The 699128-nt window shown below is 71.3% G+C and carries 582 protein-coding genes, 1 tRNA gene, 9 pseudogenes and 1 CRISPR repeat array (1 of these 593 only partly in view); of the genes and pseudogenes, 333 read left to right on the top strand and 259 right to left on the bottom strand.

What is annotated here, in order from left to right:
• Positions 1-199 precede the first annotated feature (199 nt).
• The 6 genes from pgl to tkt all read right to left on the bottom strand — a co-directional run bounded on the left by pgl (position 200) and on the right by tkt (position 8394).
• Positions 200-973, bottom strand: coding sequence for a 6-phosphogluconolactonase (gene pgl / locus R9X44_RS12365; RefSeq protein ID WP_319814215.1), 774 nt, complete (start codon positions 971-973; stop codon positions 200-202).
• Positions 970-1956 carry a glucose-6-phosphate dehydrogenase assembly protein OpcA gene (locus tag R9X44_RS12360; protein ID WP_319814214.1) on the bottom strand — a complete coding sequence of 329 codons (987 nt, stop codon included), beginning with the start codon at positions 1954-1956 and terminating at the stop codon, positions 970-972. The genes pgl and R9X44_RS12360 overlap by 4 nt, the downstream gene beginning before the upstream one ends.
• A gap of 1 nt (position 1957) precedes the next feature.
• Positions 1958-3508, bottom strand: a complete 1551-nt coding sequence (gene zwf / locus R9X44_RS12355) for a glucose-6-phosphate dehydrogenase (protein WP_319814213.1) — start codon at positions 3506-3508, stop codon at positions 1958-1960.
• 110 nt (positions 3509-3618) lie between these two features.
• Entirely contained in the window at positions 3619-5274 is a 1656-nt protein-coding gene (locus tag R9X44_RS12350; protein WP_319814212.1) for a glucose-6-phosphate isomerase, read from the bottom strand.
• Complete coding sequence (tal, locus tag R9X44_RS12345; RefSeq protein ID WP_319814211.1) at positions 5271-6368, bottom strand: transaldolase; 1098 nt, start codon at positions 6366-6368, stop codon at positions 5271-5273. Before tal ends, R9X44_RS12350 begins: the two co-directional genes overlap by 4 nt.
• Before the next feature lie 10 nt (positions 6369-6378).
• A complete protein-coding gene (gene tkt, locus R9X44_RS12340; RefSeq protein WP_413774940.1) occupies positions 6379-8394 on the bottom strand; it encodes a transketolase in 2016 nt (671 codons plus the stop codon).
• 467 nt (positions 8395-8861) lie between these two features.
• On the opposite strand from tkt, the gene R9X44_RS12335 reads away from it, so the two are divergent.
• Both R9X44_RS12335 and R9X44_RS12330 read left to right on the top strand, forming a co-directional pair.
• The gene (locus tag R9X44_RS12335; protein ID WP_319814231.1) at positions 8862-9782 is read left to right on the top strand and encodes a heme o synthase; all 921 of its coding nucleotides are present in this window, start codon (positions 8862-8864) and stop codon (positions 9780-9782) included.
• Between the two features lie 65 nt (positions 9783-9847).
• Positions 9848-10993, top strand: a complete 1146-nt coding sequence (locus R9X44_RS12330; protein ID WP_319814209.1) for a PrsW family intramembrane metalloprotease — start codon at positions 9848-9850, stop codon at positions 10991-10993.
• A gap of 251 nt (positions 10994-11244) precedes the next feature.
• Here R9X44_RS12330 and R9X44_RS12325 read toward each other — a convergent pair whose 3' ends face one another.
• The 4 genes from R9X44_RS12325 to R9X44_RS12310 are packed head-to-tail and all read right to left on the bottom strand — an operon-like array spanning position 11245 to position 14832.
• Complete coding sequence (locus R9X44_RS12325; RefSeq protein WP_319814208.1) at positions 11245-12204, bottom strand: COX15/CtaA family protein; 960 nt, start codon at positions 12202-12204, stop codon at positions 11245-11247.
• 41 nt (positions 12205-12245) lie between these two features.
• Complete coding sequence (locus R9X44_RS12320; RefSeq protein ID WP_319814207.1) at positions 12246-13145, bottom strand: EamA family transporter; 900 nt, start codon at positions 13143-13145, stop codon at positions 12246-12248.
• Positions 13142-13921 (bottom strand): ABC transporter permease, encoded by a 780-nt coding sequence (locus R9X44_RS12315; RefSeq protein WP_319814206.1) that lies wholly within the window; start codon positions 13919-13921, stop codon positions 13142-13144. Before R9X44_RS12315 ends, R9X44_RS12320 begins: the two co-directional genes overlap by 4 nt.
• The gene (locus R9X44_RS12310; RefSeq protein WP_319814205.1) at positions 13918-14832 is read right to left on the bottom strand and encodes an ABC transporter ATP-binding protein; all 915 of its coding nucleotides are present in this window, start codon (positions 14830-14832) and stop codon (positions 13918-13920) included. The genes R9X44_RS12315 and R9X44_RS12310 overlap by 4 nt, the downstream gene beginning before the upstream one ends.
• A gap of 138 nt (positions 14833-14970) precedes the next feature.
• On the opposite strand from R9X44_RS12310, the gene R9X44_RS12305 reads away from it, so the two are divergent.
• The 18 genes from R9X44_RS12305 to R9X44_RS12220 all read left to right on the top strand — a co-directional run bounded on the left by R9X44_RS12305 (position 14971) and on the right by R9X44_RS12220 (position 33884).
• On the top strand, positions 14971-15876 hold the full coding sequence (locus R9X44_RS12305; RefSeq protein WP_319814204.1) for a F0F1 ATP synthase subunit gamma: 906 nt from the start codon (positions 14971-14973) through the stop codon (positions 15874-15876).
• Positions 15877-15961: 85 nt separating this feature from the next.
• A complete protein-coding gene (locus R9X44_RS12300; protein WP_319814203.1) occupies positions 15962-16258 on the top strand; it encodes a DUF3040 domain-containing protein in 297 nt (98 codons plus the stop codon).
• 215 nt (positions 16259-16473) lie between these two features.
• Positions 16474-17907 carry an amino acid permease gene (locus R9X44_RS12295; RefSeq protein WP_319814202.1) on the top strand — a complete coding sequence of 478 codons (1434 nt, stop codon included), beginning with the start codon at positions 16474-16476 and terminating at the stop codon, positions 17905-17907.
• 13 nt (positions 17908-17920) lie between these two features.
• Positions 17921-19165, top strand: coding sequence for an arginine deiminase (locus R9X44_RS12290; protein WP_319814201.1), 1245 nt, complete (start codon positions 17921-17923; stop codon positions 19163-19165).
• A gap of 37 nt (positions 19166-19202) precedes the next feature.
• Positions 19203-20207, top strand: a complete 1005-nt coding sequence (argF, locus tag R9X44_RS12285) for an ornithine carbamoyltransferase (RefSeq protein ID WP_319814200.1) — start codon at positions 19203-19205, stop codon at positions 20205-20207.
• 2 nt (positions 20208-20209) lie between these two features.
• Positions 20210-21145, top strand: coding sequence for a carbamate kinase (arcC, locus tag R9X44_RS12280; RefSeq protein ID WP_319814199.1), 936 nt, complete (start codon positions 20210-20212; stop codon positions 21143-21145).
• 78 nt (positions 21146-21223) lie between these two features.
• A complete protein-coding gene (locus R9X44_RS12275) occupies positions 21224-22654 on the top strand; it encodes an amino acid permease (protein WP_319814198.1) in 1431 nt (476 codons plus the stop codon).
• Positions 22654-23586 (top strand): universal stress protein, encoded by a 933-nt coding sequence (locus R9X44_RS12270; protein ID WP_319814197.1) that lies wholly within the window; start codon positions 22654-22656, stop codon positions 23584-23586. Before R9X44_RS12275 ends, R9X44_RS12270 begins: the two co-directional genes overlap by 1 nt.
• A gap of 2882 nt (positions 23587-26468) precedes the next feature.
• A complete protein-coding gene (locus R9X44_RS12265) occupies positions 26469-26735 on the top strand; it encodes a type II toxin-antitoxin system Phd/YefM family antitoxin (RefSeq protein ID WP_319814196.1) in 267 nt (88 codons plus the stop codon).
• Positions 26728-26991, top strand: a complete 264-nt coding sequence (locus R9X44_RS12260; protein WP_319814195.1) for a type II toxin-antitoxin system RelE/ParE family toxin — start codon at positions 26728-26730, stop codon at positions 26989-26991. Before R9X44_RS12265 ends, R9X44_RS12260 begins: the two co-directional genes overlap by 8 nt.
• Before the next feature lie 429 nt (positions 26992-27420).
• Positions 27421-28158 carry a helix-turn-helix transcriptional regulator gene (locus R9X44_RS12255; RefSeq protein ID WP_413774939.1) on the top strand — a complete coding sequence of 246 codons (738 nt, stop codon included), beginning with the start codon at positions 27421-27423 and terminating at the stop codon, positions 28156-28158.
• Positions 28155-29567 (top strand): Fe-S cluster assembly protein SufB, encoded by a 1413-nt coding sequence (sufB, locus tag R9X44_RS12250; RefSeq protein ID WP_319814194.1) that lies wholly within the window; start codon positions 28155-28157, stop codon positions 29565-29567. Before R9X44_RS12255 ends, sufB begins: the two co-directional genes overlap by 4 nt.
• Positions 29567-30691, top strand: a complete 1125-nt coding sequence (sufD, locus tag R9X44_RS12245) for a Fe-S cluster assembly protein SufD (RefSeq protein ID WP_319814193.1) — start codon at positions 29567-29569, stop codon at positions 30689-30691. Before sufB ends, sufD begins: the two co-directional genes overlap by 1 nt.
• Positions 30688-31023 (top strand): non-heme iron oxygenase ferredoxin subunit, encoded by a 336-nt coding sequence (locus R9X44_RS12240; protein ID WP_319814192.1) that lies wholly within the window; start codon positions 30688-30690, stop codon positions 31021-31023. Before sufD ends, R9X44_RS12240 begins: the two co-directional genes overlap by 4 nt.
• 1 nt (position 31024) lies before the next feature.
• Entirely contained in the window at positions 31025-31771 is a 747-nt protein-coding gene (sufC, locus tag R9X44_RS12235; protein ID WP_319814191.1) for a Fe-S cluster assembly ATPase SufC, read from the top strand.
• A gap of 3 nt (positions 31772-31774) precedes the next feature.
• Complete coding sequence (locus R9X44_RS12230) at positions 31775-33037, top strand: cysteine desulfurase (protein WP_319814190.1); 1263 nt, start codon at positions 31775-31777, stop codon at positions 33035-33037.
• Positions 33038-33039: 2 nt separating this feature from the next.
• Positions 33040-33495 carry a Fe-S cluster assembly sulfur transfer protein SufU gene (sufU, locus tag R9X44_RS12225; RefSeq protein WP_319814189.1) on the top strand — a complete coding sequence of 152 codons (456 nt, stop codon included), beginning with the start codon at positions 33040-33042 and terminating at the stop codon, positions 33493-33495.
• Positions 33492-33884 (top strand): metal-sulfur cluster assembly factor, encoded by a 393-nt coding sequence (locus R9X44_RS12220; protein WP_319814188.1) that lies wholly within the window; start codon positions 33492-33494, stop codon positions 33882-33884. Before sufU ends, R9X44_RS12220 begins: the two co-directional genes overlap by 4 nt.
• Positions 33885-34365: 481 nt before the next feature.
• Here R9X44_RS12220 and R9X44_RS12215 read toward each other — a convergent pair whose 3' ends face one another.
• Positions 34366-34929 (bottom strand): DUF6891 domain-containing protein, encoded by a 564-nt coding sequence (locus R9X44_RS12215; RefSeq protein ID WP_319814187.1) that lies wholly within the window; start codon positions 34927-34929, stop codon positions 34366-34368.
• 163 nt (positions 34930-35092) lie between these two features.
• On the opposite strand from R9X44_RS12215, the gene R9X44_RS12210 reads away from it, so the two are divergent.
• On the top strand, positions 35093-36901 hold the full coding sequence (locus R9X44_RS12210) for a hypothetical protein (protein ID WP_319814186.1): 1809 nt from the start codon (positions 35093-35095) through the stop codon (positions 36899-36901).
• A 130-nt stretch (positions 36902-37031) separates the two neighbouring features.
• Complete coding sequence (locus tag R9X44_RS12205; RefSeq protein ID WP_319814185.1) at positions 37032-39080, top strand: alkaline phosphatase family protein; 2049 nt, start codon at positions 37032-37034, stop codon at positions 39078-39080.
• A 48-nt stretch (positions 39081-39128) separates the two neighbouring features.
• Here R9X44_RS12205 and R9X44_RS12200 read toward each other — a convergent pair whose 3' ends face one another.
• Together R9X44_RS12200 and R9X44_RS12195 are read right to left on the bottom strand one after the other, a co-directional pair.
• A complete protein-coding gene (locus R9X44_RS12200; RefSeq protein ID WP_413774938.1) occupies positions 39129-39794 on the bottom strand; it encodes a potassium channel family protein in 666 nt (221 codons plus the stop codon).
• Positions 39791-41122, bottom strand: coding sequence for a TrkH family potassium uptake protein (locus tag R9X44_RS12195; protein ID WP_319814183.1), 1332 nt, complete (start codon positions 41120-41122; stop codon positions 39791-39793). The genes R9X44_RS12200 and R9X44_RS12195 overlap by 4 nt, the downstream gene beginning before the upstream one ends.
• A 166-nt stretch (positions 41123-41288) precedes the next feature.
• On the opposite strand from R9X44_RS12195, the gene R9X44_RS12190 reads away from it, so the two are divergent.
• Entirely contained in the window at positions 41289-42146 is an 858-nt protein-coding gene (locus R9X44_RS12190; RefSeq protein ID WP_319814182.1) for an NAD(P)-dependent oxidoreductase, read from the top strand.
• Here the strand turns inward: R9X44_RS12190 and R9X44_RS12185 are convergent.
• The 4 genes from R9X44_RS12185 to R9X44_RS12170 form a co-directional block, all read right to left on the bottom strand.
• Positions 42125-42763, bottom strand: coding sequence for a DoxX family protein (locus R9X44_RS12185; protein ID WP_319814181.1), 639 nt, complete (start codon positions 42761-42763; stop codon positions 42125-42127). The two genes, R9X44_RS12190 and R9X44_RS12185, sit on opposite strands and share 22 nt — an antisense overlap.
• Before the next feature lie 62 nt (positions 42764-42825).
• Positions 42826-43779, bottom strand: coding sequence for an AIM24 family protein (locus R9X44_RS12180; protein WP_319814180.1), 954 nt, complete (start codon positions 43777-43779; stop codon positions 42826-42828).
• A gap of 1 nt (position 43780) precedes the next feature.
• A complete protein-coding gene (locus tag R9X44_RS12175; protein WP_319814179.1) occupies positions 43781-44431 on the bottom strand; it encodes an AIM24 family protein in 651 nt (216 codons plus the stop codon).
• Positions 44431-45075 (bottom strand): AIM24 family protein, encoded by a 645-nt coding sequence (locus R9X44_RS12170; RefSeq protein ID WP_319814178.1) that lies wholly within the window; start codon positions 45073-45075, stop codon positions 44431-44433. The genes R9X44_RS12175 and R9X44_RS12170 overlap by 1 nt, the downstream gene beginning before the upstream one ends.
• A 189-nt stretch (positions 45076-45264) precedes the next feature.
• On the opposite strand from R9X44_RS12170, the gene R9X44_RS12165 reads away from it, so the two are divergent.
• Positions 45265-45657 (top strand): ABC transporter permease, encoded by a 393-nt coding sequence (locus R9X44_RS12165; protein ID WP_319814177.1) that lies wholly within the window; start codon positions 45265-45267, stop codon positions 45655-45657.
• Between the two features lie 147 nt (positions 45658-45804).
• On the top strand, positions 45805-46920 hold the full coding sequence (locus R9X44_RS12160) for an EAL domain-containing protein (protein WP_319814176.1): 1116 nt from the start codon (positions 45805-45807) through the stop codon (positions 46918-46920).
• A 4177-nt stretch (positions 46921-51097) separates the two neighbouring features.
• Here the strand turns inward: R9X44_RS12160 and R9X44_RS12155 are convergent.
• The gene (locus R9X44_RS12155; protein WP_319814175.1) at positions 51098-51880 is read right to left on the bottom strand and encodes a VOC family protein; all 783 of its coding nucleotides are present in this window, start codon (positions 51878-51880) and stop codon (positions 51098-51100) included.
• A 216-nt stretch (positions 51881-52096) separates the two neighbouring features.
• On the opposite strand from R9X44_RS12155, the gene R9X44_RS12150 reads away from it, so the two are divergent.
• From R9X44_RS12150 to R9X44_RS12130, 5 genes are all read left to right on the top strand, one after another.
• Positions 52097-53695 carry an ABC-F family ATP-binding cassette domain-containing protein gene (locus tag R9X44_RS12150; protein ID WP_319814174.1) on the top strand — a complete coding sequence of 533 codons (1599 nt, stop codon included), beginning with the start codon at positions 52097-52099 and terminating at the stop codon, positions 53693-53695.
• Between the two features lie 114 nt (positions 53696-53809).
• On the top strand, positions 53810-54022 hold the full coding sequence (locus tag R9X44_RS12145) for a helix-turn-helix domain-containing protein (RefSeq protein WP_319814173.1): 213 nt from the start codon (positions 53810-53812) through the stop codon (positions 54020-54022).
• A gap of 170 nt (positions 54023-54192) precedes the next feature.
• Entirely contained in the window at positions 54193-54966 is a 774-nt protein-coding gene (locus tag R9X44_RS12140) for an enoyl-CoA hydratase/isomerase family protein (RefSeq protein WP_319814172.1), read from the top strand.
• Positions 54967-55024: 58 nt separating this feature from the next.
• A complete protein-coding gene (locus R9X44_RS12135; protein WP_319814171.1) occupies positions 55025-56935 on the top strand; it encodes an ABC transporter ATP-binding protein in 1911 nt (636 codons plus the stop codon).
• A gap of 67 nt (positions 56936-57002) precedes the next feature.
• Positions 57003-57434 carry a hypothetical protein gene (locus R9X44_RS12130; RefSeq protein WP_319814170.1) on the top strand — a complete coding sequence of 144 codons (432 nt, stop codon included), beginning with the start codon at positions 57003-57005 and terminating at the stop codon, positions 57432-57434.
• A gap of 278 nt (positions 57435-57712) precedes the next feature.
• On the opposite strand, the gene R9X44_RS12125 is transcribed toward R9X44_RS12130, so the two are convergent.
• Positions 57713-58660: a sulfotransferase gene (locus R9X44_RS12125; protein ID WP_319814169.1), complete on the bottom strand. Its 948-nt coding sequence runs from the start codon at positions 58658-58660 to the stop codon at positions 57713-57715.
• Between the two features lie 132 nt (positions 58661-58792).
• On the opposite strand from R9X44_RS12125, the gene R9X44_RS12120 reads away from it, so the two are divergent.
• Together R9X44_RS12120 and R9X44_RS12115 are read left to right on the top strand one after the other, a co-directional pair.
• Positions 58793-59650: a hypothetical protein gene (locus R9X44_RS12120; RefSeq protein ID WP_319814168.1), complete on the top strand. Its 858-nt coding sequence runs from the start codon at positions 58793-58795 to the stop codon at positions 59648-59650.
• Positions 59651-59789: 139 nt separating this feature from the next.
• Complete coding sequence (locus R9X44_RS12115) at positions 59790-60215, top strand: CBS domain-containing protein (RefSeq protein WP_319814167.1); 426 nt, start codon at positions 59790-59792, stop codon at positions 60213-60215.
• Between the two features lie 61 nt (positions 60216-60276).
• Here R9X44_RS12115 and R9X44_RS12110 read toward each other — a convergent pair whose 3' ends face one another.
• Together R9X44_RS12110 and R9X44_RS12105 are read right to left on the bottom strand one after the other, a co-directional pair.
• On the bottom strand, positions 60277-61179 hold the full coding sequence (locus R9X44_RS12110; protein ID WP_319814166.1) for a metal-dependent hydrolase: 903 nt from the start codon (positions 61177-61179) through the stop codon (positions 60277-60279).
• Between the two features lie 126 nt (positions 61180-61305).
• Entirely contained in the window at positions 61306-62853 is a 1548-nt protein-coding gene (locus tag R9X44_RS12105; RefSeq protein ID WP_319814165.1) for an oligopeptide:H+ symporter, read from the bottom strand.
• Positions 62854-63066: 213 nt separating this feature from the next.
• On the opposite strand from R9X44_RS12105, the gene R9X44_RS12100 reads away from it, so the two are divergent.
• The 8 genes from R9X44_RS12100 (at position 63067) to R9X44_RS12065 (ending at position 74549) form a co-directional block, all read left to right on the top strand.
• On the top strand, positions 63067-64902 hold the full coding sequence (locus R9X44_RS12100) for a long-chain fatty acid--CoA ligase (RefSeq protein WP_319814164.1): 1836 nt from the start codon (positions 63067-63069) through the stop codon (positions 64900-64902).
• A 154-nt stretch (positions 64903-65056) separates the two neighbouring features.
• Positions 65057-65794, top strand: coding sequence for a hypothetical protein (locus R9X44_RS12095; protein ID WP_319814163.1), 738 nt, complete (start codon positions 65057-65059; stop codon positions 65792-65794).
• 493 nt (positions 65795-66287) lie between these two features.
• Entirely contained in the window at positions 66288-66590 is a 303-nt protein-coding gene (locus R9X44_RS12090; protein ID WP_319814162.1) for a GlsB/YeaQ/YmgE family stress response membrane protein, read from the top strand.
• Between the two features lie 214 nt (positions 66591-66804).
• Positions 66805-67479, top strand: a complete 675-nt coding sequence (locus R9X44_RS12085; protein WP_319814161.1) for a VC0807 family protein — start codon at positions 66805-66807, stop codon at positions 67477-67479.
• A 154-nt stretch (positions 67480-67633) separates the two neighbouring features.
• Entirely contained in the window at positions 67634-68863 is a 1230-nt protein-coding gene (locus R9X44_RS12080) for a L,D-transpeptidase (protein ID WP_319814160.1), read from the top strand.
• 37 nt (positions 68864-68900) lie between these two features.
• The gene (locus tag R9X44_RS12075) at positions 68901-70217 is read left to right on the top strand and encodes a L,D-transpeptidase (protein ID WP_319814159.1); all 1317 of its coding nucleotides are present in this window, start codon (positions 68901-68903) and stop codon (positions 70215-70217) included.
• A gap of 86 nt (positions 70218-70303) precedes the next feature.
• Entirely contained in the window at positions 70304-71254 is a 951-nt protein-coding gene (locus R9X44_RS12070; protein ID WP_319814158.1) for a GNAT family N-acetyltransferase, read from the top strand.
• 46 nt (positions 71255-71300) lie between these two features.
• Positions 71301-74549: a S41 family peptidase gene (locus R9X44_RS12065; protein ID WP_319814157.1), complete on the top strand. Its 3249-nt coding sequence runs from the start codon at positions 71301-71303 to the stop codon at positions 74547-74549.
• 5 nt (positions 74550-74554) lie between these two features.
• Here the strand turns inward: R9X44_RS12065 and R9X44_RS12060 are convergent, their stop codons facing one another.
• The gene (locus R9X44_RS12060) at positions 74555-75760 is read right to left on the bottom strand and encodes an ROK family transcriptional regulator (protein ID WP_319814156.1); all 1206 of its coding nucleotides are present in this window, start codon (positions 75758-75760) and stop codon (positions 74555-74557) included.
• Positions 75761-75924: 164 nt separating this feature from the next.
• Here R9X44_RS12060 and R9X44_RS12055 point away from each other — a divergent pair, with 164 nt between their 5' ends.
• The 9 genes from R9X44_RS12055 to R9X44_RS12015 all read left to right on the top strand — a co-directional run bounded on the left by R9X44_RS12055 (position 75925) and on the right by R9X44_RS12015 (position 87942).
• Positions 75925-77235 (top strand): sugar ABC transporter substrate-binding protein, encoded by a 1311-nt coding sequence (locus R9X44_RS12055; RefSeq protein ID WP_319814155.1) that lies wholly within the window; start codon positions 75925-75927, stop codon positions 77233-77235.
• Between the two features lie 68 nt (positions 77236-77303).
• Entirely contained in the window at positions 77304-78296 is a 993-nt protein-coding gene (locus R9X44_RS12050; protein WP_319814154.1) for a sugar ABC transporter permease, read from the top strand.
• Entirely contained in the window at positions 78289-79128 is an 840-nt protein-coding gene (locus R9X44_RS12045) for a carbohydrate ABC transporter permease (protein ID WP_319814153.1), read from the top strand. The genes R9X44_RS12050 and R9X44_RS12045 overlap by 8 nt, the downstream gene beginning before the upstream one ends.
• Positions 79129-79165: 37 nt before the next feature.
• A complete protein-coding gene (locus R9X44_RS12040; RefSeq protein WP_319814152.1) occupies positions 79166-80521 on the top strand; it encodes a GH1 family beta-glucosidase in 1356 nt (451 codons plus the stop codon).
• Between the two features lie 60 nt (positions 80522-80581).
• Entirely contained in the window at positions 80582-83116 is a 2535-nt protein-coding gene (locus R9X44_RS12035) for a discoidin domain-containing protein (RefSeq protein WP_319814151.1), read from the top strand.
• 377 nt (positions 83117-83493) lie between these two features.
• Positions 83494-84588 (top strand): sugar ABC transporter substrate-binding protein, encoded by a 1095-nt coding sequence (locus R9X44_RS12030; protein ID WP_319814150.1) that lies wholly within the window; start codon positions 83494-83496, stop codon positions 84586-84588.
• A 65-nt stretch (positions 84589-84653) separates the two neighbouring features.
• A complete protein-coding gene (locus R9X44_RS12025) occupies positions 84654-85454 on the top strand; it encodes an ATP-binding cassette domain-containing protein (protein WP_319814149.1) in 801 nt (266 codons plus the stop codon).
• Complete coding sequence (locus tag R9X44_RS12020) at positions 85451-86698, top strand: ABC transporter permease subunit (RefSeq protein WP_319814148.1); 1248 nt, start codon at positions 85451-85453, stop codon at positions 86696-86698. The genes R9X44_RS12025 and R9X44_RS12020 overlap by 4 nt, the downstream gene beginning before the upstream one ends.
• Before the next feature lie 35 nt (positions 86699-86733).
• Positions 86734-87942, top strand: a complete 1209-nt coding sequence (locus R9X44_RS12015) for an ROK family transcriptional regulator (protein ID WP_319814147.1) — start codon at positions 86734-86736, stop codon at positions 87940-87942.
• Positions 87943-88258: 316 nt separating this feature from the next.
• On the opposite strand, the gene R9X44_RS12010 is transcribed toward R9X44_RS12015, so the two are convergent.
• From R9X44_RS12010 to R9X44_RS11980, 7 genes are all read right to left on the bottom strand, one after another.
• Entirely contained in the window at positions 88259-88690 is a 432-nt protein-coding gene (locus R9X44_RS12010; protein WP_319814146.1) for a hypothetical protein, read from the bottom strand.
• 25 nt (positions 88691-88715) lie between these two features.
• The gene (locus tag R9X44_RS12005; protein WP_319814145.1) at positions 88716-88874 is read right to left on the bottom strand and encodes a hypothetical protein; all 159 of its coding nucleotides are present in this window, start codon (positions 88872-88874) and stop codon (positions 88716-88718) included.
• Positions 88874-90022 carry a cyclophane-forming radical SAM peptide maturase AmcB gene (amcB, locus tag R9X44_RS12000; RefSeq protein WP_319814144.1) on the bottom strand — a complete coding sequence of 383 codons (1149 nt, stop codon included), beginning with the start codon at positions 90020-90022 and terminating at the stop codon, positions 88874-88876. Before amcB ends, R9X44_RS12005 begins: the two co-directional genes overlap by 1 nt.
• A 200-nt stretch (positions 90023-90222) precedes the next feature.
• Complete coding sequence (locus tag R9X44_RS11995) at positions 90223-91086, bottom strand: helix-turn-helix transcriptional regulator (RefSeq protein WP_319814143.1); 864 nt, start codon at positions 91084-91086, stop codon at positions 90223-90225.
• On the bottom strand, positions 91079-91603 hold the full coding sequence (locus R9X44_RS11990) for a DUF6879 family protein (RefSeq protein WP_319814142.1): 525 nt from the start codon (positions 91601-91603) through the stop codon (positions 91079-91081). Before R9X44_RS11990 ends, R9X44_RS11995 begins: the two co-directional genes overlap by 8 nt.
• Positions 91572-91847 (bottom strand): hypothetical protein, encoded by a 276-nt coding sequence (locus tag R9X44_RS11985; protein ID WP_319814141.1) that lies wholly within the window; start codon positions 91845-91847, stop codon positions 91572-91574. Before R9X44_RS11985 ends, R9X44_RS11990 begins: the two co-directional genes overlap by 32 nt.
• Before the next feature lie 370 nt (positions 91848-92217).
• Positions 92218-93012 (bottom strand): class II aldolase/adducin family protein, encoded by a 795-nt coding sequence (locus tag R9X44_RS11980; protein ID WP_319814140.1) that lies wholly within the window; start codon positions 93010-93012, stop codon positions 92218-92220.
• 150 nt (positions 93013-93162) lie between these two features.
• Here R9X44_RS11980 and R9X44_RS11975 point away from each other — a divergent pair, with 150 nt between their 5' ends.
• Entirely contained in the window at positions 93163-94065 is a 903-nt protein-coding gene (locus tag R9X44_RS11975) for an LLM class flavin-dependent oxidoreductase (protein ID WP_319814139.1), read from the top strand.
• On the opposite strand, the gene R9X44_RS11970 is transcribed toward R9X44_RS11975, so the two are convergent.
• The 3 genes from R9X44_RS11970 to R9X44_RS11960 all read right to left on the bottom strand — a co-directional run bounded on the left by R9X44_RS11970 (position 94062) and on the right by R9X44_RS11960 (position 96981).
• Positions 94062-94436, bottom strand: coding sequence for a VOC family protein (locus R9X44_RS11970; RefSeq protein ID WP_319814138.1), 375 nt, complete (start codon positions 94434-94436; stop codon positions 94062-94064). The two genes, R9X44_RS11975 and R9X44_RS11970, sit on opposite strands and share 4 nt — an antisense overlap.
• A gap of 401 nt (positions 94437-94837) precedes the next feature.
• Entirely contained in the window at positions 94838-95563 is a 726-nt protein-coding gene (locus R9X44_RS11965; RefSeq protein ID WP_319814137.1) for a hypothetical protein, read from the bottom strand.
• 11 nt (positions 95564-95574) lie between these two features.
• Positions 95575-96981, bottom strand: coding sequence for an aldehyde dehydrogenase family protein (locus R9X44_RS11960; protein WP_319814229.1), 1407 nt, complete (start codon positions 96979-96981; stop codon positions 95575-95577).
• Between the two features lie 202 nt (positions 96982-97183).
• On the opposite strand from R9X44_RS11960, the gene R9X44_RS11955 reads away from it, so the two are divergent.
• Complete coding sequence (locus R9X44_RS11955) at positions 97184-98293, top strand: alcohol dehydrogenase catalytic domain-containing protein (RefSeq protein ID WP_319814136.1); 1110 nt, start codon at positions 97184-97186, stop codon at positions 98291-98293.
• A 77-nt stretch (positions 98294-98370) separates the two neighbouring features.
• On the opposite strand, the gene R9X44_RS11950 is transcribed toward R9X44_RS11955, so the two are convergent.
• The gene (locus R9X44_RS11950) at positions 98371-99399 is read right to left on the bottom strand and encodes a LacI family DNA-binding transcriptional regulator (RefSeq protein WP_319814135.1); all 1029 of its coding nucleotides are present in this window, start codon (positions 99397-99399) and stop codon (positions 98371-98373) included.
• 308 nt (positions 99400-99707) lie between these two features.
• Between R9X44_RS11950 and R9X44_RS11945 the strand changes: the two genes are divergently transcribed.
• The 12 genes from R9X44_RS11945 (at position 99708) to R9X44_RS11890 (ending at position 111766) form a co-directional block, all read left to right on the top strand.
• A complete protein-coding gene (locus R9X44_RS11945; RefSeq protein ID WP_319814134.1) occupies positions 99708-99896 on the top strand; it encodes a hypothetical protein in 189 nt (62 codons plus the stop codon).
• Positions 99897-100118: 222 nt separating this feature from the next.
• A complete protein-coding gene (locus R9X44_RS11940; RefSeq protein WP_319814133.1) occupies positions 100119-100520 on the top strand; it encodes an MscL family protein in 402 nt (133 codons plus the stop codon).
• 6 nt (positions 100521-100526) lie between these two features.
• Positions 100527-100832, top strand: a complete 306-nt coding sequence (locus R9X44_RS11935) for a DUF3099 domain-containing protein (RefSeq protein WP_413774933.1) — start codon at positions 100527-100529, stop codon at positions 100830-100832.
• Between the two features lie 111 nt (positions 100833-100943).
• Positions 100944-101372 (top strand): hypothetical protein, encoded by a 429-nt coding sequence (locus R9X44_RS11930; protein WP_319814131.1) that lies wholly within the window; start codon positions 100944-100946, stop codon positions 101370-101372.
• 279 nt (positions 101373-101651) lie between these two features.
• The gene (locus R9X44_RS11925; protein ID WP_319814130.1) at positions 101652-102881 is read left to right on the top strand and encodes an acyl-CoA dehydrogenase family protein; all 1230 of its coding nucleotides are present in this window, start codon (positions 101652-101654) and stop codon (positions 102879-102881) included.
• Entirely contained in the window at positions 102874-104160 is a 1287-nt protein-coding gene (locus R9X44_RS11920) for an NtaA/DmoA family FMN-dependent monooxygenase (protein WP_319814129.1), read from the top strand. Before R9X44_RS11925 ends, R9X44_RS11920 begins: the two co-directional genes overlap by 8 nt.
• Entirely contained in the window at positions 104157-105146 is a 990-nt protein-coding gene (locus R9X44_RS11915) for an LLM class flavin-dependent oxidoreductase (protein ID WP_319814128.1), read from the top strand. Before R9X44_RS11920 ends, R9X44_RS11915 begins: the two co-directional genes overlap by 4 nt.
• An 82-nt stretch (positions 105147-105228) precedes the next feature.
• Positions 105229-107001 carry an ABC transporter substrate-binding protein gene (locus R9X44_RS11910; RefSeq protein WP_319814127.1) on the top strand — a complete coding sequence of 591 codons (1773 nt, stop codon included), beginning with the start codon at positions 105229-105231 and terminating at the stop codon, positions 106999-107001.
• Between the two features lie 2 nt (positions 107002-107003).
• Positions 107004-108632, top strand: coding sequence for an ABC transporter ATP-binding protein (locus R9X44_RS11905; RefSeq protein WP_319814126.1), 1629 nt, complete (start codon positions 107004-107006; stop codon positions 108630-108632).
• The gene (locus R9X44_RS11900; protein WP_319814125.1) at positions 108625-109530 is read left to right on the top strand and encodes an ABC transporter permease; all 906 of its coding nucleotides are present in this window, start codon (positions 108625-108627) and stop codon (positions 109528-109530) included. Before R9X44_RS11905 ends, R9X44_RS11900 begins: the two co-directional genes overlap by 8 nt.
• Positions 109531-109532: 2 nt before the next feature.
• The gene (locus R9X44_RS11895; RefSeq protein ID WP_319814124.1) at positions 109533-110525 is read left to right on the top strand and encodes an ABC transporter permease; all 993 of its coding nucleotides are present in this window, start codon (positions 109533-109535) and stop codon (positions 110523-110525) included.
• Between the two features lie 32 nt (positions 110526-110557).
• Positions 110558-111766, top strand: a complete 1209-nt coding sequence (locus tag R9X44_RS11890; protein ID WP_319814123.1) for a GNAT family N-acetyltransferase — start codon at positions 110558-110560, stop codon at positions 111764-111766.
• A gap of 373 nt (positions 111767-112139) precedes the next feature.
• Here R9X44_RS11890 and R9X44_RS11885 read toward each other — a convergent pair whose 3' ends face one another.
• The gene (locus tag R9X44_RS11885; RefSeq protein WP_319814122.1) at positions 112140-113615 is read right to left on the bottom strand and encodes an FAD-dependent monooxygenase; all 1476 of its coding nucleotides are present in this window, start codon (positions 113613-113615) and stop codon (positions 112140-112142) included.
• Between the two features lie 95 nt (positions 113616-113710).
• Here R9X44_RS11885 and R9X44_RS11880 point away from each other — a divergent pair, with 95 nt between their 5' ends.
• A complete protein-coding gene (locus R9X44_RS11880; RefSeq protein WP_319814121.1) occupies positions 113711-114340 on the top strand; it encodes a TetR/AcrR family transcriptional regulator in 630 nt (209 codons plus the stop codon).
• A 5-nt stretch (positions 114341-114345) separates the two neighbouring features.
• Here the strand turns inward: R9X44_RS11880 and R9X44_RS11875 are convergent, their stop codons facing one another.
• A complete protein-coding gene (locus R9X44_RS11875; RefSeq protein WP_413774937.1) occupies positions 114346-115302 on the bottom strand; it encodes an ATP-binding cassette domain-containing protein in 957 nt (318 codons plus the stop codon).
• 362 nt (positions 115303-115664) lie between these two features.
• Between R9X44_RS11875 and R9X44_RS11870 the strand changes: the two genes are divergently transcribed.
• Positions 115665-116045, top strand: a complete 381-nt coding sequence (locus R9X44_RS11870; RefSeq protein ID WP_319814120.1) for a hypothetical protein — start codon at positions 115665-115667, stop codon at positions 116043-116045.
• 54 nt (positions 116046-116099) lie between these two features.
• On the opposite strand, the gene R9X44_RS11865 is transcribed toward R9X44_RS11870, so the two are convergent.
• The 6 genes from R9X44_RS11865 to aceA all read right to left on the bottom strand — a co-directional run bounded on the left by R9X44_RS11865 (position 116100) and on the right by aceA (position 120999).
• A complete protein-coding gene (locus tag R9X44_RS11865) occupies positions 116100-116405 on the bottom strand; it encodes a hypothetical protein (protein WP_319814119.1) in 306 nt (101 codons plus the stop codon).
• A gap of 97 nt (positions 116406-116502) precedes the next feature.
• A complete protein-coding gene (locus R9X44_RS11860) occupies positions 116503-117360 on the bottom strand; it encodes a DUF5753 domain-containing protein (RefSeq protein WP_319814118.1) in 858 nt (285 codons plus the stop codon).
• Positions 117361-117401: 41 nt separating this feature from the next.
• On the bottom strand, positions 117402-117650 hold the full coding sequence (locus R9X44_RS11855; RefSeq protein ID WP_319814117.1) for a hypothetical protein: 249 nt from the start codon (positions 117648-117650) through the stop codon (positions 117402-117404).
• Between the two features lie 243 nt (positions 117651-117893).
• A complete protein-coding gene (locus R9X44_RS11850) occupies positions 117894-118697 on the bottom strand; it encodes an ABC transporter permease (RefSeq protein ID WP_319814116.1) in 804 nt (267 codons plus the stop codon).
• Positions 118690-119478, bottom strand: coding sequence for an ABC transporter permease (locus R9X44_RS11845; protein WP_319814115.1), 789 nt, complete (start codon positions 119476-119478; stop codon positions 118690-118692). The genes R9X44_RS11850 and R9X44_RS11845 overlap by 8 nt, the downstream gene beginning before the upstream one ends.
• Positions 119479-119712: 234 nt before the next feature.
• Positions 119713-120999 carry an isocitrate lyase gene (gene aceA, locus R9X44_RS11840; RefSeq protein WP_319814114.1) on the bottom strand — a complete coding sequence of 429 codons (1287 nt, stop codon included), beginning with the start codon at positions 120997-120999 and terminating at the stop codon, positions 119713-119715.
• A 177-nt stretch (positions 121000-121176) separates the two neighbouring features.
• On the opposite strand from aceA, the gene R9X44_RS11835 reads away from it, so the two are divergent.
• The 3 genes from R9X44_RS11835 (at position 121177) to R9X44_RS11825 (ending at position 125120) form a co-directional block, all read left to right on the top strand.
• The gene (locus R9X44_RS11835; protein WP_413774932.1) at positions 121177-122589 is read left to right on the top strand and encodes a helix-turn-helix domain-containing protein; all 1413 of its coding nucleotides are present in this window, start codon (positions 121177-121179) and stop codon (positions 122587-122589) included.
• 171 nt (positions 122590-122760) lie between these two features.
• On the top strand, positions 122761-123723 hold the full coding sequence (locus R9X44_RS11830; protein ID WP_319814112.1) for a glucosyl-3-phosphoglycerate synthase: 963 nt from the start codon (positions 122761-122763) through the stop codon (positions 123721-123723).
• A 170-nt stretch (positions 123724-123893) separates the two neighbouring features.
• The gene (locus R9X44_RS11825; protein ID WP_319814111.1) at positions 123894-125120 is read left to right on the top strand and encodes an acyl-CoA dehydrogenase family protein; all 1227 of its coding nucleotides are present in this window, start codon (positions 123894-123896) and stop codon (positions 125118-125120) included.
• Positions 125121-125186: 66 nt separating this feature from the next.
• Here R9X44_RS11825 and R9X44_RS11820 read toward each other — a convergent pair whose 3' ends face one another.
• The 3 genes from R9X44_RS11820 to R9X44_RS11810 all read right to left on the bottom strand — a co-directional run bounded on the left by R9X44_RS11820 (position 125187) and on the right by R9X44_RS11810 (position 128987).
• Positions 125187-125756, bottom strand: coding sequence for a hypothetical protein (locus R9X44_RS11820; RefSeq protein ID WP_319814110.1), 570 nt, complete (start codon positions 125754-125756; stop codon positions 125187-125189).
• A 173-nt stretch (positions 125757-125929) separates the two neighbouring features.
• Positions 125930-126121, bottom strand: a complete 192-nt coding sequence (locus R9X44_RS11815) for a helix-turn-helix domain-containing protein (RefSeq protein ID WP_319814109.1) — start codon at positions 126119-126121, stop codon at positions 125930-125932.
• On the bottom strand, positions 126075-128987 hold the full coding sequence (locus R9X44_RS11810) for a VWD domain-containing protein (RefSeq protein WP_319814108.1): 2913 nt from the start codon (positions 128985-128987) through the stop codon (positions 126075-126077). The genes R9X44_RS11815 and R9X44_RS11810 overlap by 47 nt, the downstream gene beginning before the upstream one ends.
• Before the next feature lie 1131 nt (positions 128988-130118).
• On the opposite strand from R9X44_RS11810, the gene R9X44_RS11805 reads away from it, so the two are divergent.
• Complete coding sequence (locus R9X44_RS11805) at positions 130119-131018, top strand: hypothetical protein (protein ID WP_319814107.1); 900 nt, start codon at positions 130119-130121, stop codon at positions 131016-131018.
• A 48-nt stretch (positions 131019-131066) separates the two neighbouring features.
• Here R9X44_RS11805 and R9X44_RS11800 read toward each other — a convergent pair whose 3' ends face one another.
• From R9X44_RS11800 to R9X44_RS11780, 5 genes and pseudogenes are all read right to left on the bottom strand, one after another.
• Positions 131067-131249, bottom strand: coding sequence for a hypothetical protein (locus R9X44_RS11800; protein WP_319814106.1), 183 nt, complete (start codon positions 131247-131249; stop codon positions 131067-131069).
• Between the two features lie 138 nt (positions 131250-131387).
• Positions 131388-132007 (bottom strand): annotated as a pseudogene (locus R9X44_RS11795) (GP88 family protein).
• Positions 132008-132072: 65 nt separating this feature from the next.
• Complete coding sequence (locus tag R9X44_RS11790; RefSeq protein WP_319814104.1) at positions 132073-132846, bottom strand: DUF2637 domain-containing protein; 774 nt, start codon at positions 132844-132846, stop codon at positions 132073-132075.
• A gap of 141 nt (positions 132847-132987) precedes the next feature.
• A complete protein-coding gene (locus tag R9X44_RS11785) occupies positions 132988-134190 on the bottom strand; it encodes a DUF3560 domain-containing protein (protein ID WP_319814103.1) in 1203 nt (400 codons plus the stop codon).
• A gap of 98 nt (positions 134191-134288) precedes the next feature.
• On the bottom strand, positions 134289-134846 hold the full coding sequence (locus R9X44_RS11780) for a hypothetical protein (RefSeq protein WP_319814102.1): 558 nt from the start codon (positions 134844-134846) through the stop codon (positions 134289-134291).
• Positions 134847-135056: 210 nt separating this feature from the next.
• Between R9X44_RS11780 and R9X44_RS11775 the strand changes: the two genes are divergently transcribed.
• Both R9X44_RS11775 and R9X44_RS11770 read left to right on the top strand, forming a co-directional pair.
• A complete protein-coding gene (locus tag R9X44_RS11775; protein ID WP_319814101.1) occupies positions 135057-135314 on the top strand; it encodes a hypothetical protein in 258 nt (85 codons plus the stop codon).
• A 222-nt stretch (positions 135315-135536) separates the two neighbouring features.
• Entirely contained in the window at positions 135537-135740 is a 204-nt protein-coding gene (locus tag R9X44_RS11770) for a hypothetical protein (RefSeq protein ID WP_319814100.1), read from the top strand.
• A 12-nt stretch (positions 135741-135752) separates the two neighbouring features.
• Here R9X44_RS11770 and R9X44_RS11765 read toward each other — a convergent pair whose 3' ends face one another.
• On the bottom strand, positions 135753-136454 hold the full coding sequence (locus R9X44_RS11765) for a VOC family protein (RefSeq protein WP_319814099.1): 702 nt from the start codon (positions 136452-136454) through the stop codon (positions 135753-135755).
• A gap of 1205 nt (positions 136455-137659) precedes the next feature.
• Here R9X44_RS11765 and R9X44_RS11760 point away from each other — a divergent pair.
• From R9X44_RS11760 to R9X44_RS11745, 4 genes are all read left to right on the top strand, one after another.
• Complete coding sequence (locus tag R9X44_RS11760) at positions 137660-138463, top strand: SAM-dependent methyltransferase (protein ID WP_319814098.1); 804 nt, start codon at positions 137660-137662, stop codon at positions 138461-138463.
• Positions 138464-138606: 143 nt separating this feature from the next.
• Positions 138607-139479, top strand: coding sequence for a helix-turn-helix transcriptional regulator (locus R9X44_RS11755; protein ID WP_319814097.1), 873 nt, complete (start codon positions 138607-138609; stop codon positions 139477-139479).
• Positions 139480-139918: 439 nt separating this feature from the next.
• On the top strand, positions 139919-140560 hold the full coding sequence (locus R9X44_RS11750) for a hypothetical protein (protein ID WP_319814096.1): 642 nt from the start codon (positions 139919-139921) through the stop codon (positions 140558-140560).
• Positions 140561-140565: 5 nt separating this feature from the next.
• Positions 140566-140832 (top strand): 2Fe-2S iron-sulfur cluster binding domain-containing protein, encoded by a 267-nt coding sequence (locus tag R9X44_RS11745; protein ID WP_319814095.1) that lies wholly within the window; start codon positions 140566-140568, stop codon positions 140830-140832.
• Positions 140833-141488: 656 nt separating this feature from the next.
• Here R9X44_RS11745 and R9X44_RS11740 read toward each other — a convergent pair.
• A complete protein-coding gene (locus R9X44_RS11740; protein WP_319814094.1) occupies positions 141489-142331 on the bottom strand; it encodes a helix-turn-helix transcriptional regulator in 843 nt (280 codons plus the stop codon).
• A gap of 104 nt (positions 142332-142435) precedes the next feature.
• Here R9X44_RS11740 and R9X44_RS11735 point away from each other — a divergent pair, with 104 nt between their 5' ends.
• Positions 142436-143257, top strand: a complete 822-nt coding sequence (locus R9X44_RS11735) for an SDR family NAD(P)-dependent oxidoreductase (RefSeq protein ID WP_319814093.1) — start codon at positions 142436-142438, stop codon at positions 143255-143257.
• Here the strand turns inward: R9X44_RS11735 and R9X44_RS11730 are convergent.
• Entirely contained in the window at positions 143227-143994 is a 768-nt protein-coding gene (locus tag R9X44_RS11730; RefSeq protein ID WP_319814092.1) for a class I SAM-dependent methyltransferase, read from the bottom strand. The genes R9X44_RS11735 and R9X44_RS11730 overlap by 31 nt on opposite strands.
• 260 nt (positions 143995-144254) lie before the next feature.
• Between R9X44_RS11730 and R9X44_RS11725 the strand changes: the two genes are divergently transcribed.
• The 12 genes and pseudogenes from R9X44_RS11725 to R9X44_RS11670 all read left to right on the top strand — a co-directional run bounded on the left by R9X44_RS11725 (position 144255) and on the right by R9X44_RS11670 (position 155698).
• A complete protein-coding gene (locus R9X44_RS11725; protein WP_319814091.1) occupies positions 144255-146153 on the top strand; it encodes a lyase family protein in 1899 nt (632 codons plus the stop codon).
• Between the two features lie 240 nt (positions 146154-146393).
• Positions 146394-147365: an urea transporter gene (locus tag R9X44_RS11720; RefSeq protein ID WP_319814090.1), complete on the top strand. Its 972-nt coding sequence runs from the start codon at positions 146394-146396 to the stop codon at positions 147363-147365.
• Positions 147366-147404: 39 nt separating this feature from the next.
• Complete coding sequence (locus tag R9X44_RS11715; RefSeq protein ID WP_319814089.1) at positions 147405-147713, top strand: urease subunit gamma; 309 nt, start codon at positions 147405-147407, stop codon at positions 147711-147713.
• Positions 147710-148441: a hypothetical protein gene (locus R9X44_RS11710; RefSeq protein WP_319814088.1), complete on the top strand. Its 732-nt coding sequence runs from the start codon at positions 147710-147712 to the stop codon at positions 148439-148441. The genes R9X44_RS11715 and R9X44_RS11710 overlap by 4 nt, the downstream gene beginning before the upstream one ends.
• A pseudogene (ureB, locus tag R9X44_RS11705) lies at positions 148431-148733 on the top strand (urease subunit beta); the annotation flags it as partial. The gene R9X44_RS11710 and the pseudogene ureB, both read left to right, overlap by 11 nt.
• Before the next feature lie 150 nt (positions 148734-148883).
• On the top strand, positions 148884-150605 hold the full coding sequence (gene ureC / locus R9X44_RS11700) for an urease subunit alpha (RefSeq protein ID WP_319814086.1): 1722 nt from the start codon (positions 148884-148886) through the stop codon (positions 150603-150605).
• Positions 150602-151312, top strand: a complete 711-nt coding sequence (locus R9X44_RS11695; RefSeq protein WP_319814085.1) for an urease accessory protein UreF — start codon at positions 150602-150604, stop codon at positions 151310-151312. The genes ureC and R9X44_RS11695 overlap by 4 nt, the downstream gene beginning before the upstream one ends.
• A 14-nt stretch (positions 151313-151326) precedes the next feature.
• The gene (gene ureG / locus R9X44_RS11690) at positions 151327-151962 is read left to right on the top strand and encodes an urease accessory protein UreG (RefSeq protein WP_319814084.1); all 636 of its coding nucleotides are present in this window, start codon (positions 151327-151329) and stop codon (positions 151960-151962) included.
• Positions 151944-152912: an urease accessory protein UreD gene (locus tag R9X44_RS11685; protein ID WP_319814083.1), complete on the top strand. Its 969-nt coding sequence runs from the start codon at positions 151944-151946 to the stop codon at positions 152910-152912. Before ureG ends, R9X44_RS11685 begins: the two co-directional genes overlap by 19 nt.
• Positions 152913-152926: 14 nt before the next feature.
• Positions 152927-153415 carry a CrcB family protein gene (locus tag R9X44_RS11680; protein WP_319814082.1) on the top strand — a complete coding sequence of 163 codons (489 nt, stop codon included), beginning with the start codon at positions 152927-152929 and terminating at the stop codon, positions 153413-153415.
• Positions 153412-153762 carry a fluoride efflux transporter CrcB gene (gene crcB / locus R9X44_RS11675; RefSeq protein ID WP_319814081.1) on the top strand — a complete coding sequence of 117 codons (351 nt, stop codon included), beginning with the start codon at positions 153412-153414 and terminating at the stop codon, positions 153760-153762. The genes R9X44_RS11680 and crcB overlap by 4 nt, the downstream gene beginning before the upstream one ends.
• A gap of 16 nt (positions 153763-153778) precedes the next feature.
• Positions 153779-155698, top strand: a complete 1920-nt coding sequence (locus tag R9X44_RS11670; protein ID WP_319814080.1) for an FUSC family protein — start codon at positions 153779-153781, stop codon at positions 155696-155698.
• Between the two features lie 5 nt (positions 155699-155703).
• Here R9X44_RS11670 and R9X44_RS11665 read toward each other — a convergent pair whose 3' ends face one another.
• Entirely contained in the window at positions 155704-156384 is a 681-nt protein-coding gene (locus tag R9X44_RS11665; RefSeq protein WP_319814079.1) for a YoaK family protein, read from the bottom strand.
• Entirely contained in the window at positions 156381-157595 is a 1215-nt protein-coding gene (locus tag R9X44_RS11660; protein ID WP_319814078.1) for an ammonium transporter, read from the bottom strand. The genes R9X44_RS11665 and R9X44_RS11660 overlap by 4 nt, the downstream gene beginning before the upstream one ends.
• A 272-nt stretch (positions 157596-157867) precedes the next feature.
• Between R9X44_RS11660 and R9X44_RS11655 the strand changes: the two genes are divergently transcribed.
• Positions 157868-160282, top strand: coding sequence for a helix-turn-helix domain-containing protein (locus R9X44_RS11655; RefSeq protein ID WP_319814077.1), 2415 nt, complete (start codon positions 157868-157870; stop codon positions 160280-160282).
• Here the strand turns inward: R9X44_RS11655 and R9X44_RS11650 are convergent.
• Complete coding sequence (locus R9X44_RS11650) at positions 160185-163283, bottom strand: DEAD/DEAH box helicase (protein ID WP_319814076.1); 3099 nt, start codon at positions 163281-163283, stop codon at positions 160185-160187. The two genes, R9X44_RS11655 and R9X44_RS11650, sit on opposite strands and share 98 nt — an antisense overlap.
• Before the next feature lie 101 nt (positions 163284-163384).
• On the opposite strand from R9X44_RS11650, the gene R9X44_RS11645 reads away from it, so the two are divergent.
• The 4 genes from R9X44_RS11645 to R9X44_RS11630 are packed head-to-tail and all read left to right on the top strand — an operon-like array spanning position 163385 to position 171883.
• Complete coding sequence (locus R9X44_RS11645; RefSeq protein WP_319814075.1) at positions 163385-165034, top strand: PD-(D/E)XK nuclease family protein; 1650 nt, start codon at positions 163385-163387, stop codon at positions 165032-165034.
• Positions 165031-166173, top strand: coding sequence for a hypothetical protein (locus R9X44_RS11640; RefSeq protein WP_319814074.1), 1143 nt, complete (start codon positions 165031-165033; stop codon positions 166171-166173). Before R9X44_RS11645 ends, R9X44_RS11640 begins: the two co-directional genes overlap by 4 nt.
• On the top strand, positions 166170-169379 hold the full coding sequence (locus tag R9X44_RS11635; protein ID WP_319814073.1) for a hypothetical protein: 3210 nt from the start codon (positions 166170-166172) through the stop codon (positions 169377-169379). The genes R9X44_RS11640 and R9X44_RS11635 overlap by 4 nt, the downstream gene beginning before the upstream one ends.
• A complete protein-coding gene (locus R9X44_RS11630) occupies positions 169379-171883 on the top strand; it encodes an RNaseH domain-containing protein (RefSeq protein ID WP_319814072.1) in 2505 nt (834 codons plus the stop codon). The genes R9X44_RS11635 and R9X44_RS11630 overlap by 1 nt, the downstream gene beginning before the upstream one ends.
• A gap of 46 nt (positions 171884-171929) precedes the next feature.
• Here the strand turns inward: R9X44_RS11630 and R9X44_RS11625 are convergent, their stop codons facing one another.
• Entirely contained in the window at positions 171930-173105 is a 1176-nt protein-coding gene (locus R9X44_RS11625) for an SEFIR domain-containing protein (protein WP_319814071.1), read from the bottom strand.
• Positions 173106-173710: 605 nt separating this feature from the next.
• Between R9X44_RS11625 and R9X44_RS11620 the strand changes: the two genes are divergently transcribed.
• Together R9X44_RS11620 and R9X44_RS11615 are read left to right on the top strand one after the other, a co-directional pair.
• Positions 173711-175429 (top strand): ABC transporter ATP-binding protein, encoded by a 1719-nt coding sequence (locus tag R9X44_RS11620; protein WP_319814070.1) that lies wholly within the window; start codon positions 173711-173713, stop codon positions 175427-175429.
• A gap of 976 nt (positions 175430-176405) precedes the next feature.
• Entirely contained in the window at positions 176406-176921 is a 516-nt protein-coding gene (locus R9X44_RS11615; RefSeq protein WP_319814069.1) for a hypothetical protein, read from the top strand.
• Between the two features lie 836 nt (positions 176922-177757).
• Here the strand turns inward: R9X44_RS11615 and R9X44_RS11610 are convergent.
• Positions 177758-177931 (bottom strand): hypothetical protein, encoded by a 174-nt coding sequence (locus R9X44_RS11610; RefSeq protein ID WP_319814068.1) that lies wholly within the window; start codon positions 177929-177931, stop codon positions 177758-177760.
• Positions 177932-178267: 336 nt separating this feature from the next.
• Here R9X44_RS11610 and R9X44_RS11605 point away from each other — a divergent pair, with 336 nt between their 5' ends.
• Positions 178268-178960 carry a TetR/AcrR family transcriptional regulator gene (locus tag R9X44_RS11605; protein ID WP_319814067.1) on the top strand — a complete coding sequence of 231 codons (693 nt, stop codon included), beginning with the start codon at positions 178268-178270 and terminating at the stop codon, positions 178958-178960.
• 29 nt (positions 178961-178989) lie between these two features.
• The gene (locus tag R9X44_RS11600; RefSeq protein ID WP_319814066.1) at positions 178990-179211 is read left to right on the top strand and encodes a hypothetical protein; all 222 of its coding nucleotides are present in this window, start codon (positions 178990-178992) and stop codon (positions 179209-179211) included.
• A gap of 20 nt (positions 179212-179231) precedes the next feature.
• On the opposite strand, the gene R9X44_RS11595 is transcribed toward R9X44_RS11600, so the two are convergent.
• Positions 179232-180257 (bottom strand): NAD-dependent epimerase/dehydratase family protein, encoded by a 1026-nt coding sequence (locus R9X44_RS11595; RefSeq protein ID WP_319814065.1) that lies wholly within the window; start codon positions 180255-180257, stop codon positions 179232-179234.
• A 204-nt stretch (positions 180258-180461) separates the two neighbouring features.
• Between R9X44_RS11595 and R9X44_RS11590 the strand changes: the two genes are divergently transcribed.
• Positions 180462-180812 (top strand): YciI family protein, encoded by a 351-nt coding sequence (locus tag R9X44_RS11590; protein ID WP_319814064.1) that lies wholly within the window; start codon positions 180462-180464, stop codon positions 180810-180812.
• Positions 180813-180814: 2 nt separating this feature from the next.
• Positions 180815-182089 carry an RNA polymerase sigma factor gene (locus R9X44_RS11585; protein WP_319814063.1) on the top strand — a complete coding sequence of 425 codons (1275 nt, stop codon included), beginning with the start codon at positions 180815-180817 and terminating at the stop codon, positions 182087-182089.
• Between the two features lie 703 nt (positions 182090-182792).
• Here R9X44_RS11585 and R9X44_RS11580 read toward each other — a convergent pair.
• The 3 genes from R9X44_RS11580 to R9X44_RS11570 all read right to left on the bottom strand — a co-directional run bounded on the left by R9X44_RS11580 (position 182793) and on the right by R9X44_RS11570 (position 185929).
• Positions 182793-183593, bottom strand: coding sequence for an alpha/beta hydrolase (locus tag R9X44_RS11580; protein ID WP_319814062.1), 801 nt, complete (start codon positions 183591-183593; stop codon positions 182793-182795).
• Positions 183594-183706: 113 nt separating this feature from the next.
• Positions 183707-184999 carry an MFS transporter gene (locus R9X44_RS11575; RefSeq protein ID WP_319814061.1) on the bottom strand — a complete coding sequence of 431 codons (1293 nt, stop codon included), beginning with the start codon at positions 184997-184999 and terminating at the stop codon, positions 183707-183709.
• A 3-nt stretch (positions 185000-185002) separates the two neighbouring features.
• Positions 185003-185929: an alpha/beta hydrolase gene (locus R9X44_RS11570; RefSeq protein WP_319814060.1), complete on the bottom strand. Its 927-nt coding sequence runs from the start codon at positions 185927-185929 to the stop codon at positions 185003-185005.
• Positions 185930-186075: 146 nt separating this feature from the next.
• Here R9X44_RS11570 and R9X44_RS11565 point away from each other — a divergent pair, with 146 nt between their 5' ends.
• Positions 186076-188790, top strand: a complete 2715-nt coding sequence (locus R9X44_RS11565; protein ID WP_319814059.1) for an AAA family ATPase — start codon at positions 186076-186078, stop codon at positions 188788-188790.
• A gap of 42 nt (positions 188791-188832) precedes the next feature.
• On the opposite strand, the gene R9X44_RS11560 is transcribed toward R9X44_RS11565, so the two are convergent.
• The gene (locus tag R9X44_RS11560; RefSeq protein WP_319814058.1) at positions 188833-189609 is read right to left on the bottom strand and encodes an alpha/beta hydrolase; all 777 of its coding nucleotides are present in this window, start codon (positions 189607-189609) and stop codon (positions 188833-188835) included.
• Between the two features lie 65 nt (positions 189610-189674).
• Between R9X44_RS11560 and R9X44_RS11555 the strand changes: the two genes are divergently transcribed.
• Both R9X44_RS11555 and R9X44_RS11550 read left to right on the top strand, forming a co-directional pair.
• Complete coding sequence (locus R9X44_RS11555; RefSeq protein WP_319814057.1) at positions 189675-192299, top strand: AAA family ATPase; 2625 nt, start codon at positions 189675-189677, stop codon at positions 192297-192299.
• Positions 192300-192384: 85 nt separating this feature from the next.
• Positions 192385-193404, top strand: coding sequence for a zinc-binding alcohol dehydrogenase family protein (locus R9X44_RS11550; protein ID WP_319814056.1), 1020 nt, complete (start codon positions 192385-192387; stop codon positions 193402-193404).
• Positions 193405-193413: 9 nt separating this feature from the next.
• Here R9X44_RS11550 and R9X44_RS11545 read toward each other — a convergent pair whose 3' ends face one another.
• From R9X44_RS11545 to R9X44_RS11470, 16 genes are all read right to left on the bottom strand, one after another.
• Positions 193414-193620 (bottom strand): hypothetical protein, encoded by a 207-nt coding sequence (locus R9X44_RS11545; RefSeq protein ID WP_319814055.1) that lies wholly within the window; start codon positions 193618-193620, stop codon positions 193414-193416.
• Positions 193621-193719: 99 nt separating this feature from the next.
• Positions 193720-195258, bottom strand: a complete 1539-nt coding sequence (locus tag R9X44_RS11540; protein ID WP_319814054.1) for an alpha-amylase family glycosyl hydrolase — start codon at positions 195256-195258, stop codon at positions 193720-193722.
• Between the two features lie 59 nt (positions 195259-195317).
• Entirely contained in the window at positions 195318-196274 is a 957-nt protein-coding gene (locus R9X44_RS11535; RefSeq protein ID WP_319814053.1) for a carbohydrate ABC transporter permease, read from the bottom strand.
• A complete protein-coding gene (locus R9X44_RS11530) occupies positions 196271-197194 on the bottom strand; it encodes a sugar ABC transporter permease (RefSeq protein ID WP_319814052.1) in 924 nt (307 codons plus the stop codon). Before R9X44_RS11530 ends, R9X44_RS11535 begins: the two co-directional genes overlap by 4 nt.
• Before the next feature lie 73 nt (positions 197195-197267).
• A complete protein-coding gene (locus tag R9X44_RS11525) occupies positions 197268-198665 on the bottom strand; it encodes an extracellular solute-binding protein (RefSeq protein WP_319814051.1) in 1398 nt (465 codons plus the stop codon).
• Positions 198666-198856: 191 nt separating this feature from the next.
• Positions 198857-199894, bottom strand: coding sequence for a LacI family DNA-binding transcriptional regulator (locus R9X44_RS11520; RefSeq protein WP_319814050.1), 1038 nt, complete (start codon positions 199892-199894; stop codon positions 198857-198859).
• Between the two features lie 112 nt (positions 199895-200006).
• The gene (locus R9X44_RS11515; protein WP_319814049.1) at positions 200007-201338 is read right to left on the bottom strand and encodes a jacalin-like lectin; all 1332 of its coding nucleotides are present in this window, start codon (positions 201336-201338) and stop codon (positions 200007-200009) included.
• A 140-nt stretch (positions 201339-201478) separates the two neighbouring features.
• Complete coding sequence (locus R9X44_RS11510; RefSeq protein WP_319814048.1) at positions 201479-203341, bottom strand: hypothetical protein; 1863 nt, start codon at positions 203339-203341, stop codon at positions 201479-201481.
• 710 nt (positions 203342-204051) lie between these two features.
• Entirely contained in the window at positions 204052-205266 is a 1215-nt protein-coding gene (locus R9X44_RS11505) for a 4-hydroxybenzoate 3-monooxygenase (RefSeq protein ID WP_319814047.1), read from the bottom strand.
• On the bottom strand, positions 205263-206582 hold the full coding sequence (gene pcaC / locus R9X44_RS11500) for a 4-carboxymuconolactone decarboxylase (RefSeq protein ID WP_319814046.1): 1320 nt from the start codon (positions 206580-206582) through the stop codon (positions 205263-205265). Before pcaC ends, R9X44_RS11505 begins: the two co-directional genes overlap by 4 nt.
• Positions 206579-208285: a lyase family protein gene (locus R9X44_RS11495; RefSeq protein WP_319814045.1), complete on the bottom strand. Its 1707-nt coding sequence runs from the start codon at positions 208283-208285 to the stop codon at positions 206579-206581. Before R9X44_RS11495 ends, pcaC begins: the two co-directional genes overlap by 4 nt.
• Positions 208272-208874 carry a protocatechuate 3,4-dioxygenase subunit alpha gene (pcaG, locus tag R9X44_RS11490; protein ID WP_319814044.1) on the bottom strand — a complete coding sequence of 201 codons (603 nt, stop codon included), beginning with the start codon at positions 208872-208874 and terminating at the stop codon, positions 208272-208274. Before pcaG ends, R9X44_RS11495 begins: the two co-directional genes overlap by 14 nt.
• A complete protein-coding gene (pcaH, locus tag R9X44_RS11485) occupies positions 208874-209644 on the bottom strand; it encodes a protocatechuate 3,4-dioxygenase subunit beta (protein ID WP_413774931.1) in 771 nt (256 codons plus the stop codon). The genes pcaG and pcaH overlap by 1 nt, the downstream gene beginning before the upstream one ends.
• Before the next feature lie 24 nt (positions 209645-209668).
• A complete protein-coding gene (locus R9X44_RS11480) occupies positions 209669-210847 on the bottom strand; it encodes an acetyl-CoA C-acyltransferase (protein WP_319814043.1) in 1179 nt (392 codons plus the stop codon).
• A complete protein-coding gene (locus R9X44_RS11475; protein WP_319814042.1) occupies positions 210847-211491 on the bottom strand; it encodes a CoA transferase subunit B in 645 nt (214 codons plus the stop codon). Before R9X44_RS11475 ends, R9X44_RS11480 begins: the two co-directional genes overlap by 1 nt.
• Entirely contained in the window at positions 211491-212246 is a 756-nt protein-coding gene (locus tag R9X44_RS11470) for a CoA transferase subunit A (RefSeq protein WP_319814041.1), read from the bottom strand. The genes R9X44_RS11475 and R9X44_RS11470 overlap by 1 nt, the downstream gene beginning before the upstream one ends.
• A 273-nt stretch (positions 212247-212519) precedes the next feature.
• On the opposite strand from R9X44_RS11470, the gene R9X44_RS11465 reads away from it, so the two are divergent.
• From R9X44_RS11465 to R9X44_RS11455, 3 genes are all read left to right on the top strand, one after another.
• Positions 212520-214496: an IclR family transcriptional regulator C-terminal domain-containing protein gene (locus tag R9X44_RS11465; protein ID WP_319814040.1), complete on the top strand. Its 1977-nt coding sequence runs from the start codon at positions 212520-212522 to the stop codon at positions 214494-214496.
• Between the two features lie 448 nt (positions 214497-214944).
• A complete protein-coding gene (locus R9X44_RS11460; protein WP_319814039.1) occupies positions 214945-215733 on the top strand; it encodes an SAM-dependent methyltransferase in 789 nt (262 codons plus the stop codon).
• A 102-nt stretch (positions 215734-215835) separates the two neighbouring features.
• Positions 215836-216318: a GNAT family N-acetyltransferase gene (locus R9X44_RS11455; RefSeq protein ID WP_319814038.1), complete on the top strand. Its 483-nt coding sequence runs from the start codon at positions 215836-215838 to the stop codon at positions 216316-216318.
• 45 nt (positions 216319-216363) lie between these two features.
• Here the strand turns inward: R9X44_RS11455 and R9X44_RS11450 are convergent, their stop codons facing one another.
• On the bottom strand, positions 216364-217107 hold the full coding sequence (locus tag R9X44_RS11450) for an IclR family transcriptional regulator (protein WP_319814037.1): 744 nt from the start codon (positions 217105-217107) through the stop codon (positions 216364-216366).
• Between the two features lie 103 nt (positions 217108-217210).
• Between R9X44_RS11450 and R9X44_RS11445 the strand changes: the two genes are divergently transcribed.
• The 4 genes from R9X44_RS11445 to R9X44_RS11430 are packed head-to-tail and all read left to right on the top strand — an operon-like array spanning position 217211 to position 220908.
• Positions 217211-218317: a cupin domain-containing protein gene (locus R9X44_RS11445; RefSeq protein WP_319814036.1), complete on the top strand. Its 1107-nt coding sequence runs from the start codon at positions 217211-217213 to the stop codon at positions 218315-218317.
• Between the two features lie 3 nt (positions 218318-218320).
• Positions 218321-219151, top strand: coding sequence for a fumarylacetoacetate hydrolase family protein (locus R9X44_RS11440; RefSeq protein WP_319814035.1), 831 nt, complete (start codon positions 218321-218323; stop codon positions 219149-219151).
• A complete protein-coding gene (locus R9X44_RS11435) occupies positions 219148-219735 on the top strand; it encodes a maleylpyruvate isomerase family mycothiol-dependent enzyme (RefSeq protein WP_319814034.1) in 588 nt (195 codons plus the stop codon). Before R9X44_RS11440 ends, R9X44_RS11435 begins: the two co-directional genes overlap by 4 nt.
• A gap of 15 nt (positions 219736-219750) precedes the next feature.
• On the top strand, positions 219751-220908 hold the full coding sequence (locus R9X44_RS11430; protein WP_319814033.1) for an FAD-dependent oxidoreductase: 1158 nt from the start codon (positions 219751-219753) through the stop codon (positions 220906-220908).
• Positions 220909-220910: 2 nt separating this feature from the next.
• On the opposite strand, the gene R9X44_RS11425 is transcribed toward R9X44_RS11430, so the two are convergent.
• From R9X44_RS11425 to R9X44_RS11415, 3 genes are all read right to left on the bottom strand, one after another.
• Positions 220911-221927, bottom strand: a complete 1017-nt coding sequence (locus tag R9X44_RS11425) for a zinc-binding dehydrogenase (RefSeq protein WP_319814032.1) — start codon at positions 221925-221927, stop codon at positions 220911-220913.
• A 63-nt stretch (positions 221928-221990) separates the two neighbouring features.
• Positions 221991-223544 carry an SMI1/KNR4 family protein gene (locus R9X44_RS11420; RefSeq protein ID WP_319814031.1) on the bottom strand — a complete coding sequence of 518 codons (1554 nt, stop codon included), beginning with the start codon at positions 223542-223544 and terminating at the stop codon, positions 221991-221993.
• Between the two features lie 123 nt (positions 223545-223667).
• Complete coding sequence (locus R9X44_RS11415; protein WP_319814030.1) at positions 223668-225812, bottom strand: acyl-CoA dehydrogenase; 2145 nt, start codon at positions 225810-225812, stop codon at positions 223668-223670.
• Between the two features lie 122 nt (positions 225813-225934).
• Between R9X44_RS11415 and R9X44_RS11410 the strand changes: the two genes are divergently transcribed.
• On the top strand, positions 225935-227344 hold the full coding sequence (locus tag R9X44_RS11410; protein ID WP_319814029.1) for a FadR/GntR family transcriptional regulator: 1410 nt from the start codon (positions 225935-225937) through the stop codon (positions 227342-227344).
• On the opposite strand, the gene R9X44_RS11405 is transcribed toward R9X44_RS11410, so the two are convergent.
• The 5 genes from R9X44_RS11405 to R9X44_RS11385 form a co-directional block, all read right to left on the bottom strand.
• Positions 227338-227949, bottom strand: a complete 612-nt coding sequence (locus tag R9X44_RS11405) for a TetR/AcrR family transcriptional regulator (protein ID WP_319814226.1) — start codon at positions 227947-227949, stop codon at positions 227338-227340. The two genes, R9X44_RS11410 and R9X44_RS11405, sit on opposite strands and share 7 nt — an antisense overlap.
• A gap of 148 nt (positions 227950-228097) precedes the next feature.
• The gene (locus R9X44_RS11400; protein WP_319814028.1) at positions 228098-228976 is read right to left on the bottom strand and encodes a hypothetical protein; all 879 of its coding nucleotides are present in this window, start codon (positions 228974-228976) and stop codon (positions 228098-228100) included.
• Positions 228957-230504: an ATP-binding protein gene (locus R9X44_RS11395; RefSeq protein ID WP_319814027.1), complete on the bottom strand. Its 1548-nt coding sequence runs from the start codon at positions 230502-230504 to the stop codon at positions 228957-228959. Before R9X44_RS11395 ends, R9X44_RS11400 begins: the two co-directional genes overlap by 20 nt.
• Positions 230501-232168, bottom strand: a complete 1668-nt coding sequence (locus tag R9X44_RS11390) for an FAD-dependent oxidoreductase (RefSeq protein ID WP_319814026.1) — start codon at positions 232166-232168, stop codon at positions 230501-230503. Before R9X44_RS11390 ends, R9X44_RS11395 begins: the two co-directional genes overlap by 4 nt.
• Positions 232165-232458 (bottom strand): UBP-type zinc finger domain-containing protein, encoded by a 294-nt coding sequence (locus tag R9X44_RS11385; protein ID WP_319814025.1) that lies wholly within the window; start codon positions 232456-232458, stop codon positions 232165-232167. Before R9X44_RS11385 ends, R9X44_RS11390 begins: the two co-directional genes overlap by 4 nt.
• Before the next feature lie 53 nt (positions 232459-232511).
• Here R9X44_RS11385 and R9X44_RS11380 point away from each other — a divergent pair, with 53 nt between their 5' ends.
• Positions 232512-233285, top strand: coding sequence for an ABC transporter permease (locus R9X44_RS11380; protein WP_413774930.1), 774 nt, complete (start codon positions 232512-232514; stop codon positions 233283-233285).
• A gap of 139 nt (positions 233286-233424) precedes the next feature.
• Positions 233425-235770, top strand: coding sequence for a family 43 glycosylhydrolase (locus tag R9X44_RS11375; protein ID WP_319814023.1), 2346 nt, complete (start codon positions 233425-233427; stop codon positions 235768-235770).
• Between the two features lie 206 nt (positions 235771-235976).
• On the opposite strand, the gene R9X44_RS11370 is transcribed toward R9X44_RS11375, so the two are convergent.
• From R9X44_RS11370 to R9X44_RS11340, 7 genes are all read right to left on the bottom strand, one after another.
• Positions 235977-236207: a hypothetical protein gene (locus tag R9X44_RS11370; RefSeq protein ID WP_319814022.1), complete on the bottom strand. Its 231-nt coding sequence runs from the start codon at positions 236205-236207 to the stop codon at positions 235977-235979.
• Positions 236208-236428: 221 nt separating this feature from the next.
• Positions 236429-236674 carry a type B 50S ribosomal protein L31 gene (locus tag R9X44_RS11365; RefSeq protein WP_319814021.1) on the bottom strand — a complete coding sequence of 82 codons (246 nt, stop codon included), beginning with the start codon at positions 236672-236674 and terminating at the stop codon, positions 236429-236431.
• Between the two features lie 73 nt (positions 236675-236747).
• Positions 236748-237914, bottom strand: coding sequence for an ABC transporter permease (locus tag R9X44_RS11360; RefSeq protein ID WP_319814020.1), 1167 nt, complete (start codon positions 237912-237914; stop codon positions 236748-236750).
• Positions 237911-238819 (bottom strand): ATP-binding cassette domain-containing protein, encoded by a 909-nt coding sequence (locus R9X44_RS11355; RefSeq protein ID WP_319814019.1) that lies wholly within the window; start codon positions 238817-238819, stop codon positions 237911-237913. Before R9X44_RS11355 ends, R9X44_RS11360 begins: the two co-directional genes overlap by 4 nt.
• A 32-nt stretch (positions 238820-238851) precedes the next feature.
• Positions 238852-240096 (bottom strand): YibE/F family protein, encoded by a 1245-nt coding sequence (locus tag R9X44_RS11350; protein WP_319814018.1) that lies wholly within the window; start codon positions 240094-240096, stop codon positions 238852-238854.
• A gap of 88 nt (positions 240097-240184) precedes the next feature.
• Positions 240185-241243, bottom strand: a complete 1059-nt coding sequence (locus R9X44_RS11345; RefSeq protein WP_319814017.1) for an AI-2E family transporter — start codon at positions 241241-241243, stop codon at positions 240185-240187.
• A gap of 40 nt (positions 241244-241283) precedes the next feature.
• Positions 241284-241967: a class I SAM-dependent methyltransferase gene (locus R9X44_RS11340; RefSeq protein WP_319814016.1), complete on the bottom strand. Its 684-nt coding sequence runs from the start codon at positions 241965-241967 to the stop codon at positions 241284-241286.
• A gap of 550 nt (positions 241968-242517) precedes the next feature.
• Here R9X44_RS11340 and R9X44_RS11335 point away from each other — a divergent pair.
• Positions 242518-247368 (top strand): hypothetical protein, encoded by a 4851-nt coding sequence (locus R9X44_RS11335; protein ID WP_319814015.1) that lies wholly within the window; start codon positions 242518-242520, stop codon positions 247366-247368.
• 46 nt (positions 247369-247414) lie between these two features.
• On the opposite strand, the gene R9X44_RS11330 is transcribed toward R9X44_RS11335, so the two are convergent.
• Complete coding sequence (locus R9X44_RS11330) at positions 247415-248041, bottom strand: hypothetical protein (RefSeq protein ID WP_319814014.1); 627 nt, start codon at positions 248039-248041, stop codon at positions 247415-247417.
• A gap of 229 nt (positions 248042-248270) precedes the next feature.
• On the opposite strand from R9X44_RS11330, the gene R9X44_RS11325 reads away from it, so the two are divergent.
• The 6 genes from R9X44_RS11325 to R9X44_RS11300 are packed head-to-tail and all read left to right on the top strand — an operon-like array spanning position 248271 to position 254484.
• Positions 248271-249428, top strand: coding sequence for an ROK family protein (locus R9X44_RS11325; protein ID WP_319814013.1), 1158 nt, complete (start codon positions 248271-248273; stop codon positions 249426-249428).
• Positions 249425-250387, top strand: coding sequence for a hypothetical protein (locus tag R9X44_RS11320; RefSeq protein ID WP_319814012.1), 963 nt, complete (start codon positions 249425-249427; stop codon positions 250385-250387). Before R9X44_RS11325 ends, R9X44_RS11320 begins: the two co-directional genes overlap by 4 nt.
• On the top strand, positions 250384-251217 hold the full coding sequence (locus R9X44_RS11315; protein ID WP_319814011.1) for an ABC transporter permease: 834 nt from the start codon (positions 250384-250386) through the stop codon (positions 251215-251217). The genes R9X44_RS11320 and R9X44_RS11315 overlap by 4 nt, the downstream gene beginning before the upstream one ends.
• Entirely contained in the window at positions 251214-251987 is a 774-nt protein-coding gene (locus R9X44_RS11310; RefSeq protein ID WP_319814010.1) for an ABC transporter ATP-binding protein, read from the top strand. Before R9X44_RS11315 ends, R9X44_RS11310 begins: the two co-directional genes overlap by 4 nt.
• 5 nt (positions 251988-251992) lie before the next feature.
• Positions 251993-252979, top strand: a complete 987-nt coding sequence (locus R9X44_RS11305) for an aliphatic sulfonate ABC transporter substrate-binding protein (protein WP_319814009.1) — start codon at positions 251993-251995, stop codon at positions 252977-252979.
• Positions 252976-254484, top strand: coding sequence for a sulfatase-like hydrolase/transferase (locus R9X44_RS11300; protein ID WP_319814008.1), 1509 nt, complete (start codon positions 252976-252978; stop codon positions 254482-254484). Before R9X44_RS11305 ends, R9X44_RS11300 begins: the two co-directional genes overlap by 4 nt.
• A 38-nt stretch (positions 254485-254522) precedes the next feature.
• On the opposite strand, the gene R9X44_RS11295 is transcribed toward R9X44_RS11300, so the two are convergent.
• The 5 genes from R9X44_RS11295 to R9X44_RS11275 all read right to left on the bottom strand — a co-directional run bounded on the left by R9X44_RS11295 (position 254523) and on the right by R9X44_RS11275 (position 258928).
• Complete coding sequence (locus R9X44_RS11295) at positions 254523-255383, bottom strand: helix-turn-helix transcriptional regulator (protein ID WP_319814007.1); 861 nt, start codon at positions 255381-255383, stop codon at positions 254523-254525.
• A gap of 2 nt (positions 255384-255385) precedes the next feature.
• Entirely contained in the window at positions 255386-255889 is a 504-nt protein-coding gene (locus tag R9X44_RS11290) for a DUF6879 family protein (protein ID WP_319814006.1), read from the bottom strand.
• Positions 255840-256133 (bottom strand): hypothetical protein, encoded by a 294-nt coding sequence (locus tag R9X44_RS11285; RefSeq protein WP_319814005.1) that lies wholly within the window; start codon positions 256131-256133, stop codon positions 255840-255842. Before R9X44_RS11285 ends, R9X44_RS11290 begins: the two co-directional genes overlap by 50 nt.
• Positions 256134-256278: 145 nt before the next feature.
• A complete protein-coding gene (locus R9X44_RS11280; RefSeq protein ID WP_319814004.1) occupies positions 256279-256737 on the bottom strand; it encodes a TspO/MBR family protein in 459 nt (152 codons plus the stop codon).
• Between the two features lie 28 nt (positions 256738-256765).
• Positions 256766-258928, bottom strand: a complete 2163-nt coding sequence (locus R9X44_RS11275; protein ID WP_319814003.1) for an MMPL family transporter — start codon at positions 258926-258928, stop codon at positions 256766-256768.
• Positions 258929-258951: 23 nt separating this feature from the next.
• On the opposite strand from R9X44_RS11275, the gene R9X44_RS11270 reads away from it, so the two are divergent.
• The gene (locus R9X44_RS11270) at positions 258952-259440 is read left to right on the top strand and encodes a MarR family winged helix-turn-helix transcriptional regulator (RefSeq protein ID WP_319814002.1); all 489 of its coding nucleotides are present in this window, start codon (positions 258952-258954) and stop codon (positions 259438-259440) included.
• Positions 259441-259448: 8 nt separating this feature from the next.
• On the opposite strand, the gene R9X44_RS11265 is transcribed toward R9X44_RS11270, so the two are convergent.
• The 7 genes from R9X44_RS11265 to R9X44_RS11235 all read right to left on the bottom strand — a co-directional run bounded on the left by R9X44_RS11265 (position 259449) and on the right by R9X44_RS11235 (position 266104).
• Entirely contained in the window at positions 259449-260246 is a 798-nt protein-coding gene (locus R9X44_RS11265) for a DUF1295 domain-containing protein (protein WP_319814001.1), read from the bottom strand.
• 5 nt (positions 260247-260251) lie between these two features.
• A complete protein-coding gene (locus R9X44_RS11260) occupies positions 260252-261475 on the bottom strand; it encodes a cyclopropane-fatty-acyl-phospholipid synthase family protein (protein WP_319814000.1) in 1224 nt (407 codons plus the stop codon).
• Entirely contained in the window at positions 261472-262206 is a 735-nt protein-coding gene (locus R9X44_RS11255) for a DUF1365 domain-containing protein (protein WP_319813999.1), read from the bottom strand. The genes R9X44_RS11260 and R9X44_RS11255 overlap by 4 nt, the downstream gene beginning before the upstream one ends.
• On the bottom strand, positions 262203-263474 hold the full coding sequence (locus tag R9X44_RS11250) for an NAD(P)/FAD-dependent oxidoreductase (protein ID WP_319813998.1): 1272 nt from the start codon (positions 263472-263474) through the stop codon (positions 262203-262205). Before R9X44_RS11250 ends, R9X44_RS11255 begins: the two co-directional genes overlap by 4 nt.
• A gap of 13 nt (positions 263475-263487) precedes the next feature.
• Positions 263488-264501: a DUF523 and DUF1722 domain-containing protein gene (locus R9X44_RS11245; protein WP_319813997.1), complete on the bottom strand. Its 1014-nt coding sequence runs from the start codon at positions 264499-264501 to the stop codon at positions 263488-263490.
• Positions 264498-265094 (bottom strand): RNA polymerase sigma factor, encoded by a 597-nt coding sequence (locus tag R9X44_RS11240; protein ID WP_319813996.1) that lies wholly within the window; start codon positions 265092-265094, stop codon positions 264498-264500. Before R9X44_RS11240 ends, R9X44_RS11245 begins: the two co-directional genes overlap by 4 nt.
• Positions 265095-265192: 98 nt before the next feature.
• Complete coding sequence (locus tag R9X44_RS11235) at positions 265193-266104, bottom strand: MerR family transcriptional regulator (protein ID WP_319813995.1); 912 nt, start codon at positions 266102-266104, stop codon at positions 265193-265195.
• Between the two features lie 94 nt (positions 266105-266198).
• On the opposite strand from R9X44_RS11235, the gene R9X44_RS11230 reads away from it, so the two are divergent.
• On the top strand, positions 266199-267488 hold the full coding sequence (locus R9X44_RS11230) for a deoxyribodipyrimidine photo-lyase (protein WP_319813994.1): 1290 nt from the start codon (positions 266199-266201) through the stop codon (positions 267486-267488).
• Between the two features lie 35 nt (positions 267489-267523).
• On the opposite strand, the gene R9X44_RS11225 is transcribed toward R9X44_RS11230, so the two are convergent.
• The 3 genes from R9X44_RS11225 to R9X44_RS11215 all read right to left on the bottom strand — a co-directional run bounded on the left by R9X44_RS11225 (position 267524) and on the right by R9X44_RS11215 (position 270176).
• Positions 267524-268063 carry a hypothetical protein gene (locus R9X44_RS11225; RefSeq protein ID WP_319813993.1) on the bottom strand — a complete coding sequence of 180 codons (540 nt, stop codon included), beginning with the start codon at positions 268061-268063 and terminating at the stop codon, positions 267524-267526.
• A gap of 120 nt (positions 268064-268183) precedes the next feature.
• Positions 268184-269533, bottom strand: coding sequence for an arylsulfatase (locus tag R9X44_RS11220; protein ID WP_319813992.1), 1350 nt, complete (start codon positions 269531-269533; stop codon positions 268184-268186).
• Positions 269534-269750: 217 nt separating this feature from the next.
• On the bottom strand, positions 269751-270176 hold the full coding sequence (locus R9X44_RS11215; protein WP_319813991.1) for a lamin tail domain-containing protein: 426 nt from the start codon (positions 270174-270176) through the stop codon (positions 269751-269753).
• A gap of 291 nt (positions 270177-270467) precedes the next feature.
• Between R9X44_RS11215 and R9X44_RS11210 the strand changes: the two genes are divergently transcribed.
• Both R9X44_RS11210 and R9X44_RS11205 read left to right on the top strand, forming a co-directional pair.
• Positions 270468-271385 (top strand): hypothetical protein, encoded by a 918-nt coding sequence (locus tag R9X44_RS11210; protein WP_319813990.1) that lies wholly within the window; start codon positions 270468-270470, stop codon positions 271383-271385.
• 55 nt (positions 271386-271440) lie between these two features.
• Positions 271441-271935 carry a GNAT family N-acetyltransferase gene (locus tag R9X44_RS11205; protein WP_319813989.1) on the top strand — a complete coding sequence of 165 codons (495 nt, stop codon included), beginning with the start codon at positions 271441-271443 and terminating at the stop codon, positions 271933-271935.
• Between the two features lie 5 nt (positions 271936-271940).
• Here the strand turns inward: R9X44_RS11205 and R9X44_RS11200 are convergent, their stop codons facing one another.
• The 3 genes from R9X44_RS11200 to R9X44_RS11190 form a co-directional block, all read right to left on the bottom strand.
• Positions 271941-272783 (bottom strand): hypothetical protein, encoded by an 843-nt coding sequence (locus tag R9X44_RS11200; RefSeq protein ID WP_319813988.1) that lies wholly within the window; start codon positions 272781-272783, stop codon positions 271941-271943.
• Positions 272784-272876: 93 nt separating this feature from the next.
• Entirely contained in the window at positions 272877-273503 is a 627-nt protein-coding gene (locus R9X44_RS11195; protein WP_319813987.1) for a TetR/AcrR family transcriptional regulator, read from the bottom strand.
• A gap of 14 nt (positions 273504-273517) precedes the next feature.
• Complete coding sequence (locus R9X44_RS11190) at positions 273518-274729, bottom strand: acyl-CoA dehydrogenase family protein (protein ID WP_319813986.1); 1212 nt, start codon at positions 274727-274729, stop codon at positions 273518-273520.
• A gap of 45 nt (positions 274730-274774) precedes the next feature.
• Between R9X44_RS11190 and R9X44_RS11185 the strand changes: the two genes are divergently transcribed.
• From R9X44_RS11185 to R9X44_RS11170, 4 genes are all read left to right on the top strand, one after another.
• Complete coding sequence (locus tag R9X44_RS11185) at positions 274775-275509, top strand: SDR family oxidoreductase (protein ID WP_319813985.1); 735 nt, start codon at positions 274775-274777, stop codon at positions 275507-275509.
• 1 nt (position 275510) lies between these two features.
• The gene (locus tag R9X44_RS11180; protein WP_319813984.1) at positions 275511-276467 is read left to right on the top strand and encodes an NADPH:quinone oxidoreductase family protein; all 957 of its coding nucleotides are present in this window, start codon (positions 275511-275513) and stop codon (positions 276465-276467) included.
• A gap of 288 nt (positions 276468-276755) precedes the next feature.
• Positions 276756-277211, top strand: coding sequence for a cysteine dioxygenase family protein (locus R9X44_RS11175; RefSeq protein WP_319813983.1), 456 nt, complete (start codon positions 276756-276758; stop codon positions 277209-277211).
• Positions 277208-277594 (top strand): rhodanese-like domain-containing protein, encoded by a 387-nt coding sequence (locus tag R9X44_RS11170; protein WP_319813982.1) that lies wholly within the window; start codon positions 277208-277210, stop codon positions 277592-277594. The genes R9X44_RS11175 and R9X44_RS11170 overlap by 4 nt, the downstream gene beginning before the upstream one ends.
• 2 nt (positions 277595-277596) lie before the next feature.
• Here the strand turns inward: R9X44_RS11170 and R9X44_RS11165 are convergent, their stop codons facing one another.
• Positions 277597-277758 (bottom strand): hypothetical protein, encoded by a 162-nt coding sequence (locus tag R9X44_RS11165; protein ID WP_319813981.1) that lies wholly within the window; start codon positions 277756-277758, stop codon positions 277597-277599.
• A 261-nt stretch (positions 277759-278019) separates the two neighbouring features.
• Here R9X44_RS11165 and thrS point away from each other — a divergent pair, with 261 nt between their 5' ends.
• From thrS to R9X44_RS11150, 4 genes and pseudogenes are all read left to right on the top strand, one after another.
• The gene (gene thrS / locus R9X44_RS11160) at positions 278020-279993 is read left to right on the top strand and encodes a threonine--tRNA ligase (RefSeq protein WP_319813980.1); all 1974 of its coding nucleotides are present in this window, start codon (positions 278020-278022) and stop codon (positions 279991-279993) included.
• 992 nt (positions 279994-280985) lie between these two features.
• A pseudogene (locus R9X44_RS35745) lies at positions 280986-281144 on the top strand (TetR/AcrR family transcriptional regulator); the annotation flags it as partial.
• 18 nt (positions 281145-281162) lie between these two features.
• The gene (locus tag R9X44_RS11155) at positions 281163-281573 is read left to right on the top strand and encodes a hypothetical protein (protein ID WP_319813979.1); all 411 of its coding nucleotides are present in this window, start codon (positions 281163-281165) and stop codon (positions 281571-281573) included.
• A gap of 48 nt (positions 281574-281621) precedes the next feature.
• Entirely contained in the window at positions 281622-282137 is a 516-nt protein-coding gene (locus tag R9X44_RS11150) for a hypothetical protein (RefSeq protein WP_319813978.1), read from the top strand.
• Here R9X44_RS11150 and R9X44_RS11145 read toward each other — a convergent pair.
• Positions 282134-283021, bottom strand: a complete 888-nt coding sequence (locus tag R9X44_RS11145; protein WP_319813977.1) for an Asp23/Gls24 family envelope stress response protein — start codon at positions 283019-283021, stop codon at positions 282134-282136. The two genes, R9X44_RS11150 and R9X44_RS11145, sit on opposite strands and share 4 nt — an antisense overlap.
• Before the next feature lie 218 nt (positions 283022-283239).
• Between R9X44_RS11145 and R9X44_RS11140 the strand changes: the two genes are divergently transcribed.
• Positions 283240-283773, top strand: coding sequence for an HIT domain-containing protein (locus R9X44_RS11140; RefSeq protein ID WP_319813976.1), 534 nt, complete (start codon positions 283240-283242; stop codon positions 283771-283773).
• A gap of 202 nt (positions 283774-283975) precedes the next feature.
• Here the strand turns inward: R9X44_RS11140 and R9X44_RS11135 are convergent, their stop codons facing one another.
• A complete protein-coding gene (locus tag R9X44_RS11135; protein WP_319813975.1) occupies positions 283976-284356 on the bottom strand; it encodes a DUF393 domain-containing protein in 381 nt (126 codons plus the stop codon).
• A gap of 56 nt (positions 284357-284412) precedes the next feature.
• Positions 284413-286524, bottom strand: a complete 2112-nt coding sequence (locus tag R9X44_RS11130; RefSeq protein WP_319813974.1) for an elongation factor G-like protein EF-G2 — start codon at positions 286522-286524, stop codon at positions 284413-284415.
• A 171-nt stretch (positions 286525-286695) separates the two neighbouring features.
• Here R9X44_RS11130 and pgsA point away from each other — a divergent pair, with 171 nt between their 5' ends.
• The 19 genes from pgsA to R9X44_RS11035 all read left to right on the top strand — a co-directional run bounded on the left by pgsA (position 286696) and on the right by R9X44_RS11035 (position 305714).
• On the top strand, positions 286696-287316 hold the full coding sequence (gene pgsA / locus R9X44_RS11125) for a phosphatidylinositol phosphate synthase (protein WP_319814225.1): 621 nt from the start codon (positions 286696-286698) through the stop codon (positions 287314-287316).
• Positions 287313-288206 (top strand): phosphatidylinositol mannoside acyltransferase, encoded by an 894-nt coding sequence (locus R9X44_RS11120; RefSeq protein ID WP_319813973.1) that lies wholly within the window; start codon positions 287313-287315, stop codon positions 288204-288206. The genes pgsA and R9X44_RS11120 overlap by 4 nt, the downstream gene beginning before the upstream one ends.
• Positions 288203-289357 (top strand): glycosyltransferase family 4 protein, encoded by a 1155-nt coding sequence (locus R9X44_RS11115; RefSeq protein ID WP_319813972.1) that lies wholly within the window; start codon positions 288203-288205, stop codon positions 289355-289357. The genes R9X44_RS11120 and R9X44_RS11115 overlap by 4 nt, the downstream gene beginning before the upstream one ends.
• Positions 289357-289896 carry a hypothetical protein gene (locus R9X44_RS11110; RefSeq protein ID WP_319813971.1) on the top strand — a complete coding sequence of 180 codons (540 nt, stop codon included), beginning with the start codon at positions 289357-289359 and terminating at the stop codon, positions 289894-289896. Before R9X44_RS11115 ends, R9X44_RS11110 begins: the two co-directional genes overlap by 1 nt.
• Before the next feature lie 47 nt (positions 289897-289943).
• Positions 289944-290963, top strand: coding sequence for a DUF3048 domain-containing protein (locus tag R9X44_RS11105; RefSeq protein ID WP_319813970.1), 1020 nt, complete (start codon positions 289944-289946; stop codon positions 290961-290963).
• Positions 290964-291068: 105 nt separating this feature from the next.
• Entirely contained in the window at positions 291069-291974 is a 906-nt protein-coding gene (gene pdxS, locus R9X44_RS11100) for a pyridoxal 5'-phosphate synthase lyase subunit PdxS (protein WP_319813969.1), read from the top strand.
• A 103-nt stretch (positions 291975-292077) separates the two neighbouring features.
• Positions 292078-292701 (top strand): DUF6928 family protein, encoded by a 624-nt coding sequence (locus tag R9X44_RS11095; protein WP_319813968.1) that lies wholly within the window; start codon positions 292078-292080, stop codon positions 292699-292701.
• Between the two features lie 98 nt (positions 292702-292799).
• The gene (gene pdxT / locus R9X44_RS11090; RefSeq protein WP_319813967.1) at positions 292800-293435 is read left to right on the top strand and encodes a pyridoxal 5'-phosphate synthase glutaminase subunit PdxT; all 636 of its coding nucleotides are present in this window, start codon (positions 292800-292802) and stop codon (positions 293433-293435) included.
• A 5-nt stretch (positions 293436-293440) separates the two neighbouring features.
• Positions 293441-294199: a YebC/PmpR family DNA-binding transcriptional regulator gene (locus R9X44_RS11085; RefSeq protein ID WP_319813966.1), complete on the top strand. Its 759-nt coding sequence runs from the start codon at positions 293441-293443 to the stop codon at positions 294197-294199.
• A 368-nt stretch (positions 294200-294567) separates the two neighbouring features.
• Positions 294568-295113: a crossover junction endodeoxyribonuclease RuvC gene (gene ruvC, locus R9X44_RS11080; protein WP_319813965.1), complete on the top strand. Its 546-nt coding sequence runs from the start codon at positions 294568-294570 to the stop codon at positions 295111-295113.
• Positions 295110-295724, top strand: a complete 615-nt coding sequence (gene ruvA, locus R9X44_RS11075; protein ID WP_319813964.1) for a Holliday junction branch migration protein RuvA — start codon at positions 295110-295112, stop codon at positions 295722-295724. Before ruvC ends, ruvA begins: the two co-directional genes overlap by 4 nt.
• Positions 295721-296773: a Holliday junction branch migration DNA helicase RuvB gene (gene ruvB / locus R9X44_RS11070; RefSeq protein ID WP_319813963.1), complete on the top strand. Its 1053-nt coding sequence runs from the start codon at positions 295721-295723 to the stop codon at positions 296771-296773. The genes ruvA and ruvB overlap by 4 nt, the downstream gene beginning before the upstream one ends.
• Before the next feature lie 154 nt (positions 296774-296927).
• Complete coding sequence (gene yajC, locus R9X44_RS11065; protein ID WP_319813962.1) at positions 296928-297341, top strand: preprotein translocase subunit YajC; 414 nt, start codon at positions 296928-296930, stop codon at positions 297339-297341.
• A 71-nt stretch (positions 297342-297412) separates the two neighbouring features.
• On the top strand, positions 297413-299203 hold the full coding sequence (secD, locus tag R9X44_RS11060) for a protein translocase subunit SecD (RefSeq protein WP_319813961.1): 1791 nt from the start codon (positions 297413-297415) through the stop codon (positions 299201-299203).
• Positions 299200-300360 carry a protein translocase subunit SecF gene (gene secF / locus R9X44_RS11055; protein ID WP_319813960.1) on the top strand — a complete coding sequence of 387 codons (1161 nt, stop codon included), beginning with the start codon at positions 299200-299202 and terminating at the stop codon, positions 300358-300360. Before secD ends, secF begins: the two co-directional genes overlap by 4 nt.
• 78 nt (positions 300361-300438) lie before the next feature.
• Positions 300439-300966, top strand: coding sequence for an adenine phosphoribosyltransferase (locus R9X44_RS11050; protein WP_319813959.1), 528 nt, complete (start codon positions 300439-300441; stop codon positions 300964-300966).
• A 367-nt stretch (positions 300967-301333) separates the two neighbouring features.
• Entirely contained in the window at positions 301334-303511 is a 2178-nt protein-coding gene (locus R9X44_RS11045) for a bifunctional (p)ppGpp synthetase/guanosine-3',5'-bis(diphosphate) 3'-pyrophosphohydrolase (RefSeq protein ID WP_319814224.1), read from the top strand.
• Positions 303512-303641: 130 nt separating this feature from the next.
• Complete coding sequence (locus tag R9X44_RS11040; RefSeq protein WP_319813958.1) at positions 303642-304130, top strand: MarR family winged helix-turn-helix transcriptional regulator; 489 nt, start codon at positions 303642-303644, stop codon at positions 304128-304130.
• 96 nt (positions 304131-304226) lie between these two features.
• Positions 304227-305714, top strand: coding sequence for an MFS transporter (locus R9X44_RS11035; RefSeq protein ID WP_319813957.1), 1488 nt, complete (start codon positions 304227-304229; stop codon positions 305712-305714).
• A 275-nt stretch (positions 305715-305989) separates the two neighbouring features.
• On the opposite strand, the gene R9X44_RS11030 is transcribed toward R9X44_RS11035, so the two are convergent.
• From R9X44_RS11030 to R9X44_RS11015, 4 genes are all read right to left on the bottom strand, one after another.
• Positions 305990-306685, bottom strand: a complete 696-nt coding sequence (locus R9X44_RS11030; RefSeq protein ID WP_319813956.1) for a Uma2 family endonuclease — start codon at positions 306683-306685, stop codon at positions 305990-305992.
• Between the two features lie 154 nt (positions 306686-306839).
• A complete protein-coding gene (gene aspS, locus R9X44_RS11025) occupies positions 306840-308597 on the bottom strand; it encodes an aspartate--tRNA ligase (protein ID WP_319813955.1) in 1758 nt (585 codons plus the stop codon).
• The gene (hisS, locus tag R9X44_RS11020) at positions 308594-309853 is read right to left on the bottom strand and encodes a histidine--tRNA ligase (protein ID WP_319813954.1); all 1260 of its coding nucleotides are present in this window, start codon (positions 309851-309853) and stop codon (positions 308594-308596) included. Before hisS ends, aspS begins: the two co-directional genes overlap by 4 nt.
• Before the next feature lie 6 nt (positions 309854-309859).
• Positions 309860-310558 (bottom strand): MBL fold metallo-hydrolase, encoded by a 699-nt coding sequence (locus R9X44_RS11015; RefSeq protein WP_319813953.1) that lies wholly within the window; start codon positions 310556-310558, stop codon positions 309860-309862.
• Positions 310559-310820: 262 nt separating this feature from the next.
• Between R9X44_RS11015 and R9X44_RS11010 the strand changes: the two genes are divergently transcribed.
• Together R9X44_RS11010 and R9X44_RS11005 are read left to right on the top strand one after the other, a co-directional pair.
• The gene (locus R9X44_RS11010) at positions 310821-311600 is read left to right on the top strand and encodes a peptidylprolyl isomerase (RefSeq protein WP_319813952.1); all 780 of its coding nucleotides are present in this window, start codon (positions 310821-310823) and stop codon (positions 311598-311600) included.
• A gap of 74 nt (positions 311601-311674) precedes the next feature.
• Positions 311675-312913, top strand: coding sequence for a DUF349 domain-containing protein (locus R9X44_RS11005; RefSeq protein ID WP_319813951.1), 1239 nt, complete (start codon positions 311675-311677; stop codon positions 312911-312913).
• A gap of 59 nt (positions 312914-312972) precedes the next feature.
• Here the strand turns inward: R9X44_RS11005 and R9X44_RS11000 are convergent, their stop codons facing one another.
• A complete protein-coding gene (locus tag R9X44_RS11000; protein WP_319813950.1) occupies positions 312973-313569 on the bottom strand; it encodes a TIGR03086 family metal-binding protein in 597 nt (198 codons plus the stop codon).
• A gap of 80 nt (positions 313570-313649) precedes the next feature.
• Here R9X44_RS11000 and R9X44_RS10995 point away from each other — a divergent pair, with 80 nt between their 5' ends.
• The 7 genes from R9X44_RS10995 (at position 313650) to R9X44_RS10965 (ending at position 320968) form a co-directional block, all read left to right on the top strand.
• Positions 313650-314954, top strand: a complete 1305-nt coding sequence (locus R9X44_RS10995; RefSeq protein ID WP_319813949.1) for a replication-associated recombination protein A — start codon at positions 313650-313652, stop codon at positions 314952-314954.
• 155 nt (positions 314955-315109) lie between these two features.
• Positions 315110-315505, top strand: a complete 396-nt coding sequence (locus R9X44_RS10990) for a DUF948 domain-containing protein (protein ID WP_319813948.1) — start codon at positions 315110-315112, stop codon at positions 315503-315505.
• On the top strand, positions 315502-315903 hold the full coding sequence (locus R9X44_RS10985; RefSeq protein WP_319813947.1) for a hypothetical protein: 402 nt from the start codon (positions 315502-315504) through the stop codon (positions 315901-315903). The genes R9X44_RS10990 and R9X44_RS10985 overlap by 4 nt, the downstream gene beginning before the upstream one ends.
• Positions 315890-318559, top strand: a complete 2670-nt coding sequence (gene alaS / locus R9X44_RS10980) for an alanine--tRNA ligase (protein WP_319813946.1) — start codon at positions 315890-315892, stop codon at positions 318557-318559. The genes R9X44_RS10985 and alaS overlap by 14 nt, the downstream gene beginning before the upstream one ends.
• Complete coding sequence (gene ruvX, locus R9X44_RS10975; protein ID WP_319813945.1) at positions 318556-319014, top strand: Holliday junction resolvase RuvX; 459 nt, start codon at positions 318556-318558, stop codon at positions 319012-319014. Before alaS ends, ruvX begins: the two co-directional genes overlap by 4 nt.
• A complete protein-coding gene (gene mltG, locus R9X44_RS10970; protein WP_319813944.1) occupies positions 319011-320147 on the top strand; it encodes an endolytic transglycosylase MltG in 1137 nt (378 codons plus the stop codon). The genes ruvX and mltG overlap by 4 nt, the downstream gene beginning before the upstream one ends.
• Entirely contained in the window at positions 320144-320968 is an 825-nt protein-coding gene (locus tag R9X44_RS10965; RefSeq protein ID WP_319813943.1) for a shikimate dehydrogenase, read from the top strand. Before mltG ends, R9X44_RS10965 begins: the two co-directional genes overlap by 4 nt.
• Here the strand turns inward: R9X44_RS10965 and mgrA are convergent.
• The 4 genes from mgrA to R9X44_RS10945 form a co-directional block, all read right to left on the bottom strand.
• Positions 320965-321990, bottom strand: a complete 1026-nt coding sequence (gene mgrA, locus R9X44_RS10960; RefSeq protein WP_319813942.1) for an L-glyceraldehyde 3-phosphate reductase — start codon at positions 321988-321990, stop codon at positions 320965-320967. The two genes, R9X44_RS10965 and mgrA, sit on opposite strands and share 4 nt — an antisense overlap.
• Before the next feature lie 23 nt (positions 321991-322013).
• Positions 322014-323045 carry a hypothetical protein gene (locus R9X44_RS10955; RefSeq protein WP_319813941.1) on the bottom strand — a complete coding sequence of 344 codons (1032 nt, stop codon included), beginning with the start codon at positions 323043-323045 and terminating at the stop codon, positions 322014-322016.
• 43 nt (positions 323046-323088) lie between these two features.
• Positions 323089-324003 (bottom strand): WxL protein peptidoglycan domain-containing protein, encoded by a 915-nt coding sequence (locus R9X44_RS10950; protein ID WP_319813940.1) that lies wholly within the window; start codon positions 324001-324003, stop codon positions 323089-323091.
• An 85-nt stretch (positions 324004-324088) separates the two neighbouring features.
• Complete coding sequence (locus tag R9X44_RS10945; protein WP_319813939.1) at positions 324089-325078, bottom strand: WxL domain-containing protein; 990 nt, start codon at positions 325076-325078, stop codon at positions 324089-324091.
• Positions 325079-325175: 97 nt separating this feature from the next.
• On the opposite strand from R9X44_RS10945, the gene R9X44_RS10940 reads away from it, so the two are divergent.
• A complete protein-coding gene (locus R9X44_RS10940) occupies positions 325176-325478 on the top strand; it encodes a DUF2470 domain-containing protein (protein WP_319813938.1) in 303 nt (100 codons plus the stop codon).
• A 79-nt stretch (positions 325479-325557) separates the two neighbouring features.
• Here R9X44_RS10940 and R9X44_RS10935 read toward each other — a convergent pair whose 3' ends face one another.
• Positions 325558-326391: a hypothetical protein gene (locus R9X44_RS10935; RefSeq protein WP_319813937.1), complete on the bottom strand. Its 834-nt coding sequence runs from the start codon at positions 326389-326391 to the stop codon at positions 325558-325560.
• A 145-nt stretch (positions 326392-326536) separates the two neighbouring features.
• On the opposite strand from R9X44_RS10935, the gene R9X44_RS10930 reads away from it, so the two are divergent.
• From R9X44_RS10930 to R9X44_RS10895, 8 genes are all read left to right on the top strand, one after another.
• On the top strand, positions 326537-327199 hold the full coding sequence (locus R9X44_RS10930) for a biliverdin-producing heme oxygenase (protein ID WP_319813936.1): 663 nt from the start codon (positions 326537-326539) through the stop codon (positions 327197-327199).
• Complete coding sequence (locus R9X44_RS10925) at positions 327196-327801, top strand: hypothetical protein (RefSeq protein ID WP_319813935.1); 606 nt, start codon at positions 327196-327198, stop codon at positions 327799-327801. The genes R9X44_RS10930 and R9X44_RS10925 overlap by 4 nt, the downstream gene beginning before the upstream one ends.
• Positions 327798-328829 (top strand): heme/hemin ABC transporter substrate-binding protein, encoded by a 1032-nt coding sequence (locus R9X44_RS10920; protein ID WP_319813934.1) that lies wholly within the window; start codon positions 327798-327800, stop codon positions 328827-328829. The genes R9X44_RS10925 and R9X44_RS10920 overlap by 4 nt, the downstream gene beginning before the upstream one ends.
• Positions 328826-329944, top strand: a complete 1119-nt coding sequence (locus R9X44_RS10915; RefSeq protein ID WP_319813933.1) for an iron ABC transporter permease — start codon at positions 328826-328828, stop codon at positions 329942-329944. Before R9X44_RS10920 ends, R9X44_RS10915 begins: the two co-directional genes overlap by 4 nt.
• Positions 329941-330759, top strand: a complete 819-nt coding sequence (locus tag R9X44_RS10910; RefSeq protein WP_319813932.1) for a heme ABC transporter ATP-binding protein — start codon at positions 329941-329943, stop codon at positions 330757-330759. The genes R9X44_RS10915 and R9X44_RS10910 overlap by 4 nt, the downstream gene beginning before the upstream one ends.
• A gap of 89 nt (positions 330760-330848) precedes the next feature.
• Positions 330849-331946 carry a saccharopine dehydrogenase family protein gene (locus R9X44_RS10905; RefSeq protein ID WP_319813931.1) on the top strand — a complete coding sequence of 366 codons (1098 nt, stop codon included), beginning with the start codon at positions 330849-330851 and terminating at the stop codon, positions 331944-331946.
• Positions 331947-332167: 221 nt separating this feature from the next.
• Positions 332168-333265, top strand: a complete 1098-nt coding sequence (locus R9X44_RS10900) for a nitric oxide synthase oxygenase (RefSeq protein ID WP_319813930.1) — start codon at positions 332168-332170, stop codon at positions 333263-333265.
• Between the two features lie 116 nt (positions 333266-333381).
• The gene (locus tag R9X44_RS10895; RefSeq protein ID WP_319813929.1) at positions 333382-333537 is read left to right on the top strand and encodes a hypothetical protein; all 156 of its coding nucleotides are present in this window, start codon (positions 333382-333384) and stop codon (positions 333535-333537) included.
• Between the two features lie 67 nt (positions 333538-333604).
• On the opposite strand, the gene R9X44_RS10890 is transcribed toward R9X44_RS10895, so the two are convergent.
• The 6 genes from R9X44_RS10890 to R9X44_RS10865 all read right to left on the bottom strand — a co-directional run bounded on the left by R9X44_RS10890 (position 333605) and on the right by R9X44_RS10865 (position 340283).
• On the bottom strand, positions 333605-334681 hold the full coding sequence (locus R9X44_RS10890) for an LLM class flavin-dependent oxidoreductase (protein ID WP_319813928.1): 1077 nt from the start codon (positions 334679-334681) through the stop codon (positions 333605-333607).
• Positions 334682-334725: 44 nt separating this feature from the next.
• Positions 334726-335493 carry an ABC transporter ATP-binding protein gene (locus R9X44_RS10885; RefSeq protein WP_319813927.1) on the bottom strand — a complete coding sequence of 256 codons (768 nt, stop codon included), beginning with the start codon at positions 335491-335493 and terminating at the stop codon, positions 334726-334728.
• Positions 335477-336511, bottom strand: coding sequence for a glycine betaine ABC transporter substrate-binding protein (locus tag R9X44_RS10880; protein ID WP_319813926.1), 1035 nt, complete (start codon positions 336509-336511; stop codon positions 335477-335479). The genes R9X44_RS10885 and R9X44_RS10880 overlap by 17 nt, the downstream gene beginning before the upstream one ends.
• Positions 336512-336537: 26 nt before the next feature.
• Positions 336538-337320 carry an ABC transporter permease gene (locus tag R9X44_RS10875; protein WP_319813925.1) on the bottom strand — a complete coding sequence of 261 codons (783 nt, stop codon included), beginning with the start codon at positions 337318-337320 and terminating at the stop codon, positions 336538-336540.
• A gap of 140 nt (positions 337321-337460) precedes the next feature.
• On the bottom strand, positions 337461-338141 hold the full coding sequence (locus R9X44_RS10870; protein ID WP_319813924.1) for a YceI family protein: 681 nt from the start codon (positions 338139-338141) through the stop codon (positions 337461-337463).
• A 12-nt stretch (positions 338142-338153) separates the two neighbouring features.
• The gene (locus R9X44_RS10865; protein WP_319813923.1) at positions 338154-340283 is read right to left on the bottom strand and encodes a glycosyltransferase family 39 protein; all 2130 of its coding nucleotides are present in this window, start codon (positions 340281-340283) and stop codon (positions 338154-338156) included.
• Between the two features lie 150 nt (positions 340284-340433).
• Here R9X44_RS10865 and R9X44_RS10860 point away from each other — a divergent pair, with 150 nt between their 5' ends.
• A complete protein-coding gene (locus tag R9X44_RS10860; protein ID WP_319813922.1) occupies positions 340434-341459 on the top strand; it encodes a hypothetical protein in 1026 nt (341 codons plus the stop codon).
• A gap of 192 nt (positions 341460-341651) precedes the next feature.
• On the opposite strand, the gene R9X44_RS10855 is transcribed toward R9X44_RS10860, so the two are convergent.
• A complete protein-coding gene (locus R9X44_RS10855; protein WP_319813921.1) occupies positions 341652-342878 on the bottom strand; it encodes a beta-ketoacyl-[acyl-carrier-protein] synthase family protein in 1227 nt (408 codons plus the stop codon).
• A gap of 133 nt (positions 342879-343011) precedes the next feature.
• Between R9X44_RS10855 and R9X44_RS10850 the strand changes: the two genes are divergently transcribed.
• Together R9X44_RS10850 and R9X44_RS10845 are read left to right on the top strand one after the other, a co-directional pair.
• The gene (locus tag R9X44_RS10850) at positions 343012-343407 is read left to right on the top strand and encodes a DUF4326 domain-containing protein (RefSeq protein WP_319813920.1); all 396 of its coding nucleotides are present in this window, start codon (positions 343012-343014) and stop codon (positions 343405-343407) included.
• A gap of 295 nt (positions 343408-343702) precedes the next feature.
• Positions 343703-344440 carry an NUDIX domain-containing protein gene (locus tag R9X44_RS10845; RefSeq protein ID WP_319813919.1) on the top strand — a complete coding sequence of 246 codons (738 nt, stop codon included), beginning with the start codon at positions 343703-343705 and terminating at the stop codon, positions 344438-344440.
• Here R9X44_RS10845 and R9X44_RS10840 read toward each other — a convergent pair.
• Positions 344437-345483 carry a CaiB/BaiF CoA transferase family protein gene (locus tag R9X44_RS10840; RefSeq protein ID WP_319813918.1) on the bottom strand — a complete coding sequence of 349 codons (1047 nt, stop codon included), beginning with the start codon at positions 345481-345483 and terminating at the stop codon, positions 344437-344439. The genes R9X44_RS10845 and R9X44_RS10840 overlap by 4 nt on opposite strands.
• A gap of 109 nt (positions 345484-345592) precedes the next feature.
• Between R9X44_RS10840 and R9X44_RS10835 the strand changes: the two genes are divergently transcribed.
• Genes R9X44_RS10835 through R9X44_RS10825 form a run of 3 tightly spaced genes read left to right on the top strand, consistent with a single transcriptional unit; the run spans position 345593 to position 347392 of the window.
• Complete coding sequence (locus tag R9X44_RS10835) at positions 345593-346495, top strand: SPFH domain-containing protein (RefSeq protein WP_319813917.1); 903 nt, start codon at positions 345593-345595, stop codon at positions 346493-346495.
• 4 nt (positions 346496-346499) lie between these two features.
• Complete coding sequence (locus R9X44_RS10830; RefSeq protein WP_319813916.1) at positions 346500-346769, top strand: hypothetical protein; 270 nt, start codon at positions 346500-346502, stop codon at positions 346767-346769.
• Positions 346766-347392, top strand: a complete 627-nt coding sequence (locus tag R9X44_RS10825; protein ID WP_319813915.1) for a GOLPH3/VPS74 family protein — start codon at positions 346766-346768, stop codon at positions 347390-347392. Before R9X44_RS10830 ends, R9X44_RS10825 begins: the two co-directional genes overlap by 4 nt.
• Before the next feature lie 60 nt (positions 347393-347452).
• On the opposite strand, the gene R9X44_RS10820 is transcribed toward R9X44_RS10825, so the two are convergent.
• Complete coding sequence (locus tag R9X44_RS10820) at positions 347453-348850, bottom strand: trehalose-6-phosphate synthase (RefSeq protein ID WP_319813914.1); 1398 nt, start codon at positions 348848-348850, stop codon at positions 347453-347455.
• A 92-nt stretch (positions 348851-348942) separates the two neighbouring features.
• On the opposite strand from R9X44_RS10820, the gene R9X44_RS10815 reads away from it, so the two are divergent.
• The 10 genes from R9X44_RS10815 (at position 348943) to cas2e (ending at position 359841) form a co-directional block, all read left to right on the top strand.
• On the top strand, positions 348943-349875 hold the full coding sequence (locus R9X44_RS10815; RefSeq protein WP_319813913.1) for a Ppx/GppA phosphatase family protein: 933 nt from the start codon (positions 348943-348945) through the stop codon (positions 349873-349875).
• A 94-nt stretch (positions 349876-349969) separates the two neighbouring features.
• A tRNA-Pro gene (locus R9X44_RS10810) sits at positions 349970-350043 on the top strand.
• A 637-nt stretch (positions 350044-350680) separates the two neighbouring features.
• Positions 350681-353482: a CRISPR-associated helicase Cas3' gene (gene cas3 / locus R9X44_RS10805; RefSeq protein WP_319813912.1), complete on the top strand. Its 2802-nt coding sequence runs from the start codon at positions 350681-350683 to the stop codon at positions 353480-353482.
• A gap of 228 nt (positions 353483-353710) precedes the next feature.
• Positions 353711-355231: a type I-E CRISPR-associated protein Cse1/CasA gene (gene casA / locus R9X44_RS10800; protein ID WP_319813911.1), complete on the top strand. Its 1521-nt coding sequence runs from the start codon at positions 353711-353713 to the stop codon at positions 355229-355231.
• A gap of 28 nt (positions 355232-355259) precedes the next feature.
• Positions 355260-355859 (top strand): type I-E CRISPR-associated protein Cse2/CasB, encoded by a 600-nt coding sequence (casB, locus tag R9X44_RS10795; protein ID WP_319813910.1) that lies wholly within the window; start codon positions 355260-355262, stop codon positions 355857-355859.
• A gap of 25 nt (positions 355860-355884) precedes the next feature.
• Positions 355885-357066, top strand: a complete 1182-nt coding sequence (cas7e, locus tag R9X44_RS10790; protein ID WP_319813909.1) for a type I-E CRISPR-associated protein Cas7/Cse4/CasC — start codon at positions 355885-355887, stop codon at positions 357064-357066.
• Positions 357063-357848 (top strand): type I-E CRISPR-associated protein Cas5/CasD, encoded by a 786-nt coding sequence (gene cas5e / locus R9X44_RS10785; protein WP_319813908.1) that lies wholly within the window; start codon positions 357063-357065, stop codon positions 357846-357848. The genes cas7e and cas5e overlap by 4 nt, the downstream gene beginning before the upstream one ends.
• Positions 357845-358486: a type I-E CRISPR-associated protein Cas6/Cse3/CasE gene (gene cas6e / locus R9X44_RS10780; RefSeq protein ID WP_319813907.1), complete on the top strand. Its 642-nt coding sequence runs from the start codon at positions 357845-357847 to the stop codon at positions 358484-358486. Before cas5e ends, cas6e begins: the two co-directional genes overlap by 4 nt.
• Positions 358483-359451, top strand: a complete 969-nt coding sequence (cas1e, locus tag R9X44_RS10775) for a type I-E CRISPR-associated endonuclease Cas1e (protein ID WP_319813906.1) — start codon at positions 358483-358485, stop codon at positions 359449-359451. The genes cas6e and cas1e overlap by 4 nt, the downstream gene beginning before the upstream one ends.
• A complete protein-coding gene (cas2e, locus tag R9X44_RS10770) occupies positions 359452-359841 on the top strand; it encodes a type I-E CRISPR-associated endoribonuclease Cas2e (RefSeq protein ID WP_319813905.1) in 390 nt (129 codons plus the stop codon). It begins immediately after the preceding gene.
• Between the two features lie 1413 nt (positions 359842-361254).
• A CRISPR array of direct repeats spans positions 361255-362015; the repeat unit is 29 nt; unit sequence GTTCGCTCCGCGCAGGCGGAGGTGGTCCG.
• Between the two features lie 438 nt (positions 362016-362453).
• Here the strand turns inward: cas2e and R9X44_RS10765 are convergent.
• The 3 genes from R9X44_RS10765 to R9X44_RS10755 all read right to left on the bottom strand — a co-directional run bounded on the left by R9X44_RS10765 (position 362454) and on the right by R9X44_RS10755 (position 363807).
• Positions 362454-363122 carry a hypothetical protein gene (locus R9X44_RS10765; RefSeq protein ID WP_319813904.1) on the bottom strand — a complete coding sequence of 223 codons (669 nt, stop codon included), beginning with the start codon at positions 363120-363122 and terminating at the stop codon, positions 362454-362456.
• A 293-nt stretch (positions 363123-363415) separates the two neighbouring features.
• A complete protein-coding gene (locus R9X44_RS10760; RefSeq protein ID WP_319813903.1) occupies positions 363416-363610 on the bottom strand; it encodes a helix-turn-helix transcriptional regulator in 195 nt (64 codons plus the stop codon).
• Positions 363607-363807: a hypothetical protein gene (locus R9X44_RS10755; protein WP_319813902.1), complete on the bottom strand. Its 201-nt coding sequence runs from the start codon at positions 363805-363807 to the stop codon at positions 363607-363609. Before R9X44_RS10755 ends, R9X44_RS10760 begins: the two co-directional genes overlap by 4 nt.
• A 333-nt stretch (positions 363808-364140) precedes the next feature.
• On the opposite strand from R9X44_RS10755, the gene R9X44_RS10750 reads away from it, so the two are divergent.
• On the top strand, positions 364141-366711 hold the full coding sequence (locus R9X44_RS10750) for an ATP-binding protein (protein WP_319813901.1): 2571 nt from the start codon (positions 364141-364143) through the stop codon (positions 366709-366711).
• Between the two features lie 13 nt (positions 366712-366724).
• Positions 366725-367093: a 6-carboxytetrahydropterin synthase gene (locus R9X44_RS10745; protein WP_319813900.1), complete on the top strand. Its 369-nt coding sequence runs from the start codon at positions 366725-366727 to the stop codon at positions 367091-367093.
• A gap of 100 nt (positions 367094-367193) precedes the next feature.
• Here R9X44_RS10745 and R9X44_RS10740 read toward each other — a convergent pair whose 3' ends face one another.
• Positions 367194-369197 carry a carbamoyltransferase gene (locus R9X44_RS10740; RefSeq protein WP_319813899.1) on the bottom strand — a complete coding sequence of 668 codons (2004 nt, stop codon included), beginning with the start codon at positions 369195-369197 and terminating at the stop codon, positions 367194-367196.
• On the bottom strand, positions 369191-370207 hold the full coding sequence (locus tag R9X44_RS10735) for a class I SAM-dependent methyltransferase (protein ID WP_319813898.1): 1017 nt from the start codon (positions 370205-370207) through the stop codon (positions 369191-369193). Before R9X44_RS10735 ends, R9X44_RS10740 begins: the two co-directional genes overlap by 7 nt.
• A 223-nt stretch (positions 370208-370430) precedes the next feature.
• Between R9X44_RS10735 and R9X44_RS10730 the strand changes: the two genes are divergently transcribed.
• The 9 genes from R9X44_RS10730 (at position 370431) to R9X44_RS10690 (ending at position 394796) form a co-directional block, all read left to right on the top strand.
• Complete coding sequence (locus tag R9X44_RS10730; RefSeq protein WP_319813897.1) at positions 370431-371270, top strand: SDR family NAD(P)-dependent oxidoreductase; 840 nt, start codon at positions 370431-370433, stop codon at positions 371268-371270.
• A 114-nt stretch (positions 371271-371384) separates the two neighbouring features.
• Entirely contained in the window at positions 371385-372956 is a 1572-nt protein-coding gene (locus tag R9X44_RS10725; protein WP_319813896.1) for an aromatic amino acid ammonia-lyase, read from the top strand.
• A 101-nt stretch (positions 372957-373057) separates the two neighbouring features.
• Positions 373058-373606 (top strand): EF-hand domain-containing protein, encoded by a 549-nt coding sequence (locus R9X44_RS10720; RefSeq protein WP_319813895.1) that lies wholly within the window; start codon positions 373058-373060, stop codon positions 373604-373606.
• 89 nt (positions 373607-373695) lie between these two features.
• Positions 373696-374718: a class I SAM-dependent methyltransferase gene (locus tag R9X44_RS10715; protein WP_319813894.1), complete on the top strand. Its 1023-nt coding sequence runs from the start codon at positions 373696-373698 to the stop codon at positions 374716-374718.
• Positions 374711-375601 carry an NAD(P)-dependent oxidoreductase gene (locus R9X44_RS10710; protein ID WP_319813893.1) on the top strand — a complete coding sequence of 297 codons (891 nt, stop codon included), beginning with the start codon at positions 374711-374713 and terminating at the stop codon, positions 375599-375601. Before R9X44_RS10715 ends, R9X44_RS10710 begins: the two co-directional genes overlap by 8 nt.
• Before the next feature lie 7 nt (positions 375602-375608).
• Entirely contained in the window at positions 375609-380786 is a 5178-nt protein-coding gene (locus tag R9X44_RS10705) for a type I polyketide synthase (protein WP_319813892.1), read from the top strand.
• A gap of 21 nt (positions 380787-380807) precedes the next feature.
• On the top strand, positions 380808-387182 hold the full coding sequence (locus R9X44_RS10700; protein WP_319813891.1) for a polyketide synthase: 6375 nt from the start codon (positions 380808-380810) through the stop codon (positions 387180-387182).
• A 29-nt stretch (positions 387183-387211) separates the two neighbouring features.
• Positions 387212-393190: an SDR family NAD(P)-dependent oxidoreductase gene (locus R9X44_RS10695; RefSeq protein WP_319813890.1), complete on the top strand. Its 5979-nt coding sequence runs from the start codon at positions 387212-387214 to the stop codon at positions 393188-393190.
• 25 nt (positions 393191-393215) lie between these two features.
• Positions 393216-394796 (top strand): aspartate aminotransferase family protein, encoded by a 1581-nt coding sequence (locus tag R9X44_RS10690; RefSeq protein ID WP_319813889.1) that lies wholly within the window; start codon positions 393216-393218, stop codon positions 394794-394796.
• 84 nt (positions 394797-394880) lie between these two features.
• On the opposite strand, the pseudogene R9X44_RS10685 reads toward R9X44_RS10690, so the two are convergent.
• The 4 genes and pseudogenes from R9X44_RS10685 to R9X44_RS10670 form a co-directional block, all read right to left on the bottom strand.
• A pseudogene (locus R9X44_RS10685) lies at positions 394881-395501 on the bottom strand (SDR family NAD(P)-dependent oxidoreductase); the annotation flags it as partial.
• A gap of 164 nt (positions 395502-395665) precedes the next feature.
• Entirely contained in the window at positions 395666-396856 is a 1191-nt protein-coding gene (locus tag R9X44_RS10680) for an acetyl-CoA C-acetyltransferase (RefSeq protein ID WP_319813888.1), read from the bottom strand.
• 23 nt (positions 396857-396879) lie between these two features.
• On the bottom strand, positions 396880-397518 hold the full coding sequence (locus R9X44_RS10675; RefSeq protein ID WP_319813887.1) for a CoA transferase subunit B: 639 nt from the start codon (positions 397516-397518) through the stop codon (positions 396880-396882).
• Position 397519: 1 nt separating this feature from the next.
• A complete protein-coding gene (locus R9X44_RS10670) occupies positions 397520-398239 on the bottom strand; it encodes a CoA transferase subunit A (RefSeq protein WP_319813886.1) in 720 nt (239 codons plus the stop codon).
• 150 nt (positions 398240-398389) lie between these two features.
• On the opposite strand from R9X44_RS10670, the gene R9X44_RS10665 reads away from it, so the two are divergent.
• Positions 398390-399145: an IclR family transcriptional regulator gene (locus tag R9X44_RS10665; protein WP_319813885.1), complete on the top strand. Its 756-nt coding sequence runs from the start codon at positions 398390-398392 to the stop codon at positions 399143-399145.
• A 20-nt stretch (positions 399146-399165) separates the two neighbouring features.
• Here R9X44_RS10665 and R9X44_RS10660 read toward each other — a convergent pair whose 3' ends face one another.
• The gene (locus R9X44_RS10660) at positions 399166-400047 is read right to left on the bottom strand and encodes an SDR family oxidoreductase (RefSeq protein ID WP_319813884.1); all 882 of its coding nucleotides are present in this window, start codon (positions 400045-400047) and stop codon (positions 399166-399168) included.
• A 122-nt stretch (positions 400048-400169) separates the two neighbouring features.
• On the opposite strand from R9X44_RS10660, the gene R9X44_RS10655 reads away from it, so the two are divergent.
• Positions 400170-400742: a helix-turn-helix domain-containing protein gene (locus R9X44_RS10655; protein ID WP_319813883.1), complete on the top strand. Its 573-nt coding sequence runs from the start codon at positions 400170-400172 to the stop codon at positions 400740-400742.
• Between the two features lie 118 nt (positions 400743-400860).
• On the top strand, positions 400861-402924 hold the full coding sequence (locus tag R9X44_RS10650; RefSeq protein ID WP_319813882.1) for an NB-ARC domain-containing protein: 2064 nt from the start codon (positions 400861-400863) through the stop codon (positions 402922-402924).
• A 104-nt stretch (positions 402925-403028) separates the two neighbouring features.
• Here R9X44_RS10650 and R9X44_RS10645 read toward each other — a convergent pair whose 3' ends face one another.
• From R9X44_RS10645 to R9X44_RS10635, 3 genes are all read right to left on the bottom strand, one after another.
• Entirely contained in the window at positions 403029-404726 is a 1698-nt protein-coding gene (locus R9X44_RS10645; RefSeq protein ID WP_319813881.1) for a hypothetical protein, read from the bottom strand.
• A 258-nt stretch (positions 404727-404984) separates the two neighbouring features.
• Positions 404985-405908, bottom strand: coding sequence for a DMT family transporter (locus R9X44_RS10640; RefSeq protein ID WP_319813880.1), 924 nt, complete (start codon positions 405906-405908; stop codon positions 404985-404987).
• 137 nt (positions 405909-406045) lie between these two features.
• Positions 406046-407269 carry an oxygenase MpaB family protein gene (locus R9X44_RS10635; RefSeq protein ID WP_319813879.1) on the bottom strand — a complete coding sequence of 408 codons (1224 nt, stop codon included), beginning with the start codon at positions 407267-407269 and terminating at the stop codon, positions 406046-406048.
• A gap of 343 nt (positions 407270-407612) precedes the next feature.
• Here R9X44_RS10635 and R9X44_RS10630 point away from each other — a divergent pair, with 343 nt between their 5' ends.
• Positions 407613-410390 (top strand): AbfB domain-containing protein, encoded by a 2778-nt coding sequence (locus R9X44_RS10630; RefSeq protein ID WP_319813878.1) that lies wholly within the window; start codon positions 407613-407615, stop codon positions 410388-410390.
• Positions 410391-410457: 67 nt separating this feature from the next.
• Here the strand turns inward: R9X44_RS10630 and R9X44_RS10625 are convergent, their stop codons facing one another.
• Positions 410458-411975 carry an alpha/beta hydrolase gene (locus R9X44_RS10625; protein ID WP_319813877.1) on the bottom strand — a complete coding sequence of 506 codons (1518 nt, stop codon included), beginning with the start codon at positions 411973-411975 and terminating at the stop codon, positions 410458-410460.
• A 137-nt stretch (positions 411976-412112) separates the two neighbouring features.
• Between R9X44_RS10625 and R9X44_RS10620 the strand changes: the two genes are divergently transcribed.
• Both R9X44_RS10620 and R9X44_RS10615 read left to right on the top strand, forming a co-directional pair.
• Positions 412113-413243: a sensor histidine kinase gene (locus tag R9X44_RS10620; RefSeq protein ID WP_319813876.1), complete on the top strand. Its 1131-nt coding sequence runs from the start codon at positions 412113-412115 to the stop codon at positions 413241-413243.
• A 16-nt stretch (positions 413244-413259) separates the two neighbouring features.
• Entirely contained in the window at positions 413260-413904 is a 645-nt protein-coding gene (locus R9X44_RS10615; RefSeq protein WP_319813875.1) for a response regulator transcription factor, read from the top strand.
• Between the two features lie 23 nt (positions 413905-413927).
• On the opposite strand, the gene R9X44_RS10610 is transcribed toward R9X44_RS10615, so the two are convergent.
• Entirely contained in the window at positions 413928-414620 is a 693-nt protein-coding gene (locus tag R9X44_RS10610; protein WP_319813874.1) for a GntR family transcriptional regulator, read from the bottom strand.
• Positions 414621-414767: 147 nt separating this feature from the next.
• Here R9X44_RS10610 and R9X44_RS10605 point away from each other — a divergent pair, with 147 nt between their 5' ends.
• From R9X44_RS10605 to R9X44_RS10575, 7 genes are read left to right on the top strand one after another with little or no spacing between them, the layout of a single operon-like run.
• A complete protein-coding gene (locus R9X44_RS10605) occupies positions 414768-416315 on the top strand; it encodes an ABC transporter substrate-binding protein (RefSeq protein ID WP_319813873.1) in 1548 nt (515 codons plus the stop codon).
• The gene (locus tag R9X44_RS10600; protein WP_319813872.1) at positions 416312-417253 is read left to right on the top strand and encodes an ABC transporter permease; all 942 of its coding nucleotides are present in this window, start codon (positions 416312-416314) and stop codon (positions 417251-417253) included. The genes R9X44_RS10605 and R9X44_RS10600 overlap by 4 nt, the downstream gene beginning before the upstream one ends.
• Before the next feature lie 5 nt (positions 417254-417258).
• The gene (locus R9X44_RS10595) at positions 417259-419178 is read left to right on the top strand and encodes a dipeptide/oligopeptide/nickel ABC transporter permease/ATP-binding protein (protein WP_319813871.1); all 1920 of its coding nucleotides are present in this window, start codon (positions 417259-417261) and stop codon (positions 419176-419178) included.
• Entirely contained in the window at positions 419171-420034 is an 864-nt protein-coding gene (locus tag R9X44_RS10590; RefSeq protein WP_319813870.1) for an ABC transporter ATP-binding protein, read from the top strand. The genes R9X44_RS10595 and R9X44_RS10590 overlap by 8 nt, the downstream gene beginning before the upstream one ends.
• Positions 420035-420083: 49 nt before the next feature.
• Positions 420084-421205, top strand: coding sequence for an FAD-dependent monooxygenase (locus R9X44_RS10585; RefSeq protein ID WP_319813869.1), 1122 nt, complete (start codon positions 420084-420086; stop codon positions 421203-421205).
• Between the two features lie 11 nt (positions 421206-421216).
• Entirely contained in the window at positions 421217-422215 is a 999-nt protein-coding gene (locus R9X44_RS10580) for an amidohydrolase family protein (RefSeq protein ID WP_319813868.1), read from the top strand.
• 25 nt (positions 422216-422240) lie between these two features.
• On the top strand, positions 422241-423176 hold the full coding sequence (locus R9X44_RS10575) for a 3-keto-5-aminohexanoate cleavage protein (protein WP_319813867.1): 936 nt from the start codon (positions 422241-422243) through the stop codon (positions 423174-423176).
• Positions 423177-423182: 6 nt separating this feature from the next.
• On the opposite strand, the gene R9X44_RS10570 is transcribed toward R9X44_RS10575, so the two are convergent.
• Positions 423183-424091: a LysR family transcriptional regulator gene (locus tag R9X44_RS10570; RefSeq protein WP_319813866.1), complete on the bottom strand. Its 909-nt coding sequence runs from the start codon at positions 424089-424091 to the stop codon at positions 423183-423185.
• A 103-nt stretch (positions 424092-424194) separates the two neighbouring features.
• Here R9X44_RS10570 and R9X44_RS10565 point away from each other — a divergent pair, with 103 nt between their 5' ends.
• From R9X44_RS10565 to R9X44_RS10545, 5 genes are read left to right on the top strand one after another with little or no spacing between them, the layout of a single operon-like run.
• Positions 424195-425160 (top strand): fumarylacetoacetate hydrolase family protein, encoded by a 966-nt coding sequence (locus R9X44_RS10565; RefSeq protein WP_319813865.1) that lies wholly within the window; start codon positions 424195-424197, stop codon positions 425158-425160.
• On the top strand, positions 425157-426116 hold the full coding sequence (locus tag R9X44_RS10560) for a cyclase family protein (protein ID WP_319813864.1): 960 nt from the start codon (positions 425157-425159) through the stop codon (positions 426114-426116). Before R9X44_RS10565 ends, R9X44_RS10560 begins: the two co-directional genes overlap by 4 nt.
• Positions 426117-426124: 8 nt before the next feature.
• Positions 426125-427234, top strand: a complete 1110-nt coding sequence (locus R9X44_RS10555; protein ID WP_319813863.1) for an FAD-dependent oxidoreductase — start codon at positions 426125-426127, stop codon at positions 427232-427234.
• Entirely contained in the window at positions 427231-428229 is a 999-nt protein-coding gene (locus R9X44_RS10550; protein ID WP_319813862.1) for an amidohydrolase family protein, read from the top strand. The genes R9X44_RS10555 and R9X44_RS10550 overlap by 4 nt, the downstream gene beginning before the upstream one ends.
• Positions 428226-429161: a VOC family protein gene (locus R9X44_RS10545; protein WP_319813861.1), complete on the top strand. Its 936-nt coding sequence runs from the start codon at positions 428226-428228 to the stop codon at positions 429159-429161. The genes R9X44_RS10550 and R9X44_RS10545 overlap by 4 nt, the downstream gene beginning before the upstream one ends.
• A gap of 391 nt (positions 429162-429552) precedes the next feature.
• Here the strand turns inward: R9X44_RS10545 and R9X44_RS10540 are convergent, their stop codons facing one another.
• Positions 429553-430857, bottom strand: coding sequence for an FAD-binding oxidoreductase (locus tag R9X44_RS10540; RefSeq protein WP_319813860.1), 1305 nt, complete (start codon positions 430855-430857; stop codon positions 429553-429555).
• Between the two features lie 56 nt (positions 430858-430913).
• Between R9X44_RS10540 and R9X44_RS10535 the strand changes: the two genes are divergently transcribed.
• On the top strand, positions 430914-431831 hold the full coding sequence (locus tag R9X44_RS10535) for a LysR family transcriptional regulator (RefSeq protein ID WP_319813859.1): 918 nt from the start codon (positions 430914-430916) through the stop codon (positions 431829-431831).
• 272 nt (positions 431832-432103) lie between these two features.
• On the opposite strand, the gene R9X44_RS10530 is transcribed toward R9X44_RS10535, so the two are convergent.
• The gene (locus tag R9X44_RS10530; RefSeq protein ID WP_319813858.1) at positions 432104-432871 is read right to left on the bottom strand and encodes a glucose 1-dehydrogenase; all 768 of its coding nucleotides are present in this window, start codon (positions 432869-432871) and stop codon (positions 432104-432106) included.
• 62 nt (positions 432872-432933) lie between these two features.
• Between R9X44_RS10530 and R9X44_RS10525 the strand changes: the two genes are divergently transcribed.
• Together R9X44_RS10525 and R9X44_RS10520 are read left to right on the top strand one after the other, a co-directional pair.
• On the top strand, positions 432934-433530 hold the full coding sequence (locus R9X44_RS10525; RefSeq protein WP_319813857.1) for a TetR/AcrR family transcriptional regulator: 597 nt from the start codon (positions 432934-432936) through the stop codon (positions 433528-433530).
• Positions 433531-433624: 94 nt separating this feature from the next.
• Complete coding sequence (locus R9X44_RS10520) at positions 433625-434392, top strand: DeoR/GlpR family DNA-binding transcription regulator (RefSeq protein WP_319813856.1); 768 nt, start codon at positions 433625-433627, stop codon at positions 434390-434392.
• 30 nt (positions 434393-434422) lie between these two features.
• Here R9X44_RS10520 and galK read toward each other — a convergent pair whose 3' ends face one another.
• From galK to galT (R9X44_RS10505), 3 genes are read right to left on the bottom strand one after another with little or no spacing between them, the layout of a single operon-like run.
• Positions 434423-435526, bottom strand: coding sequence for a galactokinase (galK, locus tag R9X44_RS10515; protein WP_319813855.1), 1104 nt, complete (start codon positions 435524-435526; stop codon positions 434423-434425).
• The gene (gene galE / locus R9X44_RS10510) at positions 435496-436455 is read right to left on the bottom strand and encodes a UDP-glucose 4-epimerase GalE (RefSeq protein ID WP_319813854.1); all 960 of its coding nucleotides are present in this window, start codon (positions 436453-436455) and stop codon (positions 435496-435498) included. The genes galK and galE overlap by 31 nt, the downstream gene beginning before the upstream one ends.
• Before the next feature lie 20 nt (positions 436456-436475).
• Complete coding sequence (gene galT / locus R9X44_RS10505) at positions 436476-437495, bottom strand: galactose-1-phosphate uridylyltransferase (protein WP_319813853.1); 1020 nt, start codon at positions 437493-437495, stop codon at positions 436476-436478.
• Positions 437496-437773: 278 nt separating this feature from the next.
• On the opposite strand from galT (R9X44_RS10505), the gene R9X44_RS10500 reads away from it, so the two are divergent.
• The 7 genes and pseudogenes from R9X44_RS10500 (at position 437774) to R9X44_RS10475 (ending at position 446592) form a co-directional block, all read left to right on the top strand.
• Positions 437774-438829 carry a substrate-binding domain-containing protein gene (locus R9X44_RS10500; RefSeq protein WP_319813852.1) on the top strand — a complete coding sequence of 352 codons (1056 nt, stop codon included), beginning with the start codon at positions 437774-437776 and terminating at the stop codon, positions 438827-438829.
• A 38-nt stretch (positions 438830-438867) separates the two neighbouring features.
• On the top strand, positions 438868-440400 hold the full coding sequence (locus R9X44_RS10495; RefSeq protein WP_319813851.1) for a sugar ABC transporter ATP-binding protein: 1533 nt from the start codon (positions 438868-438870) through the stop codon (positions 440398-440400).
• Positions 440397-441431: an ABC transporter permease gene (locus R9X44_RS10490; protein ID WP_319813850.1), complete on the top strand. Its 1035-nt coding sequence runs from the start codon at positions 440397-440399 to the stop codon at positions 441429-441431. Before R9X44_RS10495 ends, R9X44_RS10490 begins: the two co-directional genes overlap by 4 nt.
• 51 nt (positions 441432-441482) lie before the next feature.
• Positions 441483-443777: a glycoside hydrolase family 97 catalytic domain-containing protein gene (locus R9X44_RS10485; protein WP_319813849.1), complete on the top strand. Its 2295-nt coding sequence runs from the start codon at positions 441483-441485 to the stop codon at positions 443775-443777.
• A 281-nt stretch (positions 443778-444058) separates the two neighbouring features.
• Positions 444059-444247 (top strand): annotated as a pseudogene (locus tag R9X44_RS35740) (helix-turn-helix domain-containing protein); the annotation flags it as partial.
• A 57-nt stretch (positions 444248-444304) separates the two neighbouring features.
• A complete protein-coding gene (locus tag R9X44_RS10480; protein ID WP_319813848.1) occupies positions 444305-445342 on the top strand; it encodes a hypothetical protein in 1038 nt (345 codons plus the stop codon).
• A gap of 161 nt (positions 445343-445503) precedes the next feature.
• Positions 445504-446592 carry a glycosyltransferase family 4 protein gene (locus R9X44_RS10475; protein ID WP_319813847.1) on the top strand — a complete coding sequence of 363 codons (1089 nt, stop codon included), beginning with the start codon at positions 445504-445506 and terminating at the stop codon, positions 446590-446592.
• Here the strand turns inward: R9X44_RS10475 and murA are convergent.
• From murA to R9X44_RS10445, 6 genes are all read right to left on the bottom strand, one after another.
• Positions 446565-447902 (bottom strand): UDP-N-acetylglucosamine 1-carboxyvinyltransferase, encoded by a 1338-nt coding sequence (gene murA, locus R9X44_RS10470; RefSeq protein WP_319813846.1) that lies wholly within the window; start codon positions 447900-447902, stop codon positions 446565-446567. The genes R9X44_RS10475 and murA overlap by 28 nt on opposite strands.
• A 92-nt stretch (positions 447903-447994) precedes the next feature.
• The gene (locus R9X44_RS10465) at positions 447995-448606 is read right to left on the bottom strand and encodes a class II aldolase/adducin family protein (protein ID WP_319813845.1); all 612 of its coding nucleotides are present in this window, start codon (positions 448604-448606) and stop codon (positions 447995-447997) included.
• Between the two features lie 189 nt (positions 448607-448795).
• Positions 448796-449527, bottom strand: coding sequence for an amino acid ABC transporter ATP-binding protein (locus tag R9X44_RS10460; protein ID WP_319813844.1), 732 nt, complete (start codon positions 449525-449527; stop codon positions 448796-448798).
• Entirely contained in the window at positions 449527-450384 is an 858-nt protein-coding gene (locus R9X44_RS10455; protein WP_319813843.1) for an amino acid ABC transporter permease, read from the bottom strand. The genes R9X44_RS10460 and R9X44_RS10455 overlap by 1 nt, the downstream gene beginning before the upstream one ends.
• On the bottom strand, positions 450381-451229 hold the full coding sequence (locus tag R9X44_RS10450; protein WP_319813842.1) for an ABC transporter substrate-binding protein: 849 nt from the start codon (positions 451227-451229) through the stop codon (positions 450381-450383). Before R9X44_RS10450 ends, R9X44_RS10455 begins: the two co-directional genes overlap by 4 nt.
• A gap of 99 nt (positions 451230-451328) precedes the next feature.
• On the bottom strand, positions 451329-454661 hold the full coding sequence (locus R9X44_RS10445) for a WD40 repeat domain-containing protein (RefSeq protein WP_319813841.1): 3333 nt from the start codon (positions 454659-454661) through the stop codon (positions 451329-451331).
• Positions 454662-454791: 130 nt separating this feature from the next.
• On the opposite strand from R9X44_RS10445, the pseudogene R9X44_RS35735 reads away from it, so the two are divergent.
• Positions 454792-455479 (top strand): annotated as a pseudogene (locus R9X44_RS35735) (DUF6313 family protein).
• 1210 nt (positions 455480-456689) lie between these two features.
• Here the strand turns inward: R9X44_RS35735 and R9X44_RS10430 are convergent.
• Together R9X44_RS10430 and R9X44_RS10425 are read right to left on the bottom strand one after the other, a co-directional pair.
• A complete protein-coding gene (locus R9X44_RS10430; RefSeq protein ID WP_319813838.1) occupies positions 456690-458183 on the bottom strand; it encodes a CoA-acylating methylmalonate-semialdehyde dehydrogenase in 1494 nt (497 codons plus the stop codon).
• 87 nt (positions 458184-458270) lie between these two features.
• Positions 458271-459488 carry an Nramp family divalent metal transporter gene (locus R9X44_RS10425; RefSeq protein WP_319813837.1) on the bottom strand — a complete coding sequence of 406 codons (1218 nt, stop codon included), beginning with the start codon at positions 459486-459488 and terminating at the stop codon, positions 458271-458273.
• 63 nt (positions 459489-459551) lie between these two features.
• Here R9X44_RS10425 and R9X44_RS10420 point away from each other — a divergent pair, with 63 nt between their 5' ends.
• Complete coding sequence (locus R9X44_RS10420; RefSeq protein ID WP_319813836.1) at positions 459552-460010, top strand: hypothetical protein; 459 nt, start codon at positions 459552-459554, stop codon at positions 460008-460010.
• A gap of 652 nt (positions 460011-460662) precedes the next feature.
• Here R9X44_RS10420 and R9X44_RS10415 read toward each other — a convergent pair.
• Entirely contained in the window at positions 460663-461946 is a 1284-nt protein-coding gene (locus R9X44_RS10415; RefSeq protein ID WP_319813835.1) for a TetR/AcrR family transcriptional regulator, read from the bottom strand.
• A gap of 186 nt (positions 461947-462132) precedes the next feature.
• Here R9X44_RS10415 and R9X44_RS10410 point away from each other — a divergent pair, with 186 nt between their 5' ends.
• The 14 genes from R9X44_RS10410 to R9X44_RS10345 all read left to right on the top strand — a co-directional run bounded on the left by R9X44_RS10410 (position 462133) and on the right by R9X44_RS10345 (position 475241).
• Positions 462133-463761 (top strand): PucR family transcriptional regulator, encoded by a 1629-nt coding sequence (locus R9X44_RS10410; RefSeq protein ID WP_319813834.1) that lies wholly within the window; start codon positions 462133-462135, stop codon positions 463759-463761.
• A 50-nt stretch (positions 463762-463811) separates the two neighbouring features.
• Entirely contained in the window at positions 463812-464723 is a 912-nt protein-coding gene (locus tag R9X44_RS10405; protein WP_319813833.1) for an alpha/beta hydrolase, read from the top strand.
• 71 nt (positions 464724-464794) lie between these two features.
• Positions 464795-465868 carry an amidohydrolase family protein gene (locus R9X44_RS10400; RefSeq protein ID WP_319813832.1) on the top strand — a complete coding sequence of 358 codons (1074 nt, stop codon included), beginning with the start codon at positions 464795-464797 and terminating at the stop codon, positions 465866-465868.
• Between the two features lie 29 nt (positions 465869-465897).
• Positions 465898-467046, top strand: coding sequence for an amidohydrolase family protein (locus R9X44_RS10395; RefSeq protein ID WP_319813831.1), 1149 nt, complete (start codon positions 465898-465900; stop codon positions 467044-467046).
• The gene (locus tag R9X44_RS10390) at positions 467046-467435 is read left to right on the top strand and encodes a Rieske (2Fe-2S) protein (protein ID WP_319813830.1); all 390 of its coding nucleotides are present in this window, start codon (positions 467046-467048) and stop codon (positions 467433-467435) included. Before R9X44_RS10395 ends, R9X44_RS10390 begins: the two co-directional genes overlap by 1 nt.
• Positions 467432-468733 carry an NADH-ubiquinone oxidoreductase-F iron-sulfur binding region domain-containing protein gene (locus R9X44_RS10385; protein WP_319813829.1) on the top strand — a complete coding sequence of 434 codons (1302 nt, stop codon included), beginning with the start codon at positions 467432-467434 and terminating at the stop codon, positions 468731-468733. Before R9X44_RS10390 ends, R9X44_RS10385 begins: the two co-directional genes overlap by 4 nt.
• Positions 468730-469011, top strand: a complete 282-nt coding sequence (locus R9X44_RS10380) for a ferredoxin (protein ID WP_319813828.1) — start codon at positions 468730-468732, stop codon at positions 469009-469011. Before R9X44_RS10385 ends, R9X44_RS10380 begins: the two co-directional genes overlap by 4 nt.
• 125 nt (positions 469012-469136) lie before the next feature.
• Entirely contained in the window at positions 469137-469502 is a 366-nt protein-coding gene (locus R9X44_RS10375; protein WP_319813827.1) for a hypothetical protein, read from the top strand.
• Positions 469499-470890: an aromatic ring-hydroxylating dioxygenase subunit alpha gene (locus R9X44_RS10370; protein WP_319813826.1), complete on the top strand. Its 1392-nt coding sequence runs from the start codon at positions 469499-469501 to the stop codon at positions 470888-470890. The genes R9X44_RS10375 and R9X44_RS10370 overlap by 4 nt, the downstream gene beginning before the upstream one ends.
• Before the next feature lie 41 nt (positions 470891-470931).
• Positions 470932-471273: a 2Fe-2S iron-sulfur cluster-binding protein gene (locus R9X44_RS10365; protein WP_319814223.1), complete on the top strand. Its 342-nt coding sequence runs from the start codon at positions 470932-470934 to the stop codon at positions 471271-471273.
• 67 nt (positions 471274-471340) lie between these two features.
• Positions 471341-472345 carry a thiamine pyrophosphate-dependent dehydrogenase E1 component subunit alpha gene (locus R9X44_RS10360; RefSeq protein WP_319813825.1) on the top strand — a complete coding sequence of 335 codons (1005 nt, stop codon included), beginning with the start codon at positions 471341-471343 and terminating at the stop codon, positions 472343-472345.
• Positions 472338-473333 carry a pyruvate dehydrogenase complex E1 component subunit beta gene (locus tag R9X44_RS10355; protein WP_319813824.1) on the top strand — a complete coding sequence of 332 codons (996 nt, stop codon included), beginning with the start codon at positions 472338-472340 and terminating at the stop codon, positions 473331-473333. The genes R9X44_RS10360 and R9X44_RS10355 overlap by 8 nt, the downstream gene beginning before the upstream one ends.
• Before the next feature lie 10 nt (positions 473334-473343).
• A complete protein-coding gene (locus R9X44_RS10350) occupies positions 473344-473574 on the top strand; it encodes a lipoyl domain-containing protein (protein WP_319813823.1) in 231 nt (76 codons plus the stop codon).
• Positions 473571-475241, top strand: a complete 1671-nt coding sequence (locus R9X44_RS10345; protein ID WP_319813822.1) for an FAD-binding protein — start codon at positions 473571-473573, stop codon at positions 475239-475241. The genes R9X44_RS10350 and R9X44_RS10345 overlap by 4 nt, the downstream gene beginning before the upstream one ends.
• A gap of 61 nt (positions 475242-475302) precedes the next feature.
• Here R9X44_RS10345 and R9X44_RS10340 read toward each other — a convergent pair whose 3' ends face one another.
• The 5 genes from R9X44_RS10340 to R9X44_RS10320 form a co-directional block, all read right to left on the bottom strand.
• On the bottom strand, positions 475303-476058 hold the full coding sequence (locus R9X44_RS10340; RefSeq protein WP_319813821.1) for a 2-oxo acid dehydrogenase subunit E2: 756 nt from the start codon (positions 476056-476058) through the stop codon (positions 475303-475305).
• Positions 476059-476190: 132 nt separating this feature from the next.
• Positions 476191-478356 (bottom strand): RNA polymerase recycling motor ATPase HelR, encoded by a 2166-nt coding sequence (helR, locus tag R9X44_RS10335; RefSeq protein ID WP_319813820.1) that lies wholly within the window; start codon positions 478354-478356, stop codon positions 476191-476193.
• Positions 478357-478574: 218 nt separating this feature from the next.
• Complete coding sequence (locus R9X44_RS10330; RefSeq protein ID WP_319813819.1) at positions 478575-479393, bottom strand: hypothetical protein; 819 nt, start codon at positions 479391-479393, stop codon at positions 478575-478577.
• 131 nt (positions 479394-479524) lie between these two features.
• Entirely contained in the window at positions 479525-479956 is a 432-nt protein-coding gene (locus R9X44_RS10325; RefSeq protein ID WP_319813818.1) for a nitroreductase family deazaflavin-dependent oxidoreductase, read from the bottom strand.
• A complete protein-coding gene (locus tag R9X44_RS10320) occupies positions 479953-480381 on the bottom strand; it encodes a DUF6069 family protein (protein WP_319813817.1) in 429 nt (142 codons plus the stop codon). The genes R9X44_RS10325 and R9X44_RS10320 overlap by 4 nt, the downstream gene beginning before the upstream one ends.
• A 113-nt stretch (positions 480382-480494) precedes the next feature.
• Here R9X44_RS10320 and R9X44_RS10315 point away from each other — a divergent pair, with 113 nt between their 5' ends.
• The 7 genes from R9X44_RS10315 (at position 480495) to R9X44_RS10285 (ending at position 484684) form a co-directional block, all read left to right on the top strand.
• Positions 480495-480944 carry a MarR family winged helix-turn-helix transcriptional regulator gene (locus R9X44_RS10315; RefSeq protein WP_319813816.1) on the top strand — a complete coding sequence of 150 codons (450 nt, stop codon included), beginning with the start codon at positions 480495-480497 and terminating at the stop codon, positions 480942-480944.
• 52 nt (positions 480945-480996) lie between these two features.
• Positions 480997-481179, top strand: a complete 183-nt coding sequence (locus tag R9X44_RS10310; protein WP_319813815.1) for a hypothetical protein — start codon at positions 480997-480999, stop codon at positions 481177-481179.
• Positions 481180-481220: 41 nt separating this feature from the next.
• Positions 481221-481379 carry a DUF3073 family protein gene (locus tag R9X44_RS10305; protein WP_319813814.1) on the top strand — a complete coding sequence of 53 codons (159 nt, stop codon included), beginning with the start codon at positions 481221-481223 and terminating at the stop codon, positions 481377-481379.
• Positions 481380-481754: a metalloregulator ArsR/SmtB family transcription factor gene (locus tag R9X44_RS10300; RefSeq protein ID WP_319813813.1), complete on the top strand. Its 375-nt coding sequence runs from the start codon at positions 481380-481382 to the stop codon at positions 481752-481754.
• Between the two features lie 156 nt (positions 481755-481910).
• A complete protein-coding gene (locus tag R9X44_RS10295; RefSeq protein ID WP_319813812.1) occupies positions 481911-482243 on the top strand; it encodes a metalloregulator ArsR/SmtB family transcription factor in 333 nt (110 codons plus the stop codon).
• Positions 482243-484153 (top strand): SulP family inorganic anion transporter, encoded by a 1911-nt coding sequence (locus R9X44_RS10290; protein ID WP_319813811.1) that lies wholly within the window; start codon positions 482243-482245, stop codon positions 484151-484153. The genes R9X44_RS10295 and R9X44_RS10290 overlap by 1 nt, the downstream gene beginning before the upstream one ends.
• A 30-nt stretch (positions 484154-484183) precedes the next feature.
• Positions 484184-484684, top strand: a complete 501-nt coding sequence (locus R9X44_RS10285) for a hypothetical protein (protein WP_319813810.1) — start codon at positions 484184-484186, stop codon at positions 484682-484684.
• On the opposite strand, the gene R9X44_RS10280 is transcribed toward R9X44_RS10285, so the two are convergent.
• Positions 484668-485342, bottom strand: a complete 675-nt coding sequence (locus R9X44_RS10280) for a TetR/AcrR family transcriptional regulator (RefSeq protein WP_319813809.1) — start codon at positions 485340-485342, stop codon at positions 484668-484670. The two genes, R9X44_RS10285 and R9X44_RS10280, sit on opposite strands and share 17 nt — an antisense overlap.
• Before the next feature lie 136 nt (positions 485343-485478).
• Between R9X44_RS10280 and R9X44_RS10275 the strand changes: the two genes are divergently transcribed.
• From R9X44_RS10275 to R9X44_RS10255, 5 genes are all read left to right on the top strand, one after another.
• Positions 485479-486429, top strand: coding sequence for a fumarylacetoacetate hydrolase family protein (locus R9X44_RS10275; protein ID WP_319813808.1), 951 nt, complete (start codon positions 485479-485481; stop codon positions 486427-486429).
• Complete coding sequence (locus tag R9X44_RS10270; protein ID WP_319813807.1) at positions 486426-487547, top strand: VOC family protein; 1122 nt, start codon at positions 486426-486428, stop codon at positions 487545-487547. The genes R9X44_RS10275 and R9X44_RS10270 overlap by 4 nt, the downstream gene beginning before the upstream one ends.
• A 20-nt stretch (positions 487548-487567) precedes the next feature.
• Positions 487568-489433: an acyl-CoA synthetase gene (locus R9X44_RS10265; RefSeq protein ID WP_319813806.1), complete on the top strand. Its 1866-nt coding sequence runs from the start codon at positions 487568-487570 to the stop codon at positions 489431-489433.
• Positions 489430-491001, top strand: a complete 1572-nt coding sequence (locus R9X44_RS10260) for a bifunctional 3-(3-hydroxy-phenyl)propionate/3-hydroxycinnamic acid hydroxylase (RefSeq protein WP_319813805.1) — start codon at positions 489430-489432, stop codon at positions 490999-491001. The genes R9X44_RS10265 and R9X44_RS10260 overlap by 4 nt, the downstream gene beginning before the upstream one ends.
• Before the next feature lie 308 nt (positions 491002-491309).
• Positions 491310-493127, top strand: coding sequence for a class I SAM-dependent methyltransferase (locus R9X44_RS10255; protein ID WP_319813804.1), 1818 nt, complete (start codon positions 491310-491312; stop codon positions 493125-493127).
• A 27-nt stretch (positions 493128-493154) separates the two neighbouring features.
• Here R9X44_RS10255 and R9X44_RS10250 read toward each other — a convergent pair whose 3' ends face one another.
• The gene (locus R9X44_RS10250) at positions 493155-493472 is read right to left on the bottom strand and encodes a hypothetical protein (RefSeq protein ID WP_319813803.1); all 318 of its coding nucleotides are present in this window, start codon (positions 493470-493472) and stop codon (positions 493155-493157) included.
• A gap of 110 nt (positions 493473-493582) precedes the next feature.
• On the opposite strand from R9X44_RS10250, the gene R9X44_RS10245 reads away from it, so the two are divergent.
• The gene (locus tag R9X44_RS10245; RefSeq protein WP_319813802.1) at positions 493583-495634 is read left to right on the top strand and encodes an AAA family ATPase; all 2052 of its coding nucleotides are present in this window, start codon (positions 493583-493585) and stop codon (positions 495632-495634) included.
• Positions 495635-495636: 2 nt separating this feature from the next.
• On the opposite strand, the gene R9X44_RS10240 is transcribed toward R9X44_RS10245, so the two are convergent.
• Positions 495637-497301, bottom strand: coding sequence for a hypothetical protein (locus tag R9X44_RS10240; RefSeq protein ID WP_319813801.1), 1665 nt, complete (start codon positions 497299-497301; stop codon positions 495637-495639).
• 170 nt (positions 497302-497471) lie between these two features.
• Here R9X44_RS10240 and R9X44_RS10235 point away from each other — a divergent pair, with 170 nt between their 5' ends.
• Positions 497472-498068: an NAD(P)H-dependent oxidoreductase gene (locus R9X44_RS10235; protein WP_319813800.1), complete on the top strand. Its 597-nt coding sequence runs from the start codon at positions 497472-497474 to the stop codon at positions 498066-498068.
• Between the two features lie 34 nt (positions 498069-498102).
• Here R9X44_RS10235 and R9X44_RS10230 read toward each other — a convergent pair whose 3' ends face one another.
• The 3 genes from R9X44_RS10230 to R9X44_RS10220 form a co-directional block, all read right to left on the bottom strand.
• Positions 498103-498939 (bottom strand): SAM-dependent methyltransferase, encoded by an 837-nt coding sequence (locus R9X44_RS10230; protein WP_319813799.1) that lies wholly within the window; start codon positions 498937-498939, stop codon positions 498103-498105.
• 136 nt (positions 498940-499075) lie between these two features.
• Positions 499076-499900 (bottom strand): hypothetical protein, encoded by an 825-nt coding sequence (locus R9X44_RS10225; RefSeq protein WP_319813798.1) that lies wholly within the window; start codon positions 499898-499900, stop codon positions 499076-499078.
• A gap of 64 nt (positions 499901-499964) precedes the next feature.
• Positions 499965-500411 (bottom strand): hypothetical protein, encoded by a 447-nt coding sequence (locus tag R9X44_RS10220; protein ID WP_319813797.1) that lies wholly within the window; start codon positions 500409-500411, stop codon positions 499965-499967.
• A 231-nt stretch (positions 500412-500642) separates the two neighbouring features.
• On the opposite strand from R9X44_RS10220, the gene R9X44_RS10215 reads away from it, so the two are divergent.
• Genes R9X44_RS10215 through R9X44_RS10205 form a run of 3 tightly spaced genes read left to right on the top strand, consistent with a single transcriptional unit; the run spans position 500643 to position 505741 of the window.
• Positions 500643-503132 carry a carboxylate--amine ligase/circularly permuted type 2 ATP-grasp protein gene (locus R9X44_RS10215; RefSeq protein ID WP_319813796.1) on the top strand — a complete coding sequence of 830 codons (2490 nt, stop codon included), beginning with the start codon at positions 500643-500645 and terminating at the stop codon, positions 503130-503132.
• Positions 503133-503180: 48 nt separating this feature from the next.
• A complete protein-coding gene (locus R9X44_RS10210) occupies positions 503181-504950 on the top strand; it encodes an N-acetylglutaminylglutamine amidotransferase (RefSeq protein WP_319813795.1) in 1770 nt (589 codons plus the stop codon).
• A gap of 50 nt (positions 504951-505000) precedes the next feature.
• On the top strand, positions 505001-505741 hold the full coding sequence (locus R9X44_RS10205; RefSeq protein WP_319813794.1) for a class II glutamine amidotransferase: 741 nt from the start codon (positions 505001-505003) through the stop codon (positions 505739-505741).
• A gap of 6 nt (positions 505742-505747) precedes the next feature.
• Here the strand turns inward: R9X44_RS10205 and R9X44_RS10200 are convergent, their stop codons facing one another.
• From R9X44_RS10200 to R9X44_RS35730, 7 genes and pseudogenes are all read right to left on the bottom strand, one after another.
• Positions 505748-506254 (bottom strand): DUF6328 family protein, encoded by a 507-nt coding sequence (locus tag R9X44_RS10200; protein ID WP_319813793.1) that lies wholly within the window; start codon positions 506252-506254, stop codon positions 505748-505750.
• 107 nt (positions 506255-506361) lie between these two features.
• Positions 506362-506739: a metalloregulator ArsR/SmtB family transcription factor gene (locus tag R9X44_RS10195; RefSeq protein WP_319813792.1), complete on the bottom strand. Its 378-nt coding sequence runs from the start codon at positions 506737-506739 to the stop codon at positions 506362-506364.
• 84 nt (positions 506740-506823) lie between these two features.
• The gene (locus R9X44_RS10190; RefSeq protein WP_319813791.1) at positions 506824-507030 is read right to left on the bottom strand and encodes a DUF4287 domain-containing protein; all 207 of its coding nucleotides are present in this window, start codon (positions 507028-507030) and stop codon (positions 506824-506826) included.
• 87 nt (positions 507031-507117) lie between these two features.
• Positions 507118-508233 (bottom strand): mechanosensitive ion channel family protein, encoded by a 1116-nt coding sequence (locus R9X44_RS10185; RefSeq protein ID WP_319813790.1) that lies wholly within the window; start codon positions 508231-508233, stop codon positions 507118-507120.
• Between the two features lie 119 nt (positions 508234-508352).
• Entirely contained in the window at positions 508353-509603 is a 1251-nt protein-coding gene (locus tag R9X44_RS10180; RefSeq protein ID WP_319814222.1) for a kynureninase, read from the bottom strand.
• A gap of 417 nt (positions 509604-510020) precedes the next feature.
• Complete coding sequence (locus R9X44_RS10175) at positions 510021-510494, bottom strand: TetR-like C-terminal domain-containing protein (RefSeq protein ID WP_413774936.1); 474 nt, start codon at positions 510492-510494, stop codon at positions 510021-510023.
• Positions 510495-510680 (bottom strand): annotated as a pseudogene (locus R9X44_RS35730) (helix-turn-helix domain-containing protein); the annotation flags it as partial.
• Positions 510681-512923: 2243 nt separating this feature from the next.
• Here R9X44_RS35730 and R9X44_RS10170 point away from each other — a divergent pair.
• Positions 512924-514423, top strand: a complete 1500-nt coding sequence (locus tag R9X44_RS10170; RefSeq protein ID WP_319813788.1) for an MFS transporter — start codon at positions 512924-512926, stop codon at positions 514421-514423.
• 625 nt (positions 514424-515048) lie between these two features.
• On the opposite strand, the gene R9X44_RS10165 is transcribed toward R9X44_RS10170, so the two are convergent.
• The 3 genes from R9X44_RS10165 to R9X44_RS10155 all read right to left on the bottom strand — a co-directional run bounded on the left by R9X44_RS10165 (position 515049) and on the right by R9X44_RS10155 (position 518249).
• On the bottom strand, positions 515049-515672 hold the full coding sequence (locus R9X44_RS10165; RefSeq protein WP_319813787.1) for an AAA family ATPase: 624 nt from the start codon (positions 515670-515672) through the stop codon (positions 515049-515051).
• An 88-nt stretch (positions 515673-515760) separates the two neighbouring features.
• Positions 515761-517089, bottom strand: coding sequence for an amidohydrolase family protein (locus R9X44_RS10160; RefSeq protein WP_319813786.1), 1329 nt, complete (start codon positions 517087-517089; stop codon positions 515761-515763).
• Positions 517086-518249: a nitrate ABC transporter substrate-binding protein gene (locus tag R9X44_RS10155; protein ID WP_319813785.1), complete on the bottom strand. Its 1164-nt coding sequence runs from the start codon at positions 518247-518249 to the stop codon at positions 517086-517088. Before R9X44_RS10155 ends, R9X44_RS10160 begins: the two co-directional genes overlap by 4 nt.
• Before the next feature lie 330 nt (positions 518250-518579).
• On the opposite strand from R9X44_RS10155, the gene R9X44_RS10150 reads away from it, so the two are divergent.
• Both R9X44_RS10150 and R9X44_RS10145 read left to right on the top strand, forming a co-directional pair.
• The gene (locus R9X44_RS10150; protein ID WP_319813784.1) at positions 518580-519608 is read left to right on the top strand and encodes an isopenicillin N synthase family dioxygenase; all 1029 of its coding nucleotides are present in this window, start codon (positions 518580-518582) and stop codon (positions 519606-519608) included.
• Between the two features lie 14 nt (positions 519609-519622).
• Positions 519623-520894, top strand: coding sequence for an FAD-binding oxidoreductase (locus tag R9X44_RS10145; RefSeq protein ID WP_319813783.1), 1272 nt, complete (start codon positions 519623-519625; stop codon positions 520892-520894).
• A 69-nt stretch (positions 520895-520963) separates the two neighbouring features.
• On the opposite strand, the gene R9X44_RS10140 is transcribed toward R9X44_RS10145, so the two are convergent.
• The 5 genes from R9X44_RS10140 to R9X44_RS10120 form a co-directional block, all read right to left on the bottom strand.
• Entirely contained in the window at positions 520964-521635 is a 672-nt protein-coding gene (locus R9X44_RS10140) for a GntR family transcriptional regulator (protein WP_319813782.1), read from the bottom strand.
• Position 521636: 1 nt separating this feature from the next.
• The gene (locus R9X44_RS10135) at positions 521637-522650 is read right to left on the bottom strand and encodes an isopenicillin N synthase family dioxygenase (RefSeq protein WP_319813781.1); all 1014 of its coding nucleotides are present in this window, start codon (positions 522648-522650) and stop codon (positions 521637-521639) included.
• A 44-nt stretch (positions 522651-522694) separates the two neighbouring features.
• The gene (locus R9X44_RS10130; protein ID WP_319813780.1) at positions 522695-523585 is read right to left on the bottom strand and encodes an ABC transporter permease; all 891 of its coding nucleotides are present in this window, start codon (positions 523583-523585) and stop codon (positions 522695-522697) included.
• A 2-nt stretch (positions 523586-523587) separates the two neighbouring features.
• Complete coding sequence (locus R9X44_RS10125) at positions 523588-524370, bottom strand: ABC transporter ATP-binding protein (RefSeq protein ID WP_319813779.1); 783 nt, start codon at positions 524368-524370, stop codon at positions 523588-523590.
• A gap of 230 nt (positions 524371-524600) precedes the next feature.
• The gene (locus R9X44_RS10120) at positions 524601-525818 is read right to left on the bottom strand and encodes a cytochrome P450 (RefSeq protein ID WP_319813778.1); all 1218 of its coding nucleotides are present in this window, start codon (positions 525816-525818) and stop codon (positions 524601-524603) included.
• A gap of 109 nt (positions 525819-525927) precedes the next feature.
• Here R9X44_RS10120 and R9X44_RS10115 point away from each other — a divergent pair, with 109 nt between their 5' ends.
• Positions 525928-526512: a TetR family transcriptional regulator gene (locus R9X44_RS10115; RefSeq protein ID WP_319813777.1), complete on the top strand. Its 585-nt coding sequence runs from the start codon at positions 525928-525930 to the stop codon at positions 526510-526512.
• A 7-nt stretch (positions 526513-526519) separates the two neighbouring features.
• Here R9X44_RS10115 and R9X44_RS10110 read toward each other — a convergent pair whose 3' ends face one another.
• Positions 526520-527662: an acyl-CoA dehydrogenase family protein gene (locus R9X44_RS10110; RefSeq protein ID WP_319813776.1), complete on the bottom strand. Its 1143-nt coding sequence runs from the start codon at positions 527660-527662 to the stop codon at positions 526520-526522.
• Between the two features lie 84 nt (positions 527663-527746).
• On the opposite strand from R9X44_RS10110, the gene R9X44_RS10105 reads away from it, so the two are divergent.
• On the top strand, positions 527747-528307 hold the full coding sequence (locus R9X44_RS10105) for a TetR/AcrR family transcriptional regulator (protein WP_319813775.1): 561 nt from the start codon (positions 527747-527749) through the stop codon (positions 528305-528307).
• Between the two features lie 43 nt (positions 528308-528350).
• Here R9X44_RS10105 and R9X44_RS10100 read toward each other — a convergent pair whose 3' ends face one another.
• Positions 528351-529580 carry an acyl-CoA dehydrogenase family protein gene (locus R9X44_RS10100; RefSeq protein ID WP_319813774.1) on the bottom strand — a complete coding sequence of 410 codons (1230 nt, stop codon included), beginning with the start codon at positions 529578-529580 and terminating at the stop codon, positions 528351-528353.
• A 41-nt stretch (positions 529581-529621) separates the two neighbouring features.
• On the bottom strand, positions 529622-530479 hold the full coding sequence (locus R9X44_RS10095) for a TetR family transcriptional regulator (protein ID WP_319813773.1): 858 nt from the start codon (positions 530477-530479) through the stop codon (positions 529622-529624).
• Positions 530480-530612: 133 nt separating this feature from the next.
• Between R9X44_RS10095 and R9X44_RS10090 the strand changes: the two genes are divergently transcribed.
• The 8 genes and pseudogenes from R9X44_RS10090 (at position 530613) to R9X44_RS10060 (ending at position 537902) form a co-directional block, all read left to right on the top strand.
• Positions 530613-531719 carry a phosphotransferase family protein gene (locus R9X44_RS10090; RefSeq protein WP_319813772.1) on the top strand — a complete coding sequence of 369 codons (1107 nt, stop codon included), beginning with the start codon at positions 530613-530615 and terminating at the stop codon, positions 531717-531719.
• Positions 531720-531803: 84 nt separating this feature from the next.
• Complete coding sequence (locus R9X44_RS10085; protein ID WP_319813771.1) at positions 531804-532217, top strand: hypothetical protein; 414 nt, start codon at positions 531804-531806, stop codon at positions 532215-532217.
• Positions 532218-532332: 115 nt separating this feature from the next.
• Positions 532333-532809, top strand: coding sequence for a hypothetical protein (locus R9X44_RS10080; protein ID WP_319813770.1), 477 nt, complete (start codon positions 532333-532335; stop codon positions 532807-532809).
• Between the two features lie 407 nt (positions 532810-533216).
• Entirely contained in the window at positions 533217-533849 is a 633-nt protein-coding gene (locus tag R9X44_RS10075) for a polymorphic toxin-type HINT domain-containing protein (RefSeq protein ID WP_319813769.1), read from the top strand.
• Positions 533850-533872: 23 nt separating this feature from the next.
• The gene (locus R9X44_RS10070; RefSeq protein ID WP_319813768.1) at positions 533873-534190 is read left to right on the top strand and encodes a hypothetical protein; all 318 of its coding nucleotides are present in this window, start codon (positions 533873-533875) and stop codon (positions 534188-534190) included.
• 995 nt (positions 534191-535185) lie between these two features.
• Positions 535186-535836, top strand: coding sequence for a hypothetical protein (locus R9X44_RS10065; RefSeq protein ID WP_319813767.1), 651 nt, complete (start codon positions 535186-535188; stop codon positions 535834-535836).
• A 1100-nt stretch (positions 535837-536936) separates the two neighbouring features.
• Positions 536937-537110: pseudogene (locus R9X44_RS35725) on the top strand (hypothetical protein); the annotation flags it as partial.
• A 246-nt stretch (positions 537111-537356) separates the two neighbouring features.
• Positions 537357-537902: a hypothetical protein gene (locus R9X44_RS10060; protein ID WP_319813766.1), complete on the top strand. Its 546-nt coding sequence runs from the start codon at positions 537357-537359 to the stop codon at positions 537900-537902.
• A gap of 178 nt (positions 537903-538080) precedes the next feature.
• Here the strand turns inward: R9X44_RS10060 and R9X44_RS10055 are convergent, their stop codons facing one another.
• Positions 538081-538299 (bottom strand): IS3 family transposase, encoded by a 219-nt coding sequence (locus R9X44_RS10055; protein ID WP_413774929.1) that lies wholly within the window; start codon positions 538297-538299, stop codon positions 538081-538083.
• Positions 538300-538851: 552 nt separating this feature from the next.
• Between R9X44_RS10055 and R9X44_RS10050 the strand changes: the two genes are divergently transcribed.
• Positions 538852-539190 (top strand): hypothetical protein, encoded by a 339-nt coding sequence (locus tag R9X44_RS10050; protein ID WP_319813765.1) that lies wholly within the window; start codon positions 538852-538854, stop codon positions 539188-539190.
• 33 nt (positions 539191-539223) lie between these two features.
• Here R9X44_RS10050 and R9X44_RS10045 read toward each other — a convergent pair whose 3' ends face one another.
• Genes R9X44_RS10045 through R9X44_RS10035 form a run of 3 tightly spaced genes read right to left on the bottom strand, consistent with a single transcriptional unit; the run spans position 539224 to position 542633 of the window.
• The gene (locus R9X44_RS10045) at positions 539224-540375 is read right to left on the bottom strand and encodes a hypothetical protein (protein WP_319813764.1); all 1152 of its coding nucleotides are present in this window, start codon (positions 540373-540375) and stop codon (positions 539224-539226) included.
• A gap of 9 nt (positions 540376-540384) precedes the next feature.
• Positions 540385-541557, bottom strand: coding sequence for an alpha/beta hydrolase (locus tag R9X44_RS10040; RefSeq protein WP_319813763.1), 1173 nt, complete (start codon positions 541555-541557; stop codon positions 540385-540387).
• Positions 541554-542633 (bottom strand): homogentisate 1,2-dioxygenase, encoded by a 1080-nt coding sequence (locus tag R9X44_RS10035; RefSeq protein ID WP_319813762.1) that lies wholly within the window; start codon positions 542631-542633, stop codon positions 541554-541556. Before R9X44_RS10035 ends, R9X44_RS10040 begins: the two co-directional genes overlap by 4 nt.
• Before the next feature lie 226 nt (positions 542634-542859).
• On the opposite strand from R9X44_RS10035, the gene R9X44_RS10030 reads away from it, so the two are divergent.
• From R9X44_RS10030 to R9X44_RS10020, 3 genes are all read left to right on the top strand, one after another.
• Positions 542860-544203 (top strand): alpha/beta fold hydrolase, encoded by a 1344-nt coding sequence (locus R9X44_RS10030; RefSeq protein WP_319813761.1) that lies wholly within the window; start codon positions 542860-542862, stop codon positions 544201-544203.
• Between the two features lie 272 nt (positions 544204-544475).
• Positions 544476-545393 (top strand): alpha/beta hydrolase, encoded by a 918-nt coding sequence (locus R9X44_RS10025; RefSeq protein ID WP_319813760.1) that lies wholly within the window; start codon positions 544476-544478, stop codon positions 545391-545393.
• Between the two features lie 34 nt (positions 545394-545427).
• Complete coding sequence (locus R9X44_RS10020; RefSeq protein ID WP_319813759.1) at positions 545428-546066, top strand: TetR/AcrR family transcriptional regulator; 639 nt, start codon at positions 545428-545430, stop codon at positions 546064-546066.
• A gap of 4 nt (positions 546067-546070) precedes the next feature.
• Here the strand turns inward: R9X44_RS10020 and R9X44_RS10015 are convergent, their stop codons facing one another.
• Positions 546071-546442: a TraR/DksA family transcriptional regulator gene (locus R9X44_RS10015; protein ID WP_319813758.1), complete on the bottom strand. Its 372-nt coding sequence runs from the start codon at positions 546440-546442 to the stop codon at positions 546071-546073.
• Positions 546443-546550: 108 nt separating this feature from the next.
• Here R9X44_RS10015 and R9X44_RS10010 point away from each other — a divergent pair, with 108 nt between their 5' ends.
• From R9X44_RS10010 to R9X44_RS10000, 3 genes are all read left to right on the top strand, one after another.
• Entirely contained in the window at positions 546551-547417 is an 867-nt protein-coding gene (locus R9X44_RS10010) for an aldo/keto reductase (RefSeq protein WP_319813757.1), read from the top strand.
• Between the two features lie 76 nt (positions 547418-547493).
• Positions 547494-549008, top strand: a complete 1515-nt coding sequence (locus R9X44_RS10005; RefSeq protein WP_319813756.1) for a MutS-related protein — start codon at positions 547494-547496, stop codon at positions 549006-549008.
• Positions 549005-550414, top strand: a complete 1410-nt coding sequence (locus R9X44_RS10000) for a MutS-related protein (protein WP_319813755.1) — start codon at positions 549005-549007, stop codon at positions 550412-550414. Before R9X44_RS10005 ends, R9X44_RS10000 begins: the two co-directional genes overlap by 4 nt.
• Positions 550415-550419: 5 nt before the next feature.
• On the opposite strand, the gene R9X44_RS09995 is transcribed toward R9X44_RS10000, so the two are convergent.
• The 5 genes from R9X44_RS09995 to R9X44_RS09975 all read right to left on the bottom strand — a co-directional run bounded on the left by R9X44_RS09995 (position 550420) and on the right by R9X44_RS09975 (position 557875).
• The gene (locus R9X44_RS09995) at positions 550420-551985 is read right to left on the bottom strand and encodes a hypothetical protein (protein WP_319813754.1); all 1566 of its coding nucleotides are present in this window, start codon (positions 551983-551985) and stop codon (positions 550420-550422) included.
• A gap of 409 nt (positions 551986-552394) precedes the next feature.
• The gene (locus tag R9X44_RS09990; protein WP_319813753.1) at positions 552395-553453 is read right to left on the bottom strand and encodes an ABC transporter ATP-binding protein; all 1059 of its coding nucleotides are present in this window, start codon (positions 553451-553453) and stop codon (positions 552395-552397) included.
• Complete coding sequence (locus R9X44_RS09985; protein WP_319813752.1) at positions 553450-555375, bottom strand: dipeptide/oligopeptide/nickel ABC transporter permease/ATP-binding protein; 1926 nt, start codon at positions 555373-555375, stop codon at positions 553450-553452. Before R9X44_RS09985 ends, R9X44_RS09990 begins: the two co-directional genes overlap by 4 nt.
• On the bottom strand, positions 555372-556313 hold the full coding sequence (locus R9X44_RS09980) for an ABC transporter permease (RefSeq protein WP_319813751.1): 942 nt from the start codon (positions 556311-556313) through the stop codon (positions 555372-555374). The genes R9X44_RS09985 and R9X44_RS09980 overlap by 4 nt, the downstream gene beginning before the upstream one ends.
• A 53-nt stretch (positions 556314-556366) precedes the next feature.
• Positions 556367-557875: an ABC transporter substrate-binding protein gene (locus R9X44_RS09975; RefSeq protein WP_319813750.1), complete on the bottom strand. Its 1509-nt coding sequence runs from the start codon at positions 557873-557875 to the stop codon at positions 556367-556369.
• 385 nt (positions 557876-558260) lie between these two features.
• Here R9X44_RS09975 and R9X44_RS09970 point away from each other — a divergent pair, with 385 nt between their 5' ends.
• Complete coding sequence (locus R9X44_RS09970) at positions 558261-558719, top strand: peroxiredoxin (protein WP_319813749.1); 459 nt, start codon at positions 558261-558263, stop codon at positions 558717-558719.
• Between the two features lie 46 nt (positions 558720-558765).
• On the opposite strand, the gene R9X44_RS09965 is transcribed toward R9X44_RS09970, so the two are convergent.
• Positions 558766-560340, bottom strand: a complete 1575-nt coding sequence (locus R9X44_RS09965; protein WP_319813748.1) for a hypothetical protein — start codon at positions 560338-560340, stop codon at positions 558766-558768.
• Between the two features lie 86 nt (positions 560341-560426).
• A complete protein-coding gene (locus R9X44_RS09960) occupies positions 560427-561131 on the bottom strand; it encodes a (2Fe-2S)-binding protein (protein ID WP_319813747.1) in 705 nt (234 codons plus the stop codon).
• A gap of 257 nt (positions 561132-561388) precedes the next feature.
• Here R9X44_RS09960 and R9X44_RS09955 point away from each other — a divergent pair, with 257 nt between their 5' ends.
• From R9X44_RS09955 to R9X44_RS09945, 3 genes and pseudogenes are all read left to right on the top strand, one after another.
• Positions 561389-562204 carry an ABC transporter ATP-binding protein gene (locus tag R9X44_RS09955; protein WP_319813746.1) on the top strand — a complete coding sequence of 272 codons (816 nt, stop codon included), beginning with the start codon at positions 561389-561391 and terminating at the stop codon, positions 562202-562204.
• Between the two features lie 265 nt (positions 562205-562469).
• Positions 562470-562907, top strand: a complete 438-nt coding sequence (locus R9X44_RS09950; RefSeq protein ID WP_319813745.1) for an SDR family oxidoreductase — start codon at positions 562470-562472, stop codon at positions 562905-562907.
• 57 nt (positions 562908-562964) lie between these two features.
• A pseudogene (locus R9X44_RS09945) lies at positions 562965-564017 on the top strand (winged helix DNA-binding domain-containing protein); the annotation flags it as partial.
• A 117-nt stretch (positions 564018-564134) separates the two neighbouring features.
• Here R9X44_RS09945 and R9X44_RS09940 read toward each other — a convergent pair.
• Genes R9X44_RS09940 through R9X44_RS09930 form a run of 3 tightly spaced genes read right to left on the bottom strand, consistent with a single transcriptional unit; the run spans position 564135 to position 568107 of the window.
• The gene (locus R9X44_RS09940; RefSeq protein ID WP_319814221.1) at positions 564135-564989 is read right to left on the bottom strand and encodes a 1-aminocyclopropane-1-carboxylate deaminase/D-cysteine desulfhydrase; all 855 of its coding nucleotides are present in this window, start codon (positions 564987-564989) and stop codon (positions 564135-564137) included.
• Positions 564989-566035, bottom strand: a complete 1047-nt coding sequence (locus R9X44_RS09935; RefSeq protein WP_319813744.1) for a low specificity L-threonine aldolase — start codon at positions 566033-566035, stop codon at positions 564989-564991. The genes R9X44_RS09940 and R9X44_RS09935 overlap by 1 nt, the downstream gene beginning before the upstream one ends.
• On the bottom strand, positions 566032-568107 hold the full coding sequence (locus tag R9X44_RS09930) for a DUF6421 family protein (RefSeq protein ID WP_319813743.1): 2076 nt from the start codon (positions 568105-568107) through the stop codon (positions 566032-566034). Before R9X44_RS09930 ends, R9X44_RS09935 begins: the two co-directional genes overlap by 4 nt.
• 105 nt (positions 568108-568212) lie before the next feature.
• On the opposite strand from R9X44_RS09930, the gene gltX reads away from it, so the two are divergent.
• The gene (gene gltX / locus R9X44_RS09925) at positions 568213-569616 is read left to right on the top strand and encodes a glutamate--tRNA ligase (RefSeq protein WP_319813742.1); all 1404 of its coding nucleotides are present in this window, start codon (positions 568213-568215) and stop codon (positions 569614-569616) included.
• Between the two features lie 60 nt (positions 569617-569676).
• A complete protein-coding gene (gene galT / locus R9X44_RS09920; protein ID WP_319813741.1) occupies positions 569677-570777 on the top strand; it encodes a galactose-1-phosphate uridylyltransferase in 1101 nt (366 codons plus the stop codon).
• Positions 570778-570780: 3 nt separating this feature from the next.
• Here galT (R9X44_RS09920) and R9X44_RS09915 read toward each other — a convergent pair whose 3' ends face one another.
• Positions 570781-571191 carry a MarR family winged helix-turn-helix transcriptional regulator gene (locus R9X44_RS09915; protein ID WP_319813740.1) on the bottom strand — a complete coding sequence of 137 codons (411 nt, stop codon included), beginning with the start codon at positions 571189-571191 and terminating at the stop codon, positions 570781-570783.
• A 68-nt stretch (positions 571192-571259) separates the two neighbouring features.
• Here R9X44_RS09915 and R9X44_RS09910 point away from each other — a divergent pair, with 68 nt between their 5' ends.
• The gene (locus R9X44_RS09910; RefSeq protein ID WP_319813739.1) at positions 571260-572255 is read left to right on the top strand and encodes an aldo/keto reductase; all 996 of its coding nucleotides are present in this window, start codon (positions 571260-571262) and stop codon (positions 572253-572255) included.
• A 10-nt stretch (positions 572256-572265) separates the two neighbouring features.
• Here R9X44_RS09910 and R9X44_RS09905 read toward each other — a convergent pair whose 3' ends face one another.
• Positions 572266-572712 (bottom strand): excalibur calcium-binding domain-containing protein, encoded by a 447-nt coding sequence (locus tag R9X44_RS09905; RefSeq protein ID WP_319813738.1) that lies wholly within the window; start codon positions 572710-572712, stop codon positions 572266-572268.
• 204 nt (positions 572713-572916) lie between these two features.
• On the opposite strand from R9X44_RS09905, the gene R9X44_RS09900 reads away from it, so the two are divergent.
• On the top strand, positions 572917-573663 hold the full coding sequence (locus tag R9X44_RS09900) for a maleylpyruvate isomerase family mycothiol-dependent enzyme (RefSeq protein WP_319813737.1): 747 nt from the start codon (positions 572917-572919) through the stop codon (positions 573661-573663).
• A gap of 53 nt (positions 573664-573716) precedes the next feature.
• Here the strand turns inward: R9X44_RS09900 and R9X44_RS09895 are convergent, their stop codons facing one another.
• Genes R9X44_RS09895 through R9X44_RS09880 form a run of 4 tightly spaced genes read right to left on the bottom strand, consistent with a single transcriptional unit; the run spans position 573717 to position 577970 of the window.
• Positions 573717-574367, bottom strand: coding sequence for an isochorismatase family protein (locus tag R9X44_RS09895; RefSeq protein ID WP_319813736.1), 651 nt, complete (start codon positions 574365-574367; stop codon positions 573717-573719).
• Positions 574368-574379: 12 nt separating this feature from the next.
• Positions 574380-576011, bottom strand: a complete 1632-nt coding sequence (locus R9X44_RS09890; protein ID WP_319813735.1) for a (2,3-dihydroxybenzoyl)adenylate synthase — start codon at positions 576009-576011, stop codon at positions 574380-574382.
• 25 nt (positions 576012-576036) lie between these two features.
• Entirely contained in the window at positions 576037-577209 is a 1173-nt protein-coding gene (locus R9X44_RS09885) for an isochorismate synthase (RefSeq protein ID WP_319813734.1), read from the bottom strand.
• Positions 577210-577226: 17 nt separating this feature from the next.
• Positions 577227-577970, bottom strand: a complete 744-nt coding sequence (locus R9X44_RS09880; RefSeq protein WP_319813733.1) for a 2,3-dihydro-2,3-dihydroxybenzoate dehydrogenase — start codon at positions 577968-577970, stop codon at positions 577227-577229.
• Between the two features lie 223 nt (positions 577971-578193).
• On the opposite strand from R9X44_RS09880, the gene R9X44_RS09875 reads away from it, so the two are divergent.
• From R9X44_RS09875 to R9X44_RS09825, 11 genes are read left to right on the top strand one after another with little or no spacing between them, the layout of a single operon-like run.
• Positions 578194-578424, top strand: a complete 231-nt coding sequence (locus R9X44_RS09875; protein WP_319813732.1) for a phosphopantetheine-binding protein — start codon at positions 578194-578196, stop codon at positions 578422-578424.
• 32 nt (positions 578425-578456) lie between these two features.
• A complete protein-coding gene (locus R9X44_RS09870) occupies positions 578457-579956 on the top strand; it encodes a tryptophan 7-halogenase (RefSeq protein WP_319813731.1) in 1500 nt (499 codons plus the stop codon).
• Positions 579957-579991: 35 nt separating this feature from the next.
• Positions 579992-580954, top strand: coding sequence for an ABC transporter substrate-binding protein (locus R9X44_RS09865; protein ID WP_319813730.1), 963 nt, complete (start codon positions 579992-579994; stop codon positions 580952-580954).
• Between the two features lie 37 nt (positions 580955-580991).
• Complete coding sequence (locus R9X44_RS09860; RefSeq protein ID WP_319813729.1) at positions 580992-595661, top strand: non-ribosomal peptide synthetase; 14670 nt, start codon at positions 580992-580994, stop codon at positions 595659-595661.
• The gene (locus R9X44_RS09855; RefSeq protein WP_319813728.1) at positions 595658-605548 is read left to right on the top strand and encodes a non-ribosomal peptide synthetase; all 9891 of its coding nucleotides are present in this window, start codon (positions 595658-595660) and stop codon (positions 605546-605548) included. The genes R9X44_RS09860 and R9X44_RS09855 overlap by 4 nt, the downstream gene beginning before the upstream one ends.
• Positions 605545-605748, top strand: a complete 204-nt coding sequence (locus R9X44_RS09850; protein ID WP_319813727.1) for an MbtH family protein — start codon at positions 605545-605547, stop codon at positions 605746-605748. Before R9X44_RS09855 ends, R9X44_RS09850 begins: the two co-directional genes overlap by 4 nt.
• Positions 605745-607424 (top strand): ABC transporter ATP-binding protein, encoded by a 1680-nt coding sequence (locus R9X44_RS09845; RefSeq protein ID WP_319813726.1) that lies wholly within the window; start codon positions 605745-605747, stop codon positions 607422-607424. Before R9X44_RS09850 ends, R9X44_RS09845 begins: the two co-directional genes overlap by 4 nt.
• Entirely contained in the window at positions 607412-609103 is a 1692-nt protein-coding gene (locus R9X44_RS09840; protein WP_319813725.1) for an ABC transporter ATP-binding protein, read from the top strand. The genes R9X44_RS09845 and R9X44_RS09840 overlap by 13 nt, the downstream gene beginning before the upstream one ends.
• 32 nt (positions 609104-609135) lie before the next feature.
• The gene (locus tag R9X44_RS09835; RefSeq protein WP_319813724.1) at positions 609136-609957 is read left to right on the top strand and encodes a siderophore-interacting protein; all 822 of its coding nucleotides are present in this window, start codon (positions 609136-609138) and stop codon (positions 609955-609957) included.
• Between the two features lie 6 nt (positions 609958-609963).
• Positions 609964-610959 carry a FecCD family ABC transporter permease gene (locus tag R9X44_RS09830; RefSeq protein ID WP_319813723.1) on the top strand — a complete coding sequence of 332 codons (996 nt, stop codon included), beginning with the start codon at positions 609964-609966 and terminating at the stop codon, positions 610957-610959.
• Positions 610956-611987 (top strand): FecCD family ABC transporter permease, encoded by a 1032-nt coding sequence (locus R9X44_RS09825; protein WP_319813722.1) that lies wholly within the window; start codon positions 610956-610958, stop codon positions 611985-611987. Before R9X44_RS09830 ends, R9X44_RS09825 begins: the two co-directional genes overlap by 4 nt.
• A 13-nt stretch (positions 611988-612000) precedes the next feature.
• Here R9X44_RS09825 and R9X44_RS09820 read toward each other — a convergent pair whose 3' ends face one another.
• From R9X44_RS09820 to R9X44_RS09810, 3 genes are read right to left on the bottom strand one after another with little or no spacing between them, the layout of a single operon-like run.
• Complete coding sequence (locus R9X44_RS09820) at positions 612001-612648, bottom strand: DUF4232 domain-containing protein (protein ID WP_319813721.1); 648 nt, start codon at positions 612646-612648, stop codon at positions 612001-612003.
• Between the two features lie 54 nt (positions 612649-612702).
• Positions 612703-613014, bottom strand: coding sequence for a DUF6191 domain-containing protein (locus R9X44_RS09815; protein ID WP_319813720.1), 312 nt, complete (start codon positions 613012-613014; stop codon positions 612703-612705).
• Positions 613015-613055: 41 nt separating this feature from the next.
• Positions 613056-613727, bottom strand: a complete 672-nt coding sequence (locus R9X44_RS09810; protein WP_319813719.1) for a helix-turn-helix domain-containing protein — start codon at positions 613725-613727, stop codon at positions 613056-613058.
• A gap of 138 nt (positions 613728-613865) precedes the next feature.
• Here R9X44_RS09810 and R9X44_RS09805 point away from each other — a divergent pair, with 138 nt between their 5' ends.
• The 3 genes from R9X44_RS09805 (at position 613866) to R9X44_RS09795 (ending at position 616707) form a co-directional block, all read left to right on the top strand.
• Entirely contained in the window at positions 613866-614975 is a 1110-nt protein-coding gene (locus R9X44_RS09805) for a hypothetical protein (protein WP_319813718.1), read from the top strand.
• A 35-nt stretch (positions 614976-615010) separates the two neighbouring features.
• Entirely contained in the window at positions 615011-616096 is a 1086-nt protein-coding gene (locus R9X44_RS09800; RefSeq protein WP_319813717.1) for an ABC transporter permease, read from the top strand.
• Between the two features lie 110 nt (positions 616097-616206).
• On the top strand, positions 616207-616707 hold the full coding sequence (locus R9X44_RS09795) for a hypothetical protein (RefSeq protein WP_319813716.1): 501 nt from the start codon (positions 616207-616209) through the stop codon (positions 616705-616707).
• Between the two features lie 25 nt (positions 616708-616732).
• Here the strand turns inward: R9X44_RS09795 and R9X44_RS09790 are convergent, their stop codons facing one another.
• Positions 616733-617428: a GntR family transcriptional regulator gene (locus R9X44_RS09790; RefSeq protein WP_319813715.1), complete on the bottom strand. Its 696-nt coding sequence runs from the start codon at positions 617426-617428 to the stop codon at positions 616733-616735.
• 122 nt (positions 617429-617550) lie between these two features.
• On the opposite strand from R9X44_RS09790, the gene R9X44_RS09785 reads away from it, so the two are divergent.
• The 10 genes from R9X44_RS09785 (at position 617551) to R9X44_RS09740 (ending at position 628427) form a co-directional block, all read left to right on the top strand.
• Positions 617551-619098 carry an ABC transporter ATP-binding protein gene (locus tag R9X44_RS09785; protein ID WP_319813714.1) on the top strand — a complete coding sequence of 516 codons (1548 nt, stop codon included), beginning with the start codon at positions 617551-617553 and terminating at the stop codon, positions 619096-619098.
• Positions 619095-620126 carry an ABC transporter permease subunit gene (locus R9X44_RS09780; protein ID WP_319813713.1) on the top strand — a complete coding sequence of 344 codons (1032 nt, stop codon included), beginning with the start codon at positions 619095-619097 and terminating at the stop codon, positions 620124-620126. Before R9X44_RS09785 ends, R9X44_RS09780 begins: the two co-directional genes overlap by 4 nt.
• A complete protein-coding gene (locus R9X44_RS09775; protein WP_319813712.1) occupies positions 620123-621043 on the top strand; it encodes an ABC transporter permease in 921 nt (306 codons plus the stop codon). The genes R9X44_RS09780 and R9X44_RS09775 overlap by 4 nt, the downstream gene beginning before the upstream one ends.
• Positions 621043-622014, top strand: a complete 972-nt coding sequence (locus tag R9X44_RS09770) for an ornithine cyclodeaminase family protein (RefSeq protein ID WP_319813711.1) — start codon at positions 621043-621045, stop codon at positions 622012-622014. The genes R9X44_RS09775 and R9X44_RS09770 overlap by 1 nt, the downstream gene beginning before the upstream one ends.
• 2 nt (positions 622015-622016) lie before the next feature.
• Complete coding sequence (locus tag R9X44_RS09765; RefSeq protein ID WP_319813710.1) at positions 622017-623186, top strand: amidohydrolase; 1170 nt, start codon at positions 622017-622019, stop codon at positions 623184-623186.
• An 82-nt stretch (positions 623187-623268) separates the two neighbouring features.
• Complete coding sequence (locus R9X44_RS09760; protein ID WP_319813709.1) at positions 623269-624258, top strand: BMP family protein; 990 nt, start codon at positions 623269-623271, stop codon at positions 624256-624258.
• A gap of 210 nt (positions 624259-624468) precedes the next feature.
• On the top strand, positions 624469-625860 hold the full coding sequence (locus R9X44_RS09755) for a hypothetical protein (protein WP_319813708.1): 1392 nt from the start codon (positions 624469-624471) through the stop codon (positions 625858-625860).
• Positions 625857-626990 carry an ARPP-2 domain-containing protein gene (locus tag R9X44_RS09750; protein ID WP_319813707.1) on the top strand — a complete coding sequence of 378 codons (1134 nt, stop codon included), beginning with the start codon at positions 625857-625859 and terminating at the stop codon, positions 626988-626990. Before R9X44_RS09755 ends, R9X44_RS09750 begins: the two co-directional genes overlap by 4 nt.
• A gap of 50 nt (positions 626991-627040) precedes the next feature.
• Positions 627041-627796 carry an SDR family oxidoreductase gene (locus R9X44_RS09745; protein WP_319813706.1) on the top strand — a complete coding sequence of 252 codons (756 nt, stop codon included), beginning with the start codon at positions 627041-627043 and terminating at the stop codon, positions 627794-627796.
• Positions 627797-627824: 28 nt separating this feature from the next.
• On the top strand, positions 627825-628427 hold the full coding sequence (locus R9X44_RS09740; protein ID WP_319813705.1) for a TetR/AcrR family transcriptional regulator: 603 nt from the start codon (positions 627825-627827) through the stop codon (positions 628425-628427).
• 4 nt (positions 628428-628431) lie between these two features.
• Here the strand turns inward: R9X44_RS09740 and R9X44_RS09735 are convergent, their stop codons facing one another.
• The 5 genes from R9X44_RS09735 to R9X44_RS09715 all read right to left on the bottom strand — a co-directional run bounded on the left by R9X44_RS09735 (position 628432) and on the right by R9X44_RS09715 (position 633070).
• On the bottom strand, positions 628432-629034 hold the full coding sequence (locus tag R9X44_RS09735; RefSeq protein ID WP_319813704.1) for an NUDIX domain-containing protein: 603 nt from the start codon (positions 629032-629034) through the stop codon (positions 628432-628434).
• Positions 629035-629103: 69 nt separating this feature from the next.
• Complete coding sequence (locus tag R9X44_RS09730; RefSeq protein WP_319813703.1) at positions 629104-629898, bottom strand: alpha/beta fold hydrolase; 795 nt, start codon at positions 629896-629898, stop codon at positions 629104-629106.
• Positions 629899-629909: 11 nt separating this feature from the next.
• A complete protein-coding gene (locus R9X44_RS09725) occupies positions 629910-631559 on the bottom strand; it encodes an FAD-dependent monooxygenase (protein ID WP_319813702.1) in 1650 nt (549 codons plus the stop codon).
• Positions 631560-631626: 67 nt separating this feature from the next.
• A complete protein-coding gene (locus R9X44_RS09720) occupies positions 631627-632493 on the bottom strand; it encodes a fumarylacetoacetate hydrolase family protein (protein ID WP_319813701.1) in 867 nt (288 codons plus the stop codon).
• A gap of 10 nt (positions 632494-632503) precedes the next feature.
• On the bottom strand, positions 632504-633070 hold the full coding sequence (locus R9X44_RS09715) for a VOC family protein (protein ID WP_319813700.1): 567 nt from the start codon (positions 633068-633070) through the stop codon (positions 632504-632506).
• Between the two features lie 141 nt (positions 633071-633211).
• Here R9X44_RS09715 and R9X44_RS09710 point away from each other — a divergent pair, with 141 nt between their 5' ends.
• Both R9X44_RS09710 and R9X44_RS09705 read left to right on the top strand, forming a co-directional pair.
• Complete coding sequence (locus tag R9X44_RS09710; protein ID WP_319813699.1) at positions 633212-633934, top strand: GntR family transcriptional regulator; 723 nt, start codon at positions 633212-633214, stop codon at positions 633932-633934.
• A gap of 99 nt (positions 633935-634033) precedes the next feature.
• Positions 634034-635968, top strand: coding sequence for an acetoacetate--CoA ligase (locus tag R9X44_RS09705; RefSeq protein ID WP_319813698.1), 1935 nt, complete (start codon positions 634034-634036; stop codon positions 635966-635968).
• A gap of 45 nt (positions 635969-636013) precedes the next feature.
• Here R9X44_RS09705 and R9X44_RS09700 read toward each other — a convergent pair whose 3' ends face one another.
• Both R9X44_RS09700 and R9X44_RS09695 read right to left on the bottom strand, forming a co-directional pair.
• Positions 636014-636433 (bottom strand): thioesterase family protein, encoded by a 420-nt coding sequence (locus R9X44_RS09700; RefSeq protein WP_319813697.1) that lies wholly within the window; start codon positions 636431-636433, stop codon positions 636014-636016.
• A 1-nt stretch (position 636434) separates the two neighbouring features.
• Entirely contained in the window at positions 636435-637124 is a 690-nt protein-coding gene (locus R9X44_RS09695; RefSeq protein WP_319813696.1) for a nitroreductase family protein, read from the bottom strand.
• Between the two features lie 37 nt (positions 637125-637161).
• On the opposite strand from R9X44_RS09695, the gene R9X44_RS09690 reads away from it, so the two are divergent.
• Together R9X44_RS09690 and R9X44_RS09685 are read left to right on the top strand one after the other, a co-directional pair.
• Positions 637162-637593 carry a hypothetical protein gene (locus R9X44_RS09690; RefSeq protein ID WP_319813695.1) on the top strand — a complete coding sequence of 144 codons (432 nt, stop codon included), beginning with the start codon at positions 637162-637164 and terminating at the stop codon, positions 637591-637593.
• 414 nt (positions 637594-638007) lie between these two features.
• Positions 638008-639387 carry a GNAT family N-acetyltransferase gene (locus R9X44_RS09685; RefSeq protein WP_319813694.1) on the top strand — a complete coding sequence of 460 codons (1380 nt, stop codon included), beginning with the start codon at positions 638008-638010 and terminating at the stop codon, positions 639385-639387.
• A gap of 1245 nt (positions 639388-640632) precedes the next feature.
• Here R9X44_RS09685 and R9X44_RS09680 read toward each other — a convergent pair.
• The 16 genes from R9X44_RS09680 to R9X44_RS09605 all read right to left on the bottom strand — a co-directional run bounded on the left by R9X44_RS09680 (position 640633) and on the right by R9X44_RS09605 (position 660429).
• Positions 640633-641262 (bottom strand): MBL fold metallo-hydrolase, encoded by a 630-nt coding sequence (locus tag R9X44_RS09680; RefSeq protein ID WP_319813693.1) that lies wholly within the window; start codon positions 641260-641262, stop codon positions 640633-640635.
• Positions 641259-642344, bottom strand: a complete 1086-nt coding sequence (locus tag R9X44_RS09675) for an S-(hydroxymethyl)mycothiol dehydrogenase (RefSeq protein ID WP_319813692.1) — start codon at positions 642342-642344, stop codon at positions 641259-641261. The genes R9X44_RS09680 and R9X44_RS09675 overlap by 4 nt, the downstream gene beginning before the upstream one ends.
• Before the next feature lie 112 nt (positions 642345-642456).
• On the bottom strand, positions 642457-643635 hold the full coding sequence (locus R9X44_RS09670; protein ID WP_319813691.1) for an FAD-binding oxidoreductase: 1179 nt from the start codon (positions 643633-643635) through the stop codon (positions 642457-642459).
• Positions 643632-644948, bottom strand: a complete 1317-nt coding sequence (locus R9X44_RS09665; protein WP_319813690.1) for an FMN-binding glutamate synthase family protein — start codon at positions 644946-644948, stop codon at positions 643632-643634. The genes R9X44_RS09670 and R9X44_RS09665 overlap by 4 nt, the downstream gene beginning before the upstream one ends.
• Positions 644949-644964: 16 nt before the next feature.
• The gene (locus tag R9X44_RS09660) at positions 644965-645633 is read right to left on the bottom strand and encodes a hypothetical protein (protein WP_319813689.1); all 669 of its coding nucleotides are present in this window, start codon (positions 645631-645633) and stop codon (positions 644965-644967) included.
• The gene (locus tag R9X44_RS09655; protein ID WP_319813688.1) at positions 645621-646301 is read right to left on the bottom strand and encodes a hypothetical protein; all 681 of its coding nucleotides are present in this window, start codon (positions 646299-646301) and stop codon (positions 645621-645623) included. The genes R9X44_RS09660 and R9X44_RS09655 overlap by 13 nt, the downstream gene beginning before the upstream one ends.
• A 23-nt stretch (positions 646302-646324) precedes the next feature.
• Entirely contained in the window at positions 646325-647668 is a 1344-nt protein-coding gene (glnT, locus tag R9X44_RS09650; RefSeq protein WP_319813687.1) for a type III glutamate--ammonia ligase, read from the bottom strand.
• 177 nt (positions 647669-647845) lie between these two features.
• Positions 647846-649201, bottom strand: a complete 1356-nt coding sequence (locus R9X44_RS09645) for an ammonium transporter (protein WP_413774928.1) — start codon at positions 649199-649201, stop codon at positions 647846-647848.
• Between the two features lie 149 nt (positions 649202-649350).
• Positions 649351-650109, bottom strand: a complete 759-nt coding sequence (locus R9X44_RS09640) for an enoyl-CoA hydratase-related protein (RefSeq protein WP_319813685.1) — start codon at positions 650107-650109, stop codon at positions 649351-649353.
• Between the two features lie 16 nt (positions 650110-650125).
• Positions 650126-652180: an acyl-CoA dehydrogenase family protein gene (locus tag R9X44_RS09635; RefSeq protein WP_319813684.1), complete on the bottom strand. Its 2055-nt coding sequence runs from the start codon at positions 652178-652180 to the stop codon at positions 650126-650128.
• Positions 652177-654120, bottom strand: a complete 1944-nt coding sequence (locus tag R9X44_RS09630; protein ID WP_319813683.1) for an acetoacetate--CoA ligase — start codon at positions 654118-654120, stop codon at positions 652177-652179. Before R9X44_RS09630 ends, R9X44_RS09635 begins: the two co-directional genes overlap by 4 nt.
• 19 nt (positions 654121-654139) lie before the next feature.
• Complete coding sequence (locus R9X44_RS09625; RefSeq protein ID WP_319813682.1) at positions 654140-654910, bottom strand: enoyl-CoA hydratase/isomerase family protein; 771 nt, start codon at positions 654908-654910, stop codon at positions 654140-654142.
• Complete coding sequence (locus R9X44_RS09620; protein ID WP_319813681.1) at positions 654907-656052, bottom strand: acyl-CoA dehydrogenase family protein; 1146 nt, start codon at positions 656050-656052, stop codon at positions 654907-654909. Before R9X44_RS09620 ends, R9X44_RS09625 begins: the two co-directional genes overlap by 4 nt.
• Entirely contained in the window at positions 656049-656939 is an 891-nt protein-coding gene (locus R9X44_RS09615) for a hydroxymethylglutaryl-CoA lyase (RefSeq protein ID WP_319813680.1), read from the bottom strand. The genes R9X44_RS09620 and R9X44_RS09615 overlap by 4 nt, the downstream gene beginning before the upstream one ends.
• Entirely contained in the window at positions 656936-658870 is a 1935-nt protein-coding gene (locus tag R9X44_RS09610) for an acetyl/propionyl/methylcrotonyl-CoA carboxylase subunit alpha (RefSeq protein ID WP_319813679.1), read from the bottom strand. The genes R9X44_RS09615 and R9X44_RS09610 overlap by 4 nt, the downstream gene beginning before the upstream one ends.
• A 5-nt stretch (positions 658871-658875) precedes the next feature.
• Entirely contained in the window at positions 658876-660429 is a 1554-nt protein-coding gene (locus R9X44_RS09605) for a carboxyl transferase domain-containing protein (protein WP_319814220.1), read from the bottom strand.
• Positions 660430-660563: 134 nt separating this feature from the next.
• On the opposite strand from R9X44_RS09605, the gene R9X44_RS09600 reads away from it, so the two are divergent.
• Genes R9X44_RS09600 through R9X44_RS09585 form a run of 4 tightly spaced genes read left to right on the top strand, consistent with a single transcriptional unit; the run spans position 660564 to position 663759 of the window.
• Positions 660564-661151 carry a TetR/AcrR family transcriptional regulator gene (locus R9X44_RS09600; protein WP_319813678.1) on the top strand — a complete coding sequence of 196 codons (588 nt, stop codon included), beginning with the start codon at positions 660564-660566 and terminating at the stop codon, positions 661149-661151.
• 31 nt (positions 661152-661182) lie between these two features.
• Positions 661183-662967 (top strand): glutaminase A, encoded by a 1785-nt coding sequence (glsA, locus tag R9X44_RS09595; RefSeq protein WP_319813677.1) that lies wholly within the window; start codon positions 661183-661185, stop codon positions 662965-662967.
• Between the two features lie 40 nt (positions 662968-663007).
• On the top strand, positions 663008-663379 hold the full coding sequence (locus R9X44_RS09590; RefSeq protein ID WP_319813676.1) for a signal peptidase I: 372 nt from the start codon (positions 663008-663010) through the stop codon (positions 663377-663379).
• Positions 663376-663759: a YchJ family protein gene (locus R9X44_RS09585; RefSeq protein ID WP_319813675.1), complete on the top strand. Its 384-nt coding sequence runs from the start codon at positions 663376-663378 to the stop codon at positions 663757-663759. The genes R9X44_RS09590 and R9X44_RS09585 overlap by 4 nt, the downstream gene beginning before the upstream one ends.
• Here the strand turns inward: R9X44_RS09585 and R9X44_RS09580 are convergent.
• From R9X44_RS09580 to R9X44_RS09570, 3 genes are all read right to left on the bottom strand, one after another.
• The gene (locus R9X44_RS09580) at positions 663741-664361 is read right to left on the bottom strand and encodes a hypothetical protein (protein WP_319813674.1); all 621 of its coding nucleotides are present in this window, start codon (positions 664359-664361) and stop codon (positions 663741-663743) included. The two genes, R9X44_RS09585 and R9X44_RS09580, sit on opposite strands and share 19 nt — an antisense overlap.
• Before the next feature lie 79 nt (positions 664362-664440).
• Positions 664441-665121: a hypothetical protein gene (locus R9X44_RS09575; protein WP_319813673.1), complete on the bottom strand. Its 681-nt coding sequence runs from the start codon at positions 665119-665121 to the stop codon at positions 664441-664443.
• 68 nt (positions 665122-665189) lie between these two features.
• Positions 665190-665840, bottom strand: coding sequence for a TetR/AcrR family transcriptional regulator (locus R9X44_RS09570; RefSeq protein WP_319813672.1), 651 nt, complete (start codon positions 665838-665840; stop codon positions 665190-665192).
• 56 nt (positions 665841-665896) lie between these two features.
• Here R9X44_RS09570 and R9X44_RS09565 point away from each other — a divergent pair, with 56 nt between their 5' ends.
• Complete coding sequence (locus R9X44_RS09565) at positions 665897-667003, top strand: ferritin-like domain-containing protein (protein ID WP_319813671.1); 1107 nt, start codon at positions 665897-665899, stop codon at positions 667001-667003.
• A gap of 68 nt (positions 667004-667071) precedes the next feature.
• Positions 667072-667878 (top strand): universal stress protein, encoded by an 807-nt coding sequence (locus tag R9X44_RS09560; protein WP_319813670.1) that lies wholly within the window; start codon positions 667072-667074, stop codon positions 667876-667878.
• Position 667879: 1 nt separating this feature from the next.
• Here R9X44_RS09560 and R9X44_RS09555 read toward each other — a convergent pair whose 3' ends face one another.
• Entirely contained in the window at positions 667880-668707 is an 828-nt protein-coding gene (locus R9X44_RS09555) for a helix-turn-helix transcriptional regulator (RefSeq protein ID WP_319813669.1), read from the bottom strand.
• Between the two features lie 302 nt (positions 668708-669009).
• Here R9X44_RS09555 and R9X44_RS09550 point away from each other — a divergent pair, with 302 nt between their 5' ends.
• The 5 genes from R9X44_RS09550 to R9X44_RS09530 all read left to right on the top strand — a co-directional run bounded on the left by R9X44_RS09550 (position 669010) and on the right by R9X44_RS09530 (position 675997).
• Complete coding sequence (locus R9X44_RS09550; protein WP_319813668.1) at positions 669010-669702, top strand: IclR family transcriptional regulator; 693 nt, start codon at positions 669010-669012, stop codon at positions 669700-669702.
• Positions 669703-669845: 143 nt separating this feature from the next.
• Positions 669846-671015: a 4-hydroxyphenylpyruvate dioxygenase gene (hppD, locus tag R9X44_RS09545; protein ID WP_319813667.1), complete on the top strand. Its 1170-nt coding sequence runs from the start codon at positions 669846-669848 to the stop codon at positions 671013-671015.
• A gap of 597 nt (positions 671016-671612) precedes the next feature.
• Entirely contained in the window at positions 671613-673958 is a 2346-nt protein-coding gene (locus R9X44_RS09540) for a hypothetical protein (RefSeq protein ID WP_413774935.1), read from the top strand.
• 91 nt (positions 673959-674049) lie between these two features.
• Positions 674050-674796 (top strand): hypothetical protein, encoded by a 747-nt coding sequence (locus R9X44_RS09535; protein WP_319813665.1) that lies wholly within the window; start codon positions 674050-674052, stop codon positions 674794-674796.
• 67 nt (positions 674797-674863) lie between these two features.
• On the top strand, positions 674864-675997 hold the full coding sequence (locus R9X44_RS09530) for a fumarylacetoacetate hydrolase family protein (protein WP_319813664.1): 1134 nt from the start codon (positions 674864-674866) through the stop codon (positions 675995-675997).
• On the opposite strand, the gene R9X44_RS09525 is transcribed toward R9X44_RS09530, so the two are convergent.
• Both R9X44_RS09525 and R9X44_RS09520 read right to left on the bottom strand, forming a co-directional pair.
• Positions 675927-676283 carry a YkvA family protein gene (locus tag R9X44_RS09525; protein WP_319813663.1) on the bottom strand — a complete coding sequence of 119 codons (357 nt, stop codon included), beginning with the start codon at positions 676281-676283 and terminating at the stop codon, positions 675927-675929. The genes R9X44_RS09530 and R9X44_RS09525 overlap by 71 nt on opposite strands.
• Positions 676284-676413: 130 nt before the next feature.
• The gene (locus tag R9X44_RS09520) at positions 676414-676914 is read right to left on the bottom strand and encodes a MarR family transcriptional regulator (protein ID WP_319813662.1); all 501 of its coding nucleotides are present in this window, start codon (positions 676912-676914) and stop codon (positions 676414-676416) included.
• Positions 676915-677015: 101 nt separating this feature from the next.
• Between R9X44_RS09520 and icmF the strand changes: the two genes are divergently transcribed.
• Positions 677016-680207 (top strand): fused isobutyryl-CoA mutase/GTPase IcmF, encoded by a 3192-nt coding sequence (gene icmF, locus R9X44_RS09515; RefSeq protein ID WP_319813661.1) that lies wholly within the window; start codon positions 677016-677018, stop codon positions 680205-680207.
• A 38-nt stretch (positions 680208-680245) separates the two neighbouring features.
• Here icmF and R9X44_RS09510 read toward each other — a convergent pair whose 3' ends face one another.
• Positions 680246-681787: an MFS transporter gene (locus R9X44_RS09510; protein ID WP_319813660.1), complete on the bottom strand. Its 1542-nt coding sequence runs from the start codon at positions 681785-681787 to the stop codon at positions 680246-680248.
• A 52-nt stretch (positions 681788-681839) separates the two neighbouring features.
• On the bottom strand, positions 681840-682394 hold the full coding sequence (locus R9X44_RS09505; protein WP_319813659.1) for a helix-turn-helix domain-containing protein: 555 nt from the start codon (positions 682392-682394) through the stop codon (positions 681840-681842).
• A gap of 209 nt (positions 682395-682603) precedes the next feature.
• Here R9X44_RS09505 and R9X44_RS09500 point away from each other — a divergent pair, with 209 nt between their 5' ends.
• The 4 genes from R9X44_RS09500 to R9X44_RS09485 are packed head-to-tail and all read left to right on the top strand — an operon-like array spanning position 682604 to position 685735.
• The gene (locus R9X44_RS09500) at positions 682604-683668 is read left to right on the top strand and encodes an exo-alpha-sialidase (protein WP_319813658.1); all 1065 of its coding nucleotides are present in this window, start codon (positions 682604-682606) and stop codon (positions 683666-683668) included.
• A 31-nt stretch (positions 683669-683699) separates the two neighbouring features.
• The gene (locus R9X44_RS09495; protein ID WP_319813657.1) at positions 683700-684308 is read left to right on the top strand and encodes a GNAT family N-acetyltransferase; all 609 of its coding nucleotides are present in this window, start codon (positions 683700-683702) and stop codon (positions 684306-684308) included.
• A gap of 43 nt (positions 684309-684351) precedes the next feature.
• Positions 684352-684741: a PPOX class F420-dependent oxidoreductase gene (locus R9X44_RS09490; RefSeq protein WP_319813656.1), complete on the top strand. Its 390-nt coding sequence runs from the start codon at positions 684352-684354 to the stop codon at positions 684739-684741.
• 46 nt (positions 684742-684787) lie between these two features.
• A complete protein-coding gene (locus R9X44_RS09485) occupies positions 684788-685735 on the top strand; it encodes an aldo/keto reductase (RefSeq protein ID WP_319813655.1) in 948 nt (315 codons plus the stop codon).
• A gap of 285 nt (positions 685736-686020) precedes the next feature.
• On the opposite strand, the gene R9X44_RS09480 is transcribed toward R9X44_RS09485, so the two are convergent.
• The 4 genes from R9X44_RS09480 to R9X44_RS09465 all read right to left on the bottom strand — a co-directional run bounded on the left by R9X44_RS09480 (position 686021) and on the right by R9X44_RS09465 (position 691966).
• Positions 686021-686947, bottom strand: coding sequence for a hypothetical protein (locus tag R9X44_RS09480; protein WP_319813654.1), 927 nt, complete (start codon positions 686945-686947; stop codon positions 686021-686023).
• 52 nt (positions 686948-686999) lie between these two features.
• Complete coding sequence (locus R9X44_RS09475; protein WP_319813653.1) at positions 687000-689903, bottom strand: BTAD domain-containing putative transcriptional regulator; 2904 nt, start codon at positions 689901-689903, stop codon at positions 687000-687002.
• Between the two features lie 25 nt (positions 689904-689928).
• Positions 689929-690774, bottom strand: a complete 846-nt coding sequence (locus R9X44_RS09470; RefSeq protein ID WP_319813652.1) for a hypothetical protein — start codon at positions 690772-690774, stop codon at positions 689929-689931.
• A 115-nt stretch (positions 690775-690889) separates the two neighbouring features.
• Positions 690890-691966: a hypothetical protein gene (locus R9X44_RS09465; RefSeq protein ID WP_319813651.1), complete on the bottom strand. Its 1077-nt coding sequence runs from the start codon at positions 691964-691966 to the stop codon at positions 690890-690892.
• A 103-nt stretch (positions 691967-692069) separates the two neighbouring features.
• Between R9X44_RS09465 and R9X44_RS09460 the strand changes: the two genes are divergently transcribed.
• Both R9X44_RS09460 and R9X44_RS09455 read left to right on the top strand, forming a co-directional pair.
• A complete protein-coding gene (locus R9X44_RS09460) occupies positions 692070-692948 on the top strand; it encodes an alpha/beta hydrolase (RefSeq protein WP_319813650.1) in 879 nt (292 codons plus the stop codon).
• 128 nt (positions 692949-693076) lie between these two features.
• Positions 693077-693514 (top strand): nuclear transport factor 2 family protein, encoded by a 438-nt coding sequence (locus R9X44_RS09455; protein WP_319813649.1) that lies wholly within the window; start codon positions 693077-693079, stop codon positions 693512-693514.
• Between the two features lie 38 nt (positions 693515-693552).
• Here the strand turns inward: R9X44_RS09455 and R9X44_RS09450 are convergent, their stop codons facing one another.
• Positions 693553-694515 carry an isopenicillin N synthase family dioxygenase gene (locus R9X44_RS09450; protein ID WP_319813648.1) on the bottom strand — a complete coding sequence of 321 codons (963 nt, stop codon included), beginning with the start codon at positions 694513-694515 and terminating at the stop codon, positions 693553-693555.
• A gap of 190 nt (positions 694516-694705) precedes the next feature.
• On the opposite strand from R9X44_RS09450, the gene R9X44_RS09445 reads away from it, so the two are divergent.
• Complete coding sequence (locus R9X44_RS09445; RefSeq protein ID WP_319813647.1) at positions 694706-695566, top strand: SDR family oxidoreductase; 861 nt, start codon at positions 694706-694708, stop codon at positions 695564-695566.
• A 142-nt stretch (positions 695567-695708) separates the two neighbouring features.
• Positions 695709-696983: a lysine N(6)-hydroxylase/L-ornithine N(5)-oxygenase family protein gene (locus tag R9X44_RS09440; protein ID WP_319813646.1), complete on the top strand. Its 1275-nt coding sequence runs from the start codon at positions 695709-695711 to the stop codon at positions 696981-696983.
• A gap of 44 nt (positions 696984-697027) precedes the next feature.
• Here R9X44_RS09440 and R9X44_RS09435 read toward each other — a convergent pair whose 3' ends face one another.
• From R9X44_RS09435 to R9X44_RS09425, 3 genes are all read right to left on the bottom strand, one after another.
• Entirely contained in the window at positions 697028-697564 is a 537-nt protein-coding gene (locus R9X44_RS09435; RefSeq protein ID WP_319813645.1) for a TetR family transcriptional regulator, read from the bottom strand.
• Entirely contained in the window at positions 697561-698967 is a 1407-nt protein-coding gene (locus R9X44_RS09430; protein WP_319813644.1) for an MFS transporter, read from the bottom strand. Before R9X44_RS09430 ends, R9X44_RS09435 begins: the two co-directional genes overlap by 4 nt.
• Positions 698968-699084: 117 nt before the next feature.
• Positions 699085-699128, bottom strand: the end of a protein-coding gene (locus R9X44_RS09425) for a polysaccharide deacetylase family protein (RefSeq protein WP_319813643.1). It continues 799 nt past the right edge of the window; the window shows 44 of its 843 coding nt (coding positions 800-843); its start codon lies beyond the right edge, outside the window — the gene reads right to left on this strand; its stop codon occupies positions 699085-699087.

Here is a 699128-nt window from a genome sequence, read left to right as displayed (position 1 = left end):
CGCCCCTTGCGGGGAGAGCGCGCCCCTTGCGGGGAGAGCGCGCCCCTTGCGGGGAGAGCGCACCCCTTGCGGGGAGAGCGCGAGAGCGTGCTCCCTGCGGGGGAGGTTTGGTCCCTAAGAGGGGGTGTTGGCTTTGGGGGCTTGGGTTCTGGAAGGGGAATCCCTCGCAGGCCCGGAGGGACTGCGAGGGATTTGGGTGTTAGGGCAGGTGGGAGGCGGCGTCGCGGTCCAGGAGGTAGAGGGTCGTTTCGCGGCCGCGTGCGGTGGCGACGGGGGCCGTTGAGGGTGAGGCGTCGGAGAGGCCGAGGGCGACGGCTTCGGCCTTGCCCTCGCCCGCCGCGATGACCCACACCTCGCGGGCCGCCTGGATGACCGGGACGGTCAGGGACACGCGGATGGGCGGCGGTTTGGGCGAGTCGTGGACGCCGACGACCGTCAGCTTGTCCTCCAGGACGCCGGGCAGGCCGGGGAACAGGGACGCGATGTGGGCGTCGGGGCCGACGCCCAGCAGCAGCACGTCGAACGAGGGCGCTTCCACCAGCTCGTCCGACCTCGCGGTCTCGGGCCTTGCCGCCTCGCGCAGTTCGGCGGCGTGCCGGGCGGCCGCCGCCTCGACGTCGTCGCCGTCGGGCCCGTCGGACGCGGGCATCGGGTGCACCCGCGACGGGTCGAGCGGCACGAGGTCGAGCAGCGCCTGCCGCGCCTGCGTCTCGTTGCGTTCCGGGTCCCCCTCGGGAAGGAACCTCTCGTCCCCCCACCACACGTCGAGCCGCGCCCAGTCGACGGCGTCGCGGGCCGACGCCGCCGCGACCTCCGCCAGCAGCGCGATCCCGATGGTCCCGCCGGTCAGGACGACCGACGCGGTCTCCCGCTCGGCCTGGACGTCCACGATCCTGGTGATCAGCCGTGCCGCGACGGCCCTGGCGAGCAGGCGCGCGTCCTCGTGCACGATGACCCTGGGTGCTGCGTTCATGACCCCGCCTTCTTGCGCTGCGTGCGCGAGCGCGTTCCGTTCGGGGGGTCTTCAGGGGAGGCTTCGGGAGGAACCGACGTGTACTGCCGGTCGAACCGGGAGACCGCGTCGTGGTAGATCTCGTCGGGGTCGAGCCGCCGCAGCTCCTCGGCGAGCAGCTCCGACATGGGCCTGCGGTGCAGCGCGACCTGCCGGTCGGGCTGGCCGGGCCGGGAGATCGTGGCGACCCTGCCGTCGGGGCGGGTGACCGAGATCGGGCCCTCCCCGGTCTGCAGGACGACGGCGGTGATGCCGGGCCCGGTGGACATCGTCCGGGACGCCGGGACGTTCAGCCGTCCGCCGAGCCACGCCGCGAGCAGTTCCGCGCTCGGGCTGTCGGGCTCGGCCTGCACCTCGGCCGACAGGATCGGCGGGGTCTCCTGGTCGAGCGCCGACGCCAGCAGCGTCCGCCACGGGGTGAGCCTCGTCCAGGAGAAGTCGGTGTCTCCCGGCGTGTAGGACTGGTCGAGCTGGATGAGGGTGCCGAGCCTGTCCATGCCGGCGTAGGCGTCGGTGACGCGGCGCTGCGCGAGCGCGCCAAGCGGGTCCTCCGACGGGTGCGCCGGGGCCTGGCCCGGCCACCAGGTGACGACGGGGGCGTCCGGCACGAGCAGTGGCACCACGACGGAGTCGGCGTGCTGGGCGAGCGGACCGTACATGCGCAGGAGCACGGTCTCGCCGGGCCCGGTCTCGCCGATCCTTATCTCGGCGTCGAGCCGGGACGAGCTGCCGCGCGCGTCACGGGAGATGACGGTGAGGACCCGGCAAGGGTGCTCGCGCGCCGCCTCGGTGGCCGCGCGCAGCGAGTCGTACTGCGCCGACTCGTCGGTGACGATCACCAGGGTCAGCACCATGCCGACGGCAGGGCCGCCCATCTGGTGCCTGGCCTGGGTCAGCGCCTCCTGGATGCGGCGGGTGGTGGTCGCGGTGAGGTCGATGTTCACGTCAGATCCTCCGCCACGCGCGGCCGTCGCGCTTCATCATCAGGTCCGACGACTTCGGCCCGTATCCGCCTGACTTGTACTGGTCGGGACGGCCGTGCTCGGCCCAGTACTCCTCGACCGGGTCGAGGATCTGCCAGGACAGCTCGACCTCCTCCTGCCGCGGGAACAGCGGCGGGTCGCCGATGAGGACGTCGAGGATCAGCCGCTCGTACGCCTCGGGGGAGGATTCGGTGAACGACTCCCCGTAAGCGAAGTCCATGTTCACGTCCCGGACCTCCATCGCGGTGCCGGGCACCTTGGAGCCGAACCGCATGGTGATGCCCTCGTCGGGCTGGATGCGGAAGACCAGCGAGTTCTGGCCCAGCTCCTCGGTCTCGGTGTGCGAGAACGGCAGGTGCGGGGCGCGCTGGAACATCATCGCGACCTCGGTGGCGCGGCGCGAAAGCCGCTTGCCGGTACGCAGGTACCACGGGACGCCCGCCCAGCGCCGCGAGTCGATCTCCAGCTTGATCGCGGCGTAGGTCTCGGTGGTGGAGTTCGACGGGATGCCGTCCTCCTCCAGGTAGCCCTTGACGTCGACGCCGCCCTGCCAGCCCGCCGCGTACTGCCCGCGCGCGGTCGCCTTGCCCAGGTCGCCCTCGGGCAGCCTGACCGACGACAGCACCTTGGCCTTCTCCGCGCGCACCGCCTCGGCGCTGAACGACGTCGGCTCCTCCATCGCGGTCAGCGCGAGCAGCTGGAGCAGGTGGTTCTGGATGACGTCGCGGGCCGCGCCGATCCCGTCGTAGTAGCCCGCGCGGCCGCCGATGCCGATGTCCTCGGCCATGGTGATCTGCACGTGGTCCACGTACGACCGGTTCCAGATCGGCTCGAACATGGTGTTGGCGAACCGCAGCGCGAGGATGTTCTGGACGGTCTCCTTGCCGAGGTAGTGGTCGATCCGGAAGATCGACTCCTCGGGGAAGACCCGGTGCACGATGTTGTTCAGCTCACGCGCGCTCTTCAGGTCGTGGCCGAAGGGCTTCTCGATGACGACCCTGCGGAAGCTGTTCTCGGAACGTTCCGCCAGGCCGCTGCGCTGCAGCTGCTCCACGACGACGTCGAAGAACTTCGGGGGGATCGACAGGTAGAACGCGTAGTTCCCGCCGGTGCCGCGCGTCTCGTCGAGCTCCTTGACGGCCAGGGCGAGCGTGTCGAACGCGCCGGGGTCGCTGAACTCGCCGGGGACGAAGTGCATCCCCTCCGACAGGTGCCGCCACACGTCCTCCCGGAAGGGGGTGCGCGCGTGCTGCTTGACCGCCTCGTAGGCGACCTGCCGGAAGTCCTGGTTCTCCCAGTCGCGCCGGGCGAAGCCGACGAGCGAGAAGCCGGGCGGCAGCAGTCCGCGGTTCGCCAGGTCGTAGATGGCGGGGAGCAGCTTCTTGCGCGACAGGTCCCCGGTGACGCCGAACAGCACGAGCACGCTCGGCCCGGCGACGCGGGGAAGTCTCTTGTCGCGGGGATCGCGGAGCGGATTCCCGTCGATCCCGATCAGTTCTGCGGGCGAAGGCATGCCCGTCCCTTTCCTGCGTTCGTGGTGTCCATTGCGGTCAAGGAGGGGATCGACCGGTCTTGCGACGGCGGGAGCTGTGCGCCCGGTGGGTAGGCAGTCCGCCGCCAGGTTCAGTTTTTCAGTGCGTCGAGCAGTTGCGCCAGTCCCTCGGCGCGATCACGCAGGTGCAGCCGCACCGCGGGTCGTCCGCGCGAGCGCAGCGCCCGCAGATCGCCCGCGGCCTGCGCGAGCTGGAGGGTCCGGAACGTGTAGGGGCGTCCGGGAATCGGCACGTCGAGGGGCGCGGTCCCGGTGAGCTGGAGGTAGACGCCGTTGCGCGGGCCGCCCTTGTGGTACTGGCCCGTGGAGTGCAGGAAACGCGGCCCCCACCCGAACGTGACGGGCGCGGGCGGCAGGCCGAGCCGTTCGGCGCGCAGCGTCAGCAGCGCGCGCAGCCCCGCGGCCTCGGCGTCGTCCCCCGCGGGGTCGAGATAGGCCATGACGGCGAGGTAGCCGCGGTCGGGGACCGCGCCGAGCAGGGCGTCGAGCGCCTCGGTGAGGCTCGCGGGCGGGACGGCGAACGCGCCGCCCGCGTGGACCTCCACCGCGCCCTCCACGAAATCGGGCGCGCCGTCGTCGAGCGCGGCCTCGCCCTCGGTCTCGTAGGCGGCCAGCACAGCGCCCGTCCTGTCCTTGGACTCCTGCACGTCGGGCTGGTCGAACGGGTTGACGCCGATGACCCGCCCGGCGACCGCCGTCGCGTACTCCCACAGCAGGAACTGCGCGCCGAGCGGCCCCTTCACGGTCAGGGCGGCCGACTCGTAGTCGCCGAGCACCACGCCGCGCACGTCCGGCGCGGGCGCGAAGCCGGGGGCCTCGACGCCCTCCACCACGACCGGCAGGATGCCCTTGCCCTCCTTGCCGGTGGACTCCGCGACGAGCTGCTCGGCCCACTCGGCGAACCCTGAGACGCCCGAGCCGCCGTCGGCGATGAGCAGTTTGTCGCGGCCCGCCGACGCCGCGGTGCCCAGCGCCGCGCCGAGCGCGAGCGCCGGGTTGTCGTACGGCTGACGCAGCGACGGCGCGAGCGCCGCCGCCTCGTCGAGCAGCGTCCCGACGTCGGCCCCCGCGAGGCCCGACGGGACGAGCCCGAACGCCGACAGCGCGCTGTAGCGGCCGCCGACGTCCGGGTCGGAGAGGATCACGTGGTATCCGGCCTGGCGCGCGCTGTTCTCCAGCGGCGAGCCGGGGTCGGTGATCACCACGAACCTGCGGCGCAGTGCGTCGCCGGTGATCCCCGCCTCGCGGAAGGCGTGCTCGAAGACCCGCCGGTGGCTGTCGGTCTCGATGGTGCCGCCGCTCTTGGACGCCACGACGACCACGGTCCGCGCCAGCCGGTCGGCGACCGTCCGGGCGACCTGGCGGGGGTCGGTGCCGTCGAGGACCGCGAGCTCGACGCCCGCCGTCCTGGACACCACCTCCGACGCGAGGGAGGAGCCGCCCATGCCCGCGAGCACAAAACGGTCGAGCCCTTCGGCCCGGTACTCCTCGGCGAGCCGCGCCAGCGGCTCCACCAGCGCGCGCGACGTCTGGGGCAGGTCAAGCCACCCGAGCCGCCGGCTCGCCTCCTCGACCGCGTCAGGACCCCACAGCTGGGCGCTCTTGGCCGCAAGTGCGGCGGGGACGCCGTCGGAGGCGAGCCGCTGCAGCACGGTCTCGGTCTCCTCGACGGCGTCACCGCGCACGGTGACCGAAACGCCAGCCGCCGCCGTGACGACAGTGGTCACGCCTTGTCCTCCAGCTCGGCCTTGATCGTGTCGAGCAGCTGGTTCCAGGACACCTCGAACTTGTCGACGCCCTCGTCCTCGAGCACCCGGACGACGTCGTCGTAGTCGACCCCGGCGGCCTTCAGCTCGGCGAACAGCGCGTGCGCCGCCTCGTAGGTGCCCGCGATGGTGTTCCCGGTGACGACGCCGTGGTCGGCGGCGGCCTCGAGGGTCGCCTCCGGCATCGTGTTGACGGTGCCCGGCGCGACAAGCTCGGTCACATACAGCGTGTCGGGCAGCGCGGGGTCCTTCACGCCGGTGGACGCCCACAGCGGACGCTGCGGCCGCGCCCCGGCGTCGGCCAGGGCCTTCCACCGGTCGGAGGCGAACTTGCGCTCGTACAGCTCGTAGGCAAGACGCGCGTTGGCGACGCCCGCCTTGCCCTTCAGCTCGGGCTTGCCGAGCTTCTCCAGCCGCTTGTCGATCTCGGTGTCCACGCGGGAGACGAAGAACGACGCGACCGACTCGATCTCGTTGATGTCGTGGCCGTTCGCGCGGGCCTGCTCGAGCCCGGCGAAGTAGGCGTCGATCACCTCGCCGTAGCGCTCGAGCGAGAAGATCAGCGTGACGTTGACGCTGATGCCCTCGGCGAGCGTCGCGGTGATCGCGGGCAGGCCCTCGCGGGTCGCCGGGATCTTGATGAACAGGTTCGGCCTGTCCACCTGCCACCACAGCGCCTTGGCCTCGGCGATGGTCGCCTCGGTGTTGCGGGCCAGGCGCGGGTCGACCTCGATGGAGACCCTGCCGTCGACGCCGTCGGTGCGGTCGTAGACCGGGCGCAGCACGTCGCAGGCCCAGCGGATGTCGACCGACGGGATCGTGCGGGCGGCCTCCTCCACGCCGACGCCGCGCGAGGCCAGCTCGCGCAGCTGCTGGTCGTAGGCGTCGCCCTTGCTCAGCGCGCTGGCGAAGATCGAGGGGTTGGAGGTGACGCCGACGATGTGCTTGTCCTTGACGAGCGCGGCCAGGTTGCCGGTGCGCAGGCGTTCGCGGCTCACGTCGTCGAGCCAGATCGAGACGCCCTCGTCGGAGAGCTTCTTCAGGTTGTCAGTCACGGTTCTCAACTCATCCCTTGGCCTTGGCGAGGCTTTCACGGGCCGCGGCCACGACGGCCTCGTGAGTGAAGCCGAATTTCTCGAAGAGGGTCTGGTAGTCGGCCGACGCGCCGAAGTGCTCGAGGCTCACCGAGACGCCGGCGTCGCCGACGAAGCGGTGCCAGCCGAGGTTCACGCCGGCCTCGACCGAGACGCGCGCGCGGATCGCCGGGGGAAGGACCTCGTGCCGGTAGGTCTCGTCCTCCTCCTCGAACCACTCGACGCACGGCATCGACACCACGCGGGCGGGCGTGCCCTCGGCCTGCAGGACGTCACGGGCCGCCAGCGCGATCTGCACCTCGGAGCCGGTGGCGATGAGGATCACCTCGGGCGTGCCGCCGTCGGCCTCGGCGAGGACGTAGCCGCCCTTGGCGGTGCCGTCGGCGGGGGCGAGGACCTCGCGGTCGAACACCGGGAGCTTCTGGCGCGACAGGGCAAGGCCCGACGGCTTGTCGCCGCGCTCGAGGATCGAACGCCACGCGACGGCTGTCTCGTTGGCGTCGGCCGGGCGGACCACGTTGAGGCCGGGGATCGCGCGCAGCGCCCACAGGTGCTCGACGGGCTGGTGGGTCGGGCCGTCCTCGCCAAGGCCGATGGAGTCGTGGGTCCACACGTAGGTGACCGGCAACTCCATGATCGCCGCGAGTCGGACGGACGGGCGCATGTAGTCGGAGAACACGAGGAAGGTGCCGCCGTAGGGGCGGGTGCCGCCGTGCAGGGCGATGCCGTTGAGGATCGCGCCCATGGCGTGCTCGCGGATGCCGAAGTGCAGGGTCCGGCCGTACGGGCCGCCCTTCCAGTCGTTGGTCTGGAACTCCAGCGGGATGAAGGACTGCTCGCCCTTCATCGTCGTGTTGTTGGACTCCGCAAGGTCGGCCGAGCCGCCCCACAGCTCGGGCAGCACCGGGCCGATCGCGGAGAGCACCTCGCCGGACGCGGCGCGGGTGGCCAGGTCCTTGCCCGCCGGGAAGACCGGAAGCTTGGACGTCCAGCCCTCGGGCAGGCGGCGCTCGGCGATGCGGTCGTACTCGGCCGCGCGCTCGGGGTTGGCCGCGCGCCACGCCTGGTACTTCTCGTCCCACGCCTTGCGCTCGGCGACGCCGCGGTCGACGACCTTGCGGGCGTGCTCGAGCACCTCCGGCGCGACGTCGAAGGTCTTGTCGGGGTCGAGGCCGAGGATCTTCTTGGTGGCCGCGACCTCGTCGGCGCCCAGCGCGGAGCCGTGGATCTTGCCGGTGTCCTTCTTGTTCGGCGCGGGCCAGCCGATGACGGTGCGCAGTGCGATGAACGTCGGACGGCCGGTCTCCCGCTTGGCCGCCTGCATCACCTCGTACAGCCGCTTGACGTCCTCGACGTACTCGCCGGTCTTCAGCCAGTCCACCCGGACGGTGTCCCAGCCGTAGGCGGCGTAGCGGGCCAGCACGTCCTCCGACATCGCGATCTGCGTGTCGTCCTCGATGGAGATGCGGTTGTCGTCCCAGACCACCACGAGGTTGCCCAGCCGCTGGTGGCCCGCGATCGCGCTGGCCTCGTGGCTGATGCCCTCCTGGATGTCGCCGTCGGAGGCGAACGCCCAGATGGTGTGGTCGAAGGGGGACTCGCCGGCGGGCGCGTCCGGGTCGAACAGGCCGCGCTCGCGGCGCGCCGCCATCGCCATGCCGACGGCGTTGGCCAGACCCTGGCCGAGCGGCCCGGTCGTGGTCTCCACGCCGACGGTGAAGCCGTGCTCGGGGTGGCCCGGAGTCTTGCTGCCCCAGGTGCGCAGCGCCTTCAGGTCGTCGAGCTCAAGCCCGTAGCCGGACAGGTAGAGCTGGATGTACAGCGTCAGGCTCGAGTGGCCGCAGGACAGCACGAACCTGTCGCGGCCCGGCCACGCCGGGTCCGCGGGGTCGTGCTTGAGCACCTTGTTGAACAGGAGGTAGGCGGCCGGAGCCAGGCTCATCGCGGTGCCCGGGTGCCCTGAGCCCACCTTCTCGACGGCGTCCATCGCCAGGGCCCGGACGGTGTCCACGGCCCGGTCGTCAAGCTCGGACCAGTCAAGAGTGAGATTGTCGGTAGTCACCGGAGAACGTCGGTCCTTCCACAAGTTTCTTGGGTAATCGGGTCGACCACGCCCGTGCCCGAGGCGCTGATCTCTGCGAGCCTACTCATTATGGCCGTCGCATGGATTGGTCTAAACCAATCGACCCCGTTGGTCACGAACACCGAGCACATGCCCGATCATTCCGTGTCCAACACGTCGCGTGGGTCACCGGTGCGGGGGAGGCGACAGGTGAAACACGCACCCGATGATGGACCCCGCCGGAGGCGGCACTACAGTTGACCCGCGGTCGCCAGGGGCGTCCGCAGTCCAGTCGAGTGGTCAGTTGAGCAGAAGGCTTTCCAGTTGTGACGGTGCTCAGTAACCGGGCGGGCCAGGGCGCGGACGCCCTCGTCGAGGCGGACGCCGCCCCTATCCCCGTGGGGGCGCAGGGCCAGGAGGCGCCGCTCACGCTCGGCGCGAAGGTGCGCGCCTACATCGCGCTCACCAAGCCGCGGGTCATCGAACTCCTGCTGATCACCACGGTACCCGCCATGTTCCTGGCCGCCAAGGGCGTCCCGGACCTCGGCCTCGTCCTGGTGACGCTGGTGTGGGGCACCATGTCGGCGGGCAGCGCCAACGCGATCAACTGCTTCATCGACCGCGACATCGACGCCAAGATGCGGCGCACCCGACGCCGTCCGCTGGCCCGTCACCAGGTGAGCCCGCGCTCGGCGCTGGTGTTCGGCGTCGCGCTCGGCGTGCTGTCGACCGTCGGGTTCGCCCTGACGGTCAACGTGCTGGCCGCCGCGCTGTCGGTCTTCGCGATCCTTTACTACGTCTTCGTCTACTCGCTGGTGCTCAAGCGCCGCACGAAGCAGAACATCGTGTGGGGCGGCATCGCCGGGTGCATGCCCGTCCTGATCGGCTGGGGCGCGGTCACCGGGTCCCTCGCGCTCACCCCGTTCCTGCTGTTCGGCGTCGTCTTCCTGTGGACGCCCCCGCACACCTGGACCCTGGCGATGCGCTACAAGGAGGACTACGCCGCCGCCGGCGTCCCCATGCTGCCGGTCGTCGCCACCGACAAGCGCGTGGTCGTCGAGTGCGTGATCTACACCTGGGCGACCGTCGCGTGCTCGCTGGCCCTGTGGCCCGCCGCGGGACTGACCGCCATCTACGGGGCGGTCGCGGTGGTGCTCGGCCTGATCTTCGTGGTCGAGGCGCACCGGCTGCTGATCCGCGTCAACAAGGGCCTCACCGGCGCGCTGCTGCGGCCCATGCGGTTCTTCCACCTGTCGAACACCTACCTCGCGCTGCTGTTCACCGCGGTCGCGATCGACTTCCTGTTCCAGTGACCGGGCGGCCGCCCGAGGGGGAAGCCCCCTTAACGGGCAGGCCACCGGTCGACTACTCTCGCGGCATGACGACCCTCGATCCCCAGGCGATCCTGGACGGCCGGACCCCCGGCCGTCCTTCGGTGAAGCTGATCGTGGGGATGGTCGTCACCTCCACCTGCGCGCTGGCCACGCTCGCCCTGTTCGCCTTCCTCGGCCAGGGCGGCAACTTCTTCGTCGGCCTCGCGCTCGCCCTGGTCCCGGTGCCGATCCTGCTGTCGGCGGTGCTGCTGCTCGACCGGCTTGAGCCCGAGCCCGTCCGCGACCTTGTGTTCGCGTTCCTTTGGGGCGCGGGCGTGGCTGTCGTCGGGGCGCTGATCCTGAATACCCTCGGCTACAGATATGTCACCGCGCCGTTCTTCGGCGACGACCAGGGGCTGTTCTGGACCGCGACGGTCGGCGCGCCCGTCGTCGAGGAGTCGCTGAAGGGCGCGGTGCTCTTCGTCCTGCTGTGGTTCCGGCGCAACGAGATCGACGGGATCACCGACGGGATCGTCTACGCCGCGATGGTCGCGCTCGGCTTCGCGATGATGGAGAACATCTCCTACTACATGCAGGCGATCGACGACGGCGGTCAGGGCAAGCTCGAGGCGGTGTTCATCCTGCGCGGGCTGATCTCACCGCTCGGCCACCCGCTGTTCACGGCGATGACGGGCCTCGGCGTCGCCTGGGCGGCCAACCACCGGCGCGGCCGCGTCCCGGCCGTCGTGGCGGGCCTGCTCGCCGCGATCGCCCTGCACGCCCTCTGGAACGGCGCGGCCTCCTACGGCCTCACCGGCTTGGCCGTCGTGTACGTCCTTGACTTCTGTCTGCTGCTGGTCCTGCTGGCCCTGGTGTTCATGGAGCGCCGCGCCCTCGTCCACAAGATGGGCAGATACCTCCCCGCCTACGTCTCCACGGGCCTGGTCTCCCCCCAGGACATCGTCATGCTCGGCCACATCCAACGCCGCCGCGCCGCCCGCCGCTGGGCCAAGGGCATAGGCGGCAAAGGCGCCTCCCGAGCCATGTCCGACTACCAACTGGGCGCAACCGAGCTGGTCCTCCTCCACAAACGCCTGGACGCCGGCGTAATCGCCCCCGACTACTTCCAAACCCGCCGCACCGAACTCCTAAACCTCATGTCGGTGGCCCGCCAAGCCCTGCTTATTGCCACGGCTCCGCCGCGGCGGTGATTGGGCGCCGGGAAGTCGACGTCTTCCCTCCGGACTTGCTCGCCTGGCGGCTCCCAAGTCCTCCAGTCCAGACGGCGACGCGCCCAATCACTCTGGGGTCTTCCGCCCAAAGGCCGTGGCCCCGGCTGAGGAGGAACCCTCGCGGCTGTGTAGGGCCGGAGGCCGTGACCGGCGCAGCCGGAAGCGTCAGGGCCTTCGGCCGGAGCCCGCCCCCCGGAGCCTTGTGAGCCGCTAGGCGAGCGGGGCGGAGGTCAGGCTTTTTGGGGGGCGTCGGGGCGGATGCGTTGGGTGTAGAGGACGTTGAGGACTGCGATCCAGAGGAGGGCGGAGCCTAGGAGGTGGATGCCGACTAGAACTGCGGGGACTTCTAGGTAGTACTGGAGGTAGCCGATGGCGCCTTGGGCGACCAGGGCGGCCAGGAGGATGTGGACGGCTTGGCGGGGGCGGGTGGGGGTTTGGGTGCGGTGCATGAGGAAGGCGAGGGCGAGGGCTAGGGCGACTGTTAGCCAGGCCGTCAGGCCGTGGATGCGGGCGACGGTTTCGATTTCGAAGGGGAAGCGTTGGGCTTGGGCGTCGCCCGCGTGGGGGCCGCTGCCCGTCACCACGGTTCCGGCGGCCAGGACGGCGATCGTCGCCCAGACCAGGGCCGTGGTGGTCCAGCGGATCGCCGGGGTGACGATGCGGTGGGCGGGGCCGTCGCCCTCGCCGACGCGGACCCACAGCAGGAACGCGACGAAGATCATGCCGCTGGACAGCAGGTAGTGGGCCGAGACCGTGGCCGGGTGCAGCTTGGTGAGCACGGTGACGCCGCCGAGGCCGGCCTGGAGCAGCACCCCGACCGGCTGGAGCGCGGCCAGCACGACGAGTTCTGGCCGCTGCGGCCGCAGCCGCCGGGCCGCGACGAACACCGCGATCGCGACGGCCAAGACCGCGAAGGTCAGCATCCGGTTGCCGAACTCGATCGCCATGTTCAGCGGCGAGTGGCCCGGGTGGGCGGTCGGGATGAGGCTGTCCCCGGTGCATTTGGGCCAGGTCGGGCAGCCGAGCCCGGACGCCGAGAGCCGCACCGCGCCCCCGGTGAAGATGATTCCCGCGTTGGCCACGACCCCGCCGAGCGCCAGCAGGCGCAGCGAGGCTGTGGTGGGGTTCCAGACGGCGTCACGCGCCCTGGCCAGCGGAGTCCTGCTCTTGTCAACGGTCGTCACTGCCACGGCCTCATCGTAGGACCGCCTTTCCGGTGGCCCGACCCGGGTCAGCTTCTCGCGCTCCGCGTCGCTCCGGCGCAGGCCAGCATGACGGCCCCGATCGCCAGCCACTGCACCGCCGACAGGTGCTCGCCGAGCAGCAGCACCCCGACGAGCGCGGCGACGGCGGGCTCGAGGCTCATCAAGATCCCGAACACGCCCTGCGGAATCCGTCGCAGCGCCTCAAGCTCAAGGGTGTACGGCACGACCGACGACAGCAGCCCGACCCCGATGCCCAGCGCGAGCAGCTCCGGCGTCAGCACCGACCATCCGGCGTCGTGCAGCGCCACGATCCCGGGCGGCAGGACGAGCGCCGTCGCGATCACACTGGCCAGCGCGAGGCCGGTGGCGCCGGGCAGACGCCGTCCGGCGGCCGCCGCCGCGTAGATGTACAGCGCCCATCCGAGCCCCGCCAGCAGCGCCCACAGGACCCCGGGGACGTTGACGTCACCGCCGTCACGGGCCAGCGCGACGACCCCGCCGAACGCCAGCGCCGCCCACACCAGGTCACGCGGCCTGCGCGACGCGATGACCGCCACGGACAGCGGCCCAAGGAACTCGATCGTGACGGCGATGCCGAGCGGGATGTGCTGGAGCGACTGGTAGATCGAGAAGTTCATCAGGGCGAGGGACCCGCCGAGCGCGGCCGCCGCGCCCAGATCCCGTCGCGACGCCCCCCGCACGACCCGCCAAAGCCGACGCCGCACGACAAATCCCACGATCACCGCAGATGCCGCGAGCCGCAGCACCACGATCGAGGACGGCGGCATCCTGTCGAACATGCCCTTGGCAAGGCCCGCGCCGATCTGGACCGACAGAATCCCGCACAGCACGAGCAGGGACGGCGGTACCGAGCCGAGCCCGAGGATGCCCCCGGACCGCGCCTCGCCCGCCTGCGGCGCGCTCACTCCCACCGGAAGAAACGGGCGGCGAGCGCGAGCCCCGCGACGGCCCAGACGGCGAGGATCAGCAGCGGCCCGCCCGGCAGCGCGGCCCCGTCGGCGAGCACGGCGCGCAGCGCGTTCGACAGCGCCGAGATCGGCAGCAGCTCGAGCACCGACGCCAGACCAGAGGGGAACTTGTCCAACGGGAACACCACGCCGCCGAGCACGAGCAGCAGCAGGTAGACGAGGTTGGCGGCGGCCAGCGTCGCCTCAGCGCGCAGGGTCCCGGCCATGAGCAGCCCGAACCCGCTGAACGCCGCGGTCCCGAGCAGCACCGCGAGCACGGCCGCCGCCGGGTTGCCCGAAGGGTTCCACCCGAGCGTGAACGCCACCGCGACGATCACCACAGCCTGGATCAGCTCGACGAGCACGACGGTGAGGGTCTTGGCGAGGATGAGGCCCGAGCGCGGCAGCGGCGTCGCGCCGAGCCGCTTGAGGACGCCGTAGCGCCGCTCGAAGCCCGTCCCGATGGCCTGGCCGGTGAACGCCGTCGACATGACGGCAAGGGCCAGCACGCCGGGCGTGAGGAAGTCCACCCGCGCGCCCTCGCCGAGGTCGAGCAGCGACGTGAGGCTGAACACGGTGAGCAGCAGCACAGGGATGATCAGCGTGAGCAGCAGCTGTTCGCCGTTGCGCAGCACGGCCTTCAGCTCGTAGGCGGTCTGTGCGGCGACCATGCGGGCGAGCGGCGCGGCGGCCGGGCGCGGGGCGAGGTCGAGTGCCAGGTCCGGGGCGGTCATCCGCGCAGCTCCCTGCCGGTCAGTTCGAGGAACACGTCTTCCAGGGTGCGGCGCTCGATCCGCAGGTCTTCGGCCAGGACGCCGTGGGCGGCGCACCATGCCGTCACCGTCGCGAGGAGTTCGGGGCCGACCTCGCCCTCGATCAGGTAGTGCCCGGCCGGGGACTCCTTGGCGGCGCTTCCGGCGGGCAGGGCGTTGAGCAGCTCGTCAAGGCCGAGTCCGGTGCGGGCGCGGAACCTCAGCTGGTGCTCGGCCCCGGTGAGCTGGGCGGGCGGCCCGTCGGCGACGACCCGGCCCCGGTCGATGATCACGATGCGGTCGGCGAGCTGTTCTGCCTCGTCCATGAAGTGCGTGGTGAGCAGCACCGAGACGCCCGCCGCGCGCAGGTCGCCGACGAGGTCCCAGGTGGCGCGGCGCGCCTGCGGGTCGAGGCCCGCGGTGGGCTCGTCAAGGAAGACGAGTTCGGGACGCCCGACGATCGCCGCGGCGAGCGACAGCCGCTGCTGCTGGCCGCCCGACAGCCGCCGGTAGGGCGTGGCGGCGTGCTCGGTGAGGCCGAGCCGCGCCAGCAGCGCGGCGGGGTCGAGCGGGTGGGCGTGGAAGGACGCCATGAGGCGCAGGAACTCCCCGGCCTTGGCGGTGCCGGGCACCCCGCCCGTCTGCGGCATCACCCCTACGCGCGCCCGCAGCGCGCGGTCCCCGGGCGCCAGCCCCAGGACGCGGACGGTCCCGCCGTCATGGCTCCGGTACCCCTCGCAGATCTCCAGGGTGCTGGTCTTGCCCGCGCCGTTCGGGCCGAGCAGGGCGGTGACCTCGCCCCTGCGCGCGGTGAAGGACAGGCCCGCCACCGCTTCGGTCCTCCCGTAGCGCTTGACCAGGCCGGTGATCTCCAGTGCGGGGGGTTCTGCCATGCGAGGCAGTCTAGATGCGGCCTTCCGGGGCTCAGGCACGGGCCACGGGTAAAGGGGAACGTCGGAGCGGTGCTGGACACGGCCAATTCCGCGCCGCCCGACGCCCCGGGCGGGCCGTCGTCTGGCACCGTCTGAGATATGGGGGCTGAACTTAGGAAGCTGCGCGGCAGGATCCGCTCGATCAGCGCGACCGCCAAGATCACCAGGGCGCAGGAGCTGATCGCGGCGTCGCGCATCTCGCGGGCGCAGGCGCGCCAGGCCGCGTCACGGCCCTACGCGCGGCAGATCACGCGGGCGGTCAGCGCGCTGCTGACGCACAACGTGCACGAGGACCACGCGCTGCTGAACCGCAAGCCCGACGCGTCACGCGTCGCGATCTTCATGATCACCGGCGACCGCGGCTTCTGCGGCGCGTACAACGCCAACGTCCTGCGGCACGCCAACGCGCTGGAGAAGATGCTCAAGGCCGAGGGCAGGGAGGTCGTCTTCTACCTGTTCGGCGGGAAGGGCGTAGACAACTTCCTGTACAACCACCGTCCCATCGAGCGGTACTGGACGGGCGAGAGCGCCGAGCCGTCTTACGCGACCGCAGCCGAGATCGGCAGGACGCTGGTCGAGCGGTTCGACACGCCGACGGCCGAGGGCGGCGTCGGCGAGGTCCACGTCATCTACACGCGGTTCGTGTCGATGATCAGCCAGGAGCTGACGGTCCGGCGCATCCTCCCCCTGGAGATCGAGGACGTCGAGGCCGAGCCCGGTGAGGCCCCCGCCGCGACCTATGACTTCGAGCCGACCATCGGCGACGTCCTCGACGCGCTCATCCAGCAGTACGTGCGCGGCCGTATCTGGAACATGCTCCTTGAGTCCGCCGCGTCCGAGCATGCCGCGCGCCGCCAGGCGATGATGGCGGCCACCGACAACGCCAACGACCTGATCTTCCGGCTGACCCGACGCGCCAACGAGGCACGCCAGGCCGAGGTGACGAACGAGCTGATCGACATCGTCAGCGGCGCGAACGCGCTGACCGCCCAGCGCGGCGAGTGAAGGAGATCGCTTTTTTGGAAAGTTTCCCCATGTTCGGGTAAACCGGTCGACGCCGGTCGTTCGGGACTATTCATGGGAAACGCATATGGATCAGGAGCGGGGGCCGGAGACGGCCCATGAGGACGTGCCGCTGAGCGCCGCGGAGCGCGCGGCGGTGGCGGAACTCGCCGGGCGCGTCGCGGCCGAGGACCCCGAGTTCGCCCGCCGCCTCGACCGCTTCGGCGGCTACGACGTCAGCCCCCTGGGCCTGCCCTCGCGCTGGACGGCGGTGCCCGCGGCCCTCGTCGCGGCCCTGATCGCCCTCGGCGCGCTGTTCGGCATGACGGTCGGCGCGGACGAGCCCCCGGCCCCCGGCTCGATGAACTCCCTCCGCCTGGAGTAGCCGCCCGACGGCCCCCGCCCGGCCCCGAGGGTCAAGCGGAAATCCCCCACCCCTAAAGGCTCCGGCAATACGGATATTGCTCCCAGATCTTCGCCCTTTTTGTCGGAATTCAGGAAGAGTTTCGGTTCCTGAGCCTTCGGGGAGGCAGATCCTGTCGGGAATCTTGTCCACCGGAAGCCTTTTTCTGGGGACTCGCTGTCAGTTCGGGGGGCGACATGGGGGAGCCGCGCGCTCACGCAGGCCCGCCTGCGTCCGGGGCGACCGCGCCGGGGCCCGAGGACACCGGCGGCGGTGACGTCTCCGCCGGGGGAAAACTCGGGCTGCCGGGTGCGATCGCGCTGGTCATCGGCAACATCGTCGGCACCGGCATCTTCCTGCTGCCGTCGTCGCTCGCCGCCATCGGGACGGTGAGCGTCCTCGTCCTGCTGCTGGTGACACTCGGCGCGATCGCCCTCGCCGTCGTGTTCGGCAGGCTCGGCAACCGCATCCCCGCGGGCGGCGGCCCCTACGCCTACGCCCGTGACGCGTTCGGCGAGTTCGCCGGCTTCTGGGTCGCGTGGTCGTTCTGGCTGACGGCGTGGATCGGCAACGCGGGCATCGCGTTCGCCTGGGTCGGCTATGTGAACTCCCTGTTCGGGTGGCGCGCCGACAACCCGCTCCAGAACATCCTCATCGGCCTGGTCGGCCTGTGGATTCCGGCGTTCGTCAACCTCAGCGGCGTGAAGAACATCGGCCTGTTCCAGATGGTCACCACCGTCCTGAAGTTCGCGCCGCTGCTGTTCGTCGGCATCGTCGGCCTGTTCTTCATCAAGGGCGCGAACTTCCCCGAGTGGAACGCCACGGGCGGCTCCCAGTGGAACGCGATCGCGCTCGCGGCGGGCCTCATCCTGTTCGCCTACTCCGGCATGGAGAGCGTGACGATCGTCGCCGAGCGCATCAAGGACCCGGCGCGCAACATCGGCAAGGCGAGCATCTACGGCGTCCTGGCCTGCGCGGCGATGTACCTGCTCGCCACCCTCGCCATCTTCGGCACCGTGCCGGCCGGGCAGCTGGAGAACTCCACCGCCCCCTTCGCCGACGCCATCAACAACATGTTCGGCGGCGGCATCTGGGGCAAGGTGATGGCCGCGTGCGCCGTCATCTCCGGCATCGGCGCGCTGAACGGCTGGACGATGCTCGTCGCCGAGATGCCGATGGCCGCCGCCCAGGACAGGATGTTCCCGACCCCGTTCGCCAGGCTGTCGCGGCGCGGCGCGCCGGTCTTCGGCATCCTGCTCGGCACGGTCCTCACCTCGCTGATGCTGGTGTACGCCTACCTGGGCTCGGAGAACGGCTTCGACACGATCCTGCTGCTCGCGTCGTTCACCACCGCGATCCCGTACTTCTTCTCGGCCGGGGCGCAGCTGTTCTGGCTCGTCACCGGCGGCCGCCAGGTCAACCGGGGACGGCTCGCGCGCGACCTCGCCATCGCCGGGCTCGCGCTGCTGTTCGGCGCGTGGATCGTCTACGGCGCGGGGGCCGACGCGGCCCTGTACGGAATGCTCATGATGCTGGTCGGCGTCCCCGTCTACATCTGGGTCAAGGCAAAACGCGGCGAGTACGGGCCTGGCGAGCGCCGCCGTGCCGTCACCCGCGACGAGACACTCTGAGGGAGGGAATCCCATGGTCTTCCACGTCGATTCCGAGGTCGGCCGGCTCAAGCAGGTGCTGCTGCACAAGCCGGAGCTCGCGCTGAAGCGGCTGACGCCGTCGAACAAGGACGAACTGCTCTTTGACGACGTGCTCTGGGTCGAGCGCGCCAAGGAGGAGCACGACGAGTTCCGCGAGCTGCTGGAGAGCCGCGGCATCCGCGTCCACATGCTCGCCGACCTGCTGCGCGAGACCATCGGCATCCCCGAGGCCAAGAAGCACATCCTCGACCACATCATCGACGACCGCTTCTTCGGCCCGCTGGCCACCGACGCGATCCGCAACACGCTCGACGCGATGGACGACACCGACCTCGGCTGGACCCTGACGGGCGGCATCACCAAACGCGAGATGCTCCAGCGGATGCCCGAGCCGAAGTCCATCGCCTTCCACTCGATGGAGATCGACGCATTCGTCCTGCCGCCGCTGCCGAACCACCTGTTCACGCGGGACACCTCGTGTTGGGTCTACGACGGCCTGTCCATCAACGCGATGCGCAAGAAGGCGCGGATGCGCGAGACGACCAACATGGAGGCGATCTACCGGTACCACCCGATGTTCGCGTCCGGCTACGACAGGCCCGAGCGGGGCGGCTTCCACGTCTGGAACCACGGCTCGGTGTCGGCCCCGGCGACGCTCGAGGGCGGCGATGTGCTCGTCATCGGGGAGGGCGCGGTGCTGATCGGCATGAGCGAGCGCTCCCAGCCGCAGTCGGTGGAGATGCTCGCGCACAACCTGTTCAAGGCCGGGTCGGCGCGCAAGATCGTCGCGCTGAACATGCCGAAGGCGCGCGCGTTCATGCACCTCGACACGGTGATGACGAACATCAGCCCCGGCGTCTTCACCAAGTACGCGGGCATGGGGATGCTCTCGTCGTACACGATCGAGCCCGGCGACACCGAGAAGGAGCTGAAGGTCACCGACCACGCGCCGGAGGACATGCACCGGGCGATCGGCCGGGCCATCGGCATCGACGAGATCAAGGTGCTCACCGCCACCCAGGACGTCATGGCGGCCGAGCGCGAGCAGTGGGACGACGGGTGCAACGTGCTCACCCTCGAGCCCGGCGTCGTCGTCGCCTACGAGCGCAACACCACGACCAACAACTTCCTGCGCCGCAACGGCGTCGAGGTGCTCACCATCAAGGGCAGCGAGCTGGGACGCGGGCGCGGCGGCCCGCGCTGCATGTCGTGCCCCATGGAGCGCGAAGCGAACTGACGGCGGGCCGACCACGGGACATTCGGGGGAATGCATCATGGGTTTCAATCTGCGCGGCCGCTCGTTCCTGCGGGAACTGGACTTCACGCCCAAGGAGTGGCGGTTCCTGCTCGATCTGTCGGCCGACCTGAAGGCCGCCAAGTACAGCGGCTCGGAACAGCGGCGGCTCCAGGGCAAGAACATCGCCCTCATCTTCGAGAAGACCTCGACGCGCACCCGCTGCGCGTTCGAGGTAGCCGCGCACGACGAGGGCGCGTCCACGACCTACCTCGAGCCGACGGGCTCGCAGATCGGCCACAAGGAGTCGATGAAGGACACCGCCCGGGTGCTGGGCAGGATGTTCGACGCGATCCAGTACCGAGGGAGCGGGCAGCACAACGTCGAGGAGCTCGCGGAGTACGCGGGGGTGCCCGTCTACAACGGGCTCACCGACCAGTGGCACCCCACCCAGATGCTCGCCGACCAGCTCACGATGCTCGAGCACTGCGACAAGCCGCTGCGCGACATCACCTTCGCCTACCTCGGCGACGCGCGCTTCAACATGGCCAACTCCTACATCGCGGCGGCGGCGATCACCGGGATGAACTGCCGGATCGTCGCGCCGAAGGAGCTGTGGCCCGACAAGGACTTCGTGGTGAAGCCGTCGAAGGAGGTCGCGGCGCGTACCGGGGCGGACATCCGGATCACCGAGAAGGTCGGCGAGGGCGTCAAGGGGGCCGACTTCGTGCTCACCGACGTGTGGGTCTCCATGGGCGAGCCGAAGGACGTGTGGAAGGACCGGGTCAAACTGCTGCGGCCCTACCAGGTCAACACCGACGTGCTGAAGATGACCGGGAACCCCGACGTCAAGTTCATGCACTGCCTCCCGGCGTTCCACAACCGGGAGACCGTCGTCGGCGAGGACATCTTCCAGAAGACCGGCATGGACGGCCTCGAGGTCACCGAGGAGGTCTTCGAGTCCGACCGCTCGATCGTCTTCGACGAGGCCGAGAACCGGATGCACACCATCAAGTCGGTCCTCGTCGCCACGTTGGGGCACTGACGATGCGCGTCGTCGTCGCCCTCGGGGGCAACGCCCTGCTGAAACGGGGCCAGAAACCCGACGCCGACGTCCAGCGGGACAACGTGATGACCGCGGTGCGGTCGCTCGCGCCGCTCGCCGCCGCGCACGAGCTCATCATCACCCACGGCAACGGCCCGCAGGTCGGGGTCCTCGCACTGGAGAGCGCCAACGACCCCAACCTGAGCAGGCCCTACCCGTTCGACACGCTCGGCGCGATGACCGAGGGCATGATCGGCTACTGGATGCTCCAGGCGCTGCAGAACGCGCTGCCGGGGCGGCAGATCGTCTCGATGGTCAACCAGACGCTGGTGTCCGTCACCGACCCCGCCTTCCAGAACCCGACGAAGTTCGTCGGCGAGGTGTACACGAAGGACGAGGCCGAGAAGCTCGCGCGGGCCAACGGGTGGGCCGTCAGACCCGACGGGGACCACTACCGGCGGGTGGTGCCGTCGCCGGTGCCGCAGCGCGTGGTGGAGACGCGGCTGATCCGGGGGCTCGTGCGTCAGGGCGTCATCGTGGTGTGCGCGGGGGGCGGCGGAGTGCCCGTCGTCCGCAACGAGAAGGGGCAGCTGGAGGGCGTCGAGGCCGTCATCGACAAGGACCTCACCGGCTCCCTGCTCGCCGAGGCGCTCGAAGCCGACGCGTTCCTCATCCTCACCGATGTGCCCGAGGTGCTGCGCCACTACGGGACGCCGCAGCAGGAGGCGATCCGGCACACCACCCCGCACGAGCTGCGCGCCGAGCAGTTCCCCGCGGGCTCGATGGGGCCGAAGGTCGAGGCGGCGTGCGGGTTCGTCGAGCGCACCGGCGACATGGCCGCCATCGGCAGCCTCGACCAGTGCACCGAGATCCTCCAGGGCGTGCGCGGCACGATCATCACGCCCAACGCCACATGGCCGCTGGCCAGCACCTTGTAGCGGCGAAGCGGCCGACGGGGACGCGTGGCGCGCGCCCCCGTCGGCGGCCCTTCCTGCCCACCTTCCTCGGGAGACCGCGTGGAGACGTCCTTCTGGCACAGCCTGTGGCGGACCAAACCCGTCGAGCAGATCGTCGGCGAGGGCGGCGACGGCGAGGGCGGCGGCCTCAAGCGCTCGATGACGCTGATCCAGCTCACGTTCTTCAGCGTCGGCGCGACCCTCGGGACCGGCATCTTCGTCGTCATGGGGGAGGCGACGCCGCTCGCCGGACCGGCCGTCGTGCTGGCGTTCCTTCTGTCGGCTATCACTGCGTTGTTCTCGGCGTTGTCTTACGCGGAGCTCGCGGGGACGATCCCTGTGTCGGGGTCCTCGTACTCGTACACGTACGCGACCATGGGCGAACTCGTCGCGTGGGTGTGCGGGTGGTGCCTTGTGCTGGAGTACGGCGTCTCGGTTTCTGCGGTCGCGGTCGGGTGGGCGCAGTACCTCAACGACTTCCTCGACAAGGCGTTCGGCTTCAAGATCCCCGTCGCGTGGTCACAAGCCCCCGACAAGGGCGGCATCATCAACATCACCGCGGTCCTCATCGTCGCGGCGATGACGCTGCTGCTCATCCGGGGGGCGTCGGAGAGCGCCAAGGTGAACACCGCGATGGTGTTCTTCAAGATCGGGCTGCTGGTCTTCTTCATCGTCGTCGGCTTCACCGGGTTCACGTCGGGCAACCTCACGCCGTTCATGCCGCTCGGCGTCGCGGGGGTGAGCGCGGCGGCGTCGCAGGTGTTCTTCTCCTACATCGGCTTCGACGCGGCCTCCACGGCGGGCGAGGAGGCCAAGAACCCCAAACGCGACCTGCCGCTCGCGATCATCCTGTCGCTGGCGATCGTCACGGTCATCTACGTGCTCGTCGCGCTCGTCGCCGTCGGCGCGATGCCGTGGCAGGAGCTCGACAGCGACACCGAGGCGTCGCTGTCGGCGATCCTCACCGAGGTCACCGGGGCGACCTGGCCGGCGCTGCTGCTGTCGGCGGGGGCCGTCATCGCCATCACCAGCGTCGTCCTCACCGTGCTGTACGGGCAGACCCGCATCCTGTTCGCGATGTCGCGCGACGGGCTCATGCCGCCGCTGTTCCGGCGCGTCGACCGGCGCACGTCGGTGCCCGTCGCCAACACCATCGCGGTCGGGCTGTTCGTCTCCGTCCTGGCCGCGCTCGTCCCCCTCGACCACCTCACCGACGCGACGAGCATCGGCACCCTGTTCGCGTTCGCGCTCGTCAACCTCGGCGTCATCGTCCTGCGCCGCACCAAGCCCGACCTCCCGCGCAGCTTCCGCACCCCGCTGTACCCGCTCACCCCGGCCCTCGGCGTGTTCTTCTGCATCTACGTCATGCAGGGACTGCGCTCGATCACATGGCTCGTCTTCGCCCTGTGGACGCTGGCCGGGCTCGCCTTCTACTTCGGCTACAGCCGCAGGCACTCGCGCCTGCGGCGGGACGCAAAGGAGACGCGCTGATGGCGACCGCCGCGGCCGACAAGGACAAGATCTCCGACAGGGTGCTCGTCGGGTACATCGACGACCGCAGGGGAGCCGACGCGATCGCGTTGGGCGCGTGCGCGGTGCGGGGGCTTGATGTCGAACTCGTCCTGGGGCACGTCCGGGTGACCGCGTGGCCGGCCGTGCCCGGGCCCGGGCACGTCGACGCCGAGTGGGAGCGGTTCCTTGAGGAGCAGGCCCAGGACGTCCTGGCCAAGGGGGCGCGGCTCGCGATCGAGCGGGGGGTCGAGCCGACGGACCTGCGCGTCATGGCACAGCGGGGGAGCGGACGGGGGCTTGCCGCCCTCGCCCGGAAGGTGAAGGCGCGCGCGGTCGTCATCGGGTCGGCCCCGGGCGGTCCGCGCACCGGCATCTCGCTCGGCAGCACCGCCGACCAGCTCCTGCACGGCTCGCCGGTGCCCGTCATGATCGCGCCGAAGGGCTTCGCCGACCGGGGCGTCACCGCCTTCGACCGCGTCACCTGCGCCTACCTGCGCGTCCCGGAGTCCACCCACGCCGTCGCGGCCGCCGCCGCCATCGCCGCCCGCCGCCGCATCCCCCTCCGCCTCCTCACCTTCGCCGTCGACTCCCCCGTCCGAGGCAAAGGCTCCGCCGTCCTGGCCGAACAACAACTCCGCCGCCTGGTAGACGCCCTGGAAACCGACCTGGCCCAAGCCGCCCGCGAAGCCGCAGCCGGCAGCACCCTCACCAAACGCGACGTAATCACCCAAGTAGCCGAAGGCCGAGACGCCGCCCAAGCCGTCCACTCCGCCGGCTGGACCGAAGGCGACCTCCTGGTCTGCGCCTCCAGCACCTCAGGCCCCCTCCGCCGAGTCTTCATGGGCGACATGTCCATGAAAATCCTCCGCGCCATCCCCTCCCCCGCCCTAATCCTCCCCCGCCCCACCTAACCCCACCCCCAACAACCCCCCCACCCAACCCAAACCCACCACCCACCAACAACCCCCAGCAAAGCCCCCCACCCACACCCTCACCCAGCCCCCCGCCAACCTCCCCGCCAAGCCACAACCCCCGCCACTAACCCCAGCCATCCCACAACCCCAGCCCTATCGCCCATCGCCCCGCAACAAAGACCCAAACCCACAGCCCGCCCAGCCAACAGAGCCCCCGACCCTTCGCTGAGTCTTCAAGGGCCACATCCCCAGAAGATTCCTCCTCCCCGCCCTGCTCCACCCCCCGAGCCGCCACCTACCCCCACAAACCACACCCACCCACCGCGAGGACCCACCCAGGCCCCCATCCCAAAACTCACAACAAAGCCCGCCGACACCCCCTCCCGAGACCCCCAGGCCCACCACACCCGCCCAGAACCAGCAGCCTCACCCAAACCCCCAGGACCACCCTTCCCCACCCAGCTCAACCAACGCCCCCACCCGACACCACCCCACCCGCCCAGACTCCCCAATTCACCCACCCAAGGACAAGAAGCCCAACTCCAAGCCCACCCGCCCGGCCCCACCTCCCCACCCAGGCCCCCGCCCCCTCCGGAGCCCTCCCACCCCAGCCGAGGAAGGCAGCCAGAACCCGAGCCACAACCCCACCCACCCAGCGCCCTCCCCGCCCCACCCAAGGAACCCACCCCAACCCCCAATCCAAAGCCCCCCGACCCTCCAGCAAAGCCCCCGCCCAGACCCTCACCCAGCCCCCGCCAACCTCCCTTCCAAGCCACAACCCCAGTCGCCCGTCCCCACTACCCCAGCCCTCCCACAAAACCAGCCCATCGCCCATCGCCCCGCACTAAAGAACCAAAGCCGCAATCCGCCAGGCAGCAGAGCCCCCGGCCCATCGCCGGGCCTTCAAGGGCTACATATCCAGGAAACCCCGCCGCTCTGCCCCAACCCCTCCGAGCCACCCAACTCTCCCCGCAAGCCAAACCCATCTACCGCGAGGGCCCACCCAGGCCCCCAGCCCAGAACTCCAACAAAGCCCGCCGACAACCCCGCCCGAGACCCCCAGATCCACCACACCCGCCCAGAACCAACAGACCCCACCCAGACCCCAGGACCACCCTCCCCACCAGCGCCCCCACCCGACGCCAGTCCGCGCGCCCAGATTCCTCAATTCGCCCACCCAAGGACAAAGAAGCCCAACTCCAGGCCCACCCGCCCGGCCCCCGCCTCCCCGCCCAGAACCCCCGCCCTCTCCGGAGCCCTCCCCACCCCAGTTGAGGAAGTCGCCCAGAACCGAACCAGAGCCCACTCACAAACCTCCCCGAGATCCCCGCCCGAGACCCGGGCCTACAACTCCCGCCCAGAGCCAGGCCAGCCCCTCACCCACGCCCCAAGCCAGCATCCAAGCCACAACCCCACCCACCCGGCGCCCTCCCCACCCCAACCAAGGACCCCACCCCAACCCCCAATCCAAAGCCCCCGACCCCCAACAAAGCCCCCTGCTCAGACCCTCACCCCAGCCCCCAGCCAACCTCCCCTCCAAGCCGAAACCCCAGTCACCCGTCCCGCCACCCACAAACCCAGCCCTATCGCCCATTGCCCCGCAACAAAGAACTAAAGCCACAGTCCGCCCAGGCAGCAGAGCCCCAGGCCCATCAGCGGGCCTTCAAGGGCTACATATCCAGGAGCCCCGCCGCTCTGCCCCAACCCTCCGAGCCGCCCAAATACCCCCGTAAACCAAACCCACCTAACGCGAGGGCCCAGCCAGCCCGGAACTCGCAACAAAGCCCGCTGTTACCCCCGCCCGAGACTCCCAGGTCAACCACACCCGCCCAGAACCAGCAGACCCCCAGGACCACCCGCCCCACCAGCCGAACCAGCGCCTCGCCCGACGCCACCCCGCGCCCAGATTCCTCAATTCGCCCACCGAAGGACAAAGAAGCCCAACTCCAGGCCCACCCGCCCGGCCCCCACCCAAGAACCCCGCCCCCTCCGGAGCCCTCCCCACCGCAGGAACCCACCCAGAACCCGAACCAGAGCCCAACCGACAATCCCCCCGAGGCCCGGGCCTTCAACTCCCGCCCAGAGCCAGGCCAGCCCCTCACCCATGCCCCGAGCCAGCATCCAAGCCACAACCCCACCCACTCAGGGCCCTCCCCGCCCCACCCAAGGAACACCCCAATCCAAAGCGCACCGACACCCCCCAGCAAAGCCCCTGCCCAGACCCTCACCCCAGCCCCCAGCCAACCTCCCCTCCAAGCCGAAACCCCGGTCACCCGTCCCACCACCCCAGCCCTCCCACAAAACCACAGCCCTGCTCTAATCCCCCGAGCCACCCAAATCGCCCCGCAAGTCCACCTCCACCTGCCGCGAGGGGGCCAATTAAGGGCACCAGCCCAGAACTCGGAACAGAGCCCGCAGATAACTGCGCGCGAGACCTCCGGGTCCACGACGCTCGCCCAGCGCCAGGCAGACCTCACCCAGACCCCGGGACCAGCCTTCCCGCCCAGCTCAACCAGCGGTCCCCGCCCGACGCCACCCCGCGCGCCCAGATTCCCCCAATTCGCCCGCTCGGGGGCTAAGAAGCCCGACTCCAGGCCCGGCCGGGCGGCCCCGCCTCCGCCTGCAAGGAAGCCCGCCCCTCCGGAACCCTCCCCACCCCAACCAATTAACCCACCCCAACCGACCCCCGCAAAGCCCGCGCCACCCTCCCCGCCAAGCCGCAGTGAGCCCGGCAGGGGGGCTCCCAGCCCTATCGCTGGGTCTTCGAGGGCGACATATCCAGGAGATTTCTCCGTGGGTCCCCTGCTCCGCCCTTCTCGTTTCTCGGACCGAGTGATCTGGGCTTTGTGTACATGGTGTACGCAGTGTACGTTGTGTACATGACGATTGGTCCGGTTGAGTCGATTCGGGATGTGCGGGCGCATCTTGCCGAGGTTGTGGAGCGTGCCGACCGGGATGACATTCCCACGGTGATCACGCGGCACGGCCGTGAGGTCGCCGCGGTGGTGTCCATTGAGGTGCTGCGCAAGTACCAGGAGTGGGAGGAGCGTGAGATCAACCGCGTCATCGACGAGCGGATGGGGCAGAGGTCGGCGGGTGTGCCGATCGAGGACGTGATGCGCGAGACGCTCGCCCGCGGTGAGTGAGTACCGCACGGTCTTCCACCCCGAGGCGCAGGCCGAACTGCGGAAGATCCCCAAAGACGTCGCGCTGCGCATCCTCGCGAAACTCACCGAACTGGAGACCGACCCGTTCGGCTTCGGGACCGTCGCGCTGGTCTCGCGCCCGGAGCGCCGCCGGCTGCGAGTCGGCGACCACCGCGTCATCTACACCGTCGACAACGGCGAACTCACCGTCTGGGTGGTCAGGGTCGCCCACCGCTCCACGGTCTACGACCGCTGACCCCGCCGCCCGCAAACCCCCCACCCGTCCCACCACCCATAACCCCAGCGCTCCGCCCCTGTGCGCCCAGATTTCCGGAATTTGCCCACGCAAGGACAATGAGGTCCAGCTGTGGGCCCGGGAGGGCGGGTCTGCCTTCCCTGCCTGGAGCTTGCCCCCGGAGCCCTGCCGCCCCGGTCGAGGCTCTCGGGGCCTGTGACTTTCGTTCGGGTTCTCGCTCGAGCTAGGGGTTTCCCGAGTGGGGGTGGGGCGTGGGGCTTGGGGGGGTGGGGTGGTTGGTGGGGGAGTAGGGTGGTTTGGGGGGTGGGGGGTGGATCTTAGTGGGTGGGTGGGGGTAAAGGTTAGGTAAGGCTTGCCTGTGTGAGGGGGATTACGGGGGTTGGTTTGGCTGGGCGGAAGGAATTACGGCACACTGGCGTTGTGAAAAACGTGCCCGAGAACGTGTCGCAGGTCGGAGCCGGTACGCCGGTCGGGCCTGGCGTGCCTCGGGGCGAGCGGGACACCCGGGCGCGGGTGGCGCGGCTCATTCTGGAGAACGGGCCGGTGGCGGCGTCGGCGCTGGGGGAGCGGCTGGGGCTCACGCCCGCGGCCGTCCGCAGGCATCTTGACGCGCTGCTGGCCGAAGGCATGATCGAGGTCGAGGTCAAACGCACGCGCCCCGCCGCCGCCCGCGGCAGGGGACGTCCGGCGAAGCTGTTCGCGATCACCGACAGGGGACGCAACACCTTCGTCCACGCCTACGACGACCTCGCGGCCAACGCGCTGCGGTTCCTCGCCGAGGTGGCGGGGCCGGAGGCGGTCTCGGAGTTCGCGCGGCGCCAGCTCGCCGGGTTGGAGAGCCGCTACGGGGCGCGCCTGAGGGCGCTGCCTCCGCAGGCGCGCGTGAAGGCGCTCGTGGAGGTGCTGTCGGCCGAGGGGTACGCCGCCTCGGCCAGCAAGGCGCCCCATGTGCTGGGCGGCATCCAGCTCTGCCAGCACCACTGCCCGGTCGCGCACGTGGCCGCGCGGTTCCCCCAGCTGTGCGAGGCCGAGACCGAGGCGTTCGCGCGCATGCTCGACACCCCGGTGCAGCGGCTGGCGACGATCGCCCATGGCGACGGCGTCTGCACCACCCACGTGTCACCGGTAAAAGCAGATAACGAGGAGTCCGGAGGGATCTCCCTATGACTACGGCAGCCAACCCCGAGCTTGAGGGTCTGGGCAACTACAAGTACGGCTGGGCCGACTCCGACGCGGCGGGAGCCGCGGCCAAGCGCGGCCTGTCGGAAGCGGTGGTCCGCGACATCTCAGGGAAGAAGAACGAGCCCGAATGGATGCTCGACCTTCGCCTGAAGGGGCTGCGGCTGTTCGACCGCAAGCCGATGCCCAACTGGGGCTCGGACCTGTCGGAGATCGACTTCGACAACATCAAGTACTTCGTGCGCTCCACCGAGAAGCAGGCCGAGTCCTGGGAGGACCTTCCCGAGGACATCAAGAACACCTACGACAAGCTGGGCATCCCCGAGGCGGAGAAGCAGCGGCTGATCGCGGGCGTCGCGGCGCAGTACGAGTCCGAGGTCGTCTACCACAAGATCCGTGAGGACCTTGAGGAGAAGGGCGTCGTCTTCCTCGACACCGACACCGGCCTGCGCGAGCACCCCGAGCTGTTCCAGGAGTACTTCGGCTCGGTGATCCCGGTCGGCGACAACAAGTTCGCCGCGCTGAACACCGCGGTGTGGTCCGGCGGCTCGTTCATCTACGTGCCCAAGGGCGTCCACGTGGAGATCCCGCTCCAGGCGTACTTCCGGATCAACACCGAGAACATGGGCCAGTTCGAGCGGACGCTGATCATCGTCGACGAGGACGCCTACGTCCACTACGTCGAGGGTTGTACCGCGCCGATCTACAAGTCCGACTCGCTGCACTCGGCCGTCGTGGAGATCATCGTGAAGAAGGGCGGCCGCTGCCGCTACACGACGATCCAGAACTGGTCGAACAACGTCTACAACCTCGTCACCAAGCGCGCCGTCGCCTACGAGGGCGCGACGATGGAGTGGGTGGACGGCAACATCGGCTCCAAGGTCACCATGAAGTACCCGGCGATCTACCTGATGGGCCCGCACGCCAAGGGCGAGACGCTGTCGATCGCGTTCGCCGGCTCCGGCCAGCACCAGGACGCGGGCGCCAAGATGGTGCACTGCGCGCCGCACACGTCGTCCTCGATCATCTCCAAGTCCGTCGCCCGCGGCGGCGGCCGCACCTCCTACCGCGGCCTGGTCCAGGTCCAGGAGGGCGCCGAGCACAGCAAGTCCACGGTGAAGTGCGACGCGCTGCTGGTCGACCAGATCTCCCGCTCCGACACCTACCCCTACGTCGACGTCCGCGAGGACGACGTCGAGATGGGCCACGAGGCGACGGTCTCGAAGGTCTCGGAGGACCAGCTCTTCTACCTGATGAGCCGCGGCCTCACCGAGGACGAGGCGATGGCGATGATCGTCCGCGGGTTCGTGGAGCCGATCGCGCGGGAGCTGCCCATGGAATACGCACTTGAGCTCAACCGGCTCATCGAACTCCAGATGGAAGGAGCCGTCGGCTGATGGGCGTGGAAGTCAAGCCTGTCTCGACCCTGTCGGAGCGGGCGTCCTACGACGTCGCGGACTTCGCCGTCCCCACGGGCCGCGAGGAGGAGTGGCGGTTCACCCCGCTGCGCCGCCTGCGCGGGCTGCACGACGGCTCGGCCAAGGCCGACGGCAAGATCGTGCTCGAGGTCGACGCGGCGCCCGAGGTGACGGTGGAGACCGTCGGACGTGACGACGCCCGCGTCGGCTCCGGCTACGTCCCGACCGACCGGATCGCCGCGCAGGCGTACAGCGCGTTCACCACGGCGACCGTGGTCACCGTCCCGCGTGAGGCGATCGCCTCGACGCCGACGGTGCTGCGGCTGCGCGGCGAGGACGCGGGCCACGCCGCCTACGGCCACACGACGGTGATCGTCGAGCCGTTCGCCAAGGCGACCATCGTGCTCGACCACTCCGGTTCGGCCACCTACGCCGACAATGTGGAGTTCCTGGTCGGCGAGCAGGCCAAGCTGACCGTCGTGTCGGTGCAGGACTGGGCGGATGACTCCGTGCACGTCTCGCACCAGCACGCCCGCCTGGCCAAGGACGCGACCTTCACCGGCTTCAACGTCACCCTGGGCGGCGACCTCGTGCGGATCCGTCCGTCGGTCTCCTACCACGGGCAGGGCGGCGACGCCGAGCTGTACGGCGTGTACTTCGTGGACGCCGGCCAGCACCTCGAGCACCGGCTGCTGGCCGACCACAGCGTGCCGAACTGCAAGTCGCGGGTCGACTACCGCGGCGCGCTGCAGGGCGAGGCGGCGCACGCCGTCTGGATCGGCGACGTGGTCATCCGCGCCGAGGCCGAGGGCACCGACACCTACGAGCTGAACCGCAACCTCGTCCTCACCGACGGCACGCGGGTCGACTCGGTGCCGAACCTGGAGATCCTCACCGGCGAGGTCGCCGGCGCGGGCCACGCCTCGGCGTCCGGCCGCCTTGACGAGGAGCACCTGTTCTACCTCCAGGCGCGCGGCATCCCCGCCTCGGACGCCAAGCGCATGGTCGTGCGCGGCTACCTCAACCAGATCGTGCAGCGCATCGAGGTGGACGAGCTGCGCGAGCGGGTCGAGGCCGCCATCGACGCGGAGCTGGCGCGGTGAGCGGATACGTCGACATCGGCCCGGTCGCCGAGATCGCCGACGACACACCGGTCGTCGTGGAGATCGACGACGTGCCCGTCGTGGTCGTCAAGACCGGCGGCGAGGTGTACGCGATGAACGACATCTGCTCGCACGCCGAGGTCTCGCTGTCCGAGGGCGAGGTCTACAACGGAACACTGGAGTGCTGGCTGCACGGGTCGTGCTTCGACCTGCGCACCGGCAAGCCCACCAACCCGCCCGCGACGAGGGCGGTGCCCACCTACCGAGTGAAGATCGAGGACGGCAAGGTGCTCGTCAACGTCGCCGAGCCGTCCGAATATGGGGAGTCCTGACATGGCCACGCTGGAGATCCGCGACCTGCATGTGACGGTCGCCGACAAGGAGATCCTGAAGGGCGTCAACCTGACGGTGAAGGCGGGGGAGACCCACGCCATCATGGGCCCGAACGGGTCGGGCAAGTCCACCCTGGCTTACGCCATCGCGGGGCACCCCAAGTACACCGTCACGTCCGGCAGCGTCACCCTGGACGGCGAGGACGTCCTGGAGATGAGCGTCGACGAGCGGGCCCGCGCCGGGCTGTTCCTTGCGATGCAGTACCCGGTCGAGGTGCCCGGCGTGTCCGTGGCGAACTTCCTGCGCACCGCCGTCACCGCCGTCAAGGGCGAGGCGCCGAAGCTGCGGGTGTTCTCCAAGGACCTCAAGGAGTCGATGGCCCAGCTCCAGATGGACCCGGCGTTCGCGCAGCGCAACGTCAACGAGGGTTTCTCCGGCGGCGAGAAGAAGCGCCACGAGATCCTCCAGCTCGAGCTGCTCAAGCCGAAGATCGCCGTCCTCGACGAGACCGACTCCGGCCTCGACGTCGACGCGCTCAAGGTCGTCTCCGAGGGCGTCAACCGGTTCAGCGCGTCCGGCGACACCGGCGTCCTGCTGATCACCCACTACACCCGCATCCTGCGCTACGTGAAGCCGGACTTCGTCCATGTCTTCGCGGGCGGCAAGGTCGTCGCCGAGGGCGGGCCTGAGCTCGCGGAGATCCTCGAGGCCGAAGGGTACGAGAAGTACGCGAAGGCGGGCGTCTGACCCATGTCGCTGCTGGCTGAGGAGATCCGGAAGGACTTCCCGATCCTGGGCCGTACGGTCCGGAACGGGAACCCGCTCATCTACCTGGACTCCGGCGCGACCTCGCAGAAGCCGCGCCGCGTCCTGGACGCCGAGCGCGAGTTCTACGAGAAGCACAACGCCGCGGTCCACCGGGGCGCGCACCTGCTCGCCGAGGAGGCCACCGACGCGTTCGAGGCGGCCCGCGCCACCATCGGCGCGTTCGTCGGCGCGCCCGCGGGCGAGATCGTGTTCACCAAGAACGCGACAGAGGCGATCAACCTCGTCGCGTACTCGCTGAGCAACGCCTCGACGTTCGGGCCGGAGGCCGCGCGCTTCGCGGTCGGTCCCGGCGACGAGATCGTGGTCACCGAAATGGAGCACCACGCCAACCTCGTCCCGTGGCAGGAGCTGTGCCGCCGTACCGGCGCGACCCTGCGCTGGTTCGGCCTCACCGACGACGGCAGGCTCGACACCTCAAACCTTGACGAACTGGTCAATCCGCGCACCAAGCTCGTCGCGCTGACCCAGCAGTCGAACGTGCTCGGCACGGTCAACCCCGTCCCGGTGATCGCCGCGCGGGCGCACGCCGTCGGCGCGCTCGTCCTGGTGGACGGGGCGCAGTCGGTGCCGCACCTGCCGGTGGACGTCACCGAGCTGGGCGCGGACTTCCTCGTCTTCTCCGGCCACAAGATGCTGGGCCCGCTGGGCATCGGCGTGCTGTGGGGGCGGCGTGAGCTGCTCGAGTCGATGCCGCCGTTCATCACCGGCGGGTCGATGATCGAGGTCGTCCAGCTCGAGCAGTCGACGTATGCCGCGCCGCCGCAGCGGTTCGAGGCGGGTGTGCCGGTGACGGCCCAGGCCGTCGGGCTCGCCGCGGCCTGCGACTACCTGACCGAACTCGGCATGGACCGCGTCGCCGAACACGAGCACGAGCTCGCCGCTTATGCGCTGGAGACCGTCGGCGCGATCCCCGGCGTGCGGATCATCGGCCCGACAGACACCGCTGCGCGCGGCGCGACTGTCTCGTTCGTGGTCGACGGCATCCACCCGCACGACGTCGGCCAGGTCCTCGACGACGAGGGCATCGCCGTCCGCGTCGGGCACCACTGCGCCTGGCCGCTGTGCCGCAGGTTCGGAATACCCGCGACCACGCGCGCGTCGTTCTACGTGTACAACACCCTGAGCGAGGTCGACGCCCTTGCCGAGGGCGTCCGACGGGCGCAGAAGTTCTTCGGGACGGTCTGACAGTGCAGCTTGAATCCATGTACCAGGAGATCATCCTGGACCACTACCGCAACCCGCAGCACCGTGGGCTGCGGGAGCCGTTCGGGGCCGAGGTCCACCACATCAACCCGACCTGCGGTGACGAGATCACCCTCAGGGTCGCGTTGGAGGGCTCCGGCGACGACGCGGTGGTCAAGGACGTCTCCTACGAGAACCAGGGGTGCTCGATCAGCCAGGCGAGCGCCTCGGTGATGAGCGACATGATCATCGGCCGCACCGTCAAGGACGCGATGCGGCTCGGCGACGAGTTCCTCGCGCTGATGCAGTCGCGCGGTGAGATCGAGCCCGACGAGGAGGTGCTGGAGGACGCCGTCGCGTTCGCCGGCGTCTCCAAGTACCCCGCCCGCGTCAAGTGCGCCCTGCTCGGCTGGATGGCCTGGAAGGACGCGACAGCCCAGACCCTGGAGAAGGCACCATGACCGAAGTGAACTCCGAGGCAGCGCAGGCGCTGTCCGCCGAGGAGGCGGTCCTTGACGCGCTGACCGGCGGGTCGGACGAGGAGGAGCAGATCCTCGAGGCCCTGCGCGACGTCGTCGACCCCGAGCTCGGCATCAACGTCGTCGACCTCGGGCTGGTCTACGGGCTGAACGTCGATGAGACAGAGGGCCAGCGGATCCTCACCGTCGACATGACGCTGACCAGCGCCGCGTGTCCGCTCACCGACGTGATCGAGGACCAGGCCCAGAGCGCCACGGCCGACCTCGTTGACGAACTCAAGATCAACTGGGTCTGGCTGCCGCCGTGGGGCCCTGACAAGATCACCGAGGACGGCCGCGAACAGCTCCGCGCCCTCGGCTTCAACGTCTGACCGTCGCCGCTCAGCGCGCGCACCGCGACCGGGCTCCGACGAGCTCGTGCCCGCTCTGCTCGCAGGCGGCCGGGGTCTCAGGGCCCGAGTGCGCCGCGACCTGGCTCTTGTGAGCCCGGGCCTGCTCACGGGCGGCCGGGGTCTCAGGGCCCGACTGCGCCGCGATCGGGCTCTTGCGAGCCCGGGGCCGGCCCGCTCACGGGCGGCCGGGGTCTCGGGGCCCGTGTGCACCGCGACCGGGCTCCGACGAACTCGGGCCCGCCCCTGAGGCCCCGCTCGCAGGCGGCCGGGGCCTCAGGGCCCGACTGCGCCGCGATCGGGCTCTTGCGAGGCCGGGGCCGGGCCGCTCGCAGGCCGATCGGCCGGGGTCGCAGGCCCGGGGTCGCGGCCAACATAGGTTTACAGCGTGAGGAGTCGTGCCCATACGGGCACGGCTCCTCACGTTTTTCTGGATGTGCGGCGGGGGACAGGGGGCGGGCGGTCAGGCGGGTAGGGGTGGGAGGCGCTTCTGCCAGGTCAGGGAGGTGAGGGCGATGCGCTTGCGGATCGTGCCGTCCCACTCGGGGGTGAGGCCCTCGGCGGTGAGGGCGGCGACGACCTCGTGGCCGATCGCGAGGTCTTCGTCCGCGGCGTGGAACGAGCCGTAGGACAGGTGGAGGCGCGCGTTCGCGGCGGCGGACTCGGTGTCCTGGTAGTGGAAGAACACGTAGCCGCGCGCGTCGGGGGCGGCCGCGTCGCCTATCTCGGCGGTGCCGCAGCCCTGGCAGCAGGTGAAGTGCGCCCGCGCGGTCACGCCCGCCTCGGTGAGCGCCGCGAAGGCGCGCAGGATGCGGTCGGGGTCGGTGACCTCCGGCCAGTCCCGCTGTTCGGCGAGGCGTTCCCGCCACACCGCCTCGACCACGTCCTCGGCGAACGCCAAGTCGTCCGGCCCATCCCCGATGTGGTCGAGCACCTGCTCGACGATCTGGGCGACGCCGTCGAAGCCCTGCTCGACGTGTGTCCGCGCGATCTCGCGTGCGGTCGTCTCCCGCTCTTTCGCATCCATGCGCCGATTCTGGCGAACCCGTCTGACATTCCGCGCGGTCCCGGGCCGCGTGCGGCCGGTGCCGCTTGCCGTCCGGGCGCCGATTGGGGACGGACCGGAAACTCAGATGCCGGAAGCCGGCCGGAAATATTCGGCTGGCGCGGCGTGGACCGTGGTTCCGACAATGATCGCGGTCGCCGTCATGGGCTCGGGTGGAGGTCTTGTGCGTCGTGTGCTGCTCGTCCTGCTGTGCCTGCTCGCCTCGGTTCCGGCCGCGAGTCCGGCGCGGGCCGCGGAGGGCGGGCTGACGGTCAGTCCGTCGGCGGGTCCGCCCGGCACCGAGGTCACGCTCACCGAGGGGCCGGGGTTCGAGTGCGTGCCGCCCGCGCCGCCCGAGGAGGGCGGCGGCACGAGTGACGGGTCGGGCGGCGGCGTCCTGCGGGTGAACGTCTTCCGCTCGTTCCTCGACCTCGAACCCGATCCGGAGACGATCGGCTCGGAGGTGACCTTCCCGTTCACCACGACGATTCCCGCGCACGCCGAGGGCAGGATCCAGTTCATCGCGGTGTGCAGCTACTTCTCCGGCGCGACGTCGAACACGGTGGCCTTCACCGTCACGGACCCGGAGACGCCTGGCCCGGAGACCCCGCCGCCCACGGGCCTGCCCGACGCCTCGGTGCGGGTCTCGCCGGACCGGGCGCGGGCGGGGGTGACCGTCGCGCTCGTGCCCGCGGACTTCCCCGACGGGTGCGCGTACTCCGCGCGGCTCGGCGACGACCTCGTCACGCTGTCCGGGCTCACGTTCCGGGTGCCGCCGGGGACCGCGCCGGGCCGGTACCAGGTCGTCCTGGGTTGCCGGTTGGACAGCGGGTATGTGCGGCGCGCGGCGACGCTCACGGTCGTCGCCGGGCCGTCCTCGCCGGGCGGGGACCGGGATGACGGGTCCGCGAACGCCGCGACGGACCCGTCGGAGGGCTCGTTCCTGCCCGACGGGACGCTCAAGAACGCGCTCGGCGACCTCGCGGAGGACTGGCGTCCGGTGGCGGCGGCCGTCGGGATCGCGGTGGCGTCGGCGCTGGCGTTCCTCGCCGTGCGCGCGCTCGCGCTGGGGGACCGGCTCGTGCGGCGCGAGCGGCGCGGGTATCCGCGTGTCGGGTTCCCGGCCGAACCGGTGAACAAGGCGCTGGAGCATCTCAACCAACGCCGCAAACGGGAGATACCGCCGCTGCCTTGGCTGCAGTTCCTCGGCGGTGTGGCGATCGCGGCGGCGGCGCAGACCCTCGCCGCCGACGACTCGAGGGGCGCTGACGGACGCCTCGACATGACCGCGGTGCCGTACGTCGCCGCGGGGTCGGTCATCGGGCTCGTCCTCGTCGTCGCGACGTGGGCCGCGGTGCTGCACTGGCGGGAGACCCGCGCGCTTGACGGCGGCTTCGGGCCGTACCGGACGCTGTGGATCGGGCTCGCGCTCGCCGTGGTGATGGCGTTCGCGTCGTGGGCGCTGCGGCTCGAACCCGGGTACGTGTACGGGATCATCGGGTACTTCGTCATCGCCGAGATCAGGGGTGAGGCGGCGCGCGAGGACAAGCTCGCCGCGATCGTCATGGCCGCCTGGGCGACGTTCGCCGCCGCCGTCGTCCTGTGGCTCGCGTGGGCGGGGGCGGAGGGCACGCAGGCCGTCGTGCTCAAGACCGCGCTGGTGCTGGTGCTGGAGACCGCGGTGTTCGCGCTGCTGCCGATCCCGCTGCTCGACGGTGCCGAGCTCATCCAGAACCGGCCGGCCGTCTGGATCGCCTCGTTCGTCCCGATGTGCACCGCCTGGTGCCTGCTCGTCTGGCGGCTCGCGGAGTCCGACTCGTGGACCGCGCTGCTCGGCACCGCCGCCCTGCTCGGCGCGATGGCCGTGCTGTCCTACCCGCTCTGGTCCCACGCCCGCCACCGCGCCTCCCGCGAGGCCCAGGCCGCCACCGACACGGGGGCACAGACGGGCTGACGCCGGTGAACCCCGGCCGAACGTGTATTGACAACTTGCGCCAGGGCTCGCCTTGGCGTGTGTCCTCGCTGAACACTGGGGTCGGTGCGGAACCATCCGCACCTGGGAATCTCCTAACCTCGGAGTGAACATGGCCCCGATACGCGCACTCGGCGCTGTATCTACAACTGTTCTCGCTTCCTCCCTGCTCGCGGGCCTGGCCGTCGGCGGTCCCGTCGGCGCGGCCCCGGCCCCCGCCGTCAAGACGCTCGTCATCGGCGTCGACGGGGCGTCGTACGACTTCCTCGCCGCCGCCGACATGCCCAACCTCGACGCGCTCATCGCCCGGAGCATGGTCGCCACGAGCAACCTCCAGGCGCAGCCCATGGCGGGCACGGTCTCCGGCCCGAGCTGGTCGACCATCGCCACCGGCGTCTGGCCCGACAAGCACCGGGTCACCGACAACAACTTCTCCTCGCCGAACTACGGCGAATACCCCGACTACCTCACCCGCGTCGAGGCGGCCAAGCCCGAGCGCTCGACCGCCGCCGTCGGGACGTGGGGCCCGATCGTCACGACGATCTTCGGCCCGGCCGTCGACTCACGCGTCGCGGGCGGCTCGGACGCGGGCACCACGCAGCGCGCTGTAGCGGCGATCGCGGGCGGCGCGGACGACGTGTTCGTCCACCTCGACGAGGTCGACGGCGCGGGCCACAGCGTCGGCACCAACGGCGCGGCCTACCGGACCGCGCTCGCCCGCGCCGACCGTCAGATCGGCGACATCCTCGCCGCGGTCGACGCGCGGCCGGACGGCGAGGAGTGGCTCATCGCCGTCACCGCCGACCACGGCCACACGCCGACCGGCGGCCACGGCGGCAACAGCCTCGCCGAGCGCAAGGTCTTCGTGATCGCCTCGGGCCCCGGCATCACCCCCGGCGTCCGGCACGACGTGAAGATCTCCGACATCGCCCCGACCGTCCTTTCGGCCATCGGGATCACCCCCGACCCCGCGTGGCGGCTCGACGGCGCGGCCGTCGGCTCCCTGCGCCCCGACGCGTTCGACTCCCTGCGCCCCCAGCTGCGCACCCGCCTTGACGAGACCGGCATCCCCGCCAACCTCCTCGGCTGGACGCACGCCACCCCCGAGGGCTGGTCCATCGACAACTCGCGGATGCCGTCCGGCGGCGTGAGCGAGTGGGCGGGCTGGTCGTTCGCGACCGACGAGTTCTGGACCCAGGCCGAGCGCAACCAGAACCGCGAGACCAACGTCCGCGCCCGTGACGTCTTCGCCGTCGCCGACTCCGACGAGTGGGACGACAGGGCGCACGGCGCGGGCCAGTTCGACTCGACCCTCGTCAGCCCCGCCTACCCGCTGACGGGCGCGGCCACCGGAACGCTCACCTACGCGACCCGCTACGCCATCGACGGACCGCAGTCCGCCGAGGTCTCGGTGAGTTTCGACGGCGGCCCGGCCCAGGTCCTGAAGACCTACACGACCGCCGCCAACACCGTCGAGCGCCTGGCGTTCGAGGTGCCGCAGGGCGCGGCGACCGCCCAGTTCCGCTTCCGCTACACCGGGACGAACAGCGCTTTCTGGACGGTCGACCAGGTCGCCGTCGAGCAGGCCGCCGCGCCCGCCGACACCACGCGCCCCGGCGTGACCCTCGCCGCCCCGACGGCGGCGGGCCCCTTCCCGTCCCTGACGGTGAAGGTCGACGCGACCGACGAGACGGGCCTGCGCCGGATCGTCGCCAACATCTACAAGGACGGCACCCTGGTCAAGAGCACCCAGACCGCAGCGAACGGCGCGAAGTCCGCGTCGCACACCGCGACGGTGCAGCTGCCCGACGGCTCCTACACGGTCAAGTACAACGCCCAGGACCTCGCGGGCAACATCTCCCAGACCGGCACCGCGCCCTTCACGATCGACGCCACCGCCCCGACCGTCACGGTGAAGGACGGCGCGGCTTACACGGTCGGGGACGGCACGGCCTACGACCTCGTCAGCTTCAAGCTGTACGACGCCGGCAAGATCGACAAGGTGGTCCTCAACGGCACGACCAAGGACCTCACCGACAACGCCTGGTCCGACGTGAACTTCGTCAAGCCCGGCGTCTTCGGCGCGGTCCAAGGCGTGAACACCCTCGTCGTCCATGACGTCGCCGGCAACACCCGCACGATCACCTTCACCCTGAACTGACCGAAGCACCCGGAGCCCGGCCCTGAAAAGGGGTCGGGCTTCCCGCGTCTACAGGTCGGTGAAGCGTTCCACCTTGGTCGTGGGCCCGGCGACGAGGATGAGGTCGTCGTACTGGAGCACGGTCTCCTCGGTCGCGTAGGTGTACTGCTCGCCCTTGGGCTTGACGCTGACGATCGTGACGCCGAGCTTGCGCCGGAGGTTGGTCTCGCCCAGCGGGACGCCGACGATCTCGCGCGGCGGCCTGGTCTTGGCCAGCACGTAGTCCTGGTCGATCTGCACGTAGTCGAGCATCCGCCCGCTGACGAGGTGGGCGACCCGCTCGCCCATGTCGTGTTCGGGAAGGACCACGTGGTTCGCCCCGATCCGCTCGAGGATGCGGCCGTGCTGGCGGCTGATGGCCTTCGCCCAGATGTTCTCCACGCCCAGCTCGACCAGCAGCGACGTCGTCAGGATGCTCGCCTCGATGTCGCTGCCGATCGCGACGACCGCGCGGTAGAAGTCGGCCACGCCGAGCTGCTTGAGCGCCTGGATGTCGGTGGAGTCGGCGGTGACGATCTGGGTCAGCTCGCCCGCGAGCGACTGCACGGTCTTGGCCCTGCTGTCGATCGCCAGGACCTCGGTGCCGAGCCTGGTCAGCTCGAGCGCGATGGAGCTGCCGAACCGGCCCATGCCGATGACGACGACGGGAAGGTTGTTCTCAGCCAATGTCCTCAGCCAACAATCGGTCGCTCCTCGGGTAGTTCGTACAGTCTTGTCCGTTCCCGCAGGGCGAGTGCGGTGAACAGGGTGACGGGCCCGACACGGCCGATGAACATCAGGAAGATGATCAGGAGCTGGCCGGCGGCGGGCAGGCTCGGGGTGATCCCGGTGGACAGGCCGACTGTCGCGAAGGCCGAGACGACCTCGAACAGCACCTGGTCAAGGGTGTGCGGCACGAGGGACAGCAGCGCGAACGTGCTCGTCGCGACGACGCCGACGCCGAGCAGCGCGATGGTGAGCGCCTGCCGCTGGGTGTCGTGCGGGATCTTGCGGTTGCCGACGTTGACGCTGTTCTCGCCGCGCAGCTCGGCGAGCAGCACGAAGGCCAGCAGCCCGAAGGTGGTGACCTTGATGCCGCCGCCGGTGCCCGCGCTGCCCGCGCCGATGAACATGAGGATGTCGGTGGTGAGCCAGCTCTCCGGCCGCATCGCGCTGATGTCGACGCTGTTGAAGCCGCCGGAGCGCGGCATGACCGCGGCGAAGAACCCGGCGAGGAGTCGTCCGCCGCCTTCCAGGCCGCCGAGCGTGCGCGGGTTGTTCCACTCGAAGACGGTGAACACGATCGTGCCCGCGGCAAGCAGCAGCGCCGTCATCCCGACGGTGATCTTGGTGAGCACCGACCAGCGCGCGGGCCGCCGCCAGGAACGGGCGAGCTCGAACACGACGGGGAAGCCGAGCCCGCCCACGATGACGCCGAAGCACAGCGGCAGGCAGATCCAGGGGTCCCCGGCGAAGCGGACCATGCTGTCGTGCCACAGGGCGATGCCGCCGTTGTTGAACGCCGACACCGCGTGGAACAGCCCGAGGTAGGCCCCGTACCCGACCGACTGCTCGTACCTGACGATGAACCGCGCCCCGAGGATGACGGCGAGGACCGCCTCGGTCGCGAGGCTGAAGATCACGACGTTGCGGATGACGCGTCTGAGGTCGCTTCCGGTGAGCGTCTTGTTCTCGGTGGCGGCCAGCAGCCTGGCGCGCAGCCCGAGCCGTCCCGACAGCAGCAGGGCGAACAGGGTCGCCAGCGTCATGATGCCGAGGCCGCCGGTCTGGAGCAGCAGCATGATCACGACCTCGCCGAAGATCGACCAGTGCGTGTCGGTCGCGACCACCGCCAGGCCCGTCAGGCAGATCGAGGACGTCGCGGTGAACAGCGCGGTGAGCACGCCCGCGCCCTCCCCGTCGGCCGTCGCGACCGGCAGTGACAGCAGCACCGTGCCGACCGAGACCGCCGCCCCGAACCCCCCGACGATCACCTGCGTCGGGTGGCGGAACCCTCTGCGCATCACCCTCCCTGCCGATGTCCCCGTTGTGCCCGGCGACCGACGGTACCAACATCGTCGGCGCGTCAGGCGGGCGGATGTCGGGTTCGCGCCGGAGCTTCGGCTGTTCCGGGGGATTTGGACCAGGGTGGGCGGGGAACGTCGGAAATTGACCTTGAGGAGGGGCACGATGGACGTCGCGGTGCTGGGAACGGGGATCATGGGCGAGCCGATCGCCAGAAACCTGCTCAAGGCGGGCCACCGGGTTCGGGTCTGGAACCGGACGAAGGAGAAAACCGAGGCGCTGGCCAAGGAGGGCGCGTACGCGGCTCCCACACCGCCCGAGGCGGTCGCGGGGGCCGAGGTCGTCTTCACCGTCCTGTATGACGGCGACGCGGCCCTGGACGTCATGCGGCAGGCCGCGCCGGGGTTGCGGCCGGGGGCCCTGTGGGTGCAGTCGTCGACCGCCTCCCTTGACGACGTCGACCTGCTGCACGGCTTCGCCAACGACAACGGGCTCGTCTACGTCGACGCGCCCGTCCTCGGGACGCGCGGTCCGGCCGAGGCGGGCCAGCTGACGATCCTGTGCGCCTCGCCCGACACGGTGTGGAACACCCTCGAGCCGGTGTTCGACGCGATCGGCTCGCGCACGGTCTGGATAGACGACCACGTCGGGGCCGCGACCCGGCTGAAGCTCGTGATCAACAGCTGGGTCCTGAACCTGAACAACGCGGTGGGGGAGACCCTCGCGCTCGCCAAGGGCCTCGGCGTCGACCCGCGTCAGTTCCTCGACGCGATCGCCGGCGGCGGCCTCGACGCGGGCTACCTCAGGCTGAAGGCCGACGCGCTGATGAACGACGAGCTGTCACCGCCGAGCTTCGCGGTGGAGACCGCCGCCAAGGACGCCCGCCTCATCCTCGCCGCCGCCGAGGAGGCGGGGGTCAAGCTCGACCTCGTCGCGGCGGGCGCGGAACGCTTCCGCCGCGCCGCCGACCAGGGCCACGGCCGCGACGACATGGCGGCGTCCTACTTCGCGTCGTTCTCCTGACCCTCGGGCTCCTTGGGCTGTGCCGAGCGCCCCCGGCCGCGTCGCGCCCTCGCCACGACGACGTCGCCGGGTTCGGCCTCGGCCGGAGCGGGCTGCGGAACCGGGAGGTCGGGCTTGGTGTCGCCGCCGACGGGCGGGAGCGGCGCGGGCGGGGCGAACGGCTCGGCGACGGCGTCGTCGGGCGGCAGGAACTCCGCGATCTCCTCCTTGCGCGAGCGCCGCACCCGCAGCGCGCGGTCCAGCGTGAGGTCCCCGGCACCGCCCGCCGCGAACAGCAGGCTCGCCAGCCCCAGCACGATGACGAGCTCGAACCCTTCGGGCGCGCTCAACCCCCGGTCCACGTGGACGAACGCGAACGCGCCAGCCATGTCGAGGAACAGCGCGAGCCCGACGACCGGCAGGCCGAGCCCGACGATCAGGGCAGCGCCGCCCAGCAGCTCGGCGAAGGTCGAGTAGACGGCCGCGGCCTTGGGCAGCGGCACGCCGAGGGCGTCGAACTCGGCGGCGGTCGCGGTGACCCCGTCCTCGATCTTCAGCCAGCCGTGCGCGACGAACACGACGCCGACGGCGGTCCTGGCGAGCAGCGCGGCGAGATCGTGGAGACGACTACTCGGCATGATGCCGGGTCCTTCCCGTTCTACGGTGTTGCCCCGATCTTCGGGGAGGACCCGGTTCAGGGTCAATCGTCGCGTCGCTCCGCCGCGAGCCGCTGGCCGATGACCTGGTGCAGCCGCTGGAGCCCGCCGACGCCCAGCAGCCCGATCTGGCCCTCGAGTTCGCGCAGCTGCGCGGGCGAGTCGGCGACCTTCTCCGACGACTGCATCAGCACGGTGCCCGCGCCGGTGAACTCGAACTGGTGCTCCTCGCCGGAGGACGCGCCGAGCCCGAACGCCGCCCGCGCGTGGCCGAGCACCCCGCGGACGGCCCCGTGGTCGTAGTGGTGGCACGGGGTCGGCACGTCGGCCCACCCCAGCACGGCCTGCGGGTCGAGCCTGATGGGCGGCTCCACGAAGTGGACGGGCCCGTTGGAGGACGCGATGAACTTGCCGGTGCCGATCAGGGTGAGGAACCCGGGGATGATCGACTGCTTCAGGCTGAGGGCGGGATCGAACGCGAGAAGGTTCGACGCCCTGACCGTCAGGTTGCCGTCCTCGAGGTCGTAGGAGTTCAGGTCGTAGCCGCGGTCGCCGAGCACGAGCTTGCCCTGGCCCTCGGCCACCACCCAGTCGTGCGCGTACAGCGGCGAGTGGAAGTGCCCGGCGACCAGGGCGTCGAGCGGTCCGGCCGACAGCGCGGAGAACCTGATCTGCCCGTAGTAGGCGATCATCTTGCCCTTCTGGATGAACCACTGGCCGTTCAGGTTCACCGAGAAGGCGTACGGGTTGACGTTGTCGTCGTTCGGCAGGGTCGCGGCGTTGAACGTCGCGATCGACGGCAGCGGACCCGCGGCGTGGCCCTGCGGCGGGACCGCGCCGGGCGGCGGGTAGCCCCCCTGCGGCGGGTACTGGCCGCCCTGGGGCGGGTATCCGGGCTGCTGGCCGTAAGGAGCTGGCCGCCCATAGGGCGCGGGCTGGCCGTAGCCGGGCTGCTGGCCGTACGGGTCGTACGGCGGCTGCTGAGGCGGGTAGCCCATGTCAGATCTTCCTCTCGCTGGCCTGGACGTACACCACGCCCTGGCCCGACAGCTCCAACTGGAAGCCCTCGCCCGACCCGCGGCCGATGAGGTCGCGCAGGCCGACGGCGGTCTTGAGCCGGTTCTGGATCTGGCCCCTGTGCCCCACGTACGCCTGCGGGTCGACGTAGACGGGACGGCCCTGCTGCACCGGGAGCTGGATCACGCCGCCGTGCGACAGCAGCGCGCACGAGCCCTGCCCGGTGAGGGTCGTGGTGAACAGGCCCTGCCCGGTCATCTGGCCCCGGATGACGCCCGACAGGCCGCCCTGCTCGCCGAGGAACATCGTGCCGCGCTGGAGCGAGGCGTCGTGGACGAGCAGCCGGTCGGCCTCGACGTACAGGGTGTCGCCCTGCAACTCCACGATCTCGACGTACAGGCCGTGGTGGCCGAACATGACGCTGCCCTGGCCCGTCACGTGCATCATGCCGGTGTTCTCACCGGCCAGGGTGCGGCCGAGCATCGCGCCGACGCCCGCCCCGGCCGTCACCGAGCCGGTGAACGTGACCGCGCCGACGTAGCCGAGCATCGCGCCGCGCTTGGAGTACACCTCGTGTCCGGGTCCGATCGGGACCTGGATCATCTTCTTGTTGACCGCGCTGTAGCCGGGCATCAGACCTCCCCCGCCAGGCCGCCGCCGCGCTCGGCGGGCTGGATGTAGACAAGGCCGTGGCCGGTGAAACGCAGCTGGAAGCTCTCGCCGGAGCCCTGGCCGAGCACCGTCCGCCAGTTGACGTCGGTGACGAAGTCCTGCTGGAGCTGGCCCCGGTGCGCCACGTACGCCTGCGGGTCGACGCTGAGGGGCTGCTGCTGCGTCACCTCGAGCGCGATCGCGGGCCCGTCGGAAAGGATCGCGACGGTGCCGTGCCCCTCGACCTTGGTCGTGGCAAGGCCCTGGCCGCTGGTCATCCCGCGCAGGCCGGTGAACTGCACGCCGGTCGACAGCTGCCCGTCGAGCGCGAGCAGGCTGTCGGACTCCACGAGCAGCGTGTCGCCCTGCAACGGCACGAGATTGATCTCGGTCGCCTCGTGCGCCAGGTAGACCGTGCCCTGGCCGGAGATCTCCATGAGGGTCATCGACTCGCCGGCGACCCTGCGGCGCACCGCGCCCATCAGGCCCTCGCCGCCGGTCATGCCCTGCCGTTTGAACGTCATCTGGCCCTCGTAGGCGACCATCGACCCGTTCAGGGCGCGGATCGTCTCGCCCATGAGGTCGACGGCGAGCATGTTCGAGCCGTTCATCCGATACTGCGCCACGCCATGACCCTAGCCAGCTGAAGCGGGTGGTCGCACCTCCCCGTCGAATACAGACCGGTGTTCGACGGGGTCCGGGGGCGCTCCGGGGGCGCTTCGGACGGCCCCGAACTTCGTCGCGCGCGCCCACGGACCCGCGACAGGCCAGGAAAGATCTACGCGCGCGGGCCCGTACTACGCAAGGATGGGGGCATGTGGCTTGCTCCGGAACGCCGTGGTCGGCAGGGATGGCTGGTACCGGTCTTCGCGATGCTCGCTGGCGTCGGCGTCGCGACCTTCCTCGTGTACCGCGAGGAGATGACCGCGGGGCTGATCGCGGGCGGGGTACTGCTCGCCTACGGCGTCCAGCTCGCCTACCGCAGGGATGAACGCGGCCTCGCGGTGAGCGAGTCCTTCGGCCGCGGCAGGCGCGGCGGCGCACACCTGCGCGCGGCGGCGATGACCGGCGACGTCCTCGTCGCGGGCCTCGTGGCGGCGGTCGTCGTCCAGGCCCTGCGCGGCGCGGACCTGGGGCCCCTCCCGTACCTGGCGGGCGTGGCCGCCCTCACCTACCTGATCTCCATAGTCATCGCCGCCGACTTCTGACCCCACCCGCCCAAGTCCCGCATCCTCCGGCGTTCACCGGGGGTGTGGGACTTGACGGGTTTGTAGGGGCGTCGGGTTGGGCGAAATCTGGGTGAACGTCTGGCTTGGGGCGTAGATCGGCGGCGGGGGCGGCGGGATGATGCCGGTGTGGCAGTACTGGACACGCCGCTTTCGGCCGGTGTCGCCGGAGGCGCGCTCTTCGAGCCCGTCCTCGACCTCGACGCGGGCGCGGTCGTGGCCGTCGCGGCGCATGCCGGGCCGCCGCCCGGCCTCAGCGCCGACCCGGCGGCCGAGGACGTCCGCCGCGCCGTGGAAGGCGCGCGGGCGCTCGGCGGCGTGCCGCTGCCGCTGCGCGTGGCGCTGCGCGCGGAGACCCTCGCGCTCGGCCGCGCCCCGCTTACCCGGCTCCACCACGGCCTGCACGAGGCCGGACGGCGGCCGCGCGACGTGATCGTGTGCATCACCGGCGGCTTCCCGCCCGCGGTGCGCTCGGCGGTCGCGGCCGGCGTCTCCGACCTGCGGCACGCGGGCTACCCCGTCGCGTTCGGCGGACTCGGGGCCGCGCACGCGCCGCTCGACCTGCTCATCGACGGCACCCCGTCGCTCGTCGAGCTCGACCGCGACCTCGCCCGCAGGGCCGTCGCCGACCCGCGCCGCGCGGCACTCGTCGCGGGCCTGGTGACCGTCGCGCACCGGGTCGGCACCCGGGTCCTCGCGCCGGGCGTGCAGACCGAGGAGCAGCTCGCCAAGCTGCGCGCGCTGGGCGTCCGGCTGATGCAGGGGCCGCTGCTCACCCCGCCCGACTGGCGGCCTGGCCAGCCCGTCAGGGTGCCGGTGCCGGTCACCGAGGAGCCCGACCACGGCGACCTCGGCCCGCGCGTCTCGGAGTTCACCCTCCCGGCCGTCACGATGCCCGACACCGCCAACGCGGGCGAGGTCCTCGAGGCGCTCGCCGGAGCCGACGGCGTCAGCAGCATCGTCCTCGTGGACGAAAGGCTCAAACCGCGCGCGACGGTCAACAGATCGCGCTTCCTGCTTACCCTCTCGGGCCCCTTCGGCCACGCCCTCCACGCCGCCAAGCCCGCCGCCCGCCTAGCCGACCAGCCCCGCCTGGTCCCCCGCACCGTCCCCGCCGTAGCCGCCCTCCGCGCCGCCGGCCGCGACGAAGAACGCGTCTACGACGACCTCGTCGTCATCGACGAAATCGGCCGCTGCCAAGGCGTAGTCCGAGTAGCCGACCTAATCCGAGCCCTCTCCCGCTAACCCCACCCCGCGACCCCCGCCACCGCACCAAGGCCCGCCCCCGCGACCCACCCGCCGCGCCAAGGCCCGCCCCCCTGATCCGCCAGGTCGCGCTAGCGCGCTAGAACCCTCGCGCTACCCCACTAAGCAAGAGCCCCAATCCCCACCCCACCGCCCCGAGCCCCGTGCCAGCCCGCTAAAGGCCGCCAACTTCACCAGCGCCCTTCGCCCTAGCGCGCGAAGAGAGGCCCCCAATCCCCACCCTCCCGCGCCGCGTCCGAGTCCCGCGCCAGCGATCAAGGGCCTCCGACCTCATCCGCACCATGCGTGCCAGCGCGCTAAGGCGCTCGCGCCAGCGCGCTAGGGGAGAGACCCCCATCCCCGTCTTGCACGCACCCACACCACCCCGCCGCGCCGGGCCTGAGTCCCGTCCCAGCGCGCCAAGGCCGCCGACTTCCTCCGCGCCTTCGCACCAGCGCGCTAAGGCGCTCGCACCAGCGCGCTACGGGAGGGTCCCAATCCCTGCCCTGCCGCCGGGGTCCGAGTCCCGCGCTAGCGCGTCAAGGGGCCGCCGACTTCGTCCGCGCCCTTCGCGCCAGCGCGCTAAGGCGCTCACGTTGGCACGCTAGGGGAGAGCCCTATCTCCGTCTTGCCGCGCCAGCGCGCCAAGGCCCGCCCCTTCATCCACCCCCGCCGCGCCAGCGCGCTAAGGCGCTCGCGCTAGCGCGCTAGGGGAGGTCCCTAACCCGCGCCCCGCCCACCGCGCCAAGGCCCGCCCCCTGATCCGCCCGGTCGCGCCAGCGCGCTAAAACCCTCGCGCTACCCCACTAGCAAGAGCCCCAATCCCCACCCCACCGCGCCGGCTCGAGACAAGGCCCTCCCCCTTATTCCGCCCCCGTCGTGCCAGCGCCCTAAGGGAACGCCCCAACTCCCCACCCCGCCGCCCCGGGCCCCGCCGCCCCGCGCTCAAGCCCCGCGCCAGCCCGCTAAAGGCCGCCCACTCACCAGCGCCCTTCGCCCTAGCGCGCGAAGAGAGGCCCCCAATCCCCACCCTCCCGCGCCGCGTCCGAGTCCCGCGCCAGCGATCAAGGGCCTCCGACCTCATCCGCACCCTGCGCGCCAGCGCGCCAAAGGCGCTCGCGCTAGCGCGCTAGGGGAGACCCCCATCCCCGTCGTGCCGCACCCACCCCGCCGCGCAGAGACCTGCACCAGCGCGCCAAGCCCCGCCCCCCTTCACCCGCCCCCGTCGCGCCCGCGCGCTCGACGCTCGCGTCAACGCTCTAGGAGAGGGTCCCCACCCCGCCGCGCCGGGCCTGAGTCCCGTCCCAGCGCGCCAAGGCCCGCGAACTTCATCCGCACCTTCGCCCTAGCGCGCTAAGGGAGAGTCGCAATCCCCGCCCTGCCGCGCCAGGTCCGAGTCTCGCGCCAGCAATCAAGGGCCGCCGACTTCGTCCGCGCCCCTGCGCGCTACCACGCTAAGGCGCCCGCGCCAGCGCGCTAGGGGAGAGTCCCATCTCCGTCTTGCCGCGCCTGCCCCGCCGCGCCGGGTCGAGCCCCGCGCCAGCGCGCCAAGGCCCGCCCCCTTCATCCACCCCCGCCGCGCCAGCGCGCTTAGGCGCTCGCGCTAGCGCGCTAGGGGAGGTCCCTAACCCGCGCCCCGCCCACCCCACCCCGTCGGGCCGCGCCCGTCCCGCTGCCGGGTCGAGACCTGCGCCCCCGCGCCAGGGGAGGATCCCAATCCGGGCCCTGCCGCGCCCACCCCACGCCGTCGCGCTCGCCCCGCCTGCCGGGCAGAGACCTGCGCCAGCGCGTCAAGAGTCGTCGACATCACCCGCGCCCCTCGCTAGGGGAGGGCACCAATCCCGCTCTGCCGTGCCCGTCCTCCCGCGCTGGGTCTGAGTCCCGTATCAGCGCTCCAGGAGCCGCCGCCTTCATCCGTCCCCCAGTCGCGCTAGCGCGTAAGGCACTCGCGTTAGCGCGACTGGGGAGGGTCCCAGTCCGGGGCCTGCTAAGTCGGGTCCGAGACCTGCGCTAGCGCGTCAAGGGGCAGCCGACCTCGCTCGCGCCCGTCGCGATAGCGCGCTCACGTTAGCGCTAGGAAGGGCCCGATCCCCGTCTTGCCGCACCACCCCGCCGCGCCAGGCAGAGACCTGCGCCCGCGCGTCAGGCGCCGTCGCCTTCACCCGCGCCCCCTCGCGAGGGGGCGCCAACCCCGCCCGGCCGTGCCCGTCCTCCCGCGCTGGGTCTGAGTCCCGTGCCAGCGCGTCAGGAGCCGCCAACCTCGTCCGCGCCTTCGCGCTAGCGCGCTTAGGCGCTCGTGTTAGTGAGGGAGGGGAGGGCTCCAATCCCCGCCCCGCCCCGCCGCGCCCATCCCACCCCGCCCCGCCGCGTCGGGTCCGAGACCTGCGCTAGCGCATCAGGGGTCGCCGAGCTAATCCGCGTCCTTCGTGCTAGCGCGCTTGCGTTAGTGCGCTAGGGGAGCGCCCCAATCCAGACCCGCCGTGCCCACCCCGTCGGGCTGGGTCCGCGACCTGTGCCAGCGCGGCAGGGCGGGCACTTCGTCGGCGCCTTTGCGCCTTCGCGCTAGTGCGCTTGGGGAGAGCCCGAAATCCTTGCCCTGCCACGCTGGGTCCGAGACCTGCGCTTGCGCGCTTAGGCGCTCGTGTTAGTGCGCCGGGGGGAGGGTCCCAATCCGCGCCGCGCGCCGTCGCGCCGGTCCCGCTGTGTCGGGTTGAGACCTGTGACAGCGCGGCAGGGGTCGCCGACTTCGTCCGCGTTCTTTGCGCTAGTGGGCTTAGGTGCTCGTGTTAGAGATAGGGAGGGTCCCAATCTCGACCCTGCCGCGTCCGCCCCGCTGCGCTGGGTCTGAGTTCCGTGCTAGCGCGGTAGGGGCTGCCGACTACGTCTGCGCCTTCGCGTTAGCGCGCTTGGGTGCTTGCGTTAGTGCGCTAGGGATAGTCCCAATCCGCGCTCACCCCACTCCGTTGCGCCCGTCCCGCCGTGCTGGGTCGAGACCTGTGCCAGTGCGGCAGGGGAGGGCCGATCCCGACCTGCCGGGCCCTATTCCGCCGCGTCGGGAGCGCGGCAGGGGGTGCCGACTTCGTTGTGGCCTTTGCGCTAGCGCGCTTGGGTGCTGCGGTAGTGCGGTGGGAGGGGGCCAATCTGAGTTCTGCCGCGTTGGGTTCGAGTTCCGTGCTAGCGCGTCAAGGGCCGCCGATTTCATCCGCGTCCTTTGCGCGAGGGGAAGGTGCCATTCCCGCTCTGCCGCGTTGGGTCCGAGTCTTGCGCTAGCGCGTCAAGGGGCAGTTGACCTCGTTCGCGCCCGTCGCGCTGGCGCGCTCAACGTTAGCGCTTGGGGGAGGGCTTCAATCCGCGCCCCGCCGGGCCCGCCCCCAAGCCGGTTGTGTTGGGGCCGAGTCCTGCGCTAGCGCGGCAGGGGCCGCCGAGCTAATCTGCGGCCTTCGGGCTAGGGGGCTTGGGTGCTTGCGTTAGTGGGGTGGGGGAGGGGTCCAATCCGGGCCTTGCTGTGCCTGCTCCATTCTGCCGCGCTCGTCTCGCTGTACCGGGTTGAGGCTTGGGCCAGTGCGGCAAGGGATGCCGACTTTGTCTGCGTCTTTGGGTTAGTGCGCTTGGGGGCTTGCGTTAGTGGGGTGGGGAGGTGCCTAACCCGCGCCACACCGATCCGACCCCGTCGGGGCGCGCCCGTTCCGGTGTGCCGGGTCGAGACCTGTGCTCGCGCGCTGGGGGAGGGTTCCAATTCGCGCCCCGCCGTGCCTACCCCGCGCCCGCCGCGTTGGGGTCGAGACCCGCGCCAGCGCGTTAGGGGTCGCCGACCTAGTCCGCGCGCTTGCGTTGGTGCGCTGGGGGAGGGCACCGATGTCGAACCCGCCGTGTCCGGGCCGTCGGGCTGGGTCTGAGTTCCGGGCTGGCGCGGTAGGGGGTGCCGACTTCGTCTGCGCCCTTCGTGCTGGTGGGCTTGGGTGGTTGGGTTGGGGTGGTGGGGGAGGGGGTCGGTTCGCGACCTGTCGTGGCTATCCCACCCTGTCGCGCTTGTCCTGTTGGGCTGGGGTGAGTTTCGTGTTGGGGTGGTGGGGGTTGTTGGCTTTGTTTGAGCCTTTGTGGTGGTGGGCTTGGGTGGGGGGATGGGGTTGGTGGGGTTCTTTTGTGGGGTGCTGGGGGAGGGGGTGGGGTGGGGTGGTTATTGGGGGTGGGGTGGGGTTGGGGAGATTGCGGCGAATTCGGCGCCTAGGGGGTCGGTGAGGACGGTGAATCTGCCGAAGGGGGAGTTGATGGGGGGTTGGAGGATTTTGCCGCCGTGGGTGGTGGCGGTTTGGGCGGTGGTGTCGGCGTTGGGGACGGCGAAGTAGACCTTCCAGGCGGCGTTGCCGTTCTGGGCGGCGTCCAGTTGGGGGCGGGGGACGCCGAAGATGCCGCAGACGGGGCGGCCGGCGACCGTCAGGGTGAGGTAGTCGACGCCGGGTTGGATGGGGGCGTTGGAGACGCCTAGGACTGTGCCGTAGAAGGCCGCGGAAGCCGCTGTGTCGGCGGTGACTAGTTCGTTCCAGGCCAGGGCGCCGGGCTCGTTGACGAGTTCCGCGCCGATGTGTTCGCGGCCCTGCCACAGGCCGAAGGTCGCGCCCTGGGGGTCGGTGAGGACGGCCATCCTGCCGAGGGGGCCGACCTCCTCGGGGGGTGTGACGAGCTCGGCCCCGGCGTCGGTCGCGCGCTTGGCGGCTCCGTCACAGTCGTCAGTGGCGAAGTAGATCCCCCAGAAGGCGGGGCCGGGCATGCCGCCGGTGATCCCCGCCACCTTCTTGCCGCCGACCGTGGCGACGACGTAGCCGCCGTATTCGGCTCCGGCGCGCTCGAACTCCCAGCCGAGCAGCGGTCCGTAGAAGGACTCGGCGGTCGCGGCGTCCGGTCCGACCAGGTTCATCCAGCAGGGCGTCCCCTGGGCCGCGTTCCCGGTGACCTCGGGCATGGTGGCCCCCCTTCTCCTCAAGGCTCTCGTGCCGCACCCGTCCCATGCGCGGCCCGGGTCCCATCATGGAGCCTCGCCGCGCGGATCGTCCCGAAACCTGTTCGCGGGCCGTCGGGGCCGACACGTAGACTGTGCGCTGCTCCCGTGCCTCCGCCGCGTCCAGCGGGACCGCAGGCGTCGAGCGGAGCCGTCGAACGTCCCCGGGGGAGTCCCACTTTGATCATCGCCAAAGACATCGAGCTGCGCGCCGGAGCCCGGCTGCTGATCGACAACGTCACATTCCGCATCAACCCGGGCGACCGGGTCGGCCTCGTCGGCCGCAATGGGGCGGGCAAGACCACGCTGACCAAGGTACTCGCGGGCGAGACGCTGCCCGCGACGGGCGCGGTGACCCGCTCGGGCACCCTCGGCTACCTGCCCCAGGACCCCCGCTCGGGCGACCTCGAGGTGCTGGCCCGCGACCGTATCCTGGCCGCCCGCGGCCTCGACGAGGTCTTCCGGCAGCTGCGCGCCGCCGAGAACGCGATGGCGACCCAGACGGGGGCAGCCCGCGACAAGGCCGTGCGCCGCTACGGCAGGGCCGAGGACCGCCTGCACGTGCTGGGCGGCTACGCGGCCGAGTCGGAGGCCGCGGCGATCGCGTCAAGCCTCGGGCTGCCCGACCGGGTGATGGGCCAGCCGCTGAGCACCCTGTCCGGCGGCCAGCGCCGCAGGGTGGAGCTGGCGCGCATCCTGTTCTCCAACGCCGACACCCTCCTGCTCGACGAGCCCACCAACCACCTCGACGCCGACTCGATCGTCTGGCTGCGCGACTTCCTGAAGAACCACCAGGGCGGCCTGGCGATCATCAGCCACGACGTCGGCCTGCTTGAGGCGGTGGTGAACCGGGTCTTCCACCTCGACGCCAACCGCTCGGTGATCGACGTCTACAACGTCGGCTGGAAGAAGTACCTCGACACCCGCGAGGCCGACGAGAAGCGCCGCAAGCGCGAGTACGCCAACGCCGCGCGTCAGGCCGGCGCGCTGCAGTCGCAGGCCGACAAGATGCGCGCGAAGGCCACCAAGGCCAAGGCGGCACAGCAGATGCTCAAGCGCGCCGACCGGCTGATGTCGGGCGTCGAGGGCGAGCGGAAGGCCGACCGGGTGGCCCGGCTGCGCTTCCCGGAACCGGCTCCCTGTGGCAAAACCCCCCTCACCGCGGAGGGTTTGTCTAAATCGTACGGATCTTTGGAGATCTTCACAGATGTCGGACTCGCCATCGACCGTGGCAGCCGGGTGGTCGTGCTTGGACTGAACGGAGCGGGGAAAACGACGCTCCTGCGACTGCTCGGAGGGGTCGAAAAGCCCGATACCGGAAGTGTTGTGGCGGGTCATGGACTTCGTCTGGGTTACTACGCCCAGGAGCATGAAACTCTCGATCACGACCGTTCCGTCCTGGAGAACATGAAGTCGGCCGCACCCGATCTGCCGGAGGTCGAGGCGCGCAAGATCCTGGGATCGTTCCTGTTCGTCGGGGACGACGTGGACAAGCCCGCGGGGGTCCTTTCCGGCGGCGAGAAGACAAGGCTCGCACTGGCCACACTGGTGGTATCCAGGGCGAATGTGCTCCTTCTGGACGAGCCCACCAACAACCTCGACCCCGCCAGCCGCGAGGAGATCCTGGGGGCCATCAACACCTTCACCGGAGCCATAGTCATGGTCACCCACGACGAAGGCGCGGTGACCGCTCTCCAACCGGAACGCGTGATTTTGCTCCCCGATGGTGTCGAAGACATCTGGAGTGACGAATTCGCCGATCTGGTGGCTCTGGCTTGACCTTCTGAGGAAGCAGGCAGATCTTTTCTGGCCTACCGGGTAGCCGAGACGGCAAAGATGTCTGATCATGGGGGCAGATACGCAGCGGTCACCACATCACTACGGGAGGTACTCGTGGCAGAAACCCTGAAGAAGGGCACCCGCGTGACCGGTGCCGAGCGCGACAAGCTCGCCGGCGAACTGAAGAAGCGGTACGACGAAGGAGAGAGCATCCGCGCCCTGGCAGCCGCGACCGGCCGTTCCTACGGTTTCATCCACCGGATCCTCACGGAGTCCGGAGTGAACCTCCGGGGCCGTGGCGGCGCGACCCGGGGCAAGAAGGGCTGATCGCAGGCCGTCGCCGCAACGGACGATCCGGCCGCCCGCCACGGTCGACAGCGAGCCGACCACTACACCCGAGTAACATTCGGTTCGGTCGCGGTGGCGGGCCCGGAGTCCGCGCCGCGCCTCGGGCATCGGTCTGGACGGCAGACCGGCCAAGTCGAGGAAGGCGTGAGATGACGGATCTGGAGCGGGCCGGGCTGCGGCTCGAGTACCACCACGACGGAGCTGTGGCGCAGATCGCCCTGAACCGCCCGGAACGGCGCAACGCGCAGTCTCCGGGGATGTGGGAGGGCCTCGCGTCGCTGGGCAGGGAGCTGCCCGACACCGTCCGCGTCGTCGTGCTGAGGGGCGAGGGCCCCTCGTTCTCCGCGGGCCTCGACATCCGCGCGTTCACCCCCGAAGGCATCCCCGGCGAGGGCCCCGCCCTGCCGCCCGGGATCTCCCGGCCCGCGATGGCCGACCTGATCGCCGTCTACCAGGAGGGCTTCCGCTGGCTGCGCGACCCGCGCTTCACCACGATCGCGGTGGTGCACGGCCACGCCATCGGCGCGGGCTTCCAGCTCGCCCTGTCCTGTGACCTGCGGATCGCCGCCGAGGACGTCAGGTTCTGCATGAAGGAGCCCGCGCTCGGCCTCGTGCCCGACCTCACCGGCACCAAGCCGCTCGTCGACATCGTCGGCCTGCCGCGCGCGCTCGACCTGTGCCTGACGGCCCGCGACGTCTACGCCGACGAGGCCCGCGAGCTCGGCCTCGTCGAGAAGATCGTCAAGAACGAGGACCTGGACGGGGCGGTAGACGAGCTCGTCACCGCGCTGCTCAAGGTCGACGCGGGCGCGGCGCGGGCCACCAAGGCCCTGCTCCAGCAGGCCCCCGGCAACTCGCTTGACGACCAGTGCCGCGCCGAGCGCGAGGCCCAGGTGCTGCGGCTGGTGCGCGAAGCGGAATAACGGGCATGATCGTCGGCTTCCACTGGAGAATGACGATCGACCCTGGGAGTTGACGCGCATGGGAATGCCGGGCAATGGTTTCGCGACGATGCGGTCCTACCGCACCGACTCGTCGGTGAAGCACGAAAGGCTCAAGCCCGGCACGGTCCGCCGCATCGTCTCCTACGCCCGCCCGTACAAGCGGGACATGGCATGGTTCCTCGGCCTGAACGCCCTGTCGGCCACGATCGTGGTGGCCGGACCGCTGATGATCCAGTCGATCATCGACAAGGGCGTCGTGCCGGGGAACCTGGCCGTCGTGCTGTGGCTGTCGGTGGGCCTTGCGGTGCTCGCCCTGCTTGACGCGGCGCTGTCGCTCGCGCAGCGCTGGTTCTCCGCCCGGGTGGGGGAGGGCCTGATCTACGACCTGCGCACCCAGGTCTTCGACCACGTCCAGCGGATGCCCGTCGCGTTCTTCGTGCGCGCGCAGACCGGCGCGCTGGTCTCCCGGCTCAACAACGACGTGATCGGCGCGCAACGCGCCCTGACGACCACGCTGTCATCGGTCGTCTCGAACGTGATCAGCCTCGTGCTGGTCCTCGTGGCGATGCTGTACCTGTCGTGGCCGATCACGCTGATCGCGCTGCTGCTGCTCCCGGTGTTCATCATCCCGGCCAAGCTCGTCGGGCGCAGGCTGCAGAAGATCAGCCGCGAGCAGATGGTGCTCGACGCCGAGATGGGCTCGCTCATGACCGAGCGGTTCAACGTGGCGGGCGCGATGCTCGCCAAGCTGTACGGGCGGCCCGCCGAGGAGTCCGGCGGCTTCTCCGGACGGGCCGGACGCGTCCGCGACGTCGGCGTGATCGCCGCGATGTACGGCAGAGTGATCTTCACCGCGCTGACCCTCGTCTCGGCCCTGGCGACCGCCGCGATCTACGGCGTCGGCGGCGCGCTGACTGTCTCGGGCTCGATGCAGATCGGCACGCTCGTCGCGCTCGCCGCCCTGCTCAACCGCATGTACGGGCCGCTGACCGCGCTGTCGAACGTCCAGGTCGACGTGATGACGGCGCTGGTCAGCTTCGACCGTGTCTTCGAGGTGCTCGACCTCGAGCCGATGGTCGAGGAGCGGCCCGACGCGCGTCCGCTGCCCGCGCCCAAGGCCGGGGAGCCGTCCGCGCCGAAGGTCGAGTTCGACCATGTGACGTTCCGGTACCCGTCGTCGGAGGAGGTGTCGCTGGCGTCGCTCGAGTCGATCGCGCGGGCCGACTCCGCGCCGTCGCGCGAGGTGCTGCACGACGTGTCCTTCACCGCCGAGCCCGGCCAGATGATCGCGCTCGTCGGGCACTCCGGCGCGGGCAAGAGCACGATGACCCAGCTCGTCTCCCGGCTCTACGACGTCACCGACGGCGCGGTGCGGATCGGCGGGGTCGACGTGCGCGACCTGACGCTGGCGTCCCTGGCGGCCACGGTCGGCGTGGTCACCCAGGAGGCCCACCTGTTCCACGCGACGATCGGCGACAACCTCCGCTACGCCCGTCCGGACGCCACCGACGCCGAGATCTGGACGGCGCTGTCCGACGCCCAGGTCCGCGACCTCGTCGAAGACATGCCGGACGGGCTCGACACCGTCGTCGGCGACCGGGGATACCGGCTTTCGGGCGGCGAGAAGCAGCGCATGGCGATCGCCCGGCTGCTGCTGAAGGCCCCCGCCGTCGTGGTCCTTGACGAGGCCACCGCGCACCTGGACTCCGAGTCGGAGGTCGCGGTCCAGAAGGCGCTGCGCACGGCGCTCGCCGGACGCACCTCGCTGGTGATCGCGCACCGGCTGTCCACGATCCGGGAGGCCGACCAGATCCTCGTGGTCGAGGACGGCGGCATCGCCGAGCGCGGCTGCCACGAGGAACTGCTCGCCAGGGGCGGCCTTTACGCCGAGCTGTACCGCACCCAGTTCGCCCGGCAGGAGGACCCGGAGACCACTCCGCTAGGATGATGACACTGTGCTTTCGGCTGATTACCGAAAGCACTCCTGGTGGGTCATCGGTCTCGGGGGAGCAACCATGATCAAGACGGTGGGGGCCTGGCTTGTCCTTGGTGTCGCGCTCGCGGGGTGTTCGGGCGGGATTCCCGGATCACGCTCCTCGCCGGTGACGTTCACCGGGCCCGTCGCGACGCCTTCCCCGACCGTCACGGTGACCGTCGCGGGCAAGACCGTCACCGTCACCCCGAAGCCCACCGGACGCGCGGTGGCCGGCGAGGCGTGCGAGATCGAGGGCCTTGTCGACAAGACCTCGGCGGGCCGTCAGGTGAGGTGCGTCAAGCGGTCGGGGGCCGAGACGACGGCCTGGGTGATCGACACCGGCGCGAACCCCGACGGCACGGTGCGCCCGGGTGAGCCCTGCCCGGCCGCGGGCGCGGTCGGGCGCGACGGCGGCGTCAACTACACGTGCGCCCCCGGCGGCGGCGGGCAGAACCGCTGGCGTCCCGCCTGACGCACGCGGCGGTCCCGTTTGCCGGCCCCTTTGCGGTTTCCGGGCTGTTCGCCGCCCCGCGCACCCGTGTTGGCCGCCACGCCACCGGGAACGCCGAACCTGGCCCCATCCAGCGCCTTCCCGGCGCCCCGCGAGACGTGGAGACACCCATGCACCGCTTCCTTGTGCGCCTCACCGCCCTCGTCGTCGGCATGGCCGCGACCGGCGTCGCCATCGGCTGGCTCGCCGACGACCTCCGCCCCGGCGCGCGGCCCTTCGAGTGACGGCCCCCGAGGGGTTCAGTCCTTGGCGTAGCCGAGGCGTTGGAGCTCCCGGGCGGCGATCTTGTGGATCTGGGCGATCTGGCGTGGGGTGAGGCGGTCGCGCCAGCCCGTGGCGGGGTCGGCGCCGGGGAGGGCGGGAAGGTTGGGGCGGTGGTCGGCGGTGTGGCGGGAGGCGGCGGCCGTCAGGGCCTCGGCGGAGATCGGCTCGCCAAGGTAGTCAGACAGGCGGGTCGCGGTGGCCGAGGGGGCGGCGACGATGTCCTCCATGCGGAGGGTGAGGAGCTGTTCCTCGGGGATCTGGGCGTGCAGCGCGGCGCTGAGGCGCACCGAGCCGCGCCAGCGCAGCGCGCACTTGATCGCGGTCGACGACTGCGCCCAGCGCCTGCGCCACTCGGGCTCGTCAACGCCGAGGAACGGGTGCGGGAACACGTGGTCGATGTTGAGGATGCCGGGCCGGAACCAGGCGAGGCAGCGCTCGTCGTCGAGCATGTCGGCGACGACGTCGCGGCCGTCCCTGATCACCTGGACGATCTGGGCGTCGGGGAACGCGTCGAGCAGCACGTCGGTGCTGTAGATGAGGTCGGGGGTCGCGTCGGCGAACCGGTGCACGCCTGACGGATCGGCGCACGGCGCGTCCCCGCGCGCTCCGGCCGAGCCGGACAGCACACGGCACTCAGGCGGGCACTCCGCGCACGTTCCCGGGCCGAGCCGCCACGCCTCGGCGAACGCGTCGCGCAGCACCCGGGCCGCGCCCCTGCCGCTGTCGGCGGCCATCGAGGGGCGGCGGGCGAACGCGTAGACCATCTTGGTCACCGAGGGCCTGCCCCGGGTCAGATGGAAGCCGTGGGAGCGCTTCACCGCCCGGGCGACCATGCCGGTGCCCGAGTGGGGCGCGCCGACGACGAACACCGGCCGCCGGACCTTGGTCCCGTTGACCACGAGGATGTGCGGGGTCTGTCTCATGACTCCCCCAAGTGTCCCACCGACGGGCCGTCCGCGACCCCTCCAGGTCGGGATAGGCGGCTGTGGGGTCTTCCGCAGGGTGTGTCCTTGCTGTCAAGCTGCCTGGGTGACCGTGTGTGGGAGGAGGGACCCATGAGCGGGAGCCGTCGGGACGGCGACGAGGCCGCCCTGGACTCCCTGGTGGTGCTGGTTGCGGAGAGCCTCGGCTACTCGTGCACCCGGGTCCCCGGCGACGTCATGCTGCTCGAGGGGACGGGACGGCTGCACGTCGGGATGCGCAATCTGCGGCAGCTCGCCCGGCTCGTCCCGCGCGACGACTGGCCCGCCGTCGTCGCCGACCACGTCACCACGATCGTCACCGCCGTCGAGGAGCCGCTCGACCTCAGCGACTTCACGCTCGCCAGGCACCTGCTGCGCACCCGCGTCTACCCGGCCGAGGCCGACAACGGCGTGCTCGCGGCGCGGCCGTTCGCGCCGGGCCTGATCGAGGTCGTCGTGGTCGACACCCCGACGACCGTGCGGACCGTCACCCGCGAGGAGATGGCCGCCTGGCCCGTGCCGCTCGCCGAGCTGTTCACGCTGGGCCGCGAGGGCGTCCACTCCGACGGCCCGCTCCAGTGCGAGGAGCAGGAGGCCGACGGGGTGCCCGTCAGCCTGCTGCACGGCTGGACGTTCTACGCCGCGACGCACCTGGCCTGGCTTGACGAGTACCTCGACCTCGGCCCGCGCGGCGCGCTCGTCGCGGTGCCGAACCGCAGCACGATCGTGGCGTTCCCGCTCGGCGACGCGGTCGGCCCCGGCGTCGCGGTCCGCGCGGCGGCCGCCCTCAAGGAGCAGGCGCGCGCGGGCTACGAGGAGGGCCCGGGCTCGCTCAGCCCCGCCCTGTTCTGGTGGCGCGACGGCGAACTCGCGCTCCTGCAGACCAGGGGTGAGGGCGCGGACCTCGTCCTGCCCAGGGAGTTCCTCGCCGTCATGGCCGGAGCGCCGTGACTCCCGGAGCGCCGTAGCACCCCGGACACCGTGACGGCCGGGGCATGATGCCCCCGCGGGTGAGTAAAGGCGGTCCCGGGGGCCCTATACTCCGCGCCCGGAAAATGCGACCGTGTGCGGGAGGGGAGGCTGCCGAGCGATGCGCATATCCGACATTCTCCGCAGAAAAGGCCACCAGGTGGCGACGGTGAGCCCGGACACCTCGGTGCGGGACATGCTCGCGGTCCTGGCCGAACACAAGATCGGCGCGGTCGTCGTCATGGCGGGGCCCGAGATCGCCGGGATCGCCTCCGAACGCGACGTCGTGCGCAGCCTGCACGAGCGCGGCGCGGACGCCCTGGACGGCGCGGTCGCCTCGATCATGACAAGGGTGGTGCACACCTGCGCGCCGACCGACCACATCGAGGGACTGCGCCCGGTGATGACCGAGCTGCGGATTCGGCACGTGCCTGTCCTCGAGGACGGACGGCTCACCGGGATCGTCAGCATCGGCGACGTCGTCAAGAGCGCGATCGACCAGCTGGAGACCGAGCGGGAAGCCCTGGTCGACTACCTCCAGAGCTGACCAGAGCAAACCGGAGCGAACCGGGCCCGGTCGGTCGAGGCCGACCGGGCGACGGTTCCGGCTAGTACGGGTCGTAGCCCGCGGCCTTGGCGGCCGGGGACTTCAGCAGGTACTCAAGCGCCTGCGGCGTGCTCCCGATCCGCGACGGGTGGTGGCCCGGCTTCAGGTAGATGAGCCCCTCGACCACGAGGAGCCGGAACAGCCCGGGCACGAGCTTGGCCTTGGCCGCGCGCCGGTACTCCCTGTACATCCAGCGCAGGGTGGGCTTGCGGCCGAGCGTCGGGTCGCGGTCGAGCAGGAACTTCGCGCCGCCGATGAGCGCCCAGTACAGGAACGTCAGGGAGACGAGCCAGCCCGCGACGCGCGTCAGGTAGCCGCCGCCGAGCGCCTTGTAGACGTCGAAGACGACGGACCTGTGCTCGACCTCCTCGGCCCCGTGCCAGCGCAGCAGGTCGAGCATGGTCGGGTCGACGCCCGCCTTGTCGAGCTCGTCATTGTCGAGAATCCACTGGCCGAGGACGGCGGTGTAGTGCTCGATCGCCGAGACCGCCGACAGCTCGAACCGCAGCATCCTGCGGCGGGCGCGCGGCGACAGCTTGGCGCGCTCGGCGGGCCGCGTCCGGTTGCCCTCCTCGCCCGCCTGGGTGATCTTGCGGTGGTCGATGCCGTGGGTGTCGAGCAGCTCGGTGAGGAAGCTGCCGTGCGCGCGGGCGTGCACCATCTCCTGGCCGATGAAGCCCTTGATCTCCTCGAGCAGCCGTTCGTCGGTGATGCTCGGCTTGGCGTCCTGGACGCACTGGATGAACCATCGCTCACCCTCGGGGAGCACGAGGTGGAACGAGTTGATCATGTGGGTGGCGACCGGATTGCCGGGAATCCAGTGCAGCGGCGTGTCGTCCCAGTCGAAGGTGACGCGCCTCGGCTTGATCGGCGGATGCCGCTCGTCGACCTCGAAGGCGGGCATGGCGGGGGTCCTCCAGCAAGGTCTCGCGGGTCACGGTCTCTCGGGTCACATCAGACACCGCACTATTCCGAACGCTACATGTCGCGGCCACTACTGATCATGACAATCGGGCCGCCGAATCCCTTTTTACTCTGACAATTTCCCCGGGTCACCGGGGTTCCGGCCGTCCGAATCAGCCGCGGCCTCCGGATGTAGCCCCGCGCCCGGGTGCTCGTTCATCACCCTGCGCAGCCTCGGCACGAAGCACAGCAGGACGCCCCCGACGGCGATCGCGAACAGGCCGGACCACAGGAAGTACGCCGGGCTCGTGCCGCCCTCCGACAGCCGCGCGACCTGCCCGCCGACGGAGTCGCCGACCGACACCGCGAGGAACCACACGCCCATCATCTGCGATCCGAACATCGCGGGGGCCAGCCGGGTCGTCACCGAAAGGCCGACCGGGCTCAGGCACAGCTCGCCGAACGTCTGCGTCAGGTAGACCAGCACGAGCCACAGCACCGACACCTTGACGCCCGTCGCCGCGATCGACGCGGCCCCGGCCATCGCGACGAAGCTGAGTCCGGCCAGCGCGAGCGCGACCGCGAACTTGAGCGGGGTGCTCACCCGGTCGCCGAGCCGCACCCACAGCGCGGCGAACAGCGGCGCGAAGACGATGATGCAGATCGGGTTGATGTTCTGGGTCCAGCTCGACGGCATCGCCCAGCCGAAGACGTTGAGGTCGGTGGACGTCGCGGCGAACGTCGTCAGGGTCGTCGCGGCCTGGTCGAAGATCATCCAGAAGACGGCCGCTGCGGCGAACAGCGCGAGGTAGACCTTCATGCGGCTGCGCTCGTCGGCGGTGAGGCCGTGGTCGCCGAGCAGGATGTAGCAGAAGTACCCGACCGGGACGGCGACCGCGACGACGGTCAGGAAGACGGTGACCGCGTCGAGGGTGAGCACCCCGACGAGCCCGGCCACGACGCCGACCAGCAGCAGCCCGCCGACCCCGAGCGCGACGGCCCGCACGGCGCGCGCCCGCTCGCGCGGGGTGAGCGGGTGGGTGGGCCGCGCGCCGATCCCGCGCAGCCCCTTCGCGCCCGCGACGTACTGCACGATGCCGAGGAACATGCCGACGGCCGCGCACGCGAACCCCAGGTGGTAGTTGACGTTCTGGCCCAGCCACCCGACGACGAACGGGGCGAGCGAGCCGAGGTTGATGCCCATGTAGAAGATCGAGAAGCCCGCGTCGCGGTGCGACTCGTCGCGGTTGTCGTAGAGGTGGCCGACCATCGTGGAGATGTTCGGCTTCAGCAGGCCGGTCCCTGCGACGATGAGGGCGAGCCCGAGGTACACCCACCCCGCCCACCCGGGGATCGCCATCGAGATGTGGCCGAGCATGATGATCACCGCGCCGACGAGCACCGCGCGCTGCGGCCCGAGCACCCGGTCGGCAAGCCAGCCGCCGGGCAGGGCCGCGAGGTAGACCATCGCGTTGTAGACGCCGACGACGGCGGCGGCCGTCCCGGTGCTGAGGCCGAGTCCGCCGTCGATGATCGCCGTCGAAAGGAACAGGGCGAGGATCGCGCGCATGCCGTAGAAGCTGAAACGCTCCCACACCTCGGTCATGAACAGCGTCGCGAGCGGTCGCGGATGGCCGAAGAACGTCTTCTCGCGCGGCGGGTCTGTCGACGTCACGCCCGGTGCGTACCCTCGCCGGTCTTCGCCGACGACCGGGGCGCGGTATGCGGTGGGCAATGGGCGCGGGCACTGTCTCCTGCGACGCCCGGTGGGCATCCAGCCACGATCTGGGGCAAATCAGGAAACGGGTCTTGTCTGAGGTGGGCTTCCGTGGTCCGATAGACGCTCCCCCCGACATAAGTGAAGATTTACAACGGAGGCGCGCCACCCATGAGCACCACCACGGCCATCCAGGAGGAGCGGGCCGCGTTCGACGCTCAGATCGCGGGACGGACCATCACCACGGTCCTGCGCGAGACCGCCGCCAAGCACGGCGACCTTCCCGCCTACACCGACCTCGGCGGCGCGACCCTGACCTGGGCCGACGTCCGGGACCGCGCGCTGAAGACCGCCGCGGGATACGTCGCGCTCGGACTCCAGCAGGGCGAGGTCGTCGCGCTCATGCTGTCCAACCGGTCCGAGCACATCCTCGCCGACCTCGGCGCGGTGCACGCCGGCGGCGTCCCCAGCACCGTCTACGCGACCCTCGCGCCCGACCAGGTGCAGTACGTCGCCGACAACTCCTCGGCCGCCTACGCCGTCCTCGAAGGCGCCGACCAGCTCGCGCGCTGGCAGCCGGTCATCGACCAGCTGCCCAAGCTGCGCAAGGTCATCGTCCTCAACGACGTGCCCGAGGGCGACCTGTACCTCTCGTGGGACGAGTTCGTCGCGCTCGGCGAGAGCGCCTACGCCGCCGACCCGCAGGCCGCCGAGGACCGCGCCGCCGCCGTCAAGGACACCGACACCCTGACGCTGCTGTACACCTCCGGCACCACCGGCAACCCCAAGGGCGTCCTCATCACGCACCGCATGGCGCTGTACGAGGCGCTGTGCTCGGAGGAGACCGCCGGCCTGCCCCCGCACAACGTCGCGGTCTCCTACCTGCCGTTCGCGCACATCGCCGACCGCGTCATCTCCTACTACCTCGCGCTGTACCGGGCCGGGCACGTCTACTTCTGCCCGGACCCGACCCAGCTGACGACGGTCCTGCGCGAGGTCCGCCCGAACGGCTTCTTCGGCGTCCCCCGGATCTGGGAGAAGATCATGGCGGGGATCCAGGCGTTCCTGTCCATGGAGACCGACGAGAACAAGAAGGCGGCCATCGCGGGCGCGATGGCGGTCGGCCGCGAGTACATGGCCGCGCGCGAGTACGGCGGCACCCTCACGCCCGAGCTCGAGGCGAAGTTCAAGGCCGCCGACGAGGCCGTGCTGTCCACGATCCGCTCGCTGCTCGGCCTCGACCGCGTCGCGCACGCGATGAGCGCCGCCGCGCCGCTGCCGATCGAGGTCGCCCGCTTCTTCTCCGGCCTTGGCCTTGCCATCCTCGACGTCTACGGCATGACCGAGACGACGGGCGCGGCGACCGCCAACACCAACGACACCTTCAAGCTCGGCACCGTCGGGCGCGCCTTCCCCGGCGTCGAGCTGCGCCTGGCGGAGGACGGCGAGGTCCAGTTCCGCGCGACGACCTGCACCCCCGGCTACCTGAACCGGCCGGAGGCCACCGCGGAGCTGTACGACGCCGACGGCTGGCTGTCCACCGGCGACATCGGCGTCATCGACGAGGACGGGTTCCTGTCGATCGTCGACCGCAAGAAGGAGCTGCTGATCACCGCGGGCGGCGAGAACATCGCGCCGTCACTTGTCGAGAACCACCTCAAGGAGCACCCGCTGATCGGGCAGGCGCTCGCGTTCGGCGACCGCAAGCCCTACGTCGTCGCGCTGCTCACCCTCGACGGCGAGGTCGCGCCCGTCTGGGCGCAGGCGCGCGGCATCGAGGACACCTCGCTGCCCGCGCTCGCCAAGAACCCGCTGGTGCTCGAGGAGGTCGGCAAGGCCGTCGAGGACGCCAACGCCCGCCTCGCCCGCGTCCAGCAGGTCAAGAAGTGGGCGCTGCTCGACAACGAGTGGACCGCGGAGACCGAGGAGCTGACGCCGACGCTGAAGCTCAAGCGCCGCGTCATCCACGACAAGTACACCAACGAGATCGACGGCCTCTACACCTGATCCTCGCCGCATCTTTACCCCGTCCGCCGGAGGTGGACGGGGCCCTGCGGCTAGCGTTCGGCGGCGGGACCGGCCCCCTTCCCCAAGGGGGTCATCGGGGGTCCCGCCGTTCGAACTACAGGAGCCGTCTTTGTCCTCCAGCATGTCTTGCAGTGTGTCTTCCCCCTCGGTCGTCTCCCGGGCCTGCGTCGCCGGGCTGCTCGCCCTCCCGCTCGGCCTCGTGGGCGTCGCGCCCGCCGAGGCCGCCCGCAGGGCCGCCACCGTGGAGGACGTCGCGGTGACGCCGGAGAACCCGGTGCTGCGCGACAACCGGACCACCAAGCTCACCGCGCGAATACGGGCCACCGGCGCGTCGTCGGTGACCGTCGACTTCGGCCCGCAGGACGGGGTCAAGGAGAAGGTCGACGCGGTCCGGCTCAGCACCTCCGGGGCCGTCCAGCAGTGGGAGGCGTCGGTGACGCTCGACCGTGCGCGCGCGACCGGCCTGTGGGACGTGCGCGTGAACGCCTGGGACGGCGTCTCCGGCACGACCGTCAGGACCGAGCAGGTCTACGTGCGGCGCGAGACCCGCATCCCACGCTTCGACGCCGGGCCCGAGCCCGCCAAGCGCGGCGGCCCCCTCAGGCTCGAAGGCCGCCTCACCCGCCTCGACCCCCTGGCCGCCCCCGACGGCATGGTGAAGTACGCCAACGCGAGCGTCCGCCTGTACTTCAGCGCCGACGTCCAGGAACCCCGCCGCTGGACCCACGTCGCCAACGCCACGACCGACTCCCTCGGCCGCTTCACCAAGACCGTCAAGGCCCACCGCACCGGCTACTGGCGCGCCGCCCACTCCGGCACCCCCCACTACGCCCCGACCCACTCCTGGCCCGACCACGTCCGCCTCCGCTAACCCCCCTCCCGAGCGCCCCGATCCTTCCCAGCTCGGGCGCACGGCATCCTGGCGTCGTCCCTCCGGCCTCGGGGCCACCAGCGCCCGGCCACGTACTTCCCAGGGGGATCGGGCGCTCGGGAAGCAGGCGTCGTCGCCCTGGCCCTCGGGGCCACCGGCGCGCCTGACCGCGCACTTCCCAGGTCGGGCGCTCGGCATCCTGGCGTCGTCGCCCCGGCCCTCGGGGCCACCGGCCGCCCGACCGCGTACTTCCCAGATCGGGTGCTCGGCATCCTGGCGTCGTCCCTCCGGCCTCGGGGCCACCAGCGCGCCCGACCATCCGGAGGGATCGGGTGCGTCGCCGGGCCTCCCGGAGGACTGCGAGCCGCTAGGCGAGCAGGCCGGAGGCCGTGTGGTTTGCCTGTTTTCGGTCAGTACTTCGCCGGGTTTGTGTTGTTGTGCGAGGTCAGGGGTAATCCGAACCGTGAGAGCGTCGCACGGGAAGGAAGCGCCCATGACCGTCACGGGCATCATCAGCGCCATAGTCTTCGGCGCCATCATCGGGGCCCTGGGACGGCTCATCGTCCCGGGCAAACAGAACATGCCGATCTGGCTCACGGTGATCGTCGGTATCGTCGCGGCCTTCGCCGGGACGGGCCTGGCCCGGTTGCTCAACCTCAGTACCCGGGGCTTCAACTTCTGGGAGTTGCTGTTCCAGATCGTGATAGCCGCGGCCGCCGTGCTCATCGTCTCGGCACTGTGGCCCAAGGGCGGCACCGGGAACACGGGGGCGGGCCGACCGGGCACGATGCGTTAGCGGCCGGGGCGTCAGGGCCCGGAAGACGCGGGCGCCCGCCGGCCTCGCCGGGCCGGACGCCGGAAGTCCCGACAGCGATCGGGGCCTCCGGGGTCCGGCCCGCAGGCATGTGAACCGAACAAATAGTGCATAGGGGAACTCTCAAACCCTGGGCCAGGGGGCTTCGCGTCGCGTAGCGTGAGCCGGGTTGTCCGGGGACTCGGGGGCGTACTCAATGGGCGAAGAGCACAGGCTCGGTTTCGTGCTTCCGCCGCTTCCGCAACTGCTGCGGCACGCCGCGCCGAGGTTCGTCGAGGGCGTCATCGCGCCGGTCGCGGTCTTCTATCTCGCGCTGCTCGTCCTCGGGCAGACCGGGGCCGTCATCACCGCCGTCGTCTGGGTGTTCGCGGCGATCGCGTGGCGCGCCGGACGGCGTCAGGCAGTCCCCGGAACCCTCTTCCTCGCCGCGATCGGGGTCTGCGCGCGGGCCGCGCTGGCGTTCGGCACCGGCGACCCGCGCCTGTTCTTCCTCCAGCCGACCCTAGGGACCCTCGCCGTAGGGGCCGTGTTCCTGTGCTCGGTGCCCCTCGGGCGGCCCATGGCGCAGAAGGTCGCCTCCGACCTCGTCCCGCTGCCCCCCGAGTTCCTGGCGCACGCCGGGGTCCGGCGCTTCTTCCTGCGGATCTCGCTGCTGTGGGCGCTCGTCTTCTTCACGAACGCGGTCTTCAGCCTCTGGCTGCTGTTCCACGAGTCCCTGCAGACGTTCCTGCTGCTGCGCACGTCGGTCGTCGCCCTGCTCTGGGTCGCCGCGGCGGCCGTCAGCATCGCGGGTTTCCAGCGCATTGTGACCTCGGTCACCGGCGCTTCCACGGCCGCCAAGGGCGTCGCCCTGCGAGCCGAGTGCTCGTAGCCCGCGCGCGCGAACCTTATGGCTGCACCACCCGTCTTAGCGGTTAATGTCTCTCGTACGTGCCTTTGATCGCACAGGGGTCATGGAGCGTTCGAGGCCGAGTAAACGGAGGTGGGGCGTGTGGGGCGTGCGGGGGTCGAGGCGGACCGTGAGGATGGCGGCGGGGCTCGCGCTGGCGGCGGTGGTCGCGGCGGGGTGCAGCGAGGTGCCGATCATCGGCGACGAGGCAAAGCCGCCCGTCGTCACCATCACCCCGGCCGACGGGACCGGCGAGGTCAAGCCGGAGGACGGCGTCACCGTCAAGGCCGCGGACGGCACCCTCACCGACGTGAAGGTCACGCTGAAGGGCAAGGAGGTCAAGGGCGCGCTGTCGTCGGACGGCACCACCTGGACCTCAGAGCGCGCCCTCGTGCCGAACTCGTCCTACACCGTCGAGGCCACGGCCACCGGTGAGAAGTCCAAGACCACGACCGCGACGAGTTCGTTCACCACGCTCAAGCCCGCCAAGACCTTCGGGCTCCAGGCCAACATCCCGCTGTCGGGCTGGACGGTGGGGGTCGGCATGCCGATCGTCATCACCTTCACCGACGACGTCAAGGACAAGAAGGCGGTCGAGTCCTCGCTGCGGATCAAGAGCGAGGAGCCGATCAAGGGCGCCTGGTACTGGTACACCGACCGGCAGATCATCTTCCGGGGCAAGGAGTACTGGAAGGCCCACCAGAAGGTGAAGGTCACCGGGAGCCTCGCCGGGGTGAAGTCCGCCAAGGACACCTACGGCACCAAGGACTTCGCGATCAACTTCAAGATCGGGTCGGCGATCCTCAGCTCGGTGAACACCGACACGCACCGGATGGTCGTGGAGATCGACGGCAAGAAGGTCCGCGACGTCGGGATCAGCGCGGGCAACGAGACCCAGTACAAGTACACGACGACCAGCGGCGTCCACGTCACGCAGGAGAAGGAGAACCCGGTGAAGATGGTCTCGCCGGGCCTCAAGCCGGGCGACGCCGACTACTACGAGGAGACCGTCAACTACGCGGTCCGGATCTCCAACAGCGGCGAGTACGTCCACTCCGCGCCGTGGTCGGTCGGCTCCCAGGGCAACGCCAACGTGAGTCACGGTTGTATCAATGCTGCGCCTGAGTTCGCGCAATGGTACTACAACCAGTCAAAGTGGGGCGATATTGTCACTGTGACGGGCACGAATCGCGAGCTCGAGTACGACAACGGCTACGGCTACTGGCAGAAGTCGTGGAAGGACTGGGTCCTGGGCAGCGCCTTCGACGCCCCCTTCACGACCGACGGCACGGCCCCCGGGGCCGACGCCGCCACCCCGGCCGCGGACGCGCCGTCCGCGGACCCCGCCGCAGCCCCGACCTCCTGACGCAACCACCACGACACCCCGCGGAGAGCACGACCCCATGACCCGCCGCCGTACGACCGTCGCCCTGACCGCAGCGGCCCTGCTGCTGACCGCCGCGTGTTCCGGAGACCCGGTCCGCGAGGAGGCCAAGCCCGAGCCGATCCTGCCCAAGGTGACGATCACGCCCACCGACGGCACCGGCCAGGTCAAGCCGGACAGCAAGATCACGGTGACGGTCGCGGACGGCACCCTCGAGGCCGTGACGGCCAAGGTCGGCAAGCGGACCGTCGAGGGCGAGCTGTCCGCCGACGGCACCACCTGGACCTCCACGGCCAACCTGAAGCCGAACGCGACGTACTCGGTCGAGGTCACCGCCGGCGGCGGCGACGCGCCGGTCCAGGCCACGAGCACGTTCAAGACGCTGAAGCCCAAGGGCACGTTCGCGATCAGCGACATCATCCCGATGCCGGGCGAGACCGTCGGTGTCGGGATGCCGATCACCGTCACGTTCGACCGGGAGATCAGCGACAAGAAGTCGGTGGAGAAGGCGCTCAAGGTCTACTCCGACAAGCCCGCCGTCGGGGCCTGGTACTGGATCACCGACCGGCAGGTGATCTTCCGGACGAAGAACAAGCAGTACTGGAAGCCGAACCAGAACATCAGGTTCGAGGCCGACCTGACCGGCGTGAAGGCCGCGAGCGGCGTCTACGGCATGGCCGACAAGACCCAGAAGTGGAAGATCGGCGCGTCGCAGATCAGCACCGTCGACACGGTGAAGAAGTACATCACGGTCGTCCGCAACGGCAAGCGCGTCAAGCACGAGCCGATCAGCGCGGGCAAGGGCGGCAGGGTCGTCAACGGGATCGACACCTACCTGACCACCAGCGGCACCCACCTGACGATGTCCGCCCACCGGGTGGAGATCATGACGTCGGAGTGGATGGGCGTCGACCCCGAGGACAAGAAGAACGGCGGCTACAAGGAGGTCATCCCCTTCGCCGTCCGGATCTCCAACTCCGGCGAGTACGTCCACTCGATGGCCGCCCGGGTGTGGGCGATGGGCCGCTACAACCTCAGCCACGGCTGTGTGAACGCGCCCCCGGCCTTCGCCGAGTGGTTCTTCAACAACTTCCAGCGCGGCGACGTCGTCGACATCACCGGCACCAAGCGCCGGGTGGAGTGGAACAACGGCTGGTCGTACTACGAGATGCCGTGGAAGCAGTGGGTCAAGGGCGGCGCGCTCGACAAGGAGATCACCACGGGCCCGCTGAACGCCTCGACGCCGACGGGGACCCCCACCGACGCCCCGACCGACGCCCCCACGGACGCGACCCCGACCACCCCGGCCGCCAGCACGCCCGCGACGGCGGGCTGAGCGTCCTGGACGGCGCGGGCCGGCGAAACCGAACCACATCGTGGTTGCGGGCGCATCCATCGCCGGTTTCCGGTAGAACACCGTGGATGGACATCCGCGAGATGGACGAGCCGGAGGACGCCGACCTCGACGCGTGGCACACCCTCGTGTCCGCCGCGCACCTGCACGACCATCCGGGCGACCCCGCCCCCGATCCGGCCCAGACGATAGGGCGGATCTTCGGCGGGGGAGCCCGTCGCCTTTGGGCGGTCCCGCACGGCGACGCGTTCGGCGCGGTCGCGTCGGTGTGGCTGCCGGGCGATCCGGCGCTGCGGGCCGCGGAGATCGACGTCCATGTGCTCCCCGAGCTGCGCCGCAGGGGCGTCGGGGCGTATCTGCTCGGCCTCGCGGCCGAGGCGGCGCGGGCCGACGGCCGCTCGGCGGTGCTCGCCCAGGCGCTCGCCGGGACCCCGGCCGTCCCGTTCCTTGAGCGGTTCGGGTTCCGCTGCCTGCTGACCACCCGCAGCCTCGTCCTGCGCCCCGCCGAGGTCGACGCCTCCGCGCACGCCGCGCTCAACCCGCCCGGCTACCGGCTGATCCGCTGGACGGGCACGGTCCCCGACCACCTGGCCGTCGAGTTCGCCCAGGCCAAGAGCGCGATGGCCGACCACGCCGAGGGCGAGTCGGCCTGGACCGCCGACGTGGTCCGCGACACCGCCGACAACGTCGCCAAACGCGGCGACGACCTCTACACGGTCGCCGCCCTGCACGGCCCCAAGATCGTCGGGTTCACCGAGGTCGTGGTGCCCGGCGACGTCCCCGCCAGGGCCTTCCAGTACGACACCGCCGTGGTCCCCGGCCACCGGGGCCGCAGGATCGGCCTGTGGGTCAAGGCGGTGATGCTCGACTGGCTGGGCGAGGAGCGGCCCGAGGTCGTGGAGATCGAGACCGACAACTCCGACGACAACGCGCACATGCTCGCGGTCAACGAGGCCCTCGGATACCGGCCCGCGCGGGAGTTCAGGGAGTATCTGGCGCAGGCCGCCGACCTCCCCTGACGACCTTCTGTGACACCCGGTCGTCACCGCGATCTACGATGGACGGGTGACTTCGGGTGAGTATCTGAGGTATCCGCATCTGCGCGGCGACCTGCTGACGTTCGTCGCCGAGGACGACGTGTGGCTCGCGGGGCTCGACGGGGGCCGCGCGTGGCGGCTGAGCGCCGACCGCGCCCCGGTGAGCCATCCGCGCCTGTCGGCCGACGGGAGCAAGATCGCCTGGACGAGCTGGCGGGACGGTGATCCCGAGGTCCATCTCGCGCCGACCGAGGGCGGCGTGGGGGAGCGGATCACCTACTGGGGCTCGCCCACGACCCGCGTGCGGGGCTGGACCCCCGGCGGCCGCGTCCTTGCCACGAGCTCCGTCGGCCAGCCGTTCTCGCACTTCACCTGGGCCTACGCGGTCCCGGTCGACGGCAGCACGGCCGCCCGCCTGCCGTATGGGCCGGTGGAGGATCTCGCACTCGCGGGCGCGCACCGCTCGGACCGTGCCGCGCTGATCACCGGAGGGGCCAGTGAGCCCGCGCGCTGGAAGCGCTACCGGGGCGGCGGCATGGGACGGCTGTGGACCGGCGACGCCCTCGAGCCCGCCGAGTACCGCACCGAGGCCGACGGCCCGCTCAGCATCGAGGAGCGGCACTTCACCCGGATTCTCGCCGAGCTCGGCGGGCACGTCGACTCGGTCATGATCGTCGGGGAGCGGGTGGCGTTCCTTTCCGACCACGAGGGCGTCGGCGCGCTGTACTCGTGCGCCTTCGACGGCGACGACCTGCGCCGCCACGGCCCGTCCGAGGACCTCGACCACCACGGCTTCTACGCCCGCCACGCCTCCACCGACGGGGCCCGCGTGGTGTACTCAAGCGCGGGCCGCCTGTGGCTCGTGGAGGACCTCGAAGGGGCCGAGGCGCGGCCGATCGAGGTCGTCCTCGGCGGCTCGGGGACCGCGCGGCGGCCCTACCAGATCACCGGGGAAGACCGCCTGGGCGGCTTCTCCTGCGACGCGACGGGCCGGGCCAGCGCCGTCGAGGTCGCCGGGACCATCCACTGGGTCACCCACCGCGACGGCCCGGCCCGCACCCTCGCGGCCGATCCCGGGGCCCGCGCGCGGCTCCCCACGGTCCTGGGCGACGACGCGGGCGTGGCGTGGATCATCGACGCGGGCACCGACCTGCCCGGCGACGCCCTCGAGGTCGCCCCGCTCGGCGGCCTGGAGCCCGGCTCGACCCCGCGCAGGCTCGCCGCGGGGCGGCTCGGCTGGGCCACCGATCTGGTGTCGGCCCCGGACGGCAAGACCGTCGCGGTCACCACCCGGGACGGCCGTCTCGTCCTCGTGGAGATCGACTCCGGCGAGGCGACGGAACTCGCCGTCTCGGCCGCAGGAGCCGTCGAGGACGTGGTGTTCTCGCCGGACTCGGCGTGGCTCGCCTGGTCGGAGCCGACCGCCGACCCGCTGCGCCGCATCCGCCTGGCCAGGCTGGGCGACCAGACGATCGTCGACGTCACCGACGGCAGGTTCGAGGACACCTCACCCTGTTTCACCCTTGACGGAAAGTTCCTCGCGTTCCTGTCGTGGCGCGGCTTCGACCCCGTCTACGACCAGCATGTGTTCGACCTGTCGTTCCCGTTCGGCTGCCGTCCCTACCTGCTGCCGCTGGCGGCGGGCACCCCGTCGCCGTTCGCCCCCTCGGTCGACGGCCGCTCGCCGAACGGCGCGGACGACGACAAGGACGAGGGCAAGGAGGAGAACCACGCGACGGTCGATCTCGACGGCCTCGCCTCCCGGGTCGTCCCGTTCCCGGTGGAGGCGTCCCGGTATGACGGGATGAGCGCCGTCAAGGGCGGGGTGGTGTGGCTGAAGCTCCCCCTGTCCGGCTCGCTGGGCGAGAGCGGCCCGCAGCCCGACGCCGCCCCGCTGCGGCCCACCCTCGAGCGGTTCGACCTCGGCACCCGCAAGTGCGAGGAGATCGTCGACCCGATCGACGGCTACGCCGTCAGCGGCGACGGCGAACGCCTCGTCGTGCGGGACCGGGGGAGGCTGCGCGTGGTCTCGTCGTCCTCGGGCTCCGACGACGACGCGGTGAAGGTCGACCTCGCCAAGGCCCGCACGGTGTTCGACCCCGTCGCGCGCTGGCGGCTGGCGTTCGCCGAGGCGGGCCGCCTGGTGCGGCACGAGTTCTGGAGCGAGAACGCGCTCGACGCGCTCGGCTGGGGCGAGGTCCAGGAGCGCTACCGGCCGCTGCTGGAACGCATCGCCACCCCCGACGACTTCGCCGACCTCATGTGGGAGGTCTTCGGCGAGCTCGGCACCTCGCACGCCTACGTCGCGCGGGCCCGCTACCGCAGCGAGGGCGAGTGGCTCGGCATGCTCGGGGCCGACCTGCGCCGCGACGGCGACGTCTGGCGGTTCACCCGCATCCTGCCGGGCGAGTCGTCCGACCCGCGCGCCCGCGCCCCGCTCGCCGCGCCGGGCATCGTGGTCCGCCCCGACGACGTGCTGCTGGAGATCGACGGCCGTCCCGTCGACCCGGTGACGGGCCCGGGACCGCTCCTTGCCGGCATGTCGGACACCCCGGTGGAGCTGACGATCGGCCCGCGCGACGGCGGCGCGCCCCGGCGCGTCGCGGTGGTGCCGCTGGGCGACGACGAGCGGCTGCGCTACCAGGACTGGGTGACCGACCGCCGCAGGTATGTCCGCGAGGCGTCCGACGGCCGCCTCGGCTACCTCCACATTCCCGACATGGTGGGTTTCGGCTGGGCACAATTGCACCGCGACCTCAGGGTCGAGATGGCCCGCGAGGGCATCGTGGTCGACCTGCGCGGCAACCGGGGCGGCCACACCTCGCAGCTCGTCGTGGAGAAGCTGGCAAGGCGCGTCATCGGCTGGGACGTGCCGCGCGGCAAGCTCCCGTCGCCCTACCCGGAGAACGCGCCGCGCGGCCCGATCGTCGCGGTCGTGGACGAGCGCGCCGGCTCCGACGGCGACATCATCTCCGCCGCGATCAAGACCCTCGGCCTCGGCGAGGTCGTCGGCACCCGCACCTGGGGCGGCGTCGTCGGCATCGACGGCTGGCACCGCCTCGCCGACGGCACCTCAGTCACCGTCCCCAAGTACGCCACATGGTTCGACGACAAGGGCTGGGGCCTGGAAAACCACGGCGTCGAACCCGATCTGGAGGTCGTCATGACCCCCGAGGACTGGGTCAACGCCCGCGACCCCCAACTCGACACCGCCGTAGCCCGAGCCCTCGCCGCCCTCGAGAACACCCCGGCCGCCATCCCCCCCACCCGCCCCTGACGGCGCTAGCCGTCGAGGAAGCGGTCGAGGGGGAGGGTGGCTGCGCCGAGGGCCACGGCGTCGGGGCCTAGGCGGCAGAGCTCGATGGAGGTGCTGGCATACAGGTGGCGGAGGCTGTGGCGGGAGGCGGCGGCGCGGAGCTCGGCGAGGTAGCGGTCGCCGAGCAGGAGGCCCGCCCAGCCGCCGAGGATGATCCGCTCGGGGGCCAGGAGGTTGATGAGGCCGCCGATGCTCGCGCCGAGGAACGCGACAGTCTCGTCCACGAGGCGGGCCGCGGTGGTGCCGGGGGTGGCGGCGTCCAGGACGAGCCGGGCGAGGGCCGTCTCCTGGTCTCCGGGTAGCGGGTCACCGCCCGCCTCAACGTAACGTTCCAACATGGCTTCAGCACCGACATATGCCTCAAGGCAGCCGACGTTGCCGCAGCGGCAGCGCCGCCCGTCCACGATGAGCGGGGTGTGGCCCCACTCGCCCGCGCTGGCGTCCGCGCCGTTGTCGGGGCTGCCGTCGCGGATGACGGCCGAGCCGACGCCCGAGCCGATCAGTCCGATGATCGCGTTGCGCGCGCCGCGCCCCGAGCCGAACCACAGCTCCGCGCGGCCCATCGTGTTGGCCCCGTTGTCGATCAGCAGCGGGAGGGGGGTTCCGGTCGGTCCATCGGGCAGGCCCTCGCGCAGCAGCCGTTCCAGCGGGACCGACGACCACCCGAACGTCTGCGCGTCGACGATGACCTCTGGCCGCTGTCGGACAACCCCCGGCACGCCGATGCCGACGCCGAGCACCGACGCCGGGTCGGCCCCGCCGTCGGCCAGGACGGCGTCGATCCCCTCGAGTATCCGGGTGACGACCTCGCCGGGGTCGTGCCCGCGATCGAGCGGGTAGTCGGCCTTGGCCCGCTCCGCCATCGCCAGGTCGAACAGCTCGATCTGGACCCGTGTCTCACCGACGTCCACGCCGATGACGTGCCCGTATGCGGGGTTGACGCGCAGCAGGACGCGCGGGCGGCCGCCGTCGGAGTCGACCGACCCGACCTCGACGGCGATGCCCTCGTTCATCAGGTCGCGCACCACGTTGCTGACCGACGCGGGACTGAGCCCGGTCTCCGCGCTCAGTTCCTGCCGGCTGCGCGGGTCGCCGAAGTACAGCGCCCGCAACAGGACCGATCGGTTGTCGCGGCGCAGGTCGCGCACCGTACCCCGTTTGCGCTCGGCCATCGTCCGCCTTTCGGAGTTTGCGCCCATCTTCCTCCACGACGTGAAGGAAGTCACCAGGAGGTGTTGACGGTGCAATGTATCGCGAGTTAAATCAAGCCGTGAAATAAGACGTGGCTCACATCCCGGCCACGGCTTCCCCATCTCCACCCCCCGAAGGAACCCCCATGCGCTTCGGAAAGATCGCGTCCGCCCTCGCGCTGACGCTGGTCGCCGCGACCGCCGCCGCGTGCGGCGGGGGCGACGGCGACGACGCCACTGCCCCTAAGAAGCTCGTCTACTGGGCCTCGAACCAGGGCACCAGCCTTGACCACGACAAGGAGGTGCTGCAGCCGCAGATCGAGGCGTTCGAGAAGCAGACCGGCATCGACGTCGAGCTCGAGGTCATCGGGTGGCCCGACCTGCTCAACCGGATCCTCGCCGCGACCACCTCCGGTGAGGGCCCGGACGTCCTCAACATCGGCAACACCTGGTCGGCCTCGCTCCAGGCGACCGGCGCGCTGCTGCCGTTCGACGACGCCACCCTCGACAAGATCGGCGGCAAGGACCGCTTCCTCGGCCCGTCGCTGGCCGCCACCGGCGCGGAGGGCCAGCCGCCCGCCGCCGTCCCGGTCTACGGCCAGGCGTACGGCCTGTACTACAACAAGAAGCTGTTCAAGGAGGCCGGGATCGAGAAGCCCCCGGCCACCTGGGAGGAGCTCATCGAGACCGGCAAGAAGCTGACCAAGGACGGGCAGTGGGGGCTGACCCTCCAGGCCGGCCAGGTCACCGAGAACGCCCACTACGCGGCGATCCTCGGCGCGCAGCACGGCGCGGAGTTCTTCGCCGCCGACGGCAAGCCGCAGCTCGCGTCCGACCCCGCGGTCAACGCGCTGCAGCAGTACGTCGACCTGATGCAGAAGCACAAGATCGTCAACCCGAGCAACGCGGAGTACACCGACACCGCCAAGTCCCTCAAGGACGTCGCGGACGGCAAGGCCGCGATGTTCATGAACCAGGCGGCCTCCGGCTCCTTCGAGCTCGCCGGGATGAACATGGACGACCTCGGCGTCGCCCCCATCCCGCTGCCCGCCAACCCGCCCGCCGGGCACCGCAAGGTGACCAGCTTCGTCGCCGGCATCAACCTCGCGGTCTTCGAGAACAGCAAGAACCTCGACGGCGCGCTCGACTTCGTCAAGTTCCTGACCAGCACCCCGGTCCAGGTCGAGCTGAACAAGACCTACGGCTCGCTCCCGGTCGTCAAGGACGCCTACACCGACCCCGCCTTCCAGGGCGAGGACGTCAAGGTCTTCCAGGACACCCTCGGCAACACCGCCGAGCCGATGCCGCAGGTGCCGCAGGAATCGCAGTTCGAGACCCTCATCGGCACCGCGATGAAGGAGATGTTCGCCGACGTCGCCGCGGGCAAGTCCGTCGACGCCGCCTCCATCAAGTCCCAGCTCGTCCAGGCCGACGAGCAGTTGGCCGCCGGTAGCTGACGCCACGGACGCGCGGTCCCGGCCCTGTCCGCACAAACGGGCCGGGACCGCGCTCCGAAAGGACCCCCATGACGACTCTGACCAAGCGGGCCCCCGCGTCCGCGCCGACGCCGGGCTCCGGCGGCTCGCCCCGCTCGCGCCTGTGGCGGCGGCTGCGCGGACTCTCGCTTCCCTACCTGCTGCTGCTCCCCGCGATCGTGCTGGAGCTGCTGATCCACCTCGTGCCGATGCTCGTCGGCATCGGGATGAGCTTTCTGAAGCTGACCCAGTTCTACATCCGGAACTGGTCGGAGGCCCCGGCCGCGGGACTCGACAACTTCAAGTTCGTGCTCGACTTCGACACCGCCGCCGGCAAGGCGCTGATGTCGTCCTTCTGGGTGACCGTGCAGTACACGGTCGCGTCGGTCCTGCTGGCCTGGCTGCTGGGCACCGCGGGCGCGGTCCTGATGCAGAAGGAGTTCCAGGGCAGGGGCTGGCTGCGCACCCTGTTCCTCGTGCCCTACGCGCTGCCGATGTACGCCGCGGTCATCACCTGGGCGTTCATGTTCCAGCGCGACACCGGCATGGTGAACAGCATCCTCGGCGACACGTTCGGCCTCGTCGGCACCGGCGGCGACGCGCCGTTCTGGCTGATCGGCGACAACAGCTTCTGGTCACTCGTCGTGGTCTCGGTGTGGCGGAACTGGCCGTTCGCGTTCCTCATCATCATGGCCGGGCTGCAGAACATCCCGCGCGACCTGTACGAGGCAGCCGCGATCGACGGCGCGAGCTGGTGGCGGCAGTTCCGCGCGGTCACCCAGCCGATGCTGCGCCCGGTCAACCAGGTGCTGTTCCTCGTGCTGTTCCTGTGGACGTTCAACGACTTCAACACCCCCTACGTGCTGTTCGGGGAGTCCGCGCCCAAGGAGGCGTCGTTGATCTCGATCCACATCTACCAGAGCTCGTTCAAGACCTGGAACTTCGGCCTCGGCTCGGCGATGTCGGTGCTGCTGCTGCTGTTCCTGCTGCTGGTCACCGCGGTCTACCTGGCCGTGACGTCACGGAGGAAGACAGTTGTCTGAGCCCCGCTGGGTCTCCTGGGCCCGCCGCCTCGTCCTCGGCTTCCTCGCGCTGTTCACGCTGCTGCCGCTGTACGCGATGCTCGCCTCGTCGCTGAAGCCGCTGCGCGACGTCCAGGGCGACTGGCACTGGATTCCGACGAACCTCACGTTCGAGCCGTTCGTGGAGATCTGGTCGACCATCCCGCTCGCCAAGTACTTCGTGAACAGCCTCATCGTGTCGGGCACCGCGACCATCCTCTCGGTGGTCATCGCGATCTTCGCGGCCTACGCCATCAGCAGGTTCGAGTTCCGCGGCAAGAACCTCTTCTCCATCACCGTCCTTTCGACCCAGATGTTCCCCGGCATCCTGTTCCTGCTGCCGCTGTTCCTGATCTTCGTCAACATCGGCAACACCACGGGCCTCGTGCTCTACGGCTCGCGCCTCGGCCTGATCATCACCTACCTGACGTTCTCGCTGCCCTTCGCGATCTGGATGCTCGCCGGGTACTTCGCGTCGATCCCCAAGGAGCTCGACGAGGCGGCCAAGGTCGACGGCTGCGGCCCGATGGGCGCGCTCCTCCGGATCGTCGTCCCCGCCTCGATGCCCGGCATCGTCGCCGTCGCCATCTACGCGTTCATGACGGCCTGGGGCGAGGTGCTGTTCGCCTCGGTCATGACCAAGTCCGACACCCGGACCCTCGCCGTCGGCCTCCAGGAGTACTCCACTCAGGTCGACGTGTACTGGAACCAGGTGATGGCCGCGTCACTCGTCGTGTCATTGCCCGTCGTCGCGGGATTCCTGCTGCTCCAGCGCTATCTGGTGGCCGGTCTGACCGCCGGCGCCGTCAAGTAACAGCCCCATAACGCCACTTCCTTAGGAGAGGTCTGCCTTGAACACCCCCCTTCCCGAAGGCTTCCTGTGGGGCGCGGCCACCGCCGCGTACCAGATCGAAGGCGCGGTGGACGTCGACGGACGCCTTCCGTCCATCTGGGACGACTTCTGCCGGGTGCCCGGCGCGATCGACGGCGGCGACACCGGCGACGTCGTCTGCGACCACTACCGGCGCTGGCCGGAGGACATCGCGCTGATGCGCGAACTCAACCTCGAGGCGTATCGCTTCTCCGTCGCGTGGCCCCGCGTCATCCCGACGGGCCGCGGCGCGGTGAACGCCAAGGGACTCGACTTCTACGACCGTCTTGTGGACGCGCTGCTTGAGGCCGGGATACGGCCGTTCGCGACGCTCTACCACTGGGACCTGCCTTCCGTGCTGCAGGACAAGGGCGGTTGGCCCGAGCGCGACACCGCGTATGCGTTCGCCGAATACGCCGAGGTCGTCGCGCGCCGCCTCGGCGACCGCGTGCAGGACTGGACGACGCTGAACGAGCCGCTGTGCTCGGCGTGGATCGGCCACCTCGAGGGCAGGTTCGCGCCCGGCGAGCGCGACATCACCCGCGCCGTCCACGCCTCGCACCACCTCCTGCTCGCGCACGGCCTCGGGATGCAGGCCGTGCGCGCCAACGCCGAGAAGCCCGCGCGGCTCGGCATCGTGCTCAACCCGAGCGGGATCGCGCCCGCGACCGACCGGCCCGAGGACGTCGCCGCCGCCAAGCGGATGGACGGCCACGTGAACCGCTGGTGGATGGACCCGACGAACGGACGCGGCTACCCGGCCGACATGGTCGAGGTGTACGGGGTCGAGCCGCCCGTCCACGGGGGCGACCTCGAACTCATCGGCGCGCCCGTCGACTACCACGGCGTGAACTTCTACTTCCGCCAGTTCATCGTGGACGACCCCGAGGGCCCCGCCCCGTACGCCCGTCAGGTCCCGGTCGAGGGCGCGAAGACCACGTCGATGGGCTGGGAGGTCTACGCGCAGGGCCTCACCGACGTCATCCTCCGCTTCAGCCAGGAGTACGGCGCGCGCAGCATCTACGTCACCGAGAGCGGCTCGGCCTGGAACGACACTGTCGCGCCCGACGGCTCGGTCCACGACCCCGAGCGGACCGCCTACCTGGAGGACCACCTGGAGGCCGTCGCGCGCGCGATCGCCGAGGGCGCGCCGGTGGACGGCTACTTCGCCTGGTCCCTCCTGGACAACTTCGAGTGGGCCAACGGCCTCGACAAGCGTTTCGGCCTCGTCCGGGTCGACTTCGAGACCCAGCAGCGGACCGTCAAGACAAGCGGCCGCCGCTACGCGGAGCTCATCGCCCAGCACCGCGCCACGCGAGGAGGGAGCAGCGCCTGACCAACCCGTTTCGCTTCGCTTCACCACCACCCCCCATTTGAATGTTGGGAGCGAAAGACGATGAAATTCCGATCCCTTGGGGTCGCCCTCGCGATGACGGCGGGTCTGCTCGCCGTCCCCGCGGCGGTCTCCCCGGCCGCGGCGGCGGAGGTCCTGCTCTCGCAGGGCAAGACCGCCACGGCCTCGTCCATCGAGAACGGCGCGATGCAGGCCGCGTACGCCGTTGACGGCGACCTCGGCACCCGCTGGTCGTCGGCGGCCTCGGACCCGCAGTGGCTCCAGGTCGACCTCGGCGCCAAAGCCGACATCTCCAAGGTGGCGCTCCGCTGGGAGGCCGCCTACGGCAAGGACTACAAGATCCAGGTGTCGGACGACGCCAACGCCTGGACCGACCTGAGGACCGTCACGAACGGGGACGGCGGCCTCGACGAGTTGACCGTGGACGGCGAGGGCCGCTACGTGCGCGTCCACGGCACCGCCCGGGGCACCGGGTGGGGCTACTCCCTCTGGGAGTTCCAGGTGTTCGGCGAGGAGCCGGGCGGCCCGCAGCAGCCGTGCGGCACCGCCAACGCCGCGCAGGGCAAGCCCGCCACCGCCTCGTCGGTGGAGAACGCGGGATACCCTGCGGGCAACGCCTTCGACGGCGACACCGGCACCCGCTGGTCGTCGGCCGCCTCCGACCCGCAGTGGGTCAGGGTGGACCTGGGCGAGTCCAAGAACATCTGCCGTGTGTCCCTGAACTGGGAGGGCGCGTATGGCAAGGACTTCAAGATCCAGGCGAGCGCCGACGGCAACACGTGGACCGACCTGAAGACCGTCACCGGGGGGACCGGCGGTCAGGCGAGCTACGACGTGTCGGGCCAGGGCCGCTATCTGCGGGTGCACGGGACCGCGCGCGGCACGGGTTACGGATACTCCCTCTGGGAGGTCACGGTGAACACGACGGGCGGCGGTGTCGTCGGCGGGGGAGACCTCGGCCCGAACGTCATCGTGGTCGACCCGTCGACGCCGAACCTGCAGCAGAAGTTCGACCAGGTCTTCGACCAGCAGGAAGACGCCCAGTTCGGCCAGGGCCGCTACCAGTTCCTGCTGAAGCCCGGGACGTACAACAACATCAACGCGCAGATCGGCTTCTACACCTCGATCTCCGGTCTCGGCCTCAACCCGGGCGACACCACGATCAACGGTGACATCACCGTCGACGCCGGCTGGTTCAACGGCAACGCCACCCAGAACTTCTGGCGGTCCGCGGAGAACATCCGGGTCAACCCGGTGAACGGCACCAACCGCTGGGCGGTGTCGCAGGCGGCTCCGTTCCGTCGGATGCACATCCAGGGCGGGCTCAACCTCGCCCCGTCCGGTTATGGCTGGGCCTCGGGCGGCTACATCGCCGACAGCAAGGTCGACGGCGTCGTCGGGCCGTACTCGCAGCAGCAGTGGTACACCCGCGACAGCCAGATCGGCGGCTGGCTGAACGGTGTGTGGAACATGGTGTTCTCCGGCGTGGAAGGCGCGCCGGGCAACAGCTTCCCCGAACCGCCCTACACCACCCTCAACACCACCCCGATCTCCCGGGAGAAGCCGTTCCTGTACCTCGACGGGAACGAGTACCGCGTGTTCGTGCCGAGCAAGCGGGACAACGCGCGCGGCGTCTCCTGGCCCAACACCCCTGGCAGCTCGCTGCCGCTGACCGACTTCTACGTGGTGAAGCCTGGCGCGACCGCGCAGACCATCAACGCCGCCCTCGCCCAGGGCCTGAACCTGCTGTTCACCCCGGGCATCTACCACGTGAACGAGACGATCAACGTCACCCGTCCGAACACCGTCGTGCTCGGCCTCGGCCTGGCGACGGTCATCCCCGACAACGGCGTGACGGCGCTGAAGGTGGCCGACGTCGACGGCGTCCGCCTCGCCGGATTCCTCATCGACGCGGGCACCACCAACTCCAACACCCTGCTCGAGGTGGGTCCGACCAACGCCTCCGCGGACCACGCGGCGAACCCGACGACCGTCCAGGACGTGTTCGTCAGGATCGGCGGCGAGCACGCCGGCAAGGCCACCACGAGCGTCGTGGTGAACAGCGACGACGTGATCGTCGACCACACCTGGGTGTGGCGCGCCGACCACGGTGAGGGCGTCGGCTGGGAGACCAACCGGGCCGACTACGGCGTCGTGGTGAACGGCGACGACGTCCTGGCGACTGGCCTGTTCGTGGAGCACTTCAACAAGTACGACACGATCTGGAACGGCGAGCGCGGAAGGACGATCTTCTACCAGAACGAGAAGGCGTACGACGCGCCCAACCAGGCGGCCATCCAGAACGGCGACATCAAGGGTTACGCGGCCTACAAGGTCGCCGACCACGTCGACCAGCATGAGGCATGGGGTCTCGGCTCCTACTGCAACTACACCTCCGATCCGAACATCCGGCAGGGCCACGGGTTCCAGACTCCCGTGAAGCCGGGCATCAAGTTCCACCACGTGATCGTGGTGTCGCTCGGCGGGATGGGTCAGTACGACCACGTCATCAACGACGTGGGCGCGCCGACCTCGGGAACCTCGACGATCCCGTCGCAGATCGTCTCCTACCCGTGACGGACTGATCAGGTGAAAACCGGGGCTTCCTGACCCGGACAACAGAACCACGGACCACCGTCCCCTCCCCGGGACGGTGGTCCGTGTTGGCTACAGCGGCCACGGACGAGGCCACCGCCCAAACCCGGGGCGGTGACCCCGTCCGTGCTGCGTTCGGCCAGGTAACGCCGGTGTTTCCTGATTGTTATCGCGAACAACAAAATCATGGGGCGGGGTGGTTGTCGCACGCGTCACAGTCGATTAAGTTGCAGCAAACAACATTCAAACCAGGTCGAAAGTCCGCGACCCGGACCTGCCCCTGGTTCAGCGCTGAACCCACCCCATATCCCCCTGGCTCGGCCCTCTACCGAGCCTTCCCCCGAAAGGACCCACGCATCATGCGCAAGGGGATCCTCACCCTCACCGCCACCATGGCCCTGCTCGGCAGCACCGTCGCGGCCTGTGGCGACGACTCCTCCACCGCCCCGGCCGACGGCGACAAGGCGGTCGGCAAGGTCGGCGTCATCCTGCCCGACAGCAAGTCCTCCGCCCGGTGGGAGACCGCCGACCGCAAGTACCTCAAGGAGGCGTTCGACGCCGCCGGTGTCGAGTCCGACATCCAGAACGCCCAGGGCGACAAGTCGAACTTCCAGACCATCGCCGACCAGATGATCACCAACGGCGCGAAGGTCCTGCTGATCGTCAACCTCGACAGCGGCACCGGCAAGGCCGTCATCGACAAGGCCAAGTCCCAGGGCGTCGCGGTCATCGACTACGACCGGCTCACCCTCGGCGGCGGCGCGGAGTACTACGTCTCCTTCGACAACACCGCGGTCGGCAAGCTCCAGGGTGAGGGCCTCGTCAAGTGCCTCACCGACCAGAAGGCCGAGAAGCCGATCGTCGCGCGCCTCAACGGCTCGCCGACCGACAACAACGCCACCCTGTTCGCCGCCGGTTACAACGGCGTCCTCCAGCCGAAGTTCGACTCCGGCGAGTACGTGGCGGGCCCGGACCAGTCCGTCCCGGACTGGGACAACACCAAGGCCGGCACCATCTTCGAGCAGATGCTGACCAGCGAGCCGAAGATCGGCGGCGTCCTGGCCGCCAACGACGGCCTCGGCAACGCCGCCATCGCCATCCTGAAGAAGCAGAAGCTGAACGGCCAGGTCCCGGTGACCGGCCAGGACGCCACCGTCCAGGGCCTGCAGAACATCCTCGCGGGCGACCAGTGCATGACCGTCTACAAGGCGATCAAGAAGGAGGCCGACGCGGCCGCCAAGCTCGCGATCGCGCTGGCCAAGGGCGAGAAGGGCGAGACCAACGGCACCACCAAGGACTCCGAGTCCGGCGCGGACGTGCCCTCGGTCCTCCTCGAGCCGCAGGCCATCTTCAAGGACAGCGTCAAGGACGTCGTCGCGGACGGCTTCGTGACCAAGGAAGAGCTCTGCACCGGTGACTTCGCGAAGGCGTGCACCGACGCGGGCGTCCAGTAACCGCCGATCCGGCACCGCCCCGGCCGCCCGTCACGGGCGGCCGGGGCCCATGTGAGGAGACCCCCATGACCGCGTCTGAGAACCAGGTCCCCGGCCCGGTGATCGAACTGCGTGGGATCGACAAGAGCTTCGGTCCCGTCCAGGTGCTGCACGGCGTCGACTTCGAGGTCCACGCCGGTGAGGTCACCGCGCTCGTCGGCGACAACGGCGCAGGCAAGTCAACCCTCGTCAAGTGCATCGGCGGCATCCACCCGATAGACTCCGGCGACTACCTCTTCGAGGGCAAGCCCGTCCACGTCGGCGGGCCTCGTGACGCGGCCGCGCTCGGCGTCGAGATCGTCTACCAGGACCTCGCACTGGCCGACAACCTCGACATCGTGCAGAACATGTTCCTGGGCCGCGAGAAGAAGAGCGGCCTCATCCTCGACGAGTACGCGATGGAGGAGCTCGCCGCGCAGACCCTCGCGGGCCTGTCCGTCCGTACCGTCAAGTCGGTCCGCCAGCAGGTGTCGAGCCTCTCCGGCGGCCAGCGCCAGACCGTCGCGATCGCCAAGGCGGTGCTGTGGAACAGCAAGGTCGTCATCCTTGACGAGCCGACCGCCGCGCTCGGCGTCGCACAGACCCAGCAGGTGCTCGAGCTCGTCCGCCGCCTCGCCGACAAGGGCCTCGCGGTCGTGCTCATCTCGCACAACATGAACGACGTGTTCGCGGTGTCCGACCGGATCGCCGCCCTCTACCTGGGCAAGATGGCCGCCCAGGTCAAGACCCGCGACGTCACGCACGCGCAGGTCGTCGAACTCATCACCGCGGGCCGCAGCGGCGACCTCGGGATCGCACAAGCCAACGGGAACGGAGCCAAGGCATGAGCGCCGTCGTGACCAAGCGGCCGGCCGAGGAGAGCACCGGGTCCCCGGTGAAGGAGATGGTCGGCGGCTACCTCGGCCGGGTCAAGGGCGGGGACATGGGCGCGCTGCCCGCGCTCATCGCCCTCGTGGCCCTGTGCGTGTTCTTCTGGGTCGCCCAGCCGATCTTCATGAGCACGAGCAACCTCGCCAACCTGTTCACCCAGGGCGCGGCGGGCATCGTCATCGCCATGGGCCTGGTCTTCGTCCTGCTGCTCGGCGAGATCGACCTGTCGGCGGGCTTCACCAGCGGCGTGTGCGCGGCGGTCCTCGCCGTCACCCTCACCCAACAAGGGTGGCCCTGGTACGCGGCCGTCGGCGCGGCGCTGATCGTCGGCGCGCTCATCGGCACGCTGCTCGGCACGATCGTGGTGAAGATCGGGATTCCGTCGTTCGTCGTGACGCTCGCGGCGTTCCTCGCCCTCCAGGGCGTGGCGCTGAAGATCATGGACAACGGCACCAACATCTCGATCTCCGACAAGACGATCGTGGCGATCTCCAACGACAACGTGCCGATCACCCTCGGCTGGGTCATCTTCGCCGTCGGCATCCTCGGCTTCGCCGCCGTCCAGCTCAGGCAGTTCACGACCCGGCGCAAGCGCGGGCTCGTCGGACAGAGCCTCGGGGCCGTGGTCGTCAAGGTCAGCGCGCTCGCCGTGGTCTGCGGCCTCGGCGTCTACTTCCTCAGCCTTGAGCGCAGCCGCAACCCCGCGTTCGCGTCCCTCAAGGGCATGCCGATCGTCGTGCCGCTGATCCTCGTGCTGCTCGTCGTGTTCACCTTCGTGCTGAACCGGACGTCCTTCGGCCGCCACATCTACGCGGTCGGCGGCAACCAGGAGGCGGCCCGCCGCGCGGGCATCAACGTCGACCGGATCAAGATCATCGCATTCGTGCTGTGCTCGGCGATGGCCGCGATCGGCGGCATCATCGCCGCGTCGCGCGCCAACTCCGTCGACCCGAACACCGGCGGCAGCGACGTGCTGCTCAAGGCCGTCGGCGCTGCCGTCATCGGCGGCACGAGCCTGTTCGGCGGACGCGGCCGCATGCTCGACGCGATCCTCGGCGGCATGGTCATCGCGGTCATCGACAACGGCATGGGCCTCATGGGGTACAGCGCGGGCACGAAGTTCATCGTGACAGGATTGGTCCTGCTGCTGGCGGCGGGCGTCGACGCCCTGTCCAGACGGCGATCACTGACCACACGGTGACCAGCGTCCGACCCTCCCCCTAAGGACCCCACCCGATGCGAGCCGCGCCCTCACCCGAGGAGATCCGCCGGCACAATCTGGGAACTCTGCTCAGGCACGTCCATCTGTCCGGCCCGGCGTCGCGCGCGGCGCTGGCCGAACGGATGGGGCTCAACCGCAGCACCATCATGGCGCTGACCTCGGACCTCACCGCCGCTGGCCTGGTGACCGAGGAACTGCCCAAGACGACGCGCAAAGCCGGGCGGCCGTCCCTGGTCGTCCGGCCCGAGTCCGACCGCGTGTACGTGCTGGCGTTGGACGTCGGCGCGGACCGGCTCGTCGTCGCACGGGTCGGGCTCGGCGGGACGGTTCTGGACCGTGCCGACGTGGTCGTCGCGCGGGATTCCCATGATGTCGACGACGTCGTCTCCGCGCTCGCGGCGGCCGGGCGGCGGCTTGTGCGCAATGCCGCCTCCGACGCGCTCTGCGTGGGGGTCGGCGTCGCGTTCTCCGGGATCGTCCGGCAGGAGGACGGGGTCGTCAGGCACGGGCCGAACATCGGCTGGGTCGACGTGCCGCTGGGGGCCGAGCTGACCCGTCGGATGGCGCTCGGGCTGCGGGTCTCGGTCGGCAACGACGCGAACCTCGCGGCGCTTGCCGAACGCGCGCGCGGCGCGGGCGCGGGCCTTGACGACATCATCTACCTGCACGGCGACGTCGGCATCGGCGGCGGCGTCATCGTCGGCGGCCGCCTGCTCGGCGGCGAGGGCGGCTACGGCGGCGAGATCGGCCACATGGTCGTCAACCCCGGCGGCCGCCCCTGCGGCTGCGGCTCCCGAGGCTGCCTGGAATCCGAAGCCGGCGAACTGGCCCTCATCGCCCTGTCCGGCCGCTCCACCGAGGGCACCTCCGGCCGCCGCGCCGTCGAACTCATCGTGGACGCCGCCGACCGCGGCGACGCCAAAGCCCGCGACGCCCTCCACCAAGTAGGCGACTGGCTAGGCTACGGCGTCGCGAACCTCATCAACATCTTCAATCCCAGCATGGTCATCTTCGGCGGCGTAATGCGCGAAATCTACATGGGCTCCGCCGCCCAAGTCCGCAGCCGCCTGGCCATCGACGGCCTAACCGCCGCCCGAGAATCCGTCCGCCTACGCACCTCAACCCTGGGCGAACAAGCCACCCTCATGGGCGCCGCCGAACTAGCCTTCACCGACGTCCTCACCGACCCCCTAGAAACCCTAACCAAGGCCCGCTCCCTCTAACCCCACCCCCCAGCGGGAAAGGACAAGCGCCCGATCGAGCGCTACTCCGCGCCTCCGGCGCTCCCCAGGACTCAGCCAACCGGGGCGGGGCTTTCCCCTTCCCCGCAGTCCCGAAGGGACTGCGGGGAACTCAGGACACGCGACTACGCGAGGGGCCGTGCCGACGCTGCTCTTCGGTCAGCAGCGGCCCGCCCGTCAACTCGGCCTCGGAGACCTGAACCGTCGAGCCCAGCCAGCGGGCCCCGCTCACCACCAGGAGCGTGAACTTCCTTTGGCCCCCGGGCCCCTTGAAACCGCCCGCACTCCTGGGGCCTCCTCATCGAGACCAGCGTGCCAGTTCTTCTTGGCTGGCGCGGTCGTCGTCCGGGACGAGGATGTCGAGTCGGGAGACGTCGGCCCCGAGGCCCTCGACCACGGGCAGGGTGGCCGCCATGATCCGCGTGAAGTGGCCTTGGCCGCGACGGCCGGGCCTGATGAAGATTTCGAGCTGATCCCACTCGTCGCGCAGGGTGAGCGTGACGCGGGCGATGTAGACCTGCTCCGACGTGTCGCACCACCAGTACTGATGCCGAGCATTGAGTACCGCGTCGTTGTTGAGGTTCTTGAGGAACTGTATAAAGTCGGCGCTATCGACGAGTTTGTCCGGGGTGAGGCCGCCATCCCCTTCGCCGTTCAGCGCTTCGAACTCCGCGATCGCCTCTTCGAAGGAATTGCGGTAGTAGCGATCAGGGCTGATCAGCGCAAGCATCGACGGCCTCTCGTCGGCGGGGAGCCTACTTGTCCTTGGACCAGTTGTACCACTTGCGATCGAACGTGAGGTTCGTTGTGCAGGTGCTGCCCCCGGTGAGCTGAAGGAGCAGCGACTCGGCCTCCGGCGTCGCGTCGCCGCTCTCCAAGTCGGCGAGCGGCGCGGCGAGATTGTTCGCGGTCATCAGTTCTCCTCTCTGGTTTGCTGGAAGTGGGCGTCGACGGCCGCCAGCGGGGCTTGGCGGGCGTTTTGGCAGTGATTTGTCTCGGTTGCGGTGAAGGTGCCGTGTTCGAAGTACCTGTTCGCGGCCGAGGCTCCCTTGCAGAAGTCCCAAAGAGCGCACTCGGTTTCGCAGGCCGCGAGCCCTCGCATGAACTCTTTGAGGTAGCTCAGGTGCGGGGCGCGGGCGAGCATCGAGGGCAGGGACTCGGTCAGGACGTTTCCGGCGACGAAGTCCCGGTGCTCCGGGGCGGTCATGCCGAGGAATTCAGGGGACAGTAGAACTGTGGTGCCGTCCCATCCGACCGCGGGGCCTGGTTCGTGCAGGCCCGCGAGCCACTGCGCCTTGCGCCCCGTACGGGACAGCAGCAGATAGCTGGAGAGCTGGGACAGTTCCCGGTACTGCGTGGTTCCACCGGTCGCCTGGTGGTGGTCGATGACCGCCCTCCAGAAATCGGTGGCCTCCTGAAGGCGCAGGAGAGGGCGTTCCACGTTGACGCCTTCACGTTCTTCCAGGTTGAAGGCGATCGTGACCGCCCCGAGGGTGTCGAGGAACTGCAACGTCGGGATCGGGTCGGCGATCGTCTCGGGCGACACGACGCTGATGACCGCGAAGGAGATGTCCTCGTCCTGAAGAGTCCGAATACCCTTCATGATCCGGTCGAAGGCGGGGCGGCCCGTCCAGTTGACCCGGTTGAGGTTCGCCGCCCGTGGCCCATCGATACTGACGCCGACGTGGAACCAGTAGTCGCGGAAGATCCGGCACCACTCGGGGGTGATCAGGGTGGCGTTGGTCTGTACCGAGTGAATGACGCGCTCGGCTTCGCGCAACTCCTCGAAAGGCTGAAGCAGGGCCTCGAACTTCTCTGTTCCCAGCATCAGCGGCTCACCGCCATGCCAGATCACCAGCACCGTGCCGGCATCACCCTGCTCAGCGATGCTGTCGGCGACCGCCTGGGCGACCTCGACACTCATCTCGTTACGCCGCGCTCGATGGGGCAGGTAGCAGTAGGCGCAGTTCAGGTTGCACGCCTCGGTCGGCTGAACCATCACCGCGAAGAACTTGTCTCGGACATAACGCCGGTAGAGGGCTTCGGTGTCCAGGATGGTCAAGTCGGGTGGCTTCACGAGCCGACCAGCCTTTCGCTTTCTGTTCCGATGGCCTCAGCGCCGCAGTCCCGGCCCACTCCTCTTGACCCCACGCACGGGAGGGAACCTGGAAGGGATCGATGATGTCGCCGGTACGCGCCGCCCTTCGGCGCGGATACGTCGATGCTCATGGGGCGACGCTAAGAGCCCACTCCGCGCAGCAGCTAGGAATTTTCCCGAGTTTGCGCGTATTGACTTCGCGCCGCCGTGATCAGGGCACGCGCGTCGTCGCCGTAGACCGCCATGTCGCGTAGCCGGCCGAACAGCTTGACGAAGAACGCCACTTCCTCCGTACGCCTCGTCCGAAATCCGCCGGACCACATCTCACTACGCACGAGCTGCTCGTCGAAAAGGTAGAAGCCCTCTCCCGCTCGAACGATCCTTCGTCGCCAAGGGGGGATGACACCGAGGGCGACGTTCGGGAGGCGCGTCGCTCGGATTAGGAACTCCATCTGTCCGATCATCACCGCATCGTCCCCGAACGCGTGCTCAAGCACCCCGTGCTCGATCACGAACGAGTAGTTGTTCAGCCCGGTTCCAGCCGTGACGAGATGCTGGCGTGCGAGCCGGGCATCGGCTGCGGCCTCTATATCGGCAACGGGCGTCCCGCGAAGCAGGGCACTGGTCGTCAGCGCCGCCACAAAGTAGGCGCGGGTCTGGAGGATGCCGGGCACAAGATTCGCTTCATAGGCCCGCAGTAGCCTCGTACCCTCGTAGAGCGGTGTGCTGCGTGACTGGATGTGAACCTGTCCTGCCCGGATCTCATCCCGGTACTCAACCCACATCTGTTCGATCTCGCGATGCCGGGCGATCAGCTCCGGAATCCGTTCTGGCACGCCACATGCCGTGCACCATGCTCGGATATCGTCCTCGGTCGGGTTCTGTCGACCGTGCTCAATCCGGGAGATCTTTGAATTGCGCATTCCAGACCGGGCCGCGAGGTCATTCCCGGTAAGCGAGGCATCCAGCCGTATTTCCTTGAGCCTGATTCCGAACGCCTTCTTGGCGGCGGTGGCACTGTCAGACACGTCCGGCTCGGGAATCTGCGCGGTACTCGTCGTAGGGAAGCGCCAACTCCCACGCGCTGGTAAATGCCGCAGTACAGCGATCAACTACAGCAGGGTCTTGGGTGAGCTGGATCTCTGCCCTCTGGTCTTCCCCGTCAAAGACGTTGAAGATCACGGCCTCGCCGTCCAGGACAAAGAAATCATTGCCGGGAAGAAAGACCGTAGATGCGAGACGCCGGGGAAGCCATCGCATGACTTCGCCTGCCTTGATCATGGGCTCGCTGGCCGCAAGGATGAACTTGTGATAACTCGAAAGAGGTTCGGAGACGACTTTCACCCGATGGGTCACCACGCCCGCTGCAATCCGCTCGGCAGCCCGATCCGCCATACCCTTTGCGGTAGCCGCGATCGACCGCCCCTCGCGCCATGCCGCAAATATCTCGGCGTCTATGCTGTAGTTGTCTCTCAGCTCCATCTTGCGGATGGATCGCGCGGTGCGCAACAACTCACTGCGCCGCTCCACCGAGATCAATTCCATAGCGCTCCTTGACATAAATCCGCACGACGAGGTCCATGAGTGGATCGGGGAATTCGCAGAAAGTCTCGTCTTCTGCCAGGGAGCGAAGTTGGGCAGCCACCCCTGGGCCGCGCCGCTTGCCCTGCCCGATCCAGGTCCCCCGATCTGTCCGGTAGAACGCCGGACAGTCGTCGTATTCTAGGCTGTCGGGATCCTTGCACACAAAGATGGCAATTAGATCGTCGCCGTCGTCAGGGGATTGCATCTGACTGCTTCCTCCGAGATCACAGGCTACCGAAACTCGTCGAACAAGCTTCTCCCTCGAACGCGCCCTGGGTCAAGCCCACCCAGAAGAACTGCGGAACTCGGGACGTAAGAGGCCCCGGCCCCACGCGCTTGGGTTCAAGAGGTCGTCGCGACCCAGTTGGGGGGCGTGATGGACTGGAAGGTCGGGGAGGACTCAGGGCCGACCACGCAAACGCTCGGCTGGGAAATCCCAACCGAGCGTCTCGCTAAGCTTCCGGCGACAGCCGACCAATCACCTCTGATGAAACGACCCCTTGATACTGCCCGCACGCGGGTAGGTTTTCGCCTTTTTCCAGCAGTCTGGGATGGCTTGCGAGGGAATTGGAGGGTTAGTTGAAGAGGTCGGGGTTTTCGCGGATTGTGTGGTCGGCTATGGGTTGGTAGTTGATCCAGGCGACCAGGTCGTTGCCCAACTGGGTTTGGGTGAGGACTGCGTTTTCGTGGGCGATGGGGACCGGGGTGCCGGCGGCTTCGGCCAGGAGTTGGACCTGGCATGAGCGCTCCATGGTGATGAACCACCAGGCGGCGGCGTCGACGGAGTCGCCCGCGGTGAGGAGGCCGTGGTTGCGGAGGATGACGGCCTTGGTGTCGCCGAGGGCGGCGGCGATGCGCTTGCCTTCTTCCAGGTCGGTGACGACGCCGGTGTAGTCGTCGAACAGGCCGTGGTCCTGGTAGAAGGCGCAGGCGTCCTGGGTGATGGGCTCCAGCTTGCGGCCGAGGGCGGACAGTGCGCGGCCGTAGGTGGAGTGGCTGTGCGCGGCGGCGACGACGTCGGGGCGGGCCTGGTGGACCTGCGAGTGGATCGCGAAGGCCGCCTCGTTCACCGGGTAACGCCCCTGGACGACCTGACCCTGGTGGTTGACCAGGATGAGGTCGCTGACCCTGATGTGCTTGAACGACATCCCGAACGGGTTCACCCAGAAGTGGTCGGTGTGCTCGGGGTCGCGGGCGGTGATGTGGCCGGCGACGCCCTCCTCGAACCCGAACCGTCCGAACGTGCGCAGCGCGACGGCGAGCCGTTCCTTGCGGTGCCGCCGTTCGTCCTCGACGTTGTCGAACGTCGGCGGGAACCGGTAGATCAGGTCCGTGGCCAGCTTGTTCAGGAAGTCTTCCTCCTGCGACATCCTCGGACTCCTTCGTCTGCGGGGTGGCGGACACCATCGGGTGGGGCCCTCCAATTGTCCGCCGCCCCGCGCGCTCCGGCAAGGGAGGTTCCCCCCGATGTCCACCAAATCCGAAACTTTTTCTAGATTCGCTTCTGCGATGATGGGCTGATGAACGTCGGGGTTGTGCTCTGGCCGGTGCACGAGTGGCCGGAGATGGGGCGGGTGTGGCAGCGGGCCGAGGAGCTCGGGTTCCACACCGGATGGCTTTACGATCATCTGGCCTGGCGGGGGCACAGCCCCTGGGACGAGGCCCTCACGTCGCTCGCGGCGGCCGCGGCGACGACGTCGCGGATCAGGCTCGGCACGCTGGTCACGTCGCCGAACTTCCGGCATCCGCTGCCCACCGCGCACGCGATCAAGACGCTCGACCGGATCAGCGGCGGCCGGATCACCGTCGGCGTCGGCGCGGGCGGCACCGGCCACACCTCCGACGGCGACGTCCTTGACGCCGAGTGGAGCCCGAAGCGCCGCGCCGACAGGTACGCCGAGTGGGTCGGCCAGCTCGACGCGCTGCTCACCGAATCACCCGTCACCGTGCGGGGCGAGTACTGGGCGGCCCGCGACGTCACCGTCGCGCCGGGGCTCGTCCAGCTGCCGCGGCCGCCGTTCTACGTGGCGGGGGAGGGGCCTCGCGGGATGCGTCTTGCGGTCCGGCACGGGCAGGGCTGGATCGCCAACCCCGCGAGCCCGGACGAGCCCGCGCTCCCGCTCGTGCGCTCCCGGATGGCCTGGCTCGCCGAGACCTGCGAGGCCGAGGGCCGCGACTTCAAGACCCTGCGCAAGCTCCTGCTCACCGGCTTCACCGCCGACCCCTGGACGAGTTCGCTCGCCGACTTCACCGAGCTGTACGAGGCATACGCCGACGCCGGCATCACCGACGTCGCCCTGCACTGGCCGCGTCCCGGCACCCCCTGGGCCGCCGACGACGACGTGTTCGCCGAGATCGCCCAGTTCTGCCGCGAACGCTCGGCCACGCCGGAGGACACAGCGCCGGAGGACACAGCCCCCTAGGCGCGCGGCGCGTAAGGGTCATATGTGCTGATCGTCCAGTGGTGTCCGGCCGGGTCGAGGACCGTGTAGTCGCGTCCCCCGTACCCGGTCGGGCGCGGCTCGTGCAGCACCCGCGCGCCCGCCGCCCGCGCGACCGCGTAGTGCGCGTCGAGGTCGGTGACGCGCACGATCAGCCACATCGGCGCGGGATCGTCCGACGCGATCGGCATGACGATCCCGCCGTCATGCAACGCGAGCTCGGCGTGCTGGACGCGCCCCGCCGAGTCCTCCACGAGCAGATGCGGCGCGAACCCCAACGCCTCGCACAGGAACGCGATCGCGCCGGACACGTCACGGTAGGGCACAACGGGATAGATGGCAGGCTTGCTCAACGGAACCGCACCTCCACGCCGTGTTCATCGGCCCGGACCGCGGTCCCGGGCCCGCCCGACGGGCCGAGCTCGAGGCGCCCGCGGTCCGGGCTGCGTTCATCGGCCCAGAACACGGGCGATCTGCGACCCGCGTTCCGGGCTGTGCTGCCCAGTACACGGCCGCTCGCGGTCCCGGTCCCGCCCTGCGGGCCGAGCTCGCGGCGCCCGTGGTCCGGGCTGTGTTCATGGGCCCAGTACAAGGGCGCTCGCGGTCCCGGTCCCGCCCGACGGGCCGAGCTCGGGGCGCCCGCGTTCCGGGCTGTGTTCCTCGACCGGGGACGCGGACGCTTCGGCAGCGGGTTCGTGCGTTCCAGGTTGGGTTTCTCGCAGGTTAAGCCAAACGCGTGCTCCGCGGCGGGAAGTCAGGCGAAGATCTGGCCGCAGACGAGCAGGCGGCTGAGTTCGAGCCACGGGATCTCGCCGAGTTCGCGCACCGGCGACGCCGACGGCCCGCCGTCGCGCGGCACCCGCGACCCGTCCGCGACGTCCCAGCCGCCGAACGTCCCGGCGACCGCGCACTCCAGATACGCGGCGGGGTCGAAGTTGCGCCACCGGGCGGGCGTGGCGCGCGGGCCGGAGCCGGGCGGGCGCGGCGCGGGCGCGACCCCGTCGACGTACTGGGCGGGCGAGGTGACGAAGTCCTCAAGGTCGGCGATCTGCGACAGCAGCACCTTCTCCCAGTCAGCCTGGATGAAGGGGTCGCCGTCGAACGTCAGGTCCTTGGCCGACCAGGCCGGGTCGAACGGCGGCGGCGGCGAACCGGCCGCCGCCGTGAACAGCGCGCCGACCTGGTCGGCCTCGAGCCCGTGCTCGTGCCGCAGCGCCGAGCCGACCTTCCACAGCGAGCGCAGCAGCGCCGACAGCGACCAGGACGCCGCGCGGGCGTCCCGGCCGATGCGCAGCAGGTGCAGGTACATGTCGCGGTTGGTGGCCAGCTGCGGTTCCTCCGGGCCGTCGACCCAGTACATCTGCTTGTGCGGGACTCCGCTCTCGAACGTCAGCACCTGGGCGAGCGCGGACACCCTGCTCTGGTGTCTGGCGACCCGCACCTGATTTCCGTTGTCGTCCTGCCTCAGCACGTCCCACATAACGACAGAATTTACAGCTTGGCGCGGTGTCGGACTTGCACCTCGGTGAACCCTTCGAGCCCCCAGGGCCCGTTCTCGGTGCCGACGCCGCTCCAGCCGAACCCGCCGAACGGCTGGCCCGGGTGCAGCGCGAGGTGCGTGTTGACCCACGCGGTGCCGCACTCCAGCGACGACGCCACCTCGTACGCGCGGTCCTCGTCCGCGCTCCAGACCGAGCCGCCGAGCCCGAAGTGCGTCCCGTTCGCCCGCTCGACGGCCTCCTCGACCGACGCGTAGCGCACGATCGGCAGCGCGGGGCCGAACTGCTCCTCGTCCACGATCGCGAACCCGTCGGACGCGCCCGCGATGATGGTCGGCTCGTGGAAGTACCCGGGCCCGTCGACCGCCTTGCCGCCGGTCACCGCGGTCGCGCCGCGCGCCAGGGCGTCGGCGACGAGCTCGGCGACGCGGTCGCGCTGCGGCGCGTTGTTCAGCGGCCCGAGCCGCACCCCCTCGACGGTCCCGTCGCCGACCTTGGCCTCGCGCGCGCACGCCGCGATCGCCTCGACGAGCTCGTCGTGCAGGTTGTCGGGCACGTAGACGCGCTTGACGGCCGAGCAGATCTGCCCGTTGTTGAGGAACGCCTGGTCGAACAGCTTCGGCCCGACCACGGCCGGGTCGGCGTCGGGAAGGACGATCGCCGGGTCGTTGCCGCCCAGCTCGAGCGTCACGCGCTTGAGGTCGTCGGCGGCGGAGGCGGCGACCCGCTTGCCCGTCGCGACGCTGCCGGTGAAGCTCACCTTGCGCGGCACGGGGTGCGCGGTCATGCGCGCGCCGAGCGGGTCGCGTCCGCTGACCACGTTGAGCACGCCCGACGGCAGCACGTCCGCCAGCAGTTCGCCGACGGCGAGGGTGGTGAGCGGCGTGTAAGGCGACGGCTTCAGCACCATCGTGTTCCCGGCGAGCAGCGCGGGCGCGATCTTCCAGCACGCGAGCATCAGCGGGAAGTTCCACGGGGTGATCGCCGCGACCACGCCCATCGGCCGCCGGACGACCTCGACGCGCGCGGCGGCGTCGTCGCGGATGACGTCGTGCGGGATCGCCATGTCGGCGTGGTGCTTCAGCCAGTAGCCCGCGCCGAACACCTCGGCGGCGGCCTCGCCGAGCGGCTTGCCCTGCTCGGCCGTCAGGACGGGGGCGAGTTCCTGCGCCTTGGCCATCAGCAGGTCGCCCGCCGCGTGCAGGGCGGCGCGGCGCGCGGCGAGGTCGTCCTTCCAGCCCCGATAGGCGGTCCGCGCCGACTCGAACGCGGCGTCGAGCTGCTCGGCCGAGCAGTCAGGCGCCTGCGCGTACACCTGCCCGGTCGCCGGATTCACCACGTCGAAGGCACCCTCGCCCTTGACGCTCTCCCCACCGATCGTCATGCCGTACTGCGTCATGTCCACCCACCGAATCCGATTCTGGTTTCCCGCCCATTCTGCCCCGGACCCCCTGTGCCGCGTCACCCCGGGCCGGGGGTTTTCTGGGGGGTGCCGCCCGGTGTCGCGTACGCTCCGATCCCGGAACGCGGGAGTCCCGGTGCCGGGCGCGCCGGAACGCCCGCGTCTGAGGTGGAATGTCGTGACGAGGGAGCGGGGTCGGATGACGGTCATCACCGGGGCGGTGCTCGAGGAGATCGGGGCGGCGCGGCCGTACGGGCGGTCACGGCCGATCAGGGTGGGCGAGCTGCGGCTCGACCCGCCGGGACCCGGCGAGGTGCTCGTGCGGATCGAGGCGGCAGGGGTGTGCCACTCGGACCTTTCGGTCGTCAACGGGCATCGGGTGCGGCCGGTGCCGATGCTGCTCGGGCACGAGTCGGCGGGGCGGGTCGAGGGCGTCGGCGCGGGCGTGACGGATCTGACGGCCGGGCAGCGCGTGGTGATGGCGTTCCTGCCGCGCTGCGGCGAGTGCCGCGCCTGCGCGACCGACGGCCGGATGCCCTGCACGCCCGGCTCGGCCGCCAACGGGGCGGGGACGCTGCTCGGCGGCGCGCGGCGGCTGTCGCGCGACGGGCACGAGGTCCACCACCACCTGGGCGTCTCGGGGTTCGCGACGCACGCCGTGGTGGACCGCAGGTCGCTCGTGCCGGTCGACGACGACGTGCCCGCCGACGTCGCCGCCGTCCTCGGCTGCGCGGTGCTCACCGGGGGAGGCGCGCTGCTGAACGCGGCGCGGCCGGGCCCCGAGGACACCGTGGCGGTCGTCGGGCTCGGCGGGGTCGGGATGGCCGCGCTGCTGACCGCGCGGGCCCTGGGCGTCGCCAGGGTCGTCGGGATCGACGCGGTGCCCGCCAAGCTTGAGCGGGCCACGGAACTAGGCGCGGACGCCGTCTACACCCCGGCAGACGCCCTGGCCTCCGGAATCCGCCCCGACATCGTGGTGGAGGCGGCAGGGCACCCCGCCGCGTTCGAGACCGCGGTGAAGATCACCGCCCCCGGCGGCACGACGGTGACGGTCGGCCTGCCCGCCCCCGGCGCGACCTCCGCCATCGAACCCCTCACCCTGACGGCCGAGGCCCGCACGATCATCGGCTCCTACCTCGGCTCCGCCGTCCCCTCCCGCGACATCCCCATCTATGCCCAGATGTGGCGCGAAGGCCGCCTCCCGGTCGAAGAACTCATCTCCTCACGTATCCCCCTCAGCGAGATCAACGAGGCGATGGACACCCTCGCCGACGGCCTCGCCATCCGCCAGATCATCACCTTCGACTGAGCCCTCACCCGCAAAGGTCAGGGGGACGAGGTGAGCCCGCACCCTCAGGGGTCAGGGGTGGAGGTGAACCCTCACCCTCAGAGGTCATGGGGGAGGGAGGTGGAGTCGCGGATGATGAGTTCGTGGCCCATGAGGATCGAGGGGGCTTCGGGTTGCGGGGGGTCGAGGAGGAGGCGGCCGACGGCCCTGCCCTTCTCGGTCTTGGGCTGGCGGATCGTGGTGAGGCCCGCGTCGGCCGCGCCGGGGATGTCGTCGAAGCCCGTCACCGAGAGGTCGGCGGGGACGGTGAGGCCGGCCTCGTCGGCGGCGCGGAGCGCGCCGAGCGCCATCAGGTCGGTGGTGGCGAGGATGGCGGTCGGGCGCGGGTCGAGGGCGAGGAGCTCCTGGGCCGCCGCGTGGCCGCCGTCGCGGGAGTGCAGGGTCCTGACGACGGGGACGTCGGCCCAGTCGACGCCGAACTCGGCGGCCGCCTCACGGAACCCGGCGAGCCGCGCCGCGACCGCGCCCGACGTCCCCGCCGCGTCGAGGTCGGGGTCGGCGAAGCCGTGGTGGATCACGCCGAGCCGCCGGTGCCCGAGGCTGAGCAGGTAGGACGCCAGCCGACGGGCGGCGGCCCTGTCGTCTATCCCGACGAAGGGCACACCCTCGATGCGCGGCTCCCCGGCGATCACATAGGGCAGCCGACGCTGCCGCAGCGCCTCAAGCGCCGGGTGGCCCTCGTACAGGCAGAACGCGACGAACCCGTCGACGATCGCCTCGCGCACCGACGCGTCGGCGGACGCGTCGTCGGGCCAGGTCATCAGCAGCAGGCTCGTGGACGACGGTTCCGCGACCTCCGCCAGGCCGCGCAGGAACGCCGTCGCGTACGGGTCGGTGAAGGCGTAGGAGATCTCCTCGGTCAGGACGACGCCGAGCACCCCCGCCCTGCCGCGCCGCAGCGTGCGCGCGGCGGGGTCGGGCCCGGCGTAGCCCATCCGTTCGGCGGTGTCCAGGATTCTGCGCCGCAGCTCGGGGTTGAGCTGGTCCGGCCGGGAGAACGCGTTGGACACGGTCGTCCGTGACACGCCGACCTCGTCGGCGATCGTCTTCAGTGTGACGCGTGCCATGCGCGAGATCCTATTTTCGCGTTGATTCAAGGCACAACCGGGACTACTCTGAACTTGTCTGAATCGATCCAGAAGCGAGACCCCGGAGCACAACCCGGACAGGTTACGCGAAGGGTCGGATTCAGGCCCGTGAGCCCGCCGCCTCGTTGCGGCGTCCGGAGCGAGACCCCATGGGGATGGGGGCCCGCTCCCGTGAGGCCGGCGGACGACCCCCAGGGGTGGGGAGGTCGTCCGCCGGCCGCTTTTTATTGGGGTTGCCCGCCGCCGTCCCGTTCCGGCAGGGTTGCCCCGAAGGGGGAGAGCACCACATGTCGCAGACCGAAGACGAGAAGACCGAGACCGCAAGGACGGGCACCGCCGAGCCGACGGCCCCCGCCGCGCCCCGCCCGGTCCCGGCCGACGCCCCGCCGCCCGAGCCGCGCCCGTCCCGCTGGCTCCGCCTCACCCCCCGCCCGGCCCCCGCGACCCCCCACGACACCTCGGGCGCCGACGGCTGAGCCCCCTTCCTTTCCAATCGGGTCACGACCTCCAGCGCACCCCTTTGGCCCCTTTAGTCTTCTCCTTTAACAAACAGACGTGTTCGGGCCCCCGCACGCCACAGCAACCCCCTCGCGGCCACCAGCACCACGGCCGAGAGCCTGCAAGCGAAGTGACGTGGTGCGGGCAGCCGAGGCTTGTTAGCGCCCGAACCCGGAGCGACGAAGGAGCGACCAACAAGCATGTCCGGGTTGAAGAGCTTTCTGCTGCGCGGCAATCTCGTGCAGCTCGCGGTCGCCGTGGTCGTCGGCGCGCAGTTCGGGGCGCTGGTCACCCAGTTCGTGAAGTCGTTCATCGACCCGCTGCTGGCGCTGGTCGGCGGCAACCCGAACCTCGACTACCTGGTGTTCACGATCGGTGACACGAAGTTCCCCTATGGCACGTTCATCTCGGTGACGATCACGTTCATCATCTCCGCGACGGTCGTGTACTTCGTGCTCGTCGCGCCGATGGCGAAGCTGCTCGCGTACCTGGACCGGGGCAAGGAGGCGACGGAGCGCGACTGCCCGGCGTGCCTGAGCGCGGTCCCGGTCAAGGCGGTCCGCTGCAAGTACTGCACGTCGGAGCTGCAGCCCGTCGCCTGATCCGCTATGCCCCGGTTTGGGGTTCACGTGGGGTGCGGCAAGGGCTGCGCGGCGTACCGTGAAGGCATGGAGGCACGTAAGAGGCGGTATCTCATCCTGATGGGCGCGTGTGTGGCCCTGTTCGTGCTCGCGTGGATCGTCGCGCTCTTCTCCGGGCCGCTCGCCGTGGTCCTGGCGTTGATCGCCTGTGTCTTCCCGCCCGTGGCGGTGCTCGTGGCGAACAACGCGGAGGAAGACGACGACCGGACGGATTGGGACGACGACCTCGACCAGTGGGCCGAACAGGAGTCCGAGCGGCTGATCAACCGCTGACGCCGGGACCGTCCGGATTCTCCGGAAAGTCTGGATAGCTGGGTGATCGACCTGTTAACAATGTCCTCCGGGGCGCGATCAACGCGCCCCGGAACGGACGGTGGTCGAACGGTGCGGCACGCGCTCGGATTCCTGCTGGGGATCGTCCTTGTCCCGGTCCTCGCCTACGGCATGGCCTGGGGGTATGAGCGCGCGAGCGCGTCGGTGAACCACCTCGACCTGACGATCGCCGACACCACCCAGTTCTACGGGGCCTTCGCGACGATGGGGGCGGTCGGCCTGATCGTCGGGATCGTGATGATGGCGCGGTGGGCGTCGCCGTTCGTTTCGCTGTTCCCGGCCGTCGCCTACCTGTACTGGAGCGGCTGGTATCTGGTCGAGCCCGTCAAGGCCGCGGCGCTGGTGACGCGCATCCCGCCGGGCGGCTCCCTCGACACCGCACTTCAGGGCCTGCTCGCCTCGGGTTTTTTCGCCCTCGCCGGATTCGCCCTGATCGTCCCGATGTGGACCCCGGGCCGCTGGCGCAGATACCAGGACTGACCTGTCCGGAGTGTACCCGCACGTGCCTGACGTGCCTGGTGCCGTGTTAGTCCGATGTTGCGGCGTTGTCTGCTGTTCAAGCCCATCTGTCTCGAATGGCGAGACACGGTTGCATTTACTACTTAACATGTAGGAAATTAGGACTTAGCCGCCGGTGGGCGCACGCCGGCGTCCTTCGCCGTCCCGAGGCAGGTTCCGGGAGGGCTCCCCCCGCGATCACGCGGTCAACGCCCCCGGCCTCCGGGGGCGAACAGGGTTGGCAAGGAAAGGTCTTTTCGCATGTCTGGTGCCGCTTCTTCCCTCAGGTCCGCGACCGCGGACCTCGCGGAGCTCCGACGGGTCTTCCGCCCGGTCTTCGACAAGGTGGCCGACGGCAACCTGGAGCGCGAGAAAGGGCGCGTCTTCCCCTTCGAGCAGGTCCGCTGGCTCGTCGACGCCGGGTTCAGCACGGTGCGCGTCCCGCGTGAGTTCGGCGGCCACGGCGCGTCGCTGCGCCAGACGTTCCTGCTGCTGCGCGACCTCGGCGCGGCCGACCCGAACGTCGCGCACGTGTGGCGCAACCACCTCGCGTTCGTCGAGGACAGGCTGAACGCGCCGCGCTCGGCGGCGACCGACCGGTGGCTTGAGCGCTTCAAGGACGGCGAGTTCGTCGGCGGCGGCTGGACCGAGGCCAACAACGGCACCTACGCCGACATCAAGACCAAGCTCACCCCGCACGAGGACCACTGGCTGGTGAGCGGTGCGAAGTACTACGCGACCGGCAGCCTGTACGCCGACTGGCTCGACGTCCTGGCCGTCAACCCCGAAGGGGCCCCGACGACCGCGCTGGTCCGCCGCGACCAGCCGGGCGTCGTCCTCACCGACGACTGGCGCGGCTTCGGCCAGAAGACCACCGCGAGCGGCAGCGCCACCTACGACGCCGCACGCGTCGAGCCCGAGAACGTGTTCCCCGCCACCGAACGCTTCGCCTACCAGGGCCTCTTCTACCAGACGTCCCTCCTGGCGATCCTCGCCGGAATCACCCAGGCGACCCTCCGCGACGGCGTCGCCGCGCTCAAGGCGCGCAAACGCAACTACGGCCACGCGCTCGCCGAGACCGCAGCCCAGGACCCGCAGCTCCTCCAGGTGATCGGGAAGCTGTCCGCGCTGGCGTTCGGCGCGGAGGCCGCGCTCGCCGCGTCCGCCGCCACCCTCGACGACATCGCCGACGCCCACCGCGCGGGCGACCCCGACGCCGTCGGACGCGCCCTGCTCGCGGGCAACGTCGCCACGAACCAGGCGCAACTGGTCATCATCTCCGCGGCCCTCGAGGCCACGACCCTCGTGTTCGACGCGCTCGGCTCCTCCGGCGTCTCGGAGGACCTGCTCCTCGACCGGCACTGGCGCAACGCCCGCACGCTCGCCTCGCACAACCCGCGCGTCTACAAGGAGCGGCTGCTGGGCGACTTCCACGTCAACGACGCGAACCCCGCGCTCGTTTACAAGTTCGGCGCGGGCCAGAGTGAGTAGCGCGCGCACGGCCGAGGCGGGCCACGTGATCCTCGGCGTCAACGTCCTCGTGCTCGGCTACCTGCCCGCCGCCTGGCAGTCCGACCGTCTTGACGACTTCGCCTTCCTCGACCCCGAGTACTGGAAGGGCATCGGCCGCACCGCCGAGCGCGGCGCGCTCGACGCCCTCTTCCTCGCCGACGCCCCCGCCCTCGGCGACCCGTCCTACGACGCCAACGCAGGACGGCTCGAGCCGACCGTCAACTGGGCGCACGTGGTCGCCGCGACCGAGCGGATCGGGCTGATCGCGACCGCATCGACCACCCTGAACGACCCGTTCGACCTGGCCCAGCGGCTGCTGTCGCTCGACCACGTGTCGGGCGGCCGCGCGGGCTGGAACATCGTGACGACAAGGGCAGCGCCCGCCGCGTGGAACTTCGGCCTGCCCGACATCCCCGACCGGGAGCGCAGGTACGAGCGGGCCGCCGAGTTCGTCGAGCTCGTCATCGCCCTGTGGGAGTCGGCTGAGACCGGCGTAGACGTGCGGCATAACGGCGAGTTCTTCGAGCTCGCCGGACGCCTGCGGGTGCCGCCGTCGCGGCAGGGCCGTCCGGTGCTGGTGCAGGCGGGCGGCTCCGATCAGGGCAGGGCGCTCGCCGGGCGCAGGGCCGACGCGGTGTTCGCCGCCGAGCTCACCAAGGAGGGCGCGATCGCGCACTACGGCGAGGTCAAGCGGCACGCCGTCGCGGCGGGCCGCGCGCCGGAGTCGGTGAAGATTCTGCCCGGCCTGCTGCTCAGCCTGGGCAGCACCGAGGCCGAGGCGCGGCGGCGCAGCGACGAGCTGCACGACCTCGGCCCGGCGTCGTACTCGACGCAGTGGCTGTCCCAGGCGATCGGCTACGACGTCTCCAAGCTGGATCTTGACGCGAAGTTCCCCGAGGAGGTCCTCGACCTGATCGTTGACCCGGCCCATCCGGGCGGCAGCATCGGGTTCCGGCAGTCGATCCACGAGCGCATCCGTAGGACCGGTCCAACGGTCCGCGAGTACCTGCGCGAGACCCGCTACACCGGGTCGGGCCACAGCGGTTTCGTCGGCACGCCCGAGCAGCTCGCCGACCACATCGAGGACTGGTACCGCTCCGGCGCGGTCGACGGCTTCAACCTCCAGCCCGACGTCCTCGCCGACGGCCTCGAGGTGATCGTGGACGAGGTCGTCCCACTGCTCCGCAAACGCGGACTTTTCCGGCACGAGTACACCGCAGACACCCTGCGCGGCCACCTCGAAGGGGACACCCGATGAGCAAGCTCCTGGCCGTCGGCCTCACCGGAAGCCACCTGACCGCCTTCACCGCCGACAAGGACGCGACGGCGAACCTTGACGGCTCCGGCGCGGCGTTCGCCGTCGCGGGCATCGAGCGGATCGACGGCTCGCCCCCCGAGGACCTGGCGCTCGAACCCACGATCGCCGCCGCCCTCCTGGCCGCCCGCGCCCCGCGTCTCGCGCTGCTCGCCGCGACCGCGCCGCACCACGACCACCCGTACAACGTGGCACGCCGGGTCGCCTCCCTCGACCATCTGTCGCAGGGCAGGTCGGGGGTGCTCCTCGGCCTCCGCGACGCCTACGCGCCGGGCCGTGACGGCTGGGGCAGCGCCGGGCTCACCCCCGGCGTCCCGCTCGGCACGGCGACGACCCGCGACGCCGCCCAGGCCGTCGCGCGGCTGTGGCAGACGTGGCCGCGCGAGTCGATCGTCGCCGACCGGGCCACCGGGATCTACGCGCGCGGCGAGCGGATCGTGTTCGCCGACCACAGGGGCGTCTTCGACGTCACGGGCCCGCTGACCGTCCCGTCGACGGTCCAGGGCGCACCGGTGCTCGCCTGGTACGCCGACTCCACCGAGGCGGTCACGGCGGCCGAGGGGGCCGACCTTGTCGTCCTGGGAGACGCGGACGCGATCGCCGAGGCCGTCACCGCGCTCGACGGGCACACCGCGCGCCGGCCCCTGCTGTTCGTCAGGATCGACCACGACGGCGACGTCACGGCGACCCTCACCCGCGCCGAGGCCGCAGCCGCCCACCCCCGCGTGGACGGCATCCTCCTGCGCCCCGCCACGCCCTTCCAAGCCGCCCTCCAGACCCTCACCGAGGTAGTCCCCGCGCTCCTTGCGCGCGGCACCGTCCGCACCTCCGCCGAAGACACCCTCCGGGCAAGGCTCGCGCTGCCCGCGCCCGAGCCGCTGCTCGCCGACGCCCGTCCCGTCTTCGCCGCCCCCGAACCCCTTCGTTAACCCCCGCATCCCCACCGGCCACGGCCGGAGAAGCCCAAAAGAGGACCCCCTGATGAAACACGCAACACGACGACCGCGAAGGGTGAGAGGTCTGTTCCTCTCCGCAGGCGCGGCGGCCCTCGCCGCCCTGCTGGCGGCATGCTCCGGCAATGCGCCGGTGTCCGACGGCAAGGCCGACGACGCGCCCAAGCCGGGCGGCACGCTGCGGATCGCGTCGCTGCAGTCCGACATCGACGCGCTCGACCCGCTCACCGGCTACAGCATCGACTCGTGGGAGGTCATGCGGGCGGTCACCCGCCAGCTCGTCACCTACCCGGGCAGCAAGACCGACATCCGCGACGACACCGAGCTCGTCGGCGACCTCGCCGAGTCCTGGGACGTCAGCGCCGACGGCAAGACCTACACGTTCCACCTGCGCGACGGCATCAAGTTCTCCGGCTCGGCCACCCGCGAGATCGTCGCCAAGGACTTCGTCTACGGCATCAAGCGGTTCTGCGACCCGAACAAGCCGGTCGCCGCGATCAACTACTTCCACCTCGCGTTCTCCGGCTTCACCGAGTACTGCGACGGGTTCGCCAAGGTCCCGACCGGCGACCTCGCCAAGTCCAAGGAGTACATCGACTCCCACGAGATCGCCGGCGTCTCCGCGCCCGACGACAAGACCCTCGTCCTGAAGTCCGACAGCAAGAACTACGACTTCCTGGCGATCCTGTCGATGAACTTCGTCTCGCCGCTGCCCGAGGAGGTCGCGTCCAAGTACGTCGGCGACTCCCTCGAGTTCCGCAAGAACTACCCGTCAAGCGGCCCGTACGAGATCGCGTCCTACGAGCCGGGCCGTGAGCTCGTCCTGACCAAGGTCAAGGGCTACGACCACGCGGGCGACCCGGCCCGCAAGGCGTACGTCGACCGGATCGAGATCGACTTCACGACCAACACCGAGGACGCCGTCGTCCAGAAGATCCAATCCGGCGACGCCGACCTTTCGCTCTACCTGGACACCCCGCCGCTGGCCACGATCCAGCGCTACCAGACGCAGGACCCCGACAACCTGCACTCGTCCGACAGCGGCGCGGCCAACTTCATCACCATCAACGCGCAGAAGCACGTCACGTCCGACGGGGCCAAGGCGCTGCGCGACCTGAAGGTGCGCCAGGCCCTCGCGTACGCGGTGAACAAGGCGAACCTCGTGCAGGCGCAGGGCGGCAAGATCGCGGCCAAGCCGAACGGCCAGATCATCACCTCCACGATCCTCGGCCACGAGGCTTATGACCCGTACCCGACCAAGGACAGCGCGGGCGACCCGGCCAAGGCCAAGCAGCTGCTCACCGAGGCCGGATACCCCGACGGCATCAAGCTCGACGCCGTCTACCGGGTGACCGCGCAGTTCGAGACGATCGCCGTCACGCTCAAGGAGGACCTGGCCAAGGCAGGGATCGAGCTGAACCTCATCCCCGTGCCCGCCGCCCAGTTCCACCCCTACCTCCAGGACCCCAAGAGCCGCTGGGACATCACCGTCAGCGGCATGTTCGCGCCCGACTGGCAGGGCCCGAGCACCCGCATGCTGCTCGGCGGCTGGCTGAACTCCGACGCCGCGCCCTGCGGCAAGGGCAACGTCTACGCGATCTGCTACGACAACAAGGAGCTCAACAAGCTCGCCGCCGAGGCGTTCCCCTCCGACGACCCCGGCCCGATCTGGGCCAAGGCCGACAAGATCGTCTCGGCCGACCTGCCGTGGATTCCGCTGTTCGAGAAGCGCAAGGTCGCCATCACCTCCGAGCGGGTCCGCAACTGGACCTGGGCGTCCCTCGCGGTCAACGCCGACATCACCAACCTCGCCGTGAGCGCGGCGGAGTAACGATGCCGCAAAGCGAGACGACCACCGTGCCCCTGTTCTCCGTGCGGAACCTCAGCGTCGCCTTCCGGGACCGCGACCGCGAGTTCACCGCCGTGCGCGACGTGTCCTTCGCGGTCGAGCCCGGCAAGACGCTCGCCGTCGTCGGCGAATCGGGCTCCGGCAAGAGCGTCTCGCTGCTGGCCGCGACCGGGCTGCTGCCCGAGCGCGCCGCGGTGCGGGGCAGCGCCCTGCACCGCGGCACCGACCTCGTCGGCCTCGACGCGCGCCGCCTGCGCGCGGTCCGGGGCAGGCACATCGGGTTCGTGTTCCAGGACCCGCTCAGCAACCTGCACCCGCTGAAGACGATCGGCGCGCAGATCGGCGAGGCGATCACCGCGCACGAGCGCGTCGGCAGGGCCGCGCTGCGCAGCCGGGTGCTCGACCTGCTCGGCGAGGTCGGCATCCGGGACGCCGCCCGCCGCGTGGACGACCATCCCGGCCACTTCTCCGGCGGGATGCGGCAGCGCGCGATGATCGCCATGGCCATCGCGCACAACCCCGGCCTGATCATCGCCGACGAGCCCACCACGGCCCTCGACGTGACGGTGCAGGCGTCGATCCTGCGGCTGCTGCGGCGGCTCCAGGAGACGCACGGCACCGCGCTCATCTTCGTCAGCCACGACCTCGCCGTGGTGTCCGACATCGCCGACGACGTCGTCGTCATGCGGGAGGGCGCGGTCGTGGAGGCCGCGCCCGCCGCCGAGCTGTACGCCGCGCCCGCCCACCCGTACACGCGGGAGCTGCTGGGCGCGGCACGGCACGGGCTCGCCCTCGCCGCGGACGCCGGGCCTGCTCACGCCCCCGAGCCTCTGTTGACGGGCTCGGGGCTGCGGATGCGGTACCGGCGACGTGGCCGCAAGGACACCGTCACCGCGCTCGACGGGGTCACGTTCACCGTCGGGGAGCGCGAGATCGTCGGGCTCGTGGGGGAGTCGGGCTCGGGCAAGTCGACCATCGGGCGGATCGTCGCGGGGCTCGTCCGGCCCACCGAGGGGCATGTGGCGCTGCGTGAGCAGGTCTACAACGAGCCGGGACGCGGCGGGCCGAGGATCGACCCGGAGACGCGCAAGGCGGTCCAGATCGTCTTCCAGGACCCGTACGGCAGCCTCAACCCCAGGCGGCGGATCGGCGCGACGCTGGCCGAGCCGTTCCTGGTGAACACGCGCCTTTCGGCCGAGGAGATCAGGGCCGAGGTCGCCGAGCTGGTGCGGCGGGTGGAGCTGCCCGCTTCCGTGCTCGACAGGCTTCCGTCGCAGCTGTCGGGCGGGCAGCGGCAGCGCGTCGCGATCGCCCGGGCGCTCGCGCTGCGGCCGTCCCTCGTGGTCGCCGACGAGCCGGTGTCCGCGCTCGACATCACCACCCAGGCCCAGATCGTGGCGCTGCTGCGCAGGCTGCGCGACGAGCTCGGCACCTCGTTCCTGTTCATCTCGCACGACCTCGGGGTGGTGTCCGACCTGTGCGAACGCGTCGTGGTGCTCAGCGAGGGGCGCGTCGTGGAGGAAGGGCCCGTCCAGCGGGTGTTCCGTCACCCGCGCGACCCGTACACCCGTGAACTCCTCGACTCCATCCCGGGAAGGGTGAACCATGTCTAGCCCGCTCACCCGGCCCGGGCGGTTCCCGGTGCTGCGGGACATCCTGCGCGAACCGTCGGCGCGGATCGGGCTCGTCCTGGTCGGCGCGGTCGTGCTCGCCGCGCTGCTCGCGCCGGTCGCCGCCGCGCTCACCGGGCACGGGCCGAACCAGCAGTTCCGCGCCGAGGCGCTGACCGAGACCGGGCTCCCGACCGGGCCGAACGGCGACTTCTGGTTCGGCGCGGACGGCAACGGGCGCGACGTGCTCGTCCGGACCCTGTACGGGGCGCGGATCTCGCTGCTCGTCGGCATCCCGGCGACCACACTCGCGCTGCTGATCGGGACGGCCGTCGGACTCGTCGCGGGGTTCTTTCCCGGGCGTACCGACCGGCTGCTGTCGCTCGGCACGGACGTCGCGCTGTCGTTCCCGTTCGTGGTGACCGCGCTCAGCCTCGTCGCGCTGAACAAGGGCGGCGACGGACGGCCGCTGCTGAACCCGGTCGTGCTCGTGATCATCGTCATCTCGCTGTTCGCGTGGACGGCGTTCGCGCGGCTCGTACGCAACCTGGTTGTGGTGCTGCGTGAGCGGCCGTTCGTGGAGGCGGCGCTTTCGCTCGGCGCGAGCAGGCGGCGTGTGGTCGTCAGGGAGATCCTGCCGAACGTGCTGCCCGTGGTCGTCGTCTACTGGGCGGTGCAACTGCCGGTGAACATCATGCTCGAGGCGACGCTTTCGTTCCTCGGCGTCGGCGTGCAGGCGCCCACCGCGAGCTGGGGCAGCATGATCGCCGAGGCGCAGCGCAGCTCCCTGTACCAGGTGCAGCCCTGGTTCCTGCTCGGTCCCGGCATCGCCATGTTCGTCACGGTGCTCGGCTTCAACACGATCAGCTCGGGCGTCCGCAACGTCCTCGACCCCGGATAGCCATGATCACCTACCTTCTGCGCCAGGCGTCACGGGCGCTCACGACACTGCTGATCGTGCTGGTCATCGCGTTCGGGCTGACCCGCGTCGCCTACCGCGACCCGGCCGCCGTCCTCGCCCCGCGCAACGCCGACCAGCGCACCCTCGACGGCATCACCCGCGCGCTGCGGCTCGACGAGCCCTGGTACCTCCAGCTGTGGCACTACCTGTACCGGGGACCCGACATCCAGGGCGCGGAGATGGGCCTGTTCCACTGGCCGCCCGCGCTCGGGTACTCCTTCCGGCAGCAACGGCCGGTCACCGAGCTGATCCTCGAGAAGATCCCCGCGACGCTGTCGCTGGCGCTCGGCGCCGTCGTCATCTGGATGGCGCTTTCGCTGCTGTTCGGGGTGATCGCCGCGCGCAGACGCGACACGTGGGTGGACCACGGCTTGTCCGTCTTCTCTTACACGGGCCTGTCGGTGCCCACCTTCCTGACCGGGATTCTGCTCGCGTACTTCCTGTACTTCAAACTGTCCACCTACGGGATCAGATGGTTCCCCGGAGGCGGGTACGTGCCGCTGGCCGAGGACCCCTTCCAGTGGGCGCGACATCTGCTGCTGCCCTGGCTGACCATCGCGATCGCCGAGATCGGCGTGTTCCAGCGCGTCGTGCGGGCGAACATGCTCGACGTGCTCGGCGCGGACTACATCAGGACCGCGCGGGCCAAGGGAGTCTCGGAGCGGAGGGTCCACTTCGACCACGCGTTGGGGGCGGCGTTGAACCCCGTTATCACGCTTGGCGGGCTTGAACTCGCGGCGCTGATGGGCGGGGCGATCGTCACCGAGCAGATCTTCGGGCTTGACGGGGTCGGCCGCCTCGCCGTCGAGGCGGCGGTCGGCGGGGACTTCCCGGTGGTGATCGGGACGACGATCCTTGCGTCTGCTGTCTTTGTGGTCTCCACGTTCGTCGTAGACGTCATCACCCGGCTGCGGGACCCATCAGGGGCCACCTGAGACCCGGCACTTCACACCCTTAAGGAGACGACATGGGCTTCGACGTCCGCCCGATCCGCGACGAGGGCGACGCGCGCGCCGCCGCGGCGGTCTTCCGCACCGCGATGGTCGGGCTGCCCCCGCTGCCCGGCTCGGTCGACCTGTCCGGGCTGTTCGAGCCGGGCCGCGCGTTCGGCGCGTTCGCCGGGGGAGAGGTGGTCGGCGCGACGGATTCCTACACGAGCTGGCTTACCGTGCCCGGAGGGGCCCGGGTGCCGCACGCCGCCGTCACGCACGTGGGGGTGCTGCCCACGCACACGCGGCGCGGGGTCGTGCGCGAGCTGATGCGGGCGCAGCATGAGGACGTCGCGGCGCGCGGCGAGATCGTCGCGAGCCTGCGGGCGTCCGAGGCGGGCATCTACGAGCGGTTCGGGTACGGGGTCGCGGGGGCGGCGGCGCATCGGGAGCTGGAGCGGCGGCGGGCTGTGCTGCGCGCCACCGTGCCCTCCGGGGGGTCGGTGCGGCTCGTGGAGGCGGGGGCGTCCACGAAGCTGCTCGCGGGGATCTATGCGGACGTCGCGGGCTGGACGGGGGCGATCGCGCGTCCGTCGTACTGGTGGCGGCTGCAGGAGTTGAGGCACGGTGGCGGGTCCTATGACTCTTATGCGGCGGTACATGGTGAGCCGGGGGCTGAGGACGGGTTCGTCCGGTACCACCCGGTCGACACCGCCGCGTGGTTCACGAGCCGCGACCGCACGATCATCGTGGACGACCTCGTCGCCGGGACTTCGGAGGCTTATGCGGGGCTTGTCCGGTTCCTGCTGGGCGTCGACCTCGTCGACCGGATCGTGTTCCCGCACCTTCCCGTGGACGACCCCCTCGGCCTGCTCCTGACCGACGAACGCGCGCTGCGGACCGTCGGCGTCGGCGACGAGATCTGGCTCCGCCTTGTGGACGTGGAGGCCGCCCTGAACGCCCGCACCTACCGGGGCACGGAGGAGGTGGCCGTGGCCGTCACCGACGAGTTGCTGCCGGGCAACACGGGCACGTACCTGGTCAGCGCGCGAGGTGCGGAACGGACAAACGCACCAGCCTCCCTTTCCCTCGACGTGGCGGCCCTCAGCGCGCTGTACCTGGGCGGCACCCACTGGTGGCAACACGCCCGCGCGGGCCGCGTCACCGAACACACCCCCGGCGCCCTGGCCGCCGCCGACGCCCTGTTCGCCACCCCCGCCCAGCCCTTCGCCGGAACCTCCTTCTGACCCACCCCCAACACGCGTCGAACCTAGCGCGCTGACTCAAACCTGATGCGCCAGATCGCACCTAGCGCGCACCGGACCGGGCCTAACGCGCGCTGGGCGGGGGTGGCGCGCGCTGGGTCGGGCCTGATGCGTCGGGTCGGGTCTAGCGCGCACCGGACCGGGTCTAACGTGCGCTGGGTCGAACCTGATGTGTCGGATCGGGCGTAGCGCGCGCTGGGAAGGGTGTGGCGCGCGCCGGGGTCGGGTCTAGCGCGCGCTGGGGCGGGTGTAGCGCGCGGTGGGCGGGGCCTGATGCGTGTCGGATCGGGCCAGGCGCGCGCTGGGGCGGGTCTAGCGTGCGCTGGGCCGGGTGTAGCGCGCGCTGGGGTGGGGGTCAGGGGGCGGTGAGGAGGGTCAGGTAGGCGGCGGTTTCGGCCGGGTCGGGGGTGTCGGTCGCGAGGCCGATGTAGCCGTCGGGGCGGAGCACGAAGAGGGCGTCCGCGCCCGGTGCGACGCCGTAGGCGGTGGGGGCGGTGCCGTCGGGGTCGGGGGCGACGGTCAGTTCCGGTGCGACCTTCTCGGCGACCATCCTGGCGTTCGGGCCGAACGCGAGCAGCACCGGGGAGCCGGTGTGGATGAGCGGGAACAGCCTGCCGCCGGGCGCGACGGCGTCGGGGGCGCGATCGCCCGCGTGGGCGGCGGCGGGCGCCTCGCGGCGCTCGACCGTGAGGGGGCCGTCGGGGTAGCCCAGGACGAGCTGCTGGAGCTCGGGGTCGTCGCGGCGGTGCGCGTCGGCCCCGCCCTCGCGGGCCTTGGCGTGCAGTGCGGTGCTCAGGCCCAGGACGCGCGCGGCGACCGGCTGCCGCTCGGCCTCGTAGGAGTCGAGCAGGCCCGGATCGGCCCCGCGCAGCACCGCCGCGAGCTTCCACCCGAGGTTGTAGGCGTCCTGGACGCCGGTGTTCAGCCCCTGCCCGCCCGCAGGGGAGTGCACGTGCGCGGCGTCCCCGGCGAGGAACACCCGCCCGACGGCGAACCGCTCGGCCATCCGGATGTTCGGCCGGAACACCGACGACCACACGAGCCCGGTCAGCCTGATCCGGCCGGGCCCGGCGGCGGCGTCCACGGCGTCCTGGAACACCCCGAGGGACATCTCGGGCACCGGCGCGCCCGGCGCGAGGGGGACCATCATCTGGAACGTGTCGGTCCCCGCGAGCGGGCACAGGCCGATCGGGAACGCGTCACCGCCCCTGGGCCACACGTGCCAGTGGTCGCGGTCGAGCCCTTCGGCGCGCACGTCGGCGATCAGCGACCGCTCCTCCTCGTGGGTCTCGCCTACGAAGGAGACGCCTAGCGCGCGGCGGACGGCGCTGCTTCCCCCGTCCGTCCCGACGAGGTAACGGGCCCGGATCGTCTGCTCGGTTCCGTCGACATTGACGACGGCGGTCACCCCCTCGGCGTCCTGCGCGAGGCCGACGAACTCGGCGGGCGAGGTGACCGCCCCGCCGAGTTCCTTGAGCCGCTCCCGCAGGATCAGCCCGGTCCGCCACTGCGGCAGCATCAGCCCGTTCGGGTAGGGCACGTCGGGGGTCGCCTCGCGCGGCTCGCTCATGTGCCCGGTGAAGACGACCTCGCCGTCCACCTCGGCCCGCAGCGGCGGGTACGCCCCTCCGAACGCGAGCGCCCGGTCCAGCACGCCCATGTCCTCGAAGACCTCAAGGGTCCGGGGCTGAAGCCCCTTGCCGCGCCCGCCCGCGAACGGCACCGCGTCACGCTCGACGAGCACCGCCCCCACCCCGCGCCGCGCCAGCTCACAGGCAAGGACGAGCCCGGCGGGCCCCGCCCCGACGATCAGCACCTCGGTCTCACGCATCCCGCGCCCCCATCTCATTGAATATAAATTCACTGAATCTATATTCACCATAGCCGGGTGCTAGCGTTCCGGCAAGGAGTCCGAGGAGGTGGCCGATGCCCGCGAACACCGCGTCCGGGGGAGTGCGCAAGCTGCGCGCCGCCCAGACCGAGCGCGCGCTCAAGGAGGCGGCCGTCCGCGTCTTCGCCCGCGTCGGCTACCTCAACACCAAGATCACCGACATCACCGCGGAGGCCGGAAGGTCGGCGGGCTCCTTCTACAGCCACTTCGCCGACAAGGAACGCCTCCTCGAAGCCCTCCTCCACGACCTCATGGACGAGGGCGACCGCGAGGTCATCGCCGACCCCGCGCACAGCCCCGACTTCACCGACCGCGCCGCCGTCCGCTGGCATGTCGCCCAGTCCTGGCACTTCACCACAGACCACGCCGCCGTCATGACCGCACTACGCCAGGCCGCCCTCGTGGACGACCGCTTCGCCCGCCGCCTCTGGGACCTGATGTCCCCCCTGGCCGCCGACCTCGCCAGCCACTTCGCCTACGTCTCCGCCGCCGGCCACACCCTCCCCGGCCCCCCACAGGACCTGGCCCGCGCGATGATGGCCCTCGTCTCGGAGTACCACGCGACCTGGCTCACCGAACCCGAGCACACCCGCCTGTCGGCCGACGCGGCAATCGACCTCGTCACCGACCTCATCTTCACCGGCATCACCGGCCCCCGCCCCTAGCGCGCTCAGGCCGGCGCGGCGGCACCCCGCCCATACAGCCGCGTCACCACGTCCTCGATATCCGGCTCCCGCAGCGCGATGTCCACAACATCATGCGCCGCCGCCACCTCAGCGACGACGGCCGCCGCACTCACCTCAGGCGGAATCGCCAGATACATCCGCGGCCCCTCCCGCCGAATAACCCGCACCCCCTCCGGCGCAACACCCCCCTCCGACGCGAAATCCACAACAAGCGTCCGATCAGCAGGCGCAGTAGCCCGCAATTCATCAAGCGTCCCGTCAAACGCCAACCGCCCATGATCGATCACCATCACCCGCCGACAAAGCCGCTCAATATCCCCAAGATCATGCGTAGTCAACAGCACAGTAGTCCCCTCCTCCGCATTGATCCTCCCCAAAAACCCACGAACCGCAGCCTTGCTCACCACATCAAGCCCAATCGTAGGCTCATCAAGCACCAGCAGTTCCGGCGAATGCAACAACGCAGCAGCCAGATCCCCCCGCATCCGCTGCCCAAGACTCAGCTGCCGAACCGGCGTCCCAAGAAATCCCCCAAGCTCCAACAACTCAGTCAGTTCCCCAAGCCTCCGCCGAAACCGCCCCCGATCCACCTTATAAAGATGCCGAATCAACTCAAAACTATCCCGCAACGGCAAATCCCACCAAAGTGTAGTCCGCTGCCCGAACACCACCCCAATCCTCCGCGCCAACTCCGTCCTCCGCCGCGCCGGATCAACCCCCACCACCCGAACCCGCCCCTCCGACGCCGAAAGAATCCCCGTCAACATCTTGATAGTCGTACTCTTCCCCGCCCCGTTAGGCCCCAAATACCCCACAAACTCCCCAGCCCCCACCTCAAACGACATCCCCGAAACCGCCGTAACCACCCTCCGATCCCGCCGCAAAACCCCCCGCCTCTCATAACTCTCAAACCTCTTACTAACCCCCTCAAGCAAAATCACCAAACCCCCTCCCCTCGAACCCGACCCCGACCACCCCCCCTATTATCCCCCACCCCCACCACACAGCGAGCCAACGAGCGCGCCACCAAGGGCGACGCAGCGGCAAACACCCCCGGCCACCCCCGTCAGCCCAAGCCCCACGAACAGCACAAAGGCCACCCGCCCTTCTGGGGCGAGGGCGAGGCCGGTCCGGTCGGGTGCTGGGATGCGCGGACGCCGTTAGGCTCGTCGAAGACTGCGCGGGGTAGGGGAAACGACATCACCGGCTTGGACTCGTATTTTGAGCAAGAAGAATACGGAGTAGCGCGCAGCGCCAACCCCCATCAATGATGCCGGGTCGGCCATGGAGTGATGGAGTAGCTGTGATCTATGAAATCGTCACCCTTGTCTTCGATGTTCCGAATGTGATCGTCTCTGCGATAGTTATGGTGAGCGCAGTTCGTGGCATATTCGGCAAGGGCGGGTCCATCATGAAATCGGTGGACCGCGAAATCAGGATGCGGCCCCGTGTGTGGACCGCCGCCCTCGCGGTTTCGATCGCAGTGGCGGCCCTCAAAGAATTCTTGGAAGGATTCCCGCCATCCGGTGATGATCTACTGCTCTACCCTGTCCGATCGGTACTAACGGGCATTTCGGTCGCTGCGATGGCAAGGGCTAAGGCCGGGCTAAAGAATTCCCTGGCAGTCGGCATGGGCCTGGGCTGGATCGGTATATGCCTGTTCCTCGGCTACCGCATGGACTGACAAATGGTGAGAGCTCGCCTGAGGCTCCCTATGCCGCAGGGCAGGCCGGCGCGGTCAGGGGGTGGGGTTGGTGTTGGGGAGGGTGGTGAGGAGGTGGGTGGCGGCTTGGGCGGGGTGGTCGGCGGGGGCGAGGGGGGTGCCGCCGGGGTGGGTGAACCAGAGGCGGCCTGAGTCCTCGGGGCGGCTGTGGCACCAGACTTCGAGGGGGGTGCCGTCGGTGTGGACTGCGGTGAGGTGCCAGTGCGCGGTCTGCACGGTGAAGCCGCGGCGGCGCAGGAGGGTGGCGAGCCCTTCCAGGGCGGCGCGGCGGCTGCCCGGGTCGCCGGCGAGCGGTCTGCGGGCGGCTTGCGCGTCGGGCACGGGGGGCTCCTCTCCGGCGCATGTCTGCATTACCCAGAACGTTAGGTTTTGGGCGTTTCGTTACGGAGGGGGTGTGGCGAAGTGTGGCCCCTCAAGTTCAGTCGAAGCTGTCCCGTGCCCTGGCGATCAGGGTCCGCGCCTCCTCGTCTCGCACCGCGATAGCGGACAAATCCGTGAAAGCAGCCTCATAGCGGGCAACCTCGGTCGGGGTGGTCACCGCGACCTCCGCCGACAACAACTCGACGTCCACCCGATCCCGGTCATAGAGGATGAACGTCTCAAGCACCCACTGACGGGCCCGGTCCGCCCCCATCGGGATCACCAGCACCGAGACCTTAGGCGTGCCGACCGCGTCGAGCAGCCTCCCCAGCTGCTCCCGCATCCCCCCGGCCCCGCCGTGCCCGTAGTACAGCACGGCCTCCTCCAGGACGAACGTGAACCGCCGCCCCGGCGCGCGCATCACCCGCTGCCTGGCGAGCCGCGCGTCGACGGCCTGGGCGACGTCGTTCGGGGTGCCGAACCGCTCGGTGATCGAGGTGAGCAGCGCGGTCGCGTACCCGCGCGTCTGGAGCATCCCCGGCACCACCTGGGAGGCGTAGACGCGCAGGTGTTCGGTCTTCTCGTACAGCGGCACCTTGGCGATCTGCAGACGGCGCAGCCCAGCGCGCTGGGTGCGCTTCCACTCGACGTACACGCCCTCGGCGGTGCGCAGTTCGGCGAGCAGGTCCTCGACGCGTTCCTCGGCGGCGCAGGCGCGGCACCACACGCGGATCACCTCGGGGGTCGCGGCCCGCACGCCGTGCTCGATCTTGGAGACGCGGGTGCGGTCCCAGCCCGCGGCGGCGGCGAGCGCGACGGCGGTCAGCCCGGCGTCGAGCCGGATCTCGCGCAGTCGGTCGGCCAGCGCCTGACGTGCGGCCTGGGCGGGTGGGTAGGGGGATGGGCGCTGCGGCATGGCGCCCTCACCGGCTTGCGCGACGGACACAGGACCGCGCGTCAGCGGACGAGGTCGCCGTTTTCAGCTGCACTGAGGGCCTCCAGGATCAGCTTCCGCATGCGGGCCGGGATGCGGACCATGGTCTCGCGCTCGCCCATCGGGCTGTGTCGCGCGGTCTGGGCGCGGGTCTCGGCGTCGGTTTCCTCGTCCCCCTGGAACAGGAGGTCGCCGCTCGTAGGGTCAACGAACAGAGCGGGGCAGTTCCCGCCGTTCGTCAGGGGGTCGATACACAGGAAGACTATGGGCACGAAAGGGACATTCTCGGATCGACGGCGTGCCTGTCCGAGGCACATGGTGCCCTCATCTTGCCCCGCGCACCACACCCGCCGCCGGGGTTGGCCGGATCAGGCCAAGATCGGCATCTAAGCCCAGATGTTGCTCCGCGAAGGATTTTGCAGGTCATAGTGCTCTTTAGTGGCTAAATACCGCTAATTAGGGTGATTTGACACAGGTCTATGATCTCTGCTCTGTGGTCGCCGCGCCGCCGTCCGTCAGCTCCCCGTTGAGGTGTATCTGCGCAGGCCGGCGCGCCAGGCGAGGACCGCCGCGAGGCACAGGACGGCGGTCACCACGGGCCCCAGGAACCTGACGAAGGACGGCAGCCCGAGCGGGTCGGGGTGGCCGAGGATGTACAGCGACGGCTGCCAGTTCACGAACGCCAAAGGGATCGTGAACGTAAGCGCGCGCATGAAGTCCCTGCCGTACAGCGACATCGGATGCTGCGCCATGAAGACCCCTCCCCACGTCACCGCCTTGGTCGCCTCGTGCCCGTTGACCAGCACGAACTGCACCGACGCCGCGAGCACCCACAGCGCCCCGAACAGCACGGCCCCATTGACGACCATCACCGCGGTCAGCAGCACGTCGAGCGGCGTGAGGTCGAGCCGCAGGATGCTCCACACCAGCACGGTCGTGGCCGGCAGCAGCCTGCCGAGCTTGCGCGGCGAGAAGTCCTCGGTCGCCAGCTGGACGAGCGGGCCCACCGGCCGGATCAGCATCGTGTCCAGCGACCCCGCCCGGATGTGACGCCCGAGCCGGTCCGCCGACCCGACGGCCACGTCGCTGAACGTGAACGACAACTGGCACGCCCCGTACAGGAACCCGGCCTGCGCCGCGGAAAGCCCGCCGAGCACGGGCATGTGCGTGAACAGGATGACGATCGCGACGAGGTCGAGCGACGTGCTGACCGCCGCGCCGCCGATCATCGTCACCATCGTCACCGGGTACTGCGCGGCGGCCCGCGTCCACGTCCACGCGAGCAGCGCCCACGTCCAGGCGAGCCGGGCGCTAGCCACCCTGGATCACCAGCTTCCGATGGGCGGCCCCCGTCAGCGCGCGGCCGAGCCCCAGCAGCACCACCGCCCAGGCCGCCTGGAACGCGTACGCCTGCACGAGCGCCCATCCGGTGACCTTGCCGAGGAACACGTCGGCGGGCACCTGGATGAGCGCGGCCCACGGCAGCGCCCTGGCGACGTCGCCGAGCAGGCCGGGGAAGACGACGAGCGGAAGGATCATCCCGGAGAAGAACAGCGAGCAGACCATCGCCAGCCCCTCGACGCCCCGGGCGTCATGGATCCAGAAGACGGTGAGGGCCACCAGGTAGCGCAGCGCGAAGCTCACCAGGACCGCGAGGACGAGCGTGCCGAGGAACGCCGCCCAGCGCGCGGGCCCGTCGGGCAGGACGATCCCGAACGCGAGCCAGCCCGCCGCCATCGGCAGCGCGCCGCGCGCGACGAGGGTGAACGCGGCGCGGCCGAGGTCGTCGGCGAGCCACCACAGCTGCAGGTCGGCGGGCCGGTGCAGGTCGATCGCCACGTCCCCGGTCCTGACGCGCTCGGCAAGATCGAGCCCGCCGAAGATCTGGACGGGCCCGATCAGCGCCTGCGTGAGGAAGCTGAACGTGATCGCGTCGGCGACGGTGTAGCCGCCGAGCCCCGGCCGGTACTCCCACAGCGCGATCAGCACGTATGCCCGGATGAAGCCGAAAAGCGTGTTCGAGACGGCCTCGCCAAGAGCCGCAAGACGGTACGAGGCGTTCCTGCGGAAGGAGAACCAGCAGACGAGCGCGTAGGTCATGGGTCCCCACCGGAGCCGGGCACAGACCTTCCAACATAGCCCAGCGGCGCCCGACGGGCCCCGTCACACAACGGGTCCCCTACAACGGACGAGGGGCCCTCCCGGATGCACGGTCCGGAAGGGCCCCTCTCAGGGGACGCGCGCGGTGGAGGGGGAGTCGCCGCGCGTGTCGGTGTCCATCCCAGGGTGGGTGGGCCCTGCGGGATGGTCTTCAGTTGGTCTCAGCCGGTCGGCCTAGTGGAACTGCTCGTCCTCGGTGGAGCCCTTGTAGGCGGTGGTCGAGCTGTTCGGGTTGATCGCGGTGGACACCAGGTCGAAGTAGCCGGTGCCGACCTCGCGCTGGTGCTTGGTGGCGGTGTAGCCGCGCGCCTCGCTGGCGAACTCGCGCTCCTGCAGGTCGACGTAGGCGGTCATGCCCTCGCGGGCGTAGCCGTGCGCCAGGTCGAACATGGAGTAGTTGAGCGCGTGGAAGCCGGCCAGCGTGATGAACTGGAACTTGAAGCCCATGTGGCCGAGCTCGCGCTGGAACTTGGCGATGGTCGCGTCGTCCAGGTGCTTCTTCCAGTTGAAGGAAGGCGAGCAGTTGTAGGCCAGCATCTGGTCCGGGTACTCGGCCTTGACGGCCTCGGCGAACTTGCGGGCAAGCTCGAGGTCCGGGGTGCCGGTCTCCATCCAGATGAGGTCGGAGTACGGCGCGTAGGCCAGCGCGCGGGCGATGCAGGGCTCGACGCCGTTGCGGACCCGGTAGAAGCCCTCGGCGGTGCGCTCGCCCGTGATGAAGGGGCGGTCGCGCTCGTCCACGTCGGTGGTGATGAGGGTCGCGGCCTCAGCGTCGGTCCGCGCGATCACCAGGGTCGGGACGCCAGAGACGTCGGCCGCCAGGCGCGCCGAGTTCAGGGTCTTGATGTGCTGGCCGGTCGGGATGAGGACCTTGCCGCCCAGGTGGCCGCACTTCTTCTCGGAGGCCAGCTGGTCCTCCCAGTGGACGCCCGCCGCGCCGGAGGCGATCATGCCCTTCATCAGCTCGTAGGCGTTGAGCACGCCGCCGAAGCCGGCCTCGGCGTCCGCGACGATCGGGGCGAGCCAGTGCGGCGCGTCCTCGGCGCCCTCGGACCAGGTGATCTGGTCGGCGCGCAGCAGCGCGTTGTTGATCCGGCGGACGACCGCGGGGACCGAGTTGGCCGGGTAGATCGACTGGTCGGGGTAGGTCTGGCCCGCGAGGTTCGCGTCGCCGGCGACCTGCCAGCCCGACAGGTAGATGGCCTTGAGGCCCGCCTTGATCTGCTGGACGGCCTGGTTGCCGGTCAGCGCGCCGAGGGCGTGGACGTAGTCCTCCTCGTGCAGCAGCTTCCACAGGCGCTCCGCGCCCAGCTTGGCCAGGGTGTGCTCCTCCTGGACGGAGCCGCGCAGCTTGACGACATCCTCGGCCGTGTAGGTCCGCTCGATGCCCTTCCAGCGCTCGTCGGTGTTCCAGGCGTTCTGCAGCTCTTCCGCTGCGCCCTTGAGGCGACCCTCAGTCATTGTCTTGCTCCCTCGTTTGTCGTCCCCTGGGTGCTATGTCTTCGAGTGTGCATCTCTTGACATCAAGCTTCTACCAGCAAGTAACAGAAAGTTCTGCCGTTTTTGCGCTAGTATCAAGCCGTGGCGACCTTGCGAAGTGAAGAACCGCTGAACTTGTCGAGTGGTGTAGACCTTTCCGTGTTCGGTCAGCGTCTCCGACACCTCCGCCGTCAGCGTGGTCTTACCCTGTCTGAGCTGGGAGAACGAGTCGGCAGGGCACCGTCCCAGCTGTCCCTGCTGGAGAACGGCAAGCGCGAACCCAAGCTCTCACTGCTCCAGAGCCTCGCCCACGCCCTCGGCGTCCCGGTCGAGGAACTTCTTCAAAGAGAGGCCCCTTCGCGCCGCGCGCAGCTCGAGATCGCGCTCGAGGAGGCCCAGCGGGACCCGATCTACACCTCCCTGGGGCTCCCGTACCTGAAGGCGTCCAAGAGGCTGCCCAACGACGTCCTGGAGCACCTCCTCGGCCTCTACGACGAGCTCAAGCGCTCCCGCACCAAGCCGACGGCCTCCCCGGAGGAGGCGCGGATCGCCAACGCCGAGCTGCGCCGCAAGATGCACGACAGGGGCAACTACTTCGGCGACATCGAGCAGGTCGCGCGGCGGACCCTCGAATCCGTCGGGTACAAGTCGGGCGCGCTGTCGCAGGGCATGCTGATGTCGCTCGTCCAGCACTTCGGGTACTCGCTGCGTTACGTGCAGGACCTTCCCCGGTCCGTCAGGTCGATCACCGACCAGCGCAACCGGCGGATCTACCTGGAGCGCGAACAGCTCGGCATGCACACGCCGCGCACGATCCTGCTGCAGACCCTCGGCCACGTCGCCCTCGGCCACTCCGTGCCGCGCGACTTCGCTGACTTCCTGCGCCAGCGCGTCGAAGCCAACTACTTCGCTGCCGCGACCCTGATCCCCGAGACGACCGTCGTCCCGTACCTCCAGGACGCCAAGGCCAACCGTGAGCTGTCGGTGGAGGACCTCGCGGACATCTTCTCCGTCTCCTACGAGATGGCCGCCCACCGGTTCACCAACATCGCCACCCAGCACCTCGACCTGCGCTGCCACTTCACCAAGAACGACGAGAGCGGCACGATCTACAAGGCGTACGCCACCGACGGCCTGATCTTCCCCGCCGACGAGGACGGCGCGATCGAGGGCCAGCGGATGTGCCGGCAGTGGGGCGGCCGCAGGGTCTTCAACAGCGACGACCGCTTCTCGGTCTTCTACCAGTACACCGACACCCCGACCGGGACGTACTGGTGCCTTTCGCACATCGACCCGTCGCATGAGCGTGACTTCGCGATCACGCTGGGTGTCCGGTTCGAGGACTCGCGCTGGTTCCGCGGCCGTGAGACGTCCAACCGCGTCAAGTCCTCATGCCCTGACGGCGACTGCTGCCGGCTCCCACCCCCCGACCTTGCCCAGCGTTGGGAAGGGCAGGTGTGGCCGTCGGCGCGGGCCCACTCGCACGTCCTGTCGGTGCTGCCGCCCGGCGCGTTCCCGGGCGTGGACGAGGCCGACGTCTACATGTTCCTGGACAAGCACAGCACCGACTGACGCCCGGAACCTCCCGGCGCGTGCGGATCGTTCCACTTCACACCGATCGACCCCGCCTGTGAACTCCATGTTTCGCCCGGTTAAGTTCAGGGGTCGGTCTCCCTGCCTCCGTATATGCGGGTGGATGATCGGGGATGCCCGCGGTGTTCCTTTTCAGGAGAGGAGGGTGCTGTGCTCGCTGAAGCATCGGACTGGCTCCACCGCCGGTCCGGCTCCGCCGCGGACTGGCCGGTCGAAACCCTGCTTGGCTTGAAGGGCTCGACCACGGTGAGCGTCGTACTGCCCGCGCGCGACGAGCAGGACACCGTGGGGACGATCGTCTCGGCCATCCGCCGAGACCTCGTCGAACGAGCCCCGTTGGTGGACGAGATCGTCGTCATCGACTCGCGTTCCGCCGACGACACCGCGGCGGTCGCCGCCGCGGCCGGGGCGAAGGTCTTCGCCCAGGATTCCATCCTGCCCAAACTGCCGTCCCTGTCCGGCAAAGGCGAGGCGCTGTGGAAGTCGCTGGCCGTCACCACGGGGGACCTCGTGGTCTTCGTGGACGCCGACCTGCTGAACTTCTCGTCGACCTTCGTGACGGGTCTCCTCGGACCGCTGCTGTCCGATCCCTCGGTCTCCTACGTGAAAGCGTGCTACGACCGTCCTTACAACGGCGCCGAAGAGTCCTTCGCGGGCGGCGGACGCGTCACCGAACTCGTCGCCAGGCCGCTGCTGAACCTGCACTGGCCGAAGCTCGCCGGGATCGTCCAGCCCCTCGGCGGGGAGTACGCGGGCCGCCGCGCCCTGCTGGAACGGCTGCCGTTCGTCACCGGCTACGGCGTGGAACTCGGGCTCCTGCTCGACGCCTACGAACTCGTCGGCCTCGACGGGCTCGCCCAGGTCGACCTCGGCGTCCGGGAGCACTCCCACCAGCCGACCGACGTCCTGGCCGCCATGTCCGCCCAGATCCTCCAGGCCGCCTGGTCGCGCCTCGACAGGCACGGCCTCATGATGCCGCTGTCCGCCCCGGCCCCGACCCTCACCCAGTTCCGCAGGGACGCCCAGGGCTACCTCCCGTCCGACCGTGACGCCACGGTGGGCGAACGCCCACCGATGATCGAGATCGAGGACTACGTGCTCACCGCCCGCTAGTCCGTGCGCATAGGCCCCGCGGGCCGGGCGAGCCCGGTGCGCGGGGCCTTTTCTGTGAGTATGGTCACGGCGAGGTTGCGGCCGCGGTCTTGGCCTACTCGTGGGTAACCCATGGGTGCTACCGTGGGTAACACATTTCATTGGACGGCTAATCCAAGGGGACCTACACCATGTCCGACGCAGCGAAGAGCTTCTCCCTTGAGCTCACCGAGGACGTCCGGGACGCCCAGACCTGGTGCCACGAGTTCGCCCGCGACGTCATCCGCCCGGCGGCCGAGGAGTGGGACGAGCGGGAGGAGACTCCCTGGCCGATCATCCAGGAGGCCGCCAAGATCGGCCTGTACTCCCTTGACTTCTTCGCGACCCAGTCCTTCGAGGAGTCGGGGCTCGGCATCCCCGTCACCTTCGAGGAGCTGTACTGGGGCGACGCCGGCATCGCGCTCGCGATCACCGGCACGGGCCTGGCGGCGGCGTCGCTGGCCGCGACCGGCACGCCCGAGCAGATCGCCGAGTGGGCGCCGCAGATGTTCGGCACCCCCGACGACGTCAAGCTCGGCGCGTTCTGCGCCTCCGAGCCCGGCGCGGGCTCCGACGTCGGCTCGATCCGCTGCAGGGCCGTCTACGACGAGGCGTCCGACGAGTGGGTGCTGAACGGCACCAAGACCTGGGCGACCAACGGGGGCATCGCCGAGGTCCACATCGTCGTCGCGTCAGTCCACCCCGAGCTCGGCTCGCGCGGCCAGGCGTCGTTCATCATCCCGCCGAACACCCCGGGCTTCTCGCAGGGCCAGAAGTTCAAGAAGCACGGCATCCGCGCCTCGCACACCGCCGAGGTCGTCCTGGACGACGTGCGCATCCCGGGCCGTCTGCTCATCGGCGGCAAGGAGAAGTTCGACGCCCGCGTCGCCAGGGTCCGCGAGGGCGTGAAGGCCGGCGGCCAGGCCGCCATGAAGACCTTCGAGACCACCCGCCCGACCGTCGGCGCGATGGCACTCGGCGTCGCCCGCGCCGCCTACGACTACGCCCTCGACTACGCCCGCGAGCGCGAGCAGTTCGGCCGCAAGATCGGCGACTTCCAGGCCATCGCCTTCAAGCTCGCCGACATGAAGCTCCGCGTCGACGCCTCACGCCTCCTCATCTGGCGCGCCTCATGGATGGCCCGCCAGGGCCTCCCCTTCCACAACGCCGAAGGCTCCATGGCCAAACTCCACGCCTCAGAAACCGCGGTCCGCGTCACCGAAGAAGCCATCCAGATCCTCGGCGGCAACGGCTACACCCGCGACTACCCCGTAGAACGCATGCACCGCGACTCCAAGATCTTCACCATCTTCGAAGGCACCTCCGAAATCCAGCGCCTCGTCATCGGCCGAGCCATCACGGGCCTCCCCGTCCGCTAGCCCGACCACCACAAACGCGCCCCCGACCACCACCCTGGCCGGGGGCGCGACGCGTTTCTCACAAGATCAAAAAGCCGTACAAGCGATCTTGTTCCGTCCCTGTTCCGGACGAGAACGAGCATCGCTTCGGATCGGGCTCGGAGCAGGGACTCGCCGAACCCGGCTGTGGTCACGCACAGTGGTAATCGGCCGGGAGCTTGCGACCCGGGACGCATCGTGACAACCGGTTCCGCCGATGAGTCGGTGGACCCGGTGCTCCGACCACGCGACGATCTCCTTGGCCTGCCGCTTCGGCACCTTCACGATCGAGGACTTCGTGGGGCTCCGCTTGATCTTCTCGTCCGCGACGGCGAGGGCGAGCACCCCCTGCAGGATGTGGAAGGCGCCGGAGACGGTCGAGTTGTCGAACCTTCCGCTGAGGTCGGCGATCCATTCCTGAACGTCCGATGCCTTGATGGCGCTCACCGGCTGTCTGCCGAACCGAGCCTCGACGTGCAACCGGTAGAGCGACTCGTACCGCAGTTCTGACGACGGATCCATCACCTGCGACCGAAGCCACTTCGACCCGAGTTCCCCGAACAGCACCAGGCCGACATCCGGGTCGATGTACTCCCCGCGAGCCTGGTCGGTCTCCATGGCCTTCCAGTGCCGGTCCGCGGCGACCTTGGTGTGTGACCTCCCGCCCATGCGGCCCGGCCCAGCAGGCAAGCCACCGCTTCCCCGACCCCCACCGGTTCAGCCGAACCTTGACGGCCTTCCCACTCGCGTTCTTCTCCTGCCGGGTCCACAGATCCTTCGTCCGCCCCACGTCAGCCCTGCGCCTCCACCCAGGCCCTGACGTCCTCCGGCCGATACCGCAGATGCCTCCCGATCTTCCTTCCCTTCGGCCCCTCTCCCAGGTGCGTCCACCTGTACGGCGTCGCCACCGGAATCCCATGCAGGAACTCCGACACCTCATCCACACTCCAGAGCCTCTCGGCCCCCGGAACGCCACGCGTCATGCTGATGACCGCCTCCTAGCGGGGTACCGCGGACCGTCTCATCAGGTGCCACGACGGAGACCTTCGTGTTGTAGGCGCTGACGAAGGTTCCTCCGGAAAGGCCGAAGGAGACGGTCTGGCCGGTGGTTCCGTTGAAAGCCCAGCCCCCGCTCTGACCTGCGGTAGTGATGGACACCGTGGTAGCGGGTCCTCCGATCGAGGTGCCTTGGATGACGGCACCCACATCGAGCTTCGCGGTGAGAGAACCCGTGTAATGCAGGTAGGGGTCGAAGATGACGCTGTAGGTCCCGGTCGCTGGGAGCAGGAGTGAGGAGATCGCGCAGGACGTGCCGCAGTATCTACCGGAGACGAGAGGAGTGCCGTCAGGGGCTGCGACGGAGACGCTCGCAGCCGGCCCTACACCGAACGTGCCATCGGTGAAGCCGATACTCACCGACTGGCCTGCTGTACCGGCGAATGTCCATTCGGCGGTTTGCCCTGGCACGGAGATCGTCAGCGGTACCTTAGGTCCTCCGAGAGTCAGTGCGGCCGTGACCGGACCTGCAGTCGTTACCTGTGCGGTGAGGCCGCCCGCTGTATCGGTCTCCGGATCGAACTCGACGGTGTACATCCCCGTTTGGGGGAGTGTCGTCGGATCGAAGAAGCATGACTGTCCACAGTAGACCCGTCGGCCTATACGTGTCCCGTCAGGCGCGATCAGCGAGACCGAGGCATGAACGAGACTTTCGAACGTGCCCCCGGTGAAGACGAGCGAGACCTTCTGGCCGGCCGCGCCGCTGAAAAGCCACCGGCCGTTCTGCCCTGCGGCGGCGGTGGTGAGCTCCGCCGTGGAACCGTCAATGGAGAGCTGTTGAACGGCGTCGGTCGGGACTTCGGTGGCCATGAGGGCAACCGACCCAACGACAGCTCTGTCAGGATCGAACACGACACGGTACGTTCCCGTGGTGGGTAGTTCCGTGGCATCGATTTTACACGAGGCACTGCATGCGCGATTGGATGCGAGCGCGTTTCCTGAGGGGTCGAGCAGCGATGCAGTCGCCCAGGGCGAGCTGGAGAAAGTTCCGCCCGAGAAGTTGAGGAACACACGCTGCCCGGCCGTGCCGGTGAAGGTCCAGGTGTGCTGTTGCCCGGGTGCCGTTGTCTCGATGGAAACAGCAGGTCCGTCGAGCGTTACCGCAGCGGTGGTAGTAGGAATTTCGTTGAGGACTAGGTGGTATGTTCCGGAGAGGCCATGGAATGAATCGATGATCAGGCGGTACCCGCCAGCCGCGAGGTTCGGCAGAATAGTGTTTCCACAATATCCTGAATCGACAGCAGTTCCGGCATCGTTCAGCAGACGCCAGTTGAGGGCGAACCCGAGGCTGGAGCACTCGGTGAGTCCCAGGTAGACAGCGGTTGTCTCTTCGAGTTCGAAGACATATTCATCTACTGCGGCGCCATTGTCCAAATTGCCCGCTCCGTCACCCGGCGCAGCATCGTCAGAGGAGAAGGGCAAGAGCGCCTGATGGACCTGGGGCGAGACGATCGGTGTCTCAAGGAGGAGATTATCGATGCCAAAACCCTCACCGGACAGCCCTGTTACACCGGAAGACGAGATGAGAACCTCTAGTTGCTTGCCCACATGGGTGAACGGGACCATCACCTGGTACTTCGCGAAGGAAACACCGCTTTGCAGCATGCCTCCGCCAACCGGCGTCAACTCTGAGACGTCGATCGCGGTGGGGTTCCCGCGATCGACGGTAACCTTGATCGTCTCCTCGTTGGAGTCAGCGGCCCAATCACCGAAGGTGAGCAAGTCAAACTCGACTGTGCCGCCTTCGTGAGCGGGAAGCTGTGGCGTGTACAGGCGGTAGGTCTCAGAGCCGGTGAAAGTCCCCGCGTAGCTCGTTGTCAGACTGTCCTGGGACACGCAGGAGGGGGCCACATTGGCCGACAGAGTCGATTCGAAGTCCAATGAGAGGTTACCCGCCTGGTCCACGCTCATCGCCACCGGATCAAAGGTCGGGCCCTTTTGCGCTGCGGCCTGCTCGGCGAAGGAGATATCCGCTGTGAGAGCAACGTCCAGCACACATGCGTTGAACTGAGGGCCGGCGAAGACCGCTTGAGCCTCACAGGCGGTACTCGCGGCGGCGAAGTCCTCAGGCGACAAATCATGGACGGTGATGATTTCCTCGGGGAACGCGAGGTCGGTGAAGTCCGCCGTTCCCTGTCCGGTCGGATAGGTGAACAGGGAGGTGGCATCGGTGATACGCCATGAGTCGGCGAAGTCGCCGTGGATCGTCGCAGGATCAGCGTCGGAAGGGAGTTGGGTGCCGTCGCTGAGCTTAAGGTCGTTCTTGGGGTTGCCGTCGTAGTCGCCGAGCAGGCCGACTAGGTCGCTCGGACGATAGTTCGGAAAAGCCAATCCTGCGTGACAGCACTGCCCGTCCCAGCGGAAAATGCCTCCTTCCAAACCGTTCCAGATCACGTAGTAGCTATCGCCGCTGCGCAGCACACCGGTGAGTCCGCCGAACTGCACCGATTCTCCGTGACTCAACACGATTGGCTGACCGTCAATGATAAGATTGTTCCCGAGTTCAACGGTGTGACCTTCGACGTACATCGCAACCCGGTCAATAATCGAGACGTTGTCACGCCGTTCGGTGAACCTGGCCTGAATCTCCAGTTCATCCTCTTCGGAGCGCGCGAGAACAAACTCGCCAACCGACTGCATGTCATAATGTAGCCGGTCGAGTGTCACCAAATGCGGCTCAACGTAGATTTGAGCCCATCGACCACTAAAAGCAGCCTTGAAATAATCGACAAAATCGTAGAAGTCATAGATGAGCCCAATAGTATTCGCTGCGCCGACCATTACAGCTTCCATGAGTTCGATCCATATTGCGGTGGCCGCAGACGCGATGATACCTGGCAGGTCCGGGAACGACGGTACCGGCATGGGAACTGGAGCAGTGACCCAGTCTAGGGGTTGAGGCGCTGGCTGGGGCGCGAGATAGGGCTCGGGCAGCGGGTCCGGGACTGGGTCTGGGAGGTTCGGCTGTGGAGCTCTGCATGTGATGCTTTTGCCTACCGAAATATCATTGATTTCGAGTAGCCCCGGCTGCGGGGAATGTGCAGTATACGAACGTATGTTGAAACCTACTTGGTTTTTAGCACAACCATGATCGACCCAAAAAATGTCAACGTACCCGCGAAGGGCGTTTCCCAGGCCGACATTGACCCAGCCAAGGTTCTCCAGTGCTGTCTTTTGATTTCTCAGCTGAGTGTTGAGAGTGGCTAGATCTCTATCTAGATTGCTAGAGCTTCGCCTCGATGATTTGAACGTAGGTCTGTTCTGATTTGCCAACGCTGCTATTGTAAATCAGAATATCTGGACGGGACGTCGGGTTCCTCAGGCTCAATTCCCATTGAATGTTTGGGTGAATGCCGCCGCCTGTCCCAGTGCTTTCGTTGAGCCACGCAATCGCCCTAGCCTGACCGATTGCCTCGATGCCCGCCGCTGTTGCTTTCCCATTCCGGCACTGATCCTTAGTGTAGTATCCCTGAGGACCGGGGGTTCTGTCTTCCAGGCAGCCGGGTCCGGGCCTTATTCATCTTCTGGATGTCAAGTAATTTCCATTAATGCAATTGTGTTCCGCAAATGAATATTTAGCGGATAGGCTATTTGTCTGGCATGGGCTGTATGCTGGATTGGCAACCGCGCGTCCGATCAATGCCGGGAAGGATATCGGTGCCAACAAGCCGGCCACCGGTGAGAGGATAAGGACGACGGAGAACCGGGCCAAGTTTCGATCGCTGGTCTGCAAGACAGCTCCCATGGTCACCGACATGCGACGATGCTCATGAGATAATCAGGTAAAGATCATCATTTATATGGTGATGTGCATCATGCGTACGCAAATGCGAGTAGTCCCGACGTTGCGCCTTGCTCGCGGACACCTCTCATCGCTGTATTTTGAGCTCCGGATCCCGCTCATGATGATGAGGTTGATGACAAATGTTCGGCTCTCACCTGGATATCGACTTGAACGGGCTGACCAGGAGGTGGACGGATCAGGTGTCGGCGGTCCTGGTGGTTCCAACTGACCTGCGGACCACGGACGTCATCGGTTTCGAGCCGTCCTCCGAGGAACCCCTGCTTCTTCCGCTCCCGCGCACTGGCCAGGCCGTCATGTCCTTGACCGATGACGGCCGGCACCTCATAGTTCGCGATAACCCGCCGCCCTGGCAGAAGCCCGGCCCTCTACGTCTGCTCCGCTTGTCCGACGGCTCCGAGCACCAGCTACCCAGGGAGTCGGGAGAAGTGGACAATCAGGCGGCCCTTTCCTCCGACGGCACCCGAATCGCGATCCTGGGCTCGGACCCGGAGTGTGACTATTTCGACCTCATGGATTTCCCCGACGGAACCCGTCGCAGATTGTGGTTGGACCCGGATGAAGGGTCTGACACCTCGATCCGTCCCGCATGGTCCCCTGACGGATCCCTTATCGCCTTCACGTGCCTGTACGAAGACGATGAAACCCAGGACCACGAAGCGAAAACCCTCGTCTTCGACAACTCAGGATCCCTCGTCTCCTGTTATCCCCTGACGATCATGCCCCGAGGCGGAAACGTCTGGGCCGACGACCACACCCTCGTTTTCGAGCACGCCTACGAAGGCACCCAACACACCGCCGACCCCCACACCGGCCAACAACATCAACTCCGCCAGAGCATGGCCTTCTACGGCGCCGCCCCCTTCCATCGCGTCATCTACAGCGAACGCTCATCCCCCCACAGCGAAACCCTCCACACCTGCGCCCCCGACGGAACGGACTCCCGTCCCCTCCTCACCCTCCACCAGCCGCACGAGGTGCTGACCCTGCATCTGGCACGACAGCTCACACACCATCTCTAGCTGGGCTCAGGGGGATGGACTAGCTTGGACCATTCCCCACAGCCGCGTTCAGCGTCGGACCGGCGAAACAGGTTCCTGGAGGTCTTCCTCCAAGAGAGCAGAGTCGAGCCCGGCCATCCGGTAGAGCGGGCCCACGCGCTCCCTCATGTTGATCGGCGGAATGCGGTCTAGGACGTGGTCGCCAACATCGGTGTCCTCCTTTCTCGCGGTATAGAACGGAATCTCCAGCACTGTCCGGAGGGTGAAGCGGCCGCAAGTGGGCACAGACGGTGACCTCGGAGGCGATCTGCGCGGAACTGAAGATCCCCTAACTGAGTCACTGGTCCGCGTTGCCTGCTGGGGTTGGTGAGTCGGCGTAGAAGACACGGCTCAGGTTCTTGTTGTGGGTTCGCTCGCTGAGGAGGTGATTCGGTGGGTGCTGACGGAGCTCACGAACTCCGTTGGCCAGGTAGAGGGGCGGAGCGTTCGCTGGCTGGTGTGGTGGTGCTGCCAGGTGCCGAGGCTGTGGTTGCCGAGGCGTTTTTTGAGGTGGGGGATGTTGTTGGCGGTCATGCCGACGGGGGTGGGGCCGTGGACGGCGAGGAGGTCGGAGGTGGTTTGGGGGTGGTGGCCTGCGTCGAGGATGTCTTGCAGGCGCGGGTGTAGTCGTCGGAGAAGAAGTCGCCGGCGTCGTGGATGCGGACGTTCTTGCCTCGCATGGCGGGGCGGGACAGCTCGGCGTTCATCGCCTGCTCCCACCCGGGCGGGTCTTCGAGGACGAACAGCAGGTTGGCCAGGTGGGCGGCGCGGACGGTGGGGAAGCGGTAGGTTCCGGCGCGGGCGTAGCAGATGTGGGCGCAGACTCCGGCGGCCGGGCAGGTGCGGATGGTGGTGCCGTCGGGGAGGCGGGCGGCGAGGGCGGGGATGGTCCAGGACCAGATGCCGTCGCGGGCGAGGTTGCGGTTGGAGTTGGACAGCAGCTTGCGGGGGCGCGGGCTCGCGGGGCGCATTCGTGCCTTCTGCGGGGATCGGGCCGTCCGACCCCGCGGGGTGGGGTGGACGGCCCGGGAGGTGGTCAGGCTGCGGGCGTGAGGTCTTCGGGAGGGAATGGGCGGGCGGCGAGCGCGCGGTGGATGGCGGAGGCTTTGGCATGGCCGATGTGAAGTTCACGTTTGAGTCGCCGGATCGACGGACACGTCCCGTCGGCGAGGTCCGTGGCGAAGTGCAGGGCGGCGGCGACGATGTCGGGCGCGAGGTCAGGGACGGGGCCGGGGTCAGGCTCCTCAAGCCCGTCGTGCTCGGGCGGGCTGTCGGGATGGTGCGGGGCCGGATCGTCGGGGGTGTCGCTGACGGGTGCTCGATGGTGGCGGCGGTCGCGTAGGAGGCGCATGAGGAGTTCGAAGCTGCCGACGGCGACGAGGGCGGGCCACCCGGCGACGATGGCTCCGACCGGGCCGTGGGCGAGACCGTTGGCGACGTTCGCGCAGACAGTCGCGATGACCGCGACGATGAGGAGGGCCCAGGCGTGCCAGGGCGGGCGGCGGCCTTTGCGGATGCGGTAGAGGATGACGAGGGACGCGGTGGCGACGAGTCCGTCGACGGTGAGGGGGAGGGCGGCGGCGTCAATGCCGGTCTCGCCGTAGCGGACGGCGATGCGGTGGGCGTGCTTGTAGCTGATCATCGCGGCGATGCTGGTGGACATGCCGAAGGAGCAGCAGGCCGCCCACAGGATCAGGTGGTCCCCGGTGATCCTCCGCCACACCACCGGATCGGACTCGTGGCCCGGCTGGTCGGGAGCGTGCTCCCGGTTCGCGGTGGTCGCCTGGTCGGTCGGGAGAGCGTCATGCATACGGGTGCTTCCGGGCAGATCGGTGAGGGGAGCATGCTCTTGGGGCGGGTTCATGCCGCGCGCTTTCGCAGCTCGGACAGCGGCAGGGGGCGGGAGGTGCCGCCGCTCGGTCCGCTGCCATTCGTCGTGGCCCGACGGAGGTCACGCGCTGTTCTCAGGCCCGCTCCCGTCCTGGGGAGCATGCTCCTGGAAGACTTCGGGGTGCTGGGAGCGTGCTTCCTTGGCGGTGAGCTTGCCGGAGACCTCGGTGTAGGGGATGGTCTGGGTCCAGCCGGGGTCGCCGAGGGCGTTGCGGGCGTTGGCCTTCGTCACGATCTTCAGGCCGTGGATGTTGACGCCGGAGATGACGGTGAGGGTCTTGGGGTTGCGGCGGATGATCTCGTAGTGGCGCTTGCCGATCTTGGCGAAGTCGCCGACGGCGAAGTCCTCGAGCGTGAAGACGCGGACGCCCTCCTCGGCGCGGCGGGCGTCCAGGACCTTCTGCCAGTAGGCCATCTCTTCTTCGCGCATTGCGATGAGTGCCTGGTTGACGGCGAGGAGGCGCTCGCTGCGGACGATGGACATGAGGGCGGTGTTCCGGGGGAGATCCAGGGACACGACCTTCGATCCCGAGGGGAGCTCGGCGAACCGCTCCCGGAAGGTCTTGCGCTGGGTTCCGTATCCGAACGCGCCCAGCCAGATCGTCCAGTAATCCTGCCGGGGGAGCATCTCCCGCTTCAGCTTGCGGACTTCGGCTTCGAGCTTGTCGATCCTGCGGGCGGTCGTTCCGATCGCCTCCCGCCCGGCCTGGTATTTCGCGGCGGTCTTCGCCCGCTCGGCCCAATGCCGCCCGCGCCGCAGGTGTTCGAAGCCGCGGTCCTCCCGCGTGTTGCGCCGCTCCTCCTGTCGCGTGGTCTTCTTGAAACTGTGGTGGCCGATCAGGTGGGGCTGGCCAAGAGGGATATGGGAGCGCTCCTCGCGAACCTGCTCCACGATCCGCTCGCCAGTGGCCGAAGCGCTGTCGGCCCACTCGCTGTACCGGCTGGTGCGGGCGTCGGCGCGGTTGTAGCGCTCGCGCTCCAAGCCCGCGTAGGGGGTGGTCGGCAGGGTGGTGTGGTCGATCTCGACGGTGACCTCATATCCGGCCTCGCGTAGCGCGTCAGCGCAGGAGTCGATCTTGTAGGTCTTGGCGAGGTGGCGTCGGGTGGAGGCCATGTACCAGTAGGCGTCGCCGTGAACGGGGTGCTCGGGCAGATACGACGAGGGCCGGAACCCCGCCTCGTGGATGAGCTTCCCGGTGCCGTCGCCGCGACTGGTGCCGTAGATGAGGGTGCCGGTCTCGAAGGTGTGGGAGATGACGATCAATTCGGGTGGTCTTCCTGAAAGTAGGAAGCGCCCCGCCGGGAGGGCGGGGCGCTAAAGGGCGGAGCGAACTCGGGCCGAAGCCGAAGGTCGGCCTGGTTTTACGCGGCGGTTCCGATCGTGGTCGTGGCGGCTTCGCGCCAGGGCTGGCGCAGCTGGCGGAGCAGGAAGGCTTCCTGGTCGTCCAGGCGGTTGCCGTACATCCGCTCGTAGTCGGCGACGGTGACCTCGCCGGATACGTCGTGGGCGTGGTCGGGGAAGGCGCGGTGGAACAGGCGCAGGTACAGGCCGGCGGCGGCGCCGTGCAGTGGAGCGAGCTGGCTGGTCTCCGACAGGGACAGGACCATCTCGGCGTCGGTCGGCAGGCGTGTGTCCTGGCCGCGGGCGACACGGTCGAGGAGTTCGCGGCAGTGCGACTCGTAGACGAAGGGGGCACGGTCTGCCATGGGCCCGGTCGGACGCAGGAGCCCGAAGGAGTTCCAGATCGGCCCGGACCGGGTGACCTTGCCGCTCGCGTCCCGGACAGGGGGCTGCTCCCCGTGCCGCTTCTGCGCGGCGGTGATCTCGTCCTCGGCGATCTCCATCAGGGAGAACACGCTCTCGACGCTTGAGGAGAGCGTCCCGAACAGCTCATCGAGGACTGCTGCACGATTCGACATGGGACCTCCAGAAAGGAAGGAGCGCCCCGCCAAAGGGCGAAGCGCCGGAAGCTGATGGGGATGGGCTGGCTGGGTCCCGCGCGCGCCTCGCATGTCGTGCTGGTCTCTGCCGCCTCTGTGACCTGCGGTTTTCACATCCGTGCCAGGGCGGGGTCCTTAAAGGTTGAGAGCCGCGGACAGCCGCGGCCCGACGGCACGAACGATCCCACGGTGTGTAACGAGTCCTCCCCCGCAACCCCCCGCTCCGCGACGGACGGGGGTGCGGCGCAGCAGGCCGCCGCGCAGGGCCCTGCGGCGGTGATGTGCTCGGGGTCGGTGACGGCCGAATCGCTGCTGCTGTTCAACGGCGTCGCCGGCACGCTGCTCGCCGCCTACCTGGCGACGCAGTCGGTCGCGGTCACGGTCGCCGCGGGCGTCATCGGCGCCGTGGCCGCCGCGTCGATCGCTGTGATCTCCCGTCGGCGCTAGCCGTTCCGGGCCTGCCCGCCTTCCGCGCGGGCAGGCCCGGAAAGAATCTTGAGATCGTCCTTCACACATGCGCGGTCGGCGGGTCCTAGAGGGATGAGGCCCGGGGGGACGGGCGAGGAAGGACGGGGCTATGAGTCGGGAAGGTCGTCGATGGTTCGGACTGATCACAACGCTGGCGGTGGAGCCGCCGCTGCTGCCGCGGTCGTGCCGCAGCAGCCCCCTGTGTGGTTCGAGAAGTTCTACCGGGACAGGATCAGCAGGCTGACGGTCATCGCTCGTGCGGCGGGAGCCCGCACGAACGAGGCGGCCGGAGACCTTCCCGCCACCTGGACGTCCCCCGCGGGCGCCCACGTTGCGGACTGGTCCACCACCTGGGATGAGACCGGCGGCCACGGCGTCTTCAGGCTCTGGCCCGAAGCACGGTGACTGCGGCGCGGGTCAGTTCTCGGCGGCGGTCGGTGTCAGGGCGAAGGTGACGCCTTCGGGAGTGCTCACTTCCGGCTTTCCGGGCGGGTTCGTCGCGGGGGCCAGGCGGCGGGCCCGGTCCGCCACCGCCGCGGGGTCGTCCACTGAGATCGTGCACTGCCACTGCGCCGGGCCGGGGTGTGCGCCCGCGACGAAGTCGCACCGGGCGGGAGCCTCGCCGAGCAGGGCCCGGTAGAACTTCTCGGCCTCCGCCGGCCTTTCGCACGCCAGGACCATGCGCGCGGGCAGGCCCGCTGTGCGGTCCGGGTAGTGCCAGCCGCGGTCGGCGGGCGGCTCCCACAGGGAGAACGCGGCCCCCGCGACGTCCAGGAGCGTCGCGATCCGGCCCTGGTCGCCCGCGTCGAACGGCGGCAGCAGGACCCGGCCCCCGGCGGCGGCCGCGGCTCGCGCCCGCCGGTCGACGTCGGTGACCCGCAGGTAGAACGCGGCGTGAGCCGGGGTGCCGGGCGGATACACGGGTAGGGAGAGGTCGCTGAGGGTGCCGACCGGCCGCCCCTTCGCGGACACGGTGGTGGCGCGCCTCCAGTCGCTCTCGTCGACCGCGGCGCTCCAGCCGAACACCTCGGTCAGGAAGGCGCCGGTGCCCGCCACGTCGCGGGTCTTGACGTCCATCCAGCAGAAGGTGCCCTCCCGCCCCAGCCCCATGTCCACCATGGCTTCCTCCTTGTTCCGAGGGCGAGCGCCGCCACCCCTGTTGATCATGCCTGCGCCTGCGCAGGATGTCATGGCGATTTCAGCAGCTCCCAGGTGGTACCGGTGACGGCGACGGCCCCCCGGGGCCGTCGAGGATCGCAACCATTCGAGGGGGCGCTGGTCCCTCACCAGGCGGCCGTGCCGACGGCCCTTCGGGCACCGTCGAGGATCGCAACCCTCGCCCGCTCACCCGGTTGAGCGCCGGCCCCGTGTGGCTGTGGCGACGGCCTTCCGGGACCGTCGAGGATCGGAACCTCCAGCCGAGCGAAGACGGGGGCCTCGAGGAGACCGTGGCGACGGCCCTCCGGGACCGTCGAGGACTAGGTCGAGATAAGGGACCCTGGGGCTTCGAATACGACCTTGCCTTGGGTGGCAACTCGCTCGCCTGCCTCACGGCGTAACCCGTCGGTGCTCACGCAGTGTGAAGGTCCTCTGGTCGGTCCAGGATGCCGGTTCTGTGATCTTGTTCCGGCTCTGTTCCGGAAGAGGGTCGAAAAGCTTGCGAAAGGGTGGGAGGTGTTGAGAGGCGGTGGTGCTGGTCAGGGGGTGTTTGGTGGTTGGGGTGCTGGTGGGGGAAGTGCTCGTTGGAAAACTTCACCATCTTCGAAGGCACCTCCGAAATCCAGCGCCTCGTCATCGGCCGAGCCATCACGGGCCTCCCCATTCGGTAGCCTGACCAGCACAAACGCGCCCCCGGCTCCCACCCTGGCCGGGGGCACACCCTTTTCCACGGACAACCCGGGGCTGTAGGTGACGGTGGAGGTCAGTGGGGGCGGAGGCCGGGGGTACGCCCTTTTCCGCCGGCCTCCGACAAGCTCATCCGGTCTCCGTTCCGGACAGGTGCTGGCCGAGCTTGTGTGTCCCCAGGGGCTCGTGACGTCCGTTGAGATCGATCCCTTCTCCTGCCAGGGAGGCGGGCTATCGTACCGGCGCATGCGGTCCAGGGCTTTTGTTGGGTGGCAGGCGACTAACCCTTCGCGGTGGGGCTGGATGGCGCAATGGCCGGGGATTCGCTAGAAATCTTGACGGGTCCTGTGTGTTCATGCTGCGTCTTGGGCACCTTGTGAGAAGTCCACCCTGCGGTGTTGCGTGACATTATGTTTCGGTCGTCCTAAACAGTCTTTCTGGCTGTTCTTTGGTGGGAGGTTCGGGTGTCGGATGGGTTTGTGCAGCGTCCACTGCCTGCGTCGCGTCATATCGACACGTCGGTATCGCATTCGGCGCGGATCTGGGATTACTGGTTGGGAGGGACGGAGAACTATCCGGTCGACCGGGTGCTGGGAGACCAGATCGCGGCGACCCTGCCGGACATCGTGGAGCAGGCACGCGCCGATCGGGCCTTCCTAGGGCGGGTGGTGCGGTTCGCGGTGGAACGGGGGATCGAACAGTTCCTGGACGTCGGGGCGGGGCTGCCGACCGCGTCCAATACCCATGAGGTGGCGCAACGGCTGGCACCGAAGGCGCGAGTGGTCTATGTGGACAACGATCCGTTGGTGCTCGCGCACGCGAGGGCGCTGCTGACGAGTTCGCCTGAGGGCAAGACCGCTTATCTGGACGCCGATATGCATGACCCGTCCGCCATCTTGGAACGTGCAGGGGAAACGCTCGATTTCGCCAGTCCGGTCGCGGTCACCATGCTCGGGGTGCTGTGGCACGTGCTGGAAGACGACGAGGCGCTGGACATCGTCAGGATGTTGATGAGCCAGCTTGCTCCGGGAAGCCTGCTGGCGATCGCCCACCCGACGATCGAGGTGACCGGGTCGAAGATGGATGACGCGATCCAGCAGTGGAATCTGTTCGGCAAGCCCGAGGGGCGATGGCGAAGCCCGGAGCAGTTGGCCGCCCTGTTCGCCGATCTGGAACTTGTCCAACCGGGCATCATTTCATGCCCGCTGTGGCGCCCGGACGTCGGAGCCGATATCGAGCCCATCGACCAGTACTGCGGGGTGGGTCTCATACCGGAGGTATAAGGATCCTCCTCCAGAGTAAGTGATGTGACCCTTTGTCGATAGTTCGACAGGAGGATTCCGGTCGGTTCGCTAGGGTCAAACGCAACGCGACGAGATTGGTGGCTGTGGAAATCCGGGCGAGCCAGCGAGCCGAAGACGATTCCATGACGAGCGATCTCTGGCCAGTGGACAAGCGCCTCGAACTGGGTCGACGTATGGAGTCCCATCGGAGGGCCAGGGGCTTGAGCGTGACGTCCGTGGCAGAGTCGCTGGATGTCCTGCCCATGGTGATCCGCTCGTTGGAGGGCGGCTACCTGATGAAGGTGCGAAACCGGCTGGTACTGAGGCTGTGCGCGCACTACGGGATCACCGACGACGATCAACGCGCGGAACTGTTGCGCTTGGCCCGCGGCGGCAGTTCCCCCGGATGGTGGTCGGCCTTCGCCGACGTCATTCCCACGTGGTTCGGCCCCTATCTGGCCCTCGAGCAGTCCACCGACCTGGTCAGATCACACGATGTCCAGTTTGTACCGGGCCTGCTGCAAACGGCCGACTACGCGCGGGCGGTCATTCGCGGCGATGGGCTTGGTGCCCAGGAGGAAACGGACTACCGGGTGGCGTTGCGCATGCGCAGGCAGCGTCGTTTCCTTCAGGACAATGGTCCGCAGCTGTGGGCCCTGCTGGATGAGTCAGTGTTCCTTCGGCCTGTTGCCGACAGGGCGACTATGTTCCGGCAGTTCGAGCACCTTGCTGCACTGTGCGACGTTCCTAATATTTCAATCCAGATTGTCCCGTTTGGTGCTGTTGGTTACGCTACGGGGGCATCATCGGTCATCCTGTTGCGCACCCCGAGGGCTCCCGGCGCACGCGTTTCGCACAGGGAAATCGTGTATCTCGAACAGCTCACTGATGCCTCATATGTGGATGATGAAGATGGTCTGCTCTACCATCGCCATGTTCTGAGCTCTCTGTCCATTCTCGCCTCAACACCGTCCGAAACCCAAGAAATAATCCACGCAAAAATGCGAGACGTGTGAACTTCGGAGAAAGCTGACCGAGGCGGCGAAAGCGTCACATGGGGCGCAAGGGCTCTGTCATGATATGCCTGTCATGCCCCGACGTTGCGAAGCGGTTAAAGCTTGATGGCTTGTATGTCCGCTTTGGTCTGTATGGGGCTTCATCGGGTCTCGTATCTCGCGAGAGCGCTCAATGTCACGGTTTGCTGGTCGGGGCTGTGCGATTGCGGGACCTTCGCAGAAAGGCAGGCAGACAACCATGGCTCGTGGCTTCTCCAGCCATCCGCCTCGTGACGACCTTGCGCGGTGGATGGATCGGGTGTTCCGCGGCTGCGGGGGTGAACGGCTCGCCGAACTGGTCAACGCATGTGGTGGCCAGTACAGCAAGACCTCCTTCTCACGAGCTCACCGCGGTACGACGCCTGGTCTGGTTTCGCGGGAGCTGTTCAACTCCTGGGCGATGGGATGCGCCTTCGTCGGCCAGGAGAACGGGCGGCTGGAGGCCGGCCCCGAGGCCCGATGGCGCTTCATCCAGGACCAGCATGACGTGCTGGTCCTGACCGAGCAGCGCACTGAGGACCTCGGGTTGTTCGTTCGCCGCGGCTACCGCTCCCGCAGGTCGGTCTCCTGCCCGGAGTTCGCACCCGTGGCCTGCCCGGACGACCTGTTCGCCTTGCCGACCGTGCTCAGGCGTTCGGAGCAGGCCGCGCTTCTGGGCGAGTGGACGTTCGCCCGCGTCGTCATTCCGCGTCTGCACGGCAAGGACAGCGAGGCGTGCCTGTACGCCGCCCTCATGCTGCTCGCTCTCGGATCCCCCGAGCAGCGGGTGCTCGCCCTGCTGGACAAGGCGAGTATGTGGGCGGCCGATACCTCGGAGAACCGTACGAAGGTCGCGGAGATCGACGAGCTCTGGAACGAGAGCAGCGATGACTGGGTGAACCGCTGCCTCGCGCTGCGCATCATCGAGAACCGTGCCGACCTGGCCACCAGGTACCAGTACCACGATGCTGAGGCGATGTTCAGGGACATCCTGGCGCGCTTGGACGGTGGCGACTGGATGTTCCTCAGCGCACCGGTACAGCCGCAGGCCCCCGCCGTCTGACCGCGGTGACGGGTGCGCCTGCCCTGACACCACAGCAGGCGCGCCCGTCCTTTCCAACACCTCGTCAACCAATACCCGACCGCTCTCCGAGCGCGACGTCACTCGCTGACGGGGCCGTAGCGGGAACGCCTGCGCTGGCGCGGGCACCGCGGTCGTGTGGGCAGGGCATGTGCGGCACCTGCGAGACGACTGTGCTCGACGGGACGCCCGACCACCGTGACTCGCTGCTCGACGACGCAGACCGCGCGGCGGGCGACCGCATCCTCGTCTGAGTCTCTCGCGCCGCCAGGGACCGCCTCGTCCTGGACCTGTGCTCCTCACCCCCGCGTAAGGAGCCTTCGATGAGCGCCACCGCGATCTCACCCATCCCCGAACTGGACGCAGACCCCTTCTCCGCCGCGAACCCGGAGAACCCCCTTCCGTTGGACGCTCGGCCGCCTGCGGCTTGAGCGCTTCGTCGCCGCCACGGCCGACGGCTCCCGCGACCTGCCCTCCTGGTTGAGCTCCGCAGATCGGCGCATCGGTCGGCGACCGCGTCGAGCAGGACCGCCGGACCGCAGCAGTAGACCTTCGCGGCACGGGGCAGTCCGGCGAGCACGTCGTCGACGTAGGCGGATCCGCCGTACATGGGTGACGGCCATCACTCTCTCGTTCGATGAGCGGAGGACTGCGGCCGAATCGGAGAGCTCGGCGCGCAACGCCCGGTCATCTCCTTGATGAGCCGGGCGGTGGTCGCCTGCGGAAGGGCGGCGCGGCGGCTGATCTCGCTGATGGTGAGGAACACGGGCGTCCGGGCCGAACGCGTCGCGGATCCGCACTACCCGCGTCAGCAGCGACTCTCTGCTCGGAGACCTGGCCATACGACCGCGCTCCAGCCCTCCTCGGCGCAGAGAGATTACTCAGTGAATGCGGGATGCCGGGGCGGGCGTCAGGTCGGGGTGGCGGGGGTGAGGGGCTGGGTTCCTGTGATGGACAGGAGGGTGAGGCGTTCGGCGTCGGGGGTTCCGGGTTGGGCGGTGTAGATCATGATGCGGAGGTCGTTGCCGATGGCGGCGAGGATGTCGCAGTCGAGGGTCAGGGCGCCCAGTTGGGGGTGGTCGATGGTCTTGCGTGCGGACTGGTGCTGGCCGACGGCGCCGGACCGCCAGAGGTCGTCGAACAGGGGGCTTTCCGTGCGGAGCTCGGCGATGAGCCGGTGGAGGCGTCGGTCGGCTGGATAGAGGCTCGCCGTGCGGCGCAGGTCCGCGACCTGGGCGGCCTGGAAATCGGCGAGGGATTCCGGGGTGTGGCGAATGCGGTTGTCCGGGTCGCAGAAATTGCGCCATACCGCGTTGCGGCTTTTTCCGTGCCGTTCTCCGAGGAGCGCGGTGTAAAGGGGATTGGCGAGCAATTGGTTCCATGCCGCGTCGAAGACGGCGACGGGGGTTCCGGTGAGCCTGTCCAGCATGCGCTGGACGCCGGGGGTGACGTGTTCCGAGACGGTGTCCGGGCCGGGCGGGGCGAGTCCGGCGAGCCGGAACAGGTGGGCGCGCTCGTCCTCGGCCAGGCGCAACGCCCTGGCCAGGGCCTCGACCACCTGCGCGGACGGGTTGTCAGCGCGGCCCTGCTCGAGGCGCATGATGTAGTCGGCGGAGATCCCGGCCAGCATCGCCAGCTCCTCGCGGCGCAACCCGGCGGCCCGCCTGCGCCCCCCGGCGGGCAGGCCCACGGCCTCGGGAGAGAGCTTGTCGCGCCATCGCCTGAGGAATTCGCCGAGTTCGGTTCTCGCCATATACCGGCATTGTAGCCGCGTTGGCGGACGGCTTGCCAAGTACTGTCGGTCCTATGAATACCGGGTGGCTGGTTGTTCACCCGCCCTGTTCATAAATTGAAGGCATGGCAGAAATACGCAAGCTCGCACTCGTCACCGGCGCGACCTCCGGGATCGGCAGGGCGTTCGCCGAGGCACTGGCCGCGGACGGCAACGACCTGGTGATCGTCGGCCGTAGGCGGGACCGTCTTGAGGAGTTCACGGCCGCCCACCCCGAGGTAGAGGTCAAGGCGGTGGCCGCGGACCTCTCGACCGACGAGGGGATCGACGCCGTCGCGCGGATCGCCGAGGCCGAGCCGCTGACGATGCTGGTCAACAACGCGGGGGTGTCCCACTACATGCCGCTCGCCGATCTTCCGGCGGACAAGGCGCGGGAGCTCGTCAACGTCAAGGTCCTCGCCCCTACCATGCTGGCGCGCGCGGCGGTCGGCGGGATGGTCGGACGCGGTCGGGGCGCCATCGTCAGCGTGTCGGGCATGATCGCGTTCAGTGGTCCCGCGCTGCACGCGCAGATGCCCCGCCGCGCGGTGTACGCGGGCACGCTTGCCCACCTTGTGGCCATGTCCCAGACCCTCAGCGCCGAACTCGAAGGCACCGGCGTCAAGGTCCAGGTCGTGTGCCCCGGCGTGGTCGCCACCGAGTTCCACGAGCGCCAGGGCCTCGACCTCAGCGGGGTGCCCCGGATGAGCGCCGCCGACGTCGTCACCGCGAGCCTGCGGGGGCTGGAACTCGGCGAAGTGGTGTGCGCGCCCGGCGTTGAGGACGCGAGCCTGCTCGACGCGGTCTTCCGGGCCGACCTCGCGGCGTTCGGCGCGCAGAGCACCGAACTCGCCACCCGCTACCGGGACGGCGGCGGTCAGGTGGGTGTCTTGCGGGGGCCCTCGTAGCGGGCGGTGGTGAAGAGGGTGGAGCCGGTCAGGGGGCCGGGGGTGGCGTTGGGGTTGTCGTAGAGGGAGAGGGGGTGGAAGCCGTGGCGGGTGAGGTACATTTCCAGTTCTTTGGGGAAAAGGACGCGGAAGACGGCGTGGTCGGTTTCGTCGGGGAGGTCGGGGAAGCGCCAGGTGCGGCGTCGGGTGAGCAGTTGGGTGCGGTGGTTCATGGTGAACTCGGCGGTTCCCCGGCTGACGTGCCCGTCCACGCTCACCTGGAATTCGGCGGGGAGGTTCGCGCCCGCCTGATCGGTGAGGTTCAGGGTTTCCAGGATCAGGATTCCGCCGATCTCGGTGTGCGCCGCGTAGGTCGCGAAGGTGCGGTCTATGTCGGCGTTCGTGTGCACGTTCGCGATGGTGAACCCGAGGCTGATGACGGCGTCGAAACGGCGGCCGAGGCGCACGGAGCGCTGGTCTCCGACGTGGAAGCGGGCCGCGGGGCCGACGGACTGCCGGGCGAGCGCGACCATCGACGGCTGGAAGTCCACGCCGACGGCGTCGATCCCCGCCGCGGCGAACATGCCGACCTCACAGCCGGTGCCGGACCCGAGGTCGAGCAGCGTCGCGGGCCGGGCGGGGAGGTGCGCGGCGAACATCGCGTCGCAGAACTCGACGGCCCGCAGATGGTCGTCGTGGTACACCTGCTCGTAAAGATCGGGACGCCGATAAAGCAGATTGACGATTCCTGAGTACATTCCGGCGGAACCCCCTTTCGGCACTTCCGACGGTAGGCCAGCCCGCCGGAGAACGGCATGGCCCACGGGTTCCGGAAACACGGCCCCGGAGACGTCGTACTCCGTCGGACGGGAGAGTTGACACACCCCCGCCCTCCACCCAAATGTCACCACAAATCGGACAAAAGGCGATCAGTGCAAATCAAGATGCCGCGAGTCCGCGGGGTGGAATATTGACACTCCCGTGTCCTACTCTTTACGGAGAGTGATAGGGGGATGGAATGCGTCAGGACAAGGACATGCTCGGCACCGTCGATCTCCCGGACGAGAGCTATTACGGGGTGCACACCGTCCGGGCCGTCGCCAATTTCGCGGTGTCGGACGTGTACATAGCCGACATGCCGTACTACGTGCCGTCGATCGCGCTCGTCAAGAAGGCGGCCGCGCTGGCCAACGCCGACATCGGGGTGCTGTCTCCGCACGTCGCCCGCGCGATCCGCGAAGCCGCCGACGAGGTCGTCGCGGGCAGCTTCGACCGGAGCCAGTTCCCGGTCGACGTGCTCGCGGGCGGCGGCGGGGTGTCGGCGAACATGGTCGTCAACGAGGTCATCGCGAGCCGCGCCAACGAGCTCATCTCCGGGCGGAAGGACTACCTGCACGTCCACCCCAACAACCATGTGAACGCGGGCCAGTCCACCAGCGACGCCCTGGCCACCGCGACGAGCCTGGCGCTGCACGCGTCGCTGGTCGACCTGATCGGCGAGGTCCGCGCGCTGGAAGCCGTCCTCGAAGCCAAGATCGCCAGGTACCGGTCGACGGTCAAGCTGTCGCGCACCTGCCTCCAGGACGCGGTCCCCGTGACGTTCGCCCAGCAGTTCGGCGCGTACCTGGCCTCGGTCCGGCGCGGCAGGCTGCGTCTTGAGGCCGCCGCCGACGCGTGCCTCGACGTGCCGATGGGCGCGACGGTCGTCGGCACCGGTCTCGGCCTCGGCCGCGGGTATCTCGACCGGATCTACCCCCGGCTGCGCGAGGTCACCGGCCTGCCGCTGCGCCGCCACCCCGACTTCTTCGACTGCTTCCAGAACGGCGACACCTACCTCACCGTCTCGGCGGCGCTCAAGGCGCTCGCCACGGGCCTTGCGAAGATGGGCCGCGACCTCAGGCTGCTGGCCAGCGGGCCGCTGACCGGACTGCGCGAGATCACCCTGCCCGCGGTGCAGGCCGGGTCGTCGTTCATGCCGGGCAAGGTCAACCCGGTGATGCCCGAGCTGATCGTGCAGATCTCCTACCAGGTCGGCGGCAACGACGCGGCGATCTCGATGGCCGTGGAGGGCGCGGAGCTCGACTTCAACGCGTGGACCGGCCTGATCGCCAAGAACCTGTTCGACTCCTGCCGCCTGCTCACCCGGGCGATCCCGCTGTTCACCGACCGCTGCCTGAGCGGCATGGAGGTGGACGAGGAACTGTGCAGGTCCACCGCGGAAGGCACGCTCGCCCTGTCGGCAGTGGTCGGCGGCGTCTACGGGTACGAGGCGGGGTCGCGGGCCGCGGCGCACGCGGCGCGCACCGGCGGCACGATCCGGCAGGCCGTCGTCGATCTGGGCATCGCCTCACCCGCCGACGCCGCGGCGCTGCTCTCGCTCGACGTCCTCACCGACGGCGAACGCAGCGCCGCGGTCCTCGACTCCCTGCTGGCCAAGGCCCGCGGCACGGTCGCCGACCTGGTGCGGGCGATCCCCGAGCCGGTCAGGCACGGCGTCCTCGACGCCGCCACGATCATCGTGCACGCCGACGACGTCGTCACCGCCGCCGAGCGGCTCGCCCTGGAGACCGTCGCGGCGGCGCTCGCCGTCCCCGTCCCCGAGGCGGTCCCCGACCGGCTGACGGTGCCCGACGGGACCCGGCACGCCGACCGCCGCCTCGTCTACGCCTGCGCGGCGTGGATGGTCTGGGCCGACCAGGTCGAGGACGCGTCCGAGACCGCCGCACTCGAGGACATCAGGACCGCCTGCGACCTGACCCCGGACGAGGCAGCCGCCCTCGCCGCCCAGATGTCCGCCCTGCACCGCGAGCGCCGCCGCTACGTCCCGCGCTCGGAGGACCTCCCCTGGTGGGAGGAGTTCGGCCGCCTCCTCACCACCATCACCAAGGCCACCGCCACCCCCACCCCAACCACCTGACGACCTGGCGGGGCCGCCGATCGCCCGCTGGTTCCGGTGGCGCGGGGGAGCGCGGCGCGGGCGGGCCGGACGATGAGGGCGGCGGGCGGGCGTCGGTTAGCCTTGGGGCAAAAGCGCGCCCTCGGCCCCCACCCTGGCCGGGGGCGCGGGTGTTTCTGGGGCGGGCGGTGCGGGGGGAATTGGGGGAGTCGTGACGGTGCTTGGGGTTGTGATCGGGTTGTTACGGCTAGTGATGCTGATGTGGCTAGTTCGTCGGCGTCTTCGGGGGCTGGGGCCGGGGAGCCGGGTCCCGGCGCCTCCGACCTGCTGCGCACGGTGCCGCGCGGGATCGCGCAGGTCGATCTGCAGACCAACCTGTGGACGGGCCTGGTCTTCATCGTCGCGCTGTTCGTCGGCGGGTGGCAGTTCGGGGTGTTCGGCCTGCTCGGGACGGTTGTCGCGACGCTGACCGCGCTCGCGCTCGGGGTGTCGTGGCGGGACAACGTGTCGCTGGGGCTTGAGGGCTTCTGCGGGACGCTGATCGGCGTCAGCCTCGTGCTCTACCTGAACGTCCGCTGGATGACCGTGGTCCTGGTGATCTTCGGCGCGATCGCGGGCAGCGTGCTCACCGCCGCGCTGAACGTGCTGCTGAAGCCCTACCGGCTGCCGACGCTCACCGCGCCCTTCTGTGTGATCACGACGGTGATGGTCGTCGGGGGCCCGTCGTTCGCCAGGGTCTGGGACCGGCACGCGGGCACCGCGCCCCCCTCGGCCGCCGACCCGGGGACGGCGCTCGGCTGGGGCGAGCTGTGGCAGGGCACGTTCAGCGGCGTAGGCCAGGTCTTCTTCCAGAACCAGTGGTACGTGGGCGTGATCTTCCTGATCGGCCTGTGCGTCGCCGGATGGCGGACGGGGCTCGTCGCGCTCGTGTCGAGCCTCGTCGGCCTGCTCACCGGCTGGGTGCTCGGCGCGCAGGCCGCCGACCTCGGCGCGGGGCTCTACGGCTACAACTCGGTGCTGACCGGCATCGCCCTGTGCGGCACGTTCGTGTCGGTGACGCGGCTGAGCGCGCTGTACGCGCTCGTCGGCGTCGTCGCGGCGGCCGGGCTGACCGCGGGCATCGGCAACCTGTTCGCGGTGGTCGGCGGCCACACCCTCACCTGGCCGTTCGTGCTCGTGACCTGGGTCTTCCTCGCAGCCGTCCCGATGTACGCCAGGATCGCGCGCGCCTGACGCGCCGGCGTCGGCGACCACCCGCAGAAAGGAATCCGGATGAACCTCACGCCGAGGGAGATGGAGAAGCTCCACATCTTCACCGCCGCCCAGATGGCGCGCGGCCGAAGGGAGCGCGGTCTGAAGCTGAACTACGCCGAGACCGTCGCGCTGATCAGCTCGGAGATCGTCGAGGCGGCCCGTGACGGCAAGACCGTCGCGGAGTGCATGGAGCTGGGCAAACGCGTCGTCGGACCCGACGACGTCATGCCGGGCGTGCGCGGGATGCTGAAGCTGATGCAGGTCGAGGCGGTCTTCGACGACGGCACCAAGCTCGTCTCCTGCCACGACCCGGTGGGCGGGAAATGACGCGCTCGCCGCGCCGCGTCATCCTCGTCGCGGGCGCGGAGAGCCGCGGCCTGACCGGCCCCGACGTGCGCGCGGTGGGCGGCGACCTCGCGGCGGCGCTGCGCGACGGCCGTCCCACCGTCGTCGTGCCGATGACGCTCGGCCGCGACCCTGACCTGCCGGAGGCCGCGGCGCAGACGCTGCGCTGGGCGGCACGGAACCGGGCGGCCGGGGAACTGCTCCTCGCGCCCCGGCTCGGCACGCTCGACCACCTCGTCGGCTGGCTGCGCGGCGCGGTGCGCGCGATCCCGTCCGGGTATGCCGCGCTGCTCGTCGCGCCCTCCGTGGGCCAGGAACCCGACGCCGACCTCTTCAAGGCGGCCCACCTCGTCCGCGCGGGCGCACCGGACCGTCTCGTGGAGGCGGCGCTGCTCGGCGGCGTCCCCGACGTCGATGACGGGATCGCCCGCTGCCGCGCGCTGGGCGCGGCGGGAACCGTCATGGTCCCCGCCTCGCTCGTGCCGCCGCCGACAAGGCCCGACGCGACGACGTCGGGACCCCTGCTCGGCCCCGCCGCGCTCGCCGCCCTGGTCCGCGCCCGCGCCGCCGAGGCCGCGTGCCGCTGGGAGACCCGCCGCGACGACGGCCTCAGCCCGACGGCAGTCCACGACCACCACCACGACCACCGCCCGGACCGCACGGTGCCCGCGGCGGCGTACCCGAAGGAGGCGCGAGCCCATGTCGGATGACGGCTACCTGTACGGCGAGGGCGACATCGAACTGAACGCCGGACAGCCGCGTGTGACGCTCACCGTCCACAACACCGGCGACCGGGCGGTCCAGGTCGGCTCGCACTTCCACTTCTTCGAGAGCAACCGCGCGCTCAGCTTCGACCGGGACAAGGCGTTCGGCAAGCGCCTCGACATCCCGGCGGGCACCGCGGTCAGGTTCGAGCCGGGCGACACCAAACAGGTGACCCTTGTCGAGTACGGCGGCGGGCTGCGGCTCGTCGGCTTCGGCGGGCTGCTCAACGGGAGCGTCAGGTCGGCGGCGGCCCATCGCGAGGCGTTGCGGCGCATGCGCGAGCGCGGCTACCTCGACCAGCCGGACGGGTCAGCCAGTACGCCCGGCGCGTCCGGCGCGGACAAGCCGTCGAAGAAGTCCAAGTCGGGGAAGAAGGGCTGAGCCGCGATGGCCAAGATGAGCCGCCAGCAATACGCGTCGATGTACGGCCCGACGGTGGGCGACCGCGTCCGCCTGGGTGACACCAACCTCATAGTCGAGGTGACGAAGGACTACACCGAGGGCCACTACGGCGACGAGGCCCAGTACGGCGGCGGCAAGACCGCGCGGGACGGCATGTCGGCCGATCCGGCGTCCGGCGGGGCCGTCGCGCTCGACACGGTGATCACCAACGCGGTGATCATCGATCCGGTGCTCGGCGTCATCAAGGGCGACATCGGCATCAAGGACGGCAAGATCGCGGGCGTCGGCAAGTCCGGCAACCCGCACACCCAGAACGGGGTCGACCGCCGCCTGATCATCAGCGCCAACACCGAGGTGATCTCGGGCGAGAACCTGATCGCCACACCCGGCGCGATCGACACGCACGTCCATCTGATCGCGCCGCAGCAGGCGCAGACCGCGCTGAGCAACGGCATCACCACGCTGGTCGGCGGCGGCACCGGCCCGGCCGACGGCAGCCGTGGTTGCACGACGACGCCGGGCGGGTGGAACATCGCCCGCATCCTCGAGGCTTACGAGGACATCCCGATCAACATCGGCGTCCTCGGCAAGGGCAACAGCAGCCTGCCCGCGGTCCTTGAGGAGCAGATCAGGGCGGGGGCCTGCGGCCTGAAGGTGCACGAGGACTGGGGCAGCACCCCGTCGGTCATCGACTGCTCCCTGTCGGTCGCCGACGAGCTCGACATCCAGATCACCATCCACACCGACACGCTCAACGAGGCGGGCTTCGTCGAGGACACGATCAACGCGATCAACGGCAGGGCAATCCACACCTATCACTCCGAGGGCGCGGGCGGCGGCCACGCCCCCGACATCCTGCGCGTGACGGGCGAGCCGAACGTGCTGCCCGCCTCCACCAACCCGACGCTGCCCTACACGGCCAACTCCATCGACGAACTGCTCGACATGACGATGGTCTGCCACCACCTCAGCTATGACGTGCCCGAGGACGTGGCCTTCGCCGAAAGCCGGGTCCGCGCCGAGACGATCTCGGCGGAAACCGTGCTGCACGACCTGGGCGTCATCAGCATCATCGGCTCGGACTCGCAGGCGATGGGCAGGGTGGGCGAGTCGTTCACCCGCGCGTTCCAGATCGCCCACCACAACAAGGACAAGCGCGGGCCGCTGCCGGAGGACTCCGCGCGCAACGACAACTTCCGGGTGCTGCGGTACATCGCGAAGCTGACGATCAATCCGGCACGTGCTTCTGGCATGGCCGACACGATCGGGTCGCTCGAGGACGGCAAGCTCGCCGACATCGTCCTGTGGCCGGTCCACTCGTTCGGTGCGAAACCGTCGATGGTGGTCAAGGGAGGGCTGATCAGCTGGGCGCCGATGGGCGATCCGAACGCGTCGCTGCCGACGCCGCAGCCCGTCTACTACCGGCCGATGTACGGGGCGTTCGGCGGCGCGCTGGCCAGCACCTGCGTCACTTTCATGTCGGGTGCGGGCATCGACGCGGGCGTACCGGAACGGCTCGGGCTGAAGCGGCTGATCCGGCCGGTGCGGCAGTGCCGCACCGTCGACAAACGGCACATGTTGCACAATTCAACGCTCGCCGACATCCGCGTCGACCCCGAGACCTACAAGGTGACGGTCGACGGCGAGCTGGCCCATATCGAACCGGCGAAGAAACTGCCGCTCAACCGGCTGTACTTCCTGGCATGAGCGACGGCCAAGGCGGCGCGGACCTCGGTCCGCTGCTCGCCCAGTTCCAGCTCACCGACTCGGGCTTCCCGAGCGGGATGTACACGCTGTCGCACGGGCTCGAGGGGTACGCCCAGCTCGGGCTCGTCGGCCCCGACGGGCTGCGCGCGCTCCTCACCGACCTGCTGTACCACTCGGTCGGCCCGGCCGACGCCGCGGCGCTCGTCCTCGCCCACCGCGCGGTCCGCGCCGACGACTGGGACCGGCTCGTGGAGGTCGACCGCCGGTTGCACGCGATCAAACTCAGCCGCGAGCAGCGCACCGCGTCGGTGCGCACCGGAAGGCAGGTCCTCGACACCGCAGCGTCGGCGTTCGCGGTGCCCGAGGGCGACAGGCTCGCCGGGCTCGTCGCCGACCGGACCACGCCGGGCAATCACGCAGTCGTGGTCGGGACGCTGTACGCGGGGCTGGACGTGCCCGTCGAGCGTGCTGTGGCCGGGGACCTTTACGCGTTCGCCGCGAGCTGGGCCGCGGCCGCCGTCCGGCTGGCGCGCACCGACTTCCGCAGGGCGCAGGCGCTGCTGCGCGAGGTGCGGCCCGACATCGCGGCGGTCGCCGCGACGGCGCTGGCCGCCGCCGACCCGAGGGACCTGCACGGCGCGGCGTTCGTCGCCGACACCGTCTCGGCGGCGCACGAGCGCGCGCAGGCCCGGCTGTTCGTCACCTGATCGGAAGGAAGCGCATGGAACTGGAGAAGGTCTTCAAGGTCGGGATCGGCGGACCCGTCGGCTCGGGCAAGACCGCGCTCATCGAGGCGCTCGTGCCGCTGCTCAAGGAGCGGGGGCGGCACGTCGGCGTCATCACCAACGACATCTACACCCAGGAGGACGCCGAGCACGTCAGGCGGACGCTGGCCGGGGTGCTCGACGCCGACCGGATCGTCGGCGTGGAGACCGGCGCGTGCCCGCACACCGCGGTCCGCGACGACCCGACGATGAACCTCGCGGCCGCCGCCGACCTGCTCGACCGGTGCCCCGACATCGACATGCTGCTGTTCGAGAGCGGCGGCGACAACCTGACGCTCACCTTCAGCCCGGTCCTCGCCGACATGTACATCTTCGTCCTCGACACCGCCGAGGGCGAGAAGATGCCGCGCAAGCGCGGTCCCGGCACCACCGACTCCGACCTGCTGGTCATCAACAAGATCGACATCGCCCAGTACGTGCGGACCGACCTGTCGGTGATGGAACGCGACGCGCGCGCCGTGCGGGGCGACGGACCCGTCGTCCTGACGGACTGCCTCACCGGCACCGGCGTCGGCGAGGTCGCCGACCTGATCGAGAGCCGGGCGGGGGCGGCGTGCTCCGCGCCGGCGTAGCCGAGTCCGGCGGCGGCGCGGCGGCCGACCGTCTCGCGCCCGAGCGCTTCGAGCCGCCGTGGGTGCCCGAGGCGGTGCGGCGGCACGCGGGCGGCCCCGACATGCTGCCGGTCGGCAGCCCCGGCAAGGTCGGGCTGCTCGAGCTCGCGTTCGAGCGGATCGGGGAGCGCACCGAGCTCACCGGGCACTACCAGAAGGCTCCGCTGCACATCACGCGCCCGCTCTACCACGACCCGGCGCGGCCCGACCTGCCGTACGTGATGCTCATGATGTCGGGCGGCGGCGTGCTGCAGGGCGATCGGTACCGGATCGACGCGTCCTGCGGCGCGGGCGCGTCAGTGCACCTCACCACGCAGGGCGCGACCCGGCTGTACCGGATGGAGCAGGACTACGCCACCCAGCGCGTCGACCTGACGGTCGGGCCCGGCGGCTACCTTGAGTACCTGCCCGATCCGACGATCCCGTTCGGCGGGTCTCGCTACTACCAGCGGATCGCGGTCACCGCCGACCGCGACGCGACGGTCGTCCTGGGGGAGACCCTGCTCGCCGGACGGCTCGCGCGCGGCGAGCGGCACGCCTACACCGCCTACTGCGGCGACGTCGAGGTGCGCGATCCCGACGGACGGCTGCTGTTCGCCGATCCCGTCCGTCTCGTCCCCGCCGAACTGCCGGTGACGGGCCCCGCCGTCATGGCCGGGTTCGGGGTGGTGTCGTCGCTCTACGTCGTCTCCGGGCTGCGGCCCGCCCAGGAGATCGCCGACGCCCTGCACACGGCCCTCGCGGCGACGGGCCTGCGCGCGGGAGCCGGGGTGCTGCCGGGCGACGTGGGGGCCTGGGCTCGTGTCCTCGGCGACAGGTCACCCGAGGTCCTCGCCGCGTCCACCGCGATGTGGGACGCCGTGCGCCGCCTGCTGCTCGGCGTGCCCGCGCCCGACCCGCGCAAGCAGTGACGGAGGGCGGAGGCTTGGAGGGGGAACATGTCCGGCGCGGCGAGGCGGCCGAGGCGTCGGCGCTCGACAGGTCGGGGGCGGGCCCGGCGCGTCATCCCGGCAACGCCGTCTCCGCGCTGCTCGACGTCGCGGTCGGCGGCGCGCTCGGGGCGCTGGCCCGCTGGCTCATCACCGCGGCGATGCCCGGCGCGCAAGGCGGCTTCCCGTGGGGGACCCTGCTGGTGAACCTGCTCGGCTGCCTGGTCATGGGCTTCCTCGCGGCCTACCTGATCAAGGGGCGTTCGCCGCGTTTCGCCCGTCCGCTCCTGGTGACCGGGTATCTGGGCGGATTCACCACGTTCTCCCACCTCATCGACGGGACATACTCGCTCGGCCACGACGGGGCCTGGGGCGACGGGCTCGGGTACGCGGCGGTCAGCGTCGTCGGCGGGTGGATCGCCATCCTCGTCGGCCTGTGGGCGGGCGGCAGGACCCCGCACCGGAACCCGGGCGGCGCGCCGTGACCGCGCTGCTCGTCCTGGTCGGCGGGGCCTTCGGCGCGGTCCTGCGGTACCTGCTGGACGGGGCCGTCAAGAAGCGCATGGGCAACGCGTTCCCGTGGGGGACGCTGACGGTCAACGTGCTCGGCGCGGCGATCCTCGGCGGGCTGCACGGCGCTGGCGTCGGCACCTCGGCCGAGGCGCTGTTCGGCACGGGCTTCTGCGGGGCGCTCACCACGTTCAGCACCTTCGAGCTCGACACCGTCCACCTGTACCAGGACGGCAGGTATGTGCGGGCGGGCGTGAACGTGCTGGTCTCCCTCGCCCTCGGGCTCGTCGCGTTCGCCCTGGTGCGGGCGCTTTTCGTCTGACGGCGCGGGAGGGCCGATGGCGACGGGCGGCGTGCGCACCGACACCAGGGGCTGGATCGGCAGGGCCTTCAGCTGGTCGGACGCGCCGCCCTCGCGCGCGGAGGCGGTGTGCGCGGCGCTCGCCTTCGGGACGGTGATCGCGCTCTCCCGGGCGCTCGGCGACGCGGCGGCCGGGCTGTTCATGGCGTCCGGGATCGTGCTCGCGGCGGTCCGGGCCGACACCGGCGTACACCGCACCCGTGTGCTGGCGACCGTCGTTCCGCAGTTGAGCGGGGCCGTCGGGCTCGTCATCGGGCAGTTGTCGCACGGGCGCGGCTGGGGGACCGTCGCGGTGACGACGCTCGTCGCGCTGGGCTGCGGGCTGGCCAGCCCGATCGGCAAGATCGTCTCGACGTCGGCGCTCAGCCTGCTGTTCCTCGACGCGACCGGCACCGGCATCCCCGCGGGGGAGCAGTGGTGGGTGCCGCCGCTGCTCCAGGTCTCGGGCGGCATGCTCTACCTGCTGTTCGTCGTGGTGAGCTGGCGGCTGCCGGGCGGCGCGGCGGACCCCGGCACGCGGGTCGTCGCCGAGGTCTACACGAGGATCGCCGACCTCATCGCCTCACCCGTGCATCCGGGCGACGCGGCCGCGGCGCTCAGCGACGCCGTCGACCGGGCGGAGGACACGCTGGTCCGCCACCAGATCCCGGCTGCCGGGCGGCGCGACCCGGAGACGCGATGGCTGATCGCGCTGCTGAACTGCGCGGGGCCGCTGATGGAGGCGGCGAGCGTGCTCGTCGGATCGGCTCAGCCCGCGCCGCGCGGGGTGGCCGAGGCCGTCCGGGAGATCGGGGAGGCGGTGCGGGCCGGACGGCGGGACGCCGACCTTCCGGACTTCGGTGATGATCCGGTCTTCGCGGACGCCGTGGCCGGGGCGTCGCGGGCTCTGCGGGGGGACTACGCGGACGAGCCGCGCGACGCGGCGCTGCCCGACCCGCTGCCGCGCCGGGCGGGCGAGGCGGTCCGGACCGTGCTGACGTCGGCGACGTCATGGCGTTACGGCTTCCGGCTCGCACTGTGCATGGGCGTCGCCGCGGCGGTCGTGCAGTTCCAGATCCTGCCGCGCTTCCTCGGGATCGCCTCGTTCCACTCCTTCTGGGTGCCGCTGACCGTCGCGATCGTCATGAAACCCGACCTCGGCTCGGTCTTCGTGCGGGCGCTGCTGCGCGCCGCCGGGACCGTCGCCGCGGCCGTGCCGACGCTGCTGCTGCTCGTCGTCGTCCCGCGCGGATGGGCCGCGGTGCCGCTCGCGGCGTTCCTCGGCGCGCTGATCCCGCTGTTCAAAGGCAGGTCCTACGCGATGCGCGCGGTGACCGTCACGCCGATGATGCTGTTCCTGCTGGACACCGTGTCGTCCGCGCCGCCCGGGGAACTCGTCGCGGCGCGGCTCGCCGACACCGTCCTGGGATGCGCGATCGTCCTGGTCTTCGGGTACGCGCTGTGGCCGCGCAGCTGGCGGGTCAGGCCGCGCGAGCGGGTGTCCGGGGCGCTCGACCTCATCGCCGACTACCTCGAGGAGGTCTTCACCGCGCCGCGCGCCGTCAGGGGCGGGGACCGCCGCCGTCTCCACCGCGTCCTCGACGGACTGCGCGCGCGGATCGACCAGATGCTCGCCGAACCGCCGCCCGCGAGCCGGGCTGGCGCGGCCTGGCGTCCCGTGGTCCTCGGGCTTGAGGGGCTCGCCACTTCGGTCACCGCGGCATCGGTCAGGGCGGAGCGGGACCGGGCGACGCCGTCGCGGGGTGAGGTCGCGCGGGTCGCGGCGGAGATCAGGGAGACCGCCGACGCCGTCCGGACGGGCCGGGAACTGCCCGATCGGGCGGACGCGCTTCCCGTGGGGGTGCTGTGCGACGTCGTCGGACGGGTCCGCGCGGTGCGTGCCGCGGTTCCGCGCTGAGCCGCTCAGCGCCAGCGCAGGGAATCCCGCCGGACCGACGCGGCGAGGGCGGCCACGACGCACGCGGCGATCAGCGCGGTGGCCGTCCAGAGCGGGGCCGTCGGGTCGACCGCGCGGCGCAGCAGGCCGGACGAGCACGCCCCGGCGAGCAGCGCGCAGATCGACAGGAGCCTGCGGCCCTGCCGCGCGGGCGCGACGGACTCGGCGAACAGCGACGTGAGCGTCGTGGTGACGACCGTCGTGTTGACGTCGCTGACCCGCAGGCCGCGCACCGTCGCGTACTGCCAGCCGAGGGAGAAGGCGAGGCCGCCGACGACGGCGTCACGCGGCCACGGCCCGGCGAACCCGTGCCGCGTCGTGACCGCCGCGACGACCCCGACCAGGACGCCCTGGACCGCGATGCCCGCCGCGAACCGCAACCCCCGGTGGACCGGCCGGAGCGCCGACCGCGCGAGCAGCCCCGCGCATCCCGCCCCCGCGGCGAAGCACGCGAGGGACACGGCGGGGGAGAGCGAAGCGCCGTATCCGGCGAGGCCAAGGCCGAGGATCACGACATTTCCCGTCATCGCCGCGACGAACACGCTGCCGAGGTCGAGGAAGCTCGTCGCGTCGAGCATGCCGGTCGTGAACGCGAGCGCGAGGAACAGCGCGGGCAGCGGCCCGTCATGCCGCGCGCCCGCGGTCACCCGATGCGCAGTTCGGTGTCGAGGCCCGCGGTCTCCTCCTCGGGGCCTGGGCGCAGCGCGAACAGCTTGTCCACCGCGAAGCCGATCAGGTACGTGAGGACGAACGTGTAGCAGCCGACCGCGATGATCGCGACGAACTGCTTGCCGAGCAGGGCGATCGAACCGCCGTAGAACAGGCCCTCGGTGGGGCTGCCGTACTTGCCGGTGGCGAACAGGCCGAGCAGCAGGACGCCGACGATGCCGCCCGCGCCGTGGATGCCGACCACGTCGAGGGTGTCGTCGTAGCCGACCGTCGTCTTGACCTCGACCGCGTAGGTGCAGACGACGGCGACCACGATCCCGATGACCGTCGCGCCGAACAGGTTGACGTAACCGCAGGCAGGGGTGATCGCGACGAGGCCCGCCAGCGCCCCCGTCGTCCCGCCGAGCCGCGAGAACCTGCCGAACCTCCACCGCTCGAGCAGCATCCAGACGAGCATCGCGACGCACCCGCACATCATCGTGTTGGCGACCGCGTTGGCGGCCAGCGCGCCGTCGGTGAGCGCCGACCCGCCGTTGAACCCGAACCAGCCGAACCACAGCAGCCCCATGCCCGCCATGACCAGCACGACGTTCTTCGGCACCGGCGGCCCCTCCCTGCGGAACCGCAGGCTAGGCCCCAGCACCAGCGCGAGCGCCAGCCCCGCGATCCCGGAGTTCAGCTCGACGACGAGCCCGCCCGCGAAGTCGAGCACCCCCCACCGGTTGATCCAGCCGCCCTTGGAGAACACCCAGTGCGCCACGGGCAGGTACACCAGCGTCACCCACACCACACCGAAGATCATCCAGGGCCCGAGCCGCACCCGGTTGGCCACCGACCCGCTGATCAGCGCGAGCGTGATGATGGCGAACACCAGCTGGAACAGCGAGTAGACGTACAGCGGGATGACCCCCTGCAGCACCGACGGCGTCGTCCGGAAGAACTGCCAGTCCCCCCACCCGAGCAACCCGAGCCCGCCCACATCCTTCCCGAACGCCAGCCCATATCCGTACAGGAACCAGACGACGGTCACCACCGCGATCGACACAAAACTCATGTAGAGCACGCTGATCAGGTTCTTCGCCCGCACCATCCCGCCATAGAACAGCGCAAGCCCCGGCGTCATGAGCAACACCATCGCGAAGCTCACCAACACCCACGCCGAGTCCCCAGTATTCAACCCAGACGACATCCGCCGCCCCCCTCCCAATCCCCAAGGTCATGACCTCCCCCACCCCCCCAAAAACACCCCCCTCCCCACCCCTCACCAAAACTTTCCCCGTCCTACGACGCCGACATTCGCTCCCCCTCCCGCCACGCCAACCACCCCCACCCCAAGGGATACGGCGATCGTTGACAGATCATGATAAATCGGTAAAAGGTCGTGAAGCTGGTCAAGGTGGAATTTTTTGGGCCGCTTCTTGGAGGTGAGAAACGCCCGATTCTGGCTTTCCTCGGTAATTCATGTCATTACTGGGGAAAAGGGTTCCGGAGTGGTGGTGTGGTGGGGAGACTGTGGGCCGTCGGGACGCGGTGGGCGCCCGGCTGTCGACGAGTCAAGGGGAAGGGCGCGAGCGGATGGGGAGCCTCGTAAGGGATTTTGGGAACGAGCTCAGGGAGCGGCGGAACGCCGCCGGAATGACACAGCTGCAGCTCGCCAGCAAGGCGCGCTGCAGCCCGAGCATCATCAGCAAGATCGAGAACGCCGGACTGCAGACGATCAGCGAGACCATCGCGAGGAAGCTCGACCGGGGGCTCGGCGGACACGGGGAACTGCTCGACTTCCTGCCCGACCCTGACCAGAACGCGGCGGCGATCATCGACCTCGCCCCTTCCCTTGAGCCGCCCGAGCCGGGGAACGTGCTCATCGGCCGCGACCGCGAACTCCAGCAGGTCGGGGAGTTCCTCGACTCTCCCGACGGGCCGTGGGTCTGCCTGCTCACGGGGCCCGCGGGAGCGGGGAAGACCAACCTCGCCCTTCACGCGGTGCGAGCTCACCGCGGTCTGCGGCTGTTCCTGGACCTGGGCGGGAGCACCCCAGGAGCCGAGGAACCGTCGCTCGACGCGTGTCTGGACCTCCTCCTGCGGGGTCTGGGAGTCGACGGGCGGATTCCCGACGACCGCGAGGCGAAGGTCGCCCTCCTGCGGTCGGCGTTCCGCGAACGGCCGGCCCTGCTGGTCCTCGATAACGTGCGCAGCCTGTCGCAGGTGGCGCCGCTGCTGCCGTGCGATCCCGCCTCCCCGGTGATCATCACCAGCCGGCACAGGCTTAATGGCCTGGACCGCGCGGTGCGCGTCGCGGTGGAGGGGTTGTCGGCGGACGACGCCGCGCGGCTGTTCAGGGAGTCGGCGGGGGAGCGGGCGGAGAACGAGTCCGCCGCGCTGGTCGGCGAGATCGTTGAGCGCTGCCAGCGGCTTCCGCTCCTGCTCAACATCGCGGCTGCCCGTTTCCGGGCGAGCGAGGGCTGGAGCCTCACCGACTTCCACGAGCGGCTGATCGACGCCGAGGCGTGGCTCGGCGCACTGCACGACGGCGACCGCAGCGCCTCCGCGGCTTTCGCCATGTCCGTCGAGTCACTTTCCCCGCAGGCCCGCAGGTTGTTCGGGCTGCTCGCCCTCAATCCCGCGAGGACGCTGGAGACCCTCGACGTCGCCGCGCTCGCCGGTACGGGCAAGGGGGTGGCCTGGCACCTGCTCGACCAGCTCGCGGACGCCCATCTGATCAGCTACGAGGGCCCCGGCCGGGTCCTCGTCCACGACCTGCTGCGTGAGTACGCCCTGCGCGAGGCGCTGCCCGCGATCGACGCCGCCGAGCGCGACGCCGCGCTGCGCCGCCTCCTCGACCACAAGATCGCGATGACCGACGCCTGTGACGCGTTGCTCGACCCGCGTCGGCACCGCGCGGTCTTCACGGGCGAGGCGAGCGGAACCGACGTCATCGCCGACAGGCCCACCGCGCTGGCCTGGATCACCGAACAGTGGCCCTGCCTGGTCAGGCTCTGCCGTACCGCGGCCGAGCGGGGAATGCACGACCACTGCTGGCGGCTCGCGTTCGGCCTGCGCGGATACTTCTTCCTGGCCAAGCTCTGGGACCCCTGGATCGCCACGCACCACCTGGCCGCCGAAGCGGCCAGGGAACTCGGCGACGCGAGACGGCTTGGCGTGGTGTTCAACAACCTGGGCCTCGCGCACTCCGATCGCGGCGACCAGGTTGACGCGCTCGGCTTCTTCCACCGGGCGAGCGTGATCTTCCAGGAGCTCGGCGACGAGTTCGGCGTCACCACGAGCCGGTCGAACATCGCGTGGGCCCTGCTTTACCGGGGAGATCACGAGCACTCGCGCGCCATGTTCGAGACCGTGCTCGGGGAGTACCGCGCCCAGGGCAACGCGGGGAACGCGGCGATCACCTTGCGGGCGCTCTCCCTTGTGGAGAGCGAACTGGAGATGAGCGAGGCCGCGATCACGCACGCGGACGAGGCCGTCGAGGAGTTCCTGGCGCTCGACCTGCCGTTGGACCTCGTCATGGCGTTGAACTGCCGCGCTTGGGCGCACTTCGTCGCGGGCGACGACGACGTCGCCGAGGACGAGTACGGCCGGGCCATCACAGCGGGCCTGGACTGCGGCAGCCCGTACGAGACGGCCCGCGCGATCACCGGGCTCGGGAACGTCTTCGCCCGGCGCGGCCGGCGCGATGAGGCGGACCGGTACTGGTCCTGGGCCGACGACTTCCACCAGCACCTGGACCCGATCATGGTCGCCGAGTCACGGACGCGAACGGCACTCACCGGCCCATCGAGTCCGCGCCCTCGGCCTGAGCTTCTTCCAGCGCGCGCGCCGCACCTTCCCGCACCGTCCGGACCAGGTCGTGGTCGTGGCTGAGGCATTCCAACAGTCGCGTGTCCGACGTGCTGAGGACGTCGTCGGGAGTGCGGATCCCGTTCAGGTGCAGGCGCTGGTAGCCGGATCGGTCGATCGCCGCACCGACCTGGCGGGCGACATCCACCTGATCTTCGGGGACGCCGAACTCGAGGCGCACCGGCAGGGTCCGCGCCAACGTGCCGAGCTCGGTGACGGGCATGACCTCACGGGCGATGTCGAGCACCACCTCGACCCGGTCGGCGGCCTCGCCGACGATCCGGGAGACGGGGACCACGGGTCTCCTGGCATGTTGGTGTCCGGGTGTTCGATATGGCCTGCGCCTGCTCCCAAGGAGGCTCGGCACGGCGTTCTCGATGCTCATCGACGTCATGCCGTTCGCCCACCTGATGCAGACCTGCGTCATCAGCAAGCGCAGTACGCCTACCTTCCGGTCACCTTGTCTGAGCGCATCCACCATCGTCGGCTCGACGCCCTGCTCTTGCAGCCAGGTGGCGATTCTGTCCTGTTCTCCGAAATCCGGGGGCAAGGACAGGTCGCCCTTTTGGGAGGCCAGGTGCAGCGAACAGATGAGCGTCGCCGCGTTGAGCGAGCCCGCGGGGACCTCGCGCAGTGCCCTGGCCGTCGCGACCACCACGTCGACGCCGAGCCCGCTGCGGCAGGCGATCTCACCGAGCGGCGTCAGCTGGAGGCGCGGCCCGTTGTCGCGCACAAGTCCCGAGGCGCGCAGATCCGCGATGGCCGCCCTGACCTCGGCCGACGTCACCCGAGCGTCCGACGTGAAGTCGAAGCGTGCCCGGTGGGCGGCGAACGACGCGGCGAAGAACTCCTCGACGCCTGCCCGTCTGTCGTACCAGCGGACCGCGTCGGACAGGGCGGCGAGGACCACCGGGCTCAGGCCGGTGGGGCGGGCGAACAGCTGGGAAGCCAGTTCGGCGGGGTGTCCTCTGACATGGGAGCGCCAGACGGTGTGCTCGCGGGCCTCGTCCTCGAGAACGAGGAAGGACCTTCCGAGCGGCGCGCGGCCCGTCCGTCCGGCCCTGCCGACCATGTTCTTGTACACCTCGACGGGAACCGTGCGGTCGCCCGGGTCGACGATGACGCTCGCGGCCGGCAGGTTCACTCCCTGGGCGAGGGTCTGGGTGCACACGATCACCCGGACCTCTCCGGTCCGTCCGAAGGCGTTCTCGACGGCCTCCCTCTCCGTCCTGTCGAGTTCCGCGGTGTGGAAGGCGACTCCCTTTTCGAGGCAGGTGCGCAGCAGCTCCCGGAGCCTGGTGTCGTCGCCGTCCGGCAACGCGGCGAGGGCCGCGGTCGCCTGCGGGAGCTTGAGCCTGCGGGCGAGCCCGTCCGCGAGGGCGCGCGCCTCGTGGAGGCGGTCCTTGAAGATCATGACCTGGTCGCCGTCCGCAAGCAGCTTCTTGACCAGCTGGTACACGACGCGATCGTTCCCGGTGAGGGGAGGTCCGGTCTCCTCGTCGTCGATCGGGTCGACGGGGTCGATCAGCGCGACGGTCGTCTCCGTGCCGTCGGCGTCGACGTGGCGGTAGCGTCCGCCGGCGGCGATGACGCCCTCGAGAAGGGGAGGTTCCCGGCGCGGCTCGGGGATCTCGGCGAGGTCGGCGCCGAGCCATCCGGCGAGCGGACCCGGATTCGTGAGGGTCGCGGAGAGGCCGACCACCTGCGGCATGGTGGCGCTTGCCCGGTTCAGGCCGACCGTGGTGAGCAGCAGTTCCAGCGCGCCACCGCGACCGGGCTGCCCGAGGTGCTGGATCTCGTCGACCACGAGCACGCCGATCCTGCTGAGGAGTTCGGGCTCGGCGTTGACGATTCCCAGGAACTTCTCGTAGGTGCATACCGCGAGATCGAAGTCCGCAGCCAGCAGCCGCCCGGTCTGGTCCCGTATCTCGCCGGTGGCGACGACGACCCGGAAGCCGAACGACCTGTAGCGCTCCCTGAAAGCCGCGGCGTGGTCGCTCGCCAGCGCGCGGGTCGGCACCAGAAATACGGACGGCTTGCCTTCCGCGTGGCTCCGCAACGCGGCGATCTCCCCGAGCAGCGTCTTCCCCGACGAGGTCGGGGCAGGCACAAGAACGTTCTTACCGCGAAGCAGCCCCGTCTTGTTGAGCACGTCGATCTGCATGCGGTTCAGTACTCCGACCTGTTCCTCCCACAGATCGGTTATGCCGGCGAGAATTCCGTGCGGCCTCAGCGTGCGGAAGGGCTTGGACACCGCCTCCGGAGGCTTGTGGTCGGGAAACCGCGCAAGGCGCGGCCCACGCCGAAAAGGACCGAGCAGCACCCGCCCGCCGGAATGGGAGGTGCCGGGGTCTTGTTGAAGGAGCTCGCCGTAATGGGAGCTGACGCGCGAACTCAGATAATCGTAGAGCTGGTAAGACGAGATGTGTCCGTCCGCTTCTACGATGGACGGTTCGTCAAGAAACGCTCGGAGCAGGTAGTACGTCAGGAGGCCGTGACCATGAGGGGCCGACTCGCGTGCTTTCTGATGCGGTCCGCAGGCTGTGAGAACAACCCGTGTGCTGTTCTCCAGGGCTTGGAGCACGGTCTGCGTCGCCACGGCTCCATCCCGTGCGGTGGGTGCGGCGGCGGACGGCAGAACGCTCTTGGTCGCCGCCTTCCCCGAGAAACAGCAATCAAGGATGACGACGGTCAGCTTCGCGTTGATCTGGTTGACCAGGTCGACGAGGTCATCCGCCGAGAGCGCCGTGGTGGAGAGCCGGTCAGGCACGGCGTCCTGCGGCAGAAGATAGCCGTCCGGCGTGCCGTGCCCGGAGAAGGCTATGACGGCTGTGTCGGCACGTCCCACGCTCCGACCGAGTTTCCGCAGTTCCTCGACGATCCGTTCGCGGGTCGCGTCTCGGTCGAGTAGCAGCGCGGGCTCGACCTCTGTTCGGTAACTGTCGAGAAAGAGGGAGCGAAGGGCTTCTGCGTCTCGTCGCGCGTAGTCGAGGCGTGCGAATCCTGATCCGCCGTACTCATTCACGCCGATGAAAACCCCGTGGAGCACACTCGTGCCCAACATGTGTACCCCCAGTTTCTTTGCCGTGCGCATTGTATTGCGCGGGATTGAGAGAGCGGACTGAAATGGAGTATCTGAACGGCTGGACGGTTCCCGAGGGCGTTTCGGGTGACCCGAACCTGCTGCGTTTCCGTCCGTCGCATGTGCGCGCCGACGCGCGTGCGTGCCCGCAGCGCCTCGCGCTGAAGGTGCGGCCGGGTCTGAGCGCGACCGACCCGGTTCCGCGCGGCCGGGCGCGGCCGAGCACGTACGCCCTCGCGCCGGTGGAGCGGCTGCTCGACAGCCGGGCCTTCGACGGACTTGACGACGAGGCGGCGTTGACGGCCTGGAAGGCGTCGTCGTCCCGGAAACTGCACAACGCGCACGCGCGGTGGGCCGCGCACGCGTTCAGGCACTACCTCCGGGCGGAACAGGAGATCGACGCCGGGCTGCGCGCCGAAGGCGCCGTCGTGGAGCCGGTCTCCCACGGGTGGGCGAGGAAGCGCACGCTCACCGTTGACGGGACGCCGATCCGTCATGAGGAGACCGTCACCGGCCGGAGGTTCGACGGAGCGGGCATCCGTGAACTGCGCCTGCTGCGCCACGGATCCGTCGACGGCCGAGCACCGGACACGGCGGAGATCGGTCTGGCGGCGGGGGTCGTGGCGAGCGCGCGGCGAGTGCTCGGCCGGGCGTGGGGTCCCGGTGGCTACACGCTCGGCGCCCCGCACCCCGTCGAACGGATTCGGGTGGTCGAGATCGGCCTGGCCGACGGGTCCCACCAGATCCTGTTCGACGGGACCGGAACCGAGGCGCACGTCGCGTACACGCATGACACCGAGGAAAGGCTCTGGCACGCCGCGCGCGGGACCGGGCACGCGCCGGGCGACGACTGCGTGGGCTGTCCGCTCCTTGGCCGGTGCCCGGCGGTTCCGTCGGTTCCCGGGCTGCTCGGGGTGGCGGAGCCGGGCCCCTACCGGAAGGTGTGGTCGGTCAAGACGGGCAGGTCCTACGTCCGGTGCCCGGCTCCGACGCACCTGGACGAGCTCCGGTTGCCCAGGCACTGGGAGTCGGAGGAGACCTCCGCGACGAAGCGGGGCAGGGTCGTCCATTCCTGGCTTGAGGCGCAGCACCGGCGTACACCGGTCACCGCCTGCGCGCCACCCGACGCCGAGGGAGAACGCGGCATCCTGGAGGCCGCGCGCGGTCTTCCCGAACCCGTCGCGCGCCTCGCGGTCCAGATGACCGGAGATCACGCCCTGACCTGCCCCATCACGACGCACTCGGCGGCACTCGACGTGCGTCCCGAGGAGACGGTCGTCGCCTTCGACCCTACGGCGGACGTCGTCGTGATCGCCAAGGCGGACCTGCTCTACCGGACCGAACGGGGCTGGACCCTCCGGGAGACGAAGACCACGCGACGAGCGGACGAGGGCGGCGTGCTGGAACGCTACCCGCAGATGGCCCTCGGCGTCCTGCTCTCGGCCCACGGCGCGCTGCCGGGAGGCACGGGCGGCTGCCGGGTGGAGCTTGAGCGCCTTACCGCCTCAGGCCCCGTGCTGAAGGAGTTCGGCGTCACGGATCCCGTGATCGTCGCGCGCGCCCGCCGTGTGATCACGTCCTTGGTGGAGGAGTGGCTGAAGGACACGACCCACAAGGAGAAGCCCGGCGAAGACTGCGGAAGCTGCTCGTTCGCCCGCTGGTGCCCCGGCGGCGAGAAGAAGGCGAGCCGATGAGCGCGGACGGCCTTGTGCACCCCGACGAGCTGGCCCAACGCCAGGACCGGGTGGTCACCGCGGCCCTGCGCGCCGCGTTCGCCTGGTCGCTTCGCGGCCGGCGCCCTGACGCGATGTTCGAGATCGCCAGGATGACGGGGGTCGTCATGGAGGCGTGCGGTCCGGCGGAGGGGCCCACGACGCCGATGGACCTGGTCGCGCACCTCCATGAGCCGCTCGGCGACCTGCTCGCCTTCGCCGGGGACGCCGACGAGATGATCAGTTCGGTCAGGTTGCTGGAGGGCGACGCCCTCAGCTCGGCGGCCCACAGCGTCGCCTGCGAGTATGTCCTGCCGCTCGACGGTGAGGCCGAAGGCCGGCCGTGGATGCCGCGCTGGGCGCGGATGCGCGCCGACCGCATCCGCGAGCAGGCGTTCCGTGGCCTCAGGGCGTCCCGTGACCAGGAAGAGTACGTAGCCGGGCGGCGCTTCCTCATCGAGAACGCGGCGGGCTCCCAGGAACAGATCGGTGAGGCGTTGAGCGGGCTCCGGGGGTCGCCCCCGGTGCCCGACTTCATGGAACTGCCCGCCGACCGGGTGCGCGTCGGACGGGACGGGACCGGCGTGTGGTGGCCGTGCCCCGAGTGCCGCTGGCCCATGCGCGTCTGCGGGAACCGGGTCCACTGCCCCTATCGGCCGCACGCGGCGCGGTTCCATCTGATCGACGGCGACCCGCCCGAGCTCCGCCGGGTGGACGAGAGCGGTCGGGGCCCGGTGCCTGAGCCGCGGGACGCCGAGGGCGTCGTCTGCGCGGAGCCGGGGATCTGGCGGTTCGTCATCGTGCCCGGATGCACCGAGCTGCGCATCGCGAGGGACCTCGAAGCGCTCGGCGCGTGTGTTGAGCTCTGGCCGGAGTTCGACGCCTACGACCTGCGCGTCACCGCGGGCCCGAAGGTCTACATCGCGGACGTCAAGGAGTACAACTCCGTGCACCGCCTGCTGCGACGGCTGCGCGAGAAGCCGCCGCGGGCCCCCGTCCTGCTGCCGCGCACCCACGAACACCAGAGCGTGGTCCTCAGAAGTGCCCTTTCCCCGAAGCAGGTCATGACCGAGACACGACTGCGCGCGACGGTGCGCAGCGCGACGAAGGGAAACCGGTGACGAGCAGGGAGCACACCAGCGCGGTGCTGGCCGCCGCGGCGGGGCTCGCCGCGAGCTACTTCCCCGCCGACGACGGGGGCGGCTTCTGCCGCACGACGACGTATGAGGAGGTCAGGTACGTCATCGACGGGCATGTCGACTGCTGGTCGGGCTGGGAGACGCTGTCCGGCACCGAACGGAAGAGGTTCGCGCGCCTCCTCAAACACCGGGCGAACAGCATGGTCGAGGAGTTGATGGGCGAGCTCTTCGACTCCCTTCTCCGCAAGGGAGACATTCCGGGCTGCGCGCCCGTGGACGGAGTCGAGGGGACCGTCGTCGTCGATCCCGGGATGTCCCTGCCGGACTTCGTGGACGGCATGCTCGCGAGGCTGGACGGCCTCCGCGCGCGTCGGCTCCGGTCCCTTCCGGTGGCCGCCGCCGGACCGCACCGCGCGACGACCTCGGTTCGGGGGCTCGGCCGGCGCAGTGAACGCGTCCCCACGACGCACTACTTCATCAAGCCGCACCACGCGCCGCCCGCCGTCCCGCCGCCTCCACTCCGGGACGCCCCGGACCTGCCCGAGCTCATGGTCCCGTTCGCCGAGCTGGCCGAGATCGCGGAGGAGATCGACAAGCACGAGGTGGACCGGGGGAGACAGGCGTTCCGCGCGGACCGGGTGCGCAAGTTCGAGAACGAGATCCGCAGTGCCGTCTCGGACGTCTCGGCGGGCCTGTGCCTCACCGCCGGCCGGATCAACGAACTCCTCGCCTACACGGGCTTCGGCAAGTCAGTGGTCCTGGTGGAGGTCTTCGCCTGCTGGGCGGTGCGCAACGAGGTGACCGCGGCCTTCGTGCTGCCGACCAACGCCGACGTCGTCAAGGCGGCGTCCAGGATCGAGTCGGCGGTCGCGCACTTCCGGGAGGGCGCGAAGATCGTCCCGCTGGTCTCGCCGCAGTCGATGATCCGGGTGGCCGAGACCGCGGGGACGAACGCGCGGCGCGGCGGTTCCCCCGACCTCGCATGGATCTGGGGGAAGTTCGGATACGGCTGTGCCCTGCCGTCCGCCGAGTCGGGCGGCGACGGCGTCGACGGCTGGCGGCCCGGTCGCGAGCCGTGCGCGAAGCTGCGCAGTCCCCGTCCGAACCGAAGGCGTGACGAGACCGTCGCGTGTCCCTGGCGGATCACCTGCGGCAAGTTCGACCGTGTCCGCGAAGCCCTCTCCGCCGACGTCATCGTCACGTCGCACGCCAACCTGATCACCGGAAGGCTGCAGACCCCGGTGGACGACGGCGACGGGCCAAGCGACCGGGTGACGGTCGAGGAACTGGTCCTCCGCCGCTGCCAGGTCGTCGTCATCGACGAGGTCGACCAGTTCCAACGAGGGTGCATCGAGCAGGCGGGCCGCGGCCTCGTCCTGGACGAAGGGGGCAGGACAGACACGCTCCTGCGCCGCTTCGACGCGGACTTCGGCGAGGCTTTCGGCGAGCTCCAGGCGGAGGTCGACGCCTACGTCAGGGACGCCCTGTTCGGACTCCGCTACCTGTCCGAGCTCTACGTCAGCCACGTCACCTACGACAGGATCGGAGCGGCGTCGTCGTCGCACAAGCGGCGTAAACCCGGCCCGGGACGCAACTGGATCGTGCCGCGCCGCTGGGACAACTGGCTGGCCGGGGCGCTCTTCGGGGTGGAGCCGGAGGACGTCGACGACCGCCGGCGGGCGCTCTTCCGCTCGCTGTTCCACAACGAGCGCGAGCCCCTGCCCGACGAGCCCGAGGGCTTCGCCGAGGCACGGCGGCTGCTCGACCTCGCGGTGACCGGCGGCCTCGGCGGAGCCGCCGTGCTCGCGGCCCGCGTCGCGCTCGACGGGCTCTTCACCCACCTGCCCGTGGCGGAACGAGGCGGCGCGGTGAACCGTGTGCTGCGGCGCGCTCTGCTGGAGAAGATCCGCGGCTACCTGCACGCGCTCCTGGCCAACACCGGGCAGCTCGACGCCGCGGGCGTCGGCTCCGCACAGGAGATCGCCGACGCGCTCGGCGGCTACGGGCGCTGGCAGGCGACGCCGAGGGGACCGCTCGGCCGCCTCGTCTTCGCGTTCACCGAGTCCTACGACGACAGCGGCAACCAGCCCGTGCGGCTGTCGACCGCGGCGTTCGGCGGCGACCCCCACTCCTACGTCGTGGGGCTCGGCGACATCACGGCACTCGCGCATTCCGGCACACGGCGCATCGTCCTCGGCATGTCCGCGACGTCCTACTTCCCGGGCGCGCCGCACCATCACCTGCACACCGAGCCGCGTTGGTGGGTCCCCGACGTGAACTCCGGCGCGGTGCGGATCAGGGCGGTCCCGGTACCCGATCGGCACGGCGTAGCGGTGCGCGTGTCGGGCACGTCGGGATCGGCCAGGACCGACGCCACGCGGCGGATCGCGGCCGGCCTGTGGACGGACCATCTGCGTGACGAACTCGACAGGCTCGCCGTGCAGGACGAGGAGCGGCAGCGAGTCCTGATCGCGACGACGTCGTACAGCTCAGGCCCGGACATCGCGCGCGGCCTCATCGAGGCGGGCGCGACCCCTTCCCACATCTGCGTGGCGTGCAGGCCGACCGACACCGTGTCAGGCGACGACGTGCGCGGCTGGCAGACCCTCCCCGCCGACCGGCTCGACGAGTTCCCCGGGAGCACCGCCAAAATCCTCATCGCGCCCCTGGCCAGGGTCCAACGCGGGGTGAACATGATCGGGCAGGACGACAGGTCGGCGCTCGGCTCGGTGTGGCTGCTCGTCCGCCCGATTCCCCTCATCGACGAGCCCGCGGAACTGCTCGCGCACGTCCACGCCAAGGCCCACGCCACGGTGAAACGTCTTTCCGGGGCACCGCGCGACATCCTGGACGAGCGCCGGAGCACCGCGCTCGAGTACTTCGACGAGATCGTCAGCAAACCCCCGTACTTCCAGTCCCAGCCCCGTGATGTGCGGCTCTCCGTCGTCGCGGAGATCCTCGTCGGCGGCGTCCAGCTCGTCGGCCGGGCACGCCGCGGCGGCACGTCGGCGGTTTTGCACCTCGTGGACGGAGCCTTCCACGACACCTCCGGCGGCAACGACCTGGCGACCCTGATCCGGGAACTGGAGGCCGGCTGGGGCGCCGACGTCCTGGCCGACCTGCGCGCCTACTACGGCACGACCCTCGACGCGATCCTCGACTACGCCCACGGACGGAACGAGAACTGATGCTCCTCACGCTCGCCTACCGGATCCCCCGCGACCGGCTGGAAGCCGTGCTCGGCTCGATCACCGCCTACCCGCTCACCGAGAACTTCTCCGAGGCGTGGGACGACCTTCCCCGGCCAAGGGGAAGGCGACACCGATACGCGGCCCTCGCCACCGGCCTGACGGCGGTGACGGGCGACCCCGTCATGCTGTTCGGGGCAGTGGACCTCAGCAGGGAGGAGACAGCCGAGGGAACGACCGGGCTGCTGCTCACCAGCACCAGCGCACTCGACCACCGTCTGCGGATCGGCACCCGGACCTGGGAGAACCATGTGCGTGACGGCCGGGGCGAGGCCCGCCTGGCGGAGCACCTGCCCGCGGCCGTCCCACACCGCTCCTTCGAGAGGTTCGTGGGCTACCGGCCAGGGCTCGCCCCGACGGCGCCGAACTGGGTGTTCCGCACCGCCGCCTGGCAGGTCATGAGGAAGCTCGCCCGGAAACCGCTGCGCCTGGACGGGCGGGAACTCAACCTCCGCATGGACACCGACGGGAACCTCCTGGTCTGGGACCGCGGGGACCTGCTCGCGCTGTCCGGCACACGGTCCCACAGCATGGCGAAGATCTCGGTACGGCTGGTCACCCGCAAAGGCATGGAGGATCTCGTCCTCGCCTTCGACGCCCATCTGTCCAGGATCTCCACCGGATGGTGGGGGGCCAGGTACACATGGATCGATGGAGGCGCGGGCGACAAGCGGCCCGTTCTCCGCCTGCGCGTCATGCGCAGACGCGCCGAGGCGGACCCGGACGTCTGGGAGAGCTGCCTCGACCCGGCCATCGCGAAGATCTTCCAGGCGTGTGCGCTGAAGCCGCTGCGCCTCCCGTCGGATGAGGGCCTCGCGGACGCGATCGAGACCGTCAGGCCGCAGACGTTCTCCAGCCGCAAGCACCTGGTCGGCAGCGGCCTCGGCCCGCGCTTCATGCGCTTCCTGCACGACCACATCACCGGGGAGCTTCCCGACCTCGTCCCGCTCGACTACCGGCCGGACAAGGAGATCAAGCTGCCCAGGGCAGTGACCGGCTATCCGGTGGGCGGCTTGGGCGCCGAAGGCGTCCGGGCTTCGGGGCACGAGCGCGTGACGCTCGCCTGTCTTTACCGCACGCCTGACGCCAGGACGCGGATGCTCGCCGAACTGGCCGAACTCGCCGGGCAGACCGTTCTCCCCGAACCCGGCGAGGACGGATTCGCCATCAACGACCGGCTCGACGTCGTTCTGCGTCACTGCCCGGAACTCGTCGCACACGAGACGGTCAACCGCGCCGCGGCGCTCACCGAACTCGACCTCGCCACCGACGGCCGACGACTTGTCGCAGCCTGGATCGAGACCGAGTTCCACGCGAAGGCCGAACCTCCCGAACGCGACGCCAAACCGCACCTGCGCCGCCTCTTCGCGCACCGTGGCGTTCCGACGCAGTTCCTCGCGACCGATCCTCCAGGACTCCCGGCCAAGGAGGTCCGGAACAAGAAGGAACTGAAGCACGCGGCGGAGAACGCTCTGCGCAATCTTCTGCGCGCGGCCGGCGTGCTCGACCGCAGGCTCCTGAACGCGCTCACCACCAAGCACAGGTCGCACCCCCTGGACCGCTCCGCGCTGCTCGTGGGGATTCATGCCCGGAGACAGCGCAGCGACGGCGACGACTCGCCCCTTGTGCTCGTCATGTCTGCCCTGTACGTCGATCCTGACGACCTGTCGGCTTGGCGTGTTCTGCACTACGACGCCGTCACGGACAGGTGGTTGCCCGGCGGGTCGGGTACCGCGGCCTTCCACGCGGCGCCCATCGGTGACGACACCTTCGGCCGTACGCAGGAGAAGGCCGTGCGCACCAGGGAGGAGGTCGACCGGAGGCTGTCGCTGCTCGCCTCGTCCTGGGACGTGCCGATCGTCGTCTTCACCGACGCCCCCGCCGTCCGGACCGTGTGGCCCGGCCTGCAGAACGGCGCGGTCCCGGGGGCGGCGCTGCCGGGGGACCGTCTGGTCGAGGCGGGCCACGACGTCGCGGTGGTCCGGGTGCTGACGGACATGGCGGAGATCGGCCGGCCGATCGACCGGGTGGAGGCGGCCAACCAGCCGGACGACGAACTCCAGCCCGCCGCCCCCGGAGCCAGGGTCTACCGGCTCGACGGAACCGAGCAGCCTTCGTGGTTGTTCGCGGGCACGTCACGTACCTACTCGGCCAAGGGAGGCAGGACCGGCGTCAAACACACCAGGTGGACGCTGCCCGACGACGAATGGCGGGACTACCACCTGGGCAAGGACTGGCACTCCTTCACCGCGAAGGAGATCGTCCCCGTCCGGTGCGGTTCCTGGTCCGCCACCACGCTGGCGGCGCTGACCGCCCGCCTGTGCGACCAGTCGATCTCCTGGGACGGCAGGACGCTGGTCCCGGCACCGCTCCACCTTGCCATCTCCCTCGACCGCGACCACCCGGACCACAGGTCGTTCGGTGAGCGGGCCGACGAGGTCTGAATGAGAGGACGGCGGGAGGTGGCGCCTCCCGCCGTCCACGGTCGGCTCAGGGCTCCTGGAGGAACGGCTTGGCGGCGTCCATGGCCTTGAGCAGGTCGGCCAGGGCCTCGGGGGTGAAGTCGTCGATGATGTAGTGGTCGACGATCTCGGAGAACACCCAGAACGGCAGGTTCTCGACGGATTCGCCGGGCAGGACCACCGGCAACACCTTCATCGTCCACCTGCTCCGCCCACCGTGGCGCAGGTTTCGGATGATGTCGAACTCGTTGCGCAGACCCTTGTGGCGGTCGTCGGAGATCGTGCCCGCCCCGACGGCGTGGGCCATGGGCGAGGCCAGAATGACGACGAAGTCGGCGGAGGCGATCTGGTGGGTCGCCCAGTCGTCCCAGTTGCGGCGGCACCGGTCCGTCAACTGGTCGATGTGGACGTCGTGGTCCAGGTCCTGCAGGAGGTGCGCGAAATGCAGCGCACTGAGCTTGTGGGCGTCGTCGTCGTGCGCGTAGCAGATGAATACGCGGTGCGAACCCGGGTCATCCGAGGGCATCGCCTTCTTGTTTCCAGGCGGAGGCGGCGGCACAACAGGTCCCCGGGAACGCGCGTTCGGCAGTTCAAGCGTGAATTCGCCGGAGCTGTCCAGCGGATCAAAATCGAGCGCGAACTCCAACGACATCCGATAGCGCGCGGAGAACTCGACGTTCACTTCCGTGCATCCGGTGGGCACGAGGACCACGGCCCAGGCCGCGCGTGATCCGGGGCCCAGCACGCCCCCTCGCGGCGGGCGGTGCCCCCAGCGGACGCTGGAGCGGCCGATGCCGAAGACGTTGGTCACATCGTCGCTGGCCGGAAGGCCGACGCTGTTCGGCGTCGCGAGGGGAACCTGGGCCAGCTGCAGGTACTGGTCGACGAGGTAGGCCCGCTCCTCGCGCGGGGCCGAGGAGGCCCCGGGGACCGCGTCGAGGACCGACACCGTCCCCTCGGCGGCCTGGAAGGCGAAGCCCACCTCGAACCACTGCCCGTCGTGGAGGTCGCCGTCGAGCTCGAGCTCATAATTGATCTTGATCAGGTAGGCGTCGCCGTCGATCGCGGTGTGCGAGCCGGGCGGCAGCGGGTGGATCTGCCAGGGGCTGAGCTCGATGACTCCGGCCCGGATTCCCTGCGGTGAGAGATCCACTTTCCGTTCGCCCCGATGGGCGACGGTGATCTCCTTGATGATCGTCTCCATGCGCGCTCCGTGTCCTTCCTGTTCGGGGTCGTCGCTGACACCCGGAAGGTTTCCAGAGCGGAGAATCCCCGGTGGGGAACTTTCCGGATTCTCCACTGTCATTCCAGAGTGGAGTCGGACAAACAACATGAGAAACTATTCAAGGAGCTCAGAATTATGGCCGGAGCAGGGATTTTGCGACGCGGAGCGGGGCTGTTTTCTGGCGCGGGGAAAACCGCGGTGCCGCAGGCATGAGCGTGAGCAGACCGCGATGGTTATTAAGGGTTGGATTGGCGGGCGGTCACTTCGGTTACCTGGGGGAGGTGCGGTTGGGGGTGCGGGGTGGTCCTTGAGGGCATCGCGGCGGTCGTTGACGGACAGGGCCCGGGGCGGTGTTCGTCTCGGCCTCGATGGCGTCGCGGAGGGCGGGGAGTCTGGCCGCATCGTCCGTTGCTCGGCGGTGCGGGGGTCGCAAGAAATGGGGTGGAAAGTGAAAATTTGCTACGGTTTGGTGGAAGGAGCAGACTTGGGGCGCTGGGAGCGTCTGGTCGGGTGAGTTGGGGAGAGTCGTGTCGGGGTATGCGGGTGCGCTTGACGGGTTTCGGGCGGAGCGGCCCTTTTGGACGATGGCGCGGTTGCTCGCGCCGGGGAGGGCGCGGCTTGCCGGGGCGGTCGTGGCGTTCGTCGTCAAGCACAGTCCGCTGTGGTTGCTGCCGTTGTGCGCGGCCAACGTGGTGGACGTGGTCGTCGCGCGGGGGCCGCTCGCGGAGCTGTGGGCCAACTGCGGGGTGCTGCTCGTGCTGCTGCTGCTCAACGTGCCAGGGCACCAGGTCTATGTGCGGCTTATGTACCGGGTTGTTCTTGATCTCGGTGTCGCGTTGCGCTCGGCGCTGGCGCGGAGGTTCCAGGTGCTGTCGATGGGGTACCACGCGCGGACCGGCTCGGGTGTGCTGCACGCCAAGCTCGTCAGGGACGTGGAGAACATCGAGGAGACGGTCTGGCAGGCGACCGACATCGGGCTTTCGGCGTTGACGACCCTTGTCGGCGGATTCGTCGTCATCGCGGTGAAGACTCCGGAGCTGCTTCCGGTGTTCGCGGTGACGGTTCCCGCCGTCGGGCTCGTCGTCGCGCGGCTGAACGGGCCGATGCGCAGGACCAACGAGGAGGTCAGGCGCGAGTACGAGCGGCTGTCCGCGGGCGTCCTCGAGATGCTGACGCTGCTGCCGGTGGCCCGCGCGCACGGCCTCGAACGGCACGCGGTGTCCCGCTTCGACACCGGCCTCGGCAGGCTGCGCCGCAGCGCGTTCGGGCTCGGCGTGCTGAACGGCTGGTTCGGCGCGCTGATCTGGTGCATCATGCACGTGCTCGGCCTGCTGTGCCTCGCCGGGTCCGCCCTGCTCGCCTACCACGGCGTGTTCGGGCTGACGGCCGGCGACGTCGTCATGCTGAACGCGTACTTCGCTACGCTCACCGCGGCGACGACCACCCTCCTTGCCGTCACGCCGGTGCTTACGCGTGGCCGTGAGGCCGTCCGGTCGCTCGCGGAGGTGCTGGACGAGCCCGACCTCGAGGAGAACACGGGGAAGCGGGCCGTCACGTCGGTGGTCGGGCGGCTGCGTCTGGAGGACGTGACCTACCGCTATGACGACGTGGCCACGCCCGCCGTCGCGGGACTCACCCTCGACATCCCGGCCGGGCAGACCGTCGCGCTGGTCGGGGCATCGGGTGCGGGCAAGTCGACGGTGGCCAACCTGCTGATCGGCTTCCTGCGGCCGTCCGAGGGACGGGTTCTGCTCGACGGCGTCGACATGGCCGACCTCGACCTGCGCACGTATCGGCGGTTCCTCTCGGTGGTGCCGCAGGAGACTGTCCTGTTCGACGGGTCGGTGCGCGACAACGTCGCCTACGGCATGCCCGACGTCACCGACGCCGCGCTCACCGCGGCCCTCGCCGACGCGAACGCCCTCGACTTCGTCAGGGCGCTGCCCGACGGCCTCGACACCGTCGTCGGGGAGCACGGCGCGCACCTTTCCGGCGGCCAGAAGCAGCGCCTCGCCATCGCCCGCGCCCTCATCCGCGACCCGCGGGTCCTCATCCTGGACGAGGCAACCTCGGCCCTCGACGCCCACTCCGAGTCCCTGGTCCAGGAGGCGCTGGCCAGGCTCGTCAAGGGCCGCACCACGATCGTCGTGGCACACCGCCTGTCCACCATCCGAGCCGCCGACCGCATCGTCGTCCTGGCCGACGGCGCGGTGGCCGAATCCGGCACCCACACCGCCCTGCTCACCGCCGACGGCCCCTACGCGCGCCTGCACGCCCGAAGCCAAGAGACATCGAGCGCCTGACCGGTTGCTGGCCCCGGCGCGCTGCGGTGGTCGCGCGAACGCGGCCGCGGAACTCCCCGACAAGAATGGAAAGGCCGGATCCTCGGACGGCTGCGCTGCTCAACGGTGAAGACACGCGGGAGTTCGGGGTCCACTTCGGAGCGTTCGCGGTCTTGGTGGTCCGTGAGGCACTGGATGCGGTGGCGGGTGCCCGCACCACGCACTGCTTCTGCGGCACCCTCCCGCACCGCTCATCCCCAGATAGTTCATTTCGACGACGTCATGCGCTTCGCAAGGCGGGGTGCGAGCACGAGCATGCAGCCGTTGTCGGAGGCGCACGAATCCCAGATGACCGAGCGGACAATCCCGTTCCTTGGTCTGCAAAGGGCGTTGCCGCAGTACCCGTTCAGTGACCAGCCGCGTGGGCCTGCCGCGTGCCGGACCACGACGACCGTCGCAGGTAGAGACTGGTCGGTGTCGGGTCCCGGCTCCCCATGCCCCGGCAACCGAATCGACCTCGTCGCCGTGACCGCTGCCTTCGCCCACACCGCAGACTGCCCTGGGCCGAAACCCGCAGATCCCTGACCACGAACGGCGTCTGAAGGCCCGCTGACGGTTCCGCCCGGTGAGCGGGCCACTAGTGTGCGGCACCTCGACCAACGTTCATCGTTAACCGCTTGGCACGCTTCAACGACTGTCTGATGGAGTCGCTCCAACGATGGTGGTCATTGGTATGGAAAAGCTAAGACACAGGTAATGCCGACGGTGCACCCACGCTTCATTCTGGTGGAACTGATGCCCAGTCGCTCCAGTTCGTCGTTTTTATCACCGATGTCACCGGAGCTGATGCTCGCGGCGATCCGTGTGACCTGTTGATTGCATGTACGGATGCGGCGGTGGCTAGTACGGCGAAGGCATCGTGTCGGGTGGTTCGTATGCGCGACTGATGCCATGCTCCGTAGTAGCCTTAGTGCCAATCGAACGGGAAGGGGTCCTCATGGAACTCGCAGATATCGAGGTTAGGACATCGCGTCAACTGGAAGCGCTGCGTGGGCAGTTTGCAGAGATCGAAGAGAAGATCGCTGCGGCCGAGAAGTTGTTGGAGAGCGTTGCGCTGATCAAGGAGGAGATCGAGAGATCCTCTACAGAAACGGTGGACGTGTCGAGAACTATGCGAAAAGGGAACAGTGATCAGAGCAATGTGGACGTGCCTCGGCAGGTCCATCGAGCTGAGCCAAGGCAGCCCTTGTCGGCCGCGATGGAGCAGGCTGTCCGAGTGCTCCATGACGCGCAGCGTCCCATGCGGGCGCGAGACGTGGTGGAGGCATTGGGGGACGTTGGTGTCCGGGGGAAGGTCGAGTCTATGCGCATACGCCTGAAGCGTCTCGTTGAGTACGGATGGCTGGAAGAGTCCGAGACTGGCCGGTACGCCGTGGTTGGAGAGGTGGGTGCCTTGCTCGACGAGATGAGGCCGAAGGCTCCCCGGGTGAGACGCGGGCGCGCTACGACATAGGAAGACATAGGAATAGGAGGTGTCGCCAGCGGGCTGGCCGACGACACCGCACTGCATGAGTTCGCCTCAGAACTGACGGCTCAGCGTTTCTCATGATAGCGCATCCCATGCGATTTCTAGGAGATGCTGGCCGTCCTATTTCGCCGTCCCGTTAATCCGGCCTCCGGTGAGCGGGGGATCTGTGGTGATATTTCCTTTTCTGGGATCAATGATCCGTGGAAATCATCCCAGCGGTTTCGTGCGAATTTCGAGGGTTTCCGATTTCTCGGTACAGATATTTCTCCTAGCTTCCTATTTCAAGGGACGTGTCATGATTATTCGCGCTCTCTGGCTTTCTGTGGCCGTGCTTACTTCTCTTCTCGCCGCTACCGTCGCTGGCATTGCCGCATGTCTCGATCGGAGGTCCTGGCCAGCTGTCATTGGGTCTGCGGGTGCAGGGTTCGTGGGAAGTATGACGGTCTGTATCCTGGTTCTGACCGCAATGGGCATGTTTCAGAGTTTGAACTAAAATTTATAAATTCACCCTGGGCGTGCTGGCTTTGTTGCCGTGCCTTGAAGCCGCTGCCCGGCAGTAGGCGAGTTCGGCGAATTCAAAGAGGCTCGGATGGAAAGGGGGTGTAGGTGAACTCGAGCTTCGGGACTGACGCCCCGGGGGTATGTACAAGAGAGGTGCGCGCGGAATCTCGGCCTGTGATACGACTGGACCCAGCTCCCGGCGAACTTAATGGTGGGCCCGGCGTAGCTAGTGCAACTTTCCTCTGTCGGGCTGCGCGATCATCGTCTGATCCGCGTCCTCCGGAGACCGAACGGCTAACTGTCAAATCTGCCGATCAGGGTCAGGGGGAGTCGGTGGAGGTGAGGACGGCGTAAGCCTCGGCGAGGTCGCGGAGTTGGGAGCCGGGGGCGTCGGGCTGCTTGCGGGCGATGTGGTCGGCCTTGGTCTTGATTGCCTTGAGGATCGCGACACGTGCCTCGTCGCGAAGCCGCTGCTCACTGCTGGCGAGGGTCATGGGCGCACCCTACGTGCCGACGGCGTCGACGGGCCGTCACCTTCCGGTTCCGCTCTGGCCGGGATGGGCGCGCGGCGGTCGCGCGGCGGTCGTGCGGCGGCCGCGCGTGGTGATACGGTGATACGAGTTGCGGTTCGGTGTATCATGGATCGTGGTGGCAGCGGGCCGTGCCAGGCGCGCTGCTTCGGGGCGCGCCATGTTGGGTGCGCGTTGTGTTGGGCGCCCTGTTGGGCGCACTGTGTCGGGGGCTGCAAGGCCGATATCGTGGGGGGTTGGTATGCGGGGAACCGGTGGCGCGGGGGAGTGCACGGCGGGGGTCCGTCTCGGGAGGGAAGCATGGAGCCAGGGGTGTCCTTTTTCGCCGCGGACACGACGGGGGAGCCCGCGTCGTTGCTCGAGCGGGCCTATGCCGACGCGATCGAGCGGGTCGATGACGTCGACGAGTCGCGGGGGCGGGTGCTCGACGCCGCCTACGACCAGTTCTGCCGGATGGGCATCCAGCGCTCCACGATGGAGGACGTCGCGCGGCGCGCAGGCGTCTCGCGGATCACCGTCTACCGGCGGTTCGCGACCAAGGACGCGCTGGTCGAGCAGGTCGTGCGGCGTGAGTTCCGGCGCTACTTCGACAGGTTCCTCATCGACATCGAACGGGCCGAGACCGCCGCCGACCGGGTGGTGCTCGGGTTCGTCAGCTCGCTGCGGGCGATCCGCGACAACCCGCTGATCGGCGGGATCATCGCGACCGAGCCCGACGTGGCGCTGCCGTCGATGATCAGCGACGGGGGCCGTACCGTCGCCACGGTGCGGCAGTTCGTCGCGGGCCAGATCCGGCGCGAGCAGCGCGCGGGCACTGTCGCGGCGGATCTCGACACCGATCTCGTCGCCGAGATGATGGTGCGGATCTCCGCGTCCTTCCTCGCGATCCCGAGCCCCCTTGTCGACCTTGACGACGACGCGCAGCTCGCCGCACTCGCCCGTCGCTTCCTCGTCCCGATGCTCAAGCCGCCTTCCCCGGCCGAACCCGGGTGAATTGGCAGAACGGGGGTAGGGATGGGGGTGTGAGCGATGCGGAGTTCGGGAAAGAGCGCGATCTGCTCGCCCGGTGGTACCGGGCGACGGGCGATGTCTCGCGCGTGGTCAGGGCACGAATGCGCCAACTCGAGGAGGCCGCGGAGGTCGAGGACAGGGTGCTGGGGCACCCGGACCTCGCCGCCCTCGACCTCTTCCTCGACAACTTCTACGGCGACGGCACCGGCCTCCCCGGCGCCTCCCCAGGCTGAGCGCCAGGGGGTGGGGTGGGTCAGGAGCGCCATGCCTCGTAGTGGTCGAGGATGGTCTGGTCGATGCGGCGGTAGGTGAGGGCGAAGTCTCGGGTGCTGCGGGTGTTGTCGACGGTGAAGCGGATGCCGAGGTGGTTGCGGATGTAGTCCTGGGTGAGGCCGAAGCGGGGGCCGAGGACGCGGACCGCCGCGTTGGGCACGGTGTGGCGGGGGATGAGGAATTTGCGGGGGTAGTGGGAACGGATGATCTTGGCGATCTGGGCGAAGGAATACATGTCCGGGTGGGCGAGGATGTAGCGGCCCTTGGCGGAGGGGGTCTCGGCGGCGCGGATGTGGGCTTCGGCGACGTCGCGGACGTCCACGACGGTGAAGCTGAAGTCCGGCGCGCCGTAGAAGAACAGGCCGCGCATCAGCTCGTCCATCAGGAAGAGGCTGCCGGATTCCGAGGAGGGGGTGAATGAGGGGCCGAGGACGAGTCCGGGATTGAGCACGACGAGCGACCAGCGGTCCTGCGCGTCGGCGATCTGCCATGCCTCGCGTTCCGCCATGGTCTTGGCGTGGTGGTAGGGGTTGGTGTCGATCGTGCTCGTGGTGTTCCAGTACTCCTCGGTGAGGGTGCGGTCCCGCATGGCGTGGACGTCGATGTAGTCGCCGAAGATCGCGCCGACCGTCGAGGTGAGCACGACACGCTCTACCGACGGGGTCGCGTCCACGGTCCCGAGCACGTTCCGTGTGCCTTCGAGGGCGGGCTGAAGCATCTCGGCGCGTCCGTCGCGGATCTTCTCCGGCATCCGGAACGGCGAGGCGACGTGGAACACGGTCCGGCACCCGTCCATCGCCTCGGCGAACGAGCCGGGCCGCAGCAGGTCGGCCGCGTACAGGTCGAGCCGCTCGGCGCCGGGCAGCCCGCGCAGCGGCCCGGTCTTGCGCATGTCGGCGAGGTCGCGGACCGTCGCCCGCACCCGGTATCCCCTGGCCAGCAGCGCCGCCAGAAGGTGGCTCCCGACGAACCCGCTGCCGCCCGTCACCAAGACCGTCTCGCCCACACGTCCTCCTCACCGCACCGCGCGTCGTGTGATTGTCGCCCTCCCGGGCGTCGCGCGGCAGCCCCGGGCGGCGGGAAATCCGAAAATCTTTCGGAGAAGTTCCGGGCAGACTTCTCTCATGCGGGCGTCGATACGGGCGGGTCCCGTTCGTCGTTGTGGTGTGCGGCGGCCGCCGCACACCGAAGACAGGACAAGGGGAATGCCATGAAATACCTGCTGCTGATCCACGCCGGGGCCGTCGCCGAGGACGGCGGGGCGCAGGGATGCACGCCGGAGGACTGGATGGCCTACGACAAGGACGTCCGCGACGCGGGGATCTTCGTCTCCGGCGAGTCCCTGGCCGACCTCGTGACGGCCGCGGCCGTCCGCGTCGCCGCCGACGGGTCGCGCACCGTCACCGACGGGCCGTTCCCGGAGACCCGCGAGGTCGTCGGCGGCTTCTACGTGATCGACGTGCCCGACCTCGACCAGGCGCTCGAGTGGGCGGCCCGCTGCCCGGGCGCGCACGGCGGCGGCACCGTCGTGGTCCGCCCGGTCGCGGACTTCGGGGCCTGACCGTGCCGGACGGGGGCGCGGGCGAGGACGCCGCGGCGTCGGTGGAGCTGGTGTTCCGCGAGGAACGCGGACGGCTCCTCGCCGCCCTCGTCCGCAGGTTCGGCGATCTCGACCTCGCCGCGGACGCCACGTCGGACGCGATCGAGGCGGCGCTGGCGCGCTGGCCGGTGGACGGGGTCCCGGCGCGTCCAGGGGCGTGGCTGCTCACGACGGCCCGCCGTAAGGCGGTGGACAGGCTGCGCAGGGACAAAGCGCTTGCCGCGCGCCTGGCGATCCTCCAGGCCGAGGCCGACCGGACGGGCGAGGCGGCCCCGTCCGACGGCGACGGCGGCCTCCCGGACGAGCGGCTCGCCCTGTTCTTCACCTGCGCGCATCCCGCGCTCGCCGCCGAGGACAGGGCGGCGCTCACCCTGCGCTGCCTCGCCGGGCTGACCACGCCCGAGGTCGCGCGGGCGTTCCTCGTGCCCGACGCGACGATGGCGCAGCGGATCGTCCGCGCCAAGAACAAGATCCGCACCGCGCGCATCCCGTTCCGAGTGCCGGCGAAGGACGAGCTGCCCGGCAGGCTGCCCGGCGTGCTCCAGGTGCTGTACTCGCTGTTCACCGAGGGGTACGCGGCGAGCGGCGGCCCGGAACTTCAGCGTTCCCGCCTCGCCGAGGAGGCGATCAGGCTCGCCCGGGTGCTGCACCGGCTGCTGCCCGCCGAGCGTGAGGCGGCGGGGCTGCTCGCGCTGATGCTGCTCGCGCACGCCCGCAGGGACGCGCGCGTCGACGCCGGGGGCCGCCTCGTGCTGCTCGCCGACCAGGACAGGGCGCGGTGGGACCGTCCGATGATCGAGGAGGGAAGGGGGCTCACCGTGCGGGCGCTGACCGGCGGCCCGCCCGGCCGGTACGGCGTCCAGGCCGCGATCAACGCCCTGCACGACGAGGCCGCGACCGCCGACGACACCGACTGGCCCCAGATCGTCGCGCTCTACGACGTCCTCCTGGCGCTGTCCCCGTCCCCGGTCGTGGCGCTGAACCGCGCCGTGGCCGTCGCCATGTGCGAGGGCCCAGAAGCCGGCCTCGCCCTCCTCGACGCCCTCGCCGACGACCCGAAGCTCCGCCGCCACCACCCCTACCACGCCGCCCGCGCCGACCTCCTGACCCGCCTGAACCGCCCCGCCGAAGCCGCCGCCGCCTACCGCACAGCCCTCTCCCTCCCCTGCACCCTCCCCGAACGCACCCACCTCCACCACCGCCTCACCACCCTCCCAAACCCGACACCCCCACCCTGACCACCCCTCCCCCCACCCCCCGACGCCCCAAAGCCGCCACCCCGCCCCGACACCCCCGCAAACGCCGCCGCACTGACCCTCACCCCGAGGACCACGGATTCGGGAACCCACCGGGCGGCCCCATTCCGACGCTCCCGCTCCGACGCCCCCGCCCCGACACCCCCGCAAACGCCGCCGCACTGAGCCGCACCCCGAGGGCCCCGGATTCGGGATCCCACCGGGCGGCCCCGCCCCGAAGGCCCGCTCCGACGCTTCCGCGTCGGTGGTCCCCGGCGCGGGGCCCCGACACGGCCCCCGAGCCGACGCCCCCGCCCCGACGCCCCCGCGCTGAGCCGCACCCCGAAGGCCCCGGATTCGGGGACCCACCGGGCGGCCCTGCTCCGACGCCCCCGCTCCGATGCCCCCGCACTGAGCCGCATCCCGAAGGCCCCGGATTCGGGATCCCACCGGGCGGCCCCGCCCCGAAGGCCCGCTCCGACGCTTCCGCGTCGGTGGTCCCCGGCGCGGGCCCCGACACGGCCCCCGACCCGATGTCGCGCTGAGCCCCGCTCCGAAGGCTCCCGCCGTCGAGGGAGCACGACGGCCACGCTTGCCGCACCGGCTCCCGCGGGATTGGGGCCTCGGGCTTGATTCGGGCCGGGGGTCGCGCCGCCGCGCGGGCCCCGGTGCGTGTCGCGCGTCGTTGCGCGGCGGGGCCGGGGGGTCAGGGGGTGTGGGTGAGGGCCCAGGTGAGGGCCTCGTCGGCGATGGACTGCCAGCCGGGGGCGGCGGGCAGGAGGTGGGGGTAGCCGTCGTAGACCTTGACCTCGGTGGTGGTGGCGGCCGACTTGTAGTGCTTGGCGTTGGACGCCTGGACCTTCGGCGGCATGATGTTGTCCTCCGAGCCGGAGATGAACAGCAGCGGGGCGCGCTTGTCGTTGCTGTAGTCGACCCAGGTGGACTGGTGGCCCGGCTGGAAGTTCGCCAGGACGCTGTCGAAAAGGACGCGGCCGGAGACGGGGATGGCGTACCTGTCGTAGAGGCGGCGCGCCTCGTCCTCGGGGAAGGTGTTGGTGAAGGCGTAGTTCCACTGCTCGAAGCTGATCGGCACGGCCTTGTGGTGGTTCGCCGGGTTCTTCAGCACGGGGAAGGTCGACTTGATCTGGCTGAGCGGCACCACCTTGACGCCCTCGGTCGGCGCGGAGTTGAACGTGACGCCCACCGCGCCGAGCCCCCGGTCGAGCAGGAGCTGGGTGAAGACGCCCCCGGCGGAGTGGCCCATGATGATCGGCGGCGCGTCGAGCCCCTCGATGATCCCGGCGATCTTGTCGACGACGGCGTCGACGCTGAGGTTCTCGATCGGCGTCGTGTCGGCGCGCAGCGCCTCGACCTCTACCTCGAAGCCCGGGTAGGCGGGGGCGATCACCTTGAAGCCCTTGGCCTCGTAGTGGGCGATCCAGTCCTCCCAGGAGCGGGGGGTCACCCAGAAGCCGTGGATCAGGACGATGGTGTCGGGCTTGCTCATGGCGGTGGTTCCTTTCGGTTCGGACGAGGCGGTGAGCTGCGGCGTCTTGCCTTTCCTGCCCGCTCGGCGGCGTTGCCACGAAGCTAATCCGGCGACGCCGTGGCGGTCATCGGTCAGATGACTGCAACCGCGCGGGTTTCCGCCGGGCGCGCGGCGAGGTCGGCGTCGCGGGTCTCCGGCAGCCGTGCGACGGCGGCGCAGGCGAGCACCATGCACCCGAGGAGCAGCACGGAGATCGGCCACGAAGCCCCACCGGCCCAGGCCACGAGCGCGGTCGCGACGAACGGGGCGGGCCCGCTCCCGAGCGCGGCCGCCCACTCCCTGGCGACGGCGATGCCGGTGTACCGGTACCTGGTCGGGAACATCTCGGTGAGCAGCGTCCCCTGCACGGCCCACATCCCGCCGATCCCGACCCCGTACGAGACCGCCACGGCGGCCACCACGAGCACGGGTTCGCCGGTGTCCAAGAGCCAGAACAGCGGGAAGGCCGACACCCCGAGGAACACGGCACTGCCCAGAAAGACCGGTTTGCGCCCGATCCTGTCGCTGAGCAGCCCGAACAGCGGGGTGAGCAGCACCGACAGCGCCCCGGCCGCGAGGTTGGCGGTGAGCGCGGTCGTCGCCGACAGGCCGACCGACTTGGTCACATACGAGAGCACGAACACGTTGATGACGTACGAGGCGGCCCCGAACGGCGCGGCGAAGGCGGCCGCGGTGAGCAGCGCGCGCGGATGCCGCCGGACGACCTCGGCGACCGGAAGCCTGCTGACGCCCTTGGCCCGCTCGGCCTCGAACAGCGCCGACTCGGGAACTCCCGCCCGCAGGTACAGCCCCAGCGCGACGCCGACGAGGCTGAGCAGGAACGGCACACGCCACGCCCACGTCGCCGTCGCTGGCAGCGCGGACACGACGGTGAAGGCGAGCGTCCCGCTGAGGATGCCGAGCCCGACGCCGGCCCCGGGCAGCGACGCCCACAGCCCGCGCCGGCGCGGCGCGCTCGACTCCGCGACGAGCACGAGCGCGCCGACGTACTCGGCCCCCGCGCCGAACCCCTGGACCAGCCGCAGCGCGACGAGGAGGATCGGCGCGAGCACGCCGACCTGGTCGTAGGTCGGCAGCAGCCCGATCCCGGCGGTCGACACGCCCATCAGCAGGACCGTCGCGGCGAGCACGGGACGCCGTCCGATCCTGTCGCCGAAGTGGCCGAACAGCATGCCGCCGAGCGGCCGCACGAGGAAGCCGACGGCGAACGCCGCGAAGGCCCCGAGCGACCCGGCGAGCGGGCTTGACGACGGGAAGAACTCGTCGTTGAACACGAGCGCCGCGGCGAGGCCGAACAGCACGAAGTCGTAGTACTCGATGACGCTGCCGATGACGGCGGCCCTGGTGACGCGTCCGGTGGACACGCGCTACCCCCTTTCAGCGGTGCCGAGTTCCCTCGCGAGGAAACGCCCGGCCTGGTCGATGGCCTGCCGCGCGGCACGGGTGGCGCGCATGCAGTGCAGGGTGGCGAAGTCGTGGATGACGCCCTGGTAGCGCACCGCGGCGACGGGCACGCGGGCGGCGCGCAGCCGTGCGGCGTAGGACTCGCCCTCGTCGCGCAGCACGTCGGCCTCGGCGGTGACGACCAGCGCGGGCGGCAGCCCGTATAGGTCACGGTCCTTGGCGCGCAGGGGACACGCGGTGGCGGCGTCCCGCTGCGTGAGGTCGGGAAGGTAGTGGTCCCACAGCCGCCGCATCCCGTCGCGGCGCAGGTAGTAGCCCTCGGCGAAGCGCAGGTAGGACGGGGTGTCGAAGGAGGCGTCGGTCGCGGGGTAGAGCAGCACCTGGGCGCGCAGCCTGTCCCGCGCGAGCAGGGTGAGCGCGGCGGCGAGGGTGCCCCCGGTGGAGTCCCCGGCGACGGCGACGCGCGCCGGGTCGAGGCCGAGCGCGCGGCCGTGCCCGGCGAGGAAGTCGAGTGCGGCGCGCGCCTGGTCGAGCGCGACGGGGTAGCGGGCCTCGGGCGCGCGGCTGTAGTGCACGAACGCGACGGCCGCGCCGGACGCGCGCGCGAGTTCCCCGGCGAGCGAGCCGTGGGTGTCCTCGTCCCCGAACACCCAACCGCCGTGCAGATAGACGACGACGGGCAGCGCCCCGGCGGCGTCCGAGGGCCGGTAGACGGTCAGGCCGGCCTCCGGCAGCCGCCCCCGGACGACGCCCGGCACCGGGAGCGGCGGCCGCTGCGCGTCGGCGAGCGCCGCGCGCGCCTCGTCGGGCGGGAGGTCGTGCAGGTAGGGCGGGTTCGCCGTGGCGTTGGCGAACGCCTGGGCCGCTGGTTCGAGGACGGGGTCCGTCATGGGCGCTCCGGTGCCGTGGGCTGTGCCGTTGGGACGGCTCGTTCACGCTAGGTCCGGGGCCGAAGAACCGGCATGCGTTATCTGACGTACTTATGCCGGTTTCTGTAACAATGCGCGGTACATGATCGTTACGGGGGAGGGTGTCCGTGCTGCTCGGCCGTGACCGTGAGCTGGCCGAGGTCGGCGCGCTCATCGCGGGGGTCACCGGCCGGGGCGGCGCGCTCGTGGTGCGGGGGCCGTCGGGGATAGGCAAGTCGGCGCTCTTGGCGGCCGCAAGCGCGCTTGCCGAAGCCCATGACGTCGCAGTGACGGGCGTCTCAGGGGTGCAGAGCGAGACACATCTCCCCTTCGCCGGACTGCACCAGCTGCTGCAACCGCACCTCGACGCGCTCGACCGGCTCCCGGTACGGCAGCGTCAGGCGCTGCTCGGCGCGTTCGGGCTCGGCGAGGCCGTCGCGCCCGAGCCGTTCCTTATCGCGCTCGCGGTGCTCAACCTGCTCGGCGAGGCCGCAGACGGCGGCCCGATGCTCGTCGCGGTGGACGACGTCCAGTGGCTCGACGCCCCGACGATCGAGACGCTCGGGTTCGTCGCGCGGCGGCTGCGCTCCGAGCCGATCGTGCTGCTCCTGGCGGTACGCGACGGCCACCCGACCGGCATCGACGTGAGCGCCCTGCCAGAACTCCACCTCGCCGGACTCGACCCCGACGCGTCCGAGGCGCTGCTCGACGCGCGCGCCCCCGACCTCAGCGTCGGCCTGCGCTGGCGGGTCCTGGCGGAGGCGGCGGGCAATCCGCTCGCGCTCGTCGAGCTGCCCGTCGCGTTGACGTCGGGGTCGGTGACCGGCGAGTTCCTGCCGCTCACCGCGCGGTTGGAGAAGGCGTTCGCCGTCCGGCTCGCCGAGATGCCCGAGCCCACCCGCGCGTTGCTTCTGGCGGCCGCCGCCAACGACGGCCACGCGCTCGCCGAGGCGTTCGCCGCCGCCCACGCGGCGCACCCCTCCCCGGACGCGCTGCGCCCGGCCGTCGAGGCGGGCCTCGTCGCCGTCGACGGCCCCGCGCTCAGGTTCCGGCACCCGCTGGTCCGCTCGGCCGTCTACCACCGCGCCCCGCACGCCGACCGCAGGGCGGTGCACGCCGCGCTCGCCGACGTGCACGCCGCGAGCCCCGACCGCCGCGCCTGGCACCTCGCCGCCGCGCTCGACCGGCCGGACGAGGCTGTCGCGCGCGAGCTCGAGGAGGTCGCCGCGCGGGCGCGGCGGCGCGGCGCGATCACCGTCGCGGTCGCCGCGCTGCGCAGGGCCGCCGAGGTCGGGGCCGATCCCGGGCTGCGCGCGGAACGGCTGCTGCGCGCCGCCGAACTCGCCTTCGAGCTGGGCAGGGTCGACCAGGTCGCCGAGCTGCTCGTGCTCGTCGAGCCCGCCGTGCACGGCCAGCCGCAGCGGGCCAGGCTCGCCTGGCTCCAGGAGGTCCTCGAGGAGGGCAGGACGGTCGGGCCGGTCCGGATCAGACAGCTGATCACGACGATCGAGGCCGCCGCGCGGGCGGGCGACCGGGCGCTCGCGCTCAACCTCGTGCGCGCGGCCGCGATCCGCAGCTGGTGGGCCGACCCGGGCTGGGAGCTGCGCAGACGCATCGTCCAGCTCGCCGAGGGCCTCGCCGAAGGCGACGACGACCCCGTCCTGATCCTCGCGATGGCGACCGCCGCGCCGATCGAGTACGGCCCGATCGCCCTGGAACGCCTCACCAGGTTGCAGGGCGTCCCCATGGACGGGGCCATCGCGCGGCTCGCCGCGGTCGCCGCCACCACGGTCGGCGCACACGACATCGGCGCCGGCTTCATCGACGCCGCCATCGCCGACCTGCGCGCCGAGGGAAGGCTCGGCGTGCTCACCCAGGCGCTGGTCACCCAGGCGTGCGTCCATCTGTTCTGCGGCGACAGGCAGAGCGCGCTGCTGTCGGCCGAGGAGGGCCAGCGCCTCGCCGCCGAGACGGCACAGCCGCGCTGGCACGCCTCCGCGCTCGCGGTCAGGGCGATGCTCGCGGGCATGCGCGGAGAGGAGGAGCAGGGGGTGGCGCTCGCGGTCGAGGGCGAACTCGTGCTCGGGACCGTCGCGGTCGGCTCGGTCGCGGCGATGCTCCAGCACGCGCGCGGGATCGTCGCGCTGTGCGCGGGCCAGCACGACGAGGCGTTCGCGCGGCTGTGGCGGGTCTTCGACCCCGCCGACGTCGCCTACCACCCGGTGTGGCGGCACTGGCTCGTCAGCGAGTTCGTGGAGGCCGCCGTGCTCGCGGGCGAGCGGGAGACCGCCGTGCGCGTCATGGCGGAGATCGAGGAGGCGGGCCGCAAGACGCCCGCGCCGCTGCTGCACGTCGGCCTCAGGCACGCCCGCGCGCTGCTCGCCCCCGACGACGAGGCCGAAGCCCTCTACCGCACGGCCCTCGACGCCGATCTGACGCCCTGGCCCACCTCGCGGGCCCGTCTTCTGCTGTCGTACGGCACATGGCTGCGCCGCCGTCGCCGCATCCTCGACGCCCGCGGCCCGCTGCGCGCCGCCCGCGACGCGCTCGACGCCCTCGGCCACCTCGCGCTCAGCGAGAAGGCGCGCACGGAGCTGCGCGCCTCGGGCGAGGCGAGCGACCTGCGCGTCCCGTCGACCGCCGACGCGCTCACCCCGCAGGAGCTGCACATCGCGCGCCTCGCCGCCGCGGGGCTCACCAACCGGGAGATCGGGCAGCAGCTCTACCTGTCGCACCGGACCGTCAGCACCCACCTGTACCGGCTGTTCCCCAAGCTCGGCATCACCGCACGGGCGCAGCTGCGCGACGCGCTCGGCGACGATCAAGGTACGTCACCCTACTGATACCGCGCGGGCAGGTCCGCGCCGTACTTTCCCGGTATGGGATCACCCGGCGAGGAAGTCGAGCACGATGGCGTTCCACTGCTCCTGGTGGGTCGCCGACGCGCCGTGCGGCGCGCCGGGGATCGTCGTGAGGACGCTGCCCGCGACCGCCCCCGCCACCCTGCCGCCGCCTTCGTCGGGCGGCACGAACGCGTCGTCCTCGCCGACCACGATCAGGACGGGCAGGGCGAGCCGCGCGAGATCGTCGGACGGGTCGGCCTCGCTCCACGCGGTGAGCGCGTCGGCTATCGCCTTGGGGGAGGAGTCCTCGGCGGAGCGCAGCAGGTACCTGCGGGTGGGCTCGTCAAGCGCGTCCTGGCCGTCGACGGCGAAGTACCTGCGGGTGAGGTCGTCAAGCATGGGGACGCGGTGCCGCTCGGCGGCGGCCCGCAGCTCGGCGGCCAGCGGATCGGCGAACACGACGGGCCCGGCGAGCACGAGCCGGGACGCCCTTCCGGAGCCGACGGCGTAGCGGATCGCCTCGGCGCAGCCCGTCGAGAACGCGACGAGGGCGGGCGCGGTGAGGCCGAGATGGTCGACGAGGTCCGCGAGGTCGGCGGCGGCCGTCGCCGGGTCGTGGCCCAGCCAGGGCCGGTCGGAGCAGCCGAAGCCGCGCCTGTCATACGTCACCACCCGGTGCCCCGCCGCGACGAACGCGGCGACCTGCGGCTCCCAGAGGCGCTGGGTCAACGGCCACCCCGCGACGAGCACGACCGGCGGACCCTCGCCCACGTCCTCGTAGCAGAGGCTGACACGGCTTCCCGTCGTGAATCGCGGCACCCGGCAAGCATGGCGGCCCGCGCGGGCCTGGCAATCGGTCAGATGACTGCATCAGGGGAGTGACGATGGACATCATCGGGCGCGAGCGCGAACTCGAGGCGCTGCGGCAGGCGATCGACCGGGCGCCCGGGGCCCTGCCGAACGTCGTGCTGCACGGCGACCCCGGCGTAGGCAAGTCGGTGCTCTTGACCGCCGGTATCGGCTACGCGCGCGAACGCGGGCTGCGGGTCGTGGGCGGCAGCGGGTTCGAGAGCGAGGCGCAGCTCGCGTTCGCCGGGCTGCACCAGCTGTTCGCACCCGTCATGGCGTACCTGGACAAGGTCGAGCCCTTCCACCGGGACACGCTGCGCAGGGTCCTCGGCATGTCCGAGGGTCCGACGCCCGACCGGCTCGCGGTGTCGGTCGCGTCCCTGGCGGTCATGGCGCGGGTCGCCGAGGACGGCCCGGTCCTCATCGCCGTCGAGGACGCGCACTGGGTGGACGTGCCGACCCGCGAGGTCATGATGTTCATCCTGCTCAGGCTGCACCCCTACGACCTGCGGGCGATCTTCGCGCGCAGGCCGCTCACCGCGACCGAGCGGGTCACCCCCGGCATCAACATGATCGAGGTCCATCCGCTTGACGAGGAGGCGTCCGGGCGGCTGCTCGATCTCCTGCACCCCGATCTGCCGCCGTCCGTGCGCGCGCGGGTGCTCGAAGAGGCGGCGGGCAACCCCCTGGCGATCACCGAGCTGCCGCAGAGCTCGGCCGGGGTGGAGATGCTGCCCGCGGGGACGCCGCTGCGCACCCGTCTGGAGACCGGGTTCGCCGGCCGGCTCCTTCAGCTCGACCCGCACGTCCGCGAGACGCTGCTGGTCGCCGCGCTCGACGGCGACCGCCTGGAACACCGGGCCGAGCTGACCCCGTACGAGCTCATCGAGGTCGAGCGCGCGGGACTCGTCACCCGCGACTCGACCCCCTCGGGACTGCGGTTCAGGCATCCGCTGGTCAGGTCGGCGATCATGAAGACCGCGTCGCCGGAGGAGACCCGCGGCGCGCACGCCACCCTCGCCGAGCAGCACCGCGCCGACCCTGAGCTGCGCATGTGGCACCTCGCGGCGGCGACGGTCGAGCCCGACGAGGCGGTCGCCGCCGAGATCGAGAAGGCCGCGATCTCGGTGAGCCTGCGCGGCGGCAGCGGCCTCGCCGTCAAGGCCATCCAGCGCGCGGCCGAGCTCACCCCCGACCCCTCCGCCCGCGCGCTGAGGCTCGGCAACGCCGCCGAGCTCGCGGGGGAGTCCGGCCAGCTCGACCTCGCCCAGCGGCTCCTCGACGAGGCGCGCCGCCACCTGCGCGACCCGTCGCGCGCGCTCGCCCTGCGCGCCCAGATCCTCATGCTCCGCGACGGCGACCTCGACGCGGCACGCCGCCTCCTGCGCGGCTCACCGGGCGCGGGCCCCCTCGTCCGCGTCATGGCCGCGTCCTACGCGCAGGACCCCGCCGAATGGGCCGAGGTCGGCGGCGACCTCGCGGGCTGCGACGACGAGCACGCCAAGCTCCTGCACGACGTCTTCCTCGGCAAAGGGTCGGCCGCGCGGGTGCGTTCGGCGTTCGGTGACCTGCCGGAGGATGCCCCGCCGGGCCGTGTCGCGGCGCTCTGTCGCGCGGCGACCTGGCTCGACCTGCTGTCCGAGTATCGGCCGCGCATCCGGGCGCTGACCGAGGGGGAGGCCGGGCAGGGCGCGGTCACCCACGCCGCGAGCGGCTTCTGGCTCGCCGCCCACGACCACTTCATCGCGGGCCGGTGGGACGACGCGGAGACCGCCGCCAACGCCGGGCTCGACCTGTGCGTCAGGCACGACCTCGAACTGCTCGCGCACGACCTGCGCTGCGGGCTCGGCTGGGTCGCCGCCGCGCGCGGCGACACCGAGAGCGTCAGGGAGTACAGCAGGACGGTCGAGCAGTGGGCCGCGCCGCGCGGCAGCCGGCTGCACCTGTCGCTGTCCGCGCGCAACCTCGCGCTCGCCGCGATGGCGCACGGCGACTACGAGGGCGCGTTCGCCTACTGGAGCGAGGTAGGCCCGCCCGGCGCGTTCCCGCCGCACGCCGCGTTCGCGCCCTTCGCGGTGTTCGACCTCGTGGAGTCGGCGGCGCGCTCGGGCCGGGCCGCCGAGGCGCGGGCGCACGCCGAGGCCGCGACGGTCCTCGCCGACCGCGCGCCGAGGGTGCGGCTGCACGTCCTCGCCGCGAGCGCGCTGGTCGCCCCCGACGAAGAGGCCGTCGCATTGTTCAAGAACGCGCTCGCGCTCCCGCGCATCGAGCGCTGGCCGTTCGACCACGCGCGGGTGCGGCTCGCGCTCGGCGAGCTGCACCGCCGCCGCCTCCAGCCCGGCGAGGCACGGCCCGAGCTGCGCCGCGCCGCCGACCTCTTCGCCGCGCTTGGCGCGACGGTCTGGCAGCGCCGCGCGGAACAGGAGCTGCGGGCCACCGGCGTCGCGGTGTCCCGGCGGCAGGGCGCGGCGCACGGGCTGACGCCGCAGCAGCTCGAGGTCGCCGAACTCGCCGCGTCGGGCCTGAGCAACAAGGAGATCGGCGAGCGCATGTTCCTGTCCGCGCGGACCATCAGCGCCCATCTCTACCGGATCTTCCCCAAACTCGGCATCACCTCGCGCGCCGCGCTCCGCGACGCCCTCGACGCGCTCGACGACTGAGCCGTCCGCGTCGCCCGGCTACCGTCGGGGGTTCTTGGCGAAGCCACGGGCGCGGCGTGAGGAACGCGCGGGGTAGGACGCCGGTATGGGGAACAGCATGCGGGCGGTCGCCTACACGCGCAGCCTTCCGGTCGAGGACCCTGACTGCCTCGTCGACGTCGCACTGCCCGTGCCGAAGCCGGGGCCGCGCGACCTGCTCGTGCGGATCGAGGCAGTCGCGGTGAACCCCGTCGACGCCAAGACCCGCCTGCGCGACGACCCGGGCGGCGTACCCCGCGTCCTCGGCTACGACGCGGCAGGGACCGTCGTGGAGGTCGGCGACGCCGTCGAGCTGTTCGCGCCGGGCGACGAGGTCTACTACGCGGGCGCGCGGAACCGGCAGGGCGCGGACGCGGAGTTCCACGCGGTGGACGAGCGCCTGGTGGGCCGCAAACCCGAGACGCTCTCGTTCACCGAGGCCGCCGCGCTGCCCCTGACGTCGCTCACCGCGTGGGAAGGGCTGTTCGAACGGCTCGGGATCGCCGAGGGCAGCGGGCCGGGCGCGCTGCTGGTCACCGCGGCGGCGGGCGGCGTCGGCGCGATGGTCGCGCAGCTCGCGCGGCGGCGCACCGGCCTCACCGTGATCGGCACCGCGTCGCGCCCGGAGACCGTCGCGTTCGCCCGCGAGATGGGCTGCCACCACGTCGTGAACCACCACGAACCGCTCGTCCCGCAGCTGCACGACCTCGCCCCCGACGGCCTCGCCTACGTGTTCAGCACCGTGGGGACCGCGCGGAATCTGCCCGCGTATGCCGAGACGCTCCGCCCGTTCGGCGCGATCGTCGCCATCGACGACGACGCCACGCTGCCGCTCGGCGTCCTCAAGCCCAAGAGCGTCGCCTTCCACTGGGAGCTGATGTTCACCCGATCCCAGTTCCAGACCGCCGACCGCGCCCTACAGGGCCACTACCTGACCCGGGTCTCCCACCTGGTGGACGAGGGCGTCCTGGTGACGACCGCGCGCCGCGACCTCGGCCCGCTCACCGCCGCCTCCCTGCGCGAGGCGCACCGGATTCAGGAGTCCGGCGCGTCCATCGGCAAGACGACCCTCACCGGGTTCCCTTAGGCGGCCGTACTAGCCCCCGAAAGGCGGCCCGGAGGGTGGGTTGTACCGGCGCGCCCAAGCGCGGAGCGCGTACGCGCTGGCCAGCAGGACCGCCGAGACGACGAACCACGGCCAGTCGCCGGGCCCGTCGTACTGGTAGATCCCGACGATGAGCACGATCATGGACGCCCAGAACAGGACGGCTCCGACGATGGTCGACCAGTGCACTGCGCCCACCCCCTCACCCCCAGCTTAGGCATCCCTCCCATCCGGGGGCGAGGGCGGGTGCCCGCGACGGCCCAGGCTCGCGGTGCGCCGGGGCCGTCGCGGGAGGTGTCAGCGGAGCCAGACCGCCGTGTCCTGCGGCAGGACGCCGTCGGGGACCGGCGCGCTGGACAGCAGGACCTCGCCGGTGAAGGGGATCGCCTCCGAGCCCAGGTTGACCAGGCAGGTGACGCCGGACTCGCGGGTGAACGCCAGGACGTCCTCGCCGAGGTCGAGCCAGGTGAGGGTCCCGTCGCCCAGCAGCTCGCGGCGCAGCCGCAGGGCCGTGCGGTACAGGGCGAGCACCGAGTCGGGGTCCGCGCGCTGCGCCTCGACCGTGAGGTTCTTCCACTCCGGCGGCTGCGGCAGCCACGGCGTCCCGCCGAACCCGAACGGCGGCGCGTCGCCCGACCACGGCAGCGGGACGCGGCAGCCGTCACGGCCCCGGTCGGTGTGCCCGGAACGGGTCCAGATCGGGTCGTCGAGCACCTCGTCCGGCAGGTCCTCGACCTCGGGAAGGCCGAGCTCCTCACCCTGGTACACGTACACGCTGCCGGGCAGCGCCAGCGCCAGCAGCGCCGCCGCGCGCGCCCTGCGCAGGCCGAGCGCGGGGTCGGTCGGCCGCCCGTGGCCACGGTCGGCGTGGTCGAACGACGTGTCCTCCCGCCCGTACCTGGTGACGGGCCTCGTCACGTCGTGGTTCGACAGCACCCACGTCGCGGGGGCGTCGCCGAGCGTGGCGAAGGTGTCGTCGATGACCGCGCGCAGTGAGGGAGCGTTCCAGGGCGCGCCGAGGAACGGGAAGTTGAACACCGTGTGCAGCTCGTCGGGCCGCAGGTAGCGGGCCAGACGCTCGGCGTCCGGCAGCCACACCTCGCCGATCAGCATCCGGCCCTCGTAGGTGTCGGTGAGGGCACGCCACGCGCGGTAGATGTCGTGGCAGCCGTCCCGGTCGGTGTACGGGTCGAGGCCGTCCGGCGCGGCGTCCGGGTCCTTGACGAGCACGGCCGCGGAGTCGATCCGGATGCCGTCGACGCCACGGTCGAACCAGAACCGCAGCACGTCGAGGAAGTCGGCGTGCACGTCGGGGTGGGTCCAGTTGAAGTCGGGCTGCTCGGGCGCGAACAGGTGCAGGTACCACTCCCCGTCCGGGACCTGGGTCCAGGCAGGGCCGCCGAAGATCGACTGCCAGTCGTTCGGCGGCCCTTCGCCCACCCCTGGACGGAACCAGAACCGCGCCCGCTCGGGCGAGCCGGGACCGGCCGCCAGAGCCGCCTTGAACCAGGCGCTCTGGTCGGACGTGTGGTTCGGCACGACGTCCACGATCACCCGGATGCCGCGCTCGTGCGCCTCGGCGATCAGCGCCTCGGCCTCGGCGAGCGTGCCGAACGACGGGTGGATGTCGCGGTAGTCGGCCACGTCGTAGCCGCCGTCGGCCAGCGGCGACGGATACCACGGGTTCAGCCAGATCGCGTCGATCCCGAGGTCGGCCAGATGGCCGAGGCGGGCGCGCAGCCCAGCCAGGTCGCCGACGCCGTCGCCGTTGCCGTCGGCGAAACTGCGCGGGTAGACCTGGTAGATCGCGGCTCCCCGCCACCACGTTTCCGGCATGCTGCCGCCTTCCAATCTGCGAATGCGCATCAGAGGTATGAAGAGGTAGAGGGTCGGGCTCAGCCCTTGAGGCTGCCCGCGGTGAGGCCCGCCATGATGTGCCGCTGGAACGCGAGGAACACCACGATGGTCGGGATGCTCGCGATGACGAGCGCCGCGGTCATCGTCGTCTGCGGCATGTTGAACCGCAGCGAGGCGATGCCGACGCTGATCGTCATCCGTTCCGGGTCGGGCAGCACGAGCAGCGGCCAGACGAAGTCGCGCCACACGTTGGTGACGGTGAGGATGGACACCACGCCGAGGATCGGCCGGGAGATCGGCAGCACCACCGAGCGCAGGATCCGGAACGCCGAGGCCCCGTCGATCTGGGCGGCCTCGATCAGCTCGCGCGGGATGCCGTCGAAGAACCGCTTCAGCAGGAACACCGTGAACCCGTTGGCGACCGTCGGAAGCCAGATGGCCCACGGGGTGTTCAGCAGGTCGAGCTGGAGGAGCGGCAGGTCCTTCACCGTCAGGTAGGCCGGGAGCAGGATCACCGTCGGCGGGATCATCAGCGTCGACAGCATCGCCAGCAGCACGACGTTGCCGAACACCGGGCGCAGCTTCGACAGCGCGTAGGCCGCGGCGACGTCGAACGCCAGCGTGAACGCCAGCGCGCCGAACGCGTACTGGAAGGTGTTCAGCAGGAACTTGCCGAGCCCCATCAGCTCCCACGCCTGCGTGTAGCTCTCCAGCGTCACGCTCGACGGGAAGTAGGTCGGCGGCAGCCGCAGGAACTCCTCCTGCGTCTTCATCGCGCCGGTGACCATCCAGTACAGCGGGAACAGGAACACCAACGTGAACACCACGACCACCAGGACCAGGACGGCCCAGTAGATCCGGCGTCCCCACAGGGTGTTCAGGTGGTGCGGCGAGACGACGGTGCGGTGGTCGGAGCTGAACACCTTGCGCGGACGGCGCGGCCCGCCCGTCTTGGCGGCCGGCGCGGCGGGGGGACGGGTCGCGGTGACGCTCATGACCGCTCCTGGGTGTCGTCGCGCGAGAAGCGCAGGTAGGCGGCGGAGAACACCATGAGGACCAGCATCAGCATGACGCCCATGGCGCTGCCCGCGCCGAAGTCGTCATAGACGAACGCGTACTGGTACATCAGGTAGACGACGCTCATGGTGGCGTCCTCGGGACCGCCTCCGGTGAGCAGGTAGGGCTCGATGAACACCTGCATCGTCGCGATGATCTGGAGCAGGAGCATGACGAGCAGGATCAGCCTGGTCTGCGGGATCGTCACATGCCAGATGCGGCGGAAGAAGCCCGCGCCGTCGAGCTCGGCCGCCTCATACAGCTCGCCCGGGACGCTCTGCAGCGCGGCGAGGTAGATCAGCGTGCCGGTCCCGAGGTTCATCCACGTCGAGACGATGACCAGCGAGATCAGCGCCGTCGAGGACGAGTCGAGCCAGCTCAGCCCCGGCAGCCCGACCAGGCCGAGCACCTGGTTGAACAGGCCGGGCCCCGGGTCGTAGAACCACTTGAACAGCAGCACCGCGACCGCCGGGGGCAGCATCACCGGCAGGTACACCACGAACCTGAGGTAGCCGCGCGCGTGCCGCAGCTCGTTCAGCACGAGCGCGACGACGAACGGGACGACGTACCCGCACAGCAGCGCGAGCAGCGTGTAGACCACCGTGTTGACCCACGCGGTCTGGAAGACCGGGTCGGCGAGGACCGTCCGGTAGTTCTCCAGGCCCACCCACTCGGGCGGGTCGACGAAGTTGTTGTGCTGGAGGCTGAGCACGAACCCCCGGACCATCGGGTACCAGGAGAAGAACGCGAAGCAGATCAGCGCCCCGCTGAGGAACCCGTAGGCTGTGAGGTTCCGGCGGACCGCCAGGCCCCACCGGCTGTGCGAACGGCCCCCTGGGGGCCGTGTGGCGACGGCCATCGTCATCCTTACGTGCGGCCGGAGGCGCCGCCACGACGGCGCCTCCGGCGGTTTCAGGTCAAGCCGGATCGGGTCACTTGGTGCGCGCGAGCAGCGCGTTGACCTTCTTCTCCGCCTCGGTCAGCAGCTCGTCGATGTTGGCGTCCTTGCGGGTGAGGACGGCGGACATCACCGAGTCGAGGATCGCGTAGACGGCCTGCGCGTTCGGGGGCTCGGTCTTCGGCGGGATCACCGCGGAGCCGGTCTCGTAGGCGGCGAAGTTGCCGGGGGGAACCGTGGAGTACTGCTGGCGCAGCTCCTTCTCCTTCTTGCCCGACTCGTTGTCGCCCCACAGGATGTTCTCCGGGATGCCGACGGGCCGGTTGCTCGCCTTGTTGCGCGCGTGGTTGAACTGGCCCTCGCCGACGGTCAGCTCATGGAACGACAGCCACAGGACCGCGGCCTTGATCTGGTCCGGCGTGGCCTTCGGGTTGATCATGTAGCCGTCGCCGCCCAGCAGGGACGACTTGGCCTCCGGCAGCGACGTGGTGCCGAGCTCGTCGGACTTCGCGCCGAAGTTGTTGAACGCCTCGGTGACGACGTCCGGCGCGCCGACCATCATGCCGAGCTTGCCGGACCCGAGAAGGCGCATCAGGTCCTCCCAGCGGTGGCCCTGCTTGGTGCCCATCGAGTTGTCGGTCCAGCGCATGTCCTTCAGCAGCTGCAGGACGTTGCGCGCCTCGGGGGTGTTGAACGCGGCGGTCTTGCCGTCCTCGGAGACGACCGAGCCGCCCTGGCCGTAAAGCAGCGAGGTGAAGTGCCAGCCGCCGGTGTTGGCGGCGCTGTACTCGCCGTAGCCGACGACGCCGTCGCCGAGCGCGGCGATCTTCTTGGCGGCCTCACGGACCTCGGCCCAGGTCGTGGGCGGGGTGTCCGGGTTCAGGCCGGCCTGGCTGAACAGCTTGCGGTTGTAGACGAGGCCCATCGTGTAAGCCTTGCGGGGGAGGCCGTACAGCCTGCCGCCCTCGTCCTGCAGGGTCTGCAGGAACAGCGGGTTGACGTCCTTGACGTTCTGCACGCCGGCCACGTAGTCGGTGATGTCCGCGGCCTGCTTGTTCTTGATGATGCTCTGCGCGTCGGTGTAGTAGACGTAGTACACGTCCTCCATCTGGCCGCCCGCGAGCTTGGCCTGGAACGTCTCGGGGACGATGCAGGGGAACGCGTCCTTGCTGTCGATCGTGATGTTCGGGTACTTCGCCTGGAAGGCCAGCACGTCGGCGTCCCAGTCGGCCCGGAACTCCTTGGCGGTCTTCGGCGGCTGGCAGCCCACCGAGATCGTCACCTTGGTGTTCGGGTCGAGCGGCTTGGCGGCCTCCGCCGCCGCACCGGTCGCTGCGGGCTCGTCCTTCTTGCTGGACTTGACGCCGCACGCGCTTCCGGAAAGAGCGAGGGCCGCGACGGTGAGCAGCGCCGCCGCCTGACGTGATCTCATTCGGGTTCCTCCCTGGGGGGTGATTGCGAGGAACATACAGAGACGGGCATCACATGGCAAGATCCGTGCAGATCTACGCAAATTTGCGACAGTGGACCGCACGAGGTGGATTTTCGCAGGTCACAAGCGTGAAGGCCGCCGACCGGGGTGCGGTCGGCGGCCTTCAGACGCCTGAAATCAGCTCGTCACAATCACGTAACGGGCGAGCGCGCGGGCGCCGTCGAACCGCGCACGACGAGCTCCGGCTCGTACAGCAGCTCCTCGGCCTGGACCGCCCCGCGCTCCATCTGGGACACCAGCATCGTCACCGCGGCCCTGCCCATCGCCTCTATCGGCTGGCGCACCGTGGTGAGCGGCGGGTGCGTGCAGTTGATGAAAGCCGAGTCGTCGAAGCCGACCACCGAGAGGTCTTCTGGAGCCGACAGACCTGCCCTGCGCACCGCGCGGATCGCGCCGAGCGCGAGCACGTCGGACGCGCAGATCACGCCGGTGTAGCCGTCCTCGATGATCCGCGCGGTCACCGAGTGGCCGCCCTCGATCGAGAACATCGCGTGCCTGACCGCCTTCTCGTCCGGGGTGAGGCCGGCCGCCGTCGCGACCGCGCGGAACGCCGCCAGCTTGCGCTGTGACGGGATGTGGTCGACCGGCCCGAGCAGCAGCGCGATCCGCTCGTGCCCGAGCGACGTCAGATGCGTGAACGCCTGCTCGACCGCGACGGCGTCGTCGGTGGACACGCGCGGGAACGCAAGGTCCGGCACCGCGCCGTTGACGAGCACGACCGGAAGTCCCAGCTCCATCAGCCGGAAATAGTGCTCGTGCGGGGAGTCGAGCTCGGCGTAGTGCCCGCCCGCGAACACCATGCCCGACACGTGCTGGTCGACGAGCATGTCCACATAGTCCGACTCCGACAGGCCGCCCGCCGTCCTCGTGCACAGCACGGGGGTGAACCCGCGCTGCGCCAGCGCCCCGCCGATCACCTCGGCGAGCGCGGGGAAGATCGGGTTGCCGAGCTCGGGCAGCACGAGCCCGACGAGTCTCGCCCGCTCCCCGCGCAGCTGCGTGGGCCGCTCGTATCCGAGCACGTCCAACGCGGTCAGTACCGCGGCGCGCGTGGCCTCCGACACCCCGGGCCGTCCGTTGAGCACCCGGCTCACCGTCGCCTCGCTGACCCCGACCTTCTTCGCGACCTCAGCAAGACGCCGCGTCTTGGCCGACTCTCCCGATCCCATCCCGCAAACATAGCCCGAGATCACGCAATTTACCGACAAGATGGCGGCCTTTCCGCCGAAAGACTTGCGGCAATGCCCGAAACCGAACCCCGATCGGTGGGGGTGCCCGGGTCTAGTTGGGGGTGTAAATAACGCCGAGTTGGTCAATTTCGGCCCCGGAGCGGCCGTGGAACGCGGTGATGCGGTGGCCGTCGGGGGCGGTGTGGGTGACGCAGTTCTGGGTGGGCGTGCCGCCGGAGAGCGTGCGGCCCTGGCTCGTGGTGAGGGTGAGGGCGAAGACGCGGGGCTTGAGGAAGTGCAGGCCCTGGCACACCTTCGCGGAGACGACGTGCTCGCCGTTGGCGAGGGTGAGGGTTCTCGCGGTGCCGCCTTGGCCGCCGTGGGCGCGGGTCCGTCCGTCGGTGAAGGTGACGCCCACCTGGTCGACGCGGGAGCCGGCGCGCAGCGTGAACGTCGCGGGGGCGCCGGGGAGGTGGGACACGTCGGTGAAGGGGACGCCGTGGGGGCCGCCGTGCGGGTCGCTGAGCCGGAACGCCTGCGCGGGCGTCCAGGAGAAGGTGGCGGCTATCGGGTGGTGGTCGGAGAGCATCAGGCCGCTCGTGTCCTCGCGGAAGAGCGCGCTGTCGTTGCGGTAGTCGGTGGCGGTCAGCGCGACAGTCGCGTCGCCCCGGTAGAGGATCTTGTCGACGATCTCGCAGGCGTCGGTCGGGGCGGCGTCGTCGCAGGGCAGGGAGGGTGAGCCCTGCGCGGGCGGGACGCCGCCGCGTTCCAACTCGACCCACGCGTCGGTGAGGCCGTGCGCGGCCGCGAACTCGGCGATGCGCTCGTTCGCGCTCGTGTAGCGGGTGTTGGTGTCGCCCATGACGATGACGGCCTTGTCCGCCGAGTACGTCTGGATGTATGAGCCGAGTTGGGCGAGGTTCTTAGCGCGCGCGCTTATGTCGGCGGCCCCTCCGCCCGCGTCAGCGTGCAGGTTGTACACGTCGACATAGACGCCTTCCGCAAGGCGGACGCGCAGGAACGTGAAGCCCTTGGGCGTCAGGCAGTCGGCCGAGTTGATCGCGCAGTCGTTCCACTTGACCCTTGCCAGCTCGCGGAACGGATACGCCGAGACGGTGTTGAGGCCGCTGCCGATGCCCGCGCCGCCGGACGTCGCGGTCCGGTGCGGGTGCCCGTCGGCGGCGTACAGGGCCGCGTGGTAGTTGAAGTCCTCCTGCAAGTTGGCGATCTCGTAAGGCCCGATCCGCTGGCCGATCGCGGTGTGCGCGGCCTTGCGCGGGGTGACCGCGCTGGAGATGATCTCCGGCAGGCCCGCGACGTTGTAGGTGAGGACGTCGAAGGAGCCGCCCTGTGCGGCGGCGGGGGAGTGGACCGCGAGCGCGGTCAGACATGACAGAAGCAGCAGCGGGACCGCGAGCAGCCCTCGGCGCACCAGGTGACCCATGCCACTCATGTCAGAGGACATGAAACTCTTTCGCAAGAGCCCCCGGCCGTCCGGCACCGGCCGCCGTCCCCCGGACACGCCACGGCCGCGGGGTCCGCGGTGCGTACGCGGACCCCGCGGCCGTGGCGGGACCTGACCTCTTACAGGGTCTTCTTCTCCCGGATCGGCTTCCTGTGCTGCTTGGGCTTCTTGTGGTGCTTCGGCCTGTTCTCGTAGTGCTTGGGCGGGCCGTAGTGCTTGTGCCCGTGATGACGCGGCCAGTGGCCGTGCTTCACGAAGCACGGCTTGCCGCCGTGCCAGTGCTTGCCGTGCCAAGGACCGCCATGCCCGCACGGACCACCGTGATGCCACGGCTTGTCATGGCAGCCGACCTGCTGACGCGGCTTCCCGCACGGCCTGTCCTCGCACGACGGACTCCTCGCGATCAGCACCGTCGACGTCGACGGAGACGACTCGACCGTCGTCTGGTCGTCGGCGCGCACCCCCGACGCCGTCGCGGTGTTGACGACCTGGCCCGCGGCCACGTCGGACGCGGTGATCTCATACGAGCCCGAGCACGACGTGAACCCGCCGACGGCGAGGTCGGTCGAGACGCAGGTGACGCCGGTGACGAGCGGGTCGGTGACCGCGACGTCGGTCAGCGCGGTGTCGCCGGTGTTGGTGACGGTGAAGGCGTAGTCGATCGCGTCGCCCTCGCCCAGCGGGCGGGTCGGCGGGATGGCGCGCTTCACCAGGCTGATCGCCGCCTGGGCCTGCGCCTGCGCCTGCGTCGTGCGGTCCTCCTCCCGGACGGCCGGCGTCGGAATCGGGGTGGCGGGCGCGGGCACCGTCGGCGCGGGCGGCGCGGGCGGAGGCTCGGGGTTGAGCACCGGGACCTCGGTGGACGTCTGCCCGGTCGCGACGATCACGTTGCGGATCGCCGGGACCTCGGTGAGCAGGCAGCCGCACCCGGCGAACCCGACGTTGTACAGGTTCGGCACCGCGTTCGGCAGCGGCGTGGTGAGCGCCGTCTGGAACCCTGCCCCGTCCCGCCGGTCGATGTCCACCGAAAGCACCGGCGACGGATTCGACGTCACCGTCACCCGCACCGTCTGATCCCCCGCGTCCGCCGGCAGATAAACCAACGGCGAAGCCACCTCCCCAACCCCCTGCCCCTCCGGCGACACCGGCCCCGGCCCCGCCCCCTGCACCCCCGCCTGCGTCCCGACCTGCCCGGACGCGTGCGCCCCTGCCTGCCCGGCGGCCTGCGTCCCGGTCTGCGCGGACGTGTGGGCCCCGCCCTGCCCGGAAGCCTGCGCCCCGGCCTGCGCGGCGGCGTGGGTCCCCGCCTGCCCCGACACCTGCTTGCCGACCTGCCCGGACGCCTGCGTCTTTGCGGACGCCTGCGTCCCGGCCTGCCCGGAAGCCTGCGCCCCGGCCTGCGCGGCAGCCTGCGTCCCCGTCTGGGCGGACGCCTGCGTTCCCGTCTTCGCGGAGGTCTGTGTGCCGGTCTGACCGGACGTCTGGGTCTTGGAGGTCTGCGTCGCGGTCTGGCTCGATGTCTGCGCCGAGATCGAGCCGTTCGTGGCGGCGGCGTCGAGCCAGCAGTAGCCGCTCGAGCCGTCGCCGGGGTCGGCGACCGAGGCGGGGCGCGGCATCAGCACGACGGTCCCCGCGGGGGACTGCCGCGTGCAGTCGTATCCTTGCTTCTGCCAGTCGCCCAGCGCGCTCAGCGTGTTCCGCGGAGCCTGCTGGACGGGCGCGGCGGACGCGTCAGTCGCGTTGCGTCCGTTGTCCGGCGCGAGGAACAGCGCGACCCCCTCGCCCTTCTTCACGTCGGCTTCGGCGCCGGTCTGCTCGAAGGTGACCCGCACGCCGTCGTCGGCGCGGACCGTCTCCCCGACCAGCACGGCCGCCTCGTCGGAAGCGGCGGCGCCGCTCTCGCCGACCGCGGGTGTTGCGCGTGCCGCCGCCGCTCCAGGAACAGCGACTGCGGAACCGGCCAGCGCGGCTGCTATCGCCACTCGGGCCACTCGACGTCTGTGCACTCTCGGACCTCCCCGTCATGGTCGTGACGGGTGTACCGGTACCCCCCAACCGATCAAGCTCACAACCTCAAACGTCAAGTCTCCCCCACCCCCACCCCCACCCCACCAGAACCCCCCCCAAACCCCCCACCCACCCCACAAGCCCGCCACCACCCACGCGTGCGGGTGTGTGGTGGGGTGCGTGGGCGGGCGGCTGCGCTCGGAACGCTTGCGCGCGGGCTTGGGTGCAGGCGGGTGTGCGGCCGTGCAGGTGAACGGGTGAGGTGCTCCGGTGGTGTGCGCGCAGGGTGCGGGTGCGCGAGCACCAGGTCCCCGCCTCTCCCTCAGACACCCGGAACCTCCCCACCCCCCGCGCGCGTGCGGGTGGGGGTGTTCCAGTGCGGTGCGCTCGGCTTCACGGGGCACGCGGGCACATGGGCGTGCGGGTGCGCGGCACCAGGCCCCACCTCCTCTCCGGCCCGGTACCTTCTCATCCTCACCCCGGCGCGTGTGTGAGAGTGCGCCCGACTTCAGCGGGTGCGTCCTGATCAACGGGCCCACGCCCGCGCCCGAGCGAGTGCGGTGTGCGAGCGCGCGAGGGTGCGCGCGTGGGCTTGGGTGTGGGCGGGTGGGCGGCCGTGTGGGTGGGTGTTCCCGTGGGGTGTGGGCGGGGTGGGGTGCTTTTGTTGGGGTGGGTGGGGTGGGGGTTAGGTGAGGAGGGTGAGGGTTGGTAGGGGGAGGCCCGTGTAGTTTTCGGCTAGGGAGGTGGCGGCGGACTTGGATTCGGTGAGGTGGCGGAGTTGGGAGATTTGGAGGCGGTGGTCGAAGGCGTCGTCGGTGGGGGAGGTGTGCAGCATTGAGGTCATTGCGTATGAGAAGTGTTCGGCGCGCCAGATGCGGCGCAGGGCGCGGGTGGAGTAGGTGTCGAGGTCGGAGGTGTCGCCTGACGTGTATCTGCGGACCAGGGCGGCTGCGAGAAGGGTGACGTCGGCGGCGGCGAGGTTCAGGCCCTTCGCGCCGGTCGGCGGGACGATGTGGGCGGCGTCGCCCGCGAGGAACAGCTGCCCGTGCCGCATCGGCTCGGTGACGAAGCTGCGCATGGGCGTGATGCCCTTCTCGGTGATCGGGCCGGTCTCCAGCTTCCAGTCGCCGTCGATCGCGAAGCGGCGGGCGAGGGAGTTCCAGATCCGGTCGTCGGACCACTCGGCGAGGTCGGTGTCCGGCGGGACCTGCAGGTACAACCGGCTGACCTTCGGCGAGCGCATGCTGTGCAGCGCGAACCCCTCGGGGCTGTGCGCGTAGATGAGCTCGTCGCAGGACGGCGCGACGTCGGCGAGCACACCGAGCCAGGAGAACGGGTACACGCGCTCGAACGTCCGCTTTCCCGCCTCAGGCATCACGCGGCGGCCGACGCCGTGGAACCCGTCGCAGGCCACGACGTACTCGGCGGTGAGGGTGTGCTCGACGCCGCAGTGCTTGTAGGTGATCTGCGGGGATTCACCCTCGATGCCGGAGATGTCGAGCGCTTCGGCCTCGAATGCGAGCGGTGCGTCGGCCGCGAGCCGCAGCGCGATGAGGTCCTTGACGACCTCGGTCTGCGCGTAGACCATCACCGAGCGGCCGGTCAGCGCGGGGAAGTCGATCCGGTGGGACTCGCCCTCGAACCGCAGCTCGATGCCGTCGTGGCGCAGGCCCCTGGCGTCCATTCCGGCCGCGGCTCCGGTGGCGCGCAGCACGTCGACGGTGCCCTGCTCGAGGATCCCGGCGCGCTGCCGCCGCTCCACATAGGCGCGGTCGCGGTTCTCCAGGACGACGGTGTCGACGCCCTTGCGGTGCAGCAGATGCCCGAGCAGCAGCCCGGCAGGACCGGCTCCGATGATCGCGACCTGGGTCCTGGCGGGCACGGGGGCTGACTGGTTCATGAGGTTTCCTCGGCGGAGAGCGCGTCCAGCACCCGCTGGGCGACGGCGAAAGCGGAATTCGCGGCGGGAACGCCGCAGTAAACGGCGGACTGAAGCAGGACTTCCTTGATCTCGTCCGCACTCAGCCCATTGGTGACGGCGGCCCGCACATGCATCGCGAGCTCCTCCTCATGCCCCCGCGCGATCAACGCGGTCAGCGTGATGGCGCTGCGCGTCCGCCGATCAAGGCCAGGCCGAGTCCAGATCTCCCCCCACGCATACCGCGTGATGAACCCCTGAAACTCCCGCGTGAACTCCGTCATCCGCGCATTGGCCCGATCCACGTGCGCATCCCCCAACACCTCCCGCCGCACCCCCATACCCACCGAATACAGCTCATTCCCGACACCCCCCGGCGACGGACTCGCGGCCTTCCGCGAAGACACGCCCGACCGCACCTGCGGGGACGACGCTGCGACGGTCCCTTGCGGCGACGCGGAGGCGTCCGCCTGCGGCGACGGGTCTGCGAGGGGTGCGGAGCTTGCGGGGGCGATGGGCGTGAGTTGGGCGGGGGCCGGGTGGGCGGAGCTCGCGGGAGTGAGGTGGGTGAGGAGGGCGGAGGCCAGGGGGGCGGGGCGGTCGACGGGGGCGAGGTGAGCGGCGGCGGGGAGTTCGAGAAGGGTGGCGCTGGGGATGGCGTCGGCGAGTTCGCGGGCGTGCGGCGACGGGGTCGCCGGGTCGGCCTTCCCGCCGACGATCAGGACCGGGAGGGTGAGGCGGGGCAGCTCCGCGCGGACGTCGTAGGCGGCGAGCGCCTCGCAGCATGCCGCGTAGCCCTCGTCGTCGGCGGCGGCGAGGTCGGCGAGCAGCCGCGCGCCGAGCGGACCCGGCTCGCCCGCGAACCATCGGGACGCGGTCGCCTCGACCATGACGGCTGTGCCGTTCGCCCTGACGTTCGCGGCACGCTCCCGCCACGCGGCGGGCTCGCCGAACCGCGCCGAGGAGCAGACCATCGCCAGCGACACGACACGTTCAGGACGCGTCAGCGCCAGGGACGCGCCGATCGCGCCGCCGATGGACACCCCCGCGTAGTGGAAGGAGTCGAACCCGGCACGGTCGGCGGCCTCCAGGACGAGCGCGGCGAGCGCGTCGATCGTCGTCGCGCCAGGGACGGTCGGGGACTCGCCGTGCCCAGGCAGGTCGAAGCGCAGCACGCGGTGGGCGCGCGTGAGCTCGTCGACCACGCCGTCCCATACGTGCAGTGAGCAGCCCAGGGAGGGCCCGAGGACCAGCGGAACGCCGTTCTCGGGGCCGTCGAGCCGGTAGTTGAGCGTCATGAGTCAGCCTCACGGGTCAGGGCGGCGTCCACGAGGGCGGCGGCCGCGCCGAGGTAGGTGGTGGGGTCGGGGTCGAACGCGGCGACGCCTTCCGGCAGCAGCGCGGCGACGGCGTCGGCCAGCGGCGTCCCGGTCGCGGCGGCGCGCGCCGACGCCTCCTCGAGCAGCGCGCGGGCCCGCTCGCGGCCCAGGGAGCCCGCGAGCTCGGCGGCGGCGCGCTCGGACACGATCAGCCCGTGGGTGAGGTCGAGGTCCGCGCGCATCTTCTCCGGACGCACGACGAGTCCTTCGGCGAGTTCCCGCGCGGCCTCGGCCGCGCCCCCGGCGAGCCGCAGCGCCTCGCGCAGCGGCTGCCACTCGGCGTGCCAGGCCCCCGCGGGCCGCTCGTCCTCGGCGGCCAGCGCCCCGAGCAGCTCAGCCGCGAGCCCGGGCAGCCGCCGCGCCGCCGCGCTGATCAGCGTCGCCCGCACCGGATTGCTCTTGTGCGGCATCGCCGACGACCCGCCCCCGCCGCCCTCAGCGACCTCGGCCACCTCGGTGCGCGCCAACACCAGCACATCAGCCGCCACCTTGCCGAGCGCCCCGCCGACGAACGCGAGCGCCGCCCCCAGATCAGCGACCGGCGTCCGCAGCACATGCCAGGGCAACAACGGCACCTTAAGCCCCACCTCCACCGCATAAACCCCGACCAACCCCCCCACGGGCTCCCCGGGCTCCGTACCCGCGAACGCGCCAGCCGCGCCCGTCACACCCTCGCGCTTCGCATCCGTGACGGCCCCGGGCGCGTCCGTCACACGCCCGCGCTCCGCATCCGTGACGGCTCCGGGCGCGTCCGTCGCACCCCCGCGCTTCGTATCCCCGGCGGCCTCGGGCGCGCCTGTCACATTCCCGTGCTCCGCGTTCGTGACGGCCTCGGGAGCGCCCGTCGCGCCGCCGTGCTCCGCATTGATGACGGCCTCGGACGTGCCTGTCGCGCCTCCGTGCTCTGTATTCGGGGCGTCAAGCGTGCTCACCGGGCCGTCGGAGCCCGAGTGCGGGACTGTGGGGGTGGCGGGTGCGCTTGTTGTGTCGTTGGGGTTCCGGGTGGGGAGGGGGAAGGCGCTGAGGGTGCCTGCCGCGCCGCCGAGTTGTGCGGGGAGGGTGCGCTCGACGGCGCGTAGGCGGGTGTGGGCGTCGAGGACCAGGTGTCGCCAGCCCGCGGCTTTCAGGCCGAATGTCGTCGGTACGGCGTGTTGGGTGAGTGTGCGTCCCGGCATGGGGGTGTTCCGGTGCCTTGCGGCGAGCGCGCGCAGGGTTTCGGCAGTTGCCGTGAGGTCGGTGAGGATGGGTGCGAGGGCTCGCCGCGCCACGAGCATCAGCGCGGTGTCCAGGATGTCCTGGCTTGTCGCGCCCCGGTGGACGTAGGGGGCGGCCTCCGGGCCCACCGCGGCCTTCAGGTCCTTGACGAACGGGATCACCGGGTTGCCGCCCGCGCGGGCGCGCAGGGCGAGGTCCCGGACGTCGAACGCCGCAGGGTCGACCGCGTCCACCGCCTCGGCCGCCGCACGCGGTGCGAGCCCCAGCCGGGCGAGCGCCCGGGTGAGCGCGGCCTCGGCGTCGAGCAGCGCGCGCAGCACCGCGGCGTCGCCGGTGACCGCTTCGACGGCGGTACCCGCGACGACCGGCGACAGCAGGCCGGAGTCCGCCGGATCAGGCGAAGTCAAGGAACACCGTCTCCTCTCCCGCCCCGCCCTGCAGCCGGATGTCGAACCGGTACACCCCGGGCCGCTCCTCCACCGCGACGAGCGTGCGCCGCCGCTCCTCGGGCAGTTCCCCGAAGACGGGATCGGCGGCGAGCGCCGCGGCGTGTTCCGGCAGGTAGATCCGGGTGAACATGTGGTGCAGCAGGCCGCGCGCGAACACGCACACCGACAGATAGGGCGCGCGGCCCTCCCGGTGCGGCCCCGGTGGAAGGGTCCTGACGAACCAGCGGCCCGACGCGTCGGTGGCGATCCGGGCGAACCCGGTGAAGTCGACCCCGTTGCGGCCGACGACCGCCCCGGTCACCGGGTCGCGCCGCAGCGAGCCTGGCGCGCCCTCCAGCGAGCCGCTTTCGTCGGCCTGCCAGATCTCCACGAGCGCGTCCGGCACCGACGTGCCCGCGCCGTCGTAGACGTGCCCGTGCACGGTGATCGTGCCGGGATGCCCGGCCGGGGCGAGTTCCTCGCCTCCTGGGAAGGGCAGCGCGTATCCGTAGAACGGCCCGACGGTCTGCGACGGGGTCGGCTCCAGCGGGGCGGGCGAGGTGCCCATCAGCGTCCCTCCTCGATCCAGGTGGCGGTCGGCCCGTCGAGCACGATGTCCCAGCGGTAGCCGAGCGACCACTCGGGCACAGAAAGGTCATGGTCGTAGGCGGCGACGAGACGGCCGCGCGCCGCCTCGTCAGTCACCGACTGCAGGATCGGGTCGTATGGGAACAGCGGGTCGCCCGGGAAGTACATCTGGGTGATGAGCCGCTGGGTGAAGGCATGCCCGAACAGCGAGAAGTGAATGTGCGCGGGCCGCCACGCGTTGGTGTGGTTCCGCCATGGGTAGGGGCCAGGCTTGATGGTGGTGAAGGAGTAGCGGCCCTCGTCGTCGGTGAGGCAGCGGCCAGCGCCGGTGAAGTGCGGATCGAGCGGGGCCGGGTGGTCGTCGCGCTGATGGGCGTAGCGGCCCGCGGCGTTGGCCTGCCAGATCTCCACGAGCTGGCCCCGGACCGGACGGCCGTCGCGGTCGAGGACCCGGCCGGTGACCGTCATCCGCTCGCCCTGTGGCTCGCCGGTGTGCTGCCGGGTGAGGTCGCTGTCCAGCTCGGTGATGTCGCTGACGCCGAACACCGGCCCCGCGAGCTCGACGGCCTCGGGGTCCTTGACCACGACGAGCGGCTTGACGGGATGCCGCAGCGCGCTGCTGCGGTACGGCGCGTAGCCGCGGTCGGGGTGGGCGAGCCCGGGACGGGAGCCGCCGAGCGCCGCGATCTCGGCGCTGATCTCCGCCTGGGTGGGCGGTTGCGGGGGAGTCACGTCCGGCCTCCTTTCCATGGTTCGGGGGGTGGTTGGGGATGGTCAGCGGTCGAGCACCAGCGCCAGGCCCTGGCCGACGCCGATGCACAGGGAGGCGACGCCTACGCCGCTCCCGAGGGCGGCGAGCTGGTGCGCCACAGCCCCGGTGATCCGCGCGCCGGACGCGCCGAGCGGGTGCCCGAGCGCGATCGCGCCGCCGCGCGGGTTGACGATCGACGGGTCGAGCTCCGGCAGCGCGGCGAGGCAGCCGAGCGCCTGGGCGGCGAACGCCTCGTTCAGCTCGGCCACGCTCAGCGCGTCGAAGCCGACCCCGGCGCGGCGCAGCGCCCTGGTGACGGCCTCGACCGGTCCGAGCCCGAAGTACTGCGGCTCGAGTGCGGTGACGGCGCTGGCCCGCACCCTGGCGAGCGGTTCGCGGCCGAGTTCGGCGAGGCCCGCCTCGTCGGCGAGCAGCAGCGCCGCCGCACCGTCGTTCAGCGGGGAGGCGTTGCCCGCGGTGACGGTGCCGCCGGCGCGGAAGACCGGCTTCAGCTTCGCCATCGACTCAAGGGTGCCGCCGGTCCTGATGGTCTCGTCCCGCGCCAGCTCGACGCCCTTGACGGGGACGACCTCGGCGTCGTACAGCCCCGCGTTCCAGGCGGCGTCGGCCTTGGCGTGGCTGGCCAGCGCGAACGCGTCCTGCGCCGCGCGGCCGATCGTGTACTTGTCGGCGACAAGCTCCGCGCCCTCGCCGAGCGCGACCGTCCACTCCGCTGGCATCGCAGGGTTGACCAGCCGCCAGCCCAGGGTGGTGGACACCAGCTCCTGGTTGCCCGCCGGGAACGCCCGCTCCGGCTTCGGCAGCACCCAGGGCGCACGGCTCATCGACTCGACCCCGCCCGCGACCGCGATCGAGGCGTCGCCGACTGCGATCGCCCGGTATGCCTGGATGACGGCCTCCATGCCCGAGCCGCACAGCCGGTTCACCGTCGCGCCGGGCACGCTGACGGGCAGGCCCGCGAGCAGCACCGCCATCCGCGCGACGTCGCGGTTGTCCTCGCCGGCGCCGTTGGCGTTGCCGTAGATGACGTCGTCGATCCGGGCCGGGTCGAGGTTCGGGCTGCGCTCGATGAGCGCGCGCAGCACCCCGGCGGCGAGATCGTCCGGACGCACCCCCGACAGCGCCCCCGCGTACTTGCCGATCGGCGTACGGACCGCGTCGACCACATAGACGTCGCCCATCACCGCACCCCCTCCGGAACCTTGACCTTCGCGCCCGTCCGCTCGAGCACTTCGGCGACGGAGACGCCCGGGGCCGTCTCGACAAGGACAAAGCCGTCGGGCGTGACGTCGAGGACCGCGAGGTCGGTGATCACCCGGTGCACGCACGCCTTCCCGGTGAGCGGCAGATCGCACTCCTCGACGAGCTTCGCCGAGCCGTTCTTGGCGTTGTGGGTGGTCATCACGATGACGCGGCCCGCGCCGTGCACGAGGTCCATCGCGCCGCCCATGCCCTTGACCATCGCGCCGGGGATCATCCAGTTCGCCAGGTCGCCGCGCGCGGAGACCTGCATCGCGCCGAGGATCGCGGTGTCGATGTGGCCGCCGCGGATCATGCCGAACGACAGCGACGAGTCGAAGAAGCTCGCGCCCGGCAGCACCGTGACGGTCTCCTTGCCCGCGTTGATGAGATCGGGATCGACCTCCGCCTCACGCGGGTAGGGACCCACGCCGAGCAGGCCGTTCTCCGAGTGCAGCACGACGTCCACGCCCTTGGGCACGAACCCTGGGACCAGCGTGGGCAGGCCGATGCCGAGGTTGACGTAGGAGCCGTCGGTCAGCTCCGCGGCCGCGCGGGCCGCCATCTCGTTCTTGGACCAGGCCATCAGACCCGCACCGTCCTCTTCTCGATGCCCTTGTTCGCGGCCTGCTCGGGGGTGAGCGCCACGACCCGCTGGACGAACACGCCGGGCAGATGGACGTCCTGTGGGTCGAGCTCGCCGGGCTCGACCAGCTCCTCCACCTCGGCGACGGTGATGCGCCCGGCCATCGCGGCGAGCGGGTTGAAGTTGCGGCTCGCCTTGGCGAACACCAGGTTGCCGAGCCGATCGCCCTTCACCGCGTGCACCAGCGCGAAGTCCGTGACGATGCCTTCCTCGAGCACATAGGACTTGCCGCCGAACTCACGCGTCTCCTTGGCCGGGGACTGCACCGCGACCGAGCCGTCGGCCGCGTACCGCCATGGCAGACCGCCCTCGGCGACGGCGGTGCCGACCCCCGCCGGGGTGTAGAACGCCGGGATTCCGCACCCGCCCGCGCGCAGCCGCTCGGCGAGCGTGCCCTGGGGGATCAGCTCGACCTCCACCTGGCCGCCCAGATATCTGCGCGCGAAGGACTTGTTCTCGCCGATGTAGGAGCCGGTCACGCGCACGATCTGATCGGCCTCGAGCAGGATGCTCAGGCCGCTTCCGTCGACCCCGCAGTTGTTCGAGACGACCCGCAGCCCGCCTGGACCCGCCCGGTGCAGCGCCTCGATCAGCACATTCGGCACGCCGCTCAGCCCGAAGCCGCCGACGGCAAGGGAGGAGCCCTCCCCGATGTCGCGCACGGCCTCTTCCGCGTTCGCCACCACCTTGTCCATCTGCCCGCACCTCAATCTCCGAGGTCCACGCGGCGGGCCTCGGACGCGCCCCGACCGCATCTTCGGCCGAATTTCGCGCCAGGGGTTGTTCGCCTGGTGAACTTTCGTTCATAATGTTGCCAGGCTCAGTGTCCGCCGAGCGATCGGCGGATGTCAAGCCGAGATGACCCGGCCTGTGGAAAACCAGGTCGGTACTGTGATCGCCGACCTCGGGATCGACCCCGGCTCCGCCGGATCGGGTTCTGGGGTCGGTGTCGAAGGGAGGAAAGGGCGATGGGGCAGGAGACGTCGATCGCGACGGGGCCGCTCGAGCGCGGGCTTGAGGTGATCAACCTCCTCGGCCGCGCGCGCGATCCGCAGCGTCCGGCCGACCTGGTGAAGGCCACCGGGCTGGTCCGTTCGACGGTCGACCGGGTGGTGAGCACGCTCGTCCAGATCGGCTACGCGCGCTGGCAGGGGCGCGAGGTCGTCGCGGCCCCGCGCCTGATGGAGCTCGGCAACGCCTACCTCGAGGGGTCGGGGTTCGCCGAGTCGCTGGGTCCGATGGCGACGGCGCTCGCGGAGGAGCTCGACGAGTCCGTCTCGGTCGCGGTGCCCGACGGGGACGGGGCGCGTTTCGTCGTCCAGTCTCCGCGCAGGCGGGCCATGTCGGTGGCCTTCCGCGTCGGCGACCTGCTGCCCGCTGAGCTGTGCGCGCCAGGCCCGATCTTCGCGGCCGACTGGAACGAGGCGCGCTGGGCCAGGTTCGAGCGGCGGATCGAGACGGGCGGCGAAACCGACGATCCGGGCTTCTCGGTTCCGCTCGCCGTGCCGGAAGGCGGGGTCGCGGGGTTCCGTGAACGGGTGGCCGAGGCCGCGCGCGTCGGATGGGCCGCCGACGACCAGCTGATCGAGCCCGGCCTGATCGCGGTGGCGCTGCCGGTGCGGGGGCCGTCGGGGGCCGTGGAGTGCGCGCTCAGCGTCGTCAGCCACACCAGCAGGCACGACGTGGCGTCGCTGCGCGAGCGGGTCACGCGCGCCGCCGCCGAGCGGGTGAGCGCGATGGAGGAGGCGCTGCGGCGGCCGCGTCCGGGGGGAGTCCGGGAGCAGGGCACCGACCGCAGCCGCGACCTCAAGCGCGAGCTCGGGCCCGAGTTCCTCCAGTCGCTCGACCGCGGTCTCGCCGTCCTCGCCTCGCTCGGCGCGCACCCGGGGGGCCTCACGATCTCCGAGTCGGCCGAGGCGACCGGTCTGCCGCGTGCTACCGCGCGCCGCTCCTTGATGGCGTTGGAGGCGCTCGGCTATGCGCGCCTTGACGGTCGCCGGTATGTGCTGCTGCCCAAGGTGCTCGACCTCGGTTACGCCGAGCTGAGCACCCTCACCTTCGCGGACGTGGCCATGCCGCACCTGCGCGCGTTGGTGGACCGCGTCCAGGACTCGGCGTCCCTCGCCGTCCTCGACGGGCCGGACATCCGATATGTCGCCCGTGTTCCGGCGAGCCGGATCATGCGGGTCGCCATCGACGTCGGCACCCGCTTCCCGGCCTGGGCCACGTCGATGGGACGCGTGCTGCTCGCCGCCCTTCCCGAGTCCGAGCGCGCCGCGCTCCTGCCGACCACCACACCTGAACCGTTCACCCGGCACACCCATGTCCACCCCACTGAACTGCACAACCTGATCACCGCCGCGGCCGCCGACGGCCACGCCCTCGTCGACCAGGAACTCGACGAGGGCCTGCGCTCCGTCGCCGTCCCCGTCCGCGACTCCCGGGGCACCGTCATCGCCGCCCTCAACGTCGCCACGCACGCCGGCCCCGCCCCCGCCCCCGAAACCGCAGCCCGCCTCCTCCCCGCCCTCCGCCAAACCGCCCAAGCCTTGGAAGCCGACCTCGCCTCCTACCCCACCCTCCCCACCCTCTTAACCCCTCACCCCACCCACCCCACCCCAATCCCCACCCGCACCCGGTGGGCCCACCCCACCCACGCCTACAGCCCCCACGCCCACCCGGCCCCGCCCGGCTCGCGCTTAGCTCACGCACAGCTCACGCCTGGCCCACGCCTGGCCCACGCTCGGCCCATGCCCGGCCCACGCCCGGCCCGTGCCTGGCCCATGCTGGGTCAGTGCTCGGCTTGCACCTGTCCCGAGCCTGGCCCGTGCCCGGCCTGCGTTCGGTTCGCACCCGGCTCGTGCCCGGTCTGTGCTCGGTTCGCACCCGGCCTTCACCCGGCCTGCACCTGGCTCGTGCCCGGACTGCGCCTGGCCCGTGCCTGACTCGTGGTCGGCCTGTGCTGGGCCCGCGCCTGTGCTCGGCTCGGGCGTGGCTGCGGGTGCACTTGTGTCACGTCTGCGGCTGTGTCGCATGTGGCCCGCGCTCTTGCCTGTGCTCGCGCGCGCCGGTGAGTGTGGCTGCGCGGGTGCTCCGGGAACAACCGTGCGCGTGGTCGCACCTGTGCTGCGGCTGGGGGTAACCGCGTGCACGCGGTTGGTGGCTTGTGTTCGGTTTGGGGCTGGGTCGTGGTCGGGGCGTTGTTGGGTGGGGATTTTGTCCTTAATGCCTTTTTTGTCTAGGGGGTGGGGGTGGGTGGGGTGGTATGGGTGGGGCCGGAAAGGGTGGGGGGAGAATTTCGGGGTGAGAGGGATTGTGGGACTTTCCTTCGGAAGACGATCATGGGGGTGGACATGTCAGTGAAGAAGTAGAGCAACGAGTTAGGGAGTTCTCGTGACGAGTGAAGCGCCCGAGGTCAACCCGGACGTGCCGCAGACCGCGCGGATCTGGAACTACTGGCTGGGCGGCAAGGACAACTTCGCCGTCGACAGGCAGGTCGGCGACGAGATCCTGAAAGTGCTTCCTGACATGGCGCTCTTCGCGCGAGCCACCCGGGCGTTCCTGCGGCGGTCGGTGCACCACCTCGCCGCCGACCTCGGTGTTCGCCAGTTCCTCGACGTCGGCACCGGCCTGCCGACCGCCGACAACACCCACCAGGTCGCCCAGCGCGCGGACCCGTCGGCGCGGGTCGTCTACGTGGACAACGACCCGCACGTGCTCGCGCACGCCCGCGCCCTGCTCACCGGCACCGAGGAGGGCGAGACCGCCTACCTGGCGGCCGACCTGCGCGACCCCGACAACATCATCGCCGCGGCCGCCGACACCCTCGACTTCGCGCAGCCGATCGCGCTGCTGCTGATGGGCGTCGTCGGCCACATCACCGACGACGGTGAGGCCCGCGCGCTCGTCCGCCGTCTCGTCTCGGCACTGCCGAGCGGCAGCTACCTCGCTCTCTACGACGCGACCAACGTCATCGACCCGGCCTCGGCCGAGGCGATCGAGATCTGGAACCGCGACGCCAACCCGCCCTACGTCCTGCGCAGCCCCGCCAAGCTCGAGTCCTTCTTCGACGGCCTCGAACTGCTGCCCCCCGGCCTCGTCTCCTGCCCCCGCTGGCACCCCGAGCCCGGCGCCGACACCACCGAGATCGACGAGTTCTGCGGCGTCGGCCGCAAGCCCTGACGGACGTGCCGCGCCCGGCGAGCCCCCCTCGCCGGGCCCCGCGGCGTCCCCGTCCCGGGGGTGGTCGTCCCGGCCGTTCGGGCGGGATGAGACTGTGGGGGCATGGGCGTCGAGATCGTGAAGGTGGGCCCGGAGGCCGTTGACGACCTCCGGGAGCTGTGGCTGGAACTGCACCACCACCATCAGCGGGTCCAGCCCGGCTGGCGGTACAAGGACGACGAGGCGTCCTGGCTGGCGCGCCGCGCGGAGTACGGCGGCTGGCTCGACGGCGACGGCTTCGCCCTCCTCGCCCGCGAAGGCGACAAGACAGTCGGCTACGCCCTCGTGGAGGTCCGCACCGACCCCGACGACACATGGGTCAGCGCCGACCGCATCGCCCACATCCACTCCCTCCTCGTCCGCCCTGAGGGCCGCGGCCACGGCGTAGGCACAAGCCTCCTCGACGCCGTCGACACCGAACTCGCCGCCCTCGGCGTCAAGGACGTCTGGATCGACGCCCTCGCCGCCAACACCGACGCCATCACCCTCTACGAACGCCGAGGCTTCCGCCCCGCAGTCCTCTACCTGGCCCGCCTCACCACCTGACCGCACCCGCCCGGCGCGTCACGCCGGACGCGGTTCGGCGGCGCGTCATTCGGGTGCGGGAGGTTCTGTGGAGAGGGCTGTTTCTAGGTGGGTTGTGGCGGTGGTTAGGGCTGTGGTGAGGGTGGGGAGGGTGGTGGGGGTGAAGCGGGCGGTGGGGATGGAGAGGGAGATGCCGGCTATGGGGGGGCCGGTGGGGGAGTGGACGGCCATGCCGAGGGCGGTGAGGCCGGGTTCGGTGCGTTGGTCGTTGATGGCGAAGCCGCGGCGGCGGATGGTGGCGAGTTCGCGGGAGAGGGACTCGTAAGAGTCGGGGTAGAGGGCGGCGACTTCGTCTGGGGGGAGGGCGGCGAGGATGGCTTTGCCTGCGGAGGCGAGGTGGAGGGGGAGGGTGCGCCCTACGCGGTCGCCTACGCGGAGGAGTTGGTCGCATTCGACGGTGGCGATGATCCGCACCTCGTCGCCGGCGGGGACCATGAGGTTGGCGGTCTCGTGGGTGCGGTCGACCAGGTCGCGTAGGCGGGGGAGAGCGAGGCGGCGGAGGAGGGCAACGGGGGCCTCGGTCAAAGGGGTGGGGCGGAGGAGTTTGCCGGGGGCGTAGCGGCGGTCGGGGAGCTGTTCGGCGAAGTCGCGGTAGACGAGCATCGCGAGCAGGCGGTGGGCCGTGGAGACGGAGACCTCAAGGCGTTCGGCGGCGTCGGTGACGCGCAGGGGCCCCTCGTGCTGGAGCAGGGCCGCGAGCTGGAGCGCGTGGTCCACTGAGCTGATCGCGTACGGCGGTTTGTTCCTCACAGCAGAAAAGTCTATCCCTCACCACGGAAAACGGGGCAAGCTCGGGGAGCCAGCGAACGAACATGTCCGCCGAGCGATCGGCGGGCCGAGCGAAGGACGTCCGATGACCGTGACGATCCCCGTCTCCGACGCGCCCGACCAGCCGGAACGGACCCCGGAGCTCGAAGCCCTCTACCAGGGGTTCGAATCCGAGCTGCTTGTCCCGCTGTGGACCGAGATCGGCGACCTGATGCCCGCCGAGCCGCGCTCCCGGGCGCTCGCCCACGTGTGGAAGTGGAAGAACCTGTACGCGCTCGCCGAGCGCGCTGGAGACCTCGTCCCGGTGGGCAGGGGCGGCGAGCGCCGCGCGATCGCGCTGGCCAACCCGGGCCTGGGCGGCCGCCCCTTCGCCACTCCGACGCTCTGGGCCGCGATCCAGTACCTGAACCCGGGCGAGGACGCCCCGGTCCACCGCCACACCCAGCATGCGTTCCGTTTTGTGGTGGAAGGCGAGGGCGTCTGGACCGTCGTGAACGGCGACCCGGTGGCGATGCGGCGCGGCGACTTCCTGCCGCAGGCCGGGTGGAACTGGCACGGCCACCACAACATCACCGACCGCCCGATGGCGTGGATCGACGGCCTGGACATCCCCTTCCAGTACGCCACGGACGCGACGTTCTTCCAGTTCGGCCCTGACCAGGTCGAAACCCGCGAAGCCCCCGAACGCTCACGTTCCGAGCGTTTGTGGGCGCACCCTGGCCTGCGCCCGCTCACCCGGGTGGCCCCGACCGGCGTCGGCACCCCGCTCCTCGCCTACCGCTGGGAGCACACCGACCGCGCGCTAAGCGAGCAGCTCTCCTTGGAGACCGAAGGCCACCCCGTCACCCTCGAGCCGGGCCACGCCGCGATCCGCTACACCGACCCGCGTGACGGCGGCGACGTCATGCCGACGATCCGCGCCGAGTTCCACCGCCTCGCCCCAGGCACCCAGACGGCCAGGGCCCAGGAGGTCGGCTCCTCGGTCTACCAGGTGTTCGACGGGTCCGCCGAGATCACCGTCGGCGACCGCAGATGGCACGTCGAGCGCGGCGACATGTTCACCGTCCCGTCCTGGCAGCCGTTCTCGGCCGCGTCCGAGCACGGCCTCGACCTCTTCCGGTTCAGCGACGCGCCGGTCTTCGAACGGCTCGGCCTGCACCGCGACACCCGACCCACCCACCAGGAGGACTGACCCATGCGTCTCGCCACCGTCCGCACCGGCGACGCCACCAAGGCCGTCCGCGTCACCGACCCCGGCCTTGTCGACCTCGGCTTCCCCGACGTCAAGGCCCTGCTGGCCGCCGAAGACTGGCAGGCCAAGGCGGCCGCAGAAGGCCCCCTCGTGCAGGCCGACGGGTACGCCCCGGTCATCCCCGACCCCGGCAAGGTCATGTGCGTCGGCCTGAACTACCGCACCCACATCCTGGAGATGGGCCGCGACCTGCCGGAGCACCCGACCCTGTTCGCGAAGTTCACTGACGCCCTCATCGGCCCGGAGGACGTGATCCAGCTCGCGCCCGAGTCCGACGCGCACGACTGGGAGGCCGAGCTCGTCGTGGTCGTCGGCAGGACCGTGCGCCGCGCCGACGACGCCCAGGCCGCGGCCGCGATCGCCGGGTTCACCGTCATGAACGACGTGACGATGCGCGACTGGCAGTTCCGCACCCGCGAGTGGCTCCAGGGCAAGACCTTCGAGGGCACGACCCCGCTCGGCCCGGTCCTGGTCACCCCCGACGAGCTGCCCGGCGGGGTACGTCCCGCGCTGGAGATCTCCTGCTCGGTCGATGGCGAGGAGATGCAGCGCGCCAACACCGGCGACCTGGTCTTCGACCCGGTGGCCCTGGTCCGCTACCTGTCGACGATCATGACCCTGCGCCCCGGCGACGTGATCGCCTCGGGCACCCCCGGCGGCGTCGGCCACGCCCGTAAGCCGGCGCGCTATCTGCAGGCCGGTTCCAAGGTCGTCACCGAGATCGAGCACATCGGCCGCCTGGAGAACATCGCGGCCTACCCGGAGGCGTCGTGACGGCCCGCGCGTGGATGGACGAAGGCACCGCCCTGTTCCTCAGCACCCTGGACGACCTCTCAGACGACGACCTCGACGCGCCCAGCGCGCTCCCAGGCTGGACCCGTAAGCATCTCGTCGCGCACGTCCACTACAACGCCGAAGCCCTCCGTCGGCTGGTGAGCTGGGCGGCTACGGGCGTGGAGAACCGCATGTACGCGGGTCCCGAGCAGCGCAACGCCGAGATCGAGGCGGGCGCGCTGCTGCCCGCCGCACGGCTGCGCGAGATGGCGCACGCCTCGGCCGCCGCCCTTGCCGCCGACATGGACGCCCTGCCGGAGGCGGCATGGGGCAACCCCGTCGTGACGGCCCTGGGCCGCACGGTCCCGGCTGCGGAGACGCCGTGGATGCGGACCCGCGAGGTGTCGATCCACGCGGTCGACCTCGCGGCGGGCGCGTCCTTCGCCGACCTCCCGCAGGAGGTCAACGCGGCCATCGCCGCCGACGCCCTGGCCACCCACGCCGCGCGCGGCCACGCCGCCGACCTCGCCGCCTGGCTGACCGGCCGCGCCGATCGGGCCCCGGCCGTCGGCTCCTGGATCTGAGAAAGAGAGACGATCATGACCGATGTTGATGTTGTGGTGGTCGGCGGCGGCATCGGCGGCCTCGCGTCCGCCTACGCGCTCGCCAAGTCGGGCAGGCGCGTCAGGGTGCTCGAGCGCGCGGAGGAGTTCGCCGAGGTCGGCGCGGGCCTCCAGATGGCCCCGAATGCGACGCGCGTCCTGAAGGAGTGGGGCCTGTTGGACGAGGTCCTGAACAAGGGCGTCGCCCCGCGCCGCCTGCTGTTCAAGGACGCGGTAGACGGCTCGGTCCTCACCCGCCTCGATCTTGACGACGCCTTCGTCGCGCGTTACGGCGCGCCGTACGTCGTCATCCACCGCAGCGACCTGCTCGACATCCTCGCCGACGCCTGCCGCGCCGCGGGGGTCGAGCTGCTTTCCGGCAGCAAGGTCGACGACGTCGAGAACATCCCCGACGGCGTCGTGGTCCGCACGGGGTCCACCGAGCACTCCGCCGGCCTCGCCATCGCCGCCGACGGCCTGCACTCCACGCTCCGCGCCCGCCTGTCGGACGACGAGCCCGTCTGTTCCGGATATGTCGCCTACCGTGGTGCGTTCCCGACCTCCGAGCTCGGCCGCGAACTCGACGCGGACGCCCTCAACGAGGTCGTCGTCTATCTGGGCCCCGGATGCCACCTCGTGCAATACGCGCTGCGCGGCGGCGAGATGTTCAACACCGTCGCGGTCTTCGAGTCGCCCGCGTGGAAGCGCGGCGAGGCCGAGTGGGGCGGCCCCGACGAGCTCGACGCGGTCTTCGACGGCATGTGCGAGGAGGTCCGCACGGGCCTGAGATCGCTGTGGCGGGTCCGCCGCTGGCCGATGTACGACCGCCTCCCGATCCCCACGTGGATCGACGGCAGGGTCGTGCTCACCGGCGACGCCGCGCACCCGATGCTCCAGTACCTCGCGCAGGGCGCGTGCCAGGCCGTCGAGGACGCCTACTCGCTCGCCGGGCACCTCGCCAAGCAGGACACCGACGAGGCGCTGCTGGCCTACCAGGCGGAGCGGACGGCGCGTACCGCCCGCGTCCAGACGACGGCCCGTCTGTGGGGCGACATCTGGCACGTTGACGGCGTCGCCCGAGTCCTGCGTAACGAGCTGTTCCTCAAGCGCGACCTTGACGACCCCGTCTATGTCGACTGGCTCTACAAGGTCTGACGCTACGGAAGCAGGACGAGCCGGATGGGGTCGCCCTCCTTGTGCTCCAGCGCGCGCACGGCCTGGGCCGCGTCACGCAGCGGGTAGGCGCCGCTGACTGAGCGGGCGAAGTCGAGCCGTCCGCCCTCCACGAGGGCGACGAGCTTGGTGACGTCGTCGGCCTCGGAGCCGTAGTGGCCGCGCACCTGCTGGCGCAGGTAGCTGAAGCGTGTCCCGTCGGTGAGGGTGAGCGGCTGGTCGGTCAGCCCGACGAGCACGAGCCGCCCCTCCTCGGCGAGCACCTTCGCGGCCTGTTCCCGCACGGGCGCGACCCCGGCGAAGTCGAATCCGACGTCGAGGCCGCGCCCGCCGGTCGCCTCGCGGACCTTGGCGGAGAACTTCCAGTCGGCGGGGTCGAGGGCGAGGTCGGCCCCGAACTCGATGGCGCGTTCGCGCGCGGCGGGCAGCGGGTCGGCCGCGACGATCGGGTGGGCCCCCATCATCCGCAGCAGCTGCACGGCGTGCGCGCCGAGCCCGCCGACGCCCCACACCCCGGCCGCCTCGCCGGGACGGGTCAGCCCCGTCCGCGTGATCGCCGCCCAGGGCGTGGAGACGGCGTCGGGGATGAAGCACGCCTGCTCGAAGGGCAGGGAGTCGGGGATGGGCACGAGCGTCTCGACCTTGGCGAGGGCGTATTCGGCCCATCCGCCGTCGTAGTCGACGCCCCGGGTGAGCACGACCCCGTCGGGGGTGCGCTCCCCGGCCTGCAGCAGGACCCGGTCGCCGGGCGAGGCCGCCGTGACGCCGGGGCCGAGCGCGTGCACGGCCCCGGCGACCTCGTGTCCGAGGGTGACGGCCTCGCCCTTCAGGTACAGCGGCCGGAGCATCCCCTCGATGAGGTGCACGTCGGACAGGCAGACCCCGGCCGCCGCGACCTTCACCAGCACCTCTCCGGGGCCGGGCGCGGGGATCGGGACCTCGACGATCTCGAAGTCCTTCGTGGCGACGTCGAGCCGCCCGGCAAGCATGGTCCCGCCCATGATCCCCCCGTCTCCGGGACGCGTTCCGCCCCTTCCACCATGGTAGGAACCGGGGCATGACGGTCAGTCGGGGAGGGTCCCGGTGTGCGTGAGCAGCGGGTCGGCGGGCGCGCTCGGCAGGGTGGCCGCCCAGCTCGCCCGGACGCCCGAGTCGGTCTCGCCGTGCAGGACGGCGGTCGCCAGGCGCGGATGGCGGTCGGTGAGCCGCCACAGCTCCTCCCACTGCGGGAGGGTGAGGGTGAGGCCGTACAGCGAGGGAAAGTCCGGCAGCACTTCGAGGTCGGTTACGGGGGACTGTGCGACGTCCAAGGAGATCAGCTGAGGGTTGTCGCGCAGGTACGCGAGCCGGATCGGGGTCGTGGTCGCCACGGACAGGCGGCGCAAGGTGGGGTGCCCGGCGAGGGGCGAGAGGTCGGCGTCTCCGGTGACCGAAAGGAACTCCAGCGGGAGGTCGGCGAGCGGGGCGAGGTCGGTGGCGCCGCAGACCAGGGTCAGCGACCGCAGCAGCGGCGCGCCCGCGAGCGGCGCCAGGTCGAGCGGGCCCGACCCCGCCCTGATGGACAGGCGCTGCACCCTCGGGTCGGGCAGGGGCAGGGGGCTCGCGGCGAGATCAACCACTTTGCGCCGGGCCGTGATGAGCCCGGTGTGCCAGCGGTCGGCGTCGAACTCGAGGAACACCTCGTCGGTGAAGCCGTCTTCGAGCGTGTACGCGCCGTCGCGCAGCCAGGAGAGCTGAACGCGCAGCAGTTCGGTGACGGAGTCGGCCACATGGACTGGCCCGTCGTCTATGTCGCCGCCCGTGCACACCACCTGCCCCGGACGGCCGAGCCTGGCGGGCGCGAGGTCGACCAGCAGGTAGTTGCCGTCGTCGTCATAGGCGAACGGGATCCACGCCTCGTGGGTGCGCAGGCGTCGGACGGTCTCGGGCGGTTCGGCGTCGAGGACCGGGGGCTGTCCGCGCATGGCGGTGTGGGAGATATAGCCGTGTTCGCCCGGGATCTCCTCGGGGGGCAGCCAGCGCCAGTGGAAGCCCTCGTCGTGGTGGCCCGCCTCGTACAGGGCGCGCAGGTCGGCGGGCAGGGCGCGGTCGATCCTGCGCTCGATGTCGTCGAGGAGTTCCGGCGCGGTGGGGGTGCGGGTGAGGGGCGGCCGGCCGGTGAGCCGCGCGACCTCGGCGAGGTACTCCGCCATCAGACGGACGGCCTCGGCGGGATCACCCGCGGGGGTGTCGTCCTCCGGACCCGGCTGGACGTGGCCGGGCGCGGGCAGGCCGAGGTCTTCTTCGAGGAGGCAGTAAGCAGCGCTCTGGCCGTGCTTCGACCTCGGCGTCACCACGGCCTCGTAGCCGCCGGACGCCTCAAGGGTCAGCAGCAGGTCGAGCCCCGGCGTCGGGCCCTTCGCCAGCTGGACGAGGTCCGCGATCTCCGTCTCGACGCCCTCCAGGGCCTGCCTGCGGCGTCCTTCCGGGGTGGTGTGGACGACGTAAGCGGCCCCGCGCAGCCCCGTCGCGTGCGCCCGCACGACCGCCCGCGTCCAACCGGCCGGAGCCGTCCGCGCGACCGAGGCGGCAAGCCTGCCGGAGACCTCGATGAGCCGGGCACGCCGCTCGCTGTCCATGATCCTCCCCGTGGTGGTGATCCGCGGCGGAGGACAGCGACCATGATCGCATGACTCGGCGGGGTTTTCGCCGGAAACGCCGAAGGCCCGCCCCCTGGAAGGGACGGGCCCGTGGCGGTGCCGTCAGACGATCAGGGGGTCGCGGGGTAGGCCGAGGATGCGCTCGCCGATCTGGTTGCGCTTGATCTCCGAGGTGCCTCCGGCGATCGCCATGGCCCGGTGCCACAGGACCATGCCCGCGGCGAGCCCGTCGCCGTCGGCGAAGGCGGTCTGCTGGCCGCCCAGCTCGGCGAGGATCGCCGACGCCTCGTGCCCGTTCTCGCTGATCACCAGCTTGGCGACGTTGCCCTCGGGGCCGGGTCCCGCGCCGGTGACGGCACGGTGCGCGGTCCGCAGGTTCATCGCCCGCTGCGCCTCGTCGGCGGCCAGGTACCTGCCGAGCCGTCCCGGACCGCCCGTCAGCCGCTCGGGCGCGGCGTCGAACGCGGTAAGGAACACCGCGTGCGGGATCGCCATGCCGCCCTGGCCGCCGCCGATGCTGACGCTCTCGTTGCCGAGCGTGGCCCGCGCGACGGTCCAGCCCGCGTCGACGGGTCCGACGACGTCGGAGTCCGGCACGAACACGTCGGTGAAGAACACCTCGTTGAAGTCTGCGCCGCCGGTCGCCTGGCGCAGCGGCCGCACCTCGACGCCGGGGGCCTTCATGTCGATGACGACTGTGGTGATGCCCTTGTGCTTGGGCGCGTCGGGGTCGGTGCGCACGGTCGCGAGGCCGTAGGAGGCGAGGTGCGCGCCGGACGTCCAGACCTTCTGGCCGTTGAGAATCCAGCCGCCGTCGGTGCGGGTCGCCCTCGTCTTGACGCCCGCGGCGTCCGATCCGGCGTCCGGCTCGCTGAACAGCTGGCACCAGATGACCTCCTGGAGGAGGCCCTGGCGCACCCAACGGGCCACCTGCTCCTCGGTGGCGTGCTGGGCGAGGGTAAGCAGCACCCATCCGGTGATCCCGTAGGCGGGCTTGCGCAGGCCCGCCGCCTTGAACTCCTCGTCTATGACGAGCTGCTCTACGGCCTTGGCGTTGCGTCCGAAAGGCTGCGGCCAGTGGGGGACGGCGTATCCCTCGTCCACGATCGCTGTCTTCTTCGCGGTGTCGTCAAGATCCTTGATCTTGGCGGCGAACGCGCGGACCTCGGCCCGGAACGTCTCGGCCTCGGGCGGCAGCTCCACCGACCGCTCCAGCTTCACGCCCGCGCGCGAGTGCGCGGTGACGTCCTGGGCGGCGGCCTCGGCCGACAGCAGCGCGGCGACGGCCTCGGCGCGCCGGATGTACAGGTGCGCGTCGTGCTCCCAGGTGAACCCGATGCCGCCCTGGACCTGCATGTTGAGCTGTCCGTTGCGCTGCGCGGCGGGCAGCGCGAGGGTCGCGGCGATAGCGGCGGCGTAGGAACGCTCGGCGGGGGTCTTGGTGCGGGCGGCGTTCCAGACGGCGGCGGTGGCCATCTCGGCGGCGACGAGCATGTTCGCGCAGTGGTGCTTGACCGCCTGGAATGTCGCGATCGGCCTGCCGAACTGCACGCGGATCTTGGCGTACTCGGCGGCCAGGACCGTGGTCTCCCGGGCGATCCCGGTGGCCTCGGCGGCGAAGAGCAGGCGGGCGAGGTCCGTCAGGAGGGCGCAGCCGCCGGGGATCAGCGTCGCGGGCGCGCCGGACAGGGTGACGCGGGCGGCGCGGCGGGTCCGGTCGAGGTTGCCGGGGACCTCCACCGCGACGCCGTCGCCGGCCCGCACGACCGCGACGTCCGCGCCGGAGACGACGAGCATGACCTGGGCGAGTCCGCCGCCGATGACGGCGCCGGCGTCACCGTCGGCTTTGCCGTCCGAGACCGTCACCGAGCCGCCGAGCGCGACCGCGCCGACGATGGACCCGTCGGCGAGGCCCGGCAGCAGCTCGGCTTGGAGCTCGGCGGGCGCGGCCTCGGCCAGGAACGCCGAGGCGACGGCGGACGGCACGAACGGCCCTGGCGCGATCGCGCGGCCCAGCTCCTCCACGACCACGACGAGTTCCGGCAGCCCGAAGCCCGACCCGCCGTGCTCCTCGGGCAGGTGCAGGCCGAGCCAGCCGAGGCCGCCGAGCTCCGCCCAGAACGCGGGCAGGCCCTCTTCCTTCGCGTCGAGCAGGGCGCGCGCCGCCCCGCGTGCGTCGCGCCGCCGCAGGAAGTCCGCGACGGTTTCCGCGAGGGATCTGTGCTCTTCCGAGATGGCAATCGACATGGCCCGAACCTTATACGGTATGGCGTAGGTCGCCTAGACTCTGGCGGTATGTTCCGTAAGTGATCGCTGATCGCCACTCCGTCTCTTACACTCTTAAGCGCACGCACCGGCCGGGAGAGGCAATGCACGCCGACGCCAAACTCGCGCTGCGCACCGCGCGGCGCATCGAGAAGGAGATCGCCGACGCGGGATGGCCCGTGGGCGCGCCCCTCGGCTCGGAGGAGGAACTGCGGGTACGGCTCGAGGTCAGCAGGTCGGTCCTGCGCGAGGCGCTCGTCCTCGTGGAGCATCACAGGGCCGCGCGGATGCGGCGCGGCAACGGAGGCGGCCTGTACGTCACCGCGCCCGACCACGGACCCGCCACCCGCGCGATCATCCTCTACCTGGAGCACGGCGGCACCAGCGTCGCCGACCTCGTCAGGGCGCGGCTGCTGCTCGAACCGCTCGCCGCCGCCGGGGCCGCCGCCCGCCTCGGCGAGGACGACATCGCGCCGCTGCGCGCCAAGGCGATGCCGCCAGGTCAGCGGCCCGGCGCGCCCGCCGACATCCCCGCGATGGACGTCTTCCACGCCACCCTCGGCGAGCTGTCCGGCAACCCGGTGCTCAGGCTGTTCCTGCACGTCCTCATCGCGCTCACCGACAGGTTCGCCGCGGGGGAGGTCGCCGGAAGGGCCGCGCCCGTGGGGGAGTCCGTCGAACAGGCCCGTAGACGGATCGTGGAGGCCGTCGTCGCAGGCGACGCCCATGAAGCGCGCTCGGCCACGACCCGGTACCTGGAAGGCGTCGCCGGGTACGTCGCGGCGCACCCGTCACGCGACCGCGCGCTGCGGCAGGACAGGCCCGCGCCAGCCCCCGACGGCGACGCCAAGATGAGCGAACTGCTCGCCGTCCGCGTCCACAATGAGGTGGTGCATCGGGGCTGGCCCGTGGGGGAGTTCCTGGGGACCGAGACCGAGCTCCTCACCAGGTACGGGGTCAGCAGGGCGGTGCTGCGCGAGGCGATCCGGGTCCTCGAGCACCACGCCGTCGCGACGATGCGGCGCGGGCCGTCCGGGGGGCTCGTGGTCACCGAGCCTGAGCCTTCGGCGGCGGTGGAGATGATGGCCCTCTACCTCGACTACCGGCGCGCCACCCGCGAGGACCTGCACGCGGTACGCGAGGCCATCGAACTCGGCTGCCTCGACCTCGTGCTCGCCCGCCGCGCGGAGCCGCGCGTCGCCCGGCGGCTCGCGGCGGCCGTGGAGGCGGGGCGCGACGACGCCGCCTCCGGACGCGTCACCTTCACCGAACTCGCCGACCTCGCGGGCAACCCCGTCCTCACCCTGTTCCTGCACATCGTCACTGAGCTGGCCGGACGGCACCTGCGCGGGATGCGCGCCGAGGGCGGCGCGGTGCCCGACGCCGTCGAGCTGTCCCGGTGGTCGCGGCGCTCCTACGCGCGGGTCGCCGAGGCCGTCATCGCCGGAGACGACTCCCTGGCCAGGCACCGCGCGCGCCGCGAACTCGCCGAGGCGTTCGCCCGGCTCTACTGACCGTCGGGCAGGCCGAGGGCGCGGCGCGCGAACGACAGCAGGTCGGCGCGGATCTCCTGCCGGACGGCGTCGTCGGGCTCGGCGCGCAGCAGGGCGAGGGTCTCCCAGGTCGCGGCGCTGATGAGCCGGGCGTCGGCCTTGGGCCTAGCGCAGGTGAGCGCGCCCGCGTCGGCCCCGTCCCGCAGCGTCTCGGCGAGCAGCGCGATCAGCGGGCCGTAGGTGTGGCGCGCGTCGTCGGCCGAGTGCCGGGGCGCGGAGTTCGCGGCGAACACCTGCGCCCTGCGCGCCTTCGACGGGCTCAACGCCAGCGCGAGGATCTCGTCGACCCACGTCACCAGCGCCTCGGCGGGCGTCGGCGCCTCCCGCACGGCCCGGGTGACGGCGGCGGTGAACCGCGCGGCCTCACGCCGGAACATCGCGGTGATCAGCTCGTCCTTGGACTCGAAGTGCCGGTAGAACGACCGCCGCGCCACCCCCGCCTCAGCGAGCACGTCCGCGACGGTCACATCCGAATACCCCTTGCGCCGCACCGCCCGGAACGCCGCCTCAAGAATCAGCTCAAGCTCCTCAACCTCCCCATACCGCCGAGGCCGACCGGGCCCCACCCGCCGCCCGTCCGACACCTCTCCGCCATCAACCTCAAACCGAGAACCCACCCCCCGACCCTACCGACCCCCCACAACCCCCCACCCACCCATCATCCGCCGGGGCCCGCCCACGATCAACGGGCCCCGACCGCCGTACCGCCCGAACTCAGCCGAACAACTCGTCCGCGCTCTCCGCGGTCGCGGCGCGCCTGAGCCACCGCGCGAGCTGGTCCGCGTCGGTCGTCTCGCTGATCAGCCGCCGCTGCTCCTCGCTGAGCGCGATCCCACGCCCATCGAGCACGATCAACAGACTCTTCACCGCCCCCTCCGCCCGGCCCTCGGCGCGGCCTTCAGCACGGCCTTCGAGGCGGGTCTGGGAAACGTAGTCGTAGGGCTTGGTCGCCATGAGGGTTCTCCACTTCTGGCGGGCCGGGCCCTCGCCCAAACCGCCCTCGGTGAACTCGGCCAGGTGGATGGCCTGGCTCAGGTCGATGGTGGCGAGCGAGGCCGCTAGCACCTCAAGTATGACATCCGCGCGCCGGGAACCACCGTGGACCAGCGCGGACAGGACGGTGAGGGGCACGTCGCGGACGGCCTCCTCGGTGGTCGTGATCACCGGGACGTTGTCCGGCCCGAGCACCAGCGGGCGGACGGTCATGGACCGCCACGAGCGCGGCCCGATCTCGAACGGCTCGGCCGCCCAGCGCGCCGTCGTGGCCTTCCGGCACGTGACGACGAGGGAGACGTCGCACGCGTAGACGTCCTGGAGGTGGGCGATGTAGCGGGCCCATCTGCGGTGCTTGTTGTCCGAGGGGTCGGTCTGGGCCTCGATGATCATGATCATCGGTCCGTCGGGGGAGTCGACCCGCAGGAGGGTGTCGGGCCACCGGGAGATAGGGGACAGTTCGGTGAGATCGGTGCTGAGGATCTCGATCTTCTCGGGGGTCGGCATATCGAGGTTGAGCACGCTTTCCAGGACACGGATCACCAGGCCGGTGTCTTCCTGGAAAATGCGGTGCAGCGCCTCATGCTGGGAACTGGGCACGGCGTGATGCTACTGAGGGTTGTGGTTTGGGTGTGGTGCGTATCCGTAATGTCGTTTGTGCTGGTGGGTGGGGGGATTGGGGGGTGTGGGGTTGGGTTGGGGGGCGTTCGGTTAGGGGGAGGTGGGTGGAGAAGAGGGTGTGGCCGGGGGTGGAGGTGACGGTGAGGTCGCCGCCGTGGCGGTTGACGATGATGCGGTAGGAGATGTCGAGGCCGAGGCCGGTGCCCTGGCCGACGGGCTTGGTGGTGAAGAAGGGTTCGAAGATGCGGTGTCGGATCGCCTCGGGGATGCCGGGGCCGGTGTCGGCGATGTCGACCCTGACGCGGTCGCCGTCGCGCGCGGTGCGGATGGTGAGGGTGCCTGAGCCGTGCATGGCCTGGACGGCGTTGTCGATGAGGTTCGTCCAGACCTGGTTCAGCTCGCCCGCGTAGATCGGGACGGGCGGGAGGGTGCGGTCGAAGTCGGTGACGACCTCGAGGCCCTCCAGCTTGCCGTTGAGCATGACGAGGGTGCTCTCCAGCCCGGTGTGGATGTCGGCGCGTTCGAACGGCGAGCGGTCCATGTGGGAGTACTGCTTGGCCGCCTGGATCAGCCCGGAGATCCGGTTGACCGAGTCGGTGATCTCGCCGAGCAGCAGTTCGGATTCGAGCGTGTAGGCGAGCCAGCGGAGCGAACCTTCGAGGAGGTCGGGCGGCGCGTCGGCCTCGACCCGGTCGAGGAAGTCGGTGCCGAGCCCGGCCGCGACGAAGATCGGCGCGGTCTCCCAGGGCGTCCCGCAGTCGTGGTCCTCGAGCCAGTCGGCGATCTCGTCCTCGCGCTCGGACTCCTCGACCGCGCTGAGCTGCGGCGCGTCGGCGATGCCGCGGACGGCCTCCTCCTGCACGTCGACAAGGAGGGTGAGCAGCCTCGGGTCGATCTGCCCGTGCGCGAGCATCGCGAGCTTGTGCCGCATGCCCTCGACCCGCTCGCGCAGCCGCGACGTGGCCCGCACGGCCGCCGCGGCGGGGTTGTTGAGCTCGTGGGTGAGCCCGGCGCTGAGCGAGCCGAGCGCGAGCAGCTGCTGGCGCTGGTTGACGATGGTCTGGCTGTTGGACAGGCCGAGGAACAGGCCCTCGAGCAGGTGGGTGGCCATCGGGAACCAGGTGCGCATCAGCCAGGCGAAGTCCTCGCTGGGCAGCACGAAGAACCTGCAGTCCGAGCACGCCTTCACCGACGCGGGGTAGCCGGTCTTCTGTTCGGCCCCGATGTAGGACCGCACCGCGCCCGCGTACACGCCGACCTGGTCGGTCCGGTTGGTCTCGACGTCGTCGACGCCGATCCTGCGGCTGAGCGCGATGGTGCCGGAAAGGAGCAGGACGAGGTAGTCGCCGGGTTCGCCCTCGGTCATCACGATCGTGTCGGCGGGGGCCGAGGCGGTCCAGCCGTGCTCGGCGATCCACCCGAGCTGCTCGTCGTCAAGGGATTCGAACAGGAACAGCCCGCGCAGCTCCTCGGGCGTCAGGGTGCCGTCGCGTTCGGCGAGGCTCATGACGACCCCAGGTACCGGTGCGCGAGCGAGACCGCCATCGCCCCGTCCCCCACGGCCGAGGCGACCCTTTTGACGGACTCAGCACGAACGTCCCCGGCGACGAACACGCCGGGGAGGCTCGACTCCAAGGGCCACGGATCACGTTCCAGAGGCCACCCTCGCGGCATCCGCCCATCTACGACGAGGTCGGCACCGGTCCTGATGAAGCCGTGCTCGTCGCGTTCGACCACGTCGGCGAGCCAGTCGGTGCGGGGCTGCGCGCCGATGAACACGAACATGTGGCTCGCCTCGACGCGCTCCTCGGCCCCCTCGGGAGTCCGCAGCGTCAGCCCCTCGAGGTTGTCCGATCCGTGCGCCTGCGCGACCGTCGTCCCGAGCCGCACCCGGACGTTGCCGATCGCCCTCAGTTGCTCGATCAGGTAGTACGACATGCTGTCTTCCAGCGACCGCCCCCGCACCAGCAGGGTGACCGACTTGGCGACCCGCGAGAAGAACACCGCGGCCTGCCCCGCCGAGTTCGCGCCGCCGACGATGTAGACGTCGTCGCCCTGGCAGGAGGCCGCCTCGGTCATGGCGGAGCCGTAGTACACGCCGCGTCCGGTGAGCTCCGCGACGCCCGGGGCGTCGAGCTCCCGGTACTGCACCCCGGTCGCGATGATCACGGTGTGCGCGGTGATCTCGCGGCCGTCGCCGAAGACGAGGACCCGGCCGGGACCGTGCGCGCGCAGGCCGACGGCGTCGCGGCTGGTGAGGATCTCGGTGCCGAACTTGACGGCCTGGCGGCGCGCCCGGTCGGTGAGCTGGCCGCCGCTGACGCCGTCGGGGAACCCCAGGTAGTTCTCGATCCGGGACGACTGCCCGGCCTGCCCCCCGGTGGAGTACCGCTCGACAAGGAGCGTCCGCAGCCCCTCCGACGCCCCGTACACGGCAGCGCCGAGGCCGGCGGGCCCGCCGCCGACGACGACGAGGTCGTACAGATCGGTCTCCGGGGTCGTCGCCAGCCCCACGGCCGACGCGAGCTGCCCGGTGGACGGCGCGACCAGCGCCCCTCCATCGGGCGTGACGACCACGGGAAGCTCGGCCGTCGGATCGAGGTTCGCGGCCTGGAGCAGCCGCAACGCCTCGGGCTCGTCGATCTGGAACCACCGGTAGGGGACGGCGTTGCGGGCGAGGAAGTCGCGCACCTTGAACGACGGGGGCGACCACCGGTGCCCGATGACCTTGGTCTCGGCGGCGTTGATGTCGGGCGCGTCGAGATAGGAGTCGATCATCGCGTCGACCACCGGGTACAGCTTCTCCTCCGGCGGGTCCCACGGCTTGAGCAGGTAGTGGTCGACGTCCACCACGTTGATCGCCGCGATGGCCGCGTCGGTGTCGGCGTAGGCGGTGAGCAGCGCGCGACGGGCCCTGGGATAGATGTCCATCGCCGTCTCAAGGAACTCGATGCCCGACATCTCCGGCATCCGATAGTCGGCGAGGATCACCGCGACCCTCGCGCCCTTGAGTTTCAGCTCCTTCAGCGCGTCGAGCCCGGTCTCGGGCGTCTCCGCCCTGATCACCCGGAAGTCCTGCCCGTACTTGCGCCGCAGGTCCCGGGCCACGGCCCGGGACACCGACGGATCGTCGTCCACCGACAGGAGGACCGGCCGCTCCGCGTCGCTCATGGGTGGCTGAAGTCCTTGAGTCCGTCGACACGGAAGCCCGTGTCGTCCTTGTAACACCAGGTCCAGTCCTCGCCGGGCTCGTAGGAGCTGATCAGCGGATGGTCGGTGGTGTGGAAGTGCGCGGTGGCGTGTGTGTTCGGCGATGAGTCACAGCAGCCGACGTGCCCGCAGGTCCGGCACATCCGCAGATGCACCCAGCGTCCCCCGGTACGCAGGCAGTCCTCACAGCCTTCAGACGAAGGCCGGGCGTCGGCCTTGATCTGATCCAGGTGTGTGCAGGTCTGTCCCATGAAACGATCATACGTTCCGGTCGTGTCACAGGTCACCGCGCGGGGGGCCGATAATGGCCGAGGTGACCAGCCTTTTCACCCCCGGACCCCTGCTCTATGCCGTCGTGGTGGGCCTCGTCCTGCTGGCGGCGGCGGTCGCGGCCCTCGCCGGGCTCGGCCACGGCAGGGCGGCGATCACCGCGGGGGCGAGGGCGGCGGTCCAGCTCGGCGTCGTCGCGCTGCTGATCAGCCAGGTGGCGACCCGGCTGTGGGCGACTGTCCTGTTCGTCGTCGCGATGCACGCGGTGGCGGGCTACACCGCGGCCTCCCGGGTGGGCGACGCCTCGCGGCCCGGCGCGTCGGGGGCGTGGTGGCGCGGCCGGGCCTGGTGGGCGGTGCTGCCGCTGCTCGGCGGGACGGTGCCGGTGCTCGCGCTGCTGCTCGGGACGGGTCTCGTGCCGCCGCAGGGACTCGCGGTGATCCCGGTCGCGGGCATCCTGGTCGGCGGGGCGATGACCGTCACCGCGCTGTGCGGACGCCGCTGCCGCGACGAGCTCGAAACCCGCAGGGGCGAGGTGGAGGCGGCGCTCTCCCTCGGCTTCAGCGACCGCCAGGCCGCCCTGGAGATCTGCCGCCCTGCCGCCGCGACCTCCCTGATCCCGGCCCTCGACCAGACCCGCACGGTCGGCCTCGTGACGCTGCCCGGTGCCTTCGTCGGGATGCTGCTGGGCGGGGCGAGCCCGGTCCAGGCGGCGGTGGTCCAGCTCGTCGTCCTCGCGGGGCTGCTCGCGGTCCAGTCCGTCGCGGTCGCGCTGACGACCGAGCTGTCCGTGCGCGCCTTCCGCTGACGGGTCCGTCGGCGGGTCATGTGTGACACAGGCCACCATAAATCCTACTTTGCAGGTCTGGAAATCGGGCTTATTGATCGTTAATGTCCTCTGCGCCAGCGGAGATTTCCTCCGAAGTATCGGCATTAAAGGGAACACAGTGATCAGTTCGATCGGCCCTGCCGGTCTGCGAACGCGCGTCGCGGCGGCCTTCGCCGCGCTCGTGACCGCCGCCGGGCTCGCCGCCGCGCCCTCCGCCCCCGCCCTCGCCAAGCCCTCTGACGGCTTCACCAACCCCGTCACGGCGGGCGTCGTCGACACCTTCCCCGACCCCGCGATCATCAAGGCCAAGGACGGCCTCTGGTACGCCTACGGCACCACGAACGGGGTGTTCAACGACAAGGGCGACACCCGGGAACGCATCCTGCCCGTCGTCCGCTCCGCCGACATGGTCAACTGGAGCTTCGTCGGCGAGGTCTTCACGTTCGCCGACCGCCCCTCCTGGTGGCCCTCAGGCACCCGCCCCTGGGCCCCCGACATCCGCTACGTCGACGGCGTCTACCACCTGACGTACTCGCTTTCCACGGGCGGCGTCGGCCTCGCGACGAGCCCCAGCGCGGCGGGCCCCTGGACGGACCGGGGCCGCCTCATCCCGGCCGGCGGAAGCGGCTGCCCCACCGGCAACATCGACCAGTCCCTGTTCACCGACGTGGGCGGCCAGCACTACCTGTACTGGGGCAGCTACGACACCATCTGCGTCGCCAAGACCAACGCCGACGCCACCGCGCTCGTCGGCCCCGTCACCCAGATCGCGCGCGGCCGCCGCGCCGAAGGCGGCTACGTGGTCCGCCGCGACGGCTGGTACTACCTCTTCTACTCCGACGGCGGCTGCTGCGACGGCGCGTTCAGCGGCTACACCGTCAAGGTCGGCCGGGCCGACAACCCCCTCGGCCCCTTCGTGACCCCCAGCGGCCTCGACCTGATGGACCTGACCAGCAAGGACGGCATCGTCCTGGCGTCCAACGGCGACACCTGGGCGGGCCCCGGCCACAACTCCTTCCAGACCGACCTTTCCGGTCAGGACTGGCTCGTCTACCACGCGATCCCGACCGCCAACCCCGACCTTCCCCCGGTGACCGGCCCTTGGGGAGGCACCCTCAACAACCTGAGCCGCCGCCCGATGCTGATCGACAGGCTCGACTGGATCGACGGCTGGCCCGTCGTGCGGGCGGGCGCGGGTCCGTCGAGCACCCGGCAGCAGGCCCCGGTGACCGAGTTCGCCGAGGGCGGCGACTTCAACGGCCAGAACCCGCTTTCCGGCTGGTTCACCGACTGGAAGATCGCCACCGACCCGGATGCGGGCGGCCACCTCGCCTCCCCGGCCTCCGGAGCCTCCCTCCAGCTCGCCAAGAAGCAGGTCAAGGGCGACGTCCGGATCGAGGGCGACCTCCGGCTCGGGACCGGCACGGGCGGCGCCGCCGGGCTCGTCGTCGCGCACAAGAACGACAAGAACTCGGTGATCGCCTGGATCGACCGTGCGCGCGGCCTGTTCACCGTCGCGACGACGATCAAGGGCGTGACGACCGAGCAGACCGCGCCGCTGCCCGCCGGATTCGCCTACACCGCCTGGCACAACGTCGCAGTCGAGCGGCGCGGGAACGCGATCACCGCCGCCCTGTCGGCGGACCGGCTGCGCGACCCCGTCGCGGAGATCACCCTGACGCTGCCGTCCGGCGCGCCCGACTTCGGCAGGATCGGCGCGGCCACCAGCGGCGGCAGGGTCGACGCCGACAACCTCGGCGCGGCCGACCTGTACAAGCCGGTCACCCAGCGCGCTCCCGAGCCGCAGCCCGGAACCCCGCTGACCGCCCACTCCGACGAGTTCGACGGCACAGGCCGTCCCGAGGTCTCCGACGCCGCCTGGAGCTGGATCAGGGGCGAGAAGGCCACCGCGGCGGTGACCGGGGGAGGCGTCCTCACCTGGCCCACCCAGGCCGCCGAGCTGTACCGCAACGACAACAGCGCGTCCGTCCTGCTGCGCGACGCCCCCGACGGCGACTTCCTGGTCGAGACCAAGCTGACCTTCGACGGACGGACCGGCAACCAGCAGGCGGGGATCGTCCTCTACGAGAACGACAACCGGTTCTTCAAGCTCGCCCACTCGATCCTGCCGCTCCAGAACGGGGGAGGGGCGTTCCTGCACCAGACCGAGTTCAACAAGGAGGCCGAACGTCTCACGGCCACCCCGCCCGAGGCGGTCTACAGCGGTCCGATGTTCGGCGGGCCCGCGACGTCGGTCCTGTGGCTGCGCCTCGCCTACACGGTGGTGGACGGCGAGAACCGCGTCAGGGCCGCCTCCAGCACCGACGGCACGCACTGGACGTGGGCGGGAGCCTGGTCCACCCCCTACCGGACCAAGCCGAGGATCGGCCTGGTGTCCATGAACGCGGCGGGGGCGACCGCCCAGTTCGACTATGTCCGGACGTTCCGGCTCGCCGGGTCATGAAACGACAAGGTGCGGATATTCCTTAAGCGCCGGTAAAGGCGCAGAAAAGCGAAAGCGCGTCCGTCGGATTTCCGGTGGACGCGCTTTCGCCGCTGATCCCGCGAACCGCCGGCTAATGGCGGAAGGTGTCTCGGCGGATCGCGGGAGATCTTCTGTTGTCGAGGGGCTGTGCGGGGTTCTTCGCGCGGGGAGGCGTCCCCGCCGGGTCAGGAGCCGAACGCGGTGCACTCGACCTCGGCCCTGCGCTCGGTCATGCCCTGGCCGACCGCGTTGGTGACGCACTGCTGCTGGGTGGCGTCGAGGGTGAGCTCGCCGCAGACCGAGACGCTCGAGTAGGTCCGGCAGTCGGCCTGCTGGGCGGGGGCGGCGTAGGCGGCGGGGGTGACGAGTCCGCTGAGGGCGAGGGTCGCGGCGGCGACCAGCGGCATGACCTTCATGGTGAATCCCCTTAATCTTCTTTCTCTGACACTGACTACGTTATGTCCGTGAATAGAGTGAAAGAAGTGGACCTGGCCTTTCATTGCCCGGACTTGGGGTTCGCCTCTTCCCGCCCATGACCCAGGTCACCTTTCCGTCATTCCGGCCGCCGTTTCCGGCCCCGGAGACGCGGAAGGGGCGGATCCCGGAAGATCCGCCCCCTGTGCCCTGTACCGGGTCGCTAGCGCTTGCCGTACCGGCGCTTGAACTGCTCGATGCGGCCCGCGGTGTCGATGGTGCGGCCGCGTCCCGTGTAGAACGGGTGGCTCGCCGAGGAGACGTCGACGTCAACGACGGGGTAGGTGTTGCCGTCCGTCCACTCGATCGTCTTGTCGCTCGTCATCGTCGAGCGCGTCAGGAACGCGCTGTCGGCGCTCTTGTCGCGGAAGACGACGGTCCGGTACTCGGGGTGGATGCCCTGCTTCATACCTTGGTCCTCTCGTCGTCGGAAACCGTCACGCCCGGCACAACAAGCCCGCGCCCGCCCCCATTCCCGGGGCTCAGCGGCCCCGGAGCGCGTCGCCGAGCGACACCCGGCCGCCCATCCGCAGCACCGAGTAGCTGTACACCCGGCCCGCGAACCAGATCAGGCCGGCGATCAGCGCCAGGGCCGGGAGCATCGCCAAGATCTGCTCCCACCACGGCACGCCGAACGCGCTGCGCACCGGCATGAGGATGGGGGAGAAGAACGGGATATAGGACGCGACGCGCGCGGCGGTCCCGTCGGGATCGGCAGGGACGACGGCGAACGCCAGCATGTACGGCACGATCAGCAGGATCTGGATGGGCGCGGTCACCCCGCCGATCTCCTCCTGCCGCGAGACCGTCGCCGAAGCCGACGCGTACAGCAGCGCGTAGATCGTGTACCCGAGCAGGAACCAGGCGAGCGACCAGACCGCGGTGCCGAGCAGCGCGCCGAAGGAGATCCCGAGCACGTCCGTCGCGGCCTGCGCGCCGACGCCCGCCACCACGACGAGCCCGATCTGGACGAGCCCGACGATGCCGAGGCCGAGCACCTTGCCCGCCATGAGCCGCCACGGCCGCACCGCGCTGAGCAGCAGCTCGACCACCCGGCTCGCCTTCTCCTCGACCACGCCCTGCGCGACGAGCAGCCCCGTCGTCTGGAGCACGATGAAAAGGATGACCGACAATCCGGCGGAAATGCCGAGACGCTGGTCGAAAAGGTCGTCTTCCCCCTTGAGCGACACCACCTGGACATCCGCCGCCGCGACGGACGCGGCGACCGCGTTCGGATCGAGGCCCGCACCGGTGAGCTGCGCGTCGAGCGCGGCCTGCCGGGCGAGGGCGGTGAGCGTGCCGTGCAGCGCGCTGTCGGGCTCCTTCTCGACGACGATGCGGAGCGGCCCGTCCAGGACGAGCGCGTCGAGCTCCCCGTCGATCACCAGCTTCTCGCCGACGGCCTCGGACTCGACCGAGCGCGGCGCGATGTCCAGCCCCGCCGCCTCGGCCACCGCGACGACCTGGGCGCGGGTCGCCGAGTCGACAAAACCGACAGCCGTGGGCGTGGAGCCGCCGAGCAGCTTGACCGCGACGAGCGCGCCGACGATCAGCACCATCATGCCGCCGGTCACGAAGACGAACATGCGCGACCTGATCCGCGCGAGCTCCCGCGACGCGACGAGCCAGATCTCCGGCAGCGCGTTCACGCGGCCTCCTCCTCGGGGGTGGGTTCGCCCGCGACGGCCTCGCGGAACAGTTCCGTCAAAGTGGGCCTGCGCCAGGCGAACTCGGTGACGCGTCCGGCGTCCAGCGCGGCGCGCAGCAGGGCCTGGTCGTCGGCGTCGGGCGCGACGGCGTAGGTGTCGGGCGCGTCAAGGGTGAAGCCGGGGACCGCCGACGCCCAGTCCGGCGCGGCGTCCGCGACCCGGACGACGAGCCGGGCCTCCCCGCCCTCGCGCAGCTCAGCGACGCTGCCGAGCGCGACGAGGCGGCCCGCGCGCACGATCCCGACCCGGTCGCACAGCCGTTCCACGAGGTCGAGCTGGTGGCTGGAGAAGACGACGGGAACGCCCTCGGCCGCCTTCTCCTTCAGCACCTCGCTCATGACGTCGACGGCGACGGGATCGAGCCCGGAGAAGGGTTCGTCAAGGACGAGCAGCTTGGGGTCGTGTACCAGCGCGGCGGCCAGCTGGACGCGCTGCTGGTTGCCGAGGCTGAGCTTCTGCACCTCGTCGTCGGCGCGTTCCGCGACGCCGAGCCGCTCAAGCCAGGCGTCGGTGGAGGTGCGCGCGGCGGCGGCGGAAAGCCCGCGAAGCCGGGCGAGATACACCAACTGCTCGCGGACCTTCATCTTCGGATACAGACCGCGCTCTTCCGGCATGTACCCGATCGATCGGCGCACCGCGTCGTCGATCGGCGCGCCGTCCCAGCGGATCTCGCCGGAGTCGGCGGCAAGGACGCCCAGCACGATCCGCATCGCGGTCGTCTTGCCCGCCCCGTTGCTGCCGACGAAGCCGAAGAGCTCGCCTTCCTTCACCTCGAAGCCAAGTCCCGCCAGGGCATGGCGCGCACCGTAGCTCTTGGAGACACGGTCGAGAACAAGATTTCCCATGACATGGGAAAATGCCAGTAATAAGTGATCTGTCAAATTCGTTCGGGTGTACGGGTCGGGAGGGCGGTCGCGATACCGCGGTTCCGTGACGCGGTGAAGGCGGCGAGCGCGGTCGTCAGCGGCACCGCGGCGATCAGCCCGAGCGTCCCGGCCGCGCTGCGCACGATCTCCTGCGCGACCACAGGGTTGGTCAGCACCTCGCCGACCGACTGCTCGCCGATCCGGAACAGCAGCAGCAGCGGCAGCGACGCGCCCGCGTACGCCAGCACGATCGTGTTGATCACCGACGCGATGTGCGCCCTGCCCACCCGCGCGCCCGCCCGGTACAGGTCGCCGAAACCATAGGACGGGTTCGCCGCCGCCAGCTCCCTGACCGTCGCCGCCTGCGTGACGGTGACGTCGTCAAGGACGCCGAGCGAGCCGATGATGATGCTCGCCAGCAGCAGGCCCTGGGTGTTGATCGCGTAGTTGTAGTCGAGGTAGAAGCTGCTCTCGTCGGTGATCCCGTTGAGGTGGGCGAGGCCGATCGCGGCGGTCGCGAGGATTCCGGTGAGGGCGAGCGCGGCGAGCGTGCCGAGGACGGCGAGCGTGGTCGTCGGGCTGAACCCGTGCGTCAGGTAGAGCACCGCGAGGATGACCGCCGCGGCGCAGACGATCGCGACGAGCAGGGGCGGGCTGCCCGCGAGGATCGCCGGGATGAGGAACAGCACGAGCAGCGTGAACGTGATCGCCAGACCCGCGAGCGCCGCGAGGCCGCGCCACCTGCCGAACGCGACGACCGCGAGGACGAACGCGGCGGCGACGGTCCACAGCGCGTCGGACCTGTCGTGGTCGGACAGCTGGAACCGGTCGACGCCCTCGACGCCGGGCGTCTCGATCACCAGGACGTCGTCGCCCGCCTCGTAGACGTGGCTGCCGGGACCCGTCGGCAGGTTCACCGACGCGTACTGGCCGTCCTGGGGGCCCGATGTGAGCTGGAGCGTCGCGGTGCCGCAGCGGCGCGGGTCGACGGGCTCGGCCTCCACGACGGGCTCGCCGCCAAGGTCGATGGGCGCGTCGGCGGGCTTGGCGCACGCGCCCAGGACGACTTCTACGACCGTCGCCTTGTGGCGCGAAAGGGTGCCGGTGGAGGGCGCGTCGGAGGGGGAGTCGGACGGCCACAGCCACACGAGCCCGGCGAGCGTCGCCAGCGCGAGCGGGACGATCAGCGCCAGCGCCCAGCGCACCGAGCCGTGCGGCTCGGACCCGGCAGGTCCGTGGTGGTGGCCTGCGCCCATGCTGTGCTGCTCCTCGGGGGTCGGTGCGGGTGATCGCGTCAGGGCAGGCTACCGCGCTGGTAGCGGCGAAGCGGACGGAACGGACGCGTCAGGCGGCGTCGGGCTCGGCGGGGGCGTCCTTGGCGCGGCGCGCCCTGCGGATCAGCGCCACGGAGACCGACGCGACGGGCGCGGCTAGGAAGGCCCCCGCTATGCCCGCGAGCGCGCTGCCCAAGGCGATCGCCACAAGGATGACCGCGCCCGGCAGCTCCAAGGCACGTCCGTAGATCTGCGGGGCGAGGATGTGGCCCTCGAGCTGCTGGACCGCGATCGTCACGCCGATGACGATCAGCGCGACCAGCCAGCCCTTGGCGACGAACGCGACTATCGCGGCGAGGAACCCGGCGAGGAACGCGCCGACCAGCGGAAGGAACGCGCCGACCCAGGTCAGGACCGCGAGCGGCACCGCGATGGGAACGCCCAGAATCCACAGGGCGAGGCCGATGAAGAAACCGTCGACGAACCCGACGACCGCGACGCCACGGACATACCTCCCCATGACGTCGAAGACGACCTCGGCCCCGTCGTGCAGCCGTCCCCGCGCCGACGGCGGCAGCAGCTCGCCGATCCAGCCGACGAGCCGCGTGCCCCCGTGCGTGAAGTAGATCGCCAGCACGAACGCGAGCACCGCGCCGACCAGCACCTCACCCGTCGCGATCACCCCGGTGAGCGCGCTCCCCGCGATGTTGCCCGAGTGGCCGGAGATCCAGTCGCGGGCCTGCTGGTTGTACTCGGCGATCTGCGCCGAGTCCAGGCCGAACCGGCCCGCGAGGTCCTGAACTGTCTTGGCGAACGCGTCGAAGCTCGCGGCGAGCTGCGAGAAGCCGCTGACCGTCGGGGGGACGAGCAGCAGCACGAGCACCGCGACGCCGGCGATCAGCGCGAGCCACACCACGGCGGTCGCGAGCGCCGGGTTGAGGCCGCGCCGGATCAGCCGGTTCGTCGGCGGGATCGTCACCGAGGTGATGAGGATTCCGATGATGACGGGGATCGTCACGGCCTTGACCTGCCAGACCGCCCAGATCCCCAGGGCCCACAGCACCACCACGAGCAGGCGGTGCGCGGCCTTCAGCGTATCGCGCCGCAGATCTGGATCTTTGACGACCACGTCCGGAACCTGCCCAGGCCCGGGTACCGCCCAAACCGGATCAGGCGGACAACCGCCGCACAAGGACCGTCGAGTCGTGCCGGACGCCGCGCTGTCCGTCGGGGCGGAACACCTCCTTGGCGTGCTCCTCGGCCTTCAGGACCTCGTAGTCCGCCGACAGGTGGAGCTCCGCGACTGTCTCGTCGGGCGTAGGGAAGCTCACGTCGGGGCGCTCGCCCTCGTGCCAGTCGGGGAACCCGGCGTGGCTGACGATCAGCAGCCGTCCGCCGGGGGCCAGCGCCGCGGCGGCCCGGCGCAGGATGTCCTCGCGCTTCAGGTCGACGAACGAGTGGAAGAACATCGCGGTGATCAGGTCGAACTCGCCGTCCGGGAAAGAGGCGTCGAGGTCGTGCCGCTGGAAGTCGACGGTGACGCCCGCGTCGGCCGCGTGGCCGCTCGCCCGCTCGATCGCGACGGCCGACAGGTCGGTCGCCGTGACCTTCCACCCCTTGGTCGCCAGCCAGACGGCGTCGGCCCCCTCGCCGCACCCGAGATCGAGGGCGCGTCCCGGAACCAGTCCCTCGGCCTCCTCCACGAGCACCCGGTTGGGCTGCCCGCTCCAGATCCGGTCGCTCTGCCGGTACCGCTCATCCCAGTGCCACGCGTTGCTGCCCTCACCGTGCGCCTGCTGGTCGTGCCCGTGGTCGTGCTGGTGGGTGTGCTGGTGGGTGTGCTCGACTGTCATCTTCCGCTCCTTCGTCACGCTGACTCCAGAGCATCACCCCGACCCCCGCGATCCGCCAAACCCGCTTGCCGAACCGGCAAACCCCCGCACACGATCGCGCCCGGCGGCCGCGACGCCTTCAGCGCCGTACCTACCGGGCGTGGCCGCCGTGAGCGTGCCATGAGGTCTTCAGTGGCCCCGCGCTTGGAGGTCTTCAGTGACCCCCCTTTCACGGCGGTAACTCCACCCTATTTCCCCCTCACCCACGCCACCACCAACCCCACCCCCCAAATCACCCCAGCCTGCACAAGCCCCGCCCCCGAAGCCCAAACCACCCCCTTCCCATGCGGCAACACCGCGAGCAACGGCAGGTCCACCATCAGCAGCAGCGGGATGTACCCAATGTCCCCCCGCCCCTCCACCCAGCTCACGCCGAGGGGTTCGGGGGGTGCGAGAAGGCGGATGTGTAGCTATTTGGTGAATTGCCGGAAGTCGTCGGGCGGGGGGTTTTACGCTCGCGACAGCGTCAGCGGGGGCTGATGTTCGACGGTGTCTTCTTCGGGCGAAGGATGTGGATCTGTTGGTGAACCAGGAATCCGTAACAAACACGGAAAAGCGGACGGAAGACATCCTCACGTCCCTAAGGGCGATCCTCCCCGCCTCGGTGGACGGAGCCCGCCGCGTCCTGGCCGCCCTCCAAGCCGACACCCGCCCCGCCGACCTTGACCTCTACGTCCTCACCGAAGCGGTGACCGCCTTCGACAAGGCACTCACCGCCCTCCCCGGCACCCCGCCCACCCTCCCCGCCCTGGAGGACGCCGCGGCCGCCGAAGCCACCCGCCGACGCGTAGCCGCCCTCGCCACCCTCACCGGCCCACCCCGCTACGCCGACCTCCTCGCCGAAATCCACGCCGCCTCCACCACCCCCACCCCCGACCTGATCCTCCTCTGCGACCTCCTGGACGCCGCCGCCGGCCTCCGCCCCGATGAAGACTCCCTCGTCGCCACCGCCGAATCCACCTGGCCCCCCACCTGGCAACGCCTCCTCTGGCCAGTCTCCAACAACTCAATAACCCTCCCCACCCCACCCACCCCCACCCCCACCGAGCCCGCCCCGGCCCCAGCCGACGCCGCCCCCGCCGCCCCCACCCCCGAGCCCGAGCCCCCCGCCCCCTCACCCGAGCCCACCCCCGCCGCCACCCCTCCCGCAGCCGAGGCCAGCCCCGAAAGCACCTCCCCAACGGCCGAGGCCGGGGCCCCTGTCGCGCCCCCCACTGAGCACACCGATTCCCCCGCCGCCTCCCCAACGGCCGAGACCGCCCCCGCCGCCCCCTCACCCACCGAGCCCAGCACCCCCTCGCCCACGGAAGAGCCAGAACCCGCCCTCCCCTCTCCTGCGGACGACGCCGAGCCCACCCCCGAGCTTTCCGACGCGCACAGCGCCGCCTCCGAGCTTTCCGACGAGGACGCCGACACGCCTGAGCCCTCCGACGCGCACCCCGCACCCGCCGAGCCTTCCGACGCGCACCCCGTCATCCCTGCGCTCTCTGACGCGGACGCCGTCACTCCCGAGCCTTCCGGCGAGGACGCTGCGCCTGTCGAGCGTCCCGGCGCGGATGCCTCGGCCCCTGAGCATTCCGACGCGGACGCGGTCACCCCTGAGATCTCGGACGCGGATGCCGCCACCCTTGAGCCCGTCGGCGCGGACACCGCGACCTCTGAGCCCTCTGAAGCGGACGCCGCGCATCAGGAATCCGTCTCGGAGGAGCCCGCACCCGACCCCGACACCACGGCCCCCACCCTCGAAGCTCTCGACCCAGCGGCCAACACCTCCGTGCCCGACCCGGCCAACTCCTCCGCGTCCGACGGTCCCGCTTCCGACGCCGCGATCTACGTCCCCGCGCCCGACCCGGCCAACAGCTCGGCACCCGACGCGACGGTCGACGGCCCGACGCGCGACCTGGCCAACACCCCCGCGCCCGACCCGACCGACGCCTCCGCGCCTGACGGCCCCTCTTCCGACGCGGGCGTCGACGCCTCCGCGCCTGACGCCTCCGCTCCCGACGTGGCCGTCAACGACCCCGCGCCCGACCCGGCCGACAGTTTCGCGCCGGACGCGGCTGCCGAGGCCCCCGCACTCGACTCGGCCGCCGACGATTCCGTGCGCGACTCGGCCGCTGACGGCTCCGGCGCGGACGAGCCGGAGGGCCTGTCGGGCCAGTCCACCGCCGCGTCCCCTGAGGACACCGCCGCCGACGTCCCCGCGAACCCAGCCGCCGCGGCACGCGAACTCGACCCGGTATCCGAGGCCCCCGAGCCGGACGCAACACCCGCACCCACGGACATTTCCGACGAACAGCCCGAACCGGCCTCCGAGCCCGAGCCCGAATCGTCCGTTTCGTCGGACCCCGCAGTCCTGAACCCGGAGGGCGCGCACCCCACGGAGCCGCATTCCCCCGACGCCGCCGCGACCACAACGCCCCCTCCGGCGGAAGCACCGGCGACCCCCGAAGGCACCGAGCCGAACGCGGCAGCACCGACCACCACCGCGCCGGACGCGATCGCCGAGGCCCCTTCCGCCCCATCGGAGGAGCAGCCCCCCACCGCTTCCGACGACGCCTCCACACCGGACGCCGTCCCCACACCGCAAGACCCCGCCCCCGAACCCCCCGCATCCTCGGACACCCTCACTGAGGCCCCCATCGCCTCAGACGAGCCCGCCGAGACCCCCACCCCCGAGGACGCCGCCACCGAGCCGACCCCCTCCTCGGCACCCGAACCCGCCGAGGAACCTTCCGTCCCCTCGGAATCCCCCTCGCCCGTAACCTCCGACGCTGCCCCCGAGCCCAAGCCCGAGCCCGAGGCCGTCTCCGAGCCCGAGCCCGAGGCCGGGGCCGCACCGGAACACCCCGTCTCCGAAGCCGTCGCCGAGGCTCCCGCATCCTCGGACACCCTCGCCGAGGACCCCGTCGCCTCGGACGCGGCCGCCGAGGGTGTCGCCGCTGGGGATGCCGCTGCTGAGGTGATCGCCTCCTCAGCGCCCGAGGCCGCCGAGGAGGCTTCCGACCCGTTGGAGGAGTCGTCACCCGTTGTCGCGGGTGACGTCTCTGAGTCCGAGGTCGTTGTCGCGTCGGAAGGCGCTGTGGCTGAGGTCGCCGCGTCCTCGGGTGCCCGCGCTGAGGACCCTGCTGCGTCGGACGCGGCTGCCGCTGCTGAGGTGATCGCCTCCTCAGAGCCCGAAGCAGCCGAGGAATCTTCCGTCTCGTCGGAGGAGTCGTCACCCGTCGTCTCGGATGATGTCTCTGAGCCTGAGGCCATCGCCGTGTCGGAAGACGCTGTTTCCGAAGCCTCGGAGGGCCTTGCTGAGGGGTTGGTCGCCTCGGATGCGGCTGGTGAGGCGGTTGCTTCGCCGGTGTCCGGAGTTGCCGGGGAGCCTTTGGTTCTGTCGGAGGGGTCGTCCGTCGGCTCGGATGATGTGCCTGCGGTGGAGGCCGTGGTCGCGTTGGAGGACGCTGTTCTGGAGGCCGTCGCTGAGGGGGCTGCTGTCTCGGAGGGGGTTGCCGTCGAGGGTGCTGGTGATGAGGTGAGTTCCTCGTCGGTGCCCGGGGCGGATGAGGAGGGCTCGCCTTCGGAGGGGGAGAGCGGTGCGGCGCTTGGGGAGGGTTCGGGTGTCGTTGAGATCGCGTCGACCGGGGGCTTGGAAGGCGGTCAGGTTGACGGTGCCGAAGAATCTGGCGGGGCCGACCAGAACGTGGAAGTAGTGCCTTCGCCGGTTGAATCAGTCCAGGCCGGGTCGGAGGTGGACGAGACCGGCGAAGTGCCCGGTGGTGCTGGGTCTGAGGGCGCGGAGTCCGATGCGCGCGCCGACGTCGTCGTGCCCGGGCCGGAAGAGTCCGCACCGGCTTCGGAGGGGTCCGAGGCGGCTCCGCTCGCGTCCTCCGATGCTGAGCCCGCTTCCGAGCCCGCCGAGGGCGTGCGCGCGTCGGAACCTGACCAGGCCGGGACCGCGCAGGCCGAGCCCGCGCAGGTCGAGCCCGCGCAGGTCGAGTCTGCGGCTCAGGCAGAGCCCGCCGACGATGAGCCCGCTCCCGGGCACGCCCCGGCCGAGGCCATCCAGGCCGAGTCCGCGCAGGCCGAGTCGGCGCAGGCCGGTCCCGCGCAGGTCGAGTCTGCTCAGATCGAGTCTGCTCAGGTGGAGCCCGCCGAGGCTGAGCCCGCTTCGGGGCAAGCCCCGGCCGAGTCCATCCAGGCCGAGTCCACCGAGGCCGAGTCCGCGCGGGCCGGGGCCGTGCAGGTAGAGCCTGCTTTGGAGGTCGGTGAGGCTGAGGTCGCGTCAGGGGCTGTTCAGGTTGAGTCTGTTCAGGTTGGGCCTGGGTCGGGGGGTGTCGCGTCCGCTGAGGGTGCTGTGGGGGCTGCTCAGGTTGGGGCTGTTCGCGATGAGGGGGCTCGGGGTGGGGCCGTTGAGGGTGAGTCGGCTTCTGAGGTTGGTGAGGTTGGGGTTTTGGGGGAGGCTCGTGGGTGGGGGGCCGGTGGGGTTGAGGGGGTTTTGGTGAGGGATGGGGTGGTTTGGTTGGTTGTGGGGGCTGGGGCGTTGGGGTTGGGGGATGTGGGGCGGGTGTTGGAGGAAGAGGGGAGAAGGAGGGAGAAGGTCGCGGTTTGGACGGTTGGGGTGGGGCTCGGGGAGGAGGTGTTGGGGGACGCGGTGGACAGGGCCGCGCGGAAGAAGGGGCTGACGGCCGTCGTCCTCGATCTCCTCACCAGCCGGACGGTGGAGGCGGCGAGGGCGGGGCTCGCGGAGGCCGTCGAGGCGGTCAACCGTAACGGGGAGTACAGGGGGACGCTCTCCGTCGTCGCCGTGGTGCCGCCCCGGTACGCGGCGCTGTGGACGCGGCTTCGGCACACGCCCCCTGCGCGGCTTCTGGAGCTCGAGCCCTTGACGGTCGAGGGCATCGAGCGCAAGGTCGCGGCCCACCCTGAGCTCGGGTGCGGGGTCGCGCCCGCCGAGCTGTTCCGGCTGACGGGCGGGTGGCCGTCGCTGCTCGACCTGCTCGTCAGGGCGGGCGTGAACGGCCAGGACGAGGCCCGCGACGTGATCGCGCGCCACCTAGACGACTCGGCGCATGACTTCGTCGCGTCCACCGGCGTCCTCGACGACCCGACCCTCGAGGCCGCGTGGACCGTCCTGGTCCGCCAGGGCGAACGCGGCCCGGCCGGCGACCTGTCGGTGTGGCTGGAGGTCGCCGGAGAGGGCGACCAGCCGGCCCTCTCCCTGTCCGCCCTGGCCTCCGCGGGCTTCGCCGACCACTCCGAGGTGATCGAAGCCCTGCGGGTCCTCGGGGCCCTCCGCGCCCAAGGTCCGGACGACAAGCCGACCCTGTCCTGCGAACCCCTCCTCGCGAGCCTGTTCGCCGCCCGAGGCTGACCGGCCTGAGCCCCCGGCCTCCCGCGAGGAAGGCCGGGGGACGGCTTCACCGGACCGTCGTGCGCCGGGAGTGGATCCAGGGGGAAGTGAGCGCAAGGCGGCGGGGTGTGGCGACGTTCAGTTCGTAGATCGCGTCCATCATCGCCTTGACGCGCGGAGGGATCTCGCGGAGTTCGGCGTCGAAGACGTCGTCTTCGCTTGTGTGGTACATGAGGTGCGTGTAGCCGTCGTCCGGGTGGAAGGCGAGGGTGGAGCCCAGAAGGTCGGTCCGGTGGGCGTACATCTCCTTCTCCATGCTGCGCAGCAGCGTCCGCATGAGGGCGGCGTCCTTGATCCGGCCCTGGACGATCTCGACATACCGGGCGGTGTCGATGGCGTCGGGATCGGGCGCGAACACCTCGACCTCGCGGCAGTTGATGAACCTCGCGTCGCCCGACAGGCCCTTGAGGGTGTCCGACCACCACCGGCGACGCCCCGGGCGGCCGTTCTCCACCCACGCCTTCTGCTCGGACTCGAACCGCTCGGCGCTGATCCAGACGCCGTCGTCGGTGACGCCGCCGGTGCAGCCGAGCCATCCGACCGAGGTCGCGCCGAGTTTGTCGGCCCACCGGTAGGAGGCTTCGCGGAGGGTGTCCGCGTCGCCGGCCGGGGCCTCGATGAGCTGTATGAACACCACGCCTCCGTCCGCGTGCCGTGCTGTCGTGACCACCGTATCGAGAACCCGGAAACCCCGTCATCTTCCGCATTCCGCCACGCGGCGGATCGAGTGACGCAGCACACACTGTATCCAGGGTGATTAGATATGGATTGTAGGTTGTGTGGGTGTTAGCCTCCCTTTCCACCAGCGAGGATTTCATCCGGAGTCCTTGCCGAATCGATTCCTCCGGAGAGTAAGCGCAACGATGTCCGAGACCGAACCCGGCGTGCTCGCCCGCGTCCGCCTCGGCCACGAGGAGCGGGTCGTCGCGCTGCTGCGCGAGCGCGGCGCGCTCAGCCGCGCAGAACTGGGCACTTTGTCCGCCTTGTCCCGCTCGACCCTGTCCGACATCGTGGGCGCTCTCCTAGCGCGCGGCGCAGTCGTGGTGACGACGCCGGAATCAGCAGGCCGCAAGCGCCCGCCAGGACGCCCCGCCGAGCTGCTCACCCTCAACCCGCACTCCGGCCAGACCCTCGGCCTCGACTTCGGCCACCGACGCGTCCACGTCGCCGTCGCCAACGCCGCCCAGGAGGTCATCGGCACCGCCGCCCTCGGCTACGCCCGCTCGACGTCATGGCAGCGCCGCCTGGAGATCGCCTGTGGCCTCGTCGACTCCCTCCGGACGGGCCTCGGCCCCCTCAACGGCGTAGGCGTCGGCGTCACGGGCCCCGTAGGACCGGCCCCGGAGCGCTCCAAGCACGTCACCGCCCTTGTCGACGCGATCGGCGAGCGGTTCGGCGTCCCGGTCTCGGTCGACAACAACACACGCCTCGCCGCCCTGGCCGAGATGCTGCGCGGCGCAGGCAAGGGCTTCTCAGACGTCGTCTACACCCGCCTGTCTGACGGTGTGGGCGGCGGCATCGTCGTCGGCGGAAGGCTCCTTCGTGGAGCGCGCGGCAGCGCGGGCGAGATCGGCCACGTCCCGGTCGAGCCCGCCGGACGCCCGTGCCCGTGCGGCGGCCGGGGCTGCCTGGAGACCGTCGCGTCGGTCCCGGCCGTCGTGGCCGCATCCGGAGCCGACGACCTGCCTAGCGCGCTTCAAGCCCTCGAAGAAGGCGCCCCCGACGCCGTCGCCGCCTTCGACCGCGCCGGACGCGCCCTCGGCTTCGCGCTCGCGTCCGTCTGCAACACCGTCAACCCGGCGCGGATCGTCGTCGGCGGCGAGGTCGCGGTGCCGCGCGTGCTGGCCGCCGCCGAGGCCGCGCTCGCCGCGCACCTGCCGCCCGCCCAGCGCCTCCCGGCGCACCCCGCGGCGCTCGGCGACGAGGTCGGCGCGCTCGGCGCGCTCGCGCTCGTCGCCCACGACTCGCCGCTTCTCATCGGCTACCCCGGCGGCCAAGGCCGCGGAGAGGACGAATCATGACCGCGATTCCCGCCTTCGACCCCGAGGCAGGCGTCACCGTGCTCACCCCCGAGCGCGACGAGCCCGGCTACTGGGTGGGCTGCGCGAGCGTGCTGCCCGACGAGGGCCGCTATCTCATGACCTACCGCCGCCGACGCCCGCGCGGCGACGCCCGCACCGAGCGCGGCTGGCGCTGCGCGGTCGCGGTCAGCGACGACGGCGTCGACTTCCGCGACGTGTGGGCGGTCGAGAAGTCCGAGCTGGACTCCCCGTCGATGGAGCGGTTCTGCCTGCACCGCCGCGCCGACGGCGTCTACCAGCTGTACCTCAGCTACGTCGACGCCGCCGACAACCGCTGGCGGATCGACGTCGTGGAGGCCGCCGCGCCCGAGGCGTTCGACGTGGCCGCGCGCCGCCCGGTCTTCACCGCGGCCTCCACCGGCACCGAGGGCGTCAAGGACCCGCGCGTGCTGCGGACCGCCGACGGCCGCCTCGTGATGCTGGTCAGCGCCGCGCGCGGCATCTTCGACGCGGCCGAGGCCGACGCCGCGCACGCGTCCGCCGACATCTACAACACCGGCCTGTCCCTGTCGGTGACCGCGCTGGCCGAGAGCGCCGACGACGGCGCGACCTGGACGTGGCGCGGCGTCGTCTTCGAGCCCGGCGACGGCTGGGACTCCTGGGCGGCCCGCCTCAACAGCGTCATCGAGACCCCCGCCGGTTTCATCGGCTTCTACGACGGCGAATCACACTTCTCCCGCAATTACGAGGAGAAGACGGGATTGGCCTTCTCGCCCGACCTTGTGCACTGGGAACGCCTGACCGTCGACGGCCCCGCCGTCGTCACCCCGCACGGCACCGGTTCCGTCCGGTACGTGGACGCCGTACCCGTCGGCGAGGGACTGCGCCTGTACTACGAGGTCAGTAGGGAGGACGGCGCTCACGAGCTCCGTACGGTCACCATAGGCAGGCCCGCATGACGTCTCCCGAGACGGCCGCGAAAGAGAAGCCCGCCGTCGTGCCGAAAGCAAACTCGCGTAAGCGCGCGCACGAGGCACGCGGCACGCGGATTCCCGGCCCGATCCTCAACGTCGTCGCGCTCGCCGCGGGCGTCGGCGTGTGGGCCGCGCTCGCGGGCGCGGGCGTCCAGGGGCTGCCGGGCCCCGTCGAGGTCGCCGGCCGCGGCTGGGAGCTGATCTCCGACGGCACACTCCTCGATGACGCCCTCGCCAGCCTCCGCCGCGTCTTCGTCGGCTTCGCCATCGGCACCGCCCTGGCCGTCCCGGTCGGGTTCCTCATGGGCTGGTACAGCACCGCGCGCGGCCTGCTCGAACCCTGGGTGCAGTTCTTCCGGACGATCCCGCCGCTGGCGATCATCCCGCTGGCCATCGTGCTGCTCGGCATCGGCGAGACGCCCAAGCTCGTCGTGATCGGCCTCGGCGCGTTTCTCTCGTGCGTAATCTCTACTTTTCAGGGCGTCATTGGGGTCGACAGCACCCTGATCAACGCGGCCCGCGTCCTCGGCGCGAACGACAGGGTGATCTTCGCCAGAGTCGTGGTGCCCGCCTCGTCGCCGTTCATCATCGTCGGCATGCGCGTCGGCCTCGGCAGCGCCTGGGCCACCCTCGTCGCCGCCGAGCTCATCGCCGCCCAGGAGGGCCTGGGCTTCCGCATGCAGCACGCGCAGATCTACTACGACCTGCCGACGATCTTCGTCGGCCTCATCACCATCGGCGTCCTCGGCCTGCTCATGGACCGGCTGCTGCTCGCCGCCGAGCGCCGCCTCACCGGATGGCAGGACCGCAGATGAACAAGATCGAGTTCCGGGGCGTCGGGAAGGTCTACCCGCTCGGCGCGGACACCGTGACCGCGCTCAGCGAGGTCGACCTGGGCCTTGCGGACGGCGAGTTCGTCACCGTCGTGGGGCCGTCGGGGTGCGGGAAGAGCACGCTGCTCGGCGTCGCGGCCGGGCTCGTCACGCCGACCAGCGGCGTCGTCACCGTCGACGGGTCCCCGGTCGCCGGGCCGGGGCCCGACCGTGGCGTCATCTTCCAGCAGTACGCGCTGTTCCCCTGGCTGACCGTGCGGGGGAACGTCGAGTTCGGGCTGAAGATCGCCGGTATCGGCAAGGCCGAGCGACGCGCCCGCGCCGAAAGGTACATCGACCTCGTCGGCTTGTCCGACTTCGCTGACGCCCTCCCCAAGACCCTCTCAGGCGGCATGCGCCAACGCTGCGCCATCGCCCGCGCGTACGCCGCCGACCCTCGCGTCCTGCTCATGGACGAACCCTTCGGCGCGCTCGACGCCCTCACCCGCGTCCGCATGCAAGACCAGCTCCTCGACACCTGGAGCCGCGAGCGCAGAACCGTCCTGTTCATTACGCACGACGTCGACGAGGCCGTCTACCTCGGCAACAGAGTCGTCGTCATGGCCGCCGGTCCCGGACGCGTCCAGGAGGTCATAGACGTCGACCTGCCTTACCCCCGCACAGAGCAGACCCGCCTGTCCCCGGAATTCGCCGCCCTGCGCAACCGTGTATGGCGTGCGGTCTACCACCAGCCAACCCCCGCGAAAGGTTGAACCCCATGAGAGCCCGCATCCTTCTTGCCACCGTCACCGCGGCGGTACTCGGCCTCACCGCGACCGCGTGCGGCGACGACTCCACCACCGAGTCCGGCACGCAGAAGGTCGACTTCGGATACATCGCCGACTACAACGGCTCCGCCCTCCTCGCCATAGCCGACAAGGAGAACCTGTGGGAGAAGAACGGCCTTGAGCCGAAGATCAGCGTCTTCACCAACGGGCCCCTGCAGATCCAGGCGCTCGGCTCGGGCGACCTCGACTTCGGCTACATCGGCCCGGGCGCGCTGTGGCTGCCCGCGTCCGGCCAGGCCAAGGTCGTGTCCGTCAACTCGCTCGGCCTCGCCGACCGCGTCATCGCCCAGCCCGGCATCACCTCGCTCGCCGGGCTGAAGGGCAAGAAGGTCGGCGTCCCCGAGGGCACGTCCGGCGACATGATCCTGACGCTCGCGCTGAAGAAGGCCGGGCTCACCGTTGACGACATCGAGCGCGTCCCCATGGACCCGGCGACGATCGCGTCGGCGTTCGCGTCCGGCCAGATCGACGGCGCCGGCATCTGGTACCCGATGATCGACACGATCAAGAAGAGCGTCCCCGACCTCGTCGAGCTGGCCAAGAACGCCGACTTCGACCTGAGCTTCCCCAGCGCGTACGTCACGGCCAACGACGTCGCCGAGAAGAGCCCGGAACTCGTCGAGAAGGTCGTGAAGGTGCTCCAGGAGGCCAGCGACTACCGCTCGGCCAACCCCGAGGAGACGGTGAAGGCCACCGCCGCGTTCCTCAAGCTGCCCGAGGAGCAGGTGAAGGCCGACCAGGCCAACAGCCAGCCGCTCAGCACCGCCGACATCACCGCCAAGACCGCCGACGGGTCCGTCGACGCCTGGCTGAAGGGCATGTCCGAGCTGTTCGTCGGCGCGGGCAAGCTCAAGGAGGTCCCCGAGCCCTCCACGTACTACCTGGGCGACGTCTACGGCAAGGTCTCCGGCAAGTGACGTCAGGCCCCCGCAACATCCTGTTCCTCATGACCGACCAGCACCGGGTGGACACGCTCGGCTGCCACAACCCCACGGAGGTCTCCACCCCGCACCTCGACGCGCTCGCCGCGTCGGGCACGAGGTTCGAGCGGGCGTACACGCCGACGGCGATCTGTACGCCCGCCCGGGCAAGTCTCCTCACCGGCAAACTGCCCTTCCGGCACAAACTGCTCGCCAACTACGAGCGCAACGTCGGCTACATCGAGGACCTGCCGGCCGACGAGTTCACCTTCTCCGCCGCCCTGTCCGACGCCGGATACCGGCTCGGCCTGAACGGCAAGTGGCACGTCGGGACGCACCGCAACGCCGCCGACTTCGGGTTCGAGGGGCCCGATCTGCCGGGTTGGCACAACCCGGTGGACCACCCCGACTACCTGAAGTACCTCTCGGACAACGGGCTGCCGCCGTACGAGATCAGCGGGCACGTCAGGGGGACCCTGCCGAACGGCAACCCCGGGAACCTGCTTGCCGCGCGGCTGCACCAGCCCGTCGAGGCGACGTTCGAGCACTACCTGGCGACCCGGACGATCGAGCGGCTGCACGAGTACGCCGACGACTACCGCACGGGCCGCCGCCCGTTCTTCCTCGCGACCCACTTCTTCGGACCGCACCTGCCGTACCTCCTGCCGGAGGAGTACTACGACATGTACGACCCGGACAAGATCGAGCTTCCCGCGTCCGTCGCGGAGACGTTCGAGGGCAAGCCGCCCGTCCAGCGCAACTACAGCGCGCTATGGACCTACGACACCCTCAGCGAGGACGTCTCCCGCAAGCTCATCGCCGTCTACCGGGGTTACGTGGCCCTGATCGACAGGGAGATCGGCCGCATCCTCGACACCCTCCACGAACTCGGCCTAGACGACTCCACCGCCGTCTTCTTCACCGCCGACCACGGCGAGTTCACCGGCGCCCACAGACTCCACGACAAGGGCCCGGCCATGTACGAGGACATTTACCGCATCCCCGCCATAGTCCGCGTCCCCGGCTCCCCGGCGGCCCAGGTCCGCGACGAGTTCGTCGGCCTCACCGACATGACCGCCACGATCCTCGACCTCGCCGCCCTGGACCCCGCCCAGGCCGTCGACGGCTCAACCCTCCTCCCCCTGATCGCAGGCGAGAAGGCCCCCTGGCGCACCGAACTCACCGCCGAGTTCCACGGCCACCACTTCCCCTACCCCCAGCGCATGATCCGCGACGCCCGCCACAAACTCATCATCAACCCCGAATCCCACAACGAACTCTACGACCTCCTAGAAGACCCCCACGAACTGACCAACCGCCACCAAGACCCCTCCCTCGCCACCATCCGCCACCACCTGACAACCCGCCTCTACACGACCCTCCGCGACCGAGGCGACAACTTCCACCACTGGATGTCCGCCATGTCCGACACCGGCCCCCTGGACCACGACCCCTCCCTCTCCTCCTTCGAACCCAACACCCCCACCTACACCCCCACCTAACAACCCACGGGCTCCCCTTCCCCACAAAGGGGAGCCCATCAGGTTGCTCCAAGTTGCACCAGACGCGCCCGAGCGGCCTCGATCTCGCGCCGCACCCGGTCGCCGTAAACGGCGTGGGTGCGGAGTTTGGCGAAGGCGCGGGCGAAGTGGGCGATGTCGGAGGGGCGGGAGGATTTGAAGGCACCAGACCAGAACTCCTGTCTGACGGTGTGGTCGTCGAACAGGTAGAAGGCCTCGCCGGGGTAGAGGGTTCTCGGCACGCCCAAGGGGATGACGCCGAGCGCGACATTGGGGAGCGTCGCGACTTGTGTCAGGAAGTCGAACTGCTCGTCCATGACGGTGAGGCCGCCGATGTTGTTGTGCAGCACGGTCGCCTCAAGCAGGAACGAGAAACTGGTCCCGCCCCTGCCCAGCAGGATCTGGGCGCTCAGACGGTTGCGCGCCGCCTCCTCGATGTCGCCGGTGGGCAGTTCGTACAGGTCGGCGTGCAGGGTGAACTGTCGGCAGGCGTAGCCGAACGTCTGGAGGATGCCCGGCACGTGCAGCGACTCGTAGACCCGCGCGACCTTCGCGTTCCCGTAGGTGGAAAGCCCGCGCTTCTGGATCGTCTTCTGCCCTATCCGCAGGACTTCCCGCAGGTCGGCCCACATCTGCTCGATCTGCCGGCTGAACGCGACGAGTTCGGGGATCTGGCCTTCCGCGCCGCACGCCGCGCACCACGCGCGGATGTCGGCCTCGGACGGCGCCTGCCCCGCGTGCTCGATCTTCGACACCTTGAACTTCGTCCACCCGCACCGCGCGGCGAGCCCGACCCCCGACAGCCCGGCATCCAGCCGCAACTCCCGCAGCCTGATCCCCAGCGCACGGCGCGCCTCCTCCGACGGTCGCAGATCCGCCACAGCTACCGCGACCCGTACTCGCCGTGCGGGAGCGCCAGCCCCCAAGCCCGCTCAAACCCCTCCAGGCAGAAGGCGACCACCGCCGGGTCCCGCGAGAGCAGGGTCTCGCCCTGTTGCCCTTCCCCGCCGAGGAGCAGGAACATGACGAGGTCGCGACGGATCAGACAGTCATTGCCGGGCAACGGCACCACCGAGGCCAGCCGCCTGGGCAGCCACCGCAGCCGCTCGCGCGGATAGGCGATCTCCACCGCCATGCGCTGGTACGCCGAGAGCGGCTCCGACACGACCCGCACCCGCCGGTACTCCCAGCCCTGCGCGGCCTGGCGGGCGGAGCTCTCGTAGTGCAGCTTCTTGGCCTTGTCCACGGTCGCTGAGTCCCCGTCGCGCCATGCGGTGAACAGCTCGCGGTCGACGTCGTAGTAGTCGTGGAGTTCGAGCTTCAGGATCTCCTGCGGCTCACCGCTCCACAGCAGCGCCGTCCGCTCGCGGGGGGAGATCGATTCCATGGTGCTCCTTGACGTAGGCCCGGACGAAGAAGTCCATCGTGCGCCCCGACATCTCGCCGAAGGTCTCGTCCTCGCCGAGTCCGACGAGTTGTGCGCGAACTCGCGGGCCACGCTTCTTCAGTTGGACGATCCAGGAGTCGCGGTCCGTCCGGTAGAAGGTCTCGCAGAGTTCGGCGCTGTTCGAGTCGGGATCTTTGAGGTAGAAGATAGCGGCGAGCTCGTCGTCGTCCGGGCGGGATTGCATGAGGTTGCTTCCTCCCTCGGGCAGGCGTGCCTACGGAGTGAGGACATCTGATGCACTCTGCGTGGTCAAGCGGGTGTCCGGAAGTGGACTGGAATTGGCGAGGCGCGCATAAGAATAGGTGGAAAAAGTGGGAATTCTTCTGTTCTTAGTTGTTGAGGGTTATTGAGGTGGTTAGGGCGGTGGCGAAGGTGGTCCAGGTGGCGTAGGGGAGTAGGAGGAGGGCGGATGGGGGGTCGGATTTGTGGGAGTGGTAGATGAGGTGGGCGTTGGAGAGGTTGAGGAGGGTTATGTCGATGAGGGCGGCTTTGGGGGATTGGAGGAGGAAGAAGAGGGGGGTCCAGGCGGCGTTGAGGGTGAGGTTGACGGCCAGGGAGCGGGTCAGGGTGGGGCGGGATGCGGCGGGGGCGCGGTTGATGGCGCGGGCTGAGGCGTAGGCGATGGTGAGGTAGATGGGGGTCCAGACCAGGGGGAAGGCCGCCGGAGGGGGCTGCCAGGAGGGCTTCGTGAGGTTCTGGTACCAGGGGTCGTCGGGGCGGGTGGCCAGGGAGCCCAGGGTGGCGGTGGCGGCTACGGCGAGTGAGGTTTTCGCAAGGGTCTTCCACATGGCTCCTCCTTGGTCTCTCTTGTCGCCCCTACCCCGAGACTCCGACTTGTCCCTTCGGGCGCGTGTCGGCTGGGTCCTTGGGGGTTCTCGGGGGTGTGGGCCACCAGAAGCTGTCGTTGAGGAGGATGACCAGGGCGGGGACGAGGATGCTGCGGACCAGGAGGGTGTCGAGGAGGACGCCGACGGCGACGATGACGCCGATCTGGGTGAGGGTGAGGAGGGGGAGGACGCCGAGGACGGTGAAGACCGAAGCAAGCAGGATGCCTGCGCTGGTGATGACGCCTCCCGTCACCGCAAGGCCGCGGACGACGCCCTGACGCGTCCCCCGGGTGACCGCCTCCTCACGGGCCCGCGTGACGAGGAAGATGTTGTAGTCCACGCCCAGCGCCACGAGGAACAGGAACGCCAGCAGCGGCACCTCCGCGCCGAAGGCGGGGAAGCCGAGCAGGCCGTGGAAGATCACCCAGCCCGCGCCGACGCTCGCGGCGAAGCTCGCCACGACCGTCGCGATGAGCAGCACGGCCGCGACGACCGAGCGCAGCAGCACGAGCAGGATCACCATGACGATCGCGAGGACGAGCGGCATGACGACGCGCTGGTCACGCGAGGCGGCCTCGCGTTTGTCGAGGTCCTCGGCGAGCGTCCCGCCGACGACCGCGTCGGAGCCCGGCACGGCCGAGACTGCGGCGCGCAGGTCGCGCAGGCTCCGGAAGCTCTCCTCGGTGCCGGGTTCGGCGGTGAGGACCGCGGTGACGCGTGTGAGGTCCCCGTCGCTCACCCCGACCTCGGCTTCCGCGACCCCCGCGACGCCCGTGGCCGCGTCGCGTACGCGCTCGGCGGTGGCGGCCTTGGCGAGGATGACGACGGGGTCGGCGGTCCCGGCCGGGAACGCGGCCGAGATCGTCTGCTGCCCCTCGGTGGCCTCGACCGGCGTGCGGAACTGCTCGGTCTGCGCGAGGCCCGTCGTGACGCCGGTGGCGGCGAGCGCGAGCCCGGCGAGCACGGCTGCGCTGACGGCGGCGACGGCGACCGGCCGCCGCGCGACGAACCCCCCGGTCCGCGCCCAGACGCCCTCACCGGTCCGGTCGTGCTGCCCGACGCGCGGCGTGAAGGGCCAGAACAGCCCACGCCCGAACAACAGCAGCGCGGAAGGCAGGACCACGAGCGCGTACACCACGGCGACGGCTATGCCGACGGCTCCCGCGAGCCCGATATTGCGGCTGAAAGGAGTGACCGCGAATGCCAGCGCAAGGAGCGCGAGGAACACGGTCCCGGAGCTGGCGAGGATGGCGGGTCCCGCCCCCGCGAGGACCCTGCGCATCGCTACGTGCCGGTCTTCTTCAAGTCGGAGCTCTTCCCGGTACCGGGCGATGAGGAGGAGCGCGTAGTTGGTACCGGCGCCGAACACGAGCACGGAGGTGATGCCGAGGGTGGAGCCGTCGACGGTGAGCAGTCCCCAGCGCGAGAACGCCGCGACGGCCTTGGTGGCGACCTGGTCGCCGACGCCCACGACGGTGAGGGGCACGAGCCACAGCCAAGGGCTGCGGTAGGTGAGCAGCAGAAGGAGTGCGACGACAAGGGCTGTCGCGCCGAGCAGCGCGGTGTTGGCCCCGTCGAAGACCGACGAGAAGTCCACCGAGAAGGCGGCCCCGCCCGTCACCTGCGCGGTGACGCCGTCGGGGAGCCCCGCCTTGGCCTCGGCGCGCAGGTCCCCTACGGCCTCGGCGAGGGCGTCGTCGCGTAGGTCGCCGCTGAGGGGGATGGGGATAAGGGCGGTGCCGCCGTCCTCGGCGTAGATGACGCGTCCTACCTGGCCGTTCAGGGCGGTCGGGGCGAAGGCTTCGGCGCGCTGCGCGACGAAGGCGCGGTCGGCCTCGGTGAACGGGCCTGCGGCACGGTCGAAGACGGCCATAGCGGTCTGGATCTCCGCACCGGGCAGCCGCTCCTTCAGTTCGGCGACGGCGGCGGACTCCGCGCCCTTGGGCAGCGCGGCGGCGGGGCCGTCGTCCTGGTAGGCGGAACCACCGAAGCCGAGCGCGAGGGCGGACGCCACGAGCGCGACCGCCACGACCGCCCACTTCGACCGCGGTCCGGTGACGGCGGCGATGACGGGTGCGGCGAGACTCGCGGCGGCGGACCGCGCGCGGCGCGGGCCCTCAGGGGGAGTAGTTCGGTCGTCGAATGATTCCATGCTGGAAAGACTATGCTGTGACCGTGCCGAACTCAACGCGACCCCTTCCCGACGGGTCCGAGCCCGCGGATCTCGTCCAGCTGCTGCACCTGGTCGCCACCGAGACCGACCACTACCGCGAGGCCGTCGGGGCGCACCACCGGGTCCACCGGACCGATCTGAGCGCGCTGTCGGTGATCATGCGCGCGGTGCGCGAGGGCGTCCCGCTGACCCCGCGACGGCTCGGCGAGGCGCTGCGGCTGAGCCCCCCGGCCACCACGGCGCTCCTGGACCGCCTGGAGCGCGCCGGGCACATCGAACGGCACAGGGAGCCCGGCGACCGCCGTCTGGTCCATCTGGCGGCCACCGACACCGCCCACACGACAGGGCGGCGCATGTTCGGCCCGCTGGCCAGGCACATCGAGGAGGCGGCCCGCGCGTACCCGCCCGCCGAGCGCGCCGTCATCGCCGCGTTCCTGCGCGACGTCACCGAGGCGACCGTCGCCGCCCGCGACGAGGCGACGGAATCCTGACGGCCGCGTCACGCGTGCTTCTTCGGCGGCCGTGGGACGAAGCCGCTCGTGCGTTCCATGTACTCCCGGTAGCCGGGCTTGTTGGCGGCCATCCGCGCGTCGGAGAGGCTGACGCCGGTGACGCGGGTCAGGAACCACAGCATCGCCATCGGTGACACGACGGTCAGCCAGCCCCAGGGCTCGTCGCACGCGGTGAGGAACAGGCCGAACCACACGAGCGCGTCGCCGAAGTAGTTCGGGTGCCGCGTGTACCGCCACAGGCCGGTGTCCAGGACGCGCCCGCGGTTGGCCGGGTCGGCCTTGAACGCCGCGAGCTGCCGGTCCCCGACCGCCTCGAACGCGAGCCCCACGGCCCACACGGCCGCGCCGAGCCACAGGAAGACCCCGGGCCCTGACTCCTGGTACATCGCCACCTGGACCGGCAGCGACACCAGCAGTACCGACACCCCTTGCGGCAGGTAGATCTTGCGTATCGCGTACCTGTCACGCCGCTCGGGAGCGGCCGCCGACAACAGCTCGGTGTAACGCGGGTCCTCCTTGGCGTTCCAGTTACGCCTGCCCAGATGCACCGCGAGCCGCATCCCCCAGATGACGGTCAGGGCGGCGACCGTCCAGCGCCGCACGGGATCCCCGTGCCCCGTGGAAAGGGCGAGGCTGACAAGCGCGACGGCGGAGAACGCGGCCCCCCACGTCATGTCTATGAGAGCGTGGGACTTCTTGCGTACGCCGAGCGCGTACGTGACGCCCATGAGCACCGCGACGGCCAACGCGCTCACGACCAGGTTGAGAAGCAGATCCCAGGGCACTTGCCTCACCTCCGCGTAAGGACGAGCTGGCGGACGTCCAGGTAGCCGGACCGGAACCCGGCCTCGGAGTAGGCCAGGTAGAACTCCCACATACGCCGGAAGACGGCGTCGAACCCCAGGGCGGCCACCTCCGCCTCGAGGGCGGTGAACTTCTCACGCCAGTGCCTGAGGGTCTCGGCATAGTGGTCCCCGAAGCCGAAGTCCTCGCCGATCCGCAGCGACGTGCCGCGCAGCGCCTGTTCCAGCGCCTTGACGGAAGGGATGAGCCCGCCCGGGAAGATGTACTTGTGCACCCACGTACGGGTGCCCCGGGTGGCGCGCATCCTGTGGTGGGCCATGGTGATGGCCTGGAGGGCGACGGTTCCGCCCGGCGCGAGCAGCCGGTCGAGCGCCGCGCAGTACTCGCCCCAATGACGGTCGCCTACGGCCTCGATCATCTCGACGCTGACGACGGCGTCGTAGGAGCCCTCGGCGTCCCGGTAGTCGCACAGCTCGACGGCCACCCGCTCGCCGACCCCCGCGGCCGCAGCGCGCCGCAGCGCCAGGGCGCGCTGCTCGGCCGACAGCGTGATCGTGGTGACGTCCGCGCCGCGGCGCGCGGCCCGGATCGCGAGCTCGCCCCAGCCCGTGCCGATCTCCAGCAGCCGGGTGCCTGGCCCGACCCCCGCCCGGTCGAGCAGCCTGTCGATCTTGCGATGCTGCGCGGCGACGAGGTCGCCGCGTTCCATGAACCCGTCACGGGTCGGGAACAGCGCGCTGGAGTACGTCATCGTCTCGTCGAGGAACAGGGCGAAGAGGTCGTTCGACAGGTCGTAGTGGCTGCTGACGTTCACGCGCGCCCGCTCCCGCGTGCCGCGCTCGTCGGGGCCGCGCCGGGGCAGCACCCAGGGACGCAGCAGGGACGCCGCGCGCGGGGCGAGCGTGTCGAGCGAGCCGGCGAAGGCGGCGAGGACGCCCGGGAGGTCCTCGGCGTCCCACTCTCCGGCCATGTACGACTCGCCGAAGCCGATGAGCCCGTCACTGCCGAGCCTGGCGAAGAACGCCTCGGGCCGGTGGACGCACAGGAGGGGCCCGCCCTCTCCTATGACGGCGTCCGGCAGCGCGACGCACAGCGGTAGGCGGCGGACCGCGCGCAGGAACAGCAGACGTGCCGCCTGCGCGCGCACGGAGTAGGGCGGCACGCCGTCCAGGGCGGGCCAGCGGGAGGCGGTCGCGGCGAGCGTGGTCATGGTGCTCTCCTGATCGTGTCTCGGGAGGTGGTGTCCGGTACGGAGGGGCCGTGCGGGCAACGCGGCACGACGGGTACGCCCCGCGCCCACAGCCCGATCCCTCTGGTCCGAATACGGATCGCGCCTACGAGAGGCGCTACGGGGTGCCTAAGGAACGCCGCGAGAAGCGCGCCCAAGGTGGCCGGACGGCCAGTGCCGCGTACCGAGGCGGTGAAGGGCGGCGCGTCCGGGAGGTGCAAAGCGACCGACAGCCTTAGCCGCCCGTCGGGTTCGGGAAGGCTCAGCCTGTAGTGGCCGTCCACGGGCAGGAACGGGGAGACGTAGAACTCCTTGGGGGCCTGCGCCCTGCCCCTGGCGTCGGGGTGCAGGAGGTAGCGGTGCCGTCCGCCGTAGGTGTTGTGGACCTCGGCGACGGTGCAGAGCGGGGAGCCGTCTTGCGCACGGCACCAGAAGACGGTCAGGGGGTTGAAGACATGTCCCAGTACGCGGGCGTGGCAGAGCATCAGGACGCGGCCGGGAGGGGCGATGCCGTGTCCGGCGAGGAAGGCGTTCAGGTCGTCGCGCAGGCCGCCTCCGTCGCCGTGGTCGCGGCCAAGGAAGCGCGCCAGCGGCCCGTGCGAGGGCACATGGTCGAGGTCGACCAGCCACAGGTACGTCCGGTGCGTGAACACGCTGCGGACGGGCTCGGTCCGCGTGTGCGTGATGACGCACTCGTACAGGGCCGGGGTCATGGGATCGCGCCAAGCGCGCGGGCGGCGGCGAAGCCGGAGCGGCAGCCGTCCTCGTGGAAGCCCCAGCCGTGGTGCGCGCCCGCGAACGCGAGCCGCCCGCCCGAAAGGCCGGGAAGCTCCTTCTGCGCCGCGACGGACTCGCGGGTGAAGACCGGGTGCTCGTAGACCATCCGGGCCCGCACGTGCCGCTCGGGCACCGCGCCGTTGAGGGTGACGAGGTACCGCTCGGGCCCCGGCAGCCCCTGGAGGCGGTTCATGTCGTAGCTGACGCGCGCGCGGTCCACGTCGGCCGCGCAGGAGTCCATCGTGTAGTTCCACGACGCCCGCGCCGCCTTGGCGCGCGGCAGGACCGAGGCGTCGGAGTGCAGGACCGTCGGGTTGCGCGAGTACGTGAACGCCCCGAGCACCCTCTTCTCGTCGGCTGACGGGTCGGGCAGCAGCCCCAAAGCCTGGTCGGCATGGGTGGCGATGACGGCGGCCGCGTAGGTACGCGTCGTACCGGAGGCGTCAACGACGTCGACGCCGTCAGCGTGCCTTATGACCGCGCGTACCGGTGTGCCTTGCAGCACCTCGGGCAGCCCCGCGGCTATCCGCTCGACGTACACGCGCGACCCGCCCACGACGGTCCGCCACCGGGGCGAGCCGCCGACCGACAGCATCCCGTGGTTGGCGAGGAAGGCGAACAGATGCCTGGCCGGGTAGTCCATCGCGGTGCCGGGCGGGCACGACCACACGGCCGCGACCAGCGGCTTGGCGAAGTGCGCGGTGAAGTGGCCGGAGAAGCCGCCCGCGCGCAGGAACTCGCCGACGGTCGGATCGGCCTCCGGCAGCGCGCCGCCGAAGACGTCACGGCCGTCCAGGAGCGCGCGTGCGGCCCTGTGGAAGCGCGGGACCTGCGCGAGCATCCGCAGGTAGGCGACGGTCGGACGGCGCGCCAGCAGCCCGCTCAGGCCGCGCGCGCCCGCGTACTCGAGGCCGCACCCGCCGCACGCGACCGACATGCTCATCTCGTTCTCCCTGGTGGCCACCCCGAGCTCACGGAAAAGCCCGGTGAGCAGCGGATAGGTGCGCTCGTTGTGCACGATGAAGCCGCTGTCCACGCCGGAAGCGGGCGAGCCGGGCGAGCCGGGCAGGTCGTGGGTGTGGGCGTGCCCGCCGAGCCGGGTGTCCGCCTCGTACAGGGTGGTCCTGCCGTGGCGGCGCAGGAGGTGCGCGGCGGTGAGGCCGGACACCCCCGAGCCGATGACGGCGAAGCCGGGATGGGTCACGGGGGGAGTCCCTTCACAGGTGGTGCCGCAGGGGGAGCGCGGCGGGGAACGGTTCGAGGAACGTCTGTTCGGTGAGGTAGGACAGGCCCTCGGCTTCCGCGTCGTGCCGCAGCAGCGCCACGGGCACGCTCAGCGGCGCCTCCCCGGCCGAGAACGCCTCGATCGAGGACACGATCCCGGCCCTGCGCACGGCCCCTATCCGCCTGCTGAGCGGCCCGAGCACGTGGTGCAGGGCGTTGACCTGCCTTCCGCGCACCGGACGGACGGCAAGGGCCGCGCCGAACACGTGCGCGTAAGCGGGCACGAGCGCTTCGGGCTCGTCGCACCCGGCACGGGCGACGACCCTGCCCGCCTCCCGGTACGCGACGGGGTCGTGCGCGAGGATCTGGAGCTTGTGGCGGCTGTGGAAGGCGACGAGGTCGCGCGGCCGCCAAGGCGCGCCGAACAGCGCCCGCATCCTGGCCCGTGCGAAGACGCGTTCCACGAAGTGCTCCCGCAGCAGCGGGTCGTTGAGCCTGCCCTCCTCCTCCACAGGCAGGTCCGGGTACGCCTCGACGAGCGCGGCGGTGAAGGCGCCCCGTCCCTTACGGTCCACGGGCTGGCCGTCCGTACGCTCACCGGGCTTGCCCGACGCGTAACGCGGCACCCCGAAAAGGCCGCAGGAAGGCGAGCGCGACTTCACGACGAACCCGTCGAGGTCGGCGAGGCGCGGCATGACCCGCCCGTTGACCTCCGCGACGCCCTCGGCGTGGTCGACCTCGCCGTCCTTGGAGATCAGGTGGCCGTCGGTGCGCAGCCGCACGGTCGGGCGCGGCGCGCCGAGCCCGAGTTCGATCTCGGGGCAGACGGTCACCCAGTCCACGAGCGGGTCGAGCTCCTGGGTGAGGAACTTGCAGCGCGCGTGGCCGCCGTTGTAGCGGACGGGTTCGCCGAGCAGGCAGGCCGACGCGCCGATCCTTGGCCGTACGGGCGCGGGGAGCGGGGTCGCGGGGGCGGCGGGCGTCGCGCCGCGTCTTGCGGCGCTCACAGCAGCTCCCCGAGCCGCCGCAGGCCCCGGGCCGTGCGTGCCTTGACCGTGCCGAGCGGCACGTGCAGCCGCTCGGCGATCTCGCGCTGGGTGAGCTGGCCGAAGCAGGCGAGGGCGATCGCCTCGCGCTGTGCCTCGGGCAGCCGTGACAGCGCGCGCCTGACGTCCTGCTCGGTCCCGACGGACGCGGTGTTGTCCCACGATCCGGCCGACGCGCTGTAGGGCACCGCGCGCCCGGTGTGCCGTGTCTCGCGGCGCAGCACGTCGACGGCCCTGCGCCGGGCGATGCCGAGCACCCACGCCTCGAGGCTGCGGGTCGGGTCGAACCGCTCGCGGCAGCGCCACAGGTCGAAGAACACGAGCTGGGTGACGTCGTCGACCGCCGCGTGCGGGACGGTCCTGCGGACATGGCCGCGGACGGCGGGCCCCAGCCGCGCGTATGCCTCGGTGAGGGCCGTCTCGTCGCCCTCGGCGATGCGCGCGCCGAGTCCGCCGAGGCCGTCGAGTCCTCCGTCGAGCTCGCCGTCGAGCTCGCCGTCGAGCCCTTCGAGCGTCGTCGTCATCTCGGGCACCTCCTCGGTGAACCTCTTCAAAACTTATTCATAGTCGGCTCGCGCGGCATGCACAACTTGCGCACGGCAAAAACGCGAAAAAGGCGCCCTTGGTGGACGCCTCGTCAACAGGGAAACGGTCAGGCGGGCTGAACGAGCCCCAGAGACTCGTGGACGGCCTCGACGGCCTCCCCGAGGGTGCCGACATACCTGACCCGCTCCGGAAGTGGCAGCCGCCATCCTGGGCCGCCCACGAGCACCCGCAGCGGCGGCCGCCCCACCGGAAGCCGCTCGAGGACCCCGGTGTCGCCGGTGAACCGCATCTGCGACCACACGAACACCACCGACGGGCCGGTGCGCTCGATCGCGTCGCCCAGCGCCTTCTCCGGCACCCGCATCCCGAGGTTGCGCGCCGCGACCCCCGTCTCGGCCAGCGCGGCCGCCAGGGCGTAGAGCGGAAGGCTGTGCTGCTCCTCCGGCGCGCACGCCAGCAGCACGGGCCTGACGTTCGCCGCGTCGACGGGCTCGGCCCGCTCGGCGAGGCACGCCAGGGTCAGCGCGGAAAGGAAGTGCTCGACCTCGACGGCCTCGCCGGTGGCCGCGTACCGCTCGCCGATCCCGCGCAGCACCGGCGCGAGTACCCCTTGCCAGGCCGCCACGACCCCGTCCTCGGCGAGCGCCTCCCGGACCGTCGCGAGCACGGCGGGCCCGTTCATCGCCATCGCCGCCCGCGCCAGCCCGCGCGTCCGCGCCGAGCCGTCCGGCAGGGGCACCCTGCGGCCCCCTGCCCCGTGCCCGCGCGGCTTGCGCGGCGCGGCCGGGGCGGGGACGCCGAGCGCCACCCGCGCGGCCTCGCCGGGCGGCGCGCCCTCCAGGATCAGCCGGTTCATCACCTCGAGGCGGGTGACGTCCTCCGCGCTGTACCTGCGGTGCGAGCCCTCGCTCCGCCTGCTGGGGCCGATCCCGTAGCGGCGGTCCCAGGTGCGCAGGGTGGAGGCGGAGACCCCGAGGCGGCGCGCCACCGCGCCCACGCTCAAGCCGGGTCCTTCCACCGTCCGCCTCCTTCGCCGGGATGACGCCCTATCTTCGCGCGGAAACCCCTCGCCGGACGCAACCGCCGGCGCATCAGCGCCCGAATACCGGGTGATGAACACCTCGATCATGCTCTTCACCAGGGATCTGCGGCTGCACGACAATCCCGCTCTGACCGCCGCCTGCGCGGCCGGAGACGTCGTCCCGCTCTTCGTCGCCGACGCGCGCATCCTGTCCGGCCCGATGGCCGCGCCCAACCGGCTGCGCTTCCTCGCCGACGCGCTCGCCGACCTGCGCGAGGCGCTGCGCGCGAAAGGCGCGGACCTGATCGTCCGCGAAGGAGACCCGGCACAGGAGGTCGCCCGCCTTGCGCACGAGACGGGCGCGACATCCCTCCACCTCGCCGACGACAGGTCCCGCTACGCGCTCAGCAGACTCGCCGCCCTACGCGACCTCGGCCTCGACGTCACCACCCACCCCGGGACGACCGTGGTGCCCACCGGAGACCTACGGCCCACCGGAGGCGACCACTACAAGGTCTTCACCCCCTACTGGCGTGCCTGGGCCGCGACCCCTCGCCGCGACGTCCTACGCGTCCCGCGCAAGATCTCCCTCCCCGACGGCCTGTACCCCGGAGAACTCCCCGACCTGGACCGCCCAGGAGTCTCCCCGGCCCTCGCCAAGGGCGGCGAGTCCGAGGCGCGCCGGATCATGAAGTCCTGGCTCACCGGGCGCGTGGCCGCCTACGACGACTCCCGCGACCTCCTATCCGACGACAAGGGCACGTCACACCTCAGCGCCCATCTGCGGTTCGGCTGCGCGTCCCCGCTTGAACTCGCCGTAGCCGCCGCCGACCACCCCGCGTTCACCCGTCAGCTGGCCTGGCGCGACTTCCACCACCAGGTGGCCGCCGCCTTCCCCGACCTGTCCCGCCGCGACTACCGTCCGCGCGGAACCCGCTGGCGCTCCGACGACCACGCCCTGAAGGCGTGGGAGGAGGGCCGTACCGGCGTCCCGATAGTCGACGCAGGGATGCGCCAGCTCAGGCACGAGGGCTACATGCACAACCGCGCCCGCCTGATCACCGCCTCGTACCTGACCCGCGACCTCGGCCTCGACTGGCGGCTCGGCTACCGCTGCTTCCGTCACTGGCTCGCCGACGGCGACCTCGCCAACAACCCGGGGAACTGGCAGTGGGTCGCGGGCACGGGCAACGACACGCGCCCCAACCGGACGATGAACCCGCTCCGCCAGGCCGACCGCTACGACCCCGACGGCGTCTACGTCCGCCGCTGGGTGCCCGAGCTCGCCGACCTCCCGGGCAGGACCGCGCACCGCCCCTGGGACGCGCTCGACACCCCCGACGACTACCCGCCGCCGTTGACGCTCCCCAACGGCGGCTGAGCAGGGCCGTCAACCCCCCGAAAGCCCCGGGGGCCTCAGCGGGGCGGGGCGGGCCTGAGGCTCGCCAGGAGCGCTCCAGAGGCGTCGCGCGCCTCGATGAGCGGGGGTCTGCGGCCGGTCCACAGGACGGGCACGCAGCCGTGCGCGGCGAGCGGCAGGGGGACCCCGTCGGCGGTCACCGCGTGCGTCTCCAGCGAGGCGTGCACCTCGGCCAGGACGATGTGGCGCGCGCCGAGCAGCGGGGCCCTGCGTTTGCGCACGAGGGTCGTGCGGCACACCGCGAGGTGCTCGCCGCCCTGCTCGGCCGCCGGGACGCGCTGCGGAAGCCCGGCGTCGCGGCAGGCGTCGCCGCCGAGCAGCACCCAGGTGTCGCCGACCCGCTGGAACACGAACGTCTCCACCGAGTGCGAGTCGAGGTCGGAGGAGATCTCGACGAACTCGACGGCGGCGGCGTCGTCCACGACCGCGCGGTAGACCGGCTGGGGTCCTGGCCCCGGCGTCACCGGGAACGCCGCGTAGCCCGGCCCGTCGGCGATCATGCGACGGCACCGGAGCGCGGTCTCCTCATAGTCCACTTATGTCCCCCTTCGGGCGATGAGCCGGAAAACTCCGGGACACGCGATCATCGCTCGCGAAGGCCGCGAGAACAAGGGGTTACGGCCAAGGGGCCGCGTAACAGACACACAAGCGAAACATCAGGTCCAGGAGGCGTCGGCGAGGCGGTGCAGCCGGCTCACGACCGCGGGGTGCTTCTTGGCGACGTTGTTGGCCTCGCGCGGGTCCTTGCCGATGTTGAACAGCTCGACCCGCCACCCGCCCCGGGTCGACGGACGGGTGCGGCCGGGCGCGTACCTGATGAGCTTCCAGTCGTCCTGCCGGACCGCCTCGGCGAGCCGCGTGACGCTGCCGCCCTCGATCTTGTTGGCCCGTTTCGTCTGCGACTTCTCGCTGCGGTACCAGTACAGGTGCGGGGCGGGCGCCGGGTTGCGGCGGCCGGCGAGGACCCCGGTGAGGGACACCCCGTCGACCTTGCGCGGCAGCCCCGCCCCGGCGAGCTCGGCGATGGTCGGGAAGAGGTCGAGCTGTGACGTCACCCGCCCGGTGACGCCCTTGCGCACGAGCCCCGGCCCCCAGACGATGAACGGCACGCGCAACGCGCCCTCGTACAGGTTGCGCTTGTAGCCGCGGTAGCGGCCGTTGGCGTCGAACCTGTCGGGGTTGAAGCCCTGCTCCTCGTGCGGCCCGTTGTCGCTGGTCACGATGACGATCGTCTGCCGCCGCTTCGGCAGGGACTCGAGGAGCGTCCCCAGGTCGCGGTCGAGCCTGCTGACCTGGGCGGCGTGCGCGCGGTCGGCGCGCGGCCACGGCTTGGCGGCGTACCGGCCGAGGCTGGGCAGCTCGCCGGGCGCGTGCGGAAGGTTCGTCGCGTACATGATGAAGAAGGGCTGGTCGCCGCTCTCCTCGGCGAAGTCGGCGGCGCGGCGGCGGAAGAGGTCGGGGGAGAAGCTGCCCTTCTTGCCTCCCGCGTTGCCCGCGAGCCTTACCTTGCGCCCGTTGTGCCAGAGGAAGTCGGGGTAGTAGTCGTGCGCCGCGCTGTGCGTGATGTAGCCGTAGAACTCGTCGAAGCCGCGCGAGTTGGGGTGCGAGACGCCGGGGCGCTGCGGGCCGAAGCCCCACTTGCCGAACAGGCCGGTGCGGTAGCCGACGCCCTGGAGCAGCTCGGCGAAGGTGGTGTCCTCCTGGCGCAGGTCGCCGGGGAACCCAGCCTGCGGGTTCTGGCGGACGCGCGAGTGGCCGGTGTGCAGGCCGGTGAGCAGCGAGCAGCGCGAGGGCGCGCACACCGACGCGGCCGAGTACGCCTGGGTGAAGCGCAGGCCCTGGCCGGCGAGCCGGTCGATGACCGGGGTCTTGATCTTGGTCTGCCCGTACGCGCCGAGCTCCCCGTAGCCCAGGTCGTCGGCGACCACGAGCACGATGTTCGGACGGGGGTCGGGCGCGCGGCCGAGACCGAGGAAGGCGTCGGCGGGCGCCGCGCCACGGGTCACTACCTGGCTCCCGACGCCGAGGACTACCGAACCGCGTAGCAGCTGGCGGCGGGTGAGCATCGTCGATCACACTCCAGGGCGGGGTTGGGATTCACCTGCGCCCGGAGAGGTCGGCCAGGGCGCGGCACTTATGATCTCCCATAAAATCCTATCAAGTCAATAGGAATTATAGAGAACGCGCCGCGGAGACGTCCGGCTTAGGACATGGCGTCTGGAATCAGCAGGCGGCGTCCCCCTCTCCCGAGTAACGGCAACTGTCCACCGCGGACTCCGGAGTGCGCAGCGTCACCGTAGCCGCGCTCGTCGGGAGCGCGGGCAGTCGGCTGCCCCCGTAGAGGTCGCGCCGCGAGTCGCGGCCCTCGCCGGTGTGGACGCGGACCGTCTTGCCGGGCCCGAGCCGGTACGGCCCGAACTCGTACACCGCGCCGTCTCCGGCGCGCAGCCGCCATCCGCGCAGGTCGCGGCTGCTGTCGGCGTGGTTCTTCAGCTCCACCCACTGCCCGCCGGAGCCGAGTCGCACGCGCTCGATGCGCACGGACGACCCGGACGACGACGACGGCAGCAGCCCGCCCGAGGGGGATCCCGTGGACGGGTAGAGCACTCCGGCTATCAGGAACACGGCTACCAGATCACGTACGGCCATAACAGAAAGTAATCAGGACATCGCCCCCCGAACCATCGACCGGGCGGGCACCCCATGCTCACCTCACGGAAAGTGTTAGCTTGCTCACAGGTGGTGTTCGCGCGTGTCAGGGCACGCGACCCCTGCCGACGCCCCGCGAAATCCGCCTCGGGAATGCGCGCGTCCGCAGTGGGGATTCCGGACTGTCATGATCCGCCGGAACGATACCGATCGGCCATGATCTGCTGGCTTGGGCGGCTGAAATGGGCAGACGGCGGGTTCTGTGGGCCTTCGGGGTGGTAGGCAAGGGCTGTGGGGCTAGATGAGGCAGTGGAGGAGCTGTACCGGGGGGCACCGGGGGACTTCGTCCAGACGCGCAGGAGGCTCGCCGAGGCGGCCAAGGCGGCGGGGGACGCGGCGACGGCTCAGCAGATCAAGGCGCTGCGGCGGCCGACGGTGTCGGCGTGGGCGGTGAACCTGCTCGTGCGCGAGCGGCCGCCGCTCGCCCGCGAGGTGCTCGCGTTCGGCGAGCGGCTGCGCGAGGCGTGGGAGAACGGCGAGGACACCGCGGAGCTCGACCGCGCGCGCACCCCCCTGATCGACAGGGCGACCCGGGCGGCCGCCGCGCTGGTGGAGGAGACCGGCCGGCCGCTCGGCGACCAGGCGCGCCAGGAGGTCGCCGAGACCCTGTACGCGGCGGTCTCCGACGCCGACGTGGCCGCCGAGGTCGCCTCCGGCAGGCTGACGCACCCGCGCGCGTACGTCGGCTTCGGCCTGCCCGGCATGTTCGGGGAGACGGCTGAGCCGTCAGCCGATGACGAGCGCGTCCGCGAGGGCAGGCCGCCGAGCGCGTCCAAGAAGAAGCGCGAGAAGGGCGGCCCGGAAGCGCCCGACGACCGCAGGCGCACCGAGGAGCACCAGCGCGCCGAGGAGCACAGGCGCGCTGAGGAGCGGCGTGCCGAGGAGCGCAGGCGGGAGGCCGAACGCCGTCGCTTCGAGGCGCGCAGGCACGCCGCTGAACTGCGCGCCAAGGCCGACGCCCTCGCCGCCGAGCGGGACCAGCTGCGCCGCGCGCTTGAGGACGTCGAGCAGGAGGAGGAGACGCTCCGCCACAGGCTCGACCAGGTACGGGTGCACAGGGCGGCGGCGCGCAAGTCCTTCGAGGAAGCCGAGCAGCTCGCCACGGCCGCCGCAGGGGCCGCCGCCGAGGCCGAAGCCGGCTTGTCCTGATCCTCCCCGACCGCCCGTCATACGCATCGGGCACCGCAAGTTATCTTCTGATCTCATGACGACTGACCCCAAGCCGACCATACGCAGGGTCGCCTGGGACGACCCCGACGCGGTCGCCCTGCGCGCGGAGATGGCCGTGGAGATCGACGCCCGCTACGCCGACCGCGCGGGGATCGCCGCCGTCCACGAGGCCCTGGCGATCGACGACGCCGAGATGGAGTTCGTCGGCGTCGCCTACGCACAGGCGCTGCGTCCCGTGGGCCACACCGCGCTGCGCTGGCGCGGCCGCGACCTCGAACTGAAGCGCGTCTACGTGACTCCGGCGAGCCGCGGCACCGGCGTGTCGACGGCGCTGCTCAGGTGGAGCGAGGACGTCGCGCGCGAGGCGGGCGCGGACCGCGTCATCCTGCAGACCGGCGACCGCCAGCCCGACGCCGTCAGGCTTTACGAGCGCGAGGGCTACGAGCGCATCCCCGACTACCCGCCCTATGACGCGGTGCCCGAGCTGCACTCGACCTGCATGGCCAAGGCGGTCCGCCAGACCGTCTGACGGGTTCAGCCGGTCCAGTCGAGCTGACGTCTGATCTCCTCGACCGCGTGCAGCGACGGCTTGGCCAGCGCCTCCACCGAAGCCCCCTCCACCGCGACGGGAATGTCGGTCGTGACGGTCTTGTCGGATGCGCCGATCTCGAACGTCCGGGTCGTGACGGGCGTCGCCTCGACCCCGTCCGGCCCGGAGACCCGCACCGCGCACGAACCGTGGCCGGTCGCCAGGGTGCTGATGTGCGGCCGGAAGAACTCGTGCGTCGTCGCGTACCGGAACCCGCCGGAGGCCATGTTCAGCTCGCACTGGAAGACGCTCAGCTTGCGGTCGGTCAGGTACAGCACCGTCACCTGGTAGGCGTTCAGCCTGAGCCTGCCGTCGGAGCCGACCCGTCCGACGAGGCCGGGGAAGATCTTCGGCACCCCGACGAGCTGGAGCTCGGCCGACCCGAGCCCGCCGAACGGCCCCTTCATGCCGAGCTCACGCCAGCCCACGTCCACCGCGCGGCTGAGCGACGCCTCAAGCCACGCGTCGAGCACGGCCTCACCCGGCCTTGGCTCGGACGCCGCCAACGCCGTCAGATAGCGCTCACGGTCCGCACGCGCCCGCGCGCGCACCGCGCGGATCCGCCGCCACGCCGAGACCGCCAGCGCCGCCGCCGCGAGGCTCAGCGGAAACCCGAACAGGGGAGCGGCGAACACCAGCACGATCCCGACGACGCCGAGCGCCGCCGCGCACAGCAGCACCGTGCGTTCGGCCTCGGTGCCGGGCGGCGCGGGCGCGACCGGGGTCGGCGCGAAGTACCTGGCGACGCCGACGGCCCGCTGCTCGGCGAGGGTTCGTTCGTCGGCCATGGGCGTCCTCTTCCGGTGGGGGACCGAAAGCGCGGTAGCCGCCATGATCGGGCACGCGCTCCCGCCGCCGCAAGGCCCCCGCGACAGCCGATGTCACGACCGTGACAGGTGTTCGCCCTCCCGCAGCCGTTCCAGGCCGAGCCAGATGAAGTCCAGCGCGGCCGACTCCGCCCGCGCGCGCGGCACCTCGGGATGCTCGAGCCACCAGGAGATCTGCGAGAACAGCGAGCCGTAGATGAGCGGGATGAGCAGCGGCGCGCGCCGCTCGTGCTTGGCGAGGGCTTCCGGGGACAGCACCTTGCGCCGCCGTGACAGCAGCCGTCCCGCCGCCGCCTCGCCGAACCTGTCACGCAGCTCGCGCAGCTCGACGCCCACCTCGGGCTTGTCGAGGTGCCGGATGATGACGGCCCACGCGTCAGGCTCGGCGGTCGCGTAGTCGAAGAGCGTCGCGACCATGCCCCCGATGCGCTCGAGCGAGGTCGCGCCCTCGACGTCGACCGCCGCGAGCCGCCCGGTGAGGTCGTCGACGATGGCCTGCGCGACCTCGCCGAACAGCTGTTCCTTGGACTCGAAGTGCTGGTAGAGCAGGGCCTTCGACACGCCCGCCGCCACCGCGACGTGCTCCATCTGGGTCAGATGGAAGCCGCGCCTGCCGAACTCGGTGAGCGCGACCCGCATCAGCTGCTCCCGCCGGATGGCGGCGGACAGTCTTTTGGCCATGTCGTTGATTGTCCCTATTTTCCGAGGTAAGGCGCGAGTTCGGTCCGGGCGACCGACCTCAGGTGCACCTCGTCGGGCCCGTCGGCGAGGCGCAGCGACCGGGCGCCCGCCCACATCGCGGCGAGCGGGAAGTCGTCGGAGACGCCCCCGCCGCCGTGCACCTGGATCGCCCGGTCGATCACCTCGCCCGCGACGCGCGGCGCGACGACCTTGATCGCGGCGACCTCGGTGCGCGCGCCCTTGGCCCCGACGGTGTCGATCAGCCACGCGGTCTTCAGGGTGAGCAGCCGCGCCTGCTCGATCGCGATGCGCGACTCGGCGATCTGCTGCTGCACCACGCCCTGCTGGGCGAGCGGCTTGCCGAAGGCGACGCGGTCTACAGCGCGCTGGCACATCAGCTCAAGCGCGCGCTCGGCCATGCCGATGGCGCGCATGCTGTGGTGGATGCGGCCCGGCCCGAGGCGGGCCTGGGCGATGGCGAAGCCGCCGCCCTCCTCGCCGATCAGGTTCTCCACCGGCACCCGCACGTCCTCGAGCAGGATCTCGCAGTGGCCCTGCTGGTCGTGCCTGCCGAAGACGGGCAGCGAACGGACGATCGTGACGCCCGGCGCGTCCAGCGGCACGAGGACCATCGACTGCTGGAGGTAGGGGTGGCCGTCGGGGTCGGTCTTGCCCATCAGGATCATGATCTTGCAGCGCGGGTCGGCCGCGCCGGTGGTCCACCACTTGCGGCCGTTGATCACATAGTGGTCGCCGTCGCGCACGATCGAGGTGGCGATGTTGGTGGCGTCGGAGCTGGCGACGTCGGGCTCGGTCATGCCGAAGCACGAGCGGATCTCGCCGTTCAGCAGCGGCTTCAGCCACTTGTCCTGCTGCTCGGGGGTGCCGAACAGGTGCAGCACCTCCATGTTGCCGGTGTCGGGGGCCGCGCAGTTCGTCGCCTCGGGGGCCAGCAGCGGGGAGCGGCCCATGACCTCGGCGAGCGTCGCGTACTCGGTGTTGGTGAGACCTGAGACGTCGGGCAGGAACAGGTTCCACAGTCCTGCCTCGCGGGCGAGGACCTTCAGCTCCTCGACGATCGGGGGCACCTCGTGCGGCCGTCCGGCGGCCACCAGCTCCGCGTGCTGGCTGGCGTAGACCGGTTCGGCCGGGTAGACGTGCTTCGTCATGAAATCTTCGAGCCGGGCAAGATACGACGCGGCCCGCTCACTCAATGCGAAGTCCATGCCGGTATCGTAACTGACCCGTCAGTTACTTGAAGGAGGGGTCCCATGGAACTCCACGGAAAGGTCGCGCTGATCACCGGCGGCGCGAGCGGCATCGGCGCGGCCGTGGCGCGCAGGCTCGCCGGGCTCGGCGCGCACGTCGCCCTCGCCGACGTCGACGCCGCGGGCGGGGAGAAACTCGCCGCCGAGCTCGACGGCCTGTTCGTGCGCTGCGACGTGCGCGAACCAGCCGAGAGCGTCAAGGCGGTCGAAGCGGCCGTGGCGCGCTTCGGCGGGCTCGACATCGCCTTCCTCAACGCGGGCGTCGCCACCGGATCGGGCATGGGCGAGTACTTCGACCTCGACCGGTACCGCCGCGCCATGTCGATCAACCTCGACGGCGTCGTCTACGGCGTCAACGCCGCGCTTCCCGCGCTGCGGGCGCGCGGCGGCGGCCAGATCGTCGCGACGGCGTCGATGGCCGGGCTCACCCCCATGCCGATCGACCCGCTGTACGCGGCCAACAAGACGGCAGTCGTAGGGCTCATCCGCTCCCTCGGGCCCGCTTACGAGCCGGAGAACATCCGCGTCAACGCGCTGTGCCCCTCGTTCGCCGAGACCGCGATCCTTGATGGACTGCGCGAGCACCTGGGTACGTTCCCCATCCTCGACGTCGAGACCGTCGCCGACGCGTTCCTGCGGATCCTCGAGTCCGACGGCGTCGGGCAGGCTTGGCCGGTCGTGCCGGGCCGGGACATCGAACCTTTCCGTTTCCGGGGCGTCCCCGGGCCGAGGAGCTGACATGCGCGCCATCCAGATCACCGAGTTCGGCGGACCCGAGGTCCTGACCCTCACCGACCTTCCCGAACCCGTCGCGGGGCCGGGGCAGGTCCTCGTCGACGTGACCCGCGCGGGCGTCAACTACGCCGACACCCACCAGGCGGAGAACACCTACCTCGCGGCGTCCAAGCTGCCGATGGTGCCGGGCGGCGAGATCGCCGGGACGGCCGGGGGCCGCCGCGTCGTCGGGCTCACCGCCGACGGCGGAGGCTACGCCGAGAAGGCCCTCGCGATGGAGGGGGCGCTGTACGACATTCCCGACTCGGTGGACGACCTCACCGCGCTCGGGCTCGTCGTGCAGGGCGCGACGGCGTGGGTGATGCTGCGCAAGAGCGTCCACCTCGAGCCGGGGGAGTCGGTCGTGGTGCACGCGGCGGCGGGCGGCGTCGGGACCCTCGCCGTCCAGCTCGCGAAGGCGTTCGGGGCGGGACGGGTCATCGCGACGGCGTCGAGCGAGGAGAAGCGGGAGCTCGCGCTCAGCCTCGGCGCGGACGTCGCGCTCGACCCGGCGACGCCGGAGCTGCGCAAGGCGCTGATCGAGGCGAACGGCGGGCGGCGCGTCGACGTCGTCCTTGAGATGACGGGCGGGACGGTCACCGACCAGTCCCTCGCCGCGCTCGCCCCCTTCGGCCGCCTCGCCTTCTACGGCATGGCCTCCCGGGAACAGCCTTCGCCGATCTCCGCGCCCTCACTCCTGCGGCACTCCACGGCCGTCATAGGCATGTGGCTGCCTCACGTCCTCACCCTTCCCGGTGACGTCATGCGGCGTGCCATGACCGAGCTGTTCGACCTCGCCTCCAGCGGTTCCCTCAAGGTCGTCAACGGCGGCGAGTACGGGCTGTCGGAGGCGCGGGCCGCCCACGAGGCGCTGCGCTCCCGTAAGACGACGGGCAAGCTGGTCTTGGACCCGTCCCGGTAACCGGCGGGCCCGAAACCCCGGGCGGGTGAAGTCACCCAGAGTGAGATTCCCCACCGGTGTCTGATCGCGGCTCCTTGTACGGGCGGTACCGGGCTCCTGCTGGGCCCGGTACCGCCCGTCCGGCTGTGGGGCCTGTGGGGGCGGCCGATCGCGGCCTGGCTTGAACCCGCTCCGAGGGCCGGGCAGGCCCCGTCGCCGACGTGCCGCCTGCGGGGCGCGGCCCGACGTGATCCATCAAGCACCTTATTCCGATTGACTTGATAGGAAATCCAGGCCAGGATGGTCGGCATGACGTTGACGACCACGGAGGTCGGGGTTCCGTCGCTCGCCGAGCGCGCCCGGCTGTTCGCCGAGACGAGTGACGAGTGGCTGCACCGGGTGCGGCTCGACCCGCAGGGCCGCTGGTATGAGCGGCTTGAGGGCGACGACGACTACGAGGTGTGGATCATCAGCTGGCTGCCCGGCCAGAGCACCGGGTTCCACGACCACGGCGGGTCGGCCGGCGCGTTCGCGGTGGTCCTCGGCGAGCTCGAGGAGGCCACGCTCCGTTCCGAGGCGACCCTCGGCGGGGGACGGGTCAGGAATTTCGGCACGCACCACATCCACGACGTCCGCAACGTCTCGACGGCCCCCGCCGTCAGCGTCCACGTGTACTCGCCGCCGCTGTCCACGATGAACCGCTACGACCTGTCGTCCGAGGGCGAGCTCGTGGTGCTGAAGACCGAGTCCGCGGAGGAGTGGTGACCCGCCCGGCCGGAGCGCGCTCCATCGACCAGATCCTCGACGAGGCACGGACCCGCCTGGTCAGGCTGACGCCCGAGCAGGCGCACAAAGAGCCCGACGCGCTCCTCATCGACATCCGCCCCGCCGCGCAGCGCGCGCAGGAGGGCGAGATCCCCGGCTCGCTGATCATCGAGCGCAACGTGCTCGAATGGCGGCTCGACCCGGAGAGCGACGCGAAGATCCCTGAGGCGACCGGCTACGACGTCCGCGCCGTCGTCTTCTGTTCCGAGGGCTACACCTCGAGCCTCGCCGCCGCCGCCCTGCAGGACCTCGGCCTCGCCCGCGCCACCGACATCGACGGCGGCTTCGTCGCCTGGAAGGCCGCGGGCCTGCCCACCGGCTGAGCTCAGCCGAACAGCCGCCCGAGGAGCGCCCCGACAACGGCCACGCCGCCCCCGGCCCGCTCCTCGACCCCGTCGGCGCCGTGTGCGAGCCCACTCACCGCCGACGCGCCCAGCGGCCCCGGCTCCCAGCGCGGCGTCCGGCCCGCCGCGCGCGGACGGCTCATCGAGCTCGTCGGCGCGCACCTTGACCCACCGTGAGGGCGGTGCCGTGAAAACACGCCGGGGTCGGGCGGGAAGGGCGGTAGACTGTGCGGCATGGCAGCAGCGCGACAGCCCGCACTCCCACGCTGGGAGACGACGACGCCGGGGCACACCCGGCACTCGGAGCGCGCGCGCTGACCTCCGAGACACCAGATGAGGCCCCGGGAGAACGCTCCCGGGGCCTCATCGCTTCCCAAGACCTTCTCTGCGATCAAGGAGTTCCCGTGTCCGAACTGCGTGTCACCCTCGGCGGAGACGAGCGAGTGGTGGCCGCCGGCGCCACGGCGGGGCGGGTGCTCGACGACGTCGGGCGCGGCGGCCCCAGGGTCGTCGCCGCCCGGGTCAACGGCGAACTGCGCGACCTCGAGTACGCCGTCGCCGACGGCGACGAGATCGAGGCCGTCGAGATCGACTCCAAGGACGGCCGCGACATCCTGCGGCACTCCACCGCGCACGTCATGGCCCAGGCCGTCCAGGACATCTACCCCGACGCCAAGCTCGGCATCGGCCCGCCCGTCGAGAACGGCTTCTACTACGACTTCGACGTCGCCGAGCACTTCACCCCCGACGACCTGAAGAAGATCGAGCGCCGCATGCGCGAGATCGTCAAGCAGGGCCAGCGGTTCGAGCGCAGGGTCGTGTCCGACGACGAGGCGCGCGCCGAACTGTCCGGCGAGCCCTACAAGCTCGAGCTCATCGGCCTGAAGGGCGGCGGGGGCGTCGAGGACGAGGAGTCGGTGGAGGTCGGCGGCGCCGAGCTGACCATCTACGACAACATCGACGCCAAGACCGGCGACCTGTGCTGGAAGGACCTCTGCCGGGGCCCGCACCTGCCCACCACCCGCAACATCCCCGCGTTCAAGCTGATGCGCTCCGGCGGCGCGTACTGGCGCGGCAGCGAGAAGAACCCGCAGCTCCAGCGGATCTACGGCACCGCGTGGGAGTCCCGCGACAAGCAGGACGAGTACCTGAAGATGCTCGAGGAGGCCGAGAAGCGCGACCACCGCAAGCTCGGCGCGGAACTCGACCTGTTCTCCTTCCCGCCGATCATCGGCTCCGGCCTGCCGGTGTTCCACCCCAAGGGCGGCATCATCCGGCGCGAGCTGGAGAACTACTCGCGCGTCCGGCACGAGCAGGCGGGCTACTCGTTCGTCAACACCCCGCACATCACCAAGGGCGGCCTGTACGAGACCTCCGGGCACCTCGGCTGGTACCGCGACGGCATGTTCCCCCCCATGGAGCTCGAAGGGGCCGAGTACTACCTCAAGCCCATGAACTGCCCCATGCACAACCTGATCTTCGATGCCCGGGGCAGGTCGTACAAGGAACTGCCGCTGCGGCTGTTCGAGTTCGGCACCGTCTACCGGTACGAGAAGTCCGGGGTCGTGCACGGCCTCACCCGCGTGCGCGGCCTCACCCAGGACGACGCGCACATCTACTGCACCAAGGAGCAGATGCAGGACGAACTGCACTCGCTCCTGAAGTTCGTGCTCGACCTGCTGCGCGACTACGGCCTCGACGACTTCTACCTCGAGCTGTCCACCCGCGACCCGGAGAAGTCCGTCGGCTCGGACGAGGAGTGGGAGGAGGCGACCGAGATGCTGCGGGTCGCCGCCGAGAACTCCGGCCTCGCCCTCGTCCCCGACCCGGGGGGCGCGGCGTTCTACGGCCCGAAGATCTCCGTCCAGGCCCGTGACGCGATCGGCCGCACCTGGCAGATGTCGACCATCCAGGTCGACTTCCAGCTCCCGCGCCTGTTCAACCTCGAGTACCAGGCCGCCGACGGCTCACGCCAGCGCCCGGTGATGATCCACCGAGCCCTGTTCGGCTCGATCGAGCGCTTCTTCGGCGTCCTCCTGGAGCACTACGCGGGCGCGATGCCGCCGTGGCTGGCCCCCGTCCAGGTCGTCGGCATCCCCATCGCCGACGAACACATCCCCTACCTGGAATCGGTCGCGGAAAAGCTCCGCGCCCTAGGCGTCCGCGCAGAGGTCGACACCTCAAGCGACCGCATGCAGAAGAAGATCCGCAACGCCCAAAAGCAAAAGATCCCCTTCATGCTCCTGGCCGGCGACGACGACGTCGCCAAAGACGCCGTCTCCTTCCGCTACCGCTCCGGCGAACAGAACAACGCGGTCCCCATCGACCAGGCCACCGCCGAAATCCTCAAAGCAATCACCACCCGATCCCAGGTCTAACCACCCCACCCCCAACCCCAAACCCCTTTCCCCGCAGTCCCTTCGGGACTGCGGGGAAACAGGGGCACCCCCGCCAGACGCAGCGCCTCACCCACGCGGGGGCGCATTCCAGGGAGCGCCGCTAGGCGCAGCGGGTCACCCGCGTGGGGCGTGTTCAAGGGAGCGCCGCTAGGCGCAGCGGGTCACCCGCGTGGGGCGCGTTCCAGGGAGCGCCGCTAGGCGCAGCGGGTCACCCGCGTGGGGCGCGTTCCAGGGAGCGCCGCAAGACGCAGCGCCTCACCCACGCGGCGCGCATCCCAGGGAGCGCCGCCAAGCGCAGCGAGTCACCCACGCGGCGCGCATCCCAGGGAGCGCCGCCAAGCGCAGCGAGTCACCCGCGCGGGGCGTGTTCAAGGGAGCGCCGCCAGGCGCGGCGGGTCACGCGTGCGGGGTGGGTTCCGAGGAGCGCCGTTAGGCGCGGCCTGAGCGGACCGGGGAGTTAAGGCAGCGCCGCAAGGCGCGGCGGGTCACGCGCGCGGCGGTGTTCCACGGAGCGCCGCCAAGCGCGACCTGGGCGGACCGGGGGTTCCAGGGAGCGCCGCAAGGCGCGGCGTTTCGCGCGTGCGGGGCGCGTTCCGCGGAGCGCCGCCAGGCGCGGCCTAAGCGGACCGGGGGTTTGAGGGAGCGCCGTTAGGCGCGGTGGGGCGCGCGTGTGGGGTGTGTTCCAGGGAGCGCCGCTAGGCGCGGTCCAGCGCGCTCGGGGGGTTAAGGGAGCGCCGTTAGGCGCGGCGGGGTACGCGTGTGGGGTGGGTTCCGGGGAGCGCCGTTAGGCGCGGTCCAGCGCGCTCGGGGGGTAAGGGAGCGCCGTTAGGCGCGGTGCCTCACGTGATCGGGCGCCCTGGGCTGCCCCGGAGGCCCCCTAGGGCCGGAGGGGCAGCCCAGGCTTGCGAAGCGCCCGATCACAGCCCGCCCGTAGGCCCCCCGGGCCGGAGGGCGGGCATAATAATGCTGTGATGGGAGCCACTCGTGTGTCGGCGCGGGAGAAGTTGTTGGATGCGGCGGGGCGGTTGATTGTTGCCAGTGGGTGGCAGCGGTTGCGGGTGTCGCATGTGGCGGTTGAGGCGGGGGTGAGTCGGCAGAGTGCGTATAACGAGTTCGGGTCGAAGGGGGCGTTGGGTGAGGCGCTTGTCATGCGGGAGTTCGAGCGGCATCTTGACGGGTTGAGTGAGCGGCTTGTCGATCGCAGGGATGATGTGGGCGCGGCGGTGGAGGGGGCCGTGCTGTTCACGTTCCGGGAGGCTTCCGACAATCCGGTGTTGAAGAGTCTGCTGACGAGTGCGCGGGCCGGGATCGTCATGGGTGAGTTGGCGGAGGTGGTGCGCAATCGTGAGGTGCCGCCGCTGGCGCAGGCGATCGCCGCGGTGACGGCGTTGGTCGCCAGGTACCGGCCGGATCTCGACCCGTTCTCGGTGCGGCTCGCGGTCGACATGGTGTTGCGCGTGACCGTCAGTTACCTGGTGACGCCCGACGGCCCGCACGAGGAGGCGGCGGCGCGGATCGCCCTCATGGCGACCCGGGTCCTCGGCCTGCCGGTGCGGTAACCTCGGACATCCTTTCCTACCCCCCAGTAACGCCCACGGGAGCCTTACATGCCCGAGACCCCCCTGGTCGACCGGGTCCTCGGCCGGACCGGTTACGTCCTCGCCGCGCTGTTCGCCGTCGTGGCGGTCGCGGTCCTGGCGTGGCCGCTGCTGCCGAAGGGGGAGGCGGAGCCGGGCGTCGCCGCGCCGTCCGCGCCCGCGGGCGCGGGTTCCCCGGGTCCCGCGCCGAGCGACTACTTCCCGGACCTCAGCGGCAACGGGACGGGCTCGGGCAAGAACACCGGCTCCCGGGAGGGCGACGGCCCCTGCGGCACGCAGAGGGCCTACTACAAGCGCGCGGGCGACGGCGTCGAGGTGCACGTGGTCTTCCCCGGGGTCGGCGCGGTCCGCGCGGTCGTGGTGCCGACCAACGGCGAGCCGAGCATGCAGAGCTACACGACGGCGGGCGACCCGACCCCGCACGTGTTCGACTTCCCGAACGTGTCGGGCCAGGCCGTCAAGAAGGTGGGCCTGACCGTCACGACCGCGTCGGGCGCGCGGGACTGCGAGCTCCAGCGGCGTTAGCGCCCCTGGGCGGCCTGGGCGGCGGCCTGCTCGTCGGGCATCCGCACGTCCTCGACCGTGACGTTCACCGACGCGACGCGCATCCCCAGCATCAGCCCGACGATCCGCGCCACATTGCTCTTGACGACCTTCGCCACCTCCATGACGACGCTGCCGTACTCCACGATCAGCGCGATGTCGACGGAGATCTCGTTGTCGAGGACGCGGGCGCGCACCCTCGGCTCGCCCCGGTCGCTCATCCCGATCCGCTGCCGCACCGCCTCCATCGTCTCCGACGTGCGGCCCGCCCCGCCGAGCGCGGCGACCCCGCTGACCTCGAGTGCGGCGAGCGCGGCGATCTTCTCGACGACCTCGTCCTCGATCTTTATCTGCCCCTGGACGCCGTTGGAGCGCGCGGGCTCCTCCGGCGCGGGCTGCGGCGTCACGGGCTCGGGCTGGTACGGCTCGGGCTGGTAGGACTCGGGGGCCTTGTAGGCGTCGGAGGGGGAGACCTCGCCGCCCGAGTAGCCGCCCTGGGAGTAGGACTCCTGCGCGTAGGAGTCCTGGGTGTAGGACTCGGCCGTGTAGGACTCCGGCGTGAACGGGTCGGCGCTGCGGCGGCGGCCCGTCGCGGCGAACTCGGCGGGGGCCTGGCCGGGCGGCAGGACGGTGCCGGTCGCGACGCCCGCCGACGCCGTCGGCATCTGCGGCATCCCCGACATCCCGCCCGGCATGCCGGGCGCGCCCGCGCCGGGGGGCTGCTGCACGGCCTGCTGCGCGCCCGTCTGGGCCTGCTGCTGTTGCTGTTGTTGCTGCGCGGGCGCGGGGGACGCCGGGAAGTACGGCATGGGCGGCCTGGCCTCGGCGCGGTGTTCCCCGCCGTAGGGGCGGTCGAGATCGGTCATCGCGGACTCCTCACCTGCATGGCCTGGTCGCGCAGCCATCATGTCGGAGAACCCCGGGGACTTCCCAGAGAAAACGGTATTCGTGATGATTTGGGTGCTAACCGGATGCGACGGGGCCCGTGCCCCGTCGGCCCGGGCCGGTTTCCCCCCGGCAGGGCCGCCCGCCTATTCTGGGCAGGCCAAGGAAAGGGGAAGCGGTGGGACACGACCCGGCTGAGATGGAAGAACAGCGTGGCGTCGGCACGCCCGACGGCTTCCAGCGGCTCTGGACCCCGCACCGGATGGCCTACATCAAGGGCGAGAACAAGCCGACCGGCCCCGGCGAGGCCGACGGCTGCCCGTTCTGCGAGATCCCCAAGGGCCCCGACGAGGAGGGCCTCATCGTCCGTCGCGGCGCGAACGTCTACGCGGTCCTCAACCTGTACCCCTACAACTCGGGCCACCTGCTCATATGCCCGTACCGCCATGTCGCCGACTACACCGAACTCGACGACGCCGAAGCGCTCGAGTTCGCCAAGTTCACCCAGGCCGGCCTCACCGCGGTCCGCCTCGGCACCGGCGCGCAGGGCGCGAACGTCGGCATGAACCTCGGCCTCGTCGCGGGCGCGGGCATCGCCGCCCACCTCCACCAGCACATCGTCCCCCGCTGGGGCGGCGACACCAACTTCATGCCCGTCGTGGGCCACACCAAGGTCATGCCCCAACTCCTCCGAGACACCCGAAAAGCCCTAGCAGAAGCCTGGCCTGCTTAATTGCCCGGCCCGGCCGGGCGATATCTGGGCTTTTGCGAGCCCGGTGCTGCCCCTCCGGCCCCAGGGGGCCTACGGGACAGCACCGGGGAGCCTGACGGGGCCCTGAACCCCGGAGTGATCGGGCGCGCCGTCGTCTGGACCGGAGCCTTGTGAGCCGCAAGGCGAGCAAGGCGGAGGGAAGACGGCGGCTTGAGGCGCCCGATCACCGCCGCGGCGGAGCCGCGGCAATTGAACACGTGCTGCTGGGGAGGCGGTGGCGGTTGTTGGCGATGAGGCGGTAGGTGGCGTGGGCGGCCCAGGTGAGGGGTGGGAGGGAGAGGAGGCGGCCCAGGAGGGGCCAGGGGCGGGGGGAGGTGCGGAGGAGGGCGGCGATGGCGCGGGAGCCGCCGTGGGCGGTGTTCGCGGGGGTGATCCAGAGGACCTCGTGGGAGGCGCGGGCGGCGGTGACGCCGTAGGCGGCGAGGTCCTGCTGTTGGTAGGGGAGGAGTTCGGCGGCGGGCCGGACGCGACGCCGGAGGAAGCCGACGCACATCGTGCAGAAGCCGCAGTCGCCGTCGTACAGCAGGACGTTCCGGGTGCGCATGCGGCGAGACTACGCGCCTCTTTGAACGCGTTCAAGACAACGGGACGGACATCACGTCAGACGGCTCCGGCCCGCTCGGGCTGCGGGTCGTGGCGCAGGTAGGCGCGGTGGAACGTGGCGGTGCCGTGCGACAGAGACCGCAGGTCGACCGCGTAACGCGCGAGTTCGCGTTGCGGCACCTCGGCCCGGATCAGCGTGCGCGCCCCCGCGACGGGCTCGGACCCGAGCACCCGCCCGCGCCGCGCCGAAAGATCCGACATGACGGGCCCGACGTGCGCATCCGAGACCAGCACGGTGACCTCGTCCACGGGCTCCAACAGCGCGATAGGCACATGCGCAGCGGCGTCGCGTAGGGCGAGGGCTCCGGCCGTCTGAAAGGCGGAGTCGCTGGAGTCCACCGGGTGCGCCTTCCCGTCGAGCAGCGTTACGCGCACGTCCACAAGCGGGTGCCCCGAGGCGACGCCCTTGGCGGCCTGCGCGCGCACCCCCTTCTCGACCGACGGGATGAACTGCCTCGGCACGGTCCCCCCGACGACCCTGTCCACGAACTCGACGCCCGAGCCCGCGGGCAGCGGCTCGACGCTGATCCGGCAGATCCCGTACTGCCCGTGCCCCCCGCTCTGCTTGACGTGCCTGCCGAGCCCCTCGGCGGCAGCGCCGAACGTCTCGCGCAGCGGCACCTTGAGCTCGGCCCGCTCGACCTCGACGCCGAACCTGCCGCGCAGCCGGTCGAGCACGACGTCGGCGTGCGCCTCGCCGAGGCACCACAGCACGAGCTGCCCGGTCTCGGCGTTGTTGTCGAGCCGGACGGACGGGTCCTCGGCGGCGAGCCGGCCGAGCGCCTGCGCGAGCTTGTCGTCGTCGGCCTTGGAGCGCGGCGCGATAGCGACGGGCAGCAGCGCGTCCGGCGTCTCCCACGGCTCGACGAGCAGGGGCCGCCCCGGCGCGGACAGGGTGTCGCCGGTCTCGGCGTGCCCGAGCCGCGCGACCGCGCAGATGTCCCCGGCGACGCACTGCGCGACGGTCCGCTGCCGCCGCCCCAGCGGCGACGTCAACGCCCCCACCCGCTCGTCGGCCGAATGCGGGCTCCCGTTGTGCCCCGACACCCGGACCGTCACATCAGGCCGCAGCGTCCCGGAGAACACCCGCACCAGCGAAACCCGCCCGACATACGGGTCGGCGAACGTTTTGATCACCTCGGCGGCCAACGGCCCGTCCGGATCGCACGCGAGGTTCTCGACGCCCCTGCCGTCCTCGCGCGTGGCCGTGGGCGGCTCATGCTCCAACGGCGACGGCATCGCGCGCGTGATCACCTCGAGAACCTCGGCCATCCCCGTGACGGGCCCCGGCCTGTCCCCGTGCGGCACGGCCGTCGCCAGCACCGGATACAGCCCGCCTCGCGCCACGGCCCGCTCCAGGTCGGCGATGAGCTCGTCCACCGGAAGCTCCTCCCCGGCGACGTACCTGTCCATCAGCCCCTCATCCTCGCTCTCCTGGATGACGGCCTCGATCAGCGTCTCCCGCAACGCCGCGTACCGCTCGGGCAGCCCTTTCCCGTCCTCCTTGCGCTCCCCGGACGAGTAGTCGTACCTGCGCGCGCTGAGCAACCCGACGAGGGCCTGCCCATCCGGGACGTACAGAGGCACGACCCCCGTACCGAACGCCTCCTGACACGCCGTAACGGTCGCCGCGTAGTCCCCGCGCATCTGGTCGGTCTTGGTGATGACCACAGCGCGCGGCAGCCCGGCCGCCGCACACTCCTCCCACAACGCGAGCGTCTGCCCGTCCACCCCGTCCACCGCCGACACCGCGAACAGGACGGCGTCGGCGGCCCGCAGCTCGCCAAGGAAGTCCGGATACCCCGGCGAGTCCAGCAGGTTCACCTTGACGCCGTCGCAGGCGAACGGCGCGAGCGTCAGGCTCACGGTCCGGTGCTGCCGCGCCTCGCCCGTCCCCGCCGCCTGGTCGGCGACGGTCGTGCCGTCCTCCACCCGACCCGCCCGGGGGATCGCCCCCGACGCCGCGAGCAGCGCCTCGGCGAGCGTCGTCTTGCCGGCCCCGGAGCGCCCGACGAGCACCACGTTCCTGATCTCTTCCGGCCGTCCGGCCTCCGGCGCGTCGTCCCCGGGGGAGCCGTTCTTCTCGGTCCTGTCGTGTCTGCCGGACATAGCGCGCTCACCTCCACGTCGAGGGAGGGTGTGGGCACGCCCGCCGTGACGGGCGTCACACCCGTACTGTCCACACTCCCCCTCGAACGGCGCGTAGGCAAGGGGCCACCGCCCGCCGCCGGATCGGGGACTACGATGGCGGCACTCCTGCTGTCGATGGTTTGGACGACGATGCTCAACCGCTTGCGCCCCGCGCTGGCCACGGTGGTCACCCCCGTGGGCAGGACGCTCGCCAGAACGGGCGTGACCCCCAACGTGATCACGGTGGTGGGCACCGCGGGGGTGGTGGCCGGGGCCCTCGGCTTCTACCCGCGCGGCGAGCTGTTCTGGGGCTCGGTGGTGATCACCGCCTTCGTCCTGTTCGACATGTTCGACGGCGCGGTCGCCAGGATCACCGGCAAGACCGGCCCGTGGGGCGCGTTCCTCGACTCCACGATGGACAGGGTCGCCGACGCCGCGATCTTCTCCGGCCTGATCCTGTGGTTCACCGGCCCCGGCGACAACGCGCTGCTGGCGTGGCTCGCGCTGTACTGCCTGGTGTCGGGCGTCGTCATCTCCTACGCCAAGGCACGCGCCGAAGGGCTCGGCCTGACCTGCGACGTCGGGATCGCCGAGCGCGCCGAGCGGCTGATCATCAGCCTCGTCGGCATCGGGATCTACGGCCTCGGCGTCCCCTACGCGCTGCACGTGGCCCTCGTCCTGCTCGCGGTGCTCGGCACGATCACCGTCGCGCAGCGCTTCCACACCGTCTACGCCCAGACGCGTGACGCCGCACAGCGGGTGGGCAAGTGATCAAGATCAAGGACGAGGCGGCCGACGCCGCCTACGCCCTGGGCTGGTCGGCGGTGAAGCGGATGCCGGAGCCGATGGCCCGCCGGATGTTCACTGCGATCGCCGACCGCACCTGGCGCAAGCGCGGCACCGGAGTGCTGCAGCTGGAGAAGAACATCGGACGGGTCCTGGGCCGCCCCGCCGACTCCCCGGCAGTCCGCGAGGTCAGCCGCGAGGCGGTCCGGTCCTACATGCGGTACTGGATGGAGAGCTTCCGGCTGCCGGTGATGCCGCGCGAGCGCATCCGCGCGGGCATGAACGTCACCGGCGACCAGGCGATCTACGACGCGATCGGCAAGGGCCGCGGCGTGGTGGTCGCGCTGCCGCACATGGGCAACTACGACCACGCCGGGGCCTGGCTCGGCACCCAGGGCTACCCGATCACGACGGTCGCCGAGCGCCTCAAGCCCGAGTCGCTCTACAACCGGTTCACCGCGTACCGCGAGTCGCTCGGCTTCGAGATCCTGCCGCTCACCGGCGGCGCGTCGTCGTTCGGGATCATGGCGCGGCGGCTGCGCGAGCCCAAGGTGATCTGCCTCGTCGCCGACCGCGACCTGTCGGAGACCGGCGTCGACGTCGAGTTCTTCGGCCGGACCGCGCGCATGCCGGGCGGACCGGCAGCCCTGGCGATCCAGACTGGCGCGGCGCTGCTGCCGGTCACCCTGTGGTTCGAGGGCGACGGGTGGGGCGCGCGCGTCCACGAGGAGGTCCCGCAGCCGTCCGAGGGCACCCGCAAGGAGAAGACCCGGGCGATGACGCAGGCGCTCGCCGACGCGTTCGCCGAGGGGATCGCCGCCCACCCCGCCGACTGGCACATGATGCAGAAGATCTGGGTGGAGGACCTCTCTTGAGGATCGGGATCGTCTGCCCCTACACCTGGAACGTGCCCGGGGGCGTCCAGCAGCACATCGGCGACCTCGCCGAGGCGCTGATCGAGCTCGGCCACGAGGTCTCGGTGATCACCCCCGCCGACGACGACGCGGCGCTCCCCCCGTACGCGGTGTCGGCGGGCAGGGCGATCCCGGTGCCCTACAACGGGTCGGTGGCCCGCCTGTCGTTCGGGTTCCTGTCGGCCGCGCGGGTGCGCCGCTGGATCAGGGACGGCCGCTTCGACGTCCTGCACATCCACGAGCCCGCCGCGCCCAGCCTCGGCCTCATCGCCTGCTGGGTCGCCGACGGCCCCCTCGTCGCGACGTTCCACGCCTCCTACGAGAAGTCGCGCGCGGTGAGCGTCTCCGCGCCGATCCTCCAGTCGGCCCTGGAGAAGATCACCGGCCGGATCGCGGTGTCCGAGGCGGCGCGCACCACGCTTGTCGAGCACCTGGGCGGCGACGCCGTCCTCATCCCCAACGGCATCGCCACCGCGCGCTACGCCGAGGCCGAGCCGCTGCCCGGCTGGCCGGGCAGGACCGCCGAGTCCGGCCCTGAGGCGGTGCAGGCGCTGGGGTTCCTCGGCCGCATAGACGAGCCGCGCAAGGGCCTCCAGGTCCTGCTGCGCGCCTTCGACAAGCTCGCCCGCGACCGGCCCAAGCTGCGGCTGCTCGTCGCGGGCCCCGGCGACGCCGACGAGGTCCTCGCCAGGGTCAGTCCCGAGCTGCGCGACAGGGTCGTGCTGCTCGGCCTGGTCAGCGAGGCCGACAAGGTCCGCGCCTACCACTCGGTCGACGCGTTCGTCGCGCCCAACCTGGGCGGCGAGAGCTTCGGCATCGTGCTCACCGAGGCGATGTCGTCGGGCGCGCCGATCCTCGCCAGCGACATCGAGGCGTTCCGCAGCGTCCTTGACGGCGGCAGGGCCGGCGTCCTGTTCCGCACCGGCGACGCTGACGCCCTCGCCGAGGAGGCCGCCCGCCTCCTTGACGACCCCGACCGCCGCGACGCCCTGTCCAAGGAGGCCGTCTCGGCCGTGCGCCCCTACGACTGGTCGACGGTCGCCCGTGACGTCCTGCGCGTCTACGAGACGGTTGTCGTCGGCGCTACGGGCGTCGTGGAGACCGCCTCCTGATGGGCGGCTCATTCGACGGCCTGTTCACGGTCCTGCTGTGGCTCGTGGCGGTCTTCCTGGTCTGCACCTACGTCTCGTGGCGCGCGGGCCGTCTCGACCGCCTGCACGCCCGTGTGGACCTCGCCAGGGCCGCCCTGGACGGCGCGCTGGTGCGCCGCGCGGCGGTCGCGCTCGAACTCGCCACCTCCCAGCTGCTCGACCCGGCCACCAGCCTCGTCCTGGCGACCGCCGCGCACGCGGCCCGCACCGCCGACGCCGACGGCCGTGAGTTCGCCGAGAGCGACCTGTCCCGCGCCCTGCGCGCGGTGGTCGACCAGCCGGGCTTCCACGAGGCCCTGGGCGACCGCGCGGGCCCCCTCCTGGAGGAGCTTGACGCCGCCGCCCAGAAGGTCCTGTTCGCCCGCCGCTTCTACAACGACGCCGTCTCGGCGACCCGGATAGCCAGGCGAAGGGTCCTGGCGAGGGTGCTCCCGCTCGCCGGACACGCACCGATGCCGGAATTCTTTGAGATAGACGACACTCCTCCCGCTCTGGGATAGCTCAGGTATCTTCAACCCGGTCTGTCGTCGGGGTGAAGGAGAGGCCGTTGCCTGGGTTTTCCCGGAGGGGTTTCGTCGTCTCCCTGCTCGGCCTCGCCGCCGCCGCGTGCAGCAAGGAGCCGGAACGCGTCCCGACCTCCGGCGACGCCCCCACGCCCACCCCGACCCCGACGCCGACGCCCACCCCGACCGGCCTCGGCTACCACCCCTTCACGGGCGGGAGCAAAGGGCTCAAGAACAAGGTCATCGCCGTCAAGGTCGACAACACCGGGCCCGCGCTGCCGCAGGAGGGCCTGCGGTCTGCCGACATCGTCTACGTCGAGCAGGTAGAGGGCGGCGAGACGCGGATCATGGCGGTCTTCTGCTCGAAGTACCCGGCGCGGGTCGGGCCGGTCCGCAGCGCGCGGATCTCCGACCTGCACATCCTCAGCCAGTACGCGCGGCCCGCGCTCGCCTTCTCCGGCGTGCAGTCCAAGATGGTCAGACGCATCAGGGCGGCTTCTCTGATCGACGTGTCCGAGGACAGGGGAGGGGCCGGCTACATCCGCTCGTCCGCGCGCTACGCCCCCTACAACCTGTACGGCGACCTCAAGGCGCTGCTGCGCAGGGCCCCCAAGGCGGGCCGCGCCAAGGACATCGGCTTCCGGTTCGGCCCGGCCCCCGAAGGCGGCCGGAAGATGAAGCAGTTCACCGCGCGCTGGCCCGCCGGGTCTTTGACGTTCCGGTGGTCGGCCGAGCAGCGCCGCTGGCTCAGCTACCGCAACGGGGTCCCGAACCGGGCGGCCGAGGGCGGCGTCCTGGGCGGGAAGACGATCGTCGTGCAGTACGTGGTGACCAAGCGGTCCCGCTACCACGACTTCCTCGGCGCGTACACGCCTTACCTGCGCGTCACGGGGAAGGGCAAGGCGCTCGTCCTGCGCGACGGCAAGGCTTACGACTGCACGTGGTCGCGTCCCTCCGAGCGCAAGGGGACGGTGTTCACGACGGCGTCGGGGGAGCGGATGACGTTCGCCAGGGGGCAGGTGTGGGTGGTGCTGGTGAACCGGGGCAAGCCCGTCATCCCGTAAGGCCGTGGGCCCGGACGCTGACACAGTGCCCAGTCCGAGATGTCCGTGATCAGGCAATATCATGGAAGACGACTGAATCGTCGTCGTCTGTGAGGAAGACATCCCGTGACTACTGTTCCCGCGGAGAACACCGCCGTCGGTACCGCCCGCGTCAAGCGCGGCATGGCGGAGATGCTCAAGGGCGGTGTGATCATGGACGTGGTCACGCCCGAGCAGGCCAAGATCGCCGAGGACGCGGGCGCGGTCGCCGTCATGGCCCTGGAGCGCGTCCCCGCCGACATCCGCGCCGAGGGCGGCGTCTCCCGCATGAGCGACCCCGACATGATCGACGGGATCATCGAGGCGGTGTCGATCCCCGTCATGGCCAAGGCGCGCATCGGCCACTTCGTGGAGGCCCAGGTGCTCCAGGCGCTCGGCGTCGACTACATCGACGAGTCCGAGGTGCTGACCCCCGCCGACTACACCAACCACATCGACAAGTGGGCGTTCACCGTCCCCTTCGTCTGCGGCGCGACCAACCTGGGCGAGGCGCTGCGCCGGATCACCGAGGGCGCGGCCATGATCCGCTCCAAGGGCGAGGCCGGCACCGGCGACGTCTCCAACGCCACGACCCACATGCGCGAGCTGCGCGACCAGATCCGCCGCCTGTCCTCGCTGCCCGAGGACGAGCTGTACGTGGCCGCCAAGGAGCTCCAGGCCCCGTACGAGCTGGTCAAGGAGGTCGCCAAGAACGGCAAGCTGCCCGTCGTGCTGTTCACCGCGGGCGGCATCGCCACCCCCGCCGACGCCGCGATGATGATGCAGCTCGGCGCGGAGGGCGTCTTCGTCGGTTCCGGGATCTTCAAGTCCGGCGACCCCGTCAAGCGCGCTGAGGCGATCGTCAAGGCGACGACCTTCTACGACGACCCCGACGTCATCGCCAAGGTCTCCCGCGGCCTCGGCGAGGCGATGGTCGGCATCAACGTCGGCACCATGGCCGACGCCGACAAGTTCGCCGGCCGGGGCTGGTAGCCCCCGCGAGCCCGATTCCCGCGCCGCGCCCGCGGCCGACACGTTAGCCTTGACTGTCGGTCGGCCCCGGGTCGGGCGGGGGCCGCGGCCGGGAGGGGAGCGCTTGGCGTTGGGATGGTCGGTCGCACTGGCGTGCGCGAGCAGCGGAGGCGATCCGGGCAGGGTGTTCCACCCGGGCCTGGAACCGGACGGAGGGGCCGCGCTCGACCTGGCCCGCCGTCTGTACCCGGCGGCGTCGGTGGAGGCCACCGGCGAGACGGTCCTCGACTTCGCGCTGTGGCCTTACGAGGACGAGGTCTTCATCGGCGCCTACCCCGGGGGCCTCGCGGTCTGCGACCGGCGCCTGTTCCAGCTCGACGACGACGCCCGCCGCGTCGCTGACATGATCGCCACCGAGCTCCCCGGAGCCGACTGCGGCGTCCTCGTCCTGCACGAGCGCGTCTCGGCCTGCTGGTTCCGCTGGTACGCCGGCGGCGTCCTGGTCCGCGACGTCTACGTCACCTCCGACGACGGCGTCGTGGTCGACCAGGGCCGGCGGCTGCCCGCCGAGGCCCCCTACTGGAAGGCCATCGACGGCGGCGCGCCGGACGTCCCGCTGCCGTTCACCCCCGAGGAGTTCGGGCTCGAGCTCGCCCGCGCCTGCCTGTTCGGCCGCGAGCTCGCCGGCCGCGGCGAGGACGGGTTCCTGCCGCTGGAACTGCCCCTGCGCAGGTTCCGGCTCGCCTGACCCGCGCGGCTCCGGGACGTGACCTCCGGACGCGCGGGGAAGATCGTCGGCCGACCCGCGCGTTCTACACTGAAGTCCACCCCTGGAAAGGCCCGGTTTTGTCTGTTGTCATCGGTGTGCTCGCCCTCCAAGGCGACGTGCGCGAGCACGCCAACGCCCTCGAGCAGTGCGGGGCGACCGCGATCGGCGTGCGCCGCGCCGAGGAGCTCGACCGCGTCGACGGGCTCGTCATCCCCGGCGGCGAGTCGACCGCGATGTGGAAGCTGATGCGCGCGTTCGACCTCCTCAAGCCGCTCCGCAAGCGGATCGAGGCGGGCCTTCCCGCCTACGGCTCGTGCGCCGGGATGATCATGCTCGCCGACCGCATCGTCGACGGAGCCGCAGGTCAGGAGACCATCGGCGGCATCGACATGACGGTCCGCCGCAACGCCTTCGGCCGCCAGGTCGACTCGTATGAGTCGACCATCAGCTTCGCAGGACAGTCGCTCGAAGCCGTGTTCATCAGGGCCCCCTGGGTGGAGTCCGTGGGCGACGGCGTCGAGGTGCTCGGACAGGTCGAGCTGCCCGGCCGTCCGGAGGAAGGATCGCGGGACGATGGTCCACGCCATAGGATCGTCGCGGTTCGGCAGGGCAGACTGATGGCCACCGCCTACCACCCCGAGCTCACCGGGGACCCCATCGTGCACCGGTACTTCACCGAGCTGGTGCGTCAGTCGAGGAACAACGAGGAGTAACGAGCATGTCCGGCCACTCCAAATGGGCGACGACCAAGCACAAGAAGGCCGCTCTGGACTCCAAGCGGGGCAAGCTCTTCGCGAAGCTCATCAAGAACATCGAGGTCGCGGCCCGCACCGGCGGCCCCGACCCCGACTCCAACCCGACGCTCTTCGACGCCATCTACAAGGCGAAGAAGAACTCGGTGCCGAACGACAACATCGAGCGCGCCCGCAAGCGCGGCGGCGGCCTCGAGGCCGGCGGCGCCGACTGGCAGACGATCATGTACGAGGGCTACGCGCCCGGCGGCGTCGCGGTGCTCATCGAGTGCCTCACCGACAACCGCAACCGCGCCGCCTCCGAGGTCCGCGTCGCGCTCACCCGCAACGGCGGCTCGCTGGCCGACCCCGGCTCGGTCTCCTACATGTTCCACCGCAAGGGCGTCGTCGTGGTGCCCAAGGCCGGGACCACCGAGGACGACGTCATGCTCGCCGCCCTCGACGCCGGAGCCGAGGAGATCAACGACCTCGGCGACAACTTCGAGGTCGTCTCCGAGGCCGGCGACCTCCTGGGCGTCCGCAAGGCGATCCAGGAAGCCGGCATCGACTACGAGTCCGCGGAATCCAGCTTCCTGCCCACCATGCAGGTCCCCCTCGACGCCGACGGCGCCCGCAAGGTCATCAAGCTCCTCGACGCCCTCGAAGACAGCGACGACGTCCAGAACGTCTGGGCCAACATGGACCTCCCCGACTCCGTCCTGGCCGAACTGGACGAAGAAGAATAAATCTCAACCCCAGCCGGGGTTTTCCACCCCGGCCGGGGCCACGGCCACGGCCCTTGGCGCTATACCAGGGTTCCAGGCCACCCGGGGCCACGGCCACGGGCCTTGGCACTATGCCAGGGTTCCAGGCCAGCCAGGGCCACGGACGTTGGGCGGAACACCACAGAGTGATTGGGCGCGTCGCCGTCTGGACCGGAGGTCTGTGAGCCGCCAGGCGAGCAGACCGGAGGGAAGACGGCGACTTCCCGGCGCCCAATCACCGCCGCGCCGGAGGCGCGGCAATTAAACACAGCCCAATCACCGGCCGAGCGGAGCGAGGCCCGATAACATGCCTACGAACAAATGTTCGCAGGTTTCTGGGGGGTGGGCCGGTGCGGGTGCTCGGGGTGGATCCGGGGCTTACCCGGTGCGGGGTCGGGGTCGTCGAAGGGACGCCCGGCGCACCGCTCACGCTGGTGCACGTCGGCGTCATCCGGACCGATCCCGACCTCGGGCAGGCAGAGCGGTTGCTCGCCGTGGAGCTGGGGATCGAGCGGGTGCTCGAGGAGTTCGCGCCCGAGGCGGTCGCCGTCGAGCGGGTGTTCGCGCAGCACAACGTCTCCACGGTGATCGGCACCGCGCAGGCGGCGGGGGTGGCGATGCTGTGCGCGGCGCGGCGCGGCCTGCCCGTCGGGCTGCACACGCCGAGCGAGGCCAAGGCGGCGATCACCGGCAGCGGCCGCGCCGACAAGGCGCAGGTCACCCTCATGGTCACCCGGCTGCTGCGGCTCACCGCCGCGCCGAAGCCCGCCGACGCCGCCGACGCGCTGGCCCTGGCGATCTGCCACGTCTGGCGCGGCGGCGCACAGGCGAGGCTCGCCGCAGCCCAGCGGACGGCGAAGGCGCGTACCGGACACACACGGGGAGGCGGAAGGTGATCGCATACGTGCGCGGCCGGGTGGACTCCACCGGCCCCGACAGCGCGGTGGTCGAGGTGGGCGGCGTCGGCCTTGCGCTGCTGTGCGCCCCGGCGACGGCGGCGGCCCTCGTCCCCGGCGAGGAGGCCCGCCTGGCGACGTCACTCGTCGTCCGCGAGGACTCCCTCACCCTCTACGGCTTCGCTGACGCCGACGAGAAGCTGATCTTCGAACTCGTCCAGACCGCCAGCGGCGTCGGCCCGAAGGTCGCCCTGGCGATGCTCGCCGCGCTCAGCCCCGACGAGATCCGCCGCGCCGTCGCGGTCGGCGACGCCCGCGCGCTCACCCGCGTGTCCGGAATCGGCCCCAAGGGCGCGCAGAAGATCATCCTCGAGCTCAAGGGCAAGCTCGGCGAGCCCGTCGGCGGAACGCGCGGCGGCGGCGTTCCGGTGCCCGCCCAGCGCGTCCAGCCCTGGCGCGACCAGGTCGCCGCCGGCCTGCAGAGCCTCGGCTGGGGCCCGCGCGACGCCGAGGCGGCCGTCGACGCCGTCGCCGCCGACCTCGACGGCGAGCAGGTCCCGCCGATTCCCGAGCTGCTCAAGGCGGCCCTGCGCAAGCTGAGCCGCCCATGAGTGACGAACGCCTGGTGGGCGGCGAGCAGAGCGTCGAGGACCGCGCGATCGACGCGGCGCTGCGCCCCAAGAAGCTCGACGACTTCATCGGCCAGCAGCGGGTCCGCGAACAGCTCTCCCTCGTCCTGCACAGCGCGCTGCGCCGGGGCCGCGCCCCCGACCACGTGCTGCTCTCCGGCGGCCCCGGCCTCGGCAAGACCACCCTCGCCATGATCATCGCCGCCGAGCTCGGCGCGCCCCTGCGGATCACCAGCGGCCCGGCGATCGAGCGCGCGGGCGACCTCGCGGCGATCCTGTCGACCCTCACCGAGGGCGAGGTGCTGTTCCTCGACGAGATCCACCGGATGGCACGGCCCGCCGAGGAGATGCTCTACCTGGCCATGGAGGACTTCCGGGTCGACGTCGTCGTCGGCAAGGGCCCCGGCGCGACCGCGATCCCGCTCGACATCGCCCCCTTCACCCTCGTCGGCGCGACGACCCGCGCGGGCATGCTGCCCGGCCCGTTGCGCGACCGCTTCGGGTTCGTCGGCCACATGGACTTCTACGACCCGGCCGAGCTCGAGGTGATCGTCGGCAGGTCGGCGGGCCTGCTCGGCGTCAGGATCGAGGACGAGGCGGCCGCCGAGGTCGCCTTCCGCTCGCGCGGCACCCCCCGCATCGCCAACCGCCTGCTGCGCCGCGTCCGCGACTACGCCGAGGTCCGCGCCGACGGCCTGGTCACCCGCGATCTCGCCCGCGCGGCCCTTGACCTTTACGAAGTTGACGCCCAGGGCCTCGACCGCCTCGACCGCGCGGTCCTGCGGGCGCTGCTGACCAAGTTCGGCGGCGGGCCCGTCGGCCTGTCCACCCTCGCGGTCAGCGTCGGCGAGGAGCCCGAGACCGTCGAGGTCGTCGCCGAGCCGTTCCTGGTCAGGCAGGGTCTGCTCGCCCGCACCCCGCGCGGACGGATCGCCACGCCCGCCGCCTGGGCGCATCTTGGCCTGGCCGCGCCGCCGCAGCAGGGACCCGCCCCCGCCGCCTTGTTCGACGTGGGGGAAGAAGCCGACTAGCCTGACCGGCGGGACCGGGAACTTCATGGCGGGCTTGGTCGTCACGTCTTTGCCGGTGGCGCGTCCGGATGTCTAGACTCCGGGACCACCCCGGAACGGATCATCGGACATCCCGGCGACCGGCCCCGACCACCTAAACCAGAAACAGGACGACATGTCGATTCTCGCAGCGCAGGAGCAGGGCAGCCCTCTGTCCATGCTCGTCCCGCTGATCCTCATCGCGGTGGCCTTCTACTTCTTCCTCATCCGGCCGCAGAAGAAGCGGCAGGAGGAGCAGAACAAGATGCAGAAGAGCCTGGTCCCCGGCAGCCGCGTCGTCACCTCCTCCGGTATCTACGGCACTGTGCTGGACACCGATGAGGGCGACATCCTCCTGGAGATCGCCGACGGCGTCGAGGTCAGGATCATGGCCCAGGCCGTGATGCGCGTCGTCGAGGACGTCGAGTTCGTCGACGAGCCCGAGCAGGACGAGGCCGAAGGCGACGCCGACAAGGCCGCCGAGGGCATCGACCTCACCAAGGGCGAGGACGACAAGTCCGCGCAGACCCAGACCTCCGACAAGTCCTGATCCCCGTCCGTTCATCCGTGGCGGCGGCCCTGTCGGACCGTCGAGGGATCACCTAGGAAGAATCGACCACAGTGGCGTCCAACAACCGCAACGTCCCGAGTCCGGTGCGCACCCTCGTCGCGTTCTTCGCGATTCTCGCGGTGCTCACCGGTGTGATGTTCCTCCAGGGGTCACCGGTCCCCAAGCTGGGTCTCGACCTGGCGGGCGGTACGACCATCACCATGACCGCCCAGACCGAGGACGGCAAGGCCGCCCCCGCGGAGCAGATGGATCAGGCAGTCAAGATCATCCGCGACCGGGTGAACGGCAACGGCCTCACCGACGCGGAGGTCACCAAGCAGGGCGACAACGTCATCGTCGTGTCGGTGCCCGGCGACCGCGACGACCAGGCGCAGATCATCGAGCTGGTCGGCACCACCGCCCAGCTCCAGTTCCGCCAGGTCCTCGTGTCCGGTCTCGGGGCCAGCACGGCGACGCCGTCGGAGGAGCAGCCCGCCGCCGAGCCGAGCGGCGAGTCCTCGCCCGAGCCCACCGGTTCGCCCACCACGTCTCCGACGGCGACGCCGAGCGCGTCCCCGACGGAGAAGGACAGGGCGCTGTCCAGCGGCCTCGTCGCGGCGGCCCCGACCCCGACGCCCACCGCGTCCGGCGCGGCCGACCCGACCCCGACCGGGACGCCTTCCGCGCCCGCGACGGAGGAGCCCCTTCCCGTGGACAGCGGCGAGGACTTCTCCAACGTCAAGGACGAGAAGGTCATCGCGCTCTACAAGAGCACGGTGTGCACGCCGAACGGCCCCAAGATCCCCGGCTCCGACGACCCCAAGGCGCAGTACGTCGTCGCGTGTGAGGAGGACGGCAGCTACAAGTACATCCTCGGCCCGGTCGCCGTCCCCGGCACCGAGGTCAAGGAGGCCAACGTCTCCGCGCCCAACGCCCAGGCCGGCCAGACCGGCTGGGAGGTCGTGCTGACCTTCAAGAAGGCGGGCACCGCGGCGTTCGGCGAGCTGACCAAGAAGGCCAACGAGGCGTACCTGGCCAACCCGATGGCCCCCGAGGCGCAGATCGCGATCGTGCTGGACGGCCAGGTCGTCTCCGCGCCGCAGATCTCCAACGGGGCGATCCTGGGCGGCACCGCGAGCATCTCCGGCGGCGCCGACTTCACCCAGGCGTACTCCGAGAACCTGTCCCAGGTGCTGAAGTACGGCGCGCTGCCGCTCCAGTTCCCCGAGGACAAGCAGACCATCAGCCAGATCTCCTCGTCGCTCGGCGCGGACCAGCTGCGCGGCGGTCTGATCGCGGGTGCGATCGGCCTCGGCCTCGTCCTGCTGTACTGCCTCTGGTACTACCGGGCCCTCGGCCTCGTCGCCATGGCGAGCCTCGTCGTCGCGACCGCCGTCACGTATGTGCTGGTGGTCATCTTCGGGGAGAACGCCGGGTTCCGGGTGTCGCTGCCGCACATCATCGGCCTCATCGTGTCGATCGGCATCACCGCCGACTCGTTCATCGTCTACTTCGAACGGCTCCGCGACGAACTGCGCCTCGGCAGGCCGCTGCGGCCGTCGGTCGAGGTGGCGTGGAAGCGGGCCCGCCGCACGATCATCGTCGCCGACGCGGTGACCATGATGGCCGGCGTCGTCCTGTACTTCCTCGCCGTCGGCGGCGTCCGAGGGTTCGCGTTCGCGATGGCGCTGACCACGCTGATCGACCTCATCGTGGTCTTCTTCTTCACCAAGCCGCTCGTGGCGCTGCTGGCCAGGATGAACTTCTTCTCCAAGGGCCACAAGTGGTCCGGGCTCGACACCAGCGAGCTGCACAAGCCCACTCCCACCGCATTCCGTGCGGCGAAGCGCCTGGAGGCATGATGTCGGGTGTCATTCAGCGGTTCATGCACGGTGAGCTCGCCACCAACATCGTCGGCAGGCCGAAGCTCTGGTACGCCATCTCCGGCCTCCTGATCGTCTTCTCGATCGCGGGCCTGCTGATCAAGGGCCTGCACCCCGGCGTGGAGTTCACCGGCGGTTCGGTGTTCACCGTCGAGGGCGCGTCGAACGCGTCGATCAGCCAGGTGCGCGAGTCGGTCGCCGAGACCGCGGGCGGCACGCCGATCGTGCAGGAGGCGGGCGGCAACTGGCGGGTCACCACGCACCCGCTGACGCCGACCGAGGTCTCCGAGGTCCAGCAGAAGCTCGCCGCCGACCTCGGCGTCGACGCCAAGACCCAGATCGGCGCGGAGAGCGTCGGCTCGACCTGGGGCGGTGACGTGACGAAGAAGGCGTGGCAGGCCCTCGTCGTCTTCATGATCTTGATCATCGTCTACCTGTCCGTGGCGTTCGAGTGGCGGATGGCGCTGGCGGCGGTCGCCGCGCTCTTCCACGACCTGGTGATCACCGCGGGCGTCTACGCCTGGTCCGGATTCGAGGTGACGCCCGCGACCCTGCTGGGCTTCCTCACGATCCTGGGCTACTCGCTGTACGACGCCGTCGTCGTGTTCGACATGATCAAGGAAGTCACCAAACCGCTCAACGAGAACAGCAAGATCAGCTACAGCCAGGCGGCGAACCAGGCGGTCAGCTCCACGCTGGTCCGCTCGCTCAACACCTCGCTCGTGGCGATCCTGCCGGTCGCGGCGATCCTGTTCATCGGCACGACGTTCCTCGGCGCGGGCACCCTGAAGGACCTGTCGCTCGCGCTGTTCGTCGGCATGATCGTCGGCACGTACTCCTCGCTGTGCGTGGCGACGCCCATGCTCGTCCAGCTCAAGGAGCGCGAACCGGTGTACGCCAAGCTGCGCGAGAACATCGCGCGCCGCGAGGCGAGCCCCAAGCGGCAGGCCCGCGCGGCCAAGACGGCGGGCGACGAGGACGCGTCTGAGGACGACTCCGACTCCGACGCCGACGAGGACGACGAGCCCGTCGACTCCGACGCCGTCGCCGAGGCGCACCAGACGGTGGTCAAGGTCGTCCAGACCGGACCGCGCAACCAACCGAGGAAGGGCACGCGGAGCTCCCGCCGCCCCTAGCCTCAACCCCGCATCCGATGTGCATGACCGGGCGGAAACGCCCGGTCATGCACATCTGTTCTGTAAGGAAGGAAGTCCATGACGTCGCAGCCCCTGCCGGAGTCGATCCTCGGGCTCATCCGGGACGTCCCCGACTACCCGAAGCCGGGGGTCATGTTCAAGGACATCACCCCCCTGCTGGACGACGCCGTCGCCTTCCAGTCCGTGGTGACCGCGATCGCCGCGGCGGCGGGCGACGTCACCAAGGTCGCGGGCCTGGAAGCGCGCGGGTTCCTGCTCGCCGCACCCGTCGCGCTTGCGCTGGGCGTCGGGGTGGTGCCGGTGCGCAAATCCGGGAAGCTCCCCTCGGAGACGTACGCCGAGACCTATGATCTGGAATACGGCACCGCGACGATCGAGATCCACCGGGACGCCCTGCGCCCCGCGGACCGCGTGCTGATCGTCGACGACGTCCTGGCCACCGGCGGAACCGCCGCGGCCGCCGCGTCGCTGGTCCGCAAGTCCGGAGCCGAAGTGGCCGGCCTGAGCGTCCTGATGGAGCTGACCTTCCTGGGCGGACGCGAGAGGCTCGCCGATCTTCCAGTGCACAGCCTGGTCTCGGTCTAGCCCTTTGCGGCCCGGCCTGAATCGGGTATACGGGTCGGCATCCTGGTCCTGGCTATAGACTGGGCCTTTACCAGGGAATCGTTCCGGGAGACGAGGAGGCTGGGTGCCCGCTGAGACGGCTGCTGCCAAGAGCACGGGGACGTCCGCGCCGGAGGCCCGCGCGGGCGAGGTCTCCGCGCCCGAGGCGGGCCCCGCCGCGCCCACCGAACTCGTCACCGCCGAAGGAGCCCGGGCCGAGGACCAGGGTGAGTCCGCGTCGGACGCGCCGCGTCCGGCGGCCTCGGGGGCGGCGCCGTCCTCGATTCCACCGTCCGCGGCACGAGTACGCCGGCGGCTGGCCAGGCTGGGCGCCCAGCGCGGTCCCACCATGAACCCTGTGCTCGAACCTCTGATCAAGACGGTCCGCAACACGCACCCCAAGGCGGATGTGCGGCTGATCGAGCGGGCCTACGACGTCGCGGCGCACTACCACCGCGACCAGAAGCGCAAGAGCGGCGACCCGTACATCACGCACCCGCTCGCGGTCACCACGATCCTCGCCGAACTCGGCATGTCCACCGAGACCCTGTGCGCGGCCCTGCTGCACGACACCGTCGAGGACACCCCCTACACCCTCGATGAGCTGCGCGCCGACTTCGGTGACGAGATCGCCGCGCTGGTCGACGGCGTCACCAAGCTCGACAAGGTCAAGTACGGCGACGCGGCCGAGGCCGAGACCGTCCGCAAGATGGTCGTCGCGATGGCCCGCGACATCCGGGTGCTGGTGATCAAGCTCGCCGACCGGCTGCACAACATGCGGACCCTGCGCTACATGCCGCGGCACAAGCAGGAGAAGAAGGCCCGCGAGACGCTGGAGATCTTCGCCCCGCTCGCCCACCGCCTTGGCATGAACACGCTCAAGTGGGAGCTCGAGGACCTGGCGTTCGCCACCCTGTACCCCAAGCGGTTCGACGAGATCGCCCGCCTGGTGTCCGAGCGCGCACCCCGCAGGGACGTGTTCCTGCAGGAGGTCATAGAGAACGTCTCGGGCGATCTGCGCGAAGCCCGCATCAAGGGCACGGTCACCGGCCGTCCCAAGCACTACTACTCGATCTACCAGAAGATGATCGCCCGCGACTGCTCGTTCGAGGACATCTACGACCTCGTGGGCATCCGCGTCCTGGTGGACAGCGTCCGCGACTGCTACGCGGCGCTCGGCTCGATCCACGCGCGATGGAACCCGGTCCCCGGCCGGTTCAAGGACTACATCGCGATGCCGAAGTTCAACATGTACCAGTCGCTGCACACCACGGTGATCGGGCCCGAGGGCAAGCCCGTCGAGCTGCAGATCCGCACGTGGGGGATGCACCGGCGGGCCGAGTACGGCGTCGCGGCCCACTGGAAGTACAAGGAGGAGACCGTCGGCGGGCGCAAGGCCGCCGACATGCAGTGGCTGCGCCAGCTGCTTGACTGGCAGAAGGAGACCGCGGACCCGTCGGAGTTCCTTGAGTCCCTGCGCTTCGACCTTTCGGTGTCGGAGGTCTTCGTCTTCACGCCCAAGGGCGACGTCATCGCGCTCCCGCAGGGCGCGACCCCTGTGGACTTCGCCTACGCGGTGCACACCGAGGTCGGGCACCGCACGATCGGGGCCCGCGTCAACGGACGGCTCGTGCCGCTCGAGTCGTCGCTGGACAACGGCGATTCGGTGGAGATCTTCACCTCCAAGGCGATGGACGCCGGGCCGTCGCGCGACTGGCTGGGGTTCGTCAAGTCCGCGCGGGCCCGCAACAAGATCAGGCACTGGTTCTCCAAGGAGCGGCGCGACAGCGCGATCGAGTCGGGCAAGGAGTCGATCGCGCGGGCGATGCGCAAGCAGAACCTGCCGCTCCAGCGGATGATGTCGGGGGAGGCGCTGCTGGCGCTCGCCCGGGACCTGCGCTACCCGGACGTGTCCTCGCTGTACGCCGCCGTCGGCGAGGGCCATGTGGCCGCGCAGTCCGTCGTGCAGAAGCTGGTGCAGGCGCTGGGCGGGGTGGAGAGCGCCGAGGAGGACATCGCGGAGCTCGCGATCCCCTCGCGCCGCCGTGCCCGTCGGGCGGGCCCCGCGGGCGATCCCGGCGTCGTCGTCGCGGGCGACCCGGACGTGTGGGTCAGGTTGTCGCGCTGCTGCACCCCGGTGCCCGGCGACGACATCGTCGGCTTCGTCACCCGGGGCAGCGGGGTGTCGGTGCACCGCACGAACTGCGTGAACATCGAGGAGCTGAAGAACCAGCCCGACCGCCTCGTGGACGTCGCCTGGTCGCCGCGCGAGGACTCGGTCTTCCTCGTCGCCATCCAGGTCGAGGCACTCGACCGGCCGCGACTCCTGTCGGACGTCACCCGCGTCCTGTCCGACCACCACGTCAACATCCTGTCCGCGACCGTCGCCACGACCCGCGACCGCGTCGCCACAAGCCGCTTCACCTTCGAGATGGGCGACCCCAAGCACCTGGGCCACGTCCTCAAGTCGGTCCGCTCCATAGACGGCGTCTACGACGTCTACCGCGTCAACAACGGCATGAACTGACCCCCACCCGGGGCAAACCCCCGCCGGTCGTGTTCGGCGTCGCCTCGGCGATCTGGGGGCTGTGGGGGTGGGGTGGGGGATGGGTTCGTTGTGGACTGTTCGGTTCGGGACGGGTTTGTATTCTGGGGGCATGACTGCCCTGGCCCCGGCTCGTGAGATGCCGGATCTGTCGTTTCTGCTGGACCACACGAGCCATGTGCTGCGCGGGCGGATGGCCGCGGCGCTCGGGGAGATCGGGCTGACCGCGCGGATGCATTGTGTGCTGGTGCACGCGCTCGAGGAGGAGCGGACCCAGGCGCAGCTCGCGGAGATCGGCGACATGGACAAGACGACGATGGTCGTCACCGTCGACGCGCTGGAGAAGGCGGGGCTCGCTGAGCGCAGGCCGTCGAGCAGGGACCGGCGCGCGCGGATCATCGCGGTGACCGAGCGGGGGGCCGAGGTCGCGCGGCGCAGCCAGAAGATCGTCGACGGCGTCCACGCCGAGGTTCTCGGCGCGCTGCCTGACGACGAGCGCGAGGTGATGCTCAGGGCGCTCGCCCGGCTCGCCGAGGGGAACCTGGCGACCCCGGTGGAGACGGGCCCGGTCACCCGCCGCGCGAGGGAGCGTTCCGCCTGACCAAAAAGAGTCCGCAATAGATCGTCTGTAACGGAACTATCTGTTATGGTCCCTTCTGTTGGCTTGTGCATCCCGCACGACGAACAGGAGAAGGCCATGTCGATAGCCGAACCGGCGACGAAGCCGGGATTCCTCACCTCGCGGAACCTCGCACTCGGGGTGCTGTCCGCGACGGGACTGATGACGATCCTCGACGGCAGCATCGTCACCGTCGCGCTCCCGGTGCTCCAGCGTGAGCTCGGGTTCTCGGCGGTCGGGCTGAGCTGGACCGTCAACGCCTACCTGATCGCCTTCGGCGGGCTGCTCCTGCTGTCCGGGCGGCTCGGCGACCTCATCGGCCGCAAGCGCATGTTCCTCACGGGCAACGCGGTCTTCACCGCCGCGTCGGTGCTCGCCGGGCTCGCCAACGGGCCGGAACTGCTGCTCGCCGCCCGGTTCGCCCAGGGGGTCGGCAGCGCGATGGCGTCGGCGGTGGTGCTCGGCATCATCGTCACGCTGTTCACCGAGCCGGGGGAGCGGGCGAAGGCGATCGCGGTGTTCTCGTTCACCGGCGCGGTGGGCGCGTCGCTCGGGCAGGTGCTCGGCGGGCTGCTCACCGACCTGCTCGCCTGGAACTGGATCTTCCTGATCAACCTGCCGATCGGCCTCGCGGTCGTCGCCCTCGCCGTCCCGGCGCTGCCGAACGACCGGGGCTCGGGCCTGGCGCAGGGCGCCGACGTGCTGGGCGCGGTCCTGGTCACCTCGGGCCTCATGCTCGGGATCTACACGGTCGTCGGCGTCGAGCGGTACGGCTGGCTCGCGGGCCGCACCCTCGGTCTCGGCGCGCTCGCGCTCGCGCTGATCGTCGGCTTCGTGATCCGGCAGGCGACCGTGCGCAACCCGCTGATGCCGCTGCGGGTGCTGCGCTCCCGCGCGGTCGCGGTCGCGAACGTCGCGCAGATGTTCGCGCTGTCGGGCATGTTCGCCTTCCAGATCCTCGTCGCGCTCTACATGCAGCGGGTTCTGGGTTACAGCCCGCTGGAGACCGGCCTCGCCATGCTTCCCGCGGCGATCCTGATCGGCACAGTCTCGCTGTTCGTCTCCGCGCGCCTCAGCGCCCGCATCGGCCTGCGCGCGACTCTGCTCGGCGGCCTAGCCCTGCTGTTCGCCGCGATGCTCTGGCTGACCCGCGTGCCCGTCGACGCGTCCTACGTCACCGATCTGTTGCCGGTGATGCTGCTCATCGCGGGCGGCGGCCTCGTCCTGCCCAGCCTCGCCTCGCTCGGCATGTCCGGCGCGCGTGAGGACGACGCGGGCCTCGCCTCCGGACTGTTCACCACGACCCAGCAGATCGGCATGGCCTTCGGCGTCGCTGTCCTTTCCACCCTCGCCGCCGCCCGCACCGAATCCCACCTGGCGTCAGGCACCCCCCTCCCCGAAGCCCTCACCACCGGCTACCACCTCGCCTTCGCCACCTCCGCCGGCCTCCTCCTCACCGCCGCCGCCCTCAGCCTCCTCCTCCCCCGCACCCCCACCCCTGCCGCCCCAACCCCCACCGACCCCGCGATTCCCCCCAACCCCGATCTCCCCGCCAAGGCCGCCTGAAGGCCCAGCCCACCCGGGCCCAGAGAGCCAACCGACCCCGCGACTCCCACCAATCCCGATCTCCCCGCGAGGCCGCCTTACAGGCCCCAGCCCACTCGGGCTCAGAGAGCCAGGCGGGCCAGCGACTCCCACCGACCCCGATCTCCCGCGAAGGCCCCAGCCCATCCGGGGCCAGGGAGCCAGCCGGGCCAGCAGCCCGAGCACGTCCAGCAGCTCCACAGTCATCCGCCGCAGTAGTGCGGCGGCGAACAACAGCGGTACCCCGTGTGGCGTCGTCAGTCCGTCTGGGCCTCCTCATCTTCCTGAGGGGCCTCCGGCGGTGACGGCGCCTCCGGCGTCCCGGCCCGTGGCCGCCCGCCATCCGACGCCTCATCTCGCCGCGCGTCACGTTTGGGATAGGTCCGGAAGTCGTCGGTGCTGAGGGTGATGTTCAGGGGAGCGGGAAGTTCAATGGGCTCGCCGAACGGGAGGGTGCGCTTGTCGTCGTAGAGGCTTCCGCGTGGTTCGCGGTGCAGGACGCACTGGCCCTCGAACGGGTCGATGACGAGGTAGAGCGGGATGCCGAATTTGGCGTACAGGGATTCCTTGCGGACCTTGTCCTTGTCGGCGTTCGACCTGGATACGACCTCGGCGGCGAAGAGGATCTGGTCGGCCGGGTAGTACTCGGCGTCGTGGGCCGGGTCGTCGGCGGTCTTGGGAACGAGGAAGAAGTCGGGCTCGGGCAGGTCCTGGAAACCGGGGTGCTCGACGGTCTGCTCGGCGACGCACTGCCACTGCGAGTGCTGCGCGAACCGCTGGATGAGCGCCCAGATGAGGAGCCAGTGCAGGCGCTTGCCGGAAGGCGACAAGATGATCTCTCCGTCGACCAGTTCCGCCTGGAAGCCGCCGGGAACAACGAGTTCCTCGAAGACCTTCCGGACGTTGGGTTCGGTCTGAGCCCGCTGGATCTTCGGACGGTGTCGGATCGCCATGGTGGTCACGGTAGCAACACCCCTCTCGCACTACTCCGGGCCGGTGATCACGTTACCCAGACTTGACGCAGTGTCGCAACTCGGTTGCGCTATGTCGCCAATGTTCGGGTTTGGCCGGTGGCTAGGCGAGAGGGGTGTTCATTCTGCTCGGGGATCAGGCGGGAGGGGTGGGCTTGACGGGGGTGTCGATGCCCGCCTCCTTGCGCTGCTGGGGGGTGATGGGGGTGGGCGCGCCGGTGAGGGGGTCGAGGCCGGAGGCCGCCTTGGGGAAGGCGATGACGTCGCGGATGGTGTCCGCGCCGACCAGCAGGGTGACCAGGCGGTCGAGGCCGAGCGCGATGCCGCCGTGCGGGGGCGGGCCGTAGTTGAACGCCTCGAGCAGGAAGCCGAACTGCGACTTGGCGGTCTCCTCCGACAGGCCGATCGCGGCGAACGCGCGCTCCTGGACGTCCTTGCGGTGGATACGGATCGAGCCGCCGCCCAGCTCCGTGCCGTTCAGGACGAGGTCGTAGGCGTTCGACAGGGCCGGGCCGGGGTCCTTGTCGAAGGTGTCGAGGTACTCGGCGGTCGGCGCGGTGAACGGGTGGTGCATCGCGTGCCACCCGGTCTGGACGCCGTTGTCGTCCTCGATCGGCTCGTACATGGGGAAGTCCACGACCCACAGGAACTTCCACGCGGACTCGTCGATGAGCCCGCCGCGCCGGCCGATCTCCAGCCGGGCCGCGCCGAGCAGTTCGAGGGAGGCGTGACGGCGTCCGGCGGCGAAGAAGATCGCGTCGCCCGGCTGCGCGCCGGTGGCGGACGCCAGGCCCGCCAGGTGCTCCTCGGACAGGTTCTTGGCGACGGGTCCGCGCAGCGAGCCGTCCGCGTCGAGCAGGACGTAGGCGAGGCCCTTCGCGCCGCGCTGCTTGGCCCAGTCCTGCCAGCCGTCGAGCTCCTTGCGGGTCTGGGACGCCCCGCCCGGCATGACGACCGCGCCGACGTGCTCGGCCTGGAACACCCGGAACGAGGTGCCGGAGAAGTACGCGGTGAGGTCCACCAGCTCCTGGCCGAAGCGCACGTCCGGCTTGTCCGAGCCGTACTTGGCCATCGCCTCGGCGTACGTCATGCGCGGCAGCGGCAGCGGCACGTCGTAGCCCGCAAGCTCCTTCCACACGCGCGCGACCATCGCCTCGCCGACGGAGATGACGTCCTCCTGGTCGACGAACGACATCTCGACGTCGACCTGGGTGAACTCCGGCTGCCGGTCGGCGCGGAAGTCCTCGTCGCGGTAGCAGCGGGCGATCTGGTAGTACCGCTCGAGGCCGCCGACCATGAGCAGCTGCTTGAACAGCTGCGGCGACTGCGGCAGCGCGTACCAGTGGCCGGGCTTGAGCCGCGCGGGCACCAGGAAGTCGCGCGCGCCCTCGGGCGTCGACGCGGTCAGGGTCGGGGTCTCCACGTCCACGAAGCCGCGCTCGCGCAGCACCTCGCGGATGAGGAACGTGGCCTCAGAGCGGGCCCGCAGCGCGCGCGCGGTGGCGTCGCGGCGGATGTCGAGGTAGCGGTAGCGCAGCCGCACCTCCTCGTTGACGTTGACATCGCCCTCGATCGGGAACGGCAGCGGCGCGGACTCCGACAGCACCTCGATGTCCTCGGCGACGACCTCGACCGCGCCGGTCGGGATCTCGGGGTTCTCGTTGCCCTCGGGACGGACCCGCACCGAGCCCGTCACCTTGACGCAGAACTCCGAGCGCAGGTCGTGCGCGGCGTCCTCCTCGCGGAAGACGACCTGGACGACGCCCGAGGCGTCCCGCAGGTCGATGAAGGTCACGCCGCCGTGGTCGCGGCGGCGGGCCACCCAGCCGGCCAGCACGACAGTGGCGCCGGCGTCCTCCGCCCGGAGCGAGCCTGCCTCGTGCGTGCGAATCATGCGTACTTCCCCTTGAGAACTTCGATGACGTCGGTAAGCGGGATCTCGGTCTGCTCGCCGGTGGCCAGCTCCTTGAGCTGGATCGTCCCGGCGGCGATGTCCCGCTCGCCGAGGATGAGGGCGTACTGCGCGCCCGAGCGGTCCGCGCCCTTCATGCCCGCCTTCATGCTGCGCCCGCCGAACCCCTGGTCGGCGGCGATGCCCGCGCGGCGCAGCGCGGTGACGAGCCGGAAGATCTCGCGCGCGGCGGTGTCGCCGAGCGCGACCCCGTACACCTTGACGGACGAGCCCGCGACGGCCGGGACGTTCTCGGCCTCCATCGCCAGCACGATCCGGTCGAGCCCGAGCCCGAAGCCGATGCCGGGCAGCGGCGGTCCGCCGATCGTCTCCGACAGGCCGTCGTAGCGGCCGCCGCCGCCGATGCCGGACTGCGCGCCAAGCAGCGGGTGGTCGAACTCGAACAGGGTGCGCGTGTAGTAGTCGAGGCCGCGCACCAGCCGCGGGTTGTCGGTCCACGGGATCGACAGGTCGGCCAGCAGCTCACGGACGCGGTCGTAGTGCGCCTTGCACGCGGCGCACAGGTGGTCGGTGATGAGCGGCGCGTCGCCGAGCTGCCCCTTCACCTCGGGACGCTTGTCGTCAAGGACGCGCAGCGGGTTGATCTCGACGCGCTTGCGGGTGTCCTCGTCAAGGTCGAGGCCGCGCAGGAACGTCTGGAGCGCGGCCCGGTAGGCGGGACGGCATTCGGCGTCGCCGAGCGTGTTGAGGTGCAGCGTCACCTGACGCAGGCCGAGACCCTGGTAGTAGTCCCAGGCCAGGGCGATGGTCTCGGCGTCGATGGCCGGGTCCTCGGAGCCGAGCGCCTCGAGGTCGACCTGGTAGAACTGCCGGTACCTGCCCGCCTGCGGGTTCTCGTACCGGAAGACCGGTCCGACGGCCCACACCTTCACCGGCAGCGCGCCCCGGTGAAGGTTGTTCTCCAGCACCGAGCGCAGGGCCCCCGCGGTGATCTCCGGCCGCAGCGTGATCGACCTGTCGCCCTTGTCGGTGAAGGTGTACATCTCCTTCGTGACGACGTCGGTGGACTCGCCGACGCCCCGGGCGAACAGCTGGGTGTCCTCGAAGATCGGCAGCTCGAGGTAGGAGTAGCCGGCTCCCGCCGCCGCCCTGGCGAACGCGTCGCGGGCGGCGAGGAAGGCCGCCGAGCGCGGCGGAACGTATTCACTGACCCCACGCGGGGCCTGGAAAGTGGTCATTTCGGGTTACAAGCCTCGTTTGGGTCCTTCGGCGGGCGCGAGATCCGACAGGTACGGATTGGTCACGCGCTCGCGGCCGATGGTCGTCTGTGGTCCGTGCCCGGGCAGCACGACGGTGGAGTCCTCGAGCGGCAGGCACACCTTGGCGAGGCTGCGCAGGATCGCGGCGTGGTCGCCGCCCGGAAGGTCGGTGCGGCCGATGGACCCGGAGAACAGCAGGTCGCCGGAGAACATCAGCTCGGCGACGTCGTCGGAGTCATCGAACGGGGTACGGAAGGTCACCGACCCCGGCGTGTGGCCCGGCGCGTGGTCGACGGTCAGCTTCAGTCCGGCGAGTTCCAGCTCCGCGCCGTCGGTCAGCTCGCGCACGTCGTCGGGCTCGCTCAGCTCAAGGCCGCCGAACAGCTGCGACGAGGTCACCCCGAAGCCCTTGGCCGGGTTCGACAGCAGCTCCCGGTCGTCGGGATGGATGAACGCGGGGACCCCGCTCGCCCCGCACACCGGCGCGACCGACCAGACGTGGTCGATGTGCCCGTGCGTCAGGATCACCGCGACCGGCTTCAGCCTGTGCTCGCGCAGGATCTCCTGGACGCCCTCGGTCGCGTCCTGCCCCGGGTCGATGATCACGCATTCCTCACCGGCGGCGGGCGCCACGATGTAGCAGTTCGTGGCGAAGGAGCCTGCGGGGAACCCGGCGACGAGCACTGTCGGCCTCTCTGTACGCGGCCCTTATGCGGGGACCGCTTGGATGCACGGACGGAAATTCACCACCGACCGGCAGCCTGAAGAACGGGATACACGGAAGGTGAGCCCGAGCCTACCGGGGGGCCGTGCCCTCCCGCGAACGCGTATCGGCGTGTTCGGACGGGCCAGGGCACCGGGCACGGACGTGCCCTACGGAACCGATAGCATGCCGTGCACTGATCTTCGGACGAATACGGCGGGGGAAGGCGAGGAGGCAGCCGCAGTGGCTGGCAAGGACCGCAAGAAGGAACTCGCGCGGCAGCGCTTCGAGCGTCAGCAGGCGCGCCGCGAGGCCGAGTTGAAGGCCGCGCGCAAGCGCAGCGTCATCGGCGGCGCGGTCGCCACCGCGGTGGTGATCCTCGGCGTGGCGGGCGTCTTCTGGTTCGTCGGGAGGGACGACGACCCCGTCGAGGACCCCACGGTCGCCGCCCCGACCGCCGCGCCCGGCGAGTGCCTGTACACCGAGACGGGCGACGCGGCCAAGGACGTCGGCCTGCCCCCGGCCAAGCCCGCCTACGACGGCACCGTCAAGGCGACGATCAAGACCAACGTCGGCGACGTCAAGGTCGACCTCGACGGCGCCAAGGCCCCCTGCACGGTGAACGCGATCACCTTCCTGGCGCAGGAGGGCTACTTCGACGGCACCGAGTGCCACAGGGTCGCGGAGAACCCGCCGATGCTCCAGTGCGGCGACCCGACCGGCACCGGATCGGGCGGCCCCGGCTTCAGCTACATGACCGAGAACACCGAGGGCGCGAAGTACACCGAGGGCGTCCTGGCGATGGCGAACTCCGGCAGCCCCGACAGCAACGGCAGCCAGTTCTTCCTGATGTACGACGACTCCGAGCTGAGCCCCGACTACACGGTCTTCGGCAAGGTGACGTCGGGGATCGACGTCGTCAAGGACGTGGCGAAGGCCGGCAACGACAACTCGAACCCGGCCGGCGGAGGCAAGCCGAACACAAAGGTTGAAATCAAGAGCATCTCGATCGAGAAGAACTAGCTGCCAGGGGCGCTAGTGTTTGGTAGGCCCGGAACACTAATCCGACAGTTCGGGCCACGACGCAGGAGGCAAGGGTGTCCAGCGCCACAGATCCGTGGGGCCGTGTCGACGAAGAGGGCACGGTCTACGTGAAGACCGCGGACGGCGAGAGGGTCGTGGGGTCCTGGCAGGCGGGAGCCCCTGAGGAGGCCCTTGCCTACTTCAAGCGCAAGTTCGACTCGCTCGCCACCGAGATCACGCTGCTCGAGCAGCGGATCAAGACCACCGACCTGGCTCCGGCGCAGGCGTCGAGCAGCATCGACCGGCTGCGCGAGTCCGTCGTGGACGCCGCCGCCGTCGGCGACCTCGACTCGCTCGTCCAGCGGCTCGACGCGCTGAACGAGCTCGCGGGCAAGAAGCGCGAGGAGCTCAAGGTCCAGCGCGACCACGCGCGCGGCGCGGCCCGCGAGGTCAAGGAGCGGATCGTCGCCGAGGCCGAGCGGATCGCCACCGAGGAGACGCACTGGAAGAACGGCGGCGAGCGGCTGCGCCAGCTCGTCGAGGAGTGGAAGGCCGCCGAGCGGATCGACCGCGCCACCGAGACCGTGCTGTGGAAGCGGCTGTCGGCCGCGCGCAACGCCTTCACCAAGCGCCGCAAGGTCTACTTCTCCTCCCTCGAGGACCAGCGCGCTGTCGCGCAGGCCGAGAAGGAGCGCCTCGTCGCCGAGGCCGAGGCGATCTCGGGCTCGACCCAGTGGAACGACACCGCCGCGGCCTACCGCGCGCTGATGAACCGCTGGAAGAACGCCGGACGCGCCTCGCGGGAGGCCGAGGAGGAGCTGTGGGGCCGCTTCAAGGCCGCGCAGGACACCTTCTTCAACGCGCGCAAGGCCGCCTTCGACGAGCGTGACGCGGAGTTCGCGGGTAACGCCGAGGTGAAGGAGAAGATCCTGGAGGAGGCCGAGCGCCTCGTCCCGGTGAAGAACCTCCGCCAGACCAAGCAGTCGCTGCGCTCGATCCAGGAGCGCTGGGAGGCCGCGGGCATGGTCCCGCGCGCCGACCGCGACCGTCTCGAAGGCCGCCTGCGCAAGGTCGAGGAGGCCGTCCGCCAGGCCGAGGAGGCCGAGTGGCGGCGCTCCAACCCCGAGGCACGCGCCCGCGCCGAGGCCACCGTCGCCCAGCTCCGCACCAGCATCCAGCAGCTCGAGACCAAGCTCGCCAAGGCCCAGTCCGCCGGCAACCCCAAAGCCGCCAAGGACGCCGAAGAGGCCCTCACCGCCCGCCGAGCCTGGCTCGAAGAAGCCGAACGCACCCTCGCCGAATTCTCCGCCTGAGGAGACCCGAGGAAAGGCCCGTCCCCGAGGGGACGGGCCTTTTTCGGCTGCGGGCGCGTTCAGGCGGGCGGGGCGTGAAAGCCGGTGTTGCGGCCTAGGGTGGAGAGGAGGCGGGTTAGTTCGGGGGCGCCTCGGGGGGTGGGGCGGGGTGGGGCGATGAGGCCGTCGCGGCGGAGGGCGGGGGCGATTACCTGGGCGGTGGCGAGGGCGTGGTGGATGAGGTCGGGTTCGGGGTGGAGGGGGAGGGCGGCGGCGGTGGCGAGGTCCCAGGCGTGGACGATCAGTTCGAGGACGTAGGTGTCCAGGAGGGTGCGGAGGGGGAGGTCGCCGAAGCCGGGGAAAGGGATGAGGCGGTTGAGGGCCTCGGGGGTGAGGGAGGACTGGCAGGCGGCGCGGGCCGACTTCCAGGCGGTGAGGGGGTCGGGGCGGGCGAAGCGGGCGGGGGTGTGGGAGACGTCCGGGGGAGTCTCGCCCCGGGTGAGGGCGATGATCTCGTGCTGGATGCCGATGACGTGGCCGGCGACGTCCCTCGCCGTCCATCCGGCACAGGGGGAGGGGGCCTCCCAGGCGTCGGCGGGGACGGCGGACGCGGCCTCCTCGAAGAGGTCGAGCGCGCGGCGGAACCCGCCGGGCTCTTCGGTGGCGGAGGACGTCATGGAGGACAAGGTGACCGCTGGGGCGGGCGCTCTGTCAACCGCAACGCCGGTTCTGGACTGCGCCGGATAGTGTCGCGGGTATGGACAGTCTGTTCGATGAGCCCGCCGAGGAGGCGCGGCGCGCGCACGAGCCGCTGGCGGTCCGGATGCGCCCCCGGAACCTTGACGAGGTCGTCGGCCAGGCCCATCTGACCGGCCCCGGCACCCCCGTCCGCCAGCTCGTGGAGCGCGACGCCCCCATGTCGCTGGTGCTGTGGGGGCCGCCCGGCACGGGTAAGACCACGCTGGCCTCGGTCGTCAGCCGGGCCACGAGCCGCCGTTTCGTGGAGATCTCCGCGGTGTCCGACGGCGTCAAGGCGGTCCGCGACGCGATCGCCGAGGCCAAGCGCAGCCTCGGCATGTCCGGCAGGCAGACGCTCCTGTTCGTGGACGAGGTCCACCGCTTCAACAAGGCACAGCAGGACGCCCTGCTCCCGGCCGTGGAGAACCGCTGGGTGTCGTTCATCGGCGCGACCACCGAGAACCCGTTCTTCTCGGTGAACTCCCCGCTGCTGTCGCGCTCCCTGCTCCTGACGCTCCAGCCGCTCGGTGACGACGAGGTGCGCGAGGTCCTGAGACGGGCGCTGAGCGATGAACGGGGCATCAAGGCCGATCTCACCCCCGAGGCCGAGGACCACCTCGTCAGGCTCGCCGGAGGGGACGCCAGGCGCACCCTCACCTATCTTGAGGCGGCCGCGCTCGTCGGCGACGGCAAGATCACCGTCGACGTCCTGGAGAAGGCGGTCGACCAGGCCGCCGTCCGCTACGACCGCGACGGCGACCAGCACTACGACGTGATCAGCGCGTTCATCAAGAGCATCCGCGGCAGCGACCCCGACGCCGCCCTGCACTACCTCGCCCGGATGATCGTCGCGGGGGAGGACGCCCGTTTCATCGCCCGCCGCCTCATCGTGCACGCCAGCGAGGACATCGGCATGGCCGATCCGACCGCGCTCCAGACCGCGGTGGCCGCCGCCCGTGCCGTCGAGCACGTCGGGCTGCCTGAGGCGCGGATCAACCTCGCCCAGGCGGTGATCCACCTCGCGCTCGCGCCCAAGTCCAACGCGGTGATCACCGCGATTGACGAGGCGATGGCCGACGTGCGACGCGGAAATGTCGGACATGTCCCGAACCATCTGCGCGACGCCCACTACAAGGGCGCGGAGAAGCTAGGCCACGGCAAGGGCTACCTGTACCCGCACGACCACCCCGGCGGCGTCGTCGCCCAGCAGTACGCGCCCGACGAACTCGTCGGCCGCCGCTACTACCGGCCGACCAGGCACGGCGCGGAATCCCGCTGGGCCGAGGTGCTCGAACGGATCGGCAAAGTGCTGCGCGGCCGCTGACCGCCGGGCTACCCGGGCGTAACCCGGGACGGGGCGCGATCACGGTAAGGTCGCGTATAGGAGGGGCCCTTGACGGCCTCCGACGGAAAGACCCCGAGGGCACTCGCCCCGCTCAAGCCCGGCAGGGCGACCGCGTCCCGATTGGAAAGACCCCGATGCTCACTGGTGGACAGCTCGCTGGTCTGATCGTTGCAGTCTTCTGGGCCATTCTCGTGTGCTTCGTGTCGCTTGTCCTGCTGCGCCTGGCCAAGGTGCTGCGCGAGGCCGCCAAGCTCGTCACCGACCTCGGCGAGCAGGCAGGTCCGCTGCTCGACGACATGGCCAAGACCGTCGAGCAGGCGGGCGAGCAGCTCGACCGGACCGACGCGATCACCAAACAGGTCGCCGGGGTCACCCAGAACGTCTCGGCGGTGACGACGGTGATGACGTCGGTGGTGAGCGGCCCGCTGGTGAAGGCGGCGTCCTTCTCCTACGGGGTGCGCAAGGCGCTGAGCCGTCCCGAGCAGCCCGCGCGGCCGCAGATCCCGTCGCAGCGCAGGGGGCGTCGATGAGAAGGCTGTTCTGGATCGGCGTCGGCGCGGGAGCCGCCCTGTACGCGCAGCGCAAGGCCGTCAAGTTCGTCCGGAGCCTCACCCCGCAGAACCTCGCGGTGCTGGCCGTGGAGAAGGCGGTGGAGCGCGGCGAACTGGCCGGGCACCGGATACGGGAGCTCGCCGAGGACGTCAGGTACTACGCGGCCGAGCGCGAGGCCGAGCTGAACGAGGCGATCGAGCTCGACCAGGCCCCGCCGATCGACCCGCGCGGCCGCATCCCCGGACGCGTCCTGCGCGCCAAGCCCCTGGACACCGGGCCGCCCGCCAAACGCCTGGGGACCGGGCCCCGCGAGATCGACAATCCCGACAGTCGTAACAAACCCAACAACAAGGACGGAACACATGGAGTCGGCTGAAATCGCGCGCCGATACCTGCGGTACTTCGAGGAGAAGGGCCACCTCGTGGTGCCCTCGGCAAGCCTCGTCGCCGAGGACCCGACGCTGCTGCTGGTGCCCGCAGGCATGGTTCCGTTCAAGCCCTACTTCCTGGCCCAGCGCACCCCGCCCGCGGCCCGGATGACCAGCTGCCAGAAGTGCGTCCGGACGCCGGACATCGAGGAGGTCGGCAAGACCACCCGGCACGGCACCTTCTTCCAGATGCTCGGCAACTTCTCCATCGCCGACTACTTCAAGGAGCAGGCGATCCCCTACGCCTGGGAGCTCCTGACGAAGTCGCAGGCCGACGGGGGCTTCGGCTTCCCCGAGGAGAAGCTGTGGGTCACCGTCCTGCACGACGACGACGAGTCCGCCGAGCTGTGGCACAAGGTCGTCGGCGTGCCGATGGACCGCATCCAGCGGCGCGGCCTGGCCGACAACTTCTGGCACATGGGCGTGCCGGGCCCCGGCGGCCCCTGCTCGGAGATCTACTACGACCGCGGCCCCGACTACGGCCGCGACGGCGGTCCCGAGGCAGACGAGGACCGCTACCTCGAGGTCTGGAACCTTGTCTTCATGCAGTTCCAGCTGAGCGCGGTCAGGTCGAAGACCGACTTCGACATCAGCGGCGAGTTGCCCGCCAAGAACATCGACACCGGCATGGGCCTCGAGCGGATGGCCGCCATCCTGCAGGGCGTCGACAACATCTACGAGACCGACACGATGTGGGCGATCCTGGACAGGGCCGCCGACCTCACGAAGTCGCGTTACGGCAAGGACGCTACCGACGACGTCTCCCTCCGCGTGGTGGCCGACCACGTCCGCTCCGGGATGATGATGGTCGCCGACGGGATCATCCCGTCCAACGAGGGTCGCGGGTACGTGCTGCGCCGCATCCTGCGCCGCGCGATCCGCAAGCTGCGGCTGCTCGGCGGTTCCGAGAGCGGCCTCATGCACGAGCTGACCGCGACCGCCGTCAAGGCGATGGGCGAGCAGTACCCCGAGCTGGTCCGGACCGCCGCGAACATCCACACGGTCATCGACGCCGAGGAGGACGCGTTCCTGCGCACGCTGCGCACGGGCGAGACCATCTTCGACGTGGCCGCCGCGGAGTCCAAGCGCTCGGGCCGCGCGGTCGTCGGCGGCGCCGACGCGTTCAAGCTGCACGACACCTACGGCTTCCCGATCGAGCTGACCCTGGAGATGGCGGCCGAGCAGGGCCTTTCGGTCGACGAGGACGGTTTCCGCCGCCTCATGCAGGAGCAGCGCGATAGGGCCAAGGCCGACGCGCGCGAGAAGAAGACCGGCAACGCCGACATCTCGGTCCTCGGCGACCTGCTCGACCAGGCGGGCGGCAAGGTCGACTTCCTCGGTTACGGCTCCTACGACGCCGAGGCCCGCGTCGTCGGGCTGCTCGTGCACGGCGCGAACGTGGCCGAAGCGCCCGAGGGCACCGAGGTCGAGGTCGTGCTCGACCGCACCCCGTTCTACGCCGAGGGCGGCGGCCAGCTCGCCGACCAGGGCGTCATCAAGTTCCTCGGCGGCGCGGTCATCGAGATCCGCGACGTGCAGTCGCCGCTGCCCGGCCTGACCGTGCACCGCGGCGTCGTCAAGAGCGGGCTCGCCAGGTCCGGCGACACGGTCCTGGCGGAGATCGACCGCTCCCGGCGGGTGGCGATCTCCCGCTCGCACAGCGCGACCCACCTCGTCCACGCGGGCTTCCGCAAGGCGCTGGGCGAGTCGGCGGCGCAGGCGGGCTCGGAGAACTCGCCGGGCCGCTTCCGCTTCGACTTCACCGCCGCGGGCGCGGTCCCGGCGACGGTGCTGCGTGACGTCGAGGACGAGGTCAACGAGGTCCTGATGCACGACCTCGAGGTGCGCGCGTTCGTCACCTCGCAGTCCGAGGCCGTCGCGATGGGCGCGATGGCGCTGTTCGGCGAGAAGTACGGTGACGAGGTGCGCGTCGTGGAGATCGGCGAGTACTCGCGCGAGCTGTGCGGCGGCACCCACGTGGGCAGCTCCGGCCAGCTCGGAGTGGTGAAGCTGATGAGCGAGTCGTCCATCGGCGCGGGCGTGCGGCGCATCGAGGCGCTGGTCGGCATGGACGCGTTCCGGTTCCTCGCCAAGGAGAACGTGCTGGTCAACCAGCTCGCCGAGCAGGTCAAGGCGCGCCGCGAGGAGCTGCCGGAGCGGATCGCGGGCCTGGTGACCAAGCTGCGCGAGGCAGAGAAGGACCTTGAGCGGCTGCGCGCCGAGCAGATCCTGTCGGCGTCGGCGGGGCTCGCCGAGGCGGCCAAGGACGTGAACGGCACGGCGTTCGTCGGCCACCGGGCCCCCGACGGGGTCGGCGCGGACGACCTGCGCAAGCTCGCCCTCGACGTCAGGGAGCGGCTGGGGGCGCGTCCGGCGGTCGTCATGATCACCGCGGTGCCCAAGGACCGGCCGGTCGTCGTCGTGGCGGTCAACGAGCCGGGACGCGGGCGCGGCCACAAGGCGGGCAGGCTTGTCGGCCTCGCCGCCAAGGTGCTCGGCGGAGGCGGCGGCGGCAAGGACGACCTCGCCCAGGGCGGAGGCGCTGACCCCGGCAGGATCGAGGAGGCGCTGGCGGTGGTGGAGCGCCAGGTGGGCGCCGAGTGAGGAACGGTGTTCGGCTCGGGGTCGATGTGGGCAGTGTCCGTATTGGCGTCGCCCGCAGCGACCCCGCCGGCATCCTCGCCGTTCCCGTGGAAACTGTGCGGGCAGGGCGGGGCGATGTCGCGCGCATCGTCGCGCTCGTGTCCGAATTCGAAGCCCTGGAGGTGATCGTGGGACTGCCCGCCCACCTCTCCGGCAAGGAGGGGCCCGCCGCGGCCTCAGCCAGGGCATTTGCCACTAGATTGGCACGGAAACTCCCCTTCGGTACGGTACGCCTTTACGACGAGCGTTTGACGACCGTGACCGCCGCGAGCGGTCTGCGGTCCGGCGGAACCAAGGCGAAGGACCAGCGACGAGTGATCGACCAGGCGGCGGCCACGGTGCTGCTCCAGGCCGCGCTCGACGCCGAAAGGCTCACCGGCAGTCCGCCGGGCGTGCCCGTCAAGGGGAGAGAGTGAACGACGACTTCTGGGGCGAGGAGCCCCGGCGCGAGAGCCGCGTCGACCGGACCGACAAGCGCAAGCGCGAGAAGCGCGACAAGCGCAAGAAGCGGGGCGGGGGCGCGGCCGCGATGGCCGCCGTCCTCTTCCTCGTGGTCGTGCTCGGCGGCGGAGGGTACTTCGGCTACACCAAGCTCGAGTCCTTCATGCGGCCCCCGGACTACGACGGCAAGGGCACCGGCGAGGCGACCATCGAGGTCAAGGAGGGCGACTACACCTCCGCGATCGCCGAGACCCTCTACAAGGCCGACGTGGTGAAGTCGAGCAAGGCGTTCATCAAGGCGGCCGAGGAAGAGCCGAAGATCCAGGGCGTCCAGCCCGGGTTCTACAAGATGCGCAAGCAGATGTCGGCCACCGCCGCCGTCCAGCTCATCCTCGACCCCGCCGCCCGCGCCCACATCCTGACGATCCCCGAGGGCCTGTGGGCCAAGGAGATCTACCAGAAGCTCTCCAAGGAGAGCGGCATCCCCCTCAAGCAGTTCAAGAAGATCAAGGCCAAGAACCTTGGCCTGCCCTCCTACGCCAAGGGCAACGTCGAGGGCTACCTCTTCCCCGGCCAGTACAACCTCCCCCCGGACGCCTCGGCCACCGAACTCGTCAAGATGATGGTCGACCGCTTCAAGGAGCAGATCCAGAAGGTCGACCTCAAGGCCGGCGCGAAGAAGCACAAGATGACCCCCGGCGAGATCATCACCATGGCCAGCGTCATCCAGGCCGAAGCCTCCAAGCCGGAGGACCAGGCCAAGGTCGCCAGGGTCATCTACAACCGCATCAAGATCGGCCGGAACCTGGAGTTCGACACCCCGGTCATGTACGCGCACGGGTTCCGCACCATCGACGTGCGCGACAAGCACCTCTTGATCGATTCGCCCTACAACCTCTACAAGCACGCGGGCCTGCCGCCCGGCCCGATCAGCCAGCCCGGCATGTCCGCGATCGAGGCCGCGCTGAACCCGAAGCCCGGCCCGTGGATCTTCTTCGTCGCGGTCGACCCGGTCAACCAGATCACCGAGTTCGGGGTGACCGAGGAGGACTTCGCCAAGCTGAAGGCCAAGTTCAACAAGTGGCTGGAAGAGAACCCGCAGCCGTGACCCGCGCCGCCGTCCTGGGCTCGCCGATCGCCCACTCCCTGTCCCCGGTCCTGCATCGGGCCGCCTATGCGGCCCTGGGCCTTGCCGGCTGGACGTACGAGCGGCACGAGTGCGTCGAGGACGGTCTGGCCGCCTTCCTCGCCCGGGATTTCGCGGGCCTGTCCCTCACGATGCCGCTCAAGCGCGTCGCCCTTGACTCCGCCGACGAACGCAGCGACCTCGCGGTGAAGACGGGAGGCGCGAACACCCTGGTCCGCCTCCCGGGCGGCGGCTGGTCGGCCGACAACACCGACGTCCACGGCATCGTCCAGGCCCTCGCCGAAGCCGGGATCACCGAGGTCGACCGCGTGGTCGTGCTGGGCGGCGGCGCGACGGCGGCGTCGGTCCTCGCCGCCGCGTCCCTGCTGGGCGCGGAGCGTGCCGCGCTGGCCGTCCGCACCCCGGCCCGCGCCGCCGAGACCGCGGCGGTCGGCCCACGCTTCGGCCTCCCCACCGAGGTGGTCCCCTTCGCCGAGCTGGAGTCGGCCCTGGAAGGCGCTGACCTCGTCCTGTCGACCCTCCCGGGCGACGCCGCGGCCCCCTACGCGGCGCTCGTGGCGGCGTCCAAGCTCCCCCTTTTCGACGCCATCTACGCCCCCTGGCCCACCGCCCTTGCCAGGGCGGCCCTAGCCGAGGGCACGACGGTCGCCAACGGCTTCGCCATGCTCCTGCACCAGGCGGTCCGCCAGGTCACCCTGATGACCGGCGTCGCGGACGTCCCCGTCGCGGCGATGCGCGCGGCGGGCGAAGCCGAACTCGCCCGCCGCGCCGCCGCGCGCTAGGCGTCGCTGGAGGCGGACCAGATGTTGATGCCGGCTTCTACGGCGTCGGCGTCGATGGTGGCGAGTTCTTCTCGGGTGAAGGTCGGGTTCTGGACGGCGCCCAGGGAGTCTTCCAGCTGGCGGACGCTGCTCGCGCCGATGAGGACCGAGGTGACCCGGGGGTCGCGCAGGGCCCAGGAGAGGGCGAGCTGGGCCATGGTCTGGCCTCGCTCGGCGGCCAGGGCGTTGAGGGTGCGGACGTGGGTGAGGATCTCGTCGGTGAGGTGCTCCGGGCGCAGGAAGCGGTTCTGGGCGGCGCGGGAGTCGGTGGGGATGCCGCTCAGGTAGCGGTCGGTGAGGACGCCCTGGGCCAGGGGTGAGAAGGCGATGCAGCCGACGCCCTCGGCTTCCAGGGTGTCAAGGAGGCCGCCCTCGATCCAGCGGTTCAGCATCGAGTAGGACGGCTGGTGGATGAGCAACGGGGTGCCCATGTCACGGAGGATCGCGGCGGCCTCGGCGGTGCGTTCCGGGGAGTAGGAGGAGATGCCCGCGTACAGGGCCTTGCCGGACCGCACCGCGTGGTCGAGCGCGCCCATCGTCTCCTCGAGCGGAGTGTCCGGGTCGAACCTGTGGCTGTAGAAGATGTCGACGTAGTCGAGGCCCATCCGCTCAAGCGACTGGTCGAGGCTCGCCAGCAGGTACTTGCGCGAGCCACGGTCGCCGTACGGGCCCGGCCACATGTCGTACCCGGCCTTGGTCGAGATGACGAGCTCGTCACGGTACGGCCGGAAGTCCTGGGCGAGGATCTCGCCGAAGTTCTTCTCCGCCGAGCCGGGCGGGGGACCGTAGTTGTTCGCCAGGTCGAAATGGGTCACCCCGAGGTCGAACGCCCTGCGCAGGATCGCGCGCTGGGTCTCGCGGGGCTTGTCGTCGCCGAAGTTGTGCCACAGGCCCAGGGAGACGACGGGCAGTCGCAGGCCGCTGCGCCCGCAGCGGCGGTAGGGGAGGTCGTTGTAGCGGTCTTCCGCGGCCTGGTAGCTCATGATCGAGATTCTAGGAGCAACGGTCAGGCGTGCTTGCCCTTTCGCTGTTCGGCGGCGACCTGAGCGAGGACCGCCGTGGCGTCGAGGGCGGCGGTCCGGTCGGCGCGGGTCTCGCGCGGGTCCGCGGCGGCCTCGTCGGTGGGCTCGGCGGGCGCGGCGGGCTTCTCGGGGGCCGGGTGGGTGAGCTGGAGGTGCAGGTCGCCGCCGCAGTGCGGGCACGCGACGGTCGCGGTGGCGGCCGCGCCGGACGCGGCGGGAGCGGCGACGGGGACGCGGCGGCGCAGCCCGGGGGCGGCGACCAGGACGAGCAGCAGGAACGGCCAGACCCACGGGTAGGACGAGGTCTCGGCGGTGAAGACGATCTCGCGGGCCTGCCCCTCGATCTCGCCCCTGATCTGGTACGACCCGAACGCGGGCCCGCTGAGCTTGACCGGCACCCGGAAGGTCTTGGACGCGCCGGGCTCGATGGTCCCCAGCGCGGGCGCGGCGACGATGCCCGTGGGGTCGGGCGCGCGGCCGACGGCGATGCTGACGGGTGCGTCGGAGACGGGAAGGTCGCCGTCGTTCTTCACCGTGTAGACGAGCGTCCGGTCGGCGGGGCCGCCGAACCACGCGGCGGACGGTCCGCCGCCCTCGAGCGAGATACTGGTGACCGTCAGGGACGGCACCGCGGCGTCGACCTCGGCGCGCTGGCTCTCGCTGAGCGTCTTCACGCCCTTGACGGTGATCGGCACGGTCCGCGCCTGGCCGCCGCCGACGGGCCGGACGGACACCACACAAGGGCAGCCGACGGGCGGCTTGGCGACCGTCAGCAGGGCGGTGGCGCTGCCCTGGGGGCCGACGAAGGTCGTCGCGGAGGAGGCGACCGCGCAGTCGGCGGTGCCGCGCCTTCCCTCGTTGCCGCACAGCTCGACCGAGACGTTCCCGCTCGGCCAGCCCGACAGCCGGACCGTGACGGTCTGGCCGGGCGAGACCTCCTGGCGGTCGATCTCGACTGTCGCGCCCTGCGCGCTCACGGGCATCAGGGCCAGGGCGGCCACCAGGACGGACTTCACTTACTTCACCTTCCGGGTCAATCGGGTAAGGGGGCGGGACGCGTCAGCGGCGGGCGGGGCGGCGGCGTCGGATCAGCAGCAGCGCGATCACGACCGCCGCGCCGAGCACGACCCACGGGACCGCCCAGAACGTGATCGACCGCGTCGTCGGGTCGATGCGGGCGGGGGACAGGCCGCCCGGGTCGGACGGGGTCAGCCGCACCGACGCCTTGAGCGGACCGGCCGGGAGCACGCCGGTGATCTCGTCGGTGAACGTGTAGGACGAGCCGGGCAGCAGCTCGGGGATCTCGCGCTCGGCGGCCGCGCCCTGCGGCCAGGTGAACAGCGCCTCGGTGTAGACCTTCGCGTTGGCCGTCAGCCGGATGTTGCCGGTGTTGGTGACGCGGTAGCTGACCTTGACCGTGCGGTCGCCGACGATGGGCCCGTCGTGCGAGGCGGTGATGCGGTCGACCTTCAGCGCGGTCGTCGTCGGCCCGTTGACGCGCAGGTGCAGCCGGGCCGCGACGCGGCGGTCGACGTTCACCTTCTGCCCGTCGCCCGTGGTCTCCTGCTGGGTGACCGCCGCCAGGACGCCGCCTGAGTGGTCGCCGGGCGCGGCGTTCTCCGGCACCTTGACGGTGAACGGGACGTCGACGCGCTTGCCGGGTTTGACGGTGAAGGTGCGCTTGGTCAGGGAGATCCATGATCCGACGTCGTCGGGCTTCTTGTCGGCGGTGAGGAGCGCGAAGGAGCCGTCGGCGGTGTTGAACGCGTCGGTCGCGTACACCTTGAAGGTCATCTTCTCGGAGCTGCGGTTGGTGACGCCGACCGTGTCCTTGATGGTGTCGCCGGGCGCGGCCGAGTAGCTGAAGTAGTCGCGGCCGGTGGGGCCCTTGGGTCCGGACGGCTGGACCGACCAGCTGAAACCGGGCGAGGGCGCGAGCGCGAGTGTGGTGGCGAGCACCAGGTTGGTGATCAAGGTCGGACTCCGGGGAGAATACGGGGGTGCGGGATGAGGGCGCCGTTACCGTCCTCATCCCGCACACTTCGGGTGGCCCGGTCGGTTAGGACAGGGTCAGGGTGAGCGTGCCGGTGTAGGTGCCGGTCGAGGCGCCCGCTGGGATGTTCAGCTTGAGGGCCGCGCCCAGCTCGAAGATGCCGCCGCTCAGGCCGCCCTCGGCGGAGCCCAGGGTGCGGGCCTGGTCGAGGCCGGTGATGGCGGGGCCGGGCACCGCCACGCCGGTCGAGCCGTCGTTGACGGCGGCGGCCGACGGGGTCCAGCCCAGGTTCGCACCCGGGATGACGGAGCCCTCGGAGGTGGTGAAGTCGCCGACCTGGCCGACGAGGCTCCAGCCCGCGTCGGTGCCGCGGGTGTCGGTGACGGTGACCTTGTTGAGGTCGCCGGTGGCCGAGCCGCCGCGGACGGCGCTGGTCAGCGCCACGTTCGGACCCGCGACCGACAGGGTGAGGGCGCCGTCGCCGGTGACCTCGGTGGTGATGACCTGCTGGTCGGTGGCCCCACCCGGGTTGCCGGGGTTGCCGGGCTCACCGGGGTTGCCCGGGTTGCCGGGCTCGAGGTCGCTGCCCTCGAAGGTGACCGGGGTGAAGGTGTCCTGGCTGCGGTCGGCCGCGCCGTGCGCCGCCATCGTGATGATGTAGCACTGGGTGACCATGCAGTCGATGGCGTTGCCCGCGCCGTCGGTGTACTGCGCCTTGATGTCGGTCAGGTCGAAGCTGAAGGTGCCGTCGGCGTTCAGCTTGTCCTGTCCGGCGGACGGGTTGCCGTTCTTGTGGACCCACTTCACCTTCTGGAACGCGCCGGCGTTGGTGAACCAGGCGGCGCTGGTGTCGCGCCAGCCGAAGCCGACGTAGACGCCGAAGCCGTTGTTGGCGTTGGCGTCGAAGCCGGCGCCGGTGACGCTCAGGGTCTGGCCGGCGGGGTTGACGCCGGTGGCCGGGGTGACGTTCACCTCGGGACCCGCCGCGTAAGCGGGGGAGGCGAGTCCGGCGACGAGGCCGGCGCCCACCAGGATGGGGAGAGCGCGCTTGCGCAAGTGTCCTCCTTCAGAGGGGGTTTGGTTAGGTAAGCCTTACCTAACCGGTCCGCTAACTTAGCGGATGTCTTTCCGGTCGAGTCAAGGAGCCCCAGACATGTCCGACCTTCCGTTCGGTCCCGACGCCGTCGCGGCGATCGCCGCGCACATGAACGGCGACCACGCCGAGGACAACGTCCTCATCTGCCGCGCGTTCGGCGACGTCGAGCCGTCGTCGGCCCTGGTGACCGGGCTTGACGCGCAGGCGCTCGTCTTCACCGCGGTCGTTGACGGCGGCGACGCCGAGGTGCGGGTGCCGTGGAGCGCCCCGCTCAAGGACCGCGTCCAGGTGCGGCACGAGGTCGTGCGGATGTACCAGGAGGCGTGCGCCAAGCTCGGCGTAGAGCCGAGAGGGCACTGAGTGGAGCCGCGCGGGCGCTGAAGCACCGGGTGGAGCGCCCGTCGCGCGCGGCGTGAGCGTCGCGCGCGGCGGGCCCGTCTCATCTGCGGGCCGTCGCACGGCGCAGCAGCGGCCGCGCGCCGAGGCCCGCGCCGACGGCGACCGCCATCGCGGCCCAGAACGGCCACGCGGGCGCGGCGTCGGACGCGGAGACCGCGACCGCCTCGAGCGGCGTCGCGGCGGGCGCGTCGGCTCCGGCGATGGCCGCGGGCGCGGCGGTTCCCGTCTGCACCGGGCCCGTCGACGGCTGCGCGGCGGTGCCGCCCGTCCCTGCCCCTGACGAGCCGGTCGAGCTGTTCCCCGACCCCGACGAACCGGTCCCGGACGAGCCCGACCCTGACGAGCCGGACCCGGACGAGCCCGATCCCGAGGTTCCCGACCCGCCCCCCGACGAGCCGCCCTTGAAGGAGACCGGCGTCGAGGTGTCCTGGCTGCGGTCGGGCACGCCGTGCGCGGCCATCGTGAGGATGTAGCACTTCGTGACGGTGCAGTCGACCTTCTTGCCGTTGCCGTCGGTGTAACGGGCCTGTACCGAAAGGGTCACGCTGAAGCTGCCGTCGGCCTTCATCTCGGCCTGTCCCGCGCCGCCGCCCGCGCCGCCGGTGTGCACCCACTTGGCCGCGCCGAAGAGGTTGGCGTCGAGGTGGTAGTTGGCGGGCTTCGGGCCGAAGACGACGTACACGCCGAAGCCGTTGTTGGCCTTGGCGTCGAAGCCGGAACCGCTGATGGAGACGGTGTTCGCGCCCGTCGCGGACAGTCCGGACGACGGTGACACGCGGAGGGTTCCTGCCGAGGCGGGGGAGGCGTTGGCGACGGTCAGCGCGCACGCCGCGCCGACGGCGGCGAGGGCGGCTGCTGCGCGGTTCGTACTCATGGCAAGACCAATCAGATGAGGTCAGGCTAACCAGGGAGGTTTCGGTCAGCCCTATGTTTCTTAGGTGAGCCTAAGCTAAGGTGCTGATCAGTCCGGATGAACAGGGCAAACGTCTTCAAACTGTGACAAAGAGAGAGAGTTCAGCATGACTCAGCCTCCTGAGGCGACGTTCTCGGCGGTGCTCCGTGCGGCGAGCGCCACCGACCACGCGGCCGCGGAGTCCGCCGGGTACATGGGCGACCTCATGGGCGGGAAGCTGCCGATCGCCGCGTTCGCCGCGCTGACCGCGCGTCTGCACCCCGTGTACGCCGCGCTTGAGGAGGCCGCCGAGGCCATGCGCGAACACCCCGTCGCCGGACCCTTCGTCCACGACGAGCTCGCCCGCACCGCGGCCCTCGAGGAGGACCTCGCGTTCCTCTACGGGACGGACTGGGCCGACCGCCTCGGCGACTCGCCCGCGTCGCGCGCGTACGTCGAGCGCATCCGCGCCGTCGCGTTCGACACCCCCGAGGGCTTCATCGCGCACCACTACACGCGCTACCTCGGCGACCTGTCTGGCGGCCTCATCATCGGCCGCACCCTTGAGCGCGTGTACGACCTCGCCGACGGCCGCGGCGTCGCGTTCTACCGTTTCGCCGACATCCCCAAGCCCAAGCCCTTCAAGGACGCCTACCGCGCGCTCATCGACGAGGCACCCCTTGACGCCGAGGGCCGCGCGCTCGTCGTCGCTGAGGTCCGTGAGGCTTACCGGCTGAACAGCGCGCTGTTCGCCGAGCTCGGCGCGATGAGCTGGAACGAGGCGGCATGACCCGCGCGTTCGGCCTGAGCCTGCTCACCGCCGCCGCGCTCGCCGCACTGCCGGGGGCGGCCCACGCCGACCCCGGCACCGCCCAGGGCTCGGAGGGCCAGAAGCTGACGGTCTCGTCCACGACCGTGACCGACGGGCAGACGGTCACCGTCAAGGGCGAGGGCTTCGACACCGCCAAGGGCATCTACGTCGCCTTCTGCAAGGACCTGGGCGACGGCCGCGCCCCGACGCCGTGCGGCGGCGGCGCGGACACGTCGGGGCTCGGCGGCGGCTCCCACTGGATCTCGGACAGCCCCCCGCCCTACGGCAAGGACCTCGCGGAGAAGTACGGCCCCGGCGGCAGCTTCGAGGTGCAGATCAAGCTCGTCGCGAAGATCGGCGAGGACGTCGACTGCGCCGTTGACGTGTGCTCGGTCGTCACCCGCGCCGACCACACGCGGGCCGAGGACCGCACCGCCGACGTGCGCATTCCGCTGACGTTCACCACCGACGGCGGCGGCGGTTCGGACACCGCGCTCTATGTCGGCGGGGGCGTCGCGGCCCTCGTCGTCGTCGCGGGCGGAGGGTTCCTGCTCGCGCGGCGGCGCAAGGCGGCGGCGTGACCGGTGCGCGGGCGCGGCGGGTGTTGTCCGTCGCGCTCGTGTGCGCGCTCGCGGCGGGCTGCGGGGGCAGGCCGGCCGCCGAGCACGCGGGCAAGGCGGCGGGCGGCGGCGACTGCGGTCCCGCGACGGTCACCGGCCTGCCCGACGACGTCGACCCGATCACCCCCGAGCCCAAGCCGAAGCTCCCGGTCACCGTGACAGGGGCCGACGGCGAGAAGACGACGGTCACCGACACGAGCCGCATCCTCGCGCTCAACATGTACGGCTCGCTCGCCGAGATCGTGTTCAGCCTCGGGCTCGGCGGCCACGTGGTCGGCCGCGACGCCTCCACGGTGTTCGCCTCCGCCAAGGACCTGCCGCTGGTCACCACGCACGGCCACGACCTGTCCGCCGAGGCGATCCTCGGACTCGACCCGACGGTCGTGCTCGCCGACGCCAGCATCGGCCCGGCCGAGGCGATCACCCAGATCCGCGCGGCGGGCATCCCCGTCGTCATGGTCGACGACGAACAGACCCTCCCGGCCGTCACCGAGCACATCGCCGACGTGGCCGAGGCGCTCGGCGTCCCCGACGCAGGCGCGAAGCTCGCCGCACGCGTCACCGACGGCATCGCCGAGGCGCGCCGCACCGCGCCCGAAGGCCGTGAGCCGACCATCGCGTTCCTGTATGTGCGCGGCACCGCGGGCGTCTACCTCATCGGCGGCGACGGCGCGGGCTCGGACGCGATGATCGAGGCGATCGGCGCGCGCGACGCGGGCTCCGCGATCGGCCTGAAGGGCTTCCGGCCGCTCACCAGCGAGGGGCTCATCAACGCCGCGCCCGACGTCATCCTCGTGATGAGCTCGGGCCTGGAATCGGTCGGCGGCGTCGACGGGCTGCTGAAGCTGCCCGGCGTCGCGCAGACCCCGGCGGGCGAGAACCGGCGCGTCATCGACGCCGACGACGGCTCGCTGCTCAACTTCGGCGCGCGCACCGGCGACACCATCGCCGCGCTCGCGCACGCCGTCTACGAAACGTGCAAGGCATGACTCTGCAAGAAGACATGACCCGCGAGGGGCACACCGTTCCAGCGAAGACACCCGGCAAACCCGACGTGTCGGGCAAGAAGGGCAGGGGACGTCGCGTCACGCTGCTCGTCGCGCTCGGCGTGGCGCTGCCGGTGCTGATCCTCGTCGCGGCTGGCAGCGGCCAAGTCGACATCCCGCCCGGCCAGGTGCTCGGCTCGGTACTGCACCGGCTCGGCATCCCCATCGGCGACCTGCCGACCGCCGCGCAGGGCGAGAACGCGCTGTGGATCGTGCGCATCCCGCGCGTGCTCATGGCCGCGGTCACCGGCGCGGCGCTCGGCTGCGCGGGCGCGCTCATGCAGGGCGTGTTCGGCAACCCGCTCGCCGAACCCGGCGTCATCGGCGTGTCCTCGGGCGCGGCAGTCGGCGCGGCCGCCGTCATCACGTTCGGGCTGACCGGGCTCGGCAACTGGACTGTGGTCGCCGCCGCGTTCGTCTGCGGGCTGCTGACGACGCTCGCGGTGTACGCGATGGCCCGCGCGAACGGGCGGACCGAGGTCGTCACGCTGCTGCTGACCGGCATCGCGGTCAACGCGGTCGCCGGGGCGGCGCTCGGGCTGCTGATGTTCCTTTCCAGCAACGACGCGCTGCGCTCGATCACGTCATGGCAGCTGGGCAGCCTCGCCGGGTCGACCTGGGACGCCGTGTACGTCGTCGGGCCCATCGCGGTCGTCGGCTGCCTCGTCGCGATCGCGCTCGGGCGGCGGCTCGACCTGCTGGCGCTGGGGGAGCGGACCGCGCGGCACCTGGGCGTCAACGTCGAGCGGCTGCGGTTCACCGGGATCGTGGTGATCGCGCTGCTGACGTCGGCGGCCGTGGCGTTCAGCGGCATCATCTCGTTCGTCGGGCTCGTCATCCCGCACCTCGTCCGCATGGCGGTCGGGCCCGGTCACCGGGTTCTGCTGCCCGCCAGCGCGCTGGGCGGGGCGTGTCTTCTTGTGGTCGCCGACCTTGTCGCGCGTACCGCGGTCCCGTACCAGGAGCTTCCCTTGGGCGTTCTCACGGCCGTCGTAGGCGGGCCGTTCTTCTTCTGGCTGCTGCGCCGTACCCGCGCCCGTTCGGGAGGCTGGGGATGAGCGTCGGCATCATCGAGGGGTTCCGCCGCAGGACGCGGCTGCCCGGCGAACGCGTCAGCCTGACGGCCGAGGGGGTCTCGGTGCTGCGCGGCGGACGGCCCGTGCTCTCCGGGGTCGACCTGACGATCGAGCCGGGCGAGGTGCTCGCGCTCGTCGGGCCCAACGGCGCGGGCAAGTCGACGCTGCTCGCGGCGCTGTGCGGGGACGTGGAGTTCACCGGCGACGTGCGGGTCGACGGGCTGCCGCTCGCGGAGTGGAAGCCCGTGGAACTCGCGATGCGCAGGGCGATCCTCACCCAGACGCACTCGGTCTCCTTCTCGTTCTCCGTGGAGGAGATCGTCAGGATGGGCCGCGCGCCATGGATCGGCACCCCGCTTGAGGATGAGGACGACGAGGCCGTCTACGCGGCGCTGGAGGACGCGGACGTCTCACGGTTCGTCGGACGGCCCTTCCCGCGTCTGTCGGGCGGCGAGCAGGCCCGGGTGGCGCTCGCGCGGGTCCTTGCCCAGCGGACCCCCGTCGTCCTCCTCGACGAGCCCACGGCGGCCCTCGACGTCCGGCACCAGGAACTCGTGTTCGCGGTGACGCGCGGGCTCGCCGCGCGCGGCAGGTCGATCGTCGCGGTCGTGCACGACCTCGGCCTCGCCGCCGCGCACGCCGACCGGGTCGCGGTGCTGTCGGACGGCGGGCTCACCGCGTGCGGCGCGCCCGAGGACGTGCTGACCGCCGACCTGCTGTCGGAGGTCTACGGCCACCCCATCGAGGTCATCGAGCACCCGCGCACGGGGCGTCCGCTGGTGCTGCCGCTGCGCTGACGTGCCGGGCGCGGGCCTCGCCTCGTGATCCGCACTCTGGTAGACAGTGTGTCCAACGACTGATCGCGGGTCTGAGCGAGGAGTGCGCCATGGGGCGTCCGTACGACGCTGTGCTTTACGGGGCCACCGGCTTCACCGGGGGGCTGACCGCCGAGTACCTCGCCGCGCACGCGGGCGAGACCCGCTGGGCGCTCGCCGGGCGCGACCTGGCCAAGCTGGAACGGGTGCGCGACAGGATCGGGGTCGACGTGCCGCTGCTGCACGCCGACGCCGGCGACCCCGCCTCCCTCGACGCGCTCGCCCGCTCGACGCGGCTCGTCATCTCGACCGTCGGTCCCTACCTGAAGTACGGCGAGCCGCTGGTGGCCGCGTGCGCCGAACACGGGACCGACTACGTCGACCTGACCGGTGAGCCCGCGTTCGTCGACCTGATGTACCTGCGCCACCACCGCAGGGCGGTGGAGACCGGGGCGCGGCTCGTGCACGCGTGCGGCTTCGACTCGATCCCCTACGACCTCGGCGTGTACTACACCGTCCAGCGGCTGCCGGAGAACGTGCCGCTGCGCGTCGAGGGGTTCGTCAGCGCCAACGGCAGCGCCTCGGGCGGCACCGTCGCCTCGTTCCTCGGCGTGCTGCGCGACCCCCTCGGCATGCGCAGGGCCGCCGCCGAGCGCGCGGCCGTCGAGCCGCTGCCGCAGGGGCGGCGGGCAAGGATCGCACGCAGCCCGCTGCCGCGCACGCGGGTGCACGGCGGCGTCCCGGTGCCGCTGCCGACGCTCGACCCGCAGATCGTGGTGCGCAGCGCCCGCGCGCTTGAGCGCTACGGCCCCGACTTCACCTACGCGCACTTCTTCGCGTTCGTACGGGGCGGCGGCCTTGGCGGTAGCGGGGGACTGCGCGCGACGCTGCGTCAGACGCCCGGCGAAGGGCCGTCGGCGGAACAGCGCGCCAAGAACTGGTTCAAGGCGCGCTTCCAGGGCGAGGGCGGCGGCGTCAGGATCGCCACCGAGGTCGCGGGCGGCGACCCCGGCTACACCGAGACCGCGAAGATGCTGTCGGAGTCGGCGCTGTGCCTGCTGCACGACGACCTGCCGGCCACGGCGGGCCAGGTGACGACCGCGCAGGCGATGGGCGACGCCCTCATCGCGCGGCTCCAGCGCGCCGGGATCACCTTCCGCACCCTCTGACACGACAAGCCCGGCAAGTTCGACAAGTTCGACGAACCCGGCTTATCCCACGATAAAACCCGAGGTGGGAGGGGTCGGGCGCGTTACGGGGGCGAACCGGGACCGTTCACTGCGAAGTTCCCGAACCTCGGTACGCGCCCGATCCCGGCATGCCATGCTGTGACTTCCCGTGATGGCAAATGTACGGTTTGTCATTGCCGTCCCATACGCGAGGTCGGGTCATGCTGCTATTCCGGAGCAGGAGCGGAGCCGTCGACGAGGACGAGGCCCTCCGGTTCCTCGAGGAGTTCCACACAGAGTCGGGCACCGCCGAGCGCGCCTCGGCGCGGGCGCGGGCGGTGCGGGAGGAGATCCGCAGAACCGGCACCTACCGGCACACCCCCCAGGAGCTGGAGTACGGCGCGCGCGTCGCCTGGCGCAACAGCTCGCGGTGCATCGGCCGCCTGTACTGGCGCAGCCTGCGCGTCCGCGACCGCCGCGACGTCGCGGACGCCGCCGGGGTCGCCGCCGAGTGCGTCGCGCACCTGCGCGAGGCGACCAACGACGGACGCGTCAGGCCCGTCATCACGGTCTTCGCGCCCGACGGGCCGGAAGGCAAGGGTCCGGTCATCCACAGCGACCAGCTCGTCAGGTACGCCGGATACCCCGGCCACCTCGGCGGCGTGACCGGCGACCCGGCGGGGGTCGGCGCGACACGGATCGCGACCGGGCTCGGCTGGCAGGGCGTGGGCGGGCCGTTCGACGTGCTCCCGCTGCTCGTAGAGGGGCGCGACGAACCCGTCAGATGGTTCGCGCTGCCGCCCGACGCGGTGCTCGAGGTGCCGCTCACCCACCCCGACCTGCCGACCTTCGCCGGGCTCGGCCTGCGCTGGCACGCGGTCCCCGCGGTGTCGAACATGACGCTGGAGATCGGCGGCGTCAAATACCCCGCCGCGCCCTTCAACGGCTGGTACATGGGCACCGAGATCGGCGCGCGCAACCTCGCCGACACCGACCGCTACGACATGCTCCCGGCCGTCGCCGACCTGCTCGGCCTCGACACCCGCGACGACGCCACGCTCTGGCGCGACCGCGCCCTCGTGGAGCTGAACGTCGCGGTGCTGCACTCGTTCCGCGAGGCGGGCGTCACCATCACCGACCACCACACCGAGGCGCGCCGCTTCCTGTCCCACCTGGCCCGCGAGGAGAGCGCGGGAAGGACGTGCCCGGCCGACTGGACATGGATCGTCCCGCCGCTTTCGGCGTCGGCCACACCGGTCTTCCACCGCCTCTACACTGACGCCGACCTACGGCCCAACTTCGTCCGCCGCGCCCCCTGAGCCGCCGCCCGTTCCAGTTCGGCGGCGTGGGGGTCACGGTCGCGCACAGGCCGTTGACAGCGGCGGCCGCGCGAGGCGACGGTGTGCGGGAGCCGCCGGGGGGAAGGGAAACGATCATGAACGCACGCAAGGTCATCGGGGCGGCCGCGGCCTTCGCCGTCGCGGCGGGAGTCGGGTTCGCCTTCGGGTTCGCGGCCGTCGGACGCGCCGCGCACACGCTCGCGTCGGACTGGACCGACCACGACGCGATCGCCGAACTCGTCGACGGATAGCAGGCGAGCGGCCCCGGACGTCGGACGTCCGGGGCCGCTCGTGTTCCCCCACCCCTGAGGGTCTGTGTCAGACGAGAGCGGGCGCGAGCCTGGGCAGCACGTTCTCGCCGATCCGGTAAGCCTCCTCCAGGTGCGGCCAACCGGAAAGAATGAACTCCTCGATCCCGACGGACGCGTACTCGCGCAGCAGCGCCGCGACCTCGTCGTGCGAGCCGACCAGCGCGGTGCCCGCGCCCTCGCGGACCAGGCCGACGCCCGCCCACAGGCCGGGCGAGATCTCCAGGTCGCGCGTGTCGCCGCCGTGCAGCTCGGTCATCGCGCGCTGCGCGGTCGAGTCGAAGCGGGCGAACCGCCGCTGCGCCGCCTCGATCCGTGCGGGGTCCATCCCGGCGAGCAGCTTGTCGGCCTCGCCCCACGCCTCGGCCGAGGTGTCGCGGCTGATGACGTGCACGCGCAGCCCCACCCGCAGGTCGCGGCCGCGCGCGGCGGCCGCCTCCTTGAGCGCGCTGACCTTCCGTGCGACGGCGGCGGGCGGCTCTCCCCAGGTGAGCGCGACGTCCACGTGCTTGGCCGCGACCTGGACCGCGGCGGGCGACGACCCGCCGAAGTACAGCGGCGGCACCTGCGCGAGCGGGGCGTCGAGGCCGCCGCCCTCGATCCGGTAGTGCGCGCCGACGTGGTCGAACGGGACGCCCTCGAAGGAGCGGCGCAGCACCTCGAGGAACTCGTCGGTGCGCGCGTAGCGTGCGTCATGGTCGAGGAAGTCGCCGTACGCGCGCTGCTCGACGGGGTCGCCGCCGGTGACGACGTTCAGCATCAGCCGTCCGTCGGAGACCTCCTGGAACGCCCTGACCTGCTGGGCGAGCAGCGTCGGCAGGGCGAAACCAGGACGGAACGCCACGAGCATCTTGATCCGCTCGGTGTGCTGCGCGACGGCAGTGCACACGATCCACGGGTCGGGGCAGCCCGCGCCGACCGGGGTCAGCGCCGCCTCGAACCCTGCGTCCTCGGCCGCGCGGGCGACCTGGGACAGATAACGGACGCTGCCCGGACGCCGCGCGGAGCGGCCCGAGTCCGTCGTCATGATCGCCGCGCGCACCTCGGCGCCGTCGCCGGTGGTCGGCAGGAACCAGTGGAAACGCATCGCGCGCGCACCTCTCCAGTATTTCTATGGGTCAGGTAGGAATTCTACGCGGCGGCGGCCCGGACCGCCGACGCGATCTTGTCGCGCAGCGCCGGATGGTCGGGGTGCAGGTGCGGGTCCTCGGCGTGCGGCAGCTCCGACGCCTGGTCGAGCACCACGCGTCCCGGGCGCTTGCTCAGCACCAGGACGCGGGTGCCGAGGTACACCGCCTCGTCCACGCTGTGCGTGACGAACAGGACTGTCTTGCCCGTCGCCTGCCACACCCGCCGCAGCTCCTCCTGGAGCCGCTCGCGGGTGAGCGCGTCGAGCGCGGCGAACGGCTCGTCCATGAGCAGGATCGCCGGGTCGGGCGCGAGCGCGCGGGCGATCGCCGCGCGCTGCTGCATCCCGCCCGACAGCTCGTACGGCTTGCGGCCGGCCGCGTCGGCGAGCCCGACGAGGTCGAGCAGCTCCGCCGACCGCGCCCGCCGCGCCGCCTTCGTCCCCTTCAGCCCGAACTCGACGTTCCCGCGCACCGAAAGCCACGGGAACAGCCTCGGCTGCTGGAAGACCACGCCGCGGTCCGGGCCCGGGCCCGTCACTGGCTTGCCGGACACCGCGACCTCGCCGTCGGTCGGCCTGGCGAACCCCGCGACGAGCCGCAGCAGCGTGCTCTTGCCACAGCCCGACGGGCCCACGATCGCGGTGAACGAGCCGGGCGCGAGGTCGGCGTCGATGTCGGCGAGCGCCGTGACCGGGTCGCGGCGTCCCCCGTAGACGAGGGAGACGCCGCGCAGGGTCACCGCGCCGCCGGACTCAGCCGGAGAAGGCATCGGAGAGCGCCTTGGTGGCCAGGCCCTTCTGGAACACCGACAGCTCGGGCACCGCGTCGATCTGGTTCTGCGACTTCAGGAACTCCGCGGCGCTGAACAGGTTGTCGGCGAGCTTGCCGGGCGCGTCCGGGGTGCCCAGGTACTCGGCGCCCTTCTGCTCCGCGCCGTCGAGCAGGACGAGCTGGTCGAGCTGGCGGCCCGCCTCGGCCGGGTCGAGGTTCAGCTCCTGGCCGATCGCGGCGGCCGCGGCGGCGTGGTCGGAGCGGACCAGCTTGACCGCGCGGTCCTGCTGCTGCAGCCAGGTCTTCAGGGCGTTCGGGTACTTGTCGGCGAACTCGGTGCGCACCACCGCGAGGTCGGCGGTCACCTTGCCCTTGGCCGCGAGGTCCTTGCTGGAGATGAGGACCTTGCCGTCCTTCTCCAGCTCGCCGAGGACCGGGGTCCAGACGTAGGCGGCGTCGATGTCGCCGCGCGTCCAGGCCGCCTGGATGTCCTGCGGCTCGAGGTCGATCAGGGTGACGTCGGACTCCTTGAGGCCCGCGTCCTGCAGCGCCGCGAGCAGGCTGTAGTGCGAGGTCGAGGAGAACGGCGTGGCGATCTTCTTGCCCTTGAGCTCGGCGACGGTCGCCGCGCCCTTGGCGACCAGCGCCTCGTTCTCGCCGATGACGTCGAAGATCCACGGCACCTGGTAGGGGATGTTCAGCGGCGCGGTCAGGCCGCGCGTGACCGGGCTGCTCCCGGCCAGGCCGATGTCCACCGAACCCGCGATGATCGCGGTGTTGACGTCGCCTCCCGAGTCGAACTTCGACCAGGTGATCTTGGTGTCGGGCAGCGCCTCCTCGAGCCACTTCTGGTTCTTGACGATGAGGTCGCCGTTCGGGATGAGCTGGTAGGCGATGCGCAGTTCCTTCGGGGTGCCGTCGGTGTTCGCGCCGCCGCCCTCCTCTCCGCTTGAGGAGCAGCCGGCAAGGCCGAGCAGCAGCGCCGCGGCAGCCGCGACGAGCGAGGTGAGCTTCATGGTGTCTCTCGACTTTCGGGGGAGGGTCATGCCCGGCCGCGCCAGGGCACGAGCTTGCGTTCGCCGTACTGAAGGAGGGCGTCGATGATGAGGCCCGACGCCCCGATGACCAGCAGTCCGAGGACCACCACGTCGGACTGGTTGTAGCGCTGGGCGTCCCGGATCATCCCCCCGATTCCCGGGACCCCGTTGACGGTCTCGGCCGCCACCACTGTGGTGTAGGCGACGCCGACCGCGACGCGCACGCCGGTCATGATCTCCGGCAGCGCCGACGGGAGCACGATCCGCCAGGGCAGCGCCCAGCGGCTCGCGCCGAGCGAGCGCGCGGCGTTCAGGTAGTCCTCGTGCACGCCGCGCACCGCGTCGGCGGTGGCGACCGCGACGGGCGGCAGCGCCGCGACGAAGAGCAGGACGACCTTGGGCGTCTCGTCGATGCCGAACCAGATGATGAGCAGGCTGAAGTAGGCCAGCGGCGGCAGCGTCCGCACGAACGTCACGAGGGGCCCGAGCAGTGCCCGTACCGTCGGGACGAGCCCGATGAACAGTCCGATGACGATGCCGCCGACGATTCCGTACAGGCTGCCGAGGATGATGCGCCGCAGGCTGATGCCCAGGTGCTCCCACAGCAGGTACCCGGCGTAGCCGCGTTGCCCGTTGTCCTGCACGGTGGAGGTCTCGATGAGCGCGTGCCAGACCGACGACGGGGACGGCACGAAGACCTCGGGCCACACCCCCGCCGCCGCGACGGCCCACCAGAGCGCGAGCAGAGCGGCGACTCCGCCCACCCGCAGCGCCAAAGCACGCGACACCGCGACCTTCTTCCTACAAAACCAATCAAACAGGTCGGAAAAGAAGATAGAGGGAAGCGTCCCGCTTTGTAAAGCGAAGCCCTTCCGGCCGAGAGGGCCGGAAGGGCGGTGATACGCGCGGTTCTGTGGGGAGTGCCGGGTCAGCGGGTGAACTTCAGGAGGAACTCGACGTGGCCGTCGTCCTCCACCTCGATGCCGGGGAAGAAGGGGTTGTCGATGCCGTAGTCGGTGAACTTCACGGGGATCTGGCCGCTCACCTCGAACGTGTCGGCGCCGGTGCGCGACGCCGTCACGGGGAAGGTGACGGCCTTGGTCTGGCCCTTGAGGGTCAGCTCACCCGTTGCCTCGGCCTCGGCCTGCGCCCCGACGGCCGGGACCGTGCCGAGCTCGATCGGCGCGGTGAGCCTGAACGTCGAGGTCGGGAACTGGGCGACGTCCATGATGCGGCCGCGGAACTGGTCGTCGCGGCGGTTCTGGTCGCTCGTGACGTTCGCCATCTGCACGGTGAACTCGCCTTCCGTCACCGAGCTTCCCGCGACGGTGAGGTCGCCGCTGATCTCGCCGGTGCGGCCGACCGCCTCGACCTTCTGGCCGAACAGCACCTCCTTCACCCGGTACCCGGCCTGGGAGTCCGCGCCGACCTTCCAGGCCCCGTCGGCGGAGACCGACTCGCCCGCCGCCGCGGACGGGCTCGCGGTCCCGACGGTGAGGCGCTCGGGCGCGTCACCCTCGATGAACCGCGTGTAGACGAACGGGGCTACGACGAATCCGAGCAGGAGGACGCCGACGACGCCGACGACCCACCATGTCCACTTCTTCACTAAGGCTCTCCATCAGGCGAGGGCGTACACTGTCGTTCCAACGATCCGCTGGGGGCTGTAGTTCGCCGCGACCCAGTCGGCTATCCGCTGGGCCTCGGTGCTGCCATTCTGGGACGTGCCGAACATCGAACTCTCGATGAAGTAGTGCACACGTCCCTCGGCGACGAGCTTCTGGAACCGCGCGAGCGTCGGCGCGGGGTCGGTGCCGTTGAACCCGCCGACCGCCATCACCGGCGCACCCGTCGCGAGCTGGTAGCCCGCCGCGTTGTTCGACCCGATGACGGCGGCGGCCCACGTGTACCGGTCGGCGTCCGCCCGCAACGCCGCGACGACCTCGGCATCAGGCTCAGGCGCGGACAGCAGCCCGGCCCCACCGCGCATGCCGCCCCCGAACCCGCCCCCACCGAACCCGCCCCCGGGCCCGCCGCTGGCGGACGCACCGCTGGACGCCGCGTTGCTGTTCGACGCACCGCTCGGCGCGTTGCTGTTCGACTTGCCGCTGGGCGCGCCGCCGTTGGAAGCGCCGCTGGACGCGTTGCTGTTCGATGTGCCGCTGGGCGTGCCGCCGTTGGAAGCGCCGCTCGGCGCGTTGCTGTTCGATGTGCCGCTGGGCGCGCCGCCGTTGGAAGCGCCGCTCGGCGCGCCGCCGCCGGACGTGCCGTCGCCGCCGTCGAACCCGCCGCCGGGCGCGCCGCCGCCAGGGAGGGAGACGCCGGGGCCGAAGCCGCCGCCGCCTCGGGGGCGGAAGCCTCCGGAATCCGTCGCGGGGCCAGCCGTCGGGATCGCGCCGGTGTGGGCGGTGGCGGCGGTCTCCAGGGCGTAGGCGGCGGGTCCGGCGAGGCCCGCGACGAGCGCGGCGGCGGCTCCGACGGCGAGGGCGCGCCCCCGTCCGAGCAGCAGCAGTGCCGCGACGAGGCCCGCCGCGACGACCGCCCAGCGCAGCCAGGGCACGAAGTCGGGGGTACGGCCGAGCAGGACATATCCCCACACAGCGGTCACCGCAGCCGTCGCAGAAAGCACTTCACGCCGACGCGCGCACACCGCGACCCCGAGCCCGACCAGGGCCGCGACGGCGGGGGCGAGCGCGACCGCGTAATACGCGTGGAAGATCCCGCGCATGAACGAGAACACAAGGCAGGTCACCACGAACCAGCCGCCCCACAGCGCGAACGAGAAGCGCGCAGCCCCGCGCGTCACGAGGAGGCCGGTGACCAGCAGGATGAGCGCGGCCGGGACAAGCCAGGCGATCTGCCCGCCGAGCTCGGACGCGAAGATCCGGCTCCACCCTGCCTCCTGGTCGAGGTTGCCGAGGCCGCCGTAGTCCGCGCCGTTAAGGCGGCCGATCCCGTTGTAGCCGAGGGCGAGTTCGAGCACGCTGTTCCCCTGCGAGCCGCCGATGTAGGGGCGCGCCGACGTGGGCGTCAGCGCGACCGCCGCGATCCACCAGCTGGCGCCCGCGACCACCGCGAGGCCCGCGCCCAGCGTCTGCATGAGCCGTCGCCGCAGCGTTCCCGGCGCGAGCGCGAGCCAGGCCGCCGCGAAGCCGGGCAGCACGAGGAACGCCTGGAGCATCTTGGCGAGGAACGCCAGGCCCACCAGCGCGCCCGCGACCAGCACCCAGCGGGTCGAGCCCTCGGGGAAGGCGCGGACCAGCGCGTAGGCCGCGCCGACCAGCAGCAGGACGAGCAGCGCGTCGGGGTTGTTGAAGCGGAACATCAGCGCGGCCACCGGCGTCGTCGCCAGCGCGGCCCCGGCCACGAGGCCGCCCGCGACCGCCGCGCGCGGCCCGGTGGTCCCGTCGAGGCCCCTGCGGACCGCCCCGTACAGCAGCGCGACCGCCCCGACGCCCATCAGCGCCTGCGGGACCAGCACGCTCCAGGAGCTCAGCCCGAAGATCCGCGCCGACAGCGCCATCGGCCACAGCGCGAGCGGGGCCTTGTCGACGGTGATCGCGCCCGCCGCGTCCGTCGCGCCGAAGAACATCGCCTTCCAGCTCTGCGCCCCGGCCTGCGCGGCCGCCGAGTAGTAGGCGTTGGCCCACCCCGACGCGCCGAGCCCCCACAGGTAGAGCGCCCCCGTGGCGGCCAGCAGGGCCGCCAGGGCCGGGAGCGCCCACCTTGGCCCGCCTGCACCTTTGTCCATGGGGCGCAGCGTAGGCACCCGGCATGAGAGGCCGATGAGACGTCCGTCACCCGTTTCTCACGCTCGGGCCCCGGCCCTTCTCACCCCGGTCTCACCCGGTTCTCACGGACCTGCCTGACAGTGGAAGTCGGGCAAGGAGGGGAGAACGCCATGAGGCTCATGCAGGCGGCGGCCGGAAGCGGCTGGCGGGACCATGTCGACCTGGTCGGTCCGGCCCGCGGGCTCGCGCTCGCCGAGGTCGAGCGGTCGGGGCTGCGGGGACGCGGCGGCGGCTGGGCTCCGGCGGCCGCAAGGCTCAGGGCCGTACGGCACTGCCACACCGTCGTCGTGAACGGGATGGAGGGCGATCCGCTGTCGGCCAAGGACACCTGGCTGCTGCAGCGGGCCCCGCACCTCGTCGCCGACGGGGCCGTGGCCGTCGCCAGGCTGCTGGGGGCGAAGGAGATCTCCGTGGCGGTCCCCGCCGGTTTGGACGGCCTGGGACAGCTCCTCAAGGAGGCGTTCGCCGGACGCGACGCGGGCGAACCCGCCCTGCACGTCGCGGAGGGGCGCGGAGGATACCTCGCGGGGGAGGACACCGCCCTGGTGAGCGCGCTGCGCGGCGGGCCCGCGACGCCGTCGGCCTTCCTGCCCTCGGACGAGGGGTGGTTCGTCGGAAATGCCGAGACCTTCGCCCATCTCGCGCTGATCGCCAGGCACGGGGCCGCGTGGTTCCGTGGCCAGGGGACCGCCGCCGCGCCCGGCACCATGCTGGTGACGCTCACCGGGGCCGTCCCACGGCCCGGCGTGCACGAGGTGCCCGTCGGGACCCCGCTGGCGCGGCTCGCCCACCCGGCCGGGCCGGTGCTGCTCGGCGGCCATCGCGGGCTGTGGCTCGCGGGGGAGGCGGCGCGGAACGTCAACCTCGATCCCGACGTCGTCCCGTGCGACGCGGCCGCCGTGACCGTCCTGCCCTGCGGGGCGTCGGCGGTGGACCGCACCCGTGAGATGACCGAGTGGCTGAAGGCCGAGGGGGCGTCCGGGAAGGCGTCACGCCTGGTCGCCAGCGCGCTTACGGTCGCCGCAGCCGAGGAGGCGGCCGCCCGCCGCCGGCTGCGCGACGACCGCGCCGGATTCCTCCCTGAATTCCCCGACCCGACGGTCTTCGGACCCGCCTACTTCCTTCCGGCCGCATAGCCGGAGGGTCCCCACGGGACGGCCCCGCTCTCCGCGAGAGCGGCTTGGCCCGACCGCGCCGGCCATCCCACTCTCCGGCGCGTTCGAGCGGAGCGGGGCTCCCGTCCACAAGACTCCGGCCGTAAGGAGTTCCGGCCGGAACCAGGCGCTCTCGGTGGCAGGCCCGAGCCACCGGGAGCGCCATTTCGCGTGCTAGAGCGGGCGCAGGACCAGGGACGCGGAGTGGCCGCCGAACCCGAACGAGTTCGACAGAACCGGCGCGGGCGCGATCGCGCGCGGCGCGGTGTGCACGACGTCGATCGCGTCGGCGTCGGGGCCGCCGGTGAAGTTGGCGGTCGGCGGGACCACCCCGCGCGCGGCCGCCAGCAGCGCGAAGACCGCCTCGACGGCGCCGCCCGACCCCAGCAGGTGGCCGGTGACGCCCTTGGTCGCGGTGACCGGGGGAGAGCCGTCGGGGAAGCACGCGGAGATCGCGCGCGCCTCGGCCCTGTCGTTGTAGGTCGTCGCGGTCGCGTGCGCGTTGACGTGGCCGACCTCTTCCGGGCGAACTCCTGCGTCGGCGAGGGCCGCGCGCATCGTGCGGGCGGCGACGCGGCCGTCGTCCAGGGGCTGCACGATGTGGCCCGCGTCCACGCCCGTCGCGTACCCGGCGAGCTCGCCGTAGATCCGCGCGCCGCGCGCCTCGGCGAGGTCAGCGCGTTCCAGGACGAGGAACGCGGCGGCCTCGGCCATGACGAACCCGTCGCGCTCGCGGTCGAACGGCCGGGACGCCTCGTGCGGCGCGTCGGCGCGGCGGGAGAGGGCGTTGATCCTGGCGAAACCGGCGACGGCGAAGGGCGTCAGCATCGCCTCGACCCCGCCCGCGACGGCGGCGTCGATCCTGCCGTGCCGGATCGCGGTCATCGCCTCCCCGAGCGCGACCGCCGCGCTGGCGCAGGCGCACGAGAACGTGAGGCACGGGCCCTGGAGGCCGTGCCGGATGGAGATCCGCGCGGCGGTCGCGTTCGGCATGATCATCGGTACCGACGCGACGGGCAGCTTCTCGCGGGGGAGGGTGCCGAGGTCGGCGATGTAGGAGGTGTGGCCGCCGCCGGTGCCGACGTAGACGCCGGTGCGGGCGTCGCCGTCGGCGTCGGGGTCGCGGTGGTCGGGCAGGCCCGCGTCGAGGCGGGCGTCGGCGGCGGCCGCGACGGCGAGCCGGGTCGGCCGGTCGAGATGGCGCTGACGGGCGCGCGGGAAGTAGGCGTCGGGGTCGAAGCCGGTGACCGCGCACCCGAAGGTCACGGGCACCGCCGCCTCGAGCAGCGCGGGCAGGTGTGCCGCGACGCCCTTGCCCGCGAGGACCGTCGCGAAGGCGTCCTCCGGGGTGTTGCCTGCCGGGCTTTTGAGGCCCATTCCGGTGACGACGACACGGTGCACGGCGGCCTCCTGGGGGGATAGGGCCGGAAAGTACCACGCGTTAGCGAAGCGCTTCGTTTGGTTTCCGTGACAGAAATGACGGATATGTCTGTCACGGAGGAACAAAAACGGGATGCCGGGCGAAGGGGGAGCCATGGCGACGGGACACGACGGCCCGCGCCGCATCAGGCTCAGCCGCAAGCGCGGCTGGCGCAAACCCGAGGGCGCGATCGTGGTCAGCCGCCCCTCGAAGTGGGGCAACCCCTTCCCCGTCGGCAAACGCATGCCCCCCGAATACGGCGGCGAGTACGTCCCCGACCGCGCCACCTCCGTGGCCCTCTACCGCGAAGCCTTCGAAGCCTTCACCGAAGGCACCCCCTACCCCCGCGGCGCCAACCCCCTCTCCGCCCACTGGACCCCCGAGTCCTTCACCGCCGCCCTCACCACCGACCTACGCGGCCACGACCTCGCCTGCTGGTGCCCCCTCCCCGCCCCCGGCGAACCCGACCTCTGCCACGCCGCAACCCTCCTCACCCACGCCAACCCCTAACCACCCCCACCCCCCGCCGGGCAACCCAAACGCTCGGCCCGACGGCCCAACCCGCAGGGCGGGCCGAATGCTCCGCGCGGCGGCCCGGTCCCCTCGGGCGGGTCGAACGCTCGTGCGGCGGCCCGGGCCCGTTGGGCGGGTCGGTGTCGAGGCGTGTTGCTGAACGGGCGGCGTGGGGGGGGTGATCTTGCCTAGGCTTGCGTTTAGGCGGGAGGGAAGGGGGCGCGGGTCGATGGGTGAGCAGGCGGGGCGGGGTGGGGGGCGTGATCCTTATGCCGAGCGGAACGAGAAGCTTGTGCGGGATCGGATTCCTGAGCTGATCCGGGCCTCGGGCGGGCGGCCGGACGTGCGCACCGCCGATCCCGCGGAGATGCGCAGGCTGCTGCTGGCCAAGCTCTGGGAGGAGGCCGACGAGTTCTCCGCCGAGCCCTCAGTTGAGGAGCTCGCCGACGTGCTCGAGGTCGTCCGGGCGCTCGCCGACGGGATCGGGTGCGACGCCGTCGAGCTTGAGCGTGTGCGCGCGGCCAAGGCCGCCGCCCGAGGGGGGTTCGCCGAGGGGCTCGTGCTGCGGGGCATCGCGGGGGCCGAGCGTCCCCGGGTCGTCAAAGCGCGCGCGCTTCTGCTCGACAAAAACGACTCCCTCATCCTGTTCCGCCGTACGCGGGCCGGACGCACCCCGTACTACACGACCCCGGGCGGCGGCGTGGAGGACACCGACGCCGACGTCGAAGCCGGGCTGCGCAGGGAGCTCATGGAGGAGCTCGGGGCGACGGCGGGCCCGGTCAAGCCCGTCTTCACCTTCTCCGAGCACCGCCCGCACGCCACCTACGTGCACCACTTCTTCGTCTGCCGCCTGACCTCGATGGACCTCGCGCTGCGCTCCGGCCCCGAGTTCGCCGACGCGAGCCGTGGCGCCTACGACGTCGAACGCCTCCCGTGCCGGGGCGCGTCCTTCACCGGCCTGCCCCTGTGGCCGAGGGAGCTGCGGGACTTCCTCATCGAGTCCGCCGCCACACTTCCCGCGCTCGCCTAGGCCCTCGGCAGCCAGCCCTCGCCACGGTGCTCGTCAAGGCCGGGCGCGGGCGACGCCGGACGCGGCGACGTCCCCGGAATCAACGACCCCGTGACGGGCCCATCGGCACCCGGCGCGATAACGCCGCGCGCCTGGAAGTGCGGATGGGCCAGCATCTCCCCCCGGTCGAGCACCGCGCTCGCCGGAGCCCCCGCCTTCTCCAGCCTCTCCAACGCGACGTGCCGGGGAAGCTCCTTGAGCGCCAGCCTTATCCGGTCGTCGAACTCCCGTACGCGCGAGATACGCGTCGCGAAAGGCTCCTCGGCGAGACCCGACAGCTCCAGAGCCGCGCAGACAGCCCGCCAAAGGTGGTCCTCCGACACGACGCCCAACGCGACGCGCAGGCCGTCAGCGCAGGTGTAGACGCCGTAACCGGCCACAGGGCCGATCCCGTCACCCCCGGGAAGGGCGGGCGGCGCTGTGGAGACCCAGTGGGCGAGGGTGTCAGCGAGGCCGATATCCAAGTGCGCGCCTTCGCCGGTCTTGGCAGCGCGCAGGCACGCGGCCGTTATCGCGAAGGCGGCGGTGGTGGCGGCGGCCATGTCGGCCAGGGGGAGGTCGACCGCGTCCGGGGGAAGGCCGCCGGGCGGGAGCGCCCCGGCCGTCGCCCGGTAGTTCACGTCGTGCCCCGGGACGCCCGCGAGCGGGCCGCGCTCGCCGTATCCGGTCAACGCGCACGTCACCAGGGCGGGGCGTGCCGCGCGCAGCGTGTCAGGCCCGATCCCGAGCCGTGCGGCGACGCCAGGCCGGAACCCGGTGACGACGGCGTCGGCCTCGGCGGCCAGTTCGAGGCAGCGGGCGAGGTCGTCCGGGGCCTTGAGGTCGAGCGCGATCGCCCGCTTGCCCGCGTTGAGCGGCCCGAAGTGCTTGGCGAACACCCGCATCGGCTCACCGCCCGGGGGCTCGACCTTGAGCACGTCGGCGCCCATCCCGGCGAGCAGGAGGGTGGCGTAGGGGCCGGGCCGCCACATCGTCAGGTCGAGCACGCGCAGGCCGTCGAGCATGCGGCAAACGTATCAAGCGCTTGGTCGGGAGATCCCGCCCGGATTCAGGGTTGGCAAAGTGATATCACTTTGCTAATTTGGAGACATCGCCCCGAGCAAGGAGAAACCCATGAGCGAGACCTTGATGCCCGCCCCCCAGATCCGGGAGAAGATCGCCTTCGGCTCCTCCGGCTGGCCCATCCTCGGCCTGTGCCTGCTCGCCCTCATCGGCGGCTCGGCCGCCATCATCGGCGGGATCGCGATGGCGTCCGCCGCCGGTGTGGCCGTGCTCGTCGCGGGAATCCTCATCGCCCTCGCCGGCCTCGTGTTCATGGTCGGCCTCACCGCGGTCGCGCCCGGTGAGGCCCGGGTCGTCACCCTCCTCGGCCGCTACACCGGCACCGTCCGCACCGACGGCCTGCGCTGGGTGAACCCCCTCACCGACCGCCGCAAGGTCTCCACCCGCATCCGCAACCACGAGACCGACGTGCTGAAGGTCAACGACGCCGACGGCAACCCCATCGAGATCGCCGCCGTCGTCGTCTGGCAGGTCAAGGACACCGCGCGCGCCGTCTTCGAGGTCGACGACTTCGTGGAGTTCGTCGCGATCCAGACCGAGACCGCCGTCCGCCACATCGCCAACAGCTACCCCTACGACACCCACGACACCGGCCTGTCCCTGCGCGACAACGCCGACGAGATCACCGAGCGGCTGTCCACCGAGATCGGCCTCCGCGTGGACGCCGCGGGGGTGGAGATCATCGAGTCGCGCCTCACCCGCCTGGCCTACGCCCCCGAGATCGCCCAGGCGATGCTCCGCCGTCAGCAGGCGTCGGCCATCGTCTCGGCCCGCACCAAGATCGTGGAGGGCGCGGTCGGCATGGTCGAGATGGCGCTCACCCGCCTCACCGACGACGGCATCGTCGAGCTCGACGAGGAGCGCAAGGCGGCGATGGTCTCCAACCTCCTCGTGGTCCTGTGCGGCGATCGGGACGCCCAGCCGGTCGTGAACACCGGAACCCTGTACTCCTGATCCGATGGCCGTAGAGCGCAAGAAGCTCCTGCTGCGGCTCGACCCGGCGGTGCATGACGCCCTGGCCCGCTGGGCCGGGGAGGAACTGCGCAGCACCAACGCGCAGATCGAGTTCCTGCTCCGCCGGGCGCTCGCCGAGGCCGGGCGGCTGCCTTCCGGGGTGTCCCGGATCCGCCGCCCGGGCCGGCCGACCCGGGCCGAACAGGACGAAGCAGAAGAACCCACCGCTCCCGCCTCCCCAAACCCGCCCCCCGAATCGGAGGAAAAGCCATGAAGCAGCCAGAGAGCCTCGCCCAGCGGATGTTCCTGCTCGCCCTCGACCCGGACAAGGGCAGGACCCACTCGAGCACCTACCTGAGGCCGCTGATCAGGTCCGCGGTCCTCACCGAGCTGTACCTTTCCGGCCACCTCCGCGACGACGCGGGCAAGCCCGCCGTCGAGGTCGCGGGGCCGTGCGCCGACCCCGTCCTCGCCGGAGTGCTCCAGGAGATCGGCGAGGGTCGTCCCCGCAGGTGGCAGCACTGGGTCGGCCGCCAGGGCAGGCAGACCACCGACGCGGTCCGCGACCAGCTCATCGACGGCGGTCTGCTCAGGGCCGAGCCGCGCAGGGTCCTCGGGCTGTTCCCGTCCACCTACTACACCCTGCGCGACCCCCGCGTCCGCTCAAGGCTCACCGCGACGGTCTCGGCCGTGCTGCGCGACCCCGTCGGACGCGTCGACCCCGCCGACGCCGCGCTCGTCTCCCTGTCCGTCCTGGGCCAGCTCCACAAGGTCGTCCCCCGGGCCAAGCGCAAGGAGCACAAGCAGAAGATCAAGGCGCTCACCGAGGTCACCGGCCCCGCCGCGCCCGCGCTGAAGAAGACCATCGACACCTACCACGCCGCGGCGGCGGGCTGAGACCTCGACCCGCGCACAGGCGTCGCCCTCCGGCCCGGGAGCGCGACGCCCTCGCCGTGCTCAGCGCTCGGCGTTCGCGCCCGTCGACCGCATCCGCGCAAGGAACTCCGAGGCCCACCGCGACACGTCGTTGTCGACCACCTTCCGGCGCATCGACCGCATCCGCTTCTGCAACTCCCGCGCGTCGGCCCGCATCGCCTCGACAAGGATGCGTTTGAGGCCGTCGACGTCGTAGGGGTTCACCAGGTAGGCGCGGCGCAGTTCCTCGGCCGCCCCCGCGAACTCGCTCAGCACGAGCGCGCCGCGCAGATCCTCATGGCACGCCACGTACTCCTTGGCGACGAGGTTCATCCCGTCGCGCAACGGCGTCACCACCATCACGTCCGACGCCAGGTACAGCGCCGCGAGCTCCTCGCGGCTGTAGCTGGTGTGCATGTAGTTGATCACCGGTGCGCCGAGCGCGCCGAACTCGCCGTTGATCCGGCCGACCTGCAACTCGATGTCGTCGCGCAGGATCTGGTATTGCTCGACCCGCTCCCGGCTCGGCGTCGCCACCTGCACGAACACCGCCTCGCCCGGCTTCAGGGTGCCGTCGGCCAGCAGCTCGCCGAACGCCTCGAGGCGCTGGGTGATGCCCTTGGTGTAGTCGAGGCGGTCGACGCCCAGCAGGATGCGGCCCGGGTCGCCGAGCTCGCGACGGATCTGCGCCGCCCGCTCCCGCACCTCGGGCCGGTGGACGAGGTCGGTCAGCTCCTTGACGTCGACGGAGATCGGGAACGCCTCGGCGAGCACGTCACGGCCGTCCACGTGGACCACCGAGCCGTGCACCCGCACGTCGAGGAGGCGGCGGGACAGCCTGACGAAGTTCGCGGCGGCCGCCGGAAGCTGGAACCCGACGAGATCCGCGCCGAGCAGGCCCTCGAGGATCTCCTTGCGCCACGGCAGCCGGAAGAACAGCTCGGAGGGCGGGAACGGGATGTGCAGGAAGAAGCCGATCCTGACGTCGGGGCGCAGCTCGCGGAGCATCTTCGGGACGAGCTGGAGCTGGTAGTCCTGGACCCAGACGAGGGCCCCCTTGGACGCCACCTCTGCGGTCTTCTCAGCGAAGCGCCTGTTCACGCGTACGTAGGCGTCCCAGGTCGTCCGGTGGTACTCGGGCGGGGCTATCGCGTCGTGGTACAGCGGCCATAGGGTCGCGTTGGAGAAGCCCTCGTAATACAGCTCGATGTCTTCCGACGACAAGGTGACCGGCACAAGGCGCAGCCCGTCCTCGGTGAACGCGTCGGTCTCCTCGTCCGCCGCGCCCGTCCAGCCGATCCACGCGCCGTCCCGCTCCCGCATGAGGGGAGTGATGGCCGTCACCAGACCGCCGGGGCTGCGCCGCCACCCGACCTCGCCCTCCGGTCCGGTCACACGGTCCACAGGCAGGCGGTTGGCGACGACGACAAAATCACTCACAAGATCGAACCTACCCAAATCCCAGGTACGGTCCCACACCCAACACGTGACCGTCACCACGGGAGGCCCGGCGCGTCGGCTAACTTCGACACATGAGAATGGGCGTCCTCGACATCGGATCGAACACCGTGCACCTGCTCGTCATGGACGCACACCAGGGCGGCAAGCCGCTGCCCGCCTACTCCCACAAGGTCGAGCTGCGCCTGGCCGAGCACCTGGACGGCGACCGCCTGTCCGACGAGGGGGCCAAACGCCTCCACTCCTTCATCAAGGAGTCGCTCCAGGTCGCCGAGGACAAGGGAGTGCAGGAGATCCAGGCGTTCGCCACCTCCGCGATCCGGGAGGCGGTCAACGGCGAGGAGATCCTCCAGTGGATCAGGACCGACCTGGAGACCCAGATCGAGGTCCTGTCGGGCGCGGACGAGGCGCGGCTGACGTTCCTCGCCGTCCGCCGCTGGTTCGGCTGGTCCTCCAACCGCCTCCAGGTCTTCGACATCGGCGGCGGCTCCCTGGAGATCGCGACCGGCATCGACGAGGAGCCCGACGCGGCCGTCTCGGTGCCGCTCGGCGCGGGCCGCCTCACCCGGGCCTGGCTGACGGCCGATCCGCCCGATCCCGAACAGGTGCGGGCCCTGCGCAGACACGTCAGGGCCGAGATCGCCGCCCAGGTCGCCGGGTTCACCCGTTACGGCCGCCCGGACCACGCGGTGGCCACGTCGAAGACCTTCAAGCAGCTCGCCAGGATCGCCGGCGCGGCCCCCAGCAGCGAGGGCCCGTTCGTCCGCCGCCTCCTCACCCGCGAGTCCGCCAAGGACTGGGCCGACCGCCTCACCCGCATGCCCATCGAGGAACGCCAGGCACTCCCCGGCGTCTCCGAGGCCCGCGCCCCCCAGCTCCTCGCCGGCGCCATCGTCGCCGACGCCGCCATGGACCTCTTCGACATCCCCGCCCTCGAAGTCTGCCCCTGGGCCCTGCGCGAAGGCGTCATCCTCCGCCGCCTGGACCGCCTCCCCCGCACCCCCTGACCCCCGCCCCTTACCGATGTGCACCCCCGCCCAACCTGCGCTACAGTTAACCCCGTCGCCGAAACCGGGGCCACCCCCCGAACAACGCGACAACCGGGACGTAGCGCAGCTTGGCAGCGCACTTGACTGGGGGTCAAGGGGTCGCAGGTTCAAATCCTGTCGTCCCGACGGTTAACAGCAGGTCGAAGGCCTCATCTCCCTACGGGGAAGATGGGGCCTTGATCATTTGACCGCCATTCGACCGCGTCCCCGCACCTGCCGACCGCCACCACCCGGTACCCACGCACCCCAGCCCCGACCAGCCACCCCCCGGTCAACGCACCAGCTCCGCCTGGCACGTCCAAACGAACCCGTCCGAGGCGCGTCAGGGCAGACCGGATACTGACCGGAATCAAGGCGTCAACGAACTCCATTCGGAGATTCCAAGAGCGACCGGGGCGCTCAGCACATACAGGCACCACATCTACGAGATGCCGACCAGCCACACCTCTCCGACACCAGCCGGGCCCTCTTCGTTTCCAGAAGATACAAGATCGCGACATAACGCCCCCATATAAGCCCAGGTCGCGAAGGTCCGCTCCGCGCAGGCGGAGGTGGGGCAGCCTGTGATCTGCCCAGTGTGTGGAGTCGGCAGGGGTCAGGCGCTCGCATCGTTCAGGTCGGGTTGCATTAACGATCAATGATCATGACGAATGGTTACAAAGAGGTCTCGGTCCATTCGCCTGGCGTGGATCGCTCGCGGTTTTGTCGGTGGGTTGTGTTTCGGTGATGCCGGGGTCATCGACGGGACGGAGAAGGGGCGGAAATGAGCTGCGGGGAATCGGGGGTCGTGGACGTTCGGCAGTGGGGGAAGGATAAGGGGTTGTCTTCGGCGTACCCCGTGGTCTGCCACCTCATGGATGCGGCCGCAACAGCTGGGGTGCTTTGGGAGATTTGGTTTGGGAAGGGTGAACTTGTCCAATGGAAGGGTCTCGTGTCTTTTTGGGCCGGTTTGCATGACATCGGAAAGGTGTCGCCGTCCTTTCAGGTGAAGGTTACTGAGCTTTTCCGGAAGATGGTCGACGAGTCGCCCGAATACGGTGCGGAGGAGGCGGTGCCGTCGCTCGGGCATCATGAGGTGACGCATTGGTCGCTCGTGCAGATTCTGCGGGATTTTGGTTATAAATCGGGCAGTAGCGCGCTGCGGGACGTGGGGCATCAGGTTGCGCAGATGCTCGGAGGGCATCATGGGCGGTTCTGTGCTCCCGTTCCTCAAGGGAAGGACTGGAAGGAGCCGTTGGGGCGGACGGGTGTCGGGGCTGGACGGTGGGAAGAGGAGCGGCGGCGGCATGCGGAGTTGCTTCGGCGGTTGACCGGCGCGGAGGAGGGTCTGGACGAACATCTGCCACCGTCGCTCGTCGTACTCGCTCTCGGTGTGATCGTGGTGGCGGACTGGCTGGTGAGTCAGACGACCTTCATCGAGCCGCGCCTGCCCGGCAAAGGCTGGCGGGCCACCGAGGAGGAGGTGCAGGCCCACTGGGAGCGCGCACTTGCCGACGCGCCTCAGCTGATCGCCGAAGCGGGCCTTGGAGCCGCAGAGTTTCTAGACCTGCCGTTCTCCAGCCTCTTCGGCTTCGAGCCGAACAAGCTGCAGTTGTCCCTCGTCGAGCGGTTGCCGGCGATGGTCGACGGGGCAGGGATGCTCCTGGTGACCGCGCCTCCCGGCGATGGCAAGACCGAGGCCGCGCTCTACTCGGCCGGAATCCTGGGTCGGGCGAGCCGGGCGACCGGGCTCGGCTTCTGCCTGCCGACGATGGCGACGACCGACGCCATGCACAGGAGGGTGCAGACCTATCTCCAGAAGGCCTTCGCCGGGTCTCCCGCGCTGACGAAGGTCCACAGCATGGCCTGGCTGTCTCGCGACGGGGCCGCCGACGCCGCGGCGTCGGCGGCAGAAGCACCTGCCGTAGTGAGCGACCGCGAGGCATCCGAAGAAGCGACGAAGTGGCTGCACACGGGCAAGCGCGGGCTGCTCGCTCCGCTCAGCACGCTCACGATCGACCAGGCGCTGGCGGGGGTCCTCCCCCTGAAATTCAACGTGCTGCGGCTGATGGCCTTGTCAGGCAAGGTCCTCGTGATCGACGAAGCGCACTCCTTCGACGCCTGGATGCATGCGCTGCTTCTGCGCTTCCTGGAGTGGATGGGGGCCATGGGCGCTCCCGTCGTCGTCCTTTCGGCGACTCTCACCGGGGAGACGGCCCGATCCCTGGTCGCGGCGTATCTGCGGGGCTGCGGACACGACCTGGCCGACGACTTCGCTCCGGTGTATCCGGGATGGCTGTTCGTGAGCGCTGCCAGCGGCAAGGTCAGCGAGCCGGTCTCAGTCACCAGCGAGCGTGAGCGCGAGATCGAGTTCCCCGTCCGCGCGGTGCGCCGCGGCGACGACACCACGCACCCCGAGCACCGTATCTCCGTCATCAAGGACCTGCTGCGGCCTCTGACCGACGGGCCGCAGGGGTGCGCCCTCGTCTGCTGCACCACCGTCGGAGAAGCGCAGGAGACCTATGCCGCCTTGGCCACCTGGTTCTCCGAGCTCAGGGCGGCCGGGCAGGAGGTTCCCGAGCTGCGGCTCCTGCACTCCCGGTTCCGCGCGAAGGACAGAGCGGCGATCACCGACGCCTGCGAACGAGACTTCGGGAAGAAGGGGAGCCGGCCCAGCACTGTGCTCGTCGCCACCCAGATCGTCGAGCAGTCACTGGACCTCGACTTCGACCTGATCATCAGCGACCTCGCACCGCTGGCGTTCCTCCTCCAGCGGTCGGGCCGCTGCCGTCGGCACCAGAACCCGAGCGGCGACCCGCATCAGGCGCTCAGGCCGAGCTGGCTCAGCCCGAACCCCCGTGTCGTCGTCCTCGACCCCGTCGACGGCAAGGGCGGCTTCGAGGTGCCTGAGAAGTGGGGGGACGTCTACTCGCATGCGCTCCTGGAGCGGACGAGCATCCTCCTGCGCGAACGCTCGGACGGCCCGGTCGGCATTCCGAGCGACGTGCAGCACCTTGTAGACGAGGTCTACTCGGCGGACTTCTCCGCGGCCCACGAACTCCTGGAGGAGGCTGCGCGCCGACTCGCAAGGAAAGACGGCGAGCAGCTGGCCGCCAACGCCGCTCAGGCACAACTCGCCGGAAAGCTCGTCGCCATCCCGCAGCCCTCACCCCGGAAGCTGCGCGACTTGAGCGTGCTCACCACGCCCTTGGACGGCGTCGACGAGAACCTGATCGCAACTCGTCTCGGCGCCGATTCCGCTCGCCTCGTCTGCGTGTACGAGCAGGACTCCGGCATCTGGACCTTGGATGAAGACGGCGCGATCCCAGTCCCAGGTCTTAACGGCGTGGGGAATGTCTCCCGCGAAGATGCGCGCACGGTCGCCCACCACATGCTTCCGGTACCCGCCCGCTGGACCGAGGGAGGCGCCGATCTCATGGCGTCCCCGACCGCTTGGGAGGCGAACTCGGTTCTCTGCTCATGGAAGCTGCTTCCGATGCGGCGCGTAGATGCAGGTGAATGGGCTGGTCGCCTACAGCCCGGAGTTGTCCGATATCGGACAGAGATCGGGATTGCCCCTCTTTAACACTGCTGACTTTGAAATCCTCGTAGGAGTGGCGAGCGCTCCACCAGCGGAGGCCCGCCCACCCCCGCTTGCGCAGGGAGGGTCTCCTAACGAGCCGCAAGCTGAACACCGCTGACGGCTCACCCCCACTTCCGCGGGGACCCGGCAGCCTGTGGGCATCATCTGCCCTCAGACCTCCGGTCAGGAGCCGTCAGCCTAACGCGACCCCAAGAAAGGAGGCCACGGCCGGTGTCGAGACCCACCTTCGATCTACGGATCACACCCTGGGCTTCCGTACGCTGGAGGAATCCCGGCGAGAAGTCGGAATCGTTGGAACAAGCAGACAAGTTGAGCCTTGAAGACCTGCTCATCAAGGCTCACGAGATCGAGGCGTTGCTCTTCGGTCCTCCCCCAGCGCTCTCGGGCCTGCTGCGTCTTCTGTACGCGCTCACCGCCCGCGTCACCGGGCTTGACGAGGCTCCGGACGACTTCGAGTGGTACGACCGGCGAGCCGACATCCTGGAGAACGGGATCGACGCCGACGATGTCAGGAAGTACTTCGACCGCTTCCCCGGACGGTTCGACCTGTTCTCCGAGCGCCCGTTCCTCCAGGATCCGCGGCTCGCCGAGGAGTCCCCGAAGCGTCCGGGCGTGAACAAGCTCGTCATCGGGCGGCCTGCGGGGAACAACGCCGTCTGGTTCGGCCATCACTGGGACAGCTCGCCCGTTCCGGTCGATTCGGCGGAGGCGTTCGCGCATCTGCTGATGTGGCTCTACTACGGCCCGTCCGGGAGGTGCGCCACTCGGACCCATGGTGCCGAATCCAAGGCCGATGTATCGGCCGGCCCGCTCCGTTCGAGCCTGTCCTACCACCCGGAAGGCAGGTCTCTCCTGGAGACGCTTCTCGCAGGCTTGACCCTGCCCGACGAGCACGTCTCCCGGGAGAACGACCTATGCCCGTGGGAGACGGACGAGCTCCACGACCCCACCGAGCCCGCACGAGCCCCCTCGGGACCGTGCTCCCAGCTGACGGGCGGGTGGCAGCACGCCCTCCTCCTCTTCCCCGACGACACCGGCGACCACGTCGTCGACGCGTGCATCACCTGGGGCCGCAGGCACAAGGCGCCCAGCATGAACGACCCCTACGTGATCCATCAGACCAGCAAGCAGGGCAACGTTTACGCCCGCCCAGCCGATGCGGGACGCGCGCTCTGGCGCGACCTCGACGGCCTCCTGCTCCTGGACCGTACGGGGTCGACCACCGTGCAGCGTCCCGACGTCTTCAAGTACACCGACGAGCTCGGGCTCTTCCACATCCAGGCCCTCGGCTTCGAGCAGGACGGCAAGACGAAGGACGTCCAGTTCGTCTCCTCTCGCACACCGCAGCCGGTCCGCCAGATCAGGGACGACGACCCGAACACCGCCCGCGCCACCGGAGACCTGCGCTCAGCAGGAGAGATGTACGGGCAGCGGGTGGAGTACGCCGTCAAGGTGGCGTGGGCCGGAGCGCTCGACAAGAAGACCGGCCCCTGCGCGTGGCAGGAGGAGGCAGCGGCCCTCTACTGGCCGCAAGCCGAAGACCTCTTCTGGGAGCGTCTGGCCAAGGAGGACTTCACCGAAGCCTGGCGCGACTTCCTGCGGCTGGCGCACGAGACCTTCTCGACCGTCACCGACGGCTACGTCAAGGGCCCGCGGGCGGCACGAGCCATCGAGCGTGCCCGCCTCGAACTCTACGGAGGCCGCCGCAAGAAGCCGAGCACCTCGTCATGACCGCCCGACCCGACCCCGGCAGGATCCGATGACCGAGACATCAGCTCCCCCCAACGCCTACGACCGGGCGAGCACCTACGTCAGCACCGTTTACCGGCTCTGTGAAGACCCCGGCAAACGGGCGGCTCTGCGAAGCGGGCTCGCCAGGCCGATCACAAGCAGTCCCCGGATGCACAGCGTCATCGCCGCCCGTGTTCCGCTCCCCCGTGAGGGTGAGGACAGGGACACCGTCCAGCAGGCGTACTACGCGATCGCTTCCATGATCGCGTCCCTGCCTCCCCAGGCGCGCGGGTTGCCGAGTCCAGGAGCCCGGCGGAACTTCGGCGTGTGCCTCGCTGAGGCCGTCGCCAGGGGGACCATCCGCGAAACGTCCGCGGAAAGCCGCCTGACCCTGCTCACCCGGCAGAACGAGCGCGGCTTGCACCGCCATCTGCCGACGACGGCGCTGTTCATCAGCACCCGTCCCGGGACGCTCGACTGGGCTCAACTCCTGCTCGACCTGCGCAGCTGGGACCGGGAGCGCGAAGAGACCGCCCGCAACTGGCTCCAGGACTATTACCGCACCCGCTTCAAGGCCGAGCGCGAGGCCGCGCGGCTCGCCGACGAGAACGACCACCCGAACGACTGAGCCAGAGATTCCGAGGAGATCCCCCATGAGCACGATCACCGGTTCCTTCCTGGAGCTGCATATCCTCCAGCCCATCCCGTTCTCGACGCTCAACCGAGACGACACCAACTCGGTCAAGACAGTCGAATGGGGCGGGAAGACCCGCACCCGGGTCAGCAGCCAGAGCTGGAAGCGAGCTATGCGCCTCCACCTCCAGAAGGAGCTCGGCGAGTCCGCCCTCCGCACTCGCCGTCTCGTCGAGTGTGTCTCCGACAGGCTCCGTGAGGGCTACGGCTGGGACCCGGAGCTGGCGGTGAAGGCCGGGCGGCACATCGCCGTCGCGAGCAGCGTCGGCGCCGAGCCGCCGAAAGCGCCCAAGGACGGCTCGGCGCCGAAGGGAGAATGGAGCACTGCGGCGATGGTCTACGTTCCCGACAGCGCCATCGGTGAACTCGCCGAGTTGGCCGCGAAGTACGAGGCGGAGTTGGCGGCAGCCAAAGACCTGACGGAGAAATCCCAGCGTAAGGACAGCGTCATCCCCACCGCGGACGTCGACGGCATCCTGCGCAGCCGCAACGGGATCATCAGCCTGTTCGGCCGCATGCTCGCCCAGGTCGACGACGCCAAGGTCGACGGGGCCGTCCAGGTCGCCCACGCCTTCACCACCCACGAGACGAACGTCGAGATCGACTACTTCAGCGCGGTCGACGACGTCAACGACGCGTGGGGCGACAACACCGGAAGCGCCCACATGGGCCACGCCGAGCACTCCGCTGGCGTCCTGTACCGGTACATCGCGCTCGACCTCCGCGAACTCCACAGCAACCTCGGTGGGCAGGACGTGGCGGACACCCGCACTCTCGCCGCCGCGCTCGTCCGGGCCGCGCTCCTGTCCCTCCCCCAGGCCAAGAAGCGGTCCACCGCCCCGCACACGATCCCTCACCTGGCGCACGTCGCCGTCCGCAAGGACCGGCCCCTGTCCTACGCCGCCGCGTTCGAGCAGCCCGTGGCCATCGACCACTTCGGTGGGCACGCCGAGCCTTCCGTCGCGGCTCTGAACGCGTACGCCGACGCCGCTCAGCGTCTCCTCGGCGGCAAGGGCCTCGTCCACGCCGCCCACGCGACGTTCTCCAAGGCCGACACGTCCTCACTCGGTGCCGCCGCCGACTCGTTCGATACGCTGATCGAGGAGGCGCTGGAGGCCGCGCTGTCCGAGGCGTCGGCGTGAGCGGACTCCTCCTGCATCTGAGCGGGCCGCTGCAGTCCTGGGGAACGGGCGACGTCCCGGCGAACCTGCGGGACAGTTCGCGCTTCCCCACCCGGTCCGGACTGATCGGGCTCCTCGCCTGTGCGCTCGGCCGCACTCGCGACGCGAAGACCGATGACCTGCGCGAGCTGCGCTTCACCATCCGCGTCGACCGTCCGGGCACGTTCCTGCGGGACTTCCAGACGGTCGGCGGCGGAATGCCGCGCGAGCTGACGGTGATCACCGCGGAAGGGAAGCGGCGGAGCGCCGAGACCGCGACCGTCGTCTCCGACCGCTACTACCGCCAGGACGCGGCCTTCACCGTCCTCGTCGAAGGACCGTCCGACACGCTCACCGCCTGCGCGGACGCCGTGCGGTCTCCGCGTTGGCCCCTCTACCTCGGACGGCGCTCCTGCCCGCCTGACGCGCCGCTGTTCCTGGTCCTGACCGACGACCCGGAGCCTGCCCGTCACCTGCTCCGGCTTCCTCTGGCGAGAAGGGCGGCGGAAGGACACAGGGTCGAGTTCATCTCCGACCTGCCCTTCCTCGGCTCCTTCTGGCCGGAGGGCCGGGCCGGCGGTCGAGGCGACGTCCCCTTCGCCGAATCGCGCACTGAACCGATCTCCTTCGCCGCCGAGCGCAGGTCCTACGAGATCCGGCGGGTGTACCGCCTGATCGCCGAACTGGACGGCGACCTGTGCACCGACCTCGGCCGCGACTTCCTCGACCGACTCATCTCCTACCTGGCACCGGACCCCTCATGACCTCACCTCTGTGGATCACGCAGCTCACCCCCGACCTCCGATCCCGTGACGCGACGCGCGATCTGCGCGACGCGGTGCGCCTCCACCACCGGATCATGTCTCTCTTCCCCTCCGACCTCGGCGAGCAGGCACGTCACGACGCGGGCGTCCTGTTCCGGATCGAGGAGACCCAAGCCGGCGTCGCCGTGCTCGTCCAGAGCGCGGTGGAGGCTTCACGCGCGGCTCTGCCCGACGGCTACGGCACCGTCCGCAGCAAGACGCTCACCCCGCTGCTCGACGCCTTGGCCCCCGGACGGCGCGTCCGCTACCGGATCACCGCGAACGCAACCCGCAAGCTCGGCCTCAACACCACCGCCGGACGGCCGAAGGAGGTCGTCCCACTCCATGGGGCCGAGGCCGAAGAGTGGTGGCAGCGTCAGGCCGAGTCCTCTGGCTTGAGCCTCCATACGCTGGAGAGCACTCCCCTCGACCAGGCCACCGGTACCCGCCGGGACAAGAACCGCGTCGTCCACGCCCGCACCCGGTTCGACGGCCTCGCCACCGTCACCGACCCGGCAGCCCTCTCCTCGCGTCTGCGGGTCGGCATCGGGCGCGGCAAAGCCTACGGCTGCGGGCTTCTCACGCTCGCGCCCGCATGAGCGGCAACGCCCGGGCACGCCTGGCCACACCCACCGCGGCCATGCTGCCCCGCATCGGCGACTCGGTCTCCTTCCTGTACGTCGACATAGCGCGCATCGTCCAGGACGAGACCGGCGTCAAAGCCCTCATCCAGTCGGGCGACGGATTCCAGCGCGTCGCCCTGCCCACCGCCGCCCTCGGCTGCCTTCTCCTCGGGCCAGGCGTGTCGATCACCACCCGGGCCCTGTCGACCCTCGCCAGGCACGGGACAACGGTCGTCTGCACCGGTAGCGGGGGCGTCCGCACGTACGCGGCTAAGGTGCCGGACTCCCTACCCACTCGTTGGCTCGAACTCCAGGCGCGCTCCTGGTGCGACGAAACCGAACGCGCCGCCGTCGCCCGCCGCATGTACCGCCAACGCTTCGGCGAGACGGCCCCGGCCACCGCGACGATCGCCCAGCTCCGCGGACTCGAAGGCCAACGGATGAAGGCGCTCTACCGGATGCTGGCGCAGCAGCACGGCGTCCGGGCCTTCAAGCGCTCCTACGACCCGGCCGACTGGGACGGGCAAGACCCCGTCAACCGGGCCCTGTCCGCCGCGAACACCTGCCTCTACGGCATCGTCCACGCCGCCATCAACGCGATCGGCTGCACCCCGGGCCTCGGCTTCGTCCACACCGGCACGTCCCACTCGTTCGTGTACGACGTCGCCGACCTCTACAAGGCCGAACTCACCCTCCCTCTCGCGTTCTCGCTCCATGACTCGGCCAATCCCGACTCCCAGGCCCGCCGTTCCTTCCGCGACGGCCTCCGCCTCTTCCGCCTCCTGCCCCGCATCGTCGCCGACATCCAGACACTCCTGTCTCCCGACGACGGAACCCGGCAGGAAGACGCCGAAGAAGCCTCCGAGGAACTCGTCAACCTCTGGGACCCCGACCAAGGCCTCCTGCCCGGCGGCAAGAACTACGACCCCTGGGAGTCCTAAGTGGCGAACCTGACCGTCATCGCCACCACCGCCGTCCCTCCCCACCTTCGCGGAGCGCTCACCCGCTGGATGACCGAACCAATGCCCGGCCTCTACGTCGGGACCCTCTCCGCCCGAGTCCGCACCGAACTCTGGAACGCCCTCGCCGCCACCGTCGAAGACGGCGCCGCCGTCCTCCTGCACCCTGCCGCAACCGAACAGGGCTACACCATCAAAACCGCCGGCACCCGCCGCCGCACCCCCATCGACTTCGACGGCCTCACCCTCATAGCCCTCAACCCCCAAGAACCCGACCCCACCCCCACAGGCCCAGACACACCACCCACCACCACATCCGAGTTCCCACTCGAACCAGGCCAGTGGTCTCAAATCAATAGCCCACCAGAATAACCCCAGTTCGCAAAGGGTCCGCCCCGCACAGGCGAGGGTTACCCGGGGACGGCGATGACGGCACAGCCCATCGGCTCGTCCGCCCCGCGCAGGCGGGGGTTACCCGTACACGTACGCGCTCCGCTGGCCGGACGGTGAGTCCGCCCCGCGCAGGCGGGGGTTACCCAACCGCGCTGGGCACCCCGCTCGTGCCGATGGGATCCGCCCCGCGCAGGCGCGTCCGGGCGGGCCTCCTGCGGGACCTGAGGCCGTCCCGCGCAGACGCCTGGTCCTGCAGCGCCGATCAGTTTGCCCGCTGATTCCGCCCAGCCCACCAGCGGGGTTACCCCGTAGGAGCCCACGCACCATGAGTGCGTCCACCGGAGGTGGGGGTTACGTGGTTGCGGCGGTCCGCCGCCGATCGCGTTCGGCGTGGGTGGCGACCGAGCTAAATGATCGCCTCTGAGGCGTCCGACGTCGAACGCCACCCTTTCGGCGGCCAGGTCGCCACACCCTTCCTAGCTGGCGTGAGCCGTTCTCGAACGGGAATAGAACGCAGGCGTCGGGCACGTATGGGCGGGCCACTACGCGGGGCAAGACATAGATAAAACTGGCTTAAGACTCTGAACCGCGCGTGGTTCAAAAATCGAACCGGGCGCGGTCCGAAGGGCGTCGAGATTAGGGACAGCGTGCTTTTCAATCAGGTTGCCGCCCGACTGATCACAACGGGCGAGTGGAGTGAGGTAACCGCTGCCTACCGCGCTGCTGCGGCCGGCCGATGCGACTTTTCGATGAGGCCGCCGAGTATGTTCGGAGCCGCCTCCCATTATCGGCGAAGTACTGCAGTTAGTCTTACACGTGTACAGTCTGACACCCGGAGAGAGCACGAGTGCCCGCGCATCGTCGCGGTCTTCCGGAACTCGGCGAGGACCGAGCCCGAACTGCTCGCCAACAGCCGACTGGCTTTCCGGACCCTCGAGGCACTGATGGCCCAAATCTGGGCACTGCTCGACCCTTTGAGTGGCATGTGCCGACCAATCGGGCGCTATTGGATCTGAGCTCATCCGGATGATCCGGCGCACTCAGATAAGCAGCGGGCGAAGGCAACGCGGGAATTTGCTCGCCCCGGCCGCTCAGTTCCTCGTCATGGCCAGCCCATTCCGGTGGGTGGCCATGGGCACGACTGGTCCCTGCGGACGTCCCGCGCCCCTTCGCTCCTGCCGTCCGCTGTCGCGGAACCTGGCTCAGGCGGGGCTATCTGGCCAAGGACCCTGTTGCGAATCTAGTCACAAATCGACATGTTCAGTACCGTTCCAGGCACTTGACCACATGGCACCACCCAGCTTCCGAGAGTTACGGTAGAGCGCATGCCGCACAGCAACCAACCAATGTCTCAAAACTATAACGCACTCGCTTAGTCCCAGGTCGCGAAGGGTTCGCTCCGCGCAGGCGGAGGTGGTCCGGGATGTCGAGAGCTTCGAGCAGGCCGCGGAGGGTTCGCTCCGCGCAGGCGGAGGTGGTCCGTGCTGAAAGTCGATCCAGGCCGCGTCTCTCGGGTTCGCTCCGCGCAGGCGGAGGTGGTCCGGCCGAGGCCGAGGCCGAGGCGAGTTCGGCCGAGTTCGCTCCGCGCAGGCGGAGGTGGTCCGTACGTAGAGCTCGCTTTCGACGGGCCCTCGGGGTTCGCTCCGCGCAGGCGGAGGTGGTCCGACCAGGGCCGCGGCGAACGCGGCGACAGAGCCGTTCGCTCCGTGCAGGCGGAGGTGGTTCGGTGCTGACCGAGGAACTCGCGAAGACCCGCACGTTCGCTCCGCGCAGGCGGAGGTGGTCCGGTCGAGAGGATCGAGCCGAAGGACGTTGCCGCGTTCGCTCCGCGCAGGCGGAGGTGGTCCGGCCGAGGTGACGACGCCGATGACGCTGATCTGGTTCGCTCCGCGCAGGCGGAGGTGGTCCGGTGGGCGCGGTACGACTGCTGGAGGCGCAGGGGTTCGCTCCGCGCAGGCGGAGGTGGTCCGGAGGTCGGGGTCGGCTCCCCGGTTCTGGCCCGGTTCGCTCCGCGCAGGCGGAGGTGGTCCGGTGGGCGCGGTACGACTGCTGGAGGCGCAGGGGTTCGCTCCGCGCAGGCGGAGGTGGTCCGCTGTTGATCAAGTTGAAGACCCGGGCGGATGCGTTCGCTGCGCGCAGGTGGAGGTGGTCCGTGGCCCGTGGCCTGGTTCTCGGACCAACAGATGATCAAGCGCTCTGCCTGCAGTTTCTTCCGAAGTTGGCGATTGCTCAAGGTGGGTGATGAACCACACCGAGCGACTGGGGGTTGAGGGGTCGTAGGTTCAAATCCTGTTGTCCCGACGGTTAGAAAGCCCGTTGATTGGGAATCTTTTCCCAGCTCAGCGGGCTTTTTCTGATTCTTGGATCTTTCTGACTGGCTGTCGGTCTTGATCTTTGTTGGGGACTATCTGGGGGCCACCGGGGGACCAGGAGGTTCGGTGAAGGAGAAAGAGCTGTGGCTCGTCGAGGGCGGGTGCGGCGAGGGGGTGGTTGTTGGGGTGGGGGTGTGGCGTCAGGCCGGTGGTGGGAAGGGTGTTGATGTGTGGGAGGGGTGCTGTTTGGGGGGTTTGTTTGTGGGCTGTGGGGTGGGCTTACAGGTTGACGGGGATCTCCCCGCGGTGGACTCGGGCGAGGAGGGTGCCGACCTCGGCGGCGGTTCTGGCGGACGGGGCCGGGGTGTGGATCCGGATATCGCCAATGCCGGTCACGCAGCCGTCCGGTACGGTCCGCGAGAGATACCAGGTCCATGGTCCCGGTGGCTGGGTGCCGTAGCCCGATCCGCTGCTCATTACCGCGGCGATGACCGTGTTGTCTGGTTTGCCGAGGATGAGCACGAGAGGTTCGTCGGTTGCGTCGTGGCCGCGGGGCAACGTCACGTAGGCGGCCTCGGTCGAACACTGCGCGAGGACGGGCCGGGGAGCGGAGTCCGGGTCGACCGCGCCGTCGAGCCGGTCAGTGAAGGTTGTGACCGCGATGTCGAGCAGTGCGAGAGGGTCGAATTCTTCGCAGTACAGGCAGTCGAACCGGTGGTTCTGGGTGATCTCGTCCAGCACCTGGGCGGCGACACTGCGACCTTCGTTCTCGAGGACGCGGCGAAGGCCGTGCTTGCGCAGCGCCGTCTGGAAGTCGTCGACGGCGACCGAGACCTCCCGCAGAACCGACTCCACATGAAGCGACTGTGATCTGCGCCCGGCGATCACCCGCTTTACAAGGCCGTTGATCTCGTACGCGGCTACCTCGGAGACTTCGCTGTCGGTCATCCTGCGTCCTTCTTCGCGGGGAGCTGACGTAAGCCATGTTGCTCCACCCAAGCAACCCAGCGTGGCCGTTTCGCTGAGATCCGTCATGACTCCGCTACCGAAGACACGGTCGTCTTGGGCGATGACCCGGACGGAGCGGCCCGCGGCCGTCTCGATCACCGTCGCCTGGCACTGCGGACTATGACGCCGACAGGGTGAACCTGGTCCTGCGTGAGGGCAGCATCATCCGGGTGAGCATGTTCTAAGCGGCCACACGCACAGGCAGAAGCTGTGCGGGGACTTTTCGGGGGGTGTTAGTCGGCTTCGAGGAAGAGGTCTTCGATGGTCAGGTTGAAGAGTTTGGCGAGGCGGAAGGCGACGGGCAGGCTTGGGATGAACTTGCCGGTTTCGATCGCGTTGATCGACTGTCGTGAGACGCCGACGCGCTGGGCGAGGTCGGCTTGTGTCCGGGCGTGTTCGGCTCTGAGGGTCGCGATCCGGTTCCTCATCGGTACCTGATCCAGCCGACGAGGACGGCGCTCAGGTAGACGACGCCGAGGAGGGCGGGGAGCAGCGCGATGTTGAGGTCCGCGGTGACGAGGCCCGCGGCGTCCGAGACGAGGTAGTCGAACCCGGCGACCCAGCCGATGCCCGCGAGAACGTGGCGGTGACGGCCGCCCGGCTCACGGTCTGTCGCGCGTCCCACACGGCCTCGGGGCCGAACCTCGCCGCGGCGAGCGTCGCCGTCCAGGCGAAGGTCCAGAGCGCGAGCTGAGCGGCCGCCCTGTTCGAACCCCGGTAGCTCACGACCTCATCGTTTCCCCGCATGGCCGACCTCCCTCGACGTTGCTGTGTCAAGTGAACTTGACATGAGGACGATCGCGTAACGACGGTGCGGAGAGCTGAGCGGATGGGCGGTGGTGTGCTTTGACCCGGTCCTCAGGCGGGCGTCGTTCGGGAATTGCTGGATCTTGGGGTGGGGGTGTCCTTACAGTGGGGGCACTAGGCGACAGAGGTTCTGGGGGTCGGGGTGGCTGCGGTGTTCGTCGATCGGCTCGAAGACATGAAGGCCCTTGTGGAGTTGGCGGGGCGCGGCGTTGTCGTCGAGGGAGATCCGGGGGCGGGCAAGTCGCGGCTGCTCACCGAGTTCGTGCAGCGGGCCTCGGGCGGGCAGCGTGTGGTGTTCATGCAGTACCCGCCCGTTGTGGCGTCGCGGCTTCCGTACACCGCGATCGCGGATCTCGTGCATGAGCTGGCGGAGCCGCCGAGCCGAGCCCGGCGTGCGCTGACGTTCACCGGGCAGGCGGCGCTGCGGTCGGGGCCCGAGGTGCTGTCGTGGCTGATGCCGCCGGTCGGTGCGGCCTTCAGGATCGGGCAGGCGGTGACGCAGGCCGCGGTCCGCTCGGGTTCGGCTCCGCTGGACAGTCTGATGACCTTCCAGCAGGCATCGGTCGTCCAGATCGCCGGCGGGATCATCGATCTCGTGCGGCAAGGGCAACCGGTGCTCCTGGTCATCGATGACGTCCAGCATCTGGACCCGGACAGTCTCCATGTGCTCGATCGCGTGCTGCGTACGCGCGAGGCGGATCTGCCGCTCGGGGTCGTGGTCAGCCACACCACCGGTCCGGAGGCCGACCGCCGGACGACGGGCCTCGTCGACGAGTGGGTCAGGCTCGGGTTCCTGCGGCATCGGCGCCTGGACGGGCTGCCGGTGGACGCGGTCGCGGAGCTGGTGCGGTATCGCCATCCCGCCGCGCGTCCGGGGCTGGCCCGCATGCTGTGCACCAAGACGCGCGGGCACGCCGGGTTCATCGAGGCGTTCCTCGACGAGTGGAGACCGGGAGACGACGAGTCGGCCATCTCGGACTCGATGCGCAAGCTGGCGGACCGGCGGCTCGACCATCTCGCCGAACTCGACAGACGGCTGATCATGGTCGCGTCGGTCCAGGGGCCGGTCTTTCTCTCCTGGGTCGTGGCGAAGGTGGCAGGTCAGCCGCACGACCTGGTGATGGACCGGCTGAGGGCGATCGCGGAGAACTACCGGCTCATCGTGCCTTACGACGAGCTCAGCTGGGCGCCGGGGATCGACTGCTACCGGTTCCAGCACCACGCGTTGGGCCAGGCGGTCTACGAACTGCAGAGCCCCGGCCAGCGGTTCGAACGGCACGGCGGGATCGCCGACGTCCTGCTGACCCTCGGCGATGAGCCGCGTTCGTCGATGCAGAAGGTGGAGATCGCACGCCATCTGGCGAGCGCGGGCCCAAGACGGCGGGTAGAGGCCGGCATCGCCTTTCTCGAACTGGCCAGGGAGGCGGCGTTCAACGGCATGTCGGCGGTCGTCGCCGACCGGCACCTGACGATCGCGGTCGAGTGCCTGGCCGGACGGGACAGGGAACTGTTCGAGGCGATCGAGCTCCAGCTGTCGCTGACGGAGGAGCGGTGGCGCGGCAAGCATGTGGAGACCGGGCCGCCGCACGACATCGACGGACTCGCGGCCAAGGCCGAGGCGGCGGCGGTCCGCTCCGGTGACGACCATCTGATCGTCCGCAGCCTGCTGCTGCGCGGCAAGACCCTGCTGGTGACCGAGGGCCTTGAGCCGTCCCTGGTGAAGCTCTGGGCGGCCGTCGAACGGGCCGAGCAGAGTGCGGACAAGGTCGCCCGCTTCATCGCGAACGTCGAGTACGGCCGTCAGATCTCCAAGATCGACCTTGACAGGGGACTGCGTCATCTGCGGGAGGCGGAGGAGCTGTACCTGTCGTCGGCCGAGCCGCTTCCGCGCGACGCGGTGCTGCAGCACATCTACAACCTTGGCGAGATGCAGTTGGGCATCAGCCTATTCGACAGTGGAAAGCTGGGCGAGGCGCTGCGCCGGCTCACCGCCTGCGTCGAAAGGCTGCGGACAGAGCCCCTCAACGTCGAGCTGCCGATCGCGCTCAACTATCTGGCGCAGATCCAGCGGGCCCTCGGCCTCGATGAGGAATGCCGCAGGACCCTCACCGAAGCCCGTGACTTCGAGGCGCGCAGAGGGGGGAAGAGCGGCTGGCACGCCTACAACACCGCGCTTCTCGCCCTGCTCGTCGCCGACACCGATCCCGGCCGCGCGCAGGAACTGATCGAACATGCCTGGCAGGAGACGACGGACACGTGGTTGCTCAACCTCGTCCCGATCGTCCGCAACCTCTACGCCGAGGTCCTCCTCATCACGGGCCGTGACCTTGACGAGGCCGACCGGCTCGCCGGGGGCACCTACAGCGAGACGGGACGGACGAAGATGGTCCGGAGCCGGATCGCGGCGCTGATTCTGCGTTCCAGAATCCAACTACTCCGGGGAGATCCGGTCATGGCCCACGAGTACGCGTCCGAAGCCGTGCGTCTTCTCGACGCCCACGGGGATCTTCCCGCCCTCCGCACCGAGGAGGTGCTCTTCTACGCGTCCGAAGCCGCGCACCACGCCGGAGAGCCGTCGTCGGAGGCCCTGCTGGAGCGCGCCCGCGAGGTCGTCGTCCGGAAACTCGGCACCATCCCGGACGCGGCCCACAGCAGGTCGTTCCGCACCGCCGTCCCGCTGAACCGCCGCATCCTCAGCGACGACCCGTTCACGGACCTGTGAGAATGGACCTGCGATGCTGAGTATCACCAAGGACTTCCACTTCTCGGCCAGCCACGTCCTGGACACGCTGCCCGAGTGGCACCCTTGCGCCCGCATGCACGGCCACAACTACATCGTCCGTCTTGAGCTGTCCGCGCCGCGCGAGGCCCTGGACGCCAACGGCTTCGTCCGCGACTACCGCGACCTCGACCCCTTCAAGATCTGGCTCGACAAGACCCTCGACCACCAGCACCTCAACGAACAGATGAGCGACGGGGGACGGGCGCCGTCAGCGGAGAACCTCGCCCTGTGGATCTACGACCAGTGGAAGGACCACTACCCCGAGCTGACAGCCGTCTCGGTCTCCGAAACCCCCAAAACCTGGACCACCTACCGCCCCTGACCCCCACGTCGGCCTGTGCGTGCTCGCAGGCCGACGGCCGACCTTCCGGGCATGGGCGAAGGCCGCCGCCCTGAGGGGTGGCGGCTTTCGGCGCTCGGGGCTATCGGGTGCGGGGACGCAGGGTGATGAGGCGGGCCCGCCACAGGCTGAGGAGTTCGGCCCTGAGGGCATCGGTCAGCCGGGCTTCGCGGGCTGAGACGGGCGCCCGCTCGTCCACCTGACGGAGCAGGTCGAACATCTCGGGCGAGATCGCCGTTCCCGGGCCGTCGACGTAGTCCAGGTGGATCTCGTGGACCACGGATTCCGCGGCGCGCTGTCCCGGTTCCCCGCGTTGGACGAGCCGGGCCATCGGAGGGAATCGGAGGGTCAGGTGGTCGATTCCGGGGGGAGTTGAGGTGCGGCGGATGAGGAAGTTCTCGATGACGACGTAGTCGAGGTCGGTGGTGAGGTAACAGGTGAGGATGTCGTCGACCGTCTGGACGATGGGTTCGGCGTTGTTGTTGAACGAGGTGTTCAGCAGGACAGGGGTGCCCGTCAGGTCGCCGAAGGCGGAGACCAGCCTGTGGTACTCGCCGCCGGTCTCCTCGTCGACTATCTGCAGGCGGGCGGTTCCGTCGATGTGGGTGACCGCGCCGAGTTCCTCTCGCCGCTCCTCGCGTACGGGCAGGACGAAGGACATGAACGAGTAGTCCGCGGCGGTCTCCGGGATCTCGAAGTATTCGGGGGCGGCGGCCGCGGTGACCACCGGGGCGAAGGGGCGGTAGGATTCGCGGCTTTTGATCATTTTGTTGATTCTTGTCTGGTTGTCCGCCGGGCGGGGGTCGGCGAGGATGCTGCGGTGGCCGAGGGCGCGGGGGCCGAACTCCGAGCGGCCCCGGGCCCAGCCGATGACGTGGCCGTCGGCGAGGAGCCGGGCGGCGCGGGTGGTGATGTCCTCGACGTACTCGAAGTGGATGCAGGGGCTCCAGGCGGTGAGGCGGCGTTCGATTTCGGCGGGGGAGCCGAGGTCGGGGCCGAAGTCGGCGCGGCTCAGGCGGCGGCGGGGGAGGGGGGACGCGGTAAGGCGCTGTTCGGCGAACAGGGCGGCGCCTTCGGCGGCTCCGGCGTCGTGGGAGGCGGGGTGGACGTACACCTCGGCGAAGAGGCCGGAGCGCAGGATGCGGCCGTTGAGGCTCGAGTTGTGGGCGACGCCGCCGCTGAGGACGGCGTTGCGCACGCCGGTCGCGCCGACCCAGTGCCGCAGGATGTGCAGGACGATGTTCTCCAGCGTCTCCTGGAGGCCGGCGGCGAGGTCCATGTGGACCTGGGTGATCGGCTGGTCGGCGCGCCTCGGCGGGATGCCCTTGGTGAGGAACGCCGGGCCGAGGACGTTCTGGCCGTGGCCGCCGGGAGCGAAGTCGTAGTCGCCGTCGGGAAGGAGGGTGTACAGCGACTCGAAGACGTCGCGGTAGACCTCGGGACGGCCGTACGGGGCCAGGCCCATGACCTTGTATTCGTCGCCGAACCCGTAGCCGAGCTGCATCGTGCCGTACAGGTACAGGTAGCCGAGCGACTTGGACAGGGGATAGTCGGCGAGGCGCTTCAGCTCGCCGTCCTTGCCGAAGAAGACGGTGACGCACTCCTCCTCGCCCTGGCCGTCCACGACGAAGACGAGCGCCTCGTTCATTCCGGAACGGGCATAGGCGGACGTCCCGTGCGTGGTGTGGTGCGGTGCGAAATGCAGTTCGTCGGCGCGCAGTCCAGTGCCGTACTGTTCCTCAAACCATCCGCTGATCAGTTCGCGTGAATAGCGCGTCGGCGTCTGACGGTGCTGCAGGTAAAGGTGGTTGAGGGAGTCGTCCACGAACTTCTCGGTGAAGTAGTAGCCGACGGCGTCGATCTCCCGGACCGAACGTCCGGCGAGTTCAAGGCAGGCGCGAATGGCGTTCGCCGGGAACTTCGTCGTCTTCTTGATGCGGTTGAACCGTTCCTCCTCCGCCGCGGCGAGGAGGACGCCGTCCTCGATCAGGCAGGCCGCGGCGTCGTGGAACTCGCCCCAGTGCAGCTGTGGGACGAGGTCGCGGTCCTCGGGGGAGAAGTTCCCGCTCAGGCCGAGGGTCAGCATGGCGTCGCCTTTCCGGTGGTCGGCTTGTCGAGGGTGAGCACGCGGCGGCGGTGCTCGGGGCTGAGCCGGTCGTGGGCGTCCGGCGCCCAGCCCAGCAGGAGGAGGCCGGTGGGCCTGGTCACCAGTTCGGCGACCCGCCAGCGCAGCTCAAGGGGCAGGTCCCGGTACAGCTCCGCGACGGCGTCGTCGGCGGTGTGGTCGGCGATGTCGAAGGCCGGGAGGCCGCCGACGCCGTCGAGTTCGAACGCCGTGAGCGCGTGGTCGGGCACCGACATCCCGGCGAGCTGCACGTGCCGCCACCCGCCCTGCCGCAGCAGGTCGAGCATTTCCGTGAGCCGGTATTCGCGCACGTACGGGGTCAGGAGGGCGTCGGCGAGGATGGAGTCGTAGGCGGCGGGGGAGATGTCGCCGAAGTCGTGCCGTTCGTCGGCGTACCAGCCCTCGCTCAGCGACGGGCACACGCGCTTGGCGAGGTCGAGCCGCCGATCCGGGGGAAGGCCGCGGCCCAGGGTGATGACGAGTTCGCGCTGGAGGCTCTCGTTGATCGTGCCGATGCTGTCGTACAGCCACAGGATCAGCAGCCCGGTGTCCGCGAGCGCCGAGCGCAGGTTGGCGAGGGCGGGGAGCGGGTCGGGGATGTGGTGGAGGACGCCGGAGCACCAGATGAGGTCGTACGGGCCGTCGAGGGGCGCGGTGCTGAGGTCGCCCTGGCGGACCGTGGCGTTGGTGACGCCGGTCTCGGCGAGGTAGCGGCGGGCCAGGTCGAGCGCGCCGGGCGCGAGGTCGATCCCGGTGACGTGCGCGTCGGGGAACTCGCCGGCGAGGCCGAGGAGCCGGTTCCCGGTGCCGCACCCGGCGTCAAGGACGCGCCATCCCGCAGGGTCGAGCCCGTGGGAACGGATGAGCCCGCCTATGGCCTCCATTCCGCTCGACGGGTGCGCGGCGTCCGGGAGCGGAAAGGGAAAGCGCGTGTAATGCTCGGCGACCTCGGTTGAGACATCATTCAGCATTTCCGGAATCTCCTCCCCGTCGCCGCGCTCGGCGGTCTCCGACATTAGGCGGCCCGACGGCACGTCACGGCGGCGCGTCCGGCCTTTTGCGCGTTCTTGGGAAGGGGGTGGGCTCTTTTGGGAGTGCGGATATCGACGCGCCGACCCCGGCGTCCCCGCCGCCCGGCGCGGCACTTCCTACGCTGGGCGTGATCATGGGATTCGACGCGGGGAGGGGTTTCTGATGCGCGGTGGGAAGGTACTCGAGCGGTTCGGGCTCGCGGGACGCAAAGCGCTCGTGACGGGCGCGTCGCGGGGCATCGGCAGGGCGGTGGCGGTCGCGTTCGCCGAGGCGGGGGCCGACGTGGCGCTCGCCGCGCGCGACGTGGAGGCGCTCAAGCGGGTGGCCGAGGAGGTCGAGGGCCACGGCCGGAGCGCCGTCGTGATTGACTGCGACCTCGCCGACGCCGCGCAGGCCGAGGCGATGGTGAAGACGGCGGTCGACGGCCTCGGCGGGCTCGACGTGCTCGTCAACAACGCGGGGGTGATGCGCTGCGTGGGCCCGTTCACCGACCTCGACGAGGCGGACTGGGCCGCGACCCTCGGCGTGAACGTCGGCGGCGCGGTCGCGACGTGCCGGGCCGCCGCCCCGCATCTGAAGGAGGGCGGCGCGGTCGTCAACGTCGCCTCGATCATGGGCCTCGGCGGTATGCCGTTCGCGGCGAGCTACGCGGTCAGCAAGGCGGCGCTGATCTCCCTGTCGCAGGCGCTGGCGATGGAGTGGGCGGCGCACGGCGTCCGGGTGAACGCGCTGGCCCCGGGGTGGACGCACACCGCCAAGACGGACGCCGTCAGCGGCGACCCCGCGGCGTTCGACGTCGCGGTGGCGTCGGTCCCCGCCGGACGCTGGGCCGACCCGGACGACATCGCCGCGGCCGCACTCTTCCTCGCCTCCGACGCCGCCTCCTACATCACTGGGCAGTGCCTTGCGGTGGACGGCGGCTGGAGCGTCGACCTCGCGGGTCCCGGGCTGCGCGGCATGCTCGCCTCGCTCGGCGGCAGGACCCCGGTCGGCGACGCCTGACGGACGCCGGGGCGGACCGGAAAGCGATGTGGAAGCGCCCCATGCCGTCGTTTGACCGGTCAGGTGATCTTGATGTGGTGCAGTCGAGTCCGGCACACGGACGAGGAGGCAGGCATGACGCATCAGGATGTGCTCGACGACAGGCCGGGGGCTCTCGCGGACCCGGGCGGCGCGCCGGTGCTCGAGGTGACGGGCAGGCTGACGCCCGCCGCGCTGGAGGCCGCCGCGCGCGGTCCGGTGCGCGTCGCGATGGCCGATGGCACCGCCGAGCGCGTCGCGGCCGGACACGCCTACATGCTGGCGTGCGTCGCGGAGGGACGCGACATCTACGGCATGACGACGGGGTTCGGCAACCTCGTCGGCTTCGTCGGCCGCGCGACGGCGCACGAGCAGAGCGAGGGTTTCCTGAACTTCCTGACCGCCGGGCACGGCCCCGACCTGCCGCCGGAGGTCATGCGCGCGACGCTGCTCGCCCGCGTGTGGTCGCTGGCCAAGGGCCGCTCGGCGGTGTCCCCGGACGCGCTGCGGACGCTCGTCGCGGTCCTTGAGACGCCGTTCGCCCCTGCCGTGCCCCGGATGGGCTCGGTCGGCGCGAGCGGCGACCTCATCCCGCTCGCCTACGCGGTGCGCGCGATGCAGGGACAGGGCAACGCCTACGTGGACGGCGTGCGCGTGCCCGCCGCCGAGGCGCTCGACCGCTGCGGGATCAGCCCGCTGCACCTCGCGGGGCGCGACGCCGTCGCGCTGGTCAACGGCACTTCGGTGACGGCCGCCGCGGCGGGCCTCGCGCTGGCGAGCCTCGCCCGCTCGGTGAACACCGCGGTCACCCTCACCGCGCTGCTCGCCGACCTGCTCGGCAGCGACCCCGGCTTCGCCGCCGCGCCGACCCTCGCCGCGTTCGGCCACCCGCACGGCGAGGACGTCGCCGCGGGGCTGCGCGCGATGCTCGACGGGACGACGCCGACCGGCACCCGTCCGCTCCAGGAGCCGTACAGCATCCGGTGCAGCCCGCAGCTCATCGGCGCGGCGGCGGGCGCGCTCGACTACGCGGCGACGGTCATCGGCGACGACCTCAACGGGATCAACGACAATCCGCTGTTCTTCGCCGAGGACGGGGTGGTCACGCACGGCGGCAACTTCTTCAGCCAGCCCGTGGCGTTCGCCGCCGACGCGATGTCGACGGTCGCCGCCCAGCTCGCCAACCTCGCCGAACGCCAGCTCGACCTGCTCACCGACACGCACCGCAACAGCGGCCTGCCGCCGATGCTGGCGACCGAGCCCGGCAGTCAGCACGGGGTCGTCGGCATGCAGATCGCGGCGACCGCGACGGTGGCGGCGATGCGCCGGGCCGCGACGCCGATCTCCGACCAGAGCCTGCCGACCAACGGCCACAACCAGGACGTGGTGCCGCTGGGCACCCAGGCGGCGCTCACCGCGCTCGAGCAGGCGGGGCATCTGCGCTGGGTGCAGGGCGCGCTCGGCGTGGCGCTCCGGCAGGCGGAGTACCTCAGCGCGCGGGGGGCGACCGCGCCCGCGTGCGCTGAGGTACTGCGCGAGCTCGGCGCGGAGGTCGCGCCGATCGACCCGGACCGTCCCCTTGACGTCGACGTCCAGCGCGCGGCGGCGCTGCTCGACCGTCTCGCCGCCAGGCGCGCGCCCTGGCGCGGCGCGCCAGCCGGTGCTTGAGAAGTTCAGCGAACAGTTGTTACATGATCACTGTACGTGGTCGGACGTCCGTCCGGCCATAGCCGATCGGCCTCCCATGGGCCGCGAGGGAGATCCACCGTATGAACGAGACCCAGCGCCAGCGGTTCAACCGCCTCTTCGACCACCTGGACGCCGACGGCTCAGGCGCGATCGAGTGGCAGGACTTCGAGATCCTGGCGGGGCAGATCCTCGGCCGCACCGAGACCGCGCCCGGCTCGCCGAGGGCCCGCGCCCTGCACGACGCCTACCGGACGGGCTGGGAGGCCCTCACCAGCACGGCCGACCTCGACGGCGACGGCCGGGTGACCCGCGAGGAGTTCCTCGCCCGCCTCGACGACGCCGACGAGGGCCCGCACTCGCTCCGCGCCGCCATCCATGAGGTAGGCAAGGCCGAGTTCCAGGCGATCGACGCCGACGGCGACGGCAAGGCGACGCTCCCGGAGATCCTGCGCGTGCTCGACGCCCAGGGCGGCGACGCCAAGCGCGAGGCCGTCGCGGCCTTCGAGGCGCTGGACGCCGACGGCGACGGCTCCATCTCGCTCGATGAGTACCGCACAGCCTGGGAGGTCTACTACCGGGCCGACGACCGGGACCCGGCACACCGTGAATTGAACGCGATCTTCGCCTGATCCGGCGCGGGCGTGGCGCGGACCGCGCCGCACCGGCCGGTCCGCGCCACTCCCGGCACGGCGCACCACAACCCGAGCAGAGGAGCCGTATGACCGCCGCAGTCCAGCCCATCCGATCTGACTCCTTCGTGCGCGGGCCTTCGGCGGGGCACTTCTCGTCCTACGTCGTCGCGGACGCCCTCTCGGCGGGTTGTGAGCTCGGGATCCTCGACGTGCTCGCCGACGAGGGCGCCTACCACCTCGACCGGGACGACCGGGAACTCGACCCGGTGGTGGTGGAGCGGCTGCTGAACGGGCTCGTCTGGGGCGACGTCGTGCGCGTCGAGGACGGGGTCGCGCGGCCCGGTCCCGGGTTCGCCGACGCCTACGCCGCGCGCGGCTACTTCTACTGGATGGTGCGCGGCTGCGGCGCGCTGTTCAGCGACGCGCCGAGGGTGGCAAGGCGCGACCAGCGCGACGGCGCGTTCTACAGCCGCGACATGCGCGCGGTCGCGGTCGGCTCGCACCTGATCGGCGACACCGCCGTGGAGGGCCTGTACGACGCGCTGCTGAACGAGCGGGAGTTCGGCACCCTCGCCGACCTGGGGTGCGGCTCAGGACGGCGGCTGACGCGCGTCGCGGCGGACCGCCCGGGCGTCCGGGGGATCGGCGTGGACATCGCGCCGGCCGCCGTCAAGCTCGCCGCCAGGTCGATCGAGGACGCGGGGCTCGCCGACCGGATCACGGTGTGCGAGGCCGACGTGCTCGACCTGCCTGAGATCCCGGGCGGGACGAAGGTCGACGTGATCACCTGCTCGTTCATGGGGCACGACTTCTGGCCCTACGACAGGTGCGTCAGGACGCTGCGCGGGCTGCGCCGCGCGTTCCCCAACGCGGGCCGCCTCCTGCTGTGCGACGTGGTGCGCTCCACCGCGCGGCCCGGCCCGGACACCCCGATCTTCACGCTCGGGTTCGAGCTGGTCCACGCGCTGATGGGCGTCTATGTGCCGACCCGCGAAGAATGGCATGACGCGTTCGCCGCGTCCGGCTGGCGCTGCGCCGCCGCCCACGAGGTGACGGCACCTCCCGGCGGCGTCATGTTCGACCTTGAACCCGTCGCGGCGCATGGCTGAGCCCGTCGCGGTCCTCGGGCTCGGCCTGATGGGGTCCGCGCTCGCCGGGGCGTTCCTGCGGTGCGGGCATCCGACGAAGGTCTGGAACCGCTCGCCGGAGAGGGCGGCACCGCTCGTCGCGCTGGGGGCCGTGCGGGCGGGGACGGTCGCCGAGGCGGTCTCGGCGGGCGGCCTCACGGTGGTCTGCCTCAGTGACAACGACGCGGTACTGCGGACGTGTGAAGCCGCGGGCCGCGCGCTGGACGGCCGGACGCTGGTGAACCTCACCTCGGGCACGTCGCGGGAGGCCCGTGACCTCGCCGCCTGGGCGGCGGACCGGGGCGTGGACTACCTCGACGGCAAGCTCCTGGCGACCCCCGACACCATCGGCGCGCCAGAAACGACTGTCCTTTACGGCGGGCGGAGCGAAGCGTTCGACGCCCACCGCGCGGCCCTCGGCGCGCTCGGCGGCGGCGTCATCCGGCTCGGCGACGATCCCGGCCTTCCCGCGCTGTACGACGTCGCCCTCCTTGACATCCTGTGGGCGAGCCTGAACGGGTTCCTGCACGCCTCCGCGCTCGTCGCGACGGAGGACGTCAAGGCCGGGGAGTTCGCGCGGTTCGCCGACCTGCTGTTCGCGGGCCTGCTCGCCTTCGTCGCCCGGTGCGCCCGGCAGATCGACGAGGGCGCGTACGCGGCCGAGGACTCGACGTTGGAGACGCACCTCCCGGCGACCGGGCACCTCATCGCCGAGTGCCTGGCCAGAGGGGTGGACGCCGACCCGCCCAGGCGGATCAGGGCAGTCATCGAGAGGGCGATCGCGCAGGGCCACGGCAAGGACGGCTATGCCGGCGTGGTCGAGCAGTTCAGGAAGGCTCCGGCCGGCGCACAGGACCGGGGGTGACGGCCACATGGCCGACGAGGAACGACTGCGCAGGTACCTCAGGCGTGCCGTGGCCGACGCGGTGGAGAGCCGACGCGGCCTACGCGAGCTCAGGGACAGGACGTGTGGGCCCGTCGCGATCGTCGGGATGGCCTGCCGGTATCCGGGCGGGGTGACCTCGCCCGAGGAGCTGTGGCGGCTGGTGGCCGACGGCGTCGACGCGGTGTCAGCCTTCCCCGACGACCGGGGCTGGCCGCTCGCCGACCTGTACGACGCCGACGCCGACGCGCCGGGCAAGTCCTACGTCCGGCACGGCGGCTTCCTCACCGGGGCCGACCTCTTCGACCCCGCCTTCTTCGGCATGTCGCCGCGTGAGGCGCTGGCCACCGACCCCCAGCAGCGGCTCCTGCTGGAGACCGCGTGGGAGGCGTTCGAGCGGGGCGGGATCGTCCCGGACTCCCTGCGCGGCAGTCAGACCGGCGTCTACGTCGGGGTCATGTACAACGACTACGGGTCGCGTCAGTTCCCGCCCGCGCAGGGGTATGAGGGCCACCTTTTCAGCGGCAGCGCGGGCAGTGTCGCGTCCGGGCGGCTCGCCTACACGTTCGGGCTTGAGGGCCCGGCCGTCACCGTGGACACGGCGTGCTCGTCGTCCCTCGTCGCGCTGCACCTCGCGGTGACGGCGCTGCGCCGGGGCGAGTGCGACCTCGCGCTCGCGGGCGGTGTGACGGTGATGGCCACGCCAAGGCCGTTCGTGGAGTTCTCGCGGCTGCGCGGCCTCGCGCCCGACGGCAGGTGCAAGCCGTTCGCGGCGGCCGCCGACGGCACCGGCTGGTCCGAGGGGGTCGGCCTGCTCCTGCTGCAACGGCTGTCCGACGCGCGCCGCGACGGCCGCCGGGTGCGCGCGGTCGTCCGGGGGAGCGCGGTCAACCAGGACGGCGCGTCCAACGGGCTGAGCGCGCCGAGCGGACCGGCGCAGGAGAAGGTGATCCGCCGCGCGCTGGCCGACGCCGGGCTTGACGCCGCCGACGTGGACGCCGTCGAGGCGCACGGCACGGGGACGCCGCTGGGCGACCCGATCGAGGCCCGCGCGCTGCTGGCGACCTACGGGGTGGGGCGTCCGGCGCCGCTGTGGCTCGGGTCGTTGAAGTCGAACATCGGTCACTCGGCCGCGGCGGCGGGGGTGGGCGGAGTGATCAAGATGGTCGAGGCGCTGCGGCACGGGGTGCTGCCCGGGACCCTGCACGCCGCGGAGCCGACGCCCCGCGTCGACTGGGCCGGGGGCCCGCTGTCGCTGCTCGTGCACGCGCGGGACTGGCCGAGGGACGGACGGCCCCGCCGCGCGGCGGTCTCCGCGTTCGGGTTCAGCGGCACGAACGCGCATGTCGTCTTGGAGGAGGCGGACGAGGTCGAGGTGCCCGCGCCCCGGTCGGCGGCGGGTGCGTTCCCGGTGCCGTGCGTGCTGTCGGCGAAGTCGCCGGAGACGTTGCGGGAGCAGGCGCGTCGGCTGTCGGCGCGGCTCGACGCGGGCGTCAGGCCGCTGGACGCGGCGTACTCGGCGGCGACGACGCGGGCCGCGCTGCCGCACCGGGCCGTCGTGGTGGCGGCGGACCGGGAGGAGCTGCGTCGGGGGCTCGTGGATCTTGCCGAGGGCGGGTCGGGTGCGGTGCGGGGGGAGCGGCAGGACGGGAGGCTCGCCTTCATGTTCACCGGTGGGGGAGCACAGCACGCGGGGATGGGCGGGGAGCTGCGCGCGGTCTTTCCGGTGTTCGCTGCGGCGTTCGACGAGGTATGTGCGGCTTTGGACGTGCATCTGCCGGGGCCGTTGCTTCGGGTGGTCGAGTCCGGGGACGGGCTTGATCGGATCGACTACACCCTTGCCGCCACTTTCGCGCTGGAGGTGGCGCTTTATCGGCTTCTTGAGGATTGGGGGGTGCGTCCGGATCTCCTGGTCGGGCACTCCCTGGGCGAGATCAGCGCGGCGCATGTCGCCGGTGTGTTCTCCCTCGCCGACGCCGCGGCGCTCGTGACCGCGCGGGGACGGATGATGCTCGCGCTGTCCGAGGGCGGGGCGATGGTCGCGGTGCAGGCCGCCGAGGACGAGGTGCGGCCGACGCTCGACGCGGCGGGCCGCGCGGTGATCGGCGTGGTCAACGGGCCGCGCGACCTCGTCGTCTCCGGGGACGAGGACGCGGTGCTCGCCGTCGCCGCGCACTGGGCGGACCGCGGCAGGTTCACCCGGCGGCTGCCGATCGGCTGCGCCTCGCACTCGCCGCGCATGGACCCGATGGTCGAGGAGTTCCGCGCGGTCCTTGGCCGCCTCGCCTTCGAGCCGCCGCGCGTTCCGATCGTCTCGACGGTGAGCGGACGGCCGGACGACCGGTGGACGTCGCCGGACTACTGGGCCGAGCAGGTTCGGCGTCCCGTGCGGTTTCTTGACGCGGTGCGGACGCTTGAGTCGCTGGGCGCGACGACGTTGCTGGAGATCGGGCCCGGGGACGTGCTTGCCGCGATGGCCGCGACCGGGGTCGAGAACGCCGTGGCGATCCCGTCGCTGCGGCAGGGGGAGCCCGAGGCGCGCTGCGCGGTGAGCGCGCTGGGTGCGTTGCATGTGCGTGGGGTGGACGTCGACTGGGAACGGCTCTTCGGCGGGACCGGGGCGCGGCGGGTCGATCTGCCTACGTACCCGTTCCAGCGGGAACGGTACTGGCTGCATCCGGCCGCCCGCCCTGCGGAGAGCGGTACGCATAGGTTCCTCGGCCCGGCCGTCGCCCTTGCCGGGCGTGACGAGACGATGTTCACCGGGGCGCTCTCCTTGCGGGCGGCACCTTGGCTCGCGGCCCATGTTCGGTTCGGTGTTCCGGTTGTGCCGGGTTCGGTGCTGCTCGATCTGGCGCTGTGGGCGGGCGGCGAGGCGGGCTGCCCGGTCGTGGAGCGGCTGACGGTCCATGTGCCGCTCGCCCTTCCCGACGACGGCGAGGTGCGCCTTCAGGTCGCGATCGGCGCGGCGGACCCGACGGGAGGGCGTTCCCTCACCGTCCACGCGAGGCTCGGGGACGGGTGGACGGTGCTCGCCACGGGTGTGCTGCGCGCTGATGACGGCGGCGTCGCGTCTGTCGAGGGAGCCCCTGACGCCCGGGAGGTCGTGCTCGTGGAGAAACACGCGGCGGAGGCCGGGGGCTTCGCCGTTCATCCGCTGCTGCTTGCATCCGCCGACGGGGATGCGCCGCGCCTCGCCGTGGAGTGGCGCGGGGCGCGGACGCACGGCCCGGGCGGCCGGGCGGTGCGCGCCCTGCTCGGCCAGAGCGGTGGGGGAGCGGTGTTGACGGACGGGGACGGCGTGCCTGTCGCGTCGGTCGCCTCGGTTGAGGTCCGGGAGTTCGTCCGTGCGGAACTCGTCGGGGCGGCGCGTTCGCTGCACCAGCTCACCTGGGCCGCGCGACCGCTGCGGCGGCACGACGCGCCAGTCGTCTGGTCGGCGCTCGGTCCGCATCCCGATCCCGGCGTCCGGAGCCACGCGGATCTCGCCGCGCTGCGTCGGGCCGTCGCGGCGGGCGAGCCGGTGGACGCGGTCCTCGCCTGCCAGCCGCCTGGGCGGGGCACCGACGTCGTCGCCGAGACGCGCGAGGGGATCGGCCGCTGCCTGGCGCTGCTGCGCGACTGGACTGCCGACGACGCCCTCGCCGAAGCCCACCTGGTGATCGTCACCCGGCGGGCGGTCGCCGCGACCGACGCCGACACGCCCGACCCGAGCGCGGCAGCCCTCTGGGGCCTCGTCGGCTCATTCCAGGCCGCCCACCCAGGCCGGATCATCCTCGTGGACGCCGACACCGACCACATCACGCCGGACGCCCTGTCTCCCCTCATCAGCTCCGCCGAACCCCAAGCCGCCCTCCGCGACGGCCGTCTCCTCCTCCCCCGCCTGACCCGCGTCACCACCCGCCGAACACCTCCCCGACTTCCCGGCCGAGAGGTGCCGCCGGAGTGGGCGGGGCACGGGACCGTGCTGGTCACCGGTGGCACGGGGGTGGTCGGGGCGGCGTTCGCGCGCCATCTGGTCGCCGCGTACGGGGTGAGGCGGCTGCTTCTGGTCGGACGGCATGGTGAGGGGGCTCCGGGCGTCGCGCGGTTGTGCGGCGAACTCGCTGAGGTCGGGGCGGTGGCGCGGGTCGTCGAGTGCGATGTCGCGGATCGGGAGGCGCTTGCCGGGTTGCTCGGTGAGGTGCCCGCGGCCCATCCGCTCACCGCGATCGTGCACATGCCCGACGGTGGGCCGTCGCCGGGCCTGGAGGGTCTGAACCCCAGCGCCGAGGCCGCCTGGCATCTGCACGATCTCACCCGTGACGCCGACCTGAAGGCGTTCGTGCTGTTCTCGTCGGTCTCCGGGCTCCTCGGCGACCCGGGCCGGGTCGGCGACGCGGCGGCCGACGCCTTCCTCGACGGTCTCGCGCGGCATCGCAGGGCGCTTGGGCTGCCCGCGACATCGCTCGGGTGGGGGCCCTGGGATCTTCCGGACGGTCCGCGCACGGCCCACCGGGCCGGGCTGCTGCCGGTGGGCGTCGCCGAAGGGCTCGGGCTGTTCGACGCGGCGCTGGCCGCCGACCTGCCGTCCCCGGTCGTCGCCGCGTTCGACCTCGCGGCGCTCGCGGCCGATCCGCCGCGGCTGTTCCAGGATCTCGTCCCGGCTCCGGCCGCCCCTGCGGAGCCGTCCGGTTCCGTGGTGTCCCGGTGGCCGGCCGAGATGACCGACGCCGAACGCGAACGGCGTGTGCTCGATCTCGTCCGCGCTGAGGCCGCCGCCGTGCTCGGGCTGCGCGATCCGGCGGCGGTCGACGTCCGGCTGCGGTTCCGCGACCTCGGGTTCGACTCCCTGACCGCGGTCGCCCTGCGCAACCGGCTCGGCGCGGCCTGCGGCTTCCGGCTGCCGGTGACCGCGGTCTTCGACCATCCGACGCCCGCCGCGCTCGCCGACCTCCTCCTCACCAGGCTCGCACCCCGCGCGGCACCGGTGTTCGCCGCGCTCGACCGGCTCGAGGAGGCGCTGGCGGCGGCGTCGGAAGCCGACGGCAGGGCCGTCGCCGACCGGCTCAGGGCGCTGCTGCGGGAGGCCGAGCCGGACGACCCCGACCTCGCCGCGGCCTCGGCCGACGAACTGCTCGCCCTCATCGACCGCGAACTCGACGGCACGCCGCACCCGCCGCACTAGGTAAGGACACGAGGCACCCACATGGCCGACGACGAGAGGCTGACCGACTACCTGAGGTCGGTCACCATGGAACTGCGCAAGGCGCGCGGCCGCATCGCCGACCTTGAGCGACGCGAGCCCGTCGCCGTCGTGGGCATGGCGTGCCGCTACCCGGGCGGCGTCGCCTCGCCCGACGACCTCTGGCGGCTCGTCGTCGAGGGCCGTGACGCCATCACGGGGTTCCCGACCGACCGCGGCTGGGACCTCGACGGCCTCTACAGCGCCGACCCCGACGAGCCCGGCACCTCCTACACCCGCGAAGGCGGCTTCCTCGACCACGCGACCGAGTTCGACGCCGCCTTCTTCGGCATCTCCCCGCGCGAGGCGCTGGCGATGGACCCGCAGCAGCGGGTCCTGCTGGAGACGGCCTGGGAGGCGCTCGAACACGCGGGCCTCGACCCCGAGACGCTGCGCGGCACGGCGGTCGGCGTGTTCGTCGGCGCGTCGGAGCAGTCCTACCTGGGGTTGCGCGGGCCCGCCGAGCTCGAGGGCCATCTGATGACGGGCAAGTTCGGCAGTGTCGCGTCGGGCCGGATCTCCTACACCTTCGGCTTCGAGGGACCGGCGATCACCGTGGACACGGCGTGCTCGTCGTCGCTGGTCGCGGTGCACCTCGCGGCGCGCTCCCTGCGCGCGGGCGAGTCGTCGCTCGCGCTCGCCGGGGGCGTGACGGTGATGGGCTCGCCCGGCGGGTTCGTGGACTTCGCGAGACAGCGCGGGCTCGCCCCGGACGGCAGGTGCAAGTCGTTCGCCGCCGCGGCCGACGGCACGAGCTGGGCCGAGGGGGCGGGCCTGCTCGTGCTGCGGCGGCTGTCGGACGCGCGGCGTGACGGGAACCGCGTCCTCGCGGTCCTGCGCGGGTCGGCGCTCGGCCAGGACGGCGCGTCCAACGGCCTCGCCGCGCCGCACGGGCCCGCGCAGGAGCGGGTGATCCGCCAGGCGCTCGCGGACGCGGGCCTGGGCCCCGGCGACGTCGACGCGGTCGAGGCGCACGGCACGGGCACCCGCCTCGGCGACCCGATCGAGGCGGGTGCGCTGCTCGCGACCTATGGGGCTGAGCGTCCGACGGATCGGCCGCTGTGGCTCGGTTCGCTGAAGTCGAACATCGGCCACTCGGCGGCGGCGGCAGGGGTGGGCGGGGTGATCAAGATGGTCAAGGCGCTGCGGCACGGCGTCCTGCCCGGCACCCTGCACGTGGACAGGGCGACGCCGCTGGCCGACTGGGCGGCCGGATCCGTCGAGCTGCTGACCGAGCGGCGGCCGTGGCCGGACACGGGACGGCCGCGCAGGGCCGCGGTGTCGGCGTTCGGGGTGAGCGGCACCAACGCGCACGTGATCCTGGAGGAAGCACCCGAACCCGACGCGGACGCCGAGGCGGGTCCCGTGACGCGCCTTCCGGTGGTGCCGTGTGTGCTGTCGGCGAAGTCGCCGGAGGCGTTGCGGGAGCAGGCGCGTCGGCTGTCGGCGCTGCTCGACGCGGGCGTCGGGCTGCTGGACGCGGCTTTCTCGGCGGCGACGACGCGGGCCGCGCTGTCGCACCGGGCGGTCGTGGTGGCGGCGGACCGGGCTGAGCTGATCGACGGGCTCGACGGGATCGCCGAGGACGGCACGGATGCGGTGCGCGGGCGTGAGCGGGACGGGCGCTTGGCCTTCATGTTCACCGGCGGGGGAGCGCAGCACGCGGGGATGGCCGGGGAGCTGCGCGCCGCCTTTCCGGTGTTCGCCGCGGCGTTCGACGAGGTGTGCGCGGCGCTGGACGTCCATCTTCCGGGGCCGCTGCGGCAGGTGATCGAGTCAGGCGACGGGCTCGATCGGATCGACTACACGTTGGCCTCCACGTTCGCGGTCGAGGTCGCCCTGTACCGGCTCTTCGAGAGCTGGGGGGTGCGTCCGGACTTCCTGGTCGGGCACTCCCTGGGCGAGATCAGCGCGGCGCATGTCGCGGGAGTTCTGTCCCTGCCCGACGCGGCGGCGCTGGTGACGGTCCGGGGACGGCTGATGCTGTCCGTGTCCGGCGGCGCGATGGTCGCCGTCCAGGCCGCAGAGGACGAGGTGCGGCCGACGCTCGACGCGGCGGGCCGCGCGGTGATCGCCGCCGTCAACGGGCCGCGCGACGTCGTCGTCTCCGGCGACGAGGACGCCGTGTGCGCCGTGGCCGCCCACTGGGAGGCGCGCGGCCGCCAGGTCAAGCGGCTGCCGATCGGCTGCGCCTCGCACTCGCCGCGCATGGACCCGATGGTCGAGGAGTTCCGCGCGGCCCTGCGCCGCCTCGCCTTCCACCCGCCGCGCGTCCCGCTCGTCTCGACGGTGACCGGGCGGCCGGACGACCGCTGGACCTCCCCGGACTACTGGGCCGAGCAGGTCCGGCGTCCCGTGCGTTTTCTCGACGCGGTGCGCGCGCTGGAATCCCTCGGTGTGACGACGCTGCTGGAGATCGGGCCCGGCGACGTGCTCACCACGATGGCCGCGACCGGTACCGAGAAGGCTGCGGCGATCCCGGCGCTGCGCTACGGGGAACCCGAGGCACGCTGTGCGGTAAGCGCGCTAGGCGCGCTGCACGTACGCGGCACGACTGTCGACTGGCCCGCGTTCTTCGCCGGGACCGGCGCTCACGCGGTGGAGCTGCCGACCTACCCGTTCCAGCGGGAGCGCTTCTGGCTGCGTCCGCTCGCCGAGGGACGGGAGGGCGCGCACCCCTACGCCGACCCGCCCGTGGTCCTGGCGGGACGCGACGAGGTGGTCTGCACCGCGACGGTCTCCGCGCGGTCCGCGCCCTGGCTCGCCGACCGGACCCTGTTCGGCGCGCCCGTCCTCCCGGCCGCCGCGCTGCTCGACCTCGTGACGTGGGCGGGCGACGAGGTCGGGTGCGGCGTCGTTGACGAACTCGTGCTGACGGGCCCCGTCGTGCTGCCCGAACGCGGGGCGCTCCGCCTCCAGCTCGTCATCGGTCCGTCGGACGAGACGGGCGGACGAGCGTTCACCGTCCACGCGGCGGTCTCCGAGGACCGGCCGGAATGGGCGGAATGCTCGTCCGGCACGGTACGGCGCGGCGTCGGCGCACCCGTCTGGGACCTCACCGCCTGGCCGCTCCCCGGGGCCGAGCCCGTCGCGCGGGGGACCGACCAGGCAGTGGGGCGCGACGCCTGGCCGCCCCCCGGGAAGGACCGGGCCGTGTGGCGCGCGGACGGCGACCTGTACGCCGAAGCCGCCCTGCCTCCCGGCACGCCGGTCGACGGGTTCGGGTTGCACCCCGCGCTGCTTGACGCCGTCCTGCGCCTCGCGGACCCGCCCGGCGAGGTGGACCGGCTCAGTGCCGTCCGCCTGCACGCGGTCGGCGCGACCGCCGTCCGGGCCAGGCTCGCCGCCGACGGGACGGTGCGCGTGGCGGACGCGGCGGGACGGCCCGTGGCGTCGATCGGCGGCGTCGGCGTCCGCCGGGTCACCGCGGAAGACGTCGCGACGGCGCGGTCGCGGGCCCGTGACGCGCTGTTCCGGGTCGCGTGGCGTCCCGCGGCCCCGGCCCCCCGGGCGGGCGGCGGGCGCTGGGCGCTCCTCGACGTCGCGGGCGACGCGGCACTCCCGTGCCCGGAGGTGCGTGCCGCGCTGGGCGACCCCCCGGTGTTCGGCACCCTTGAGGCGGCGCTTCGCGCGACCGAAGCGGGCGCGTCCCTTGTCATCCCGTTCCTGTATCCGCCGGGCGGCGACGTCGTGGCCCGCGTCCACGACGCGACGCGCCGGGCTTTGGAGCTGGTCAGGGCGTGGGCCAGGGACGACAGGGCAGCCGACCTGCCCCTCGTCGTGGTGACGCGCGGCGCGGTCCCGACGGAACGCGGCGGCGTGGCCGACCTTGTGGCCGCCCCGATCTGGGGGCTGCTGCGCTCGGCGCAGACCGAGATGCCGGGCCGCGTCACCCTTGTCGACCTGGACGGCGATCCCGCGTCGGCGGAGGCCCTTCCCGCGCTCGCGGCGTCCGGCGAGCCGCAGGCGGCCGTCCGCGCGGGCAGGGTGCTGGTGCCGCGCCTCGCCCGTCTCGGCGCCGCCGCCCCCGCGCGCGCCGCGTGGCGGCGGGACGGCACAGTGCTGATCACCGGGGCGACCGGGGCCCTGGGCAGGCTGTTCGCCAGGCACCTGGTCAAGGCGCACGGGGTCGGCGGCCTCCTGCTGGTGAGCCGCCAAGGCGCGGACGCGCCGGGCGCGGCGGCCCTCGCGGCCGAGCTCACCGGGCTCGGCGCTGCGGTGGCCTTCGCCGCCTGCGACGTCGCCGACCGCGCGGCGCTCGCGGCGGTCCTAGCCGCGGCCCCGCGTCCGCTCACCGGGGTCGTGCACACCGCTGGCGTCCACGACGACGGGCTGATCACCGCGATGAGCGCCGACCGGCTCGCCGCCGTGCTGCGGCCCAAGGTCGACGCCGCCTGGCACCTGCACGACCTCACGCGCGGCGACGATCTGTCGGCCTTCGTGCTGTTCTCGTCCATCGGTGGCGTCCTCGGCGGCGCGGGACAGGCCAACTACGCGGCGGCCAACACCTTCCTCGACGCGCTCGCCGAACACCGCGCCGGGCTCGGCCTGCCCGCGACATCGCTGGCCTGGGGGATGTGGGCGGACGCGGGCGGCATGGAGAAGGGTCTCGGCGAGGCCGACCGGACCAGGATGCACCGCTCAGGTCTGACCCCCGTCACCGCCGACCTCGGTCCGCGCATGCTCGACACGGCGCTCGGCGAGGAGCACGCCGCGCTCGTCGCGACCCCGATGGACCTCGCGGCGCTGCGCGCCGGGCGCGGCACGCCGTCCCCGCTGTTCGGCGACCTCGCCGGACGCACCGCCCTGCGGGACGCGCTTGACGACGCCGGCGGCGCGCGTTCGCTCGCCGAGCGGCTCACGGACCTGCCCGAGGAGGGTCGGCACGCGCTCGTGTGCGGCGTCGTCCGCACCGAGGCGGCGCGCGCGCTCGGCCACACCGGCCCCGACGCCGTCGGCCCGGGCAGTCACTTCGCCGATCTCGGGTTCGACTCGCGGATCTCCGTCGATCTGCGCAACCGGCTCGCCGCCGCGACCGGGGTCAGGCTGCCCGCGTCCGTCGTCTTCGAGCACCCGACCCCCGCTGAGCTGGCCGACCGGCTGTGCGCCGAACTCCTCGGCACGGCGTCGGCCCGCGCGGTCGACTTCACGGCCGGGGTCAGTCTTGACGAGGATGTGCGGCCCGCCCCCGTCACGGGCGACGCGGTCGCGGAACCTGGCGAGGTCCTGCTGACCGGCGCGACAGGGTTCCTCGGCGCGTTCCTGCTCCGCGACCTGATGCGCACGACCCGCGCGCGGGTGCACTGCCTGGTGCGCGGCGCGGACCGCGCGGACGCCGAGCGGCGGCTGCGCGAGAACCTCGCGTGGTACCGGATCGGCGACGAGGTCGATCCGGGGCGGCTCGAGGTCGTCGTCGGCGACCTCGCCGCGCCGCGGCTCGGGCTCACGGAAGCGGAGTTCGACGACCTCGCGCGGCGTGCCGACGCCGTCTACCACGCCGGGTCCGTCGTGAACTGGCTGCTGCCGTACGCGGCGCTTGAGGCCGCCAACGTCGGCGGGGTCCGCGAGGTTCTGCGGCTCGCCGCGCTGCATCGGACCGTCCCCGTGCACTACGTGTCGAGCACCGGGGTGTTCGCCGACGGCCCGGGCGGCGGCGCGCCGTTCGCCGTCGACGCCCCGACGGGTCCGCCGGAGGCGCTGTCCAACGGGTACCGGCAGAGCAAGTGGGCGGCCGAGCGGGTCATCGGGATCGCGCGCGAGCGTGGCCTGCCCGTGACCGTCTACCGGCCCGACTTCCTGTGGGGCGACCGGGTGGGCGGCGCGTGCCAGACGCGCGACTTCGTGTGGCTGAGCCTCAAGGGCATGATCCAGGCGGGGGGAGCGCCCGCCGGCTTGTCGGGGACCGTGCACATGGTGCCGGTGGACTACGCCTCGGCGGCGATCGTTGCGCTGTCCCGCAGGCCGGAGGCCGTCGGCGGGACCTTCCACCTGTACGGCAAGGACGGTGTTGAGTACCGCGACCTCGTGGAACGCCTCAGGGCGGCGGGCTATCCGCTGCCCGAGCGGGACCCGGAATCCTGGCGGGCCGCCGTGCTCGACGATCCGGGCAACGCGGTGCGTCCCCTGCTCGACGTCTTCCTGCGCATCCTCGACGGGGGCATCGGCACCCCGCCGGTCGACGTGACCGAGACCGAGGCCGCGCTCGCGGGCAGCGGCGTCGTGTGCCCTCCCCTCGACGGCGAGCTGTTCGCGAAGTCCGTGGACTTCTTCGTGGAATCGGGCTATCTGCCCTCGCCGCGCCGTGCCGACCCGGCGCGGGAGCGCGCCGCGGCCCTGTGACCGACCCTGTGACGACCCTGGAGACGGCGATGCGTGTGGATCTCAGCCCCGTGGGCGCGGTGCTCGGGCAGGCGGACCGGCCCTGTGCCGGTCCCGCGCTGCGGTATGAGGGCACGGAGATCGGCTATCCGGCCCTCGCGGACCGGGCGGGGCGGCTCGCCGGGGTGCTCGCCGCCGGGGGCGCGGCGCGGGGCTGCCGCGTCGCCTACCTCGGGCGCAACAGCCCGGCCTTCCTCGAGACCTACCTTGCCTGCGCGTGGCTCGGCGCGGTGTTCGTCCCGGTGAACCCGATGCTGCGGCCGGACGAGCTGGGGGAGGTCCTTGCCGACTGCGACCCGCACACAATCGTCGTGGAGCCCGGGCATGAGGTTGTGCGCGGGCATCGGCGGCTGTTGCTTGTGGACGACGACCCGGTGACGGAGTCCGTCGGCTTGCCGGGGTCGTCGCTGAGCGCCGCGCTCGCCGAGGCCGAACGCCCGGAACCCGTCGCGTGCAAGGCCGACGACCTCGCCATCCTGCTGTACACCTCGGGGACGACCGGGCGGGCCAAGGGCGTCCGGCTCACCCACGGGAACCTCTGGTGGAACTGCGCGAACGTCGCCTGGGCGACCGGCGTGACGGGCCGCGAGGTCAACATGGCCGTCACCCCGCTGTTCCACATCGGCGCGCTGAACTCCTTCACCCTGCGCACCCTCGCGCACGGCGGGACGACCGTGCTGCGCAGGGCGTTCGATCCCGACGTGATCCTCGCCGACCTCGTGGCACACCGGGTCGGCACGCTCCTGGGCGTGCCGTCGGTGTACGCGGCGCTGGCCAGGACGCCGGGGTTCGCCGAAGCCGACCTGTCCGGCCTGCGCGTCGCGGTGGTGGCGGGCGCGCCGGTGCCGCCCGCGCTGGTCGAGCAGTACGCGGCGCGGGGTGTGCCGCTGCGGCAGGCGTGGGGGCTCACCGAGACCGCGCCGTTCGCGACGCTCCTGCCGGTCGACCAGATCCCGCGCAAGCCGGGATCGGCGGGCGTCGCGATGCCGTTCACGCGGGTCCGGCTTGTCGATCCGGCCACGCGCGCGACGGTCACCGAGCCGGGGGTGCGCGGCGAGGTCTGCGTGCGCGGGCCGAACGTCACGGCGGGGTACTGGCGCGCGCCCGACGCCGACGCCGCGGCGTTCGCCGACGGGTGGTTCCACAGCGGGGACATCGGCGAACTCGACGCCGACGGTCACCTGTACCTCGTTGACCGCCTGAAGAACATGGTCATCACCGGTGGGGAGAACGTCTATCCCGCCGAGGTCGAGCGTGCGCTCGCCGGGTGTCCCGGGATCGTGGAGGCCGCCGTCACGGGGGTGCCGCATGAGACGCGGGGGGAGGCTGTCGTCGTCGTCGCGGTTCCGGGCGAGGGCGCGCGGCCCACGCTCGACGGGGTCCGCGCCCATCTCGCGCTGCGGCTCGCCGCCTACAAGCTGCCGGTCGGCCTGCATCTGGTCGGCGCGCTGCCGCGCAACGCCACGGGCAAGATCGACCTTGCGGCGCTGCGGGCGCTGCTGCCGGTCGAGCCGTCGGCGGCTTTGGGCCTTGAAGGACGGCGGCTTGAGGACCTCGTGGAGGAGGCGACCGCCGCCGCGCTGGGGCACACGCCGCCGGGGCTGCGCACCGGCGCGACGTTCGCCGACCTCGGCATTGACTCGCTCGCCGCCGTCGACCTGCGTGACAGGCTCGCCGAGGTGACGGGGATCGCGCTGCCCGCGTCCCTGGTCTTCGACCACCCGACGCCCGCCGCCGTCGTAGCGCACCTTCGGGAGCGGCTTCGGGGCGGGTCGGTCCGGCGTGAGCGGCCGGCCGGCGAGTCCGTCGAGCCGATCGCGATCGTCGGGATCGGCGTGCGGCTGCCGGGCGGGGTGCGCGGGCCCGGGGAGCTGTGGGAGCTGCTGACGCGAGGGGACGACGGGATCTCGGAGTTCCCGGTGGACCGGGGCTGGGATCTTGCGGCGCTGCACGGCACGTCGGCGACCCGGCACGGCGGGTTCCTGCGCGACGCCGCGCTGTTCGACGCCGAGTTCTTCAAGATCGCGCCGCGTGAGGCGCTCGCCATCGACCCGCAGCAGCGGCTGCTGCTGGAGACCTCGTGGGAGGCGCTGGAGCACGCGGGGATCGACCCCGCCGCGCTGCGCGGGCGCGACGTGGGCGTCTACCTCGGCGTGTTCGCCAACGGGTACACCGAACGGCTTCCGGCCCGCACCGACCTCGACGGCTACCGCACGATCGGCGGGCTGACCAGCATGGCCGCCGGGCGGCTCGCCTACGTGCTCGGGCTGCGCGGCCCGGCCCTCGTGGTCGACACCGCGTGCTCGTCGTCGCTGGTCGGGCTGCACCTCGCCGTCCGGGCCCTGCGGGCGGGCGAGTGCACGATGGCGCTGGCCGGGGGCGCGACGGTGATGGCCGGCCCCGAGGGCTTCGTGGAGTTCTCGCGCCAGCGCGGGCTCGCGCCGGACGGACGGTGCAAGTCCTTCGCCGACGCCGCCGACGGCACGGCCTGGGCGGAGGGCGTCGGCGTCCTGGTGCTGGAACGCCTGTCGGACGCGCGCCGTGCCGGGCACGACGTGCTGGCGGTCGTCCGGGGCTCGGCCGTCAACCAGGACGGCGCGTCCAACGGGCTCACCGCGCCGAACGGCGCGGCACAGCAGCGGGTGATCCGGCGCGCGCTCGCGGACGCGGGGCTGTCGCCCGGCGACGTCGACGCGGTCGAGGCGCACGGCACCGGGACCGTCCTCGGGGACCCGATCGAGGCAGAGGCGCTGCTCGCCGTCTACGGGCGGGAGCGGAGCGCGCCGCTGTTCCTCGGGTCGCTGAAGTCGAACGTCGGCCACACCCAGGCGGCGGCCGGGGTCGCGGGGGTCGCGAAGATGGCGCTCGCCCTGCGCCACGGCGTCCTACCCCGCACCCTGCACATCGACCGCCCATCCGAGAAGGTCGACTGGTCAACGGGCTCGCTCACCCTGCTGACCGAGCAGACCGCCTGGCCCGACTCCGGACGCCCCCGCCGCGCGGCGGTCTCATCCTTCGGCATCAGCGGCACCAACGCCCACATAATCCTCGAACAGACCCCAGAGGAACCGACAAAGACCCTGGAACAGGCCCCGGAGGTTGCGGTAGGGATCCTGGAACAGGCCCCGGAGGATCTGGCAAGGCCAGAACCCGAGAGGGCGGACGGGCCGCTTCCGGTGGTCGTCTCGGCACGGTCGGCCCGCGCGCTCGCCGAGCAGGCCGCGCGGTTCGCAGCGGCCCTCGCCGGGGGCGTCGAGCTCGCCGACCTCGCCAGATCCGCGATGGCGCGGACCGCGTGGGAACACCGCGCGGTCGTCGTCGCGGCCGACCGCGAAGAGGCACTCGACGGCCTGCGCGCCCTCGCCGAGGGCCACCCCGCCGCATCCGTGGTCGGCCCCGCCGAGTCAGGCCCGATCCGAACAGTCTTCGTCTTCGCAGACGACACCGCGACGCGTCAATCAGACCCGCCATGGTCGACCGACCCCGCCTTCACCGCCCACCTGACCGAATCCCGCACCGCCCTGACCCCCCACCTCCCGGGCTCCACCGACCCAACCTGGTGGAATTCCCCCCAAAACACCCGCCCAAGAAACTTCGCCGCGATGCTCGCCCTGGCCGCCCTCTGGCGCTCCCACGGCGTCCACCCCGACGCCGTCATCGGCGCCGGAACCGGCGAACTGGCCGCAGCCCACCTCTCCGGCGCCCTCCCCCTCCCCGCCACCAGCCCCCTCCTCACCACCCAACCCCCACTCCCAAACCCCACCCCCACCAACGGCGACCCCCTGGACGAGCTGGGGAGTGCGGCGCGGGGGCTTGCGGCGCGGGGGTTCGGGGTGTTCGTGGAGATCGGGGTGGGGCGGGGGGTGTCGGCCGTGCGGGAGTTGCTTGGCGGGACGGGAGCCGTTGTGTGCGGGGGAGGGGAAGGTGGGGCGTTTGTCAGCGCGCTTGCGGAGGCGTTTGTGTTCGGTGCGAAGGTGGACTTCACGCCGGTGCTCGGTGGTAGGGGGCGCAGGGTGTCGCTGCCGACCTATCCCTTTCAGCGAACCCGCTATTGGTGGGATTCCGCGGGCCCCGACACCGACGCGCCTCGGGCCGACGACGACGCTCCGGCGCTCTTTCACCTGGCCTGGACACGCCTCGCGGCATCCGTCGGCGACCCGCGAACTGCCCTTGGTGGCGGGCCGCAGGTGGGCGTGGTGATGCGGGCGGAGGATCTCTCGGGGGTCGGCGAAGGGGTGGTGCCCGTGGTGATGCCGGAGGAAGGCGGGGTGGCGGGTCCGGTGCGGGTGCGGGAGGCGGTCAACCGGGTCCTTGACGTGGTGCGGGCGTTCCTGGCGGAGCCCGGGTGGCGGGGGCGGCGTCTCGTCGTGGCCACCCGGGGTGGGGTGGCCGTGGTCGAAGGGGAGGCCGTTGATCCCGTCGGGGCCGCGGTTCGGGGGGCGGTGCGGGCGGTGCAGCGGGAGCATCCCGGGCGGTTCGTGCTCGTTGATCTTGAGGACGGGGCTGAGGCTGGCCTTGGGGCCGCGGCCTTGGGGGAGGAGCCGGAGATCGCCGTGCGCGGGGGTGAGGTCTGGGCTCCCAGGGTTCGGCGGGTCGCGCGTGTGGGGAGTCCGGGGCGACTCGATCCGGGGGGCACTGTGCTGATCACGGGGGGTACCGGGGCGTTGGGGGCGCTTGTGGCCCGGCACGTCGTGGGGGTGCATGGGGTGCGCAGCGTGCTGTTGGCGTCCCGCAGGGGTGCGGGCGCGCCGGGTGCGGCGGAGCTGCGGGCGGAGCTGGGCGCGGTGGGGGCGCGGGTCGAGGTCGTCGGCTGCGACGTCGGCGTGCGCGAGGAGGCGCGGGCGCTGCTCGACCGCGTCCCGCGCGACGCGCCGCTGACCGCCGTCATCCATACGGCGGGCGTCCTCGACGACGCGGCCGTCGGCGCGATGGACGCCGACCGCGTCGACCGGGTCTTCCGCGCGAAAGCCGACGCCGCGGTGTGGCTCGACCAGCTCACCCGTGACCTGCGCCTCGACGCGTTCGTCCTCTTCTCCTCCGTCGCCGGCATTCTGGGCACCGCAGGACAATCCAACTACGCCGCCGCCAACGCCTTCCTCGACGGGATCGCGCACGCCCGCCGCGCCCAGGGCCTGCCCGCGACCTCCCTGGCCTGGGGCCTCTGGGACGTCGAGGGCGGCATGGGCGGCCGGCTCGGCAAGGCCGACCTCGACCGCCTCTCCCGCACCGGCCTACGCCCAGTCACCGCCGCAGACTGCCTGCGCCTCCTCGACTCCGCACTCTCCCCCGACACACCCGCTCACCCGGTCCTCCTCCCACTCGCCCTCAACCTCAACGCCCTCCGCGAGCAGGCAGACGCGGGCCGCTCCCCAACCGCGTTCGAGGACCTGATCCCACCGCGCCGCGCCACCCCGACCGCGCTCGGGGACCCGGTCCCGGCGCGCCGCGACACGCCGACCGTGTTCAGTGACGCGGTCCCAGGGCGTCGCGACGCGCCGACCGGCGATGAGTCGGGTCGTGCTCGTGACCTTCTTGAGCTTGTGCGGGGGGAGGCCAGTGCGGTGCTCGGGCGGGAGGGGGGTGAGTTGATCGGGGCGGAGCGGTCGTTTGAGAGTGCGGGGATCGACTCGATCACCGCGCTGGAGCTTCAGGAGCGCCTCAGTGAGGCGACCGGTGTTGACCTCGTGGAGACGCTGGTGTTCGATCACCCGACGCCCGCGGCCGTCGCCGCGCACCTGCGGGCCAGGCTCGCCGCCCGCACGCGGCTGGCCGCGCTCGGCGCGCTGGAGGACGCGCTCGCCGAGCCGCCCGCCGACGAGGCGGAGCGCGGTCTTGTCGCCGAACGCCTGCGCGCGGTCCTCGACCGCCTCGGCGCGGCCCGCGCCCCCGCGACACAGTCCGCCGCACCTGCCGATCTTGACGCGGCGAGCGACGACGAACTGTTCGCGTTCATCGAGCAGAGCCTGTGAACCGCAGCGCGAAGGAGCCACCACCATGTCATCCGCCGTCATCACGGCCGGGGCCCACCCGGCGCAGACCGATCTCGCCGAGCCGCACATGGCCGAGACCCTTGCCCTTCTCGGCCTCGCCGTCGAATACGTGCGGGCGGAGGGCGACACCCTCTACCACCGCGACGACCAGGGCGGGGAGCGGGCGGTCCTCGATCTCGTCGGGGCCTTCGGCGCGACGATCCTCGGCCACCATGACCCCGACGTCGTCGCCTACGCCAAGTCCCTGCTCGACGCGAGGCTGCCGGTGTACGCCCAGTTCTCGCTCCACCCGTACGCCGACGCCGTCGCGCGGCGGCTCAACCGCGTCCTGGAACGCGAGTTCGGCGAGGCGGAACCCTACTTCGCGGTCTTCGCCAACAGCGGCGCGGAGGCCAACGAGATCGCCCTCAAACACGCCGAACTCGACAGGGTGACGCGCCTCGCCGACCTGCGCGAGTCCCTGCGCGCGAACCGGGCGCGGGCGCGGACGGCGCTGGCGGAGGGCCGCGCGGCCCTCGCCGACGACGCCCTCGCCGCGTTCGGCGTCGCTGACGCGGACGCTCTCCTGGAGGCCGCCGAGCGGGCCGAGGCCGAGCACCTGTCCGCCCCTCCCGTCCTGCTCGCGTTGGAGGGCTCCTTCCACGGCAAACTCGTCGGAAGCGTGCAACTGACGCACAACCCGTCATTCCGGCTCCCCTTCAGCTCGCTCGCCGCGCGCTGCGAGTTCGTCCCGGCAGACCGTCCCGACGAGCTCGCCCGGATCGTGCAAGGCGCGCGCAGGACAGTCTTCGACTTCGCCCTCGACGCCCGAATCATCCGGCTCGTGGAACGCGATGTGCCGGTCTTCTGCGCGTTCGTCCTGGAACCCATCCAGGGGGAGGCGGGCATCAGGGCGCTCACCGAGGAGGCCGCCCGGACCATTCAGCGGGTCTGCGCTTCGGTCGGCTGCCCGATCGTCGTCGACGAGGTGCAGTCCGGCATGGGCAGATCGGGGTCCTTCTTCGCCAGCGCGGGGATCGGCCTGCGCGGCGACTACTACACCCTCGCCAAGAGCCTCGGCGGCGGCGTCGCCAAGGCCGCGGTGACGCTCGTGCGCGCCTCGCGCTACCGCCGTGACTTCGACCTGATCCACAGCTCCACCTACGCCAAGGACGGGTTCTCCACCCGGATCGCGGGCAAGGTCATCGACCTCCTCGAGGCGGACGGCGGCGCTGCCTACCGCGTCGCGGCCGAGCGGGGCGCGGCGCTGATGACGGAACTGCGCGCCGTCCAAGCCGAGTACCCGGACGTCGTCAAGGACGTCAGGGGCCGAGGGCTGATGGTCGGCCTCGAGTTCCACGACCAGACGGAGTCGGCGGCCCCGGAGATCCGCGAGCGCGCCGATATGTTCGGCTACTTCGCCTCCGGATACCTGATGCGCGCCCACGCGATCCGCATCTTCCCGACGGCGAGCGCCGTGCACACCCTGCGCTTCGAGCCGTCGATCCGGCTCGCCGACGCCGACATCGCCCGCACCGGCGCGGCGCTGCGCGACCTCTGTGGCGTCCTGCGCGCCCAGGACGCCGCACGTCTGCTCGGTCTGTAGGACGCGGCGGCCTGCCGCTAAGGCGAGCAGGCCGCCGTCCACGACATACCCAGCCCCCGTGACGAACCGTGCCTCATCGGACGCGAGGAACAGGACGACGGCGCTGACCTCCTCCGGCGTGCCGATCCTGCCGAGCGGCGACATCTCCTTCATCATCAGCACCGCCTCCTCGCTCCCCGGCGCGTCGTGCAGCATGCCCGTGTCGATCGGCCCGGGATGCACCGAGTTCACCCGGATGCCCATGGGCCCGAACTCCTTGGCCGCGACCCGCGTCATCCCGTGCGCGGCGAATTTCGACGCGGTGTAGCCGACCGCGCCCGCCTCGCCGACCAGCCCCGAGATCGAACCTATGTTGACGATCGAGCCGCGCCCGGCGCGCCCCATCGGACCGGCGACCGCCTTCATGCCGAGGAAGACCCCGAGCGTGTTCACCTCCCACTGGCCCCGGAACCGCTCCTCGCTCATGCTGACGATCGGCTCGTGGACGGCGGTGCCCGCGTTGTTCACCAGGATGTCCACCGCCCCGAACGCCTCCTCGGCCGTCGCGACGACCCGGGCCCAGTCGTCGGCTGACCGCACGTCGTGCCGGACGAACACCGCATCGCCCCCGATCCCCGCCGCGACCTTGGCCCCGCCCTCGTCGACATCGGTCACCACGACCCGGGCTCCCTCCCGCGCCAGAGTCCGCGCATGACATGCCCCCATGCCCCGGGCCGCCCCGGTCACGATCGCGACTTTTCCCAGCACCCTGTCCATAACGCCCCCCGTTCCCCTGCCCCCCGGCAGGCCGACCCCCACATCATCCCCCGCCCCACCGACAAAACCACGGTGTCGGTGGGGTGGGTCGTTGTGTGGTTGGGGGGTGCGGGTCAGGGGGTGGGGACGCGGACGATCAGGGCGTCGCCCTGGCCGCCGCCGCCGCACAGGGCGGCCGCGCCGGTGCCGCTGCCTCGGCGGCGGAGTTCGAGGGCCAGGTGGAGGACGATCCGGGTGCCGGACATGCCGACGGGGTGGCCAAGCGCGATCGCGCCGCCGTTGACGTTGACCTTGGCGTCGTCAAGGCCGAGGTCGCGCGCCGAGACGATGCCGACGGCGGCGAACGCCTCGTTGAACTCGACGAGGTCGAGGTCGGACGGGGCGATGCCCTCCTTCGCGCAGGCCCGTGCCGTCGCGGCGGCGGGCTGGAGCTGGAGGGTGGAGTCCGGTCCCGCGACCTGGGCGTGCGCGCCGATCTCGGCGAGCCACTCAAGGCCCAGTTCCTCGGCCTTGGCCTTGCTCATGACGATCACGGCGGCCGCGCCGTCGGAGATCTGCGAGGCCGAGCCCGCGGTGATGGTGCCGTCGGGGGAGAACGCGGGCCGCAGCCTGCCGAGCGAGTCGGCCGTCGTGTCGGCGCGCACGCCCTCGTCGGCGGTGAACATGACGGGGTCGCCCTTGCGCTGCGGGATCGCCACCGGGACGACCTCGTCGTCGAAGACGCCGCTCTTCCACGCCAGCGCCGCCCGCTGGTGGGACCTGGCGGCGAACTCGTCCTGCTCGCGGCGGGTCAGGTGGTCGGCGGCGGCGTTGCGCTCCTCGGTGAGCAGGCCCATCGCCTGGGTGGTGAACTGGTCGAACAGCGCGTCGTAGGCCATCGAGTCGACGAGTTTCACGTCGCCGAACTTGATGCCCTTGCGCGAGTCGGGCAGCAGGTGCGGGGCGTTCGTCATCGACTCCATGCCGCCCGCGACGACGACGTCGGCCTCGCCGGCGCGGATCATCTGGTCGGCGAGGGCGATCGCGTTGAGCCCGGAAAGGCACACCTTGTTGATGGTGATCGACGGGACGCCCAGCGGGACGCCGCCCTTGACCGCCGCGACGCGTGCCGGGTTCTGGCCCGCGCCGGCCTGGATGACCTGGCCCATGATGACGTAGTCGACCTGGTCGCCCGCGACGCGGGCCTTGGCGAGGGCGCCCTCGATGGCGATGCCGCCGAGCTCGGCCGCGGAGAAGCCCGCGAGGGCTCCGGACAGGCGGCCGATCGGGGTGCGCGCCCCGGCGACGATGACGGATGTGGTCACCGGTACTCCTTCCGTGGTGCGGATCAGTCGGTGCCGTCGATGACCGGCGCGCCGGTCGCGGCGCGCAGGGCGTCGAGCGTGACGCCGGGCGCGAGCCTGCGCAGCACGAGGCCGTCGGAGGTGACGTCGAGGACGGCGAGGTCGGTGATGACGCGGTCGACCACGCCCGCTCCGGTCAGGGGCAGGGTGCACTTCTCGAGGATCTTGGGCGAGCCGTCCTTGGCGACGTGCTCGGTGATCACGACGATCCGGCGGGTGCCCGCGACGAGGTCCATCGCGCCGCCCATGCCCTTGACCATTTTGCCGGGCACCATCCAGTTGGCGAGGTCGCCGTTGGAGGCGACCTGGAGCGCGCCGAGGATCGCGATGTCGATGTGGCCGCCGCGGATCATCGCGAAGCTCTCGGCCGAGTCGAAGAACGCCGCGCCGGGCACCGCCGTGACGGTCTGCTTGCCCGCGTTGATGAGGTCGGCGTCCTCCTCGCCCTCGTACGGGAACGCGCCCATGCCGATCAGGCCGTTCTCGCTCTGGAGCATGACGTTGACGCCGTCGGGGACGAAGTTGGCGACGAGGGTGGGAATGCCGATGCCCAGGTTGACGTAGTCGCCGTCGCGGAGCTCGTGGGCGGCGATCGCCGCCATCTCCTCACGTGTCCAGCCCATGTCAGACCTCCTGTCCCACCGTCGCGGGCCGAGGCCGGACGGTCCGCTGCTCGATGTCCTTGGGCGCGTCGCCCGCCTTGACGACGTGGTTCACATAGACGCCGGGCGTCATGACGTCGTCGGGGTGCAGGAAGCCGTCAAGGATCACCTCGGCCTGGGCCACGCACACCCTGCCCGCGGTGGCGGCCAGCGGGTTGAAGTTCCGCGCGGTGTACCGGTAGCGGAGGTTGCCCTCCTGGTCGGCGGTGTGCGCGTGGACGAGGGAGAGGTCGGCGACGATGCCGCGCTCGAGCACGTAGGTCTGCCCGTCGAACTCCTGGTGCGGCTTGCCTTCGGCGACCTGCGTGCCGACGCCTGTGCGGGTGTAGAAGCCCGCGATCCCGGCGCCGCCCGCGCGCAGCCGTTCGGCGAGCGTGCCCTGCGGGCAGAACTCGACCTCGAGCTCCCCGGCGAGGTACTGCTGGGCGAACAGCTTGTTCTCGCCGACGTAGGAGGAGATGACCTTGGCGACCTGGTTGTTCTCCAGCAGGAGGCCGAGGCCCTTGCCGTCGACGCCCATGTTGTTGGAGACGACGGTGAGGTCGCGTACTCCGGAGTCGCGCACCGCCTCGATGAGGTCGCGGGGAATGCCGGAAAGGCCGAAACCGCCGACGGCGATGGTCATCCCGTCCCTCAGGGACGGGTCAAGCGCGTCCCGCGCGCTCTTCCGTAGTTTGGGCATGAGCGTTCCTCAGATCAAGTCGTCTGCTCAGCGGTCGTCACCATTTATCGGACAATGGGTGCGACACCGTCAATATGGCCGGGAACTCCTCTCGCACAGCAGACGGGGTGGTACTCTCGCGTCCACTGAGTGGACACCTAGGGGGCTGGGGTGAGTGAGGGGCCGAGCGTCGTGGGGCGGTCCGCGGCGCTGCTGCGCGAGCTGTCCCGGCACACCGCCGACGGCGCGACGACCACGACCGCCGCGCGCGGGGCAGGGGTGCCGAGGGCGACCGCGCACCGGCTCCTCGAGGCGCTGGCCGTCGAAGGGCTCGTCGACCGTGACGCGCGCACCGGGCACTGGTTCCTCGGTCCCGAGATCTACGTTCTCGGCAGGGCCGCCACCGCGCGCTACGACGTCACCGAGGAGGCGCGGAGCAGTGTGCTCCGGCTGGCGCGGGAGACGGGTGAGAGCGCCTTCTTCTCGGTGCGCCGGGCCGATGAGGTCGTCGTGCTGCTGCGCGAGGACGGCGACTTCCCCATCCGCTCCTACGTCCTCTACGAAGGCGCGCGGTTCCCCCTCGGGACCGTCTCCGCGGGCATCGCCGTCCTCGCCCACCTCCCCGACGCGGAGGTCGACGCCTACCTGGCGCGCGCCGACCTCGTCGGCAGGTGGGGGCGGGAGTTCTCCGATGACGCGGTGCGCGGCCGCCTCGCCGCCACCCGCGAGGACGGCTGGTCACTCAACCCCGGCCTGATCGTCGAGGGGTCGTGGGGTATGGCGGCCGCGGTCTTCACCGCCTCGGGCACCCCCGAGTACGCCCTGACGATCACCGGCATCGAGCCGCGCTTCCGCCGGGAGCGGCAGGCGGCGCTCGGCCGTCTGCTGCTCGAGGAGACCCACCGGCTCACCCGGTCGATGCGCTGACGGGCGCGCCCGCCGGCCGGTCAGGCCGGGTAGTCGCCGGAGTTCAGGTCGGTCAGCAGCGAGGGGTGGGTGGGTTCCCAGCCGAAGGCGGCGCGGGTCCTCGCGCTGGATGAGGGCTGGTCGAGGGCGAAGACCGAGCCGAGGAAGCCGAAGTCCTCGGCGGCGACCGGCTTGACCGGCGTGTTGAGCTGGTGGCCGATGGCCTCGGCCAGGGCGCGCATGGGGTCGCCCTCGTCGGCGACGGCGTGCGCGACGGTGCCGGGGGCGGCGTCCTCGAGGACCAGGCGGAACAGGCGGGCGGCGTCGCGGCGGTGGACGGCGGGCCAGCGCTGGGACCCGTCGCCGACGTAGCCGGAGACGCCGGTGCGGCGCGCGGCGTCGATGAGGATCGAGGAGAAGCCGTAGCCCTCGCCGCGTTCGTGGACCGAGCGCGGCAGGCGCACGACGGCCGAGCGCACCCCGTCGGCGGCGAGGTCGAGGACGGTCTTGGCGTTGCGGCCGCGTCCGCCGTTGGGGCCCTCGGTCGGCGCGGGGTCGTCCTCGGTGGAGGTGCGGCCGGGGATCGCGGGGGTGCCCGACGCGGTGACGAGCGCCTTGCCCGTGCCCCTGAGGACCGCGGCGAACGTCTCGATGACGGCGGCCTCCTGGGCGGTGGCCTCGGCGAACTTGGTGAAGTCGTGGCCGAAGGCGAGGTGGATGACGGCGTCGGCGTCGGCCGCGCCGGCGCGCAGGGCGTCGGCGTCGTCGAGGTCGCCGCGCAGGACGTCGGCGCCCATCTCGGCGACGGTCTGGGCGGATGTGTCGGACCTGGCGAGGCCGACGACCTCGTGGCCCGCGGTGATCAGTTCGGGCACGACGGCGGAGCCGATGAGGCCGTTGGCGCCGGTGACGAAGACGCGCATGGGAGAACCCCCGGGTGATGGGACAATGGTCTCATCACAGTAGCACCGGTGACGGGACAAAGGTCCCATCACCGGCGTCGGCGTCCGGGGTCGGATAGGTTGAGGGGGTTTGGGAGGGGAAAATGCCACGCTGGGAGCCTGACGCGCGCGAGCGGCTCGTCGCCGCCGCACTTCACCTGTTCACCGAGCGGGGCTACGACAACACGACAGTCGCGCAGATCGTGGCACGCGCCGGGCTCACCAAGAGCACCTTCTTCCGTCACTTCCCGGACAAAAGGGAAGTGCTCGCGGCGGGCCAGGAGACGATGGCGCGGCTGCTCGCCGAGGGCGTCGCGGCGGCCCCTGACGACGCCGCGCCCCTCGACGCCGTCGCCGCGGGCCTCCAACGCGTCGCCGACGCGATGACCCCGTTCAACCGCGAGCTCGCGCCGCGCCTGCGCGCCGTCATCGCCACGAGCGCGGAGCTTCAGGAGCGCGACCAGCTCAAACAGGTCGGCCTCGCCGCGGCCCTCACCGCGGCCCTGCGCGCGCGCGGCGTCCCCGACCCCACCGCGACCCTCGCCGGGGAGCTCGGCATCCTCGCCTTCAAGGACGCCTACGCCACATGGGCCGCCCCGGACGGCGACGAGGACCTCGCCGTCCTCTGCCGCACCGCCCTGACCCGCCTCCGCACCGCCCTGACCACCCTCGCCTGACGGCGGTTTCCGGCCACGGAACCGACGTTGCTTTACTGGTGGAATCGGGTGATGTGGTGGGGTTTTGGGCGTTTTAGGGGATTGGCGGTGTGCGGGATCGTGGGTCAAGATGGCCTGTGTGAGCGCCAACGCCTATGACGGTTCGGCCGGGACCGTGCTCCAGGTCGGCACGCTCAACGGGTCGGTCGAGCTCGGCCAGCGCGCGAGGACCGTGCGGATCGTGCCGACGGTCACGTCGGTCTACCGCGACAGGGTTCCGGAGTTCGGCGCGCTCAGCGCGTGGGCGGAGGCCGCGCTCGACGGCGGCCCCCAGATCGTCAACATCGTCGGCGCGGCCGGGGTGGGGAAGACGACGCTCGCGTTGACGTGGATCAACGCGCATCGGGAGCGGTTCGGACACGCCCAGATCGCCATGGAATGCGGGGGTACACGGGGGCAGGGGCGCAGTGTCGAAGAGGTCTGCGAAAGCTTTTTTGTGCTGAAGAAGGTGACGCACGGCGCGACGACGCTCACGGCGAAGGTCGACCTGATGCGGTCGCTGATCGAGGGGGAGCGGGTCGCGCTGCTGCTCGACGACGTCCAGTCGGCCGCGCAGGTGCTGCCGTTCCTGTCGAATCTGCCGGGTCTGCTCGTTTTCCTCACCAGTCGTACGCCGGTGCCGGGACTCGCGCAGTATCGGCCTCGGCGGCTGGCCCTTGAGCCGCTGCCTTCCGACGCGGTGCGTGAGCTTTTCGCGGAGATCGTCGGGGATGAGCGGGTGTCGGCGGAGCCTCAGGCGCTTGACCGGCTTGTTGAGATCTGTGCCGGTTCGCCGCTTTTGGCGAGTCATGCGGCGGGACTGCTGCACGATGACGAGGAGATGCGGCTGGCCGACCTCGCGGAGCGGATGGCGGAGCGGGGGCGTCTCGCGGCGCTTGAGGCGGTGCATGACGACGTCGCCAGGCCGTCGGCGGTCTTTGAGGTCGTCTACCGGGAGCTGGGTCCGGCCGCCGCGCGGCTGTACCGGACGATCGGGCTGCACCCCGTCCGTGACTTCGATGACGGGCTCGTGGCGGCCCTCGCCGTCGATGATCCTGACGCTTCCGCCGGTCTTGAGCAGCTGGTGCGGCGGGGCGTCGTGCGCAGGGACCGGCGTGGGCGGTATGTCATGGACGACCTCACCCACGAGCACGCGGGGCTCGCCGCGGCCCGCGACCTTGAGCCCGGCGCGCGGCGGTCGGTGCGGGAGCGGATAGGGGACTACTACCTGCGGACGGCGATCGCGGCGGACACCGCGCGACGCTGGAAGCTCAGCCCGCTCTACGCGCAGGAAGCGCCGTTCCCGGTGCCCGAGGGGATTCGGGAGCAGGAGCCGATTTCGTCCTGGTATGCGGAGAACATGCCAGCGATCCTCGCCTGTGTGGAGCGGGCCGGACGCGTCTGGGAGGGCGCGGCCCCCGGGTACGGGTGGCAGATGGCCGAGGCGACGAATGCGTATTTCACCGCCGTCGGGCACGGCGACGAGCGCGCGACGCTCCTCGGCCTCGCCGAACGCGACGCCGACGCCTGCGCCGACCCCGACGCGCAGGCCCGCGTCCAGGCGCAGTGGGGCGAGATGCTGCTCGGCCAGGGCAGGCTCGCCGAGGCCGCCGAGCGGTTCGCGCGCTCGCTCCGCGCGGCCGAGGCCGGGACTGAGCCGCGCGGCCGCGCCGCCGCGCTGGAATGGCTGGGCATCACCGCGCGGCGTCGCGGCGACGCCGTCAGCGCGCTTGAGTACTTTGACAGGGCGCTGCCCTACCTCGACCCGAACCGGCCGCGCAGCCGCGCGCTGATGCACCTGCACCGCGCCGACGCCCAGGCCGTCATGGGCGACGTCGCGGCGGCGCTGGAGAGCTACCGGGCGTCGGCCTCGGTGTTCCGGCAGCTTGCGGAGAGCGGCGAACGCGACGAGACGAACGAGGGCAAAGTCCTCGTGGGGCAGGCCGAACTGCTCGCCCCCACCCACCCCGACCAGGCACGCGCCCTCTACGAGCAGGCGCTTACGCTCTTCAGCGCGGACGGCCGCGGCTACCAGGAGGCCAAGGTCTGGGAGGCCCTCGGCGACCTCGACACAGACCACGCCGCCTGGCACAAGGCCCTCGAGCACTACGAACGCCTCGGCGTGGGGGATGCGGCCGAACGCGTCAGGGCGAAGTTGGGCTGACGGCGTTCAGCGTGGGCGGCGTCGCCGTGCGCGTCGGGGTGAAGCCGCGCTGACGGCGTCGGCGTGGGGATGCGGCTGAGCGTGGCAGGGTGAAGCTGGGGTGATCAGGTTGGGGTTGTGCTGAAGGTTGTGGTGAGGGTCTGGGTCGGGCCTAGGTGCAGGGTCAGGGGGTTCAGGGTGGTGAGGTCTTGGGTGCCGGAGATGAGGCGTTCGGCGAGGACTGCGAGGGTGAGGTCGGCGGATTCTGGGTCGGTGACGGTGATGTCGGTGATGTGGTTTTCGCGGGTGTGGAATCTTGCGGTGGGGCCGTCCTTGACGAGGGTGAGGGTGAGGCCGGGGCGGTGTGCGAAGACGGTTGCCGACCAGGTTGGCTCGTCGGCGGGGAGGGCGTCGCGGGTCGTCCAGATGACGTCGGCCTTGGCGGCGAGGTGGTGGTCGAGTTCGCGGTCGGCGACGATGAGGACGCCGGGGCCCGCGCCTTGGATTGCGGCGGGGCGCCGTTCGACCTCGAACTCGTTTCGGGCGGTCTGGCGGACGTTGGTCCAGAGGGATGCGGGGGGTGCGGCGTCGACTTCGGGGTTCTCGACGGCGAAGGCGGGCGGTTCCGTGACGGGAGGCGGCTCGCCCATCATCGTGTAGAGGCGTTCGCGGATGAGGTGGAGGGCGCGTCCCGGCGCTGAGCTGACCAGCGCGGACGCGATCGTGTGGGTGCGGTCGCGGGCCTCCTCGGCGCGGCGCAGCTGCGGTTCCAACGCGCTGTGCGGGTCGAGGGGCGGGGCGGCGTCGAAGAGCATGCCGATGCCGGAGCGCGGGTCGATCATCGCCGCGCCGGACTGCTCGAGGAGGACCGGCCGTCCGACGGCGGCCGCGTACACGCCCACCGATCCGTGGTCCGAAAGCACCCAGTCTGCGGCGATGACGGCGGCCCGCCAGCCCTCCTCGGGCGGCAGCAGGATCAGTCCGGCGCGCAGCGCCTCGGCGAGCCAGGCGCGGATCTGGAAGGCGCTGTGCGACGCCCAGATGTTCGGATGCAGGACCAGCGCGACCCGGTACCTGTCGAAAGGCAATTCGGCGAGCAGCCTTGAAGCGAGCAGCGGATCAATGCCGAAAAGCGAATCCTCACGCCACGTCGAGGCGATGGTGATCAGTTTCTGGCCGGGCCGCAGTCCAAAAGCGTGCCGGTAATTCAGCCGACGGGAAAGGCTTGCGAGCATCCTGTCATAACAGGGATCACCGGCGACAAAAGCGAGGGGGACGGCCTCCGGGCAGCCCTCGGCTAGCCTGCCGAGCTGCTCGTCATGGGAAAGCCCGATCGCGGCGGGCACAAGCCTGCCTTCGTGCTTGAGGGTCTCCTCCGACAGCCCGAAGACCGATCCGCCGATCCGCCGATCCGCCGATCCGCCGATCCGCCGATCCGCCGATCCGCCGATCCAGCGCTTATTGTATCCATTTCCGTGGGGAATTCGCAATATCGGGCAGGTGATCTCGTGGAGGTTGTCGCCGAGGCTTGCGGTGATGGCGGCGTCGAATTCGAGTGCCGTTGCCTGTTCCCAGGTCAGTTGGTCGATCTCGTGGGTCCGTAGGAATCTGTCTATTCTTCCTGGGAAGACCGAATCGCTGGTGCAGGCGCAGAACAGGTGAAGGCGGGGGTCTTGGAGGGCGGGGATCAGGTCGGCGATGCGCGCGGCCGCCGTGGCGCTGTGGAGGACGAGCAGGACACGTCTCGGTGTGTCGACGGTGCGCCACCCCGGGAGAATCGCACTGATCCGCCGGATCGCCGGGGAAACGTCCGCATCCGTCATGATCGGCCAAGCATAGTTCCCGGATACGGAAGCGCGATCACCGTGCTCCGCGCGGGTGCTCTGTGGCGGCGCACAGAGATGCGGGCTGAGCCTTTGTGGTTCGGGGACGGGTCCCTAGGCTCGGGGGAGTCGGCGAAGGCGGAGGTGCGGGCGTGGGCGTCAATCCCCGTGGGGAAGATCTGCAGAGGCTGCTCGCGGAGGACCCGGGCGGTCCCGTGGTGATGCTCTCCAAGCCACCACCCCCGGCCTCCCCAACCCCTAGCGCCCCACCCCTGCACGCCGTGAGTTCCCGGGTGGCGGGGTGGCGTGGTGGGGGAAGGTGGTGACGGCGAGGACGACGAGAGTGAATGACAGCGCTCGCAGGGCGAGCGGGGGGTAGGTGGTCGGCCAGGGCTCGGCGAACAGGACGGTGCTGGCCGGCAGCATCGTCGCGCGGCCGCTGATGGCCATGACGACCGAGACGACGATCACCCTGCACCGTTGCAGGGCGACCTGGAGCTGGATGAGGGTGATCCCGGCCATGCCGAGAACGAGCAGCGGGTACGGCGACAGCAGTGCCGCCGTGACCGACTCCTCGCGCCACCACACCGCCGACATGCCGCGGACGCCCGCTTCGGCGACGCCGGCGCACATGCCCGCGCTGATGCCATAGGCGATGCCGGAGAGCGGCAGGGCGTGCCGTCCTCCGGCGCGGCGGTCGCCGACGTGCCAGACGAGCCACGCCGCGAGCCCGGGCGGCGCGATGACGAGGAGGAGGGGCGCGAGGGTCATGGCGTCGCCGGTGCGCAGGTCGGCGACGCTCGAGTCGGCGGACAGGCCGAGCAGGACGATCGCCAGGACCGCGAGGCCCGACGCCGTCCACTCGCGGAAGCTCAGCCGCTCGCCGAGGACGCCCGTGGCGTAGGCGGCGAGCGGCAGCAGGCTGGCCCCGAGGAGCGGCTGGACGACGTTGGACGGCAGCGCGCCGAACGCGGCGAGCTGGCAGAGGAGCCCGACGAAGAGCAGCAGCCCTCCGGCGAACCAGAGCGGGTCGCGGACCATCGCGAACGTCGCGCGCACGGGGCGCGAGCCGCGTAGCGGGGGCATTCGCCGCGCGGAGCGCCGGAACAGCACGAAGGACAGGAAGTACACGCTCGGACCGGCGAGGGCCACGAGCACCCAGGACGGGTGTGCTCCGTACACGGCCGAGGCTCCTCACTCAGCGACGGACATGCCGCTTGGGGAACGGGCGGGTGCGGCTGGATCGGCGGCGGGCATGCCCGTTGGGGGAAGGTTTGGTGTGGCGCGCTCCCGGGGTGGGTGGGAGCGCGCCGGGGCCTTCAGTAGTTGGGGTTGTTGGTGTGGGGGATTTCGATGCTGATGGGGAATTTGGCGCCGGAGAGTAGGAGGAGGACGCCTAGGCGGAGGACTTCGTCGAAGGCCCAGTAGGTCTGTTGGAGGATGCCGGGGGCCTTTTCGAGCTTGAGAAGGCCCTCGCGGACGGCGATGAAGGGCTCCCAGGCGGTTTCGAAGACGCCGTCCCAGAAGGGGGTCTTGCGGATCTTGAGCCAGTCGGCGATCTCCTCGCCGAGGACGTAGCGGGTGAGGGCGGACAGGATCGGCTTGGTGAGGACGCTGCCGTCGATGAAGGAGCCGAGGCCGAGCAGGGTGTCGGCGAGCTTGATGCCTTCGGGGGTGGGGGCGAGGATCGGGGTGAGGACCTGGGCGGCCTGGGCGTCGGCCTCGGCCCAGGACGCGGGGATGTACTCGTCGAGGATGCCGAGCATGTGCGCGGTGAGCTGCCAGGAGTGCAGGAACGCCGCGGACTCGGCGGCGTCGATCGGCACCTTCCACCCGGTCAGGTTCTGCATGACGGTGGTCGGCAGGCTGTGCCAGGTGACCATCATGTCGGCCTGGGAGATGGGGATCTGCTCGTCGGCGGCCTTGCGCCAGTAGATGGACTTCGGCAGCAGGTGCCTGACCCCGGCGTGCGCGAGCCGGGTCTTGACGCAGGTGACGATCATCTCGCCGTCCGGCGCGAAGGCGTTCCTGCTGCCGACGTCGTAGCCGAGCTTGGCGGTCTTGGTGATGCGGTCGCGCATGTCCGCGCCGCCCTTGGAGTAGTAGACGGCGCGGGCCTCCCGGGGGATGACGGTGCTCATCATGCCGCTGGCGAACCCGTAGGTGACGCCGAGGTACAGGCCGCGCTTCTCGTTGAAGTCGACGGCCTTGCGCAGCTTTTCCTGGTCGGTCCAGGCCGGGAGCCGCCGCGCGTGCTCCATGAACTCCCGCAGGTCGGCGGGCAGCCCGGCGGGCAGCGCCTGGCCGTTCTTGCGCCAGGTTCTGAGCAGCTTGTTCACCTCGCCGACCTGGCCGCGCTCCACGACGGCGGCGACGACGGGGTCGGCCTCGGCGTCCCACACGTTCCTCGGGTCGAGGCCCGCGCCCGCGCCCGCGACCGACCCGAGGGGCGACCACGACCACGCGGGCACCGCCGACGCGAGCGCGCCGACCGCGCCGAGCGCGCCGCCCGCCGCGAGCACATCACGCCTACTGCGCTCCATGTCCATTCCTCCTGCAGCTGGGGGTGGATTGATACGGTGAAACGCTTCCTGCATCTCCGTACCATCACTGCGGTCCCCATCACAGCACACAACCCGACTTGAGACAACCCCCGTTTCCCGTCTCGCCCCGGTCTGCCCGGAAAGTCAGGGGGCCCAGCGTGCCGCCCGACTATTTACAACGTTGTTCCAACGTTGTAAAAATGCGGCAGCACCCGCGCAGAGAAGGAGATCCGCACGACCGGCCGCACTCGGAGCGCGCGGTCGGCCGCCGCATCACCCCGCACAGGCGGCACACCTCCCACTCGTCTCATTTCCACCCCCCAACACGAGAACGAGAGAGCACATGCCCCACCTCGCCCGTGTCCGTCGCGCGCTCACCAGACCCCTCGGGGCGCTGGTCGCGCTCCTGCTGACGGTGACGCTCGCCGCCGTCCCCTCCGCCGCCCAGGCCGTCTACCAGCCGAAGACCCCGCCGCTCACCACCCCGTGGACCGGCCAGGTCTCCACCACCAACCCGCTGCCCGAGTACCCGCGCCCGCAGCTGACCAGGCCCGACTGGCAGAGCCTGAACGGGCAGTGGCAGTTCGCCGCCGCGCCCAACCTGAACACCCCGCCGACCGGCCAGAACCTCGCCGAGACGGTGCTCGTGCCGTACCCGATCGAGTCGGCGCTGTCGGGCATCATGCGGCACGAGGACACCATGTGGTACCGCCGCACGTTCACCGTCCCGTCCGGGTGGAGCGGCCGCCGCGTCCAGCTGAACTTCGGCGCGGTCACCCACCGCGCCCAGGTGTGGGTCAACGGGACGTCCGTCGGAAGCCACACCGGCGGCTTCGACCCGTTCTCTTTTGACATCACCTCCGCGCTCCAGTCCGGCGCGAACGAGATCATCGTCGGGGTCCACGCGCCGGTGGACGCGGCCGACATCGCCGTCGGCAAGCAGCGCCGCAACCCGTCCGGCATCTTCTACACGGCCGCGAGCGGCATCTGGCAGACGGTGTGGATCGAGCCGACCCCGGCCGCGCGCATCACCCGGCTGGACACCACGCCCGACCTGTCGGCGGGCGTCCTCGACCTCGTCGCCCAGGTCGCGGGCGGCGCCCAGGGCGTCCGGGCCGAGGTGCTGCAGAACGGGAACGTCGTCGGCACCGCGACCGGCGCGCCCGGCTCCCACCTGCGGGTTCCCGTCCCCAACGCGCGACTGTGGACGCCCGACGACCCCTACCTGTACGACCTGCGCGTCACGCTGACCGGAACCGGTGGCGGCGACGTCGTCGGCGGCTACTTCGGGATGCGGTCGATCGGCAAGGCGATGGTCGGAGGGGTCCTGCGGCCCGTCCTGAACGGCGAGTTCGTGTTCCAGCTCGGCACCCTCGACCAGGGCTACTGGCCCGACGGCGTCTACACCGCGCCCACCGACGCCGCCCTCAGGTTCGACCTGGAGGAGCAGAAGGCACTCGGGTTCAACATGGTCCGCAAGCACATCAAGGTCGAACCGGCCCGCTGGTATTACTGGGCCGACAGACTCGGCCTGATGGTCTGGCAGGACATGCCGTCGATGGCCCGCGTGCCCAACTCGTCGGCCGCGCGGACGGCGTTCGAGGGCGAGCTGCGCGCGATGGTCGACCACCTGAAGGGCATCACGTCGATCGTGCTGTGGGTGCCGTTCAACGAGGGCTGGGGCGAGTACGACCCGGCCCGCATCGCCGACCTCGTCAAGAGCTGGGACCCGAGCCGTCTGGTCACCAACAACTCGGGCTCCAACTGCTGCGGCTTCGACGGCGGCAACGGCGACGTCATAGACGACCACATCTACGTCGGGCCGGGGTTGACGAACCTGCCGACGGCGAGTCGCATCGCCGTCCTCGGCGAGTACGGCGGCCTCGGCTTGCGCGTGCCGGGCCACGAATGGTCGCCGGGCAACGGGTTCGGCTACGAGATGCTGCCCAACTCCGCGGCCCTCACCCAGCGGTACGTGGGGATCACCGCGCAGCTCCGCGACCTCATCAGCACCCGCGGCCTGTCCGCGTCGGTCTACACCGAGCCCACCGACGTGGAGAACGAGCTCAACGGCTTCTACACCTACGACCGTCAGGTGAAGAAGATGGACTTCCCGCAGGTCCGCGCAGTGAACGAGAGCGTCATAGCCGCCGCGCAAGGCACGTACCTGCCTGTGCACTCGTCGGTGTCGTTCAAGGTGACGACCGGAGGGTTCACCGACAGGTCGCTCAGCCTGTCCGGCGCGCCTGCGGTGACGTCGGTGGTGACCGGCTCCAGCGGCGAGACCGCCAAGAAGGAGGCGACGTTCTGGGTGCGTCCCGGCCTCGCGAACGGCTCGTGCGTCTCCCTTGAGTCGCGCGCGTACCCGGGCGAGTACCTGCGGCACTCCGGCTACCGGGTGCGGCGCGACCCGAACAACGGGACCGCGCTGTTCGCCGCCGACGCGACGTTCTGCGTCAGGCCGGGCCTGGCCGGAGGCGGCAGCAGCCTCGAGTCCTACAACTTCCCCGGCAGGTACCTGCGCCACATCCAGAGCGAGGTCTACATCTCCAACAACAGCGGCGCGAACGCGTGGGACAACCCCGCGAACTTCGCCGCCGACGCCACCTGGGGGCCGACCACGCCCTGGTGGAAGTCCGGCGCTGACCTGCCCGTCGGACAGGCGCGCTCCTTCCAGGTGGTCACGCCCGGGTACACCACCCGCCACCTGCGCCACCAGGCGAGCCTCGCCCGCACCGACGTCGTCACCTCGGCCAGTGACGCGACCCTGAAGGCCGACGCGACATTCGTCATCAGGCCGGGCCTGGCCGACCCGACCTGCTACTCCTTCGAGTCGCGCAACTTCCCCGGCCACTACCTGCGCCACTCCGAGTACCGGGTGCGCAAGGACCCGCGTGACGGCGGCGTCCTGTTCGACCAGGACGCCACATACTGCGCCCAGCCAGGACGGTTCGGTTCCGGCGACGTCACCCTCGTCTCCCTGAACCGCCCCGACACCGCGCTGCGGCACTACGACTCCGAGGTGTGGATCGCCGTCAACGGCGGCGGCAACCCCCGGGACACCACGACCAACTACGACGCCGACACCACATGGCGGCTCGTCCCGCCCTGGACCCCGTGACCCAACGACGCCCATGACGGCCCCGTCCCGCCCGCGCGGGACGGGGTCCCGTCTTTCCGGACGCGCCTTAGGGACGGCAGACGGGGTCGGTAGCGGGAAGGACGCCGGAGGCAAGATAGGCGTTCACCTTGGCGTCCACGCACGGGTTCCCGTACTCGCCGTAGATGCCGTGGGCCGTGGTGTCCCGCAAGGTGAGCAGGCGGGAGCCCGTCAGCGCGCGGTGCATCGCCCGGCTCCCCTCGTAGGTGGTCGCGGTGTCGCCGGTGGCGGCGACGATCAGGGCCGGGGTCGCGTTGCCGATTCGGGTCAGCGGCTCGCGCGGGGACCCCGGCCAGAACGCGCAGGGCCAGATGTTGTTCTTGAGCGGGCCGAACAGCGGGTGGCGGGCGCGGCTGCGCTGGACGTCGGCCCAGTAGGCCGCCGGGTCGCGCGGGGCGGCGCGGTCGCCGCAGGTGATCGCGGCGGTGGGGGAGGCCAGGGGTGAGCCCGCGCCGGTGAGGACGAAGGTGAGGAGCCCGTCGAGTTCGGGGCCGGGCTCGGCGGGACGGCGGTGCGCCGCCTCGTTCAAGGTCCGGACCGTGGCGGCGAAGGAGGCGCGCGCCTCAGGCCGGTCGTCTCCGGAGCCGGTGGACAGCAGATACGGGACAAGCTGTTCATCGACCTTGTACGGGCCGATGTCCAGCGGGCGTTCCCCGGCGGCGGCGACGATCGCGTTCACCGTGCCGAGCACCCGCGAGGGGGTCGCGCCGAGGCGGTACTCCCGATCCCGTTTCGCGGCCCAGGACGCCCAGCCGCGTAGCGCGCGGTCTGCCTCGTCCTCGGTGCCCTGGGTCGCCCTGGGACCCCACATGGCCGGGTCGCCCGCGCTGTCCAGGACGACGCGGTCGGTACGGCCGGGGAACATCTGCGTGTACATCGCGCCGAGATAAGCCCCGTAGGAGTAGCCGAGGTAGGAGATCCGGGGTTCCCCGAGGGCGCGGCGCACAAGGTCGACGTCCCGTGCGGTGTCGCGCGTGTTCGCGTACGGGAGCACGTCGGCGTGGCGCTCGGCGCACCGCTCGGCGAGGTCGCGCTGGACCTCGACCTGCCGGTCGAACCGCGCGCGGTCCGGGCCCGCCGAGCGGAGCCACAGGCCGAGGGGCCAGCCGCAGTCGAGCGGGGTGCTGCGGCCGACGAAGCGCGGATCGAGGCCGACGAGGTCGTAGCGCGCGGCGACGTCGCCCATCGCCGCGCCCACCCGCAGCGGCATGTCGAGCGTGGGTTCGCCGGGCCCGCCGCTGTTGAGGACCATGACGCCGATCCGGCGCGCGCGGTCGGCGGCGGGCAGGCGGGACAGCGCGAGCGTGATCTTGCGTCCGTCGGGCGCGGCGTGGTCGAGCGGGACGGCGAGCTCCGCGCACCGCGCGCCGGCCTTGTCGAGTTCGGCCCCGACGGCGTCGTCGGGCCCCTGGGCGCAGGCTTTCCAGACGAGCGGCGGCGGCGTGTCGCCGTCCGCCCTGGTCAGCGGCACGACGGCGGCGGCAGCGGCGACCAGGGCGAGGACGGGCACCAGGGCTTTGCGGACCCGGAGAGATGTCGGTTTCATGGCCCCGGACGCTAAATCGGCGGGACGCCCCGGCACGATACAGCCGGCCGCACGTGCGGTGGTACAGCCCGCTGTAGTGCCTGTCCGGGGGTTTCGCTCGACAATGAGCCCTTTGCCGGTGTTGAAAGGAGACGCCCATGCGTGACCGTGTACTGCCGGGTTGTGGCTACCTGCTGGGCACGCTGGCGACCGCCGTCGGCACCCTGCTCGCGCTGCCTGTGCTGCTCGTGCCCCGGCCGGCGCGGCGCTGGGCGGACCCGCACCGGCGGCGGGCCGGGCGGCTGCTCGGCGTCCCGACCGCGGCCCGACGCGACGGGCGGCGCGACCTCCCCTGGGCGCTCGCGCACGTCGCGGTGGGGCTCCCCTTCGGGCTCGCCGCGCTGCTCTGCCTGGGCAACATCGTCGTCGCCGCGGTCGCGCTGGGGTTCTGGTGGGTGTTCCCCGCCGACGCGCGCCCCACCCTGTTCTCGCTGCTCGACGTGCACGTGGACGGCTGGGGCACCGCGCTCGTCGGCGGCTCCGTCCAGATCGCGGTCCTCGGCGCGGCGGCCTGGTTCGTGCTCCCGGCGCTCGCGCGGCTCCACGCGCGGCTCTGCCTCGCGCTGCTCGCCCGGTCGGCCGAGGACCGGCTCACCGAGCGGGTCGACGCGCTGACCAGGAGCCGGGTCGGCGTGGTCGACGCGCACGGCGCGGAGCTCCGGCGCATCGAACGCGACCTGCACGACGGCACCCAGGCGCGCCTCGTGGCGATCGCCATGCAGCTAGGCGTCGCCCGCGAATCCCTCGCCGACGACCCGGAGGCCGCCGCCGCGCTGCTCGCGCGGGCGCACGAGACGACCGAGGAGGCGATGGCCGAACTGCGCGCGGTCCTCCAGACGATCTACCCGCCGATCCTCGCCGACCGCGGCCTCGACGGCGCGCTGACCGCGCTCGCCACACGGTCGAACGTGCCGGTCGCCATCGACTTCGCCGTCTCCGGCCAGCTCCCGGCGACAATCGAGGCGGTCGCGTACTACGTGATCGCCGAGGCGCTGACGAACGTCGCCAAGCACGCGTCCGCGACCCGGGCGTCGCTGCGGGTCGGGCGCGCCGACGGAGAGCTGTCCATCGAGGTCGCCGACGACGGCAAGGGCGGCGCGGACGAAGCGCGCGGCACGGGCATCGCGGGGATACGCCGCAGGGTCGCCGCCCTCGACGGCGTCGTCCATCTCGTCAGCCCCCCGGGCGGCCCGACGACACTTCTCGTGCGGGTACCGTGCGCTTCATGATCGTCCAGGGGGTGCCGTGCGCGTCGTGATCGCCGAGGACAACGTGCTGCTGTCCAGCGGCCTCGAACTGCTGCTCGCGGCCAAGGGCTGCGAGGTCGTCGCGATCGCCGGCGACGCCCCCGCGTTCCTCGACGCCGTCGCCGCGCACCGCCCGGACGTCGCCATAGTCGACGTGCGGCTGCCGCCGTCGTTCCGCGACGAGGGGATACACGCGGCGCTGCGGGCCAGGCGTGAGCACGGCGCGCTGCCGGTCCTCGTGCTGTCGCAGTACGTCGAGCGCGAGTACGCGGGCGAGCTCCTGTCCGACGGCCGGGGCGGCATCGGCTACCTGCTCAAGGACCGCGTCGGCCGCGTCGCGGAGTTCGTCGACGCGCTGCGCCGCGTCGCCGCCGGGGGCACCGCGATGGACCCCGAGGTTGTCGCCCAGCTCCTCGCTCGGCGCGGCGGCGACCCCCTCGACGCCCTCACCCCGCGCGAAAGGGAGGCCCTCGCCCTCATGGCCCAGGGCCACGACAACACGACGATCGCCGAGCGCATGCGCGTCTCCGACAACGCGGTCCACAAGCACATCGGCAACATCTTCGCCAAACTCGGCATGTCCCCGGACGACTCGGGCCACCGTCGCGTCCGCGCGGTCCTCGCCTACCTCAACGGCCCCTGATCCCCCGGGAATCCGTGCGGGGTTCAAGCCTCGGCGGGCGGCTGGTCGGCGGCGAGGGTCGAGGCGGCGAGGATGGTCTGGGTGCGGTCGATGTGCGCCTCGAGCAGCCGCACCGCGAGGCCCGCGTCGTGGGCGAGCGCGGCGTCCAGCAGCTCCTTGTGCTCGGCGGTTATGTCGCGCTCCCTGCTGCCCGGCCCCGACCACGCCCGGTAGACCTCGCCTGAGTCGGTCAGGCGCGCGCAGATGTCGAGCAGCACCGGGTTGCCGCAGGCCGCGATGAGCCTGTGGTGGAAGTCCATGTGGGCGAGCGCCCACTCCTCGCTGCGCACCGTCGGGTCGTCGGGCAGGTAGATCGGCAGGCTCGCCATCCGGTAGTGCGCGGCGATCAGCTCGGACTCCCAGGTGAGGCCGCCGCGCTCGACGGACATCCGCAGCGCCGCGCCCTCGGTGATCTTCCGCGCGGCGTTCAGGTGGGTGAGCGCCTCGAGCGAGAGCGACATGACGTGGCAGCCGCGGTTGCGGTCGATGCGGACCAGGTCCTTGGCCGCGAGCAGCCCGATCGCCTCGCGCATGACGCCGAGGCCGACCCCGAACTGCCCGCTGAGCTCGGTCGGCCTGAGCCGCTCGCCCGGCTTCAGCCTGCCGCTGAGGATGCCGAAGCGCAGCTCCTCGTAGACGCTCATCGCCAGGGTCTCGCTGCCCGCTCTCTTCGCCACGGCAAGAATCCTAACATCCGCCGATTATCGAAAATCCATTGACAATCGATAATCAGTGGGCGAAGTATGGCCCGAGTCACACCTGAGAACCGCCACCCACCGCGCCGCCACCCCGGGCGGCCGGACGTTCGAGACCAGGAGACTCCAGTGAGACTGCCCAGCAAGATCGGCATCGCGGCCGCGGCCTGCGTCATGTCGGTCGCCGGTACCGCGGCCTGCGGATCCTCCGGCACATCCCCGTCGTCGTCGGCGAAGGACGTCCTCACCATCGCGCTCGGCACACCGCCGGTGAGCCTCGACCCGAGCCGAGGCGGGAACGGCCCGACGGCGATGTACCAGGCCCCGGCCTACCAGAGCCTGCTGCACCTCGAGGGCGACGGCGGCACCGAGTCGCCGAGCCTCGCCGAGTCCTTCAAGTGGGTGGACGCCCGCAACACCGAACTCCAGGTGGTGCTGCGGCCCGGCCTGAAGTTCTCCGACGGGACCGCGCTCGACGCGGCGGCGGTGAAGGCGTCAACCGCGCACTTCGCCACGAACGGCAGCGCCTTCGCCTACGTGGGCCAGCGGGTCGCGTCCGTCGACACGCCGGACGCGCGGACCGTCGTGTTCAAGCTCAAGGAGCCGGACCCGACGTTCCCCAACCAGCTCGCCGAGACCAGCGGCCTCGGCATGATCATCAACCCCAAGGCCATCGCCGACAAGGCGAACCTGGGGACGAGCACCGCGGGGGCGGGCCCCTACGCGCTGTCGACCGAGCAGACCGTCGTCGGGACGACCTACACCTACCTCCCGAACCCGCACTACTACGACAAGTCAGCGGTCAAGTACCAGAAGATCGTCATCAAGGTCATCGCCGACCCCAACACCGCGCTCGCCGCACTCCAGTCGGGCCAGGTCCAGGTGGCCTACGCGACCCCCGCGGGCTTCGCGCAGGCCAAGGCGGCGGGGCTGAACACCGCGGCGTTCCCCGGCGCGACGAACGGCTTGTTCTTCCAGGACCACGGCAAGCTCGTGCCCGCCCTGGGCGACATCGACGTCCGCCGCGCCATCAACTACGCGATCGACCGTAAGTCCGCCGCGGAGGCGGTGACGCTCGGCACCGGGAAGCCGACCGTGCAGCTCCCCGTCGCGGGCAGCCTCGGCCACGACCCGGCGCTGGAGGACGTGTACCCGCACGACCTGGCCAAGGCGAAGGAGCTGATGGCCAAGGCCGGATACGCCGACGGCTTCACCCTGCCGACGCTGGTCCCCGCGTTCGTGCCGACGTCGAGCAACCTCGCCCAGACGCTCGCGGACCAGCTCGCCAAGATCGGGATCACCCTCAAGCTCGAGTCAGTCACCACGATCGGCGCGTACGCCGCAGCCCAGGGCACCGCGAAGTTCGGCGCGACGGTGTTCGCGGTCGGCTTCCCGCTCGGCGTGCCGAGCGCGGCGTCGGTGCTCTTCGGCCCGACCGCGCAGGGCAACCCGCGCCGCGAGGAGTTCCCGACGGTGATGCCCGCGATCAAGGCGGCCTCCGCCCTGTCCGGCGACGCCGCCGCCACGGCGTGGCAGCGCATCAACAAGACGATCGTGGACGAGGCGCTCGAAGCCCCGATCATGACCGAGGTCTACGGCTACTTCTTCTCCAAGGACGTGCAAGGCGTTGACGAGTCCATCGCGGTGAACCCCGTCTACATGGCCCCGACGCCGTGACAAGGTTCCTCGTCCGCAGGATCGCCGTCTCCGCGCCGCTGCTGGTCATGGTGTCGTTCCTGACCTTCGTGCTGGTCAGCCTGACGCCGGGCGACGCCGCCTACACGGTGCTCGGCGCGGGGGCGACGTCCGAGCAGCTCGCCCAGCTGCGCGACCAGATGGGACTCGACAGACCGCTGCTGTCGCAGTACACGACATGGCTGGGGCACGCGCTGAGCGGCGACTTCGGCGCGTCGCTCATCTCCGGACAGCCCGTCGGGCACGCGATCGGGCAGCAGCTCGCCTCGACCCTGTCGCTCGTCCTGCTGTCGGTGCTGGTCAGCACGTTCTTCGGGGTCATGATCGGCGCGTGGAGCGCGGCGCGCGGCGGCAGGCTCGCCAGGCTCGTCGACAGCCTCAGCTTCGCGGCCCTCGCCGTCCCCGGGTTCCTGCTCGGCCTGCTCCTGATCCTCGTGTTCGTGCTCGCGGTTCCGGTCCTTCCGGCGAGCGGCTATGTGCCGCTGCTGGAATCGCCGTCCGGCTGGCTCCGCTCGCTCGTCCTGCCGGTGGCCGCGCTGTCGTTCGGCGGGATCGGCATCATCGCCAAGCAGAGCCGGGCGGCGATGGAGGACGTCCTCGGCAGCGAGTTCGTGGTCGTGCTGCGCGCCAACGGGTTCCGGCGCGGCTCGATCATCTACCGGCACGGCCTCAAGGCGGCCGCGGTGCGGATCCAGTCGGTGGTCGGCGTCATGTTCGTCGGCCTGCTGAGCGGTTCGGTCCTCATCGAGTCGATCTTCGCGCTGCCCGGTCTCGGCAGTCTCGCCGTCCAGGCGTCGGCCCAGGGAGACCTGCCGCTGATCCTCGGCGTGACCGTCGTGTTCACGCTGCTTGTCGTCGCCGCGAACCTCATTCTCGACAACCTCTTCCTGTTGGTGAACCCGAAGGTGGTGCACCGGTGAAAGTCATGGCTGAACCCGCGCGGAAGGCGCCCGTCGCGACGGCCGAGCGCGCGGCGGTCAGGAAGCCGCGCGTGTGGCGGCGGTGGGCGCTGCTCGCGGTCGCGCTCGGCTGGCTCGCGCTCGTCCTGACGGCGACTTTCGCCGCACCCCTCATCGCCCCGTTCGGGCCGAACGAGCAGGACGCGGCGGCGCTGCTCCAGGGTCCGTCCGCGGAGCATCTGCTCGGAACCGACAACCTCGGCCGCGACCTGCTGTCCCGGCTGCTGCTCGGCGGCCGGGTGACCATGACCGGGGTGCTGCTGGCGACCACCGTCGCGGTGGTGCTCGGCAGCCTGATCGGGGTGACCGCCGGATACCTGAGCGGGCTCGTGGACTCCCTGCTCGCGGCGGTCGCCGACATCCTCATGTCGATCCCCGTGGTCGTCATCCTCGTCTCGATCGCGGCGGTGACGTCGCGGAACGTCACGGTGCTCATGCTCACCGTGGGCGTGCTCGGGTCAGCGGGGGTGTTCCGGGTGTTCCGCGCCGCGACGCTCGAACTGCGGCAGGAACTGTTCGTCACCGCGGCGCGCGCCTCGGGGCTGAGCGGCTTCGGCATCCTGCGCCGCCACATCCTGCCGCGCCTCGGCGCGCTGGTGTTCATCCAGGCGGCCGTCATCGCCTCGCTCGCGCTCGTCACCCAGGTGGGGCTCGGCTTCCTCAACATCGACGTGGCACCGCCCGCGCCGAGCTGGGGGAACATGGTCGCGACGGCGTCGCAGACGATCTACGCGAGCGTCTGGCCGCTCGTCGCGCCCGGCCTGGCCATCGCCCTCACCGTGCTGGCGTTCTCGCTGGTCGGCGACATCGCGCAGCGGACGCGCACCGGGCACGCCCGTCAGGTCGGGCTCGGCAAGGTCAGGCGCAGGGCTAGCGCGCCGGAACCCGCGAAGACCGACGACGGGTCCCGCGTGCTCGTGCTCGACGGGGTGTCGGTCTCCGTCCCGACCGCCGACGGCGGCGCGGTGACGCTCATCGACGACGTGTCGATCGACGTGCGGCCGGGCGAGATCGTCGGCCTGGTCGGCGAGTCGGGCGCGGGCAAGTCAGTCACCGCGCGGACCGTGCTCGGGGTCGCCGCGGGCGACGCCCGCGTGTCCGGCTCGATCAGGTACCGGGGCGTGGAGCTGCTCGGCGCCGACGAACGCGCGCTGGCCAAGGTGCGCGGCGGTGAGATCGCCTTCGTCGGGCAGGACCCGATGGTGTCGCTCAGCCCGACGATCAGGGTCGGCGCGCAGCTCGCCGAGGCGGTCAGGACCCACCGGGGCGTGGGCCGGAAGCGCGCCGCCGAGATCGCGCTCGACCTGCTGGCCCAGGTGCGCATCCCCGACCCGGCGGCGGTGGCGGCGCGCTACCCGCACGAGATCTCCGGCGGCATGGCGCAGCGCGTGGTCATCGCGCTCGCGCTCGCGGGCGAGCCGTCGGTGATCATCGCGGACGAGCCGACCACCGCCCTCGACGTGAGCGTCCAGATGCAGATCCTCGACCTGCTCAGGTCGCTGCGCGAGGAAAGGTCGCTCGCGATGGTGTTCGTGACGCACGACTGGGGCGTCGTCGCCGACCTGTGCGACCGCGCGGTCGTCATGTACGCGGGCCAGGTGGTCGAGACCGCGCCGGTCGCCGACCTCTTCCGAGGCTCCCGGCACCCCTACTCGGCGGCGCTCCGCGAGGCCGATCCGCACCTGCAGCAGCCGGGGACGAGGCTGCGCACGATCGCGGGCCAGGTGCCCGCGCCGGGCAGCTGGCCGACCGGGTGCCGGTTCGCCGGCCGCTGCCGCCACGCGGCCGACGTGTGCGCGGCCGCGCCCATCACCCTGACCGCGCACGAGCCGGGCCGCGAGGTCCGGTGCGTGCGCGCCGACGAGATCGGACCCGGCAGTGACTGAAACCGGAGCGCTCCTGCGGATCGAGTCCCTTGCCGTCGACTACGCCGCGCGACGGCGTGGCCGGGCGTTCCGCGCCGTCGACGGGGTGTCCCTCGACGTCGGCGCGGGCGAGACCCTCGGCCTCGTCGGCGAGTCGGGCTCGGGCAAGAGCACGATAGGCAAGGCCGTACTCGGGCTCGTACGCGCCGCCGAAGGCAGGATCGTCTTCGACGGCGAGGACATCACGCACTGCGGCAGGCGACGCAGACGTGAGCTGACCCGCGAGATCCAGGTGGTCCACCAGGACCCGTACGGCTCGCTGAACCCGGTCCGGACGATCGGCGCGACCCTCGCCGAGCCGCTGTCGGTGCACGAGCCGCGGCTGCGCCGGCACGAGGTCGAGGCGCGGGTCCACGACGCCCTCGCCCAGGTCGAGATGGCGCCGCAGGTGGCGCAGCGGCTGCCGCGCGACCTGTCGGGCGGCCAGCGGCAGCGCGTCGCGATAGCGCGCGCGCTGATCGTGCGGCCGCGCCTGATCGTCTGCGACGAGGCGGTCAGCGCGTTGGACCTCTCCGTCCAGGCCCAGGTCCTTAACCTGCTCGAGGACTCACGGGAACGGCTCGGCGTCGGCTACCTGTTCATCTCGCACGACCTCGGCGTCGTCCACCACATCGCCGCACGGGTCGCGGTCCTGTACCGGGGCCGTCTTGTCGAGACCGACGAATCGGCGCGCATCCTCGGGAATCCGGGCCATCCGTACACCGCGATGCTCGAGGCCGCCGCGCCCGTCCCTGACCCGGTCAGGCAGCGCGAGCGCAGGGCGGAGTTCGCACGGCGGCACAGGGAGTTCACCGCCGCCGCCGACGCCGCGCGCTGACGAAAAACCACACCAACACCGAAACAGAAAGGCATGAGCCATGGCTTGTGTGTCGACCGCACTGATCGTCGGCGGCGGGATCGCCGGTCTCTCGGCCTCGATCGCGCTGTCCAACGCGGGGGTGCGCTGCGACGTCCTCGAACTCGCCGCGGAACCGCTCGGCGCGTCGCTGGGCATCTCCGGCCGCGCCGCCGAGGCGCTCGAGGAGCTCGGCGTCTACGACGCGTGCTTCGCGAACGCCGCGCCGTTCACCCCCGGCTCGACCGCGCTCACCCAGATGGCCGCCGACGGGACGGTGCTCAGCGCCGAACCCGTGCGCCCCCCGGCCTGGCCCGGCGCGAAGACCGCGATGGGCATCTACCGGCCGGTCCTGCTCGCGGAACTGGAACGGCACGCCGAGAGCCTCGGCGTGCGCATCCTCAGGGGCGTCACGACCGAGACGATCGAGAACGGCCCCGACGCGGCGTTCGTGACCCTGACCAACGGCGAGCGCGGCTCCTACGACCTCGTCGTCGGGGCCGACGGCATCGGCTCGGCCACCCGCGCCGCGGTGTTCCCCGAGGCCCCCAAGCCGTCCTACGCGGGCCAGCTCAGCCTGCGGTGGATGGCCCCGGGCCCGGCCGTCCAGCCGGAGGGCTGGTACATCGGCGAGGTCGGCAGGCTCGGCTTCTACTACCTGCCGCAGAACCTCGTCTACATCCCCGCGGTCGTGGACTCCGCCGAGCGGGTCAGGCTCAGCGACGCCGAGGCGAACGCGCTCTTCGGCAAGCTGCTCGACTCCTACACCGCGCCCGCCGTGGTCGAGCTGCGCAGCCGGTTCACCCCGGACTCCGAGGTGATCTGCCGCCCCTTCGACTGGATCTTCCTGACCGCGCCCTGGCACCGGGGCAGGACGCTGCTGATCGGCGACGCCGCGCACGCCACCACCGCCCACCTGGGCCAGGGCGGCGGCATGGCGATGGAGGACGCCGTCGTGCTCGGGCAGTGCGTGGCCAAGGCCGCGACGCTGGACGAGGCGTTCGCTGAGTTCATGAGCCGCAGGTACGAGCGGACCCGCACCGTCGTGGAGACCAGCGTCGAGCTGTCCCGGCTGGAGAAGGAGGGCGCGCACCCCGAGGAGAACATGGCGCTGATCAAGACCGCACTGCTGACCCTCGCACAGCCGTACTAGGGAAGAAGCCCATGGCCGACACCACAGTGCTGCGCGCGGACCCGAGCGCCCCGGGCGCGATCGACGTGCACGCGCACCTGCTCACCGAGACATACCGGAACGCGCTCCTCGCCGCGGGCCACGAGCTGCCCGACGGGTCGCCCGCGCTGCCGACCTGGTCGGCGGCGGGGGCGCTCGCCCTCATGGACGACGTCGGCATCGACGCCGCGGTGCTGTCGATCTCGTCGCCGGGGGTCTACTTCGGCGATGCCGCGGCCGCCGTCGGGCTCTGCTCGACCGTCAACGACGAGGCCGCCCAGATCATGCGGGACAGGCCAGACAGGTTCGGTTTCGCCGCGAGCCTGCCGCTGCCGGACGTCACCGCCGCGATCGCCGAGGCGAAGCGCGCGCACGCCGACCTCGGCGCCGACGCGATCGCGCTGCAGACCAACTACGGCGGTTGCTACCTCGGCGATCCCGCGCTCGATCCGCTGCTCGCGGCGCTCGACGCGCTCGACGCCGTCGTCCTCATCCATCCGGCGTCGCCGCCCTGCTGGGAACAGGTGTCCTTCGGACGGCCGAGGCCGATGGTCGAGTTCCTCTTCGACACCACCCGCGCGGTGTTCAACCTCGCGCTCGGCGGGGCGCTGCACCGCTACCCGGGCATCCGCTGGGTCGTGCCGCACACCGGGGGAGCGCTCTCGGTGATGGCCGACCGGGTGCAGGCGTTCGCGGCGGCCTGGGCGCTGTCCGCTGACGACGAGGCCGACGTGGTCGGCGGCCTGCGGCGGCTGTACTACGACGTCGCAGGGGTGCCGACGCCGCGCGCGCTGCCCGCCCTGCTCCAGCTGGTGAGCACGGGCCAGATCCTCTACGGCAGCGACTACCCCTTCACCCCGCAGCCGTTCGTCGAGCGGTTCGCGCGCGAACTCGTCGACGCCGACGTCGCCGAGCTCAGGCCGCTCGGCGAGACGCTGCGCCGCAACGCGGAGACGTTGTTCCCCCGTTTCGCCACAGAACGCCGGGCTTAGGCCCGGCGGAATCTCGGAAGGTCCCATGAAGAAGACAAAGAAGGTCATCATCAGCTGTGCGGTCACCGGTTCCGCGCACACGCCGAGTATGTCCGACTACCTGCCGGTGACGCCCGACGAGATCGCCACGCAGGCGATCGACGCGGCACAGGCCGGCGCGGCCATCGTCCACCTGCACGCCCGTGATCCCAGGACCGGCGAGCCGACGGCCGATCCCGCGGTGTTCAAGCAGTTCCTGCCGCGCATCAAGGAGGGCACCGACGCCGTCGTGAACATCACGACGGGCGGCTCCACGACCATGACCATCGACGACAGGCTCGCCGCGGCCCGCTGGGCACAGCCCGAGCTCGCCTCGATGAACATGGGGTCGATGAACTTCGGGGTGTTCCCTGCCGCCGACGTCGAGCGGGTCTGGAAGCACGAGTGGGAGCTGAAGTACCTGCGCGCGACCGAGTCGGCGATCTTCGCCAACACGTTCGCGCAGATCGCCACGACCCTGCGCGAGCTGGGCGACGGCGCGGGCACCAGGTTCGAGTACGAGTGCTACGACGTCGGGCATCTGTACAACCTCGCGCACATGGTCGACCGGGGCCTGGCGAAGCCGCCGTTCCTCGTCCAGTGCATCTTCGGCATCCTCGGCGGCATCGGGGCGGACCCGGACAACCTCCAGCACATGGTGACGGTCGCCGACCGCCTGTTCGGCGACGACTACCACCTGTCGGCCTTCGCGGCGGGCCGGCACCAGTTCCCGTTCGCGACGAGGTCGGCGCTGCACGGCGGCCACGTGCGGGTCGGCCTTGAGGACAGCCTCTACATCGGCAGGGGAGAGCTGGCCACCTCCAACGCCCAGCAGGTGGCCAAGATGGCGCTGATCCTCACCGAGCTGGGCAAGGAGATCGCCACCCCCGACGAGGCGCGCGCGATGCTCGGCCTGAAGGGGGCGGAGAACGTGAACTTCTGAGCCGCCTCACCCCTCGGCCTGGATGCGCGCGCCGACGTCGGCGATCAGCCGGCGCAGCCACGCGTGTCCGGCGTCGCGGGTGTGCGCCGGGTGCCACCACATCGCCTCGGTGAGGGGGACCGGGTCGAACGGCGGGTCGAGGGTGCGCACCGGGGCGATGCCCGTGAACCTGCGCGCGAGGCGCTCCTGGATCAGCGCGACCCGGTCGGTGCCCGCGATGAGGAACGGCAGCGACTGGAAGATCTCGACGACCACCTCGACCTGCGGTTCGATGCCGAAGAGGCCGAGTTGCCTTGAGGCATGGGTGTAGGTCGGCCGGTGGTAGAGGTCGACCCAGGGCAGCCTGGCCAGGTCGGCCACGGACAGCTCGCTGACGGGGCTGTCCTCGGCGATCATGCACAGCCAGCGGTCGGTGAACAGGTCGACCGCCGGGTAGCCGCCGATGATGCCGTGCGGGGCGAGGAGTCCGTCGACCGCGCGCAGTGTGGTGTCGAGGTCGTCCACGGCGGGTGCGGTGAGCTGGGGGAAGCGCAGCCGCACCCCGGGCGCCTCGGCGCGCACGGCGCGCGACAGCTCCTCGCCAAGGACGGCGAGGGCGTAGTCCGAGGTCAGGAGGACGAACTCGCGGTCGGCGGTGCGCGGGTCGAAGTCGGGCTGCGCGGAGAAGACGCGTTCCAGGATCTCGCACGCGGCCTGCGCGGGTTCCAGGAGCGTCAGGCCGAGCGGCGTGAGCTCGTACTCCTTGCGCACGCGGACCAGGAGTTCGTCGTCGAAGTGGCGGCGCAGCCGGGACAGCGCGGCGCTCATCGCGGGCTGGCTGAGCCCTATTCGCTCCCCGGCGCGGGTGACGTTGCGTTCGCGCAGCAGCGCCCGCAGCGCGATCACCAGGTTCAGGTCGAGGTTGGCGAGATTCATCTCTTGATCATCCAAGTCATGGATTCATCCTATAAGAACTATCTATTGTACAAATCCAGTGACCCGGGCCACATTGGAGCAAGGCATCACGGAAGGAAACGTCATGGAAACATGCGCGTCATTCGCGGGGCGGTACGCCCTGGGGACGTTCTCCGGCGCGGACGGCAGGCGGTTCGCCGGGCTCGTCGCCGAGGACAGGGTCCTCGACCTGGGCCGCGCCGGGATCGCGGACACCACACGCGCGGTCCTGGAACGCTGGGACGAGCTCAGCCCCGAGCTCGGCGCCCTCGCGGCGGGCTCCGGCGACGGTTGGACCAGCCTCGCTGATCTTCGGGTCCACGCCCCGATTGAACCCCGGCAGATCTTCCAGTCCGGGGCGAACTACCGCACCCACGTCATCGACCTCATGGTGGCGCACCGCGAGGACGGCGACCCCCGCTCCGAGGAAGAGGTCAGGGCGGCGACGGGGGCCCTGATGGACAGCAGGGCCGCACACGGCACGCCGTACGTCTTCGTCGGCCTGCCGACGGCGATCACCGGGCCGTACGACGACGTCGTCATCCCCGAGTGGTGCACCAAGCCGGACTGGGAGCTGGAGCTGACCGCGGTCATCGGTCGTGAGGCCCACCGGGTGTCGGTGGAGGACGCGCTCGACCACGTCGCGGCCTACACGATCGCCAACGACATCACGGCCCGCGAGGTCGTCTTCCGGCGCGACATGCCGGAGATCGGCACCGACTGGCTCCAGTGCAAGAACGCGCCGACGTTCACCCCGCTCGGCCCGTACCTCGTCCCGGCCGACGCCGTCGGGGACACCGCCGACCTGCGGGTGACGCTGACCGTCAACGGCACGACCTACCAGGACGAGTCGACCAAGGACATGATCTTCGACGTCGCGCGGCTGGTCTCGCACATCTCGCAGAGCGCGCGGCTGCTGCCCGGCGACCTCGTGCTGACCGGGAGCCCTGCCGGGAACGGCCTGCACTGGGGGAGGCTGCTCACCGACGGCGACGTCATGGAGGGGTCGGTCACCGGGCTCGGCACGCAGCGGAACCGGGTGGTCCGATGATCGACAGGACCGATCCGGAAGGTGCGATCGCCGAGGCCGCCCGCGCGTTCTCGAATTGGGGGCGGTGGGGTGCGGATGATGTGCTCGGGACCGTCAATTTCCTGACCGAGGCCAAGCGGCGTGAGGCCGCCGGGCTTGTGCGGCGTGGTGTGTCGTTCTCGCTCGCGCAGAGCTTCGACATGAACGGGCCGCAGAACGGCTGGCGGCGGCGCACCAACCCGGTGCACACCATGCTCGACACCGGGACCGACGCGGCCCTGGGCGTTCAGGGCTTTCCGCACGGGTTCAGCGGCGCGGACGACGTGATCGCGATGCCGTTGCAGTGCTCGACGCAGTGGGACGGGCTCGGGCACATCTTCGACCACGGCAAGGCGTGGAACGGGCGTCCCGCCGAGCAGGTCGTCACCAGCGGCGGCGACCGCGTGACCGGGATCGAGACGCTCGCCGCGCCGGTGTGCGGACGCGGTGTGCTGCTCGACGTCGGCCGGGTGATCGGCGACTCCGGGGAGCTTCCCGACGGTTTCGCGATCACCGAGGAGCATCTGGAGGCCACGCGGGCGGCGCACGGTGTGGAGATCGGCACCGGCGACATCGTGCTCGTCCGGACCGGTCAGCTCGCCCGTGCGCGGCGCGACGGTTGGGGCGAGTATGCGGGCGGTCCGGCACCCGGCCTGTCGTTCACGACGGCCGGTTGGCTGCACCGCAGTGAGATCGCCGCGATCGCGACCGACACGTGGGGTTTTGAGGTGCGTCCGAACGAGTTCGACAACGCCTTCCAGCCGCTGCACCAGGTCGTCATCCCCAACATGGGCCTGCTCGTGGGCGAGATGTGGGACCTCGACGCCCTCGCCGCCGACTGCGCCGCCGACGGCGTCCACGAGTTCTTCCTTTCCGCCGCGCCCCTGCCCGTCACCGGCGCGGTCGGCTCCCCGATCAACCCCCTCGCAGTGAAATGAGCCGCCCCATGAACAGCGTCCTCATCGTCGGAGCCGGCGTCGCGGGCTCCGCCCTCGCCATCCTGCTGCGCAGGGGCGGAGTCGCCGTGGAGATCGCCGAGATCAACCCCGACCTCACCGCCCTCGGCTCGGGCATCACCCTCCAGGGCAACGCCCTGCGCCAGCTCCGCGACCTCGGCGTCTGGGACAGGGTGCGGGCCGCCGGATACGGCTTCGACACGTTCGCCGTGCGCGCGCCCGACGGAAGCCTCCTCGCCGAGATGTCCGACTACCGCACCGGCGGCGACGACCTGCCCGCCACGCTCGGCATGAACCGGCCCGAGCTCGCCGCGATCCTGCACGACGCCGTCAAGGAGTCGGGCGCGACCGTGCGCTTCGGGCTGACCGTCGCGTCGCTCACCCAGAGCGGCGAGCGCGTCGACGTGCGGTTCTCGGACGGGTCGGCCGGAACCTACGACCTCGTCGTCGGCGCGGACGGCGTCCGGTCCCACATCCGCGAGCTCATCGGCATCGAGACCCGGCCCGAACCCGTCGGGATGGGGATCTGGCGGGTGCACACGCGCAGGCCCGCGTCGGTCGAGCGCACCGACCTGGTTTATGGCGGTTCGTGCTACATCGCCGGATACTGTCCGACCAGCGACACCGAGATGTACGCCTACCTCGTTGAGGATGCCAGGCCCAAGGGGGCGGTCGCGCCCGCCGACATGGCGGCGGAGATGCGCCGTCTCGCGGAGTCCTACGGCGGCGCGTGGCGGGAGATCGCCGAGGACCTCACCGACTCCGCACGCATCAACTACACGTGGTTCGAGTCCCTGCTGGTGGACCGGCCGTGGAACCGTGGCCGCGTCGTCGTCATCGGCGACGCCGCGCACGCCTGCCCGCCCACCCTCGCGCAGGGCGCGGCGATGTGCCTTGAGGACGCCGCCGTCCTCGCCGAACTGATTCTCGCGGGCGGGCCCGACCTCTTCGCGACGTTCATGGACCGCAGGTACGACAGGGTGAAGCGGGTCGTCGAGGCATCCGTCCAGCTGTGCGCCTGGCAGCTCGCGCACACCCGCGACGCCGACGTGCTCGGCCTGATGGGCGAGGTCGCCGCCCTGCTGACGGAGCGGCCGTGATCACCGTCGACGTGCACGCCCACCTGCTGATCCCCGAGGTGGAGAACGCGGTCGAGGGACAGCCCGGCCTCGCCGAGCACAGGGAACTCGACCTGCGCCGCAACGGGGCGGCGTCACAGGCGGCCAACGGCCCGATGGTCGCGGCGCGGGCGGCCAAGCTGACGCGGGTTTCCACCCGGCTGGCGGACATGGACGCCCAGGGCGTCGATGTGCAGGTCGTCAGCCCGTCCCCGTCGCACTACCACTACTGGGCCGACCCCGAGCTCGCCCTCCGGGTGTGCGACCTGGCCAATGCCGCGATCGCCGCGCACTGCGCCGAGGCGCCGGACCGGCTGCTGGGCCTCGGGCTCGTGCCGCTCCAGCACCCCGACCTCGCGGTGCGGGCCCTGGACCGGGCGCTCGGCCTCGGGCTGAAGGGCGTCGAGATCTCGTCGCACGCGCCAGGCGTCGAGCTGTCCGACGCGCGGCTCGAACCGTTCTGGGCGCACGCCGCCGCGACCGGGGCCGTGGTGTTCCTGCACCCGCTCGGCTGCACGCTGGACGAGCGGCTCGACCGCTGGTACCTGGCCAACATCGTCGGCCAGCCCGTGGAGAACGCGGTCGCGCTCTCCCATCTGATCTTCGCTGGGGTGCTCGACCGGCACCCCGCTCTGCAGGTCGTCGCCGCGCACGGCGGCGGCTACCTGCCCACCTACCTGGGCCGCGCCGACCACGGGTGGCGGGTCAGGCCGGAGGCGAGCGACTGCGCGGAACCGCCGAGCCGGTACCTGCGCAGGATCTGGTTCGACTCCCTCGTCCACGACCCAGCGGTGCTGCGCGGACTCGTCGCCGCCGTCGGCGCGGACCGGATCGTGCTCGGCTCGGACTACCCGTTCGACATGGGCGTCGACGACCCCGTCGAACGCCTCGCGGCGGCGGGCCTGTCCGCCGCCGACCAGCAGGCCGTCAAGGGCGGCAACGCCGCACACCTCTTCGGAATCAAGGAGCACGCATGAGCCGTCTCATCACCCATCTGCGGCACGTCGACCTCGCCGTGCCGGACTACGACAGGCAGCGGGAGTTCTACGCCGGGGTCTGGGGCCTCGAGGAGGTCGCCAACGACGGCGGCGTCTCCTTCCTGGCCGCCGCCGGCTCGCCCGAGCAGTACGTCGTCCGCATCCGGAAGTCCGCCGACAAGCGCCTCGACCTGATCGCCTACGGCGCGGAGACCCCCGCCGACGTCGACGCGCTCGCCGAACGGCTGCGCGCCGACGAGGTGCAGCTGATCAGCGAGCCGGGCGCGCTCGACACCCCCGGTGGCGGCTACGGCTTCCGGTTCTTCGACGGCGACGGCCGCGCCATCGAGGTCTCCGCCGACGTCGCGCACCGGGCGCACCGCAAGCTCGAGGAGAAGGAGTCGGTGCCGGTCCGGCTGTCCCACGTGGTGATCAACACGCAGAACCTGAACGCCACCCGCGCCTGGTACGAGCGGCACCTCGGCTTCGCGCTGTCCGACACGCTCGCCCACCCGCACATGGGCGAGATCATGCACTTCATGCGCTGCAACCCGCGCCACCACAGCCTCGCCATCTCCCAGGCCCCGCACGCCTCGCTGCACCACATCTCCTTCGAGATGCGCGGCATCGACGAGTACATGCGCGGCAGCGGCCGCGTCCTCCGCTCGGGCGCCCGCCAGCTCTGGGGCCCCGGCCGCCACACCGCCGGCGACAACACCTTCAGCTACTTCCTCGACCCCCACGGCAACACCATCGAGTACACCACCGAACTCGAACTCCTCGAAGAAGACACCTGGCACCCCGGCATCCACGACGCCTCAAACCCCGACGTAGCCGACCAATGGGGCACCGCAGGCCCCCTCACCGAAACCATCGCCGCCGAATCCTTCAACGACCCCGACCCCGGCCTCCACACCGCCCCCCCAATCTAACCCCCACCCCCGATCCCCACCCCCCCCGCAGTCCCTTCGGGACTGCGGGGAACAAACCCAAACCGACCCGGGCAACGGGCCCGAACGGACCCCGGGGGACGGGCCCGAACGGACCCCGCGCAACGGGCCCGAACGGACCCTGGGTAACGGGCCCGAAGGGACCCTGAGGGACGAGCGCGACGCGACCTCGGGGGACGGGCCCGAAGGGACTGCGGGAAACGAGTCCGAAGGGGCTGCGGGGGACGGGCCCGAAGGAACCCCGGAGGGGACGGGACCGACGGGCCTGCGGGGACGCGTCCGAAGGGACCCCGGGGGACGGGAGTGCGGGGGACGAGTCCGAAGGGGTCTCGGGAGCGGGCCCGAAGGGCCTCCCGGTCCCGCATCGCGGGGGTTAGGGGTGGGTGGGGTGGTTGCTTTGGAAGAGGTGGGTGGGGTCGTGGTGGGATTTGGTGGTGCGGAGGCGGGTGAGGGTGGGGGTGGGGAAGGTGTGGGAGAGGGATTCGGTGGGGTTTAGGTAGGTGAGGGGCTTTAGGGGGGTGGTGGGGAGGGAGGCGGCGAGGGTTGTTTGTTTTGTGGTGATGGCGGTGGCGGATTGGGGGGTGGTGGGGGTGCCGAACATGTAGAGGGCGTAGGGGGCGGTTAGGGGGCCGTGGGGGGAATCGGAAGGTGCTGTGAAGGCTGCGCCTAGGTGGCGGATTTGGAGGGTTAGGAGGGGGTGGAGGGGGGTGGTGAGGAGGGTTTTGGCGGTGACGTCGTCGAGGGTGGTGAGGAGTTCGCCTTGGGAGATGCCGGGGCCCGGGGTTGTGGGTTCTGCGGTGATGGAGCCGACGTCGGAGACCTGCATGGGGCGGCGGGTGTCGGTCAGGGGAGTGGGGAGGGCTTTGAGGGGGGTCAGGAGGCTTTCGGCTTCTGGGCGGGGGCCCAGGTGGGTGATGTCCAGGGCGATTTTGGGGGTGGAGCCCGGGAAGTGGAGGAGGTCGAGCCAGAGGGTGAGTTCGGGGGGTGCGGACTCGGTCAGATGGCGGAAGGCGTCCATGACGGCGGGGGCGTGGTGGGCGGGCCAGAGGATGCGGCCGCCGTAGAGGTGGGGGGCGGGGTGCAGGGTGAGTTCGAGGGCGGTGACGACGGCGAAGTCGCCGCCTCCGCCGCGCAGCGCCCAGAAGAGGTCGGGGTCGGAATCGTGGGTGATGTGCCTTTCGCGGCCTTCGGCGTCGACGACGTCGAAGGCGCGGACGCTGTCGGCGACCCAGCCGTACTTGCGGCCGAACCAGCTGAGGCCGCCGCCGAGCGCGACCCCCGCGACGCTGACGATCGGGGAGCTGCCGGGCAGGCCCGTCAGCCCGTGCGGCGCGGCGGCCTCCTGGAGCCGTCCGGACGGGACGCCCGCGCCGATCCAGGCGACCCGCGCGACGGGATCGACGGACACGGCGTCGAGGCGGCCAGTCCGCAGGACGATCGCGCCCTCGGTCCGGCCGGTCGCGCCGTGCCCGTTCGGCTGGACGGCGATGCGGAGCCCCGTCCCCCGGACGAACCGGACAAGCGCCGCGACATCCGCGGCGTCGGCGGCCTCCACGACGGCCTCCGCGTGCTGCTCGACCGCGCGGTTCCAGGGCTTGCGCGCCTGGTCGAAGCCGGGTTCGCCGGGCAACCAGACCCGGCCGCGGACGACGGAGCGCAGGGTGTTCAGAACGTTCATGACGCCAACTCTGTTCCGGTGCGGGAGGCCGATCAACGCGCGCGTGTGCAACGATCGTGAAGTCAGATTCAACGATCGGGGGATCAGTGCTCGAGCGGTACGAGATCGACGCGTTCCTCACGCTCGCCGAGGAGCTGCACTTCGGCAGGACCGCCGCGCGCCTGCGCGTGTCGACCTCGCGGGTCAGCCAGACGATCGCGCGGCTCGAGCGGCGGATCGGGGTGCCGCTGTTCAACCGGACGAGCCGCCGCGTCGAGCCGACGGCCGTCGGACGCGAGCTGTACGAGGCGCTGCGGCCGGCGTGGGACCTGGTGGGGGAGGCGGTCGAGCGTGCCGTGGCGAGCGGACGCGGGCTGGGCGGGGTGCTGCGCGTCGCGTTCGTCGGCGCGGCGGGCGGGCAGTTCCTGGTCGGGGCCGCGGACCTGCTGCACAGCAGGCTGCCCGACTGCGAGGTGCGGTTGCGCGAGGCGCAGATGGTCGACCTCATGCCCTGGCTGCGCGACGGCGAGGTCGACGTCGCCCTCGGCACCTTCCCGATGGACGAACCGGGCATCGAGTGCGGTCACGTCCTGATGTCCGAGGCGAGGCTGCTCGCCGTCCCCGCCGGGCATCCGTTCGCCCGCAGGAAGTCGGTCTCCCTCGAGGACCTGTCCCGCACGACCCTGCTGCAGCTCCCCGACACGCTGCCCGAATCCCTGCGCCGCGACCGCACCCCTGCCGTGACGCCCTCGGGACGCCCGATCCCGCCGGGCCCGTCGGCGTCGACGTTCAACGAGATGCTGACGCTCATCGGCGCGGGCCGCGGCGTCTTCCCGGTCGGCGCGCAGACCAGGCGCTACTACCTCCGCCCGGACGTCGCCTACGTCCCCTTCAGCGACGCCCCGCCCCTGCTCTGGGGCCTCCTGTGGCGCACCGACGCCGCCTCCGCCCGCCTCCGCGCCTTCACCACCGCCGCCCACGACCTCCTCCCCTGACCCCCTCCCCGACGCGCAGCCAGGTCCACGACGACGCCAAGGCCGCCCCGCTCGGCCAAGCGAACCGCGTCCGCTGAACGCCCCCGGCGCGCTCCGCATGCATCTCGGCGATCCCCCACACGCACAAGGCCGCCCCGCTCGGCTCCGCGTGCGTCGCGGCGATCCCCCACGCGCACGCGGCCGACCCGTTCGGCGGTCCTGCCAAGCGGTCCCCGCTGAAGCCGCCCCCGCGTCCGTCAGGGTGGGCGTGGGGGCGGCCTCGCCGGGGGAGGTCAGGAGGCGATGACGGCCGCGCCGACACGGCCGCCGTCGACGTCGAGGACCGTGCCGTACACGAACGACGCCTCGTCGGAGGCGAGGTAGAGGGCGGCGTGGGCGATCGCGTCGGGGTGGCCGGTGTGCCCGGCGGGGGTGCCCGCGGTCATGACCTCGCCCGGGTAGTCGATGTCGGGCGCGAGGTCCGGCGGGCGGATGACGCCGGGGGACACCGCGTTCACCCGGACGCCCAGCGGCGCGAACTCCGCCGCCCAGGCCCGCGTGAGGGTCTCCACCGCACCCTTGGTCGAGCTGTACAGCGCGCCGATCGGGATGCCGAGCCTGGCGACCCAGCTCCCCAGGTTGACGATCGAGCCGCCGCCCTCGGCGAGCGCGGGGACGAGCGCCTGCGTGAGGAAGAACGGCGCCTTGACGTTGACGGCGTAGACCCGGTCGAACGTCTCCTCGTCGGTCGCGAGCGTGGTGTCGCCGGGGAAGATCCCCGCGTTGTTGACCAGGATGTCGAGCCGCCCGCCGAGCACGCCGAGCGCCGCCGAGGCGAGTTCACGGCTGGCCGCCGAGCTCCCGTCGAGATCGGCCCTGACGAACTCGGCGCGCCCGCCCTTGTCGCGGATGCCGGACACGACGGCCTCGCCCCGCGCGGCGTCGCGTCCGGAGACGACGACGTGCGCGCCCTCGGCGGCGAAGACGCGGGCGATGGAACGTCCGATGTTGCTGGTGGAACCGGTGATGAGCGCCGTCTTTCCGGCGAGTCGCTGGGTCATGGGTGCGAAGCTATGCGGGGGATTTTGGACTGGCAAGTCCAAACACGCCGTACGCTTGAGGTATGACGTTCACGGCCAAGGGGCTGGCGACCCGGCAGCGGATCATCGAGGGCGCGGCCGCCCACCTGCGCGCTGACGCCCCCGGCGACGTCACCCTCGACGACATCCGCCGCGCCACCCGGACCAGCAAGAGCCAGATCTTCCACTACTTCCCCGGCGGCAAGGAGGAGCTCTTCCTCGAGGTCGCCCGCTACGAGTCGAACCAGGTCATCGAGGACCAGCAGCCCTATCTGGGCGCGCTGGACTCGTGGGAGGCGTGGGAGCTGTGGCGGCAGGCGGTCGTCGCCCGCTACCGCGCGCAGGGTCCGCGCTGCCCGCTCGCCTCGGTCCTCGACCAGGTCGGCGGTGTGCCCGGCGCGGCCGAGGTCGCGACGGTCCTGCTGCACAAGTGGCAGGCCCACATCCACCGCGGCATCGTCGCCATGCAGGCGCGCGGCGAGATCCGTCCCTCGCTGGACGCTGCGCAGACCGCGTCCGCGTTCGTCGCGGGCATCCAGGGCGGCGTGACCATCCTCCGCACGACCGCGCAGACCGCGCACCTCGAGTCCACCCTCGCCCTCCTGCTCGCCCATCTGCGCTCCCCGGAGCCCGGCGACTGAACATCGTCTGGTTCGTTATGTGTTGGCTTATGTTTGCTCTTGTGGGTCAGGTGTGTGAGAGGCTGTGTCGGAAGGCGACAGGGGAGGGCGGGGAATGCTTGCCACGCAGCGCCAGCGGTTGATCGTCGAGCTCGTGCAGAAGAACGGGTCGGTGCGGGTGTCGGAGCTCGTGGAGCGCTTCGACGTGTCCGACATGACGATCCGGCGCGACCTCGAGGTGCTCGCGGGCCGCGAACTGCTGGTGAAGGTGCACGGCGGCGCGACCGCGCTCGGCGTCTCCGCGGTGGACGAGCCGGGCTTCACCGCCAAGCTCGTCGTGCAGCAGGAGGAGAAGGAGGCGATCGCGAGCCGCGCGGCCGAACTTGTCGAGCCGGGGTCGGCGATCGCCATCTCGGCGGGGACCACGACCTGGACGCTCGCCAGACATCTCACCTCGGTGCCGAACCTGACCGTGGTGACGAACTCGCTGCAGGTCGCCGACGTGTTCCACGCCGAGGGCAGACAGGACCAGACAGTCGTGGTGACGGGCGGCGTCCGCACCCCGTCCGACGCGCTGGTCGGGCCGGTCGCGGTCGCCGCGATCCGCTCGCTGCACGTCGACGTGCTCCTGCTCGGCGTGCACGGCGTCAGCACCCGCGCCGGTTTCACCACCCCGAACCTGCTCGAGGTCGAGACCGACCGCGCCCTCGTCGCCGCCGCGCGCCGCGTCGTGGTCCTCGCCGACCACACCAAGTGGGAGCTCGTCGGCATCAGCACGATCGCCGAGCTCAGCGAGGCCGACGTCCTGGTCAGCGACGCCGGGCTCGACGAGAACGCGCGATCGGTCCTCGCCGAGCACGTGGGCGAGCTGATCATCGCCTGACGGGCCCGCCCCCCGAGGACGGGCCCGTCGTCAGACCCTGCCCGCGCCGGGCCCCGGCACCGCCTCGAGGAACGTCGGACGCGTCCAGCCCCGCTCGGCGTAGGCCGAGGCGACCGCGGTCCGCACGGAGGGCAGCGCGTCCCGGTGCGCGAGCGCGATCACCGACCCGCCGAACCCCCCGCCGACCATGCGCGCGCCGAGCGCCCCCGCGTTGACGGCGGCGGCGACCGCCACGTCGGCCTCCGGCCACGACACCTCGTACAGGTCGCGCAACGACAGGTGCGAGGCGGTGAGCAGGTCGCCGATCTCGGTGATCGCGCCGAGCCGCAGCAGCTCGACGACGGTCGTGACCCGCCGGTTCTCCTCGACGACGTGCCTGACGCGCCGGCGCAACCGTGGGTCGTCGAGCGCGGCGAGCGCGGCGGGCAGGTCGGTGACGTCGCGCAGCGCCGCGAGCCCGAGCCGCCGCGCCGCGCGCTCGCACGAGCCGCGCCGCTCGGCGTAGTCGCCGTCGCCGAGCCGGTGCGGGCTGCGCGTGTCGACCACGAGGACGCGGTACGGGCCGAGGTCGACCGGGATCTGGGTGACCCCCTGGTCGCGGCAGTCGAGCAGCAGCGCGTGGCCCTCGCGGCACAGCATCGACGCGGACTGGTCGAGGATGCCGCAGGGCACCCCGGCGTACACGTTCTCCGCCTGCTGGGCGATACGGGCGAGCGCCCCGTCGTCTATCGGGATCGCGTACATGTCGCGCAGGGCGACGGCGGTGGCGCACTCGAGGGCGGCGCTGGACGACAGTCCCGCGCCGATCGGCAGGTCGGAGCTGAAGTGCAGCTCCGCGCCCCCGACGCGGTGGCCCGCCGCGCGCAGGCACGCCGCGACCCCGACGACGTAGGCCGCCCACCCGCTGACGGACCCCGGCTCGGCCTTGGCGAGGTCGACGGACGCCGAGTCCTTCCCCGAGTACAGCTCGAGGACGTCGTCGGCCCTGGCCTCGCCCTCGACCGTGATGCCCTGGGGGAGCGCGAACGGCAGGACGAACCCGTCGTTGTAGTCGGTGTGCTCGCCGATGAGGTTGACGCGTCCCGGCGCGCGCCACGCGCCCCTCATCGCCGCCCGCCGAGCGCGAACTTCCACGCGTCCTCCACCATCGCGGTGAGGTCGTGCTCGACGGTCCAGCCGAGGTCGTCCCTGATCGCCTCGGACGACGCCAGCAGCGTGCCCGGGTCGCCCGCCCTGCGCGGCAGGACCGTCATGGGGATCGGGTGGCCGGTGACCGCCCGGCACACCTCGACGACCTCGCGGACCGAGTACCCCGCGCCGCTGCCGAGGTTGTAGACCCGGTGGACGCCGGGCGCGCACGCGTCGAGCGCGAGCAGGTGGGCGCGGGCGAGGTCGATGACGTGCACGTAGTCGCGGACGCAGGTGCCGTCGGCCGTCGGGTAGTCCTCGCCGAAGACAGGCACTTCGTCGCGCGCGCCGAGCGCCACGCCGAGCACGGTCGGGATCAGGTGGGTCTCGACCGCGTGCCGCTCGCCGAACCCGCCGAACGCGCCGGCGACGTTGAAGTAGCGCAGGGACACGCCGCCGAACCCGTGCAGCCGCGCGTACTCCGCGAGCACGTTGTCGATGGCGAGCTTGGTCGCGCCGTAAGGGTTCGTCGGACGGGTCGGCGAGTCCTCCACGATCGGGACGGTCTCGGGGTCGCCGTAGACCGCGGCCGTCGAGGAGAACACGATCCGCGCGACGCCCGCCGCGCGCATCGCGTCGAACAGGGCGAGGGACTCGCCGAGGTTGCCGTCCCAGTACTTGGCGGGGTCGGCGACCGACTCGCCGACCAGGGACTTGGCCGCGAAGTGCAGGACGCCGTCGTAGCCGCCCTCGGCGAGCACGTCGTGCGCCCTCTCGCGCAGCGTGCCCTGGACGAGCCGGACGCCGTCGGGGCAGGCGTCGGCGTGGCCGGTGGACAGGTCGTCGAGGACGACGACCTCGTGGCCGGTCTCCCACAACAGGGCGGCGACGACACTGCCGACATAGCCGGCTCCGCCCGTGACCAGGAGTTTCATTAGACCGTTCCTTCCATGCGTCAGATGCGGACGGCGCGCAGCCGTTCGGCGGCGGCCTCGGGGAGCACGTCGTTGATGAACGCGCCGGCGGCGGACTCGCTCGAGGCCAGGAACTTGTACTTGTCGGCGCTGCGCCGGGTGGTGAAGACCTGGCCGTAGAAGTGGTCGAGGTCGGCCCGGTGCCGGACCGGGGCCTGGTGCCAGCAGGCCATGTAGGGCGTCGGGTTGGTGAAGAGCCCCTCGAAGCGGCGCAGGACCTCCGCGTACAGGCCCATCAGCTCGGTGATCTCGGCGGGGGCGAGCGCGGCGAGGTCGCCGACGCACGAGCGCGGCGCGAGGTGCACCTCGAACGGCCACCGCGCGCTCTCCGGGACATAGGCGACGAACTGGGCGGTGGCCGCGACGACGCGCGGCCCGTCGGCCTCCCGGGCGACGGTGTGGCACAGCAGGCATGACCCGTGTTCCGTCCGGTGCGCGCGCGCCGACCTGAGGACGGAACGCTGCACCGGCGTCAGATACGGGTAGGCGTAGATCTGCCCGTGCGGATGTGCGAGCGTCGCGCCGACCTCCGCGCCCCGGTTCTCAAAAACGAACACCTGCTCGACGCCGGGCAGCCGGGTCAGCGCCGCGGTGCGGTCGGCCCAGGCCCGGCCGATGGTCGTCAGCCGGGCGGCCGGCAGCCGGGACACCGACTGGTCGTGCTCGCCGGAGAAGCAGACGACCTCGCACCGCCCGCCCGCCTGCCCGCCGAGCGACGGGAAGCGGTTCTCGAAGACCGCGACGTCGTAGTCGGCGGCGGGGATCTCGGTGGGGCTGCCGGGACGTGACGGGCACAGCGGGCATCCGGCGCGCGTGCTGTTCACCGTGCGGGTCTGCCGGTGCGCCGCGATGAGGACGGGGTCGCCGGTCAAGGGGTCGTGCCGCAGTTCGCCGCGGGGGGCGAAGGCGGTGAGCGGTCTCGTGTCGCGTGCCGACCGATCGCGTCCCGGTCGGTCGTCGTAGTAGACGATCTCCCGGCCGTCGGCCAGCAGGCCATGCACTGGATGTGGCAGTACGTCACCGTAGGTTCCGAGGTCGCGGGCTTCCAACATTTTCCTAACGGTTCATAAGTTCACTGGTCAGGCCCGCCAGTGTGGCATGCCGCAGGGGTTCTGAGCTAGGGAGATCAAACATATTCAAACAGAATCATGTTGGGTCTTGTGTGATAAAGGTCTCTCGCGGTACTACTGCTCTTCATACGAACGAAACATCCGGATGACGCCGAGTGAGTGCGCGGCCGGGGCGTCCGGAGACCGAACGAAACCTTGAAGGAGCAGTCATGACCCAGCGACACGGCCGGACCGGCAGAACCACGATCGCCGTCACGGGCGTCCTGGCCGCCGCCGCGCTCAGCCTGGCCGCGTGCTCGTCCGGGCAGGATGACGGGACGGGCAGCACGCCCAAGGCCGCCGACGGCAAGATCTCGATCGTCTACCTGCAGAAGCAGGGCGACCAGTCGTACTTCATCGGCGAGGCCGAGGGCGCGAAGGCCAAGGCCGCCGAGCTCGGCATCGACCTGAAGGTGGTCAACCTGGGCAGCGACGCCAACAAGGCGGTCAGCGAGACCCAGGCCGCGATCGGCCAGAAGGCGTCCGGCGTCATCGTCGTCGTGCCCGACCCGGCCGTCGGGCCGCAGCTCGTCGAGCTGACCAAGAGCGCGGGCGTCGAACTGCTCACCTCCGACGACCAGATCTGTGTGGACAACCCCGACCCCGCGCAGTGTGCGAAGGAGAACCTCGTCCCGCGCATCGGCTTCAGCGGCGCCCAGATGGGCGAGGAGGTCGGCAAGAAGGTCTCCGAGCTGTACAAGGCGGCGGGCTGGAAGCCCGAGGAGACAAGGATCATCGCCGCCTGGAAGCAGGACGTGACCGTCTGCACCGACCGCGTCACCGCCGCCGAGAGCTCCTTCAAGGCCGAGTCCGGCGCGGACATCGAGATCATCAAGGTCGGCACCGACAACACCCCGCCGGACGCGCAGAACAAGGTCGGCGCGACCGTCACCGCGAACAAGTCGGTGAAGAACTGGATCGTGTGGGGCTGCAACGACGAGAACGTGACCGGCGGCGTCCTCGCCCTGGAGAACGCCGGCTTCAAGCCCGACAACATCATCGGCGTCGGCATCAACGGCGACCTCGCCTGCAAGGTCTGGCAGGGCGGCAAGCCGACCGGCGTGAAGGCGTCCCTGTTCCTCAACGGCGCGGAGGTCGGCGCGCTGTCCGTGCAGAGCATGTACGACAAGATCAAGAACGGCAAGGAGTTCCCCGCTGAGGGCTTCGCCAAGACCACGATGGTCGACGCCTCCACCTACGAGCAGGCCGGCCTGAAGTGCAGCTAGGTTCCACCGATGGCGCCCCGGCGAAGCCCGCGCTGGCCGTGACCGGCCTGAGCAAGGGCTTCGCCGGAGTCCGGGCGCTCCAGGGCGTGTCCCTGGAGCTGCCCGGCGGGCAGATCACCGCCCTGATGGGGGAGAACGGCGCCGGAAAGTCAACCCTCATCAAGATCATCAACGGGGACTACCAGCCCGACGACGGCGTCCTCACCCTCGACGGCCAGGTCCGCGACTGGCGGGACTGGCAGAGCCCCGCCGACGCGCGGCGCGGCGGCGTCCGGGTGATCGCGCAGGAGCCGGAGATCATCCCGTACGTCTCGGTCGCCGAGAACATCTACGTCGGCGCGCTCCCGCACGGCGCGACCCGGCGGCTCGACTCCGCGGCGCTCCGCCGCCGCGTCCGCGACGACCTCGACCGCTACGGCTTCACCGGAATGCTCGACCCCGACGCGCGCGGCGACCAGATCAGCGCGGCCCAGCGGCAGCTCGTGGAGATCCTGCGGGCGCTCACCGACACCGACCCGAACGGCGGGGGCGGCCCCCGGGTCCTCGCGTTCGACGAGCCGACCTCGTCGCTCGGCGACCGCGAGACCGAGGCGCTGTTCACCCTGATCCGACGGCTGCGCGACGAGGGCAGGGCGATCCTCTACGTGTCCCACAGGATGCGGGAGATCCTCCAGCTCGCCGACCGGGTCGCGGTCCTGCGCGACGGATCGCTCGTCGGCGTCCGCGAGGCCGCCGACGTCACCGAGGGCGAGATCGTCAGGATGATGGTCGGCCGCGACCTGTCGGCGATGTTCGAGCGCGAACGGCTCGAACCCGGGCCCGTCGTGCTGTCCGCGCACGGCGTCAGCACCGACGACGTGCACGGGATCGACCTCGAGGTGCGCGCCGGCGAGGTCGTCGTGCTCGCCGGGCTCGTCGGCGCGGGCCGCTCCGAGCTGGTGTCCGCCCTGGTCGGCGACGTTCCCCTCCGGGAGGGCGAGGTGCGGGTCGACGGCAAGGCCCTGCGGCTGCGCCATCCCGGTGACGCCGTCAGGGCGGGCATCGGGTACGCGCCCGAGGAGCGCAAGAAGCAGGCGCTGTTCATGGAGCGCAGCGTCCGCGACAACGCGTCACTGGCGATCCTCAAACGGCTGCGCCGCCTCAGGTTCGTCAGCGGGTCGGCCGAACGCCGCGCCGTCCAGGAGTACGTGACGCGCATGCGGGTGCGCACCCCGTCGATCGAACAGCACGTCGGGAAGCTGTCGGGCGGCAACCAGCAGAAGGTCGTGCTGGCCCGCTGGATGGCCCGCAACCCCCGGGTGCTGATCCTCGACGAGCCCACCCGCGGCGTCGACGTCGGGGCCAAGGCCGAGATCTACGACCTGATCGCCGGGCTCGCCAAGGCCGGCGTCGCGGTCCTCGTCGTCTCCTCAGAACTCCCCGAGGCACTCGGCCTCGCCGATCGGATCGTGGTCATGCAGAACGGCCGGGTCACCGGCGAGCTCGACCGCGCCGACGCGGGCGAGGAAGCCGTACTCGCCCTCGCCATGTCCCATGACCTGACCTCGAGCAGCACCGGAGACACTCCGTGACCCCTACAACCCTGAGCCCGTCCACCGGTGAGAAGGATCAGGTCAGGCCGCCCTCGCCCGTCCGCCGGGTGCTGGAAGCGGTCGGGCCGCAGAACGTCAGCCTGATCCTCGCGCTCATCGTCGTCGTCGCCATCTTCGGCTACCTCGACTCCAACTACCTGTCGCTGTCCAACATCGAGGTGATCGGGCAGACCGTCACCGTGATGGGGCTGCTGGCGATCGTGCAGACCGTCGTCATCATCTGCGGCGCGCTTGACATCTCCGTCGGGTCCCAGGCGGGCGTCGCCTCCGTGGTGAGCGCGATGGTCTTCACCTCCGCGGACGGCAACCCGCTGCTCGGCATGACCGCGGCGCTCGCCTTCGGCGCGGTGCTCGGCGTCGTCAACGGGATGATCATCATCTACGGCCGGGTCAACGCGGTCGTCGCCACCCTCGCGACGCTCGCCGCCTACAAGGGCCTGGCCCAGCTGCTGTCCGGCGGCCGCGCCCAGGGCTACGTGCTCGGCGACGACGTGTTCGTCTTCATCGCCCGCGGCAAGATCGCGGGAATCCCCACGATGATCTGGATCGTCGCCGTCGTCGCGCTCGCCGTCCACCTGATGCTCAAGTACACCGACGTCGGCCGCAACATCTACGCGATCGGCGGCAACGACACGGCGGCCCGCCTGGCGGGCATCAACATCAACAAGTATCTCGTCGCCGTCTACGCGCTGACCGGGATCGTCGCGGCGCTCGCCGGGATCATCCTCACCGCGCGCACCGGCTCGGGCCAGCCGACGTCGGGCAGCGAGGGCCTCGAGCTCAAGGCGATCACCGCGGCGGCGCTCGGCGGCTGCGCGCTCACCGGCGGCAGGGGTGCCATCACCGGAACCCTCCTCGCCGTCGTGCTGCTCGGCGCGCTCGACAACGGGCTGAACGTCGTCGGCGTGAACTCCTTCTGGCAGAACGTCGCCCAGGGCACCCTCCTGGTCATCGCCGTGGTCCTGCAGCAGCGAAGGGCGGGCGAGCGCCGGGTGGGCCTGCCGACGTAGCGCCACCACAGACCTGACAACCATCCACCCCCCCGAAAGGTCAGGTAATCCATGTCCCTCATGTCCAAGATCGACCCGAGGCGAGGCTCGCCGCGCGGATCGCGGATCGCCGGCGTCGGCCTCGCCGCCGCGCTGGCGTTCGCGGTCGTCCCCGCGTTCGCCGCGCCGGCCGCGGCCGCGCCGGGAAGCTGGACCTCGGTCCAGCCCGGCGTGCCCGCCACCGGCTGCGACGGCGTCCGCGCGACGGTCGCCCTCGACGCCAGCGGCAACCTCAGCCTCGGCGCGACCTGGAACTGCCGCCAGGTGCTCAACCCCGCGCCGATCGGGCTGCTGACCAGCACCGTCAACTACAGCACCGGCCTTGAGTTCGTCAGCCGGGCGGACAGCACGCAGAACTACACCTACCAGGTCAAGGCGGGCAAGTCCCTGAACCGGACCCGGACCGCGACCGAGACGCGGCTCGTGTTCTCCAAGGGCAGTTCCCAGATCACCGTCTACGTCCGCACGTCGGCCGACGGCGTCGCGGTGCGTTACGGGCTCCCGTCCGGCGCGACGGTCACCGGCGAGGCCACGTCGTTCTCGCCGCAGAGCGACGCCCAGCTGTCCCGCGTCAACTTCGGCGTCGTCCACGAGGGCCAGTACGTCACCTCGCCGCTGTCGCAGGTCGCCACCGGCGAGTACAGCATGAGCGTGTACGCCCAGAACGGCAACGGCTCGCGGGTCCTGCTCGCCGAGTCCGGCGTCGACGGCGGCTACTCCGGCGGCCGCTTCACCCACACCCAGGGCAGCGGCCGCTTCACCCTGAAGCTCGCCGACGCCCAGGTCGTCAAGTCCGGCGCGTTCACCACCCCGTGGCGGACCGCGGCGATCGGCACGACCGCGACCGTGGTCGAGTCGACCCTCATCGACGACGTCGCGCCGGCGTCGCGGATCGCGGACACGTCGTGGATCAGGCCGGGCTTCGCCGCCTGGCCCTGGCTCGACGGCGGACACGCCACCCAGCGCGACCCCGTCCGGCTGCGGGCGTGGGCCGACTACGCCGCCTCGCAGGGCTGGCCCTACCTGCTCGTGGACGACGGCTGGAAGGACAACCAGTCGATCATCCCCGACCTCGTCACCTACGCGCAGGCACGCGGCGTCCAGGTCATGCTCTGGTACCCGTGGGGCGACCTCGACACCGCGGCCAAGCGCGACGCCGAGTTCACCAAGATCACCGGCTGGGGCGTCGTCGGCGTCAAGCTCGACTTCATGAACTCCGAGTCCCAGGCCCGCCACCAGTGGTACGACCAGGCGCTCGAGCACACCGCGCGCTACCGGCTCATGGTCGACCTGCACGGGTCGCGCCTGCCGGTCGGCGTACACCGCACCTGGCCGCACGTCCTCACCTCCGAGGGCATCCGCGGCGAGGAGTACCCCGGCGGCCGGACCATCGAGCACGTCGCGGCGCTCCCGTTCACCCGCGCCGCGCTCGGCCCCGCCGACTACTCCCCGATGGGCTTCCAGCAGCGCAACCCCAACAGCGACGCGGGCGAACTCGCCCTCGGCGTCCTCTTCGAGAGCGGACTCCAGCTGCCCGGCGGCCGGATCTCCGACTACCAGGCGCGGCCCGAGGCCGAGCGGGTCATGCGGCAGCTGCCCGCCGCGTGGGACGAGACCAAGTTCGTCTCCGGCGACCCGCTCACCGGCTCGGTCATCGCCCGCCGCAGCGGCGACCGCTGGTTCGTCGGCGCGCTCCGGCGCGGCGGCGCGGGCACCATCTCCTACCCGACGTCCTTCCTGCCCAGTGGAACCTGGCACGCCGAGATCACCACCGACGGCTCGGGCGGCCTCCAGCGCACCAGCCAGGTGATCTCCGCCGGGGCCACGCTGAGCGTGCCGACCGTCGCCAACGGCGGCCACGTCGTCAAGCTGACCAGGGTCGCCACCGCGCCGTCCGGCTACCGCAAGGTGACCGTCGCGGGCAGCGGCCACACCCTCGACGTGGAGGCCGCGAGCACCGCCAACGACGCGCGCGTCATCCGCTGGCTTAGCAACGACGGCACGAACCAGCGCTTCGAGTTCCGCTCCCTGGGCGACGGCTACGTCCGCATCGTCAACCAGAACAGCGGCCGCGACGTGGTCGTCTACCACGCCTCCCGCGACGCGGGCGCGCCGATCATCCAGTACCAGTACGAGGCCAACACCACCACGAACGACGAATGGCTCCTTGAGGACGCGGGCGGCGGCACGGTCCGCATCCTCAACCGCCACAGCGGCCTCTACCTGACCGCCAACACCGCCCAGGGCTCCCAGTTCGACCAACGCCCCTTCAACGGCACCGACCGCCAACGCTTCACCCTCTCCTAACCCCCCGACCGCGGCTCCCCGGGCAACCCCCCGGGGAGCCGCTTCCCCATTCCCCCCGAGGGTCAGGCCCTACGAGGAAGGCCGCCGCTAGCGGTCGCCCGAACAGGAACGCCCAGTGGTTTCGTGGCGTGGGCGACGGGGGTGTAGCCGTCAGGTTCTGCGTGCGTCCGGTCCGGCTGGCGGTCATTCGAGTTTCACGGGATGTGTCGGCTGGCCGGACTCGGAAGTGTCCATACCGAGCACGCGGGATGGCCTTGACTCTGTAGCGGTCCGACCACAGTATGCCGCCTATGGGGCGGAACCGTCTGGGCGAGGAGATTCGTGCGGCGCGGCGAGACCTCGGGTGGACTCAGCAGCGACTTGCCAAGGCGATGTTCTGCTCGCGCTCTCAGGTCGGCCGGTGGGAGTCCGGCCAGGGCACGCCTCCGGATCTCGCGACCCTGGAGCGGCTGTCTTCTGTTCTTTGCCTTTCGCCTGAGACCCTGCTGGGGGCGGAACTCCCTGCCGGACTTCAGGACGGAGATGATGTGCGACGGCGTGAGCTGCTGGCACACCTGGCGGTGTCCACGACCGCGGCAGCAGCACCGAGACTCGCGGCCGCCGCCGACCATCTGGCTGCGACCCGGCCCGCTGACGCGCTTGCGAGCGTGTTGCAGCGCTGCCTGCTGGTGGGGGTGCCTGCCGCGCCCGGACCGGTCGCCCCGGACCGGCTACGGCAGGCATTGTCGATGGCGATGGGTGATTTCCACGCGTGCCGCTACACCGAGCTTGCCCGCAGGCTGCCGGGTCTCCTGAGCGCCGCCCACACTGTCGCGGTACGGGACACCCCCGCCGCCTCCGCAGTTCTCACGCAGACGTACATCCTGATCTCCAGGATGGCAGTGAAGCTGAACCTCAACGACCTCGGGCTGATCGCCGCGGACCGCGCCAGGACCATCGCGCCCGGTGCCGCAGATCCGGTCCTCGCGGGGGAGGCGGCGCGCGACATGGCGGTCCTGGTGCGCAGGTCCGGCCTGAGCGACCGAGCCGCATCGATCGCGCTGGACGCCGCAGACCAGCTCTCCGGCGGCGGCCTGGCCGTCCGCGCTCAGCGCGGGCTCCTCGTGATGTCCGCGGCCTACACCGCGGCACGCAGCGGGGACAGCCGCATGATGCGCACCCTGACGCGCGAGGCCGCGTACCTGGCCTCGACGCTGGGGGACCGTGTGCTCCTGCCCGCACATGGCGGAGGGTTCGGCGTGCCGGTCGTGCAGCTGCACCAGATCTCGGGCCTGGCGGCGGCGGGCGAGCCCGGTGCCGCGCTGAACGTCGCCGACTCGATCCGGCCCTCTCAACTGCCTACGACTGAGCGCAGGGCGCGGTACTGGACGGACGTCGCGGCGGCGGCCTCCCAGTGCGGCCAGCACGACCGGGCGGCCCAGGCGCTGCTGGCGGCTGAGAAGGAGGCACCCCAGGAGGTGTACTCGCGGCCGGCGGTCCTCGACCTGACGCGGTCGCTCGTGCGGGCCGGGCACGGACCGCGCGACCTCCGCGTCATGGCCGCGCGCATGGGCTTCTCCCGCTAGTCAAGGCTTCCACGGGAATCAGGGCATTTCCGCGCGCCGAACGCAAAGCGCTCGTCCTGCCTGGACGTCGGCGCAGTCTGGTGGTGCGGCCCCAACCCGGGAGGATCGGATCGTCAATGTGCCCTGGCCTTTCCCCGCTCCGCAGCATCGTCATGACCTGGATGGCGACCGGTGCCGGCGGCGCCGAGCAGTCCACCATGGAGGTAGCCGAGGGCATCGCGGAAACCGACGTGCCCGTCACCGTTCTCTGGCGCGCCGCCGGGTCCGCTCCCACCCCCACCTCCCTGCACTCCGGCGTAGCCGTAGAGGTCGTGCCCGACCATCGCGGCTATCTGGCCGCGCTCGCCCGCTTTGCCCAGCCAGGTGCCGTCGTGCTCAGCAGCCACCGCACCATGCTCGTGGACCTGGCCCACGTCCGCGCTGTCCCCGTCATCCCGATCGTGCGGGGCATCTTGGTGGCCGGGGAGCCCATCCGGATGATCGACCCGACCGGGGGCGACCTGTTCGGGCACACCCCGGAGCAACTGCCCTGGGACCATATGTCTCCCTACGCCTGGGTCGGGATCTCCCGCGCGTCGGCCTCCGCCATCACGGCGTTCTCCGGCTGTCCGGACCGGGTCCGGGTCGTGTACAACGGCGTCCGTCAGCAGGCCGAGGCGCTGCGCTGGCGCGTCCGCGATGACGTCCTACGACTCGCGGCCGTCGGCCGGATCATCGCGTGGAAGCGCCTCGACCGGATCATCGCGGCCCTCGCCGCTCTGCCGCCCGCCCTGCACGGCACCGTCGCCCTGGACGTGTACGGCGACGGACCATCCTTGCCCGAACTCAGGGCGCGCGCGACGCGATGCCCGGTGCCCGTCGCTTTCCACGGCCACGTTGACGACCTCCAGGCTCGGCTCGTTGGCTCCGACGTCCTGGTGACCGCCGCAGTAACGGAGGGATTCGGCCGGGTCGTCGCCGAGGCCGCGGGGCTCGGGAAGCCCGCGATCGTGCCGCGCGGCGGTGCCAGCGCCGAGCTGGTTCTGCACGGGCTGACGGGCTTGGTGTACGACCCTGACGACCCCACCGCCCTCACAGACGCGATCGAGCGGATAGCGCAGCTCGGCCAGGGAGAGATGGTGGCGATGGGCTGGAGGGCCTACCGCCGGTTAGCGTCCTGGTTCACGCCCGGACGTGCCGCCGCCGAGTACCTGACCCTGTGTCACGAGGCGGCCTCAGCAGCTCAGCCCACCGGGACCGTGTCGACCTGACCGCCCATCGCGGTCAGCCGGGACACCGGGTCCTCGTAGCCGCGCTCCAGGTAGCGCGTCCCGCTGATGGTGCTGGTGCCGTCGGCGACGAGGGCCGCCAGCACGAACGCGAAACCAGCCCGCAAGTCCGGGATCTCCAGCTCACGCCCGGACAGCGGCGTCGGCCCGGAGATGACGGCGGAGTGGGCGTGGTCGCGGTTGGCGAACCGACAGGCGTCCCCGCCTAGGCACGCGGTGGACAGCTCGATCCGGGCGCCCATCTCGCGAAGCTGCAGCGTGTACCCGAACCGGTCCTCATAGATCGTCTCGTGCACGACGCTGGTCCCCGCCGCCTGGGTGAGCAGGAGCACGAGGGGCTGCTGCCAGTCGGTGAGCAGGCCCGGGTGGACGTCCGTGCGGAACGAGGTGGCGGTGAGGTCGCGGGCCCGGTAGAAGGTGAGGCCGCGGGACGTCTCGGCGAATCCTCCGCCGATCCGGTGCAGAGTGTTGATCAGGCCGGTCAGGTCCGCCTGGCGGGCTCCGATGACCTCCAGGCTGCCACCGGTCGCTACTGCGGCGGCGGCGAAGGACGCGGCCTCCACCCGGTCGGTGATCGCGGAGTGAGTCGTGCCGGTGAGCCGCCTGACGCCCTCGATCACGATCCGCCGGTCCGTCTGGACCTCGATGAGCGCGCCCATCTTCTGGAGCATCAGAATCGTGTCGATGATCTCCGGCTCCACGGCGGCGTTGTGGATCACGGTGGTGCCACGGGCGAGCACGGCGGCGAGGACGATGTTCTCCGTCGCGCCCACGGACGGGAACGCGAGCGTGATGTGCGCGCCGACCAGGCCGGTGGTCTTCACGTGCACCGCAGTCGGCTGCTCGGTTACCTCCGCGCCCATCTGGCGGAGGGCGTCCAGGTGGTAGTCGATCGGTCGCTTGCCGATCTGGCAGCCGCCCGGCAGGGGGATCACGGCCTCCCGGACGCGGTGCAGCAGCGGCCCCATCATCAGGATCGGGATGCGGTTCGCACCGGTGTACCGCTCGGCAAGGCCGGAGTCCGCGATGGCACCAGCCTCCACCCGGATCTCGTGGTCGCCCGTCCAGTCCACGTCGACGCCGAGCTGCCGAAGCATCCCGACGACGAGATCGACCTCAACGATCCTCGGCACGTTCGCGATCGTGACCGGCTCCTCGGTCAGGAGCGCCGCCACCATCTGCTTGGTGACGGCGTTCTTCGCGCCGCTCACTGGGACCTCGCCCTTCAGAGGGGCGCCGCCGGTGATGCGGTACAGGTGCCGGTCCGTGGTCATGGCGTCCGTGCCGGTCATGGAGCTGCTCCTCTGGGTTCGGGGTTCGCTACGCAAGGCTACGGGCGTCGGAGCCGTTCACGGCTCCGATGCCCGTAGGCGGATCGTTCTGGTTAGACGGCCTGAACCGCCAGTCCGTTGACGTCGGCGCCGGTGAGCTGGAGCACGGCGACGCCGAGCGCCGTTTCGCACGAGGACTCCATCGCGGTGGCGTCCTGGACCGCGCGCTCCAGGCTCGGCGAGACGACGACGAGGCCGTGTCGGTACATGGTGTAGCCCAGCCCGTGCCAGGCGAACTGGTCGCGCCGACCGTCCAGCAGCTCGATCGCGCGCTCGGCGATCGCGGCGTTCACCGCGGCGATGTCCGGCCGGGAGGTGTTCATGGCCTCGGGCACGAACGTCACCCAGGGCGCCTCCCTGTAGCGCGCCTTCAGGACGTGCTCGTCTATCCGGATGCACGGGACGTCCCCGTACCGGTCCATGCTGGTGATGGCGGGAGGCAGGCTCAGGCCGGCCGCGGCGTAGACCCGGGACCACCTTGCGTGGGTGTGGATCACGGCGTTCACCTCGGGGAACGCCTCCAGGAGCATCAGGACCTGCACGGTCGACGCGGCGGAGGCGTACCGGCCGCGCTCCACGACCTCGCCGCGTGGGGTCATGACGACCAGGTCCTCCGGGGCGACCCGCCACCGGTTGTCCCGCACAGCGGCACCGGTCGGCGTCATCAAGGCTCATGCCAGCCCAGAGTGCCGGCGATGAAACGTCGTACCGTCGGGCTTCGGCGAGGATGCGCCCGGTGTCGGCGAGGAACCGCGGCCAGGCGCGCCGAGTCGGGCAGGTAGGTGTAGGAGTGGCCGTGGGGCACTTCAGGGTCCTTTGTGGAAAGCGAAAGGACCCCGAGGACTTTCTGGGGGTCAGGGGAGGAGGTGGTTGAGGAAGGTGCGGGTTTGGGGGTGGTGGGGGGATTTGAGGAGTTGGGAGGGTGGGCCCTGTTCTAGGAGTTCGCCGTTGGAGAGGAAGCAGACGGTGTCGGCGATCTCGCGGGCGAAGGCGAGTTCGTGGGTGGCGAGGAGCATGGTCATGCCCTGGGAGCGCAGGTCGCGGATTGTTGTGAGGACTTCGCCGACTAGGGCGGGGTCTAGGGCGGAGGTGACCTCGTCGAGGAGGATGACCTCGGGGCGGCAGGCGAGCGCGCGGATGATCGCTACGCGCTGCTGCTGGCCGCCGGACAGGCGGTCGGGGTAGTCGGCCGCCTTGTCGGCGAGGCCGAAGCGGGCGAGGAGGGCGCGCGCCTCGTCCACGGCCTCCGCGCGCGGCCGCCCGTGCACCTTCACCGGGGCGAGCGTGATGTTGTCCAGGACCGTCATGTGCGGGAACAGGTTGTAGGACTGGAACACCATGCCGATCCTGCGGCGGACGGCGTCCTCGTCGGCGTTCACCGCGGTGATCTCGACGCCGTCGAGGAAGATCGCGCCGTCGTCCACGGTCTCCAGCAGGTTGACGCAGCGCAGCAGGGTCGACTTGCCCGACCCGGACGGCCCGATGAGGCAGACGACCTCGTGCCGCGCGATCTCCAGGTCGATCCCGCGCAGCACGGTCCGGTCGCCGTAACGCTTCCACAGGCCGTCGACGGTGAGCAGCGGCATCAGCGGTCTCCGGGGGAGCGGCGGCCGTCGGCGCGGGCGGCGAGCCAGTCGGTGAAGCGGGCGAGCGGCACGGTCAGCATGACGAACAGGGCGGCCGAGGCGAGGTAGGGCGTGTAGTTGAAGGTCAGCGCCGAGTGGATCTGCGCCTGCCGCAGCGCCTCCACCACGCCGAGGACGGCGACGAGCGCGGTGTCCTTCTGGAGCGAGGCGAAGTCGTTGAGCAGCGGCGGGACCACGTTGCGCACGGCCTGCGGCAGCACCACGTACCGCATCGCCCGCGCCCTGCTGAGCCCGAGCGAGCGGGCCGCGGCGAGCTGGCTCGGGTGCACCGAGGCGATGCCCGCACGGAACACCTCGGCGACGTAAGCGCCGTACGACAGCACGAGCGCGATGATGCCGAGCGTCATGGGGCTGTTCGGCGCGCCGGACAGGTTCAGCGCCGGGATGCCGAAGCCGACGAGGTACACGAGCAGGATCGTGGGGATGCCGCGGAACACGTCGGTGTAGGCGACGGCGAGGGCACGGATCGGGAAGAACGCGGGCGATTTGACGCCCCTGGCGAGCGCCACCGCGAGCCCGACGGCGAGCACGATGGGCTCGGCGATCAGGAAGATCTGGACATTGGTCCAGAAACCGTCGAGGACGTCGCCGAGGGAGCCGGTGAACTCCGACCAGGAGAAGAACGTCGCCCGGACCGTCGGCCAGCCCGGCGACGCCACCACGAGCCAGCCCGCGATCCCGAGCAGCGCCACGGTCGAGCCCGTCGCGACCGCCCCGGACCGCCGCGCGGCGCGCCGCCGCAGCCGTTCGCGCTCCCGCTGGCGGTCGCTCTTGACCCATGCGGTCTTGTCCGTCACTTGAGCACTGGCGCTCCGGCCGCGGCGGCGAGCCACTGGTCCTGGATGCGCGCGAGGTCCCCGGACGTCTTCAGCTCGCCGAGCGCCTTGTTGAGGCAGCCGACGAGCGCGCTGCCCTTCTCCAGCACGAGCCCGAACTGCTCGGGCGCGCCGCCGACGGAGGGGAGCTGGCCGATGATCTTCGAGCCCTCGATCTGCGCGGCGGTGACGTAGAACGCGGTCGGCAGGTCGACGACGATCGCGTCGACCTGCTTGTTCTTCAGCGCGTTGACCGCGTCGATCTGGTTGTTGAACACGCGCGGCTGCTTGGTCGGCTTGATCTGCTCCTGGACGGCGGTCAGCGACGTCGTCCCGACCTGGACGCCGATCGAGGCGTCCTTCAGGCCCGCGACGTCGGGGACCGAGGCGAACTTGCCGTCGGAGAGCCCGACGACGGCCTGGGCGACGTCGTAGTAGCCGTCGCTGAACGTCACAGCCTTGGCCCGCGCCTCGCTGATCGAGACCTGGTTGATGTCGAAGTCGAACGTCTTCGCGCCGGGCGCGTAGGAGGCGTCGAAGCTGACCGTCTCCCACTTCACCTCGGTCTTGGCGAACCCGAGCTTGTCGGCGAGCGCGTAGGCGACGGCGGACTCGAAGCCCTGGCCGTTCGTGGGGTCGTCGCCGGAGAACCACGGCTCGTAGGCTGGCTTGTCGGTGCCGACGGTCAGCGTCCCCGGGCTCTTGAGCGGCAGGCTCTCCTTCGCGCACTCCGCGGCCGCCGACGGCGCGGGCGCCTTCGCCTCCTCGGCGGGAGCGCATCCCACAAGCGCGACAAGCGCCACAACCCCAAGCCCGACACGGCGCACGATGGCGACCCCTTCATTCCCGACATTCCCGGCGTAAATGGTGCGATCTTATCCCAACTGTCCCACGGCACGCAGTACTTCCGGCAAGGAAGGACCCGGCTACGGGCAGGTGGGGGCGAGGGTGAAGCGGGCGAGGAAGGAGGGCCAGGAGGGGGAGAGACGGTAAGGGAACGCGGTGAGGGAACCGGGGAGGGTGGCGCAGAGGGAGGGGAGAGTCTGGCTCGGGTCGAGGTTCCAGGTGCGGGTCGCGCCACTGGCGTCGCCCGCGAGCAGGGTTCGGCTATCGGGGCTGAAGGCGAGGGAAAGGACCTCGCCCCGGTGGCCGTGCAGGGTGGCGACGGGACGGAAGGTGACGGCGTCGAGAAGACGGATCGTCCGGTCGGTGCCGCCCAGCGCGAGGATGCGGCCATCGGGGCTGAACGCCACGGTGTTGGCGTCCACCCCGGTCAGCAGCGAGGAGCCCGCGCCCGTCCGTCTGCCCTTATAGATCTGGGACGCGGGCCAGCGGGTGACGCCGCCGTCGGCGTCGGCGCTGACGATGACGCGCCCGTCGGGGCTCGTCGCGACATCCCTGATCCGCTTGATGAAACCGCCGAAGTTCGCGAGCAGTCCGTGATGGCCGGCGTCGTCGAGCGGGACGAAGTTGATCGCGCCGCCCGCGCCCGCGCCGACGAGGGTGTGGCCGTCCGGGCTGAACGCCACGGACGACAGGTCAAGGGGCCATCCCCAATTGGAGAACGCGGACTTCAGCTCGCGGAGCTTGCGGAAGGTGCGGGCGTCCCACAGGACGGCGTTGTCGGAGGCGTCGGCGGTGACGACGGTCGAGCCGTCGGGGCTGAACGCGACGGCGACGACGGGTTCGTCGTGCGCGGACAGGGTCGCCTTCGGGCTGCGGCCGGAGAAGTCCCAGACCTTGGCGGTCCTGTCGTTGCCCGCGGTGACCATCACCGTGCCGTCCGGGCTGACGGCGACGGCCCGCACGCCCCTGCGGTGCGCGTTCACCGTGACCGATGCCTCGGTGGGCGCCGCGGGGCGCCACCAGGTGACCGTGCCGTCGGAGCCCGTGGCGATCGCGATCCGGCCGCGCGCGGCGAAGGCGACGGTGTTGACCGCGGTGGGCGGGACGGATCCCGACCTCGGCCGTCCGGTGTCGAGCAGGGCGACGGCGACGGAATCGCGCTCGGAGTGCGCGTCGGTGACGGCGATGACGCGTCCGTCGGGGCTGAACGCCGTCACCTGCGCCGACTCGCCGAACCCGCCGACGGAGCCGAGCGGGTTCCCGTCGCGGACCGACCAGAAGGAGACGGGTGGGCCGCCGAACGGGAACTCGTCGGACAGGGCGATGACGTCGCCGGACGGCGAGAACGCGGGCGACCCCCCGGTGAGCCGCATCTCGCGGACCCAGTCCCCGGTGTCCCACAGCGTGGTGCTCAGCGCGCCGGGCCGCAGGCTCAGCTCGGTGACCGCCATGCTCTGCCCGTCCGGGCTGAAGGACAAGGTCCGGGGTGACTGGCGGTCGAGCCGCACTGTCCTGACGTGCCGCACCGAGGGCAGCGCCGAGGTGTCGAACACGTCGATGTCCTCGGTGAGGACGGCGAGGACGTCGCGGCCGGGGACGAGCGCGGCGTCGACGACGCGACCGGTTGCCTTGACCGTGCCGGCGAGGCCGCCGCCGTCGGTCCGCCAGAGCCGCACGTCGCCCCCGGTGCTGACGAGCGTCTTCGAGTCGCGGCTGAACGCGACGGAGTCCACGATCTGCGGGTGCCCGCTCAGCGTCGCCACAAGCGCGCGGTCGGCGACCCGGCGCAGCCGCACCGACCTGCCGTCGGCGACGGCGAGCAGCCTGCCATCCGGGCTGAACGCGACGGCGTGGCCCGCCACGGTCGCGGTGAGGGTGCGGTTCATCGTGTTCCACAGCCGCACGGTGGGGGTGTCGTAGGCGACCGTGGCAAGGAGCCCGCCGTCGTGACTGAAGGCGAGCCCGGTGGCTCCGTCGGACACCGGGATCCAGTCGTTGCGCAGCCCGCTGTGCGCGCTGAGCAGGGCGGAACGCGCCTCGAAGGTCGGCGCGACGGTCCACGCGGCGAGCGCGAGGGCGACGGCGTCGCGGGGCGAGGAGGTGAACCTGTCGAGCGACTGCGCGGCGAGATCCCTGGACAGGTCGACGTCGTCGCGCTCGCGCGCCGCGCCGACCTGCTCCACCAGAAGGACCACGACCACCGAGGCGACGAGGACCACCGACGTGAAGGCCGCGAGCACGGTGCGCACAGGGTTCCACCCGTAGAGCGCGCGCCGCGCCCTGGCCGCCGTCGGGACCCAGATGACGTCGCGGGGCGGCGGGTCCTCCTCATTCGCGGTGGGCGCGACGAGGATCAGGCCCTCGGCACGCGCCCGGGCGAGCTTGGCGGGCAGGCCGCCGACGCGCAGCAGCTCGCCCCGCTCGGTGACGTCCCCGGTGACGGCGTGGCCGTCATAGGGGCGGCGGAGCGGACCCGTCATGACGCGGGCGGCGGCGACCGCGCGGGAGGTGGGCGAGCCGAGCAGCTCGCGGAGCAGGACGGCGAACGCCGCGCCGAGCGACGCCCCGACGATCCGCTGCGGCGGGTACCCGGCGATCTTCAGCCGCCACACCACACACGGCACACGGCCGCGCGTTCCGGTCTGGTAGACCCACGCGTCGGTCAGCGCGCTCTGGAAGTCCTCGTCGGCGGTGAACAGGCTCATCGTCCGAGGGTCGGGGTACAGGCCGCGCGGGCCGTCGGGCAGGATCTCGAGTTCGAGCCTGCCGACCAGCCCGGTGTCCCGCGGCCGCTGCGGCGCGAGCACGATCGCGACGTGCCGGGTGCGCTCCGGCCGCGCCGGGCGGGCCTCGGCGAGGGCGAGCGCCTGCATGAGCACCATCGCGCGCGCCGCGCCGCCCGACATGGGCGACAGCGCGTCGGCGAGCCACTGGAGACGGCGCAGCCCCGGATGCCCGGCCGGATCGGCGAACGGCCCGCGGGTCGGCAGGGTGTGCGCCCGCGACCAGGCGTCGACCATCGCCTGCAGGTGCGCCGTTGCCTCCTCGTCAGCTTGCTCGGTCTCCTCGGCGAGCAGGGCGGCGAGGCGCGCGACGGCACGGGCCCGTGACGCCGTCGGCCGGAGGGCGCCGTCACGCGGGGCCGGAATCTCCCTTTCGTCCTCATGCAGTCGGCGCAGGGCCCAGCAGGAGGCGGGGTCGTCGGCCCACGCGCGCGGCAGGTCCTGACGGGTGCGGACCGCCGCGCGGCAGGCGTCCCACCACATGCCGTCGGTCAGCCGCCGCCACGCCTCGTCCTCCTCGATCCTGTCCTCGGGGGAGTCGGCGAAGCCCTCGGCGTCGTCCTGGAGGCGGCGGAGCGCGGTGAGGGGGTCGTCGCGCCGCCGTCCCAGGAGCGAAAGCGCGCGCGCCATTATTGTCACGGCCGTTAATCCGCCCTTTCCTTGGCCGTTATGGGAAACCGTTGGGGCGTTGCGGAGAATCGAAGGGAAATGATCGCCGAACCGTTGTTCCCGGCGGGCGGCGATATTGTAGCCTTCAGCCATGTCGACGCCGCCCCCCGATGCGGGAACGGGAGTTGATCTGCCGCCACCGCGTCCGGAAAGGCCGCACGAGGCGCTGCGGAGAAGATGGCGTTCCATCGCCCGATACCGGGGGCTGCGGCACTGGCTGCTCACCCGGGGAAGCGTCGTCGCCGTCCTGTACACCGGGCTTTTCGTCGGCAACGGATTCGCGATCGGCTGGCGGCACGCCTATGACGTGAGCGTCGGCATCACCTCGCCGGCCGCCACGTCCGCGCCGGTCGTCGCGTGGTTCCTGTCGGTCGCCGGGTGGCTGCTCGCGCCGGGGATCGCGGGTGCCGTCGCGGGTTACGCGCTGAGCCACGCGATCACCTCGCGGCGCAGTGTGCCGTTCGAGGAGATCTTCCCCCCGGACGCCGATGAGTAATCTCATCCCGCGCCTTTCCGACCTGCTTTTCCGGCACTGCGGGTTCTCCGTTCCGCAGGGATTCGCCGAGTCCTATGTGAAACTCCACGACAGCGACTGGTACCGGGCACAGGACCACTGGGAACGTGTCGTCGTCCGCGTGCTGAACAGCACGGCAGTTCCCGAGTCCGCCGACGACGAACAGGCGATGCGGATCGCGGTGACGGCGGCGGCCACCGGCCTGCACAACAGCCCGCTGCGGACCCGCTGTTCGCTGTGCGTGAGCGAAGGGAGACCGTCATGACCGACGACTTCGCGCGCGTCTACCGGGAACTCCTCGCCACCGCCTACCCCGAGGCCGAACCGGGCTGGCTCGACGAGCACACCGCGCACACCCTCACCGAGGTGGACCGCGCGGTCGCGCTGATGGCGGACCGCGACGAGGCGCGCAGGACCATCGTCGCCGCCGTGCGCGAGGCCCTGGGACGGTTGCGCAGCCACGGCCTGTCGCCGGACGAGCCGACCGCGCGGATCGAGGCAGGGGGCGTCCGGCTGACGGCTGAGGCACGTCCGGAGGGGGCGCGGTTCGCGGTGACGCTGACCGTCGCCGCCGAGCACGTCGAGCGCCTCGCCGGGCTCTGGCTGACCGCGCGGGCGACCGGCGCGCGGACGGCCCGGCTGCGGGTGCGTCACCTTGGGGTGTTCACCGAGCGCGGGGTCGTCGCGTTCCCGAGCCTTCCGGCCGGGCGCTGGACCTTCGACGTCGTCGCGCACTCCTGGCCGGCAGGCCGCGGGGAGGTGTTCCCGATGCCGTCGGCGGAGACCGCGACGGCCGCCGCCGACACCGGCTCCCTCGCGGTGCTGGCCCCGAACGGCGTACTCCTCGTCCTGCACAACCTCGCCGACGGCACCCCGATCCTCGAGGTCACCGCGGCCCTCGACGCCCCCCGCCTCGTCCCGATCCGCTACCAGGACGAAACCGGCATACCCCACGAAATTCTTGTCCCCCTCGTCCCCTCCGGCCCCGCCCCCGCCTCCTCAAGAACCGCCCTCCCCGCCTTCGCCCCCGACCTCCCCTGGCAAGTCGACGGCGTCAAGGACCTCGCCGCCCTCTCCACCACCGACCCCCACCTCATCGAACACTCCATAGCCGCCGCCAGCGGCACCTCCGCCCTCGCCGCCTGGCAAGCCCTCCTCCCCCTCCTCCCCCCCACCCCCGCCAACCTCCTCCAAGCCTCCCTAACCCGCCACACCCCCTTATTTTTCCGCCCCGCACGCGCGGGGGCGCTCCCCGCGCACGCGGGGATCGAGCGTCGAAGCCCCGCCCCACGCGCGGGGCGGGGCGGGGCTCGGGGGCGATACGGCAGGAAGACTCCGGGTTCGCGCACCGGCGGATCTCGGTGCGGGTCTGGTCGGGGAACCGATCAAGCGCTGCGGCACGACAGAGCCCCGCCGTATCCGCGCTGCGGCGCGGCAAGGGCACGGCGTGCCCGGCTGGCCGTGCCGTGGCGGCGTCAGTCGTTTGTGGGGAAGGCGAGGGTGAGGCTGGTTGGCGGGGTGGTCCAGCGGGTGGTGACGACCTTGGCGCGGGTGAAGAAGCGGACGCCCTCCATGCCGTGCGCGTGGGTGTCGCCGAACAGGGAGGACTTCCAGCCGCCGAAGGCGTAGTAGGCGGTCGGCACCGGGACCGGCACGTTGATCCCGACCATGCCCGCGGTGACCTCGAACTCGAAGCGGCGCGCCGCGCCCCCGTCGCGCGTGAAGAGGACGGCGCCGTTGCCGTACTCGTTGGCGTTGACCAGCGCGAGCGCCGCCTCGTAGGTGTCGACCCGGACGACGCTGAGCACCGGCCCGAAGATCTCGTCGGTGTAGACGGTCATCTCCGGCGTGACGTGGTCGAAGAGGGTCGGCCCGAGCCAGAACCCGTCGGGCCTGTCCTCGACGCGCAGGTCACGCCCGTCGATCACCAGCTTCGCCCCCTCCGCGACCCCCGCGTCGACGTAGGCGGCGACCCTGTCGCGGTGCTCGCGGGTCACCAGCGGCCCCATGTCGCAGCCGAGCGTCCCGTCGCCGACGCGCAGCGAGGCCACCCGTGCGCCGATCGCGCCGATGACGTCGTCGGCGCACGGCCCCACCGCGACGAGCACGCTGACGGCCATGCACCGCTCGCCCGCCGAGCCGAACGCCGCGTTCACCGCCGCGTCCGCGACGAGGTCGAGGTCGGCGTCCGGCAGCACCACCATGTGGTTCTTCGCGCCGCCCAGCGCCTGCACCCGCTTCCCGGACGCCGCGGCGCGCTCGTTCACATAACGGGCGATCGGGGTGGACCCCACAAAACTCACCGCCTGCACGTCGGGCGAGTCGAGCAGCGTGTCGACGGCCTCCTTGTCGCCCTGCAGCACGTTGAAGACGCCGTCGGGAAGCCCCGCCTCGCGCCACAGCCGCGCGATCCACAGCGCCGCGCCCGGGTCCTTCTCGCTCGGCTTGAGCACGACGGTGTTCCCGGTGGCGATGGCCAGGGGGAAGAACCACATCGGCACCATCGCCGGGAAGTTGAACGGGCTGATGACCGCGACGACGCCGAGCGGCTGCCGCTTGGAGTGCGTGTCGATCCCGCCGGAGACCTGCTCGGAGAACTCGCCCTTGACCAGGTGCGGGACCCCGCAAGCGAACTCGACGACCTCGAGTCCCCGGCTCACCTCGCCGACGGCGTCATCCAGCACCTTGCCGTGCTCGGCGGTGATGATCGCGGCGAGCTCGTCCTTGCGTGCGGCGAGCAGTTCACGGAAGCGGAACAGCACCTTGACGCGCTTGGCGAGCGACGTCGTCGCCCAGCCGGGCACGGCGCGCTTGGCCGCGGCGATGACGGCCTCGGCGTCGGCCGCGCTCGCGAGCCTGACCTGTCCTGAGACCTTTCCCGTGGCGGGGTTGGTGACGTCGGCGGTGCGCGCGGAGGTCCCGGTGTAGGGCGCGTTGTCCAGCCAGTGCTCGGCGATGTGCTCGGTCATGCGGCTCATGCTGGGGGAGGCGACGGCCCGCGACAACAGACAGACTGTCAAGCCGGACCGCCCGCGCTCGAACAGTCTGTCAAGCCGTCAGCCCGCGAAGGTGAGGTACAGCAGCACGACGTTGAGCGCGATCACCAGCACCGCGACGCAGCTCGCCGCGACGGTCGTGCCCGGCCGGTTGACGTGCGCGCCCATGAGGTCGCGCCGCGCGGTGAGCCAGACGAGCGGCACGAGCGCGAACGGGATGCCGAGCGACAGAACGACCTGGGACATGACGAGCGTAGCGCTCGGTTCCGCGCCGAGCGCGAGGATGACGACCGCGGGGATGACGCTCACGACACGCCGCGCGAACAGCGGGACCTCGCGGCGCAGCAGCCCGCGCATCACCTCCGCGCCCGCCGCGCTGCCGACGGACGTCGAGGCCAGGCCCGAGCCGAGCAGCGCGACCGCGAACAGCATCGCGACGCCCGCGCCCAGCTCGGACGTGACGACCTCGTACACCCCCTGCAACGTGTCGGTGCCGGGCGCGCCGTGCAGGTTGGCGGCCGCGACGACGAGCAGCGAGAGGTTCAGCACCCCCGCCGCGAGCAGCGCGGCGGCGACGTCGAGGCGGGTCGCCGACAGCAGCGTCCGCACCGAGAGCCCCTCGCCGCGCCGGTCGAGCCGGGTGACGGTGAGGCTCGAGTGCAGGTAGATGACGTGCGGCATCACCGTCGCGCCGATGATCCCGGACGCGAGCAGCACGCTCTCGTTCCCCGCGAACGAGGGCACGAGCCCGCGCGCCAGCTCGCCAGGGTCGGGCGGCCCGACGAGCAGCCCGGCGAGGAACCCGACCGCGATGAGCGCGAGAAAGCCCATGATGAGCCGTTCCAGCGCGCTTTGTCCGCGTGCGTCCCCGACGCGCAGGATGACGAGCGCGACGGCGGCGGTGAGCACCGCGCCGAGCACGAGCGGCACGTCGAACAGCAGCCACAGCGCGATCGCCCCGCCGACGACCTCGGCCATGTCGGTCGCGATGACGACCGCCTCGGCCTGCAGCCAGTAGGCGATCCGCGCGGGCCTCGGCAGCCGACGGCCGAGCTCGCCCGCGAGCGAGCGGCCGGTGACCATGCCGAGCTTGGCCGACAGGTACTGGACGACGACCGCCATCACGTTCGCGAGCACGACGACCCACACGAGGGTGTAGCCGTACTTCGCGCCCGCGGTGACGTTGGTCGCCACGTTCCCCGGGTCCACATAAGCGACAGCGGCGATGAAGGCGGGGCCGAGCAGGGCGAAGCCGCGCATTCGTCTTCCCATGAGCATGGGGGCACCCTAGCCTGATACCAACTATTTGCTCCACATCTGGGTTTGGGATACCGTCGTGACGTGCCTACCGCAGTGATCAGGGTGATCGTCGACGCCGCAGGAGTGCTCACCCCGGCCCAGTACGACGCGGGGATCGGGCGGCTCACCGCGCGCGGCCTCGAGGTGATCGCCAGCACCGGCGCGCACCTCGCGGAATGCCGCCGTGAGATCGAGATCATCGCCGACGACCTCGACCACGGACGCTCCGCCGCCGACTACGCCGCCCTCTGCGAAGCGTCCTTCGGCCTCTCCGCCGAACTCGGCGTCACCACCTTCATCAGCCGCGGCACCGACGAGGACGCCCTCGGCGTCCTCACCCGCTTCGGCCTCGCGGGCGACGTCACCCGCACCGACGACGGCGACGAGGAACTCGTCACCGTCACCCTGGCCCGCGCCGACAGCCGCAAAGTCCCGGAAAGCCGCCTCCACACCGCCCTGGAAGCCGCCCTCAACTGCAAAGTCCACCTCAACTACACCTGACCCACCCCCCAAAGCACGCCCACAAGCCCCCGCCCATGCCGCGCCCACAAAGCCCGCAAGGCCAACGTCACCCCGACGCACCCACGACACCCCGCCCACAAGCCCACTTCCGAGAGGCCAACGTCACGCCGACGCGCTCACGAGGCCGTCGTCGGGAAAGCGCGTCCACGAAGCCGCGTTCGCAAGGCCGCGTTCGCAAGGCGGAGGTCACGCTGACGCGCCCACAAGGCCGCGCCCACGACGCCGCGCCCACGAGGCCGCGCCCACGAGGCCGCGTTCGCAAGGGCGCGCCCACGAGGCCGCGTTCGCAAGGGCGCGCCCACGAGGCCGCGTTCGCAAGGGCGCGCCCACGAGGCCGCGTTCGCAAGGGCGCGCCCACGAGGCCGCGTTCGCGAGGCCGCGTTCGCGAGGCCGCGTTCGCGAGGCCGCGTTCGCGAGGCCGCGTTCGCGAGGCCGCGTTCGCGAGGGCGGGGTCGGGAGGGCGCGGTTGGGAACGTGCGTTCGTGAGGCGCGTTCGCCAAACGTGCGTTTGCGAGGCGCGTTCGCAAAGGCGCGTTCGTGAGGCGCGTTCGCAAACGTGCGTTCGTGAGGCGCGTTCGCGAAGGCGCGTTCGCAAAGGTGCGTTCGTGGGGGTGCGGGTGGGGAGTCGGGGTCAGGTGGGGGTGAGGAAGCCTCGGAGGAGGGAGGTGCGGAGGAAGGTGTGGGTGCGGGGGGCGCTGGCGCGGCCGAAGTCCTGGTAGGGGAGCCAGACGACGGCGCGGATGTGGGGGCCGAGGCTTTCGGTGGCGGTGAAGGGACGGACCGAGGAGTCCGCGATGCCCTGGGCGAGCAGGCTTTCCAGGAGGCGCAGACGGGACTGGGTCTGCTCGAAGTACTCCTGGAACGGGCCGCCGGTCGCGCCGAGGCCGCGCGAGCTGAACTTCACGATGTCCGACTCCTGGCGGAAGCGCCGTTTGCCGTTGACGAAGACGAGGCCGAACGCGTCGAGCGAGGCGGCGACCGAGTCGCCGGTCGTCAGCGCGCCGCGCAGCGCCTGGTCCATGCTCGCGGTGTAGCCGTCGAGGATCTCCTTGAGGATCTCCTCTTTGGAGTCCACCCGCCGGTAGAGGGTGCCCATCCGGACGCCCGCGGCCTCGGCGACGTCCCTGATCGTCGTCGCGCTGTAGCCGCGCCTGGCGAACTCGGCGCGGGCCGCGGCGATGATGTCGTCGCGGGTGCCGGTGCCGGCCGGCTCGTGCGGCGGCCGCCAGTCGGCCATCGCCGCGCGGGCCGCGCGCATCGCCGCCGAGCCGTCGAGGTCGCGGTCGTCGGGGCAGTCGGTGATGAGGCCCTTGAGCAGCAGGTCGCACGTCTGCCGCGCGATGTTCTCCGCCTCGCCCTGGCACGGCACGTTCAGCGCCGCGTTCAGCGTGAGCTGGTGGAACGCGAAGCGCAGCAGCCCGAGATCACGCGACCGCGCGACCGACGGCGGGACGAGCCCGTCGAGCGCGCGCTTCCACACCTTCTCCAACGCCGGGGCCTGGAGCTTGAGCGCGGAGCGGAACCGCTCGGTCGCCGCGCTCGGGGCCTCGTAGGAGTACAGGCGCAGCGCCGCGCTGTTGCGCACCGACAGCGTGGTCACCTCGCGCGCCAGGTACCGCAGCCGCTCCTCGGGACCGCCGTCGATCTTGGCGAGCCGCCGTGACGTGGTCGCGGCGAGCGCGCTCAGCTCCTGGTCGAGCTCGCTCAGGATCTCCACCGCTATCTCCTCCTTGGAGGTGAAGTGGTGGTAGAGGCTGCCCGGCAGGATGCCGACGGCGTTGGCGATGTCGGTCATCGTGGTGGCCGAGTACCCGGACACGGCGAACAGGCGCGCGGCGGTCCTGCGGATCTCGTCGGTCCGCTGGCGCGCCATCGGGGGGATGGCGGCGTCCACCATCCGAGACGACGTACTCACGCGACCAAGTATGCCCTCTTCCCGCCGCGCGGCGGCCCCGGGTGCCCAAGCGCCCGACCAAACCTTAGATCGGATCAACTATTTGGTCCACACCCCTGTCGGAGCCGAGGTCCCGGGCGTCATACTCGGTGATCGGGGAGCCGATCGGCTCCCACGGGACAGTGTGAGACGCGGAAGGGAGCGCACGTGAGCGAGGGCGCGACGGTGCTCGCCGACGCCGCGGCGGACCGGCTCGGCTCCCTCACCATCGCCGACTTCCTCGCGATGCCGCTGACGCGGGAGGGGATGCCGTCGGTCCTCGCGGGGGCGGACCGGCTCGGCAGGACCGTCAGATGGGTCCACGTGATCGAGCTCCCCGACACAAGGGGCCTCCTCCAAGGAGGCGAACTGATCCTCACCACCGGGATCGCCCTGCCCAGGGAACGCGCCGAGATCCGGTCCTACGTCGACGGCCTCGTCGCGCAGGGCGTCGCCGGGCTGGTGATCGAACTCGGCGGCCGCCACCCCGAGGCCCCGCTCGCGCTGGTCCGCGCGTGCGAGCGGGCCGGCCTGCCGCTGGTCGCGCTGCGCCGCGAGGTCCCGTTCGTCCGCCTGACCGAGGCGGTCCACTGCGCGCTCATCGACGGCCAGCGCGAGCTGCTGCGCACCACCGCCGCCGCACACGAACGCTTCACCGCGCTGACGCTCGCCGAGGCGTCCGCCGAGGAGATGGTCCGCGCCACCGCGGAACTCGCCGGGGGACAGGTCGTCTTCTCCGACGGCTCCCTGCGCCCGCTCGCGATGGACGCCCGCGACGGCTCCCCCGACCTGCTGCTGCGCCGCTGGCGGCGCGGCGCACGCGCCCTGGCGAGCGGCCTCGACGCCGAGACCGGCGCGGTCACCCGTCCGGTGGAGGCGCGCGGCCGCCGCTGGGGACGGCTCACCCTGTTCACCGCGCGCACCCCCAGCCAGGCCCAGGTGACGGTGGTCGAGCGGGCGGCCGCCGCGCTGGCGATCAGGCTGCTGATCGAGGGCGAGGACGAGTTCGTCGCCAAGGCCCGCCGCTCGGTGTTCGCCGACATCGTCGCCGCCCGCTACGCCTCGCCGGAGTCGGTGCACGCCCGCGCCGAGGCGCTCGGCCACACCACAAGGGGCCGCAGATACCTGCCGCTCGTGGTGCTCGACGCCGTCCGCGACCTCACCGGCCCGGTCCGCGCCGCGCTCGCCGACGCGCGCCTCGACGCCCTGCACGGCCCGCTGGTCGCCGACCGGTGGGGCGTGCTCGTCCTGCTGCGCGACGACCAGCAAGAGGACCTCGCCGAGGAGTTCGCGCGCCGCCTGCACACCAGATGCGACGCGCTCAGCATGCCCGCGCCGACCGTCGCCGCCGGAGGCGCGGTGACCGAACTCGACGGCGTGCGCGCGTCGCTCGCCGAGGCAGTCGACGTCGCGCTGGCCGTCCGGGCGGGCGGCCCGCGCGCGGGGGCGCGGCACTGCCACCGCATCCAGGACCTCAAGCTCAGGGGCCTGCTGCACACGCTGCGCGACGACCCGCGAATCCAGGCGTTCGCCGAACGCACGCTCGGCCCCCTCGTGGTCAGGGACGCGCGCGACGGCGGCGACCTGGTCCGCACCCTCGCCGCCTACCTCAGGCTGCGCGGCAACAAGTCGCTCACCGCACAGGAGCTCGGCATCTCACGCCCGACCCTCTACGAGCGGCTGGCGAGGACGCAGCGGCTGCTGCGCGTCGACCTCGACGATCCCGAGACGAGCACCTCGCTCTACGCGGCGATCATGGTCCTCGAAACCGGCGCGATCGAGCCGATCGAGACATGACACATCGAGACATGACACATCGAGACACGACAACAGGAAGGAGAAAGCGCATGGCGGAACTCGAAGTGAACGGCGGCGTCGTCGTTTACGAGCTGATCGGGCCTGAGGACGGGGAGGTGCTGACCGTCACCCCGGGCGGCAGGTTCAGCAAGGACTACCCGGGGGTGCGCCCGTTCGCCGAGGAGCTCGCCGCGCACGGCAAGCGCGTGCTGATCTGGGACCGGCCGAACACCGGCGCATCGGACATCCAGCTGTACGGCGCGTCCGAGTCGCACATGCGCGCCGCGACCCTCGCGGGCCTGGTCACCGGGCTCGGCCTTGGCCCGGTGGTCGCGCTCGGCGGCTCGGGCGGCGCGCGCGACTCGATCGTCTTCGCGATCGAGTACCCAGAACTCGTGCGCAAGCTCGTCGTGTGGTCGATCGTGGGCGGCGCGTTCAGCTCGATGAGCCTCGCCAGCGTCTACGTCCTTGACGAGATCAGGACGATCCGCAGAAGCGGCATCGACGGCATCCTCGACCTCGTCGGCAGGGCGGGCAGCTGGTCGGACCTCGTCAAGGCGAACCCGCGCAACGAACAGCGGCTGCGCGACCTCGGGGCCGAGGAGTTCGAGCGGGTCATGTGGCGGTGGTTCGAGGCATATGTGCCCAAGCCGAACGAGGCGATCCCCGGCGTCCCCGACCATCTGATGCGCGGCATCGACGTGCCCACCCTCATCGTGCGCGGCGGCGAGGAGGACATCGACCACCCGAAGCGCACGTCGTTCGAGGTCCACGCGCTCATCAAGGGCTCGCGGCTGATCGAGCCGCCGTGGCCGGAGGACGCCTGGGAGCGCGCGCAGGAGGCGCGCGACGCGGGCCGGGGGAGCATCTTCGACCCGTGGATGAAGGCGGTCCCGACCTTCCTCGACTTCGTGGCCGAGCCCGCGCGCCCGACGGGGGTCTTCCCGTCGGACCCGGCTTGAGCCATACTGAGCGGAGCAATAATTTGGTCCAGCACACCGTACGGACGACACCACAGACGAATGAGGCAGCCATGAGCAGTGAGGCGGGCCATCCGAAGGTCGACGCGAGCGTCCACCCGTTCTTCAGGTCGGACGCCGACCTGCGCGAGTACCTCGGCCAGCCGTGGGCGAGCCGCGGCTTCCCCACCCCCGACGTCACGTTCACCGCGCCGCTCGGCAACAGGTACGCCCCGGGCACCAAGCCCGAGGACGGGAACCACCCGGGCTCCGACCCCGACCTCACCGGCCGCGCGATCTTCGAGGAGCGCGGCTTCGACTACGCGATCCTGCACCCGATGACCGTCGGCGTCCTGCCCGACTGGCACCTTGAGTCGGCGATCCTCGAGGCCACGAACCGGATGCTTGTCGAGCGCTGGCTCGACTCCGACGCCTACGGCAGCAGGTATTTCGGGACGATCCGGGTCAACCCCAACGACCTGGACTCGGCGGTCAAGGAGATCCACCGCTGGAAGGAGCATCCCCGGGTCGTCCAGATCGGCCTGCCGATGCAGACCCAGGCCCCCTACGGCCGCCCGCACTACAAGCCGCTGTGGCGCGCGGCCGTGGACGCCGGCCTTCCGGTGGCGATCCACTGGGAGATGGGACAGGGCATCACCCACCCGCCGACGCCTTCCGGCCCCGCCCGCACCTACCAGCAGCTCGTCGGGTTCCAGCCGCTGACGTTCGTCTACCACCTGATGAACATGATCGCCGAGGGCGTCTTCGAGGAGTTCCCCGACCTCAAGCTCGTCTTCGCCGACGGCTCCGCCGACATGCTCACCCCGATGATCTGGCGGATGGACACCTTCGGCCGCCCCCACCTCGAGCAGACGCCCTGGGCCCCCCGGATGCCCAGCGACTACCTGCCGGGCCACGTGTACTTCGTCAACGGCCTGCTCGACACCCCCGGCGACACCGAGTTCGCGGGGGAGTGGCTGCGCATGACCGGCAAGGAGGACATGCTCATGTTCGGGTCGAGCTACCCGGACTGGCAGCTGGCGACCGTCGAGTCGCTGCCGTCCGGCTGGAGCGCCGAGCAGCGCGCGAAGGTCCTGTGGCGCAACGCCGCCGACCTGTACCGACTTCCCGTCCCCGCGAACGCCTGACCGGACCGCCTGACCAGAGAGGCATCACCATGACGCAGATGGACATCCGCCAGCTGTCCAGCACCGAGATGTCGCCGGTACGGGTCGTGGACTGCGACGTCCACCCGTACCCGCGCCGCGGCGTGCTGCACGAGTTCCTCGACCCGAAGTTCGTCAGGGAGCAGCGGCTGCGGGGCGAGGGCGCGAACAACGGCATCTTCTACGACGCGCCCGACTTCAACTTCGCCAAGGCGATGCGCGTCGACTCCTTCCCCGGCGACGGCGAGTTCGCCTGCACCGACCCGCACATGGCCTTCCGCCAGCTCGTCCTCGACTCCGGCTCCGACGTCGTCATGCTCGGCCCGACCTCGGGCGGCGCGGGCGACACCGACGAGGAGGTCTCGGCGATGGCCGCCGCGACCAACCTGTGGCAGGAGGCGTGCTGGCTCGACCCCGACAGCAACTGGCACGGCCGCTACTTCGGCTCGATCTGCGCCAACATCGCCGAGCCCGACGTCGCCGCCCGCGAGATCGAGAAGTGGGCCGGGCACGAGAAGTACAAGCAGGTGCTCATCCACGCCGAACCGCGCCCGGCGTGGGGCCACCCCAAGTACGACCCGGTGTGGGCCGCGGCGGTCAAGCACGGCATCCCCGTCGCCTGCCACCTGGGCCGCGGCAAGCACAACCTGCTGCCGATGAGCCCGGTCGGGTTCATGTCCTACAACCACGACTTCATGGTCACGTACTCGATGCTGGCCGCGAACCAGATCATGAGCCTCGTCTTCGACGGCGTCTTCGAGCGGTTCCCGACCCTGCAGATCGTGTTCATCGAGCACGCCTTCACCTGGATCCTGCCGCTGATGTGGCGGATGGACGCGATCCACGAGGCGCGCGGCAACGAACTCGGCCTTTCGAAGAAGCCTTCGCAATACGTCAAGGACAACATCTGGTTCACCACCCAGCCCCTCGACTACCCCGAGGACAAGCTCGAGCTGACGAACGCGCTCGAGTGGATGGAGGCGGACAAGATCATGCTGTTCTCGTCCGACTACCCGCACTGGACGTTCGACGAGCCGCGCTGGCTGGCCAAGCACCTGCCCGAGCGGATGCGCGACGCCGTCATGTTCCAGAACGCCGTCGACCTGTTCAAGCTGCCAAGCCGCCTTCCGGCCCTCGCCGGGCAGGTCAGGGCGTACTGATGACCGAAGCACGACGGCCCCGGACGCCCCGGGGCCGGGAGCACATCGTCGCGACGGTCGACGAGATCGGCCCCGGCGACCACAAGGTCTTCCCGATCGGCCGTTACGGCGTCGGGGTCTACAACGTGAACGGCAGGTTCTACGCGATCGCGAACTACTGCCCGCACGAGGGCGGCCCGCTGTGCGTCGGCAGGACCAAGGGCCAGACCGTGGCCGACCCCGACCGGCCCGGCGGCGCGAAGGAGATCCGCGCGGGCGAGTTCATCTACTGCCCCTGGCACCAGTGGGGCTTCGAGCTCGCGACGGGCACCACGGCGGTCAAGCCGGAATGGAGCATCCGCACCTACCCGGTCCGGGTGGAAGACGACAAGGTCATCGTGACGGCATGACGACAGCAACCGACATCACCCTCGGGATCACGACCGCCGCCTACCCGGGGGCCGAACCGCGCATGCTCGGCACGGATGTCCGCGAGGACGTCGAGGCGTACCTGGCGCGCGGCGGGTACGCGCCGCTGCGCGACCCCGAAGCGCTGCTCGCCGAGGTCGAGCGGGCTGGCCTGCGCGGTCGCGGCGGCGCGGCGTTCCCGTTCGCGCGCAAGGCACGGGCCGTGCGCGCGGGCGAGGCCGCGCCCGTCCTGGTCGCCAACGGCGAGGAGGGCGAGCCCGCCTCGGTCAAGGACCGCTGGCTGATGCGCACCCGCCCGCACCTCGTCCTCGACGGGGTGCGCCTCGCCGCCGCGCTCGTCGGCGCGCAGGACGTCTACCTCTACGTCTCCGACCCGGCAAGCGCGGCGAGCCTCGCCGACGCGCTCAGCGCCTTCCCCGCCGAGGGCTGGAACGAGATCTCGATCCGGGTCCACCGGGTGGAGCCGTCCTATGTGGCGGGGGAGGAGACCGCGGCGGTGCGGTCCATCGAGGGCGGGCCCGCGCTGCCGCAGGACAAGCCGCCGCGCCCGTTCGAGGCGGGGGTCGGCGGCAGGCCGACCCTGGTCAGCAATGTGGAGACCCTGGCGAACCTGCCCGTCGTCCACCGGCTCGGCGCGGACGCCTACCGCGCGCTGGGCACCGAGGATTCTCCCGGCACCTTCCTCATGACGCTCTCGGGCACCGCGCACGACGGCCTCTACGAGGTCCCCTTCGGCGTCACGCTCGCCGACGTGCTGCGCTGGCTGGGCGACGATCCCGCGCGGGTCTCCGGCGCGCTCGTCGGCGGCTACTTCGCCGGGGTCATGAACGATCGGGTCCTCGACCTGCCGCTCGCCTACGGCGCGTTCGCCGAGGCGGGCAGCGGCCTCGGCTGCGGCGCGCTCGCGGTCGTCGGCGACGACGGCTGCCCGGTGGCGGTCGCGGCCGCCGTCATGGACTACTTCGCGCGCGAGAACGCGGGCCAGTGCGGCTCGTGCTTCAACGGCACCGCCGCCATGGCCGGGGCGCTCGACGCGCTGCGCGACCACACGGCCGAGGAAGCCGACCTCGACCGGCTGCGCCGCTGGGCCACCGACCTGCGCGGCAGGGGCGCGTGCGGCACCCTCGACGGCGCGACGAACGTCGCCGCGTCGCTGCTGCGCGAGTTCCCGGCGCGGGTCGCCGACCATCTCGCCGGACGGTGTGACGCGTGCCCGGACGCAACGCCCGGCAAGGTCCCGTTCGCCGTGGCAACCGAGCCGAAGGAGGACCTGCCATGAGGATCAAACTCGACAGAACGGTCTGCGACGGTTTCGGCGCCTGCGCCGTCCACGCCCCCGACATCTTCTCGATGGACGACTGGGGTTACCCCTCGCTCGCGGGAGGCAACGACATCGCCCCCGAGGACGAGGCGGCGGTGCGCAGGGCGCTGCTCGACTGCCCCGCGCACGCGATCATCGACCTCGGCGACCGCGTCCCGCTGCTGGCCGGAGGGGAGGCCGCGGTGTCCCGCACGGCACGTCCAGGAGCCGTCGGCGGGCCCCCTGCCGAGGAATAACGGTCAACTCCGAAGCCCTTGTCTTGGGCGTGATCTGGGTCTAATTTGGATCACGGCGGTCCCAAATGGAAGCAAATATTTGGTCCCCAAGCTGCCCTTAGCGGTCCGAACACCGAGGACTCCCCATGTTCACCCAGAACACCTTCCGGAATCTGCGGGTCGACGCGGACGCCGTCCTCGTCAGCGCGCTGACCGAAAAGCTGGCGGACCTCGACGCGCACCGCATCCACGCCACCGACGACCTCGTCGTCCGCAAGGCGGTGTTCGGCCTGATCGAGATCGTCGCGGAGCTCGAACTACGGCTCCGCGAGGTCGAGAGCCCGGACGCGCGGGCGCGGTGGTCGGCACGCCTCGCCGACTCCCTCGGCGGGCCCACCCCCGACCAGGTCAGGCTCGGCGAGTCAGCCGCGCCCGCCGACCGGGTCACCGACGAACCCAGGTCGCCGACGAACCAGGTCACCGATGAACAGAGAGGAGCCGATCAGCGATGACGGTCACTGATCCGCGCCGGACGGGCGACATCGAGGCGGCCCTTGCCCACGGGCCGAACGGACCCGAGGTCAACGCCAAGGTCCCGCACCACATGGACGGCTGGCTGCGGGTGCCCGCCGAGCGCTACCACTCGCGCGAGTTCTTCGAGCTGGAGAAGGAGAAGCTGTGGCCGCACGTGTGGCAGATGGCCGCGCGTGAGGAGGAGATCCCCAACCCCGGCGACTTCGTGGAGTACGAGATCGTCGGCCAGTCGCTGCTGATCGTCCGCCAGCACGACGGCTCGGTGAAGGCGCTGCACAACGCGTGCCGGCACCGGGCGACCGAGCTGGGCAGCGGCTGCGGGCGCTTCCCCGGCGGCCAGATCGTCTGCCCGTTCCACGGCTGGCGCTGGAAGATCGACGGCTCGATCTCGCACGTGTTCGGCAGGGAGGGCTTCGCCGAGGAGACGGTCCGCCCCGAGGACATCGCGCTGCGCGAGGCGAAGTGCGACACGTGGGGCGGCCACGTGTGGGTCAACCTCGACCTCGACGCCCCGCCGCTGCTGGAGGCGTTGTTCCCGGCCGCGAACATCCTCCAGCGCAACGGCGTGCAGCGGATGCGCGCCAAGTGGTGGAAGGAGACCATCCTCAACTGCAACTGGAAGCTCGCCCAGGAGGCGTTCTTCGAGGGCTGGCACGTCAAGCAGACGCACCCGCAGCTCTACACCTACAAGGACGGCCCCGACAACGAGACCAACCTCCAGAACACCGTCTACACGCCGTTCGTCAACGGCCACGGCAGGTTCCAGAGCGGCGACGCCAAGGAGGGCTACGGCGGCAAGCCCGACTTCCTGCAGGCGGCGCGGCTCAACTGGGCGGGCCAGGACGCGATGACGCTGGAGCGTGACATCACCGTCTTCGAGAGCGTCGCGGGCGACATGGACACCAGCGACCCCGCCTACGTCGCGAAGGCGTTCGACGCGCTCTACAAGTTCTGGGAAGGGGCGGGCATTCCCGCGCCCGACCGGACGCCCGAGGTGCTGAAGATGTGGGGCGGCGACATCCACATGTTCCCGAACTACCTGATGCTGCCGATGTACGCCAACGCGCTGTGCTACCGGGTGCGCCCCTACAACGACGACCCCGACTGGTGCAGGTTCGAGGTGTGGTCGCTCACCACCTACCCCGAGAAGGAGGAGCGCGGACGGCTTGAGCTGTCCGGCCGCTTCGACAAGGACGACGCCGACCACTGGGGCCTGATCCCCCGGCAGGACTTCGCGAACCTCGAGCGGATGCAGCGCGGCATCAAGAACAGGTCCCTCACCGAGATCCGCCTGTCGGAGAAGTGGGAGGTCACCATCGCCAACATGCACCAGGAGCTCGACCGCAGGCTCGCGGCGAGGTCCTGAGCCCAGAGCCCACGAAGAACTGACGACAGGGAGGCGTGCCGATGCCCCGGGTCAGGATTCTGCCCGCAGGCGCCGAGTTCGAGGTCGGCGAGGGCGAGGCGGTCGCCGAGGCGGCCTGGCGGCACGGGCACGTGTGGCCCACCCAGTGCTGGGGCCAGGCCGACTGCATGACCTGCTTCACCAGGATCGTCGACGGCGAACTGTGCGCGCTGCCCGCCGAGCGGGAGGAACTCGACGCCGTCAGGGCGAAGATGAGCCCCCGGTTCAGGTCGGACCCGCTGGTCAGGCTCGCCTGCCGGCTGCGCTGCCAGGGCGACGGCCTCGTCCTCGAAAAGCAGGGATTCCGCGCCGCAGAGCCCGCCGAGTCCGGCGGGGCCGACTAGCCCCGCGGGACCGCTCCCCCCGAGCCAGGGGCCCGCACGCCCCGGGCGGAACCAGGAAGAACACCACATGACAGTGACCGAGACCGGAGGGGCGGAGCTGACCAAGGGTCGGCTCACCACCCTCTACGAGACGATGTGCAAGGCGGCCGCGCTCGACACGCGGCTGCTCAACGGCATCAAACGCGGCGAGTTCGCGACGGTGATCTGGCCGTCGCGCGGCCAGGAGGCGATCCCCGCGGCGCTCGGCCTCGCGCTGCGCCGGGACGACCGCCTCGTCACCACCTACCGGGGCCTGCACGACCACGTCGCCAAGGGGGTGCCGCTCACCGAGATCATCGGCGAGGTGCTGGGCACGTCGGTCGGCGCGTCGCGCGGCAAGGGCGGCACGATGCACATCTCCGACCCCGCGCACGGGGTCATGATGACCACGGGGATCGTCGGCTCCGGCGTGCCGGTGGCCGTCGGCCTCGCACTCGCCGCCCAGAAGGACGGCTCCGACCGGGTGACCGTCGTGACGTTCGGCGACGGCGCGACCAACACCGGCTCCTTCCACGAGGGCGTCAACCTCGCGGCCACCTGGAACCTTCCGGTCGTCTTCCTCTGCCAGAACAACCTGTACGCGGAGATGACGCCGGTCGAGGAGACGATGGCGATCCCGCACGTCGCCGACCGGGCCAAGGGCGTCGGCATGGCAGGGGTGACGGTCGACGGCAACGACCCCGTCGCGACCTACCTGGCCGTCAAGGAAGCCGTGGACCGTGCGCGGGCGGGCGGCGGACCCACGCTCGTCGAAGCCGTCACCTTCAGGTTCGAGGGCCACTACGCGGGCGACACCGCCAAGTACATCCCGCGGGACCAGCTCGCCGAGATGCGCGAGCGCGACCCCATGGTGACGTTCCCGCGCGCCCTCCTGGAGGCCGGATTCACCCAGGACGAACTCGACGCGGTCAAGGCGGCGGCCGAGGCGGCGGTGGAGGACGCGGTCAAGGCCGTGGTGTCCGCGCCCGCGCCCGACATCGCCGAGATCCAGCTCGACGTCTACGCCGACGGATTGGTGGTCACCCATGACTGAGCAGAACCTGAGCGTCCGCGAGGCGATCAACCAGGCGCTTGACGAGGCGCTGCGCACCGACCCGAAGGTGTTCCTGCTGGGCGAGGACCTCGCCGACCCGGCGGCCGGCGTCAACGCCGTCACCCGTGGCCTCGCCACCGCGCACGGCCTGGACAGGGTGATGAACACCCCGATCTCCGAGGCCGCGATCGTCGGCGCGGCGGTCGGCGCGAGCATGGAGGGCTACCTCCCGGTCGCCGAGATCATGATCATGGACTTCATCGGCATCGCGATGGACCAGATCGTCAACCACGCGGCCAAGCTGCGGTACATGTCCGGCGGCCGGACCACGTGCCCGATCACCGTGCGCACCGCGGTCTTCGCCGGGACGGGTTCCGGCGGCACCCACTCGCAGTCGCTTGAGTCGTGGTTCATGCACGTGCCGGGGCTCAAGGTCGTCTACCCGGCGACCCCCGCCGACGCCAAGGGCCTGCTCCTGTCGTCGATCTTCGACCCCGACCCCGTGCTGTTCATGGAGGCTTCCCGGCTGTACGGAGTGAAGGGCCCGGTCCCCGAGGGCGACGGACTGCGCATCCCGATCGGCAAGGCGGACGTCAAGCGTGCGGGCCGCGACGTCACGATCATCACCTACGGGCTCGCGCTCGGCCAGTCACTCGAGGCCGCGAAGATCCTCGCCGAGGATGGCATCGAAGCCGAGGTCGTCGACCTGCGCACGCTCCTGCCGCTCGACATGGAGACCGTGCTGGCGTCCGTCGCGAAGACCAGGCGCGCGGTCGTCGCGCACACCGCCACCACCGTGGCCGGTCCCGGCGCTGAGGTCGCCGCGCAGATCTCCGCGAAGCTCTTCCGCGAGCTCGCCGAACCCGTCCAGCGGGTCGGCGGCAGGTTCACCCCCATTCCCTCCCGCGCGTCCGAGGCCGCCGTGACGCTCAGCACGGGGGACATCGTCGCCGCGGCCCGCAAGACCATGGGAGCAGTAGGTGTCTGAACGAGTTCCGGTGGCCATTCCCAAGGTCGCGATGAGCGTCGAGGAGGTCGTCTTCGTGGAGTGGCTCGTCGCGGACGGCGCGAGCGTCCAGGAAGGCGAGAACATCTACTCGCTGGGGACCGACAAGACCGACGTCGACGTCGAGGCCGCCGCGTCCGGCGTGCTGCGGCACGGCGACGTCGAGGCCGAGGGGACCTACCCGGTCGGCGCGGAGATCGGCTACATCGAGAGGTCCGCATGAGCGAGGGCTGGGACCACTCCTTCGACGTGGTGTCCGTCGGCAGCGGCGGCGGCGGCATGGTGGCGGCGCTCGCCGCACGTGACGCGGGCGGTACCGCGCTCGTCCTGGAGAAGCGCGAGCTGCTCGGCGGGTCGACCGCGATGTCGGGCGGCGTCGTCTGGATTCCGAACAACCCGCTGATGGCCAAGGACGGCGTCACCGACTCCGTCGAAGCCGGGATGCGGTACTTCGAGTCCACCATCGGCGACATCGGCCCCGCCTCGACCGTCGCGCGGCGCAGGGCCTTCATCACCGAGGGATCGGCGATGACCCGCTTCCTGCTGGGGTTCGGCGTGCGGCTCGTGCGCTGCCCCGGCTACAGCGACTACTACTCCAACAACCCGGGCGGCAACGCGGCGGGCCGGTCGATGGAGCCGCCGCCGTACGACGGCAAGCGCCTCGGGCCCTGGCTCGCCAAGGTCCAGCCGGGCATGGCCGCCGGGCTCGGCCTTGTGGTGAAGACCAACGAGCTGCGCGACGTGCAGTACTTCAACCGGTCGATCAGGTCGTTCTTCATCGCGGCGCGGGTCCAGGCACGGACCACGATCGCCAAGGTGTTCGGCCGCAAGCTCCTCACCAACGGCACGGCCCTCATCGCCCAGATGGTGAAGGCGGCGGTCGACCGCGACGTCGAGCTGTGGACCGGCGCTGCCTTCGCCGACTTCGTGGTGGCGGACGGCAAGGTCGTCGGCGTCGAGGTCGACCGGGACGGCGAGCGGCTGCGGATCGAGGCGCGCAAGGGCGTCGTGGTCGCGGCGGGCGGCTTCGCGCACAACAAGGCGCTGCGCGAGAAGTACAGCGGCGACCAGAAGGTCACCGGCGAGTGGTCGTTCGCCAACCCCGGCGACACCGGCGACGCCATCGAGGCGGCGGTCAAGCTCGGCGCGGCCACCGACCTGCTGGACGAGGCGTGGTGGCTGCCGGGACCGTCGCCGCTGCTCGGCGTGAACACGCTGAACGCGGCGCGCAACCGGCCCGGCACGATCGTCGTGGACGCGGCGGGCAACCGGTTCGTCAACGAAAGCAACTCCTACGTCGAGGTCGGCAAGGCGATGTTCGCCCGCGACAAGACCGCCAAGGCCGTCCCGGCGTGGGTGATCTTCGATGAGGGGTACCGCAGGAGGTACGCGCACCGGCGTTCGCTGAACGTCGGCAAGCTGCCCCCGGAGTGGCTGGAGAAGGGCCTGATCAAGAAGGCCGACACTCTCCAGGAGCTGGCGCGGATCTGCGGGATCGACGCCGAGGGCCTCACCGCCCAGGTCAAGCGGTGGAACGAGCACGCCGCCAAGGGCGCGGACCCCGAGTACGGCAGGGGCACGTCGGCTTACAACGACTGCCTCGGCGACCCCGGGTACAAGATCAACCCGTCGGTCGGACCGCTGGAGCAGGGCCCGTACTACGCGTTCGAGCTGTTCCCCGGCGACGTCGGCACCTGCGGCGGCGTCGTCGCCGACGAGCACGGCAGGGTGCTGCGCGAGGACGGTCAGCCGATCGAGGGCCTGTACGCCACGGGCAACGGCACCGCGACGGTCACCGGCCGCCACTATCTCGGCGCGGGCGCGAGCATCGCGTACTCGATGGTGTTCGGCTATGTCGCGGCACGCCACGCCATGGGCGCGGCGGCCTGACGGACGGACGCGAAGGGGGGAGGCGGACCGCCTCCCCCCTTCCGTGTGTTCAGCCGCCGGGTCAGCCAGTGAGGTCGGCGGCGAAGTCGGCCTGCTCAAGCCTTGCCTTCACCCACGACAGGTAGCGCGCCGCGTCGGCCCCGTCGATGACGCGGTGGTCGTAGGTGAGCGCGAGATACGCCAGCGAGCGGAGCGCGATCGTCTCCGTCCCGTCGGCGGTCCGTACGGCGGCCGGGCGGCGCACCACCGCGCCGGTGCCGAGGATCGCCGACTGCGGCTGGTTGATGATCGGGGTGTCGAAGAGCGCGCCGCGGCTTCCGGTGTTGGTGAGGGTGAACGTGCCGCCGACGAGGTCGTCGGGGGACAGCTTGTTAGCGCGCGTACGGGCGGCGAGGTCGTCGATGCCGCGCGCGAACTCGGCGATCGACATGTCTCCGGCGTCCCTGAGCACCGGCACGTACAGGCCCTTGTCGGTGTCGACGGCTATGCCGAGGTGTTCGGCGTCGGGGTAGGCGACCGTGCCCGCCTCCATGTCGAGCGCGGCGTTGACCACCGGGTGGACGCGCAGCCCCTCGACTGCCGCCTTGGCGAAGAAGGGCAGGAAGGACAGCTTCACGCCCTCCCGCGCGGCGAACGCGTCCTTGTGCGCGGCGCGCAGCTCGGCGACGCCGGTGACGTCGACCTCGACCACCGTGGTGAGCTGGGCCGACGTCTGCAGCGACGCGACCATCCGGGTGGCGATGATCTTGCGGAGCCGGGTGAGCCGCTCGGTCACCCCGCGCAGCGGGGAGGGCGTGGGGGAGACGGTCGTCGTCATGGTTCCTGTCTTTCCTGGGTGGCCGGCGTGCCTCGTGCGATATATCCGGAACAAATATTAGGTTCACGGCGGGGAAAGCACCAGACACGGCGGCCACCCGGGGCGGACCGCGGTGTGGTTCGGCTTTTCGGATCAGGTCGAGGTGAGCACCGCGAGGCGCTGGGTGGCGCGGGTCATCGCGACATAGCGGTCCACCGCGCCCGCGACGCCGTCGCCGAAGGACGCGGGGTCGACAAGGACGACGAAGTCGAACTCGAGGCCCTTGGCCAGCTCCGGCGTCAGGGAACGGACGCGCGGCGTCGCGGCGAAGGACGGGTCGCCGATGACGCACGCGGTGCCGTCGGCGTGCTCGGCGAGCCACGCGTCGAGCAGCGCTGGCAGCTCGGCGACCGACCCGTACGTGACGGGCACGCCGCTCGCCCTGATCGAGGTCGGCACGTTCGCGTCCGGCAGCGCCGCCCGGATGACGGGCTCGGCCTCGGCCATGACCTCCTCCGGCGTCCGGTAGTTGACGGTCAGCGAGGCCAGCGTGATCCGGTCGAGCCCGACGCGTTCGAGCCGCTCGGCCCACGGCTCGGTGAACCCCTGCCTCGCCTGCGCGCGGTCGCCGACGACCGTGAAGCTCCGGGTCGGGCAGCGCAGCAGCAGCATCTGCCACTCGGCGTCGGTGAGCTCCTGCGCCTCGTCCACGACGACGTGCGCGAACGGGCCGGCGAGCGCGTCGGGGTCGGGCTCGGGGAGCGTGGTCTCGTCCACGAGGCTCACTTCGGCGTCCTGGCCGCGCAGCATCGTCACCAGGCTGTGGCCGTCCTCGGCGGCGTCGTCGCGCTGCGCCGCCTCGATGAGGCTGTCGACCACCTGGGCCATGTGCTCGCGCTGCGCGGTCAGCGCGGCCTCGCGGCGGCGCTTGCGCCGGGTCGTCTCCGGGTCGCCGATCCGGTGCCTTGCCGCGTCGAGGATCGGCAGGTCGGCGACCGTCCAAGCCTGCGCCCGCGCGCGCTGGAGCGCGGCGACCTGCGCCGGGGTGAGCCACGGCGCGCACAGCCGCAGGTAGGCGGGCACGGTCCACAGGTCGCCGACGACGTCGGCCGGATCGAGGATCGGCCACGCCCGGTTCAGGGCCATGTGCAGATCCCGGTTGCGCTCCAGGGACTTGCGCAGCTGCGCGTCGGCGACGTCGCCCTCGTGCTTGTCCACGAGGATGGTCAGCAGCTCGTCCCAGATCCGCTCGCGCGCCTCGTTGTGCGGGGTGCCCGGGTCGGGCGCGTGGAACGCCTCGGCCCAGTCGGCGGCGGTCAGCCTGATGTCCGACCAGTGCGTCTCGACGGTCATGCCCTGCTCGGGCGGCCGCTCGTAGAACCTGACGGCCGCGTCCACCGCCCGCACGAGCTCCGCCGACGCCTTCAGCCCCGCCACCTCGGGATCGGTCTCGGCGGCGGCGTCCGCCCCCTCGGGCACGAGGTCGCGCAGCGTGCAGGTCCGCACCCCCTCCTCGCCGAGGCTGGGCAGGACATCGGAGACATAGGCGAGGTAGGGCTGGTGCGGGCCGACGAACAGGACGCCGCCCTTGCGCCGGCTCAGCCTCGGGTCGGAGTACAGCAGGTAGGCCGCCCGGTGCAGGGCGACGACGGTCTTGCCGGTGCCCGGACCGCCGTCCACGACGAGCGCGCCGGCCGAGCCCGCCCGGATGATCGCGTCCTGGTCGGACTGGATGGTGCCGAGCACGTCGCGCATTCGCGCCGACCTGTGGCCGCCGAGGCTGGCGATGAACGCCGACTGGTCGTCGAGGGCGGCGTGGCCCTCGAACCCGTCGGCGGTGAAGACCTCGTCCCAGTAGTCGCCGATCCTGCCGCGCGTCCAGCGGTAGCGGCGACGGCTGGCCAGGCCCATCGGGTTGGCGTGGGTCGCGCCGAAGAACGGCTCGGCCGCCGGGGACCGCCAGTCGAGCAGCAGCCTGCGGCCTGCGGCGTCGGTGAGGCCGAGCCGTCCGACGTAGACGGGCTCGGGGTCGTCGGCCGCGACCATGTGCCCGAGGCACAGGTCGAGGCCGAACCTGCGCAGCGTCCGCAGCCGCGCGGCGAGCCGGTGGATCTCCAGGTCGCGGTCGAGCGCCGCCTGTCCGCCGCCGCCCGGGGCCCGGCGCAGGGTCTCGAGCCGCTCGGACAGCTCGGCGATCGCCTGCCCGAGGCTCCCGGCGATCTCCGCGAAGTGGCCTTCGTCACCGGCGATCAGGGCGGGGTCGGCCTTGGCGCGGAGGTTGTCGGGAAGGTCGAACGCGCTGGATTTCAGCGAAGTCACTGAGGACGGCTCCGATCTGGGGCTTTTGGGTGTCTCGCCCGGGTCGCGGGCATGCCTGACCCCTGCGGAGCAGGGGAGGAGAGGGCAGGGTCCGCAGGCGCACCGGGCCCAGGCGGACGATTGTGCGGCATCAGGGGGGTCTTGCCGCAAGCCCCCCTGTGCGCTATACGTTGAGAGTGGAGAGGAGTGGTGACTCCCCCTTTCCCCTCTCAAGCGCCCTACTCCTCCGGGTTCTTCCAGACGATGTATTCGAATCCCTGGATGACGTTGGTGGTGAAGGTGAAGACGCCGTAACGGCCCTCGCCCGTGCGCAGACAGTACGTCACCTTCTCCGTCAGCCAGGACATCTCGGGGATCTCCCGCCAGCGGCTCGCGGGCAGCTCCGCGCAGGCCGCGCGGTTCGGCTGGCCGTCCTTCCAGCGGGCGATGCGCGCGCCGTTGGCCCCCGCGGGGCCGGACGGCTGGAACGTCCGGTACTCGATCCGCATGTCCATGCCGGGGCCGTTGCCGCGCTTCGTCTCGCCGGTGTCGAGGTCGATGTGGGTGTCGCCCTCGTCGGCGTCGGGGAACGCGAGCCAGGCGGTGCCCGCCTGGTGGATGACGTCGCTGTCGGCGGCGTCGGTGATGACGATGGTCGAGCCGGGCTCCGCGACGATCTCGATCCTGTCCTTCTCGACGGTCTGGACGAACTTGCCGTCCATCTCGATCCGCAGCTTCCGGTCGGACTTGATCCGAAGGACGGTCACCCTGACCTCGCCGTCGATCGTCTGGCGGACGGTGAGGACCGTGTCGTCGTCGGACTCGAACTCCTTGTTCGCCCGTCCGTCGAGGTACTTCTCCAGCACGAACGTGCCGACGAACACCACAGCCTTGACCCTCGGGTCGGCGATCGGCATGTCCCGCGCCACCTCGAGCACGACCGGCACGAACTGCTCGGTGAACGCCGCCTGCACCTCGGGGTCGCCGGCGAACCGCCCGCACCCGGAGAGCCCCATCACGACCGCGAGCGCGCCCGCCGCCGTCCGCACTGCCCGCATTCCGCCACGCCCTCTCGCCGCGCCCGCAAACCCTCCAAGCCTGACACGTCCGACATCACCGAACCCGCTCGGCGACGTCACGATCCAGCCCCACCCGCGCCCCCGCCGCCTCGGCGGGGGCGCGGCCGGCTTCAGGCGGCGGGGGTGAGGATGACAAGGGGGATGTCGCGGGGCGACTTGGCCTCGTACTCGGTGTAGAGGGGGAAGATCTCCGTCATCACCGGCCAGAGCGCCTGCTTCTCCTCGGGGGTCGCGGTGCGCGCGGACGCGCGGAACTTGTCCGCGCCCACCTGGATCTCGACCTCGGGGTGCGCGGTCAGGTTCAGGTACCAGGCGGGCTGGGCCGCCGCGCCGCCGTTGGACGCGACGACGAGCAGGCGGTCGCCGTCACGGCCGTAGATGAGCGCGGTGCGCCGGGGCGTGCCCGAGCGGCGGCCGCGCGTGGTGATCAGCAGCGTCGGGGAGCCGTGGTACAGGTGGCCGCGCGCGCCGTCGCTCTCCACGTAGGCGCGGATGTGGTCCGCGACCCAGCCGGTGGGGCTGTCGGTCGGTGTCTCGCTCATGCGGCGGCTCCCGGCCGGGCCGTGGTGCGGAGCATGAGGGGGATCAGGACCGCGCCGACGACGAGGTGGGCGAGCGACAGGACGACGACGGTGCCGGTGGTCGCCTCGACCGAGAGGAACGGCAGGAACGACAGCAGCACGACGACCACCGCGACGACCGTCCAGATCGTGCGGGCGCGGCTCGTGAACCGCTCAAGGAGGGCCAGGACGCCCCAGCCCGCGAGGGAGACGCCGAGGGTGATGAAGGTGAAGGCGAAGCCGTCGAGGTTCTGCGCGGACTGGCCGGGCGGCTCGATCACGAGTTCGTGGCCGAGCAGCGGTTCGCCGACGATCCAGACGAGCAGGGCCGCGACTGTCGTGGCGGCGACGGCGACGGCGCGGTCGCGGCGGCGGGTCCCGGTGGCCGGGGCGGCGGGGGCGGACATCGGCGATCTCCTTCATTCCGTGGATTGTTCAATCTCTGAACTATTTTCCCGAAGGTAGCAGAAAGTTCAGTCGCTGAACAGTCGGATCACTGAAGGGAACCTATGCTGGAGAGATGAGCGCAAGGGACGACGCGGTGGCCGCCGAGTTGATCGAACTGTTCCAGCGGGTCGGCCGGAGGATGCGGGACGACTTCGTCACCGCCTCGGCCGACCTCGGCCTCAACATCAGCCAGGCCCTGATCGTCAACGGGCTTGACGACCCCGTCCCGATGCGCGTGCTCGCGGAGTGGCTGTCGTGCGAGCCGTCGAACGTCACGGGCATCGTCGACGGGCTCGAAGGGCTCGGCCTCGTCGTCCGCCGCCAGGATCCCGCCGACCGGCGCGTCAAACAGGTCGTGCTCACCCCCGAGGGCGAGAAGCGCCGCACGCTCCTGCGCGAACGCGTCCTCGCCCGCGCCGACGAGTTCTTCGCCCTCCCCGCCGCGGCCCGGGTCGACCTGCGCGATCTCCTGCGCGGCCTCACGAGTGCGACCCCGGGTCCGGCCAATTCTCAAACTTGCTAAACTTTGCAAGTAAGGGTCGGCGCGGTGCCGGTTCGGGTGGAGGGGAGCGCTGATGGGTGAGCTGGCGACGAGTCTGCGGGAGCGGATCTCCGCGGCGCGCCGGAACCTCGCGGAGGCCCGCGCTTCCGGCGACGGGCACGGCGAGGACACGTACACCGCGGAGCTCGAGGACCTGCGCCGCCGCGCCGAGGACCACGGCGTGGCCGTCGACGACCCTGAGGGGACCGGGGCCTGACGGGCCCCGCTTGGTAATGCTGGAGTAAAGGAGGTCGCGAGGTGGGACGCGGAAGGGCCAAGGCCCAGCAGCGGAAGATCGCACGTGCGCTGAAATACGACGGCGGTAGGGTGGATTTCGACCAGCTCCGCCATGATCTGCGGATCGGCGACGACGAGGAGCGGTCCGATCGCGTCGACAGGGAACACGAGGACGGCTGAATGACCGGCGAGGCCCCGCGCGCCGCGGCGGTGCGCGCGCCGCTGTACCAGGTGAAGGCGGAGTTCTTCCGGACCCTCGGGCATCCGGCGCGCATCCGCGTTCTCGAGCTGCTGAGCGAGCGGGGCCATTCGGCGGGTGAGCTGGCGCGCGAGGTCGGGATCGAGCCGGCGCACCTGTCGCAGCAGATGGCGGTGCTGCGCCGCGCGAGCCTCGTGGTCAGCCGCAAGGAGGGCACCAGCGTGCACTACGAGCTGGCCGACCCGCAGGTCGCGCAGCTGCTCGCGGTCGCCCGCCGGATTCTCGGCGAGGTGCTGTCCGGCCAGGCCGACCTGCTGGCCGACCTGCGCACCCACGCGCCCTCCGCGCGCGACTGAGACCCGGGTAACGCGATGATCCCCTTGTGGATGCGAGTGCTGCGACTTGAAGATATATTCAAGTTGCTATATTTCGCGCCGTAACGGGTAGCCGTCCGACTGAGGCCGGGGGCGGTGCCCAGGGGCCCGGAACACACAGTCTGAGGGGGTCGCCGGGTGGTTCCGGTTCCGCTGTACCAGGTCAAGGCCGAGTTCTTCCGGGTGCTCGGGCATCCCGTGCGCATCCGCGTGCTCGAACTGCTGTGCGAGGGGCCCATGTCCGTGCGCGACCTGCTCGCCGACGTCGGCATCGAGGCGTCGAGCCTGTCGCAGCAGCTCGCGGTGCTGCGCAGACACGGGATCGTGCGCGCGCACCGCGAGGGATCGAGCGTCGTCTACGAGCTCGCCGGGCCCGACGTGCTCGACCTCATGCGCGCCGCCCGCAGAATCCTCACCGAACTCGCCGTCGGGCAGCGGGCGCTGCTCGACGACCTGCGCGAGGCCCCCTGATGGCCTCCCCGCTGACCGCGCGGCTGCGCGCCGCGCGCGCCCTGCTGCCGGGCCGCGCCGACCTCGCCGACGTGCGCGTCTCGCCCCGCCGCGATCTGCTCGCCGGCCTGACCGTCGCGATCGTGGCGCTGCCGCTCGCGCTGGGCTTCGGCGTCGCCTCCGGGCTCGGCGCGGAGGCCGGGCTGGTGACGGCGATCGTCGCGGGCGCGGTCGCCGCGATCTTCGGCGGCTCCAACCTCCAGGTGTCCGGGCCGACGGGCGCGATGACCGTCGTGCTCGTGCCCGTGGTGCACGAGTTCGGGCCGTCGGGGGTGCTGACGGTCGGGCTGCTCGCCGGGGTCGTGCTCGTCGCGCTCGCGCTGCTGCGCGCCGGGCGGTATGTCAGTTATGTTCCGCTGCCGGTGATCGAGGGGTTCACCCTCGGGATCGCCGCGGTCATCGCGCTCCAGCAGATCCCCGCCGCGCTCGGCGTGACCGCGCCGGACGGCGAGAACGTCACCGCGCTCGCGGCGGCCGCCGTCCACGGGTTCGCGGACGCGCCTGACTGGGCCGCGCCCGCGCTCGCCGTCGGGGTCGCGGTGGTGATGCTCGTGGGGCGGCGGTGGCGTCCCGGGGTCCCGTTCTCGCTGCTCGCGCTGGCCGCCGCGACGCTCGCGGCCGAGGCGCTGCACCTGCCGGTGACGAGGATCGGGATGCTGCCGACGACGCTGCCCGCGCCGTCGCTCGCCTTCCTCGACCCGTCGCGGCTCGGCGCGCTGCTGCCCGCCGCGTTCGCCGTCGCGGCGCTCGCCGCGCTGGAGAGCCTGCTGTCGGCGACCGTCGCGGACAAGATGGCCGGCGGACGCCGCCGCCACGACCCGGACCGCGAACTGTTCGGCCAGGGCCTCGCCAACCTCGCGGTCCCGCTGTTCGGCGGGGTCCCGGCGACGGCCGCGATCGCGCGGACCGCCGTCAACGTGCGCAGCGGCGCGTCGTCCCGGCTCGCCGCGCTCTCGCACGCGCTCATCCTCGCCCTGACGGTCCTGGCCGCCGCGCCGCTCGTCGCGCGGATTCCGCTGGCCGCGCTCGCCGGGGTCCTCATCGCGACCGCGATCGGCATGGTCGAGGCCGGGACCATGCGGGCGCTGGCCAGGGCGTCACGGCCCGACATGGCGGTGCTCGTCCTCACCGCCGCCGCGACCCTCGCGCTCGACCTCGTCAAGGCGGTCATCTGCGGCGTCGCCATCGCCGGGGCCCTCACTCTGCGCTCACTGGCCAGGACCGCCCGGCTCGACCCGAGCGGCCCCGCCGACGCCCTCCCCGGCGAGCCCATCGCCGTCTACCGCCTGCGCGGCCCCCTCTTCTTCGCCACCGCCCACCGCCTCCACACCAACCTCACCCACCACCCCACCCCCCAGGCCCACCCAGCCCCCGCCGCCCCCAACGGCCATGCCCCCAACGGACACACCGCCGCCGAGCGGGCCGCTGACGCCCGCGATGCCGCCAACGGTCGTGCCGCCGACGGACACACCGCCGCCGCCGAGCGTGCCGTCGACGCCCGCGATGCCGCCAACGGCCGTGCCGCTGACGGACACACCGCCGCCGACGCCGCCGCCGAGCGTGCCGCCGACGGTCGTGCCGCCGACGGGCACGCTGACGCCGACGCTGAGCGGGTCGCTGATGCTGTGGTGATTGAGATGTCGCGGGTTTCGGCGCTTGATCCGACGGCGGCGCATGCGCTCGGGGATGCGCTTGCGCAGTTGGAGCAGCGTGGGGTGCTTGTGGTGTTCGCCGGGTTGCGGCCGGAGCATGACACGATCCTTGCCCACCTTGGCGTGGCCGACCGGCAGCGGCGGGATGGGCTGCTGTTCCCCGACGTCACCGCCGCGCTCGGGCACGCGCGCCGAGAGCTCGCGCCCACCCCGCACTGACCGCCCCCCGACGAGAAGCGACAACGACCGATGATCCACCGACTCGCCTTCACCATCCCGGCCATGCCCGGGGAGTTCGACCACGACGTGCCCATGATCGTCATCGCCCCGGACACCGTCGAGGACCTCTTCGACATCGTCCTGCCGACGAGCCTGCACCGCACCGACCACAAGCTGACCCCGCTGCCGCCGTCGGCGTTCACCGCGGGCTGGCCCATCGACGTCGACGACGCGTGGATCGCCGCCGCCGAGACCTACGACCCGACGGCCGCCGCCGCGACGGCCAAGGTCGTCGTCGTGCTCGACCCCGTCGCCGACCTCGCCCCGAAGGACGAGCGGACCGCCGAGATCGCCGACCACCTCGGCGAGGACCTGCCCGCGTGGGCCCTGGCCGTCCTCGACCAGCGCACCCGCGCGGCGGTCCGCGACATCTCGGTCACCTCAGGCCGGCCGGCCGGGCACGGGCTCGAACCGATGGCCCCGACGAGCCTGCTCGACTGGGCCGACACCACGATCACCCCCCAGCGCTGACCGCCGTCCCCGTCACGGGCCGGGGGAGCGCGGGCAGGGGCCGCGCGACGACGTCGCGGGCCTCGCCGTCCGGCAGGCCGAACATGCGCAGCAGGTTCGCCGCGAGCTCGTGGGTCGCCGCGCGCGCGTCGAGGCCGGGGTGGGAGTCGAGCGTCTGGAGCAGCCCGAGCAGCGCCCCGCCCACGCACGCGACGGCCACGCGCGGATCGCCGATCCGCAGCCTTCCCGCGCTCTCGGCGGCGGCGAGGTCGTGCATGACGTGCGCGGTGATCCCGTCCTCCCGCGTCAGGTACGGCAGGCCGGTGTGCAGCAGAATCCGCGCCATGCGCGGGTGGCTGTCGCGCAGCCGCCCGGTGAGCCTGACCGACGCCGCGAACACCTCGGCCGGGTCGTCCATCGCCGCGGTCGCCTCCTGGACGAGCCCCGCGTGCTGGTCAAGGGTCTCGGCGATGGCCGCCTCGAACAGCTGCGCCTTGCTGGTGAAGTGGTTGTAGAAGCTGCCGAACCCGACGTCGGCGGCGTCGGTGATCTGCTGGACGCTCGCGTCGACCCGGTTGCGCTCGGCGAGCATCCGCTGGGCCGCGCCGATGAGCGCCGCCCTGGTCCGCGCCTTGCGGCGCACGAGCCGGTTGTCCCGCACGGTGTTCTCGCTGTCCATATGTTGATACTACCCGCCATCAGTTCTGATGAAGTCATCAGAACTGATGGGCGTTGAATCCCCGGGGGAGGGTGCCGACGATGGACGGCGAGAGCGCGGCGGACCGACGTCGCGCGCGACACCGTCCGGAGGACCCTTGAGCATCGCCGTGATCAGGACCCATGACGGCTGGTGGGCCGAGACCCCGCAGGGCCACGTCCGGGTGCCCACCTCCGCGACGACCACCGCAGAACTCCTCGCCGACCGGGCCGCCGTCGAGGCCGCCGCAAGCGGCGAGCAGCCGCCCACCCAACTCGACGGGCAAGAACTCCTGTCCCCGGTGACCGCGCCCTGCCGGGTCGTGGCCCAGATGGTCAACTACCGGTCGCACGCCCGCGACTCCGGCTTCGACCCCGACAAGGTGCCGCCGACCTTCTTCCGCAAGACGTCAGGGTCGATCACCGGGCCGCGCGCGACGATCCTGCGGCCCGAGGGGGTGCGGCTGCTCGACTACGAGGTCGAGATCGGCCTGGTGATCGGCGCGCCGCTCCCGATCGGAACCGTCGTCACCGACGCGAACCTCGCCGAGTACGTCGCGGGGCTGGTGATCGCCGACGACGTCAGCGCGCGCGACCTCCAGCTGCCCAAGACCCAGTTCTACGAGAGCAAGTCCTACCCGACCTTCACCCCGCTCGGCCCCCGGCTCGTCCTCACCGGACCCGCCGACCTCGCGCGCTGGCGTGAGCTGCGCCTCACCCTCGAGGTCAACGGGCGGCCGCGTCAGAACATGACGGCCGCCGACATGCTCACGGGCCCGGCCCGCGCGCTGACCCTGCTCGCCCGCTTCCAGACCCTCGACCCCGGCGACGTGCTGCTCACCGGCACCCCCGGCGGCACCGCGCTGCGCTCGCCGGGCGCGCTCGCCGAGAAGGTCGGCGCGCTGCTGCCCGCGCACCTGAAGTGGAAGACGTTCTTCCGCCGCCAGGAGGCCAACCCCGCCTACCTGCGTGACGGCGACGTCGTCACCGCCCGCGTCCGCACCGACGACGGCCTCCTCGACCTCGGGGAGCAGCGCACGCCGGTCGGCTCAGCAAGGAGTGCCCGATGACCGACCGGCATACCGACCCGCACAAGGACCTGCACAGCGAACATGGCGCGCTGCGCGGCGAGCACCCGGGACGCGCCGCCGACCCCGTGATCAAGGTGGTCGACCTGGCCTGGCTCGAGTTCGCCAAGCCCGACCTTGACCGGGCCGAGGCGTTCGCGCGCGACTTCGGCTTCGCCGTCGTGGAGCGCACCCCCGACGTGCTCCGGCTGCGCGGCGCGCTGCCCGGCACCGCGTGCCTCGTGATCCGCAAGGGAACCGGGAACGGGTTCGTCGGCCCCGCCTTCCAGGCCGCCGACGCCGCCGACCTCACCCGGCTCGCCCGCGCGCTGGACGCCGAGGTGGCCGACCTCGAAGGCGGCGGCCGCCACGTGACGGCGTACACGCCGTCCGGCCTTCGGGTCCAGGTCGTCCACGGCGCTCCCCACCACCCCGGGCTTGAGCTGCAACGGCCCCTCGCCTACAACACGGGCGGCCTGCTCACCCGGATCAACGAAACGCAGCGCCCGGCCCGCGCGCCCGCCCTCGTGGAACGGCTCGGCCACGTCGTGCTGTCCAGCACGGTCTTCCGGCGCGACCTCGACTGGTTCCTCGATCATCTCGGCCTGATCGTCAGCGACTTCCTGTACCTGGACGGCCAGCGCGGGCGCGGCCCGACGATGGCGTTCATCCGCTGCGACCGGGGATCGGAGCCCGCCGACCACCACACCCTCGCGATGCACCTCGGACCCGTCACCGGGTATGTGCACTCGGCCTACCAGGTCGCCGACCTCGACGCCCTGGCCGCCGGAGGCGAGTACCTGAAGGACCGGGGATATGTCCGCTCGTGGGGGATCGGCAGGCACATCCAGGGCAGCCAGATCTTCGACTACTGGCGCGACCCCGACCGGCTCCTGCTCGAGCACTTCACCGACGGCGACCGCTTCGACAGCGCCCTGGAGCCGGGCTGGGCCGCGATGTCGGCGTCCGGGCTCGCCCAGTGGGGGCCGCCCGCGACCGCCGACTTCCTCGGCAACAGACCCTCCCCGGCCCTGCTGCGCGACGCCGTCGCCGCGCTGCGCGCCGACAACGAGATCGACCTTCCCCGCCTGCTCGCCCTCGCCAAGGCGATGGGCAGCTGACCCGCCCCAGGAGACTTCCGATGGTTCCCGCCCCGCACACCCAGGAAGAACGCCCGCTCGTCCTGCTCCCCGAGGACGTCCCCGCGATCGAGGAGACGCCGCTTGAGGCGCGCGACCTTCCCGCGAGCACCTACGCACTGCTGCACCGCACCGCCACCGCCTTCCCCGACCGGATCGCCCTGCACCTCCTCGGCGAGGACGGCCTTCCGTGGCGCGAGGCGACGACCTTGACCTACCGCGACCTGCTCCAACGGGTCCACCAGGCCGCCAACGCGTTCCTCGCGGCCGGGACGCCCGAGGGCGGCGTCGTCGCGCTGATGCTGCCGAACCTCGGCGCGACCTACGCCGCGCTGCTCGGCGCGCAGGCCGTCGGGATCGCCAACCCGGTCAACCCGATGCTCGCCGAGGACCACCTTGTCGAGATCCTGACGCTCACCGGCGCCGACCTGATCCTCGCGCCTGGCCCCGGCCTGTCGCCCGACCTGTGGGCGAAGGCGCGCCGGATCGCCGCCCGGCTGCCGGGACGGCCCGCGCTCGCCGCCGTCGGCTCCCCGCCCGACGCCCCCGACGCGCTCGACCTCACCGCGCTCGCCGCCGCCCAGCCGTCCGACCGGCTGACCACCGCGCGCCGCCCTGGCCCCGACGACGTCGCCGCCTACTTCCACACCGGCGGCACGACCGGCGTGCCGAAGGTCGCCCCGCACACGCACGCCATGGAGGTCTACATGGCCTGGGCGCTCGGCTGCATGGGCACCTACCTGGACGGCTCGGTCGGCCTCGCGGGGCTGCCGCTGTTCCACGTCAACGCCGTCCACGTGACCGGGCTCGGCCCGCTGATGCACGGCTGCCCCGTGGTGTCGCTCGGCCCGCTCGGCTACCGCGACCGCGCGCTGATGGCGGAGTTCTGGCACATCATCGAGCACTACCGGGTGACGAGCTTCTCCGGCGTCCCGACGGTGTACGCGTCGCTCCCGCCCGTCCCGGAGGGGGTCGACCTGTCGAGCCTGCGGGCCGGGGCCGTCGGGGCCGCGCCGCTGCCGCGCAAGGTCAGGTCGACGTTCGAGGAGACCGCCGGGGTCCCGATGCTCGAGGGCTACGGGCTCACCGAGGCGACCTGCGCGACCGCCGCGACGCCCGCGTTCGCGCCGCGCGCGGGCTCGGTCGGGCTGCGGCTGCCCTACCAGCGGGTCAAGGCCGTCACCGTGGGGCCGGACGAGGTCCCCACCGGCGACTGCGCGCCCGGCGAGACCGGCGTCCTGGCGATCAGCGGCCCGAGCGTGTTCCCCGGCTACCTGCGTCCCGGGCCTGACGGGCCCGCGCCCGACCCGTCGGGGAAGATCTTCGACGGGTGGCTGCTCACCGGCGACCTCGGCAAGGTCGACGCCGACGGCTACGTCTACCTGACGGGCCGGGCCAAGGACCTCATCATCCGGGGCGGCCACAACATCGACCCGCGCGCGGTCGAGGAGACACTGCTCGGGCGGCCCGACGTCGCGGCGGCCGCCGTGGTGGGCGCGCCCGACCCGCACTCCGGCGAGGTGCCCGTCGCCTACGTCGTCCTCGCCGACGGTGCGAACACCACCGAGGCCGACCTCCTGGCCTGGGCCCGCACCGCGGCCCCCGAGCCCGCCGCCGCCCCCAAGGCCGTCCGGCTCATTGCCGCGCTCCCGACGACCGCGATCGGCAAGGTCTTCAAGCCCGCGCTGGTCGAGGACGCGGTACGCCGCCTCGTCCGCGACGCTATGGCCGCGCTCGGGCTCGACGGCGACGTCGAGGTCGAGTCGCGTGACGGCCGCCCGCACGCTCGGATCGCCTTGTCCGGGGATTCCAGCGCGCTGGCCGCCGAGCTCGACCGGTACTCCTTCACCCACGAGTTCGCCCGGTGAGCGGCGCGGACGTCCCGGTCCTGATCGTCGGGGCCGGGCCCACCGGCCTCGCCTGCGCGACGCTCCTGGCCCAGCAGGGGGTGCGCAGCCTCGTCGTGGAAAGGCACCGCGACGTCTACCCGCTGCCGCGCGCGGTCCACCTCGACGACGAGGTGCTGCGCGTCCTCCAGCGGATCGGCGTCGCCGACGCGTTCACCGCGATCAGCCGTCCCGCGACCGGCATGCGGCTGCTCGACGGCGACCTGCGGACCATCGCCGAGTTCCGCAGGGACGAGCTGGTCAGCGTGAACGGCTGGCCCCAGGCGAACCTCTTCGACCAGCCCGACCTCGAACGGCTCATGCGCGCCAACCTCGCCGAGTACCCCGAGGCGGAACTGCTCGGCGGGGCCGAGGTCGAGCACGTCGACCCCGGCGACGCGGCACGGCCCGCCCGCGTCACGATCCGCGCCGCCGACGGCACGCGGACCGTCACCGCGCGGGCCGTGCTGGGCTGCGACGGCGCGAACAGCCTGGTCCGTGCCGCGATCGGCGCGGGCGTGCGCGACCTGCGCTTCACCGAGCGCTGGCTGGTCATCGACGTCACCTGCCCGCGCGACCTCGACGGCTGGGGCGGCGTCGACCAGGTCTGCGACCCGCGCAGGGCCGCGACGTTCATGCGGGTCGGCCCCGACCGGTACCGGTGGGAGCTGCGGATGGCCCCCGGCGAGACTGTCGCGGACCTGACGTCGCCGCAGGGGCTGCGCACGCTCCTGGCCCGCTGGACCCGCGACGTGCCCGACGCCGACCTCACCGTCGTCCGCGCCGCCGAGTACACCTTCCGCGCCCAGGTCGCCGACCGGTGGCGGGCCGGGCGGCTGTTCCTGCTCGGCGACGCCGCCCACCTCACCCCGCCGTTCATCGGCCAGGGCATGGGCGCGGGCCTGCGCGACGCGGCGAACCTCGCCTGGAAGCTCGCCCTCGCCGACGCCGACCCCGTCAAGCACGACGCGTTGCTCGCCACGTACGAGCTTGAGCGCAAGCCGCACGCGACCCGGATGATCAGGCTCGCGGTCGCCGCCGGATGGGCGATGACCGGCGGGAACTCCCGGGGAGCGGCGTTGCGCCGCGCGTTCTTCGCCCGCGCGGCGAGGTCGTCGGCGCTGCGGAACTCGATCCTCGCGGGTCCGTCGCCGAGGCTGCGGCCCGGACCGCTGGTCGCCCGGCCGTTGCTCGGCCCGTCGCGCGGCCTGCCGGGCACCCTGATGCCGCAGCCGTCGGTGACGGTCGGGGACGCGTCCCTGCGCCTTGACGACCTCCTCGGCCCGGGCTTCGCCGTCATCACCCGCGATCCGCCCACCCCTGCCCTCATCCGCCTCGCCGCGTCGCTGAACGCGCCGATCCTCGACCCGGCCGCCGCCCTCCTGCACCGCCCCGACGGCACAACGCTCAAGACCGCCCACGTCCCGGACCTCACGAGATGGCTGCACCGCACCCGCACCGTGCTGGTCCGCCCCGACCGCACGGTCCTCACCGCACTCCCGTCCACCCGCCCGCGCGACCGCTGGCGCTCACTTCTGGTCACCTCATGAATCGTTTCGCGAACACGCCGGGAACTGTCGCCGATTCCCCGGTATTCAAGCCGTGCGGACGGCGTCTCCGGAAGGCGACCAAAACCCCGGGATATCCCGTGCCCTGCGGCTCTCCCTGATGTGATCCTGATCACATCACCTGCTCTGGACAGTGTCCTCAGGGCTGGTAAATGATTCCATCCTGGAATTACTGGCTGTGAGATTCGGCGGTGTTCCGCTCTTCCGCCGAGCCCCCGCAAACGCGCGGAGAGCATTTCGCCCGGTGGACCGCATGGTCCCCGGGCCGTCTAGTTCTGGTTGGGGAACCTATGCTCATCAATGGAATCGGTTGGGCGCTCGCGGTCCTCACGGCAGGGCTCGCGGCGGACGCCGTGTTCCGGCGGAGCAGGGCCGCCCGCCTCACCCGGCTGCCCGACGGCGCGGCCCCCGCGCCCGGCGACGCCTACCGGCTCGTGCGCGCTGAGGGCGTCGAGGTGCCGGACGAGGTCTTCGCGCTGGCCGCCGCGCACGCCGCCGAGCAGGGCCTTGACGCGCTCGACCTGGTCCCCGCACACCTTGACTCCTTCCGGACGCTGGAACTGCTGCTCCTGTGCGACCCCGCGCGCTACCGGCGCGACCGCATGGCCGCCGGCGTCACGGCGGGCCACGCGATCGTCGCGTCCGCCGACGTGCTCGACCGCGCGGGGATCACCGACCGCGCCGGCCTCGACGCCGTCGCGATGGACGACGCCGCGATCAGGCTGAAGCGCTACGCCTCGACCGGAACCGACCTCGCCGTCGCCGACGGCATCCAGGTCCGCCGACGCTCGGCCGCCGAGCACCGCGCGATCCTGCGCAGGCGCTACGAGAACTTCTTCTTCATCGCGCTCACCGGCCAGGCGCTGGTCTTCGCGGCCGTCGTGGCGGGGGCCGTCGCGGTCCCGTACCTCGGGCTCGCCGTCGTCGCGGCCGCCGCGCTGCGGCCCGTCCTGGCGACGCTCGGCACGCCGCTGCGCCCGCGCGACAGGCTCTTCTTCGGCTGGGCGCAGCTCAGGTCGGTGCTCGGCTGGTTCGCGCTCGCCGCCGCGCGCGACCCCGAGGTGCCGGGGATCGCCGAGGCGCGGCGGCAGTACCGCGCGGAGATCGCCGAGGGCGTCGGCGGGCTCGTCGGGGAGCGCCGCGCCGACTGCCCGTGGTGCGGCGGCAGCGACCTGCGCCGCTTCCTCACCAGCGGCGACTACCAGCAGGGCAAGCCCGGCACGTTCCGGCTCGAGGAGTGCCGCGGCTGCGGCCACGTCTTCCAGAACCCGCGCCTCACCCTCGACGGCCTCGACTTCTACTACCGCGACTTCTACGACGGCTTCGGCATGGAAGAGCGCGAGACCGCGTTCCGGCTCGTCGGCGGCCACGGGTACGCGGGCCGTGCCGAACTCGTCAAGCGGCACGCCGCGCCCCGGACCTGGCTCGACGTCGGCGGCGGCATCGGCCACTTCTGCGAGTACGCGCGCGACTTCTTCCCCGAGACCCGCCTCGACGCGCTCGACATGGGCGCGGGCATCGTCGAGGCCGAGCGGCGGCGCTGGGTGGACCGCGCCTACCACGGCTACTTCGTGGAGCGGGTCGGCGACCTCACCGGCCAGTACGACGTCATCTCCATGCACCACTACCTGGAGCACACCCTCGACCCGCACGCCGAGCTCGACGCGTCGGCCAAGGCCCTCGATCCCGGCGGCCTGCTGCTGATCGAGCTGCCCGACCCGCAGTCGCGGTTCGGCAGGCTGCTCGGCAGGTGGTGGCACAACTGGCTGCAGCCGCAGCACCTGCACCTGATCCCGCTCGCCAACCTGCGGACGGCGCTGCGCGACCGCGGCTTCGAGGTCGTGGAGTCCGAGCGCGGCGCGGCGCACCAGCAGGCCGACTTCTTCCCCGCGCTCGGCATCGCGCTGAACCGCTTCTTCCCCAACCCCGAGACGCCCTGGCAGTCCGGCCGCCTGGTCGGCCCGCGCCAGGCCCTGCGCACCGCCGCCTACCTCGTCTTCCTGCCGGTGTCGGTCGTGGCGCTCGCGCTCGACCTCGTGTGCGGCGCGGTGATCGCGCGCACCGACCGCGGCGCGAACACCTACCGGGTCCTGGCGCGCAAGGTGTGAGGCGACGCCCCGCCCGGGGCGTCGTGCTCAGTTGATGGTGAGGCCGCCGTGCACGTCGCGCGCCTGGATGACCGTCCTGGCCTGCCCGGTGAAGTTGTTCGTGACCGCGCCGCCGATCCTGTCCCACTCCTCGTGGCACTCGCGCCGGAACTCCGGGTCCTCGGCGAACTCGGCGTCAAGGGCCTCGGCGGCCGACTCGGTGGTCTCCAGCGCGCTCTCGCGGCCGGTGAAACGCGCGCGGATGCGTCCGACGAACGCGGACAGCGCCGTGCCGACGCCCTCTCCCGCGCCGGTGGCCACGCCGGTGGCGACGGCTCCTGCGATGGCAAGGGTCACGGGGTCCATGGGGGGCTCCTCGGTTCTGGGGATTCTCAGTTCATCACGGAGTCGCGGTGGATGGTAGCGGTGTAACGTCGCCTCCGAGACAGCCTTTCCCTTCTGGGTTCGGAGCGCGGGTGAACGAGTTCTCCGGGGAAGCCGACAAAGTCGTACAGATCGGAACGCTGCATGGCGACTTCGTCATCCAGCGGGACCGTCCGCGGGTGCCGCAGGAGATCGACGCGCTCACCGGCGCGTTCGTCAACCGCGAGGACCTGCTCACGTGGCTGCACGCGCTGCTCGCCGAGCCGTCCAAGGCAGTGCGGATCGTCGTTCTGACGGGTTTGTCGGGCGTCGGCAAGAGCGCGCTCGCCCGCAGGTTCGCCGAGCAGACCCGCGACCACTTCACCGGGGGCCAGCTGCTCGGCTCCTGCGCCGACCACGCGACGGGCGGCCTCGTCGACGTCAACGCGATGGTCGGCTCCGCGCTGCACGCCCTCGGCGTGGCCGAGCGGCACCAGCCCGAGACGCTCACCGACAAGGTGAAGATGTTCCGCAGCCGCACCGCCGACAAGCCGTGCCTCGTCCTTGTCGACGGGGCCACCGAGGCCGCCCAGGTGCGCGCGCTCGTGCCGAACGCGCCGGGCAGCGTCGTCGTCGTCACCGCGGCCGCCGACCTCAGCGAACTCGACCTCGACGGCGCCGACTTCCACGAGGTCAAGCGGCTCGACGCCGCGCACAGCAGGCTGCTGTTCACCGAGGCGGCCGCCCACCACCGCGCGGGCGAGCGGGTCGCCGAGGCCGCGGCCGGGCTCGTCGCCTACTGCGACGGCCACCCGCTGGCGATCCTCGTGCTGGCCGGCCGGGTCCGCCGCCTGCACGACCTGACCGTCAAGGACCTGGAAGAGGAACTCGCCGACGAGCGCCGCCGTCTGCACGCGCTCACCCTGGGAGGACGCCGCGTGTCCGCAGCCTTCACCACAGCCTACGAGCGGCTGCCCGCCCCCGCGCAGCACCTCTACCGCAGGCTCGCGCTGCTGCCGGGCGTCGACTTCACCCTCGACGGCGCGGTCGCGGTGTCCGGCGCGGCCCGCGCCGACGCGCGCGACGCCCTCGCGCTGCTCGCCGAGGCGCATCTCGTGGAGCGGGTCGACGGCGGCAGGTTCCGCTTCCACGCCCTGGTCCGCGCGCACGCCCGCGAACTGTCGTCCGGCGACCCCGCCGAGCAGCGCGAGGCCGCGCTGCACCAGGCGGTGCTGCACCGCGTCCGCTGGGCCGCGTTCGGCGACCGCGCGCTCATGGGCGCGCGCTCGCGCGTCGCCGACCACGCCGCGCTGCTCGGCGACGCGCCCGACCCGTTCGGCGCGGGGGCCGACGCCGGGGCCTGGTTCAGGGCCGAGCGCGCGAACCTGTTCGCGACGGTCAGGGCGGCGCACGACGCGGGATTCCACACCGAGACCTGGCAGCTCGCCGAGGCCCTCGTCGCCTACTACCTCAACTACCGGCACCTCACCGAGTGGACCGCCGTCAGCGCGCTGGGCGCGGACTCCGCGCGGCTCGCGGGTGAGCCGCGCGCCGAGGCGCGGTTGCGCATCGGCGCGTCGCGCGCCCACATGGGCCTGCGCGACTCCGCGCGGGCGTGGGCCGAGCTTGAGCGCGCGGGTGAGATCGCCGAGTCCTCCGGCGATCCCGTCCTCGAGGCGTCGGTCTGGGAGCACCGGGGCCGCGTCCTCGACGTCGCCGACCGCGAGGCCGCCCTGTCCGCCTATGACAGGGCGCGCGAGCTGAACGAGCGGGCGGGGGAGAAGCGCGGCGTCGCGCTCGTGCTGTTCTTCCGCGCGCAGACCCTCGCCGAGCTCGGCCGCGCCGCGCAGGCGCGCACCCAGATGGAGGACGCGCTGGCCCGCTTCCGCGCGCTCGGCGACCGGCGGATGGCCGCCCGCGCGGCGGTCGCGCTCGCCGGACTGCTCGGGAAGGACGGCGCAGACGAGGCGCGCGACCTGCTGACCGAGGCCATCGACGAGCTCACCGGCACCCACTACGAGGCGGGCGCGCGCGAACTGCTCGCCGACCTCACCGAGGACTCCGATGCCGCGCTCGCCCACCTGCGCAGGGCCGTGGAGATCTACCGCGCCGAGGGCGACCCGCGCGGCGACGAGGTCGCCGCCCGCCTCGACGGCTCGGGCTGACCTCAGGACCCGTCGGCGAGCGTGAGGGTGTGCACGCGCGGGCCCGTGGTGACCTCGAGCCGTCCGGTGAGCGGCGCGCGGTCACGCAGCAGGGTGTAGACGGCCGAGGCGGCCACCGCGACGTCGGCGTCGGCGCAGCGCACCCGCGCGCCGCGGAACGTGCCGACGAGACAGCCCTCGGGCGTGGGCGCGGCGGCGACCGCAGCGCCGGACAGGAACCTGTCGGCCATCCACTCCTCCACCTCGGCGCGCGGCGCTGGCCTTGAGCGCACCGACACCGAGGCGTTGCCCTCGAAGTGCTTGTCCGTGGGAGGCAGCGTCGGGTCGTCCTCACACCAGCACAGATGCCCCCAGAACCCCTCGGGCGGGTCGCCGTGCTCCCAGCACGCGGGGAACGGGTACCTGACGAGCTCGACCCGCCCCGGACCCGTCACCCGGGAGTGCACGAGGTGGGAGAACGGCCCCCAGACGACGGGTTCGGGGTCGGGCACCCTGCGGCGCAGCGCGGGCCTTGTCGGGACGGGCAGGTCGAGCAGGCCGAGCAGATGGGCGCGCAGCCGGTCGGCCGCCTCGCCGCGGTGGGCGAACATCCGGTCGGCGAGCCGCCGGTGCGCGTCGGGCCGGTGCGCGGCGATGGCCGCGTCGACCTGGGGCCGCAGCGGCAGGTCGGCGTCGAGCAGCGGGGCGACGCGGGCGAGCTCGTCGGGCGGGGTGCCGGGCACGACCCGCGACGGCCGCGACCCGAGCGCGAACGGCAGGTCGAGCGCCGCCGCGTACAGCCCGACCGAGCCGTGGTCGGCGACCACGAGGTCGGACGCGAGCACCGCCGCGTGCCACCCCGACGTCGGCGGCACCTGGACCAGCCCGGAGTGCAGCGCGTCGGACAGCACCTGCCCGAGCCGCGCCGACCCCTCGAACGCCGGGACGTTCGGGTGGACGACGGCGGCGACGCGGTACTCGTCGAAGGGCAGGTCGGCGAGGAGCGTCCGGTACAGCGTGGAGTTGGCCCCGTAGACGCCGTCGGGGGCCCACGTCGAGCTGACGGTCACCAGCCGCTGCCCGGGCAGCACGCCGAGCCGGGACCGGTACAGGCCCCGGTAGGGGAGGCTCGCGGCGAGCCGGTCGAGCGCGAGGTCGCCGATCACCACGCAGCGCTCGGCCAGCCTCGGGTCCGCCTCGGCGACCTGCGCGATCTGCGACGGGTGCGACACGACGAGCGAGACGTCGCGGCGGCCCAGATGGCGTGCGGGGACCATGCCGGAGATCCGGAAGCCGGGGGACAGCGAATCGGGGACCTGCTTGTGGAACCCGATCCCGTGCGGGAGCACCACGACGGGCGCGCGGACGCCGCGCAGGTCGGAGTTCTCGCTGGCGGTGAGCACGAGGTCGTAGTCGAGCCTGCGCACCTCGGGCCACGGCACGACGACCCAGCCCGCCGACCTGATGACGTGTTCGGCCCCGGAGGAGAACGCCGAGCCGTCGTCGCAGGCGAACACCACGAGCACGTCGGTGTCCTCAAAGACGGAAAGCGCTTCCAGCAGCCGGATCGCCGAGGTCGTGGTGCGGGCCAGGGCGAGCACCACGCGGGCGACGGGCGCGGAGCGCCACCGCTCGAACCACGCGCGCGACCACCGGCGCGGAGCCTTGCCGCCGAGCCTCAGCCGCACGGAACCCCCGCATGCTCACGACGCCGCCCCGCGCAGTCTACTCGACCGTGATCCACAGTGAACGCGCGCACCCTCGGGTGGAACCTTGACCTTGAGTGAGCTTCAGGTTCTACCGTTGCGGTGAACCCGCGCGGGAGATCCCTCGCGGGACGGCTGAGAGGGAGAACCCCATGGCGGAAAGCACTTTGCGGCTCGCGGTGATCGTCGGAAGCGTGCGCGGCGGACGGCTCGGGCCGACCGTCGCCGACTGGTTCGTCGGCCGCGCCGCGGCGTTCGGCGGCTTCGACGTCGACGTCGTCGACCTCGCGGAGATCGACCTGCCGCTGGCCGCGCCGGCCTTCGGCGAGGACCCGCCGCCGCACGTCAGGGCGGTGACCGAGCCGCTCGGCGCACGCCTTGACGCCGCCGACGCCTTCGTCGTCATCACGCCCGAGTACAACCACAGCTTCCCCGCCGCCCTGAAGAACCTCATCGACTGGTACCGGGGCGAGTGGTTCGCCAAGCCCGTCGGCATCGTCTCCTACGGCGGCCTGTCCGGCGGCCTGCGCGCCACCGAGCACCTGCGCGCGGTCTTCGCCGAACTCCACGCCGTCACCGTCCGCGACACCGTCAGCTTCCACAGCGCCTGGTCGCACTGGGACGACTCCGGCAGGGGCCCCAAGAACCCCGAGTCCTGCGACCCGGCCGCCAAGACCCTGCTCAACCAGCTCACCTGGTGGTCGCGCGCCCTGCACAACGCCAAGGCCGTCGCGCCCTACCCCGCCTGACGCCGTGGCCGCGCCGTCTCGGGGGCGGCGCGGCTCAGGAGAGTTCGGCGACGCCCGCGTAGAAGTGGACCCGGGACAGGTGGGACTTCGTGGGCGGGATGTGCGGCCGCCAGTTGGGCAGGTGGACGAGGCCGGGGGAGGTGAGGGTGAAACCGTCGAAGTACGACAGGATCTCGGCGTGGGTGCGGGGGACAAGGGGCGCGGTCGCCCTGCTGTAGATCTCGCGCAGGGCCGCGCCGGTCTCGGCGTCGCTGAAGTCGAGGGTGCAGTGGGACAGGACGAGGTGGCTGCCCTTGGGGAGCGCGTCGCGCAGCGCGGTGACGATCTCGCCGGGGTTCTCGGAGTCCTTGATGAAGTGCAGGATCGCCACGAGCAGGAGCGCGACCGGCTCGTCGAAGTCGATGGCCGCCCTGACCTGCGGGTGGGCGAGGATGCCCGCCGGGTCGCGCAGGTCGGCCTGGATGACCGAGGTGGTGCCGCCGCGCCCGTCGGCCATCAGCGCGTTGGCGTGCACCAGGACCATCGGGTCGTTGTCCACGTAGACGACGCGGATCGACGGGTCCACCTCGTGCGCGACCTGGTGGGTGTTGCCCGCGGTCGGGATTCCCGTGCCGATGTCGAGGATCTGCCGGATGCCCGCCTCGGCCGCCACGTACCTGACGGCGCGGTCGAGGAACGCGCGGTTCGCGCGGGCGGTGAACGCCATGTCGGGGGCGGCGGCCAGGGCCGCGTCGGCGGCGGCGCGGTCGGCCGCGAAGTTGTCCTTGCCGCCGAGGTAGTAGTCGTACATCCGGGCCGGGTGGGGACGGGTGATGTCGATGCTGCGCGGCACCCGGTCCGGATCCACCGAGGTCCTGTCCCACTCCGACATCTCAGCTCCCCTGTTATAACGCCGCTAGAAGCGAAGATCATCTCAAATACGGGCGATCTCCGCCATCCGCTCAGCAAATCACGGCTCGGCCCGGCCGTGGCGCGTTTTCGGTGACGGAGAACGCCGTCTTCCAGCGTCAGTCGGACACCGGGTACAGAACCCCCGACACCCGGACGACCCCCGCCCCATAACGCTCGTCGAACGCGCGCCGCACCTCGTCGGTGGCGATGTACACCTCGACGGTCACCTGGTTGCGCACGATGTCGATGCCGCTGCCCAGGACGTCGGGGAAGTCCTTGTGAATCCGGCTCTGCACCCCGTTCAGCTCCTTCTCGGTGCGCTCGGCCGACGAGACGCACAGCGCGCCGCCCCACACCTCGCGCACCCGCTTCTCCTCGGCCGCGAGCCCGCCGGTGAACGCGAAGTTCAACACGAGCCGCTTCGGGTCGTTGGCCTCGGACTCCTTGATCGGCCCGTCGCCGAGGTAGCTCTGGTCCACCCACGCCCCGGCGAACCTGGGCGATTCGCCCGCGCGTTCCATGGCCGCCGTCAGCGTCGCGTCGGTCGCCTTGGCCGGGGCGACGGGCTTCCAGCCGCCGTTCGGCGTCGGGCACGGCGAGACGATGGCGTCGGGCTCGCCGGGGAAGAGCTCGCGCGGCGCGCCCGGCGGCTCGGTGAGGGTGAGCCGGGTCCCGTCCCAGGTCCCGACGACGGTGTACTCGCCCCACTTCACGCCGCCCTGCGACTCGTGCTGAACGGCCGCCCAGTCCCACCCGACGACGTCGGACCCGCCGCACTGCGGCGGCAGCGACTGGAGCACGGAGGTGCAGAACTGCGGCCCGTGCTCGGCGTTCTCCAGGACCGTCCCGACGCCCGTGTAACGCGGCGGGCCCGACGACGCGGGCGCGGCGGTCTCCGTGCCGCACGCGGCGACAAGGACAACCGGGACAAGGGCTGCCAAAAGTGCAGGGGTCGGAAATCTCATACCCCTCAGACGGTTCCCGCGCCGCCCGGCGTTGCTCGGCCTACGCCTCGCCCGGCACACCCGGCTCGACGCCGCTGCCGTCGCAGCGGGTGCACGGCTTGGGCACGCCCGTCTGGATCGGCGTGATCGTGCCCGACCCCGCGCAGGTTCCGCAGGCGTCGGCGGCGACCTCGAGCTGCCTCGGGGAGGTGATCTCCTCGTGCGGCGACAGGCCGGGCAGCAGCTCCCCGGTCTCGGTGTTGCGGGCGGAGACCGAGGCGAGCTTCGCGCTGTCGGCCTTGCGCTCGCCGTCGAACATCGCGATGCAGAACGTCGCCGCGCGCTCGTGGGTGGGGAAGCAGGAGATCCCCCGGTAGCCGGTGTCCCAGGCCCACTTCACCGCCCAGGGGCCTTCGCCCTCGAGGACCCACTCGAGGCCCGCGTCGTCGGTGAAGACCTCGATCAGCCGGTCCTCGTGCGGCGAGTACGCGATGGTCGTGGTTCCCATACCCGCATCGTATGTGAAGCGGGACAGACGGGCGGAAGAACGTGCTCCGCCCGGGCCCTGACGGGGGAGTTCGTGGCGGAGCGAAGAGTATGGGATCGGTCACTTGGCGCGAAAAGGTGCATGAATCTCCAGGAACCAGGGCATTTATCGGCGGTATTTCGCGTACCGATTTCCTTACAGGTCCGCCTACCGATCACGCCTACCGATCACGCCTACGGATGTTGAGAGTTGATGCAGGAGAGACCCGAGTCAGTTGCCGTCGGCGTCGAGGAGGAGTTCCATCTTGTCGATCTGCGCACCCGCCGGCTCGTGCCGCGCGCGGACGCGCTGTTGGGCACGCTGAAAGCCGACAGGTTCTCCAGCGAGCTGCAACGGTCGGTCGTGGAGACCAACTCAAGGCCCTTCGTCGGAATCGCCGACCTCGTGGAGGACCTCGCGGCGCTGCGGCGCGGGGTCGTCGAGGAGGCCGAGCGGTTCGGGCTCGGGGCCGTCGCGGCGGGCACCGTCCCGATCGTGGACATGGAGGCGCTGGACGTCACCCCCGACGCCCGCTACGAGAACATGCTCGAGGAGTACCAGGTCCTCGCCCGCGAGCAGCTGATCTGCGGCGCGCAGGTCCACGTCGAGGTCGCCGACCGCGACCTGGCCGTCCGGGTCGCGCACCGGATCGCGCCCTGGACGCCGGTGCTGCTCGCGCTGTCGGCCTCGTCGCCGTTCTGGCTGGGCGAGGACACCGGCTACGCGAGCGCGCGCACCCTGCTGTGGTCGCGCTGGCCCACGACGGGCCCCGCGCCGCAGGTGGACACCGCGCGGGAGTACGACGAACTCGTCACCAACCTGATCAGGACGGGGGTGATCACCGACCCCGGAATGATCTACTACGACCTGCGCCCGTCGTCCCATCTGCCGACGCTCGAGCTGCGCGTCCCCGACGCCTGCCCCCGCATTGACGACGTCGCGCTGCTCGCCGGGCTCTTCCGCGCCCTCGTCGTCGCCGAACTCCAGGCGATCGAGGCCGACCGGCCCGCGCTCGCCTCCCGGCCCGAGCTGGTGCGCGCGCACACCTGGCGGGCCGCCCGCGAGGGCCTTGAGGGCGAGCTCGTCGATCCCGTGATCGGACGGCCGTTCGCGGCCACCCGCGTCGTGCACGGGCTGCTCGACCGGCTGCGGCCCGTCCTGGAGGAGAGCGGCGACTGGGACCTCATGGCCGAGCTCACCCACGCCTCGCTCGAGCGCGGCAGCTCCGCCGCGCGCCAGCGCGCCGCGTTCGCCGCGGGCGGTCCGGAGGACGTCGTCGACCTCCTCATCGCCGAGACCCGCATGCACACCGACAGCGGCCCGGCGACCGAGCGCACCGAGGTCATGGAGATGCTGCGCGGCTACGACAGCTCGGCCGACGAGGCGATCGTCTTCGACCGCACGGCACGCCGCCACTACGGCCTGATCCTCACCGCGTTCGACAGGCTAGGCCCCGAGGGCGTCGCGGAGCGCGAACGCCGCCGCGACGACGTCCAGCGGCGGCTCGGCATGTTCTTCCGCACCGACGAGGAGGAAGACCGGCTCTTCCCCTTCGACCTGTTCCCCAGGATCGTCGCCGGACAGGACTGGCGCGCGGTCTCCACCGGCCTCGCCCAACGCGCCCGCGCGCTTGAGGCGTTCCTCAACGACGCCTACGGCGACCGCGAGATCGTCCGCGATGGGATCGTCCCCGGCGCGCTCCTGGACACCTCGCCGGGGACACGTCCCGAGGGCGGTCTCGTCGCGCCGGGCACGGTCAGGTGCGCGGTGACCGGCACCGACCTCGTCCGCACCAGCGCGGGCCGCTGGTTCGTGCTCGAGGACAACCTGAGGGTGCCGTCCGGCATCGGGTACGCGATGGCCAACCGCTGGCTCGCCGCGCGGGTGCTGCCCGAGCTCGTCAGGGCCGCGCCGACGTCGTCGCCGCGCCGCGCGGTCGCGGTGCTGCGCGACGCCCTCACCCACCAGTCACGCGCGCTCGCCCTGGTCACCGAGGGGCAGACGGACGCCGCGTACTACGAGCACAAGCTCCTCGCCTCCGAGCTCGGCGTACCGCTGGTCACCCCCGCCGACCTGAGGGTGGACGGCAAGAAACGGGTCTTCGCCGGAGACGCCCCCGTCGAGGTGCTGTACCGCAGGATCGAGGAGCGCGAGCTGTTCGACTCCGTCCCCGGCCTGCGCGACGCCCTCGCCGCGGGCACGATCACCCTCGCCAACGCCCCCGGCAACGGCCTCGGCGACGACAAGGCCCTGTACGCGCACGTCCCGGACTTCATCAGCTACTACCTGGACGAGACGCCCATCCTGGACAACGTCCCGACGTTCCTGTGCCGCAACCCCGACAGCCTCACCGAGGTGCTCGACCGGCTCGGCGAACTCGTCCTCAAGCCCGTCGAGGGGTTCGGCGGCAGGGGAGTGGTCATCGGCCCCGACGCCTCGGCCGAGGAGCTCGCCGAGGTCAGGGCGCTGATCACCGCGGACCCCGCGGGCTGGATCGCCCAGGAGACGATCGAGCTGTCCACCCACCCGACCTTCGAGGGCAAGGCGCTCGAACCGCGCGCGGTCGACCTTCGCGCGTTCGTCTGCATGGGCGCGGAGACCGAGGTGGTGCCGCTCGCCCTGACGCGGGTCGCGCCCGCGGGCAGCAGGATCGTCAACTCCTCGCGCGGCGGCGGCTCCAAGGACACCTGGCTCCTCTCCTGACCTTCGATAGCCCTGACCTTCGAAAGCACTGAAAGGACACAACACCTCATGTGCGGCTTTTGCGGTGAGATCCGGTTCGACGGGCGTCCTGCCGAGGTGGACGCCGTCGCCCGGATGAACGCGTCAATGGAGGCCAGGGGGCCGGACGGATCGGGCGTCTGGGCGTCGGGGAGCCTCGCCTTCGGCCACCGGCGGCTGCGGATCATCGACCTGTCCGACCGGGCCGCCCAGCCCATGATCGACAGCGATCTCGGGCTCGCCGGGGTCTTCAACGGCTGCGTCTACAACTACAAGGAACTGCGCGACGAGCTGCGGGCCGAGGGCTACGCGTTCTTCTCCACCTCCGACACCGAGGTCCTGATCAAGGCGTACCACCGGTGGGGACGCGACTTCGTCACCCGGCTGAAGGGCATGTTCGCGTTCGCGCTGTGGGAGCGGGACACCGGCGTGCTCGTCCTCGGGCGCGACAGGCTGGGGATCAAGCCGCTGTACGTGACCCGTGACGCGCACCGGCTCAGGTTCGCCTCGACCCTTCCGGCGCTGCTCGCGGGCGGCGGCGTGGACACGTCACTCGATCTTGTGGCGCTGCACCACTACATGACCTTCCACTCGGTCGTCCCCGCGCCGCGCACGATCCTGTCCGGGGTGCAGAAGCTGCCCGCCGCGACCGTGCGGACCGTGCGGCCCGACGGGACCTTCGACGATCACGTCTACTGGAGTCCGTCGTTCACCAGGCACGTCGACCTGCCCGAGGAGGAGTGGCCCGCCGCCGTCCTCGAGTCCCTGCGCACGGCGGTCTCGCGCCGCATGGTCGCCGACGTGCCCGTCGGGGTGCTGCTTTCCGGCGGGATCGACTCGAGCCTGATCGTCGCGCTGCTCGCCGAGGCGGGCCAGACCGGCCTGGCGACCTTCAGCATCGGCTTCCAGGCCGCGGGCGGCGAGGAGGGCGACGAGTTCGCCTACTCCGACCTCGTCGCCCGCGAGTTCGGCACCGACCACCACCGCATCCCCATCGGCGACGACAGGCTCCTGGAGGCCCTGCACGGGGCCGTGGGGGCGATGAGCGAGCCCATGGTCAGCCACGACTGCGTCGCCTTCTACCTGCTGTCCCAGGAGGTCTCCAAGCACGTCAAGGTCGTCCAGTCCGGGCAGGGCGCCGACGAGATCTTCGCCGGGTACGACTGGTACCCGCCCCTCGCCGCGACCCCGCGCGAGCTGGCCGCCGAGGAGTACGCCAAGGTCTTCTTCGACCGCCCGCACAGCGACCTCGCGGGCCAGCTGAGCCCCGACTACCTGGGCGAGGACCACAGCACGGCCTTCGTTCAGGCCAAGTTCGCCGAGCCGGGCGCGACCGAGGCCGTCGACGCGGCCCTGCGGCTCGACAGCACGATCATGCTCGTGGACGACCCGGTGAAGCGCGTCGACAACATGACCATGGCGTTCGGCCTCGAGGCGCGCACCCCGTTCCTCGACCACGAGGTCGTCGAGCTGGCCGGGGCGTGCCCGCCCGCGCTCAAGCTCCAGCTCGGCGGCAAGGGCGTGGTCAAACGGGCCGCGCGCGGCGTCGTCCCGGACGCGGTGATCGACAGGACCAAGGGCTCCTTCCCCGTCCCGGCGATCAGGCACCTTTCCGGGCCCTACCTCGATCTCGCCAGGGAGGCCCTGACGGACCCGGCGGCAAAGGCAAGGGGCCTGTTCCGTGATGAGTACGTCACACGGCTCCTCGCCGCACCCACCGCCCACCGCACCACACTGGGCGCGAACGCCCTCTGGCAGCTCTCCCTGCTCGAACTGTGGCTTCAGAATCACGGGATTTAGCTCCTATGCTGCGAACATAAGCTGTCGTCGCAACACACGGGGGAGGCCGCATGTGCCGTCATTTCGCCTGGCTGGGAATCGAGCGCACGGTCGAGGACCTCGTCCTCAGGCCCTCCTACGGGCTGCCCCGTCAGGCGGACCGGCCGCGCTGGCAGCACATCGACCTGATCAACCGTGACGGCTTCGGCGTCGGCTGGTTCACCGCCGACGGCGGGGCCGTCAGCCGCCGCAGGGTCGGCCCGATCGAGGCCGACCCCGACTTCCCCGCGTTCGCCGCGGCGACCCGGGGCACGTGCGTCGTCGGCGCGGTACGCGGGGCGAGCCCCGGCATGCCGATCGAGGAGGCCGCCGCCGCGCCGTTCGCGCACGGCGGGACCCTGCTGTCCCTGAACGGGCACGTCAACGTCGGGCTGACCGCGCCGCTGCACGACCCGTCCTATGTGCCGGAGTCCACCTGCGACGCCGCGTTCCTCGCCCAGCTGCTCTGGCAGCGGCTCGACCAGGGCGTCCCGCTGACGCGCGCGGTCCCCGAACTGGTCCGCGACATCGCCGCCGTCGACCAGCACGCCTGCCTCAACCTGCTGGCCGCCGACGGCTCGGTGATCGTCGCCACGACCTGGGGCGAGACCCTGTGCTACCGGACCACCCCCGAGGGCGTCACCGTGGCCAGCGAGCCGCACGACGACGACGCCGACTGGATCACCGTTCCCGACCGCAGCCTCGTGATCGCCACCCGCGCCGGGGTCACCAGGGCGTCCCTCGACGCCTCCGACACCCAGGTCGCCGTCTGACGGCCCTCAGCCGCTGTTGTTGTTGCGGTGCAGGGCGGGTTCGATGAACCACAGCCAGCTGGCCAGCAGCACGATCCCCGCGGCGGTCAGCGACGGCAGCAGGCCGTCGAACAGGTGGTCGATGACCAGCCAGGCCGCCGTGGTCATCGAGACGGCCAGGGCGGCGGTGCCGATGAGGCCGTACACGTTCGCCCGCTTGACCAGCGGTTCCTTCAGGCCCTGGCGGAACAGGATGCGGTGCTGGGCGACCGGGGCGATGAAGAACAGCGACGCGAGCGCCGCCGAGACCAGCGCGAGGTAGAACAGGGTGCGTTCGCCGTCCCTGACCCCGGCGAACCCGGGGGAGAACGGGACGGTCAGCAGGAACGCGAAGAGCACCTGGACGCCGGTCACGGCGACGCGGATGCCCTGGAGGAACTCCACAAAATTGCGGTCGGCGCGTTCGGCGGGGGTCTCGGTGGCCTTCGCGTCGGCCGATTTGCCGTCGGGGATCTCGAGGGGGTCTTGCGGCACTGGGGCAACTCCCTGGGTGCGTCGGTCCCGCCCGGGTGCGGGATCGGCGCGTCGTCTTCGCGATACTTACCCTTGGGTATTGCCGGAATTTGTGTGAAAGATGCGCTTTAAGCGCCATGTGCTTGGCCGGGGCGTGCGTGCGCCGTCACCGGGCGGGGGAGCGTCGGCCGGTCGCGGAGCAGGGCCGCGGGTTCCGGCGGGAGCCCGGTGAGGACGCGGCGGGCCGCCGCGAGTAGCTCGGCCACCTGCGGGTCCGCCAGCGCGTACCGGACGCCCCCGCCCTCCGCGCGCGCCGTCACCAGCCCCGCCCGCCGCAACGCCGCGAGGTCCTGGGGCAGCCGGTCCGCCTCGACCCCCGCGGCACCGGCCAGCTCCGCCGCCGCGAGATCGCCCTCGCTCAGCAGCTCGAGCACCCTGATCCGCGCCGGATGCCCCAGAGTCCTGAAGAACGCAGCCTTCCGTTGGCACAACGGCCTTCCGGGCACCGCCCCACCCCCACCCGTCCTCGCCCCGACCCTACCCCGGCGGCATCGCGCCGCCGGGCCGCGCGCGGGCGCCCGTCCGGGCCGTCAGGAGGCGGCCTTCAGGGTGTGCGCGACGAGCGCGTTGGCGTGGCCGTGGCCCAGCCCGTGCTCGGCCTTCAGCCAGCCGACCAGCTCGCCGTGCCTGGCGGGCAGCCGCGCGGCGATCAGCGCGAACCAGTGCTCGACGGGCTCGCCGTACTTCTTCTCGATCGAGGGGAAGTAGCTCGCGGGGCCCTTCATCGCTGCGGTCATCCTGATGTCCTCTTCCTGTTGATGTGCTCACCGTTGGTGTGCTCACCCTGACGACGCCGTCACGATGTGACAGGGAATGCAGTCGGATCACCATGAGCGCGGGCCCGTCCCGGTGCGGCGGCCGCGGAACTGCGTCCTCGGCGGGACCGGCGGCGCGTCGGCGAAGACAAGGTGCCGGGTCGGCAGCGGGATCTCGATGTGCTCGGCGCGGAACCTCGCGTGCAGCCGCTTCACGAACTCGTGCTTCACCAGGAACTGGTCGTTGAACTCACGTGCCCGCAGCACGACGGTGAAGTCGATGCTGTGCTCGCCGAACGTGTGGAACCGGACCAGCGCGTCATATCCCGGTATGCCGCCCTCGACCTCGGCCATCACCGCGGCGGCGACCTCGAGCGTCACGCGTTCGACGTGCGCGAGATCGCTCCGGTACCCCACCTTCGCCTGGAGCAGGAGGTCCATCTCCTGGCCCGGCTGGTGAAAGTTGGTGAGGATCGCGTCGGCGAACCGGGCGTTCGGCACGATGACGAGGTTGTCGGTGATCGTGCGGATCGTCGTCTTGCGCCAGTTGATGTCGACCACGTTGCCCTCCTGACCCGTGCTGAGCTGCACGAAGTCACCCGGCTCGATCGTCTTGGACGCGAGGATGTGCACCCCGGCGAAGAGGTTCGCGAGGGTGTCCTGGAGGGCGAGCGCGACGGCCAGGCCGCCGACGCCCAGGGCCGTCAGCATCGGCGTGATCGACACCCCGAGGCTCTGCAACAGCACGAGCGTCCCGAGGACGAGGACGACAGCGCGGCTGATGTTCGCGAAGATCGTCACGGACTGGGCGACGCCCGAACGGGCCAGCGCGATCGCGGTCGCGAGCCCGCCCGCGAGCCGCGCCGTCGCGAGGGACACCGCGAGGATCAGCACCGCGATCAGCGATCGGCCGACCGTCCGCTGCGCGTCCGGCGTGAAGTCAACGACGAGCACGGCGATCCAGACGCCGCCCGCGAGGCACGCGATGATGGCGAGGTCGGCCATGAGCCGCACGACCAGGTCGTCCCAGGCCCAGCGGGTGTGCGCCGCGCGCGGCGAAAGCAGCCGCATCAGCAGCCGCAGCCCGAGCCCCACCACGAACATCCCGGCGACCGCCGCCCCCGCGAGCAGCGACTGATCCCACGTGAGCGACTCCGGCACCCTGCTCCGTTCGCCGGCGGACATACCCGTCGAGCCCGATCGTAGGTCCCGATCCGTCGGATTCACCCGGGATGAGGCGGTGACCTGGGCGGCGAAGCATGACTGTAGCCGTCAGGACACCTTGGGTAGTCGGGTCGGGCCCGTCAGGTGAGGCCGCGCGGGACCGCCGGGTAGGTGAGGTGGCGGCCCTCGGCGGCGATGTCCCGCAGCCGCGACAACCCCGTGTAGACGTCCTCGAACCTCGTGTACAGCGGCGCGAACCCGAGCCTGAGCCGCTCCGGCGGCCGGTAGTCCGGAATCACCTTCGCCGCCTTCAACGCCTGGCACATCTGCCACGCCTGCGGGTGGTGCAGCGTCAGATGCGCCCCGCGCCGCTCCGCCGCACGCGGCGACGCCACCCGGAACCCCAACGGCGTGAGCCACGCGTCCGTCAGCTTCAACGCGAACCCGGTGAGCGCCCGCGCCTTCTCCGCGATCGGCCCGATCCCGACCCGCGCACTGATCCGCGCCCCCTCCAACGCCGCCACCCCCGAAAGGATCGGCGGCGTCCCCACAAGAAACCGCTCAATGGCCTTCGGCGGCTCATAGACGTCACCCATCGCGAACTGATCGGTCTGCCCGAACCACCCATGAATAGGCTGCACAAGCACATCCTGCAAATCCCTACGCACATAAAGAAACGCAGGCGCCCCCGGCCCCCCGTTCAAATACTTATAAGTACACCCCACAGCCAAATCCACATTCGCCTCGGCAAGCCCGACCTCAATCGCCCCCGCCGAATGACAAAGATCCCACAACACCATCCCCCCATGCCGATGCACCACCTCGGTAATTCCCCTGATATCCGCCACAGCCCCCGACCGATAAGCCACATGCGACAAACACACCAACCCCACCCTCCCATCCATCACCCTCTCCACATCCCCAACCCCAACCCCCTCATCAATCCCCCCTTGAACCCACCGCACCTCAACCCCCCGCTCCCGAGCCACCCCCTCCAACACATACCGATCCGTCGGAAAGTCATCCCGATCCACCACGATCACATCCCGCCCCCGCCCCTTCTGCATCTCCACAGCCGCCACCGCCAACTTGTACAAATTCACACTAGTAGAATCCGAAAGCACAACCTCCCCCTCCTCAGCCCCCACAACCCGCCCAATAAATCCCCCCGCCTCCCGCCCAACCCCCAACCACCCATGCCACCCCTCAACCACGTCCCCCTCCCACTCCCCCAAAACCCTAACAACCCCACCCCGCACCCCCGAACTAACCCGCCCCAACGAATTCCCATCCAAATAAACAACCCCACCCCCCACCCCCAAAAACTCCCCCCGAACCCCTTTAACCCCATCCCTCTCATCCAGCCCCCGAGCTTCCCCCCAAAACCCCATCCCCTCACCCATCCCCCCACCCTACCCACCCCCACACCCGCGGTGAGCGGGGAGCAGCACGACTAGGACACCGCGCCGGACGAGACGCCGGGGTCATCCCCGCGTGTGCGGGGAGCAGAAGCGCTGGCGCATCGTCCTCGACGAGGTCGAGGGGTCATCCCCGCGTGTGCGGGGAGCAGACGCCGTGAACCATCCCACGGGCCTCAATTCCGGGGTCATCCCCGCGTGTGCGGGGAGCAGGTGTAGGCGGGGCCCTCGCTGCGGCTGCGCCAGGGGCCATCCCCGCGTGTGCGGGGAGCAGTCCCTCAGTGCGAGGCGGGCACGCGCGAGCTCGGGGCCATCCCCGCGTGTGCGGGGAGTAGAGGAGCTGACCAGGGGGTTTATCGGGCCGGGGAGGTGTTTTTCGTTAGTTCGGGGTTATCGGTCATTTTCGGGTTCTTCGGGGGTGTGGTTCGGGTGGGGGGAGTGGGCTTGGGAGAGGAGGGTGGGGTAGTGGGCGGCGGCACCGCGAAGGAGAAGCTCGATGGCCTGGGTGGCTTCGGAGGCTTGCAGGTGACGGTCACCCACGGTGGAGCGATAGTGGACCAGTGACGCGAGCAGGTCAAGAAGCAGCGTGCGGTCAACGTCAGCCCGCAGATCCCCCCGCGCGGCCGCACGATCAAGCGTAGCCGCGACGGCACGCCGAGCCGGTTCGATGACCGTCGCGAGATACCCGGCCCGCAACTCAGGATCACCGGAACACTCCGCATACAGCGCGGTGAGCACATCCGGCCGCAGCGTCCGATGCGCCGCAAGGAACACATCAAGACTCTCATCAAGATCACACAACGTGCACCCCGTATCCGGCGGCGCAGGCACATCAAGCCGAGTGGCCACGGCCGCGAGCGCCAACCGAGCCCTCCCCGCCCACCTCCGATAAATCGCCGGCCGCGACGTCCCCGCCCGCCGCGCCACCTCCTCAAGCGTCAGCCCCCCATACCCCCCCTCATCAAGAATCTCCAACGCCGCCCCCAACACCGCCGCCCCAATCAACGGATCCCGAGGCCGCCCACCCCCCACACCCCGCCCCTGCCCCATCCCCCCACCCTACCGACCCCCCCACCCCCACCCCCCAAAAACCCCCCTCCAAGCCCCACCCTCCAAGTTCCCACCCCCAAGCCCCCACCCCACCCCCCGAGCCCCACCACCCCACCCCCCGAGCCCCACCACCCCACCCCCCGAGCCCCACCACCCCACCCCCCGAGCCCCACCACCCCACCCAACGCCCCCCGAGGCCCACACCCGCCCAGCGCACCCCCCAAGCTCTTACCCACCCAAAGCACCCCCTGAAGCCACCACCCACCCCCGCCCCGAGACCCCCACTCCGGAACGCCCCCACACCCCCGAACTAAGCGCCCTACCCCGGACCCCCACCCCACCCCCCGAGCCCCTTCACCCCACCCAACGCCCCCCGAGGCCCACACCCGCCCAGCGCACCCCCTGAAGCCCACCCCCCGGCCCCGAGGCCCCCACTCCGAAGCCCTCACACCCCCGAACTAAGCGCCCCACCCCGGACCCCCACCCCGGACCCCCACCCAAGGCCCCACCAGCCCGACCGGACCAAGACACCAAAAACCCGGCCACCCGCTCCGCCTCCAAGCCCCACCCCACCCCCAAACCCACACCGCCCCCCCACACACAGACCAGAAGCACACACCGCGCATCCCGCGCCCACGCCCCAACGGCCCACAGAACACGAGCACAGTCAGACAACCCACGCAGCCCACAAACCCCAAGCACCGAAACCGCACAACACTCAAAACACAAGCCCGCACACACGAAAGCAAGCATGAACCCCACAGCCAGAAATCACGCAAGAAACCCCAGCCACCCCACCCAGCACAGACCCGCACGCAGACACCCCTGCAAGCAGCCGCGCAGCTCCCCACGCAGGCAGCCGTGCAGGCAGCCCACGCAGATCCCTGCGCAGACCCCCGCGCAGGCAGCCCGCGTAGACCCCTGCGCAGATCCCCGCGCAGGCGGGCCGCGTAGACCCCCGGGCAGACCGCCTGCGCGGGCACCCCGCGCAGGTGCGCAGGCAGCGCCGCAGACAGCCCTGTAGGCACCCCGCGCAGATCCCTGCGGCACGCAGCCCGCGGCCCGAAAGTACGCGAGGGCCCGAATCGCGGGCAGGGAGCACGCGGGCGCGGGTCGGCAGCGCGTGGGCAAAACACAAGAGGAACAGCAGCGCAGACAGCCCGCGCAGACGGGTAGCGCCTACGAGCCGAGAACATGCGCGCGAGGCGGAAGTCCGCAGCCAGAGCACACGAACCGCGAGCACGGCCGCCGACCGTCCCGGCGATACCGGCGCGATAAAGGCCGCGCACGCATCAGCGCGCAAGCGGGGACCACAGGCGGAGCGCGAGCGGCAACGCGAGCAGCGCGCACAGCCCGAGCGCACAGCCCGAGCGCACAGCCCGAGCGCACAGCCCGAGCGTGCGCGGTCCGAGCGCGTGCAGTTCGAGCGTGCGCAGCCCGAGCGTGCGCGGGCAGTCCGAGTGTGCGCGGTCCGAGCGGGAGCGGTGGGCCGAGCGTGAGCGCGCAGCGCGGGCAGCGCGCGCAGGCCGCGCGTGAAGGGGCGGGGATACGCGGGGAGCGCGAGGGTGGGAGCGAGCGGGGGGCGCGAAGTCAGGGCGTGCGGGGGCGGGAGCGCGCGGGGAACGCGCGGGCGGGAGCCCGCAGCCACGGAGCGCGGGCAGAGCGTGCGGAGCGTGGCGGGAGCGTGCGGGGGCGCACGAAGTGGAAGCGAGCGGCGAACGTGGGCGGGCACGCGAAGTGGGAACGAGCGGGGAACGTGCAGGCGGAAGTGCGCGGAGACGGAGCGGGCGCAGCGTGCGGGGTAGGGGTGCGCGCGAGGAGGGAGTGTGCGGACACTGAGCGCTGGCGCAGCGTGCGGGGTGTGGGTGCGCGTGGGGAATGTGCGGGTGGGGGTGTGCGGACACGGAGCGCTGGCGCAGCGTGCGGGGCGTGGGGTGCGGGGCGTGGGGTGGGGTGGGGTGAGGGCGGTGGGGCGAGGGGGGTGAGGTGCGCGTGAGGAATGTGCGGGTGGGAGTGCGCGGACACGGAGCGCGGGAGGAGGGTGCAGGGAGTGGGGGAGTGAGCGGGGGATGTGGGGGTGGGAGGTGTGTAGGCGTGGAGGGTGGGCGGAGGGGGCGGGGCGTAGGGGTCTTGGCGGGTGGGGGCTTGGGGTGAGGCTTTGGGTTTTTGGGATTGGGGGTGGTGTTCGGCGGCCGGTTTCGTTACGTTCGGGTATGTAATGGAACTTGGCCTGGGGAGGGGTTATGAGCGTGGGGAACAGGGGCTTGGGGACTAGGGGGTGGTGGGGGTTTGGGTTGTTGGTGTTGCCGATGGTGGTGTTGGCGATGGATTTGACGGTTTTGTTCTTTGCGATGCCCACGGTCAGTGCGGAGCTCAGGCCCAGTGCCACGCAGGCGTTGTGGATCGTGCACGCGTACGGGTTCACGATCGCCGGGTTCCTTGTGACGATGGGGCGGCTCAGCGATCGGGTGGGGCCGCGCAGGCTGCTGCTCGGGGGGAGCGCGGCGTTCGGGGTGCTGTCGGTCGCGGCGGCGTTCGCGCCGAACGCGGAGACGCTGATCGTCGCGCGAGGGCTGCTCGGGGTGGCGGGGGCGACGCTGATGCCGTCGCTGTTCACGCTGGTGCGGGCGATGTTCGCCGACGACAGGCGGCGCAGGTTCGCGATCGCGCTGCTGTTCAGCGCGTTCTCGGTAGGCGGGGCGCTCGGGCCGCTCGTTGGCGGGTGGATGCTCGCGCACTTCTGGTGGGGGTCGGTGTTCCTGCTCGGCGTGCCGCCGGTCGTGCTGCTGCTCGCGGCCGGGCGCGCGCTGCTGCCCGACCCGCGCCCGGGCGGCACTGCCCCGCTCGACGCGCCGAGCGTTGCGCTGTCCGTCGCGGGCATGCTCGCGCTGGTCTACGGGCTGCAGGAACTCGCGGCCGGCGAGTCCGCGCCCGAAGGCGTCGCGTTCGCCGCCGCCGGGTGCGCCGCCCTGCTGCTGTTCGTGCGGCGGCAGCGGAAGCTGCGCGACCCGCTGTTCGACCTCGCGCTGCTGGCCGACCGGCGCGTGTCGGCGTCGCTGACCGCGCTGCTGCTCTCCGGCATCGCCATCGTCGGCGTCTTCTACCTTTTCACCCAGTACCTCCAGTGGGTCGAGGGCCTTTCCCCGCTGCGCGCGGGCTTCTGGACGCTGCCCTACGTCGTCGTGAACGTCGGCGGCGCGCTGCTCGGACCCGGCCTCGCCGGACGGTTCCGCCCCGCCGCCGTCGTCGCCGGAGGGCTCGGCGTCGCGGCGTTCGGCGGCGTCCTGGTGGCCGTCGCCGCGGGTGTGGCCGCGCCCCTGCCGGTGCTGGTCGCCGCGCTCGCCCTGGTCGGGCTCGGCCAGGGCGCGGCGTTCGCGCTGGTGAGCGACCTCATCATCGCGTCCGCCCCCGCCGACCGCGCGGGCTCGGCAGCAGCCGCCCAGGAGGTAGGCGGCGAACTCGGCGCGGCCCTCGGCCTCGCGGCAGGCGGCGCGATCAGCGTCCTTGTCTACCGCCGCTCCCTCGACGGCGCGGGCCTGCCCGCCGACGCCGAACACGCCGCCAAATCAGGCGTCCCCGACGGCCTCGCGGCCGCCGCCCAAGCCGGTGAAGCAGGCCACGCCCTCCTCACCGCCGTTCACAACGCCATCACCCACGGCCTCCAGACCTACGCCGCCCTCGGCGTCCTCCTCGTCACCGCCTCAGCCCTCCTAGTCGCCCTCCACCGCCCCCACCCCAACTAACCCCCCTACCCCAACTAACCCAGTCCAACTAACCCGACAGTCCAACTGACCACCCCACCCCAACTGACCCACCTCACACTCCCCGACTCCCCAGGAGGCACGGCCCCCGCAACCGGAACGCCCTCACCACCGCAACGTCCCGGGCGGCGCGCGCTGCCTGGGCAGGGAACCCGAGACCCGCAACCAGAACGCCCTCACCACCGCGACGTCCCCGCCAAGGGCGCCCCGCACCCCGGACGCGACCTCACGCGCGTCGCCTCCCCCGACAAGAGTCCACACCCGAGCACCCCGGACGCGACCTCACCCGCGTTGGCTTCCCAGACAAGAGTCCACACCCGAGCACCCCGCACCCCGGACGCGACCTCACGCGCGTTGGCTTCCCCGACAAGAGTCCACACGCAAGCGCCCACCTTGATCTCACGGACTTCGCTTCCCGGCCAGCCGAAAGCCCGCTCCCCAAGCCCGTGCGACTCGGCTCGACCTCCCGGACATCGCCCTTCTGCCCGGAGAGTTCGCGCCCAGGGCGACCCGCACCGCCCGGCTCGACCTTGCGCGCGTTGCCTTTCTGCTCAGGGGAGGTCGTGTCAGGGGAGGTCGCGTGGCGGGTGACCCGCATGCCCGGTGGTCACCGGGCGTGCGGCGTGAGCGGGGTCTGTGGTCGCTCGCCGCTGAGGGAGGTGAGCGGTGGGGCGTCGTCGCGGATGAGGGTGTTGAGCTGGGTGGTGATGGCGGTGAGGTCGAGTGCTGTGAAGTCGGTGGTGTCGAGGGTGATGAGGGGGCCGGGGATGTCGAGGGGCGCGTAGGAGCCCGCGAGGAGTTCGGCGCGGAACTCCTCGATGTTCGCGGTGTCGCGGTGGCCCGGATGTCGTTCCGGGCTCGCCGCGCGGGCGGTGAAGCGGTCGAGCAGGACGTCGCCGCGCGCGCCGCACTGCACCTGGACGGCACGCGCGCCGGTCTCTTCGAGCAGGGCGCGGAGGTCGGGGCAGGAGATCGAGCGGCGGAAGTTGGACTCCGCGACGCAGTCCGCGCCCGCCAAGAGGGCTTCGCGGAGCATCGCGAACAGGACGGTGACCGACGCGCGGCCGAGCTCGCGGGAGTGGGCGCGGTCGGACCAGCCGAGGCCGTCGAACAGTGCCTCCTGGATGACGTCGCGCCCGTAGTAGGGCACGGCGAGCCGCAGTGCGAGCTCGCGGGCGAGCGCCGTCTTGCCTGACGCGGGCGGACCGGACACCACGATCAAGGTCGTCATGGGAAGCCTCCTGGCGAATCTGACTTCTGGTGATGACGACGCTACAGACCGGGTCTGACAAAACCAGTCCGGACCGTCCGCGCGCAGGTCAGGACGGGTTCAGCGCGAGGATCCGCGCGGCGAGATCGGCCTCGTCCAGCCGCGTGCTGCGCCCGTCGACGATGACGGCCTCGCCGCCGACCAGCACCGTGTCCACAAGCCGCGGTGTCCCCGTCGTGAGCAGCGAAGCCGACGGGTCCCGTACGGGCAGCACAGCGAAGTCCCTCGGGAACCGCACAAGGGTGAGGTCGGCGGGAGCCCCAAGGGCGACGCCTCCGGACGAGTCCGGGAGCCCGAGCACCCGGTTGGCCCCGGAGAAGGCGATGTCCAGCATCTCCGCCGCAGGCAGGAGGTCGGCCCTCCGGTGGAAGGCACGCTGCACATACGAGCCCATCCGCAGGGACTCGAGCATGTCCTGGGTGTCGTTGCTCGCGGCCCCATCGACCCCGAGCCCGACGCCGAGGCCGGCCGCAAGCATCGCCGGCACCGGCGCGACGCCGCTGCCGAGCCGCATGTTGCTCACCGGGTTGTAGGAGACCGCGACGCCGCGCGCGGCGAGCTTCGCCATCCCCTCCGGGGACAGTTCGACGCAGTGGACGGCGAGGAGCCGGTCCCAGAGGAAGCCGGACGCCTCGAGGAAGTCCACGGCCCCGAGCCCCGTGTGGGCGCGGCACATGTCGTCGTCGGTGGTGGTCTCCAGCAGGTGGATGGAGACGGTCATGTCCCTGGCCTCGGCGAACGCCCGGACCGCCGCCATGCCCTCCGGGGTGAGGCAGCGCGGGTTGGGGACGGCGAGGGCCATGCTGATCCGTCCGTCGCCCTTGGCGGCGCGGGCGGCGAGCTCGTCGGTGTGCGCGAGCGCCTCGTCAAGCGGCTGGACGAGCCGGGGGTCCGATCCCCACTTGCGCGTCGCGTCCACCCGGTCCGTTACGCCGCGCCCGAACACGACGCGTACGCCGACGTCCTCCAACGCCCGCATGACGGCGTCGTGCAGCTCCGCCGAAGGCGACGGCCACATGTGCTCCACAAGGGTCGTCGTCCCGCTGCGCAGCGCCTCCAACGCCCCGGACGCGGCCGCGAGGTATGCCTGCTCAGGGGTGAGCGCGACGGTGTCCTCGGCGACCGACAGAAGCCAGGTCAGCAAGGGCAGCCCCTCGCCCACACCGCGCATGAGCGTCTGCTGAAGGTGCGTGTGGGTGTTCACGAACCCGGGGACGACGTGCGCCCCCGACCCGTCGATCCCGGACGTTCCCGGCACATGGTCGCGGATCTCGCTGACGGTCCCGTCAACGAACAGGATGTCCTGGTGGGGGACCCAGGCGCCGCCGGTGTAGACGGTGGCGTCGACGACGGCGCCCGGGGTTGTCGATGCGGTCACTTCACGCCGATCTTGTGGTCGGTGAACCTGTCGGTGAAGAAGTCCTCGGGCTTCAGGTCGCCGGGCACCTTGACGCCAGCGCCCTTGAGGACCGGGGTCAGCATCTCCACCTGCGCGTTGACGCGTTCGGCGTCATAGGTGCCGAGGGAGCCGTCCGCCTCGTTGGCGAGCAGGCCCTCGTCCTTGAGCAGCTTGGCACTGTAGGCGGCTTCGCCCTCGCTGTACGGGCTGAAGGACACGACGTCGGCGACCATGTCGGTGATGACCTTGTTCACCGCGTCGGGGGAGGTGATGTAGTCCACGCCGCTCTGCTGGATGATCGGTACGAGCTTCTCCAGGCAGGGCGATAGGGCGTCGAGCTTGTCGGCGCGTACGGAGACGTTCGCCGCGTAGGTGTCGTAGCCCGCGTCCTTGAGGAGCTGGTACGCGACCGGCTTGTTCCACGCAGGCGTCTGCTTCTCGAAGGTGTAAGGCTCCGAGTTGGCGTAGCCCTGGAGGGCGATGTCCGGACGACTGGCGAAGCGGGCGGGTGAGCCGTCGTAGCTCTCGTCTATCTGCGACTTCTTCAGCAGTCCCTGCGCGACGAGCCACGCCGGGTAGTACTGGCCCTTGGAGACGACGACGGCCGCGTCGGACTTCCCGATGTCCCCGATGGTCTTCCAGTCGGGGAACGTGGCGGGGTCCCACAGCAGGATCGCGGGGCTGTGCGACAGCAGCGGGCTGACGCCGATGACGCGCTGTTCGCCGGACGCGGCGACGAGCTGGTCGCCGTGGACGAGGCCGAGGGTGATGTCCTGGTCCACGTACATCTGGGACGGCACGGACTGGAAGCCGATGGCGGGTCCGCCCGCGCGCAGCTCGAGGTCGACGCCGGTGTCCTTGCCCTGGGCGACCAGGGAGCCGCTGATCGACTTGGCGTTGGCGTCGACCTTGGCGTCCGGGCCGAGCAGGCCGAACATCGCGCCCATGTCGGACTGCGGCTGCCACTGGAGCTGGACGACGACCTTGGCCGGGCAGGCGCCCGCGAGGTTCTGGGCCTCGGGGGCGGCCTCGAGGGCCGCCGCGGGGGCGTCGTCGGCGGCCTCGTCCGCGCCGCAGCCGGTCAGCGCGAGCGCGCCGACCGCGCCGGCCGCCAGGATCGCCGTGAACCTCTTCATCATGTGCAGCTCGCTCTCTCGCCGCCATCCTCTGCGGGACGGACGCTTTGGCGGGGGTTCTCACGGAGTGGGGACTCGGCGTGAGGTCCGGGTGTGAGGTCCGGTATGGATTGCATGTAAACATGAGTTTGTGTCGCTGCCGTTAAATGTCCGCTCACGAGAAAGATCCCCGGAAAACGCACGCGATCGTAACCTCGTGTTACATGGACGTCATAGAGAGAGCGCAGGCTTCCCCTTGGAAACCGGGATTACATGTAACCCGGATTCCACCGGACCGGGCGCGAGCCGTACCGCCGGACCCCGAGCCAGGACTTCCGAGAAGAAAGGCCGCTTATGTTCGCGGTGCCCGTCCTCGACGTCAGCCCCTACCTCGCGCCCGGCGCCCACGCGGGCAACGACCCCGCGTGCGCCCGCGTCGCCGCCGAACTCGACCGCGCCTGCCGCGAGGTCGGCTTCCTCCAGATCACCGGCCACGGCGTGCCCGTCGCGGCGACCGAAGGACTCGCCGACGCCCTCGACGCGTTCTTCGGCCTCCCCCTGGAGGCCAAGAAGCCCTACCGGCGGCCCGGGGAGAATCGCGGCTACTCGCCCCCCAAGTCGGAGTCCCTGAGCCGCAGCCTCGGCATCGAGACCGCCATGAACGACTTCTACGAGTCCTTCACTGTCGGCAGTGAGCGGTCCTGGTACCCCGGCCTCACGCTGCCCGAGGCGAGCTACGCGGACAACACGTGGCCGGACGCCGCCCCTGACTTCCGTCCTGCCGTCGAAGCCTACTTCGCCCAGGTCACCGCCCTGTCCCGGGTCCTGCTGCGGGTCTTCACCGACGCGCTCGGCCTTCCGCTGGGCTACTTCGACTCCATGACGGGCCACTCCATCGACGCCCTCAAGATGAACAACTACGCGCTGCCCGAAGGCGAGGTCGCCGGGGAGATCCTGGGGATGGGCGCGCACACCGACTTCGGCATCCTCACCGTCTTGTGGGCCGACCAGGTGCCCGGCCTCCAGGTCCTCGACTCCGACGGCGTCTGGCACGACGTACAGCCCGCGCAAGGCGCGTTCCTGGTGAACCTCGGCGACGCGATGGCCCGCTGGACGAACGACCGCTGGATGTCGACGGTCCACCGGGTCGACCCGCCGGTCGTGGACGGCACGATCGTCCGCCGCCGCTCGGCCGCGTTCTTCTTCGACGGCGACCACGACGCCGTCATCGAGGCGCTGCCCGGCTGCGCCGACACCGCGTCGCCCGGCTACCCGCCGATCACCGTCGCGGAGAACATCGCGATGAAGGTCGCCGGGCTGAAGGGCGGCGCGCTCGCCGACCCCGGCCTGCGCGAGGCCGAACGCGTTCGCGCCGCGCGCTAGGCAGGACCCCGCCCATGACCCTCTCCCCGCGCCTCCTCCGCGCGCTTGAAGACCTCCTCGGCCCCGGCCGGGTCGTCAGCGGCCCCGACGACGTCGCCCGCTACCTCAGGGCGTCGGCCGTCGGCGTCACGGAGGCGGCGTTCACCGCGGTGGCCAGGCCGCGCTCCGTCGACGACCTCGCCGGGATCGCCGCCGTCGCCGCCCGCCACCGCGTCCCCCTCGCGCTGCGCGGCGCGGGCACCGGACCCCGCCGCCCGGCGCGGCGGGGCCGCGCGCCCGTGGGACGTGTCGCGGTCGACGTGCGCGGGGTCTCGGGGGTCATCGAGGTCGGCCGGGGCCGGATCGCCGTCCTGCCGGGAACCGTGCTGCGGGCCGCTGACGAGGCAGCTCGCGGCACCGGCCAGGAGCTCGCGGTCCTCCCCGCCACCCGGGACGTCGCGACCGCCTCGGGCTTCGTGAGCGGCGGCGCGGGCGGTCTCGGCTCGGCCTCGCACGGCGAGCTCGCCGACGGCAACGTGCTCGCGGTCGAGCTCCTGACCGTCGAGGAGGAGCCCAGGCTGATCCGGCTGGAGGGCGAGGAGGTCGCCGCGGTGCTGGGAGCGCGCGGCGCGTCCGGCATCCTCACCCGGATCGAGCTGCGGCTCGTCCCCGCGCGCGGCTACACCGCGTTCTGCGGGGTCTTCACGACGTTCGACGCGTGCTGCCGGTTCGGCTGGGACGTGGTCGAAAGCGGCCTCGGCGCACGGATGGTCTCCCTACACGGCGACCCCTCGGACTCGCTGCCGACGTCGGCTTCCGACCTGTGCCCGGACGGGCCCGTCGCGCTCGTGTGGATCGACTCCTCGGCCGTCGACGAACTCCTCGCCCTCGCCGCCCGGCACGGCGGCCTCCTCATGTCCTGGCCCGATGACGACACACGCCTGCCGTACAGCCACCACCATCTGTGGCCTTCGGGATCGCGTAAGCCCCCGTCATGGGTGCGTGCGGAGTACGCGGCGGGGGAGCGGGAGAGGTTCCTCGCGCAGGTGCGGGCGTCGTCGGGCCGTCCTTCGGGCGTCTACCTGAGCCACCTGGAACTCCAGCGCACAAGGCAGGGCGGCGTACGCTGTCTCGGCTTCCCGCCCGTCACCGAGCCGGGCCCGCGTCCCCTGGACGAGCTGCGCACGGTCTGCGCGTCCTACGGCATGACCCTCATCACCGGCGACCCCGCGGACACCCCCGCGTCCACGTCCCTGCGCCGCGCGACCGACCCCCACAACCTCCTCAGCGCCCCGCCCACCCGCTGACCCCCCTCTGGCCCGGCCACCCATGCCGTCGTGGGCTGGTGGCCGAGCTGAGCGGCGTTTGCGGCGGCGTCAGGGCGTCGGGCGGGTGGCGGCGAGCCAGCGCTTCATGCGGACGGTCAGGGCCGCGACGTGGGCCGTCGCGGTGGCCTGCGCGGCGACGGCGTCGCCCGCGTCCAGCGCGGAAAGGATCGCCCGGTGCTCGGCGAGCGCGTGCTCGCGGTTGCGCTGCACCGACCACATGCCCGAGCGGTACAGGTGGGCGCGCGCGTCGAGCCGGTGCAGCGCGTCGCGCAGCGCGGCGTTGCCGGACGCGGCCCGGATCGCGGTGTGGAACTCGAGGTCGAGCGCGGCCTCGGCCTGCGGGTCCGGCGCGCCCTCGAGCAGTTCGCTCTGCCGCTCCACGATCTCGGCGAGGACGCGCAGGCCCTCGTCGCCGATCCGTACCGTCGCCTCCTGGGCGGCGAGGCCGTCGAGCACCTCGCGCACCCGCATGACGTCGAAGATCGACTCCTCGTCCATCGCGGCGACCTTCGCCCCCGCGTACGGGGTGTGCACGGCGATCCCGTCATAGATGAGCCGCTGAACGGACTCGCGTACGGGGCTCCGGCTCACGTTCAGCTCAACCGCCAGAGCCGGGACGCTCAAGGGCGCGCCCGGAGGCAGCTCGCCGGAGAAGATCCGCTCGGCGAGCCGCTGGTAGACGGTGTCCGTGAGCAGCTCGCCGTTGTCGCTAGCGACCACTTCATCCTCCAGACGCGGCGGGCCCCGGCCGCTCATCGTAGTTCGCGGTGACCCTTCGCCTCAGGTACTCCGCCGCGGTGATCGGCTCGTACTTGCGGCCGGGACCCTCGATGAGGACGTCACGGTTGGCCTGCGCGAAGAACGGGATGCTGTAACGCGGCCCCGCGTACTCGCCCTCGACGGGCATGCGCACCCTGTGGAAGTTGGATACGAGCTGGTCGTCGCTCCAGCGCATGAGCATGTCGCCGATGTTGCAGGTGATCGCGTCCGACGACGGCGGTACCGGGGTCCACTCCTCGGCTTCGGCGTCACGGCCGGGGCATACTTGGAGGCCGCCTTGGCCGTCGCGCTGGAACAGGAGGGTGAGGCAGTCGAAGTCGGTGTGGGCTCCGGCCCGCCATACGCGCGGGTCGGGACGGTAGTCCTCGGGCAGCCCGAAGTAGTGGATCATACGCAGCGTCGAGGCGTAGTTCTCGCTCGACGGGTCATGTGCGCCGGCGAAGAAGTCGGTGTCGAAGCCGAGCTTGTCGGCGAAGCAGGACAGCACCCGCATGGCCACTTCCCAGCAGCGCGCCTCGAAGCCCAAAGAGAACTCGCGGAAGCCGGGGAGCACCTCCTCGCGCGGCCACAGCTCGGCCATGTGCGGGCGGGTGATCTGGTAGGACTCCTTGCGGTCCGGCGTGCCGATCGACGGCCGCACCTGCGACTGCGACTCCCAGCCCGCGTTGAACGCCTTCACCAGCGGCACCTCGGCCTTGACGTCCTCGGGCAGGGCGAAGAACCGCTCGGCCTCGGCGAAGGCGCGGTCGATCAGCTCGGGCTCGATGCCGTGCCCGGTGAGCTGGAAGAAGCCGATCTCGGTGGCGGCCCGCCACAGCTCCTCGGTGATCTCGGCCTTGCGCGCGGCGAAGTCGGTGAGGTCGACGACCGGGATCGCCCGGTCGGACGTCTCCACGCCCATGCCGCCCATCCGGGCTTCCTTGTCGAGTTCGGCGAGCGAGTAGTCGGTGGTCAATGCTCCTGCTTTCGTGGGACTTGCCGGGTGAGCGGGCTCGCGCGTCAGCGGGAGCCCGAGGTGTGCCACCGTCCGACGGCCAGGCGCGTGATGAGCGCGAACAGTCCGAAGACGGCGACGCCGAAGAGTGAGGCGAGGAAGATCGCCGCGACCATGTCGTGTGAGCGCAGCTGCGCCTGGAACGAGGCGAGAAGTGTGCCGATGCCCGCTTCGCCCTGGGCGAAGAACATGTCGCCGATGATCGCGCCGACGACCGCCTGCCCGGACGCGACCCGCAGCCCCGTCAGGATCGACGGGAGCGCCGCGGGCAGCTCGAGGCTGATCAGCCTGCGCGGCCCCGACGCGCGGCCGAGCGTGAACATCTCGTGCAGGCTCCGGTCGATCGACCGCATCCCGAAGTGGGTGTTGGTGATGATCGGGAACAGCGAGATGATCGTGCACACGATCGTCCGCGAGAACGAGCTGTAGCCGAACCAGATGCCGATGAGCGGCACGAGCGCGAGCACCGGGATCACCTGGAGCATCACCGCGTAGGGGAACACGACCTGCTCGACGGTGCGCGACCGGCTCATCAGGATGCCCGCGACGACCCCGATGACGGTCGAGGCGGCGAGGCCGAGCGCGGTGTGCCGCGCGGTGACGGCGAGGGCCTCGAGCATCGGCTGGAGCCGGTCGGGGTTCAGCAGCGACTCCGTCAGCACCTCGTGCGGCGGCGGAAGCAGGAACCTGCGGTCCGGCGACAGCAGCAGATAGCTGACGGCGTACCAACCGGCGAAGCCCATCAGCACGGACAGGACGGGTACCAGCGCCCGGCGCAGCGGGCTCCTACCGGCTCGCGGGCCGGACGGGCCCTTGACGGCCGGGACGACCGCGGCCTTGCCCGGGCCGCCCTTGGCGGCGGTGGCGGTGGCGGTAGTGCTCGTAGTGGTCGCCATGGTCAGCCCTTCCCGTGCAGCAGGGCCGAGACCTCGGCGACCCGGTCGGTGAACCGCTGGTCGAAGCGGATGTCGCCGTCGCGGTCGCGCGGAAGGCCCACCTCGACGACGCCGCGGATCCGGCCCGGCCGCGCCGACATGACGACGACGCGGTCGGCCAGGTAGACGGCCTCGGAGACCGAGTGGGTGACGAGCATCGCGGTGAACCGCTCCCTGCGGTGCAGCTCGAGCAGCTGCGACTGCATCTCGTCGCGGGTCATCTCGTCCAGCGCGCCGAAGGGCTCGTCAAGGAGCATCACCTCGGGCTCCAGCGCAAGCGCGCGCGCTAGCGAGACGCGCATGCGCATGCCTCCGGACAGCGCCTTGGGCAGCTGCTTGGCGAAGGAGGTAAGGCCGACGGCTTCGACGGCCGCGTCCACGCGCCGCGCGCGCTCCTCCTTGGGCAGCTTCGCGAGCTGGGTGAGCAGTTCGACGTTCCGCCGGACCGACCGCCACGGCAGCAGCGTCGGGTCCTGGAAGATGAACGCGACGGACTCGGTGCCGAGCGCGACCGACCCGTCCGTCGGCTCCTCAAGCCCGGCCGCGAGCCGCAGCAGCGTCGACTTGCCGCAGCCCGACGGCCCGACGATCGCGACGAACTCGCCTTCGGCGACGCTCAGGCTGACGTCCTCAAGGGCGGTGGTCCCCGTGGCGTACCGCATGCTCACGCGGTCCACCGAGATCTGCCGCCCGTGCAGCAGATGTGCGGCGTCCACGCCGTGCATCGTGTCGATCAGTGACCTCACCGCATCCAGCTCCTTCCGGTGTGACTCCCGGACTCGGTGAGGCCAGTCTGACGGATTACATGTAGACCTTGGAAAGCCCTGCGCCGTAAACATCATGTTTCGCGCGCGACGGATGCGGATTGAGCTGGGACTGTGTGCGGAGGGTCGGTCCGGCTTTCTCGGGCCGTGATCGGCGGTCTGATCCGGTTTCCGGCGCTTCGGAGCCGGAGATTGAATGTAATCCTTGGCCGCTAGCCGACCGCGACGGGGAGCTTGGCCCACCCGCGCAATGCGAGCCCGGACCGCCGCACAGGCTCCCCGGCGAGCGCGATCTCAGGGAAGCGGTCGAGCAGCCGCGTGAAGGCGATGCGGGCTTCGAGCCGCGTGAGGTGCGCGCCGAGGCAGAAGTGCGTGCCCGCCGCGAAAGCCAGGTGGTCGTTGGGCGCCCGGGTGAAGTCGTAGGTACCGGGGTCGACGAAGTGGCCGGGGTCGTGGTTGGCGGCGGCGAGCAAGGTGATGACGGTCTGGCCGGGCAAGAGGTCGACGCCGTGCAGGGTCACAGGGTCGAGGACCGTACGGGCGTCGATCTGGATGGGCGCGTCGTACCGCAGGAACTCCTCGACGGCCCCCGGCACGAGGCCCGGGTCGTCGCGCAGCGCGCGCATGAGCGCTGGGTCGTCCAGGAGGGCGGCGAGGCCGCTGCCGAGGAGGTTCGTGGTCGTCTCGAAGCCCGCCCCGAACAGCAGCAGCGAGGTGGAGACCATCTCGGCCTCGGTGAGCGCGTCGTGCGTCACGAGGCGGGTGAGGAGGTCGTCGCCGGGTTCGCGGCGTTTGCGGGCGAGCAGGCCGACGAAGTAGTCGACCAGCTGGCGTGCCGTGCCGGCGAACTCGGCGAGCTCGTCCGGGGCGACGTCGGGGTCGGTGAACTTCGCGAGGCCGTGGACCAGCGGCAGGAACCCGTCGCGGTCCTCCTGCGGCACGCCCAGCAGGTCGGCGATCACCTCGAGCGGCAGCACGAGGGCGAACGCGCGGACGAAGTCGGCGGTCCCGGCGTCGGCGAGCCGGTCGAGCAGCAGGTCGGTGCGCCGCGTGACGATTCCCGTGAGCTCCTCCACGTGCCGGGGCGTGAACTGGTCGCTCACCAGACGACGGAGCCGCGTGTGCTCGGGCGGGTTGGCGAACAGCATGCTCGCCCCGATCGTGGTGCTGATCAGCGCGCGGACGTCGTCGGCGACGTTGCTGAACTGCATGCCGAGCAGTTCGTCGCCCTTGCCCAGCGCGCGGTGGCGCAGCGCGGCGGAGCAGCCGTCGAAGCCGCTCAGCACGAGCGTGCCGTCGGCGGTGAGCAGGGCGGGCGCGGCCTCCCGCAGCCGCCGGTAGGCCCCGTAGGTGTCGGCGTCGGGCGGGGTCAGCATCGCCTCGAGGAACAGCTGTTCCGCGGGCGGCGAGCTGACGGCTTGGACGGTCATGGCGACTCCCGTTCGAAGGACGGCATTCCCCCGAGAGTGACACTTTTCGGGAATCCGTCAATACCGCGAACAGACCCGGCATATATGTCACGCTGTTATCGTGCGATCCGTGGAGGGACCATCCGATTTCCGGCACCGGGTGCGGCGGCAGCTCCGCGACGACGCGATCGACGCCGCGTACACGATCCTCGTCCGGGAGAGCTGGGCGTCGGTGAGGATGACGGCGGTCGCCAAGGCCGTAGGGGTGAGCAGGCAGACCCTCTACAAGGAGTTCGCCACCAAGGAGGAGATCGGCCACGCGCTCGTCCAGCGCGAGGCCGGCAGGTTCATCGACGGGTTCACCGCGCAGACCGCGCGGGTGGACGCCGTCCCCGACCTCGTCGAGGCGGCCGTCAGGTTCGGGTTCGAGCACGGCCCGTCGCACCGGATGCTCGTCGCGATCCTCGCCGAGCAGCGCGGCGAGAGCCTGCTCCCGTTCGTCACCACCGACGCCGGAGCGCTGGTCGCGCAGGCCGCTGAGGTGCTCGCTGCGCCCATCCGAGAGCTCGCCCCGCACCTTGACGCCGCCGACGTCACCGAGACCTGTGACGCGCTGATCAGGCTCATGGTGAGCCATCTGCTCCAGCCGCGCGGCGACGCCGAGGCCGCAGCCGCCGGAATCGTCCGGCTCGCGCTGCGCGGCCTCGGCCTGTGACGGACGTCTAGCGCGCCAGGTGCCGGGAGATGACGAGCCGCTGGATCTGGTTCGTGCCCTCGAAGATCTGGGTGATCTTGGCCTCGCGCATGAACCGCTCGACCGGGAAGTCCCTGGTGTAGCCCGCGCCGCCGAGCACCTGGACGGCGTCGGTCGTCACCTTCATCGCGTTGTCGGTCGCGGTGAGCTTGGCGATCGACGCCTGACGGCCGTACGGGCGGCCCGCGTCCTTGAACCGCGCGGCCGACAGGTAGGCGGCCCTCGCCGTCTCGGTGGCCGCCGCCATGTCGGCGAGCAGGAAGCCGAGGCCCTGGTGGTCGATGATGCGCTTGCCGAACGTCTCACGCTGCTTGGCGTACGCGACGGAGTGGTCGAGCGCCGCCTGGGCGATGCCGGTGGCGACGGCGGCGATGCCGAGCCGTCCCGCGTCCAGGGCGGCGAGCGCGATGGCAAGGCCCTGGCCCTCGGCCCCGATCAGGTGGTCGGCCGGGACGCGCACGTCCTCGAGGCGGACGGTCACCGTCGCCGAGCCGGTGAGGCCCATCTTCTCCTCCGGCCTGTCGAACGCAAGGCCGGGGGTGTCGGCGGGGACGTGGAAGCAGGAGATGCCGCGGCCGCCGTCGTCGCTGGTGCGGGCCATGACCGTGTAGAAGTCGGCGTGGCCGCCGTGGGTCGTCCACGCCTTCGCGCCGTTGAGGACGTACGCGTCGCCGTCACGGACGGCTCTGGCGCGCATGGCCGCCGGGTCGGAACCGGCGTGCGCCTCCGACAGGCAGTACGCACCGAGGAGTTCTCCCGAAAGCATGTCCGGCAGCCAGCGCGCGCGCTGGGCGTCAGAGCCGAACGTGTACAGGGGGAAGCAGGACAACGCGTGCACACTGACGCCCACCCCGACGCTCGCCCACGCGGACCCGATCTCCTCCAGTACCTGGAGGTAGATCTCGTAGGGCTGTGCGCCTCCGCCGAACTCCTCGGGATACGGGAGCGACAGCAGTCCCGCGCGGCCGAGCACGGTGAAGACGTCGCGGGGGAACACCTCGTCGCGCTCGGCTTCCGCCACGCGGGGCAGCAGTTCCTTGGCGCACAGCTCACGGGTGAGGCTGATCAGGTCCGCGGCCTCGGGGGAGGGAAGCAGGCGTTCTGCGGGCATCTGCGCTCCTTTCGCTGCCTCGGACGGTACCACTATCAGTACTGAGGAATCGTATCCGGTACTGGTCGTGGTACCTTCCGACCCATGGAGACGCAGGCCAGGGCGCGCAGACGCGAGGAACTGACGGGACGGCTCATCGACCTGTTCCTCACCCGCGGCTTCGCCGACTTCGGCGTCGCCGACCTTGCGCGGCTCCTGCGCTGCTCCAAGACGACCCTGTACGCGGTCGCCGAGAGCAAGGAACAGATCATCACCGCCGTGGTGCGCGCGTTCTTCCGGCGCGCTACCGAACGCGTAGAGGCGAGACTTGCCAAGGAGAGTGATCCGCGTGCCCGGGTCGAGGCGTACCTTCGTGCGATCTCCACCGAACTGTCGGCCGCGTCGCCCGCCTTCTTCGCCGATCTGACGGCCTTCGCGCCGGCCCACGAGATCTACCGGCGCAACACGGCGATCGCCGCCGAACGCGTCAGGGGACTTGTGCTGGCCGCCGTCCCCGGCCGGGACGCCGCCTTCGCGGGCGCGGTCGCCGGACTCGTCATGGAGGCGGTCCATCGGGGCGACATCAAGGCGGCGACCGGCCTTGACGACTCCGCCGCCTACGCCGCCCTCGCCACCCTCCTCGTCGGCCCGAACAACCCCGCCTAGCGCGCTGGGGAGGGGCGTCCGGGCCCCCGTCAGGCCGCGCGGGTCAGGCTCGCGGCGGGAGGATCGGCTCGCGGCGCAGCTCGGCGCGGGCGATCGAGCGGAGATGGACCTCGTCCGGCCCGTCGAACAGGCGCATCGCGCGGTGCCAGCCGTACATCGCGGCGAGCGGCGTCACGTCGGTGACGCCCGCGCCGCCGTGCACCTGGATCGCGCGGTCGATGACGCGGGTCGCCGCGCGCGGCACCGCGACCTTCGCCATCGCGACGAGGTCGCGCGCCGCCTTGTTGCCCCAGGTGTCGATGACGTGGCTGGCCCGATGGCACAGCAGCCGCGCCTGTTCGATCTCCAGCCGCGACTCGGCGATCTCCCGCTGCACCATGCCCTGGTCGGCGAGCGGCCCGCCGAACGCGACACGCCCCTTGGCCCGCTCGGTCAGCAGCGCGAGGGCGCGCTCGGCCGCGCCCAGCGCGCGCATGCAGTGGTGGATGCGTCCGGGCCCGAGCCGCGCCTGGGCGGCGGCGAACCCGCCGCCCTCCTCGCCGACCACGTTCTCGACCGGCACGCGGACCCCGTCGAACCTGACCTCGGCGTGCCCGTGCTGGTCGTGGTGGCCGAAGACCGGATAGTCCCGGACGACCGTGACGCCCGGTGTGTCGCGCGGCACGAGGATCATCGTCTGCTGCCGGTGCGTCGGCGCGGACGGGTCGGTCTTGCCCATGACGATGAAGACCGCGCAGCGCGGGTCCATCGCGCCGGTCGTCCACCATTTGCGGCCGGTGATGACGTAGTGGTCGCCGTCGCGTTCGATCCGGGTGGCGATGTTCGTGGCGTCGCTGCTGGCCACGTCGGGCTCGGTCATCGCGAACGCCGAGCGGATCTCTCCGGCGAGCAGCGGGGCGAGCCACCTGCGCCGCTGTTCCTCGGTGCCGAGCAGGTGCAGCAGCTCCATGTTGCCGGTGTCGGGGGCCTGGGAGTTGATCGCCTCGGGGGCGATGTCGACGCTCCAGCCGGACAGCTCGGCGATGGGCGCGTACTCCAGCTGGGTGAGGCCCGACTCGTCGGGGAGGAAGAGGTTCCACAGGCCGGCGGCCTTGGCCTCCTCCTTCAGCTTCTCCACGACGGGCGGGACGGTGTGGCCGTCAGGGCCTGCGGCCTTGCGGTAAGCGAGGTACTCGGCTTCCGCGGGCAGTACACGTTCCCGCATGAACTCGATCATGCGGTCGTGGAGATCGCGTGCCCTGGGGGAGGGGGCGGGGAGGTCGTACGCGGACACCTTGTCCTCCTGAACAAACCGATCGATAGATCGGTCTGAACTTAGGCGGTTCCGTCGGCCGCGTCAACGCGCGGGACCCGGACGACCTCGAGAGCGAACCCCACGTACTGCGTGGCGACGACCTCGGGAGACGACGGACCGGACGGCGACCACCACTGCGGCAGAGCCGTGCACATGGTGACGACCGCACGCGCGGCCTCCTTCGGCAACGGCGTCGTCATCAGCCCTCGGCGGCGGCCCTCGATGACCTCCTCGTCGACCATCCTCTGCATCTCCTGACGGGCCGCGGTGATGCGCGCCCTGTTGGGCTCGTCAAGGCTGCGCATCTCGCTCGCCCCTATGAAGCCGAGCTCCCTGCGGTGGGTGTGGAAGAGAGCTAGGCACTCCACCAGGAGGCGGAAGCGCTCAAGAGGGCCGTCGCCCTCCGCGCGGGCCGCCCTGGCGCGGCGTAGGAGGTCGTCCATGGTGAGGTCGAGAAGCGCCACAAGGAGGTGCTGCTTGGTGGGCCAGTGGTGGTAGACGCCGGGCACCGACAGGCCCGCGCGCTGGGCGATCGTCCGGATGCTCGCGCCGTGATAGCCGAGCTCCACGAACGCCTCGAGGGCTCCGGCGAGGGGAGCGTCGAGGACCAGGGGCGGGAAGACGCGCCAACCCGTCTCGGGGGACTCGGCGGGCGCGCGCAGGCCCGTCAGCGCGTCGGGGTCGGCGCGCAGCAGGACGGCGACGGCGGCGAGGCGCTCGGGGGTGAGCCTGGTCTGGCCGTTCTCGACCGCGCTCCAGGTGCCCGCGCTGACGTCGAGGGCCGCCGCGACCTGCCGCAGCGTCAGCCCGGCCGTCTGTCGCGCCGCGCGCAGCCGTCGCCCGAGCGCCTTGCGTTCCTCGTACACGTTCTCGCCCACCACCGCACAGCTCCTCGGAACGCTCGCCTGGCCGACCCCGCCGCTTGACACGTCCGCGCGGGCCGGGCAATAGTATCCACTCCGTTCGTACAGAGCGTTCGATCGGTCGGTTTCAGGTTTTCAGGGAGTGCCCATGACCATGACCGCCCCGCCCGGTGTGGACGTCCCCGCGCTCGACGCGTTCCTCCGCGAGGCCGCGCCCGGACTGCTCACGGGCCCGCTGCGCGTCGAGCTCCTGTCGGGCGGCAGGTCGAACCTCACCTACCTGCTCACCGACGGGACGGGCCGCTGGGTGCTGCGCCGTCCGCCCCTCGGGCACGTCCTGGAGACCGCCCACGACATGGGCCGCGAGTACCGCGTCCTGTCGGCGCTGCACCTGACAGACGTGCCGGTCCCCGCCCCGCGCGTCATCGGCGGCCGCGACGTGATCGGCGCGCCCTTCTACGTCATGGACTTCGCCGACGGCCTCATCCTGCGCGACCTGCCTCAAGTCGCCGCCTTCGCCGGACCCCCCGCGACGGGCCTCGCCGCCTCCCTCATGCGGACCCTCGCCACCCTGCACAGCCTCGACCCCGACGCCGTCGGCCTCGGCGGCCTTGGCCGTCCCGAGGGCTACCTCGCCAGGCAGGTCGCCCGCTGGCAACGCCAGGCCGCCGCCTCCCACAGCCGCGACATCCCCGGCTTCGACGCCCTCGCCACCCGTCTAGCCGCCCGTCTGCCCACCCCTCAACCCGCGACGATCGTGCACGGCGACTACCGCCTCGACAACGTCGTCATCTCCCCCGACGCCGACGTCGTCGCCGTCCTCGACTGGGAGATGGCCACCCTGGGTGACCCCCTCACCGACCTCGCCTCCGCCATCGTCTGGTGGGACGGCCTGACCGGCCTCGACAGCCCCGTCGCCACCGTCCCCGGCGACGTCCCCGGCTTCCCCACCAGCGAAGCCCTCCTCACCACCTACACCCAAGCAACCGGCGCCGACCTGACCGACCTCCCCTGGTACCTGGCCTTCGCTTACTACAAACTCGCCGCCATCTTCGAATCCATCCACTTCCGCGCCCAAGCCAACCTCACCATCGGCCCCGGCTTCACCCGCCTAGCCCCCCTGGTCCCCGCCCTAATAACCCGCGCCCACACCACCCTCACCCCCACCCCTAACCCGCTGACAAGTCCGCGGCCGGCCCCAAAGACCACAACACAGGCCGGGAGTCGCAGGGCCAGCCGAATGGGAACTTGCTAGGCTGCATTATATAGGCGCGCTCCTCAAGGCTAATTCCTATGAGGGGATGACCTTGACCGCGAATCCTTTCAAGTAGGAAATTCAATGGAAGTTGTCCGGGTCGGCCTGCCGATCGCCTTCGGCAGGCCCCTTTTCCTCAAGTGCTATGAAAAGAGCCATAGTCAACTACTTCTATGCGTCGGCCCGGAGAGGGAAAAGCCGACCAGGCTCGAAGTACTGTTTAAGGACGTGGTGTACATCGGCCTGCGGGAGAAGACTCCAAACGCGTCGCTTCGTTTTGCTTCAGGCGACGAGAAGGCGCTGATCCAGTCCACGGTGGCGCCGTTCAATTGGAGAGGGAGGCGAGCCTTCCTCTTCGGGCCATCGCTCGCAGAAGGAATTGTCATCGCGCGAGGTGTGGTGTGGGCGGAAGATTCTCGTGCGTTCGGTGAGCCAAGTTCGCTTATGACGGGACTTTATGAACCCGAGCCTGAGCGGGCTTTTGGCGCAGTGGAATGACCTCAAGGTCGCAGTGCGGCGCTGACGGTGCCCCTCGTTGCCGTCAGTGGTGAGGTCCGCTCATCGCCGGGTAGGGCAGCGTTTCGGATTCGGCCGGGCAGGAAGGTAAACCCGTATGCAGCTCGAGCTCGTTCCGCCGGAACGTGTAGGTCCGATCATGATCGGGATGGACTTCGATGCAGCTCAGAGGGAACTTGTCTCCCTGCCCGGCTATCGTCCGCCGGCTCTGGGTCGGCGGGTGGAGCCGGGCTTCGCGCACTACGATTCTGAGATGTCGATCTCGGTTTACCCGGAAAGAGACCAGGTTAAGGCCATCGAAATCTTCCGTCCGGAAGAGGAGGACTCCGTCGTTTACCGCGGGATCTCCCTCTTCGAACTTCCGGCCGATCAGGTGATCGAAGCTCTCTCTACAACCGAAAGCTTGGATATTGTCCGAGGCGGAGAGTTCGTAGTTGCTCCAGAACTCCTTCTGGCGCTCTCTCGGCCTCACCTACCTGCGGGCCCAGATGATGAAGATGGACGCTACTTTGAGTCCGTTCTCATCGCTGCCCCCGGGTATTACCTCGGCCCCGATGGTAGGCCGGTCTATTAGGCCCTCGGGTGATTTCATGAAAGGCCCCGGGCGCAGTTCCTGATGTAGCTGGCGCAGGCATTCATTAGCTCCGGAGGCCCCTGGCTCAGGTGCGCGGGACGTCGCTGAACGGCACTGGCGTGGGCCTGCGTTGCCGTCACCGTCGCCGTCAGGCCGAGGGGCCGCTTGTAGAGTTTCTACAACGCCTTGAACTGGACGGTCGTACTGCTGCTTCAATCGAGCACGGGACCCCTCTTGCCAGTTGGGTTCCGTGAGCCTTTTTCATCCCTGGGTGGTTTTGGGTTGGCCAGGACGGCGATGGCTTTGACGAGGTGGCCGGTCTTGGTGGGGCTGCAGCGCAGCTTGTGCAGCAGTTTCCATGACTCGAGCTGCGCGTTCTCGCGTTCGCCGGGCCCGTGGAGCTTGGCATGGGAGCGGTTGGCCCGTTTCTGCGGTTCGGGTTTGCCGCGGCCTTTGTAGGGCGTGATCGCGACTGCGGTCTCGGCGCCTTGGCAGCCCTTGTCGGCCAGGGTCGGGATCGCCGCCCGCTGAAGCTCGGTGACAAGATCCGGGCTACCGACGAGAAGACGGGAATCACCACCCCCCGCTCCGTCGTGGCCACCATCAAGGGCACCGGTCACAAAACCCTCGTCACCCTCACCATCGACACCGACGGCCCCAAAGGCCACAACACAGCCCACATCACCGCCACCGACAACCACCCCTTCTGGGTCCCCTCCCTCCACCGCTGGGTCAAAGCCACCAACCTCACCCCCGGCACCTGGCTGTCCACCGGCCCCGGCACCAAAGCCCAACTCACCACCCTCACCCGCACCACCACCCCCACCACCGTCCACAACCTCACCACAACCACCGACCACACCTACTACGTCCTCGCCGGATGGTGCGGAGCGGCTTCCGGCCCGAGGCGTGAAGGTCCCGGATGTGTACAGGATGGCGGATGGAACTGTGATTCAATGGCGATTGGCCTCAAAATCGGGGGGCGCACGATCGATATCTTCCCCACCGCCGGTGACGGTTTGAAGGTTCACCTCCCATGAGTTTGGAAAATATCATCCGAGAAATGGCCATCGAAGGTCTGGATGACTGGGTTCCTATCGACCGACTGATCTATCTAGTGAAGGAAGTCGAAAAGACCCTCGCGGAGAACTTCAGGGAGGCTGTGCTCTCGGCATGTGCGCTGCTCTTGGATCGCGGGCTCATGGAGGTTGGAGAAATTGGCGATGATGGATTCGATTCCTGGCCGGGCCGGAGTCGGGAAATTATCGATAGGATCGCGACTGAGCTTGACCGAGTAAACTGGATGCCTTTCGGTGGGAGCTGTTGGCTGGCCAATACTCCCTATGGTGACGGCCAGGCCCGCGATTGGAAAATTTCTTGAAGAGGAGTGGCGAGTCGGGACGTGACGGTGCTGCCGACGAGGCAACCACCTGAGACAATCTGGAGATGGACGGTGTGACCGTTCTGCGTCGGGAGACTTTCCTGGTCGCGAGTCGACGAGGTGGTTCCGGTTCTTCTTGAGGCCGCTGGGCGGCACCGGCTAACGACTTAAGATCCTCAGGATGAAATTGTCCGGACCGGCCCAGGTTTGACATGAGCATCGCGTGCGCAGGGTGGCGTGCCGTGTGCGCCTGGTGTTGTAGGGGCACGGTCGTGCGCCTGCGTTGCCGTCGGGCCAGGTAGGCAATTGTAAGTTCTCTACAACGGTCCTGAGCTGGGATCTGTGTCGCTGTCGTCGTTAGTCGGGAGTTCCGCTCTTCCCTGTGGGTTCCGTCGTACGGCGTGCCGACCCGATGGCGCTGACCGTCGAGGCGAGGGGCGGATGCTACGGAGCCCATGATCACTGCTTCCGTTCGGCTGCCGAATGGGCTCCGCGCCTTCACTGTGGTCGCTGCCGAGCTTCCGGCTTTGTCGGCTGCTCGTCAGTGCCTTCACGTCTGCTCGCCCGGTTAAACATTTCCCGGGCGGGCTGCGGGCCGGAGGCGGGAGGCGGCCCGTCCCGGGCGGGCGTAGCCCGCGGCGCGCGCCAGCGCGCCTCTTGATACTTGTAGAGGAAGTTTCAGGCGGCCCGTGTTGTGACTGGCTATCCTGCGTGTGCGGTGACGGGGGTTGAGGGTTGTGGGTCGGCGGGCTGAGTGGTCGGTTTGGGCAGGGGCGGGAGCCCGTGCGCTGGCCCGGCGTATCGGGCGGGCTTCTGGCCTGCCCGCTGAGGCCCGATCAGGGCTCCTGTGAGGGTGTTCCCTGCCCAAACCGATCGCGCCCGCATTCTCGGCGACCTGAGCCACCCGCCGATCCGGCCCCCGAAACTCCTGGACGGCCGGCTCCTCATCGCAGCCCCTGTCATTCCTTTCTCCTGGCTTGCGTTCGGACTTTGCAATGAATCTTGCTGAATTTTGTGGAAAGATCCCAGGTCTCGAAGAACTGAAGTCTCGCCTTCAGAAACTGGCCCTGATGGACGCGTTGATCCTCCCCGACTGGGAGCGCCGCTACTTTTCTTTTGACATGAACTGGGGCTCCGGCGAGAGTCTGGCGACTATCCGAAATGGATCGGGTGCTGAGGCCCACGTACTCCTCAGGAGCTCCGCAGCGCTCGTGCTCGTCTCGGACCACGATTTGCCGAGCCTAGGCTCTAGTGGTTTCCTGCCTGATCTCGAGAGAAGAATTCCGGCAGAGTTGGTTGAATACCTGCACGAACCTGCCTTTTGTTATGGAGGAACGTTCGCGGCGGCTTCATGCTCTTGGCGTACTAGCGGAGATTCGGGTTGGCATTTCGCTACTGCGAATTGTGATCATGGCCTGCTGCCGTTCAACGCCCTCGGCTTGATCGCCGGTGGAGTTGACGTGAACGGATATGTTGATCATGTGGTTGAGGTCTATGAAGTCGAACCATCTGCAGCCTTCTTGCGGACGGTAGATCACGTACTGCACGGGTCGCCAGAAATGGCCCGTGCGATCATTGATGGCAGATATGGGGAGCGACTCGCTGATATATCGCAAGATATTGTTGAGATTGGAATCAGGCTGTAGGAAGTGGACCTCATTTCATCCATCTTGATGGGTTATCCTTGATGGGCTATCGGGGAAGTAGCTGCCTAGGTGGGCTTGGCAACGACGCATATGATGGCCCGAGTTTAAAGGTTCGCCACTGCCTGGTCGTGTACTTTCCGGAGTGTGACAAGTGACTTAATTGGCAGTTTCTATCTGTGATGCTGCAGTCACCGCAGGTGGTTGATGGGTGCTGTTGTGCACCCCGTTGCCGTCAAGCCGCAGGGGCGGTTGTAGGTTTCTTACAACTCTCTTGATCTGGGCAGATGTGGTGCTGTCGCCGGTCGGGCTCGTTGGTCTTGCCGACGGGTTTTAGCTGGGGTCAGGGCCTACGCTTCGCTTTGACCCGGTCGCGAGGTTCCGTCGTACTTCTTTGAGCCCGGCTGGCGACTGGAGGGAGGACCCACGTGTGCGCGGAGTTCACCGCAGCGGCGGGTGTCTCGGCTCGCCATCCACGAATCGCAACTGGGTCGGGCCTGCACCAACTTGGGGCACGCGCCAACCTTGCTCGCAGGGGTTAGGTGCCTTCTCAGCTATTCTTGGCCTCGATGCCGGGCGGGCTGCTGGGCCGGAGGCAGGAGGCGGCCCGTCCCGGGAGGGCGTAGCCCGCGGCGCGCGTGAGTGCGCTACTTGATACTTGTAGAGAAAGTTTCAGCCAGCTCGTGTGACTTCTGATGACTCTGTGTGCGTTCTGGCGAGTTGGGTGTCTTCGGTCTCGGCGGGGCTGGGTGATCGGTTTGGGCAGGGGAGGGAGCCCGTGCGCTGGCCCGGCGTATCGGGCAGGTATGGCCTGTCCGCTGAGGCCCGGTCCCGGGCTCCTGCGAGGGTGGCCTGCCCAAGGTGATCGCGTCCGTCTCCTCGCCGATCTCGGCCGTTCGGTGATCCGATCCCTGGTCTGCCTGGGTGGCCGGCTCCTCGTGTTGCCTGCGGTGTGGGTGTCCCGGTGGCACCTGCCGGTTCTGCCTGTTCGCCCAGGTTGCCGTCACCGTTGCCGTCAAGACTTGTGCCCGGACGGGCATGCTTTGGAAGCGAAGGTCGGGAGCCTGTCATGGCCCGCCGTGATCTCCCGTTCGGCCTGAACACCGCACACCTACTACGTGCTCGCAGGTAACACCCCGGTGCTCGTCCACAACTGCGAAACGTTTTACCGAGCGATGAGCGAGAGGGAGTTCAAGCAGCTTGGTCCTGATGGTGAGATAACCGTCAAGGGGACCGAAAGTTTCGTCACTCATCGCGCGGATACCTCGAATGCCTGAGGGACCGCTTCGTGAGAAGAGGCGGAAGGAACGCAGAAAATTACTCGGTTCTGGTGCGGTACCAGATGGCTGACGGCACAAAGGACGAGCTGAACGCTATCGGTAAGCTTCCGGACGGCATCGGTTCGGATACAGCTGCGGTTCATCTTAAGATGGAGCGTGAGCGCAGACCTATGGTCTGCGGCCAGGTTCGGTAGACGCGTTCAACTCGATGATCTTCGGGTTCGAGAGAGTGGTGGGCTGGTAGTGAGTCTCGGGAGCGACCGATCCCTCGTCGATCAGATCGACTCTTTGATCACTGGATTTGTCGCTCCCGAGCGGGCTCGTGCCATCGCGCGCGAGTATCCCACTGTCATCGACTCCATCGCCGAGTGGATTCGCTGCTCAGCGGTACAGGAGAATTGGCGTCGAGTGGAGCGATTGGCCAACTTGGCCGCTCCACTCGATGCGCCTGGTCTGGGTGCGGTTCTCTGTGAACTGGTAGATAGAGATGTCTCTGGGCTAAATGTCGAAGATCTCGTTGAAATCTTGGGCGAGATCGGTGCCGCAAGCTCCGGAGTCGCCATATTTCGAATGCTGGAACGCAGAATCGCGTCTGACGGTCCTGCCTACTGGCTTTCTCAGAAGGCTATCCTGGCCCTCGGTGAGTTTGGCACAGTGGAATCGGATGGATTCCTCAGAAAGATGACCGGAAAGGATTGGCCAGATCCAGTTCGGTGGCATTCCGCAGTAGCGCTGGGGGTGGAGGACGACCTCGGGTTTGATGAGGATCAAATGCTCGGATCGTCTTAACCAAAGTCTGGTCTTCCGCCTCCTTTTACCTCGATTGCTGTATGCATCAACGGCGTAGCCCAGGGTGCTGGCGGTGCTCGGCATGCGCCTCCGTTGCCGTCAGCCTGGGGGTGGGCTTCCCCAACGCGACGGACAGGCTTGATGTTCCCCCGGTTTCACGGACTCGCTGGTGAGGAGATCAGTCTCGGCGAGCGGTTGTGTTCTCGAACTGTAGCGGGCTCATCTGATCCAGGGCGGAGCGGCGTCGGCTGCGGTTGTAGAAACCCTCGATGTAATCGAAGATCGCGTTCGCGATCTCCATGCGGGTCTTCCAGCGCTGCCGGTCGAGGAGCTCGGTCTGCATGCGGCCCCAGAACGCCAGCGAGGGGCTGTGGCGATAATGGTGTGATCGGCGCACGTTGGTTGATGGATTTGCCCTCTGAACTGTGGTGATCCGCGAGACCCACTGCCTGTTCCACCGTTACTCAATCAGCCCCACATCATGGTGTCCGCGCGACGGGTGGAAGCTCAACGCAGAGTGGACGCCTGGCGCATCTCAGTCGGAATGCCGACGTTACGGAGTGGCTGTGCCGGGTCGGCCTCGGAGGGTCGTTGACCGGTGTGGGCCGTGCGGGCTTGGCGGCTCGCGGGGCGGGTCGTCCTTGAAGACGTACAGGAAGTCCTCATCGGGGATGATTGTCGGCCGGCTGGTTTCCTGTTGGTCTTGGCCTGACGTGGTCGGGTTCGGCTTCGCAGTTTGCCGTAGAAGGGGGTGAATCGGAGTGGTGTACCGACGAGAAGGATGATTACTATCGGTGGATGAGAGTTGAAGTTCGGGTACCCCGATTCACGCTCTCGTTTATGATCTTTGTGTCGGCTTGAGTTGTAATGATGTTTGGTGATTTGCTAGACTGCTACTGGACGCTGGATTGGGATTGTCCGGCATTGTGAGGCGATGGGGGGTGGGTTGGTGAGTTTTGATTTGGTGTTTTGGCGTTCTGCGGGGGAAGTTCGAGTGGGTGAGGCTGCGGGTATTTATGAACGCCTGGTGGAGGGGGATTCTGGGGTGGTTGCGGAAGCCGAAGAGATTGCGGAGTTTTATGGGGCTATTGTATCTGTGTATCCGGATATTACTGTGGAGAATATGGATGAAACTCCGTGGGCTTCTCCGATTTATTGGAATCGGGAATGTTTGATTGTGACGATATCGTGGTCGCGTTGTGGTGAGGTTGCTCCGGTTTTGGTGGATCTTTCGCGACGGTATGGGCTTGTGGCGTATGATCCTCAGGATGGGGTTGTTATTGTGTGACTTGTGTCGATTTTGTGGGGTGGGGTTGGGGGGTTAGAGGAGGGGGGTTGTGGGGGGGAGGGAGAGGGTGTGGCGGCCGGATTGTTCGGTGGAGGTTTGCCAGGACCAGAAGGCGTGGGTGGACAGTAGGGTGAGGTCGCGGTGGAAGCGTTGGAGGGGGGAGGAGAGGGAGTGGGCGGCGGCGCCTGCGGTGGTGGACATGTCGGATACGGCGTTGAGGCAGTGGCGGGCGAGGTAGGCGGTTTGGGATTTCAGGTTGACGCGGGTGGAGAGGGGGAAATCGGTCGGGATTCGGGTGGTTACCTGGGCGACCAGGTCGGATACCAGGCGTTCGGCTATGTGGGCGTTGGTGGTGGCTTCGCCGAGTTTGATGTGGGTGTGGGGGTCGTCTTTGAGGGATTTGAGTTCGTAGGTTGTGGTGCGGGATTGGATTATTTGGGTGAAGGCTGTGGTGGCACCGCGTAGGGCGCCGGAGAAGACGGGGGCGGATTGGGCGAGGAGGAAGGGGATGAGGGGTGCGCGGTAGAGGGGGTTGGGGTGGATCGCGGTGCCGGGGGTGTTGCCGCTTGTCAGGGATTGGACGGGGAGGGCTCGGTGGTCGGGGACGTAGACGTTGTCGAGGATGATGGTGTTGCTGCCGGTGCCGGCCATGCCGGACATGTGCCAGACGTCGTCGATTTCTACTTCGGAGGCGCGGACGGCGAAGGCGAGGAGGGCGTTGTCGGGGGTGAAGCCGACGCAGAAGGCCCAGTCGGCGTGCATGATGCCGGAGGCCCAGGGGATGCGGCCGGTGACGCGCCAGCCGCCGGTGACGCGTTCGGCCCTGGTGGTGGGGGAGGTGGTGGCGGGGGCGAGGATGAAGGGGCGGTCGGCGAAGAACTCCTGCTGGGCGCGTTCGGAGAACCTCGTGGCGAAGACGCAGTGGCCTATGTAGAAGTCGAGGACCCAGCCGGTGGACAGGCAGGCGGCGCTGATCGTCTCGACCACCTCGCGGAGGGTGTCCAGGCCCAGTTCGTGGCCGCCCCAGCGGCGCGGGACGAGGATCGGGATCAGTTCGGCGTCGACGAGTTCGGCGATGGTGTCGTCGTGGGGGCGGCGGAGCTGTTCGGTCTCCTGGGCGCGTGCGGCGATGCCGGGGGCCAGAGCGCGCGCACGGGCGACGAGTTCTTCGTGCGGCAAAGGCATGGGGTCTCCTTACGCTGTCGTGCGGGGGGCGAAGCCGCGCTCGCGCAGCCACCCGGAGGTGACGGCGACGGCCTCGGCGAGGTGGTCGCGCTGGTCGGGGCCCAGGTAGTAGTGGTTGGCGCCCTTGATCTCGTGCAGCGTCTTGTCCGCGACGGTGAACGCCGCATAAAGCCGACGGGTGTGGCTCGGCGTGCAGGCGTCGTCGGCGGTGTTGCCGATGACGAGGGCCGGGACGGTGACGCCGGCGGCGCAGCGGGGTCCGTCGCCGTACGCGTCGTCGTAGCTCCACTGCGAAAGCCAGCTCCGCAGGGTGGTGAACCGGGCGAGGGCGACGGGGCTCATGTTCACCGTGCGGGGGTCGCCGAGGTAGCAGACGCCCGGCTGCCGGTCGTTGGGGTCGACGGACGGGTCGAGCCAGCGTGGGTCGGCCATCGTGCCGTGCACGACGAACGCGAACTCCTCGTCGGGCCGTCCCGCGGCGCGCAAAGCGGCGAGCTTGGCCTTGACCCACGCGGTGATGCGCCGGTTCCTGGCGATCTGGGCTGCCGCGTACCGTTCGAGGAATTCGGCGGTGTAAGGCGGCTGGTTGGGGTTGGCCGGGTCGTACAGGTCGAGTTCGGGGTCGCGGACGGACGGGTCGCGCTCGTCGAGGATCGACGCGTCGAGCCACTCGGTCATGGTCTGGTGCCGGGAGACGTGCGCGGCCATCAGCATGATCGCGTCGGCGGGGACCAGGCCGAGGGAGGCGAGGTCGAACGGGTCGCCCGCGGGGGTGTGCGTGACCGTCGGGTGCTCGGCCTGCCGCTGGTAGTACAGCGACAGCGAGCCGCCGCCGCTCCACCCGGCGAGGACGACCTTGGCGTACCCGAGCCTTTCCTTGACGTGCGTGACGCACGCGCCGAGGTCCTGGACGACCTTCTCCATGATGAGCGCGCTATCCACGCCCCGATACCGGCTGTTGCAGTAGACGACGTGGTGGCCGGCCGCCGCAAGCGCGCGGACCATCGGCAGGTACGCGCCCCCGCCGATCGGGTGCATGAACACGATGACGGTGTCGGACGCGGTCTCCGGCTTCAGATGGTGTCCCTCAAGGACGACGTACTCGTCACCGCCCCCGTACGTGTCGCGGCTCCCGCTGATCTCCGGGACGAGGACGACAAAAGGAATGCGCGCCACGCTCACTTCACGCCTCCGAGCTCGGGATTGACGGTCAGGGGACGCCGCACGTCGACGGAGATCGTCACCCACTCAAGCCGGTCGAACTCCCCGAACTGGGCGCGTGACAGCTCCCGTAGCTCCTCAGGTGGTCCGTGGTGCAGCCCTTGCGGCGCATGGGTGATGAGCCCCGGGACCATCGGGAAGCCGAGGAGGGTACCTCCGTGGAAGAACGCGACTTCGTCGTAGTCGGCGTTGCGGTGGTACCAGGGCAGCCTCTCCACACCGGGCCGTGACTCGGCCGGGCGAGGCAGGAAGTTCAGGACGACGACGCCGGACGCCGTCATGAGCGTGCTCACCGTAGGAGGCAGATGGACGCCTTCGGACAGGATCGCGTTGTAGTCGCGGATATTGACCTTGAAAGGGAAGTAGTCGCCCTTCCACCCCTCCACGTCGCACGGGTTGTGCCCGTAGAAGATGGACCCCTGGAGGTCCCGGTTGATCACCCGGATCTCCCACTCGGGCCCGCCGTCGGTGAGCACCTCGGGTTCCGGGATGAACACGACGGACGGGTCGAACGGGAAGTGCCTGCCGAGGATTCCGGCCGGAGGGGTGCGGAACTCGTCGGCCGCCTCGATGATGAAGAAGGTGTTCTCGGCGTCGGAAGGCACCTGCCGGTAGGTGACGCCCTTGGGCAGCAGCACCCAGTCGCCGGGCTCGTACGGGACGCGCCCGAACTCGGTCTCGAACTCGCCGGTTCCCCGGTGTACGAAGACGAGTTCGTCGCCGCCGACGTTGCGGACGAAGAACGGCATCGGCTCGGCGCGGCGGCTGAGCAGGAACCTGACGTCGTCGTTGGAGTACAGCGGCAGGGGTGTGCCGCGCGGGTCGGTGTGGTCGGTGGGGGTGAGTTTGTCGGCTTTGAAGTGCGACGGGCGCAGGGCGCCTTCGGCGCGGAACTTGGTGGGGTCGTTGCGCCGGTAGAGCTGGGCCTGGCGGCCGACGAAGCCCATCCTGCCGAGTTCGTCGTCCTTGAGGCCGTCCAGGTCGCGGTGGACGTGGCGTGGTGTCGTGCCCTTGCGCAGTTGGACGAAGGATTCCAACGGGGCTCCTCTGGGTGGCGGCTCGGGGGTGCGCCGCACGGGTAGCGTGACAGAGCCCCCAGGATCTGACAAGTGTCAGACGACCTCGGATCTGACGCCCGTCAGACCGTTAAGCTACGGTCGCGAAAGTTACTCGTCCGTAACCTACTAAGCGGTTACTTACAGGGGTCGCCGAGGGTTAGCCTCCCGTTCGGATCACCGAGTCGGACGGACAGAGGGAGACCCCATGGAGACGTCGTCGGCCGCGAAGTCGCGGGCCCGGGTGCTGCCGGTGGCCGGGCTCACCGCCGCCGCACTGGTCGCGGGCCTCGCCGCGACCCCCGCGCGGGCGGACGAGCGCACGATCTCGCGCGGGGTGCAGATCCCCGCCTTCTATGACCCGCCCGGCAAACTGCCCAAGGGCAACGGCACGATCATCCGCAAGCAGCCGCTGCGCCTCGCGCTCGACCTTCCCGACATCGACAGGCCGCTGCCCGGCCGCGCGACCCGCATCATGTACCGCTCGACCGACGCGCGCGGCAAGGCCGTCGCCGTCACCGGGGCCTACATCGAGCCCACCAAGCGCTGGACGGGCCCGGGGCCGCAGCCGCTGATCGCGCTCGCCTCGGGCACGATGGGCCAGGGCGACCAGTGCGCGCCGTCCCTCTCGCTGGAGAACCCCCTCATCGTCGGCGACGGCACGGTCTCCTTCGGCTACGAGAACCTCGCGCTGCTCAGGCTGCTGGAGACCGGCGTGGCCGTCGTCGTCACCGACTACGTCGGGCTCGGCGCGACCGACCGGCTGCACACCTACGTCGGCCGGGTGGACGAGGCGCACGCCCTCCTCGACGCCGCCCGCGCCGCCCTGCGCCTGCCGGGGACGAAGCTCAAGAAGAACTCACGTATCGGCCTCTATGGGTACAGCCAGGGCGGCGGCGCGAGCGGGGCGGCGGCCGAACTCCAGCCGACGTACGCGCCGGAACTCAGGCTCGCGGGCGCGTACGTCGGCGCGCCCCCGGCCGACCTCGGCGTGGTGATAGGCGGCATCGACGGTAGCGCGCTGGCCGGGGCGCTCGCCTGGTCCATCAACGGGCTCGCGCAGACCCACCCGTCGGTACGCAAGGCGGTAGCCAAGTACGTGAACGCGGCGGGCAAGGCGGCGCTGAAGGACCTGTCCACCATGTGCGTGGGCGACGCGATCCTCACCTACGGCTTCGCCAACAGCGCGAAGTGGACGAAGAACGGCAAATCGCTCTCCCGGATCATCGCCGCCGACCCCGCGCTGAAGAAGATCCTCGCCCAGCAGCGGATCGGCAGGCTGAAGCCCGCCGCGCCGGTGCGGCTCGTCAGCGGCATCCGCGACGACATCGTCGTGCACGCCCAGTCGCGCAGGCTCGCCGCCGACTGGTGCGCCAAGAACGCCAAGGTCGTCTACCGGCCCGTCGAGCTGCCCGACCTCGGCGCGAAGCTCCTCACCAACCACATCACCCCGCTGCTCGTCGACCAGCCCGCCGCGATCTCCTGGCTCACCGACCGGCTGAAGGGCAAGTCGGTGAAGTCCACCTGTGCGAAGCTGCCGTACCAGCCCTGACAAGCGCGCTGCGGAGACCGTCACAGGCAGTTCACCGGCGTTTGACCCCGGCGCAACGGCGAAGGCCGACGCTGCAAGAGGGAAACCCCCGAGCGCCGGTGATCGGGCACAGCGGAATCCGCTCCGACTGAGCACAGGACGGCCGCTTACCGCATCGGCGGGGACGTCAGGGGGGTCCGCGCGACGGCGCACGGACCCCGCCTCACGCGCCGGGGCGCGCGGCGGGTAGCGTCCGATCGGGCGCGTCCGCGCCGCCGAGGGGAGGCCGCCGCATGAACGTCACTCCGGACGCCTGGGAGCGGCTGCCGTCGCGCAGGGTGGTGACCAACGGGGTCGGTCTGCACGTGGTCGACCAGGGCGAGGGCCCGCTCGTGGTGCTCTGCCACGGCTTCCCGGAACTCGGGTTCTCCTGGCGGCACCAGGCCGTCGCGCTGGCGGAGGCCGGATACCGCACCCTGACGCCCGATCTGCGCGGCTACGGCAGGAGCGACCGGCCCGACGACGTCGCCGCCTACGCCATCGACGCCCTCGCCGACGACCTGTGCGGCCTCCTTGACGACGTCGGCGCGAAGGACGCGGTCTTCGTCGGCCACGACTGGGGCGCGTCGCTCGTCTGGCAGTTCGCGACGCTGCGGCCCGAGCGGGTCAGGGCGGTCGCGGGGCTGAGCGTGCCGCCGTCGCGGCGGGCCCCGGTGCGGCCGATGGCGATCCTGCGCCGCCGGCTCGGCGACGAGTTCTACATGTGCTGGTTCCAGGAGCCGGGCGTGGCCGACGCCGTCCTCGGGCGCGACGTGCGGCGCACCCTGCTGTCGGACGCGATCGACGCGTCGCTGTGGGGCGAGGGCGAGCCGCCCGAGCCGCGCCCGTGGCAGACCGAGGACGAACTCGCCTATTTCCTCAGGTCCTTCCGCAGGACCGGGTTCACCGGGGGCCTCAACTACTACCGGAACATCGACCGGAACTGGGAGCTGACCGAGGGCGTCGCGGGACGGACCATCGCGTGCCCGTCCCTGTTCGTGACCGGCTCGGCCGACCCCGTCACGGCGTTCATGTCCGCCGACGACCTCTCCCGCGTCCTCGACGACCAGCGCGGCCACGTCGTCATCGAGGGGGCGGGCCACTGGATCCAGCAGGAGCGGCCGGAAGAGGTGACCGCGCTGCTGCTCGACTTCCTCGCGGGCCTGCCCTGACCGTCCCGGTACACTCGTGGCCGCGAGGATCGGAGTGAGCGTGGCCGAAGCCGGGGCCGTCGGCCCGCCGGACCAGGGGGACAGGTCGGACGCGGCGGTGCTGCGCCGGGGCCTCGCGGCGTTCGCGGAGCTGGGGTACGCGCACACGACGGTCCGCGAGCTGGCCCGCAGGATCGGCGTCAACCACAACTTCGTCGGCGACAGGTTCGGCTCGAAGCTCGACTTCTGGTTCGCGGTCGTGGACTTCGCCGTGGCCGAGGCGGAGCTGTCGTCGTTCGGCGGTGACGGGACGCTGCCCGACGAGGAGCTGTTGCGCGAGGTCGTCCGGCATTTCTACCGGACCGCCGCGCACCATCCGCACCTGCACAGGCTGTTCGCCGAGGAGTCCGCGCACGAGTCCGAGCGGATGACGTACCTGTTCGACAAGTACATCGAACCGTGCCTGCGGCAGTTGCGGCCGGTGCTGGTGCGGCTCGCCCAGGCGGGCAGGCTGCCCCGCGCCCCGCAGCACGTGCTGTTCTTCGCGGTCATCGGCCCGACCCTCGGGATGACGCACGCGCCGCTGGCCAGACGGCTCGGCCGTCCCGACGACCCGGCCATCACCGACCTCGAGGGCTACGCCGACCAGTTCGCCGACATGGTGATCGCGGGCCTGCTGCTGCCGCCCGCTTGAGCGGTCAGCGGCGGCGGGCGCAGGCGATGCAGGTCCGCGCGGTCGGGCGCGCCTCGAGCCGCGCCGGGGCGATCGGCCCTCCGCAGGTCGCGCACGTCCAGTAGGAGCCGTCGGCGAGGCGGGCGGCCGCCTGGTCGAGGGCGGCGAGGTCGGCGCGGGCGCGGGCCAGCGACTCGGTGAGCCGCTCGCGCTCGAACGCGATCGTCGCGCCCTCGGGGTCGTGCTCGTCGTCGGCGTTGCTGCCGTCGGAGGACGCGACGAGCTCGTCCCACAGGTCGGTCAGCGACGTGATCAGGCGCTCGTTCGCGGCGCGTGCCCCGTCGATCAGCGTGGCGGCCCGCGCGCGCTCGTCGGGCGAGGGGGCGGTGTCGGTCATGCGGTTACCCAACGTGATCGGGAGGGCGGGTATTCCGTCCGGACCCTGACGGGTACGTGACGGGCGCGGGCTGATGTACTTGATCAAGGATCAGCGAAAGGGGTCGTCATGGGGTCGCCGTTGAACCCGTCGGGGGAGTTCCGGATCGGGGACGGGAGCCGGGGCAAGGTGGTGCGCCGCCTCGGATACGGGGCGATGCGGATCACCGGGCCCGGCGTGTGGGGTGAGCCCGCTGACCGCGAGGAGGCCCTGCGGGTGCTGCGGCACGCGGTCGAGCTCGGCGTCGACCTCATCGACACCGCCGACTCCTACGGGCCGCACGTCAGCGAGGAGCTGATCAGGGAGGCCCTGTTCCCGTACACGGAGAACCTGCTTATCGCGACGAAAGCCGGATTTGTCCGGACGGGTCCGCACGAATGGCATGTCCTCGCCGAACCGAACTATCTGCGCCAACAGGTCGAACTCAGCCTGCGCCGGCTGCGCCTCGAGCGGATCGAGCTGTTCCAGCTGCACCGGATCGACGAGCGCTTCCCCATCGCCGACCAGGTCGGCGTCCTGCGCGACATGCGCGACGAGGGCAAGATCGGCGCGATCGGCCTGTCGGAGGTTAACGTCGCGCAGATCGAGGAGGCGCGCAGGACCGTCGAGATCGCCACGGTCCAGAACCGGTACAACCTCATCGACCGGGCGTCGGAGGAGGTCCTCGTGTACTGCGCCGAGCAGGGGATCGGGTTCATCCCGTGGAACCCGGTCGCGGCGGGCGGGCTCACCGGGCCTGGGACGCAGGTCCAGAGCGTCGCGGACGAGACCGGGGCGACGCCGTCGCAGGTGGCGCTGGCGTGGCTGCTCGCCAAGTCCCCGGTGATGCTCCCGATCCCCGGCACGTCATCCTCGGTGCACCTTGAGGAGAACATGGCGGCTTCGACCGTCCAGCTGACTCCGGAGCAGATTGCCGCGCTCGACGCCGTCGCCTGAACTTCGGAGCCGCCGGGCTGTTCCGCGCCCGCGTCCGGGTGGTAGCTTGCCCGCCCGGGACGACGGGGGGTGGGCGGTGCGCGGGCTTCTCGGCGCTGAGCCGCCTTCGGCCGAGCCCGGCTGTCTGACCGATCTGCGCTGTGACGTGATCGCCGGGGCGCTCGCCGCCGCGGCGGGCGCGGACGCGGCGGCCTACCTGCGCGGCGCGCCGCGTGATCCGGTGCTGGTGGCCGCAAGGCAAGCGGTGTTCCGCGCGCTTGAGGACCCGGCCTTGGCGGCGGCCGCCCGCCGGTTCTGCGCGGCGGCGTCCAGCGCGCGGCGGCGGCTCGACCGCGTCGCGCGGACCGGGCATGTGCCGCAGGCGGGACGGCGGCTCGCCGAACTCGTCGCCGACCACGCGGCGGCCGTAGAGGAGTTCGCCGCGGCGCTGCGTCCCGCGCCGCCCGGGCTCACGGCGCTCGCGGAAGACCTCGCCGAACTCGTCGCCGCGCCCTCGTTCACCGTGCCGCGCGACGAGGCCCGCGCGCTTCTGGCCCGGCTTGCGGAGGTCCGCTACGACGTCCTGCTACGCGGCGACGAGATCACCGTCGTCCCCTGCGAGCCCGGACAGGTGCCCGCCTTCGCCGACCGTGCGCGCGCCGTCTTCGCCCGCTTCCACGGCGACGGCCTCGCCGACCCGCCTGCGCGTCCCGCCGACGACTCGTCCCTCGACGTCGTGGAAGCCGCGGTCCTCGACCTCGTCGCAGAGGTCCACCCCTCGGTGTTCGCCGACGTCGCCGCCTTCCACGCACGGCACCGCGCGTTCCTTCCCGAGGGGCTTGCGCGGCTGGATCGGGACCTCCGCTTCTGCCTCGGATACCTCGACGTCCTCGCGCCGCTGCGGGACGCGGGCCTGCCCGTCTGCTACCCGGACGTCTCGGTGACCGACCGGACGTTCGAGGCGCACGACCTCTACGATCTCGCCCTCGCGGTCGAACGGTCGGGCCGGGTCGTCCCGAACGACGTGACGGCCGGGCCGGGGGAGCGGGTCATCGTGGTGTCGGGGCCGAACCAGGGCGGCAAGACCACGCTGTCGCGGGCGTTCGGCCAGCTGCACCACCTCGCCGGGCTCGGCTGCCCGGTTCCGGCGCGGCGCGCGCGGGTGTTCCTGCCCGATCGCGTCCTGACCCACTACGAGCGGGCCGAGAGCCTGGCGAACCCGGCGAGCAGGCTCCAGGAGGAGCAGGCAAGGCTGCGCGCGTTGCTGGCCGAGGCGACCGGCGACAGCGTCGTGGTGCTCAACGAGATCTTCATGTCCACGACCTCGTCCGACGCGCTCGCCCTGAGCCGACCGCTCCTCGACACCCTTCTCGACCGGGGAGTGCTGTGCCTTTGGGTGACGTTCCTTGACGAGCTGTCCCGGGCGCACCCTTCGGTGGTGAGCATGGTCGCCGAGACCGAGGGGGAGGACGCCCGCCGTACGTACCGGATCGTCCGGGGCGTCGCCGACGGGCAGTCTCACGCCCGCACCCTCGCCGAACGGTACGGCCTCACCTACGAGAAGCTGAGCCTGCGCCTTCAGGAACGCCGGAACGAGGAGGCCGCAGGGTGAGACCCCGACTCCTCGCCGAAGACGCCGACTTCTCTTTCGCGACGCCGCACGACCCCGTCACCGCCGATCTGATCACCGATCTGGAACTGCCGATCCTCTGGGAGGCGATGGCCGGGGGTGACGGCCGCATCCGAGCGGTCTCCTCGGCCGTCACCCTGCGCCCGCTCACGGACCCGGCCGCCATCGCCTACCGGCAGGACGCCTTGGCTGACGCGTTGCACAACCCCGCAGCCGTGCGCGCGCTTTACGTCCTCGCCCGTGAGGCCGTCGCGGAGGAGGAGAAGGTTCCGCGCGGCGTCAACAGCAGGTCGGACGGACGGCTGCGGCGCGCGCTGCGCGTGCTCGACGTGTTCTGCGCGCGGCTGCGCGCCTTGGCCGCGCTGGCGGCCGCCCATCGGACGGCGTTCGCCTCACCCGCCTTCACCCGGCTCTTCCGGATGATCGCGGCGAACCTCGACGACGCCTACCTGCGCGAGGTCGAGCGGATGCTCGTCCTGCTGGAGTTCGACGGCGGGATCGCCGCGACGGGCGGCCTCGGCCCGGGGAACCGGCCGACGGGCTTCGCGCTGCACGAGCCGCCAGGGGCACGGCCTGAGCGGCGCTGGCGGCGGGCCGGGACGCGGCACCGGGCGTCGGGGGAGAACGACGAGGACTGGCGCGCCCTCGCCGGGTTCCGCGCGGCGCTGCTCGGCGGGGCCGCCGACGCCGCCACCGCCTCGGCCGACGCCGTCCGCGACTTCCTCGCCGCCCTGCGCGACGAACTCGCCTTCTACGTCGGCTGCGTCAACCTCGCCGAGGCGCTCGCCGCGCACGGCCTCCCGCTGTGCCGCCCCGAGCCGCGCCCGCCGGAAGACAGGGCCCTGTCAGCGCGCGGACTCTACGACCCGTGTCTCGCGCTGCGCCTGGGCGGGCCCGTCGTCGGCAACGACCTCGCCGGCGACGGCGTCGGCCTCGTCCTGGTCACCGGCGCGAACGCGGGAGGCAAGTCGACGTTCCTGCGCGCGCTGGGCGTCGCGACCCTCATGGCGCAGGCCGGGATGGCCGTACCCGCCGTCTCCTTCGCCGCGTCCCCCGCCGACGGCGTCTTCACCCACTTCCGCCGCGAGGAGGACGGCACCCTCACGCGCGGCAGGCTCGCCGACGAACTCGCCCGCATGAGCGCGATCGCCGACCGGGTGCGTCTCGGCTCCCTGCTGCTCAGCAACGAGTCGCTGGCGTCCACCGGGGAGCGTGAGGCGTCGGCCCTCGCCGTCGACCTCCTGCGCGCCTTCACCGCCCACGGCGTCCGGACGGCGGTCGTCACCCACCTCACCACCCTCGCCACGGCCCTGCGGACCACTCCTTTCACGCCCACCCTCTGCCTGCGTACGTCGCCCGGCTATCGGCTCCTCCCTGAGCCCGCGTAAGCGGATCAGGCGGGGGACTCGGGAAGGGCCAGGGCCTCGTGGACGGCGTCCTGGATACGGGAGGGCGTAAGGGGGCCGTGGGCGGCGCGGTCCAGGAGGGCGGCCAGGGAAGCCGCCAGGGCGTCGGTGTAGTCGGCGCCCGCTTTGAGCAGGGCGTGCAGGGCGGTGAGGAGGGCCTGGGCCGCGGCGAGCTGGGGGTGGGTGGAGGGGTCGCGGATCGTGTGGATGCGGGGGAGGGCGCGGTGCAGGGCCTGGGCCGCGCGGCGGAGCTCGGGGTAGTGGCCCTGCATGCGGGTGAGGGACGGCGCGTCGGTCACCGCGAGGAGCCGGTTGACGGCCTGGGCCGTCGCGCGCGAGTAGATCCCGCCCGTCGTGACGATCCGGGTGGGGCCGTCGGCGGGTTCGAGGAGTTCGGCGGCGCGCGCGAGCAGGTGCAGTTCGGAACGGATCGGCCACGGCCCCGAGACGATCGCGCTCGCCGCGAACCGCGCGTGTCCGTCGCCCCTTACGGCTGCCCAGTACCGGATTGCGTTGCCGTCCGGACCCGGCATGACCTGCTGGATCGCGGCGACCGAGGTGCGGTCGCCGTCCAGCCAGGGCAGCTCGATCGCCCACCCCGACGCCCTGCCCTCGGCGAGCCCGATCGGCTTGCGCGCGGCGAACTCGCGCGCCGCGTAGTCGGGGTCCTCGCGCATCCGCCTGCGGTAGGCCCCGGTCAGCTCGTCGCTCTCCTTGCGGGCGAGGCGCGCCTCGCGGTCGGCCTGCCGGTGCAGCGGGTGGGTGTCGCGCGGTACCCGCCGGACGCGCACCGCGCCGCTCCGGCCGGTCAGCCGCGCCGCGAGCACCCCCACGACGACCGACGCGCGCGCCTCGGTCAGCCACGGCCGCGCGGCGAGGACCTCGCGCGCGGGCTTGCCGGCCCGCAGTTGCGCGATGACCGACGCGGCCGCGACGCTGTCGGTGAGCACGGTGACGTCGGCGTGGTCGGGGTAGAGCGACAGCGCGCGCTCGACCGCGAGGAGTTCGGCGTGCCCGATGTGCGGGGTGCGCAGCGCCCCCCGCAGCACCCAGCCCGCGCCCGTGACGCACGCCCACGCCGAGTCCTCGCCCGCGAACGACGCGTCCGCCGCGACCAGATAGGGCGAGTACTCCTCCCCGGGACGCGTCCAGGTGACGGCCCCGGGCACGATCCGGTCGGCGGGCAGCTCCGCGCGGGCGAGGTCGGCGAGGCGCAGCGCCTCGGCCGCGACCGCCGGGTTGGGCGGCCCGGCCGCCCGCATGACGGTGTTCCCCTTGTTCTTGCGCGGTTTCGGCCCGGTATGCCGGACCTTGCGGGGATACCGCACGACGACGCACGCGTCGGGCCGCTGGCGCGCCTCGGCCACCTGACGCGCGGCGCTCCTCGCGTCGACCGCCGCGACGACCCCGTCGGCGACGGCCCCGCGCGCGTCGCGTTCGAGCCACATCCACACGCCCGTGACCAGCGCGCCTATCCCTATGCCGACGGGCGTCGCGACCCCCTCCGGGACGGCATGTCGCCGCCCGCTCGGCTCCCCGGAAAGCACCTCCACCGCGATCCCCTTCCCGAGCGCGCCCCCGGCGCAGGGAGCGACCGGTGCGGCACCACACGACAGTCAGACCGGACACGGGCCGCGCGAAGTTCCGGAGACCGCCCGCCTGGCCGCTCCCGGCCACCGCCCACACCCCGGTCACCGCCCGCACCACGGTCGCCCGCGCGCGGCGCGGCCACCGCTCCCCGCGCGGCCACTGCGCGCACCACGGCCACCGCCCGCGTCACGGTCATCGCTCGCTGCGCGGCCATCGCGCGTGGTGCGGTCACCGCCCGTGTCACGGTCACCGCTCGCTGCGCGGTCATCGCGCGTGGTGCGGTCACCGCCCGTGTCACGGTCACCGCTCGCTGCGCGGTCATCGCGCGTGGTGCGGTCACCGCTCGATGTTCGGTCATTGCTCGCTGTGCGGTCAGTGCTTGTGGTGGGCTCCGGTGCCGGGGGGACGTGGGCGACCTGCGGGGCGGGGGGTTGGTGTTTTGTCGGGTTCGTAGAGGTGGCAGGAGACTGTGGCGTCGTCGCTGAGTGTGCGGGGTGTGGGGGTTGTGGTGTGGCAGATCTGCATGACGCTCGCGCATCGGGCGCGGAACGGGCATCCGGCCTCGCCGCGCACGATCTCGGGGCCGTGGTGGTTGACCTGGTAGTTCGCGCGCCGTGAGCGCCGCCGTTCCCGCTCCGACGGGTCCGGTGACGGGCTCGCCGCCAGGAGCGACCGCGTGTACGGGTGCCTGGGGGAGGTGAACAGCTTCTCGACCGGGGCGAGCTCCACAAGGCGTCCGGCGTGCATGACCGCGACGCGATGCGCGATGTGCCGCAGGACCCGCAGGTCGTGGGTGATGAACAGGTAGCTCATCCCCGTCGCGTCCTGGAGGTCGCCGAGCAGGTTGATGATCTGGCTCTGGGTGGAGACGTCCAGCGCGCTCACGGCCTCGTCACAGACGACGAGGCGAGGCTGGAGGGCGAGCGCCCGCGCGATCGCGACGCGCTGGCGCTGGCCGCCCGACAGCTCCGAGGGGAACCTGTGCAGGTGCGCCCGCGACAGCCCGACGCGCTCGAACGCCTCGGCCGCCGCCGCGTCCCTGGCGGCCCGGTCGCCGATGCCGTGGCGGCGCAGCGGGACCGTCACCGCGTCGGCGACGCAGTGCCGCGGGTTCAGCGACGAGGCCGGGTCCTGGAAGACGGCCTGGACCGCCCGCCGGTAGGCGAGCGGGGTCGCGCGGCCGAGCGCGGTCACGTCGGCGCCGTCGAAGGTGATCGAGCCGTCGGACACGTCGGTGAGCCGCAGGATCGCCCGGCCGACCGTGCTCTTGCCGGACCCCGACTCGCCGACGAGCCCGAGCGTCTCACCCGGCCTGACGTCGAACGTGACGCCGTCGACTGCCTTGACCTGCCTCCGCTTCCATCCCATGGCGCGTCCCGCCTCGTACGTGACGGACATGTCGTGCACCTGGAGCAGTGTCGGCGCGTTCATCGGGCGCTCACCCCCAGCGTCAGCTCGTGCGAGCGCACGCAGCGGACCTCGTCGGAGATCGGGATCGGGCTTTTCACACATCCCTCCTTGGAGAAGGCGCAGCGGTTGGCGAAGTGGCATCCGGACGGCCACTCGCCCGCGAGCGGGACGCCGCCGGGAATGGTCGGCAGCCGTCCGGAGGCCGCCTCGCCGGACGGGTCTGCCGCCAGCAGGGCCGCGGTGTAGGGGTGGCGCGGCCTGGCGAACAGCGTGGCGACGTCGCCGGTCTCGACTATCTCGCCCGCGTACATGACCGCCGCGCGGTCGCAGGTCTCGGCGACGACCCCGAGATCATGGGTGATCATCAGGACCGCCATGCCGAACTCGTCGCGCAGGTCGAGCAGCAGGTCGAGGACCTGGCTCTGGGTGGTGACGTCGAGGGCCGAGGTGGCCTCGTCGGCGATCAGGAGCCGCGGCTTCGCGGTGAGCGCCAGCGCGATCGCGACGCGCTGGGCCATCCCGCCGGAGAACTGGTGCGGGTAGGCGTCGAGCCGGGTCCTGGGGTTCTCCACGCCGACCCTCGCGAGCAGTTCGGCGGCGCGCTCGCGCGCCTGCGCCCTGGTCATCCCGAAATGCGCCCGCAGCGGTTCGGCGAGCTGCGCGCCGATCGTGTGGACGGGCGACAGAGCGGTCATCGGGTCCTGGAAGACGACGGCGACGCCGCGCCCGCGCACCTCACGCAGTTCCTTCTCCGACAGGCCGGTGATCTCCCCGCCCCCGAGGAACACCGAGCCCGCCGCGCGGCGCGTGCCGGGCGGCAGCAGCCCGAGCACCGCGCGGGCCAGCATCGACTTGCCGGACCCGGACTCGCCGAGCAGCCCGACGACCTCACCGGGCCGCACGGTCAGCGACACGCCCTGCACGAGCGGCACAGCCTTGGCCGACACCAGCTCGACGGTCATGTCGCGCACCTCGAGCAGCGCCGAAGGGTCGGCGGGCCGCGCCTTGGTCGGGGAGCCGATCGCGTGGGCCGGGACGCGTCCGCGCCGTCTGGCGGGCTTGCGGCGCGCGCCGCCGAGCGCGTCGCCGACGCCGTCGCTGAACAGGTTGAACGCCAGGACCGTCAGGATGATCGCGAGGCCGGGCGGGAACGCGAGGAACGGCTGGCGCGCCTGCTCGTCGGCGGCGACGCTCAGCATCCCGCCCCACGACGGCGTCTCGGTGTCGAGGCCGAGGCCGAGGAAGCTCAAGGCCGACTCGACCCCGATCGCCGAGCCCATGAACACCGCGGCCTGGACCGACAGCGGGCCGGTGAGGTTCGGCAGGACCTGGCGGAACAGGATCTCCGGCGTGCGCAGGCCCGCGACGCGCGCGGCGTCGAGGTAGACCTTCTCGCGTTCGGCCAGGGCGACCGCGCGGGTCATCCGGGCGAAGCTCATGCAGAAGATGAGGCCGATCGCCAGCATCAGGTTGAGCAGGCCGCGCCCGAGGATCGCGATGACGGCGAAGCCGACGAGCAGGCCGGGCAGCGCGTCGGAGATGTCGAGCGCGCGCGAGCCGAGCCTGTCGTACCAGCCGCCCTTGTAGCCGAGCAGCAGCCCGAGCGGGACGCCGATCGCCATCGCGACGCCGACCGAGCCGACCGCGACGAGCAGCGCGATCCGGCTGCCGTACAGGAGTCTGCTGAGGGTGTCGCGGCCGAGTTCGTCGGTGCCGAGCCAGTGCGCGGCCGACGGCCCGGTCAGCACCGCGTCGAAGTCGCCCTCGTTCGGGTCGTAGGGCGCGAGCAGCGGCGCGAGGAGCGCGACCGCCGCGACCAGCAGCAGGAACGCCGCCGCCACGACGGTGACGGGCTGGCGGCGGATGCGGCCGAGGGTGAGGGCGAGGCTCCCCCCGCCGCGCGGCGCGGATGCCTTGACTGTGGTTCCGTTCGTTTCGCTCATTGCGGACGCACTTTCGGGTTGAGCAGGCCGTAGCTCACGTCGAGCAGCAGGTTCACGCCGATGACGAGCAGCGCCATCACCAGCACGCCGCCCTGGATGACGGGGAAGTCCTTGCCGATCACGCTGGTCAGCAGCAGGTGCCCGACGCCGGGGAACGCGAAGATCTGCTCCACGACGAAGCTGCTGCCGATGAGGATGCGCAGGGTGAGGCCGGTGGACGCCAGCACGGGCACCATCGCGTTCTTCAGCGCGTACCTGAGCACGATCCTGCGCCGGGAGACGCCAGCGGCCGTCAGCGTGTCGATGTACGGGGAGGCGAGGGATTCCATCATCGCCGCGCGGGTCTGCCTGGCGATGAGCGCGCCCGCGCCGATGCCGAGGGAGATCGCGGGGAGGATCAGCCCCTGGAACCAGGCGAAGGGGTCGACGGTGAACGGCGTGTAGGCCACGACGGGAACCCACCCGAGCTTCACCGCGAAGACGAGCGACAGCACGAGGCCGAACCAGAACTCAGGCACCGCGAGGCCGACCGAGGTCGCGCCGGACACGAGGCGGTCGGTCGTGCCGGGCCGCAGCGCGGCGAGGATGCCGACGGACACGCCGAGCAGCATCGCCACGACGATCCCGCCGAGGATCAGCGACAGCGTCGCGGGCATCCGCTCGGCGATGACCTGCACGACGGGCAGATTCGAGGCGTAGGACACCCCGAGGTCCCCCTGGACGGCGTTGGCGAACCACGAGCCGAGCCGCTCAAGAGCGGGCGCGTCGAGCCCGAGTCTCGCCTCGACGTCGGCGATCGCCTGGGGCGTCGCGCGGACGCCCAGGATGACCGCGGCGGGGCTGCCGGGCACCAGGTAGGTGAGGGAGAAGACGAGGAGCGAGACGATCGCGAGCTGCGGAAGCGCCATCGCGAGCCGGTAGGCGATGAGGTTCCTCATCGGCCCACCGGCCCGCGCTTCCGGGCGGCGATCGGCGGTGCGATCGCCACGGGTCACGCCCCCTTGGGCCGCAGGGCCTTGTAGTCGATCAGGTTGGTCTCCCACGGCTGGGTCGGCGCGGCGACGCCGTCGACCCGGTCGGAGTGCCACGCGATCAGCTCCTCGCCGGCGACGTGCCCGCAGGTCAGCGCCTCCTCGGAGATGATCCGCGTGACGTCGCCCCACAGGCCCTCGGCCTCGGGCGAGGTGCCCGCGGCGATCGCCTTGTCGGCGGCGGCCTTGAGCTCGGCGCTCTCCACGCCCGCCGGGTTGCCGGGGGCGTCGGCGGCGAACCACGCCTGGTACCAGTCGAACGGGGTCAGCTCGTCGTTGCCGCCGAGGCCGAGCGGGAAGCGTCCGCTGTTCCAGGTGGAGAAGTACTGCGGCGGCGGCGCGACCTGCACCTTGACCGCGATGCCGATCTCCTTGAGCTGCGCGGCGTACACCTGGAGCTGCTTCTGGTTGAACGGCGCGGCGACGACCTCGGCCGAGACCTTCGGGTTGCCCGCCTCGGACATCAGCTGCTTGGCCTTGGCCAGATCGGTCGGGTAGCCCGCGATCGCGGCGTTGTAGCCCGACTCGCCCTCGGCGAAGTGCTGCGTGCGCGGCACCCAGTCAGGTTCGAGCTTCTGCAGCGCGGCGGTGTCGAGCGCGTAACAGGCGGCCTGGCGCACCCTGACGTCGGCGAAGACGCCGCCGGGGCCGCGGTCGAAGAACATCGGGTTGTTGCGGATCGCCGGGTACGACAGCGTCTTGATACCCGCGGTGGCCTTCAGCTGGTCGAGGTTGGGGACCTCGGTGTCGGTCACGTCGATCTCGCCGCTGATCAGCGCGCCCGCCGCGGCGTTGTCGTCGGGGATCGCGTACAGCTCGACGGCGTCGAACCCCACGCTGTCGCGGCCGTCCCAGTACTTGTCGAAGTACTTGAACGTCATGCGGGTCCCGGCCGTCGACGACGCGGGGTCGTAGGCCCAGGGTCCGGTGCCGACGGGGTGCTGGGCGACCGACTTGTCGGCGATCGCCTTGGGGCTGGCGATCGGGACGGCCCGGGTGGACAGCGTGGTGAGCAGCGACGGCGTCGGCTGCCTGAGGTTCAGCTTGACGGTCGTGGCGTCGACCACGTCGATGGACGAGATCACCTTCAGCGGCCCGGCGTAGGGGGTGTTGCCGTCCCGGATGGACTCGAGGTTGACCTTGACGGCCTCGGCGTCGAACGGGGTCCCGTCGTGGAAGACCACGCCCTCGCGCAGCGTCAGGGTGAGCGCCGCGTCGGTCTGCTTCCACGCGGTCGCCAGGACCGGGGTGATCTCGCCCTGCGTGTTCAGCCCGACGAGGTTCTCGTAGGGGACGCGCATGTATCCGGCTTCCATTTCCGCGCCCGGCGCCCAGCTCTCGGGGAAGCCGCCCCAGTTGGCGGCGAGGGTGCCGGACGCCGCGGCGTCCGCGCCCTGCTCGGCGGAGCCGCCGCAGGCCGACAGGGCCAGGGCGGCCGCCACGGCGAGGGCGACCGGGGCCAGCGTCATTCTTGTGGTGTTTCTCGATTTCATCGCGGTTCTCGACTTCATCGCGGAGGGCCTCCTCGCGCCGGGGGCGGCGGAGTGATCGGGGGTGGACGCACGGGAGGGTGTGAACTTGCGCACATCGCGTGACACGGCACTTATCGTGTTCGCGTGGATCTCCCCCTGCCAGCCGTGGAGCCGCAAGGTTAGGATGCGCGTTTGGTATCTCTCGCTCCGGAAAACGGGTTCCGCCCCTGTTTGCGGGACGTCACCGCGGTAACTCGGGCGATTCATACGCGAAGCGGCATCCTTGGATGCATGGTGCGTATGGTGCTTACGTGATCTCCACGCTGTGGTCGGTACGTATCCGGCCCTGGTGGGACCGTGGACGCCGCGCTAGCTTGACGGAATGAAGATCGGTGAAGTGGCGCCCGATTTCTCGGCGCCCGACGAGACCGGGACCCCGCGCGGGCTCAGCGAACTGCTGGCCGACGGGCCCGTCGTGCTTTTCTTTTACCCCGCGGCGTTCACGCCCGGGTGCACCGCCGAGGCATGTCACTTCCGCGACATCGTCGGCGAGTTCAAGGCCGTCGGCGCGACCCCCGTCGGGATCAGCGGCGACAGCGTCGAGCGGCAGGCGGAGTTCAGCGGCAAGTACGAACTCGGCTACCCGCTGCTCGCCGACCCCGACGCCGAGGTGCGCAAGCTGTTCGGTGTGGCGCGCGGCGTCGCGTTCGCGCCGACCAAGCGCGTCACGTTCGTCATCGACACCGACCGCAAGGTCCTCGAGGTCGTCAAGAGCGAGATCCGGATGAACGTGCACGCCGACCGCGCGCTCGCGGCGCTGCGGGCGCGTCAGACGGGCTGACGCGTGGGGCCCGCCCGACAGCTCGGGCGGGCCGTGCCGGGGCGGGTCAGGCGGTCAGGGGTTCCGCGCCGAGGTCGCGGAACCGCTGCTCGGGCAGCAGCCGCAGCCCGCTGACGGCCGAGGACGGGTCGCCCAGGAACCTGTCGATGTCGAAGCGGCGGGCCTCGGCGACCGTCAGCACGCCGCACAGCAGGCTCTCCTGCACGTGCACCATGACGAACGGGCCGATCTGCGCGAACGCCTCGTCGGCGGCCTGGAGTTCGAGCGCGAGCGCGTGCAGCGCGTCGCGGCGCGGGTCGGCGGCGGTGCCGCGCAGGCCGTCGAGCAGCGCGACGAAGTCACGCCGCAGCCGCGCCGGGTTCTTGCCCGCGAGGTAGTACTGGGTGTGCCAGGGCGACTCGCCGGCCGGGACCTGCATCCGCACCCGCAGGTCGAGCGCGTCGACGAGGTTCTCGTACGCCTTCGACAGCAGCTCGTGCGACAGCGGCTGCGCGCCGACCAGACCGCCGCGCAGGGTCGTGGCCTCGCCGTCGGTGGACGGCTGCCCGGCGAGGTGGTCCTCGACGGCGTCGAGCGCTTGGGCGAGGTCGCGGTAACGCTCGAGGTCGCGGTCGCGTTCGGCGTCGAGCTCGTCAAGGCGGTCGAGGGCGAGGTCGGTGCGGCCGCGCAGGGAGAGCAGCTCCTCGCGGACGGCGTCGAGCGCGCCGGGCTCGGCGAGCGCGGCGAGTGCGCGCGGCGCGCCTTCCCGCACACCGTCCTGGGCGTCGTCGGCGGCCTCGGCGATCCGCTCGCGCAGGTCGAGCACCGCCTCGGCGAGCCGCTCGTCCTGCTCGGCGCGGGTGTCGCGCAGCTCGGCGAGGGCGTCGGCGAGCCGGACGGCGTGTTCGGCGTCGGCGGTGCGCAGCTCCTCGAGCTCGGCGGCGATCCGGCGCAGGTCGTCCGTGCCGCCCTCCCGCGCGCCGAGCGCGCGGACCTCGGACAGCGCGAGGTCGACCCGGACGCCCTGGGTGCGCAGCTCGGTCGCCAGCTCCCCGGTGCGCTCGCGCGCCGACTGCCGCAGCTCGTCAAGCGCCTCCTCGAGGGCCGCGCCCTGCCGCGCGTGCTCGGCGGTGACGGCGTCGGCGAGCGCGGTCTGGTCGGCGTGGACCCGGCGCGCCTCGGCCAGCGCCTCGACGGCGTCGCCCGCCTGGCGCTCCTGCTCGGCGCGCAGCTCCGCCAGCGCCGCCTCGTGCCTGGCCAGCGCGGCCTCGACCCGTGAGGTGAGCGTGCGGTGCAGCTCGGACACCGAGGTCTCGGTGCGGCCCGCCCGCTCCTCGATCCTGCCGACGTACCCGGCGAGCTCGTCGTGGCGGCGCAGCGAGGCGGTGAGGTCCTGCTGACCCTGGGCGAGTTCGGCCGTGCGCTTGGTCAGCCGGGCGAGGTCGGCGGCCTCGGGACGGCCCGCGAGGTCGGCGCGCAGCTCGGCGAGTTCGCCCAGCGCCTCCTCGACCCGCGCCGTCATCCGATCGGCCGCCTCACGCTGCGCGGTGCGTTCGGCCGTCTCGCGTCTTGACCGGCCGAAGGCCAGATAGAGCTCCGCACCGGCGACCGCCAGGCACGCGACGACCAACAACACCGCCATGGCACTCCTTAGGGGCTTGGATACCTCTGACGATAAGCCCTGAAATGCCCCTCGGTCAGGGGGTTTCGGATGTGTCGGAAGATCTTTCAGGCAGCGGCGCCGTCGAGCGCCCCGGTGACCGGGCGGACAGGTCGCGGACGGGAGGTGAGACAGCACGTTCCGCATGCTTCGGCGTCCGGCAGCGTCACCCACAGGCAGCAGGTTTTGCGGCGCGGCGGGTCGAGTTCCATGAGGTCGCGGACCGGGCGTCCGGCCGACGCGAGGAGGTCGGCGGGGGAGACGGGCGGCAGCAGGTCGGCGTAGGCGGTCAGCGGACGGGTCAGCGATTCGGCGACCGATCCCCACAGGTTGCGGCGGCCCGCGCGCGCCACGTCGGCGAGCGCGTCGATGAGGGGTCCGTGCAGCCCGGCGAGGAGCGCGGCGAGATCCGTGGTGACGCCGGGTTCGTCGGCGGTGCCGATCCGCATGTGCGGCTCCTCCTCGCCGAGGTCGCGCACCAGCAGGGTGTCGGCGGTCCACGCGGGGAAGGAGCCGGTGACCGCCCAGGAAAGGGCGAGCGGTACGGTCGTCCAGTACGCGTAGCCCTTCCACCACAGGGTCGCGCCGACGTGACGGGGCGCGTTCCAGCGCGCTGAGTGCGCGGTGACCATCGCGTCGAGCGCGTCGCGGTGGGTGGTGGCGAGCTGTGCGACGGTCAGGCCGTCGCGCTGGCGCAGGCCGGGGGCCGCGCCGGGCAGGTCGCCGGACTCGGTGAGGGTGCCGAGGAGTGCCAGGAAAGGCTGGAGCGTCATGCGGGTCTCCGGTTCCGGAGCCGGCCGGGCGCGCGGGCCGGGTGCGAGGGGTGGTTCCGGCTCGGTATTAGGTGAGCCTAACCTAACTTTACATGGATTCGGGCCGTTGGGCCACGACTCACCCGCGCTCGCCGAAAGTCTCGCCTTCTGGCTATGCTCTGGCTAAGGAAAGGCTTGCCTAAGTATCGTCCACGGTATCGTTTCGGTGGCCTCGCCCGGTCCGACCCGCCCAGCTTGACCCCGGAAGGCGCACGCGCATGACGAAGACGACGGCACGGCTGCGCGCTGAGAAACTGCGCCTCGCCTACGACGGACGCACCATCGTCGACGACCTCGACCTCGACATCCCCGACGGCAGGGTCACCGCGGTCATCGGGCCGAACGGCTGCGGCAAGTCCACGACCCTGCGCGCGCTGGGCAGGCTGCTGAAGCCGCGCGCCGGAAGCGTCATCCTCGACGGCGAGCTCATCGACAAGCTGCCCACCCGCGACGTCGCGCGGACCATCGGCGTCCTGCCGCAGTCGCCGATCGCGCCGGGCGGCCTCACCGTCGCCGAACTCGCCGCGCGCGGCCGCCACCCGCACCAGAGCTGGTACCGGCCCTGGTCGGAGAAGGACGAGGAGGCCGTCACCCGGGCGCTGGCCCGCACCGAACTGCTCGACCTGCGCGAACGCCAGGTGGACGAGCTGTCCGGCGGCCAGCGGCAGCGCGCGTGGATCGCGATGGTCCTCGCGCAGGGCACCGACCTGCTTCTGCTTGACGAGCCCACCACCTTCCTCGACCTCGCCCACCAGATCGACGTGCTCGACCTCGTCCGCGAGCTCAACGACGACGGCCACACCGTCGTCATGGTCCTGCACGACCTCAACCTCGCCGCCCGCTACGCCCACCACCTCGTCGCGATGCGCGACGGACGCGTCGCCGCGCAGGGCCCGCCGTCGGAGGTGCTGACGGCCGAGCTGGTGCGCGACGTCTTCGGCCTCGACGCCCAGATCATCACCGACCCGTCGGCGGGCACCCCGCTGGTGATCCCGCTCAGCCGCGTCAAGGAACCGCGCTCGATCCCCGCCTGACCGCTGCGCGCTGAGCGGCCCGTAGACAAAGACCCGGAGACAAAGAACCGGGCCTCTCAGCACCAGGGGGCTGTGCTGAGAGGCCCGGTTCCGACTCCCACCGGTCGCCCGGAGGATCTCCATTCCTTGACAGGTTTCCGGCGGTGAGTCTCTTTGTTGACTCAAGGATGCCCAACGTCACGGCGTCCGACACCAAGCTTTCGGTAAAGAAGGCAAGCCTTGCCTTCGCGCCCGTGGGCTATGCTGCGCTCCCGACCCGGCCGAAGTGGCACGCGTCATCGGCGTGCACGCGCTCGGCGCGCACCACGTCGCGCGCGCCGCGGTGCCCTGGCTGCGCCGGGGGGAGCGCGGCGACGTCGTCTTCATCTCCAGCATCGTCGCGTCCACGACGCCCGCGGGGTCCGCGCCCTACGCGATGGCCAAGGCGGCGATGGAAGCGCTCGCGCATGTGCTGGCCAGGGAGGAGCGCCGCCACGGCGTGCACGTCAACATCGTCGCGCCGGGCCTCACCGACACCGACATGGGACGGCGTCTCGCCCGCGCCACGACCGGGGCCGAGGACATCCGCGCGCTGGACGCGGCCTCGCCGTTCGGTCACGTCTGCTCGCCCGAGGAGGTGGCCGCCGCCGTCGTCTCGCTCACCGGCCCGGCGGGCTCCTACATCACCGACCAGCGCCTCGTGGTGGACGGCGGCACCTTCTGAGCTCCGCCGCCCGACGTCGGGCCGGGAAATGTCGGTGGCGCTGACTAGCCTTGGCGCATGGAGGATTTCTCGTGGGGGCGGGTGCGGGGCGCGGTGCTCGGGCGGCAGGGGTTGGCGGGCGCGCGGCTCGGCGGTGTCGCGGAGGCGGTGCGGGTGGTCGTGGGGGTGTTCGGGTCAGCGCCGCCCTGTTATCTGTCGCTCGCGGCGCGGGTCGGCGGGTTCCGGATCGGGGACATCGACCGCGAGCTGTACGAGTCGCGGTCGGTGGTGCGGGTGCGGGCGATGCACGAGATGAACTTCGCGGTCGCGGCGGCCGACCTTCCCGTGGTGCTCGCCGCCACGCACGCGGGCGGGCCGAAGGCGCGGGCGCAGCTGCTGAAGTACGCGGGGATCGCCGATGCGGAGTACGAGGAGCTGGCCGAGAAGGTGCTCGCCCATCTGGCCGGGGTGCCGTCGGCGAGCAGCGCGGAGATCCGGGCGGTCCTGGGCGAGGTGCCGGAGAACTTCACCCGGGTGATCGCGCTGATGGGCCGCGAGTGCAGGCTGGTGCGGGCCGAGGTGCGCGGCGGCTGGCGCAGCGACGCCTACGCGTACGCGGCGTGGGAGTCCTGGACGGGCTCGCCGCTGGCCGCCCACGACCCGGAGGCCGCCCGGGTGGAGCTGGCCCGTCGCTACCTCGCGGGGTTCGGCCCGGCGACGGCCGCCGACCTCAAGTGGTGGGCGGGCTGGACGGTCCGGGACACCAAGGCGGCGCTGGCGTCCCTGGAGACCGTCGAGATCTCGGTGGAGGGCGCGCCGATGCTGCTGCTCGCCGCGGACCTTCCGGCGCTGCGCGAAGCCGAACCCGCCTCCGGAGTCCGTCTGCTGCCGTACTGGGACGCGCTCATGATGGGCTACGCGCTGCCGAATCGCGCGCCGCGCCTCGTGGCCCCCGAGCACCACGCCCGCGTCTACGACAAATCCGGCAACGGCACGTCGGTCGTGCTCGTCGACGGCGTCGTCGCGGGCGTCTGGGACTTCGACCACACGCCCGACGCCCTCACCGTCCGCCACGCCCTGTTCCCCGAGACCCCGCCCTCGGTCCTCCCGGCCCTGGAGGCCGAGGCGGCGCTGCTCGCCGAGGCGACCGGCGCGTCCCGTCTCGACGTCCTGGCCGCCCCGCCCCCGGCGCTCCTCGCCGACGCCAAGGCGCGCAACGTCTTCATGTCCCCGATCCGCCTCGCGTCCTTACCCCTGGCCGGTGAGGACGGCGACCACGGTGGCGCCGGGCGGGAAGCGGCCGGCGGCGGCGAGCGCGTAGACGCCGTACAGCATCTTCCCGGTGTAGACGGGGTCGAGGGGGATGCCGTGGCGTGCGGTGAAGTCGGCGACGAAGGCGTCGAGCGCCGGGGTGCGGCGCGCGTAGCCGCCGTGGTGGAAGCCGAACTCCAGCGACCACTCCTCGGCGGCCTCGCCGTGTTCGCGCTGGAGGCGGCGCACCTCGTCGGCGAGGAAGGCCGCGCCCTTGAGGACGGCGAAGCCGAGCGCGTGCGCGCCGGGCCGCAGGCCGAACGCCAGGCCCGCGAGGGTGCCGCCGGTCCCGACCGGGCAGCACAGGTAGTCGTAGGGCTCGGTGATCTCGGCGGCGGCCTCCGCGCAGCCCCGGACGGCGAGGGCGTTCGAGCCGCCTTCCGGCAGCACGTAGAACCGACCGGGAGGCACGGGCTTGTCCCGGTATGCCGTGCGGGACACGTACCTGAGCTCCATGCCCTGGGCCGTCGCGTACTCGAGGACGGGGTTGAGCGGGCTGTGCTCCTCGCCCCGGATGATCCCCACCGTGCGGAAGCCGTAACGGCGTCCGGCGGCGGCCGTCGCCCGGATGTGGTTGGAGTACGCGCCGCCGAACGTCAGGAGCGTGTCGTGGCCCTGGGCGGCGGCCTCGGCGAGGTTGTACTTGAGCTTCCGCCACTTGTTGCCCGGGATGTCCGGGTCGATGAGATCGTCACGTTTGACCAGCAGCCGGACGCCGCCGAGCCGCTCGTCCTCGACGGGCACGAGCGGCGTCGGCGGCGTCTCCGGCAGGAGCCCGGACGTGACGGGCATCAGGACAGTTCGGCGGCGATCGCGGCGGCGAAGGAGTCGATGTCCGCTTCGGTGGTGTCGTAGGAGGCCATCCAGCGGACCTCGCCGGTCTGCTCGTCCCAGGTGTAGAAGCGGAAGCGCTTCTGCAGGCGCTCGGTCGTCTCGCGCGGCAGGACCGCGAACACCGCGTTCGCCCTGACCTCCTGCGTGATCGTCAGGCCCGGCAGTCCCTGGACGGCGTCGGCGAGGCGGCGGGCCATCGCGTTGGCGTGCCGCGCGTTGCGCAGCCACAGGTCGCCCTCGTACAGCGCGACGAGCTGCGCGGACACGAACCGCATCTTCGACGCGAGCTGCATCGCCGACTTGCGCAGGTACTTCAGCGACGGGACCACCGACGGGTTCAGCGCGACGACCGCCTCGCCCAGCATCGCCCCGTTCTTGGTCCCCCCGAGCGACACGAGGTCGACCCCGGCGTCGGTCGTGAACGCGCGCAGCGGCACGTCGAGCGTCGCGGCGGCGTTGGAGATCCGCGCCCCGTCGAGATGGACGAGCATGTCGCGTTCGTGCGCGTAAGCGGTGATCTCCGCGATCTCCTCGGGGGTGTAGCAGGTCCCGAGCTCCGTCGTCTGGGTGATCGACACCGCGTGCGGCTGCGCCCGGTGCTCGTCGCCCCACCCCCATGCCTGCCGGTCGAGCAGCGACGGCGTCAGCTTGCCGTCCGGCGTCGGGACCGTCCAGATCTTGATCCCGGCGACCTTCTCCGGCGCGCCGCCCTCGTCCACGTTGATGTGCGCGGTCTCGGCGGCGACGACCGCCGACCATCGTCGCGTCGCCGCCGACAGCGCGACGACGTTCGCGCCGGTGCCGTTGAACACCGGGAAAGCCTCGGCGGCCTCCCCGAAGTGCCCTCGGACGACCTCCTGAAGGCGCGCGGTGTAGACGTCCTCGCCGTACGCGGTCTGGTGCCCGTCGTTGGCCGTGACGATCGCCGCGAGGACCTCGGGGTGGATGCCCGCGTAGTTGTCGCTGGCGAAGCCGCGCGAGGACGTGTCGTGCAGGGTGCTCATGCGGCGCGGATGCCTTTCGTGGAGTCGATGACGTCGCCGAGGCGCTTGGCGAGCGCCTCGTAGAACATGCTGAGCGGGAACTCGTCGGGCAGGACCGCGTCGACCCACGCCTTCGGCGGTTCGGCGACCGGCAGCCCCGCGACGCCGCGCGCCCAGGCCGAGCCGGGGTGCGGCGCGACGTAGCCCGCGACCAGATCATAGGCGGCGAGCCAGTGCGCGGGCTTCGGCCGGTCGATCCCGTCCTTGTACAGCGCCTCGACCTCGGCGCACAGCGCGTTGACGGTCTCGGGCAGCCGCTCCCAGTCGAGCGTGAGCCGGTTGTCCGTCCAGTGCAGGACGCCGTGTTTGTGCAGATAGGCGAACAGGAGCTGGCCGCCCAGCCCGTCGTAGTTGCGGACGCGTGCGCCGGTGATCGGGAAGCGGAACAGCCTGTCGAACAGGATCGCGTACTGCACGAGCGGCGCGTGCGGCAGGTCGAGCCTGGTCGCCTCGCGGTAGGTCGTGAGGTCGCAGCGCAGCTCTTCCAGCGCGTACATCCAGTACGGCATGCGCTGTTTGATCATGAACGGGTCGAAGGGGAGGTCGCCGTGGCTGTGCGTGCGGTCGTGGATGAGGTCCCACAGGACGAAGGTGTCTTGGGCCAGCTCCTGTGACGCGAGGAGCCGTGCCGCGTCGGGCGGCAGCGGCAGGCGCAGCGTGTCGGCGGCCGCCCGCGACACGCGACGGAACCGCGCGGCCTCCCGGTCGCAGAAGATCGCGCCCCAGGTGAACTTCGGCGGGGTCTCCCGGACGGCCACGGTCTCGGGGAACAGAACCGCCGAATTCGTGTCGTAGCCGGACGTGAAGTCGGTGAACGCGACGGGCACGAACATCGGATTGTCGTACCTGGTGCGTTCCAGTTCTGCCAGCCATTCCGGCCAGACCACCCGGAACAGGACAGCCTCGACGTTCCGGTCGGGATTGCCGTTCTGGGTGTACATCGGGAAGACGACGAGGTGCTCCAGGCCGTCCTGACGCCGTTCCTGGGGCTGGAAGGCGAGGAGCGAGTCGAGGAAGTCCGGGACGCCCAGGCCGTCGGCGTCCCAGGCGCGCAGGTCGCCGACGCAGGCGGTGAGGTAGGCGGCGTCGTGCGGGAACAGCGGCGCGAGCGCCTCGACGGACGCGACGATCCGCCCGACCGCCTTGCGCGCGTCGGGTACGGACGCCGAAGGCACCGACCCGTCCTTGAGCTGGAGCGGCCGCAGCTCCTCGACCGCCTCCTTCAGCTCCGCCCACGCCGGGTGCGTCACGGCCGCGGAGACGGCCTCGGCCGCCCGCGTGACGGGCTCGCCCGCCGCCCAGGTGACGATCCCGCGCCACAGGGCCGCGTGGTCGAGCTCGGCGATGGAGTCGTCGCCGAAGAGGTCGGAGTCGGCGAACACCGCGACACGCCCGGCGTCGGCGCGTACGGCGACGGCAAGGGCGGCCTCCGAGGGGTCCGCGCTTGCGGAGCTGCGTAGCAGGACCTCTCCTCCGGGCGGCACCGTAAGCGCGCCCGAGCGGTAGAAGCACGCCGCGCCGACCCCGGCGAGCACGTCGTCGGGTCCGACGGGGCCGCCGCGCTCGGCGAGCACCCAGTGCGCGACGTCCTTGTGCGCGTTGCGCGGGTCCTGCACGGTGGTGGAGACGACCCCGACGCCGAACCTCGCCAGGAGTTCGTCAAGGTTCGTCCCGTATTTGTCCTGTTCGCACTCGGTGAGGACGACGAGTCCGCCGCCCGTGCGCACGAACGCCTCGACCGCGTCGAGTTCGGCGGGGGAGAAGACCGGCGAGCCGATGCCCGTCGTGCGCTCCCAGCGGTCCTCGGCGGGGTGGGCGATCACCAGGACGTCGTATCCGGCGAGGGCTTCGGCGTCGAGCGGCCCGTCGGTGTGCGGGGCGATGCCGTGCCCGGCCGCGCGCAGGAGGTCGGCGGCGCGCGTGTAGCCCGCGTCGGCGGGGTGCCCGGGGTTCATCGCCCTGACGGCGTCGGGCCGGATGCTCCACGCCTCACGGTGGGCCTCGTCGAACAGCACCTGAGTGAAGCCGCGCATGGCGAAACCTCCCGGGAAAGTTGCTCAATACAACAGATCTTACGGGATGTACCGTACTAGAAAGGAAAATCTTCTGTCACTCTCGGTCGCCGCTAGGCTTTGACCATGTCTTCTCCCGTCTCCTCGACCGACGCGCCCTCGAACGTCCGGGTGCGCTTCGCGCCCTCGCCCACCGGCATGTTCCACGTGGGCGGAGCCCGCTCCGCCCTGTTCAACTGGGCGATCGCCGAGCAGACCGGCGGGACCTTCGTCCTGCGGATCGAGGACACCGACGCCAACCGCAACCGGCCCGAGTGGACCGAGGGCATCATCAGCGCCCTCGCCTGGATCGGCGTGAACAGCGACTCGCCGCACTTCGAAGGCCCGCTCATGCAGTCCGCGCAGGAGCCGCAGCACCGCGCCGCCGTCGCCGGGCTGCTGTCGTCCGGCCGCGCCTACCACTGCACGTGCACCCGTGAAGAGGTCATCGCCCGCACCGGCGACCCCAACCGCGGCTACGACGGCCACTGCCGCGAGCTGAACCACGCCGACGGCCTCGTGCGCTTCCGCACCCCCGACGAGGGTGTCACCGCCGTGGACGACAAGGTGCGCGGCCTCGTGGAGTTCCCCAACGTCGCGATGGAGGACTTCGCGATCGCCCGCAGCGACGGGTCCCCGCTGTTCATCCTCGCCAACGTCGTGGACGACATCGAGATGGGCATCACCCACGTCCTGCGCGGCGACGAACACCTGTCGAACACGCCCAAGCAACAGCTGCTGTGGGACGCCCTGGGCAAGGTCCCGCCCGTGTGGGCGCACGTCCCGGTGATCGTCAACGAGAAGCGGCAGAAGCTGTCCAAGCGCCGTGACAAGGTCGCGCTCGAGGACTACAAGGCCGAGGGCTACCTCGCCGACGCGATGGTGAACTACCTGATGCTGCTCGGCTGGGCCCCGTCCGGCGACCGCGAGATCGTGCCGTGGGACGAGATGGTCGCCGAGTTCGCCGTCGCCGACATCAACAGCTCACCGGCGTTCTTCGACGTCAAGAAGCTGCGCGCGATCAACGGCGAGTACATCCGGGCGCTTCCGCTCGAAAGCTTCATCGCCGAGGGCGAGGCGTTCCTCGACCCGTCATGGGACCGCAAGGTGTGGGCGCAGCTCGCCGAGCTGGCGCAGACCCGCGCGGCGGTGCTCTCGGAGATCCACAACCTCGTGGACTTCGCCTTCCTCGACGAGCCCGTCCACGACGAGCAGTCCTGGAACAAGGCGATGAAGGAGCCGGCCGCCGAGCTGCTCGCCGCCGCCGAGGACGCCTACCGCGACGCGCCGTGGGAGGCCGAGGAGCTGAAGAACCGGCTCGAGGCCGTCGGCGCGGAGTTCGGGCTGAAGCTCGGCAAGGCACAGGCCCCGGTCCGCGTCGCCGTCACCGGACGCACGGTCGGGCTTCCGCTGTTCGAGTCGCTCGAGGTGCTCGGCCGTGAGCGCACCCTCGCCAGGATCGCCGCCGCGCGGGCCCGCTTGGCCGCCTGATCGCGTCCGGTTGACGCCCGGTTGGCCATAGGGCGACGCGATCGGGGAGAAGTCCCCGGTATGAGGCGCACCCCGATCACGTTGGCCGACGGCCGCGAGCTGATCTACTTCGACCTGGAAGGCGACCCGCCCCGGCAGGCCCGCGACCTGCGGGACCTGCCCGAGCCGCCCCAGGCGTCCGAGGTGCGCCTCGACGAGCTGCGCGGCGAGTGGGTGGCGATCGCCGCGCACCGCCAGGCCCGCACCTTCCAGCCGCCGGCGTCGGAATGCCCGCTCGACCCGTCACGGCCGGGGTTCTCCACCGAGATCCCCGGCCCGTACCGGGTGGTGGCCTTCGAGAACCGCTTCCCGTCGTTCTCGCAGCGGATCGAGGCGTCCTCGACGGGTCCCGGGCTGCGTCCGGGGCAGGGACGTTGCGAGGTCGTCTGCTTCACGCCGGACCACCACGGGTCGTTCGCCGCGCTGCCGCCCGCCGACGTCAGGCTCGTCATGGACGCCTGGGCCGACCGCACCGAGGCGCTGTCGGCGACCCCCGGCGTCGAGCAGGTGTTCCCGTTCGAGAACCGGGGTGCGGAGATCGGCGTCACCCTCGCCCACCCGCACGGCCAGATCTACGGCTACCCGTACGTCACGCCGTACACGGCCCAGCACCTTGCGGCGATCGAACGCGACCCCGACGTCTTCGCCAAGCGCCTCGACCGGGAGCGCTCAGGCGGCCGTGTCCTCGCCGCCAACGACCACTGGACGGCCTTCGTCCCCTATGCAGCCCGCTGGCCCTTCGAGGTCCACGTCTACCCCAACCGGCGCGTCCCCGACCTCACCGCACTCTCCCCGGACGAACGCGACGCCTTCGCCGGCGTCTACCTCCCCGTCCTGAAGGCGTTCGACGCGCTCTTCGACGTCCCCCTCATGCCCTACATCGCCGCGTGGAACCAGGCTCCCGTCCACACGGCCCGTTCCGCCTACCACCTCCACCTCCAGCTCTTCACGATCCGCCGCGCCCAGAACAAGCTCAAATACCTCGCGGGCTCCGAATCCGGGATGGGCGCGTTCATCAACGACATCCGGCCCGAACAGGCAGCCTCCCTGCTCCGCGAGGCCCTGACGCGCGCGGCCGACCCAGCCTCGGCGGGCCAGAAGCAGATGCCCGGCCTCAGCTGACGGTCACAGGCGGCTGAGGGCCGAGCCGATGGCCTGGCGTTCCGCGGGGGTGAGGTGGGAGGTGAAGTGGCGCTGGACCGCGCTCTCCAGACGCGGTTGGAGCGCGGTGATGAGGGCGTGGGCGGCCTCGGTGAGTGCGACGGTGACCGTAGCGCCGCGGTCGCGGGTGAGCAGGTCGCGGGAGGCCATGCGGGTGAGCTGGTGGGACAGGCGGGTGCGGTCCCAGCCGAGCGCGGCGGCGAGCTCGCTCTGCCGCAGCCTGCCGCCCGCCTTGTCGAGCTGGACGAGGATCACCAGGTCGGGCTCGGAGAGGCCGGAGGACTCGGCGACGTCGGCGAGGACGCGCGCGCGGACGACCTCGTGGGCGCGCTTGAGCGCGAACCAGAGTTCGAGGTCGGACGGCGGTGTTGACATATCAACACCTCCCTTCCTGCTGTTGACATATCAACTCTAGCAGGTCGATCCCAGAAGGAAGATCCCCGATGCACACTCGCCGTCTCGGCACGTCAGGCCCTGCGACCGCGCCCGTGGCGCTCGGCTGCTCGTCCCTGTCCGACCGCACCGGACCCGCCGACGAGGCCGACGCCGTCGCCACGATCCGCGCCGCCCTCGACGCGGGCATCACCCTGCTGGACACCGCCGACTTCTACGGCATGGGCCACAACGAGGACCTGATCGGCCGCGCGCTCCGCGGCGACCGTGACAGGGCGCTGCTCAGCGTCAAGTTCGGCGGGCTGCGCGACCCCGACGGGGCGTTCGTCGGCATCGAGGGGCGGCCCGCGCACGTCAAGAACGCGCTCGCCTACTCGCTGCGCCGCCTCGGCACCGACCACGTGGACATCTACCGGCCCGCGCGCCTCGACCCCGCGACGCCGATCGAGGAGACCGTCGGCGCGATCGCGGAACTGATCAAGGCGGGACATGTCTGGTACATCGGGCTGTCGGAGGTGGGGGCCGAGACGATCCGCCGCGCCCACGCCGTCCACCCCATCTGCGACGTGCAGATCGAGTACTCCCTGTTCGACCGGGCCCCCGAGACCAACGGCATCCTCGAGACCTGCCGCGAGCTCGGCATCGGCGTCACCGCCTACGGGGTCCTCGCGCACGGGCTCCTCACCGGGTCCTACGAGACCCCGGAAGGCGGCGACCCCAGGGCGTCGTACCTGCCGCGCTTCCAGCCCGACAACCTCGCGGCGAACCTCGCGCTCACCGAACGGCTGCGGCCCCTCGCCGAGGCGCGCGGCGTCACCGTCGCGCAGCTCGCCACCGCATGGGTGCTGGCCAAGGAGCCCGCGCTGGTCGCCGTCGTCGGCACCCGCAGCGCCCGGCGGATCCCGGCGAACGTCGCCGCCGCCGACCTCGTCCTAGGCCAGGAGGACCTCGCCGAGATCGACCGCGCGGTCCCGCGCGACGCCGTCGCGGGGACCCGCTACGCCGCGCCGCTCATGGCGATGCTCGACAGCGAGCGCACGGCCTGACGCGCGGGGGTCAGCGTTCGCAGACGACGCCGTCCTTGTCGCGGTCGATGTACCAGGCGTACTCGGGGTCGGAGCCCTGCACGTAGGGGCCGTAGCCCGCGGCGTTGGCGGCCGCGCAGGTGCCGAAGCGCGGGTCGTTGGCGGGGGCCGCGGGCTTGGGGGTGCTGGGCTTGGGTTTCGGCTTGGGCTTGGGCTTGGCCGTCGGGGTCGGGGTGCGGGGACGCCTGGACGGGGACGCGGTGACCGTCACCGTCTCGGTGACCGTGACCACGACAGTCGTGGTCGGGCGGGCCGCGGCCTGCGGGGCCGAGGCCGGGGCGACCTCGTCGTCGGCGAAGAGCGCGCTGCACGCCGCGGCGAGGACGAACAGGCCGAGAAAGCCGCCGCAGCCGAGCAGGACCCAGCCTCCCGCGCCGGTCGATGATCGAGGTTGGCTGCCTGGTCGCTGCTGTGCCATCGCGCGTCTCTCGTCGCAGAAGGTGCCCCCGGGAGCGACTGTGACGCGACGGAGTCCGCCATGTCCCGTTCGTGACCGTGCCGTCGTCGAGCTGACGCCCTCCCGCGACCTTCCCTGGCCCGCGACGGCGTCAGCGTGAGAAGGCGCGCGGAAAGCCAGGACGCGCGGGTACCGGAGCGGCGCGGGCGGGGTTAAGGTGCGGCCATGAGGGATCACGGCGAGTACTGCGGGCTGTTGGAAGCCGAGGTCGACAGGCTGGCGGAGGCGATAGCGGGCGCGGAGCCCGGCGCGTTGGTGCCCGGATGCGACGACTGGACGGCGTTGGACCTCGCCCAGCACATCGGGCTGATCCACCGCTGGACGATCAAGGTGGTGGAGAGCGCGGCGACGGCACGGGTCCCCCTGCGGGACGTGCCCGTCGACTTCCCCGAGGACTGGGCGGACTACCCCGGCTGGGTCGCCGAAGGCGGGGCCAGGCTCGTCACGGCGCTGCGCGCGGTCGACGGCGACGCGCCGGTGTGGACGTGGGGCCCCGACCAGCGGATGCGCTGGTGGTCGCGCCGCCAGTTCCACGAGACGATGGTGCACCGCGCCGACGCCGAGGGCGCGGCGGGCAAGGCCCCGGTGTTCGACCCCGCGCAGGCCGCCGACGCGATAGACGAGTTCCTCGCCAACATCCCCCACGGCCGCGCCTCGGGCCCCGCGATCGCCGCTCTGACGACCCCGGGAACGCTCCACCTGCACGCGACGGACGCCGAAGGCGAGTGGACCATCCGATTCGGCCCCGAGGGCTACTCGTGGGAACGCGGTCACCTTAAGGCCGACGCCGCCGTGCGGGGCCAGCTCGCCGACCTCCTCCTGTTCACCTTCGGCCGCCAGAACGACGCCCCCTTGGAGATCTTCGGCGACAGGGCCCTCCTGGACGCCTGGACGAGCGCCTCAAGGTTCTGACCCCGCTCGGCTCGGCCGGTGATCGGGCGCATCAAGCGCCCGATCACCTGGGGTTAGCGGCTCGCGGGGAGGGGGGCGGTGAGGGACTTGGCGAGGGCGGCGGTGGTCGTCGTCACCGCGCAGCGGTCGGCGGCGTACTGGAGGGCCTGCGCGTGGTGGGCGGGGGTGAAGTCGGCGAGGGCGTCGGCGACGAAGAACGCCTCGATGTCGGACATGAACGCCTCGCAGGCCGTCATGAGGCAGCCGATGTGGGCGTAGATGCCGGTGACGATGAGCTGGTCGCGGCCCTGCTCGGCCATCAGCCGGTGCAGGTGGGTGCGTTGGAAGGCGCTGTAACGCCACTTGGTGAGCCTCGTGTCGGACGGGCGGGGCGCGAGCTCGTCGATGATCGCGGCCGAGCGCGGGTCGGCGGGGATGCCAGGGCCCCAGAAGTCCTGGAGGAGGCCGCGCTGGTCGAGGGTCTGCGCGCCGGGCTGCGCGGTGAACACGACGGGCACCCCGACGACGTTCGCCGCCTCCCGCAACAGGGTGATGTTGCCGATCAGCTCGGGTATGGGCGAGGCGTCCCTTTGGAAGGCGTCAACGAAGTAGTTCTGCATGTCGTGCACGAGCAGCACGGCCCGTGACGGGTCGGGCCGCCACTCGACCCGGTTCGGCGGCAGCTCGCGCGGCATGGAGTAGGGGGCGATGCGGGGGAGTCCCATGGTCGGTGTCTCCTAGCTCTGGGCGGGGTCGGTGAGCGCGGCGGCGAGCGCGCGGCGCAGGTCGCGCTTGCTGATCTTGCCGACGCCGGTGACGGGGAACTCGGCGACGATCTCCAGCCGGTCCGGGATCTTGTAGGTGGCAAGGCCGCGCGAGCGCAGGAACGCCCGCAACTCGCCCGCCTGGGGAACTTCCTCGCGCGGCAGGACGAAAGCGCACGAACGCTCGCCGAGGAACCTGTCGGGCACCGCGACGACGGCCGCGTCGCGGACGAGCGGATGGGCGAGAAGGTGGTTTTCGACCTCCTCGGCCGAGACCTTCTCGCCGCCCCGGTTGATGAGGTCCTTCTCCCGGCCGGACACGATGAGATGGCCCGATTCGAGCCGCTTCACCACGTCTCCGGTGCGATAGAACCCATCGGGGGTGAAAGCTGCCGCAGCGTGCTCTTCGCCCTTGTAGTAGCCGCGAATGGTGTACGGACCCCGGGTGAGCAGTTCGCCGGGTTCGCCGGGAGCGACCTCGTTGCCGGACTCGTCAACGATGCGGATCTCGTCGTCCTCGGAGATCGGGCGGCCCTGGGTCGTCAGCGCGTACTCCTCGGGCTCCCCGGCGCGTGTGTAGCAGACGAGCCCTTCGGCCATGCCGAACACCTGCTGGAGCGCGCACCCCAACGAGGGGCGTACGCGCGCGGCGGCCTCGTCGGACAGCCGCGCGCCCCCGACCTGGAGCACCTCGAGGCTCGAGAGGTCGTGCGGTGACGTCGCCGCGGTCTCCATCCACAGGATCGCCAGCGGCGGGACGAGCCCCGTCAGGGTGACGCCTTCGCGCTCTATGAGCGGGAACGCGTAACTCGGCGCGGGTTGCGGTGACATGACCACCTTGCCGCCCGCGTGCAGCACCCCGAAGACGCCGGGCGAGCTCATCGGGAAGTTGTGCGCGACGGGCAGCGCGGCGAGGAACACCGTCGTCGCGTCGAGCCCGCAGATCTCGGCGCTCGCGCGGACCGAGTACAGGTAGTCGTCGTGGGTGCGCGGGATGAGCTTCGGCGTCCCGGTAGTGCCGCCCGACAGCTGGAACAGCGCGACGTCCGACGGGTCGGCCGCCGGCCACGACGGCTCCGTGCCGTCTCCGGCGGCGCGCACCGCGTCGAAGGGCGTGAACTCCTCGGCCTCGCCGAGCACGATGATCTGCGTCACGCCAGGGACGTCCTTGCGGACGGCCCTCGCGAGGTCGCGGTAGTCGAACCCGGCGTGCCTGTCGGCGGTGAGATACGCCACGGCCCCGGCGTGCCCGGCCAGGTGGACCACCTCGTTCGCGCGGTGCGCGGGCAGCGAGAACACCGGGATCGCGCCGAGCCGGAACAGCGCGAACGCCGCTTCGAGGAACTCCGCGGTGTTCGGGAGCTGCACCACGACCCTGTCGCGCGGCCGCACCCCGAGCGCGTACAGGCCCCTGGCGAAGCGGGTGGCGCGCTCGTCGAGCTCGCGGTAGCTCCATCTGTCCTCGCCCGCAACGACGGCGACGCGTTCGCCGTGCTCGGCGGCGAGCCGCGTCAGCAGGGCTCCGAAGGTCTCTCCGGTCCAGTAGCCGGCCGCGCGGTAGCGCGCGGCGAACTCCTCGGGCCATGGCGTGCAGTGTTCGAGCATGGGGTCTCCGATCTCGGTCCCTGCGTCACAGGTCGCGGTCGACGCCGAGGACGCGCAGCAGCGTGCGGAACTTGGCGCTGGTCTCGGCGAGCTCGCCTTCCGGCGTGGACCCGGGCACGATGCCCGCGCCCGCGTAGAGCCGGATCTCCCACGGGGACACCTCGGCGCAGCGGATCGTCACCGCCCACTCGCCGTCGCCCGAGGCGTCGCACCAGCCGACCGAGCCGCTGTAGAAGCCGCGGTCGAACTCCTCGATCTCGCCGATCGTGCGGCGGGCGAGCGCGGTCGGGGTGCCGCAGATCGCGGGCGTCGGGTGCAGCGCCATCGCCAGGTGCAGCGAGGAGGTCTCGGGGGAGGCGAGGCGGCCGGTGATCTCGGTGCCCAGGTGCCACATCGTCGCGGTCCGCACCAGCGACGGCTCCTCTGGCACGGTCAGCTCGGCGCAGAACGGGTCGAGCGCCTCGGCCACGGCCCGGACGACGACGGCGTGCTCACGCAGATCCTTGTCCGAGCCGAGGAGGGCGCGGCCCGCGGCGTCGTCCAAGGCCGGGTCGACAAGGCGCGGCGCGGAACCCGCGAGCGGGAACGACGACACGAGCGCGCCCGAGCGCCGGACCAGCAGCTCGGGGGACGCGCCGAGCAGGACGCGGCCACCGAGGAGGTCGGCGGCGAACACGTACGCCTCGGGATCATTGTGCACAAGACGCCGCAGCAGCGCCGTGGTGTCCGCGCCGCGCACCTCCTGGAGCCGCACCGAGCGGGACAGGACGATCTTCTCCAGCGGCCCGCCCTGCATCCGTGAGAGCGCCGTCGAGACGCCGCGCATGTACTCCTCGGGCTCGGGCACGTGCTTGACCGTCGCGAACGAGATCGGCTCGGTGTCCACTTCCGGCCGCGCCGCGCGCGGACCCGCCCACCGGACCGTCCCGGGGACCGTCAGCCGCGCGGGCGTCGCGCCGTGGAACGGCAGCGCGCCGACCACGATCGGCCGCGGATGGCCGGAGGAGGCCGCCGCGTCGAGCGTCGCGCGCACCCGGGAGAGCGTGGTCACCGGGTCGTGGGCGTTGCAGCTCGGCACCGTCGCGTGGACGCCCTGGGCGAGCAGGGTGTGCCGGGGGGACCGGAAGAAGAACGACCCGTGCGGACGGTAGCCGGCCAGCAGATCCAGGTCGGGGTCGGACTGCGTCAGGATGCTCAAGGGGGTTTCCGTTCCCGTCAGGCGCGCAGGGTCGCGCCGCCGTCGACGTAGAGGTCGTGCATGGTGATGTGCCTGGCCTGGTCCGACAGCAGGAACAGGACGGCGTCGGCGATGTCGGAGGGCAGCGCGACCCGGCCGAGCGGGATGCCGGTGCGGAAGACCTGAGCGTCGCCCGCGACGGGGTCGCCGCCGAGCGCGTGCAGCATCGGGGTCTCGGTGGAGCCCGGCGACACCGTGTTGCAGCGGATGCCGTGCGGGCCCAGCTCAAGGCCGAGGCAGCGGGTGAAGTGCGTGGCCGCGGCCTTGGACGCCGCGTACGCCGCGATCCCGGCGCGCGGCACGCCCCCCGCGTTGGACGACACGGTGACGATCGCGCCGGCCCCGCGCGGCGTCATCCGGCGCGCGGCGGCCCTGCTCAGCACGAACACGCCTGTGGTGTTGACGGCGAAGGTCGCGGCCCAGTCCTCGTCGGTGGTGTCCACCACCTGGGCCGCGCGCAGCACCCCCGCCACGTTGACGAGCTCGTCGACCGGCCCGTGTAGTGTCTCGATCTCGTCGAAGATCTTCTCGACCTCGGCGCTCGCGGACACGTCAGCGGGGTATGCCTCGACGGGCAGCCCTTCGGCGCGCATCTCCGCGACCGCCGTGCGCAGCGCGTCGGCGTCCCGGTCGAGGGCCGCCACGGTGCGTCCGGCGCGGGCGAGCGCGAGGGCGGTGGCCGCCCCGATACCGCCGCCGGCTCCGCTCACTACCGCCACCATCGCCCGCTCCTCAGGGTAGTTAGGTTCGCCTTAGTAAGGTTAGGCTTGCCTATCTTGAGTCTGATCGTGTGTGGCCGTCAAGCCTGACGGGAACAGGCTTGAGGGCGTCTTGACATGCGAAGGTCCGCTGGGCATTGTTAGGCAAGCCTTACCTAACCTTCACGGGGCCCTGTGTGATCGTTCTGGGCCTGCCCAACCCCCTTAGCGACCTAGGAGAGAGACGATGGCGGACGCTCCGCTGACGCTCGATCGCATCCGCGCCGACGTTGCCGAGGTGCTGTACGTCACCCCCGCGGACATCCAGGACGACACCCACCTCATCGACCAAGGCATGGACTCCATCCGGCTGATGACGCTGGTCGAACGCTGGCGCGCCGACGGGGCGCGGATCGAGTTCGTCGACCTCGCCGACCAGCCCACCGTCACCCAGTGGTTCGAGCTCCTCAACCGCTGATCCCCGCGCGGATCGACCCCCCAAGGAGAGCAATGCCTACCGAAGAGTTCGACGTCGTCGTCGTGGGCGGCGGGCCCGGCGGCTCCACCGTCGCGACCCTCACCGCGCTGCGCGGACATCGCGTGCTCCTTCTGGAGAAGGAGACGTTCCCGCGCTACCAGATCGGCGAGTCGCTGCTCCCGGCCACCGTCCACGGCATCTGCCGGCTTCTGGGCGCGGAGGAGGAGATGGAGAAGGCCGGATTCACCCGCAAACGCGGTGGAAGCTTCCGGTGGGGGACCAACCCGGTGCCTTGGAACTTCCTGTTCGCCCTCGCCCCCGAGCTCTCCGGGCCGACCTCCTACGCCTACCAGGTCGAACGCATGAAGTTCGATGAGATCCTGCTGCGCAACGCCCAGGCCAAGGGCGTCGAGGTGCGCGAGGGCGTCCAGGTCGGCGAGGTCGTGGAGGACGGCGGACGCGTCACCGGCGTGCGGTACACCGACGACGACGGGGCCGTCCACGACATCGCCGCCAGGTACATCGTTGACGCGTCCGGCAACAAGACCCGCATCAGCGGCCACGTCGGCGGCGAGCGGATCTACTCCGAGCACTTCCAGAACCTCGCCCTGTTCGGCTACTTCGAGAACGCCGGACGGATGCCCGAGCCCGACAGCGGCAACATCCTGTGCGCCGCCTTCGACGAGGGCTGGATGTGGTACATCCCGCTCAGCCCCACCCTGACCAGCGTCGGCGCGGTCATCAGCCGCGAGCGCGTCAGGGAGATCCAGGGCGACCAGGCGGCCCGCGAGAAGGCCCTGCACGGCTTCATCGACCGCACCGCGATCGTCAAGGACCTCCTCGGCGAGAAGGCCACCCGCGTCACCGAAGGCGTCTACGGCGAACTGCGCGTCCGCAAGGACTACTCCTACGCCAACACTCGGTTCTGGAAGCCCGGCATGGCGCTCGTCGGCGACGCCGCGTGCTTCATCGACCCCGTCTTCTCCACCGGCGTCCACCTCGCCACCTACGCCGGGCTCCTCGCCGCGCGCTCCATCAACAGCGTGCTCGCCGGAGACCTCGAGGAGGCCGCCGCCTTCGGCGAGTTCGAGGGCCGCTACCGCCGCGAGTACAAGGTGTTCTACGAGTTCCTCAGCGCCTTCTACGACATGCAGGGCAACGAGGACAGCTACTTCTGGAAGGCCAAGAGCGTCACCGCCTTCGACACCTCGGCGATGGAGTCGTTCGTGACCCTCGTCGGCGGCGTCGCCTCCGGCGAGACCGCGCTGACCGACTCCGAGAAGCTTGTCGCGAGGTTCCGCGCGTCGGCCGAAGCCCTCGAGGCCGCCGCCGACGCCACCGGCGACATGACGACGGAAACCGGCTCCCGGATGCGGCACCTGTTCGGTGTCCCGGTCGTCGGCGACGTCATGCAGGAGATGAACGAGATCCAGCGGCGCGGCGTCCTCGGGACCGCCACCAAGGAGAACCCGCTGCTCCCCGACGGCCTCGTCCCCTCGGCCGACGGCCTCGGCTGGGCCCGCACCGCCTGAGTCTCCCGACCCGATCCCCATCCCCCAGGAGAATCATGAGATCCCCCGTCCCCCCGTTCCGCAGACCGAGGCTGCTCGTCGCCGCCCTGACCGTCGCGGCGCTGTCCCTCACCGGCTGCGGCGGCTCCGACGAGCCCGACGCCGCGCCGTCGTCGCAGGCGCCGACGACCCGCGTGGTCGAGGCCACCAACGGCTCGATCACGATCCCCGCCGACCCGCAGAAGATCGTCGGCATCAACTACGCGACCGGCGCGCTGCTCGACGTCGGGGTCGTCCCCGTCGGCACCACCAAGATCGAGGAGCCCCTGGAGCTCACGCCCGAGCAGCAGGCCGCGGGCGCGGGCATCACCGAGATCGGCGCGGGCGACCAGATCAACCTGGAGAAGGTCGCGAGCGTCCAGCCCGACCTCATCATCGTGGAGGGCGCGGACTTCGGCTGGCCCATCGACAAGCTGTCGGCCATCGCCCCGACCCTGTACTTCGAGGTGAAGGCCCCCAGCGACCTCGTCGCGTCGGCCGAGAAGATCGCCGAGGCCGTCGGCAAGGGCGACCAGCTCAAGGGCCTCAAGGACGCCTATGACGCCAAGATCACCGAGATCAAGGGCAAGTACCCCGAGCAGCTGAAGAAGAAGTTCACCGTGGTCTCCACCTACGGCGGCGGCAACTACTACCTCGGCACCCGCACCTCGTGGATCGGCCAGGTCGTCGACGACCTCGGCGGCGCGTTCTCCCAGGCGTCCTCCTCCACCGAGACGCACGAGACCGAGGAGTCCCTGGAGAACCTGTCCAAGCTGAACGACGCCGACGTCATCCTCATCGGCAGGTCAGGCGGCGAGTTCACCCCGGAGACCACGGAGATGCTCAACTCCAGCTCCTTCAAGCTCCTGCCCGCCGCGAAGTCGAGCCAGGTGCACGGAATCGACTTCAGCTACGCCGACCGCTACACGACCATGACGGCCGTCCTGGGCCAGATCGAGAAGATCCTCCAGGGCCTGTAGCCGGTAGCGACGCCACCGAATCACGAGAAAGGCCAAGATGTCCGGCACCTCCCTGCCCCTGACCGGAGCCCAGCGCGGAGTCTGGTTCGCCCAGCGGATCGACCCCTCGCACCCCGGCTTCAACGTCAGCCAGTACGTCGAGGTGCGCGGGGCGCTGGACGTCGAAGCCCTCACCCGTGCGGTCCGGCGGGTGCTCGGCGAGGTCGACGCGCTGCGCGTCCGCTTCACCGAGACGCCCGCCGGGCCACGGCAGATCCCGGACGCCGTCACGCCCGCCGCGCCCGAGGTCGTCGACCTCACCGGCTACGCCGACCCGATGGCCGAAGCGGACGCGCGGATGCGCGCCGAACTCCTGCGGCCCGTCGACATGACCGGCGACGGACTCGTCGGGCAGAAGGTGTTCGTGCTCGGGGCCGACCGGCACGTGTGGTTCCAGCGGTACCACCACCTCGTGACCGACGGGTACTCGGTCAACCTGATCGCGCGGCGGGTCGCGGACCTGTACACAGCGGACATCTCGGGCGTCGAGGCAGGGCCCTGCCCGTTCCACCCGCTCGCTGAGCTTCTCGAGGAGGAGGCGGCCTATGCCGCTTCCGCCGACCGGGACGCCGACCGCGCCTTCTGGACCGCGTACCGGGGCGGGGCGGCCGACCCCCTGCCCTTCGCCGAGAGGCCCGCGCCGGCTTCGCACGTGTTCCTGCGCGAGCGCGTCGCCGCGTCGGACGCGCTCAACGCCGCGATCCAGGCCGCGGCCAAGACCGCGAAGGTCACCTGGGCCGACCTGGTGACCGCGGCCTTCGCCGCGTACGCGCAGCGCGTCACCGGCGCGGACGAGGCGGTGCTCGGCATGCCGTTCATGGGACGGCTCGGCACCCGCTCCGCCCGGGTGCCCGCGATGGCCGTCAACGTGCTGCCCGTCCGCGTCGCGATCTCCCACGCCGCGACGCCCGCCGAGCTCGCCCGCGAGACCGGCCTCCAGGTCGCCCTCGTGCGCGGCCGCCAGCGCTACCGCAGCGAGGACCTGCAACGCGACCTCGGACTCGTCGGCGCGGACACCCCCCTCACCGGCCCTTGCATCAACATCAAGCCCTTCGACTACGCCCTGCGCTTCGCCGACGCCACCGGCCACGCCCGCAACCTCGCCGCGGGCCCCGTCGACGACCTCGAACTCACCGTCTACCAACACGCCGGCGCCTTCTCCTTCGAGTTCGACGCCAACCCCGCCTCCCACACCCCCACCTCCCTCCACACCCAATCCCTCCGCTTCCTCACCTTCCTAGAGTCCTTCGCCACCACCCCCACAGCCCCCCTAGGCCACCTAGACACAACCCTCCCCTCCGACCCCCCCCACCCCCACCCCCCTACCCACCCCACAACCGCCCCCGGCCTCAGCGGCACCAACCCCCACCCAGAAACCGCAGAAGCCCCCGCCCCCACCAACCCACACCCGCATCCCGCGCCCGCGCCCGCCCCCGCGCCCGCCCCCGCGCCCGCCAGTTCCGACCCGCACCCGCAGGCCACCGAAGCACCCGCACCCGCCAGCGCCGACCCGTACCCGCAGTCCACGGCCGCCCCCGCGCCCGCCAGCGCCGACCCGCGCATGCAGCGCGTGGAAGCGCCCGCGCTCAGCAGCGCCGACCCGCACGCGCAGCCTGCGGCCGCCGCCGCGCTCGCCGGTACTGACCCGCACCCGCAGGCCGCCGAAGCACCTGCGCTCGGCAGCGCCGACCCGCACCCGCAGGCCACGGCCGCGCCCGCGCTCGCCGCTACTGACCCGCACCCGCAGGGCGTGGAAGCGCCTGCGCTCAGCAGCGCTGACCCGCGCGCGCAGCCTTCGGCCGTACCCGCGCTCGGCGGTGCTGTCTCGCGCGCGCAGGGAGCGGAAGCGCCCGTGCTCGGCAGCGCCGACCCGCACGCGGAGGCCACGGCCGCACCCGGGCTCGGCGGTCTTGACCCGCGCGCGGGGGGTGTGGAAGCGCCTGGGCTGGGTGGTGCTGACCCGCACGCGCGGCCTGCGGACGCACCCCTTCTCGGCGGTGCTGACGCTTGTGCGCAGGCTGCGGGAGTGGCTGGGCTCGGTGGTGTTGACCTGCGGGAGCAGGCTGCGGCCGTAGCCGTGGTCGGTGGGGCTGTTACGCGGGTGTTTGAGGGGTGGGCGGGGCGGCGGGCGGGGGCGGTGGCGGTCGTCGCGGAGGACGCGACGTTGACGTTCGGGGAGGTCGAGGAGCGGGCGAACCGGCTTGCGCGGTTGCTGCGTGAGCGGGGGGCGGGGCCCGAGCGGATCGTCGCGCTGGCGCTGCCGCGCGGGGCGGACCTCGTCGTCGCGCTGCTCGCGGTGCTGAAGTCCGGCGCGGCCTACCTCGCGCTCGACCCGGCGCAGCCCGCCGACCGCGTCGCCGCGATGCTCGCCGAGGCCGACCCCGTGTGCGCGGTCGGCGGCCCAGGCTTCGCGCTGCCCGACGGGCTCGCGACCGTCGCCGTCGCCGACGCGGCCCATCTCGACGCCGCGCCGCTGCCCGACGCGCCGGGCCCCGACCAGCTCGCCTACGTCATCTACACCTCCGGTTCGACCGGGCGGCCCAAGGGCGTGCTCGTCCCGCACCGGGGGCTCACGAACCTCCTGTACGACCACGCCTCGACGGTCTTCGCCGAGGCGGCCCGGCGCGCCGGGCGGCCGCTGAAAGTCGCGCACACGTTCTCGTTCTCCTTCGACTCCTCCTGGGAGGCGCTGCTCTTCCTGTTCCTCGGGCACGAACTGCACATCGTCGGCGAGGACGCCCGCAAGGAGCCCGCCGAACTCGTCAGGGGCCGCTACGACGTCTTCGACACCACGCCCGCGTTCGCCCTCGAGCTCCTCGACGCCGGCCTGCTCGAGACGGCCCCGCCCGTCCTCCTGCTCATCGGCGGCGACGCCGCGACCCCCGACCTGTGGACAAGGCTCCGCGCGGCCTCCGACGTCATCGCCCACAACTACTACGGGCCGACCGAGTACACCGTCGACGCCCTCGGCGCGCGCGTCGCCGACACCGAGGCCCCGTCCGTCGGCGCACCCATCGCTGGGACATATGCCCGCGTTCTGGACTCGGCCCTCCGCCCGGTCCCTCCCGGCAACTTCGGCGAGCTCTACCTCGCGGGCCCCGGCGTCGTGCGCGGCTACCTGGGCCGCCCCTCCCTGACGGCCGAGCGGTTCGTCGCCGACCCCTACGGGCCGCCCGGCACCCGGATGTACCGCACCGGCGACCTGGTCCGCCGCACCCTCGACGGCCCCCTGACCTTCCTCGGCCGCCTCGACCACCAGGTCAAGATCCGCGGCCACCGGGTCGAGCCCGCCGAGGTCGAATCCGCCCTCACCGCGTTCCCTTCCGTCTCCCGCGCCCTCGTGGTGGCCAAGGAAGGCCGCCTCGTCGCCTACATCACCCCCGCCGCCCCTCCCTCCGAGACCGTCGATCTCTCCGATCGTCCGGCCCAGCGCCGGGCTCACGCCGCCACCGCGAGCGCGGACGCGGGAGTAGACGCCGGGGCCGGTTCCGTTGGCGACGAGCCCGGCTCTGGCGCGGGGATCGATGTGGCGGCGGTGCGCGCCGTGCTCGCCGAGAGGCTGCCCGCGTACCTGGTGCCCGCCGCGTTCGTGGTGCTTGACGAGCTCCCGCTGACGCCCGCGGGCAAGATCGACCGGCGGGCCCTGCCCGAGCCGGAGTTCAGCGCGACGGGACGCGCCCCGCGCACCCCGCGCGAGGCGACGCTGTGCGCGGTCTTCGCCGAGGTGCTCGGCCTCGGCCGGGTCGGCGCGGACGACGACTTCTTCACGCTCGGCGGTGACAGCATCTCCGCGATCCAGGCGGCGACACGCGCCCGACGGGCCGGGCTCACCATCACCGCCCGCGACCTGTTCGACCACAAGACCGCCGCCGCGGTCGCCCTCGTCGCGCGCGCCGACGCGCCGACCGAGGCGGCGGACCCGGCCGACGCGCTCGGGCCCGTCCCGCACACCCCCATCACCGCGTGGCTGCGCGACCAGGGCCCCGTCCCCGCCCGCTACAGCCAGGCGGTAGTCGTCCCGGTCCCCGCCACCGACGCCGCCCGCCTCACCCGCGCCCTCCAGGCCCTCCTCGACCACCACGACTCGCTCCGCCTCACCACGGTTCCCCTCTCCACCCAGGCCCCCGGCGCAATGGGATCCGCCACACTCCCGCGCCGGACCGCCGCCCCCACCGACCGGGACGGCACAGCCGAGGGCTCCGGCGGAATAAACCCCGCCGGCCCCCTCGGCCCCCCCACCCCCTCCAACCCCGACCACGCCCCCGGCCTCCTTCCCGACCCCAAGCACACCTCCACGCCTGACCACCCCTCCGACCCCGAACACGCCTCTGACCCCGACCACTTCTCCGACCCCGGGCACGCCTCTGACCTCGGGGACGCCTCCGTCCCCGAGCGCGCGTCCGCGCCGGAGCCCGGCCACTCCTCCGGGCCCGAGCGTGCCTATGCGCCGGAACCTGGCCATTCGTCCGGTCCCGAGGGTGCGTCCGCGCTGGAGCTCGGCCGTCCCGACGGCCTCGAGCGCGCGTTCGCGCCCGGTGGTGCCTTTGGATCTGAGCGTGGTTTCGGGGCGGAGGTCGGTGGGGGCTTTGGGGTTGGGCGTGGGTTTGGGTTGGGGTTGGGCGGCTGGGGGCTTGAGGTTCGGGGGGTGGGGAGTGTTGACGCGGCGGGTGTGTTGCGGCGGGTTGAGGCGTCGGCGGAGCGGGAGGAGGTGCTGGAGGCGGCCGCCGACAGGCTTGATCCGGCGGCGGGGATCGTTGTGCAGGCCGTCTGGGGGGACGGCGGCGACGCGGGAGGGTGGCTTGCTCTTGTCGTGCATCATCTCGCCGTCGATGGGGTTTCTTGGCGGATTCTGCTGCCTGACCTGCGGAGCGCGTTCGAGCAGGCCGGGCGGGATGAGCCCGTGCGGCTCGAGCCTGTGGGGACGCCGCTGCGGACGTGGGCCCGCGCCCTCGCCGAGCGCGCCGCCGACCGGCGCGACGAGCTCGACCACTGGGCCGCCGCGCTCGACGCCGCGCCCGCGTTCGCGGCGCGCGCGCTCGACCCGGCGCGCGACACCCTCGGGCAGGCGCGCACGCTCGTCCGGGAGATCCCGGCGGAGCTGAGCGGCCGGGTGCTCGGCGGTGTCGGCGCGGTGTTCCGCGCCCGAACGCACGAGGTGCTGCTCGGCGCGTTCGGCCTCGCCGTCGCCGCCCGCACCGGACGCCACGACTTCGCCGTCCAGGTCGAGGGGCACGGACGCGAGGAGCAGGCCGCCGGGGAGCGGCCCGCCGACCTCGGCAGGACCACCGGCTGGTTCACCAGCGAGTACCCCGTGCGGCTCCCGCTCGCCGGGATCGACGCCGCGGGAGCGCTGCGCGGCGGCGCGGGCGCGGGCGAGGCCGTCAAGCGCGCCAAGGAGGCGCTGCGGACGACGCCCGACAACGGCATCGGCTTCGGACTGCTGCGGCACCTCGACGCTGAGGGCGCGGCAAGGCTCGCCCCGCTGCCCGCTCCGCAGATCCTCTTCAACTTCCTCGGCCGCTTCACGGCGGGCCAGGACGGCGCGTACTTCACGCCCGCGCCGGACGGCGACGCCTTCACCGTCCGGACCGACCCCGCCTCGCCCGCCGCGCACCCCCTCGAAGTGAACGTGTTCGCCAACGAGGGCCCCGACGGCCCCGTCCTCAGCGCCCACTTCACCTGGGCGGCCGGAGTCCTCGCCGAGGACGACATCGTCGCTCTCGCCGACGCCTGGCACCGGGCACTCGAGGGGATCGCCGCGCACGCCGCCCAGCCGGACGCGGGCGGCCTCACCCCCTCGGACGTGCCGCTCGCGCGGCTCGGCCGCGCAGAACTCGACGCCCTCCAGGCCGCGCACCCCGGCGTCACGGACGTGCTTCCGCTCTCGCCGCTCCAGGAGGGCCTTCTCTTCCACGCCGCCTACGCGCCCGACGCGCAGGACGTCTACACCTCCCTCGTCAGCCTCGATCTCGCGGGCCCGCTCGACGCCGCGGCCCTGCGCGGCGCGCTCGGCTCGCTGCTGCGCAGGCACGACGGGCTGCGCGCCGCCTTCGTCCACGACGGCGTCGCCCGGCCGCTGCAGCTGATCCACGGCGAGGTCACCCCGGACTGGCGTGAGGCCGATTTCTCGCACCTGTCGGCCGAGGCCGTCGCCGCCGTCCTCGCCGAGACCGCCCGCACCGAGCTCACCCACAGGTTCGACCCGGCGCGGCCGCCGCTGCTGCGCTGCCTGCTCGTGCGCACCGGCCCCGACCGGCACAGGCTGATGCTCACCAGCCACCACCTGATCATGGACGGCTGGTCCACGCCGACGTTCCTGCGCGAGCTCATGGACGCCTACCGGGGCGCGGTCCTGCCGCCCGCCCGGAGCTTCCGCCACTACCTCGAGTGGCTCGACCGCCGCCACGCCGCGACCATGACGGCGGCCTGGCGGGAGGCCCTCGCCGACCTCGACGGGCCGACGCTGCTCGCCCCCGACGCCGCCGGGGCCGCCCCGGCGATGCCAGAGGAGCTGACGCTCGGCTTCCCCGGCCGGGCGCTCGCCGACTACGCGCGCCGCCACGGCCTCACCCTCAACACCGTCGTGCAGGGAGTGTGGGCGCTCGTGCTCGGCGCGGTGACGGGCCGCACCGACGTCGTCTTCGGCACGACGGTCTCGGGCCGCCCCGCCGACCTCGACGGGGTCGCGGAGATGGTCGGCCTGTTCAGCAACACGGTGCCGGTGCGGGTCCGCCTCGACCCGGCGCTGCCGCTGCCCGTCTCGCTCGCCGCGCTCCAGCGCGAGCAGGCCGCCCTGCTCGACCACCAGTACCTGGGCCTCGCCGAGATCCAGGCGGCCTCCGGGCACTCCGGCGGCCTGTTCGACACCCTCATGGTCTTCGAGAACTACCCGGCGGGCGCTGACCTCGCGGCGCGCAGCGGCCTGCGCGTCGACGGGATCGGCAACCGCGGCGCGACCCACTACCCCCTGTCCCTGACGGTCCTGCCCGGCGACGACCCGCGCCTCATCCTGGAGCACCGCCCCGACCTGCTGCCCGAGGGCACCGCCGCCGACCTCGCCGCCCGCCTCACTAAAGCGCTCACCGCGCTCCTCGCCGACGACGCCCTCACCCCGGCCCGCTTGGATCTCCGCACCCCCACCGAACACGCCCTCCTCGACCTCCTCAACACCGCGCCACACCTGCCCCTCCACCCGACCGACGACCGCCCGAGCCCCGCGCAGAGCCCGGCCCCCACCCCGCAGAAGCCGCAGTCCCACGCCGACGGCCCGCACCGCGGAACGGCCGACCCGCTCGAACTTGCCGGGCAGGACCCCACGCGCCGCAGTCAGCCCGTCAAGCCCGTGGACCTGGGCGGGGAGCCCGTTGAGTCTGGTGGGTTTGTGCAGGCCGCTGTGGAGCTGGACGGGGAGTTCGTTGGGTCTGGTGGGCAGGGGGCCGTGCGTCGGGGTGGGACTGTGGCGGCTGCCGTGGAGACGGGTGAGGTGTCTGGGAGCGGGGGGTTGTTGCCTGGAGGGGGCGTGCCGCGGGATGTTGTCACGCTCTTTAGGGAGCGGGTGCGGGTGTTGTCTGACGAGGTGGCTGTGGTGTGCGGGGGTGAGCGGGTGACGTTCGGGGAGCTCGGGCGGCGCGCCGACCGGATCGCCGCAGGGCTCGCGGCGCGCGGGGCGGGACCCGAGACGATCGTCGCGCTGGCGCTGCCGCGCGGGATCGCGACGGTCGCGGCGATCTTCGGCGTGCTGAAGACCGGCGCGGCCTATCTGCCGCTCGACCTCGACCACCCGGCCGACCGGCTCAGGCTCATGGCCGACGACGCGGCCCCCCTGTGCACGGTCGCGGAGACCGCAGCGCTCGACGGGTTCACCGGCCTCGACGTCGTCGTGCTCGCCGATCTCGAGGCGCACGAGCCCGTCGATCCCGGCATCCTGCCCGACAAGAGCTCGCTCGCCTACGTCATCTACACCTCCGGTTCGACCGGGCGGCCCAAGGGCGTGCTCGTGGAGCACGGCGGGCTCGCCAACTTCGCCGACCAGCAGCGCACGACGGTGCTCCACCGCGCCTCGCGCGCGGTCGGCGGGCGCAGGCTGCGCGCCGCGCTCGTGCTGTCGTTCGCCTTCGACTCCTCCTGGGAGCAGCTCGTCGCGCTCGTGCTCGGCCACGAGCTGCACGTGCTCGACGAGGCCACGCGGCGCGACCCGCAGGCCGTGGTCGAGCTGTGCGCGGCGCGCGGGATCGACACGATCGACGTCACCCCGACGTTCGCCGCCGAACTGCTCGCCTGGGGCCTGCTGGACAAGGCCCCGCCCACACTCCTGCTGCTCGGCGGCGAGGCGGTGCCCGCGCAGATGTGGCGGCGGGTCGCCGAAAGCGGCGTCACCGCGCACAACTACTACGGCCCGACCGAGTACACCGTCGACGCGCTCGGCGCGGACCTCGCCGCCTACGCGGAGCCCTCGCTCGGCAGGCCGGTCGCCCGAACCCGCGCGCTCATCCTCGACCGCTGGCTGCGGCCCGTGCCCGCCGGGGTGCCCGGTGAGCTGTACCTTTCCGGCGCGAGCATGGCGCGCGGCTACCTCGGCCGGCCCGGGCTCACCGCCGAACGGTTCGTGGCCTGCCCCTCCGGGCCGCCCGGGGCGCGCATGTACCGGACCGGCGACCTTGTCGCGCTGCGTGCCGACGGCCGACTTGAGTTCCTGGGCAGGACCGACGACCAGGTGAAGATCCGCGGGTTCCGGGTGGAGCCCGGCGAGGTCGAGAGCGCCCTCGCCGCACTGCCAGGCGTCGCCCGCGCCGCGGTGATCGTGCGGGACGGACGCCTGCTCGGGTACGCCGTGCCCGAGCCGGGCACCGCCCTCGAGCCCGGCGCGCTGCGCGACGCGCTCGCCGCCGAGCTGCCCGCGCACATGGTGCCTTCGGCGCTCGTGCCGCTCGCTGACCTGCCGCTCAACGTCAACGGCAAGCTCGACCGGGCCGCGCTGCCCGAACCCTCCGACGCGCCCGCCGGGACCCGCTCGTCGCGTGACGTGCGGGAGGAGCTGGTGACCGCGGCTTTCGCGGAGATCCTGCGCACCCCCGTCGGCCCCGACGACGACTTCTTCGCGCTCGGCGGCCACTCGCTGCTGGCGACCCGGCTGGTCTCCCGGGTCCGCGCCGCGCTCGGCGCGGACCTGGCGATCCGCGACCTGTTCGCCGCGCCGACCCCCGCCGCCCTCGCACGACGGGCGGCGACGCCCCTCGCCGACCGGCCCCGGCTCGTGCCCGCCGAGCGCGGGGGCGGCCGGATCCCGCTGTCCCCGGCCCAGGCGAGGCTCTGGTTCCTGCACCGCCTGAACGAGGCGGCGACGGACTACGCGATCCCCTTCACGCTGCGGATCGACGGCGCACTCGACGCCGCCGCGCTCGGCGCGGCCTGGGACGACGTGGTCGGCCGCCACGAGGCGCTGCGCACGCTCTACCCCGACGTCGACGGCGTGCCCTACCAGGACGTGCTCCCCGCGGGGCCCGCCCTGCGCCTGGTCACCGCCGACGCCGACGCGACCGCCGCGCTCATCGCCGCAGACGAGGCGACGCCCTTCGCGCTCGCCGCCGAGGCGCCCGTACGGGCCACGCTCTACGTTCACGGTTCCGACTCCTTCACGCTCTCCGTCGTCGTGCACCACATCGCCGGGGACGAGTGGTCCCAGGCCGTGCTGCTGCGCGACCTCGACACCGCTTACGCCGCCCGCAAGGCGGGCACCGCGCCCTCCTGGACGCCCCTGCCGGTCTCCTACGCCGACTACACCGCCTGGCAGGCAGCTCTTCTCGACGGCGCGGAAGCCGACCGGCAGACCGGGTTCTGGACCGGGCGTCTGGCCGGGCTGCCGGAAGAACTCGAACTGCCCGCCGACCGGCCCCGCCCGCCCGCCGCCGACACCTCCGGCGCTGCCGTGCGGGTGACGCTCCCGGCCGACCTGCACGAGGGCGCGGCGCGGATCGCCCGGGCCACCGGCGCGACACGGTTCATGGTGTGGCAGGCGGTGACCGCGCTGCTGCTCGGCAGGCTCGGCGCGGGCACTGACATCCCGCTCGGCGTGCCAGTCTCCGGCCGCACCGACGAGGCGCTTGACGACCTCGTCGGGTTGTTCGTGAACACGCTCGTGCTGCGCGTCCCGCTCACCGAGGACGGCACCTTCGCCGACCTCGTCGGACGGGTCCGCGCCGAACAACTTGCTCTTCTCGACCACCGTGATCTTCCCTTCGAACGACTCGTTGACCTCGCGGGCCACGACCGGGTTCCCGGCCGCCACCCGCTCTTCCAGGTGATGGTCATGCACCACCGCGACACCGGCGACGACACCGCGCTGTTCGGCGCGCGCACCCGCCTTGTCGAGGACGCGCAGACCTCCGCGCGGTTCGACCTCGCCTTCGGGTTTCGCGAGACCGACACCGCCACCGAACTGAACCTCATCTACGCCGCGTCACGCTTCGACGCGACGACCGCCCGACGCTTCGCCGACCGCCTCCAGGCGCTCGCGGCCCGGCTGTTCGCCGCACCCGACGCCCCGCTCGCGGCCGCCGACGCGCTGACCGGCGACGAGCGCGCCGCGATCGAGGGCGTATGGAACGCCACCGACCACGACGTGCCCGCCACGACCCTCGTCGCCCTGATGGACGAGCAGGCCCGCCGGACCCCGGACGCCGTCGCCGTCTCCTACAAGAACACCTCCCTCACCTACCGCGAACTCCACTCCCGTGCCGACGCGCTCGCCGCCACGCTGCGCGCCCACGGCGCGGGACCCGGCCGGATCGTCGCCGTCGCGCTCCCGCGTTCGCTGGAGCTGATGACCGCGCTCGTCGCCGTGCTCAAATCCGGAGCCGCCTACCTGCCGCTCGACCCCGAAGACCCGCCCGCCCGCCGCACCGCCATGCTCGAAGACGCGGCACCCGCCGCACTCCTCGCACCCCCGAAACTACCCGCCGCCCCAAACCTCACTCCTGTCCCAACAGCCACCTCCACCACTCCACAAAGCAACACCACACTCACTCTCCGGCAACACACCACCCCGGTAACACCCACGCCGAACGGGCGAGTGGGGAGCGCCGAGCGAGCGGGTGGCGTCGCCGGTGGTCGCGCGGGGGTGCTCGAGGGGGTTGTGCTCTGGACGGCGGGGTTCGCGGCCGTCGCGGAGCGGGATCTCGTGGCGGAGGGCGCCGCTTATGTGATCTTCACGTCGGGGTCGACGGGGAGGCCCAAGGGCGTTGTGGTGCCGCACCGGGCGATCGTGAACCGGTTGCGGTGGATGCAGGGCGAGTACGGGCTCAGCGCGGATGACCGGGTGTTGCAGAAGACGCCCGCGACGTTCGACGTGTCGGTGTGGGAGTTCTTCTGGGCGCTCTGTGAGGGGGCGTCCGTGGTGTTCGCCGAGCCCGGCGGGCACAGGGATCCGGCCTACCTTGTGGAGCTGATCAGGACGGCCGGGGTCACGACGCTGCACTTCGTGCCGTCGATGCTCAAGGCGTTCCTCACCGATCCCGGCGTCGCCTCCTGCACGAGCCTGCGCCGGGTGTTCACGAGCGGGGAGGCGCTGCCCGCCGACACCGCGCAGGGGCTGTACGACGTGCTGCCCGTGCCGCTGCACAACCTCTACGGGCCTACCGAGGCGGCCGTGGACGTCACGTACTGGCCGTTCAGGGACGGGGCGCGCAGCGTGCCGATCGGACGGCCCGTGTGGAACACGCGGGTGCGGGTGCTGGACACCCGGCTGCGGCCGGTGCCCGTCGGGGTGCCCGGAGAGCTGTACCTTGCGGGCGTTCAGCTCGCGCATGGGTACCTCGCCCGGCCCGCGCTCACTTCCGAGCGGTTCGTCGCCGACCCGTACGGGGGCGCGGGGGAACGGATGTACCGGACCGGCGACCTTGTGCGCTGGAACGCCGAAGGGGAGCTCGAGTACCTCGGCCGCACCGACCACCAGGTGAAGCTGCGCGGCCTGCGGATCGAGCTCGGCGAGATCGAGGAGGTGCTGCGGGCCAGGCCCGACGTCGCCGATGTCGCCGTCATGGCGCGCTACGACGGGCCGGGCTCCGGACGCCTCGCCGCCTACCTCGTCGGGAACGGACGGCTCGCCGACGCCGCCGCGATCCGCGCGGACCTCGCGGCGGTGCTGCCCGCCCACATGGTGCCCGACGACTTCGTCGTGCTCGACGCGATGCCGCTCAGCCCGAACGGCAAACTCGACCGCAAGGCCCTGCCCGCCCCTGCCCGCCCGACCCGCCCCCGCCGCCGCCCCACCCCCGCCACGCCCCCCTCCGGAACCCCGCGAAGCGCCCGCCCCAGCTCCCCGTCCGCTGCCACGCCGCGCACACACGACACGTCCCCCTACGGGGACGCGCGGAACGCGGCTACGCCCGGAGCGCTGGGCGACGCCGCCCACAGCCGCCCCTCGGACGCCGACGCCACGGCCGCCCCCGCTGCGACCTCGCGCGCGCACGGCACGAGCCCGTATGGGGACGCGCAGGGTGCCGCTGGGGTTGCAGGTGGTGCGGGTCACGACGCCTTGGACGCCGACGCCACTTCCGCCGCCGCTGCGACTCCGCGCGCGCACGGCACGAGCCTGTATGGGGACGCGCAGGGTGCTGTTGGGGTTGAAGGTGGTGCGGGTCATGACGCCTTGGACGTCGAGGCCAGGGCTGCCGCTGCTGTGACCTCGCGCGCGCACGGCACGAGCCCGTATGGGGACGCGCAGGGTGCTGTTGGGGTTGGAGGTGGTGCGGGTCATGACACCCCGGATGCCGAGGGCGCGTCCGTTCGCGCTGCGACGCCGCGCGCGCACGGCGCGTCCCTGTATGGGGACGCGCGGGGGGCGCGGAAGGCGGCTGAGTCTGGAGTCGTGGAGGGTGACGGCTATGGCCGCGCCTCGGGTGTTGTGGGTGCGGAGGCCGGGGTGTCGGGTGTGGGTGCGGGCGGGGTGCTGGGTGGGGTTGGGGTGGGGGAGAGGGTCGGGGTGTTGGTTGGGGTGTTCTGTGCGGTGTTGGAGGTCGAGGGGGTGGAGGCCGACGACGACTTCTTCGCGGTGGGCGGGGACAGCATCCTGTCGATCCAGGTCGTCGCGCGGGCGCGTAAGGCGGGGCTGGGGATCACGCCGCAGGACGTGTTCCAGCACAGGACGCCCGCGGCGCTCGCGGGGGTCGCGACCGTGGTGGCGGACGCGGGCGAGGGCGGCCCTGCCGTCAGCGCGCTGGGCACGGTGCCCGCAACGCCCGTCATGCACTGGTTGCGCGGATTCGACGGGCCCGTCACGCGGTTCCATCAGTCAGTGCTGGTGCGGACGCCGGTGCGGGCCGACCTCGCGTCGCTGACGCGGGCGGTACAGGCGCTGCTCGACCGGCACGACGTGCTGCGGGCGCGGCTTGAGCGGCCGGGCGGGCAGTGGACGCTGCGCGTCCCGGCCGCGGGTACCGTCGACGCCGCCAAGATCGTGCATCGGGTTGACGTGTCCGACGCCGGGCCTGAGCGGCTGCGCGAGGTGATCGCGGCGGCCTCCGAGGTCGCGGCCGACCGGCTCGATCCGGACGCGGGGACCATGGTCCAGGCCGTCTGGTTCGACGCGGGTCAGGCCCCCGGACGCCTTCTGCTCTCGATCCACCACTTCGCTGTCGACGGCGTCTCGTGGGGCGTTCTGCTGCCGGACCTGCGCGAGGCGTGGGAGGCCGTGGCGTCCGGACGGCTTCCGGTGCTGCCGGAGCCGGGCGTCTCCGTCCGCGCCTGGGCGCACCGCCTTCTGGCCGAGGCACACGAGCCAGAACGGCTTGTACACCTTGCGCACTGGAAGACGCTCGCCGAGGCGGACGCCCGGCTTACGTCCGAGGCCCCCGACCCCGCGCGGGACACCGCGTCCACGGTCCGGAGCCTTGCGTTCACCCTGCCTGAGCCCGCTACCGAGACCCTGCTCACGAAGATCCCGCAGCTGTTCCACTGCGGCGCGGAAGACGCCCTCCTTGCGGGACTCGCCCTCGCCGTCGTCCGCTGGCGTGAAGGCGGGGCCCCGTGGCTGAAGGTCGACGTGGAGGGCCACGGCCGCGAGCCCCTTGACGGGATCGACCCGTCGCGCACGGTCGGCTGGTTCACCTCGGTGCACCCCGTCCGCCTCGACCTTGACGGGCTCGACCAGGCCGACGCCGCGTCCGGGGGACGGGCCGCCGGCGAACTCGTCAAGCGGGTCAAGGAGCAGGTCCGCGCGGTTCCGGGACTCGGCCACGGGCTGCTGCGCCACCTGCATCCGCAGGCCGCCGCCGAGCTCGCCGCCGAGGCACGCCCCCAGATCCTGTTCAACTACCGGGGACGCCAGGACCCCGCGGCGTCGTCCGCGCTGCACTGGCCGTTCGCGCGGGAGGCCGACGCGGTCTCCGCGTCCCCGCACCCCGACCTTCCCGCCCCCTATCCGCTGGAGATCGACGCCGTGGCCGTGGCCGGGACCGGGCTGCGGATCGAGCTGTCCTGGCCCGCCGCGCTGCTCGCCGAGGACGCCGTAAGGCGGCTCGGCGAGGAGTGGCTTGCCGCGCTCGCCGCGCTGGCCCGGCACGCCGAGGCACCCGCCGCAGGCGGACGCACCCCGTCCGACCTGCCGCTGGTCTCCCTCGGCCAGAAGCAGATCGACCGTCTTGAAGCCATGCTGAGGAGCAGACGCAAGTGACCGAGTCGGCATTGGAAGACGTCTACCCGCTGTCGCCGCTCCAGCGGGGACTGCTGTTCCACGCCCTGTACGACGACGCGAGCGACGTGTACACCGTCCAGTCGTACCTTGACCTGTCCGGCGACCTCGACGCCGCACGGCTGCGCGACGCGCTGGGCTCGGTCCTGCGCGGGCATCCGAACCTGCGGGCCGGCTTCTGGTACGAGGACCTCGACGAGCCCGTCCAGTTCATCCCGTCCGACGTGGATGTGCCGTTCGAGCTGGTAGAGGGCGATCCGGACGCCGCGCTCGCCGCCCAGTGGGCGCGTCGGTTCGACGTGGCCGAGCCGCCGCTCATCCGGTTCGCCCTGGTTCCGACGGGTCCGGCAGCGCACCGGCTGATCGTCACCGCGCATCACCTTCTGCTCGACGGCTGGTCGATGCCGATCCTGCTGCGGGAGGTCTTCGCCCACTACGCGGGGGAGACCCCGCCGCAGGGCCGGCCTTTCCGCGACTACCTTGTGTGGCTGCAAGCGCGCGACGCCGACAAGGCCGCCGCCGCGTGGCGTGAGGCGTTGCGCGGGATCTCCGCGCCAGCTCTCGTGGCCCCCGCGACGGCCGAGGCGGGCGAGGTCACCGAACTCCCCGTGACCCTGCCCGAGGGCCTGCCTGGCCGTCTGGCGGTCACCGCGGCCCGCCTGGGCGTCACCCTCAACACCGTCGTCCAGACGGTCTGGGGCCTCGTCGTGGGCTCGCTGACGGGCTCCTCGGACGCCGTCTTCGGCGCTGCGGTGTCCGGCCGTCCCGCCGACCTCGACGGCGTCGAGGACATGGTCGGCCTGTTCGTCAACACCGTGCCCGTGCGGGTGCGGGTGACCGCGTTCGAGACGTTCGGCGAGCTCGCCCAGCGCGTCCAGGACGAGCAGGCGCGCCTGCTCGACCACCACCACCTGGGCCTGGCCGACGTCCAGCGCGCGGCGGGCACGGGAACCCTGTTCGACACCCTCCTGGCGTTCGAGAACTACACGGGCGACGCCTCGACCCTGCGCGCGGGCGGCCTGTCGGTCGTCGGCCTCGGCGCGCGCGACGCGACGCACTTCCCGCTCGGCCTCACCGTCGCGCCGGGCGAGGACGCCCTGACGATGACGGTCAACCACCGCGCCGACCTCGTCGCGCCCGAGACGGCCGCCGCCGTCGCGGCCCGCGTCGCCGACCTGCTCGCCGCGTTCGCCGCAGCCCCCGGCCAGGCCCCGCCCGCGCTGCCCGCGCTCGGCTCGGGCCACCTCGCCGACGCCCCCGCCGACGCCGAACTCGCCCCCTACCGGGAGCCCGCCGACGGCACCGAGCGGCTGCTGGCCGACCTGTTCGCCGACCTCCTCGACCTTGACGAGGTCGGTGCGGACGACGACTTCTTCACCCTCGGCGGCGACAGCATCGTCTCCATCACCCTCGTCGGCCGTGCGCGCGCTGCGGGCCTCGTACTGAACGCCCGTCAGGTCTTCGAAAGCAGGACGGTCGCCAGGCTCGCGGCTCTCGTGGAAGAGGCGGGCGCGCCGCAGGAGTCGGCTCCCGAGGGCCGTCCCCTCGTCGCGCTGTCAGACGACGAAAGGACGCTGCTCCCGGCCGACGCCGAAGACATCCTGCCGCTCTCGCCGCTCCAGTCGGGCCTGCTGTTCGAGTCCACCTACGACACGACCGTACGCGACCTGTACCTGACCCAGCTCGTGGTCGAGCTACGCCGTCCCGTGGACGCCGCGACCCTGCGCGCGGCCGGTGCGGCGCTCCTTGCGCGTCATCCGAACCTGCGTACCGGCTTCTTCCAGGACGGACTCGACAAGCCGGTCCAGGTCGTCATGCCGCATGCCGAGATGCCGCTCCGCGAGATCGACCTCTCCGACGCCGACGACACCGCGCTCGAAGCGCTCATGGAAGCCGACCTCGACGAGCGGTTCGACCTGTCGGCGGCCCCCCTGATCCGCATGATGGCGATCGCCCTTCCCGACGGACGCCAGCGCATCGTCCTCACCCACCACACGCTGCTGTGGGACGGGTGGTCGTCCAGCGTCGTGGTCAAGGAGCTGCTCTGGCTGTGCGAGGGAGGCACCGAGCTGCCTCCGGCGGTCTCCTTCCGCCGCTACCTGGAGTGGCTTGACGAGCAGGACTCAGGCGAGGCGGCCGCCGCCTGGGCCCGCTCCCTCGACGGGGTCACCGAGCCGACGCTCGTTGCGCCGGGCCACACCCTGCGCGGGGGCGCGTCACCGGGCCTTGTGGTGACCGAGATCCCGGCCGCGCTGACCTCCGCGATCACCGATCTGGCGCGCCGCGGCGGCCTCACCCTCAACACGGTCATCAGCGGCGTGTGGAGCCTGCTGCTCGCCTCGCTGACGGGCCGCGAGGACGTCGTCTACGGCGCGACGGTCTCCGGCCGCCCCGCGGAGATCGCGGGCATCGAGGACATGATCGGCCTGTTCCTCAACACGGTGCCGGTCAGGGTGCGGCTGCGTCCCGACGAGCCGCTGCTGGACTTCCTCACGCGCCTGCAGGCCGAGCAGGCCGAGCTGCTGCCCTACCACCACGCGGGTCTTGCGGAGATCCAGCGCGCTACGGGCCTGCCGCAGCTCTTCGACACCCTCCAGGTGGTCCGCAACACCCCCGCCGACATGGCCCAGCGCGACAGGCTGGCCGCGCACTTCGGCATCGACGAGGTCGACACGCTCGACGCGACCCACTTCCCGCTGTCGTTCACCACGAACCCGGGCGCTGCGCTGTCGTTCGAGTGGAAGTACCGGCGCGACGTCTACGCGGCCGAGCAGATCGAGGAGATGGCGGCGCGGCTCGTCGGGATGCTGGAGCGCCTTGTGGCGGCTCCGCGCACCCCGCTCTCCGCGCTGCACTCCCTGACCGCGGAAGACACCGCTCGCCTAGCGCGCTGGAACGCGACCCAGCGCGCTTATCCCAACGTCACCATCGCCGACCTGCTCGCCGCGCAAGCCGTGCGCACCCCTGACGAGACGGCCCTGGTGTTCGGCTCCGAGCGCACTACGTACGCGCAGCTCGCGTCGCGGGTGAACCGGATGGCCCGGCTGCTGATAGCGCGCGGCGCGGGCCCAGAGAAGGTCATCGCGCTCGGCCTGCCCCGCTCGGCCGACATGGTCGCCGCCCTGTTCGCCGTCTTGGAGACCGGAGCCGCCTACCTGCCTTTGGAGCTCGACTACCCGGCAGAGCGGCTCGCGTTCATGGTCGAGGACGCACGGCCGCTGTGCCTGCTCACCACCGAGGCCGTCGCGCCGACCCTGCCCGAGGTCGCCCAGACCGTCGTGCTCGACTCCCCGGCGCTCGCGGCCGAGCTCGCGGCGCTGCCGGACGAGCCGATCGCCGACGCCGAGCGCAACGCGCCGGTCGGCCTCGACCACCCGGCTTACGTCATCTACACCTCAGGCTCCACGGGCCGTCCCAAGGGCGTCGTCACGCCGTACCGGGGCCTGACGAACATGCAGTTCAACCACCGCGAAGCGATCTTCGAGCCCGTCATCGCCGCTGAAGGCGGCCGACGGCTCCGCATCGCCCACACCGTCTCGTTCTCCTTCGACATGTCCTGGGAGGAGCTCCTGTGGCTCGTGGAGGGCCACGAGGTGCACGTCCTCGACGAGGAGCTGCGCCGCGACGCCGACGCCCTCACCGCCTACTGCGCGCGGCACAGGATCGACGTCGTCAACGTCACCCCCTCCTACGCGCAGGAGCTGTGCGACTTCGGCCTGCTCGATGAGGGACGGCACCGGCCCTGCCTCGTCCTGCTGGGCGGCGAGGCGGTCCCCGAGACGCTGTGGAAGCGCCTCGCCGAGACCGACGGCGTGGTCGGCTACAACCTGTACGGCCCGACCGAGTACACGATCAACACCCTCGGCGGCGGCACCCTCGACAGCGCCACCGCGACCGTCGGCCGTCCTATCTGGAACACCCGCGCGCACGTCCTGGACGCCTGGCTTCGCCCGGTTCCTCCCGGCGTGCCGGGCGAGTTGTACATCGCGGGCGTCGGCATGGCACGCGGCTATCTCGACCGGCCGGGCCTGACGGCCGAGCGGTTCGTCGCGAACCCGTTCGGCGTGCCGGGCGAGCGCATGTACCGCACCGGCGACCTCGTGCGCCGGCGCGAGGACGGCCTGATCGACTTCCTCGGCCGCACCGACGACCAGGTGAAGATCCGCGGCTACCGGATCGAGCTCGGCGAGATCGAGGACGTCATGGCGCGCCACCCCGAGGTCGCCCAGGCGGCCGTCGTGGTGCGCGAGCAGGGCGAGACCAAGCGGCTCGTCGGCTACGTGGTGCCCGCAGCCACCGAGGAGGACGCCACGGGCCGCGACCTCGACCAGGTCGAGGAGTGGAAGGAGGTCTACGACGCCCAGTACGCGCAGGGCCCGGCCGAGGCGTTCGGCGCGGACTTCGTCGGGTGGACGTCGAGCTACGACGGCGCGCCCATCCCGGTCGCGGAGATGCGCGAGTGGCGCGACACGACGGTGGACACCATCCGGTCGCTCGGCGGCTCCCGCGTCCTCGAACTCGGTTGCGGGACCGGCCTACTGCTGTCCCAGGTGGCCCCGTACACCGAGGACTACTGGGCGACGGATCTGTCGGCCCCCCTCATCGAGACCCTGCGCGGCCAGATAGCCGCGCACCCCGACCTCGCCGGACGGGTCACCCTGCGCTGCGCGCCGGCGCACGACGTGTCCGAGCTGCCCAAGGGCCACTTCGACACCATCGTGCTGAACTCCGTGGCCCAGTACTTCCCGAGCGCCGAGTACTTCGAGACGGTCATCAGGGCCGCCCTTACGCTGCTCGCCCCCGGCGGCTCGCTTCTGCTCGGCGACCTGCGCAACCTGCGGGGCGCGCGCTGCTTCGCGACCGGAATCCACCTGGGCAGGGCCGAGCCGGGGGCCGACGCCGCCGCCGTGCGCGCGGCGGTCGACCGCGGGCTGCTGCTGGAGAAGGAACTCCTTGTCGACCCCGGCCTGTTCGCGTTCCTCGCCCGCTCACTGCCCGGCGTCACGGGCGTCGACGTGCGGGTGCGCAGGGGTGACGCGCACAACGAGCTGACCCGGCACAGGTTCGACGCGATCTTGCGGACCGGGCCCGTCACCGATCTCGCGCAGGCGTCGGCGCTGCGCTGGGGGAGCGACGTGCGCGACCTCGAAGACCTCGCCGTACACCTGCGGACCCATCCGGCTCCCGTACGCGTCACGGGGCTGCCGAACGCACGGCTGTCCGGGGAGTCGGCCGCTCGTCGTCTGCTGGGCGACGCCGTCACGACCGACGCCGCGTCGCGCGCCCTCACCGCGCCGCCTACGGGCGTCGAGACCGAGGCGCTTTACGACCTCGCGTCCGCGCTCGGCCTACGCGTCCTCGTCACGTGGGGAGAGGCCGAAGACCTCCTCGACGCGGTCTTCACCTCCCCGGTCACCGACGCCGTCACCGGGGTCTATCTGCCGCCGCCCGCGTCCCGCGAAGCGCTCGGCGCGTACGCGAACGTCCCGGGACGCTCAAGGCAGGCCGGAGCCTTGACCGCGACGCTGCGGGACTGGCTGAAGGACAGGCTGCCCGAGCACATGGTGCCCGCCGCGATCGTCACCCTCGACCGGCTGCCCCTCACCACCAACGGCAAGCTCGACCGGCGCGCGCTCCCCGCCCCCGACGCGACGGTTTCGGAGAGCCGTCCTCCGCAGACCCCGGAGGAGGAGACCCTTGCCGCGCTGGCTTCTGAGGTCCTCGGCGTGCCCGTAGGGGTCGAGGACGACTTCTTCGCCCTGGGCGGCCACTCCCTGCTCGCCACAAGGCTCATCACCAAGGCCCGCGCCGCCCTGGGCGTCCAGCTGTCCATCCGCGACCTGTTCGAGGCGCGGACGGTGGCGGGCCTCGCGGCCCGGGCGGCGGGCGCGGAGTCCGGCGCGGACCGGCCGGTGCTGGCCGCGCGCCGCAGGCCGCCGCGCGTCCCGCTGTCCTACGCCCAGCGCCGCCTGTGGTTCCTGCACCAGCTCGAAGGCCGCAGCGCCGCCTACAACATCCCGCTCGCGCTGCGGGTGCGCGGCGACCTCGACCTCGCCGCCCTGCGCGCGGCCCTGCGCGACGTGATGGCGCGGCACGAGTCCCTGCGCACGGTCTTCACCGAGGAGGACGGCCTCGCCCACCAGGCGATCGTCCCCGACGCAGAACCCGTCCTTGAGGTCGTGGAAGTCACCGAGGAGACGCTTGCGGACGCCGTCAACGAGGCCGCCCAGTACGCGTTCGCGTTGGAGCACGAACTCCCGCTGCGCACCCGGGTGCTGAGGCTCGGGCCCGGCGAGCAGGTCGTGGTGTTCCTGTTCCACCACATCGTCGGCGACGAGTGGTCGATCCGGCCGTTCATCGGCGACCTCACCGCGGCCTACGACGCGCGCAGGGCGGGTTCCGCGCCCGCGTGGCGGCCGCTGCCCGTCCAGTACGCCGACTACGCGCTCTGGCAGCACGAGCTGCTCGGCGACCCGGCCGACCAGAACAGCCTCATGGCAAGGCAGGCCGCGTTCTGGCGTGAGGCGCTCGCGGGCATCCCCGAGGAACTGGCGCTGCCGACCGACCGGCCGCGCCCGCCCGTCGCCTCCTACCGGGGCGGCACCGTGGCACGGGAACTGCCCGCCGAGCTCGTCGCGCAGATCCGCGATCTCGCCGCGCGCTCGGGCGCGACGACGTTCATGGTGATGCAGGCGGCCGTGGCCGCGCTGCTGCACCGGCTCGGCGCGGGCGACGACATCCCGCTCGGCAGCCCGGCCGCAGGACGCGACGACGACGCACTCCAGGACCTCGTGGGCTTCTTCGTCAACACCCTCGTGCTGCGCGCCGACGTCACGGGCGACCCGACGTTCGCCGACCTCGTGGAGCGGGTCAAGAAGACCGACCTCGCGGCGTTCGCCCACCAGGACCTGCCTTTCGAGCGCCTGGTGGAGGCAGTCAATCCGCCGCGTTCCGCGGCCCGTCACCCGCTGTTCCAGGTGATGCTCGGCTACCAGAACCTGACGGGCGGCAACGACAGCCTCTTCGGCCTCGACACCCGCCCCGAGCCCTTCGCGACCGGCGCGTCGAAGTTCGACCTCGACTTCAACTGCATCGAGTTCACCAGCGGCGACGACGGCTCGGGCCCCGGCGGCATCGAGTTCGTCCTGGAGTACGCGGCCGACCTCTTCGACGAGGCCACCGCCGAGCTCCTGCTGGCGCGGCTCGCCGCGCTGCTCGACCAGGCAGTCGCCGCGCCTGAGCTGCCGGTCAGCGCGATCGACCTGCTCACCGGGCGCGAGGCCGCGCTGATCGACGGCTGGAACGCCACGGCGCACCCGCTGCCCGACGCGACCGTCGCCGACCTGCTCGCCGAACAGGCGGCCCGCACCCCCCGAGACACCGCCTTGGTCTTCGCGGGTACGCCGGTCACCTACGCGGAGCTGTCAGCGCGCATCAACCGGTTCGCCCGGCTGCTCATAGCGCGCGGCGCGGGCCCGGAGAAGGTCGTCGCGCTCGGCCTGCCGAGGTCGGTCGACATGGTCGCCGCCCTCTTCGCCGTACTCCAGACCGGAGCCGCCTACCTGCCTCTGGAACTCGACTACCCGGCCGAACGGCTCGCGTTCATGGTCGAGGACGCGCGGCCGCTGTGCCTGCTCACCACCGAGGCGGTTGCGCCGACCCTGCCGGAGGTCGCCTCCACGGTCCTGCTCGACTCCGCGTCTGTCGCCGCGGAACTCGCCGCGACCCCCGGTGACCCCATAACTGACGCCGAACGCCGCGCCCCCGTCGGCCTCGACCACCCGGCGTACGTCATCTACACCTCCGGCTCCACAGGCAGGCCGAAGGGAGTCGTCACGCCCTACCGGGGCCTGACGAACATGCAGTTCAACCACCGCCAGGAGATCTTCGGCCCGGTCATCGAGGCCGAGGGCGGCCGACGGCTCCGCATCGCCCACACCGTCTCGTTCTCCTTCGACATGTCGTGGGAGGAGCTGCTGTGGCTGATCGAGGGCCACGAGGTCCACGTCCTGAACGAGGAGGAGCGGGCCGACCCCGACGCCCTCACCGACTACGTGACCGCGCACGCCATCGACGTCGTCAACGTGACGCCGTCCTACGCGGCCGAACTCCTCGACAGGGGCCTGCTCGACGCGCCCCCCATCCCGCTCGTCCTCCTGGGCGGGGAAGCCGTGCCCGAGGCCCTCTGGACGCGCCTGCGCGATACCGAGGGCGTACTGGGCTACAACCTGTACGGCCCGACCGAGTACACCATCAACACGCTCGGCGGCGGCACCGAGGACAGCGCCACCGCGACCGTCGGCCGCCCGATCTTCAACACCCGCGCGCACGTCCTTGACGAGAGGCTGCGGCGGGTGCCCGTCGGGGTGCCCGGCGAGCTGTACATCGCGGGCGTCGGCATGGCGCGCGGCTACCTCGACCGGCCGGGCCTGACGGCCGAGCGGTTCGTCGCGAACCCGTTCGGGGAGCCTGGCGAGCGGATGTACCGGACCGGCGACCTCGTGCGCTGGCGTTCTGACGGGCTGCTCGACTTCCTCGGCCGCACCGACGACCAGGTCAAGGTCAACGGCTACCGGGTGGAGCTCGGCGAGATCGAGACGGCGCTGGCCGAGCGGCCCGAGGTCGCGCAGGCGGCAGTGGTCGTCCGGGAGACCGGGCAGGTGAAGAAGCTCGCCGCCTACCTCGTGCCCGTCGCCGGGGCTGAGATCGACCCTGCCGCCGTCCGGGCCGCGTTGGCGGTCCGGCTGCCCAGGCACATGGTGCCCGGCGCGTTCGCGGTGATTGAGCGGCTGCCGCTGACCGTCAACGGCAAGCTCGACAGGGCAGCGCTGCCCGACCCCGAGCCCGCCGCGCCGTCCCGCGCGCCGCGCACGCCGCTCGAGGAGACGCTGTGCGCGCTGTTCGCCGAGGTCCTCGGCGTGCCGCGCGTCGGCGTGGACGACGACTTCTTCGGGCTCGGCGGCCACTCGCTGCTGGCGATGCGGCTCGTCGGCAGGCTGCGGACCGTGCTCGGCGTGCGCGTCGCGGTGAGCGAGGTGCTGACCGCGCCGACCGTCGCGACCCTCGCCGACGCCGTCGGCCGCGCCCCCGCCCACCCCGGCCAGGGGACCGGCCCGTACGACCCGGTCATGGTGCTGCGCGAGGGCACGGGGACCCCGCTGTTCTGCCTGCCCGCGACGACGGGGCTCGCCTGGAACTACGCGGGCCTCGCCGAGCACCTGGCCGCCGACCGTCCCCTGTACGGGCTCCAATCGCCGCGCCTCAGCGGCGCGGTGGTGCCCGCCGACAAGATCAGCGACCTTGGCAGGTACTACGCGGGCCGTATCCGGGCCGTCCAAGCCGAGGGGCCGTACCACCTCGCCGGATGGTCCTACGGAGGCCAGCTCGCGCACGCCGTCGCGACGGCACTCCAGGCGGACGGCCACCAGGTAGGTGTGCTCGCCCTCCTCGACGCCTACCCGGAGGAGGACGACCCGACGAAGACGACCGAGGCGCAGGCCGCCCGCTTCTTCCTGCGCCTCGCCGGACACGACGCCGCCCCGGCGACCCTTGACGACGCCGTCGCGCTCGTCCTCGCCGGGGACGGCCCGATGTCCGGCTTCGACGAGCCGACCCTGCGCCGGATCGCCGTGACGGTCTTCGAGTCCCTCGCCGTCCCGCTCGACTTCGGCGCGTTCACCGGCGACGCCGTCGTCTTCACCGCGACCGACCAGCCCTACGGCCAGGGAAGCGAACGCTCCTGGACCCCGTACGTGACCGGACGCATCACCGCGCACCCCGTGGACGCCGTCCACGACGCAATGCTCGATCCGGGACCGCTCGCCCGGATCGGCCGCAGCATCGAGAGCCTGATCGGAGGAGCATCATGACCAACCCGTTCGACGACGCCGAGGGCGTCTTCCTCGTCCTGGTGAACGCCGAGGGCCAGCACTCGCTCTGGCCGTCGTTCGCCGAGGTGCCCGCCGGCTGGACCACGGTCCACGGGCCGGCGTCCCGCGCGGCGTGCGCCGAGTACGTCGAGGCGAACTGGACCGACCTGCGGCCCAAGAGCCTCCAGGGCACGGCGTGAGCGATCGCCGCGCCGCGCGCGCGCTTCTGCGCGGGTCGGTCCGGGGCGAGTGGCGGGCGCTGTCGACCGCGACGCTCGGCGGGATCGCCAGGCAGGGCTCGCTGCTGGCGCTGCCGTGGTGCATCCAGCACGCGCTCGACGAGGGCATCGTCGCCGGGGACAGCGGCGCGACCGCAAGGTGGGCGGGGGCCGCGCTGGCCTTCGCCGTCGTGCAGTTCCTCGGGCTCGCGCTCTGGCAGTTCACGGCGCGGATGGCCGAGGCGCGGGTCGGCGCGGTCCTGCGGGACCGGCTGACGGCGCGGCTCGGCCTGCTCGACCGGGCGGCCCTGTCCGGGTACGGGCACGGCGACCTCGCGATGCGCGCGACCCGCGACGTGGACCAGATCAGGATGTGGGTGTACGGGCTGCCGGTGTGGGCGGTCATCGGCACGACGTTCGTCATCGTGCTGCCCGCCGTCGCCGCGCTCGATCCGCTGCTGCTCGGGGTGACGCTGGCGATGGTCCCGTTCATCGCCGCGGTGAACCTCGTGTTCCCGGGGCCGTACGAGCGCGCGGGCGAACGCCTGTCCGACGCGCACGCCGCGCGCGCCGACACCGTCGAGGACCTGCTGTCGGCGAGCGCGGCGGTGCGCGGGATCGGCGGCGAGCCGGTCCTCGTCTCGCGGCACCACGCGCACAGCGCGAAGGTCGCCGAGCTGACCGGGCATGTCGCCCGCATCCAGTCGGCCTGGACGGCGCTCGGGCCCGCCGCGCCGAGGCTCGCGATCGCGGCGGGCGTCGGCGTCGGCGGGTTCGCGGCGCTGCGCGGCGGGCTCACCCCGGGCGGGATCGTCGCGTTCGCGGTGTGGATGACCACCTTCACCCTCGCGGTGACGGTCCTGGTGGACCGGCTCGTGGACCGGGGCAACGCGACGGTCGCGGCGGGCCGGTTGAACGAGATCTTCGACCTCGCGCCGTCCGTCGCCGACCCGGACGCGCCAAGGCCGCTCACCGAGGGCGGCCTGGCCGCCGACGGCGTCGTCGTGGAGCACGACGGGCGCACGGTGCTCGGCCCGGTCGACCTCACCGTCGCGCCCGGCGAGTTCGTCGCGGTCGCCGGGGCCACCGGGTCGGGCAAGTCGTCGCTGCTGCGGCTGCTCATCCGTCTTGACGACCCGGCCGCCGGGACCGTCAAGATCGGCGGGATCGACCTGCGCGAGGCATCCCTTGACGAGCTGCGCGGCCGCGTCGCCTATGTGCCGCAACGGCCGCTCGTGCTGTCGGGGACCGTCGCGCGCAACCTCTGCCCAGGCCGCGAGGCGAGCGCCGCGGAACTGCGGGCCGCGTGCGAGGCGGCCTGCGTGCACGCCGAGATCATGGAGATGCCCGACGGCTACGACACGCTCCTCGGCGAGGGCGGCTCGACGCTCTCCGGAGGCCAGGTCCAACGCCTCGCCCTAGCGCGCGCGCTACTCACCGACGCGGATGTGCTCCTCCTTGACGACGTCACCTCCGCGCTCGACCCCGAGACCGAGGCGCGGGTCCTCGCGGCGCTGCGGGCGCGCACCCCGCGTCCCTCGGTCGTGTTCGTCACCCATCGCGACGGCGTCATCGAGGCGGCCGACCGGGTGATCCGGCTCGGCGCGGACGACCGTGACGCCGCCACGGCCTCCGGAGGCACCGCATGGCTGAAGTGACCCTGCTCGCCGAGCGGGCCCCAGAGAAGCACACGTTCCGCAGGAGCCTGCCCTACCTGCGCCCGCACGCCGGCGCCCTGACCGCGACCCTCGGGGTGGTGGCGCTGGGCGCTGCGGCGATCGCGGCGCTCCCGCCGCTGGTCGGCAGGGCGGTCGCGGCGGTCATCGACAAGGACCGCGATCTGCTCACCACAGCCGTGGTGCTGCTGGTGTCCGTCGTCGTGCTCCAGATCGTGCTCATCCGCTTCAGCGAACTGCTGCTGCTGCGCACCGGCGAGCGTGTGGTGCGCGACCTGCGCGAGAAGGCGGTGGAGCGGCTCGCGAACGCGCCGCTGCGGTTCCTTGAGTCGCACAGGACCGGCGACCTGCTGCGCCGCGCGACCGGCGAGATCGCCGAACTCGCGCTGTTCGTGCGGCGTGACATGCCCAATCTCGTGGTGGTCGCCGCGACCCTGCTGTTCACCTCGATCACGCTGCTGTTCTACTCGTGGCTGCTGCTCCTTGTCCTCGCCGTTGTGTTCGTCCCGCCGACGCTGCTCGCGCTGCGCTCGTTCAGCCGTGCCGCTGAGGCCGCGTTCGGCGGACAGGCCGCCGCCGAGGCGACGGTCGCCGCGACCATGACCGAGACGCTGACCGCGCGCGAGCTGCTGGCCACGAGCGGCGCGCTGCCCGGCTGGCTGAAGCGGGTGCGCGGGGAGAACGCCGAGGTCGTCTCGGCGGCCAGGCGGACGGGCTGGGCGGAGATCAGGATCGAGACGGTCAGCCTGATCGAGGGCGTCGCGACCGCCGTGCTGCTCGGGCTCGGCGCGTGGATGGCGGTCGAGGGCCACGTGTCGGTCGAGACAGTCGTGGTGTTCGTGCTCGCCACCCGCGTCCTGTTCGAGGGGCTCGGCGACGCCGCGCAGCTCGCCGGGGAACTCCAGGTCGCCAGGACGGGCCTGGCCCGCCTCCTCGACCTTCTCGAGTCACCCGGCGCGGAACCCGTCGCGGCGGGCGCTTCCGACGTGGAGCTGCCGCGCCGGGGGGAGCTGCGCGTGGAAGGCGTCGGCTACTCCTACCGCGAGGGCGCACGGGTGCTCGACGGGGTCGACCTCACGTTCGCGGCGGGCGAGCGGGTCGCCGTCGTCGGGCTCACCGGGTCGGGCAAGACGACGCTCGGCAAGATCCTCGCCGGGCTGTATCCGCCCGACCAGGGACGGGTCACCTACTGCGGGACGGACCTGAGCGAACTGCCAGGACCCACGCTCAGCAGGCACATCGCCCTTGTCCCGCAGGACGTGCACATAGTCACCGGCACCCTCGCGGGCAACCTCGCGCTTGTGCCCGGCGAGCCCGACGACGCCGCGATCACCGCCGCCGTCGCGCGGCTCGGCCTGACCGAGTGGGCCGCGGGACTGCCCGACGGCCTCGCCACCGACGTCGGCGTGCGCGGCGAGAAGCTGTCGGCGGGAGAACGCCAGCTCATCGGCCTGCTGCGGGCCGCGCTCATCGACCCGGCCGTGCTCATCCTTGACGAGGCGACCGCCGACGTCGACCCGGAGATCGCCGGATGGGTCGAACGAGCCCTCGCCGAGCTGTGCGCGGAGCGGACCCTGATCGTCATCGCGCACCGGCCCGCGACCGTGGAGCTGCTGTCCCGCGTCGTGCGGGTGGACGGTGGTCGCGTCAATGCCGAATGATCTTCCCCAACCCCCCGAAAGGTCGTTGTGATATGTCAGTCATCGACCGGCGTATGCGTTATGTCGAGTACCCGTTGCGGCCGCGACTGCTCGAGGTCGTCCGCACCGCGCGTCTCACCCCGGCCATGGTCCGGGTGACGATCGGCGGGCCCGCGCTCGAAGGCTTCCGGGAGCAGGCGCCGACCGACCACGTCAAGCTGTTCTTCGCCCAGGGCGGCGACCCCGTGCCCGTCATGCCGACCATCACCGACGACGGCCTCGACGACCCGCCGCCCGGCTCGCCGGAACCCGTCCTGCGCGACTACACGGTCCGGTCGTTCCGGCCCGACGCGCTGGAACTCGACGTCGACATGGTCCTGCACGGCGACGGACCCGGCTCGACGTTCGCCGCGACGGCGGTCCCCGGCGACCTCGTCGGCGTGCTCGGCCCGCGCGCTTCCGAGGTCGTGCCCTACCTCTACGACTGGTACCTGCTCGGCTGCGACGAGACGGGCCTGCCCGCCCTCGCGCGCTGGCTCGAGCAGATCCCGGCGGGAGCCAAGGCGTTCGCTTACGCCGAGATCGCCGGACCCCAGGAGGAGCAGGAACTGACCTCCGCCGCCGACCTCACTGTCACCTGGGTCCACCGCGACGGGGCCGCGCCCGGCCGCAGCGGCGCGCTCGAGGCCGCGATCCGCGCCTTCACCCCGCCGCCCGGCGACGGCTACGCCTGGCTCGGCGCGGAGGCCACCACGCTCAAGCCGATCCGGCGCTTCCTGCGCAACGAACTCGGCCTGCCCAAGGGCCAGACCGACGTGGACGGCTACTGGAAGGTCGGCGTCGTCGACCACGACCACCACGACGGGCTGGACTGAACTTCCTTGCGCAGACGCACCCTCGGCCTGGCGCTACTGCTCGTGCTGCTCGCGGTCATCTCCGTGCTCAGCCTCGCGGTGGGCGCCAAGCCGATTCCCCTGGCGGACGTGTGGCACGTCCTCCTCCACCGGGACGGCACCGACGACTCCATCGTCGTCTGGGAACGCCGTATCCCCCGCACCCTGCTCGGCATCGCCGTCGGGGCCGCGCTCGGCCTCGCCGGGGCGCTCATGCAGGCGCTCAGCCGCAACCCGCTCGCCGATCCCGGCCTGCTCGGCGTCAACGCCGGAGCCGCCGCCGCGGTCGGCGCTGCCGGGCTGTTCTGGCCGCTGACCAGCACCGAGACGACTGTGTGGTTCGCGTTCCTTGGCGCAGGAATCGCCGCGACCCTCGTGTACACGCTGGGCCGCGGCGGCATGACGGGCAAGGCCAACCCCGTCCAGCTGATCCTCGCCGGAATGGCGGTGACGGCCGTGCTCGCGTCGTTCACCGCCGCGACGAGCCTGATCGACACCGACTCGGCCGACCGGCTGCGCTTCTGGGTCGTCGGCTCCCTGGCCGTCGCGCAGCCGGGCGAGCTCCAGCTGATCCTGCCGTTCCTCCTCGCGGGGGCGGTCGTCGGCCTCGCGATCAGCGGCAGGATGGACGCGCTCGCGCTCGGCGACGACGCGGGCCGCGCGCTGGGCACCCACCCGGAACGGACCCGTGCCCTGGCGATCATCGCGATCACCGTCCTGTGCGGGGCGGCGACGTCGGTGGCGGGTCCGATCACGTTCATCGGGCTGATGGTCCCGCACGCCGTCCGGCTGTTCACCGGGCCGAACCAGCGCTGGATCCTCCCGCTGTCGATGCTGTGCGCGCCGGTGATCCTGCTCGCCTCCGACATCGTCGGACGGGTCGCCGCGCCGCCCGGCGAGCTCGAGGCCGGGGTCGTCACCGCGTTCCTCGGCGCGCCGGTGTTCATCGCGCTCGTGCGGCGGCGCGGGGTGGTGGCGCAGTGACCGCGCTCGCCGTCGCGTGGCGGATGTGGCGGCTGCGCTTCCGTACCCGTGGACCCGTCGCCGGGGTGTTCCTGCTCGGCGCGCTCGCGCTCGTCGCGGTGTACGCGCTCGGCACCGGGGACTTCGCGCTGTCGCCGGACCAGGTCGTGGCGACCCTGCGCGGCCAGGGGCCGCCGGGTGCGGAGTTCGTCGTGTTCGAACTGCGGCTGCCGCGCCTGCTCGTCGGGATCGGCGTCGGCATGGCGCTCGGCGTCGCGGGCGCGGTGTTCCAGAGCCTCACCCGCAACCCGCTCGGCAGCCCCGACGTCGTCGGCTTCACCGTCGGCGCGGCGTCGGGCGGCATCCTCGTGCTGCTGCTGTTCGGCGCGGGCACGCTGTCGGTCGCGTTCGGCGCGGTAGGCGGCGGGCTGGCGACGGCCGTGGCCGTCTACCTGCTGGCGATGCGCGGCGGCGTCGCGGGGACCCGGCTGATCCTCGTCGGGATCGGCGTCGCGGCGATGCTCGAGGCGCTGAATGCGTTCCTGCTGAGCCGGGCGTCGGTGAACGAGGCGCAGAGCGCGACGGCGTGGCTCGTCGGCTCGCTCAACGCGCGCGGCTGGGAGCAGTTCGGCCCGCTCGCCGCCGCGCTCGTCGTGCTGGGTGCGCTGATGGTGCTGATCGTCGGCGATCTGCGCATCATGGAACTCGGCGACGACACCGCCGCCGCCCTGGGCGTCCGGGTGCAGCGGACGCGGCTGATCGTGATGGGCGCGGCCGTCGGGCTCACCGCGATCGCCACCGCGACGGCCGGGCCCGTGCAGTTCATCGCGCTCACCGCGCCGCCCGTCGCCAAGTTCCTCACCCGCTCACCGGGCCCGAACGTGCTCGCGTCGGCGTTCACCGGGGCGGTCCTGCTGACCGTCAGCGACCTCGCCGCCCAGCGGATCATCGCCCCGACGATCCTGCCGGTCGGCATCATGACCGGCGCGATCGGCGGGGTCTATGTCGCGTTCCTGCTGATCAGGGGATCGCGGATCAGGTCGGGCTGAGCCGGCCCCCGGCTCAGACGCCGGGGGCCCAGGGGGCCACCCCGAGGACGCGGGTGGTGCCGAGGTCGATGTTGAGGCCGTCGACGCGCTGGGCGGGCAGCCCGGGCCCCGGCGTGACGACGACGCGGTCGACGGTGAGGCTCTTGCCGCCCTCGACGAGGTTGCGCCACAGGATGCCCGAGGTCGCGGTCTTGCCCGGCGCGACGGTGATCGGCTGCGGCGCGGCGTCGAACGACGGGACCGACGACACCCCGCCCGACCCCTGCTCGATCTTGACGTCCGCGCGGACCCCGTTGTCGCCCTGGAGGGCGATCTCGGGGTACCCGTTCAGCTTGATCGGCTTCTTCCCGCAGTTCTGCAGGTCGATCTGGACGACCCGCAGGCCCATCGCCGCATCAGAGACGCCCTCAAGGATGCGGTACCCCTCGGGCGGGCATGCGCCCGACGGAGCCGACGGCTTGGTCCCGGGCGGCGGCGCGACCGAGACGTCCGACGGCTCGGGCACGGGCTGCTCCGACGCGTCGGGCGCGCTGGCCGTGGCCGAGGGGGAGGGCGGGGCCGAGGGCGACGCCGCGGCGTCGTCGCGCCCGCCGTCGTCCGAGCATCCCGCCACCAGCGCCATCAGGACGAACGCCCCCGCCGCCCAACGCATACCTCTCATGGCACAACCCCCCGTTTCGGTCGCCGGTGACGCTACCACCGAACCCCCGAAACGTCAGGGAAGCCGCAAAACGGCCTTACCACCTGCGAGGTCGAGCCGCGGGGGAGCGTTGTCGCCCTCCTCGTCGCGCATCATCAGCGACGAGCGCTTCTCCTCGAGTTCGTAGCGCTTCGTCGGCGCGAACAGCGCCTGCATCTCGTCGAGGCCCGCTGAGGCGACCGGGCGGGCGTCCTCCGGCCTGCGCCACGGCAGCCGGTAGCGCTCGTTGGCGCGCAGACCGAGCCGGTCGACGGCGGCGACGACGATGAGCAGCAGGACGAGTCCCGGAAGGGACGTCACCACGAGGACCGCCAGCATTCCCGTCATAGCCCCCCAACGTACGCGGCGGCGCGGGGGTTCCGGCGGGGTCAGAGGTCGGGGTGGAGCCAGGCGGGGGCAGGGGAGGCGGTGCGGAGGGCTTCCGGGGGGAGGGTGTTGGGGGCCAGGAGCAGGCCGCCGATGGCGTCGAGCATGAAGCGGCCCAGGTGCGCCCAGGTGCCGTCGGTGTTGCGGCCCTCGGCGAGGTCGAGTTCGAACGAGGCGCTCGCCCGGAACATCAGCGGCCTGACCAGCCGCCAGCGCATCCGCATCACCTCCTTCGGGATGTCGGACGTGGTGCGGGCGACCGCGCGCATCGCGTCGGCCATGTGGGTTCCGGCGAGCTCGGGGATGACGTGCGGCTCGGTCGTGGGGTCGCTGAGCGTCTGCGCGGCGAACCTCGCGTAGTAGGTGGGCGGGCCGAGGCGGTCGAGGTGGACGAGCGTCGGCAGCAGCACGCACGCCAGGTGCTCGCGCGGATCGGCGGAGCCGGCGGCCTTCTCGATCATCGCGCGGCCGATCTCGTCGGTGTGCGCGCGGTGCGCCCTGACCACCTCGAGGATGAGGTCGAGCTTGGTGCCGAAGTGGTAGGCGACGGCCGAGTGGTTCGCCGCCCCCGCCTCCTCGGCGATCTTGCGGGCGGAGACCGCGGTGACGCCGTGCAGGGCGATCAGCCGCTCGCCCGCCTCGAGCAGCAGCTCACGGGTGCTTTTCGGCGTCATGCCGCCCATTCTCCCAGCTGTGACAACCGTCTCTCCTGCGGTGATCGGGTCCCACTCATTAAGTCGAGTGACTTAATGTTATCGGGTGCGCTTAAGTCAGTTGACTTAAGATTTTCGCTACGCGAGGAGATCGATCTGATGCAGGAGACGGACACCGTCACCGTCGAGGGGGCGGCCCCCGGAGGGCGGAAGGAACCACCCAAGGCGGTCATGTACGGCTTCCTCGGCCTCATCCCGTTCCTGCTGGTGATGATGCTGGTCGGCGTCTACACCGTGTCGATGCACCAGCCGACGCCCAGGGACCTGCCCGTCGCGGTGATCGGCACGGGGCAGCAGGCCGTCGGGCTCGCCGACGCGCTCAACGCCGCCGAGAACGCCCCGGTCGAGGTCAGGACGGTCGGCGCGGTGTCGGAGGCCGAAAGCCTGCTCAAGCGCCGCGAGATCGCCGCGGCCTTCCAGCTGCCCACGCGGCGCGGCGGCCCCGCGACCCTCTACACCGCGCAGGCCGCGGGCATGGGCCAGGCGTCGATGTCGCAGGCGATCTTCACCGGGATCGCCGCGCAACAGGGCCTCCAGGTCGAGCACATGGAGATCGCGCCGCTCCCGCCCGAGGACGGCATGGGCACGTCGGCCATGCTGATCGTCACCGCGTGGATCCTCGCCGGATACATGATCATCACCATGCTCATGCAGGGCGCGCCCGAGGAGTTCACACTCCGCAGAACCCCCGCGTTCCTCGCCGTCTGGGCGGCGCTGATGAGCTTCGTCGTCTGGTTCCTCGCCGACGTCGTCATCGGGGCGGTCGGCGGCCACGCCTGGGAGATGCTCGCGCTCGGCTGGGCGACGATCTTCTCCGTCGGGCTCGCGCAGAGCTTCATCGCCAGGCTCATCGGGCCGCTCGGCTCGATCGCCGGCGTGCTCGTCCTGATGTACCTGGGCGTCCCCTCCTCCAACCTCGGCCTGCCGGTGAAGGCGATGCCGCCGTTCTTCGAGTGGCTGCACGGCGTCCTGCCCACCCCTGCGGCGGGCGAGGCCCTGCGCGCGATCCTCTACTTCGGCGGCGACGGCGTCAGCGGGCACCTGCTCGTCCTCGCGCTGTGGGGCGCGGTCGCCGTCGCGGGCTCGGTGCTGCTCGACTCCCTGCGCGGCAGGAAGAAGCCGAAGCACCAGCTGACCGGGCGGGAGGAGGAGGCCGTCGACGAGGCCGCCGACGCCGCGGCGGTCGCCGCCGTCCCCGTCACGGCCTGACCGGCCTTCCGTTCCGAACCCCTTTGAGGTACCGCATGTCCTCCACCACCAGCGGGCAGCACGCCGTCGCCCGCAGCCAGTCGCTCCTGGCCAAGTACGCCATGGTCGGGCTGTTCCCGTTCCTCATGGTCGTGATGATCGTCGGCGTCATGCTGACCGCGATGCACCAGCCCGCGCCCAACCACATGCCGCTCGCCGTCGTGTCCTCCACCGCCGCCCAGGCCGAACGCGCCGCCTCACAGCTCACCGCCGCGACCGGCGAGGCGTTCGAGCTGCGGTCCGTCGGCACCGAGGCCGAGGCGCGCGAACTCGTGCTCAAGCGCGAGGTCGTCGGGGCCTACGTCGGACCCTCGGTGCGCGGGCAGGGCCAGGCCGTCCTGTACGTCGCGGGCGCGGCGGGCACGAGCCAGACGCAGGCGCTCACCTCCGTGCTCACCGGCTTCACCATCGCCCAGAGCGTCGACCTGCAGACCGAAGACCTCGCGCCGCTGCCGCCCGAGGACGGCTCGGGCGTCTCCACCCTCTACCTGACGCTCGGCTGGATTCTGTCCGGCGCGATCTTCGTCCTGGTGATCGGCACGGCGGCCCCGCAGCTCATGCGGCCACGCCCGTTCGTTGTCGTCTCCGCAGGCTGGGCGGTGTTCATGGGCTTCGCGGTCTGGCTGATGATCGGCCCGATCATCGGCGCGATCGACGGCCACCCCGAACTCATCGGCCTCGGCGCGCTCGCCTCCTTCACCGGCGCCCTCGTCACCGCGTTCTTCACCCGCCTCCTCAGCCCCCTGGGCAAGCACAACGCGGCCCTCGCCCAGATCGCCGCGGTCCCCGCGATCGGCCTCCTGGTCATCCTCGGCGTCCCCTCCTCCGGCGGTGCGGTCTCCGTCTGGATGGAACCCTCCCTCTTCCAGTGGCTCCACGACATCCTCCCGATGCCCGCCGTCCTGGAAACCGCCCGCTCCATCCTCTACTTCGACGCCCGCACCCTCGGCGGCCACATCACCACACTCCTGATCTGGCTCTTCGGGTTCCTCCTCCTCAACTTCATTCCCCTAACCCGCAAGAACTCGGCGAAGGCCACCGCGCCCGACCCCGTCACCGAGCCGACACCGGTCTCGGTCTGACGCCGTGGTCCAGGACCCGCCCTCTCCCCGGGGCGGGTCCTTCCGCTGTCCGGAGGCCGTTTGCGGTCAGCGACGCGGCACGTGTGCGCGCGGCCGCGCAGACTACGGGGATGATCGACATCCCGCTGGCTCGCACAGTTCTCGGGACCACCGCCCTGCTCCTCTGCGCGGCCTGCTCCGCCGACCCCGCTCGGCGGGAGCCGACGCCGGCGCCGACGGCGCTCGCGGACGGGCAGCCGTGCCCCGTCACGCGGGTGGCCGAGCGCACGGAGGCGCCCCCTGAGCGCGCTGTCACGATGGCCGACGGCGACGACTCGTGGTTCGGCGGGGGAGGGCTGTGGGCGTGGTCGCCGGGACGTCCCGTCGAGCTCAACCGTGAGGACGGCCGCCTGTCCACCAAGTGGGGTTGGTGGCGCGGGGTGGAGGGCGACATCACGCTGGCGGCGACGTCGCTGCGGACCGGTGCGTCGGTCGAGACCGAGCTCGACAACTCGGGCTACGGGCCGACGGGTTTCCAGCCGTCGGTCCTCGACTTCCCCGAGGCGGGCTGCTGGCGGTTCGACGCGCGGCTCGGCGACGCGGCGATCACGTTCGTGGCGGAGCTGGTCTGAGCTGGTCTGAGCTGGTCGGGGGGCGTCAGGTGCGGCGGCGGCGGCGTTTGGCGACGGCTTCGGGGTCGACGGTGGGTTCGGACCAGGTGGAGGCGAGGGCGGTGCTGGGGGCGCGGCCCGCGGCTATGTGGGCGTAGGCGGAGGCGGCCGCGCCGTCGGCGTCGCCGGCGGCGATGAGGGCGAAGAGTTCTTCGTGCTCTGAGCACTGTTCCGCGGGGTCGCGGGAGGACGTCAGGCGGAAGAGCCATTCGGTGCGGGCGGCCAGGGGGGACATCAGGGAGGTCAGCAGGGGGTTGTCGGCGAGGTCGATGATCTCGGCGTGGAAGGCGGCGTTCGCGGCGGCGATGCGGGTGACGTCGGCGTCGGCGGTCGCTGCGCGGCACTCTTCGAGGCGCTTCTCCAGGCGTTCGACGGACTCGGCCGACGCGCGGGCCGCGGCGAGGCGCGCGGCGAGGGATTCGAGGACCTCGCGTACGTCGAAGAGGTCGCGGACGTCGGCGGGGGTGAACGGGGAGACCAGCGCGCCCTTGCCGGGGACGATGACGACGAGCCCTTCGGCGGCCAGCATGCGCAGCGCCTCGCGCAGCGGGATGCGCGAGACGTTCAGCTCGGCCGCGAGGTCGCGTTCCACGAGCCGTTCGCCGGGTTTGAGCGCAACCTCCACGATCCGCTGCCGCAGCGTCGCGTAGGCGAGGTCGCGCAGCGAGCCAGGTTCGGACACTTGACCCGCCTTCGTCGGTCTCGGTGCGCCTTTGACGCGTTTGCACGGAAGAAACATCCACGCAACACCCTCGGCATGATCACGTACCAGATTTAACGGTATACCACTAAGGAGGGAGGCCCGTGGAGCCTGCTCTTGAGCTTACCGGCGTCGGAAAGACGTTCGGGAAAGCGCGCGCCCTCGACGCGGTCGACCTGACCGTCCGCGCCGGGGAGGTGCACTGCGTGCTCGGCGAGAACGGCGCAGGGAAGTCCACGCTGTGCAATCTCGTCTTCGGCTCGGCCGCGCTTGACGAGGGCGAGATGCGCCTTTTCGGGGAGCCGTACCGGCCCCGTCGTCCGGCCGAGGCGCTCGCGCTCGGCGTCGCGATGGTGCACCAGCACTTCAGCCTCGTGCCGACCCTCACCGTCGCGGAGAACCTGCTCCTCGCCGAACGGGTCAGGCTGCGGATGCCCGACCTCACCGGACGGGTCGCCGCCATCGAGGCCGAATACGGCCTGCGCGTCGACCTCACCGCGACGGTCGCCGACCTGCCCGTGGGCGAGCGGCAGAGCGTCGAGATCGTCAAGTGCCTGCTGCGCGACCCGCGCCTTGTCCTGCTCGACGAGCCGACCGCCGTGCTCGGCCCCGCCGAGGTCGAGGCGCTGCTGGCGACCTGCCGACGCATCGCCGACGCCGGACGCGCGGTCGTCCTGGTCACCCACAAGCTCGGCGAGATCGAGCGCGCGGGCGACGCCGCGACCGTGCTGCGCGGCGGCAGGGTCGCCGGGAGCGGCCCGCTCGCCGACTTCACCAAGGACGAGCTCGTGGAGCTGATGGTCGGCCGCCATCTCGCCGACCTCGACCCGCTGCTCGTCGCCGGACTCGACGCCGAATCCGGCGACGCCGCCCACGCGCCCGCGTCCGGCGGGGACGAGGCCGCGCCCGTCGTCCGGGTGCGCGGGCTGCGGGTGCGCGGCCCGCACGGCGCGGACGTCCTCGACGGGGTCGACCTCGACGTCAGGCCCGGCGAGATCGTCGGGATCGCCGGGGTCGAAGGCAACGGACAGAGCGAACTCGTCGCCGTCCTCAGCGGGGCGCTCATCCCCGACGGCGGCGTCTTCGAACTCGACGGGACCGACCTCACCCGGGCCGCCCCCGCGACGCGTACGGCGGCGGGCCTCGGCGTCATCCCGGAAGACCGCCACCACGAGGGCTGCGTCCCCGGCATGACCGTCGCGGAGAACCTTTTCCTCGGCCGCCTCGGCGAGTTCCGCAGGTTCGGCCTTCTCGACCGCAAGGCGATGCGTCTGCGCGCCGCGAAGGTCATCGAGGAACACGGCATCCGAGCCACCGGCCCGGACGCGCCGCTGCGCACGCTGTCGGGAGGCAACCAGCAGAAGGTCGTCGTCGCCCGCGAGCTCGCCTTGGACCCGCTCCGGTGCCTCATAGCCGCCCAGCCCACGCGGGGCCTGGACATCGGCGCGGTGGACGCGGTTCTCAGCAGGGTCCGTGACGCCGCCGCCGGGGGAGCCGCCGTGCTCGTCGTCTCCAGCGAGCTGCCTGAACTGCTCACCTTGTGCGATCGCGTCATGGTCGCCTACCGGGGTCGTCTGCTCGGCCCGGTAACGCCGGGCCTGCCCGGCGCGCGCGACGCGATCGGCCGCCTGATGCTCGGAGCCTCCGCATGAGAAGGAACCTCCTCGTCTACGGGACGGCAGTGCTCGCCGCCCTGCTCGTCGGCGCGGCCCTGGCGGCCGGCGGCGGCGCGGACCCCGCGACCGCCGCGACGGCCCTGTGGGACGGCATGTTCGGCTCGTCCTACGCGTTCGGCAGCGCGCTCAACGCCGCCGCCGTCCTCGGGCTCATCGCGACGGGCTTCACCGTCGCGCACCGGGCCGGGCTGGTCAACGTCGGCGGCGAGGGACAGCTCGCGGTCGGCGGGATCGCCGCCACGGCCGTCGGCGTCAACCTGCCCGACGCGACGCCCGCGCCCGTCGCGCTCGCCGCGCTGCTGCTCGCGGGCTTCGCCGGGGGCGCGGCATGGGCCGGGATCGCCGCGTGGCTGCGCGTCGCGCGCGGCGTCAACGAGGTCATCACGACACTGCTGCTCAACTTCGTCGGAACGTTCCTCGTCGTGCTCGTCGTGCACGAGGAGGGGCTGTTGCGCCAGCCCGTCACCTCGGCCGACACGCTGCCGCAGTCGGCGCCGCTCGCCGAACCCGCCAGGCTGCCGCTGCTCGGCCTGCCGGAATCGCCCGCGACCCTCGCGATCGTGCTCGCGGCAGTCGGGGTGGTCGTCGCGGCGCTGGTCCTGCGCAGGACCGCCACCGGGGCCCGGCTGTCGTCGGTCGGCATGTCCGAGCCCGCCTCCGCCCGGCTCGGCCTGCCCGTCGGACGCCTCCAGGGCGGCTCCCTAGCCGTCGCGGGCGGCATGTCCGGCGTCGCGGGCGCGACCCTCGTCGCGACGGTGCCCTATGTGCTGGCCGAGCACTTCACCTCCGGATACGGGTTCACCGGCCTCGTCGTCGGCCTGCTGGCCAGGGGCAGCCTCACCGCAGTCGCCGGGACCTCCCTGGCCTTCGGGCTTCTCGCGTCCGGCGGCATCAACCTCCAGCTCGCGGCGGGCGTGCCCGCCTCGTCGGTCCAGGTCGTGCAGAGCGTGCTGATCATCTGCGTGGCCGGGGCCGTCATCTTCCGGAAGGGAGCGACCCGATGAGCGCCTTGGCCGAACTCGTCGACGGCGGCGTACGCCTGGCCATCCCCCTGCTCGTCGCCTCTGCGGGCGAGCTCGTCAGCGAACGGGCCGGCGTGCTGAACATGAGCGTCGAGGGCATGATGCTCACCGGCGCGTTCGCCGGGGCCATAGGCGCGCACACCACGGGCAGCGCTTCGGCGGGGCTCGTGTGCGCGCTTGTCGCCGGAGTCTTGTTCGCCGTTCTACAGGCAGTCTTGAGCGTCACCCTACGGGCCGACCAGATCGTCACAGGGGTGGCCGCCAACGCGCTCGCCCTCGGCGCGACCACCTACGGCTCCCGCCTGTACTTCACCGAAGGTAGGACGATCCCGGGCTTCGACCCGATCGCGCTTCCTGTGCTTTCCGACATCCCAATCCTCGGGCCCGCCCTGTTCGAGCTGACGGCGGTCGGCTACCTGTGCGTCGCCGTGGCCGTCGTCCTGGCTGTTCTCTTCGGCGGACGCACCGGCTTCGGCCTCGCCGTCACCGCGATCGGCGCGGACGCCGAGACCGCCGACCGCTCGGGCCTGCCCGTCAACGCGGTCCGCTTCTGCGCGGTGCTGCTCGCCGGGCTCACCTCGGCGCTCGCCGGGGCCCACCTCGTGCTCGCCGACGTGCACGCCTTCACCGACAACATCAGCGCGGGCGCGGGCTACCTCGCCGTCGCCGCGGTGATCGCGGGCCGGTGGAAGGCGTGGCCGACGCTGCTGGCCTGCGTGTTCTTCGGCCTCGCCCAGGCGCTCCAGTTCGCCGCCCCGGCCTTCGGCGTCCACCTGCCGACGGCCGTGCTCGTCATGTCCCCCTACCTGCTCGCCCTGGTCGCGGTGAGCGGCCTCGTCGGCGCGAGCAGGTCGCCCGCGGGGCTCACCCTCCCCTTCGTCCGAGAGGCCCGCGCCTGATGACCCTCATCCTCACCCGCTCCGACGTGCTCGCGCTGCTGTCCTACCCCGACGTGATCGCGGCCGTCCGCGCCGCCCACGAGGACCTCGCGCGCGGCGACGCGGCACTGCCCGCCCCGCCCGCGATGACGCTGCCCGGCTCCGACGCGGCCTTCCTGGTGATGGCCGCCGCCTCGAAGCCCGCCGGGCTCGCCACCGTGAAACTGCTCGCCGACGTGCCCGCCAACCGGGAACGCGGCCTGCCCGTCCAGCGGTCGGCGATCCTCGCGGTGTCGGCCGAGGACGGAAGCTGCGCGGCGCTGATCGACGGCGGCGCGGTCACCAGGTTCCGCACCGCCGCGGCCTCGGCCGTCGCGACCGCCGCGCTGGCCAGGCCGGGCAGCCGGGTCCTGGGGTTCGTCGGGGCGGGCGCGCTCGCGCTCGCCCACGTCGAGGCGCTGCGCGCGGTCATGCCGTTCGCCCGGACCGTCGTCTGGAGCCGCACTGAGGCGACCGCGCGCGCCTTCGCCGAGAAGACCGGCGCGGAGGTGCTCGGCTCGGCCGAGGAGGTGGTGAAGGCCGCTGACGTGCTGTGCACGCTCACCCCGTCCAAGGACCCGATCGTGGAAGGGAAATGGTTCCGTCCCGGTCTGCATGTCAACGCCGTAGGCGCGCCGCCGAGGGCCGACCATCGGGAGATCGACACCGAGGGCATCCGCAAGGCGCGCGTCGTGGTGGACAGCAGGCTGACCGCCCTGCACGAGTCGGGTGACGTGCTCATCCCGCTCGCCGAAGGCGCGATCGGCCCCGCGCACTTCGAGGACGAACTCGGAGAGGTCCTCACCGGGGCGCGGCCGGGACGGACCGACCGCAGGCAGATCACCCTGTTCAACTCCCTCGGCGTCGGCCTCCAGGACCTGGCCGCCGCCCGGCTCCTGCTCGACGCGGCGCGGCTGCGCGGCGTCGGCACCGACATCGACCTCGCGGGATGACCATGACCGACCTGCTTCTGCGCGACGCCCTTCTGCCGGGCCGCACCGCCCTTACTGACCTGCTTGTCTCCGGCGGACGTGTGGCCGCAGAAGGCACCGGGCTGCCTTCCGGCCCGCAGGAGATCGACCTGGGTGGCCGCCTTGTGCTGCCCGCCTTCGTGGACGCCCACTGCCACCTGGACAAGACCCTGTGGGGTGGCCCGTGGGTGCCGAACACGGCGGGGCCAAGGCTCCAGGACAAGATCGACTACACGAGGACCCGGCGCGGCGAGTTCGGGGTGGCGTCGGCCGACCGGATCGAGGCGCTGCTGAGACATGTCGTCTCCTTGGGCACCACACGGGTGCGCACCCATACCGACGTGTCTCCGGAGTTCGGCCTTCAGGGCTTCCACGCCGTCCGGGAGGCGGCCGAGCGCCTTGCCGGGCACGTCACGGTCGAGCAGGTGGCGTTCCCGCAGTACGGGATGCTCACCAACCCGGGGACTGCCGAGCTGATGGCCGAGGCGCTGCGGACCGGGCTCGCCCAGGTCGTCGGCGGCATCGACCCGGCCGGGCTGGAACGCGACCCGGTGCGCCACCTCGACGTGGTGTTCGGCCTCGCCGCCGAGCACGGCGTGCCCGTCGACCTGCACCTGCACGACAGGGGGACGCTCGGCGCGTGGGAGTACGACCTGATCATCGAGCGGACCCTGGCGACGGGCATGCGCGGCAGGGTGACGATCGGGCACGGCTACGCGCTGGGGGACGCAGACCCGGCCCGTCAGACGGAGATCGCGCGGGGCCTCGCCGAGGCGGAGATCAGCGTGGTGACCTGCGCGGCGCACAGCGATCCCGTGCTGCCGATCCTGACGCTGCGCGACGCGGGCGCGAACCTCGCCGCGGGCAACGACGGCATCCGCGACCTCTGGTCGCCCTACGGCGACGGCGACATGCTCGCGCGCGCCCACCGGATCGCCGAACGCGCCGAGCTGTACGCCGACGCGGAGATCGAGCTCGCCCTGGCCGCCGCGACGCACGGGGGAGCCCGCGCGCTCGGCCTTCCCGCGCACGGTCCCACGGTGGGTTCCGTCGCCGACCTTGTCGTCGTGGAAGCACGCACCCAGGCCGAGGCCGTCATGTCGCGACCGGCTCGGACGCTCGTTCTCTTCGAGGGAACCGTCGTCGCACAGTGATTACGTCGGTGAAATCCGACGGAAACGATCGCCGGTTTCACTTAACGGTATACCAATAACCGCGCCCCATGGAGGACCCCCGATGCGCAAGACCGCACTCGCCGCCGCCCTGCTGGCGCTCGGCCTCACCGCCACCGCATGCGGCGGAGCCGACGAGGCCGACGGCGGCGCGGGCCAGGAGAAGCTGAAGGTCGGCGTCATGTTCCCCGGCTCGCTGTCAGACGACGGGTTCATGCAGTCCGGCTACGCCGGATACCAGCGGCTCGAGAAGGACAAGGCGGCCGAGGTCGCGCTGACCAAGGTCGAGCAGGTCGCCACCGCCGACTACCAGCAGGTCCTGACCCGCCTGGCGTCCGGCTCGGACCTCGTGGTGTCCTTCGGCGGCCAGACCGACTCGGTGCTCCGCCAGGTCGCGCCGACCTTCCCGGACGTCAAGTTCGTGGAGATCGGCGGCCCGTCCGACGCCGAGCCCCTCGCCAACCTCGCCTACTACGACCCGGTCCAGGCCGACGGCGGCTTCCTCGCCGGGGCCTACGCCGCCCTCACCACCAAGACGGGCAAGGTCGGCTTCGTCGGCGGCCTCGAGCTTCCCGCGATCGTGAAGACCGCGGAAGCCTTCGCGCAGGGTGCCGCGTACGTTGACCCGAAGGTCGAGGTCGTGAAGGCGCAGTACGTCGGCGACTTCAACGACGTCGCCAAGGCCCAGCAGGCGGGACAGGCCGCCGTCGGCACCGGCGCGGACGTCTTCGGCCAGCAGCTCAACCTGGGCAAGCAGGGCCTCGTCCAGGCCGCGCTCGGCCGCGACGCCACCGTCGTGGGCGGCCCGCTGGTCAAGGAATGCGGCACCGAGAAGGGCTACTCCGGCTACGTCAAGAGCGACACCGGCTACGAGCTTGAGCACGCGGTGAAGGCGGTGCTCGACGGCACGTTCAAGGCCGAGCAGGTGCCCTTCGGGGTCGCCTCAGGCACCGGCGCGACCGACGTCGTGCTGTGCGGGGCGTCCGAGGAGGTCACCGCCAAGATGGCCGAGGTCAAGCAGGCCCTGGCCGACGGCACGGTCAAGCTCGGCTGACCCCCGCCGACGGGCTCCCCGCGCCGCCGCGCGGGGAGCCTTCGCGTTCCCGGAAAACCCTGACGTTCGGTGACGGATGTGGTGTTACCGTTCCCGGGTCGGCCGTGGGACTCCGACGGGACTTCCGAGGCTTGCCCTGTAATGCAATGATTTCGCTGTTCCCGTCTCCTCTCCCCGGCCGACGCCCTTTTCACCGTCGGGGAGGCAGGGTTGGACGTCGCGGAGCTGATCGCGGCCGAGGACGTGCTGCTGTTCGTCAACGCGGCCATCACCGGGACCGGACAACGCGAGTTCCACGCCAGCGAGTACGAGCAGGGCCTTTCACTGGCATTCCTGCACCGGTATCTGCTCGTCAACTACCGCGAGTTCTACGCCGCGGCCCTTGCACTCGACGTCAACGACCACAACGCGGCACGCATAGCGCGGAACCTGCTCGCGGAAGGTTCTGTCACGGACTTGGAGGGCGCGCTCATCCGGCGTCGCCTCCAGGAGTTGCCTCCGCAACGCGTCTACCGGCTGTTCCGCGAGCTGCGCAAGGCGGGGATCAACAACCGACGGGTCCGCGCGATCGTGCGTGACTGGCTGCGCGCCCGTCCCGACCTCGCGTTCGACGCCGTCAAGTACCGGGCAGGGCTGAAGGACGCGGTCAAGCACACGCACCTGCGGCTCGACGGCGAACTCGGCACGTTCCTTTTCACCCCGCACAAGTCCGCGTCCTACGAGACCCCGATCCTTGAGTCCTGGCGACGCGCCCACCACGACAAGAACGCCATCTACGACCTGCCATACACGGTCGCCGAGGGCTTCGCGGCTAAGCGCGGCATAGGACGCGAGGCGTTCCTTACGCGCATCGAGCCACGCCTCACACGTCTGGAAAGGCTGCGTCTCCAGGAGTCGGGCGGTGAGGCGGTCAAGACGGATCTCTCCCGGATGCCGCTTACACGCCTCGCCCTCTACACGCTGTCTTTGCCGCTCGCCGAACGACGCACCCGTCGCGCGGAACTCACGGGCGCGCTCCGCGCCGCCGCCTTGCGCACCGCAGGTACGGCCGCTGGCACATGGGGGAAGGTCGCGGCGGTACTGGACGACAGCTACTCCGCGTCGGGGTCGGCGCAGAAGCTGCGGCGTCCCCTCGCCGTCGCGCTCGCCTGCCACTTCCTGCTCGAAGCCCTCGCCGGACGTTACGTGCCGCTGTGGGTCTCCGGCCGTACCGACCCGCTGCTAGCGCGCGCCGAGGGACCGACCCCGCTCGGCCTGCGCGTCCTCGACGGCCTCGACCACCGGCCCGACAGGCTCGTCATCGTCTCCGACGGCTGGGACAACGCGCCGCCCGGCCTGGCCGCCGAGGTCCTGCGGATCTGGCGCACCCGCCTCGACCCGGCCGGGACCTGCGCGATCGTGCACCTCAACCCGGTCTACGACGCCGCGGCCTTCGACGTCCGGCGGCTCGCCCCGACCGTCCCGACCGCGGGCATCCGCGACGCGGAGAACCTCCCGGCGCTCGCCGAACTCGCGCGGTTCGCCGAGGGACGCACCGGCGTCGCCGAGCTGAACGCCCACCTCGCGGCGCGCGTCGCCGCGTTCCTCGGGGAGGCCACGTGACCGGGCTCGCCCTCACCGGCCTGCGCACCGCGCCGTCCCAGGTGTGGGGCGGCGTCCGGCTCGTCCCGCTCATCCGCGACGCGCCCATCGCGGACCTGCGGCTGCACCCGCGCGTCTACGACGCGTTCGGGATCGTGGAGGTGGGCCCGCGCACGGTCTACGGCTCCTACGTCCCGCACGGGCTCGTCGCCGCGTGGACCGACGACGGCACCCCGGCCGCCGCCTACGGCACCCGCCTGGCCGGGGACGACGCGCCGCCGCCGTCCGTCCCCGTGCGCGTCCACCGGCGGATGGCGCGCCGCGTGGAGCCCAACCGCCTGCGCTTCCTGCCCCTCCACCTCGCCTTGGAGGGCTACCTTGCGCTGCACTTCGGCGGCCCGTCCATCGCCTGGCGGGAATGGTCGGCTGACGCGCTGCGCCACGGCATGTCCCCGCGCGCCGAGGAGGCGTACAGCGGAGCCGCGGTGACCGGCCTCCAAGACGCGCTGCGGATCTTCGAGATCCACCCTGGCCAGTGCGGCGTCCTCGTCTACGCCGCCGACGCCCTCGCCGCCGCCTTCGTCGTCCCGCACCCCGCCGATTACCGGCTCCTGCACCCCACCCTCGTGCAGGACCTCTATGGCGAACTCGTCCACCACTACGCCCTGTTCAGCGGGCCGGTCCCCGACTTCGCCGCGCGCATCGACGGCACCGCCGTCAAGGACCTCGCGGGCCTGCGGGCGGCGGCCGTGGCGCAGGTCGACGGCTGGGCGCGCTTCCACGACGGCGTCATGGCGGGCGGCCTCCTCGACGGCTCTTACACCCACCAGAAGGTCTATGACCTGGGCCGCTTCCGGCTGGCCCGGTTCCTGCCGTCGTTCGAGCGCCGCCGCGAGAACCACATCGGCGAGACCATCACCGCCGACGACGGCACCCTCGCCTACCTGAAGACCTTCCGCCTGTCCGACGCGCAGACCCGGCGCGGCCACCTCCTGTCGGTCCTGGCCGCGCACGACTGGCACCTCGCCCGGACCGCCGCACACCTCGGCCTCACCGAGGCACAGGTCGCCCTGCGCGTCCTGGACTCCGGGTTCGGCGCGCTGCTCCGCCAGGACGTCCTCGACGGCTACCGCGCCGCCGCACGTCGCTGAGGGCCCCGGATAGACTGCCGCTGATCACAGGCAAGGCGAAGGGCTGAGGCATGGACCTGTTCCGGTTGGACGGCAAGAACGCGCTGGTCACGGGCGGTACCCGGGGCATCGGCCTGATGATCGCGCGCGGTCTGCTCCAGGCGGGCGCGGCCAAGGTCGTGATCAGCTCCCGCAAGGCCGACGCGGTCGACGCAGCCGTCAAGGAGCTGTCCCAGTACGGCGAGGTCGAGGGCGTGCCCGCCGACGTCTCCACCGAGGAAGCCTGTAAGGCGCTCGCCGCCACCATCGACGGCCCCCTGCACATCCTGGTGAACAACGCGGGAGCCACCTGGGGCGCGCCCATCGAGGAGTTCCCCGCCTCGGCCTGGGACAAGGTCCTCGACCTCAACCTGAAGTCGCCGTTCTTCCTCACCCGCGCGCTCCTGCCCAACCTGCGCGCGGCCGCCACCCCCGACGACCCAGCCCGGGTGATCAACATCGGCTCGATCGACGGCATCATGACGCCCGGCCAGCGCTACTCCTACACCGCCTCCAAGGCGGGCATCCACCAGCTCACCCGGGTCCTCGCCAAGGAGCTCGGCCCGCAGGGCATCACCGTGAACGCGGTCGCGCCGGGCCCGTTCGAGTCCAAGATGATGGCCGCGACCCTCGACGCGTTCGGCGACATGATCGCCGAGGCGGTGCCCGTCAAGCGGATCGGACGGCCCGACGACATGGCGGGCGTCGCGGTCTACCTGTCGAGCCGGGCCGGCGCGTACGTCAACGGCGCGGTGATCCCGGTGGACGGCGGCCTGACCGTCTCGTGAGCGGCGTGGATCGGGGGAGGGCGGCACGGTGAGCGCCGCCGTCGAACAGGCGTGGGCGCGGCTGCCCGCGACGGCGCGGCGGCTGCTCGCGGCGGGTCTTGAGGCGTTCGGCGAGAACGGCTACCACGGCACGTCGACCCGGGCGATCGCGCTGCGCGCCGGGATGAGCCCGGCCGCCCTCTACATGCATTTTCCCACCAAAGAGGACCTTCTCTTTGAGATCGCGCGGACCGGGCACAAGGTGCATTTCGGGCTTGTCCGGCAGGCGGCCGAGGCCGCCGGGCCCGACCCGGCCGCGCGGGTCGCGGCGATCGTCGAGGCGTCGGTGCTGTTCCACGCCGAGCACCACTCGCTCGCCCGCACGATCCAGTACGAGCACCCCTCGCTCACCCCGGACCACCAGCGCGAGCTGGTGAAGATCCGGCGCGAGACCGAGTCGCTGCTCGCCGACGCCGTCGCCGAGGGCGTCGCGGCGGGGGCCTTCGCGCCCGACGACGCCGCGACGGCCGCGCTCGCGCTGATGTCCCTGGCCATCGACGTGGCCCGCTGGTACCCCTCGCAGCGCCGCCGCGACCCGGCCCACATCGCCGCGTCCTACACCCGCCTCGCCCTGCGGCTGCTGCGTCCCTGACGGGTCAGCGGCAGGTGCGGGCCTGGTGCAGGAGCATGCGGTCGATCGCGGCGAGGACGTCGGGGGAGACCGACACGACGCCCGCGTCGGCGAGCCAGCGCACCCAGACCGCCTGGATTCCGGGGTCCGCCGCGAACTCCGCGTCCGAGACGAGCCCGGCGGCCTGCGCGCCGGTGCGTTCGGCGAGCGCCTGGACCTCGTCGGCCGGGTACCACCGCGCCCCCGAAGCCTCGTCCGGCGACGGCGTCAACACCCCGCTCACCTCGGCCGCCGCAGCCGCATAGACCCGCCACTCGTGCCCCGCCTCGGCCCTGGGCGGCAGCGCACGACGGCACGGCGAAGGCCGCCACCCCCCGGTGACCTCCGTCAATGCCTCAGGACTGACGCTCAGCCCGAGCTCCTCGGCCAGCTCCGCGACCGCCGCCGCCCGGAACGACGCCTCGACGTCAACGCTCCCGTCGTCCCGCAGCACCTCGTGCCCGTCGAACACATGCCCCGCCGCGGGCGCGACCCCAGCCGGAGCCGTGGCCCGGGTCAACAACAGAACCCTGCCCCGCTCGTCCCGGACGACGATCCCGGCCGACGCGGTGTCACAAAGATCGCTCACACCCCATCCTCCCGCACCCCGCCCGCGCCGAAGCCGGTGCCTCCCCGGGGAGGCACCGGCCCTGCGGGGTCAGGCGACGTCGGCGAGGAAGGCGCGGAGCGTCGCGCTCACCTCGGCGGGGGCGTCCATGTTGACGTGGTGGCCGGCGGCGGGGACCGTCACCAGGCGGGCGCCGGGGATCGCGTCGGCGACGACAGCGCCCAGGGCGGGGCGCGGGTCGGACTCGCCCCAGATGACCAGCGTCGGCACCTTCACCTCGCCGAGGCGCGGCGTGATGTCCCCGTAGGAGGCGGGGACGCCGGGCAGCAGCTCAAGGGCGGCGCGCGGGTGCGCGAGCAGTACGTCGAGCTCGGCCTCGAACGCCTCGGGGTCGCGCTCGGGCATCCCCGGGTCGTGGAAGGCCGACCTGGTGAACGCGGCGGCCCGCGCGCGGCGCTCCGGGCCGTCGGGGTCGGCGGCGAGCGCGGCGGTGAGCGCGCGCAGCCCCGCCAGGCCCTCCGGCGCGGGACCCGACGGCCCCGCGCACATGATCGTCAGCGACGCCACGACCTCGGGACGGGCGAGCGCCGTCCGCACCGCGACCGCGCCGCCCTGCGACACGCCCGCCAGATGGGCGCGCTCCTCGCCGAGCGCCGCGATGAGCGCCGGCACGTCGGCGACGAGGTCGTCGGCGGTCCAGCCGTCGGGCGAGAAGCCCGTGCCGCCGTGGCCGGGCCAGTCGAACGCGACACAGCGGTAGGAGTCCGACAGTGCGGCAAGCTGCGGCGCATACAGCTCCTTGCCGCCGAGCAGGCCGTGCGCGAGCAGTAGCAGCGGCCCGGAACCCGCCTCTATGTAGGCGTACTCGGTCCCTCTGACGTTCACGTGCGGCATGGTCAGGCCCCCCTTGCGATGTCGAGAACCGCGCCGGCGTCGGCCGGGGCGGCGGTCCCGCGCCAGGCGACGTGCTGGTCGGGCCTGATCAGCGCGGCGTTCGCCTCGTACAGCCCGGACAGCCCGTGCGCGGTCACGTCGAGGACGGTCAGGGGGACGCCGCGCTCGCGCGCCGCCGCCTCGAACCCCGCGGTCTCGACCCCGTCACCGAGGACGAGCAGCGTGAAACCGGGACCGAACGCATCGTACAGCGACGTCTCGTCATCGAGCCAAACGTGCGGGGCGCGCGCGCCGGGGAACGCGGTCGGCGTGTACGGGCCCATCGACAGCGGGGGAGGGGTCGTGCCGTCCGGGACGACGATGGGGGAGCCGTCGTAGCGGTAGCCGAGCTGTGCGCCGATGCTCGCGTACTCCTTGGACTTCACGTCCATGATCCGCGCCCCGACGCGCGCGCGGACCGCCTCGCCCTCCGGCCCGTCGGCGGAGATCCCCGGCTCGAGGAACTGCGGCGCCAGCATCGCGGTGTTGTCGATGCACTCCTGCTGGATCCAGGTGATCGCGGTGGACCGCTCGATCCCGTAGCTCTCCAGCAGGCGCGGCCCGCCCCAGCCGCGCAGCACCGCGGCGAGCTTCCAGCCGAGGTCGGCCGAGTCGCCGACGCCGATGTTCATGCCGAACCCGCCCATCGGGGAGATGAGGTGGGCGGCGTCGCCCGCGAGGAACACGCGGCCGTGGTCGAAGTGCGGCGCGATGAGCGAGTGCACCCGCACCCGGCCGCCGTTGATCTTCTCGACCGGGAACTCGAACCCGACATTGCGGAACAGGATCTCGCGGTAGGCGTCCCAGTCGTCGGCGTCCACGCCCTCGACGCCCGGCAGGACGCAGAACATGTAGCGGCCCTCGTCGTCCTGGGCGATGAGCAGCGCGGGGTCGCCGTGCTCGTTGATGAAGTGGTAGAAGGACGACGACCCGACGGTGGCGCGCGCGGCGATCTCGGGCGCGTGGATGTACCAGATGCTCGCCTCGACGAGGTCGGGGTGGCCCGTCATCCGCACGCCGAGCGCCTGCCGGACGGCGCTGCGGCTGCCGTCCGCGCCGACGAGGTACTTCGCCCGCTCGGTGCGCGCCGCGCCCGACGGGTCGGTGTAGGTGAAGGTGACGCCGTCGTCGTCCTGGGTGAAGGACTCAAGCGCGCTGGAGAAGCGGACGTCGATGCCGGGGTGTTTGACCGCCGCGTCCTGGAACGTCCGCTCGATCCCCGCGTTCGGCGCGAACTCGGCACGGTCGGACGTGAACGGCAGCGGGTCGGCGAACGCGAACGCGCCCGCGAGGTCGGCCACGATGTGCCCGTTGAGCGTGGTCAGCCAGGTGACGCTGCGGGCGCGCTCCGGCCCGATCGGGTCGTTGGCGCGCAGCGCGTCGGCGATGCCCCAGCGGCGCAGGTGCTCCATCGAGCGCAGGTTCGTGAGGTTCGTGCGGGCCGGGTGCAGCGTGCCGTAAGGCCGCTGCTCCAAGACGACGGGACGTACGCCGTGGCGGGCGAGCTCAAGGGCGAGGCCGAGACCGATCGGGCCTCCGCCCGCGATGACGACGTCATGCTGGGGTGCGTCGTGCTGGGGTGCGGCGGGCTGGGGTGCGGTGGGCTGGGTCATGCTTCCTCCTCGGGAGGACGGTGCGGGGATGATGGGGCGGGGTGGGGGCCCGCGCGGGCCCGGGGCGTCAGACCCCGGCGGGGGCGGGGGCGGCGACCATGCGGTGGCGCATCTCGCCGATCCCCTCGATCCGGGTGACGACCTCCGCGCCGGGGCGCAGGAAGCGCGGCGGGGTGAGGCCCGCGCCGATGCCCGAGGGGGTGCCGGCGAAGATGAGGTCGCCGGGCAGCAGCGGGAGGATCGCCGACAGTTCGGCGATCAGCCGCGGCAGGGAGAAGATCATGTCGCGGGTCCGGCCGTGCTGGACGCGTTCGCCGTCGACGTCGCAGGTGATGGCGAGGTCGTCGGGGTCGGCGAACGCGTCGGGGGTGACCAGCCACGGGCCGGTCGGGCCGAAGCCGGGGAAGGACTTGCCGAGGTTGAACTGGGGCGAGGGCCCTGCCATCTGGACGATCCGCTCCGACAGGTCCTGGCCCGCGGTGAGGCCCGCGACGTGCGCCCACGCCAGCTCGGCGGTGACGCGCTCAGCCCGCCGCCCGATCACCGCGACCAGCTCGGCCTCCCAGTCGGTGTCGCCGCCGTCGGGCAGGACCACGTCGCCGTACGGGCCGGTGATGCAGGTCGGGAACTTGGTGAACACGACGGGCCGCTCGGGCACGGCGAGCCCCGCCTCGGCGGCGTGCGCGCCGAAGTTGAGGCCGACCGCGAGCACCTGACGGGGCCGCGGCGCGGGCGCGCCGAGGTCGGCGGGGTCGAACGCGACGCCCCGGGCCGGGTCGGCGGACGCCGCCCAGGCGGTGAACTCGGCCCAGACGTCGTAGACGGCCTGGGGGTCGGCGGGGAAGCGGCCCGCGCTGGCACGTTCCACGTCGAGCGCGCGGGAGGAGTCGGGGGAGAGCAGGACCAGGCGGCCTGCGAGGTTGGCGATGCGCACTGTGCGGTTCCTAGGCGGTGAGGGCGGCGAGCGGGTCGGGCTGGTCGGGGCAGGTCAGCGCCCACGCGCGGGACTGCAGCTCCTCGACCGACCTGCCCTCGGCGCGCTCGGCGGCCATCCGCTCGACGTCGAAGGCCGGGCCGACGGGGTCGCCGTCGTACTCGGGGCCGTTCATGTAGGCGGTGGCGTCGTCGGGGACGGCGAAGTTGTCCACCTGCATCTCGACGTGGTTGCCGTCGGGGTCGCGGTAGTACAGGGAGGTCGTCACGCCGTGCTGGACGGGGACCACGGGCTCGATGCCGACCTCGGCCAGCGCGCGGTGCCGGGCGAGGAGGTCGTCAAGGTCGGCGAACGTGAAGGCCGTGTGGTGCAGGCCGGCCGCGCCCTTGTCCTTCTCGCGCAGGGCCTCGGGCGGGGCGATGAACGCGATCCTGTGGTGCTCCTCGTCGAAGGTGAGGAAGGTGAGCCCGTGGCCCGCGTAGACCACGTGGCCCTCGAGCAGCGTGCAGTACCACTCGGCCATCTCCTGCGGACGGCTCGTCTGCAGAACGATGTGGGCGAGGCGAGGCTTGGCCACCGTGACTCCTTCTGACTGGGTGGGGCAGGTCACATCCGGGACCGTAGTTTGCTAACTTATAAGTTGTCAACGATGGATTTGCTAAGTTATAAGTTGTCGCATCTGATCCCCAAGATCTGATCACCCCCGAAGGAGCCGGCCTTGACGCAACGGCAGTCCCCCGTCCGATCCGTCGCCGGACGCAAGGCTTCCGCCGTCGACCTTGTGCTCCATGAGATCCGCAGGTCGATCCTCACCGGGGCGCTGCCCCCCGGGCAGCCGTTCATCGTGCAGACCCTCACCGAGCAGCTCGGCGTGAGCCATGTGCCCATCCGTGAGGCGCTGCGGCAGCTCGAGGCCCAGGGCCTGATCACGCTGAGCCCGTCGCGCAGCGCGGTCGTCGCCCCGCTCGACCCCGACGACGTGCGCTCGATCTTCCGGCTGCGCCGCATGGTCGAGCCGGAACTCGCCGCGAAGTCCGTCGCCGACCGCAGCGAGGACGACATCACACGCCTCGAGCAGGCGCTCGCCGAGACCTTCCGCGACGACATCGGCGAGGACCAGTTCGACCTGCACCGCGAGTACCACAGGCTGCTGATCAGCCCCGCCGCCAGCGAATGGGACCTGCGCCTGCTGTCCCCCCTCTGGGACGCCTCCGAGCGCTTCTCCCGGCTCGTCTTCGACCCCGTCGACGCGGGACGCGACGCGATGGAGGCGAGGCACAGCAGGCACGCCATCCTTCTGACCGCCGCCCGGGGCCGCGCCGCCGACCTGATGCGCGCCGAACTCACCGCGCACCTCATGGCCAACGAACGCCGCATCCTCACCGCCCTTGAGGGCGTGGCCGACCCCGAGTCCCCCACCCTGAACCAGGACACCGCATGACCCCCGCCCCGGCTGGGCCGGGGCCGGTTTCTTGAACTCCGCCGCCCGGTGTCGCGCCGAGACCGGGCGGCGGCCTTGTGAGCCATCGGAGATCGCGCTATGAGCAATCCTGTTCCCGCTGTTCCCGTGTCCGCGCTGCCCGAGGGCTCGGGGATGCGGGCCTTCGCCGACGGGCTGCGCGACCGGCGCGGCCTTGAGTTCGGCTCGTACCGGGAGCTGTGGGAGTGGTCGGTCGCCGATCTCGACGCGTTCTGGGCCGAGGTCTGGACGCACTTCGACGTGCGCGCCGCGACGCCGCCGACCGCGGTCCTCGCCGAGGAGCGGATGCCAGGAGCCCGCTGGTTCCCCGGCGCGACGCTCAACTACGCCGAGCACGTGTTCCGCGCCGCCTCCGACACCCGTGACGCGCTCGTCGTCGTGGGGGAGGACGGCTCCGCCGAACCCTGGTCCTGGACAAGGCTGCGGGACGAGACCGCCGGTTTCGCCCGGTTCCTGAAGGCGCACGGGGTCGGCCCCGGCGACCGCGTCGTCGGGTTCCTGCCGAACATCGGCGAGACGATCACCGCGTTCCTCGCGGCGGCGAGCCTCGGCGCGACCTGGGCGGTCTGCAACCCCGACCTCGCGCCCAAGGCCGTCGTCGACCGGCTGAGCCCCCTGGACCCGACGGTGCTCGTCGCGGCCGACGGCGTCAGGTTCGCCGGAAAGGAGCGCGACCACCGCACGGCGGTCGGCGAGATCGCCGCGGCGCTGCCGACCCTGCGCGCGACGGTCGTCGTGCCGAGGCTGCGCGGCACGGTGTCCGGGCCCGGCGTCGTCGCCTGGGCCGACGCGGTCGCCGAGCCCGGCGCGCTGGAGTTCGCGCAGGTCACGTTCGACCACCCGCTGTGGGTGCTGTTCTCCTCGGGGACCACCGGCGCGCCCAAGGGCATCGTGCACGGCCACGGCGGCGTGCTCCTGGAGCTGCTGAAACTGCTCGGCCTGCACTTCGACGTCAGAACCGGCGACAGGTTCTTCACCTACACCAGCACGAGCTGGGTCCTGTGGAACACCGTGGTGTCCGCCCTGCTGACCGGCGCGACCGCGATCCTCTACGACGGGTCGCCCGCCCACCCCGCCCAGGACGCCCTCTGGCGGATCGCCGCCGAACAGCGCGCGACTTTCCTCGGCACCAGCGCCGCCTACCTGACGGCCTGCGCCCGCGCCTCCCTTACACCGGCTTCCGCCCACGACCTCTCGGCGCTGCGTTCGGTCGGCTCCACGGGCTCGGCCCTACCGGAGGCCGTCTACCCGTGGGTGGAGCAGGCGGTGGGCGTCCCGGTGAACTCCAACTCCGGCGGAACCGACATCTCCAGCGCCTTCATGTGCTGGACGCCGGGACTGCCCGTCCGTCCGGGGGAGATCCCCGCCGCGTGCCTCGGCGTGTCCCTGGAGTCCTGGGACGAGGACGGCGAACCCCTCGTCGACGAACTCGGCGAACTCGTCATCACCCGGCCGATGCCGTCGATGCCGGTCTTCTTCTGGAACGACCCCGACGGGACCCGCCTGCACGACGCCTATTTCGCGACATATCCCGGCATCTGGCGGCACGGCGACTGGATCACCCTGACGTCGCGCGGCACGATCGTCGTCCACGGCCGTTCCGACGCGACGCTCAACCGCAACGGCGTCCGCCTCGGCTCCGCCGAGATCTACGCGGCGCTCGACCCGCTGCCCGAGATCCTCGACAGCCTCGTCGTCGGCGTCGACCGCCCCGACGGCTCCTACTGGCTGCCGCTGTTCGTCCATCTCGCCCCCGGCGTCGAGCTCACCGACGAGCTGCGCGCCCGCATCCTCACCCGCGTCCGCGACCACGCCTCGGCCAGGCATGTCCCCGACGACGTCATCGCGGCCCCGGGCATCCCGCACACGCTCACCGGCAAACGCCTCGAAGTGCCCGTGCGCCGGATTCTCATGGGCGCGGACCCGTCGAGCGCGCTCGACCCCGCCGCCATCGACGACCCGGGCCTGCTCGCCTACTTCACCGCCCTGGCCTGACGCCTAAGGCCCGCCCCGGTCTCCGGGGCGGGCCTCGCGGGCGTTTCAGGAGTCGGTGAGCGCTTCCATCGCCTCGCGCATCCGGCCGGCGATCGGGACCGGGCGGCGGGTCTTGCGGTCGGTGAAGACATGGGTGAAGTCGCCGCTGGCGATGAGGGTCTCGCCGTCGGCGCGGAACAGGCCCACCTCGTACCGGACGCTCGACGTGCCGAGTTTGCCGATCCGCATCCCCACCCGGATGGTCTCGGGGAACGCCGACTCGGCCTTGTACTCGCAGCGCGAGGCGACGCACATGCCGATGACGTCGCCGTCGCGCGGATCGAAGCCCGCCTCGCGGATCAGCCAGGTGTTGACCACGGTGTCCATCATCTCGTAGTGGATGACGTTGTTCATGTGGCCGTAGATGTCGTTGTCATTCCAGCGAGTGGGCACGTCCACCCAGTACCGGTAAGTCACGTCCGGCATCCTACGGTTCGGTAACTTCCGGGCTGAGCGGCGACCCCTCGAACGCGTCGATCCAGGCGAAGTCCTCGACCTTCGAGCGCTTCAGACGGGTCGGACGTTTCGCGGGATGTCCCAGGAAGACCGTCGAGACAAGGGCGAAGTTCTCCGGAACCCCCAGAAGCGTACGGACCGCGTCCTCCTCGCGGACGTGCATCGTCGTCATGACGCCGCCGAGGCCCTCCTCGCGCGCGGCGAGCAGCAGGTTCCACACGAACGGGTACAGGGAGCCGCCGCCCGCGAACGTGTACCTGTCGTGGTCGCGGTCGACCGCGGCGAGCACGTCGAGGTTGCCGAGCACCACGAGCATCGCGGGCACCTTGTCGAGGTTTTTCACGAAATCGCCGCGCGGCTCGCCCCTCGGCCCGGCCGCGACGGCCGCCGCCTCGGCCTCCCGGTCGGCCGTCGGGGACCAGGCCCGCAACCCCGCCTCGCCGATCGCGACATAGTCGCGCCACGCCTTCGCGTACAGCTCGCGCAGCTCAACCCGCAGCGCCGGGTCCTTCACCACGACGACCCGCCAGCCCTGGTTGTTGCCGCCGCTCGGCGCGAACCGCGCGGTGTCCAGAATCCGGTACAGCACCTCGTCAGGCACCGGCTCGTCGGTGAAATCCCTGATCGCGGCGGTCCCGCGCAACGCCTCGAGCAACTCCATACCGGCATGCTCCCACGTCACGTGCCAGGCTTGATCCATGATCCGTCCCGCGCCGGTACTTCTCGCCGCACTCCTCGCCCTGCCCGCGTGCGCCGACTCAGGCCCCGCGCGGCGGACCCCGCTCTCCGGCGGCGCGCCCACGACGGACCGCGCCGTCAAGGCCGGCCGCGCCTTCACCCTCGCACCCGGCGACACCGCATCGCTGTCAGGCGTCCGCGTCACCTTCGTCGGCGTGTCCTCCGACAGCCGCTGCCCATCCGACGTGACCTGCGCCTGGCCCGGCGACGCCGCGATCGACCTCGGCACCTCCGACGGCCCCATCACCCTGCACACCCTCCAAACCCCCTCCAACCCCCCCATCCCCATCGGCCCCTACCACCTAGTCCTGCTAGACCTCCTCCCAAAGCCCCACAGCGACACCCCCCTCCCCCCAACCTCCTACCGCCTCCACCTACGCCTAGACCCCTAACCCCCCCCAACCCCCCCAAAGCACACCCCCACCAACCTCCCACCCCAACACCACCCCCGCCCGCCCTACCCGCCGCCCCTCCAAGCGGACCCACCCCCCGCGCACCTCAACCCCGCCCCGTCGTCCAGATAATCGCCATAGAACACCGGCGCGACGCACGCCCACCGCCCCACAACGCCCAGCCCACCCCGCCAACAGCATCAACCACAAGACCAACACCCCCCCACCCGCTCAGTCGCCTCACCCTCCTGCCAGACGTAAACCTCCACACCCCCAAACCCCCACAAAACCTCCCCCCGCCGCACCAACGCGACCACCCCTTCCGCCCGCCGCGCTCCCCGCACCCCCATCCAGCGCGCTTGCCACACCTCCGCCCGGCGCTCGCCGCGCCTCCCCTCGCCGTGTCCCCGCCGGATGCGCTCGACGGGGCTTTGCTTGGTGTGTTCGCGGCGTTTGGTGTGCTGCGGTCGTGGGGTTTCTGCATGGCGTGTGGGAGATCGGTGGACGGTGGGGTTAGCGTCGGGAGGGTTGGATGGGAGAGGGGAGTGGGCGGTGGGTGTGGAGATTCGCGAGGTGCGGGGTGACGAGGTGGCCGAGTGGCGTAGGGCGGTGTACGCCGGGTTCCACGCTGATCCTGTTGGGACTGAGGTGGATGTCGCTTATGTCGCGGAGCAGATCACTGAGCCGGGGTGGGCGCTCGGGGCGTTCGACGGGGGGCGCTGTGTCGCGACGTTTCAGAGTTTTCGGCATGAGGTGACCGCTGTTGGCGGGCGGCCCGTTGCGGCGAACGCCGTCACCCGGGTCACCGTCGCGCCGACGCATCGCAGACGGGGCCTGCTCAGCGAGATGATGGCGCGCGACCTGCGCGCCGCCCGCGAACGCGGCGACGTCCTGGCCTCGCTCATCGCCTCGGAGTACCCCATTTACGGGCGTTTCGGCTTTGGTCCTGCGGCCTGGCTCACCGAGTACGAGATCGACGTGCCGCGCGCGGGCGTCGTGAAGGACTGGGCGACGCCCGCAACGGGCCGCCTCGTCCAGGTGGACGGCGAACGCGTCCGCGCCGAAGGGCCGGAACTGCACGAGCGGCTGCGTGCGAGCAGGCACGGCGTCGTGACCCGCCCGGAGGTCTTCTGGCGCAAGCTCACCGGCGCGTACCGACGGACCGGCGAGGCGTGGACCACGCCCGTTCACCTCATGTACCTGTCAGACGACGGCGTCCTCGAAGGACTCGCCACCTACCGCTCCGACGGCCGCTGGGACGGCAGCCGTCCCGCCGCCACCCTCACCGTCGAGGACCTCATCACCACGACGCCGGAGGCCGGCCGCGCCCTGTGGCGGCACCTGTGCTCGATCGACTGGGTGGTCCGCGTCCGCACGGGCGGCCGCGCCCCCGACGACCCCTTCGCGCACTGGCTCGGCGACCCGCGAGCCACCCGCGTCCAGTCCTCCTACGACCATCTCTGGCTCCGCCCCCTCGACGTGCCACGCCTCCTCGAGTCCCGCGCCTACCCCGTCACCGACACCCTTGTCCTCGACGTCAAGGACCCGTTGGGCTTGTCCGGCGGCCGCTTCCTCCTCGACGCCACCCCCACCGCCTCTTCCTGCACCCCCACCGCCCTCCCCCCTGACCTCACCCTCCCTCTCGGCTCCCTCGCCACCCTCTGGACCGGCGACGAGTCCCCCTTCCACCTCCGCGCCACATCCCGCCTCACCGCCCACACCCCCACCGCCACCCCCCGAGCCCACCTCCTCTTCACCACCCCCACCCGCCCCTGGACCCCCGACATCTTCTAACCCCCCCAGCAACAGCCCCCCAACCTCCGAGCCTGCTCCACTGACGGCCCCCCAACCCACCCATCCCACTCCAGCCCATCCAAAGACGCCCACACAACCCGCCCAAGCCCACCCCAGCGACGCCCCCGCAACCCGCCCAAGCCCACCCCAGCGACGCCCCCGCAACCCGCCCAAGCCCACCCCAGCGACGCCCCCGCAACCCGCCCAAGCCCACCCCAGCGACGCCCCCGCAACCCGCCCAAGCTCACTCCGATGACGCTTCACGCGCCACCCAGCCCGCTCGACAACCGACGACGAAAAAGGGCGCCGGCCCGGCTATCAGAACGGGCCGGAGCCTGAAGGGACACTAGCAAGCCTCCGCGAGCCAGCCCCTGCCTTCATCGAATCCGCTGGGACCGCGGCCGTTTCCGGCCGCCCCCCGCACCGCCGCAAACCTCACCGCGACGACCCGGGCCCGCCCCCGCGGCACCGCCGCGCTCGACGCGCCGTGGAGACCCGTCCCAGCTCAATCGTGCCCGGCAGCAGCACCGCCCCCGCGCGCCGCTCAGCAGTGGCGTCGCCGTCACGCGCCGGTCGGCAGCTGCAGACCGGCGCTGTCCAACAGCGGCACCGCCGCCGCGCACCGCCCGGCAGTGGGGTCGCCGTCACGTGCTGGGGGTAGCCGCGCGCGACGCGCTGTCCGGCTGCGGCACCGCCGCCGCGCGGCGTCCGGTAGCCGCGCACTAGGCACCGCCCCCAAGCGCCGCTCGGCGGCCGAGCGCTAGGAGCAGCCCGGCAGCAGCGACGCTGCCGTGCGCTGCCGCAGAGCGCGCGCCGTCCAGCTGCGGCACCGCCGCCGCGCGCCGTCTCGTAGCAGCATTGCCCGTCGCGTGGCGCTCGGCGGCCGCGCACCGCGTGGTGTCCAGCAGTTGCACCGCTGCCACGCGCGGACCGGCAGTGGCGTCGCCGTCACGTGCTGGGGCGGCCGCGCGGCGCGTGGTGTCCGGCAGGGGCACCGCCGCTGTGCGGTGCTCGGTGGCTGGGTCCCACGCGCTGTTCAGTAGTGGGACTGCTGCCGGTCGGCGTTCGGCAGTGGTGGCGTCGCCGGTACGCGGCGTGCGGCGGCTGTGCGTCAGGCACCGCCCGGCAGTGGTGTCGCCGTCACGCGCTGTTCGGCAGCGGGGGCGCTGTCGCGTGGCGCGTGGGGGCGCGGGTTAGGGAGGGGTGGGTTGTGGTGTGTTTTGGTGGGAGGGCGTTAGGGGGTGGTTAGTGGCCTCGGGTTATCCAGTCTTGGAGGTGGGGGGATTCGGTGGTGATTTGGGTGGAGGGGCCGTGGCCGGTGCGGACGGTGGTTTCTGGGGGGAGGGTGAGGAGTTTTTGGCGGATGCTGGTGATGATGGTGGGGAAGTCGGAGTAGGAGCGGCCTGTTGCGCCGGGGCCGCCTTGGAAGAGGGTGTCGCCGGTGAAGACGGTGTGCAGGTCGGGGGAGTAGAGGCAGACTGCGCCGGGGGCGTGGCCGGGGGTGTGCAGGACGCGCAGGGTGATGCCGCCTGCCTTGATGAGTTGGCCGTCGTGCAGTTCGGCGTCGGGTTTGCGGTCGGGGTGGGTCATGTCCCACAGGACCTGGTCGTCGGGGTGCAGCAGGATGGGTGCGCCGGTGGCTTCGGCGAGGGCCGGGGCGGCGTCGATGTGGTCGTTGTGGGCGTGTGTGGAGATGATGGCCTTGAGCCTGCGGCCGCCCAGGGCGCGTTCGATGGCCTCGGCGTCGTGCGCGGCGTCGATGACGACGGCCTCGCGGTCGTCGCCGACGATCCACACGTTGTTGTCGACGTCCCAGGTGCCCCCGTCGAGCGAGAACTGGCCGGAGGTGACGAGGTGGGTGATCGGCTCGGTCACAGGATCACCACCGAACGCAGCACGTCGCCGTGGTGCATCTTGTCGAACGCGGCCTCGATGTCGTCGAGCGAGATCGTCTCGGTGACGAACTCATCGAGCGCCAGGCGGCCCTGCAGGTGCAGGTCGATGAGCATCGGGAAGTCGCGTGACGGCAGGCAGTCGCCGTACCAGGACGACTTCAGCGCCCCGCCGCGTCCGAACACGTCGAGCAGCGGCAGTTCGAGCTTCATCTCCGGCGTCGGGACGCCGACCAGCACGACGGTCCCGGCGAGGTCGCGCGCGTAGAAAGCCTGCTCGTAGGTCTCCGGACGGCCCACCGCCTCGATGACGACGTCCGCGCCGTTGCCCTCGGTCAGCTCGCGGATCGCCTCCACCGCGTCGGTGTCCCGCGAGTTGACGGCGTGCGTCGCGCCGAGTTCGAGCGCCTTGTCGAGCTTGCGCGGGTCGATGTCCACCGCGATGATCTTGCGCGCTCCGGCGAGCCGGGAGCCCATGATCGCCGCGTCGCCGACGCCGCCGCACCCGATGACCGCCACCGAGTCGCCGCGCGTCACGCCGCCGGTGTTGATGGCCGCGCCGATCCCCGCCATCACCCCGCAGCCCAGCAGGCCCGCGACCTCGGGCTTGACGGCCGGATCGACCTTGGTGCACTGCCCGGCCGCCACGAGGGTCTTCTCCGCGAACGCCCCGATGCCCAGGGCTGGGGACAGCTCGGTGCCGTCCTCGAGCGTCATCTTCTGCTTGGCGTTGTGGGTGTTGAAGCAGTACCAGGGCCGCCCCCGCAGGCACGCCCGGCACTGCCCGCACACCGCGCGCCAGTTCAGCACCACGAAATCGCCCGGCGTGACCTCGGTGACGCCCTCGCCGACCGACTCCACGACCCCGGCCGCCTCGTGCCCGAGCAGGAACGGGAAGTCGTCGTTGATGCCGCCCTGTTTGTAGTGCAGGTCGGTGTGGCACACCCCGCATGCCTGGATCTTGACCACTGCCTCGCCGGGGCCGGGGTCGGGGATCGCGATCGTCTCGACGCGGACCGGCTCGTTCTTGCCGGGCGCGACGACGCCGCGTACGCGCTGTGCCATTGTGGTGCTCCTTCGCTTGCCGCGGGCTCCCGTGCGAGCCCGCTCCACCGATCATGCCACTGCCCGCCGACCCCCGCTGACGCGCCTGTGGATAACCCAGTCGAGAAATCTGTCAGCGCATTTCCCCGGCCCCTATGTAGGGATTTGTACTGGTCAACGGGCTTTCTTCCGCAAATCGGGTGAATCTAAAGTCCGCTGCGGGTACCTGCGGGTCAAGGCTGTCGCCCTCGATGACGAGGTCCGCGACGAGTTCGCCGACCGCCGGCGAGATCTTGAACCCGTGGCCGGAGAACCCGGCGGCGACGACGAGCCCGTCGGGCCCGGCGGGTCCGATGATCGGGTTGAAGTCGGGGGTGACGTCGTAGCAGCCCGCGTACCCGCCGGTGAATCCCGCGTTGATGAGCCCGGGGAAGCGATGTTCGAGCCGCGCCGCGGTCCGTTCCATGAACGAGGTCTCCGCCCGGTTCCGGTAGGCGTCGGGATCGGCCCATTCCGGCTCGGACAGGTCACTGTTCCCGAACAGCAGCTTCCCGCCCGTCTCCGCACGGACGTACTGCAACGACACGAGGTCCGACAGAACCGGAATGTCCCCCAGATGCTCGCCAGGGTCGATCAGCATGATCTGTTCCCGCATGGCCCGGATCGGCAGGGCGAGGCCGAGCGGCGCGGCGAGCGCCACCGACCAGGGCCCTGCCGCGAGCACCACGACGTCCGCCGCGACGAACTCGCCGTCCGCGAGCAGCACCCCCGTCACCTTCCCGCTCTCCGCGACGATCGACGCCACCTCCGCGCCCTGCCGGATGACGGCCCCGTCACGCCGCGCGGCGGCCGCGAACGCCTGCGCGGTCGAGTACGCGTCCCCGTAGCCGCCGTAAGGCTCGTACCCGAAGGCCGCGAAGTCGTCGGTATACGCGGCGGGCCACATCTCCTTGACCTCGTCGTGGCCGATCTCGCGGACGTCGATGCCGAGCCCCTTGTGCATCTCAAGGTTGGCCCGCAACGCCGCCGCGTTCTGCGCCCCCACCCCGACGACGTAGCCCGTCCGCCGGAAGCCGACGTCCTGCCCGAGGACGTCCTGGGCGTTCTCGAACAGCTCGGTGCCCTTCCACGCCATGGCGGCGAGCGAAGGCACCCCGTAGTGGCAGCGGACGATCCCGCTCGACTTGCCGGTGCCGCCCGACCCGATGGTGGCCCGTTCCAGCACCGTGACGGACACGCCGCGCCCGGCCAGACAGCGCGCGGCCGCCACCCCTTCGAGCCCGCCCCCGACGATGACGACGTCGGCGCTCATCCGGTCACCCCGGGAATCCACGACGTGCCCGCGAGCGGCACCCGCGCCATCGCGGCCGCCTCGACGGTCAGCGCGACGAGGTCCTCGGGTTCGAGCCGGTGCACGTCGGACTTGCCGCAGGCGCGCGCGAGCATCGTCGTCTCCATGACCAGGGACCGCAGGTAGTTGGCGACGCGTTCCGCGCCGAGGCCGGGGTCGAGCCGCCGTTCCAGGGCGGGTTCCTGGGTGGCGACCCCGACGGGGCACGCCCCGGTGTGGCACGCGGCGCAGCCGCCCGGAAGCACGTTGAGCTTCTTGTAATCCCCGGTGACGTCGACCCGCGCGCCGGACTCGTCGGTGTAGGCGGCGTCGTTGCAGCCGAGGGCGATGAGCGCGCCGACGCCGATGGACACCGCGTCCGCGCCGAGCGCGAGGGCCTTGGCGACGTCCGCGCCGCTGCGGATGCCGCCGGAGACGATGAGCTGGACGTCGGCCCCGACCTCGGCGACGGCGTCGGCGGCGAGCCGGACGGCGGCGAGGGTGGGGATGCCGGTGTGCTCGATGAACGCGTCCTGGGTGGCCGCGGTGCCGCCCTGCATGCCGTCCACGACGACGACGTCGGCTCCGGCGGCGATGGCGAGCTTCACGTCGTGCTCGACGCGGGTCGCGCCGACCTTCACGTAGATCGGGATGCGCCAGTCGGTGGCCTCGCGCAGTTCGAGGATCTTGATGGTGAGGTCGTCGGGGCCGGTCCAGTCGGGGTGCCGGCTCGCCGAGCGCTGGTCGATGCCCTCGGGAAGGGTGCGCATCGAGGCGACGCGCGGCCCCACCTTCTGTCCGAGCAGCATCCCTCCGCCGCCCGGCTTCGCGCCCTGCCCTAGGACGATCTCGACGGCGTCGGCCTTGCGCAGGTCGTCGGGGTTGAAGCCGTACCGCGAAGGCAGGCACTGGTAGACGAGGGTCTTGGACGACTGCCGTTCCTCCGGCGTCATACCGCCGTCGCCCGTGGTGGTGGAGGTGCCGACTTCTGACGCGGCCCTGCCGAGCGCGTCCTTGGCCGAGGCGGACAGCGCGCCGAAGGACATGCCCGCGATGGTGATGGGGATGTCGAGCACCACGGGCTCGGACGCGTTGCGCGCCCCCAGCACCGTCCGTGTCTCGCACTTCTCGCGGTACCCCTCGAGCGGGTACCTTGACGCGCTCGCGGTGAGCAGTAGCAGGTCGTCGAAGGACGGCACCGCGCGGCGCGCGCCAAGGCCGCGGATCGCGTACCTGCCGACGGCGGCGCGTTCCTGGATCTCGGCGATGACCGAGGGCGGGAATGTGTGGTTCATGGTGGCTCCTGCGGTCTCAGTAGGAGGCGTGGTGCTGGGTGGAGAAGTGGTAGAGGGTCCGCGCGGAGGCGACCCTTGTGACGTTCTCCGGGTCGATGTGGTCGAAGCCGCAGCTCTTGGCGAGGTCCCTGACGGTCTTGACGTCGGCCTCGGTGAGCTCCTCGATCCGCGCGTCGGTGCCGAGCCCCGCGATCTTCCCCGCGACGTAGATGACTGCCTCGTACAGCGAGTCGCCCAGCCCGTCCCCGGCGTCGCCGCCTATGAGGACGGTCCCGGCCTGCGCCATGAACCCGCAGTACGCGCCGACGTTCCCGCCGACCGCGAGCGTCGCGCCCTTAAGCGAGATGGCGGCCCGCAAAGACGCGTCCCCGTCAACGACCACAAGGCCGCCATGCGCACTGGCCGCCGCCGACTGGCTCGCGTCCCCCTTCACATGCACGCGCCCGGACATCAGGTTCTCCCCGACGCCCCACCCCACGGGCCCGTTGACGGTGACGTCAGCCAACTTGCCGAGGCCGCCCGTGTAATACCCCGCAGGCCCGTCAAGGGTGACGCGTACCGCAGCGTCCAAGCCGACCGCGAGGTTGTGCCGCCCGCGCGGGTCGGCCACGACGGCCGAGGCCCCGTCGGGAAGCGCGCGCAGGGCGCGGTTGATGTCGCGGACTTCGCCGGTCAGCGCTTCCACAGGTGGACCTCCTCGGGGCCTGGCTCGAACACGCGCGCCTCGTCGAATCCGGGCAGCCCGACCAGGGCTCGGTATTCGGAGACCATCGCGACCCACGCGGGCGTCTCGGCGATGATCGCGGGCTTGCAGGCGACGGCGTCGCGGACGACGGCGAACTCGTCGTCGGTGGTGACCAGCAGGGTGTAGAACCCGTCGAAGACCTCGCAGACGAGCCTGAGCGCCTTGTCGAGGTCGTCGCCGAGGTCGAGGCGGTGGCCGACGAACCGGGCGGCGACCTCGGAGTCGTTGTCGGTCTCGAAGACGACGCCTTCGGCCTCAAGCGCGCGGCGGACCGTCGCGTGGTTGGCGAAGGAGCCGTTGTGGACCAGGCAGAGGCCGGGCCTCGGCGAGAACGGGTGGCTGCCCTCGACGGTGATGGCCGACTCGGTGGCCATCCGGGTGTGGCCGACGGCGCGGCGGCCGCTCATCGCGGCGAGGCCGAACTCCTCGGCGAGCGTGACGGGGTCGCCGACGCCCTTCAGGACGGCCAGGCCGTCCGGGCCGTAGACGCCGACGCCCGCGGAGTCGGGGCCGCGTTCGCGGACCTGGGCGAGCATCCCGCTGAGCAGTGCGCCAAGGCGGGGTTCAAGCCCTTCGTCCTTCAGGTGCAGGCCGACTATGCCGCACATGGGTTCCTCCTCAAGGGTGGTGGCTAGAAGGCGGTCAGGTAGGTGTCGGTCTCCCAGGAGCTGACCTGGCTGTGCCAGGCGAGGAACTCCTCGCGCTTGATCCGCGCGTAGTAGGCGGCGACGCCGTCTCCCGCGGCGTCCAGCGCCCCGGAGACGACGGGGTCCGCGCCGAGCGCCTCGACGGCGTGCAGGAGGGTCGGAGGCAGGTCGGCGGTACCGGAGCCGGGCTCGCCGGGGTCGGCCGCCGCGTCTATCCCGGCGAGGCCCGCCGTGAGGAGGGCGGCCATGGCGAGGTAGGGGTTGGCGGACCCGTCGGCGAGGCGTACCTCGATCCGGTCTCCGTCCGGCACCCTGACGAGGTGCGTGCGGTCGTTGCCTCCGTAGGTCGCCTTACGCGGCGCCCAGGTGGCCCCCGACGCGGTCGTGGCGGCGGTCGTCCTCTTGAAGGAGTTGACGGTCGGCGTCACGACGGCCGAGAGCGCGGGCGCGTGGGCGAGCAGCCCGGACACGAACTGGTAGGCGAGCGGGGAAAGGCCGAGGCCGCGCGGGTCGTCGGGGGCGGGGAACAGAGGGGTGTCCCCGTCCCACAGGGACATGTGCATGTGCAGGCCGGAGCCCGTACGGTCGGTGAAGGGCTTCGGCATGAAGGTGGCGGTCATGCCGCGCCGCTCGGCGAGCGTCTGGACGAGGTACCGGAAGGTGACGAGCCGGTCGGCGGTGGTCAGCGCCTCGGCGTACTCGAAGTTCTGCTCGAACTGCCCGTTCCCGTCCTCGTGGTCGTTGGCGTAGTTGGCCCAGCCGAGCCCGTTGAGGACGGTGGAGACCTCGGTGAGGTGGTCGTACATGCGGGTGAGGTCGCGCGCGTCGTAGCAGGGCTGCGCGGAGGTGTCCTTGGCGTCCGCGACGGCAAGGGCTCCGGAAGCCTCACGCCGCACAAGGAAGTACTCGGCTTCCGCGCCGACCTTCGCGGTGATGCCGCGCGCGGCGAGGCGCGCGAGGACCGCCTTGAGGATGACGCGCGGCGCGTACTTCCAGGGGACGCCGTCCACGTGCGGGTCGCATTGGACCATCGCCAGGCCCGGCTTGATCTCGTGCAGCGGGGTGAAGGACGCGACGTCGGGGAGCGTGATGAGGTCGGGGTCGGAGGGCACCTGGCCGATCGCCCCGGCGGCGTATCCGGCGAATCCGACGCCGTCGCGCTCCAGCATGCCGACCGCCGACGCGGGCACGAGCTTGGCGCAGGGTTTGCCGGTCATGTCGACGAACGTCGCGAGGACAAAGCGGATGCCCGCGGCCTCGACCCGTTCCGACAGCGTCGCGGAGGCCGCCTGTGTGGTCGGGGCCAGGGGGGTCGCCAGCGTGCTCATCGTTCACCTCTCCTACCATTGTTCACTGACAGGAATCTTCGTTCCCTAGTAGTAAACACAGCGGCGGTTGCCGGAAAAGAGGCGCGACGTAACAGTGGCGTTAACCCGGACGCGCCGAACCCCCGCCCGGGGCGCTCCGGGAGGGGGTTCGGGGTCTTGCGGGGATGAGGGGAGGGGTCAGGCGTCCACGGTCTCCTTGGCGGGCCCGCCCGCCTCGCCGGAGTCCGTGACGGGCTCCTCGACCTCGAGGATCACCGGGTGGTCGAGGTGGTCGTAGGCGAGCTCCTTGTGGACGGCGAAGTCGATGCCCGACGCCTCCACATGGCCCTCGACGCGCAGGCCGATCGTCTTCTTCAGGACGAACGCGATGGCGAGGGTGACCACGAAAGAGTAGGCGAGGACGGCGACCGCCGCGAGCGCCTGGGTGCCGAGCAGGCCGATGCCGCCGCCGTAGAACAGGCCGTCCTGGCCGTTGGGGGCGTCGGAGCTGGCGAGCAGGCCGATCAGGATCGTGCCGACGAGCCCGCCGACCATGTGCACGCCGACCACGTCGAGCGCGTCGTCGTAGCCGAGCTTGTACTTGAGGCTGACGGCGAGCGGGCAGATGAGCCCGGCGACCGCGCCGAGGACGAGCGCGCCGACGGGCGTCACCGCGCCGCAGGACGGGGTGATCGCGACGAGGCCGGTGATCGCGCCCGACGCCGCGCCGAGGGTCGTGGCGTGGCCGTCGCGGAGCTTCTCCACGAGCATCCACGCGAGCATCGCCGCGCACGTGGCGTTGAACGTGTTGAGCAGGACGACGCTCGCGGCGTTGCCGGCCGCCAGGGCCGAGCCGCCGTTGAACCCGAACCAGCCGAACCACAGGATGCCCGCGCCGAGCATCATCAGCGGCAGGTTGCCCGGCTTGTGGGTGTTGGGGAAGTTCGACCGCCTGCCGAGCACGAGGACGACGGCGAGGGCGGCGACGCCCGCGTTGATGTGCACCGCGGTCCCGCCCGCGAAGTCGATCGCGCCGAGGTCGTTGGCGATCCAGCCGCCGACCGCGGTGTCGGAGTCGAACGCGAAGACCCAGTGCGCGACGGGGAAGTAGACGAGCAGCGCCCACGCGGCGGCGAAGACGAGCCACGCGCCGAACTTGATCCGGTCGGCGAGCGCGCCGGAGATCAGGGCGACGGTGATGCAGGCGAAGAGCGCCTGGAAGACGGCGAAGAGCGTCGGCGGGATCGCCGCGTCGGGATCTTCGGCGATGAGGCTGCTGAGCCCGGTGTGCTCGGTGAGGTTCCCCAGCAGGCCGATGCCGCCGTAGGAGTCACCGAAGGCCGCGGAGTAGCCCACGACCGTCCACAGGACGCCGACGATCGCGACCGCGCCGAACGTCATCATGATCATGTTGAGAATGCTGCGGGTGCCCGTCATGCCGCCGTAGAAGAGCGCGAGACCGGGCACCATGAGGAGCACCGCTGCGGCGCTCGTCAGGATCCACGCTGTACTGCCAGTGTCCACACCGTCTCCTGTAAGTGTGCTGAGTTGCATGACAGTGAACGGCGGGTGTGTTGCGCCACACTACGCAGGCGGTGAACTCTGTGTTTCCCGAACGGCCCGCGCGCGGTGCGCTGTGGCGGCCGCGTTTCCGGAACCCCTCCACGCCGAGGGGCCGGCCCCGGCCCCTCGGCGAACGAACGTCAGCGCTTGGCCGCGCGCGCCGCGAGCACCGCCTTGGCGGCCGGACGCGTGCCCGACGACGCCTGCGCCCACGCCTCGAACCCGACGGTCGCGGCGAGCCCCTCGTCGGTGAGGCCGACCGCGGTCTTGATATCGCGGGCCAGCTCGGGAGGCAGCGCGGCGACGCGCCCGGCGAGGGCGAGCGCTTCGCTCAGCGGGTCGTCGTGCAACGAAAGCGCGAGCCCGTGACGGACGGCTTCTTCACCCGCGTAGGTGCCGCCTTCCAGCAGCATCGCCAATGCGCGCTGCTTGCCGAGCGCTTGGACGAGGAAGTACGTCGCGCCGCCTCCCGGGTGCAGGCCGATCCGCGCGAACGTCGCGCTGAACTTCGCGGTGGGGGAGGCGAGGCGGATGTCGCAGCACATCGCGAGATTGAGCCCCGCGCCGATCGCGTGCCCGCGCACCGCCGCGATCGTGGGGAAGTCAAGGTCGCGCAGCGCGAGGAAGCCCGCGTACACGCCCTTCAGACGTTCCCGTAGGTCGCCGACGGGGAGGTCGCCGCCGAACAGCTCGCCAAGGTCGGCCCCCGAACAGAACGACGACCCCGCACCCGTGACGACGAGGACGCGCGCGTCACGGTCGGCCTTCAGCAGGGCGGCGGCCTCAAGCAGTTCATCGCGCATCGCGAAGCTGAGCGCGTTGTGCCGCTCCGGATCGTCAAGGGTGAGCACCCGGACGCCGTCATCATGCCGCTCGAGCCGCAGCGTCTTGCCTTCCACAATTCCTCCAGTCGGGTCAGTCGCCGGTCAGGTCCCACAGCAGGTCGGCGTCGGCCGAGGCGTCGCCGAGCAGGTCGGCCCAGTGGTGCGCGGGCGCGCCGTCGTCGCGCGCCGCCCACAGCAGCCGGGTGAAGCGGTGCAGCGGATGCTCGCGGGTGACGCCGATCGCGCCGTGCACCTGGTGGCACGCGGCGGCGACCTCGTCGGCGGCGTCGGCGAGCACGACGCGCAGCGCGGCGATCCCGTACCCGTCGGCGGCGCGGGCCAGGGCGCTCTCGGCGAGCGCGAGCTGGGCGGCGGCGCGCGCGAGCGTCTGCGAGACGGCCTGGAAATCGCGCAGCGGCCTGCCGAACTGGGTCCGGTCGCCCGCGTGCGCGACGGACAGGCGCAGCGCCGCGCGCATCGCCCCGACGGTCCGCGCCGACCGCAGCAGCGCCAGCCGCTCGAGCACCGCCCCCGAAGGCCACGGGTTCGGGACGCGCTCGTGCGGCTCGATCAGGCTCTCGGTGAACCGGATGGTGTCGTAGGGCTCGCCCGCGAGGTCGTGGCCCGGCTCGACCTTCCACCCCATGACGTGGCCGTCCAGGAGCACGAGTTCGTCGCCGAGGACGAGCACGACCAGCGGACAGTAGGCGGCCCAGGGGACGCCGGTGATGAAGCCGTCGAGGATGAGGTACTCGCCTTCGCGCGTCACCTTGAGCCCCGCGCCGGGTTCCGGCACGACGGCGGCCATGTCCATGCGCCGGTTCGGCGGCACGAGCGCCCACGCGAGGGCGGTCTCGGCGAGCGGGACGGAGATCGCGAGCTCGCCGAGCGTCTCGAGCAGGGCGAGGAGGTCGGCGTCCTCGGCGCTGTGCCAGCCGAGGTCGGCGAGCCGCCGCACCCACAGCTCGGAGTCGACGCGGGGCTCCTCGTCGCGCAGGACGTCGCGGGCGACGTCGCGGATGAGCGAGCGCGGCCGCGCGGTGGTCAGGCCGCGCGCGATGATCGTGCCGAGCACTTCCGTGGTGCCGCCGCGCAGGGTGAAGCCGGGAGCGGCGAGGATGCCTTCGGCGAGCAGCCGGGACCGCGTGTCGCCGCCCAGGTCGGGCCGCAGGCCCGTCGCGGCGCGCGCGACGGTCACGACGTCCTTCTCGAACCGGGTGCCGAGCAGTTTGAGCACGGCGGCCTCGCGGACCGGGGCGCGGCCCGCGTCCATCTCGGCGGCGACGTCCCTGGCCAGGCCGCGCAGCGCCTTGAGCCGGCCCGCGAGCTGCCCCTTGGCCCGCCTCGACGCCGCGTCGTGCGCGCTCATGTGCGCGAGCAACGGATAGGTGCTGAGGACGCGTTCGACGCCGCCGCGCTCGAACGACAGCTGCTCGGTGACCTGGGTCCAGCCCTCCCCGACGGTCCCGAGCACCTGGTCGGCGGGGATGAACACGTCGTCGAAGACGACCTCGTTGAAGTGGTGCTCGCCGCCCAGGTCGTAGATCGGCCGGATCGTGATTCCGGGGGAGGCCAGGTCGAGCAGGAACTCCGTCAGCCCCTCGTGCTTGCGGCCCGAGGAGTCGGTGCGGGCGAGGAGGTAGGCGTGGGTGGAGCGGTGCGCGTGGCTCGTCCAGACCTTCGCGCCGTTGACGCGCCAGCCGCCCTCGACGGCCTCGGCGCGGGTGCGGACCGCCGCGAGGTCGCTGCCCGCCTCGGTCTCGCTCATCGCCACACAGAAGGTGATGTCGCCCGCGATGATCCCCGGCAGGAACCGCGCCTTCAGCTCGGGCGTGCCGTAGCGCACGATGGCCGGGCCGATCTGCCGGTCGGCCATCCAGTGCGCGGCGACCGGCGCGCCGTACCGCAACAGCTCCTCGGTGACGGCGAGGCGCGCGAGGTTGGAGCGGGCAGCGCCGCCGACCTCGGCGGGCCAGGTGAGCCCGATCCATCCGCGCCGCGCGAGCGATCTGCTGAAGGCGGGGTCGTGGCCGCGCATCCAGGAGTCGCAGTGCGGCTCGAACGCGCCGGACTCCAGCGCGGCCTCGGTGAAGGCGCGCACCGCGAGACGCAGCTCAAGGAGAGCCGAATCCAATTCTAGACTCATGCCAGGGAGTCTGGCCCATCCGGGACGAAATGGTCCAGCAGCGCGGGGTCGGCGAGCGAGTCGCGGTTCGCCGCCGTCGCCGGGTCGGCCCCTTGCAGGATCTTCCGTACGGGCACTTCGAGCTTCTTGCCGGAGAGCGTGCGCGGAATCCCCGGCACCTCGATGACGGCGTCGGGCACATGCCTCGGCGACAGGTCGGCCCGCAGCGCGCTCCTGAGCCTGCCGAGGAGGTCGTCGTCCAGCGAAGCGCCCTCGGCAAGGTGGACGTAAAGCAGCAGCCTGCCTTCCGCGCCCAGCCTTCCGGTGTCCACGACGAGGCTGTCGGCGATCTCCTCGAACGCCTCGACCACCCGGTAGAAGTCGCTCGTCCCCATCCGGACGCCGCCCCGGTTCAGGGTCGAGTCCGACCGTCCGTAGATCACGCAGCCGCCGTCGGGCAGGATCTTCAGCCAGTCGCCGTGCCGCCACACGCCCGGGTAGTCCGCGAAGTACGCGGCCCGGTAACGCTCCCTGTCCGGGTCGTTCCAGAACCCGACGGGCATGCACGGCATCGGCTCGGTCAGGACGAGCTCGCCGACCTCGTCGCGCAGGGGGCGGCCCGCCTCGTCGAACGCCTCGACCGCCGCGCCCAGCGCGCGGCACTGGATGACCCCCGCCCGTACCGGGAGCAGCGGCACGGGGCCGACGAAGCCGGTGCACACGTCGGTGCCGCCCGACAGCGAGCCGAGCAGCACGTCGGCTTTGACCTCCTCGTACACCCACGAGAAGCCCTCGGGGGGCAGCGGCGAGCCGGTGGAGCCGATGAGCCGCAGCGCAGACAGGTCGAGCTCGCTGCCCGGCAGCAGTCCCGCCTTGCGCGACGCGGTGATGTAGGGCGCGCCGAGCCCGAGGTGGGTCGCGCCGGTCTCGGCGGCGATGCGCCACAGCGCGTCACCGGCCGGAGCGCCGTCGAACACCACGATCGTCGCGCCGACCATCAGCCCGCTGACCAGGTAGTTCCACATCATCCACCCGGTGGTGGTGAACCAGAAGAACACGTCGCCGGGGCCGAGGTCCTGGTGCAGCGCGAGCGACTTGGTGTGCTCGAGGACCATGCCGCCGTGCCCGTGCACGATGGGCTTCGGCAGTCCGGTCGTGCCCGAGGAGTACAAAATCCACAGCGGCTGGTCGAACGGCACACGGTCGAACTCCAGGGCTCCCGGCCGAGCCAGCTCCCCGTACGCGATCGTGCCTTCGGGCACGGAGTCGCCGAGGACGGGGATGACGATCGTCGCCGCGAGCGTCGGCAGCTCAGCCCGGATCCGCGCGACGACATCACGCCGGTCGAACTCCTTGGCCCCGTAGCGGTAGCCGTCGATCGCGAGCAGCACCTTCGGCTCGATCTGCCGGAACCTGTCGACCACGCTCGCCGCGCCGAAGTCCGGCGAGCACGACGACCACGCCGCGCCCAGCGACGCCGCCGCGAGCATCACCACCAGTGCCTCGGGCCGGTTCGGCAGATACCCGACGACCCTGTCGCCGCGCCCGACGCCCAGCGCCGCGAGCCCGGCCCGCGCCCCCGCGACGGCTTCGGCAAGCTCCGCCCAGGTCAGCGTGGCGCCGGACCCGCCGTCCGTGCGGTACACGACGGCCGGCTCGTCCGGCCGCTCGGCCGCGTGCCTGAGCATGTTCTCCGCATAGTTCAGCCGGGCCGTGGGGAACCAGCGCAACCCGTCGACGGGCATCGGCCCGCCCTCACGGACCGGCCCGTCGCCGCGTTCGCCGACCACGGCGAACCAGCGCCACACCGTGTCCCAGAACCCGTCGACGTCGTCGACCGACCACGCCCAGAGCTCCGCGTAGTCGGCGGGCACGGGGTCGAGCGCCCGCATGAACGCGGTGATCCGCGCCCGCTCGACGGTCTGCGCGGACGGCTCCCACAGGGCGGCGCCCTCGTGCACGGCGGTTCCTCCTCGTCTGTCAGACGCCGGGCCAGTCCGGCGTGCGCTTGTCGTTGAAGGCCGCGATGCCCTCGCGGCGGTCGGCCGACACCGCGGCGGTACGCCACGCGTTGTCCTCGATGTCCATCGCCGCCGCGAGGTCGAGCGGTGCGCCGGTGCGCAGCGCGCGCTTGGCGGCCCGGGTCGCGACCGGCGAGTTCGCGGCGATCGCCCGCGCGGTCTCCAGCGCCGTCTCGCGCGCGCCGCCCTCGGGCGCGGGCCGGTCGACGAGGCCCAGCGTGACGGCCTCGGCGAAGCCGACCTTGCGGCCGGTGAGGACGAGGTCGGCGGCCTTGGCGGGCCCGACGCGACGGGCCATGAGCTGGGTGCCGCCGCCGCCCGGCACGAGCCCGATCGACACCTCGGGCAGGCCGAAGACCGCGCCCGGCTGGGCGGCGATGAGGTCGCAGGACAGGGCCAGTTCGGTGCCGCCGCCGAGCGCGTAGCCGTGCACGGCCGCCACGACGGGCTGCGGAAGGCCGAGCACCGCGCCGAACGCGGCCCGGAAGACGGGCCGCTGGCGCAGGATGTCGGCGTCGCTCATGCCGTTGCGCTCCTTGAGGTCCGCGCCGACGCAGAACGCCTTCTCGCCGCTCGCCGAAAGGACGACCGCGTGCGCGCGCGAGGCGGCGACCTCCGCGCAGACCCGCGCGAGTTCCTCGGCCATCGCGGTCGACAGGGCGTTGAGCGCCTCCGGCCGGTCCAGCGTGATCTCCGCGACGGTGCCGCCGTGCCAGGTGAGGGCGATCACGCGCCCACCCCCAGCTCCCGCGCGATGATCATCCGCTGCACCTCGGAGGTGCCCTCGCCGATCTCAAGGATCTTGGCGTCCCGGTAGAAGCGGCCGACGGCGAACTCGTTCATGAAGCCGTAGCCACCGAAGACCTGGGTGGCGTCGCGCGCGTTGTCCATCGCGGCGTTGGACGAGACGAGCTTGGCGATCGCCGCCTCCTTCTTGAACGGCTGCCCGGCCAGCAGCCTGGCGGCGGCCGCGTAGTAGGCGGCGCGCGCGGTCCAGGCGCGCAGCTCCATGTCGGCGATCTTGAACTGGATGGCCTGGTACTCGCCGATCGGCCGACCGAACGCGGCGCGCTCCTTCACATACCGCAGGCACTCGTCCACGCACCCCTGCGCGAGCCCGACGGACAGGGCCGCGATGGCGATCCTGCCCTCGTCAAGGATGCGCAGGAACTGGGCGTACCCCCTGCCGCGCTCGCCCAGCAGGTTCGTCGCGGGCACCCGCACGTCGTCGAACCACAGCTCACGGGTGTCGGAGGCGCGCCAGCCGACCTTGGAGTACTCCGGGCCCACCTTGAAGCCCGGCGTCCCGTTGGGAACGATGATCGTGGAGATCTCCCGCTCGCCGGTGAGCGCGGTGACCGTGACGAACTCGGTGATGTCGGTGCCTGAGTTGGTGATGAAGCACTTCGACCCGTTGATCACCCAGGTGTCGCCGTCGAGGACGGCTGTCGTGCGCATGCCGCCCGGGACGTCGGAGCCGCCGCCCGGCTCGGTCAGCCCGAACCCCGCAAGACGCGCACCGGCGAGCAGCGACGGCAGATACCGCCGCTTCTGCTCCTCGGTCCCGAACCGGTAGACGGGCATCGCGCCGAGCCCGACCCCCGCCTCGAGCGTGATCGCCACCGACGAGTCGACCCGCGCCAGCTCCTCGAGCGCCAGGCAGAACGTGAAGTAGTCGCCGCCCATGCCGCCGTACTCCTCGGGGAACGGCAGCCCGAACAGGCCCATCTTGCCCATCCCCGCGACGAGCTCGTACGGGAACTCGCCCTTCTCGTAGTGGTCGCCGATGACCGGCGCGACGGCCTCGCGCGCGAACGCGGTGACCGTGTCGCGCAGCGCCGTCTGCTCCTCGGTGAGACTGAAGTCGATCATGAACTGCTCCTTGCGGTGACGACGCGGGAGGGGGAGGGACGGCCGAGCCGTTCGGCCATCCAGACGCTGGTCAGCACGAGCGCGTCGAGGTCGACGCCGTGCGCGACGCCGAGCCCGTTCAGCATCCAGACCAGGTCCTCGGTGGCGAGGTTGCCGGTCGCGGACTCCGCGTAAGGGCAGCCGCCGAGGCCGCCCGCCGAGGAGTCCACCGTGGTGACGCCCGCCTGGAGCGCCGCGAGGGTGTTGGCCAGGGCCTGGCCGTAGGTGTCGTGGAAGTGCACGGCCAAGGGCTCCGGCGAGTCGAACGCCCCGATCAGCTCCTGTACCCGGCCCGCCGTACCGACGCCGATGGTGTCGCCGAGGCTGAGCTCGTGTACGCCCATGTCAAGGAGCCGTCGCCCGGCTGAGGCGACCTGCGCGACGGGTACGTCGCCCTCCCACGGGTCGCCGAAGGCCATCGACAGATACGCCCGCACCCACAGGCCCGCCTCACGGGCCCGGGAGACGACCGGCTCGAACATCGCGAACTGCTCGTCCATCGAGCGGTTCAGGTTCCGTCGGGCGAACGACTCGGTGGCGCTGGCGAAGACCGCCACGTCGCTGACGCCGGACTCAAGCGCGCGGTCTAGGCCGCGTTCGTTCGGCACGAGCACCGGGTACCTGACGCCCGGCGCGCGGTCGAGCGCGGCGAGCAGGTCGGCGGCGTCGGCGAGCTGCGGCACCCACTTCGGGTGTACGAAGCTCGTCGCCTCGATCACCTTCAGGCCGGTGCCTGCGAGCCGCGTAAGGAACTCGGCCTTGACCTCGACGGGGACGACCGCCTTCTCGTTCTGGAGGCCGTCGCGCGGGCCGACCTCGTAGATGGTGACGCGCTCGGGCAGCCTCATCCCGCCTCCCCGGGGGTGATCTCGGCGAGCACCTCGTCAAGCGCCACCTGGACGCCCGCGCGCACCGGCACCGAGGTGACGGTCCCGGCGACGGCGGCGGTCACCGTGTGCTCCATCTTCATCGCCTCGACCACGACGACGGGCTGGCCCTCGGCCACCGCGTCGCCCTCGGCGACCTTCACGGCCAGGACCGTCCCCGGCATCGGGCTGCGCAGCACGCCGCCCGCCGCGGCGGCCGCCCCCGCCCGAAGGGTGCGCTCCCGCTCCCGCACGGCCCACGCGCGGCCCTCCGCGCCGATCCAGACTGTGCCGTCGGGGCCGGTGACGCGGCGGTGCGGGATGCGGCGGCCGGCCAGGACGAGCGCGTCGTCCTCGAGCACGGCGGGCCAGGCGTCGCCCGCGCCGACCGCGACCTCGGCGGCGCGCGTCCGCACCTCGACGTGCTCGGACCCGTCGACCACGAGGGCGTGCGGGCTCCACGCGGGCGCGCCGATCCGCCAGCCGTCCATCGCGTCCCACGGCCCGTCGCCCGGGGGCGCGACCGCGCGCATCCTTGCCAGCGCGGCGGCGGCCGGGACCCACGCGGGCGTCTCGCGCGCGGTCAGCTCAGGAAGGACGCGCTCGACAAGGCCGGTGTCCAGCTCGCCGGTCCGCACCTCGGGTCTGGCGAGCAGATCGCGCAGGAACCCGACGTTCGTCGGCACCCCGAGCAGCGTGTAGGAGGCGAGCGCGGAGTCCAGCGCGCGCAGGGCCTCGGCCCTGTCCTTCCCGTGCACGATCACCTTGGCGAGCATCGGGTCGTATCTGCTGCCGACCTCACCGCCCGCGACGATCCCGGAGTCCACCCGCGCGCTGGACGGCTCCGCAAGGAACAGCACCTTGCCGCCCGTCGGGAGGAACCCGCGCGCGGGGTCCTCGGCGTAGACGCGCGCCTCGAACGCGTGGCCGTCGAGCGCGACGGCGTCCTGCCCGAACGGCAGCGGCTCGCCCGCCGCGACCCGCAGCTGGAGTTCCACGAGGTCGAGCCCGGTCACCAGCTCGGTCACCGGGTGCTCGACCTGGAGGCGTGTGTTCATCTCCATGAAGTAGCCGCCCTCGCCCGCCGCGCCGCCCGGCATGATGAACTCGACGGTGCCCGCGCCGACATAGCCGATCGCGCGGGCCGCCTCGACGGCGGCGTTCCCGAGGAAGGCGCGCCCTTCCGGGGTGAGGAACGGCGACGGGGCCTCCTCGATGATCTTCTGGTGGCGGCGCTGGAGACTGCACTCGCGCTCGCCGAGATGCACGACGTTCCCGTGCGCGTCGGCGAAGACCTGGACCTCGATGTGCCGGGGCGCGGCCACGAACCGCTCGACGAGCAGCGTGTCGTCCCCGAACGCGCCGCCGGCCTCACGGCGCGCCGACGCGATCGCCTCGGCGAGCTCGCCCTTGTCGGTGACCAGCCGCATGCCCTTGCCGCCGCCGCCCGCCGACGGCTTCAGCAGCACGGGAAGGCCAACCTCAAGGGCGGCCGCCTCGACCTCGGCGTCGCTCATGCCGCGTCCGCTGCGGCCAGGCACCACCGGCACCCCCGCGGCGGCGACGGTCTCCTTGGCGGAGATCTTGTCGCCCATCGCGTCGATCGCCTCGGGCGGCGGCCCGACGAACACAAGCCCGGCGGCCGCGCACTCCCGGGCGAACGCGGCGTTCTCCGAAAGGAACCCGTAACCGGGATGAACGGCCTCGGCCCCGGTCGCCAGCGCGGCGGCGATGACGGCCCTGCCGTCGAGGTAGGACGGGATCTCCACGGCGGCGTCGGCGAGCCTGACGTGCGGGGCCGCGGCGTCGTCGGGCGCGTGCACCGCGACGCCGCGCACGCCGAGCCCGCGCAGCGTCCGCAGGATCCGGACGGCGATCTCGCCGCGGTTGGCGATCAGGACTGTGCTGAACATGGGCCTCACATCCGGAAGACGCCGTAGCCGACGTCGTCTAGGGGGGCGTTCGCGGCGGCCGCGAGGGCGAGGCCGAGGACGCGCCGGGTGTCGGCGGGGTCGATGACGCCGTCGTCCCACAGCCGGGCTGTCGAGTAGTACGGGCTGCCCTGCGTCTCATACTGCGCGCGCACGGCGGCGGCGTCGGTGTCGCCGACGGTCGTGAGGACGGCCGCCGCCTGCTCCCCGCCCATGACGGAGATCCGCGCGTTCGGCCACATCCACAGGAACCTCGGCGAATAGGCACGCCCGCACATCGCGTAGTTGCCCGCGCCGTACGAGCCGCCGATGACCACGGTGAACTTCGGCACCCGCGCGCACGAGACCGCGGTGACCATCTTCGCGCCGTGCTTGGCGATCCCGCCCGCCTCGTAGTCGTGGCCGACCATGAACCCCGAGATGTTCTGCAGGAACACCAGCGGGATCGAGCGGCGGTCGCACAGCTCGATGAAGTGCGCGCCCTTCATCGCCGACTCGGCGAACAGGATGCCGTTGTTGGCGACGATCCCGACCGGATGCCCATGAAGGTGGGCGAAGCCGGTCACCAGCGTGGTGCCGTACTCCTTCTTGAACTCGGTGAACTCGCTCCCGTCGACGATCCGCGCGATCACCGAGCGGACGTCGTAGGGCGTGCGCGGGTCGGGCGGGACGATCCCGTACAGCTCGGACGGGTCGTACAGCGGCTCGGCGGCCTTGGCGGTCTCCCACGGGACGGGCTGGCGCGGCCCGAGCGTCGCGACGATCTCGCGGACGATCCTGAGTGCGTCCTCGTCGTCGTCGGCGAGGTGGTCGGTGACGCCGGAGACCCGCGCGTGCAGGTCGCCGCCGCCCAGCTCCTCGGCCGTGACGACCTCGCCCGTCGCGGCCTTCACCAGGGGAGGGCCGCCGAGGAAGATCGTGCCCTGCTCCCGGACGATGACCGTCTCATCGCTCATCGCGGGCACATACGCGCCCCCGGCCGTGCACGACCCCATGACCGCCGAGATCTGCGCGACGCCGAGCTTGGACAGGTTCGCCTGGTTGTAGAAGATCCGCCCGAAGTGCTCGCGGTCGGGAAATACCTCGTCCTGCATCGGCAGGAACGCGCCGCCGGAGTCCACGAGCGCGATCGAAGGGAGCCGGTTGTGCAGCGCGACTTCCTGCGCGCGCAGATGTTTTTTCACGGTCATCGGGAAATACGTGCCGCCCTTGACCGTGGCGTCGTTGGCGATGACGACGCACTCGCGCCCCGCCACCCTGCCGATTCCCGCGATCATTCCCGCGCCGGGCGCGTCGCCGCCGTACAGGCCGTGCGCGGCGAGCGGCGCGAGTTCGAGGAACGGCGACCCGGGGTCGAGCAGCCGGTCCACCCGGTCTCGCGGCAGCAGCTTGCCGCGCGCGACGTGCCTGGCGCGCGAGCGCTCAGGGCCGCCGAGCGCGGCCCTGGCCAGCTGTTCGCGCAGTTCGGCGGCCAGCGCGCGGTTGGCCGCCGCGTTCCGGTCGCGCTGGTCGTCGGTGAGGTCGACGCGGCCCGGCAGCACGCCCAACGCTGTCCTCCAAGGGTTCCACGCGGGGCACTGCCCGCGCTTTTCCGGCGGTCGCCGAAGAACGCTGTTAATGAACGCTAACAAGCGCGATGTTAGCGAGAGCTAACAGGCTCGTCTAGACTCCGTACATGGACATCGGTACCCGCGAACGGCGCGCCCAGATCTTGGCGGCGGCGACTGATCTGTTCGCCAGGCGCGGCTACCACGGGGTGTCGATCTCCGAACTCGGCGCGGCCGTCGGGCTCACCGGCCCCGCCCTGTACCGGCACTTCAAGGGCAAGGAGGCGCTGCTCGCGGAGATCCTGCTGGACATCAGCACCCGGCTGCACCGGGGCGGCGTCGAACGCGTCAGCGCCTCGGCCGATCCGCTGGACGCGCTGCTGGACTGGCAGATCTCCTTCGCGCTCGACCATCCCGCGCTGATCACCGTGCACGAACGCGAACTGCCGCACGTGCCCGAGGTCCCGCGCCGTGAGATCCGCCGCATCCAGCGCGCGTACGTCGAGGAGTGGGTGGGCGTCGTCGCCGCGCGTATGCCGAGGCCAGAGGCCGAGACCAGGGCCGCGGTCCACGCCACGATCGGATTGATCAACTCCACCCCGCACAGCGCGGGCGGCCTCGACCGCGCGGCGATGGCGGAACTGCTGCACACCATGGCCAAGGCCGCCCTGCTCGCGGTGCCCGTCGCCAGGGAAGCCGCCCCGGGGGCGATCTGACCGCCTGATCCACACGGCTACCCTTGCGGTTGTGAACGCACCCTTCGTCAGCCCCATCAAGGAGCTCCTTGACGACCTGCACGCCCGCCTCATCGACCGGCGTGACGGAGAAGTAGCCACCTACATCCCCGAACTGGGCAAAGCCGACCCCGAGTGGTTCGGCCTCGCCGTCGCCACCCTCGACGGCACCCTGTACGAGGCGGGCGACACCGACGTCCCGTTCACGATCCAGTCAGTGTCCAAGCCGTTCGTCTACGCGCTCGCGCTCCAGGACCGCGGCCTCGAGGACGTCCTGAAGGGCGTCGGCGTCGAACCCACCGGCGACGCCTTCAACGCGGTGCGCCTGGAGCCCGTCTCCGGCCGCCCCTACAACCCGATGGTCAACTCCGGCGCCATCGTCACCAGCACGCTCGTCGGCGGAGCGGACCAGGCAGAACGCCGCGAACGCATCCTTTCCGGCCTTTCCGCCTTCGCCGGACGCGAGCTCGAGGTCGACCGCAAGGTGCTCACCTCCGAGTCGGCCACCGGCGACCGCAACCGCGCGCTCGCCTACCTCATGCACGGCGCGGGCGTCCTCACCTGCCCCGTCGAGGAGGCCCTCGAGCTGTACTTCGAGCAGTGCGCGGCGCTGGTCACCACCCGCGACCTCGCGGTGATGACCGCGACGCTCGCGGGCGGCGGCGTCAACCCGCTCACCGGCGAGACAGTCGTGTCGGTCGAGGCCGCGGCCAACGCGCTCACCGTCATGGCGACCTGCGGCACCTACGACTACGCGGGCGAGTGGCTGGTCAGGGCGGGACTGCCCGCCAAGAGCGGGGTGTCCGGCGGGCTCATCGCGGCGCTGCCGTCACAGCTCGGGCTCGGCGCGTTCAGCCCCCGCCTCGACGCGCGCGGCAACAGCGTGCGCGCCGTCGCGGCCTGCGAGGAGCTGTCGTCGCGGTTCGGCCTGCACCTCATGCGCCCGTCGGAGCGTTCCGGCCCGGTGTTCCACCGGACCCTGCGCGGCGACACCGCGCACTCCTCGCGGGTGCGCGCCCACGACGAGCGCACCGCGCTCGCCAGGCTCGGCGGCGCGATCCGCGTCTACGTGCTGCGCGGCGACCTGGCCTTCGGCTCGGCCGAGGCGGTCGTGCGGACGATCAGCGAGGACACCGAGTCCGTCCGCTGGGTGGTGCTCGACCTCAAGCGCGCGGGACGGGTCGCGCCCGTCGCGGTGACCCTGCTGGAAGGGCTCGCGGCCAAGCTCAAGGAACGCGGCATCACCACGGTTATCGTGGACACCGAGAAGCGCGTCACTGTCCCGTCGGCGACCATCGCCGAGACCCGCGACGAGGCGATGGAACTGTGCGAGGACGCCCTCCTGGCCGAGGCGGGCGCGGCGCGTCCCGAGGTGCCGATCGCCGAACAGGACCTGCTGCGCGGCCTCGACCCGTTCATGGTGACCGCGCTCGACGCCTACCTGGAGACCCGCGAGTACGAGACGGGGGAGCGGCTCGTCCAGGACGTCGCGGCCCTGTGCTTCATCCTTTCGGGCGGGCTGGCCCGTCAGGTGATCATCGGCGACCGCGCGGTGCGCGAGACGTCGATGGGGCCCGGCACCGCCGTCGGCCGCCTCGCGCTCATCGACGACGCCGGGCACTCGCACCGGATCGTCGCCGAGGGCCCGACCTCCTGCAAGGTCCTCACCACCCAGTCGCTGGCCAGGCTGGAACGCGACTCGCCGCGCCTCGCCGACGCGCTGCGCTGGTCGATCGCCAACGCCATCGCCGAGCGGCTGCGCAGGACCGACGCCGAGAACCACGCACTCATCCACTGATCCACTGATCCGACCGACCCACCCGGGGGAACACACGCACATGGCCGACGACATCTACGTGGGCAACGCCAACGTCGACGCGCTCGCCGAGAGGGGCTGGCTGCTCGGCCACTTCATGCCCGACGGCGACGCGCGGCACAGCACCGACGTGGAGATCAAGTGGGGGGTGCACCCGCCCGGCGACGAACGCGCCGAGTGGGTGCGCGGCGAGCGCCGCACCGCCCTGCTCGTCCTCATCTCCGGACGGTTCCGCGTCGAGGTGCCGGGCCGCAGCGTCCTGCTGGAGAAGCAGGGCGACTACGTGGTGTGGGGCCACGGCGTCGACCACTCGTGGATCGCCGAGGAGGAGTCGGTGGTGCTGACCGTGCGCTGGCCGTCGGTCCCCGGCTACAAGGTCGAGGAGCCGTCGTGAGGTGCCCGTGCGGCCTCGACGCCGACTACGACGCCTGCTGCGGCCGCTACCACCGGGGTGACGCCACAGCGCCGACCGCCGAGCGGCTGATGCGCTCGCGCTACAGCGCCTTCGCCGTCGGCGACGCCGCCTACCTCGCCCGCACCTGGCACCCGTCGACCCGCCCCGGCGACGTCGGCATCGACGCCGCGACTCGCTGGACGGGCCTGGAGATCCTCGGCAAATCGGGCGGCAGCGCGCTGGACACCGAGGGGACCGTCCGCTTCCGCGCGCACTACACCGAACGCGGCAAGGGCGGCAGGTTGAGCGAGCACAGCCTTGACGAGAACAGCAGGTTCGTCGTCATGGACAACGCCTGGGTCTACGTCTCGGCGATCTGAGCCGGCTCGGGCCGCCTGGCGCGGCGGCGGGCCAGCCAGAAGGCGGTGAGTCCGTACAGGACGAACAGGACATGCGTCCATGTCGCGGCCTGCCGGTCTGACCTGCTGGTGAGCGTCGACGGGGTCAGCCAGCCGTTCGGGTCGGCGTACGCGGTGACGGTGGCGCCGTCGGAGACCCCGTACAGGTCCTCGTCGTCGACGACCGTGCCGTCCGCCAGCTCGGTGTGGATCTCGGGTATCCGCACCGGCTCCTGTCCGGCGATCGGCACCTCCCGCCACTCGTAGACGTGGGTCGCCTTCACGGGCGTGCCCACCGCCGACAGGTACAGGTGCGTCGCGCTCACGAACGCGGTGCTGACCGAGAGGACGAGCGCGAAGACGCAGGTGAGCATCAGCGGCAGCGACCGCCCGTCGTCGAGCCGCCCGAGCACGAAGAACAACCCGATCGTGCCCGTGACCAGCCCGTAGGGCACCCCCGCGTACGGCGTGAACAGGCACATCACCACGACCGACCCGTAGACCGCCGCGACCCCGATGACCAGCGCGACGACGACGTCGGTCACCGACCGCCTCCGGCTGACCGGCTCCCGCACCTTGGCCATTGACCCCTCCTTCGCGGCGGAGCCTAAGCCGGGCGGCGACCCGGCCGACAGGGACAGATGTCCCGGCACGCGCGGTCCGTCAGGGTGCGGACGCCGTGCCGTCCGGGTGCTCCCGCCGCCGGTTCGCCAGCGAGCGCCAGCACATCGAGACGACGAGTCCCCAGTAGCCGGCGAGCGCCAGCCCGGTGGAGGCGGCGGTCAGCACCGAAGGCACCGGCGACGGGTCGAGCCAGCCGAGCGGGTCCCGGTAGACGGTGACCTCGTCCCCGGCCTTGACGGGTCCCTGGTGTGCGGTGAACTCGGTGATGACGTCGCCGCCGGGCAGCAGCAGGTGGTGCTTCGGCCGGGGGATCGTCTCGCCGGGGATCGGCGCGGGCGGCGCGACGCCCGGGGCCGGCCCGTCGGCGACCGTCGCGGTGACGCGGTCGCCGAGGACCCTCAGGTAGGACTCCGTGAAACCGCCCTCGTACGACAGGAAGATCGCCAGCAGCAGCGTGAACCAGGCGACCGCCGCCGACGTGCCGCTGCGCGGTTCGAGCAGGAGCAGGAACACGCACGACACGAGCCACAGGAGACCGCCGATCCAAAGCGCGGAGCCGCCCAGCAGGAAGAAGTCGACGAAGACCGTGCCGTACACGGCGACCAGGCTGACCGCCAGCGCGCTGAGCGCCACCGCCACGATCGTGCGCGGGCGTAGCGCGTTCCCCTTCGTGGACGCCTTCGCGCCCGGCGCGCCCGGTGTGCTCCCGTTGTCCGCCATGGACGGGAGGCTAGGCGGGGACACGGCCCGGGAGGCAGGGACGGGTGTCCCGGAGGTGTCCTGCGGGGTCAGCGGGGGAGGGCGTCGATGGCGTTGATGAACAGGTCGAGGCCGAACTCGAAGTCGGTCTCCGGGTCGTGTTCGGTGAGCTCCTTGGCCAGGAGGGTGACGCGGGGGAAGCGCTCGGGGTCGAGTTCGGCGAACGCCCCGGCGGCGTCGGCGGGCAGGGAGTCGAGCATCCGCATCTGCTCGGTCTCGCGCAGCAGCGAGCCCTGGGCGTAGGAGATGATCGCGCGCATCAGCCGGACCGAGGTGGGCCCGTCGAAGCCCGCGTCGTGCGCGATCTCCAGGCCGCGCTCGACGGGCTTGAGCCCGAACGGCACCTCGACGCTGTGCGTGACGATGAGGTCGGTGCAGCGCGGGTTCTCGCGCGCGACCCTGCGGAACGCGCGGATCAGCTCGCGGGCGCGCACCCGCCAGTCGAGGTGCCTGTTCTCGGGCAGGTCGAGGTCGGCGAGCACCCGTTCGGCCATGCCCTTGAGCAGGGCCGCCTTGTTCGGCACATGGTTGTAAAGCGACATCACCGCGACGCCGAGCTCGCCTGCGACGGCGCGCATGGACAGCGCGTCCGCGCCGTCCCGCTCGACCAGCGCGACCGCCGCGCCCACGATCCGCTCCCGCGTCAGCACCCCGTTGACACCCTTCCGTACGCGTGACACCGTACGTACATCGTACGTTGATCGTACGGTGTACGTCAGCCCGACAGGAGTGCGCGTTGTCGACCCACGAGCTCTACACCTCCCCGGTCCAGGACGAGACCTGGACCGTACCGCTGTCCGGTGACACCCGCTTCACCTGGGAGTACGACGACGGCCGCGACAAACTGCTCAGCCTCTACCAGAAGGGCAAGGACAAGCAGTGGGACGCGGTCAAACGCATCGACTGGAGCCTTGAGGTCGACCAGGCCGACCCGCTCGGCCTGCCCGACGCGGCCAACATGCTCTACGGGACCCAGTACTGGGAGAAGATGAGCGTCGCCGAGCGCGGACGGCTCAAGCTGCACTCGGCGTCCTGGCAGTTCTCCCAGTTCATGCACGGCGAGCAGGGCGCGATGATCACCGGCGCGCGCATCGTGGAGACAGTGCCCGACCTCGACGCCAAGTTCTACTCGGCCACCCAGACCATGGACGAGGCACGCCACGTCGAGCTGTTCACCCGCTTCCTCCAGGACAAGCTCGAACTCGTCTACCCCATCAACGACAACCTGCAGAGCCTGCTCAACGACACGCTGAACGACAGCCGCTGGGACATGCCCTACCTGGGCATGCAGGTGCTGATCGAGGGCCTTGCCCTCGCGGCGTTCGGGCTGGTCCGTGACATGACGACGGTGGAGCTGCCCAAGCAGATGCTCACCTACGTCATGCAGGACGAGGCGCGTCACGTGGCGTTCGGGCGGCTCGCCCTGCGCGACTTCTACCGGGACATCACCGAGGCCGAGCGGCGCGAGCGCGAAGAGTTCGTCATCGAGGGCTGTTACCGGATGCGCGACCGCTTCCAGGCACTCGAGGTGTGGGAGAACTTCGGCATTCCCAAGGCCGACGCGATCGAGCTCGTGAAGAACTCCGAGTACATGCGGATGTTCCAGAGTCTGCTGTTCAGCAGGATCGTCCCGTGCGTCAAGGACATCGGCCTGTGGAGCGAGCGCATCCAGGCGGCCTATGACGACATGGGCGTCCTCGACTTCTCCAAGCAGGACCTGGAGATCCTCATGGCCCAGGACGAGGAGCACGCCGACGCCATGGACGCCCGCCGCTTCGCCGCCGAGGAGGCCGAGCGCCGCGCCGAGGTGGACGAGGTGATCACCCAGGCCGCCGCCGACTGACGTCGCCTTTGTCCCCCGTTCGGCTGACCTGTCCCAGGGGTAGGGGACGAATGGGGAACGGGGGACGAATGAGCGAGATCCTTGTCGGGGTTGACGGATCGGCGCCCGGCGACGCCGCGACGGCCTGGGCGGCCCACGAGGCCGAGCGGCGCGGGGTGCGGCTGCACGTGGTGCACGTGGGCGGCAGGCTCGGCGACGACCGCACCGCGCAGGAGGCCGCCGAGCTGGCGCGGGCGGTCGGCGAGGTGCAGGTGGACGCCGAGTTCGTCACCGGCAAACCACAGGACAAGCTGCTGGAACTCGCCGGGCGGGCCGAGCTCGTGGTGCTCGGCACCCACGGCCACGGGGCGGTCGCGAGCCTCGTCGTGGGGTCGGTGGCGCTCGCGCTCGCCGGAAGCGCGCCGGTCCCGGTGGTGCTGGTGAAGGACCACGATCCCGAGAAGGACGACTGCCCCGTCGTCGTGGGGGTCGCCGAGACGCCCGCCGCGGTGGTGCTGGGCGCCGCCGAGAAGGAGGCGGGGCTGCGCGGGGAGGGGCTGTGGCTCGTGCACGCCTGGTTCGAGCCGCCGGTGGAGAGCTTCGGCGCGCCCGCGCCGCTGCCGCCGATCGACCCGAGCCCGGTGGTGGCGGCGCTGCGCGAACGGCTGACGGGCGAGCTCGCGCCCTGGCTCGGCCGCCCCGACGCCGACCTCAGGGTCGTGCCCGGGCACCCGAGGGACGTGCTGCTCGCCGCGTCCGAGGACGCGGCGCTCGTGGTCGTGGGCCGGCACGAGAAGCCGGGCCGCCGCATCCGCGCCCTGGGGGCCACCACGCACGGCCTCATCAGGAAGGCCGCCTGCCCGGTGATGGTCGTCGGGGACGAGGAGTCGGCGTAGGTCAGGCGGTCCGGTTGGTGAGCACCCGCATGAGCATGTCGCGCGAGTCCTCGGGCTGCGCCGCCTCGAGCGCGAGCCGGTTCATCACCTGGAGGTACCTGTCGATGTCGGCGGGCTTGTCGAGGTAGAGCGCGCTGGTCAGCTGCTCGAGGTAGACGATGTCGGGAAGGGTCTCCTCCGGGAAGCGCAGCAGGCTGAACGCGCCCGAGACGCCCGCGTGCCCGCCCGCGTTGAACGGAAGGACCTGGATCGTCACGTTCGGCCTCGTGCTGAGCTCGATCAGGTGCTCGACCTGCTCGCGCATGACGGCCTTGCCGCCGATCGGACGGCGCAGCGCGTTCTCGTCGACGATCGCCCAGACGCGCAGGTCGGCGGCGTGCAGCCGGGTCTGGCGGCGCATCCGCAGCTGCACCCGGCGTTCCAGCTCGTCACCGGTGATCTCCGGGTAGCCCAGCGGGATGAGGGCCCTCGCGTAACCCTCGGTCTGGAGCAGTCCCGGCACGAACTGGAGTTCGTAGGTGCGGATGAGCGACGCCGCGCCCTCAAGGCCCATGTAGATCTCGAACCAGCTCGGCAGCAGGTCGTTGTAGTTGTGCCACCATCCCGGCTCGTTGGCGCGCGCGACGAGTTCGAGCATGGTGTCGCGCTCGCCGGGGTCGACCACGCCGTAGAGCGTGAGCAGGTCGGCGACGTCGCGCTCCTTGAACCCCACGCGGCCGGTCTCCATGCGGGAGATCTTGGAGTGGGAGGCACGGATGGTGTAGCCGGCGTGCTCGGCGGAGATGCCCCGGTCCTCGCGCAGCTTGCGCAACTGCGCGCCGAGCATCATTCGCAGGACCGTGGGACCGCCCGCCAGGGCGGACGGCCTGTCCCCTGGGTCCTTCGAAGGACTTGTAGAAAGATTCACTCGCGACCTGACCATATCGGGGGAATGCCATGCATTCCTACATGATCGCTAACTGCCGTACAACCGTATAGCCCGGTTGTGAATGGAGCGTGACATTCGCGACCCCCTCGACGTTACATGGCGGGCGGTTCCGAGGACAAGGAGTGGATCTTGTGAGCGCTGATTCACCACTTTTTTGGTAGGGTACCCCAGTATTGCCGCAGTGTGGGAAAGGAGGGCCGGGCATGGCCGAGGGGACGCAGGCGGTCGGCAGGGCGCTCGGGGTGCTGAGGTGCTTCGCCGACGACGGGACCGCGCTCGGCGCGTCCGACCTCGCCAGGCGGCTCGAACTGCCTACCTCCACGACGTTCCGGCTCGCCCGCGCGCTGGTCGCCGAGGGTTTCCTCGAGCAGGACCCCCGCACCTCCCGCTACCGGCTCGGCCCGGCCGTCGCCGAGCTCGGCAGGCGCTCGTTCCACCAGCGCGGGCTGCACCGCGCCGCGCCGGAACTCGCCCATCTGGCCAAGGAGACGGGGTGCCCCGCGGATCTCGCGATGCGGGACGGCCACGACGCGCTGATCCTCCTCGGCGGCCCGTCCGGCACCGGCCACCGCGTCCGGCACCCGCTGCGCACGACCGCGCAGGGGCTCGTCCTCGCCGCTTTCGCCGCACCCGCGCCCGACGGCGCGCTCGCCGAGATCCGCGCCGCGGGGCACGCCGTGCACGCCGACGAGCCTGGCTCGGGCCGGACCGCGCTCGCCGTGCCGATCCTCGACCACACCGGCGTCGCCAGGTACGCGCTGGCCGTCCGACCTGCGGAAACACGGCTGTCAGCGCGTCTTGACTGGCTGCTGTCCCGGGCCCGCTCGTGCGCCCGCTCCCTGGAAACCGCGCTCCTGCCGCCCGACGAACGCCGACAGGGCGCTTTCTCCTGGTAAACGGGCTTTTTCCCCTACCGCCGACCTGCCTTTTTCCCGGCTATTCCGCAGATTTGCCGTGCATTCCGGGAAGTTGACGTCACCGAGCTTGTGGCCGTGCCGGAACCCGGGCGAGGGTGGCCCTAGGGGAGAGGAGCAGGGCCATGACGCACCCGACCGTGCCGTTGGAGGAGGACCGCCTGGTGGGGGCGGTGCCGCACGACTTCAGCCATGACCCGTTCCCCGTCCGGGGGCTCGACCACGTCAGGTTCCTCGTCGGCAACGCAAGGCAGGCCGCCCACTTCTACACGACGGCTTTCGGCATGACGCCCGTCGCGTACCGGGGGCCGGAGACGGGGTGCGAGGACTACGCCGAGCACGTCCTGCGGTCAGGGAACGCGGTCTTCGTGATCACCGGCGAGGTGCGGGCCGGCACGCCCGTCGGCGCGTCGGTCGCCGCGCACGGCGACGGCGTCAGCGACCTCGCCCTCGACGTCCCCGACGTGGACGCCGCCATCGCGCACGCCAGGACGCGCGGGGCACGCGTCCTGTCCGAGCCGCACGACGTGTCCGACGAGCACGGCACGGTACGCATCGCCGCCCTCGCGACATACGGGCAGACAAGGCACACCCTCGTGGACAGATCCGGCTACCACGGCCCGTTCCTGCCGGGGTTCGTCGCGGCCGAACCCGTCCACGCCGGGCCGCCCGCGCACCACCCCACCCGCTACTTCCAGGCGGTCGACCACTGCGTCGGCAACGTCGAGCACGGCAGGATGGACGAGTGGGTCGGCTTCTACAACCGGGTCATGGGGTTCACCAACCTGAAGGAGTTCGTCGGCGACGACATCGCCACCGACTACTCCGCGCTCATGTCGAAGGTCGTCGCGAGCGGCGACCACAGGGTGAAGTTCCCGCTGAACGAGCCGGCGCCCTCCCGCCGCAGGTCGCAGATCGAGGAGTACCTGGAGTACTACGGCGGCCCGGGGGTGCAGCACATCGCGCTGGCGACCGGCGACATCGTCGCCTCGGTGCGGGCCATGCGCGAGACCGGCGTGGAGTTCCTGCCGACCCCCGACGCCTACTACGACGCGCTCGGCGAGTGGGTCGGCGACACCCGCGTCCCGCTGGAGACGCTGCGGGAGCTCGGCATCCTCGTCGACAGGGACGAGGACGGCTACCTCCTGCAGATCTTCACCAGGCCCGTCCAGGACCGTCCCACGGTGTTCTTCGAGCTGATCGAGCGGCACGGGTCGCTCGGGTTCGGCAAGGGCAACTTCAAGGCGCTGTTCGAGGCGATCGAGCGCGAGCAGGCGCGCAGGGGGAACCTGTGACCTGAGCGGCGTTACCGCGCCCGTACCCCGGGTAGATGATCATCACTTTCAGTGATCATCTCGGGGGAGATCCGCATGAAGCTCGGGCGAGCCGCGGCAAGACGGGCGCGAAGGAGGACCGGCGCGGCTTTCCTCGCCGTCGTCCTGGCGCTGACGGGCGGGGCCGTGGCGCCTTCGGCGCACGCCGCGGCGGCGGCGCCGGCCGCGGTGCCCGCGGCGACGCCGACCACGTCGGTGGTGACCGTGAAGACCGGCGGCGACCGCGTCGGCGACAAGACAGTCGCCCCGCTCGCCGGGGTCAGGCTCGGGCTGTACCCCACCGCGGACTCCACGACCCCGGTCACCACCGACCCTTGGGGCCAGTGCGTGTCGGACGCCGACGGCGACTGCAGCTTCGTCGTCCCCGACACCGGTAACGGCGGCGCGCGCCGCGACGACATCTACTACGTCAGACAGATCTCCGCACCGGCCGGCTGGTACGTCAACCCGGTGCTGCGCACGGGCAACGCCACGGGCAGCCAGTCCGCGCAGACCGCCTACGTCTTCCCGACGGCCGCGCTGCGCGGCGGCCAGGTGTACCGCTCGACCGCCGAGTTCATGTTCGACCTGACGTCGCGGCGTCCGCTGGAGTCGAGCGGCGTCTGGCAGCAGTCGCGCGTCAACCCCGCGCTGCCCGACCAGTGCGGCCTCGACGTCGCCCTGCTCCTCGACCTGTCCGGCTCGGTGGGCGGTGCGCTGCCCGCGCTGAAGGGCGCGGCCGACCAGTTCGCCGACGCGCTCGTCGGCACCCCGTCGCGGATGGCGCTGTTCAGCTTCAACAGCGACGCGCCCGCGACCGGCGGCTCGAACCATCCCGAACTCGTCTCGGTGTCCACCCAGGACGGCGCGGACGCGTTCAAGGCACAGTACGCCGGGTGGACCGTCGGCGGCGGCACCAACTGGGACCAGGGCCTCTGGCGGATCGCCCAGGCGAGCCAGCAGTACGACCTCGTCGTGATCATCACCGACGGCAACCCGACGTACTTCGACGACAGGACCGGCGACGGGGGCAACACCCGCGTGGCCGAGGTCGAGGGCGGCATCTTCTCGGCCAACGCCGTCAAGGCCAAGGGGAGCCGCCTGATCGCGCTCGGCGTCGGCGGCGGCGTCACCGGCGTCACCGCGCTCAACCTGCGCGCCATCTCCGGCACCTCGGCTTACGACGGCACGAACGCGGCGACAGCCGACTACTTCCAGACCAGCGACTACGCGGCGGCGGGGGAGGCGCTGCGCAGGCTCATCCTCCAGCAGTGCGCGGGCTCGGTCTCGGTGACCAAGCTGCTCGTGCCGTCCGCGAACGTCGGCGACGACGTGACCGGCGCGATCCCCGCGGGGGCGGGCTGGCAGTTCGACGGCGCGACCACCACCGCGGGCGCGACCATCACCCCGGCGAGCGCGACCACCGCCGACGACGGGACCGGCACCGTCGCGTTCACCGTCGGCGGCGACGCGGCCAACACCGCAGTCCAGATCACCGAGGTCGAGCACGACGGGTACACGATCCTCCAGCGCGACGGCGTCAACGCGGTCTGCTCACCGGTCGGCTCCACCACGCCGCTTCCGGTGACGAACGCGGGCGAAACAGGGTTCGCGCTGACCGTCCCGCAGGGCGCGGCGGTCAACTGCTCGATCTACAACAAGCCGGTCGGCACCGCCAACGTCACGGTCACCAAGGTCTGGTCGATCGACGGCACGACCTACGCCGAGGGCGACCAGCCCGCCGGGTTCACCGCGTCGGCGACGCTCACCGGGCCGGGCAGCACGCCGGTCTCGTCGCAGCCGTGGGGCACGCCGCGCAACGGCTACACGATCGGCGAACAGGTGACCGTTGACGAGACCGTCACGGTGCCCGACCCGTGCCGGGTCACCTCGCAGGTGATCACGCTGATCGACGACGAGGACTCCGAGGAGCAGCTCCCGCACACCGGTCCCGTGCTGCTCGAGCACGCCACGTTCCAGATCACCAACACCGTGACCTGCCCGCCGACCGCCCCGGTCGTCGTGGACAAGCAGTGGGTGATCGACGGCAAGCACTACGCCGAGGGCCACCAGCCCGACGGGTTCACCGCCGGGCTCACCCTCTCCGGCCAGGACGGGGTGCCGGGGACGCCGCAGGACTGGGACGTCCCGAGGGGCGGGTTCGTGGTCGGCGGGACCGTCACCATCGATGAGACAACCGGGCAGTTCGACAACGAGCGGTGCACGCTCGTGTCGTCGCGGCTCACCGTGGCGGGCGGCGCGGACGTCGACCTGCCGCTGCCGCACACCGCGACGGTCACCGGCCCCGACCCCGACGTCTTCGAGATCACCAACACCGTGGAGTGCGCCGACGAGCCGGGCCTGGGCATCACCAAACGCGCCGACCGCACCGAGGTCGCGCCGGGCGGCCGGGTCACCTACACGGTGACGATCACCAACACCGGCGACGGCGACACCCCTGAGGGCTCGCCCGCGACGTTCCAGGACGACCTGTCCGACGTGCTGCGCGAGGCAGTCTACGACGACGACGCCGTTGTCGTGTCGGGCGGCGGGACCGTCAGCTACAACGCGCCGGTGCTGAGCTGGACGGGCCCGCTCGAGGCGGGCGCGTCGGCGACGGTCGCCTACTCGGTGACGGTCGACGCCGACGCGCCGCACCGCACCCGGCTGTGCAACACCGCGACCGCGCCGGGCGCGGACTGCTCCGACACCAACTGCGTCCAGGTCACCGCGCCGGTCGTGACGCCGCCGTCGCCGCGCCCGCCCTGGCACCACGGCAAGCCAGGGCACCACGGCAAGCCCTGGCACCACCACGGCAAGCATCACGGCAAGCATCACAAGCCGCGGCCCAGCGCGGGTTCCGCGAGCCGCGGCGTCGACGTTGACGTCGCTGTGGGCGTCGGCGTCGATGTGGACGTCGCCTAGCCGCTGACGCACCCGGCCCGCCGACCTCGCCGTCGGCGGGCCGGGCCGCCGGGGAGACGCGGTTTCAAGCATTCGGGGGACGCACATGTGGATGAGCCGTTCGAGCGCCGTCGTCGTCCTGGCGGCCGCGCTGGCGGCGGTGACGCCGTGGGCCGCCAGGGGTTCGACCGTCGCACAGGGCCCGCGCTCCTCGGTGACCGTCGCGCACACCTGGCTGATCGACGGGATCGGCTACCCCGACGGCGCGCGGCCCGAGGGCTTCGCGGCGGTGCTGTCGCTGACCGGCCCCGGCGGCCTGCCCGCGTCGCGCCAGCCGTCCGGAGTCCCGCGCGCGGGCTACGCGGTGGGGGAGCCGCTGACCGTCGACGCGCACGCGACGATCCCCGAGGAGGGCTGCTCGGTCACGTCGCAGCGGCTGACCGGGGTGAACGGGCGGCGCACGTCACGTCCGCTGCCCTACCGGACCGCCGCGACGGCGTCGCGGGCGTATCGGATCACCACGTCGGTCGTCTGCACGACGGGCAAGCCGGAGCTGACCGTCGTCCGCGACGCCGACGCCGCGACCCCGGAACCGGGACAGACCGTCACGCACACCGTCTTCGCGACCAACACCGGGGACGGCGACTTCACCGCCGAGCACCCGGCTGTCTTCTCCGACGACCTCACGGGTCTGCCGTACGCCGCGTCCTACAACGGGGACGCCACGGCCACTTCCGGGGAGGTCTCCTACGGGCGTCCCGCCGTGACCTGGACGGGACCGCTGGAGGCAGGCGCGTCCACGACCATCCAGTACACCGTGACCGTCAGTGACGGTCGCGCACAGAATCCCTGGTCATAGCCCGCATGGTTCGCCGACCGAGCGGGAAGGCACAAGATCAACTGCCGCCCCTGAGCCTGGACGTGGAATGTTCGACGCTGAGACCCTGCCGTTCGGAGTGTTCACCGCCCTCGACCGGCCCGGCGTGCGCCGGGTGGGCGTCGCCGTCGAGGACAGGGTCCTCGACCTGTCGCAGGCGCGGATACCGCACCCGGCCCTGTTCGCCTACGGGTCGCTCGATCCGTTCCTCGTCTCCGGGCCCGAGGTATGGGACCGCGTACGCTCGGCGCTCTTGGAGGGCGCGGGAGGCCCCTACCTTCCGATGTCGGAGGTGACGATGTGCCTTCCGTTCACCGTCGCCGACTACGTCGACTTCTACGCCTCGGAGTACCACGCGGCCAACCTCGGGCGGCTGTTCCGTCCCGGAGGAGACCCGCTCACCCACAACTGGCGTTACCAGCCGCTCGCCTACCACGGCCGGGCGGGGACCGTCGTCGTGTCCGGCACGGCGATCGTCAGGCCGTCGGGGCCGCACCTCATCGAGGGCGGCTCGGAGCCGGTGTTCGGGCCGTCCGAGCGGCTCGACCTCGAGGCCGAGCTCGGCTTCGTCGTCGGTGTGCCGAGCGCGCTCGGCACACCGGTGCCCACCGGCGCGTTCGCCGACCACGTCTTCGGGATCTGCCTCGTCAACGACTGGTCGGCCCGCGACCTCCAAGCCTGGGAGTACCTGCCGCTCGGGCCGTTCCTCGGCAAGTCCTTCGCCACGTCGGTGAGCCCGTGGGTGGTGCCGCTCGCCGCGCTCGGCGACGCGCGCGTGCCGGTCCCGTCGGGGTCGGGGAACCTCGCGCCCTACCTGCGCGAGGACGCGCCGTGGGGGCTCGACATCACCCTCGAGGTGCGGCTCAACGGCGAGCCGATCTCCCGCCCGCCCTACCGCAGCACCCACTGGAGCCCCGCGCAGATGGTCGCGCACCTCACCGCGAACGGCGCGGCGCTGCGGCCCGGCGACCTCATCGCGTCGGGGACCGTCAGCGGTCCCGGCGGCGAGGAGGTGGGATCCCTCATCGAGCTCACCCACGGGGGCGAGCGGCCCGTGGTGCTGCCCGGCGGCGTCACCCGGACGTGGATCGAGGACTACGACGAGGTCGCGATCAGCGCTTCCCTTGCCGGCGGGCGGTATCTGGGAGAGGTCTCGGGCCGGGTTCTCCCGGCTGTCGTATGAGCCCCGTCGGCCGGTGCTTGCGGATCAGGTACTCGATCGTGGCTATCGCGGCGACGACGATGCCGACGTCGTCCACGAGGATCGGGTCGGGCAGCAGGTCAACCGGGCTGAGCGCGTAGACCCACGCGCCGTAGTACGCGGCCTTGGCCGTCGTGGGCGCGCCGTCGGCCTTGACGAAGCCGCGCAGGCTCCGCAGCCGGATCAGCGTCCGCACCACGAAGAACAGCGTGACGAGGACGAACACCACGGCCGCCGCAACGACCCAGGGCCACCAACCGTCGGGCATCGCACTCCCTCCGCCGTCGAATGTACCCGCAGAACCGCACGGGCCTCAGGTTCCGCTCTACCCGCCAAATCGGGCGAGTCTCGCGTTCCGGACGGCCGGTCGTGGACCGCGGCTCCGGGTGTGGGGCCGCTCAGGGGGTGGCGCGCTCGGCGTCGCCGACGGACGCGCGCAGCGTCTGGAGGGCGTCGATCACGGCCCTGGCCTCGGGACGGCTCAGCTCCGACAGGGCGAACCCGGCCTCGTGCAGGGTGGCCGTCGCGTCCTCGACGAGGGCCCTGCCTTCGGGGGTGATGGTGGCGAGGACCACACGCCGGTCATGCGGGCTGGGGGAGCGGGTCACCAGGCCGCGTCCCTCGAGCCGGGAGATCACGTTGGTGACGCTCGCGGGGTGGACCATGAGCCGTTCGCCCATCTTGCCCATCGGCAGCCGTCCTTCGCGGGTGAAGGCGAGCAGGCGCAGCGCCTCGTAGGCGGCGAAGGTGATCCCGTGCGGCTTCAGCAGCGCCTCGATCCGGCTCAGCAGCAGCTGCTGCGCGCGCATCACCGAGGTCACGGCGGCCATGTGGTCGGCGTGCTCCGGCCAGCGGGAACTCCATTGCCGGTGGGCCTCGGCGAGCGGATCGAACGACACGCCTCCACGGTACGGGAACTTGACGGCCAACGCGTTGGGATTTACTTTAACTTCAAAATATTAGCCTTCAAAATAAGATGTGACCTCTGGAGGAGGACGGGATGGGACTGTACGAACCGGTGCACCCGGTGCGCTTCGTCACCGCTGCCGCGCTGTTCGACGGGCACGACGCGGCGATCAACATCATGCGCCGGATCCTCCAGTCCCAGGGGGCCGAAGTGGTGCACCTCGGGCACGACAGATCGGTGGCCGAGGTCGTCGCCGCCGTTGTGGAGGAGGACGCGCAGGGGGTGGCCGTCAGCTCCTATCAGGGCGGGCACCTTGAGTACTTCGCTTACCTCGCCGAGTCCTTGCGCGAGGCGGGGGCCGGACACGTGCGGATCTTCGGTGGCGGCGGGGGCGTCATCGTGCGGGAGGAGATCGCGCGGCTCGCCGAACTCGGCGTCCGGATCTTCTCGCCGGAGGACGGGCAGCGCCTCGGGCTGCCCGGGATGATCAACGAGCTCATCCGGGAGGCCGACACCGACCTCACCGAGCGGCCCGCGTCCGTCGAGGCGGTGCTGGCCGGGGACAGGGCGGCGCTCGCGCGCACGATCACCTGCCTCCAGGGCGGCGCGCCGCTCGACCCCGCACTCGCCGGAGGGGCCGCACCCGTTCTCGGCATCACCGGCACGGGTGGGTCGGGCAAGTCGTCGCTGACCGATGAGCTGCTGCGGCGGTTGCGGGTCGATCAGCAGGACAAGCTGCGGGTCGCGGTGCTGGCGGTGGACCCGACGCGGCGGCGGGGCGGGGGTGCGCTGCTGGGCGACCGAATCCGGATGAACGCCCTCGACGGCGACCGCGTCTTCTTCCGTTCCCTGGCCACCCGGGGCGGCCGTGAGCTGCCGGACGGGATCGCGGAGATCCTGTCGGTCTGCCGCGCCACCCACGACCTCGTGATCCTGGAGACGCCGGGCATCGGGCAGGGCGACGCGGCGATCACCGAGCACGTGGACGTGTCGCTGTATGTGATGACACCGGAGTTCGGCGCTGCCTCGCAGCTGGAGAAGATCGACATGCTCGACTTCGCCGACGTCGTCGCGGTCAACAAGTTCGAGCGGCGCGGCGGGCCCGACGCGTTGCGCGACGTCTCGCGGCAGCTCGTGCGCAACCGTGAGGCGTTCGGGTCGCGGCCGGAGGACATGCCGGTGTTCGGGACCAGCGCGGCGACCTTTGACGACGACGGCGTCACCGCCCTCTACCAGCACCTCCTCGGGCTGCTCGGGGAGCACGGTTTGCCCGTCGAGCCGGGGGTCCTGCCGCGCGCGGGCGTCCGGGCGAGCACGCGCGTCGCGGGGATCATCCCGCCCGCGCGCGTCCGCTACCTCGCCGAGATAGCCGAGAGCGTGCGCGCCTACCACGCCGACACCCTCGCGCAGGCGGAGAGCGCACGGCGGGCCCAGCGGCTTGAGGCGGCCCGCGCGGAGCTGGGCGATGACGCGCCAGGGCGGCTCGGCGAACTCGTCGCCGACGCGCGCGGGGCGATGTCGCAGGAGTCGGTGCGGCTGCTGCGGGCCTGGCCCGAGGTCGTCGCCGCCTACTCCGGCGACGAGCATGTGTTCAAGGTCCGGGACCGCGAGGTGCGGGTGCCGCTCACCCGCGAGTCCCTGTCGGGCAACCGCATCCCCCGGGTCGCCCTGCCGCGCTACTCAGACGACGGGGACCTGCTGCGGTGGTTGAGGTCGGAGAACCTGCCGGGGTATTTCCCGTTCACCGCAGGGGTGTTCCCGTTCAAGCGCGACGGGGAGGACCCCGCGCGGATGTTCGCGGGCGAGGGGGACCCGTTCCGGACGAACCGACGCTTCAAACTGCTGTCCTCGGGTTCGGAAGCCACCCGCCTGTCCACGGCGTTCGACTCGGTGACGCTCTACGGGCGCGACCCCGACGAGCGGCCCGACGTGTACGGCAAGGTCGGCACGTCCGGGGTCTCGGTGGCGACGCTTGAGGACATGAAGGCCCTGTACGACGGGTTCGACCTCGCCTCGCCGAGCACGTCGGTGTCGATGACGATCAACGGGCCGGCCCCGACGATCCTCGCGTTCTTCCTCAACACCGCGATCGACCAGGGCCTACAGAAGTTCCGGGAAACCGAGGGCCACGAACCCTCCCAGGAGGAGGCCGCCCAGGTCCGCGCACACGTCCTCCAGACCGTACGGGGAACCGTGCAGGCCGACATCCTCAAGGAGGATCAGGGCCAGAACACCTGCATCTTCTCCACCGAGTTCTCCTTGCGGATGATGGGCGACATCCAGGAGTGGTTCATCCAGGAGGGCGTAAGGAACTTCTACTCGGTGTCCATCTCCGGCTACCACATCGCCGAGGCAGGGGCGAATCCGCTCAGCCAGTTGGCTTTCACCCTCGCGAACGGATTCACCTACGTCGAGGCGTACCTGGCGCGCGGTATGGACATTGACGACTTCGCGCCGAACCTGTCGTTCTTCTTCTCCAACGGCATGGACCCCGAGTACACCGTCCTGGGGAGGGTCGCCCGCCGCATCTGGGCCGTCGCCATGCGGGAGCGTTACGGGGCGGCCGAGCGGTCGCAGAAGCTGAAGTACCACATCCAGACCTCAGGCCGTTCCCTGCACGCCCAGGAGATGGACTTCAACGACATCCGCACCACCCTTCAAGCACTCATCGCCCTGTACGACAACTGCAACAGCCTCCACACCAACGCCTACGACGAAGCCGTCACCACCCCGACAGAAGAATCCGTACGACGTGCGTTGGCGATCCAGCTCATCATCAATAAGGAGTGGGGTCTGGCGATGAACGAAAACCCCCTCCAGGGGTCGTTCATCATCGACGAGCTCACCGACCTCGTAGAAGAGGCCGTCCTGACGGAGTTCGAGCGGATCAGCGAACGCGGCGGCGTTCTGGGCGCGATGGAGACCGGCTACCAACGCGGCCGCATCCAGGACGAATCCATGCGGTACGAGCAGCGCAAACACGACGGGACCTTGCCGATCATCGGCGTCAACACGTTCCGCAACCCGAACGGCGAACCCGAACACCACACCCTCGAACTCGCGCGGGGCACCGAGGCGGAGAAGCAGTCACAGCTCACCCGCGTCCACGCCTTCCAAGACGCACACCGCATCGACGCCGAACACGCCCTCAACGCGCTCAAGGAAACCGTCAGGACCGGCGGCAACGCGTTCGCCGCGCTGATGGACGCCGCCCGCGTCTGCTCGCTCAAACAGATCACCGACGCCTTCTTCGAGGTCGGCGGACAGTACCGGCGCAACGTGTGAGGTGAGCGGGCGGCGCTTCGACGCCGCCCGCCCGCCCGTCAGCGCGCGGGCTCGCCGTCGGTCCGCTGGCCCTTGAGCAGGAACCAGACGGCGACGGCGGTCGCGAGCAGGATCGTCGCGCCGACGGCCGCGGTGCCGCGCAGGCCCGCCGCGAACGCGTCCTGGGCGGCGGTCAGCAGCGCCGTCCCGCGTTCGCCGCCGAGCTGCTCCGCCGCGCCGACCGCGCCGCCGATCGAGCCGTGCGCGGCCTCCGCCGCCTCGGCCGGGGTGCCCGTCGGCGTGGGGAACCCCCGGTAGACCGTCGTCACGATCGAGCCGAGCACCGCGATGCCGAGCGCGCCGCCCAGCTCGTAGGCGGTCTCCGCGACGGCCGACGCAGCCCCGGCCTGCTCCTTCGGCACGCTGGAGACGATCACGTCGGACGTCGTGGTGAACGCGAAGCCCGCGCCCACGCCGACCAGCAGCAGCGCCGTGAACAGCAGCCCGTAGCCGGTGCCGCGCTCAAGGCCGGTGAGCAGCGCGAGCGCCACGCCGACGCTCGCCAGTCCGCCCGCCACCACCGCTCGCACCGAGGTCCGCCGCGCCACCGCGCCCGCCAGCAGGCCCGTGACGACCGCGCCCACCGTCGCGGGCAGCTCGGCAAGGCCCGCCTCCAGAGGCGAGCGGCCCTGGACGAGCTGAAGGAACTGCGACAGGAAGAACACAAGGCCCGTCAGCCCGAGGACCCCGAAGAGGTCGGCGGCCACCGCCGCAGAGAACCCCCGGTGGCGGAACAGGCGTACGTCGATGAGCGGCGCGGCGAGAACGCGCTGGCGTCGGACGAACCACACGAGCGCGCCGACCCCGACAAGACCGGCCGCCCCGACCTGAGCCGACCACCCATGCGAGGCCGCCTCCTTGAGCGCGTACACCACGCCGACCATGCCGACGAGGGACAGGCCGACGCTCGGCAGGTCCCAAGGCCCCGGCGACGGGTCGCGCGACTCGGGCAGCAGCCTGATGCCGACGAGCACGAGCAGCGCCATCACCGGCAGGTTGATGAGGAACACCGATCCCCACCAGAAGTGCTCGAGCAGGACGCCGCCGACGAGCGGCCCGAGCGCCGCGCCCGCCGACGCGCTCGACGCCCACACGCCGACGGCAAGGGACCGCTCACGCGGGTCGGTGAAGATGTTGCGGATCAGCGCGAGCGTCGACGGCATCAGCGTCGCGCCCGCCACGCCGAGCAGGGCGCGCGCCGCGATCAGCATCTCGGGGCTCGTCGCGTAGGCGTTCAGGACGGAGGCCGCGCCGAAGGCCGTCGCCCCGGCGAGCAGCACCTTCTTGCGGCCGATCCGGTCGCCGAGGCCGCCCATCGAGACGAGCAGCCCGGCGAGGACGAAGGAGTAGACGTCGCCTATCCACAGCAGCTGGTTGCCGGACGGCTTCAGGTCCGCGCTGATGAACGGGGTCGCGAGGCCGAGGACCGTCGCGTCAACGGCGACGAGGAGCACGGCGAGCACGAGCACGCCGAGCGTCGCCCAGCGTCCCGTGCGCCCGATATGTCGTTCGGGGGAGGTCTTGGTGTCGAGTGCGGTCATGGGTCTGCCAGGTCCTTTGCCGGGTTCACGTCTCGGGGGCGGCGGGGGAGCGTCAGTGGAGCGGCGGACGGCGCGCCGCGCCGCCCAGGAGCAGACCGCTGATCATCATCGTGTAGTCGCGCGGCGCCGTCTTGCCCGCCTGGATGGTCCAGGCCGCGGCGGCGACGAGGCCGTACAGGGCTTCGGTGAGCCAGGCGGGGGACAGGTCGAGCCGGAACTCGCCGGACTCCTGGCCGCGCCGGAACAGCGCGGAGATCCTGGCGTCGAGCCGTTCCCAGCCCGCGTTGACCTCCTCGCCCTCGAACAGCTGGTTCTCGGTCGACAGGAACGCGAGGAACCCCGCGACCGGCCGGGAGCCCTCGATCAGCCGTTCCAGCGCCTCGGTCGCGCTGCCCTCGTCGAGCCTGGCGGCGTCGGCGACCTCCTGGAGCTGGCGCAGGGCGAGGTCCTCAAGCGCGCGGATGAGGCTGTCCCGTCCGGCGAAATGGCGGTGCAGGGTCGCCCGGCTGATCCCGGCGGCCCTGGCGATCTCGTCCTGGGTCGCGGTCGCCTTGCGCGAGAGGAGGTCCGCCGCGCGGTGCAGGACGAGGTCGCGATCGAAGCTCATGAGACAACCCTACACCCTATGAGACATTTATGTCTCACATTGGAGGTATAGGTCTCATGATCGGCTTTCTCGCGGGCCTTGAAGATCGACTCGAAGAAATTTTCGAAGTTGTCCACAGAGTGTGAGTGTTCTGTCACCGTGCGGGAGTAGTGTGGCGGAGAGATCAGGATGGCGAAGGCCGACGAGGCCGGAGAACTGAGGAGGGTGACATGTCCGTTCTTGTGGCGATCGGGACCGTGAAGGGGCTGTTCCTCGCGCGCAGCGAGGACCGGCGCGTGTGGCGGGTGGACGAACCGGTGTTCGGGATGTCGGAGGTCTACAGCCTCTGCTTCGACTCGGGGCGGCTGCTCGCCGGGCTGAGCAACCCGGTGATCGGGCCGACCGTGGCGATCGGCGAGGACAACGGCGCGCGCTGGGCCGAGCCGGGCGCGGCCCCGATCGTCTTCCCCGAGGACACCGGCGCGTCCCTGGAACGCGTCTGGCAGATCACGCCGGGGCTCGACGGCAGGATCTTCGCCGGAACGCAGCCGTCGGCCCTGTTCAGCTCCGACGACGGCGGGGCCTCCTTCAGCATGGTCCGCGCGCTGTGGGACCACCCGCACCGGCCGCACTGGGAGGCGGGCTTCGGCGGCCAGGCGATCCACACGATCCTGCCGCACCCGGCCGACCCGGCCCGGATCATCGTCGCGATGTCGACCGGCGGCGTCTACCGCACCGAGGACGGCGGCGCGTCCTGGGAGCCGTCCAACACCGGCGTCCAGGCGACCTTCCTGCCCGACCACTACCCCGAGTACGGACAGTGCGTCCACAAGGTGGCCCGCGACGCGCTGCACCCGGAACGCCTCTACCTGCAGAACCACGAGGGCGTGTACCGCTCAGAAGACGACGGCCGCACCTGGACCTCCATCGCCGAGGGACTGCCCGGCGACTTCGGCTTCGCCGTCGTCGCCCACCCCCGCCGCACCGGAGTCCTCTACACCTTCCCCATCAGCGCCTCGGAAGAGGGCCGCTACCCCTACGACCACCGCTGCCGCGTCTACCGCTCGGAAGACGCCGGCGACACCTGGCGCCCCCTCACCGAGGGCCTTCCCACCAGCCCCTTCTACGCCACGGTCCTGCGCGACGCCATGTGCGCCGACACCGCCGACCCCTCGGGCATCTACTTCGGCACCCGCACCGGCGAGGTCTACGCGAGCCCCGACTCCGGCGACACCTGGTACCCCGTCGCCACCCACCTCCCCGACATCTGCACCCTCCGCACCCACCCCACCTGACCCACCCAACCCTCGCGGAGGCGAAGCCCGCGTGAGAATCCGGGAAGGCAGGGCAGCGCCGGGGAAGAGAGGAGGGAGACGCGGGCGCGTGAGGGAGGGGGAAAGGGGAGTGGGCGGGGCGGGGGAAAGGAGGGGTGGGAGGATTGGGGGTGTGGTGGGGATTGAGCACACGGAGATCACGGCGGGGTTGTGGCATTTGCGGGTGCCTCGGGTGACTGAGGCGGGGGAGGTCGTGGCGCTCGCCGGGGACGGTGAGACCGCGCGGTGGTCGGCGGCGTTGCCGAAGGATGAGGAGGGGGCTGTCGCGTGGCTTGTTGAGCGTGCGGTGTGGGAAGGGCAGGTGACCTTCTCGATCCTTGAGTCGGTCACCGAGCGGTGGGCGGGGCACGTCAGCGTCGACGGGCTCGACACGGCTGATCCGGTGGTGGTGTGCCGGGTCGCGCCCTGGGCGCGGGGTCGTTCGGCGGCGACCACCGCGGTCCGCTGTGTGACCGGATGGGCGTCTGCGGTTCTTGACGTCCCTCGGCTCACCCTCGCGCATGCCGCGGACGACGTCGCGGCATGCCGCGTCGCCGCCAAGTGCGGCTACGCCCTGACCTCCGCCACGCCCAGTACGCACCTGCACATCCACACCCCCTGACGCCGCGCCCCGGAACGCGGGAGGGGTCGGTAGGGTGGGGGGTATGGATGAGTTGGGGATTGGGCGGTTGGCGGCGGAGAAGTACGTGTTGGTGACGACCTACCGGAAGGACGGGACGGCCGTGGCCACGCCCGTCTGGGTGGTGCGGGACGGGAACGCGTTGGGGATCTGGACTGTCGCGGATTCGGGGAAGGTGAAGCGGATCCGCAACCGGAGCGACGTGCTGGTCGGGCCGTGCGATGTGCGGGGGAAGCCGACGGGGGAGCAGGTGCCGGGGACCGCGGTGATCTGCTCGGCGGAGGACACCGCCGCCTACCGGACGCTGCTGCGCAGCAAGTACGGAATCCTCGGATCGTTGACCCTGCTCGGCAGCAGGCTGCGGCGCGGCGACACCGGCACCGTCGGCATCCGGATCACGCTGACCGAATCTTGATCCGCGCGGGGGAATGATCACCCGCGAAGACGGGTTCACCTCTTCTATGACCTTGAAGCCGGTCGGCACGTCCGACCTCCTCGTGTCGCCGCTCAACCTGGGCGGCAACGTCTTCGGCTGGACGGCCGACGAAGCTACCTCGTTCGCGGTGCTCGACGCCTACGCGGCGGCGGGCGGCAACTTCGTGGACACCGCCGACTCCTACTCGGCCTGGGTGCCCGGCCACAGCGGCGGCGAGTCCGAGGCGATCATCGGCAGGTGGACCGCCGCGCGCGGCAACCGCGACGACGTCGTCATCGCCACGAAGGTCGGCCAGCACCCCGAGTTCAAGGGGCTGAAGCCGGAGACCATCAAGGCGGGGGCCGAGGCGTCGCTGGCCAGGCTCGGCACCGACCGGATCGACCTGTACTACACGCACTACGACGACGAGTCCGTGCCCGTCGAGGACATCATCACCGCGCTCGACGGCCTGGTCCGCGCGGGCAAGGTGCGCCACATCGCGGTCTCCAACATCTCGCCGGAGCGGCTGCGCGCCTCCCTTGAGTTCTCCGACCGCGAGGGCCTCGCCAAGTACGTTGCGATTCAGCCGCACTACAACCTGGTCAGCCGCGACACCTATGAGGGCGAGCGCGCCGCGCTGGCCGTCGAGCACGGTCTGTCGGCGATCCCGTACTTCGCGCTCGCCGCGGGTTTCCTGACGGGCAAGTACCGCCCGGACGGCCCGTCCGTCGACAGCCCCCGGGCCCAGGGCGCGGCGAAGCTCCTCAAGGACCCCAAGGCCCTGGACGTCCTCGCCAAGCTCGACGAGATCGCCGCCGCCCACGACGTCGACGTCGCCGAGGTCGCCCTTGCCTGGCTCGCCGCCCAGCCGACCGTGGTCGCCCCGCTGGCCAGCGCCCGAACCCCCGACCAACTGAAGCCCCTCCTGTCCTTCCCCGACCTGAAACTCACCGACACCGACCTCACCACCCTCACCAACGCCTCAAACCCCTGACCACCGGCCGCGCGGTCCCTCCACCGGCCCGCGCGGCCCACCACCCGGCCGCGCGGCCCACCACACGCCGCGCGGCCACCCTCAAGCCCCACCACAGGCCGCCCGAGCCGCCACAGGCCGCGGCGGCCGATCGTCATGGGCCCGCCGCAGGGCCGTTCGCGATAGGGCGGCGCGCGACAGGGCCGTGCGGACGATGTCCGGGGTCCCCGCGTCCCCTCGCCGGAAGCGCCCACGCGTGACGTCGGGGGTCGGTCCGGTTGAGGGCGGTGGGGGTTGGGGGTGGGGTCAGAGGAGGGTGGTGGCGGTTTTGAGGAGGGTGGTGAGGTCGGTTTTCAGGTTTGCGAGGTCGTCTTCGTGGCGGGTCCATGCGGTGCGCTGGGCGTCGTTGACGAGGGTGCGCAGGTCGGTGAGGGCACCGGTCTCGGTCTGGCAGGTGAACATGGCGGCGGCGAGGTCCGCCTCCTCGGCCGTCGGGACGTAGCGGCGGGCGGGTTGCGCGGGGATCACCTCGATCGTGCCAGGTTCGCGCTTGAGCACCGGCTCCGACATTTCGGCCAAGCCGCCAGTTTTCACACCGAACGCCTCGGGGCGGGCGCCGATGTCCTCGCGCGTCCGCTCGTCGGCGTCGAAGCCCTTGCCGGACAGGCAGGCGAGCACCGACGCGTTCAGCTCCTTGTACTTCGCGGTGTCGAAGACCTCGACCCTCTCCGCGCTCAGGGTGTTGGCGAGATCGGTGGCGAGGTCGATGGTTCGTTTGAACTTCGGCCCGATCCGCGCGCCGGCGTCCGCGACGCAGCCGTCGAGCAGCTTGTCGTGACCCGCGTCGAAACTGACGATCTCGACAGGGGTGGGGGGTGCGTCGCTGCCGAACCCCTGCGCCCGCGCGTGCCGTTCCGACGCCCAGCCGACGATGTGCCGCTCGAGGTTGAGCAGCGACGAGACCCGGGCGGGCATCGCGAGGTTCTCCTGTCGGTATGCGGGGAAACCGGCCTCGGCCATGCACCGGTAGACGAGCTTGCGGCGGATCTCGTTGAGCGTGTTGACGTCCTCCTGTGGGAACGCCGTGAAGGGCTGCGCGGCCGTCATCGCGATGTCGCCCGACGGGTCGACGGGCGGCCCTGGCCGCTCCGGTCCGCTCTCTCCGGCGCAGCCCGCCAGCATGAGGAACACGAGCCCGAGGGAAGCGGCGATCCGGGGTGTCGCGAGTTTCACGTGACCATCACCTTCGCGTCGATAGGTCTGCCGGGGCGAGCGGGTGCCGGGGTCAGGGGGGTGGGAGGCGGGTGAGGAGGGCCTGGATCTGGGGCGTCAGGTAGCGGGCGAGGGGGTGGGAGTCGGCGGTGGTGAGGGCGGCGGTGGCCTGGGTGCGGGCGGTGGCGGTGTCGCCGCGGTGCTCGGCCAGGAGGGCGAGGCCATAGTGGGAGGCGGCGCGGCGGTGCGGGGAGGACCAGGTGCGGGCGGGGTCGGCGAGGACGGCCAGGTAGAGGCGTTCGGCTTCGGCGCGGTCACCGAGCGCGGCGGCGAGGTCGGCGCGGCCCCTGCGGAGTTCGGCGAGGGTGGTGACGGCTCCGGCACGGCGGGCGCGGGTCTCGGCCTCGGCGAACGCGCGGGCCGCCTCGTCGGTGCGGCCGAGCTGGAGCAGGATGTCGGCGCGGCGCAGCAGGACCTCGCCGCTTTCGCCGTCGGAGTCGAGTTCGCGCACGAGGTCGAGCGCGCCGTCAAGGAGGGCGAGCGCGCCTTCGAGGTCGCCCGCGAGCTCCGCGGTGACCGACAGGGTGTCGCGGGTGGTGGCGATGCCCCAGCGTTCGCCGATCGCGGTGAAGGCGTCGAGCGCGGTCCTGAGCGGGGGCCGCGCGGCCTCGGGGTCGCCGTCGAACAGCCGCAGCATGCCGTAGCCGAGGTCGAGGAGCGCCCGCGACCACGCGTCGGCCCCGGCCGGACCCGGCCCGGCGGCGCGCAGCAGCGCGACCTGCTCGGCGTGGTCGTGCGGCGGGCCCTGGGAGACCGCCCACAGCGCGAGCAGGAACGGGCGTCGCGGCGCGTTCGCGATGCGCCGCATGATCGCGTCGGCGTGCGCGAGCGCCTCGGGCGGGGGAGCCGGCGTCTCGCCGTGCAGGCAGGCGAACGCGACGCAGATCGCGTACTCCTCTTCGAGGCCGGGAGGCGGGGTCGGGACGGCGGCGAGCAGTTCCCGCGCGGCGGCGGCCGCCTCGGTGCTCGTGCCGCGCAGCCACCAGTAGCCGAGCAGGGCGGCGACGAGCCGCATCCCGAGGGCGGGGTCGGCGCGGACGGCATGGCGCAGCGCCGTGTGCAGGTTGCCCTGTTCGGCGCGCAGCAGCGCGAGCCAGTCGAGCTGTTCGCGGGCGATGAGGTGGGGGCCCGCGGCGTCGGCGACGGCGTAGAAGTGCTCGGCGTGCGCGCGGCGCAGCGCGGGTTCCTCGCCGGACGCGGCGAGGTGTTCCGCGCAGAACGCCGCGATCGTCTCGAGCATCGAGTACCGGCCGTCCGGACCGCGCGCTATGAGCGATTTGTCCGCTAGGTCGAGCAGGAGCGCGGGGTCGGCGTCGCACACCGCCCGGGCGTCGGCCGCGGTGAACCCGCCGGTGAAGACCGTCAGCCGCCAGGCGAGGCGGCGTTCGGCGGGGGTGAGGAGGTCCCAGCTCCACTCGACGACCGCGCGCAGGCTGCGGTGGCGCGGGCTCTTGGACCTGTCGCCGCGCGACAGCAGCGCGAACCTGTCGCCGAGCGCCGCGGCGACCTCGGCGGCGCTGAGCGCGCGCATCCGGGCGGCGGCGAGTTCGATCGCGAGCGGCACCCCGTCGAGCGCAGCGCAGATCGCGACGACGTCGGCGAGGTCGTCGTCGACGGTGTACCCGGGCCGGACGGCGGCGGCCCGGTCCGCGAACAGCCGGACGGCGGGCGCGTCGGCCGCGTCCGCGCTCGCGGTGGGGGCCACGGCCAGCTGACGGACGGGCCACAGCGTCTCCCCGGTGACGCTGAGGGGCTCCCGGCTCGTCGCCAGGACCCGCAGATCAGGGCATTCAGCAAGAAGCCGGGCGGCGAGCCCGGCGGCCCCGTCGACCACGTGCTCGCAGTTGTCAAGGACGAGCAGCCCGCCCCCCTCGAGCTCCCGGCACAGCCGTGCGACGGGTTCGGCGCGCTCCCCCGAGGGCAGGACGCCGACCTCGCGCAGCCCGAGCGCGCCGCCGACGGCCAGGGCGAGCGCGTCCGGGCCGGACCCGGCGGGCACGGGGACGAGGTCGGCGAAGACGGCGAGGCCGTCGGCCCGGTCGGCGGTCTCGACCGCGAGCCTCGTCTTGCCGGTGCCGCCCGGCCCGATCAGCGTGAGCAGCCGGTTGGCTTCCAGCAGTTCGGTGATCCTTGCGAGGTCGGCGTCGCGGCCGACGAGGCTGGTGAGCCGCGCGGGCAGCCGGGGCGCGGTCCTGCGCGGCGCGGGGACGGCCCGCAGGATCTCCAGATGGGCCTCGGCGAGCTCCGCCGACGGGTCCGCGCCGAGTTCGTCGGCGAGGAGCCTGCGGCCCTCCTCGAACGCCTCAAGCGCCTCGCCCTGCCTGCCCGTCCCGTACAGCGCGCGCATGAGCAGCGCCCTGGCGCGCTCCCGCAGGGGCTCGGCCGCGACCAGCGCGCGCAGCGGCGCGACGGCTTCGGCGGCGAGGCCCAGGGCGAGCAGCGCCGCGCCGCGTTCCTCGACGGCCGACGCGCGGGCCTCCTCCCAGGCGACGGCGTGTCCGCGCAGGGCGGGGACGTCGGCGAGCGCGGGTCCGCGCCACAGCGCGAGCGCCTGGTCGAGCAGGGGGAGCCGGGCGGCGGGCGGAAGGTCGGCGGCCTCATCCAGCAGGGCGCGGAACCGGTGCGCGTCGACGTCGCGGGGGTCGACGCCGAGCCGGTAGCCGCCGGGCCCCAGCTCCACCTCGACGCGTCCGTCGAGCGCGCGGCGCAGCCGCGACACCCGCGCCTGGAGGGCGTTCGGCGCGCTGTCGGGCGGGTCCTCGCCGTACAGGGCGTCGATCAGGGACTCGGCGGGCACGACGCGTCCGGCTTCGAGGAGCAGCACGCCGAGCAGGGCCCGCACGCCGGGTCCGCCGAGGGGGACGTCGCCGCCGTCGGCGTCGCGTGCCTCCACCGGTCCGAGGATGCCGAAACGCATAAGGCGATCGTGCCCCATCGCCGGGTCACCGCCTGCGACGCCGCCCGGACGCGGCGGTGGCGTGCCGGATGCGCGCGCCGCGTTTGACGGCGGCGGCCGAGGCGAGGGTGCAGCCCGCGAGCAGGACGCCGAGCCAGACGCTCTGGCCGAGCGCGAGCATCGGGGACACCTCGCCCGCGCCGGTCAGCTCGGTCTCCGGAAGGGCCTGCTCGGTCGCGGTCGGCGCCACGTAGCCGGGCGGCGCGGCGGTCGGGACGCCCGCGACCTGCGGCAGCCCGGCCCCCGGGTCGGCGGTCCCGGCCGACGGGTAGGGCGGCGCGACCGAAGCGCCGGGCACCGCCGCGGGCAGGGGGGCCGAGGCCGTCGGGACGGGCGGCGTGGCGGTCTCACCGGGCGTCGCGGCGGGCGCGGGGGGCGTCTCCGACGGCTCGGGCGTCTTGGTCTTCGGCGGCGTCCGCGCGAACGTGATCTCGGTGTACTCGCGGACCGCCTCGGCCCCGTCGGCCCGCGCGAACGCGCCGACGCTGACGGTCAGCGGCGCGGCCCCTGCCTTGACCCGGATCGTGAACGGCACCGACGTGCCCGCCGCGTCCACGTCGCCGAGTTTGCAGTACCCCTGCGCGGTGCGGGTGCAGATCGCCTCGAGCGCGACGCCGGCGTTGGGCGTCGCGGAGAACGACAGCGTCGCGTTGGCGGCGGTGCCTCCGGCGGCGGCCACCCAGACCTGCCCCGTGACGTCCTCGCCCCGGGTCGGCTGCGCGCTGGTGAGCGTGGTGTGCACGACGAGGACCCCGTCGCCCGGGGCCGCCTGCGCGGGGAGCGGGGGGAGCGCGGCCGCTCCGACGAGGAGCGCCGCAGTACCTGCGCGCATGGGATCTGGTCCGCCTTCGAGCCGGTGGGGCCGCCGCGGCGGCCGGTCCTCGGACAAAAGCGAGCCTACTGGATCATCCGGGACGGCGCGCGGCCAACCGGAAGGACATACGGGCTCACGGAACCGTGGTGAGGAACAGGAACGAGGCGAAGATCGCGAGGTGGACGCCGCCCTGGAGCAGGTTCGCCTTGCCGGGGACGATGGTCAGCGTGGACACCACGAAGGTGAGGATCAGCAGGACGAGCTGGGTGGGCCCGAGCCCGAGGATGAGGTCGCCGGGGACGATGAACGACGCGATGACGATGACGGGGATGGTGAGGCCGATGCTCGCGTTGGCCGAGCCGAGCGCGAGGTTGAGGCTGGTCTGGGTGCGGCCGCGCTGCGCGGCGCGGACCGCGGCGAGCGTCTCGGGCAGCAGCACGAGCAGGGCGATGACGACGCCGACGACCGCGTGCGGCAGGCCGAGGGTCTCGACGGTCTCCTCGATGATGGGCGACTCGACCTTGGCCAGGCCGACGACGGCGATGAGGGCGACCATGAGGAGCCCGAGGCTGTACAGCGCCTCGGAGGTGGTCGGCGGCTCGGCGTGGCTGTCGTCCTCGAGCACGTCACCCTCCTTGGTGACGGGCAGGAAGTAGTCGCGGTGCCGGACGGTCTGGGTGAGCACGTGCAGGCCGTACAGGAAGCAGGCGATGATGGCGGCGAAGATGAGCTGCGCGGTGGCAAGGCGCGGTCCCGCGGCGGTCGTGGTGAACGTCGGGATGACCATCGTGAGGGTGACAAGCGCGGCGACGATCGCGAGCATGCCGCCGGTGCCGCTCGCCTGGAAGTGGGCGGTCCTGCGGCGGCGGGCGGTCACCCACAGCGAGAGGCCGACGATGCCGTTGCAGGTGATCATGACGGCGGCGAAGACTGTGTCGCGCGCCAGATACGCGCCCTTCTCCCCGCTGGAGAGCATGACGCTGACGATCAGCGCGACCTCGATGACGGTCACCGCGACCGCGAGCACGAGCGAGCCGAACGGCTCGCCCACCCGGTGCGCGATGACCTCGGCGTGGTGGACGGCGGCGAGGACGGCCCCGGCGAGCAGCACCGCGACGATCGCGACGACGACGCCGGAAGGCTCACTGCCCAGGGTCAGGGCCAGGGCGATGACCGCGAGGATCGGCAGGGCGGTCGTCCAGGTCTTCACAGAGGTCCCCTCAGTCAAACGTCCGGGGGGTTGGTGACACCCTACCCGAGATGATCATTGTGTGAAACGCTCTGTCCCTCGGTGAGCGGAACAGGGGGGATTGATGCGGATCAGCAGGCGGGCGGTGCTGGCCGGGGGGACGGCGGGCGCGCTCGGGGCCGCCGCGGTCGGCGTCGGGGGCTTCACGGCGGTCGACCGTGGACTGCTCCCGGGCCGCGCCAGGCTGCGCAGGGCGTTCGGCATGACGGGCCAGGACGGGACGGTGCCGGACGCGCCGCCCGGCACTGTGGAGACGTTCCGGCGCAGGTCGGCGGCGCGCGGCGGCGAGGTCGAGGTCGTCACGATGCTGCCGCAGGGCGCGCGGCCCGAGGGGCTGCCCGTCGTGCTCGCCCTGCACGGGGCGGCGGCGCGCGCGGCGACATGGATCGACCTCGGCCTGCCGAGGTTCCTGACGGCGGCGGTGCGGGCCGGGACGCCGCCGTTCGCGGTCGTCGCGGTGGACGGCGGCGACCACAGCTACTGGTACGAGCGGCAGGCGGGCGACGACCCCGAGGCGATGGTGTTCCGTGAGCTGCCGCGCTGGATCGCGCTGCGCGGGTTCGCGGTGCCGTCGGGGCTGCTCGGCGTGTCGATGGGCGGGGCGGGCGCGCTGCGGATGGCGCGGCGCAGGCCGCCCGCGGCGCTCGCGGTGGTGTCGCCCGCGCTGTTCCCGACGTTCGCCGACGCGCGCCCGGCGGCCGCCTACGCCGACCGCGCGGTGTGGAAGGCGCACGAGCCGCTGGCCGGACCGCAGGGCAGGGTCGCGGGCAGGCTCGGCGTCTGGTGCGGCACCGAGGACCCGTTCGTCGAGCCGGCGCGGAAGCTCGCGCGGCGGGCCGACGCCGACGTCGCCGAGTTCGACCTCGGCCTGCACACCTGGGGCTACTGGCGCAGGGTGATGCCGTCGGTGCTCGCGTTCCTCGGGGTCGCGCTGTCCCGCTGACCGCGCGGCGTCCGCTCTCAGCGGACCGGCGGCCCCTACCGTGCGCCGTGACGCGCGTGGCACGATCGCCGTGGCGCGACCGCCGTCCCGACGGCGGCCTTTCCCCTGCGCACGGAGGTGCCCCCTCGATGACCGACAGGACGCGCGAGCTGCTCGACCGCATGGAGATCGCGGACCTGCTCGCCCGCTACGCACTCGCCGTGGACACCGGCAGGTGGTCGCTGCTCGACTCCGTCTTCCATCCCGACGCCGTCCTCGACTACACCGCCACCGGCGGTGCCAAGGGCGCGCTGCCGGAGGTGCGCGGATGGCTGAGCGAGGTCCTGCCCGCCTTCCCCGGACGGCTCCACCTGCTCGGCCCGCCCGCGATCGCCTTCGACGGCGACCACGCGGGCGTCACCGTCGCGTTCACCGACACGCTCGCCCCGTCGCGCGAGCCGCTCGGGCGTGACGCGCCTGGCCTGATCCAGGGCGGCGGCTACTACCACCACAGGATGGAGCGGACCCCGTCCGGGTGGCGCAGCCGCGAGCTTGTCGTGGAGCAGACCTGGCGCGTGTTCCACTAGGCCGTCGGGCGTAGGGCCCGTCAGGCGTGCGGTACCCGTCAGCTGACGGTGATCGCCGCGAGCTTCTCCCCGAGGTAGTCCGCGGCGACCACCGGCGGGTGCGCGACGGTCCCGAGCGGCGCGGGCAGCGACTCGATGACCGCCGACGGGTCGGTCTCGTAGAAGAAGATCAGCGACATCAGCTCCTCGTCGGGGGCCGTCGCGTCGGGCGGCAGGACCCGGTGCCGGTTGGACTTCCAGCGCTCCCCGGTCCAGCGCGCGAGCAGGTCGCCGATGTTGATGGTGAAGGAGTCGGGGACGAACGGGGCGTCCACCCAGCCGTCCTGCTCGCCCCACACCTGGAGGCCGCCGGTGCCGGGTTCGCGGTCGAGGATCGTGACTGTGCCGAAGTCGGTGTGCGGGCCGATGCGGAACTGGCCGGGCTCGGGTGTCCCGGTGACCGAGATCGGCGGGTACCAGTTGAGGTTCAGCGTGTAGGACGGGTGCGCGGTCTTGGCGGTGAAGAACCCCGACGGCAGGTCGAGCGCCGCCGCGCACACGCGCAGCAGCTCGTCGCCCAGCGCGCGCATGACGCCCAGGTACTCCACGAGCAGGGCGCGCAGCTCGGGCGCCTCCTCGGGGAAGACGTTCGCCAGGAACCAGACGGCGTCGATCGCGGCGTCCCCGGTGGGCGCGTCGGCCCCGACGGCGAAGCTCTCCTTGAGGTCGGGCGGGGTCTCGGTGCCCTCGGCGTAGCCGTTGGCCTCGACGCCAGGGGGCAGCCAGCCACGGCCGCCGACGGTCGCGGCGTAGCGCGCCTTGACGTCGGCGGGCAGCGCGAAGAACCGCTTGGCGGCGGCCCGGATGTCGGCGCGCAGCGCGGTCGGCACGCCGTGGCCGGTGATGACGAGGAACCCGGACGCGCGCAGCGCGACGTCGACTTCGCGGGCGACGGCCGCGCGGCCGTCGGCGTCGCCGTGGAACCAGGGGGTCAGGTCGATGATGGGGACGAACGTGCTCATCTGCTCTGGATAGCCCCTAAAACTCCCCGAGGGAAGGCCGGAAACCGCATGGCAACAGGGCTTTAGCGCGCCCGAAACGGCGGGATCGCGCACGGCCCCGCGCCGCGCGCCCCGCCCGGGTCTGGCGCTTACTAGACACATCGTCTACGATCCCGAATGTCCCAGTCCCAGCTGGAAAGATGGAGGCGGCATGAGCGGCGGCAGAGTTGCGGTGGTGACGGGCGCGGCCCGCGGTCTTGGCGAGCTGATCGCGCTCAGGCTCGCCGGGAAGGGCTTCCGGCTCGCCCTGGTCGGCCTCGAGCCCGACGAGCTCGCCCGCGTCGCCGACAAGTGCGGCAACGGCGCGGCCCACTGGAAGGCCGACGTCACCGACGACGTCGCGATGGCGGCCGTCGCCGCCGAGATCGTCGAGCAGTTCGGCAGGGTCGACATCGTGGTCGCCAACGCGGGCATCGCGACCGGTGGCCCGGTGGAGCTGTCGGACCCGGCCACCTTCAACCGGGTCATCCAGGTGAACCTGCTCGGCAGCGCGACGACCGCGCGCGCCTTCCTGCCCGCGCTGCGCGCGAACAAGGGCTACTTCTTCCAGGTCGCGTCCCTCGCCGCGCTGACGGCCGCGCCGATGATGGCCGCCTACTGCGCGAGCAAGGCGGGGGTCGAGGCGTTCGCGCACTCGCTGCGCGCCGAGGTCGCCCGCTTCGGCGTGGGCGTCGGCGTCGGCTACCTCAGCTGGACCGACACCGACATGGTCCGCGGGGCCGACGAGGACAAGGCGCTCGGCGAGCTGCGCGCGAGGATGCCGTGGCCGACCGGCAAGACCTACCCGCTCGAGCCGACCGTCGACAGGCTCGTCGCGGGCATCCTGCGCCGCCGTCCCCAGGTGTACGGCCAGTGGTGGCTGCCCGGTCTGCGTTACATGCGCCCGCTCATCCCCGGCATCGTGACGAGCCAGGCCGCCAAGATGCTCGCCGGCTTTGACGAGAAGTGGCAGGCCGCGGGCGGTCGCTCCCGGCTGGTCGGCGCGGGCGGCGCGGCCGACGAGAAGCGCTAGGGGGCCGCGGGCGCGTCCGCGTCGAGGGGCGAAGGTCATGGTCTTGTGCGACCCCCGCTCTGGACGGCGAATGTAGGTAAGGCTTACCTTCATTAGGCTTACCTAAGTTCTCTTTTCGCCGGTTCGTTGTGAAAGGGCGCCCATGACCAGCTCAGCAGAGCATGTCCACGACCTTGTGGGGATCGGCTTCGGTCCCTCCAACCTCGCCTTGGCGATCGCCCTGCGTGAGGAGGGCGGCGACCTGGACGCGGTCTTCCTCGAGCGGCAGCCAGCTTTCGGATGGCACCGCGGCATGCTCATCGAGGGCACCACGATGCAGGTCTCCTTTCTCAAGGACCTCGCCACGATGCGCAACCCGTCGAGCTCCTTCAGCTTCTTGAACTACCTGAAGGAGCGCGACAGGCTCGTCGACTTCATCAACCACAAGACGATGTTCCCGTCGCGGGTCGAGTTCCACGACTACCTCGAGTGGGCGGCCTGCCGGTTCACCGACCAGGTGGAGTACGGGACCGAGGTGCTCGCCGTCCGTCCGGTTGTCGAGGGCGGGACGGTGGTCGCCTGCGAGGTCGTCGCCAGGCGCGACGGCGAGACCGTGGTGCGGCGCGCCCGCAACCTCGTCATCGCCACAGGTCTTGAGCCCGTCGTGCCCGAGGGGATCGCGCTCGGCGAGCGCGTGTGGCACAGCCACGAGCTGCTGCGCAGGCTGCCCGGGCTGCGCTCGCCGCGCAGGTTGATCGTGCTGGGCGCGGGCCAGAGCGGCGCGGAGGTCGTGGACCACCTGCACCAGACCTACCCCGAGACCGAGGTGTGCGCCGTCTTCGCCAAGTACGGCTACACCCCGGCCGACGACAGCAGCTTCGCCAACCGCATCTTCGACCCCGCCGCGGTGGACCACTTCCACTACGCGCCCGAGGACGTGAAGCGGATGCTGCTGGACTACCACGGCTCCACCAACTACTCGGTGGTCGACCTCGACCTCATCGACGAGCTGTACCGGCGCGTCTACCAGGAGAAGGTCCAGGGCAAGGAGCGGCTGCGCATCCTCAACGTCTCGCGGGTGCTCGACATCACCGAGCACTCCGGCGGCGTCAGCGCGACCGTCGAGTACCTGCCGACGGGCGAGCGGACCGTCCTGGAGGCCGACGCCCTCGTCTGCTCGACCGGCTACCGCAGCCGCGACCCCCTTGCCATGCTCGACGGCCTCGCCGAGCACTGCGTGCGCCGTCCCGACGGCGGCCCCGACGTCGCCCGCGACTACCGGATCAGCACGGGCCCCGGGGTGCGCTGCGGCGTCTACCTCCAGGGCGCGACCGAGCGCACCCACGGCCTCAGCTCGACGCTGCTGTCGAACACCGCGGTCCGCGCGGGCGAGATCGTGCAGTCCCTCGTGCGCGCCCGCGACCTCGTGACGGTCTGACGCAGCCGGATATGACGGGCGGGTCCTCCTCCGGGGCCCGCCCGTCAGCCGTCGATGAGCGCCTGGACGGCAGGGGCGTACCTGGCGACGACGTCGGCGGGGTCGGCGGCCATCACCGCGCCCTCCTTGTGCACGCTGAGGATGGTGCTGAGGCCGAGGAACTGCGCCCACACCAGCTCCGCGCGCAGCTGCGCGTCAGGCCCCGGCAGCCGCGCGGCGAGCGACCCGGTGGCCTGCTCGCGGAAGCGGCGCAGCAGGAGCTGCCGCTCGTCGCCCGCGCCGACGCCGAACACCACCCGCACGAGCGGCGGAGGCAGGTCGCGGTGGCGGACCATGACGGCGGTCTCCACGAGGTGGCGGCCGAGGTCGTCGAGCGGGACCGACAGCAGCGCCGCGACGTCGCCGGAGAAGTCAGCGACGGCCTCGAACAGCTGCTCCTTGCCGCCGAAGTGCTTGACGATGAGGGCGGCGCTCACCCCGGCGTCGGCGGCGATGGCCCGCAGCGTCACCATGTCGTAGGGCCGGAACGCGAACGCCCTGCGGGCGGCCCGCAGGATCGCGGCGCGTCCCGAGTCGTTCACACCGGCTCCGGCGCGGGCGCGGGCCCGGGAACGCGCAGCGCGAGGGGCTGGCGCGGCACCATCAGCGCGAGCACCAGCGCGCACACGGCGGCGGCCCCGGCGACGAGGAAGATGAGCAGGTAGGCGTCGAGGCTCGGCGCGCCGCCGATGACGAGGTGGCTGAGCACCGCCGCGCTCATCGCGCTCGACCCGGCCTGCCCGACCATCCGCATGAGCGTGTTGACGCCGGTCGCCTCGCCGGTCTCGCTGACGGGGATCGCGCCCATGATCAGCACCGGGAGCGCGGAGTAGGCGAGGGCAGTGCCGACGGCGACAACTGTGGCTCCCAGGATGATCGACCACAGGGCGTGGCTGGCGAGATAACGGACCACATAGCCTAGCGCGATCACGATCGAGGCGAGGGCGACCGTGGTCTTCGCGCCGCGCCGGTTGGTGAGCCGCGCCGAGACCGGCGCGAGGAACGCCATCGCCAGGCCGCCGGGCAGCAGGCACAGTCCGCTCGCCACGATCGACAGGCCGAGCCCGTACCCGGTGCTCTCCGGCTCCTGCACGAGCTGCGCGGTGGACAGCGAGTTGGCGTAGAACGCGAACCCGACGAACAGCGCGACGAGGTTGGCCAGCAGCACGGCGGGCCGGGCCGCGACGCGCAGGTCGAGCAGCGGTTCGGGACGGCGCAGCTCGTACCAGCCCCAGCCGAGCGCGATGAGCACCGCCGCGCCGCCGAGCATGAGGGTCGGGGGAGCGGTGAACCCCCAGTCGGGGCCCTTGGTGATGGCGAGCATCAGGCACACAAGCACCGTGGCGAGGCCCGCCGCGCCGAGGTAGTCGAACCGCTGTGCCTCGGCGGGCTCGGTCTCCGGCACCGCCCAGCGGACGGTGAGCAGCACCGCGAGCGCGGCGACCGCGCACACCCAGAACATCGCGTGCCAGCTCACGTACTCGATGACGAACGCGGCGATGGGCAGGCCGATGGCCGCGCCGATCCCGATGGTCGCGCTCATCATCGCGACGGCCCCCGCGACGCGTTCGGGCGGCAGTTCGGCGCGCAGGATGCTGATGCCGAGCGGGGTCGCGGCGAGGCCGACGCCCTGGAGCGCCCGGCCGAGGACGAGGATCGGCAGCGCCGAGCTCAACGCGCACAGCAGTGACCCGACGACGACCACCGCCAGCGCCCACAGCAGGACCCGCCGCCTGCCGTACATGTCGCCGGCGCGGCCCAGGAGCGGGGTCGCGACCGAGCCGCTGAGCAGGGTCGCGGTGACCATCCAGCTCACGTCGGCGGGGGCGCTTCCGGTGATCTCCGGCAGGATCGGCAGCATCGGGACGGTGATCGTCTGCATGAGGGCGACGACGGTCCCCGAGGAGGCGAGCACAAGGGTGATGGGGGGTGTACGTCTGTTCACCCTCCTAGGTAAACACACGTTCACCCCGGACGTCCCGGAAACCGTCCCGTGAGGTGCGTCTCACCGCGAACCCGTCAGACCGCCCAGATCGCAGCGGGCCGGATCACCGCGCCGAGATCACAGCAGGCCCCGGTACTGCACGCCGGGCGTCACCACCACCG

Source organism: Actinocorallia sp. A-T 12471 (assembly GCF_033875155.1).
GTDB lineage: Bacteria > Actinomycetota > Actinomycetes > Streptosporangiales > Streptosporangiaceae > Actinocorallia.
Note: the sequence above shows the minus strand (reverse complement) of the source record. Positions and strands in the feature narration are given on the sequence as shown.

What these genes read in the sequence shown, in the direction of transcription:
- R9X44_RS10185 (WP_319813790.1), bottom strand. Translation starts at nt 508,233, where the DNA reads ATGTCCGCCGGCGAACGGAGCAGGGTGCCGGAGTCGCTCACGTGGGAT.
- R9X44_RS10365 (WP_319814223.1), top strand. Translation starts at nt 470,932, where the DNA reads ATGCCCCGGGTCAGGATTCTGCCCGCAGGCGCCGAGTTCGAGGTCGGC.
- R9X44_RS11725 (WP_319814091.1), top strand. Translation starts at nt 144,255, where the DNA reads ATGCGTCAGGACAAGGACATGCTCGGCACCGTCGATCTCCCGGACGAG.
- R9X44_RS09505 (WP_319813659.1), bottom strand. Translation starts at nt 682,394, where the DNA reads ATGAGCTTCGATCGCGACCTCGTCCTGCACCGCGCGGCGGACCTCCTC.
- R9X44_RS10560 (WP_319813864.1), top strand. Translation starts at nt 425,157, where the DNA reads ATGATCGACAGGACCGATCCGGAAGGTGCGATCGCCGAGGCCGCCCGC.
- R9X44_RS09540 (WP_413774935.1), top strand. Translation starts at nt 671,613, where the DNA reads ATGTTCGACCTGACGTCGCGGCGTCCGCTGGAGTCGAGCGGCGTCTGG.
- R9X44_RS09800 (WP_319813717.1), top strand. Translation starts at nt 615,011, where the DNA reads ATGTCCTCCACCACCAGCGGGCAGCACGCCGTCGCCCGCAGCCAGTCG.
- R9X44_RS10710 (WP_319813893.1), top strand. Translation starts at nt 374,711, where the DNA reads ATGGCTGAGCCCGTCGCGGTCCTCGGGCTCGGCCTGATGGGGTCCGCG.
- R9X44_RS10015 (WP_319813758.1), bottom strand. Translation starts at nt 546,442, where the DNA reads ATGACCGACACCGCCCCCTCGCCCGACGAGCGCGCGCGGGCCGCCACG.
- R9X44_RS10690 (WP_319813889.1), top strand. Translation starts at nt 393,216, where the DNA reads ATGTCATCCGCCGTCATCACGGCCGGGGCCCACCCGGCGCAGACCGAT.
- R9X44_RS09590 (WP_319813676.1), top strand. Translation starts at nt 663,008, where the DNA reads ATGGCCGACGACATCTACGTGGGCAACGCCAACGTCGACGCGCTCGCC.
- R9X44_RS11620 (WP_319814070.1), top strand. Translation starts at nt 173,711, where the DNA reads ATGGCGCGGTTGCTCGCGCCGGGGAGGGCGCGGCTTGCCGGGGCGGTC.
- R9X44_RS09965 (WP_319813748.1), bottom strand. Translation starts at nt 560,340, where the DNA reads ATGGCGGTGTTGTTGGTCGTCGCGTGCCTGGCGGTCGCCGGTGCGGAG.
- R9X44_RS10385 (WP_319813829.1), top strand. Translation starts at nt 467,432, where the DNA reads ATGACGACAGCAACCGACATCACCCTCGGGATCACGACCGCCGCCTAC.
- R9X44_RS09455 (WP_319813649.1), top strand. Translation starts at nt 693,077, where the DNA reads ATGACCGACAGGACGCGCGAGCTGCTCGACCGCATGGAGATCGCGGAC.
- R9X44_RS10700 (WP_319813891.1), top strand. Translation starts at nt 380,808, where the DNA reads ATGGCCGACGACGAGAGGCTGACCGACTACCTGAGGTCGGTCACCATG.
- R9X44_RS12140 (WP_319814172.1), top strand. Translation starts at nt 54,193, where the DNA reads ATGACGGATCTGGAGCGGGCCGGGCTGCGGCTCGAGTACCACCACGAC.
- R9X44_RS10265 (WP_319813806.1), top strand. Translation starts at nt 487,568, where the DNA reads ATGGTTCCCGCCCCGCACACCCAGGAAGAACGCCCGCTCGTCCTGCTC.
- R9X44_RS10085 (WP_319813771.1), top strand. Translation starts at nt 531,804, where the DNA reads ATGGAAGTTGTCCGGGTCGGCCTGCCGATCGCCTTCGGCAGGCCCCTT.
- R9X44_RS10990 (WP_319813948.1), top strand. Translation starts at nt 315,110, where the DNA reads ATGCTCACTGGTGGACAGCTCGCTGGTCTGATCGTTGCAGTCTTCTGG.
- R9X44_RS12015 (WP_319814147.1), top strand. Translation starts at nt 86,734, where the DNA reads ATGCGAGCCGCGCCCTCACCCGAGGAGATCCGCCGGCACAATCTGGGA.
- R9X44_RS11455 (WP_319814038.1), top strand. Translation starts at nt 215,836, where the DNA reads ATGGGCGTCGAGATCGTGAAGGTGGGCCCGGAGGCCGTTGACGACCTC.
- R9X44_RS11325 (WP_319814013.1), top strand. Translation starts at nt 248,271, where the DNA reads ATGTCCGAGACCGAACCCGGCGTGCTCGCCCGCGTCCGCCTCGGCCAC.
- R9X44_RS10625 (WP_319813877.1), bottom strand. Translation starts at nt 411,975, where the DNA reads ATGAAACCGACATCTCTCCGGGTCCGCAAAGCCCTGGTGCCCGTCCTC.
- R9X44_RS11385 (WP_319814025.1), bottom strand. Translation starts at nt 232,458, where the DNA reads ATGGGACAGACCTGCACACACCTGGATCAGATCAAGGCCGACGCCCGG.
- R9X44_RS11470 (WP_319814041.1), bottom strand. Translation starts at nt 212,246, where the DNA reads ATGGACAAGGTGGTGGCGAACGCGGAAGAGGCCGTGCGCGACATCGGG.
- R9X44_RS12090 (WP_319814162.1), top strand. Translation starts at nt 66,288, where the DNA reads ATGACCGTCACGGGCATCATCAGCGCCATAGTCTTCGGCGCCATCATC.
- R9X44_RS10320 (WP_319813817.1), bottom strand. Translation starts at nt 480,381, where the DNA reads ATGTCCGCCCCCGCCGCCCCGGCCACCGGGACCCGCCGCCGCGACCGC.
- R9X44_RS11110 (WP_319813971.1), top strand. Translation starts at nt 289,357, where the DNA reads ATGGGCGGCTCATTCGACGGCCTGTTCACGGTCCTGCTGTGGCTCGTG.
- R9X44_RS11155 (WP_319813979.1), top strand. Translation starts at nt 281,163, where the DNA reads ATGCGGGAGTTCGAGCGGCATCTTGACGGGTTGAGTGAGCGGCTTGTC.
- R9X44_RS11195 (WP_319813987.1), bottom strand. Translation starts at nt 273,503, where the DNA reads ATGGCCAAAAGACTGTCCGCCGCCATCCGGCGGGAGCAGCTGATGCGG.
- R9X44_RS09745 (WP_319813706.1), top strand. Translation starts at nt 627,041, where the DNA reads ATGGACCTGTTCCGGTTGGACGGCAAGAACGCGCTGGTCACGGGCGGT.
- gltX (WP_319813742.1), top strand. Translation starts at nt 568,213, where the DNA reads ATGTCTTCTCCCGTCTCCTCGACCGACGCGCCCTCGAACGTCCGGGTG.
- R9X44_RS10630 (WP_319813878.1), top strand. Translation starts at nt 407,613, where the DNA reads ATGCCCCACCTCGCCCGTGTCCGTCGCGCGCTCACCAGACCCCTCGGG.
- R9X44_RS12120 (WP_319814168.1), top strand. Translation starts at nt 58,793, where the DNA reads ATGAGCGGGAGCCGTCGGGACGGCGACGAGGCCGCCCTGGACTCCCTG.
- R9X44_RS09610 (WP_319813679.1), bottom strand. Translation starts at nt 658,870, where the DNA reads ATGTTCAGCACAGTCCTGATCGCCAACCGCGGCGAGATCGCCGTCCGG.
- R9X44_RS09705 (WP_319813698.1), top strand. Translation starts at nt 634,034, where the DNA reads ATGAGCAATCCTGTTCCCGCTGTTCCCGTGTCCGCGCTGCCCGAGGGC.
- R9X44_RS12035 (WP_319814151.1), top strand. Translation starts at nt 80,582, where the DNA reads ATGAAATTCCGATCCCTTGGGGTCGCCCTCGCGATGACGGCGGGTCTG.
- R9X44_RS11355 (WP_319814019.1), bottom strand. Translation starts at nt 238,819, where the DNA reads ATGGGAAATCTTGTTCTCGACCGTGTCTCCAAGAGCTACGGTGCGCGC.
- R9X44_RS10835 (WP_319813917.1), top strand. Translation starts at nt 345,593, where the DNA reads ATGAGCGAGACCTTGATGCCCGCCCCCCAGATCCGGGAGAAGATCGCC.
- pgsA (WP_319814225.1), top strand. Translation starts at nt 286,696, where the DNA reads ATGCTCAACCGCTTGCGCCCCGCGCTGGCCACGGTGGTCACCCCCGTG.
- R9X44_RS11615 (WP_319814069.1), top strand. Translation starts at nt 176,406, where the DNA reads ATGGAACTCGCAGATATCGAGGTTAGGACATCGCGTCAACTGGAAGCG.
- R9X44_RS11810 (WP_319814108.1), bottom strand. Translation starts at nt 128,987, where the DNA reads ATGGAAGCTGTAATGGTCGGCGCAGCGAATACTATTGGGCTCATCTAT.
- R9X44_RS10230 (WP_319813799.1), bottom strand. Translation starts at nt 498,939, where the DNA reads ATGTCGGAGTGGGACAGGACCTCGGTGGATCCGGACCGGGTGCCGCGC.
- R9X44_RS11420 (WP_319814031.1), bottom strand. Translation starts at nt 223,544, where the DNA reads ATGGACAGCGAGCGGCGTGCCCGGCTCATCGAGGTCTCCGGCAGGCTT.
- R9X44_RS12195 (WP_319814183.1), bottom strand. Translation starts at nt 41,122, where the DNA reads ATGCGCAGAGGGTTCCGCCACCCGACGCAGGTGATCGTCGGGGGGTTC.
- R9X44_RS09485 (WP_319813655.1), top strand. Translation starts at nt 684,788, where the DNA reads ATGACCTTGAAGCCGGTCGGCACGTCCGACCTCCTCGTGTCGCCGCTC.
- R9X44_RS09535 (WP_319813665.1), top strand. Translation starts at nt 674,050, where the DNA reads ATGAGCCGTTCGAGCGCCGTCGTCGTCCTGGCGGCCGCGCTGGCGGCG.
- R9X44_RS11735 (WP_319814093.1), top strand. Translation starts at nt 142,436, where the DNA reads ATGGCAGAAATACGCAAGCTCGCACTCGTCACCGGCGCGACCTCCGGG.
- R9X44_RS09930 (WP_319813743.1), bottom strand. Translation starts at nt 568,107, where the DNA reads ATGCGCGGCTTCACTCAGGTGCTGTTCGACGAGGCCCACCGTGAGGCG.
- R9X44_RS10165 (WP_319813787.1), bottom strand. Translation starts at nt 515,672, where the DNA reads ATGACGACCTTGATCGTGGTGTCCGGTCCGCCCGCGTCAGGCAAGACG.
- R9X44_RS09805 (WP_319813718.1), top strand. Translation starts at nt 613,866, where the DNA reads ATGCAGGAGACGGACACCGTCACCGTCGAGGGGGCGGCCCCCGGAGGG.
- R9X44_RS11985 (WP_319814141.1), bottom strand. Translation starts at nt 91,847, where the DNA reads ATGCAATCCCCTGACGACGGCGACGATCTAATTGCCATCTTTGTGTGC.
- R9X44_RS09960 (WP_319813747.1), bottom strand. Translation starts at nt 561,131, where the DNA reads ATGACGCTCCAGCCTTTCCTGGCACTCCTCGGCACCCTCACCGAGTCC.
- zwf (WP_319814213.1), bottom strand. Translation starts at nt 3,508, where the DNA reads ATGCCTTCGCCCGCAGAACTGATCGGGATCGACGGGAATCCGCTCCGC.
- R9X44_RS10290 (WP_319813811.1), top strand. Translation starts at nt 482,243, where the DNA reads ATGGCCTCCCCGCTGACCGCGCGGCTGCGCGCCGCGCGCGCCCTGCTG.
- R9X44_RS09880 (WP_319813733.1), bottom strand. Translation starts at nt 577,970, where the DNA reads ATGGTGGCGGTAGTGAGCGGAGCCGGCGGCGGTATCGGGGCGGCCACC.
- R9X44_RS11905 (WP_319814126.1), top strand. Translation starts at nt 107,004, where the DNA reads ATGCCGCAAAGCGAGACGACCACCGTGCCCCTGTTCTCCGTGCGGAAC.
- R9X44_RS10905 (WP_319813931.1), top strand. Translation starts at nt 330,849, where the DNA reads ATGGGGCGTCCGTACGACGCTGTGCTTTACGGGGCCACCGGCTTCACC.
- R9X44_RS10985 (WP_319813947.1), top strand. Translation starts at nt 315,502, where the DNA reads ATGAGAAGGCTGTTCTGGATCGGCGTCGGCGCGGGAGCCGCCCTGTAC.
- R9X44_RS10715 (WP_319813894.1), top strand. Translation starts at nt 373,696, where the DNA reads ATGACCGCCGCAGTCCAGCCCATCCGATCTGACTCCTTCGTGCGCGGG.
- R9X44_RS11275 (WP_319814003.1), bottom strand. Translation starts at nt 258,928, where the DNA reads ATGGAATCATTCGACGACCGAACTACTCCCCCTGAGGGCCCGCGCCGC.
- R9X44_RS09550 (WP_319813668.1), top strand. Translation starts at nt 669,010, where the DNA reads ATGGCCGAGGGGACGCAGGCGGTCGGCAGGGCGCTCGGGGTGCTGAGG.
- R9X44_RS10900 (WP_319813930.1), top strand. Translation starts at nt 332,168, where the DNA reads ATGCTGCTATTCCGGAGCAGGAGCGGAGCCGTCGACGAGGACGAGGCC.
- R9X44_RS10430 (WP_319813838.1), bottom strand. Translation starts at nt 458,183, where the DNA reads ATGACCGAGCACATCGCCGAGCACTGGCTGGACAACGCGCCCTACACC.
- R9X44_RS11925 (WP_319814130.1), top strand. Translation starts at nt 101,652, where the DNA reads ATGTCTGGTGCCGCTTCTTCCCTCAGGTCCGCGACCGCGGACCTCGCG.
- R9X44_RS11475 (WP_319814042.1), bottom strand. Translation starts at nt 211,491, where the DNA reads ATGGCCTGGTCCAAGAACGAGATGGCGGCCCGCGCGGCCGCGGAGCTG.
- R9X44_RS12175 (WP_319814179.1), bottom strand. Translation starts at nt 44,431, where the DNA reads ATGCCCGGCTACAGCGCGGTCAACAAGAAGATGATCCAGGTCCCGATC.
- R9X44_RS09500 (WP_319813658.1), top strand. Translation starts at nt 682,604, where the DNA reads ATGTCCGTTCTTGTGGCGATCGGGACCGTGAAGGGGCTGTTCCTCGCG.
- R9X44_RS10180 (WP_319814222.1), bottom strand. Translation starts at nt 509,603, where the DNA reads ATGGGGTTTTGGGGGGAAGCTCGGGGGCTGGATGAGAGGGATGGGGTT.
- R9X44_RS11180 (WP_319813984.1), top strand. Translation starts at nt 275,511, where the DNA reads ATGCGCGCCATCCAGATCACCGAGTTCGGCGGACCCGAGGTCCTGACC.
- hisS (WP_319813954.1), bottom strand. Translation starts at nt 309,853, where the DNA reads ATGACCACTTTCCAGGCCCCGCGTGGGGTCAGTGAATACGTTCCGCCG.
- R9X44_RS10545 (WP_319813861.1), top strand. Translation starts at nt 428,226, where the DNA reads ATGAGCCGTCTCATCACCCATCTGCGGCACGTCGACCTCGCCGTGCCG.
- R9X44_RS11045 (WP_319814224.1), top strand. Translation starts at nt 301,334, where the DNA reads ATGAACCCTGTGCTCGAACCTCTGATCAAGACGGTCCGCAACACGCAC.
- R9X44_RS10170 (WP_319813788.1), top strand. Translation starts at nt 512,924, where the DNA reads ATGAGCGTGGGGAACAGGGGCTTGGGGACTAGGGGGTGGTGGGGGTTT.
- R9X44_RS10220 (WP_319813797.1), bottom strand. Translation starts at nt 500,411, where the DNA reads ATGGGAACCACGACCATCGCGTACTCGCCGCACGAGGACCGGCTGATC.
- secF (WP_319813960.1), top strand. Translation starts at nt 299,200, where the DNA reads ATGATGTCGGGTGTCATTCAGCGGTTCATGCACGGTGAGCTCGCCACC.
- R9X44_RS11290 (WP_319814006.1), bottom strand. Translation starts at nt 255,889, where the DNA reads ATGGAATCGATCTCCCCCCGCGAGCGGACGGCGCTGCTGTGGAGCGGT.
- R9X44_RS11960 (WP_319814229.1), bottom strand. Translation starts at nt 96,981, where the DNA reads ATGACGCAGTACGGCATGACGATCGGTGGGGAGAGCGTCAAGGGCGAG.
- R9X44_RS10065 (WP_319813767.1), top strand. Translation starts at nt 535,186, where the DNA reads ATGAATCTTGCTGAATTTTGTGGAAAGATCCCAGGTCTCGAAGAACTG.
- R9X44_RS09820 (WP_319813721.1), bottom strand. Translation starts at nt 612,648, where the DNA reads ATGAGAGGTATGCGTTGGGCGGCGGGGGCGTTCGTCCTGATGGCGCTG.
- R9X44_RS10190 (WP_319813791.1), bottom strand. Translation starts at nt 507,030, where the DNA reads ATGACCGCAGCGATGAAGGGCCCCGCGAGCTACTTCCCCTCGATCGAG.
- R9X44_RS10735 (WP_319813898.1), bottom strand. Translation starts at nt 370,207, where the DNA reads ATGCTGAATGATGTCTCAACCGAGGTCGCCGAGCATTACACGCGCTTT.
- R9X44_RS11975 (WP_319814139.1), top strand. Translation starts at nt 93,163, where the DNA reads ATGAACGTCGGGGTTGTGCTCTGGCCGGTGCACGAGTGGCCGGAGATG.
- R9X44_RS09635 (WP_319813684.1), bottom strand. Translation starts at nt 652,180, where the DNA reads ATGAGTCTAGAATTGGATTCGGCTCTCCTTGAGCTGCGTCTCGCGGTG.
- R9X44_RS10250 (WP_319813803.1), bottom strand. Translation starts at nt 493,472, where the DNA reads ATGGACCCCGTGACCCTTGCCATCGCAGGAGCCGTCGCCACCGGCGTG.
- R9X44_RS10475 (WP_319813847.1), top strand. Translation starts at nt 445,504, where the DNA reads ATGGCGACCGGTGCCGGCGGCGCCGAGCAGTCCACCATGGAGGTAGCC.
- R9X44_RS10145 (WP_319813783.1), top strand. Translation starts at nt 519,623, where the DNA reads ATGACCCTCTCCCCGCGCCTCCTCCGCGCGCTTGAAGACCTCCTCGGC.
- R9X44_RS11310 (WP_319814010.1), top strand. Translation starts at nt 251,214, where the DNA reads ATGAACAAGATCGAGTTCCGGGGCGTCGGGAAGGTCTACCCGCTCGGC.
- R9X44_RS11530 (WP_319814052.1), bottom strand. Translation starts at nt 197,194, where the DNA reads ATGGCCGTCGCCACACGGCCCCCAGGGGGCCGTTCGCACAGCCGGTGG.
- R9X44_RS11630 (WP_319814072.1), top strand. Translation starts at nt 169,379, where the DNA reads ATGCTCCTCACGCTCGCCTACCGGATCCCCCGCGACCGGCTGGAAGCC.
- galE (WP_319813854.1), bottom strand. Translation starts at nt 436,455, where the DNA reads ATGAAACTCCTGGTCACGGGCGGAGCCGGCTATGTCGGCAGTGTCGTC.
- cas1e (WP_319813906.1), top strand. Translation starts at nt 358,483, where the DNA reads ATGAGCGGCAACGCCCGGGCACGCCTGGCCACACCCACCGCGGCCATG.
- R9X44_RS12305 (WP_319814204.1), top strand. Translation starts at nt 14,971, where the DNA reads ATGGGGGCTGAACTTAGGAAGCTGCGCGGCAGGATCCGCTCGATCAGC.
- R9X44_RS10425 (WP_319813837.1), bottom strand. Translation starts at nt 459,488, where the DNA reads ATGCTCATGGGAAGACGAATGCGCGGCTTCGCCCTGCTCGGCCCCGCC.
- R9X44_RS11035 (WP_319813957.1), top strand. Translation starts at nt 304,227, where the DNA reads ATGTCGATAGCCGAACCGGCGACGAAGCCGGGATTCCTCACCTCGCGG.
- R9X44_RS11190 (WP_319813986.1), bottom strand. Translation starts at nt 274,729, where the DNA reads ATGGACTTCGCATTGAGTGAGCGGGCCGCGTCGTATCTTGCCCGGCTC.
- R9X44_RS10070 (WP_319813768.1), top strand. Translation starts at nt 533,873, where the DNA reads ATGGCCATCGAAGGTCTGGATGACTGGGTTCCTATCGACCGACTGATC.
- R9X44_RS12110 (WP_319814166.1), bottom strand. Translation starts at nt 61,179, where the DNA reads ATGCCCGCCTTCGAGGTCGACGAGCGGCATCCGCCGATCAAGCCGAGG.
- R9X44_RS12075 (WP_319814159.1), top strand. Translation starts at nt 68,901, where the DNA reads ATGACCCGCCGCCGTACGACCGTCGCCCTGACCGCAGCGGCCCTGCTG.
- R9X44_RS12060 (WP_319814156.1), bottom strand. Translation starts at nt 75,760, where the DNA reads ATGGCCGAGCGCAAACGGGGTACGGTGCGCGACCTGCGCCGCGACAAC.
- galT (WP_319813741.1), top strand. Translation starts at nt 569,677, where the DNA reads ATGAGGCGCACCCCGATCACGTTGGCCGACGGCCGCGAGCTGATCTAC.
- R9X44_RS11605 (WP_319814067.1), top strand. Translation starts at nt 178,268, where the DNA reads ATGGAGCCAGGGGTGTCCTTTTTCGCCGCGGACACGACGGGGGAGCCC.
- R9X44_RS12115 (WP_319814167.1), top strand. Translation starts at nt 59,790, where the DNA reads ATGCGCATATCCGACATTCTCCGCAGAAAAGGCCACCAGGTGGCGACG.
- icmF (WP_319813661.1), top strand. Translation starts at nt 677,016, where the DNA reads ATGGGACTGTACGAACCGGTGCACCCGGTGCGCTTCGTCACCGCTGCC.
- R9X44_RS10880 (WP_319813926.1), bottom strand. Translation starts at nt 336,511, where the DNA reads ATGAAGCTCACCTCGCTCGTCGCGGCTGCCGCGGCGCTGCTGCTCGGC.
- R9X44_RS11555 (WP_319814057.1), top strand. Translation starts at nt 189,675, where the DNA reads ATGGACATCATCGGGCGCGAGCGCGAACTCGAGGCGCTGCGGCAGGCG.
- R9X44_RS10915 (WP_319813933.1), top strand. Translation starts at nt 328,826, where the DNA reads ATGACTCTGCAAGAAGACATGACCCGCGAGGGGCACACCGTTCCAGCG.
- R9X44_RS11945 (WP_319814134.1), top strand. Translation starts at nt 99,708, where the DNA reads ATGTCGCAGACCGAAGACGAGAAGACCGAGACCGCAAGGACGGGCACC.
- R9X44_RS12330 (WP_319814209.1), top strand. Translation starts at nt 9,848, where the DNA reads ATGACGACCCTCGATCCCCAGGCGATCCTGGACGGCCGGACCCCCGGC.
- R9X44_RS10310 (WP_319813815.1), top strand. Translation starts at nt 480,997, where the DNA reads ATGGGTGAGCTGGCGACGAGTCTGCGGGAGCGGATCTCCGCGGCGCGC.
- R9X44_RS12155 (WP_319814175.1), bottom strand. Translation starts at nt 51,880, where the DNA reads ATGCCCGAGGTCACCGGGAACGCGGCCCAGGGGACGCCCTGCTGGATG.
- R9X44_RS09450 (WP_319813648.1), bottom strand. Translation starts at nt 694,515, where the DNA reads ATGAGCACGTTCGTCCCCATCATCGACCTGACCCCCTGGTTCCACGGC.
- R9X44_RS11885 (WP_319814122.1), bottom strand. Translation starts at nt 113,615, where the DNA reads ATGCGTGAGACCGAGGTGCTGATCGTCGGGGCGGGGCCCGCCGGGCTC.
- R9X44_RS11550 (WP_319814056.1), top strand. Translation starts at nt 192,385, where the DNA reads ATGGGGAACAGCATGCGGGCGGTCGCCTACACGCGCAGCCTTCCGGTC.
- R9X44_RS10540 (WP_319813860.1), bottom strand. Translation starts at nt 430,857, where the DNA reads ATGAACGTTCTGAACACCCTGCGCTCCGTCGTCCGCGGCCGGGTCTGG.
- R9X44_RS10815 (WP_319813913.1), top strand. Translation starts at nt 348,943, where the DNA reads ATGAGAATGGGCGTCCTCGACATCGGATCGAACACCGTGCACCTGCTC.
- R9X44_RS10890 (WP_319813928.1), bottom strand. Translation starts at nt 334,681, where the DNA reads ATGCGTTTCCACTGGTTCCTGCCGACCACCGGCGACGGCGCCGAGGTG.
- R9X44_RS11135 (WP_319813975.1), bottom strand. Translation starts at nt 284,356, where the DNA reads ATGCGCACCCGGAACGTCCTGCTGTACGACGGCGACTGCGGCTTCTGC.
- R9X44_RS12165 (WP_319814177.1), top strand. Translation starts at nt 45,265, where the DNA reads ATGTGGCTTGCTCCGGAACGCCGTGGTCGGCAGGGATGGCTGGTACCG.
- R9X44_RS09840 (WP_319813725.1), top strand. Translation starts at nt 607,412, where the DNA reads ATGGCTGAAGTGACCCTGCTCGCCGAGCGGGCCCCAGAGAAGCACACG.
- R9X44_RS10655 (WP_319813883.1), top strand. Translation starts at nt 400,170, where the DNA reads ATGCCACGCTGGGAGCCTGACGCGCGCGAGCGGCTCGTCGCCGCCGCA.
- R9X44_RS10850 (WP_319813920.1), top strand. Translation starts at nt 343,012, where the DNA reads ATGGCGACGGGACACGACGGCCCGCGCCGCATCAGGCTCAGCCGCAAG.
- R9X44_RS10745 (WP_319813900.1), top strand. Translation starts at nt 366,725, where the DNA reads ATGCTGAGTATCACCAAGGACTTCCACTTCTCGGCCAGCCACGTCCTG.
- casB (WP_319813910.1), top strand. Translation starts at nt 355,260, where the DNA reads ATGACCGAGACATCAGCTCCCCCCAACGCCTACGACCGGGCGAGCACC.
- tkt (WP_413774940.1), bottom strand. Translation starts at nt 8,394, where the DNA reads ATGGACGCCGTCGAGAAGGTGGGCTCAGGGCACCCGGGCACCGCGATG.
- R9X44_RS09900 (WP_319813737.1), top strand. Translation starts at nt 572,917, where the DNA reads ATGAGGGATCACGGCGAGTACTGCGGGCTGTTGGAAGCCGAGGTCGAC.
- R9X44_RS09490 (WP_319813656.1), top strand. Translation starts at nt 684,352, where the DNA reads ATGGATGAGTTGGGGATTGGGCGGTTGGCGGCGGAGAAGTACGTGTTG.
- R9X44_RS10315 (WP_319813816.1), top strand. Translation starts at nt 480,495, where the DNA reads ATGAGCGCAAGGGACGACGCGGTGGCCGCCGAGTTGATCGAACTGTTC.
- R9X44_RS12125 (WP_319814169.1), bottom strand. Translation starts at nt 58,660, where the DNA reads ATGAGACAGACCCCGCACATCCTCGTGGTCAACGGGACCAAGGTCCGG.
- R9X44_RS09860 (WP_319813729.1), top strand. Translation starts at nt 580,992, where the DNA reads ATGTCCGGCACCTCCCTGCCCCTGACCGGAGCCCAGCGCGGAGTCTGG.
- R9X44_RS11175 (WP_319813983.1), top strand. Translation starts at nt 276,756, where the DNA reads ATGACGTTGACGACCACGGAGGTCGGGGTTCCGTCGCTCGCCGAGCGC.
- R9X44_RS11145 (WP_319813977.1), bottom strand. Translation starts at nt 283,021, where the DNA reads ATGACCGATCTCGACCGCCCCTACGGCGGGGAACACCGCGCCGAGGCC.
- R9X44_RS10460 (WP_319813844.1), bottom strand. Translation starts at nt 449,527, where the DNA reads ATGCCGCTGCTCACCGTCGACGGCCTGTGGAAGCGTTACGGCGACCGG.
- R9X44_RS10120 (WP_319813778.1), bottom strand. Translation starts at nt 525,818, where the DNA reads ATGACCGTCCAAGCCGTCAGCTCGCCGCCCGCGGAACAGCTGTTCCTC.
- R9X44_RS11950 (WP_319814135.1), bottom strand. Translation starts at nt 99,399, where the DNA reads ATGGCACGCGTCACACTGAAGACGATCGCCGACGAGGTCGGCGTGTCA.
- R9X44_RS11085 (WP_319813966.1), top strand. Translation starts at nt 293,441, where the DNA reads ATGTCCGGCCACTCCAAATGGGCGACGACCAAGCACAAGAAGGCCGCT.
- R9X44_RS09645 (WP_413774928.1), bottom strand. Translation starts at nt 649,201, where the DNA reads ATGCAACTCAGCACACTTACAGGAGACGGTGTGGACACTGGCAGTACA.
- R9X44_RS10090 (WP_319813772.1), top strand. Translation starts at nt 530,613, where the DNA reads ATGACCATGACCGCCCCGCCCGGTGTGGACGTCCCCGCGCTCGACGCG.
- R9X44_RS12180 (WP_319814180.1), bottom strand. Translation starts at nt 43,779, where the DNA reads ATGGGCTACCCGCCTCAGCAGCCGCCGTACGACCCGTACGGCCAGCAG.
- R9X44_RS11280 (WP_319814004.1), bottom strand. Translation starts at nt 256,737, where the DNA reads ATGTGGAAGACCCTTGCGAAAACCTCACTCGCCGTAGCCGCCACCGCC.
- R9X44_RS12070 (WP_319814158.1), top strand. Translation starts at nt 70,304, where the DNA reads ATGGACATCCGCGAGATGGACGAGCCGGAGGACGCCGACCTCGACGCG.
- R9X44_RS10395 (WP_319813831.1), top strand. Translation starts at nt 465,898, where the DNA reads ATGACGCAGATGGACATCCGCCAGCTGTCCAGCACCGAGATGTCGCCG.
- R9X44_RS11740 (WP_319814094.1), bottom strand. Translation starts at nt 142,331, where the DNA reads ATGGCGAGAACCGAACTCGGCGAATTCCTCAGGCGATGGCGCGACAAG.
- R9X44_RS11805 (WP_319814107.1), top strand. Translation starts at nt 130,119, where the DNA reads ATGTTCGGCTCTCACCTGGATATCGACTTGAACGGGCTGACCAGGAGG.
- R9X44_RS09690 (WP_319813695.1), top strand. Translation starts at nt 637,162, where the DNA reads ATGATCCGTCCCGCGCCGGTACTTCTCGCCGCACTCCTCGCCCTGCCC.
- R9X44_RS10400 (WP_319813832.1), top strand. Translation starts at nt 464,795, where the DNA reads ATGAGCAGTGAGGCGGGCCATCCGAAGGTCGACGCGAGCGTCCACCCG.
- R9X44_RS09655 (WP_319813688.1), bottom strand. Translation starts at nt 646,301, where the DNA reads ATGTGCGGCATAGTCGGCCTGCACCTGAAGGACGAAGGGCTTGAACCC.
- R9X44_RS11750 (WP_319814096.1), top strand. Translation starts at nt 139,919, where the DNA reads ATGGGATGCGCCTTCGTCGGCCAGGAGAACGGGCGGCTGGAGGCCGGC.
- R9X44_RS10720 (WP_319813895.1), top strand. Translation starts at nt 373,058, where the DNA reads ATGAACGAGACCCAGCGCCAGCGGTTCAACCGCCTCTTCGACCACCTG.
- R9X44_RS11940 (WP_319814133.1), top strand. Translation starts at nt 100,119, where the DNA reads ATGTCCGGGTTGAAGAGCTTTCTGCTGCGCGGCAATCTCGTGCAGCTC.
- R9X44_RS11315 (WP_319814011.1), top strand. Translation starts at nt 250,384, where the DNA reads ATGACGTCTCCCGAGACGGCCGCGAAAGAGAAGCCCGCCGTCGTGCCG.
- R9X44_RS11165 (WP_319813981.1), bottom strand. Translation starts at nt 277,758, where the DNA reads ATGAGCCGTCCGCGCGCGGCGGGCCGGACGCCGCGCTGGGAGCCGGGG.
- R9X44_RS11915 (WP_319814128.1), top strand. Translation starts at nt 104,157, where the DNA reads ATGAGCAAGCTCCTGGCCGTCGGCCTCACCGGAAGCCACCTGACCGCC.
- R9X44_RS09980 (WP_319813751.1), bottom strand. Translation starts at nt 556,313, where the DNA reads ATGAGGAACCTCATCGCCTACCGGCTCGCGATGGCGCTTCCGCAGCTC.
- R9X44_RS09970 (WP_319813749.1), top strand. Translation starts at nt 558,261, where the DNA reads ATGAAGATCGGTGAAGTGGCGCCCGATTTCTCGGCGCCCGACGAGACC.
- R9X44_RS10695 (WP_319813890.1), top strand. Translation starts at nt 387,212, where the DNA reads ATGCGTGTGGATCTCAGCCCCGTGGGCGCGGTGCTCGGGCAGGCGGAC.
- R9X44_RS09795 (WP_319813716.1), top strand. Translation starts at nt 616,207, where the DNA reads ATGATCGACATCCCGCTGGCTCGCACAGTTCTCGGGACCACCGCCCTG.
- R9X44_RS10830 (WP_319813916.1), top strand. Translation starts at nt 346,500, where the DNA reads ATGGCCGTAGAGCGCAAGAAGCTCCTGCTGCGGCTCGACCCGGCGGTG.
- R9X44_RS11895 (WP_319814124.1), top strand. Translation starts at nt 109,533, where the DNA reads ATGATCACCTACCTTCTGCGCCAGGCGTCACGGGCGCTCACGACACTG.
- R9X44_RS10500 (WP_319813852.1), top strand. Translation starts at nt 437,774, where the DNA reads ATGACCCAGCGACACGGCCGGACCGGCAGAACCACGATCGCCGTCACG.
- R9X44_RS10740 (WP_319813899.1), bottom strand. Translation starts at nt 369,197, where the DNA reads ATGCTGACCCTCGGCCTGAGCGGGAACTTCTCCCCCGAGGACCGCGAC.
- R9X44_RS10205 (WP_319813794.1), top strand. Translation starts at nt 505,001, where the DNA reads ATGTGCCGTCATTTCGCCTGGCTGGGAATCGAGCGCACGGTCGAGGAC.
- R9X44_RS09475 (WP_319813653.1), bottom strand. Translation starts at nt 689,903, where the DNA reads ATGCGTTTCGGCATCCTCGGACCGGTGGAGGCACGCGACGCCGACGGC.
- R9X44_RS10865 (WP_319813923.1), bottom strand. Translation starts at nt 340,283, where the DNA reads ATGGACAAAGGTGCAGGCGGGCCAAGGTGGGCGCTCCCGGCCCTGGCG.
- R9X44_RS11625 (WP_319814071.1), bottom strand. Translation starts at nt 173,105, where the DNA reads ATGGAGACGATCATCAAGGAGATCACCGTCGCCCATCGGGGCGAACGG.
- hppD (WP_319813667.1), top strand. Translation starts at nt 669,846, where the DNA reads ATGACGCACCCGACCGTGCCGTTGGAGGAGGACCGCCTGGTGGGGGCG.
- R9X44_RS11815 (WP_319814109.1), bottom strand. Translation starts at nt 126,121, where the DNA reads ATGACGCGTGGCGTTCCGGGGGCCGAGAGGCTCTGGAGTGTGGATGAG.
- R9X44_RS11465 (WP_319814040.1), top strand. Translation starts at nt 212,520, where the DNA reads ATGGGGCAGGAGACGTCGATCGCGACGGGGCCGCTCGAGCGCGGGCTT.
- R9X44_RS10660 (WP_319813884.1), bottom strand. Translation starts at nt 400,047, where the DNA reads ATGCGCGTCTTCGTCACCGGCGCCAACGGCCTCATCGGCTCCGCCGTC.
- R9X44_RS11670 (WP_319814080.1), top strand. Translation starts at nt 153,779, where the DNA reads ATGGCGACGGGCGGCGTGCGCACCGACACCAGGGGCTGGATCGGCAGG.
- R9X44_RS11260 (WP_319814000.1), bottom strand. Translation starts at nt 261,475, where the DNA reads ATGACCACGCTCGCCGCGACCGCCTCCCGCTGGCCCGCCCTGGACGGC.
- R9X44_RS10030 (WP_319813761.1), top strand. Translation starts at nt 542,860, where the DNA reads ATGGAGACGTCGTCGGCCGCGAAGTCGCGGGCCCGGGTGCTGCCGGTG.
- R9X44_RS11000 (WP_319813950.1), bottom strand. Translation starts at nt 313,569, where the DNA reads ATGACGTCCTCCGCCACCGAAGAGCCCGGCGGGTTCCGCCGCGCGCTC.
- R9X44_RS10760 (WP_319813903.1), bottom strand. Translation starts at nt 363,610, where the DNA reads ATGAGGAACCGGATCGCGACCCTCAGAGCCGAACACGCCCGGACACAA.
- pgl (WP_319814215.1), bottom strand. Translation starts at nt 973, where the DNA reads ATGAACGCAGCACCCAGGGTCATCGTGCACGAGGACGCGCGCCTGCTC.
- R9X44_RS11350 (WP_319814018.1), bottom strand. Translation starts at nt 240,096, where the DNA reads ATGGGCGCAGGCCACCACCACGGACCTGCCGGGTCCGAGCCGCACGGC.
- R9X44_RS09600 (WP_319813678.1), top strand. Translation starts at nt 660,564, where the DNA reads ATGGACATCGGTACCCGCGAACGGCGCGCCCAGATCTTGGCGGCGGCG.
- R9X44_RS11050 (WP_319813959.1), top strand. Translation starts at nt 300,439, where the DNA reads ATGACGTCGCAGCCCCTGCCGGAGTCGATCCTCGGGCTCATCCGGGAC.
- R9X44_RS09770 (WP_319813711.1), top strand. Translation starts at nt 621,043, where the DNA reads ATGACCCTCATCCTCACCCGCTCCGACGTGCTCGCGCTGCTGTCCTAC.
- R9X44_RS09470 (WP_319813652.1), bottom strand. Translation starts at nt 690,774, where the DNA reads ATGCGCGCAGGTACTGCGGCGCTCCTCGTCGGAGCGGCCGCGCTCCCC.
- R9X44_RS12080 (WP_319814160.1), top strand. Translation starts at nt 67,634, where the DNA reads ATGGCGGCGGGGCTCGCGCTGGCGGCGGTGGTCGCGGCGGGGTGCAGC.
- R9X44_RS09615 (WP_319813680.1), bottom strand. Translation starts at nt 656,939, where the DNA reads ATGAGGCTGCCCGAGCGCGTCACCATCTACGAGGTCGGCCCGCGCGAC.
- R9X44_RS11390 (WP_319814026.1), bottom strand. Translation starts at nt 232,168, where the DNA reads ATGAGCGACGCGGAGCGGCCGGTCCTCCTGTCGGTGGACGACGATCCG.
- R9X44_RS10575 (WP_319813867.1), top strand. Translation starts at nt 422,241, where the DNA reads ATGAAGAAGACAAAGAAGGTCATCATCAGCTGTGCGGTCACCGGTTCC.
- R9X44_RS10910 (WP_319813932.1), top strand. Translation starts at nt 329,941, where the DNA reads ATGAGCGTCGGCATCATCGAGGGGTTCCGCCGCAGGACGCGGCTGCCC.
- R9X44_RS12130 (WP_319814170.1), top strand. Translation starts at nt 57,003, where the DNA reads ATGATCAAGACGGTGGGGGCCTGGCTTGTCCTTGGTGTCGCGCTCGCG.
- R9X44_RS10925 (WP_319813935.1), top strand. Translation starts at nt 327,196, where the DNA reads ATGACCCGCGCGTTCGGCCTGAGCCTGCTCACCGCCGCCGCGCTCGCC.
- R9X44_RS09445 (WP_319813647.1), top strand. Translation starts at nt 694,706, where the DNA reads ATGAGCGGCGGCAGAGTTGCGGTGGTGACGGGCGCGGCCCGCGGTCTT.
- R9X44_RS12230 (WP_319814190.1), top strand. Translation starts at nt 31,775, where the DNA reads ATGTCGCTGCTGGCTGAGGAGATCCGGAAGGACTTCCCGATCCTGGGC.
- cas6e (WP_319813907.1), top strand. Translation starts at nt 357,845, where the DNA reads ATGACCTCACCTCTGTGGATCACGCAGCTCACCCCCGACCTCCGATCC.
- R9X44_RS09760 (WP_319813709.1), top strand. Translation starts at nt 623,269, where the DNA reads ATGCGCAAGACCGCACTCGCCGCCGCCCTGCTGGCGCTCGGCCTCACC.
- R9X44_RS11150 (WP_319813978.1), top strand. Translation starts at nt 281,622, where the DNA reads ATGCCCGAGACCCCCCTGGTCGACCGGGTCCTCGGCCGGACCGGTTAC.
- R9X44_RS10595 (WP_319813871.1), top strand. Translation starts at nt 417,259, where the DNA reads ATGGCTGAACCCGCGCGGAAGGCGCCCGTCGCGACGGCCGAGCGCGCG.
- R9X44_RS10840 (WP_319813918.1), bottom strand. Translation starts at nt 345,483, where the DNA reads ATGCTCGACGGCCTGCGCGTGCTCGACCTGACGATGTGGCGGCCCGGC.
- aspS (WP_319813955.1), bottom strand. Translation starts at nt 308,597, where the DNA reads ATGATTCGCACGCACGAGGCAGGCTCGCTCCGGGCGGAGGACGCCGGC.
- R9X44_RS11780 (WP_319814102.1), bottom strand. Translation starts at nt 134,846, where the DNA reads ATGTCGAATCGTGCAGCAGTCCTCGATGAGCTGTTCGGGACGCTCTCC.
- R9X44_RS12310 (WP_319814205.1), bottom strand. Translation starts at nt 14,832, where the DNA reads ATGGCAGAACCCCCCGCACTGGAGATCACCGGCCTGGTCAAGCGCTAC.
- R9X44_RS11715 (WP_319814089.1), top strand. Translation starts at nt 147,405, where the DNA reads ATGAACCTCACGCCGAGGGAGATGGAGAAGCTCCACATCTTCACCGCC.
- R9X44_RS12270 (WP_319814197.1), top strand. Translation starts at nt 22,654, where the DNA reads ATGGCGACCGCCGCGGCCGACAAGGACAAGATCTCCGACAGGGTGCTC.
- R9X44_RS12050 (WP_319814154.1), top strand. Translation starts at nt 77,304, where the DNA reads ATGACGACTCTGACCAAGCGGGCCCCCGCGTCCGCGCCGACGCCGGGC.
- R9X44_RS11425 (WP_319814032.1), bottom strand. Translation starts at nt 221,927, where the DNA reads ATGGGCGGGACCATGCTTGCCGGGCGGCTCGACGTCGCCACGAAGGAC.
- R9X44_RS12185 (WP_319814181.1), bottom strand. Translation starts at nt 42,763, where the DNA reads ATGCCGAGTAGTCGTCTCCACGATCTCGCCGCGCTGCTCGCCAGGACC.
- R9X44_RS10620 (WP_319813876.1), top strand. Translation starts at nt 412,113, where the DNA reads ATGCGTGACCGTGTACTGCCGGGTTGTGGCTACCTGCTGGGCACGCTG.
- R9X44_RS10375 (WP_319813827.1), top strand. Translation starts at nt 469,137, where the DNA reads ATGTTCACCCAGAACACCTTCCGGAATCTGCGGGTCGACGCGGACGCC.
- R9X44_RS09525 (WP_319813663.1), bottom strand. Translation starts at nt 676,283, where the DNA reads ATGCCCGACGGTTGGTGGCCCTGGGTCGTTGCGGCGGCCGTGGTGTTC.
- R9X44_RS11185 (WP_319813985.1), top strand. Translation starts at nt 274,775, where the DNA reads ATGGAACTCCACGGAAAGGTCGCGCTGATCACCGGCGGCGCGAGCGGC.
- R9X44_RS09775 (WP_319813712.1), top strand. Translation starts at nt 620,123, where the DNA reads ATGAGCGCCTTGGCCGAACTCGTCGACGGCGGCGTACGCCTGGCCATC.
- R9X44_RS12100 (WP_319814164.1), top strand. Translation starts at nt 63,067, where the DNA reads ATGAGCACCACCACGGCCATCCAGGAGGAGCGGGCCGCGTTCGACGCT.
- R9X44_RS10345 (WP_319813822.1), top strand. Translation starts at nt 473,571, where the DNA reads ATGAGCGAGGGCTGGGACCACTCCTTCGACGTGGTGTCCGTCGGCAGC.
- R9X44_RS12005 (WP_319814145.1), bottom strand. Translation starts at nt 88,874, where the DNA reads ATGACCGCGAACAATCTCGCCGCGCCGCTCGCCGACTTGGAGAGCGGC.
- R9X44_RS10935 (WP_319813937.1), bottom strand. Translation starts at nt 326,391, where the DNA reads ATGAGTACGAACCGCGCAGCAGCCGCCCTCGCCGCCGTCGGCGCGGCG.
- R9X44_RS10025 (WP_319813760.1), top strand. Translation starts at nt 544,476, where the DNA reads ATGAACGTCACTCCGGACGCCTGGGAGCGGCTGCCGTCGCGCAGGGTG.
- R9X44_RS10765 (WP_319813904.1), bottom strand. Translation starts at nt 363,122, where the DNA reads ATGACCGACAGCGAAGTCTCCGAGGTAGCCGCGTACGAGATCAACGGC.
- R9X44_RS11990 (WP_319814142.1), bottom strand. Translation starts at nt 91,603, where the DNA reads ATGGAATTGATCTCGGTGGAGCGGCGCAGTGAGTTGTTGCGCACCGCG.
- R9X44_RS09865 (WP_319813730.1), top strand. Translation starts at nt 579,992, where the DNA reads ATGAGATCCCCCGTCCCCCCGTTCCGCAGACCGAGGCTGCTCGTCGCC.
- R9X44_RS11890 (WP_319814123.1), top strand. Translation starts at nt 110,558, where the DNA reads ATGGGCTTCGACGTCCGCCCGATCCGCGACGAGGGCGACGCGCGCGCC.
- R9X44_RS12265 (WP_319814196.1), top strand. Translation starts at nt 26,469, where the DNA reads ATGACGATTGGTCCGGTTGAGTCGATTCGGGATGTGCGGGCGCATCTT.
- R9X44_RS11340 (WP_319814016.1), bottom strand. Translation starts at nt 241,967, where the DNA reads ATGACAGTCGAGCACACCCACCAGCACACCCACCAGCACGACCACGGG.
- argF (WP_319814200.1), top strand. Translation starts at nt 19,203, where the DNA reads ATGGGTTTCAATCTGCGCGGCCGCTCGTTCCTGCGGGAACTGGACTTC.
- R9X44_RS10525 (WP_319813857.1), top strand. Translation starts at nt 432,934, where the DNA reads ATGACGTTCACGGCCAAGGGGCTGGCGACCCGGCAGCGGATCATCGAG.
- R9X44_RS10580 (WP_319813868.1), top strand. Translation starts at nt 421,217, where the DNA reads ATGGCCGACACCACAGTGCTGCGCGCGGACCCGAGCGCCCCGGGCGCG.
- R9X44_RS09975 (WP_319813750.1), bottom strand. Translation starts at nt 557,875, where the DNA reads ATGACGCTGGCCCCGGTCGCCCTCGCCGTGGCGGCCGCCCTGGCCCTG.
- R9X44_RS11640 (WP_319814074.1), top strand. Translation starts at nt 165,031, where the DNA reads ATGAGCGCGGACGGCCTTGTGCACCCCGACGAGCTGGCCCAACGCCAG.
- R9X44_RS11880 (WP_319814121.1), top strand. Translation starts at nt 113,711, where the DNA reads ATGCCCGCGAACACCGCGTCCGGGGGAGTGCGCAAGCTGCGCGCCGCC.
- R9X44_RS09955 (WP_319813746.1), top strand. Translation starts at nt 561,389, where the DNA reads ATGACGAAGACGACGGCACGGCTGCGCGCTGAGAAACTGCGCCTCGCC.
- ruvB (WP_319813963.1), top strand. Translation starts at nt 295,721, where the DNA reads ATGAGTGACGAACGCCTGGTGGGCGGCGAGCAGAGCGTCGAGGACCGC.
- R9X44_RS11980 (WP_319814140.1), bottom strand. Translation starts at nt 93,012, where the DNA reads ATGTCGCAGGAGGAAGACTTCCTGAACAAGCTGGCCACGGACCTGATC.
- R9X44_RS10570 (WP_319813866.1), bottom strand. Translation starts at nt 424,091, where the DNA reads ATGAATCTCGCCAACCTCGACCTGAACCTGGTGATCGCGCTGCGGGCG.
- R9X44_RS10670 (WP_319813886.1), bottom strand. Translation starts at nt 398,239, where the DNA reads ATGCCCAAACTACGGAAGAGCGCGCGGGACGCGCTTGACCCGTCCCTG.
- R9X44_RS10045 (WP_319813764.1), bottom strand. Translation starts at nt 540,375, where the DNA reads ATGCCTTTGCCGCACGAAGAACTCGTCGCCCGTGCGCGCGCTCTGGCC.
- R9X44_RS11130 (WP_319813974.1), bottom strand. Translation starts at nt 286,524, where the DNA reads ATGTCCGGCAGACACGACAGGACCGAGAAGAACGGCTCCCCCGGGGAC.
- R9X44_RS09985 (WP_319813752.1), bottom strand. Translation starts at nt 555,375, where the DNA reads ATGAGCGAAACGAACGGAACCACAGTCAAGGCATCCGCGCCGCGCGGC.
- R9X44_RS09440 (WP_319813646.1), top strand. Translation starts at nt 695,709, where the DNA reads ATGACCAGCTCAGCAGAGCATGTCCACGACCTTGTGGGGATCGGCTTC.
- R9X44_RS11955 (WP_319814136.1), top strand. Translation starts at nt 97,184, where the DNA reads ATGACGGTCATCACCGGGGCGGTGCTCGAGGAGATCGGGGCGGCGCGG.
- mgrA (WP_319813942.1), bottom strand. Translation starts at nt 321,990, where the DNA reads ATGAGCTACCAGGCCGCGGAAGACCGCTACAACGACCTCCCCTACCGC.
- R9X44_RS10565 (WP_319813865.1), top strand. Translation starts at nt 424,195, where the DNA reads ATGGAAACATGCGCGTCATTCGCGGGGCGGTACGCCCTGGGGACGTTC.
- R9X44_RS11215 (WP_319813991.1), bottom strand. Translation starts at nt 270,176, where the DNA reads ATGGCCGTACGTGATCTGGTAGCCGTGTTCCTGATAGCCGGAGTGCTC.
- sufD (WP_319814193.1), top strand. Translation starts at nt 29,567, where the DNA reads ATGGGCGTGGAAGTCAAGCCTGTCTCGACCCTGTCGGAGCGGGCGTCC.
- R9X44_RS10520 (WP_319813856.1), top strand. Translation starts at nt 433,625, where the DNA reads ATGCTTGCCACGCAGCGCCAGCGGTTGATCGTCGAGCTCGTGCAGAAG.
- R9X44_RS10075 (WP_319813769.1), top strand. Translation starts at nt 533,217, where the DNA reads ATGGGAGCGGTTGGCCCGTTTCTGCGGTTCGGGTTTGCCGCGGCCTTT.
- R9X44_RS11540 (WP_319814054.1), bottom strand. Translation starts at nt 195,258, where the DNA reads ATGCCGGAAACGTGGTGGCGGGGAGCCGCGATCTACCAGGTCTACCCG.
- R9X44_RS09695 (WP_319813696.1), bottom strand. Translation starts at nt 637,124, where the DNA reads ATGGAGTTGCTCGAGGCGTTGCGCGGGACCGCCGCGATCAGGGATTTC.
- R9X44_RS09895 (WP_319813736.1), bottom strand. Translation starts at nt 574,367, where the DNA reads ATGGGACTCCCCCGCATCGCCCCCTACTCCATGCCGCGCGAGCTGCCG.
- R9X44_RS09910 (WP_319813739.1), top strand. Translation starts at nt 571,260, where the DNA reads ATGCACACTCGCCGTCTCGGCACGTCAGGCCCTGCGACCGCGCCCGTG.
- R9X44_RS09575 (WP_319813673.1), bottom strand. Translation starts at nt 665,121, where the DNA reads ATGGCGGACAACGGGAGCACACCGGGCGCGCCGGGCGCGAAGGCGTCC.
- R9X44_RS11645 (WP_319814075.1), top strand. Translation starts at nt 163,385, where the DNA reads ATGGAGTATCTGAACGGCTGGACGGTTCCCGAGGGCGTTTCGGGTGAC.
- R9X44_RS12220 (WP_319814188.1), top strand. Translation starts at nt 33,492, where the DNA reads ATGACCGAAGTGAACTCCGAGGCAGCGCAGGCGCTGTCCGCCGAGGAG.
- R9X44_RS11430 (WP_319814033.1), top strand. Translation starts at nt 219,751, where the DNA reads ATGACCGATGTTGATGTTGTGGTGGTCGGCGGCGGCATCGGCGGCCTC.
- R9X44_RS09935 (WP_319813744.1), bottom strand. Translation starts at nt 566,035, where the DNA reads ATGAGCACCCTGCACGACACGTCCTCGCGCGGCTTCGCCAGCGACAAC.
- R9X44_RS09725 (WP_319813702.1), bottom strand. Translation starts at nt 631,559, where the DNA reads ATGACCCAGCCCACCGCACCCCAGCCCGCCGCACCCCAGCACGACGCA.
- R9X44_RS09675 (WP_319813692.1), bottom strand. Translation starts at nt 642,344, where the DNA reads ATGGCACAGCGCGTACGCGGCGTCGTCGCGCCCGGCAAGAACGAGCCG.
- R9X44_RS10105 (WP_319813775.1), top strand. Translation starts at nt 527,747, where the DNA reads ATGGAGACGCAGGCCAGGGCGCGCAGACGCGAGGAACTGACGGGACGG.
- R9X44_RS12010 (WP_319814146.1), bottom strand. Translation starts at nt 88,690, where the DNA reads ATGCTTGCGCTGATCAGCCCTGATCGCTACTACCGCAATTCCTTCGAA.
- R9X44_RS12295 (WP_319814202.1), top strand. Translation starts at nt 16,474, where the DNA reads ATGGGGGAGCCGCGCGCTCACGCAGGCCCGCCTGCGTCCGGGGCGACC.
- R9X44_RS12210 (WP_319814186.1), top strand. Translation starts at nt 35,093, where the DNA reads ATGATCGCGGTCGCCGTCATGGGCTCGGGTGGAGGTCTTGTGCGTCGT.
- R9X44_RS10895 (WP_319813929.1), top strand. Translation starts at nt 333,382, where the DNA reads ATGAACGCACGCAAGGTCATCGGGGCGGCCGCGGCCTTCGCCGTCGCG.
- R9X44_RS12135 (WP_319814171.1), top strand. Translation starts at nt 55,025, where the DNA reads ATGGGAATGCCGGGCAATGGTTTCGCGACGATGCGGTCCTACCGCACC.
- R9X44_RS11900 (WP_319814125.1), top strand. Translation starts at nt 108,625, where the DNA reads ATGTCTAGCCCGCTCACCCGGCCCGGGCGGTTCCCGGTGCTGCGGGAC.
- R9X44_RS10930 (WP_319813936.1), top strand. Translation starts at nt 326,537, where the DNA reads ATGACTCAGCCTCCTGAGGCGACGTTCTCGGCGGTGCTCCGTGCGGCG.
- yajC (WP_319813962.1), top strand. Translation starts at nt 296,928, where the DNA reads ATGTCGATTCTCGCAGCGCAGGAGCAGGGCAGCCCTCTGTCCATGCTC.
- R9X44_RS11860 (WP_319814118.1), bottom strand. Translation starts at nt 117,360, where the DNA reads ATGCCGCAGCGCCCATCCCCCTACCCACCCGCCCAGGCCGCACGTCAG.
- R9X44_RS10730 (WP_319813897.1), top strand. Translation starts at nt 370,431, where the DNA reads ATGCGCGGTGGGAAGGTACTCGAGCGGTTCGGGCTCGCGGGACGCAAA.
- R9X44_RS09850 (WP_319813727.1), top strand. Translation starts at nt 605,545, where the DNA reads ATGACCAACCCGTTCGACGACGCCGAGGGCGTCTTCCTCGTCCTGGTG.
- R9X44_RS09555 (WP_319813669.1), bottom strand. Translation starts at nt 668,707, where the DNA reads ATGATGCTCGGCGCGCAGTTGCGCAAGCTGCGCGAGGACCGGGGCATC.
- R9X44_RS09560 (WP_319813670.1), top strand. Translation starts at nt 667,072, where the DNA reads ATGAGCGAGATCCTTGTCGGGGTTGACGGATCGGCGCCCGGCGACGCC.
- R9X44_RS11845 (WP_319814115.1), bottom strand. Translation starts at nt 119,478, where the DNA reads ATGACCTACGCGCTCGTCTGCTGGTTCTCCTTCCGCAGGAACGCCTCG.
- R9X44_RS09670 (WP_319813691.1), bottom strand. Translation starts at nt 643,635, where the DNA reads ATGAGCGCCGACGTCGTCATCGTCGGGGGCGGGCTCGAAGGGGTGGCG.
- R9X44_RS11365 (WP_319814021.1), bottom strand. Translation starts at nt 236,674, where the DNA reads ATGAAGCAGGGCATCCACCCCGAGTACCGGACCGTCGTCTTCCGCGAC.
- R9X44_RS11655 (WP_319814077.1), top strand. Translation starts at nt 157,868, where the DNA reads ATGTCATTACTGGGGAAAAGGGTTCCGGAGTGGTGGTGTGGTGGGGAG.
- R9X44_RS11370 (WP_319814022.1), bottom strand. Translation starts at nt 236,207, where the DNA reads ATGAAGGTCATGCCGCTGGTCGCCGCCGCGACCCTCGCCCTCAGCGGA.
- R9X44_RS11535 (WP_319814053.1), bottom strand. Translation starts at nt 196,274, where the DNA reads ATGAGCGTCACCGCGACCCGTCCCCCCGCCGCGCCGGCCGCCAAGACG.
- R9X44_RS10485 (WP_319813849.1), top strand. Translation starts at nt 441,483, where the DNA reads ATGTCCCTCATGTCCAAGATCGACCCGAGGCGAGGCTCGCCGCGCGGA.
- R9X44_RS10300 (WP_319813813.1), top strand. Translation starts at nt 481,380, where the DNA reads ATGACCGGCGAGGCCCCGCGCGCCGCGGCGGTGCGCGCGCCGCTGTAC.
- R9X44_RS10280 (WP_319813809.1), bottom strand. Translation starts at nt 485,342, where the DNA reads ATGGACAGCGAGAACACCGTGCGGGACAACCGGCTCGTGCGCCGCAAG.
- R9X44_RS10210 (WP_319813795.1), top strand. Translation starts at nt 503,181, where the DNA reads ATGTGCGGCTTTTGCGGTGAGATCCGGTTCGACGGGCGTCCTGCCGAG.
- R9X44_RS09815 (WP_319813720.1), bottom strand. Translation starts at nt 613,014, where the DNA reads ATGACGGGAATGCTGGCGGTCCTCGTGGTGACGTCCCTTCCGGGACTC.
- R9X44_RS10995 (WP_319813949.1), top strand. Translation starts at nt 313,650, where the DNA reads ATGGACAGTCTGTTCGATGAGCCCGCCGAGGAGGCGCGGCGCGCGCAC.
- R9X44_RS10080 (WP_319813770.1), top strand. Translation starts at nt 532,333, where the DNA reads ATGCAGCTCGAGCTCGTTCCGCCGGAACGTGTAGGTCCGATCATGATC.
- R9X44_RS10555 (WP_319813863.1), top strand. Translation starts at nt 426,125, where the DNA reads ATGAACAGCGTCCTCATCGTCGGAGCCGGCGTCGCGGGCTCCGCCCTC.
- R9X44_RS10215 (WP_319813796.1), top strand. Translation starts at nt 500,643, where the DNA reads ATGCAGGAGAGACCCGAGTCAGTTGCCGTCGGCGTCGAGGAGGAGTTC.
- R9X44_RS10150 (WP_319813784.1), top strand. Translation starts at nt 518,580, where the DNA reads ATGTTCGCGGTGCCCGTCCTCGACGTCAGCCCCTACCTCGCGCCCGGC.
- R9X44_RS10380 (WP_319813828.1), top strand. Translation starts at nt 468,730, where the DNA reads ATGAGGATCAAACTCGACAGAACGGTCTGCGACGGTTTCGGCGCCTGC.
- R9X44_RS09875 (WP_319813732.1), top strand. Translation starts at nt 578,194, where the DNA reads ATGGCGGACGCTCCGCTGACGCTCGATCGCATCCGCGCCGACGTTGCC.
- R9X44_RS11610 (WP_319814068.1), bottom strand. Translation starts at nt 177,931, where the DNA reads ATGACCCTCGCCAGCAGTGAGCAGCGGCTTCGCGACGAGGCACGTGTC.
- R9X44_RS12205 (WP_319814185.1), top strand. Translation starts at nt 37,032, where the DNA reads ATGGCCCCGATACGCGCACTCGGCGCTGTATCTACAACTGTTCTCGCT.
- murA (WP_319813846.1), bottom strand. Translation starts at nt 447,902, where the DNA reads ATGACCGGCACGGACGCCATGACCACGGACCGGCACCTGTACCGCATC.
- R9X44_RS09905 (WP_319813738.1), bottom strand. Translation starts at nt 572,712, where the DNA reads ATGGCACAGCAGCGACCAGGCAGCCAACCTCGATCATCGACCGGCGCG.
- R9X44_RS12025 (WP_319814149.1), top strand. Translation starts at nt 84,654, where the DNA reads ATGACCGCGTCTGAGAACCAGGTCCCCGGCCCGGTGATCGAACTGCGT.
- R9X44_RS09810 (WP_319813719.1), bottom strand. Translation starts at nt 613,727, where the DNA reads ATGACGCCGAAAAGCACCCGTGAGCTGCTGCTCGAGGCGGGCGAGCGG.
- R9X44_RS10645 (WP_319813881.1), bottom strand. Translation starts at nt 404,726, where the DNA reads ATGACGGATGCGGACGTTTCCCCGGCGATCCGGCGGATCAGTGCGATT.
- arcC (WP_319814199.1), top strand. Translation starts at nt 20,210, where the DNA reads ATGCGCGTCGTCGTCGCCCTCGGGGGCAACGCCCTGCTGAAACGGGGC.
- R9X44_RS10270 (WP_319813807.1), top strand. Translation starts at nt 486,426, where the DNA reads ATGACCGACCGGCATACCGACCCGCACAAGGACCTGCACAGCGAACAT.
- ureG (WP_319814084.1), top strand. Translation starts at nt 151,327, where the DNA reads ATGGAACTGGAGAAGGTCTTCAAGGTCGGGATCGGCGGACCCGTCGGC.
- R9X44_RS11380 (WP_413774930.1), top strand. Translation starts at nt 232,512, where the DNA reads ATGGCCGAGGTGACCAGCCTTTTCACCCCCGGACCCCTGCTCTATGCC.
- R9X44_RS11520 (WP_319814050.1), bottom strand. Translation starts at nt 199,894, where the DNA reads ATGGGATCGGGAGAGTCGGCCAAGACGCGGCGTCTTGCTGAGGTCGCG.
- R9X44_RS09915 (WP_319813740.1), bottom strand. Translation starts at nt 571,191, where the DNA reads ATGTCAACACCGCCGTCCGACCTCGAACTCTGGTTCGCGCTCAAGCGC.
- sufC (WP_319814191.1), top strand. Translation starts at nt 31,025, where the DNA reads ATGGCCACGCTGGAGATCCGCGACCTGCATGTGACGGTCGCCGACAAG.
- R9X44_RS11205 (WP_319813989.1), top strand. Translation starts at nt 271,441, where the DNA reads ATGACGACTGACCCCAAGCCGACCATACGCAGGGTCGCCTGGGACGAC.
- glnT (WP_319813687.1), bottom strand. Translation starts at nt 647,668, where the DNA reads ATGAGCACGCTGGCGACCCCCCTGGCCCCGACCACACAGGCGGCCTCC.
- R9X44_RS10405 (WP_319813833.1), top strand. Translation starts at nt 463,812, where the DNA reads ATGGCGGAACTCGAAGTGAACGGCGGCGTCGTCGTTTACGAGCTGATC.
- cas3 (WP_319813912.1), top strand. Translation starts at nt 350,681, where the DNA reads ATGAGCTGCGGGGAATCGGGGGTCGTGGACGTTCGGCAGTGGGGGAAG.
- R9X44_RS11040 (WP_319813958.1), top strand. Translation starts at nt 303,642, where the DNA reads ATGACTGCCCTGGCCCCGGCTCGTGAGATGCCGGATCTGTCGTTTCTG.
- R9X44_RS09580 (WP_319813674.1), bottom strand. Translation starts at nt 664,361, where the DNA reads ATGGCCAAGGTGCGGGAGCCGGTCAGCCGGAGGCGGTCGGTGACCGAC.
- R9X44_RS09990 (WP_319813753.1), bottom strand. Translation starts at nt 553,453, where the DNA reads ATGAACGCGCCGACACTGCTCCAGGTGCACGACATGTCCGTCACGTAC.
- R9X44_RS09620 (WP_319813681.1), bottom strand. Translation starts at nt 656,052, where the DNA reads ATGATCGACTTCAGTCTCACCGAGGAGCAGACGGCGCTGCGCGACACG.
- R9X44_RS10885 (WP_319813927.1), bottom strand. Translation starts at nt 335,493, where the DNA reads ATGCCTTCTCCGGCTGAGTCCGGCGGCGCGGTGACCCTGCGCGGCGTC.
- R9X44_RS11305 (WP_319814009.1), top strand. Translation starts at nt 251,993, where the DNA reads ATGAGAGCCCGCATCCTTCTTGCCACCGTCACCGCGGCGGTACTCGGC.
- R9X44_RS11790 (WP_319814104.1), bottom strand. Translation starts at nt 132,846, where the DNA reads ATGCATGACGCTCTCCCGACCGACCAGGCGACCACCGCGAACCGGGAG.
- R9X44_RS11820 (WP_319814110.1), bottom strand. Translation starts at nt 125,756, where the DNA reads ATGGAGACCGACCAGGCTCGCGGGGAGTACATCGACCCGGATGTCGGC.
- R9X44_RS11505 (WP_319814047.1), bottom strand. Translation starts at nt 205,266, where the DNA reads ATGAACCAGTCAGCCCCCGTGCCCGCCAGGACCCAGGTCGCGATCATC.
- R9X44_RS09940 (WP_319814221.1), bottom strand. Translation starts at nt 564,989, where the DNA reads ATGCCCGTCACGTCCGGGCTCCTGCCGGAGACGCCGCCGACGCCGCTC.
- R9X44_RS11765 (WP_319814099.1), bottom strand. Translation starts at nt 136,454, where the DNA reads ATGGTGGACATGGGGCTGGGGCGGGAGGGCACCTTCTGCTGGATGGAC.
- R9X44_RS10705 (WP_319813892.1), top strand. Translation starts at nt 375,609, where the DNA reads ATGGCCGACGAGGAACGACTGCGCAGGTACCTCAGGCGTGCCGTGGCC.
- R9X44_RS12190 (WP_319814182.1), top strand. Translation starts at nt 41,289, where the DNA reads ATGGACGTCGCGGTGCTGGGAACGGGGATCATGGGCGAGCCGATCGCC.
- R9X44_RS10255 (WP_319813804.1), top strand. Translation starts at nt 491,310, where the DNA reads ATGCTCATCAATGGAATCGGTTGGGCGCTCGCGGTCCTCACGGCAGGG.
- R9X44_RS12300 (WP_319814203.1), top strand. Translation starts at nt 15,962, where the DNA reads ATGGATCAGGAGCGGGGGCCGGAGACGGCCCATGAGGACGTGCCGCTG.
- R9X44_RS12215 (WP_319814187.1), bottom strand. Translation starts at nt 34,929, where the DNA reads ATGGATGCGAAAGAGCGGGAGACGACCGCACGCGAGATCGCGCGGACA.
- R9X44_RS11395 (WP_319814027.1), bottom strand. Translation starts at nt 230,504, where the DNA reads ATGAGCCTCGCCGAACGCGACGGCACCCTGACGCCCGAGGAGCTGCGC.
- R9X44_RS09780 (WP_319813713.1), top strand. Translation starts at nt 619,095, where the DNA reads ATGAGAAGGAACCTCCTCGTCTACGGGACGGCAGTGCTCGCCGCCCTG.
- R9X44_RS12055 (WP_319814155.1), top strand. Translation starts at nt 75,925, where the DNA reads ATGCGCTTCGGAAAGATCGCGTCCGCCCTCGCGCTGACGCTGGTCGCC.
- R9X44_RS10370 (WP_319813826.1), top strand. Translation starts at nt 469,499, where the DNA reads ATGACGGTCACTGATCCGCGCCGGACGGGCGACATCGAGGCGGCCCTT.
- R9X44_RS10110 (WP_319813776.1), bottom strand. Translation starts at nt 527,662, where the DNA reads ATGCCCGCAGAACGCCTGCTTCCCTCCCCCGAGGCCGCGGACCTGATC.
- R9X44_RS10235 (WP_319813800.1), top strand. Translation starts at nt 497,472, where the DNA reads ATGGCGGAAAGCACTTTGCGGCTCGCGGTGATCGTCGGAAGCGTGCGC.
- pcaH (WP_413774931.1), bottom strand. Translation starts at nt 209,644, where the DNA reads ATGGAAAGGAGGCCGGACGTGACTCCCCCGCAACCGCCCACCCAGGCG.
- R9X44_RS10355 (WP_319813824.1), top strand. Translation starts at nt 472,338, where the DNA reads ATGACTGAGCAGAACCTGAGCGTCCGCGAGGCGATCAACCAGGCGCTT.
- R9X44_RS09765 (WP_319813710.1), top strand. Translation starts at nt 622,017, where the DNA reads ATGACCGACCTGCTTCTGCGCGACGCCCTTCTGCCGGGCCGCACCGCC.
- R9X44_RS11525 (WP_319814051.1), bottom strand. Translation starts at nt 198,665, where the DNA reads ATGAGATCACGTCAGGCGGCGGCGCTGCTCACCGTCGCGGCCCTCGCT.
- R9X44_RS11515 (WP_319814049.1), bottom strand. Translation starts at nt 201,338, where the DNA reads ATGGGTCACCTGGTGCGCCGAGGGCTGCTCGCGGTCCCGCTGCTGCTT.
- R9X44_RS10725 (WP_319813896.1), top strand. Translation starts at nt 371,385, where the DNA reads ATGACGCATCAGGATGTGCTCGACGACAGGCCGGGGGCTCTCGCGGAC.
- R9X44_RS12085 (WP_319814161.1), top strand. Translation starts at nt 66,805, where the DNA reads ATGGGCGAAGAGCACAGGCTCGGTTTCGTGCTTCCGCCGCTTCCGCAA.
- R9X44_RS10860 (WP_319813922.1), top strand. Translation starts at nt 340,434, where the DNA reads ATGAGGCTCATGCAGGCGGCGGCCGGAAGCGGCTGGCGGGACCATGTC.
- R9X44_RS11755 (WP_319814097.1), top strand. Translation starts at nt 138,607, where the DNA reads ATGACGAGCGATCTCTGGCCAGTGGACAAGCGCCTCGAACTGGGTCGA.
- cas7e (WP_319813909.1), top strand. Translation starts at nt 355,885, where the DNA reads ATGAGCACGATCACCGGTTCCTTCCTGGAGCTGCATATCCTCCAGCCC.
- R9X44_RS10635 (WP_319813879.1), bottom strand. Translation starts at nt 407,269, where the DNA reads ATGGAGCGCAGTAGGCGTGATGTGCTCGCGGCGGGCGGCGCGCTCGGC.
- sufB (WP_319814194.1), top strand. Translation starts at nt 28,155, where the DNA reads ATGACTACGGCAGCCAACCCCGAGCTTGAGGGTCTGGGCAACTACAAG.
- R9X44_RS11660 (WP_319814078.1), bottom strand. Translation starts at nt 157,595, where the DNA reads ATGTCGTCTGGGTTGAATACTGGGGACTCGGCGTGGGTGTTGGTGAGC.
- R9X44_RS10010 (WP_319813757.1), top strand. Translation starts at nt 546,551, where the DNA reads ATGGGGTCGCCGTTGAACCCGTCGGGGGAGTTCCGGATCGGGGACGGG.
- R9X44_RS09530 (WP_319813664.1), top strand. Translation starts at nt 674,864, where the DNA reads ATGTTCGACGCTGAGACCCTGCCGTTCGGAGTGTTCACCGCCCTCGAC.
- R9X44_RS11320 (WP_319814012.1), top strand. Translation starts at nt 249,425, where the DNA reads ATGACCGCGATTCCCGCCTTCGACCCCGAGGCAGGCGTCACCGTGCTC.
- pcaC (WP_319814046.1), bottom strand. Translation starts at nt 206,582, where the DNA reads ATGACGCTCAACTACCGGCTCGACGGCCCCGAGAACGGCGTTCCGCTG.
- R9X44_RS10465 (WP_319813845.1), bottom strand. Translation starts at nt 448,606, where the DNA reads ATGACGCCGACCGGTGCCGCTGTGCGGGACAACCGGTGGCGGGTCGCC.
- R9X44_RS11230 (WP_319813994.1), top strand. Translation starts at nt 266,199, where the DNA reads ATGAACACCTCGATCATGCTCTTCACCAGGGATCTGCGGCTGCACGAC.
- R9X44_RS11285 (WP_319814005.1), bottom strand. Translation starts at nt 256,133, where the DNA reads ATGCAATCCCGCCCGGACGACGACGAGCTCGCCGCTATCTTCTACCTC.
- R9X44_RS10445 (WP_319813841.1), bottom strand. Translation starts at nt 454,661, where the DNA reads ATGGCGCGCGCGCTTTCGCTCCTGGGACGGCGGCGCGACGACCCCCTC.
- R9X44_RS10130 (WP_319813780.1), bottom strand. Translation starts at nt 523,585, where the DNA reads ATGGCGACCACTACGAGCACTACCGCCACCGCCACCGCCGCCAAGGGC.
- R9X44_RS11710 (WP_319814088.1), top strand. Translation starts at nt 147,710, where the DNA reads ATGACGCGCTCGCCGCGCCGCGTCATCCTCGTCGCGGGCGCGGAGAGC.
- R9X44_RS12030 (WP_319814150.1), top strand. Translation starts at nt 83,494, where the DNA reads ATGCGCAAGGGGATCCTCACCCTCACCGCCACCATGGCCCTGCTCGGC.
- R9X44_RS11695 (WP_319814085.1), top strand. Translation starts at nt 150,602, where the DNA reads ATGAGCGACGGCCAAGGCGGCGCGGACCTCGGTCCGCTGCTCGCCCAG.
- R9X44_RS09890 (WP_319813735.1), bottom strand. Translation starts at nt 576,011, where the DNA reads ATGCTCGAACACTGCACGCCATGGCCCGAGGAGTTCGCCGCGCGCTAC.
- R9X44_RS11410 (WP_319814029.1), top strand. Translation starts at nt 225,935, where the DNA reads ATGCACGCCGACGCCAAACTCGCGCTGCGCACCGCGCGGCGCATCGAG.
- R9X44_RS11255 (WP_319813999.1), bottom strand. Translation starts at nt 262,206, where the DNA reads ATGACCCCGGCCCTGTACGAGTGCGTCATCACGCACACGCGGACCGAG.
- R9X44_RS09460 (WP_319813650.1), top strand. Translation starts at nt 692,070, where the DNA reads ATGCGGATCAGCAGGCGGGCGGTGCTGGCCGGGGGGACGGCGGGCGCG.
- R9X44_RS11590 (WP_319814064.1), top strand. Translation starts at nt 180,462, where the DNA reads ATGAAATACCTGCTGCTGATCCACGCCGGGGCCGTCGCCGAGGACGGC.
- R9X44_RS10825 (WP_319813915.1), top strand. Translation starts at nt 346,766, where the DNA reads ATGAAGCAGCCAGAGAGCCTCGCCCAGCGGATGTTCCTGCTCGCCCTC.
- R9X44_RS11200 (WP_319813988.1), bottom strand. Translation starts at nt 272,783, where the DNA reads ATGGCCGACGAACGAACCCTCGCCGAGCAGCGGGCCGTCGGCGTCGCC.
- R9X44_RS12290 (WP_319814201.1), top strand. Translation starts at nt 17,921, where the DNA reads ATGGTCTTCCACGTCGATTCCGAGGTCGGCCGGCTCAAGCAGGTGCTG.
- R9X44_RS09510 (WP_319813660.1), bottom strand. Translation starts at nt 681,787, where the DNA reads ATGACCGCACTCGACACCAAGACCTCCCCCGAACGACATATCGGGCGC.
- R9X44_RS11415 (WP_319814030.1), bottom strand. Translation starts at nt 225,812, where the DNA reads ATGTCGATTGCCATCTCGGAAGAGCACAGATCCCTCGCGGAAACCGTC.
- ureC (WP_319814086.1), top strand. Translation starts at nt 148,884, where the DNA reads ATGGCCAAGATGAGCCGCCAGCAATACGCGTCGATGTACGGCCCGACG.
- R9X44_RS11935 (WP_413774933.1), top strand. Translation starts at nt 100,527, where the DNA reads ATGCCCCGGTTTGGGGTTCACGTGGGGTGCGGCAAGGGCTGCGCGGCG.
- R9X44_RS09700 (WP_319813697.1), bottom strand. Translation starts at nt 636,433, where the DNA reads ATGCCGGACGTGACTTACCGGTACTGGGTGGACGTGCCCACTCGCTGG.
- R9X44_RS10390 (WP_319813830.1), top strand. Translation starts at nt 467,046, where the DNA reads ATGACCGAAGCACGACGGCCCCGGACGCCCCGGGGCCGGGAGCACATC.
- R9X44_RS09685 (WP_319813694.1), top strand. Translation starts at nt 638,008, where the DNA reads ATGCGCTCGACGGGGCTTTGCTTGGTGTGTTCGCGGCGTTTGGTGTGC.
- aceA (WP_319814114.1), bottom strand. Translation starts at nt 120,999, where the DNA reads ATGACTGAGGGTCGCCTCAAGGGCGCAGCGGAAGAGCTGCAGAACGCC.
- R9X44_RS11140 (WP_319813976.1), top strand. Translation starts at nt 283,240, where the DNA reads ATGGAAGAACAGCGTGGCGTCGGCACGCCCGACGGCTTCCAGCGGCTC.
- R9X44_RS11030 (WP_319813956.1), bottom strand. Translation starts at nt 306,685, where the DNA reads ATGGCGATCCGACACCGTCCGAAGATCCAGCGGGCTCAGACCGAACCC.
- R9X44_RS10155 (WP_319813785.1), bottom strand. Translation starts at nt 518,249, where the DNA reads ATGATGAAGAGGTTCACGGCGATCCTGGCGGCCGGCGCGGTCGGCGCG.
- R9X44_RS12020 (WP_319814148.1), top strand. Translation starts at nt 85,451, where the DNA reads ATGAGCGCCGTCGTGACCAAGCGGCCGGCCGAGGAGAGCACCGGGTCC.
- R9X44_RS09870 (WP_319813731.1), top strand. Translation starts at nt 578,457, where the DNA reads ATGCCTACCGAAGAGTTCGACGTCGTCGTCGTGGGCGGCGGGCCCGGC.
- R9X44_RS11570 (WP_319814060.1), bottom strand. Translation starts at nt 185,929, where the DNA reads ATGACGGACCCCGTCCTCGAACCAGCGGCCCAGGCGTTCGCCAACGCC.
- R9X44_RS11580 (WP_319814062.1), bottom strand. Translation starts at nt 183,593, where the DNA reads ATGAGCAAGCCCGACACCATCGTCCTGATCCACGGCTTCTGGGTGACC.
- R9X44_RS10340 (WP_319813821.1), bottom strand. Translation starts at nt 476,058, where the DNA reads ATGACGACGACCGTCTCCCCCACGCCCTCCCCGCTGCGCGGGGTGACC.
- R9X44_RS10325 (WP_319813818.1), bottom strand. Translation starts at nt 479,956, where the DNA reads ATGAGCGAGACACCGACCGACAGCCCCACCGGCTGGGTCGCGGACCAC.
- R9X44_RS10530 (WP_319813858.1), bottom strand. Translation starts at nt 432,871, where the DNA reads ATGACCCAGCGACTCGCCGGAAAGACGGCGCTCATCACCGGTTCCACC.
- pcaG (WP_319814044.1), bottom strand. Translation starts at nt 208,874, where the DNA reads ATGGGCACCTCGCCCGCCCCGCTGGAGCCGACCCCGTCGCAGACCGTC.
- R9X44_RS11730 (WP_319814092.1), bottom strand. Translation starts at nt 143,994, where the DNA reads ATGTACTCAGGAATCGTCAATCTGCTTTATCGGCGTCCCGATCTTTAC.
- R9X44_RS10940 (WP_319813938.1), top strand. Translation starts at nt 325,176, where the DNA reads ATGTCCGACCTTCCGTTCGGTCCCGACGCCGTCGCGGCGATCGCCGCG.
- R9X44_RS10675 (WP_319813887.1), bottom strand. Translation starts at nt 397,518, where the DNA reads ATGGGCTGGACACGTGAGGAGATGGCGGCGATCGCCGCCCACGAGCTC.
- alaS (WP_319813946.1), top strand. Translation starts at nt 315,890, where the DNA reads ATGGAGTCGGCTGAAATCGCGCGCCGATACCTGCGGTACTTCGAGGAG.
- R9X44_RS09835 (WP_319813724.1), top strand. Translation starts at nt 609,136, where the DNA reads ATGTCAGTCATCGACCGGCGTATGCGTTATGTCGAGTACCCGTTGCGG.
- R9X44_RS11480 (WP_319814043.1), bottom strand. Translation starts at nt 210,847, where the DNA reads ATGGGCGACGTCTATGTGGTCGACGCGGTCCGTACGCCGATCGGCAAG.
- R9X44_RS12315 (WP_319814206.1), bottom strand. Translation starts at nt 13,921, where the DNA reads ATGACCGCCCCGGACCTGGCACTCGACCTCGCCCCGCGCCCGGCCGCC.
- R9X44_RS10285 (WP_319813810.1), top strand. Translation starts at nt 484,184, where the DNA reads ATGATCCACCGACTCGCCTTCACCATCCCGGCCATGCCCGGGGAGTTC.
- R9X44_RS11965 (WP_319814137.1), bottom strand. Translation starts at nt 95,563, where the DNA reads ATGTGGGACGTGCTGAGGCAGGACGACAACGGAAATCAGGTGCGGGTC.
- R9X44_RS11445 (WP_319814036.1), top strand. Translation starts at nt 217,211, where the DNA reads ATGACCGTGACGATCCCCGTCTCCGACGCGCCCGACCAGCCGGAACGG.
- R9X44_RS10330 (WP_319813819.1), bottom strand. Translation starts at nt 479,393, where the DNA reads ATGCGGGCAGTGCGGACGGCGGCGGGCGCGCTCGCGGTCGTGATGGGG.
- R9X44_RS11825 (WP_319814111.1), top strand. Translation starts at nt 123,894, where the DNA reads ATGTCCGACGCAGCGAAGAGCTTCTCCCTTGAGCTCACCGAGGACGTC.
- R9X44_RS10360 (WP_319813825.1), top strand. Translation starts at nt 471,341, where the DNA reads ATGACAGTGACCGAGACCGGAGGGGCGGAGCTGACCAAGGGTCGGCTC.
- R9X44_RS09665 (WP_319813690.1), bottom strand. Translation starts at nt 644,948, where the DNA reads ATGAACCACACATTCCCGCCCTCGGTCATCGCCGAGATCCAGGAACGC.
- R9X44_RS11440 (WP_319814035.1), top strand. Translation starts at nt 218,321, where the DNA reads ATGCGTCTCGCCACCGTCCGCACCGGCGACGCCACCAAGGCCGTCCGC.